This is a genomic window from Proteus hauseri, assembly GCF_004116975.1.
In the GTDB taxonomy this organism is placed as follows: domain Bacteria; phylum Pseudomonadota; class Gammaproteobacteria; order Enterobacterales; family Enterobacteriaceae; genus Proteus; species Proteus hauseri.
Genome location: NZ_CP026364.1, coordinates 2,306,855 through 3,229,600, shown reverse-complemented (window position 1 = coordinate 3,229,600; position 922,746 = coordinate 2,306,855). Strand labels below are relative to the sequence as shown.

The window sequence follows — 922,746 nt, the reverse complement described above, 5'->3', positions numbered from 1 at the left end:
ATTTGTGATTATGCAGAAAAACTTAGTTTATCGGCAATTCAACTACATGGCCAAGAAGACAGCCAATTTATTAAACAGTTACGCCAAAAGCTTTCCCCTAACTGTGAAATTTGGCAGGCGATAAATATGGCGAAACAAGATGACATTCAGCCAATAGCTCTCGCTGATAAATATATTCTTGATAATGGTGCTGGTGGCACAGGAAAAACCTTTAATTGGCAACATATTCCGAAAACCTTACGTGAAAAAGCATTACTAGCAGGGGGTCTTAACAGTGAAAACTGTTTAAGTGCAATTAAAACAGGTTGTATCGGACTTGATTTTAACTCTGGAGTGGAGTCTGCACCGGGTATAAAAGATGCCCAACTTCTTGCTCAAGTATTTAATCAATTACATCAAGATAACTTGTCACAAAGATAAAATTTTAAACAGGATGACAGCATAATGAGAAAACTTAATCCCTACTTTGGCGAATTTGGCGGCCAATATGTACCTGAAATCTTAATGCCAGCACTGGATCAACTCGAGCAAGCATTTATTGATGCCCAAAGCGATCCTTCATTTCAGCAAGAATTCCAAGATTTACTAAAAAACTACGCGGGTAGACCAACAGCATTAACACTTTGCCGCAATCTTACTGAAGGTACTCGTACCCGTTTATATTTAAAACGTGAAGACCTATTACATGGTGGTGCACATAAAACTAACCAAGTGTTAGGCCAGGCATTGTTAGCAAAACGAATGGGCAAAACAGAAATTATTGCTGAGACAGGCGCAGGTCAACATGGTGTAGCAACAGCGTTAGCTTGTGCACTGCTAAATATGAAATGCCGTATTTATATGGGAGCAAAAGATGTTGAGCGCCAATCACCTAACGTTTTTCGTATGCGTTTAATGGGTGCTGAAGTGATCCCTGTTCACAGTGGATCTTCTACCTTAAAAGACGCTTGTAATGAGGCCTTACGTGACTGGTCTGGCTGTTACGACCGCGCTCACTATCTATTAGGTACAGCGGCAGGCCCACATCCTTATCCGACCATTGTACGTGAATTCCAGCGAATGATTGGCGATGAAGCTAAAGCGCAAATTTTAGATCGCGAAGGCCGTTTACCTGATGCGGTTATTGCCTGTATTGGTGGAGGCTCAAATGCTATTGGATTATTTGCCTCATTTATTCCTGAAAGCTCAGTGCAACTTATTGGTGTCGAACCCGCAGGTAAAGGCATTGAAACAGGTGAACATGGTGCACCATTGAAACACGGCAAACTTGGCATCTATTTCGGTATGAAATCACCGATTATGCAAACAGATGAAGGTCAAATTGAAGAATCTTACTCTATTTCAGCGGGGCTCGACTTTCCATCTGTGGGGCCACAACATGCACATTTAAATAGCATTGGTCGCGCCGATTATGTTTCTGTTACTGATGATGAAGCTATCGATGCTTTTAAAGCACTTTCTCGTCGTGAGGGAATTATTCCAGCATTAGAATCATCACATGCCCTTGCTTATGCTTTGAAATTAATTGCACAAAATCCGAATAAAGAACAATTACTCATTGTGAACTTATCAGGCCGTGGCGATAAAGATATTTTTACTGTAAATGATATTTTAGCAGCGCGAGGAGAAATCTAATGAACCGTTATCAATTGTGCTTTAATACGCTGAAAGAAAAAAACCAAGGTGCATTTGTTCCCTTTGTAACATTAGGTGATCCAACCCCAGCGCTTTCATTACAAATTATTGATGCTTTAATTGCTGGTGGCGCTGACGCCCTAGAAATTGGTATTCCATTTTCTGACCCCCTAGCTGATGGGCCAACAATCCAAGGCGCTAATTTACGCGCATTAAATGCCGATGTTACACCCACTACTTGCTTTGCATTATTAGCTCAGGTTCGTGAAAAATATCCTAATATTCCTATTGGGTTATTAGTCTATGCTAATTTAGTATTCAGTAATGGCATTGATAATTTTTATACTAAATGCCAGCAAGCGGGTGTAGATTCGGTTTTAATCGGTGATGTACCACTACGTGAATCGCAAGAATTTCGTGAAGCTGCACAACGCGCTAATATTGCGCCTATATTTATCTGCCCACCTAACGCCGATGATGAGTTATTAAAAGAGTTAGCAACATCAGGTAAAGCTTATACCTACCTGCTTTCTCGAGCTGGTGTAACAGGTACAGATAAACGTGCAGTGTCACCATTAGCACATTTAACAGAAAAACTAACCAGCTATAATGCACCACCTGCATTACAAGGCTTTGGTATTTCTGAGCCCAAACAAGTTAAAGAAGCATTATCCAATGGCGCTGCTGGCGCTATTTCAGGCTCTGCGGTGGTACAAATTATTGAGAAAAACCTTAATCAGCCAGATGTGATGCTAAAAAACCTAATCCAATTTGTAAAAGAGATGAAGGCAGCAACACTCACAGCATAATCACTCAATAGCTTTATACAAAAAATCCGCTTTAGCAGAAGAAATTTTCTTTTTCTGAGCGGATTATTCTCAATTATTATTCTAGTTATTTATCGAATCCCCTCTTTTATTCTGATAACAACTTATTGATCTATTGTGATATTGCTACATCTCATTTTCCTAAACAAAGAAATATTATTTTTAGTAAATATTTGGCAATATTCTATTTTTTGCACATACTTGAAACAGAGCTTTATCTTTACATCTCTTAAATAACCAATCACATCGTAACAATAGGGAGTTGAATAATGACATTATGGGCGAAAATTTCTGCTGTGTTTGCAGCAATGGTTATGGCACTAGCTTTATCTGCATGTTCACCTACACCAACCTCTGAAGGTACTGGTGGATACTTTGATGATTCAGTAATCACTACTAAAGTAAAAACTGCACTTATTGGTGAAAAAAAGCTGAACTCGACACAAATTAGTGTTGAAACTTTTAAGGGGAAAGTACAACTCAGTGGTTTTGTTTCTTCTCAAGCAGATGCAAATAAAGCCATAGAAACCACACGTAACGTGTCAGGTGTTAAAGGCGTAATTAACTCTATGGTTATTCGCTAGTCTTTCTTTTTTCCTTTTTTTCTTTATTTTTCACTAAGACCACTTCGGTGGTCTTTTTTATTTCTCTCTATAACCTCTCCTATTCATTTCAATTCTTGATTCTGGTAACAAGTCAATTTCTGCAAAAAAACTGATTTTGCTAAAAGTAAGTATTTTTTATTTCAAGTTAAAAAGAGTATATAAAAAGATCAATAGATAAATTAATCTAATCATTTATCGAATAAAAAAACATCATCTTACTTATAAGAATATATATTCGGATGCTAGGCCTCTATTTCTATTTTTGTTACTTGGCTTAACGCTTGTTTTTCTTTTTATGATAGTTAATTTATCAACAGCAAATAAAGATGCATATTAAATACATCTAATTGAATGTAGTATTTACAACTATTAACTAGCAATTTTAATAAAGTTTATGCCGCAATTTACTCCTCTAATAAATTGACAAGCAATAAGATTCATTTTAAATGCAACTTAATTAAAGTTGAGAAATAATATTCGCATATAATAGATAGCTTATCTTTATAAGACTTATACATTTCTTTATTAATATTAATAGGTGTATTAAATGTAAAAAAGTCATTTTCTAATTTATCTTTTTAGACTTTTTTTAGCAAATTAAGATATAAAAAAGCGGAGATAATCTCCGCCTTTTCATTATTTGATATTCTTTTAAAATACGAATAATTAGAAGCGGTAACCCACACCAAACATAAATACAAATGGGTCAATACGAGTGCTGATTGATTGTCTATCTTCACCTGCTTTGAATTTAACGTCAGTTTCGATATTCATCCACCAAACTGAAGCATTCAGCATCCAGTTTTTATCCAGGTTATAATCTAAGCCTGCTTGTGCTGCAAAGCCCCATGAATCCTTAAGATCCAAGTCAGAAAGACCAGCGGCTTTACCTGCTGAATTGAATTTTTCATCAAAGAAGGTAGTAAAGTTTAGACCCGCACCTAAATAAGGGCGTAATTTATCTTGTGAATCACCAAAATAATATTGTGCCATCAATGTTGGTGGCAAATGTTTAATAGTAGCAATTTCACCAAAGTTTGTTAATGAAACTTTGTGTTCAAAAGGCGTTGCTGCTAATAACTCAACACCGATATTATCGGTAATCATATACCCGAAAGTTAAACCTAATTGCGTATTATTATTTGCTTCAAAGTGTCCAATATTTAATACATTATCAGAACCTGCATTAGGACGAACTGTTGCAGTACCAGCACGGAATAAAAAATCCCCTGCTTGGTGAGCAAAAGAAATAGAAGGCGCAAGAGTTGCAGCTGCTAAAATAAGCGCAGAAAGTTTTTTCATTATTTAACCCATTCCTGTAATAAGTAAAATCTCCGCTAAAATATAACCATTAATAGCAAATTATGATCTAATGCTGATCACAACTTTGGAATTATTTTTGCAGAAAGTGTTATTTCGGTATTTATTATTTATGAAGCCAATTATTTATAATTGATCCACATCAAATTACACACTAATACAATTTTTTCTTATAAATTAATTTATTTTTCATGCTAATTTTTGAATAGAAAATATCCTACAAAGAGATTTGAATAAATAAAGTTATTAATGTGTTAATTTTATGTTTTATTTAGGTAATGGATATTACCTTATAGGAAGTAAGTCGTTTTATCTTTGCATTGTACTAACAAGATAAAATATCCCTTTTTGCTGAATGAAAAGGTACAATAGCGCAAATTGACTTAGTCTATCTTTATAGGAGCCGTTTTCATGCCTACCACGGCAAGCACAATCTACCGAGACAGTCTTAACTTTTATAAGAATGAACTGCGTAGCCTTGTCACACTTTCCGCCTTTCTTGCGGCTATTTTAGCGGTAATAACTTCATTAGTGGGGCCAAACACCCAGGAATACCAATTAATGATTGATTTTATTGCTGACTTTCAAAAAACAAAATTAGCCAGTGCTTCACCCGCTGAATTAGAAGCAATGAGTAACAGTGTTGTAGGTGTTGCTAAAAAAGTACTGGTTTTATACTCATTTGAAACACTACTGCAAAGTATATTAGTTCTTACGCTGCTTATTTTTGTAATGGGGCTATCTTCAGGACATAACCCAACGATTGGCCAATCTTTTAGCTCTGGCTTACCTCGTTTACCTAAAATGTTTTTATTAATTGTGCTTTGCTCAATTCTTATTAGCGCTGGTTTTATGGTAATGATTATACCCGGTATTATTCTGCTAATTGGTTTTGCTATGGCGCCTGTAATTTTAATCCGTCAAAATAGCCTCGGTAATGCAATTCGCTTAGGGTGGAAAATAGGCTTTAGTGAATCTAGATTGCTTATCCCCGCGTTAGGAATTTGGATACTGCTGCAATTTGGTATTGGTTTTTTAACCAACATTACCATGCAACTGCCTGATTTTGTGCATAACTTCCTATATTATCTTTTGAAAAATATGGCTTCTGCTTGGGTCATTATTTATCTTTTCCGTTTATTTATGTTAGTTAACGACAAATACACGGCCAAAACACATTAAAAAAATATCCCGTGATAGGTATTTACTTATCACGGGATTATTTTTCTCATTTTTTCACAACAACATCACATATCTTATTCAGTTGCCTTTTTAGGCTCCAACTGATTATCTAGTTTTGTATCTTTTGCTAATAAAACATCTTCTGTTGTTATGTTAGAAGTAGCTACTTTTTCTATATTCGTTTGTTGTTGCTGTGCTTGTAGTTCTTCTTTTTGTTTTTCTTTAATTTGTAAGCGACTTTGATAAAGTCGAATAACAAAATAGAGATCGGGCGCAATAATTAAATCATCTTCATTAGAAGACATTTTATTTCGTTCCAGCCAACGATTTAATTCTGTTCTTCGCCCTGCTAAAACTAATTTAACGCCTTTTATTTTAAGCTCTCGGATTAGTTCATCTATCGCAGCAAAAACGCTTACATCGTCATAGGTGAAGCTTACCGCGGCATCAACAGCAAGCCATGCAGGCCGCTTTGGTGCATTATCAACTAATTGTAATACTCGTTTTTTAAAATAAGCCACATTAAAATAAGTAAGAGGCGAATTAAAACGATACATCATCAAACCCTCTATTGGCTCAATGTCGTTATCTTTATTCATTGAATGAACCATACCTTGTTCATCAACGCCTAATAATTGATCACTAGGGCGAAATACAATCCGCAGAAATTGCAATAACCCAAGTAAAACGGCAAAACCAATACCGTTAATTAGCCCTGCTAATAACACAGCCAATAAAGTAAACGATGCCAAAGTAAATGCTTGACGATTACGTTTACGATAAGACCAAATATGACGAATACTCAGCAATGACCACGAAGAAACAATTAACACCACACCTAATGATGATAGTGGAATATAAGCAAGAAAATCGGTCATAAATAACAACACGAATAAAATAACCAGCGCCGCAATAATTGAAACTAATTGTGTTTTTCCACCAACAGAATCATTAACCGCAGTACGACTACTCGCCGCACTTACAGCAAATCCTTGCGAAAGTGCCGCCGCAATATTAGCGATACCTAACGCCTTAAGTTCTTGGTCTGCATCAACTTCATAACCATTTTTACTGGCAAAACTTCTTGCTGTCATCATAAAACTAACAAAACTAATAACCGCAAGGTTGATAGAAGGTACCATCAATTCACGCAATAAACCGGGGTGAAAACTACTCATTGAAACAACCGGCAAAAACATATCTATTTGCCCAGCATCTTTATTAACAATAGCAATACCGTAATCAACTAAATCAAACTGCCAACTTAAATAAGTCATTACAACCATAGCAATCAACGGAGCCGGCCATCGACTACGAAAATGCCGTATCCCCAATAGTAAAACTAACGTTATGGTTGACATTAATAGTGTTGGCCAATGTGCATCCATTAACCTAAATGGCACTTCAATAAGTTTTTCAATTAAATATTCAGGAGAAGTATCAAAACCAAATACTTTACTAATTTGACCCACCATAATGGTGATAGCAACACCATTTAAAAGGCCTTGCAAAATAGGTCGAGAGAGAAAATCGGTAAACGCACCTAAACGAAAATGACTGGCGAGAATACACCAAAAACCTGTCATTGCGGTCATTATAATCGCAAGTTGCCAGCGTGTATTTTCATCTCCTGCAGATAACGGAATAACGACTGCTGCAATAACAGCGCAGGTTGCGGCATCAGGCCCTGTAATTAATTGTCGTGATGTACCGAAGAACGCATAAATAATCATGGGTAAAATACAAGCATACAGCCCAACAATAGCATTGATACCCAATAGCTCGGTATAAGCAATAGCCACAGGTAAAGCAACTGCAGCAACCGAAAGCCCTGCTTTAAGATCATAACCAAAATAAGCACGCTTATAATTAAACAGTAAGCCTAACCCAGGCATCCATTTTATTATTCTTTTTCCGTTCATTGATTTCCTCTTATCAGAAATACTTTTTATGCATTCATCAAGGAATATCGCTAAGATTGATGAATGCTTGAATCATATACTAGAGTGATATTTAAATCTTCTATCATTAATTAAGCTTGATTGTTGGTTTTCCATAAGTGAAATTATATTTATTTTTCATTTAGTTATTTGTACTAGAAATGACTATTATTACGCAAATTAGCGCAATAACATTAAAGATATGCAATTGTTTACCCATTTCATGTCACTTTGCATTAGAATAGCCTTGTTTATGAATTCAATTACCATAGGTTCCTATCAGTTATGAAAAACGGCTGGCTTAAGCAACTACTTGATTTTGCTCCACTCTTAGTGTTTTTTGTGTTTTATAAATGGCAAGATATATTCTATGCCTCTGGCGCATTAATTGTAGCGACATGGATTTCAGTCGTTCTGACATGGCTTATTTTTCGCAAAGTTGAAAAAGCGCCACTCATTACTGCCGTCGTTGTGACTATTTTTGGTTCATTAACTATTGCCTTTCATTCTGCTGATTTTATTAAATGGAAAGTGACCGCTATTTATGCCATTTTTGCGGCTGTATTAGTCGGAATGCAACTCTTTACACCAAAAACATTAATAGAAAGAATGTTAGGTAAAGAATTAAAAATGCCAGCGGCAAACTGGAAAAAACTGAATATTGCGTGGGTTATTTTCTTTGTTGCCTGTGCCCTAGGTAATATTTATGTGGCATTCTCACTTTCTTTAGAAACTTGGGTTAACTTTAAAGTCTTCGGCTTAAGTATTTTAACCTTTATATTTACTATCGCGAGTGTGGTTTATATCTGGAATAATCGTTTACCAGAGCCAGAAGAAGAATCAGAACATAGTGCAGAACAAAACTTATCAGACGAGAAATCAGCTCAAGCAGCCAAATCTCTTCATCATGATACAGATGTAAAATCTAAATAATACACAACTCATTATTGGGAGATCTTATTAAGATCTCCTTGGTTTTAACACTTATAGATATCATTTCCCATGACTGAACAACAATCTCTTCCTAATGGCGAACTTGTTTTACGTACCCTTGCCATGCCTGCAGATACTAATGCCAATGGTGATATTTTTGGTGGCTGGTTAATGTCTCAAATGGACATTGGTGGCGCTATTTTGGCAAAAGAAATTGCATTAGGTCGCGTCGTTACTGTTAGTGTAACAGGCATTACCTTTCTAAAACCCGTTGCTGTCGGTGATGTGGTGTGTTGTTATGCGCGTTGCTTAAAAACGGGCAACTCTTCTATTACTGTCAATATTGAAGTATGGGTAAAAAAAGTAGCTACAGAACCTGTAGGTCAGCGCTATCGTGCAACAGAAGCGGTTTTTACTTATGTAGCAGTAGATGAAAATAACGCAGCTCGTCGTTTACCTGAAGGCAAAGCTCAGTTTACGCTAACAAGTACGATGGAATAAGTTTTAAGCTATTTTGGTGAGCGGTTCCAATTCGTTGATTATAAAAACTAAAAAAGGCACTGTAAAAAGTGCCTTTTATTTATATAAATACTGCTATATAAATACTGCGCGTTAACTAACGAGCATTATATTCAGTCTTAACCACTTGTTGATATGCCTTCTATTTTGAAATCAATAGTCATCACTTTTCCTTTATAAGCAATTTTTTCATAGCGCCACTGACGCATCGCTTTTTTGATTTCTCTTTCAAACACATTTTTAGGATCAGCAGAAAGTATTTCTACATTTTCTACTCGCCCATCGGCATCAACATCAAAACGTACCTTAACTGAACCTTCTATGCCTACCGCTTTTGCTCGTTGAGGATATACAGGTAGACCTTGTCTAACAACATTAGGCTCTTTACCTTCTCCACTACTTACCGTTGCAACAGGTTTATCTTCACCTTTATCGCTTGGCTTAGCGGTTGGATTCAGATTTTTTTGATCATTTCCTTTGTTCAATACCAATTGTGGGCGTTCAACAGGTGGCTTAGGTTTTTCCACTGGTTTTGGTTTTGGCTTAGGTTTTGGTTCTGGTTTTTTCTCTATTGGCTTTTCAATAATAGGTTTTACATCAGGGATTGGTTCTGGCTCAGGTTCTGGTTCAACCACGGGCTCTGGCTCCGGTGGCGTAACTTCTTCAACCACAGGTTCAGGCTCACCAGCTGGCTCCTCTGCTGCAAATGCCAACATTTGTATGGATATCGGTTCCGGTTTTGCCGGTTCTTCTTCCACAACATATAAAACGGCAGCCGCAACTAATGAGGCATGCAAACATAGTGATATGAATACCCAAAGCTTCCAACGCATAACTGATCTTATTTCACCTAAAGAAAAAATAATACCTGTAGTTTAAATGCAAATAGCAATCATATTCAATAACGTTTATCAAAATGATTGATATAAACAGCTAAAAAAGGAAGTTATTAGCTCCACTCGGTGAGTTGCACAAACAAAAGAGCTCTATGTTTTTTAGAAGTATCAAGCTTACGTAGCTGATAAATACGCAAATTTCGACGCGACTGCCCTTCTAACCAACGACGACGCTTACGTATTGCTTGTCTCATCATTCGCCAACGTGCAACTTCGTTCCTGCTATGTCTCATGCTATCAACACCTATTTTTTCAAATAAGTGATGTATTATAGGACGTTCATTTTGTGATCCAAGTGGGTAATTGTTTTTTGATCTAAATTTATTCGTTCTTTGCGCATTTCTCACAAAGAAAAAATGAATAAAGAGTTATATCGTTTCACTAATTTGATACTTATCTCTTAAGAAAGAGATTTGACAGTAACAATAATCCTGATTTAATAGCTACGTTCGATAAATTACAGCGATAATAAACTGTTTTTTTATTACATTGCCTCTAGCCTGTCCATGTGGTTTTTTTCAACGGAAAATAGCTCTACTATGACAACATTTTATACTGTATTAAGCTGGCTAACATTTTTCTTTTATTGGCTACTCATTGCAGGGATCACCTTTCGTGTCCTAATGCGTAGACGCCCTGTCGCCTCAACAATGGCTTGGCTACTTATTATTTATATTCTGCCTTTAGTGGGTGTTATCGCCTATTTTGCTTTTGGTGAATTACATCTTGGAAAGCGTCGAGTTGAACATGCCAGACAAATGTGGCCATCAGTGGTTGCTTGGCTTGAAGACTTAAAAAAATGTAAACATATTTTTGCCAAACACCATAGTGATGTTGCATCCCCTCTTTTTCAATTAACGGCAAAACGTCAAGGAATTGAAGGCGTAAAAGGCAATAAAATACAACTTCTTACTACCTGTGAAGACTCGTTAAATGCCATTACACGAGATATTGATAATGCCCGTGATAATATTGAAATGGTATTTTATATTTGGCAACCTGGCGGATTAGTCGAAGAAGTGACGGATGCTTTAATTCGCGCGGCTAAACGCGGGGTAAAATGTCGTGTTATGGTCGACTCCGCAGGAAGTTGGAATTTTTTTCGTACTAAAGGCCCTGAAAAAATGCGCGCTGCAGGTATTGAATTTATTGAATCCCTTCACGTTAATTTATTCCGTTTCTTTTTACGCCGAATGGATTTACGCCAACACCGTAAGATTGTCCTTATCGACAACTATATTTCCTACACAGGAAGTATGAATATGGTTGACCCTCGCTACTTTAAACAAGACGCAGGAGTGGGTCAGTGGATTGATATTATGGTGAGAATGGAAGGTCCTGTTTCTACCACCTTAGGCATTATTTATGCTTTTGATTGGGAAATGGAGACTGGTGAACGCCATTTACCGCCGCCACCAGACAACAATATCATGCCTTTCGAAAGTGAAAGTGGCCACACCACACAAGTTATTGCTTCTGGCCCTGGTTTTCCTGATGAGTTAATTCAACAATCATTAATTACCGCTATTTACTCATCAAGAAAAGAGCTTGTACTAACTACGCCTTATTTTGTACCAAGTGATGATCTTGCCCATGCAATCTCAACAGCAGCAATGCGTGGCGTTGATGTCACAATTATTGTCCCTCGAAGTAATGATTCATTTCTCGTCCGCTGGGCTAGCCGAGCATTTTTTGCTGAAATGCTTGAAGCAGGCGTAAAGATATTTATGTTTGAAGACGGGTTGCTACACACAAAAAGTGTAATGGTAGATGGTCAGCTAAGTATGGTCGGTTCGGTTAATCTTGATATGCGTAGCTTATGGCTCAACTTTGAAATCACTGTAGTTATTGACGATGAAGGTTTTGGTAGCGATTTAAGTATCGTACAATATGACTACATCGCTCGATCTACTGAATTAACACTTGATGAGTGGGAAAAGCGTCCATTCTTTAACCGTGTATTAGAGCGTATATGTTATTTCTTCAGCCCATTGTTATAATTAGAAATGTTATAATCAGCAAAACGACAAAAAATAGCAGATAAGTTTGGTTAAAATAGCAAAATACGCTATAAACAACGCGATAATTATTGAAAAAATAAACAGGCACTACCAATGAATGAACCAACATTAATCAGTGAAGATGAAGCCCTCGAACAAGCTTACGATCTATTTTTAGCACAAGCGGCTGATAATTTAGAAGTTGCAGACCAGCTCCTTTTTAACTTGCAATTTGAAGAAAGAGGCGCTGCTGAAGTGGTTCCATTGGGTAATGACTGGCAGTTTATTGTTGGCCTGCCAATAACGCCAGCACGCTTTAGTGAAGTTATTATTGGCCTTGCACCAAATGACGATGCTGATATTGATGATATTTTTGGTCGAGTTTTAATTAGCCGCGATCCGCTACAACCCATGTTTCATATTATCTGGAAATCATAATTTCCATTTTCTACTCTCGCCAGCTCAAATTTGAGCTGGCGATTTTTATTTTATGCAGCAAGTCTTACCTTTATTTTAATTAATACTCACCGCCATTCACTGTCATCTTTTACGCTTTATATCATTACTGACGTAAACTTACCGCAATACGATTAAAAGCATTCATTAAGCCAATAGCAATAGTTAAATCACTCATTTCGGCATCGGTAAAATATGCTTTAACTTGCTGGTAAATAGTGTCATCCGTATTTGCTGCCGAAATATGAGTAACAGCTTCGGTCCACATTAATGCTGCGCGTTCTCTCGCTGAAAATCGTTCGCTAACGTGCCATCCATTAAGTGCATCTAATTTGTTTTGAGCAAAATTGTGTTCACGTAATGAAGTACTGTGCATTTCAAGACAAGATTAACAATAAAAATAAATATTTTATATAAATCAACTAAATAAAGAAATAAATTAAAATATAAAAAACATTATGAACACAATTATGTACACAAAAAACATGCACAATGATGATTGTGCGCTAGTATCAATGAACACACATAAATAAAATTTATACATCTGTGAATAAAAATACTGGTTTTATAAACACAAGCTATATCTGTAACCAGAACAAGAATAACTGTGTATCTTGTTTTTATGATGGCTCAAGAGAAGTCTTGTAAAGATTTTTTAGTTATTCGGCTATCTTCGTACAAGGTTGGAGTTTTCGCTCTCAGAAAACAACAAAGGGCACAGATGCCCTTTGTTCATTATTAATACTTTATGGGTTGCCAATGGTTACTATAAATGCTGTATATCCATCCGCAGAGTCTTCTTTGATGCTATCAATCGCTAATTGATTATTCTCTGCTAATTTATTTTCTTTAAATAGTTTTGTTTTTCCAGACCAAGAAGCTTCACCATCAGGTCGAAAACCTGGGTTAAACCAATGCCCGCCATCAACTCCCAATACCCATAATTTCTGTTTTGTCGCTTCCTGACAAACTTCGACGGCTGCTTTAGGAGATAACTTCATTGAAGCGTTACCTTTTAACTTAAAGAAATCAGCACCGTTATTATATAAAATGCCATGATTAAATAGTTTCTTTTCCATTATTTTTTATTCCATCTTATTCTTGAATCATCAATCCAATCAGGATCTGTTTTATCACTAACTTGTGTAATTTCACCAGTACGGTCATTAACGACTACATACTTACCAGGCTGACCATACACCGTGGCAGGATCATTACGTCCTAATCCATCATCTGTATTTTTGGGTTTGCGCTTATCAAATGAATCACCACTCGCTCCTTGTGCTACAGTATTTTTAATATCCTGATCTGTCCAGCCCCGCTCTCCCATCTGCCCTTTAATTTTACCTTCGATTTTAATCTCTGGCATTTTTCCTTTTACCTTAGCTTCCTCTTCTTTCACTTTATTCTCACCAGCTTTTTTCTCACCCTCTGCTTTTTTTCGCGATTCGAGAATGGGAGCTAGTTTTTTCTTTTCATTTTCTATTTGGGAGTTTACTTCAAGTAATCTAATTGCCAATCTCTCATGTAAAGCGGAATATAATATAACTTGAATACCGTTTATGGTTCCATTTTTAAAAGCTGAATTAACAACCTCTCCCAAATAAGCTTTTGTACCATTTTTTAAAAGAAGAGATAAAAAAACTTTATTATCAATCTTTATATCGATGTTATTTAATATTCCTTGTTGCTCCTTAGATTTAGGATAAACAAGAGGATTTTTAACAGGATCTGCTAATGCCAAGCCTTCTGGAGTAGCTTTGAGTTTATTAATAACAGCGGCTTGAGCCTGATAGTGTTTATCAATATTAGCTAATCTTTTCTTTGCTTCTTCAAGCTCTAATAATGCAGCCTCTAACGGATGAAGTGTTGACCATTCAGCCCATTCTGTTTCTACTATTTGCTTTTCATTATTGACATCAATAACGTCAATAATAGAGACATAAAGAGCTTCATGCTTACCGCCAAAATCAACAATTGCATGATGGGTCTTTAATTTAGATGAAGGAATATAGTATCCAGCATTAGGCTTAGAGTTGATGACTACCTGTTTATTTTTATCTGCTTTGTTTTCAGAAACGCTAATACGCACCGGCTTTGCGCCTGCAATAATAGGGGCTGTATAAATGTTAGGTGTGCTTGTTGCTGTTGCCTTTACAATTGGGATACTAATAGCCTGACCTGTTGATACAATGGTTCGCTGCTTTCTAGTATTTTTATCTAAAGCAGACATAACCTGTGTATGTATGCTTAAGGATGTTTTTTTACCAATATCACTAATTTGATTAGTAACAATATCAGCAGGCATCGTTGTAACTTTACGTACTTTGTTTCTATCAAAAATATCTCTATCCAAAATGCCATAGTTCTTTAACAATGCCATTTCAGCTTGAGTAGACATGATGTTACTACTTGGCCACAATCCTTCGACTGCAATCCCAACACCTGTGATCCTAGCAAGCTTTGGCGCAACCGACATTGCTTCAACTGCGCTAGCTCTTAGTGCCGTTAGTGATTTAGAAAAAAATGCTTAACGTTTGCAGAAGCAAATGGACTTGTTGTAAAGCTAAGAACGCCTTGATAGGTAAGAAAACTTAATGCAGGAATAGCCGCTGATGCCATTGCCAATTTTTCAGGGTATTTCCCTAGATCAAAATCTGAAATGTCTTGAACTTCTCTTACTCGCTCATTCTTATCTCGATCTTCACTGTCGTTATCGGTGTGATTTGAGCTATCATCTTCATCATAATCATAATAATCATGGCTACTAACACCATCAGTTATCTCAATACGAACATCTCGATCTTCATTATCACTCATATAAATTCCTTTTTATATTTAATAGCACACAATCACTGTATACAAATACAGTATATTCAATAGTAATCGTAAAACAATCATCTTATTTCGGCTATATTCGGAATGATCATTATTAATTTTTAACTCTTCCTTGAGCTAAATAAATTCAATTAGTTATCAATTTCTGGTGTGCTATTGGTGTCCTGATTTTCTTTCTCTTCTTTTTGTCTGCGTTCCTCTTCCATCTCATGCATTCTCACGTTATAGATTGAATGCTTGAAGGTATTCCAGCAAGTGATTTTGTTGTTAACCCACTAACACCACCACAAGCAAAATCTCTATTCCTACACCGCTTTAATGAGCTTTATAAGGTGGAATGAAATGACTAATAACCACCAGCATTAACTAATACTGTATACGAACAGTGTGGAGAGAAAATATATTTTATGGAAAAAATAATGTTATCCCTATAAAAATTAATTATTCAGTGAGTTACAAAGAGCAATTACAAAGTAAAGAATCGGCTAAAAAATCCAACCCTACTTTTATCGGAACGAAAGAGCTAGCTAAAAGGATCGGAATAAAACCACACACATTGCGTGTATGGGTTAGTGAAGGGAAACAAGCTAAAGAAGGCTTCCCAAAAACCAGTCACCAGTTGCAAGAACTACAATTTAGGATGAAAGATATTATTGACTGGGAGAATGGTAAACGATTTTAGTTAGTTTATCCCACCACGTCTCATAAGCTTCACGTTGCTCTTCTAAGTAGGTGTGCTTGTCGTACACCTGCCATATCCCTGTGGTAATTTATGCCCTAACATAATTTCAGCGACATGAGGTTGTGTTAACTCAGAAATACCTGTTCTCATTGTCTTACGTAAATCGTGAATTGACCAAGTGGTATAATCATCAAAATGCCGAGCCATTTTTCTATTTAGAGTATTAATTATTTCACAATGCCCAGTTCGTTCAAGCCGCTCTCCTGATTTTTTCGAAAATAAATATTTCTTAGAATAACTAAACTCAAATGCCTCTAATATTAGTTTTTTGGCTTGAGGTATTATCGGTCTTATAATTGGTTTTCCTGTTTTTGATCCGGTCTTATGCTTACTTGAAGGGATAAGCCAAATATTTTTATCAAAGTTAAAGTCTGTAATTTCAGCACCAAATAGCTCACCAATACAAGAGCCGAAAAGTAACGATAATTTAACTAAATTGTGGCATTTTTTACTCCATAATAAATATCAATGAACAAATTCTGTATATAAATACAGTAAAGATGCTATTCTATTCGCTTTGTTTTCGTTATCAATTTTGTGGTATTAAAAAATGATTAAACTCAACTTACTTAACCCAGTGTTATAAAACAAAAAAAAGCGCCTAGATGCGCTTTTATACTAAATAAGAAGAGGGAGATTATTCAAAGCAGTGTGATGAATGTGCGATAGTAAAAAACATCATGCCTTCTTTTGTTAATTCCGCTTCTTGCCTTTTAGCGGGAGAAGTCACCATTTTATCTATTTCAGTTGAAGAAAATTTCTTATCGGCTTCATTATAAAAACAAATACATTGCTCTTTTGTTACTTTGCTATAAACATTTAATGCATCCATGCAATATGCAATTACTTTATCCTCTTGCGATTCTGAACATGCGGTAATAAAAAATAAAGATAAGATAACTGCAAATTTTTTTATCATCGTAGTCCACCTTAATTTTAGAGTTATTCTTAGCGTGGAAGAAAACACCTAACCATTTACTTTCACAATTTATTTTGACTAACTAAAATTATTTCATTAAATAGGTATAATTATTACGACATAAATCAAATTATATTGTGAGATTAATTCCCTATCGCTATTTTTAGTATTTATACTTAGATTTATTTAGTTTTAAATGTAGCAATGGATATGGATTACTCTGCCCATCAACAGCAGAACATCCTATTTCATTAAATCCCAGATGATTATAAAAGCCAATAGCTTGTGAATTTTGTTCATTAACATCTAATTTATCAATGTTTAATTTTTCAACAGCAAAATTTAATAAAAACTTTCCACATCCATGCCCCCTTGCATCAGTAGAAATAAATAACATTTCTAACTTATTTTCAACGGTACTCATACGTCATAAATAATTTTATTTCTATCAATAGCAACATACAAATTAAGCATTGGTAAATATTGAGAAAAAATATCTATTTTTAATGACTGAATAATTTCTTCTGTTAAAAAATGGTGCTTTGCTCTAACCGATGATCCTCAAACAAAAATTATTTCATCATAGAGTAAAGTATCTGCTTTAATAATTGTTAACATAATAGCATCTTAAAAATCATTATCATAAATTGAGTTTAAAATCAGTCAGCAATATAAACTGTAAAAGACCATTAACTAACTGGATTTTACTTTATCGAGCTTAACGCTTTTTACCACTTAAAACTTACACAAAATTAAAAGGCCATTTTAGATGGCCTTTTAAAATAATATTGTATGATATATAGTAAAGGCTATTAAAAACGGTAACCCACACCTAATACCCAAGTGCCAAATTTAGCCTTATCTAATTTAGAATATTCATATGAAGCATCAATCGCAATATTAGGTAAAGGGTTTACCTGTAAACCTAATCCGTATGCCATTGAAGTTTTATCATAATCTCTTTTATTGCTAAAATAGTTATCTTTTTGGTTAGCATGACCAAAACCGATTAAACCATAAGCACTAAGATAATCATTAAAACGATAATTGGGGCCGGCAGTTAATGAGTAATAATTCACTTCTGTAGAACCTACTTTTCCCCAATAGCCATAATAGTTATAAGTAATTTTAGTATAAGTTAATGAGCCTATAACTCCCCAGCAATCATTTAATTCATAGTTATATTTAAAGTTAATGCCTTTTAGCTCATCATCTATTTTTTTACCATCTAATTTTACAGAACTTTGGGCATAGCCAACTGAAAAAGTATTATCTAATGCAGCTTGCGCACCAAAAGATATTGTAGATATAGCTAATACGGTAGCCGAAATTAATAAATTACACTTCATCTTTATTCTCATATAATAAACAAAAAAATGAACACATAGAAGACAACTAAAATAAATCTTTAGCTGTAAGTTCTTCCTGTCACTCAATAATACTTTGATTAAATAATACGATAACAAACCATAATGATAAAGATTTACTTATTAATATTGATGCAATAGGACAACTGTTCTAATCAAAAATAAACTTACATTATATTTACCTATTATTAATGAAATATTAAGGCATTAAGAATTAAAAAATAAAGTAAAATACACTTTAGTTAATGTAATTATTTTTATTGTTGAATTTTAGCTTTCCTATTTCTACCCTCTCATATTGTAATAATATTAGCCTCTAAAGTAGTCACTAATCCAACAATTGAATATCTAAATATTTTAATAAATCCAAAGCTTCAAATTTTGAAAATTTAGCTTTTGCTATTTTATTTTGCCGAATATCAATATCAAATGAGTGTGAATCACTAAAATCGACAGATTCTAAATTAGTTTTCATAAACAAACTATTTGTTAAATCAGAGCAAATTATAACCGATTTTTGTAATTCAGCATGTCTAAAATCAACATCATGTAAGCGGCAATCTTCAAAAATAGATTCATGAAGTTTTAATTCAAAAAAATTACAGCCACTGAGAATACTCTTTTTAAAACTAAGTTGAGAATAAAAATCGAAGCGTGGCCAATAAGCTTTTGTCCAATCAATACCCACAAGTTTGCATCCCACAAATTCAACATTAGAAAAGCGAGTATTTTTTATTTCCATTAAACTTAAATTACATTGGTCAAACAAACAGTTAATAAACTTACAGTAAGTTAAATTTACTGATGAAAGATCACAATTATTAAATTCACATTTCTCAAATATAATTTCTTTAAATGCAAGATCCGCAATATCTAACTTATCAAAGATTACATCCAGATATTCTTGCCCACTTTCTACTTTCTCCAAATTTTTCATTTTTGACCCTTTGAATTAATAGTCTTTATTGAAAATAATAATGATAACCACTTTATTAAAATTTCTAAATTTTTCACGTCTTGCTTGCTAACTGCATTTTTAGCCAAAAAGCTTGCTGACATAAGTTAAAAAATTCTTTTCTATGTGGTGAAATCTGCTGATTATTTAGCTCAATGACTTCCCACGTTATCCAATGTTCTGGGCACTGCGCATCATTATCATAGTGCTCTGTTTCTATCTCTTCTACACACTTAAGAATAACACCATCATTAAACAACCAAGTTTGAGTTAATGTTATAACTTCTTTTAGCTCATCTTGTTGTTTAATTTTTGTTAAGTTACAGTGGTTATCATCCCTATTAATAATATGAAATATATAGTTTGCTAACATAAACTCTTTTACCTAAAACCTAGCACACATATTGTGTACTATCATGTTCTGTTTAACGCACTGTCCATGAATATAAATTTAGGTTCTGCTTTTATATATTGGTTAATCATAGGCACCAATCGACGAAAATGTTCACTATTACAATGAATATCTAATGCTGCATGGTCTGGCCACTCTTCAATAAAAATAAAATGCCCAGGGTCTTTTTCATCAACATACAAATCATAACTAATACACAAAGGCTCTTTTTTTGTTGCTTCAACAAGCTCCTGATAAAGTGGTAACACAATATCAATAGCTTCTGTTTGAATAAAATCTTCTGCAATAACTTTTAGCATGGCATTTCCTTTTGTAAAAACTGAAAAAAAAGCACTGTATAAATCCCCATAAATATAATTCACTTGCCCTATCATACCCACCCTATTTACCTTAAAACATACATGTTTATTGATATAAAACATCACATTCTTTTAATAATTTGTAACAGTCTGGTTTTTCTTGATTTTATTGGGTTAACTTGAAATTTTACTCAATATTTTTCACGATAAGGTAGCCCATTAATATTTTCTACTAAAAACATTGAATATTTCCAAGGAAAGCGCTTAAACGATAACTAATTATCCTGATTATCTAAGAAAATATACGTTTAAATTAACCAGTCTATTTTTATATAATATAAAAATAAATCGAGTTATCTCATTACGTAAAAATGACTATTAGTTTGGAGGTTACACGTGTGGCTTGAGCAATTTGGAGTACTTAATATTTGGACATATCTTGCTGGTATGTTTTTTATTATTATTGTTCCTGGTCCAAATTCACTTTATGTTCTTAAAACTAGTGCATCACGAGGTGTTACAGCTGGTTATAGAGCCGCATTTGGCGTCTTTATTGGTGATGCTATTTTAATCTTTTTAGCCTTTATTGGTGTTGCATCAGTCATACAAGCATCTCCTCTCCTTTTTACTATTGTCCGTTTTCTTGGTGCATTTTATTTGCTCTATCTTGGAGTTAAAATAATTTACGCTAACTTTTTCTCACAAAAAAAGAATTCTGTTGAAGCAATAAATTTACAGGAACATGTATTTAGAAAAGCGCTTACTCTTAGCTTAACTAATCCAAAAGCGATTCTATTTTATATTTCTTTTTTCGTGCAATTTATTGATTTTAACTATGCACATACTGGGTTATCTTATTTAATTCTCGCCTCAATGCTTGAAGCATTTAGTTTTATCTATCTTTCATTTTTAATATTTGGTGGTGTTGCACTTGCTCGATTTTTTGGCTCGCGTAAAAGCATTGCTCGAGTGGGGAATGGAATTATTGGATTGTTCTTTATGGGATTTGCAACAAAACTTGCAATACTCACCTCTTAAAGAATAATATCTCTGCCTAAGGTGAGATGATTTTCACTAATATCTATTTAACTCACCTAAGTTTGATTAATATTATTAATCCATCTCAACAACCGCTATATCATATTAGATACAACCAAAAAATAGGTAATGAGATGAATAGTTTAATTGTAATTGATTCTCAAAAGTGTATTGGCTGTAAGACTTGTGAAATAGCATGTTCTGTTAGCCATACATCAGAAAAAAACGGTAGTGATTTTCTTGATAAAAAAAACTTTCACCCAAGAATACGCATCATTCGTTTAATGAATCATTTCACCGCATCTATTTGTCATCAATGTGATGATGCGCCTTGTGCCGAAGCATGCCAAACAAAAGCTTTAGTATTTGGAGAAAATTCTGTAGAGACTCATCCTGAAAATTGTATTGGTTGTCGAGCATGTCTGTTAGCTTGTCCCTTTGGTGCTATAGAGCTAATGAAAAAAACTCAGTCACCTAAGCAATTTTTTTTAGAACTAAAACAGCAATTTCATATGGATATTATAAAATGTGATTTATGTAAACACAGAGACAAAGGCCCAGCGTGTGTTGAATTTTGTCCTCAAGATGCGCTAACTTGTGTTTCTGATATCACATTATCGAAAATCACAGAGCAACGTAGAAGAGATTCTGTATTGAGAGAAAATAGTCCCACTAATGGGCATTATTTTTAAAAATATTTTATAGCCTCATGAAGTTTATGAGGCTATAAAATAAGTTATATTTCCAATTAAATTCTTCCCATTTTACTTATCTGTATCGAAATTACCCTACCATCTGCTATCATTGGCGGCTTATCAATTTCCTTGCCATAAATAACGAGTATTTTTTACTTATGAGTTTGTTTATATCTGCATTAAATCTCATTAGTCTTTAACTTCACTTAAAACGATTTAGATACTTGTTTAAATAAGTATTCGCAGAATAAATAAGGTTAAAAAATAAATATTTATCAGCAAGTTACAGAATAACCAGCAACGATATAGAACCGTAAAAATGAGCATTCCAAAAGAGCAGTATAATTTCAACAAATTACAAAAACGCCTACGCCGTGATGTTGGGCAAGCTATCGCTGACTTTAATATGATTGAAGATGGCGACAGAATTATGGTTTGCCTTTCTGGCGGTAAAGACAGCTATACATTACTGTCTATCTTAATGAATCTACAGAAAAGTGCCCCTATTGATTTTTCACTAATTGCCGTCAACTTAGATCAAAAACAACCTGGTTTTCCTGAACATATTTTACCTGAGTACTTAAACGAACTTGGAGTTGAATATAAGATTGTTGAAGAAAATACTTATGGGATTGTGAAAGATATTATTCCTGAAGGCAAAACTACCTGTTCTTTATGCTCTCGTTTACGCCGTGGTATTTTATATCGTACAGCTACCGAAGTAGGTGCAACTAAAATTGCTTTGGGTCATCATCGCGACGATATTTTAGAAACTATGTTTTTAAACATGTTCTACGGTGGAAAACTTAAAGGTATGCCACCAAAATTAATGAGTGATGATGGTAAGCATATTGTTATTCGCCCTCTGGCCTATGCTCGTGAAAAAGATATTGAGCGCTTTGCTCAAGCAAAATCATTCCCTATTATTCCGTGTAATCTTTGTGGTTCACAGCCAAACTTACAGCGTCAAGTTATTAAAGAAATGCTGAGAGATTGGGATAAACGCTACCCTGGTCGTATTGAAACCATGTTTAGAGCCACTCAAAACATTGTTCCATCACATTTGTGTGATACTCAATTATTTGATTTTGCTAATCTGAAACATGGTGATGAAGTTATTAATGGTGGAGATTTAGCCTTTGATAAAGATGAAATCCCATCAACACCATTAATTTCACCAGAAGAAGATGAACGACCTAGTTTCAGTCAAGATAGATTAGATATTATTGAAGTTAAATAAATCATGTGCAATCCCTAGAAACGATATTTCCTTTTCTGGGGATTTTTATGAAACAAAATCGTGTAGGTAACGCATAGATACAAAAAAAAACCGATGTCATTAGACACCGGTATAATAATGGTCAATTATTCTGTATTAAGAACTCAATATGAGAAAAACTACAATTATGGAGCACAACGTTCATCGCTCAACGTTGTATTCACCTGCGAGAGTTATAGTGCCAGATGTTCCACTTTAAAAAATTGATATATCTCAAACAGAGTTAGAGAATTCTTTTTTAAATCCATTTAGTTACGATTAATTTGCCGATTATTTACAACCATCTACTGCGTTTTAACCACCAGGTAACAATAATAATTAAAAATAATAGCGATAAGCAAAAGATAGTGAACCCATAAGGAAATTCATTTCCTGGTATTCCGCCTAAATTCACACCAAATAATCCAGTCAGAAAAGTTGTAGGTAAAAAGAGCATAGCCATTAGCGACATGGTATAAGTGCGTCGATTCATAGCATCAGCCATCATTGATGTAATCTCATCAGCAATAACTGCCGTACGCGAAATGCTACTATCCAAGTCTTCTAAACGGCGAGAAAGTCGCTCTGATATTTCTAACATCGTCACTCTATCGCTATCACTCATCCAAGGAAGCTTTTCTATAGATAATCGTGAAAAAACATCTCTCTGCGGTGCCATATAACGGCGCAATACAATAAGTTGTTTACGCAATAATGCCAGTTCCCCTCGTGCCGGAATTTGCTGATCGAGGATCATATCTTCTAATTCAATTAATTGGTCATGAAGTGTTTCTACAAATTCACCGATTTCATCAGTTACAGCATCCGCCATCGTTATAAGCCAATCACCACTATTTTCTGGACCATCACCCAACTCTAAAGTGTGAATAACAGAGTCAACTGAATTTACTCTACGATGTCGGCTAGAGATAATAACTTGACTATTAATATAAATTCTAAACGCCACAAGCTCATCTGGGCGATCATTAAGATTATTATTAATTGTTTGTAAATTAATAATAATACCTTCGCCAACACGCTGTGCTTTTGGTCTAACGTTTTCTGCCAGTAACACATCTTTTGCAATAGGTGGTAATAAAGTTGTTTCTTCTATCCACTGCGCACTTTGTGATTTACGATAATCTAAATGAATCCAAAAAGGTTGCTCGCTACTCGCTATCGAGTCTGATGTTATTTCTTTGATACTACCATTACCACTGAGTTGAGCTGCATAAATAGCATCAGAATTTTGGATAACAGAATTATTAATTGTATTCATTTAGTATCCTCCTTAAATATCACACTTAACATAATATTTTAGTTTTGCTGTTAGTTGAGTGGTACTTATTAGCATATATTGCCTTTATATTATTATCTTTCAATATTTTATTTCATGCTATTTTGTTGTTTTTGTCTGTTTTAACGTTTTCTTTGTCTAAAAGAACAACAAATTTACATTATATTTTCTACTTTAGGATTTTTACACTAAAAATTATGTTGATAGTTCCATTATGCTATTACTTTCAATATATATCTAAAAATATGTTATTTTATGCATAGAAGCTATAGAAACTACCTAGTTTTAAATGTAATTTCTAAGCAAGATATAAATTACACTCTATAATTAGTATGTCGTACCTAAAAATAAGGTCATTAACATGAAAAAATTTCTCGCTATTCCTTTATTTTTACTTCTAGCCGGATGTGATAACGCAACTACGACAGAACCAGTGGCCACCCTAGATACCGAATCAACCAAAACCTTTCTTGTTGACTCTCAACTTTATGATTGTGTTGGTGTTGCACCAATGAAGTGTATGAAAATAAAAGAGCTTCCTTCTGGTGAATGGTCTCTTTTTTATCAAAACATTGAAGGTTTTGAATTTAAGAATGGTACTGAATATACGCTAAAAGTAAAAGTAACAGATATTCCTAATCCTCCAGCCGATGCATCAAGCGTAAAATATACCTTAATTGAAGTGCTAGATAAAAAATAAACATTTAATAATGGCGAACTATATAGCCAATCATTATTTTAAATGACTCAAATAGATTATTTAAATCCGTTAAATAATCTATTTATTATAAATTTATCACCTAATTTTTCAACTTCAATAATTACATATCTATTTAATTATTTTTTTATTTCTTTTGAAGAGTAAGCTTGCTAATTTATTTTAGGAGTGATTCTAATTAATTAATATTGAGTTTATTTTTTAACTCACTAAAAATAGAGTTATCTTAAACAACCAGATACTCAACAATGAATATATCGAAAAAATTAATTACTGTATTTTTCTGCTTTGGCTTATTATTTTCTTCTTCTTTATATGCCCATAATGGTGCTCATACATTCTACGGCGGCTATATTTTCAGCAAAATCACAGGTCATTCAGCTCATGGCACACAGCTAAGCTATCGTTATGAGTCAGACAACACTTGGGGTTTATTAACATCGCTACTATATATAAATTCAAATCATAAAGAGAACTTTATTGATGGCCGGTTTTCCAATACTTCAAAAGCTAAAACAAAAAATACTGCAGTAGCAATATTAATTGGTCCTACTTATCGAATTAACTCTTCATTCTCCGTTTTCGTACAAATGGGGCCAGTAAAACTGAACCATAAAGAGAATAAAGATCACCCCACTATTAATGCAAACGACACCCACACCATAAGTACATCTAATTATATTGCTCAAGGCGGAATTGATTACAATCCGATCCAGAATTTATCAATCAATATGGGGTACATCTATTCAAATGCGACGGTTAACAAGCGCCGCCTTGAATTAAGTGGTGTACAACTATCCTTAGGCTATAGATTTTAATTTTGTTGATGACCTGTAACAGTTATTAACAAAAAAAATAATAATTGATTATTTATTTATTTGTAAATGAAGGTATTCAGAAAAAAATAACATTAATATTGGTTATTATTAATGACATAGATCCATAAGAAAAAAAGGATACAATATTAAAATTTAAACTCACTGCACAATTAGTCAAAACATTAATATAAAAATATATTAACATTACCTCTGCAATGTTTATTCCTTTTGAGTCTCCTTCTGTTTTTATAACAGAGGGATTTTTTTATCATAAAAATCTTTGTAACAACAGTAACAGTTAGAAACAATAAAAAACGTGCAAATCAAATGTTTTAAATATAAATTATAACTAGATAATAAGTTACCTCTGTTTTATTTTGCTACCCCCCTTTTTATAAGGGGTTCTTTTTATATATTGTTTATTTTGAATTAATTATTAACTTCATAAATATTATATTTAGCTATTAGTTATGCCTATTCAAAAAATAAAAAAGCACCTAACAAAAAAGTTAAGCGCTTTAATTTAATATTAGTGTTTTAAAATATATAGCGAATGGCTATATGCAACATCCTCAGGATTTTCAATGGGATAGCCTTTCAACCAAGGCTTAATTAATCTTCCATTCGTATATTGATAAATAGGTGCAATAGGTGCATCTTCCGCAATTATCTGTTCTGCTCGATTATAAAGACGATTTCTTTCATTATCATCAATAGTCATTCCAGATAATGCTAATATCTCGTCATATTGCTGACTTTGATATTTAGGAATATTGCCAGCATGTTTAGAACCCAGTAAAGTTAAAAATGTAGATGGCTCATTATAATCACCAACCCAAGAAGCTCTGATCACATCAAAATCACCTGAATTTCTACTATCTATATAGGTTTTCCACTCTTGATTACGCAATTCAACTTTTACACCTAATTTTTTCTTCCACATCGATGCAACTGCAATGGCAATTTTTTGATGATTTTCAGAGTTATTATATAAAAGTGACAATTTTAATGGACGATGAGGTCCATATCCCGCAGCAGATAACAATATTTTGGCCTGCCCATCTAATTCATCCTGATTATATTCATCATAGAGCGTTGGCTCTGGTGTAAAATTAGCTGTAACATCAGGAGTAAAGCGATTAGCAGGTTTTTCACCCGTCCCTAGTACTTTTTCGGTAATAATTTTTCTATCTATTGCCATTGCTAATGCTTTACGTACACGAATATCACTTGTCGGCCCAGATTGTGTATTAAATGCGTAATAATATGTACCTAGCTGTTCAGGTATGTAAACTTGATCTGGGATATCTTTCATTAATTTATGATATAAATTTTTAGGAAAAGACTCTGTAATATCAATATCACCAGCTAAATAACGTTTTGTAGCCTGCGATTCATGATTTATCGGCACAAATGTCACTTTAGTTAAAACAGTATTTTTATGATCCCAATAATAACGATTCGGAGTTAATACTATTTTCTCATTAACTACGCGGTCATTTAAAATAAAAGCACCATTTCCCACCAAATTTCCGACTTTTATCCATTCAACACCATATTTTTCTATCGTATGGCGAGGAACTGGATATAACGAGAAATTGGTTGTTAAACTTGGGAAATAAGAGATAGGCCGTTCTAAGGTAATTTTTAATGTTTGCTCATCAAGAGCTTCTACTCCCAATGATGTTGGTTTTAATTTCCCATCAATAATTTTTTGGGCATTTTCTATCGCAGCTAAAGATGCATACCATGCAAAAGGTGAAAGATTTTTAGGATCAACTAATCTTTGCCAGCTGTATACAAAATCCGATGCCGTTACTTTTTCACCATTAGACCATTTTGCGTTGTCGCGCAAAGTAAAAATCCAGACACGATTATCTTCCGTTCGCCATGATTGCGCGACACCAGGAATAGGACGTCCATACTCATCTTCTATCGTCAAACCTTCAAATAAATCTCGCTGGATCTGAGCTTCAGTTAAACCAACTGCATTTATAGGATCTAACGAAGCAGGTTCATCTTTTAAATGACGAACAACCTCTTGTTTTTTATCCAGTATTACGCCTTCGGGGATCACAGCAGCATAAGCTGGCGACATAAATAACCCTTGAGCAATTAGTGTGTAGGAAATGACGAATGTTTTGCGCATGTCTGTTTCGTCCTGTAGTCTATGTGAAAGTGAACAGAACAATTATAAGAGCCTGATAAAAAGGCACAATCACTGTTTTCAATTATTTTATAAAAATCAGCTTTTTTCACTGCAGCCCTGTTTTTTAACTGTAGCGACATTAAGTAGTGATAAAATTTAATTATGGTCAAGCGATAACAATGTTATCGTAAATATGAGTATTAATAATCATTAGTTTAAAAACTAATAAAGGAGAACGACAATGGCACATCAAGTTACTTTACAAGGAAATGCAGTTACTTTAGCAGGAAGTTTCCCAACCATTGGTCAAACAGCCCCTGATTTTTCTTTAGTTGGTAAAGATCTGAATGATGTTTCTTTAGCGCAATTTGCTGGAAAACGTAAAGTTTTAAATATCTTTCCTAGCGTAGATACTGGTGTTTGTGCGGCAAGTGTTCGCCAATTTAATAAAGTTGCCAATGAGTTAAATAATACTGTTGTATTATGTATTTCAGCTGACCTGCCTTTTGCCCAAGCTCGTTTTTGTGGTGCTGAAGGTTTAGATAACGTAGTAACTTTATCTACTCTACGTGGGGCCCAATTTAAAGAAGATTATGGTGTTGCAATTGCATCAGGTCCTTTAGCTGGCTTAACTAGCCGAGCTGTTATCGTCTTAGATGAAAATAACAAAGTTATTTATACGCAACTTGTCGATGAAATCACAACTGAACCAAATTATGATGATGCACTTAATGCATTAAAATAAGCAATTATTAATGTATTCATGTTGTAAAAATAAACGGGCTATGCCCGTTTATTTTTTATCATCACGATAAAGTTCGTAGCGAAAACTATAATTAATTCTCGCTTTTATCACTTTTTTTATTCGTTAAGTTGTATTCTCTTAATTTATTTGCAATCGCCGTATGAGAAATACCTAAACGTTTGGCTAATTTACGCGTACTCGGATAATCACGATATAATCGCGTTAATATTGAAGCTTCAAATCGTTTAGTCATTTCATCTAGTGAACCTTCTAGCAATTCTTCATCAAACAGAGCATCTACAATGTGTTCTGGCAAAGAGATATCTTGCTGACGCAAAGTATCTCCCACTAGTTGGGCCATAGCTTGGTAGATAGTATTACGTAATTGACGTACATTACCTGGCCAAGAATATTGCGTTAAATAAGCAGAAAGGTCTGATGAAAGTGCAGGTTTGGTAACTTTTTGTTCTTGACAATATTGAGCTACAAAATGAGTAGCAAGAGGCATAATATCAGCTTTTCTTTCTCTTAAAGGCGGTAATTTTAAGGTTAAAACATTAAGCCTATAATAAAGATCTTCTCTAAATAGCCCCTTTTGCATTAATTCCCATAAATTTTTCTGCGTTGCACAGATAATACGTACATCAACTTTGACTTCCTGCTCTTCACCTACTCGACGAAATGTCCCATCATTTAAAAAACGCAATAATTTGATTTGCATCTGTGGTGACATCTCACCAATTTCATCGAGTAAAACAGTACCTCCATCGGCTTGTTCAAAAAATCCTTTTTTTCCTTCAGTTGCATTAGGATAAGCACCTGCGGCATAACCAAAAAGTTCACTTTCAACAACATCATCAGGCATTGATGCGCAATTAAGCCCAAGAAAAGATAATCTAGCGCGATCACTTAACAAGTGACAAGCTTTCGCAAATATATCTTTTCCTGTTCCCGTATCACCAACTAATAGCAATGGATCATCCATTCTAGCCATTTTACGAGCACGTTCAACAATCTGCTTCATTTGTTGGCTAACAGCGATTATTTGGGCAAAACCACTATCATCATTCGCAATTAATTTAGGATGTTCATTATGCTGCATTCCATGATATTTCAGCAATATAAGCGCACCAACACAGTGGTGAAATTGATTATCATCCGTTAATTTAATAGGCACAATTTCCATATCATATTTTCGTTTTTTTAGACTGATAGGAATAACTTGAGCATGGGGATCTTTTTGATCCAACCAACGATGGATATTAAAATTAGGAATTAATTGATTAAAAGACTTTTCACTATCGTCATCGCTAGCTAAATCGAAGAGTTGACGAGTTGCTGGATTTAATAATTTAATTTGCCCTTTCACATTTATAGAAAAAACGGGAACAGGTACCGATTCTAATAAAGTCCACATTGCACGGTGTTCTTGCTCTGATGGCATAAATGCAACGGTGCGGACATCAATAACACCATTAATTCTTCTTATTTCTGCCATTAAAGGCTGGAATATATTGAAATCGATTTGTGAAAAATTCAGGTAAATTAAGCCGATAGGGAATATTTCAATTCCACGTAAATCAATATTTTTTAATACGAGCAGATCTAATAATTCACGGGTTAACCCGATGCGATCTTCACAAGTGACTTCTAAACGCATTTTAAACCTTCTTAACACAGAGTGACCCTGAACTAATTCTAGATATTATACATAAATATCAACGAAATAAAGGGGATTGTCAGCAAAGGTTGACACTACTAGCATTTATTTTTACACGAATGAATTTCTTTTTTGACTGTTAAAAGCCTATCGTTTATACTTTGATGCCTCTAAATAAAGCAAACCAAGATGGTTTTATTACCTTTTTTAATTCAAAATCAATAAGATGTTCAATACCATGCATAAGTGGCTTTAATTCTCTTCTTATAACTTGTTTTATCACTTTACAGCCATTTTCAAAGCAAAAAAGTAAATACTCTAATGCATAAATTGCACTTTTTTTCTTGTTGCTTTCAGTTAAGTAGCCAAAAAGCTGCGATACTTCTTTAAACTGGTTTTGTGCTATTGCTTTTTGCTGCTGTTGCTTTTTTATTTCATCAATAGTTTCGTTAAGAATAGGAATAAGAGTACTTAATTGTTTATCGAGGTTAACTAAATTAACTGATGAACGAACATAAAGTTGACGGCGCTGCTTTGAAAGTTTTTTTATAACTGATATTTGCATTTCTTTCATTTTTTAACCTCAATATATTTATATAGATTATTTAATATCATTGTTTTTTATATAAAAAATTTGCTTATACCTTTATTTAACGATAACAAGAATTATATAAAACATGAAAATTTAGCAATAGACTTTGGCGGCTTATTTAGCCACTTCTATTACATTTTTAACAAATGTTAGTTAAAGCAGAAGTAACTTTTAATGCAGCATATAATACTAAAGCTAATACTCATTTCTATCAAAAAAGAAATATTACTGTTTTATTATTAATTAATAGTGATGTTAAATAAATTTCACTTAGAGCGCAAGCATCGCACAACTAATGTTTCTTTCTTTTGAACCATAACGCAAGAAGCTTATGTAGAAAACACTAACTAATTAAATAATACGCACTACGATAATAACTCGATGTTAATATAATTCATCATTTAAAATTCATTTTTAGAATTAAATTTTATAAAAACAACATTACTTTATATAGATATATTTTACACCTTAAAAAACCATAAATAAAAACCATAACCCGCCATATTTAATTAGCGAGTTTTGATTTAAAAATAAATTTATTTAAATAATAATTTATTCTTTTTTCTTATTTCCTAGCGTATTTTTCAGCTGCCCGATAAGTTCTTTTCTAAAATCACCTAGCTTAGGTTTATTATTATCAATCCACGGCAATGGACGGCAAAGTTCCATCGTTTTAATACCTAAGCGTGCCGTTAATAGCCCTGCACCAATACCTTGCGCAGCTCTTGTTGATAATCTTGCAGCTAAATCTTGAGACAACCAGTCCATGCCAACTTCTGTTACCAACTCTGTTGCTCCGGCAAAAGCAATATTGACTAAAACAAGACGAAATAACCTTAAGCGACTGTAATAACCTAATTCGATACCATATATTTCAGCGATACGATTAATTAACCGAATATTACGCCAACCAATAAACGCCATATCAACCATTGCTAACGGACTAACTGCAATCATAAGCGTTGACTCTGCCGCTGAACGGCTAATCTCAGCTCTTGCCTGTTTATCTAAGATAGGTTGAACTAATTGACTATAGAGTTCTAAAACCTCTCTATCATTATGAGTATCATGCAGCGCACTTTGCCAACGAATAAATGCTGGGTGCTGAGGATCCACTCCAGCTTGTTTAGCTAAATTTTCACAAAATGGCCGTCCATTGCCCATTGCATGACTATAAAGTAATTCTTTTGCTTTATCTCTTTCATCTGCTCGTTGGCGTAAACGATAAATACGGAACCATTCAGTAATAACCGAACCAATTCCAGCGACAACAATTAAACCACCAGCACTAGCAGCGCCTAAAGCAATCCAATCAGAATTTAGCCAAGATTCATAAATCCATTGTCCAGCTTGAGCTACAACACTCACACCTAGAATAGTTGTTGCGACAGTTAATAGTCGTTTCCACACACTTTTTCTCGGTTTTAAAACAGATTGAATTTCGCCTTCTATACGCCCTTCATTTTCTTCTTGCTCTAATTGTGGATTAAAAGGAAGAAATTGCGCTTCATTATTAAAACCAACACCCTTTTTTAAGGTAATTTCTTCATTTTGAAGCGTAGACTCTTTAAAATCGATGCGTGATTTTAATGGCTCATTCATTTTAATTTATCTCCTAACAAAAACTCCATCGCACTATCCATTCTTATATGTGGAACAGCGCTATCTCTTGAAATTTTTTGTGGCCTAAAAGACTCAAAATTAAAACCTTGCTGCTGCCAAAATTCTTTTTCAGGAAGGCGCTTAGGAACTTCTCCAGGGAAATAAACCAAAGGCTGATTATCACTTAATCGAAAACCTTTTAGAGCTGGAATTTTTTCACCATGATGAGAAACAATTCCGCTTTCTGTTGCCGCAATAGATGCAAGTCCCATACAATCAATACTAATTCCTTCAAAAATTGCATTTTGCTTTGCATCTTGAATAAGCTGCTGTAATAACAAAACTAAATTTTCATGTTGGTCTACTGTAATATGATCTGCTTTAGTTGCTGCAAATAAAAGCTTATCAATACACGGTGAAAAAAGACGTCTTAATAAAGTACGCTTACCATAATGAAAACTACGCATTAATTGTGTTAACGCTTGGCGCATATCATTAAATACATCAGCCCCTTGGTTTAAGGGTTGTAAACAATCAACTAAAACAATTTGTCTATCAAATCCTTGAAAATGGTCACGATAAAAGCCTTTAACAACATGTTGTCCATAATATTCATAGCGTTGTTTTAGCGTGCCAATATTTGTGCGCTTATCCGCATTTTTTAATTTAATAATGTCATGTTGATGCAAATCGGGCCAGGGGAAAAATTGTAAAACAGGCGCGCCTGCTAATTCACCAGGTAAAACGAAACGCCCAGGTTGAATAAAGTGTAAACCTTCTTTTTTGCAAGCTAATAAATATTCCGTATAAGCCGCTGCAATATCCGCCAATAAAGTTTCATCGACAGGAGCAAAGGGGTCGCATTTTTTAATTAGTGATTGCCATTGTTGCTCTGGTGATGTTCGTTGGCGATTAATCTTATTCATTTGTTCAGACCATTCAAAATAGTCTTGTTCAAGCATAGGTAAATCTAATAACCATTCACCAGGATAATCTACTATTTCAAGATAGAGCGATGATGTCTCTTTTATAAAACGACTAAGTGATTCTTTAGAGCGATAGCGAAGCTGTAATCGAATTTCACTCACGCCTTTTGTCGGTGTAGGCCAGCTCGGTGGTGTATGATAAAGAGAATCCATTCCTTCATCATAAGTAAATCGTGGAATATTTAAATTATGTTGTGGTATACGTTTTACACCTAATAACTGCTTATTACGAGCTGCAGAAAATAGCGGTAAACGAGCCCCACTATGTACATTTATAAGTTGATTAACCAATGAGGTAATAAATGCAGTCTTACCGCTACGGCTCAATCCAGTAACAGCTAAGCGAAGATGTCTATCCACTCCTCGATTAATAAATGCAGTTAATTCATTTTGTATGCGTTTCATGTTTCTCCCAAGACACGTGACGCGATAGCTTATTTAACCCCTTTGTAATAACAGGTTCAGCTATCAACAGAACCAACCAACGTAACGGTTTACTACTTATACGCTTTAATATTCCGCCAGTTATTGCCGCTGGTCCTAATAAAGTGAATAACATAAAACCAAATTTTAACCCTTTTTGGATAAAATTGGTGAGATTATTTTTTTTAACTGTGATTACTGAATGGGTGCTATTCACACAATCCTCCTGATTAAACAGTTTTATCTCTAGATATTAAATTATTAAAAAATAAATGCCTGTTTAAAAAAAGACGCTCCAATAAAGGAGCGTTATTCAGATTAAGTGGCAAGAGTATTATAAATCTCGAAAACGTTTATTTAATTGATACGATGAGGAAGTAATATAACGTTCCATTTGTTGTAAACGTTTTTCTCCTCGCGTTAATTGGTTATCAACGCCAGTTAAGATCTCTTTTAAACTTTCTTGCTGTTGTTGATTTTGATTGTAATTATCAGGTGCAGGCTCCATAAAGAAACTAAGCACTAAATAAGCCACAATGGTTAAACCAAAAAAACCAGCGAACAGAGCAATAACTGCAATAACCCTAACCAATAAAACAGGAATATTAAAATAATGGGCTAGCCCTGCACATACACCACGGATCATACCTTCTTGTGGCAAGCGATACAGTTGTTGCTGTTGCATCGTCATTATGATTGCCTCCAGTTAGGATGTTCTGCATCTAATATTTGTTCTAGCGTCTTAATGCGTTCCTGCATTTGTTGAGCTTGATCCACCAGCGCGCTCAGTCGCTGCATTTCTTGTTGGGTTAACTGAACACTACCTCCTCCCTTTCTGCTGCTGTAGTGTAACCATAGCCAGATAGGTAGAATAAATAAAATAAAGATAGTCAGTGGTATTCCCAGAAATATATAGCCCATTACATATCCTTTATAAGGTAGTTATTACACTTGCTGTTACTCTTTGTTGGTATTGATTTTAGCTTTTAATGCCGCTAATTGCGCGCTAATTTCATCATCAGCTTTTAATTCAGCAAACTGTTGGTCTAAGGATTTTTCTTTACCCAAGCCATAACTTTGCGCTTCACCTTCCATATGATCAATACGGCGTTCAAATTGCTCAAAACGCGCCATTGCTGCATCCATTTTACCACTGTCCAATTGACGACGTACTTGGCGCGAAGAATTAGCAGCTTGATGGCGAACCACTAGTGATTGTTGTTTAGCTCGAGTTTCTGTCAGTTTATTTTCCAATTCACGAATTTCACCTTTTAGTCGTTCTAAGGTTTCATCAATAATAATTAACTCATGTTTTAATGTGTCATTGACTGATGCAATACGCTGTTTTTCAATTAATGCTGCGCGAGCTAAATCTTCTTTATCTTTAACTAAAGCCAGTTCAGCTTTATCTTGCCAGTCTTGAATTTGCTTTTCAGTTTGTTCGATACGTCGTTCTAAACCTTTCTTTTCAGCCAAGGTACGCGCTGAAGTAGTACGAATTTCTACCAGCATATCTTCCATTTCTTGGATCATTAAGCGGATCATTTTTTCTGGATCTTCCGCTTTATCTAATAAAGAAGCGATGTTGGCGTTAATAATATCGGCAAAACGTGAAAATATACCCATGATGTCATCCTTAATAGCTATGCTAGATAGTAACATTTAATTGTTTCGTTAAATGGCGTCAATCTTAATAACGCCCTGCTTATTCTTGTTATAACTAATACAATTTGCGTGCCAACTTTTATAATCAACTTAATGTATTGATAAATAATGAATTAATTAAATTAGCCTAATATTCACACAATTGATAACATGGTGATAAATACCTTTATATGGTGAATTTAACCAATGAATACGAATCTAGAGACAATTATTGGTGTAGATAGTCAATTTATTGATGTGTTAGAACAAACCTCTGCACTTGCTCAACTTAAAAAACCTGTCTTAATTATTGGTGAACGTGGCACAGGTAAAGAACTAATTGCTCATCGGCTGCATTACCTCGCCCCTTGGTGGCAAGGCCCTTTTATTTCAATTAACTGTTCTGCACTAAATGATAATTTGCTTGACTCTGAACTTTTTGGCCATGAAGCAGGCGCTTTTACTGGTGCTAAAAATCGCCATCAAGGACGTTTTGAACGAGCAGATGGCGGTTCACTCTTTCTTGATGAATTAGCAACAGCACCAATGCTTGTGCAAGAAAAATTACTTAGAGTTATTGAATATGGCCACTTAGAGCGTGTGGGGGTAGCCAATCGCTTCATGTTGATGTTAGGTTAATCTGTGCTACTAATGCTGATTTACCTGCAATGGCTGAAGAAGGTAAGTTTAGAGCAGATTTACTCGATAGGCTGGCTTTTGATGTTATCCGAATTCCTCCATTAAGAGAACGTCGAGGCGATATTATGTTGTTGGCTGAAAATTTTGCTATCGCAATGTGTCAAGAATTAAGCTTGCCATTTTTCCCTGGCTTTAGTGAAAAAGCAATCCAAGCTCTGTTAAATTACGCTTGGCCGGGCAATATTCGTGAATTAAAAAATGTAGTTGAACGTTCTGTTTATCGTCATGGAGAAAGTGATAAGGAGCTGGATAATATTATTATTGATCCCTTTGCTCGCACGCAAATAGCGCCATCGCCTGACACAATAAAATTATCACCAACACTACCCACTTTACCATCTTTACCATCTTTACCATCTTTACCATCTTTACCATCTTTACCATTAGATTTACGACAATGGCAAAATGATACAGAAAAAGCACTAGTAGATATTGCGCTAAAAGAAGCACAGTATAATCAGAAAGCTACAGCAGAAAAGCTGTCTTTAAGCTATGATCAATTACGAGGTCTGATTAAAAAACATCAATTAGTTGATTAAATAGTAAAAAAATATTTTTTAGAAGAACAATATGATAGGCAAAAAAAAAGCCAGCACCCGAGCTGGCTAGTAAAAAAATACTGGAAGCAATGTGAGCAATGTCGTTCCTTCAGCAGAAAACCTCTTTACCGCTGAAGGACAATACGGATGATAATCCTTATCATTAGCATTTGTAAAGCTTTTTATTGAGAATTTTTCTCAATTTGTTTTTCGACAATTTGGGGATAGAAAGTTTTTTAAGTTACAATAGCAAAATCGTTTCTATAAAAGACATTATTTATGCGCCCTATTTTACTTGTTAGTACTATGCTAATCGCCTCTTTATGCATAACTTTTACAGCTAATGCAGCCCCTATGACGCAAGTGATATCGGTAGAACAAGAACCTGCTCAAATTCATCAAAATGGTTTTGTTTACTGCATAGATGGCAGTGTAAATACATTTAATCCTCAATTATCAAGTAGTGGATTAATTATTGATCCCCTCGCTGCACAGCTTTACGACCGCTTATTAGATGTCGATCCTTATACTTATCGACTGATTCCTGAACTAGCAGCTCGATGGGAAGCTCTTGATAACGGCGCAACTTACCGCTTTTATTTACGTAAAAATGTCTCTTTTCAACAAACACAGTGGTTTAAACCAACACGAAAATTAACGGCTGATGATGTGATTTTTAGTTTTGAACGCATGTTTGATACTACAAATCCTTTTTATCAAGTGAATGGCGGTAAGTACCCCTATTTTGATAGTTTGAGTTTTGCCAATAATATTCAGTCAATTAAAAAATTAGGCCAATATACAGTTGAATTTAGTCTAAAAGAGCCTGATGCTTCTTTTTTATGGCATTTAGCAACTCATTACGCGCCGATTCTTTCTGCTGAATACGCAAAAAACCTTGTTGATTTAGGAACCCAGTCACAACTTGATTGGAAACCCGTGGGTACTGGGCCATTTTTACTTGATGAATATCAAGCCGGTCAATTTGTGCGACTTTTTAGGAATGATAACTACTGGAAAGGCAAACCTAAAATGCAGCAAATTGTGATTGATATGGGCGCAGGAGGCACAGGACGTATCTCTAAATTATTAACGGGCGAATGTGATGTTTTAGCTTATCCAGCCGCTAGCCAGCTAAAAGTTTTACGCGATGACCCTCGGCTAAGATTAACATTACGCTCTGGGATGAATATCGCCTATTTAGCATTTAACACCAGCAAACCACCACTAAATGATTTAAAAGTCCGCCAAGCTATTGCTTATGCTATTAATAATGAACGATTAATGGAATCAATTTATTATGGCACCGCAGAAACCGCAGCTTCGGTACTTCCTCGCGCTTCTTGGGCCTATGATAATCGCGCTAAAATTACAGAATATAATCCTGAAAAATCTAAACAAATTCTTAAAGAGTTAGGTCTTGAAGATCTAAAATTAAATCTTTGGGTACCAAGTACATCGCAATCTTACAACCCTAGTCCATTAAAAATGGCAGAGTTGATACAAGCTGATTTAGCACAAGTCGGTATTAAAATGAATATTCGTCCTATTGAGGGGCGTTATCAAGAAACAACGATGATGGATAGAACTCATGATATGACATTATCAGGTTGGTCGACTGATAGTAATGACCCAGATAGTTTTTTCCGCCCACTATTTAGTTGTGCTGCGATAAGTTCACAAACTAATTTAAGCCATTGGTGTTCACCTGATTTTGATGAAATATTAAAAAAAGCGCTTTATAGTCAACAGTTAGCGTCTCGTATGGACTATTATCATCAAGCACAAGATATCTTAGCTCAAGAATTACCCGTTTTACCTTTAGCAAACTCTTTACGTATGCAAGCTTATCGTTATGATATTAAAGGACTTGTATTAAGTACATTTGGTAATGCTTCTTTTGCGGGTGTTTATCGAGAAGCTGAAATTGATGAGTACTATCGCAGCAAAGAGGCGACGAACAATCCATGATTATCTATTCGATACGTCGATTACTTTTACTCATTGTGACGCTGTTTTTACTGTCACTCGTCAGCTTTAGCTTAAGCTATTACACGCCTAATGGCCCATTGAGTGGTGCATCTCTTGCTGATGCTTATATTTTTTACACTCACAACATGATCCATTTTGATTTTGGAATATCGTCCATTAATGGCGAACCCATTCGAGCTCAACTGATTGAAGCGCTTCCTGCCACGATGGAACTTTGCACCCTTGCCTTTATTTTTGGGCTATTGATTGGCATTCCTGCAGGTATTATTGCTGGTGTTTGGCGTAATAAATCTGCCGACATTTTGATTAGTAACTTTGCTTTATTAGGTTTTTCTGTCCCTGTTTTCGGGCTAGCTCTATTATTAACGCTCTTTTTCTCATTAAAATTGGGCTGGCTTCCTGTATCTGGGCGTATTGATTTGTTATATAACCTGCAAACCGTGACAGGTATTGCACTTGTTGATGCATGGTTATCTGATTCACCTTATCGTCAACAAATGATAATCAACGTATTACAGCATTTGGTTTTACCCGTCACAACATTAGCCATTGCACCAACTACAGAAGTCATTAGATTAATGCGAAATAGTACGGAAGAAATCATGGCTGAAAACTATGTAAAAGCCGCCGCAACGCGAGGTCTCTCGCGTTTTACAATTATTCGGCGTCATATCCTTCATAATGCTTTACCGCCAATCATCCCTAAATTAGGCTTACAGTTCTCAACTATGTTAACTCTTACCATGGTAACAGAAATTGTTTTTAACTGGCCGGGACTTGGTCGTTGGTTAGTCACAGCGATCCGCCAACAGGACTATTCTGCGATTTCAGCGGGTGTAATGTTAATAGGTTCAATGGTTATTATTGTTAACGTGCTATCAGATATCGTGGGTGCGATGAGTAATCCAATGAAACATAAGGTGGGATATGCCTTTAGATAGCCAATTTTATAAAGAGAAAAAAACGCCATCTCCTGCGCACGTAATTTGGCAATGCTTTTCTAAAGATGTTATTGCTATGGTTGGATTCTATGGCGTTATCTTCTTATTAGTATTAAGCATCGTTGGCCCTTATATTGCGCCTCATGCGCTTGATCAGCAATTTTTTGGACATCAGTTAACACCGCCTTCATGGTATCAAAACGGGAATGTTTCCTACTTCTTTGGTACAGATGACTTAGGCAGAGACGTTTTTAGCCGGATCTTAATTGGTGCGAGCTTAACCTTTGGTGGTGCGTTTATTGTTACATTTGCAGCCACATTAATGGGATTAATTATTGGTTGTTTAGCAGGAATGACCCACGGGTTAAAATCTGCTGTGTTGAACCATATTTTAGATACATTATTATCTATTCCATCATTATTGTTGGCTATCATTGTTGTGGCATTTGTAGGAACCAGCTTAGAACATGCCATGATAGCAATCTGGTTAGCATTGTTACCACGCTTAGTCCGCATGATTTACTCTGCTGTAAATGATGAACTAAACAAAGAGTACGTTATTGCAGCGCGGCTTGATGGTGCTTCTAATACCTCTATTTTATGGTATACAGTGCTTCCTAACATTACGCCCGTTTTAGTATCAGAACTAACCCGAGCTTTCTCGATAGCTATTCTTGATATTACCGCTTTGGGTTTTCTTAATTTAGGTGCCCAATTACCCTCTCCTGAATGGGGCGCAATGTTAGGAGATTCACTAGAGTTAATTTATGTGGCTCCTTGGACAGTGTTAATTCCTGGCGCGACTATTATGATAAGTGTTTTACTCGTTAATCTATTAGGTGATGGTTTACAGCGTGCAATCAATGAAGGAGTCGAATAATGCCATTATTAGATATCCGCAATTTAACCATTGAATTTATGACACCTGATGGTCCAGTAAAAGCCGTTGATCGCGTATCTATCACGTTAAATGAGGGCGAAGTAAGAGGTTTAGTCGGCGAATCCGGATCTGGCAAAAGCTTAATTGCTAAAGCCATTTGTGGTGTGACCAAAGACAATATTAATGTAACTGCTGACCGTTTTCGTTTTAATGATATTGATTTACTAAAACTATCACCAAGAGCCCGCCGCCGAGTTATTGGTCATAATGTGTCGATGATATTTCAAGAGCCGCAATCTTGTCTTGATCCTGCGACAAAAATTGAACAACAGTTAATTCAAGCTATTCCAGGTTGGACATTTAAAGGTCATTGGTGGCAGCGATTTCATTGGCGTAAGCGTCGCGCTATTGAATTATTGCATCGAGTTGGTATTAAAGATCATAAAGATATTATGCGTAGTTATCCCTATGAACTCACCGAGGGCGAGTGTCAAAAAGTGATGATCGCTATTGCTATTGCAAACCAACCGCGATTATTAATCGCAGATGAACCAACTAATGCTATGGAACCGGCGACACAGACACAAATATTTCGCTTATTAACACGCCTTAATCAAAACAATAATATGACCATTCTTTTGATTAGCCATGACTTACAATGGATGAGCAAGTTGGCGAATAAAATTACAGTGATGTATTGTGGTCAAACGGTCGAAACCGCGGTACCAGATGAACTATTAATTACGCCTTATCATCCATATACACAAGCACTTGTCCGTTCTATTCCTGACTTTACTAACTCTCTCATCCATAAGAGTCGGTTAAATACATTACCTGGTGCAATTCCTTCGTTAGAACATTTGCCGGTTGGTTGTCGGTTAGGGCCTCGCTGCCCTTATGCACAACGTCAATGTATTGAGGCACCGCGTTTGCGTTTATTTAAAAATCACTCTGTAGCCTGTCATTTTCCATTAAATGTGGAGCCGACAGATGTTCGATAAATTGCTCGAAGTTAAAAACTTATCAAAAACATTTCGCTATCGTACGGGGCTTTTTCGTCGTCAGCAGCATGTTGCAGTAAAGCCCGTCAGTTTTACTCTTGAACCTAAACAAACATTGGCCATTATTGGTGCTAATGGTTCTGGGAAATCAACATTGGCAAGAATGCTTTCGGGCGTTACAGAGCCAACTGAGGGTGAAATTTTTATTAATGGGCATCAACTCAGTTTTGGCGATTATTCTTATCGTAGTCAGCGAATTCGGATGATATTTCAAGATCCCACAAACTCATTGAATCCCCGTCAGCGTATTGGCCAAACCCTTGATATTCCTTTGCGCCTTAATACTGATTTAAGTGCGATAGAACGAGAAAAACGAATTTATCAAACATTACGTCAAGTAGGACTGTTACCTGAACATGCGAATTATTACCCTCATATGTTTGCATCAGGACAACGCCAACGAATAGCTTTAGCTCGTGCATTAATTTTACAACCACAAGTTATTATTGCTGATGAAGCAATAGCGTCTCTTGATATGTCTTTGCGTTCTCAAATCATTAACTTAATGTTAGAACTGCAAGAAACTCATGATATTGCTTATATTTATGTTACGCAAAACTTAGGTATGACTAAACATATCAGTGATAAAATTATAGTTATGGATAACGGCGAAGTTGTTGAACGAGGCAATACCGCTGAAGTGCTTGCATCACCTTTACATGAAGTAACGCGCCGTCTTGTTGCAAGTCATTTTGGTGAAGCCTTGTCAGCAGAAGCTTGGCGCCAAGATTTGGCTTAAGGGCGAAATAATATCGAAATACTTATATTGCACATTATTTCGCCCTTTTCCCTTAACTCCTCGGAGGTGCTAGGGAAATTAAACAATTTTACAAATGTCGTGGTAGAATCAGCCACGTTTATTAACAATAAGCGTGATAACCTAACAGATAAATAAAATTCTGAATGATGTTATTATCGCGATTTACGAAAAAAAACAAGGATACAGCTATGGGCTTTATGACCGGCAAACGCATTCTTATTACTGGTGTTGCTAGTAAATTATCAATTGCTTATGGTATTGCCAAAGCTATGCATGACCAAGGTGCTGAACTTGCATTCACCTATCAAAATGAAAAACTCAAACCTCGTGTTGAAGAATTTGCAGCATCATTAGATTCTAGCATTGTATTAGAGTGTGATGTCGCACAAGACGACAGTATCACTGCAATGTATGCAGAACTTGCTAAAGTTTGGCCTAAATACGACGGTTTTGTTCACTCTATCGGTTTCGCACCAGCAGACCAATTAGACGGTGACTATGTTAATGCTGTCACTCGTGAAGGCTTTAAAATCGCTCACGATATCAGTGCATACAGCTTCGTTGCAATGGCAAAAGCAAGCCGCGAAATGTTAAACCCTAACTCTGCGCTGTTAACCCTAACCTATTTAGGTGCTGAACGTGCAATTCCTAACTATAACGTTATGGGTCTGGCTAAAGCCTCTTTAGAAGCTAACGTTCGTTATATGGCAAATGCAATGGGTCCTGAAGGTATTCGTGTTAACGGTATCTCTGCCGGCCCTATTCGTACATTAGCGGCGTCAGGTATTAAAGACTTCCGTAAAATGCTAAGCCATTGTGAATCTGTAACACCACTTCGTCGCACAGTAACGACTGAAGATGTAGGTAATACAGCAGCATTCCTGTGCTCTGATTTATCAGGTGGTATTACAGGTGAAATTATTCATGTTGATGGTGGCTTTAGCATCGCAGCAATGAATGAATTAGAACTGAAATAATTTTCATTCTTTAAAAAGAGAACCTCATTTTCGAGGTTTTCTTTTTCTCATCTTGCCAAATTGTCAGTTACTTTCACACCACATTGTTTTTTCGCTGTTATTTCATAGCAATATTTACTTATTAATCATTTTGTTAGTTTTCTTCATTATAGATAATTTCCTCTTTTATTTATAAACATCTTCCTATAGTCTTTTCACTGATTAAACAATAATGCCGTATATTAAACAGTGGATGTAATGTATGAAGAAATTTAGTTTCCTTTTTTATATTTTTTCTCTTATTGGTGCAGGAATTATTATCATTGCATTATTTGTAATTAAATCCGAATTAAAGTTAATTACAAATGGTATAGAAACAACAGGTCTTGTTATTGATATCAGCATTGACCGTTCTTCTGATAATAAAGAAACTTACTTCCCTATTATTCAATTTAATACTGAAAAAAATGTAGAAACTACTTTTCGTTCCACTACAGGCAGTAGCAGTTATCGCAATAGTATTGGTAATGAGGTTCCTGTTATTTATCTTCCTAATAATCCTCAGAAAGCATCAATTAATAGTTTTTTTAGCTTATACGGCCCGGGGCTAATCTTAACTATTTTTGGTTTAATTTTTACTTCGATAGGACTTATACCTCTTGTTATAATAAGAAGAAAAAACAATAAAAACAAACGATTAAAAAGAGAAGGAACACCGTTAACGGTTAAAATCACTGATATTATTCTTAATCAGTATGTTCATATTAATCGTCAATCACCTTATCAAATCGTTGCCGATCATCACGATAAATTGAATAACCGAATTACTCGATATAAAAGTGACTATATTTTCTTTGATCCCTCTCCTTATATTAATTCAGATCTCATTACTATTTATATAGATAAAAATAATCCTAAAAAATATTATCTTGATATCTCTTTCCTGCCAACATTAGAAGATTAGTTTTAGATATCTCCCGGTATAATTGTCATTATCTAAATCGGGGGAGTATTATTATTTCTATAAATTTTATCAATTAACATCACTGTTCACAGATTTACAAAAAGCTTTTTTTATTAACCTATTTTGAATTTGCTAATTTTTCAGAACCCCCTATCATCTTAACTTAGTGATGATATTATTTTATATCCGCATCATTATTGCCATCTCATTGATAGGGAGTCGTTCAATATGAAATTGTACTATGCACCAGGCAGTTGCTCACTTTCCCCTCATATCGTTTTACGTGAAACAGGTTTAGATTTTTCTATTGAGCGTATTGATTTACGAGCAAAAAAAACCGAATCAGGTAAAGATTTTCTGAGTATTAACCCTAAAGGGCAAGTCCCAGTACTTCAATTAGATAATGGTGATGTTCTTACTGAAGGTGTTGCTATTGTGCAATACCTTGCTGATTTAAAACCTGACAGAAACTTAATTTCCCCACCAAAAACGTTAGAGCGCTATCACCAAATTGAGTGGTTAAACTTTCTTGCCAGTGAAGTGCATAAAGGCTATGGCCCTCTATTTTCACCAGATACACCAGAAAGTTATGTACCGATAGTGAAAGAAAAACTGAAAGGCAAATTCCGTTATGTTGATGAAGTATTAACAAAGCATAATTTTATTTGTGGTAACAACTTTACCGTTGCTGATGCTTATTTATTTACACTTAGCCAATGGGCGCCACATGTTGGTTTAGATATTACCGATTTAACCCATCTACAAGATTATTTAAAACGAATTGCACAACGTCCTAATGTCCATAGTGCACTCGTTACTGAGGGGTTAATTAAAGAATAAAACTTGGTGCTATATTTAAGCAATATAGCCAATATAACCATAATTACGTTATTAGCATAAAAAAACGGAAGCACTACGCTTCCGTTTCTCATTGGTTAATCAATCTAATTGTGTTGCACAGAACTTATGAGTTGGATGCACCATTTGATCTTGAGCAGCAACTAATTGCAGTTCGTATTCATTCATTTCTTTCGTTTTTAACATCACTTCATAAACTGCGGCGGCAACGTGTTCTAAAGCCGTTGATAGCTCTACACCTTTTAATAAATCCACCAGCATTAATCCGCTTGTTAAATCCCCGACACCCACGGGTTGGCGCTCACCGAAATCCACTAATGGGCGACTAACATGCCAACTATGTTCTGCTGTGACTAATAGCATTTCAAAACGGTCATGACGATAACCAGCACGCGATAAGTGTTTAACTAATACGACTTTAGGGCCCTGTTGACAAAGCTCACGAGCCGCTTTTACACATTCATCAACATTATGAAGTGCTTTACCACCCGCGAGCGTTTCTAACTCTAGTAAATTAGGCGCAATAATATCGCTAATAGGTAATGCTTCTTCGCATAATACTCCAGAGACTTCAGGTGGCACAATGCAGCCTTTTTCAGGATGTCCCATCACAGGATCACAGAAGTACCATGCATTTGGATTGGCTTGTTTTACTTTTTTAACGATATCAACAATACGTAAACCTTGTTCTGCTGAACCTAAATAGCCACTCAATACAGCATCGCATTGCGCAAGTTTACCAATAGCGGCGATACCATCCACAATGTCAGTGATGTGTGAGGCTGACATTACGCAACCTGTCCATTTTTCTGGGTACTGTGTGTGATTAGAGAATTGAACGGTATTTAAAGGCCAAACATTAACACCCATACGGCGCATTGGAAATTCAGCAGCACTGTTACCCGCGTGACCAAAAACAACATGAGATTGAATAGAAAGTATATTTTTCATGACATAAACCGATTATTGTGAATACACACAACACCCAAGCTCTATCATCATAGGCGAGGTATATTTATTTATTTTTATCAAGAAAAAGGGCAACACATCGGCTGCCCTTGACTGTCAGTTACTTCCAAATGACAAGGCAATAGTGTTTTTTGCCACGACGTAAAATAGAGTAACGACCAAATAAGAAATCTTTTTCTTCAAAAACGTACTCAGGATTATCTTGCTTATCGCCATTAATCGCGACAGCGTTAGAGCCAATCATTGTACGTGCCTGACCACGTGAAGGTACTAACTCTGCATTTACCAACGCTTGTTGTAAATCGCTACCTTTTTCTAACTCAATAGTAGGCATACCATCTTGCGCTAATTGTTCTAGGTCAGCTTGAGTTAAGTCTGCAATTGCACCAGAGAATAAACTGTCTGTGATACGTTGCGCAGCAATTAAACCTTCTTCACCATGAACTAAGCGAGTAACAAGTTCTGCTAAAACACGTTGTGCACGAGGTGCTTGTCCACTATTTTTATCTTCTTCTTCAAGTGCATTAATTTCATCAATGCTCATAAAAGTAAAGAATTTTAAAAAGCGATAAACATCAGCATCAGCCGTATTGATCCAGAATTGGTAGAATTTGTACGGACTCGTTTTCTTAGGATCTAACCAAACCGCACCACCTTCTGTTTTACCGAATTTTGTACCATCAGATTTGGTAATTAATGGAACTGTCATACCAAATACTTGTTTCTGATTGAAACGACGGGTTAAATCGATACCTGAAGTGATGTTACCCCACTGATCAGAACCACCAATTTGTAATTCAACACCTACATGCTTATTTAATGATGCGAAGTCATAAGCTTGTAATAGGTTATAGGCGAATTCAGTAAAGGAGATACCAACATCATCACGGTTTAAACGTTGTTTTACCGCTTCTTTGTTGATCATTTGGTTCACAGAGAAGTGTTTACCGATATCACGCAAGAAAGTTAGCACATCCATTTGACCAAACCAGTCATAGTTGTTTGCTAATTCCGCACTGTTTTCACCACTGTCGAAATCTAAGAAAGGTGATACTTGTCGACGAATTTTTTCTACCCATTCGTGAACAGTATCTTGGGTATTCAGTTTGCGCTCGGTGGCTTTAAAACTAGGATCACCAATGAGACCCGTTGCACCACCCACCAACGCCACAGGCTTATGCCCGGCTAGTTGGAATCGTTTTAAACACAGCAAAGGAACCAAATGCCCCAAGTGCAGGCTATCAGCGGTAGGATCAAAGCCACAATAGAGAGCGATAGGACCTTGCTCCAAACGCTCTACTAAAGCTGCCTCATCCGTGACCTGAGCGATTAGCCCACGCTCCTGCAATTGTGTGATTAGGTTCTTGCTAGACATCAATGACTCCATCGGTTTATTATTTTTTGTCTATTTAAAATATAAGTAAAACATAAGTGGTATAGCATAAAGCGCTACCACGCTAAGTACCAGTAGAAAAAGCCTTTTTGAGATAAAATTTATCAACGCGCAATTAAGGCGCTAATCGCTCTATATCCCATCCTTCTGGTGATTTTTGGTAGATAAAACGATCATGTAAACGGTTTTCTCTTCCTTGCCAAAATTCAACAGAATCAAACGTTACACGATATCCACCCCAGAAACTTGGTAATGGCACTTCACCATTTTGAAATTTCTGTTTTAATTCCATAAACTTGCTTTCTAATACGCCTCTCGCAGAAATACGCGATGACTGCGCCGATGCCCAAGCTGCAATTTGACTATCTTTAGGGCGACTATGAAAATATTTAATGACTTCAAACGAAGAGAGTCTTTCTGCTTTACCCAAAAAGCACACTTGTCTTTCTAACGGATACCAAGGAAATAATAGACTTACTTTTTGGTTATGTTCTAAATGGCTCGCTTTGCGGCTACCTAAGTTGGTGTAGAACACTAACCCTTTCTCATCGAAGTGTTTTAACAGCACAATACGCTGATAGGGCTGCCCCGTTTCATCAACCGTCGCCACACACATTGCGGTAGGATCACTAAGTCTTGCTTCACAGGCTTGTTTTAGCCATTTTTCAAACAAAACCAGAGGCTCTTCTGTTAACTCATGACGTCGTAATCCACCATTCATATATTCACGGCGAAGGTCAGCAACATCAATAAAATCAAGTTCAGTCATTTTTCACTCTCTCTTTTGAGAAACTGCATTCAGCATATCACGCTTAACGGGGATTTGTAGGGTAAATCGCCCCTAAAACAGTTTCTCTTGATGCCCCTGTTACAGAAGGTAAATTTCCTGATTCATTAGCAATAGTGCGTGCTGCAAGCCACCCAAATGCAAGGGCTTCCATATCATCACCACTTAGGCCATATTTATCTGTTGGAGCTACTTCAGTGCCCGGTAATAATGCTGCTAGTCGTTGCATTATCTGTCCATTACGCGCACCACCACCACAAACAAGAAGACGCTCACATCCCCCATTCAATTGAACTTGTTGAACAATGCTTATTGCAGTTAATTCGACTAGGGTCGCCTGCACATCTTCAGGAAAAACATTAGGTACTCGCGCTAAATAATAATTTAACCATTGTGTATTAAAATATTCTCGCCCTGTACTTTTTGGTGCAGAACGAGAAAAATAAGGATCAGCCAGCATCTCTTTAAGTAATGTTTTATTTACTGTCCCTGTCGCTGCCCATAGCCCGTTCTCATCATAAGGTGTTTGATTATGGATCCAGTTCCAACTATCCAATAGTATATTGCCAGGTCCTGTGTCGTAACCTTTAACGGCCACACCAGGTAATAGCAGTGAAATATTCGCAATACCGCCAATATTTAAAATAATACGTTTTTCAATAGGATGACCAAGTACTGCGAAATGAAAAGCGGGCACAAGTGGTGCACCTTGTCCACCATAAGCCATATCTCGACGACGGAAATCACCTACGGTTGTTATGCCAGTTAATGCAGCAATTCGATTGTTATCACCAATTTGCATTGTAAAGGGTATTGGGCTTTCAGGCTCATGCCAGACGGTTTGCCCATGACAACCTATCGCAGTAATATCACTGGCACTTAATTTTGCTTTTGACAATAATCCAATGATGGCTTGGGCATAAAGTTCACCCAATTGTGCATCGAGTTCCCCTAGTTCATGCAATGTGACGGGTTGCCCTTGGCATATAGAAAGAATACGCTGACGCAAGTTTTGTGGATAAGGAAGAAAATAATTAGCTTGTTGTGCTACAAATTTATTGCTTATTGCAGCCAGTACAACATCAACACCATCTAAACTTGTGCCTGACATCACGCCGATGTACCGTCCCGCCCTCATATTCTTTTCCTTATAATCAAGATGATGCAATAATTTAACATATAATGTTATATTTTCTTTTTTCAGAAATCTCTTCTGGGTTTACTATCTAGCTTTACTATATAGTAAGACATATATGATTAAAATCAGTCTCGCTATACATAAAATACAAGCTATAACTTATACTAAACAATATTGGTATTATCTGGGTTTTTTCTCGGATTTTTATTAGGAGTAACTATGTTTAAGCATTTACTTATTGGTCTGTTTACTGTTACCGCTCTTGCTGGTTGTGTGAATACCAATTCATTATCTGGTGATACATACAGTGCAAGTCAAGCGAAACAAGCTCAGAGTGTGACTTATGGTACTATTGTCTCAGTTCGTTCTGTGAATATTCAAGCAGGCAGTGATGAAAACCTATTAGGCGCAGTAGGCGGAGCTGTTTTAGGTGGACTATTAGGTAACACTATCGGTGGTGGTAGTGGACGTAATCTTGCAACTGCCGCGGGTGCAATCGCTGGTGGTATGGCAGGACAACAAGCTCAAGGCGCATTGAATACAACTAAAGGTATTCAGCTTGAAGTTCGTTTAGACAGTGGTAAAACCGTTGCAGTGGTACAAAAAGCTGATAATACAGTTTATCGCCAAGGCCAACGTGTTGCTGTTATTGGTAGTGGCAATAACTTAACTGTTTCACCTCGTTAAACTTAATAAAAAATAGGCAACTTTTTATCGTTGCCTATTTTTTCTAGAATATTTAATTTATATCTACTAGATATTCCATCAATCACAGAAAAATAATATAACTATCTTAATAATGACTTTTCACATAATCACTTATAACAAGAAATTATTAATATAAATTACATCAAAAATATTTATGTGGCATACTTTGCCCCATTCATTCTTAGATGACATATATTTAATTAAAAATAATTAGTCGTGTAGTCTATTTATATTTTTCTCTAATCTTTGAACCAAAATAACTAACGTTTCAATTTCCTCTTGTTGAATGCCACCTAATATTTCTTGGCGTGTTTTTTCGATAACAGTATAAACCTCTTTAATAAAAGGTTCTGATTCTGCGGTCAATTTAATTCTTTTTGCTCTACGATCATTTGCACAAGTGTGTCGGCAAATCAATTTTTTTTCTTCCAGCTGATCTAAAGTTCTTACTAAAGAAGGCTGTTCAATTCCTATTGCTTTAGCCAATTGTATTTGTGACTGCTCTGGAGGTAATTGACTAATGTTATACAGCGTTACCCAATGTGTTTGAGTCAGTTTTAATGGCTTGAGACGATGATCAATCAATGCACGCCATAATCGGACTAAACGCGCTAAATCTGCTCCTAATGTTGATTCCACTTATCCCTCCTTAAATTAGCATACTGAGTCAGAATTTTATAAAATTTCAGATAATACTTTTAAAATAACTTTTCTTAACTTATCTATTCTCTTTAGTATTTGCATTATTACAATTAAGTTTTCAATCCTATATATTATATTGGGTAATTATTTCATTAGATTTAATTAAGCATTCTTCTTTTTCTAAAATTAAATTTTATAAAGAATAACCTCGTTATAAAAACTAATCTATATTTTTTTACATAATTGTTATTATAATTTCATTCAATATCAAAGAGGATGATAAACTCTTTAAAATTCACGAGATTATAACCAATTATAATTAAAATAATTTCAAATAATATTATTATTATTAAAACAAATAGAATATCAGAAATTAATTAAACCCAACGAGTAACAAGGATGTTTCATACTCTATATTATTATTTTAAATTTTAAAAAAAATAATAGAACTAAAAAAGATCTAATTGCTGATTTTCACTTTCTGTCTCTTTTATTATTTTTTGTACACTTCTTAAATAACGTTGACGGCACAGACGTAGTACATTTCTTTTATCTTGTTGATTCATAGTTGCCCAATTAAAACGCTCCTGTCTATTACGATAACAGCCAATACAGTACCCTTGTATATTCATTTCACAATGACCAATACATGGATTAGGAATATCAAAAAATTCTAATTGCTGTTGCATTTGATTTTTCCTCCTAATTGTTTGTTACTATAGAGTATAGTTAATAGAGATATTATCTGCTTTGATAGTGAGTTTACTGATAGCGAAGTAGTAAAATTGAATTTTATGGCTTGAAAGCGTTATAGTACTGCGCCATCAGTTTATCTGTAGGGTTAATCATTAAACAAACACGAGAGGTTTATATGCGAGTACTTCATACCATGATTCGTGTAGGCGACTTACAACGCTCTATCGATTTTTACACTAAGGTTCTGGGTATGCAACTTCTACGCACCAGCGAAAATGAGGAATATAAATACTCGTTAGCCTTTGTTGGTTACGGTGATGAAAGCAGCGGCGCGGTGATTGAATTAACCTATAACTGGGGAGTCAATAACTACGAAATGGGTACTGCTTTTGGTCACATTGCACTTGGTGTTGATGATGTTGCAGCAACGTGTAATGCGATTCGCCAAGCTGGTGGTAATGTCACCCGTGATGCAGGACCTGTAAAAGGTGGTACCACCATTATTGCTTTTGTTGAAGACCCAGATGGGTATAAAATCGAATTAATCGAAAATAAAAATGCCAGTCGCGCACTTGGTCACTAATTTTTATTTTAACCAGAAAGGCAGTAAATCTGTCTTTTTGGTTTCTGCTTATTGTTAATTTCCGATATTCACTTTTATCGGATAAGTATAATTTAATGCCTGATAAAAATAACCCAAATGAATTGTGTAACCGTTTTCGTGGTTACTACCCTGTTGTTATCGATGTTGAAACCGGTGGATTTAATGCAAAAACTGACGGTTTACTTGAGATAGCAGCGATTACATTAAAAATGGATGAACAGGGTTGGTTAAAACCAGATAACACCCTACATTTTCACGTTGAACCTTTTGAAGGCGCTAATTTAGAACCTTCAGCCTTAGAATTTACAGGCATTGACCCAACAAACCCGCTTCGTGGTGCAGTGAGTGAATATGAAGCGTTGCACGCTATTTTTAAAATGGTGCGCAAAGGCATGAAAGATGCCGATTGTAATCGTGCTATTATTGTCGCACACAATGCTAATTTTGATCATAGCTTTGTCATGGCGGCAGCTGAGCGAGCAAGTTTAAAACGTAATCCATTTCATCCTTTTGCAACTTTTGATACTGCTGCATTGAGTGGATTAGTATTAGGGCAGACTATTTTAGCTAAGGCCTGTTTAACTGCAGGAATTCCGTTTGATAGTAAACTCGCTCATGGTGCGTTATACGATACTAACCGTACCTCACTGTTATTTTGTGAATTAGTCAATCGCTGGAAAAAATTAGGTGGTTGGCCTTTACCGCCCCAAAACTAATTAAATTTTAAATCAATGGCGTTGAAGTCATGGTTAAACGAAAAAGCCAGTTTCAGATTTATAGATACTGAAACTGGCTTTTATTTTATCTGTTGGTTTAATTTATTGTAAAATTAAATCAATTACTCTGCTTCTTCATCGCGATATTTATCAGCGGTTTCTTTTAATAACTTCTGTAATTCGCCACGCTGATACATTTCTAAAATGATGTCACATCCGCCGACTAATTCACCATCTACCCATAATTGAGGGAAAGTTGGCCAATGTGCATATTTTGGTAATTCTGCACGAATGTCTGGATTTTGCAGGATATCAACATAAGCAAAACGCTCACCACATGCAGAAAGTGCCTGAACAGCTTGTGCAGAAAAACCACAACTTGGTAATTTTGGTGAACCTTTCATATATAAAATAATTGGGTTTTCTTTAATCTGGCGTTCAATTTTTTCAATAGTCGTCATTTATTACGTCCTTACAACCTTTTATATTCAATATGTTTTATATTGGTGAAAACATGAAAGAAGAATACCACTTTATATTAGAAAGCTCTATATAAGTTTAATACTGATTAAAATCATAAGATTAGAATGAAAGATGTACTAGACAAATGACTCATATTCCGTTAGAACATGGCAATTAAATCAGCATATTAGTTATTTTTTTGTGCGTATTTTGTTTGCTCTTTCTTGCCAAATGAATCGCTATAATTTTTGATTTATATTTTTTCTACAGCGGATAAAAATGAAATTGTATTTTTCATTTGGATAAGAAATTCATCTTTTTGATAAATACCTAGCTCAATATGCTTCATAAAAAAACATAAGCTCCTTAACCAATTTAGGCTCTATTTTTATAAGCCTAGAGAGATGTTCACCCAGTAAGTCAGGCCAATCTCCCCCTTCTTGCGCTCTCAATATATTAGTAGATCGAATAAGTTTCTTAGACGCCTCTTTTGATAACTTTAAAAAGGTTTTTAAGTCGTTAGTTTGTTCAATTCTTAGAAGATAATCAGAAAGTACCGTCAAGTAGTCACCATTTACGGCATAGGCAACCGCTCGTGAAGGTTTAAACAAGGAAAACTGTAAAGAGAGATCTTCGCCATAAATATAACGACAATGATGTTTTAACCAATAGCCCCAACTAGTTATATTTTCTCGTAGTAGCACCTCTGATTTAGAGGCAATGTCAAAATCAACTTTAGGTACAATTGGATAAAGCTCAATAGCTTGTTGCGCTATATTGGCCATATTTAATTTATCTATGTCATCAATGTCTTTATCTAAAATAACACAAAGATCGAGGTCTGATTTTGGCTGCTTAGCAGCACCTGTTGCCACACTTCCATAAACAAAAATACTGCAAATGTGACTTTCATAAAGTGTTAATAACCGAGATTGAACAAACACTAAGAGTGCCTGATACTCTTTCTGTATTGGCTTTATTACTAACACAGAAATATATCCATTTTTATCAACCGTCATTTCTTCCTCTTAATTATTTATCGGTAAAATTAACCCTATTTAATATAACCCCTTTATTTCGACAATATGTAAGCTTATATTTTGTTATGATTATGGATAAAAGATATTTAGCTGTTATTTCAGCAAGTTTTTGTTAAAATAATTAGCAAAATAGCAACAAATTAGTGATTCATTTGCCTCATTTTATCAATTCAGATGATTTTGATGGAATGATTTTAGGCACAAAACCCGAAATAGATAGTATAAAGGAGTACGCAATGTCTTTCGAATTACCAAAATTACCTTATGCGTTAGATGCTCTTGAGCCACATATCTCTAAAGAAACTTTAGAATATCACTATGGCAAACATCACCAAACTTATGTAACCAACCTGAACAATCTGGTTAAAGGTACTGATTTAGAAGCTAAATCTCTAGAAGAGATTATTAAATCAACTGATGGTGGTATTTTCAATAACGCCGCTCAAGTTTGGAACCATACTTTCTACTGGAACTGTTTAGCTCCAAATGCAGGTGGCGCGCCAACAGGCAAAATTGCTGATGCTATCAACAAAGCATTTGGCTCGTTTGAAGAGTTCAAAAAACAATTTAACGATGCCGCGGCTAAAAACTTCGGTGCAGGTTGGACATGGCTAGTGAAAAAAGCAGATGGCTCAATCGCTATTGTTAATACTTCTAATGCTGCAACACCCATTTCTGGCAATGACAAACCACTATTAACAGTTGACGTATGGGAACACGCTTACTATATCGATTACCGTAATGCGCGTGTAAAATACTTAGAAGAGTTCTGGGCACTGGTTAACTGGTCATTTGTTGAAGCTAACTTTGCTTAATTTATCTTAACCACTAAAGATCAATTATTGGTGTTTGGTGGCAAAATAACAAAGGGCCTTAGGCCCTTTGTTATTTACAGATATCCGATTAGTTATAATTAAAATTAACCTGATATTATATAAAACAGTGATTAAAACAGCATTGTAGAAAATAAAACAATCATGACGAGTGCTGCAACTGCTGTACTCAAACCAAATTTCAGATCCGTATCCATTTATTCTCCCTCAAAATGATTATAATACACGTTATTAACCATAACATTGTCATGGCTAATTATTATCACATATCACAATTTGCTAATATAGCGACTAGTGCACAATTTATAACATTGATTAATACTTCCACTTTTGAGCTAGATCATACAAAATTCATAGCTAACAGCTAAATTATTGCCAGTATTCGCCCTATGTATGACTATACTGGCAGCAGAACCACAAAATTAGATTAAAAGAGACCAATGAAGGTCAGGAGTTTTTCACACCATGGCAACAATAAAAGACGTGGCAAAACGCGCAGGAGTGTCAACCACGACTGTTTCTCATGTTATCAACAAAACACGTTTTGTTGCTGAGAACACCCGAGCAGCAGTTTGGGCCGCTATTAAAGAATTAAATTATTCGCCTAGTGCTGTTGCGCGTAGTTTAAAAGTCAATCACACCAAATCAATTGGCTTGTTAGCCACGTCCAGTGAAGCTCCTTACTTTGCTGAAGTGATTGAAGCTGTTGAAAATAGCTGTTATAGCAAAGGTTATACACTGATATTATGTAACTCACATAATAATCTAGATAAGCAAAAAGCTTATTTAGCGATGCTAGCGCAAAAACGCGTCGATGGATTATTAGTTATGTGCTCTGAATATCCCGATCACCTTCTCTCTCTATTAGAAGGCTATCGTAATATTCCAATGGTAGTGATGGATTGGGGAAAAGCTCGGGGTGATTTTACTGATACCATCATTGATAACGCATTTCATGGTGGATATATTGCAGGCCGCTACTTAATTGAGCGTGGTCATCGCGATATCGGTATTATTCCTGGCCCATTAGAGCGTAATACTGGTGGTGGACGTCTTCAGGGATTTTTAAAAGCAATGGAAGAAGCTAAAATCATTGTAAAAGATGGATGGATTGTACAAGGTGATTTTGAACCAGAGTCTGGTTACAAAGCCATGTATCAAATGCTAAATCAAAAACATCGCCCTACCGCTGTGTTCTGTGGTGGAGATGTCATGGCAATGGGTGCTATTTGTGCAGCCGATGAATTAGGTCTGCGTGTACCATTTGATATTTCTATTGTTGGTTACGATAACATTCGTAATGCTCGCTATTTTACCCCTGCATTAACAACCGTTCATCAGCCCAAAGAACGCTTAGGTCAAATGGCATTATCTATGCTGCTTGACCGGATCGTTAACAAAAGAGAAGACGCACAAACTATCGAAGTTCATCCACGGTTAGTTGAGCGCCGCTCTGTTGCTGATGGCCCATTCATCGATTACCGCCGTTAATTAAACGGTATCTCGACTGACTTAACGAAGCCATTCCGCATTTAGGGTTTGGCTATCACCAAGATAATCTAATAACCAAGACAAAGCGGGTGACTCACTTTTATCGACCCAAGTGAGGCAACAAGGACTATCGGGTAATGGCTGTGCCAATTTAAGCACAGCTAGCTTTCCTTTAGCGATTAATGGCTCAGCTCTATGCAAGGGCACCATACCAACACATAATCCTGCAAGTAAGCACTCCAATCCCATATCCCACGTAGGGACAACCATTCTACGCTGATTATTTAACGCCCAAGTATCACGCTTTGGCAAACTACGCGAGGTATCTTCTAAACAAAGGCTCGAATAAGGGCGCATTTCATCGTCGGTTAGCGGATGTTCTGCTTTAGCCAATGGGTGGTCAATATGACAAACACAGCGCCAAGGCATAAATCCCATATCTTTAAAGCTATATCGTTCACCAATTGGCGATGCTCTGGTGGCGCCAATAGCTAGGTCAACACGCCCATTAACCAATGAGTCCCACACCCCATTAAAAACTTCAGGATAGACATAAAGTTCGATATCGGGGAAATGTCGATAAAAATCAAGAATAAGTTGTTGTGTTCTTTCCGGTTTTACGATGCAATCTACTGCTATACTAAATTGTCCGCGCCAACCATTAGAGACTTGCTGACACATATGTCGAGTGTCATTCATTTTTTTGATAACAGAGCGGGCTTCTTTGATGAAAATCTTACCCGCATCCGTTAATTCGACATCACGATGGCGGCGTTCAAACAGAGGCACAGCAAGCCATTCCTCTAATTGTCGAACAGTATAACTAACAGCGGAGGGTACTCTGTGTAACTCTTGAGCAGCCGAACTAAAACTTCCTGTTCGAGCGACAGCATCAACAACTTCTAGAGAGTATTCTGACCACATAAAGTTTATTCCTTTGAAAATTTTTCACAGCATTAACCAAATATTCCCGTTTCACAAGTAAAATAGGTCTTAGTTACAATATATAAAATGTTCTACATCACATAACATAGAAAATTAAAATGAATTTAAATACATCCACACAAACAAAAACACCTGCGCGCTTTATGGTCTACCTTGCTGGCCTAAGCATGTTGGGTTATTTAGCTATTGATATGTACCTGCCTGCATTCGGTATGATGCAACGGGAACTATCAATCAGCGAAGGCGCGATCAGTAATAGTTTAAGTATTTTTTTATTCGGTTTTGCTATTGCGCAATTACTTTGGGGACCTCTTTCTGACAAAATTGGTCGTAAGCCTGTTCTGTTAATCGGTTTAAGTCTTTTCTCTTTCGGTTGCCTTGGTATGCTTTGGGTTGATAGTGCAACCAGCTTACTCGCAATGCGTTTTTTACAAGCCTTTGGTGTTTGTTCTGCTGCTGTAATTTGGCAAGCATTAGTTATTGACCGCTTTGATGAATCTCGTTCACAACATGTTTTTGCTTTAATTATGCCACTGGTTGCTTTATCACCAGCATTAGCCCCTCTTATTGGCGCATGGTTTTTACAACATGGTGGCTGGCGTATGATTTTTATTTTATTAATGGCGGTAACTATCGTTCTAATGCTACCAACCTTAATGCTGAAAAATATTAAACAAAAACCTGTTACAGAGAATGGCTCAGCTCAAGCTTCAGCCTCTTTTATGACATTACTAAAATCACCTATCTACAGCGGTAACGTTTTAATTTATGCCTCTTGTAGCGCCGGTTTCTTTGCTTGGTTAGCGGGTTCTCCTATCATTTTAGAAAAAATGGGCTATTCCCCTCAAGATATTGGCTTAAGTTATATTCCACAAACTATCGCCTTTATGGTTGGTGGCTATGGCTGTCGTATCTTACTGTCTAAAATGACTGGCAAATCACTGCTACCATTATTGTTAATAGGTTATGCCGTTAGTATGACCGCACTATTTTTAGTTGCGAAGTTAACTCAACCAACGTTAACCACTATTTTAATTCCATTTTGTATTATGGCCGCAATGAATGGCGCTTCTTATCCAATAGCGGTATCTAATGCGTTATCTGCTTATCCTGAGATCAGTGGTAAAGCGGCAGCGTTACAAAATGCGCTTCAATTAGGGCTTTGTAGTTTAGCAAGCTTTATTGTTTCAGCCTTTATTAGCCACCAGCCTTTGATTAACACCACCGCAATTATGGCGTTAACCGCTGTCCCAATGGCAGTCGGCTACTTTATTCAACGCAATAAATCCGTTAGCAAACACACAATTCAAACAGCTGAATAACGCTCTTTACATTTTTAAGATAATTCTCAAAAAAGGTCATTTTTATAAAATGACCTTTTTCTTTTCTAGAGAAAAATATTCTACGTCCCTATACTTAACAAACGCCAATTATAGCGTTTTGTTCAATTTTCTTTCGGATTTTGAGGTGCATTAACGGATCATTGCCTGATTATGTCAGATTAGTTATTTTATTAATCCTATTCATACAACACTTTTTGAATAAGATCCCATTTAACACAGCAAATCTGCACACATCCTTTCTTTGATTCATAACTCAAGACCCGCTTAGTTTACGCCGGAGAGTATATGAGTACATCTTGTGTAGAAGAAGGCCGAAAGACCTCCAATAATTCTTACCAACGAATAGCAACCGAGCTGCTTTCTCAAGCAGATATTCGTATTAATGGTTCAGAACCTTATGATATTCAGGTTCACAACAAAAATTTTTATAAAAGAGTATTACAACAAGGCTCATTAGGTCTCGGTGAAAGCTATATGGATGGCTGGTGGGATTGTGAACGGCTCGATATATTCTTTCATAAGGTTTTACGTGCAGGACTTGAAAACAAACTCCCGCAAAATATTCACGACATCCTAAAAATAGCTGTCGCTCGTCTCTTTAATCTGCAAACACAGAAAAGATCATGGATGGTAGGCAAAGAGCATTATGACCTTGGTAATGATCTTTTTACTGCAATGCTAGATCCTAATATGCAATATTCTTGTGGCTATTGGAAAAATGCAGATTCATTAGAATTAGCTCAAGAGCACAAGTTAAATTTAATATGCCGGAAACTGGCTCTTCAACCAGGAATGACATTATTAGATATTGGTTGTGGCTGGGGCGGGCTTGCCGCATATGCTGCAAAACACTTTGGCGTTTCAGTTACAGGTGTCACAATTTCTGTGGAGCAACAAAAATTAGCTCAACAACGTTGCCAAGGACTGGATGTCGATATTATTTTAGAAGACTATCGTGATTTATATAAACAATTTGATCGCATTGTATCAGTAGGAATGTTTGAACATGTCGGTCCTAAGAATTACGCGACTTATTTCGATGTTGTACGCCGTAATTTAAAAGAAGATGGTTTATTTTTACTGCATACCATCGGTTCTAATCGCGATAAAGTAAATGTTGATAGTTGGATCAGTAAATACATATTTCCAAATGGTTGCCTTCCTTCTATTCAAAAAATCGCACAAGCTATGGATAATAAATTTGTTATGGAGGATTGGCATAACTTTGGTGCCGATTATGATAAAACGTTAATGGCATGGTATCAGCGTTTTCTTGCTTGTTGGCCTGATATTGAATCTAACTACACGCCTCGATTTAAACGTATGTTTAGTTATTATCTAAATGCCTGTGCCGGTGCTTTTCGTGCTAGGGATATTCAATTGTGGCAAATAATGTTAAGTCCTAAAGGTAAAATAGGTGGATTACATACGCCACGTTAAATTTTAACTGTCATAAAAAGTAAAAAGCCAGTCTCTTTAAGAGCTGGCTTTTTATCTTCTATTTGATTAGGAATAATTGGCGATAAACAAATTAAACATAAACAATATAGTCAGGGTTTTATTTTTCTTCGTTCTCAACCTGTTGTTCAACTAGTAATTCTTGTTGCTGTGCTTGTTGTTGCAACATAAAACGCTCAACCGTATCCACAATGGCTTGTGTTTGTGGATCTAACTCAATATTGACTTTATCACCGAGGCGTTTACGACCTAATGTCGTTCTATCTTTTGTTTCAGGGATTAAGTGAACACAAAAACGATTATTGACCACATCACCAACGGTTAAACTAATACCATCAATACCAATAAAGCCTTTATGCAAAATATACTTCATCAGTTCTTTATCAAAGATGCGAAACCAAATTTGTAGGTTATTTTCTGAGGTAATAATTTTTGCAACTTCTGCTGTAGTTACAATATGGCCCGACATAACATGCCCGCCAATTTCATCACCGTATTTTGCAGCTCGTTCAATATTAACTTCAGAACCTACGTTTAATTCACCGAGATTAGTTAAACGTAATGTCTCTTTAACTAAATCAAAGCTAACTTGATTACCTTCAATTTTAGTTGCTGTTAAACAACAGCCATTATTAGCAACAGAAGCGCCTGTTTCTAAGTTTTGGACTAACGCTTCTGGTAATTCAATGATATGAGTACGGAAATCACCTTTATCTTCAATGGAAATAACCCGCCCTTTTCCCTGAACAATACCTGTAAACATCTCACATCTCCTTGATTCTACAAACTGGTTTACCCTAATTAGGTTGATGCTGTTTAGGATAACATAGCTATTATTAATACAAAGGAACAATTACCGCTTTTATTCCTGACCAATTATTGCCGTTAAATATAACGTAAAAGCAGGTAAAAAATTATCAAATTTCTGTGTTTAAAAAACGTCACATCTTTCATTGATAATTAAACTTTTATCATTAGAATAAGCGCTCTTGAGGATCATTTTACGTCATTTTAACAATAGGGCGTTCATTCTCCCCCTTCCGTTTTCTTATAATTAATAAAGGTGTATGCGTGCAAAAGTACGTAAAAGAAGCGCGTAGCTTACTTGCTCTTGGTATCCCAGTTATCATCGCTCAATTTTCCCAAACCGCAATGGGTGTTGTCGATACAGTAATGGCGGGTGCTGTTAACGCCACAGAAATGTCTGCGGTTGCTGTCGGTACGTCAATTTGGTTACCAACCATCCTTTTAGGCCAGGGCATATTAATGGCACTGACGCCAATTGTGGCCCAATTAAATGGCTCAGGACAACGAAAGCTGATTGCTAATCGTACCCAGCAAGGTTTTTGGCTAGCCACATTCTTATCGATAATGGTTATTGCAATTCTTTATAATTCCCGGTTTATTATTGAAGCTCAAGAAGATATTGACCCTGAATTAGCAGAAAAAGCTATCGGATTTATTCACGCTATTATGTGGGGTGCGCCGGGCTGCCTTTATTATCAAGTCTTGCGAAGTCAGTGTGAGGGATTATCCAAAACTAAACCAGGCATGATTATCGGCTTTGTCGGATTACTGATTAATATCCCGGTTAACTATGCCTTTATTTATGGTAAATTTGGCGCGCCACAATTAGGGGGAATTGGTTGTGGTGTAGCGACAGCCTCTGTTTTTTGGGCGATGTTCTTAATGATGCGCTATTATGTACGTCGAGCACCAACACAACGCGACGTTCTTCCTAAACAACGCTTTGTTGCCCCCGACCTTCATACGCTAAAACGTATTACTTTCTTAGGGCTGCCGGTTGGATTAGCACTCTTTTTTGAAGTCACTCTATTTGCTGTTGTGGCGCTATTAGTTTCGCCTCTAGGGGTTACCGCAGTAGCGAGTCACCAAATCGCATTAAACTTTAGCTCACTGATGTTTATGTTTCCATTATCATTAGGTATTGCTGCTACTATTCGCGTTGGCCATAACCTTGGACAACGTTCAACTGAGCAAGCACGCATCTCGGCTATTACTGGTTTAGCTGTGGGTTTAATGTTGGCAACTTGTACGGCTATTTTCTCCATCCTATTTAGAGAAAAAATTGCCTTAATGTATAACGATGATATTGAAGTTGTTACACTTGCTTCACACCTAATGTTATTTGCAGCACTTTATCAGTTATCAGATTCAGTGCAGGTAATAGGCTCTGGTGTACTACGTGGCTATAAAGATACACGTTCTATCTTTTTTATTACGTTTACTGCCTATTGGATTATTGGTCTACCTTCGGGTTATTTATTAGGTCGTACTAATTATATAGTTGAGGCGATGGGCCCCGCAGGTTTCTGGATTGGCTTTATTCTTGGTTTAACTGCATCGGCAATTATGATGGGAAGTCGTATTTGGTGGATCCAACGTCAACCTGATGAAGTTGTGTTACATCGTTCTGAACGCTAAGTATTAGACTCTATCTGGGTAAAGGAATGACACAAATATCAACAAATAGCTTTAAATACGAGCAGTTGAATATAAATTTGTGTTTTTCCTCTTGCCAGAATCAAATCATCTCGCTAATATTCGTCCCCGTTGTCACCCAGAATAAACAATGCGTCCATAGCTCAGTTGGTTAGAGCACCACCTTGACATGGTGGGGGTCGGTGGTTCGAGTCCACTTGGACGCACCATTTAATCTGAACAACATCACAATACAGTGCGTCCATAGCTCAGTTGGTTAGAGCACCACCTTGACATGGTGGGGGTCGGTGGTTCGAGTCCACTTGGACGCACCATTTCTATTGTCTACTTTCTTATTTTTACTCTTCTTACCTTCCCTACAAAATATTTCATTTTGCTTGCAATATTTTATTGCGCAACAAAATGCTTAAAAAACAAGCAGTCAACACCGTATTTTGATCACATCGCTTAAATTTATCTTTTTTCCATTTTATTCATAGAAATTAACCTCTATAATACGAAACATAATTTTGTTGAAAGGTTTCAGCGCATTGATTTACGGGCACCTTTAGAAAAAAGAATAAATGAACCGTGATAGACTATAATGTATGATATCTGCAAAACCTCGATGCAAATTAGTAACAAGAATTTTATGATGTTGCTGATTCATTAACATGTTGCGCAACTAACCTAACTAGCGTTTTGTTGCTATATGTATAGTTAATTAATAAACAGCGGCATTACTCCCTATTCATCCATTACAATAAACCATTAAATAGACTGCCATGAAAAAGACAAAAATTGTATGCACCATCGGGCCAAAAACCGAATCTGAAGAAAAACTGAATCAATTACTGGACGCAGGCATGAACGTTATGCGTCTTAACTTCTCTCACGGTGACTATGAAGAGCATGGCAACCGTATCAAAAACCTTCGTAATATTTGTGCTAAAACAGGCAAAAAAGCAGCCATTTTATTAGACACTAAAGGTCCAGAAATCCGTACCATCAAATTAGAAGGTGGTAATGATGTAAGTCTAGTTGCAGGTCAAACTTTTACTTTCACAACTGACAAATCTGTTGTTGGTAATAAAGATCGTGTCGCTGTAACTTATGAAGGCTTTGCAAAAGATTTAGCTGTCGGCAACACAGTATTAGTTGACGATGGTCTTATCGGCATGAAAGTAACTGCAGTTACTGCTACTGAAGTTGTTTGTGAAGTATTAAACAACGGTGACTTAGGCGAAAACAAAGGTGTTAACTTACCCGGTGTTTCTATCGGCCTACCTGCATTAGCAGAAAAAGATAAACAAGACCTTATCTTTGGTTGTGAGCAAGGCGTTGACTTTGTTGCGGCTTCATTTATTCGTAAACGTTCTGATGTTGAAGAAATGCGTGCGCACTTAAAAGCACACGGCGGCGAAAACATCATGATTATATCAAAAATTGAGAACCAAGAAGGTCTTAATAACTTTGATGAAATCTTAGAAGCTTCTGACGGTATCATGGTTGCTCGTGGTGACTTAGGTGTTGAGATCCCTGTAGAAGAAGTTATCTTCGCACAAAAAATGATGATCGAAAAATGTAACGCAGCGCGTAAAGTGGTTATCACTGCAACGCAAATGTTAGATTCAATGATCAAAAACCCACGCCCTACTCGCGCAGAAGCGGGTGACGTTGCAAATGCTATCTTAGATGGTACAGATGCCGTTATGCTGTCAGGCGAAAGTGCAAAAGGTAAATACCCAGTAGAAGCTGTAACTATTATGGCGACTATCTGTGAACGTACTGACCGTATTATGAAATCACGCCTTGACCTTAGCCAAGTTGGCGCAAAACTGCGTGTCACTGAAGCAGTATGTCGTGGCGCAGTAGAAATGGCTGATAACTTAGATTCACCACTAATTGTTGTTGCGACTTATGGTGGTAAATCAGCGCGTTCTATTCGTAAGTACTTCCCAACTGCACCAATCTTAGCATTAACTAATAACGAAGAAACAGCTCGCCAATTACTGTTAGTTAAGGGTGTAACAACTCAATTAGTAAAAGAAATCGCATCTACTGATGATTTCTACCGTATTGGTAAAGAAGCTGCATTAGCTAGCGGTTTAGCTCATGCTGGTGATCGCGTTGTTATGGTAACAGGCGCACTGGTTGATAGCGGAACGACAAATACTTCTTCTGTCCACGTTCTGTAATTTTATTTAACGTTTAAATTATCTCAACGCCACTCTTGCAGTGGCGTTTTTATTTATTCCATGCTTCATCTTTTTCTCTCTACCTGCTTATTTTTTTCTCATATAACGTTTATTTCTTCTATTCTTTTTAATGAGTCTTTTTATTAATACACGCTAAAGAAGGATATAAAATGTCAAACGACAACATAAATGGAAATGTGTTTGCTTGTACCACACTTGCTATTACTGATAAAAAAAACCGAGTTTATCATGGCAGAACAATGGAGTTTTCAGCAGATAAACCTGCATCAATATTTGCATATTATCCTACAGGACATACATTCCAGCAGAATGCCCCTGATGGAACTCCTGGCTTAAAATATACTGTAAAATACCCTTTTATGGCGATCACTGCGCCAATTAATCTTGCAGGTACAAAAGATGTACTGGAAGGTGTGAATTCTGAGGGACTCTCTTTTAGCTTAAATATGTTACCTGATTCAAAACTTGATGATATTAATCCTCAGGATTACGCTAATTCAGTGCCTATTGCCGCTATTGGCGAATGGGCTTTAGCTCAATATGCAACGGTCGCGGAATTAAAACAGGCTCTTCCTCAAACCATTTTTTGGTCACAAAAACTGTTACTGTTACGTAATTTACCAAGCCCTTTCCATTACGCTTTTTATGACACCACCGGTGCTTGTATTGTAGTTGAAGTTTCTGAGGGTAAATTACATATTTATGATAACCCGACCTATTGCATGACAAATGGCCCATTATTTCCGTGGCATTTAACTAATTTAAATAATTACACCCATCTTTCTAATATTAATATTTCTACCAATACACTAGGCAATATCAAGATTAAACAACCTGACAGTGGCATTGCTTTAGTGACATTACCAAGTTCTGATACTTCTGTAGATAGATTTATTCGTGCTGTTTACTACACAACTTATTACCACAAAGTCTCTGATCCTGATAAACAATTAGTTGAATTAGCACATATTATGAACCGATTTGATCGTCCTAAAAATTCGACTATTGACCCACTATTAGGTCATGACACACTGCAAGCTCTTCATACTAGTGAGTTTTCAGTTTGGACAACATTGACTGATTTAAAAAGAGGGATCATGTTCTTTAGAGGATATAACAATTTAAATTTTCAAAAGTTCACACTTGAATCGTTTAAGAATGAAGCAGAGGCAATTTTTGTTAAAGTAAATTTAGAAGGTGTTTTATAAACATAATTTTGATAAAAATGAAAAACTACAGATAAAATGTTTTTCTATCAGACTTTTATGAATAAAATTCTTTTGTGAAACAACACGCATTTTTTGTACTGAATATTTGCGTTTTAGGTGCTATTTTTCCTATTGTTCAAATACTGAGTAAGTAGTTAGTTATAAATAAATCCGGCACTTTTTTATAACTGTGCCATACTTATTAATGGCTTCATATAAAAATGCTACTTGTTCCTTTAAACAAACTAATAATAGAGGTTGTTACCATGAAAGCGAAACTAGTACTGGGTGCGGTAATTGTGGCTTCGAGCTTATTAGCAGGTTGCTCCAGCAACAATGCTCAATTAGATCAAATCTCTTCTGATGTAAGCCGTTTAAATACACAAGTTCAGCAGTTAAGCGGTGATGTACAGTCTGCTCGTGCTGAAGCTAAATCAGCTTACGACGAAGCCGCTCGTGCGAATCAGCGTTTAGATAACCAAGTTACTACTTATAAAAAGTAATTTGACTCACCTGTAAGCTGAAAAGTTTTAGGTAAGCATTAATAGCAAAGCCCTGACGTAATGTTAGGGCTTTGGTTTTTTATCGGATAAACTGTCTTAAATTAGAGCAAGTATACGTTCCTTTATTATGACGTTCTCTCCAAAATGTGAGTTATATATTATGTTTTGATTTACTTGATCACATATCTTACGAAATGTTGTCTTAATTGTATCAGCATCTTGTTGTTGAGCCTTCGTCAGTACAAAATATTCTTTATCATTTAGTTCTCTTAGCGCTTTTTCTAAACTATTAAATAATTCTGTAACCGACTTTGAATATTTTGTATAAGATATTCTTGAGCTAACTATCTCCCGTAAGATGTTTATTTCAATTAATTCATATCCTCTATTTCCCTCTTTGGGAATTGTACGTTGAAGAAGCTCTTCACACATTATTCTAATATTTTTACTTTTTAACTTTTCATCCCCCAATAAAAACGCTTTACAGCTATTTTCAATCTTAGACAACTTATTCGACAATGAACTCGAATTATCATCCGTCCCAATAGCCGCATTGTGGTTTATATTTTCCTGATAGCAACTGAAAACCTTCATTAAATATCCTGATTGTTAATAAAAACGTTTTTATAGTAAAATATTTTTAGTTTTCATGATTTTATAAAGAAATCCTTTGGTATTTTTAGTTTTTTTATATCATATGAAATGCCACTAAATAAAAATAGATGCTTAAAAAAGCATCTATTTTTATTATTTATTACACTTGTTAAAAACTTAATAAGCAGTTACATCTACAGGTAATCCTGAACGCCGAATAATTTCTGCATCCGCTTTATTTTTGTCTACTTTACCGCTCTCATACCATTGATTAAATTGCTTAGTAAACGTTAATGGCATTGTTTGTGGATCATCATCTTCATTGCGAGATAATGGCTGATGAACTTCAATAAATTGTCTGCCATCTGCAGTTTCAGTGAATTTAATCGGCTTGTTAATGATTTGAACACGGCTCCCTTTAGGAATGACGTTAAATAATGTTTCAATATCCTCTGGGCGTAAACGAATGCAGCCTGAACTCACTCTTAAACCAATTCCAAAATCTGCATTCGTACCATGAATAAGATATTCACCTCGACTATGTGCCAATCTTAAGGCGTAAGCACCCATTGGGTTTTCAGGACCCGCGGGTACAACGGTAGGTAAGGTTATCCCTTTCGCCGCATAGTTTTTACGAATATTCGCAGTGGGTGTCCATGTTGGATCTTTAATTAACTGAGAAACAGAAGTCACCATTTCAGGTGTTTCACGACCTAATTGACCAATCCCAATGGGATAGACATCAACGGTTGTACCTTCTTTGGGATAGTAATAGAGACGTAGTTCTGCAAGATTAATCACAATACCTTTATGTAGCGTATCAGGTAAAATCATTTGTAATGGAATTTTAAGTGTTTTACCCGCGTCAGGTAAGAGAGGATCAACACCTGGATTGGCTTCCATCATATTGAGCAATCCGACCTTATATTGCGCTGCAATAACCTCTAATGAACGATTATCATTAGGCACTGTATATAATACGTTCTCACCAATTAAACGCTCACCATCAGCAGGTAACAGGTATTCATTTGCATAAGATAAGTGGCTGCTCATCCCTAACAGCGCTACACCCAATAGGGTTAACCATTTATTCATCATTGATCCCGTATATTAGAAATAAAGTAAACTGGCTATCATGATAATAAGATTATAGTACTTTATTCTTATTATATATTAAGCCAGTTTAGAATATTACCACGAGATTAGATAACATTTACGCTACAGTGTAATCCGAAAATCGTTTAATGAGCGTCGTAACCATAGCATGTAAGCCTTGTGTACGAGATGGCGTTAAATGACTTTCAAGTTCGAGCGATGCAAAATAGTGTTTTACATCTGTTGCTAATGCTTGCTCTATTGTTTTACCTTGAAATAAGATAATCACCAACGCCACCAGCCCTTTCACAATACCTGCGTCACTATCACCTACAAGTACCAGCTGCTTTTGCTCGTTTAATTCAACAGCTATCCAAACTTGGCTTTGGCAACCTTCAATAAAATTTGCACTGGTACGTTGTTCATCTGTTAATGGTGCAAGGCGTTCACCTAATTCCATCATATAAAGATAGCGCTGCTCCCAGTCCTGACAACGAGAAAAATTGCGCAGTAATTTTGTTTCATCGGGTAAGTTGGCAACTGCCATAAATAGCCTCTTTCTTTTTTATTCTTTAGCCTAATAACATCTCAACACGTAACAGTGCGTTCACTAATGTATCAATATCTTCTTTACTATTATACAAACCTAATGAAGCACGGCACATCGCTGGCACTTGATAGAAATCCATAATTGGCATCGCACAATGATGTCCAGTGCGAATAGCAATGCCATAATTATCAAGAAAAGTACCTACATCATACGCATGATGTTTACCTAAATTAAACGCTATTACACCTTGACGGTTTTCATTGCCATAAAGTACTAACGATTTTACTTTTTTCAATTGCTCTTGGGCATATTGCATAAGGTTGTTTTCATGCTCTGCAATAGCGTTCATTCCCAGCTTGGTGAGATAATTTAATGCTGCACCTAACCCTATCATACCAATAATATTGGGGGTTCCTGCCTCAAAGCGCCAAGGTGCATCAGCATAAGTAATATCACCATTAAGATGTACACGCTTAATCATTGCACCACCCCCTTCCCAAGGTGGTAACTCATCAAGAATCGCTTTTTTGCCGTATAACAACCCCATACCAGTAGGACCATAAAGCTTATGACCACTACAAACAAAAAAATCACAATCAATTTGTGAGACATTAATCAGCTGATGCATTGCACTTTGTGCACCATCAACCAAAATATGTAACTCACCACCTTGTTGAGCCGAATATTGACGAGCATCACGAATAATATCTGCAACAGGATTTACTGTACCTAATACATTAGACTGATGAGTAATACTAAGTAACTTAGTACGCTCATCAATTAGTTCGGGCAACTTAGTTAAATCTAATTGACCATTTTCCAACATTGGAATAATGCGAATATCAAAACCATATTGTTTCGATAACATAAACCAAGGCACGATATTAGCGTGGTGCTCCATTTCAGTAATGATGATATTGTCGCCATCATTAAGAAAGCGTTGGCTATATGTGTTAGCGACTAAGTTAATGCCTTCGGTTGTTCCTTTAACGAAAACTATCTCTTCTTCGCTATTAGCACCTAAAAAATCAGCAGCTTGTTTACGCACATTCTCAACTAATGTCGTCGCTTCTGCACTTAACGTATGAATGCCGCGATGAACCGCGGCATATTGTGTTAACGCAAAATTTGTCTCATGCTCTATTACACAAATAGGTTTTTGAGCACTGGCTGCACTGTCGAGGTAAACCAATGGATTACCTCTTACTTGCTGTGACAAAATAGGAAAGTCACTACGTGCTTTTTCAATAAATTGCGTCATAATTACGGTTATACCTCAGACAAACGCTGATTAATTCTATCTAATACATGCGCTTTAATTATGCTATTTTCTAACGATTCAGTTAGTTCAGCGGCAAAAGCATGAATAATCATCTTACGTGCTGCACTCAATGAGATACCACGAGAGCGTAAATAAAATAGCTGCTCATCATCAATACGACCCACTGTTGCACCATGACTACATTTTACGTCATCAGCATAAATTTCGAGTTGTGGCTTGGTATCGACCTGTGCTTTTTCGCCTAATAGCAAGTTATTGTTGGTCATTTGACCATCCGTTTTTAACGCTTTAGGCGTAACCGTGATCATGCCATTAAACACCGCTTTACCTGCATCCATTGCAATAGTTTTATGCAGTTGACGACTTTGGCAATTTTTCTCATTATGCATCAACCATGTTCTTGTATCAGCAATCTCACCCGCTTTAGGCAATACCACACTGTTCATCGAAAGCTCGGTATTTTCACCTTTTAACGCTGAACTGGTGTGATGTCGGGTGAGTTTACTTCCCAATAAGAAAGCATAACTATCAACCCTGGCATCTCGACCAACCACCAGATCATTATGAGCAAAGTGCTGGCTGACTGCATTTTCAAAACTCAATTTAATATGATTAAACGAAGTATTATCACCAATATTTGCTGTTAATCTTGCACCTGTAAAATGGCGATTGTCGTCATTATCACTAATATAGTGCTCAATCACCTGCATTTGTGCATTAGCCCCAATTTCAAAATGGAAACGATAATTGGCACTATTTACTTCACCGATATCATTACCTTGAGTAATATTAAGAATATACAGCGGTTTGTCGGCAATAACCCCTGACTTTAGGGTGATTAGTAGCGGATGTGGCGCCAAACTCTCAACTAAGTGTAAAAACACTTCACCGTTTATCGCTGCGGGTAACTCACTTTGGCTATCTAATAACGTAATCTGATAAGGGCCAAAATCTTTAGTGCTCTCTGTTGGTGAAAAAGTACCATTCACCATAACAATACGATAGCAATCTAACGGTAACGCTTGCTTAGCCACAATATTTTGTACATCAAAGGGCGGCAATAATTGATATTGCTGATTTAACGTTTCATCAAGAGGCGTGTAGTGCCAATCTTCATGACGATAAAGAGGAAAACCCACATTTTCGACTTGTAACCAATGATTACGTGAATGAAAATTATCCTCACCTTTGCGTTGGTGATATAAGTCAGCAAACATTTTCAGTGCCTGTTGGTTGCGCTGTTCTATTTGGCACTGTTTTTCACGCTTTTCATTGAGGGTCAATAAGCCAGCCATAACCTTGTTCCTCCAATTTTTGCGCCAATGAAAAATCACCTGATTTAATGATTTTCCCCTGATATAGCACATGCACAAAATCAGGTTTGATATAATCCAAAATACGCTGATAGTGTGTTACAACGATAAAGGCACGTTTGCCATCACGTAGGCTATTTACGCCATTAGAGACAATTTTTAGCGCATCAATATCAAGCCCTGAATCTGTTTCATCTAAAATGCATAATTCAGGCTCTAACGCTGCCATTTGCAAAATATCGTTACGCTTTTTCTCGCCGCCAGAAAAACCAACGTTAACAGAACGCGTTAACAAATCTTGTGGCATATCAAGTAGCGCAATTTTATCTTCAATAAAATCTTCAAAATCAAAACGATCTAATGGCGCTAAACCACGATATTCTCTTACAGCATTAACAGAGGATTGTAAAAAAAACTGATTGCTTACACCGGGGATTTCAACTGGATATTGAAATGCCATAAAAATGCCTTCGCCCGCCCGCTCTTCTGGCTCTAGCGCTAATAGATCTTTGCCTTTAAAGGTAATAGTACCATCATCAACTTCATATTCATCACGACCAGCAAGTGTTGCTGATAATGTACTTTTACCTGAGCCATTAGGACCCATAATTGCATGTACTTCGCCGGCTTTAATCTGCAAATCTAATCCTTTTAGGATCTCATTGCCTTCAACGCTGACATGTAAATTTTTGATATCTAACATAATATATGCCTTCGGTATTGATACACCCAGAAATGCGTTAATACTTAACCTACGCTGTGCTCTAAGCTGATTGCTAATAATTTTTGTGCTTCTACAGCAAATTCCAGCGGCAATTCTGAGAATACGTCTTTACAAAATCCATTCACAATCATTGAGATTGCATCATCTTCACTTAAACCACGCTGACGACAATAAAATAGTTGGTCTTCACCAATACGTGACGTTGTCGCTTCGTGTTCAAGCTGTGCTGAGTTATTCATCACTTCTACATAAGGGAAAGTATGCGCACCACATTGTGTTCCAATTAACATAGAGTCACATTGTGTGAAGTTACGTGCATTTTTCGCAGAAGGAAGCACTTTGACTAACCCGCGATAACTGTTTTGGCTTTTACCCGCAGAAATACCTTTAGAGATAATAGTTGATTTGGTATTTTTGCCGATATGGATCATTTTCGTTCCCGTATCTGCTTGTTGGCTACCATTGGTTAACGCAACAGAGAAAAATTCAGCAGTCGAATTATCCCCTTTTAAGATCACACTTGGATATTTCCATGTAATAGCCGAACCAGTTTCAGATTGTGTCCATGACATTTTGGCGTTTTCGCCTTCACAAATAGCACGTTTGGTGACGAAGTTAAGAATACCACCTTCGCTATCACCGCCTGAGAACCAGTTTTGTACGGTGGAATATTTTACTTCTGCATCTTTATGAATAATAACTTCTACAACAGCTGCATGTAATTGATAAGTATCACGTACCGGGGCTGAACAACCTTCGATATAACTGACATAACTACCTTCATCAGCCACTAAAATCGTACGCTCAAACTGACCTGTTTGTGCCGAATTAATACGAAAATAAGTGGATAATTCCATCGGGCAACGCACGCCTTTTGGAATATAAACAAAGGTGCCATCAGAGGCGACAGCTGCGTTTAATGCCGCAAAATAGTTATCGTGACTAGACACTACGGTGCCAAGGTATTGGCGAACTAAATCAGGATATTCTTGAATGGCTTCACTAAACGAACAGAAAATAATACCGTGTTCAGCTAATTCTTCACGATAAGTAGTAGAAACAGAAACGGAGTCAAAAATAGCATCAACAGCAACCGCTTGCCCTTCTCTTACTGGCACCCCAAGCTGATTAAATGCATCTTCGACTTCTTTGGTAAGGTAATCTTGAGCCGCTTGCTTATCACTTGTGACAGCTTCATTAGAGCCACCCGCACAGCTACCATTAGCACAACATGAGCTACACGATGGGGCTGAATAATAGCTATAATCCTGATAATTCAAAGAAGGATAATCCGCTTTAAGCCAATGAGGCTCTTCCATTTCTAACCAATGGCGATAAGCATCAAGCCGGAATTCAAGCATCCACTCAGGTTCATTTCTTTTTGCCGATATTGCACGTACAACGGCTTCGTTTAGCCCTTTCTCAAGGGTATCTGTCGATATATCGGTATAAAAACCTTCTTTATATTGATGTGAGCTCAGCCAGTCCTGAACTTCATCACCTATTTCAACATTGCTCTGAGACATAATCTGACTTCACTATGTTATACCCCGAAGCTCTCACCACATCCGCAGACATTTTGAGCTTTAGGATTATTAAATTTAAACATCTGATTGAGTCCTTCACGGACATAATCGACAACCAAACCATCAATAAATGGCATTGCTTTTAGTGAAACAAATAGTTTTGCACCATTGTGTTCATAAACAATGTCATCTTCAGTTGGGCCTGCGGCTAATTCAATAACATAGCCATACCCTGTACAACCAGAGGGTTTGATACTTAAGGAAAGTCCCTGACTATCAGGGTTTTTCTCTACTAAATGACAAATATGTTTTGCGGCATTATCCGTTAGCACAATACCTTGCCATGTTGTGTCGTTAAGAGAAAAAGTTTCAACATTGTTTGTCATTACTGACCTCATTTCAAAAGGAGAATAATATCTTTCCCAACTCTAATGGTAATGATAACCCTTATCACTTCAACCATGTTTTTTGAAAGGATATTACAGATATGTTTATTTTTTGTTCTATTTTTGAGTTTAACCAGTTAAAGATAATAACTAACCATTTGTAATATATCACTTTAATGTTTTTCATCACAAAAATAAAACTTTGAATTATCTTTTTATTTCGCACAATACGCATAAAAGTTGCAATATAAATACACTTTATATGTTTATTACTGAAATGTAGAGAAAAAAGCATAAAAAGAGGTACTAAAAAATAGTTTTAGTTTTCTTTCTATGCCTCCTATTTGATGGATAAGATATCATCACCTTTGTGATTATCTCTTATTGGATTGTGTGCTGTTTTAACTTATTCTTCGATAGTAATCGAATTAACATATTCACTTGTGCATTCAAGAAGTTGACGATGTTTTTCACGATTTGATTGGCTGTTTACATCACCGATAAATTGCAACTGCCATACACGGTTTGTTTTTGTATCAGCAACTAATATACCCTCATAACTAACATTTTCCTGCGCCATTTTCCCTTCAAAAAAAACATGGCGGCCTTGAAAACCTGAAATATCTAATGGTTTTATTGATGTAAATATTTCTTTCATCCCATCTAATAACGCGATGTTATCAACTATTCCTTGAGCACCTGAATCAATATCGTAAGTCATTATTTCGTTCATTTTAAAATAAGCCAGACGAACTTCGGTCAAATTGCAAATAGGCTCTGATTTATAAACCAACATTTCTGTTGTTACATCCTGAACATAGTCAGGTAATAATTGAAAATAGTGTTCGGTGTCTTTTTTATTCATTGAAAATGAAGTTGGATAATGAATATTAAATCCTGATATTCCTTGAACAGGATAATCAGCGATTTTTTTACTCGTGCTGATTGTAGAGTTATTATCACAAGCACTCAGTAATAAACTGGTCATTAATACTATTACTGTTTTAAATCTTGAAATAGTTAACATTATTATTTTCTTAAATTTCCATAGTGGAGATAACATGAAGGTAATGATTATCATTAAAAATAAATTTTAAATAAAGAATAATTTCCTCTCTTAAATTTATTTTTTACTAATAAAAAACGCACAAAGATAACTATATTCTTTGTGCGTTAATAAATAATATTTTTAAGCAATAACCGATGTCGTCAATCTTGAGATACAAACTTGACGATTTTCATCATCAAATATTTCTATTGACCAAACTTGATGAGAGCGACCTAAATGAATAGGTTTACAAACCCCCCTAACGTTACCTTCTCTAGCAGAACGAATATGGTTAGCATTAATTTCTAAACCCACAATTTTCTGTTCCCCTTGCGTGCACAGATAACCAGCAACAGACCCCAAGGTTTCAGCTAAAACCACCGAAGCACCACCATGCAATAAACCTAATGGCTGCTTAGTACGATGATCAACAGGCATAGTCCCTTCAAGATAATCATCACCAAGATAGGTTAATTCAATGCCAAGATGACTCATCATATTGTTCTGACCAATTTGATTGAGCTGCTCTAACGTTACTTCTCGTTTCCATATCATGGCATAATCTCCAAAAGTGCCTGTAAAGGATGTTTTAACGTAATATTATCAATACGTTTTACCTGACTCCGACAAGAGTAACCTGTGCTTAAGCAATGTGTTGTGGGCAATGTTTTTAGCGCTATTCCCCATGAAAGCTGATAAATTCCCAGCGAGCTTTCATAGTTATTTAGCTCATGTCCATAAGTTCCCGCCATTCCACAACAACCAGTACTCACAAACTCAAGTTGCTGCCCATAACGTTGGAAAATTATCTGCCATTGTTTCATGCTTTGGGGCAATGCGGTGACTTCTGTACAGTGGCCAAAAAGATACCATTTTTCAGCGTCATTTCGCACTTCAATTGGCTCACTAACTAATTTACTTAACCATTCATGCACCAATTGAACATTAAAGTCTCCTCGTGCATCATCACCCAATATTTCACGGTATTCATCGCGATAACAGAGTACTAATGCAGGATCAACACCAACCATTGGAATACCTAACTTCGCAACGCGATTGAGCATAGTCGCGGTCTTTTGTGCTGTTTTACTAAACTGCTGTAAAAAACCTTTAATATGCTGTGCTTTACCATTAGGCGAAAACGGCAGTAATACAGGTTTAAAACCAATTTTTTCAATCAATTTAATAAAATCAGCAACAACTTTAGCCTCGTAATAGCTGGTAAAAGGATCTTGCACCACCAGCACATGGTGACTACGTTGCTTATCTGATAAACGTTCTAAATCTTCTAACGTCATATCTAAAGCATTATGACCCGCTAATTGCTGTTTCAATGTTGGTGTTGAAAGTAACGGTAAATCTACCATACCTATAGTATGTTTACTGATTTTTTGCACTAAAGGCTGTTTCATAAAAAAGTTAAAAAATGCGGGTGCTTTTGCCATTAGTGGCGTGGTTAATTCAACATTAGCCACAATATGATCTTTTAATGGGCGCAAATAGCGCTGATGATACAGCTCAGTAAACTTAGAACGAAATGCTGGAACATCGATTTTAATCGGACATTGCGTAGAACAAGCTTTACATGCCAAACAACCATTCATTGCTGATTTAACTTCATGTGAAAAGTCATATTCACCGCGTTTGGCTTTCCATGTATTGCGGGTTTTCTCAATTAAACCACGCAAACTCGGTTTATTGTTTACCAGACTTGATTCTAACTGTTTAGGGCTAACACCTTGCTCAGTTAATAAACGCAACCATTCTCTTACTAATGCAGCACGACCTTTAGGTGAATGGATGCGTTGCCCGCTAATTTTCATCGATGGGCACATTGGACTTTTAGCATCAAAATTAAAGCACAAACCATTACCATTACACTCTAAAGCACCACGAAAATCTTGGCGTACGGATAATGGAATAGTGCGATCAAAAGTACCTCGTTTAATCGTATCAACTTGTTTCATTGGCTCATCAATATCCAATGGCGGACAAATTTTACCCGGATTAAGTCGATTTCGAGGATCGAACACCGTTTTTATTTGACGAAGTTCGTGATACAGCGTTTTACCAAAAAATTCTGGACTGTATTGCGCCCTAAAGCCTTTTCCGTGCTCACCCCATAGTAATCCGCCATATTTTGCTGTTAAAGCAACGATATCATCGGAAATCGATTTCATTAACAACTCTTGTTGCGGATCGCACATATCTAACGCCGGACGAACATGCAACACCCCCGCATCAACATGACCAAACATGCCATAATTAAGCTGGTGGCTATCAAGTAATGCTCTAAATTCCGTTATATAGTCAGCTAAATGTTCTGGTGGTACACAGGTGTCTTCAACAAAAGGAATTGGTTTTGCTTGCCCTTTTGCATTTCCTAGTAAACCCACAGCTTTTTTTCGCATACCATAAATACGATGGATTTCATCTAAGTTATCGCAAATTTGATAACCTATTACACCGCCTTGCTGGTTATTCATTAATGTATCTAAACGCTGACAAAGCGAGGTTATCTGCGAGGCGATTAACACTTCATCATCACCTGCGAACTCAACAATATTAAGCCCTTGCATATCTTTATTTGGTACATCAGTAATTAATTCTTTTACTGAATGCCAAACGATATCTTCTCGTGCCAGGTTTAAAACTTTAGAGTCTACGGTTTCGACTGAAAGCGCATTAGCTTTCACTAGAAATGGCGCATTACGCAGTGCTGAATCAAACGAATCGTATTTTACATTCACTAAACTGCGTTGTTTAGGAATAGGTGTTATATCAAGCGTTGCTTCGGTAATAAAAGCTAACGTACCTTCTGAACCGGTTAAAATGCGAGTTAAATCAAAACGTTTCATGTTATCACTAAAAACATGACGTAAATCATAGCCCGTTAAAAAACGGTTTAGCTTAGGAAATTTATCTAAAATAAGCTTTCTCTGCTCTTTACAACGAGATAACACGGTGCGATAAACATGGCCTATTACAGAGCTTTCTTTGGCAATAGTCTCCGCTAATTCGGTATCCATTGCCCGAGTTTCAAGTAGCTCTCCACCTAATAAAACAGCTCTAACACCTAAAACATGATCTGAGGTTTTACCATACACCATAGAACCTTGTCCTGAGGCATCCGTATTAATCATTCCGCCAAGAGTTGCACGATTACTTGTCGAAAGCTCTGGTGCAAAAAAGAAGCCGTAAGGTTTTAAAAAAAGATTTAACTCATCTTTTATCACCCCCGCTTCTACTTTGACCCAACGCTCTTGTGGATTAATTTCAATAATACGCTTCATATGGCGAGATAAATCCACCACAATACCGTCAGTTAATGCCTGCCCATTAGTGCCAGTACCACCGCCTCTTGGTGTAAGAGAGAGTGAATGAAAACGAGGTTCATCGACTAAACGCGCTATAATGGTAACATCGGCCGTAGAACGAGGAAAAATGACTGCCTGCGGTAATAGCTGATAAATACTATTATCTGTTGCCATAGTGAGTCTATCTGCATAAGAGCTAGAGATATCACCAGTGAATCCGTTTTGTCGGAGTATTTTTAAAAATTCAGTTGTGAGTTCGCTTACTTGCGGTGCTTGCGATATACGTGGGATCATTTGTTATAGCTCTTTAATCTAATTGTCCACATTGCTTAATATAAAATCATCTCAAGGTATGCCCAAAAATACATATGCTTTTTTGTACTTTCAGACCGATACCTGTTCACCTTATCATACAATTCTGGCAAATTGCGTAGTGATATAAACAACATGATATTTGCCATGTTTATTCATCTGCTTTTAGCATTTTTATTCGTGTAGGGATTTAAAATCATGGAAAAAACGCAGTTCCATACAGATATACCCAAAGTTTTATTCACCGTTCTTTTTATATCTTTCTTTATTATCGCTAGCTTTTGGATCTTGAATCCATTTATTGTTGGCTTTATTTGGGCAGGAATGATCGTTGTTGCCACATGGCCGTTACTGATTATTTTAGAGAAAAAAGTAAAATATCGTTGGTTATCGACCATGATAATGATGATCCTTATCTTACTTATTTTCGTCATTCCTATCGTATTACTCATTAGTAGTGTGATTGATAACAGCGCACCGCTTATTGAACTCGCTAAATCTCCATCAGAAATTCAACCGCCTCAATTACTTTGGCTAAATGATATTCCGATGATTGGCGATACGCTTTATAACACTTGGCATTCTATTTTGGTTTCTGGGGGTAATGCTCTCATTGCTAAAATACAGCCTTATGTTGGCCAAGCCGCTAACTGGTTTTTTGCACAAGCATTAAATATCGGCCGTTTTGCACTTCACTTAGCCATTATGTTGCTGTTTTCTGGTTTGCTCTTTTTACAAGGTGAAAACGTTGTAAGTTGGTTACGTCATTTTGCAGTGCGTCTAGCAGGACAACGTGGTGATGCTGCCATTGTATTAGCGTCTTTGTCTATTCGTGCAGTAGCACTCGGCGTGGTATTAACAGCGTTAATTCAGGCGATTGTAGGTGGAATTGGTCTTGCGGTAGCTGGCGTGCCTTATGCAACCGTATTAACCGTTATTATGTTTATTTGCTGCTTAGCGCAAATTGGCCCGTTATTGGTGCTTGTTCCTTCTGTGTTGTGGTTATTCTGGACTGGCGATACAACATGGGGAATAGTCATGGTTATTTGGGGCGGTACTGTTGCCACTATGGATGGTGTATTACGACCTTACCTAATAAAAATGGGAGCAGATTTACCAATGGTACTTATTCTTACTGGCGTTATTGGTGGAATTTTAACTTTAGGTATGATTGGTTTATTTATTGGTCCAGTTGTTCTTGCGGTGGGTCATAGTTTATTAAATGGATGGATTAACGAAGTACCAAAACCTAATCCTGATTTATCAGAAACAGTAGAGTTTATGAATAAAAACTTTATTGCAAAAGATTAAGATAATAATAGTGTATGTAAGGGTTGATACTTACATACACTATATATAATAGGTTAAACTTTAATAAAGATTATCAATTTAAGAGTAATTTATTTATTAATACTTACATTTTGAAACATTTTTTATTTTTTTAAACCTGTTTGTTACCAGCAGGTTATATTCAATTTTAAATATACTAATAATCTTTTTATTGAGATAATTCTTAGAGCATAATTAACGCATTTCTCTTAATATAAATATCAACGAAACGAATGTTTTACTGAATTAATGATTTTGCTTATTATATTAATAGATTAAAAAGCAAGATTAAAGAATATAAAATATTGCTGTGTGTAGTCTTTGCCTGTCAGCCCATGATAGGCTTTTTTTTTGCCTACGATTTATTATTGTATAAAAAAAGCTCACATTATTATGTGAGCTTTTTATTATGAGTAAATCTATTAATTTTCTTGCGCTAATTTCACCCAAGTTTTAATTACAGTATCTGGATTCAGAGACAAGCTATCAATTCCCTCTTCCATTAACCATTGGGCAAAATCTTCATGATCAGAAGGTCCTTGACCACAAATACCCACATATTTGCCATTACGCTTAGCAGATTGAATTGCCATTGATAATAATGCTTTTACCGCATCATTACGTTCATCAAACAATGAAGAGACAACACCAGAATCGCGGTCAAGGCCAAGCGTCAGCTGAGTCATATCATTAGAACCAATAGAGAAGCCATCAAAATGCGCTAAGAACTGATCGGCTAATAAAGCATTTGATGGAATTTCACACATCATAATCACTTTTAAGCCATTCTCGCCGCGTTTCAAGCCATTAGCTGCTAATTCGTCAATTACCTCTTCAGCTTGGCGTACAGTGCGCACAAATGGGATCATCACTTCAACGTTATCTAATCCCATATCATTACGTACGCGTTTTACTGCTTCACACTCTAAAGCAAAACAACTGCGGAAATCATCAGAAACATAACGTCCAGCACCACGGAAGCCTAACATTGGGTTCTCTTCATCTGGCTCATAACGATCTCCACCGACTAAGTTGGCGTATTCGTTAGATTTAAAATCAGATAGGCGAACAATAACGCGCTTAGGCCAGAATGCGGCTGCCAGTGTGGCAATCCCTTCCGTTAATTTACTAATGTAATACTCAACAGGAGATTCATAACCCGCTATCATTTGATTGATTTCAGCTTTTAGGGCTTCTGTTTGATCGTCGTATTCCAATAACGCACGAGGATGTACACCAATCATACGATTGATAATAAATTCTAAACGAGCAAGGCCAACACCATCGTTTGGTAACCCAGCGAAATCGAATGCACGATCAGGATTACCCACGTTCATCATGATTTTCAGGTCTAAATCAGGCATGTTATCGATTGCGGAGCTCTGAATAGAAAAATCCAGTTTGCCATCGTAAACAAATCCCGTATCACCTTCAGCACAAGAAACAGTAACCACTTGCCCTTCTGTAATACATTCTGTTGCATCACCACAACCAACAACCGCAGGAATACCCAATTCACGCGCAATAATTGCCGCATGACAAGTTCTACCGCCGCGATTAGTGACAATTGCAGCGGCTTTTTTCATGATAGGTTCCCAATCTGGGTCTGTCATGTCGGTCACTAGCACATCACCGGCTTCAATTCTGTCCATTTCATTCAAGTTATGAATGACTTTTACTGTACCACTACCAATGCGGTGACCAATTGCACGACCTTCAACAATAACTGGTGCGCTTTCATTGAGCTGATAACGTTCCATTACTTGTTGGTTAGAACGCACGGTTTCTGGACGAGCTTGCACAATGTATAAACGACCATTGTGTCCATCTTTTGCCCACTCAATATCCATCGGGCGCCCATAATGACGTTCAATTAATACAGCTTGTTTAGCAAGCTCTTGAATTTCATCATCGGTCAAAGAGAAACGATTGCGTAATGATTCTGGCACATCTTCAATACGGACTTGTTTACCATGCTCAATGCTGTCTGCGTAAACCATACGAATTTTTTTCGAACCGAGATTACGACGAACAATAGATGGACGCCCTTTCTCTAAGGTTGGTTTATGTACATAAAACTCATCAGGGTTAACTGCGCCCTGAACAACCATTTCACCTAAACCATAAGCTGATGTGATAAAGACAACTTGATCAAAACCTGATTCAGTATCAATAGTAAACATGACACCAGAAGAGGATAAATCAGAACGCACCATACGTTGAACACCGGCAGAAAGAGCAACGCCGCGATGATCATAACCTTGGTGAACACGATAGGATATTGCGCGATCATTAAATAATGAGGCAAATACGTGTTTGATGGCGATTAAAATAGCATCAATACCTTGAACGTTTAAAAACGTCTCTTGTTGACCCGCAAAAGAAGCGTCTGGCATATCTTCTGCTGTTGCAGATGAACGCACCGCAAATGAAGCGGCTAATTCACCTTCACTTAAGGTTTGATAAGCATCACGAATATCTTTTTCAAACTGAGGAGTAAAAGGAGTATCAATAACCCACTGACGAATTTGATTACCCGCTTGCGCCAGTTGGTTAACATCATCAACATCAACCGTATCAAGCAATTCATAAATACGTTGATTGATGCCACTCTGTTCCAGAAAATCATTAAACGCTTGCGCTGTGGTAGCAAACCCATTAGGAACCGATACACCCAGTTCTGCTAGATTTGTGATCATTTCACCGAGGGAAGCATTTTTCCCACCAACTCGATCAACGTCATTCATACCCAATTGGTTATACCAAAGTACATTGCACGGGGTGAGGCTATTGCTGGACATTGAGAACAATCCTTTTTTAAACAATTATGAGAGAGAGAAAAAAAAAGAAAAACCCGCTGCCAAAACGACAACATAAATAAGCGTAACACAATGTTATAGGGAATATGGAAAGGTGAATCGATCAACCAGAAAACTTTATTTTTTTATCCTTTATAATCATTAAAAATGTTATAGATAATGTTGTCTGATTTGCTAATTCAGCTAAAAAAAGGTGAGAGTTATGATATTAAGCTTGAATTCCATTAATTGCGATAATAATGAACCTATTGATAGAACAGTCTTTTTTATCTCTGATGGCACAGCCATAACAGCCGAAGTTTTAGGACATGCCGTACTCTCTCAATTTCCATTAAAAATGAAAAGTTATACATTACCTTTTGTATCGACTATAGAAAGAGCTGAAGAAATAAAACAGAAGATCTCTGAAATTTATAAAAAGAGCGGAGCTAAACCTCTGGTGTTTTATTCTATTATTAGCCCAGAAGTAAAACAAATAATAAATAACAGCGAAGGCTTTTGCCAAGATATAGTTCAATCTCTTGTATCACCACTTGAAAAAGAAATAGGGATCCAGGCTTTACCTAAATTAAATAAAACCCACGGTTTAACCGAAAAAAATCTCAGTAAATATGATGCGCGTATTGCAGCCATTGAATACACTTTATCTCATGATGATGGCATCTCTTTACGAAACCTAGATCAAGCACAAGTTATTTTAATTGGTGTTTCGCGCTGTGGCAAAACACCCACCAGCTTATATTTAGCAATGCAATTTGGCATTCAAGCTGCCAACTACCCTTTTACAGCTGATGATATGGACTTCTTAAAATTACCCGCTGAATTAAAAGAGTATCAACATAAATTATTTGGCTTAACTATTGCACCAGAGCGTTTAGCCGCCATTCGTAGTGAACGCCGAGAAAATAGCCGTTATGCGTCAATTCGCCAATGTCGAATTGAGTTAGCTGAAGTTGAAGCTTTATTTAGAAAAAATAACATTCCATATCTCAACACAACAAACTACTCTGTTGAAGAAATTTCGACCAAGGTAATAGATTCTATGGGATTAGCTAGAAGAATGTTCTAGTGTCAAACCGCATTTTTTATTAGCAGTTCACTGATAACCTTGTTGAAATTGGCTGAGTTTCGTTTATTGTGATCTTAATCACTGGGTAGCTGTACCCTGTATTTTTATTGAGATGAATTATGTTAAAAACAGACGAACTACGGACAAAGGCTTTAGACAGTCTGGTGACGCCGGAAACTTTATCTAAAGAGTTCCCGATCTCTGAAGAGATTATCAACAATATTACGTCTGCCCGTAAACGAATTGAAGCTATTCTCACTGGTGAAGATAAACGACTTTTAGTGATTATTGGTCCATGTTCTATTCATGATCCTAAAGCCGCCAAAGAATATGCAACAAAGCTTTATCAGCAAAAAGAACGTTTTCATGACCGCTTAGAAATCGTCATGAGAACCTATTTTGAAAAACCACGTACCGTAATTGGTTGGAAAGGTCTAATTTCAGATCCTTATCTTGATCACTCTTGTAATGTAAACGAAGGTATTCGTATTGCTCGTAAGTTGCTAATTGAAATCAATGCACTTGGGCTACCAACAGCAACCGAATTTCTTGATATGGTAACGGGTCAATATATTGCTGATTTAATCAGCTGGGGTGCTATTGGTGCAAGAACCACAGAAAGCCAGGTTCATCGTGAAATGGCATCAGCACTTTCTTGCCCTGTCGGATTTAAAAATGGCACAGATGGTAATACACGTATCGCGATAGATGCTATTCGAGCAGCAAGGGTTGGCCACACATTTTTATCACCAGATAAAAATGGGCGAATGACTATTTATCAAACCAGCGGCAATCCATATGGTCATATCATTATGCGTGGGGGTAAAAAACCTAACTATCATGCTAGTGATATTGCTGATGCTGTTGATGCACTAAAACAACTTGATCTACCCGAGCATTTAATCGTCGATTTCAGTCATGGCAACTGTGAAAAAATTCATCGTCGTCAGCTTGAAGTAGCGCGTAACATTGGTCAACAAATCATCGATGGTTCTCAAGCAATTGTGGGTGTAATGGCAGAAAGTTTTTTACAAGAAGGCTCACAAAAAGTCTCTCATGACAAGCCGTTGGTGTATGGTCAATCCATTACAGATCCATGCTTAAGTTGGGATGATACTGAACAATTATTAGCACTACTTGCTCAAGCTGTTGATAGCCGTTTTAAATAACCATAAACAGTATTTATTATTATCACACTTATTATTTGAAGGAGAGCTTAGCTCTCCTTTTGTTTTACAACATCCCATCAAATAAGCAAAACTGCTTTAATTTTCATCTGATATAACTTAGCTACTCGCAATATGACTTAAATTTACCTATTTAAGTTAAAAAAAGCTTGTCTAAACACATTTGTTAACGATAATGATTATCATAATAATAACCCTTATCATCCTTAACTACCTGATGAATAAAAAAACAGATAATTTAACGAACTCTTTATTAAAACGTGAAGATTGTTCTTCAATAATTCAATCTATCAATAGCTTTGAATTATTGGGTGAAAATGGTGTGGTTTATATTCAACACAGCGGAGAGTTATATCAACTACGCCAAACCAAAGCAGGAAAATTAATCCTGACAAAATAGTTTTTAACAATAACTTGCAAGCCACCTAATCTTTTAGGCAGCCAGCTAAAGAACTCCATATACAAGGAATTTTTATGGATATTTATAGTATGTGCATGCTGAAAAAACATTTCAAATTTACAGGGATAGCAACAGCGTTTTGTCTGTTATATACCCCTATTACCTTTGCACACATTACACAGCTTAAAAATAGTGACAAGGACACTCTCACTGTTATTAGCTCAACACAAGACAAAAATCACGAATTTCATTCAACAATTGATACCATCTCAGCTAAAGCTCAAACCGCCTCTACAACGGGTGAAATGCTAAAAGAAGTTGCAGGTGTAACGTTATCAGGTACTGGTGTAACAAATGGCGCCAATCTTCTTATACGTGGCTATGATCAAAAAGGCGTAAAAATAATAGTTGATGGTATTCAGCAACCTCTTGAAAATACAATGAACAATTTGGGAGGGGTCTTTATCGACCCTGCCCTTATACGGCGCGTTAAAGTTAAACATGGTTCATCCGCCGTATTAGATGGCGAAGGCGCAATGGGGGGAGTAGTGTCATTTCAAACTATCGATCCTCGTTCACTACTTACTCAAGATAAAAATCTCAGTGCTAAATTATTTACTTCTGTTTCATCTGCCGATAAACACTTTACTTATGGCGGTATTATTGCTGCTAGACATGATATTGCAGAAGGTTTAATCGCTTATAGTCAACGCCAACGTGGGCCTATTCGTCTTGCTGATGGCGAAAAAATGGCTAATCACGAACACGTTAAAAACGTTTTTGCTAAAACCTATTTATATCCAACAGAAAACCAAACTTTTATTTTTTCTGCTCGTTATTACGATAATCATGGTGAACAGCGTGAAGTATTACATCGAATGGGGGGTTATGGTAAAAATGACAGTAACCAAGTCATTCGTCACACACAGCAAAAAAATTACGCCATTACTCATCATTACGCACCAGAAACAAATTCATGGTTAGATCTCACAACGCATCTTTATTATTCTCAGTTTGATATAAACCAACTATTCTTAACCGATACCTCATTAACAGAAAACCAATTAAAAAATAATGAGATGGGAAAGATGGGTGTTGATGAAAATCGTACGCAAATGACTTATGGTTTGAAATTAGAAAACCAAGCTTATGCTGATTATCTAAATATCATCAAGCATTCATTTATTGTTGGTACTGAAACTTACCAACAGAAAATGACATCCAATGAAAAAGCAAAAAACTTTCCTTTAGCCCAAATGAATTATGCTGCAGGTTGGTTGCAAAATACACTTAGCACACCGTTACTTCCTCTTTCGTTAACGGCAGGTATTCGCTATCACTATTACCAAAATAATCCTCATGAAGAACTCAATTCATTTTTTAATAAATTTGAATCGGATCAACTAATTGCATCAAAACATAAAGCAAGCTATCAAGGAACATCAGAAAACGTAAAAGTAACTTTTTCACCAACAGATTGGTTGCAACTTTATACCTCATATTCAACCGCTTTCCGAGCACCGACTCTTAGTGAAATGTTTAATGATTCTCTACATTTTAAAATGCGAATGGGCTTTTTTGGTACAACATCAGCACACTGGGTACCTAATCCTAATTTAAAACCTGAAAAAAATAGGACTTGGGAATATGGCGGTCAACTTGTATTTCAAGAGTTACTCACTAAACAAGATAAGTTATCTATAAATGCCGCTTATTTTGATACGGACTCAAAAGACTACATCACTTATGGCCCTTGGCATGAAAAATCGCTAGCAGGAATGCTTAACTTACAAGCTTTCAATATCCCTAAAGCATTAATTGATGGTATTGATATTAGCTTACGTTATACACACCCTTATTTTTCAATGGGTTTAAACTATAACCGAACTAAAACCCTAGAGTTAACGACACACGAAACTATCTCGCCAGTTCGCCCTGAAATACTTACCACCTTTATTTCTATTCCCGTTATCAAAACACCATTTACATTAACTTGGTCAGGACAATTTGCGAGTGCGACAGACAATAAAGGAACTCATAAAGGTCGCGCACCGCATGTAAAAGGAAAAACAACAAACCGAATGCAAGAGCTTATTCAACAATATCCAGGTTATGGCATTCACGATTTTTCAATCAGTTATCTATCGCAAAAAAATAAAAATATCCAAGCTGCTTTGGTACTCGCTAACGCCTTTAATTATGAGTATTTCTCAGCGATGGGTGTGCCAAAAGAAGGACGAAATATAAAAATGTCCGTCAGTTATCACTGGTAGAAAAAGAGCAATGATTTACATAACAAAGGGCTGCTTAGCAGCCCATTAAAATCTACGGAGATCCATCTGCATGTCTCAATCACCGCGTTTTATCAAGTTCAGTTTGCTTGCATTAGCGATTTCATCTAGTTATGCAACCGCGCAAGAAACACAGCAAACGAATACAGAGAAAAAAACAGAAGTCCTTACGGTTTATGCGACAGGTAATGAAAGAGATAGCTTCTCACTTCCAATGATGTCTACGGTAATTAAAAATAATACCGCATTATCAGAAACAGCAGGCAGCGCTACAGAATTGCTTCGCCATTTACCAGGCATTTCTATCTCTGGTGCAGGACGTACTAATGGAGAAACTATTAGTATGCGTGGATATGATAAAAATGGCATTTTGACGCTGGTAGATGGTATACGCCAAGGAACTGATACAGGACATATAGACAGTATTTTTATTGACCCATTACTTATTAAACAAGTTGAAGTGATTAGAGGCCCTTCTGCTTTATTATATGGCAGTGGTGCATTAGGTGGCGTTATAGCTTATGACACAGTTAATGCAAGTGACTTATTATCACAAAAGGAACGTGGTGGTGTTCGAGTTATTGGTTTAGGTAATACAGCTCAGCATAGCCAAGGTTTTGGTGTTACTGCTTTTGGCCGCCAAGATAATTTAGATGGACTTATCGCTTTTTCGGCTCGCGATAAAGGTGATATTCGTTATGGCGGTGGCTATCGTGCTCAAAACGATGAAACAGTGTTTAATCTTTTATCAAAAGGTCGTTGGCTTATTGATAATGAAAACTCATTGAGTGGGCAATTACGCTATTACCATAACGATACTAATCAACCTAAAAATCCTCAAATCGCAAGTAACGCCTCTATGGCTAATGTACAAACTGATCGAACAACAACTCAAAAAGATGGGCAAATTACCTATCAATATAATCCTGCAAATTCACCTTGGCTAAATGTGAAAACGCAGGCTTATTACAATGAAATTGATATTAATGCAAAAACAACACAAAACGGACTCGAGGGTCGTCAACAAAAGACTTATGGCATAAAACTAGAAAATCGCTCAAATCTTGGATTACATAGTTTTGCTGCTCATAGTTTTACTTATGGTAGTGAAATTTACAAACAAAAACAGGATCCTAGCCAAAATACAGAAAGTTTCCCTCAAGCAGATATTCGTTTTATGTCTGGTTGGCTGCAAGATGAAATGACACTACGTGATCTACCTGTTTCATTAATAATTGGTACACGTTTTGACAAATATAAAAGCCAAAATGATCGTTATGATGATATCAGCGCCAATAAATGGTCATCAAAAGGCGCTATCAGCGTTACGCCAACAGATTGGCTAATGCTTTACTCGTCTTATTCACAAGCTTTTCGCGCCCCGACTTTGGGTGAAATGTATAACGACTCAAAACATTTTGATGCACCCTTCTCTGGTGCACCCACTAACTATTGGCGACCAAATCCTAATTTAAAGCCCGAAACCAATTCAACAACTGAATATGGATTCGGTTTTCAATTCGACGACTTATTATCTAATAATGATAATCTGAAAATTAAAATCGCCCATTTCAATACACGAGCAAAAGATTATATTGATGCAGATGTCGCGATATTTCAGGGATATACACAATCTGCAAATATTTCAAGAGCAACTATTTGGGGGTGGGATGTTTCTATGAATTATGAGTCGCACTACTTTAATTGGGACTTAGCCTATAACCATACAAAAGGGAAAGATAATGCAACAAATGCATCTATCATCTCAGTTGAACCAGATACTTTAACAAGCCGTTTTGATATACCTGTACCAAGCTCACACATTTCTGCCGGTTGGTTAAGCCAATTTACCAAACATACAGATTTTACGAAAACAAACCGTTTTAATCGGCCAGCCAATAATCAACAAGCAGGTTATGCGGTTCACGATTTTTATCTTCGATATGAAGGTGATGCCTCTCTTAAAGGACTAACAACATCGATAGTACTTAGTAATACTTTTGATAAAACTTACTACTCTTCTGCTGGTATTCCCCAAGAAGGTCGTAACGCAAAAGTACTAATGAGTTATCAGTTTTAATTATTACTAAAATAAACAATATAATAGGAGTTTCTGTGAATACATCTCTTTATGAGAGCTACCTGCAAGCAAAAGCGGATAAAAAAGCACCTTATGCTCGTGATTTAGCCGCTTATTTAAATGTTAGTGAAGCACAACTAACTCATGCTCGTGTTGGTCATGATGCAAAACGTCTACGCAATGATGTACGTGATCTTCTAACCGCATTAGGTAAAGTCGGTGAAGTAAAAGCCATTACTCGCAACGATATCGCCGTTCATGAGCATCTTGGTGAATATACCAATGCACGTTTTAATGATCACGCAGGATTGATCCTCAACCCTCGTGAACTTGATTTACGTTTCTTTTTCTCTTACTGGAAAAGTATTTTTTCATTAACTGAAGAAACTGCCAAAGGCCCTCGCCATAGTATTCAGTTTTTTGATATGCATGGTGATGCATTACATAAAGTCTACGTCACTGATAATACCAATATGGATGAGTGGGAAGCGCTTATTCAAATGTTTTTATTAGAAGAAAACCCAGTCTTAGATATCACCCCTGTGGAACCTTTTACTGATACTTCTGTAAATGACGAACTCGCTCAACAACTTGAGCAACAATGGCGTTCAATGACAGATGTACATCAATTTTTCAAATTATTAAAAGAACACAATCTCAGCCGACAACAAGCCTTTAAAGCCGTTAGCGATGATTTAGCATACCAAGTAGACAATAGTGCACTAAAAATATTACTAGAACAGGCCAAAGAAGCCCAAAATGAAATTATGATCTTTGTTGGTAGCCGTGGTTGTGTGCAAATTTTTACGGGTACGATAGACCGCTTAGTACCCCATCAGTTTGAAAATAGTGATCAAGTCTGGATTAACGTATTTAATCCTGCATTTACATTACATGTTATCGAAAGCAAAATTGCAGAAAGCTGGATCACTCGTAAACCAACCCAAGATGGTTTTGTTACTAGCTTAGAGATCTTTGATAACAAAGGTCAGCAAATTGCTCAACTTTATGGACAACGTACGGAAGGAACCGCTGAGCAACAACAATGGCGTGAACAAGTTAATACTCTCGCCAAAATTGTGTAATCGGAGAATAAACTAATGAAAAAATGGCTTCTATTCACCCTGTGTTTACTCACTACCGTTACAACATCTGCGGCTGAACGTATCGTAACTATTGGTGGTGATATTACAGAAATTGTTTTTGCACTGGGTGCTGGCGAACAAGTTATTGCCCGCGATAGCACAAGCTTAGTACCTGAAAGTGTTAAAGCACTTCCTGATGTTGGCTATATGCGTATGTTAAGCCCTGAAGGTATTCTTTCTGTAAAACCAACCCTGATTATTACCAGTGAGTTAGCTCGTCCATCACTCGCTTTACGTCGTATTAAAGCAGCTGGTGTACCCGTAAAAACGATAACAGGGATACACAGTTTAGAAGCCATTAACCAAAAAATAGAAACTATTTCTGACTTACTCAATAAACCAGAAGAAGGTAATCAATTAAAACAAAAGATTAATCAAGCTATAGCCAAAATTCCAACAACACCAATAGACAAAAAAGTGATTTATATTATGAGTCATGGTGGTGTTGTTCCAATGGCTGCTGGGCAAAATACCGCAGCTGATACCATAATTACACTAGTGGGAGGGAAAAATGCCATGCAAGGTTTTACTAGCTATCGTCCTCTCTCTCAAGAAGGTGTGATTGCTAGCCAACCCGATATTTTATTAGTCACCACCGAAGGGCTTAAAACCATTGGTGGAATAGATAAATTGTGGGAATTACCTGGCATAAAATACACACCAGCAGGTAAAAATAAACACTACGTGGTTGTTAATGATATGGGACTACTGGGCTTTACACTTTCTACACCAGAAGTAATGCATCAAATTCGTCAAGTATTGGAGCAATAATGGTTCATTTTCGCTCTCCGTGGATAGGTATTCTTGCTTTATTGCTATTACTTACCGTGGTTACCTTAATTTCTGTCAATAGTGGTGCCTTAGCGCTCTCATTTAATACACTTTGGCATAAGTCTCTTGATGATATGGAATGGCAAATCTGGCTAGATATTCGCTTACCTCGTGTCTTATTAGCTATTCTTGTCGGTGGCGCATTAGCTATTTCTGGCGCAATAATGCAAGGTTTATTTAGAAATTCACTTGCCGATCCGGGTCTTCTTGGTATTAGCAGTGGCGCCGCTTTAATGGTCGCTATCGTTATTATTTTGCCATTTTCTTTTTCTCCCGCATTCTCTTTTTATAGCCATATTATTGCTGCATTTATTGGTGGCCTAATTGTCGCTATGATTATTTTTTCTCTTCATCAATTAAGTGATGGAAATTTAGCTCGATTATTATTGGCTGGGATCGCGATAAATGCGCTCTGTATGTCTTTTATTGGTGTATTAAGTTATATCAGTACCGATCAACAACTTCGCCAATTTTCATTATGGATGATGGGATCTCTTAGCCAGATTGATTGGAAAACACTCTCTATAGCCACTCTAGTGATCATTCCTGTTAGTATTTTAGCCTGTTGGCAAAGTCATAAACTAAACTTACTCCAATTGGGTGATGAAGAAGCACATTATTTAGGATTAAATGTAAGAAGAACTAAGTTTATTCTTTTGCTGCTAAGCGCCATTCTTATTGGCTGTGCTGTCGCACTAAGTGGAGTAATTGGTTTTATTGGATTAGTTGTACCGCACCTTATACGTATGAGAATAGGCAGTAATCATGTTTGGCTACTTCCAGCCACTATTTTAGGTGGAGCAACACTTTTACTTGCTGCTGATACTTTATCAAGAACATTAGTTTCTCCTGCTGAAATACCTGTTGGATTAATTACAGGATTAATCGGAGGTCCCTATTTCCTTTGGCTTATCTTAAGACAACCAGCAGGACGAATGTAATGAAACCATTAGAAAAAATGCCACTACTTTATGGAAAAAGCCTAACCTATCAAATTGGTAATAAAACAATTATTAATGATGTTTCGTTATCACTTGATAGTGGTGAATTAGTTGCCATCATTGGGCCTAATGGCGCTGGTAAATCCTCCTTATTACGTTTATTAACGGGATATACTTCACCAACGCAAGGCGAATGCTATTTTAAAGGCAAAACATACACACAGTGGAATAGCCGAGCATTAGCACAAAATCGTGCTGTAATGCGCCAAAATAGCCAACTCTCATTTTCATTTTCTGTCGAAGAGGTTGTCGCTATGGGAAGAACGCCTCATGGACAACAAAATAAGCAGATCGCTGTAGAAACAGCTCTGCTACAAACAGATTGTTTAAAATTTAAAAATCGAGATTATCGCCAACTATCAGGAGGTGAACAGCAACGTGTACAGCTTGCTAGAGTACTTGCACAGTTATGGCATCCTTCTCCTCAAAAGGCCGTATTATTTCTTGATGAGCCAACATCTGCGTTAGATCTCTACCACCAGCAACATAGCTTACGATTATTAAAACAACTGGCAAAAACTCAAAATTTAATGGTGTGCTGTGTACTTCACGACCTTAATTTAGCGTCACTTTATGCCGATAGGATCTTATTATTACATCAAGGTAAACTTGCTTGTGAAGGAACACCTGCTGAAGTATTAACTGCTGATAATATTCAAAGTTGGTATGGTGCTGATGTAAATGTTGGTATTCACCCTGAATTATCACATCCCCAAGTTTTTTTGTGTCCCTAATACCATAGAAGCAATAAAACGTTAATACTCTAAACCATTACTTACAACTCACCTTAAGTAATGGTTTTTTTATATAATAAGTACATATTTAATTAAGTTTTTCACCGTAAGTAACTCTACGCTAATTGATTAAAATAATTAAACTATATATTTATACCTGCAATTAAGTAAATTGACTTTTAAATACACCTTAATCAATGATTAGCTTATGATTTAAACATTATAATATAACAATATCATAATTTATAACCATAACAGCACATTAAACCTGAAAATAATTTAATAAATTCAATAAAATAAAAGTCGATAAAATTAATATTATTTATCAAAACGGCTCACTAATTATCTTTATTAGACTATTTATTGTTTTTCCCTATCGCTGTGATAATGATTATCAATAACGAAAAGCACTTTTTGCCTACCAGTTATTCTCTCCATGCTTAAAATAGGTTATAAATAACATACGTTACTATTCTATTAATTGGGCACTGTGTCCCCACCTTATTTGTGGGAGGTTTTATGGCTGAAAATGTCGTTAATGATATTCTTAAATGGCTGGAAACGCAGTTACAGCGAAACGAAGGCATAAAAATTGATACGATTGCAAATAAAAGTGGTTACTCTAAGTGGCACTTGCAACGTATTTTTAAAGATTTTAAAGGTTGTACTTTAGGCGAATATGTTCGTAAACGTCGTTTATTAGAAGCGGCTAAATCATTACAAGAAAAAGAGATGCCTATTTTAGATATCGCTTTAATGTATGGCTTTAGTTCTCAAGCAACATTTACTCGTATCTTTAAAAAGCATTTTAATACTACGCCAGCTAAGTTTAGAGAAAATGGTCAAATGCCTGATACTCATTGCTTTATGTCATGTCAGGATCACTAAAACTATTTTGTCACCCGCTACTGTCGCATAAAAAAACCAGCGTTTGTGCTAATACAAAAACTGGTTTTTTATCTGATTTAACTATCATTGGTTTTAGGCAATTGCACTTATTAACCACTGTTTAAGCTCATCTAACTCAATACTGTTTTGTGGAAACTCCACCTTCAGTTGCTCAATAAGCTCTTTTAGTGAACCTGTCGAATAGCGTTGCCCTACTAACATTTCAGAAAGTACTTCTAAAGGTGCAGGATCTAAACTATCTGTAAAGATCTGACTTTTAATAATATTGCCACGTTCAATATCAAAATGAAGCTCAACACCACCCCATTTAAAACGATTATCAAGTAAATGAGAAAATGCGGGCGCTTGCCCAAAGTTCCATTCCCAACTACTTTGTTTCGCAAATGTCTCAGAAAATCCAGGTAAATCAGGTAATTTTTGTGGCGAGATGATTTCTGCATCCACTGTTTCACCATAATATTCAAAAAAACTTTCAGTAATTGTTTTACAAAGTAGCTCGTGCGTTATCTCAGGCTTTAATTCAATAATATTTGTTACTCTGGAGCGCACAGAAGTAATGCCTTTAGCTTGAAGCTTTTTAGGATCTGGATTGAGATAATTTGCTAAGCGCGATAAATCCGCATTAATCAATAATGTACCGTGATGAAAACCACGATCTTTAGTTTCTTTATAAGCAGAGCCTGATATTTTTCGCTCACTATCATTATGAGAAACGACTAAATCATTGCGCCCTGAAGCTATCGCATTAACTCCTGCTTTTGCTAGCCCATCAAGAATGATTTGTGTTGAAATAGTTTTATTATATTCCGGCTTACCGGCCATAAAGGTAAAACACGTATTTCCCAAGTCATGAAAAACCGCACCACCACCACTTGAACGACGCGCTAATTTCACACCATCGCCTTCCATCTTACGTGTATTGCACTCTTTCCAAGGGTTTTGAGCGCGACCAATAACCACAGTATTATCATTACGCCAAAGAAATAAAACTCGTTGTTCTGCGGGCATTTGTCTAAAAATACACTCTTCAACGGCAAGGTTAAACCAAGGATCGTAAGAATCAGAAATTAGCAGTCGCAATTTGCCTGACATAAGGAGTACCTAATAAGAAGAAAATAAGGTATAAGATACCATAACACTCATAGAGTTAGCGTCTCAATGGCACAAAATTACAAACGACGAGCCTGCCAGAAAGTCTTTTTCCAATAAACGTTGTCAAGCGATGAGCGGACCACCCCTTTACTTGTTGATGCGTGGATAAAGGTATTATCAGTATCATAAATACCAACATGAAGCCCATTCTCACCCCCACCTGTTTTAAAGAAAACTAAATCACCTGGCATCAAATCATTTTTATTAATTTGTGTACCGTATTTAGTTTGATCAATCGTCATACGTGGAAGCTGAATATCAAAACGATCACTATAAGTTTTATAAACAAAGCCAGAGCAATCAATTCCTGAAGGACTCATTCCACCATACCGATAAGGTGTGCCATACCATTGTTCTAATTGCGACTTTAATTGAACAATAACCATAATAGGATCAGAAAGCTGTGTTTTTAATGGTGGAGCTGGAGGCATGCGTTTAGAAGGGCTAGAGGAACAACCAGCCAAAAGGATAATACAGAGTAAGAAAGGATAAAAAACTGACTTTCTCATTGCATTCACCATAATAATCGCAGTAGGCTTTAAAATTTATCTGTTTTTACAAACAAAAACAAGCTATTGAAGATAGAAGTATAATAACTCACTAGCTAATAGCACAATAACTCACAATGAGAGATATTATTCATAAATAGCGTGAAAATATTTAGGGGGATTTTGTGGTTTCTTTTGTTTTTTGACTAATCAACCAAACGCCAATCATAATAAACACAATACCTAACGTTTTTGTTAATGACGGTGTTTCTTGAAACCAAGGCAATGCAACTGCGAGAATATAAACAAACACATAGCTTAAACTAATGAGTGGATACGCTTTATTTAAAGGTATTGTTCGTAATGTGAATAACCAACACACCATTGATAATACATATCCCACAAGGCCAGCAAATACGATACTTAAAGATCCAACATTTGCCCATAACCATGAAAAATCAAACCACTGCTTTTCCAACTGTAATTCTGGTAGTCTCGACATTCCTATTTTTAATAGTAATTGAGCTGCTGTTACTAATAGCGCACTAGCAATAGCCCATAGATACCCCTTCATGGCTGCGTACTCATCAACACGATACCCAACATAATTGAAGCAATTCCTATCCAATGCTTAGTATTCACTGGTTCTTTATAAATAAACTGCCCTATTAGGGTAACAACAATAAAGTTAATACTTAGCATCGGATAAGCAATACTCAGTGGCAAAATTTGTAATAATCGCAGCCAGAACAACATACCAAAGCCTAACATTGCTATCGCAACAATAAGCCAGAAAATCGTTTTTCTGGCTTTTATGGTTGAGTTACTTTGCCAACTTACAACAGCTTGTTTTTGACAGACTTGTCCAATACAAGTTAACAAACTAACAATTAGCAATAAAACAAATGACATCACTCTCGTTTCTCATAAGTTAATATTGCTATTCTCTGGTTTGTTACCAACTCTTCAGGTCTTGGGAATTTCGCTAATGTTTTAGGATCTTTAAATGTTACAACAACAGAAACATTACCTTCTTTTCTTGCCGTTTCTAACCATTGAGCAAAATTATCTGGTTTAATCAGACGATGTTGCGAATCAGGGTACTTAACACCATAGGTTAATTCACCAGTTCTTTCATATAGATAAATATCACTACGTTGTAATTCCCATGCTAAACCAGCACCAACACCCACACTGCTGCTTACAACATATTGGCTAGATTTTAGTGTATTAATATTTTGGCGAATAAATTCTTGCGGTAATTTACCATCTACGCTGCTATTAGGAATCGCTTGTCCAATACATAAACTGACGCCTAATGAGCAAGATGCCGCCCACAACCAATGTTTACCATTAAGAGTTGAACATAAATACCCAATAATGCCCCATAAAGAGAAAGCCACTATTGCTAATACCCATTTAGACCACTCATAAGGCATATAAATAGGTTTAGAAGATATTAATTGAATCACCAAAATAGCAATAACGACAGCAACACCAATAAAGATATTAATATAGCCATTGACTCTCAGCGCTTTCATTCTGAACTTTCTCGCGCAATCAACACCATATTTTGCCATTAACATCGCAAGGGGTGCCATAAAAGGCAACATGTACGTTGGTAACTTACCCTTTGCAATACTAAAAAATAGGAATGGAACAACAAACCAACAGAGTAAAAAGAATAACTCAGGACGCTTACGTTTTTTCTTCCATGCGCTAATAAGTGCACCTGGTAACAACCCAAGCCAAGGAATAACACCTAATATGACCACTGGTATATAGTACCAAATTGGTGCTTTGTGTTGAGCATCGTCGCCAGAAAAACGCTGAATGTGCTCAACCCAGAAGAAATAATTCCAATAATCAGGTTCAGCCTTAGCTATTGCCAAAACCCACGGCAAACTAATTAATGCAGCACCTAATACTGCAAGTAGGCCATACAAAAGCATTTGCACAAAGCGCCGTTGGTAAAGCGTAATAGGAACCATAACGATAACTGGTATGGCTAATGCCAAAAAGCCTTTAGTCATAAAGGCCATACCACAAGCTAAACCAAGGGTTATCCACGCCAGTATTCGTGTTTTAACTGTAGTTGCTTTCAATGCCCAAAAACAACAAACCATACTTGCTGTTACCCAAAGGGCAAGCATAGGATCAAGTACGCTATATGTACCAACACTAAACACAAGGAACATTGATAAATAAATTAAACTAGAAACAAAGGCAACTTGGCGATTACGCCACATCATTCTAGCTAATAAATAAACAAGTAATGTGCTTAAAAGAATAGAGATAACGGAACCAAAGCGCACAGCAAAATTAGTATGACCAAAAATAACTTGGCTAATATTATTGATCCAATATCCTGCAACAGGCTTTTCAAAATAGCGAATATCCAGCATATGGGGAACAATCCAGTTCCCGCTCACCACCATTTCGCGGCTAATTTCCGCGTAACGAGTTTCATCTGGCTGCCATAATAACCGGCTGTTCAATGGAAATAAGTAGGTAAGAACAAAAAAAAGAGCCAAGAGGATGGCCCCGATTTTACTCGCCCGGTTATTCAACATAGTTTTGTTAGACCTCTTGTTGGCACCCTAACCAGCCTTCTCGACCCGGAAAGTCAGATCGAACAACTTTGCCTATCGGAAGCGTTTCTTTATCTTTCGGTAATAAATCGCTTAGTGGGCAGAATTCGATGCCTTCATTTGCAATCATTGCCAGTAACTGCTCGAATTGAGCTGCTTTTGACATTCCTTCAACTTCAGTATGGATAGTATAAACAGGTATTCCTTTATCTTTTTTGATTTCATCAATAATAAATTGATTAAAATCCTCATCCTTTACCTTTGTACCAACCACTTCATCATAAGTAGGTAATGTTACTGGAATTTGCGCCGTACCGATAGAACCATTTGCTAAAATAGGTCTAAAAGGATGCGTTCCTCGACAATCACTATTGTAATCGAATTGAAAGTTTTCTTTAACTGTTAATACACGCTCATCTGCTCGCCATCCAGCAACAGCCGAACATTTAACAGGACCTTCAAGTGCTTTTTCTAGTGCTTCGACACCTAAATGAACTTGTTGCGTTAATTCTTCCGTCGTCCAACGCCCTACTTTTGCTTGCCAACCTTGATGATCCCACGAGTGCAAACCTACTTCATGACCTGCATCTTGGGTTTGTTTCATCAAATACCCTAAATTTTGAGCAATTTTTTACCTGGCCACGCTGTTCCTGCCAGCAAAATATCAAGTCCATATAACGACGCAGCATTTGACCTTAGCATTTTCCACAGAAATTTCGGTCGCAAAAGGCGCCATAAATGGCGCCCCATATTGTCTGGACCGACACTGAAGAAAAAGCTGGCCTGAATGTTATGTCTGGCAAATACTTCCAGCAACTGCGGAATACCTTCTTTAGTTCCTCGATAAGTATCCACATCGACTCTCAAGCCAACTTTCTTCATTATTTGTTACCTAACTCTTCAACTGCGCCACGTAAGAAGAAATCTAATGTTTCTTCAACTGTTTGACGTGTTTCTATCGTTGGTTTCCAATCCAATAAACGTTCTGCATTTTTAATGCTTGGCTTACGGTGTTCAACATCTTGGTAGCCTTTACCATAATAGCTGCTACTTTCGATTTTCTTAAAGCCAGCAAATGGAGGGAAATGCCCACGTAACTCATGTTTTTCAAAGCAATCTAACAGCATTTCTGCTAATTCACGAATACTTGCTTCGTTAATTGGATTACCAATATTAATAATTTGGCCATCACATTTATTATCACGGTTCTCAATGATGCGGAATAAAGCTTCGATACCATCATTAATATCTGTGAAACAACGTTTTTGTTCACCGCCATCAACCAATTTAATTGGTGAGCCTTCAACTAAGTTCAAAATTAGCTGAGTAATTGCGCGCGAACTACCAATGCGAGCAGAGTTTAAATTATCAAGGCGCGGCCCCATCCAGTTAAATGGACGGAATAAAGTAAATTTCAGACCTTCCTTTGCACCATATGCCCAAATAACGCGGTCTAACAGTTGTTTAGAAACTGAGTAAATCCAACGCTGTTTATTGATTGGGCCAACAATTAAGCGAGAATTATCTTCATCGAATTCTTTGTCATCACACATTCCGTAAACTTCTGAAGTGGATGGGAAAATAATACGTTTATTATATTTAACGCAATAACGTACAATTTTTAAGTTTTCTTCAAAGTCTAATTCAAATACACGTAATGGATTACGGGTATATTCAATTGGTGTAGCTATCGCAACTAAAGGCAGAATAACGTCACATTTTTTAATGTGATATTCAATCCATTCTGTATGGATGCTTACATCGCCTTCAATAAAGTGGAAACGTGGGTTACCAATAAAACGTTCGATAGCAGAAGAGCCGATATCCATACCATAGATATCATAATTATCATCTTTTAACAGGCGCTCAGTTAAATGGTTACCGATAAAACCATTTACACCTAAAATCAGAACACGTTTGCGACGTTTAACTTGTGCTGTTGCTTTTGGCCCAACACGTACATCGGTAACGATACCCATTTCAGAAGCTAAACGGCTACCTTGAACATATAAACCATTCTCGCTTTGCCCCGTCACAACTTCTATCGCACCGTTAGCACAAGCAATCACTAAAGGTTCAGTAGAAATAACCGTACCTGGGCGTTTACCTTGATTATCATTAATAGGACGTGAACGCCAAATGGTCATTTTACGCTCACCTAAAAAGGTGAATGCGCCAGGGTAAGGTTCTGTTACAGCACGAACTAAATTATGAACAGTTTTAGCATCTGCATTCCAGTCAATTAACCCATCTTCTGCGCTACGGCGACCGAAATAGGTTGCTTGGTTTTCATCTTGCTTAGTTGTTGAATAATCACCTGAAGAAATATGTGGTAAAACACTCAACATTAGTTTTTCAGCTGCTTCTTTAACTTTTTCGTGCAAAATAAGAGATGTATCGTTTTCACCAATAGTCACTGTTTCTTGAGCAACAATGTCACCTGCATCTGCTTTTGCTGTCATTTTATGCAGAGTAACACCCGTTTGCGTTTCGCCATTAACAATAGCCCAGTTAATTGGTGCGCGACCACGATATTTTGGTAATAAAGACCCATGTAAATTGAACGCACCTTTAGGTGCTAGATTCAGGATCTCTTCACTTAGCATATGACGATAATAGAAAGAGAAAATGACATCAGGCTTCATTTCACGAATACGCTCAATCCACAAAGGGTGATTGACATTTTCTGGCGCAAATACAGTCAAGCCCATCTCAGCACTCACACGAGCAACTGATGAGAAGAAATGATTTTCGTTAGGATCGTCAGTATGAGTAAATACAGCTTGAATATCGAAACCTGCTTTTTCAAGTGCTTTTAAACCGACACAGCCAATATCATGATAGGCAAATACGATTGCTTTCATTAGTCTTCTTCCTGATTTTCGTTGGTTTGTTTAACACCAACCACTTTTTGGATAAAATACCGAGGACGCGCTCTTACATCATTATAAATTCGGCCTATATATTCACCTAATAGACCCATTGCAACGAACTGCGCACCGATAAACATGAATAAGATAGCGAAGAGTGTAAACACACCTTCAGCAGCCCACATCGCACCGAAAATAAGTCGTAGTACAATTAGAAGTACGGCGAGTAAAAATCCAGCGACAGCAATCACACTTCCTACGACACTTAATAAGCGCAATGGTGCGGTTGTTAGGCAAGTTAATAAGTCATACATCAAATTAATGAGTTTTAAAAAGCTGTACTTTGAATCACCATATTCGCGCTCAGCATGACCCACTTCAATTTCAATAGTACGACGAGCGAAAGTATTCGCTAAAATAGGAATAAATGTACTGCGTTCGTGACACTGTAACATTGCTTCAACAATGTGACGACGATAGGCTCTTAACATACAGCCGTAGTCACCCATTGAACGCCCCGTTGCCTTGGTTATCATGGCATTGATCATTTTAGAGGCTGTTTTACGAAACCATGAATCTTGGCGATTACGACGGCGAGTTCCAACAACATCATAGCCTTCTTCAGCTGTAGCAACTAAACGTGGGATCTCTTCTGGCGGATTTTGCAAATCCGCATCTAATGTAATAACTAAGTCACCTTTAGCTTGATTAAAGCCCGCCATAATAGCGGAGTGTTGACCGTAATTACGGTTTAAAATAATAGCAATAACATGGTTATCTTCAATTTCAGCGGCTTCCACCAGCATTTTTGCAGAATTATCACTACTACCATCATCAACAAGGATCAATTCGTACTCTTGGGTAAGTTGCTTACAACTCTTAATTGTGCGTTCTAAAAGAACAGGCAGACTTTCTTCTTCGTTATAAACAGGAATAACAACTGAAACTTTATTGATTTTATCAAATGTTGACACTAGATGTGCTCCGAAAGGATTTCATTGATCGCATCTGTAACGCGAATAACATCTTCATTACTCATATCAGGGAACAATGGCAACGAGCATAACGTCGCAGAGTTCCACTCCGATTGAGGAAGGGATAAGGAAGGATAACGCTCACGATAATATTTTTGAGTATGAGCAGCACGGAAATGTAGCCCTGTACCAATATCTTTTTGCTTAAGTTTTTCCATAAAAGTATCGCGATCAATCCCACACACTTTTTTATCAACTCGAACCATAAAGAGATGATTAGCATGTAAATGTGGGTATTGTGGAATATTTAGCATTGATAATGGTGAGTTTTTTAATTTTTCGCGATACAGCTCGACTAATTCTGCACGCTTTGCATTCATTTCATCGAGTCGGTTTAATTGAACGACAGCTATCGCAGCATGAATATCAGACAAGTTATATTTATAGCCGGGTTCAACAACTTCAGCCTGTGGTTTGCGGCCTTGAATTTGTCTATCAAAGGCATCAACCGCTAAACCGTGGAATTTTAAGCAACGCACTCTATTAGCTAATTCATCATTATCGGTGACAACAAGTCCACCTTCGGCACAAGTCACGTTTTTAATTGCATGAAAAGAAAAAATAGAGGTTCCTTTTTCTCCAATCCATTCATTCTTATAACGTGTCCCTATTGCGTGTGCAGCATCTTCAATAAGAGGAATACCTGCCTCTTCAGCAACAGCTCTTAGGGCCTCAAGATCACAAGGAGCACCTGCATAATGAACAGGAATAATCGCTTTAGTTTTTGATGTTATTGCTTTTTTAATGTCGTCAGCGCTTACCATTAATGTGTCGCGATCAACATCAACCATTACAGGCTCAGCACCGAGTAAAGTAATAATATTAATCGTTGAAACCCATGTTTGCGACGGAGTAATAACTTCATCACCAGGGCCAATTCCCATAGCCATCAAAACAACATGCATTCCCGCTGTCGCAGAACAAATTGCGATAGCATGTTTGCTACCAAATTTCTTACAGAAGTCTTGTTCAAGCTGATGGTTTTGAGGGCCAGTAGTGATCCAACCTGAACGCAGAACACCTTCAACGGCTTTGATCTCTTCATCCCCGATAGCTGGACGGGAGAATGGAAGAAAATGACTCATAAAAATGTAGCCTAGTTAATGAATGAATAAAAAACAATTATATACAAATTGTAGTTTCTCAGCATTAGTTCTTATTAAAAAGTCTTAAAGAAAGCTTAATAATTTCCGCTGAGTATGTTTTAGATATGCTATTAAGTTAAATAACCTGCCAATCGACCTTATTTGTTATATTCTGACATTTGATTTCAGTATTAAAAGTAGTAGATAGCAAGTTTTCATCTAATAGTATCTCTGTTGTACCTGAACCGATTAAAATACCCTCAGAAATTAGCCATACTTTGCTCGCTTTTAAATAACTGAGTCTTAAATCATGAGTGCTCATCATTATAGAACCGCCTAATTGGCAAAATTTATCTAGCCACTTATCTAATATTGTTAATTGCACGATATCTAAATTATTCATGGGCTCATCAAGTAACATTAGTTTTCCTTTCAAATCGTCACCAGCCCATAGTTGTATAAATACCGCAACAATTCTCACGCGTTGCCATTCACCACCAGATAAATGCTGAATATTTTTTGACAATAACTTATCTATTTGAAAATCATGAAATAATATATTCAGCTGTTTACTATTCATTTCTGATAATTGATGAAATAACGAAAGATAGTGGAAAACAGGCATAAATGGTAAAGCTTCCGATTGTTGTATAACAAAGCCTTGTATTCTAGAAAGATCATAATATTTATAATGTCTTATTGAGGTTTCGTTTAGAAATACGTCCCCACTAAATGAAAGTTCTGCTGCAAGTACATTTAATAAACTACTTTTTCCTGCACCATTAGCACCAATAAGATGAATTCTTTCGCCAAAATCAACACTTGCTGTAATCTGTTTTAGTCTATTTGGTACGCTAATTTTATCTATTTTGAGCAGTGTCATTAGGTTAACGCCCCATTTTCTTTGTCGCTAATAACCAAATAAACAGAGGTGCACCAATAGTAGCTGTAACAACGCCAATAGGAACTTCTGCACCATTTAGTATCAGCCGGGATAAAAGATCCGCTAAAACCAATAATCCGCCCCCTGTAATTGCACATGCTGGCAATAACGTTTTGTAATGAGTAATGCCACATAATCTTAATAAATGTGGAACAATTAACCCTACAAAGCTTATAGCACCGGCTAACGCCACACTTAACCCAACAAGTAACCCAACAGCTAAAATAAATCTATTGCGCCATTGTTGAACTGAAATACCTAACTGTTTTGCTCTGAAAGTTCCTAAAGAAAGGTAGTTCAGCATATCGGCTTGCCAAAATAAAAGTAAAATGATGGGAAGTAATGCCCAAAATAATAGCTGATGACGCCAATCAATTCCGCTAAAACTGCCCATCAACCAGTACATAAGCTGTCTTAAGTCTAAAGCAGAGCTGAAATAGACAAGCCATGTCATTATCGCACTAGCCATTACACCCAACGCCACTCCAATTAATAATAACTGTGCATTGGAAAGTTTTTTAATTTGTGTAAAAAACATCAATAAAAGAGTGATACCTAGAGCACCTAATATCGCAGCACTACTTATTAACAAATAGGTTGTTCCTATTTGTAAAGTAATTAATAATACGACACAAACACCCGCCCCACTACTTACACCTAATAATCCCGGCTCTGCTAATGGATTTTCAAATAATGCCTGCATAACTGCACCAGCAATAGCTAAACTTGCACCAACAATAATTACGGCCAGTATTCTAGGAAGCCGGATCTGCCAAACAAATAATTTAGCCTCGGCGGAAAACCATTGATTAGGAAACAACCACAACTCTCCAGCAGAGAGCGAAAAAACAACCAGAAGAGATACGACTATCGTCATAAAAAATAATTTTTTATTATCGCTTTTTTGCTGCTTCTTTTTAAGTTGATAAAGAAGGTTATCTTTTTCATTAGTCATAATAGTTATAGTTTCATATCTGTTTTTATTTCCCTTAACTTTATCTATTTTCGCTTTTATTTTTCATACCCAAGATAGGTTAATAATTTGACTAATTATAGTATTTATAAAAGATAAAGTAGTATGAAAGAAATCTGAATGTAAAAAGAATCATCAAAATAAGAATGTTTTGATTTGTTGAATAATAATGAGTGTGTAGTGACCAATCTATTGCACGTCAAAAAAACTGTTTATACTATTTATAAATAAAGCAAAATATTTTTATTACGTTAATAACATCACAAAATAATAAATCACCTTGTAAAAATCATAAGTAAAAAAAAACGACCTTCAAAGAAGGCCGTTTTGGGTGCTCTAAATATTACTCTTTCGGTGTCGCGCTCTCAACCCGGCTCTTTAATTTTTGTCCAGGGCGGAAAGTTACAACACGGCGAGCTGTGATAGGAATATCTTCCCCTGTTTTCGGGTTACGACCAGGGCGCTGATTTTTATCACGCAGGTCAAAGTTTCCGAATCCAGACAGCTTCACCTGTTCTCCATTTTCCAGAGAACGACGCACTTCCTCAAAAAAGGCTTCTACAAGGTCTTTTGCATCGCGTTTGCTAACACCAAGTTTTTCAAACAGATTTTCTGCCATTTCAGCTTTTGTAAGCGCCATAGGTCTAGTCCCTCAAGGATGCTTGGAATCGCTGTTTCAATGCTGCTACACAGGTATTGACTGTTGCAGCAATCTCATCTTCTTCCAGAGTATGCTCGATATCCTGCAAGATTAAGCTAATAGCGAGGCTTTTATAACCCTCTGCTACTCCTTTACCACAATACACATCAAATAAGTTTATGCCAACTATTTGATTTCCGCCAACTTTCTTACATTCGGCTAAAATATCCTCTGCAGCTACATCATTCGGAACAACTACAGCAATATCTCTACGATTTGAAGGGAAACGTGAAACAGCTTTTGCTTGCGGTAAATTGCGGTTTGCAATAGCGTCCCAACGTACTTCAAATACAACCGTGCGGCCGTTTAAATCAAGTTTACGTTCAAGCTCTGGATGAACAACACCAATACAGCCAATATATTCATTTCTCAGATAAATCCCAGCACTTTGTCCCGGATGAAGGGCTGGATGCTCGGCTGATTTAAATGTAATTTCATCTAACTGGCCTGTCAATTCCAGAATCGATTCAATATTACCTTTCAAATCAAAGAAATCAACAGTTTGCTTATCTAAAGACCAATGTTCTTCATAACGGTTGCCCGCAATCACACCAGCAAGCATAAGTTCCTGACGTATTCCATATTCTGCTTGATTATCAGGAACAAAACGCAGACCTGCTTCAAATAACCTAACTCTGGTTTGTTGTCGATTCTGATTGTAAACCACAGTCGTTAATAATCCTGTCAATAATGATAATCTCATTGCAGACATATCTGATGATATTGGATTAGGTAAAATTAACGCTTCTTCGTTAGGATGCAATAAACTTTGTACCTTAGGATCAACAAAGCTATAAGTAATCGCTTCTTGAAATCCATTATCTACCAGCATCGTTTTTACACGTTTTAATGGCAAGTTCGCTTCACGATGATTGGTCATAATTAAATCAGCGCGCAGTGGTACATCAGGAATATTGTTATAACCATAAATACGGGCAACTTCTTCAATCAAATCTTCTTCGATTTGCACATCAAAGCGCCATGTTGGCACAGTTGCTAACCAACCATCATTCTCGACAGTAACACCAAAACCTAATCGAGTTAATGAATCGAGAACTTGTGCACCATCAATTTTATGACCTAATAAGCGGTCTAGTTTTGCACGAGTTAATTTAACTGGAGCAATGTTGGGTAAAAATTCTTTATTTGTGACATCAATCACTTTACCAACTTCACCACCACACACTTCTAATAAAAGTTTAGTCGCGCGTTCTATTGCTTTATATTGAAGCGCTGAATCAACGCCACGCTCATAACGATGAGATGCATCGGTATGTAAGCCATAACGGCGGGCGCGCCCCGTGATTGATAATGGAGAGAAGAATGCACACTCTAAGAAGACATTCTTGGTTTCCTCATTCACACCTGAAGATTCACCACCAAAAATACCCGCCATTCCTAAAGCTTGTTTTTCATCAGCAATAACTAATACATCGTCTTTTAATGTAATTTCATTGCCATCAAGTAAAGTCAGTTTCTCACCATCTTTACCCATACGGACAACAACAGCACCCTCAACACGATCAAGATCAAACGCATGTAGAGGCTGCCCCATTTCCAATAAAATCAGATTGGTAATATCAACAATTGGATCAATAGAACGGATCCCACCACGGCGCAGTTTTTCTTGCATCCATAAAGGTGTTTTGGCCTTCACATTTATATTAGTGAAAACACGCCCTAAATAACGAGGACATGCTTGTGGCGCTTCAACTCGGACAGGGAATGTTGCCGCAGAGGTCGCTTCTACTGGTGCCATATCTGGCACTTGACACTCCATTTTATTGACTACTGCGATATCACGAGCTACACCCATAATACTTAAGCAATCAGCACGGTTAGGTGTAATGCTAATTTCAATTGCATTATCATTAAGTTTTAAGTATTCACGAATATCAATACCAATAGGCGCATCAGCAGGCAATTCAATAATACCATCATGGCTTTCTGAAATAGCTAATTCAGAAAATGAACACAACATGCCTTCTGATGATTCGCCACGTAATTTGGCTGCCTTAATTTTGAAATCGCCAGGTAATACAGCGCCAACAGTTGCGACAGCAACTTTTAAACCTAAACGGCAATTAGGTGCACCACAAACGATATCTAATAATCTATCACCGCCTACGTTGACTTTTGTCACCCGCAGTTTATCAGCATTAGGATGTTGTCCACATTCAACAACTTCCCCCACATAAACACCGTGAAAATCACCGGCAACTTTTTCTACGCCATCAACTTCTAAACCCGCCATCGTCAGCTGTTCAGAAAGTTCTTCGCTAGTAATCGCTGGGTTTACCCACTCACGTAACCAAAGTTCACTGAATTTCATGAGATAATCCCACCTTATTTAAACTGTTTGAGGAAACGAAGATCATTTTCGAAGAATGAACGCAAATCAGTTACACCGTAACGTAACATTGTTAGGCGCTCCATACCCATACCGAACGCAAAACCTGAGTATACTTCAGGATCAATACCAACATTACGCAATACATTTGGGTGCACCATACCGCAGCCTAATACTTCCAGCCATTTACCATTTTTACCCATAACATCAACCTCTGCAGAAGGCTCTGTGAATGGGAAATAAGAAGGACGGAAGCGAATTTCCATATCTTCTTCAAAGAAGTTTTTTAGAAAATCGTGCAATGTGCCTTTTAAGTTGGTAAAGCTAATATCTTTATCAACAATCAGGCCTTCAGTTTGGTGGAACATTGGGGTATGCGTTTGGTCGTAATCATTACGATATACGCGACCAGGTGCAATAATACGGATAGGTGGTTGTTTGTCTTGCATGGTACGAATTTGCACACCTGAAGTTTGCGTACGTAACAAACGTTTGGCATCAAACCAGAATGTATCATGGTCTGCTCTTGCTGGATGATGAGCAGGGATATTTAACGCATCAAAGTTATGATAATCATCTTCAATTTCAGGGCCATTCTCAACAGAAAAGCCTAATTCGCCAAAGAAAGTTTCAATACGTTCAATAGTACGAGTGACTGGGTGAAGGCCACCATTTTCAATGCGACGACCAGGCAAAGAGACATCAATTTTCTCAGCAGATAGACGTTCATTTAATATTGCTGATTCCATCTGTTCTTTACGAGCATTCAGCGCTTGCTGAACCTCTTGTTTAGCCTGATTAATGACAGCCCCTGCAGCTGGACGATCTTCAGCGGGTAAGTCGCGCAGCGTGGACATCTGAAGCGTTAAATGACCTTTTTTCCCCAAGTATTCAACACGAACCGAATCCAGCGCAGCAACATCCTGTGCCTCTTCGATAGCTGCTTTAGCTTGAGCAACGAGTTCAGCGAGATGTGGCATCGTTTCCTCTTCCTTTGACCTGATGAGGTCTATTAGTTGTTATCAATGATGACGATTAAAAAATTGCCTTTTTGATTTCTCTCTCAAGATGAGAGTTGAAAACAAAAAAGCCTCCATATTGGAGGCTTCAGGCGCTACTTTTCGTTTCTTTTCTTACGCGCAAAAGCCCCCTAAATTAGGCGCTAAAGTAAAAAAAGAAGCGGAAAAAAGCGAAACTTAACATTTTTTGTATCTCGTTGAGTATTAACTTATTGAATTTCTAACATTAAGCCATAAATTCAAACAAAATAAAAGAGGGAGAAAACTCCCTCTTCTACTTACTGACTAATTAAGCCAGAGCACCTTTCGCTTTTTCAACAAGTGCAGCAAATGCTACTTTGTCGAATACAGCGATGTCAGCCAGAATCTTACGGTCGATTTCAATGGATGCTTTTTTCAGACCATTGATGAAACGGCTATAAGACATACCGTTCTGACGAGCTGCTGCGTTGATACGCGCAATCCACAGTTGACGGAACTGACGTTTTTTCTGACGACGGTCACGGTACGCATATTGACCAGCTTTGATAACAGCCTGAAAAGCAACACGATATACACGTGAACGTGCACCGTAATAACCTTTAGCTTGCTTTAAAATCTTTTTGTGACGAGCACGGGCGACAACGCCACGTTTAGCACGAGCCATATTAATCTCCTAATGTCTTGAATTCTGTTAAAAAATGATACTTATGCGTATGGTAAGCAAGCTACGACCAGGCCTAAATCTCCTTTAGAGACCATGCCTTTTGGACGTAAATGACGTTTACGCTTAGTTGATTTTTTAGTCAGAATGTGACGGAGGTTAGCATGTTTGCGCTTAAAGCCACCACCTGCAGTTTTTTTAAAGCGTTTAGCTGCACCGCGTACTGTTTTAATCTTTGGCATTTCTATAATCCACTTCGCATTGTTAATAACATAAAATAATTAGGCGAATAACTACCAACTCCGAAGAGTTGGCGCTATTACTTGAGTTGCCCGATTATTTCTTCTTCGGTGCGAGCACCATGATCATCTGACGACCTTCAATCTTATTAGGGAAAGATTCAACAGTTGCCAGTTCATCCAAATCCTGACGGATGCGGTTAAGCACTTCCATACCGATTTGTTGGTGCGCCATTTCACGACCACGAAAACGTAGTGTTACTTTAGCTTTATCGCCATCTTCAAGAAAACGAATCAGGTTGCGTAGTTTGACCTGATAGTCGCCTTCATCTGTACCAGGACGGAATTTAACTTCCTTGACCTGAATAACTTTTTGTTTCTTTTTCTGTTCTTTGAGAGTCTTACTTTTCTCATAGAGGAATTTGCCGTAGTCCATAATACGACAAACCGGCGGCTCGGCATTAGGACTAATTTCTACTAAATCAGCACCTGCTTCCTCGGCTTTCTCAAGAGCCTCTTTCAGACTAACAACACCAATCTGTTCGCCATCTAAACCTGTTAAACGAACTTCATGAGCGCGAATCTCACTGTTGATACGATTCTGACGCGTTGATTGAATTCTTTTTCCGCCTTTAATACCTTATTCCTCCAACTGATGAAGACTTCTGCTTCTAATTTCTTGCAGAAGCTTTTCTTTAAATTCGTTAACGTCGACACTGCCAAGGTCTTTTCCTCGGCGAGTACGAACCGCTACTTTGCCTGATTCGACTTCTTTATCACCGCAAACAAGCATGTACGGAACACGACGTAAAGTATGTTCACGAATTTTAAAGCCAATCTTCTCATTTCTCAAGTCTGCTTTTGCACGAATTCCGGCATCTTGCAATTCTTTGACGAGTTTTTGTACATAATCAGCCTGTCCATCCGTGATATTCATCACGACAACCTGCTGTGGTGCTAACCAAGTCGGGAAGAACCCTGCGTATTCTTCTGTCAGAATACCAATAAAACGTTCTAACGAACCTAATACCGCTCGGTGAAGCATTACAGGTACTTTACGCTCATTATTTTCAGCAACGTAAGATGCATTTAACCGACCTGGGAGTGAGAAGTCCAGCTGTACTGTACCACACTGCCACGCACGATCTAAACAGTCGTAAAGTGTAAATTCAATTTTAGGGCCATAAAACGCCCCTTCGCCTGGCTGATATTCAAATTCAATATTATTATCAGTCAGCGCTTTTGCTAAGTCTGCTTCTGCGATATCCCATAAAGCATCTTCACCGATGCGTTTTTCTGGGCGAGTTGACAGCTTAACAACGATTTTTTCAAATCCGAAAGTAGAATATACATCATAAATCAATTTGATGCAGTCATTTACTTCACTTAATATTTGTTCTTCTGTACAGAAGATGTGTGCATCGTCTTGTGTAAAGCCACGAACACGCATTAAACCGTGCAATGCACCTGATGGTTCATTACGATGACAACTACCAAATTCAGCCATACGTAATGGTAAATCACGGTAAGAACGCAGACCTTGTTTAAATATTTGTACATGGCCCGGGCAGTTCATTGGTTTGATGCAATATTCACGATTTTCTGAAGACGTTGTAAACATATGTTCTTTGTAGTTTTCCCAGTGACCTGTTTTTTCCCAAAGAACGCGATCCATCATAAATGGACCTTTTACTTCCTGATAATCATATTCTTTTAATTTACAACGCACAAATGTTTCTAACTCACGGAAAATTGTCCAGCCATCATTATGCCAGAATGCCATACCCGGCGCTTCTTCTTGCATATGATACAAATCAAGCTGTTTACCAATTTTACGGTGGTCGCGTTTTGCTGCTTCTTCCAAACGTTGTAAATAGGCTTTTAACTGTTTCTTATCAGCCCAAGCGGTACCATAAATGCGCTGTAGCATTTTGTTATCGCTATTACCACGCCAGTATGCGCCAGAAATTTTCTGTAATTTAAAATCATGACAGAAACGCATGTTTGGTACATGAGGACCACGGCACATATCAACATATTCTTGGTGATGATAAAGTCCTGGCTGCGAGTCTTGACTGATGTTTTCGTCAAGAATAGCCACTTTATAATCTTCGCCTCGCGCAACAAAAGTGTCACGGGCTTCGCGCCAGCTTACGCGTTTTTTAATAACGTCATAATCTGTTTTCGCCAACTCTAGCATACGTTTTTCTAGAGTTTCTAAGTCTTCCTGCGTCAAAGAGCGGTCTAAATCGACGTCATAGTAGAAGCCGTTTTCGATAACAGGACCAATCGCCATTTTGGTTTGAGGCCAAAGTTGTTTAATTGCATGTCCCAATAAGTGGGCACAAGAGTGACGAATAATCTCAAGACCTTCATCATCTTTGGCGGTAATAATTGCTAGATTGGCATCGTTTTCGATTAATTCACAGGCATCCACCAGCTCACCATTAATACGACCTGCAATACAGGCTTTTGCGAGACCGGGGCCGATATCTGCAGCAACATCCATGACAGATACTGCATTTTCAAATTGACGTTGGCTTCCATCAGGAAGAGTAATAATTGGCATTTAAAATCCTTAATTACAGTGGTGACCCATACGCAAGATCACTTGCAAGCTTTTTATTTTATAAATTTTCAGTACGTTACGATAACTTCTCACTTTACCTCGCGAGGTATGTACACAATTACGCATCTCTATTTACCAAGTAAATACCCATAGCATAACCGAGCCTTATCGCAACTCAGCGTGAATATTATCACAGACTATAAGGATTTATACATTTATCTGTCTACATTTATTTAAGTGATACAAAGTAAAGATATAGCCGAGTACTTTATAACATTTAAAGCTCTTTTTTATCTCTTTAGCACCTTAAGCTGTGTTTTTATACAGTAAAAATTTCTTGATAACTTATAAAAAAGAGCCCCCTGGAAAACACATAAAAATAGGTTTATCAGCAAGAATGAAACAAAAAAAGATTTAGTTTCAACAGTCTTTGAAGATCCCCATTCCTGTGTAATTACAGACTCCCTCTTATTCTAAGGAAAATTAAGTTATTAATTAGTTGCATCTAAAAAATCCAAGAGTGACAAAAAATTTCAAAAAAGAATGAGTAATTTTGCAATCTATTATTGATTTTATTATTGTATTAAGCGGAAACCGTGGCTTTAAAACAATTTTCACTGAGGCGGTTCAGTTTAAAAATAAAGGTATATAGTGTGTTTTATCTCAAACCTCGCCCTCGAAAACTTGTTTATGCAATCACTTTTGAATCTATTGCTATTTTATTAAGTGCCTTGTTGCTAGCAATTCTTAGCCAAAGTCAATCTCACGATTCACTACCCGTTGCCATTGCCGTCTCTGTTATTGCACTTATTTGGAATTACTTTTTCAATTCATTATTTGAGTTTGTGGAATTTAAGCTAAAAATTCAAAAACGAAGTGTACTCACACGTCTTATACATGCTGTTAGTTTTGAATTAGGATTATTTCTCTTCACAATTCCACTCTATATGTGGTGGTACCATGTAGATTTTATAAAAGCGATGAGGATGGAATTAACTATTTTAGTGTTCTTTTTTATCTATACCTATATGTTTACATTAATATTTGATAAGTTGTTTCCACGAATATATACAACAAGCTAAATACTTTTTAGCCTACCTTAAAGATTAAATTGCTATAATTTTATTATAACTATTAACGTTATAACCCACGATATTCATTAGGACTTTTACTAAAATACTGTCGGAACGCCTGGCTAAATGCAGAATGAGATTCATACCCCACAGCTAAAGCTATATTCTCAATATTACAAGGCGTGTGCCTTAATAATTCTGCTGCTTTAATTAATCGTTTTTGCGTCACATACTGCATCACTGATACATCTAATTCAGATTTCATTCTTCGTTGCAACGTACTCACTGAAATATTAAATGTGATAGCAATATCTTTTGTAGTTAATGGCATATGCAATTTATTTTCTAACCATAAATCTAGATGATCTTGCCAACTTTTTTGGGGCTTCATTTGAGCTAATAATAAACGTGTTATTGTTGGATATTGCTCTGGTGCTTGAGGATATTGGCGTAACCAGTCTAATAATCCAATGGCTGCGGGAGATAAACTAAACTGCCCACCTTTTTCACTAAATTGCCATTGTGATGTAGTAGGAAGCTCTAATATAAGATTTTTATTATCAATACAGCCAGAAAAGGCATGATTTACAGTAGGTGGAATAATAAGACACTGCTGATGTAAGATCAGAAAATCTTCTCGATTAAAATTTACTTCCATCGAGCCAGATAAACCAAAAATGATCTGCCAAATATTATCGTGCTGATGTGACACTGTCTCTTGTGTATAACATCGAAAATGTAATTCAGGCAATAGCAAAAAGACGCTCCTACATATCAATCTTGCGACTTAGCTTATACTATAGCAAATCTTAGCCAATAATCGCTATATAAGAGCAAATACAAATAATAGTTAGGCTAACCGAGAGCCATTAGGTAATGGCAAATTAAACTCGGCCAGTACAATAGCACCCGATGCATCAGGTGCGCCGGTAATTAACACCTCAGACTTTATGCCTGCAATACGTTTAACTGGGAAATTACAGACACATAAAATACGACGACCAATTAACTCTTCTGGTGCATAGTTTACTGTAATTTGAGCACTAGAGCGCTTTATACCAAGTTCACCTAAATCAACATCCATTACATATGCTGGCTTATTCGCTTTTTTATTTATCTCAGCACTAATAATTGTACCAACACGCATTTCAACTCGTAAAAAATCATCCCATTCGATTGTATCTGACATTTTCGCTACCAAATTGTTAAATTTATGGGTACAGATTATCATGCATCTCTGTTATTTATCTGTATCCAAACAGTCATAATCTGTTGCTAAAAATGCACGCTAGTTTTGCTCCGTAATTTTTATTTTTTATACAGAATATTTCTATCTAATCCCTAAATAGCAATATCAATTCATAAAATTGTTATGTATAAAAAGTATTCTCAGTTCAATAAAAATTGAATTTACAACAGCAAAGAGAATACATAATGAAAAAAATGACTGATTGGACAATATTAGAAGGAAAATTGGTTCGTTTAGTACCCTTAAACATGGAGCACTACTCAAAATTACTTGAGCTAATTGAAAAAGATAAACCCGATGAGCTTTGGTATACCACAGTGCCATCAGTCACAACATTAAAACAAGATATTGGACATAAAATTCAGTTACAAGAACAAGGATTAATGCTGCCATTTACAATTATTTCTAAAGCAGATAATAGTGTGATAGGAATAACGACATTTATGAATGTAGATAACCAGACTCCCCGCTTAGAAATTGGATCTACATGGTATGCAAAAAAAGTTCAAAGAACAGGTATTAATACTGAGGCTAAATATCTATTACTCACTTATGCTTTTGAATATTTACAATGTATTGCTGTTGAATTTCGTACTCATATATTAAATCAAACAAGCCGAAAAGCGATAGAGCGCTTAGGTGCAAAGCTTGATGGAATATTACGTAATCATCGATTAACGACAGGGGGGCAACGCAGAGATACCTGTGTATACAGTGTTACAGATTATGATTGGCCTGCAGTTAAAATACACCTGGAGTGGCTAATGAATAAATATAAATAAATACAAAGATTATTATCATCAAAGTAACTTTTATTGCCTTTGATTTGTTATAATTATCATTCCTTAATTATCTATTATTGGGAGCTTTTATATTCCATGCACTCTGTTTACCAGTTTTTTCAAGCTATTGGCCTTGGTCTTATTTTACTTCTTCCTTTAACCAATCCATTAACAACAGTTGCTCTTTGGCTTGGTCTTTCAGGAAGTATGACCAAAGAACAGCGTAATCAGCAATCGTTAATGGCATGTGTTTATATTTTCATTATTATGACCATTGCATTCTACGCTGGTCGAGTAATAATGACTACTTTTGGGATTTCTATTCCAGGTCTACGTATTGCTGGCGGAATGATTGTTGCTTTTATTGGCTTTAGTATGTTATTTCCAAATACGCCGAATGTTGATGACCCTATAGATGATGATAAAAATCCTCATAGAAACCCACAAGCACCAAATATTGCTTTTGTGCCCTTAGCAATGCCAAGTACAGCAGGACCTGGTACTATCGCAATGATCATCAGTACTGCCGCATCAATTCCTTCGCGTACAGATCTTGCACACTGGGTATTATATGTCGCCCCTATCACCACTTTCTTTTTAATTAGCTTACTCGTTTGGTTATCACTAAGAGGCTCTACAAAGATCATGAAATACCTTGGTCATAGTGGTATCGATGCTATTTCTCGCGTTATGGGATTTCTATTAATTTGTATGGGTGTTCAATTTGTAATTAATGGCGTTTTAGAAATCATTGCTGATCTGCCTACTTTATTACAACAAGTTCAATCTACAGCTAATTTGCCAGAATAATTATCTGTAGAGTGATACGCTGCTTTAACTTTCGCTAAATAGCGAGGTGCTTGAGCTGCTGGGTGATTTTTTTCTACATAACGATAAAAATCATCCGCACTCATAGCATTAATCTTAGCTATTGCGTTGTCTCTATTATTATCAAATGTTCTTAGTAACGCCCCAGCACCATTCACATAAGCAAGGATCGTTGCATAATAAAGCGTTTCTGGGTTATTAATACCTGAAAGATGACGCTCTCGCAGTAATTGAATATAAGCCGTACCCAAATCAATATTAGTCGCAGGGTCTTTTAACTGAGCTGTTGTTGGCTGACCTGATTTACCTCTATTTTGATAAATATCTCTTCCTGCTGTTGATGCTTTAATTTGCATTAATCCAACAGCATTCGATTTACTAATCACTTCAGGTCTAAAGTTTGATTCAACTTGTATAATAGCTTTAATTAATGTTTCATCAACATCATAGCGGGCAGAGGCTTGCTGAATATGTGAATCAAACGGTGTTGCTTTCCATTGAGCCGTAGAAATAGACGCATTATTTACCCGGTTTTCAATGGGTTTTGCCTTTAAAAATCGTGTTGAGCTATTTTGAACGGACTGTTTATTATCACTAGCACAGCCAGCCAAAAGTAAAATACACAGAGAAAATACGATTTTTCTTTTCACGCTTTATCCTTTCCATAAATAATGATATGAAAAACACCTTCACATTAAATATCAATAAATTACAAGTTGCGGGTTTTATTTTCACATATCAACACAGGCTAGAATATGACAAACCATAACAAATAAATCAATATGAACGCGCATTCACATTCCCACTCTGCTATATGCCCTCAAATATTCTAGGGGCACATTTCTATTACTTTTATTTTTTCTTATAGATAGAGAATGCTCTAGCATTTCTATACAAACAAAAATGCATCGAATATTAGGAATATTTTTACAATATGCTTAAATAGTTTTATCTCATTAGATTCAGATAATTTTATTGCTCACAATTCTTCGTCATAAAAAATTCACAAAAATACGAGTTTTATGGTTATTTAATGCCATATTTTTTTGAGTAACAAAATCTGGCTCTCTCCAATTAGGGCCTTTAATTGCTAGCCCCTTATTATCTTTAGCTAATTTACCTTCCTGTAAAAGCTTACCCATTGTTTTTATAAGTATAGCTTTTTCAACAACTTCAAATTTATATCTCACATAACATCGATCAATACTTGGATATGACGTTTTTGGACCAAAATATAAAAGTACATCCTCTACACTTTCATTTTGATAAATACTTTTTAAATCGATCATTATCTTATCTCCTGAGGTTCTGTTCATTAATATGATAATTTCACCATTGCGAGATTACTTAGGTATTTTTCATAACTCGCTAATATTGAAGGATTAATAAGCCAAGTAAAATAGCTTATTAATTTGTCGTTTCAATGATTTAAATAGCCTTTTACACAAATAGTTACGATCTATTGTTAATTTTTGCGACAAAAGACGACAATTCACTTAACATTTATTGAAATACATGATGTTATCTTACTTCATGCTGTTATCGGATGAATATTTTCATACAGAGATAACTTGACTTTCTTGAAATGATATTGATAATCATTATCAATTGAGAAATTCCACTGCAATGATAAGGCAATAATAATATGGATATATTCCGCTCCGTTAATAAATTTTCACTTACGGCTGTATGTCTCTTAGCATCCGTTTTTTTACTTACACCTGCACAAGCAAAAGATAAGCTTAAAGTTGTCACTACATTTACGATAATTCAAGATATTGCTCAAAATGTAGCTGGTGATGCTGCAATTGTTGAGTCTATTACCAAACCTGGTGCGGAAATTCATGATTACCAACCAACACCCAAAGATATTGTAAAAGCACAAAAAGCTGATCTTATTTTATGGAATGGTTTAAATCTTGAACGTTGGTTTGAACGCTTTTTTAATGAATTGCGTAATGTACCCGCTGTTGTTGTAACCGAAGGCATTACACCAATGGCTATCCGTGAAGGAGCTTACAAAAACAACCCAAATCCACACGCTTGGATGTCGCCAAATAATGCATTAATTTATATTGAGAATATACGTAAAGCATTAGTTGAACATGACCCTGAAAATGCCGAAATCTATAATCAAAATGCGGCACGTTATGCCGAACAAATAAAACAACTTGATGCTCCATTAAGAGAAAGATTATCCCGTATCCCACAAGAAGATCGTTGGTTAGTCACCAGTGAAGGAGCCTTTAGTTATTTAGCTAATGATTATGGTTTTAAAGAAATCTATTTATGGCCAATCAATGCGGAAGAACAAGGTACACCACAACAAGTTAAATATGTTATTGATACTGTCAGAAAACATAATATTCCCGTTGTTTTCAGTGAAAGTACTATTTCAGATAAGCCGGCAAAACAAGTGAGTAAAGAAACTGGAGCAAAATACGGTGGTATTCTTTATGTCGATTCCCTTTCTGCCGAAGGTGGTGATGTTCCTACTTATATCGATTTACTGAATATCACGGTCGATACAATTGCTAAAGGATTTGGACAATGAATCAAAAAAAAACTAATCCAACCCTGACTGTTGATAATGCAACAGTAACCTATAACAACGGACATACTGCAATTTTTGATGCGAGCTTTTCTATCACTGGTGGCACAATTTGTGCCCTAGTGGGTATTAACGGAAGTGGTAAATCAACACTTTTTAAAACCATTATGGGATTAGTTAAACCCTCTAAAGGAAAAGTGACACTAAACGATAGCCCTATACAACAAGCGTTAAAACAAAACATGATCGCTTATGTTCCACAAACTGAAGAAGTAGACTGGAATTTTCCAGTGCTCGTTTCAGATGTCGTTATGATGGGACGTTACGGGAAAATGGGCTTTTTTCGCATTCCGTCAAAACATGACCATGACGTTGTTGAAGCTTCATTAGAACGAGTTGGGTTATCAGGTTTAGGTCATCGTCAAATTGGTGAGCTTTCTGGTGGCCAGAAAAAACGTGTTTTCTTAGCTCGAGCAATGGCACAAGAAGGCACCGTTTTACTTTTAGATGAGCCCTTTACAGGTGTTGATGTTAAAACAGAAAACGCCATTATTGAGCTATTACGTAATTTACGTGAAGAAGGCCATTTAGTGTTGGTTTCAACCCATAATTTAGGTAGCGTACCTGAGTTTTGCGATCACGTTATTCTTATTAATAGAACAGTACTTGATAGCGGACCAACAGAGACTACATTTACACAAAAAAATCTGGAACATGCCTTCGGTGGTGTGTTGCGTCATATCAGCTTATCAGGGCCTGATTTGCATGACGATGATGATCCGCGTTCTCTTACCGTCATTACTGATGATGAACGCGCTGCCGTTTTCTATGGACATAAAGAAAAACATACGCCAGCACATCAAAGTCAGCGCAAGCAAGGAGATTAGCCATGCTAGAATTACTCCTACAGCCATTCGAATATAACTATATGGTGAAAGCCATTTGGGTAAGTGCCTTAGTTGGCGCTGTTTGTGCCTTTCTTTCATCGTATCTTATTTTAAAAGGCTGGTCGTTAATGGGAGATGCCCTTTCCCATTCTGTTGTTCCTGGTGTTGCAGGTGCCTATATTCTAGGTTTGCCTTATGCTGTTGGTGCTTTTTTTACTGGTTTACTGGCTGCCTTATCCATGACATTTATTCGCCATATCACACGATTACGTGAAGACGCGGTGATCGGGTTTATTTTTTCTACTTTTTTTGCCTTTGGTCTGTTGCTGGTTTCACTCAATCCGACGTCAGTCAACGTTCAGACCATTATACTCGGAAATATTTTAGGTATCGCAGATGAAGATGTATGGCAAGTTGCCATTATCACAGGTGTCTCATTTTTAGTTCTATTTTGTATTTGGAAAGATTTATTAGTGGTTTTCTTTGATGAAGTTCATGCTCGTTCTATTGGATTATCACCATTAAAATTAAAAATAATCTTCTTTACCTTATTAAGTGCTTGTACCGTTGCTGCACTTCAAACTGTTGGTGCCATTCTTGTTATTGCAATGGTTGTTACACCTGGTGCTACCGCTTATTTACTAACAGACCAATTTAAACGACTGGCAATAATTGCAATATGTATTGGCACATTTACCAGTGCTTTTGGTGCCTATATTAGCTATTTCTTTAATGGCGCAACGGGTGGTGTTATTGTAACGATGCAAACAGCCCTCTTTTTATTAGCCTTTTTATTTGCACCTAAACACGGCATGTTGGCTGCACGCCGTCGTGCTCGTCAAAGTTCACAAGCGCTGATCTCTCAATCTAATCAGAGCAATGAGGTGCAATAATGAACGAATTAGTCGAATTTTTTATCGAGCCTTTTCAATACCCATTTATGCAACGAGCAATAATTGCAGCCATTGTTATCGGTATCGCTTGTGCTATTTTATCTTGCTATATGGTGTTAAAAGGCTGGTCGTTAATGGGAGATGCTATTTCTCACGCCGTTCTTCCCGGAGTGGTATTGGCTTATGTAACGGCTATCCCATTAATTGTGGGCGCATTTCTTTCTGGATTATTTTGCTCATTCGCGACCGGATATTTAAAAGAGCATAGCCGAATTAAAGAAGATACTGTAATGGGTATTGTATTTTCAGGAATGTTTGCAGTTGGTTTAGTTATTTTTGCCAGTGTCGATACCGATCAACATTTAATGCATATTCTGTTTGGTAATATTTTAGGAATTACGCCTGATGTTTTAATTCAAATTGGTGTTATTTGCTTAATTACCATTACTATTATGATCGCGAAACAAAAAGATTTTATGCTTTACTGTTTCGATCCTAATCAAGCAAGAATTATTGGCTTACCTGTAACACTATTGCATTATGGCTTACTGTCTATTTTAGCCCTTACTATCGTTGCATCGATGCAAGCAGTAGGGATTATTCTAGTTGTTGCAATGCTTATTTCTCCAGGAATTACGGCTTATTTATTAACACGCAGTTTTTCACGGATGATTATGCTAGCTGTTAGTTTTTCTGTTGCATCCAGTATTATTGGTACTTTTATCAGTTTTCATATTAATGGTGCAACAGGCCCGTCTATTGTGCTAACGCAAGCTATATTCTTTATTATTGCGTTATTGTGTAATCAAATTAAGCTAGCAAAAATAAAACGGCAAACAAAACCCGCTAATGCCTGATAAAATTCTTTATCTATTAAAAAACGGGATAATCATCCCGTTTTTTAGCTTTATACTTTATTGGTTTAATTAAAGTGTTATTGTCATAGTATAAAACATCGCTCGTTACTATTTGGGTCTACTAAGTAAACAACTTTGCGAGGTGTAATCTATGTGGCAGAATGTCGGCCGTTTACTGGAATCAAATTTAGGATTTTCAGCAAAGATAACTGAAAAAATTCACCTTTCTAGTGGAGATATTCACCATACATGGAAAATTTTTTATGGTAATACTCCCGTTTTTGTTAAATCTAACTTACGTGAATTTCTGCCTAATTTTAAAAATGAAGCAGAGCAACTTGAAATGCTGGCAAAAAGCCAAACCATCCGCACTCCTCGCATTTTAGGCATAGGTAACAGTAAAGATGCCAGTTTCTTACTGCTTGAATATCTACCCGTTCAACCTTTTACCGCTCATAGTGCATACTGTTTTGGTCAACAACTGGCTCGTTTACACCAATGGGAAGATCAACCCAGTTATGGGTTTGATTTTGATACTCAAATAGATACAACACCTCAAATTAATAGCTGGGAAAAACGTTGGAATCATTTTTATTCTGAAAAGCGTATAGGCTTTCAATTACAACTGGCATCAGAAAAAGGCATGATTTTTGGTGATATAGATGAAATTATTCAAGTTGTTAATCATCGCCTTGCTGATCACAATCCACAACCGTCGTTACTTCATGGAAATCTATGGCCCAAAAACTGCGCTGCGATTGATCAATCTGAAGGCACCGTGTTTGATCCTGCCTGTTATTGGGGAGATCGTGAATGTGATATTGCAATGCTTCCTCTTTGTACTCAGGTACCTGGAAATATTTTCGATGGTTATCAAAGTATCTGGCCGTTATCTGATAAATTTTTATTACGTCAGCCAATTTATCAGCTTTATTTCTTCCTCAATCGTTGTAACCTATTTGGCGGTAATGAAAATTATATTGAAGCCAGAAAAATCATTGATGATTTGTTAGCTTAAAAGCATTTTCCTTAAAAAATATAACCTCGCTAATTAACCGTATGCGAGGTTTATTTTTCCATCTGGTTATTAAAATATGGGCATTCCTAACCCAAAAAACGATATTTTTCTACCGCAATAAAACAACAACGTGTTACCAACCTAGGAATTTCAGTAAAAAATAACCTATCGCGATAACAATAATAGGTGAAAGATAAAGCACCATAATTTGTGTAAATATCGTATGCCGAGGCAGTTTAATGTTCTGTTGTAATTCCTCTGCGGTTACACCACTTTTCATCGCCCGCTCAAGAATAAGTTGATCTTGTATATTTTCTTTTAAATACTTTACTTGTCGGTACATCCTGATCCCTGAAGCACTGAATGCCAATCCAACAAACATTAAAGCAAAAATAACAAAAAAAGTGATATTCGCTGAGCTAAAACCCATTTGTGTATCAGGAATTGGCGAGTTATGCCAAAAAAAATTAAGAAATGGCGTATTAAATTGCACCATTTCTGCTAATACACGAAAAAAATCATTAATAACCGCATTAACACCTTCACCAGTAGCACGCGGCATCGCGGCTAATCCAATCAAAGATATCGCGGTAGAAATAAAAGCAGGAATAAAAATAAGCCAACCAAAAACTCGTTTTAAAATGGCATATAACCCTGCATATTGATAACTCATCACACCCTCACTAGTAGAATTGGTCAATATTTATCTATTTATCGTAGTCTAATTAACGGCTAATAACGCAATAAATTAATAGTACCTATTCTTACTATTTATTTTCAAAAATAAATAAGAAACTGATTAAAAAGATTTTCCTAGTAACTATTGATACAATCACGTTTCATCAACATAGACCTTATTTTGGAGAGTAACATGTCTTTTAAATTCCCTATTGAAGCTGCTATTTTTGATATGGATGGTTTATTAATCGACTCTGAACCATTTTGGCAGCAAGCTGAACATGAGGTCTTTGCTGAGTTAGGTGTCGATTTAACGTTAGCACAACACATGCCCGATATGGTGGGCTTAAGAATAAACGAAGTTATTGATATATGGTATAAAGCATCACCATGGCAAGGTGTTTCAAAACAAGAAGCAAAACAAAAAATGGTTTCTCGTGTTGTTCAATTAATTGAAGAAACAAAACCACTTTTGCCCGGCGTTGAGCATGCATTATCTCTTTGTAAATCATCAGGGTTAAAAATTGCATTAGCGTCAGCATCACCTGACTTTATGCTTGAACGAGTCCTTGAATTATTTAATATTCGCCATTACTTTTCGGCTGTTATCTCTGCTGATGCATTACCACATAGCAAACCACATCCTGAAGTTTATCTAAATGCAGCTAAAGCACTTAATCTTGATCCTATTCACTGTGTGTCATTAGAAGATTCACGTAATGGTATGATTGCATGTAAAGGAGCAAGAATGCGCTCTATCGTTGTTCCTGCAAAGCAGCAATTTAATGAAAAGTGGTGGGGTTTAGCTGATGCGAAAATAGCATCACTCAATGACCTTACTAAAGCTGATCTATTAGGCTAACTTTTCAAATATAGAAAGGGATCTCTAGCGATAGCGTTCCCTTTTATCTCTGATTTTTTTATGCCAATTTTTTTACATTCAGTTCTTTATCCTAAATTTGATCACTTTTGAATCAATCAAATAAAATATTGCTGTTATTGCTTAATAATTAAGACAATTTTTATCTTTTATGTCTGTTAGTTGTTGTCGAAACCTTTTATACTTAATCACTGTATAAATGAACAGCAAACGAACAGAAATGGAATGACAGCTGAAGGACACTTACTTTTTTCTGTTGCTACACTGGTATTAGCTCAGAAACTTGAAATTACTCCCGTTCTCGCTCATGGTGATTGGTTTCACATGATCCCTGCTGTCTTATTGGGCTCGCTATTACCTGATTTAGATCACCCTGGTTCTATTCTTGGCCGATTATTGCGTATTATTTCAATTCCACTTTCAAAGCTTTGTGGCCACCGAGGTTTTACACATAGCTTGTTAGCCTTTTGTGGTTTAGCCATTTTATGGGAAATACAGATTTCTCCTCGCTTGAATATTTCGGCAGATGTTTTTCATGCACTATTACTTGGCTATTTAAGTCATTTAATTGCCGATATGCTTACTCCAGCAGGTGTTCCTTTTTTATGGCCGCTGAAAATACGTTTTGCACTGCCTATTTTAGGAAAGAAAAACAGTAAAAAAGGTGAGCGATTTATTTCTGTGCTTATCCTTGTGGGCGCTCTTTTTTTACCGCCACATTTCACTATTAGTCTGCCTTCACAAGTCAATAACTGGTTACAGATATACCACGACAAGCGCACGTTATTTTAACATCCCCTGACAAAACCCTACGTTTATCTATCTATTTATAATTACTTACATCTTTTTATGCCCAGTTTTCTTGTCTTTATAACCAAATGGCTATATAAAATAATAATTAATTATAAAAAGTTATTAACAATCCTGTTACCATATAGCGAATTGATGCCGTTATATCCTTTCTTATATTCTAAGAACTCATATCGCATACAATCGCTGAAATCATATAAATAAATAGAAATCTCGTTGGAGAGTTAAGATGAATTTTCCGTTAATCATTAACGTACTTGTCTTTGTGGTGCTATTACTCATCTTGGCTAAATTAAGCCAACGTCAGTGGAGCCTATCAAAGAAAGTTATCGTTGGCTTAGTCTTCGGGGTGGCATTTGGATTAGCACTACACGCATTCTATGACTCACATGATCCTATCATTAAAGAATCTATTCTTTGGTTCAATATCGTGGGTAATGGCTATGTTCAACTATTACAAATGATCATTATGCCATTAGTTTTTGCTTCTATTCTTAGTGCTGTGTCGCGCTTACACCAAGCATCATCACTAGGAAAAATTAGTGGATTAACTATAGGTACACTCTTATTCACTACTGCAATCTCAGCATTAATTGGTATTGTTATTGCCAATTTATTCGGTTTATCTGCTGAAGGCTTAATTCAAGGTGAACAAGAAGCTAAGCGCTTAATTGCCATTGAACAAAACTATATTGGCAAAGTCTCTGATTTAACAGTACCACAGCTGATTTTATCTTTTATCCCTAAAAATCCATTTGCTGATTTAACTGGCGCAAGCTCAACATCAATTATTAGTGTTGTTATTTTCGCTGTTTTCTTAGGCATGGCTGCAATAAAACTATTAAAAGATGACCAACCTCGTGGCGAAAAAGTTTTAGCTGCAATTGATTGCTTACAAGTATGGATAATGAAGCTAGTTCGCATCGTTATGGCATTAACACCTTATGGTGTAATGGCACTGATGACTAAGGTTGTTGCGAGCTCCAATATGCATGACATTATCCAGTTAGGTAGCTTCGTTGTTGCCTCTTATGTCGCCATTGCTCTTATGTTTATTGTTCACGGCTTGCTCGTTGGATTAACGGGTTTGAGCCCAATTAAGTTCTTTAAAAAAGCGGGTCCGTTATTAGCCTTTGCTTTCACTAGCCGCTCTAGTGCAGCAAGTATTCCGCTAAATATCGAAACTCAAACTCGACGCATCGGTATTCCTGAGTCAATCGCCAGCTTCTCATCATCATTTGGGGCAACTATTGGTCAAAATGGTTGTGCGGGTATTTATCCTGCGATGTTAGCAGTGATGGTAGCACCAACAGTAGGTATTAACCCATTTGATCCTCTATGGATTGCAACTTTAGTTGGTATTGTCACTATCAGTTCAGCAGGTGTTGCAGGTGTCGGTGGTGGTGCTACATTTGCAGCGCTTATCGTATTACCAGCAATGGGTTTACCTGTCACCTTAGTTGCGCTACTGATTTCGGTTGAACCATTAATTGATATGGGACGTACTGCATTAAATGTAAGTGGCTCTATGACTGCAGGTACAATTACCAGCCAGATTATGGGGCAAACCAATAAAGACGTTTTCAATCAGGAAGAAGAAGCTGAATTAAGCATTAAATAATGCATTAGCTCCTTATTGTAATAAAAAGATAAAAGCCAGTTTATAAAATGAACTGGCTTTTTTTTGCATTTAAATTAACTTAATACATAGGGTTACATTGATACAAAACAATTCGCACTCTCACTAATTATAATAGGTCTCTATCTGTGCAAAAAATTATGCGGGTTTTACGGAAATTATATAAATATGAGAACAGCCAATATGATGCTCAACGTGCTGTATCTACTTATGACATCAGTACATTGTCAGAAAAGGAACAGAACACTTTATCCGAATTTAATTGGCAGCCAAATAATATTGCGTCTTTTCATGATCACGCAGATATCATCACTAAATTGCACAGTTTAAAAAACGATCCAACATTAATATTTCAACGCTGTCTAGATGCTTTTGTCGCTGGTGTTGGAGGAAGTTATCCTCGGGGACGATCTGTATTGGGTGCCTATCATAAATTACAAACATTACCCTTACATGATTATTTAGAAAAACCACAATATGCCTGTTGTTGGATCTGTAGCGATTACAATAAACCTCAATATATTAATGATAGCTATTTCCAGTATTGTTTATATTATGGCAATTCCTATACAGGCAACACTCTATATGCTTACTTAAACCTGAAACACCTGCTAACAACAGTACCTGTTATACCAACAGATAATGATAAAAAGGTATTCAACCAATTACTAGATTTACTGCGTATAGCACCAGAAGACGAAACACCAGGCCGTTTTGAAAAACGTTTAAACGATGCCAAAATTATTTCTGGAGATCGATATACTAAACGCGGCATATTACAGTCTCTAGCATTAATTGGCGTGATACCAAATCAGTTTATTTCGTTATCGCTTGATAAATGGAATAACTTTGGTGATATCACCATAATGGAACAACAATTAAAAAATACAAAAGGCCGTTCTGATATGGAAATGCCTTGGGCCGGCTGGAACGGTGCGCTTAAACTTAACGAAGAGAAAGTAATAACATATTTTGGAAATTACCTATAATTAATATTGAAACTTGTACATTAATCATTACCCACAATTTAAAATAAAAAACACCAGACAATAACTGCTCTGGTGTTTTTTCTTTAGAGGCTAAATTTATTAGTCTCTATTTTTTCATTTTACAATCCTACTACTTCAGATACTCACCGCTACGTAATGCTTCGATGCGTTTATCTAGTGGTGGATGTGAAAGAAATAATTCGCTAAATGATTTATTACGGCCATTGATGCAAAATGCCATCATGCTGCTCTCTTCTTGTGGCTCATAGCTGGTTTTTAAACGTTGCAATGCTGCAATCATTTTTTCACGGCCAACAAGTTTTGCTGAGCCAGCATCAGCATGGAACTCACGGTAACGAGAAAACCACATTGTGATGATACTTGCTAAAATACCGAAGACAATCTCCAGAACCATTGATACCCCCATATAAACCCAAGGGTTACCATTGCTACTTTCACTCTCGTCATCGTTAGAGATAAAGTTAGCAACAAATTGCGCAATGATCCGAGAAATAAAAATAACGAAAGTATTCACTACACCTTGCAGCAAAGTCATCGTTATCATATCACCATTAGCGACATGGCTAATTTCGTGAGCAATAACTGCTTCGGCTTCATCGCGGCTCATGCTAGCAAGTAAACCCGTACTTACGGCTACCAGCGACGCATCTCGGCGAGCACCTGTTGCAAACGCATTAATATCCGGTGCATCATAAATCGCAACCTGAGGCATTTTGATACCCACTTGCTCAGACTGACGTTTCACGGTGTTTAATAACCAACGTTCAACTTCAGAAGTCGGATTTTCAATAACTTGACCGCCAACTGAACGTAATGCCATCCATTTTGACATCAGCAGCGAAATAAATGCACCACCAAAACCAAACAAGCCCGCCATGATCATTAAACCTTGAACACTGCGACCTTGAATTCCAGTTAAAGATAAGATAATCCCAAAAACAAACATAACGGCTAAGTTTGTTAAAAGGAATAATGCAATTCTCATCATGTTGATACTGTTCCTATTTTATCTAATTGTCACATTACAAATTACCCTATAAATAAGGCTTTTTTTAATTTTATCAAGTCTTTTAACTTATTTATGACTAAAAATATTATAACTTTACATTTTCATAAAAAAAACCAGTAATTGGTGGCCTAATTATAGGGAAACATTTCAAACTTAAGCTCGAAGTGTAACTAAAATAAATATTATTTAATTTTTGATTCAAGTATATGTTATTCATAACGCTGATGAATTATATTAAAATATTATATCAATGCATCATTACCAAACAGGTATGATTTGAGGACAAGCAAGTTCTCATTGCTGTTCAACCGCTTGTTTTATTTGCTGAGGTGCCTAACTTACCCACAATTTATTGCGCAATAGATAATGCAACTTTTTTGTGTTATTAAGCTCAAGAGATTAATTCAAGAAGATTTCTGGTAACATCGTTTAATACTTTGATAATTGACTCGTCATAAAAAGACCGTTATCAACTAGCATTGTGAATATTATGACTTCCTATCATCTAATTTATCTGTATATTTTTGTGCACAACTTACAAATAATGCAAGTCATGCACTTGATACAAACAATAAAACGAACTGACGCTATAAACTACATTTTGAAACGATATGTCGTTGTCATAGAACCTGATAATGAGTGTGCACGTTGTGAGTGACCATCATAAAGTTTCGGTGTGGAGTAATCATTTTCTTGCTGGTGATGCCAACCAATACCACCACTTAAAGAAATAGAAAGGTTAGTTGTCGGTTTCCAATAACTAAATAAACCAAACTGACCTTGCTTTAATCTCTCACCTGAATAGCTAAATTCACTGTAGTTAGTACGCGCACCAACAGAAAACGCTTTATTAACTCTATACTCTGCTTCTAATGCCCCCATAACTTCACCATCGCGCACATAGTCAATATCTGCATAAGCTGGTGAATTAAAACGCCCACGGGTATTACCAATTGGGTTACGTGCAAATTGGCCAACACCATTTGCTTTTTCAGCATCGGTATAAGTCACACCTGAACGTAGTGTCCACGGTGATTCTGGAATACGCCATTCCATAGTACCTGCAAAGTGCCATGCATCATTATCAAAGTTACGTTTACCTGCATTGGCATTACTTAATGTACGTTTTCCATCACTACCATAATCGTGATAATAAACAACACCACCAATAGTAACGTCTGAAGTTAATTTATATTTTGTTTCTAAACCTTGTTGACGGAATAGATCATCCGCCTGACCGTAGAAATAAAATACTTTTAGCGGTTTGGAGTTGTAATTAATACCACCAGTAATGACATGATCAACATTGTGTCTAACGCCATTTCCATCACTGAAATACATTCTGTCGGTATTTGGGCTATCACGACGCATCACTTTACCATCAAGATACAGTAAGTCTAAGCTCCAATCACCCATTGTAGTTGTAGTAGCATAGCCGTTATAACTGTTTAATGAGAGGCGCTGTGAGTTAGAAAAAATACCAGTATTTTTCAGAGTAAACCAACCTGCTTTACCGTTAATTAAAACAGGATCTAAATCTAATTTAATTTTTGCGAAGCGTTGACCAATTTTGTTATAGCCTTTTGCTTCACCATCATCATTAAATAATATTGCACGGGAGGCGAAGTCTTTACTTGCCCCTAATTTGATAGCACCGTAATAGGAAGCATCAAAACCAATAATGTCACCAAAATAACCTGATTTGAAATCTACTTGGAAGTTTTGCCCCCATGCATTAGCAACTTGCTTTTTGTAGCGTTGCGCTTCTTTATCAAAACGGTTTTCTGTCTTGAGATATTTCCACATATTAATTGTAGAAAGCTCAAGTTCAGAATCAGAAATAAATGAGTTTTCTTTGATTGTGTTTTCCCAAGTTCCTGCATTTGCAGCACTTACGGCTAGAAAACAAGGAGAAAACATAAGCAATACTATTCTTTTTACTTTCATTTTAATTCGGCCTGGTTAATAAATATTTGAATTAATTTATATTGGCTTATATTCAGCGAGCTCAATAAAGCACCATTTTTATATTTAGCTAAAAAGTAACCTTTACTTAAATCTTTAGTTACATCAATCTCAAACAATAAAATCATTATTTGGGCATAAAAAAACCAATGCGACTATCTCGTCACATTTATATTTACTTATTTTTTCGCAATAGATATTTTTTAAGCAAATTGTAGATTACTTGCTATTTATTCATTATTTCTTACGAGGAAAAGCTAATCCTAGAAATATAATATCTTAGCTATTACATACTGCTTTGATAATACATTTTTAGAATCATCGAATAAAAAATATTCATTATCTAGGTTAGTTTTTTAGTTGTTGCGATGGCCTGTCAAAGTGTTACAAATTTTCATAATCTGTATGCTATAGTAATTTTATGTCAATTTAAGCGATCATTGTCACAACATATTACACTTATTACAATAAGGAAATCTTAAAATGTGACTTACAACACAATAAAGGCTAGTTGATTTTTTATTTTGTTTATCAGATAAACCTAATTTGTTCCTCACCACTTGAAGAATTCATCAGCGAAGAAATCAACTTAGTCTCTTTTTTATATCTCACAAAACTTAGCCTGAATATCAGCCAATATTTATACTCGTGTTTATTTATTATTTTAATATTGGTATTAAATCTTTAGTTTCATTTAATTATCAAATATAACAATGTTCCTCACTTATTACATATTGATGCGATTATGATGCACAGTCAGATATATACCTTAAGCGCTAATAAATAACTCCATCCATTCCAATATTTATAGTATATTCAACTGAAAATACACAGTTAGTTATCTTATTTCAAATTCATATAGGTTTTCAATATAAGAAAAGTATTTAAATCAATATTTTGAAAGTGGATTTTTAAATTTAATTCAAAATATATTTCGGGTTAAAAATTAAGTTTTATAACATTGAATTTAACTGTCTCAATATTATAAAAATAACGATGTGTATGAATAATTATTGTTCTTCCTGATGACTTAACATTGTGGATAGCTAAAATCTATTAAGAAATAATGTAACAGCTATATATCGAGAAGATATACCTACATTCTTAAGATTACTCACCTAATAAATATGGATTACCAATAATAATTTTTATACCTCAATTGCATTTGGATATAAAAAAACCCCCAGTAATTGGTTATCCAACTATTGGGGGTTACTTCAAGTACTCATTATTATTAAGTACTTGTTTTTATGACTAAATAATTTAATTTAATAGCTTTTTAGGCTTTATCATTTGAGAGAGATCTACCGCTATTTTAGCTGTTTCATCTAAATAAGGATCTGGGCCTTCATAATCCTTAGGCAGATCATCAAGCGATTTAAGTAGTGGCTTACCTTCTTCTTTAAAACGCTCATTAAGGCGATTTAACTTGGTATCCTCTAGCTCTTTGTTTTCTTTCTCTCTTTCTGCAAAGTTAAGAACAACATATTTATCTTCGTTCTTCGCCTTAGCTTCGTTGTAACGCTTGATATCATCAAAGATATAAGAGAACTCTCTGTCACCCGCAATACGCTTAGCGTGTTGTTCTGTTAGCGAGGCTAAAGATGATTTTATCTTTTCTGAATAATCAGATAACTGATAGCTTGCAGGAGAAATACTATCCCACGGCATTGCATTATCCTCAAAGCTTTCACCCATTTCCGAACTATCAAAACTTGGCAGCAATAGATCAGGTGTCACCCCTTTAAGTTGAGTACTACCACCATTAATTCGATAGAATTTTTGAATAGTATATTGTACTGAACCTAAACCAGGCCAATCAGGGCTTAACATTTGATCGTAAACACGAGTTAATGGGCGATATTGTTGAACCGTACCTTTACCAAAGGTTTGTTCACCCACAATTAATGCACGACCATAATCTTGCATTGCAGCTGCAAAAATTTCAGAAGCGGAAGCACTAAAGCGGTTAACGATAACCACCAGCGGCCCTTTATAATAAACAACATCGTCACGGTCGAAATCTTGGCGTACTCGGCCATTGTTATCTCGCACTTGTACGACAGGACCACTAGGAATAAATAATCCAGAAAGTGAGATTGCCTCTGTTAACGCACCACCACCATTGCCACGTAAATCAATAACTAATGATGAAACATTATCTTTAGCCACTTTTTGTAATTGCGTTTTTACATCATTGGTTAATCCAACATAAAAACTAGGAATATCCAAAATAGCAACTTTTTCACCATTAATGACTTTTTCAGTCAATTTAACTGCTCTATCTTCTAAACGGATTTGCTCTCTCACTAAGGTGATCGTTCTTGGTTTAGCACCTTTTTCATCAGAGATGACTTCCAGTTTAACTTGGCTACCTTTTGGTCCTTTGATTAACGCGACAATATCATCAAGACGCCAGCCAACAACATCGACCATCGGTTTATTACTTTGTCCAACAGCAATAATTTTATCACCTACTTTCAGCTCTTTACTTTTCGCTGCGGGACCACCAGTAACCATTGAATTGATCATTGGGTAGTCATCATCCATCTGCAATACAGCACCGATCCCTTCTAATGAGAGGCTCATTTCAGAGTCAAAGGCTTCTGTATTTCTTGGTGACAAATAACTGGTGTGAGGATCTATTTCACGGGCAAATGCTGTCATGATAAGCTGAAAAACGTCTTCACTTTGGCTTTGTGTCTGGCGACGCATCGCTGCTTTATAACGTTTAGTCAGGGTTTCTTTGATTTCACTGTCACTTTTACCTGACAGTTTCAACGTTAACCAATCATATTTTACTTTTGCATCCCAAAGCTTATCTAGTTCATCTTGGGTTTGAGGCCAAGGCGCTTTGGTTCTGTCTAACTCAAATTTATCTTGTCCAACTAAATCTATTGGCTTATCTAAACGATTTAAAGCATATTGAAAACGTTCAAAGCGTCTTTTTTGAGCAAGATTGAACAAGTTAAATAACGGCTCAAGCTCGCCCGATTTTAAATATTCCCCTACTTTAGCTTTATCTTTATCAAATTGGGCAATATCTGACGCTAATAACACGTTATGGCTATAATCTAATAGATTAAGATAACGATTAAAAATCTTTTCTGAAAAGCTCGCATCAAGCGAGAACTGCCGATAGTGAGAACGTTCAAAACGAGAAGTGACTCGTTCGCTCACAGTAGAGTGTTGTGGCTCTTGTTTTAGCATCGGTAACTGATCTATCGTTGCTATTGCAGGGATGGCTGGTTTCTCAGCCATCACAACAGAAGTGCTTGTTAAAGTTAATCCGATAACAAAAGCCACATTTAAAAGTTTGTTCATGCTCTGGTTGGCCTCCGTATCAGAACTTTAAATGTTCCGTGCGTACATTCATTGCCAAACCGTTAGGCAATTGTACACGTACACCCTCTTTCGCTATCTCTAGCACTGTCGCATCCATCACGCTGCTGCCGACGTTAACTTTCAGCGCCTGACCCACAGTAAGTACTGAGGTATCCTTCACTGGTATTAACTTTTCGATATTTTCACGTGGTGCCTTGCGAGGCGCTGTAGAAGCTTGCCTTTGAGGGCGGGGCTGCCGTTTTTCACCTTCTTTAGGTGGCTGACGACGAGGATTTGGCTTTTTCGCTGCCGGACGCTTACTGGTCTCCTTATCACCTTCAGCTTCGCGTTTTTTAGCGCGTTGCTCTGCTCGTTGAGCTTGAACGCGAGCTTTCGCTTCTGCTAATTGTGTACGAGCATGTTCTATATGCTCTGCTTCCAGTTCGCCGCAGTCATTACCGTCTAAATCGACACGTTTTGCACCTTCTTTAACACCATAAAGGTAGCGCCAACTTGACGTATATAAGCGTAATGCCGAACGTAATTGTGTCTTACTCAGTGAAGTCTCATCTTTTAGATGCTCAACGAGATCTTGAAAAATGCCGACTTTCAAAGGGCGAGCTTCACCCTCAGCGATAAAACACTTAGGGAAACGTTCCGCTAAAAAAGCGATGATATCTTTACTACTGTTCAACTTAGGTTGATTTTCCATGAAATTTCCTGATTACAACGGTTTTGCCAACCAGCGCAGGCATGAACAAGCGACATTATAATAGTGTTGCCAACAATTTCTATGGCAAACGCCTGTTAACTTACACAAAATTCACAATATTTTGCTGTATGACAAGTTTTTAAGTGCTCACAGAGCACGCCACACAAGGCTTTAAGCCCATTTTCATCTTTTTTATCAAAACGATCAAAAATAGGGCTATCAATATCGAGAACGCCGATAATTTGTCCATTTACCTCTAAAGGCAGAACAATTTCAGACTGACTTGCACTGTCACATGCAATATGTCCACTAAATTGATGTACGTCACCCACTCTCAAAATTTTGTTTTCTGAGTATGCACTACCACATACTCCTTTTCCAAAACCAATTCTTACACAAGCGATTTTACCTTGAAAGGGGCCAAGAACTAATGAATCACCATCATTAAGATAAAACCCAACCCAATTTATCGAGTCTAATTTCTCGTAAAGAAGCGCGCTGGTATTAGCAAGTGATGCGATGAGATCATTTTCACCAGACAACAAGGCTGACAAATTATCAGTGAGTTCCTGATAAAAAAGCGATTTTGGCATCATTAAACCTTATTTGCATAACTAAAATGGATAACATAACTCGTAATTTAGCCTATTTCACTCTGAGGTTGAATACACTGTTTTTAAGAATCGAGCAAAAAAACGATAAAATGCGCTTAAGACTCACAAAAAAAATCAGACACTTATTATTGTAAAATAAAAAGCGTAAATATAATAAAAATGATAAGTTGTGAAGCTGTGAGTATAGATACTTTTTTTTAGCTTAATCAAACGATAAGTCTGAATAAATACAATATAGGCGATTTAATGAGCACCCTATCCAAAATGGAGACAAAATCTATTCGCTGTCAGGAATGTGATAACTTAGTCACACTTCCGCTTGCGCTTAAACGCGGCGAAGACGCATATTGTCCACAGTGCCAAGCAAAACTTGCCTCTTATCGTGATTGGTCACTGACGCGGCTATTAATTTTATCAATAACGATGCTAATACTTGCATCAATCGCATTCACACAACCTCTAATCAAAATTCATCTATTAGGCACAATGATCTCTGCAAATGTGCTTGATGGTATACGTTTAATGTCAGAACAAGGTGATCCACTTACTGCGGCAATGGTCGCATTTTGCGCGGTTGCTGCTCCTCTTAGTCTCCCTATTGCTATTTTGTACCTTCATCTGGGTGCACGATTACGCTTTAATCTTCGCCCTGTTCTCTTAATGTTGGGCAAATTAAAAGAGTGGGTTATGTTAGATGTCTATCTAATCGGTTTAGGTGTGGCGACAATTAAACTTGGTGATTACTCCACGGTTTACCTTGGCGATGGCCTAATCGCATTTATTGCCTTGATGTTGTTAAGCCTACTAATGCTCATTAACATCAATATGGATCAATTATGGCAGCAGTTTTATCCCCAAAAAGAAGTAAAAAATAGTCCTGCAACCTGTCATGCCTGTCATTACTATTTTAAAACGATGCCATCCTCACATTGTCCGCGCTGCAAATCATGCTATTCAGCGCGCCAACCTATGAGCTTACAAAAAACATGGGCTGCGTTAATTGCAGCAATGATTTTACTGTTACCCGCCAATCTATTGCCAATATCTATTTTTTATCTTAATGGCCAACGTAACGAAGATACTATTTTTTCTGGTGTTATTGCTTTAGTTAATTCTGGCAATACTCCAATAGCAATTATCGTCTTTATCGCCAGTGTATTTGTGCCATTTTTTAAGATTATTATCTTGCTAGTTTTGCTTCTCACTATTCAATTTAACGCTAAAATTCACCCTTTACTTAGAATGAAGTTGTATCGCTTCGTTTCTTGGATTGGGCGCTGGTCAATGCTAGATCTATTTGTCATTGGTTTGATGATGTCATTAATTAATCGTGATCAACTTATGACATTCACAATGGGCCCTGCGGCTTTTTATTTTGGTACTGCTGTTATTCTGACTATCCTTGCCGTTGAATGGTTGGATAGCCGTTTATTATGGGATACTTATGCAACACGAAGAAAACGATGCTCAGGAAGCACAAGCCGAGATACGCCGCAAGCGTAAAATTTCGACTTTTTGGTTACTCCCTGTTATCGCCATTTTTATTGCGAGCTGGTTGCTTTTTCAGCACTGGCAAGATAAAGGCGTACAAATTACAATTGATTTCCAATCTGCCTCAGGAATAGTCTCAGGCAGAACACCTATTCGCTACCAAGGTGTTGATGTTGGTATTGTTAAGGATGTGACATTAAGTGATGATTTGCGCCGTGTCATTGTCACCGCTAATGTGCGCAAAGACGTTGCGACAGCCTTGAGAAAAAATACTCAATTTTGGTTAGTAACACCAAAAGCAAGCCTGTCTGGTGTTTCTGGTTTAGATGCCCTTGTTGGAGGTAACTACATTAGCATGCTACCAGGTGATGGCGAAAAACAGCTCACATTTGTTGCCCAAGAAGTACGCCCTCAAGCTAATATTGATAAAAACCAACAATTGATTACCTTAACGGCCGATAACTTAGGATCGTTAAATGTAGATTCTCAAGTTTATTATCGTAAAGTGCCTGTAGGTAAAGTTTATAGCTATGCCATTCGTCCCGATAACCAAGGTATTTTTATTGAATTAAGTATCGATAAGCAATACTCGCATCTTATTCGACAAGATAGTCACTTTTGGAATGTGTCAGGTTTTCAAGGAAGCTTTGATCTCAAAAGTGGTGTATCTGTTAAAATGGAAAGCATTTCCGCTTTGGTGAATGGCGCCATTGCTTTTGACTCTCCCGAAAATAGCCCGCCAGTACAAGAAAATCAGCAATTTGTATTGCAGTCAGCGACTTCTATTGATGCAGGAAAGGCGCTTTATGGCGAAGATGGTTTAATTCTTTCATTAACCAGTGAAGAAAGCTGGGGTGTTGATGCAGGACAGCCTATTCTCTTTAGAGGCATAACCATAGGTCAAATAATTCAGCGCAATATAAGTGATGATGGTGTTATTTTTGATGCCATTATAGCCCCCGAATATAAACACTATATTTATCAAAATAGTAAATTTGTTGCTAATAGTCGTATCAATGTCAATATGGGCTTAAATGGCATTGATATTCAAGGTGCAACACCACAAGAATGGCTTGAAGGCGGTATACATTTAATTCAAGGTGATAAAGGCAAACCTATCGAACAATATCGTCTATACCGTAATGATTTTTATGCTAAAGCAAGTATTGATGGTAATGAATTGCCCGTTACATTAACGTTAAAAGCCTCTAGCCTACCGGGTATCCAAAAAGGCTCTGTAGTGCTTTATCACCAATTTCAAATCGGCGAAATTACTGATGTCCGACCTTTAATAAATGAGTTTGATATTGATGTTTATATCTCTAAACAATATCGCCATCTTCTTACTGAAAAAAGTGTTTTTTGGACTGAAGGTGCAGCAAAAGTCTCATTAAATGGTGGCGGACTTACTGTTGAAGCAACACCATTGAATAGAGCCCTTAAGGGTGCCATCAGCTTTGATAACTTTGAAAATATTAATAATAATGCTTCACGTTATAAGCTTTATCCTTCAGAAACCAGTGCCCGTGCAATTGGTGCTCAAATCACGTTAAAAACCTATGATGCAAGCAAGCTTTCAGAAGGAATGCCTATTCGCTATTTGGGTATTGATATCGGACAAGTTGAATCATTGGCTCTTTCTTTTGATAGAAAAGCAGTGAACGTTTCTGCCGTTCTCTACCCTGATTACGTAAAAGCATTTGCTCGTTCTGGTAGTCGTTTTGCTGTTGTTACACCCGAACTAACAGCATCAGGGTTAGATAATTTAGACTCTCTTATTCAGCCTTATATTAAAGCAGAACCTGGTAATGGCGGCGTTTATCGACAGTTTGAATTACAAGCTGCTAATATTACAGACTCTCGTTACCTTGATGGTTTAAATTTAGTACTTAACGCTACAGAGGCCGGTTCAGTGCAAATTGGCACACCTATCTATTATCGAGGACTTGAAGTTGGTGCAGTAACTGGATTAGAACTAGGAAATATGTCTGATAGAGTATTAATTCATATTAGAATTAGTAAAAAATATCAATATCTTGTTAGAAATAATACCGAATTTTGGCTCTCTTCAGGTTATAACTTCTCCTTTGGGCTTACTGGTGGCGTTATTCGTAGTGGTACATTTAAACAATTTATACGCGGTGGAATTACATTTGCAACACCGCCATCTACACCATTACAAGCAAAAGCTAAACAGGAACAGAATTTCATTTTAAATGCAAAAGAACCTAAAGAGTGGGATGAATGGGGAACTGCAATACCCAAACCATAAAAATTAGGTAACTCAGGCTTATTTCAACCAATTTATTTAAAGCGGATCACAAAAAATGATCCGCTTTTTTTATTTGCAAAAAATATTTTGGAAATGAATTCCATTTATACTATGCTTAAAGCTGTTTGGTCAAAAAGCGTTCTTTATCGCTTTAGCCTTTAACCATATAAACAAAGCACAATACAAACCACCTGCCTCGGAGCATGACAATGAATAAAACAACTTTAAAAATTGCTTCTTATGAAATAGAAGACGTTACCTTAAAACACTCTGGTGATAATCAGCTAACTTATATCCATATTCCATGTGATTATGATAAAGAATTTTGTATGCAACTAGATGGATGGGATGAGAATACAAGCATTCCTGCTCAACTGAAGGATAAAAACATACTACTTTATCGCCATGCTTATGATAAGCAAAGCCATCACTGGATCTTAAAAGTAGCGTAATATGATGTTAAAACAGATAAAAAAAGCCAGGTAAATCATTTACCTGGCTTAGGGAAAAGGCTCATTACGAGCCGTGCGCTAAAAAGGACATAAAGGTTTACTACATAAAACTCGGTGTTGAACCTGACTTTTATTTATCTCACTATCTACTGTTAAATATTAGTAGACAATATGTAAAGATCCAGTAAACCAATAACGCACGCGCCCTTTTCTATCTATATTTTCTGCATGATAAATTTTAATCAATAAAATCAATGAAATAAGTAGATAAATTTCTTTTTTAAAATATCAAACAATTGATTAATTTTTATCACAAAGCGATTTAAAAGCACTTTGTATCGCTTCTACTGACTTTTTCTTTTCAGGATCATTAGGATCAGCAAGTAAAATCACATCTATTAGTTGAGCATTTACTTTGCCGTTTTTCATCTGTGTCATTGCAATATCATTTAATGGATATTGTACTAATGTCGCAGGATTAATCACAAACCAAGCTCCATCAGCGCGACAATTAAGCATCACTTCTTCACGAGTAAAAGGCCACTCATCTCCAAATTGAAGTTTGCTAACTGTTGAGAGCGATGCAGAAAAAGCTTGGAAAGAGAACACCATTAACATACCCGCGAGTAAAAAACGTCTCATATTTATATCTCGTTTTACAGATTAGATTTTTACGATTATATAACAATCTATACTGGTGAGTTAATCGCAAAGATAGCAACAGTAAAAATAACCACGGTGCCTAGCAATAGTTCAAACCAACTATTAATCAGTAACCACTGAAAATTATTTTTTCGTCTAATATGAGGAACCAAAACATAACGGTTAATCATAGCGAGGCCTAACATCACACCAACAAATGCAATTTTAAGCCACAACATGCTTTGATATTCAGAAGAAAGTTGTGTGATAGGCCAGCCAGGGATCAACATAATCGCACTAATAACACCACTAACGATAACGAGAAAAACCGCAATATGACCAAATAAAGAAAATTTCTTCATTGTCGCAATAATTGGTTTGATCATTCCATCAGCCAGTTCATCTTTATTTCGTAAAAACTGCAAGCAAACAACAAAAGGCCACAAGCCACCAAACCAATATGCAGCGCTAATTAAATGAACGATTTGGTTAACTTTATAAATAATTGCTTCTGTGCCTGTAAACATAGCACTGTGCCCTATCAATGCATGAAAAGTAAGCATCAATGTTGCAATAATAAGTAAACCAATATTTCGAATATAACGCTGGTGAATAAATAACATTAATAGCGCTAGCGTAGATAAAACCAGTTGCCATTGCCACACTTGGCCAAATGTGGTGTTTAATACCGCTTTCCATATATTAAAAGACCACGCGTCATCCCAGCCATCGCCCATAATACCTGATAGCACCACCAACCATAAAAAAGTTGTAATAAACAGAGTGATAGTGCTGATAGCTAATGCAGGACGCAAGCGAACTTGAATAAGCGGGATAAATTTATCTCTTGCGAGAATGGCAGCCGAGAAGCTCAGTCCAAAAACAAACATGACTGCCACAAAATGAGAAAAGCGGCATAAAATATAAACGTCTTCAGGTGTCATTATTTTACACTAAATTGATAAGAACCTTTTGTTTTGTGCCCATCGACAGAAACCACATTCCAATCTACTGAATAATCACCCGCAGCTAATTCACCTTCTAAAGGTAATAACAACTTTGTATTATTAACAGGATCTAAACTCAATTTTCCGACTGTGATCTCTTTACCATTAGCATGGGTTACTTTCACTTTACTAAAATCAAGTTCAATACCCTCTGAAAAATCAAGAGTGATCACTTTTGGTGCTTGTGCTTGTTCTATCGCGGCACCTTCAGCTGGAAGTTGTGATTTTAAATGTGCATGAGCTAATGCTTGCTGGCATGACATACCTAAAAATAAAACAGCGATGGCGGATAATTTGCCCCATGATGTTTTAAGTGTATTTAATGACATAATAACCTCTTAAATTACAGGTGATTTTTTTATTTATGGAAATATTTTATAGTAAATTTATCTCAAGATCTTCGCTTCTTACTCATTGAAATAAAAGGTTGTGAACTAACACTCAAAATATAGGTTATTTAGAGCAGGAACTGTCTCAAATATCACTCATTTTTACATTTCGAAAAAATTTAATACCCTTTTTGACAGACTAAACAGTTCAATACACACTCAAACTGTTATAAATGTGAAATAATTTACTGTTCAAATAATAATCATAAAAAGCATTGCAGGCGAAAATAGATATCCTAATTATTACAATAATAAAAATATAAGAGAGAACATAAATTAGAGGAAAAAATCATTTCATTTTAGATTTAAGTATAAAAAAACGCCCTGTTATACAATAACAGAGCGCCAAGTAACTTTACTGTCTAGTAAGAATAAAGCTAACTAAAAGCGTTACCCTCTTTCATTATTAATAATTAAATATGAGCAGAAGTTGATAAAGCGTTTAAATCTTTATCTAACAAGAACAGCGCTTTTCCGCTTTCTCCTACCATTGCTAATTTATCAATAATAGATTTGAATAATTTTTCTTCTTCGTGTTGTTCAGAAACATACCACTGTAAGAAATTAAATGTTGAGTAATCTTGAGTTGTCATTGCTAAATGCGCTAATTTATTAATTTCAGCAGTAATATACTGCTCATGCTCATATGTTTTAGCAAACAAATCAGACAAAGATAAGAACTCCGATGGAGGAGCATCAATAGCGCCAAGTAGAGGTAAAGCACCTGTATCGCTTAAATAATCAAATAAGCGCTGCATATGTTCCATTTCTTCGCGGGAATGTGCTTTTAAAAATTTAGCTGCACCATCAAATCCTTTATCGTCGCACCAAGCACTCATTTGCAGATAAAGATTTGCCGAATAAAACTCAAGGTTCAGCTGCTCATTCAGTTTATTAATCATATCTTGATGTAACATATTTTACTTCCCTAACAATAAAAATTAACATTATGAATATTATGCACACTTAAAAATAAAAATATAGCAGTTTTAAAGATACTTTTATTTATTTCCTTAAAATTACAAACGTAATAAAAATAAAAACCAATCTCATTTGTAACAGAGCTATTTTTATAAACTCGCATAATGAAATTGATTCTCATTTATAAAAAATGCATTATATTCATAGACATAAATTTATCTTATTATAAATAGATATATTTATAATTTATAAAGAATAAGTTTTTAAAAAATCGCCAAATTTAAACAATAAACATTATATAATTGCATTTTAATTTTAATTTAACGTTCTATCTCTAATACACACTAAAAATAAATAGAATTCTTAAAAAATAATACTCCAGATATTATATAAAAATAAAAGCGATAAGCGTTCTTTTATAGTGCCACTCATTTTTAAGAGTAGCCGTTCCCAGTTTCACTATGTTTCATATAAAAAATACAAACATCTCAAAAAATAAAAATATTTCTTTTTTTTCCACTATTTTGCTATTTGGCTGATAAGATTAAAAGGTAACTATCGTTTTTACGAGCAGCAAATTAACGATAATGCCCTAATCAAAATAAAGGTTAATTAGGAGCCACCATGCCAAAAACAGTACTAGTACCCGTTGATTTTACAGAACTTGGTTTATTAGACAAAGTCACCTCTCATTTAAAAGCGTTGGCCGTTGCTGATAAACTTAATATTCACTTCTTATCTGTTATTCCTAGCTATGAGTCCTTTGTCGGATTTGCATTCCCTGGTCAAGATAGACTTACAAGTGATAAACAGCGCATCGAAATTGCATTATCAACATTAAAAGAAAGTTTATCGCATATCGATATACCAAATAGCACCACTCAGTTTTATGTCTCTATTGGTAATCCTCGTGATAAAATTTTAGAAACGGCAAAAAAAATCCAAACTGATCTTATTGTCATTGGCTCACGTAATCCTGGTATGAAAACATACTTACTCGGTTCTACAGCCTCTTCAGTAGTAAGCTATGCAGAATCTTCTGTACTAGTTGTTCGATAACCCAACCTTATTTGTATTGATATAAGAAATCTGGCATCTAGAAAAACCAGATTTCTTATCTTTTTGTCTGTCTGATGCTTATAAAGTAAAATTTTCTTTTATAATTCTCACTTTATGAAACGATTTAAAATCGAATATTTTAGCAATAAGATTATTATGAAAGAATGAACATAAACTTTATCCGCTTATATATATTATACTAAAGCCTATATTAATAACTTCTTAAGAAATTTATATTGTTTGCTATGTGAATTTATGTAAAAATACTTTTCTTTACATTTAAACAAGAACTTTTTATATATTTAAAAGGAATTATCATGAATAAAGAATATTCTGCAAAATGGGAAGAGCGTTTTGCGTTTATCGAACAATATGGTTCGCCTAAATCACCTGAATACAAAGCTGCTTATAAAGGATTAGCCTTTGGCAAACGTATTCTTATTGGGATGAACATCTGGGCATTCTTCTTTGGTTTTATTTATTTCCTAATCCTCGGTTTATGGCGTAAAGCATTGACTTTATTAGCAGTAAACATTGCTATTATTATTGTTATTAGCATTATTGTTGATGCATTATCTATCAATCCTTCATTTATGAATGCAGTCAGTATTGCATTAAACTTCTTGTGGGCAGCAACCGCTAACTATGCTTACTACTTGAAAGAAAAGAAAAATGATCAAGGTTGGAATCCATTTGCTGGCATTTTCTGATTTCAAATAAAAAGGGGCTAAGCCCCTTTTTATTTATCTAAATTTCTCACATCAAATGTGAGTATTTACTTTAATTAATAATACTTTCTTATCTATTTTAATAAAACCATTCAAAAAATAAGTAGCAGCACCTAATCTCGAATATACTCCACATTCTCTTTATTCTTATTTATTATAAACAAGAAAATTAGAAACTAATTTTTACACTTTAGTTTCTATTTAAAGTTATAACTTATCTTTCAATGAAATATGTGATTAAATTAAAGAATTATTATTTATTTTTCTATTTAGATACTTTAGTATTTACTCTATTTATTAATTATATACTCACTTTACTTTTAAAAAGGAAACATTAAATGTCTGAACATTTCCAAGGTAAATTTGAAGCTGAACTAAAATATCACCTAAAAAATCCACTTCAATTTGCTACAGCACTAAAAAATGCTGGTGCAACTGTGTTTACCCAAGATAATCAAGAAACAGACTGGTATATGGAACATCATAGAATTGCTTCCTCCGCTTCTACAATAAGCTTATGTGTACGAAAAATGTCTCCATCAGGAATAAACCTACTTATTGTAAAAGGACCAGATTCATCACAATGTGAAGCCGTACGTATTGAGGATGCTGAAAAAACAGTTTCTATGTTTAAAACTCTCGGTTATTACTGTTATTTAAACTACACCAAATCAAGACAGATCTATTTTTTAAACGAGTTTCATCTCACCATCGATAAAATAGATGAACTGGGTTCTTATGCTGAGTTTGCTATTATGACTGATGATCAGACTAAACTCCCCTTCTATACTGCTCAACTACAGAAATTAGCAGCTAAATTTGGCTTTAATGAAACAATGCGAGAAAGTAAAAATTATAAAACACTTATGCTTGAGCTACACCAATAATCATAAAACTTACCAACAGGATTATTGTATAAAGAAGATCAATTTCTATCAACATTAAGAGAGTAGAAAGCATATTTATAAAAGTTTTTCTATCTATACGCACTTTTTAAAAGTGCTATAAAAACTCACTTTCTCAGTTAATTCCCTTATAACCCTATTTTTATTATAAAAGTAAATGGTTCTATTATTTTATAGCTTAATCATTTCACTTAATTGAAACTTGTCACGAAATTAAAAGCCGCCATTTAGATTAAAACCGATTAAATATATTAACATAACCTAACTATTTGTATTTCTTAATAAAATTAAAAGGCAAATTTAAATATTTCATTCTAAAAAATAATATGAGACAAAAGCTACATTTATATGAGCTAACTAAGATAATTCTTTAAATTTCTACTTATTGTTACTTTTCCTTATACTAAAAATGCCATTTACACCTAAAAGTAAAGATATTTTTTGAATACCTCTTATATTAACGTAATGTTTTTATTAGAATAAATAAAAAAAACATACTAATAGGAGGTTTTATGCTTGAAAATCACCTTAATATATTTATTAGGGCAACTTTTATTGAGAATATGGCACTTAGTTTTTTTCTAGGAATGTGTACTTTTCTTGCTGTATCTAAAGAAGTAAAAACCTCATTAAAACTAGGTTTGACCGTAACAGCATTACTTATTATTGCTACACCAATCAATAACTTAATTTATCATTTTATATTAAAGAAAGATGTCATTGTTGAAGGTATTGATCTTGGTTTTTTAAGATATATTACCTTTATTGGTGTTTTAGCTGCATTAGTTCAAATACTAGAAATGTTTTTAGATAAATTTATTCCTTCGCTTTACCATTCATTAGGAATTTTTTTACCTTTATTGACTATTCATTGTGCTATCTTTGGTGCCACCATATTTATGGTAGAACGGGATTATACGTTTACAGAGTCGATTACTTATGGTGCAGGCTGTGGTATTGGTTGGTTATTAGCTATTGTCGCTTTATCCGGCTTACGAGAAAGAATGAAGTATTCTGATATCCCTAGAGGGTTAAGAGGCCTAGGTATTACGTTTGTGACTGTTGGCTTAATGTCACTTGGATTCATGTCATTTTCTGGTATTTCTCTTTAAAAATAATTATTTTTTAGCTTTATTTCAATAATATTTTTCTAGTCAGAAATAAAATCTGTTATCTCTACGAATAATAAATGCAAAAATAAACGGAAGATTTATCTCTTCCGTTTTAAATTTTGCTTAATGCTAACTTCACTAATATTGATTTAAACACCATATAATCCAATATTGTAATTTTCACCAATCACAGTAGTTATCTATCTACAATAAATTTAAAATAATCTAACTTTTCAAATAAAAACAAATTAATATACTACACTCTAATTTATTTATACTTTTTAATTTCACATCACAATACTCCCTCACCATAAAAAGCTGATTTATTTTTATAAAAACATTTATTTACATAATAATAATAACAATTAAACAATTTACTTTTTATTTATCAATACGTTAATTTACCTTGAAATTTAATATTATTTTTTAACGTTTAATTAAATTCAATCAATAGACAAAGAAAAATAAAATCATTTTAAATCAATTACTTATTTCAATATTTAATCTATTCATAAATTTAATCAATATGAACAAGAAATAACCATAAAGAATATTTATAAAATGCCGATACTATTTTTAGTATTTAACTATTTTCAAAAGGATCTGTGGCGTTAAATCAAAGAACGGAGCAAAAAATTGCACTAATTCATTTCTCTTTTCTTTGCTTCACCCCTTATTACAGGAAGTAAAAATAAAACTCAAAAATCAATAAATTACACAGTTATATTTTTATCATAAAAGGAAATAACTATTTATGTTTAAGATCTTCAAACAACGTTATTTGCCAAGCATTTCTCTGAATGTATCTAGTTTAAAAACAACAACCTTAGTTTGGCTAATAACAGGTTCTCTTATTTTATTATTCTCTTTAGCTTGCTTATTATTCCTTTCGTCAGTAAATGATTACAAAAGAAATTTAAACAAACTAAATAGTATCTATGACGAACAATCTATTTTAAACAACACATGGGAAAGTTTACTTCAAACACGCAATACTTTAAATAGAGCCAGCTCTCGTCACTTATTAATTATTAACAAAATGGCTACAGCAAACACCGATATTTCATCACTTTTTCAACAAACAAAAGAGAAACTGGTCCAAGTAGAAAATAATTGGAATATATTTAAAAATAAGCAACACCAAGTAGAAAATGAAGAATACTTGACACAATTAGAAAATAAGTATGTTGAACTTCATACGGCTTTAATTGAATTTCTCGGTTTCTTAGAACAAGGAAAGACATATGAATACCTAAATCAGCCAACTCAAACATATCAAGATAATTTTGAAAAAGAATATAATGCTTATCATCAACAATTACAGAACCATTACACAACAGCCTTAAATGAAGGCGAGTTACTCTATGATAAGATTATTTATAGCCTTATCGTTATTTCAGTTCTGATTATAATTTTTTCATTTTTAGTACAAATTACCTTGAGAAAATACTTTATTTCTCCACTAAATAAAATTATGCATAGCATAGAAGACATTAGTAATGGAGAATTAACCTCATCTCTGACAACTAAAGGACTTTTTGAAATTAATAATCTCACTTTTCATATTGAAAAAATGAAAGAGCAAATAAAAAAAATAATCAATAATATCAACCAGAGTGCTAATAGCATAAATTCAGAATTAAATGATATTACAGTAATGAACAATAATCTTGCTATTCGTGTAGAACAGCAATCAGCCGCGGTATTAGAAACCTCAGCGGGAATAAGACAATTAAGTGTGACCGCTAAACAACATTCAGAAAATACACATACTTCTTGCGAATTAGTAATGAAGGCTGATTCCATGATCAACCAAAGTAATGAGATGCTTGCAAATGTGGTTGAGAATATGAATGAAGTTGTCACCTTTTCAGAGCAAATCAATGATATAACAACAACTATTGATAATATCGCCTTTCAAACAAACTTATTAGCGCTAAATGCTGCTGTTGAAGCAGCTAGAGTGGGAGAATATGGCAGAGGCTTTGCTGTTGTAGCTAAAGAAGTAAGAGAGCTATCGAACAGCTGTAATTTGGCTTCAAAAGAAATAAAAACATTAGTAGCCAATTCTAGCAAAAAAATTAATCAATGTTTTCAGCTTGCTGCAGATGCAAACGATAACATGGTCGATATATCAAAACACACAGCGAATGTTAATGAAATGATTCATGATATATCAATATCAACCGATGAACAAAGTAATGGCATAGCGCAAATAGAAGATGCTATTAATCAGCTAGACCAAACAACACAAGCTAACTCCGTAATGACAAGAGATTTGGTTAATTCATTGGACTTACTTCAAACACAATCCAATAGATTAAAAAACGAACTCACTATATTTCATCAATGATAATAAACTAAACACAATCTGATTTATTTTAAACTCACTCTTCTTTACTGTTATGGATTAAAGTAAGAATTGAAATAAATAAGAAGCTATCATTATAATTTGATAGCTTTTTATTTTAAAAATGAGTGATGATTAAAAATCTTTAAATTCGGGGATCTCTTTTTTACCGTGAGATTGCAAAAAGTCGAGAACTTTTCTAGGTGTTGTATTTAATATACTCTCTTCTGGAAAATCAATTTGCGCTAATATATTTAATACTTGATCAAAATTACCCAGTGATGATGCAATATGAGAATCTGAACCAAGCGCTATTAATCCGCCTGCATCACGTACCGCTTTTGCAATTTCAATACAATTTTTTTCACTGCCAACTCGCGAATGTATAAATGATGAGTTATTCATTTCTAATGCAACATTGCTAGATGCAGCTGCTTTTGCCACTTCCATAATATCTATAGGATATTTAGGATTTCCAGGGTGGGTTATCATCTGAACAGCGCCACTAGTTATAGTTGCAATTAACGCTTTGGTGTTATCAACCAATCCTAAAGATGCCATAACAGGATCATGGAAACCGGCTAAAACAATATCCAGTTTTTTACTCATTTTCTCACTGCAATCTATTTCACCTTTAACATTTTTAATGTTCGCTTCTATCCCATATAAAATACCAACACCATCGATAATTCTTGGGATCACTGGTAAATTAGAAAAATGCCATTCGTGAGGAGCATCAGCCATATCAGGGCCATGATCAGTAATAGCAAATAGCTTTATTCCCTTCTTTTTAGCTTGTTGGAAATATTCATTCACCGTACTATAAGCATGTGTGCTAGCAATGGTATGCGCATGTAAATCAACTGGATACATAATAACCCCTTTCTAAAAAACTTAATAATAACTTATAAGATAGCCTTTTTCTTAACCAGATAACACTTGTTTAAAATTATTACAGCCGTTATTTGTTCTTTTTTACCTAATACTTAAATTACATTGATAATCAAACAATGGGATAAAATAGAGAAGTAAGGATAAAACTGTCAAAGTATGCTTTAATCATAAACATAATATTTATCATCAATAAGATAATTTATGCTCAATAACTATTCAAAAACAAAAGGCGACTTATGTTTAAATATCCAGCAGTAGCAAGTTTTGATGAAGAAAGTGAAACTTATGAAATTACCTATCGTGATTTTGAGAATATACACGCGGTGGCCTATACAAAAGACGATGTCGAACTTGAAGCTTCGGATATTTTGCATGTTGGTCTTGAAGAGTTTATTTCTGCAAAAATGCCCATACCTGAACCATCAAAAGCTGAGCCTGGTGATTTTATTGTTTACTTACCACTTTTAAGCTGTTTAAAAATTGCACTACACAATGCCATTTTAGAAACTAATACAAAAAAATCAGATTTAGCAAGAAAAATGAATTTAACAAGTGCTCAAATTGAACGCTTAATTGATATTAACCAAACGTCAAAAGCAGATAGTTTAGAACAAGCACTTTATTTACTCGGCTATGGTATTTCTTTATCTGTTAATAAAGAAAAATAATATTTTTAAGTACTTTTATGCTAATAATTAAAAGTAGCTCTAATAAATATTAAAGCTACTTATTTTATTTCTTGATCTCACTTTTATAGTAATAAAAATTAATTTTATTAAGGCTAAAGTTTTTTATTAGCTAAGAATTTTGCATGATTAGTATAAATTGCAATAATATCTTCTTTTCGTCCAACTAAACCAGCAACTTGATTCACCATATCAAGATGATCCTCAGGATAATCATCTTTAATCAATTTACCTAATCGCATACTTTTACGACTAACTAAACCATCATTTTCTTTTTCAGTAAAAAAGGCACTAAGTACTCTCATTGGTGCATGAGTAAGATCCCGTAGATTATCTTTTTCATTTATAATTCTCCCCTGAATATAGCTACCAAATGAATAATAATGAACACCATTTACAACCTCCTGACCTTCCCCGCCCCATTTCTTAGGTAATCCTTGTGGATATTTTTTATTAAATTCACTGACACTTTCAGTGGTTAATGCTTCTAATGCCGCAATTGCATCTTGCGGATTTCCTTTATTACCTGAAAACACAGAAATAATAACGCCAATCGCTTTCATTACAGCATCTGCAATATATTCGGGAACACTGTCTTTTCTAACAATACGTCGCACCAAATCCGCAATTTCTGAGCCATGGTTTACACCATTCACCGAGGTTACAGAGGCTATTTTATTCGAATGCATAGCGGCGACATAGCGACAAGCTAACGGCCCTTGACTATGACCAATTAAATTCACTTTTTTTGCCTTAGTCTCTTTAAGAGTTTTTTGAACAAATTCCCAAAGTTGTTCTCCGCGAATTTCATTAGAATTAAATGCTGATAGTGATGCAGTAAATACTTGATACCCCTCTTTTTTCAATGCATCTGCGATACCATAAAAATAGGGATAACCGACAATATCATCAAAACCAGATAAGCCATGAACTAAAATAATAGGGTATTGTGTTGACATAATTTCCACTCCTTGGATTTAACATAAATTATTTATATTACTAAACTTCCTGTTAGTAACAACTAACAACAATTTATATCGAATGAAATTACAAAAAATAATAGATCTCTTTTTCATTCAATGTTTACTATTAGCAATGCTAGACTATCCTATAATTTAAGATCGTAAAGCATTATTTAAAATTTATTTTTAGTTAAATTTAATTTGACTCATAATTAACATACCTTCTACAACCCCTTCTGCTTTCTTAAGTTTTTTTCCAATATAGGTATCTGAACACTGATGAGCTTTTGCTAACTGAATAAATGTTTTACCGAAAATATAATAATTAATCAGTAACTCATAATCTTCTTTATTATTTTTCAATAAATTACTCATAATTTCAGTTACTAATAGAACTTGTTCTTCACTAGAATTAGCTCTCGACTTTATACGCTCAGGAATAATATATTTATATTTTTCAATATCACATTGAATTTTTTCATTATTACTTACCATCCAAGAACCCCATTGCTGCAGTATTTTTGATACCTTTTCCATTTTACATCCTTGTTTTTTAATTTATTAAAAATAAATTACATCCTAGTAATTAAGGTAATACATTTATTTAGCACTAGATAAATAGTATAGTCATAACAACTATACTAATATTTACATTTATTACAATAGTATATATTTTTAAGTTATATCTACAGGTTAAAAATATGAGGATAAATAAAGAAATAAAAATAAGTAGAAAAATAGAAGAGTAGTAAATGAATCAAAGAGATAAAAAATAATACTTCCAGCCATTTAAACTAAAAAAATATTTTTCAGTCTTAAACTTTTATTAACTAAATAGCTGGAAATGACTTATATATAATACATTACTGTAGCGTTTCATTAGGACGTAAAGTTAAAACTTCATATCCAGTCGAAGTAACTAAAATTGTATGTTCTGATTGTGCTGACAATTTTTTATCTCTTGTAACGACTGTCCAGCCATCTTTTTTAGTTTTAATTTTTGAGCCCCCTTGGTTAATCATCGGCTCAATAGTAAAAGTCATTCCTTCTTTTAATACTACGCCCTGCCCACGAATACCATAATGTAATACTTGTGGAGCCTCGTGCATTTCTCGTCCAATACCATGACCACAATATTCTCTTACAACACTATATCCATGACTTTGTGCAAAACTTTGAATCGCATGCCCAATATCCCCCAATGTAGCGCCTGGCTTAACTTGCTTAATACCTTCCCACATTGCCTGATAAGTTGTTTTTACTAGCTTACGAGCGATAGGCGATGCCTCTGGCATAATATACATTTTGCTTGAGTCGGCAATAAAACCATTTTTTTCCAACGTTATATCAACATTAATAATATCTTTATTCTTTAAACGCTCATCTGCTTTAGGAACACCGTGGCAAACGACTTCATTAATAGAAGTATTTAACACATATTCATAGCCATATTGCCCTTTACTTGCCGGCCTAGAACCCAGTTCATTAATAATGAAATCTTCAACTTTATCATTAATTTCTAACGTCGAAATACCCGGCATAATAAAGTCATCAAGCATAATAAAAACTTGGGCCAGTAATCGACCAGATTCTCGCATTAATTCAATTTCATCATTATTTTTGATGGTAATCTTATCCATTATTTTCCCTTTCTATCTTTGTTCTTGTTTTGTCACTTCTTTTTCTAACATTTCATTAATGATCATTGGAAATGTTTTCTCTGGATTCAATTCTGCTTGGATGCCAATTTTTATCCAAAATTCAGCCTGTGCATTAACAGAGCGTGACATAACATTACTTGTTTTACGTAAATATTCATGTAATTCATCAGAGATTTTTACAATACCCACCATAACCTCTATATACAAATCGTAACGAAACATATATCTAATATAATAAAGTTAAATGATCTTACTTTCAATTCCTATTCAACACTCAACTATCTGCAATAATTTAAGCTATATCTTAGTACCGCAGTTTAGACGTTCAAATAAATAGCAAAAAGTAACACAAAAAAACTATAATTAGTTGATTATTATCTTAAAAGCTCATAATTATGATCATCATAAAGTACATTATTAATTGAGTAATTTTCTTTAGTAATATCTTTAAAAGTAAAGCCACTTTTCTTTAAAACTTGCTCAGAGGCTAAATTTCCCGCAGTAACCACAGCAATAAATCGTGTAATTAACTTAAATCTTTCATCCACTAACATGCTCATTAGCGCTTTTGTTGCCAATCCTTGCCCCGCATATTGTGGTTCTATAATAAACCCGACCTCTGCAGTTATACCTTGTTCTTCAGCTTGAGACTCAACTATCTTAAGTCCGATTAATCCCATTTGGGATTTTTTTTCATTACGAATTACCATACAAAGCCAATGAGTGGAATGGATATTCCATATTGGCAGGCGCGATTCAAATGCCTCTTTAATTTGTTCTTCAGTCATTACTCCAGAAATATATTTCATTACATTCTGTGAAATATATAAATTATGAAAAAATAGCCAGTCATTAGCTGTTATATGCTCAAAAGTAAAATTTTTCTTTTTCACCTTATCTCCAACCTATTTATCTTTATGTGGATTTATGTTTTTTAATAGTAAATATCTTATGCTTTCGTTTATTATTTTTTTATTTGAATAGCAAACTGAATGACATGACATTTTCCAGTATGAAATTCACCTTCATGACGTTCAACTTCACCAACGAAGAAATGATAAAAACTGTCTTTACCAAAGTTATTTAAAAAATCATAAATATCATACAACATATCAAAAGAACGAGGGCCACCAGTGCTATAATTTAACTGTTCTTTAGAATAAACCTCACCAATAAACCACCCTCCATTTTTTAATGATCCTCTTATTCCTAATAATGTTTTCTGCCTTAATTCCGATGGAAAATGACCAAAAACACAGAAAATATTTTGGAAAGTACTCTCTTGCCACATAACATCATTTAAATCTAAGCATTGGGTTAATATCTTGATATTTTCTTTTTGTGCTCTATCTTTTGCCTTTTGCAAACCAACAGAAGAGTAATCCCACAGTTCTATTGAAAAGGGCTGATTTTCTCGATTTGCTTTGTGTGCGAGAAATAGTGCATTACGCCCTTCTCCTTCAGCAATCGCTAATGAATGGCCTTTAAATTCTATTTTTTCAGCAATAAATTGAATAAAAACATTGGGTTCATATCCATAAACAAATTCATATTCTTGATATCTATTATTCCAATTCTCGCTCATGCATAACCTCATCATAAAGAAAATAAAAATTATATGAAATAACGAAGCACCAATTATTTTCAATCGACACTTTTTAGTATTGCTATACTTACTCTTTCCGACAAAAAAACTGACTTAAATTAAATTTATTCTTAATTTTATTTTTAAGATTAAGATGAACATATCCTCAGAATAAACTGAAAGACAATTGAATTAATAATCGTTAACTTAATACCTAGTTTATATCCGAGTTTTATCTCATCACCTGTCTTTTGAGCTAATAAAATTAACAATTAAGGAAAATCAATGAAGTTATTTAAAATTATAGCCTCGTTCTCATTGATGAGCGTGCTTATTTCCACATCAGGTTGTACAACGATTGAAAAAAAATATCCAGTAAGTACTGATATATCATCAGAACAAACAACAAATAAAGCACTTTCAACCAAGTGGGGTGAAAGTATTCAATCTGAAGTACAAAAAGTAGATGCAATTCGTTTATCCCAACAACCTTATGAAATAGCAGCTATTCATTATCAAAGTGGAAAATCATCAAATAACTCACAAAAAATAAAATGGGCTAACTTAGATCCTATTAATTTGAGCATTCTGGCTGAAGACAAAAAAATAATACCTTTATATCAGATTAAAAATAACCAATACACTTTATATGGAAAAGAAAATGAACGGTATATTATTTACTTAAATAATATTAACAAGCAGAAAAGCTATGAAGTTGTTGTTACAGTTGATGGTTTAGATGTAATCAGTGGTAAATCAGCTTCTTATCAAAATAGAGGTTATTTATTAAGACCTGGAGACGATCTATTTATTGAAGGCTTTAGAAAAAATGAGCAACAAGTAGCTGTCTTTCGCTTTGGACTGGCAGATGAAGGCTATGTAAACTTTAATACTGAAGGTGATAAAAAAAATATTGGCATAATATATGTTTCTGTTTTTGAAGTAAAAGAAAGCACTACTGAAGAAATACAAAAATGTATCTATAGCCAAAAACGTTTTCTTGATGATAATAGCTATGCACCCGAACCTTGCATTCCATAATACTAGCAGCTGATTTTCCCAATATAAATAGCATAGTAATAAGTATTAACATGCTATTTGTATTGGTTCTTCATATAGATTATTAATTTTATTAATGATATTCTTATAGCTCTTCCTTAATTAGATACTCTTAATACTTTTCCTACATACTCATATTTATTATCCTGTTCCTTTTAAATTAACTCACCTAAGAATAATGGATCACTATACTAAAAAACAACATCATATAATTTTAACTAGTGGACCTGGTTCAGGGAAAAGCTCACTAATTAATGAATTAAAAAATAGAAATTATTCTTGCTTTATCGAAGCGGGTCGAGCAATTATTCAAGATCAATGTCATATCGTAGGAAATACATTACCTTGGGTTGCCCCGAATACATTTGCTGAATTAATACTAAATTAGAAACTTTATTCATGACATGAGGCCATATCAACACCAGATTATCATTTTATGATTATGGTATACCTGATATTTCGGGTTATCTACAATTATGTTATTTTCCTATTTTTAAACACCTTGATAAAGCAATCAGTATATTTAGATACTCAATTACTGTATTTATTACACCCCCTTAGCATGTTATATATAAGCAAGATAAAAAAATAATATTTTTATTAATCATAAAAAGATATATTATCTAATAGTAGATATATATAAAATATAATTATAGCTTAATTAAAATACTTAATAAAAATATAGAAGGAAGAGTTAATTTAATTATTAACAAGCTTAATTAAAATTATTGCTGATTTTATCTATATTACTGACTATTAAAAATAGCTATAAAAATAGAATAAAAAATGAAACATAAATAAATGCCAGTAAGAAACAAGAAAAATAATTATTTCATAAAAACACTCTAACAACAAAAGAATTAATATTGTTTTGTTAAAAAAAGTCAAATAAATTTCAAAACAAAAACGTTATAAATAGTGATGTGGTAAAAAACATAAGCAATACCCATCACTTAAAATTTAATTTTTGGATTTAATATATATAAGCGATACGTTTTTATACGTTTTTATATAGCAATTTTATTTAATATTGAAAAATAGCTCCATAAAATTTATCATATAAAAACAACCATTATAATAACATGGTTATTTTTATATATATTTCTAAATATAAAGGCTATATTTTTCAAATTTACTTTTAAATATTAAATTATCTTTTTTCTATAAAATTATTTAACAAGAGAATTTAAGTATACTTCTGTTTTACAATGACTAAATTCTATTTTATTAGTATTTGAAATAAATAATGGAATACCCTCTCCTAATACCACAGGTATTTTAGTTATTATAAGCTCGTCGACTTTATCTTCAGCGAAAAAGCCTTGAACAGTTTTTCCCACATCAATATAAATTCGCTTATAACCTAGTGTATTAAGAGTGTTTTTAATCTCTCCAGCAGTACCTGCCATCAGTGTCACATTAGCAGGTAAAGAAAGTGGTAATTCTTGCATCGTATTACTTAAAACAAATACGGGTTGTATATATGGCCACTCTATATCAAAACTAAGTATTGTTTCAAACGTTGTTCTTCCCATAACTATCGCATCAATATCGCTTAAAAATTCAGAAAAACCAAAATCTGAATTTTCAGGATTATCAATATTTATAAGCCAATCGATATTTCCTTGCTTATCCGCAATAAATCCATCTAAACTTGTTGCAATATATACGACTATGTCCATATTTTTTCCAAATAATTTTAGTATTCAATAAAATAATTTATTATTTAAAGTATTTTGTGAGGTAATGAGAAGAGAAAAATGAGAAAAATTAATTTTTTAAATTACTAATTTATTAATTATAAAATTAATATTGCTGCACTTATAAATATATTACACAAAAATATTATATAAATATATCTTTGATATATTTACAGTTCTATTGAGGTTTTTATAATTACAGCAGATATTATTTTAATTTTTATAATGCTAATCATTATGTTTAAATAGGTAAATATCTGATACAAAAAAGCCATCTAATTTTAAATGATGGCTTAACACCATTAAAAGTTTCATTTTAATCAATGGCTATTCATCTTCTGGTGGATTTTTAAGGACTTGATGAATTTCCTCTTTTAGTCGTAATTTTTGTTTTTTTAACTCGACAACTTCATTGCCATAACCACGTCTATCAGAATGTTCGAGCCTTACTATTTTGTGGTCGAGCTGATTATGCTTATCAAAAAGTGCACGAAAATCAGGATTTGTTTGGCGGAGTTTTGAAATTAAATCTCGGTATTCTGGAAACATAGGCATTTACCTTTCGTAATAAATTATAAATTACCAACCTTCTATTCAAGTTTCACCTAAACTCGTTAACATGTCATTTTTTTATGTCAAAAATAAGACGAATATCAATTAAAATTTTAGTCATTATATTTTATGCTATCTTTACATTTAGTTATTTTTATTTATCAAACCAAATATCTTCATAACCGTTTCTATCAATAATAAATTGACTTCCCGCTGGTAAGTAAAGATAGTTAACGACTTCTGGTAACTCATCATATAAATGTTTTGTGTGTATAACTTGATAAAAATCATCTGCTTTAGAATATTTGCCACAATAAAAAAACCAGCTTATATCTCCATTCTTTGGTAACTCAATACGAGTTCCATAAATAGGACTATCATTTAATGTATTCAATGCTATAGCCACTTTTTCTTCAGGCTCTAAAGGTGATACTCCATAATTTTTACATATTTCAATTTGCATATTATTTGGTTGTTTTTTATGAGTATTATATTGCATTATTATTTATCTTTAGTTTTTCTTGATAGTAAAACATTATAAATTAATTCGGTATGGTCTACAGATTAAATAATAGCTACTAATACAAACATTATTAGTCCTAAATTGATGTGCTAGTTATTTTTATAGCAAAATGCTAAATATATACCTTGAAATTTATTATTGTTTAAAAAGACAGCGTTTTTGGCCAGACAGGACAAAAATTTAGATTATTTACATTTCTTTGCTATAAAAAAGCATTTATTGTTAACTATATAAATGAAAATTAGCTACATTTATAGAGGTCTCTAATAGTTTTTTATACCCATCTATTTGAGCCGCTAAGCCCAATGCCGCCACATTGGGCTTTCTTATTTTTACTAATGATCTATTTTTCAATGACATTTTAAAGTTAACACATCTATTATTGATTGGTTTTTGGTTACGTATAATTTATTTGAAGATACTAATTTATTCTCTTTTACTATTAACACAATAAAAGATATCTCTCTCATTCCAGCGTTATATCCCATACCTATACATGCTGCTGCAATAACTTTTTGAACAAAATTTTCATTAGTTCATCATTTTTTACCTACGTCTAGTACCTTGGATCTATCCTTACCTGTATTGGTAAAATATATCGAGAATATATTATTCTAATATGAGGATCATACAATTCTATTCTTCAACATAACCACAATAATGATTTTTATTTTTTTCAAAAAAATTTATTATGAAAAATTCAGTCCAATCAGCGTTAATCATATTCTCTTTAACTATTTATTTACTTAAATAAGTATATTTTAAATTAAACTTCTAGTTGATGTACTATATGAGGTTGTAATAGTAATAATTGTTATCAAAATATTTTTTATTTTCTCTTTATTCATTTCAAATCATCTAAATAAAAAATAAATAATGGAATTAAGTACTTATTTTATCTCATAATGGATAGTTTAACTTTATAGGATTTTTTAATAAGGTTATTTATAATGATAACTCATCTAATAACAATAAATAAATTGAAGATAATATTAAATATATATTTTTTTTGTTTAGTAATAATTTGGTTATTTAATGCTATTTTTACTTAGAACAAATGATTTTCAAAACTGTTATCAATTATCAGTGACATAGCATTTAGATTTTTTAAATTATTATATACTTAAGCAGTATTAGAATTCACTTTATACTAGATAACAAAAAACCCCACTATTAGCGAGGTTTTATATATTCAACTATTTAATGCTTAACTTATTTGCGCTGTCATCACACTTTTGCAAAAAATACATTTTGCGCCATGTGGATTATTCACTGAAACATCAAATTGTGATGTTCTATATTGTGAACTGCTACAACAAGGACATTTAAAATAGAAATAAATAATTATGGTGTCTTTAGAGTGCTACCACATTACCAGCAGAAGGACCTTTCATTCCGTTCTCGATGGTAAATGAAACTTGTTGGCCTTCAGCTAAAGATTTGAAACTATCACTTTGGATTGCAGAGAAATGTACGAATACATCTTTGCTGCCATCTGCTGGAGTAATAAAACCAAAACCTTTACCATCATCGAACCATTTTACTGAACCTGTCATTGTATTAGACATAGGATTTCCTTTAATTTATTAGATTTGCCATAGGGCATATGCGGTTTGTTTTTTATTTTTACTTATGGGCATCAATTATAAGGAATTCGCAATGAAGAGGTATCGAGGATAGCGCTAAATGGTGAACAACTTTAAACTTACTAACATAAATAGGCCTGTACTTCCAAACCAGTAGCATTATTAAGCCATAGATAAATTCAGATAGCAAATATTATTTTGCAATGAATCTTTTTTATTCTTGCTATAGTTTGATCTGTATACTCACTTCATCAGCAATATCATACTCGTTCTATTCATTTTTCAGCCTTAGTTTTTATCTATTTTTCCACAAGTTCTGCGATTATCATTGATGATGGTATTAATAATAAAGCCACTTTTTTATTATTTTTAAAATAAAAAATAACAAAAAAAGCCTTATTTAACATGAAATATAAATTTATATCTAAATTTTAATAGCGTCTAGTGCCATATAAAAATAATAATTTATCTTCACTCTGATATCTATTATTGTGTAGTTAGTTCATCTACAAATATTCTGATGATTTAATAGCGCTATCAACAGGTGTACTATTATTTAATAATTAATGTCCACTACTTGCATTTATCCAATATTGCCTGAAGTAATATCATTGTTCTCCAGATATCATCCTGTGTATCTCCGTCCCACTCAGGTACCGTTGCAAGTTCAGATTTACACTCCTTCAATAGAATGTACGCATCAGCTATTTCATCTCTACCGCAATTATGAGCTATACGATATATCGACTCTTCAGATACATTACTGTAATAATTGTCAGCCCCACGTTCTCTTATAATAAGTCGTTGTAGTTTTCTCATAATTATGTTTCATTCTGTTTTTTATTAAGTTTCACGATCTTAAAAGATCTAATGAGAACATACAATATTAAACTCAACTAAAAAGAGATGATAGGATATTACACTTTCATCCTTATAAAAAATAAAATTTTTTATAAGATATCTTTATATCTCGAAAAATAATAAATTTTATATATCAATGGCTATTTCTTTTCATAACAGAAGCTATACCTCATATGATTTAGGTTAATTAATATTTCTTAGTGGTATAAAAAAATGAAAAAAGACCACCTAAGTGATCTTTGAAATAATTTGTTCAGAATAACCAAACATGCAAACTACTTTGCATGTTTAGAGAGTTATTTTTTGTAAACAAATTTATTATAAACCATAACGTAATCTCAATAATTGAGGATAAGGATGAAAATATTTCTGCTTATCCAAATAGCTGTCAGGATACTCTGATAAATAATGATTTATAAGAGTTAAAGGAGCCAATAGAGGTTGTATTCCTTGACGATATTCCAAAATTAAGTTACTTAGTGCCTGTCTTTGGTTCGATGTTAAGTAACGTTTAAAATATCCCTGAATGTGCATAAGAACATTAGTATGATTACGCCGTGTCGCTTGGTGCTGTAATAATTTCATAAATCTATTTCGATACTCATCAAAAAAGGATTCAAATGAATTCCAGTCTTTATTAGTAGCAACAAAACGACCTAAATCTCGATAAAGAGGTTGTGAATGCGCTAATAACAGCAGCTTATATCGAGTATGAAAATCTATTAACGCCCCCCGATTGAATGAATTTAATTTCAATTCATTTAACTCATTAAGTGCAAATACTCGTATAATAAAGTTCTCTCTTATATGAGGATCATTCAATCGACCATCCTCTTCTATTGGTAACCAAGGCATTATTTGTTTTATATTTTCGGTAAAAATACCAGTGCCTGATTTTCGATTACCATTTCCTACTGCATCATATACACGAACACGCTCTAACCCGCAACTTGGAGATTTTGCACAAACAATATACCCACACAACGACTTAAGTTTGTTTAAATACTCGACAGAATATTGATTCATTTTTTCTGTCAAATCCCCCTCACTTCCATTGCTAAACTTTAACCTAATATCTCCTGAATTCGATTTAACTAACCGTAATGCAGGCCTTGGGGTAGTTAAACCAATGGCTAATTCTGGGCAAGTTTGTTGATATTCGAAATAATGGGATAACTCATCGACAGCAAGATGAAAACGTTTATGGCCACCATCAAATCTAACACTACTACCTAATAAACACGCACTAATTCCTACAGATATTTTTTTAGCAGAAATATTATTTTTAATACTCACAGTATCTGAATTAATCATTCTTACGACCTCATATGAACGCACTCACACAACAAACTTTATATGGTCATCTTTAAATTCATCTTAGTAAGAATATGCTTACTTTACTACTTTTATAAAAAACTTAGAGCATAACTACATTAAAAATAAGAAAAATCACATTAGAAATTTAGATAAATAAAAAAAGATCACCTAAGCGATCTTTAAAATAAGTAACTAATATAGCTAAACCAGGGTTTTCTGCTTTATTCAAAACTTATAACAGATTAAGATTGAATATTCTTATTTAGTGTGTATATCTATTCAGCATCTTTTTCTTTGGTTAAACAATAACGTAAGTTTTGTCTAATGGCTTCAATAGACCAAATCCAAAATGCTGTCCCCACGAACTCGGAAATTAGCGCTTGATAACCAGCGATCCAAAGCCAACTAGATAATCCTAATAAAGGTACAACTAAACCATGAGCAAAAACAGAAACGCCTATACCAAAGCAAATACCATGCAATAATTTAACCTTTGGTAAATATTCGGCAATAACACAATATATTATTGCTATCACTATTGAAAATAATATATGAACACCATTCCCAGCCCAATTAATACTATATCCCATCCAATGATAGGTCATAGTATCTATATTTAAACCCAGTTTTTCGAGTAAAACTACAGGCGGAGGTGTTGTTTCAAGTGTTCTTGGCGGAATTAAATCTTCAAAACCAGATTTAACCAAAGCTGAAAAAATACCTGCTATAACACCAACATATATTGCGATGCTAATATGTCTAGAACTTTTTTTCGTCAACTTAAACAAATCTATCATTATATGCTCACACTCTATAAATTGAATTTTATAAGTATAGTATAAATAAAAATATCTGTTTATAATTTTAATTAAATATTATAGATTTCATCATAAACAATAGTTTTTGTTTTAAATATAAACATTTAGTAAGAGTGACATATCTTTTTTTATTTATTTTTATGAAAGTAAATATAGAGTAAACACTCTATGTTTACCATCTATTTCTAGCCGCATATCTATTCATTGGTTACTAATCCTCTTTAATTTCATCGATATAATATTTATATTTTATTACTCTAGATCTTAAATAAAAGTTAACGCTATTATTATTTAACTTGCACTACTTAATTTTATAGCCATAAATAATGGAAGATTATCAACTAAAGATGTTTAATAATTATTGGAAACTATGATGTAAAGTTATTTATAACAGAGCCCAAGCATCTTCAAATACCTTCTCTGAATACGGTTGATATCCTAGCTCCACACTAACAATTGCAGTTGCTAATGCAATAGCAACTGGTTTGGATGAAGTATTTATAGGCTCATTAATTCCTACGCCAAGATCTTTAGCAACACGGTTAATATAATCAACCGTATTATTTTCTTTTGGCGGTGCATATCGGTTGATAATCGACGCCACTGTATTAAGCTTGTATTTTTTTTGATATGTTTGCAGCAATTTGTAGATAGCACTAATACCATATTGAGGTGATATGAATTGGCAAAAGTCTTTATCTGTTTGCTGAGGCGATAACCCTTGCCATTGCGTACCATGACGGATATTGCCCGGATTGTTATTACGCTCACCTCTTGCTGGTCTAGTCATTTTACATTTCCACTTTATCTTTGATAATTTTGCTCAAGTCATCAACGCCAAAGTAACCCATAAAAATACTGGCAAGATAGACGAACTTATGATTAAGACTTAGTAAAGTTAAAAGATCTTTTACAAATCACGCATACAATGTGCACGTAACAACACCGTCAATTAATGTGTTCTTCCATTTTTACTTTTACTTTATATGCTGACATAACTCCTAGCACATCAATATTTTTTCATTATGTATTAGATGATTTTCTTATCCTCACAATTCACAATGTAGAAGACCTTACAAAAACAATTAAGGCTAAATCTAATGTGTAGCCTTAATCTCATTCATACTATCTAACTAAATTATTTTTATTTTATTATTTGTCATTTTCTTCTTCAGACAGTTCATATTCAATAGCAATGGTTAGAAGTCCGCTTGATAGATCCAGTTTTTCTATTTTAACATTTTGCCGAAATAAAATTGCAACGTAAATTGCCCTTGGAATATTCCTCGGTGGAGCCATTTATCATTATCTTCTTCTAATTTTTCTTTTTTCCTTGTAATGAAACAATTAAGTCATTTTCTTGATATCTAGGCACACTCATCATCGGTTCATAATGATTATCATCAGTCTGTTTCCGGTTATAAGTCTGAATTGGTGATAAAATAGATTTACTCCCTGTTAATGGACTAAACAAATGATCTGAACAATATGATTTGAAAGTAAGTTGTCAGATAATGTTGAGAATAATGAAAAGGGTTTAATAGATGGGAAGCCTAATAATCGCTCTTAATTAATTCTAATAATTTGATGTATAACGCGGGCAAATTTCACTTACATTACAGCCACATACCCTATTTGTTTAGCATTAGGTTTTGCATTAAGATATACAACAAAAAACTTCTGGAGCATTGGGTTATTTATAAATACTCAAGTAAAATAGAGAGCAATAGCTCTATATCATTTATTTTCAATACTCCTAAACCTTATATATCTAGCTTAATATTTGATAAAATTATAGTGATAAAAAATTAAAATTTTTATCTTATTATATTAATTTTCAAATACTGTTCTCATTGTTAACTTACCCAACTAAGATCTCATCAATCAAGGCACTAACGGTAATAATGTCTCTCAACATCGGTGTAGCCCTGTCTGCGTTCAGAATTAAAATACCCCATGAGACTATCAATAAGACGAAATAAGAGTAATAGTAGCTGCGTTTGATTTATCGTTATCCTTAATATACCGTAAGAGTTAATATCAATTATTGAAGAAGTTCGTTTAATAAGGATTTTACCATACTCTTTTTATAAAGATTTATTTTAAATTAGAGGATCAATACGATACAATAAGTTAATTTTATATAGGGCATAGGTATGAAAAAAGAAATTAAAGCACCTTCAAGTGTAAAAAACAATGACCAACCATACTGGCCCTCTTTGAAGCTTATATTAAGTTCTCTTATTGTTTTTAATTTTTACTTAAATTTAGTCGATAAAAATAAGTTTTCGCTCCTTATTAATATTTTCGACCTAACCTTAATACCTATGTTTGTATTCATAGTTGCATTTTCAACCAAGAATATAACATGGGAAACATTAAGATATAACTTACTTCCCTCTATCATAATTTATTTTACGTTTCAAACAGTTGATATGATCCCTCTTTATTATTCAGGTGAGTTTAATTTAAAATATTATTTTTTCTCGCCTCAAAGTGGTGTATGGTTTTTTTTAGCAATTCCCATATGGCAAGCTTTCTTTTTAGTATTATCAAAAAATATAAAATCTAACAACATCATTTTATTTTTACTATTAATTATATCTTTGATTTCTGCTTATTTAACAAAAAAACATTTACTCATCTTTTCAAGTTTTTTTTCTATTATTTTATATTTTCCTTTTTTTATAATAGCTTATTTTATTAATGATGAAAAAATTTCATTACTTAGAAAAAAATCTATTTCTATAATTTTATGCATGACTATCTTAGCTATCACTTTACATTTTTATCAAAATAATATTAATGATTTTGTTATTAATATTACCAAAATCAACTTAAAGTTCTCTTTATTCATTACTTACACTCTAAATTTTATAGTAAGTATTATTTTAGGCTCTAGCATTATTTACTTTTCTTTATCAACTAATAAATATGCAAAAATATCAAACAATGCTATAGGAATTTATTTAATCCACCCTATTATTTGCTTTGTTTTTTTACAAGTTTTAGCTTATTTCTGTATAGAGTTAAATTTATTACTAATAATAATATTAACATTATTTACAATTAGCATTTCCCTATTGTTAACATTAAATTCAACTATTCACTGGTTTATTGAACCCGTTTTAAGAACTAATAAATTAAAGCAATAAAATATATAAATAAAATAACTAACCTTTTATTTATTTTTATAATCATTTTAGAAATAACAATAAAAAATAGTAGCGAATAAATGCGTGTTAATTCTTTATCAAAGAAACTATTTTAGTACAATCCTATGGATTAGGTTTATATTAGCCAAAATACTAACTATATGATGCGACTCTCCGTTTTTAAAACCCTCAGTTTTATTACTAAAAACCCTAGTGTTTGTGAAATATCTCTGAAAAAATATCTATATTATTTAGCAATATAGTTCTATGCTATTATATGCTATCTATTTATTAAAATATGAAAATGGCTAAAAATACTATGGATATATAATTTCATAAAGAAATAAAGAAATAAAGAAATAAAGAAATACTTCAATATCTCACTCCCTCATATTATTATTTAATAAATAATCTAAATACGTCAATTACTATAACCCATACTACTTTTTACTAAATCATCTAGATTACAAAATTGTAATATGATTGTAAGGTCACTTAATAGCTATTTAAGATAATATAGTCCCACTTAAATCACAAAAGGACATTTATATGAAAAAGAATATTCTATTTTTATTACTGTCGTCTTTAATGATGTCTCCCACTCTTTCAATGGCAGCCAGTAACTTACTCAGTGTTCATATACTTAATCAACAAACAGGAAAACCAACCCCTAATGTTGAAGTTACATTAGAAAAAAAACAGTCAAATAATTGGGTATTACTGAACTCAGAAAAAACTGACAATGATGGTAGAATTAAAGCTATCTGGCCAGATAACTCAGTTCCTCCTTCTGCTGGTGACTATAGAGTAGTGTTTAAAACTGGAGATTATTTTAAAACACAAGGAAAAGAAAGCTTTTTCCCTGAAATTCCCGTTGAATTCCATATAGATAATGTTAATGAACACTACCATATTCCATTGCTTTTAAGCCAATATGGTTACTCTACTTATCGCGGTAGTTAATTTTTAAATTAATATATTTAAATCCAACGCCAATGATAACAATTGGCGTTTATTATTATTTTATTCTACAGCGGTTTATTTATTACTTTTCCTCTCAGTGTCTTAATTTAATTATAGCGTATTTTTTTCATAAGTGAACTTTAATAAATAATTGACATTTTACAGCAAGAAAATAAGTAATTTCTTTATGAATATTTTGTGCAATATTTGAAATAGAACAGCGTCAATACTTGATGAAACCAACCTGATTATATAATCAATCAGTATTTAGTGCTCAGTGGTATCCTGATTTTCTTTTTTCCCGCTTTTTTCACTGCTTTCATCCTCGTATTCTCGCGTTATAGATTAATGACTCAGGCATTTTTACTTAAACTGAAATAAAAATTAGTAGAAACACTGATAACTTTTTCATTTTAAAAATCTTTATTTTATTAAACATCTTAGAAAAATATGAAATTAATATTAACACAAAAGAAAGACACTACTTAATTGCTATGTATTATGCTTTAGTTAATAGAATATGAGTTATCACTCCAGCTCGTTACCCTTATTGCTCTACTTGTGACAATAGTATACAAATTTATATTTCTTGTTAAACATCCATAATTACTTCTCTTATACGAAAAAGGCCACCAAAGTGACCTTTATAAGAACGCCAATTGATTTTCAATAATAGCTCACGAGCTATTAACCTTCTTTACAATTACTTAATACAGGGGTGTCATTATCTCCAACTAAATCGGCTTTATCGCCTTTAGTATAAAGCTTATATGTATAGTTTTTATTCATCGCCTCATAATTTGCGCCAGAAGCCATTTTCATAATTTTCATTGGGATCATTTCGTCCATTTGATTAATGATTGCATAACTATCCTTTGCTGTATTTATATAAATAACTTCCATTATTTGATTATTTTCACATGCATAAGATACTTTCGTTATCTCATCGCTATTATCCGCCATAACAAAACCAGAGGATAAAAGACTAACAGCAAAAGTAATACTTTTTAATAATAGATTCATATAATCTCCTACATACTATTTGATACAAATTCTAATACATCACTAATCAATCTATAATAATTAACTCAACCATATATTGCCTTCCATAAGATTTATCTAATTGTAAAAAATTATCACTAATAAATTGAGTAATAAGGAAATTATTTTTAAGCGATCCCTTAATTTCTGTTATAAACACCAATTACACCTAAATATGTTGTTAGCATAATTAAAGAACATTCATTATTAATAAATTTATTGTTATAGATAAAACCTTAGGAAAATATTCTTCAGATGATATATTGAAAATAATCACAAGGCTACACATTGATATTACGTATTAGCTTGTTGTAGGTGATCATGAATAAACTGCTTTGCTTTCTCTCGCAAATAAGACCTCTTTATTGTGTATTTTTACGTCAATAGTGTTCTATCGCCACCAATAGTGAGTCATAAGTATCATTAATTTTTTACGAGTCGATTTGATATTATTTTTACTTGCGGGAGAAAGTCTATTGCTGATAAATAGTATAGGCTAAACTGTAATTTATTAATCTCTTTTGATACTACCGGATTATTTTAATTAAAGCTCTCGATTCACAGCGCTTGTGTAAATGGTATAAGTCGATGTTGGTTCTGTCGTCAACATAGGCCAAAAAGCGACTAAAGTAACCCTATTTAATTTAGGGTTGAACTGTTAATGAGAATGATTATTATTAATGTCGTATCAAATTTAACAGATCTGATACAAATTAGTACGACATAATTTACATTACGTCTTGCGTTTATTTTATATGCCAATATGGCTCCTAACGTGTCGGCATTTTTTTATTGTGTTAGGTGATCTTTTCATACTAGTAATTTAGCTATATCCATTTAAAATTGACCAAACATAATTATGGCTCAAGACTAAATCCAATTTGACGATCCGCTCTGTTACAAAGTGAATGTTACTAAGCCACACAGCATAATAAGAGAGGGAATAAATCCATCTTATAACAGTTAATTATAATTTTTCTCTAATTAATTTGATGAAAAATCCAGAAGTACAAATAAAAGCCTAACACTTACCCTAGTGACTTTTTATATGTATCATTGTTAAGCCACATTTGCTCTTCGTTGATGCCAGCCTGCTGATGATAAAATGTTTAGTTTTTGTACTAAACTCACTCAGCTAACATCATGGTATTTTAATCAACGGGAGGCAGGTTAAAAGCCACCTGTTTGTTGTTTTTTCGTTTAAGTTTACAAGCTAAGCCCCACACAATTTCAGATCTGCCATGCAATCAGAAAAAGGAACGACTTCCCACGCCTTATGATCCGATAGTAACGTACTGCGTGACAATGTCGATGTCGACGGGTTCTGATTTAAGGATTTTGATATGACAACCTTTCATCAACTTACAGCTACAACTCTTGACGGCCAACTTGTCTCTATGGCCGACTACGCTGGTAAGGTGGTTCTAGTAGTTAATACAGCCAGTCATTGTGGCTTTACACCACAATACAGTAGCCTTGAAGCACTCTACAAAAAATACGCCTCTCAGGGTTTTGTGGTGCTTGGTTTCCCATGCAACCAGTTCGGTAAACAAGAACCTGGCGACGCCGACGAAATAGCACGAATTTGTCACATTAACTACGGTGTGAGTTTCCCAATGTTCGAAAAAGTAGAAGTCAACGGAACCACCGCACACCCAGTGTTTCGTTATTTGAAAAATGAGCTGCCTGGCCTGCTGGGTGGACGGATCAAGTGGAATTTCACTAAGTTTCTGATCGGGCGCAACGGTGAACCGCTCAAGCGCTTTGCGCCGCCCACTGCCCCAGAAAAAATGGAAGCAGCAATCGTTGCAGCACTTGAAATTTAAGTACTCTGTCATTAGAACCCTGCCAATCCAAGTCTGGGTTAATATAATTTAGGATCCCTGACAAAAAAATTAAGGCCACACATTATGCGTAGCCTTAATCTTATTCATGTTATCTAACTCAATTATCTTTTATCTTTATTTTCTATCGCTATTGTTTGCCGTTTTTCTTCTTCCGGTAATTCATACTCAATAGCAATAGTCAGAAGTCCACTTGATAAATCGGCTTTTTCTATTTTAACATTTTTACCGAGGTCAAATTGCAATGTAAATTGTCCTTGAGATATGCCTCGGTGGATCCATTTATCATTGTCTTCTTCTGATTTTTCTTCTTTTTTCCCTTCAATCAATAAACGGCTTCCTTTTAATGAAACTGTTAAGTCATTTTCTTGATATCCAGGCACACTTACTGTCAGTTCATAATGATTATCATCAATCTGTTTCAGGTTATAGGTCTGTATAGGTGATGCTATTGGCTTACTGCCTGTTAACTGGCTAAACAAGCGATCTATCTGATCAAAACGATTTGAAACTAAGTTGTCAGATAATGTTGGGAATAATGAAAAAGGTTTAATGTTAGGCATATAACTCCTCCTTCAGTATTTATTAAATTATGGGCGGTATCTTATTTACCCAAAATATAAATATGAACGAGCAAGTATTTTTCAAGCCCTAAAATCTAAATTTTTTATCTTTAACCAATATGAGATTATAGATAACAAAAAACCCCGCCAAAGCGAGGTTTTATATATTCAACTATTTAATGCTTAACTTATTTGAGCTGACATCACACTTTTGCAAAATATACATCTTGCGCCGTGTGGATTGTTCACGGAGACATCAAATTGTGATGTTCTATATTGTGAACCGCTACAACAAGGGCATTTAAAATAGAGGCGAATAGTAATAGCGCCTTTAGAGAGCCACCACATTGCCAGCAGAAGGACCTTTCATACCATTTTCCATGGTGAATGAAACTTGTTGGCCTTCAGCTAATGTTTTGAAGCTATCACTTTGGATTGCAGAGAAATGTACGAATACATCTTTGCTACCATCAGCTGGAGTAATAAAACCAAAACCTTTACCTTCATCGAACCATTTTACTGTACCAGTCATTGTATTAGACATAGAATTTCCTTTAATTTATTTAATTTGCCATAAGGCATATGCGGTTTGTTTTGTATTTTTACTTATGGGAATTAATTAGAAGGAATTCGCAATGAAGTGGTATCGAGGATAACGCTAAACGGGAACAACTTTAAACTTACTAACATAAATAGGCCTGTACTTCCAAACCAGTGACGCTATTAAGCCATAGAAAAATTCAGATAGCAAACTTTATTTTGCAGATAGTCTTTTACTATGTTGAAATTAAAAGAGCATAAAATGAAAAAAGATAACCTAATCAATCTTCAAAATGAGTTATTCAAAATAATCAAACATGCGGAATTCAACTTAAGAAATTAGGTGTGTATCAAGGCTAAATTAAGATGGCCTCCTTTTTAACAAAGTTGAAATATCCTTATATATGTAACATCAAAAATGACATTTAAAATAATTTTCTCGTCTATATGCAACAGAACATTTTTGGTCTGATGATTGACTGATAAAAATAGAAGTTGATCGTTAAATAAAATGATTAAAGTTCAATATCGCTCTGACTGCTACAATCAAAAATAGCTAACAAAAGTTAGCTATTTTTATGACATGACCAATGAGATAACACTATAAAAAAATTAAAATAAATATCTAACACCCAATACGAGTTCTTGTGATTTAAGGTGTGCTTTCATTTGCTCGTCTTGTAAACCTCGAGCATTAGAAAACTGATTCATTCCACTCTCAATTTTACCTAAATCTACATAACGATAGCCTAAGTCAAAATTAAGTTTATCGATAGGCTCGTAACTTACACCAGCACCAAGAGAATATACCAAGTTTGTATCTGTATTACTTGCATATTGGCGTGAAGTATTCCCTTGCCATCCCGATGATTTTACTTTTGCTATACCAATACCAATCGTTCCATAAATAGAAATCCTCTGGTAAATTTCATAGTCACGATAAGCATTTAACATTAATCGTTGAGACTCTGTTTTATGATGATTAAAACTAGTAGGAAAAGTCGTTGAACCGCTAGTGTATTCTGCTTTTTTATTAAAAGTATATTCAGCTTCAGTGCGCCAGCCATTACCGAATTGATAACCAGCAGCTATAGAACCATTATAAAAATCATCTTTCTCATCACCGGATACAAATTGACCAATGCCTGGTCTGCTACTTGTATCCATACTATCTGCTTTCTGCCATACTTTAGAGAGCCTTGCTGCACCATAGTAACCTTCATTACTGGTTGATGCTAAAGCACTTCCTGTCGTGCAACCAAAAACCAATCCTACAACCAACAGTTGTAATTTACTCATGTTATAGTTCCTTTGTGTTAGTATTTTCGAGCGAAATTATCGCAAGATATAAATATAAGTAAATACTAGTTATTTGAATGATACATTCAGTATATTTGACTTAAGTCGATTATTGATTAAGTAGAAGTATAGTTTTTTAGATAAGATTGACTTGCTATAAATGATATTAATAAATAATTGCTTGACTGATCCAACAGATGGTCATAAATAAATTTGAACATGTCTTATATCGTTATTATTAAATGATATATAAAGAAAATTACTTTTATACATTGAGGCTTACTATCCGAGGTTTCTCAAATAATTAATCAGAGACTTAACTTTCTAAAACTCAATAAATACTCCATATTTACGACATTTTCTTAGTCGTGATCAATTTAGAGGTAGAGATTTAAATAAGTGAGATAGTGAAATAAAATCAATGATGAAACGATAGAAAAAAGAAAACGCAGCTAAATTAGCGAAGTTAATATAGACATAAAGCGTTACACAGAATTGACCTTTATCACACTAACTCTGCCCGTCATTTAAAACAAGGGGGAGGAAAGGAGGCTCATGGGATGTATACTCAAACAAGCTGCTCCTTGCGTCATTCCAAGCCTGAATGATTTCCTCCGAACAATGCATCTTCCTTAATGTGTTTATAATGTGATCATATACCCTTATTCATTCAAACCGCAGGTTGCGCTCAGCCTACAGCTTGAATTACGTTGGGTATATATACCGGATTAAAATATCAACTAAGTAAGGTAACTATTGTATTTTGAATAAATAACTTTTTTAAGATTTTTAGTATTCGAAGACATATTGAGAATAACGCAACATGCAGAAATTGAGAGGGAAATGCTAAGTTTTATCGGTGCCGGTTAAATAACTGGCACCAGGGAAATTAACGCCAGCGTTCTGTCGCCCAGGCGACCTGCTGTTGTGCGTCGTGGAAAGTCCAGGCCACGAAGCGACTGATTTTTTGCCCCTGCGCCATTTCAATGGTACGGACTTCGGCCGCACCCACCAGCTTCAACGCGTGATAAATCGAAGGCAAGGTAGTGTTTTTAGAAATCAACGAGGTGAACCACAGGCAGTTTTGCGCCAGGTTAACGCTCTCCTCTACCATTTTACGCACAAAGGCTTCTTCACCGCCTTCACACCATAGCTCTTTATTTTTACCGCCAAAGTTCTGTACCGGCGTGTCGGCTACCTCGCCTTTACCCAGCTTGTGTAGTTTGCGGCGGGTGCTGGCTTGCGCTTCCTGTTCAGAGCTGTGGAACGGTGGATTACACAGTGTGGCATCAAATTTCTCCGCCACGCCGATGATGCCGTTCAAAATAAATTCGGGTTGTTTTTGTAAACGCAGGCGCACGCCGTTTCTCAGTGTCGGATTCATCTCCACGATCATTTTGGCCGAATTGAGCGATATCGGATTAATCTCCGAACCGGTAAAACGCCAGCCGTATTCACGCAGGCCAATAATCGGATAAATACAGTTGGCGCCAACACCCACATCAAGGATCGCCACGCCTTTACCGCGTGGGAACTCACCGCCGTTGCTGGTCGCCAGTAGGTCGGCCAGATGGTGTAAATAGTCGGCACGCCCAGGGATCGGTGGGCACAGATAATCGGCGGGAATGTCCCAGTGTTCGATGCCATAAAAATGTTGCAACAACGCACGGTTGAGCATTTTAACCGCCGCAGGATCGGCAAAATCTACCGAGATGTCGCCCCAGGCGTTCGGCTTGACGAACGGCTCCAGTGCAGGGCAACTGGCGATCAGCGCCGGGAAATCATAGCGTGAACGATGACGGTTACGCGGGTGCAAGCCGCTTTTCTGCTGCAGGAAGGTTTTCTTTTTTTCCACCGTGAAGGGCTCTCTTAAAGGTATTTCTGACGCGTACGATACCATATACCCTATAGCTTTCAAGTTGCAGCTAACAGCTCGAGATGAAACCGTATTAAGCCTGCATTCAGAGTTTATGCCGGAATGCCCTGCTCTTTATATCCAACGTAATTCAAGATGCAGGAAGGCGGCAAGGGAAGATAGACAGGGAACATACACCAGTATGTGACCCGGTTGGCTGAGTGCGGCCAACGAGCCTGCCCACATGTAAAATTCAAATGGCTGTTTTGAGCGAGGAGCGGACACTCTGTTAATGCCTTATATAATAACTGTAGCAGCATTTACTATTTTCCCAGAGTGGGCACTCTCGGTTAAAACCCCATTTTTAATTACATCGTTAGTATAATACACTGCCGAACCTGATTTTTTTAACATATCTATTACTCCAGTGTTAGGATGAGTATCTTTAGCTTTGCCAAATTTTCCATTGTTATGAGAGATAATAGCCACGCTTGGTGAAATTTTAGATAAAATGCTTTTGCTTAAGTTTTTTATACTTCCATGATGAGGGACTTTTAAAATATCTGATTTTAAACAACAATTTTTTTTGATTAAGCGATTAAAAACAGAGCGATCTGCATCACCAGTCATTAAATATACCAACCCTGAAATTTTTTCATGATATTTAAATACCACACTGATTTTATTTGCATCAAACTCGAGAAATCTCTTAATTGCTTTTTCTATTGTGACATTACCATTGCGTGTTAATTGTTTTATCATGCTAACTGCTATTGTTACGAAAATTCTTCCAGAATATCCTTCAGGATAGGTTATATTGTTAAACGGAGTGTCCTGATTGATAATGTCATTCACACTTGTTCCATTTTGTTCTAAAAATAATTCAACCTCTTGCAGTGAAAATTCAAAGTTGTTTTTTTTGCTAAAAATATCATTCGGATCCAACGGTGGATTCAATACTTCCATATGTCTACACCCTCCAAATGTAGAACCTTCATACAATAACTCAACACGCTGGAATGCTGTTGGTATTTTAACAAACTGACCTCTCAATAATTTTTTCAATATTTTATATATTTATGGAAAGTAAGCAGGGATATAAAGTGTATCTACAATAAAGTTATTGTTATTGAACTTCCCGCATATATGGTCATCGTGGGAATGTGTTATAAGAAGGTCTATTACTGGCGAATTAATAGGACATGTGAAACTTGACGGTCCCAAGTCAATATAAAGTGGCTTTCCTGAATTAAAAACGCAACAGTCACTTTCAAGCTTTATAGCATCACCTTGTCCGCAATTAAATACAGTTAACATATTTCCTCTTATTTGAAAAGTCTAGCGTGAGATGTTTGAAAAAATCATAGACTGCATATAGTTAATTATCATACGTCAATTTCAGCTTCTGGCACAAAACCGACTACCAACGAATATATCCTTTTTTAGCGATCTCTCGTACTCAATAACTAAACTAACCATCTAAACTCTTCCTATCACCCACCATATTCCCTCACATCAATATAAAAATACTGCTTTCCTAGTGAGGTTGTTGACATCTGCCCGGCTACAATCATGGAATGAGGAATAATACGATTACCTCGCCCACAAAGAGTTACCCTAATTGTTTTTCCTCCCATTGAATCCATCATACCAATATGCCCAATTGTTGTGATTAATACCGCACAAGGGAAACCGACATCCACACCATTCCAATTATTTCCTGTGGTTGCCTTGCTAAATAACGCATTATTGAAAAAAGCTTGTCCATTTTGAATAACAAAAGGCATCACCACTTTACCGTTTAATGACGATATCACCGCAAAGTTTTGGGCATTGACCAAAAATTGACTATTTCCTTGTGCATTAAACCCTAAGTCAATGCCCGTAATGACTTTATTCCCTTTGCTATCTTGTTGAACTTTCATTGTCCATGATGCCGAAATTTTGCCATTTATGTCTGTGACCACTTTCGAAGTTTGTTCGGTTTTGGCTGAACTTGAACCCACTTGGCTTTCTAGGCGAGTGACTTGTTGGGCGGTCGAGGTAACTATGTCCGACCTTCAATGGCAATGGTGTCTCGTAATTGAAGAATATCGGCGTAGATATCACATAGCCGTTCTAATACCAGTGTATCAGCCACGGTTAAAACGCCCATTTCATCGAATAGTAAGGTTAATTTTGCCCACGCCATTTTCCCCCAATCCGTTAAATGTTCGGGTGGGCTTGGAATTTCACGTTTAGGTTGAGGTTCTTTATCGTTGAGTTTTCGTTTTCCCGGATTACCGGTGACCACCTTCAAGTGGGTCGGTTTCGGGCGTCTTCCTGCCATCGGAACCTCCCAGAAAAAAACTTTTCATTTCGCGGTTGTGCACACAAATGAGGGCGCTAGGTAATCAGGGCGAAAGTGTTTGAACTTTTACCCCGCTCCCCCTTGTATTTCATGGTGTTATTGATGCCAATGAGAATTGGGATCGAGTGGAATGCCATCCGCATTACAGCCAATGACTTTGCCACTCTTTTCGATACGTTGTTTGGTTGAGTTATGATGCAGTTCGCATAAGCTTTGGAAGTTATTTTTATCCCAGAACAAGGCTTGGGCTTTTGCGATACGCTCTTTATTGCCTGATTCAAGTGCTTCTTTAAGGCGATGTGGAGTAATGTGGTCAACTACTGTGGCAGCAGTAATACGCCCTTGCTCTTTGCACATGACACAGAGCGGATGTTCATTGAGAAACGCTAATCGCACCTTTGCCCAGCGACCACCATAGACATTGCGCTTTTTCATGGTTTATTCCATTACAAATTTTCCCCAATAAAAAAGCCACCAGCGGTTAACTGATGGCTACTCATAATTTCAATATGTTATTAGTTAACCGTTATTTTGCTTTTAGTTGCAATATCTTCAACTACATTCGTTAGCGCAACTATCCCAGCTTGATAGTCAGAATTAATAATATCTCTGATTTTCTTTTCAGATATATTAACCCTATCCCTGTATTCGGGAATCGCATCAACCAAGCGATTTAGTTCATCTATTTTATCATCACTCATTTAATTACCCGTCGTTGTTGTTCAGTTTCCATATTACATTCTTGTCTAAGCTGCACGCCTTAATTACCGACATCAACTCAATGTTGTATTCAGTGATATCACACTACTCTTTAGAGGATGTTCCTGATTTATCATGTTCGGTGAGAAACTATTTTAGTATTTCACCCAATCTGGTTTAGTCATCGTGTTTATCTCATATAGTTAAATGTTTATTATTGAAAATTCTAATATATTTAATATAGTGATTTACTACACTTATACAATCAGAGGTTTTAATGCGGGTTTTTATTGCTTGTATTGCTTTTATTGGGGTAATTATTTTTGGGTATATTGTTTGGTCTACTCCTAAATTGATCTTTATAGCAGGATTGATTGGTAGCATCGTAGCTTTTCTTACTGCTGTAGCAAATATAAACTCATCAAAAACTTCAGATAAAAACACTATAAATCAATCCATAGGTAAAAACTCTTCAGGCATACAGGTTGGTGGAAATCTGACTATAGGTACTGATAAAAAGGATAAAGAATGAGTATTATCGACAAATCAGGGCAACATGTAGGTGATAATTCATCTGCAATTCAAGTCGCAGGTAATGCTACTATTGGAAACTCAACTTCTGAAGTAATAGAAATATGTAAACTCGTTGTTATGGACAAGTTTTCTACATTACGTGAAGATGCAATGAACGTTGCTATGCAAAGAGCACAGGAGTTTGCTGTAAATATCACTGAACGGTTAACCTCTGAATTAGATGGTAGGATTGAAAAAAAATTAAAAGAACCTGATCTACAATTTGCTATTAGTGAAGCAACAACTATAGTCGCTAAAAAAGGGGATAAAACTAAATCTGAACTATTACAAGAGATTATTGTATCTAAGATACATAATGAAAATGAAGACATTGATTTGTTACTAGATCATGCACTGGAAATCACAAAACGACTAACTACTTCAGAAATAAAATTACTTGCTTTCATTTACTACCTTAGACGCATAACTGTATCCATGGGTAACATGCCTGTTCAAAACATAATTAATGATTACAAAAATAATATTATACATCCAACCGTGACACTAGAAGAGTGTTATTCTCTATCAAGACAAAGACTTCAAATAGACTATCCTTTATTAAAAAAAATCATCGTTGAACTGTCAAACATCACTCCAATTAATCTTAGCCACTTAGAAATTAAAGGATGTCTCTACAATGGTAAGAGCTACAAACAGAATATTCTAGATATTATTTCAACTTCCTCTGATCTAACAATTGACTCAGATGAGTTACTTTTTACAACGTTTCCTGATTTTAAAAAAATTATTAATGCATTTGGCATCAATTCATCATCTCAGTTGGATGAAATAATTCCAAATGAATTAGGAAATATTATTGCTAAAAACTTTATAAATGCACAAGGGGGGTTAAATTAATATAAACACTCTGCTTCAATATAGCTCTGCAACCCTTTAATCATCTGCTCTGACTCTGCAATTCGCTCTCTGAGTAACCAATAATTTCTGATAGCGGTGTCAGTAGGTCGGGCGGTGGTTGCAAAAGCCAAGCTGGTGGCGGGAGTGGTTTTGCTTTTTGGGCACTCGCTTTGATGTACACCCGCTCAGGATAACGCTCACTAATATCACGCAAGCGACTAATTTCATTCTTGGCATTCGCTAACTCCTGCGTATATTGAATATCCAGTTGGTTTAATCGCATTATGCGTGCTTGATAATCAGTATTAATAGATTTCTGTTCTTCGAGTGCAATCGTTAGTTCTTTGTTTGTTTCTACTAACAGATTAATTCTGTTAGCTTGCCAATTAATCACCCAATAGCCACCCACAATAATGCCTACCATCGCGATGACGGCATAGAGTTTCCCGTATTTCATGATTAGTACCGATAATGTGAGAGTGCAATCTGACAACGTTTTTCTAAACTAACTTGGTCTTTAGTACATGAGTTATCAATCAAGAGATAAATGCCACCAGCGACTGTAATGAGTAATGCAAGAATAAAGCTGATAATGATGATTAAAGGTTTCCATGACATAGTGCTGACTCCGCCTCTCGACGACTGACAAGCCCTCGCCAAACCTTTCCTCCTGCATAAACCCAACATTTCATTTCTTCACAGGCACCCGCTCTATCACCCGCATTTAATTTCTTGAGTAATGTTGAGCGAGCAAATGCGGTTGTACCCACATTAAAAACAAAGGAATATAAAGCGGCTTTGGTGTGGTCATCGAGTGGCACTTTGATTAATGCATCGACTTGCTGTTGTGTCTTAATAAAATCATTTTGTAATAACGCATCACATTCTTGTTGTGTGTATCTCTTACCTTGAATAATGTCTTTGCCTGTGTGTCCATAACAAACCGTCAAAACACCTGCCACATCACGATAAGGTTCATAACGCACACCTTCAAAATGGGCTATTACTACTAACGAGATCGCTGTAGCTCCTGCTGTTGTTATCGCCGCTATTTTCTGTTTGAGAGACATTAAATATCCTTTGGCGCTTTCACCATTAATTCAGCAAGCCTTTTTAACGTTTCGGTCGGGTTTTGCGGGTCAACATGACGAACAAGCTCTTCAAATAATTGAGTGCGTTTTCGTTGCTCTCGACGAGTCATAAAATAAGTAGCTAAACCTAAAACCATGCTAAACGCCATCCCGATAACAAATCCCCATTCATATAATGAGAGACTGGCAAAAAAGGCCGTTAAGCCTGCTGTTCCATAAGTTACATTGGTTAATTTTTCCATACGCATAGTCACCCCCAGAGGAGTGTCCGTTGATGATTAGTGTGAGAGAGTTAAAAGTGAAACGATAAAAATTAGGCGGGTATTGATACTTTAAGCGCCTTTAATAAACTTTCAGGCAACTGCTCTTCAAGTGACGCATTAGAAACAATCACAAGACCATACATAGATATCCATGTATTCGTTTGTTGTAAGTGTCCTTGAATAAATTGCTTCGCTTTCTCTAACAAATAAATACAGCTCTCTTCTGTGTTTTTACGCCAATAAGATTCAATTGCCACCAGCAATGGGTCACCGGCATCATTAATCTCTTGTGTACCGATTCGATATTGCTTTTTACCTGCGGGAGAAGTTGTGCAAATTAATTGTGTCAGTTGTTGAGTTTCACCATCAGCCGTATGGATATTCGCCGTTAAAATGACGGAGGTATTCTTTTCACTATCTGTTTCTGAAGCATAGTGAAGACTAAACTGTAATTCATTTATCTCTTTTGACATAACATTTACCGATTTATTTTAGTTAATAAGGTGCCGACTCACAGCTCTTGTGTGAACGGTATAAGTGGGTGTTGATTCTGTGGTCGGCGTAGATGGAAAGGCTATGGAAAGGATTTTTTTCTCATCGTTAATGACACAGTTACTTTACCTATCGCGTCATTATGAAAAAACCAACATCTTAGTACTGATTGTTTTAATGGCCGCATAACTTTGACCAACAACCTATTTATGCAATCGATGCATCACCAGATTAAACCTGCTTCACACTAAGGAGGAAATGCCATGGCAAAGAACATACATCCTCACTATGATAAAGAAATATTTCACTTAAGAAGGACACTCAATTGAAAGGTTCACAATGGAATAAATGGGATTTACATATCCACAGTCCGATGACATGGCTGGCCAACAATTATACTCCTGACGATATTGAGGGCTATGTGCGTACACTCGGAAAGCAGCAGTTATCCCTTATTGCGGTGACTAACTATTTTTACTTCAGACAGAATGAACTAGAAATTATCCGTGATCAGATATCCAAACAGGGTCTCAATATCACTGTTTTCGGGAATATTGAATTTAGGATTGACCAGCAAAACAAGAATAACGAATGGATAAATATTCATGTCTTATTTTCAGATAAACTGAGCACAGAACGTATTAATGAAACTTTATCACGTTTACCACTTAAATTGACGGATGGTGGCCAGAAAATTATTTACTGCTGCGAGCGAAGCGTGAAAGAAAGTGGTCATGGTGTAAACACCATTATGGTCGATTTCAACCAGCTTCTTAAGCATCTTAACGCCACTCTTCGGCCTTTTCAAGATTACCTTATTGCTATCTGCCCAAACGGTTATGGTGGCTATCGCCCAGATGCTACCGGACGTTCTCAAGCAGTTGCAACTGAAATAGATCGTCACGGACAGATTATTTTTGGCGGATTACGTGACCGAGATTATTTTCTGAAAACTGATCGTTATGAAGGAGCAAGTATTCGCCCCGTATTCCAGTGTTCAGATGCACACTGTATGGAACACATTGGACAGAGATTTACTTGGGTAAAAGCATTGCCAACATTTGAAGGTCTACGACAGGCAATGCTGGAACCTGAAGGACGCTTGGCACTAAATATGACATCTCCAGCTCTACAACTGCCGAAAGTTCACTTCAGTCGTCTTGATGTGGAGGGTTCTATTTTTAGTGGACAAAGTATTTGCTTCAGAAAACTATCCATCCCCCTTAATTCGGATATGGTAGCCATTATCGGTGGTCGCGGAACAGGGAAAAGCCTCCTGCTGGATGCAGTACGTTCACAGTTTGCTGGAGCAGCTAGTAGAGGTAGTGAAATACGTAATGTTAATGTGCAGCATCTAGCAGTAGAGCTTGATAAAGCTAATGGTGAAAAAATACTATTTCAAAGTCAAAGCGAGGGATACGAATATCTCCATGTCTCGCAGGGTGAAATAAAACTTCTCTGTCAACAACCTGGACTAATCAGTGATGAAATAAAAAAAATGTTACGTCTATCTACGGATGATATTCCAGAAGAAATAAGAGTAGCTCTAGCTGCTAATCTGGGCGAATATCGAGCATTTCGTGACTACCACAGCTTCCGTGATGAACAAAGACAACCCGTAAATACAGAGGCTTATCACCTTGGTATAATAAAATCTGCTCGGGATAAAATTAATACTCTGACCAGTGCTAAAAATAAGAGCCTAATCGAACAATTTCAGACCAATAGTACCCGTAGTACAGTTCTAAATAAGGCACTGGCAAACACAAGGCTCTTGTTTCGTGAATCTACAGATGCAGAAACCAATCTAAACACTCGGATTCAGGAAGTAAATGCTATCAGTACGAGCAAAATTCCCATACCCCAACTTGATTTGTCTTCACTTATATCCAACATTTCCGCTCATATCGCTTTATTGGAGACGCAAAATAGACAACTTGAGGAGGAAAATAAAAGCATTGTTCTTGCATTTCGAGAGCAAGGAATAGAACAGGACATTTCAGGAGTCCTAGATAAAATTCGCGGTTATCAAGAACAAATCCAACTGGCCACCCTACGCCAGGGAGAAATTCAAGAACGTATAGAGCAGGCTAAACTCGGAACTGAGCTGCGAGCTAAGTTATCTACAGATTTTGTACATCATCTTTTGAGCAAAAAAGAAAGGATCGATAGCACTTTTGCATCCCTAACCATTAAGGAGCACCTCACGCCTGAACAACAGGCTTTGATAGGGGAAATACTGACGGATATCCATATCTTTGGGCAGCCTCATTTTGATACCTTTACTTTTTATAGCGGAATACTTGAACGACTTAATAGAGGTAAATTCCGCGTTTCTGGTGATTTGTCTGCTGAGGAAAAACTCCGGGTAGTCTTTGGCGTTTCAAGCATTGAGGACTTTCAAGCCCTTATCTCAGGGCAGAAGATGATTACCTTGCCAGAGAAACCAGACGAAAAAATCACTATCGAGACATTTTTATGGAAAAGTGAGTATTTCAATTCACAAGGACCTTTTGCACTGCTTACATTTCTTTTCAGCCCAGAATACATTTCAAAATATCTATCTGTTAGAGCTGAATTTGAATATAAAGGGAAAACGGTCGAAAAATTATCTGCTGGGCAACGTGGAACATTTTACGTTTGTCTCAAGCTTGCGACTGATGCATTCGGTTCGCCCTTTGTATTCGATCAGCCTGAAGATGACCTAGATAATGATTTCATCATGCATAACCTTGTACCTCTTTTTCGTAAAATAAAGCAGTACCGACAAGTGATTATCGTAACTCATAATGCGAATCTGGTCGTGAACTGCGATGCAGAACAGGTAATTATCGCTAGTAACACTGATGAAGTGATCAGCTATCGTTCTGGAGCACTAGAATATGGCGACTATGGTGATGCAAACAGTATGCGAAAAGCAATATGTGATGTTCTCGAGGGCGGACGAGCTGCATTTGAGGCTCGTGAACAGAAATATGGGATGCTGTAACTGATTTCTCTCTGATGCCTGAGCGATAGTATTTTTAGCTTATTGCAGGACAACTCAGAATAAACCTGTTTCACTATTCCATTTTTTCTACTAACTGGAATGAAAATCAACACTAACAAAAACCATGAATAATTGCTTTGCAAGTGAAAAAATGATGAGGATGTACTATGCTAATTTTTCTTTATAAAATAAATGTAATAAATCCAACTAGCTAACTGATAAGAAATGAATAATATGGCAAATACCCTTTTTTTTGGAAATGGATTAAATAGACTTTCTCAAAATCACGTCACTTGGAGTGATTTATTGGATAAAATAAAAGGCGTCAATACTTTTCAGAGTGGACAACTACCAAATACCATGGTGTATGAGAGAATACTCATGGAAAAGCGCACTCCTAGCAGTAATGATAGAAAGGATGAGCTAGAAATAAAAAACATCATAGCAAACGAATTACAATTACAAGGTTCAAATGAGATTCTTGAGAAATTAGCTTCATTACCTATTGAACACTACCTAACCACTAATTATGACTATGCATTTGAGAAAGCTCTCGGCCTTTCACCTAACAAAAACAACAGCGAAGATATTTATAGTTTGCGTAGAAAAAGAAAATATGAAACAAAAAATGGAAATAAATATCTTTGGAACATACATGGAGAAATAGATAATCCTAAGTCTATCATGCTTCGGCTTGATCATTACTGTGGTTCTGTGAGTAAATTAGATGCTTACATAAAAGGTAAATATAAAATTACCACCGACGGCAAAGAGCGAACTATTGAAAAAATCACCAAGAAATTAGAAAAATCTTCGTTTTGCCTGACATCTTGGGTTGATCTGTTTTTTTGTACGAATATTCATATAATAGGATTTTCTTTAGATTACAGCGAAACAGATATCTGGTGGTTACTGAATAAACGTGCAAGATTTTCATCTACTGGAAATGTAGAGAATAAAATTTATTTTTATACACATAATATGTGTACTGAGAAAGAAGAGTTATTAAAGTCTTTTAATGTAAAAGTCGTCAATCTCCAGTTAAAAAACAATGATTACAAAAATATGTATAAGTCTGCCATTAAAGAAATGAATATTAAAATTAACTAGTCATTAATAACATAATTTCAAATATTATCGCATCAGAAATAAAACAAAGATGATGGATTGGTCTATTAATCACTGTGCTGCCAAATGGCCTAGTTGTATTCCACCTACGGGCCTAGTCTGAACTAATACAATTTAGAACCTCAGATAAAAACAATTAAGGCCACACATTATGCGTAGCCTTAATCTTATTCATGTTATCTAACTCAATTAACTTTTATCTTTATTTTCTATCGCAATTGTTTGCCGTTTTTCTTCTTCAGGTAATTCATACTCAATAGCAATAGTCAGAAGTCCACTTGATAAATCGGCTTTGTCTATTTTAACATTTTTACCGAGGTCAAATTGCAACGTAAATTGCCCTTGAGATATGCCTCGGTGGATCCATTTATCATTGTCTTCTTCTGATTTTTCTTCTTTTTTCCCTTCAATCAATAAACGGCTTCCTTTTAATGAAACCGATAAATCATTTGCTTGATATCCAGGCACACTCACTGTCAGTTCATAATGGTTATCATCAATCTGTTTCAGGTTATAAGTCTGTACAGGTGATGCAATGGGCTTACTGCCTGTTAACTGACTAAACAGGCGATCTATCTGATCAAAACGGTTTGAAAGTAAGTTGTCAGATAATGTTGGGAATAATGAAAAAGGTTTAATGTTAGGCATATAACTCCTCCTTCAGTATTTAGTGAATTATGGGCGGTATCTTATTTGCCCAAAATATAAATATGAACGAGCAAGTATTTTTCAAGCCCCAAAATCTAAATTTTTTATCTTTAACCAATATGAGATTATAGATAACAAAAAACCCCGCCAAAGCGAGGTTTTATATATTCAACTATTTAATGCTTAACTTATTTGAGCTGACATCACACTTTTGCAAAATATACATCTTGCGCCGTGTGGATTGTTCACGGAGACATCAAATTGTGATGTTCTATATTGTGAACCGCTACAACAAGGGCATTTAAAATAGAGGCGAATAGTAATAGCGCCTTTAGAGAGCCACCACATTGCCAGCAGAAGGACCTTTCATACCATTTTCCATGGTGAATGAAACTTGTTGGCCTTCAGCTAATGTTTTGAAGCTATCACTTTGGATTGCAGAGAAATGTACGAATACATCTTTGCTACCATCAGCTGGAGTAATAAAACCAAAACCTTTACCTTCATCGAACCATTTTACTGTACCAGTCATTGTATTAGACATAGAATTTCCTTTAATTTATTTAATTTGCCATAAGGCATATGCGGTTTGTTTTGTATTTTTACTTATGGGTATTAATTAGAAGGAATTCACAATGAAGAGGTATCGAGGATAACGCTAAACGGGAACAACTTTAAACTTACTAACATAAATAGGTCTGTACTTCCAAACCAGTGACGCTATTAAGCCATAGAAAAATGCAGATAGCAAACTTTATTTTTTAGCGGTAAATCAGCTTAAGTAGACCTATAAAAAATACAACCCCGTTATGCTCACGAGGTTTTTAATAGATAAGTCATGTAACATCAAAATCATTATTAACACAATATATTGTGTTTTGTAATTACGCAAGACTATAAATGCTGTGTTTTCTAATTATTTTATCCATATCTAATTTTACGTTATCAACCGATAGACACCCTTCAATAAATCCTTCCGCTGTCTGCAATCGCTTAGCCACTTCATTATGAGAAATACCGAGTTTTGAAGCCATTGAGCGCAAAGGATAATTCTTCACATAGTACATAATAACCAACTAAAACAAGTAGCTATTATTTGCCTTTAAATGTAATACCGCTTTATTTATTTTTAAGCCATCATCATCAGAACATTGCTCTCGGCTTCGTCTTGAACTTGGAATTAATCCTTTAAAACCTGCGGCAATTGATGAGTAATCGATACTATTTCCCTCATTAGCTGACCACGCACCCCAACGCGATAAAACTTCCTGCATATCTCTCATACTAATACTCCCAGTGCCGTATACACGTTAAACCAATGCCCCCATTCCTAATGAACGGTTTAGAAAAGAAAATAACAATTCGATTTGGTTACCATAATTGGCTTCCCACAATTTGGGATCACGATGTAACTCGTCATGATGAATGCGACATAATGGAATAGTGAATAAGTCATGGGCTTTCGTTCCCATGCCTCCCATACCATGGCCGATGATATGATGTGGATCATCAGCTTGTTGTCCGCAAACACAACAAGGCTGTGTTTTGACCCATTGAAGCCACTGGGAATTCTCCCAACGGCGCATTTTAGGTTTAAGAAGAAATGAGGCTGGAGGTTCCGGATCGACAGTCACATTAATAACGGGTTTTATGGCATCTAAACGCGCATTCATTGCTGATAGTGCTGTCACTTCATTTGGAACAATATCAGCTTCAGGAAAACCGCCATGCACCCTGCGCTCTTTAGGTTTATCAGACCAATTTAAAATACGGCGCAATATGGCATCAGGTAATTTATCAACCAGTTTATGCATCACGGCAAAAGCAAAAAAATCAGGTATCGTCAGCGAATGGCTATCATCTAATCTCAAACGACTGCGAATAGTGTCTATCATCCAAGCAATACGATTTTTATACGCTAATTCAGCAACCCACCCCGCCGATGAATTGCGAATATGATTATCATGATACCAACAGGTTCGTATCACACCGTCTTTATGCCATGTGGTTGTTAATTCATGATGATGATAACTGTCATGCTCATCGTTGATCTGGCAGCAATGGATATTCCTGCCTATCCACATATTCATCGATACCAGCCCGCCCATAGCTTGGAGCACCTTTTCATTATTCAAAAAGCCAATAATGTCCTTGTTATTCAATAATGGCTGCTCCTTAGTTGCACCTGAATATGCTTTAGAAGCCTTACTTCATGATGCCAGTGGAGCCTATGTAAAAGATCTGCCATCACCGCTTAAAAAGCTATTACCTGAATATAAGGAGATAGAAAAAAGAATTGATACTGTTATTCGTCAAAAATATAACTTGCCACCCGTTATATCGGACGCCGTTCATTTAGCCGACTTAATGATGTTAGCAACCGAAAAACGAGATTTAGAAATTGATGTGGGTAGTAATTGGCTAATGCTTGAAGGTATTCCTACGAGTGATTTTATTGTTAATCCATTAACCCCACTACAAGCCAAAGTTTTATTTTTACGTAGATTTAATGAATTAAGTAAAAGGAGCTAAATAAACAGTTCTAAAAAGTTTAAATAAATACCACCAGCATAATTAACGTCTATTTAAACTGTATACGGCAGTATGGAGAGAAAATATGTCAAGAATGGTAACTCTTGAAGCGTGGGCAAGGTTGGAATTTGGAGATGCCTCTCCTTGCATAACGGTATTACAAAAATACGCAAAGAATAACCTTATTGCACCACCTGCAATGAAAGTTGGCCGCAAGTGGATGGTTGATAGAGAAGCTCGTTATGTGGGCTATCTGTCTCTCCCTCAAATTCCTACTAAATCAACGGAACGACTTAAGAGGATAATTACAGATGGCTGCCCGACCACGAACCCATAAAATTATCATCCCTAATCTATATCGAAAGTTAGATAAACGTAACGGCAAGATTTATTGGCAATATAAACATCCCATCACCGGTAAATTTCATAGCTTAGGCACCGACGAGCAAGAAGCGAGAAAAACTGCCATTCAGGCAAATACAATTATTGCTGAACAACATACTAGGCAGTTATTAAGTATTAATGAACGGTTATCAAAAATTAAGACAAATAAGTCTGAAATATCTGTCGATATATGGATGGATAAATATTTAGATATTCAAAAAGAAAGATTAGATATCGGTGAATTAAAAATTAATTCTTATCGACAAAAAATGAAACCTATTAATTTATTCCGTCAGTATTGTGGTACGAAAATATTAAAAGAGATAACCGCATTAGATATTGCTGAAATAATAGATTCCATCAAAGTATTAGGACATTCAAGAATGGCGCAGGTCGTTCGCATGGTGCTTATTGATGTATTTAAAGAAGCTCAACATGCTGGCTATGTTCCGCCTGGTTACAATCCCGCGAAAGCAACTAAACAACCACGGAACAGAGTGAAAAGAGAACGCATGACATTGGACGAATGGCGCACTATTTACCAGCAAGCTAAGAACCACCCTCCTTACTTGCAATGTGGCATGTTGCTGGCCTTAACCACAGGTCAGCGGATCGGTGATATCTGTAAAATGAAATTCTCTGATATTTGGGATGACATGTTACATATACAGCAAGAAAAAACGGGGAGTAAGTTGGCCATCCCTCTCTCACTAAAATGTGAGGCTATCAATCTCTCCTTAAGGGATGTCGTTGCTCAATGTCGTGACGCGGTTGTGAGCAAATATCTCGTGCATTATCGGCATACCACCGCACAAGCAAAACGAGGTGAACAAGTCACGCCAAATACGTTAACCACAACGTTTAAAAAAGCACGAGATAAATGCGGGTTAACTTGGGGAAAAGGCACAGCACCTACTTTCCATGAACAGCGATCTTTATCCGAGCGACTTTATCGAGAACAAGGAATTAATACACAAAAATTATTGGGGCATAAAACACAAAATATGACTGATAAATACCACGATGATAGAGGCAAAGAATGGCAAATTATTGCTGTTTAATTGAACAGTTTTGGGGAAGAGTTTTGGGGATATTTTGGGGAAGAATTTTATAGTACAAAAAATAAACGGGAACTAATAAGCTCCCGTTAACTATTTATCAAATCAATAATTACATATGTTTGATAATCGCGTCACCAAACTCGCTACATTTCAGCAATTTAGCGCCTTCTAACTGACGTTCGAAATCATAAGTTACAGTCTTAGCGGCAATCGCACCTTCCATACCTTTAATGATTAAGTCAGCCGCTTCTGTCCAACCCATGTGGCGTAGCATCATTTCAGCAGAAAGGATAATAGAACCTGGGTTTACTTTATCTTGGCCTGCATATTTAGGCGCGGTACCGTGAGTCGCTTCAAATAAAGCACACTCATCACCAATATTTGCACCTGGAGCAATACCAATACCACCAACTTGCGCAGCTAATGCATCAGAAATGTAGTCGCCATTAAGGTTCATACATGCGATAACATCATACTCTGCTGGGCGTAGTAAGATTTGTTGTAAGAATGCATCCGCGATAACATCTTTAACAATGATCTCTTTACCCGTTTTAGGATTTTTGATTTTAACCCAAGGACCGCCATCTAATAACTCACCGCCAAACTCTTCACGCGCTAACTCATAACCCCAGTCTTTAAAGGCACCTTCGGTAAATTTCATAATATTACCTTTGTGTACCAATGTAACTGAATCACGATCATTATCGATAGCGTATTCAATAGCAGCACGAACTAGACGTTTAGTTCCAGCTTCTGAACATGGCTTAATACCAATACCGCATTCTTGTGGGAAACGGATCTTAGTGACACCCATTTCATCTTGTAAGAATTTAATTACTTTATCTGCTTCAGCAGAACCAGCTTTCCACTCGATACCAGCATAAATATCTTCTGAGTTTTCACGGAAGATAATCATATCAGTAAGTTCAGGTTGCTTAACTGGGCTTGGCGTGCCTTTGTAGTAACGAACTGGGCGCAAACACACATAAAGATCAAGTTGTTGACGTAATGCCACGTTCAATGAACGAATACCGCCACCAACTGGCGTAGTTAGAGGGCCTTTAATAGAAACACGATATTCGCGGATAAGATCTAAGGTTTCTTCGGGTAACCAAACATCTTTACCATAAACCTGTGTTGATTTTTCACCAGTGTAAACTTCCATCCACTGGATCTTACGTTCTTTGCCGTAAGCTTTCTCAACCGCCGCATCAACAACTTTTAACATTGCTGGCGTTACATCGATACCGATACCATCCCCTTCGATATAAGGAATAACCGGATTATTTGGAACAACAAGCTTACCTTTAGCATCTAGTGTAATCTTAGCGCCATTAGCCGGAACAACTACTTTGCTTTCCATTTACCTCTCCTTTCATATAAGCGCACGCTTTGTTAATTTTTTGTAAGAGACCTGTCAATACTACTTGATTATTCAGCTAACGCCAATCGCTTCTCTTTTAAGGTATAATCAATCTCCCATTTTTTACATAAATAAACTATGCCAAATCAACTTAAAAATACGACTAAAACAAAAAAACATTTCCCCTCTACTCATCGAGGAAAACCCGCTCGCCCTAGAGGTGAGCGTAAAGTGATTATCTTTAATAAGCCTTTTGATGTTCTAGTCCAATTCACTGATGAAAGTGGACGAAAAACACTAAAAGATTTTATCCCTATTCCTGATATTTATGCTGCAGGAAGACTTGATAGAGATAGTGAAGGTCTACTCATCTTAACAAATGATGGAAAGCTACAGGCAAAACTGACTCAACCAAGTAAAAAAACGGGCAAAGTCTACTATGCTCAAGTAGAGGGCATACCAACAGCCTCACAATTACAACAATTTCGTGAAGGATTAATATTAAAAGATGGCAAAACATTACCTGCACAAATTGAAATAGTAGAGCAACCTAAATGGCTATGGGAAAGGAGCCCTCCAATTAGAGAACGTCAAACCATCCCAACATCTTGGGTAAAAATAACGTTGTTTGAAGGGAAAAATCGCCAAGTCCGACGAATGACAGCACATATAGGTTACCCAACTTTACGTCTTATTCGTTTTAGTATGGGGAATATTACGCTAGATAGCCTACTCCCTGGTGAATGGAAGGAGATCAATCTTGTTTAAACCACATGTTACTGTTGCTTGTATCGTTCATGCACAAGATAAATTTCTGGTTGTTGAAGAAACGGTCAACGGAAAAGCCACATGGAATCAGCCTGCGGGTCATCTTGAAGCGAATGAAACATTAATACAGGCAGTTCAACGCGAGTTATGGGAAGAAACGGGTTTAACACTACCAGTTCAATATTTTCTTAAACTACATCAATGGATTGCACCAGACAATACGCCTTTTTTACGCTTTTTATTTCTGATTGAAACAACAGAATTACACGAAACACAACCTAATGATAATGATATAAATTGCTGCCATTGGGTTAGTTTTGATGAAATCATTAATAGCAAACAGTTACGCTCGCCTTTAGTAAGAGAAAGCCTTTTATGTTATCAACAAGGCGAACATTATCCTCTGACTTTATTAGATAGTTTCGGCGCATCTTTTAAACTTTAAAAACAAAATAAGAAAACGTATTCGTTTGGTGCACCCCTGTTAGCGATATGGTAAAGTATGGCGCTTATTTTTCCGCAGTGAGATTCAGTTATGTCAGATAACAGCCAAAAAAAAGTCATCGTAGGAATGTCCGGTGGCGTTGATTCATCCGTTTCAGCCTATCTTCTAAAGGAACAAGGATATCAGGTCGTTGGTCTGTTTATGAAGAACTGGGAAGAAGACGACGATACCGAATATTGTTCAGCTTCTACAGACCTTGCTGATGCGCAAGCCGTTTGCGATAAACTTGGCATAGAACTTTACACTATTAATTTTGCCGCTGAATATTGGGATAATGTTTTTGAACATTTTTTATCCGAATACAAAGCTGGTCGCACGCCTAATCCAGATATTCTTTGTAATAAAGAAATAAAATTCAAAGCGTTTTTAGAATATGCTGCTGAAGATCTAGGTGCTGATTATATTGCAACGGGCCACTATGTTCGTCGCCGCGATGTCGATGGTAAAAGCCAGTTATTACGTGGCATTGATAATAATAAAGACCAAAGCTACTTCTTGTATACATTAAGTCATCAGCAAATCGCACAAAGCCTTTTCCCTGTTGGTGAAATGGAAAAGCCTGAAGTTCGCAAAATTGCTGAGAAATTAGAACTCGCCACTGCAAAGAAAAAAGACTCAACAGGAATTTGCTTTATTGGCGAGCGCAAGTTTACTGATTTTCTATCTCGCTATTTACCAGCAAAACCAGGCCCTATAATTACTGTCGATGGCGAAACTATCGGTGAACATCAAGGCTTGATGTATCACACTTTAGGCCAGCGTAAAGGTTTAGGGATTGGCGGCACAAAAGATGGTGGAGAAGATCCTTGGTATGTTGTCGATAAAGATGTTGAAAATAACATTCTTATCGTTGCACAAGGCCATGAACATCCAAGATTAATGTCTGTAGGCTTAGTTGCTCAGCAACTTCATTGGGTTTCTAGAGAACCTGTTACCCAAGCATTCCGCTGTACAGTGAAAACACGATATCGCCAGCCAGATATTGCATGTACAGTAACGCCATTAGGCGAAGATAAAATTGAAGTTCGCTTTGATCATCCTGTTGCTGCTGTTACACCGGGTCAATCAGCTGTGTTTTATCAAGATGAGATCTGTTTAGGCGGCGGTATTATTGAAACTCGAATTCAGGAGTAGATGTGGCTAAAGATTTTCGTGATATTACCCTTGCACTGGCAGGTATCTGCCAGGCAAGCCGTCTTGTTCAGCAATTTGCTTATCAAGGTAGCTGTGATGAGAAAGATGTTGAGGTGATGGTCAACAGCATTTTTAATATCAATCCGACATCAACACTTGATGTTTATGGCAATCAAATAAGCCATCTGAAATTAGGCTTCCAAACATTGAAAGCCATTCATCAAGCAGTAAGAAGAGAAAAACTTACGCTTGAGCTAATGACTTATCAGCAAGGTTTAATCAATCTTGAACGCCTTATCAGCAAAAATAGCCAATACAGCGACCAATTATCACAAAAAATTGCGCAATTAGAACGCCAAAAAAGCTATTTTGAGCCTATGTCTGATGGTGTATTTAATGCACTTGCAGGCGTTTATGTGGATACGGTGAGTCCAGTAGGGCCTCGTATTCAAGTTCATGGCTCTGTTGAGTTATTACGTAACCCAATTATTCAGGCTAAAGTCCGAGCATTATTACTAACAGGTATACGCAGTGCTGTACTTTGGCGTCAAGTAGGTGGTCGTCGTTTTGATTTTTTACTTCATCAAAAAACGATCCTACGACAAACTGACGATTTTCTCGCTCAATGTTAATACTTTAAAATTCAACCTGGGAGTTGCCAACAATGGAATTATCTTCGCTGACAGCGATTTCACCTATTGACGGTCGTTACGGCAGTAAAACCTCGTCATTACGTGCTATTTTTAGTGAATTCGGTCTTCTGAAATTCCGTGTACAGGTAGAAGTTCGCTGGCTGCAAAAGCTAGCTTCTTGCACCGACATTAAAGAAGTTCCGGCCTTTGAAAAAAACGCAATCGATTTCCTTGATGCCATTGTCGCTAATTTCAATGAAGAAGATGCGAGCCGCATTAAAACTATCGAACGAACAACTAACCATGATGTAAAAGCGGTTGAATACTTCTTAAAAGAGAAAGTAGCAGCAGTTCCTGCATTACATCAGGTTTCAGAGTTTATTCACTTCGCTTGTACTTCTGAAGATATTAATAACCTCTCCCATGCCATTATGCTAGAAACAGCGCGCCAAGAAATTTTACTACCTGCATGGCGTGAACTAATTGATACTATTAGCAAAATGGCTCAAGATTATCGCGAACTGCCACTGCTTTCTCGTACACATGGGCAACCTGCAACGCCTTCTACTGTCGGTAAAGAGTTTGCTAATGTTGCTTATCGTATGGAACGCCAATATCGCCAACTCACTCAAGTTGAGATCTTAGGTAAAATCAATGGTGCTGTCGGTAACTATAATGCACATCTAGCGGCTTACCCTGAAGTTAATTGGCACCAGTTTAGTGAAGAGTTTGTTACTTCATTAGGTATTACCTGGAACCCATACACTACTCAAATTGAACCACATGATTACATTGCCGAACTTTTTGATTGTATTAGCCGCTTTAATACCATCTTGATTGATTTTGACCGTGATATTTGGGGCTATATTGCACTTAACCATTTCAAACAAAAAACAATAGCGGGTGAAATTGGTTCATCAACCATGCCACATAAAGTTAACCCTATCGACTTTGAAAACTCAGAAGGAAACTTAGGGCTTGCTAATGCGATGATGGGACATCTTTCTAGTAAATTACCAGTTTCTCGCTGGCAGCGTGATTTAACAGATTCAACCGTCTTACGTAATTTAGGTGTTGGTATAGGTTATGCATTAATCGCCTATCAATCTACAATGAAAGGCCTAAATAAACTTGAAGTGAATGAAAACCATCTTCGTGAAGAGTTAGATCATAACTGGGAAGTATTGGCTGAGCCTATTCAAACGGTAATGCGTCGTTATGGTATTGAAAAACCTTATGAAAAACTCAAAGAGTTAACGCGTGGTAAGCGCATTACTGCACAAGATATGAGTGTTTTTATTGATGGTTTAGATTTACCAGAAAATGAAAAAGTACGTTTAAAAGCAATGACACCAGAAAGTTATATTGGCTTTGCAACCCAACTTGTTGATAAGCTCAACTAATCAGCGACTAAAAAGGCAGATAATCTCTGCCTTTTTTTATGGCTATATACGCTAAATATGCTATTTCATATTTTATTTTTATAACCTATTTTTGATTATAAATGAGTACAACATTCCCACATACTTAATTTAGATAGTGAGCTATCACGCTATAATCGTCTTACAGTGGCTGTTGGGGATAACTGTAAACAAGGTGAAACAATGCGACTCCTAATTATTGAAGATAATATTTTACTCCGTCATCACTTAACGGTGCAATTTCGTGATGCAGGACATCAAGTTGATGCAGCAGAAGATGCCAAAGAGGCAGACTATTTTATCGCTGAAGGTGCGCCAGACGTTGCAATTGTTGACTTGGGTCTTCCTGATGAAGATGGCATTAGTCTTATTCGCAGGTGGCGAGAAAACAATATTACCTTACCTATTATGGTATTAACGGCACGAGAAAGTTGGCAAGAGAAAGTCTCTGCATTAAATGCAGGTGCTGACGATTATGTGACGAAACCCTTTCATTTTGAGGAGATTGTTGCACGAATTCAGGCATTAATGCGAAGAAACATGGGCATTGCTTCACAAACTCTGGTAATAGCGCCTTTTGAGTTGGATTTGTCGCGTAAAGAGTTCATGATTTCAGGTGAACAAATTAAGTTAACGGCTTTTGAATACACTATTTTAGAAACGCTAATGCGTAACCAAAATAAAGTTGTCAGTAAAGATGCCTTAATGCGCCAACTCTATCCTGATGCTGAATTACGAGAAAGCCATACTATTGATGTACTTATGGGACGCTTACGTAAAAAAATACTCGAAAAATACGCTGATGACGTCATTGTAACGGTACGCGGACAAGGTTACCGCTTTGATATGAAACCTTAATATGCAGAAAAAACAGCGTTCACCATTTTCATTACGAACCCGATTCCTACTTGCTACCAGTGCCATTATTTTAGCACTCACTCTCTCTTATGGGTTGGTAGCAATTGTTGGTTCTATCGTTAGTATTGATAAAACAACCTATATGCTGATGCGTAGCCAAAGCAATCTCTACTACAGCCTCGCTCAATGGGAAAATGGTAAGCTGAATATTGAGTTTCCTACTAATTTAAATAACAACAATACATCACTAGTGGTTATTTTTGATAGCAAAGGTGATGTGTTATGGACACCACCTGATTTACCTAAATCAATTCCTAATAGCATTAATCCTAAATGGCGCAATGAAGAAGGCTTATTCGAGATAACAGCAGATGTCAAAACAACGCGTTTAATGTTGCAACAACTCCCCCAATACCGTGCCTATTTAAAAAGACTTGATGAATATTCTCGCGATGATTCATTAACGCACTCAGTAGTGATAAATCATTACCCTGCTGAAAATAATATTCCTTATCTTGCTATTGCCGTTATCGATCCTATTCCTCAAAAAATGCAAAAAACAAGTCAAGTATGGGACTGGTTTCTGTATGTTCTCCTTGCCAACTTTCTATTAGTAATACCTTTAATTTGGCTAGCGGCCCATTGGAGTTTAAGGCCGATAAAATCTGTTATTGAACAAATTAGCGCGTTAGAAAAAGGCTCTCGTAGTGATCTTGATGAAAATCCGCCGACTGAATTAAAAGGACTTGTGCGTAACCTTAATGTACTGCTACGTAATGAACGCAATCGCTATAGTAAATATCGCACTAGTTTATCTGACTTAACTCATAGCTTAAAAACACCCTTGGCCGTATTACAATCAACACTGCGCTCTTTACGTTCAGGTAAACAAATGACGATAGAGCAAGCAGAACCTATTATGCTCTCTCAAATTGAGCGTATCTCTCAACAAGTGGGTTATTATCTACATCGTGCATCAATACATGGTGATCATGATATTACTACACGAAAGCTTCATTCATTATCTGGATTACTCGACAACCTTTGCAGTGCTTTAAGTAAAGTCTATCAGTCTAAAGGTGTTGATCTTTCTTTAAATGTTTCACCAGAAATAATGTGGCTAGGCGAAAAAAATGATTTTATGGAAGTGATGGGAAATATTCTTGATAATGCATGTAAATATTGTCTCGAGTTTGTCGAAATTAACGTCAACAATACTGAAAATAGCCTCATTATTATTGTTGATGATGATGGTCCCGGTGTAAATCCAGAGAAAAGAGCAGCTATTTTTTTGCGTGGAACACGAGCAGATACCCTTCGCCCTGGACAAGGTTTAGGTTTATCTATCGCAGTTGATATTATTGAGCAATATAGCGGTGAAGTTCTTATCGCAGATAGTCCATTAGGCGGCGCTCGAATTACTGTTGTATTTAAAGAACAACAGCTAACTTTAGAACGAGAATAGTGCATATATAAAAGTGTCTACCGATGATACAACAACCAATCAGACACCTTACTTATTGCTATTATTTCATTTATGTATGATATCTGCTCACTTATCGCTATGTTAATCGTTATTACTCACATTGCTCAAAGGAATGTTTAGCAGGAAGTTTCAATTCATTATATTATGTTTTTTAGGCTTCCCGAATTCAGGACATACACAATGGACTATAAACTTAATTTAGATTGGCATGCATTTTTAGAAAGCCATTGGCAAAAGCGCCCTTTATTAATAAAAAACGGCTTCTCTCGTTTTGTTGATCCTTTATCTCCTGACGAACTTGCTGGTCTTGCAATGGAAGATGAAGTAGATAGCCGTCTTGTTAGCTGTCACGACGGACAATGGGGAGTCAAACACGGACCTTTTGAGGACTTTGATGGCCTTGGCGATAAAAATTGGTCTTTATTAGTGCAAGCCGTTGATCACTGGCATTTTCCTAGTGCTGCGTTAATGAAACCTTTCCGTGTTTTACCTGACTGGCGTATTGATGATCTCATGATCTCTTATTCAGTTCCTGGTGGTGGTGTTGGCCCGCATCTTGATCAATATGATGTTTTTATTATTCAAGGACAAGGTCGCCGTCATTGGCGTGTTGGGGAAAAAATCCCAATGAAACAACACTGCCCTCACCCAGACTTACTTCAAGTTGACCCATTTGAAGCAATTATTGATGAAGAGCTAGAACCGGGGGATATTCTTTATATTCCACCTGGATTCCCACATGAAGGTTATGCAATTGAAGAATCACTCAACTATTCTGTCGGTTTCCGTGCGCCAAATGCACGTGAGCTGTTCAGTGGTTTTGCTGACTATGTTCTTGCTAACGATTTAGGTAGCTATCGATATAGCGACCCAGATTTAACGCCACGTGAAAATCCTGCATTAGTTCAGCATCAAGAACTCAATAAATTGCATGACATGATGGAAGATTTATTGGCTCAACCAGAAGTATTCCGCCATTGGTTTGGTGAGTTTATTTCTCAGTCCCGCCATGAACTTGATTTGGCGGTACCTGAGCCACTCTATGAAAATGCAGAAATTCATGACTTACTACTGCAAGGCGAAAAACTTAATCGCTTAAACGGTATTCGCGCACTACGTGTCGGTGATAACTGTTTTGTAAATGGTGAATTAATGAATACAGATCGTATTGAAGCCGCCGATGCCTTGTGCCAATACGCCCAAGTGGATAAAGAACATTTAGGTGATGCTCTAGGTGACCCTAAGTTTGTTCGTTTATTAACCCATTTAGTGAATCAGGGTTACTGGTACTTTGATGATTAATTGTCAATAGCAACTAATTATTACATTTAAAACCCAGCTAACTAAAGCTGGGTTTTTATTATCCTATTTTTAATATTATCTATCATTTCTTAAGTTAATGTTTATGTTTATTTGAAGCTTCAGTGGCTAGTTTTAAAATATGTTCATCAACTATAGAAAATTTATTACCTTTATATAAATTATTACGTAGTTTTTATTACCTAAAATTTATTATTGAAGCCTTTGTATTAAAGAGTATTACCACCTTTATTTAGTATGTTATTATTTTAAATCTAACGCATTAAATAACTTATCGCTTCTTTTAAAAATATTCTAGTGCTCTTAAAAAATAGAGGTATAAACATAAAGAAAGATACTTGAAGAGATAATAATAATAGTGTGTGTTTGTTATTTAACATAAACAAAGAAAATAGAATAGCAAAGGAAATAATAAAGTAACTAACCACCAGAATTAGTGATTGTTTTTCTGATCTTATAATCAATATGTTATCTTCAATATTAACGGTTTTAGTTCCATTATCTCGAAGTTGTAAGTTTTCAGTTATTACTGGTTCAAATAATAATTCTGTTGTCGTTTTCATTATAATAGCCATTGTTTAGTCATTTTACGACCACTATAAGCGATATTGTTTTCTTTTAATCTAATAAGATTACTTAATAAACAACCTCATATTCAAGGTTAAATAAATAATCATACTTATTACACTATTTATTAAATAATTAAATTTAGATTTAGATATTATTACACGCCATAATACTGGTTATTATTTTGTCTATTCTACTATTTTAGTTTCTTAATTACTGCCATGATAAAATTAGATCTTGATACTCTCCTTCTTTTTTGACAATGGACTCACCTATAAGAAAGCTGATTACCTTTATTATTATATTTATTTTACCTACTGTTGTATTTGCAGAGTCTGTTAGTGCTTCTAAGGTCAAAGCGCCACCAGCACAAATAGATGTTATTTTTATATTAGATAAAAGCAGCTCTATGCAGGATATGAAAAAATAGAGAGGTTGGGAATTTATTTTCTCAGGAGCCAACATTGATGCGATTAGTGCTACTAAAAGCATTGATATTAAATCATCTAACTCAACACAATATATTCAGGTTATAAAAATGCCTATAAGTCTGTTCATAAAGTGATTCACTCTAAAATTGAAGGAAAATAATTGAGCGATGACTAGAAATTATCTGTTGAGCAAGAGACTAAATAAAACCAAGAAATAATAATAGCCCAAAAACAACAATAGCCGTTATTCGGCTATTGTTGTATATAAAGTTGTAAATTAACTAATGACTTTCGCCTTTTCTCTTTCAGCAGTGATTTCTGCAATTCGCATAATAACGCTAACTGCCGCTTCCATTCCCTCAAGAGAAATAAACTCATGTTTACCGTGGAAGTTATAGCCACCAGTGAAAATATTAGGACAAGGCAAACCGCGATAAGAAAGTTGTGCACCATCAGTACCGCCGCGAATAGGCTTAATATCTGGCTCAATATCGCAATCAATCATCGCTTGCTTAGCAATATCAATGATATGTGGAAATTGAACAACCTTATCGTGCATATTGTAATAACTGTCATCAATAGTCAGTTCAATATAGCAATCTGGGTGTAAACCTTTACCAACTTTTTCTGCTATCGCAATCATATTTTGTTTGCGTTTTTCAAACTGATTACGGTTAAAATCACGGATGATATAGTGCATATCCGCTCTTTCTACGCTGCCTTTCATGCTTTGAAGATGATAAAAACCATCATAACCATCCGTATTTTCTGGTGTTTCATCTGTTGGTAATTCTTGGTGTATACGTGAAGCTAAACCAAGCGCATTTACCATCACACCTTTAGCACTACCGGGATGCACATTGTTACCAACAATTTTGATGCTTACTGATGCAGCATTGAAGTTTTCAAACTCCAGTTCACCAACACCACCGCCATCAACGGTATAAGCCCAGTTTGCACCAAATTCTTTTAAATCAACATAGTGCGCACCACGGCCAATCTCTTCGTCTGGCGTAAAGGCAATGCGAATATCACCGTGCGGTCGATTAGTTTCTTTTAAACGTACCATCGCTGTAATAATTTCAGCAATACCAGCCTTATCATCAGCACCAAGCAATGTTTTACCATCTGTAGTAATTAATGTTTTACCAATCATTGAGTGCAGAATTGGAAACATAACTGGCGATAACACTTCATCACCAATACCAAGGGCAATATCTCCCCCACGATAATCTTCAAGTACTTGTGGTTTTACATGCTTACCTGAAAAATCAGGTGATGTGTCAAGGTGCGAAATAAAACCTATTACGGGTACTGGCCATGATACGTTAGAGGGTAATCCCGCCATCACACAGCCTTTATCACTGAGTGTGACATCAGAAAAACCCAATTTTTTTAGCTCTTGCACCAACGCTTTTGCTAATTTTAATTGCCCATCACTACTTGGCGATATTTTTGAAGATGGCTTTGATTGAGTATCAAAACTAATGTATTCGAAAAACCGTTCTAATAATTTATCCATTTTGCCCCCTAAATCTCTCTAAGATTCATAATAGGGAACTTTAAGAAATAATTATTGCGTCAAATCAGCTTTAGGATCATTAATTAAATCAAACAATTTATGAACATAATCATCAACAACCTGGCTCGCAGGGCCATAGTGTTTTTCTTCAAACTGACTTTCAACGAGACTTGGCTCAAGATTTAGCTCAACGGTATGCGCTCCTGTCAGTTTTGCCTCATGTACAAATCCAGCTGCAGGATACACATTGCCAGAAGTACCAATAGAAATAAAAATATCTGCCTCAGCTAATGCTTGATAAATCTCTTCCATTCCTAGTGGCATCTCACCAAACCACACAATATGTGGGCGCAAAGGTGATGGAAATTGGCAACAATGGCAATAGTCACTCGTTTCCAAATCACCTTTCCATTCAAAAACTTGACGAGATTGAGGGCAACGCACTTTGAGCAATTCACCATGCATATGTAAAACATGCTGACTACCTGCTTTTTCATGCAAGTTATCAATATTTTGTGTAACGAGTAAGAAGTTTTCCTTACCAAGGCGCTGCTCTAGTTTTGCTAATGCGAAGTGAGCTTCATTAGGCTGAATAGAAGGCTGTTGCAATTGACGACGACGCTCGTTATAAAATTGCTGAACTAACTTAGGGTTTCGTTGATAACCTTCTGGCGTTGCGACATCTTCAACACGGTGCTCTTCCCACAATCCATCTTCTGAGCGGAATGTTTTAATTCCTGATTCAGCTGAAATGCCAGCCCCAGTTAATACGACGACTTTGGGTAAATTCATTTCATGCTCCGTTTTATGGGTTAATTGAAAATAACGACAACGAGCATGTTGTCTGCGTAGATACTTAATCTTACGATATTTCCTAAACCGACGATGACGAAGTTTCATCATAACAATCCTTGGTTCTCACTTTTAAAATATAGCTGTTTTAAATTAACGATTTTAATGTGTTCTATTTATTTTTATGCCATTAAACTTATTGTCCACTTAGAATTCTCGCCGGATCAAGTTTAGTTGCCCTACGAGCAGGATACCAACTGGCTATTAGACTTAAGACAACCGTAGTAAGAAATACAGAAAAAACATCTATTCCATGAATTTCAGAAGGTAAAAAGTCAACAAAATAAACATCGCCTGAAAGCACACTATGTCCTGTCAGTGATTCAATAGCAGAAACCAACGGCGTAAGATTAAGTGCAACTAAAACACCCACAATAACCCCAGCAACACAACCAATCATGCCAGATAATAAACCATACCATAGGAAAATATTACGAATATGACTATCTCTTGCACCAAGAGTCCTTAAAATAGCAATATCACTGCTTTTATCTCTAACCGCCATAATAAGCGTAGAAACAATATTAAAACAGGCAACACCTATTACTAAGATCATCGATAAATACATAATGCTACGGATCATCTGAATATCGCTATACATATAACCATAATCACTTATCCAGCTTTTTGCATAAACATATTCTTGGCTATTTAATCCTGCATTATGAATAACTTCATTAGCAGTAAAAGGATCGGCCGTTTTTATTTCAATCCCTGTAACGCCATTGCCATAATCCATATATTGTTGAGCATCAGTCAGTGGAATAAGGGCTAATTGGTGATCGAGCATACCACTTAAACGAAAAATCCCACTCACCTGTAAACGAATACGTTTAGGCTGTAATAACTTAGTTGGATCGTCATTATTAGGAATTAATACAGTTAACCAATCGCCTTTAGTAATTTTTAATGAATCAGCAACACCTTGCCCAATAATAATTTGCTGTTTTCCGGCTTTAAAATCTTGCCATGCGTTATCTTGTACATAACTGGGTAAGAGGCTGATATCAGGTTGCTTTTCTGGCAATACTCCCATTACTTGAACTGCTTTTAAATCAGTGCCTTTTTCTAATAGCCCTGTAAGCAAAATATAAGGTGCTGCAGCAACAACACCCGGGGTATTTTCGATTCGAGGTAATGCTGATTGCCATTGGATAAATGGCTGTTCAACTGAATATATTTGTCCATGAGGAACAACAGAAAGAATGCGATTTTTTAGCTCGCGCTCAAAACCATTCATGGCACTTAAGCCAATAATAAGAACAGCTACACCGAGCATAATTCCTAATGTCGATATAATTGAGATTAAAGAGACCATTCCTGCACGCTTTCGTCCTCTTGAAAAACGCAGAGCAGTCACTAAAGCAAGTGGCAACTGAGCCATTATTTCACTCCTGAAACCGAGTCATGTTGCTGTAATTGACCATCTTTCATTTCGAGCTGACGCTGAAAACGTGCAGCTAATGCTAAATCGTGTGTCACCACTAAAAATGCCGTTTTTTTCTCTTTATTTAACTTCAGCAATAATTCAAAAATAGCTTCAGCATTCTTTTGGTCAAGATTACCTGTTGGCTCATCAGCAAGAACTAACGCAGGATCATTCACCAAAGCTCTCGCAATAGCAACACGTTGCCTTTCACCACCAGAAAGCTCTGATGGGCGATGATGAGCTCGCTCTTTTAAACCAACAGCGTCTAGAAGAGACATCGCTTTTTGTTTTGCATTGGCCACACTGGTGCCGCCAATCATTAAAGGCATAGCAACATTTTCAAGCGCCGTAAAATCAGGCAAAAGATGATGAAATTGGTAAATAAAACCAAGTTGAGTATTACGTAAATCTGCTTTTTGCGAAGATGAGAGCTTATTAAGTGATTGTGCTTTAAAAAAGACCTCGCCTGAACTTGGCGAATCTAAGCCACCTAATAGATGCAATAACGTACTTTTACCCGAGCCAGAACTTCCAACAATAGCTAAAAAATCACCTTGACCCATTGAAAAAGAGACTGATTTTAAAACTTGCGTTGAGATCAAGCCATCTTTGTACTCTTTGCATAGTGCATGACAATCTAATAAATATTGCGTCTCAATTTTTGCCTGTATTTCTGATGGGTATTCTGATTTAAAAGAAGAATTACTCATAACGTAGCGCCTCTGCTGGCTGAATTGTCGCTGCCCGCCAAGACGGGTATAAAGTCGATAAAAGTGAAATAACAATGGCAGCAAAACCAATAATAAATACGCGTCCCCATTCTAATGTTGCAGGTAATTCAACACCATGAGGAATAAGCCCAACGGCCGGCATAATAGTATTAAGCTGACTAGAAAGTAAGGCACCTAATAACCCACCAGCTATAGCCCCCATAATACCAGCGCCAGCACCTTGCAGCATAAAGATAGACATTATCTGAGTTCGCTTTAATCCCATTGTTTGCAAAATAGCGACTTCACCTTGTTTTTCCATCACCAATAAAGAAAGAGAGGTAATAATATTAAAAGCTGCCACTGCAATAATTAAGCTTAATAATAATCCCATCATATTTTTTTCCATTTTAACAGCCTGGAAAAATTCACCTTTACGCTCTCGCCAATCTTTCCAACTTAATCCTTCTGGTAAAGATTGAGCGCTGTATTTTTCGATATTCAGTGGAGATGAGAAAAAGAGACGCCACCCAGTAATATTACCAGGTTGATAACGCATTAAACGTGCAGCATCCTGCTGATTAACAAGAACCTGTGAAGCATCAGCATCACCACCACTTTGAAAAATACCTTTGACAGTAAAAAGTCGCTGACTTGGAACTCTGCCCATTGGAGTTAATTGGCTCACGCTAGGAACAATTAGACGGATTTTATCCCCTTCTTTTGCTTTTAGCTGTTTAGCTAAATTATTACCAAGGATAACGCCATATTCACCCGCTTTAAGCATCGAAAAATTACCATAACGAATATATTGTGTTAATGGTTCATCTTGCGCTTTTTCAACACCTAACATTATGCCAACACTGATATTGTCTTTACTTTGTAAAACAACATCGCCTTCAACTAAAGGCACGACATTTATAACACCTTCTCGTTTTAATAAAGTTTGTGCGGTGCTATCTTGTTTTGGCAATTGTCCATTCGGCGTTGTGATGATAGCTTGTGGAATATAGGCCAATATACTGTCTTGTAATGAACGCTCAAAACCATTCATTACAGAAGTCACAGTGATTAGTGCCGCAACACCTAACATAATCCCTAAAGCTGATAGCCAAGAGACGAAGCGGCCGAACTTATCGACCGCGCGACCCCGCATATAACGGAGCCCTATAAAAAATGAGACAGAATTGTACATGAAATCTGTGCTGTTCCTGTTGCTAATGCGAAGTGTTCAGGGATAATAAAGGGTAGTCTTACTGAATGGAACCACTCTATTCCCAAACTGTGGTTTTTTCTTTTATCTTAACCTGCCCGCCAGTTTAAGCTTTAGCGATTACGCTGAAGATGTGTTGGGAGTTAACTACAACCAAGAGTTCACATTACACGCTTATGTCCTCAGAATATCGTTATCAACTTCCTGTAAAACAAGGGGATACTCGCCAGCTAGGTCAGCTGTCAGGTGCCGCTTGTGCCTTAGAATGCGCAGATATCATTAAACGTCATTCGGGATTAGTCGTTCTTGTCACTCGCGATATGCAAAACGCATTACGGTTACAAGATGAAATCCGTCAGTTTTGTGATTATCCAGTAGATACCCTCTCTGATTGGGAAACATTGCCCTACGACAGTTTTTCGCCTCATCAAGAGATTATCTCTAATCGCCTTTCTACGCTATACCGTATCCCATCACTTCTCAAGGGAATTTTAATCTTACCAGTCAATACGTTAATGCAAAAAGTCTGTCCTACGGATTATCTCGCAGGTCATGCATTAATAATGCACAAAGGTGAGCGACTCTCTCGTGATAATTTACGCAAAACACTTGATGAAGCAGGATATCGCCATGTAGAACAAGTTTTAGAACATGGTGAATACGCGACACGAGGCGCATTACTCGATCTTTTTCCGATGGGAAGTGAGTTACCCTTTCGCGTTGATTTTTTTGATGATGAAATTGATAGTTTGCGTACTTTTGATGTTGATACACAACGTACTTTAGCTGAAGTTGAGCAAATAAATCTGTTACCTGCCCATGAATTCCCTACTGATGCAAATGCGATTGAGCTATTTCGTAGTCAGTGGCGTGAGCGCTTTGATGTAAGGCGTGATCCGGAACATATTTATCAGCAAGTCAGTAAACATGTATTACCCGCTGGGATCGAATATTGGCAATCGCTATTTTTTAGTCAGCCCCTATCAAATTTATTTGCTTATTTTCCTAAAAATACCTTAATTGTTACACAAGACCTCCAAGATTCAGCTGATAAATTTTGGCTAGATATCAATCAGCGTTATGAAAGCCGGCGCGTTGATCCTATGCGTCCACTATTACCCCCGGATGATATCTGGCTAAATGTTGATAACTTCAATAAAGCGCTAAAACAGTGGCCACGCATTCAGCTACGCAGCGAAATCTTACCTGAAAAGGCTGGGCAAACAAATCTGGGTTATCAGCCACTACCTGATTTATCAATTAATGCGCAAAGTAAATCCCCTCTCGATAACTTGCGCCGTTTCCAAGAGCAGTTCTCCGGCAGTATTGTTTTTTCTGTTGAAAGTGAAGGCCGACGCGAAACGGTACAAGAGCTGTTATCCCGTATAAAAATAGCGCCAAAGCAAATTATTGAATTAGCTGATGCTAAAGAAAAAGGCTGTTACTTTATTATTGGTGCTGCTGAACACGGCTTTATTGATAGTCACCGCCAACTCGCGATGATTTGCGAAAGCGATATGCTTGGTGAACGTGTTAATCGTCGTCGTCAAGATAATCGCCGTACAATCAATACTGATACTTTAATTCGTAACCTCGCTGAATTGAGTCCAGGACAGCCTGTTGTTCATCTTGAACATGGTGTGGGTCGATATCAAGGTATGACCACACTAGAAGCTGGTGGCGTTAAAGCTGAGTATTTAATGCTGACTTATGCGGGTGGCGATAAACTTTATGTTCCTGTTTCCTCACTTCATCTGATTAGCCGCTACTCTGGCGGTGCTGATGAAAATGCCCCACTTCATAAATTGGGCGGCGAGGCGTGGACTAAAGCGCGTCAAAAAGCAGCTGAAAAAGTACGTGATGTCGCTGCTGAACTATTAGATGTATATGCTCAACGCGCGGTTAAAACAGGTTTTGCCTTTAAAATGGATAGAGAGCAATACCAATCTTTCCGCCAAAGCTTCCCATTTGAAACCACGCCAGACCAAGAAATGGCAATTAACGCAGTACTTAGCGATATGTGTCAGCCTATTGCGATGGATAGATTAGTTTGTGGTGATGTTGGCTTTGGTAAAACTGAAGTAGCAATGCGCGCTGCTTTTCTTGCCATTAGCAATAATAAACAAGTCGCTATTTTAGTTCCTACGACACTGCTTGCTCAGCAACACTTCGATAATTTTCGTGATCGTTTTGCTAATTGGCCCGTTAATATTGAGATGATCTCACGTTTTCGTAGTGCCAAAGAACAACAACAGATCACCGAAAAATTAGCTGAAGGAACTATTGATATTGTAATTGGCACACATAAGCTATTACAGCCAAGTATTCAATGGAAAGACCTGGGTCTGTTAATTGTCGATGAAGAACATCGTTTTGGTGTACGCCATAAAGAACGAATTAAAGCGATGCGTGCTAATGTTGATATTTTGACGCTCACTGCAACACCTATCCCTCGAACATTAAATATGGCTATGAGTGGAATGCGTGATCTTTCTATTATTGCCACACCGCCCGCGCGCCGTTTATCAGTTAAAACCTTTGTACGCGAATATGACGATTTAGTTGTACGCGAAGCGATACTGCGTGAAACCTTACGCGGTGGTCAGGTTTATTACTTATATAACGATGTTGAAAATATTGAAAAAGCTCGCGATAGACTTGCTGAATTAGTACCAGAAGCTAGAATTGGCATTGGTCATGGCCAAATGCGTGAAAGAGACCTTGAGCGAGTAATGAATGATTTTCACCATCAACGCTTTAACGTTTTACTATGTACGACCATTATTGAAACGGGTATAGATATTCCAAGTGCCAATACCATTATTATTGAACGTGCAGATCATTTTGGTTTAGCGCAATTACATCAGTTACGTGGTCGTGTTGGTCGTTCACATCACCAAGCTTATGCTTATTTGCTAACGCCACATCCTAAAGCGATGACCAAAGATGCACATAAACGCTTAGAAGCTATTGCGTCTTTAGAAGATCTTGGTGCGGGTTTTGCACTTGCAACGCATGATTTAGAGATCCGTGGTGCTGGTGAACTCTTAGGTGAAGAACAAAGCGGACAAATGAATACCATTGGCTTCTCGTTGTATATGGAGCTATTAGAAAGCGCCGTCGATGCATTAAAAGAAGGTCGAGAGCCATCCTTAGAAGATCTGACTAATCAACAGACTGAAATTGAATTAAGAATGCCCGTTCTGCTGCCAGATGATTATATTCCTGATGTTAATGTTAGGCTCTCATTCTATAAACGAATTGCCAGTGCTAGTGACTTAAATGAACTGAATGATTTAAGAGCCGAACTGATTGATAGATTTGGTACATTACCAGATGCAGGGCGTAATCTATTACGCAATGCTGCTATTCGTCTTAATGCCATGAGTTTAGGGATCACCCGAATTGAGGCTAATGATAAAGGTGGATTTATTGAATTTGGTCAGAAAAATAATGTTGACCCAAGTTATCTCATTAGCTTATTACAAGAACAACCGTTAATTTTTCGTTTAGATGGACCAACAAAATTAAAATTTATTGTTGATCTTACAGAACGAGAAAAACGACTTATCTTTATTGATAATATGCTAGAAGCATTTGCTGAGCATCGAATCGGATAATCACCTACTGCTAGACAACGCTTTGATAAAAAGGCGTAAATTTAACTATTTACGCCTTTAATTTGCATTCAATGTCACTGGTGTTTTAACTGAAATAATGACAACAATGATTTAAATATTTTTATCTTAATTTTTATTAGATTAGTGACATAATTAGATTAATATCTGCCGTAACATATTAATTTTTAAACTATTATTCTTTTCGACAAGGAACATTCTCATTCATAGAGCAATAAGGTTCTTGTTCTAAAATTAAGCGTCCTTGTGGATCTAATGGAATAGTCTCGCCTGGTTTAAATGTAGTACGTACTTTTCCTGGTGTTCCATCAATGGTGTAAAGCACATCATAGCCAACCACCCTGCGCTCTTGACGATAAATAGGAATACACTCTTTAAATTGTGGATATGGAAAACGTGCGATATTTTTATCGTTGAGTGCTTCAATCATATAAAAAACTCGGCACTCTTTTTCTGCTGGATGAAATCTTGATAAGTTTTCTGGTGTAAATGGCGTAGGTAAACCAATACGGTGACAATATTCTTCTGTAACAAACACGGTTGATTTTATTGGTGTTGCTGAAACAACATGAGCGAATTGAGGCTGTGGAAAAATCCACTTCCATACGATAAACGAAAGAATAGCTAATACAAAGATTAGTCCTATCAGTGTGTATTTTCTGATATCAACACTCACTTTTTCCCCTTTTTATCTGTTTGTCCTTAATTTTACTGCTCTTAAGTCACTATATAATCGCCCTATTTTTATAAGTGATTAATATAGTTAGTATTAACTTAAATACTATCGTTTTACTTAAGAGTTTATTTAACATCCTTGGCTGTTAACATAATAAATAAACTACGTACTTATGACATGTTAAATACACCACTAATTTTTGTTTTAATTACCTAATTAAATAAATATTCCATATTTTTTTAAGATCTCATTCTAATATTAAGAGAGTATTTGACTTATTTAAATAGAGTCTAAAATGTAACTAAGCTATAACGCTACAATACAGCATTATGATAACAGCAACTTAACATTTGTCGTCTATTTACTTTATTCTTAACTGTCTTAATTGGTATTATAGAAAAAATACTTACTAAATCAGTAAATTAAATTAATCAAAAAAATAAACAAAAATAACAAGTTAACGTATTTTTATTATATGAATAAATAATTAATACTTTAATTAACTCATGCGAATTACCATAACACTTTATCGTAAAAAATAATGAAATAAACGACGCTTTTTATTTAAGAAAAATCTTAAATAGTTCAACTTAATAATTTAATGAAAACTCTATTTTAAATTATAACTATTTAACCTTAATGATAAAATTATATTTAACATTGTTAGGTTGTACTCTAGAGTTATTTGTTATTTTTAAGATAAACAGCCAATTCGTCTAGTACTTTATGCTACTATTTTTCGGCTTAATTAGATAATCTCATTTCAAAATTTATCTGTAAAGAAAAATAGATAAAAAACCCTCATCTAATATGAGGGTTTTAGTCTATAACTTTTGTCTAGAGGATAGAACAAAAGATAGATCCCATCGGAAGAAATGGAATTAATGCAATTTCAGTTTTGGTTTAATAACACGATTAATAGATCCAACCAGCATCATTAATCCTGTTTTAATATATCCATGCAGTGCAATTTGGTGCATTCGATAAAGTGAAATATAAACGATACGAGCAATACGCCCTTCTATCATCATGTCACCTTTCATCAAATTTCCCATCAAACTACCAACAGTACTAAATTTAGAAAGTGAAACTAAAGAGCCATGATCTTTATACACATACTCTTTTAGTGGTTTATCTTTTAACATTGCTAAAATATTACCATAACAACGACTTGCCATTTGGTGCGCTGACTGTGCTCGAGGCGGTACAAAACCACCTTCTTTTCTTGGACAAGAAGCACAATCACCTATCGCAAAAATAGCATCATCTAATGTTGTCTGTAATGTTGGTTTGACGACTAATTGATTAATTCTGTTTGTTTCAAGTCCTGCTATTTCTTGCATAAAATCTGGTGCTTTAATACCCGCAGCCCATACCATTAAATCAGCATCTATATGCTCACCTTCTTTGGTATTCAAACCATCTTCATCTGCACTAGTTATCATCGTTTTAGTCATCACTCTAACACCTAATTTGGTGAGTTCATGATGCGCTGCGCTCGAAATACGCACTGGTAATGCAGGTAATATGCGTTCGCCAGCTTCAACTAAAGTAATATTTAGCGCTGAAGGTGCTAATTTTTTCAAACCATAACTATTAAGTTGACGAACGGCATTATGTAATTCAGCAGAGAGTTCAACCCCTGTTGCACCACCGCCCACTATTGCAATATTAACTTTGCGTCCTTCCGCTTCAGCATTAGCATCTGCTGAATATTTTAAAAATAAATTCAACATTTCATTATGAAAACGATGAGCTTGTTGCGGGCTATCTAGGAAAATGCAATTTTCTTTAATACCTGGTGTACCAAAATCATTTGATTTACTTCCCAAAGCCATCACTAAAATATCGTATTCAAGTTCACGCTCAGGAACTAATAATTCTTGGTACTCATCATAAATAGCCGCTAAAGTAATCGCTTTTTTTTCCCGAGAAAGCCCTGTAAGCGATCCTAACTGAAAATTAAAGTGATGATTATGTCCATGAGCCAAATAACTTAATGCATCAACACCATCGTCTAATGATCCTGTTGCAACTTCATGTAAAAGTGGCTTCCATAGATGACTATTATTTCTATCAACTAAGGTAATTTCGGCTTTTTTACGACGGCCTAATTTATCTCCCAACTTGGTTGCAAGCTCTAATCCACCTGCTCCACCACCTACGATAACAATTTTTGTTAATGACATGAGCGCCACTCCATAAAGATATTTACTATTGTTATTTAAGTAGGCTTAGTGAAATCTACTTAAATAACGACAGTTAAATCGTTTCATCTACTATTTTTGTTTTCAAACAAGTTAATTGGAAAGATGGTCATACCAAAATTGATTTATATCAAAAATATTTGAATAATCATATCTCTTTTTTGATAAAACCAAGTGATACCTAGACTCAAGTGTTCAAAAAGTAATCTAAACGTAGACTAGAATAAATTTTTACCTTTGTATATCAGTTAAATAAAGAGTGGTTTTTTTAATGTAATGATTGATATCAAGAAAAAATAATAAAAGAATGAGAAAGAGATATTACATCAAACGAATATATAATATGGAAGGGAAACAAAATATTGAAGTAAAAGCAAAGAGTTATAAAAATGGATGAAATATCTTCATCCATCTTAAACAAGAATTTTAATACCTCATTTGGTATTAAAAGCTTTAATTTTAAACAGATGCTCTGAGAGATTTTTAAACTTATGCGTTTGATTATCATCCCAAATGACTGAGTAATAAGGCGATAACTCATCTGCAGAACGTTGATTATCTAAAATCTCATCATTACGCGATAAAATTACTAAGGCATTGTCTCTGTTTTTAGAACGGAAATCCTTGATACATTTTGTGGCGATATCTAAATATTCTTCGGGTCTGTCAATTTTATCCGTCATATTCTCGTAAGGAAAAAGATTTGGATTTATCATTACTTGACGAATATTACACAAGAAACCAATACGTTCAGCCCAATATCCGCCTAATCCGACTCCGCAAATTAAAACCGGTTCTTTAGTCGATTTAATCACTTTATCCGTTTCTTTCAACAAATGTTGCATATCATGACGAGGATGCAACGTACTGTAGCTAATAAAACGAACATCAGGATCAATAAACTGTAGCTGTAAAACTTTCTCATGATTTCCCGGACTACTGGAATCAAAACCATGTAAATATATAATCATGCGCGCTCCTGCCATTGCTCCTGTAATTGGGTCAACAACTGATTTGATTTTTTCCAACGATCAGATGCTTGAAGCTCACTCAAGGTGTAGCGACCTCGATGATGGTACAATGCAGAAATTCGCTCTGCTTTGACTGAGGACAGGTTATCTAACACACTAACAGCACCTTTGCGATTATTACAGACTAAAATCATATCGCAGCCTGCATCTAAAGCACGTTGCGCTCTTTGTGCATAGCTTCCCATTATAGCTGCACCTTCCATTGAAAGGTCATCAGAGAAGATAACGCCTTGAAAGCCAAGTTGCTCACGTAATACTGATTTTAACCAGTATGGTGAACCACTTGCTGGACGCTCATCAATTTGTGAATAAATAACATGCGCTGGCATAATAGCATCAAGTAATTGGCGTTGAATGAAATCTTTAAAGATAGACATATCATGCTGGCGAATATCATCAAGTGAACGCTCATCACGAGGTGTTTCTTTATGAGAATCTGCTCTAACGCCACCGTGCCCAGGAAAGTGTTTGCCTGTCGATTTCATTCCCGCTGAACGCATACCTTTAATAAAACTCTCGGCCATCGCCATTGCAACTTCAGGAGAATCATGAAAAGAACGTTCACCAATAGCGATGCAGCTATGACCTAAATCAAGCACTGGAGCAAAGCTAATATCAATATCCATCGCAATCATTTCAGAGGCCATAAGCCACCCAGCCTCTTGTGCTAACTGACTTGCTTGATAGCGTTCATTTAATGCAGCGTAAGATTGAGCAGCTGGAATACGAGTAAAACCGTCACGAAAACGTTGTACGCGACCACCTTCTTGATCAACGGCAATAACAAGACGTTCATGTGAAGCATCTCGAATTTGGCGCACTAATTCATTTAATTGTTCAGCATCGTGGAAGTTGCGGGTAAAAAGGATTAATCCACCGACCAGTGGATGCTTTAATATTTCGCGCTCCTCACTATCGAGTTCATATCCTTCCACATCGAGCATTACTGGCCCCATAACATTCCTCTCTTTGTAATTGTGACAATATAATGTCTTTAGCACATCAGACTAAAATAGCGGCGTAAAGGTTCTGACATTATTAAAAATAATTCATCTTTTGTTTGCTGCCAACGTACTTCATACCACATTAGCATCATATAAAAAATGAATGGTTCTCTAGAAAGAATTTTCTTTCTTAGCTGTTCAACAGAATAAGGTATTCCCTTTTTGGGTTGAAGGTGATGACTATGATATGAACAATAATAGTGTAAAAACTGTCTTTGTTGCTCTGGGGTTAATTGATTAGAAGCAAAAAGTGTCATCAATGAATCCGCTATATCAATATCGGCCGCATATTCCCAATCAATGAATTTTATACCTGAATCACTCAGAAGAATATTAGCAGGATGTAAATCCATGTGAGCTGGCGCGTATTTTATAAGATTGTGCCGGGGTTGCTGTAAAAAATCACGCTGTAAAGCTAACCATTTTGGTGATAAGCGTTTTCTATCGATACCATACCAATAAATAGATAATTCATGCCAAAGATCAAGAGGATAGCCAAAAGGTTTTTGCTGATGTAACTGAGCAATTTTTTGTGCGAACGGCTGAAAATAAGAGCCAACCAACTGTTGGTGTGAGAGATGTTTACCTTGCAGCCAATGAAGAAAAAACCATTCTCCATAACGAGTCGCAATTTTTGGCGATAAATCAGAGCCAGAAAGTTGCTTTAAAATAGCGTACTCCTTTCTGGCTCTAACAAATAAGGCCGTTTTTTCTATTCCATAATATCGTGCAACCCAATCAATCTCAGCATATTGGATGCGGAAAGTCCCACCGCCTAATCCTGCTAATGCTGTAATTTTCCAATTACTCAATGTTATCGTCGGGAATAAAGCATGCAGTGCATTAAGTAATTTAGAGTAATGCGTATCACTCAACTTTATTACGCCCATTCCAGAGTATTTCACCAGTAGAAACAGACATTAGCTGCATATTGATCACCCGATTATCTTTTTTACCATCAACGGTTGAAAATAAAATGTAATCCGCTTTTAGGTAACGAGCTAATCCAATCGCTGCGCTACGTAATCCTAAGCTATCTTCACCAGATAATCCTAATGCTTTTCTTGCCGACATCATTTGTGCATAAGATACTGTTTGTAAAGCACTAATTTGATTTACTGATTGGATAATAGTATTAGTGCCATTAACAGCTTGTATGTTTCCACCGGAATTGTTTTTAATATTATCAACAACTAATAATTTTCCAGCGACAAGATCATCCGTAACCGCCATCTCTCTAATTAATGGTTGAATAGCTGAATTCCAATTAATACTGGTAATTTTAGGTGGTGTTGGAACAACCTCGATAGGTGGCTCTATTGGTACAGTTGGCTCAACCGGCTCTGTTGGCGTAACAGGTTCAACAGGAACAGGTGGCTGTTGTGGCAACATCGATGGGCAACCTGCAAGTAAAAAAACAGACATCACAACAAATAAAATTCTTTTCATACTGCTGTTACCTTATCCTAAATAAAAAGATAGACCCTGACATAGCTAATTGTTTTATCTGGTATATCGCCGCTAATTTCAGTATCACCATCACCCAAAATAGTCACATCATTGACACGACCCGCTGGAGACACTTCAAGTCCTTGTTCGTTATACCAATAAAAGCGATAACGGATAGAAACTGGGTAAGACTGTGTATTAGATAGCATCACTGTTGCACGTGTACCATTAGCATATTGCGTTATTGCTGGACGTCCAGCAACAATACCTGCGGCTAATACTGATGGCTCCATCACTATCGCCTGGTGGCGATTAAAGTAGAGTTTATTATCTGCATTAGATGATAAACACCCAGTGACCAATGTCGTCATAAACAGTATAACAAGTAATGAAAATAACGATTTACCTTGTTTTATCATGCAAACTTCCCGTTATCGCGCGCACTCACGAAAGTTTTTCTATTAATCCAATAATATTTAATGGTTATTGGCTTAATAAAGGACCTAGCGGTTTTCCACCTAATAAATGCATGTGGATGTGAAACACTTCTTGTCCACCATGTTTATTACAATTTATCACTAAGCGGTAGCCATCTTCTGCAATACCTTCTTGCTGAGCAATTTTGGCAGCGACCACAATAAGGTGCCCTAAAACTTGCTCATCTTGTTCAGTAACATCATTTACTGTAGGAATAAGTTTATTCGGTATAATTAAAATATGTGTTGGTGCTTGCGGTGAAATATCACGAAATGCGGTTACCGTATCATCTTGAAAAACAATATTGGCGGGAATTTCGCCACGAATAATTTTACTGAAAATCGTTTCTTCTGCCATTTTTTCCACCTGATTATTAATTTTAGTTTCTAAACCAATTTATTAGTCAGCTAAATTTTGAATATGAAAAAGTTTAGCAAAGTTACGTGTCGTCTGTTGGGCTAACTCTTCAACACTCACGCCTTTCAATACCGCCATATATTCTGCAACATCACGTACATACGCGGGTTGATTTTCTTTGCCTCTGTGTGGTACTGGGGCTAAATAAGGGGAGTCTGTCTCAATTAAGATCCTATCCAGAGGCACAATGCGTGCAGCTTCTCTTATTTGCTCGGCATTTCTAAAGGTAACAATACCTGAAAATGAGATATACATTCCTAAATCAAGCAACGCGATAGCTGTTTCTTTATCTTCGGTAAAACAATGTAATACACCACCACAATCTTGTACTTTCTCTTCCTTCATAATAGCAAGCGTATCTTCACGAGCGCTGCGAGTATGTACAATAATCGGCTTATTCACTTGTCTACCAATGCGAATATGCTCACGGAAGATTTCTCTTTGTAGCTCAGCATTTTCTTGTTGATAGTAGTAATCTAATCCTGTTTCACCTAATGCAACAACGTCAGGTTCAGCAGCCAAACGCGCTAACTCTTCAACATCATGCCCTTCATCAAGATTAAGCGGATGTATACCACAAGAAAATGCAATATTGTCGCGTTTACCAATAAGTTCGCGCATATTCTTAAAGCCAGAAAGTGTTGTTGCAACTGCCAACATATACTGGACATCGCGTTGTTGTGCTTTTTCAACAACATCATCAATATTTTTATGCAGTTTTTCATAATCTAAGCTGTCGAGATGGCAGTGTGAATCAACTAAAAACATAACGTACTCTCATTTATTTAGTCGTGCTAATTAATCTATTTATTTTATTACAGCTAAGATCACAATTAATGCTGTGTAACTAACTGATTTTCCCAGACTAGCAATTGCTCTGCTAGTAATAACTCTCTGTTTAATGATGGTATAGACATTAATTGGTAACGACATTGTTTCCATCCATCAATAACCGATAATAAAACATCTGAAGGTAATTGAGATAACGCAATAATCAACGGCTGTCGGTCTTGATTAACACAATAAGTCTGTGCATTGGATTGCAGTTTCAATGCATCAAGTAGTAACGACAACAACCAATACAAACGGCGATCTACGTTATCTTGATTTAGCTGTGGTAAAAAAGCATAGAGATTACGTTGTTGTAAACCATTCAATAATCCTTGGCAAAAGCGGTCTCTTTCCTGCCACTCTTCTTTAAGTAATCTCAATGCTAAAACAGGTGCACCCTGAGATAAGTTTATCGCAGTAATAATATCGCTATATGGAATATTTGGAAGCTGTTGCTGCAACCAATGCCCAGCATGATTAATGGCTGGTGCAGCCAAGTGATAATGGAAACAACGGCTACGCAACGTGGCTAATAACGCTTCTGGCTGCTGACAATCAAGTAAAAAATAGGTATTTTTAGGCGGCTCTTCTAATGTTTTTAATAGCGCATTAGCAGCAGCTTCAGTTAATGCTTGAGTTTCTTTGATCCAAACAACCCGTGATCCACCTTGTTGAGCATGATGCTCTAGCTTTTCGGTTATTTTTCTCACAGTTTCAATTCCAATAGAGGCCTTACCTTTTTCGCATTGTAAGATATGCCAGTCAGGATGCGTTTGAGCCAACATAAGATGACAACTATGGCACTCATTACAACTTTTTAATCCCTGTTTATTCTGGCACATTAACCAACGACTTAAACCATAAGAGAGCGCCTCGACTCCCATTCCTTCTGATGCCTGTAGCAAAAGAGCATGGTGCCCACGTCCTTCTTGATACATGCTAATGAGTTGTCGATATGCCTGATTTAACCAAGGATACCAATTCATAATGCGTTATTTTCCTGCTCAATTAACCAAGTAGTAAGTGTTTGGCGAATATCGGCTTGTACTTTATCTATCGTTTGTGAGGCATCAATAGTTATAATTGATGAATCTTCTTTAGCGAGTGATTGATAACGCTCGCGAGTACGATAGAAAAAGTCCATAGATTCTTTTTCTATTCTATCTAATTCACCTCTTGCCCTTGCTCTTGCAAGACCAATTGCCGGATCAAGATCTAAATACAAAGTTAAATCAGGGCGAAAATCACCTAAAACTGTATTACGTAGTGAAAGCATTAAGTTTTTATCTAAACCTCGCCCACCACCTTGATAAGCTTGTGATGACAAATCATGGCGATCACCAATAACCCATTTCCCATCGGCTAACGCGGGTTTGATCACATTTTCAATTAGCTGAACTCTAGCGGCATAAAGCATTAATAACTCAGCTTTATCTGTTACTTTCTCGCCTTCAATGCCTTGCTTTATAAGCTCGCGTAATTTTTCTGCAAGAGGCGTACCACCGGGTTCTCTGGTAAAAGCCAGATTGGTTATTCCTTGCTGTTTTAATGTTTCAACAACAGTTTGAATAGCGCTCGTTTTTCCTGCGCCTTCTAACCCTTCAATCACGATAAATTTGCTGTTATTCATAATTATCTTTGTTGTAAGCGTCGATATTGCGCGACCGCTTTATTGTGTTCATTTAATGAGGTAGAGAATTTATGCCCACCTGTACCATCTGCAACAAAATAGAGATAACGTGTATCTGCTGGGTGAGCGGCTGCTTTAATTGATGCAACACTTGGCATTGCAATAGGTGTTGGTGGTAATCCATCAATTTGATAAGTATTGTAAGGGGTATAACCATTTAAATCACTACGATAGATGGTTCCACGATATTTATCACCCAATCCATAGATCACTGTAGGATCTGTTTGTAATCGCATTTTTATTTTTAATCGATTTACAAAAACAGAAGCCACTTTAGTTCTTTCGGCATCAATTGCGGTTTCTTTTTCAATGATCGACGCCATAATCAGCATTTCATAAGCAGATTTATACGGTAAATCACTATCGCGTTTAATCCACTCTTCTTCTAATGTTTTTTCCATTTGTTGATAAGCGCGTTTTAAAATTGCGATGTCTGTCGTGCCGGCGGTGTAATGATATGTATCAGGTGCAAACCACCCTTCTAGATTGCTTATTTCAGGTTTAATACCAATAGCTTCGCGTAATTTATCGCTATCCATAGTATGTGCGATAGCGTTAAGTTCAGTGGCTTGTTCAAAAATAGGCTGCCAATCACTGAGTCGACTTCCTTCAATAAAACGAATGGTAAATTGCGCCTCTTTACCGCTTTTAATCAACAATAAAACATCGCGTAATGTCATGCCTTTTGTCAGTCGATATGTTCCTGCTTTAAATTGTGCTAATTCCGGTTTTACTTTTAGCAAGATCTGAAAATAGTCACCTTCTTTTAGTAATTTATTTTTTATCAATAACTGTTCCATTGCGATACGTCCTGTACCGGCAGGCACTGTAAGCAATGTTTCATCTTGCTTCACAACAACATTTGATTCTAATCCACGGATATTTTGCATTACATACAAAGCAACTGCGCCTACGCTAATTAATAAGGCAAAAAAAACAATCCAAATAATCTTTTTTATCTTCATTCACGACTCATCAAAATTTATTTAAGTGATAAACAGCATTGTAAAACAACATCATAATAATCTCGGCTAGAATATTGATAGCGCTTATCATCCGAAAATTCGATCTGTACAACGGGTATGATTGGCATTAATGCATTTGTTAACCAAACTTCATCTGCATCAAAAAGTGTTTGTGGTTTTTCTTTCACCACATGAATATCCCAATTACGTTGCTTAGCAAATTGCAAAATCTGTTGACGCATAATGCCATTAACCCCAGACGCTGTCAGGTTTGGTGTGAAAATTGAATGACCTTTTCGCCAAAAAAGATTAGAGGCATTGGCTTCAATTAAATAACCCTCATTATCACACACTAATACATCGTCAAATTTTGTAGTTTCTAAATGATGTTTTATCAAAATTTGTTCTAAACGATTCAGATGTTTAATGCCGGCTAACATTGAGTTTTTACCCAATAAGATAGGACTTATACCCAATAAAACACCCGACAGTTGCTGATTAAGATAATGAGAAGGATAAAGTGAATTTGAAGTGACAATCGTGGGTGTTATAAATCCTTTAGATGAATAACCACGGCCACCTATACCTCGAGTGATAATAACTTTGATAACACCTTTGGATGTTTCGATAGTAGTAGCAATATCTATAATGTGGTTTTTTAACCAGTTCCAATCTGGAAACGGTAAAAAAAGTGCCTCACAACCTTGTTTTAGCCTTTCAATATGGGCAGATAGCATAATGGGTTGATTATTTTCAACAAGAAGTGTTGTAAAACAGCCATCACCAAATTGCACTGCGCGATCACTGGCATCGACAGTGTTCTGTTGTTGCCCATTAACCCAATACATCGGATATTCTGCCTTTATCTCATTGATATTCATTTGCACATAATAAAGCAACTGGCTGCAAAAGGACAAAATAAAAGACCCAGAGTTATCTGGGCCTTCAGTCTGATCAGCTATTGATAAATACGTCGGTTATACGCGTTTAAATAGAACTGAACCATTTGTACCACCAAAGCCAAATGAGTTACACAGAGCATACTCCATATTCTCAACTTTACGTGCTTTATGTGGAACAAAATCAAGACGACAATTTTCATCTTGATTATCAAGATTAATTGTTGGAGGCGCAATTTGATCACGCAGAGCAAGGATAGTAAAGATTGACTCAACCGCTCCTGCAGCACCTAATAAGTGACCTGTCATGGATTTTGTTGAACTAACTAATACATCAGTCCCCTTACCAAACACAGCTTCTACAGCTTGTGCTTCAGCAATATCACCAGCATTAGTTGATGTACCGTGTGCGTTGATATACCCAACATTAGCAGCGGAAATACCTGCATCATTTAATGCATTTTCCATTGCTAATGCTGCACCAGCGCCATTTTCTGCTGGTGAAGTCATATGGTAAGCATCGCTGCTCATACCAAATCCGACGATTTCAGCATAAATTTTAGCACCACGGTTTTTGGCGTGTTCATATTCTTCTAGTACCAGAACACCTGCTCCATCACCAAGAACAAAACCGTCACGATCAGTATCCCACGGGCGGCTAGCCGCTTGTGGATTATCATTACGGGTTGATAATGCGCGTACTGCACCAAACCCGCCAAGACCTAATGGTGTTGTTGCTTTTTCAGCACCACCCGCCAACATAGCATCTGCATCGCCATAAGCAATAATACGTGCAGCATGTCCAATATTATGAACACCCGATGTACATGCAGTTGCAATAGAGATAGTTGGGCCACGTAAGCCGTAAATAATACTTAAATGTCCTGCAACCATATTAATGATGGTTGAAGGTACAAAAAATGGGCTAATTTTACGAGGGCCACCATTCGTCATAGACGTATGGTTGTCTTCGATAAGGCCTAAGCCACCAATACCAGAACCAATCGCAGCTCCGATACGACTTGCATTGGCTTCTGTTACTTCAAGACCTGAATCTGCAAAGGCTTGAACACCCGCAGCAATACCATACTGAATAAAGAGATCCATCTTACGCGCGTCTTTACGCGAAAGATTATAATCTTCATGATTGAAATCTTTTACCAATCCAGCGAATTTGGTCGCATGATGACTGGTGTCAAAATCTTCGATAAGGCTGATACCACTCTGTCCGCCACATACAGCTTCCCAAGAAGCTTCTGCGTTATTACCGACAGGAGATAACATGCCTATTCCGGTCACAACTACACGACGCTTAGACACGCTTATCCTCCAAGGAGGGAAATAGTTAGGGTAAAAAAATATAGGCGGTCGAGTGACCGCCTAGAGTAGCAGACTTATTTACCTGCGTTCTCAACGTAATCAATTGCAGCTTGAACTGTAGTAATTTTTTCTGCTTCTTCGTCTGGGATTTCGATATCGAATTCTTCTTCCAGAGCCATTACCAGCTCAACTGTGTCAAGAGAATCAGCGCCTAAGTCATCAACAAATGAAGCCGAATTTACAACTTCTTCCTCTTTAACACCCAGTTGTTCAACAATGATTTTCTTAACGCGTTCGTCGATAGTGCTCATACTATTAAATTTCCTATCAAAACTCGCTTGCGCGATGATTTTCTTAGTTTATAAATACAGGAAAAGATGCTAACCAATCCCGACTGTGTGGACTACTTTATTCGCTATATTTTGCATTATATTGTACGCAAAAAGCAAATATAAAGACGTCCCCATAATTAGATCATATACATGCCGCCATTGACATGTAATGTTTCACCTGTGATATAGCTTGCTTCATCAGAAGCTAAGAAAGCTACAGCACTGGCAATCTCTTTGGCATCACCTAAACGGTTAGCAGGAACTTGAGATAAAATACCCGCTCTTTGGTCGTCTGTTAATGCTTTAGTCATATCAGTTTCAATAAAACCTGGAGCAACAACATTTACCGTAATGCCTCGGGAAGCAACTTCGCGTGCTAATGATTTACTAAAACCAATCACACCCGCTTTTGCCGCCGCGTAGTTTGCCTGTCCCGCATTCCCCATAGTTCCTACAACAGAACCAATGGTAATTATACGACCATAACGTTTTTTCATCATAGCACGCATAACTGCTTTAGACAGACGGAAGACTGATGAAAGATTTGTGTCGATGATATCTTGCCATTCATCGTCTTTCATGCGCATCAACAGGTTATCACGAGTAATACCTGCATTATTGACTAAAATATCAATTTCGCCAAATTCAGCACGCACATCAGCTAAAAATTTTTCGATAGAGTCGTTTTCTGTGACATTTAACACAAAACCTTTACCCTTACCGGCTAAATATTCAGAGATAGCCTGCGCACCGTTTTCACTCGTTGCTGTACCAATTACTGTTGCGCCACGTGCGACTAAATCTTCTGCTATCGCACGGCCAATACCACGGCTTGCGCCAGTAACTAGTGCTATTTTTCCGTCAAATCCCATGAGTTCCCTCAGTCATTTCCTAATGCAGCGTTTAATGAAGCAATATCATTAACCGCTACAGCGTTCATTTCTTTAGAAATGCGTTTGGTTAAACCGGTTAATACTTTACCCGGCCCCATTTCTAATAGTTGAGTGATGCCTTTATCCGCGATAAGTTCAACCGTTTCAGTCCAGCGCACTGGGTTATATAACTGGCGAACTAATGCATCACGAATAGCATTTGCATCTGTTTGTGCTTTCACATCAACGTTATTAACAACTTGAATTTCAGGTTGTTTAAATTCAATTTCTTGCAATGCGATAGCCAGTTTCTCTGCCGCTGGTGCCATTAACGCACAATGCGAAGGCACACTCACGGCTAGAGGCAATGCGCGTTTAGCACCGGCTTCTTTACATAAAACACCCGCACGTTCTACCGCTTCCTTATTACCTGCGATAACCACTTGTCCTGGTGAATTAAAGTTAACTGGCGAAACGACTTGTCCTTGCGCTGCTGCTTCACATGCTTTTGCAATAGCATCATTGTCTAGACCAATAATGGCATACATGGCACCTGTACCTGCGGGTACAGCTTCTTGCATTAATTGACCGCGTAATTCTACTAGTTTAATTGCCGCTGCGAAATCAATAACACCAGCACACACTAATGCAGAATATTCACCAAGACTGTGACCCGCCATCAGTTGTGGCATTTTTCCTTGTTTTTCTTGCCATACACGCCATATTGCAACCGATGCTGCTAATAATGCAGGCTGTGTCTTCCATGTCTTGTTTAACTCTTCTTCAGAACCATTTTGTACTAAATCCCAAAGAGAATAACCCAATACATCTGAAGCTTGAGCAAATGTTTCTGTCACTACAGGATATTGCTCAGCAAGTTCTGCTAGCATTCCGATAGCTTGAGATCCCTGTCCAGGGAAGATCATTGCAAAATCAGTCATATTTATTTTCCTGATAATATTAAAAACGGATAAGTGCAGAGCCCCAAGTAAAACCGCCACCAAACGCTTCCAGTAAAATTAACTGACCGCGTTGAATGCGATTATCTCTTACAGCTTCATCTAACGCTGTAGGAACGGATGCTGCTGACGTATTGCCGTGACGATCTAATGTCACCACTACTTTATCCATTGTCATATCCAGCTTTTTCGCCGTTGCTGAAATAATTCTTAAATTTGCCTGATGAGGCACTAACCAGTCCAGTTCAGATTTATCAAGATTATTTTTTTCTAGTGTCTCATCCACAATGTGGGCAAGTTCACGAACTGCGACTTTAAATACTTCATTGCCTGCCATAGTGACATAAGCAGAAGCATCTTGGTTTTCTCTATCCTGATAAGGCAGTGCTAATAGCTCACCAAAACGCCCATCAGAATGTAAATGTGTAGAGACGATACCCGGCTCTTGTGATGCGCCAACAACTACGGCACCGGCAGCGTCACCAAATAAAATAATAGTGCCACGATCATTAGGATCTAATGCGTGTGATAATCTATCAGCACCAATAACTAACGCGTGTTTTACAGAGCCAGTCTTAATAAATTGATCTGCAATACTCAATGCATAAACAAAACCTGAGCAAGCAGCAGCAACATCAAATGCGACACAATCTGCAATACCTAACGCATTTTGAATTTGGCACGCCGCACTTGGAAACGCATGAGAACCGGATGTTGTTGCAACAATAATTAATCCGATATCTTGTTTATTAATGCCAGCCATTTCTAGTGCATTTGCAGCCGCACCTGCGCCCATTACTGCAACGGTTTCTTCTTCTGTTGCAATTCGACGTTCATGAATACCTGTTCTGCTGACAATCCACTCATCAGAGGTATCAACCATTTTTTCTAAATCGGCATTAGTCCGCACTTGTACAGGCAAGAAACTACCAGTACCTAAGATTTTTGTATACATTCTGTCAATCACTCTTGGGTAATACTGTCTTCAAACGTGAGGCGATCCGTTCTGGGATCTGACGCTCTACCGCTTGAACAGCCTGTTCTATTGCTGCTGTAAACGCGTTTTCATTTGCGCCACCATGGCTCTTAATGACGATACCGCGTAATCCTAACAGAGAAGCACCGTTATACTGGTCGGGGTTCATGTGTCCAAAACGCTTAATTAGCCGCTTTTGTAACCACTTCTTCAATATTTTTATCCACCACGACGTTTTTTTATTTTCGGTAGTAGAAGATTTAATCAATGAAAGGAAAACTCGGATAACACCTTCCATCGTTTTAAGGGAGACATTACCTGCGAAGCCGTCACACACCAAAACATCGGTTTTACCTGTCAGTAATTCATTACCTTCAACATAACCAATATAATTAATATTAGGTGTCGCCTTAAGTACAGTGGCGGCTTCGCGGATATTATCTAATCCCTTACTCTCTTCTTCACCAATATTCAAAAGCGCAACTTTTGGTGAATCAATTCCTGCTATTTCTTCGGCCATTACTGCGCCCATCACTGCAAATTGCACCAACATTTTGCTATCACAGTTGACGTTGGCCCCTAAATCAAGAACAACTGTCTTACTTTTTTTCTGATTAGGTAATACAGAAACTAAAGCAGGTCGTTCAATTCCATCAATAGAACTAAGACGAAGTTTTGCTAATCCCATCAACACACCGGTATTACCTGCACTCACACATGCCTGTGCGTCTCCTATTTTTACCAGATCAAGTGCCACTCGCATTGAGGTGCCTTTACTTGCTCTAATGGCTTGTGAAGGTTTAGCATCATTGGCGACAATATGTTCAGCGGGTATAATTTGTAAACGGGAGATTAGCTCGGCATTTTGATTTGCAAGCAAAGGAGATATTGAATCTGGTTGACCTACCAGCAATATTTTTAAATGAGGATTAGATGCCAGCGCCCGCAAACAAGCAGGCACTGTGATACGAGGACCGAAGTCCCCGCCCATCGCATCTAACGCTATGGTTAGATTTGTCAAGGTATCAACGAGCTATAAAGCTAATTACTTGTTGATAACCTTGCGGCCACGGTAGTAACCGTCAGCAGTTACATGGTGACGCAGGTGAGTTTCACCAGTAGTTTTGTCAACAGAAACTTGAGTTGCTGTCAGCGCGTCATGAGAACGACGCATACCACGTTTAGAACGAGTTGGTTTGTTTTGTTGTACGGCCATTGACCTTACTCCTTAGTACTTTTCTTTAAACTGGCTAATACGGCAAATGGATTCGGTTTCTCTGATAATTCCTCAGGGAGTTCACCGAAAACCTGTTCCGCGTCGGACACTTCACAGTGTTCAAAATCATGTACCGGAACCACCGGCAAGTTGAGGATTATTTCATCTTCAATCATTGCCAGCAAATTTATTTCACCAAATTCGTCTACGTCGACTGGCTCATACTCTTCCGGTAATGCCTCAGCCCGCTCATCACTGACAACAGGGCTAAAACAATATGTTGAGTGAACATGGTACGGATAATGACCGCCACAACGTTGACACTCTAAAGTCACATCCACATCGGAATGCCCTTTAATAACAGCCAAACGTTGATGGTCAATATCGAAAGACAAAGTCACATCAATATCACTGTTCACACTGACCACCGATTCAGCTACGCGGCTAACCTGCTCAGGAGAATAATGACCGTTATAGTCTAATTTCTTCTGGGCTGTTCGCAGCGCATCAATGGTCAGGGGTAATTTTACCTTTTGCATAAGGCGCGCATATTATCTTTGTAATGGAATATAGTCAAAGAAAAAGGCGGGTTATCTACACCTTTCCACCAAAATTCGCTTTATCAGCGGCGCATAGTTTAGAATGTCAGGCATCATTTTGCTACGGATTTTAAAAAAAATATGTTGCCACTCATTCTTGCGTCTACTTCACCCTTTCGAGCTCAGTTGCTGAAAAAGCTTGGAATACCCTTTATACAGGCATCTCCAGAGGTTGACGAAACACCTAAGCCCACCGAGTGCGCACAAGATCTTGTCACCCGCTTATCCTATGAAAAAGCGAGCGCTTTACAAGTAAAATTTCCTCATCATTTAATTATTGGCTCTGATCAAGTCTGTGTACTTAATAAGAATATCACTGGTAAGCCACTTAATTTTGATAATGCCTTTGCGCAATTAAAACAAGCATCGGGTCAATGTGTCTCTTTTTATACCGGATTAACGCTATATAATAGTCTGACGTTACAACATCAAACGCATTGCGAATTATTCCAAGTCTATTTTCGCCACTTAACTGATGATGAAATTATCGGCTATTTAAATAAAGAAATGCCTTTTTATTGCGCTGGAAGTTTTAAATCTGAGGGTTTAGGGATTACACTATTTAATAAGTTGGTGGGTGACGACCCTAATTCTTTAATTGGATTACCTCTTATCCAGTTGAATAAAATGTTACTTTCGCAAGGAATAAACCCCTTACTTTTTACAGATAATCAGAAATAACGTTGATCATCTTATTTTTTTAAATTTTTGTAGCGATAAAACTTATCATGAATAAATTAATCTCTGTGTTAGCCGCTCTTATTCTCGCCACCGGCCTTTCTGGTTGTTCTGATGAAAAAGAAGACACCTCAGAATTTCAAAAAAACTTTGTTAATAGTTGTGTTTTAGGATCTGGAATTTCTGATCAAACATTAATTCCAAAAATCACAGAAGTTTGTGGTTGTACTTATACCAACATTATCAAAGAGCGTGGAATTGCAGAATTTATTCGTGTTGATACTGAAATGCGAAAAGACTCGAATAAAGGTGTGCCTAAAGAGTGGAATATTGATGCAATTGTTGAACAATGCATGACAAACCTATAAGGCTAAAGCTTATTTAACACCTTGAAATAAAACATATTTTTTAACACATGCACCCAGATTTTGGGCGCATGTTATTTTATTCGCAATATCTAAATTTAAGATTTGGTTTTACGTAACATCAATAAACATTGACGCAATTTGTTATCCATTGGCGCTTCAATTCGCATTTGCTCACCCGTAGATGGATGCGTAAAAGTCAGTGAGCTTGCGTGTAAAAATAGACGATTTAACTTTGTTGATGCTAATTGAGCATCAAACTCGCGATCACCATAGCGGTCATCAAAAGCAATAGGATGACCTGCATGTAATGCATGAACACGGATTTGATGCGTTCTACCCGTAACTGGACTCGCTTTTACTAAAGTTGCAAATTCAAAGCGTTCTTCTATTTTAAAACGGGTTTCTGAAGGCTTCCCTTCACTATTCACTTTCACCACTCGCTCGCCACTTTGCAAAATATTTTTTAATAGTGGTGCTTGAATAACTTTAGTATGAGACTGCCATTCCCCCCTCACTAGCGCCAAATAATCTTTTTGCATCTGTTTTAAACGTAATTGCTCGTGTAGCGCACGTAACGCAGAACGTTTTTTCGCGATTAACAATACACCCGATGTATCTCTATCAAGACGATGCACAAGTTCTAAAAATCGCGCCTCAGGACGTAATGCACGTAATCCTTCAATAACACCAAAACTTAATCCACTTCCGCCATGCACTGCAGTGCCTGAAGGTTTATTGATAAGCATAAGGTGCTCATCTTCATAAAGAATACACTCAGCTAATGCAGCAACCTTGCCTAACTTTGGTGAAACCGCAATTTCTTCTTTTTCAGATACTCTAACCGGTGGAATACGAATAATATCCCCAGCATTGAGTTTATATTCAGGTTTAATCCGCCCTTTATTTGCCCGAACCTCGCCTTTACGAATAATTCGGTAAATCATACTTTTTGGTACACCTTTTAAGCGTGCCAGTAAAAAATTGTCGATACGCTGGCCTGCTTCATCGCCATCAATGGTGACGAACTGAACTTGATTAAATGATTTCATAGTGGCGATTCTTGGACTCTCTTAAAATAAAAATAACAAATAACTTAATGCTGCACAAAATAACATCAATTCTGTCTTCTATTTTAACCTGATTAATGGGAAAAAGACGAAACATTAGCTAATCTCTCATATTTATACAGAAAAAGTCACCAAAGCGGAAAAGTCATCTTGCTATAACCCTAACACCAATGGAATAATGCAGAGTCTCCTGATTATGTTTATCAGGTATATTTATGAAAATTTTGTTTGTTTGATATTCAAAATGCAGCAATGGCGTAAGACATAGTCGAATATCAAACAATTTAGTATGCCACAAATACATCGCTTACTGAGTTGGAACAGTACGTTTCAATTAAAGAGTGCTGAATTTTAGAACTGAAAATCAGACTCACCGACATATTGCATCTCTATACAATCGACAACCGTGAGGTTGGCGCCTTTGTAAAAGACACGAGGTCATCGGTTATCAGTAGTGTAATTACGTATGTTAGTGGCAGATTATAAAACGTGAAAATAACGAGTAAGTCACAATATGAAAAGAATGCTAATTAACGCGACTCAACAGGAAGAGTTGCGTGTTGCCCTTGTGGATGGGCAACGCTTGTACGATCTGGATATCGAAAGCCCCGGTCATGAACAAAAGAAAGCTAACATCTATAAAGGTAAAATCACTCGAATTGAACCCAGCTTAGAAGCCGCTTTCGTTGATTATGGTGCGGAGCGTCATGGTTTCCTTCCTATCAAAGAAATTGCCCGCGAATATTTTCCTAGTAATTATCACTCTCATGGTCGTCCTAACATCAAAGATGTCTTAAAAGAAGGCCAAGAAGTTATTGTACAAGTGGATAAAGAAGAGCGCGGCAACAAAGGTGCAGCATTAACCACTTTTATCAGCCTTGCAGGTAGTTATTTAGTATTAATGCCAAATAACCCACGTGCAGGTGGTATTTCTCGTCGTATCGAAGGAGAAGACCGTACTGAGCTGAAAGAAGCGTTATCAAGTCTTGAAATTCCAGATGGAATGGGTCTTATTGTTCGTACTGCTGGTGTCGGAAAATCAGCAGAAGCACTACAACAAGACTTAAGCTATCGTTTAAGACATTGGGATGCTATCAAGAAGGCCGCAGAGAACCGTCCTGCACCTTTTCTGATTCACCAAGAAAGTAACGTAATCGTTCGCGCATTCCGTGATTATCTACGTCCAGATATTGGTGAGATCTTAATTGATAACGCAAAAGTAGTGGAAATGGCTCGTAGCCATATCGAAGCGATTGGTCGTGGTGATTTTGCTAGCAAAATTCGCCATTACACCGGCGCGGTTCCGCTGTTTAGTCATTATCAAATCGAATCACAAATCGAATCTGCATTTCAGCGTGAAGTACGCTTACCTTCTGGTGGTGCATTAGTTATTGATACCACCGAGGCATTAACTGCTATCGATATTAACTCATCGCGTTCAACTCGCGGTGGTGACATCGAAGAGACAGCGTTTAATACCAACTTAGAAGCAGCAGATGAAATTGCACGCCAATTACGTTTACGTGACCTTGGCGGATTAATCGTTATCGACTTTATCGATATGACTCCGGTTCGTCATCAGCGTGAAGTTGAAAACAGAATGCGTGAAGCCGTTCGTCAAGATCGCGCTCGTATTCAAATTGGTCGAATCTCTCGCTTTGGCCTGTTAGAGATGTCTCGTCAGCGCTTAAGCCCTTCATTAGGTGAATCTAGCCACCACGTTTGCCCTCGTTGCTTAGGCACAGGAACTATTCGTGATAATGAATCACTCTCACTTTCAGTACTTCGTCTAATTGAAGAAGAAGCGCTAAAAGAAAATACCCATGAAGTTCATGCGATAGTGCCGGTTCAAATTGCCTCTTATTTGCTTAACGAAAAACGTAAAGCAGTAACAGATATTGAGCTACGTCAATCAAATGTAAAAGTGGTTATTGTTCCAAATGACCAAATGCAAACGCCACATTTCTCTGTTATTCGTGTGCGTAAAGGTGAAGAAATCACTTCTCTTAGTTATAACTTGGCCTCATTCCATGAAAGCCAGTTAAATGAAGCCGAAGATGAAGTCGTGGTTGAGCGTAAAACACCAGAGCAACCGGCTATTTCTGCATTTGCTTTGCAACCAGAAAGCACAACAGAAGTTGTTAGTAAGACCAAAGCACCTTCTGCGCCAGCAAAATCGGCTGAATCAGAAAAAACAGAAGACTCAGGTTTCTTCGCTGGTATTACGAAGTTCTTCTCTAACTTGTTTGCTAGCAAACCAGAGCCGGTTGTTGAGCCTGAAAAACCACAGGAAAACAAAAGAGAGAATAATAACGACAACCGTCGTGAACGTCGTAATAACAATAATCGTCGCAATAATAACAATCGCCGAGATCGTGATAACGACCGTACTCGCGATAATGAACGTAATCGTGATAACGAACGCAATCGCGATAACGCAACTAATGCAAATAACGAAGAAATTCGTAAAAACCGCAATCAAAAAACACCAAATACTTCAACTGAAGCGATGAGTGAACAAGAGATTGCAGAACGCGAAGCGCGCCGTCAGCAACGCCGAGAACAACGTGCAGAGCAACGTCGTCGCCAAGAAGAGAAACGCCAACAGCAACTAGAAGCAGCTAAAGCACAAGCAGCACAAACAGAAACAAGTGATGAAATCGCTGCAAATAAAGATGATGCAGAGAAAAAAGAGGAAGTACGACGCCCTGTAATGCAACGCCGTACTCGTCGTCAATTAACTCAATCTATTCGTGTTACCGATGCCCAGAGTACCACTGCGCTTCCTGTTGTAGCAGCATCACCAGTTTCTGTAGTAGATAAAGCAATTTCTGAAACACCTGTTGTTCAAAGTACGCCAAAAGCAGTTACGGCTGCAGTGACTGCAGAGAAAGTGCAATCACCTAAACCGGTAGCAACTAGTAAAGCAGACAACAATGATGCACAAGCACCAAAAGCATCATTAGAAACAGCAAAACAGCAAGATGAAGAGAAACAAGACGACAACAACGCACAGCAAGATAATGTGATGCCGCGTCGCTCTCGTCGCTCTCCTCGTCATTTGCGTGTTAGTGGACAACGCCGCCGTCGTTATCGTGATGAACGCACACTAACCTCATCACCTGTTCCGTTAACGATGGCAGTTGCATCACCAGAATTAGCATCTGGTAAAGTGTGGGTTCGTTATCCTGTAACACCAATCAGTGATGAGCAATTTGTTGATAATAATGCAACAAATAACTTTGTTTCTCATGCTGAGCCACCTGTTATCGCGATTACACCAGAAGCAACTGATGCCATTGTGACTGAAATTGCACAATCTGAGCAAACACAGGCAACACTTGCGGTCACAGTAAGCCAAGAAACGACGCCAGCAACAGACGCTGTTGCTGAAATTATTGCTGTTGAAGCGCAACCGCGTATTGAAGAAAAATCAGATACAACAGAAATTATCAATACTGTTGTTGATGAAATTAATCCCCAAGAAAGTGTTACTCGTAAAGAAAACATTTCTGCGGTCTTAAATACGACTGAAGCTTATATGCATGAAGCATCACAGCAAGCCGAAACTTCAGAAACTGAAAAACCTGCTGTTGAACATGTAGTTGAACATGCAAAAGAAACTGAAGTAGCACAACGTGAAGAAAGCCAACCCGTTATTACAGATAATAATGCTGATGTTCAGCCGATGGTTGAGACTATCACAGACACAACCACTGAAGCTGCAGTAGAAGCAGTCGTTGAGCCTGTTACTGACGTCATTGTGAGCAATGTAGTTGAACCTACGACGACTGAACATAATGAAGTCGCGACAACAAGCGGTGATGTAACTGAGCAAAACCAATCTGAAGAAAAAGCGGAAGCTGTACCAACAACACCTGTTGCTAATGTAGAAACTCTGCACAATCTCCAAGTGGTGCGTCAGTTACATGCAAGCTCGCCAATGACAAAAGCGGCTGCCTCTAATGAAACTGCGGTAGCAATTGAGGTTAAAGCTTGGGAAGCGCGCCCTGCTTTTGAAAAGCAAGGCCGCAGTGGTGCGGGTGGACATAGTGCAACCAACCACGCTTCTTCTGCAATGGCTAAAGCTGAAAGTAAAAACGAAGAGTAATAAATAAAATATTTTATTGAATTACGACTAATAAAGAACCCGCTTAATCGCGGGTTCTTTTATTTCACAATCAGAATATCTGCAAGATATATCTTTTAAAAATCAAACCGTTTTATGTTAATAAATACCATAAAAAAAGCCTCTGAATATTCAGAGGCCTTAAGTTTGCTGCCTAATATAATTAGTCTTTTATACTAGGGATATTTTTCATCTCACCCATCGCTTTTAATTGCTTAGACAATTCACGACGTTCTTTGGATAAGTCTGCATTTTTGATGATATAGTCATCTACGCGATCTTCATAGTCGCTACGCATATTAGCAATAATACCTAGCACATCTTCTATCGACATACCTGGTTTAATATATTCACTTAAGTTGTCTAATAAAAGAACACGTTTTTGGTTATCACGGATCTTCTTCTCATTGTCAGTGATCTCACGACGGATTTTGTTTTTACGACGAAACATACGCACAAACTCCAGTACGTTTTGGAAAGACGGCTTGCTTGCGTTATCCATTTCCTGCACCTTTACAATTGATATTTAAGATAAATAGTTCTGTTTAAGATTATCGCTTAATCGTGTCAATAAACAAGTAAAGTTTACAATATTAATTGATTTCATTTAATAAACAGCTAATTAGCTCAACGGTATCATTTAAATATAGTCAATAATATTAAACCCGTAAACTGCCTATGCCTTTATCTCACACAATAAAAAATACACCAGAGGATCATCACAAAAAATCTATCGCACTCCGCTATTTTTCAATACCAATTTTATAGAGCAATTCAGCTATGGAGAGATCAAACTTAGACTGGTATTTCAAAAAGAAAATATTGATAAAATAAGAAGGTCAGATGCCCCTTGTTTGAATAGCTACTGCTTACCAAGTGTGACATTGCTTTTAATAAAAATTTATCATTATGTTAGCTTCTTCTTTTATTATTTTGATTGGTATTATTCATCGCTTAAAAAACACCCTGCTAGTAGATTACTCACAGGGTGATGATGTTCATTTACTATCAGAATGAGCTAACCGAAGAAAACTAACAAGCATAAATTCAAACAGAAAATACAATGCTAATTAAACTGGCTGAGTCTTATTCGATGATAACTCTTTTTTTACTGTTTCACCCGGTAATGTCTTATCATCCGCACGTAAGCAAATAGCAGACATTAACGTTGTACCAATTACAATGCATCCCATCACCATATAAGTTGGTGCAAAGCCATAATGGTCATATCCATAACCCGCTAATGGGGATAATAAGGTTGCAACAATAGAACTAACACATTGGAAACCAACTAAATAAAGTGTTGAAGATAAACGTTTATCAAAGTGTTGGCTGTTATATTTAAAGATTGAAATTAATAAAATAGGTAACTCAACTGCATGTAGTAATTTCATACATGAAATCATTACGGGTCCTTCAACTAACCCTGAACCAATAATACGCGCCGCCATAACACTACTTGCAAGTAATAAACCGTTTTTTGCACCAATTTTATTGACTACAAATGGAGCAATAAACATGCCGCCCGCTTCTAAGAATACCTGTAATGAATTCAGATACCCGTACATCTCATTACCTTGTTGTAAGGTTGCAAACTGCGATGAAAAGAAAACAGGAAACTGCTGATCATAAACACCATAGACACAAGTACCAATCACAAATAATATCAGAGCCCAAAAGCGTGGCAATGAAAGTAAATTCAGTGCATCTTTTACTGTGATTGCCGAAGTTTTTCCATGTTCTAATTGATTAAATGCGTCTGATTTTCCTGTTTTTAATAATGTTAAAAGAATTAAAAAAACCACACCGGAAATAGAAGCCATTACAAAATTGTAATTAGGATCGATATTAATATTATGACCTGCAATAAATGTTGCAGATGCCCAACCTAAAGATCCCCACATTCTTGCTCTGCCATACTCAAAACCACGAATACGACTTACACGCTCTGTATATGACTCTAATACGCCTATCCCTGCATTAAAAGTCATACCTACATATAAACCACCTAAAATTGAGCCAACAAAAATATTCCAACGTAATATAGAGGCAAACCCAAGGAAAAATGGCCCAGAAAGGATCAGTAATACCGCAATAACTAATAGTAAATTTTTTCTTAATCCTAACTTATCCTGAATAAAGCCATACAGAGGTTGAGCACATAAGGCGATAAGAGAAATTGCAGAGAATATTAAACCGGTATCTGTTGCTCTTAATCCAACATATTGGTTTAACCAGATAGAGACTAATGAAAATGATGAAGACCACGTAAAAAAGAAGAAAAATAGCAATGCACTTAAAATGGCATAGTATTTCTTAGCGTCTTTGTTCATGGTTAAGCCCTTATAGAATTATTTCATTATCAAATGTTAACGTTAACTTTGAGGGTAACAAACAAAATCGTTGGCATTCTGTGATATAAGACACAAAAGTTAACGTTAACAATTTGGGTAATGTGCGTTAGATCTACTTTTATCATACGCATACAATGATGTATTTAAACGTACAGATTAACATCATATCTCTCTCACTTTATTTATTGAAATTTTTCTTAAACCGCGCTCTTACACTATCATGGCATTTCATGTTTCTTTGAATATGGTTTACCATGACAAGATATTAAATTGACGTTGCCAGTAAGCCATAGATTTACACTTAATGATGTACTAAAAATCATTTGTTTAGGTCAAATATGCCAGCAAAAAATCAATTAAAACTAATTCAACACTTTATGCACCATGTTATGCACCATGTAAAATGATGTGTTAAGCAGATAAAATTACGGTAGGAAACCTTGTCTAACTCAGCGAAAACGCCCACATTCTATATTCACGATTACGAAACTTTTGGTAAGCACCCCGCAATGGATCGCCCAGCTCAATTTGCTGGTGTAAGAACCGATATGGACTTTAATATTATCGAAGATCCACTCGTTATTTATTGCCAACCTAATGATGATTATCTTCCTCAGCCTGAAGCTGTAATGATAACGGGGATAACACCTCAAATAGCACTAAAAAATGGGGTAAACGAAGCCGAATTTACACGCCAAATTCATCAAGCATTTAGCCAACCTAATAGCTGCATTATGGGTTACAACAATTTGCGTTTTGATGACGAAGTTACTCGTAATATTCTCTATCGTAATTTTTACGATCCTTATGCTTATAGCTGGCAAAAAGGCAATTCACGTTGGGATTTACTTGATGTTTTACGTGCTTGTTATGCATTACGCCCTGAAGGCATTATTTGGCCTGAAAACGATGATGGATTTCCAAGTTTTAGATTAGAGCTATTAACTAAAGCAAATGGTATTTCCCATGAAAATGCCCATGACGCAATGTCTGATGTTTATGCCACTATTGCTATGGCAAAAAAATTAAAACAAGCGCAACCTCGTATGTTTGATTACTTTTTCAACCTACGAGATAAACGTAAAGTACAAGCTTTAATTGATATTCCAGCCATGACACCAATTGTTCATGTATCAGGCATGTTTGGTGCGGCTCGTTCTAATTTAAGTCTAGTAGCCCCTCTTGCTTGGCATCCCGATAATCGTAATGCTGTTATTGTTTGCGATTTATCTGCAGATATATCACCGTTATTAACTTTATCATCAGATCAATTACGCGAGCGTTTATATACACCTCGAAAAGAATTATCTACTGACGAACCACCAGTACCAATAAAATTACTGCATATAAATAAATGCCCTATCGTCGCGCCGCAAAATACGCTGCGAACGCAAGATGCAGATAGAATTGGTTTAGACGTTGATCAATGTTTAAAGAATCAGGCGCTATTATTCGCTCATCCAGAAATACGCAACAAAGTTGTTGAGATATTTACTGAACAAACACCATTTGCGGTTTCTGATAATGTTGATTCGCAGTTATATAATGGTTTCTTTAGTGATAATGATCGCAGTGCGATGGATATTATTCGTACAACACCACCTCAAAATTTACCTGCTTTAGATTTAACGTTTGAAGATGCAAGAATGGAACCGCTATTTTTCCGTTATCGTGCAAGAAATTATCCTTCAACATTAAATTATAATGAACAACAGCGCTGGTTAGCACATAGAAAAGAGATGTTAACACCTGAAAAATTAACTGACTATTTCAACACTATTCAGTTATTAGCTGAAGAACATAGTGATAATGAAGAGAAATTAAAACAACTTCATGCACTTTATTTATATGCACAAGAAATTGCAAGTTAATCAATTTAATAACTGAAAAAGGCAGAGTAATTCTGCCTTTTCAGTTATTCAGACTATCAAATAAATTAAATTATTTTTCTATTCCATTATCAGCGTGAGTTTGCCCACAACCACACTCACCACCCCAATATTTTAATTTTGATGTTTTACCAATTCCAGGATTCATACTATTGGTTGGATCATTATGCTGATAAAACGCCTTTAATTGTGGTTTTGCATGATACATATGTCCAACATTATGCTCTGCGGGATATTCAGCACCACGTTTATCTAATAACTCTAGCATTTGGGCTTTTAGTGCTTTGGCATCAACACCTTTTTTAATAATATAATCTTGATGCATAACATGACACATAAAATGTCCGCAATAGAGTTTAAACAATAATTTACTCTCTATTTCTGGTGGTAATTTTTCAAACCACTCTCTATCATTACGACGCAATGCAATATCTAAAGGTAAAACATCCTCTACCTCATTGACATGAACCGCATGATAACGAACTGCAGCGCCGGCAGCAGCAAAGCGATGTAAAAAGGCTTTATTTCCCTCTTCTTCTGTGCATTCAAAATAATCGCCAGAAGCTTGTTTAAAATATTCTTTTAAATAAGTTGATGCCTCATCAATACCACCATCGGCCATTCTTAACATCAAGTGATGCTCATATTTATCGCGAAAATCAGTCATTCGTGCAGGTAAATGCGATGGCCATAATTTACTCATTAACTGCATTGTTCTATCAACCATATTTTTAGGTAAAAATGGCACTTTATTTAATACAGCATCAAATCGCCCTTTAATTGCAAAAAGGGTTGGCATTTTATCAGTACCTAATTTATCGATAACAAGAAAAGTGTCTTTTCCATAAACTTCTGCCATTTCATAATAACTTCTGTGCATATACTCACCGGCTACAGGGAGTGTTTTAAAGTTACTCAAAATATGACGACGAATATCTTCTAACTCATCAGGATTATTAGTACCAATATAGAATACTTGAGTGCGATGATCAGCGGGGAATGTATCTAATCGCACAGCAAAAACAGACAGTTTTCCTGCGCTTCCTGCGGCATCATATAGGCGGCGCTCATCGTTATTAAAACGAGAAGGTGTATCTGCATCAACATCACGCACTCGCTCATGGTATTCATGATCTGAAGCCAGTTTTTCTGTAGCATGAATTTGTTTTGCATGATAATGGCGATTATCAAGATTAGTTAAAATCTCTTCAGGTGTTTCACCTAAATCTATTCCTAAATGATTAACTAATTCAGCTTCACCTTTTTCATTTACACGAGCATAAAGCGATAATTCAGTATACGCAGGGCCACGACGAACCAAAGCGCCACCTGAGTTATTACAAATGCCACCAATAACAGAAGCACCAATACAAGAAGAACCAATAACGGAATGAGGTTCACGCCCCAGTGGCTTTAAGATTTTTTCTAAATGCCATAATGTACTACCTGGAAAAGCAATAACTTGGTTATGTTCTGAAAGCACTTGAATTTTATCTTGCCGCAAAGTGCTAATAATAACGATGTCTCGGTCATAATCATCACCATTAGGTGTTGAACCTTCTGTTAACCCAGTATTTGCCGCTTGCATAATAATAATCTTATCGGCTTCAACACAGGCTTTAAATACGCGCCACTGTTCTAGTAAAGAACTTGGAAATACAACGGCTAATGCCTTACCCTGCCCTGAACGAAAGCCTTTGCGATATCGCTCGGTTTTATGTGCTTGTGTTAGTACTTGTTTTTTTCCGACGATACCTTCTAACTTACGAATAAAATGTTGGTTAGCGGAGCTGTTACTCTCATTCATATTCCCTGTCCTATACCTGTCTTGTCTGATTAATCTTCTATTTTATCAGCCTCTATTTTTGTTCACGATAAAACTGATGAAATATAAGCCTGTCATCAATATAACCATTTTTACACCACGATAAGCAAGCCCTAGAAAATTTGTATTCTTTATTTTATTAAAAAATTTCTTTTTATGCGGTAAATAACAATAAATTTTAGTGTGGTCTATATCGGTAAAAAATAAATCTAACCTGTTCCTATTTTATAATTTCTTATTAATACTTTATTACATTGTTAATTTTTCTATCGCTAACTGATTCCATGCTTGGCAACTACGGCTTTGATAACTATTTTTGTTATTTGCTAATGCTAATTGATAAGAAAGTACTGGCTCAATAACAGGGAGCGCAACCAAATTTTCTAATGGGCTTTTATTACACATACTATTTGGTAATAAAGTCACCCCAACGCCTGCTTTTACCATAGCAATAATTAAATCCAAATGATTACTTCGCCCTGCGATAATAGGTTCTGCATTATAAATACCACATGCACTACGTACTAAATCATTAATACGAAAATCTTCTGAAAAAAAGACAAAAGGCTCAGTAATAAGATCTTTAAAATGCACTTCTTTTTTTATTACTAAAGGGTGACTATCACTCATTAATAACATTAAACGATCTTCAGAAAATACGGTTAATTCAAAAGCACTATCATTAAAAGGTAAAACAACGGCCGCAGTTTCAACACTTCCCTCTCGCATCGCTTCTGCCATCTGCTTTGTGCCTAATTCAAAAATCTTAAGTTCAACCTGTGGGTGAGAAGAACTAAATGCCATAATAATATCAGCAAAATAAGTAGATGCTATAACCGGAGGTAATCCAACATTTAATATTCCGGTCAATGGTCCTGTCTTATCATGTAATGCTTTATTCATACTATTAAATTGCGCAATTATTTGTTTTGCATGCTCAAATAAGATAGCACCATCATCGGTTAATTTGACTCCATTTACTTCTCTTACTAATAAAATAACACCAAGCTCTTCTTCTAATTTTTTAATGCTACGACTAATAGCGGGTTGTGTAACAAATAAAGAATCTGCTGCTCGGCTAAAACCATTTAATTGAACAACCTCAACAAAATAGCGCAATGCACGTATATCCATCATTAATACTTCCCTATTACTTTTTGTTATAGCCTTAATGATAATAAACCATTTCCTATAAAAATGGATCCACGATAAAACTTAAGCACATTGTAGAAACTTCACTAATATATAGTAGACGATTGTTTCGGAATATCTGGAGATTATATGAATAATAGCGTTATAGAGCACCTACTAAGCCGATTATATGACTTAGGAATAAGAGATATCTTTGGTGTCGCTGGAGATTATGCATTTCCCATAGAAGACGCAATATGTAATGGTAATTCAATGCGTTGGATTGGAAATTGTAATGAATTAAATGCAGCATATGCTGCTGATGGTTATGCCCGTATTAAAGGAATGGCAGCATTATCAACAACATTTGGTGTGGGTGAATTAAGTGCCATTAATGCTATTGCTGGCTCTTATGCAGAGAACTTACCTATCTTTCATCTAGTGGGGATGCCGGCAAGCGGTGTACAAAAAAGTAAACGCCTAGTTCATCATACTTTAGGAGATGGCGATTTTGATATTTTTTATCAATTAGGTCAGCGTTTAGCTTGTGCTCACACTATTATGACGCCTGAAAATTGTGTCACAGAAACCGAACGATTAATTACTTGCGCATTAAAAGAACGACGTCCTGTTTATATTGGTTTACCTTCCGATTATGCTTTAATGCCTATACAAGAAAATAGAGATAATCTATCTCTTACAAAACAGAAAAGTAATAAAGGAACCTTAGATAAAGCAGTAAATGCAATTAAAGAAAAGCTAATACAAAGCAATAATATTTGTGTACTTCCTGGTATTTTATCAAAGCGTTTAGGTTTTGCAGATAAAGTCCAATCTTTTATTAATAAAACAGGCTTGCCTTATGCGACGATGTTTATGGATAAAAGTATTTTAAGCGAGTCAAATCCACATTATGTCGGTATGTATGATGGAAAATTAATGACTCCCAAAGTCAGAGAGTTTATAGAAAATAGTGAATATGTGCTTGGTATAGGCGCAATGATGACAGATTTTAATACCGGTAGTTTCACAGCAAAGATTGCACCAGAAAAATTCATTAACATCATGCCTGAACATGTTGAAATAGATTCTACAATCTATAACTCTATTTATATGGAAGATGTATTATCAAGATTAGAATTAATCTTACCTTATAAAAATTATAATCTGATAAAAGTAGAAGGCCTTGGCGAACCAATATTATCTGATAAAGGTGAAATTACTGCTCAGTATCTTTACCCTTGTTTAGAAAAATTCTTTCAGCCTAATGATATTATTATTGCAGAAACAGGCACTTCTTCAATGGGACTCGGCTTTGCACTATTACCAGAAGGCGCTCAGTTTCATAATCAAACTTTATGGGGATCTATTGGTTGGGCAACACCCGCTGCATTTGGTGCTGCATTAGCGGTTCCAGAACGTCGTATTATTTTAATAACAGGTGAAGGCTCGCATCAATTAACAGTGCAAGAAATTAGTCAATTTGCACGTTTCGGATTAAAGCCAATTATTTTAGTACTTAATAATGATGGATATTTAATTGAGCGATTACTTTGTAATTATCCGGAAGCTTATTATAACGACCTAGCACAATGGAATTATCATGAATTACCTAAAGCCTTTGGTGCTAAAGACTGGTATTGCGAAAAAGTAACCACCATTGCGCAGTTAGATAACGCGCTTAAAACAGCTGGATCTGTAAATACTGCATCTTATATTGAAATAGTAACAGGAAGATATGAAGCTTCTGATTTAGCACAAAAGCTAAAAGAATCTAAAGATTCATTATATTCATTTTAAAGTAAATAACTAAATAACACTTAAAAATTAAATTTATTAGGCTATAAAGCCTAGCTATCGTTTTATTATTTTTTAGCTGGGCTTTATTAACATAAAGAAATAACACAAGAAAATATAAATAAATTTATAACACTATAGCTTTATTATAAATTTAGTTTATTTGAATTTAAAATAATTTAGTTTAAATTTTAATATAAAATATATTAACGAACATTTATTTTTATAATTTTTTAATCGTATTTTCTTTAATCTAATTGCCTGTCATCGTACCGGCAGCTTGAGCAGCAGCACTTTTACCTTGGGCTAATGCAGACTGGCATTAATAAAGCCATGTACGATGGTGTGTTAAATATAACTTTCAACACTGTTGTCTTAGATTTTTTCGTATATTTGTTCATCAAATAAATGAGCCATATATAGTTTAAACAATCTGCATAAATTACAATTTCTGATTCAGATAAACGAACGTCAAATAAAGTGACATCCGCTTCCGATATATAATTTGTTTTTAGAATACCCATTCTACCACCTCGCATAATCAGAAAATGCCTCTTTAAACTCATTTGTTTTTCATTACAAGGCCAACTCCATCTTCCATCTCTGATACGTTGAGCGGTATTTTTGCCACTATTTTTGCATGATATGACCACCTCACCATCAAGTTCGACTAGATGTACTCTTCCATCATTAGCTTTAACAGCCCAACGCCCATTATCTGCACTAGAATATTAGAAGATCTCGATTTATGAATATCGTTATTAACTAAAAACCTTATTTAGTCATTAATTTATTTAAATAACAAAGGTTCACCACGGTCCCCCTTATGGCAAATAAAAATAATAAATAATGAGTTATTTGTAAAAAAGGAGAATAAAGGGATAAATAGAAGATAAAAAAATGGCCTCATTTCTGAAGCCATTTATCTCTGATTTGCGTGTTTTTAATTCACAATTATTTTTCTGGCATTTGTGGCATTGGACGACGGAAGCGTCGGGTGATCCATACCATATAGAGTAAACCTATAGCACCCCAAATGAGTCCTAACTCCATAGAACCAGGTTCAAGGTTTATCCATAAAACACCTACTGTCGCAGCACCAATAATTGGTAATATTAAAAAGTTAATATTGTCCATAATGCCTTTATTACGACGTTCACGAATATAGAATTGTGAAATAACCGATAAATTCACAAACGTAAAGGCAACCAGCGCACCAAAATTAATTAATGCCGTTGCGGTAACTAAATCAAAGAATACCGCGCCTAACGCTAAGAAACCGACTAATAATACGTTAAATGCTGGTGTACGCCATTTTGGATGAACATAACCAAAAGTTTTTTCAGGGAAAACACCATCACGACCCATTACATAAAGTAAACGTGAAACCCCTGCATGAGCCGCCATACCAGAAGCCAGTACAGTAACGCATGAGAACACTAAAATAATGGACTGGAACAGAGCCCCAGCAACATACAACATTATTTCTGGTTGTGATTCATCTGGTTTTTCAAAACGCGAAATATCAGGAAAATAAAGTTGTAAGAAATAAGATACAACGATAAAGATTAATCCACCAATCAGCGCCGTTAAGAAAATCGCTTTAGGAATAACATTACCTGCATTCGGAGTCTCTTCTGACAATGTGCTAATGCCATCAAAACCTAAGAATGAGAAACAAAGTATTGTTGCCCCGGTTATCATTGGTATTAATTCAGCATCAACTGACGCAAACGGGCGAATAGTCCATAACTCCCCTGCACCTTCTCCGTTATGTACGCCATGGATCAGTAACCCAACAAAAACCACCATCACTGCAACTTGTACAATAACAATAATGGTATTTAAGTTAGCAACAACGTTAATACCGCGTAAGTTAAAGAACGTCATTAATGCGACTAAAACAAACACAAAGATCCACGGATCAACGCCTGGGAATATTGCCTGCAAATAGATTTTTGCCAGTAAGATGTTAATCATTGGCATAAATAAATAGTCTAATAAAGAAGACCAACCCACCATAAAACCAACATATGGACTCATGGATTTTTGTGCATAAGTATATGCCGAACCCGCTGAAGGAAAACGCTTAACTAATTTTCCGTAGCTTACCGCTGTAAATAAAATAGCAATTAATGCAATAGCATAAGATGTCGCAACATGACCATTAGTAATGCCAGAAACAATACCAAAGGTATCGAAAATAGTCATAGGCTGTAAGAAAGCAAGCCCCATCATGACTACCTGCATAAGAGTCAATGTTTTGCGTAACTGAACTCGGTTATTAACACCAGTTTGATTGGTGCCGATAGAGGAGATGACGTTATCTGACATGAGCGAAACCTCCCATAACTTCGGACTGAGTTTTAGATAAACTCATCCGACAGTTACTGGGAAGACTTCGCATCTGCCTATAAACAGAATAGAAAGAATTTTTTGAGGATGTGAATGTGTTTTGGAGACGCCATGCTCCGTAGTCATCATTACCGCAGGTGCCGTTAGGCGCGACTGCGAAAGAGAATAATTGTACCATATTAGCATTCCTCTATCATGACAACCCTTTCTCTAAGGGGCTGGCTGCTAATCAAATTATGTTATCTATTCAGACTAAAAAAAGTCTGACCTCTAGGTGTAGTAATAAGTAAAAATGCAAAAAAAAACCGATGCAATTTAAACGCATCAGTCATATTTTTAGTGGGCGCATTTTGCACGCCTTGGAGTGAAATAGCAATAGATTTTCATGAAAAAATCACCTTTTTTTATGATCTTTTTAAACATTAAACTTAATCAACATCTAATGTTACATTCTATTGACAAAGTTAGACCTTTTATCACAAAAATTAAGATAATTTGAATATCTAAATCATTAACTCAATTTCAAAAATATAACCACAACCAATTGATGTATAAAGGATAGATCGTAATAAATAATAAAAAAAATTAAAAAACAATCTAAATGAGACATTTAAAATACATTAATAAGATTAATGCTATTAAATTGTAAATTTAATCATTTTACTCTCCAAAAATAATTATTTTTTAGAAATCTGTTGTTTTTTAATAACCTATTTTAAAATTCTCAGGAAAAATAGAATAAAAATATACTAAATAGTTAAATAAATAAGTAGAAAACGCACTATTTGCCAATAAGAAAATTAAAAGTTCGCTGCTTAATTGTACTAAATATAGTTCTCTCTTATTACGTTTTCCAGTATTAATTTTCATCAATTCAGAACAAAAAAAGGCTCCATAAAAATGGAGCCTTAATGACACAACCTGAGGATATTACTATTTAAAAAATACTATCTTAAAAGTACGCTATTAGAAGTTATAGTTTAGACCAATGTTATAACGACGACCTTCTAATGTTGTATTAAAGTTTTCATAATTAATACGACGATCTAATACGTTATAAACACCACCAATGACATTTAATTGTTTGGTTAAGCTGTAGCTCGTTCCAATATCAACAAATGCATAGGATGGAGTGCCTGAAGCCATACTGGTACGTGATAGATAATCCGATGTTTTACCACGGAAATTAATACGTGCCCATGTTGCCATTTCTGGCGTGGTTTCCCAGTTTAACGTTGCATTTGCCATATGACGAGGCTGTTTATTTAGTGGTTTACCTCTAAAATCCCCACTCTTTTGTTCAGAGTCAGTAAAGGTATAGTTAGCTGCTAAATTCCACTCTGGTGAAATAGTCCAGTTACCTGTGACTTCAACACCGCGCATATTGGCTTTATCTACGTTAGTTCTGTCACTGACGAAATCGTACGGATCTCCCCCCGTGCTTACACCATCATCTAATGTACAATCACGTGTCCCTGGCATTGTTTTAGAACCATCTTTTTCAGTACGGCTATCACAACGACGGATCTCAGTTATTTTATCTTTAAAATCAGTATTATAAACAGTGATACTTGCCGTTAAGTTATCACGATTATCCCAGATAATCCCAATCTCTTCAGTAACAGATTTTTCTGGTTTTAGATCTGGATTACCATAAATAACCGCATCAAAGCGTCCACCACCTGTTCCTTGTCCCCACGATGCTGTTGCTTGACGTAAATCTGGTGAACGATAACCGGTAGAAACACCTCCTTTTAACGTCCATTCATCAGCCATATGCCAAACGCCGTAAACTCGTGGTGTCCAGTGCGTACCAAAGTTTTCATCTTTATCCATACGCAAACCGCCCGTTAAAGCAAAGTCGTTGGTCATTGCCCACTCGTCTTCTGCAAATAACGCCCAACTATAGCGATCTAATTTATTGCCACCATCAATTTTATTGCCAGAATCTTTTAATTCTTCATAACGATATTGAGCACCAACACTTAAAGTGTGATCGCCTAACATTATGACGGTCTGATTACGTGCCGTTGTATCGTCATAATCCATATTACGTGATAAATTTCGCGTTTCATCACGTTGAACATAAGTGTTTGAAGAGCCAAAATCATAAACACCATCATGAGTTAATGCATAATGAGTTAACTCTGAGTGTTCAAATCCACTTTTCTTTGTATCACGATTACGTTCACTAGCTGAATATTCCCAGCGTGAATCACGGTGTTGATTATCTTTTTTAAATTCAAATTCAACGGTATTTTTCTCATCTGGTGTCCAGCTTAATGTACCACCACCACTTGCTGTAATTTGGCGATTATAACCATCAGCAAATTTATCTTCACCACGATGTGAATATTGACCTTGAACTTTTAAGCCTAAAAGATTTTCAATTAGTGGCCCCGCAGCATAGAAGCTACCTTGCCCAGTATTACCTGAGTTTTGACGTTCAGTTAATGTGGTATCAGCACGTAAACTAAAGTTCCACTCTTTCTGCGCTTTACGAGTGATAATATTGATAACACCGCCCATTGCATCAGAACCATATAAAGAAGACATTGGCCCACGTACAACTTCAATACGTTCGATAGCCGGTAATGGCGGTAACCACCCCTGCTCTATCCCTGCGTTATCACTATTAGGACGCGTTTCACGCGATGCCACACGCTTACCATCAACTAAGATCATGGTATATTTAGCATCCATACCACGAATACTAATATCTGAGCTACTACCACCGCCTGTCACTAATACACCCGGTACATCTTTTAGGGCATCAGTAACATCGCGATAAGCTTTAGTTTCTAATTGTTCACGTGTCACAACAGAAACCGATGCAGGTGCATCTTCTACGGTTTGTTTAAAACCAGAAGCCGTCGTTACAAGAAGTCTTTCTGTATTTTCTGCTGATGCAGTCATTACAAAACTTGTTGCAATTGCAGCAATAACACTAAGCGCGATTTTATTTTTATTTAACACTACCATTCCCGATTCTCCAAGAATATATATTCTGTAAGTTATATAGATGGATATACCGACAATTGCTCGACAATAAGGGGAATAAAATTAATTACCCTTGGTTATTTTAATATTATTTTTATATCCCTATTTATTGCTTCCCTATATTTACTGCTTTGTTTTTACTTCTCTATTCTCTTCACTAATCCATCAATAATAATTTGAGGAATTCCTTGTGAACAATATTCCAATCTGCCTTTAACACCATATACATCAGCAAGGCTTTCTGGCGTTATCACTTCGCCAGGTTTACCCTGAGCAATTAATTGCCCTTGTTTGAGCATTAATATATGTTCACCATGACGTAGTGCGATATTTATATCGTGGACAACAACAACCGTAATAATATTTCGACGATGTGTTTCTTTTGCTACTAAATCCATTACGTGATATTGATAATTAAGATCTAGCGCACTTAACGGCTCATCCAATAACAATAACGAAGGCTGCCTTATTAATGATTGAGCGAGTCCGACTAATTGTTTTTGCCCACCGGATAATTGATCTAAATAGCGTAATGCTAAATGTTCAATACCTAACTGACGTAATAAATTCATTACTTCAGCTTCGCTATGCTCATTATGTAATCCACCAGAAGCACGTTGGGCAACAATAATGGATTCTAATACATGTAAATGCACACCAGCAGGTAAAGTTTGTGGTAAATAAACTACGTTTTGAGCCCGTTCGGCAAAATTCATTGTGCCAAGATTATTGCCATCTAAACTTACTGTGCCTGATGATTTATTTAATCCTGCTAATGCTCTTAATAATGTCGATTTTCCACTGCCATTAGGCCCTAATAATACCGTGACTTTACCTTTTGGTAATGGCGCAACATTAAGCGAATTAATAATGATATGTTTAGCGTAACCGGCGCTAAAGTTTTGTATTTGTAATCCTTCAATCATTATATATTTCCTCTATGACGTAAAATCATACTGAGGAAAAATGGCACACCCACTAATGATGTCACAATACCAACAGGAATAATTACACCTGGTATTAGATTTTTAGACGCAATAGAGGCTAAAGATAAAACTAACGCCCCCACTAATGCGCTTGCTGGTAGATAAAAACGGTGATCTTCACCAAACATCATACGAGCAATATGAGGTGCAACTAAGCCAATAAACGCAATAGGTCCAACAAATGCAACCGCGAGCGCCGTTAAAATACTAATGCGTAACAGCGAGCCTAATCTTAAGCGTTTAACATCAATACCAAAGCTAATCGCTCTATCTTCACCTAAGCGCAATGCGGTTAATTTCCATGAACTCATCCATGAAATCGTCATAATAATGGCAAAAGCCCCTGCCATTACCCCTAGTTTTATCCATGTAGCTCGCGCTAAGCTGCCCATTGTCCAAAAAACTAAACCTTGTAGCGTGTCTTCTGTGGCAATAAATTGCATCATTGAAACTAGTGCATTAAAAGTAAATACCATGGCGATACCAAACAACACCACGCCAGAGGTGGGTACTTTTGTCCAACGTGTAATACCGTCTAATAGTAACGCTGATAATAAAGCAAAAATAAATGCATTCGCAGAGATAAACCATTGATCTGGAATACCCGGAATACCAATACCTAAAACGATAGCCAATGCAGCACCAAATGAAGCTGCGTTAGATAACCCCAGCGTAAATGGGCTCGCTAATGGGTTATTTAAAATAGTTTGCATTTCTGCACCTGCTAGCCCAAGAGACATACCAACCACAACCGCCATTAAGGCGTAAGGTAAACGGATATCCCACACAATCACTCTTGAACCTGCATCAACCAAACTAGGCTGAAACAGTGTTGTTAGCAGTTTTTCTAACGATAGCCCTGAAGGCCCCATGGTAAAGTCGATAACAACAGAACCACAAATGATTAAAACAATCACACCCAGCCATAACACACGCTTATTCATCATTTGGCGATAGTGCGCTTTGACATGTTCAGAAACGTTTTTTTCACGCTCCTCAACAGTTAGCGGCTCTGAAAGAAGGCTCATATTACTTGTTGTACCTATTATTTTTGTTCTGTTTTTTAGCTTTTACTTGCGGGTTAAAAAAGCAAAAAGCTATCGTACAACTCGTTAATTGTTTTTTAAGAGCAAAAAACCCATTATTTATGCAAGATGATGCATTCAACAAAAAACTAAGTCGCCAAAATATTATACGGTGAATTATATCTGTTGTATAAATTATTATATGACGAAGAGTTATTTGTAAATTGAACGCAGTTGTAGCGGTGGTTAAAAAACACAGGCTCGCTATATCAAGAGAAATAGATTGACTATTTATCAGATTATTTCTTATAGCGTTTGTCGTTACTTGATTTGTATTAAACATTTCGCCTACAACCAATAGCACCGTCATCACATGATTATGTGAATAAATTATGTAAATAGATTCTTCGCTAACAATAAAGCAAATAAGAATACTTATCAATGCGATTACTAATTTAAATCTATTTTTTATATGGTTTGAGCAATTAGTTGATTAAAAAATAAAAAAACGCCTGATTTTATGTGATCTAAATCACAAATCAGGCGTTTTATAACTTAATTTAATAAAGCTAAATTAGATTACTTTTTATTCTCAATATGTGTTGGAAATTCCATTTCGCTATAACGAACGAAGCGCGTTTTCTTCACAATCTTATAAGAGAACCAAATCAGTAAGAATAATGGAATACCAATATAGGTTGCAATTGCACCATACCAATCGATGGTATCCGCTAAAAAGGCCTGATAATTTTGCCCTAATGTAATAATTAAACACAATACAAAAGCAAAGATAGGCCCAATTGGGAAAAAGCCCGAGCGATAGGGTAAGTCATTTAAATCACGACCTTGAGATACATAACCTTTACGGAAACGGTAATGACTAATCGCAATACCTAACCATGCAATAAAGCCTGTCATACCTGAGGTATTTAATAACCATAGATAAACAGTTTGGTTACCATACATTGAACTTAAAAAACATAATCCGGCAACAACAGTTGTGGCATAAAGCGCATTACGTGGCACACCATTTTTGGATAATTTACCAAAGAATTTTGGTGCTTTACCTTCTCTTGCTAGGGTAAATAACATACGCGTTGAGGCGTACATTCCTGAGTTACCAGCAGAAAGTACCGCAGTAAGAATAACTGCATTCATAATTGCCGCAGCAGAAAGTAACCCTGCATTTTGGAATACTAACGTAAATGGACTTACACTAATATCGCCAACATCATTACGCAGCAAGTTAGGATCTGTATAAGGAATGATTAAGCTAATAATTAAAATAGCAAAAATATAAAATAATAAGATACGCCAAAAGACTTTACGTACTGCTTTGGGAATGTTTTTAGCCGGATCCTTAGATTCACCCGCCGCGATACCAATTAACTCAGTACCTTGGAATGAGAAACCAACAATCATTGCCACACCAATCATCGCCGCAAATCCACCAGCAAAAGGTGCATCACCAATTTCCCAATTGTGCCAACCCGCGTTCTCTGCCCCTTTCATTATTCCGGTTATCATCGCAATACCGACAATAATAAAGATGATGACTGTAGTGACTTTAATTAACGAGAACCAGTATTCTGCTTCACCAAAACCTTTTACCGAAATATAGTTAAGCAGGAAGATAACGCCAAGGAAAAGCGCGCTCCAGATCCAGCCATCGATGTCAGGGAACCAATAAAGCATCACTAATTGCGCAGCAACAAGGTCAACCGCAATTGTTACTGCCCAGTTATACCAATAGTTCCATCCCAATGCGAAACCAAAACCTTCTTCAACATATTTAGAACCATAAGTTGAAAAAGAACCTGAAACTGGCATAAATGCAGCCAATTCACCAAGGCTCGTCATCAAAAAATAAACCATCAGCCCAATTAATGCATAGGAGAGTAATGCTCCACCCGGGCCAGCTTGTGCAACAGTCGCACCTGATGCGACAAAAAGCCCTGTACCAATTGAACCACCAATAGCGATCATCGCTAAATGTCGCGCCTTTAATTCTCGACGCAAAGTACGTACTGCGCCCGAATTGGCCGCACCATTTTGTTGTTCTGACATATCATTCCACTTTTCTATTCACTGTCCTGTGAGGATTGTATGCAAATCTACCAGTCGTGAATAGTAAGGATCCATGATTATAAGATACCTTCATGATCGAGCGTCCATTATTAGCAATTTATGAAAAATTGCTGATTAAATGTTCTGCATTACAATATTTAAGTAGTTTTTTTAGCGCATCCGATACATGTTTTTGACGATGATAAACCAGATATAAAGTACGTTGCAGCGTTAATCCCTCTACTTTAATCTCTTTTAGTGTGCCATTTTTAAGTTGTTCTTCTATTACTCGACGTGATAAACAGCTAATACCCATTTCATACATAACAGCATGCTTTATCGCCTCTGAATTTCCTAACTCCATTTCAATGCGATAGCCGGGTAATGATGCAAATAAAAGATGATTAAGCACATCTCGTGTACCTGATCCGTTTTCTCGTAAAATCCAAGGTGCTGATTGTAAATCAGCCAAAGTCACACTTTTATTTTTTGCTAAAGCATGATCGGGAGAACAAAAAATGACCATCTCATCTAATAACCATTTTTGACTAATAAGCTCTGAACTTTGACAAGCACCTTCAATAAGACCTAAATCAACTCGAAACTCACTCACCAACTTAACCACTTCTTCTGTATTTCCGATGCTCATTTCTAAAGGAATATCAGGATAATTACGGTGATAATGTCCCAGCATTTGCGGCAAAATATAGTTACCAATAGTGGTACTTGCAGCGATACGTAATGCGCCATTTCCTTCCTGAAACAGTTGTTCTACTTCTGTGGCTCGCTCAAGTAAAGAAAGTGCTCTGGGATAAAGTAACCGCCCGTGTTCATTTGTGACTAAACGTTTTCCAACTCTATCAAAAAGCTGTACGCCCAATTGGCTCTCGAGATCAGTTAAAGAAGCACTGACGGCAGACTGAGATAATGCCAGTTGTTGTGACGCTTGCGTTGTAGAACCGCACTTGAGTACTTCCGTAAACACTTCCAGTTGCCGCAACGTAATTCGCATATCCATACCACCTTTTTGCTGTCATTGTCATAACATACTATCCACAAACCAATAACATACCAAGAACAATTGATAAAATATACACCTATTAGTTTTAGTGGTTATTATTATAAAAATAATGAATTTAATAAATAAGATTGTTTGTTATATGCTTATGCTAAATTTATATAAGCAAGGTTTTTCTATGTCTGAGCAAACTCAATCTATGACATTAGCTAAAAAATATTTTATGCCAATTTATCGTTGGATCCCCGGTTTATTACTAACAGGAATACTAACCGCTCTCGCTATTTTTGTGGGTGATATTCCTTGGTTCTCCAACATGGGATTAGGCGCTTTAACGCTAGCTATCTTATTCGGTATTATTATTGGTAATACGTTTTATCCCGTTGCAAAACCTTATAGCGATGATGGTGTTAAGTTTGCGAAACATTATTTATTACGAGCGGGTATTATTCTTTATGGCTTTAGACTGACATTTCAGCAAATTGCCGATGTGGGTGCCACAGGGCTGATTATTGACGCCATTATGCTGACATCAACCTTCCTTATTGCTATGTGGATAGGTAAAAAATACTTTGGTTTAGATGAACAGACAGTCATTTTAATTGGTGCTGGTAGCAGTATTTGTGGGGCCGCCGCCGTTATGGCAACAGAACCGGTTGTTAAAGCACAAGCAAGCCAAGTCGCGGTTGCTGTATCAACCGTAGTTATTTTTGGCACTATTGGTATTTTCCTTTACCCTTGGTTTTTCCATTTAAATGCGTTTGCCGGTTGGTTGCCTTTTAATGAAGAAACTTTTGGTATCTTCTCTGGTTCAACTATTCATGAAGTTGCTCAGGTCGTTGCTGTTGGCCACTCAATAAGTCCTGATGCAGAAAATGCAGCGGTGATCAGTAAAATGATCCGCGTTATGATGTTAGCGCCTTTCTTAATTATTCTTTCTACTTACTTAAGTAAAAAGAATAATAAAAATAGCGAAGGTACTGCACAAAAAAGCCCAATTACCATACCTTGGTTTGCGGTATTCTTTATCTTAATGGCAGGTTTTAACTCTTTAAATTTAATTCCTGCTGTATTAGTAAGCTATATTGTGACTATTGATACCATTTTATTGGCAATGGCAATGGTTGCTTTGGGCTTAACAACTCATATTAGCGCAATTCGCCAAGCGGGGGTTAAACCGCTGCTGTTAGCATTATTTCTCTTTTTCTGGCTGACTATTGGAGGCGCTTTTATTAATATCTTTATTCAATCGGTATTAATGGCTTAGTTCTTACGCCAACAAGCTATTAATAACGATTTATAAAAAATTTAAAGCTCAGCTTTCCTCCTTGAACATTATTTTCCTCTTGCGCAACTGTAAATCAGTTGCGCTTTTTTGCATTTAACATATCAATATGGTGTTATACACTTTTATATTTGTTATCGTGGTGTGAAATAAAATCTAAGGAGAGAGTCATGAAATTTATTGGCGCACATGTCAGTGCCGCTGGTGGCGTCGATCAAGCAGTATTGCGCGCACATGAAATAAAAGCTACTGCATTTGCCCTATTTACTAAAAATCAACGTCAGTGGAAAGCAGCGCCATTAGCCAGCGAAGTTATTGATAAATTTAAAAAGAATTGTGAAATTTATGGCTATACAGCTTCTCAAATCTTACCTCATGATAGCTATTTGATTAATTTAGGTCATCCTGAAGAAGAAGCACTAGAAAAATCAAGAGACGCATTTTTAGATGAAATGCAACGTTGTGAACAATTAGGTATCGAACTACTCAATTTCCATCCTGGAAGCCATTTAAATAAAATCGATATCGATAAATGCCTAAAACGTATCGCGGAATCCATCAATATTACATTAGATAAAACACAAAACGTTACCGCCGTTATCGAAAATACGGCGGGACAAGGCACTAATTTAGGTTTTCGCTTTGAACATCTCGCCGCTATTATTGATAGCGTTGAAGATAAATCTCGAGTTGGTGTATGTATTGATACGTGTCATACATTTGCAGCAGGATATGATTTGCGTACTATTGAAAATTGCGAAAAAACCTTCGCTGAATTTGGCCAAATTGTTGGGTTTCAGTATTTAAAAGCAATGCATTTAAATGATGCAAAAAATGAATTAGCAAGCCGCGTAGACCGCCACCATAGTTTAGGAGAAGGCAATATAGGCAAAGTGCCTTTTACATATATTATGCAAGATGATCGTTTTGATCATATCCCACTTATTTTAGAAACTATTAATCCTGATATTTGGCCTGACGAAATTGCATGGCTAAAATCACAGCAAATTAATTAATCACAATTAAACGAAATGATTATTGCTCCTAAGGCCATTTTTATCATAAATACCAAGGGAGCTATTTTATCACCTACCCTGTTTTTCATTCAGCAAAACATCCCATGCTATCCTTGAACTTTTAAAGTAGCCCAAGGACAATACCCTCGTAAAAATGACTTTTCTCTACCAATATAAAAAATAAGGAGTGTCAAATGTCCGCTGTAGATACAGCTAAGTATGTGGTAGTCGGTGTTGGTGTAATTATCGTCAATGAAAAAGGTGAAGTGTTATTAGGAAAACGTTGTGGATCACATGCGCCTTACTGGTCAATTTTTGGTGGTCATGTTGATCCCGGTGAAACCTTTGAACAATGTGCAATTCGTGAAATTGAAGAAGAAATAGGTATCACTATCGATGCACCTAAAGTGATAGGCATCAGTAATAACTTAGAAACTTATCAGCAAGAAGGAAAACATACTGTTTCTATTTGTATGTTAGCGCAATTCAAAAATGATGAACCAACGCTGATGGAACCCGATAAATGCTCAGAACTTCGCTGGTGTTCGCCTGATAACTTGCCAGAACCTCATTTTGAAGCAAGCCGTAATTCCATTGCTTTATGGAAAAACCATCAATTTTATCAAAAATAATTTATTTTTTAGCTATCCCCTTCATTATTCTGGATGTTTTTTGTTCAGAATAATGTTTGTAATCCTTTTTTTAAATTAAATCTTTCCCTTTTTACTCTTTAATTTCTATTTTATTTCTTATTTCCTTGATGTTAATTCATTGATTTATATAGCAGTGAATTTCTATTGTATTATTTTTACTCATTTTTTAAATAATTAGAGCTTGCTGACTTCTATTTACACACTCTAAACAAGCGTGTATCCTTCACACTATCAAGCTAGTACATTGAGTCAATAATTATAAGGACATCGTATGTCAGAAGTCACTTCAACAACAAAACGCCCATCAGTACTTGGTGGAGCGATGATTATTGCAGGCACTGCAGTAGGTGCTGGCATGTTTTCAATTCCAATTGTGACTTCCGGTGTGTGGTTTACTGGCTCTATTTTTCTGCTAATTTATACTTGGTTTTGTCTGTTTATGTCTGGCCTAATGATCCTTGAAGTTAATCTTCATTATCCTTTAGGCTCAAGCTTTCATACGATTACCAAAGATTTATTAGGAAAAGGCTGGAGTGCAATTAACGGCTTATCAATTGCTTTTGTACTTTATATTTTAACCTACGCTTATATCTCTGCTGGCAGTTCTATTATCGTGCAGAATTTCTCAGGTATTGTAAGTGTACCTCAAGCTATTGCTGGCTTACTTTTTGCCTTATTAGTGGCTTTCTTTGTTTGGTTATCAACCCGCGCAGTAGATAGATTAAGTACAATTTTAATTGGTGGTATGGTGATTGCGTTTGTTCTCGCTATTGGTGGTTTGTTTACTGAAGTAAAAATGCCTGTGCTATTTAATACCACAGAAAATCATCCTAGTTATTTACCTTATGCATTAGCTGCATTACCTTATTTACTGACATCATTTGGCTATCACGGAAATATTCCTGGCTTAGTGACCTATTATAAAAAAGACGGAAAGGCTGTAATGAAAAGTCTGTTAATAGGAACATTAATCTCACTGGCCATCTATATTTTATGGCAGTTCGTAGTACAAGGTAATATTCCTCGTGAAGATTTTAAACAGGTTATTGCTGATGGTGGGAATATTGGTAACTTATTAACACAGATGCGCAGTAGTACCGCAAATGAAATGGTATCGCACCTATTAGATATCTTCTCTTATATGGCACTAGCGAGTTCATTTTTAGGCGTATCTTTAGGTTTATTCGATTACTTAGCAGACTTTTTTAAATTTTCAGATAATGGTAGCGGTCGATTAAAATCAGCATTAATTACGTTTATTCCACCGACTATTTTAGCCATTATCTTCCCTGATGGATTTTTATATGCCATTGGATTCGCAGGTCTAGCAGCGACAATTTGGGCAGCAATTATTCCCGCATTAATGGTTAAAGCAAGTCGCCAACGTCATAAAGAGCAAAGCTTTAAAGCACCCGGCGGTATGTTTATGATTGTGTTTGTTATTTTATTTGGATTAATTAATGCTTCTGCTCATATACTAGCAAGTTTTGATCTGCTTCCTATCTACCGCTAATCCTTCGTTAAAGCCGGCACCTGCTGGCTTTACGCTTTTTATCAAATTCTCTATAAAAAAGTTTGCGAATAACTTGCCAAGTTTCTGCACTGCGAGTAATTTTGTCGCCATTCTCGTCAATGTTATTTAATGGAAGGTTTTATATGGCAAAAGCCAATGAAATTAAACGCGGTATGGCAGTCAGTTATAACAACAAATTATTGCTGGTTAAAGATGTCGATATTCAAGCACCAAGTGCTCGTGGCGCAAGTACGTTGTACAAAATGCGTTTTACCGATATTCGTACAGGTCAAAAAGTAGAAGAGCGTTTTAAAGGCGATGACATGGTTGAAACTATCAACTTAACCCGTCGTGCCGTTAGCTTCTCTTATATTGATGGTGATGAATATATCTTTATGGATAATGAAGATTACACACCATATACCTTCAAAAAAGATCAAATTGAAGATGAATTGCTGTTTATTCCTGAAGAAGGTTTAGCGGGAATGCAGGTATTAACTATGGATGGACAAGTTCTTGCATTAGAACTGCCACAAACTGTGGATATGGAAATTGTTGAAACTGTACCTGGAATAAAAGGCGCTTCAGCAAGTGCTCGTACCAAACCAGCGACATTACCAACAGGGTTAGTGATTCAGGTTCCTGAATACCTATCAACGGGTGATAAAGTCCGCATTCATATTGCAGAGCGCCGTTATATGGGGCGTGCTGACTAAATAAGTGCCAAATCTCTCCTACACTTAGCAAAATATTGCTAATGTGTGGCTAAATGGGTCAGATAATCGTAGAAACCCAATGCGGCAGACGATTATTTGACTTGTTTACCTAAACTAATCACTCTTCTATTTATCACCTTTTACCATGCTTTTAAAACGTGACGTTAAGCATGACGCTAAAATATAATTAAAAGTAGTGAACATCAATGATCCCATTCTTTTGACTATCGTCCATCCAACGGATTTCCGCTTTCCCCATATCTTGAGGCAAAATAATGGATTGTGAATGATCAAAAGATGCAGGGACAATAGATTGAGTCGAAGTAAAAACTTTATTGTGTTTGTAACACTGATATTGTGCTTTATCGAATGTAAAATTCATTTCACAGGCTGGATCTACAATAGCACCTCGCAGATAAATCTGCCCTGTGGTTTGCTCTGGTGATGATGCCCAAGCAAGAGATATCGAACAGGAAACGAGAAGACTGCATAATACGGTCAGATATTTTCTCATAACGACCTCACTTCTTGTTTGCACTAGCAGGTATGAGGATCACACCTACCCGACATATTTTCATCATAGCAATAAAATATGACATTTATATAGACAGAAGAAAAATATTTGATGTCTATCAAATATAAGCTTTCATTATTTATAAATAAAAAAATAGAAAATCAACGTTGATTAAACTTAAGTCAAATATTAATAGTTGTAATTAAAATTTAATAGTAAATTTAAAAAATATTTAAAAATTATTTAAATTGTAAAAATATTTTTATTATTTAATTCAAAAGAAATTAATTGTATACAATATTCATTATGGCTAAGTCATCCTTAATCCATTTTATAGCCATTGTTCCTTTGTTATTAATCAATTTTGAATTAAATTGTTTGTTTGGTTCTAAATGATAATGTGATTCCTCCATTTCGGCCCCATTCCAACACTTTGTTTTAAAAGTATTTTTATTTGTTTCCATTTCACAGTTACCTTCAACAATAGCACCAACGAATGTAATGGTACCCGATCCTATTACTTTATTTTCACTTGCAAATGATGCAGCAGTTAATAATAAAAACAAACATGAAACCACCTTACATATCTTTTTCATGATTAATCTCCCAGTGTTTATAGATAACGTCAAGCAAAAGAGCCAATATGTTATTAAAGACCTAACTAATATCGGCTCGTTACTTTTTTTATTTAACTTTTATCATTACTTTAAGATTAGAAAAAAATTATAAAACACTCAATATACGACTATCAAGAAAATATATTCAAAGTTTACCTTAAGGCGATATTAGTACAACCAACAGAAATGAAACTTATAGATAACAATTTTTAAAGCATCTATTTGCAAAGATATATTTTTTTACTTTGACTATAGTCCTATAATCAATATCAAAAATTTTGTGATCACGATCACCAAATATACGTAATACAAGCAGCTTGATTATTTATGAAACTTTCTAACACCCGCCAAAAAGTAAGTCTTATCTTAATTCTTAATTTATGTAGTTTGCTCATTTTCTGTTCTTGGTATCTTCCTGCCCAACATGGATTTTGGCTATCACTAGATACTCATATTTTTTATTTTTTTAATCAGCATATTTTGCCTGATTCTTTTTTTGCAAAATTTGTAGCTTACGTTAATAAGCGATCATTTGATCTTATTATTCTGCTCACAATGGGAATGCTTTATTACAATACTTTTCGTAAACAAAATTACGCAGGAAAGCGTCATCTTATTATAGTGGGATTAGTTATGGTGATCAGTGCCGTGCTAATAAATCAAATTGGTCAAAATATCCCTATAGATAGACCTAGCCCTACACTTTATTTTCAAGATACACATCGCGTGGGTGTTGTAACGGGAATAGCAACCAAAGATGCTTCCGGTGATAGCTTCCCTGGTGATCACGGCTTAATGCTGCTTATTTTTTGTAGCTTTATATTACGCTACCTCTCATTTCGTTCTTTTTTATGTGCACTGCTCATTACGGTAGTTTTTTCATTACCACGCGTAATAGCGGGAGCGCATTGGGTTTCTGATATATTAGTGGGCTCTCTTTCGTTAACCTTGCTCACCACCAGCTGGTTATTAATTACTCCTCTGTCAGACATCATTATTAAATGGTTAGAAAAAGTTCTTCCCTTTAAAGAGAAAAAACATTTTAGTTAAAATAATGAAAACCCATTAAATAAGAATAAGCGCAAGTTTATCTGCGCTTATTCATTTTGGTCAGAATTATATCAATTAAATGAAACTTTGATGACATAATTGAATCTATTTTAAGTATTAGCACTTTATTATCTAATGTTTTGTAAATTAAGCGCCTTTTCTCTCGCCATTTAACTTTTCTTTATGTACACTTTTTGTGTTTCCGCATTATTTATCATTAAATGCGGATAATTACGTGCTTTAGTGCACGTTTTTCGCGCAATGGGGTTGCCAGAGTTAAATTACACTATATTCTCTGGTTATTTGGTGAATTATTCATGTGCAATTCGGCACATAAGGATGTAAGGGAAATCTGTCACAATGAGAAACAAACCGTTTATGAGAATGCTTAAGCTCATACCGGCGTTCATTGTCGTAGCTACGTTATCTGCATGTAGCTCACAGAACGCAAATTCACGCTTAGCGAATCCAAGTAATACCCCACTTAATACATCACCTAGTACTTCTATTTCTCAAGCATCTCAAGATGAATTTGAATCATTGGTGAAGAATCTCGATATAAAATCTAAGATACTTGACCAATATGCAGACTGGAAAGGCGTAGCATATCGTTTAGGCGGTAATACTAAAAGTGGTATTGATTGCTCTGCATTCGTTCAAAGAACATTCCGCGATCAGTTTGGTGTAGAACTGCCGCGTTCAACTTCAGATCAACAATTTTCAGGTACCCAAGTAAATAGAACCAAATTACAAGCTGGTGATTTAGTTTTATTTAAAACAGGTCGCACAATGCGTCATGTTGGTATTTACATTGGTAACGATAAATTTGTTCATGCATCAACAAGTAGTGGTGTAATCGTTTCAGAAATGTCGAATACTTACTGGAATAACCGTTTTTATGCAGCGCGAAGAGTTATTGAGAAAGAAGCGGCTATAGCTGAGAACCTCTCATTGAATACGTTAAGATAATTATTTCCCTTATATCTTATATCGAATAAAAAAGGCTCATTTATTAATGAGCCTTTTTTTGTGTTCGTAATTTATCGCTATGACCGCTGAAGATATTTGTGCTACTTAATGAGTTGTATCTTGATTACAAAACAACAGCTCACCAGTACGGTTGATATAATATTAATAATATTATCTTAGAGCTACGATAAAAGCTTACTTCGTACTATGAGTAAACGTTATAAATAAGAATATGCAGTAGGAAATGGCTCAGCTATCGCAACACCTGCATTTTTTAAACAACACAGTGCTGCACATTCATCATCGCTCCCCAGAAAAAGACAAGGTACGCCATCCCACTCAATAATAACGCTTTCAATATGGAGATTATTCAGATACTGACGCAAATGCTGTATTGCTTCATCCAGTGTCATACCATCATGGCTTAACAATTTTAAACCAATTAGCGTATTTTGCTTTCCCGCATCATTTTCAGGCAGTATCTCTACTCTTGTACCTGTAAAACCTGCTAGCCACCGATAACTCAGCGGCAGCTTGTGAACTACCGAAAGTTGTACATTATCCACAAATCAATCCTGTTTCATCAACACGTTAGTTTAATGCATCATCAATACGAGCTTGAACTGACTTGCCCACACTTCATATTAAAATCTCGTTAACTATAAAACATAATTATTACAATTATTTTACAAAAAGAGTGAAGGTCTCTTATTACACATTTTATAGCTCTAATGTTTTCATACACTCATTCACCTGAAGAATGCATCCTTCAATTATTCTTTCATTTATTTAACATTTTATCAACTATATAAAAAAATTGTATAAAATATTACGTGTTCATGTAAAACAATTTATCAATTTTAATCACTATGATTCATAACAACAAAACAATGATAGATGTTCATTAAAATAAATTTCACTTAATTTAACAAACACACAACATCAAGTATTGATTGAAATCAAGAAATGCCACTAAATTGAAACGATTCACAGGAGATATATGAAGGAAATAGTAAAATTTCGTGCAGAGCAGCACTAAAAAGGAGAGTTCACGCTATAAATAATATAAATTTATAGCGTGATGTTCTTATTTGTAACGGCGAGCTAACAGAATAAAACCCATTGCACACAAAACACAAAAAGCCATTGAACTGACCATTGGCCATTCTGTTTTAGCTGGTAACATTGCAATTGCGGTACCAACTAAAGCCCCAACGCCAAAACGCACAGTACCCGCTAAAGAGGAAACTGTACCAGCCATATGAGGATAATCATCAAGAATAACAGCCATTGCGTTAGAGGTTATCATCGCTATTCCTCCAACATATATTGCAACACCCACAACTAAGAAATTGAAATGTAAATTCAACGCAACCACCAGCATTAAAAATACGCCCATCAAACATTGAATCGTTAATCCAAATCGCAGCATATTTAAAGCACCAAATCGACGAACATATCGCCCATTAATGCCAGTCATGATAATTAAAAAGATGATATTAAAGCCAAAGTAAAAGCCAAATTGGTCGAAGGGAATACCATGCAATTCAATATAAACAAAAGGCCCAGCACTTAAAAATGAGAACATTCCCGCAAAAGAGAAACCGGATGCCAAAATATAACAAAAAACACGGCGCGCTCTAAATAAACTAATAAATTGGCTAAATGTCACTCTTAAGCTAAAGCGCTGACGACGCTCTTTCGGCAAGGTTTCTGGAATAAATACCGTTATCAGTACAGCTGCAATAATTGCCGCAATTGAAATACTCCAAAAAATAGCATGCCAAGAAAACCATCTCATTACTCCAGCGCCCAATAAAGGAGCAAGTAATGGTGCAATGGTCATCACTAAGGCAACAAAAGACATACTTCTAGAGAAGTCATCTCGAGAAAACATATCTCTCATTAATGCATTAATCACAACACTGGCGGCAGCCGCAGCAAAACCATGTAAAAAACGCATCCCTATCAGCATATCTATAGATTCAGATAATGCACAAGCACCTGATGCAAAAGCAAAAACAATAACACCACCTAAAATAACAGGTTTACGCCCCAGACTATCTGCCATTGGGCCATAAACTAATTGCCCAATAGCAAAACCAAAAATATAGATACTGAGTGTCATCTGAACTTTACCACCAGGCACACCAAAATCTTGGGCGATAGTCGGTAAGCTAGGTAGATACATATCTATAGCCAATGGCATAAGCATGGAAATTAGTCCCAGAATTAAAATGAGACTAAGGTATGACGAACGTTGCTGTTGCACGCAGATAAACTCCCAAAAACGGCAGGATAACAATTATTACTGAGGTATATGGATGCTATTGATTTCTTCTTCAGTTAATAGGCGGTACTCACCTTCAGCCAAAGTTTCGTCTAATGTGATATCCCCTATACGCTCGCGATGTAAACCACAGACATGATTACCAACAGCCGCAAACATGCGTTTGACTTGATGGTACTTGCCTTCACTAATCGTCAACTTCACTTCAGTTGGCGTAATAATTTCTAGTGTTGCGGGTCTTGTCAGCTCTTTTTCGCCATTTAATTGCACACCTTTTTGGAATTGTTCAGCAACATTATCCCCAATAGGTTCTTCAAGAGTAACAAGATAGGTTTTTTCACAATGATGTTTTGGTGCAGTAATACGATGTGACCATTGCCCGTTATCCGTTAATAAAACAAGCCCTGTGGTATCAATATCTAAACGCCCCGCTGCATGTAATTTATGCGCGAGTGGTTCATCGATAAAATAAAGAATTGTTGGATTAACTGGATCATCAGTGGAGCACACATAACCCACCGGCTTATTCAACATAAAGTAGCGTGGCCCTAAAATTTGTGTCAGTACTTTACCGTTATAGGCTACGTTTTGCTCTGGTGTAATTTTAGTTGAACCAGACTTAACTACATCACCATCAATTGTTACTAGCCCTGATCTAAGTTCACGAGCAACCAAATTACGGCTAATTCCCAATTGCTGGGCTAAAAATTTATCTAATCGCATGAATTTCTCTGAAAAATGGAAGAATACCATCTGATATGAGGTATCTATTAAAAATGAATATTAACAATAAAACAACTAATTAATTTACCAATGAACTATCCACAAAATTACTGTGTTTAAATACAGCATATTCATTCGCACTTGCCATAAAAAAATGCTAGGCTAATTGCCTGTTTTACTTCTTTATACACAGTTATGGCTTTTACACTCAGACCTTATCAACTCGACGCAGTTAATGCGACAATCTCTTATTTTCGTCAACACCAAACACCCGCTCTGATTGTATTACCAACCGGGGCAGGAAAAAGTTTGGTCATTGCTGAACTGGCAAAAAAAGCCCGTGGACGCGTATTAGTTTTGGCACACGTAAAAGAATTAGTAGAACAGAACCATAGCAAATATGAAGCTTACGGTCTATCGGCAGATATTTATGCTGCTGGATTACAACAAAAAGAGAGTAGCGGAAAAGTTGTATTTGGCAGCGTGCAATCAGTCGCGCGTAATCTTTCTCGATTTAGTGAAAAGTTTTCGTTATTGATTATTGATGAATGTCATCGCATTAGCCTTTCTGAAGATAGTCAATATCAGCAAGTTATTAAACAATTGCAATCTGTTAATCCTCAATTACGTATATTAGGACTTACTGCAACACCTTATCGTTTGCCTAGTGGTTGGATTTATCAATATCATTATCATGGCATGATTAGAGGCGATGAAAATTGCTTTTTCCGTGATTGCATTTATGAATTACCTTTGCGTTATATGATTAGTAATCACTTTTTAGTTCCCCCGATTCGTTTAGATATGCCTATTTTGCAATATGATTTTAGCAAAGTAAGAACCAGTCAAAATGGTATATTTAATGAGGAAGATCTTAACCGCGAAATAAAAAAACAAAAACGGATCACACCTCATATCGTCGATCAAATTATTGAATACAGCAAAAAATGCCGTGGAGTAATGATCTTTGCAGCCACCATTGAACATGCAAAAGAAATTCTTTCGTTACTGCCTAAAAATGAAGCGGCTTTAGTCAGTGCGCAGACCCCCTCTCAAGAACGTGATGCGCTTATTTTACATTTTAAACAGCAAAAATTACGTTATATGGTCAATGTCGCGGTATTAACTACGGGATTTGATGCACCACATGTAGATTTAATTGCGATATTACGCCCTACTGAATCTGTTAGTCTTTATCAACAAATAGTAGGCCGTGGATTAAGATTATTTGCAGGAAAAACTGAATGTCTTATTTTAGATTATGCGGGTAATCCTCATGATCTTTATTTTCCTGAAGTTGGTAGCAAAAAGCCCAATCCCAATAGTAAACCAGTACAAGTATTTTGTCCTATTTGTCAGTTTGCCAATACCTTTTGGGGAATAGTGGATAGTGATGGCGATATTATCGAACACTATGGTCGACGCTGCCAAGGTTGGGAGTTCGATAACAAGGGCCAAAAACAACAATGCCAGTTTCGCTTTCGTTTTAAACTCTGCCCACACTGTAACGAAGAAAATGACATTGCAGCACGCCGTTGTGTTCACTGTGATGAAATTTTAGTTGACCCTGATGATATGCTTAAAGCTGCACTAAAACTTAAAGGAGCGCTAGTGCTGCGTTGTGGTGGGATGCAATTTACTCATGGAAACGATAATAAAGGTGAATGGTTAAAAATTAATTACTATGATGAAGATGGTACCTCCGTTTCTGAGCACTTTCGCTTAACCACACCAGCACAACGAAAAGTATTTGAATTAAAATTTCTTCGCCAACATCAACGCGCCCCTGCGGTACCTTTTATTTGGCATAATGCTGACGATATCATCAAACAATTTAGCTTGTTACGTCACCCTGATTTTATTGTTGCTCATAAAAAAGGTGAGTTTTGGCAGATACGAAACAAGATATTTGACTACGTTGGGCGCTACCGAAAAGCAGATACCTTGTATTAATATGGATTTATATTTGCTGTCAGGCCGCTTTTTCGTTAAAATGCGCCCGCTTTATCTATTTTTAGATAAACCAAATATCGAGCTTGTTGCTGGGTCGCCTGTAACAAGTATGTACTTTCTTTCTTTTTTAAAGAGAAAAAAGATGTTAACTATTAATGCAACTGTACGTAAAGAGCAGGGAAAGGGTGCGAGCCGCCGCCTGCGTGTGGCTAACCGTTTTCCTGCTATCGTTTATGGCGGAAATGAAGAGCCAATCGCTATCGATTTAGATCACAACGAAGTTATCAACCAAGAACACAAATCTGAGTTCTACAGTGATTTCGTTAACCTGGTTATCGATGGCAAAGAAACTAAAGTTAAAGTTAAAGCAGTGCAACGTCATGAGTATAAGCCAAAAATTACTCATATTGACTTCCTGCGCGCTTAATTAGCCACCCTTCGAGCTTTATTTCGGGACGCCGAGCATATAACGCCACTTTTGTGGCGTTATTTGTTTCTAGCATTCAATGATTTTTTCGATTACTTTTCTGATGCTCTGCGCTGTAACTGATCACGTAAATTAGGCGGAGTGCCTTTAATCGTTAACGTATCCGTTGCTGGATCCCAAAAAATTCGTTCACCTAATAATTTCGCATCAAAATTAATTGTCATTCCACCGCCGCTACCTGCATATTTCATTAACTGGCGTAATGTACTGCGATCAGCGGGAAATGTTTCTGCGAGTTCATAACCTTTATCTTCAGTAAACTGAGCGAAGTTTTGATCGCCAATGGCTGGCAGTTCTTGAGCCAATTCATTTAATGCAATTTCTTCACCTGATTGTAATTGTTCATTACAATAGCTATATACTTGTTCGCGGCAAGTTTGTCGCTCTTGCTTATTCATTTCAGACGCTTCACAAAAATCATCAACAGCTTGTAATAAGCCTTTATTTTGAGTTTTTGCGTTTAAGCCTTCTTGAGCACCTAAGAAATCCATAAAGAAATCTGAGACTTTACGCCCTACTCGACCTTTTAAGAAAGTTAAGTAACGCAATGAGTCAGGCGCAGTTTCCCATTCAGTTAAATCGATACGAGCAATAATATCTGCATGAGGAATATCAAGATAGCGAGTAGATGAAACATCAAGGCTATCGTTCACCCACATACTATTACAGCTATTAAGTACCGCGATTAATAAATAATCGACCGCTAAATAACGATAGTGGCAAAATAGAACGGTTCCGCCCTCTGCAAAAGGGTATTTAGCAAGTTCGTCTTTTAATCGTACTGTTGCCGCTCGTGAAAAGCCTAAAAAGTCTTCTTCGCCTTTACGTTGCAACCGTAAAGCTTCAGCAAGTTCACTCTCTTCATTAAATAAACCATAAGCTTTGGTTTTAGCACTATAAACGCGATGTAACTCTTCTATCATTTCCTGAACAACAGGTTGAATTTCTAATAGTGAATCACGTAGCACAACTTCTAATGTCTGCTCGTCTCGCTTTATTAGCTGATGTAAGACTAATTGATTAATATCTAGACTCATGGACGCCCTCCTTTATCCCAAACCTTTCGTGCGCGTATTCAAACATTCCCATCTATTACAGGCAAGGAAAAACCGATAGAAAATTAATTTTTTTAAATAGCAGAAAAATTGCTGTCCTTGCGGTAACATATAGCGTTTTATTCATTTAGTAGGAATTCAGATTTTATGCCACAACAATCCCGTTATAGTGATGAGCAAGTCGAGCAATTATTAGCAGAACTTGTCAGCGTTCTTGAAAAACATCATACTCCTACAGATCTTTCTTTGATGGTGTTGGGGAACATGGTGACAAACTTAATCAATACAAGTATTGCCCCGGCTCAACGAATGTTAATTGCAGATTCTTTTGTTCACGCTTTGCGTGCTTCAATTGATGAAGGCAAAATTCACTAATAAACATAGAAAAACTATTTATAGACATGGTAACGAGACATCAGTCCTATCGCGAAAAAGTATCCCAAATGATTAGTTGGGGACACTGGTTTGCGCTATTCAATATTATTCTAAGCTTATTGCTTGGGAGCCGTTACCTGTTTATTTCAGACTGGCCAGGTACATTTGCAGGTCGCCTTTATGCCATTATAAGTTGGATGGGGCATTTTAGTTTTATCGTCTTTGCCATCTATATCCTTATTCTTTTTCCACTAACTTTTGTGGTGGTATCACAACGGCTTCTTAGGGTTGTCTCTTGTGCTTTAGCCAGTGCAGGATTGACCATTCTTCTTTTTGATATTGCTGTTTACCAACAATTTCAGCTTCATCTTACTCAGCTCGTCTGGGATTTAGTGATCAATCCAGATGAAGGCGAAATGGCGCGTGAATGGCAGCTTATCTTTATTGCGATCCCTATTATTTTTCTTGTTGAGATGCTATTTGCTACATGGAGCTGGCAAAAACTACGCAGTTTAAATCGACAACGATGGGGCAAGCCTTTAGCGGGTGTATTTATCTCCTGCTTTATTTTATCGCACTCTATGTCTATTTGGGCTGATGCTAATTTCTATCGCTCTATCACCATGCAGCGTGCTAATTTACCATTGTCATACCCGATGACGGCCCGAAAATTTCTTGAGCGCCACGGTTTTATTAATCAATCTGAGTATGAGCAACGCTTAATCAGTGAAGGTAATCCGACAGCTCAAAGCATTACTTACCCACTAGCACCATTGGTTTACTATAAAGATGCCTATTCTTATAATTTACTGATTGTTGTGATTGATGGCTTAGGGAATGAAGAGGCCGCTCAATTACCGAGTTTGCAACAATTTGCTCATAATAATCTTTCGTTCTCTCGCCATTATTCATCTGGTATTGATAACGACACAGCATTATTTGGTCTATTTTATGGCATATCACCGTCTTATTTAGACAGTGTTTTAAGTAGCCGAAAAAACTCTGCACTGTTTGATGCATTGAACTATCGCAACTATCAATTAGCACTATTCTCTACCAATGGATTCCAAACGCCTCTATTTAAACAAGCGGTATTATCTGACTTTTCTATTCCTTCAACACCTAGTGATAATAACGACTCAACCATTAGTAATTGGCGTAATTGGTTAATAAAAGAGAATAAGACCTCACCTTGGTTCTCGTTTTTGCAGATTAATGGCTACACCAACAAGACAATTCAGCAAGCGCAATTAAATAGCCAGCTAGAGAGTATATTTACGACATTACAAGAAAATAATGTTTTAGATAATACGGTTGTGGTGGTTACATCAAATTATCATCAAGATGATGATAAAAAACAACAAAACCAATGGCTTAGTAATAAAGACACTTTTAATTTAGCGCAATCACAAGTACCGCTTATTGTTCATTGGCCTAATATGACACCTCAGCAGATTGATAAAATGACCAGTCATCAAGATATTATGACAACCTTGATGAAGCATGTGCTGCACGTTATTAGCCCCGCAGAGAATTATTCACAAGGTGAAGATCTGTTTGCAAGTAGTCGTAATCACCCTTGGATTTTCACCGGTGACGATGAAACGTTTGTCGTTTTCTTACAAGATAACACTTTATTAATAGATAAAAACGGCAGATACGCCCTATTCGATAAATCGGGTAAAGAAATAGCATCGGAAAAACCAGATTTAGGATTACTGTTACAAGTGCTAGCTGAGCAAAAACGTTTTATTGAAAGATAGTATTATTCGTGTACTCATATCAAATATAGCATTCGACATGAGTGTGCAAAAATACATCACTTAATCCTCAAAGGGTTGCTTTAGCAGCGAAAAACAGTAATATACGGGCTCAAACGGCATGTAGCGCAGCCTGGTAGCGCACCGTCATGGGGTGTCGGGGGTCGTAGGTTCAAATCCTATCATGCCGACCAAAATTCCATAAAAAAACCAACCACTTAAGGTTGGTTTTTTTATGCCTGAAATTTGTTTGGTGTAAAACTGGTGTAAAACTGGTGTAAAACCCTATCAGATTTACCTTATTTAAAGGCCAACTCTTGCCCTATTCCCATGCTATAACTTTGCTTAAACTCATTAATAGAGCTTATCAAATGAATAATCTCGCTAAACTAACGCAGGAAGAAAAAGACAAGATTAACGTTGATCTATCTGCAAGTGGTATTGCATATAAAAAACGACTCAATATGCCAGTTGTTACGTCCGAAGTTAAACGGCAACAACCAGCATATTTGAGAACGTATTTTAATGAACGACTGGCGTTTTATCGTGAGAGAAGCAAGAAACTTCCAGATAGAAATTCGGTGCAGTATTTGAAAACAGAGTAGCGCCCATGCTTGATGGAACCGACCGAGTTATGTAATCAATTAGTTATCAGTTTCTGGTGTCTTATTGGTGTCCTGATTATTAAAGTAATACATCATTCTCACCTAGTCCGAATTGCTTTTTCATCTCTTCTTCTTTTTGTCTACGTTCCTCTTCCACTTTCTGCGATTCTTCCATCTCACGCATTCTCACATTATAGATTGATTGCTCTGGCATCTGTACACGAACAGCAATAAAACGACCAGCTGGAATATCAATTGGGTCGCCATTTTTAAAGCCATCAATTTCATTATTCGCAAATGATGGTGCATCAGGATGAGTGCGATGATAAGTTTTAACGAGAATAGAGCCGTCGGAATTAATTTTAGAGTTAACCCATATTAGCGGTTGTTTATTTACATCGAGTGGAATTTCAATACCGCCATCAACACCGCCCCATCCTGCATCGGCATTAAAACCCAGCACACCCTCGATAAGATATTCGCCCTGAGATACTCGAGTAACCGTAGCGCCTTCTGATTCATCGTTAGTTGTGAATGTGCCGTCGGGATAAATGTCAATGATGGGGGAGCCTCGTTTAATAAAGCCATTACTATCTATCGTTGTATTTACAGATGACCATAGATGATTAACTCTAACGATCCCACCAGCAGCAGATTGATTGGATTTGTATGTACTAGCAACACCAGTTGTCGCAATTACAAAAAAAACACCTTGAACTCATTATTATACGACAAATGAATACCGCAACCGTGATTAGTAAATGAATTGTTGTTAGCTCCCCTCCCTGAATGAAAAATTGAGTTTCCGTATTTCCCCTTAAATCTGAGTTTAAAAAAAAACCCCTCGGGTTCCCAATCCATAGTCCCCACCTAATAATACAGTGCCATTCTTTTTAGGCACTTTTACCACGGCCTCATTAGTACCAGAGACTGATCTATGTATTATGTTAAAAATAGGTTTAGCAACTCAAGCTAGAACGCAAAGGAATTTCACCCAAAGCTTCTTCCCCCATGACGCCAGAGCAAGTCGAAATCGTGAATTGAAGAAGAAAATTGCGCGACTTGAAAAGCATAATGAGATCTTAAAAAAGGCTACAGCGCTGGTGATGTTGGGAAAACGCTAAAATTGTAACCAATTTTTGTTGGCCACTACAATTATCTTTAACTCACGACCACTGGATTTTCCTTTGGCACTTACCTCACTATAAATACCTAATTTTTTCTTAATATCTTCGACTTTATTCTCAGCAATTTTTTTCTTTTTTTCGCTTTTTTGCATGATTCGAGAATACAGGCTAGTTTTTTCTTAGTATTTTCTATTGAGTATGAGTTTTTAAAATAGAATTGCATAAAGCACTTAGAAAAGCTAATACCTACATTAGTATCAATAAAATAAACATTATTTTGTCAATAAATATGAATAAAAAAACAACTACATTTGTAGCAGGGTTGATAAATCAAATGATAAGCATTATCTTTTAACTCATGAATATCTGAGTGTTTTGCTTGGTTATTTACAATGACATTGCTCACATTGCTCACATTGCTTCTAGTATTTATTGGCCACCCCTCCTAGCGTTGGTCTTTTTTTAGCTATTTCTTAATAACAGATATAAATCTAGATAAATTAATATTTTTAATCACTATCACCTATCTCTATAGAATTAAATCAAATTTCCATCCCGTTATAAATTCCATTCGGAATTTCATTAATCAATAATGCTTCTTTCTTTAAAAAGAATTAAAATGATGATAGAGAATTAATATTAAAAACCAAGCTGAGTAAAATTCAGGAAAAAGTAATTCTTTTCTATTATCAACATAACACCATAATCAATAAGGATTTGAAAATATGGGCTTTATTTCCTCTGTATTTAAAATGAATCAGGATAATTCACCGCAACAGCTATTGAAAAAAATAAATAATCGTCACCCCAATAATGCTATTGAACGCGTACGTGAAAAATTAGTGCTTGTTGCTAAAGTAGATCATGAGTTTAAAGAGTTTGGCGCTGATAACCATCAGTATAAACTTAACCCTCCACTCTCTTTTGAAAAAGTGAAACAACTACAAACTCAGTCAGGTTGCAGTTTTCCTCAAGATTATGTTGATTTTATTACTCAAATTGGTAATGGCGGCTCAGGTATTTATGGTGGGGCTGGCCCTTATTATGGCATTGCTGCTTTTGATGAAACAATAGATAGAAATGGTATAAGAAATTGTGCACAACCTTGCTTACTCCATCCTGATATGGATATCGCAGAATGGACAGCATTATGCGAAGTACCTGAAGATTGTAGTGATGACGAATTCGATATTATTTGTGATAGAGTGCATCAAGGTACTCTTTATTTAGGAACTTGTGGCTGTGAATACGATTTATTATTGGTCGTAAATGGTCCTTATAAAGGTCATATTATATATACTTCCCATTGGGTTAATTCAAATACACCTTACACATTTTCTTATGAAACTTCATTTATCGAATGGTATGAGCGTTGGTTAGATGAAGTTATTTTGGGTTATAATACCAGCTGGTTTGGACATAAAATGGGTGGGGATGAAAAAACGTTAATTAACATTGCTAAAAATACAGATAATATTAACAAAAAAATAGATGTAATAACTTCACTCACAAAACTTCCTGTTCTTTCAAAAAGTGCACTAGATTTTTTAGAACAACAATTAAATACAACTGAAATAACACTGTACAAAGCGGCATTAAATGTATTTAGCGAATATTCGTGTGAACAAGCAATTCCTTATATTCAACAAGAGTTAAAAATTCCTTATAGTGAAAAAACAAAAATAGTGATCCCTATTATTTATCTTACACAAAAAGATAATTTTAAGCTATTTAAGGATGACCTTATACAGTTCCTTAAAAAGACCAATGATAATAATACATTAAGTCATATTGGCTATATCCTTAAAAGTTTAAATGCAGTCCGAGTTGAAGACTTTCAACCCTTTTTTATTCATCAAAATAAAGAGTTAGCGATAAGTGCAATTTACTCCGCATCACATGATATTGATTTGAAAGATAAAATTGAATTTTTCTTTGATGCTATTGTTTCTACAAATCAAAGAATTAGCTTAATTGCTATTCAGTCGGCAACCAAAATTAATCAAATAAATGATAACTTACTGCCTTATTTAAAAAAAGCATGGAAAATGTATCCTATCGAAAAAGATCCTTATATTCGTAATAATATTAACTCTTATATTAATAAAATAGAAACAAATAAAAAAATTGATATAACTCAATGGTAAAAATTAGTTATTGACTATGTTAGAGCCTTTCATTAACAGGTGATTATGTAAAATCATCTATTGATAGCATGATAAAATAGGTTACTCATGAATATTTTTTTGATATCACACTCCAAAAATATTTATAAAAATTTTAATTTACTCAGCATAGAAACTGAAACTATTTTTATAATTTAATCTTAATATAAACAATATGTTATATTTTTTAATTTAATATCATTCATTAATATCTATATTTTATTTATTAAATTATTTTTTATCGACATTTGTTACAGATGGATACATTTTTTTATATTATTATTTGTTTAGTATTTCATCACTGATATATATTATCATTTTCCCCCGCCTTACGCGGGGATTTTTTTATTCAAAATAATTTTAATTTAATTACTACTTTTATAGAACCAAGTAAAAGTACGTAATTATTTGATACTAAAAATAAGTGAAATAAAAATATAACCTTATTAATTCTAGAGTAATTACTATTTTTTATATGCTTCAAAAGTCATTATTTCAGTGCTATTAATAGGTTTTTGTAGATATTGATAATCAGCAGAAATAGTTATATCACTAAAGCCCGCAGAAATAAGTAATTGCTTAAATTCAGATACTCCAAACCACTTCAACTTAAATACCTCCCACTCACTGTCAATAATACTTCCATTTCGCCACTTATCATAACGATGATGAGAAATTGTAAGCTGATTGATATAATCTATCTCTGCATTTATTATCTGTAATGTAATCAAATCATTTTCAGCCGTTTTAAATTGCCGGCTATCGCATTTACCTTGAACAAATTGATGAGAAAGACTGATATCAATAAGCAAACGTCCATTTGACTGGAGTGCATTAAAACACTGTGCTAGTGACTGACGCGCTTTTTCTTCACTATCCAATAATAAAAATGTACCTGTTGGAATAATAATAGCGTCGACAAGTGATTTAACTTCAAAACAAGTTAAATCACCTTTTTTAACGCGATCTTTGGTAAATCCATACCTAACTAGATTTTCGGTACAAAAAAGCAGCATATCATCAGAAAGATCAAATCCTTCAACATCAAAACCAGATAGTAATAAAGGAATAAGGATCCGTCCTGTACCGACTGCGGGCTCTAAAATTCGCCCATCTACTCCTTTAAGACGTTCTTGATAATATTCGACATCACCAAAGCTACATCCTATCGGCTTATCTATTTGATACACTTGGGCAGATAAAGAGTGATAACTCTGCATAATAGTCCTTAGCTTACTGAGATTATTATTTAATTAACTATAGCTTATTGAAAATAATACGAAAGTACAAGTTTTAATCATTTAAATATAGCTATATATATTTTTTTCATTATAGGAACATATTGAAAAATATAGTATTGATATCCACTATCTATAATTATTTAAATATATTATTTATTCTTTGTGATGTAAAAAGCATTATTAACCTCAACAAATAATTATATTATTTAAATAGTCTATTTATTGGAGATTAAAGTATGGCTGTACCAAATTCAAAAGAAACACTTCTATTCGCTATTGATAAGAGTTTCTTGAAGCTAATAAATTATCTCAATTCAATTCCACCTGAATTAACAGTTGATAAAACGATGCCAGGCCATACAAAAGAGAGTCAAATGAGCATATGTAATTTAGTTGCATATTTAATTGGCTGGAATACATTGGTGATTAAGTGGTTAGAGCATGATTTAAAAGGTGAGCCAATTGATTTTCCTGAAACAGGTTACAAATGGAATCAACTTGGTTTACTTGCTCAGAAATTTTACAAGGATTATCAAAATGAGGATTTTAATTCATTAATTGAAAAATTAGAATTAGCAAAGAAAAATATCACATTACTCATCGCATCAAAAAATAACGATATTCTTTATGGTGATGCATGGTACGGTAAGTGGACTATGGGCCGAATGATTTCATTAAATACATCTTCACCTTATGCCAATGCCTATAGTCGGCTGAGAAGCTGGGTAAAAGAAAAGAGTATTCAACTGACAAAATAAACATCTCTATTAATAGCCATAATAATCCTAGGGTTGACAACGCGAATGATAATGATTATCTTTAACTTGTGAATGGTTGAGTATTTTACTAAACTTTATCACAACGACATTGCTCACATTGCTTCCAGTATTTACTGTGACCAACATTTAATTATGTTGGTCTTTTTTTTCACTTTTTCTAAATTAAATTATTTATAAAAACTTGCTTCGCCTACAGGTCTGGTTTTAAATCGTCTATGTGCCCATAAATACTGTTCGGGAGCTCTCATTATTTCAACTTCAATCAATCGATTCATTCTATCGGTATCATCTTGAATATTTTCCGAAGGGTAATTCGTAATTTCAGCACCAATAATCAAGCTGTAGTGTTTAGGGCTATTCTCTTGATTTCTGACAAGCGTTACGGTTAAAGAAGGAGCACCGGATAATTTAGCTAATATCGCAACACCTTTTGATGTTGAAGCTTTAGCGACAGAAAAAAATGGTGAAAACGTCGTACCTTTTAAGCCAAAATCTTGGTCAGGAGCAAACCAAATAGCTTTGCCTTTTTTTAATTCCATAACCATAAATTTCAAATTACGTCGGTCAATCATTCCTTTATTAGAGCGGCATCTTGCTTTCGTTTGAATAAACTCCATCGCTTTATTATTATGAGGTCGATACATTGCATTAACAGGGAAACAAAGCCCCATAATACGGCCACCGAGCTCTAATGACATAGAATGTATACCAATTAATAAGATACCTAAGTTTTTATCGTTTGCATCAATAAAATTAGATATTCCACTTACATCGTATAAACTCTTTAAGCGGCGATCACTCCAAAACCAAGCCATACCGGTTTCAAATAATGCAATCCCCAAAGAAGATAAGTTATCCATTACCAATTTATCTATTTCTGTTTTATCTTTATTAGGAAAACATAACTCTAAATTTCTTCTAATGATTGAAACTCTTCTTTTTACAAAAAAACGAGATAATTGACCTAAGTGTTTTCCTAAAAATAATAGCCATGTATAAGGTAATTGAACTAATAAAAAAAGAATAAAGACGCCAAGCCAAGTTAAAAAATATTTTGGGTGTAGTAAATGCAATGAAAAAAAATTTTTAGCGTACACAGGTTTTGTCCCTTAGAAGCTTAAAAGACCTTCCTTTAAGCTGTATTTAAATTAGACAGCAGTTATCCAAGATAAATCATTAATAATAAATTTATTTTTTCTTTAAATTATACTTTTATCATTTATCTGATATTTTTATATTTTAAAGTAATTTTTTTCTTTCTTTTCACTGAAAAGCCTCTTCTCACTCTACTTAATTTCCCTATTGTGAGATTTTTATTATTTTTAAATATTCCTTGAACTTCAGTTCTGGTTTTTAAGCTAAATAATAAACTTATAATTATTATTTAGCTTAAAAGTTTTACATAACTTTAATTATATTATTTTTAATAAGAGTTTCTAATGAATATGTGGCATATAGAAATTATAGGATTAGCAGATATAAAAAAACCTCACCAGAGTGAGGTTCTTAAAACAGTTTTGTTAATAATATTAATTATGAATTTAGCCATTAAGCTAGACATAAAGAGATAACAAAAAAGCTGTTTTATTATCTTCGTCTTACAGAACGATTACATTCGCTGCAGCAGGACCTTTAGCGCCATTTTCGATAGAAAATGAAACTTCTTGACCTTCTTTCAGTGATTTGAAGCTGTCGCTCTGGATTGCAGAGAAGTGAACGAATACATCTTTGCTGCCGTCTTTAGGAGTGATAAAACCAAAACCTTTATCATCGTTAAACCATTTTACTGTACCAGTCATTGTATTAGACATAGGATTTCCTTTAATTAATTTAGTTTGCCATAGGGCTTGTTTGCGGTTTGATTTCGATTTTTACTTATGGGTACTAGAACTAATTAGAAGGAATTCGCAACGAAGAGGTATCATATACATGGATAACACTAAACGGTGAACTACTTAAAACTGGACTAACATAAATAGGTCTGTACTTCCAAACCAATGCCGCTATTAAGTCATAGAATTCGTTTTATAGCAAACGATTTTCTATTTTATTTTTATCTACCGATCTTTGTTAAGAAAAACAATGTCATTTTGACCTTAACTGCCTAAATATTCAGCAAAAATACACATTTTACTTTTAGAACCGATCAGCTGAATACTATTTTAATTTTACTAATATAAAAATAGATACCAACACCCTACAGTAAAAATTATTAGTATAATATGCTGATATCTGTTTATTTAAATAATTATGACTTTATATTTTTGTCAGCAAATTGAGCTAAAATATCCTTGGTTTTTGTCCATAATAATGAGCCACCTTCATCAGGGCATACATGCCGTTGTGCATTAGGAAAGCGTTCAAATAGCATTCTACCAAAGTCTGGAGAATGTACTGTACTGGTATCTTTCATGCCATACCACAATGTTGTTGACGTCTTTATTTCTTCTGGAGTAAATCCCCAAGGTTGTAATGTATTTAATAAATCTTGTGTATAGCCATCATTTCCTTGCTTAAATGCTTCTTTCATACATTGCTGATAAACAGAGAAAAAATCAGGTGATTGATAAACAGCTAAATCAATTTCGGCACTGTAATTTAAAATAAAAGTCATTAACCAGTTTTCTGTTATATTTTGCTTAATCCAATAAGCAAGCTGATCAGGGCAATCTATAGCTTGTTTTTGCATGTTAATAACATCTGGTGCCAATTGTTTATTTGTTGCTGGATAATCAAATTGATCTTGCCCTGCAACAATAGCAAGCTTATTAACATTGCCATACCGACAAAGTGCCATTGCATAAACTGCACCTTGAGAAAAGCCAATAACATTAAATTTATTAATATTAAGATGATGATTTAGCAAAAATAGAATATCTTCAGAAAAAGATTTTAGTGTTTTATTCGGGTCAAAAGTTGAGTCACCCAAACCGGCTCGGCTTGGTGTAATCAATCGAATGTTTAACTCATTTAAAATATGAACATCAACACCAAGTAGACCGCTCATCCCTGCTCCCGTACAAAATAGTACAGGAATTCCTTTTTCAGGCCCTGATTCATACCAATTCAGTACTCGATTATTTGGTAATGTTATATTGTGTTTTCTTAAGTTTTTAAAAGTCATCGTAATAGCCTAAAAATTTTTCATACAAAATTAATACCCACGAAGTATTAATATGGCAATATATATTATCGGAAAAATAAGAGCCGAATATAAATTAATTAGACTAGCTATGGATAAGATTTCATATTAAACCGTATAAACGTTATTTTATTTTTTAGAAATAGAATGCCAAATATCAAATATATTAAAAAATCAATCTAATATTCAGTAATTATATTCTTTATACACTAAATAAGTTTTAATGTTAAATATAGCATTAAGTATATTTACTAAAAATATTCTCACACTATATTGTCGGTACGTATATTTAATTTATTTCTATAAAAATATCGCTTTTCTTAAATAACAATACTTTATTTTTCTTAAATAAAAATAGAGGCGAGCTAATCTCGCCTTCTTAGAAATTAGAGCAATAAATTATTAAACTTATTTTACTAATTGACAAGTGCGGCCATTATCTTCAGCTACTCGGCCATTTACAGCGTCATCTTCTGAAATAGTCGCTAAATTCAAATCATCTTTTCCTTTAGTCCATATCTGAAAATTTTCACCTACATAACGGGCACCGCTAGCTGAAATAGCCTCTTTCAGTACAATCAGTTCATCGCCATAATACATCACAGCAATTTGATCATCAGGAAAAGAAACTTTAATTTTCTGACCATCACAATTATAGGTATCTGTTTTTGCTGCCATCGCTGGTGCTGCTAATAATGATGAAACCAAAGCAATTGCAGAGATAGAAAATAATTTACGCATTTACAGCTCCTAATATAACGGGTTAATTCATTTATATATTCAAATTAGACTTTAATTTTAAATAAAAATATAAGATATCTCCGTATTTTATTAAAACAAATATAATAAATCTCATTACATATGAGAAATGTTTTTTTACATTTGCATTTCATACATAAAAATAGCTCTAGTCTATTTTTTATTTAATTCAAATTTCATACATAACTTTACATTACTTTGGTGCAGTTTTACCTAATATTGAGTAACAGCCGCTATTTGATATGTTATTATTTACTTCCTCTAACTAATAAACTCATTGCAGCTTAATAAATTTTTCGATTTTATTGAAATTTATCGATAGAGTGAAATTATAGGAACACTCATGCTTCAAGAAAATGTTGTTAAAGATATCATTATTTGGATAGAACAAAATTTAGACTCTCGTTTATCGTTAGATGTCATTGCTGATAAGTCAGGCTATACAAAATGGCATTTTCAACGTTTATTTAAAGCATATACAGGAATATCTTTAGGAAAATATATTCTTGCTCGACGTCTGTCTTGTGGGGCTTATGCCCTTCGTATCACCAAAAGTAGTCTGTTAGATATTTCATTAAAATATCAGTTCGACTCACAACAGACTTTTTGTCGTGCTTTTAAAAAACAATTCAATATTACACCATCAGAATATAGAAAAAAAATCGGTTGGAATATTAGTGAACTATTTTTTCCAGCATTAGAAAGCGTCGAGTTAGCCGCAAAATACGAAGTAATGACACTATCCCCTATTAATTTAGTTGGTACAAACCATTACTATAATAAAAATATTTCTGCATGGAACTCAGATAAAAAGAAGTTTAGAAAAGAATTCTGGGAAAAATTCTTAAGTGAAACTAAAATGGTGCCATCAGAAATATATGCAATACATAGAGCATCTGCGGGTTCACTTGATGATACAGCTTATATTTACACTACAGCGATAGATCAAGCACAACTACCTCCCTCAATAAATCTCCCCTCTATGACCAAAATGGAATTACCTGGGGGTAATTATTTAGTCATTACATTTACAATGGCCGAAATTTTAGATTCAATGAAAGGCTATGACGATATTATATATACTGCATATACCAAGGTTCTTCCTAAAATGAATTTACTACGTAGACAAGGGCCTGATATTGAACGCTATACGCTGAAACAAGCCATTAGTTACGATAAATTAGTTGAACAAAGTGAAAAACATTTACAAGAAATAAATTACTATATACCTGTAATTTAATCATTAATTGTATATTCCCATTTATAAAAAGATCTCAATATAATCAATTGAGATCTTTTTATTATTATTTTCTAATTCAATAAACTCATTTTAATTAGTCTTTTTTAGACTTATTAGCAAAGAATATATCACTTTGAATATCTTTAGTGCGAATAGTAAATAATTCATTAGTCAGATTTTCTGTCAGTTTTTCAGCATCAGACATCACTCGTAAATTAAATTCATTAAGCATCTTATCTGCGCCAACTTTATCTGTTTTTATCATTGCTAAATATTTATTTTCCATCTCTTTTTGTTCTAATGCTGTTTTTTCTTCCCATTCTTGATAAGCTTTTTTAACTATAGGTGCAAGTGTTGGATAATCAGTCATAACTAAAGTTTGTAATTTACGATATTTCCAATAAACTGAATCACTATCTGCTTTATCTGTTCCAATACTATAATGAGCCGGATATTCTTTTAATCCACTATAGTAAGGAACAAATGCAGTTAAATCGGCCATACCCAAACCAACATAAGTCACTTCGCCAATTTCTTGAGGAAATTCAGGACGAACTTGCATTACATGAGCTTCATAAGTTCTAAATACACTAATAGGCCGCCAAGTTTCATTTCCATTTAATCCATTTGTATAAGGATCATGTTTAGTCCCTTCAAAATGATTACGAAGCATAACCTTAGCCTCTTCAACAGATACTTTTTTCTCTGGTATTAAGAAAGGTGCAAAATTTCTTCCATCATCAACAGCTTGTTTTAACGATGGATTAAATTGTTGCTGAATAATCCATACTCGCGGATCATTATATGTACGATCTCTTTCATCATCTCGTGTATAGGCTTTAGAAAAATTAAAGGCGCCATCTTTTGCTGGATTATAAAGCCCGTTATCTACTGCAAATTCCACTAAATTTTTAGAGCCTAATATATCTTCACTTTTTACATCGTAAAATTGTAAGCGTCCTTGATTACCTGTAGCAAAATATTGATCTTTTGGTAATCTTTGCGCTATCCAATGATGCCCCGTTCCTGTTTCTAAATACCAAAGTTCATTTTTATCAACAACAGCAACACCAAAACCTTCACCTGCACCTTGGGTTTCAATTATATTACCTAATAATTCAATAGCTTCACGGGCTGTTTTTGCTCTTGAAAGTAAAACATCTGGAATATCATCTTCAGTAATTCCAGTGTCCTCAACATATGGGTCAAAAGTCAGCGCTTTAGGTGAAGCAAAAATAGATTCAGTACCACTTACTCCTACACCTAATTCATTAAAACCCGTTGCGCCATGTAGTTGTGTTTTCCAGTTTGGTACCGTGGTATAACGTAATGAGCTTTTAGGTAATGGGTAGGAAAAATCATTTGCACCCTTATGTTCTCTAGTGCTGTAAATACCCGTTTGATTATCTTTAGCTGGATGAATAATAAAATGTTGCGCTTTTAATGCATCACTATCCGCACTACGAGCAATAATTAGTGAACCATCATTTGTTGCTTCGCTGCCTGCAAGAAGTGTTGTACAGGCAAAACCTGAAGATATTAATGCTATATTAATTGACAATGCGATAACACATTTTTTAAATAAATACATATCATGCCTCATTTGCTTGTTATTTATAATTTATGCACCAATTAATTATTCTAAAAATTCAAAATAAAAAACTAGATAGTCAAAAGAACATAGGATATTAGCAATGATTAATGTTCTTTTTCCGTGATTAACATCTCAATGACTAGGTATTTAAATAATAAAATGATTAATTTATGGGATTGTATTTTTTAGATGAATTTTATTGCAATAATTATATAAAATATAAATACATCATTTAAATTAACTTGCTAAATACTTATTTAAAAATAAAAAACATTTAAACTGATAGTAAACTTTAATAAACCAGCTCCAGAAAAACTCATCTTATTTATAATAACTAATATTTTCGCTATATATTTATTTTATTTGTTAAACAATAAAATAGATTAAAAAATCTTAAAAATAATTCCCCCATCACTGATTATTGCTAATTTTGTAAAAGTCTTTTGCGGCTTTTCTTCTTTTTAAAATAAAAATAAAACATACAATAGCTAGCATTCCGTAGTTACTAAAGTAATTCACGTAAAGCAATTAAACCTTTTTAAGGAGAATATTATGAGCGTTCCAGTATTAGGTCTTGGTACTTTTCGTTTAAAAGATGATGTTGTTATCGCATCAGTGAAAACTGCATTAGAATTAGGGTATCGAGCAATTGATACTGCGCAAATCTATGAAAATGAAGCTGCAATTGGTCAAGCTATTATAGCAACAGGTATACCTCGCGAAGACCTTTATATCACAACCAAAATTTGGATTGAGAATTTAAGCAAAGATAAGCTTATCTCTAGTTTGAAAAAAAGCCTAGGTGATTTACAAACGAATTATGTAGATTTAACTCTTATTCACTGGCCATCACCTAATGATGCAGTTTCAGTAGAAGAGTTTATGCAAGTATTACTAGAAGCAAAAAAACTGGGTCTAACCCGTGAAATTGGGATATCAAACTTTACTATTCCATTAATGAAAAAAGCCATTGCTACAGTTGGAGCTGAAAATATTGCAACAAATCAAATTGAATTGTCGCCTTATTTGCAAAATAATAAAGTAGTGAATTTTGCCAAAGAAAATGGGATCCAGATTACATCTTATATGACTTTAGCCTATGGCAAAGCTTTAAAAGATCTCGTTATTCAAACTATTGCAAAAAAATATAACGCAACACCCGCTCAAATTATTCTGGCTTGGGCGATAGAAAAAGGATATTCAGTAATTCCATCTTCAACAAAACGTGAAAATTTGGCAAGTAATTTACTTAGTGTAAGTATAAAACTTAATAGTGAAGATATAAAAGCAATAGATTCTCTTGAATGTAATGATCGGCTCGTTAATCCAGAAAGCCTAGCACCTAATTGGGATTAATAAATAATTACTATTCTATGGTAAAGGGTGATAATACTATCACCCTATTTTCTTACAATATACTCACTTAGAGCATCAATAAATACACGTATACGCTGGCTTAACATTTTTTCACTATAATAAACCGCATTAAATGGTAGTGATATAGGCTGCAATTTATCTGATAACAACTCAATTAAATGCCCTTTTTTTATATCATTTACCAACATAAAATCAGATAAACATGCAATTCCATTTCCTTCAAGACAAAGCTGTCTAATTGTTTCGCCACTATTTGAGGATATACCTGATTTTATTTCTAATAACTGCCCCTCTTGCAATGCAATCGGCCACGTATTTAATGACACTGGTTCCGTAAAAGCCAAACAAGCGTGTTTTGCCAAATCTTCTGCGCTTTTTGGTATTCCATGATGTTCTAGATATTTTGGTGAAGCAACAATCTTACGGTAGCTATTAAATAAAGGACGTGCTCGCAAACTAGAGTCTGTTAAATTCCCTACTCTAATCGCAATATCAACTTTATGCTCAATTAAGTTTATAAATGTCTCTGAAGCAATTAAAGAAAGTGTTATTTCAGGGTAAGCTTGCTGAAATTGCTGAATAAAAGGTACTAATAAATGCAAAACAACAGGTGTCGCTGCGTCAATTCGTAATAAACCTTTTGGTGAAATTTGCGTATCAATTAATTCATTTTCTGCTAATTCCATATCTTGCAAGATTATCTGCATACGATGAAAGTAACGCTCACCTTCTTCGGTTAAACTTAATTGTCGAGTTGTTCGGTTCAATAAATTAACACCCAGTTTAGATTCTAGTTTTTTCACTGTTCGACTAACTGCTGAATTAGCTAATGCAAGTTGTTCTGCTGCTTTAGTAAAGCTGCCACATTCAACAACAGTGATAAAGACTTGCACTTCTTCTGATGTTGCTTTCATTATTTTCCTGTTATAACTCGATGCTCTAATAGAATTATAATTCTCCTATTAAAGCATCTTTTTATAAAGCTATTATTAATAGCCTATAGTCTACTCACTAATAAAACGCATTAATTGTTGCCGCAAATACTTATTATCTTGTTTAAGTTGATCGTTTTCTTCTAAAAGAGTGAGGGCTATAGCAATACCATGCCAATCTAAAGCTAATTCTTTATGTAACTTTAATGCTCGATGCATAACCGTAACGGCATTATCATCAAAAAACCATTCTTGAGTTTCTCTTTCTAACGGCTCAATTACACCTAAATTAACGATTTCATTTAGTTCATTTTTAGATACACCAGTATGAAAACAAAATTCTGTTACAGTAAATACTGCGGTGGTTGATTGCGTTGTGAATTGAGCCATTATTTATTCTCCCAATCTTTGCGTGGATTATAAGTAGCTTGGCTATCTGCAATTTTTTGCCATAATACGAGGGTTTCTTCATCTATCTTTGGCGGCATTACAATTTTTATAATGGCATAAAGATCACCGCTATGTTGTTTATTAACTAATCCCTTACCTTTAATTCGTAATCGTTGCCCTGCTTGACTACCAGCGGGAATAGTTAATAAGATTTTATCTTTTAATGTTGGTATAGGAATTTTAGCACCTAATGCTGCTTCCCAAGGCGTGATAGGAACCACAATTTCAAGGTCATGGCCTTTAATATCAAAAAGTGGGTGGGGTGCAATACGGATGGTTAACCATAAATCACCATTTTCACCGCCATTTTCACCTGCTGTACCTTGTCCTTTTAATCTAATACGTTGTCCATCACTCACACCCGCTGGAATCTTTACATTAAGCGTCTTAGGAATTTCTGTTTCTAATATACCGAAGACATTATAAACCGGAAGATGATAGCTAATAGTACGTTTATGTTCTTCTAATGTTTCTTCAAGGAAAACAGCTAACTCTATCTCTAAATCATGCCCACGTTGCTTTGGTGATTGCTGATAACGTTGTTCTTGTTTACTAAAAGGAGAGCCTTTACCAAAGAACGCAGCATAAAAATCATCAAAACTTTCTTGATTAAAATGTTCATGCTGGGATTGCTGATTTTGTTGTGTAAATTGCTTAAATTGGGGGTCGTTACGATGGGCCCACAATTCATCATATTCAACCCGACGTTGTTCATCACCTAATACTTGCCAAGCTTCAGCGACTTCTTTAAATTTCTCTTCAGCATTAGGCTCTTTGCTAACATCAGGATGATATTTTTTTGCCAAACGACGATACGCTGTTTTAATTGTTTTGAGATCATCTGTCGGTTTAACACCCATTATGGTGTAGTAGTCCTTTAATTCCATAGTCATGTCTCGTTTATCATTAATGAAGAATTAGTTTAAATTCTGTTCATATATAAATTATAGGACAGAGAAATCATCCCCGTTAATTAAATCTATTTAATAAGTATTCTCTTATTTAAGTCCCAATTGATTTTCTTAACAAGGATAAAAAACAATAAAATTTTTATATTGTAAATCAAATAATTAAGTTAACTTACGCTCTTTTCATAAGCTCGCAGCCTTAAAGGTGTATTTAAAATACTTTTTTATGGTGCGTAAATTTAATAAGATATAGCTATTATTTAGTTAGTGATTAATTATTACTTTTCTCTCCAACTAAGATAAAAGCTATGAAAATCAATTATATTCACTATGAAAGGAGAAAAAATGGAACGTATCATCATACCAACAAACTATATCCATATACGTGCTACTCCACTTTGGACAGTAGAAACAGCACCCAAATCAATTTGGGAAAGACATTTAGATAAAGGTACGCGGCAAGGTGTTTATCCTAAATTATCTGTGATGCAAGGTACTATTGTTTATTACGCTTATGCTGACGAATTCAGCCCGCTCCCCACTGAAACATTAGTCATTAATGCGGGTGAATTTGGTGTATTTCCACCAGAAACATGGCACAAAATAGAAGCAAAAACTGAAGATACTGTTTTTAATGTCGATTTTTACGTTGATCCTAAAATACTCGCTGAAGGTTAAAAGCTTATTATGGAAAATGAAAACAAAGGTTATTTATTAGAACTTATTTGTGTAAATAACAATAAAAAAGCCCAAAAGACCTATCTGAATCCTAAAATTTTATATATTCCTGAAGTTGCTACTAAAGAAATATTATTATTAGTTGATGCATTAAAAAATAAAACAGAACTTAATAATCAAGAGATTAATTTAGTTCTTACTAATAAAAATAATGGTGTTTCAGTTGATAAAGAGAGTAATTTAACACAATTACTTGATCCTGATATGTCAAACCTATTAGTAAAAGATCTGATTAATATTGTACGCGGCTATGATATGGATGAAGAGACCAATGTCTGCGGTTGGTAAGTACAATAAGGTAATTTAAAATACCCAATCACCTTCTAATAAGAAGGTGATCTCCATTTAATGCCACTTTATTTATCCGGAAAGAAGTGCATTATTGGTGAGTAATTTATCAATCATCCAATACCCTGCTTTTCCTGGTGGATTATTTTTAGACCATACTAGATCAAGATCTATTTTTTTAGGCCACCAATCATAATTAAGGCTAGTTAGTAAATCATGACCAAATTGTTCTACTAACCAAGTTGGTAATATAGCCCAGCCCATTCCTTGCTCAGCCATTTCAAGAAGTAATAAATAGTTTGGCGCTAACCAATTTTTTTCACTATTGATAACCATTTGAGCACTACTACTTAATCTTAACTGACGACTCATCGTTAAATGTTGATAAGTAATCTTTTTTTCTTTGGTTAATGGATGTGTTTTTTTTGCATATAGACCTAACTCACCTTGAATAGGTAATCTGGCAAATGCAATATCTGTAGGATATTCAATTCGAGATTCCATCATCCCAATGTGTGCTTGTTTATTTTGTAGCATATTGATGACATCGTCGTTTTCAGCAACTAAAAACTCAAATTCAATATGAGGAAACTCTTTATCTAATGTTCTGAGTAATTGCTCAGAATGTGGCGGCTGATAGATATCAGAAAAAGCGCAACTTAATCTTGGTTCAATATCTAGTGAAAGCTCTGTTCTTAATGCCTGCAAACGTTCGTCCGCTGATAGTATATCTTCAACTAGACTCAATACTTTTCGCCCAGCAAAAGTAAGTGTGGATTCTCGACCTTTACGATCAAAAAGTGCAAAACCCATATCATCTTCAAACCCTGTTATTGTGCTGCTAACAGTAGATTGGCTCTTATTTAATTTTCTTGCCGCTGCCGAGAATGATTTTAATGAAGCTGCTTCAACAAAGGTACGCAAAGTTTCAATAGAATAGTTCATATGGTATCGCTTTTATCGATGGCTCCTATTTTGTATATATATAAAAATTTGCCAATAATTGCACTTGTTTTTTGTTACCAATAAATTAGAGGTGTATATGAGCAAATATCAAAAAACATTTGCTGAGCGTGTTTTTCATGCTGTTTCATTTGAAGTTATTGCTATTTTAATAACCGCACCGCTTAGTGCATGGATTTTGGGACGCTCTATTTTTCAAATGGGTATGGTCGCCATTGTGTTATCAACATTAGCAATGCTTTTAAACTTATTTTATAACATAATTTTTGACCACTATTGGCCCCTATCAAAAGGCTCTCGTCCAGCAAAAATCCGGATTATTCATGCTATTGGCTTTGAGCTAAGCTTTATTATCTTTGGTTTACCAATACTCGCTATTTTGTTAAATATGTCATTATGGAATGCATTCATGCTAGAAATTGGATTTTTTGCCTTTTTCTTATTTTATACTTATACATTTAATCTTAGTTACGATAAATTGCGTGAAAAGTGGTTTATTCGTAAAGAAAAACGTATTGCAATACGAAATTAATATTATTAGTTTATTGGCACCGCTTTAGATTTAGCGGTGCTTTTCTAATGAATAAGGATTTTTAAATGCTATTAGATAAACAGACTATTGAAAAAATCAAACAGGATGTTGTTTCTTTTGCCATCGAAGAAACTGAAAATTTTCTAATAAAAAATAAAGATAAAGTGTTTTATGCCTTCGCATTTGATCTTAATGCGGAATATGGCGAGATTAATCTTTGCTTTAATACTGAAGATGATTTTAGTAAAACATTACAATATTACCAAAATGCCAATAGCTCACATGGCTACAGCTCAAAGGAAGAGATACAAAGTTTAAAATACAATACTGGCGACTGGGAATATCAGTGTTTTAGTACCATTTACCCTATCAACGAAAATGTGCTAACAACCATTATTCAATCATTAAATGATAATTCACTGCCCAAATTTATCGAAGAGCTTGTACAAATTTTCTCTGAATGTCTAATATTATTTAAGCAAACAGAAACTTATCAAAGAATTCCTAAAACTACTGATTTTATCGCATTTACTATCGATCATGATGAAGAAGTAGAAGAAGCCCTACTCAGAATAAATAAATATTAATTTTATATGCGGCGCTAAAAGGAACAGTAATAATTTTGTTCCTTTTCGTTATTAATATCGATAAAGTTATTTAATATAAATAATAACTTAAACACTTCTTTTCAGAATATTATTCTATTCCATTAAATATTATCTTAATAAAAAATACATTATTATTTATATACTTTTTAATATTTAAACGTTTTTCTAAAAAATTAAAATTTTTATTATCAATATAGATAATCTTAGGTTGAATTTTTACTAAATATATTAAAAAATTATATCTCTGCAAATATAATTTAATTCAAAAAAAGCTCCCAAAGAGCTTTTTTATTTTAGTGCTATAAAAGTTATTTTTTATTTAAAAGTAGCTTCATATTCTTTTGATTTTTTACTATCGAATTGACGTTCCCATTTAGCAATGACTAATGCAGCTAAAGCATTACCAACAACATTGAGTGCCGTTCTTGCCATATCTAAAATTCGGTCAATACCAGCAATGAAGGCTAATCCTTCTAAAGGAATTCCTACTGAGCCTAATGTCGCCAAAAGAACAACAAACGAGACACCAGGTACACCAGCGATACCTTTCGATGTAATCATTAAAGTAACAACCAATGTAATTTCTTGCCATAGGGATAGATCAATACCGTATAACTGGGCAATAAATATCGCTGCAATACTCTGATATAAAGTTGAACCATCAAGATTAAAAGAATAACCAATTGGAATAACAAAACTTGTTACAGATTTAGAAGCACCATATTTCTCCATTTTATCCATAATTCTTGGTAAAACGGTTTCTGAACTCGCTGTTGAATAAGCTAATATCAGCTCATCTTTTAAAATTTTAATTAACGTAAATATATTTATATCACAGATTTTCGCAACAATACCTAATACCACAATGGCAAAAAATAATATTGCGCAATGAACTAACACTACCAATTTAATTAATGGAATTAACGAAGTGAAACCAAAATTAGCAACGGTAACAGAAATAAGTGCAAAAACACCGATGGGTGCATACATCATAATCATATGAGTTACACGGAACATGGTTTCAGAAAAGGTTTGCAATACAACTAACAACGGCTCTTTTTTCTCTTGTGGTAATGATGAAAGCCCCATACCAAAAATAACAGCAAAGAAAATAACTGGTAACATTTCCCCACTAGCCATCGCAGCAAATATATTAGAAGGAACAAGCGACAATATTGTAGCCATAATTCCATGAGAATGGCTTTCTATTTGTTGTGTTGTTTTTTCATACTGAGAGATATCAACTTGATTGAGTGAAGACATATCAATGCCAACACCGGGTTGGAATATATTAGCTAAACTAATTCCGACAATAATTGCAATTGTAGTGATGATCTCAAAATAAAGTATTGTTTTAAATCCTAGCTTACCTAGTTGTTTTGTACTGCCCACTCCCGCAATACCAACAACCAATGTTGAAATAACAATAGGCACTACAATCATTTTAATTAACTGAATAAAGATCTTACCTGCTGGTGATAAAAAGTTCTCAATTAACCACTCTTTACTTTGATTATCATGTAAAATAGCGCCAACAATTATTCCTAATACAAGGGCAACTAGGATTTGCCACCCAAGCCCAAATTTAAATTTGTGTGTTTGTTTAGTTGTCATTTTTATATGTCCTAACTTTTATTTTCATTTTGTTATACTTGATCTCTCACATAAATGACAAATAAATATTTATAAAAATAGTGTTTTACAATAAATCAATTAACAACAAGCCAATAAAAATAACACAGAGCAAAAATAATAAACATATTTATAATTATTTTTATACATATCATTAACCAATGGAATTTTAATTTATTAATTTTCCATCATTCTTTAATTAGTCATAAAAATACATTTTTATAAAATAGTCCAAAAATATTTTATTCATTTAATGATATTAAAGGCTACTACATGATTATATGTAATAACCTTTAAGAAATAATTTAATTAAATATTTACAACGAAAAATTATAAATGACTAAGTTTAAAATAACTTACTAATTTATTAAGGTTGATCGCTTGTTCATTTAATGAACCGGCCGCTGCAACTGATTCTTCTACTAACCCAGTATTCTGTTGGGTTGTTGAGTCTAATTGAGCAATAGCATTATTTATTTGTGAAATACCATCGCTTTGTTCGCTACTGGCTTGTCCGATTTCTCTTAATAATGCATTTATTTCCTCAACATCAGTCACCATTTTCTTGATCTGTTGCCCTGCTTGCTCAACTAAATCCATTCCCTCTTGTGTTTGTACTGATGAGTTTTCAATTAATATACGTATATCATTCGCTGAAGTAGCACTTTTTTGCGCTAATAGTCTAACTTCACTTGCAACAACGGCAAACCCATTACCATGCTCACCCGCTCTTGCTGCTTCTACTGCAGCGTTTAACGCTAAAATATTAGTTTGAAATGCTATTGCATCAATTAAATTGATGATATCTACCATCTTCGACGATGATGTATTAATCATTGTCATTTTTTCAGTGACTTGTTCCATCATAGTTCCATTATGATGTACTGCAATTTCGGTTTTTTCTGCTACAGCAATAGCATCATGAGTATGCTCGGTTGTATTTTTAACTGTCGAGGTCATTTGCTCCATTGAACTCGCAGTTTCTTCCACTGATGTTGCTTGTTCTTCTGTTCTTGCTGCTAAATTCTGACTACCTGATGTAATTTGCTCGGCAGCAGCTGAAATACTCTGTGAACCATTTTGCACTTCTTGCACTATTTCCAGTAAATGCATATTCATATCTGATAATGCATGTAATAAAATACCTGTCTCATCACGAGAATTAATATTAATATTTTGAGTTAAATCACCGTTAGCTATTGCTTGAGCAAAATTAACCGCTTGAACTAATGGGCGTGTAATAGCTCTGGTGATAAACCATCCCATAGCACTACCAACTACAATACTTAAAATAGCCAACAATATTAAATACATTCTTTTTTCAAGAAAGTCATGTTCAACTTCATTGCCAAACTTATACATTTTTTGGTTCTGTAGCTCAATAAATTGAACTATTTTATCTCGATACCTCTTTTGAATATCAGAGGTATTAGTTAGCAACTCATTGATAGCAGCTTGTCTGTTATTATCACTAATCGCTTGCACAACATAATTTTGTGAATTTATATATTTCTGACGAATATCGTATACTTCAGCAATAATTTTTTTAGATTCACTATCATGAGTATTTTCTTCTAACTCCTTCAATAATTGTGCAATTTTTGCAGTAATCTCTTTCTTTTTACTCTCTTGTTGATGACTTAAAGTGCCCCGTTCATCTAACATAGAGAGCTGTTGGAACCCAATAAATTCATTAAAATAATTAATTAATAAATTTGCTTTTACTGTAGAGGGATAAATATCCTTTACAATATCTTTTATCCCCTCATTTGCACGATTTAATCCGACCAACCCGAGTGTAGAACCAAGCATTATTAATATAATGAAGGTAATAAATGCGGTAGCTAATTTTGTACCAATTTTAACATTATTAAAAAACATATTTTGCCTTTTTTGCTTCTGCCATTAATCAATATTGATAACTTATTGATGAGTTGACAGTATCGGTACACTATTTAAGAACTTTAGTTAGTTACGTAAATATATTTAGCTAAAAAAACTTGCATTGATGCGTAACACAATATTGTGATTCTAAAAGATTTCTATTTGTGTTTTAGTGCGATGAAATATGAGGAGTATGCTCTAAGAGATTTATTAAAAATACAATCTTATTTAGGTAATGTTATACTAAATTTATACTCTTATTATTGTGTTAGTATCCAGTTTCTATATATTTTGTAATTGCTTATTTTATAAAGAATATAATGTAAAAAATAAAAAATCGTAGCTAACCATTGGGAAATGCAAGATCAAAAGGAATATCAGGGTAAGGTAGATTCTCCATTACAACCTCGCAATATAGAAGGTTGACCATTTTTAATCATTATTTTTTAAATTCGGGATAAGATATTTAGCCATATCGCAAATTTCACCTACACTTGGTGTTTTTTTAAACTCTGGATCACTTACTTTGAATTGACACCCCATCCCCCCGCTCCTTGGAAATATGCAGAAGCAATAATAGTATTAACGAGACGTTTGCACGAATTTTTTCAGAGCCTTCATATTTCCAGCAGGCTAATTATTTTGGGCGATTAAGATTTCTGAAAAATTAGGATACTTATTACCTTCGGAATTTTTAGCTATCGCACCAACAGAAATAGCACTTAATAATCCCATATATATTCTTTTCATATTTGCCATCATTTAAATTAATAACAGAAATACTAAGCAACTAATAAGTTTCGGACAACAAAAATCTCTAAAAAACCTTTATTTACAGCAATTTGGCTTTTTCTTTTTTGATCGATATTTGAGTTATATTTATAGATTATCAATATTGTATAGGATTAATTGCAAAGAAAATTCTCTACAAAAAACAGAAATAATAAGTGATATTAATAAATATAAATAGACAATGATTTAATGATAAGGCTTGATTTTACTCGATTTGGGAGACTTCAGGAGACGCTAGGAGATGTTGAAATGGCGGAGGAGGAGAGATTCGAACTCTCGGATGGTTTCCCATCGGCGGTTTTCAAGACCGCTGCCTTCAGCCGCTCGGCCACCCCTCCGCAATGGGGAGCAATATAAACATCTAAGCTTATATTGTAAAGCCCTTATTCTGCTGTTTGTCTTAAAATTAAACGCATTCAGGTTCAATGGATTAATTAATCAACAATTTACCAGTAGTACTTGGGTATTTTGCTCATTTTTGCTAAATTAAATTATTATTTTTTATTGGTTATATCACATATGTTTGTATTTAATGGACAAAAAATCGAGACAGATAGTCACGGTTATTTAAATAATAGCAATGAATGGACCGAAGAAATGGTTCCAATATTAGCTGAACAAGAAGAAATTGAACTGACAGAGCAACATTGGGAAATTATTCGCTTTGTACGCCAATTTTATTTGGAGTTTAATACTTCTCCCGCCATTCGTATGCTCGTTAAAGCATTATCCCAAAAATATGGAGAAGAAAAAGGTAATAGCCGCTACCTCTATCGTTTATTTCCTAAAGGTCCTGCTAAACAGGCAACAAAATTGGCCGGTTTACCAAAACCTGTCAAATGTATTTAGCTTATTACCTTTAGCTAAGATTTTAGCTATAAATAGCCTAATCCTATTTTAAAAATGGCGGATTGAAAAGTCCGTCATTTGTTCATATTGACAAGGGGTTGCTGACCAAAAAGTAATTTTACTTCCTATTGGGCCACCAGCTTCTAACCACCGTTCTAAATTTTGTAAATCTAATTCATTACCAAAGGCTTTTATGCCCACACTGCCATCTTCACGGTTCCAAACGTAACCAGTAATAGTTTTTTTTTGCATCCATTGGTATGTATTAAAACGAAAACCCACGCCTTGAACACGCCCTTGAATAATATACTCTCTGCCTACTGTCATTTAATCTCCATATTGTCCATTTAAAATAAATATTCTAATAAGGTTATTGTCTTTTCTTTATACAATAGATAATCTGATTTTGTGAGGTGTTTAGTTCACGCTGAAAAATAAAGAATTTTATTTTTTGACTAACTTCTTGAAATTTCACTTTATGCCCTCACATATACAGTTAATAAAGTAAGGCTCTGTGGAGGTGATAATATGATGACCGCCAGCAAATTTGGAATAGGCCAGCAGGTTAGACACAAATTACTTGGTTATTTAGGTGTTGTTGTCGATGTAGATGCTGAGTATTCCCTTGATCAACCCAATGAGGATGATATTGCATCTAATGTAACCTTGCGAGCCGCCCCTTGGTACCATGTTGTGATGGAAGATGATGAAGGACAACCCGTTCATACTTATCTTGCTGAAGCACAAATTACCTATGAATTATCGGACGAACATTTAGACAATGATTCACTAGATGAATTATCACAGTCAATTCGAAGTCAATTACAGGCACCAAGATTAAGAAACTAGCAGCATACAACTTAAGTAACATCAGTAATAATCGATTATCGCCGAACTGGTTTCGGCGATTTTATTTTGCTTGATAAGTTACCAAGGCAAGCCATGTGCTTCAATCTCTTGCTTAGGACAACGATCCATTACCACTCGTAAACCTGCTTTTTCTGCCAATATTTTGGCTTCTTCATTAATCACACCAATTTGTAACCACAATACTTTAGCCTTAATTTCTATCGCCTCTTTTGCAATTTCTAATGCAACAGATGACTGACGAAATACATCAACCATATCCACTGCAACTGGGATATCGCCCAACGATGCATAACATTGTTGTCCAAGTAAAGTTTGCCCTACCATTGCGGGATTAACAGGAATAACCTCATAGCCCTGTTCTAATAAGAATTTCATGACTTTATAACTTGGACGCTCTTCTTTAGCACTGGCTCCAACTAATGCTATCGTTTTGACACTTCTTAAAATGTCATAGATGTCGGAATCAACCATTTATATACTCCGTAAATTAAGCAGAAGATCGAAAATATTATGATACATCATAGTATCTTGATGAGTTCATAGCTTGTAGAATAAAAAAAAGGTATTTTTACAATTGGAATAATAACTGTATTTATTTTAAAGGTATCAAATGGAACAAATTGACCGCACGCTCCCTATAGAAAAAAATATCGCGCTTGTTGCACATGATCACTGTAAAAGTTCGTTACTTGAATGGGTTCAAAATAACCGAGAACAACTTGCGATCCACCAGTTATTTGCGACAGGGACAACTGGAAATCTAGTTAGTCAACATACTGGATTAACAGTAACTCAAATGCTAAGTGGCCCAATGGGCGGCGACCAGCAAATTGGTGCCATGATTGCTGAAAAGAAAATAGATATTTTGATTTTCTTTTGGGATCCACTTAATGCAGTTCCACATGATCCGGATGTTAAAGCGCTCTTGCGCTTAGCGACAGTCTGGAATATTCCTGTTGCAACCAATCGTTCAACAGCAAACTTTTTAATTTCTTCCCCTTTATTTGCACAAGAATCAAAAATTAAAATTCCTGACTACGAAGGTTACTTAAAAGAACGTTTAAAATAGTTTTAAGGTTTCTTCTGTATAGGAACACCTTGAGCTTTAAGTTCTACAACAAAACAAGATGGCTGTTGTTTATTAAATAATAGCCATACTTGTTTTTTAGCTCTTGTCAGTGCGACATACATTAAACGTCGTTCTTCTGCATTAGGATAATCTTCAACTTTAGGTAATAAAGCAACTTCAATAATAGATTCTCTTGCAGGTGCAGGAAATCCATCCTTTCCGTCTTGTAACCCTAATATAATTACATAGTCAGCCTGCTGACCTTTTGATGCATGAAAAGTCATAAATTGTAGATTCAATTTAGGCCAACGTGTTTGTGCTTTTTTCAATAATTCAGGTTGCAAATAGTAATAGCGTGCGAGCAATAATATTGTTTCATCTTCGGTAACATAACCGCTCATTTTATTAAGTAAGTTTTCTAGTTGATCATCTGGCAGCAATACCACCGATTTTTTATTACCTTTTACTAGACTATTTAATGGTTTTGATAATTGAATCGGATTTTGTTGAATAAATTCATTAGCAACCTGACCTATAGTGTCATTAAAACGGTAGGTCGTATCTAGTGCATATTCAGCACCCTCACCAAATTGGCGATGAAAAGCTGTTGTTAATAAGAGTTCAGCGCCACTAAAACGATAAATTGCTTGCCAATCATCACCAACCACAAATAAAGCAGTTTGTTTATTTTGCTGTTTTAATGCCATAAGTAATCTGGCCCTTAATGGCGAAATATCTTGAAATTCATCAACTAAAATATGTTTCCAAGGATTAATAAAACGGCCTTTTTCGATAAAATTAATTGCCTGATGTAATAAGCCAGAAAAATCTATTGCGCCTTCTTCTTTTAATGCTGCTTTCCAAGCTTTTAATAATGGTGCTAGTAATTTTAGATGTTTTTTAAAGGTATCTATAAATTCAGGTTGAACACTTTCAATAATCTCTTTTTGGCTACCACCTTGCATTCTTAATAAACTGATCCATCGCTCTAATCTAACAGCCACTTGATTTTCTAATTTTTTATCGTGCCAAAATTCACCTTCTGGAATATTCCATGCGAGCTCTTGAGAAAGCCACTCTCGCCAACCTTTTGCCTGTGCTTTTTTCTGCTGACATTGATTACGCCACTCTTCTAATAATAATGTACAGCGTTTTTTATTATCTGTTTCTAAGCTACTTATTTTAGGTTGCTTTTTAGTAGATTGTTGAATAATAGATAAAGCGAGTGCATGAAATGTTTTTGCAGTAATATCGACATTCAAGCGTTCAGAAATACGTTCATTTATCTCTTCAGCTGCTTTACGCCCAAATGCTAATAAAAGAATTTGATCAGGTTGTGCTAGCTCACGGCGAAGCAACCACCCTACTCTTGCGACTAATACAGATGTTTTCCCACTACCTGCCCCCGCTAATACAAGAGTATTATTTTCGCCATTAATAACAGCTCTACACTGCGATTCATTTAAAGGCGAAGATTCAATAGTATTAAAAAACTCGGCATACTGATTTAGCATACGTGTTGTCCAACAGCTATTTTCTTCGTCTATTAACGTGTCACCTTGTTGCAACCACTGTAAGCAACGTTGATAAAGTTCTCGGCAATTATCAAATTGAATGAGGCGCTCAAGGGGTAAAGGAATAGCAGAAAAACTTTCTTGAATGGCTTGTTGAATATCTTTAAGACGAGAACGTTTTATCCATTGATTTAAATTGATGACATCATTAATAAAACGAATTTGTTTTTCAAGAACCTGAGCACTTATTTCGCTCATTTCTTGACTCCATTTTTGCCATATTTGCAGAAGATAACGATAAAATTGTTGGGTTTCTTCCCAGTCCGTTCCATGTAATCGAACAACTTTATCATTTGGGAGTAAAAATTCTAACTCTCCCCAAACTATTCCTCGTTTACAATAAATATCGATAAGTTCATTAAAAGGGATTAGGTACTGATGTTTTTCACCACTAACTTCAATACCTGCATTTAACAATTTAACTCTATTATAAGGATGTTGTGCTAAACGCTGTCCCATTGGGGTGGATTTCAGTTCCATACCGTAATTCCTGCAATAAATAACAAATAGTCTGTAGTTAAGCCCTTTTTAATCGGTGATAAACCCTATATTCTAAGAGGTAATTATCTTCATCTTGTTTATTTAAGGGCTTTTTGTGTTCAATCTGCTAAATGGCGCACGCCGATTTATCTATAATAGCCATTTTTTATATTATATTCGCATAATAATCGCGCTTACGGGAACGACTTTATTTCCTTGGATTTTAGGACAAGAACCTAAATATACAATACCACTGACTTTAGGTGTGGTTGCAGCGGCATTAACCGACTTAGATGATAGACTTGTTGGTCGATTAAAAAATTTAGTTATTACCCTTTGCTGCTTTTTTATCGCTTCCGCATCAATAGGTATACTCTATCCTTACCCTATTTTATTCTTTTTTGGTCTCGCACTTTCTACTTGGGGTTTTATTCTATTAGGTGCATTAGGCCAACGTTATGCCACTATTGCTTTTGGTGCACTGTTAATTGCAATTTATACTATGCTTGGGATGCCTATATTCCCTATTTGGTATGAACAACCTGCTTTATTACTTTTGGGTGCTATTTGGTATAACGTATTAACGTTAATTGGCCATCTTTTATTTCCTATTCGCCCTGTTCAAGATAGTTTAACGCGCTATTACCAACAGCTTTCAGCTTATCTTGAAGCAAAAGCAACTTTGTTTGATCCTGATATAGAAGAAGATTATAAGCAGTCACTTTACACGCTAGCTATGGCTAATAATCAGTTAATTGAGGCGATGAGCCAAACAAAATTGACACTATTAAGTCGTTTAAAAGGTGACCGTGGTCAACGTAGTAGTCGTTTTACTCTTCATTATTACTTTGTTGCTCAGGATATTCATGAAAGAGCGAGTTCATCTCATATTCAATATCAGCTATTAAGCAATGAATTACGTCATAGTGATGTGCTATTCCGCTTTCAGCGTCTACTTTCTATGCAGGCTAGAGCTTGTGAACAAGTCGCTCAATCTATTCTATGGCATAAGAAATATCAGCATAACCCACACTTTGAACGTGCGATTAATTATTTAGAAAACTCTCTTAATCTATTAAAAAAGACCACCACAGAACCAAACTTAATTGGACCTTTATATAATTTACTGCAAAATCTCCAAGGGATTGATGCATTATTACGAAGCATCAGCACAGAACAATATCAAATATCTCATGACCAAAAAGAAGAGACACAGTTATCTGATGAAGGCTTAACCGGGTGGAGAGATATTGCATTACGAATAAAAGGGCATCTTACCCCTAAATCAGCATTATTTAGACATGCCGTAAGGATGTCTCTCGTTTTATGTATTGGTTATGCCATTATTCAATTTTTTAATTTAGATCGAGGATATTGGATTTTATTAACCAGTCTTTTTGTCTGTCAACCTAACTATAATGCGACACGCCGACGACTCACTCTGCGTGTAAGTGGCACTATTATTGGTATTTTAATCGGCTTTCCAATCCTTTATTTTGTACCTTCTATCGAAGGGCAACTTGTGTTGATTGTGGTAACAGGCACTCTCTTCTTTGCTTTTCGAACAATACAATATGCCCATGCCACACTTTTTATTACCTTATTAGTGTTATTAAGCTTTAATTTATTAGGTGAAGGCTATGATGTTGCCTTACCTCGTATAGTTGATACTGTAATAGGTTGTGCTATTGCATGGTTTGCAGTGAGTTATATTTGGCCTGATTGGAAATTTCGTCAACTCCCTTTAGTCATTAATAAAACTATGACACATAATTGTTACTATCTTGATGCTATTCTTATTCAATATTATCAAGGTAAAGACAATAGCGTGAATTATCGTATTGCTCGCCGTAATGCACACAGCAGTGATGGCGAACTGGCATCATTAATTTCTAATATGGCATCGGAACCGAAAAGTTATCAGACCTCTCAAGAAGAGGCTTTTCAGTTACTTTGTTTAAACCATACTTTATTAAGTTACATTTCAGCGTTAGGTGTTCATCGCAATAAAATAACAGACGAAGCAGTGCTGACATTGTTAAACGATACAGTTTGCTATATTGATAGCGCGCTACGCAGAAAAGAATATCAAGACGATGCTTTTAAACAAACTCATCATCAACTACTCGAGCGCGTGAATGCACTTTCTAATACAGAGGATAGCCGTGCTCAATTAGTTCTCACTCAAATTCGACTATTACTTGATTTACTTCCACAAATAGTCAGTTGTATCCAATTCATTGAGTCAAGTGAATTAGGTAAAAAAGAACACAATGAAACGGTGCAAAGTTAAACCTTAAAAATAGATAGTTATTTTCTCTAATTCCCACAAGAACATTAGAGAAAATAACATTTAATATTTACTCAACACGGTTATCGAATAGTACGGCTATTAAATTTCATCATCATAAAAATGATAATTCATCATGCCAATTCAGTAATTCCATTTTTAATTGATCAGGTAATACTGAACGATGGCACCCAACAATTGCCCCAGCTAAAGAAAGCAATAACTCACTATTTTTATAGTTATACAACTGTATTAATTTTAAATAACTCGCTTTAGCACCTAGATGTCGTAATTCTTCTACTTTATTAATTCCAATTTGATTTAACTTTTTCTCTAACATAACCCCAAGATTAGGAAGATCTTTTATTCTACTAGGCTGTTTTCGCTGCCCTAAATATTCCTGAACACTATAGTGATATGATAAATCAATATACTGTTCTAATTTTTTTTGATCTTTCCATATCACATCGGTGATACGGTAGTAACGTAACGTTATTGGCCCTCCTTTTTTTAAATAGACATAAGCATTCATTTTAGTTGCTTTATATAGCGTCTCTAAAAATCCACTTCCTTTTAGGTAAAATTCACCATCTGAATTTATAGCTAATATAATTTCATCAACCATCAAACTAGAACCACCAAATTGCGATTTAGTGGTTAACGCTCCATATTTCGCAATACGCGATAACACACGAGCCTTCCTTTGCTCAGATAAAAACAGCATTAAAACTCCATAATTGGCATTACATTTTTTATCTTTGAATTCAAAAACATGAATACTACTTGGATATATAAAACAATAAATAATTTCTCTTTTTCTGCCAATAGCTATCCTCCCCAAATTATGGATTTAGATAAAAATTGAGATCAACTTTCAAAAAATTGCTCTTGATTTAAGCGAAATTTAGATATACTGTATATTCATACAGTACATAATGAATGAGGTAAATATGAAAATCTCAACATCATCTCCGACAAGACAACATACCATTCTCCAAGAGATCTCAAATGAGGTATTGCCTCTATCTATAGCATCTAGTGCTATAGCTTCTGTACCAAATGATAAGCATGGCATGGTAAGCGAATTACTTTATCAAAACCCACTGGTTATCAACCATATTTTATTACCACTGCTTAAGCAGTATAGCCATGAATCACGTTGGTTACTTTGGGTTAATCCACAACAAAAACTAAACCGTCATTGGCTACAACAAGCAGGTTTGCCTTTAAACAAAATCATACAACTGAATCATGTTCATGCCATCACAACTGTAGATTTAATGAAGAAAGCATTGATGAGCGGAAATTACAGTGTTGTTTTAGCGTGGTTACCAGAAATATCGTCAGATGAAATGAAAGCTTTAGAATCTGCTGCCAGCCAAGGCAAAAGTTTGGGTCTTATTATGCGTCAGCAAAATAAGAATAATATCCAAATAGAAAGTACAAATACTTTTAAACGACATTTGAATTCCGTAAAAATTCATTCATTACACTACCATTAGTGAAATTTAAGAGTTTTCCTAATACTCAAAATGCCTAGATATCATTTAAGATAAGGAATAAGGATTTATAACCTAAATCATGAAGTTACAATAAATTTAACAAAAACACAGAATGTTCCCTATTGTAGCAATCGACGGATTTTTTTAAAATTTTAAGTCGAATATTAAAGGGATACTTGTAACTTTTTAAGTTCATTGTAGACTTTATATCGTTAAGGTTATGCTTTAAATCCCAATTTTTGGGATCATCATTTGATGAAAGCATAGAATTCCTAACAATAATTTAACCAAGGGCAAATAATAAGGCTTAAAGCCAAATGCCTAACTTGGATGATAACGAGGCGTAAAATGAAAAAGACAGCTATCGCATTAGCAGTGGCAGTGGCAGCTTTCGCAACTGCAGCGCAAGCAGCTCCAAAAGACAACACCTGGTATACTGGTGGTAAATTAGGTTGGTCACAATACCAAAGTACAAGTAATCATTTCGGTGATACTTCTATTGGTAACGGTAATACTCACCGTGATCAATTAGGTGCCGGTGCATTTGCTGGTTATCAATACAACCAATACTTAGGTTTTGAACTGGGTTATGACTGGTTAGGTCGTATGACTTATAAAGGTTCATACGATAACGGTGCTTTCAAAGCACAAGGTATCCAGTTAACAACTAAATTAAGCTATCCAGTAATGGAAGACTTAGACGTCTATACTCGTTTAGGTGGTATGGTATGGCGTGCAGATTCAACTGCAACAGTTGGCGCTACTTCACTGAACCAAAAACGTTTCTCTGAAAACGACACTGGTGTTTCTCCATTAGTTGCTTTAGGTACTGAATATGCGATCACTCCAAACATCGCTACTCGTATCGAATACCAATGGATCAACAACATCGGTGATAAAGACACACTGAATACTCGCCCAGACAATGGCATGCTGAGTGTTGGTGTTTCTTACCGTTTCAACCAAGAAACTCCAGCTCCAGTTGTAGCTCCAGCACCAGTTGTAGCTCCAGCTCCAGTTGTAGAAAACAAAACCTTTACTCTGCGTTCAGACGTTCTGTTTAACTTCAACAAATCTTCACTGAAAGCTGAAGGTCAAGAAGCTCTGAATGGTCTGTACAGCGAACTGGCTAACATCGACCCAACTCAAGGTCGTGTAGTTGTTATCGGTTACACTGACCGTATCGGTTCTCAAAACTACAACCTGCCTCTGTCAGAAAAACGTGCTCAATCTGTAGTAGATTACCTGGTATCTAAAGGTATCCCTGCAAACAGCATCTCTGCAGAAGGTCGTGGTAAAGAAAACCCAGTTACAGGTAATACCTGTGACAACGTTAAAGTTCGTGCAAAACTGATCGACTGCTTAGCGCCAGACCGTCGTGTAGAAATCGAAATCCAAGGTACAACTGAAGTTGTTGTTCAACCTGGTAACTAATTCTGATAGTAGATTTATCTACTGCTGAGAATTCAAAAACCCTGTCAAATTGGCAGGGTTTTTTTTATGATTAATTTGTATAAAATACATATATAAAGCACACATATAACAGATTGAAAATTACAAGGCAGAGAATAGTATAGGAACAACATGGACAAATATTTTGGCAATAGGAAACGACAGTAAATAACAACAAGTAGACAAAATTATTAGTCTCTTTTGCTAAAAGTTATTCAACACCGCGCTAAGTTGATTTATTATTTTTCTGTTTTATCTTTTCCTAATAATTCAATTAGCCCATCTTTTAAGCTATGAACTTTTAATGCGTATTGCTCTTTTCGTTCAGCATCCTCAATTAACTGAACTATTGTTTCTGATAAGGTGATCCCTCGTCGCTGAGATAATGCTGAAAGTCGCTGCCAAACTTTAAAGGTCAGGTCGATAGATTTCTTACGAGTATGCTGATGCTCTGCATTAAAATAACGTTTTCTTCGTGCTCGAATCGTTTGTTTCATGCGGTTTGATAATTCAGGATTCATATGCAAATTAATCCATTCCAATACTTTTATTGGTTGAGATTCAATAAGCAGAAGCTGTTCTACAGCATCCTGAGCTGCACTTTTCTCTATATGGCAGGTAATTAATTCACCTTCATGGTGTTTTTTTACCAAGTAAGCCCACTTCCAGCCACATTCTAGGTTCTCTAATTGTTGATATTTCATACAAATTCCAGTGACAACGTAACTATATATAAGCATATCAACAATTTTACAAAAATACTGCCACTGAACCGAAATTTTTCGGTTGTTTTATAAACTAATTTGCTTCAGATACGCTTTTTTATCAATCTGTCACAAGCTTTGATTAAGGATAGTTTTCTGAGCACGTTGTGATAGAATCGAGCGTCGCTATTATAAAATCTAAGCAATATGTCGATAAGGCAATTTTGTTTGGTAATAGCAAAATATTCCCTGGCAATGCCTTTAATGACAGCTTACTTGCAGGATAGATATCTTTTGTTAGATATCATAATAATGACTCTTTTCACTAACCAATAATAAAAAACGGTAACCTTGAAAAACAACGAATTAGAATGGCAGGCGTTACGCCCTGATTACGCCTCCTATCAGACTTTTTTCCAAACAGCATCTCAATTGCCCGCATCTGTACTTCGTGAGGTTCAGCCTCGCCTGTATGAAAGCTTACAATGGCTAAATAATGCCGATTCAGGCCAATTTATGCTGTTAAAAGCAGAAGATTCTGCTGTGTATTTTGATACGCTCTGCGACACATTGCTACAATCAGAAATTCAAACTTATCCTGTTGTGGGCGCCTATCAAGTAGAATCCAACAAAATTTATTGGCAAGAGAATGTGCAAGGCGCTTTTTCATCATCAGTACCCGTTGCTAGTTGTAGTTGGATTGAGCCAGAACAGCTTTTTGGTTCATTCTATTGCCATAAAGAGAGGGTGAGCGTAAATCCTGGTCTATTACATCAGGTTAATGGCGGTATTTTAATACTCTCGATAAAAACACTATTAGCGCAACCACTTATGTGGTTTCGACTAAAAAAAATGGTAGAAGAGCAACGCTTTGAATGGTTGATTTGGAATGAAAACCAATCATTACCACTGCCTATAGAAAGTATGCCACTCAATTTACGCGTTATCCTTGTTGGTGATCGTCTAAGTCTTGAAGAGTTCGAGTTTATGGAGCCAGAATTAAGTGGATCTGCTCTCTATGGTGAATTCGAACAAGATATGTATTTAGAAAATGAAGCCGCACTTTCTCAATGGTGTGGTTTCGTTAATGCACTATGCCAAAAATATCGCTTACCTTCTTTAGCGCCTGAAGCTTGGGAAGTATTATTAACACAAGCTGCTCGACGCCATGAAGATCAGCTGATTTTAACATTTGATCTAGAATGGATCTTACGACAACTTCGTAATGCATTACGTTTTAATCATGATGCCTATCTCAATGCAGATGCATTAAAAAAAGCCGAAGAAAATCGCTTATGGCGTCATAGTTATCTATTAGAACGTAGCCGTGATGAGATTTTACAAGGTCAAATCATGATCCAAACTGACGGTGAAATCATTGGCCAAATCAATGGACTCTCTGTATTAGATTATCCTGGTTACCCGGATTTAATTGGTGAACCTGCTCGAATTACCTGTGTTGCCCATATTGGTGATGGCGAATTTACTGATGTAGAACGAAAAGCTGAGTTAGGTGGCAATATCCATGCTAAAGGTATGATGATAATGCAAGCCTATCTTAACTCAGAACTACGCTTAGACCAGCCACAACCATTCAGCGCTTCTGTTGTATTTGAGCAATCATATGGTGAGGTTGATGGCGATAGCGCTTCATTAGCTGAACTATGTGCATTAATCAGTACACTTGCACAGCAAGCGATTGACCAACAAATTGCGGTAACAGGTGCAGTGGATCAATTTGGTCAAGTACAACCTATTGGTGGTGTTAACCAAAAAATTGAAGGATTTTTTGATATCTGCCAAGAGAGAGGACTCACAGGTTCACAAGGGGTCATTATTCCTTTAGCAAACATCCGACATTTAGTGTTAAACGAAAATGTTGTACAGGCAATTAAAGAAGATAAATTTCATATTTGGCCTGTTACCCATGTTGCTGAAGCGATCACCTTGTTAACCCGTCAGCCATATTACGAAGGACAGTGTGAAGAAGAAGCACAACCTGATGAACACTTGTTAGCTATTATTCATGACCGAATAACACAAGCAAATAATCAGGATAGACCTAGATTACCTTGGTTTCTTCGCATATTAAGATAATTCTGTTTCAAGTGATCGGAGTTGTTCAGCGTACAAGTGTACGCTATTCTGTGTTCTTACACTTGATAAAGGCTATGTAAACAATGGTTGATAAACGCGAATCTTATTCTAAAGAAGACCTCATTGCTTCAGGCCGTGGCGAATTATTTGGTCAGGATGGACCGCCACTGCCTTCTGGTAATATGTTAATGATGGATCGCATCATTAAAATGACTGAAGATGGCGGCACCCATGATAAAGGCTTTATCGAAGCTGAATTCGATATCAAGCCTGATTTATGGTTCTTTGATTGCCATTTTGTTAATGATCCTGTGATGCCAGGCTGTTTAGGGCTTGATGCCATGTGGCAGTTAGTTGGCTTCTATTTAGGATGGCTTGGTGGTGAAGGCAAAGGCCGTGCACTTGGCGTAGGTGAAGTTAAATTCACTGGACAAATATTACCAACAGCAAAAAAAGTAACATACAAAATTAACTTCAAACGCGTTATTAATCGTAAACTGATTATGGGTATTGCTGACGGTGAAGTTTTTGTAGATGGTAAACTGATTTATGAAGCAAAAGACTTAAAAGTCGGCTTATTTAAAGATACCTCTGCATTCTAGAATCTATAATAAATTGAAATTATTATAGAAAATAAGATACCGTGTAAGATAAATACACGGTATTTTTTATCTTATCTCTCTTTGTTCATTGGTTATATTCTTCATATAAAATACATCAAATTTTGACTAACCTTATTCATGTGCATTATGCTGATTACTCATTCTTAAAAACTAAAAATAGTGTTTAATTTTTGGTGAGAAAATAAGTAGCAAGTAAGATAAAAAATAAATCAGATAAAAATAATATTCTTAATATTTCTTCAGCGTTTTCAGTTTGATTACTGCTATTACTTGGTTACTGCTATTAATAGTATCAAATGCATTTTGAATACCTGCTATTAAGGTTATTACGAAAGGAAATATTGATAAACTCCAGAATATTTGCTGATTTTTATTTTATTGTGGAATATTTTTCATCTTCACTTTACCCTTTATTGGTGTATTTCTAACAAGATTGATTGATTATATGATCCCATTAATTTTGGTATCGCAATACTATTCACACAATAGATTTAGCTTAGAAAAAACGATATATCGTAAACTAAAAAATAAGCACTATTTAAAGTAAAAAGGCTTACAGATGTAAGCCTTTTTATTCCAATTCATTATGTTATTAAATTGTCCTATGTAAAACTCACCACATAGGAATAGCGATAAATAACCCTATTCTGATTGTCAGTAAAAACGTAATAACACAATGAGCATTCGATCTAAATTGTTTACTCATAAATTATTACGATGGGTTATTTTATTTTACCAGACCTGGGCGATCCTCCATTGCCTGTCGCCAACCACCCAGCCAGTGTGAACGTGCATCTATCGCAAAATAGGGGCATAGCTCTTTTGAACGTCCTTGAATACCTGCTTGATAACCTTTCGATAATGCTCTAGCTAAACGATCTCGTTTCTGTCTTTTCATCTTTAGACAACCCTCACGTTATAAGTTTAAGCGGAAAGATAATGGTCGTTTTTTCAACGCCCACCTAAATTGATACGCTTTCTTAAGAGTTTAAGCAAGTAAAGAAGTTAATATAAATGTCATATTTGTGATATCAAGCTAGCTCTAATTTAAATAACCTTAGATTACAATTAATTATATTTAATATTATTAAGTTAATAATTTATTTTAGATTGTTTCTAGTTATAAAAAATATTTTTATTTGATTGAAATATAAAACTATTTTACATAGTTAATATTGTAACTTTAAAAATAATACTTATTACAAATAAATTAGATAAAAATAAATAATGTTTATTTTTCAATTAATGTCAATAAAACACTCCGTCAGAGACTATAATTATCTGTTCTATTTACATCAAGAAAAATAAAAAAGCTTTCTAATTACCTTGTAATTATTAAGGACATAGAAATGTATTTCATCAAAAAGAGATTAATAACTATTATTACAGAGTTCTATTAACTCAAACTCTTCAAAGACTAATTCCATGTCTTCAGAAAAATACCCTTCTCTACTAAAAAATTCTTTATGCTCTTGTTGCCAATAAGCCAAACTTAAATCCCCTTCACCTTCTTTAGCAGCAAGTTCTTGTGTTATTTCAGAAAATCTAATTAATCGTAAGGAACGCGTTCTAATGACACAAACAGGTTCTTGTTTACTATTTAAAATAATATTAAATCCGCCAATAACGGGAATTTCGCTATCACTAAAAAATCCGCTTAAAGAGCTGCAGGTTGCCGTTTTTTTACCTAGAACCACCAGCATAGCTAATTCATCGGCAAGCATCTCATTATCACCAAACGACCAACTAATGGCATGAGGATATTTACTTTTTAGTCGATTTAACATGTCATTTCCTAAAGTTAAAATAAAAGCTCAATACTTAGCTTAAAATAATTTAAGCGAATATCGAGCTTTAACAGATAGAACAAAAATAGCAGTTAGCGCTGAGTTGTAATTACCTGCGCTATATTTGCAACAACTTGTTGCCAACCTTGACCTAAAGTACGGACTAACGCCGGATAGCCGTCTTCATTTTGATCAAGTGTTAATGAAAAAGGTTGTTTAATAACCTTGTTACCATCAACATAAATCCAATCACCAGCAATCACTGCTTTTCCATCATAACGACCTTGAAAATAGTTAACAGAAACTGTCAATCTTGCTAAGTTGTCATCTATTGGTTGTGTTGCTACTACCGTATCAGGAAATGCTTGTGATAAACCTGACACTAAATTTTGTTGTAATTGTTGATCTAGAGGGTTAACCCAAAGATGTTGATTAGCGACGGTATAGTTTATATCTGAAGTTTGATAAACAATCCCTGCACTTACTAACATATCTGATAAACGAATCGGCTGAACCCATATTTGTGATTTTTGTACAGTCTGTGCTTTAGCGGTTACTGCTTGCTGAGCAGGAGCTATAGGCAATTGATAATACGCTTTGTTCGGCTGACTCGAACATGCCGTCAGCATCAACACAAATATTCCAATAATATATTTCATTATTTTTCAGCCCTCTTTGGTTCTGGATCTTTCCCTTGTGGTGCTTCAAAAATCAATGCATTACTCTTGTTGTTTAGTGTTTTCAACAATGGTTGCATTTCTCTTAATACCTGATCCAACCGCTGCATATTATCTATCATTTTGCCATATGCAGGAGAACCCGGCTGGAATCCTTGCATACTACGATTAATCTCTTTAATAGACTGCTGAATTTCATTTGGCAGATTTTTAAACTCATCACTACCTATCATAGTATTTAATGATTTTAAGGTTTCTTTCGCTTCAGCAACTGCCTTTTGACTCTCAGATAACGTTTCTGTCATCTGTTTCAGCATTGGCTCTACTGGTAAATTATTAATTTTATCCAGTGATGTCAGTACTTTTTGTTGAATTTGCGATAAGCCTGAACTTACAGTTGGAATTTGCTGGAAACCTGCAACTGTTTTAGCCCCTTTCCATTCCTCTGCATCCTGATAGAAATCGAGGTCAATATAAAGCGCCCCCGTTAATATATTGCCAGATTTTAAAGAAGCTCTTAATCCGCCATTAACCGCAGAGGAGATCTCTTTAATGTAATCGAAGCTTTTACCAACATCATCAGCGAAACGCTCTGGTTCAACATGAATAAGCACTGGAATACGAAAATCTTTATCAAGTGATTGCTGCATCCCTTTAGTATAGAAAGGAACTTGAACCACAGTACCCATTCTAATACCACGAAACTCAACTGGAGCACCGGGTTGTAATCCCCTAACTGAGTCAGAGAAAAACATAATATAACCACGATAGTCAGTATACAGAGAGTTTTGAATACTTTTTTCGTTATCATAAAGTTTGAATTCTGCTTTAGGATCAAGCTCATCGCCCGGCAACCAACCTTCTGGCACATCAAAACTTACGCCACCACTAAAGAGTGTAGAAAGAGATGCCATTTCAACTCGAACACCCGATGATGACATATCAAAGGCAATACCTGAGTCTTTCCAGAATCGGACATTCGACGTTACCATTTTGTCATAAGGAGCTTTAATAAATAGCTGATAATGCATATCGCGGCTATCGATATTAAATTCACTAGTTTCAACCGAACCGACTTGATATCCCCTAAATAAAACCGGATCACCTGGGTTTAGTTGTCCAGCTCTTTCACTGACTAAATTAACACGAATACCTTGAGCATCAGGAGACGCAAGCGGTGGAGAATCAAGCAAATTAAATTCGTCTTGTTCTTTGCCTGTTAAGCCCGGTTGTAATTCGATATAAGCACCTGATAATAGCGTTCCAAGGCCAGTTACACCCTCTTTACCAATTTGAGGTTTAACTACCCAAAATGCCGTATCAGCGCGAAGTAACTCTTTCATTTCAGTATCAAGACGCGCTTTTATAATAACTCGACTGAAATTACTATCGAGCGTGACGGCTTCTACTAAACCAATATCAACACTTCGACTTTTAATTTTTGTTTTTCCCGCTTCAATGCCATCCGCATTATAAGTAATTAATGTAACTTCAGGACCTTGATGGCTGAAATGATAGTAAAGGATCCACGCTCCAATAAATAACGTGACTAGCGGTATTATCCAAACTGGAGACCAGCTCTTTAATTTGTTAATTTTTGCTTCAGATGAAGCAATTTTATTCTTTTCAGTCACCCTTAGGCTCCTTAATCATCGGGTTATCATCTTCGGTATTACACTTATCCCATGTCAACCGAGGATCAAACATCATTGCAGAGAACATGGTTAACACCACCACCAATGCAAATAGCACTACACCAAAATCTGGGTAGATACTCATCAGACGTCCCATTCTGACTAATGAAGCTAAAACAGCGATAACAAAAACGTCAATCATCGACCAACGTCCTACATATTCAACGACTTCATAGAGAAAATGCATTCTTGCAGGATCTCTTTTACCTTTTATTCTATGGGCATCCCAGCACAACCAGCCAATGGCTATCATCTTTAAGCTAGGCACCATAATACTAGCAATAAAAATAACCATAGCGACAGGGTAAGACCCATCTTCCCATAGCAATATCACTCCAGCCATAATTGTTGAGTAGAGGCTATTACCTAGCGATTCGGTTACCATAATAGGTAATAAATTAGCTGGGATATAAAGGACCAATGAGGTAATTAATAACGACACTGTCCATTGTAAACTTTTGGGTTTTCTTGCATGGCCTTTTACTTCACAGCGGCTGCATTCGTATTGATCTACTGGCAGTATTGCTGTGCATGAACGACATAGTCTTACACCCTGCTTTAAACCTGTTTTGCCCGATTCAATCGGAGGATGTTCAGGTCGTGGTTCTAATTTTTCCCACAACGTGTGGCGATCTAGGCACTGAAACGCTCGAATTTGTAACAAGCAAAACAGAACATAAGGTAAAAAACTTAGACCCAATCCAATATCACCATAAGCCATAAGTTTAACAAAGCTAACTAAAATACCAGCGAGGAAAATTTCAGCCATACACCATGATTTAAGCTGAAAAAGAATTCGTGATAACCAAATTTGTAACTTTCTTGGCAAATTTATTGGCGTGCAAAGTAATATGATGGCAAACATACAAAATGCGGGCACTATTTGCACAAATAATAAAAAGAAAGCACCAAGCTCGATATAGTTTTCACTAAACATTACTCTTGGAATTTGCAATAACGTTATATTATTTGCAATGCCAGCCACTTCCATACTGACAAAAGTAAACTGACATGCCATAAGAAGCATAAACAAGGCACTGATAGCGATAGCAACTGGCTGGCGAAAAGGTTGTCTCCAGCGCGCAATTAACATCGTATGACAACGCGGACAGGTTGCTTTAGTGCCTTGAATCAATTGAGGTACACTGACCACCAGATCGCACTGAGGACATAATATCTGTTCATGTTTATGTTCATGCTGATGTTGTTGACCTGAACACACTGCGACACCTCTTATATTTTGGTTATCAATAAGTATTGCATCCTAGAAGAAAAAACGGGGCTTATGCCCCGTTTTATTTTGGCTATTCACCGTTTTGCATTAACTCTAGCTCTTGCCATCTATCGAAAGTTGTTTCTAGCTCTAGTTCTTTATCTGCGAGTGCTTTGAGCACTATCTCGGTCTCTTCATGAGGTCGAGTGAAAAAATTAGGAGCCCCAACTTCTTCTTGCAATGCGCTCAGTTCGTTTTCTAAACTTTCTAGTTTCGCAGGAAGCTGCTCAAGTTCTCTTGTTAAATGATAACTTAACTTATTAACAGCGCGATTGTTCTTTCTTGCGTTCTCTTTGTTTTTTACGTCTTTTTCAGTTTTTTCTGGTGTTGTAGGTGATTTATTTGCTTCGCTACGCAAAGATACTGATTGTGCTCTTTGCTGCTGAGCATCGTAATATCCACCTACATAGCGACTAATATTACCATCACCTTCAAAGATCCAGCACTCAGTCACGCTATTATCAACAAACTCTCTATCATGGCTGACCAGTAGAACTGTTCCTTGATAAGCATCGACCAACTCTTCTAACAACTCTAATGTTTCTACATCAAGGTCGTTTGTTGGCTCATCGAGAATAAGTAAATTACTTGGTTTTAAGAATAAACGTGCAAGTAACAGCCGATTTCGCTCACCACCAGATAGCGCACGAACGGGAGTCATGGCGCGTTTAGGTGGAAATAAGAAGTCCTGTAAATAGCCTAATACATGGCGAGGACGTCCATTTACCATCACTTCTTGCTTACCTTCAGCAAGGTTATCCATTACCGTTTTATCAGGATCAAGTGTTGCTCGATGTTGGTCAAAATAAGCAACTTCAAGTTTAGTTCCGCAATGAACGCGACCACTATCTGCTGTTAAATCACCTAGCATCAATTTTAATAGTGTGGTTTTTCCACAACCATTAGGCCCTACAAGAGCAATTTTATCGCCACGCTGTACTTTAGCTGAGAAGTTTCGCACCAGTGTACGCGACCCGATACTGTAATTAACATCTTCCAACTCAAAGACAATTTTTCCTGAACGTGCAGCTTCTTCAACTTGCATACGAGCGCTACCAAGTACTTCTCGGCGCTCACCTCGTTCAACTCTGAGCGCTTTTAATGCTCTAACACGTCCTTCATTACGAGTACGACGCGCTTTAATACCTTGTCGGATCCACGTTTCTTCTTGCGCTAATTTACGATCAAACTCTGCATTTTGTTGTTCTTCAACACGCAATGCTTCTTCTTTGCTTTCAAGATATTTATCGTAATTGCCTGGCCATGAGGATAAGTGCCCACGATCAAGATCAATAATACGTGTTGCCATATTACGAATGAATGAACGGTCATGGGAGATAAAGACAATACTTCCTTGGAAATCTTTTAAAAACTTCTCTAACCAAAGAATAGTTTCGATATCAAGGTGGTTCGTTGGTTCATCTAAAAATAGGACCTTAGGCGCACTAACTAAAGCACGGCCTAATGCAGCTTTTCTTAACCATCCCCCCGATAAAGAAGAAAGTTGTGCTTCGCCGTCTAAACCTAATTTTTCTAATACTTCAGCAATACGGCTATCAAGCAACCAAAGGTTACGGTTATCTAGTACTTCTTGAAGCTCTGCCATACGGTTAAGATTTTTGTCCGATGGATCTGTCTCAATTATCTTAGAAATATGGTGATAATCCGTTAAATATTTAGCATCTTCTTCAACGCCTTGAGCGACAAACTCAAAAATAGTGCCTTCAACATTTCTGGGTGGATCTTGTTGTAAACGAGCAGTAACCAGATCTTGCTCGTAAACAACTTGACCATCATCTAATTGTTGTTCTTTGGCTAGTACACGTAATAGTGTAGATTTTCCTGCACCATTGCGCCCGACTAAACAGACGCGTTCATTTTCATCAATAAATAAATCGGTGTTATCCAATAACGGAGCATCACTAAACGCTAAATAAGCCCCAGTCAAACTAATTAATGGCATTGTAAATTATTCCTCACCAGCATGACATAATAGCCAGCAATTGTGGATTTGACGGTTACGTGCAAAATCTTGTGACAATGTTTTTTGCGTAATTTCTTTTGCAGATAATCCAATTTTTGCTAATTCGTCATTATCCATTTTGAATCCACGTTTGTTATTAGAGAACATAATAGTGCCCCCTTTTCTTAACAGACGTTTGAGATGTTTCATTAGCTCGATATGATCTCGCTGAACATCAAATGTATTTTCCATTCGCTTAGAGTTAGAAAAGGTCGGTGGATCAATAAAAATCACATCGAACTGTTCATTACTCTGCATTAACCACTGTAAGCAATCGGCTTGCATTAAGCGATGTTGTCTACCGGTTAAGCCATTCGCTTGAAAGTTCTTTTCAGCCCATTCAAGGTAAGTACGTGACATATCAACAGTCGTCGTACTTTTTGCACCACCTAATCCCGCATGAACAGAGGCGGTTCCGGTATAAGCAAACAGGTTTAAGAAATCTTTTCCTTTGCTCATTTCGCCTAACATTTTACGAGCAATGCGGTGGTCTAAAAACAGTCCTGTATCTAGATAATCGGTTAAATTCACCCAGAATTTTGCACCAAATTCATCAACTAAGAAAAAGTCACCTTTCTCAGCCATTTTTTCATACTGTTGCTTGCCTTTTTGACGTTGGCGTGTTTTCAAAATCAGTTGATCAGACCGTAGTGCTAACACTTCCATTGTCGCGCTGATGACATCAAAGAGACGCTGGCGAGCTTTATGCTCATTAATTGTTTTTGGTGGTGCATATTCTTGAATAATAACTTTCTCGCCATAACGGTCTACAGCAACATTATATTCAGGTAAATCCGCATCGTATAATCTATAACATTCAATCTGTTGTTGTTTTGCCCATTTCGCGAGTTTTTTCTCATTTTTGCGTAAACGATTTGCAAAATCTTCAGCTAAACCCGTATTGATTGTTGAAGGGGTATCAGAAAGTAAATAGTTTTTCTGTACACAATCAAGTGGACCATTTTTAGCTTTAAACTCACGTTCTGCTCGTAGCTGAATACAACTTAATAGCTCAGGCGAAGCACTAAATAGTGATAATCTCCAGCCTGGGAAGTGTGCTTTTATAGCTCTTCCTAACTGACTGTGTAAGGCAATTAGTGCTGGTTCGCTTTCTAAACGCTCACCATAAGGTGGATTACTGATGATGGTTCCTTTAATTTCACCCACAATAGGGTTCGTCAGTTTTGCGGCATCACCTTGTGTAAAGGTAATAAGATCAGCGACATCAGCTCTGCGTGCATTAGCTCTTGCCATATCAAGCACACGCTTATCAACATCAAAACCATAAAAACGGGCGATAGCATTTTTTTTGCCTTCACGAAAGCGAGAAAATGCTTCTTGAGTGACTTCTTTCCACAGCATTTCGTCATGACCTAACCAATGACGAAATCCCCAATGCACGCGATTTAATGCTGGCGCACAATCTGTCGCCATCATTGCAGCTTCAATTAATAAAGTGCCTGAACCACACATTGGATCAATTAATGGAGTGTCTGTTTTCCAACCTGAACGCATAATAATGGCTGCGGCTAAGTTCTCTTTTAGTGGTGCTTGCCCAGTTAAGTCACGATAACCTCGTTGATGTAAACCATCACCACTTAAGTCTAATGATAAAGAGGCTTTTTCTTTATGTAGATGAATAGTCAGTCTAATATCAGGAGATTGTTTAGCAACATCAGGACGTTGCCCCAATTTGCGCTGGAATGAATCGACAATGGCATCTTTTGCTTTTAATGCGCCATATTGGCTGTTGCGGATAACATCATTAGTGCCACTAAAATGAATGGCAAAGGTTTCATTAACAGTAAAAATTTCACTCCAGTCAATTGCTTGCACACCAAGATATAAATCTAAATCACTGTAGACATTAAATTCATTTAGCGGAAGTATGATCCGCGATGCTAAACGGCTCCAGAGTAAAGATTGATACATGGTTTTATCATCAGCACGAAAATAAACACCACCTTGGGTTATCTGGCAAGACTGAGCACCTAGATGCTCAAGTTCAGATTTTAATAGTTCTTCCAGACCTCGGCCTGTGCTGGCAAACAGAGAGCGCATAATATTGTTACCACCTAAAATAAAATTGTTGGGCATTATAGCTAATTGTATTACGTTGTCATAAAGTTACTGGCTATAAAAAATAATAAAGTCTTTTTGGAGCAGTCATGATCAACGTATCACGCCTTTATGTTCACCCAGTTAAATCAATGAAAGGAATTCGCCTTTCTCAGGCTTTTGCTCGCGAAAGCGGATTCACGTTTGATCGTGATTTTATGATAACCACCCCTGAAGGTACTTTTCTTACTGCACGAAAATTTCCTAACTTGCTGTGTTTTATCCCAACCGCTATGGCAAATGGTATTTATATTCAAGCACCTGATGGCGAAGGTATCGCCATTACTTATCAGGATTTCAAAACCACATTGCAGCCAACAGAAGTTTGGGGAAATCATTTTACCGCGTATGTCGCACCAGATGAAATAAATCAGTGGTTCAGCCGGTATTTAAATATGGATGTTCAACTGCGATGGACAGGCGAAAAGCCAACTCGTCGCGTGAAAAAAAGCCCTGATACAGCCGTTTCGTTTGCTGATGGCTATCCTTATTTATTAATTAACGAAGCTTCGTTTCAATATTTGCAACAACGTTGCTCTGCTTCAATTAATATTGAACAATTTCGCGGCAATATCTTAGTTACGGGTGCAAAACCTTTTGAAGAAGATACTTGGCAAACAATACGTGTCGGCTCAGTCGTTATGGATCTAATGAAACCTTGTAGTCGCTGCATTATGACAACTATCAGTATTGATAAAGGCGTCAAACATCCTAACACAGAACCCTTAGCGACACTGCAAACATTCCGTAGTGATGAAAAAGGTGATGTCGATTTTGGCCAAAATGTCATTATTCGCCAGACAGGTATTATTCGTGTTGGCGATGTCGTTGAAGTATTAGCGTATAAAAAAGCCAAGCAATACCTTATTACTACACCGATAGTTACTACACCGATAGTTACTACACCGGTTGAATCTATAACACCAGCTATTGAACAGACCTGTGAACAATCTGTCACGATAGAATTTAATGGCGTCACTTTTGAAGGTAATAACCAAGAAGTGTTATTAGAACAACTCGAAAATAACGGTCATAATATTCCTTATAGTTGTCGAGCAGGACTTTGTGGTTCTTGTATCATTCAATTAGATGATGGTGATGTTGCTGCATTAAAAGCAGGTGCTATTAAACGTGCAGGGCAAATTCTTGCTTGTAGTTGTATTCCTAAAGGAAACGTGAAACTTTCTTTTAAGAAAAAATAATACTCGATTTTATCACAAATAAAAGAAGGTAATTTGTTATTGCCTTCTTATTCTTTTCTTTATTTCTCCTATATAAATAAACACATTTAATAAGAATATTCTTATTAGGGATCCTATTTATAAATTTATTTTTCTTTGTGGAAATATCGCAAAGAGAATTATGAGGATTTGATTTTAGGAAGCATGATTTAAAGGGGGGATGATAAAAAAGAGTAAATCCTTTTTACTCTTTTTGTTAAATAACTTTTCCGTACAATAATGATCCTGACGCTGACACTTTATGATATTCGCTTAACCTGTCATTCATAATTTTTATTGGGTCACAAAAATTAAGTGTTTTATCAAATAAGGCTAATTGCGGTTGAGCTAATAAACATAAACAAGCTTGAGTACCCACCTCTGTCACTAAAAAGAGAGCTTTCTCATTGCTATCTTTTAATGAAACTTCGACCACTTGTGATAAATAAGGCGTTAATTGACTACAATTAACTTCAAAATACCAGCTTTTAGGCATTAGTGGTTTTAAAAAGCGATGGGCAATTAATGCATTTAAAGCTAATTCAGCTCTTGATTCAGATGGCATATCTATTTTGCGAATTTGCTCATCATATCCATAATAAAGAGCGGCATCATCAACGGTAAAAGATGCTGATTGGCAAGCACAATCACTTAGCATTTTGCTTGGAAAACGGCAGCGAAAAACCATACCATTTGCTAAATCAAGCATCAGCCGTTGTTGTTCATCATCAAAATACCAACGCCAGCGATCATCGGGTTTTATTATCACTAATTAATCCCCCTTCGATTCATTACCTGCTTTATTGTCTATACAACTAATCGAAAAACAGATGACATAAATAAAATATTTAATATCACCTATCAAAAACAGGATTCATTTTACTATTAATTAAGCACAATTAGTGCAATTTAATAAAAAATAATCAACTAGGGGCAATATAAACGAGTTAGGGACAGAAGAAAAGCCCCTGTCCCATTATTTAGATGTAATTAAATATGATTAATTATAGATTTGATAAGTGCGGGGCCGTGATAAATGAAACCAGAATAGATTTGAATAAGCGATGCTCCTGCATCCATTTTCTCTCTTGCTGCTGTTAATGAGTCAATTCCACCAACACCAATAATAGGTAATGCACCTTTTAATTCATCATTTAATTGTTGGATTATTTGCGTGCTTTTAGATTGAACCGGACGCCCACTTAATCCACCAGCTTCATTACAATGATTTAATCCATTTACTAATGTTTTATCTAATGTTGTATTTGTTGCAATAACACCATCAATATGATGTCGAACTAAACTATCTGCAACTTGGATTAATTCTTCATGCGTTAAATCTGGCGCTATTTTCACTGCAACAGGTACATATTTTTGATATTTACCTTGCAACTCAAGTTGTTTATTTTTAATTGCAGATAAAAGATCATCTAATGCTTCACCATATTGTAGTGAACGCAAACCTGGGGTATTTGGTGATGAGATATTAATCGCGATATAACCCGCATAAGGATAGACTTTCTCCATACAAATTAGGTAGTCATCTTTTCCTTGCTCGACAGGGGTATCTTTATTTTTACCAATATTAATACCTAGCACACCGCCATAACGTGATTGTTTTACGTTTTCAATCAAGTTATCAACACCTAAATTATTAAAGCCCATTCGGTTAATTAGACCTTCAGCTTCGACTAAGCGAAATAACCGAGGTTTATCATTTCCTACTTGAGGGCGTGGTGTCACTGTACCCACTTCAATAAAACCAAAACCCATTGCACCCAATGCATCTATGCAATCGCCATTCTTATCAAGACCAGCAGCAAGACCAAGTGGATTTTTAAATGAGAGTCCCATACAAGAAACGGGTTTTGAAGGAAGCGATTGTTGAATTAGAAATTGAAATGGGGAATGAGATAAACGTTTTAATTGACGGAAGGTAAAATCATGGGCATGTTCAGGGTCTAGCCGAAACAATGCCTTCCTGACTAGGGAATAATACATACGATCTCCATTGAGAATATCGGGTATTAGGAATGATGTGTCTACGACGATTTAAGCGTCGAGCATCATATAGAGAAACACCCTAAAAGTAAACGTTCTAATTTAGCAATTGCCAATAAAAATCCCCAGACTACGCTGGGGATCTGATTACCGTTATGATTTAACACTCTCTATTCATTCATAAAGTGATATTATGCGTGTTATTAATCAGCCAATGCTTTAGTGATTTTTTCATATAAATCACCTGACAAGTTATCTAGCGCTTTTAGCTTTAATAACTCTGCTCGCATTTTTTCCTGACGAGCTTCATCATAACGTTTTAAGCGAATAAAAGGCTCAATTAAGCGAGAAGCAACTTGTGGATTGCGACTATTTAAGTCAGTCAGAATTTCTGTCAATAACAAATATCCAGAGCCATCTTCAGCATGGAAAGCCACTGGGTTATTTGTTACAAAAGCACCAATTAATGCTCGTGTGCGATTCGGGTTAGCGAGAGTAAATGAACGATGAGATAACAAATTACGCACGGTTTGGAGTACATCTTTAGCTGGGCTGGTGGCTTGTAAACTAAACCACTTATCCATGACTAAGCCGTCTTGGTGCCACTTATCATCAAAGGCTTGTAATAACGCCGCTTTACAAGGTAAATCTGCCATAACAGCACTGTGCAATGCAGCTAAAGCATCTGTCATGTTATCGCTATTATGATATTGAGCTTCAACTAATTGATTACCAGTTTGCTCATTTTCAAACGCTAAATAACCCAGACAAACATTTCGCAGATCACGTTTAGCAATATCACCATGATCAACCCGATAAGTACCAATATGCATTGAGTGATAAACCGCAGAGAATTCATCTGCCATTTCTGTTGCTAGCGTTGTACGAATAAAATGCAATGCTTGATGAACAGCTGTGGGATCAATAATGGCAAATGCTTCACCCGCTTCTAAATCTGTTGGCAACGTTAAGATCAATGCGGCTAAAGCGGGATCTATATCTTTATCTAATAATACAGCACGGAAAGCATCAATCACCATGTCAGGTAAAACTAATGCTTCACCTTTTTGCACTCTAGCCACATTTTCTTTTATATAGCGGCCAAGCAGTGATTGCCCAGCATCCCAGCGAGAGAATGCATTACGTGCATATTTCATCAAGAAAGAAAGTTGTTCATCAGTAAATGGATAATCTAATTTTACTGGCGCCGAGAACTCTCGTAATAAAGAAGGAATTGGCTGCTCTGGTACATCGTCAAAGACAAACTGCTGCTCTTCACGTACCACATTCAATACATTAGAAATAGTTTGACCTTGTGAACGCAGTGGGATCACATTACCTTTGGTATCGTATAATTCAATATCTAATGGAATATGTAACGGCTGTTTTTCAGTTTGATCGGCTGTCGGTGGCGTCATTTGACTAACAGTTAGAGTATATTGCTTTTTATTAGCATCATAACTATCACGAACCGTTAGCTGTGGTGTACCTGATTGACTATACCAACGACGGAATAAGGTAAGATCAACATCAGAAGCATCTTCCATCGCTTGAATAAAATCGTCACAAGTTGCTGCACTGCCATCGTGGCGGTGAACATACATATGAATACCCGCTTGGAATCGCTTTTCACCTAATAGCGTGTGGATCATCCGGATCACTTCTGAACCTTTTTCATATACTGTTAAAGTATAGAAGTTATTCATTTCAATGACACTATCAGGACGAATTGGGTGTGCCATTGGGCTTGCATCTTCTGCGAATTGTGCAGTACGCATAACACGGACGTTATTAATACGGTTAACAGAACGTGAACCTAAGTCTGAACTGAACTCTTGGTCACGAAAAACAGTTAGCCCCTCTTTTAGGCTTAATTGAAACCAATCACGACAAGTAATACGGTTACCTGTCCAGTTATGAAAATATTCATGGCCGATAACAGATTCAATACCTAAATAGTCTTTGTCAGTTGCTGTTTCACTTTTTGCGAGCACGTATTTAGAGTTAAAAACGTTTAAGCCTTTATTTTCCATTGCGCCCATATTAAAGAAATCAACCGCGACTATCATGTAAATATCAAGGTCATATTCTAAATTGAAACGTGATTGATCCCATGCCATCGCATTTTTTAGGGATGTCATTGCCCAATCAGCACGATCAAGATTACCTTTATCAACAAAAAGCTCTAAAGCAACGTTGCGACCACTTTTGGTGGTGAAAGTATCACGCAAAACATCAAAATCGCCAGCAACCACAGCAAAGAGATAACTTGGTTTTGGATGTGGATCTTCCCATGTTACCCAATGACGACCATCTTCTAGTTCCCCTTGTGCCTTTCGGTTACCGTTAGAGAGTAAATAAGGATACTGTTTTTTATCTGCGGTGATTGTTGTGGTGTAACGTGCTAATACATCAGGTCTATCTAAATAATAGGTAATATGGCGGAAACCTTCTGCTTCACATTGTGTACACAGCGCATCACCGGATACGTATAAGCCTTCTAATGCCGTATTTGCCGAAGGATTAATCTCATTGATAATTTTTAAAGTAAACTGTTCAGGAAGTTGCTCAATGATGAGTTTGCCGTTTTCTTCTTTATATTGTGTCCAAGCAACATCATTAACAGTTATTGATTTTAATTTGAGATCTTCGCCGTCTAACACTAAAGGTACTAATGTTGAAGCTAAGCGTTTACATTGGCTAATCGCTGTAACCTGTGTATTTTCTTTATCGAGGATAAAATCAAGATGAATATCGGTGATAGTGTAATCAGGAGCGCGGTAATCTTTACGATATTTAGCAATTCTTTGTTGTGTCATAGAAAAAACCTTTTAGTTAACACGACTATTTAACGGTTATATAACCAAAGCTTACTCGTGAAAAATAGCTTTAGCCAGTCGAAACTTCAATTGAAAACATCAAAAGTCAAAGGAATGTTAACAGTTTATTAATAGTTGTAATCAATTTATTTGGTAAATGATGCTAAGCTACTCCCAAATTATGTTTAACGTGGTAAACTGATCGAAGTTTTATAGCTTGTTTTTATGTCGCAGAGAAATATCATCGATTAGTGACTCCATTGTTGTCATATTCGGGTATACTCTCCAACCTTAACGATTTAGCTGACATAAAAACGCTCCGTGAGGATGCTTGACGCGCTATGATTTTAGACGCTACACCGATTATTACATCACTGCTGGATACTGATGCTTACAAGCTTCATATGCAACAGGCCGTATTCCATCATTACAGTGATATTCCTGTCGTTGCAGAGTTCCGTTGTCGGAGTGATGAACGCCTAGGTGAATATGCAACAACCTTGCGCCATCAAGTAAATATGATGGCAGACTTGTCATTGAGCGATGAAGAGTTTGACTATCTTCAGAGTCTCCCTTTTTTCAAAAATGACTATCTGCAATGGTTTAAGCAATTTCGATTTAAACCTGAACAAGTCAACATTTCTGCCACACCAGAAAACCAACTAAGAATTAGGATAACAGGCCCTTGGCGCGAAGTTATTCTATGGGAAGTGCCTTTATTGGCGTTGGTAAGTGAAATTGTTCATCGTGAACGTTCGCCTCAAATAAGCCCAGATGATGCAGTTAATCAATTACGTAAATTAATTAACGTGTTTTATCAAGATGCGGCTGAGCAACAAATAGATTTAGCTGATTTTAAACTGATGGATTTTGGTACTCGCCGTCGTTTTTCTTATGATGTGCAATGTGCCATTGTTGATGAGCTAAAAAATCACTTTCCTTATCTTGTTGGTACTAGCAATTATCATTTTGCTGAACGTATGCAATTGGCACCTGTAGGTACACAGGCTCACGAGTGGTTTCAAGCCCATCAGCAAATTAGCCCTGAATTAGCAAATAGCCAACGAGCTGCGTTGCAATCATGGTTAGATGAATATCCAGATCAACTGGGTATTGCGCTGACAGACTGTATTACGATGGATGCATTCTTGCGTGACTTTGATAGACCTTTTGCAAACCGCTATCAAGGATTACGTCATGATTCTGGTGATCCTATTGAATGGGGTGAAAAAGCTATAGCCCATTATGAAAAGTTGGGTATTGATCCCATGAGTAAAGTGTTGGTGTTCTCTGACAGTCTCGATTTTCAGAAAGCTTTAGTGCTTTATAAACATTTCCATAAGCGTATTCGCCTTATTTTCGGTATTGGAACACGACTCACCTGTAATATTCCCACTATTACTCCGCTTAATATTGTGATTAAGCTGGTAGAGTGCAATGGTAAGCCGGTAGCCAAATTATCAGATAGTCCGGGTAAAACTATTTGTGAAGATGACGATTTTGTTGATAAGTTACGCAAAGCCTTTGATGTTCCACTTGTTAAACAGGCTTGCTAATTCAAATTTATTGGCCTTTTTTTGAAAATCAATCTTGCAACAAAAAAGTAGCTTATAAAAGAAAGGGTATTTACTACCCTTTTTTAGTAAAAAATGCCCCACTTCATCAATGAATCACAAATTTTTATCAATTTATTTTATACAAAGGCTTTTCTCTTCTTTATTCACTCTTTAAACTAAAATTTCCTACTTGTTTCCTGCGCTATTGCAAGTAACATAGAAAAACTGTCCGACAGGGGCAGAGTGAATTAACCAAACAATTATTTTAATTAAACGAAGAGAGATTTATTTATGATCGTTGCGCCTGTAGTTGACGTACTGCAAGGCCGTATCTCGGTTGGCGAAGATGTCACCGTTCGCGGTTGGGTACGTACAAGAAGAGATTCAAAAGCTGGTATCTCATTTCTTACCGTCTATGACGGTTCCTGCTTTAATCCAGTACAGGCCATCATTAATAATAATTTACCGAATTATCAAGATGAAGTGCTGCATTTAACCACAGGCTGTTCTGTGGAAGTCACCGGTAAAATTGTTGAATCTCCGGGCCAAGGACAGAACTTTGAAATTCATGCTACTGCAATCAAAGTAGTGGGAATGGTTGATGATCCGGAAACTTATCCGATGGCCGCCAAACGTCATAGTATTGAATACCTGCGTGAAGTTGCACACCTTCGCCCACGTACAAACTTAATTGGTGCCGTTGCTCGTGTTCGCCATACTTTGGCACAAGCACTACATCGTTTCTTCGATGAACAAGGTTTCTTCTGGGTATCAACGCCTCTTATTACAGCAGCTGATACCGAAGGTGCTGGTGAAATGTTCCGTGTCTCTACATTAGACATGAACAACCTGCCACGTACTGATAAAGGCGAAGTAGACTATAGTGAAGACTTTTTTGGTCGTGAAGCCTTTCTAACAGTATCAGGTCAGCTTAACGGCGAAACTTATGCTTCTGCATTAAGCAAAGTCTATACTTTCGGCCCGACTTTCCGTGCCGAAAACTCAAATACTAGCCGTCACTTAGCCGAATTTTGGATGGTTGAGCCAGAGGTCGCATTTGCTGATCTTAACGATATCGCAGCACTGGCAGAAAAAATGTTGAAATACACCTTTGCTGCTGTATTAGCTGAGCGTAGAGATGATATGGAGTTTTTCGCACAACGTGTCGATAAAGATGCTATTACACGTTTAGAGAACTTTATTACTTCTGATTTTGCTCAGATTGATTATACAGATGCAGTAACTGTATTAGAAAACTGTGGTGAGAAGTTTGAAAACCCAGTTTATTGGGGTGTTGACCTCTCTTCTGAGCACGAACGTTATCTTGCAGAGAAACACTTTAAAGCACCTGTTGTTGTGAAAAACTATCCTAAAGACATTAAAGCATTCTATATGCGTATGAATGACGATGGGAAAACTGTTGCAGCAATGGATGTATTAGCACCTGGTATTGGTGAGATTATCGGTGGTTCTCAGCGTGAAGAGCGTTTAGATATGTTTGATAAACGTTTAGAAGAAATGGGAATGAACAAAGAAGACTACTGGTGGTATCGTGACCTACGCCGTTACGGTACAGTGCCACATTCTGGTTTTGGATTAGGTTTTGAGCGTTTAGTCGCTTATGTGACCGGTGTCGCAAACGTTCGTGAGGTTATTCCATTCCCACGCACACCAAGAAATGCTGATTTCTAATTTTTTTGATTAATTAATATTCAGCATGGCTGTTATGCTGTTTATTTATTATACTTGTTTTACTTAATACTAGAAGCCAACCTCAAGGTTGGCTTTTTTTATGCATGGTCCTTATTTGACGCAAAAGTTCCCTTAAATACACACTTTGAAATACATAGTTACAATTTGTTACACTTTTTTCGTTTTTGTAGCAAATTGGGGGTAGATAAAATTTTTCAGCAATGGAACACTGTCACCCGACACAGACGACACTTAACTCTCATAAATAGTTCCATAAAAATTAAGAAACTATTTCTGGCAGTGGCAAAGGTGTCTGAATAACACCAATGAGGGTAATAATAATGATGAAGCGCAATCTTCTTGCAGTGGTAATCCCAGCTCTGATGTTTGCTGGTGCAGCAAACGCAGCTGAAATGTACAACAAAGACGGCAACAAAGTAGACATCTACGGTAAAGTTGACGTTCGTCATTACTTCGCTGATAAAGATTCAGGTGAAAGCGGCGACGCTTCACGTGCTCGTATCGGTTTCAAAGGCGAAACTCAAATCAATAAAGATTTAGTTGGTTTCGGTCGTTTCGAATATGAAATTAAAACCAATACAACTGAAAACGAAAACAAAGCTAAAACTCGTTTCGCTTACGCTGGTTTTAAATTCGCACAATACGGTTCACTGGACTACGGTCGTAACTACGGTGTAATTTACGACACCAACGCATGGACTGACGTTCTGCCTCTGTGGGGCGGCGACTCAATGTCACAAACTGACATTTACATGACTGGCCGTACTGCTAACGTATTAACTTACCGTAACACTGATATGTTCGGTTACGTTGATGGCCTGAACTTTGCTCTGCAATACCAAGGCAAAAACAACGAAAACACCAACAACACCCGTAAAGACGGTAGCAAAGATGCTAACGGCGACGGTTTCGGTTTCTCTACAGCTTATAACTTAGGCTGGGGCGTAACACTGGGTGGTGGTTACTCAAGTTCAGCTCGTACTTCATGGCAGCAAGACTCTAGCTCAGCTCGCGGTTCACGCGCTGAAGCATGGAACGTTGGTGCGAAATTCGATGCTAACAACGTATACTTAGCAGCTATGTACGGTGAAACCCGTAACATGACTACCTTCAAACAAGGTATTGCTAACAAAACTGAAAACGTTGAGTTAACTGCACAGTACGATTTCAAAGATCTCGGTATCAAACCATCTTTAGCTTATGTTCAATCTAAAGGTAAAAACTTAGATGCTGATAACGCTGCAATTGGTGTTGCTAACGAAGATTTAGTTAAATATATCTCTGTAGGTTCTTTCTACAAATTTAACAAAAACATGACTGCAGTTGTTGATTACAAAATCAACCTGCTGAAATCTGATAATGCTTTAGGTCTGAACGACGACAACGTTGTTGGTTTAGGTCTGACTTACCAGTTCTAATTACCGCTTAAGGTAATTAACAGTCAAGTTAATTGATTTGAAAAGCAACACTTCGGTGTTGCTTTTTTAATGCATTACTTTCTAATTTTATCTCAAGACCCCCTTCCCTTAGCGCTTTACTAGGTTTCCTTTTCTAATATCATTACAATAATAAAAAACAATTTCCCGCTATTTTTATTACTCACCATTTTATTATTTTGACTATATTTTATTTATTTACTTGTTTTAGTTGATAATTTAAAAAGTATATCGCACTAAATTATCAATTAATTATAGTCGTTATTATTACATGTTAATGTAATCACAGGATATTTACTTAATTACATCTTGATTTGCTATTTATTCTCACTTAGTTCACAACTTCTTGTTAATTTCTCTACAAACAGTTGGCAAAAACCTGCCATAGCGGTACTCTTGTTACTCATATTTCGGCTTCGTTTTGAGCTAAGGGAACAATTACACTATGTTTGAGAAAATCATTGCTGCACCAGCTGATCCAATTTTAGGTTTGGCTGATAGTTTCCGTTCTGATACTCGTGAAAACAAAATCAACTTAGGGATTGGTGTTTATAAGGATGAAACAGGCAAAACACCTGTTTTAACCACTGTTAAAAAGGCAGAGAAATACCTGTTAGAAAACGAAACCACCAAGAATTATCTTCCTATTAGCGGTATTCCAGAGTTTGGCAATGTTACCCAAGCACTTTTGTTTGGTGAACAACATCCCATTATTACTGAAAAACGAGCTCGTACAGCACAAGCACCCGGTGGCACCGGTGCCCTACGTATCGCAGCTGACTTTATTGCTAAACAAACTACAGCTAAACGCGTATGGATAAGTAATCCAACATGGCCAAATCATAATAATATCTTTGAAACTGCAGGCCTCGAAATCTGTAATTACAATTATTATGATGCAACGAATCGCTGCTTAGATTTTGAAGGTATGTTAGCAAGCCTTGCGAAAGCACAAGCAGGCGATGTGGTGTTATTTCACGGCTGCTGCCATAACCCAAGTGGTATTGATCCTACAGAAGATCAATGGCGTCAATTAGCCACACTTTGTGCTGAAAAAGGCTGGCTCCCTGTTTTTGACTTTGCTTACCAAGGTTTTGCTCGTGGTCTTGAAGAAGATGCACAAGGTTTACGCTTATTTGCAGAGAAGAATCCTGAGCTAATTGTGGCTAGTTCTTACTCTAAAAACTTTGGACTCTATAACGAACGTGTTGGTGCTTGCACTATCGTCACTAAAGATAGCGATACCGCAGAAAAAGCCTTTAGCCAGGCAAAAGCAATTATTCGTGCTAACTACTCTAACCCGCCCGCTCATGGTGCTTCTGTTGTTACTACAATTCTTTCTAATCCGGCATTGAAAGAAGAATGGATCGAAGAACTAACAACGATGCGCGAACGTATTCAGCGTATGCGTCAGCTATTAGTTACCACCTTACAAGAAAAAGGTGCAAAACAAGACTTCAGCTTTATTATTGATCAAAATGGCATGTTCTCCTTTAGTGGACTAAATAAAGAGCAAGTTGAACGTCTACGTGCTGAATATGGCATTTATATTGTAGGTTCTGGTCGAATTAACGTTGCAGGTTTAACGCTTGAAAATATGGTTCCATTATGTGAAGCCATTATTGCTGTGCTCTAATTTTTAATAGAAAGCGTAAGCAGCAAACCAATAGACAAAAAAGCCTTTTCATATTGAAAAGGCTTTTTTATTTAAATTTGATTAGCTTAAATAGCTAATTACCAGATTGGCATCTCATCTTGTAAAAATGGATTATATAAACGCTCGTGACCTAAATTAGACATCGGTCCATGACCTGGAATAAACTGATAATCGTCGCCTAATGGTAAAACTTTATTTTTGATAGATGCGATAAGATCTGCATGGTTACCACGAGGGAAATCAGTACGACCAATGCTTTCACGAAATAAAACATCACCCATAGAAATTAATTTACTTTGATGATTAACAAAAATAATATGCCCTGGTGTATGACCCGGACAATGCAATACCGATAACGAAATAGTCTTACCAACTGTTATTGTATCGCCTTCATTTAACCACTGATCAGGTGAAAAAGATTTTCCACCCGGAAAATTAAACATACGGCACTGCTGCTCTAACTCTTCTAATAAAAAGTTATCATCTTTATGTGGCCCATAAACGGGTACATGAAAATGTTCAACAATTTGTGCAGTTCCTGCAACATGATCAAAATGGCCATGTGTTAATAATACTTTTGTTAATGTTAACTGACGCTGTTCAATTTCTGAAATAAGCGTTTCAACATCGCCACCCGGATCAACTATTGCTGCTTCCTTCGTTTCATCGCACCAAATTAAAGTACAATTTTGCATATAGTTTGTCACAGGTACTATGTGATACATCATAAAATACTCCGCTCTTTAATAACTGAATCTCAATAGATTACCATGAGCGAACAGGCCCTGTATCAATATGCACAAAATTACTTCGTGGGTAATAGCCTACACCGCCTGCTTTCATTCTTAATGCAACTTGGCGAACTTTAGATAAGTCAGTTCCGACTAAACGAAAATCCATTGCTTGCCCACGAGTATGGTAACTTTTCTTAGCTACACCACTACTACTTTGGCGTAAGTTATTATTCGTCACTAAAGAACGATAACCGGAAATAAGCTCAACAGGTTTATTATTATTAAGCATTACTTGCAGAAGATAAATTTGATCAAACAATGCGGGATCTATCGTTTTAATTTTATTTTGGCGATAGTCTCTAAATAAGTGATTTAGTTTAGACAGTTCTTGTTTATTGTAACGTTTGCCATCAAAAAACTCGGCTTTAATAGTTTCGCCAGTATTTAAATTATTAAAGCGGAGAATTTTTGGACGAGGTGTTGCTAATGAAGCAAATGCATGAGAAGGAAGTAAACCTAAACCAACCGCCGCCATACCAAGGCCAAGCCACTTTCGACGCTGTGAATCAATGATATCCATAGTATGTATACTCAATCAAGAATTATTCAGAAGGAAGAACCTTTATTATGACAATATTTTTCTCGAATTGTTTCCTGTTGTTTGTATAGTATTGTAAATAATGCAATATTTTCATTTACAGTAACTCGACATGCTAATTAATTAGTTATTTGTACTAAATGCACTTTTATTATTCTATATTCCTGAGGAATTAAAAAATAGTTTATCAATTAATTATAATTTTATAACTTAAATTAATTTATTGATTCTTATAAAAAACCAGGAGTAAATTTAAATTACCCCTGGTTTATTTTTATCGCGTTAGTGACTTTTATATTATAGATGTTGCTTAATATTGACTAAATAAGGTTCTGCATTTGAAATGCTTTGGTCATAAGAATAAATATCTGCGCGATATTGTGGCTCATTTTCCTGAGCAACCCAAGCTGTTTGATAATATAAATAAACGGGAATACGTTCTGGGATTGGCGCATATTGTGTCGCTCCACGTTTTAATGCGGCATCAATACGATCTTGCTTCCATCCTGCATCACCTAAAAGAATAGAAGCTAATTCAGATGCTTTATTTACACGAATACACCCAGAACTAATTGCTCGCATATTTTTTGAAAATAATGTGTGGTTAGGCGTGTCATGTAAATAAATTGCCTCTGAATTAGGCATATTAAATTTATAACGCCCTAATGAGTTAGTAGGCCCAGGTGCTTGCCAAATACGATAAGGAAAATTAGCCGCACTCGTATTCTGCCAATCAATATCATAAGGGTTTATTGGATATGCATCATTACCCCAACCCGAATAAATGGTATAGCCTTTACGGCTAAAATAACTTGGGTCTGCTTTTCCTCGAGGAACAATATCTTTGCGTGTCATACTGGTGGGTACATTCCACGGCGGATTGACGACCACATTATTAAGTGCACTGCTCATAATTGGGGTTTTTCTATCAGGACGCCCAACAATAACCTTAGAATCTAAAATAAGCTCATTATTAGCATAAAAATAAAGCGAAAAATCAGGAATATTAACCCAAATACCTGTATCACCGATAGCAGGCGTTAAACGCAAACGTTGTATATTAAGTGCCATAATACTTGCACGTTTAGCGGGTGTGGTATTTAGCCAAACACGTGTTTGTTTACCTATAACACCATCCGTTTCTAATCCATGCGCAGCTTGAAATAATTTTACGGCAGCAACTAACGACGCATCATATACCGTTGTGGCAATTTCCTGCTCATTAGCACCAAGTTCTGGTAATAATTTAAGATTGCGCAAAATTTGTCTAAGTGCAACGACTTCTTCTGCTGATTGATTAGGTTTTAATGAGCTCGTCCCTTTCATTTCTGGCCAAACAACGTCTTGATGAAGTTGCTTACGCATTTCGTTTTTCATTAATGCGTAATAAGGATGAGAGGGTGCAAAAGAGATAACAAAACCACCTAGTGTGGCATTTTTGATATTTTGCTGAAAGTCGGTTACTGCTTTATCGGTAGGTGCAGTTAATGTTTGCACGGATCCACGATAAAGTAACGAGGTACCGGATTTATTCACTTGATCAACAAAGTTGATATAGCCTAAAAATGCATCTGATAAAATAATATCGCGCCCTTCTTGGCTTAACCCCGGTGTATCTAGCTGTGCTAACCAACGTCCAAATTGTGGCTGAATACCCGAAAGTGCAACTTCAGCAATTTGCTGTTGTAACTGTTCTGTTATTTTTTCATCTTGCCAGATTAATGCCAGATTATTACTTTGATAAACTTTAGTCAGTTGATTGAAATAGAGTGGCTTAAATTCTTGAGGTATCCGTGACTGTAATTTAGCCCTCACTTCTTGTTCTGGAATTAAGGACGTTTCGGCTGTAATAGCAGTAGGTGCTGCATTATTTTCAGAAACCAGAACAGCAGGATCATTACTAGGAATGGCTACTGTTGTTTCATTTATTGGCGCTGGAGTTGTTGTTTCACTCACAGGAACAAGTGTTGTAATTTCACTTACAGCTACCGGAGCCCTAGCATCATTTACAGAAGCAGCCGTTGTCGCTTTCTCCTCTGAAATAGATAACTTTATAGGTTCGCCATTTTCTGTCGCTATTACATTTTGCGCAGAAAGAAGTGTGCCTATTACAACTGAATACACAATTGCTCGTTTAATTTGTCGTTGCGCCATAAGTCCTCTTGCCCTCTTTCCCTTATTATTATTCTGGTATCCTAGAATATTAGATGAGATAGAAAAAGAGTTTTATAGGAATAAACTAATATTTGTAAAGTTTTATAAGTTTCTTACGGGAATATTCTTATAAAATAATCATAAAATGACTATTCCATTAGTTTTAACACCTCTGAATATATAAAAACGAAGAGTATAAAATAAATAAAAAAGAATTCTTGAGCATAAAAAACAGAAAAAATGAAAAGTAAAAATAGAAGATGGTAGCTCAATAAATGATCAGGGCGAATTACAGTCAATTAAAATAATAAAATATTAAAATAGAAAAAGGCGTAGTTTCCTACGCCTGACAAATAAAGGTAAACAAAAACACACAGAGATTAGTATTCTGAATTGATAACTACTTCTTCACCAAATTGACCTGCTTTAGGCAATGGTTGGTAAGATGAGTTAGCAGCACGTAAAATACGAATACCACGGATATTTAATTCATCTGCTGCGGCGATATCTGCATCAGCATCACCGTAGTAAATTTTCAGTTTATGATCACGCATCCAGCTTACTTTGTTATTTGCACCAGGTTGATCACCAGCAAAAATAACAGCCTGCATTTTATCAGCAGGAATATTTAAACCTTCTTGAACGTATTTAGTCACAGTCTCAGTTTTAGTTTGAGTACGGCCTGTGATGAAATAAACAGTATCGCCACGTTTTAAGTGCATCTGAACAAGATCGATACCGACTTGTTTAGGCATACTAAATTTATCCCACTCGTTGTTCATTTTTTCCCAGAATTCTGGGTTTTTCAGGTAGCTGAAATCATTTGGAGAATATTCCAGTTTACCGCGAAAGAATCCTGGACTTGAGAACAGAACGGTATCATCGATATCAAAACCAACAGCCATTGGTGGTTGACCAGCTAGGCTTTTCTCAATATCTGCAACAGACACCCAATTAATTGGTTGTTGTTGTGCTAATTCAGCAACAGTAACACCCGGGCTTACGACTTCTGGCATATGAACTTTGGCCATTGCTGCGCCATTTAGGCTCAACGCTAAAGCTATCGCACTCAAAGTTAACGTGACTTTACGCATTCTCTTTCCTTTAATTTTTATGTTAATCACATACGCGGACAATCATAGACATCAGCATTACATTTAAATGAGATGCAGCGCACGTTATGCCATTTATGTTTTCAATTATTTGTTAATTTACTTTCATTTTTTGATCTATCTAACACTTTGAAAAAAGAAGGCGCTACCGGAATAACCCAGTAACGCCTTCTTATCACTATTTCTTGTTGAATAACAAATTGATACTAATCTGCTACTTCTGTTATTTCAGTAACATTTGATGATGTAGTTTTATCTTTTTCGCTTTGTTGACCAAAACCTTTAAGCCCAACAACATGTACGTGCTCAGTTCCATTAGATACTTTACGTACTAATTTATAGGTTGTCCCTTTTTCAGGGCTAATATTTTCTGGTGCGGCAATAATAAGCTGCATATCTAATCTGTCGCATAACTCAAACAGTGTAGCGATAGATTTAGCATCTAAACGAGCCGCTTCATCGAGGAATAGCAAACGACAAGGTGAAATATCTTTGCCACGTAAGCGACGAGATTCCTCTTCCCAACTCTGTACAACCATCACCAGAATCGACATCCCCGTACCTATTGCTTCACCCGTAGATAAAGCTCCGCTTTCTGCTTTTAACCACCCCTCTGGCCCACGATTAACTTCAACATCCATTTCAAGATAGTTACGATAATCGAGTAACTCTTCACCCACGGTTTGTGGCATGCGCTGTCCAATATCAACTTGTGGATTCAAACGTTGATAGAGTTTAGCCATCGCTTCTGAGAAGGTTAAATTTTGGTTTTTGAACAAGTCTTGATACTGGTTATCTTCTTCTGATAACACATCAAGTAACACTTGATGGCTTTCACGGATATTAACGTTTAAGCGAACGCCTCGCACTTGACCAAATGACACCGCTTGTAAGCCTTGGTTAAGCATACGAATACGATTTTGCTCACGCTGAATAGTTTTACGAATAATATTCGCAACACTTCGTGAACTAATTGCCAGTTTTTGCTCTCGACTTGTCAGTTCTTCAGTTAAACGTGCCAGCTCAATTTCCATTTGCTCAATAGCATCAACAGGATCATCCGTTTTGATAATATCTTGACGAATACGTTCTCTAAGATGTTGATAAACTGCAATGAAGAACTGAACCTTACGATCTGGGAATTTAGCATCTTCTGAACGACGTAATGCATCACGTAAATATTCATTATCAGCAACAGCTTGACGCAGTGCACCTAACGCTTTATCCGACATTGAGCGTAATTCATCAGCAGAAAGATAAGCAAAGTCACGACGATGTAAACGACGCTCCATGCCATTTTCTTTTACCAAACGCATTACTGCACACCAACCCGCTTTTGCACTAACAACATGTTCGCGAATTTGCAAATAATCACGTTCAAGTTTACGAATTTTCTTCGTCATATTATCGCGTTCAGCTTCACTCAAGGCGATATCACGCTCAAGTTGACTAATACGAGTACGGTTAATACTTACCGCTGAATAGCGTTGATCTCGCAATTCTCTAGCACGCGTTTCGGCACTTGCATCAACATGAATACCCGTGTCTTTCATTTCTTGCTCAAGCTCTCTTAATAACTCAGACTTGGTATCAAAAGAACTCTTTAGTGAGGCGAGAACTTGATTAAATTGAGCGTACTGAGCTTGTTGCTGACGATATAACTCACGGGCTGTTGTGCGCTCGGTTTCTGCCATTTCTAAACGATGACGCAATTTTTCATTAAGATCGCTGTTTTCACTCACAATCTCGACCGCATCGCTGTAACTAAAGTGAGCGCGACGTTGTACCACTTCCACCAGCAAGAAAGCGTGTTGTTGATAACGCTGTTGCTCGGTTTTAGCTTGTTCGTAATCTTTTGTTAATTGTTCATGCTCTTGCGGATCACTTTGCAAAATAGCCGCTATTGGCTCTAATGTTGCTAACGCTTTTTCATGGCGCTGCAAATAACGCATAGACTCTTCAGCAACATAAAGTTCTTCGCGCAGTTCTTCAACACGATCAATTAATGTCTCATCCATCAAGATATTAACTTGTGGGATCAGTTTATTTAGCAGCGCTAACGATTCTTTCGCTTGCGCATAATGCTGACGTTGCTGCTGAGTGCTTTCTTCGTACTGTGCCAGAGCTCTTTCAATTTCATTGCGACGCTGATTTAACTGACGAATATCTTCTTCAGGATCAGCTTCAAAAGCGACAGAAATATGTTGCCCAACAAATTGACTGAAAGCATGATGGGCGCGCTGAATTTTTTGCACATCAAAAGCTTGTGTCGCATACAGTTCAGATAATTCATCACGTTGATACGTTAAAATTTCTAATTGGCTTTCACGAGCAGCGCGACCAAAAAGTGGAATTTCTGGGTAACGAGAGTAACGCCATTGTCTATCTGAACTTTTGATTAGAACAGCTTTATCCATTTCTTGTGCATTGAACACGCTGTCATCGAAAGATTGAGGGTCACCTTCAATAAAATAGAGATCTTCAGGACAATCTTCTAATGTTGCTAATTGTTCTTGAACCGGTGCGAGATCTTGTACCACAATAGCATGGCGAGCAGGGCCATACAGTGCGGAGAAATATGGCGCATCTTCTAGAGTAATATCATCGTAAATTTCTGATAATAAAACACCGTTAAAACGCTCAGCTAATGTAATCAGTCGGCTATCTTCAGCACCGCTTGGCTGACTTAGACGCTCAATTTGTGCTTCAATCTGTTGTTTACGTGCTGCCGTTTCATCCCGTAATACCGTGGCTTCACGCTCTTTCTCAAGTAACTGCTGCATATATTCAGTTACTTGATGCCCTGTTTCGAAAGATTGATTTGTTTGTTCACATAATTGAGTTAGCGCATCTTGTGCCGCAATCCAAGCTGGGGCTTGCTTGGTTAATTTTTGAATTTGCTGTTTTAGCTGATCTAGCTCTTGTCGCATTTGCATGCGTTGTTCGCCAGATTCGTTGACATAATCACTCAACTCTTCAATTTTTGCTTCTAATTCATCTTGTAAAATCAATAAATCATCTGGATCCATTGCGTTACCATGATGTTTATTAAATTCTGCAAGTTGTCTTTGCGCATTATTTCTTTGCTGTAAACGCTGCTCTAATTCTGCCAACTGCATTCTGATAGGATGAACCCTATCAGCTTGATGTCGATGTGAAGACCACTCGCGCAATGCATTTTTTGCAGCGCCCCACGCATCTTGGCGATTAACTTCACCAACAATTGAGCTAATTAGCTTATATGCCTGATCAAACTGAGTTTTTGCTGCATCAGAAACATTTAGTTTCTGCTCCATAGAAAGTAGCGTATGAGTGATAGTTTGTATCTTATTTTGAATACGGTTAGCCCACTCTTCGGCGTTGGTTTCATCTAAATCATCGATACCACATTGCGCTTTGGCACGCTCTAACGCTTGTACAGCTTGACGATATTGAATCGCTCGCGTTTGTTGCACATCCAATGCTTGTTGATAATCTGCTAACTGATTTTTCAGTTCATCAACTTCTTCTTCTGCTGATTCAACTCTTGCTTCTAGCTCTTCTTTCTTTGATGCGGCTTCTTCAACAACTTCACTTTGTTCTTCTAAACGAAATGTTATCTCTTCAACATCAGCAACATAACGATCAATTTTCTCTTGCTGGCGAACTGCGTTTTGCACCAGATTTAATCTATCGCTTGCTGCTTGATAGTCTGCTTCAAGATCTGAAGATAACGCTTGTTGTTCTTCAAGCTCTTTACCCATTTCCACAAAGCGATACGCTTCGTTATTAATCGATTTACGCTGGCTCCATAATTCTCGGCGAACATTCAATGCTTCATCAAGATGAACCCGTCTTTCATTAGCATGGCGCATATAATCAGCGGCAACATAGGAGGTTGCCTCAGTGATTAAATGTTTAAATAAATCACGGTCTGATTGAGTTACACGAATAGCCTCGAGTGTCATGCGGTTTTCACGCAATGCCCCTTCCATATCCTGGAATGCTTTTCTGACACCACTATTTTCAGGTAATAAATAGTCACGTAAAGAACGAGTAATGGCGCTAGAAATACCACCATATAAAGAAGCTTCAATTAAGCGATAAAATTTGGCTCGATCACTGGCTGATCGAAGACGTTTAGGGATAACCCCTAAATCGAACATAACAGCATGGAAATCTGTAATTGAGTTAAATTGTCTAAATACCACGCCATCTATCGCTTCAACTCTTTCTTTTAATTCGTTAAGCGGTAAAACACGTGCTTGGCGCTCAGCAACGGCTTGCGTTAAGATTTCCGTTGGATTTTCAGCCATTGGTAACCCTTGGATCATAAAGGGTTTTATATCAACTTTTTTATCTCTTCCTGCAATTTGTTGCAAGCGTACACCTACAACCGCACGTAAATGGCGAGAGTTAATCACATCCAATACAGCGTAACAAACACCAGGGCGTAATTTACCGTACAAGCCTTTATCACGTGAACCACTCGTAGAACCTGCTTCTGTGGTGTTACGGAAATGAAGTAAGGTGAGGTCTGGGATCATAGCAGTAATAAAAGCTGCCATGGTGGTTGATTTTCCTGCACCATTACCACCCGATAATGTGGTCACTAACTCATCTAAATCAAACGTACGAGCAAAAAAGCCATTCCAGTTGATTAGTGTTAATGAGCGAAATTTTCCCCGTTCAATCATTTATTTTCTTCCTCCGCATCATCCTCATTGGCGTGCAATTGCTCATCTTCATTTTCGTCATCATCATTGGATAATGCCGGCTCACTTTCTAGCGCCATTGCTTCACCATCGCGGATCATGCGTAATTGAGCTTCAATAGGAGAGTCACCACTACGAACATCTGCACCAAAGCGGAACACTGACTCAGTTATTGAAAAACGTTGCATATCATTTTGTAAAAACGCGATCATACCTAAACGACGTAAGCGGTTTAGTGATGTTCTCATTTTTTCTTGTAGTTTTTGCAAGTCTAAATCAGAGCCTGTAGAACGCTGGTTGACTAAACGAAGCAATTTGGATTCATCCGCAAGAGTACGTAATTCATCAAACAATTCTTGTACGGTAAAAATCCCCTGATTTGCTAATCGCTCTGGACTAAGGTAGAGGTAACACAAAATTTTACCCACCAGCATATCCATTTCTGCAAGTACTGAACGAGGAATAAGTGTGGTTGAACGTGGACGAAGATAGAAAAAACCTTCAGGTGCTCGAATTAATTCGACGTTATAACGCGCATAAAAATCGGATAACTCATCTTGAAAATCCATCAAAAAAGCATGGTTATCTAGATCATCTATACCAATATGCCGACCTGCACGTAACTGACTATCCAGTTCAGGGAAAAGTGAGTTCGCTAACGCCTGTGCCAGTTTTGCTGGCATAAATTGCTCAGTATGTATCGATGACATGCGCCTGTACCTTAGCTCCATATTCGTTAATGTCTGACCATTTTGCAGGTAATCCTGCAAGTTCAGCTTGTGCTACACCCAATCGTACCGCCTGATCAATGACAATACGCGCCACATCAAAATGTTTTTGTTGTGGATAATGGTGAAGAAATTCAACCAGCACTGAACCGAGATCTAACGCTCTTTTTTCTAATTTATAAGAGGCGAGTTCTTGTTCAACCCATTGGGTTATTTGCTCATTAACTTCACTGAACATTTGATATTCTAATTCTTCAGGTAACTCACCTGTAACTTCTTCATCTCGCAATGTTAGTTCTTCATCGCGCATATCAAAAAGTCTATCTGCATTGGCATAAGTTAATGCCCACGGGCTTTCAAAATAATTTTGTACTGACTGGCGTAATCGGCGTGAGAAAATCCGATTTTTATCCATATCAATCGCTGTACGAATAAATTTATGAACGTGTCGGTCATAACCAATCCATAAATCAATGGATTGCTGGCCCCAACTGATAATTCGGTCTAACTTACTTTGTAATTCAAAAACGAGTGTATCAATTTGCTCTACATGCCCTGAATTCATATTCGCTTCTTGAATACGTAAAAGGTTAGCTTGTAGCTTATCACCGGCGGCTTCAAGGGTATCTTGTAGTTCTCTTAACGTACCTGATGTTTCTGATAACAATTGTTCGCAACTTGAAATTGCAGCTTGCCAATCTTGATTTAGTAGCTCGGCAATATCTTCTTTTACGCTGTTTTGCTGCTCGTCCATAATACGTTGAGACAAGTCGATACTATCGAAAATTTCGGCAACTGAATATTTTAAAGGGGCAAAGACATTCCGATGCCAGTGATATTCATCACCCCCATCCTCTGCTGAACTTGCAGCAGAATCTAATTCACCTGCAACAACAGAAAGCTGCATTGATAATCGTAATGATGAAAATTCACGTTGGCGAATATAATAATCACTAATACCAATACCTAATGGCGTTAAGCGATAAATCGCATTACCTTCTACCAGTTCACTAGTAAAACGGTTAAAGAGGCGCTGTTTAACCATATCGTTAATGGCATTATTAGCACGTACCTGAATCGCTTCGGCTGGTTGTTCAAAGCCCTTGCAAACCTCTCTAAAAGCGTCAATCAACTCACCTTCACTCATCTCACCATCAAGGCGTTCGCTGTTTAATACAGCAACTGCCATCAAAAAAGCTAATCTTTCAGGTGGCAGTGAAATCGAGAAATCATTTTTTCTCGCCCAAGACACTAACTCAGGAACGGTCTGGGTAAAATCACTCATAGTACATCCTTAATTTACACACTTTTGTGCCATGACATGAATGTAGCGCCCCAGACTTATATAGGGCTCTTGCCGACAATAACGCTGCTCTAACGCAAGCAACGCAGGGAAATCTTTATTTTGTAGCTGACGACTTTGCAAATAATCATGAAAAACACGTACACCTGTTTTTCCTAGTATATTCATCGAAAATTCAGACAGCCATTGATAAACATCTTCAGGTTGTAATGGATTTTGAGGTGACAACGACCGTTTTCTTCTACGCGGTATTTCAGGGGCCGCTAAATGAAAATTCCCTAAAATAGCATTTCTCATTACAATTCCGTTAGCATTGTAAAACATCAACGATAAGATACCATTAGGCAGTAGCATATCGGTAAGAACATTTACGGCATCTTTCTGATCCGTGATCCATTCCAATACTGCATGAAACAAAATTAAGTCAAGTTTTTCATCTACATGCTGTTTAATATCTTGAGCTGCACAGCAAATAAATGTCATATTTTGCACAACGCCATCTTCCATTGCTGCTTCTTCTGCTCGATTAAGCATTTCTTGAGATAAATCACATAAAATGATTTGATGCCCAAGTTTTGCAAGTTGGCGAGAAAAATAACCTTCGCCTCCACCAGCATCTAAAATGCGCAAAGAACGATTAGGAAATTGAGTCAGTAATTGTTGTAAATCTTGCCAAATCACTGCCTGACGGATTTTACCTTTTGTTGTGCCATAGATATTGCGAGAGAACTTATCAGCAATATCGTCAAAATTACGATCTGACATTAAAACGCCTCATGATAACGACCTGTTACTGCGCTCTTTGCATTCTGATAAATTCAAAAAATATGAGACACTGTGCTTCATTAAAGACAACAATTTTACCAGTGTTCTATGATACTGACTGTTTTCTATAAAGAAATAAGCCATGAATCAGACTATTCGCAAAGCGCTGTATAAATATAACGCTTATTAATGAAAAAATTAACGTTCAAACGTTTATCGTTTTATAAATTATTAACTGCTTTTGATTTCTACCGGCTAGAATTTAGAAAGATAGAACGCTATTGCCTATTTTGACACAGCGCTTCTTAAATCCCCTAGTTTTCACTAAGGTTTTGCTATCAATTGCATGTATTTCATTCAACTCAGGATAATTTATGCTGTTTTTGCTCAAAAAATATATTGGTAGCTTATTGATGCCTTTTCCTTTGTTACTACTTGTGGCTTCTTTTGCTCTTATCTTACTCTGGTTTACTCGCTGGCAAAAAACAGGAAAAAGCTTGCTCACAGTAGCCATATTTTTATTGGCTATTTTAGGAATACAACCCATCGCCGATACCTTATTGATGCCAAGTGAAAAAGAGTATCAAACTCGTTATGAATTACGAGAAAACTCACCTGCAGAAGTTAACTATATTGTCGTTTTAGGTGGTGGGTTTACTTATAACCCTGAGTGGGCACCAAGTTCTAATCTATTAAATAATAGTTTATTTCGAGTTGCTGAAGCGGTACGCCTTTATTATCGCAACCCTAACGCAACCCTTATTTTTACAGGTGGTGCTGGGGTAAACAAAATAAGTAGTGCTGAAGTTGCTGCCCAAGTTGCTCAATCTTTAGGAGTACCGGCGGATAAAACCATTGCATTATCCATTCCTAAAGATACAGAAGAAGAAGCTTACGAAGTTGATAAGCTAATAGGTAAACAGCCTTTCTTATTAGTTACTTCAGCTAATCATTTAGCTCGTGCTGAGCGTTTCTTTTTAGCCCGTGGAATGCAGCCTATTGTTGCGCCAGCTAATCAGTTAGCTATCACAACACCACTACACCCTTGGGAAAAATACATTCCTTCAGCAAGCTATTTTCAACATAGCGAACGCGCGTGGTATGAATTTTTAGGATCGATGTGGCAATCAATTAAGCCTGCGGGGCAACCTGCGGTGATCCTAGAGAATGAAAAAGCTAAGAATAAAGAGATAAATGCTAATAACTAGATCGTTATTAGCTTTAACTACAAAAACGGCACTCTAATTATATTGAGTGCCGTAGAAAAATTATTTTTTAACCAAATATTAGAACTCTTGGTTAAGGGCTCTATATGCTGCTCTTGCTGCAATTAAGTCATCTTGTGTATCAACACCTACACCAGGCACTTCTAATGCTTTCGCAACATGGATCTTTTCGCCATACCACAGAACACGAAGCTGTTCTAACATCTCGATAGATTCCAACGGGCTTGGTGCCCAATTGATATAACGACGGACAAAACCTGCACGATAAGCATAAATGCCGATATGACGCAGATAATGCTCACCAATTTCATCATGGGATAAATTAAAACGGTCACGTTCCCAAGGAATAGTGGCGCGAGAAAAATAGAGAGCAAACCCTTTAGCATCCATTACCACTTTAACAGCATTGGGATTAAAGGCTTCTTTTGAGTCAACGATAGGCACAGCAAGTGTTGCCATTCCTGCACCACAATTAGCTAAATTTTCTGCAACTTGGCTAATAATAGCAGGAGGAATAAGGGGTTCATCCCCTTGAACGTTAACAATTATCTCATCATCTGCAAATTGATATTTTTCAATCACTTCAGCTAGGCGTTCTGTACCTGAGTGGTGATCTTCACGGGTCATACACGCTTCACCCCCCGCATTTTCAACTGCAGCCACCACATCCAAATTATCTGTAGCTACAATCACACGCTGCGCACCAGAGCGCTTTGCTTGTTCCATTACGCGAACAATCATAGGTTTGCCATGAATATCAGCTAATGGTTTGCCGGGTAAACGAGTCGATGCATATCGACCAGGGATAATGACCGTAAACATGAAATTATCTTTCCTCTTCTAGTGACAATTCTCTTGCTTCATTTTCTAGAAGAACGGGGATATTGTCACGAACAGGATAAGCTAAATGATCAATTTTGCAGATAAGCTCTGAATTTTCTTTATCAAAGATAAGTTTGCCATGACAAACTGGGCAAGCAATTATTTCGAGTAAACGGTGATCCATGTGTCCCTCACAAGGGTTAATCATTTATATGCCAAAAGGATATCATAAGGAAGGATCAGCGTTAATACTCTAACTCGCTCGTTTAGCGATTATTATGCAATTATTTTTTGCTATTAATAATTTTATTATTTTCTTTTTCACTATCAGCAACAAAAAAACCACATCAAAGTGGCTTTTTATCGATTAGGATACAATATCATTAATAAAGAATTACATTCGACTTTTATTGATAATAATTTAATCATTTTATTATCTTTATTGCATTCTAATTAACTTAGTGAGTTTCATATTATCTTCTAAACATGCTTATGATGTTCTTCATTAAACCCAGACCAAAAGATAACTAAAAAACAATAATGTAAACAATAGGAAAAAGATAATTTAACCTATTGTTTTACCTATAATTTAGTATAGATAGTAATTAAAAGCCGATAACATCAGCAGCTTCTAAGCCTGCCGCAGTTCTGATAACAGAAAATTCAACATGCTGACCTTCTGTTAAAGCTTTATTTTTTGTATTGGCTATCGCTTTTTTATTGACGTAAATTTCTTGTTCAATATCCGTTGATACAATAAGGCCGTAACCTTTATTAGTATCAAACCATTTAACGCGACCCATAATTAATTGTAATGTCATGATAGATAAACTCCTTTTGTTCTTTGTATAGTTTTATTTCACTACACAAATGCATCCTACTTTTTATTAAGTCTTCTTATATAAAACCCCATTAAATTCTGAACACATTAATTTAAGTAGTGCATTTTATTATTCATATATAAATGTTCAAAATCGTGATAGCTAACTTACAAGATATCTATAAGCTTAATAAAATATTTACAGCATTATCATGACGATTAAATGACATGATATGAGAAAAATATTTTATTGCGTATCGATAAATAGAATAACTCGAAATAAATAATTAATAGTATCTACTTAAAACAATTTCTATAACCAACAGTACGCAAAGCTAACCAATATCTACAGCACCAAAGAATTAACCCAACACTAAAGATCCACAAACAACCCACACAAGGCTTTTGAGTAGATAGGGTATTAGCGATTTAAATTGGACTACGACAAAAGCGATATGCGATTAGTGGGTAGGTAATCTTTTATGTAACGCTATCCTGATTTCCAATATAAATATCATTGTTTCAGATTAGACACAAGTTTTTTTCGAGCTGTAAATTAAATTAATCACTTGTTTTAGCACGGTTTGATTATTAAGCACCGCAGAGACAGGTAAATACCACCAATTATCTTGAGCAAAATGCTGACATTTAACAGCATCTTTTTCTGTCATGATAAGTGGCTCATTATGTGGGGTAAGCTGTTGTAGTTCTTGCACACGATAATCGCTATGATCGCTAAATGCTTTAGTTGCAATTAATTCAACACCTTTATCATTTAAAGAATTAAAAAAACGAGGAGGATGACCAATTCCTGCCATAGCTACAGCTTTATTTAGTTGATTAATAGGTTTTTTTTCACCTGTTTTAAGGTTAATAGCAAGATCTCCCTCTAAAACCATACCTATCTCATTATTTTGGCTTAATCCACCATTAACGATAATTGCATCAACAGTATTTAAACGCCCTGCACGTTCACGCATAGGCCCTGCGGGTAACCACCAACCATTACCAAAACGGCGTTGTCCATCAATAACAACAATTTCATAATCTCGTTGTAAGGCATAATGTTGTAATCCATCATCAGTGATGATGACATCAAGCTTATGTTGGGCTAATAATGCTTTTACAGCATCTCGTCGAACTGGTGCAACCGCAACTGGCACACCAGTTCGATGATAAATTAATACCGGCTCATCACCTGCCATTGCAGGTGTTGTTTCAGAAGAAAGTAATAAAGGATAATGGTCTGATTTACCGCCATAGCCGCGTGAAACAACCCCAGCCTTAAAACCTTGCTGAATAAGTTGCTCAACCAGCCAAATAACAACTGGTGTTTTTCCATTACCACCCGCGGTTAAATTGCCAACGACAACAACGGGAACGGGTGATTTCCACGATGATAACCACCCTTTTTGATATGCGATACGTCTCAGTATTGCTATAGCACCATATAGCCATGAAAATGGCAGCAAGAGAATATAACACCAAGATTTACCAGACCAAATCCGTTCAATCATTTTCCAAATTGCATCCTATGAAGTTGTGCATAAACACCTTCTTTTTCTAGAAGATTAAGGTGTGCACCACGTTCAACAATTTCACCATCTTCAATTACCAGAATTTCATCTGCTTTTTCAATTGTAGATAAGCGATGAGCAATAACCAAAGAGGTTCTATTTTTCTGCAATTCATCAAGTGCTGATTGAATTGCTCTTTCTGATTCGGTATCGAGTGCTGATGTTGCTTCATCTAATATTAGAATGGGTGAATCACGTAATAGTGCCCTTGCAATGGCAATACGTTGACGTTGTCCACCAGAAAGCAGTACACCATTTTCACCAATTTCAGTATCAAGCCCATTATCTAATTTTTGGATAAAGTCCATAGCATGAGCCATTTTAGCGGCTTTCTCGATATCTTCTCGGCTATATTTCTCTTCACATGCATAAACAATATTGTTCGCTACTGTTTCATTAAATAGATGAACATTTTGAGAAACTAATGCGACTTGGTCACGTAGTGATTTTAATGTGTAATCACGAATATCGTGACCATTAATTAGAATTTCACCTTCATTAATGTCGTAAAAACGAGTAAGCAGATTTGCTATCGTTGATTTACCTGAACCTGAGCGACCAACTAAAGCAACTGTTTTTCCTGCAGGAATTGTAAAAGAAAGATTTTTCAATGCAGGAGTATCTTTCGTCGCATATTGGAAAGTGACATTACGAAACTCAATATCACCCGTTGGTTTTTTCAGCTCTAATTTACCCGTATCTTTTTCCTGCTCTAGATCCAAAATGGCAAATAACGTTTGGCAAGCCGCCATACCACGTTGGAATTGAGCATTAACATTAGTTAACGATTTTAATGGGCGCATTAATGCAACCATTGAAGAGAAAACAACGGTGATAGTCCCTGCGGTCAATGTATCCATAATTTCAGGAAAACTGGCTGCATATAAAACAAATGCCAATGCAAAAGAAGCAATAAGCTGAATAATAGGATCAGAAATTGATGATGCAACCACCATACGCATACCTTGACGGCGAATATGGTTACTCACATGATTAAAGCGCTTGTTTTCAACTTCTTGACCATTGAAAATAAGAACTTCTTTATGGCCTTTCAGCATCTGCTCAGCACTTGTTGTTACTTGCCCCATGCTATTTTGAATGCGTTTACTTATCGTTCTAAAGCGTGTAGACACAATCCTAATAACAACAGCCACAATAGGCGCAATAACAATCAAAATAAGTGACAAATGCCAGCTGTAATAGAACATCAGTACAAATAAACCAATGATATAAGCACCTTCACGCACAACGGTAATTAATGCACCAGAAGAAGATGAAGCGACTTGCTCTGAATCGTAAGTGATTCGAGAAAGTAATGTTCCTGTTGATTGCTGATCAAAAAAGCTTACCGGCATTCCCATAATGTGGGAAAACAACCGACGTCGCATATTCATAACTACCTTTCCAGAAACCCATGAAAGGCAATAACTTGATACAAAGTTAGATATACCACGTAGAACTATCAATCCAATAATGGCAAAAGGCATCCATTTTAATACGTCATTGCTCGCCTTACCAAAGCCTTCATCAAGCAGTGGTTTTAGTAAAGAGATCATAAATGCATCAACGCTCGCATTTATCACCAATGCGACTGCTGCAACTAACAAACCGGCTTTAAAGACACGAATCATCGGCCATAAGCGACGGAAAGTTTGCCACGTTGATAGGTCTATATCATTCATATGTATTACCAAACTTTTAATAAATAGCGGGTTATTCTACTCGTTAATAGTCAAATTACCAAACCACTGATTATACCAACGAGGCAATATATCTTGTCTATAGGTTAATATATCAATCTTATTGTGACTAAACTCAATAGAAATCTGCCCTCTAATAGATGTGGTTAGCCAATTAATGGCTTCATTTTTATAACGGCGATGTACTTTATCAGAAGGTAAACGCCAAGGGCTATAACGAGCAGCAGAAACAAGTGCAATATTTGGTGAAACTGCTTGAATAAACGCCAATGTTGAAGATGTTTGGCTACCATGATGAGGGACTTGCAAAATATCTGCCTTTAATCGATTATTTTTCGACCTGACTAATTGCACTTCACTTTCTTTTTCTATATCACCTGTAAGTAATATACTCTGCTTTCCATCACTAACATTAATAACACATGATTCATTATTTTTCGGTGAAGTATATAAGTGAATTGGCCATAAAGCATGAAAAGCAAGCCCTTTCCATTGCCATGATTGTCCTTGTAAACAAGGTAAGTGATGAGGCTGATTAAAACTACTGCGAATAATTAATTGAGGATATGCAACTAACAGATCAGCCACTCCACCGGTATGATCTAAATGATCATGGCTAATTATTAATACGCTAGGTGTGAGCTGACGGCTTTTTAGATATGGAATAATCACTCTTTTTGCAATAGAACCACCACTTTTCCAACGCATTCCCGTATCGTAAATTACCGCATCGCCATCATTTTCAATGATAACCGCCAACCCATGCCCAACATCTAACATTGTCATACGCCATTGATAACGCGCTGAAGTAAACATCTCACAATATAAAAGTGTTCCCGCCGCTATCACTAAAATAAAGTGATTACACCACCATTTCATCTTAATAACTAGAATAGCGACAATACCACTGAGACTGAGTAAAAAAGGTATCGCACCACTATCACGCCAAAAAAAAGAAAAATAAGGAAGGCACCAAAATGCATAACTAATGGAGAGATCGATCAAGTGCCATAAAACAGGCTGGCAAAAAGGTATAAACGAAGTAAATAACCCAAGCATGATCAACGGAACAGTAATAAAAGAGATAATAGGAACAGCCCATAAATTAGCAAAAAAGCTAAAAAGATTACCGCCACCAAATAAATAATATTGAAAAGGTAATAAAATAATCATTAGTCCAAACTGCAAATGGATTAATCTAAAAATAAACCAACGTTTTTGATAGGTATACTTCCCTATTAATGGATACATCCAATACCAAAAAATAATCGCAAACACAGCAGAAAATGAGAGCCAAAAACTGACAGATAAGATAGAGAGAGGTTCAAAAATTAAAATCAGTGCTGCACTCCAAAGTGCCCATTGCCAAGGTAAAAATAACCGACTACGCCAGTGTAATAACACCCATACACTTAACCCAATTATAGCTCTTATTGCAGGAATACCCCATCCAGATAAAGCGGCATAAATAACGCCACAGCTCCATCCTATAATTAGCGGAAATAATGTTCCAATCCATTTAATAGGAAATAACAACTGAATAGCTCTAGCAATAAACCAACCGAAAAATGCTGATAATCCAATATGAAGTCCAGAAATAACAACAAGATGAGCTACACCTGTTTTCATGTAAATATCTTTTTGTTTAGCGCTTATTTGACGTTTATCACCAAGAACCAATGCAACAATTTCGCCTTTGTTTTTCGTCGCTTCCCAGTATGTTGATAAATACTGAATAAATTGCATACGTAACGAAATATTTGCATCGATTAAAGTTGCCTCCATTATTTTTCCAGCTAACGTTTCTTTTATGGATACACCGTATTTCTGACTATCGAAGCCCCCTTCGTTTAAATAACTATGTACGGCACGAAATTGGATTTTAAATTGCCAATATTGCCCAATAAGACTAGTTTTAGGTGGATTTCGCCAATAGACATTGGCATAAATAGTAGATGAAAATATACTTTCTTTAGGAATGACAATTTTTATGGTGATATTACCATCTTGCAATTGGCGATATTCAATAATTTTTGTTTCAATCGTCATAATGCTATCAGACAATTGATTTGTTCTAGAGATCAACGATAAAGCAATACTATTTGAATATCCGAAAAATAATAATATAAATGCTAAAAACCGAATATTAGAGTATGGAAAAAGAAGTAATAATAAAGAAAGGATAATAATAAAAAAGCATCCTTTACTATTAATAATTTCTGATTGGACTAATAAAGGAAGACATCCTAATATTATCGCAAAAGCAGCTTTATCTACATTGAGTTTATTAACATATAACAGTTTTAAATATCTACTTATTATATATACCATTTTAAAACTATTATAAAATCTTATTTTTTTCAAAAAAAACATCATACTAATCCATAGTGTTAACTTTATCCTTTTAATATCATATCGTTAAATAAAATTTAAATATGCAGTTGATCTGAATATTTTCGAGTTTGATTCTAAATAAAAAATGTATTTTTTTATAATATGCAATTTATTGCGAGACAACTCTAAATAAAATAAATTAAACATTTTTTCTCAAAGTTTATTAAGGAAATAACTAAGAAAAGCATATAAACTCATTGCAAGCTACGAATAAGAGAAATATTAACTCTAAGAAAGAACGAGTGAGCAAAATCTGATGATAAAAAATTAAAGGCTTAGTATAAGAAAAACTAAATAATAAATAATAAATAATAAATAATAAATAATAAATAATAAAAAAATGGTGCCGAAGCACCATTTTTGAGAAAGTTAATTAACTTATGCCTTTTCGACAGGAAGTTGTTTATTCCGTATAAATATTTACACGGTCACGTAACTCTTTACCTGGCTTAAAGTGTGGAACATATTTACCTTCCAGATCCACTTTATCACCAGTTTTCGGGTTACGACCCGTACGCGGCGCACGGTAGTGTAGAGAAAAACTGCCGAATCCACGGACTTCGATACGCTCACCATCAGCCAATGTGTCAGCCATATGATCAAGCATTTCTTTTACAGCATCTTCAACTGTTTTAGCCGAAAGATGAGATTGTAGGCCTGCAAGTCTCTCAATTAATTCAGACTTGGTCATATTACCTCCCTAGACTACCGATAAATAGGCAACGATAACGTTGCCTTCGTTAATAACTTAAATTATTCGCCTTTAGCTGCTTTGAAAGCTTCAGCCATAGCGTTATTTGAAAAACCAACTTCTTCTTTGTTGTTCACAGAAGCGATAGCGTCTTTCTCATCTGCTTCGTCTTTAGCACGAACAGACAGGTTGATAACGCGGTTTTTACGGTCAACGCCAGTATATTTAGCTTCTACAGCTTCGCCAACATTTAGAACCAGAGTTGCATCTTCAACGCGGTCACGTGAAGCTTCTGAAGCGCGCAGGTAACCTTCAACACCATCAGCTAACTCTACAGTTGCGCCTTTAGCATCAACAGCGGTTACTTTACCAGAAACAATAGCACCTTTTTTGTGAGCAGACAGGTAATTATTGAATGGATCTTCTGATAATTGTTTAACGCCCAAAGAGATACGTTCACGTTCAGCATCAACTTGCAGAACTACAGCAGCGATTTCGTCGCCTTTTTTGTACTCACGAACAGCTTCTTCACCTGCAACATTCCAAGAAATGTCAGATAAGTGAACCAGACCGTCGATACCACCGTCTAGGCCGATGAAGATACCAAAGTCAGTGATAGACTTGATTTTACCTTCAACACGGTCGTTTTTGTTGTGAGTTTCTGCAAACTGCTGCCATGGGTTAGATTTACACTGTTTCAGACCCAGTGAAATACGGCGACGTTCTTCATCGATGTCAAGAACCATAACTTCAACAACATCACCAACGTTAACAACTTTAGATGGGTGAATGTTTTTGTTAGTCCAATCCATTTCAGAAACGTGTACTAAACCTTCAACGCCTTCTTCGATTTCTACGAAGCAGCCGTAATCAGTCAGGTTAGTTACACGACCAGTCAGTCTTGTACCTTCTGGGTAACGTTTAGCGATAGCTACCCAAGGATCTTCGCCCAGTTGTTTCAGACCTAATGATACGCGAGTACGTTCACGGTCGAATTTCAGGACTTTAACAGTGATTTCGTCGCCAACATTGACAATTTCGCTTGGGTGTTTAACACGTTTCCAAGCCATGTCAGTGATGTGCAGTAAACCGTCAACACCGCCCAGATCAACGAATGCACCGTAGTCAGTAAGGTTCTTAACGATACCTTTAACTTCCATGCCTTCTTGCAGGTTTTCTAATAACTGATCGCGTTCTGCGCTGTTTTCAGATTCGATAACCGCACGACGAGAGACAACAACGTTATTACGTTTTTGGTCTAATTTGATGACTTTGAACTCAAGCTCTTTGTTTTCCAGGTGAGTTGTGTCACGTACTGGACGAACGTCTACCAGTGAACCTGGCAGGAACGCACGAATGCCGTTCAGTTCAACAGTGAAACCACCTTTAACTTTACCGTTGATGATACCAACAACAGTTTCGTTTTCTTCGTAAGCTTTTTCCAGCATCAGCCACGCTTCGTGACGTTTAGCTTTCTCACGAGACAGAACGGTTTCACCGAAGCCATCTTCAACCGCGTCCAGAGCAACGTCGATTTCGTCACCAACTTGGATTTCTAATTCGCCCTGAGCGTTTTTAAATTGTTCTACAGGAATAGCAGATTCTGATTTCAGACCTGCATCAACCAGAACAACGTCTTTATCGATAGCAACTACAACGCCGCGAACGATAGCACCTGGACGAGTTTCGATTGTTTTTAAGGATTCTTCAAAGAGTTGAGCAAAAGATTCTGTCATGTTAATGATCTTCAAGTAAATTTAATTAACGTCCATTTAGCATCCGGCCGAATGGGGTTGTTTCACATACCTCGTTACATCCTTTGTGACAAGGTCATCGGGCATTATTGTGTTTTCATTAACACGTAACCCGATTTTAATATTACCTAGTATAAACGAAATAAAAATTAATTACGCTGATAATTGCAGATTTTTTTTAGCATAAGTCAACGATTTTTCAATGACTTCGTCGATAGACAAGCTTGTTGAATCGAGAATTAATGCATCCTTTGCCGCAACTAATGGCGCAACCGCACGATTCCGATCTCGGTAATCACGCTCTTTTATCTCGGATAAAAGGCGCTCAAAGTTAACATTAAAGCCCTTTTCCTGCAACTGTAACATGCGGCGACGAGCCCGCTCTTCAGCACTGGCGTCAAGAAATATTTTCACTTGTGCGTCAGGGAAAACAATTGTGCCCATATCTCGACCATCAGCAATCAACCCAGGATCAGTACGGAATGCTCGTTGACGTCGTAATAAAGCCTCTCTTACTCGTGGGAATGTAGCTGCTTGGGAAGCTGTATTTCCTACCGTTTCTGTACGGATCTCAGTTGAAACATCTTCACCTTCAAGGATAACGCTTAGCCCATTTTCATTAGGTACAAATCTAACATCAAGATTTGCTGCTAATGGAACCAGTGCATCTTCAGAACTAATATCCACATGATGATGTAATGCAGCTAATGCTAATACACGATAAATTGCACCAGAATCAAGTAAGTGCCAACCAAAAGCCGTTGCTAAGGCTTGGCATAATGTTCCTTTACCCGCTCCGCTTGGCCCATCAACAGTAATAACAGGGACGATAACTGCCATGAGTTTCTCCTTTTTATGGGCACTGCGTTTCTATATTTGATACTCCATTACATTGATATAATAAGTATAAATTTCAAACAGAGAAAAACAGTATTAATCATATTGCGCGCCATTATACGCATACAATGTATATGAAGGAATAAGCAGTTGAGCGTGAGATAAACTTATTGGCGATAAACGTTGAAAAAAAGCTATTTTTTGAGAAAAACTTACTCTATAAAATAAAAAATCGACGGTATTATGCTTTATTAATAGAAATACCGCCGATTAAACCTAATATCACAAAATAAATAATTCTATCTTTATGCCAGTGTATTTAATTTTTCAAAATAATCGGGGAATGTTTTTGCTGTACAACCAGGGTCAAGGATTGTGATCGGTATGTCAGAAAGCGCCACCAATGAAAAACACATTGCAATGCGATGATCATTATAGGTTTCAATATCAGCTGTTTTTAATTGCTTAGGAGGCGTTACTTTTAAGTAATCATGCCCTTCTTCAACCGTCGCACCTACTTTTTGCAATTCTGTCGCCATTGCAGCTAGTCTGTCAGTCTCTTTGACTCGCCAATTGTAGATATTCCGAATGGTTGTTTCGCCTTCTGCAAACAATGCTGTTGTTGCAATAGTCATTGCTGCATCGGGGATGGTATTCATATCCATATCGATACCTTTAAGCGTACCACGCTCGCATTCAATATAATCATCCCCCCAACGAACTTTTGCACCCATTTTTTCCAGTACAGAAGCAAAATGAATATCACCTTGTAAGCTATTTTTACCAATTCCTGTTACGCGAACTGTACCGCCTTTAATTGCTGCGGCTGCTAAAAAATAAGAGGCTGATGATGCATCGCCTTCAACTAAGTATTGACCCGGTGATTGATATTGCTGGCCACCTTTGATGATAAATTGCTGGTAGTTTTGATTTTCAATATCGACACCAAAAGTTTTAATTAATGCCAATGTAATATCAATATAAGGCTTGGATACTAACTCACCTTTAATAGTGATGGTGGTATCTTGTGGTGCTAAAGGTGCAGCCATCAACAATGCGGTAAGAAATTGACTTGATACACTGCCATCAACGTCAACATTGCCACCATTAAAACCACCTTGAAGTCGGATTGGGGGATAATCTGTTTGTTCAAGATAATCAATTTTTGCGCCACCTTGACGTAATGCATCGACCAAATGCCCAATAGGGCGCTCTTTCATTCTAGGCTCACCCGTTAAAATAATATCATGATGGCCTAAACTTAAAGCGGCCGCCAATGGTCGCATTGCGGTGCCAGCATTGCCTAAAAATAACTCTAGTGATGCTGATGTTTTGAATTCACCACCTAAGCCCTCAATGTCGCAGACTGTATTGTTATTCGATAATTGATAATGAATACCCAGTGCTTTTAATGCATTTAACATATGACGAATATCGTCACTATCAAGTAAATTAGTTAAACGAGTTTTACCTTTCGCGAGCGCTGCCAGTAATAATGCACGATTAGAGACGCTTTTAGACCCTGGTAAATTAATAGTGCCTTCAATATGAGCGATAGGTTGTAGTGTCAACGATTCCATAAACAGGTAGAAACTCCGATAAATCAATTTAATAATAAGAAGAAGTGCTAATTAAACAATTAAAATTAAAATTATTTTTGTACTGATATTATCTATTTATTATTTTTGTACGAGGGTAACTCTATTTTAATTATTAACACCCTTAGTCATAAGAAAACCTGCTTATAGGCAGGCTTTCTTAGCCTAATTTTAGCTATTAAGCGTGACGACGCTCAAAATCTGCCATAAAGTCAACTAATGCTTGCACACCCGCTAGAGGCATAGCGTTATAAATAGAGGCACGCATACCACCAGAAACACGATGACCTTTTAATGCCACCAGCCCTTGTGCCTCAGCTTCTTTTAAAAATACTGAATCTAAAGAAGGAGATGACATTTGGAAAGGGATATTCATTAGTGAACGATTTTCAGGTGCGACTCGGTTGATATAGAAATCACTATTGTCTATCGCGCTATAAAGAAGTGTTGCTTTTTCATAATTGCGTTTTGCCATTTCTTGCAATCCGCCTTGTTCTTTTAACCACTTGAAAACCATACCTGATAAATACCAAGCAAAAGTTGGTGGCGTATTAAACATTGAGTCATTTTCAGCAAGCACCGTGTAATCAAACACAGAAGGTGTTTCTTTACGCGCTTTACCCAACAAATCTTCGCGAATAATAACGATAGTTAAACCTGCAGGACCAATATTTTTTTGCGCACCGGCATAAATTACGCCATAACGGCTCACATCTATTGGTTTAGATAAAATAGAAGAAGAGTAGTCAGCAATAATGATTTTTTTATCATCAAAATCAGGCTCTTCATGAATAGCGATACCATCAATGGTTTCATTTGGGCAATAGTGTACATAAGCTGAATCATGGCTTAACTGCCACTCTTTCATTGGTTTTACGCCAACTTTGCCATCAATTTCTGTTTTAATTTTAATGATATTTGGTGAGCAATATTTTTCTGCTTCGTCTGCTGCGCTTTCTGCCCAATAACCACCATCAATATAATCAGCTGTTTTCTTATCGCCTAATAAATTGAGTGGTAATGCAGCGAAATGACCACGTGCGCCGCCATGACAGAAAAGAATTTTGTAGTTTTCTGGCACATTTAATAGATCACGAAGATCCTGCTCAGCCTGATGTGCAACTTCAAGAAACTCTTTACTACGATGGCTAATTTCCATCACCGAGCGCCCTAACGCGTGCCAGTTGCATAATTCTAATTCTGCACGACGAAGAACTTCTGCCGGTAACATAGCCGGACCCGCACTAAAGTTATATACCTGACTCATTCAAATTCACCCTATCTGAATATGTTTTTACAAAACGACCTCTATCGGTTGTATCATTCCCATTAAATTGGCGCAATGATTATTGTGGGCTAACACATAATATGCTGTGCGTAAAAATAACCGTTAGGAGTATTTTATGTCGGGGAGTATTCATAAAAAAGAAGAAGCAAGCTGGGGAATGCTTCTTAAAGGGAAAAATAGTCTGAAATCGCTAGCATTAGCTGGTGGTGTCGCATTACATGCAATTAATGTCTACATTACGATCACGACTTTACCTTCAATAGTTCGGGATATCGGTGGACTTAATTTATACGCATGGAATACCACCATTTTTATTCTGGCCTCTATTCTTTCATCAGCACTCACTTCTCGTCTACTAAATGCATTTGCACCACGTAATAGCTATTTATTGGCTACACTGTGTTTTTTATTGGGTTCAATTATTTGTGCAACAGCACCATCAATGCCGATATTGCTATTAGGTAGGTTTGTTCAGGGTGCAGGTGGCGGTATGTTACTGGCTTTAGCATATTCTTTAGTTAGAGTGATGTTTCCACAACCACTTTGGTCGAGGGCAATGGCATTAATGTCTAGTATGTGGGGAATATCTACTTTATTAGGTCCTGCATTAGGCGGAATATTTGCAGAATATAATGTTTGGCGCGGCGCATTTTGGTCAATCTTATTTGTTGGTATTCCTTATATTGCTTTGTTATTTACTATTCTTCCTACCCAAAATGCAGCTGATATAGGCATCTCTAAATCACCACTTCCTTATCAACAACTAACGTTATTAATTTTAGCCGTATTATCCATTTCAATAGGCAGTCTATATAACGTTATTATTTATAATCTGCTATCTGTTATTTTTGCAGTATTTTTTGTTCTTTTACTTGTGCGTATTGATAAAAAATCGAGTGATGGATTATTTCCTAAAGGGACATTCTCTTTTTCAGCACCTTTAGCACCCATTTATTTAACAATGGCATTATTAGGAATAAGCGTTCAAACTGAAGTCTTCGTCCCTTATTTCTTGCAAATAATACATGATATTACACCGCTGCTTTCTGGTTATTTAGCCGCTCTAGTGGGTGCTGGTTGGTCTTTTTCTGCCATTATTTCTTCATCACGTAAGCAATCTACGGCGCAACGTTTAATGAGAGTTGGTCCTGCTATTAACTTTGCTGCTATTTTAATTCTTGGTTTACTCATTTCTAATGTGGTTATTTTACCTTATGGCCAAACAATTATTATTTGTGTCGCCCTTTTCTTTACTGGTGCAGGTATTGGTATGGCTTGGCCTCATTATCTAACCCGTGTATTACAAGTTTCTCAAGGCCAAGAAGCTCAAAAAGCAGCAACATCAATTACGACTATACAACTCTTTTCTACCGCTGTTGGTGCATCTATTTCAGGTACCATTGTGAATATGGCGGGATTAACTGAACCTGGCGGTGTGTTAGGCGCTCAAAATGCAGCTCATTGGTTATTTACTGTTTTTGCATTAACTCCATTCATTGCTTTTTTTGCTGCTAATGTTGTAGTTTCTCGCGCTAAAAATAAATAGTTTATAACTCAGGATGATTAAATCCGATTAAAGGACTGTTTTTAAATAACAGTCTTTTTCTAATTTATAAATAAACACCTTTTCTATTTTAGAAAGTTTATTTCTTTCATTGTTATCTATAAATTGTAGAACAACAAATATAGAGAGGAAATCAAAATGAAATTAAAAACACTTGCTATTATTGTAAGTTCAATATTACCTTCAGTAGGTTTTGCTGACACAGAAGAAAATAAACGTTTTTCTTTTTATGCTGATTCAACAGATATCGTTATAAATAAGGATTCAACAGCAACAGTTAGACCTTATAATGATGACGATATGGTTGCTGAAGTATTAATTGAAAATAGCGATAGAAATAGAGTATCTCATAATATATATGATACATTTAACATTGATAGTGATGGTGCGATCCTAAATAATAAAGAATCTAATGCTAAATTTATTATTAATGAAGTTAAGTTTGGACCACGTTCAACACTAGAGGGTAACATTGCCGTTTTAGGTAATGCTGCCCACGTTATTATTGCTAATCCTAATGGAATTACTTGTAATAATTGTAGTTTTTCAAACACGCTTTCAGAAACCTTAGCAACCGCATCAATTCAATATGCTAAAGATAATCTTATTACATATCGCACATCTAATTTCCTCCCTAGTAATAATATGTATCGTGAAAAAAAAATTGACACCAGAAACTATGGCGAAATAAATTTCATTGAAAATGAGAAAAATAAAAATACAACTAATAAATTTAGCACATTAAATATTATAAGTAATAACATCGACATTAATATGTATTTAAAAGCAAAAGAAAGTATAAATATTTATCATGGCATTAGTTTACTTAATTATAAAACCAACAATCAAAAAGTGGATATGCTTAACAATAGTAAAGGAAGTCGACTAATAGGTAGAAAAATTGATACTAACTTAGCTATTGGAGATAAAAACAATATAGATAAATCACAACATTTAAATGGCATTCAAGCTAATAAAATAAACATACATACAAATGTATCAACAGTTAATAATTACTCTGTAATTAAAACAGAAAAAATAAACTTAAATATATTAAACAATTCTAAATTTAATAATCACGGTGTAATTTCCAGCAATTTAACCACAATAAAATTACAGGGAAACTCTCATTTTAAAAATAAAGAAGATAGTGTAATTGCTAAATTTCGTCATGATGATTATGCCTACTATCGCAGTAAAGATCCCTTTATAAAGTATGAAAACATACATAGATTTAAAGTCTCAGCTGATAATTCAAGTATTTTCATTAATGAAGGCGCATTAAAAACAGATAAATTTAAAACGATAGATGGATCAATTCATAATATTATTACTAACAATGCACAGTTGCATTCTTATAATTCTCTCTCAAAAATAAAGGATAATTCTTCTGTAAGAAGATAACAAGATAACAAGATAACAAGATAACAAGATAACAAGATAACAAGATAATGAGGCTATACTACTATTTTAGTATAGCCTCATTAATATTAATTAATAATTATTAATACTTCTCAAAATATTCTTGAATTTTAGCCGGTTCTTGAGTTTCAGTTAATGCTAACTGTAATAATACTCGTGCTTTTTGTGGATTTAAACGTTCTGATGCCACAAAACCATATTTAACATCATCAACCTCACCATTTTGGGTAGTAAAGCCAACAGGAACACGACTTGAACGAACAACTACAACACCGTTTTTTGCACCTTCAGCTAAAGTGTCAAGAATATCAGTATATAAATTACCATTACCAACACCCGCACTAATAATGCCTTGGTATTTATTATCGATAAAGGCTTTAGCGGGTAAGTTAGAGGCATTAGCGTAATTATAAACAATACCTACTTTTGGTAATTCGGTTAATTTACTTACATCAAACACAGCTTTATCTGCACGTGGTGCGGCGACAGTGTAATAATGTACTTTACCGTTATGAACATAACCTTGAGCTCCCGCATTAACGGGTTGGAAAGCTTGGACTTCAGTGGTGTTCATCTTCATTACATCTTTTCCGCCAATAACTGCGTTATTCATGGTCACTAATACACCACGATCTTCAGATGCTTTATCACTAGCAATAACCACCGCATTAAATAAATTTAATGGCCCCTCTGCCCCTAATGCCGTGGCTGGGCGCATTGCACCAACCATAACTACAGGTTTTTTACAGTTAGTTGTTAAATCAAGAAAATAAGCCGTTTCTTCCATAGTATCTGTACCATGGGTGATGACAAAACCATCGGTCTTATCACAATCAGCATTAATTTTATTAGCAAGCTTTAACCACACTTGGTCATTCATATCTTGCGAACCAATATTAACCACTTGCTCGCCTTTTAAATTAGCAACCGTTTTAGCCTCAGGAACGGCATTGATTAATGTATCAATACCTAATTTACCAGCGGTATAACTTGAAGTAGTCGCTGAATCGCCCCCTCCCGCTATAGTGCCACCGGTTGCTAAAATAGTGACGTTCGGTAATGCAAATACGGAGCCACTAGCAACGGCTAACAAACTGGCAAGCAATGTTTTCTTCATCATTGTATAGATCCCTTATGAGTATATAAATAAATCTATTATGATGATTTATAATTACTAATTCCGTGATAAATGGAACGTATTTATTAAAAAAACTCATATATCAAGAAAATCGTTAGATTAAATATTAGTAGCAATAAAAGGAATGATAAATCGTTAGTGCATTACTGGAGATTTCAGTATCATGTGCCCCTAACTATCACCAGCAAAATATTGATGAAACCTGCCATGTCACAAACATTTATTCCCGGTAAAGATGCCGCACTGGAAGACTCCATCGCTAGCTTTCAGAAAAAACTAACCGATTTAGGCTTTAATATTGAAGAAGCTTCATGGTTAAACCCTGTTCCTAACGTCTGGTCTGTACATATTCGTGATAAAGAATGCCCTTTATGTTTTACTAATGGCAAAGGGGCGACTAAAAAAGCAGCATTAGCATCTGCTCTTGGTGAGTATTTTGAACGTCTTTCAACTAACTACTTTTTTTCCGATTTCTGGTTAGGTAATGAAATTGCACAAGGCGAATTTGTTCACTACCCAAGTGAAAAATGGTTCCCTTTAACAGAAGATGATTCTGTACCAGACGGTTTATTAGATGCACGCCTGCGTAAATTTTATGATCCTGAAGGCGAATTATGCGGTAGTGAATTAGTCGATTTGCAATCAAGTAACCCTGATCGGGGTATTTGCGCTTTACCATTTATTCGTCAATCAGATGAAAAGCCTGTTTATATTCCTGTAAATATTATTGCTAATCTTTATGCTTCTAATGGTATGTCTGCGGGCAATACGCAAAATGAAGCTCGTGTGCAAGGTCTTTCAGAAGTATTTGAACGCTATGTGAAAAATCGCATTATCGTTGAACAAATCAGCTTGCCTGAAATTCCTCAAGAAGTGTTAGCTCGTTATCCCTCTGTTGTTGAAGCTATTGCAACATTAGAGAAAGAAGGCTTTCCAATTTTCAGTTTTGATGCCTCTTTAGGTGGTCAATTCCCTGTTATTTGTGTAGTGCTATTTAATCCACAAAATGGGACTTGTTTTGCCTCTTTTGGCGCACACCCAGACTTTGGCGTGGCATTAGAACGTACTGTTACTGAATTATTACAAGGCCGAAGCCTCAAAGATTTGGATGTATTTAATCCGCCAAGTTTTGATGATGAAGAGGTTGGCGATCATACTAATCTTGAAACCCATTTTATTGATTCTAGTGGTTTAATTAGCTGGGATTTATTCAAAAAAGATGCGGATTATCAGTTTGTTGACTGGAATTTCAGTGGTACCACAGAAGAAGAATTCCATACTTTAATGTCACTGTGTAAACAATGTGATGCTGAAGTTTATATCATGGATTATTCGCATTTAGGTGTTTATGCTTGCCGTATTTTAGTACCCGGTTTATCCGATATTTACCCAGCTGAAGATTTACAACTAGCAAACAACATAATGGGTGTTCATTGGCGTGATACGCTACTTGCATTACCAAGTAGCCAAGGAACTAAAAACGAATACTTATCACTAATCGGTCAATTTGATGAAGATGGATTAGACGATTTTACTCGTGTAAGAGAAATGATTGGTATCGCACCAGGTAAAGATAATGGCTGGAGCCACTTACGTGTTGGTGAATTAAAATCTATGCTAGCGTTAGCTGGCGGCGACCATGAACAAGCATTAGTGTGGGTTGAATGGACACAAGATTTCAATGCATCCTTATTTACACCTGAACGCCAAAACTATTATCGCTGTTTACATAATCTCTTGTTATTAAGAGAAGAAACAGAGCGCCAACCAGAACAATATATGCATGCCTTTTCTCGTATGTATGGCGCAGAAACTTTACTTGCTGCACAAAATGCAATGCAGGGTAAAAATGCTTTTTATGGCTTACAAACTATCGAGCCAGCATTAGCGAATTTACCCGTTCATCAGTCATTATTAGCCGCTTATGAAAAACTGCAAAAAGCAAAGCGCCAATCCATTAAATAACGATGCAGCATTAAAGGTTATTGACTAATGATAAATAACCTTTAATTGAATAATGATTATCTGAGTTTAATTAAAACACTCTACTTTAAAATAGAGTGTTTTCTTTTGCTCAAAATAAATAATGGCAATTTTGTCAGAATGGCAAATATGCCAGCTGACAAAAATGTCAAAATATGGCAAAAGTGACGATTTGTAGTTTTAAATGTGACATTAAAATATAACATTGAATTTATAAACCAATAATTTAGCTTAAACGTGGTTTAAATTTCTATTTATGTACATAGATCTCAAAAAATAAAAAACCTTATTTTTATAATGGGTATATGTCTGGAGTAATCAATTAGATTATCCACAAATAAAGTAGTGTTTATATTTAAATCAAAAGTAAATAGGCCGTTAATTTTAGTTTTTAATTATTAACATTAAGGAGAGGAAATAATACGTTATATTTACTTTTCGCTTTATTTATCCAGCTAGTCTAAAATTTTTTGATAATTTTTAAAAAATTTTTTTACCTTATTAATCAAATAATTATAGTGAAAATAGCGGGTTTTTACGCACTGGGATTGGGTTTCTAATCAGCGACCATGATCCATATCAATTTTAGAAGTAAGCCCCTTTGCTACTATTATTGCGTACTATAATTATTCCAACATATAAGAGAGTGTTAGTATGAAAGCTGACAGCCCTTTTAATTTATTATCACCTGCTGAAATGGCAAAATTTGCCGATGATGCTTGTTGTTATAAAGCAACTAAACATATTCCAACGACTTACTTGTCTGCATTTACTGCGGGAATGTTTATTTCAATTGCTTTTGTTTTTTATATTACTGCGACTACAGGCACAGCGTCTGTTCCTTTCGGGCTAGCTAAACTAGTCGGTGGGATCTGCTTCTCTTTGGGGTTAATGCTCGTTGTCGTTTGTGGCGCGGACTTATTCACCTCAACTGTTCTCACTATTATTCCTAAAGCAACAGGACGTATATCCTGGAGCACCATGTTTGCCAACTGGATAAACGTCTATCTTGGTAACTTTGTTGGCGCGCTCTTTTTTGTTGCCTTGATGTGGTTTGCAGGTCAGCATATGGCCGCTAACGGTTTATGGGGGCTGAATGTGTTGCAAACAGCACAACATAAACTCGAGCACACCTTTGTTGAAGCCGTTTGTTTAGGTATTTTAGCTAACTTGATGGTTTGTCTTGCTGTATGGATGAGTTATGCTGGCCGTACTTTAATTGATAAACTTTTTGCACTGATTTTACCTATTGGCATGTTTGTTGCGAGTGGCTTTGAACATAGTATCGCTAACATGTTTCTTATTCCTTTAGGTATTGTTATTAAGAATTTTGCACCAGCAGAATTCTGGTCTAAAGTAGGTGCATCACCCGAACAATTTTCACACTTAACAGTATCGAATTTCCTCTCTGATAATTTATTACCAGTCACTATCGGTAACATTATTGGCGGTGCAGTCCTAGTCGGTCTGGTATACTGGTTAATGCATCTGCGCGGTGAGAAACATTAATTCCGTGCAGGTATGACTGATTTCTTAAGTTCCATTGTAAAAAGGTAGAAGTATCATGTCTGATTTAAATGAAAAATTTGCTCAAGCATGGAAAGGTTTTTCTGAAGGTGAATGGCAGAACGCAGTAAACGTTCGCGATTTCATCCAAAAGAACTACACTCCATATGAAGGCGACGAATCTTTCCTGGCTGGTTCCACTAAAGCAACTGATACACTTTGGGAACAAGTTATGGAAGGCATCAAAATCGAGAACCGCACTCATGCGCCGGTTGATTTTGATACTTCTGTTGCTGCAACAATCACTTCTCACGATGCAGGTTACATTGAGAAAGATTTAGAACAAGTCGTAGGTTTACAGACTGATGCACCTTTAAAACGTGCAATCATCCCATTCGGTGGTATCCGTATGGTAGAAAGTTCTTGTCATGCTTATAATCGTGAGCTTGATCCAGAACTGAAAAAAATCTTTACTACATATCGTAAAACCCATAACCAAGGTGTTTTCGATGTGTACACTCCAGACATCATCAAATGTCGTAAATCAGGTATTTTAACTGGTTTACCAGATGCGTATGGCCGTGGCCGTATCATCGGTGACTATCGTCGTGTTGCATTGTATGGTATCGAATACCTGCGCAAAGACAAATTTGCTCAATTCACCTCTTTACAAGAAAAATTGGAAAAAGGTGAAGATCTGGAAATGACTATCCAGCTGCGTGAAGAAATCGCAGAGCAACATGCTGCCTTAGGTCAAATTCAAGAAATGGCTGCAACTTATGGTTGTGATATTTCTCGCCCAGCACAAAACGCAAAAGAAGCAGTACAATGGACTTACTTCGGTTATTTAGCCGCTGTTAAATCTCAAAACGGTGCTGCGATGTCTTTCGGTCGTGTTTCTACCTTCTTAGATATCTACATCCAACGTGATATGGATGCAGGTTTACTGACTGAAGAACAAGCTCAAGAATTAATCGACCATTTAGTAATGAAATTACGTATGGTTCGTTTCTTACGTACTCCTGAATATGATGAGCTGTTCTCTGGTGACCCAATTTGGGCAACAGAATCATTAGCAGGTATGGGTTTAGATGGCCGTACTCTGGTAACTAAGAATACTTTCCGTTTCTTAAATACCTTGTACACAATGGGTCCATCACCAGAACCAAACATGACTATTCTGTGGTCAGAACAACTGCCTATCAACTTCAAAAAATACGCAGCTAAAGTCTCTATCGATACTTCTTCAATTCAGTACGAAAATGATGACTTAATGCGTCCTGACTTCGACAGCGATGACTATGCTATCGCATGTTGTGTTAGCCCAATGGTTGTTGGTAAACAAATGCAGTTCTTCGGTGCTCGTGCAAACTTAGCGAAAACCTTACTGTATACCATCAATGGTGGTGTTGACGAAAAACTGAAAATCCAAGTGGGTCCTAAACATGCGCCAATCATGGATGACGTCTTAGACTTCGATACTGTGATGAACCAAATGGATCACTTTATGGATTGGTTAGCAACTCAGTATGTAACAGCACTGAACGTTATCCATTACATGCACGATAAATACAGCTATGAAGCAGCGTTAATGGCACTTCATGACCGTGATGTTTATCGTACAATGGCATGTGGTATCGCAGGTCTGTCTGTTGCTGCTGACTCACTGGCTGCAATCAAATATGCAAAAGTTTCTCCTATCCGTGATGAAAACGGTTTAGCAGTAGACTTTAAAATTGATGGCGAATACCCACAATTCGGTAACAACGATTCTCGCGTAGATGATATCGCTTGTGACTTAGTTGAACGTTTCATGAAGAAAATTCAGAAACTGCGTACTTACCGTAATGCGGTACCTACACAGTCAATCCTGACTATCACTTCAAACGTTGTTTACGGTAAGAAAACAGGTAATACGCCAGATGGTCGTCGCGCTGGTGCGCCATTCGGACCAGGTGCAAACCCAATGCACGGTCGTGACCAAAAAGGTGCGGTTGCTTCACTGACCTCTGTTGCGAAACTGCCATTTGCTTATGCAAAAGATGGTATTTCTTACACCTTCTCTATCGTACCTAATGCATTAGGTAAAGATGATGATGTTCGTAAAGCAAACCTTGCAGGTCTGATGGATGGTTATTTCCACCACGAAGCAGGTATCGAAGGTGGTCAACACTTAAACGTAAACGTGATGAACCGTGAAATGCTGTTAGAAGCAATGGAAGATCCTGAGAAATATCCTCAGTTAACTATCCGTGTTTCTGGTTATGCAGTTCGCTTTAACTCACTAACTAAAGAACAACAGCAAGACGTTATCACCCGTACATTTACAAAAACAATGTAATAAAGATAACTATATGCATTTATTTACTGAGAAAGTAAATAAAATCGCTTAGAATAAAGGCCCCTATATTGGGGCCTTTTTATCTAGACAGTTTTGGAGTAACCCTGTTATGTCCGTACTTGGTCGTATCCACTCATTTGAATCCTGCGGTACTGTTGATGGTCCGGGAATACGTTTCATTGTTTTCTTTCAAGGATGCCTAATGAGATGCCTCTATTGTCACAACCGTGACACATGGGATACTCATGGTGGGCAAATCGTCACTGTGGATGAACTGATGAAAGAGGCGGTCACTTATCGCCATTTTATGAATGCTTCTGGTGGCGGTGTTACTGCTTCTGGTGGTGAAGCTATTTTACAAGCTGAATTTGTGCGTGATTGGTTCCAAGCTTGTCAAAAAGAAAATATCCATACCTGCTTAGATACCAACGGTTTTGTTCGCCGTTATGATCCAGTTATTGACGAATTAATGGATGCCACTGATCTAGTCATGTTGGATCTAAAACAGATCAATGATGAAATCCACCAAAAATTAGTAGGTGTTTCCAACCAACGCACTCTAGAATTTGCTCGTTACTTAGCGAAACGAGGACAAAAAACATGGATCCGCTATGTTGTTGTCCCAGGTTGGTCTGATGATGATGATTCAGCCCATCGCCTAGGTGAATTTATTAAAGATATGAAAAATATCGAGAAAGTAGAGCTTCTCCCTTACCACGAATTAGGTAAACATAAATGGGTTGCTTTAGGTGAAGAATATAAGCTAGATGGCATTCATCCACCGTCAAAAGAGACGATGGAAAACGTAAAATCCATTCTTGAATCTTATGGGCATAAGGTCATTTACTAAGCTTTCTACTAATAATTAATCAAGAAGCAGCGTTTTAATAGCGCTGCTTTTTTATTAGCACATCAATTAGTTAAATTAATATTTATTAATCACCCTTCTTGTGATCATGCTCTTTCAAATCTGAATTTTTTCTTATTTTCAAGTGTAACTCTTTATCTTTTATCTTCTTTACCTATTGTTTCTGCAATGGATTTTCGCCCTACTTCAATTCCCATGATAATTTCTTTTTTAACTACATGACGTAGTTTTACGATAATAAATATCACCACTACATTAAGCAATCGCAGTAGCAAAATTTAACAATAAGAATTTAATTATCCACAAAAAACCAATAGATGAAATATTTTCTTTTATTATCAACTTTAATAACTCAAATATATCTTACAGCTATAAATAAATGTGCTCGTTAAAAAATAGTGACTGCTATTTCTATTTTAAATTTACTAATAACATAAAAAAGTACTTATCAGATAAGTAAAATATATTAAGATTATCCTGAATCTATATTCAGTTGAATACTGTTGATTAATAACAAAACAAAAAGATACTATAGTGCTCTTATATTTATAAACAAAAGACGTTGTGATTAAGGTAAAGGAAATGGAACAAGACAAGAATTCATCGCTAACAGAACCACAAGAGGTATTTACACCTATTCCTCAAGCTAGAGGCTCTTCTGGTGGTACTCGTTGGTTAGGCCTAGGATGGGATTTAGTAAAAGAACGTTTTTGGATGTGGATCGCCGTTATTATCATCTACTTTGTGGTTAGTTTAATTATTTCGGGTATTCTCGGTTTAATTCCACTTATTGGCCCACTGCTTTCTCCTCTTATTTCAGCTGTATTAGCTGCTGGTATTATCAGCATCGCCCATCAACAATACGAAACTAAGCGCCTTGATCTTGATAATTTATTTTCAGGATTTCATAACAAACGCTATATCAGTTTAATGGGTGCTTATTGTATTAGTGCACTTATTCTTATCGCTGGCTTTATTGTTGCAATACTCGTCAGTGGCTCTGCAATAATGGATATCTACTATGCTATGGATGGTGGCTATTTCTCAGACCAGTATATTGAAGAGTGGTTAGTCTATAACTCCTCATCATTTAGCTTATTTTTTATTATCATTGCTGTTTTTGGTGTTATTAGCACGGCGGCTTACTGGTTCGCTCCTGCTTTAATTTTAGTTAATGGCTACCGAGCAATTCCAGCAGTTAAAGCAAGTTTAGCGGCAGTTAAAGCTAACCTATTTGGTGGTTTCCTATTTTTTGTATTATTACTCATTATTATCGTTATTAGTGTGATCCCATTTGGTTTAGGATTACTGATTACTATCCCTCTTTCTTATACCGCAATGTATGCTTCATATCGTGATATTTTCTATCATCATAATGCAGGTAATAATACCAATAGTGGCAGCGGTGGTTCCCCTGTTTCATTAAATAAAACAGCTGAATCCAATATCGGAAAATTAGTGAGTTAATACAATATTATAAATTAAATAAAAAACAGTAGTGAATATACCCTACTGTTTTTTTATTACTTAAATTAACTCGCAAACGGGTTTTTATTATCATATGAATGGTTAAATAACGAATCAGAGATTAAATAATCATAAATTTCATCAACAATCTCAATACCTTCTTGTTCTGTTCTTCTCTCTTCTATTTGACTGTTCTCTCCAGGATATAATACTTTTTCAATTCCTTCTGCTGGCTTAATGTCATTAAGTTCACCCATTACTTGAGAAATATGCTCTCTAAATAAGGTGGCATCAGTAAAATAGGCAGGATTAATAACTATATGTAATTGCCCTAATTCACGCCCTTGCGTTAAATCGTGATACATAGAACTAACCTGTTTACCAAAAGGTAAGCCAAGAAGGATCCCCGATAACACATCAACCATCATCATTAGGCCATAACCTTTAGGTCCAGCAATAGGTAATAAACCTTTTACAGCAAAGGGATCTGTTGTCGGTTTTCCCGTTTTATCAACAGCCCAAGTATCAGGAATTTCAGCGTGACGTGAACGAGCATCAAGTACTTTTCCCCATGCTTGTACTGTGGTTGCCATATCAAAAGTAATATGTTTGTCGCCTACTCCTGGTGCAGAAAAGGCGATAGGATTAGTGCCATAATAAACTTCACTGCCGCCAAATGGCACGACCATTGGATCTGACTGACAAAGAGATATGCCTATCATTCCAGCTTGTGATGCTTGCTCAACAAAATAAGACAGCGCACCACTATGCCCAATGCGTCTTACTCCTACAACAGCGACGCCCTTTTGTGTTGCCATTTCAATAGCGCGTTCCATTGCCTCTTTTGCCGCAACATGACCTGCGCCATTATCACCATCAAACACCGCACTGCAAGGTCCTGTTTCTGTATAAACAAAGTTAGGTGTGGTATTTGTGCCACCTTTACTAATACGCTCTGCATAATATTCAACACGTACAGCACCATGAGAATGAATTCCTTTAGCATCCGCATGTACTAATACATCAGCAACCGTATCAGCATGAATTTGATTAAGTCCTGCAAGATGTAATTTATTTTTTATCAGTTGATGTAACTGTTGTTTGAAAATTATCATAAGATATGCTCTTTTTTGTAGGGTTCTAAATAAATAGAATTATCAAAAACAATAAAATATTGCTGATAAATCCGAGCGATATCCTCAATGTAGCAGCATAAAAAGAAACTGCTGTGATCAGCTTAGCTGATAAAGTATTGCGTTATATTTTTGTTAAATAACCATTTTTTTATTAAAAAGCTTTTAATAATAACCGTATTAATAAATGAAAAAGTGGAATAATTGCTTATTCCACTCTGGTTAACATCATCTCAATAAGTAATTTTTTATTTACGATTAAAAAATTACGGAACGGGAACTGCCTCTCCTTTAAATTTTTCAAGAATAAACTGTTTAGTTGCAGGAGCCCGTAGTTCTTCCATTAATTTTGAAATACGTGGATCATCTTTACTTTCTTCTCTTACTACTACTACATTAGCAAATTTACTATTTGCGGCAGGTTCGGTATAAATCACCTCTTTAGTTAAATCTAAACCGGCATTAATAGCAAAGTGTCCATCAATAGAAGCGATATCCGCTTCACCATTTTTATAAATTTGTGGTAGTAGTGGTCCATCGTAAGTAAATAAAAATTTAATATTACGTGGGTTTTCTACAATATCATCAATAGTTGAATCGTCAGGATCAATACCTGAACGCAATTTAATTAACCCCTCATCTTGAAATAATTTTAAAATATGTCCATGCTGTGCCAGATTATTGCTACTAATCATTTTTGCACCATCGGGTAAATCTTGTAAGCTTTTATATTTTTGTGAGAAAAAACGATAAGGATGCATATGTACAGCACCAACAGAGACTAAATTCCAATCTGGATGATCTGCTAATGTTTTATTTAAATAAGGGACATGCTGAAAAAAGTTAGCATCTAATTCTTTTTCGGCTAAGGCTTGATTAGGAATAATATAATCATTGAAAACTCTAATATCTAATTCCAGCCCATCCTTTTTCAATTGCGGTTTAATAAATTCTAATATTTCCGCATGAGGTGTACTGGAGGCACCAATAATAAGTTTATTTTCCAGCTTTTCATCTGTTGGTTTACAAGCAGATAGAGCCAAACTAACAAGCAGCAGCGAACCCAGTTTTTTAAATACTGTTAATCTCATTTTTATGACCTTTATTTTAAATTTATTTTTAATACACCCTGTGATTTATTTTTTATTAACGTTTATCTATGCTGCGTACTAAGCTGTCTCCTATTAACTGAATACATAAAACAATCAGTAAAATAACTAATGTAGCAACCCAAACAACATCACTATGGCTACGTTGAAACCCTTCTAAATAAGCAAGATTTCCTAATCCACCGGCTCCAATAGCACCAGCAACAGCTGTTCCACCTACTAATGAAATCAGTGTTACTGTTAAACCCGAAATTAAAGCCGGTGAAGACTCTGGCAATAATACTTTAAAAACTAATGTAGATAAGTTGGCACCCATTGATTGACTTGCTTCAATAACACCTTTATCAACTTCACGTAGTGCTAACTCAACTAACCTCGCATAGAAAGCCGCCGCTGAAATAACTAATGCAGGTAATGCTGCGTTAACACCTAAAATTGTTCCAACTACCCATTTGGTAAATGGGAAAAGAAGAATAATTAATATGATAAAAGGTACTGCTCTAAATATATTAACAATAAAAGAGAGTATTCGATAAATAAAAAGCTGCTCTCTCTTTCCTTCTTTGGCTGTTAAAAATAGAGCTACGCCAATTAATATTCCTAATACGCAAGATAATGCACCAGAAACTAATGTCATATATAAGGTATTTATTGTTTCTTCGCCTAATACATTTAATTTTAAATTAGGAAAATAAATAAATGACCACTGTTGTATTCTATCCATATTAAGTTACCGCTATATTAAAGTATTGCTATATTAAATTTATTATTTTTAAGATACTGAATAATCTCATTTGATTTATTAGTTAATTGCAAATAAATAAAACCATTTTCTTGTGAGAAATTACCCCTTACTAGTTTAATAGGCTCATTAAACTGAGAAACTAAGTCATAAAAAAGATAATCAAATTTTTTATTTTCTTGTAATAATAAACGGATCACGGTACCTTGCTGTTTTATCTTTTCAATATCATCTATATTATCTGTAATATACGCTGTCTGTGATAAAAATTGCTGTGTTACTTTATGTTTTGGTTTATTAAATACATTTTTTACATCGCCTTGTTCTATTATTCGCCCTTGTTCTATTACCGCAACTTTGTTACAAATTGCTTTCACCACTTGCATTTCATGAGTAATAAGAACAATAGTAATATTCATTTTTTTATTTATTTCTGCTAACAACGATAATATTGTTTGTGTTGTTTTTGGATCTAATGCCGATGTAGCTTCATCACACAACAAAACATCAGGATTGTTAGCAAGAGCACGAGCAATACCAACACGTTGTTTTTGTCCACCACTTAGCGTCGATGGATATTCATCTGCTTTATCAGTTAAACCAACTAATGCCATTAATTCATCAGCACGCTGATGACGTTTTTGTCTATCAACACCCGATACTTCTAATGGAAATTCAATATTTTCTCTAACAGTGCGTGACCATAGCAAATTAAAATGCTGAAAAATCATACCTATTGAGTGACGTATTTTTAGAATTTCTCGTTCACTGCTGGTTGTTATATTGTGTTTTCCTACAATCACCTCACCGTTTGTTACTGGCTCTAAGCGATTTAATAAACGGATCAGACTACTCTTTCCTGCACCACTATAGCCAATGATGCCAAAGATATCTCCTTGTGCAATGTTGAGGTTAATATTATTCACAGCAACAGTTTGCTTTTTTCCTCGGCGATAAATTTTGCTGACATTTTTTAGCGTTATCATTTTCTACTCACTTTTAATTGGATTTCTAGACGTCTAAACATCTAGAAATCCAAACTAATGATAATCTGTGAGATTGTCAAGAAAGTAATAAAGAATAAATAAACTTTTAAAATATATCATAGGATTAAACGTTATCTTTTAAGCCTAATATTGAATTTTATCTCTAATATTTGCAATATAATTAACACTTTATATTGTTATAACGGATACTTTAAGATTATAATTTTATTGCAGATAATAAAAAACCCTCTGTAAAAACAGAGGGTTAAATATTTACATCATATTAATTATTTGAAAATCAACCGATGTATTCTAAACCATTCATATAAGGGCGTAGCGCTGCTGGAATTTCAATACGGCCATCAGCCATTTGATAGTTTTCCATAATAGCAACCAATGTACGACCTACTGCTAATCCAGAACCATTTAAGGTATGAACTAGTTGAGTTTTCTTATCACCTTTAGAGCGGAAACGCGCTTGCATACGACGTGATTGGAAATCCCAGCAGTTAGAGCATGAAGAGATTTCACGATAAGTATTTTGAGCAGGAACCCAAACTTCTAAATCGTATGTTTTACGAGCACCAAAGCCAATATCACCCGTACAAAGTACAACTTTGCGATATGGTAGATCCAGCAATTGCAGGACTTTTTCTGCATGGCCGGTTAACTCTTCTAACGCATCCATTGATTTTTCAGGATGAACGATTTGAACCAATTCAACTTTATCAAATTGGTGCATACGGATAAGACCACGAGTGTCGCGTCCGTAAGAGCCTGCTTCTGAACGGAAGCAAGGTGTATGTGCTGTCATTCGCAGTGGTAAATCGTCTTCATCAAGAATAACGTCTCTTACCATATTTGTAACCGGCACTTCCGCTGTTGGGATCAGTGCATACTGACTTTCAGCTTCTTCTTCTAGTGGTTTAGTATGAAAAAGATCACCACTAAATTTAGGTAATTGACCAGTACCATACAGTGTTGCGTGGTTTACCAGATAAGGAACATACATTTCCTGATAACCATGTTCTTCAGTATGAAGATTTAACATGAATTGAGTAATAGCACGATGCAAACGTGCAATTTGTCCTTTCATGATAACAAAGCGCGAACCGGTAATTTTAACTGCTGAAGCGAAATCTAAACCATCAGTTAACTCACCTAAAGTTACATGATCTTTTAATTCAAAATCGTAAGTTTTAGGTGTTCCCCAACGAAAAACTTCAACATTTTCACTATCGTCTTTGCCGTTTGGTACAGCGTCGTCAGGCATATTCGGGATAGTTAATGCATAATCACGAATTTCCGCTTGAAGTACTTCAAGCTCTGCTTTTGCAGCTTCAAGTTTGTCACCTAGCAGATTAACTTCCTGACGAAGTGGCTCAATGTCTTCACCACGCGCTTTGGCAGCACCAATGGACTTCGATCGGGAATTACGTTCTGCTTGCAGGGATTCGGTTTCAACCTGTAACACCTTACGGCGTTCTTCTTGTTGACGGATTTTTTCCACATCGAGGGTGAACCCCCTGCGAGCCAGTTTTTCGGCGACCGCGTCTAGCTCATTACGCAGTAGATTTGGATCGAGCATGCTTATCCTGTGCTTATCGATAGATTAATAAAAACCTTCTCTACGACTATATAAAAATACTCGTTATGTGATAAACACATATGAGAAAAGGCATAGTTAAGAAATTAATGATATTTAAACAACCTTACCGCATCTTTACAATTTACGATAGCGTTTTGTCGTACTATTTTGATCTTGCTGAGTAAGCCAGTCTAATTTCTCAGCAACCTTGATCTCTAGCCCTCTTTGAGCTGGATAATAATACTGAGTATTTGCCATTTCTTCAGGGAAATAGACCTCTCCTGCGGCATAAGCATTAGGCTCATCGTGTGCATAACGATATTCTGCACCTAGCCCCATTTCTTTCATTAATTTAGTTGGGGCATTGCGTAAATGGGCAGGAACATCGTAATCAGGCCGATTTTTTGCATCAGTTAATGCTGCTTTGTAAGCAGTGTATACTGCGTTACTTTTTGGTGCACAGGCTAAATAAACGATAGCTTGTGCAATTGCACGTTCACCTTCAGCCGGCCCTACTCGGGTAAAACAATCCCATGCAGCAATAGCCACTTGCATTGCTCGCGGGTCTGCATTACCGACATCTTCTGAAGCTATTGCCAGTAATCGACGAGCAACATAAAGCGGATCTCCCCCAGCTGTAATAATCCTTGCATACCAATAAAGAGCAGCATCAGGCGCAGAGCCTCGTACCGATTTATGTAAAGCAGATATAAGATCGTAAAATCTGTCGCCTTTGTTATCGAAACGGGCACTTCGCTCACCGCTAATTTCTTTTAGCAACTCAGGCGTTAAAGTGCGTTTTCCTTGGCTATCGATTTCAGCCATATCTGCCATCATTTCAAGCAAGTTCAGAGAACGTCGCGCATCTCCATTCACTAACTCAGCAATCATTCTGCGAGTATCATTAGGTAGAATTATATTTCTACCTCCTAAGCCACGTTCTGCATCATCTAATGCCTGCTGTAAAACTTGCTCAATATCTGCTTCAGTAAGTGATCTTAATAAGTAAACTCGTGCTCTTGAAAGTAATGCAGAATTAAGCTCAAAAGAGGGATTTTCTGTTGTCGCACCAATGAATGTGATCGTGCCATCTTCAATGTGCGGCAAAAAAGCATCTTGTTGGCTTTTATTAAAACGATGAACTTCATCCACAAATAAAATAGTTCTACGCCCTGCATTTCTATTTTGTCGTGCGATCTCAATAGATTCTCTGATCTCTTTAATACCCGATGTCACCGCAGATAGTCGCTCAATATCCGCTTGTGCATAACGTCCTATAATTTCAGCCAGTGTTGTTTTACCTGTCCCTGGCGGACCCCATAAGATCATCGAATGCAATTGACCCCCTTTAATTGCACGAGGGAGAGGCTTTCCTTCAGCAAGTAAATGTGTTTGGCCAATATATTGCTCCAGCGTTTCAGGTCGCATTCTTGCGGCTAAAGGCTGAAATTCATTGTGTGAAAAATCGAGCGATAAATTACTCAAAACATCCTCACTGACGTTGGTCATCCACAGTGACACCAGCAGGTGGCGTAAAGCGGAAGGTTGATGCATCGATAGGTGCAACAGTTTGTGCTGTTAACTGATAATTACTGACTTGACCATCTTGCTCTGTGGCAGCAAATTGCTGAATTTGCCCATTAGGTAATACTGTAATAGTAAAGTGTTTTAAGTTATTTTCTGTTTTAGGCGTTAACTCAAAACGATCACCATTTTGTTTTACTTCATAATGTTGCCACTCTTTGCTGTCATTACGTGCAATTAACATAAATGGCGTGTTGGTTGTTGCGCTTTCAAGCCAAGTTGCCGTTACTTGTTCAACAAAAGGATTATAAAACCAAAGTGTTTTACCATCAGAAATTAATGTGCTTTCATCAGGTGCAGTCATTTGCCAATTAAATAAATCAGGGCGTTGTACCTTTAAGTGACCTTCGCCTTTTTGGATTAATGCACCTTCGTTGCTTGTTACTGTTTGGCTAAAATTAGCTTGAAAGCTATTCACTTTATTTAAACGTTGCTGTAAGTCTTGGCGAGCATCAGCCCAAGTAACTTGGCTAGCAAATAATGTTATTGCACACGCTGATAGTAATATTTTTTTCATTCCACAAGCCCTCGGCATGAGACAACGCCGACATAATGTCGGCGCATGATTTATTAATGATGATGCAGATTACCATGCTAGTTAAGTCGCTGATAACTGTGTTTTCAAGATATTACATATCTGAAGAGGGTGGCGCTAGTACTTCTCGGCTACCATTGTGTCCTGGTGAGCTAACGATATTTTGGTTTTCCATTTGCTCAACAATTCTTGCCGCACGGTTATAACCAATTCTAAATTGGCGCTGAACCCCAGAAATAGATACACGTTGTTTGTCGACAACAAAGGCAACTGCTTGATCAAACAATGGATCAAGTTCTTCACCATCATCAAATCCACCACTATTTTCGCCTTCTTCACCACATTTAGTAATAGCTTCAATATACTGTGGACGACCTCGTGCTTTCCAGTCTGTCGCTACAGCATGTACTTCGTCATCACTAACAAATGCACCATGTACACGAACAGGAACTGCACCATTAGGGGCATAAAGCATATCCCCCATACCTAATAATGATTCTGCACCTGCTTGGTCCAAGATAGTCCGCGAATCTATTTTACTTGATACCGTAAACGCAATACGGCTTGGAATATTGGCTTTAATAAGTCCAGTAATAATATCAACTGAAGGACGTTGGGTTGCCAATACCAAGTGAATACCAGCTGCACGCGCTTTTTGTGCTAAGCGAGCAATAAGTTCTTCTACTTTTTTACCTGCGGTCATCATTAAGTCGGCAAACTCATCAACGATAACAACAATGTATGGTTCTTTCTCAAGCATTGGCATAGTCGGAGACATACTATCTGTTGGTTTCCAGAACGGATCAGGAATTGGCCGTCCCATTGCTTCAGCTTCTTTGATTTTCTCGTTATAACCCGCAAGGTTACGCACACCAAGCGCGGACATCATTTTATAACGACGCTCCATTTCGGCCACACTCCAGCGTAGCGCGCTCGCTGCATCTTTCATATCAGTAACAACTTCCGTTAAAAGGTGTGGAATACCTTCATACACAGAAAGCTCAAGCATTTTCGGGTCAATCATTATAAAACGAACATCTTCTGGTTTCGCTTTATAAAGAATGCTGATAATCATTGCATTCACACCCACTGATTTACCTGAGCCTGTTGTACCCGCTACAAGTAAATGAGGCATTTTAGCTAGATTAGCAACAACAGGCTGCCCACCAATATCTTTACCTAATACAACCGTTAATGGCGATCCCGTGTCACGGAATTTATCGCTATCTAACAACTCACGCATATAAACCGTTTGGCGTTTTTTGTTAGGTAATTCTAACCCGACATAAGGTTTTCCGGGAATAACTTCAACAATACGAACTGCAACAGCAGACAGAGAACGCGCTAAATCACGAGAAAGATTCGAGATACGAGCTGCTTTTACACCCGGTGCTAATTCAAGTTCAAAGCGAGTAATAACAGGTCCTGGAGAAATACCAACAACTTTGGCTTTAACGCGATAATCGTTAAGTCGTGCTTCAATAAGGCTTGCGATACGTTCTAATTCAAACATATCAACAGGCTCTTCTTCTATTGGTGGTGTTGTCAGCAAATCCAATGATGGCATTGGTGTTGTTGATTTTGGCAATGGCTGATCATTACGCATCAGTAATGGATGAATAAGAGATTGTTGCTGTTGCTGTTGCTGTTGCTGTTGCTGTTGCTGTTGCTGTTGCTGTGCAAAATGTTGAACCATATTAGATTGAGGTTCAATATCTGCTTGCGGTGCAATATTTTGTTTAACTGCCTCAGTAATAATTGGAATAAATACAGGCTCGGCGGGTTCTTCATCTAAAAGATCATCAATAGGTGAAAACGCCTCTAATGCTGAAAGATTTTCTTTTAGCTCAATAGTCGGGCTGTACTCTTCTTCTTCGTCATCACGGGGTGATATTTGCAAAAATGCATTACTGGTTGGGTAATTCATTTTTTTTGCTATCTCATTTGTCTCTGGCGCTTTAGGCGTCGATTGTGATGCAAAAGAATGTTGAATATGTGGCTGATAGCCTGCTACAACGGGTTGTGTGGTTGATGCAACTGCTGCCCCTATTGTTGATATTTGGGGCAAGATTTCATCATCGTCTTCAAATGGAGCATCATCACCATAACGCGCTTGCAACTGTTGTTTAAACTGCGCCGCAAGTTGCTGTTCTTCTTCATCAACCTCGTTATCATCGATTGACGAAAAAGTATTTTCTGTAATGGTTGGCTCAAAATCATTGTGATTATTTTGCTGATAGTCAGGCTTCAGTGCATCTGATTCGTTATGTCGTTGTGAATCATCTTCACCATAACGTTCACGTTGTTGTTCAAGAAATTGCTGACGCAGTTCTTGCTCAAAATTAGCTTGTTCTTGAATATCTTCAAGCTCATTTTCAGATCCTGGCTGAATAGCCTCTTCTCGACGACGTAGTTCAGCTTCTCGCTGAGAAGGAATATGAATGCCATATAATTCACGGCGGGTAGGTAAACGGACGGGATTGGGTCTAGGGAGTTCTGGCCCTAAGCCTTGTTTTACTTGTGCTGCATGAGCAACAACTGCACTCGTTGCCACACCTGCTGTCGCCGATGCCGTTTGAGCAAAAGAAGCCCCCTCATTTTCAGACGATAATGTAAAAGTCGGCTCTGCTCTACCCACACTAAATGCGTTTTCTGCTGGTTGTTGAGTCGATATTGTCGTTCTATCTTCAGTAAATGGTGAAAATGAAGGTACAACTTCTTGTACTACTGAAGTTACTGTATCCGCTGCTTCTAACGGTGTTTCTGTTTTCAAAAATGCTTCGGGAATATCAAAACGATAATGCTCAGGCTCGTCATTTAATTGTTCTGTAGTTTGTTGAGCATAAACAGGTGTTTCAACTTTAGCTGTATTTGAGGCTGTTGCAACATTTAAACTAGATTCAATTTCAGGTTCTGCTGCCAATTCAGCACGTTCGTTTGTGGCTGAGAAAGAAGGTAAATTGAGATTTTTTTCTGTCTCTTGTTGTAAAGAATCAAGATCTTTTTGACGAGCTAGTTCAAGTGCCGATGGTGCAGAAAATAGAATATCGTCGCTATCTTCAGCCGCAGTTATTTGTTGTTCGTTATTTTTTTCGGTATCTTCGATAAAGTCATCAGTTTGCTCTTGTGCTTCATCTTCATCATATTCTGCTTCATGTTGACCTCGGTTAGTAATAAAGCCAAGACCACCTAAAATAACTGCACCAATTTTTTCAGTAATGGTCAACCATGACCATCCGGTGAATAAAGTAAAACCAATAGCCCAAACAGACAGCAATGCAAGCGTTGCACCTAATAGATTGAACCACGGTAATAAAGCTTTGCTAAATAAGCTACCAATAACCCCGCCTGAGCTAAAATTATAGATATCATCAAAATTAAGATCTGCTAATGCACAAGATGTCAATATCAACGCTAAAGCGCCAATTGTTCTTAATGAAAGCGAGAAGAAATCAGTATATTCGCGATTTTGTTGATAACGTAAAGAGTTCCAACAACCCAATACCACAACAACTGGGATAGCATAGGCAAGTAAGCCGAAAGCAGAAAATAGTATATCAGCTAACCATGCCCCGATATTGCCGCCTAAATTTTGAATAGGCTCATTCCAAGTAGTTTGTGACCAACTCGGATCAGAGGGATTAAAGCTAAATAGCGATACCATTAAAAAGATAGCACCGAGGCCAATCAATATGAGAATAGCTTCCCAAACACGACGACGGTTGCTTATCTTGGTCAAACGAATATTTTTATCTTCTGTATATTCCTGGCTCAAAGAGGGCTCTCCAGGTTTAGCTTAGGGTTAAAAGTTAAAACGGAACAACGCTGAGATATCCCAGCGTTGAAACTGTATGCATAAACAGGAGTGTACCTAAAATTTTCCTATTTTGCACCAACCTATTAGTTGGCTTAGCGAGTTTTAATAACTAGGCGGTTACTCTGTTTAACTTCTTCCATAACCACATAGGTACGAGTGTCATTGACACCTGGAAGACGTAACAGGGTTTCACCCAGTAATTTACGATAAGCGGACATATCAGGCACACGAGTTTTCAACAGATAGTCAAAATCACCAGAGACTAAATGACACTCTTGGATTTCTTCTAATTTTTGAACAGCCATATTGAATTGTTCAAAAACATCTGGAGCACCACGGTTTAATGTAATTTCCACAAATACCAGTAATGATGCATCAAGGTAATGAGGATTCAACAGTGCAGTATAACCAGAAATAAATCCTTGGCGTTCTAAGCGACGTACGCGCTCTAAACATGGTGTTGGTGATAAACCTACACGTTTAGATAACTCAACGTTTGAAATGCGGCCATCTTTTTGGAGCTCATTTAGAATATTCCGGTCTATTCTATCAAGATCTTTACCCGGACGTTTTTTATTATCAATCATCTCTATACTCTCTTTCTCTTTTTCTCTTACTTTATTTTCCTATACCCATACCTGTACACCATCAGAATCAGTGTTGAAACTTCGGTATCAAACGGTCAGAGCAAACTACCAATCTATTTTCTTTTAATGCCAGATAAAATAAATGTTTTATCTAAATACTTATTAGCTAATTTTGTAAAATAACTATCTCATACCCTGTCTGTCTATAAAATGATGCATATAACGCTTGAGGATAATTGTCTTTTACAATCATGTTTTCGCAAATGTATAGCGGATTGTCAAAGTAAATGAGTAAAAATCAGAACAAGGCGCTATGTTATTCTCTATATATGCAAGATAAGCATCAATTGTAAAGCAAAAAGTGTCAGGTTAATTCGATGATGTCAACGCAATATAACTCTATAATTAATAACTACATAGCTAGTGACTATTGCTAAAATAGCTAAAATATTATGCCTATTTCCGCTCCATCGCTTTTTTTAACCTCTTATTTCTCCTACAATCGCTCACTTCGCATCAAGCATAATCAGAGATGAGGTATTCATGAGCACCATCAAACATAGCAAGCTTATTATTTTAGGTTCAGGTCCTGCTGGCTATACAGCCGCTGTTTATGCCGCAAGAGCAAATTTGGAACCAGTGCTGATTACTGGTGTTGAAAAAGGGGGACAGCTTACAACAACAACAGAAGTTGAAAACTGGCCTGGCGACCCAGAAGGGTTAACCGGACCCGGTTTAATGGATCGTATGCTTCAACACGCAGAAAAATTCCAGACAGAGATTATCTCTGACCATATTAATAAAGTCGATCTGAAAAACCGCCCTTTCCGCCTATTTGGTGATGAACAAGAATATACTTGTGATGCTTTAATCATCGCAACAGGTGCATCTGCTCGTTATATCGGCTTACCTTCAGAAGAATCCTTTAAAGGCCGAGGTGTTTCTGCTTGTGCAACTTGCGATGGTTTTTTCTACCGTAACCAAAAAGTCGCAGTTGTTGGTGGTGGTAATACTGCCGTAGAAGAAGCGCTCTATTTAGCCAATATTGCAGCTGAAGTACATCTTATTCACCGTCGTGATTCTTTCCGTTCTGAAAAAATCTTAATTAATCGCTTAATGGATAAAGTGAATAACGGCAATATCATTTTACATACTGATCGTACACTTGATGAAGTTCTTGGCGACGAGATGGGCGTTACTCAAGTTCGCTTAAAAGATACCAAAAGTGACAATACAGAAGTATTAGATGTTATGGGTGTCTTTATTGCTATTGGCCATAGCCCAAACACCGCTATTTTTGATGGTCAACTTGAGCTTGATAATGGTTACATCAAAGTACAATCTGGTACACAAGGTAACGCAACACAAACCTCTATTGAAGGTGTTTTTGCTGCTGGCGATGTTATGGATCATATTTATCGCCAAGCAATTACCTCTGCCGGTACTGGTTGTATGGCTGCTTTAGATGCAGAACGTTACTTAGACGCACTAAAAGACAATTAAAATCATCACTTCCTTTCAAGGCGCTATTTCAGTAGCGCCTTTTAACATGTAACATACTACGCTGGTTGCCAATAGTAAGAACTTTTACTTATGGCCTTTCTGATACTTTGTATCTCACCTGCAGATTTGAATCTTTTCTTATGGATAAAACTAAACAAAATGAATTGGTTCGATGGCTGAAACAGCAAAGTGCTCCAGCCCGCCGATGGCTACGGCTATCAATGTTTTTAGGTGTAGTAAGTGGTTTATTAATTATTGCTCAAGCATGGTTACTGGCCGTTTTACTTCAAGCGTTTATCATGGATCATCTTAGCCGTGATGCTCATATACCCACCTTTCTCACACTTATTGGTATTTTTTTCTTACGTGCCATCATTACGGCAATCCGCGAGCGAGTTGGTTATCGCTGTGGCATGGCAGTCAGGCAACAAATTCGTAAAATAGTACTCGACAGGCTACAAGAACTAGGCCCAGTTTGGGTTAAAGGTAAGCCTGCGGGGAGTTGGGCAACAATTATTCTTGAGCAAATAGAGGATATGCAAGACTACTATGCACGCTATTTGCCACAAATGTATTTAGCAACCATTGTTCCTATTCTTATTTTAATTACTGTATTTCCTGTTAACTGGGTTGCAGGCTTAATTTTATTTATCACAGCACCGCTTATTCCTTTATTTATGGCATTAGTCGGTTTAGGTGCCGCTGATGCTAACCGCCGTAATTTTCTCGCATTAGGTCGATTAAGTGGTAATTTTCTCGATAGATTAAGAGGCCTTGATACTTTACGCTTATTTAATCGTGGTGAGGCAGAAGTAAAACAAATAACACAAGCGACTGAGGATTTCCGTAAACGCACGATGGAAGTATTGAGAATGGCATTTCTCTCTTCTGGTGTTCTGGAATTCTTTACGGCTATATCTATTGCCGTAGTGGCTGTTTATTTCGGTTTTTCTTACTTAGGTGAGCTGAACTTCGGTAGTTATGGTTTAGGTGTAACGCTATTTTCTGGCTTTTTGGCGTTGATCCTTGCACCTGAATTTTTCCAGCCACTACGTGATTTAGGTACTTATTATCATGCCAAAGCACAAGCCGTAGGTGCGGCTGAATCTCTAGTGGAATTTCTTGAATCAGATGGTGAAACACCACACTTTCAAGGTAAAGAGTCAATTAACGCCTCTGAAAGTATTGAAATTACAGCCCATGAACTCGAAATCTTATCTCATAAAGGGGTGAAATTAGCAGGGCCATTAACTTTCACTATTAACCGTAATCAACGCGTTGCGATAGTAGGCCAAAGTGGTGCAGGTAAAAGTTCGTTGCTAAATGCCCTACTCGGTTTTTTACCTTATCGTGGTTCATTAAAAGTTAATGGTATTGAATTAACTAAACTTTCACCTGATTTATGGCGAAACTGTTTAAGTTGGGTTGGCCAAAATCCTAATTTACCTGAACAAACGCTACTTGATAATATTCGCTTAAGTAATCCTAATGCTAGCGAAGCCCAAATTAACCAAGCAATAGAAAAAGCTTATGTTAGCGATTTTATTAACGAATTACCTGAGGGGTTAAATACTGTAATTGGTGATAACGCTGCGCGCCTTTCTGTTGGACAGGCACAACGTATTGCTGTTGCACGTGCTCTATTATCCCCTTGCCAATTTCTGTTATTAGATGAACCCGCGGCAAGTCTTGACTCTCATAGTGAACAACGTGTGATGCAAGCACTAAATAATGCCTCTTTAAACCAAACGACTCTGCTTATCACCCATTTATTGGAAGAGACGCTAAGTTATGATCAAATCTGGGTTATGGAAAAAGGCAAAATTATTCAGACGGGTACTTATGAGTCGCTCAGTCATCAAGAGGGTGCATTTGCCCGTCTTCTTGCTCACCGCAAAGAGGAACTTTAATCATGAGAGTATTGCTTCCTTTTCTCGCGCTTTATCGCCGTCACTGGTTTATGTTGTTACTTGGTATTGTACTTGCCATTTTAACGTTACTCGCCAGTATCGGACTTTTAACTTTGTCGGGTTGGTTTTTAGCAGGAACATCTATTGCAGGTTTTGCAGGTATTTATAGTTTTAACTATATGTTACCTGCGGCGGGAGTTCGTGGTGCTGCGATCTTTCGTACTGCAGGGCGCTATTTCGAACGTTTAGTGAGCCATGATGCGACCTTCCGTGTACTATCCCACTTGCGCGTATTTACTTTTAAGAAAATATTGCCTCTATCACCAGGTGGTATTGCTCGTTTTCGCCAAGGTGAACTATTAAACCGCTTAGTGGCGGATGTCGAAACATTAGATCACCTCTATATTCGGGTTATTTCACCGATTATCGCTGCTTTTGTCGTGATTATGACCATTATGTTTGGTCTTGGCTTAATCGATGCGCGTTTGGCAAATACTTTAGGTGGCATAATGCTAGCCTTACTTATTATTTTGCCATTTATCTTTTATTACGCAGGAAAACCGATAGGTCGTGATTTAACTGATTTACGCGGCCAATATCGCACTGTTCTTACAAGTATGTTGCAAGGGCAAGCAGAGCTGACTGTTTTTGGTGCATTGCCGCGCTTTAGAAAAAATTTAGCACAGTTAGAAAACAAGTGGTTACGTAGACAAGCACAGCAAGCAAACTTAACAGGTTTATCTCAATCTTTAATGATCCTTGCTTCTGGCCTAACAGCAACACTTATTTTATGGTTAGCCGCAGAAGGTATTAATCACAGTTTTATGCCCGAAGCTTTAATAGCACTATTTACTTTTTGTGCATTAGCCGCATTTGAATCTTTAGCACCTGTGACGGTAGCTTTTCAGCACTTAGGCCAAGTAATGACATCTGCAACACGCCTTTCTCATTTAATTGAGCAAAAACCCGATGTCACTTTCCCTGAAAAAGGGGGAGATAAACAAAATAGTGCCACATTAGCTTTAACTGATGTGTGCTTTACTTATGCAGGCCAACCAATGCAAGTAATCAATAATATTAGCTTAAACATTGTTGCTGGCGAACATATTGCATTATTAGGAAAAACTGGCTGTGGTAAATCAACCCTGTTGCAACTAATAAACCGCGCTTTTGATTGTACACAAGGACAAATCACACTTAATAACTTGCCATTATCTGATTATGACGAACCCACGTTACGTGCAATGATGTCTGTTGTTCCTCAACGTATTCATGTATTTAGTCATACATTAAGAGAAAACTTAATTATGGCAAAACAAGATGCTACAGATGATGAACTTACTCACATACTTCATCAAGTTGGCCTTGAACAGCTACTTGAAAATGATGAAGGCTTAAATGCTTGGATGGGCGATGGTGGCAGACAGCTCTCTGGTGGCGAACAGCGCCGTTTAGGTCTTGCTCGTGCGTTATTACACAATGCACCTTTTGTTTTGCTTGATGAGCCGACAGAAGGACTTGATGCGGATACAGAGCAGCAGATCCTCGCTCTACTTCATCAGCATTGTAAGGAAAAAACAGTGTTAATGATTACCCATCGGCTTCATGGTTTAGATAAAATGGACAGAATTTGCGTTATGGATGGTGGTGAAATCGTTGAAACAGGAACACATCACGCCTTGCTACAACAACAAGGTCAATACGCAAAGTTTCATCAAAGACAAGCATTGTTTACATCGACCCACGAGGCATAATATGCCCTTGTTTCAATTAGATGATAGTGATTTTGATTTTCCTGAACCTGATTTAGCATTGAAAGAGCCAAATGGTTTATTAGCAATAGGGGGAGATATCTCCCCTTCACGATTAAAAGTTGCTTATCAATTAGGGATCTTTCCTTGGTATTTTCCATCAGAGGCCCCCTTATGGTGGTCTCCTGATCCAAGAGCTGTACTATCTGCAGGTTCACTTCATATTGGACGCACCTTGCAAAAATTTTTGCGGCGTCATCCTTATAAGATAACGCTAAATCATGCATTTTCATCTGTTATTGAAGCTTGCTCTATTCGTGAAGAAGGAACATGGATAGGCACTGATATTAAAAAAGGTTATGAAGGGTTACATCAAGAAGGGCTGGCTCATTCTGTCGAAGTGTGGGAAGCTGATGAATTGGTTGGCGGCTTGTATGGTGTCGGTGTCGGTGCTGTTTTCTGTGGTGAATCAATGTTTAGCCGCAAAGATAATGCATCAAAATGCGCCTTTATTGCTTTTTATAACCATTTTCTGCGTTATGGGGGTCAACTATTTGATTGTCAGGTGTTAAACTCTCATACTTCAGCGTTAGGTGCCACTGAGATATCTCGCGAAAGCTATTTATCCTCATTATCTCGTTGGAAAAAAGTGATTATTGATAAAAAGTGTTGGTATCAACAATCGTTGGAATTATAATCACTGCTTATTTTTGTAAGGCCTTTATTGTTTAAGTCAAAATTGGCAAAGCCATTTTACGGTTGATACAAAAATTTAATCTTACTACGCCCATTACGTGGTTTGGGTGTAGCTCCTTTATTGCTATAAACACCACGATACTCAGAATTATTACTTCTGTTATTACGTAGCTTTAAGCAAGTAAAACGCAAGTAACGGTAAGGAAGTTAAACAAATTAGCAAGATTCACGCACTTGCTATCCAATAACATTCCTTTACATAGGTCAATATTTTCGGCATTATCTTGCCGTTTAAAAAATATGGTTATTAAAACTTAGAGGATTAGATGGCCAAAGAAGACAACATTGAAATGCAAGGCACTGTACTAGATACTCTGCCAAACACGATGTTCCGTGTAGAATTAGAAAACGGACATGTCGTTACCGCTCATATTTCAGGAAAAATGCGTAAAAACTATATTCGTATCCTGACAGGCGACAAGGTTACCGTTGAACTGACCCCATATGACCTGAGCAAAGGCCGTATCATCTTCCGTAGCCGTTGATATCAATCTGTTCTCTCCCAATATCGTTCAATTTTAAATGAACATATATTAGGGTGAAAAAAAACACCACAGGCAAAGCATTTATTAATGCCCAACCTGTGGTGTATGTTTTTCACTAAAACGGATTTACTAAATATTAAGTAACTGCCATCACTTAGATGACAGTATCTTCTTTTCTATTCGCCAACTTCTCTTGGCTTAAAAATTCATAGTTTAACTTGTTAGACTGGCTATTTAAAGTTACTGAAACTGAGCCACCATTAACTAACAAACCAAACAAAATTTCATTAGCTAATGGTTTTTTCAGATTTTCCTGAATAACTCGTGCCATTGGTCTTGCGCCCATCGCTTTATCGTAGCCTTTATCGCACAACCACTGGCGGGCTTCTTGGCTGACTTCTAAAGAAACACCTTTATCATCTAACTGAGCTTGAAGCTCAACAATAAATTTGTCCACAACCATTGCGATAATTTCTGGTGATAAAGCATTAAACCAAATAATACTATCTAAACGGTTACGAAATTCTGGAGAGAAGGCTTTTTTGATTTCGACCATTGCGTCCGTACTATTATCCTGCTCGGTAAAACCTATGGATTTACGTTGCGTTTCACGTACACCTGCATTAGTTGTCATCACTAAAATAACGTTACGAAAATCAGCCTTACGCCCATTATTATCAGTTAATGTTCCGTTATCCATAACTTGTAATAAAATATTGAATACATCAGGGTGTGCTTTTTCAATTTCATCAAGTAATACAACCGAATATGGATTTTTAATCACCGCATCTGTTAGTAACCCACCTTGGTCAAAACCCACATAACCAGGAGGCGCACCAATAAGTCGGCTAACAGTATGTCGTTCCATATACTCAGACATATCAAAACGCAATAATTTGATATTCAAGGCTTTTGCCAATTGAACAGTAACTTCTGTCTTACCAACCCCTGTAGGACCTGCAAACAAGAAAGAACCCACAGGTTTATTATCTTGGCTTAACCCAGCCCTGCTCATTTTTATTGATTCGGATAATGCATGAATCGCCTCATCTTGTCCGAACACCAACATTTTCAGTTGATTATCAAGATTTTTCAGTGTTGATTTATCACTACTAGATACTGTTTTCTCAGGAATACGGGCAATTTTTGCAACCACTGTTTCAATATCAGAGACATTGATGGTCTTTTTACGTTTACTTGGAGCAATTAAGCGAGTTCTTGCCCCTGCTTCATCAATAACGTCAATCGCTTTATCAGGAAGATGTCTATCTGTAATATATTTAACCGATAAATCAACGGCTGCCTGAATGGCTTTATTGGTATAACGCACCTCATGATGCTCTTCGTACTTCTGACGTAACCCTTTAATAATTAATACGGTTTCGTTAGTCGAAGGCTCTGTTATATCAATCTTTTGGAATCGACGAGCAAGTGCTCGGTCTTTTTCAAAAATATTACTAAATTCTTGATAAGTGGTAGAACCAATCACACGTATACGGCCACTTGATAGTAATGGTTTAATCAAGTTTGCTGCATCAACTTGTCCACCAGATGCGGCCCCAGCACCAATAATAGTGTGAATTTCATCAATAAATAGAATACTTTTTTCATCTTTCTCCAACGTTTTAAGTAGTGCTTTAAAACGTTTTTCAAAATCACCACGATATTTTGTACCCGCCAATAGCGAGCCAATATCAAGAGAATAGATGGTATAACCTTTCATCACATCAGGTACATCGTCTTGCTCAATACGCCATGCAAGCCCTTCGGCAATAGCTGTTTTACCGACACCTGATTCCCCCACCAGCAGAGGGTTATTTTTACGACGGCGGCAAAGTACCTGAATAGTACGTTCTAATTCCGCCTGACGACCAATAAGAGGATCAATTTTACCCTGACGCGCTAACAGATTTAAGTTAGTGGTAAAATTATCCATATGATCGTCACCTTGTGGCATCTCTTGCTGAGATTGAGTATTCATATCTCCCATATCTGAAGGATCATCATTTTGTTGATCATCTTTCAAAATACCGTGAGAGATAAAATTAACCACATCAAGGCGACTAACGTCGTGTTTACGTAATAAATAAGCTGCGTGAGATTCTTGCTCACTGAAAATAGCCACTAGCACATTAGCACCAGAGACTTCATTTTTACCTGATGATTGGACATGAAAGACAGCACGTTGTAAAACGCGTTGAAAACTGAGCGTCGGCTGAGTTTCTCTATCTACATTCTCAGGTAGAACTGGGGTTGTTTTACGAATAAAGACTTCGAGCTCTTCACGTAAAGCGGCTAAATCAACTTTACAAGCCTCTAATGCTTCACGCGCTGATTTATTACTTAATAGCGCCAGCAACAGGTGCTCTACAGTCATAAATTCGTGTCGGTTATCACGGGCTTTCGCGAATGCAACATTAAGACTAAGCTCTAATTCGTGATTAAGCATAAGCACCTCCTCCTTAAAAGACTAATCGGATTATGCCTTTTCAAGTGTACACAAAAGTGGATGACCATTTTCTTTGGCATACAAATTAACTTGTGTCACTTTAGTTTCAGCGATATCCGCACTATAAACCCCACAAACTCCCTTTCCTTTATGGTGAACGTCCAACATAATTTGTGTGGCTCTTTCCTCATTGAGGAAAAAATACATCGTAAGCACTTCTACAACAAAATCCATGGGGGTGTAATCGTCATTATTCAAGATCACCTTATACATTGATGGTGGCTCATTAAGCTGACCGACTTGATCCCCAAGTGTGGTTTCTGTTAAAAAATCAAACTGACCCATTATTTTGCGCTACTCATTTATTTGTTAAAACGTCTTATCTATGACGTTTAGTTTACCATCTCACAGGAAACTCTGCCTATCAACGGTTTTTTATTACCTCTTTTTACACCTAAATAAATAACAAAGCGTTAGCTACATCAAAATTTCACTTATTCGAAACAATTTCTACCACCCTAGCCCCTTGACGACAGAAACAATAAATTAGAGTATGTTTTATGAACAGCTCAGTAAATATACTGAAGGTAATGTTAAGTAAATAAATACAAGTATATGAGAGATGCTAAGTATGGAGACAGGTACAGTTAAGTGGTTCAATAATGCTAAGGGTTTTGGTTTCATTACCCCAGCAGAAGGTGGTGAGGATATCTTTGCCCACTATTCATCAATTCGAATGGAAGGCTATCGTACGCTAAAAGCGGGGCAGAAAGTTAGTTATAGCACGATAAAAGGGCCTAAAGGTGATCATGCAGATCTTATCATTCCTATCATTGAATAAAAGGCTGCATAAAAATGAGTATGACTAGCACCTCTTTTATCAACGTTTTGTAATTCAGGCTCACTAAATATTCACGTGATAAGACACTATTTAATCTATTCAAATAGTGCACCTTTTATACAGGTGCACTATTATTTTCATCTCTCGTCATATTAACCTAAGCATCATTATAAAATAATGAGTACATCTAGAGCATAAACATATAAAATTATTCTCTTGCCAAAGCATCAATAGGATTCATTCTTGCAGCACTCCTTGCAGGAAGAAATCCAAAGATAACACCAATTGCAGTTGAGCAGGCAAAAGCACTAATCAAGGCTATGGGTTGAAAGATGAAATCCCAATTAGGTAATAAATAACTGGCTATCATCGCAATACCAAATGAAAGCCCAATACCAATTACCCCCCCCACCAAACAAACCAAGACAGATTCAATCAAAAATTGTTGCATTACATCCGTTGCTCTTGCGCCCACCGCCATTCTAATGCCAATTTCTCTCGTTCTTTCAGTGACAGAAACTAGCATGATATTCATCACACCAATACCACCAACAATTAAGGAGATCACGGCAACTAATGTTAAAAACAGCTGCATCGTATGCGTTGTTTTTTCTGCCGCCTTAAGCAAACTATCTATGTTATAAGTGAAAAAATCCGTCTTTCCATGTCTTACTGTAAGTAAACGGATAATTTGTTGCTCTGCAATATTAGCATCGTAGCCTTCTCTCGCTTTTACTGTAATGCTGTCAAGATAAGCTCGGTTTAAAATACGGCTATTTAATGTGCTATAAGGCACCCAGACTCTTAACGATTTACTGTTACCAAATGCTGATTTTTGTTCAGAAATTACGCCAATAATAGTTGTTGGAATATTACGAATAATAATTTGCTCACCAATAACTTGTTTTTTAGTACCAAAAAAACGACGCCGCGTATTTTCATCAATTACGACAACTTGTGCTTGACGCTGGATCATGTCCGTTGAAAAGGTACGTCCTTGTGCAAATTTCATCGCATAAACAGTAAAATAATCGTCACTCACACCAGCAACTTGAGCTGGAGCGTCTTGATTACCTTTACGTAATCGTGTACTAAAGCTCACTTCAGGGGTTACTGCTTGAATATAAGATTGTTGTTTTAATGCATATACATCTTGAATAGTTAAAGATTGTCTATCTTCTGGATCATCACTCCCAAAATCTTTTCCCGGATAAAGATCGATAGTATTTGAACCTATGGCTTTGATATCCGCTAACACCATACTTTTCGCCGCATCACCAATAACGATAATGGTAACAACAGAAGCAATACCAATAATAATCCCTAACATGGTTAAGAGTGTACGGGTTTTATTCACCACCATTGCACGCCAAGCCATATCTAAGGCTTGAGTAAAACGACCTATGACTTGACTAATATATGAAGAATTTGAAGCCTTTAGCGTAGATACTTCTTTGTTTTTTTTACTGCTATCTATTTGATGATGATTATCACTGATTATTTTACCATCTTGAATTTCAATTATTCGTGATGCTTGTTTAGCAATTAAAGGATCATGAGTGACAATAATTACAGTATGCCCTTGCTCATTTAATTGCTTTAGGATTGACATCACTTCTTTACCCGAATGGCTGTCTAATGCACCTGTAGGCTCATCTGCAAGAATAACCTCACCGCCATTCATTAATGCCCTGGCAATACTAACGCGCTGCTGCTGACCACCAGAAAGCTGGTTAGGGCGATAATCAACTCTGTCACCAAGACCTAGCCGTGTTAATAAAGCCTTTGCCCGCTCTTTACGCTGAGCTTTATTCTTGTCGGCATAAATAGCAGGGATCTCAACATTTTGCTCAGCGCTAAGATGCGCCATTAAATGATAACGTTGGAAAATAAACCCGAAATGTTCTCTGCGCAATGCTGCAAGTTGATCACTTTCCATCGTTGCGATGCTTAAACCTGCGACTTTATATTCTCCACTGCTAGGTTTATCTAAACAGCCAAGAATATTCATTAACGTTGATTTACCCGAGCCAGAAGCGCCAATAATAGCGACCATTTCACCCGCATTAATTTTGAGCGAAACTTTATCAAGAACAACGGTTTCTTGTTCACCATAAGTATATAAACGACTAACGCTATCAAGTTCTAATAATGCAGACATTATGACTCCTCTGAGGTTTCGCCTAAAATAACCTTATCGTTTTCATTTAATCCGCTAAGAACTTCTGCATAAACATCGGTACGCATACCAATTTTCACAATACGTTTTTCTGGTTTCCCATTGACTAATACATCAACGTTATACTGATTTGTACTTTCTTCATCACCTAATGCTGATAAAGGGATCAATAATACATTCGCTTTATTTTCAAGTAAGATTTTTACTTGAGCAGTCATTTGTAAACGTAAAAGATGCTGATCGTTAGGAACCTCAAAACGAGCATAATAAAAAATAGCATCATTAATTTTTTCAGGTGTTGGAAGGATATCTTTTAATTTACCGCTAAATGCCTTATCAGGCGCACCTAATACCGTGAATGAAGCACTAAGATTGGGTTTTAAATAAATAACATCTGCTTCAGAGACCTCTGCTTTCACTAGCATAGTATCTAGATCTGCTAAGGTTAAAATAGTTGGCGCTTCCTGTGCTGCAATAACGGTTTGTCCTTCAAGCGTTTTAATAAAAGTAACAACACCATCCATAGGCGCGGTAATCCGCGTATATTGCAGATTTGTTTTTGCTGTATCGAGAGTAGCTTGATTTTTCTTTATTTGGGCTTCATAGGTAATGATGCGTGCTTTTTTAACTTCAACATCTGTTTTGGCACGATCTAACTCTTCTTGTGCTATTGCATAAGTACCAATTAATTTGAGTTGTCGCTGATAAGTTAACTGTGCTAAACGTAGTTCAGCTTTTGCTTGTTGTAGATTGGCTCTTAATTCGTTATCAGTTTCTTGCGATTCAGTAACATCATTCTGTGCTTTTTTAGGATCGATAATCGCCAACAAATCGCCTTTTTTAACAGCATCCCCTTCTTTAACCAACAACGTTTGTAGCTGTCCACTGACCTGAGCACCTACATCTACTTTTCTCACTGCATCAAGTTTACCTGTGGCGGTTACCTCTTTAGAAAGTTCGCCACGGGTAATGGTTTCAGTGTGATAAGTAGGTAAATTCTCTTTTGGCCAAAAAAAATACGCTGCAATAACAACAATAATCAAAATAAGGGCAATGACTTTCCCTTGCTTTTTTAAAGGAAAAAAAGCCATAAAACATCCTTCTTAATTCATTAAAGCAAAATAAAAAACGGTTAATACTGAGTGTGACGATGAAACGTCACACAGGGATATTTATAAATAAAAAATATGTTACATAAGTATGTTATTTCTAATTTGCTTTCCCTCTTGCTAACCAAGCAACACGTGAAAACATACTTTTTAGTAATGAAGGAATAGAATCTATCCCTCTTTGAGCCGCATTGTTAGCCACCGCGAGTGCGAGATCGGGTTTTGAAGATCGCTGAATAGCTTTAATAATCACGCGTCGAGTTGGCCATTTTTCATTATCAGCAACCCCAGCAACATCGTGATACACATTGCGAAATCCCTCTTTATATAAAAAGTGTTCCATATCTAAAGCGGGTAAACGAGTTAATCGATCACGCTCAGTATCATTCATCCGTAAGGCAAATTCCTTAACTGTGGCTGCGTATTTCTTACCTGCCTCATCACCATCAACTAAGGTATGCCATTCTATCCCCATTAATGTTGCATACTTTAATAATGGCTTAAGTCCACACTGTGCAAACTCAATAACTTTAATTCCCTCTGCCTCAAAGAAATAACTACATTGCCTTGCTAACTCATTCATCAGCCAAATTTCGGTTTCACCTTCAACTAATAACCAGCAACGAGCAAAAAGTGCTGATGGTCGGTTATAACGAATATGAAAAGATATTCGACGCTCTTCATCTGCTTGTAATTGTTTATTACCTAAACGATAAGCCGCCACTTTATCGGTGTCTCTAACTAAACGACACACACTTTGTAGTGGAGCTAGAGAGAGTAATTCACCCGAGTTAGTTGTGGTAATACGCTGTAAAGAAAATAGATTAAGTAATCCCCATGCAACAGATAGCATAATAGGATGTAAGCGTGTTTCTGGGTTTTCGACGATCACAATAGGTCTAGCATAAGGATCAAGCGCGACACTACCACGAGATTGTAAAATGGATGAAAACATTCCCAAAATAATCAAACGAATATTACGTTGATTGGGTTTCGCCAAAATTTTGTTAATATTTTCTAAAGCATGCCATCCTCTAACATGAGGTTCATTGGCTTTATGGTTATGTCGATTAGACTTAAATAATAAAGAGCCATGATCAGCAAAATAGTGGCCTAACAATTGCTGCATTGCATCAAGCCCTTCTTTTAAATCTTCATCAGAAAGATTATACGGATTGTTAATAAATGCTTTTGTTAACGCATTCATTTTACTATTAAATTCTTCACGCTGTGGTTTATTGTGAGGATCAATCACATCCGTGGTTAACTTATGCATAAAACGCGCATCTTGCAGACGAAGGACCGGGTAAAGTCGTACAATTTCAGCAATAATTTCGTTTGTTTGTCCATTTGGCAAACGAATTTGTTTACCTTCTTTATCAAGAAAATAACGAAACGTTTTTACATTTTTAGCTTCATCCAGCTCAGCACTAATACGATAATAGATATGTTTAAGCTCATCGCCATTCTCTACCCAAATAGGTGCTAATTTGCGAAAACGATAAGAATGATGACGACCAGGACGAATCTCTGTGAATGTTAAAATAATCTGTAGGCTTTTTTTACTATTTTCAGGTTCATCAGGTAACCGATGAAAATCTTCTGGTGTAAAAACATATTGGTAGGACTCAATTCCTAAGCTCAGCGTTAGCGCATCTAATAATGACGTTTTACCCCAAGCGTTTTCACCGACTAAAACCGTATTCATATCAAGGGGAAGCGATAAGCGATTGAGTCCCCGAAATCCTGCTATTTCCACTCGTTCTAAATACATATTATCCCTCGCAGGTAACGACTAAGTTATGGTTTTATTTTCTTTCCTATTTATCAACTCGTTTTATCGTTATATCAATAATTTCACTTAATAATATTGTCATTAATATCATAGTTAACATAAACCGTAATAAAATTTACTCAACTATTCGATAAACTTCTAAATAGTTTAATTTTCAAGCAATCTACGTTTCTTTTTAATAATCATGTTAGGCTCTTGCTCTGCCAATAAAAATTTTAAACTTATCGTCGTTTCTGTATCCACAACGTCATTAGCAAATGTTATAATACAATTCACGTTATTAGTTTATTTTATAATTTTGAGACCACTCAGTAAGGAATAGCAATGTTATCAGGGTTATTAATTATCCTACTTCCTCTTTTTGTAGGGTATTTGATTAAACTAAACCATCGTCCTCTACTTCAATTAGCTAATCGCCTACTCAGTGCGATGGTTTACGTTATCCTATTTATCATGGGCGTAAGCTTGGCCATGTTAGATAATATTGGTGAAAATTTAGTCTCTATTTTGTCTTATGCTAGTGTCTTCTTTTTTTGTACTTTTGGCGCGAATTTATTGTTTTTATGGCTACTTGATAAAAAAGATCCGTGGCATGTTCCAGCTCATAAGCAATCTAAGCCACCATCACGCATAAAAATGATACTTGAGTCACTACAATTATGTGGTGTCGTCGTTTTGGGTTTCTTAGTGGGTTTAACTGGTTGGTCTATTTTTAATTATGCCGCTCACGCAAGTCAGGGCGCACTTATTTTCTTATTATGGTTAGTTGGACTACAGCTGCGCAATAGTGGCATGAGCCCAAAACAAATTTTAATCAATCGCCGAGGCACAACGGTCGCTATTGTTATGGGCGTTAGCGCCCTTGCTGGTGGGGCATTAGCTGCTTATTTACTTGGATTACCAATGAAAATGGGATTAGCTATTGCTTCTGGTTATGGCTGGTATTCATTATCCGGCATTGTTTTAACTGATGCTTTTGGTCCAGTTATTGGTAGCACGGCCTTTTTTAACGACTTAATGCGTGAGTTAGCGGCGATTATGCTTATTCCAATTATTGTTAATCGATATAGAAATACTGCATTAGGTATTTGTGGTTCTACGTCTATGGACTTTACGTTACCTGTTTTACAGCGTAGTGGTGGCGTAAGTATAGTTCCTGCCGCTATTGTTCATGGTTTTGTTTTAAGTTTAATCACACCAATATTAATGGCTTTCTTTACTTCATAGAAAAATCAGTAACAATAGAGGTTACTAAGTCATTTTTTACAGTGGGTTAACAATGGATCAGCAGCGTATATTAGTACTCGGTGCAAGTGGGCACATTGGTCAAAATCTTATTCCAGCATTAATTCGCCAAGGGCATCAAGTTACTGCGGGTGCCCGTCGAATAGATTGGATGATGTCTCAAGGTTGGGAAAATACACGCTGTGTTTTTGTCGATTTACATAACCCTGATACCTTAAAAAAGATAATGCACGATACGGATATTGTGTATTACCTTGTGCACAGTATGGGTGATGCACACAATTTAGTTGAGAAAGAACGTATTGCTGCACTTAATGTTGTAGATGCACTAGAAGGTTCTGACGTTAAACAGATCATTTTTTTAAGTGCATTACAGCATAAAGATCAGCAATATTCGCCCCACCTCATTGCAAGAAAACTCACCGGAGAAGTATTAAGAACCTGCACTATTCCTGTTACAGAGATTCGTACATCTATGATTGTTGGCCCGGGTTCAGCGGCTTTTGAAATTATGCGCGATATGGTTTACAACCTTCCTATATTAACGCCACCACGTTGGGTACGATCAAAATCATCCCCTATTGCGTTAAAAAACTTAATTCATTATTTAACTGAAATTATTGCGCATCCAACCCATCAACATCGTATTTTTGATGCAGGTGGCCCTGAATATATTAGTTATCAAACACTCTTTGAGCGCTTTATTAAAATTTCAGGGAAAAAACGTCTGCTAATTCCATTACCTATTCCTGAGAGTATTATTTCCGCTGGTTTTATTAGCATGATAACGTCTGTTCCTACCTCAATTGCTAAAGAACTTATTCAAGGACTAAAACACGACCTACCGGCAAAGGACGCACCTTTACGCAAACTTATTCCTCAAACACTTATTTCATTTGATGATGCAGTTAAAGAGACCCTTGCGGATGAAGAAGCGGCTATCGATAACCAAGATTGGGGTTACGATCCCGTTGTTCGTAATCGTTGGAAACCCGGTTATGGTTATTATCCTAAAAATGCGGGCTATACTGTTTCGACACCAGCCAGTGCCGCATCCCTTTGGCACACTGTTCAACAAATTGGTGGTGAACAAGGTTATTTTTATGCCAATTCTTTATGGAAAATTAGGGCTGTAATGGATGATATTGTGGGTAATAAGGTGATTTATGGTAGACCTGAACATGAAACGCTCAAGCTGGGTGATATGATTGATGGCTGGCGAGTCATTAAAATCCAGCCAGAGAAACAACTTACCTTACTTTTTGGTATGAAAGCACCGGGATTAGGCCGCCTCTCTTTTACTATTCATGATAGTGGTAACCTTCGCTCATTAGATGTTCGGGCTTGGTGGCATCCAGCTGGTTTTAGTGGATTACTTTATTGGTTTGCGATGATGCCTGCGCACTTATTTATTTTCAAAGGTATGGCACAATCAATCAGTAATAGCGCTTACAAACTGGATAAAAACTCACCTAAAAGTGAAGAAAAATAGCCAATATATCCATTTTTAAGTAAAAAAATCACTTTATTATGCAGTTTTGGTTGCATAATTATTCTCACCATTTTATTATTTGAAACAGTTAATGACTATTCAGAAAAAACGCATGAGTATTCAATTAAAAAATATAAATTGTTTCTACGGTTCGCACCAAGCACTCTATGATATTAATCTCGAATGCTCTGCTGGTGAAACAATGGTTCTATTAGGACCAAGTGGTGCAGGTAAGAGCTCTTTAATGAGAGTTCTTAATTTACTGGAAATGCCTCGTTCTGGCGAATTAGAGATTGCGGGCTTAAATTTTGATTTTAGCCAACAACCTAATGCAAAAGCGATTCGTACTTTGCGCCAAAATGTCGGTATGGTATTCCAACAATATAATTTATGGCCACACCTGACTGTTCTTGATAATTTAATTGAAGCACCTTGTCGTGTATTAGGTTTATCAAAGCCGCAAGCGAAAGAAAAAGCCATGAAATTACTCGAACGTTTACGTTTAAGTGATTATGCAGGACGTTTTCCTTTGCATTTATCAGGTGGTCAGCAACAACGTGTTGCAATAGCAAGAGCATTAATGATGGAACCACAAGTTCTGTTATTTGATGAACCTACTGCAGCATTAGATCCTGAAATCACAGCTCAGGTTGTTGATATTATTCGTGAGTTATCTGAAACTGGTATTACACAGGTTATTGTTACTCATGAAGTCGAAATTGCACGCAAAGCCGCGAGCAAAGTTGTATATATGGAAAACGGCCGTATTATAGAGCAAGGTGATAATCATCATTTTATTGCTCCACAAACGGAAGCTTTTGCTAATTATTTGTCACACTAAATCGGGATCTGACAATGAAAAAGATATTATTTGCAGCACTTCTGACCAGTATTACACTTTCTGCAACTGCGGCTGAAAAAGAGACAATCCGTTTTGCAACAGAAGCAACTTATCCTCCATTTGAAATGATTGACGCAAATAACAAAATCGTAGGGTTTGATGTTGATTTAGCAAATGCAATGTGCGAAAAAATTAACGCTGAATGTACCTTTACTAATCAGTCATTTGATAGCTTAATTCCTAGCCTGAAATTTCGTCGTTTTGAAGCACTAATGGCCGGTATCGATATTACGCCAGAACGTCAAAAACAAGTTGATTTTACAGATTCTTACTATGATAACTCTGCTGTATTTATTACAGTTACAGGTAAAATCTCTGATGTTGCGAGCTTAAAAGGTAAACAAATTGGTGTTCAAAACGGAACAACGCATCAGAAATTCATCAATGAAGAACATAAAGAGATGAAAACTGTTCCTTATGATAGCTATCAAAATGCAGTATTAGACCTTAAAAATGGTCGTATTGAAGCTATCTTCGGTGACACTGCGGTTGTTAATGAATGGCTGAAGAAAAATCCTGAATTAGGCATTGTTGGTGAGAAAGTTACTGATCCTAACTACTTCGGTGCAGGCCTTGCCATAGCGGTAAGAAAAGGTAATGCTGATTTACAAGATAAATTAAATAAAGCATTAGCTGAAGTTAAAGCCGATGGCACCTATGATGTCATTTATAAAAAATGGTTTGAATAAAAATATCTTAATAACAACAATAGCTTAATAAATGAATGAAATAACAACTCTAGCAGGTGCGGCCGTTACAACGGTCTCACTTGCTATTTCTGCTCTTATTATCGGATTAGTTCTAGCCATGCTGTTTACAGCTTGGGAATCCGCGAGATGGAAAGCTTTTGCTTTTCTAGGAACATGTTGGGTCACGCTCATTAGAGGATTACCAGAAATGCTGGTAGTTCTCTTTGTCTATTATGGCACCTTACAAGGTGTCATGATGCTAATGGATGGTATTGAAATCGGCTCCTTTACTCTTCAAATCGATTTTAATGATACAGATTCATTGCCATTTTATTGCGGTGTAATCGCCCTTTCATTGCTCTACGCTTCTTATGCATCCCAAACCTTACGTGGTGCGTTAAAAGCAGTGCCTTCAGGGCAATGGGAAGCAGGCCAAGCACTTGGAATGAAACGAGCGAGTATCTTTTTGCGCTTCATTATGCCACAAATGTGGCGTCATGCACTTCCTGGATTAGGTAATCAGTGGTTAGTATTACTCAAAGATACGGCATTAGTTTCGCTAATCAGTGTAAATGACTTAATGTTGCAGACACAAAGTATTGCTAATAGGACTCAAGAACCGTTTACATGGTATAGCATTGTTGCTCTTATTTATCTGGCAATTACCTTAGTTAGCCAATATATCCTTAAGTGGTTAGAGATGAGAACGACCCGATTTGAACGGAGAGCCTCATAATGTGGGATTATATTGTTGCTATTCTACCGGGATTACCCACTAGTTTATCCTTAACTTTTGTTGCCTTATTGGTAGCATTTACTTTATCTGTATTAATGACGTTTATACTCTCGTTAAAAACGCCCATTATTACACCTATAGTAAGAGCTTATATTACCTTATTTACAGGTACACCTTTATTGGTGCAGTTCTTCTTAATCTATTATGGCCCAGGTCAATTCCCTGCATTAAAAAACTATCCAATCATTTGGGAGTTATTCTCAACACCTTGGTTTTGCGCAATGGTCACGCTAGCACTTAATAGTGCTGCATATTCAACCTTACTTTTCCACGGTGCTGTACGCGCAATACCTGCTGGCCAATGGCAATCGTGTCAAGCATTAGGAATGTCGCCGCTGCAAACATCAAGAGTAATTTTACCTTATGCTTTTAAACGCGCGCTTTCTTCTTATTCCAATGAAGTTGTACTGATATTTAAGAGTACTTCATTAGCAAGTACCATTACATTACTTGAGTTAACAGGCTATAGCCGTCAAGTTTTTGGACAAAGCTATGATGTAATGGTATTTGTTGCTGCAGGCATTATTTATCTGTGTATTAATGGATTATTAACACTCATTATGCGAATGATAGAGAAAAAAGCATTAGAGTTTGAGCATCGCAATTAAAGATCGCGCTACGCAATAGTAGCTTTAAAAAAGCACTCCAATGTTAGATACGATGGGGTGCTTTTTTATAACTAAAGAATAATAAAAATCTTATGAGGTTTGTTTTTCTACCAACGTTTCCTTATGACTTACTCTGTATGCATTCCATGCTAATAAACCACCAATCAACATAACAATAGCTAACGCTAATTTAGGTTGCACTGGTGAAGCTAACGCTGTTAAGCCTAATACCGCGCCACCTGCCATTTGTATAAAACCAACCAAAGCAGATGCAATACCCGCATTTTGTGAATAAGGCTCAAGTGCATAGCTAGTTGCAGGCCCCATAATAAATGCAAGTCCAGCGCAAGCACTTGCTACAGGAAGCATATAAATAAGCCAATGATTTTGTATTTCGTCTGGCAAAAATAATAAGCTTAATAATAAACTAATACCGCCTAATCCCATTAATCCACCACCTAAAATAAGGCAGATGGGCCTACCAACACGGTGAATAATGCGATTGGCGTAGAAGCTAACAAACATTATCCAAAAACCATTAACACCAAAAACAATTGAAAATATCAGCGGAGTTAATTCTGCATCATGCATTAATACGATAGGAGAAAACGAAACATAAGTTAATGCCATTCCCATTGTCCCTGCATTAACTGACGCAAAAGTTAAAAATCGTTTACTACATAAAATCTCAAGATATGTTTTGCCCAATTTTTGCTGCGATTGAGCAATATTTTCTGGTTTAGTTTCAGGTAAATATAATGTAATCAGAATTAAAACTAAAACTGAATAAAAAATTAAAAAGCCAAAAGGTGCTCGCCATCCCCAATATTCAGCTAATAATCCACCTAGCAACGGTGCTAATGCAGGAATAATATTTAAAGTACCATTTAAAAAGCCAAAAACGCGGGCTGAATCATTACCATTAAAACAATCACGCACACAAGTGAAAGCGACAACAGAAGTGCAACAAACCGCCGAAGCTTGCAATAAGCGTGAAATAATAAACAGTGTCGAATCAGTCGAAAGTGTGGCAATAATTGAACCTAAAATATAAATCACGATACCAATAATCGCGATGGGCTTACGACCAAATCTATCAACCAATGGCCCCGAAATAAGTTGCCCTACTCCCAAAATCAAAATAAATAAAGCGATAGTTGATTGAATAAGAGATTCACTGCTCCCTAAATCTTGAGCAATCGCTGGTATTGTTGGCAAATAAAGATCGATTCCCAATGGCCCTAGCAACACCATCACTAACAATAACGCTTTTAAATTTCGCATAAAATAAAATGCCTATTTAATAAAAAAGAAAACGCCCGATGTTATCCATCGAGCGTTAAATGCTTATTTATACTAACATTCATTATCTATTTTGTAATGAATATCTTAACTCTCTTGTAATACTAACAATGTCAGTACTTCATAATGCGAAGTATGGGGAAACATATCAAACAACTGCACTCTATCAATCTGGTAATGAGACAAACGTTCTATATCTTTAGCCATTGTTTGAGCATGACAGCTGGAATAAAGAATATAACTTGGTTTCATCTTATTAAGGTATTCACATAATGCCTCGCCAATTCCTCTTCTTGGTGGATTAACCAGAACTAATTGCGGGACATCTTCTTTGGCCTGTGCGTAACCGGTTGAATCTAAAGCTTGGAATTCAACATGTTCAAGCCCTAGTTCTTTTGCTGATAATCTTGCACATTCAATGGCTTCAGGGCTAATTTCGATACCTGTTAACTCGGTGAATTTATCTGCACAATGTAAACCAAAGCCCCCGGAACCACAAAAGAGATCCCATAACCGAGTGATATTTAATTCTCGTACCCAATTACCCGCTGTTGCATAAAGAGTAGCGGCAACATTCGGATTGGTTTGAAAGAAACCACGAGGCCGAATATGAAGTGGGATCTGATTAAAAGATTCATCTAAAAAAGATTTTTCAGTTAATACTATCTCTTTTTCACCTTCTAATATTGCCATATGCACAGGCTGAATATTCACTGAAATAACGGCTAGCAGAGGAAGCTGTGTTTGTAACCAAGGCAAGACAGTGCGTAATTGTTCAAGTTTTTTTTCTGAACGCAAAACAAAGCGCAACATCATTGCACCACCCGCACGACTTTCTGTTAATAGAATAAATTTCAATTCACCGCGGCGGCGCTCAATATCGTAAGGTACCAATCCCGCTTTAGCGATAAAGGTTTTTATTATTTTGAAAACTGGCTCAAAAGAAGCAGGATAAAGAGGGCACTGACATAAATCGACAGCAGAACCATCGCGCAGTTTTAAACCTAAAATAGGCCTTTCTACGCTACCACTAACAACCATTTTAGCTTTATTCCTAAACTGAATTTGTTGGCTTTCAACTGGTATCAGAGTATTAAAAGAATAATCTTTTGGAAGTCGTTCTAATAAATCGTATTGTTTTTTCTTTATTTGTTCAGAATAAGCAAGAGAGAGCCATTCACAAGAATGACACTCACCCGCACTAAATCGTGCGCATTGCATAAGATTTTGTGACCGTTATAAGAATTAATGTACAGTATAGGCAGAGTCAGTAGATGAAACGTTAATATCTATTTCTTCGTCTTCAACGTCGCCGTCATCACTATCTTCAGTTTCTTGTCTTTCGCCATATAAGAAACCATTATTAAATATTTCACTGATCACCTCAGCGGATTGTTCTTCTGCTTTTTGCAGAAAAAAATCAAACTGATTAAATGAAATACCGACAGCGACAGACAGTGATTGACATAAAACGAGTTTGGGTAAATTGTCATCACTGATTTCTAAAAACGTCTTAATAAATAAAGAACTTGCATTGATTTGACTAAGATTCGCCATCAACGGCACTATAGCTGATGGTTTTAGCTCAGCAATAGCAGTAAAGACTAGCACATCTTCGAGAATATCAATTTTGGCATCAAAGATACCATTGATATATTGAAGATGCGGTAAATGTAACGCCTGACAAGAGTCACATTCATAATAAGCAATCTGTAATTCGTCCAGCCAAGATTTTAGCTGATCCAGATCTGTAGTAACAACAGCGTCCATTAAAATAACCTTTAAGCGCTAAAAAAAGAGTGCCTTTTGCATGGGCTCTATTTTGCCACTTTTTCTAGCATGAAGGCAGTAATAAATGGAAAATCTAAAAAATTAAACTAATTGAGACTGTAGATATCTCAGCTAAATGGCTCAATCTTGACGAATAAAAGCAGTTTGTTATTTTTCAGTATGATCACTTTTCTTTTTATTATCAGCCGGCTTTTGATCAATACCCAAAAAAGTTAAACGATGAATAGCTCGCCAAACAATATGAAATGCTGGAGGGATCATACAAATTACCCCTAATACAACCAAAGTAAGTTGCCCCGTATAAGAGCTAAACCACAAGGGTGAAGTAATATATTGGTTGATATAAAGATAAGCCATAACCAATAGAATAATACCAATCACCTCAATAATAATGATAGGTTTTGGCATATCTGATAATGTTCGCATATCACGATTTGAAGGCTTTCCCATATTTTCTCCACAATTGCTTTACAGCAAGTCCTATCTCATTAATCATCAAATTGGTATAATTTATCACACTAAAAGGCAATAACTGTTTTTGTTTAGCCAAATAAAAAGGCATAGTGTTAAACAATAAAACTTATTATGCCTGAATTTTATTTCCTCAATAAGGAGTGTCGTATGTTTGTTGTTATTTTTGGCCGCCCTGGTTGCCCATATTGTGTACGAGCAAAACAATTGGCTGATACCCTGACTGAAAAACGTGATGATTTCGAATACCGTTATGTTGATATTCAAGCTGAAGGTATTTCAAAAGCCGATTTATCTAAAACTGTCGGTAAACCCGTTGAAACAGTTCCTCAAATTTTTATTGATGAGAAACACATTGGTGGTTGTACAGATTTTGAAGCTTATGCTAAAGAGCATTTAGGCATCTATAACTAATTTAAAAACGCTAAAACAGCTTATTTATCAAACTGTTTTAGCGTTTCTCTCTCTCTCTTTACCCTCATTTCTTTTTACCCACCTTCATTTCTAAAAAATATTTCTATTTTTTTTTATTAATCAGCGAACTTTCTTTCTAACCCGCAGTCTGAATTAGTGCCACTGCTTTTCTTTGATGTCCCCAAATATTGAGGAGCCCGATAGTTTCAACCCCTTTGGTGAAATAACTGTCGGGTTTTTTATTGCCTAAAAATTAATAACACTCGCCTTGTAGTGTCGCAATAATAGTACGACGGCCTCCATGATTACGGTGCTCTCCGAGATAGATTCCTTGCCATATTCCCATATTTAACTCTCCTTGAGTAATAGGTATTGTGACACTTTGCCCTAATAAACTACTTTTGATATGAGCAGGCATATCGTCACTTCCTTCATAAGTATGCAGATAATAGTCTTCCCCTTCTCTAACATTTTTATTGAAGAAATTCTCAAAGTCACTACGCACTGTAGGATCTGCATTTTCATTAATCGTTAATGAAGCTGAAGTATGTTGAATAAAAAAGTGAGCAATTCCGATTTTATATTGTCTCAGTTCCGGTAAATCTTGAATCAAGTCTGGTGTAACTAAATGAAATCCTCTTGGTCTAGCATTAAGTAGGATATTTTTTTGGATCCACATTATTCACACCTCATAAAGTATTAGATGAAAGAGAAGACGAGAGAGCAAGATAGTGATAACCGTAGTTTCTTATTTTTTAGTCGAAATTAGACTTGTTTGCAAAAAAGCTGACATTTCTTTTAAAAAAGCACAATTAAATAAGAAAAATACTCTTTACCCCTATTACTGGCTCATTTACCCTTACAGACTTGCGTATTATGTACCATAAACATCGCTTATCAGCACGACATGTATGGAGCTTACCTTGCTGGAACAACTTAATTTAGCCGTTTTTTCGATAATAAATGCAACACCGGCATCCTCTCCTTTAGAGATTAGCCTAGCAATAATCATTGCTAAGTATCTTGTATACCTTTTTCCATTATCATTACTCATTTATTGGCTTTGGGGTAACGAAAAGCACCTTCAACAGCAACGCACTTTAGTTTGCAAAACAGCAATTTCATTAGTTATTGCACTTTCTATATCTTGGTTAATCGGTGTCATTGCACCTCATGACCGTCCTTTTGTTGCTCAAATTGGCTATAACTTTCTCGACCATGATGCAACGCCTTCGTTTCCAAGTAATCATGGCACTTTTGTCTTTACCATTGCATTAGCCTATTTATTTTGGCATAGCAATAAGAAAATTGGCGGCATCCTACTTGGTTTAAGTATTGCTATAGCTTGGTCACGTATCTATCTTGGCGTACATTGGCCAATTGATATGGTAGGTGGCTTTATCGTTGGTCTGCTTTCTTGCGGCTTAAGTCAAATTTTATGGTCTAAAGGTGGAGAAAAGCTTCAATCATGGATACAGCAACTTTATCAATTCTGTTTTGCCTATCCTATTCGTAAAGGCTGGACAAAAGCATAAACCAAAATTCAATGGAAAAAGGCCACATTTACTGTGGTCTTTTTTATATTTAATTTCGGTTAATTTTACTCACCCATATATTAATATATAAATAAAATTATCCTCTACTATTACATCTTTTGTCCAAGAGGTATTTCGGCGTTATTTTAATCAAACAGAATTTATTATATTCGCTATATAATAAATTATCATACTCATCTATTAACATTATATCTGTATCAAATATGCACAATATTCTATTCGTCCAAAGTGGAACGGTATATTAATTTCATAAAAAGACTTAAGTTCATTAATAAATAATCATATCTAGCTCATTTTACATTCTTGTCTCACTCTTTTAATATAATTAGTCTAAAATAAAAAATCGTTAATTTTCAATTAACTATAAAGTTAAAATAATGTTTTAATTGTAAACAAAAATAACCTTATTGATTTTAATCATTTATTTTATAAAAAATAAAAAAGAACAAAAATAATCATTAATATATTAATAAGATTTATTTGGCTTTATTTTTTCATATCGTCAAAATTGGAAATATATTTCAAAACATTTAAAAAAGGCGAATAAAAACACAAAATATAAAAAATGTTACAATTTCCAGTTTTTTAGTTATATTTAGCATTTGAGATGATGATCACGGTACTTTATCCTGAAAAACACTATATTCTTCACCTCTTAAGTCTGGATATAAACTTATTGAATATTTTTTCAAATTTCAAAAGAGCATAATTCTTTTGAAGTTTAATGATTTATCTACTGTGGTAATTGAAGATGTTGAGATAACACCAGGTACTCAATGCACTCATTTATTCATTATTAAATTTATACAGTGATTTGTTCCTTTATAAGTAAGAAAGAACTTATTACTCACTTATTTTTTTCATTATTTTTTTACCGCGTTATTTCGGAGAGTATTATGGATACAACCCAAGCTGGTTCTATCACATCAGGTAACACCAAGGGTGATTACAAAGCATGGCGTAAATCAGACACCGTGTGGATGTTAGGTTTATATGGTACTGCTATCGGTGCTGGTGTTCTATTTTTACCTATTAACGCAGGGATTGGTGGTTTAATTCCTCTGCTTATTATGCTGGTTCTTGCATTCCCTATGACATTTTTCGCGCACCGTGGTATGTGCCGATTTGTATTGTCTGGTAAAAACCCTGGTGAAGATATCACTGAGGTTGTTGAAGAACACTTTGGTAAAACCGCAGGTAAACTGATCACTCTGCTCTATTTCTTTGCAATTTATCCTATTTTGCTTGTTTACAGTGTGGCGATCACCAATACCGTTGAAAGCTTCATTGTTAACCAAATGCATATGTCAGCACCACCACGTGCGATTTTATCACTAGTACTGATTGTTGGTATTATGAGCATCATCCGCTTTGGTGAACAAGCTATCGTTAAAGCAATGAGTGTACTGGTGTTCCCATTTGTTGCCGTACTGATGGTCTTAGCTCTGTATCTTATTCCTGAGTGGAATGGCGCGATCCTTGATACTCTTTCTTTTGACCACGCAACCACTTCTGGTATGGGCCAAGGCCTGTTAGTTACTTTGTGGTTAGCTATTCCAGTTATGGTGTTCTCATTTAACCACTCACCAATCATTTCTGCGTTTGCGGTAGCAAAACGTGAAGAATATGGTGAAAATGCTGAGAAAAAATGTTCACGCATTTTAGCTTACGCACACATCATGATGGTTATCACAGTAATGTTCTTCGTGTTTAGCTGCGTATTTAGCTTAACACCTGAGAACTTAGCAGAAGCTAAAGCACAAAACATCAGTATCCTGTCTTACCTTGCGAACCACTTTGAAGCACCAGTAATTGCTTATATCGCGCCTTTCATTGCTTTTGTTGCAATTACTAAATCATTCTTAGGTCACTATCTTGGTGCTCGTGAAGGTTTCAATGGTTTAATTATCAAATCACTGCGTGATAAAGGTAAAACTATTGAGAAAGATCGCTTAAACAAAATCACCGCTCTATTCATGCTAGTAACAACTTGGATCGTAGCAACATTAAACCCAAGTATTCTTGGTATGATTGAAACATTAGGTGGTCCAATTATCGCAATGTTACTGTTCCTGATGCCTATGTATGCCATCCACAAAGTACCTGCGATGAAGAAATATCAAGGCCATATCAGCAACGTATTTGTTGTAGTTATGGGTCTTATCGCAATCTCAGCAGTTTTCTATAGCTTAGCAAGCTCTTTAATGGGCTAATGAAGCGTACGTGGCTACTTTCAATAATGAAAGTAGCCATTACAAAGCTTTAGTTTTCAAGACTGACACTTATTACTCTAATAATCACACAGTTGCGCCTTTAAATTAAATTAGGGAGGCGAATATTATGGTTAGCGTCTTTGATATTTTTAAAATTGGTATTGGCCCTTCAAGCTCACACACTGTAGGCCCGATGAAAGCGGGTAAAGAATTTGTCGATTTACTTGCTGAAAAAAATCTTCTCTCTTCTGTTTCCCACGTTATTGTTGATGTTTATGGTTCTTTATCGTTAACAGGTAAAGGCCATGCGACTGATATCGCGATTATTATGGGATTAGCAGGAAATTTACCTGATACGGTTGATATTGATGCCATTGCGCCTTTTATGAAGCAAGTGGCAACAACAGGCCGCTTAATGCTAGCTAATGGCGCGAAAGAAGTTAATTTTCCTGTTAATGGCGGCATGAACTTCCATAAAACCAATCTACCATTACATGAAAATGGTATGACTATCACTGCATTTAATGGTGATCTCACCCTATTGAAAAAAACATATTATTCAATTGGTGGTGGTTTTATTGTTGATGAAGAACATTTTGGTCAACCCGAAGAAAATAGCATTCAAGTACCTTATCCTTACCAATATGCGGCAGATTTGCGTCGTCATTGCAAAGAAACCGGGCTTTCTCTGTCTGCATTAGTCATGCAAAACGAATTAGCATTACGCAGTAAAGAAGAGATATCAGCACATTTTGCTGCCGTTTGGGATGTCATGAAATCAGGTATTGAGCGTGGTGTAAATACCGAAGGTTTATTACCTGGGCCATTGCGTGTACCACGTCGTGCATCTGCATTACGCCGTATGTTGGTAACAGAAGATAAAACTACCACAGATCCAATGACGGTAGTTGATTGGATTAATATGTTCGCGCTTGCTGTGAATGAAGAAAACGCGGCAGGTGGGCGTGTCGTTACAGCGCCAACAAATGGTGCTTGTGGCATTATTCCGGCAGTGCTTTCTTATTACGATAAGTTTATTCGACCTGTAAATGAAAACTCTTATAGTCGCTTTTTCTTAGTGGCTGGCGTTATCGGTTCTCTTTACAAAATGAACGCGTCAATTTCAGGTGCTGAAGTAGGCTGCCAAGGCGAAGTTGGTGTTGCATGTTCAATGGCAGCAGGTGCATTAACTGAACTACTTGGCGGTAGTCCAGAACAAGTTTGTATCGCAGCTGAAATCGCAATGGAGCATAACTTAGGTTTAACCTGCGACCCTGTTGCTGGACAAGTTCAAGTCCCTTGCATAGAGCGTAATGCTATTGCCGCAGTACAAGCCGTTAACTCATCACGCATGGCTTTACGTCGTGTTAGTGATCCTCGTATCTGTTTAGATAAAGTTATTGAAACAATGTATGAAACAGGAAAAGACATTAATTCTAAGTATCGTGAAACCTCTCAAGGTGGATTAGCGATTAAAGTCTCTTGTGATTAATGTTGACATTCTATTGTATTAAATAACTCTAAAAGGCGCTGATATAAGCGCCTTTTTTATATCTAACCCATTTTTAGTTATGATCTTTCTGTAAAACGCTTTCTCTGTACTCAATAAATCATCATCCAGAATGAAAAATACTTCTATTTATAAGGTCTGTGTATATTGAAAAATGGTGATTGAATGGTTTAATAGTAAACTGATTATCGAAAGCTAAATATTTACATGCTTATCAATATATTGGTCATATTTATATTATTAGCTAAAGTTGATTCATCAAGCATTTGTCTCGCACTACGTTGTCGCTCTATCTATAGCGTAGATTAACAAAAATTATTAGATATATATCAACGGGATAAAAGAGAATTAAAATGAAATCAGATATTCAAATCTCCCATGACGCACACCTTTTACCTATTCAGGATATCGCTAAAAAATTAAATATTGATCAAGAAGATATTGAATTTTATGGTAAATATAAAGCAAAGTTTAGCAATAGCATTTGGTCAAAGATAGAACAAAATAAACGCGGCAAATTAGTGCTAGTCACCGCAATTAATCCAACTCCCGCAGGAGAAGGCAAAACAACGGTTACCGTAGGATTAGGGCAAGCGCTCAACCATATTGGTAAGAATGCAATTATCGCACTTCGTGAGCCTTCTCTTGGCCCTTGTTTTGGTATTAAAGGCGGAGCAACTGGCGGCGGATATGCTCAGGTAGTACCAATGGAAGATCTTAATCTCCATTTTACGGGTGATTTTCACGCTATTACATCAGCTAATAACTTACTTTCAGCAATGCTTGATAACCATATTTATCAAGGAAATGAATTAAATATCGATCCTAAAAAGATCACCTTCAAACGCTGTCTGGACATGAATGACCGCGCTTTACGTCATACTGTTGTGGGATTAGGTGGAGCCAAAGATGGTGTGACTAGAGAAGATAATTTTGTTATCACTGTTGCCTCTGAAGTAATGTCTATCCTCTGCTTAGCTCAAGATATTGATGATTTAAAACAGCGACTTTCTCGCATAATTATTGCTTATTCTTATGATGGAAATCCGGTAACAGCAAAAGATCTTGGTGCTGTTGGCGCAATGGCAAGTTTACTGAAAGATGCAATTAATCCTAACTTAGTGCAAACATTAGAAAATACGCCTGCCATTGTTCATGGTGGCCCTTTTGCCAATATTGCTCATGGATGTAATAGCGTCAGAGCGACAAAACTCGCCCTTGGATTAGCGGATATCGTAGTTACAGAAGCAGGTTTTGGTGCTGATTTGGGTGCTGAAAAATTCTTCGATATTAAATGTCGTATAAGTGGATTAAAACCTGACTGTGCCGTTATTGTTGTCACTACCAAGGCATTAAAATATAACGGTGGTTTAGGCAAAAGTGAATGGAATAAAGAAGATTTAGCTGCGCTTGAACAAGGAATTGTGAATCTTGAAAAGCATATAGAAAACCTTAAAAAGTATGGCTTACCTGTTATTGTTTCGCTTAATGCTTATATAACTGATAGCGTAGCTGAGCATAAATTTATCGAACAATTCTGCCAAAATAGAGGATGCCGCTTTGCTATTACTAAAGTGTGGGAAAATGGCGGTACGGGTGGTATTGAATTAGCCAATCAAGTCGTTGATACACTTCAAAATGAATCAGGAAAATTTCAACTACTCTATCCAGATAATTTTTCATTAAATAAAAAAATTGAAACTATAGCTAAAGAAATCTATGGTGCTAAGGGTGTAACTTACGGCAACAATGCTCGTAATATGTTAGAAAATATAGAAAAAATGGGCTTTGGTCACTTGCCTATATGCATGGCTAAAACACAATATTCATTTTCAGATGATGCAACATTACTGGGTCGCCCTACTGATTTTACTATCAATGTACGTGAAGTTTATGTTTCTGCGGGTGCAGGCTTTGTTGTTGCATTAACTGGCTCTATTACCACCATGCCAGGTCTTCCTAAAATACCCGCAGCAACAGTAATTAATATTGATAATGATGGGGTTATTAATGGGCTTTTTTAAGCTGTTTTTTAGCTAAAATGATGACCCAAAAATGCCAGCTATTGCTGGCATTGCTTTTATTATTGGGTGAAAAACTCAGTAACAATATAGTTGTTAGCCAAATATAGCATTAAACCAACCAGATACTGTTTTTACCATGAAATCCCAGATACGACTAAAGAAACCACCCTCTTCAACCGCTTCTTTGACCACTAATGGACGCTGTTCAATCACTTCATCATTAAGTAAAAAGTTAACAGTACCCACAACTTGGTTTTTCGCTAACGGCGCTTCTAATACCGGATTAGTTAAAGTAAATGACGCTTTCAGGTTTTTTAACTCACCTTTAGGAATAGTAATAGAAGCATCTGTTGCTACCCCTAACGCCACTTCACCTTTATCGCCATACCATACTTTTTGTGTTGTTAATGGCGCATTTTCTTTAACTGGTGTTACGGTTTCATAAAAACGAAATCCCCAACCGAGTAGCTTTTCACTTTCAGAAAAACGAACTTTATCTGATGGCGTTCCTAATACAACGGCAATTAGGCGCATATCGCCTTCTGTTGCTGAAGAAACTAAATTATAACCCGCACCACTTGTGTGTCCGGTTTTTACACCATCCACATTCATGTTTTTGTTCCACAATAAACGGTTACGATTTGGCTGACGAATATTATTGAACGTAAATTCTTTTTCTTTATGGATCTCGTATTCAGAAGGCACATCACGGATCATCGCAGCTGTCAGCAATGCCATATCTTCTGCAGTCGTATATTGCCCATCAGAATCTAGCCCATGAACCGTTTTAAAATGGGTATTTTTCAAACCCAGATTAGCAGCATAAGTGTTCATTAAATCAACAAATGTTTCTTGGCTTCCTGCTACATGTTCTGCTAATGCAATACTGGCATCATTACCAGATTGAATAACCATACCGCGATTAAGTTCAATAACTTTAACCTGGTCACCTGGTTTTAAAAACATCAATGAAGAGCCTTTTAATACTGGGTTGCCTGTTGCCCATGCATTGCGCCCCACTATAACTGTATCGTCGGGTGACAATCGACCTTCTTTTATTGCTTGCCCAACCACATAACTACTCATAATCTTGGTTAAACTTGCAGGATCTAAACGCTCTTCAGGTCGTTCTGAAGCAAGAATTTTGCCGCTGTTGTAATCCATTAAAACATAAGATTTCGCATCAATCTGAGGAGGCACAGGATTATTCACTGCAAATACTGGACTAGAAATTATTAGCAGTAAACCCATTCCCGCGGTAACCTTACCGAGTACGGATGGAAGATTTTTTTTCATTACCGATCACCCTTTTATATCAATTTGTTAAAGCTTTCCTACTATAGGGCTTTCTGGAATAAGACGCCAACATTGATATATAGAGATTTATCTTATATTTATATTTAGCACCCTATAGAGTGGAATTTTGTTATTAATCGTGATTTAGGAGACATTTATGTTAAAAGTCTGGGGTAGAAAGAATTCATCGAATGTTAAAAAAGTCCTTTGGTGCCTAAAAGAGCTTAACGTCACTTATGAGCAAATTGATGTTGGTGGCCCTTTTGGTGGACTGACTGACACACATTATCTTGCAATGAATCCCAATGCTTCTATTCCAACATTACAAGAAGATGACTTTTATTTATGGGAGTCTAACACCATTATTCGTTATCTTTGCTCAAAACAAGAAGATTACACACTCTACCCTATTGATCCAAAACAACGTGCATCTGTAGAAAAATGGATGGATTGGTCAAATGGATCACTTTTTTCGCCAATTCAGCAAATGATGATCATGATAGTGCGAACACCAAAAGAGAAGCAAGATCCTCAACAAGTTCAGGCATTAAAAGAAAAACTTAATACACTGATAAAAATTGCTGATGATCAATTGGCAAATACGCCTTATTTTGCTGGTCATCACTTCTCTCTTGCAGATATTGCTATCGCACCTTTGGTCTATCCCTGGCTTGAAGTATGTAAAGATAGACCAAGCTTTCCCCACCTTGAGCGTTGGTTTGCACAATTGAGTGAACGCACCATTTTCCGTGATATTGTTTTATTGCCAGTTAGCTAATTTAGTCCATCGGCATTTTGTCGGGATCAGGATAATGATAATGGAATCCTAGATCTCGACAGATCTCTTGCCCATCGATCTCTCTTCTTGGTGCTTGCTCTTCTTCCACAAATTCAGGTGGAACTAGCGCTAATTGTGCCGATGCCTTGGAGTAAAACTCTTTTTTGCTTGGATGAACAGGTGCACATAAATTATATAAATGCCCGCCTTCATTTTGAGCAAGCAGTTGTTCAACAGCAAAAATAACATCATCTAAATGCACTAAATTAACGCATTGCTGAGCGCCTTTTACCTGCTTTTTCCCTGATAAAAAACGTCCTGCATGACGTCCAGGTCCAACTAATCCAGCTAATCGCAAAACATCAACAGTGGTTAATGGCAAACGATGCAGCCAATTTTCAACTTCAGCCATCATTTTTGCTGATAATGTTTCAGGCTTTATATCCATTTCTTCCGTTAACACACCACTTTGGCTACCATATACTGAAGTAGAACTAATATATATCACCCTAGCTACATGGCGTGACATTGCACTATCTACTAATTCTTGAATACTTTCTACATAATCATATCCACCACCACCAGCACTAGGTGGCAATGTAATAATCAAAACATCTGTTTCCATCAAATAGTCAAAATCGTCTCTGTCACACTCGATAGCTGGCGTTAATTTCAGTAAACAACAGTCAATACCGCTCATTCTGGCAGCTTCGACACCATCTTCTGTTGTTTTGGTACCTTTGACTTGATACCCTGCATCACGCAATGCACTTGCTAGCGGCAATCCTAACCAACCAAGTCCAACTATGGTTATCCGTTTCATTTTTCTCCCCTACACAAATTGCTCATATGAATTATGCAACAAATATCTTATTTAGCCATTACCAATAAATACTACTTATGATTTTTTATTTTTCTAACAAAGCAATATACTCGCTTAATTATGTATTTAAGTAAATAAGAGAAATATTAAAATAATATTAAAAACATAGAGTTATAAAATATTTAATTTATTATTAAAAAATAGGTTGCTTTTAGCTTTATAAATCATGTAGGTTGAAAGGCAGACAAATTCTAAATGCTGGTAATAATAACGAGCATTGTAATTAGCTAGGAAAATAATCATGTATAGCATTCAATTAAACCATCATCATCACCATCACCCTGACTAGTCTTTCAGGCGATGAGTGCTGGAAGACGTTCAAGTAACGCTTCCGGTGGTCTGAATGCAGATGAAAAAGAAAACCCCGGAAGGCAACTTCCGGGGTTTTTTTATAGCTAATTTTCATAACAAAAATATAAATAAAGATAGGGTGACAACATGTTAGATAAAGCAAGATTAAGAATTGCAATGCAAAAATCAGGTCGTTTGAGTGATGATTCTCGTGCTTTATTAGCACGTTGTGGTATCAAAATTAATTTAAACCAACAACGCCTAATTGCTTACGCTGAAAATATGCCTATCGATATTTTACGCGTAAGAGATGACGATATTCCCGGCTTAGTGATGGATGGCGTTGTCGATTTAGGGATAATCGGTGAAAACGTTTTAGAAGAAGAATTATTAAAGCGCCAAGCTCAAGGTGAAAATCCAAGTTATATCACCTTACGCCGCCTTGACTTTGGTGCTTGCCGCTTATCACTTGCTGCACCTGTAGATTTTGATTATCAAGGTGTTGAATGCCTAAACAACTCACGTATTGCAACCTCTTATCCAAATCTTTTAAAACGCTACCTAGATCAAAAAGGAATTAAGTTTAAATCCTGTTTATTAAATGGTTCTGTCGAAGTTGCACCTCGTGCAGGGCTGGCAGATTCTATCTGCGACTTAGTTTCTACTGGCGCAACACTAGAAGCCAATGGACTCAAAGAAGTTGAAGTTATCTATCGTTCAAAAGCTTGTCTTATCCAGCGTGACGGTGCAATGGATGCTGATAAACAAGCATTGATTGAACGATTACTCACACGTATTCAAGGGGTGATCCAAGCGCGCGAATCAAAATACATCATGCTACACGCACCAAGCGATTGTCTTGAAGATGTTATTGCCCTACTGCCTGGCGCTGAACGTCCAACTATTTTACCTCTAGCTGGTGATCAAAATCGTGTTGCTATGCACATGGTAAGTAGTGAAACATTATTTTGGGAAACAATGGAAAAGCTTAAAGCATTAGGTGCAAGTTCAATTCTTGTTTTACCAATTGAAAAAATGATGGAATAAGGTGAAATGATGAAAACGGGTTTTAATACATTAACTTACTGGAATAAATGCACTAAAGAACAGCAACAAGTGCTATTAACTCGCCCAGCTATTTCTGCATCTGGCGCCATTACAGAACAAGTTGCGAGCATTATTTCACAGGTACGTAATGACGGGGATAAAGCACTTAAAGCACTTAGCCAAAAATTTGATAAAGCGGCGCCAGAAAGTGTATTGGTTACAAAAACGCAAGTTGATGCAGCTGTTGCAAGACTCGATAGCAAAGTAAAACAAGCTATTGCTCAAGCAATGGGAAATATTCGCCGTTTTCATGAAGCACAAATTCCAACTGCAATAGAAGTCGAAACTCAAGCAGGTGTATTTTGCCAGCAAGTTAGCAGACCTATTAATGCTGTCGGGCTTTATATTCCCGGCGGCTCCGCGCCTTTATTATCAACAGTAATGATGTTAGGAATTCCAGCGCAAATTGCGGGTTGTCGAAAAATCATTCTTTGCTCACCACCGCCTATTGCTGATGAAATCTTATATATCGCCAAAGAAATTGGTATTGATGAAATTTTTCAAGTCGGTGGCGCGCAAGCTATCGCAGCCATGGCATTTGGTACCGAATCTATTGCTAAAGTGGATAAAATTTTTGGCCCTGGTAATGCTTATGTGACTGAAGCAAAACGCCAAGCAAGCCAATCGTTACAAGGTGCGGCGATTGATATGCCAGCAGGGCCTTCTGAGGTATTAGTCATTGCCGATGCTAAGGCAAACCCTGCATTTATTGCAGCCGATTTATTATCACAAGCAGAACACGGCCCTGATTCACAAGTTGTTTTATTAACGCCCGATGAAACCTTAGCAAAAGCAGTAATCAAAGAAACTGAAACACAGCTCGCACTTTTAAGCCGTGTGGAAATTGCTAAGCAAGCGCTGGCTGAAAGCCGCGTTATTATTGCGCGCGATATCCAACAATGTATTGAAATTAGTAATAGTTACGGCCCTGAACATTTAATTATTCAAACTGATGATGCAGACGACTGGGTTGATAGCATCACAAGTGCTGGTTCGGTCTTTTTAGGAGCTTGGTCTCCTGAGTCAGCCGGTGATTATGCCTCTGGAACCAATCACGTACTACCTACTTATGGATATACTGCAACCTATTCCAGTTTAGGATTAGCAGATTTTATGAAGCGTATGACAGTACAAAAATTAACGGCGCAAGGCTTATCAGATTTAGCACAAACGATAGAAATACTGGCTGAAGCTGAACAACTCACTGCTCATAAAAATGCGGTCACATTGCGCGTGAAAGCATTAGCTCAGGGGAACAAATAAGTCATGAATAACCAATTCGATATTACTTTATTAGCAAGAAAAAATGTCCGTGAATTAACACCATATCAATCAGCACGCCGCTTAGGGGGCAATGGAACAGTTTGGTTGAATGCAAATGAATATCCCATTGCACCTGAATTTAGTTTTAATGCAAAAAACCTAAACCGTTATCCAGAATGTCAGCCCGTTGATGTTATTACGCGTTATGCCACATATGCTGGTGTCAAACCTGAACACGTTTTAGTTAGCCGTGGTGCTGATGAAGCTATCGAATTATTGATCCGTGCTTTTTGTGAACCGGGTAAAGATGCGGTTATTTACTGCCCTCCAACTTACGGCATGTACAGTGTTAGCGCCGAAACATTTGGTATAGAACAACGTGTTATTCCTACACTATCTGATTGGAGCCCTGACATTAGAGCCATTGCATCACAACTAGATAATGTAAAACTTATCTATCTTTGTAGTCCAAATAATCCAACTGGAAATATTATTAACCCAGAACTCATTCGTAAAGTGTTAGAAATGACAGCAGGTAAAGCAATAGTTGCAGTTGATGAGGCTTATATTGAATTTTGTCCACAAGCTTCTATTGTTTCGTGGTTAAAAAATTATCCTAATTTAGTGATTTTGCGAACCTTGTCGAAAGCTTTTGCTTTAGCAGGGTTACGATGTGGTTTTACACTTGCCAACCCGCCTGTTATTGAATTATTACTTAAAGTCATCGCACCTTACCCTCTTTCAACTCCGGTTGCAGACATTGCAGCTCAAGCGTTAACGGAAAAAGGTATTGAGGTAATGAATCAGCGTGTTGCTGAAATATCTCGCAACAGAAACGCGTTATCTGATGCGTTAAAAAAATTGCCTAATGTTGAACAAGTTTATCGCAGTGAAACTAACTATATATTAGTGAAATTCACTGATGCTAGCCGAGTTTTCCGCACTTTATGGGAACAAGGGATCATATTACGCGATCAACAACGTCAATACGGCTTAAATGGTTGTTTACGTATATCTATCGGAACAACAGAAGAGTGTGATAGCGTGATTAACGCCATAAGAAACATTCAAACTGCAAATATATAACTATTAAAAATAATAACGAAAAAATCGCAACTAAGGAACCGCAACCATGAGCCAGAAAATTCTTTTTATTGACCGTGATGGCACACTTATCTCTGAACCGCCAACAGATTATCAAGTTGATAGACTCGATAAACTTGCTTTCGAGCAAGGCGTTATTCCTGCACTTACCGCACTGCAAAAAGCGGGTTATAAACTAATAATGATCACCAATCAAGATGGTTTAGGCACAGAAAGTTTTCCTCAAGCTGATTTTGATCCGCCACATAATTTGATGATGCAAATTTTTTCATCACAAGGTATTGAGTTTGAAGAGATCCTTATTTGCCCTCATAAACCTGAAGATAATTGTCCTTGTCGTAAACCTGAAACTGGATTAGTGACCCAATACCTCGTTGATGGCGTATTAGATAAATCAAATAGCTATGTTATTGGCGATAGACAAACTGATATCCAACTTGCTGAAAATATGGATATTCAAGGATTACGCTATAGCCCAAATGATTTAAATTGGACGATGATCGCCGAACAATTAACGAAAAAAGATCGTTATTCTCACGTTGAACGTAAAACTAAAGAAACAAAAATTGTGATAGATATTTGGTTAGATCGTGAAGGTGATAGCCAAATTAGTACAGGTGTTGGTTTTTTTGACCATATGCTTGATCAAATCGCCACTCATGGTGGTTTTCGCGTGAATATCGATGTGAACGGTGATTTAGTTATTGACGATCATCACACCGTTGAAGATACCGGCCTAGCTTTAGGTGAAGCATTGCGTGAGGCCCTTGGCGATAAACGCGGTATCGCTCGCTTTGGCTTTACATTACCAATGGATGAATGTCTTGCAAGTTGTGCATTAGATATTTCTGGCAGACCTCACTTAGAATACAAAGCTGAATTTAAATATCAGCGTGTTGGCGACTTAAGCACAGAAATGATTGAACACTTTTTCCGTTCTCTTTCATACACCATGGGTTGCACTCTGCACTTAAAATCTAAGGGCAGAAACGATCATCACAAAGCAGAAAGTCTGTTTAAAGTTTTTGGTCGAACTTTACGCCAAGCCATTCGCGTGGAAGGCAATACCTTACCAAGCTCAAAAGGTGTTTTGTAATGAAAGTTGTCATATTAGATACAGGTTGCGCTAATTTAGCCTCAGTGGCTTATGCAGTAAAACGACTGGGCTATGACCCTATTATTTCTTATGAAAAAAATACCGTATTAGGCGCTGATAAGCTGTTTTTACCTGGTGTAGGTACTGCACGTGCGGCAATGGAACAACTTAAAGCTCGCGAGTTGATCCCTTTAATTAAAGCCTTAACTCAACCGGTTTTGGGTATTTGTTTAGGTATGCAAATTCTGGCATCGCTAAGTGAAGAAGGAAAAGACATTCCTTTATTAGGTTTAATTGATGGCACCATTGATAAATTAGATACCGCAGGTTTACCCCTTCCACATATGGGCTGGAATCAAGTGCTTGCAAAACCAGCACACCCATTATTTCGCAATCTCAGTGATGATGCATGGTTCTATTTTGTTCATAGTTATGGTTTAGCTCTTAATTCATCAACTATCGCAGAAACGGAATATGGTTCTCGCTTTAGCAGTGCGATTCAAAAAGATAATTTTTATGGTGTGCAATTTCACCCAGAGCGATCAGGAAAAGCGGGAGCTCAACTTATCAAGAATTTTTTGGAGATGTAACGCGTTATGATTATTCCAGCATTAGATCTGATTGATGGTAAAGTCGTTCGTCTTCACCAAGGTGATTACGCTAAACAACGCGATTACAACGACGACCCACTAACTCGTTATCAGCAATATGAAAAAGAAGGTGCAATCCTTCTGCATTTAGTTGATTTAACCGGAGCAAAAGATCCTTCAGCACGCCAAATCCCCTTACTGAAAAAACTAGTTGCGTGCGTAAATATTCCAGTACAAGTTGGCGGGGGTATACGTACAGAAGAAGATGTGAAATCACTATTAGATGCGGGTGCAAGTCGTGTAGTCATTGGTTCAACTGCAATTAGCCAGCCTGAAATGGTGAAATCTTGGTTTGAACGCTATGGTGCCGACGCTATCGTTCTCGCTTTAGATGTACGTATTGATAAACAAGGTAAAAAATGGGTTGCAGTGAGTGGATGGCAAGAAAATTCATCTTATACCTTAGAAGAAATAATTGAACTCTATCAAGCCGTTGGTTTAAAACATGTTCTTTGTACTGATATTTCACGCGATGGTACGTTAGAAGGCTCTAACGTCGAATTATATAAAGAAATCAGCCAGCGCTTTCCTGATATCTTATTCCAAGCATCAGGAGGCATTGGTGATTTGCAAGATATCGCAGATCTCCCAGCTTCGGGTGTTGTAGGTGTTATCGTTGGTAGAGCATTATTAGAAGGCAAATTCACATTAAAAGAGGCTATCACATGTTGGCAAAACGCATAATTCCTTGTCTTGATGTTCGTGACGGCCAAGTTGTAAAAGGCGTTCAATTTCGTAATCACGAAATCATTGGCGATATTGTTCCCCTTGCTGAACGTTATGCAAAAGAAGGTGCTGATGAATTAGTTTTTTATGATATCACCGCTTCTTCTGATGGACGCGTAGTGGATAAAAGCTGGGTTTCTCGCGTTGCTGAAGTTATTGATATTCCTTTTTGCGTTGCGGGTGGAATACGCTCAGTTGAAGATGCAGGAAAAATTCTTTCCTTTGGTGCGGATAAAATCTCTATCAACTCCCCTGCACTTTCTGATCCCAATCTTATTTCTCGTTTAGCTGATCGCTATGGTGTGCAATGTGTCGTTGTTGGTATCGATACATGGTTTGATGAAAATACAGGTGAATATCTGGTTTATCAATTTACTGGTGATGAAAAAAGAACTCAGCAAACACAATGGAAAACTCTAGACTGGGTACGTGAAATTCAAAAGCTAGGTGCTGGTGAAATCGTTCTTAATATGATGAACCAAGATGGAGTACGCCAAGGCTACGATTTAAAACAACTTGCCTTAGTACGCCAAGCTGCTGAAGTACCGTTAATTGCCTCTGGTGGTGCAGGTGAAATGTCGCACTTTTTAGATGCGTTTAAACTAGCAAATGTTGATGGTGCACTTGCAGCTTCTGTTTTTCACAAACAAATTATCAATATTAATGAATTAAAACAGTATCTCGCAGAAAATGGCGTTAAGGTGAGAATATGATTAGCAAAGAAAAAATAGACAATTTAGATTGGCAAAAAGTGGATAATCTTATACCTGTCGTTATCCAAAATGCTATATCCGGTGATGTTTTAATGCTTGGCTATATGAATAAAGAAGCTTTAAATGTCACGCTTGAAAGTGAAAATATCACCTTTTATTCTCGTACTAAACAACGCTTATGGACTAAAGGTGAAACCTCTGGCAACTTCCTTAAGCTGGTTGATATTTATCCTGATTGCGACAATGATACATTGTTAATATTAGCAAACCCAATTGGCCCAACTTGCCACAATGGTACAGAAAGCTGCTTTTCCCCAGCACAAAGCCAGTGGGGATTTCTTTATGAATTAGAAAATATTTTGCGTGAACGTAAAACTGCTTCACCAGATAGCTCCTATACAGCAAGTCTCTACGCCAGTGGAACAAAACGTATAGCACAGAAAGTAGGTGAAGAAGGCGTTGAAACCGCTCTAGCGGCAACGGTTAATGATAGAGAAGAGCTAAAAAATGAAGCCTCAGATTTGCTCTATCACTTAATGGTATTATTACAAGATCAGTCATTATCACTATCTGATGTTATAGGCTGCTTACAAGAACGCCATAAAAAAGCAGAGTAAATTATTCTATTTATCTAGGCGTTAGGTAAAACAGAAAGACTAAGCTTAACACTCAACACGCTTAGTCTTTTTTATATATTAAAAAAGTATTGAATACCAATTTAATCCCCGTATTTAATGCCATTGAGCTCATTTCAATGGATAGAGATTTGATGAACTATTTAAAGCTGATCGCATTAAGCTTTTGATATTAAAACAACACGTAAATATTCTGCTATAAACTAACAAGAGGTTACTGATGCTATAGAGCTCAATGTGACCTTATACATCGTTGAGAACAAATGTCGAATACTATCGAATATAGCACTTAAAATACTTATCTATATGAAAATCAAATATTATCAATTAATTACAATATATTTGTATACGATTTGGTGATCGATAAACTAGCTGTTTATAAATAGTGTAGATATAAAAACACCCCAAATACCATATTAAATATTTGGGGTGTTAATGATTAAATTAAAACCATTTATTTTCTAAGCATTACATCGCTTGACGGAATAACTCGATAACATCACTTTCAGTACCCTGAACAGGGTTAGTGATGGCACAAGCGTCTTTCAGTGCGTTTTGAGCTAATGTTTGGAAATCTTCTTCCCTAACACCTAACTCAGTTAAACCAGCCGGAATACCTACATCTTTTGCCATTTTACGAATTTCTTCGATACATGCCTGAGCACCCTGCTCATCACTCATTGCAGAAACATCAACACCCATTGCTTGTGCGATATCTTTTAAACGACCCGCTGCTGCTTGAATGTTATAAGCTTGAACATGTGGCAATAAAACTGCGTTACAAACACCATGTGGTAAGTTATAGAAACCACCTAATTGGTGAGCCATAGCATGAACATAACCTAAAGATGCGTTATTAAATGCCATACCGGCTAAGAACTGCGCATAAGCCATATTTTCACGAGCTTGCTCATCACCACCGTTATTAACAACAGAACGTAATGATCCACTGATCATGGTCACTGCTTTTAATGCACATGCGTCAGTAATTGGATTGGCAGCAATTGATACATAAGCTTCAACAGCATGGGTTAATGCATCCATTCCTGTTGCTGCGGTTAAGCCTTTAGGCATACCAATCATAAGCTCTGAATCATTTACTGATAAAATTGGTGTCACATTTTTATCAACGATAGCCATTTTGATATGACGTGCAGTATCTGTAATGATACAAAAACGCGTCATTTCTGAAGCTGTACCCGCTGTGGTATTAATAGAAATTAAAGGTAATTGAGGTTTAGCAGAACGATCTACACCTTCGTAATCAGCAATTTTACCGCCATTAGCAGCAACCAATGCAATCCCTTTCGCACAGTCGTGTGGAGAACCACCGCCTAAAGAAATAACACAATCACATTGATTAGCATTTAACAACGCTAAACCAGCTTCAACGTTTTCAACTGTCGGGTTTGGATCTGTACCATCATAAGTCACACTTGAAATACCTGATTCAGCAAGGAGTTTACTTACTTTATCAACCACGCCCAGTTTATTTAAAACACTATCAGTCACGATCAGTGCTTTATGAAAGCCAAAGTCTTTCATTGAACTCACAGCTTCTGCAAGACAACCCGCACCAAGTTTATTTACAGAAGGGATATAGAATGTTGAAACAGCCATTGTTGACTTCCTTATAGTAATTAAAGCTACGTTTTAATATGTTCTATTGTTTTTGTTCTTAAATTGATCACTGTCAATATATCTAATTAATAGTAATTATTTTTATTAAATAGTGACATTTAAAGATAATCTTAATCGGAAACGCCCTATTAATTCAATAGGATAAAACTATTAACATGTTATTATTTGTTGTAAAATAATTTGAAAAGCTTATCAAAAAAATCAAAACCATCTATTTACGCCAAAGCAGAAAATTTTTTTTAATGACGTATAATGACAATATTTAGAATTAATTAAATTTTAGGAGTCATTGATGTCTTTGACTATTTTCGAGCAATTAACATCATTATTAAATGATAATCAGGCAACTTATCGTGTTGTAGAACACAGCACTGCAGGACGTTCTGAAGAAGTAGCAAAAATAAGAGGAACGCAATTAGGTCAAGGGGCAAAAGGATTAGTATGTCATGTTAAAGGTAATGGTATTAAACAACATGTGCTCGCGATTTTACCTGCTGATAAGCAAGCTGATCTAGCTAAACTAGCAATACAAATTGGTGGAACAAGAGCCTCACTAGCCAGTCCAAAAGAAGTAAACACTCTTACGCAATGTGTTTTTGGCGCTATCCCCCCTTTTAGTTTTCATCCTTCGTTAAAATTAGTTGCTGATCCGCTACTTTTTCAGCGTTTTGATGAACTTGCTTTTAATGCTGGCACATTAGAGCGTTCAATTATTTTAAATACACAAGACTATAAACGAATAGCTCAACCCGAATTAATTAACTTTATTCGTGAAGATGAAAACTAATAAATGCTTTTTAGTAATATAATTCTTATTTAGTCAGATAAATTGCCTCATATGTTAAATTATGAGGTAATAATTAACACTTCCCATTACAGAATATATCCACACCCTCATCTAACAATACTACCATTAGATAATCTAACCTGAAAAAATGGCAGAACTTAATACTATTAAAAAATAAAAATAAAGAATAAATACCATTAATTTTACTTTTTATCGCCTTTAACACCAAAAACAGCACAAAATACAAATTTTGAATATTTTTTTTCGATTCAGCACACAATAATTAAAGAAATCGATTTTATCTGATTGACCTGATTTATTGATACATTTAAGTTAGCATCAATATAAACACAAAAATGTAAACTCTTATTTACAACTAATTATCTAACTTATAAATAAATATAATTGTGCCACTCAGGTGCAGGGAATTCTTCATGCAAACATCAACCAAAAAGCAGCCACTTTATAAAGTGCTTTATGTACAAGTTATCGTAGCAATTTTGCTCGGTATTATGCTTGGTCACTTTTACCCTGATATAGGTGAATCTTTTAAACCGCTAGGTGATGGATTTATCAAAATTGTAAAAATGATTATCGCCCCCGTGATCTTCTTAACCGTTGTTACGGGGATCGCAGGTATGAATAACATGAAAGCTGTCGGTACAGTTGCGGGTAAATCCATGGCTTACTTTCTAACTTTCTCAACAATAGCCCTGATTATTGGTCTTATTGTTGCAAACGTTATTCGCCCTGGTGATGGTTTAAATATTTCACCTGCTTCATTAGATGCAAGCAAAGTAGAAAGTTATGTTGCTAAAGCACATGATTCTTCTATTGTTGGTTTTTTAATGAATATCATCCCTGAAACTGTCGTGAGCCCTTTGGTTAACGGTAATATTCTGCAAGTGCTGTTTGTATCTGTCGTGTTTGGTATCGCTTTAGCGTCAATTGGTACTCGTGGTGAACCTGTACTGAAATTCTTACAAAACTTCTCTGAACCTGTCTTTAAAATGGTCGGTATGCTAATGAAATTAGCCCCTATCGGTGCATTTGGCGCTATGGCATTCACGATTGGTAAATATGGGATCTCTTCAATCAGTAACTTATTGATGCTGGTTATCACCTTCTACATTACATCTCTGCTCTTTGTGTTGGTTGTATTAGGGGCTGTGGCAAAATATAACGGCTTCTCTATCCTCTCTTTAATTAAATACATTAAAGATGAACTCTGGTTGGTGTTAGGAACTTCATCGTCAGAAGCTGCATTGCCTAGCTTAATGCGCAAAATGGAAAATGTAGGCTGCAAAAAATCTGTTGTCGGCTTAGTTATTCCAACGGGGTACTCATTTAACCTCGATGGCACGAATATTTATATGACGATGGCTGCACTGTTTATTGCTCAAGCAACAGGCATTGACCTTTCGCTCACCGAACAAATCACACTACTATTGGTAGCAATGATCAGTTCAAAAGGTGCCGCGGGCGTTACAGGCGCAGGCTTTATTACCTTAGCCGCAACCTTATCTGTCGTACCCAGTGTTCCTGTTGCAGGAATGGCATTAATCTTAGGTATCGACCGTTTTATGTCTGAGTGTCGTGCTTTAACCAACTTAGTCGGCAATGCTTGTGCTTGTATCGTTGTTGCTCGCTGGGAAAATGCACTAGACAAAGAAAGAATGAATGACGTATTTAGTGGTAAAGCTTCAGGAGAAATGATTTTACAAGAAGATATTTTGATGACTGATGCAAACTTAGCATCATTAAAAATAAATGAATCTAATGATCCACTAAAAATTCCAGTAAAATAATCTGCTGATTGATAAAAATAATCGAATAGTAAAAGCACTCCATTTGGGGTGCTTTTTTATTATTTAGCTTTTATTTAAAATTCGTTAATACAGTAGAGTGGTTGACAAAAACCGCTGCATAATTAATTAGTGAATATTTACTTTATCTATATTTTGTCTATTTTTTTTTACATGCTCAATTTCAACTTTACATAAACGCACATCCATAGCATACATTTTCTTAATGAAATTAAAACAATTGAAACAAAATCAGATACTATAAAATTGAATTTTCCTTATGTTTTATTTCAATAAAACACCTTTTTTGAAATAAAATCTAATTTTTTAGATACAGACCACAATATTTAATAAAATGAACTTTATTTTATTGACCTGATTTACTCATACCTTTAAGTTACCCAACAAAAAGAAAAATATGTAAATTTTTATTTACAACACAATAATTATTCAATTTATTAATATATCTTTTAGATACAGGGAATTTGTATGCAGACACCCCCTAAAAAGCGCCCAATTTACAAAGTACTTTACGTTCAAGTCATTGTTGCAATTATACTTGGTATTTTACTTGGTCATTTCTACCCTAATGTTGGTGAATCCTTTAAACCCTTAGGTGATGGGTTTATCAAAATTGTAAAAATGATTATCGCCCCCGTGATCTTCTTAACCGTTGTTACGGGGATCGCAGGTATGAATAACATGAAAACAGTAGGAAAAGTTGCAGGTAAATCGATGATTTACTTTTTAACCTTTTCTAGTATCGCACTTGTTATTGGTCTAATTACCGCAAATATTATTCGCCCTGGTGATGGTTTAAATATCTCGCCAGAGTCATTAGATAGTAGCAAAGTTGAGATGTACGTTACCCAAGCACATAACAGCTCACTGGTTAGTTTTCTAATGAATATTATTCCTGACACCGTAGTGAGTCCTTTGGTTAACGGTAATATTCTGCAAGTGCTATTTGTATCCATTATTTTTGGTATTTCTTTAGCGTCAATTGGTACTCGTGGTGAACCTGTACTGAAATTTTTACAAAACTTCTCTGAGCCCGTCTTTCAAATGGTCGGTATGCTAATGAAATTAGCCCCTATCGGTGCATTTGGCGCTATGGCATTCACGATTGGTAAATATGGGATCTCTTCAATCAGTAACTTATTGATGCTGGTTATCACCTTCTACATTACATCTCTGCTTTTTGTGTTGGTTGTATTAGGGGCTGTGGCAAAATATAACGGCTTCTCTATCCTCTCTTTAATTAAATACATTAAAGATGAACTCTGGTTGGTGTTAGGAACTTCATCGTCAGAAGCTGCATTGCCTAGCTTAATGCGCAAAATGGAAAATGTAGGCTGCAAAAAATCTGTTGTCGGCTTAGTTATTCCAACGGGGTACTCATTTAACCTCGATGGCACGAATATTTATATGACGATGGCTGCACTGTTTATTGCTCAAGCAACAGGCATTGACCTTTCGCTCACCGAACAAATCACACTACTATTGGTAGCAATGATCAGTTCAAAAGGTGCCGCGGGCGTTACAGGCGCGGGCTTTATTACTTTAGCCGCAACCTTATCCGTTGTACCCAGTGTTCCTGTTGCAGGAATGGCATTAATCTTAGGTATCGACCGCTTTATGTCTGAGTGTCGTGCTTTAACCAACTTAGTCGGCAATGCTTGTGCTTGTATCGTTGTTGCTCGCTGGGAAAATGCACTAGACAAAGAAAGAATGAATGACGTATTTAGTGGTAAAGTTACTGCCGAAATGATTGAACAAGAAAATATTTCAATGACGGACACAATAGAGAACGATAAATTAAATTCACAGTAGAACTTCCTGTAAAATAATTTATTAATTATTCTTCTATCATCTAAAAGGGCACTATGGTGCTCTTTTTTTTTGAATGATTTTTCTTAAATTATTCAACTTATAAACTAAGGTTACAAACCTGTTCTGAACAGGTAAAATCGATAATCAGCAAACTGAAATTATCAATGAAAATTATTTTTACCTCATGGTAACGATAGAAAAACATTAAAAAGTTGATTTATTATATGAGTTATATTGCACAAAAAAACAATGGAATAGAGTTAAACCGATTTTATGAAGAGGATAAAGCTATTCATGATTGGTACCGGTTCGTTCTATCTTACCCTCCTCATTTAGTAAGAAAGTATATTGAAATTTTTGATTTAAATTCTGACTCTGTTGTTCTTGATCCTTTTTGTGGGACTGGGACAACACTCGTTGAATCTAAAAAATTAGGAATTAAATCAATTGGAATAGAAGCGAATCCTGTTGTTCAAATGTGTGCTTCAACAAAAGTAAATTGGAATATCGATGTAATCCAAGTAAGAAAAAATGCCGAAAAAATCGCAGATATAGCTAAAAATAAAATTAAAAATGAAACCACTTCTTTTAGATATTTAAGTGAAGACAAAGAAAAGTTAATTATTAAAAATTCAATAAGCCAATTACCATTACATAAAACATTAATACTTATTGAAATAGTAAATAAATATGCAAATGAATATTTATCTTTTTATCAAACTGCACTAGCAAAACATATCGTTTTTTCTTTCAGCAATCTTAAATTTGGTCCTGAAGTAGGAGTAGGTAGAAAGAAAAAATCAGATGCTGATGTTGTTGATATATGGCTCAAAGCTGTACATTCAATGTGTGATGATATTGTTACTCATGATAATAACAAAGATATTTTTAGCCACGTTTTTTTAGGCGACTCAAGAAACGATCTTTATTTAATCGATGATAACTCCATTGATGCTGTCATTACGTCACCGCCCTATCCAAATGAAAAAGATTATTCAAGAACAACTCGTTTAGAATCTGTTTTATTAAATTTTGTTGAAACAAAAGAAGAGCTAAGAATATTAAAAAAAGGATTATTAAGATCAAATACTCGTGGTATTTACAAAGGAGATAATGATTTAAATTGGATAGAAGACAATATTAGTGTCACACACTTAGCGGATTTAATTGAAAATAAACGTATTGAATTGGGTAAAACTTCAGGCTTTGAAAAATTATATCACAAAGTAGTGAGATTATATTTCGGTGGAATGGCTAAACATTTGCATGACTTAAAACCTAAATTAAAAAATGGTGCTAAGCTGGCTTATGTTGTTGGTGATCAAGCCTCTTATTTCCGAATACCAATTAGAACTGGTCATTTATTGTCAGAAATTGCAGAACAGCTTGGATATAAAGTTATTGGTATTGATCTATTTAGAACAAGAATATCAACTGTAACAAAAGATATGTTAAATGAAGAAGTTTTATTATTAGAGTTTAATCATGAAAAAAAATAGATACGAATCAATAATTGAAGGTATTTTCTTAGATAAATACGTTGATGGTAATGATATTGTTGAATTTAATCGTACTGATATCATTTCTAAATCAGCTGAATTAGATATTAATCTACCAAAAAATATTGGTGATGTAATTTATTCATTTAAATATAGAGCTTCTTTACCCGTATCTATAACCAAAAAAGCACAAAATGGGAAGGAATGGGTAATAAAAAATATCGGGCGTTCTTTATATTGTTTTCAACAAGTTAACTATTCAAGAATATTACCTGATATGATGTTATCGACAATAAAAATACCAGATTCAACACCAACAATAGTTGCTGAGCATGCTTTTAATGATGAACAAGCATTATTAACAAGAGTTAGATACAATCGATTAATCGATATATTTACAGGCGCAGTTTGTTATTCATTACAAAATCATCTAAGAACAACCGTTCCTTCTGTAGGCCAAATTGAAACCGATGAAATATATGTTGGTGTTGACCGTTTGGGAAGACAATTTATTTTTCCTGTGCAAGCTAAAGGAGGAAAAGATGAATTGGGTATTGTTCAAATAGAACAAGACTTTCTACTATGTAAGCATAAATATCCCAACTTGATTTGTAGACCCATAGCAACACAATTTATTTCGAATGATAAAATAGCCATTTTTGAATTTGTATTAGAAAATAATGAAGTAAAAAAATTACAAGAAAAACATTATTTGTTAGTTGGTAAAGGACAAATAAGCGTCGATGAGCTATCCAATTACAATTTTTAATATCAAATTAAATTGAAAATAAAAAAGGTGCTAAATATTTAGCACCTTTTATTATATTGATAAGCTTATCACTTAAAATCTAAAGCCTTATTCCATCCATTCGGTGTGGAATACGCCATCTTTATCAGTACGTTTATAAGTATGTGCACCAAAATAATCACGCTGAGCCTGAATTAAGTTCGCAGGTAGCACTTGTGCACGATAGCTATCGTAATAAGAAATTGCGGCTGAGAAAGTTGGTGTAGGAATACCAGCTTGAACGCCATAACAAACCACATCACGCAGAGCTTGTTGATATTCGTCTGCTATGTTTTTGAAGTAAGGCGCTAATAATAAGTTTGCAATGTTTGCATCTTCATTATAGGCATCTGTAATTTTTTGTAGGAATTGTGCACGGATAATACAGCCAGCGCGGAAAATTTTCGCGATTTCACCGTAGTTCAGATCCCAATTATATTCATCTGATGCTGCTTTGAGTTGTTGGAAACCTTGAGCATAAGAAACTATTTTACCTAAATAAAGGGCACGACGAACATTTTCAATGAAGGCTTTTTTATCGCCCGTAAATGCTTTAGGTGCTGGGCCTGATAGTACTTTAGATGCTGCGACGCGTTGATCTTTTAATGAAGAGATATAACGAGCAAATACAGATTCAGTGATAAGTGTTACTGGAACACCTAAATCTAATGAACTTTGGCTCGTCCATTTACCAGTACCTTTATTAGCGGCTTCATCAAGAATAACATCAACCAGATATTTACCTTCGTCATCTTTTTTACGGAAAATATCAGCTGTGATTTCGATTAAATAACTGCTTAATTCGCCTTGATTCCACTCAGTAAACGCTTGCGCTAACTCTTCGTTAGATAAACCTAAAGAGTGTTTTAATACCGAATAAGCTTCAGCAATTAGTTGCATATCGCCATATTCGATACCGTTATGAACCATTTTCACATAGTGACCAGCACCATCGGCACCAATATAAGTAACGCAAGGCTCGCCATCAGCAACAGCAGCAATTTTTTCAAGAATTGGAGCCACTAATTCATAGGCTTCTTTTTGTCCACCCGGCATAATTGAAGGGCCTTTTAATGCACCCTCTTCACCGCCTGAAACACCTGTACCAATAAAATTGAAACCTTGCGCAGATAATTCACGATTACGACGAATAGTATCTTTAAAGAAAGTATTTCCACCATCAATAAGGATATCGCCCTTATCTAAATGAGGAGTCAGTGCAGCAATTGTTTTGTCTGTAGCTTCACCGGCTTTTACCATTAATAAAATACGACGCGGTTTTTCTAATGAATCAACAAATTCTTCAATAGAATAATTAGCTACTAGTTTTTTACCCGGGTTTTCAGCGATAACTTCGTTTGTTTTATCACTTGAACGGTTGTAGATAGATACAGAATAACCACGGCTTTCAATATTTAGCGCAAGGTTACGTCCCATAACTGCCATACCAACCACGCCGATTTGCTGTTTTGACATGAAATAACTCCCGTCTGAAAATATACCTGCCAGTATCTAAGCACTGACAATTTGTTAACCTGATCACATAGTAACTCACTCTATCAATTGGTGGTAGTTATTGATGCAATCGATATCGCACTGTTTCAAGTAAAATGAAATTATTACCTCTATATTGATAATAAATTATTGAAAAATTCCTTCAAATTGCTCATTATTCCTAAGTCGGCATGAGCCGTCTTTATAGAAGGTAAAACAAACTGTATGGAATGGATCGTAGATCCGACGATATGGGCTGGACTGGCCACCCTTATTGTTCTTGAAATCGTACTAGGTATCGATAACCTTGTTTTCATTGCCATTCTGGCAGATAAACTTCCAGCAAAATTAAGAGATAAAGCTCGTATAACAGGTTTATTATGCGCTTTAATCATGCGCGTTGTTCTGTTATTTAGCCTATCTTGGTTAATTACGCTAACCAAGCCAATTATCACTTTATTTGATCATCCTTTCAGTGCAAGAGACTTAATCATGCTTGTTGGGGGGATATTCTTGCTGTTCAAAGCCACAATGGAGCTTAATGAACGACTAGAAGGTAAAGATCACAACGAAGGAAAACAACGCAAAACTACCCGATTTTGGTCCGTAGTAGCGCAAATTATCGTACTAGATGCCGTGTTCTCACTTGATTCTGTGATAACCGCTGTTGGTATGGTTGATCATTTGGGTGTCATGGTTGCAGCAGTGACTATTGCAATGTTCTTGATGATCCTTGCAAGTAAGCCATTAACTACTTTTGTTAACAACCACCCAACCATTGTTATTTTGTGTTTAAGCTTCTTGCTGATGATTGGTTTTGCACTGGTTGCCGAAGGTTTTGGTTATGCCATTCCAAAAGGTTATCTGTATGCTGCGATAGGTTTCTCTATCATGATAGAGGTATTTAATCAGCTCGCACAATTTAACCGTCGCCGCTTCTTAACAGCGTCCCGTTCTTTACGTGAACGTACAGCTGATGCGGTTCTACGGATTATCAATGGTAAGCCTGATGCTGCTGAATTAGATCCTCATACTTCTGATTTAATTGCGAATACAGAAGAAGCATTTGATCCTCAAGAACGTCAAATGATTGTACGTGTGCTTGGATTAAGCCAGCGAAACGTAAACAGCATAATGACATCGCGCCATGATGTGGAATACGTCGATTTAAATGCGACTCAAGATGATATTCGTGAATTATTAGAGAAAGATCCACATTCACGCCTGGTTATTACTGATGAACAACACAGCGATGAACCTGTTGGTGTTGTTAATGTTATCCAATTACTAAATCAGCAGTTGCGTGATGAAGAGCTAAATTTACGTTTGCTAGTAAAGCAACCGCTTATTTTTCCTGAAGGTTTATCACTATTACAAGCATTAGAACAATTTCGTAATGCGCATACTCATTTTGCGTTTGTCGTTGACGAATTTGGTTCTGTTGAAGGTATTGTGACATTAACCGATGTCATGGAAACTATTGCGGGTAACTTACCTGTTAGCTCAGAAGAAAACGATTCTCGCCACGATATCTCACAGAATGAAGATGGCTCATGGACCGTTAATGGCTTCACTCCACTTGAAGATTTAGTACTTTATATTCCTATCAAGTTGGATGAAAAGCGTGAGTATGAAACGCTTGCTGGCTTACTCATGGAACACTTGCAACGTGTGCCAAGAGTGGGTGAGAAAATCATGATTGATGGCATTGAATTCGAACCATTAGAAGTCAATAATCACCGCATTAATAAAGTCCGCATCGTCGAACCTGTTGTTGATGATGAAGAAAACGTTGATGAAGCGTAATCTCATTTAAACTTTTCAATATCCGCCTTTATGGCGGATATTTTTTATCCCATTTTTTTGTGATAAGAAACAGCATGAATAATAGCGTCAAAGTTAAAATCATTTGGTTAACTGTCGATGAAGGGGGTCGAAAATCACCACCGCCTATGTGTGGTTTTTATTATCCAATGACATCGCTACCTAACGAGCCTAACGCATGGAGTTTAGCCATTGACATCATTCAAACACTAAAAGAGCAAGAACGGTGGGTAAGCGAAGGGAGTTTACAATTTTTAGTCGAACAAGCACCTCATCACTTATTAAAAATATTAGATATAATTGAAATTTATGAATGGCCTAAAAAAGTGGCTAGTGCCTTTATTCAATCGACACAATAACCCCCCCTCCTATCTTTCAATAATAGATATAAAAAAGCGGACTTTGTTATCAACAAAGCCCGCCAATAAAGCGATGACTAAATAAGTTAACGTGAATTTAATCTTTTAAATAATTAACCTAAAGTGCTTGGTACTAAAATCTCGGTAGCAACAATAACAATCACCAAACCCACTAATACAGGTACAGAAACACGTTTCATCACTTCAAAAGGTGAGATTTTTGCCATACCTGATACCGCTACAACGACACCCGAAACTGGTGATAATGTACGACCTAAGTTTGATGCTTGTAACATAGGAATAGTTAAGTAAGCAGGGTTAACACCCATATTGTTTGCTAAGCGCGGAATTAATTCAACGAAAGCATAAAATGGCGCATTACCAGAACCCGTTGTCATAGCTGCTAACATGGTGATAAGGACTAATGCAATCATCATAACAATTGCACCTGAGCCCAATGCCTGTGCACCATCGATTAACGCATTAATAAAGCCAACGGTTGTTAAGCCCTGCGCAAATACACCTGCTGCAACTAATAACATAACAACTTGTGCAAAGGCATCGGCCATACCACGATAAGCGACTTCTAAGCCTTCAAAAACTTGTTTAGCGCTAAAACTACGCATAAATTCGATAACTGCCGCTAACATCATACAGATAATAATAATAGCGACGATATGTAATTCAGGTAACCATTTACCATCAAACACTAAAACACCAATAATTGGCGTGAATGGTAAAATAGCGTAGAAACTTGGAGCATGAGTTTTGATCTCATTCACATCTAACATTTCTGTTTCAATGTGCTCTTTGCGGTCAAGATAACGCTGCCAGAAGAAGTGAGCGATACACATACCAATGATCGCAGCAATAGAAATAGGCAATGTTGTTTTGAATGCAAAATCGATTAACGGCATTTTAGACGCTTCTGCGGCTAAAATTACATCTCCTGATGTAGGCGCTAAAATAATTGATGCTGGAGATGCACAAATAGCCGCTGCTGCACCACGACTTATTCCCATATTAACCATAACTGGGAACAATGTTGCCATTAACAACACGCCTAAACCTGTAGCAGAAGAAACAGCCAATGACATTAAGCAAGCAACAATATAAGCTGCAACCATTAGAAGATAAGGTGAGTTGATCATTTTCAGTGGACGAGAAGCTAATTTCACCACCACATCATTGGCACCAATGTGTGTCATATAAGCGGCAAAACCACAAAGTATCATGATCATCATACCTAAATCGCCACCACGGCTCATAAGTAGATTTTTCACATACTCAACGATATCAATTAAACCATAACCTGTTGCTGCTGCACTTGGTGGTAATACTGCTCTGCCCATTATTACGCTGATAATCAGTAATAATAAACCACCTGTCATTAAAACACCGGTTGGTGAGTAGCCTTTAACGATATAGCGTCCGACGCCTACAGCGACTAGAGCACCAATAAGAATTTCGATCATTTACACAGTTCCTGTCATACATAGTGATTAATAAAATGAAGTGTTTTATTGTTATCATCATTTTTGCGTTTTGCGCGATTGAGACACTCTGCCCAAAGCGAACAGAGCAGTGTATGACATATATCAAAAAAAATGACTATTTTTTTATATCCATACAGCACGAATGCTTAGTTTTTATTCAAAACATAAATTAAATGATAGATATAAAGAAAAAAGCACAAGATCATTAAGATAGTGTGCTTTTATTCACGATGTGATGGAGTTAAAAATTACGATGTTATAGCTTTTTCAATAACTGATTAAGGGCTTTTACTTCTGGGCTTTCATCTTGTTTGTTAAGCCAGTTATCAATAGCTTGTTTCGCTTTTTGTTGCAGTTGATCTCGAAATAATTTTTCTACATTAAATTCGTATTGAATTGCGCTCCAGTCACCATAAAGTCGCAAAGGAATAGCTATTTTAGTTAACTGACGAACAAATTCATTTTCTTTTCCCCAACCTTTTTTAATATTAACCAGCAACATAATATCAAGATTATGGCGTTGAAGATTAACTTCACCTTGTCCTTTTATACTTGCTATATCAGCTTGAGCATCAAGCGCCGTTAAAGTGATACGCCCTTTTTGTCTTAATTTAAATTGGGCGATAACACTATCTGCTTGTGTATAGTTGGTAATATCTTCTGGAGAAATCACTTTATCTGTCGCTTGCGCAATAGATTGTTGAATAACTTGAGGAATATTTAAACCATACATTTTAAACTGCGTAAGTGTCGTATTCAAATTACCTTGCCAACTATTAAGAAACGCATCGCGGTTATATCCCGTACCGTCTAAATTTCCGTTCGCTGAAATAAAACCGCTAAAGTTTTCAGGCTGTTCAAAAGCGCGTAATAATGGCTGTAATGGGATCTCTTTCATGGTGATATCCATGCTGATATGGGCAGGAATAACACTGGTCGACACGACAATAGGAAGAGAAAACTCACCATTAAGAATTTGCCCTGCTAAGGTTTGGATTTTTAACGCATTTTGTTTATTTTCAGCATCTACTTTAAAGTTATTAATTTCTAAATCTTTATAAATCAACTTGTTAAATGCTAATTTAACTGCAAATTCAATATCGCCCCAATGAGTTAAATCATAATCTTTATTTTCATCATTCATAGAGGTAATAACAGGGCGAGTCATAATTGTTGCATTAGGCGCAGGGGCGGCATACGCCGTGTTAAATAATGCAAATGACTGTGGTTTTGTATTGTCTGATTTCGGCGTAATTAATGCGGTGTCAGATTCTTTATCTGGCGCTATATTTGGCAATAATGTATTAAGATTTAAAGAGTCACTATTTAAAACCACTTCATACCGTGCTTTTTTTGCAAAATTAGCACTAATATGTCCCTGAAGTTGGTTTTCATTAGCCAGTAAAATTAGATTATCAAATGAGAGACTATTTGAATTGCCATTTTTATAGCTAAAACCAGAGGTTAAGTTGCCTTGAATCCCGCTTTCAGGAAATCCCATGCCGGATAAAATATAATCAAACTGCGTAATATTACCGCTAATTTGATATGGATATTCACTCATATCCACATCAGCATTTAGATTAAATGCAATTTCTCGACGATCACGATTTACTTTCGTGCTCATCTCTAGCATTACTTGCTGTTGAGCATCTGTTTTAAGCGATAAATTAATATCGCGTAAATTGAGCTGTTCACCATCACCTGTTTGCCAAATCAGCAAACTATCAGTGATATTTACCTTGGCAATATTTAACTGCCAACGATTTGTTTTAGGTTCAATATTTGAATGAGATTGGCTTTTCGATATTGCAGGTGGGGCAACCTTAGGAATAGCTCTACTTTCTGGTGTTTGTCGAACAACTGCACCTTTTAGCATAACTTCTTTTATTTCGAGCTGATGAGAAAGTAGCGGCCATAATTCAACATCAAGGCGCATATTATCTGCGGTAATTAAAGGTTGCTCTGCATCAGGTGCAGAAAGCGACATATTACCTGTAATAATGCTGAGTTTTGGCCATACATGCCAGCGCATATCATCTTGTAATGTCAGCTTATAACCGCTTTGTTTTTCAACTCGTTCAACTAAATATCCACGGAAATCATTGGGGTTAATGAGCAAAACTAATGCAGTTAAGCCAGCAATAATAACGACAAGCAAAATAGCCAGTGTTGTCAGAAACCTTTTCATATAATTACCCGTTTTAGTGAAATCTGATAATAATTACTGTAAAGAATAGTTAATCTTCACTAATTCGACTACCAACAGCCCCTTGCTGATTTTTATATTTTGCATCTTGGCGGCGATTATAAGGTCTATCCGCAGGGCCTGACATGGGTTCAAAACTTAATGCACCAATCACCATGCCTGGTCTTAATGCTAATGGTAGTTTACCTGAATTAAAAAACTCTAATACAATTTGTCCATGCCAGCCCGGATCAATACGATGAGCAGTAACATGCACCATTAAACCTAAACGCGCTAATGAAGAACGTCCATCTAACCATCCCACCACATTATCGGGCAAAGTAACAGACTCAAGAGTCACAGCCAGAGCCAACTCTCCAGGATGTAAATAAAAAGCTTCACCTTCAGGCAAAACAATTTCATCACTCATAACTCGTTCTAATGCTTCATTAACTTCAGCTTTAGGACCACTAAGATCGATATAAGCGGCAGTATGTCCTTGGAAAACACGAAATTGATTTCCTAAACGAACATCCGCTGTTGCGCCGTTAATTCGCTCAATAGGCGGGCGAGGTTCAATAACTAACTTTCCGTCATCTAGCCACTGAATAATATCACGGTCGCATAATCGCATTTTATTTCCCTCTTCAAGTTAAATAGGCAGTTTCATCATGCATGAAAGCTGCCCACAAATGAAACTAATTATTCGCAAAACTGTCCGATTTTTGCTTTTAAGATATCTATCGCCACGCGGTTTTTACCGCCTCTTGGAACAATAATATCGGCATATTGTTTAGAAGGTTCGATAAATTGAAAGAACATAGGACGAACGGTTTTATTATATTGTTCAATCACCGAATCTAAACTGCGTCCACGTTCGTTAACATCACGTTTAATACGACGCATCAAGCAAATATCAAGTGGCGTGTCTACAAAGATAGAAAAATCCATTTCTTCACGTAGACGTTTATCTGTTAATAACAGAATACCTTCAATAATAATAACTTTTTTTGGTTTAAAATGAATGGTTTCTGGCTTGCGAGTGTGAGCAACGTAGTCATATTGAGGGAGTTCGATGGCATTTCCTGCTTTGAGTTCACACAAGTGTTGATATAAAAGTGAGTGATCCATCGAATTGGGGTGGTCATAATTAACCTTATATCGCTCTTCCATCGTTAAATCACTTTGGTCACGATAGTAACAATCTTCGGGTATCACTCCGATATTATGATCACCTACTTGCGCTCTTAATTCACGGTAAAGCGTGCTTGCAATAAGACTTTTACCTGAAGCAGAGGCTCCAGCGATACCTACAATTGTGCACTGATGTGCTGTGTCAGCCATAATTAAAAAAACCTGGTTTGAAATAAAAAGAGGGATAACGTAATAATATGGAAACATTACGCTAGCGCAGATTATAGTTTTGAAATCATTCAGGTTCCAGAGTAAAACCAGAAATCTATTTATTTTTTATCAAAAATAGTCAGAAATAATAGATAAAAAAATGGAAAGCCAAATAACTTCCCATTTTAATCAATAAATTATTCGAATGATGCTTAAACTGCGCGGAAAGAAATTTCCGTCGCAATAGTGTCACCATCCCAGAACATTTGTGCTGATACATTCGATGCAATTTCACGATAAATATCGGCAAATTCACCTTCAGGATCACGCATTACTGTTGGTTGGCCACGATCTAAGTCTTCACGTAAAGAGATATGAAGTGGAATTTGACCTAACAGTAAACAGTTATATTTTTCAGCTAATTTTGCCGCACCACCTGTTCCAAAAATAGGTTCTAGGTGGCCACAGTTACTGCAAATATGCGCGCTCATGTTTTCAATAATACCTAATACAGGTACATTGACTTTCTTAAACATGACGATGCCTTTCATTGCATCCACCAGCGCAATATCTTGCGGAGTTGTCACAACAACAGCGGCAGTCACAGGGATATTTTGCGATAAGGTTAGCTGAATATCACCAGTACCCGGTGGCATATCGATAACCAGATAATCCAAATCAGGCCATAGCGTGTCTTGCAACATTTGCATTAACGCCTTACTTGCCATAGGACCACGCCAAACCATCGCATTATCATCAGTAACCAAATAACCGATAGAGTTAGATGCTAATCCGTAAGCCATGATTGGCGCCATATGCTGACCATCTGGAGACGTAGGACGCTCCATCGTAGTACCTAACATATTTGGAATAGAAGGCCCATAAATATCAGCATCAAGAATACCCACTTTTGCACCTTCTTGCGCTAATGCTAAAGCAAGGTTCACCGCAGTACTTGATTTACCAACGCCACCTTTACCGGAACTCACAGCAAGAATATTACGAACACCATTTACACCTGGCAAATCATTAGCACGGCGTAAAGTTGAAATATTATGCTTAAGTTTCCATTCAATGGCTTTTGCACCTGTGATTTCGCGAAGTTCAGCTGTTTTTTCTTCAATTAGCATTTGGAAAGTTTTTTTCCAAACAAATGGCATCACTAATTCGATATGCAGCACATCGTCAATCATCGCACATTGGTGTAATGCTTTTAATGAAAGCAGGTTACGCTTCAATGTCGGGTGTTCAAAAGTAGACAAGACACCTGAAACTTTTTCTTTCAGAATCTCAGGGGTGGTCTGCTCGGGGGATTTTTCACTCATCCCGGCTCCTCTCGTTTTCATTATTTATTAAATATATGAGTGCATCCATCATATCAGATAGTCGATGACTACGATAATGCCTTACCTCAATTTGCTAACGGAAATTTCTCTTGCAAAAACTCCGTTATTGCCCTAGCGACATGATGGCGGATAGGTTAACATCAAAGTCCCTTTTATTAATTTTATGGAAGTAAGATCCTTACTATGTCTCACGTCGCGAATAAATTATTGGTAACCTGCGCGTTACCTTATGCTAACGGTTCAATTCATCTCGGTCATATCCTTGAGCACATTCAGGCAGATATCTGGGTCCGTTACCACCGAATGCGCGGCAAAGAAGTTCATTTCATCTGCGCTGACGATGCTCACGGCACACCAATTATGCTGAAAGCTCAACAACTGGGTATTACTCCAGAAGCTATGATAGACGAAATGAGCCAAGAGCATCAGCAGGATTTTGCTGGTTTTAATATTAGCTATGATAACTATCACTCAACTCACAGTGATGAAAGTCGTGAATTATCGACTAAAATTTATCTTGCGCTAAAACAAAATGGCCATATTAAAAGCAAAACTATTTCTCAGCTTTATGACGAAGAAAAAGGCATGTTTTTACCTGACCGCTTTGTAAAAGGCACTTGCCCTAAATGTAAAGCAGAAGATCAATATGGCGATAATTGCGAAGTATGTGGCTCAACATACAGCCCAACAGAGTTAATTAATCCTCGTTCTGTTGTTTCTGGTTCAACGCCTGTCATGCGTCAAACTGAGCACTATTTCTTTGATCTACCCGCTTTTAGCAATATGTTACAAGCATGGATCCGCTCTGGCGCACTGCAAGAGCAAGTTGCGAACAAAATGCAAGAGTGGTTCGACAGTGGTTTGCAACAGTGGGATATCACTCGTGATGCACCTTATTTTGGTTTTGAAATTCCAGATGCGCCGGGTAAATATTTCTACGTTTGGCTAGATGCTCCTATTGGTTACATGAGCTCATTCTTAAATCTATGTGAAAAACGTGGTGATTTAAGTTTTGATGAGTTTTGGAATAAAGACAGCAAAACTGACCTTTATCACTTTATTGGTAAAGATATTGTCTATTTCCACAGCTTATTCTGGCCAGCGATGTTAGAAGGCAGTGAATACCGTAAACCAACAAACCTATTTGTTCATGGTTATGTCACCGTCAATGGTGCCAAGATGTCTAAATCTCGTGGTACTTTTATTACTGCGCGTGCTTACCTTGACCATTTTGATGCTAATTGCCTACGTTATTACTATGCAGCGAAACTTTCATCGCGCATTGATGATATTGACCTAAACTTAGAAGACTTTGTGCAACGCGTAAATAGCGACATCGTTAACAAAGTGGTTAACCTCGCTTCTCGTACTGCAGGTTTTATCAGTAAACGTTTTGATGGCAAATTAGCAAACACCTTAGATGATGCTAAGCTTTATCAGCACTTTGTTGATATGCAAACCACTATTGCACAATCATTTGAGAGCCGTGAATACGGTAAAGCTATTCGTGAAATTATGGCATTAGCTGATGAAGCAAACCGTTATATTGACGAAAAAGCACCGTGGGTTGTGGCAAAACAAGAAGGCAAAGATGCTGAGTTACAGGCAATTTGTACAATGGGGATTAACTTATTCCGTGTACTTATGACTTACCTGAAACCAATTTTACCTTCATTAACTGAACGTACTGAAGCCTTTTTGCAAACAGAGTTAACATGGGATTCATTGGCTCAACCTCTTTTAGGTACAGAAATCACCAAATTTAAAGCATTGTTTAACCGTATTGATATGGATAAAGCCGATGCAATGGTTGAAGCATCAAAAAGTACTATTGCGCCAATTAAAGAAGTCTCAGGGCCATTAGCTGATGATCCCATTCAAGAAACGATTAAGTTTGACGATTTTGCTAAAATCGATATGCGCATTGCTGAAATTAAACAAGCAGATTTCGTTGAAGGTTCTGACAAACTGCTAAAATTAATTTTAGATTTAGGTGGCGAAACACGCCAAGTATTCTCTGGAATTCGTACAGCATACCCAGATCCAAAAGTGTTAGAAGGTCGCTTAACTGTTATGGTGGCAAACTTAGCACCTCGTAAAATGCGTTTTGGTATTTCAGAAGGCATGGTCATGGCAGCAGGTCCTGGCGGCGAAGATATCTTTTTACTCAGCCCAGACAATGGTGCAAAACCGGGTCAACAAGTGAAATAATCACCAAAATTCATTTGCCTGATAAATAAATGGCGGGGTTCTATAAGAGCCCCGCTTTTTTTTATTGTGATCCATAGCACACTTTCAAAATCGGTGTATGATAAATCTGTTAGTTGATTTAGGACACTTACTTATGAAATCTAATCGGGCACGATTGCGGATTACACTTTGGCATTATCTCCGCGCTTTTCTTGTACTCTATCTTTGTCTTTTTGCTGGTAATCTTATTTCAGCCCTTCTACCCTTCGCGGTTCCAGGCAGTATTGTTGGCTTACTTATTTTATTTGGTTTACTCGCTTTCCAACTTATTCCTTTACGTTGGGTAAAACCCGGAGCCAATATTTTATTAAAAAATATGACATTACTCTTTATTCCTATCGGAGTAGCAGTAATGAATTATTATGATTTATTAAGTCAGCAACTTTTCCCTATTGTTTTAGCAAGTGTGATAAGTACCTTTGGTGTTATGGCATTAGTCGCTTATTGCTCACACTATGTTCACCGTGAGCGCATTATCGTGGGTTCAAAACCTGATATAGTTGAGGACGTTGTAGAAAAAATGCAACAGAAAGACGACGATAAGGCGTTAAGTGAGAAGAAAAAATGTTAATGTTAATGAATATTTGGTGGTCACTTCCTTTGACCATAATTGTCTTTTATTTATCACGTAAACTCGCAGCTCGTTATAAATTACCTATTTTGAACCCATTGCTTATTGGTATTGCGGTTATTATTCCTATTTTATTAATCACACATACACCCTATGAGCATTATTTTGCTGGTAGTCGTATTTTAAATGACTTATTACAACCAGCTGTGGTTGCTTTAGCTATTCCGCTTTATCAGCAATTACACCAAATTCGAGCACAGTGGAAATCACTCATTAGTATTTGTTTTATTGGTAGTGTTGCTGCGATGGTGAGTGGTACAGCAATTGCCTTATGGGCGGGTGCAACACCTGAAATCGCTGCATCAATTTTACCTAAATCGGTTACAACGCCTATTGCGATGGCTGTCGCGGACTCTATAGGTGGTATTCCTGCAATCAGTGCTGCATGTGTTATTGCAGTAGGTATTTTAGGTGCCATTTTTGGTCACACGCTATTTAAAATATTACGTATTCCAACCCATGCCTCTCGTGGTTTAGCGATGGGAACAGTATCTCACGCTGTCGGAACAGCAAGAGCTGCCGAGGTTGATTATATTGAAGGCGCTTATAGTTCACTAGCATTAATGACCTGCGGTATTATTACCTCATTAAGTGCACCTTTTATTTTTCCTTTTATACTTCATCTTTTTGGTTAATATTCTTGTTATGGCTACTTTTTATTCCCCGTTATAATTATTTATTTCGGGGAATAAGACCATAAATTTGAGATGCATCTCTCAATTAGCCAACTTGTTGCAATGGTTTCATTGAAAGCATGACATTAATCACATATAAGAATAGATAAAGATGCCTAAAATCTTATAATACAGAAAGATTAATGGGAGACTCATGTATGCATACTCGCTTTCAGGCAATTTGGTCAGATTTATCCCCTCAGCTACAACAAGCCCTTGCTCCTTATATTGAGCAGGATGAGTTCCCTGCCATGTTTACAGCGCAGCAGGTCAATGCCATCAAAACACAGTTGCAATGTGATGATGATGCTCTTGCATTAGCACTTCTTCCTGTCGCAGCTGCTTGTGCCGTAGCGCCTATATCACATTTTAATGTTGGTGCTGTCGCTCGTGGCGAAAGCGGTAATTTGTATTTTGGTGCCAATATGGAATTTGCTGGCGCGCCATTACAACAAACAGTGCACGCTGAACAAAGCGCCATTACTCATGCATGGTTAAAGGGTGAAACACGCTTATCTGCCATTACTGTTAACTACACGCCTTGTGGCCACTGTCGTCAATTTATGAATGAGCTAAATAGCGGCACACATATTCAAATTCATTTACCAGGTAGAAAAGCAGCAACACTGGGTGATTATCTGCCTGATAGTTTTGGCCCTAAAGATCTCAATATCACTACCCTGTTAATGGATAAAGTCAATCACGGTTACCAAATTGATAATCCAAATGAATTGGTACAACTTGCATTAAAAGCAGCTAATCGTAGCCATGCGCCTTATAGCCAATCTTATAGTGGGATTGCGGTTCAAATGAAAGATGGCAAAATTTTCCAAGGCAGCTATGCCGAAAATGCCGCTTTCAATCCAAGTATGCCCCCTCTGCAAGCAGCCTTAATTGCATTAAATATGGCGGGTGAAAGTGTAATGGATATTGAATCTGCTGTTTTAGTTGAAAAAGCAGACACTATATTAACGCAGTGGGATGCGACACAAGCGACATTAATGGCTTTAGGTTGTCGTCAGATACAACGCATCGCTTTATAGAAAATTTTAATCTATTACTCTAACAATATCGTCTAAAAGAGCATCAGCATGTAAACATTGCTGATGCTTACCAGTAAAAGTTGTAACAACTGTATCTATCTCTCATTTCCACACATAAAAATCATAAAAAAATAACATAAGCTGTACATATTTTTATTATTTTGTAGGATCTACAATTGTCATGTGACTAACTGCCTTACAAGAGTATTTTTCATGGAACTGGAACACGAAAGTAAACGCCCTCTCTATATCCCGTATGCAGGTCCAATCCTGCTTGAATTTCCCCTGTTAAATAAAGGTAGTGCTTTCAGCGAAGAAGAACGCAGCACCTTTAACTTACATGGTTTACTGCCAGAGGCAGTTGAAACGATTGAAGAACAGGTAGAACGTGCTTATCGCCAATATCTTGATTTTAAAAACGATAACGATAAACATATTTATCTTAGAAACATTCAAGACACCAATGAAACGCTATTTTACCGTTTATTGGAATCGCACCTGACTGAAATGATGCCTATCATTTACACACCAACAGTTGGTGAAGCTTGTGAACATTTCTCTGATATATACCGTCGTGCGCGTGGGCTTTTTATCTCTTACCCAAATCGTGCAAATATCGACGACATGCTACAAAACGCCACCAAACAGAACGTAAAAGTGATTGTTGTCACTGATGGCGAACGTATCCTTGGTTTAGGCGATCAGGGTATCGGTGGAATGGGTATTCCTATCGGTAAGCTCTCATTATACACCGCTTGTGGTGGTATTAGCCCTGCTTATACTTTACCTGTTGTATTAGATGTTGGTACCAATAATCCACAACGATTAAACGACCCACTTTATATGGGTTGGCGTCATCCTCGGATTACGGGTGATGAATATAACGAATTCGTTGATGAATTTATTCAAGCTGTTAAACGTCGCTGGCCAAATGTTTTATTGCAATTTGAAGACTTTGCTCAGAAAAACGCAATGCCACTATTAAACCGTTATCGTGATCAATTATGTTGCTTTAACGATGACATTCAAGGTACTGCTGCTGTCACATTAGGTAGCTTAATTGCCGCCAGCCGCGCTGCGGGTCGTCAGTTAAAAGATCAAACAGTGACTTTCTTGGGTGCAGGCTCTGCTGGCTGTGGTATTGCAGAACAAATTATTGCTCAAATGAAATCTGAAGGATTAAGTGACGAGCAAGCCCGTGAACGTATTTTCATGGTTGACCGTTTTGGTTTATTAACCGATAAGCTACCAAATCTTCTTGATTTCCAGAGTAAATTGATTCAAAAAACCGAGTCTATTGCGAGTTGGGCAACTGAAAGTGATGCTATATCGCTATTCGAAGTGGTTAAAAATGCCAAACCAACCATTCTAATTGGTGTGTCAGGACAAGCCGGCTTATTCACTGAAGAAATCATTCGTGAAATGCACAAGCATTGTGAACGCCCTATTGTGATGCCTTTATCAAACCCAACATCACGAGTTGAAGCGCGCCCTGAAGATATTATCAATTGGACTGATGGACAAGCACTGGTCGCTACCGGCAGCCCATTTGCTCCTGTAATATACAAAGAGAAAGAATATCCAATTGCACAATGCAATAACTCTTATATATTCCCGGGAATTGGTTTAGGTGCTATTGCTAGTGGTGCAAAACGTGTCACTGATGCGATGCTTATGGTTGCAAGCCGTGCATTAGCGGATTGCTCACCAATGGCGAAAGATGGTAATGGTTCACTACTACCTTTACTTGATGAGATCCAACAAGTCTCGCGTTACATTGCAAAACAAGTAGCAAAAGAAGCGCAAGTACAAGGTGTTGCAACTGTCACTTCAGACTCAGCATTAGATGAAGCAATAGAACAAAATTATTGGGAACCGGAATACCGTATTTATAAGCGTACTTCATTCTAATATTAATTAGAATGACTAAGTACCATTCTGAAAAGCGCGCCATTACCCAATATGATGCGCTTTTTTCTTGCTTCCCTACTCTTGCTCAAGTAGCCTTTAGTGTAATTATGTTTTTAAAATCATGCGTCACTAAGGCAAGGAAATGCTAAAACGCCTCATCTATCTATCTTTGACACTATTCACGATACTTACTATTGCCCTTATCGCTAGTGATCGCTGGATCGGTTGGAAAACCAATCAATATATTTTTGATGATATCGATAAGCTTCCTGCTAAAAAAGTGGGTATGGTATTAGGCACATCTAAATATTATACCAGCGGTTATATTAATCAGTTTTATCAATATCGTATTCAAGGCGCTGTAAATGCTTATAACAGCGGGAAAGTACAATATTTACTATTAAGCGGCGATAACTCTCAACACAGCTATAACGAACCTAACACCATGCGCAAAGACTTAATAAAAGCAGGTGTGCCAGCATCCCGTATTGTGATGGATTTTGCCGGGTTTAGAACGCTAGATTCCGTTGTACGTACCAAAGAAGTATTTGGCACCGATGGCTTTACCATTATTACGCAGCGGTTTCATTGTGAACGGGCCGTATTTATTGCGTTAGAAAAAGGAATTGATGCGCAATGCTTCGCAGTTGCATCGCCCAAAAGTATGTTTAAGGTGCGTGTTCGCGAAATACTGGCAAGAACAGGTGCAATAATTGATCTTTACATTCTTAAGCGTGAGCCTCGCTTTTTGGGGCCGCCAGAAGCCATTCCGCCTATTCACACTATTCCTGAAGGAACAAAAGGCTATCCCGCGGTTTCACCAGAAGAAGTTGAATTACTTCCTTTAAATGATAACAAAAGCAATTAAAAGCGTTGAGCCAACCATGTTGATGATTTACGCCATAGCCACTCCATTGGACCTTGCGGAAAATAGCGTAACCAAAAAATGGCGAATGCAATATTAATAAACCAAATAACAACGACAAAAGGCATCAATTCAGGCAAAGTAAATTGATTAAATAAGCCTATACGCTGAAAAATAACCACACCCATAATACTTTGCGATAAATAGATAGTCAGTGCCATTTTACCAACGCAACGTAGTGCATAAGCAAAAAACGAATGCTGTATTAATGGCCAACTCCAATATAACAACGCAATATAACCCAGACTTTGTATCACTTGGATAAGCATCGTAAGTGGCTGAGCAATAATTGCAGACCAATGGTAATCCCAATTTAAATAATAGTCTGTCAACACAATACCCGCTTGTAATAACAAACTGGTGGTTAAAAAATAGAAAGCAATATAACCATAATGTGTTCGGCTAAATTTTTGTTGTAACCAACCCGATGCCATTAGAGCAGAGCCCACCAGCATTGCACCTAATAAAAACCAGCTATACTGGCGTATTAAGTTAAATAAAAACAGACTAAGTTCCTGCCAGTGAAAATAAATACTTGTAATGTAATCCCCTGTTTTCCAACTTGATTCACTTAATCGAGAAAAAGGTGTGCTATACCAAACAAAATCGGCAAAATTGCGATAATAATAAAACAACACACCAAGAATAATAGCGCCTAAAAAATAAAGCGTTCCACCTAATACAAATTGCTGTTTTATTGTAATAGATTTAATTAACGTAAAAACAAATAACCCGCATACGGCATAAGGAAATAAAATATCTCCTTCCCAAATAAAAAGAGTATGAAACAAACCAATTAAGATAAGAATAACTAAGCGAGAAACATTCCAGATCGTGCCCCTATGCAAAAGCAAATAGAGTGTACCACCAAATAAGAGTGCAAAAATAAACAGGAACTTACCCTGTGCAAATAAATTCAACAGCATCCATGTGATACGTTCAGCAAAAGATGCCTCTCCACCATGAACTGGATTAAACGAGGCAATCCTTAGTAGCGCAAAGCCAGAAATATTGAGTAATAAAATACCAAGGATCGCCATTCCTCTCAACGCATCTAAAGCTTCGATACGCTGATTTGACGTATTATTCATTCACTATTCTCAAAGATGGCGAACGGCGCGTAAAAATTCCTGACGCGTATTTTGACTTGATTTAAATAGCCCACCGAGAGAGGTTGTTGTTGTAGCACTAGTTGCATCACGAATACCACGCGCTTTTACACAATAATGAACAGCATCAATAGATACAGCTACATTTTTAGTACCAAGTAAGGTTTGTAATGCAATCAAAATTTGCTGAGTTAAACGCTCTTGTACCTGAGGGCGTTGTGCAAAAAATTGTACAATACGATTAATTTTGGACAGGCCAATCACTTTATCTTTCGGGATATAAGCCACAATTGCTTTACCATCAATTGTCACAAAATGGTGCTCACAAGTACTGGTTAAGGTGATATCACGAACCGTAACCATTTCATCCACTTGCATTTTATTTTCAATCAATGTGATTTTAGGGAAATTGAGATAATTTAGCCCAGAAAAAATTTCATCAACATACATTTTAGCTATGCGGCGCGGTGTTTCAGCCAAACTGTCATCACTTAAATCAAGATTTAACAGTTTCATCACTTCTGTCATGTGATGTTCAATTTGCTGTTTACTCTCACTAGAAGATAAATTTGGTTCACGAAGAGGCGTTTCCAAACCACGTTCCACTAACGCAGCATGCACCCATTGCGCCTCTTTACTTAATGATGACATTGGACTCTCCGATAAATACGTTAATTAGCATCTGTTTTGTTGCCAGCGATAACAGCCTACACTTTAGATGACCTGAATCACATTATCCAGCGATACAGCATTTTTCGTTATGAAATTATTGCATTTTTGTATGAACAATTTTTATTTCAACGACTATTTTTATCTTTTATACAAACTAAAAAACCACCCATAATCAAGACAATAAATGCCACATACAATGCAGGTTCTAATTTTCCCGTTAATGCAGTAGAAAGTGATGAAATAACCGGACCAACTAACTGCCCTACCGCATAAAAGGTAGTAAGTAATCCCGCAATATAACGGCCATGATTAGGCGCTAACTCTTTGCCACGCAAAAAAGCCAGTTGAACCGCGCACATTAAGCCGCCACCAATTAAAAAAGCCCCTATTGCCAAGCCTATAATCGATGGGATCCACAAAGCAATAATAATTCCTAACGCTTGTAACCATAAGGTAATCGCTAAACGCAACTGCGTATTTAAAAAATGACGAGTTAAAATCGCAATACCAATGCACAGCGCTGCTGATGCACCAAATATAGGCCATACAAACTGCGCAACAAAGCTACCAGGAAAACGCTCTGCCGCCATTTGAGAAAGAAATGTGGCGGGCAAAATATAGCCAAAACCTGCAAAGGTATAGCCCCAAATAAGCTTTTTCATTGGTATTGTAAGCGTTAAAGGCTCTACTTTTGTTTCGTCTCGGCTCATCAACCAAGGTTTTGGTAAATGATAACTTACATATATAGCGCAAATAAATGCTAACGAACCATAAATCAGCCATCCTTGTGTTGCACTCATTTGCCACTTCATAATAAGCACAGCCAAAACACCACTTATACATATGCCAACACCCGTACCAGCATAAACAGCAACACTTAATGCAGGACGATTAAGGCGTGCCAATAATTCATTTGCCCATGAAGCCACTAACACTAAAGTCCACCCACTTGCCCAGCCAATAAAAAAACGAGTGATGCTATGCATAACAGCATCCGTTACACAAGCAGATAGCAAAGTAATAGTTACAGCACCCCATAATCCAGCCCATAACCGATAGCCAACACCTCGTGTTGCTTTCATCGCATCATAAGAACCAGCTAAATACCCTAAATAATTAAATGCTGCGACAATACTGGCACTGGTTAGCGTTAATTGAAATTCACCAATCATTAGTGGTACTTGAGGTGTAAAGGTGAAACGACCTATTCCCATCGCAACAACTAATGCCAGAAATCCACTAAAAGCGATATGAAATGCTTGTGCTGAATGGCTTTGATAATTTGGCGTATTCATGGGTATCCACAATTAAGTTTTGATTATACTGCCGATTTATTATCGTAATTATTAACATATTTAATAACAATTAAACTTTAAATGGTTAACATTATCACTATTCAATCAGGTTTGATTTTTCTCCTCAAGATGATCTCTGACATGATGATGCTCATCATGATAGATTAGTATTATGAGATAAAACAAAACAGTTCTATGGATTTTGGAGTTTATAATGAGTCAATGTCACGTTAGCGGTTTGTTATCCCTTGATGAAGCGCTAGAAAAACTGCTTGAAAAACCGGTGGCAATAACAGACACCCTTAGCATCCCATTAAATAACGCAGCAGGTTATATTTTAAGTGAAGATATTACCTCGCCACTTAATGTACCCTCTTTTGATAACTCCGCGATGGATGGCTACGGGCTTCGTTATGCAGATTTAGCAAATCAAACTCCGCTTCCTGTTGCTGGTAAAGCTTTTGCTGGTGTACCTTTTGAGGGTGAATTACCTGTAGGTCACTGTGTTCGTATTATGACGGGCGCAATGGTGCCTACAGATGTTGATACTGTCATTATGCAAGAAGAAGCAGAAGTAACTGAAAACGGTGTTCGTTTTTCTCACCCAGCAAAAAAAGGGCAAAATATTCGCCATATTGGTGAAGATATAAAAGAAAACGACATTGTATTAGCCGCAGGTACAAAACTCTCTACAGCCCAATTACCGCTAATAGCCTCTTTAGGTATCGCCAACGTTCAAGTTTATCGTCCATTAAAAGTCGCTGTATTTTCAACTGGTGATGAGCTACAAACCATTGGTCAACCGCTAAAAACAGGTCAAATTTACGATACTAACCGCTTTGCCGTACGTTTAATGCTGGAAAAACTGGGTTGTGAAGTGCTCGATTTCGGTGTTATTCCCGACTCACCAGAAAAACTACGTGAAACCTTTATGAAAGCCGATCAAGAAGCCGATTTAGTCATCAGCAGTGGCGGTGTTTCCGTGGGCGAAGCGGATTATACCAAACAGATGCTAGATGAAATTGGTAAAATTGGTTTTTGGAAGCTGGCTATTAAACCGGGTAAACCTTTTGCTTTCGGTCATTTACACAATGCATGGTTTTGTGGGTTACCGGGTAATCCAGTTTCAGCAACCGTCACTTTTTATCAATTAGTTCAGCCATTAATTGCACGTTTATCTGGTTTTAGCCAATGGAAAGCACCACAACGTTTTCAAGCAATCACCCAATGTTCGCTGAAAAAATCAGTAGGTCGTCTTGATTTTCAGCGCGGTATCGCCAGTATTAATGCAGATGGCGCATGGCAAGTTGAAACAACAGGCCACCAAGGTTCACATATTTATAGCTCTTTTAGTGTGGCAAATTGCTTTATCGTATTAGAACGTGAACGCGGCAAGGTTGCCGCAGGTGAAACCGTTACTATCGAGCTGTTTAATCCTTTGTTAAAAAGCGAATAATCGATATGAATATCGAGCTAACCGATGAAGAAACGATAAGATACAATCGCCAAATTGTATTGCGGGGCTTTGATTTTGATGGTCAAGAGGCACTAAAAAGTGCCTCCGTTTTGATTGTCGGTGTGGGTGGTTTAGGCTGTAGTGCATCGCAATATTTAGCGGCTGCGGGTGTAGGAAAGTTAACTTTACTCGATTTTGATACCGTTTCATTATCTAATCTTCAGCGTCAAATTCTTCATCGTGATACGACGATAGGTCAACCTAAGGTACTGTCGGCAAAAGCAACATTAGAAGCGATTAATCCCAACGTTATTATTAATACAGTAAATGCGTTACTTGAAGAAGACGCACTCAACACACTGATTAAACAACATAATATTGTGATGGATTGTACAGATAACGTAATGATACGTGAGCAACTTAATCGGCTTTGTTTCCAACAGAAAAAACCATTAGTTTCTGGTGCAGCAATTAGGATGGAAGGTCAAATTAGCGTATTTACCTACCAAAATGATGAACCTTGCTATCGCTGCCTTAGTCACCTTTTTGGCGATAATGCATTAAGTTGTGTTGAAGCTGGCATTATGGCGCCAGTTGTAGGCACTATCGGAACGTTACAAGCTGTTGAAGCAATAAAACTACTTACCGGCTATGGTGAAAACCTCTATGGTAAAGTGCTGATGTTTGATGCAATGAGAATGCAGTTTCGTGAATTTAAATTGCCCAAAAATCCTCATTGTGAAGTTTGCTCAACACACTCACCAGATAACTAACCTTTTCTATCATCAATACTAATAAGGCAGGAATATCTCACACCACCTGCCTTATCTCTCTCAGTATTATTCTTTTATGCTATTTAGCATCTTTTAAATACTGTTCTAGGTATAACCCCTAGTTAAATCAATGTAACAAGCTTGTAGTATTTACCTTGATTTTCTAATATGACCGACCGCGTTAAACGCAACAGGATTTCCTATAAGCACGAAAGCAAAATAGCAATCACCACAAGCAATACAATCAACACAGCTAGACAAGGCAGAATAATGACATTTCAAATTGCAGAAACGCTCTATTACAACGGATATATTTATACCGCAGATAATAACAACAGTATCCTTAATGCTATCGCTATATCTCAGGGATTTATTATCGCCACAGGAACCAAAGAGAGCTTAAATTCTTTCTGTAATGAAAAAACAAAAATGATAGATTTACAAGGAAAAATGGTTATGCCGGGTATTATTGATGCCCATATGCATCCATTTTGGGGTGGTGCTACATTAGCGGGTTGCCATCTTAATTATGAGTCACTTACAATTCCTGAAATCCTTTCTCATATTCAAAATCATCTTGATAATTCTCCTGTTGATAATGATAGCGAATGGTTAAAAATCTCAGCATGGTATCGTGAAGCAATGCAACCTGAAGGTGTGCAAATGACGCGCTATCATCTTGATACTTTAAACACCCAACGCCCTATTTTGCTATTTTCAAGTGATTGTCATAGTGTTTTAGCTAATTCTCGCGCATTGGCATTGCTAAATATCACATCAGAAACGCCGGATCCACCCGACGGTAATATTGAGCGCGACGCCGATAGAACCCCGATAGGTATTCTTGAAGATGCACCTGCAATGCAGGCAATTGATAGCTTGCCGCCATTGACTGAAGCACAAAATCTAGAAATTGCACGTCATGTTCAAAAACGACTAAATGAGCAAGGCGTTACAACCATTATGGATGCGCGTGTTGGAGAGCCACAATTACGTGCTTTTAATACCTTAAGAGCGGCTGATGAGCTCACGATTCGGGTTGAAAATGCGGTTGAAATCACCCCTGATGATGTGCCTACCATTAATGATATTCCTAACGCAGTACATCATGCTGCAACACGTTTTTCACAATGGCATCAAACCAGTGAAGGGGCGAAGCCAAGTGTTGCAATTCGTCATATTAAGCTGTTTCTTGATGGCGTATTACAAGCACCAATAATGACAGCTCGCTTGCATTCACCTTATCGTATTAATGTAGGTACCGATGAAACACCACACTGGCAAATTTCAGAACATTTAGGTGATCTCTATTTTTCAGCTGAAATTTTAACACCACTAATCACAGAAATAAGCCGAGCAGGCTATCATCCTCATATTCATACCGTTGCTGAAGGCGCAATTAGCACCGCCCTTGATGCAATTGGCGAAATGCGCAATACCTTACCCAATAAAGATATTCGCCCAGGTTTAGCTCACAACGAATTAATGTGCGAAAAAGATTACGCGCGTTTTGCACAGTTAAATGTTTATCCTTTTCTTTCCTTTCAATGGGCTGGCGCAGAACAAAATAATATCGAAAAAGATATTGAGATGTTAGGTCAAGCACGGTGCCAATATCTAGAAACAGCAGGTAAATTTATTGATGCGGGTGTGACCGTTGCCTTTGGCAGTGATTGGCCAATAGATCCACTCAATGAATGGTACGATTTTAAAGTCGCGATGACACGCCAAAAAGAAGTATCAGCTCCTCGCCTTGATAATGACCGCAACCTCACATTAATCGAAGTATTACGTTCAGCGACTATTAATGCCGCTTATGCACTAGGTAGAGAACAATATATTGGCTCATTAGAACAAGGTAAATTTGCCGATATGATCATATTAGATAGAAACTTGTTTGAAATATCACCAGAAGATATTGAAAATGTCAGGGTATTGTGTACGATCATTGCGGGGAAACCCACAATTTAGCTGAATAATATAATTAATAAACCCGCTTAATCGCGGGTTTATTTTTATCTATATATGGGCTCGACAAGAATTAAATGCGTTTAATTGTACTGGTTATAAAGCTATTCCCATTACCATACTGATTTCAGTTAATCCTTCTCGCTGATAAAAACGCTTTGCTGCGCCATTTTCAGCTAATACCGACAATTCTAGATGTGTCATTTTTTGCGATTTAGCCCATTGCTTCATTGCATCTAGTAGCAAATGACCAACACCTCGACTACGTACTAAAGGATCAACCGCAATGTCGTAAATATAAGCATATTTACGCTGCACTAAACAATTAAACATGGGAGTTTCTTGGATTTGTGAAATACTAAACCCAACCACTTTCCCATCTGAATCAGCGACCAAAAGATGAAATTTATTATTTTCAATACCATTAACAATAAAGGCTTCATCTTGTTTACCGGGTTTTAATCTTTCGGGTTGTAGCTGTGCCATTTCATTAAATAGATGGGTATAAAGTACATTAATCTCATCTACATCAGATAAAATTGCTTTTCTTATTATTATCATTCTTCACCTTTATCTTTATTTATTATAGGTTTTTACTGGGGGTGCAATATAAGAATTAAATTTGTCGAGTAATTGAATTGGACACTGTTCCACAATTGCCATTGTACGGTATTTTTCGTGTAAAAATTGCTCATCAGCCATTTTATTAATCATCATTAATAATGGATCGTAGAATTGATTAATATTAAGTATACCTAATGGCTTTTGATGAAGACCAATTTGGCTCCAAGTAAACACTTCACTAAACTCTTCCAACGTACCAAAACCGCCCGGTAATGCAACAAATCCGTCCGCTAGTTCAATCATTTTACTTTTACGCTGATGCATTGTTTCAACAACATATAACTCAGACAAATTTTTATGTGAAATTTCTCGTCCTTCTAATAACGTTGGGATAACGCCAATAACTTTCCCGCCCTCTTGTAATACTGTATCAGCTAGCGTTCCCATAATTCCTACACTTGCACCACCATAAACCAAAGTGATATTTCGTTTAACTAGCTCTTGGGCAAAAATAATTGCTTGCTCTTTATAAATAGATGAAGCACCTAAACTTGAACCACAATACACGGCGATAGATTTTATGTTATTCATTTTTTATTCTCTTTTTGCTAGTTAAAACGAAGTAAAAATTATACTTGAGCTATTATTGATTACAAAGGTTAAAAGAAGTGATTTTATCCTTTTTATAAAATATCTCTCTGTTTCACTTTTATTAAATAAAATTATTTAATCAATTTATTTCTTGTATTTTATTAAAAACCAACCAACTTCAATTTTAATTTATTAAAACGAAACATAAATTAAATAAAATAAATAATAAATAATTATATTAAATACCATGATTTTATTTTATATTATGCGATCCTTTGTTATATAGCATAACAGGGATCCACACACGAATTATTATTAACGAGGTTTATCAGGATGTTGTCAGCCAGACACTCAGCTAAATTACAGGTGTTTTACCCTGTACTGCTTTTGCTTCTTTCTATGCTTTCAATACAAAGCGGTGCTTCTCTGGCAAAAAGCCTATTTCCTGTTATTGGTGCCCCAGCTGTTACCGCATTACGACTGCTATTGGGGACTTTAATACTCTTTTTTATTTTTAAACCGTGGCGAATAAAATTTACTCGTGAATCATTAATGCCATTGTTTTTATATGGTTTATCTCTCGGCGCAATGAACTATTTGTTCTATCTCGCACTAGAGACTATTCCATTAGGCATTGCCGTTGCTCTCGAATTTACTGGACCATTGGCAGTTGCAATGTTCTCTTCACGTAGAGCCATCGACTTTGTCTGGATTATCTTAGTTATTGCAGGGTTAGGATTATTATTACCGATTGGGGATAATATTCATGGACTTGATCCCCTTGGCATTCTTTATGCTTTAGGTGCAGGTGTTGGTTGGGCGTTATACATCGTATTCGGACAACGTGCAGGAAAAGGCTACGGTACCGCAACGGTTTCTATTGGTTCTTTAATTGCTGCATTTATCTTCTTCCCTATTGGATTAATGCAAAGTAGCCCTGAGCTTATGTTTAGTTGGTCTATTTTACCTATCGCATTGGTTATTGCGATTTTATCTACCGCATTTCCTTATACACTAGAAATGATTGCGCTTACTCGTTTACCCGCCAAAACCTTTGGTACTCTGATGAGTTTAGAGCCTTGTATGGGCGCGTTTATTGGTATTATCTTCCTTCATGAACACCTCACTTTAATACAGTGGGTTGCCCTTGCATTTATTGTTCTTGCTTCTATTGGCTCAACCACCACAATGAAAAGTAAGACAAAAATTGAAGAAGTAAAATAGGTAATTAACTTATTTTATGATTAACAAAATAAAAAGGGATCGTAAGATCCCTTTTACTTATTAAATAATAACTTTACGGAGCTATCATTGCTATTTTAATAGCTTTGGCTTACCCTAAATAGACTATTTAGATAGTTTACATTTTGCCAAGAGATGACCTATCAATTTAATAGTATTAAGCGATAAGACTAACCATTAATAATTCACTATCATAATTACCAGAAATTAAGATTTTGATTTATTAATTATTTAGGGAGAACGATTATGAGTACTGCTAAATTAGTCAAATCCACACCTTCAACCCTGCTTTATACCCGTAATAATCTTGATGACAGTGTTAAACTGCACACTATCGAATTACTTCAGCAGATGGTGACTCAGTTTATCGACTTGTCTCTCATCACAAAACAAGCTCACTGGAATATGCGTGGCAGAAATTTTATTTCTGTACATGAAATGGTTGATGGCTTCCGCGATACCATTAATGAGCACACAGATACTTTCGCAGAACGTATTGTCCAATTAGGCGGTGTAGTACTTGGTACAGCGCAAACTGTTAGCAAAAAGACACCACTAAAAGCCTACCCATTAGATATTCATGATGTACAAGAGCACTTAAAAGCACTTGCAGACCGTTATGCGATAGTGGCTAACGATATTCGCAAAGCTATCGATGAAGCCGAAGATGAGGACACCGCGGATATGTTTACAGCCGCATCTCGTGATCTTGATAAATTCTTATGGTTCCTAGAAGCGAATATTGAAAATTAATAAGCGGTAATAAAATCATTATTATTACTTAAAAAGACTGTCATTAAAGGCAGTCTTTTTATTTATTCTCTTGAGGCATTTCTGGCTGATAAATCGGAAATACAGGAAGAGCAGTTAATAAACGAGAACCATAATTTTTAGTTAATAAGCGTTTATCATAAATAACAATTTCGCCATGACAATGGTGACTTCTAATTAATCGCCCTACTTGCTGAATTAAATTAAACGATGCACTCGGTAAACTTTGCACTTCAAAGGGATAACGTTTAAGCGATTTTAACCATTCCCCCTCAGTGACAATAACGGGATCAGTGACAGGTGGAAACGCAATTTTATGAATATGCACCTGCGTTAAATAATCACCTTTCAAATCTAATCCTTCAGCAAAAGATTGTAGACCAATTAAAACACTATTATCACCAGCATCAATACGTTTGCAATGCGTTTCGACTAATCGATAACGGGGTTGATCACCTTGCACCAGCAAACATAAACGTAAATCTTTTACTTGCTCTAAAAAACCTTCCATCGCACGTTGGCTACTAAACAGAACTAATTGTCCACGATGGTTATTTTCTTTCATTTGTTGACGAAAATAACACGCCATCTCTTTTAAATGCTCGACTTCATTATGAATGGTTGGCTCATAATTCATTTGCGGAATAATTAATTTACCCTGTTTTTCATGCGTAAATGGCGATGATAATGCGATAAAGCGATCATCAAAGTGTTCACTTAATCCTGTTAATTCTTGAATACGTGAAAAGCTATTTAAAGAACGTAAAGTCGCAGATGTCACAACAATATGAGGGATATTACGCCATAACAGCTGAGTAAGCTGCTCACTAACACGAATACCCGCACAATGAAAAGAGAGATGAGATTGTTTTTTCTCATAACGACGCGTAAGCCATTTTGAGACAGGTGCTTTTGATGTTTGTTCTAATGTCGCTAAACGCCACAGTTTTGACATATTTTCTAAATAACCCACCATTCTGCTGGTGGTTAAAATAGCCCGATGTAAACGCACCACATCTTCTTTTGCCGTACGCTCTGTTAAATCACTCAGAATGGCTTCACCTAATATTTTTAAGCCATCAGTAAGTTTAAAGAGTGACTGACAGCTTAATAATAGCTGTTCTGGCAATTCCCCTAATGGAAAAATATACTCATCTTTTTCACTGCGTTCAGGTAGTAAGGCGCGAGTAAAGGTATCAACATCTTGATAAGTTTCACGTAATTTTGCTATATGCGCATCAAAACGAATGGGATCAGCCAATTTGGGTGGTTTTACAGGAACAAACTGCGCTAAATATTGGCTCACATGTCGAGTAATATTATCAAGTTGGCTATTTAGCGATAACAGTGTAATTTCACCCTCTACTTCAAGTGCATCCCTTGCTACATCAGGAATATGATGACCTTCGTCAAGTACCAAAAGTAAATTTTTAGCATCAGGTAAAACCGATTCGCTCTCCATTGCCGCCATCACTAATGAATGATTAGTAATAACAACATCAACTTCATCAATTTCACGGCGAGCAATAAAAAATGGACAGCGGTGGTAATATTGGCAATTACGTCCTAAACAGTTCATTTTATCAGTACTAATTTTGCGCCATAAGCTGTCTGTTAATGATCGTTTATGGTGATCGCGTAAACCATCCCAACCAAAACTGGTAAAATCTTGCTTTAACTCTTGGCAAATATCGCGTTCTGCGCTGGTTGCAATATCTACTTTATCTTCAAGCAGAAACATTAAATCAATTTGCTCACCTTCTGTCGCACAAATTGCCGCTAAATTACGCGGACACAAATAACGACCACGACCAAATGCGCCAGTAAAAGTAAGATCAGGAATGATTTTTTTCAGTAATGGTAAATCTTTACTATAGATTTGATCTTGTAATGCCACATTGGCAGTACTAATAATCAGCGGTTTTTTCTCGTCTCGGCTAATCGCAATTCCCGGAATAAGATAAGAGAGGGTTTTACCTACTCCTGTTGGCGCTTCTATCACCAAATGGCGTCCGGCATCATCTGAAAAAGTCTTAGCAACCTCAGCGATCATTTGTCGCTGTGGCGCTCGAGGAACAAACCCGTCAATATGATCTGGCAAGGCTTTATACCACTGACTTATTTGATTTTTCACGGACTGGGAAAGGGACATAACCACTCTGTTGCTGAGTTAAAAAAGAGCGCCATTGTCTCATAACACTGTATAAAAATCAGTAGTTACCTTCATTTACTCTTATTTTTCATCAAATAGTGGGTAACACTACGAAATTATTGAGCTTAGTTATAGATTATTAATTCAACTCTTTTTAGTATGAATAACGCTTTACGTAATACTTAAAATAGCTTTCTAACAAAATATTATTTCATTTGCATAACACACAACACCAACCCTTTTGAAGAGATAATAAAAATGACTTCTGCAAAGCGCCCTATTTTTAATTTAGAGCTCGATTTACTCAGAACTTTTGTTGCTGTCGTTGATGGCAATACATTTGCCGCTGCCGCTGAATCTGTGTGTCGTACCCAGTCTGCCGTTAGCCAGCAAATGCAACGTCTTGAATCCCTTATAGGAAAAGAACTCTTTGCTCGCCAAGGGCGCAATAAAACACTGACTGAAGCAGGTATGCAGTTACTCAACTATGCGCGACGTATTTTACGACTTAATGATGAAGCCTGCCTTTCGCTAATGCATGAAGAAATAGACGGCATTTTAAAAATAGGCTCGCCTGACGACACCGCAAACACTATTTTACCTGATCTATTAGCGCGATTTTCTGGCGCTTATCCTCGCCTGATTATGGAGATTATTGTTAAACGAAGCCCGTTTCTTATGTCGATGTTAGAAAATAACGAGCTTGATTTGGTTATTTCTACAGAAGAGCATGTAGGCTATCCAAAAATTGTTTTACGCGTATCACCTTCACTGTGGTATTGCGGAAAGCACTTTCGATTTGATCTTGATGAACCGTTACCGTTAGTTGTTCTTAATGAACCAAGCACTTACCGCGACATGATGATTAATCATCTTGATCAGCAAGGTATTCGTTGGCGAATTGCTTATATTGCCACCACTCTTTCAGGTGCCCGCGCTGCTGTTCGTGCTGGTTTAGGCGTTATGGCGCGCTCAATAGAACTTTCAGGAGATGATTTACGCATTTTGGGCGAGAAAGAGGGATTACCTGTACTTCCTGCTATTCATTATAATCTTTATCTTAATTCCAATAGCCCTGCTAAAGCTGCTCAAATATTGTTTGATTCATTAAAAAATGAGCAAAATGAAGTTATAAATCATGCTGATATTACTCATCAACAGGATTAAACAAAGACTAACAATCCAATTAAAATAATCAAGAACAGCGATAAATAACACGCTAAAAATATAAAACAGGACACCGATTATGACTCACTTTCATGGTATTTTTCCTTATCTTGTCTCTCCCATCGATCAACATAAAGGTATTGTACTAGAGGCTTCATTACGCCGCCTTATTGAGCACCTTATTGAGAGTGGCGTTCATGGCTTAAGCCCGCTAGGTAGTACTGGCGAATATGCTTATCTTTCACAAGCACAGCGTAATGAAATTGTCCGTATTACCGTAGATCAAACCGCTGGCCGTATTCCTGTCATCGCGGGTGTCGCAGGGTTTTCAACTGCCGATGCCTGTCATCAAGCTGAGCAATACGCCAAACTGGGTGTCGATGGCATGGTGTTGATTTCACAAAAAATGTATCCACTAAGTGAAAGCGCACAAGCGGGTTATTTTCGTACTATCGCAGAAGCATTCCCTGAAAAATCAATGACTATTTATACTAATCCGGGTTTATTAGGTGATGTTCTTCCTATTTCTCTCTTCAATGAACTCAGTTATGTACCTAACATTGAATATATTAAAGATGCCTCTAGTAATACTGGGCGATTATTAACCATGATTAACACCTTTGGTGATCGCGTTAAAATCTTTAGTGCATCAGCACATATTCCATTGCTAGTACTAAAACTGGGTGGCGTAGGTTGGATGGCCGGACCTGCTTGTGTTTTACCCAAACAATGCGTCGAACTTTATCAATTAGCAACTCAAGGCGATTTTGATACTGCACTGGAGAAACAAAAAGAAATGTGGCAAATCAACGAAGCTTTTACTAAATACTCATTGGCATCTTGTATTAAAGCCTCATTAAATATTCAAGGATTTGAAGTCGGCGATCCTATTTTACCTCAAGAGCCACTCAATGAATCAGCTTTAACTGATTTACGCCACATTATTACGAGTCTAGAATAACGACTCTTTTGTAGCGGCTATGTGCTTTAGTCACCCATTGGAGGCGTTGAATGCCGATCTCAGTGAACGAAATAATGGAAATTTTACCTCATCGTTATCCCTTTTTACTTATTGATAGCGTAATTTCAGAACCATTAGAACTCGCTGAGGGAAAATTGACTGCACTTAAAAACGTCACCACTAACGATACCGTCGTTTATGGTGAGTTTTACCCCCCGTTATTGCTGCTTGAAAGTATGGCTCAAGCAGCAGGCGTCTTAGCTCATTATTACCTTTCGCCTATGGCAACAGGGCAGCAATGTTATTTTGCCAGTATTAAAAATGCGCGTTTTTATGATGTGGTAAAAGCTGGCGATCAACTGCATTTTGATATTCAATTTCGCCGACAGCGTCGAACGATTGTTAGTTTTTCAGGCGTTGCACGTATTGGCGATAACATTGTTTGTACATCAGAATTTATGTGCGCAAGACAATAAAAACTTATTTATCATTAAGTTACTCAATAAAAAACACAGAAAATAAAGGATTGGTTAATCAAACCAATCCCGCTAAAGGGTTAAAAGGGTTATTTAACTTTGCTCGCTAAGTGCTTATCTACGCAGTAATTGCGTGATTTCTGAAATATCTACTGTTTCAAATACCAACACTTTTTCAACCAGCTGCGTTACTTGTTGATTTTCTATCACCAATGCTGTGTTATCGTAGAATTTTTTTACTACATCAGCATCCATCATCGGATTTTTAGGGTTGCCGTATTGAATATCTAACCTTTCACTAAGCTGTTCACCGCTATGTAAAGTGACAAAAATAAGCCCCGGAAAATAAGTAGGAAATGGAATTTCATCTTTTTCAGGATAACGATAACTCACTTTCTTAGCTAACATTTGAATATCTTTACGCTGTAAATTCTCAGGTAATAATGAAAATAAAGTAAGTTCATCATCTAAAAATCCTGCAGCAAACAACCAAGGTAAGCTAAATTTTGCAGCGTAAGCCGTTGTTGGCGCCCATTTTGTTTCTGGTGGCTCACAAATCAATGCCGCAGCGATAGGATCAATAACACATTCCACACTCTTAATATCATCAGCACTTATACCTCTTTTTAATAATTTACGACCACAATCTACAGTTGCATGAGCAAAATGACACACGGGATAAGGTTTAATCGAAACGTTTAAAAACTCCCATACCTCACTTAATCCCTGAGCAACTTGATTTGGCTGGGCTTGCGCTTCAATACCATGAGTATGATAGAGGCTATATCGTCCTTCAAATATTGTCTCAGGCCCTGTCATTCCCCCTTTTGCCAATGAAGCAGCAATAATGCCTGATTGCGCAGCCCATCCGGCATGAAAGCACTTTGAAGATGAGCTATTAGTTAAATATTCAGCCACACCACTCGCTTGACTTCCTGTTAGTCCCAACGCATTGGTTGTTTGTTCTGGTGTGAGTTTTAATAAAGAAGCTGCACAGGCTGTCGCGCCAAAAATCCCAGCTATTGCCGTGGCATGAAAACCTCGTTGATGAAACCCACTATGACTGGCTAAGCCTACTCGCGCCGCAACTTCCCAACCAACAATCCATGCAGTTAAAATCTCTTCTGATGATGCCCCGATAGATTCTCCTAATGCAAACGCTATTGGTGTTAAAACGGCGCTACCATGAGTAATAGAATCCGTATGTGTGTCATCAAAATCTAGTGCATGAGCAGCAATTCCATTTGCTAAAGCTGCGGCTGTTGTACTTGCTGTTAGTGAGCTTCCCCAAATAGGAATATCACCTTGGCTATCAGGTAGAAACGCGATACCTTGTCGCCCCTGAAGTGCACTTTGCTGTGTACTTCCTGCAAGTGCAACGCCTAATGTATCTAATAAATGAATTTTTGCTCGGCTAATAACTTCAACGGGTAAATCAGCAAACGTGGTTGTAGTAATAAATTGGCTTAAATGCTGACTCAATGTCATAAACACCTCGAAATCGATTAAGAAAAAGCCAGTGTTTCACCGGCTTTTAGATAATAAAAAGGGTAAGTTTTATAAAGTCACTTAATCATTTAACCAACCAGAAGCTTTAGTTTGTTCGATAACACGACTCACCTGCTCTGGTGCATTACCAACGTAAGTCGTTGGATCTAACAATTCATCAAGTTCTTCTTGAGTGATATGATCACGAATACGCGTATCGCGATTGATGGCCTCGACAAATGTAATTCCTTCTTCTTGCCCAGACATAGCAGCTTCATACACTATTTCATGAGCCGTTTGTTTACCTGCTTTATCAGATAAAGCAAACATCACACGCTCAGCCAGCATAAATCCACCTAAAATATCCATATTTGAACGCATTTTATCAACATGAACATTTAATCCACCTAATACCGTTTTCATATTATCGAAGATAACCGATAGCATTAGGCACATTTCTGGCATGATTTTCCATTCCATTTTCCAAATGGCGCCATCACGCTCATGTTGGTGTTTCATCATATCGGTTAACACAGATAAATTAGCTTTTAAGGTATTACTAACACAGGCGGCATTTTCAACAATAGCTGGATTACGCTTATGTGGCATGGTTGAAGATCCCACTTGCCCCTTGCTAAAGGGTTCAGAAAGCTCATCAATTTCATTATGTGCTAATAGTAATATTTCATTAGCAATTTTACCTAGAGTGCCGCTAATTAAGCCCAATAACATGCCATATTCACTAAATCTATCACGTGCTGGCTGCCATGAAATTTCAGGCACACCTAATCCTAAACATTTTAAAACTCGCGCTTCTAATTCATCTGCCTTATCACTTAAAGAAGCTTTTGTTCCCACTGCACCAACAACACTTCCCACAAATAAACGAGGCTCAACTTCTTTAAGGCGTTGATAATGGCGAGCAAGTTCAGTTAACCAAATTGCTGTTTTATGCCCAAAAGTTATCGGCAGTGCCTGTAACGCTAAAGTGCGCCCTACCATGGGGGTATTGCGATGTTTTTCGCTTAGTGATAATAGTGAACGACCTAATATCTTGATATCACGTAAAAAAGTTTGATGTGCATCTTTAAGTTGCAGCACTAGCCCGGTATCAATGACATCTTGTGTCGTTGGCCCAAAGTGAACATATTCACCATAATGTTCAGGACAAGCGTGTTCTAATCCGCGAATGGTTGGCACTAATGGATGACGAGTAAGACGAACCTGTTCTAGTACATAATCCATATCGAGCTTTTCAAGTTTTGCAGTATCAGCAATAACCTCTGCGGCATCTTTCGGGATCAACCCCAAATTTGCTTGCTCTATCGCTAACGCCGCTTCGTAATCGAGCCAATTTTGCATTCTTGTTTTATCAGAGAAAATAGATCGCATTTCTTCTGTAGACCATAAATTCTTTAATAAAACCGAATCAAATACGCTAGTACCCATAATATTTTCCCCTGTGAAAATAATAATTAAAAAATCACTTTTTAAATAAAAGGACTTATTGGTTTGTTATTTTATTTATGCAATATAATTTAATAAAAAACACTTTGATAATTTTAATCTAATTTTAAATATTTCTAATCAATTAAAAAGCAACATTAATTCAACAACTTAAAGATAATCATTTATTTATTAATTATAACTTTTAAATCTTAAGCATTATTTAAGATTTAATTAGAATAATTAATGCTAAAAAGTTAGAGCAAGATCATCATTTTTAGAAAATAGATATTTTAAAAATAAATAAGTTTATTATAAATAATAGAAACACGAAACGCAGATAGTAATTAATTCTTTTATTTAATTACCAGGGACCTCTATTTCTATATTCGGAGATATTAATAATGAAACAGAATAAACAAACAACGCTTATACACAGTGGACGCCAAGAAATTAAAACATCAGGCCCAATTAATCCTCCTGTAATGCGGGCAAGTACTATCGTTTTTGATTCAATTAAAAGCTGGCGTGATATTCGTGATCGCAGAACAACAGAACGCGTTTTGAGTTATGGCGCTCGTGGTACAGAAACCGCCTTTGCACTTGAAGCGTTAGTCACAGAACTAGAAGGTGGTCATCGCGCTCAGCTATTTCCTACTGGGCTTGCCGCTATCGCCGTCACTATTATGGGATATGCACGTAATGGCGGTCATGTTTTATTTGCCGACTCCGTTTATGAGCCTGTGCGTAAAATCGCCTCAGCATTTTTAGAACCAAATAATATTGCTTACAGTTTTTTTAAAACTGATGGTTCAGATTTTGAGCAAAAAATACAAAAAAACACTCAGCTAATTTTTGTCGAATCACCGGGTTCATTACTTTATGAAATGCTGGATTTACCTGAAATTTGCCGTATTGCTCATGAGAGAGATATCCCTGTTGGTGTTGATAATACTTGGGGATCCGCTTGGCTTTATAACCCATTAGAACTAGGTGCAGATGTCTCTGTTATTGCAGCGACAAAATATTTATGCGGCCACTCAGATGTCATGATGGGCATTATGGTTGCTAATGAAAAAGCGTGGCAAAAAATTGGTGCGTTGCCAGAAGCTTTAGGTCAGGCCAGCAGCCCAGATGACGCAGCATTAGTATTACGCGGAATGCGAACTTTGGGTCAACGAATTGCGGCTCATGGTAAATCGGCTCTTACTATCGCCCAATGGCTCGAAACGCGCCCTGAAGTTGAAAAAGTTTGGTTTCCAGAATTACCTAGTCACCCTCGCCATGACCTATGGAAACGCGACTGCAAAGGTAGTAATGGACTATTAACCATTGAATTTAAAAAACAATTCACCACTAAACAATCTGAACAATTTATTGATGCACTCAATTTGTTTGGTATTGGCGCTTCATGGGGCGGATTTGAAAGTCTTGCATTACCCGCAAACGTTGTAGGTGCAAGAACCGCATCTGATTGGCGTGAAGGCCATGGTCCTTTTGTACGTTTACATATTGGACTTGAAGCAACCGATGACCTTATTGCAGATATTACACAAGCATTTTCAACATTAAACCAATAACAAGAATACTGCATCACTACCGGGGAATTTACTATGACAGGTTTAATTATTGCCGCGCTGGTAACAGCGCTGGTGGTTTATTTATTGGCGCGAGGTTATAAACCTCAACCCGTGTTATTACTGGGGGGCTTGCTGCTATTGCTCCTCACCGCATCTCTTGATCTTAATCCGTTATTACCAGAAAACAAATCAACTCAATTTAAGTATTTTGATATTTTTCAAATATTTACAGATATTATGAGCTCTAGATTAGCGGGATTAGGTTTAACGTTAATGGCAATTGCCGGTTTCTCTCGTTATATGGAACATGTAGGTGCTAGCCGTGCTTTATTCGCTATTTTTGAAAAACCATTAAAAGCAATTAAATCGCCTTATTTGTTATTAGTTATTTCATTTTTAGTTACCCAAATTTTGGTTATTTTTATCCCTAGCCATGCTGGCTTAGGTATGCTGTTAATGGTCACAATGTACCCTATTTTAATTCGTTCTGGCATTAGCCCTCTTTCAGCACTAGCAGTTATTGGGTGCTGCCAATTTATCGACCACGGACCAGGTTCTGGTAACGTTATTATGGCAGCAAAAACAGCCGATATTGAACCTGCGGTTTATTTTGTTCAACATCAATTACCTATTACAATTCCTATTATTATTGCTGTTGCTATTACCCATTTCTTTATTCAGCGCTGGTGGGATAAACGTGAAGGTTTTGTTTTTGACCCAACAACTATTGATGCGGTAAAAGAAGAAGGTAATAAAATTCCACTTTCTTACGCTCTATTACCTGTTATTCCATTAATTTTAATTATTGGCTTTAGCCCACTATTACATCCTTATATTAAATTAGAAGTTACCACTGCAATGATTATTAGTACGGTGATTGCATTTTTATTTGAATATGCTCGCTTACGTGACGCTAAAGCTGTCATGAATAGTTTTATGCTGTTTTTTGAAGGAATGGGTAAGCAGTTTGTTTTAGTGGTATCGCTAATTGTATCCGGTGAATTCTTTGCAAATGGATTATTAAAAAGTGGTGCGGTAGATACGCTAATTTCATCTGCACAAGATGCTGGTTTTGGTATTGCAGCTATGATAATTGTTATGAGCGCTATCCTTGCATTAGCCGCCTTTTTAATGGGCTCGGGTAATGCTGCGTTCTTTTCATTTGCCGCATTAACACCCAAAATTGCCGCATTCTTAAAAGTTGATGTCATTACTTTAATTCTACCAATGCAAATTATGACCAGCTTTGGTCGTACAGTTTCACCCATTACCGCAGCAATTGTTGCTATTGCTGGTATTGCTAATGTATCGCCTTTCCAAATTGTTAAACGTACAGCAATTCCTATGGCTGTAGCCGCTATTGTGAATTTAGTAATGACATTTTGGTTCCTTTATTCATAAAAGTACTCACTATGCTTTAAATGATATTTTAAGTTGCGTTACCCCTTGCCCTTAAACTCTATTACTCCAGAGTTTAAGGGGTTTTTTCTTATCATTGACTGTAATCTTTGATCAACATTATTAACTGCAACTTATCAGTGCCATTAAGGCTGTTATGCAAATAAACAGCCTATTTATTATTTATCACACTTATAATTGATAACTACTTTTTGTCTAAAACCTAAGCAATTTTATTCATGCTATTTGCTATTTATGCCGACTTAGTGCTTGTTTCAACCACATATCTCGATATACTTTTGCGCAACATTCATCTGCAAATGAACATTATGAAAAAAATAATTATCGTCGTTATCGCACTACTTGCTTTTGGCTCAATAGGTGGCGTTTTTCTTGCGGGTTTAAATATCTATACTCGCTCTACTACACCAATAGAAACTAAACAAACGCAGTCTGAAACATCACCAACACAACAATTTCCGGCAATACCCGACAGCTCACCTTCTGCAAAATAAATGAGGTTGAATCATGGAATATGATTATTTTGTTACTCCCCAATGGTTATTTGAACATCAAAATGATAATGACCTTGTGATCCTTGATGTTAGTGCGCCAATGCCAACACAAGTGATTAATTATCAGCAACATTATCTTGAACGTCATATTCCTCGGGCTCATTTTTTTAATCTTGACGAAATAGCAGATAAAACCACTGCATTACCGCATATGTTACCTCCTGATGAGTTATTTTCAGAAACCTTGACTTTATTGGGTATCTCTAACTCCACTACAGTGATTCTTTATGATCAGGGTAATTTATTTTCAGCACCTCGTGGCTGGTGGACATTCACTACATTGGGTTGTAAAAACGTGCGCATTTTAGCGGGGGGCTTGCAAGCGTGGGTTGATGCTGGATTTCCTCTCGAAAAAGGTGATGTGATTAGCATACCGGCACCGACGCCTTTTGTCGTTAAACGCGATGCTCAACGTAAAGCGGATCAGCAACAAGTATTAGAAAACGTAACTAATCAGCAAAAACAAGTCATTGATGCTCGTTCTGCTGATCGATTTTATGGTCGTGCGCCAGAACCTCGTCCAGGTTTGCGCAGTGGACATATTCCAGAAAGTAAAAATGTACCTTGGGATTTGCTAGTTGAACAAGGGCAATTAAAAAGCCGGAGCGAGTTAAAGAAATACTTTGAACAAGCCGGTGTCGATTTATCACAACCTATTATTGTGAGCTGCGGTTCAGGTATGACAGCGTCTATTTTATTTTTAGCATTAACTGTTTTAGGTTGCCAATCTGTCGCACTTTATGATGGTTCCTGGGCACAATGGGGTGCTGATAGCGCATTACCTTGCGAGTGTTAAAAGTTAACAATCAATATTTAAATTAAAAAAGTAAACCCGCCAATGCGGGTTTACTTTTTTATATTACTGCTATTTAATTGGCGAAATTAGCTGGCAAAAATCTTAGCCAAATATAAAACAACTATCGCACCAATAACTGCAACGATAAAACTACCGAAGTTAAAACCATCAACTTTGCCTTTACCAAAGAAGCTACTAATTGCACCACCAACAACCGCACCGACAATCCCCAGAATACAAGTCCATATTAGACCAATATCATAAGAGCCTGGCATCAGAAATTTGGCAAGAATACCCGCAATTAAACCAAAGATAATCCACGCTAACACACCCATAATTCCCCCTAAAAATATATGATATAAAGACATATCAGAAATTCGTCACATAATTAGTGTAAGTCGAGATAATGATTTTTTCCAATAATTGATAATAATCAATAAAATATTTTTGGTTAAAATGAGAATAAAAAAATAGCGCAAGACATTTTGCGCTATTTCTGGGCATCAGATTATTTCTAGACTTTATCTTTTACAACAGCTTAAACTACAGCGCTTCTATCACTACCGCGATTTCAGGTGATGTTTTTAATGTACGTACTTGAGTAAATAGCGTATCAGCTTCTTGATATTCTTTACGCAAGTAACCTAACCACTGTTTAATTCGTGCCGCATGGTAAATCGTTGTATCGCCGCGCTTTTCTAAACGAATATATCGCTTTAATAACTGCTCAACATCTTTCCAAGGCATTCGTTGCTCAGTGCCTTTTATAACACGGCTTAAATTAGGGGTATTCATTGCACCACGCCCAATCATTACCGCATCACAACCTGTTGTAGATAAACAATTTAACGCACTTTCACGATCCCAAATTTCACCATTAGCAATAACAGGAATAGACAAGCGTTGGCGAATATGACCAATAGCCTGCCAATCTATTTTATCAGCACGATAACCATCTTCTTTGGTTCTACCGTGAATGGTAATTTCTGTTGCGCCGCCTTGCACAACCGCATCAGCAATTTCATAGCTAGATTCTACTGAATCCCAGCCTAGTCTAACTTTTACTGAAACAGGTAATTGCGTAGGCACAGCACCACGGATAGCTTTGGTTGCCTGATAAATTAGCTCTGGCTGCTTTAATAATGAAGCACCGCCACCACTACCATTTACTGTTTTTGATGGACAACCACAATTAAGATCGATCCCCCAAGAACCTAAGGAAGTGGCTCTAAATGCATTTTCAGCAAGCCATTGTGGGTGTTGTCCTAAGAGTTGAACACGCACTAAAGTGCCACTACTGGTGCGACTTTGATTATGTAATTCAGGACATAAGCGATAAAACGCTTTCGTTGGCAGTAATGAATTCACGACCCGAATAAATTCAGTAATACAAAGGTCGTAATCATTAATAGAGGTAAGTAAATCTCTGACAAGGGGGTCTAAAACCCCCTCCATTGGCGCTAATAATACTCGCACTTTTTAGCCTCAGAACTCTTTTCTAGCTTTTGACCAAGGGTTTTGATTATCGCTATCTGATTCACTTTTACCCGTACGACGAGGTCCTAGTTTACCTGTACGAGAGCCATCTTTATTGCGATAACTTTCTTTACTTTTATTACGCCCAGCCTCTTTGCCTTCGCTATCGCCCTCTTTACGAGAATTATTGCGATTGTCTTTGCCTCGAATATCAGCACGGCCATGGCCACCACCACTTCTACGTGGTGCATTATTTTTTGGTTTTTTATGCAAAGGTGCTGCTTTAATTGACGGATCAGGATCATAACCTTCTAGTGCTAAACGTGGAATTTCACGTTTTAGTAAACGCTCGATATCAGCTAATAATCCATGTTCATCAACACAAACTAAAGAAATTGCTTTACCTGTTGCAGCAGCACGACCCGTTCTACCAATACGGTGAACATAATCCTCGGCCACTTGTGGTAACTCAAAATTCACTACATACGGTAGCTGATCTATATCTAATCCACGCGCTGCAATATCTGTTGCAACTAATGCTTTTAATTTACCCGTTTTAAAATCAGCCAATGCACGTGTTCTCGCACCTTGGCTTTTATTTCCGTGGATAGCCGCAGATTTAATACCATCTAAATTCAGTTGTTCTGCAAGTTTATTCGCACCATGTTTAGTACGAGTAAAAATCAGTACTTGTGACCAATCTTCTTTACCAATAAGGTGAGATAATAGTTCAGCTTTACGTTTTTTATCAACTAAATGAACATGTTGCTCAACTGATTCTGCCGCTGAGTTTCTTGGCGCCACAGAAATACTAATTGGATTATTTAATAATGTATTGGCAAGGCCAGTGATCTCTTTAGAAAACGTCGCTGAAAACAGTAAATTTTGACGCTTTTTAGGTAATTTATTGATAATTCGGCGAATATCGTGGATAAAGCCCATATCTAGCATGCGATCAGCTTCATCTAATACCAGCATTTCAACACGAGAAAGATCAACGGCATTTTGATGTTCAAGATCGAGTAAACGTCCTGGTGTTGCAATTAGCACATCAACACCACCGCGTAGCTTCATCATTTGCGGGTTAATGCTAACGCCACCAAAAACAACTAAAGAACGAATAGGCAAATAGCGGCTATACGCTTTCACATTCTCTGCAATTTGTGCAGCCAGTTCACGTGTTGGCGTTAAAATCAAGGCTTTAACAGGTTGGCGGCCTTTGGTTTTATCTGCTGATTTAAACAGCTTTTCTAAAATTGGGAGAGTAAAAGCTGCCGTTTTACCTGTACCAGTCTGCGCACTTGCTAATACGTCCTTACCCGCCAAAATCGGCTCTATCGCCTGTTGTTGAATAGGGGTTGGGGTTTTATACCCTTGTTCATCAATAGCGCGGAGCAGCGCCTCACTTAAACCAAGCGATGTAAAATCGGTCAAAACAGTAGTCTCCTACAACCAGAACGTATAACACGGTGATTGAAATTAAAAATGACGGGCTTTCACAATAAGTGAAAGAGAATGAACCTTGTCAGGTTAACCTAATAACTCCTATTCTAACAGTTTTTGATATGTTCCGAATATAAAAATAATTTTTAAGAATAAATCGTTATTTTTTTATTACATGTCATTTTTATTTAAGTATTTATAACAATTTTTTCCTTTTACTCAATATCATCGAATATAATGCAATTATTATCGCTATTTTAATATCATGAGTTTGTTACATTTTACTTAAGTAAGGTACCTTCTATTATGTCAGACACTCATCAGAAGACGACTCGGGGTGAACTCGCAAAGCAACAATTACTGGAAGCTGCATGCGAAATCTTTGGTAAAAATGGGCCCGATGGCGCAACCACACGGCAAATTGCACAATCAGCGCAACAAAATATTGCCGCAATTGCTTATTATTTTGGTTCAAAAGAAGGCTTATATCTTGCTGTTGCACAACATATTGCCGATTTAATTCGTATCGATTTTGAACCTACTGTTATTGTGCTTGATGAGTTTCTCGCTCGTCCTGATCCTACCGCGCATCTTCCTTTATTACAAAATCTGATTATCGATAGTTTCTTACAATACGCACAACTTGTACTTGATAAAGAAAACATTCACCTAAGCCGTATTATGGCAAGAGAGCAATTAGTCCCCACAGAAGCATACTCACTCATCCACCAGCAAGCGTTATCTCCACTTCTTACTCGCGTAAATAAATTATTAGCGCTATATATTGGTTTAGATGCTACGCTTCCAGCGACAATGTTACACACTCACGCTATTTTAGGAGAAGTGTTATCATTTCGTTTAGTAAGAGAAACTATCTTACGGCAAACAGGATGGGATAGAATTGGTAAAAACGAATATCAGGTTATTTCCAACACCTTAAAAACACATATCACTATACTGTTAAATGGATTAAGAGAGATTTACACCAACAAATAATTACATACAAATAGAGTTATTATGAACATAAAAAAAGTCAGTTTCTTTATTATCTTAATGATTATTATCGGTATTTTCGCAGGTATCTATTATTATGAAGAAAACAAAGATCCTGAGTTGGTACTCTATGGAAATGTCGATATCCGTACTGTTAACCTCAGTTTCCGTGTTGCTGGCAAACTTGAGGCTTTACATGTTGATGAAGGGGCTCATGTTGAAAAAGGGCAACTATTAGGCCAATTAGATGATGCGCCTTATATCAACGCACTCAATAAAGCTTATGGCGAACGCGACAGTGCCGTTGCCTCTTTAGCATTAATGCAGGCAGGTTACCGCACAGAAGAAATTGCTCAAGCACAATCTGATGTATCATTAAAACAAGCTGCTTGGCAATATGCCGATAATTTTTATAAACGCCAACAAGATTTAGCTAATCGCAAAGTCATTTCAGCCAACGATTTAGACAGTGCGAGAAATAATCGTAATCAAGCGGCAGCAGCATTAAAAGCGGCGCAAGATAAGCTAAATCAATATCAAAATGGTTATCGCAAAGAAGATATTGCCTCAGCCCAAGGTTTAGTTATGCAAGCTAAAGCCGCTGTGGCACAAGCCGAGCTAAATTTACAAGATACTAAATTACTTTCACCGTCTGCAGGTACTGTGCTCACACGCGCTGTAGAACCTGGTACTATTTTACCTTCAGGTAGCCCTGTATTTACCGTTTCATTAACTAACCCTGTTTGGGTAAGAGCCTATATTAGTGAAGCACATTTAGGTGAAGCCATTCCAAATAGAGAAATTTATCTTTATACCGATAGCCGTAAAGATAAACCTTATCATGGCACCATTGGTTTTGTGTCTCCAACCGCTGAATTCACCCCTAAAAGTGTTGAAACACCAGAGCTTAGAACCGATCTTGTCTATCGGATCAGGGTTGTTGTTACTGATGCTGATGATGCTCTACGCCAAGGAATGCCTGTTACCTTAAAATTTGCACCCACTCATTAATTGTGGAGAGCAAAATGGAACACGCTGATTACACTATCGAACTACAAGGTGTTGAAAAGCATTTTGCTGGATTAGAAAATCCAGCCGTCTCCTCATTAAAAGCCACTATCACCGGTGGCTCCGTCACAGGTTTAGTTGGCCCTGATGGTGCAGGTAAAACCACATTAATTCGTATGCTTGCAGGATTATTAAAACCTGACGCTGGTGATATTCGTATTTTAGGAATGGATCCGCAAAAACAGAGCAACGATGTCAGAGCTATTCTTGGTTATATGCCACAAAAGTTTGGTTTATATGAAGATTTAACGGTATTAGAAAATTTAAATCTTTATGCTGATTTAAAAAATGTGATTGGTGAAGAACGTAGAAAAGTTTATCAACAACTATTAAGCTTTACTGATTTAACCCGTTTTACTTCTCGCCTGGCGGGCAATCTTTCTGGTGGTATGAAGCAAAAACTAGGGCTTGCTTGTGCTTTATTAGGCAACCCTAAAGTTTTGCTGCTTGATGAACCAGGGGTCGGTGTTGACCCTATTGCGCGCCGGGAACTCTGGCAAATGGTTCATGTTTTAGCAAGCGATGGCATGTTGATACTCTGGAGTACTTCTTACCTTGATGAAGCAGAACAATGCAAAAATATTCTCTTACTCAATAAAGGAAAGTTGCTTTATAGCGGTATTCCTCAAGAGTTAACGGCCAAAATGGCAGGCCGCTCTTTTTTACTTAATGTTGAAGGTCATCAACGTAGAAAAGTTCTGCAACAAGCAATTATTCAACCACAAGTTACAGATGGTGTTATTCAAGGGCAGTCTGTTCGCTTAATTATAAAAAAAGAGGGTGACCAACAAGCATTATTAAATGCCATAAAGATGCCCAACGCTAAACTCATACCAGCAGCCCCTCGCTTTGAAGATGCTTTTATCGATTTATTAGGGGGAGGCCCTTCTCATAAATCTGAATTAGCAGAAATCATGCCACTAATTCCACCAAACCCTGATGAAACGGTTATTGAAGCACAACAACTCACCAAAATGTTTGGGCAGTTTGCTGCAACGGATCATGTTGATTTTCAAGTAAAGCGTGGTGAAATTTTCGGCTTATTAGGCCCTAATGGTGCTGGTAAATCGACTACCTTTAAAATGATGTGTGGTTTGTTAGTACCTACCAGCGGTAAGGCGTTGGTTTTAGGTATGGATTTAAAAGTAAGTTCAGGCAAAGCCCGTCAGCATTTAGGCTATATGGCACAAAAATTTTCGCTTTATAGTAATTTAAAAGTAGGCCAGAACTTAAAATTCTTTTCTGGTGTTTATGGTCTACATGGTAAGCCGCAGCGCGATAAAATCCATGACATGATAACCGCATTTAGTTTACAGCCAATGGTAAATCAAATTACTGAAGAGCTGCCTTTAGGTTATAAACAGCGCCTCGCCCTTGCCTGTTCACTCATGCATGAACCTGATATTTTATTTCTTGATGAACCCACCTCTGGCGTTGATCCATTAACGCGTCGTGAATTTTGGCTACACATTAACGGTATGGTAGATAAAGGCGTTACGGTGATGGTCACTACTCACTTTATGGATGAGGCTGAATATTGTGATCGTATCGGTTTAGTTTATCGCGGGAAAATCATCGCAGCTGGCGAACCTGACGCTTTAAAACAAATGGTTGCGACCAAAGAAAACCCAACGCCTTCAATGGAAGATGCCTTTATCGGGTTAGTCCTTAATTATGATAAACAGCTTGAAAACCAAAATGATAAAGGGAGCGAAAAACATGCATAATTCGTCTCAATCTTCATCGGTGCGCTTTTCTTGGCGTCGTTTATATGCACTTTGCTTAAAAGAGACTAAACAAATAACTCGTGATCCTAGTAGTGCCTTAATTGCTATCGTTATTCCGCTGACATTGCTCTTTATTTTTGGTTACGGTATTAATTTAGATTCAAGCAAATTAAACCTTGGCATTTTAACTAATCAGCAAAGCCAACCCGCGCAAGAACTGGTTTATACCTTTACTAATTCCCCGTATATAAATGCGACTATTAGTGATAATCGTCAGTTATTAATTGATAAAATGCAAGCAGGGCAAATTCGAGGCATTGTGGTTATTCCTGTTAATTTTGCTGAACTACTGGCCAGACAAGATACCGAAGCACCAATTCAAGTTATTACTGATGGCAGTGAACCAAATACCGCTAATTTTGTGCAGGCTTATACTAAAGGCGTATGGCAAGTTTGGCTACAACAGCAAGCGTTGAGTAAAGGTATTGATACAACTTTATTAATTGAAGTTGAACCTCGTTATTGGTTTAACCCTGCGGCTATTAGTCAGCACTACATTATTCCTGGTGCTGTGACCATTATTATTACTGTGGTAGGTGCAATTTTAACTTCATTAGTCATTGCGCGTGAATGGGAACGTGGCACGATGGAAGCATTGCTTTCAACACAAATTACCCGTACCGAACTATTGCTCTCTAAGCTTATTCCTTACCAAGTACTTGGTAGCTTTGTTATGGTGCTTTGTATGGTCGTAACTGTTTTTGTGCTTGGTGTGCCTTATCGCGGATCATTGTGGATATTAGCTGGCATTACCTCACTTTTCTTAGCTACCGCATTAGGGATGGGGTTACTTATTTCAACCTTAACGCGTAATCAATTTAATGCTGCAATGATCTCACTTAATGCTGCATTTTTACCCGCCATAATGTTATCAGGCTTTGTTTTTGAAATTGATAGCATGCCATTTTTTATACAAGTAGTGACTTATTTTATTCCAGCTCGTTATTTTGTTAGTAGCTTACAAACACTATTCCTTGCTGGTGATATTCCACTGATTTTAATGTTAGATATGTGGTTATTGATTATTTCAGCAATCTTTTTTATTGGCTTAACGGCGTGGGCAACACGACGTCGTTTAGATTAAAGGAGCATACTTATGTTTTATCGGCTGCTCACTTTAATAATGAAAGAGCTGCAATCATTACTACAAGAGCCTCAAACTCGCGCGATTTTAATCATGCCAGTTATCTTTCAGATGGTGTTATTTCCTTTTGCCGCAACGCTTGATGTGACTAATGCATCAGTGGCTATTTTCAATGAAGATAACGGAAAACAATCCATTGAGTTAACGCAAAGAATAGCTAAAGCTAGTGCATTTTCTCAAACATTGTTGCTTAAAAATGAACATGAAATTAAAGAAACCATAGATAATCGTAAAGCGCTTTTGTTAGTGCGTTTTCCACAAAACTTTAGTGCTGACTTAACCCATGGTGTTCCGACTAAATTACAATTAATCCTAGATGGTCGTAATTCAAATAGCGCGCAAATTGCTGCTAATTATATTCAGCAAATTGTGCAAAATTACCAAGTCGAACTTTCAGGTGACAGTCCTTCATTACTGAATAAAAGCGAATTAGTTGTACGTAATTGGTATAATCCAAACCTTAATTACAAATGGTTTATTGTGCCTTCATTAGTCGCGTTGATCATTACTATTGGTGTAATGATTGTCACTTCGCTTTCTGTGGCACGTGAACGCGAGCAAGGTACGTTAGATCAGCTGTTAGTCTCGCCTTTATCGACCTGGCAAATATTTATTGGTAAAGCCGTACCTGCAATGGTAGTTGCCGCTGTTCAAGGTACCATTGTGCTTATCATTGGTATTTTTGGTTATCAAATTCCTTTTTCAGGCTCGCTATTATTGTTCTACTTTACCATGTTGATTTATGGTTTATCGTTGGTGGGTTTTGGCTTATTAATATCAGCTATCAGTTCTACTCAACAGCAGGCATTTATTGGTGTATTCGTATTTATGATGCCAGCAGTATTATTATCGGGCTATATTTCACCAGTAGAAAATATGCCAGTATGGCTACAGAAAGCCACGTGGATAAATCCTATTCGACACTTTACTGATATCACAAAACAGATCTATCTTAAAAATGCCGACATTACTGTTATATGGCACAGTTTATGGCCGTTAATGGTAATAGCGATAGTCACTGGCGCTATTGCATATTATCTTTTCCGAAGAAAGATCGCTTAAACCATTACAATTAATTTAAAGGAATGTTTAATGACTCTTCTTATCTCTGATATTGATGTGTTATTTATTGCAGGATTTGGCCCTATCACCCGTGATAATGCACAAAGCCAAGAATTTTATAAAGAAACTCTTAAACTTCCTTTAAAACCCATAGAAGAAAACAGCGATTATTTATTAACACCTGAAGGTGAATTAAAAGGTGTTAAGCATTTTGCATTATGGCCATTAGCACAAGCTGCTATTTCTTGTTTCAATCATAATAATTGGCCTGAAACACTTCCCATTCCACAAAGTTGGATTGAGTTCGAAGTTAATAATATTGAAACTGCCACGGAAACCTTAAAACAAAAAGGTTATCAGTTATTAGTCGATAATCGTATAGAGCCTTGGGGCCAAACAGTAACGCGTTTATTAAGCCCGGAAGGAATGCTAGTAGGATTAACCATTACACCTTGGCTAAGAAATAATTAGGTAAATTATTTAGCTAAAAAAATAACCCACATATAACAACGTGGGTTATTTAATACCAGTTAAGTCATTTAGAAAATATAAATCGTGATTAGATATATAATAAATCCCCTATTATTTAATATCTTTTTATTGAGTATTTTCTATTAAAATCTTTCTCTTTAATGTTTATCTATTTAATACTAACTTTGCTTCTTCTTTTAATTCTTGTATTAAGTTCCTTATAAAATCGATTTGATTCATTGCATCATTAATTTCTTTTTCTAAACGAGCATCTAAACCTTCTACAGGCATTGGCGTTTCACTTGCACCTCGATAAGGGATCCACGGATTATCACCTTCATCATCAAAACGAAAAGCGGGTGCATAGTAATCAACCTCCTCCTCTAAACCAAAAGATTCAATTTGAGGTTTATCATCACCTAAACAGATTAATTGTTTTAATAATGTCTTAATTGGTACTTCACCTTTTCCAGAAAGACTCGCTCTATGGCCAAATCCTTTACCCTCAGGAACTTTCACCGCATCTTTCATATGTACTTGAGTAATATTATTTTTCATATTATCAAATGCTTCAAGTGGTAATTCATTTGCATTGAACATATTACCGAAATCAAATAATAATGAAAAATTAGCAAAATTAGCCTCTTCAACAAGGCGATTTAATTCATAACTTTTTAAATCTTCATGTTGTTCAATAACAAACTTCAGCCCTGTATTCTCATACTGTTTTTTAATATATTGAATATCAGCGCTAACTTTTGCTAAAACATCCTGCAAATATCCTTCGTACCTAGGATAAAAACGAATTGAACTTGCTTTTGTTTTTAGTGCAATATCGACCGCTTTATCTATTGCTTTTGCTTCTGAAGAACTGGTTTCAATTTTAAGATCTAATTCATATTCTTTAACTTTTTCACCAAAAGCTATTAATTCACTATCATTCATCATACACAGAGATTGAGTTTCACCATCTTCCACATGTATTTTGGCACCAGTAAGTAATTTTTGCTTTGCAATCTCTAATAAATCATTAGGTAACACGCGTTCTTTTCTCATATTTAAATGAAAAGCATATGCGTGTAAATATAAAGGTATAGAGTCTGCTCTTTCAATTATTTTTTTTGCTTCAATCGGTGTCATAATATTTACCTTAAATACTTTTAATTAAATTAATTTATTATTTTTTATTATGCGTTTATTTCATTTCTTTGCTTAATACGCTTAGATAATATTTTTGCGGTTGTGTAGGCTAATAAACTAAATAAAATCATCATACTAAAAACAAAATTATAGCCTTTAATTCCTGGATAATTATCTAAGAAAGAACCATAAACTGCATAAGCAAACATCGCTGGCATATAACCTAAAATACATGCAAATGCCATTGCAGAACCTGCATATTCACGTTTAGTGCCAATCTCTTCCATTGGTGCAAAGAAAATAGCTCTTTGTGAGAAAATAATTGCACCGAATCCTAATGTTGCCGCCATACCTAAGTAAACATTCATAGTTTCATGAGGCAAAAACATAAAGATTGCCATTGCAATTGCAGCTAATAATGAAGTGAACTGCAAAAATTTGGTTGGCGATTTAAATACTTTATCTGATAAAAAGCCACCAATTGGCCCGCCGACCATTTTTAATGCATACTGGTTAATAATTCCGTATGCGCCAACTAAAGCAATTGGAAGTGCATAAATATCTTTAAGGAATGGAATAAAATAAGTTAAGCCACAATATGCTGAATAAATAAAGAATATTGTCATAGAGGCTAACCATAAGTTAGGGCATTTAATTACACTTTTAATGCCTTCAAATACTTTTTTATTTGCATCAACTGTATTATCTGCGACTGTTTTATCATCATCGACAATAAAATAAGTAATAACACCTATCACAATGGTTGTTATGGTATAGAATATAAGTCCAGCCTGCATCCCTTCCTTGCCTTCGCCAAATAAGACGAAAACATAGAGAGCGCCAGAAGCAATAATAACATCAACAATGCCACGCCCAGCTTCTAAAAAGCCAAATAAACGCCCCTGCTCTTCCTTATTTCCTAATAATCTAACGGCTTTTAATAGTACAGGCCAATATATGACATCAGCAAACAGAGCCATAACAGCAAAACTAATTAAATAACCAGTAAAAGAAGGAAGCGTGGATAAATATGCACCACATAACCCAACGCCTATCAGGCCTACAGGTAGTAGGATCTTTTTAGAAAATCTATCTGCAATATAAAGTGATGAAAAAAGGCCAATAGTTTGGACTATAGTGTAAACGGTAAAACCTAAACCAATTTGAGCATTCGTCAATCCCCAATCTTGTTGCATCGGAACATAAAAAACGTCTTTCATACTAGACAGTTTAAATATAGTTCCGCCACCTAAAATTAGAAAACTGAGTTTTATCCACTTGTTCATAAAGTTACCTTATTTATCTTACAACAACGGCTTCAACTTCGATTAATACATCTTTTGGCAATCGAGAAACTTCTACACATGAACGAGCAGGATAAATACCTTCATTGAAGTAAGACTTATACGTTTCATTAAAAGGTACAAAATTAGCCATATCGCTTATAAAACATGTCGTTTTCACAATATCATCCATTGAATAACCAGCAGCGATAACAATAGCCTGTAAGTTTTTCATCACTTGATGAGCTTGTTCAATAATGTTTTCACCAATAATTGAGCCATCTTGATGATGAAATGGGCAACAGCCAGAAACATAGAGTGTTGAACCCACTTTTCTTGCTTGTGAATAAGGGCCTATCGCTTTTGGTGCATTTTCTGTTGAGATGATCATTTTTAGCTTACCTTTGTTGATGTGTTCATTTGAGCGTATTTAACCACAGACAAAATTTACCAACCGTGATTGGCGTCAATTTTTTGATTAAGTAAACAAATATTTTACTCAGTAATTTTTTTAGGGGCTTAGTATTGAATAATTTGACCATTTTGACTAAAATTAACAAAAAGTTTGAGCGGGTAATTTAATATGGATATAAATATAAATCATACATTTACAGAAGATGATCGTAAGCTTCTTCGTTCTTATATTCCGATGATTGATTGTCTGGGCGAGTTTTTTGGGCCTTATTGTGAAGTTGTCTTACACAGCTTCGAAGATTTACATAGCTCTGTAATCCATATTGCAAATGGACATATCACAGGCAGAAGTATTGGCGCACCTGTTACAAACATCGCACTTGAGAAACTGGCTGGCTTTAGAAAGAAACATTCGTCTTGGGAAGTTTATTTTAATATGAAAAATATTCGTCCATTTCGTTCATCTTCAACGCTAATTATGAATTTAGATGATCAGCCAATAGGTATGGTTTGTATGAATTTGGCATTAGATATGCCTTTAAATGCGATGGTTGAATTAATTAATGCAAATAATAATTCAAAAAATGAAAACTTCTCACAGGATGTAAACAAATTAATACTAGATCATTTAGAACCAATTAAAAATACTGTTTACTCAAATAAAAACATACCGAGTAAAAATAAAAATTTTGAAATAATCAAAGAGTTGCATGATTGTGGTATGTTTGAATTTTCAGCAGCACATAAAATTGTATCAACCGAATTAGGTATAAGTTCAGCAACAATCTATAAACATATCCGAAAAATAAATTCACAAGAATAATTAATGGCAATAATAAAAAATCCCACAACCTATTTAGCTGTGGGATTTTTTTGTATCAATAAAAGCTAAATCGCTTTTTAGTGGATATCATCGAAATTAACGACGATCTCCTAAAATACGCAGTAACATTAAGAACAGGTTGATGAAATCTAAATAAAGCGTTAATGCACCCATAATTGAGTAACGACGCATATTTTCTTTATCTTCTTGGTTAATTTCACTACCCATATCTTTCAGCTTTTGAGTATCGTAAGCCGTTAAACCTGCAAAAATCAACACACCAGCATAAGAGATGATCATATGCATCATCGGGCTTTTCAGCCAGAAGTTAACCAGTGATGCAAGCAGGATACCAATAAGCCCCATAAATAGGAAACTACCCATACCGGTTAAGCTACGCTTAGTGGTATAACCATAAACACTTAGTGCACCAAACATTGCCGCACAAATAAAGAAAGTGCTCGCAACAGAAGACGCAGTGTAAACAATTAATACGCTAGAAATAGTGATACCCGTTAACGCAGAATAGAGCATAAATAGCGTTGTTGCTACAGCGCCACTCATTTTATGAACCATTCCCGATAATACAAACACTAATCCTAACTGAGCAATAATCAGACCAAAAAAGACGATATTGCTAGAAAAAATCATTGAAAGTAATGTTTCGCTTGATGCTACATAAAGAGCAACAAACGCTGTCAGTAACAGCCCTACCGTCATCCAACCATAAACCTGAGCCATAAAGGTTTGTAAGCCAGAACCGGTGCGCTGCACTATTGAATCATTTGAACGTGAAAATCGATCCATGATGATTACCCTTTAATCATAGTGATACGTTAGGTTTAGTAATAACGTTTTCAGTAAAAAGCTAATGGTTAGCTCATTAGGATTTAATTTTATCACACTGATTTTACATTTCCACGAAATAAACTGTATGAAATGTCACCAGAAAATAAATTTAGGTAAATTAATGTAGTGTTTAATTAACTACATTGATTTATTCCCAGCGCTCAGCTGAGTCGTGATCACTTTGACGAGCATCTACCCAACGTTCATTATCTTCAGATAAACCTTCTTTTTTCCAAAATGGCGCACGCGTTTTTAAAAAATCCATAATAAATTCAGCGGATTCAAAAGCACTATTGCGATGAGGGCTGGTTACTCCTACAAACACAATTTCTTCACCGATATTTAATCGACCAACTCGGTGAATAACACTAATACGCTGCAAAGGCCAACGAGAACGAGCTTCGCTTACAATATCGTGCAGCGCTTTTTCTGTCATGCCTGGGTAGTGCTCCAAAGTTAGTGCACTTACGGCATCGCCTAAATTATGGTTGCGTACTTTACCGGTAAAAGTGACAACAGCACCATCACTTTCACATTCAGATAACCATTGATATTGCTCACCGACACTAAAATTTTCAGTTTGAACAGAAATATGTGTTAAGGCGCTCATTTTATCCTCCTGTTACTGGTGGAAAAAAGGCAATTTCATCACCATCACAAAGAACGTGTTCACCTTGTACAAAAGATTGATTAACAGCTGAAAGTAATTTGCCATCTTCTAGTGCTAATGACCACCGTTCACCTTTAGTAATCAATGCATTGCGCAAATCATTTACTGTTTTATATTCACAAGGCAGTTCTAATGAATCAACACCCACTAGCTCACGAACTTGAGCAAAAAAGAGAACTTTAATCATGCTTCCACCTTAAAGTGACCTGATTTGCCACCTGTCTTTTCTAATAAACGAACAGGCCCTATCACCATATCTTTTTGTACAGCTTTGCACATATCGTAAATCGTTAATGCGGCAACAGAAGCCGCGGTTAATGCTTCCATTTCAACACCTGTCTTGCCAGTTAAACGGCAAACAGATTCAATGCGCACACGGTTAGATTCAGTGAGTGCTTCTAAACGAACTTCTACTTTGGTTAATAACAGCGGATGACATAATGGAATTAATTCCCATGTCCTTTTTGCTGCTTGAATGCCTGCAATACGTGCCGTTGCGAAAACATCACCTTTATGGTGCTTACCTTGCGTTATCATAGCTAATGTTTCTGCCGACATTTCTACAAAAGCTTCGGCACGTGCTTCGCGTACAGTTTCAGCCTTAGCGCTAACATCCACCATATGGGCTTCACCGGCGGCATTAATATGAGTTAGTTGAGACATGCACAACTCCTGAAATTAACGAAATAACAGAGCGAGAAAAATTATCCACCGATAACGGACAAGTTCGGTGTAATACCGCTATCGCCCTGATGTAGAAAATGCGTTTCTCGTTTATGAAGAAGACCACCCTGAATGCGTTGCTGTAAAGCTTCTTGCTGATAATCGTCGGCAAGTAAATCACGCAGCGGAATACCATTTTCGCCAAATAAGCATAGATGGAGATTACCAATAGCAGAAACACGTAAGCGATTACAAGTCAGGCAAAAGTCTTTTTCATAAGGCATGATAAGACCAATTTCACCTTGATAATCAGGATGAGTAAATACTTGAGCAGGCCCGTCACTACGAGCGCGAGGAATTTGTATCCAACCTTCATTTAATAAGCGTTGTCGGATAACTTCACCAGATAGATGAAAACGGTTAAAAATATCGCTGCCATCTCCGGTTTCCATTAATTCAATAAAACGCAACTGAATGGGTCGGTCTTTTATCCAATGAAGGAAATCTGGCAGATTTTTATCATTTACGTTACGCATTAGCACAACGTTTACTTTTACTTTTTCGAAACCAGCACTAAATGCGGCATCAATGCCCTCCATAACTAAAGAGAATTTATCTTGCCCTGTAATAGCATGGAATTGGCGGGGATCTAAACTATCAACACTCACATTAATCGCACTTAAACCAGCATCGCGCCATTGAGCAACATCACGTGCTAAGCGGTAGCCGTTAGTCGTAACAGCGATTTTTTTGATGGAAGGTTCTTCGTTAATAGTCGCAATAATATCGGTAAAATCGCGACGCATTGTTGGTTCACCACCAGTTAAACGAATTTTTTCTGTACCGAGGGCAGCGAAGGATTGTGTAAGTCTGCGAATTTCATCTAACGAAAGGAATGACTTATGACCATTAGGCTTATAACCATTAGGTAAGCAATAAGTACAACGGAAATTACATACGTCGGTGATAGAGAGACGTAGATAAAAAAACTTACGGGAAAACGCATCAACGAGTTGTTGCATAATAACACCTTTCCAAATTCGGGAGATGCTGGCATTTCTACCTTGCACCCTGGTGGCTTTAGCCACGGCCAGAACATCATATCGTTCACAACAGTTTTCGACTTAGATGTTAAGGCTAGGAGTTAATCTTTACCTGTTTTTGACAGGTTTCTTATACCTATATAATTAGTGTGGATTCTACCTTCTAATTTGGTAAAAAGCGAATTTTGTTTTCGCTATATAATTTATAATACAACGACTTACGACACTTCAGTCTCTTTAATAACATAAGTAAAACCACTTTCATTGGTTAAATAATAGGCTACCAATAGTAAATTAAAACTAAGAATGTGATGAAATCACGCCGTGATCATAGGCTTAAAAAATAATTGTGATAAATTAGCCGCAAATTTTTAAAATTAAACAGGACAAATATGCGAAATCGCACACTAAGTGATTTAGATCGTGTTGTTGCCCTTGGTGGTGGTCATGGCCTTGGACGCGTGCTTTCTGCACTTTCCTATTTAGGCTCTCGCCTTACAGGTATTGTAACCACAACAGATAATGGTGGCTCTACAGGCCGTATTCGCCAAGAAGAAGGCGGTATTGCTTGGGGAGATATGCGTAATTGCATTAATCAATTAATTACAGAGCCTTCTGTGGCTTCTGCAATGTTTGAATATCGTTTTTCAGGTACCGGTGAGCTAGCAGGTCATAATTTAGGCAATCTCATGCTTAAAGCACTAGATAACTTAAGTGTTCGACCGCTTGAAGCAATCAATCTTATTCGTGGTTTATTAAGAGTTAATGCCCATTTAATTCCGATGTCTGAACAAGCTGTCGATTTAATGGCTATTGATGATGAAGATCGCGAAATTTACGGTGAAGTTAATGTCGATAATTTACCTACAATCCCTAAAAAATTAGACCTTTATCCTAAAGTACCCACAACACGAGAAGCGATAGAAGCGATAGAACAAGCTGATTTAATTTTAATTGGTCCTGGTAGCTTTTTTACCAGTTTAATGCCGTTATTATTGTTGCCAGAACTTGCTCAAGCATTACGACGTAGTAGTGCAACTACTATATATATTGCTAACTTAGGTAAGGAACTTAGCCCTGCGGCGGCAAGTATGACGATGTCAGATAAAATCGCCATGATGGAAACCTATATTGGTTCTCAAACCATAGATGCCGTGATCCTTAGTCCTGAAACACAATACGAATCAATGAAAGGCCGATTGATTGTGCAAGCACAATTAGAAGCAAAAGATGTCCCATATCGTCATGATCGCCATCTTTTAAGTAAAGCGATAGAGTTAACATTGCAACAATTAGGACAACGTAACGCATTAAGTCACGCCACAAAATAATGTGATAAAAAACAGTTTACTAAAAATAATATTGTAAAAACAACATGATAAAAAAGCATTATGCTAATTTTTGATATAGCAATGCAAGTAAATTATTTTTATATTATCTTTCGTGACGAGTAAAATATAAGCGAGTTAAATAAAAACCGCACCTGAGAATATTATCTTAAAGGTGCGGTTTTTTGCGTTTAATAGCCTCACATAATCATTAATTACATCTACAAATAAACGATTAAATACAATGTAATTTACCTAACTATTAAGCTTTTTCAGTGTGATACGCTGGCTAATTACTTCCTCTATTTCATCAAGCGTCATCGGTTTATCTTCTTTCATAAGCCCTAAACCGGCAACAGTACGAGTAAAAGACATAAGATCAAGCGGAGGTAAATTCATTAACCAATTTTCTTCTGTTGCTAAGGTACCTTCTGCATTAATGATATTTTGAATAGTATCTGAAAATGTTTGATGAGAAGAAACCCAATCTTGATCGCCACTTGCCCATAACCAACGTGTAGCAATAAAGTTTTTCCACATATCTTCCCAACCATCATAAACACGACGTAACATAGACGCGCTCATTAATGACCATGTTTGTGCTTCTTGTTGAGTAATATAGCCTTGTTTGCAACCTTCTAAACAGAGCTTACTAAAACGGCAAAAATCCCAAATTAAATATTTGCCATTAAGAATATTCATTCTGTTGGTGCTCATCATATCAATTTGCCAAAGGCGTTCATTCTTATCATTTTCAGTTAACTCAGATAATAAAATATCATTTTTCATTGACTGAATATCGCCATCTTTAGCATCGACAATTTGATCACGGAGTTGATAAAAATCGTAGGTGTGGCCTTGAGTTAATAACCAATAAAGTTGATAAATTAAATCCCAGCGGTCGTTAATTCCCCAACCGGAAGATAATCCACCATCACTGTCACTTTTTTGATAATCATTATATGCCCATTCATTCATTACGGCATAAGGCATCCCAACATATAATCCCCATTCATTAGGCAATAGAACTGGGGGCTGATTATTTTCTTCTACAACAAGATTAGATCCCTGCACTTTTGGTGGCTTTGACGAATCGCTACCTTTTATAGCAAACTTACGTAACCACTTAAAAAGCAGAACGAGGAAAAAAACACCAATAATTACACCCACAGAGCTTGGAAACCCTGCCACAACATAACCACTCATTCACTATCCTTAATGTCTTTTTTATCTTTTTGTATAATTGAGACTCTCTGTTTAAGGTATTTAAACAGCACAAGCTTATTAAGGGAATAACAATTGGATAAATTGTCGATGATAAAAGAGAAAAGGCATAATGACAGACAGATATTTTAATAATACTTGTCGTATTATGCCTTTAAGCTTATGCCCTTAAGCCTATGCCCTTAAGCCTATGCCCTTAAGCCTATGCCCTTAAGCCTATGCCCTTAAGCCTATGTTTTTAAATCTATACTAATAGATTTACAGCTTAACTTATATCTTAAAATATAATGTTAAGAATTAGCGATAAATTGCGCTCTTAATGCTTGAAGCTTATCACGAAGCCCTGCGGCTTTTTCAAACTCAAGATCTTTAGCATGTTGATACATTTGAGCTTCTAAACGTTGGATCTCTTTTTCTAACTCTTGCGTTGAAAGCAGTGGGTAATTATCTTCTGCATTAGCCGATTTATGGCCTTTTTTATTACGTCCTTGCGATGGCTGACCAATTTTTAGAATATCACCAACTTTCTTATTTAACCCTTTTGGTACAATGCCATTTTCTAAGTTAAATTGCTGTTGCTTCTCACGACGACGTTCTGTTTCGTCTATCGCTTTTGCCATTGAATCGGTGATCCTATCACCATATAAAATAGCCCGACCTTCAAGGTTACGAGCAGCACGACCGATGGTTTGTATAAGAGAGCGTTCTGAACGTAAAAAACCTTCTTTATCAGCATCTAAAATTGCAACCAAAGAGACTTCTGGCATATCCAGCCCTTCCCTTAATAAGTTGATACCCACCAGCACATCAAACTCACCAAGACGCAAATCACGAATAATTTCAACACGTTCAACTGTATCGATATCAGAGTGTAAATAGCGAACACGTTCACCGTGCTCTTCAAGATATTCGGTTAAGTCTTCAGCCATTCTTTTAGTTAGCGTTGTAACTAATACACGCTCATTTTTGGCAGCACGAATGCGTATTTCAGAAAGTAGATCATCAACCTGAGTTGCAACTGGTCGCACTTCAACAATGGGATCAAGTAAGCCTGTCGGTCGAACAACTTGCTCAACAATATCTGTACCTGATTTTTCTAGCTCATATTTACCCGGTGTTGCAGACACATAAATAGTTTGAGGTGCTAATGCTTCAAACTCTTCAAAACGTAATGGACGATTATCAAGAGCAGAAGGCAACCTAAAACCATATTCGACTAATGTTTCTTTACGAGAGCGATCACCTTTATACATTCCACCTATTTGTGGGATGGTAACGTGTGATTCATCAATGACTAATAATCCATTAGCAGGTAAGTAATCAAATAGCGTTGGAGGTGGTTCACCAGGACCTCGACCAGAAAGGTAACGTGAGTAGTTTTCGATACCAGAGCAATATCCCAATTCATTCATCATTTCTAAATCAAATTGAGTCCGCTGAGAAACACGTTGTTCTTCGACCAGCTTATCGTTTTCTAATAATACTTTTCGTCGTTCAGCCAGCTCAACTTTGATTTTTTCCATCGCATCAAGAATGCGTTCACGAGGTGTTACATAGTGAGTTTTAGGATAAACCGTAAAACGAGGAACGTTATAGTGAATTTGGCCTGTTAGTGGATCAAACAATGATAACCGTTCAACTTCTTCATCAAATAACTCAACGCGTAATGCATAGTCATCAGACTCAGCAGGAAAGATATCGATAACTTCACCTCGGACACGGAAGGTGCCTCGCTGAAAAGCTTGATCGTTACGGGTATATTGCAAGTCAGCTAAGCGACGCAAAATAGCACGTTGGTCGATAATCATGCCGTTAGTAAGATGTAGCATCATTTTCAAATAGCTATCAGGATCACCCAAACCATAAATAGCTGAAACCGATGACACAACAATAACGTCTTTACGCTCTAATAGTGCTTTCGTTGCCGATAAACGCATTTGTTCGATATGTTCGTTAACAGAGGCGTCTTTTTCGATAAAAGTATCGGAACTTGGTACATAGGCTTCTGGCTGGTAATAGTCATAGTAAGAGACAAAATATTCTACCGCATTATCAGGAAAGAACTCTTTCATTTCACTATAAAGTTGAGCTGCCAATGTTTTATTGGGTGCCAGTACCATCGTTGGGCGATTAAGGTTTGCAATCACATTGGCAATAGTGAATGTTTTACCCGACCCTGTTACCCCTAAAAGAGTTTGGTGTGCCAGACCATCTTCTAGCCCTTCACATAATGAAGCGATAGCCGCGGGTTGGTCGCCTGCGGGCTTAAATTCTGAATGCAGTTTGAACGCTTTGCTCATATTCTCATCTCCTAACAACCTCCCTCTTATAATACTGGATAAAAATCCAGCTTCAATCTCTATCTATTAAAATTTGTCTGAATAATTAAGCTTAGGTTATCCCCAGTTTTAAAACTGGTTTTTTTAAAAAAATCAAGCCCCAATGTTTGAATTATTCTTAGCAAACAAATCAGGTGAACCACTCTATTGCTTTTATTTAACTAACTGATAAAAAACAATAAAAAATAAAAGTTGAGAATAACATCAATCTTTGTCAATGCCTTGTCTTCTCTCGATTCAGCGTATTTTTATAATGGTAATACACAAGGTTATCCACAGGAATAGTGGATAACTACACAAAGTTGTTATTCCTCGGTAAGTTACGTCTTTTTTTCACTGATTAAAAATCGATAAAAATCAGCGAAATTTATTTTTTTTATTTTTATATTACAATTAAATATCTTCGCTAACTTTATCTGTTTGTTAAACAAAATTAGTCTATTTTTAACGCGGAAAGGTTTAAATACGGTGTAAAATCATGCTTTTTAACACTATTTAGGTAGGGTATTTTGCCTAGCAACGGTGCATGTAAATGTTGTTGTAAGGTATCAAGATATTCGGTTTGATATTCACCCGCAGGTTCAACTTCATTTGCTACCCAGCCTGCTAATGTTAAACCAGACTGAATAATTGCTTTTTGAGTTAATAACGCATGGTTAATACATCCTAATTTAATACCTACGGTTAAAATAACAGGCAGTTTTTCTGCTATCACCCAGTCAGAAAAAAATGTTTTACCCGATAATGGCGTAAACCAACCACCAGCACCTTCAACTAATATCCAATCGGCTTGATGTTTTAAGCGAGATAAACCTTCACTTATTACTTGTAAATCAATAGGCTGTTTCATTTTTTGGCTAACAATATGCGGTGATGTTGCCGCTTCAAAACAGTAGGGATTAACCTGTTGATAAGCCAACTCAATAGTGCTGTGTTGTTGTAATGTTAGCGCATCAGAATTGCGTAATTCACCAGAATGCCATTCACTCCCTGAAGCAACAGGTTTATATCCTGCTGTTTTATAACCTTGTTTTGCTGCACATTGCAATAAAGCGCTACTCACTACGGTTTTACCCACTTCTGTATCTGTTCCTGTTAAAAACCATGTTTTAGCCATGAGATACTTTTCCTATAACCAATTGATATGTTAATAAATATTTACCTGACTCTGTTTTCCACCTTTTTTCTAACTCACGATATTTTTGCCGAGTCATTAAACCTTTTTGTCGTCCACCCTGTAGATAATTCGCCCCCACACCTTTTAGTGAGGCAAACAATTCATTTAATGAATAATATTGCTCAGTAACATTTTCCGTAAATAGCTGTATTTTAAAGCCAGTACATGCTTTTTCTATTTCATTAAAAGATAAGAAAGGGTTGATATGAGAGTGTTCATCAATAGATTGCCAAGCGTCTCTGACTTCTTGCAACGTTGATGTTCCAAGGGTCGAAAAATAAAGTGAGCCGGAAGAATGTAAAGTCCGCATTAACCTTTTGATGGCTGAAGGTAAATTATCGCACCACTGCATCGCCAAATTACTAAATACGATATCAATGCTTTTATCTTGAATAGCACAATGTTCAATATCACTCAGTAGATAACTATTTGCACGTTGCTGACTTTGTGCAACTTGTAACATTTGATGAGATAAATCGAGCGCGATAACGTATTTTCCTCGCTGTCTCCATTGCTGGCTAAAATAGCCAGTACCACATCCCGCATCCAATACAATACAACCAAGCTCATTATTAGCGAGCGCCATTAATTGCTCACCGCTATAACGTTGGATCAACGCATAATCATCATAATATTGAGCTGCTTTACCAAAAGTTTGCGCAAGGCGCTGTTTATCTGTTTTCACTGAAGAAGCCATGAAGAGTCTCGATTAACATCGTAATATCTGAAATAGAATGGCTAGCGGTTAAGGTAATACGTAAACGAGCACTTTGTGGGGGAACGGTAGGTGGAAAAATAGCTTTAACCCAAAGCCCTTTACTTTGCAGATAATCCGATAACTTTTGACATAATTGTTCATCACCCACTATTAATGGTTGAATAGCTGTTTGGGAAGGAAGTAATTTTATGGGTAATGTCGCAACACCTTGACGAAATTGCTGTATTAATTGATAAAGATGATTGCGCTGAATATCCGCTCGTTTAATAACCTGCAACGCTGCACTTAATGCAACAGCTTGTGCTGGTGGTATTGAAGTGCTGTAAATAAGATGTCGTGAATATTGTTCAAAAAACTCAGCGGTTTGTTTATCACAAAGTACCGCAGCACCACTCATTCCAAAGGCTTTACCAAAAGTCACAATTAATAATTGAGGTTTAATCCCTGCCTCATCACAACTTCCTTTCCCTTGATGACCCAAAATACCGACACCATGTGCATCATCAACCATCAGCCATGTGTTATTTTGCTGACTTAATTTTGCAATTTCTCTTAATGGTGCTTTATCACCATCCATACTAAAAACGCCTTCTGTAACCACCAACGTTTTTGCTGCCGTTGTTTTATTTAAGCGTTGAGACAGTGAATCAGCTGAGTTATGCAAAAAGCGCCAAAGTGCTGCAGGGGATAATACTGCGGCCTCCATTAATGAAGCGTGACACAGTTTATCTGCAATTATCGTATCATCCTTTTCTAATAATGCAGCGATAACACCTTGATTAGCACTGTAACCAGATGAAAATAGCAATGCATTATCGTAGCCTAACCACTGAGCTAATTCTGTTTCTAATTGCGCATGAGCTTGTGTAAAGCCTGTAATATGGCCAGAACCACCACTACCAACACCATATTTATTCGCACCTTGTTGCCATGCTTTAATAACCTCGGGATGCTGGCTAATACCTAAATAATCATTTCCCGAAAAATTGAGATATTTTTCTTCTGATATCGTCGTTAAAAAACGCCCATTTGACTGTTTAATCACTTGGCGTTTGCGCCATAATGGCGTATTTCTACGCTCATCAAGACGATTATCTAAATAGGTTTGCCAGCTCATTACAGTGCCGCGTTATAAAACTGTTCAGTATCTTTATTAACAACTGCTTGCATCAAGGCTTCTTCTTGTTGGTTATCCCCCATAGAAACGGATAAACGCTCAGGATTTAATCCTAATTTACGGAATAACTGATGGTCTTTATCTTCGGTTGGATTGGTTGTTGTTAATAGTTTGCAGCCATAAAAAATTGAGTTAGCGCCAGCCATAAAGCAAAAAGCTTGTGTTTGTTCGCTCATTTGCTCGCGACCCGCAGACAGTCTTACATAAGAACGAGGCATCATGATCCGCGCAACAGCAATAGTACGAATAAAATCAAAAGGATCGACATCTTCGTTATCCGCCATCGGCGTTCCTTTTATTTTAGCTAACATATTAATAGGCACACTTTCCGGTGGTTGCGGTAAATTAGCTAATTGAACCAGCATTGCAGCTCGGTCTTTTACTTCCTCACCTAATCCTAAAATTCCTCCTGAGCACACTTTAATACCCGCATTACGCACTTTATCCAATGTGTCTAATCGGTCTTGATAAGTACGAGTGGTAACAATACTGCCGTAAAATTCCGGAGAGGTATCAAGGTTATGGTTATAAAAATCTAGCCCGGCATCGGCAAGTCGAGTGGCTTGTGTCTCGTCTAATTTACCCAGTGTCATACAGGTTTCCATACCCAGTGCTTTCACTTCTTTTACCATTTGCTCAAGATAAGGCATATCACGCTCATGTGGGTTTTTCCATGCAGCTCCCATACAAAAACGAGTTGAACCCGCAGCTTTTGCTTTTTTAGCAGATTCAATAACTTGCTGTACTTCCATTAAGCGTTCTTTTTCTAAACCGGTTTTATAACGTGCACTTTGCGCGCAGTATTTGCAATCTTCTGGGCAAGCGCCTGTTTTAATTGAAAGCAGTGTACTTACTTGAATTTGTGAAGGGTCAAAATGTTGACGATGAATTTGTTGTGCCTGAAAAACTAAATCTAAAAATGGCATTTCAAACAATGCTCTTGCTTCTTTCAGTGTCCAACGCTTTAGTGTGCTCACAATACATTCTCCTGTTTAAAAGTGATTGTCAGTTTAAATAATAGGGTTATCATGTCAACTAAAATTGATCACCATTGGTTTACATGATTAAGTGGATAATGAAATGACACCTGATGATATCGCTTTCGATTTACGCCATATTTGGCATCCCTATACTTCGATGAGTAATCCACTTCCGGCTTATCCTGTTATGAGCGCAAAAGGCGTTGAACTTACATTGGCTGATGGCAGAAAACTTATTGATGGTATGTCTTCATGGTGGGCTGCAATTCACGGATATAATCATCCTGAATTAAATAGTGCACTAACAACACAAGTCGAAAATATGTCGCATGTGATGTTTGGCGGTATTACACATCCCCCTGCGGTTGCACTTTGTCGACAATTATTGGCGATAACACCGACACCGCTTGAATGTATTTTTTTAGCTGACTCCGGTTCTGTTGCTGTTGAAGTTGCATTAAAAATGGCATTGCAATATTGGCAAGCTAAAGGGGAAAAACGCCAGCGCATTGTGGCATTAAAACAGGGGTATCACGGAGATACGTTTGGTGCCATGTCGGTATGTGATCCTGATAACTCAATGCATAGCCTCTACAAAGGTTATCTTCCTAATCATCTTTTCGTTGATGCGCCTAAGACAGGTTTTTATGAACAGTGGGATCCTAATGATATCGATTCATTGCACTCAATTTTAGAGCAGCATCATCAAGAAATTGCGGCCGTTATGCTAGAACCTATCGTTCAGGGTGCCGGTGGAATGCGTATTTATCACCCAGAATATTTAAAACAAACCAGAGCCCTGTGTAATAAATTTGGCGTGTTACTAATTGCTGATGAAATCGCCACAGGTTTTGGCAGAACAGGTAAAATGTTTGCCTGTGAACACGCTGGTATATCACCAGATATTATGTGTGTTGGAAAAGCATTAACTGGTGGTTATATGACGTTATCTGCAACATTAACCACCCGCCATATTGCCGAAACTATCAGTCAAGGTGATGCGGGCTGCTTTATGCATGGCCCAACTTATATGGGAAATCCATTAGCTTGCGCTGTTGCCAATGCAAGTTTATCGCTATTAGCTAGTGGTGAATGGATGGTTCAAGTTGCTCAAATAGAAGCACAATTAAAACAAGAATTACTGCCACTAAAACAAGCGACAAAAGTGAAAGATGTGCGTGTATTAGGTGCAATTGGCGTAGTGGAAATGAATGAACCCGTCAATATGGCAAAATTGCAAAAAACCTTTGTCGATAAAGGGGTTTGGATAAGACCTTTCGGTAAACTAATTTATATTATGCCGCCTTATATCATGACTACCAAACAGCTATCAATATTGATAAATGCGATTAAACAAGTGGTTTCAGATTAACAACAAATCATCTCCTCTAGAAATATAGGGGAGATGATTTATTACATAGGATTATAGCGTAACTATTGTTACCCACATTGCGCCCTTTCCTACTGGATAACGCGCAAGTTCCGTCAATGCCCCAGTTTGTTTATCTAAACGAGAAACAGACACTGAATCTGATTTTTGACCACTAGAAACAAGATGATTTCCCGTATTATCAATATTAAAACCACGAGGTTGTGTTTCTGTTGGATAATAACCTATAGGTTGTAGGTAATCCCCCGATAATGAAATTGCCATTGCACAAATAAAACTTTCAGAGCGCTCACTAGCATAAAGAAAACGACCATCTGGCGTGATATGAATATCAGCAGCCCAACGGGTGCTATTAAATGTTTCAGGCACAATATCAAGCGTTTGCATTAAACGATATAAATCACCCATACGGCGATAAACGTTAATTGTCGCATCTAATTCATTGAGGCAATAAAACACATCTCCATTAGGATGAAATGCCATATGTCGAGGGCCTGCATTTTGTGCTGTAGTTAATTCTTCAGTACCCGCTTCGGTTAAATAACCTTCCTGTGATAAATCAAATAAACGAATATGATCTTCACCTAAACAAGGCACAATAAGCTGTTTATTATTCCAATCAATATTAGAAGAATGAGGTTTATTTAACCCTTCAATGATTTGAATAGGTGATTGGGCGATACCATTTTCATTAATAGGCAAAACGGCTAAATTACCTTGATGATAAGAAGGTACAAATAAGAAGCGCCCTGTTTTATCTAAACATAAATGAACCGGCGTACTTGGAATTGACGTAACGGCTTTTTGCTCTAATTGACCATCAACAGCGATTTTAAATGTCATTACACTAAAATGAGGGCGAACACCAACATAGAGGTATTTTCCATCTGCGCTTGCAATCATCGGTTGTACTTGCCCTGCAACCTCAACAACCTGTAATAAATGCATTTCACCCACTGAGTTTAATGCATAAACATGGATTTGATGGCTCTCTGGACTTGCTACGTAGACTACCTGATTCATCCCATCTCCTTAAAAGCGATTAACTATTGATTTATAAAGAATAATAACTCAACCACCTTTTACTTATCACGATTAAGCTAGTTTATCTTTTATTGGTTAACGTGTAACATCAAAACATTGCATCTTACTACTATCAAGGGGCTTATTTATGTCATATCGCGTTATTGCATTGGATCTTGATGGCACACTGCTTGATGACCAAAAACGTATCCTGCCAGAATCTTTAGAAGCTCTCAATCTTGCAAGAAAAGCGGGTGTTAAAGTATTAATTGTAACAGGTCGTCATCATGTTGCTATTCATCCTTTCTATCAAGCGCTAAACCTTGATACGCCAGCAATCTGCTGTAACGGTACTTATCTTTATGATTATATTGGTAAAAAAGTACTTGAATCAGACCCATTAACAACCAAAGAAACCAGCGCTGTTTTAGATTTAGTCAAACAAACTGATGTACATCACTTAGTTTATGCTGATGACGCTATGCTTTATGATCAATTATCAGCACCTGTACAACGTACATTAAACTGGTCAGAAACCTTACCTCTCGCACAACGCCCTAATTTAGTTAAAGTCGATGATTTTTATAAAGCAATGCATGATGTTAATGCAATTTGGAAAATTGCAACTACAACACCAAACCATGATGAATTACACGCTTTAGTCGAAAAAATTGAACAACAAGTCGGTTTAGAGTGCGAATGGTCTTGGGTTGATCAAGTGGATATCGCGAAAAAGGGTAACAGTAAAGGTCGTCGTTTACAGCGTTGGGTTGAAGCAAATGGCATGAATATGAGTGATGTTATTGCTTTTGGTGATAATTTTAATGACTTAAGTATGCTGGAGCATGTGGGCTTAGGTGTTGCGATGGGTAATGCTTCAGATGAAGTAAAATCACGCGCAAAATTAGTGACCAAAGTGAATTCACAACCGGGCATCGCAGAAACGATCCATAAATATATTCTGTCTTAATATCTCACCTTGATGGATTATCACTAAAAAATAAAAACCTCATCAATAATGAGGTTTTTTATATCTTCATTCATCAGATAAATCAAAGATGACGGCTTAAAGAAACACTCTTAATTTGCGCATAGAGCCACTGACCTTCTTGAATATTCAGTTCATCTTTTGCCCATGGCGTGATCCGAGCCCATAAATAGTTGCCATCGTTGACTAATTTAACATCGATCTGACCATCATTTTTTATCGTCTCTACTACTTTCATATGAAGGATATTACGAATACTACTATTTGATGGGCGAATTGTTGTTAACGACACATCGGAAGCATCAATACGAACACGAACATCACGACCAATTTTTGTTTCTATTTGTGGCAACCAAAGCACTTGATTACCAAATGCAGTCGCTGTCATGTCGTAATGGTTATGATGCTCAACTACCATTACATTCGCAATACTGCTTAATGTTTCTTTTTGCAACCAAGGACGTAAAGCACTACTCGCCCAAACATCTTCTAGTTTACCCGTTGCCTTTATTTTACCGGCATCCATAACTATCACGTTATCTGCTAGCCGAATGATTTCATCAAGACTATGACTGACATACAAAATGGGAATTTGTACATCTTGCGATAATTTTTCGAGATAAGGCAATAATTCACGTTTACGAGGTAAATCAAGCGAAGCTAAAGGTTCATCCATCAACATAATATCAGGCGCCGTTAATAGAGCACGGCCGATAGCAACACGCTGCTTTTCACCACCTGATAAAGTAATAGGAAAACGAGATAATAGATGTTCTATACCAAGTAAGTGAATTATTTTATCAAACTGCACCTTCATGGTTGGTGACATGCCATAAAGTAAATTTCCTCTTACTCGATAATGAGGAAACAGGCGTGCATCTTGGAATACATAACCTACTTTACGTTTTTCAGGCGGTAGATAAATTTTCTTTTCCGTATCAACCAATGTGTGATTATTTAATACAATGCGCCCTGAATCAGGCTTGGTTAAACCGCCAATAACATTAATTAGTGACGTTTTACCTGCACCTGATAGACCAAATACTGCGGTAATACTTTCTGTTGGTAGTTCTGTGTTCACTTCCAAACGCAAAGAGCCTAGCATCTGTTTAAAATTCATCTCTAACATACGCCCCCCAATCTTTTACGACCCCAACGAGTTAACCACTCAGAAGCCATTAAAGAGACGAGCGCTAAAATAATTGCAATAACACATAAACGAGCGGCATCCATTTCCGCACCTGGAGTTTCAATTAAGGTATACATTGCCAGCGGAATTGTTCTTGTTTCCCCTGGAATATTGGAGACGAAAGTGATTGTCGCGCCAAATTCACCTAATGAGCGTGCAAATGCCAATACAATCCCTGCGATAATACCCGGCATCGACAGCGGTAACGTTATCGTGAAAAAGACGCGTAGTGGCGAAGCCCCTAGTGTTCTTGCTGCTTGTTCCATACGTTGATCGACAGCTTCTAATGCCAGTCGAATAGCTCTTACCATAAGTGGAAACGCAACTACAGCTGATGCAAGCGCGGCTCCTCGCCAACTAAAGGTAAAGCTAAAACCAAACCAGTTATAGAGCCATTCACCAATAAATCCCCTCCTTCCCATACTAATAAGCAAAAGATATCCCACAACAACGGGGGGAAGGACCAACGGTAAATGGATAATACTATCGAGCAACGATTTACCCGGAAATCGAACTCTAACTAACAGCCAAGCCATCAAAATACCAAAAGGAAGACTGATAATAACTGCAACAGTCGAAACCTGAAGGCTTAAAACGATAGCTTGCCATTCGTATTCACTTAACATCTCCAAAAGTATAATTCCTACAGTGGGCTAAAGCCGTATTTCTTAAAGATTTCTGCGGCTTGAGGTGTTTTCAGATAGTCATAAAAATCACGAACTGCTTTATTGTCCTGATCTTTTACAACTGCCATTGGATACTCAACAGGTTTATGGCTATCAGCAGGGAATACGCCAACAACTTTTACTTTTTCGCTCGCAACCGCATCAGAACCGTAAACGATGCCTAATGGTGCCTCATCACGTTCAACTAATGCCATACCACTACGAACGTTATTAGTACGAGCCATATCAGGGCTTACAGTATCCCATGCACCTAAATATTCTAATGATTCTTTCGCATAGATACCAACAGGCACATGGTCAGGATCACCAACAGCTAATTTTCCGCCATTAAGTAAGGATTTCCATTTCGTTTCCTTATTAATAACAACGTCATTTAATTTACTATCTTTAGGGGCAATAAGAACTAAATCATTACCTAATAGCGTGTGACGAGTATCTGCAACCATTAAATTCTTATCGATTACGTAATCCATCCACTGCTGATCTGCTGAGATAAACAGGTTTGCAGGTGCACCTTGTTCAATTTGGCGAGCCAACGTAGAAGACGATGCATAAGAAGCAACTATCTCACCTTGTTTTTCTTGCTTATATTGTGCCGAAATTTCATTAAGAGCATTGGTAAGAGAAGCGGCAGCAAATACCGTTACTTTTTCCGATGCAAAACTTTGGCTAACTAAAGCAAAAGAAATAACTGCTCCAGCAAGCAATTTACCTGATAATTTTTTCATGTTTGAATTCCACTTAGATTAAATGATGACACGCTGTATATAGCAAAACACAGCGTAACATGAAAGGATTAGATAATGGAAATTAGTTATATATCAACAAATATAGCGATAATGATAATGATGAAAAAACAGCCCTTTATTTCTAAAGGGCTGTTCTAAATGAGGAGGGGAAAAATTATGACTTTTTATCGGCTTTTGGCTGACTTGGTGAAATAAGATTAAATAATTCACCTAATAAGTAAATAAGCCCCATGATGAAAACCATAACAACAGGTACCATCAAGAGAGCAAACCCCAAACTTTTCAATAATTCAAGCATGATAACCTCTTTATCATGGTATATTCGGAAATCCAGAGTTGGCAATTTTCCATGAATGACTAATAATAACGCTATAGTTCACCATATTCTAGAGAATTATCGCGTTGTGTCGCCACAAAAAATGCGATAACCACATAAAAAAGAAGAAGCCTATCATTATGCAAGCAGAAATATTACTGACACTCAAACTTCAGGATAAGCTCTTTGCAGATCCACGTCGCGTTGCTTTGTTAAAACAGATAAAAGCGACGGGGTCAATTAGTCAAGGGGCTAAAATGGCTGGTATCAGCTATAAAAGCGCATGGGATGCCATCAATGAAATGAATCAACTCGCCGATGAGCTACTGGTTGATAGAGCAACCGGAGGCAAAGGCGGCGGCGGTGCAACACTGACTCACTATTGTGAGCGTCTATTACAACTTTATGACTTATTAGGTCAAATCCAACAAAAAGCGTTTGATGTACTTAAAGATGATTCACTTCCACTTGATAGTTTATTAGCTGCTATTTCTCGCTTTTCATTACAAACCAGTGCTAGAAACCAGTTTTTTGGCACTATTATTGAACGTGATCATTTGCAAGTTCAGCAACACGTTAATGTGCAACTAGCTGATAAAAAAACCGTTATTCGTGCAGCATTAACAGAAAAAAGTGCTGACCGTTTGGGTCTTAAAAAAGGCAAAGAAGTGCTGATTTTAATTAAAGCGCCATGGGTAACTATTGAGAAAGGTACATCATTAACGGCTCAATATGAAAATGCACTTTGCGGCACCTTAACGCAAATAGAGACCGGCAGTGAAAACAGCGAATTAGTGGTGACATTAGAAGGTGGACAAGAAGTCTGTGCCACCTGTTCTAATCAGCATGTTAAAGACAGAAATTTAACACTAAACGATACTGTAACGGCTTTATTTAATGCCGATCAGGTGATTGTCGCCACATTGTGTTAATTATTAGTATGGTTGTTTTTCAATAAAAAAAATAAAACCATCGCTTAGTTAGTGTTTTAATAATAATATTAAGTGATGGTTTTTAATTGGAAATAATAATTAGCTTATTATTTTTCATAGATAAATTTATATAATAATAAATCATGTTAAACCTAATTAGCATTAGGTAATTTTAGTATTCAATTAAACTTTACGACTAATACAACGTGTAAAGGCGTCTTTTATTGAGGCACCTAAAACCTCATCACTACAATTAGTTTTTAATGTAATAATTGCACTATCGGGTATTCCCTCACCTACCCAATGATCCATACGTAAATGGTTTTTAGGGCTGATAGTGATTTCTCCATCAGAAACACTTAAAGCACATAACATCATATTTTTAAATAGAGCTGTTTTATTTTTATAATTATACTTTTTAATAATTTTTTTTATCCAGTCTTGATAAGATTTTTTATCATTATACATTTGATGAAACTTATCTGAATTTTCTTTTATTTGTTCACTTTTAATCAGAGCGAGTTTTGCATAATAACCTAATTCTTCATCAAGAATATCATTAGGTAAAATTTTATAGCCTTTTTTTAAATCCATTATGTAAATGGAATATCCAGAAAAGGTGACTAAAATATAGTAATCACCATTACAATAAACACTTGCCTCTAGTTCATTTTTTTTGGATAAAAGCATTAACTATTCCTCAATAATCGTAATATTAGCTTTTATATTTTTTGATGATGCATTTTTAATAGATTTATTTATTATATCCCATTGTTCTTTAGTTGTTCTTACAGGAACACCTAGTTCTAGAGTTTTTGATTTAACATCACTTGGTAGAATCTCAGTTCTTCCCTTTCTTTCTCCCGAGTATTTATTCATTTAAGTATTTTTAAATAAAAACCACCCCTAATTATTATTTTTAAAATAATATTAATTGATGATTTTTAGTTTATAAAAATATTTTTATTAAAAAATAAACAATTAAAATTATTTATTCTGAATACATGCGAGTAAAATAATCACTAATTTTATTGTTATCAAGCAATCTATCTTTGGTAAAATCAACACTATCAGAGACTACAATATATTTTCTTAACTCTTCTGGAATATCTTCTATCGTTGCATAAATAGTTGGAACAATAAAACGAAAATAGTCACCCATTTTGGTTTCACCTTCATAGCCAATGGGATAATCTTCTCCTATAGATTGCCCCTCTAATGCTTCAAAATAAAACATTCCCATTTTAGTTGCTAACTCAGCATCACAATTTTTTTATTTTCTAACCTAAAATTAAAGCTATTAATTATTTCTTGTTTATTTTTATATTTTTTATATACCCAGCTAGAATATAGATCTATAAGATACTCACCTTTTTTATTTACATCATTACTATATTTTTCAGAGTCTCCATCGATATATTCACATAAATCATTAAGTGATTCTTTTATATTATTTATTTTTAATATACATTTAGGTAACCATCCATACCCATTATTTAGCATCATTGAAATACATCCATTTTTATCCATAGCAATCCATGAATGATTTCTTGCTTGACCAGGATACCAGTTTATATCAAGTAACAATCCCATATATACTCCCTAGCATTAATTACTAAATAATTTTCACACATATTATTTAGGTAAATTTACCGCAATAAGTAATTTTAACCTTAATTGTTTATCCTTTAGTTTTCTTGAAAATAAATCTAATGATGACACATTGATATCTTTAAATTCACCATTAAATCTAGATAATTCAAACTCAACAATATAATCTTTATTAACTAATAGTGTATACAAATCATAATCTTCTTCTAAAATATGTTCCAAACAATAGACGCTTGTTATATCAGAGAATCTAGCTTTTAAGAAAAAATTAATTTTTTCATTTTTTAGAATAGAACCTTCATTTTTAATCAACCTCTCCTTAATAATTATTTCTTTTCTAGAACCAATTAATTTCATTTTAGTCTTCCTGGCGTTGCTGTTACTAAATTACCTAAATTATCCGTTAAAATTGTTATAAAATTCGTTGAATTTTTAGTAAATTTATCAGTACCTATATATTTATCTAATATAATAACTCTTTCATAAAATTTTTCATCATTACTATTAATGACTCTATTGATGTGTATTTTTGAAATATCATTACTTTGAAGTATTAGCTTTAAATCTACTTGACTGATAGTGAATTGGCTAGCATTTTTATCTGAAAAATGCCGATGAATCACATGTACCCAACCACGCTTTAAGTTACCATTCTGAATATTAATCCTAGATTGAACAATAGGATACTCTAATTCATTTTTAGAAACTACTGTTCTGGCTCCATTAGATACTTTATATCCATTCGTAGTTACTCCTGAATATATTACAAGCTCCCCGTTGTTGATTATTTCAATAGCTTTTTTATTGGTAGTTATTAATAATTTTTCTTTTTCTACTATCGGTTTTATGGCAGTAATATTTAATTTGCCTGACGTTATTAAAGACTTTGCGCTATTAGCTAACATGCTGGAGAAAGCTTTCGCACTTTCTTCTGAACTTGCTAATACCTTATAACCGCTGCCAAAAGTGACGCCTGCTATTGCTGCTTCCGGAGCCGATATTCCCGCAATATTAATACCTAGCTGATTAGCACAATAAACCCAGTTAGCTTTACAGGTATTAAATGCAACTTGAGCAATAGCGATAAGTTCTGGTGTTGCTGCAATAACAGTATGACCAGCAATAAAACTTACACTTCCTCCTAAGCCAAGAGCGATTGCAACCATTCCTGCATTTTGTCGATTGACAACTCTTTCTGCTGCTGCAACATCTCCCTTCGAAGCAGCGATCATATCCTTATTATTTTCTAAAGCTAATTTAGAAAGCATAATGCTCACTGTAATTATGCCGATAAACTAATTCCGCAGAATGATCCGCAGAAAATACGCCTTCAGGTTTACGAGTCACAATAGCGCCGGTCAGTGCACCAATTAATTTAGTGAGCTGTGTTTTTCCTTCATTGCCATGTATTGCCTCTTGAATTAATGCAACTTGTCTGTCAGTTTCATTTAAATAACTAGGCTCAAATAATTTACTTTGTAGCGATATCGCCGCTATTTCTGCCGCCAAGGCACCCGCTACTGCGCCAGTAACACTGCCTCCTGCAATTTCTGCACTAATACCTGCAACAACGGAATGACTTAACACCTTTCCTGCATGTCCTAATACCGCACCGTTATCGCCAATTAGGTTGGCACCTTCTGCGTGAAATTGACTACCGATATTGCTTAATAGCGCGGTTTTAAAATTATCAATAAAACTGCCGCCTTGAATGGCAGTACCCAGTGTTGAACTGACGACTGAGTGTGAGGCAACACGCTGTGCAACTTGATTCCATGTTGCGTTATCGGTCGCAAGTAACTTGCCTAATGCTTGTTCTAGTGATTGTTCTTTTTGGATTTTAATATCAGCAGATATGCCTTTTGGCGCATCAATTGTGAGCTTTCCGCCAATATAAAGTTCAGGTAATTACTGCTATTCTTTATTAATTATTAACATGATTAGTTTTATTAAAAAATAAAACCAACTAAGATAATTCTATTTTTAATTTGATTATTTACAATTATTAAAAATATATTTATATAGATATATATAATAAAAAATCACCCTACACATAATTAGCATAAGGTGATTTTATTTAGTATCCATTAAACTTTACAACTAATACAACGCGTAAAAGCTTCTTTTATTGATGCACCTAAAACCTCGTCACTACAGTTGGTTTTTAATGTAATAATTGCATTGTTAGGTATACTTTTACCAATCCAATGATCCAATCGTAAGTGATCATAAGGAATAATAGATATAATACCATCAGTCACATTCACATTACATAAGTTCATGTTTTTGAATAGTGTCGTTTTATTTTTATAATCACATTCTTTAATTATTTTTTTTATCCATTCAGAATATAATCCATCGTTATTACGCATTTCATGATATTCAGATGAATTAGCATCTAATATTTCGCTTTGGATTAATGCATTTCTTGTAAAGAAACCCAAATCTGCATCAAATGGATCTTTGGATAAAACCTTATAACCTTTTTTAAAATCCATCAAATAAATACCGCTTTTTGAAAGAGTTATTATAATATAATAATCATTATTAAAATAGATACTTGCTCTTAAGTTATTTTTTTTTGATATAGACACTATTTACTCCTCAACTATTGTAATATTAACCTTAATATTTTTTGAAGATGCATTTTTAATAAAATTATTAATAGCATCCCATTGTTGTTTGGTTGTTCTTGCAGGAACACCTAATTCTAGAGTTTTTGATTTAATATCACTTGGTAAAATATCAACTTTTCCCTTTTTTTCTCCTGAATATTTATCCATAGTTGAAATATATTTATTTAATATATTTTCTATTGATTTTGGATTTTTAAGTCTTGATTCCGTCTGGGTATTTAATGTCTTTACACTAATATATTCATCTGTATTACCATCATAATAGTCAAATGTTTTGGCGTTAAGATGTAATCGTGTCAGTCGTTTATTTGATAGACCAATGTAATTCTCAAATGTCATTCCTTGCTCTACTATTGTACCTTGGTACATCCATTTCATTGTTATTTTATTTCCTGATTTGTCAATAAAATAAATATCATTTATTGGTATAAATTGCGTTTTATTGGCATTAAAACTTATAGGACCATAAATTCTATTACCATTACGCCTAGTTATTGATGCACCTATTGCAATTACTGAAGTTAAGTTTTCAAGTGCTTTTTTATCCCATCCAGTAAATTTACTCGCATTTTCAATCCATTGATTTTTTGAAAATGTTTCACTATCTGTTAATTTATCGGCTTCAGTGTAAGTAAATAATTTAATTTTTTCATAACCGCTAAATAAGGGATAATTTCCACCTATCCTGGTTTTCTCTTTTGTGATCCAATAATCTGAAAGTAATGAATCTTCCACATGTGTATATGGGTATTTATTCATTAAAGATTCATAGTAATTTCTTTCAGATGAATCTAATGATTCCTGAGCAATGCAATAAACTTTTCGACAAGACGCAGCTAACAAGCGCTCTAATTTATTTTTATCTCCATTAGCTAATTTATTAATTGCTTTTGTTTCTTCTAAATGAAGTTGTCGATTATAACGTTCGACTAACTCTGCTGAATTAGCCGCACTAATAACGCCCTCCGCTTTACCTGTTGCAAGTAAACCAGCAAAAGCACCCACTAAACGACTTCTTTGAGCCTGCTGTTCTCGCCACAGCTCTGTCTTAATTAAATTATTGCCCAGTGATATCGCCGCTATTTCTGCCGCCAAGGCACCCGCTACTGCGCCGGTAACACTGCCTCCTGCAATTTCTGCACTAATACCTGCCACGACGGAATGACTTAAAACCTTTCCCGCATGTCCTAATACCGCACCGTTATCACCAATTAGGTTGGCACCTTCTGCATGGAATTGACTGCCAATATTGCTTAATAGTGCAGTTTTAAAATTATCAATAAAACTGCCGCCTTGAAGGGCAGTACCCAGTGTTGAACTGACGACTGAATGTGAGGCAACACGCTGTGCAACTTGATTCCATGTTGCGTTATCGGTCGCAAGTAACTTGCCAGTTGAGGGTAATGTTCCCCCCTGAATTGCCTGATCCCAACCCATAAATTGGTCAAGGCCTTGCAATGCCCCTGCAACCACCATACTTGTAACAATAGATTTAACGGTGTCACTACGACCGAGCGATCCAAGGGTTTTAGAAATATTGCCTTTGTTTTCGGCTAAAGAGACAGCCGCTTGCGAAACTAAAGAGGCAAAACCCGCTTGTGCCGCAACCGATGCCGTTGAAGCCACACTGGCTGATGCACCTGCCGCAATGGTGGCTTTGCTTGCCATTCCACCAACGGTCGCCGCAGTTGCAGTACCGTAAGTTGCAACCCCTACCGCGATAGCAATAACCGCACCGACAACTGGGTTTAATTGCTGAGTTTTATCATCCCAATGAGCGTAAGCGTCTTTAACTAAACTCCAATTAATATTTTCTTGGTGCTGAAGATCGTTAAGCCAAGCATATTCGGGTGTGTTACTTAAAACGGTTAATGCTTGTTCTAGTGATTGTTCTTTTTGGACTTTAATATCCGCAGATATGCCTTTTGGCGCATCAATTGTGAGCTTTCCGCCAATATAAAGTTCAGGTAATTACCGCTATTCTTTATTAATTATTAACATGATTAGTTTTATTAAAAAATAAAAACAACTAAGATAATTCTATTTTTAATTTGATTAATTACAATTATTAAAAATATTTTTATATAGATATATATAATAAAAAATCACCCTACACATAATTAGCATAAGGTGATTTTATTTAGTATCCATTTAAACTTTACGACTAATACAACGCGTAAAAGCTTCTTTTATTGAGGCACCTAAAACCTCATCACTACAATTGACTTTTATTGTAATAATTGCGCTATCAGGTATTCCCTCTCCTACCCCATGCTCCATACGTAAATGGTTTTGAGATTTTAAAATATAATTTAAATTTATTTAGTATTTAATCTATTTTTTGATAGCAATATATTAATTTTTATTTTGTCTTTAGGATGCATTAATAAATACTTTTTACACGATAGTCTAATATATTTATAACAAACATCTTCACTTACAGTAATAATATCTTTATCTGTTAGAGGATATCCTATTCCAAATTTAACACCTGAAAAATGTTCAGATACATCAGAACTATTCATATCTGGAAAAAAGCAATATATACCATCAAGTACAAAAGGCTCTTTTTGAATAAGATTCGAAACAGCTTCTAAAAAACAGCCTTCATTATATATAAGATCAAAATAACTTTTTATAGTCCAACTAGGCTCACTTTTTTCATAGGGAAATTCAAATAGAAATTTCATCAATACACTCCTACTTAGGATGGAAGTTAGTAACCATCTTTGTTTCTTTATCTAGATATACTCTAAAAATAATGCCTTCTGACATTGCATCATAGGATTGCAATTCTTTATCTAACGCATTCTTATATCCATTAGCCGCTGCTTTTTGACCTAATTCAAGTATTTTTTGGTCAGAAAAAATCTTGGGATCATATATACATAATAAAAAACCACCTTACACATAATTAGCATAAGGTGATTTTATTTAGTATCCATTTAAATCTTACGACTAATACAACGCGTAAAGGCTTCTTTTATTGAGGCACCTAAGACCTCGCCACTACAGTTAATTTTTGATTTAAAAAATGCATTGTTAGATATATTTTTACCAATTTAATGATTCAATCGTAAGTAAATATTTGTGGTTTTAAACTCCATATCAAAGCTAATCTTTTATAATCGCAATAAATCACCTGAAAAATCAACAGGTATAGGAGCAATAAAACTCTCATTATATGAACTAATAATATATCCTAGATATTCATTAAAATTCTTATCTAACGCTGTTACCTTATCTTCATTTTCATTTTCATTTTCATTTTCATTTTCATTTTCATTTTCATTTTCATTTTCATTTTCATTTTCATTTTCATTTTCATCATAATGATAAACTAAGTCAGGTTGACTTGAGTGTGTCAATAAAAAATAATATTGAGTTTCAGATTCAATTGAAATAAAAAATGGTTTTTGTTCTAACATATCCCATAAACCAAGATTATATAACTCTTCCCTTGAACCATATTGAAACAAAATATGCCATCGTATAAACCATTCTCTGTAAAAAACCAGAGGATCATCCCAAAAAAACCGCCACTACAACGCCCCATGCAATTCAAAAAGTCATATAGCTGATCTGCTACTTTAATATCATAAAGACGTTCAATTTTTTTTATTTCATCATCAGAATATCCCTTTATTTTATGAATGTTGATAGGAAGCTCTGGATAGATAGAATGTAAATAGTTTATTAATTGATTATTTTTCATAGATAAACTCATATAATAAAAAATCACCCTACACATAATTAGCATAAGGTGATTTTATTTAGTATCCATTAAACTTTACAACTAATACAACGCGTAAAAGCTTCTTTTATTGATGCACCTAAAACCTCGTCACTACAGTTGGTTTTTAATGTAATAATTGCATTGTTAGGTATACTTTTACCAATCCAATGATCCAATCGTAAGTGATCATAAGGAATAATAGATATAATACCATCAGTCACATTCACATTACATAAGTTCATGTTTTTGAATAGTGTCGTTTTATTTTTATAATCACATTCTTTAATTATTTTTTTTATCCATTCAGAATATAATCCATCGTTATTACGCATTTCATGATATTCAGATGAATTAGCATCTAATATTTCGCTTTGGATTAATGCATTTCTTGTAAAGAAACCCAAATCTGCATCAAATGGATCTTTGGATAAAACCTTATAACCTTTTTTAAAATCCATCAAATAAATACCGCTTTTTGAAAGAGTTATTATAATATAATAATCATTATTAAAATAGATACTTGCTCTTAAGTTATTTTTTTTTGATATAGACACTATTTACTCCTCAACTATTGTAATATTAACCTTAATATTTTTTGAAGATGCATTTTTAATAAAATTATTAATAGCATCCCATTGTTGTTTGGTTGTTCTTGCAGGAACACCTAATTCTAGAGTTTTTGATTTAATATCACTTGGTAAAATATCAACTTTTCCCTTTTTTTCTCCTGAATATTTATCCATAGTTGAAATATATTTATTTAATATATTTTCTATTGATTTTGGATTTTTAAGTCTTGATTCCGTCTGGGTATTTAATGTCTTTACACTAATATATTCATCTGTATTACCATCATAATAGTCAAATGTTTTGGCGTTAAGATGTAATCGTGTCAGTCGTTTATTTGATAGACCAATGTAATTCTCAAATGTCATTCCTTGCTCTACTATTGTACCTTGGTACATCCATTTCATTGTTATTTTATTTCCTGATTTGTCAATAAAATAAATATCATTTATTGGTATAAATTGCGTTTTATTGGCATTAAAACTTATAGGACCATAAATTCTATTACCATTACGCCTAGTTATTGATGCACCTATTGCAATTACTGAAGTTAAGTTTTCAAGTGCTTTTTTATCCCATCCAGTAAATTTACTCGCATTTTCAATCCATTGATTTTTTGAAAATGTTTCACTATCTGTTAATTTATCGGCTTCAGTGTAAGTAAATAATTTAATTTTTTCATAACCGCTAAATAAGGGATAATTTCCACCTATCCTGGTTTTCTCTTTTGTGATCCAATAATCTGAAAGTAATGAATCTTCCACATGTGTATATGGGTATTTATTCATTAAAGATTCATAGTAATTTCTTTCAGATGAATCTAATGATTCCTGAGCAATGCAATAAACTTTTCGACAAGACGCAGCTAACAAGCGCTCTAATTTATTTTTATCTCCATTAGCTAATTTATTAATTGCTTTTGTTTCTTCTAAATGAAGTTGTCGATTATAACGTTCGACTAACTCTGCTGAATTAGCCGCACTAATAACGCCCTCCGCTTTACCTGTTGCAAGTAAACCAGCAAAAGCACCCACTAAACGACTTCTTTGAGCCTGCTGTTCTCGCCACAGCTCTGTCTTAATTAAATTATTGCCCAGTGATATCGCCGCTATTTCTGCCGCCAAGGCACCCGCTACTGCGCCGGTAACACTGCCTCCTGCAATTTCTGCACTAATACCTGCCACGACGGAATGACTTAAAACCTTTCCTGCATGTCCTAATACCGCACCGTTATCACCAATTAGGTTGGCACCTTCTGCGTGAAATTGACTGCCAATATTGCTTAATAGCGCGGTTTTAAAATTATCAATAAAACTACCGCCTTGAATGGCAGTACCCAGTGTTGAACTGACGACTGAATGTGAGGCGACACGCTGTGCAACTTGATTCCATGTTGCGTTATCGGTCGCAAGTAACTTGCCAGTTGAGGGTAATGTTCCCCCCTGAATTGCCTGATCCCAACCCATAAGTTGGTCAAGGCCTTGCAATGCCCCTGCAACCACCATACTCGTAACAATAGATTTAACGGTGTCACTACGACCGAGCGATCCAAGGGTTTTAGAAATATTGCCTTTGTTTTCGGCTAAAGAGACAGCCGCTTGCGAAACTAAAGAGGCAAAACCCGCTTGTGCCGCAACCGATGCCGTTGAAGCCACACTGGCTGATGCACCTGCCGCAATGGTGGCTTTGCTTGCCATTCCACCAACGGTCGCCGCAGTTGCAGTACCGTAAGTTGCAACCCCTACCGCGATAGCAATAACCGCACCGACAACTGGGTTTAATTGCTGAGTTTTATCATCCCAATGAGCGTAAGCGTCTTTAACTAAATTCCAATTAATATTTTCTTGGTGCTGAAGATCGTTAAGCCAAGCATATTCGGGTGTGTTACTTAAAACGGTTAATGCTTGTTCTAGTGATTGTTCTTTTTGGATTTTAATATCAGCAGATATGCCTTTTGGCGCATCAATTGTCAGTTTTCCGCCAATATAAAGTTCAGGTAATTATTGCTATTCTTTATTAATTATTAACATGATTAGTTTTATTAAAAAATAAAACCATCACTTGCTAATTATTTTAATAAATAATATTAAGTGATGGTTTTTAGTTTAGAAGAATATTTTTATTAAAGAATAAACAATTAAAATTATTTATTCTGAATACATGCGAGTAAAATAATCGCTAATTTTATTGTTATCAAGCAATCTATCTTTGGTAAAATCAAGACTATCAGAGACTACAATATATTTTCTTAACTCTTCAGGAATATCTTCTATCGTTGCATAAATAGTTGGAACAATAAAACGAAAATAGTCACCCATTTTTGTTTCACCCTCATAGCCAATGGGATAATCTTCTCCTATAGATTGCCCCTCTAATGCTTCAAAATAAAACATTCCCATTTTAGCCCCTATTCCCGCATCAGAATGATTCCCATCCCATTTTTCAATTCAAAATCAAATTTTTTTATTATTTTTGATTTACCATATTTTCTATAAGTATAACTTGAATATAAATCAACAATATAGTTAGCATTCTTATTTATTTTATTGTTGTATTTTTCTGATTCACCATCAATATATTCAGATAAGTCATCCAAATATAATTTAATATCAGGTATCGATAATAGTACTTTAGGTAACCACCCACTATTGTTATTATACATTTTTGCTAAATACCCTTGATTATCCATGGCAACCCACGCATATGTGTAAGATGAACCTGGTACCCATTCTGAAATTAGAGATAAAGCCATATATCCTTATTTTAATTAATAGGTCCATCCCATCGTAATTGATGACGTAATTCATTAGGGACCAAGTTAAATAACATTTTAATATACTTGATATTACCATCATATAATATACTTATTTTTGAACTGCATTTTTCAGTATATGTTTTAGCTTGAAAATTTAAAAATGAAATATCATTTTCATCAAAATCTTGATTAAGTATTTTTTTGGGTAAATTATGAATTAACTGTAATTCGTAATAACAAGATTTATCTTTTGCTTTTGCTATCATTCCTCTAGACTGAATATTTCTTAATTGGGGCAAAATCCAATACATCATATCTATGTATATTTCATTTTTAGTCATATATTCTCACTTTATTTTTCTTACAGGTAATGGCTTTGAATCAACTATAGGATTGTCTATTTTAGTCCAGCTTCCATTATCTAACAATTGATTAATATATTTTATTTCTCCTATTTCATTATATATTTCCACTGCAGCAACCATCCTATGGTTACCTTCCGTTACATAATAAACACCCTTTTTATCTATATAACCCGCAATAATACCTGATGGAGCTTTGTAGCTATAAAAGTTTTTAAGCATATCAGCTTTTATTAAATCAACTGCATCAGGATCACTTAATCCTACTTGTCCACTTTTTATAGAAGAAACCAATTTATTTCTTGTGGTAATCTTAGCTGATGTCTTAGCTATAAGCTGAGAACTTCCTTTCGCAACTCCAGCACCACCAGCAAATAAACCTACAAGATCAAAAATTAGTTTTCCACTTTCAACACCCGCATTAAATGAACCAGATACACCTGCTTTTTGATATTCTGCTTCCAGTTTTTCAATACGCTCGATATACGATTGCTTAACCGCTTGAGTTAATGTATCGAAAGCATTATCACTTTGAATAACCGCTTTGATAGCTTGGTATGTTTCTAATGGATTTGTAGCAAGAGAAGCGAGCCCTTCAATCGTTTCATACAATCCTGTTGGTATACCTGCTACAAGGCCTGCATTAAACCCTATATCTTGTCCTATATCTGCTGATAGCCATTTAAGATAAATTGCTGTCTTTTTAAAATAATTAGTTTCAGCAGATAATTCTTTCTCCATTAATTTTTGCTGATGATGAGAGAGATAATTGTAACGGAAACTATTTTCAGCCCCTCTAGCGCCACTATATACACCACCTGGCTCACCAGTAAAAATTCCACCTGCAATGCCACCAAATAATCTAACAAATTGAGCTTGTGATTCTGATTTTTTCTGCCACTCCTCAGCCTTAATAGTATTATCACCCAACGAAATAGCCGCAATTTCAGCAGCTAAACTGCCGACAATTGCACCTTTAACATTTCCTCCACTAATTTGGGCAGATAAACCAGATAATGTTGCATGACTTAAAACCTTTCCCGCATGTCCTAATACCGCACCGTTATCACCAATTAGGTTGGCACCTTCTGCGTGAAACTGACTGCCGATATGGCTTAATAGCGCGGTTTTAAAATTATCAATAAAACTGCCGCCTTGAATGGCAGTACCCAGGGTTGAACTGACGACTGAATGTGAGGCGACACGCTGTGCAACTTGATTCCATGTTGCGTTATCGGTCGCAAGTAACTTGCCAGTTGAGGGCAATGTTCCCCCCTGAATTGCCTGATCCCAACCCATAAATTGGTCAAGGCCTTGCAATGCCCCTGCAACCACCATACTTGTAACAATAGATTTAACGGTGTCACTACGACCGAGCGATCCAAGGGTTTTAGAAATATTGCCTTTGTTTTCGGCTAAAGAGACAGCCGCTTGCGAGACTAAAGAGGCAAAACCCGCTTGTGCCGCAACCGATGCCGTTGAAGCCACACTGGCTGATGCACCTGCCGCAATGGTGGCTTTGCTTGCCATTCCACCAACGGTCGCCGCAGTTGCAGTACCGTAAGTTGCAACCCCTACCGCGATAGCAATAACCGCACCGACAACTGGGTTTAATTGCTGAGTTTTATCATCCCAATGAGCGTAAGCGTCTTTAACTAAATTCCAATTAATATTTTCTTGGTGCTGAAGATCGTTAAGCCAAGCATATTCGGGTGTGTTACTTAAAACGGTTAATGCTTGTTCTAGTGATTGTTCTTTTTGGATTTTAATATCAGCAGATATGCCTTTTGGCGCATCAATTGTCAGTTTTCCGCCAATATAAAGTTCAGGTAATATCCATATTCCTTTGGTATATCCCTGATCACGCTGAGTGATATAAATATCTTTTGAATTAGTAATAACTTGTTTAAAGGCTGTATTTTTAACTGCTTTAAAATTAATTTTTCCTGCTTTACTGATTAGCTTGGCATTTTTTGTTGTATTAATTTTAGTTGCTTCTAACGTGATATCATTTTTAGCAAATAAATTAATATCGCCATTAGCAATAAACTCACTTACTTTATTATTGGTGTTATATGATTTTTTCGTATATTTCTTTTTAGTAATACACAAAGTCCATCTATTGCATTTTTTCTTCTTCTCTTCGTAATAACTGGTTTCCTCCATTGCTTGCGCGTAGAGATATCCTCCTTTAGCAGCAATATCGATGGTATTATTTGCGGTGAGTTTTGATGCTTGAAATAAAATACTGCCTTCAGATGATAGTGTTAGATTTTTACCACTAGAGATATCTGTACCAATATGTTTATATATTTCTTCTAGATTGGAGCCTGATTTTTTACGAAAATGTGTTCTTACTGATCCTAATTGAATATTGCCACCACTCGATATAGTGACGTCACCCTCTGATTTAAGTGAACTTCCTTCTGTGATTAATGAGCCTGATGACGCAATAGAAATACCGTTATTTCCCGTAATGGCAGATGTGGCATACTGAATATCTTGAGCATCTTCGTGGAAATTTTTGATAACGGAATAAGCATTTGCACCTAGCTTTATATTTCTACCCGACAATACAATTGCTTTATCTTTTGAACTTAATACTGTTGAAGTTAAATCAATATCACGAGCGGCATTTAAAATAAGGTTATTGTCTGAAAATAATTTAGATTGTAATTGAGGATAATGAATATCCTTAAAAAAAGGATCTGCATCTTTTATTGATTTTGAGGCAAGAAAAATATCCTGTCCTGCGTTGAAAGTTATGGTTTTATCACTATGATATTTTATTCCTTGACTAATAATATCTTTACCGGAAGTGAATGTAATATCACCTCGCGTTTTCCAGCTTTCCGTTTTTGATAATGCAGGTTCTTGAGTATATAAATGGAAATACGGTAATATCTTAAAAAGCTCTGATTCATTTTTCTGAATTTTTATATCACCAGATGAAATTAAATTTAAAGAGTTAGCATTATTAACCTCAATATTATTAAAAGTAACATTACCTCCAGATTGAAATAAGATAGAATTAGAAACATTAATAATAGGAGGAGTTAAAAGATTATTTTCATTAAATGCAGAAATAGGGTTTAATGTATAATCAATATTTCCATTTTTGGCAAGAACAACACTATCTTTAGCCGTTAAATCTACTTGGTTAAGCGCTATATTTTTATTTGAAATTAAACTTAACGAATTTTCAGATGAGAGATGTAAATCTTTTGCTATAAGATCTCCACTAGAGATGATAGATAGATCATTATCTGATTTTATATTTGAAGATAAATTAATAGAATCAGAATTAATTAATATATTCTTAGCTAAAGTATTGTACTCTGAGTGTGATTTATTTATTAATTTTTCTATTGGCGAATGTTTAGATGGAGGATTTTCTTTTATATTAATACTATTTTTAAAATCTAAAACCAAATTACCTTTTGATAATATTGAGGGAAAATTATTTCTATCAGGTAACCAAGAGTAAAATTTATTAACTAATTCAAACTTTAATGGTTCTCTTACATAAAGGATATCGTAATTATCTTCATCATCCTCATCATCTGCATATACCCCTAGATGATCATATGCAGTCTTATACTTGTACCATAAATTTAATTCTCCAGATCCTAAATTTGAAATTACAGCATTACTTCCTGTTAAAATAGTATTTTTATTACTCCGTATCACTCCTAATTTATTGACCAATTCATTAGCATTAATATAAATATTTTTTCCTGAATCTATATATCCTATAAAATTACTATAATTATATTTATACCTTTCTGTATTAATAACATCAGTACTTGTTAAATCTAGATAGCCAAACCATTTTTCATATGGAAAATTCTCTAATTCGGGATAATAGGTGTTTATAGAAACAACACCTTGGCTATTTCCCCAATATGATGCAACGAAACGTCTGCTAGCAGTGGAGTTTGCTTCAATTTTTGAAATAATGGGTAACTCATTTAATGATGTGTTAACCAATTTCTTGGTTCGAATAATCAAATCACCCTTTTCTGTTTTTATGGTAGCTGATTGATTTTCAATTAAAGTACTAGGATCACCCTGTGCATTTTTTTGTATCCATAAATTATCTTTCGCTAGAATAAGCGCCTTTTCACCTTTATTACTGAGCTTATCAGTAAATAAACGCATATCTTTTTCTGCAATTATTTCACTTTGATTTGTTAATGTATTTGTTGCTAACGTAATATCCCTTTTCGCTTTTAACTTTGCATTATTATTAATTTGTAGCTCTTTACTGCTAGCATTAATATCTTGAGCTGACTGAATATTGCCATTAAAGGTAATTTTTCCATCAACAGTTAAATTCACGCTATTTTGGGTTGTTTGAATATCACTTAAATTAACACCAACACCTTTTTCGCTACTGACTAAGCGTATTTGATTGGCATACATGCTACCAAAAGGTTTGGTATCAATAGATAGAATGGGTTTAGCACTAATCGCGGTAGTTGTACTAACAGTTCCTAACTGAAAATTAATGCGATTAGTTCCTTGCATTAAAGAAAAGTTTTGCGCTTTAATTTTTCCATTTAATTCAATACTACGACTAAGAATATCTGTATAAATTTGCGCTTCTGCATCCATTCCTTGTGCGCCAATAATGACATGGCCTTTATTAACTGAAATAGCAGAGAGTGCACCTTGATTATCAAGAATTACTTTACCTGTTGTTAGTGTCATTACTGGTGTGTTAATAAAACTACAACCATCGCAAGTAATACCATTAGGATTTGCTATTAAAACGCTGGCTGGCTTACCTACTACTTCTAATTTACCTAATAACTGAGAATGTTCATTACTCACTACTTCATTAATAATAAAATTAGCTGCATTACCATTTAACTGGGTATTAGCACTAATTTGGCTCGCTAACGATGAATTAACTGTGGTTGTAGCATTATTAAAAATAATTCCTTGTTCGCCCACATTAAAAGAGTGAAAACGATTATGAGAAATATCGATATCATTAGGTGTTGCTATATTAATAATAGGAATAGTATTTTTATTATTTATTTTTATTGTGTTATCAGATGGAGTAATCACTGAACTCCAAGCAGGATGTAATGGAGAAATAGCGGTTAAATAAATAAGACTATAGACGATTAAACACTTTTTTTTAGAAATATCCTTTTCATACATAAAAGCCTCCTATGCTTTTATTAAAAACATAATAAACCAGCAATTAACAAAGCCAAGAAAACATAATAAAAAATATCATTTAAATATTTAAAATAATAAACAGTTTAAAGATTGATATTTATTATTACATTATTCCCCAACTAAATAAGACATTATTAATTAACAATAAATAATATTTTTTATCATTAATTATGGCTCTTCCATATTGACAAGCTTTTCTTAACCCTATATTGGTAGATAATTAACTGGCGCTAAAGACCAAGGAAAATAATAATGAAGCACTTGCAACTTAAACAAACACAATTTCGCTTAAGTGACACACGTTGCTTACAAATTGAAAGCTTAGCCATCAACGAAGGTGAAAGTTGGGCATTTATCGGTAGTAATGGCAGTGGAAAAACGGTTCTTGCTAATACTTTATGCCAAGAAGGTATTTTATTATCTGGTAAATTAATTAACACCTTTACTCGCCCTATCAGTCTTTCGTTTGAAAAATTGCAAAAAATAATCGAAGACGAATGGCGACGTAACAATACAGATTTACTCAGTGAGGATGAAGATGATACGGGATTAACCGTTGCACAGGTTGTTCAAATGCATATTAAAGATGATGAATGCTGTTTATTATTAGCAAAACAATTTGGTATCGAGCATTTATTGTCTAGACGTTTTAAATATCTTTCTACTGGTGAATCACGCAAAGTATTGCTTATTCAACTTTTGATGGATAAACCTGATTTATTAATTTTAGATGAACCTTTTGATGGTTTAGATGTAGATTCTCGCCATGTTTTAAACGAGTTATTAACCTTATTACATCAAAAAAATCTAACTATAGTGCTTATTTTAAATCGTTTTAATGATATCCCTGATTTTATTCAATATGCAGGCCTATTAATTGATTGTAAATTAATCATTCAAGGAGAAAAACAGCAGATCCTTTCAGATTCGATTATTAGGCAATTATCTCACAGTGAGACGCTTAAAAATCTCACGCTACCAGAACAAGATCCTTCTGATGCTATTCCTATATTATCCCCGACTCTTTCTCCCATTATTCTTAATGACGGGGTAGTAAGTTATAATGATAAACCCGTTCTTCATCACTTAAGCTGGGAAGTTAAACCGCAACAACATTGGCAAATTTTAGGCCCTAATGGTGCAGGTAAATCTACGTTATTAAGCTTAATAACAGGCGACCATCCCCAAGGTTATAGTAATGATTTGACTTTATTTGGTCGTAAACGAGGAAGCGGTGAAACCATTTGGGAAATAAAACGGCACATAGGTTATGTCAGTAATGCCCTGCATCAAAGCTATCGTGTTTCTTCTAATGTAAAAAATGTCATTATTTCAGGCTTTCATGACTCGATAGGTGTTTATCAAGCAGTGACGGATAAACAGCTTAAACTTGCTGATGAATGGCTTGCATTGATTGGTTTAACCGCACAAGCAAATAATCCATTTCATTCTCTTTCATGGGGTCAGCAACGCTTAGTATTGATTGTACGGGCTTTAGTAAAGCATCCAACATTGCTTATTCTTGATGAGCCTTTACAAGGATTAGATACGACTAATCGCCTATTAGTACAACGTTTTATCGATATCATGATCAGTCACAGTAATACTCAGCTTTTATTTGTTAGTCATCACCAAGAAGATGCACCACAGTGTATTACTCATCGACTTAGTTTTATTAAAGATGGTGAAATTTATCGTTATCAGCAAGAAATTTGTTAAATACTGATTTTTACTGTCATAATTGGGGCAATGATTCTAGTATTTACGTGTAAACTTAGATTCTAATTTAGCTTTAGCTTTTTATTAAAAATTCGGTAATTTTTTGCTTATTATTTAATCTACACAAGCAGCGAATTTACAATTTTTACTGGCGTCATTTTCGCCTATTTTTTATACAAGATGGATATTTTGTTTTTTTACGCCGAACCAGCTAGATTAATAGCTTGATCGATTAAGCAAAAGGTGTGACAACTGTGCAATAATTCATCGAACGAACGCTATTTTTGACTTAATACCCTTTGTTTTGTTAGTTATGTTTGGCGTTCTTGTCGATGATCCATATAATGATTGTAAGCTGATTTTAAACTTATATTAAGAAAGTAATTATAGGAGTCTAAACTATGGCAGTAACTAAGCTTGTGCTAGTTCGACACGGTGAAAGTGTATGGAACAAAGAAAACCGTTTTACAGGCTGGACTGACGTTGAGTTGTCCGAAAAAGGCCGTAATGAAGCGCAAGAAGCAGGTAAACTGCTGAAAGCCGAAGGTTTTGTTTTTGACTACGCATATACTTCTGTGCTGAAACGCGCAATTCACACTCTGTGGAATATTCTTGATCAACTTGATCAACAATGGCTGCCAGTTGAAAAATGCTGGAAACTGAACGAACGTCATTACGGTGCGTTACAAGGTTTAAACAAAGCTGAAACCGCTGAAAAATATGGTGATGAGCAAGTTAAACAATGGCGTCGTGGTTTTGCAATCACTCCACCAGAATTAACTAAAGATGACGAACGTTTCCCAGGTAAAGATCCACGTTATGCATCTTTAACTGCGGCTGAATTACCAGTAACAGAAAGCCTAGCACTGACTATCGACCGTGTTACTCCATACTGGGAAGAAGTTATCAAACCACGTGTGGCATCTGGCGAAAAAGTTATTATTGCTGCTCACGGTAACTCACTGCGTGCTCTAGTTAAATATCTAGATAACATGGGTGAAGATGAAATTCTTGAGCTGAATATCCCAACAGCTGTACCTTTAGTTTACGAATTTGATGAAAATATGAAACCAATCAAACGTTACTACTTAGGTAATGCTGACGAAATCGCAGCAAAAGCAGCCGCTGTTGCTAACCAAGGTAAAGCAAAATAATTTTGCCTTAAATCTATTTATTTAGGTTTATATGATAAATACCGCTAAAAATAATAGCGGTATTTTTTTATTAATTTTTTATATTTCACTTTATTATTCTTTAATTATAATAACTTTAAATATACAACTATAAAATAAACAATCCAATCTTACCATTTCAATAAAGCCATTATTATTTTCAATTCTCTCTAGGTAATATTTATTTTCCGAAAACAAGAAAATAAAATGATATTAATAAAACGATAAGATTAAGCTGAACATTATACTGTTTAAATTTAATTTATTAAAAATATACGATTAATATTTTATTTATAGTATATAAAAAAATACCGTTGAATTAATTATCAACGGTATTAGATTTTAATTTTAAAGCTAATATAAGTTAGCCACGACGCGCTACAACCGCATCTGCTAATTGACGTAACAGCGTTTCAGTATCATCCCAACCAATACAAGCATCAGTAACGCTTTTGCCATACACTAAAGGCTCACCACTTTCTAAAGACTGACTACCTTCAACTAAATGGCTCTCAATCATCACACCAATCAGTGATTTTTCGCCACCACTAATTTGTTGGCAAATATCTGCGCCCACTTCCATTTGTTTTTTAAATTGCTTACAGCTATTAGCGTGACTGAAATCCACCATAACATTTTGTGGTAAGCCCGCTTTTTTCAGCCCTTCTTTTACAGCTGCAACGTGTTCTGCACTATAATTAGGCTCTTTACCACCACGTAAAATAATATGGCAATCCCCATTACCTGCAGTGCGAACTATTGCAGAATGCCCCCATTTGGTCACAGAAAGAAAACAATGTGGTGAGCCAGCAGCATTAATTGCATCTATTGCAACTTTAATGGTGCCATCAGTTCCGTTTTTAAAACCAACGGGGCAAGATAATCCGGAAGATAACTCACGGTGAACTTGAGACTCTGTAGTTCGTGCGCCTATCGCGCCCCAACTCATTAGATCGGCAACGTATTGTGGCGTTATCATATCCAAAAACTCACCCGCAGTAGGTAAGCCACTATCATTAATGGTCAGCAAAAGATCACGTGCGATACGTAAACCTTCATTGATATCAAAAGTGCTGTCCATATGAGGATCATTAATTAACCCTTTCCAGCCAACCGTTGTACGTGGTTTTTCAAAGTAAACACGCATTACTATTTCAAGTTTATCTTTTAGCTCTTCTCTGATTAGACTTAAGCGCTGAGCGTACTCTAAGGCAGCTTTAGGATCATGAATAGAACAAGGTCCAATCACCACTAACAGACGATCATCTTTTCCAGCTAAAATCTGATGAATAGCTTCACGGGCATGACGAACTGTAAAAGCGGCATTATCTGTTGCTGGAAATTTTTCCAATAGTGCAACTGGCGGCAAAAGTTCGTTGATTTGTGTTATTTTAAGGTCATCATTTTGATAATTCATTCCCGTGTATCCACTCTATGTTGTTTAATTGATGTTATTATGCTTTCTCAATCTAACCATTCGTTTTCTATCTGTAAACACTCTTTCTAGCTAAAGCCGCAATAATCTATTCATCAAAAAGATAAGCCAAGCGGCAATAGCGCATTTAAGCAAAATAATGATTTGAAATTTCATAAAAAACAAGAATAAAAGCAATGAAGGGTAAGGCTGGATAGAAATATAACTCTACCAGCCTTTTTTTATTTTTAGAGGTAATTATTTCTGTTAGTACGTTTTGCGGCTTTGACCCACAAACGAGAACCGTTAATCGCAATTGCCAGCAAAATAATGTATTCAATTGACATAGCGTAGACACCCTGTTTATAGAATATCACTATGCTAATCACATTAATCACTGACCAAATTAGCCAATTTTCAACCAGCTTACGAGTCATTAAGATCATCGCCATAATAGAAAGTACTGTCATGGTAGAATCCCAGAACGGATAAGCATCAGGCTCTAGCACCGGTGCTGGTAAGCCGGCACCAAAGGTATTGAGAATGTTAACAGCGATAACCGCAAGATAACCAAATACCGTATCAATATGCAGCGTTAATGCAGCTATTGCAGCTATTGAAACAATAATTAAAAAAATACGATGGCTCGATTTAAGCCAACGAATTTTTAGTTCTGCTTGCTGAAAATCATTAACGCGGCTCCATGCATACCATCCATAGATATTGGCAGCAAAGAAGAAAATTTGAAGTAATAAACTGGCATATAATTGGATTTGAAAGAAAATAATGGCAAATAAAGTGACATTAATTAATCCAAAAAGGTAATTAATGATTTTTTCCTGACTGGCAAGCCAAATACATAATAATCCAGCAATTGTTCCCACGGCTTCGATCCAAGAGAGAGCATATCCCTCTTTACCTAATGGGATATTGACTAAAATATTGTTGATACTAAACCAACCTATAACATCCATTTTACAACCCCGTCTAAATAATAGAATAAACAAATAAAATATGGGTTATTGCGATATCGTTGCAAAGTAGTGAAGATATATTATAAATTCATATTTATAATAGTGATGCGTTTCCAATACTGAACATATTCTTATAAATTTACAATAAAAACAAATAAATGTTTTACATACTAAACAAATTATTCTGACCAAATATTGAACGACAATACAATAATAAATAACTTTAATTCAGTCTTAATTACTAGAGAGAAATATGGAGCCAACAACACGCTTAATAGACAACATACTGTCTTTTGCTTTGCTCGACCCAAGAATTGAAGCCGTAGTATTAACCGGTTCATTGGGGCGTAACAAAAAAATCGATAGCTATTCTGACATTGATATAGAACTTATTGGCCACGGCGCCACTGAACTTGCGACAAATCAGCATTGGCTCAACCAATTTGGCGAAGCACTTGTTAATCTCCTGCTGGAATGTGAAGATCCTAAAGGCAAATCATGGCCGATATACTTACACGTTTTAGCTCAAGGCCGAAAAATGGATATTATGATGGCTGAACCTCTGCGTATATCTGATATGAAAATAGAAGGTCTTAGCCCAGTTTACCAGCGAGGCTATCAAGTTTTACTAGATAAAACGGGTTTATGTGATGAGCTTCCTGAAATTAGCACCATAACGCCACCTACGCTTACAAAAGAACAAGCCAATGCTAATGCTCAAGAATTTTGGTTTGAAGCGACACAGGTCGCTGTAGCTATTTTGCGTCATGAACTTTGGCCCGCTGAAAATCACATGGGAGACATGCGAGCTTGGCTAATCAGTTTACTTGAACAAGTTGCCCTGCAATCCTCAACTCAAGATGTATGGTATCAAGGAAAAAATCTAAGAGAATGGCTACCTAAGTTTTACTCATTACGTGCATTAGAAAATACTTTAGCTATGAGCACCCCTTATGAAGCTGCTGCTGCCTTATCGATTATCATGGCATTTTTTGCTGACGCTTCGCAGAGATTTAACTTATCTATTGATACCGCAATAAAAACCCAAGAACTTATTAGTAATTGGTTTATCGATAATGAATTTTTGACTGAAAACGAATATAAGCAAATTACATCCGCCATTATTTGCCATCACAAATTGCCGCTATAAGTTACAACAATTAATTTAAATTAGATTGAAATAGCTTTTTCTATTTTGGGAAAGCTATTTTTTAATACTGAAATTGTGATGGTAAGCGTAGAGAAATAGATAGAGGAGTAATTTAGTAGCTATTACGATCTTGTTTAATTGGGAGATTTTTTTGAGAGATTAGATTTAGAAAAATAATAATTTGAAATGGTGGGTCGTGGGCGATTCGAACGCCCGACCAATTGATTAAAAGTCAACTGCTCTACCGACTGAGCTAACGACCCATTTCAATACAACTGAAAGGGACTCGAAAATGGTGGGTCGTGGGAGATTCGAACTCCCGACCAATTGATTAAAAGTCAACTGCTCTACCGACTGAGCTAACGACCCTTTTTCGAGCGCACCACATTCTGTGGCAACGGCGGCTAATAATACTGATTTAATGTTTTTGTGCAATGTTTTTTTTAAAAAAAACATTCAACCGCTGAAAAAACAATCATTTAACCCCGAAAATGCACTTTAATGCATTACGGGGTCAATAATTAAAGTGTTCCTAGCTGCTTCTGAGCTAATTTAGCTCCAGCGCTATTTGGATATTGCTTCACTACTTGTTGATAAATAGCTTTAGCATTATCCTTCTGCCCTTTCTCTTGCATAATCAGGCCAATTTTATAAAAGGCCTCACTTGCTTTTTGAGATTTTGGATAATTTTTAACAACGATAGCAAAAGTGCTTGCTGCCTGATCCTTATTACCTTTCAGGTAATACATCTGCCCCAACCAAAAATGTGCATTTGATTGATAACTAGACTTCGGATAATTATTGATAAAGTTGTTTAATTCAACAATTGCTTTATCGTAATCTTTTGAATTCAATACGATATCTATTGCTGCATTATAATCTGCTTTTTCATCCCCTGTTGAACCACTAGTTGCAGTTGCAGGTGTTGAAGAAGCGCTATTATCAGGTTGAGTTGTCTCTGTTGGCGCAGTTGCACCAGAAGTACCACCACCAAGGCTATCTAATTGTTGATAGATATTGCGTTGGCGTTCTACAACTTGATTTAGTTGATATTGGTTTTCCTGAATTTGTCCCCGCAACATATCAATATCACGCTGAGAATCGGCGAGTTGTTGCTGTAATTGGGTCAAAAGCTGGCTGTGAGCATTAGAAAAACGCTCAAGTTGGGTGAGTCGTTCATCGGTCGAACCAGAACCGATATTACTGATTGGCGCTTGGGCAATAGCGGCTACAGGAGCCGCTACGCCAACCAGTAACAACAGACTCATCAAGAAAGGTCTGAAGTTACTGTTGTTCATGCCGTTCTCTTAGTAATCCAGTACTGCACGACGGTTTTTCGCGTAAGCGGCTTCGTCATGACCCAGTACTGCTGGTTTTTCTTTACCGTAAGAAACGATTTTCAGTTGATCAGCAGAAACGCCTTTACCTTGCAGATACATTTTCACTGCGTTTGCACGACGTTCGCCCAGAGCGATGTTGTATTCTGGAGTACCACGTTCGTCAGCATGACCTTCTACAGTGATAAGTACTGATGGATTTGAACGCAGGAATGCTGCGTGCGCATCTAACAGGTTAGCGTAATCTGAGCTAATGTCATATTTGTCAAAACCAAAGTAAACGATGTTTTGTTGTTTCAGTTGTTCTAATTGCTGACGCGCTAATTCTTCAGCAGTAGGACCTTGCTCAACAACTGGTACATTGTTAGTATCTGTTTGATCTTCGTTTTTGTTTGAGCTACATGCTGCAACAGCAACGAGTGGTAATGCTAACATCAACCCTTTAAATACTTTGTTTAATTGCATCTCTATTTGTTCCTTTATTTGTTTGCCATACATAATTCACATAATTCTTATGCATCACATAAACGGAGACCAGGCAGGTGATTTTACCTGTCCATCAGTCGCCGGAAGACGCGCTTTGAAACGTCCATCAGTCGATACTAACTGCAAAATAGTGCCTAACCCTTGAGTAGAGCTATAAATCACCATGGTGCCGTTAGGCGCGATGCTTGGCGTTTCATCCAGAAACGTATCCGTCAGATATTCTACTGCGTTCGTTTCCAGATCCTGCTTCGCGATATGTTGCCTACCACTTGCAGAACTCACCATAACTAAGAAACTACCATCTGGGCTTACAGCAGGATTTTGATTCTGTTTTCCTTCCCAAGTAAGACGTTCAGGTGTTCCACCGTTAATATTCACTTTATAAATCTGAGGATTACCACCTTGGTCTGAAGTATAGACTAAGGTTTGTCCATCTGGCATCCAAGCGGGTTCAGTATTGTTACTTCTGCCATTAGTTACTTGGGTCATACTGCCGCTGGCTAAATCCATAATATATAAATTTAAACTTCCGCTTTTTGACAGTGCAAAAGCCAATTTAGAGCCATCTGGTGAAAATGCAGGTGCCCCATTATGTCTTGGGAAAGACGCAATTTGGCGGATTTCACCGGTTGCTAATGTTTGTACCACTAATGCAGATTGGCCGCTTTCGAAGGTTACATAAGCCAGTTTAGCACCATCAGGTGACCATGCGGGTGACATTAATGGCTGAGATGAACGATAAACGCGATCTTGATTAAATCCATCATAATCAGAAACACGCAGTTCATAAGGGTATGCCCCACCATTTGTCACAACAACATAAGCAATACGTGTGCGGAATGCGCCACGAATACCTGTTAATTTTTCAAAAACTTCATCACTAGCTGTATGAGCTGAGTAACGTAGCCATTTTGCAGGGATTTTATATTCACCTTGTGATAATACCGCACCTGGTGAACCCGCAACGTCAACTAACTGATAGCTCACTAAATACTGACCATCAGCAGAAGGTTGAACACGGCCAACAACAACTGAGTCGATACCTAAATTTGTCCAAAGCGCAGGTTGAACTTCTGATGCGGTAACCGGTTGCTGAGGCATACGTGAGACATCAATAGGGTTAAATTTTCCACTATTGCGTAAATCAGCTGCAATAATACCAGCAATATTTTCTGGCATTTGACCCGTGCCTTCCCATTTAAAAGGGACAACACCGATAGGGCGAGCAGTATTCACCCCTTGTGTAATTTCAATTCGGACTTCAGCGTTAGCGAATGCTGTAACGCATAAGATAAAAAGTCCAAAAATAACATTTAATGCCTGCTTCATCATGTCTCCCTTTTATTATTGCGGTTATTACGCAATAACGCACAGAATAGTAACAAACGCTTCTCAACAACACCATACAACGCATCAATAACATTCTAAAATAGCTATAAATTCGTGTATGTTTTCCTACTATCAGAGTGTTTTATGGCTTAAACTCAATTACTGGTGATTTAACCTCTTCGTAAATATCTTTTGGTGGTTTAGGTAGTTTAGCTGTATTGGCTGCTCGCAATGCCACTTGACATAAAGCAGGATCACCACCAACCGCTTTTGCACTTATCAATAAACCATCAGGTGCAATACTCACTTTTAGTTCACACGTTTTACCTTTATATAACTCAGGATCAATAAACTTTTGTTGAATAGCACTTTGTACCTGCCCTTTATAACGGTCGATACCTTCACCGTTTGCGCCAGTACGATTGCTGCCACCTTGCCCCATTGCTGAAGCACCAGATTGTTTATTATTTCCGTCAGAGACTAAACCATCAAGTAAACTATCAACTGTTTTACTTTGCTGAGCTGCGGCGGCTTTTGCCTTTGCATCTGCAGCCGCTTTCGCTTTGGCTTCTGCGGCAGCTTTTGCTTTAGCATCAGCTTCCGCTTTTGCTTTGGCATCGGCTTCTGCTTTCGCTTTGGCATCGGCTTGCGCTTTTGCTTTAGCTTCATCTGCTTTTTGCTTAGCTAATTCTGCTTGTTTCTTTGCTTCAGCTTCTGCTTTCGCTTTGGCATCGGCTTGTTCTTTTAAGATACGATCTCGCTCTGTTTTTGCCTGCGCTGCGGCTTCTTCTGCAACTTTTTGTTCTTCTTTCGCTTTTGCTGCAGCGGCTGCGGATTCACGACGTTGAGTCTCTGCGGCTTCTTTAGCTTGTAGACGTTCAACTTCTAATGTTTTTAAGCGCTCTTGCTCTTTTTGCTGCTGTTGACGCAACTCATCTTCTTGTTGCTCCGCACGCTCTTTACGTTCTTGCTCTGCTTTTTGGACGCTGGCTTGTTGTGTTTTTTGCTGGTTATACTGTTGTACCACCGCATTAGGATCGACCATAATAGCATCAACAACCTGCCCGCCTTCTCCACCACCGCCACCTAAATCCCATTTCTGAGTCAGTGAACCCCAGATAAGTAATGCGACAGCAAGCAAATGCAAGACGGTAGACAAGATAACTGAACCGCTCAGTTTACTTCGGATTGGTTTCGTCTTCTTTCCCACGCTATTATCCAAACTTATTTCAACCTATTTATATAGGTTGAGTCATTAAACCAACAGATTTAACACCTGCTTGACGTAACATATTGAGCACTTTAATTATCTCATCATAAGGAACATCTTTAGCACCGCCAATAAGAAAGACTACTTTCGGATTTTTTTCCAATTGTAGCTTTGCTTCAGCCATAATCTGTTCTTGCGGTAACAATTCCAAAATTTCTTGGTTTACACGGATATTGTACTTATCTATCCCTGCAACTTCGACAATCACAGGCGGATTATCCGCTGTGGAAACTGTTTGTGTATCAGTTGCTTCAGGAAGATCAACTTCTACACTCTGCGAGATAATTGGTGCTGTTGCCATAAAAATCAACAAAAGCACAAGTAACACATCAAGCAAAGGAACAATGTTTATTTCTGATTTTATGCCTCGCCGGCTACTGCGACCCCGTGCCATCAGCCTTCTCCTTTTGCGTTAATTATTTCTTTTCTGCGGAGACAAAAGCTTGGCGATGTAAAATCGTCAGAAACTCTTCCATAAAGTTATCGTAACTTTGTTCCAGTTTATTTACACGCTGCGTAAACCGGTTATAAGCCATAACTGCGGGGATCGCCGCAAATAAACCGATAGCTGTTGCAATTAATGCTTCAGCAATACCGGGTGCGACCATTTGTAATGTTGCTTGTTTTACACTGCCCAAAGCGATAAAGGCATGCATAATCCCCCAGACAGTACCAAACAGACCTATATATGGGCTGATTGAGCCAACAGTGCCTAAAAATGGGATATGAGTTTCAAGTGATTCTAATTCACGATTAAAAGAAACCCGCATTGCTCTTGCTGCACCATTAACAACCGCATCTGGCGCATGAACGCTTGCTTGATGCAAACGTGCGAATTCTTTAAATCCTGAATGGAATATTTGTTCAGAGCCGGATAATTCATCGCGTCTTGCTTGGCTTTCTTTATATAAACGAGCCAAATCTGTACCTGACCAGAATTTATCTTCAAAATCGACAGCTTCACGATCTGCCGCATTCAGGACTTTAGTCCGTTGAATGATAATCGCCCAAGATGCAATAGAAAATCCGATTAAAAGCAACATGATCAACTTAACTAAAAGTCCCGCTTTTAGGAAGAGATCGATAACATTCATGTCAGCCACTACTTAAACTCCGCGATAATGGACTTAGGAAGCGCAACCGGCTTCATTTTGGATGAATCTACGCAGACAACTAAAACCTCTGCGCTACATAATACAGAACCATTTTGATTAATAAGCTTTTGAGAAAATGTCATTGATGCACCACGTAATGTGGTAATTTCACTTTCTACTTGCAGAAGCTCATCTAACCTTGCTGGCGCAATATAATCGATGGATAATTTACGCACAACAAACACAACATGATCATACTCCCGTAAATCATGCTGATGAAAACCTTTTTCTCTGAGTAGTTCTGTTCGGGCGCGTTCAAAATATTTAAGATAACTGGCGTGATAAACAACACCACCGGCATCAGTATCTTCATAATAAACACGAACAGGCCAAAGAAACTGCATAATACCTTCCTTACATTTCCAGAGTTAAGTCCATAAATAATTAAGCTATAGGTTTCTTAACTATACTTAAGAGGTGCCTCTAAGGGAATCATAGTAACGTAAAGAATAGAAAACACAGTTTTCAGCCGCCAATCATAAACTCTTCTTTGCAACACGCAATATGCTTTATGCTCTGAATAGAAAAAATATTTTTATTAGTACAACATAAAAATGCTTGCTAATTAGCAATTAGTAGACTGCCTCAATTATTAATATTATTTTTAATGGAATAAAAAACCAGCAATCAAGCTGGTTTTTATATAAATCAATCAATTATTAGTAATTGGTGTCTCATGGAGATAGTACCACTGCCAATCATCATTTTGAGAATTGCGTCTCAATAACACCATTGACTGACGCATAAGAATTTTCTTATTTTCATAGTGAGTTTCTCGATATCTGACCGCTGCCAAACAATCTGACTGATAAATTATTTTATACTCGTCCGTTTCTATTTTCAGACTGCTTCTTTTACCTGCATTTTGTTTAAACAAAGAGATAACCTCATTATAAGAAACTACCTTTCCACTTAAGCCCACCATCGAAAAATCAGCTGATAAATAGGTTTTAATACTATCTAATGCCTCAGTTGATAAAGTCGATAAAGTAAAAATAGTTTCAATTGCATCATGAAGTGTTTTTATACTTTTTATTATTGCATCATTATTAATATTCATTATGTATTTCCTGAGAAGTTTTTTGTTTTTTTAACGTTAATAATAACGTTATTGGTAATATTCCAATTAAAGCACAGCCTATAAAAGTCATACTGTAAGCGGTTTGAGGTATATTAAATAAAGAAAGCGTATTAAATAACATTGCGACAACAGTTGCCCCAATACTGAAAACAACTTGGCGATTGATATTCCAAATAACACTTGCTTGTACTAATTCTTGGGAAACAAAATCATACAGTGCTGTTGTTTGTGCAGTATTTGCACCTATCCCACCACCAATTCCCATAATTAAATAAGCCACAATAAGCAATGTAATATCATTAGGATCACTGACCAAAGCTAATAAGGCAATACCTGTACTATGTAATAACAACGCTATAATAAATAAGTATTTCATGCCTAATTTATTATAAAGTGCACCACTTATTATCATGGCTGTAAACGCACCTATGGCATATAACAGCATAAAAATACCAGTTCCTTGTCCGCTAAAACCTAAATGCTGCTGTAAATAAAAAATCGCTAAAATATTTACACCAGTAAAAACGCCAGGAATACAGTAATAAACAAAAATGGAGAGAGACAGTTTTCGGTTTTTTAATAATTTTAAATTAATAACCGATGATGAATAACCTTTGTAATGAAAGTAATAAAACACAAAAAATAGAATGGCTAAACTTAAAGCAAATAATGCTAATAACGGTGAATGGTATTCACCATAAGAAGAAAGCGCTAATAACCCAGAAACAATCATTAAGCTGATTAAAATAACACCTTTAATATCAGGTACACTCTTCCCTTGTGGTCGTGGTTCTTTGACCCATAAAAAAGCCAGAAACGCGGTAAATAAAGAAAAAGGAATATTACTATAAAATACCCAACGCCAAGATACTACATCAACAATTAGTCCCCCTAAAGTTGGTGAGATCGCAGGTGCAATAAGCGCAACAGCCATAATCAATGTTGAGATTTTACTTCTTTCATGACCTTGAAAATATTGAAAAGTCAGTGCTTGCCCAATAGGTATTAATAACCCGCCACTCACACCTTGAATAAAACGCCAAAATATAAGTTCGCCAAAGTGATGAGAATATCCCACCAGTGCAACAGACAAACTAAAAAATAGCATCGATGTCACCATTAGCGCTCGAATACCAAAGCGTTGAGACAACCAATGGCTTAATGGAATAATAAGTGTTAAGCCTAGAATATAGCTATTTGATACCCAAGTGACAGAAACAATTGAAACCTGCATATCTTCTGCAATTGCAGGAAGTGCTATAGCTGACATAAAAATATTTATACAGTCAATAAAAAAGCCAAGCAGGAAAATAAGTGCAATACGATAACGATAAGTCATAGAAATCCTCCGCACATAGAATACGAAAGATTGACGAATAGCGTCTATCTGACAAAATAGAACTTATTGTTTAATCAGAGTAAACAATCATGCAAAACCAAATAGATCGGATCCGCTCTTTTATTGCTGTTGTTGATACGGGATCTTTTACTCAAGCCGCTAAATATTTACGCCTAAGTAAATCAATGGTAAGTATTCATGTCAAAGCGTTGGAAACAGAGTTAGATGTTTCTTTGCTTAATCGTAATACACGACGATTTACGCTTACAGAAACAGGTGAAATGCTTTATCAAGATTTTCGCCAAGTTTTACTTCAATTAGAGCAAACATTAGATAAAGCACGGCTTGGAGCACAAGAACTACAAGGTTCATTACGATTAAGTTCAACTGCTGAATTTGGTGAGCATTATATTCTGCCATTGCTCAATCAATTTATGCAGTCACATCCACGGCTAAAAGTTCAGTATCTATTTAATTCATCTATTGATGATTTAATAAACCATAAACTGGATTTAGCTATTCGCCTTGGCACATTAAAAGACAGTAATTATCGTTCTACAAAATTGGCCGATTACGCAATAAATCTTGTTATTTCCCCTGATTTATTGCAGAAATTCCCAGTAGAAACGATCTCAGACTTAAGTACTCTTCCCTATTTAGCAAACAGTAACTTACGTCAAACTAAACTTTCAGATTCACCCGCGTTCAATACGTTACTGTCACAACGACATCAAGAAGCTTTATTTGAAACCAGCACCATTGCTGCATTAAAAAAAATGGCGCTTGCTCATTCTGGCATGACTATTTTGCCTCAATGGTTTATCCATCAAGAATTATCAGAAGGTAAGTTAGTGGTGTTATTTCCAGAACTGTCGTTATTAACACAATCCGTTAATATTATTTTTCCTTATAGTGAACATATTCCAAGGAAAACACGACTATTTATAGATTATCTAAAAGAGAATATCCAATTATAAAAATTTAGGATAAACAATAAAATAAAGGAAATTAGAAAAAAATAAAAAGAGAATAAAAAATGAAAAATACCTTATTTCTTTTTCATTTAATGATAAGAAATAAGGCATTTCTATTAATTAAAGAAATAATACAGCCCTATAATAAGAATAATAATAGCTGGGATTGGATGTAGCAAACATTTAGCAACAACATGTTTAGGACGAAATGCAACGCCAAATGTCGCACCTGCACACACCGCCCAAATTAATAATATTCCTTGCCATATAGACAACGAGCTTGTATTTGCAGCAAAGCGGTTAGGATCCCACATTACGCAAAATGCCATACCCAGAGCCATGATTAAAACAAGAGCCCGAATAGGGCCCTTGTTTAGTAGTTGGTAGCTTTTATCCAACATTATTCTTCACTTTCTGAAGTTTTTTTAGCTTCAGCGTGCTCGTAAGCCAGTCCTGCGATAACCGCAATACTACAAGCGAAGAGTGTGCCGAGAAGCCATGTAAAATACCACATACTCTATGCTCCTTAGTAAAGACTATGATTATTGCCTTCGATAAATTTCTTATCCAGGCGACCATGCATTTTCCAGTAACACCAAATAGTGTACAGCAGAACCAGTGGTACAAAGATAGCCGCAACAACAGTCATTACCTGAAGAGTAAACAGGCTAGATGTTGCATCCCACATAGTTAAACTCACATCAGGGAAAGTGCTTGAAGGCATCACAAATGGGAACATAGTCACGCCACAAGTTAAGATAACACAAGCAATAGTCAGTGAAGTGAACAGGAATGCCCAACCACCTTTATTTGCTTTAGTTGCAACAATCGCGAGTAAAGGAGACAGCAGGCCTAATGCAGGCAGCGCCCATAATACCGGGTAATTGTTGTAGTTTGTCATCCAAGCACCCGCTTCATGAGAAACAGTTTTCAGCAATGGAGATGATGGACCAGCTGTATCAATAGCACTAGTAATAATAAAACCATCAATACCATAGATTAACCACACACCCGCTAATGCGAATGCAACGAAAGTGATTAATGAGGTAATGTAAGTTGCTTTACGAGTACGTTCGTGCAGCTCACCTGTAGTACGCATCTGAAGATAACTTGCACCATGTGCAATAATCATCATTAAGCTAATTACACCCGCTAATAAACCATATGGGTTTAATAAACCTAACAGGTTAATGATAGCGTTAGTTGTACCGTTATAGGATACACGTTGCATACTATCAACTTCTAATGGAACACCTTGCAGCAGGTTACCAAAAGCAACACCGATAACTAATGGTGGAACGAAGCTACCAATAAAGATGCCCCAATCCCACATACCACGCCATTTTGGTGATTCCAGTTTAGAACGGTAGTCAAAACCGACTGGGCGGAAGAATAACGCCGCCAGTACGAGGATCATACCGAAATAGAAACCAGAGAATGCCGCAGCATAAACCATTGGCCATGCAGCAAATAATGCACCACCCGCGGTGATTAACCATACTTGGTTACCATCCCAGTGAGGTGCTACTGAGTTAATTAAAATACGGCGTTCAGTGTCATCTTTTGCAATAACTCGCAATAATACACCTACACCCATATCAAAACCGTCGGTGACAGCAAAGCCAATCAGTAAGATACCAATCAGTAGCCACCAGACAAACCGCAAAACTTCATAATCAAACATAGTGGACTCCTGTGTTACTTACTTTGTGCAGAAGAAGTTGTCTTCTGTTCAAAGTGATAGCGACCCGTCTTCAGGCTACTCGGCCCAAGGCGACCAAATTTGAACATCAGGAACATTTCGGCAACTAAGAACAGAGTATACAGACCACAAATTAGACCCATTGAGACAAGAATATCAGCTTGAGTCAGTGATGAAGTCGCAACTGCTGTAGGTAAGATTTCTCCGATAGCCCACGGTTGACGTCCATATTCTGCGACAAACCAACCTGCTTCAATAGCAATCCAAGGTAATGGAATACTAAACAGGGCAGCACGCAGCAACCATTTGTAGTTACCAATACGGTTTGACAGAACAGTCCAGAAAGAGATCGCTACGATTAATAACATCAGGAAGCCAGAAGCAACCATAAGACGGAATGACCAGAACAGAGGGGCTACTTTAGGAATTGTATCCTTAGCAGCAGCTTTAATTTGTTCTTCACTCGCATCAACAACGTTTTCTGTATAACGTTTCAACAATAATCCATAACCAAGATCTTGTTTCACATCATTAAATGCAGCACGAACTTGTGGATCAGTGTTACCTGAACGAAGTTCACTTAATAATTCGTAAGCTTTCATACCGTTACGAATACGCACTTCATGCTGGCTCATTAAGTCATGAAGACCTAATACAGGCGTATCGAAAGAACGCGTTGCGATAATTCCCATTACGTAAGGAATTTGCAGAGCAAACGAGTTTTCCATTTTTTCTTGATTAGGGAATGCAATCAGGTTGAAAGCAGCTGGCGCAGGTTCAGTGTGCCACTCCCCTTCTATTGCCGCTAATTTGGTTTTTTGTACGTCACCCATTTCGTAACCAGATTCATCACCCAGAACGATAACAGATAATACAGCTGCGATACCGAAAGTCGCTGCAACTGCAAATGAACGTTTAGCAAAACCGATATCACGGCCTTTAAGCAGGTAGTAAGAGCTGATACCTAAAACGAAGAATGCACCAGTACAGTAACCAGCAGCAACAGTATGGACAAATTTCACCTGAGCAACAGGGTTAAGAACCAGATCAGCAAAGCTCAACATTTCCATTCGCATGGTTTCAAAGTTGAAATCTGCAGCGACAGGGTTTTGCATCCAACCGTTCGCGACAAGGATCCATAACGCAGAGAAGTTAGAACCAAAGGCAACTAACCACGTTACCATTAAGTGTTGCTTCTTGCTTAAACGATCCCAACCAAAGAAGAACAATCCGACGAAAGTTGATTCTAAGAAGAACGCCATTAAACCTTCGATAGCTAAAGGCGCACCGAAGATATCACCGACGTAATGAGAGAAATATGACCAGTTAGTACCAAATTGGAACTCCATGGTCAACCCAGTTGCGACACCCAGAGCAAAGTTAATACCAAATAACTTACCCCAGAACTTTGTCATATCTTTGTAAACTTGTTTACCAGACAGAACATATATCGTTTCCATGATTGCCAGCAAAAACGCCATACCAAGCGTTAATGGTACAAACAGGAAGTGATACATTGCTGTTAAGGCAAACTGTAACCGTGACAGTTCGACAATATCAAACATCTTGACTCCTTGCTCCTAGCAGGAAGACACCGACTTGCGGCAACCCGACTTTATTAAATAATAAAGCCTCATAACTACCAGCAATAAATGCCTCTAAAAACAACAACGAATATTAAAGACCAAAAACACAATACCTTACAAATAGTACGCTTATATTTACATATAATAAATATATTTTGCGTGACCCAGATTTGAATTCTGAGCTTAGGTCAACAATACGACTTTTAGGTTAGTAACAGCATATTTGATCGTGCGCCAATTTAAGCATATTCAGAAAATTTTGCCACAATTAATAACTTGACCTACATCAAAAAAACACTTTAATGTTAACTAGTTGCGAATAAATTACCCAATGGTTACTTTTGTGTTAATGTAATGTTGGTTTTGTTTTTAAGTTTAATTTACCTCCTTATATTTTCCATAAAAAAATTAACTTTTTATTTTCATAAGCGAGTTAAAAATAAACACTTTTAATTGTGCTTCACTAATTTTAATATTAAAAATACTTTTTTGCAGGTAAAAAATAAATATTTAAAAAAATAATTTATTAATTAGTAAGTTAAAATTTATAGCTTTATAATATAGGAAATATACGACTAATATAACTATAAATTAAAATAGTTAAATAAAATCTGACGTAAATAAATAATTTTCAATATGTGCAATAAAATTAGCCTTCTTTTTCTTTTCCTCTTACTCAATAAAAACCCAATTAATCACGTATAATTCGTATTCAACAAAAAATAAAAAAAACAACACAAATCATTTTAAATCAATGCGTTAAATCAAAATAAATAGTCTAAAAAATAAAATTAAATATTTTATGTATCATTAAGTAATATTTTTTAGATAATTAAAGTGTGATTAATACAGTGGTAATTGTGATATAAAAAATCCTCAAATAATATCCCTATTCTCCCCCAAAATTTAATTTTAAGTGATGAATATAATGAAAAAATGATTTTCCTAGCTATCTGGAGCTTAACTTACGAGTATTCTATCCATCAATGTGTTTTAAAAAGGCTTAGAACATGGGCATGATCAGCGATTTTGAGGCTGTTCTTAAGGTATAGATGTAACTAAAAAATAATAACTTGCTATTTAATTACATGTTATCGAGATATAAATTGTATAAAAATAAGACAAAAAAGAAGGCAAATACTCTCACGTTAGTGCTTCTCTATTTCTTATAATCTATTTATCAAAACTATTTTTCACAATTTAAGAAAGAAAATGTTCCATTTATAAAAAAGATACGAGTAGAGAAAATGATATAAAAAGACTTTTTAGCCATTTAGCCGTATAGATCAATACTAGATAAAACAATTATAAAACAAATAGATAGAATTAAAAATACTTTAATAATGATAAAAAAATAATACTTTTTTTACTTCATAATAAAAACTAGAAATGTAGATAAAAAAATACCAGCCTCTTTTTATAGACTGGTATTTTTATAATATCAAGCTGAAACTATTAACAGATTTGTTACTTATTTAATAAGTGACTTAATTGCTTCGCCGATATCAGCCAAACTGCGAACCGTTTTTACCCCTGCTGCTTCTAGTGCTGCGAATTTCTCATCAGCAGTACCTTTGCCACCAGCGATAATTGCACCAGCATGACCCATACGTTTACCTTTAGGTGCAGTTACACCCGCAATATAACCGACTACAGGTTTCGTCACGTGATCTTTGATGTAAGCAGCAGCTTCTTCTTCTGCTGCACCACCAATTTCACCAATCATGACAATGGCTTCAGTTTGTGGATCCTCTTGGAACAACTTAAGAATATCAATAAAGTTAGAACCCGGGATTGGGTCTCCACCAATACCAACGCAAGTTGATTGGCCTAAACCGACATCTGTAGTTTGTTTAACCGCTTCGTAAGTAAGTGTTCCTGAACGAGAGACAATACCCACTTTACCCGGTAAATGAATGTGCCCTGGCATAATACCAATCTTGCATTCACCCGGAGTAATAACACCTGGGCAGTTAGGGCCTATCATTCGAACACCCGCCTCATCTAATTTGACTTTTACAGTCAGCATATCCAATGTTGGAATACCTTCTGTAATAGTGATAATTAGCTTAATACCAGCATCGATAGCCTCAAGAATGGAGTCTTTACAAAATGGTGCCGGAACATAAATAACGGTAGCGGTCGCACCTGTTGCTTCAACGGCTTCACGTACAGTATTAAATACCGGTAGACCTAAATGTGTCGTTCCACCTTTCCCCGGCGTTACTCCACCAACCATTTTAGTGCCATAAGCAATAGCTTGCTCAGAGTGGAATGTTCCTTGGCTCCCCGTAAAACCTTGGCAAATTACTTTGGTATTTTTATCGATTAAAATGGACATTATTTTGCCTCCGCTGCTGCAACAACTTGTTTAGCGGCATCTGTTAGACTTGTTGCGGCGATAATGTTCAATCCGCTATCAGCTAATTTTTTAGTGCCTAATTCTGCATTGTTTCCTTCAAGACGTACAACAACAGGTACATTGACACCAACTTCTTCAACAGCACCAATAATACCGTCTGCAATTAGGTCACAACGAACAATACCGCCGAAAATGTTAACTAGCACAGCACTGACATTTTCATCTGACAAAATAATTTTAAATGCTTCTGTTACTCGTTCTTTGGTAGCTCCACCACCGACATCGAGGAAGTTCGCTGGTTCACCGCCATGAAGTTTAACGATATCCATAGTCCCCATCGCTAAACCTGCACCGTTAACCATACAACCGATATTGCCATCGAGTGCAACATAGTTCAGTTCCCATTGTGCCGCTTGTGCTTCACGAGGATCTTCTTGTGATGGATCGTGCATTTCACGCATTTCTGGCTGGCGATATAACGCATTGCTATCAACGCCTAATTTACCATCAAGACAAATTAAGTCGTCTTCTTTGGTAATAACCAGTGGATTAATTTCAATTAGAGCAAGATCACGCTCAAGGAATATTGTTGCTAATCCCATAAAAATCTTAGCAAATTGACTAACTTGCTTGCCTTTTAAACCCAGTTTAAAAGCTAATTCTCTTCCCTGATAAGGCATGGGCCCTGTTAGGGGATCAATAATGGCGCGATGAATCAGTTCTGGCGTTTCTTCAGCCACTTTTTCAATTTCTACGCCACCTTCTGTTGAAGCCATAAAGACAACACGACGGGTGCCGCGGTCTACAACTGCGCCAAGATAAAGCTCTTTAGCGATATCTGTTGCTGCTTCAACCAAAATTTGTGTAACCGGCTGACCATTAGCGTCTGTTTGATAAGTCACCAAACGTTTGCCTAACCACTGTTCTGCAAATGCACGAATTTCTTCTTTGGATTTTACGACTTTAACGCCGCCCGCTTTACCTCGTCCACCCGCGTGAACTTGACATTTCACGACCCAAGGGCCTTGACCGATTTTTGATGCAGCTTCTTCTGCCTCACGCGGCGTGGAGCAGGCGAAACCAGCAGGTGCTGGCAATCCATACCGTGAGAAAAGCTGTTTTGCCTGATACTCGTGTAAATTCATGATGTTCTATCCATAATCTTGTTGAAAGTCGGGCTTTCTTATTTTTTTGACTATAAGCCAGAGAAATCTGGCTTCACGAACACACTGTACTTCTTTGATGCTTGTGTATGCTGCTTGTAATAGGCAGGAGGAGCATCTCCTGCCTAAAAGCGAGATTGTGATTACCTACACATCCAGTAATAAACGAGCTGGATCTTCTAGCATCTCTTTGACTGTCACTAAGAAACCGACAGATTCACGACCATCAATTAAGCGATGGTCATAGGAAAGCGCTAAATACATCATTGGTAGAATAACAACCTGACCATTCACTGCCATTGGGCGATCTTTAATTGCATGCATACCCAAAATAGCGCTTTGTGGTGGATTGATAATTGGTGTTGACATCAATGAGCCGAAAACACCGCCGTTAGTAATAGTAAAGTTACCACCCGTTAAATCTTCAACAGTTAACTTACCATCACGGCCTTTAACCGCTAACGCTTTGATATTTTTCTCGATATCCGCCATGCTCATGGCATCTACATCACGTAATACTGGCGTAACCAGACCGCGAGGTGTTGATACCGCAATACTGATATCAAAATAGTTGTGATAAACCACATCAGTGCCATCAATCGAAGCATTCACTTCTGGATAACGTTTCAGTGCTTCAACAACAGCTTTAATATAGAAAGACATAAAACCTAAACGTACACCATGACGTTTTTCAAAAGCTTCGCCGTATTGATTACGTAAATCCTTAATCGGCTGCATATTGATTTCATTAAAGGTCGTCAACATTGCGGTGGTGTTTTTCGCTTCGAGTAAACGCTCTGCAACACGTTTACGTAAACGAGTCATTGGTACACGTTTTTCACTACGGTGCGATAACAGTTCTTGAGGAGCTTGAGTTGTAGCTTGCGCCGCAGGCTTACTGCTAGAAACATGACTTTCAATATCTTGGCGAGTCAATCGACCACCAACACCACTGCCTTTTACATCAGCAGGATTAATATCATGCTCAGCAACTAAACGACGAGCAGTTGGGCTAAGTGCATCGTTATTACCTTGAACGGTAAGGTCTGCACTTTGACGTTGTGCTGGTGTGCTATCTTGTGCAGGTTTAACATCGGCAGGAATACCAGTGCTATCACCAAGACGAATACGTCCTAATAATTGACGAGAACCAACCGTAGCACCTTCCTCTTCAAGAATGCTTTCCAACACACCTGCTCCACTAGCAGGAACTTCTAATACCACTTTGTCTGTTTCAATTTCGACAAGTACTTCATCACGTTGAATGCTATCACCAGGTTTTTTATGCCAAGTTGCGACCGTTGCGTCAGCAACTGATTCAGGGAGATCCGGTACTAGAATATCTACACTACTCATTTTCTATCCTTATTTATTAACTTTCAGTGCATCTTCAACCAGAGCTTTTTGTTGCTCCTGATGAACAGAGGTATAACCAACTGCTGGAGAGGCTGACGCTGGGCGACCCGCATAACGTAAGGCTGCACCTGTTGGAATAGCATCACGGAAATTATGTTGACTACAATACCAAGCGCCTTGATTTAATGGCTCTTCTTGACACCAAACAAAATCTTTCACGTGAGCATAAGGTGCTAAAACCTGAGCCAGATCTTCATGTGGGAATGGATAAAGTTGCTCGATACGAATTATCGCCACATCACTTTGATCATTAGCACGACGTTGTTCTAATAAATCGTAATAAACTTTACCTGAACACATCACAACACGTTTGACGTTTTCTGGTTTTAAGTCATCCATTTCACCAATAACAGGTAAAAATTTACCATCTGCTAATTCATCCAGTGCAGAAACCGCTAATGGATGACGTAGTAATGATTTTGGTGACATAACGATTAATGGGCGACGCATTCCACGCAATGCTTGACGACGTAACATGTGGTAAACCTGAGCCGGTGTAGATGGCACACAGACCTGCATGTTTTGCTCAGCACATAATTGTAGATAGCGCTCTAAACGTGCAGAGGAGTGCTCAGGCCCTTGACCTTCATAGCCATGTGGTAACAGCATGACTAAACCACACATACGACCCCATTTTTGCTCTCCGGAGCTAATAAATTGGTCGATAACAACTTGTGCAACGTTAGCGAAATCACCAAACTGTGCTTCCCAAATCGTTAAATCGCGAGGTTCAGTTGTGGCATAACCATATTCAAACGCCAGTACAGCTTCTTCAGTTAGTACAGAATCCCAAACATTAAACTGACCTTGAGAATTATGTACATTTGCTAATGGCACATAAACTGAGCCGTTAGTTTGATTATGAATTACCGCATGACGATGGAAGAACGTACCACGGCCAGCATCTTCACCAGAGAGACGAATTGTAATGCCTTGGTCAACTAAGGTTGCATAAGCCAATGTTTCAGCTGCACCCCAATCGAGTAATTTTTTACCCTCTGCCATTACTGCTCTATCTGCATAGATTTTCTCAACACGAGATTGCATAACAATTTCTGCCGGAACATTACTCACACGACGCGCTAAATCTTGTAAACGCGTTTTTTCTACTTTGTGTGGGTACTCTTCGTTCCACTCATGGTTAAGATAAGGTTCCCATGTGAAGGTGTGTGGCCCCATAGGGCGATACTCTTCAACAACACAGTCACCACGATCTAATGCATCACGGTAAAGATTAACTAATTCAGTAACGTCATTGGCATCAAGTAAACCTTGCTCAACTAATTTATCAGCATAAATTTTACGCGGAGTTGGGTGTTTCTTAATTTTTTGATACATCAGAGGCTGTGTTGCATTTGGCTCATCAGCTTCATTATGACCATGGCGGCGATAACAAACTAAATCAATCATCACATCGCGTTTAAAGGTATTACGGAAATCCAATGCTAAACGAGTGACGAATGCAACGGCTTCAGGATCATCCGCATTAACGTGAAAAATAGGTGCCTGAACCATTTTCACAATATCAGTACAATATTGTGTTGAACGGGCATCTTTTGGATTTGATGTGGTAAAACCAACTTGGTTATTGATAACAATACGAACAGTACCACCGACTTCATAGCCACGTGCTTGAGACATGTTTAAGGTTTCTTGAACAACCCCTTGCCCAGTCACTGCCGCATCACCATGAATGGTAATAGGTAGAACCATATTGCTACGCGCTTCATCTAAACGATCTCGACGAGCACGAACAGAACCAATAACAACAGGGCTAACAATCTCAAGGTGAGATGGGTTAAATGCTAATGCGAGGTGGACTTGAGCCCCTTCAGTCGCAAAATCTGATGAGAAACCTTGGTGATATTTAACGTCACCCGTTCCTAAGTGTTCTTTATGAATTCCTGCAAACTCATCAAATAAATCAGCGGGTTTTTTACCTAGAATATTAACGAGAACGTTTAAACGTCCACGGTGCGCCATACCAAGAACCACTTCACGTGTATCTTGTTTACCTGCATGGCGAATTAAATCTTTTAACATCGGAACAAGCGCATCACCACCTTCTAAAGAGAAGCGTTTTGCACCAGGGAATTTCGCACCTAAATAGCGCTCTAAACCTTCAGCCGCAGTTAACTCAGTTAGAAAACGGAGTTTCTCTTCTTTAGTAAATTGCTCTGCAACATTAACTGATTCCAAACGCTGTTGAAGCCAACGTTTTTCTTCTGTATTAGTAATGTGCATATATTCAGCACCAATTGAACCACAATAAATGCGCTTCAAGGCTTCATATAATTCACCGAGTTTCATGGTTTCTTTGCCGATAGCAAAAGATCCCACATTAAACGTTTCTTCAAAGTCTTCTTTTGTTAGATTATGAAAAGCTGGATCTAAATCAGGAACAGATTCTTGTTTCCATAACCCAAGCGGGTCGAGATTCGCATTTTGATGACCGCGGAAACGAAAGGCATTAATGAGCTGCAAAACTTTGACTTGTTTTGAGTCCATAGCCGGATCACTTACCGAGGTATGGTATCGAGTGGATTCTTTAGCGAGGCGTCTGAAGTAGTCGCGGGTTTGAGAATGCGACTGCTCTATGCCTTGACTTGCGGGTAGTTGTTGAAAAATCTCTCTCCAACTTTCGTCAACAGAGTTTGGGTCAGTTAGGTAATCTTCATAGATATCTTCTATGTAAGATTGATTCTCTCCTGCTAGAAATGTCGATTCTAGCCAGTCCTTCATTGCGCCGTTCTGCATTATGATCCCTTAAGCTATACAGCTTTAGTTCGCCGTGGATAACTAATACCGTGATTAAACGGTTTCGATTGCAAGGTTCTCTTATGACCCGCTCTCTCGCAGGTTCTTAAATATGGAGCTTTAGCTCTCAAGGAACCTTTAAGCACTGTCTAACAGTGTTTAAAGGTGCCTATCTGTACACACTTATTATTGCAAACGTCTAACTTAGTTTTTCCATTAACCGCCCTAACTATTTTAGGGCGGTTATTATTTTATGCACTACGTTTTAACAACATTGACTTAATGTGACCTATTGCTTTTGTCGGATTAAGTCCTTTAGGACATACGCTGACACAATTCATAATGCCGTGACAGCGGAAAACACTGAAAGCATCGTTAAGATCATCAAGACGAGATTCTGTTTCTGTATCACGACTATCAATCAAGAAACGATATGCAGCTAATAGTCCCGCAGGCCCAATAAACTTATCTGGATTCCACCAGAATGATGGGCAAGAGCTTGAACAACAAGCACAAAGTATACAATCATAAAGACCATCAAGCTTCGCACGTTGTTCTGGTGACTGTAAGTTCTCACGAGCGGGAGGATTTTTGTCATCATTAAGTAAATAAGGACGGATCTTCTCATATTGAGTGTAGAACTGAGTCATATCTACTATTAAATCACGGATCACAGGTAAACCGGGTAACGGTCTGATCACAATTTTCTTACTTCCTCTGTGTAAAGATGAAATAGGTGTGATACAAGCCAAACCATTTTTACCGTTCATATTCAAACCATCAGAACCACAGACCCCTTCACGACAAGAACGACGGAACGATAAAGTAGGATCTTTTTCCTTTAGCTGAATTAATGCATCCAATAGCATCATGTCACGCCCTTCAGGTGCTTCTAGGGTGTAATCTTGCATATGCGGCGCATTGTCAACATCAGGGTTGTAACGATAAATCGAAAATTCAAGTTTCATTTTTGAGTCTCCGCAACTTCAATAACACCGCTAATTAATATGTACGCACTTTTGGAGGAAAAGCCTCACGCAGTTTCGGCTGCATATTGACTTCACGTCGTGTCATTGTTTCGGTTTGCGGCTGATATAACGTATGACATAACCAGTTCGCATCATCACGTTCAGGGAAATCGAAACGGCTATGGGCACCACGACTTTCTGTACGGAAATTAGCAGATACCGCAGTGGCATACGCTGTTTCCATCAAGTTATCTAATTCTAAGCACTCAATACGTTGGGTATTAAATTCGCTTGAATTATCATCAAGTCGTGCATTCTGTAAGCGCTCACGAATAACTTTAAGCTCTTCCAGACCTTTTGCCATTGCATCACCTTCACGGAATACAGAGAAGTTATGTTGCATACAAGATTGCAATGCTTTACGGATTTCGACTGGGTCTTCACCAGAACGATTGTTTTCCCAACGATTTAAGCGTGTTAATGCAGCGTCAATATCTGAATCACTGGCTTCGCGCATTGTGCCTTGTTCCATCAGTGACTCTTTTAAGTGAACCCCGGCTGAACGGCCAAAAACAACTAAGTCGAGCAAGGAATTCCCACCTAAACGGTTTGCACCATGAACAGAAACACAAGCAATTTCGCCTACAGCAAATAATCCAGGGATAACTTCATCTTTACCCTGCGCATTTACGCGAATAGCTTGTCCCGTTACTTTCGTTGGAATACCACCCATCATATAGTGACAAGTAGGAATAACTGGAATTGGCTCTTTAATTGGGTCAACGTGAGCAAAGGTACGAGAAAGGTCAAGAATACCGGGTAAACGAGACTCAAGAACTTCTTTACCCAGATGATCGAGTTTCAATTTAGCATGAGGCCCCCAAGGACCATCACAACCACGACCTTCGCGAATTTCAATCATAATTGAACGAGCGACAACATCTCGACCGGCGAGATCTTTGGCATTAGGTGCATAGCGTTCCATAAAGCGTTCGCCATCTTTATTTAATAGATATCCACCTTCACCACGGCAACCTTCTGTAACTAATACCCCCGCACCCGCAATACCCGTTGGGTGGAATTGCCACATTTCCATATCTTGCAAAGGAACTCCGGCACGAACCGCCATACCAACGCCATCACCTGTATTGATATGTGCATTAGTGGTTGATTGGTAGATGCGACCTGCGCCACCTGTTGCCAGAATAGTTGCATTTGCTTTGAAATAAACCACTTCGCCTGTTTCAATACAAATTGCAGTACAACCGACAATATCGCCATCTTGGTTTTTCACTAAATCTAGTGAATACCATTCAGAGAAGATAGTTGTATGATTTTTTAAATTTTGCTGATAGAGGGTGTGTAATAATGCGTGCCCTGTACGGTCAGCAGCCGCAGCAGTTCGAGCGGCTTGTTCACCACCAAAATTTCGAGATTGACCACCAAAAGGACGTTGATAAATGCGACCATCATCAAGACGAGAAAATGGCAGCCCCATATGCTCTAGCTCTAAAATTGCTTCGGGGCCAGTTTTACACATGTACTCAATGGCGTCTTGATCACCAATATAATCGGAGCCTTTAACGGTATCGTACATATGCCATTCCCAATTATCTTCGTGTGTATTACCTAATGCGACAGTAATACCACCTTGGGCGGAAACAGTATGAGAACGAGTAGGAAATACTTTAGATATTAGTGCACATGACAGTCCCATTTGGGAAATCTGTAAAGCAGCGCGCATTCCCGCACCACCAGCCCCAATAACGACTGCGTCAAACTCTCTTACTGGCAGATTCATTACACACCCCACACCACAATTGTTCCATAAATAAGATAAGCCAACAGCGCAACTACGATAATAAGTTGTAGAATTAAGCGTAACGCTACTGGTTTAATATAATCCGTTAACACCTGCCACATTCCAATCCACGCATGAATTAGAATAGAAAGTAGTGTCAATATGGTGAAAACTTTGGTTAAGGATGAGCTAAAGAACCCACGCCATACTTCATAAGTGATATCTGTTGTTGCAATAAAACCCACAAAATAGAGCACATATAAAACAATGATAATGGCAGTGGCACGTAGAAATAACCAATCTTGAATGCCAGTACGGCCTAAAGTAGATGAATTACTTACCATACTAATACCCCCGCCAATATTGATAAAACAACCGTAATTATCATTGATATTGCCGCTGAATTACGGCCTACAATCAATGTTTCATCAATAAAGCCGAAGTCCATCAACATATGACGGATACCGCCGCAAATATGATATGCCAACGCAGTTAGGATGCCCCACAAAATAAATTTCGCGAAGAAACCAGTCATTATTTCAGCAGTTTGCTGAAAACCTTCAGGAGATGAGAGAGAGGTGCCAAGTAACCACAGTAAAATACCTACTGCGACTAACATAATAACACCAGAGACACGATGCAAGATCGATGCGATAGCAGGGAGTGGAAACTGTATCGTCTGTAAATCCAGATTGACAGGTCTTTGTTTTTTCACAATTTATGCCCACACAGCTTTTATAATTTTTCCTTCCTCCGGACCTGGATGGAAATCAAACAGCGAATGGGGTACAAAGGCACATTTTAAGTAAAATGTTAATTCCGTCTATTTTACGAAAACTGTGGATTCGTTACGCTGGTTCTCCATACAACAGCGGTTCCGGAGACCTGGGCGCAGTATAAGTGCTTCACAAAATTATTACAATTACCACACAACTAGTGTGCCTGACATTTGCCTCGAACAGTGAGAGGGATCACGATCTCATACATTCGATGCAAAAATGATTATCATTTTTGACACACGCACAACATTTTCATTACATTTACCGCATAATTTTAAAGATTATGTTTTTTTTGTGCGCAAACACGCTTCCAGAAACCGCAAACTTATGTAAAAGTGTTGTCAGTACTAATTCTAAGTGCATTGCATAAAAAAGCACCTAAAAAACATAACATCAAAAGCTCCGTAACATAAGTGGCACACTATAGACCTAGGTTTTTATTGGCTTTAAATAAAATTCATTAGGTATCCTACGTCAACTATAGTTTCACTATCGAAGTGCATCTTTATGAAGATAACACTCGACAATGTTGGGAGATTAATAAGCGCTAAGGAGATTATAAATGGCTGATAACAAAGCTAAGCTAACGATTGATGATACTTCTGCGGATTTGGACGTTCTCACCCCTACACTCGGTTCCAAAGTCATTGATATTCGTACTCTAGGCTCCAAAGGTTATTACACCTATGATCCCGGCTTCACTTCAACCGCATCCTGTGAGTCAAAAATTACCTTTATCGATGGTGACAACGGCATATTACTCCACCGTGGTTTTCCTATCGGGCAATTAGCAACGGAATCAACATATTTAGAAGTTTGTTACATCCTGCTTTACGGCGAAGCACCCACACAAGAGCAATACGACAACTTTAAGAAAACGGTTACTCGTCACACCATGATCCATGAACAAATCACCCGATTATTTCATGGTTTCCGTCGTGACTCTCACCCAATGGCAGTATTATGTGGCGTTACTGGCGCACTAGCGGCGTTCTATCATGATGCACTTGACGTAAGCAATCCTGTTCACCGAGATATTACGGCTTATCGCCTGCTATCTAAAATGCCAACTGTTGCTGCTATGTGTTACAAATATTCTATTGGTCAGCCTTTTGTTTATCCACGTAACGACCTTTCATATGCAGGCAATTTCTTACATATGATGTTTGCGACACCTTGCGAAGAGTATGTGGTTAATCCTGTTCTTGAACGCGCAATGGATAGAATTTTTATTCTCCATGCTGATCACGAACAAAATGCATCAACATCAACAGTGCGTACTGCGGGTTCTTCTGGTGCTAATCCATTCGCTTGTATTGCAGCGGGTATTGCTTCACTTTGGGGACCTGCTCATGGTGGTGCAAACGAAGCATGTTTACGTATGTTAGAAGAGATTAAAACGGTTGAGCACATCCCTGAATTTATTAAACGCGCAAAAGATAAAAATGACTCTTTCCGTTTAATGGGCTTTGGTCACCGTGTTTATAAAAACTATGATCCACGAGCCACAGTAATGCGTGAAACCTGTCATGAAGTGCTAAAAGAATTAAATCTTAATGACAGCTTACTTGAAGTAGCAATGGAATTAGAACGTATTGCATTAAACGACCCATACTTTATTGAGAAAAAACTCTACCCTAACGTAGACTTCTACTCTGGAATTATCCTGAAAGCATTAGGTATTCCATCTAATATGTTTACGGTAATCTTCGCTATTGCTCGTACCATTGGTTGGATTGCACACTGGAACGAAATGCATGAAGATGGCCTGAAAATTGCGCGCCCTCGCCAACTTTATACAGGTTATACCGAGCGCCAATTTCACACTGATATTAAAAAGAAATAAATCTATTTAAATTATTTCTTTTATCTTGCTAAGCCCCGTTAAATTTCGGGGCTTTATGTTTTTAAAAGAACAAAAATATCAAAATTAACTTTTCAAATATTCTTGTGGAGTTTGCCCAGTCATTTTTTTAAAAAAAGTAATAAATGCACTATCACTGGCAAAGCCTAATATTTGGCTAATATCAATATAACGGTGATGCATAGCTAATAATTCTATCGCTTTCATTAATCGCCATTGTTGCCGCCACTGCTGGTAACTTAACCCTGTTTCTTTATAAAATAAGCGTGTAATTGTTTTTTCACTAGCACCAACATGTTTTGCCATTTCTTGTAATGGTGGTGGTAATTCATGAAAAGATAATTTACTTAATCGCCTATCTTTAGGCATTGATAAATGATTAGGCTGTCGTTGAGATTGTTTTATTTCATCGAAAAACACAGTAAGTAAATTAGCATAACGCCCTTCTTCCCATTGGGTTTCAAAATCGGCAATTGCAATCCGTTCTAATACTTCTCTAAGTAGCGGTGAAATAGTTAGTATTTCACTCTCGGTCGGAAAATTATCATGATATTTATCAGCGAGATAAACTGAACGATAACCAACAGAGGCATACATTTCTACACGATGTACGATTTTAGGCGGGATCCATGCTATTCGCATTGGAGGCAATACAGACACACGATCAACTAAGGTTATTCTCATACAGCCAGATTGCGTAAATAACAATTGCCCTCTATCGTGTGAATGAAAACCGGAGTCGTGCTTTCCCATTTCCGCTGCAATACCGACAACTGATGCTAGATGCTCTTCTGGCACAAAGTGGTCGTATTGATTAAGCCAAGCCATTACTTGTCCTATTTGAAAAACAATATGTCTTTATGTTTGTAACTAGACATTATTTATCTCTGTATTCTGTCATCAAGATCCACGTTTCAGGATATACAACAGATGAACAGAAAACTCTCTTTATGGTTAGCAATTGCGTTGATGATGTTTCCACAAATTGCAGAAACCATTTATAGCCCAGCTCTTACTGATATTTCAAACGGCTTTAATGTCAGTGCAGGTGAAGCTGGACAAACACTTTCGCTCTATTTCTTTGCTTTTGCGCTGGGGGTCATTATATGGGGTCGGTTATGTGATGTCATTGGGCGTCGTCCGACTATGCTGGCTGGGTTGTTTATTTATGCTATTGCATGTCTTGGTGTATTTATCAGCCAAGATTTCTCTGTGCTACTGGGATTACGTATGTTGTCAGCTTTTGGTGCCGCGGTGGGATCAGTAGGAACACAAACCATTATGCGTGATGTGTATAGTGGTGATGAATTAGCAAAAGTTTTTTCTGTTATGGGTGCTGCTATCGCATTAAGTCCTGCTATTGGCATGTTAAGTGGTTCATTACTGGTGAACTATGCTGGTTATCAAGGTGTATTTAGCGGCCTTGCATTTCTGGCTGTTATTTTATTGTTATGGAGTACTTTTGCATTACCAGAAAGCCGCCCAGTAACAATAAAGACTGCACCATTAAGAGAAACTGCAATAAAAATGCTAGGTGATATAGAAATCGCTAAGACTGTATTATTAATTGCCTTCTTTAATATAAGTTTATTTGCTTATTATCAGCTAGCTCCTTTTATGTTTAATAACCAAGGCTACAGTGCCAGCACCTTTGGTTATAGCGGTATTGCTTTAGCATTAGGTGTTGGTATTGGCTCTTTTATTAATAAAACACTATTAAATCATCAATGGACATGTAAAAAACTAGTTTTATTAGCCAGTTTTATCGCATTAATTAGTGCTATTGGTGTTTATTTATTGCGCAATAATATTAGTTTTATTATTCCAATGATAGGCAGTGTAATTGCTTATGGCATTGCTATCCCCAATATATTGGCAACTGCATTAGCTCAATATAAAGATCGCTTAGGTACTGCGGGCGCATTATTAGGTTTATTCTATTATTTACTTATTGGAGGCGGTCTTGCGCTTGCTGGCTGGGGACAAGATTTAGCGATAACCTTACTTATTTGCAGTGCGAGTTCATTGTTATTATCTTATTCACGCCAAACGACAAATTAATAAACTGAAAATGCCTCTCAACCGAGGCATTTTTTATTCCACAAAAATAACATTAGTAATTTTTATTAATTATTATTTTCTGCTGTTATATAAATCAGGTAGTTCCGAATATAAATAAAAAAAAGAGTAAAAAGGCATCGCAATTTTCATTGTTTTAGTCTGAGTTTATCACGTTATATTTTTAATCAATTTTAATAACTGCTAGCCCCGATCCCACTTAACAGACAATTCTTAAATTATTTTAAATATCACAATAAATGCCTTATTTATCACTTCTTCATTTTCAGTCATTTTTCCTGATATAAGCTTCTATATAAGGATTAATTGAATATTAATAAAGTTAAGTGATATTTTTTAGCGTTTATCACTATAAATTTCACAAATATATCGCATCAGTTGCATTTGCAGCATTGATAATCAAATTGTTCAATTCATCATTTCATGGTAAAAAAAACTGTTTATCCATACATAGCTTAAGGAACTGGCGTGATAAAAAAAATCTTAGACATTTTCCCTATTTTTGGGAAAAAAGATGTCCCTGTGACAGAAAAATACCTACAGGAATCTCTTGTACTACTAGCTACATTTGATGAGGAATTACCTAAGCGTGCATTAAATTATGTACTCACTGGTGAAAACCCTGAGGTACTTTTTGAATTAAACAAGCTGGATGCTTCAAAAGCAGCGGTTTACTTTGATAAACCTGGCACCTTAGAGTGGTGGTATGCTCATGGTGTTAATACGGGTCAATACAGCAAAATTATCACCCAAGGCCTTAATGCTCGACACAAACTCTATTCTAAAGTCGGCGACGGTTTTTCCGCAGAGCAAATTGCACGTTACGGTAAAGTACTTGCTGCTGCTTGCCAAGATATCAATATTAAAATCACCACAAAAGAAGTCCCAACCTGGGTGCTTTATCTGCTCATTGATGTGTTTTATAACACTTATGAAAATGCACGAAATCTTAATTTAGAGCACCGTAAGCATTGGAGCATGGCATTTATTGCTAATATGTTGGCACAGGAAGCCGATATCCCAGGTGAAAATGCGTTATTTGCCGTATTCGATAGAAAAGATATTTCCGAATACTATGCAACAAATCTTAAGCGTATTTATGAACTTTCCGACTTACATGATTATATACTTGAGCATCAAGAATTTATTCGAACAACGTTAATTGAGAAATTATCTGCAAATGGTTTAGTTGAACTTATAAATTATCTTAATAAAAACACGCTATTACGTGATAATTTTGCTGATGTAATAGTATTACTTGCCACCAGCAGCTTAAAAACCGTAAAGAAAGCGGCTGAGCCCATTCTTAATACATTACCTGCTGATATTGTCAAAGCAAACTTAACCCATGTTTTAATGAATGGAACGCCAAAACAGAGAACACAAGCCGCAGACTTATTTGCTCGTCAAGGTGAAAACCGTGATGTGTTAGAAGAAGCGCTAAAACATGAAACCTCTAAAGCGGTACAAAAAAGTATTGAAAGCGCCCTGCTGCGTTTTAATGTTATAGATAATGCGAATACTGTTGAAGCGATTGAAGTACCTGATTTTACACCGCTAGAAGATACACAATTACCAGAAAGTGCGCGTGATATTTTGGTTAACAACTTTCATGAAATTTTAGAAAAAGCCAAAGAGAATGCCGAACGTGAAATAGAGGAAAACAAAACCTCAAAGCACACTTATAATTGGGCTCAACGCCATTATAAAGACTTATCTAAAATTAATGAAAAACAATGCCGTGCATTAATTGATAAATTAAATAGTGGGCAAGGTGCTATTAGCTCAAATGAAATTCAAATTATTAAACATAAAAATCGTATTTTAAATTTACCTGAATATACGTTTTTTCATGCTGTACGATTAATTACAAATAATCGCCAACATGCAGAGCATTTCTCTTCACATTATTTTAATGGTGAAATTCCTGAACGTTTATTTAGTGATATTGAATTACGTCATATTGAAGATGTACTACGCAGATGTAATTTTAAAAATGCAGCACGTGTTACTGCGGCATTGTGTTTAGAATCTTATCAAGATGGATTACGTCGTTTTCGTCGGCCTGAGCAAGTTTGGTATTTCTTCTCTCAATATACTGATTTTATTGCAGAAGCGTTGAATTTAATGCCAAATCAAAGTGAGCATCGTTATCGCCAATTTGAAACATCACAAGCTATTGATGTTTTAGCGCGATCCCCAACTATTCCACCGCAATTTGTACCACGTATCATGGAATTAGCTTTAGGTGAAAATAAGACTCACCGTGTTTCAGCACAAAAGTTATTAGAAACACTGCCTAATATTCATTTAAGTGCGCAAGAAGGTTTATCTTCAAGCAAACAAGAAATCCGTGTAACTGCAATCGAATGGCTGGCTCGTTTAAATAACCCTGATTCATTACCTGCTCTTAATGCGTTATTAAAAAAAGAAAAACGTGAAATTGTCCGTGCTTCATTACTAACAGCATTAGAACAATTAGGTGTTGATATTTCTAATTATCTTTCACCAAAAACTTTATTAGCAGAAGCAGAAAAAGGATTAAAAGCCAAAGCACCTGCAAGTTTGTCATGGTTTAATTTTGATGCTATTCCTGCATTAACATGGCAAAACAAAAAAGCAGTTGATCCGGCGATTATTCGTTGGTGGATTATTCTGGCGGTAAAATTAAAAATGCCAGGTGGCAACGCATTACTACAACGTTATATTGGTTTACTCTCTGTAGAAAGCCAACACAAACTTTCTAGCTTTATTCTGCATACCTTTGTTGCTCAAGATGTTAAAGGCCCATCACTTGAAGAAGCCATGGCTGAAGCCCAAAAACGGGCACCGACACAATTAACTCAATATAAAGATTGGGCTAAGCGTTATCCTGAATATTACGCTAAATATGAAACTTATACTTTAGAGCAAGTGGTTGAAGAGATTAAAAACGAAGTTTTACGTCGTTATTTAGGCTCTGCTATTAGTGATAAAGGAATGCTGGCGCTAATTTGTGGTATTGAAGGCCACGTGGCAGTTTCTGTATTACGTAATTATATGCGTGATCACTATCAACGCCGTGCTCAAATTGAAGCTATGATTGATGCCGTAGCATCAAGCAATGACCCCATTATTATTCAGCTATTACTTTCACTTTCACGCCGTTATCGCACCACATCAGTACAAGAAAAAGCACGCAACCTCGTTACACTTATTGCGGAGCGTAATGGTTGGAGTGCGGATGAATTAGCAGACAGAACTATTCCAACGGCTGGATTTGATGATACAGGCACATTAGTACTGGAATATGGCGAACGCATCTTTACTGCAAAAATGGATGCTAAGCAGAAATTGGTGCTGTTTAATCCAGAAGGTAAAGAAGTTAAAGCATTACCTGCAGCACGTAAAAATGATGATGCTGAGCTAATTAAAGAAGCGAAAAAGCTCTTCACTTCGAGCAAGAAAGAGCTAAAACAAGTTATCGAACTACAAAGCGTACGTTTATATGAAGCAATGTGTGCCCAACGTCAGTGGTTAAGTACTGACTGGCAAGAATATATTCTTGCACACCCTATTATGCACAAGCTTATTGAACAGCTTGTGTGGCAAGAAGTAAAAAATGGTCAAGTAATCAACACATTCCGTCCTTCTGATGATGGCGCATTGCTCAACCTCGACGATGACGAAGTCACTTTATCTAATGACTCATTAATTCAATTAGCCCATGCGGCGTTAGTTGATGAAGATGAACGGAAAGCATGGATTGCACACTTTAAAGATTACAAAGTGAAGTTCTTATTCTCACAAATGGAACATAAAATCCCTGAATTAGACCTTAAACTTACTGAAATTGAAGATAGAAAAGGTTGGATAACAGACACCTTCACGCTACGCGGCATTTTAACCAAACTGGGTTATCAGCGTGGCCCAGCGGAAGACGGTGGCTCGTTCTCTCACTATTATAAGTTCTTCTCTAGCTTAAACTATTACGTCAATATTGGCTTTAGCGGCAGCTATGTGCCAGAAGAGAATATTCCTGCTGTACTGTTTGATTTAAGTTTTGAAAAAAATCAGCAAGATTACTGGAACCGCAATAATATTGAGCTAAAAGAGGTACCGCCAATTTTATTAGCAGAAAGTTATGCTGACTATCTAAAAGTTGCAGAGGCCTGTGCTGGATTTGATCCTGAATGGGAAAAGAAAACACCTTGGTAAGCACCATGTTGGCAAACAATTGTTGAAAAGTAATAGGGATAACTAGGAAAGCATAATGGCTAAAAAAGCACCTGCAGAGCAACAAGCAATTAGGGAAAGCGCAGAAATTCGGTTTGCTGATGAGCTTGAACGTTTAACACAAGCAGATAGCAATAATCCTAAACCACAAGGATGGCTTCGCTCTCCTCGTGCTGTTCGTCAATTTGTATTAGGTGATGATGCGTTAGGCATCACACCTAAATTTTTCGGCGATGATGCATTGGTTGATCGTGCAATTGTCACGTTATTAGGTAAACAAGGTTTAATGTTAGTTGGTGAGCCGGGTACCGCAAAATCCATGCTATCTGAGCTATTTGCTGCTGCAATTAGTGGTGATTCAGGATTAACAATTCAAGGCACTGCGGGTACAACAGAAGACCATATCAAATACTCATGGAACTACGCACTACTATTAGCAGAAGGCCCAACTGAACGAGCGTTAGTCGGTTCTCCGTTATATCAAGGTATGTTGCAAGGTAAAATTGTTCGCTTTGAGGAAATCACCCGTTGCCCTCCTGAAATTCAAGATGTGCTGGTTTCATTGATGTCTGAAAAGCAGCTAATGATCCCTGAAATGGGTGACGGCGCACGTGTTAGTGCCAAACCAGGTTTTAACCTTATTGGTACAGCAAACTTACGCGACCGTGGTGTTCATGAGATGTCTGCGGCATTAAAACGCCGTTTTAATTTCGAAACCGTTAAACCGATCCGTGATCCTGCGTTTGAAATTAGCCTAATTCATTCACAACTTGAAAATGAATTAGGTGCCTTAGCAAGCGAAATTACAGTGCCTGCTGATGTTGTCGAACTTTTGGTAACAACCTTTCAAGAGCTGCGTTCAGGTAATACGCAAGATGGCGGAAATATCAAAACCCCTGACGCGGTAATGTCGACGGCTGAAGCAGTAAATATTGCTTATGCTTGTGCATTAGAAGCGCATTATTTAGGCGACGGTGTGCTTAATGCCGGCGCGATTGCGCGTCAGTTAATTGGGGTAGTATTAAAAGATAACGCTGATGACATTAAACGTATGCGTTATTACATGGATAACGTAGCCAGAGAACGCGCAAGAAATAGTAAAGAGTGGAAAGCGTTCTTTGAAGCATCAAAAGAGTTTTGGCAATAGTCTTAATATTGCTTGCTAAGCACTAAAATAGGTTATTTATCAATTAAAAGGCAGGGTTAAACAAGACTCTGCCTTTTCACCCAGAAAAGGGATGACAACGGTGACACTACCTTCAATAACTTTACCTGAAAGACTCGAACAAGCTCGATTGAAATGGACATCATTGCAGCAGCAACATCTCTATTTTGCACCAGTGCGCCATCATAGCCCCGCTTGTGCATATGCTATTTTATCTCTTATTGATTCAGTAAAACCTGATTATATATTGATAGAAGGCCCAGATACATTTAACTCACTAATCCCAAGCTTAACGGATAAAGATACCCTGCCACCTGTTGCAATAATGGGGCAAGCAGAATATTTACATAACGATGGTGAACAAGAAGAACGTGAAAAATCACTACACTCTGCCTATTTTCCATTTTGTGAATATTCGCCTGAATGGCAAGCATTACGCGGTGGATTACGCATTAATGCCCAAACCCGTTTCATCGATTTGCCTTGGGCTGCTCAAGTAAATAACGAAGAATATAGTGATTCACAAAGTCGTAGCCTGCAAAAAGAGCGTTATTTAGCCCACAGCCAATTTATTGCTCAACTCGCTAAAAAGTGCCACTGCCGTGATCATGATGATGTTTGGGAGCATCTGTTTGAATTGCGTAATATTGAAGAGATGAGTAACTGGCAATCGCTCTTTTTTGATACCTTTATTTGGTGTGCTCTTGCTCGCCTTGATTATGAACCACAAGTGCTTGAAGCAGAAGGCTCATCACAACGTGAAGCCCATATGCTGACACATATAAAAACCATAAAACAGCAACAACCTAATGCAAAAATTCTTATTGTAACGGGTGGGTTTCATACCCTTGCATTAATTGAGGGTTTAGCGGACGCGCAACCACAAGATTTTGTCGTAAGTAGCACAGAAAAAAAGCTATTTACTAAGATGCAAAAAATGGGCGAAAGCGAATCTGCATGGCTTATTCGTTATAGTTTTGACCGCCTAGATGCCCTTAATGGCTACGGCTCAGGCATGCCATCTCCAGCTTTTTATCAACAAGTTTGGCTGGGTATGATGCAACAGCATCACGATAAAATAGAAAATAACGCATTTGCCAAACAGCCAACACAAGTTTATCGCAATAAAATGGCGATTGCTTTTTTAAGCCATGTTGCTCAAGCAATAAGAGAAAAGCAATTTGATAATCCGCCAAGTTATTTAGCCGTAAAATTAGCTGCAGAACAAAGTTTACGTTTAGCTTTATTAAGAAATCACACAGGTCCTGGTCGTAATGATTTATTAGATGGGCTACAAAGTGCTTTTATTAAAGGTAGCTTAGACGATAGCCAAAGCGAATTATGGGCAGAAATCAAAACCTGTTTTTCTGGCTATTTGCTTGGAAAAACTCCTCTAGGTACTGCTACACCACCTTTAGTCAACGAAACCTATGAACGCGCTAAAGCCTTTCGCTTTAAACTTGATGACACATTAGTAAAAACCACAAAATGTGATGTTTACCGCAACCCGCAACATCGTTTAAGAAGCCGTTTTTTACACTTATTGGCATTTTTAGAAATTCATTTTGCTCGCCGAATTAGCGGCCCTGATTTTCTTTCAGGTCATCAGTTAGATCTCTTATTTGAAGAATGGCAATATGCTTGGACACCAAATGTTGAAGGTGAACTGATTTCATTATCAGAAAAAGGCTCTCAACTTGAAGCTATTGCACTTTCAAAATTATTAGCAATGGAAACACAGTTAGAAGAACAAGGCCAAAGCCGCTCTAGCCAAAGTGCGGTAACATTGTTGATCCAAGCCGCATTAATTGGGCTCCACCAGCGCATTCCTTCTCTCTTTAAGCTGTTAGATAGCTACATTCAACAAGATTTTCGTCTTGATTCACTAACTCAATGCGGGCATAAATTAATCCACTTATGGCGTGGACGACAATATCTGGATATAAAAGATGAAGCTGCATTAGAAAACCGTCTACATCAAGTTATCCCACAAGCTTTTTTCTGTTTAGAACAACTGTCACAAGGTGATGAGCAGCAACAAGAAACAAATTTGCAAGCCTTACTCTCTTTACGTGAACTCATTGAGTTTATGCCATCATTAAATCATCGATATGATTATAAAAATGATTTTTATCAGCAACTTAATCGTCTTGATGGACTACTGAATAGTGTTCCCCGCCTTAAAGGTGCGGTGGATGCATTACGTTATTTAGGTTCATATATTGATGAAAGCACGCTTGTAACCGCATTAAACACTACATTTAGCACAGGAAGTGATCCTGAACATGCTATTGGTTATTTTGTTGGCATTATGCGTACTGCACCTGAATTAATCATTCGCCTACCTTTATTGGTTGATCATCTCAATAATTTATTACAACAGTGGGATGAAGAACGATTTATTCAGATCTTACCTGATCTGCGTTTTGCTTTTAGCCAACTCAATCCAAAACAAAATGCTGAGCTTGCACAATATATTGCCAGTGATATTGGCTTAGATACGCAAGCATTATCACTATGGCAGTCAGAATTTAGTGCAAAACAGATGCTTGAAGCGACAAAGCTTAACCAGCGATTACAACAGAGAATAACGGAACAAAGCATGCTTTCTTGGTTTGAAGCTAAGAAAACAGATAAAGGAGACAACGCTCATGAGTCAGCATGACGATAAGCCTGAAGATATGCCCCAAAATAAATTACAACAAGCAAAACGCTGGCGACTGATTTTAGGTCAATATGCTGATGATGCGCTAGGGCAAGCCACTTTTAATGCTGACGACCTTAAAATTGAGCGCACTCTCGATTTTCTTTATCGCCGTGAATACCAAAGACGAGGACTTCGCCAAGAACAAGGACGACACGGCTCGCTTGATGCATCTCAGCTCACAGCGGTAAATTGGCTTAATCAAGCGCGCAAGCTATTTCCTAATAGCACCTTTGAACGTATGCAATCGCAAGCGATAGAACGTTATCAGATTAGTAGCTTTTTGAAAGATCCCAATACGTTAAAATCGATGGAACCGACAAAAGCATTAGCAAAAACACTATTAAGCTTACGTGGACGAATGAGTGAAGAGACACGAGATGCAGTAAAAACGATTATTCAACAAGTTGTTGAGGATATTTTACGTCAAATTCGCAATAATTTTCGCCAATCATTAACAGGTCGTCGTAACCGTTTTAGACGCTCTTTAGTGCCAAATAGCCGAAATTTTGATTGGCGAGCCACAATTGCCGCTAATTTAAAACATTATGATACGCAAAATCGACGCTTAGTCATTGAAACACCTTACTTTAACTCACGTATGCAACAGCATTTTCCGTGGGATGTTATTCTTTGCGTTGACCAAAGTGCGTCAATGTCTAGTTCTATTATGTATGCCGCGGTATGTGCAAGTATTTTGGCATCACTACCTGCAGTAAATGTCTCTTTAATTGTGTTTGATACCCAAGTGGTCGATTTATCGCATCTTGCAGATGATCCTGTTGAAGTGTTAATGACAGTACAATTAGGTGGCGGTACCGATATCGCTAGCGCTATGCAATATTGCGAAAAATTAGTTAAAAATCCAAAGCGTACCGTGATTTCGCTGATTAGCGACTTTGAAGAAGGTGGCTCATTAAACCGTTTATTGGATTGCACTCAACGGCTTAATAGCCAACAAGTTAAGTTACTTGGACTGGCTGCACTTGATGATGAAGCACAACCGGTTTATGACGCAACCATTGCACAAAAATTAGCCGATAGAGGCATGCAAGTAGCGGCTCTAACACCAGAACATTTCGCACAATGGCTAGCAGAGGTAATGCAATGAGTTGGCAAACTGTTTATTACCATTACGATGAAGATGCATTAACGGTATTCGCCAATGCAGGGTTATTACGTCGAGCAAGAAAAGATCTCGATAATGGAAAAGTAGCATTAATAGATGCTGATAATGGGCAATTTAGTAGTGATGGGCAGCAAGTCACTTTAGATGCTGCAGGCATTCAAAAAGCCACTTGTGATTGCGCGGCATCGGGTTGTTGTAAACATATTTTAACTGCTATTTTATGGTTACAAACCAACAAGACACTATCGAATATTCCTAGTGAAAATAACGCTGATGATGCTGAGGATATACTTTCTCAAGCAGCGATAGAAATCGCTGAATTTACGCCTCTTCTACCCACATTATTGACACTAGAACCTGAATTCCTGATTAAGAAAACGGGAAAGCCCGCTTGTCGTACTGCAATAAAATTAATTGAACAATGGGAACAACATACACTTATCACAGAAGATTTAGGAACACAGCTTAAAATTCAGCTACCTGATATTGAAGAGCCCGTTATTTTCTTACAAGCTAGTGGTTATGACGGCATGTTGTCACCCTTTTCTGATGCTCAAAAAAAAGCCTTTCATTTAGCTATTGTAGCCAAACTCTTTGAGCAACATAACCAGCCTTGGCTGTGGCCCGACGATTTAGCGGTTGTAAATAGCTCAAAACGGCCACTAATTGCCGAAGAACTGACTTTAATTAATACCATTGAGCAATTTATTGCAGATTTATTGCGCCAAGGGTTATCCCATATCAGTGCTAGCAGTGCAACACAGCTCCATTTACTTAATATGTCTGCTCGTGCTGAGGGACTACCACGTTTAGCCTCTTATTTACGCACGCTTAGCACACAAGTAAAATTATTAGCTGATAGGCATTTCACGATGGATGAAAGTCGTGTGTTACGTTTATTAGCTCAAATTTCAGCTTATTTATTCCAGCTATCACAGGCTACGCCAGAACAACTCAAAGAGCTAAGAGGCCAACTACGTCGTCAATATGATGATAAAAAAGCGAGTTTATCTCTTATTCCTATTGGGGCTAATTGGTGGACAGCACAAAGTGGTGCTTTAGGCGCGACCTTTACTTTTTGGGATAGTGAAGAAAAACAGCTATTGCAAAGTACACAAGCTCGCCCTAATCAACTTGATACTCTTTTTAATCGCTATAGTGTGTGGAATAACTTGTCATTATGGAAGCAAACCGCCGATAAACTAATGCGCCGTCCTTTCTTATTGCAAGAACCTCGAATTTCTGATGAAGGTAAGCTTGCCGCAATAGGTGATAGCTTTGCTCAAGCCCAAGCTGACTTTCTTGATTTTGCCGATTATAAAAATCTGCGATCAGAATTAGGCATTAATCATTGGCAAGATTTACCTGATTATTTTGCTAAACAAACCGAGGGTTTTCTTCCTCCTCTTGTATTACACATCAATAGCTATAAGCCTTTAATTTGGTATGAAGTTGAGCAATGTGTTATTTGGCAGGTTTCAGATAATCATGATAATTCAGCTTTTTTACGTCTTTATTGGGAAGGAACGACACAAAATAATCTTGAAGAATTACGTTTTCTCACCAAAAGAGAGCTCGATATTGTTGCTGTTACTGTGCAACCTGTTCGGCGTGATGTAAATATTGATTTATTACCAACAACAATTTGGATCAGAAAAGAGCAAGGCATTGAAATGTTTTATCTCGATTTTGACCAATTTCCGCGTAAGAAAAAACAGTCTGGTTTTATGAGTCGTATACAAGAATATATGGCAAAACGTAAGCGTCAAACAGCAATGCACCATAGCGAACCGACATTAGCACAAAAATTTTGTCGCCCTATTTTATCGGTATTAGAAGCGCAAGCTTGTACTGGTAGAGCGCTGCTTTCTGAAATGCAAAAAGAACAGTTGGCAATAAGCAAACAAACAGCTGAAGATTTGGGTATGACATTAATTGCTGAGCAATTAACACATTATTTGGCATTAACAACTAGAAATCCTTTGGCATTATTACAACTTATTTGGCTCTGCGATAATCTGCAACAATTACAAAGCCCACTGCCAATTCAACTAAACGAAGAATAGAATATACGATACCTCTCCCTTATTTATTTTTACTATAAGGGAGAGGTTTATTATTGATAAGCGATTTAAGCTGGGTTATCAATATCAATAAATATCACATCAAGATTATGAGTTTGGGCAAGCCATTCGCCTAATGCTTTAATGCCATAACGTTCTGTCGCATGGTGTCCAGCAGCAAAAAAGTGAATCCCCATTTCTCTAGCAATATGAATAGTTTGTTCTGAAACCTCACCGGTAACAAAAGCATCAATACCCTGATCTGCTGCTTCTTGGATAAACCCTTGACCACCCCCAGTACACCAAGCAATAGTACGGATCGTTTCAGGTGCATTATCACCACAATGAAGAACATTGCGCTGTAAAGCTTTTTCTAAGCGATCTTTTAATTCAAGTGGCGTTAATGGCAGGTCAAAGACACCCTGAGGTACTAAAGGCATGATTTCACCTTCAACTTTAACACCCATTTTTAAAGCTAATTGTGCGTTATTACCAATAATAGGATGTGCATCTAATGGTAAATGATAACCATAAAGATTGATGTCATTACACAATAATGTTTTCAAGCGATTACGTTTCATCGAGCGAATAACCGTCGGCTCATTTTTCCAAAAATAACCATGATGAACTAAAATTGCATCTGCATCTAATTTTACGGCTTCATCTAACAGAGCTTGGCAAGCTGTCACACCTGTGACTATTTTTTGAATATGAGGACGCCCTTCCACTTGTAATCCATTCGGTGCGTAGTCCTGAAAATTATCAATACTCAGCTTTTCGTTGATGATTAATTCAAGATCACTATTTTTCATATCATTCTTCTCCCTGTTATCACGAACATCTCTATTTATGCCACTATTTATATAACAATGAGAATACGATAAATAGCAATAGATTAATTAACGTCCGTTTAAGCGATTTATTATCGTTTATTGTAACGTAAAAATAAGAGTTATTTGACGATAAGAAAAATAAGTTGGTAATGCAAAGAATGGGCTTAAAAACGAAAGAATAAATAACGCCTACATTTGTAGGCGTTATTTAAATATTTGCTTATTTGTGGCTATCTAACGCCACTTCTGATTTTGCCAGCCAAACCGGCTTATCACTTGTTTTAGACCATACACGGTGTATATAGCTATAAAATTGAGCGCGTTTAGGATGGAAAACCATAACAGGAAATGCCACAACACCTAGCACAACCGCACCAGTACGACGGGCTAAAACATGTTTTTTTGTATATTCGTTATAAGCTGTCATAGTGCTCTCCTGCATAGAGATTAAATTAATGACTGAAATTTTATCTCATTTGATGAAATTTTACTACTGATCAGACCACTTATTTTGTGCGAAAAGTCACCTTTATTTTTCTTGATATGTAGTTATATTTCAGTATTGAAACAAAAACAAAACATTTGCTTATAATTTATAACAAAAATAGAAAGGTATCTTCACTTGAGAGAGGTTGTAATAATAATTTCGATTATTAAATTATCAGAAAATAAAATAATCATACTTGCGAGGAAAATGAGAGTATTGGTAAATAATCAGGTTACTGCTAAATAATATAAAAAGTTAATAGCGAGCATAAATTTGGAAAAGTTAGGCTATTGGCTAATTCTTTCAATAAAATACTATAAAAAATCCCTCATATTAAATGAGGGATAATTAAAGCTTAAATATAATATTTAAACTTATTTCTTAGTGACTTTACCATCACCACGTAAGGTCATCGTTAAGCCCTTAAGAAAATATCTTACCAGCTGATCACCACAATTACGGTAGTTTTTATGACCTGGTTTACGGAAAACAGCACTCAATTCAGGTTTAGACACTCTAAAATCTGCACGCTCAAAAATATCAAGCATATCGACATCTTTTAGCTCAAAAGCAACACGTAGTTTTTTCAGCACAATATTATTAGTTATTCTGGTTTCGACTTCTGGTGCTGGGAAATTTTCATTTTTTCCACGACGGAAAAAAATTAAGCCATTTAAAAAATGTCCCATCGTATTGTCATCACATTCAACATACTCTGGCTCATCATCTTTTTTTAACCATGCATTGACTTGCTCTTTGGTTACAGTGAGATCAGCTAATTTGATAATATCAACGACCTGAGCATCACTAAGATCCAACATGTAACGAACACTACGTAAAACAAAATTATTTATCATTGTATTGATTATCCACTCTAATTTTTTATTCTAAATCAACCTCAATGATAGACATCAATGCTGTGATCTAAAAATATTTAATGATTAAAAAAATACACTCCGCCTATCGGCAGAGTGTATTTAAATTCGTTATCAACGATTTATTGCGATAATTTATTATGCAATAGATTACTTATTAGCAAAAACATTATTCACAATTTCTATCGCTTCTTTTTCAATAAGCTCACGATGTTCAGCACCACGGAAGCTTTCGCAGTAAATTTTATAAGCTTCTTCAGTACCTGAAGGACGCGCCGCAAACCAGCCATAATCGGTCATCACTTTTAAACCACCGATAGATGCGCCATTACCCGATGCATGTGTTAAACGAGCAGTAATAGGATCGCCAGCGAGTGTGCTTGCAGTTACCATTTCAGGTGATAAGCGAGATAACAACGCTTTTTGCTCATGGCTTGCTGGTGCTTGAATACGGTTATAACTTGGGGAACCAAAATGTTCAGCTAATTCGTTGTAATGCTGCTGAGGATCTTTACCTGTTACGGCGGTCATTTCAGCGGCTAATAGGCATAAAATAATACCGTCTTTATCCGTTGACCACGGCTTACCATTAAAGCGCAAGAAAGAAGCACCTGCGCTTTCTTCGCCACCAAAGCCAAATTCACCACTAAATAAACCGTTGACAAACCATTTAAAACCAACGGGCACTTCAACTAATTCACGACCTAAATCCGCCACAACACGGTCAATCATCGCACTCGAAACCAATGTTTTACCAACTTTCACATTGTCAGACCATTGTGGACGATGACGGAAAAGATAGTTAATGGCTGCGGCTAAATAGTGATTAGGATTCATTAATCCTGATGGCGTTACAATGCCATGACGGTCATAATCTGGGTCGTTAGCAAAAGCTAAATCAAATTTATCACGTAGTTGTAACAAACCTTCCATTGCCCACGGTGATGAACAATCCATTCTAATAACACCATCATGATCCAGAGTCATAAAGCGGAAAGTTTGATCAACTTGATCGTTTACTAATTCAAGATCAAGTTCATAATATTCAGCAATACGTTTCCAATATTCGATTCCCGATCCACCTAATGGATCAACACCCAATTTCAAACCTGCTTTTTTAATCGCTTTCATGTCAACAACATCGCCTAATGCAGTGACATAAGGCATTATCAGGTCTTGCTCTTGGATAAAACCACTGGCTAACGCATCGTTATAAGAAAGTCGTTTTACGCCCTTTAGCCCTTGTTCTAATAGCTCATTAGCGCGTTGCTCAATGACTGACGTTAAATCTGTATCCGCAGGCCCGCCATTAGAAGGGTTATATTTAATACCACCATCTTCAGGTGGATTATGAGAAGGTGTAATAACAATACCATCAGCAATATCTTGATGGGCTTGATTGTAAGTCAAAATAGAGAATGACACTGAAGGTGTCGGCGTATAGCCATTATTTTCTTGAATAATGACTTTCACTTTATTGGCCGCAAGCACTTCTAATACAGAAATAAAGGCAGGCTCCGACAATGCGTGAGTATCTTTACCCACATAACATGGCCCAGTTACACCATTTTTAGTACGAACTTCTGCGATAGCTTGAGCAATAGCAAGAATATGTGCTTCATTAAAGCTTTGGCGATTTGAACTACCACGATGACCTGATGTACCAAATTTCACGCGGTGAGCGCTATTGCTAACTTGCGGTTTTAGCGAATAATATTGTGCTGTTAATTGCGCAACATTAATAAGATCACTTTGGCGCGTATGCTGCCCTGCTCTTGAATGAATTGCCACAAATCTTCTCCTATTTGACATCACAATCACGCTTTAACAAAAGCCTTTGCAATGAATCAAATTAATAATAGTGTTTAGATAGTTCCACACACCTTATCAATCTCATTTGCAGGGAATTGCATGTCCTGCATAATGCTTTGTACCATCGTTCTTTTACGCTCTGTATTTGAGTTAGTGATAACCCAAAATGGCGTACCTGAAATATGACGGGGTTTAGTATGACGCCCACTATCGAGTAACGTTTGTTCATCACCCGCAAAATAAACTCGTGTGCGTCCATGTACTGTTTCAGCCGATTGGGTAAAAGTAGCACTATCTAAGTTATATAACGTAGAAAGGATCTGTAAAAAGCGATCAACGGATTTCGTCTTTTCTGCATAACTGTCAGATAACAACAATTCACGCATTTCACGGATCGGATTTTTTGCTGGTGCGACAGGTTTAGGCTCTACTTCCTGTTTAATAACAGGCGCTTGTACTGACTCAGTGACAACGACTGGCTGTACGGGCTGTGAGGCATCAAACTTAAGCAGACGCCTTAAAATATCTGAAGCGCTTTCACCGATATGTCTAGTTTCGCTAGCAATATAGCGGTAAAGTTCGTCATCAATTTCTATCTTTTTCATTGCTACCCAGTACTGTTTTCAAAAAAAAGTGATTAGGATTATAAGATATAATCTTTAAAAACAAAATAGGTAAAATTTCAATAACTTAAAGCGTATTCATTGGAAATTTAACCTTTCCAAAGCTTTAGCTCGGTATTTATCCTATTGTTTATCTCAGTATCATCTTCTATTCTTTGAAGTTATTAACACCAAGTACGACTCAACATCCTCGCCTTATGTCGCAACAACACTTAAATAATATAAAATCCTAATTATTTATTATTGAGCAATATCAAAGCCCAAACAATTTAAACAACTTTAGTATTTAAACCTATAAAAATCAATTTATACGATATTTAATAAATTTTTTTACATGATTGTTTTTTTGCTCAATAACTCTTTTATATCACTGCCATAAGTTGGCTAACGAGATTGTGCATGTCATCATAGAGAAAAATCGCGCTAAATTTTGGTCATAACTATGAAACTGAATGCATTATTAAATTATCAATTACATCAACCAGCAACCTCTCCACAAATAGAAATCAATCAAGTTCCTATTGTTTTGATTCATGGGCTTTTTGGTGATCTTAATAATTTGGGCGTATTAGCACGCGATCTGCGACAAGACAATATAGTAATACAAATTGATGTTCGTAATCACGGGCATTCACCTCACAGTAACAGCATGAATTATTTAGATATGGCACAAGATGTGATCACGCTACTTGATAGTCTAAATATAGCGAAAGCGATTGTTGTCGGTCATTCAATGGGAGGAAAAATTGCTATGGCAATGACGGCATTAGCACCGGATAGACTGGATAAAGTCGTCGTCATTGATATGTCACCAGTAGCTTATAATGTGCGCCGCCATGATAAAATTTTTACAGCACTTGAAGCTGTCACTGAAGCAAAAATAACGCGTCGCCAGGACGCCATAGAGATTATGCGCCCTTTTATTAATGAAGAGGGAGTTATCCAATTTCTACTTAAATCATTTAAAAATGGTCAGTGGCTATTTAATTTACCCGCATTGAAGAGTGCTTATCCACAAATTATTGGTTGGGATGATGTTCCTGCTTGGCAACACCCTATTTTATTTATTCGTGGTGGATTATCTCCTTATATACTTGATGAATATCATGATGATATTGCTCGTCAATTTCCAAAAGCATCGGGTTTCGTTGTGGCAAATACTGGACATTGGGTGCATTCAGAAAAACCAGAAGCGGTACTCAAAGCCATTCGTCGTTTTTTAGCAAAAGCTTAAATTCAAAATGCGCCTTAAAAGAACAATAATTGAATAAAATGCACGATTATTGTACTTAATGGCATGTTATATGAATAAAAACATCCTATGACAATAGGTTAAATACATGAAGCAGTGGCGGGATATCATCATGTGAGGTATTATTGGTCGTTTCACATTTAGTCATTGGTATACGCCCTTTCGCAGCAAATTTTATGGCAAAAGAACAAACTGATCGCACCACTCTGGATTTGTTCGCAAATGAACGCAGACCTGGGCGACCTAAAACAAACCCGCTTTCTCGGGATGAACAGCTTAGAATTAATAAACGCAATCAATTACGACGAGATCGAGTTAACGGGTTACGTAGAGTTGAATTGAAGTTAAATGAAGAAGCTGTGAATGCACTTAATGAGCTAGCGACAGCTAAAAATGTTAGTCGCAGTGAGCTTATTGAAGAAATATTATTGGAACAATTAGCACAAACGTATGCGTTGGAAAAACATCAACAATAAAAAATTAGCAGGAAAATCACACAAATTCGACAGAATTACCCTGCTCTTTTCGTCAAAATACGGTTTTTGGTTTTCTCTCTGAAAACATGATGTTTATCTTTGATATCATAATTGTTCAAACACAGACAAATAGAATAAAAGAGGTTATCTCACTTTATGGCAATCATAGGTATATTCTTCGGCAGTGATACCGGCAACACTGAAAATATTGCCAAAATGCTTCAAGAAAAACTGGGCGTAGATAATGCCGAAGTTCATGATATCGCAAAGTCCAGTCAAGAAGACATTGAAGCATTTGATATCCTGTTACTGGGTATTCCTACCTGGTATTATGGTGAAGCTCAATGTGATTGGGATGACTTTTTCCCTACATTAGAAGATATTGATTTTAATGGCAAACTTGTTGCGCTCTTTGGTTGTGGCGACCAAGAAGATTATGCAGAATATTTCTGTGATGCAATGGGTACAATCCGCGATATTATCGAACCTCGCGGTGCGGTTATTGTTGGTCATTGGCCAACTGAGGGTTACCATTTTGAAGCCTCTAAAGGTCTTGCAGATGATAACCACTTTATCGGTTTAGCCATAGACGAAGATCGCCAACCAGAATTAACCGAAGAACGAGTTGACGCTTGGGTTGCTCAAATCAAAGAAGAAATGAGCCTCGACGAAATTCTGGGATAAGATATATTCTCAATATTGAGAATGATAATTATTCAATGGTGTGCTAAGATAGTGTGATAGGTGGGGTGTTTATTTTTAAATATCATGCCTATAATCATTAGTGTTATGTCATAATCTTAGTATTAATGAACATACAATATTTGTGAGCACATAATTAAATTCACCATTAGCAACAGGATTAAATCCGCATGACCGACAATAATAAAGCGTTAAAAAATGCTGGGTTAAAAGTTACACTTCCTCGCTTAAAGATCTTGGAAGTGCTCCAGGATCCTGAGTGCCATCATGTCAGTGCTGAAGATCTCTATAAAAAACTCATCGATATCGGTGAAGAGATTGGTCTGGCAACAGTCTATCGCGTCTTAAACCAATTTGATGATGCTGGTATTGTTACCCGACATAATTTCGAAGGTGGTAAATCAGTATTTGAATTAACTCAACAACATCACCACGATCACCTGATTTGTCTTGATTGCGGTAAAGTTATAGAATTTACTGATGAAGCTATCGAAGTTCGTCAAAGAAATATTGCTGAGCGCCATGGTATCAAACTTTCTAATCATAGCCTTTATTTATACGGCCACTGTGCTGAAGGTAACTGTAAAGAAGATAGCCATGCACATGATGAGAAATAATTCATTCTGGATAATTTCCGCATAAAAAAAAGGAACTGTTTACAGTTCCTTTTTTATTGATTAACGCCACATACAAAATATTACCGTGTGACTAATTCACGCTCTAATAACTGAACAATGAACTGATTTTTTGAAATAGCATGAGCTGCAACTGTTGCATTTAAGCGAGCTTCTAACCAAGCAGGATAACGTAATGTAAATGCTTTAAGCTTATCTTCTTCTTTAAAAGGGGAAATCCCTTCCTCAACACAAGTTTCAATAAACTCAGTTAAAGAAATAGTGCCTTCTTTTTGTAGACCATCAATGCTATCAGCAACAAAATCGCAGTACCCATTTACATCTAAAAATTGCCCACGGAAAGCTTTAATTTCAGATTCATAAACAACCGATGCTGGGTGCCCACTTATTATCATGATATTTGTACTTTTAATCATGCTTTACTCCTATCACATTCTCAAACCATTCACGTAAACCATTTACTGAGCCTTTATCCATTACATTGCTAGGATGGGGTTGGTGTGTTTGATAAACAGATCCCATTAAAATAAATTTTCGTCTAGAACCATTACCATTTTTAACCTTCCCGCCAAGATTATTCATTAAGCTCTTTACATCATCCCATTTAATTCCTGACTTTGGTGGCATTGTTAGTATATCAATTAATGTTTTATAGTGTTTGGAACCCAGTTTTTTGGTCTTTATCATCACTCATTCCATTGACGTCACATGATGATATCACTTTAGCATAAGATAACATGACGTCAAAGAATGACGTCACCATAAAATGGTATAACGAACATAATTTTACTTCGCTACACTAATACTATGCTTAATATGTTTTAGATGTACCACAATGGTAAATGTCACAATCACCAGTAATGACCAAGACCCCCATTTTCCCGCATGAACCGCGGACCAAGCACCAATTTGATTGGGGTATTGCCACACACCAAAGAAAGTACCAAAATTTTCAGCCAACCAAATAAAGAAACCGATCAGAACAAATGCAAGTAATAGAGGCATCTTTCTCTCTTTATCATAAGGGGTGAAATAAACCACACTACGAGCGTAAAGCCCTAATATAAAAGCAGTTAAATACCAGCGATAATCGCCAATAAAATGATGAGAAAAAAAATTAAGATAGATTGCCAGAGCCACTAATGTAGCTAGCCAATAAGGGGGATAATGATCTATTCGTACTTTTAAAAAACGCCATGCCTGAATTAAATAGCTCCCTACCGCTGAATACATAAATCCGGTAAATAGAGGGACTTCCCATAATTTTGTATAAGCGAAATCTGGATATTTCCATGAACCTATTGCTGCTGATGTTTTAAAGAGCTCCATAACAAAGCCAACAATATGAAAAAAACAGATAGCTTTTAATTCATCCCATGTTTCTAACTTTCCCCATACCATCCACAATTGAAAAATAATAGCGAGAATGAGTAAAACATCATAACGGGGTATACCTAATATGCCATTACTTGGTGTGGCAAATAATATAAAAAAGAAAAAACCAGCAAACAGACATGAACGAGCTTCTTTAATACCAAAAAAAAGAAATTCAACAATAAAACGTTTCATACCTTTGAAGGGTTTTAATGGGGGCTCTAATAAAAAATCATCCAATCGTTTTAACATATTTCTTCCTGAAAGCCCGCATTACTTAATGCAATAAAACTCAGAATAATAAATTAGGCTCAATAAAATTGATTAGAAGAAATTTGCCACAAAAAGGATTATCTCTCAAGATTCAAAAAAGAAAAAAAGAAAGGTATTTACCCCCCACTACGATACCCACTCTGACTGCCTTTACTTAGGGTAAATACCTTACGCAAATATTGCGAAATAACTCACTGAAGCAGATGAAATAAACTTAATTAACTTAAATTTATTTCTGACGACATGACATGACGACTTTTACTTCATTACAGCCTTACTCTTTTTACTGCGTGATAACAATGACCCTCTAACTACTCTTTCACTTCTAACAACTTTACTTATGACTAACGTATTTACCGGATTTATGTATTGTCTATTTATTTCACGGCTATTCTTATTAAGGATAAAGTGCGAATGAATACACTTTATCCTCGCCATTAACTTAAAAAATAGTAAATGGCATTATTACGTTAAATTTAACGTCTTTTTCATCTTGGAATATATTACCGAAACCACCATCGTAGCTAGGAATATCAGAATGGTTGTCATAACGGGTATAGTGCAATTTAAACAGCGTACCTTTTGCTCGACCTTCTTGAACCGTATACATAATATCCGCATTCCATGCACTTTCTCTGATACGTTTATTTTGGTCGTAAATAGCATTCCCACTTGGTTTAGCATCCCATGCATAAATATAAGAAGTACCCACTGCCCAACCAGAAAGATCCCAGTTTTTCAGATCATACATCACACCAGCATAAAGTGCTTTTTCGCCATTGGCGTTAAAATCTGAACGGCCATCCCACCAAATATCAAGACGACCATTCGATGTTGCCCAACCCGGAGTCATACGCTGTAAGAAGTAGCCTTGATTCCCCTCAGCTTTAACCCAAGTACCTTCGACTTTAAAATCAAACACATTATGGGTATAACCAAAAGTTAATGCTTGTAACCATGCCAGCCCATCATAAACATCATTAACACCGCCACCAGTGACTTTATCTTTAGCCCCGTAGAACTGATATGAAGTTCTTAATTCATTATCACCGATAGGGAAATTATAAGAAGCCTTACCAAAATATTGATCAATATAACCGTCAGCTTGGCCATAAGCAGCTTCTAAAACGAGGCTATTTTTAAAATCATATTTTGCGCCAAAAGAATGGAGATAACTGATATTTGTTTCTAGGTCAGCTTTACGGAAGTTATACATATTCCGATACCACGGTGCTTTGTATTCATCCGTCCACATATATGAGAACGATAACTCACCGCTTTTATCAAAATCGAAAACTGCACCCGCCTCAGCACCGCGATAAGTTCCTGGTAAGAAACTCCAATGAGGACGTAATAACGTTTGACCTTTAGGTTGGATATACCCCCCTTGAGCCCAAAAATTACCTAATTTAAATTTAGCAGCAGCTTTGTAAACACTCATGCCACTGCGGTCGCCGGTCCATTTTTCATCCCAACGACTTTTAGCATCACTAAAACCTATTTCATTCGGCGCAGCAGGCCCACTGGTATTCAGTTCTAGCGCACCAAAAGCGGCTAAATCGATACCAATAAAATTCCCCAAATAACCCGATGAAAAATCTAAATTAGCATTAGCAGAAGAGTGGTGTAAGTTGGCTTTATATTTTCCGTGATCGGGGCTACCCGGTTCTACCTGTTTTCTATCACGGTCACGTTGCCAATAATAAAGACCCCCAGTTAAGGTCGAGTCATCAATAAATCCTTCAGCATAAGACACATGAGCAGGTAAAGCAGTTACCAGCAATGCGCCCATAACGGCAAGTGCTACCCTGCCTGGTTTAGCATATTGCATAACCATAGCATTGTTTCCTCTTTGACTTTGACTAAAAAAGAAATAAGCACAATGCCTATTTCCAAATATAAAACCCCAAGTGGGGAAAAAACCTAAATTAGGTTAGAAACAGCATATTTTTCGCGACGCGAATTATCAACCTAAAAAATAGAATTTTTATCAAAATATGACCAAGGGCACATAACTAAAAATATGTTTCATTTTTTTCTTTTGTGCTGTATCGGCAAAATTAAAATTAATAGATTGATTTAAAAAGACTTTATTGTTAATCATTTAATGATATTAGATTTGTTTTTTACAATTGATAATAATAAGTATCTCTTATAAAAGAACTTTTTTAACAACAAAAAATATGTGTCATAAATCACATTTCATTAATTACAGTCTTATTTTGTGTAATAACTCATAAAAACAGAAGAATAAAACGCTCTAAAATTAACTATTTCAAAAGTGATTTATTATATTGATGATAGAAAATAACTAGTTTTATAAATAAATATAGATTTTATATATTAAAATAAAAAGTAATGCAGTCACTAAACTATTTAATAATAAATAAAACGAGAAAAACAAAAAATGCTCGATAATAAATATCGAGCATTTTATTTAATTAACGCTTAATTGATAAAAACTTATCAGCCTTGCTGAGAAATCTTCGCCCAAGTATCGCGTAAACCGACGGTACGGTTGAAAACAAGTTTATCCGCAGTCGAGAGCTTATCAGCACAGAAATAACCTTCACGCTCAAACTGGTAAGCTTTTTCGATTTCAGCGCCTTTCAGACTACGCTCCACAAAACCTTGACGAATAACTAATGATTCTGGGTTAATCGTTGCTAAGAAATCATCTTCTGCCGCTGGGTTAGCAACGCTAAATAAACGGTCATAAAGACGAATTTCAGCAGGAATAGCATGTGGGATACTTACCCAATGAATAACCCCTTTTACTTTACGTCCATCAGCAGGATCTTTATTTAAAGTCTCTGGGTCGTAAGTACAGTAAATAGTAGTAATTTCACCTTGTTCGTCTTTCTCAACACGGACAGCTTTAATCACATAAGCATTACGTAAACGTACTTCTTTATCTAATACTAGGCGTTTATATTGACGATTGGCTTCTTCTTTAAAATCAGCACGATCAATATAAATTTCACGACTAAAAGGTACTTCACGTGTTCCCATTTCTGGCTTATTCGGATGATTAGGCGCAGTCAGGATCTCTTCGCCTTCTGGCATATTTTCAATCACTAAGCGAACAGGATCGATAACGGCCATTGCACGTGGTGCATTTTCGTTTAAATCATCACGAATACAAGATTCTAACGCGGCCATTTCAACGTTGTTTTCTTGTTTGGTCACACCAATACGCTGACAAAATTCACGAATAGAACTAGCAGTATAACCACGACGGCGTAAACCAGAAATGGTTAGCATACGCGGGTCATCCCAACCTTCAACAATATGCTCTGTCACTAACTGGTTAAGCTTACGCTTAGACATTACAGTGTATTCAAGGTTAAGGCGTGAAAATTCGTACTGACGAGGATGACAAGGAATAGTAATGTTATCCAGCACCCAATCATATAAACGACGATTATCTTGAAACTCTAAAGTACACAGAGAATGTGTGATATTTTCCAATGCATCAGAAATACAATGGGTAAAATCATACATTGGATAAATACACCATTTATTACCCGTTTGGTGATGTTCTGCGAATTTAATTCGATAAAGCACAGGATCACGCATTACGATAAATGAAGATGCCATATCGATTTTTGCACGTAAACAAGCCTTACCTTCTGCAAATTCACCAGCACGCATTTTTTCAAATAGTGCTAAGTTTTCTTCTACGCTACGTGACCGATAAGGGCTATTTTTACCTGGCTCTTTTAATGTACCGCGGTATTCACGGATCTCTTCAGCACTCAGTTCATCAACATAAGCTAAACCTTTATTGATTAGCTCTATTGCGTAATTATAAAGCTGGTCAAAATAGTCAGAGGAGTAATGAATGTTACCATCCCATTGGAAACCTAACCACTGAACATCTTTTTGAATAGAATTAATATACTCAATATCTTCTTTTACTGGGTTTGTATCATCAAAACGTAAATTACATTTACCCTGGTAATCTTGAGCAATACCAAAATTTAAACAAATTGATTTCGCATGGCCAATGTGAAGGTAGCCATTAGGTTCAGGTGGGAAACGGGTATGGACACTGTTATGTTTCCCTGTAGCCAGATCTTCGTCGATAATTTGACGAATAAAATTGGTTGGGCGGGCATCTGCCTCATTCATGGTCATTTTTTCCTCAAAGCAAAACGCATAATTAACCCACTATAATCCAATAAGTGGGTTTCATAAATACCCTAGCGAAATACACCGCCAAGATATTTATCAAAATAGGGATAAAAAAACGGGAAGTTTGAAAGACTCCCCGTTTTATCGTCTTATTTAACCATCTCTTTATAGAGGATTAAATATCTATATGAAATTTATTTTAATACTTTATAGATGACCGTTTTATTTCCAACAACGTCGCCTGATACTTGTTCTGCAATTTTATCGAAATCATCGATATTACTGACAATAACTGGGCTTATCATCGATTTAGCATTGGCATTTAAATAATCAAGATCTAATTCTAATATGCCTTGGCCTAATGTAACCTCAGTGCCTTCTTCGACTAAGCGTTTAAAGCCTTTACCGCCCAAGGTTACTGTATCAATACCCATATGAACGATAATTTCAGCCCCTTCATTAGTTTCAATACAGAATGCATGATTTGTGTCAAAAATCTTGACGACAGTACCAGCCGCAGGCGCCATAACAATGTTAGATGTAGGTTTAATAGCAATACCATCACCCACAACACCACTAGAGAACGCCTCATCAGGTACATCTTTTAATGCAATAACTTCACCATCAAAAGGTGCAATCATATTGAGGACAACTTTTGCATGCGTATTTTCTTTTACTACCGCAGCCTTCTCAGTAGAAATAGAAGATGAGGCACCACCAGCATAAGCAGGAACTGGGCCTTGTGTTAATACATCACGCATTGCGCTAGCAACTAATTCTGCGCGTGTTCCAACAATAACCTGAACACTTTGCTTATTTAAACGGATAACACCTGACGCACCTAAACGTTTAGCATAAGCATCATTAACAATGCTGGAATCTTTTACATTAAGGCGCAAGCGAGTGATACAAGCATCAATACCCGTTAAGTTATCAGAGCCACCAATAGCCGCAATATATTGACGAGCTTCTTGCTGAATACCTTCTTTGCTATTTTTTGGCGCTGTTTTTACATCTTCATCGTAACCATCAGCCGTTTCATCACCAGAGACTTCATCTTCACGACCAGGTGTTTTCAGGTTGAATTTGGTGATAGTGAAACGGAATATACCGTAGTAAATGAAGAAGAAAACAATCCCCTGAACAATCAGCATATACCAGTGAACAGCTAATGGGTTACGTGATGATAAGAACATATCCACCATACCCGCACTAAAGCCGAACCCAGAAATCCATTCCATACTTGCTGCGATATAAACAGAAATCGCCATTAAGAAAGCATGGATAACATATAACACTGGAGCAACGAACATAAATGAGAATTCAAGTGGCTCAGTAATCCCGGTGAAGAATGCAGCAAATGCACCCGCCATCATGATACCCGCAACTTTTGCCTTATGTTCTTTACGTGCACAGTGATAAATCGCCAGTGCAGCACCTGGTAAACCAAACATCATAACAGGGAAGAAACCCGCTTGATAACGTCCCGTAACACCCACTGTAGCTAAGCCAGAATCAATAGCTTGCTGACCGGCAAGGAAGTTAGGAATATCGTTAATTCCAGCCACATCAAACCAGAATACAGAGTTTAATGCATGGTGTAAGCCAACCGGAATTAATAAACGGTTAAAGAATGCATAAATACCTGCGCCTAATGCCCCCATATCTTTAATACTTTCACCGAAGCTGACTAATCCGCCATAAATAACAGGCCAGATATACATCAAAATAAATGCAACGATGATCATTAAGAACGAAGTTAAGATTGGTACTAAACGGCGACCACTAAAGAAAGAGAGCGCACGAGGTAGTTCAACCCCACTAAAACGGTTATAAAGTTCAGCAGATAAAACCCCGACCAGAATACCGACGAATTGGTTATTGATTTTACCAAAAGCGACAGGTACTTCTGCTAGCGGAAGCCCTTTAATCATTGAAACTGCAGCAGGTGAACAGAGTGTTGTGACAACCAAGAAACCCACAAAACCTGTTAAAGCAGCAGCGCCGTCTTTGTCTTTTGACATACCATAAGCAACACCTATAGCAAACAAGACTGACATATTATCGATGATTGCAGCACCAGATTTAATCAGTAAGGCGGCTAGCGCGTTATCGCTCCCCCAACCTACTGGGTCAATCCAATATCCAATCCCCATCAGTATTGCAGCTGCAGGCAGTGTAGCGACTGGCACCATCAGTGCCCGCCCTATTTTCTGCAGATAACTTAAAATATTCACAAACTCCCCCTTGGATAGCCCCTATATTGGGATCTTATTCATACTCATATATATTTTATAACAAAATTGATGAGCTAATTATTTAATTCATTTTTAGTCTAAAAAAATTATTTCGTATCGCAAATTAATTAGTGCTAATTTGTGACTAAAGTCACCAATATCGTATATTTTTTGACTGAAATGCTGGCTAAGTCAGAAAGCTTATTTTATGATTAAAAATATCTTTTCAGTGGACAAGACGTTCATCGACTAAAAAACGAGATAAATTCGTGTTATAGATGAGTCACTGATAATCACACGATGAAATATAACGTACTGAGTTATCAGATTTGTCTTTTTTCTATGAGGTTATTATGAGGTTAATCCCCCTATCCACAGCAAAGCAAGTGGGAAAATGGTCAGCAAATCATATCGTTGAGAGGATCAATGCGTTTAATCCAACGGCTGAACACCCTTTTGTACTTGGTTTACCTACTGGTGGTACACCATTAGCTACGTATAAAGAGTTAATTGAGTTGCATCGTGCAGGAAAAGTCAGTTTTCAGCATGTTGTTACCTTCAATATGGATGAATACATTGGTATTCCTTCTGATCATTCACAAAGTTACCGTACTTTTATGTATGAAAACTTTTTTAACCATATTGATATTAAAGATGAAAATATCAATTTATTAAATGGCAATGCATCCGATCCAACTGCAGAATGTGCACGTTATGAGGCAAAAATTAAGTCTTATGGCAAAATCAATCTGTTTATGGGGGGTGTAGGCAACGATGGTCATATCGCATTTAATGAACCGGCTTCATCTTTAGCATCACGCACCCGCATGAAAACGCTAACAGAAGATACACGTTTAGCGAACTCTCGTTTCTTTGGCAATGATATCAATCAAGTTCCTAAATATGCACTTACTGTGGGTGTGGGTACGTTATTAGATGCCGAAGAATTAATGATTTTGGCAACAGGGTTCAATAAAGCGCAAGCGGTTCAAGCTGCAACTGAAGGCGCAGTGAATCATATGTGGACAATTTCTTGTGTTCAATTACATCCAAAAGCACTTTTAGTCTGTGATGACCCTGCCACAATGGAATTACGTGTTAAAACATTACGTTATTTTCAACAAATCGAAGCGCTAGAGTGTCAGAAATACCAAGATTAAGTTTAGTGATAAGTACCCAATTTATTAAATTGGTGGAAAAAGACTAAACTCTCTTTATTATCAGCCAGTCTTTTCTGGCTGATATCGGATTTTCGATTTACTTCCCTTATCAGGAGACTAAGGTATGTTTGCCTTAACAAATGCTGTTATTTATACAGGTTATGACCGTTTAGAAAATCACGCCATTATTATTAACGGCTCCCGTATTGAGCAGATTTGTCCACAGGACCAACTGCCAGAAAACATTACCGTCCGTGATATGAAAGGTGCAATTCTTTCGCCTGGTTTTATTGATTTACAAGTCAATGGCTGCGGTGGTGTACAGTTTAACGATACACCAGAAAATGTCACCGTTGAAACGTTAGAAATTATGCAAAAAGCCAATGAGCGCTTAGGTTGTACAAGCTATCTACCTACTTTAATTACCTGTTCTGATGAGTTAATGAAAATAGGGATTGAAGCAACTCGTACCTATATGAAGAAACATAAAAATAAGGTATTAGGTCTGCATTTAGAAGGTCCTTATATTAATGTGATTAAAAAAGGGACCCATGATCCTCAATTTATTCGCCAACCAAGTGCCGATATGATTGACTATTTATGTCATAACGCCGACGTTATTACTAAAATCACTCTTGCACCTGAAATGGTTGATGAAAAATATATTCGTCAATTAATTCAAGCAGGCATTGTTGTTTCAGCTGGCCATTCTAACTCTACATATGAAGAAGCTCGTAAAGGATTCCGTACGGGGATTTCATTATCGACCCATCTTTATAATGCCATGCCTTATATTACAGGCCGAGGTCCAGGCTTAGTTGGCGCTATTTATGATACACCAGAGGTATATGCTGGTATAATTGCCGACGGTTTACATGTTTCATGGGCAAATATTCGTAACAGTAAACGTTTAAAAGGCGAAAAGCTGCTCTTAGTGACAGATGCAACCGCACCTGCTGGGCTAGATCCTAATAAAAATGAGATGGATAGCTTCGTTTTCGCAGGAAAAACCATATATTATCGTAATGGTCTTTGTGTTGATGCTGATGGCACATTAAGTGGCTCATCGCTTACCATGATTGATGCGATAAAAAATAGCGTTATTCATGTTGGCATTCCATTAGATGAAACATTGCGAATGGCAACACTTTATCCTGCTCGAGCTATCGGCGCTGATAAAGAACTAGGCACAATTGAAGCAGGAAAGGTTGCTAACCTCACTTCATTTGATAAGGACTTCAACCTTTGTACTACTTTTGTCAATGGTATTGAAATAACAGATAACTAATGGGTGTATATGCTGATGAGTCATAACAACACTGAAACGCAAATTGGCAATATCGATCTTGTTAAGCAACTTAACAGTGCGATAGTTTACCGGCTAATTGATCAACACGGGCCGATTTCCCGTATCCAAATTGCCGAACAAAGTCAGTTGGCCCCTGCCAGTGTCACTAAAATTACTCGTCAGCTACTAGAGCGCGGATTAATTAAAGAAGTTGACCAACAAGCTTCAACCGGCGGGCGTCGTGCAATTTCTATTGTCGTTGAGCATCGTAACTTCAATACAGTGAGTGTGCGTTTAGGACGTAACGATGTCACCCTTGCGCTTTATGATCTTTCAGGCAAAGTGTTGGTTGATCAGCATTATCCTATCGAACAAAGCACTCAGCATGAAATAGAACTACGACTCATTAATGCTATTGATGATTTTATTAAACAAAATCAACGTCGCATTCGTGAGCTTATTTCTATTTCAGTGATTTTGCCAGGATTGGTTGATCCTAATAAAGGAATTGTCCGTTATATGCCTCATATGAAGGTTGATAATTGGGCATTAGTTGAAAGCCTTGAAAAACGCTTTAGCCTTCCTTGTTATGCGGGACACGATATTCGCAGCCTAGCCTTAGCAGAAAATTACTTTGGAGCTACCCGCAATTGTGAAGACTCCTTATTAGTGCGCATTCATCGAGGTGCCGGTGCTGGTGTTATTATTAATAATAAGATCTTACTCAACCAACGAGGCAACTTAGGCGAAATTGGCCATATCCAAATAGATCCTCTTGGTGAACGATGCCACTGTGGCAATTTTGGTTGCTTAGAAACGATAGCTTCGAATCCCGCAATAGAAGCAAAAGTACGCTATCAGCTGGAGCAAGGCTATCCAAGCCAGTACTTATCGCCAACGCAGTGTCAAATCCAAGACATCTGCCGTGCGGCAGTAAAAAATGATCCTTTGGCCGTTGAGACAATTAAACAAGTAGGCTTACATTTAGGTAAAGCAATAGCCATTGCCATCAACTTATTTAATCCACAAAAAGTTGTACTTGCAGGTGAGTTAACAGAAGCTGCTGAAATATTATTCCCTTCTATTCAAAGCTGTATTAACACACAAGTGTTAAAGGAATTTAGAGAAGAACTACCAGTGGTAATTTCAGAGCTTGACCATCGTTCTGCAATTGGTGCCTTTGCACTAACAAAACGAGCGATGCTCAATGGAGAACTTCTCCAGCACCTACTAGAAAAGTAACTTTTTAACTTAAAACCAGCCATTGTAAGAAAAACGAGCAATTTATGCTGTTTGAGAGTTAAAATCGTTTTAAAATTCAGCAAGTAACTACAGAATATAATAAATAAGCGCAGCTATTTTTACTGCGCTTTTTTTATTTAGCCATTTCATCGCTTTCTTACGCCATATTAATACTGGCCGTTTCTCTTATTCCTTTGTTTTTTCTTTTTATTAAATTCCTCTCACCGTATTTTTTTATTATATTTTTCATCAGCAAGGTTGTTTTTTGGATCTTTTTTCGACAAAATGATTAACCATCGAGCAAACGAACACGTTTCTTGAAAATTAATGCAAAAAGCAGTTGACGGAATTGTCTGTAATACGCATAATGCGCCCCGCAACGCCGACGAAGGTTATGCAAAAAAAGATGGCTACGTAGCTCAGCTGGTTAGAGCACAACACTCATAATGTTGGGGTCACAGGTTCGAATCCCGTCGTAGCCACCATCTTTTTTGCGGGAGTGGCGAAATTGGTAGACGCACCAGATTTAGGTTCTGGCGCCGCAAGGTGTGCGAGTTCAAGTCTCGCCTCCCGCACCATTTTAACCATCGTCAGATTTTATCAGTTGGGATATCGCCAAGCGGTAAGGCACCAGGTTTTGATCCTGGCATTCCCAGGTTCGAATCCTGGTATCCCAGCCATATTACTGATAAAATCAATCACGTGTTGACAACTGAATTAGCGGATGGGATATCGCCAAGCGGTAAGGCACCAGGTTTTGATCCTGGCATTCCCAGGTTCGAATCCTGGTATCCCAGCCATATTCTGCTGAATTCAATAATAGTGAGAGGTAAAATTCTCCTATTGGCTATGTAGCTCAGCTGGTTAGAGCACAACACTCATAATGTTGGGGTCACAGGTTCGAATCCCGTCATAGCCACCATTTTTGGGATATCGCCAAGCGGTAAGGCACCAGGTTTTGATCCTGGCATTCCCAGGTTCGAATCCTGGTATCCCAGCCATATTTGAAAGAGAGACTCGCTGAGCGAGTCTTTTTTTCTCCAAGTTGTATGCGGGAGTGGCGAAATTGGTAGACGCACCAGATTTAGGTTCTGGCGCCGCAAGGTGTGCGAGTTCAAGTCTCGCCTTCCGCACCATTGATTATCAAGTGTTTAGCGCAACATAGTGTTAATCACACAATCAACAAATAAGACTCGCAATAGCGGGTCTTTTTTGTTTTTGTCACTTTATCGTTTGATGTTTAACAATATTCTTAACACTATCTCTTTCTTCTCTTACTTTTTGATATTTTTTATCATCAATACCTCTATCTAATTTTAATTGTCTAAGTTCTTTTTATGCTTTTTTTGATCTTTCTGTACATATATTCATACAGATACTATACTCCCCTATAGTATAAAAAAGGATTATATATGCCGCACTCACCAGCAGAAAAAAAAGCCGCGTTAACTCGCGTCAGAAAAATCAAAGGACAGCTTCTAGCCTTAGAAACTGCACTTGAAAATGAAAATGAATGTAGTCAGGTATTACAACAAATCGCTGCAATTCGAGGCGCTATTAATGGCCTGATGGCGGGTGTGCTTGAAAGTCATCTACGAGAGGGGTTAATGGATGCCGTCGCTTCTCCTGAAGACCAAAAAAACTCTGTGGATGATGCCATATCACTTATCCGCACTTACCTGCGTTAATAACTAAAAGGATACAACATGAAATCTCGTGCTGCGGTCGCATTTGGACCAGGAGAACCTTTAAAGATTGTCGAAGTCGATGTTATGCCACCTAAAGCGGGTGAAGTACTGGTTAAAGTCAGTCACTCGGGGGTTTGTCATACAGATGCCTTTACGCTATCAGGAGATGATCCTGAAGGTGTATTTCCGGCCATTTTAGGTCATGAAGGTGCTGGCGTCGTCGTTGAAGTCGGTGAAGGTGTTACCAGCGTAAAACCTGGTGATCACGTTATTCCACTGTATACCGCTGAATGCGGCGAGTGCTTATTTTGTAAATCAGGTAAAACCAATCTTTGTGTAGCTGTACGAGCAACGCAAGGTAAAGGCTTAATGCCGGATGGCACAACTCGATTTTCTTATAATGGACAACCTATTTATCACTATATGGGATGTTCTACCTTTAGCGAATACACCGTTGTTGCAGAAGTCTCTCTTGCTAAAATTAACCCAGAGGCCAATCACGAAGAAGTATGTTTATTAGGTTGTGGGGTTACAACAGGCATTGGTGCAGTTCATAACACAGCAAAAGTACAAGTGGGTGATTCTGTTGCCGTCTTTGGTTTAGGTGGTATTGGCCTTGCTGTTATTCAAGGCGCACGCCAAGCCAAAGCAGGTCGCATTTTTGCTATTGATACGAATCCTGAAAAATTCACACTAGCTCGTCAATTCGGTGCAACAGATTGTTTAAACCCTAATGATTACGATAAACCTATTCAAGAAGTCATTGTTGAAATGACACAATGGGGTGTTGATCATACTTTTGAATGTATTGGCAATGTCAATGTGATGAGAGCAGCTTTAGAAAGTGCGCACCGTGGTTGGGGTCAATCAATCATTATTGGTGTAGCGGGTGCAGGTCAAGAGATCTCAACACGCCCATTCCAATTAGTTACGGGTCGTTCATGGAAAGGTACTGCGTTTGGTGGCGTTAAAGGCCGCAGTCAATTACCAGGCATGGTTGAAGATGCAATGAAGGGTGAAATTGAACTAAAACCTTTTGTTACTCATACATTACCATTAGAAAAAATTAATGAAGCCTTTGATTTAATGCATGAAGGTAAATCAATCCGCACTGTTATTCATTTCGATTAATCATTCACAGATCAGCTGCTTACCTAACGGATCTGTCTTTGCTTTTAAGGAGTTAAAATGGAAAGGATTGAACGTCATGCTTGTTTTGGTGGTTGGCAAGAGGTCTACCAACATAACTCAAACACGTTAAATTGTGAGATGAAATTTGCGGTATATCTTCCGCCAATGAAAGATGGACAAAAATACCCTGTTTTATATTGGCTATCTGGCTTAACTTGTAATGAACAAAATTTTATAACTAAAGCGGGTGCCCAACAATTTGCGGCGCAACATGGCATTGTGTTAGTTGTTTCTGATACAAGTCCCCGCGGTGAACATGTTGCTAATGATGAAGCCTACGATTTAGGTCAAGGTGCTGGTTTTTATCTTAATGCCCTAAAAGCGCCTTGGGATACGCATTACAAAATGTATGACTACATTGTGAATGAATTACCTGAATTGATTGAAGCACATTTTCCCGTTACCAATAAGCGTGCTATTAGTGGACATTCGATGGGAGGGCATGGTGCATTAATGATTGCACTGCGAAATACCGAGCGCTATTGCAGTGTGTCGGCATTTTCACCTATTGTGGCACCTTCACAAGTCCCTTGGGGTAAAAAAGCCTTCAATGCTTATTTAGGGGAAGATACCGCACTATGGCAACAGTACGACACAATAGAGTTACTGAATAAAGCAACAAATCCATTACCAATGCGCATTGATATAGGCCTTGACGATCCTTTTTATCAAGAACAACTAAAACCAGAATTGTTTGCTAAAGTTTGTGATGAAAAACAGTTTGTTTATAGTTTGAAACGACATCAAGGTTACGATCACAGCTACTATTTTGTGACGAGTTTTATTGGTGAGCATATTGCATTTCATGCAAAATACTTAAATTGTTGATTTAATTATAGAAATACAGAACATAGAAAAAATAAATATCGATGCGATGATCTTTCTAAATAAGATCATCGCATGTTTAAGATGTACTTTAACGGTACAATTAAAGCCCTAAAGCATAGCGAAGTGCCGCTTCTTTCGCTTTTCCCGCATGTTGTGCAGCTAATAATCCCAGATTTCTAGCTAATTTTAATCCTGGTAATTGATGGCTAAATGCGTGATAAAACACATCCATTCCAGCCTGCATCACTAAATTATCTGGCATACGTTTACGCTGAAATTTTTTCAGTAATACCATTGAATCCCACGGTTCGTAATGTTTTTTCGCATTGGCGACTAATTCAAGAAAACAATCTACATCGCGATAACCTAAATTCACTCCCTGCCCTGCTAATGGATTAATCGTATGAGCGGCATCGCCCAATAGAATAATTCCTTTATCAACATAGCGGCTCGCATGTTGGCGAGTTAATGGAAATGAACCAGCTGCAATAGGAGTCGCTTTACCTAAACGTTCAGGAAAAGCATGCTGGATCTCTTTTTCTAGCTGCTCCATTGACAGACTTTGCAGTTTTCTGATCTTTTCTGGCGAATCATACCAAACCAAACATGCCCAATGATCAAATAGCGGCAAATAAGCTCGAGGGCCTGAAGGATAAAACCGCTGCCATGTGCCTTTTTCAGGTGGTAACTCTGTTTTTACTGTAATAAGCATACAAGATTGACGATATTGCCAGCCATTGCTGCCAATGCCTGCAAATTGGCGAACTTGTGAATTAGCACCATCAGCACCTACCACTAATTTTGTGGTAACATCAGAGCCATCGGATAACGTTACTTTCCATTTATCATCTAAGTAATTCATTTTACTTAGACTATTGGGACATAACATGGTGATATTGCTATAACGTTGCGCCTCTTGCCATAATGCAAGTTGTAAAATGCGGTTTTCAACCATATAGCCTAATTCAGGTAAGCCAAGGCTTTTAGCATCGAAAATAACATGGGTATTTTCTTCTTCCCATGTTTCAAGTGTTAAGTAAGGCGCAGAGCGCATCGCTAAAACATGTTGCCATGCTCCTAGCTGTTTTAATAAACTAACTGACGCACAACTAATCGCAGAAATACGGATATCAGGATGAGATGACGCATCAAAAGGTGCTGGAGATTGCCGCTCTATCATTGCAACTCGCAACCCTTCTTGCGCAAGCCCTATTGCAACGGCAGCGCCAATCATTCCGCCACCCGCGATGATTACATCAAAATCGTTTTTTACATTACTCATCATTGTTATGCCATAACTCATTACTTTAAATAATAGGTAAGCGCTGTTTCTGCTTATATAAATTATATAAAACTAAACGCCATAAAGAATTAGCGCCGAACTTACTCTAGTCACTGACCACACAAATGACTACAATAACCGTCTTATTGGCTTATTACACGCAACGTTTTCCAGTGATGGTCAATTGTCTCACTGAAAATACCGGATTTACACAATGTCGACGATAAAAAAACTGTACATTAAAACTTGGGGCTGTCAGATGAATGAGTACGATTCATCCAAAATGGCAGACCTACTCGAAAGCACTCACGGTTATCAGTTAACCGATGTCGCCGAAGATGCGGACATTCTACTGCTAAATACCTGTTCTATCCGTGAGAAAGCACAAGAAAAAGTCTTTCATCAGCTAGGACGTTGGAAATATTTTAAAGATAATAAACCTGATATTATTATTGGTGTTGGTGGTTGTGTTGCTTCTCAAGAAGGCGAATACATCCGTCAACGCGCGCAGTGTGTCGATATTATCTTCGGGCCACAAACACTACACCGTCTACCCGAAATGATTAATCAGGTTAAAGGGACAAAAAGTCCTGTCGTTGATATCAGCTTCCCTGAAATTGAAAAGTTTGACCGTTTACCAGAACCTCGCGCTGATGGCCCTTCTGCTTTTGTTTCAATAATGGAAGGCTGTAATAAATATTGCTCATTCTGTGTAGTACCTTATACACGAGGCGAAGAAGTTAGCCGCCCTTGTGATGATGTGCTGTTTGAAATTGCACAACTTGCCGCACAAGGTGTCCGTGAAGTTAACTTATTAGGTCAAAACGTCAATGCTTATCGCGGTGCCACCTTTGATGGCCAAATTTGCAGCTTTGCGGAATTAATTCGCTTAGTTGCTGCGATAGATGGTATTGATCGTGTTCGTTTTACCACCAGCCATCCTATTGAATTTACAGACGATATCGTTGCTGTTTATGAAGATACACCAGAGCTAGTTAGCTATTTACATTTACCTGTACAAAGTGGTTCAGATCGTATTTTAACATTGATGAAGCGTAATCATACCGCACTTGAATATAAGAGCATCATTCGCAAATTACGTAAAGCACGCCCTGGTATTCTGATAAGTTCTGATTTTATCATTGGTTTCCCGGGTGAAACACAAGAAGACTTTGAAAAAACAATGCAATTAATTGCAGACGTTAATTTCGATATGAGCTTTAGTTTCATCTACTCAGCTCGTCCTGGTACACCAGCAGCTGATTTGCCTGACGATGTCAGCGAAGATGAGAAAAAACAGCGCTTATATTTACTCCAGCAACGCATTAATCAACAAGCAATGAGCTTTAGCCGTGCCATGATTAATACAGTACAACGTATCCTCGTTGAAGGCCCTTCTCGTAAAAGTGTTATGGAGCTTTCAGGTCGTACTGAAACTAACCGAGTGGTTAACTTTGAAGGTACGCCAGATATGATTGGTAAATTTGTTGATGTTGAAATTGTTGACGTTTATGCCAACTCATTGCGCGGTAAAGTTATCAGAACAGAAGATCAAATGGATTTACGTTCCCATGAATCACCTGAATCTGTAATTGCTCGTACTCGTAAAGAAGATGAATTAGGTGTAGGTGTTTACCACCCTTAATTTATTAGACTTAACAAAAGGATAATCAGTGACAGTAATAGCGCATACACAAGTAGCGACCCAAGAAATTTTCTTAGAGCCAGCAGATAATGCCCGTTTAATGAGCCTATGTGGCCCATTTGACGATAATATTAAACAACTTGAACGCCGTTTAGGTATCGAGATTAATCATCGTGATAACCGCTTTAAATTAACCGGCAAATCATTATGTGTGACTGCGGCTGCAAGTATTTTACGTCACCTGTATGTGGAAACCTCGCCAATTAAAGGCGTGATCCCCGATATCGACCCTGAGCAAATTCATCTTGCTATTACCGAAAGCCGAGTGCTTGAGCAAAGTGATGAACACGTACCCGAATTTGGAAAATCGACCAATATTCGGACAAAACGGGGCGTGATCAAACCACGCACACCAAATCAAGCGCAATATATCGCAAATATTCAGACTCATGATATTACGTTTGGTATTGGGCCTGCGGGTACAGGGAAAACTTATCTGGCTGTTGCTGCCGCTGTTGATGCGCTTGAACGTCAAGAAGTACGCCGCATTTTACTAACGCGTCCGGCAGTTGAAGCTGGCGAAAAGCTCGGTTTTTTACCAGGAGACCTCAGTCAGAAAGTCGATCCTTATTTGCGACCACTTTATGATGCGTTATTTGAGATGTTAGGTTTTGAAAAAGTTGAGAAACTAATAGAACGCAATGTTATTGAAGTCGCCCCTCTTGCTTATATGCGAGGGCGTACCCTTAACGATGCCTTTATTATTCTCGACGAGAGCCAAAACACCACTATCGAACAGATGAAAATGTTTTTGACTCGAATCGGCTTTAACTCTAAAGCAGTAGTCACAGGGGATATTACTCAGATTGACCTACCAAGAGGCAATAAATCAGGTTTACGCCATGCTATTGAGGTGTTGTCTGACGTTAACGATCTGAGTTTTAACTTCTTCCATAGTGAAGATGTGGTTCGCCACCCTGTCGTTGCCAAAATAGTTATCGCCTATGAAGCTTGGGAAACGGAAGATCAAAAACGCCGTCAAGCTATCAAAGCAGAGAAAGAGAAGCTTCAGAGAGAACATCATGAGTGAAGTTATCCTTGATTTACAAATTGCGACTGAAAATACGCAAGGGCTTCCTGATGAAGCCCAATTTATGAAATGGTTAGAAGCTGTATTACCACAATTTCAACCTGTTAGTGAAGTCACTATTCGTATTGTCGATGAGGCAGAAAGCCACGAGCTTAACCTGACTTATCGCGGAAAAGACCGACCAACCAATGTGCTTTCTTTTCCTTTTGAAGCGCCACCTGAAATTGAACTACCGTTACTTGGTGACTTGATTATTTGTCGTCAAGTTGTCGAAAAAGAAGCCGTTGAACAGAATAAAACTGTTGAAGAACATTGGGCACACATGGTTATTCATGGATGTCTTCATCTTTTAGGCTATGATCATATTGAAGACGACGAAGCCGAAGAAATGGAAGGTTTAGAGACAGAAATCTTACAAAATTTAGGTTATGAAGATCCCTATTTAATAGAAAAAGAGTAACAGTTCTCTTATTTTTATGATAAATAATATCTAATAAACCATTCAATGAGGAAAAATAGTTAAAACGCCATGAGCGACGACCAATCTTCGAGTAACGATAACCCTGGTCCTAAAAGAGGGTTTCTCACACTGCTTAATCAGCTGTTCCACGGTGAACCTAAAAACCGTGATGACCTGATGGAGCTTATCCGCGATTCTGAACAGAAAGAATTAATTGATCCTGATACCCGCGACATGCTTGAAGGGGTAATGGATATCGCTGAACAGCGTGTTCGGGATATTATGATCCCTCGCTCTCAAATTGTGACGCTAAAACGCAATCAAACACTTGATGAATGCTTAGATGTCATTATTGATTCAGCGCATTCCCGCTTTCCAGTCATAAGCGAGGACAAAGACCATATTGAAGGCTTATTGATGGCAAAAGATTTATTGCCATTTATGCGCAGTAGTGCAGAGCCATTTAGTATGGATAAAGTTCTACGCTCTGCGGTTGTTGTACCTGAAAGTAAACGCGTAGACCGCCTATTAAAAGAATTCCGCTCCCAACGCTATCATATGGCGATAGTGATTGATGAATTTGGTGGTGTTTCGGGTCTGGTAACGATTGAAGATATTCTTGAGCTTATCGTGGGCGAAATTGAAGATGAGTATGATGATGAAGACGATATCGATATTCGTCCATTAAGTCGTCACGCTTACTCAGTTCGTGCTTTAACCCAAATAGAAGATTTTAATGACGCTTTTGGGACCCACTTTAGCGATGATGAAGTTGACACCATTGGTGGCTTAGTAATGCAAGCCTTTGGTCATCTTCCTGCTCGTGGTGAAACTATTACCATTGATAATTACCAATTTAAAGTCGTTATGGCAGATAGTCGTAAAATCATTCAGGTTTATGTGCATATTCCAGATGATGCACCTATCCCTGAATTAGGTAACGATGCTTAGGATATAAATGAATAATATCTCTTTCTTAAACCGCCAGTGGGCTCGCGCCTTACTGGCGGTTTTTTTCGGTGCAATAGGTACACTGGCTTTTTCACCTTTTGATTTTTGGCCTGCGGCACTGATCTCTTTATCAGGCTTACTTCTTATCATTAATCAGCGTACTGCTCGCCAAGGTGCTTTTCTTGGTTTTGCATGGGGTTTTGGATTATTTGGTAGTGGAGTCAATTGGGTTTATGTCAGCATCGCTAATTTTGGTGGAATGCCTTTTGCGATAAATATTTTCTTAGTCATTTTATTGGCACTGTATTTATCGCTTTATACTTCACTTTTTGCCGGATTGCTCAATAAATTATTTCCAAGCCCAACACTTTGGCGCTTTGCTTTTGCCGCCCCAGCCTTATGGCAAATCACTGAGTTTTTAAGAGGTTGGGTATTATCAGGCTTTCCGTGGCTACAATTTGGTTATAGTCAGATTGATGGCCCTTTAAAAGGTATTGCGCCTATTTTAGGGGTGACCATGATAACGCTGCTGCTTACCGTTATTAGTGGGTTAATTGCATATGCCATTTATCGTAAATCACTCTACAGCCTATTAGCGGCTGCCATATTGCTATTATTACCAATAAGTTTTAAATCTTATCAATGGTATCAACCGCTACCAGAAGAAGTGCAAGAAATTGCTTTAATACAAGGCAATATTGAGCAATCTTTAAAATGGCAACCTGACGCACTAGAAAAAACATTAACCACTTATCTCACCCTAAGTCGCCCTTATATTGGTACAGCAAACCTTATTATTTGGCCTGAATCAGCTATTCCTGATGTTGAAATTCAACAACAGACATTTCTAGCTGAACTTGATAAGCAATTAAGAGAAAAAGATACGCATTTAATGACGGGTATTATTGATGCTCGCCCAACACTAGAAGGCTATCGCTTTTATAATAGCGTGATCACTCTTGGTGAACATTTTGCCTATCAATATCCGGCAACAGACCGATATAACAAGCATCATCTGGTTCCTTTTGGTGAATATGTACCATTAGAATCGTTATTACGCCCATTAGCGCCGTTCTTTAATTTACCTATGTCATCACTTAGCCAAGGTGAATACGTTCAACCTCAGTTAACTGTTAATAACGCTAAAATTACAGCGGCTATTTGTTATGAAATTATATTAGGCGAACAAGTTCGTGCTAATTTCCAGCCCGACACTCGCTTTTTACTCACAATTTCAAATGATGCATGGTTTGGTAATTCTATTGGCCCTTGGCAACATTTCCAAATGGCAAGAATGCGCGCTTTAGAATTAGGTCGGCCATTATTACGCTCAACGAATAATGGGATCACCGCATTTATTGCCGCAAATGGTGATGTTATTTCTCAACTGCCTCAATTTGAAGAAAATTCATTAGCAGAGAAAATGACGCCAACAACCGGATTAACACCTTATTATCGTTTAGGCAATTACCCACTTTGGATAATAGTTGGACTCTTTTTAGCGTTAGCCTTTATTAAGCGCCGCAATTAATAACAGTTCAGAATAAAGCCTCAATATAATATTGAGGCTTTTGTTATAAGGTTCTCATAATATGAATAATTATCCTGACCCTATTCTTGATATTATTTGGCAACGTGCCGTTGTTATTTCGGCTGACAACGAAAATAAAGGATTTCGTAAAGATACCGCAGGAAAGTGGATAAAACGACAATATTTTAATCAACCGCAACAAGAATATGGCTGGGTATTATCAAAACAGCCTAAATCAATAAATGAATTAGAAGAAGATAGCACCATTATTCCGCTGCACTGGCAAACTTCACTTGAGCAAAACTCACAGCAAAAAAGTGAACTTGAGAAAGTAAATATCGAACTATTATCACCTCAAGAGTTAACACAATCTATTTATAAACCAGTAAATAGTAAAAAACATTGGCAATATGCTAACCAAATTTCGGTTGATAATGAAAATAAAGGATTTCGTACTGATTATTATGGTAAGTGGATCCAACAAGATGCTTTTGGTGATAAAAACCATGAATATGGTTGGACATTAGCTTATTTAACGCCCACTCATAAAAAAGCTTCAATACAACCAAGAATTATTCCTGTTCATATAAATACTGAAGAATTTCGCGCTCATGCCGCTATATTGGCAGCAAAAGAAACAGATGAAGAAAAAATAAAATACAGACGAGAAAACGTAACGTTCAATATAATCATTGTGATCATCGAATGTATTATGGCTATTCCAAAAATTATTTTCTCAATATTTAAAGGTTAATATTGAAGCCTTAAAAAATATTAAATACCAGCCCACCACAATCGTAGTTTTAATCCCCATGAGGATGTCCAACCACTGGTAAAACTTACCATTTCGCCTTTATAAATAATAATAAAGGAAGGCGTTGCACTAACTCCCCATTGCTGAGATATTGCCCCTTTATCATCATTAATCACAGGAAAAACAAGTTCTTTGGATTTAATACCACGCGCTATTTTCGCATCATCACCTGAGCGAATAACCACCGATGTAATCTTATAGCCGTCTTGTGCTAATGAGTTAACCGTTGGTGTGGTTATTTTACAAATACCACACCAGCTTGCCCAAAAATAGATTAATACTGGTTTTTCGGCACTCAGCTCAGCTAAAGAAATCGCGTTGTTATCGACAGTATAAAGCGCTGATAATTCTGTTAGCACTGGTGGCGTAGGTTGCCGCCACCAGTCCATAACAAAAGAAACTAAAACGAAAATAGCGACCAGAACAATCAGCTCTTTACCCCATTTTCGTAAACGACTAAGCATTATTTTTTCACTTTAGCCAATTGTTCTTTAACAATAACTTCTAACTGCGCGTAATCAACGGCACCCGGTAAAATAGTATCACCAACAACTGTTGCAGGTGTGCCTTGAATACCCAGTTTACGAGAAAGATCTAAGTTATTTTGTAATGCTTGTAAGCTCTCTTCAGTTAGCTTAATTTTGCTGGTATTGGTGCTTTTCATCGCATCATCAATACTTGCGCTATCTAGCATTGTTTTTTTCTGCATTAAACGCTGATGCAGTGCCAGGAAGGCTTTAGGATCTTCTTTCCAAACAGACAATACGGCTTGAGATGCTTTTGCTGAACTCTCACCTTTGAAAGGCAGAGGTTTAATTACCACAGCAACATCAGGATATTGTTTAGTGATTTGCTCTAATAATGGGTCAAAACGCTTGCAATAAGGGCAGTTATAATCAGTAAATGAGACTAACACTAATTTTGCATCTTTAGCACCAATACGAGGGCTTGCAGCATCGTTATATAGTGCATCGTGCTCGGCGACTAATGCATCACGAAATTGTGCTTGTTGCTCATCTGCTTTTTTAGTTTGTAATGCCATAATCGCTTCTTCCAAAATTTCTGGATTGCTGATTAATGTATCACGCACTAATGCACGAACTTCTTTCTCTTGAGCGGCATTTAAAGCGGCAGCTTGCACATTCGCACCGAAAAGTAACGAAGTGATAACGAGTGCCGAAAGTGTTTTTTTCATTATTGGGCTCCTTTAGCCTCTGAAAGAATAGTTAACATCGAATCTTTATTTAAAAGAGGCGGTAGGATCTCCCCCTCCTTGTTACAAGGTCCATAAATTTGATTAAAGGGTACAGCGACCTGACCACGTTGTTTTAAAAACTGTGTTATCTCATCAGAAGGTTTAGTCCAATCACCTCGTAATGCAACAACATCTGGCTCAGAAAGCGCTTTTTGAACGTCTTCGCGTAATAATACATTGTATTTATTCGCTTTACAGGTCACACACCAATCTGCGGTAACATCAACAAAAACACGCTTATTATCTGATAACGCTTGATGTAATGCATGTTCTGTTAATGGTTGCCAATTAATGGCATCTTTACCCGCGAAAGTTTGCGTTTCGGGCTGCATACTAAATAAATAAGTACTCCCCCCTAAAACAAGCGTGATCACGGTTGAAACTAATAATGCTTTTTTACCATAGTGCTTTGCAATAGCAATGAGTAATAACAATGCGATAAGTACAAAGAGAGTTGCAACAATAGGGATGCCAAAATGAGGTATCAATAAAGTAATTAACCAAATACAGGAAAGCAGCATCATAAAACCAAGAATAATTCTTAATTTATTCATCCATTTGCCCGGTTTTGGTAATACTTTTGCTACTGAAGGAAAAACAGCCACCAATATCCAAGGTAAACTCATACCAACACCTAATGCGGTAAAAATTAGCCATAATTCACTTAATGGGGCAATTAAAGCATACGCAACCGCAGTACCTAAAAATGGCGCAGAACAAGGTGTCGCTAATAAAGTGGCAAATGCGCCTTCCCAGAAATGTCGACTATTACCTTGCCCACCAGCGGTTGCTATTTTGGTATTGATATCACTCGATAAACGCAACTCAAATAACCCAAATAAATTGGCTGTAAAAATTGCTGTAATCAACACCATAAAACCAATAAACCAAGGGCTTTGGAACTGAATTCCCCACCCTATTGCTTCTTGGCTAAAGCGTAAACCGGTCATAAACAGCGCTAATGCCCAAAATGAAACTAAAATACCCGCAACAGAAAGAGAGAATTGTTTGCGAATTGTACCTGTATCGCGTTTTTCAATATGTAATACCGAACCCAATTTCATCGCCAATACAGGGAGAACACAAGGCATTAAATTAAGAATTAAGCCACCTAATAACGCAAAAGCCAAAATACTCCATAACCCCAGGCTACCTACTGATGATGAAGATGGTGTAACACTAAACTCCCCCTGACCTATCGTGCTATTAACTTGACGAGAAAAGTGGTTATCGGTCACGACAAACGAGAGCTGTTTTCCTGATATGTCTCCGGCCTTATCACCCCAATCGTCGGTTACATCGACTGAAACAAATAATTGCTCATTGTTCTTTGTTATCTGAGGAATGCCATAAAGCATTCCTTCAGGGGGATCGAGATATATATTAGGTGTTACCCAATTACCGTTTTCACGTTGTAATGCAATATTCAATTGGCTATTTTGGTAATCCGAAGAAACCGATGTAACAAGTCCCGTAGTAACGGGTACCTTCGCCATTGCTTGATTATATTGCCATTCAAAATCAGCAGGCGCTGGTTGATTAAAATCGAAGGTTAATGGGTAATCCGTTAAAAGGCAGACATTACTACAGGTTGATAAGGTTAAAACACCCTCAAGCGAATCACGATTAACCGCAGATAATGAAATAGGAAAAACAACCTGTTTATCATACCCTTGAGTATGAATACCAGCGACATCAAAAGCAGAAGGTGATGGCCAATGCCACGCCATTTCAGCAATATCTTGTGACCAGTTTATTTCAGGTGCAACGCCACCCTCACCAGGAGAACGCCAATAGGTTTTCCATCCTGACTCTAATTGCACTTCAAGCAATATTTTGACATCTCCTGTAGGTGACTTTTGTGCCGTCGCCCTCACTTGCGCATGATCATTATCTGGCATAGTTAACCAGCCAGTATCAGCAGCTTGAGATGAAGATAGAGTAAATAGCGTTAATACTAACGCCATAACAAAAGACCGAAACATAGCAACTCCCTAAAAATTCTTTTAACGCTACACTTAAAGCTACAGCTACGCCCCAAAATAGACGCATAATATTTTAGTAAAAGAAGTCGCTAATCCCTCAGAATACAATAATGAAGGTGAAGTCTTATTCGAGGAGGAGGATGGTGATGTTTTTTCTGACTACGCTGACGAGAAACATAAATTGCAGCCATGCTCAACAAAAGTAATACAGCCCAAGAATGGAAGAAAGGTTCTATAGATAATGGAGGAACTGATAACAAAGATTTGGAACTTAAATCACAAGTAGAAAGTGAATAAGATGTTTTTTCACTATTATCATCAGTTATTGGCGTTGATGGCATAGATTGTGTTTGAGCAATAGTACTCGCTAGGCGCTCACTTATTATGTGTGCACCAAGAGAACGCTGAACGATACAACATAATATCAGCAGTACTGTTATCAACACTAGCCAGCGACCTGAGCGCCAATTACGCATAGAGAACCCTCATTATTTAACTTGCTATCTTAACGGTAATCCACAGACAAACAACTCCTTAAGATAAACTTTACAAAATCCTTATTTTTTTCTTTTTCTATTTATTTTTTACCCGCCTTATTAACCTTTCGTTTTGTATGGTTTCTACTACAATTATTTTAAAATATGAAAACAACTTCCAATAAAATAATAAACTCTTTTTAATTTCATTCTTTTATTGGGAGATAGCTCTCGTATTTCAAAAAATACACTTCCCAACCGTATGTTATTTGTTCTATCTATTAACATTATCAAAACAAATTAAAACAAAAAAGAAACACCAAGCAATACATCCACATCACATTTACCACGACAGGAGTTATTATGCGCATGCGTAAACTAGCATTATCATTAATGTTTTTAGGGGCTGCAGGAGCTGTGCAAGCAGAGGAACTCACTGGAACCTTAAAAAAAATAAGTGATAACGATATTATTATCGTTGGTCACAGGGAATCTTCCGTTCCATTCTCTTACTATGACAATCAACAAAAAGTCGTTGGTTATTCTCAAGACTATTCCAACCTAATTGTTGAAGCGGTAAAAGAGAAAATTGGTAAACCAAATCTTGAAGTTCGTTTAATTCCTATCACTTCTCAGAATCGCATTCCATTATTACAAAATGGTACATTTGACTTTGAGTGTGGTTCAACCACCAATAATGAAGCGCGCCAACAACAAGCGGCTTTCTCTAACACTATTTTTATCGTAGGTACTCGTTTACTAGCGAAAAAAGATGCGGGCGTTAAAGATTTCTCTGATTTAGCAGGAAAAAATGTGGTTGTTACATCAGGAACAACCTCTGAAATGTTACTCAATAAGCTCAATGACGAGAAGAAAATGAACATGCGCATTATTAGCGCAAAAGATCATGGCGACTCTTTCCGTACTCTTGAGTCTGGTCGTGCCGTTGCCTTTATGATGGACGATGCACTTCTTGCGGGTGAACGAGCTAAAGCCAAAAAGCCTGCACTTTGGGAGATAGTGGGCACACCGCAATCTGAAGAAGCTTATGGCTGTATGTTACGTAAAGATGATGCACAATTTAAAGCACTCATCGATAGCACGATTGCGAATGCACAGAAATCGGGTGAGGCTGAAAAATCCTTTAACCGCTGGTTTAACGCCCCAATTCCACCAAAAAATCTCAACCTAGAATTCACCATTTCAGATGAAATGAAAGCACTGTTTGCTGAGCCGAATGATAAAGCATTAAATTAATCCTTACTAATCAATGCTTATGTTTTAAAAGTACCAAATTGATAATTATAAAGTATCTGTTGGACAGACAGATCAGTGAAGTTTGGGGCAGCCGTTCCCTGCCCCAGTTTTTTTCACCGGAGGTGAAATCATGTCGATTGATTGGGATTGGGGGATATTCTTCCATGAAGCCCCATTCGGTAACACCACTTACTTAGGTTGGCTAATTTCTGGCTTTCAAGTCACTATTGCCTTGTCTTTATGCGCTTGGATTATCGCCTTTCTTGTTGGTTCCTTGTTTGGTATTTTGCGTACCGTACCTAACCGCTGGCTTTCAAGTTTAGGGACTATTTATGTTGAGCTTTTTCGTAACGTCCCCTTAATTGTTCAATTCTTTACTTGGTATTTGGTTATTCCTGAACTATTACCGCAATCTATTGGTGACTGGTTCAAAATGGAACTTGCACCTAATATTCAATTCTTTTTATCCTCAGCCTTGTGCTTAGGGTTATTTACCGCAGCTCGTATGTGCGAACAAGTTAGAGCTGCTATTGATTCGTTACCTCGTGGCCAGAAAGCCGCAGGACTAGCCTTAGGTTTAACCTTACCTCAAACATATCGTTATATTCTGTTGCCTAATGCTTATCGCGTCATTATCCCGCCAATGACATCTGAGATGGTAAATCTAGTTAAAAACTCAGCTATCGCCTCAACCATAGGCCTTATCGATATGGCGGCTCAAGCAAATAAATTATTAGATTATTCAGCTAAAGCTTATGAATCATTTACTGCAATTACCTTAGCTTACGTTCTTATTAATGTCGTTATTATGGTCGTGATGAATTGGCTTGAAAAACGAGTTCGCTTACCCGGCACAACAGGAGGTCAATAATGTACGAATTTGACTGGAGTTCTGTTGTCCCTAGTTTGCCGTTTTTAATCGACGGAATGGCAATTACCCTAAAAATTACGGTCACCGCAATTGTTGTGGGTATTTTATGGGGAACCGTGCTTGCGGTGATGCGCTTATCTACATTTAAACCTGTGCGCTGGTTTGCTGCCGCTTATGTTAATACCTTTCGTTCTATTCCATTAGTGATGGTATTACTGTGGTTTTATCTTATTGTGCCTAACATATTACAAAATGTTCTAGGACTTTCCCCTAAAAACGATATCCGTTTGATTTCAGCGATGATAGCGTTCTCTTTATTTGAAGCAGCGTATTACTCTGAAATAATCAGAGCGGGTATTCAAAGTGTAAGTAAAGGACAACTTTCTGCATCATTAGCATTAGGTATGACCAAATCTCAAACCATGCGTTTAGTGATTTTACCTCAGGCTTTTCGTGCCATGATCCCACTATTATTAACTCAAGGTATTGTTTTATTTCAAGATACCTCACTGGTTTATGTATTAAGTCTTACCGACTTTTTCCGTACAGCAGCCAATATTGGTGAACGAGATGGTACACAAGTTGAAATGATCCTCTTTGCCGGATTTATCTACTTTATTATTAGTTTCTCTGCTTCAATGTTAGTGAACTTTCTTAAAAAAAGGACTACCTAGATGATTTCCCTAAAAGATGTTTCCAAATGGTATGGTCAGTTTCAAGTACTGACTGAATGCTCCACTGAAGTTAAAAAGGGGGAAGTTGTTGTTGTTTGTGGGCCTTCTGGTTCAGGTAAGTCAACATTAATTAAAACGGTTAATGGGCTAGAACCGGTACAACAAGGTGAAATATTGGTAGATGGCACAAAAGTCAATGATAAACGTACAGACCTTGCTAAGTTACGCGCAAAAGTAGGTATGGTGTTTCAGCACTTTGAGTTGTTTCCTCACCTTTCTATTATTGAAAACCTCACTCTAGCGCAAGTTAAAGTACTTAACAGAAATAAAGAGGCGGCAAAAGAAAAAGGCTTAAAACTGTTAGAACGCGTGGGTTTGTCTAATCATGCCCATAAATTCCCCGCTCAACTTTCTGGTGGCCAACAACAGCGCGTCGCTATTGCTCGTGCACTTTGTATGGATCCAATAGCAATGCTCTTTGATGAACCTACATCTGCTCTTGATCCTGAAATGATCAACGAAGTACTTGATGTTATGGTCGAACTGGCAAATGAAGGAATGACCATGATGGTCGTTACCCACGAAATGGGTTTTGCTAAAAAAGTTGCAGATCGGATTATTTTTATGGATGAAGGCCGCATTGTTGAAGATAGTCCTAAAAATGACTTCTTTGATAATCCTAAATCTGATCGCGCTAAAGATTTTTTAGCCAAAATTCTTCATTAATAATTATTACTTTATCTATTTACTCAATTGCTGGCGTACTCTTTTGTATGCCAGCAGTAAAAGGATCATTTAGACTAATCTCGCAATACAATATCAATTTTTCCTTTTTTTCCGCAATATCAGAATAACTTCAGAAAAAAATACGCATTTATGGCGAATATGCTTTATCTCATCTCACCAAATACTGCGTTTCTGCTAAAAATGTTAGGCAAACAGTCGTAATCATTAAGAAAGACTGTTGTGGCTATTAGACAAAATCAGCTATGCTATACAAGTCTTAATTTCATAATAGCGGTTACCCTCCGGTAGCCATTAATTCACCATAGGATTATCGGTGCCATGCAAGAACAATATCGTCCCGAAGATATAGAGCAAACTATCCAGGAATACTGGGAAAAAAACGACACATTTAAAGTGACAGAAGATAATAACAAAGAAAAATATTACTGCCTGTCAATGCTACCTTATCCTTCTGGCCGACTTCACATGGGACACGTTCGCAATTACACCATTGGTGACGTGATTTCCCGTTATCAACGTATGCTAGGTAAAAACGTCTTACAACCTATTGGCTGGGATGCGTTTGGCTTACCTGCAGAAGGTGCAGCAGTAAAAAACAACACGGCACCTGCTCCGTGGACTTATGAAAATATCGATTACATGAAAAACCAGTTAAAAAAACTGGGTTTTGGTTATGACTGGGATCGTGAGGTGACAACTTGTACTCCTGAGTATTATCGCTGGGAACAATGGTTTTTCACCAAGTTATATGAAAAAGGCTTAGTTTATAAAAAAACATCAGCTGTTAACTGGTGTCCTCATGATTTAACTGTATTAGCTAACGAACAAGTTATCGATGGTTGCTGCTGGCGTTGTGATACACCAGTAGAACGCAAAGAAATTCCACAGTGGTTTATTAAAATTACTGATTACGCAGAAGAGCTGTTAAACGATTTAGATACGTTAGATGAATGGCCTGAGCAAGTTAAGACCATGCAACGTAACTGGATTGGTCGCTCTGAAGGTGTAGAAATCACTTTTAAAGTTGCTGATAGCGACGACAAAATGACTGTCTACACAACCCGCCCTGACACCTTTATGGGTGTGACTTATGTTGCTGTTGCAGCTGGTCACCCATTAGCACAAAAAGCGGCTAAAAATAACCCAGCAATCCAAAACTTCATTGATGAATGCCGTAATATGAAAATGGCAGAAGCCGATATGGCAACAATGGAGAAAAAAGGTATAGCAACGGGTATGTATGCCATTCATCCTTTAACAAACGAAAAAGTTGCTATTTGGGTTGCTAACTTCGTATTAATGGAATACGGCACAGGTGCAGTAATGGCGGTTCCAGGTCATGATGAACGTGACTGGGAATTTGCCAATAAATACAATCTGCCAATTAAAGCGGTTATTGCAGATGCAGAAGGTAACCAACCTGATTTATCAGCAAGCGCGTTTACTGAAAAGAATAGCCTGATTAATTCTGGTGAATTCACAGGGCTTGATAACCAAGCTGGCTTTAATGCTATTGCTGACAAATTAGCACAAATGGGTGTGGGCGAGCGTAAAGTTAATTATCGTTTACGTGACTGGGGTGTTTCTCGTCAACGTTACTGGGGTGCGCCAATTCCTATGGCAACCTTAGAAGATGGTACTGTTGTTCCTGTTCCAGAAGATCAACTGCCCGTTATTCTACCAGAAGATGTGAAAATGGATGGGATCACCAGCCCAATTAAAGCTGATCCTGAATGGGCAAAAACCACCATTAATGGTCAACCTGCTCTGCGTGAAACAGATACCTTTGATACCTTTATGGAATCTTCTTGGTATTACGCTCGTTATACCTGCCCTGACTACGATAAAGGCATGTTAGATCCAAAAGCCGCTAACTATTGGTTACCTGTTGACTGGTATATCGGTGGTATCGAACATGCAATTATGCACCTGATGTATTTCCGCTTCTTCCATAAGCTAATGCGTGATGCTGGCTTAGTGGATTCTGATGAACCAGCAAAACGCTTACTGTGCCAAGGTATGGTATTAGCAGATGCGTTCTATCACACCGGTGAAGATGGCGCTCGTCATTGGGTATCTCCAGCAGAAGCTATTGTTGAACGTGATGAGAAAAATCGCATCATCAAAGCAACAGACAGCAAAGGTCATGAATTGACATACGCTGGTATGAGCAAAATGTCTAAATCCAAAAATAACGGTATCGACCCACAAACTATGGTTGAACGTTATGGTGCCGACACTGTACGTCTATTTATGATGTTTGCTGCGCCACCTGAGTTAACTTTGGAATGGCAAGAGTCTAGCGTTGAAGGAGCCAACCGTTTCTTACGTCGTCTATGGCGCTTAGTGCATGAACATACGCAGAAAGGGACGACTCAAGCGCTGGATATTGCAACATTAACGCCAGAGCAAAAAGATTTACGCCGTGATCTGCATAAAACGATAGCGAAGGTTTCTGATGATATAGGCCGTCGTTTAGCATTTAATACTGCGATAGCGGCAATCATGGAGTTAATGAACAAACTTACACGAGCGTCACAAGAAACTGAGCAAGATCGCGCATTAATGCAAGAAGCACTAGAAGCCATTGTTCGTATGCTTTCACCGATTATTCCTCATGCTTGTTTTGTTATGTGGAAATCATTAGGCGGTAAACAAGACGTCGATGTGGCACCGTGGCCAGTAGCAGATGAAGAAGCAATGATTGATGACACTAAACTCATCATTGTTCAAGTTAATGGTAAAGTACGTGGTCGTGTCACGGTTCCTGCTAATGCAGAAAAAGAATATGTTCAGGAAATGGCGACAAAAGAGTACAGTGTTGCTAAGTATTTGGAAGAAGTGACTATTCGTAAAGTCATTTATGTTCCAGGTAAATTACTGAACATCGTTGTTGGCTGATAAGGAGGCCTAGTGCGATATCTACTTTCGCTATTTTTCGGGTTGGCGGTGTTAATCACCGCTGGCTGTGGTTTTCATTTACAAGGAAAAACACAGGTTCCAGCGGAATTAAAAACACTTTATCTGAGCTCTGGTGACCCTTATGGGCCTTTATCTCGTGTAATGCGTCAGCAATTAAGATTAAGCGGCGTTCAGTTAGTTGAGAACCCAACAGCTGATATCCCAATCTTAAAAATTATCGGCTCTTCAGAAAGTAAAGAAACCGTTTCTGTTTACCAAGATGGTAAAACGGCAGAACGTCAGTTAACGTTTACACTGGATACACAAGTTATTATCCCTGATGGCACGATTTACCCAATATCGTCTCAAGTATCTCGCCCATTTTTTGATAACCCATTGGAAGCATTAGCAAAAGATGCTGAAAATGACATTATCAAACAAGAAATGCGTGAACAAGCAGCGGCGATGTTAGTGCGTAAATTATTGGTTGTTCACAATGCTGAACGCCAAAAAGTATCAGAAGCCGCTCAGGCGAAACAGATAATCTCACCAGCCAAATGATCCGTCTATATCCAGAACAACTGAACGCGCAGCTCCAAGAGGGGCTGCGCCAAAGTTACCTACTCTGGGGTAACGAACCTCTATTACTCCAAGAATCCCAAGATGCCATAGTATCCATAGCTAAAACACAAGGATTCACTGAGCATTATCAATTTGCCCTTGATAATAATACTGACTGGAATGAAATCTATTCTCTTTGCCAGTCATTGAGCTTATTTTCTCAACGACAATCTATTCTGCTTCATTTGCCTGAAAATGGCCCTAATGCAGCAATGTCAGAAAAACTGGCGCTTTTATCTCAAGAGTTACATCAAGATCTATTACTCATTCTACGTGGACATAAACTCACTAAAGCGCAAGAAAATAGTGATTGGTTTAAAACCTTAAGCCAACAAGGAACTTATGTTACTTGCATTACGCCAGAACTTGATAAATTACCGCAATGGGTTGCTCGTAGAGCGAAACAAAAAGGATTAGCACTTGATGAGCAAGGTAATCAATTACTTTGCTACTGCTATGAAGGAAATCTATTAGCGTTAGCACAAGCAATAGAACGACTTTCACTACTTTATCCTGATGGTAAGCTTTCGTTACCGCGTATTGAAGCAGCTGTAAATGATGCTTCACATTTTTCACCTTATCATTGGGTTGATGCATTATTGGCAGGAAAAACACAGCGTGCGTGGCATATTTTACAACAACTTAAAAGAGAAGATGTTGAACCCGTTATTTTGCTAAGAACATTACAGCGTGAATTAATACAGTTAATTACACTGCATCGTGAGCAAAAAAATGCACCAATAAAACAGGTTTTTGATCAACACCGTATTTGGCAGAATCGTCGTCCTATATTTAGTGCGGCATTACAACGACTTTCAGAACATCAATTACTCACAGCAATACACTTATTAACGAGCATCGAAATTACCGTTAAACAAGATTATGGTCAGACTGTTTGGCCTGATTTAAGTGCCCTTGGATTACTGCTGTGTGGAAAAGCATTACCAGAAGGATTTGTCAGCAATGCCTAAAACTAACCATAAAATGCCGTTAATTAATCAAGCTATCGCTTTATATGGCGGTACTTTTGATCCTATTCACTACGGGCACTTACGCCCTGTAGAAGCACTTTCTGGATTAATTGGTCTAAAAGAAGTCATTTGGTTACCTAATAATATTCCACCTCACCGTCCACAACCAGAAGCATCATCAGAACAACGCCTTGAGATGGTTCGCCTAGCATTACGTCCTTTTGCTTCATTTAAAGTGGATACACGTGAACTTGAAAAACCGACCCCTTCTTATACCATCGAAACATTGCGTGATTTTCGCCAAGAAATTGGGAATAAGCAGCCGTTGGCATTTATTATTGGGCAAGACTCATTATTATCAATTAATACATGGCATCAGTGGGAAAGTTTACTTGATGTATGCCATTTATTAGTTTGTGCTCGCCCCGGTTATCAAACTCATTTTGAAACACCACAAATGCAAACATGGCTTGAACAGCATCAAACTTATCAACAAGAAGATATTCACTGCTTACCTGCTGGCAAAATCTTACTTGCTGACACCCCTCTCTATAATATTTCAGCAACAGATATTCGAGCGCGCCATAAAGCGGGAATAGACTGCCATGATCTATTGCCTAATCGTGTCGAAGACTATATTCGTCAACAAAAGCTTTATCAGTAATCTAATTGTTTATTAAGTTCTCTGTTAAATAAATTAAAACAATTCAGGTTACTCAATCTCTTCTCTTTCTAACAAAAGATTGATAAATACATCTTTTTTTCACATTATGATCGCCTATTAGTAAAAAAAACCAAATTAAGTCGTATAATGCACCAGCAATAGACGAACAACATAACAAATTGGTATTTCATGAGCATTGACAGCTGTTGTTTAGCTGTTATTCTCACCCTCAGCGGCCGTTTAGGGAACTGAAAAAGAAAACTGTCGTCTAACAGGAAGTTATTATTTGCCTGCCTTTTGATATTTATTAGACGCATCAACTGGGCATATATTAATTTTCCTAAATTAATCGCCGAAAAACAGGAAAACTTGCTTGGTGTTCTTGTTATCGATAACTTGAATTAATCATCGAGTAAATAGATTTATTGGCATAAATACCTTTAAAATAGTGTTTTGCTATTTTCTCGATTGAGTTAACTAAATAGATAAAAGGTGACCCTTTTGCAAGGCTCAGAATTACAGCAATTTATTATTGATAAACTTGAGAATTCTAAAGCTCAAGATATTATTGCGTTAGATGTTCGCGGAAAATCAAGTGTAACTGATTACATGATTATTTGTACGGGTACATCCAATCGTCATTTGATGTCTGTCGCAGATAATCTCGTTGATGATTGTCGCAAAGCAGGATTACATCCTTTAGGCGTTGAAGGTCAAGGTATTTCAGATTGGATTGTTGTTGACCTTGGTGAAGCCATGGTTCACGTGATGCAAGAAGATAGCCGCCGTATGTACGAACTCGAAAAACTCTGGAGCTGAGTTTGAAATTACAGCTCATTGCCGTTGGTACAAAAATGCCGGACTGGATCCAGACCGGCTTTATGGATTACCTAAATCGTTTCCCTAAAGATATTCCATTGGAATTAATCGAAATTTCAGCGGGTAAACGGGGGAAAAATGCGGATATCAAACGTATTCTCGAAAAAGAAGGCGAGCAGATGTTAGCCGCAGTAGGTAAAGGCAACCGTATTGTCACTCTCGATATTCCCGGCGCTCGTTGGGATACACCAAAACTCGCAGAACAACTTGAACACTGGAAGCTTGATGGTAGAAACGTCAGTTTATTAATTGGCGGCCCCGAAGGATTAGCACCTGCTTGCAAAGAAGCCGCACATCAAAGCTGGTCTTTATCTCCATTAACAATGCCACATCCTCTTGTTCGTGTCGTGGTTGCAGAAAGCCTTTATCGAGCATGGAGCATTACCACAAATCATCCTTATCATCGAGAATAATAAATTGGCGGGTAAGTAAGTGAAATCAACTAATGGGATGAAGAAAAGAAAACGCACCCCGTTTCGAGATTATACTGCGGAATCAAAACTGTTTATCCGTCGTGTTGTCGTCGCGTTTTCAGGCATTCTAATATTAAGTGGTATTTTGGTTTTTAACCTCTACCACATACAAATTGCTCGCCATGATGATTATCAAACACGTTCAAATGATAACCGAATCAAACTAGTTCCCATCCCGCCAAGCCGAGGCATTATCTACGACCGCAAGGGGGTTCCTCTTGCGCTGAATCGTACTATCTATCAATTAGAAATAGTGCCTGAAAAAGTTGCGGATCTAAAAGAAACATTAGAGAGCTTAAGAGATGTCATCGATTTAACCGATGAAGATATCGCCGCATTTGAAAAAGAGCGTAAACGCTCGCGACGATTTAGCTCTATCGCGCTGAAAACAGCCCTTAGCCAAGTACAAGTGGCACGTTTTGCTATCAACCAATACCGCTATCCTGGTTTAGAAATTAAAGGCTACCAACGTCGTTTTTATCCTTATGGTTCTGCATTAACCCATGTGATTGGCTATGTTGCCAAAATTAACGATAAAGATGTTGAACGCTTAGAAAAAGAAGGTTTATACCCAAATTATGCTGCAACGCATGATATTGGTAAGTTAGGCATTGAGCGTTACTATGAATCTGTTTTACATGGTAAAACAGGTTATGAAGAGGTCGAAGTCAATAGCCGAGGCCGTGTTATTCGCCAATTACACGAACAACCACCACAAGCAGGTAAAGATATTTACCTTACTATCGATCTTGAGCTACAGACTTATATCGAAACATTACTGACGACAAGCCGTGCAGCAGTTGTTGTTACCGACCCTCGTAATGGTGAGATTTTAGCGCTTGTTTCTAACCCAAGTTATGACGCTAACCTTTTTGTTGGCGGTATTTCCAATACAGAATATCAAGCTCTGCTTAATAACCCTGACAGACCACTTATAAACCGAACAACACAAGGACTTTATCCCCCGGCTTCAACGGTGAAACCTTTTATGTCTGTTGCAGCATTAAGTGAAGGGGTGATTACCGCTAATACCACGATCCACGATCCCGGCTGGTGGCAATTACCCGGCTCTGAAAAACGCTACCGTGACTGGAAACGTTGGGGGCATGGCAAACTGAATGTGACTAAATCAATTATTGAGTCTGCAGATACTTTCTTCTATCAAGTTGCTTATGATATGGGAATAGACCGCATTTCAACGTGGATGACTCGTTTTGGTTATGGTGAATACACCGGTATTGATTTATCAGAAGAACGTAATGGCATTATGCCAACCAGAGAGTGGAAACAACAGCGGTATAAAAAACCTTGGTATCAAGGCGATACTATTCCAGTCGGTATTGGTCAAGGTTATTGGACTGCAACCCCCATCCAGATGGCAAAAGCGCTTATGACATTAATTAATGATGGGCAAGTAAAAACCCCTCATTTACTTTATGGCACAAAATTAGGCAATGAGATGTTACCTTATGTTGATGCTGAAACTCGCCAAATTGGGGATATTCATTCCGGTTATTGGGAACTTGCCAAACATGGTATGTATGGTGTTGCTAATCTGCCAAATGGTACTGCTCGTCGTAGTTTTGCTGATGCACCTTATAAAATTGCAGCAAAATCAGGTACTGCTCAGGTATTTAGTTACGAAACCTATAATGCAAGCCAATTGGCAGAACATCTTCGTGACCATAAATTAATGATAGCCTTTGCACCTTATGACAAACCGACTGTCGCTGTTGCTATTATTTTAGAAAATGGAGGCGCGGGGCCTTCTGTGGGTGATCTCACTCGTCAGATACTTGACCACATTTTACTTGGTGATAACAACACTGTATTGCCAGTATCTCCGCCATCTCCACGTGGTTCAGAGGAATAATCATTATGACTGAGAATAACAAGAAAAAATCACTCTGGACTCGCTTACATATCGATCCCCTTTTTCTGCTGTGTATTATTGCCTTGCTTGCCTATAGCGCATTTATTATGTGGAGTGCGAGTGGACAAGATCCTGAAATGATGGAAAGAAAAATGGGGCAAATTGCAACGGGTTTTATGGTCATGATCGTTTTGGCTCAAATCCCCCCCCGCGTTTATGAAAGTTGGGCTCCTCATCTCTATTTCTTCTGTATCGTTTTACTCATTTTTGTTGATGTTTTTGGTCATATTAGCAAAGGGGCTCAACGTTGGTTAGACTTAGGGATCATTCGTTTTCAACCTTCTGAAATAGCTAAAATTGCAGTGCCGTTGATGGTAGCTCGATTTATGAATCGAGATGTTTGTCCACCGACATTACGTAATACGGCAATCGCTCTTGTGATTATTTTTGTTCCTACCCTTTTAGTCGCGGCTCAGCCCGATTTAGGCACCTCTATTTTAATTGCTGCGTCAGGTATTTTTGTTATCTTTTTAGCAGGAATGAGTTGGCGCTTAATTACCGTTGCAGTACTGCTTATTGCTGCATTTATTCCTATACTCTGGTTTTTCCTGATGCATGATTACCAACGTACACGAGTAATGATGCTGCTAGACCCAGAATCAGACCCCTTAGGGGCGGGATATCATATTATCCAATCTAAAATTGCCATTGGTTCTGGTGGATTACATGGAAAAGGTTGGTTACAAGGCACGCAATCTCAATTAGAATTCTTACCTGAGCGCCATACAGACTTTATTTTTGCTGTTTTGGCTGAAGAAGTAGGATTAATCGGTGTTCTGATACTGCTTACACTCTATATACTCTTAATTGCGCGAGGTCTTTACCTTGCATCAAAAGCACAGAATACATTTGGTAGGGTTATGATTGGCGGATTAATGCTAATTCTCTTTGTTTATGTATTCGTTAATATAGGAATGGTCAGTGGGATCCTTCCTGTTGTCGGTGTGCCGTTACCTTTAGTGAGTTATGGAGGCTCTGCGCTTATTGTATTAATGGCAGGGTTCGGCATTGTTATGTCAATTCATACACACCGAAAACTATTATCAAAAAGTTTATAATGAGGTTTCTATGCGTTTGCAATGGATTTTGATTGGTTTCAGTGCATTGCTACTTTCAGGCTGTGTTATCGATAAGCCCGCAAATAATAAGCAACCAGCACCATTACCGAATGTGCCTGCTCAACGAGTATTAGGTGCTGAGCCTCGTTATGAGCCTTATCATCCAACAGCTAATAGAGACTATCGGAAAAATGGGACGGTTTATCATATCGTTCAAGATCCTGCTAATTTTAGCGAACGAGGACAAGCCATTGTTTACGATAGTTTAGCCATGAGTCGTTTAACCGCTATTGGCGAACGTATTAATCCTTATGAATTTGCAGCAGCTCATCCAACGTTACCTATTCCTAGTTATGTGAAAGTCACAAACTTAATGAATGGCCGTACAATGGTTGTACGCATCAATGATCGTGGTCCTTACGTTGATAATAAGCAGTTACAGGTCACTCAAGCGGTTGCTGACAGTTTACGCATAATGCCAACAACACCATTGCAAATTGAAGGTATTGTTGTTGATCAAAATGGCTATATGAGTGGTATTGGTACACATGGTGCTCAAATAGAGAAAAAAACTGCCGCACTACCTGAGCGTCCTAATTTAGGTACTTCAGCGACAACGACTACACCGATATCCTCTTCACAGCCAATAACACCTGCGGTAACAACGCCAACAGTAACTATGGCTCCAGCTCCAGCTCCAGCTCCAGCTCCAGCTCCAGCTCCAGCTCCGCAGGTAGTATCTTCATCAACATCAATTGCACAAGGTTATTATGTGCAAGTAGGTGCACTAAGTAACGCCAATAATGCACAGTCTTGGCTAACTGATTTATCGTCCTCGTTAAATACTAAAGGTCTTATTATTACCGCTGATGGGTTACATAAAGTACAACTAGGCCCTTATTCATCGAAAGAACAAGCTGAGACGATAAAAACTAAGCTTAAGCAAATTAAAGATATTAATGCATTTATCATTACTCAATAATAATGATATTTATATTTAATCCTTTTTATATCAGCAAACTAAAGGGTAAACTCTGGCAAGTTTGCTGATATTTTATTTATCGGTCTCTATTTTTCCCCTGAATTTCCGGAATAAACAAACAGAATGAAACAGACACTCCCAGCTAAATTACTAAGAACCAGCATACTCAGCACTACTTTTGCATTACTGGCTTTTAGCCATAACAGCTTTGCTGATGATTCAATCAAAACAATGATACCTGCTGTTCCTAGTATCGAAGCCGAATCCTATATTCTTATCGATTATAATTCTGGAAAAGTGCTAGCGGAAATGAACGCAGACGTTCGCCGTGACCCAGCAAGCTTAACCAAAATGATGACCAGTTATGTTATTGGGCAATCTATTCGTGCTGGAAAAATTTCAAACAGCGATATCGTTCCTATTGGTGAAGAAGCTTGGGCAACGGGTAATCCTGTTTTCCGTGGTTCGTCGCTGATGTTTTTAAAACCGGGCGATCAGGTTACTGTAGCGCAATTAACCCGTGGTATTAATCTACAATCAGGTAATGATGCTTGTGTGGCAATGGCTTCTTATGTTGCTGGTAGCCAAGATACTTTTGTTACCATGATGAATGACTACGTTAAACGCCTAGGTCTACAAAATACTCAATTTCAAACGGTTCATGGACTTGATGCGCCTGGCCAATACAGCACCGCTCGTGATATGGCATTAATCGGTGCAGCGCTTATTCGCGATGTTCCTGATGAATACGCAATCTATAAAGAAAAAGAATATACCTACAACAATATTCGCCAAACTAACCGTAATGGTCTGTTGTGGGATACGAGTTTAAATGTTGATGGTATTAAAACAGGCCATACTGCATCGGCAGGTTATAACCTTGTCGCTTCAGCAACTGAAGGCGATATGCGCTTAATTTCTGCAGTAATGGGCGGACACTCGCCTAAAGGCCGTGATGCCGAAAGTAAAAAACTACTGACTTGGGGCTTTCGCTTTTTTGAAACGGTAAAACCTCTGCAAGTGGGTAAAGAATTTGCAGCCGAACCTATTTGGTATGGCGAAATGGATAAAGTGCAATTAGGTGTAGAAAAAGACGTTTACTTAACGATCCCTCGTGGCCGTTTAAAAGATTTAAAAGCCAGTTATATTCTTGATAATGTTGAGCTTCATGCACCTGTTGCTAAAAACCAAGTTGTTGGTGTAATTAACTTTCAACTTGATGGCCAAATTATTGAGCAACGCCCGTTAGTTGTTATGAATGAAGTAAAAGAAGGTGGCTTTTTCAGTCGCATGATTGATTACATCAAATTATTATTTTCACACTGGTTTAGCTAAACCTTGAAATGGGTAAATCTGTCCATATATAACTAACATATAGATATTGGCTTAACACCATTTACCATTTTGATATTTGCCCTAATAACACTCTCGCATTCCTTATTTACTAAGGAATGCGCTTTTTATTTATCAATATTGGGTATATCAATATATCGATTGCAACAATAATGTCTGTTGCTTTAAGGACTTAATATGAAAACCAAATTAAACGAACTGTTAGAGTTCCCTTGTTCATTTACTTATAAAATCATGGGACATGCAAAACCAGAGTTGGTTGATCAAGTAGTTGAAGTTATTCAACGTCATGCTCCAGGTGACTATACACCATCAGTAAAACCAAGTAGCAAAGGTAACTACCACTCTGTTTCTATTACTATTAATGCAACTCATATCGACCAAGTAGAAACGCTATATAAAGAGCTTGGTGAACTTGAATTAGTACGTATGGTTCTGTAATCATCTATTTTTATTCAATTATTTATTTAGAAAAGGCGCCAAGTTAGGCGCCCTTTTTGTATTTTTCCTGCTAATTTTTTTATTGCTTTCGGAAAAAAAACATCTCAATCTGGTAGTTCATTTGCCAGAGCGTTATACTGCCTTTCACAATTACGCTACAAATGAAGATTTTCACGGTGCAAGACAAAACAATCATTATTCGCCAATTGGGTGTAAAACCTTATTTACCGGTTTCTGATTCTATGCATCAGTTTACGGAAAAACGGGAAAGTCACACACCTGATGAAATTTGGCTCGTTCAACATGAGCAGGTATTTACCCAAGGCCAAGCAGGTAAAGAAGAGCACCTGTTAAATACAGGCACTATTCCTGTTATTCAATCTGATCGAGGTGGCCAAGTGACTTATCATGGCCCAGGTCAGCAAGTGATGTATGTGTTGCTTGATTTAAAACGTAACCATATTGGCGTTCGTCAATTAGTCACTGCATTAGAAAATACGGTGATTGATACCCTTGCTACATTCAATGTTGAAGCCTACGCTCGTACAGATGCGCCAGGTGTATATGTTAGTGGTAATAAAATTTGCTCATTAGGGCTACGTATTCGCAAAGGCTGCTCTTTTCATGGTCTTGCATTAAATATTGATATGGATTTATCACCTTTTATGCGTATTAATCCCTGTGGTTACCCTGATTTAAAAATGACACAACTTGTTGATTTTGTGCCTAATGTAACGACAGAACAAATAACACCGTTATTAGTGAAAAATTTTTGTACGCAACTAGGATTCCAACCACAGCAATAAAAATGCTATAATTTTTTTAACATTTGTCATTTTTTTTTAAAACCCTGATTACCTCAGTCACATCGTGTTAATCACTCTAGATAACTGGAACTGGCACAATTATGAGTAAACCTATTCAGATGGAACGCGGAGTTAAATATCGCGACGCCGATAAAATGGCACTTATTCCTGTTAAAACGGTCGTTACAGAACGAGAAGAACTACTACGTAAACCTGAGTGGATGAAAATAAAGCTGCCCGCTGATTCAAGTAAGATTCAGGGCATCAAAGCGGCAATGCGCAAAAATGGTCTTCACTCAGTATGTGAAGAAGCCTCTTGCCCTAACCTAGCGGAATGTTTTAACCACGGTACAGCAACCTTTATGATTTTAGGTGCTATCTGTACACGACGCTGCCCATTCTGTGATGTGGCACATGGTCGCCCAAATGCACCCGATCCACAAGAGCCACAAAAACTAGCTCAAACCATTAAAGATATGGGATTGCGCTATGTCGTTATCACCTCTGTCGACCGTGATGACTTGCGTGATGGGGGGGCTCAGCACTTTGCTGATTGTATCGCGGCAATCCGTGAGAAAAATCCAACTATTCGTATTGAAACATTAGTACCAGACTTTCGTGGCCGTATGGATAAAGCACTTGAGATCCTAACAGAAACACCGCCTGACGTTTTCAACCACAATTTAGAAAATGTGCCACGTGTTTATCGTCAAGTACGCCCAGGCGCTAACTACCAATGGTCACTTACATTATTAGAGCGTTTTAAGCAAGCACACCCTGATATTCCAACAAAATCAGGTTTAATGGTTGGGCTAGGTGAGACAAACGAAGAAATTATTGACGTTATGCGTGATCTGCGCAAACATGGGGTAACGATGCTGACACTGGGGCAATATCTGCAACCAAGCCGTCATCATCTTCCTGTTCAACGCTACGTCAGTCCTGACGAGTTTGAATACATGAAAGAACAAGCACTGGCGATGGGCTTTACTCATGCAGCTTGTGGTCCATTTGTTCGCTCATCTTATCATGCTGATCTTCAAGCTCAGGGGATTGAGGTTAAATAACAATTAATCTCTTAATATGCTCAATATTGCAATAGCTGTATTTATAGGTGGTGGTTTAGGTAGCGTGTTACGCTGGCTAATTAGCTACCGCCTAAATTCTCTCTTTCCTCACTTTGCAACAGGTACATTTGTAGCTAACTGCATTGGTGCTTTTATTATCGCTTTTGGAATTGCTTGGTTTAGTAAAGCGCCTCATATCGACCCCATTTGGAAAATAATGTTAACTACTGGGTTTTGTGGTGGCTTAACTACATTTTCAACCTTCTCGGTTGAAGTGGTGGCGCTACTTACCGAAGGCAAAATAGGTTGGGCACTAGGAACGATGGGAGCAAACTTAGCAGGTTCATTTTTAATGACTGCATTTGCATTTTGGCTATTAAGAGAAATGTAATACTCTAAATATAAAAACCCGTTAAATAACGGGTTTTTACTGTCTCAAAGAAGTCGTTAATTAGATAGCGACAACGTTTGCAGCAGATGGCCCTTTCGCGCCGTCAGTAACTTCAAACTCTACTTTTTGACCTTCAGCAAGGGTTTTAAAGCCTTCTGAACTAATAGCGGAAAAATGTACAAATACATCTTTGCTGCCATCTTCTGGAGTGATAAAACCAAAACCTTTAGTTTCGTTAAACCACTTAACGTTACCTTTTAATTTAGACATCAAGTTTACCTTTAAAATAGAAAATAAACGCAAGCGTTTTGCGTTGGCTATAGTAAAACAAAAATGATGATTCGCTGTCCACAGTCTAGATCACGAAACGCGCATTTTTTTTCTGCCAACCGATTAATATTCAGACAAATCTCATAACTTAAGCCATAGTTCTCTTAAGAAATAATACTTAATACTAACAGTATGAACTATTCATCAATATCAACTTTTTCGTAACGAAGTAGCCAACGTTTAATATCTAACCCACCAGTATAGCCCACTAATTTTCCATTATGTCCAATAACTCGATGACAAGGGATGATTAAAGAGATTGGGTTACGTGAGTTTGCCATTCCAACCGCTCTGCAATAATTGACTGAACCTAATGTAAGCGCTAATTTTTTATAACTCCAAATTTCACCAAAAGGTATCGTTTGAAGTGTTTGCCAAACACGGCCTTGAAATTCAGTTCCCTCTGGTGCTAATGGCACTGAAAATGTCGTACGTTTACCTGCAAAATACTCTTTCAATTGCTTAACACATTGATTAATTATCGGACTTGAATGAACGGCAATTTCTTTTTCATCTACAAAATAAAGGCTTGTAATTCCCTCTTCATTTGCAGTAATCGATATATAGGGTTTTGGGAATTCTTTTGGTGTATCGAGATAGTCTTGGTACATAATGTTTTCTCTGCTGATCCGTCTGTATTCACAAGATTAAATCATGCTTTATTTATAAAGCAATCATCTAATTACTCGCATACCTAATAAAAATTGATCAATAAAGCGATTGAAAAATAAAATTAGTGCGCTAACTGTTTAATTTTAATAATAATCATTATCAAACAACAAAACCACCATATATTGTGTGGTTGAAAATAAATAACTCTATATATAGTATCTAATCACTTTTCATTGTGAGCGTTATTGTTGTGCGTTTACATTTTTATAAGGGTTAGTTTATGTCTGTGATCCTCTATACCAAACCGAATTGCGTTCAATGCAGTGCCACTGAACGTGCGTTAAAACAGAAAAATATTCCGTTTGTCTCTGTAGATCTCACGAAAGATACGCAAGCATTAGAACAGATTGTTTCGATGGGATATCGACAAGTGCCTGTCGTTGTTAATGGCGAACAACATTGGTCTGGATTTTGTCCTGATAAAATAAGACAAATTACGCTCTAAAAGGAGCTACTAATGCAAACGGCACCTTTAATCTATTTTTCAAGTCGCTCTGAAAATTGTCACCGCTTCGTGCAAAAGCTCAATATACAAGCAACAAGATTAATTGAAGATGAGCAGCTACTTGCAACACAACCTTTTGTATTGCTTAGCCCTACTTATGGTGGCGGTGGAACTCAAGGTGCAGTTCCCAAAACGGTTATTCAGTTTTTAAATATTCCTGAAAACCGCCATTTAATACGTGGCGTAATCGCTTCTGGCAATACTAATTTTGGTGTCGCTTATGGATTAGCCGGCGATATTATCGCTCAAAAATGCCAAGTGCCTTTTCTCTATCGATTTGAGCTTCTAGGCACGCCAGAAGATGTTAAGCGCGTAAAAACCGGATTAAGTGCGTTTTGGTCAACTGTTTAAATGACCTGAACAATGCAGTGAGATAATAAACATGACTCAATCAACTGAACAACTTGATTACCATGCGTTAAATGCCATGCTCAATCTCTATGACGAACAAGGCAATATTCAATTTGAGAAAGACAAATTAGCGACCCACCACTTTTTTCGTCAGCATGTTAATCAAAACACGGTATTTTTTCACGATCTTAAAGAGAAACTTGATTTTCTAGTACAGCAGCACTATTACGAGGCGCAAGTTTTAGAACAATATGAATTTTCCTTTATAAAACAGCTTTTTAAGCATGCTTATAGCAAGAAATTTCGCTTTCAATCCTTTCTTGGCGCCTTTAAATACTATACCAGCTATACCTTAAAGACTTTTGATGGCGAACGCTATCTTGAGCGCTATGAAGACAGAGTATGCATGGTGGCATTAACACTTGCGCAAGGAAATACCGACCTTGCTATACATATTGTTGATGAAATTATTAGTGGCCGCTTTCAACCCGCAACGCCTACATTCTTAAATTGTGGCAAACAACAACGAGGCGAATTGGTCTCCTGCTTTCTTTTGCGTATTGAAGATAATATGGAATCTATTGGTAGGTCAGTTAACTCTGCACTACAACTCTCTAAACGCGGCGGCGGCGTTGCTTTTTTACTAACAAACTTGCGTGAAGCTGGTGCGCCAATTAAGCGTATAGAAAATCAATCTTCTGGCGTCGTACCTGTAATGAAAATGCTTGAAGATGCATTTTCATACGCCAATCAATTAGGTGCGAGACAGGGTGCTGGTGCCGTTTATCTTCATGCTCACCACCCTGATATTTATCATTTTCTTGATACTAAGCGAGAAAATGCAGATGAAAAAGTCAGAATTAAAACACTTTCTTTAGGTGTCGTTATTCCTGATATTACCTTTGAGCTCGCTAAGCGTAATGAAGATATGTACCTCTTTTCACCTTATGATGTAGAGCGGGTTTATGGCATGCCTATGTCTGAAATAAGCATTAGCGAAAAATATGCTGAAATGGTAAATAACGCCAATATTCGCAAAAAGAAAATTAAAGCTAGAGAGTTTTTTCAAACATTAGCTGAAATTCAATTTGAATCTGGCTATCCCTATATTATGTTTGAAGATGCGGTGAATCGAAATAACCCTATTGCGGGTCGAATTAATATGAGTAATTTATGCTCTGAAATTCTTCAAGTTAATAGTGCCAGTGAATACCACCCCGATTTAAGTTATCGCTATATTGGCCATGATATCAGCTGTAATTTAGGTTCAATGAATATTGCGATGGCGATGGATTCGCCTGATTTTGCTCGTACGATTAATATTGCTATTAGAGCATTAAGTAATGTCGCTGATATGACTAAAATAGAATCGGTGCCTTCTATTCAAAAAGGCAACCAAGCTTCTCATGCCATTGGTTTAGGGCAAATGAATTTACATGGTTATTTAGCCCGAGAAGGTATTTATTATGGTTCTGAAGAAGCATTAGATTTTACTAATATCTATTTTTATACCGTCACTTATTATGCTTTATTAGCATCAAATCAATTAGCCATTGAAAAAAAACAGACTTTCAATAATTTTGAAAATTCAAAATACGCTTCCGGTGAATATTTTAATAAATATTTATCCCAACAGTGGCTGCCTAAAACACAAAAAATCCACCAGCTATTTAGCCAATCAAATGTACATATTCCAACTCAAGAAGATTGGCAAAAACTTAAACTATCGATCATGACTTACGGCATTTATAATCAGAACTTACAGGCAATACCACCTACTGGTTCTATTTCTTATATCAACCACTCTACATCAAGCATCCACCCTATTGCAGCGCCTATAGAAATAAGAAAAGAAGGTAAAATTGGTCGAGTTTATTATCCAGCTCCGTTTATGACCAATGAAAATCGCCACTATTATCAAGATGCTTACGAAATTGGTGCTGAAAAAATTATCGATACCTATGCTCAAGCTACACAGCATATTGATCAAGGCTTATCATTAACCTTGTTCTTTTCTGATGAGGCAACAACAAGAGATATCAATAAAGCCCAAATCTATGCTTGGCGCAAAGGTATTAAAACCTTGTATTACATTCGTATTCGACAAACAGCATTAGCCGGAACTGAAATAAAAGGCTGTGTTTCATGTGCACTTTAATAAAAATAAATAACAATAAGGAGGATGCAATATGTCAGCACCTTATTTAAATCGTGTTAATGCGATTAATTGGAATCGTATAGAAGATGAGAAAGATCTTGAAGTATGGAATCGTCTTACTATGAATTTTTGGCTACCTGAAAAAATACCACTTTCTAATGATATTCCTTCTTGGAATACGCTTACAGCAAAAGAGAAGCAACTCACTATTCGTGTTTTTACTGGATTAACGTTACTCGATACTATTCAAAATACGGTAGGTGCACCCACTTTAATGCCAGATGCTCTTACACCACATGAAGAAGCTGTATTATCTAATATTTGCTTTATGGAAGCCGTACATGCTCGCTCTTACAGCTCTATTTTCTCTACACTTTGTTTAACGACCGATGTAGATGCCGCTTATCGATGGAGTGAAGAGGATCCTTTTTTACAAAAGAAAGCTGAAATAATTCTACGCTATTACCAAGATGTCGACCCACTTAAGAAAAAGATTGCCAGCGTCTTTTTAGAATCATTTCTATTCTATTCCGGTTTCTATTTACCTATGTATTGGTCAAGTAGAGGTAAATTAACCAATACTGCTGATCTAATTCGTCTTATTATTAGAGATGAAGCTGTTCATGGTTATTATATTGGCTATAAATTTCAAAATCAGTTATTAAATAAATCAGAATTAGAAAAACAAGAAATCAAAGATTTTGCTTTCTCTTTACTGTTAGATTTATATGATAATGAAGTGAAATATACTGAAAATCTTTATGACTCTGTAGGCTGGACTGAAGATGTAAAAAAATTTCTTCATTATAATGCCAATAAAGCATTAATGAACTTAGGCTATGAAGCTTTATTCCCAGATGAATTAACCGATGTAAGCCCTGCTATTCTTTCTTCATTATCACCAGATGCTAATGAGAATCATGATTTCTTTTCCGGCTCTGGTTCTTCTTATGTTATTGGTAAAACAATTAATACAGAAGATGATGATTGGGATTTTTAATTTAACCCAAAAGTGTCTAATCAAAAGCAACGCCAGCATACATTGATTTTAATTATGTATTAACAATAAAAATATAATGCACTGAAAAATATAACTTATTTTTTAGTGCGTTTTTTATTGCTCATTAATTAATCTAATTATATGGTTTTTACCGTTCGATTATCTGAAATAGCCAATTTTTTACGAATGATTTTTAATGATTTTCCTTATAATTCACCTATCAACCACAATAAAACATTAAAAACATTAATGTAAGTGCATTTATATTCATTTTTATTTTCTTGAAAGTATTTCTATAAATAGCCTTTTTATTATCATTTCTATTGAGATCATAATTAAAATAATAATGTCTATAAAAATAACGTTATTTCAGTGGGTTATCACAACAATTATTTTTTTATAAAAAAAGATTATTTCGCTTTATTTAATTATTAATCATTAACAATATGATAGAAAAAAAGAGAATTTATTTAGTTAATTCTAATTAACATAGGGTTGTCAGGCAGCTTCATTATGGTAGGGTATTTCCCTTACTAAAAACGTTAATTAGGAATTTAAGCACCATAAATTCATTATATTTTTATTTATTCTTTCCATTATTTTAATAGGGAACGATATATTGCATGGCAATTAAATTAGAAGTTAAAAACCTCTATAAGGTATTTGGCGAGCACCCAAAACGTGCCTTTGATTTATTAGAATCGGGTATGAATAAAGACCAGATTTTTGATAAAACAGGGTTAACCGTCGGTGTTCAAAATGCAAATCTGGCCATTGAAGAAGGCGAAATATTTGTCATCATGGGATTATCAGGATCTGGTAAATCCACATTAGTGCGCCTTCTCAATCGTCTGATAGATCCAACCCGAGGCGAAGTACTTATTGATGGCGAAAATATTGCCACAATGACTGATAAGGAACTCCGCCAGGTACGTCGTAAAAAAATCAGTATGGTGTTTCAATCTTTTGCTTTAATGCCACATATGAATGTACTTGATAATACAGCTTTCGGTATGGATCTTGCTGGGTTAAGCAAAGAAGAACGCTATGAAAAAGCGATGGCCGCTTTAGAGCAGGTAAACCTTGGAAATCATGCTAACTCATGGCCTGATGAGCTATCAGGTGGTATGCGCCAACGTATTGGGCTTGCTCGAGCATTAGCAAATGATCCTGATATCTTATTGATGGATGAAGCATTTTCCGCACTTGACCCATTAATACGTACCGAAATGCAAGACGAATTGCTAAGTTTGCAAGGCGATAAACAACGCACGATAGTATTTATTTCTCATGATCTTGATGAAGCAATGCGTATTGGCGATAGAATTGCCATTATGCAAGGTGGTGTGGTCGTTCAAATTGGTACACCCGATGAAATACTGAATAATCCAGCGAATGATTATGTACGCACCTTCTTTAGAGGTGTTGATATTAGCCACGTATTTAGTGCAAAAGATGTCGCAAAACGCCGCCCTGAAACATTACTGCATGTTGCCCCAGGATTTGGCCCTCGTTCTGCATTAAAAGTGCTTGAAGATGAAGATAGAAACTTTGGTTATCTTATTGAGCGAGGTAGAAAATTTATCGGCATTGTCTCGATTAATTCACTGGAAGAAGCATTAAAAAATAAACAACCTATTGAATCTGCAATTTTAACTGAGCCTTGCGCCATTAATGGTGAAACACCGTTAAATGAACTGATTTCCACTGTTGCACAATCTCCCTGTGCCATTCCTGTTATTGATGATAAAAACCGCTACCTTGGTTTAATTTCAAAAGGAATGTTGTTACAAGCACTGGATAAGGAGACACCAAATGAGTAATACAACCCACCAAGCCAATCCTTGGGAAATGGACACTCAAGATACCGCAACAGATAATACCGCCACACAAACAGCACCACAAGAAATGCAAAACAATGCTGTAGATGACGATCCTTGGAGTAGTGCTGATAGCACGACTACTGATGCTGATCCGTGGGGAACCGGTGGCACTGAAACGGTTGATACATCATCAGCAGGTGGTGATTGGTTAGATGCTGTCCCTACCGATACCACAACTGATCAATTTAATATTTTAGATCCCTTTCAGCATACGCTGATCCCATTAGATTCATGGGTAACAGAGGCAATAGACTGGGTTGTACTTCATTTTCGCCCACTATTCCAAGGCATACGTGTTCCCGTTGATCTTGTACTCGGTGGTTTTGAAAACTTTTTAACCTCAATGCCCGCTCCTGTTGCCATTATTTTGTTTTCACTTATTGCATGGCAGCTTTCAGGCAAAGTAATGGGAGCGACCTCTTTTATTTCATTGATATTAATTGGAGCTATCGGTGCATGGTCTGAAGCGATGATAACACTATCATTAGTGCTCACCTCGCTGCTGTTCTGCTTAATTATTGGCCTTCCGTTAGGAATATGGCTTGCTCATAGTGATAGGGCTTCAAAAATAGTCAGGCCTCTTTTAGATGCTATGCAGACAACACCTGCATTTGTCTATTTAGTACCTATCGTAATGCTTTTTGGTATTGGTAATGTGCCCGGTGTTGTTGTCACTATTATCTTTGCTTTACCGCCTATAGTGCGTCTGACTATTTTAGGTATTAAACAAGTACCTGAAGATTTAATTGAAGCGGCACAATCATTTGGAGCAAGTCCTCGCCAAATGCTATTTAAGGTGCAATTACCCTTAGCCATGCCAACAATTATGGCGGGTGTGAATCAAACCTTAATGTTAGCCCTTTCAATGGTCGTTATTGCCTCAATGATAGCTGTAGGTGGTTTAGGTCAGATGGTATTGCGTGGTATTGGTCGCCTTGATATGGGACTTGCCGCAGTAGGTGGTGCAGGTATCGTTATTCTGGCAATAATCCTTGATCGACTAACACAATCTTTGGGTCAAAATAATCGCTCGAAAGGAAATCGTCGCTGGTATCTAACCGGCCCTATTGGCTTAATTTGTCGAGTCGTAGGCAAAAAAGCATAAATCTAATACACAACGTTGTTATCACTAAAATTAAATCAAGAACATCAAGTTCAATCAATATTAGAGATAAAAGTGGTAGTTTAATTACCGCTATTTATCTCTTACTCTCACAACAGAAGGAAAAACTATGCGTAATCCAGTTCTCTGGGCAACGGTATTGTCCGCCACACTGATAAGCACCCAGTTATCCGCTGCTGATTTACCCGGTAAAGGGGTTTCGGTTCAACCAGTGCAAAGCACAATTTCTGAAGAAACTTTTCAGACATTAATCGTCAACAAAGCACTCGAACAATTAGGCTATACAGTTCAACCGACTAAAGAAGTCGACTACAACGTCGCTTACTCTTCTATCGCCAATGGCGATGCGACGTTTATGGCGGTCAGTTGGGTACCACTTCATAATTCACAATATGCTGCCGCAGGTGGTGACAATACCTTTTATCGCAAAGGTGATTATGTTGTAAACGCCGCGCAAGGCTATTTAATTGATAAAAAAACTGCTGAAAAATATAACATCACTAATATAGAGCAATTTAAAGATCCTAATATTGCTAAGCTATTCGATTCAAATGGTGATGGTAAAGCTGACTTAACCGGTTGTAATCCAGGCTGGGGTTGTGAAGAAGCAATCAATAATCATTTAAAAGCCTATGATTTAGAAAAATCTGTCACTCATAATCAAGGTAACTATGCAGCGATGATGGCTGATACCATTACACGTTTTAAAGAAGGGAAACCTATCTTTTATTACACATGGACACCTTATTGGATCAGTGATGTATTAAAACCGGGTAAAGATGTGGTGTGGCTACAGGTGCCTTTCTCCTCACTGCCGGGTGATGATAAAACCGATACCACCTTACCAAATGGGAAAAACTACGGTTTTCCACCAAGCACAATGCATATTGCTGCGAATAAAAAATGGGCACAAGCAAACCCTGCTGCAGCAAAACTTTTTGAGGTCATGAAAGTTTCTGTCACTGATATCAATGCGCAAAACTTGCGTATGCATAATGGTCAGAAATCACAGGCTGATATTGAGCGTCATGCCAATGCATGGATAAAAGCTCACCAAAAAACGTTTGATGGCTGGGTTGAAGAAGCGCGTAATGCCGCTAAATAGAATGTATTAATAGTTAATATATTTTCTTTTATAAGCAAACAGGTCACTCTATCGTGACCTGTTTTTTTATTAATAAAAATTAGAACCTTTTTACTACTGTAAATCTGAAATCACGCCCAACACCAGATACTGACTCACCTAAATAAGGGTAATAATCTTGGTTAAATAAATTAGCGACAGTAAAACGCACTTCAGTATTATGAATAAAAGTGGGTTCCCAATTAGCAAATAAACCATGTATCGAATAGCCTTTACTTTTTGGTAGTGACCAATAAGCAGCATCAGGGTCATTATCCATCGGAGAACGACGCTGAGCACCAATAAAGTCCCCCATCCACCCCATATTGACGTTAATTTGCGGTACTTTTATCCCAATAGTGGCATGTAAAGCATCAGGCTGAATTTCTGCAATCCATGTTTTTTGACCAAACCACGGATCACGCGGCGATTGGTCACGCGTCCCTTTCATGGTGGAATACGCTAAACGACCAAATAGGTTGGAACTATCATAAAAGGCTTCAATTTCCATTCCTTGAATATGATAACCCGGTAAATTACGGTAATTACCAATGGACGGCGGACAATTTCCATTATGCCCATCCACTTTTTGGCTCTCACAATAAACACCACGACGGCGGAATATTTCATCTTTACCGTGGCTATCAAACAATGTCGTTCTCAATTGCACTTGGTCTTGTTGCTGGAATACATTTTCAAAATCAGCTATCGCACCAATCCGAAATGCACGGATCGTTTCTTTATCTAAATGGCGACTTGTTCCTGTTAAACTTGAAATGCTTGATTGAACTTCATATTGTTCATCAATCAGTGGAGCTCGCCATGTATAAGTTAAATCACTAAAGAAACGGATATTCTGATTCATTTTCCATAACAAACCTAAATGAGGCGTTGCTCCGCTATAAGTCACATCAGAATAATCATGACCAAAATAAGGATTTGGATCTTGATAAACAATTGCACGACTTCCCTTTCCTTGGTTTTTTACAATATCGTAGCGAACACCAGGTGTTATCGTTAAGGTTTTATAGCTAATAGAATCTTGTAAATAGAAACTTGTGGTGGTTTGCGTTCCTTCAGGCATATAAGGAGGCGCGTAATAACCATAGTTATAATTTGGATTTTTAGCTTTATCTCGAGTAAACATCAACACATCACGATCATTTCGATGCCAACGTGTTCCTATCATCACCTGATGCTCAAATGCGCCATGCATCAGTGTACTTTCATTTTTAATTTCGATTTGATGATTTCTATAATTAACCCAGCTTTGGTTTCCCATGCTGCCGCTAAAATATGAGCTTGCTGTTTCAGGACGACTATCATTCTGTTTGGTTTTTGAATAACCATAAGTTAGCGTTAAATTAATTAAATCAGAATCAACAGGTTGAATATTCCATTTTGCACTGAAGGTGTCATCTTTCTGGTCACGATAAACTAATTTACGTTTCATCGCCGCATCAAAACCATATTTATCCACATCACCTTGGCTAGGTTTAGCTAATTCATCGCGCTTAGCAGCCCAAGGGGTCCAACCATCACTTTCTGATCTTGATGCGGATAATGTTAATGTTTGCTCATCGGTTAAATAGAGATTGGTTTTAATTAAAAATGAATCTTGATCTGATTGAGAATAGCCAAATTTAGTCCCATCTGGGCGTCTTAAATCATCACTTTCACGGCGATTAAAATAGAATAAACCATCCGCTTTGCCATCTAATAACTTGCCATATACTGCCCCACTATAACGATTTTGTTTATCATTAGTGTGATGCCCATATTTTAAAAACATCCCAATATTCTGATTGGGTAATAATAAATCATCAGGATCTTTCGTTTCAATTCTTACTGAGCCACCAAATCCACCATTGCCTTGGGTAATATTATGAGGGCCTTTATCTACATCAAGACGACGTATTAATTCAGGATCAATAAATATCGAACCTTGGCGATATTTCTCAAATGTTTTAGGCGTGCCATCAAGTGTAATTTTAATATCTTCTGGATTACCCATTCCCCAAATATTTAACGTTTGTCCACCAGGTCTTGGTGAACCCGATGATGAAATACCTGGCAATTTATCGACTAATTCTGCAATATTGTTAGGTTGTATTCTATTGATATCTTTAAGTGTAAGCACCGTACTTCCTGCATCAACACTTGAGTTTAATTCCCCGCCTACATAAATTGGTTCAATAACAATTTTCTCACGTTGTTGTTCCGTTTGCATTTGCGTTGCTGAGGTTGCAGAAATAACTTTTTCTGGTTTTGTATTCTCACCAGCATAGCTATTTAATGAAGTCAGCGAAGTCAATAATAATGCAATGGCTGATGATGAAAATACCCCAATCCCCCAATGATAGGCAGGTTTCTTTGCTGATAAATGGATCATAATAAAAGTATCTTTTGTATGGTTATAAGATTAATAAATAGTTAGAAAATCATGTAACGCACAAATATGATAATGATAATAATTATCATTATCTACTTTTATTGATGGGTTGAATTAATTCGGTAATCTACACTGAAATAATAAATTAGTTAGAATTATATTTTATTTAAAAGAATATTTTCGATTAATTAAACTAATTTCATTGGAAGCTGTAAGGAAATAAAATATTGGCTTGGTGCTATTCCCTCAATAAAATCACATAGAGCTAGCACAGAACTGTCTGATAATACTAATGTTGCACTTACCTTTCATTGCTGACTTATTGTCGCTATCTAATTATTTACTCAAGCAATTTTCCATGCCTGCTTTTGCTTTAATTATGAACCGAATAAAAAACATAAAAATAAAGATATTCAATTAGATAAAAATCAGTTAAAAATAAAAAACCAGTATTAGGTTAATAATTAAACTTTAGAACACAAGGAAGCGTCATGACTATTTATGACCTAAAACCTAAATTCCAATCACTATTACGCCCTTATGTTATAAAACTTTCTCAACGAGGGATCAGCGCTAATCAAGTCACACTATTTGCGCTGTTGTTATCAGTTGCAATGGGAGGGCTATTATTGCTTTACCCTACACCTCGGCTTTTTTTATTACTTCCTTTTATTCTTTTTTTTCGTATGGCACTCAACGCCATCGATGGAATGCTGGCACGAGAACACAATCAAAAAAGTACATTGGGTGCCATATTAAATGAAACTAGCGATGTCATTTCTGATGTTGCCCTTTATCTTCCTTTTGCTTTTATTTTTCCGCACGCTTTTTGGTGGATCATTCTCGCGCTATTTTTAATGATAATGACAGAGTTTGTCGGCGTACTCGCACAAACTATTCATGCGACTCGCCGTTATGACGGACCCATGGGAAAAAGCGATAGAGCATTTGTTTTTGGCTCAATAGCTTTTTTTATCGGCCTTTTTCCCTCGTTGGCATTATCAGAAAACACTTTCTATCTTTTCATTATTATCAATTTATTACTCTTGTTGACCTGTTGTCACCGCATTAATCGCGCATTAAAAGAAGTACAATTAACAGGTAAAGATAAGGATACATCGTTATGAATCAACAAATACAGTACCAAACACAAAGGAATATGGTTGAGTCTGAGTTTACCACCAGCGATAAAACACCACTTTTTTATCGCTATTGGCCTTCTCAAATTACCACTGAAAATAAAGCAATCATTTTATTTCATCGAGGCCATGAACACTCTGGTCGTGTGGCTCACCTTGTTGATGAACTTGATTTACCTGATTTTTCGATGTTTGCTTGGGATGCTCGTGGACATGGAAAAAATGAAGGGCCTAGGGGATATAGCCCATCAATGGGCACATCAATAAAAGATATCGATGAATTTATTCATTACGTATCATCTAATTATGATATTCCGTTAGAAAATATCATTGTTGTGGGCCAAAGTGTTGGTGCCGTTCTTGTTGCCGGCTGGGTGCATGATTATGCCCCTAAGATCCGTGGCATGGTTTTGGCATCTCCAGCATTTAAAGTAAAACTTTATGTGCCTTTTGCTCGCACAGGATTGGCTTTGATGCAAAAGATCCGCGGTCTTTTTTATGTTAACTCCTATGTAAAAGCCAAATATCTTACTCATGACCAAAGTCGCATTGACTCATTTAATAAAGATCCTCTTATTACTCGTGCTATCGCTGTTAATATTTTATTAGAGCTGTATAAAACGGCCGACCGCGTTGTCGAAGATGCCAGTGCAATTACCTTACCTACTCAGTTATTTATTTCAGGTAACGATCACGTTGTACATGCCAAACCACAACATCTGTTCTACCAACGCTTAAATACCCCCATTAAAGAAAAATATGTTTTACCGGGTTTTTACCATGACACGTTAGGCGAAAAAGATCGCATTATTGCAATAGATAAAATGCGCACTTTTATTGAGGCGCTATTCGCTCAACCAGTTTATCAACATGACTATCGTCAAGAAGATAAATGGAGCCACAGTGCAGATGTTTATCGTTCATTACTCACCCCCTTACCTAAATTTTGCCCTAAAAAAATGTACTATAAGGTACTTAGTCGCTCAATGCGTACTTTAGGCAAAGCCTCTGAAGGTGTTGCATTGGGTTATGATAAAGGCTTTGATTCAGGGTCAACACTTGATTATGTCTATCGTAATCACCCTCAAGGAAAAGGTTTATTTGGCCGTGTTGTTGATAAACAATATTTAAATAGTATTGGCTGGCAAGGTATTCGTCAGCGTAAAATTAATATCGAAAATACCATCCGTTATGCAATTCGACAGTTAACAAAAAACAATATGCCTGTTCATATTATGGATATTGCCGCAGGGCAAGGTCGTTACTTATTTGATGCCATTAATGATTATGGCAAAGTTGATTCTATTTTGATGCGTGACTATAGCAGCATCAATGTTGAACAAGGTCGCATCGCAATAAAAGAACGACACTTAGAAGATAAAGTTCGTTTTGAAGAAGGAAATGCTTTTGATAGCGAAAGTCTCAGTGCGGTATCACCTTCACCTACTTTAGCTATCGTTAGTGGACTTTATGAACTATTCCCTGAAAATCAGCTACTCAGAGAATCACTAAAAGGGTTATCCCAAGCTATCCCTTCTGGCGGTTTACTTATTTATACTTGCCAACCTTGGCACCCTCAACTTGAAATGATTGCTCGTGTATTACCAAGCCACCAAAATGGACAACCTTGGATTATGCGCTGTCGAAGCCAAGGAGAAATGGACGCATTGGTTGAAGAAGCTGGTTTTGAAAAACTCGATCAATATATTGATCACTGGGGTATTTTTAGCGTATCAATTGCAAAACGCTGCTAATCCTATGATGTCTAAATAATAAATAAATCAACTAATAATATCGCTATATGGCTATCATATGGCGATATTAGTCGCTAAATTGAAGAAAGGAATTTTATGATGAGTGGATACACTCACACGCCTATATCATCAAATAAAAAAGGGATCTGGCTTGCTGGTATTTTGTGGCTACTCTTCCTTGCGCCTTTTTTCTATTTAACTTATATGCAAGTAAATGCTTATACTTCAACCTTATCAAATATCTCTTCTTTTGTTTATCCTTGGGAAAAATATATCCCCTTTTTACCTTGGACAATTATCCCTTATTGGAGCGTTAATCTAGCTTATGGTATATCACTGTTTATTTGCACAACACTAAGAGAACAGTTTATTCATGGTATTCGTCTGATAGCCGCCTCTTTTATTGCCTGTAGTGGTTTTTTATTATTTCCACTAAAATTTAGTTTTACTCGTCCTGTAACAGATGGGTTTTCTGGTTGGTTATTTACTCAACTTGAAGGTTTCGATTTGCCTTATAATCAAGCGCCTTCGCTACATATTATTTTATTGTGGATAATTTGGTTACGCTTTAGAGCACACACACCCACATCATGGCGTTGGGTGCTAAATTTATGGTCACTATTAATTGCGGTATCAGTACTCACCACTTGGCAACATCATTTTATTGATATTATTACGGGATTTGCTGTAGGGGTATTGGTCTGTTATTTATTCCCCATAAAAACTCGCTGGCAATGGCAATTTAGCGCAAGCAAACGCAGTTTACGTATTGCTAAAAACTACGCTCTATCTGCTCTGCTTTTCTATATTATCGCGGTAGGACTGCAAGGTATTTTTTGGTTATTTATTTGGCCGGCAATCACACTGACTTTTATTACACTTGGTTATTTAGGCGCTGGCGCGACTATTTTTCAAAAGACGCCACAAGGCGAAGTATCACTTTCGGCACAAATAATCCTGTTACCTTATCGTTTTTTTGCTTGGTGTACTTATCGCTATTATTTAAAACGCTGCCGCACACCAAGCCAAATAACAGAAAATATTCTATTGGGAGGACGCCCTCTTTATCACTTAAAAGCACAGGCTGTTTTTGATTTAACCTGTGAATGGCCAAGAAATCGATTTAGTAAAAAACAATTTTATTTAGCCCAGCCTCAAATCGATTTATTACCTTTATCGCCAAATGATATTAGCAATGCAATGTTATCAATAGAAAAACTTATTCAACAAGGCACTGTTTATATTCATTGCAAATTAGGCTATTCCCGTAGCGCAACCGTTGTGGTTGCTTGGTTGATATATAGTGGTCAAGCACAAGATTTAACTGAAGCACTAAAACAGGTTTACGATGCTCGCCCTCAAGTGATTTTGAATCAAGAAACACAACAAGCACTACAGATTTGGTATAACAACTATCTCAAGAATCAACAGAATCAACAGAATCAACAACGAGTATAATATGCTAACAACAAAAACCAGCGGTGAAACCATCATTACACTAACCCAAAGCTGGCGTTATTTACTGTTTTTATCACTGCTTCCTTTTATAGGCGTTTTTCTTTTTTTAACGTTGGCTATTATCAGTAAATTTAGTCTTTTGGTTGCTTCTTTATTATTTTTATTCACACAATATCATCTCTTTCGTTTGTGGTTAGATAGCTGTTTTTTCCGTACTCTTTATCGCTATCATGACGGCGAAAGTTTTGATGAAGGCTTACAACTGTTTTTTCCTGCTCGCCCTAAAAAAATCACCATGAAAGCACGCTGGCTAGGCACCAAACGTCTATTTACTCTTTCATTGCTAGGTATTTTAATTCAATGGGGATGGTTTTTACTGACACTACTCTTTTAAAAGTAACGATTTAGTGATAATTAAATAGTCCTATTTGCTAGATAAAACAATGCATAATATCACCAAGATACCTTTTAACATTTCAAATTAATTGGACATATCTGTCATAGTATTTCTTTCCGCAAAAAAATAACTCATGCTACTATCATTCACATTATTAAATATTAGCTTTGAATATTATGGAAAAAACAGTACCTCAAACTTCCCTCAGTAAGGGACTTATTCTTTTAATGGCGGTTGCTACAGGTATGGTTGTTGCCAGCAACTACTATGCTCAACCTCTTCTCGATTCTATCGCGACTTATTTTGATATTTCAGCCACGATGGCAGGTTTTATTGTTACAACAGCGCAATTAAGCTACGCCATTGGGTTAATGCTTTTAGTTCCTCTTGGCGATATTTTTGAACGTCGCTCGCTAATTATTACCATGACATTAATTTCCGCTAGTGGCCTATTAGTCACCGCAATGGCTTCTAATATTTGGATAATGCTACTTGGTACAGCATTATCAGGTATGTTTTCAGTTGTTGCCCAAATACTGGTTCCTTTTGCAGCAACGCTTGCCGCACCTCATCAAAGAGGAAAAGCTGTTGGTACTATTATGAGTGGTTTATTGCTTGGTATTTTACTCGCAAGAACCGTTTCAGGATTAATGGCATCCATTACTAATTGGCAAGGAATCTTCTGGGTTGCCAGTGTATGTTTGGCTATTTTAGCAATCACTTTATGGCGCTGCTTACCAACCTATAAAAGCCAAACTGAACTCAATTATTTTCAACTGTTAGGCTCTATTTTTAAACTATTTGCCATAACACCAGTATTAAGAACACGCTCATTAATTGGCGCACTTATTTTTGCACACTTTGGTTTATTGTGGACATCAATGGCATTTTTATTGTCATCAAATCCATTTAATTATTCAGATGCCGTCATTGGGTTATTTGGCCTGATTGGTGCTGCTGGCGCATTAATGGCGAGTAAAGCGGGTGGATGGGTTGATAAAGGAAAAGGAAAAATAACAACAACCGTTGGACTAATCATTTTGTTTATCTCATGGTGCTTTATTATTATTGCTCCTTATTTCCACTGGATTGGTGTCGTAAGCTTTATTATTGGTGTTATTCTGCTAGATTTAGCTGTTCAGGGTGTACACGTTACCAATCAAAGTACTATCTATCGTATTTTACCTGATGCCAGAAACCGGTTAACCGCAGCTTACATGACCAGCTACTTTATTGGTGGTGCTTTAGGATCGTTATTATCAGGATATGCTTATCATCAATATGGATGGATTGGTGTTTCTATAGCAGGTTTAGTTATCGGTGTCTTAGGACTGACTGTCTGGTTATTAGGTTATAAAAATGATCCAATTATTCAGACTAAATAATTATTCTTACCAAGGATGGTTATTTTATTCCTCTACTTCCTCGCCAATCAGAATAAAACATGAATGTTTTAACCGCGTGATTACTATTGATGTATATCATCAATTCATTCTTTATTAAGAAAATTATATCAATCTTGCCCATAAACTATTAAAAATATAATTTCTTAATGCTAATGTAATCAATGTAACTATTCCATAATGGAATAAGTTTATTACGTGTATTATCGTAAAAAACGATCCATTCTTTCACAAATAGACTATTATTCATTGTCGAATAAGTGATAAATTGATTTTGTTAACTTATTGCAAAGAGATAAGCACCGATCCATTTTTTTGTGTTATCATTCATAAAATTTATGAATCAGGTAGCATAATCAAAAAAATAGAGTGCCTATAAATAATAAAAATTGCTAAATTGTGTGTTTAATATACCATTTAACATGTTGATAACAGCAGTTATCCTAATTTTCGAAACTAACAAGGTGTCTAAAAATGGAAAGCTCATTTACGCCAACAGAAGAATTACTAAACACTCGCGCTACACAACAGAAATCGCTTAACAAGGATATTCCTTATCAAGAAATTTTGTTAACCCGCCTTTCTATGCACGTACAAAGCAAACTTCTTGAAAGTCGTAATAATATGTTGAAGTCTCAAGGTATCAACGAGACGCTATTTATGGCACTAATGATTTTAGATACAACAGAAAACCGCAGCATACAGCCTTCAGAGCTTAGTGCAGCATTAGGTTCTTCTAGAACAAATGCTACTCGTATCGCTGATGAGTTAGAAAAACAAGGTTGGATAGAACGTCGCGAAAGTCACAATGACCGTCGTTGTTTACATCTTCATCTTACCGACGCAGGTGAAGAGTTTTTAAACAGCTTGTTACCGCCGCAACATCAATGTCTGAAAAAAATCTGGTCAGTTCTAGACTCTCATGAACAAAAAGAACTAGAATCATTGATGCGTAAACTGCTGTTACAACTCGATACCTTAGCTGAAAAAGGCTGTGAATAAGCAACGGAATAAATAGTTTTATTGATCTAATCCTATTTACGCCATAAATCGGCAAACATACTTACTCATTAGCCATTATAATCTGCTCCTCACGATAATAATTATTCTAAGATTAACCTTATACCTATGTTTCCAGTGTCAATACTGGAAACATATCTGATGATGTTTTTCTGGTTTCTATGGAGATCTTCTAAATGAGTGTTAATGAGGAAAATACCCCCCCTCAGACCCCCATTCGCAATAAAAAACGAACTCGCCGGAATGTTTTATTGCTACTTACCTTCTTATTTGTTGTTGCGGGTGCTGCTTATACAGCTTATTGGTTTACCGTATTAAGACATCACGAAACAACCGACAATGCATATGTTACTGGTAATCAAATTATGGTTATGCCACAAATTTCAGGTTCAGTGGTAACCGTTTATGTTGATAACACCGATTATGTAAAAGCAGGTGAGCCACTCGTACAGTTAGATCCTCGTGATGAAGAACTCGCCTTGGAAAAAGCAAAAACGGCATTAGCAAATAGCGTTCGTCAAATGCATCAACAAATAATTAATGGTCGCCAATTAAAAGCTAATATTGTTTTACGTGAAACCGAACTCACAAAATTACAAAATGACCTACGACGCCGTGAAGTATTAGGCGAACGCAATGTAATTGGTAAAGAAGAACTTCAACATGCCAGAGAAGCCGTATCGACAGCAAGGGCGGCTTTAGATGTTGCTAAAGAACAATATAATGCGAATCAAGCAATTATCTTAAATACGCCAATAGCTCAGCAACCTCCTGTTTTACAAGCAGCAACAGATGTACGCAATGCATGGTTGACATTAGAGAGAACTAAAATTCTGAGCCCAGCAGAGGGTTATATCTCACGCCGTAGTGTACAAGTTGGCGCACAAGTTTCTCCTGGAAAACCTTTAATGGCCGTTGTTCCAGCAACAGGAATGTGGATTGATGCCAACTTTAAAGAAACGCAACTTGCCAATATGCGTATTGGTCAGCCCGCTAAGATCACCACTGATTTTTATGGTAAAAAAGTAATTTATCATGGCTCAGTGCAGGGGCTAGATATGGGAACAGGCAGCGCGTTTTCCTTATTACCAGCACAAAATGCCAGTGGTAACTGGATAAAAGTTGTACAACGCTTACCTGTTCGTATCGCTCTTGATACAAAAGAAATCGCAGATAAACCTTTGCGTATTGGGCTTTCCACAGAAGTAACTGTTGATACCATTAACCTTGATGGCAAAGTCCTATCACAAAGCGAACGCCAAACTCCTGCTTATCATACTGACGCCCTTACTATTGATATGTCAGCAATAAATAAATTGATCAATGAAATCATTGAACAAAATGCTGGATAATAAAGGCGAGGTGTAAAGGTGATTAAACAGCCATTACAAGGAGGAAAACTTGCCATAATGACCATCGCATTAGCGTTGGCAACCTTTATGCAAGTTCTTGATTCTACTATCGCTAACGTAGCAATACCAACTATTGCAGGAAACCTTGGTGCCTCGAATTCTCAAGGCACTTGGGTTATTACCTCATTTGGTGTTGCTAACGCAATTTCTATTCCAATTACTGGATGGCTTGCAAAACGTATAGGCGAAGTTCGACTATTTATGTGGTCAACGGCGCTTTTTGCATTAACATCCTGGCTTTGTGGTATTTCACAAAGTTTGGAAATGCTTATTTTCTTTCGTGTTCTTCAAGGATTGGTTGCAGGCCCACTTATCCCGTTATCACAAAGTTTATTATTAAATAACTATCCACCAGCAAAACGTAATATGGCATTGGCTTTATGGTCAGTGACTATCGTTGTCGCGCCTATTTTAGGCCCAATTTTGGGTGGATATATTAGTGATAACTATCATTGGGGATGGATTTTCTTTATTAATGTTCCGTTTGGTGTGTTGATCATTATGTGTATTTCAAACACATTAAAAGGGCGAGAAACAAAAACAGAAATCAAACCCATTGATACTATCGGCTTAGTATTATTAGTGGTAGGTATTGGTGCGCTACAGATAATGCTTGATCAGGGCAAAGAGCTAGATTGGTTTAATTCAACTGAAATTATCATACTCACTATTGTTGCTGTCGTGGCATTAAGCTTCTTAATTGTTTGGGAACTCACTGATGACCACCCTGTTATCGACCTGTCTTTATTTAAAAGTCGTAACTTTACCATTGGGTGTGTCACGCTAAGTCTCGCGTATATGATTTACTTTGGGACTATCGTTCTACTTCCGCTACTCTTACAAGAAGTTTTTGGTTATACCGCAACTTGGGCAGGGCTGGCTTCGGCATCAGTAGGCTTGTTACCTTTAATTATCACACCTCTGATTGGTAAATTTGGTGGCAAAGTTGACCTACGTTATATCATTAGCTTTAGCTTTGTGATGTTTGCAGTTTGTTTTTACTGGCGAGCTTACACTTTCGAGCCAGGAATGGATTTTGCAACTGTAGCCTGGCCTCAGTTTTGGCAAGGTTTAGCGGTTGCTTGTTTCTTTATGCCTTTAACCACCATGACATTATCAGGATTGCCGCCAGAGAAAATGGCTTCGGCATCCAGTTTATCGAATTTTTTAAGGACATTAGCGGGAGCGATAGGTGCTTCATTAACGACCACTATTTGGACGCAAAGAGAATCACTACACCACGAAACTTTTGTGGAAAAAATCAATCCTTTTGATCCAGATTCACAAATGGTTTATCAGCAAATGAGTGAGTTAGGTCTTTCTAATGAACAAACCTCAGCATACCTTGCTAAAACCATCACAGAACAAGGACTTATTCTTTCAGCTAATGAGATTTTTTGGTTGGCCGCGGGTATCTTCCTTATCATGATGGTGGTTGTTTGGTTTGCCAGACCGCCCTTCTCACCAGGAAAATAATTTTTCTTAATACATCGTAAAAATATTCGATTACAGATAACAAAAACCCCGTTTTAAACGGGGTTTTTTATCATAACTTAAACAATATAAGTTGCGACTAATTCTGGTGTTGACGCCACCATTCTGCAAGTAATACACCTGAAGCAACAGAAACATTCAGACTTTCAACATGTCCTGTGCCACCAATATAAATACTCATATCACCTTGATTTAAAGTACTTTCGCTTAAACCATCTTTCTCTTGGCCTAAAATCAACACCATTTTTGCAGGTAACTGAGCTTTAGCTAATGGCACACTGCCTTTATGGCTAGAAGTTGTTACTAACGTATAACCTGCTTTTCTGAATTGGTCTAAAGTTTGAGTAAAGTTATCCGCATCAATACCTTGAATATATTCCGCACCACCTTCAGCAGTACGTACAGCGGCACCAGACTCTAATACTGCTGAATCAGGAGAAATCACGCCTTTAATACCAAAGTGTGCACAACTGCGCATAATTGCACCAACATTATGTGGATTACCCACATCTTCAAGTGCTAATACACAATCTTTTTCAGGTGCATCATTCAAATATGTTTGGGCATCATGGCCTGCACGTTTTTTGATAAGGAAGCAGACACCACCATGATGGTCTGTGCGAGCGGCTTTTACCATCTCTTCTTCTTCAACAACGTGGTAGGCTTTACGGTTGGCCGCCATCCATTTTAATGCATCACGAAAACGTGGTGTTACATCTTGTAAGAACCATGCACGAACTATTGCATCAGGACGGTTTTTAAACATAGCCTGACACGCATTTTCCCCATAAATACGGGTTTCTTCTAAACGCTGACGACGCAACTGTTCAGGATCAATTTGGCTCTTACCGGTAATACCATCGTGCTCTTTAATTGCCTCTTCACCAGCAGGGCGAGAAACTGTTTTCCAAGGTGAAAAGCTACCACCTTCATCATCACGAGCGGGTTTGGTCTCATTACGTGATGTGCCACGCCCTGAAGGCTTACCTGCACCACGGTCATCACGACGAGAAAATTTGTTATCACCACGTCTGTTATCACGATTTTTATCGTCGCGGTTATCACCACGTCTATTATCACGATTTTTGTCGTCACGGTTATCACCGCGTTTGGTATCACGGCTATCACCACGACCATTTTCAGGACGGCGGGATGGTTTTTTAGGTTTATTATCGGCGTCGTCTTCACTACGGACGTACATCACTTTTACTTTGCCGTTTTTACCTTGATAGGAATCGTTCATTTGTCTCTCCAACTGCAATAGGGGCGCAGATTACCTGATAGTTTAGCAACTGTCACCGAGAGAATCACGCACAGGAATAGATAAACTAATCATAATCAAACAATAATCAATTTCATCATTTTTATCGGTAAGCGATAAATGCTAATTTTCTTATAAAAAACAAGCTATAAAAATAGGGCATAGCAAATTAAACGTTGGTGATGATAAAATTTTCTGACTTTCTTCTCATCAGGTTTATCTTCAATTTAATGCGTTTTCACTAATAACTTGTTTATAAAAAGACACTCCGTGGTCTGTTTCTTCCTATCGTGATACCATTCGCTTCTTTTTTACGATTTTGGTCTTTCTGTTATGCGTGACAATGCAGTGTCTCGACTTCGTCAATATCGATTATCTATTTCAACTCGCCCTTTTAAAGCGAGAGGCTTTCGTGTAATACGTTGCTCCTTTTGTTTGTTACCAGAAACACTGTGTTTATGTGAAACCATTGTCGCTCAAACAGCCAAAAGCCGTTTTTGTTTAATGATGTATGATACTGAGGTAATGAAACCCAGTAATACAGGTAAATTAATTGCCGATGTATTACCAGACACGCTGGCTTTTTTATGGTCACGCACTAATCCTGAAAAAGCGTTGTTAGATGCAATTAACCACCCATTACGCCAAGCTTACGTTGTTTTTCCCGAAAGTTATGCACCGAGTGATCGGGTGGTTTATAACCAAGTACCAGAAAATAGCAAGCCACCACTTTTCATTATGCTGGATGGCACATGGGCAGAAGCACGAAAAATGTTTCGCAAAAGCCCTTACCTTGATTCATTACCGTTATTTTCTATTAATGAAGCAACAAAAAGTGAGTATATTCTTCGCCAAGCGGCAAGAGAAGATCAACACTGTACCGCAGAAGTTGCCGCCTCTATTTTAGAAAGTATGAATGACAGCCAAGCTGCACAACAGCTGTTTTCTCATTTTGCCTACTTTCGTCAACAATATTTACGTGGAAAACCAGACAGACACCCAGCAAAAGAAGAACAAATCAGCTACATTGAATAAATGATTATTGCAACGTTCAGGAGTTGATATGAGCCAAAGAGGTCTTGAAGCACTATTACGCCCAAAATCAATCGCTGTTATTGGCGCCTCTGATAAAATAGGCCGCGCAGGTACAACCATGATGAAAAACCTGCTGAGTGGTGGATTTAATGGTCCTGTGTTTCCGGTTAATCCTTCTCGAGGCTCAGTTTCTGGTGTTTTCACTTATCCATCTATCGATAAATTACCCCAAATTCCTGATTTAGCGATTATTTGTACTCATCATCATCGAAACCTTGAATTACTTGAACAACTTGGTCAGTCTGGCTGTAAAGCAGTCATTGTACTTTCAGCGCAGCCTGCGCAATTTCAACCAATAAAGCTGCTTTGTCAGCAATATCATATTCGTTTGCTTGGTCCTAATAGCTTAGGATTATTGGCACCGTGGCAAGGTTTAAATGCCAGTTTCTCCCCTCTTCCTGTGAAAAAAGGGAAGCTGGCTTTTATTTCACAATCAGCAGCCGTTGCCAACACGATTTTAGATTGGGCCTATTATCGTAATATTGGATTTTCTTATTTTATCGCATTAGGTGATAACCAAGATATTCAAGTGGATGATCTACTTGATTTTTTAGCTAGAGACAGTAAAACAAGCGCCATATTATTACATTTAGAACATATTCATGACGCGAGACGCTTTATGTCGGCATCCCGTAGTGCTTCTCGCAATAAACCTATCTTGGTGATTAAAAGCGGGCGAACCCAAAGAGCGCAACTCTTATTAGGTGATACACCAAGTTATGATGTTGCCTATGACGCGGCTTTTCAACGTGCGGGATTACTGCGAGTACAAGATACCCATGAAATGTTTTCTGCCGTTGAAACACTTAGTTATATGACGCCTTTAAAAGGCGAAAGATTAATGATTATGAGTAATGGCTCAGCACCTGCGGCAATGGCGGTTGATGAGCTATTTCTACAATCGGGTAAACTGGCACAACTATCTGAAGAAACGCAGCAGCAACTACAAAAAGTGGTGCTAGAAAAAAATACTATTCGTAACCCACTTAATTTGGGTGATGATACAACAGTAGACTGCTATATCGCCGCCCTTAACTGCTTGTTAGATAGTCATGATCATGATGCATTACTGTTAATTCATACTCCTAGTGCGATAGCACCGAGTATTGAAACTGCCCAAAAGGTTATCGAAACAATTGCAAAACATCCTAGAAGAAAATGGTTAACTATTTTTACTAATTGGGGAGGAGAATATTCTTCTCAGCAGTCACGTAAATTGTTTAGTGAAGCAGGTATTCCGACTTATCGTACGCCAGAAGGTGCCGTAACTGCATTTATGCACATGGTGGAATATCGCCGAAATCAGAAACAACTCAAAGAAACGCCAGCTTTACCTTTAGATGTCAAAATGAATACGCAGCAAGCACATCGCTGTATTGAAGAAGCTCTAGAAAAAAAACAATATCGGCTTGATACACACCAAGTGCAGCCTATTATGGAAGCCTATGGTTTCAATACATTACCAACATGGATTGCTCATAATGCGCAAGAAGCTGTTAGTATTGCCGAAAAAATCGGTTATCCCGTTGCGTTGAAGCTACGCTCATCTGATATTCCTCATAAATCAGAAGTCCAAGGGGTCATGCTCTATTTAAGGGATAAAATAGAAGTCGAATCTGCAGCTCATGCAATTATTGAGCGAGTAAGTGAACATTATCCTCAAGCTCAAATTCAAGGCTTATTAGTACAAAGCATGGCTAATCGTGCAGGCTCTCAAGAGTTACGAGTAGCTATCGAACAAGACCCTATCTTTGGCCCTCTTATTTTATTGGGCGAAGGCGGTGTTGAATGGCAAATTGAAACCAAGGCCGCTGTCGCATTACCACCACTGAATATGGCACTTGCGCGATATTTAGTGATTAATGCGATTAAGAGTGGAAAAATACAGCCAAGAAGCACTTTGCAGCCATTAAATATTTTGAGTTTAAGCCACTTTTTAGTTCAAGTTTCACATTTATTATTAGACTGTCCTCAAATAATTCGGCTAGATATTCATCCATTATTAGTTTCTGGTAATGATTTTACCTTATTAGATGTTGCAATGGAGTTAGCGCCATTAAGCGGCGACCCTCATCAACGTTTATCTATTCGCCCTTATCCTAATGAACTCGAAGAAACTTTTTTATTAAGGGATAACAATCCTTGTTTTATTCGCCCAATCTTGCCTGAGGATGAGCCTTTATTAAAAATTTTCATCAACCAAGTAACAAAAGAAGATCTTTATTACCGTTACTTTAGTGAAATAAGTGAGTTTACTCATGACGATCTAGCAAATATGACGCAAATTGATTACGACCGAGAAATGGCTTTTGTGGCAATACGACATTCTGATAGTCGACCAGAGATCATCGGTGTTGCTCGTGCAATGGCTGATCCTGATAATCAACAAGCTGAATTCGCCATATTGGTTCGTTCCGATTTAAAAGGAAATACACTTGGTCATCAGCTTATGCTGAAACTTATCAACTATACTAGAACACATGGTATTAAACGTTTAACAGCAATTACTATGCCTGAAAATCGAAATATGATCAGTTTAGCCAAAAAACTAGGCTTTTCTGTTGAGGTACAATTCGATGAAGGAATTGTTAATCTTGACTTGCTTCTTGAACCATTAAAAGCGACCTAATGTTATTATCATCGACTAAAGTTTCCATGTGTGATAGTTCACGTATCCTTTGAGAAATTAGCAAGATATGATGATTTTATGCGTACATACCATATAACTAATGTTATGATCGACAGATCGGTTTAAGAAAATTTAATTACGGACGGTGGCTCCATCTGCCATCATAAACAAGAGAAATAAGCACTGTGATGTTGTCTAAATTAAAACTTGCAAAGCATCAACAACACCTTGCACAACTGCCTAAATTAGCTCAGTCAGTTGCTGATGTTGAAACGCTTTATCAGACGTCCGCGTTTCGCAGCACCTTATTGAAATATATTGCTCAAGCAGAGAAAGAAATCTTTATTACTGCGCTTTATTTAGAACATGATGAAGCAGGTGAAGAGATCCTTGCTGCACTTTATGCTGCCAAACAACAACGACCTGAATTATCCATTACTGTTATTGTTGATTGGCATCGAGCACAACGTGGGCGTATTGGTGTCGCTTCAGATGCCACCAACGCAGATTGGTACTACCAGGTTGCACAACAACACCCTGGCGTAGAAGTTCCTATTTATGGTATTCCGGTGAATACACGAGAAGCATTAGGTGTATTACACCTAAAAGGCTTTATCTTCGACGATACAGTTATTTATAGTGGTGCAAGTATCAATAATGTCTACTTGCATAAGCTCGATAAATATCGTTATGACCGGTATCACATTATTCATAATGCTGAACTTGCAGCAACAATGAAGCAATTTGTTATTACGGATTTATTACAATCTGATGCTATCCAACGACTCGATATTAAAGATAGAGTCCGCTGTGCAGAGATCAAAAATCATATACGACAATTTCGATTTAATCTTCGCATACGTGATGGGTACGATATTAAAGGCAATGCTTCTAACAATGAATTAGCGGTCACACCTTTGATGGGATTAGGTAAAAAAAATCTTCTTAATAAGACTATTTCCCACCTTATGGCGATCACAGAAGAAAAATTAGTTATTTGTACACCTTATTTTAATTTGCCCGCAATTCTTGTTCGCCAAATTAGTCATTTATTAAGAAATGGCAAACAAGTAGAAATTATTATTGGTGATAAAACGGCAAATGATTTTTATATTCCGCCAGAAGAACCTTTTAAAATTATTGGTGCATTACCTTATCTTTATGAAATGAATCTACGTAAATTTACTTCTCGTTTTCAACGATTTGTAGATAACAACCAATTAACCATTCGCCTTTGGAAGGATAGCGATAATACCTATCACTTAAAAGGTATGTGGGTTGATGATACATGGCAATTAATTACTGGCAATAATCTTAACCCTCGTGCATGGGGATTAGATTTAGAGAATGCAGTATTAATTCATGACCCAAACCATGAGTTACACGAACAACGCCATAAGGAATTAGCCTGTATTCGTGAACATACGGTTATTGTGAAACATTATCAAGATCTAGAAAGTATTAAACTTTACCCAATTAAAATAAAAAAATTGATTAAGCGCTTACGTCGTATTCGTGTAGACAGATTAATTAGCCGCATTCTTTAATTTTATCATCTAACAGACTTTATCTTAGACCTTACTTTTAAGTAAGGTTTTTTTTATTTTTAATTATCCTCTTCTATACTTAATAAATTCATTAATTATTCTTTATTTATCTATAAAAAATTTCATTTTTATGAAACTAAAACTTAAATCTGCCTATTTAATTATTTTATTTTCAAGCTCGCTTTTAACCGGCTGCCAATCATTTCATTTTGCTAATGACAATTGGCGAGGTAAAGATAAAGCTCAGCATTTCCTTTTTTCTATGGCTACTGCTGCGGGAGCTAATGCTTATGCAGACCATCAAAATTACGGACATAGAGAGGGGTTACTAATAGGATTGAGTTTTTCAATCGCTTTAGGTGCAGCAAAAGAATTATATGATAGCCGCCCTGAAGGCACTGGGTGGAGTTGGCATGATTTTGCTTATGATATTGCAGGGGCAGCTGCGGGATCTTTGCTTTATCAGCAATTAAAGTAGATAAATTAAAGCAAATAATAGACTAGGATAAAAATCCTACAAGTTCTATATAATGAAAAAGTGACAGATAATCTGATAGAACATGAATTTGATCATTTATACCTTGGTTTCAGTGATCAAACCCCTCAGTGTAACCCAAATGAAGTAATGAATTATCGTTGGATATCTCTCGATTCTCTTTATCAAGATATTGAAGAAAACCCCTCTGATTACAGTGTATGGTTTTGCTATATATTAAAACATATGGGATTTAATCAATTTACACGTTGGAGCCAAGGTATTATTTAATAATTATCTTTAAATAAATTATAAAATAATCCAAGATTGCAGAGTGATAACGATTATTTCTCACTTTTTAAAAAATACTAAAATTTAAACGCAAAAAAGCCAACCCAGTGGGTTGGCTTTCTCGTCTTATTTAATGCCTGGCAGTTCCCTACTCTCACATGGGGAGACCCCACACTACCATCGGCGCTACAACGTTTCACTTCTGAGTTCGGCATGGGATCAGGTGGGACCGCTGCGCTATGGCCGCCAAGCAAATTCTGTTTATTACCCGTTACGCCAATCTCTCTGCGTAACCAGTAATTCAATCTTAAACAAGCTTACTTCATCAAATTTTGTCTCTCAGACAAAACACCTTCGGTGTTGTCAGGTTAAGCCTCACGGTTCATTAGTACTGGTTAGCTCAACGTATCGCTACGCTTACACACCCAGCCTATCAACGTCTTAGTCTTAAACGTTCCTTTAGGTCACTCAAGGTGACAGGGAAGACTCATCTCGAGGCAAGTTTCCCGCTTAGATGCTTTCAGCGGTTATCTCTTCCGCACTTAGCTACCGGGCAATGCCATTGGCATGACAACCCGAACACCAGTGGTGCGTTCACTCCGGTCCTCTCGTACTAGGAGCAACCCCTCTCAATCTTCCAACGCCCACGGCAGATAGGGACCGAACTGTCTCACGACGTTCTAAACCCAGCTCGCGTACCACTTTAAATGGCGAACAGCCATACCCTTGGGACCTACTTCAGCCCCAGGATGTGATGAGCCGACATCGAGGTGCCAAACACCGCCGTCGATATGAACTCTTGGGCGGTATCAGCCTGTTATCCCCGGAGTACCTTTTATCCGTTGAGCGATGGCCCTTCCATTCAGAACCACCGGATCACTAAGACCTACTTTCGTACCTGCTCGAGCCGTCACTCTCACAGTCAAGCTGGCTTATGCCTTTGCACTAACCGCATGATGTCCGACCATGCTTAGCCAACCTTCGTGCTCCTCCGTTACTCTTTAGGAGGAGACCGCCCCAGTCAAACTACCCACCAGACACGGTCCCCGATCCAGATTATGGACCTAGGTTAGAACATCAAACGTTAAAGGGTGGTATTTCAAGGTTGACTCCATGCAGACTGGCGTCCACACTTCAAAGTCTCCCACCTATCCTACACATCAAGGCTCAATGTTCAGTGTCAAGCTATAGTAAAGGTTCACGGGGTCTTTCCGTCTTGCCGCGGGTACACTGCATCTTCACAGCGAGTTCAATTTCACTGAGTCTCGGGTGGAGACAGCCTGGCCATCATTACGCCATTCGTGCAGGTCGGAACTTACCCGACAAGGAATTTCGCTACCTTAGGACCGTTATAGTTACGGCCGCCGTTTACTGGGGCTTCGATCAAGAGCTTCTCCCTAAGGATAACCCCATCAATTAACCTTCCAGCACCGGGCAGGCGTCACACCGTATACGTCCACTTTCGTGTTTGCACAGTGCTGTGTTTTTAATAAACAGTTGCAGCCAGCTGGTATCTTCGACTGGCTTGGGCTCCGTCCGCGAGGGACTTCACTTACCGCCAGCGTGCCTTCTCCCGAAGTTACGGCACCATTTTGCCTAGTTCCTTCACCCGAGTTCTCTCAAGCGCCTGAGTATTCTCTACCTGACCACCTGTGTCGGTTTGGGGTACGATTGTTGGTAACCTGAAGCTTAGAGGCTTTTCCTGGAAGCAGGGCATCAATTGCTTCACCACCTTAGTGGTTCGTCATCACACCTCAGCATTAAGTGACCGGATTTGCCTAATCACTCTGCCTACATGCTTGAACCGGGACGACCGTCGCCCGGACAACCTAGCCTTCTCCGTTCCCCCATCGCAGTTACCACCAGTACGGGAATATTAACCCGTTTCCCATCGACTACGCTTTTCAGCCTCGCCTTAGGGGTCGACTCACCCTGCCCCGATTAACGTTGGACAGGAACCCTTGGTCTTCCGGCGTGCGGGTTTTTCACCCGCATTATCGTTACTTATGTCAGCATTCGCACTTCTGATACCTCCAGCATGCCTCACAGCACACCTTCGCAGGCTTACAGAACGCTCCCCTACCCAACAACACCTAAGTGTCGCTGCCGCAGCTTCGGTGCATGGTTTAGCCCCGTTACATCTTCCGCGCGGGCCGACTCGACCAGTGAGCTATTACGCTTTCTTTAAATGATGGCTGCTTCTAAGCCAACATCCTGGCTGTCTGAGCCTTCCCACTTCGTTTCCCACTTAACCATGACTTTGGGACCTTAGCTGGCGGTCTGGGTTGTTTCCCTCTTCACGACGGACGTTAGCACCCGCCGTGTGTCTCCCGTGATAACATTCTTCGGTATTCGCAGTTTGCATCGAGTTGGTAAGTCGGGATGACCCCCTAGTCGAAACAGTGCTCTACCCCCGAAGATGAGTTCACGAGGCGCTACCTAAATAGCTTTCGGGGAGAACCAGCTATCTCCCGGTTTGATTGGCCTTTCACCCCCATCCACAAGTCATCCGCTAATTTTTCAACATTAGTCGGTTCGGTCCTCCAGTTAGTGTTACCCAACCTTCAACCTGCCCATGGATAGATCACCGGGTTTCGGGTCTATACCCTGCAACTCATTCGCCCAGTTAAGACTCGGTTTCCCTACGGCTCCCCTATACGGTTAACCTTGCTACAGAATATAAGTCGCTGACCCATTATACAAAAGGTACGCAGTCACCCCATAAAAGAGGCTCCTACTGCTTGTACGTACACGGTTTCAGGTTCTTTTTCACTCCCCTCGCCGGGGTTCTTTTCGCCTTTCCCTCACGGTACTGGTTCACTATCGGTCAATCAGGAGTATTTAGCCTTGGAGGATGGTCCCCCCATATTCAGACAGGATAACACGTGTCCCGCCCTACTCGTCGAGTTCACAATAACAACATCTTCAGATACGGGGCTATCACCCTTTACTGCCGGACTTTCCAGACCGTTCTCCTGATGCTGCTATTGATTAAGACTCTGGGCTGTTCCCCGTTCGCTCGCCGCTACTAGGGGAATCTCGGTTGATTTCTTTTCCTCGGGGTACTGAGATGTTTCAGTTCTCCCGGTTCGCTTCATTACGCTATGTATTCACGTAATGATAATATCCATTGGATATTGGGTTTCCCCATTCGGAAATCGTCGGTTATAACGGTTCATATCACCTTACCGACGCTTATCGCAGATTAGCACGTCCTTCATCGCCTCTGATTGCCTAGGCATCCACCGTGTACGCTTATTCGCTTAACCTCACAACCCGAAGGTGTCTTTTTCGAAGATAATCTTGGTGGTGATGGCTGTGCAGATTACATTTCGTCGTTGGGCAGTGCTCGCCATGCTCACATACTTATGTATGTTGCGCTGGCTGCGCGCTGTCCGCCTCGAACTGTAAATTGCTCGCGCATCCCACTTTGATGTCAAAAACACATTCAAAGTTTGAGATTTTGAGAGACTCATCAATATACCTCGGTGATATATTGATTTGTTTTCAATTTTTCAGCTTGTTCCAGATTGTTAAAGAGCAAAATAATTCGCAGTATACTATTGCTAATATACTCTGAATTATATTTTAAAGAGATTATGGTGGAGCTAAGCGGGATCGAACCGCTGACCTCCTGCGTGCAAGGCAGGCGCTCTCCCAGCTGAGCTATAGCCCCATAATGCATTCTTAATACCTGTATAACCACTCCTTTTCTTCTTTATAAAAGAAGCTTTTTCTTTAGGCAAGGCGTGGAGTAACGAAGTTTACTTAAAGTAAACGAGTTGCTTCACAACACAGCATAAAGGAAAAGTGGTAGGCCTGAGTGGACTTGAACCACCGACCTCACCCTTATCAGGGGTGCGCTCTAACCACCTGAGCTACAAGCCTATACCGGTATTTCTGCTCGTTCTTCATCAGACAATCTGTGTGAGCACTACACATAACACGTATCTCTTAGGTAAGGAGGTGATCCAACCGCAGGTTCCCCTACGGTTACCTTGTTACGACTTCACCCCAGTCATGAATCACAAAGTGGTAAGCGCCCTCCCGAAGGTTAAGCTACCTACTTCTTTTGCAACCCACTCCCATGGTGTGACGGGCGGTGTGTACAAGGCCCGGGAACGTATTCACCGTAGCATTCTGATCTACGATTACTAGCGATTCCGACTTCATGGAGTCGAGTTGCAGACTCCAATCCGGACTACGACAGACTTTATGAGTTCCGCTTGCTCTCGCGAGGTCGCTTCTCTTTGTATCTGCCATTGTAGCACGTGTGTAGCCCTACTCGTAAGGGCCATGATGACTTGACGTCATCCCCACCTTCCTCCGGTTTATCACCGGCAGTCTCCTTTGAGTTCCCACCATTACGTGCTGGCAACAAAGGATAAGGGTTGCGCTCGTTGCGGGACTTAACCCAACATTTCACAACACGAGCTGACGACAGCCATGCAGCACCTGTCTCAGAGTTCCCGAAGGCACTCCTCTATCTCTAAAGGATTCTCTGGATGTCAAGAGTAGGTAAGGTTCTTCGCGTTGCATCGAATTAAACCACATGCTCCACCGCTTGTGCGGGCCCCCGTCAATTCATTTGAGTTTTAACCTTGCGGCCGTACTCCCCAGGCGGTCGATTTAACGCGTTAGCTCCGGAAGCCACGCCTCAAGGGCACAACCTCCAAATCGACATCGTTTACAGCGTGGACTACCAGGGTATCTAATCCTGTTTGCTCCCCACGCTTTCGCACCTGAGCGTCAGTCTTTGTCCAGGGGGCCGCCTTCGCCACCGGTATTCCTCCACATCTCTACGCATTTCACCGCTACACGTGGAATTCTACCCCCCTCTACAAGACTCTAGCCAACCAGTTTCAGATGCAATTCCCAAGTTAAGCTCGGGGCTTTCACATCTGACTTAATTGACCGCCTGCGTGCGCTTTACGCCCAGTAATTCCGATTAACGCTTGCACCCTCCGTATTACCGCGGCTGCTGGCACGGAGTTAGCCGGTGCTTCTTCTGCGGGTAACGTCAATTGCTAAGAGTATTAATCTTAACACCTTCCTCCCCGCTGAAAGTACTTTACAACCCTAAGGCCTTCTTCATACACGCGGCATGGCTGCATCAGGCTTGCGCCCATTGTGCAATATTCCCCACTGCTGCCTCCCGTAGGAGTCTGGGCCGTGTCTCAGTCCCAGTGTGGCTGATCATCCTCTCAGACCAGCTAGAGATCGTCGCCTAGGTGAGCCATTACCTCACCTACTAGCTAATCCCATATGGGTTCATCCGATAGCGCAAGGTCCGAAGAGCCCCTGCTTTGGTCCGTAGACGTCATGCGGTATTAGCTACCGTTTCCAGTAGTTATCCCCCTCTATCGGGCAGATCCCCATACATTACTCACCCGTCCGCCGCTCGTCAGCAAGAAAGCAAGCTTTCCTCTGTTACCGCTCGACTTGCATGTGTTAGGCCTGCCGCCAGCGTTCAATCTGAGCCATGATCAAACTCTTCAATTAAAAGTGTTTGATGCTCAAAGAAATCGAATACTTAGCTTCATTCATAAATGAATTTTACTTTTGTAAACACTCTTTAAGACTTATATACATCTAAATATTTTAGAAGATATCGTCTCTGCGAGTGCCCACACAGATTGTCTGATAATTTGTTAAAGAGCAGTGCAACATTCGCTGCCGTTTCCGGTCTTCTGCGTTGTTGCGAGGAGGCGTATATTACGTTATTCCTCTGAAGAGTCAAGAGTTTTTTCAAACTTTTTTCTTTTCTCTTCGCTGTCCCTCGCGGCTGTTGTTAGCTCATCGTGGGTCAGTGGATGCGCATTATAGGGAGTTTTCTGAACCTGACAAGTATTATTTTAAAAAAACTCATCAAGTGGATAATTTATAATCAAAGACTGTATTTTAGTATATATAACAAACATTTTTTGATGACAAAACCTTCAATGCTATCAATATTCTTTTTGTTTTCATTTAAAATATCCTCAATAGATTTATAAATATAAAAAAAGAGGCTTATATAAGCCTCTTTTTACTTTATGTTGTCACTTTTACTCTATTTAGTAATAGAAAGAGAATTTCAATTACTGTTTAGCAATTATCTTATCATTATCCAAATCTAAGATAACTTCTTTACCTGGTAACAATTTGCTTGACAAAATATCCTGCGCTAATGGATTTTCCACTTCTTGCTGAATAGCACGTTTTAATGGACGCGCACCATAGATTGGATCGAATCCAACTTCACTCAGTTTTTCTAACGCAGCACCAGTAATAGTGACATGATATCCACGTTCTTCTAAACGCTGATATAAACGACGCAACTGTATCTGAGCAATAGCGGCAATATTCTCTTTTCCTAATGGATGGAATACCACGACTTCATCAATACGGTTAATAAATTCAGGTCTAAAATGATGGCCAACAACATCCATGACCATTGCTTTCATTTCAGGATAATTAAGCGTACCAAATTGTTCCTGAATTAAATCAGAACCTAAGTTGGATGTCATAATCACAACCGTATTACGAAAATCAACAGTTCTGCCTTGTCCATCAGTTAAACGACCATCATCCAATACTTGTAATAAGATATTGAATACATCAGGGTGCGCTTTCTCAACCTCATCTAATAAGATGACTGAATAAGGACGTCGACGAACAGCTTCAGTTAGATATCCCCCTTCTTCATAGCCTACATATCCTGGAGGTGCACCCACTAAACGAGAAACTGAGTGTTTTTCCATAAACTCGGACATGTCGATACGCACCATTGCATCATCGCTATCAAATAAAAAGTTTGCTAACGCTTTACACAGCTCGGTTTTACCAACACCTGTTGGCCCTAAGAATAAGAAGGAACCAATAGGACGATTTGGATCAGATAACCCAGCACGGCTACGACGAATCGCATTAGATACCGCCTCTACAGCTTCCGATTGTCCAATAACGCGTCTATGTAGTTCTTGTTCCATACGCAATAACTTATCACGCTCACCTTCTAACATTCGAGAAACAGGAATACCTGTCCAACGTGCTAAGATCTCTGCAATTTCTGCATCTGTTACTTTATTGCGTAACAGTTTCATATGCTTGTCTTCAGCTTTGTTGGCTTCTGCAAGCTGTTTTTCTAGTACAGGAATTTGACCATATTGGATCTCTGACATTTTTGCCAAATCACCACTACGCCGCGCCTGTTCCAATGAGATACGAGCCTGCTCTAATTCTGATTTAATATGTTGAGTGCCGGTAAGCTCTGCTTTTTCAGCTTTCCACTCTTCATCTAATGCAGAATACTCTTTCTCTTTTTCAGCCAACTCTTCATTAAGCATTTCTAAACGCTTTTTACTTGCGTCATCAGACTCTTTTTGTAGTGCTTGCTGTTCAAGTTTCAGCTGAATTATGCGTCGATCAAGTCTATCTAATGCCTCTGGTTTTGAATCCATTTGCATACGCAGACTTGCACCCGCCTCATCAATTAAGTCTATCGCTTTATCTGGCAACATACGGTCAGAAATATAGCGATGTGATAACGTCGCAGCTGCAACAATTGCTGGATCTGTAATTTGTACGTGATGATGTAATTCATAACGCTCTTTCAGGCCACGTAAAATAGCAATTGTGTCTTCTACTGTTGGTTCGGCAACATATACTTTTTGGAAACGACGCTCTAATGCTGCATCTTTTTCTATATATTGACGATATTCATCAAGAGTTGTTGCACCCACGCAATGTAATTCACCTCGAGCTAATGCAGGTTTCAACATATTACCTGCATCCATAGCACCTTCGGCTTTACCCGCACCCACCATAGTGTGCAACTCATCAATAAACAGAATAACGCTACCTTCCTGTTTAGATAAATCGTTTAAGACTGCTTTTAAACGTTCTTCAAATTCACCACGATATTTTGCACCCGCTAATAACGAGCCCATATCCAATGAAAGTACACGTTTATTTTTTAAACCCTCTGGTACTTCGCCATTGACAATCCGTTGAGCTAAACCTTCAACAATAGCCGTTTTACCAACACCAGGCTCACCAATAAGCACAGGGTTATTTTTAGTACGACGTTGTAAAACCTGAATGGTTCTTCTTATTTCTTCATCACGACCAATCACAGGATCGAGCTTGCCTTGTTCTGCTCTTTCTGTTAAATCCACAGTATATTTTTTCAATGCCTGACGTTGGTCTTCTGCATTTTGATCTTTCACTGTTTCTCCACCACGTATTTTTTCAATGGCTATCTCAAGGCTTGCTTTGTTTGTTCCTGCTGCTTTTAGCATGTCAGCAACTTGACCACCAATTTCCATCGCAGCCAAAAGAAAGAGCTCTGACGAAATAAATTCATCACCTTTTTTCTGTGCCAATTTATCGCACAAGTTAAGATGCTTAATTAAATCATTTGAGGGATGAACCTCGCCACCAGCGCCTTCGACTTTAGGTAATCGTGTTAGGGCTTCATTAACTCGTTCACTAAATTGTGATGCATTAACACCTGCTGATGTTAATAATGGGCGAATTGATCCACCTTGTTGATTAAATAACGCACTCAGTAAATGTATGGGTTCTATAAATTGATTATCGTTCCCAAGTGCCAATGACTGGGCGTCTGCGAGAGCTTGCTGGAATTTATTGGTTAATTTATCCAGACGCATAACACCTCCAAGTAAAATTCAAATTAAAATTTGTCGCTGGAGAATAGATGAGGTCATATTGACAATATTCAAGCTCAAAATAGAAATTTTTGAGCTAAAATATTTATCAATATTTAAGATAAGCGGGAAAAACGTTGGGGGAGTTTATTTAATCCAGATTAATGATGCCATTCGTCCTGTGGTCTGTTCTCGTCTATAAGAGAAAAAACGCGACTCATCCGTAACAGTACAAAAATCACCACCATAAATCTGAGTAATTCCATTTTCCCGTAAAATTATTCTCGCTAACATATAGATATTAGCTAAATATTTACCATTGTGGGAAATAAATGCAGATTCAAATAAACGATTTTGTTCAAGAAAAGCTTGACGAACCTCTACACCGACCTCAAAAGCCGTTGGCCCAATAGCTGGACCTAACCATGCCATTATTTGATGCTTCGGTGCTTTAAATTGGGATAATGTATTTTGTAAAATACCTTGGCAAAGCCCTCGCCACCCACCATGAGCAGCACCTATCTCACTTCCATCTATTGTCGTAAAAAGTACGGGTAGACAGTCAGCTGTCATAATGGCGCAGACTTTCTTTTGTGTAGAGGTATAAAGGGCATCACCTTCAACTTCATTATTTTCCTGTAAACTCAATGTTACAACATGAGTGCCATGTACCTGCTGAAGCCATAAAGGCATTTCAGGGAGCTGAGCTTCTTCACAAAGCAATCGTCTATTTTGCTCGACAGATTGAATGTTATCCCCTACATGAGTGCCAAGATTGAGACTATTATAAGGCGGTAAACTAATCCCGCCTTCTCTCAAGGTACTACATGCACCGACATTGTCAGGCTGTGGCCAATCAGGAAAAATTAATGAAGTCATTTACCAATCCATTTCATCTTTAAATTGCTCAGCATCGTCTTTCAATACATTTATCAGATTAACCATATCATCAGGCAATGGCGCATGCCATTCCATCTCAATACCTGAAATAGGGTGATAAAGACGTAGCATCGTTGCATGTAAAGCTTGTCTATCAAATAGACGTAAGGTTTCACGAAACTCTTCTGATGCCCCTTTCAGTGGGCGAGGTCTACCGCCATATAGCTGATCACCAATTAATGCATGATGAATATGAGCCATATGCACACGAATTTGGTGAGTACGGCCAGTTTCTAAACGTAAACGCAAACGGGTAGAAGCACGAAAATGCTCCATTACGCGATAATGTGTTATCGCAGGTTTACCCATTGGATGAACCGCCATATGTGTGCGTTTAGTTGGATGACGCGAAATTGGCTCATTAACTAATCCACCCGCAGTCATTCTTCCTGTTGCAACCGCTTCATATTCACGAGTAATTTCACGACGCTGTAATGCTTCAACTAAATGCGTTTGAGCAGGTACTGTTTTTGCAACAACCATTAAACCAGTTGTATCTTTGTCTAAACGATGGACAATACCCGCACGAGGAACATTAATAATCTCTGGGTAACGATAAAGTAATGCATTTAGCACTGTACCATCAGGATTACCTGCACCTGGGTGAACAACAAGATCTCTTGGCTTATTGATAACCAAAATATCGTCATCTTCATAAACGATATTTAACGGAATATTCTGAGGCTCCCAGCGGGCTTCCTCTTCAATTAAGGCATCGACTTCAACTTTTTCACCGCCAAGCATTTTTTCTTTTGGCTTATTGATGATTTTATCGTTAACCTGCACTCTATTGTCTAAGATCCACTCTTTTATACGAGATCTTGAATAATCAGGGAACAATTCCGCCAAAGCCTGATCTAAGCGTTGACCAAGCTGTGAATCTGCGACTGTAGCATTAAGTCGTATTTGTTGAGACATAAATAGTTTTCTATTAATTAAGTTAGTGTTTTGACGGCACAGCCGTTTCATTTAAAATGAGTTATAGTGTAACCGATTTTAGGGGAGCTTCACGCGCAGACACCCCAAACCTATTCAGAGGATAATCAATACGTGATGAGACGCATTAAATACCTAGTGGCAGCAGCCACTGTAAGCCTGTTACTTTCTGGCTGTTCCAGTTCAGACAAAGACGCAACTGCGGATATGTCTCCTTCTGAGCTTTATGCAACCAGTCAGGAAAAATTGCTAGATGGCAATTATGGAGCGGCTATCAAACAATTAGAGTCTCTCGATAATCGCTATCCTTTTGGCCCCTACTCACAACAAGTCCAGCTCGATTTGATTTATGCTTATTATAAATCAGCAGAATTACCAATGGCGATTTCTGCTATCGACCGTTTTATGCGGTTAAATCCAACCCATCCAAATATTGACTATGTTCTTTATATGCGCGGGCTTACAGCACAAGCATTAGATGATAGCGCATTACAAGGATTCTTTGGTATCGACCGTTCTGACCGTGATCCTCAGCATGCGATAGTTGCATTCAAAGACTTCAGCCAACTCGTTCGTTACTATCCTGATAGCCTTTATACTGCTGATGCAACTAAACGCCTTGTCTTTCTTAAAAACCGTTTAGCAAAGTATGAGCTGTCTGTTGCGAAATTCTATACTAAACGAGGGGCTTATGTCGCGGTTATTAATAGAGTTGAACAAATGATGCGTAATTATCCTGATACACAAGCCACTCGTGATGCGCTTAAGTATATGGAAAATGCTTATAAAGAATTAGGATTAACTCAAGAAGCAGATAAAGTTTCTGCTTTGATTGCAGCTAATCCAGCTTAATTATTTCTTTTCAATTAAAAACAGCAGCCTATCGCTGCTGTTTTTTTATTCTTTCATCTAGTTTATTACTGTGTTTTTACTAACAAGTCTCTTACTTTTCATCAGCCCAACCTTCCTAATATGACCGAAGAAAGCCAACATAACAAGCGCTCTTTTTCAGCTATTTATCATTTGTCACGTTTCTATTACGACTTACACACCTTTCTAACAAAAAGTGATTTTGATCATGTTTTTAATTGTATATCGCGATATTCTGAAGTCATCGAAGGCGGAGTAATAAAGAGGTAACTATATGATTATAAATATTACTAGTAAGCAAATGGAGATTACCCCAGCACTACGTGAACACATTGAAAGCCGTCTAACTAAACTTAATAAATGGCAGGTGAATTTAATCAATCCTCATATCATTCTGACCAAAGATCCGAAAGGCTTTAGTGTTGATGCCAGCATTCATATACCAAATGGACAATTAATTGCGAATGCCCAACACTCTGATATGTATACCGCGATCAACGACCTGTTAGCAAAATTGGGTCGTCAATTAAATAAAGTTCAACATAAAAGTGAAGCTCGCCGAGCAGATAATAGCTTGAAAGAAGAAAATTTACTTGTTGACGAAATTTAAATAGTAAACTGAAGTTAAAAACTAGAACAATTCACTGACTCATTTGCCTCTGCGCATCCTCGTGATGCGCTTTTTATTGCTTTTTTCTTGACACTCTCTACATCATCATGTCTGATAGCAAGATGTTAAAAAATTTTATTAACCAAGAAAATCAACTTAAATAATGTTCAATAAATCCTTTTTGCCATTCTTCTTTTTCTTTTTACTCTTTTATTAAGAGGCTTTGTCATTCCAGAAAGAAAAATAAGAACGACAAGAGCCTCCTCCACGGAGGCTTTTTTATTTATTGACGATAAGATGCAAAGGTATAGGGCTTAATATGGAAAAACTCGATTTATTGGCAATCAGAGATAAAATTACAACACTTGATGCTGAATTACTGACACTGTTAGCAAAACGACGTCAATTATCTGCTGATGTCGCACAATTTAAATTGAATACACATCGCCCTATTAGAGATAAAAACCGTGAGCGTGAATTACTCGATTTGCTGATAGATAAAGGTAAAAAAGTTGGATTAGACGGTTTTTATATTAGTCGTATTTTCCAAATGATTATTGAAGATTCTGTTTTAACACAACAAGCCATCTTACAACAGCACCTTAATTGCACGCCTAATGAATCAGCAAGAATTGCTTATTTAGGTCCTAAAGGTTCATATTCCCATATTGCAGCTCGTCAATACTCAGCTCGCCATTTTGATACTATTGAAGATTGTGCGTGCCATAAATTTGAAGATATTTTTACACTCGTCGATACAGGTCAAGCTGACTATGGCTTATTACCAATAGAAAATACGAGTTCTGGTGCAATAAATGATGTTTACGATTTATTGCAAACTACATCGCTTTCTATTGTCGGTGAAATCCGTATTCCTATTAATCACTGTTTATTAACTGCGGTAAATACAACAGCAGAAGAACTGCATACTATTTATAGTCACCCTCAACCTTTTCAACAATGCAGCCATTATTTAAATCAATATCCAAATTGGAAAATTGAGTATTGTGAAAGCACTGCCGCAGCAATGGAAAAAGTAACACTGGCACAATCGCCACATGTAGCGGCAATAGGCAGCGAAGCTGGTGGTTCACTTTATGGTTTACAGCCTCTAGCGAACAATTTGGCCAATCAACAAATCAACGTCACTCGCTTTATTGTTATTGCGCGTAAAGCAATTGATGTATCAGAACAAGTTCCTGCAAAAACAACCTTCTTAATGGCAACAGGACAACAAGCTGGTGCTCTAGTTGATGCATTAATGATTTTAAAACAATACGATATTATTATGACAAAACTAGAATCACGCCCAATTAATGGCACGCCTTGGGAAGAGATGTTTTATATTGATGTTCAGGCAAACTTACGTGATATAAATATGCAAAAAGCATTACATGATTTGTCATTAACAACCCGCTCATTAAAAATATTAGGTTGTTACCCTTCAGAGAATGTTGTTCCTGTTGAAGTAAAATAATCTTACTAATAAATGAAAATAAGCCAGATAGTTTTTTTTGCTATCTGGCTTTTTATTTCTTCTGTTTCTTCTATTTTTTATTTCTACTTTATGGCTAATTATAAAAAACCATAAAGTGCAGCAAATACCCAGCCAAAGATACAAGAAACCGTTACCCCGATTAAACCAGGTAAAATAAAGCTATGGTTAATCACAAATCGACCAATTCTTGTCGTACCAGAGCGGTCAAATTGTATTGCTGCTAAATCACTAGGATACGTAGGAAGAATATAATAACCATAACAAGCTGGCGCAGAGGCAACTATATATGCAGGGTCGATACCAATACCTAAGGCTAAGGGTACAACTGCAGCTAATGCAGCAGCTTGTGAGTTAACAAACTTAGAGACTAATAATAAGACGACCGCATAAGCCCAAGGATATTCTCTTACTAATTGTCCTAATGCTGCTTCTATTTCTTTCATATGCGCCGCGAACATGGTTTCTGCCATCCAAGCAATACCATAAACTGCAACAATAGCTATCATTCCTGAACGGAAAACTTCATTTTTAGAAATTAAAGAAGGGTTTGTTTTGCAAATAATAATAATAGCTGCACCTGCTAGTAACATAAACATCTGAATAACGAGTACCATTGATAATGGTTTACCATTAAATTCAGGCCGTATTTCAGAGAATGCTCCTAATATCGCCACTATGGCTATCGCACCTAAAAATATCCACATTGCTACCCAGTTTTTCATAGGAAGCTTTTTATCTAATAATGTAGCTGTATCACCATAAACATAATCATGGTTTTCAGGTACTGAAATAAATTCTTGGAAACGTTGGTCTTTATCTAAATCCTTTCCTCTAAACCAGCTAAAGATACCTATTGCTAAAATACCAATAAAGGTCGAAGGAATAGTAATTGCTAATAAATCTAGAAATTCAAGGTGTTTACCATTAAAAGTAACATTGCCTAGCATTGCAACTAATGTCACGACGGCAACAGAAACTGGGCTGGCAATAATTCCCATTTGAGCACCAATAGTACTAGCCGCCATTGGCCTCTCAGGTCGAATATTATTCTTAATTGAAACATCATAAATAATCGGCAATATCGTATAAACAACATGCCCCGTACCACATAAAATTGTTAGCGTACAAGTAACAAAAGGCGCAACAATTGAAATATACTTAGGATTTTTACGTAATAGCTTTTCTGCTATTTGCAACATGACATCTAAACCACCAGATGCTTGTAACGTTGCTGATGCAGAAACAACAGCAATAATAACCAGCATTACATCGACGGGCGGCTTGCCGGGCGGTAAGTGGAAAATAAAGACTAAAATAACTAAACCAACACCACCTAACAACCCTAATGCAATTCCTCCTTTTCTTGCCCCATAAAATAAACACACTAATATAATGGCTAGTTGTATTATAAAATCCATAATTTACCCCTTGAATAATACTGCGGAATATAAAATATAAAATAATACAAGTGAATATTGAGTATTCTTGGTAAAAATCATTGCTTATAAATTTTAATTTACGCAACTGTTATATTATATTTTTTGATCACTGTTATAGTTTTAATATCACCCTATCTTTTTTATTCAAATTTAAGATCTCATCAACAAATAATTTATTACCAGAGACAAACATGAACATTTATGCATATTTAATTAAACGCATTAATAACATTTCAATAACAAATGAAAATGTTAGATATTTATTACACTAACCAATCCATCAATATATTTTACAAAATAAGTAGAATCATAATGTTAATAAAGATAAGAATACCTGGCTTTATTTAAACCTATGTACCTTCATCTCACCACTAAAAATAAACCCTATTTTTAGTAAAATGAATATTAGTACTAACACTATTTAAAAACAGCAATCCATTGAAAAATAAATTAATTTAATATTAACAGAAGAACTATTAGATCATTTCACCGCAACATATTATGGAGATAACAACTATAAAGATAATTAATTATTTTAAATTACAAGTCATAACCCAGACTTAAAAGACTATTAATCCTTTAGCAATATAGGATATTAAAATGATAAACATTTTATTTTAATAACATTAATACTATTTAGCAGCCATACATTTTCTATATCCTGTTATTCTAATACCACTATAACGAATAATAAGATGTTATTGAACATTCCACAAATAATCGAATCAATTCGCTGTGTTTGGCCCCCTTGTGATGATGAATTGAAGAATAATCATTTTTAAATGAAAAAATCCCAATGTGAGATATCAACATTGGGATTTCCATTTAATTCATATTCTGATTATATACGACTATCATTTGCCTTCTGTAATAACACACCACTCTCTTTCATAAATTGTGATGCATAGTCACCAAACCAATTACTGACATTATTAAATGAATGGATAAATTCATCCTTAGCATTTAGGTCTAGTAGCTCTATCGCTTGCCCTAGTGACTGGTGATATCGGCGAATTAACTCAATATTTTCTTGCGATGATAAAATAATATCCGCATAAAGTTGTGGGTCTTGCGCAAATAACCGCCCTATCATCGCTAATTCTAATCGATAAATCGGTGATGAAAGCCTTAATAAACTGGCTAAATCAACGTTTTCTTTCGCTAAATGCTGACCATAGGCAAATGTTGTAAAGTGTCGAAGCGCCTGAATAAAACTCATATTTTTATCATGTTTTTCTGGCATTATCGCTTCTATTTTTGCACCCCAAACCATTAACTGCTCTAGCAACCATTGAAATGCTTGATGGTCTCGACCTTCGCAATAGGCAACTACTTGCTTTGCTAAACTCGGAACATCCGGCCCAAACATGGGATGCAATCCCAATACAGGCCCTTTATGCGCTTTTAACATTGCATCGAGAGGTGCTTTTTTAATTGACGCTAAATCCACCAATAAACAGTTTTCAGGCAATGGAGGTAATTGAGCAATAACATCAACAGTTAAATGAATAGGTACACTCACAATGACCATGCCAGCATTAGCAAAAATAGCGGGTGATTTTGTGTTCCATTCATCCGCTTCCAAGCTTTTAACTTGATAACCAGAAAGAGTAAATAAACGAGAAAATAATTTACCCATTTTCCCATTACCACCAATAATGACGATATCCCCTAACTGAGGATTAAGTGTTTTAAACCCTTTATCGTTTTCTTTGGTATAAGATTCTCGCATAACTCGACGCAATACATCTTCAATTAAATCAGGAGAAATCCCTATTTTTTGAGCATCTTCGCGACGAGAAGCAAGCATAGCAGCTTCTCTATCAGGTGCATATATTGGTAAACCATGACGATTTTTAACTTCACCTACTTGTGCAACTAATTGCATTCTTTTTGCTAATAAAGAAAGTAATGATTTATCCACCTGATCAATTTGCTCACGCAAACCTTGTAGTTCTTCTGCCATCGATGCTTGCCTCCTTTCTAATTACTCTTATTAACCGACTTTTTTTAATAATGCTTCACGTTCAGCTAAAATAGGTGAAATTTGCTGATGCAGATTTCTTAACACAGATTCTGTTGTTTCCCAACTAATACATGCATCGGTCACGGAAACACCGTATTTCATTTCACTACGAGGTTGCTCTGATGACTGATTCCCTTCATTTATATGACTCTCAAGCATAATACCTGTAATTGATTGGTTTCCATTAAGGATTTGCTCAATCACAGAATCGACTACGGTAGATTGACGACGAAAATCTTTACTTGAATTGCCATGACTACAATCAATCATTAATGATGGTTTTAAACCTGCTTTAAGCATATGAGCTTCACATTGTTCTACATCTTCTGCATGATAATTGGGTGTTTTACCACCACGCAAAATAACATGCCCATCGGGATTACCTTGTGTCTGTAATAAACAAACCTGCCCTGATTGATTAATTCCCATAAAACGATGTGGCATCGATGCGGCCTTCATTGCATTAATTGCGGTATCTAAATTACCATCGGTACCATTTTTAAATCCAACCGGCATAGAAAGCCCAGATGCCATTTCACGATGCGTTTGTGATTCTGTTGTTCTTGCGCCAATTGCGGACCAACTAAATAGATCACCTAAGTATTGAGGATTATTAGGATCTAATGCTTCAGTTGCCAAAGGTAGGCCTAGCTGCACTAACTCAGTTAATAATTTGCGTGCAATATGAAGCCCTTTTTCCATTTCAAAACTGCCATCCATAAATGGATCGCTAATTAGTCCTTTCCAACCCACAGTTGTACGAGGTTTTTCAAAGTAGACTCGCATCACAATGTACAGACTATCACTCAATTCAGACGCCAATACTTTTAGACGCTTAGCGTAATCAAGTGCCACATCAACGTCATGGATAGAACATGGACCACATACCACGAGTAAACGAGGATCTTGACGTTGGACAATTTGGGAGATGGTTTGTCGTGAATTTGCAATAACATGCAGATCATTGCGACTCAATGGATATTTTTGTTTTAACTCTTCTGGAGTAATTAAAATCAGCTCTTCACTGATATTCACATTATTGAGTGCATCTTTTTGCATGATCATAGTCTTTACCTTTTTATTTTTATCGCTGTCATTGTGATTTTTTCTGTCTGAAAGATAAGATAACACGCAATGTAAAGAATTCAATCCATTTTTAATAAAAAAATACAAAAGTGTAAATATATCATTACGTCAAAATAATATATGAATATTTTCTCTTTTAATTCATTACCTTATAGATTTAAATAGATTTCAAGTTATCGTGAGTATCATTATAAAAAATAGCGATAGTGTAAATAAAAATTCACACTAAATTCTTAAAATGAAGAATAAGATAAAATAAAAATAGAGGCTTAAAATAAAACATAAGAAGTAAAAAGAGAAAAGAGAAAAGAGAAAAGAGAAAAGAGAAAAGAGAAAAGAGAAAAAACACTAATTAACTTAAATAAAAAGGCCAGCAATAAGCTGGCCTTTAACGTTAACTCTCGGATGTGCGAAAGCGTATTATTTAGCGTTAAGACGCTCTTTAATACGTGCAGCCTTACCAGAACGCTCACGCAGGTAGTACAGTTTAGCTTTACGAACCGCACCACGACGCTTAACTGTGATGGTGTCTACGACTGGGGAGTGAGTTTGGAATACACGCTCAACACCTTCGCCATTAGAAATTTTACGAACAGTGAATGCAGAGTGCAGACCGCGGTTACGAATAGCGATAACCACGCCCTCGAATGCCTGCAGACGTTTTTTAGAACCTTCAACAACCCATACTTTAACTTCTAAAGTGTCACCAGGACGGAATGAAGGAACATCTTGCTTCATCTGTTCTTGTTCGATTTGTTTAATGATATTGCTCATAATAACTCTCTTACCCTAGGTAAACTGATATTAATGACATTTTTTGTCAGACTTACTCTGCTGTTCTCTGCTGATGTTCATTTTTGAACTCAGCTAACAGCACTCTTTGCTCGTCAGTCAGAGCTAGGCTTTCCAGAAGCTCAGGTCTTCTTAGCCAGGTTCGGCCTAATGATTGTTTCAAACGCCAGCGATTAATATGAGCATGGTTGCCTGACAGCAAAACTGCGGGCACTTCCATACCATCTAAAACCTCTGGGCGAGTATAGTGAGGATGATCCAGTAAACCCTGCGCAAAAGAGTCCTCTTGAGCGGAGTCTGCATGTCCGAGAACTCCCGGAACAAAGCGTGCAACTGCATCTATCATTATCATGGCAGGTAATTCCCCACCACTTAGTACGTAATCACCCACAGACCACTCTTCATCGATTTCAGTCTGTATGACACGTTCATCTATACCTTCATACCGACCACAAACCAGAATTAACTTCTCATTCGTTGCCAGCTCGCAAACACCTTGTTGATCGAGTTTGCGTCCCTGAGGCGATAAATAAATCACCTTTGCTCCATCACCTGCCGCAGCTTTAGCCTGATGAATCGCTTCCCTTAAAGGTTGCACCATCATCAACATACCTGGACCACCGCCATAAGGACGATCATCAACGGTATGGTGTCTGTCATATGTGAAATCTCTAGGACTCCAACACTCCACACTGAGCAGACCATGCTTAACTGCCCGACCAGTCACCCCGTACTCGGTTATAGAGCGGAACATTTCTGGAAATAGGCTAATTACCCCAATCCACATTTTAGTGTCCCACTATTGAGAACCGTTAACCGGATAATCTAAAAACCAGGATCCCAATCAACGATAATTTTTCTCGCTGAGAGATCGACTTTCTTGATAACCTGCCCATCAAGAAACGGAACTAACCGTTCCCCGATACCGAATGCATCTTTCAAATTTGCTTTAATAACCATGACATCATTCGAGCCTGTTTCCATCATGTCGCTGACGACACCAAGATCATAGCCCTTGTCAGTTTCAACCTGACAACCCATCAGATCTTTCCAGTAATATTCACCGTCAAGCTCTGGTAGTTGTGAAGCATTCACGACAATTTCAAAATTAGTCAGAATGTTTGCAGCATCTCTGTCGTCAACACCTTTCAGTTTGACGATAATATCTTGGTTGTGGTGTTTCCAAGCTTCTATTTCAATGGTTTCCCATTGTCCATGTCGCTGAATAAACCACGGTTGATATTCAAAAATGTTTTCGGCATGTTCGGTGGAAGAAAAAACTCTGAGCCAACCACGGATCCCGTAAGGTGAGCCCAACTTACCCATCACAATAGGTTCTGCGGGCTCTTTTAAGGTTATTTGTTCGCTCATTGTTACCACCGCGACAGATTAAGCGCTTTTCTTCGCTGATTTGATCAGGCCAGCAACACGTTCTGAAACAGTTGCACCCAGACCTACCCAATGTTCAACACGGTCAACATCTAAACGCAGTGTTTCTGCTTGACCAGTTGCCAGTGGGTTATAAAAACCTAAACGTTCAATGAAACGACCATCACGCGCGTTGCGGCTATCGGTCACGATTACTTGGTAGAACGGACGCTTTTTTGCGCCGCCACGAGCTAAACGAATTGTTACCATAACATCCTCATTAGTTAATAAAACAACCAGACGCCATCGAGGAATGGAGTCCGGTTGTCATATAAAAAGCCCGAAAAGTTTACTCACTTTGGCGAAAAAAGCAATCCAAAGCGTACTTTTTTTCAGTCTTTTTGGTTTTAGCGGCCAGGGAAGCCCGGTGGCATCATACCTTTCATGCCACGCATCATCTTAGCCATACCGCCTTTCTTCATTTTTTTCATCATACGTTGCATATCGTCAAACTGCTTTAATAAGCGGTTAACGTCTTGCACTTGCGTTCCTGACCCCGTCGCAATACGACGTTTTCGAGAACCTTTGATGATTTCTGGTTTTTGGCGCTCTTTTCGTGTCATGGAGTTTATAATTGCTTCCATTTTCACTAAAACAGAGTCATCCATTTGTGATTTCACAGCATCAGGAACCTGCGACATACCAGGCATTTTACTTAGCATACTTGCCATGCCGCCCATGTTACGCATTTGTTTTAACTGATCTAAGAAATCATTTAAGTCAAAACCATCGCCTTTCTTCAGTTTAGTGGCGAGTTTTTCGGCCTGAGCTCGGTCAACTTTGCTCTCAATGTCCTCGATTAGGGAGAGAACGTCGCCCATTCCTAAGATACGTGATGCCACGCGATCCGGATGGAAAGGCTCTAACGCTTCTGTTTTTTCCCCAACACCAAGAAATTTAATTGGCTTACCGGTGATATGGCGAATAGATAACGCAGCACCACCACGCGCATCACCATCAACTTTGGTTAAAACCACACCAGTTAATGGCAACGCTTCATTAAATGCTTTTGCGGTATTTGCTGCATCTTGCCCTGTCATGGCATCAACAACAAAAAGCGTTTCTACTGGGTTAATGGCTTTATGAAGGTTTTGAATCTCCTCCATCATGGCTTCATCTACGTGTAGACGACCCGCGGTATCCACCAGTAATACATCATAAAACTGCAATTGAGCATGTTTTAATGCATTGCTAGCGATAGTAATTGGATTTTCTTCAACGGTTGATGGGAAGAAATCAATACCAACGGATTCAGCTAGAGTTTCAAGCTGTTTAATTGCCGCTGGACGATAAACGTCAGCAGAAACAACCAGAACTTTTTTCTTCTTTTTCTCTTTTAAGAATTTACCTAGCTTAGCAACACTGGTGGTTTTACCCGCACCTTGAAGACCCGCCATTAACACAACCGCTGGCGGCTGTGCTGAAAGATCTAAATCAGTGTTGACCTCCCCCATCGCATTGACAAGTTCATTTTGAACAATTTTGACAAACTCCTGACCTGGGGTCAGGCTTTTGTTAACTTCATGACCTACTGCGCTTTCTTTTACTCGCGCAATAAAATCACGGACAACAGGTAAAGCTACGTCAGCTTCTAATAAAGCCATTCGTACTTCACGCAATGTCTCTTTAATGTTCTCTTCAGTCAGTCTTCCCCGACCGCTTATATTGCGCAATGTGCGCGATAATCTGTCACTTAAATTCTCAAACATTATCTTAGCTCAGTGTTAAAGTTGGGCTTGTCGGTCATGTATGCCGCCGATTATATCACGATGGCTCGCAGATCTCTGCATAGAGATTTAATGACTTCAATAGTTGGAGCCGTATGCACCTAGCGCTATACTAGGAAGTTATTCAAACCCTATATGTAAGCGAAACTATGCCCGTTATATCAATCTCTATCGTCGCTGTCTGCGCTTATTTACTCAGTCTGGTGCTAATTCTCCCCAGTCTGTTGCGAAAAGAGCAGAATGGATACCGCGGATTAGCTCTTCTATTTGCGGTCATTGCGCTTGTTGCGCATGCTATTTCATTAAAATTTTTAATTTTCCGCCCACACAGTGGACAGAATCTCTCATTTACCAATTTAGGCGCTATTGTTAGCCTAATGGTTTGCGTTATCATGACTATTGTCGCGTCTCGAGGCAAAGCATGGTATTTACTGCCAATAGTTTACTGTTTTGCCATAGTTAATCTGGTGTTAGCCGCATTAATGCCAGGTGAGTTTGTCACCCATCTTGAAAGTAGTTCAGCACTCTTTATTCATATCGGGCTTGCATTATTAAGTTATGCGACTTTGTTAATTGCAGCATTATATGCTTTACAACTAAGCTGGCTCGACTACCAATTAAAAAATAAAAAACTAAAATTCTCACCTCAAATGCCACCATTAATGACAATTGAGCGTAAAATGTTTCATATCACACAAGTTGGTGTTGTGTTATTAACATTAACTCTCTGTACCGGTTTGGTATATATGGATAATATTTTTGGTAAAGAGAATATTCATAAATCTATTTTTTCTATTATTGCTTGGTTTGTCTATATCATTTTGCTTTGGGGACATTTCCGCGAAGGTTGGAGAGGCAAGAAAGTAATTATTTTTAACCTTATTGGTGCAATCATTCTGACTTTAGCTTTTTTTGGTAATCGTTTATTACAAGAGCTAATGATCAATTAATTTTTTATTTTAAGGTAGCAAAAGGACCTCAATTTTGGAGCATGTTTCAACAGCAACGCTCATTATCATACTTATAGGTATGGTTATCGCATCGGCTTATTTTTCTGCGACTGAAACGAGCATGATGACAATAAATCGTTATCGCCTTCGTCACGCAGCTAAACAAGGGAATCGTTCAGCAAAACGCGTAGAAAAATTATTGCTGCGCCCAGACAGACTTATTAGTCTTGTTCTTATTGGCAATAATCTTATCAATATTTTGGCTTCTGCCATTGCTACTATTATCGGGATTCGATTATATGGCAATGCGGGTGTTGCAATTGCGACAGGGGTATTAACTTTTATTATCCTTATTTTTGCAGAAGTTTTACCAAAATCTGTTGCAGCACTTTATCCAGAACGAATTGCTTATCCAAGCAGCGTTATTCTTTCACCGTTGCAAAAACTAATGTTACCTGTTGTCTGGTTTTTTAATAGAATTAGTTTAATGTTAATGCGTTTGTTAGGAATAAAATCACCAGTAATACAAGGTAATGCAGTTTCAAAAGAAGAATTAAGAACCATTGTTAACGAATCTAAATCCAAGCTTTCACAACGAAATCAGAATATGTTGTTGTCTATTCTTGATTTAGAAAAAGTGACAATTGGCGATATTATGGTGCCAAGAAATGAAATTTTTGGTATTGATGTTAACGATGAGTGGAAATCAATCATCCGACAATTAACACACTCACCTCATGGCCGGATTGTGTTATATCGAGATACTTTAGACGACGCGATTGGCATGTTACGTGTTCGAGAAGCGTATCGTTTAATGACAGAAAAAAGAGAATTTACTAAGCAAATTCTGATCAAAGCAGCGGATAAAGTCTATTTTATCCCTGAAAGTACACCACTTAATTTACAACTGGTCAATTTCCAGCGTAACAATGAAAAAGCAGGTATTGTGGTTGATGAATATGGTGAAATTCAAGGCTTAGTCACCGTTGAAGATATTCTTGAAGAAATTGTGGGTGATTTTACAACTTCCATGTCGCCTTCTTTAGCTGAAGAAGTATTACCTCAAAAAGATGGTTCTCTTTTAGTCGACGGTACAACCAATATTCGTGATATCAACAAAGCTTTTGGTTGGAATTTGCCAGAAGATGAAGCTCGTACTATTAATGGTATTATTAGCGAAGAATTGGGCGATTTACCCGTTGTTGGCGATAAAATTCAAATTAATAAATATGAGTTTGAGATCTTAGAAGTGCAAGATAATATAATTAAAAAAGCGATGATACGTAATCTTGCCATCTCTCATCATTAATCCTTTTGATAAAGCACTTTTTTAAGTGCTTTATTTTTTATCTTTTTCTCTCATTTAACCTAATTCAAAACGTAATTTACTCTTACGAAAATCAAACTCTCTAGCAGACGACATATAAAAGGGCGCTATTGCTTGCTTTTGATGCAGGACACTATTTTTAATTAACTGATAATCAGAATAAAAACCGTGATTTTTAACCCACATAACTAAATTAAGTGCGGGTTCACTGGAATATGAATAACCATACTCTTCACGACGACAAATAAAACAAGCTGTTTCGCCTTTACTAATCGTTAAAGAAAGCGCTTTACGTGGAAAATTGGTGATTATAGAGCCATTGGACTCTACTGCTTCAATATTAAAATGATGCGGAGCTAAGCTACGAATATTTTCATATTTCAGTTTTGTATTTTCACCACTATAACTGTTGGTTTTAATTTCATTTTTTTGTGCATACCAACGATATTGATCATCTTCTTTATACAGATAATCTCCCGCTATTTTTATTAGTGTATTGGTTTCTGGCTTGTCAATTTTCGCTAATAATTCAGGATTTATTTGTGATGAAAGGAGTAAGTTATCTGGCTTTATTATTAATTCAGAGTTATCAGTACTGCGTTTTACATATTTTTTATGTACGCACTCAAAATAGCGATATTCCTGTGCTTTAGATAATCCCATATAGAAAAATGCATCTTTTGGTAACTGAGTACGTATTGTACTTTTACCAAAAAAGTAAAACTCGCGAACAAAAAACTCTAACACGAGTTTTGGGGATGAGAACTGTTGATTTTCCATAATAAAAGGCACTCCATGTAGTAAAAATAAATTTAATCCATTATTACCTAAGAATATAAGAAGATTGGAAAATAAGATAATGAAATAAAAAAGAAACAGAGATATACAATAAGAAAGGCAATAACAATAAAAAAGAGATGGAATAAATAAAGAGACAATAAATCAGGATGCGAATTTCTTGATCTATTGTCCCCTACAGTATTTTATCTTTTAAAGCTTAGCTATTAAGATTAACTAGATATGTAACTCTTTCAGTGTCTCTTCAGGAAGCGCTAACTCATCATTATGGTTAATACCAATGGCATGAGATAAAATATCGCGTGCAATGTCTTGTGCTTCGTTTAATGAGTGCATAGCATAAGTACCGCACTGATAAACATTTAGTTCAGGAATTTGGTTTTGATCTTTTACTTTCAAAACATCTTCCATTGCAGCTTTCCATGCATTAGCAACACGTTGTTCTTCTGGCTGACCAATTAAGCTCATATAAAAACCCGTGCGACATCCCATTGGCGAAATATCGATAATTTCGACACCATTACCATTGAGGTGATTACGCATAAAACCTGCGAATAAATGTTCTAAGGTATGAATTCCTTTCTCAGGCATGGCTTTTTTATTCGGTACAGTAAAGCGTAAGTCAAAAACTGTAATAGTATCACCTGATGGTGTATTCATGGTTTTAGCGACACGTACAGCAGGTGCAGACATACGTGTATGATCAACAGTAAAACTATCCAATAAAGGCATAAAAAACCTCCGAAGAAAATTTTTAAATATTTTTAAGAGAAAATGAAACTTTCTACGAGCAACTCTGTCTTAGTAATGAATACGCGCAAAATGTTATCATCCCTATTTCTCTATAGAATCTTTTTTAGCCACACAAATTTTAGTGTGGCTTTTTTCTATCCTAAGTTCAGGAAGCCATACCTTCATTATTTGGGCCAGCATGGATCTTCAAATACTCATCAAAAGAAATGGTATCACTATTTTCTAGATCTTCCTGACGTTTAATGGATGAAATTCTCTCATGATCAAACGCATTTTCAGTTAATGTTTCGTAAGGTGTTTTGACCAATTCTTGGTAATACTGTTCGGCCAATGACAAACCATAACCGCCGATACCTTGTTCTTTTATTTTTTCTAATAGTCTGCCTGAGAAGGTTAATTCAGGATTATCGAACATTTCCTCTAACTTAAGGCAAACTTCCAGATATTTTGTTCCTGAACAGCTATCAAGAACTTTAGCAACTCGCTGTAAATCAGCAAATAGTGATTTACCAACTTGGGCTAATGGCTCTTTTCTTTCACCACATCCCATGCCAATAACTTGCCCAGGCTTACGCCCTTCTAGAATAACGTTATTCCAATTTGAACGACAACACGCTAATTCAGATGCACTCATTTCTGGTGCATCCGCTAATACACACCAAATTAAGAATAAATCTAAGAAGCGAATTTGTGTTTCATCAACGCCAATAGCCGTAAACGGATTGATATCTAACGAGCGAACTTCGATATATTCAATACCGCCGCGCAATAATGCATCTGAAGGTGACTCATCGCCTTTTACAACACGTTTAGGACGAATTGGAGCATATAGCTCATTTTCAATTTGCAGTACGTTAGTATTTAGCTGAACATATTTGCCATCTTTTTTGGTACCCAATTTTGCAAACTCTTCAGAAGGCTTATGAATCGCTTTTTTAAGCCCTTTTACATAAGTATCTAAATGATTAAAGGTAATGTCTAAATCACTTTGTGACTTATTGGTATAACCAAGGTCACTTAATCTTAATGAAGTTGCATAAGGTAAGTATTTCGCCCCTTTTGGTGTATTTTCAAAAGGTAAATTAGTTTCTCGCCCTTTTAAGAATGAACCACAAATTGCAGGTGAAGCACCAAAGAAAAATGGAATAATCCATCCAAAGCGATAGTAATTACGAATCAAACGTAAATAGCCATCAGAAATGGCTTCTTTACCGCTAACTTCATCCTTTACATTCGCCCAAGCTTGCCAAAATTCAATAGGAAGAGAGAAGTTGTAATGCACACCTGAAATAGTTTGCATTAACGCACCATAGCGATTTTTAAGCCCTTCACGATAAAGCGTTTTAAAACGCCCCACATTAGATGTGCCAAACTGAGCTAAAGTAATTTTATCTTCAGCTTCAATAAAGCAAGGCATACTCATTGGCCACATACGTTCATTATCTAAACGGCGTGCAGTATAACGGTGTAAGTCACCTAAAAAATGCAGTGTGTTTGAAATATTATCGTCAACAGGCGTAATAAATTCTAATAGAGACTCTGCAAAATCTGTCGTAATCCATTTATGGGTTAACGACTTACCTAATGCAATCGGGTGTTCTGTAGATGCAAGATTACCTTCAGGAGTAACTCTTAAGGTTTCGCGCTCTATACCACGGTGGATACCACATAAAACTTTAGGATGTGCTTCCAACCAAGAAAGCGCTTTAGATACGTCCGGGATCAAAAGTGACCTCCCGTGTGATTAAGGTTAATAAATAGATAGGAGTTACTTTATCGCAAAGTCAGTAAATTGTCGCTGATTAGATGATGTTAGCGTTATTAGTTGGTGCTAAACAATGCTGTAACATATTAAGAATTGATAAATAGGTAGAAAGCAAAAAGCCTCGCTATAAGCGAGGCCTTAAAGATGGTGCACCCTGGAGGATTCGAACCTCCGACCGCTCGGTTCGTAGCCGAGTACTCTATCCAGCTGAGCTAAGGGTGCAGATCGTACTAAAATTTTCAGATAATCAGATTGTTATAATCTAAGATGGTGCACCCTGGAGGATTCGAACCTCCGACCGCTCGGTTCGTAGCCGAGTACTCTATCCAGCTGAGCTAAGGGTGCTCTCATTATCTGTTTTCTCACTTTAGCGATAGCTTAAGCAAGTAATGAATGGTGCACCCTGGAGGATTCGAACCTCCGACCGCTCGGTTCGTAGCCGAGTACTCTATCCAGCTGAGCTAAGGGTGCGCCGTGGTAATACTGTCACTTTACTCTTTTGATGCCCAAAATTCACTGTTAGCACCAAAATAAAAACCCCATACATTAATCATGGGGTTAGAAGATGGTGCACCCTGGAGGATTCGAACCTCCGACCGCTCGGTTCGTAGCCGAGTACTCTATCCAGCTGAGCTAAGGGTGCAAATCTAAATGGCGGTGAGAGAGGGATTCGAACCCTCGATGCAGCTTTTGACCGCATACTCCCTTAGCAGGGGAGCGCCTTCAGCCTCTCGGCCATCTCACCATATTTAGAACCACTCGAAGAAGTTCTTACTGAACATCTCGTCTCTGTGTGGCGCACATATTACTTTCTCAGCCTAAGAAGTCAAACGATTTTTCTCAACTTTTTACGAATATACGTTTGTTTGAACACTTCACAAACAAACTGATGAGTTTATCAGCAAGAAAGCCCCGAAAAGAACTAAACATAATGATATCGCTGGCGAAAAATCATTCAAGTATTTTATTCATTACACAAAAAATTTTATTCACTCAACAAATAGTTATGAATCGAATGATTAGCGGTAAAAAGACTTTCAATTCTGTCAATCAGAATAAACGGATAGTGTAATAATAAATACAGCTCAGGAAGAGCAAAGATAGGAACAAAGAAAGGAATAAAAAGTCCTATAAAGAGAAAAGCGCCCAGACCCGGCAAAAGTGTGGACGCTTACGAATGAATTATAACTAGCTAATAATTGGATATCGTTTAGTAGTTATCTGTAGGCTGAGATTTCTCGGCCTGAATTCGTTGATAGATCTCTTCGCGATGGACAGAGACTTCTTTGGGTGCATTTACGCCAATCCGTACCTGATTACCCTTAACCCCTAAAACGGTTACGGTTACATCATCGCCTATCATAAGCGTTTCACCAACTCGACGAGTTAGAATAAGCATTCTTTGCTCCTTGAAAATTTACAAGAGTCGGGTCTCTAGAATTTCCCGGCCATTATCCATCATACATTGTCAATTCGTATAATCATTATTTATCACAAGTCACTTATACTTCATAACAAAATATAAATTTTCTCATTGAATATTTAACGAATCTTCAACATCTCTATAAGGCATTATCCCTATAAAATAGGGAGTAACGCCTTTTTTCAGGTAGTCATCGCTTAAAGATGCGATTCAACCCACTCGTCAACACTTGCTAAAGCAGCAGGTAACGCGTTTACATCTGTACCGCCTGCTTGAGCCATATCAGGGCGACCACCGCCTTTACCACCGATTTGCTGTGCTACAAAACTAATCAATTCACCTGCTTTAACTTTAGCAGTCAAATCCTTAGTGACCCCAACAATTAAACTCACTTTACCATCAGAAATAGTAGAAAGCACAATTATTGCTGAACCCAATTGATTTTTTAAATCATCAACCATTGTTCTTAACATTTTTGGCTCGACATTATTCAGCTCACGAACTAAAAGTTTGATACCTTTCACATTTTTAGCCTGATGTCCTAACGAAGAACTTTCTTGAGCTGCTTGTTGGTCTTTCAAATGTTGGAGCTCTTTTTCTAATACACGGTATTTTTCTTGGACTGTTTTAATTCTTTCAACCAAGTTTGTACCATCACTTTTTAGAACCTGAGCAACAAGAGAAATCAAATCAGATTGTTCATGAACACTCTCAATGGCAGCCACACCAGTAATTGCCTCAATACGACGGACGCCAGCCGCTGTGCCTGATTCACTGGTAATACGGAATAAACCAATATCACCCGTTCTAGATGCGTGAGTTCCCCCACAAAGCTCGGTAGAAAAATCACCCATCGTTAAAACACGAACACGTTCATCATACTTTTCACCAAAGAGTGCCATAGCACCTTTTTCTTTGGCATCTTCAAGATCCATCAACTCTGTAACAACAGGTGAATTTAACCGGATTTGAGCATTGACGATATCTTCAATTTCACGTAATTGTTCTGGTTTTACAGCTTCAAAATGCGAGAAGTCAAAACGCAGGTATTTATCACTAACTAAAGAACCTTTCTGCGTTACATGCGTACCTAATACTTGACGCAATGCAGCATGTAATAAGTGAGTTGCAGAGTGGTTTAAACGAATAGCATCACGGCGTGCAACATCAATAGTGGCATTAATTTTATGGTTAACAATAAATGAACCAGAATTAACCTTACCAATATGACCAATAGCTTTACCGTATTTTTGCGTATCAGTCACTTCAAATAGGCTATCTTTGCCAATTAATAGGCCTTTATCACCAACCTGGCCGCCAGATTCTGCATAAAATGAGGTTTTATTTAAGAAGATAATACCTTCTTCACCCGATTTAAGCTCGGTAACAGCTTGACCATTATGGAAAATCGCAGTGATTGTACCCTGCTGCTCATTATGCTCATAACCAGAGAAGTCACTACGGCTATCAACTTTGATTAAATCATTATAGTCAGTACCAAAACCACTTGATTCACGAGCACGCTTACGTTGCTCTTCCATTGCCACTTCAAAGCCGTCTTCATCAACTTTGATATTTCTTTCGCGACAAACGTCAGCAGTTAAATCAAGAGGGAAACCATAAGTATCATAAAGACGGAATGCTGTTTCACCTGGAAGAACGTTATCCGTTAATTGTGCAAGTTCATCATCTAATAATTGAAGACCACGCTCTAAGGTACGTGCAAACTGTTCTTCTTCTGTTTGTAGAACTTTTTCAACAGTAACACGCTGACGTTTAAGTTCTTCGCCCGCTTCTGCCATTACATCAATTAATGGGGCAACTAATTTATAGAAGAAAGTATCTTTCGCACCCAACATATAACCATGACGTACAGCACGACGAATAATTCGGCGTAGAACATATCCACGACCTTCATTTGATGGGATAACACCATCACAAATCAGGAATGAACATGAACGAATATGGTCAGCAATAACGCGTAGCGATTTATTACTTAAATCAGAAGCATTAGTTACTTTTGCTACAGATTCAATTAATGAACGGAACAAATCAATATCATAGTTAGAATTTACATGCTGTAGGACTGCAGTAATACGCTCTAGCCCCATTCCCGTATCAACAGAAGGTTTTGGCAATGGATCCATTGTGCCATCTGATTTACGGTTAAATTGCATAAAGACGATATTCCAGATCTCAATATAACGGTCGCCGTCTTCTTCAGGTGATCCTGGAGGGCCACCCCAAATATGGTCACCATGATCATAAAATATTTCAGTACATGGGCCACAAGGCCCTGTGTCGCCCATTTGCCAGAAGTTATCTGATGCAAATGGCGCACCTTTATTGTCGCCAATACGGATAATACGTTCTTGTGGAATACCTATTTCTTTATTCCAAATATCATATGCTTCATCATCGCTGGCATAAACTGTTACCCAAAGTCTTTCTTTAGGTAAATTAAACCACTCTTTGCCTGTTAATAATTCCCACGCAAAGTTGATTGCATCATGTTTGAAATAGTCACCGAAGCTGAAATTACCAAGCATTTCAAAAAAAGTATGGTGACGCGCAGTATAACCCACATTTTCTAAATCATTATGTTTACCACCCGCACGCACACAGCGTTGCGCGGTTGTCGCTCGGGAATAAGGTCTATTGTCCAATCCAAGAAATACATCTTTAAATTGGTTCATCCCTGCGTTCGTAAACAGCAATGTTGGATCGTTATTTGGAACCAAAGAACTGCTTGGTACTATTTGATGTCCTTTAGTATGAAAAAAGTCGAGAAACGCCTGACGGATCTCAGCGGTGCTTTTGCTCATAATTATCCCGAAATCAAGCTGGAAAAACAGAAATTAGAAATTTAGTAAGAGGAGGTTTATTGTTACCTCTACTTAACCAACGAATATATAAGTAGGGATAAGATAGAATTTCTTCGGTCAGAAGTAAAACCCCCGATAAACTTATTCGTGTTGACATTGTAAATCGTCTAGTTTTTTTCTGAAAGTAGGATTGTGTACCAAGAATGATACTTTTATTGAAATAAGAAGAAATAAAGTAAAACTAGTGAAGGCAATAAAAATATTTTCGTTTTGTAATTATTAAAAAGTATTTCTCATTAAGGTTCATCTCGTTATTAATTAAATATCCATCTCTGATTTACATTTATTTTTTCTTTTACTGTTCTAAAGAAAGAAAACACCATTTGTTATTGTTAATAAATAAAAAATGATAGTGTTAACTATATAAATTTAAAGAATTTATTATCATACAATTAATAAAATAAAAAAATATAGCTAAAAAAACCAACATCAAAGCATTCAAACATATTGTTGTTATTAATATTAATGCATCAAAAATTTCAATACATTTAGAACATAAAATCATTAATAGTTATCATTTGCATTAATAACTTAAGATAATATATCATCAATATTTCACTATATATTGATTTACATAACAACATCTTCAACCATCAGATTAAAATATCGTTATTTTTAGAATCGCAACAACAAAAACCACAGAAATAAAAAATGAAAGAATTTAAAATAGACAAAAGAAAAATAATCAATAAAATGACAATGTACAAAAACAAAAAAGCGCATTTTCATGCGCCTTTTTTTAAAACAATCAATATCACGTTAATTAACTAATAAAATGCTGTTATTTTTATAACATTGTAAAGTTCATAGTATTAACGCAACAATATTTGTCTCATATAAAGATTATTCTTCAGTTTCTTCAATATCTTTACCAGCATCATCACCAGCAAAATCAGCTGCACTTGTGAATTCACCAGCGTGATTTAATAGCATTTCACGTAATTTAGTGTTTAATTCATTGTACATTTCTGGGTGTTCTTTTAAATAGTTGGTTGAGTTAGCTTTACCCTGACCAATTTTCTCACCATTGTAGCTATACCAAGCACCTGCTTTTTCAACCAATTTGTGTTTCACACCTAAATCGATTAATTCACCAAATGTGTTAATTCCTTCACCGTACATAATTTGGAATTCAGCTTGTTTAAATGGTGCTGCGATTTTATTTTTAACGACTTTAACGCGAGTTTCGCTACCAACAACTTCATCACCATTTTTCACTGAACCAATACGGCGGATATCTAAACGAACTGAAGCATAAAACTTAAGTGCATTACCGCCAGTTGTTGTTTCAGGGTTACCAAACATCACACCAATTTTCATACGAATTTGGTTAATAAAAATAAGGAGTGTGTTAGAGTTTTTCAGGTTACCCGCTAATTTGCGCATAGCCTGGCTCATCATACGGGCAGCTAAACCAACGTGTGAGTCACCTATTTCGCCTTCAATTTCAGCTTTTGGTGTTAATGCAGCAACGGAGTCAACAACGATAACATCAACAGCACCAGAGCGAGATAACGCATCACAAATTTCCAGAGCTTGTTCACCCGTATCTGGTTGTGAACATAAGAGGTTATCAATATCAACACCTAGCTTTTGTGCATAAATTGGATCTAATGCGTGTTCAGCATCGATAAAAGCACAGATTTTACCTTCACGTTGAGCTGATGCGATAACTTGTAATGTTAATGTTGTTTTACCTGAAGATTCTGGCCCATAGATTTCAACAATACGACCACGAGGCAAACCACCAGCACCTAATGCAACGTCTAATGATAAAGAACCTGTAGAGATAGTTTCAACGTTCATTGAACGATCTTCACCCAGACGCATGATAGACCCTTTACCAAATTGTTTTTCAATTTGGCCAAGTGCTGCGGCCAGTGCTTTTTGTTTGTTTTCATCAATAGCCATGTTATCTCCCTCTGGGCAGTGAAGCATAAAAGTTGGGTTCACTACTATTAAAACGTATATGATTTTGCTTGTTGAAATTTATTATACTGTATAATCATACAGTATCAAGTTAATTATTGATAATTTCGTTGAGCATTGATTTTAAAGAAAAAACAACTGATTGTTCTCTTACTTGCTCACGAGAACCTGCAAATATACAGTGTTTTGCACTCACATGAATACCCTTTTCGCTTCTTGCTGCAAAACCAAACCAAACCAGTCCAACCGGTTTTTCTGCACTTCCACCACCAGGGCCCGCAATGCCGCTAACAGAGACTGCAAAATCAGCATTTGCCGCTAATAATGCACCTTTTGCCATTTGGCAAACAACTTCTTCGCTAACAGCACCATATTCAAGTAAAGTTTGCTCATTAACACCAATCATTTCATGTTTGGCTTCGTTGCTGTAAGTCACAAAGCCTCGGTGATAATAGTCAGAACTTCCCGCTATATCTGTGATGACTTTGGCAATCCATCCACCTGTACAAGATTCTGCTGTTGTTAATGTGCTTTTTTTCTCGATTAATGCTTTACCCACCTCAATACTAAGGCGAGTCATTTCATCATTATTTATCATTAAGGTAATGTTGACCTCTATTCAAAATTCAATAGTTAAGATTTCTTTCTTGTGTAATCCCATATCCACAAACCACCAATAGCTAATGCGAATATCGCCCCAAAACCAATACCAATGCTCACAACCGAAACACCGAAACTAGTCACAAGGGAAAATAGCCCTAACATTAATAACATGGCTGAGTTTTCGCCAAGATTTTGCACAGCAATTGCATTGCCCGCACCAACGCTGTGTTTTCCTTTGTCTTGCAATAACGCATTTAATGGAACCACAAAGAAACCACCAAAAATACCAATGATAATTAAAATTAAATAAGATGGAATGATAGTGGTTTGTAGTGAGAAATAAACCACGCCAAGACCAATTAATACACCCGCAGGCATACAGCGGCGAACCGTTTTTAATGTAACAAACTTAGCTGCTAATCCAGCACCAACCACTATGCCAATAGCCACCATCGCATTTAAAACCGTCGGCGTTGTATTATCCGTCATACCCAATGCAATAGGCACCCATTGTACCAGTAAAAAGCGTAAAGTGACGCCGGCGCCCCAAAACATACTGGTACCAACTAAAGAAAAACGACTTTCTTTATCACTCCACAATGTTTTACAAGCCTCAATAAATTGAGTGAACATTTTTTTTATGTTCCAGCCTCGACCAATTTGAGCCACTGATAATTTAGGAATGCCAAAGTTGAAAAATACCGCTAATGCATACATTGCAGCACAAACGCCCAATGCAAATACAATGCTCCAATCAGATAACAACCCACCAATGACTGAACCTAATAAAATAGCAGCAATTGTTGAGGCCTCCATCAGCCCATTCGCTTTAACGAGTCTTTCACCATCTGTTAATTCACCCAAAATGCCATATTTAGCAGGAGAATAGACCGCCGCACCAATACCAACTAAGGCATATCCCAAGAAAGGATCAGAGCCAACACAAATAAGAAATGCACCAACAAACTTTAGAATATTTCCGCTCAGCATCACCCTGCCTTTAGGGTGACGATCTGCAACCTGTCCAACAAAAGGGGCTAATAAAATAAAAGCCAGTACAAAAACCATTTGTAAAACAGGTTGGCTCCATTCAGGGTAAAGAGCTGATTTAAACTGAGCTAATATCGCAAAAAGTAACGCGTTGTCAGCAAAGGCTGAAAGAAATTGCGATAAAAGAACGGCTTTCATTCCCTTACTCATTAAAGGAAGCTGGCTGATATTTTCTGACATTAGCTAATTCCCTGTTCAGCGAGTTTTTTCAATGAAACAAAATCCGTTTTCCCACTTCCTAAAACAGGAATTTCTTTGATAAAACGAATATCTCTTGGAACAGCAATTTCAGCAATACCTTCTGATTTAGCTATTGTCAAAAGTTGGCTTCTATCGAGCTGCTTATCTGTAGTAAATAGCACAAGTGATTCGCCTCTGCGTACATCACTAATAGTCACAACAGCATGTTCACCTGAAGATGCTTTACGAGCCAGTTGCTCGACCCCTTCAAGAGAAACCATTTCACCTGCTATTTTTGCAAAACGTTTTACGCGCCCTTTTATCGTGCAAAATCCTTCGCTATCAATTGTGACGATATCACCAGTGTCGTACCAGCCTTCCTCTTCAATACCTTCAGCATTTATTGCTACAGGCACTTCTAATTTTTCAGGTGCTTCTACTCTTAAGTAGCCTTTCATTACGTTAGGGCCTCGTAATTGCAAACGTCCCCCTTGTGCAATTCCTGAAACAGAAATTAGTCGCCACTCCATTGCGGGTAATAAACGTCCAACAGTATGTGCTTTTGCGCTCATTGGTACGTTAATAGAAACGACCGGCGCACATTCTGTTACGCCATACCCTTCTAAAATACGGATGCCAAACTTTTCTTGCCATAACAAACGAGTTGCTTCTGACAGTTTTTCAGCCCCAGCAACGACATATCTCACACGAGTGAAATCATATGGGTGAGCAAATTTACCGTAGTTGCCTAAAAATGTTGAGGTACCAAATAGCACTGTACAATTTTGGTCATAAACTAATTCAGGAACCACCCGATAATGCAATGGGCTTGGATAAAGGAATACTCTGGCACCTAAACAAATAGGTGTTAATAGACAAGCGGTTAATCCAAATGCATGGAATAACGGTAATGCCGACATAAAACGGTCTCGCGGAGAAAAATCTGCAATAGCACGAATTTGATCCACGTTAGCAAGTAAACTTGAATGACTGTGAACAACCCCTTTGGGTGTGCCTTCAGAACCTGAAGTAAACAAGATAACCGCTGCATCCTCTGCTTTTTGCGGCAACATTGCTTTATGTGGCATTAAAAGATGTTTCGCGATCCAACGTTTATCTTCACTGGTTACACTATCTTTTAAATCTTCAAGATAGATCCAGTTTGCTTCTGGCGTTTGCTCAGGAATATGTAATAAATTCCCTTTTTCTAAAAACTGGCGTGAGGTAAAAATCGTTTTAATAGATGCCGCTTTCATCGCATTTTGTACACCAAGACTTCCTGCGGTGTAGTTTAGCATTGCAACAATCCGTTGGCGCATAGTCGCACCAAATAGAGCAGCCGCCGTTACTGTCGTATTGGGTAGTAATAAACCAATGCGTTCATTTGGCTGAGTGTAGCGCTCAATTAACCGACTCATACCTAATGATTTTTTCAACAACCCATTGTAAGTATCTTCTTTTAGGTTGATATCTGAAATTAAAGGGCTAAAGCGTCCATATTGGGACATTGCTCGTAAAAAGGCTTCATAAAGTGTAATTTCAGCACGAGTTTGCATGATAGCGTCCATCATAATATCGCGTAGCATTTCACCCGCTAATCGACGACGTTCTGAGGATTTTTCTGCATCAGGCATAGGTAAATCAACGGCAGGTAATACTTTTATGATGAATTGGGGAAAAAACTTCCACTTCATATTAAGACTTTTGCGTACTCGCGAAAAATAACTAAATTCAGCACCTTCAATTCTAACGGGAACCACTTTAGCGCCAGATTTCGCAGCAATGAACGCAGCCCCTTCATAAATTTTCATTAATCCATTCGTTACTGTAATTCTTCCTTCTGGAAAAATAACGACGGGACGGCCCTTTTCAACTTCCTTTACAAGTTGACGCACTGCCATTGGATTCGCGGGATCGAGAGGTACAATATCCGCATAACGACCTAACCATTTCGTCGTTTTAGCGGTTGCAACAGAAGTATAAACAGCAAACACAGGATTAATAGGTAAGAATAAACGTAATAATATGCCATCAATATAAGAAGTATGATTCGGCGTAATTATACATTTTTCATATTGTGAAAACTGGTTAACAAGTCCTTCAATTCTTACTCTAAATAAGAATTTAAATAGTGTTTTAAAAAACGCTATCAACATCATATCCATATCTCATTTTGCTATAATTAGCCTTACTATAAATAGGATATGATGAAAATAAAATAGATATGGTCTGTTTTACCCTTGAATCAGACGACTTCTTAATTATTTTGGTAATTTTGTGAGAATTGTCTTAATAATTTCGCTTATTGATAATCCCGCATCAACAATAATATCAGAACATTGTAAATATAATGCCTCACGCTCTGTAAGCACACTTTGTATTTCACTCAATAATGTTTGCCCCGTTAAACTTGGCCTTTGGGCTACATTAGGATCATCTGATAAACGAGAGACTAGTGTTTCCAATGATGCCTGTAAATAAATTGTTACACCCTTGGATTTCATATAAGAACGATTATTATCGGCTAATATCATTCCACCTCCAGTAGAAATCACTCTATTTGGTTGGCTAACTTGAATTAATGCTTCTGATTCTATTTTGCGAAAAAAATCCCAGCCTTTATTCTCCACCATGGATGATATAGTTTGTTGATATTTATTAGTTATCCAATAATCTGTATCAATAAACTCATGATTTAAAGAGAGAGAAAGCGCTTTACCTACTGTTGTTTTTCCTGCACCTCGTGGACCGATAAGGTAAACGATATTTTCCATAAAATGCACTATCTCCATAGTGTGTGCCTCTTTTAGAGGTGTAATTAATAATTTACAATATGTAAAGTGTAAAACATCATACCTAACAATAAAAAAAAATAAAGCCACACTTTATAAAAAGCATGGCTCAATATAAGACACTGGCTATTAGCGGCGTAGGGTATTATCGCCGTAGCCAATCCACTTATAGGTTGTCAGCGCATCTAATCCCATAGGACCTCTTGCGTGAAGCTTTTGTGTACTCACTGCCACCTCAGCGCCTAAACCAAATTGGCCACCATCAGTAAATCGAGTACTCGCATTAACATAAACAGCCGCAGAATCTACTTGGCGTACAAATCGATCTGCATTAGCGATAGACTGCGTTAAAATCGCATCAGAGTGCGCTGTACCATAATGGCGAATATGTTGAATTGCAGCCGTCAAGTCGCTAACAATTTCGACATTGAGATCCAAAGATAACCATTCATCACAATAATCAGCATCTTTTACATCAACAATATTTGCATTACCTTTTTTCAGCCCTGTAAGTGCTTTTTCACTTGCATGTAAAGTCACATTTTCAGCCGCCATTACATCACTTAATTGCGGTAAAAAATCGGCTGCAATGTTTTCATGAACCAATAAAGTTTCGAGTGAATTACAGGCACTTGGACGTTGTACTTTTGCATTAACAATCACCGTTAACGCTTTGTCTAAATCAGCACTTTCATCCACAAAAGTATGGCAAACACCAATTCCACCAGTAATAACAGGGATGGTGGATTGTTCACGACATAATTTATGCAATCCTGCACCACCTCGAGGGATCAGCATATCAATATATTGATCCATTTTTAGCATTTGCGCGACTAATTCACGATCTGGTTTGTCAATAGCTTGAACCGCAGCCGCAGGAATACCACATTGTTCTAAAGCTTGTTGAATAACAGCGACAACTGCTTGATTAGTATGATGCGTTTCTTTACCACCACGAAGAATGGCAGCATTACCTGTTTTTAGGCATAAAGAGGCGACATCAATGGTGACATTAGGGCGAGCTTCATAAATAACACCCACAACACCTAATGGAACACGGCGGCGTTCTAAACGTAATCCGCTATCTAATATACGCCCATCAATAACTTGACCAACAGGATCCTCTAAGCGACAAACTTGGCGCACATCATCAGCGATTGCTTTTAAGCGTTCAGTGGTTAGCAATAAACGATCTAACATTGCGCTATTGATATTCGCATCACGAGCCGCTTGCATATCTTTTTCGTTTGCCGCTAAGATTTGTGCTTCTTGTTGCTCTAGTAAATCAGCCATCATTAATAATGCCTGATTTTTCTGTTCTGTTGAAAGCTGCGCTAAGTGCCAAGAGGCTTCTCTTGCGGCTTTACCCATTTGTTCTAACATATTGATGAACCCTTAACTGACTATCATATCATCACGATGCACAGCTACACTGCCATACTCGTAGCCTAATATTTGACTGATCTCTTGTGAATGATGCCCTGCAATTAAGCGTAATGCATCACTATTATAATGAGCGACACCATGAGCAAGATCTTTTCCCTGTAAACTTTGAATACGAATAACAGACCCTCGGGAAAAATCACCTTTAATTTCTTTAATACCTTTTGGTAATAAAGAACTGCCTTTCTCTTTAATTGCTTTTTCTGCGCCTTCATCTACCACAATAACACCCGCTATAGGTGCGCCAAAAATCCATCTTTTACGTGTTTCAAGAGGACTTTTTAGTCCATGAAATAACGTTCCAACAGGCTCATCATTAATGACTTTTGCAATAACTTCAGGTTGAATACCCGCTGCAATAACAACATCAATGCCAGCGCGCCCTGCTACTGTTGCAGCTTGAAGTTTAGTCGCCATACCACCAGTTCCTAAACCAGACACACTATCACCAGCTACTTTGCGTAATTCATCATTAATATCAAAAACTTCCGGAATTAATTTAGCATCAGGATGACTACGAGGATCTGCGGTATAAAGGCCTGCGATATCTGTAAGTAATAACAGTTTATCAGCGCCACCTAAAATAGCCGCCAAAGCCGAAAGATTGTCGTTATCACCCACTTTAATTTCTGCGGTTGCTACAGCATCATTTTCATTAATAACAGGAATAATACGGTTATCTAATAAAGCATTCAGCGTATCTCGCGCATTAAGAAAACGCTCTCTGTCTTCAATATCAGCACGCGTTAATAACATTTGCCCAATATGAATGCCGTAAATTGCAAAGAGTTGTTTCCATACTTGAATTAATGCACTTTGTCCTACAGCAGCTAATAATTGCTTAGAAGCAATAGTTGCAGGCAAATCAGGGTAATTCAAATACTCGCGTCCAGCAGCAATTGCGCCAGAAGTAACAATAATAATGCGGTGCCCTTGTTCGTGTTGTTTTGCACATTGGCGAACCAACTCAACAATATGAGATTGATTCAGACGTCGTGAACCACCAGTAAGTACACTTGTCCCTAGTTTAACAACCAGCGTTTGGCTGCTACTCATAACATTTACCATTTTTGTTGATTTAAAAGATCATACACAGTTTTATCAGGAGAGAAGCGTTATGCCAACCGACATAACGCAAAATCTATGAAAAGTTGCCCTAACACAAAATTAGGGCTTAAGGGGATGAGGAAATTTGTTCATTTTTTCATCGGGTGACAATGACATCTCTAATTCGCTTACAGCTGTTTGCAAGAAATCATGAAAACGAATGAGTGTTTCATTTATTGATTCTGTAACATCATTTTTATTTATGGTCTGATTAATCCAGTCACCATTTTTATCAAATAGTCCAACTTGATAATAATAAACAAGTTGCTCATTGTTGCGTTTTAATTCCATCCACCAGCCCCAAAACTCACGTTTTTCTGGTGCGGCTTTCTTATTAACACAAACAGCTAAACAGTCAAAAAAGAACTGGCTATCTTTGCATTGTTGCTCTCGGATATAAGGCCCAATTTGAGCAAAACGCTTCAACAACTTACCTTGGGTAGGGTTCAAAGATAAAGTCATAAATTCAGTCTCCTTAGAGACCCTACTGTTATCTAATCTAATATAATTAGCAAGTTATTGTTTAAAATTAATTATATTAATTTATTATAGATCCAATCTGCACTCTTTTGTAACGCTAACTCTAACCCTTCATAAAGCGGTTTTTCATTAATAGCGAGAATATCACCATCCATTGAAGAGCGAGCAATTAGCTGAGAATCCTCTTTAGGGCTAATTTCATCCCCTTTCCAATACACCCCCATCATAGGCACAGGAATTCTTCTGCCAATTAATCCTTGGTTTTTCAACGAATAGCTACTTAATGATAAACGTAGGTTATTTTCATCTATATTCCATAACCCTAATCGGCTCGCTAAAACATCAAGGTACATAACTGGAATTTTTTTCTGTAACTCTGCTTGGGTAAAAAAAGCGTGAATAAGAGGTCCTAATGCCACCACACCTTTAATTAACTTCGGATAAATATATGCCAAACGAACGGCAATATTTGCACCAAAGCGAAACCCCATTACGCCAATACGTGTATGATCAACCCAAGGTATTTCAGAAAGTTGAGTCAATACTTCACCTTGAAGTTGGCAAGTATCTTCAGTCAGTTTCTGTTTTGATGAATAACCAATTGAAGGCATATCTAACGTCAGCATTGCGATACCTTTAGGTGAAAGGTAATCTCTAAAAAAGCTAACATAATCACTTTGAAGACCATCTAATCCACCACAAAAAATCACTGTTGGATAAGGCCCTCGGCAATCTTTAGGTAGATGAAGAAAACCGGTTGTATTTCCTTTGCCTGCTAATTTGAACGTTAATTTTTTCACCTCAAAAGAAGAAAACTTCATTGAGTTTTCAAATGCTTTCATGGCTAAAACAACGGCTTGATCAGCAAGAAAATCACCATTAATAAATGGATAAGCGGCAATACTATAAAGATTAGCAGCGCGTAACCAACAATCTGCTGCTGCATCGCCAGATTCTTCTCTCAACGCTTTTTGTTGCCAAATCATCGCTTGGTGTGACCACTCAAACGACCAACCACCACGGCGATACCCCACAACAGTATCAATAAATTTTTCATCACTACGAGGCGCATCAAGAACGGCGATTCGACTCAGTACCTCTTCTATTTCAATCGGAGAAATACCACGCCAAATCCACAATAATCGCTGAATAGTACGATACCAATTCTGTTGACTCGTCCCATTGAGTATTGAATGCGTGTTGATATTCGTTTTTGGGTGTGTGTACTGTATTAACGTTGATGTTTCTGCATGTTTTGCACGAGGTTTAAACAGTGTTTCAGAAAGATTTGTATTGTTTGCCATATCACTCATCAATCAGTGGGTATCCAATAAAAGGAGGCTAAAATGTCTGAATTCATCATAGCATGAAATCAGCTTGTGCTGTGCTAATCACACCATTCAACAGCACTCAAGCATAATATTGATAAGGATAAAAATAGGCAGGCAGGGAAACAAGTAAAAAAAATCCCCACATTAAAGAAATGCGAGGACTTTTCTTATAACTATCATTAGTTTGTAATTTAAATTAATGACTCGCTATAGAATTTATTTTTGGTCACATACTGGTGGAATAAAAGCAACACCCATATCCCAAGGTTGCTCAATCCAAGTATTTTGTGGAATAGAAATCACAAAATCATCAACTAATGGGCTACCTTCTGGCTTAGCAAAGATAGTCACAAAGTGGGCTTTTGGATACATATCACGAATAACTTTAGCTGTGCCGCCAGTATCGACTAAATCATCAACGACGATAAAGCCTTCACCATCGCCTTCTGCTTTTTTTAAGATTTTGAGGTCACGCTGATGATCGTGATCATAGCTAGAAATGCAGACAGTATCCACATGACGGATACCTAATTCACGAGCAAGTAATGCAGCAGGAACTAATCCCCCACGGCTGACAGCTATAATGCCTGTCCATTGTTCGACTGGTAATAAACGTTGCGCCAATTGACGGGCATGTATTTGCAACATATCCCACGTTACAACATATTTTTCGCTCATAATATTGTGATCCTAGCTACTTGAATTCGAGAGAAGCTTTTTTGCGGAAAAAAAGGTTGCGCGAGATTATAGTGATTTAAGCGCCTAAAAACCAGAGAAAAGGTGAAATCTGGCGAGATTATTCTCATTTTTTACTAACGAGTCTTTTTTTGACTACAAAACAAACTATATAAAATATTAATCTTACATAGAGATCTAATTTCTTAGATAGAGATATGAATAGAATGACGCATTCCTCAAAATAAAATGATATTCTCGGTTACATTGGCGTATAACGCTCAGAATAATAAAGCTAACCCTTAAATAAAGCGGTAGGCTATTCATAACACAGATGCTGTTATAGGAGATTCATCGTGTCTGAACTATCTACTCTATCCCCACAACCACTATGGGATATTTTTGCAAAAATTTGTTCTATTCCACATCCATCACATCATGAAGAAGCTTTAGCCTCTCATATTCTTTCTTGGGCTGCTGAAAAAGGCCTTTTTGCTGAACGTGATGCTGTCGGTAATATTTTAATTCGCAAGCCAGCAACCAAAGGCATGGAAGATCGTAAAACCGTTGTTTTACAAGCACACTTAGATATGGTGCCACAAAAAAATAACGATACTGAACACGATTTTACTAAAGATCCGATTCAACCTTATGTTGATGGTGAATGGATCAAAGCAAAAGGTACTACACTGGGTGCGGATAACGGCGTAGGTATGGCATCTGCACTTGCTGTACTGGCTGATGACACTGTAAAACACGGCCCATTAGAAGTGCTTTTAACCATGACCGAAGAAACGGGTATGGATGGTGCTTTCGGTTTACAACCAGGTTGGTTGCAAGCAGATATCCTGATCAACACTGACTCAGAAGAAGAAGGCGAAATCTATATGGGTTGTGCTGGTGGTATTGATGTTAAAACCACAGTAAGCCTCTCTTATGACGCTATTCCTGCCAATCATGTCGTAAAACAACTCGTGTTAAAAGGCTTAAACGGTGGTCACTCTGGTGGTGATATCCATTTAGGTTTAGGTAACGCTAATAAATTATTAGCGCGATTCTTAGCGGGTCATGCAGACGAATTATCACTGAAATTAATTGATTTCCACGGTGGTACACTGCGTAATGCTATTCCTCGTGAAGCGAATATTGTATTTGCTGTTCCATCTGAAAACGTTAGCAAGTTAGAAACGCTTAAAGAAAAATTTGAAGCTTTATTAAAAAGCGAATTAGCTATTGCTGAAAAAAATCTGAAAGTTGAATTAATTGATACCACTACAGATAAACAAGCTTTCTCTGCTGATTGCCAACAACGTTTTATCAATCTACTGAATGCAATGCCAAATGGTGTTATTCGTATGAGCGATGACGTTGCAGGTGTCGTTGAAACCTCATTAAACGTAGGTGTTGTCAGCATTGTTGATAATAAAATTGAGATCCTTTGTTTAATTCGCTCTCTGATTGATAGTGGTAAAACTTATGTTGTTAGTATGCTGACAGCATTAGCAAAACTTGCTAAAGCAGATATCGAAAGCAAAGGTGGCTACCCAGGTTGGAAACCGGATGCGGATTCTCCTGTAATGCACTTAGTGCGTGACACTTATCAGCAATTATTTGATAAAGTGCCAAACATCATGGTGATCCACGCTGGTCTTGAATGTGGCTTATTCAAAAAACCTTACCCAGATATGGATATGGTTTCTATTGGGCCAACGATTCGTGGTGCACACTCACCAGATGAACGCGTTCATATTAAGAGCGTAGGTCAATACTGGCAGTTATTAACAGCAATTTTAAAAGCAATCCCTGCTAAATAATAACACTGAGCTGTAGCCAAAATAAAACCCGCAATTGCGGGTTTTATTTTAATATTCATAACGCTAAAAGAAGTTGCCGTTCGATTTGTGGATCTTGTAATGTGACATGAAATCCAACTAATCTCACTCCTCGCCCATTTCTACGTTCATGCCAAGCTTGATAAGCAATTTTAACGAGATCTTCTTTTTCTAAAATAGGATGCGTATGTTCTTGTGTGGTTAATTGAAAATCATCGAACTTTAGTTTTACACCCTGCCTAGCAATGCGTAAATCCAGTTTTACTTTTATTAATCGTTTTTCTAATTCGTCATATAGCCCATCAAGTAACTTACGACACTCATCCCATGAATTAATATCTTCAGCAAAAGTACGTTCTACACCAACTGATTTTCTTAACCTATCTGGATTTATTAAACGCTCATCAATGCCGTGACTACGCTCCCATAAATTCTGTCCAAATTTTCCCAACGCTTTAACTAAAGAAATAACGTCAGTACGGCGAATATCAGCACAAGTTTTTAATCCCATTTCTTGTAATCGCGCAAAAGTCACTTTACCTACCCCAGGAATTTTATTCAGAGGTAACGTTAAAATAAAGTCGTCCATCTGTTCTGGCGTAATAACAAATTGTCCATTGGGCTTATTAATATCAGAAGCAATTTTGGCTAAGAACTTAATCGGCGCTATTCCAGCAGATGCGGTTAAATGTAGTTCATCAAAAATTTGTTGGCGGATAGCTTGAGCAATTAACGTCGCTGACCCCTGACAGTGCACACTATCGGAAACATCAAGGTAAGCTTCATCAAGTGAAAGCGGCTCAATGAGATCAGTATAACGAGAGAAAATTTGGCGGATCCTTACTGATGTTTCTTTATATAGTGCCATTCTACCCGGTAATACGGTTAAGTGAGGGCAAAGCTTAAGAGCATTGGCTGTAGACATCGCGCTACGTACACCAAAACGGCGTGCAGGATAATTTGCCGTACAAATAACGCCACGCCTAGATGCATTTCCTCCCACAGCAATAGGAATATCTTTCAATGCTGGGTTATCTCGCATTTCAATCGCAGCATAGAAACAATCCATATCTACATGAATAATTTTACGCATACAATTCACCCTTAATAATTTACTGTTTAAATATACAGTAATTGAATATTAACTACAATTTTTATCCTTGTTTATGCTCCCTCATTTAGGGTGTTTTTCTCATAAAACTCTGAATAAGTCCGTTTAGTTATAGAATTGTCACAAAGAGATGATAGATTGTTTTTTGCTGCCTTACTTGCTCTGAATTTATTTTTGTTATTCATACATTCATGTAAATAATCATATAAAACAAGGAAATGAATTTTCATGGTTAAATTATTCATCGCAACTTCTCTCTTTTTTTATTCTATTTTTCTTATGGCCTCTCCTAAAATTATTGCACATAGAGGGGGTGCTGCAGACGCTCCTGAAAATACTGAAATCGCTATAAAAACAGCGCTCAATAACCAAGCGGATGCCATTTGGATAACGCTACAATTATCAAAAGATAATATCCCAGTGCTTTATCGACCGAGTGATTTAAAGAACCTAACAAATGGACAAGGTGTTATTTCTCAATTCACAGCTGAAGAGTTAGCAAAATTAGACGCTGGCTATCAATACGGTGAAAAACAACAATACCCTTATCGTAACAAGGGTATTACCATCCCAACGTTAGAATATATTCTAACTCAGTTCCCAAACACTCAATTCTATCTCGATTTAAAATCACCTGATGCTGATCCTGCAAAACAGGGAAATGCATTAGCAACTGTATTAAATCGTAATAATGCACTACATCGTACCCGCGTTTATTCAACGAATACCAAATTCCTTGATGCATTACCTGATAATGTACAGCGGTTTGAAAGCCGAGATGTCACTCGTGACATTCTGGCAAACATTACAATGGGGCAAATTTGCTTATTACCAGAAAATCTTGATGTGACTCGTTGGTACGGATTAGAACTACACCGTAAAGTTGAAGTCGTAGAAAAATACACACTAGGAGAAGCAAAATCAGCATCTGTTTTAAGTTGGAATAAAGATGCTATGTCTTGTTTTCGTGCGGGTGGCAATGCACATATCGTTCTGTTTGGTATCAATACAGAAAAAGACTATGATCAAGCCACACAATTAGGTGCTGACGCCGTTATGGTTGATTCGCCTGCGAATATGAAGAGTTTTAAAAAAGATTAATATTTTAGTTATAACATTTCCAATTATTTATAAGAAAAAAGAGTGACGTTAAATATTAGCGTCACTCTTTTTATTTGATTTATGTTGATCGATTAAATAATAGCGGCGATACCAAACTATTTACTTATCTATCACTTTCAATTCAATTTATAAAATACGATTTTTATTTAATACTTCCTGACGAGCAGCTTCTTTTGCCATTCGCTTTTTACGTGCATCACAAGGTTCTGGACAATCGCACTCTTTTTCAATACCAATAGAACCTAAACCACCACAGCTACCTTGAATGCTTTTGCGTTTAACAATATAACCTAACGCCATGCCAAAAAATGCCAGCAGGAACAAGATGAAGGCAAAAAGAAATATTTTTAACATAACCTTCTCTCCTTAAATTCTATTTTTTCAAAAATGGGGCGAATGCCTTACTATAACGCTCTTCAAACCCCTTTTCAGTTTTAACTATCATAAAGACAGGAATATTTAACTCATTCGCGACTTCTAAGCCTTTTACTGGCCCTAATACATTTAACCCAGTTGAGAGGCCATCAGCGCTCATACAATTTGGTACAATCACTGTAATTGAAGCAAGGTTATGCTTAATAGGACGGCCAGTTGTTGGGTCAATAGTATGAGAAAAACGTATTCCATCTTCTTCAAAGTAATTACGATAATCACCAGAGGTGGCAATTGAATTATCGCCCGGTTCAATTATTAATTGTACACTTTGGTTGGTACCGTCATTAGCTGGCTTTTCTATCGCGATACGCCAGCGTTTATCGTTACCATTCACGCCCTGAGTTCTTACTTCTCCACCAATATCCACCATATAATTAGTGATATTTTGAGAGATCAAATACTCTGCAACGACATCAACACCATAACCTTTAGCAATAGAAGATAAATCGACATAAAGCTCAGGAATTTTTTTAATTAATGAGTTACCTTCCACTGTTAGATAATCAATACCAATCCACTGTTTACGTTTTTCTAACTCATCTTCTGAAGGTTGATGAATAAAACGGCCTTCAGGGCCAAACCCCCATAAATTAACCAAAGGCCCAACGGTGACATCTAATGCACCATCAGTCATTTTGTTAATGCGAATTGCTTCACTCACCACTTTTGCGGTTGCTGCTGAAACAGGAAATGGTGTATTGATTTCACGGCTTTGGTTGAAACGACTTAATTCAGAATGAGGACGATATGTTGACATCTGATCATTAACTTCTTCAAGAATACGATCAATTTCTGTCTGTAAGACGGCCTGTGGAGGTGAATTACTATCAGGAACATATTTAATCGAGTAATAAGTTCCCATTGTTTCGCCTTCTAATACCTGCTGTTTTTCACCACATGCAGATAATAATACCAGCGCAAACACCATCACTATCCAATTTATCATCTTTGTTTTTAACATAACTCTCTCTTCTGATCATAAGCGCCCACATCTGTGGGCGCTTGTCATTTCATTCATGCTTTATAGAGAATTTGGATCAACCACCAAAATCATCAAGCATAATATTTTCATCTTCAACACCTAAATCTTTCAGCATTTTAATAACTGCTGCATTCATCACTGGTGGTCCACACATATAGAATTCACAATCTTCTGGTGCGGGATGATTTTTGAGGTAATTTTCAAAAAGCACATTGTGAATAAAACCAGTGTAACCAGTCCAATTATCTTCAGGCAATGCATCTGAAAGCGCGACATTCCAAGTAAAGTTTTCGTTTTCTTTTGCAAGCATATCGAAATCTTCGGTGTAGAACATTTCACGCACAGAACGAGCACCATACCAGAAGCTAATTTTGCGCTTAGAATGCAAACGTTTTAACTGATCAAAGATATGAGAACGCATTGGTGCCATACCTGCGCCACCACCAATAAAGATCATCTCTGCATCGGTTTCTTTAGCAAAGAACTCACCAAATGGTCCGGAAATTGTCACTTTATCACCCGGTTTTAACGACCAAATATAAGATGACATAATTCCTGGTGGTACATCAGGATTACGAGGCGGAGGCGTTGCAATACGCACATTTAACATGATAATACCGTGCTCTTCAGGGTAATTAGCCATAGAATATGCACGAACCGTTGTCTCTTTTACATCAGAAACATAGCGGAATAAATTAAACTTATCCCAATCTTCACGGTACTCTTCAGGTACATCAAAATCTTCGTAACGTACTGTATGAGGTGGACACTCTATTTGAATAAAGCCACCAGCACGGAAAGGAACAACCTCACCCTCTGGAATTTTGAGTATTAATTCTTTAATAAACGTTGCTTTATTATCATTAGAGACAACTTCACACTCCCATTTTTTAACACCAAAAATCTCTTCTGGTAGTTCTAATTTCAGGTTAGTTTTGACGTTTACCTGACAAGCTAAACGACACCCTTCTTTAGCTTCACGTTTGTTAATATGAGAAAGCTCGGTTGGCAGAATATCACCACCACCATCAAGCACTTTTACTCGGCACTGGCCACAAGAACCACCACCACCACACGCTGACGAGATAAAAATACCTTCGTTTGATAAAACATTGAGTAATTTATCGCCGGCTGGCGCATGAAAACTTTTTTCGGGGTCGCCATTGACCTCTACTTCAATATCCCCTGTATTGACCAACTTTGATTTTGCAAACAAAATCAAAGCAGTTAGCACCAATACAATCAGGGTAAACATCGCAACACCTAGAATAATTATATCCATGAGTTCTTCTCACCCTTTATAGCTGAACACCAGAGAAGGACATGAAACCTAATGCCATCAACCCTGTGGTGACAAAAGTAACGCCTAATCCCTTCATACCTGCCGGTACATCCGCGTACTTCATTTTCTCACGGATAGAAGCCAGTAATACGATGGCTAACATCCAACCAATTCCAGAGCCGAAACCATAAACTATAGATTCACTAAAGTTATAGTCACGCTGCGCCATAAATGACACACCACCGAAAATGGCACAGTTAACGGTTATAAGTGGCAAGAAGATCCCTAACGCGTTATACAGCGAAGGGAAATAACGGTCTAAAATCATTTCTAGGATTTGCACTAATGCTGCAATTACACCAATAAAAGTGATGAAATTTAAGAAACTTAAATCAACTCCTTCCATCAATGCGTTATCACGTAGCACATAGTTGTAAACCAGGTTATTCAATGGCACAGAAAGACCTAATACAACGGTTACTGCGACACCCAAACCAAAAGCTGTTTTTACATTTTTAGATACGGCAATAAAAGTACACATCCCTAAGAAAAATGCGAGTGCCATATTTTCAATAAAAACCGCTCTAACAAATAGGCTTATATAATGTTCCATGGTGATTAGTCCTCTTCAACCTGTGCTGGTTTTAATGTACGTAATCCCCAAATTAGCAAGCCGATAATAAAGAACGCACTCGGTGCTAATAAGAACAAGCCATTAGGCTGATACCAACCACCGTTTTGAATAGATTCCATCACAGTGATGCCGAATAATTTTCCTGAGCCAAATAGCTCACGTAAAAACCCGACAAGGATCAAGATAACACCATATCCCAAACCGTTACCGATACCATCCATAAAGCTTTCAATTGGTGGTGATTTCATCGCATAAGCTTCAGCCCGACCCATAACAATACAGTTAGTAATAATAAGGCCAACAAAAACAGAAAGCTGCTTTGAAATTTCATAAGCGTAAGCTTGTAAAATTTGGTCAACAACAATAACTAGCGATGCAATAATTGCCATTTGAACAATAATACGCACACTGCTAGGAATGAAATTACGGATCAGTGAAATAAAGAAGTTTGAAAATGCCGTAACTAATGTTACTGCAATTGTCATCACTAATGCTGTCTCAAGCTTTGTTGTTACCGCTAATGCAGAACAGACACCAAGTACCTGTAAAGCAATGGGGTTGTTATCTAATAACGGCCCAAGAAGGACTCGTTTAATTTCTTTTGTATCAGCCATTTATCTCTCCTTCACGTACTTTTTTCAGGAATGGGCCGAAACCTTTGTCGCCTAACCAGAAATCGAACATATGCTGGATACCATTAGACGTTAGTGTTGCACCAGAAAGACCATCAATGCCATAAGGGCTATCAGTTGCGCCACCACGAACAATCTTAATTGCAGGTACACCTTCTTCATTAATCAGGTGTTTACCTTTCCATTGTGCTTTCCATTGTGGATTATCAACTTCACCACCTAAGCCAGGTGTTTCACCATGAGCATAGTAAGTAATACCTTTTGAAGTTACACCATCAATATCAACAGCAACAAAGGCATACATTACAGACCATAAACCAGATCCATAAACAGGTAGTACGACTTCAGTGGTTTTGCCTTGCTCATCTAAAACAAAATAAACCTCTGCGGTATTAGCGCGGCGGCGAATTTTGGCGATATCTTCAGCAGGTGATAATGCGATAGAAGTTTCATCACTACGCAATTCTGTATTTAAATCGAAAGCACCTTTACTGTCTGTCAGTTCACCTGTTTGAAAGTTAACAATTTTCGCTTTAATACGAGAGTCATACACTTTCAATACTTCACTTGCACTCATTTTCGGAGCAAGTAAACCAGCAACATCAAGAATATTACGTTGTTTATCCAGTAGTTTTTGTTCTTCTTGTTTGGATTTTAATCCAACCGCAGAACCTGCTACCACAACGGAACAGACAAGACACAGAATAAATACAACGAGGAACGTTCTTCCGACGCTATCTTTGTTTTTTTCTTTAGCCACGAGCTTTTCTCCGCTTAATATTCGCCTGAACAACCACATAATCGAACAGTGGCGCAAATAAGTTTGCGAATAAGATTGCCAGCATCATACCTTCTGGATAAGCCGGATTGACGACGCGAATAAGCACAGCCATTACGCCAATCAGAATGCCGTAAGCCCATTTACCTTTATCAGTAAACGATGCTGATACTGGGTCTGTTGCCATAAACATCATACCAAACGCAAAACCACCTAATACTAGGTGCCAATGCCAAGGCATAGAGAATAATGAATTAGAGTCAGAACCAATAAAGTTAAACAAGTATGACATCGCGATCATTCCCACCAGCACGCCAGCGACAATACGCCATGAAGCAATACGAGCAAAGAGAATGACAGCACCACCAATAAGGATCATTAGTGTGGAAACTTCGCCAATAGAACCTGGTATATTTCCTAAGAAAGCATCCATCCAAGAAATAGGTTGATTTGTCACCACATTCATTAATGCGCTTTCGCCAGAAACGGACCATTGCGATAATGGCGTTGCACCTGAAAAACCATCAGCAGCAGTCCAGACTAAATCGCCTGATATTTGTGCTGGGTAAGCAAAAAATAGAAAGGCACGGCCTGCTAATGCTGGGTTTAAGAAGTTACGACCTGTACCACCGAAAACTTCTTTCGCAATAACCACACCAAAGGTAATACCTAATGCAGCCTGCCATAACGGTAGTGTTGGTGGCACAATCAATGCAAAAAGGATTGATGTAACAAAGAATCCTTCGTTGATTTCATGACCACGAATAAAGGCAAACAACACTTCCCAGAAACCACCGACAGCAAAAACCACAAGATAGATAGGTAAAAAGTAAGTTGCGCCTAGCAACATTTTACTTGCCCATCCAGCATCTGCATGAAGTGATGCACCAAGAAACTCAGCTAAACGGTAATGCCAATCTGAAGCAATAATTTGCTGTAATTCAGCACCACTATATAACTGATTAAGTGCGGGAATAGCTTGATGACCTACGTTATACATGCCCCAAAACATCGCTGGAAAGACAGATAGCCAAACAAGGATCATCATACGTTTTAAATCGATAGTATCGCGAACATGACCTCCATTTCGCGTTACTGTACCCGGTGTATAAAACACCGTGGTAACTGCTTCATAAAGCACATACCACTTTGCATATTTGCCGCCGGGCTCAAAATGGTGCTCTACTTTTTCAAATAAATTTTTCAAACCCATGAGTTACCCTTCCTGCTCAATTTTGGTCAATACTTGACGCAGTGCTGGACCATACTCATATTTGCTTGGACAAACATAAGTACATAATCCTAAATCCTCTTCGTCCAATTCCAAGCAACCTAATGCTTGAGAACTGTCAGTATCGCCAACCAATAAATCACGTAATAAATGCGTTGCCATAATGTCTAACGGCATTACACGCTCATAGTTACCAATTGGAACCATTGAACGCTCACCACCATTCATTGTTGTGGTAAATGCAAAGCGTTTATTTTTAAGGAAGTGACCAATCGTGGTACGGGTAATAGAAAACTTATCAGACCCTGGCATTCCCCAACCAAATAGTTCTTTATCGCGACCTTCACGTAATACAGAAACTTGGTTATGAAAACGCCCGAGGTAATGATGAGCCTCATCAGATTTCCATCCCCATAATACAGAGCCAGAAATAATACGGTTCTCATCATCAATCAGCTGGTCTTTAGTTAATTCATAGAGATCAGCCCCTAAACGAGAGCGTAGCAAGCGAGGCGACTTAACTTGAGGGCCACCTAATGCAATAACACGTTCAGTATATAAAGAGCCTGTAGTAAACAGATAACCAATAGCGATGACATCTTGGTAATTTAATTGCCAAACCATTTTCTTAGCACTTACTGGTTCTAAGAAATGAATATGTGTACCAGCAAGCCCCGCAGGGTGTGGCCCTACAAATTGGTTATAGCTAATTTGTCCGTCATTTAATTTAGTTGGTGATAACTCACCATGACAAACATAAACTTTGCCTTCGGTTAATTTACCTAAAATCACCAAGCCATCATTAAAGGCTTTTTCGTGTTCTTGAATAATAACCATAGGGTCTGCTGCAAGTGGATTGGTATCCATTGCAGTAACAAAAATAGCAGCGGGTGTGCTACCTAAATGTGGTGTACGACTATAAGGACGAGTTCTGAGCGCAGTCCACATTCCAGAACTAACTAGATTTTGCTCAACCTGTTCACGCGTGAGCGATGAAAGTGATGCGCTATCATAACGATTGAAAGTGATTTCTTGGTCGCCATCAATTTCGATAACAATAGATTGAAATACACGACGCTCACCACGGTTAATTTCGACAATTTTACCACAAGCAGGACTGGTGAAAATAACACCAGGATTCTTTTTATCTTCAAAAAGAACCTGCCCTTTCTTAACATGCTCACCTTCCGAAACCACCATAGAAGGACGCATACCAACATATTCTTCACCTAGCAATGCTACGCGTCGAATTGTGGGTCCGTCTTCTATTACTTGGGCAGGCGCTCCTGCAATTGGGAGGTCGAGTCCTTTTTTAATTTTAATCATAAGATTTGCACAAGTTTATCAGTTAAACCCTAAGCTACAAATTCACCCCGAAAATGTAGCGACTCTGTAATAAAAGCACCTTAAGGCACTTTGAAGCCTTAAGTTATTTATCTCCGATAATTGTTACTATTTTCTCTTATTCTGCCGACCTGAATTTTATCATCTCAGTTTAAAGCTGTCTGACTATTCGAGTGATTTAGCTCAAGCAAATAGGAATATTATTTTGACTGAAACGTTAACAACTCGTATAAACCGAATTAAAATATCACATTTATCGTCGTTAGATTAAAATCTATACAGAATAATTTGTAAATTAAAAAGTTTCATATTATATTTTTATTTACAAATTTATTGCTTCATCGCAATCTAACACCTACTTTATCAACAAATATTAAGCTATTTTACTGATAAAACCATGACCAATCACGCAAAACAGTTAATCACTTTTTTAACATTAATGTTAATAAGCTTGTTAGTTAACGCAGATAATAGTTCAAAATTTCTTATAGATCCGATAGAAAAAAGTACTGGAAAACCAATCTATATTCAAATTTTCAAAGAAGAAAGCTTGCTTGAACTTTATATTGAAAATGCAGATGGACAATTAGAAAAAATACGTAGTTACCCTATCTGTAGCTATTCCGGCGGATTAGGGCCTAAAAAGTTTCAAGGTGATTTAAAAAGCCCAGAAGGCTTTTATCAAGTAAATAATCGCCAATTAAATCCGAATAGTCGATTTTACCGATCAATAGACTTAGGCTTTCCCAACCAATATGATAAATCCCAAGGATATACAGGCGACTTTTTAATGATCCACGGAGCGTGTAAATCAGTAGGTTGTTATGCGATGACAGATAAAATTATGGACGAGATTTATCAATATGCAGAGTTAGCATTACAGAAGGGGCAAAACACGATAAATGTTCATATTTTCCCCTTTAAAATGACCGCTGAAAATATGAGAAAACACCAATATTCCGTTAATATTGATTTCTGGCAACAACTAGCACCTGCTTATCATTATGTAGAAAAACATCATGAAATACCGGCTATTACCATTAGTAATGGGCGTTATTTTGTCAAAAGTAAAGATATAACTCCCACACTTAACTTATCGCAAAATACATTACCTAAAAATACACCACTTAAATGGCTAGAGAACTCTCACACCGCGATCAAATAAAACAAACTCTCCAACTGGAATACGTTGCCAAGATTCATTACCAGTAAGAGGTAGCGTTGAAATAACAGAAACAACATCATCAGACTGAGTATGTTGCTGAAAATCAATTTCTACATCTTGATCAAGTAATTTAGCTTTGCCGAAAGGGGCTTTACGTGTAATCCAATGCAAATTAGTTGAGCAATAGGCCATTACAAATCGTCCATCTGATAACAGCATATTAAATACGCCTTTTTGCCTTAGTTGATCCGCTAATATAGCAATATAACGAAAGACTGCAGGCCAATTAGCAGGAGTACGCTGATAACGGTTTTCAAGCTGATTTAAAATCCAGCAAAATGCCTTTTCACTATCCGTTTGTCCAATTGTTCTAAAACGTCCTGAATCAAGCGATTGATAGCCTTTTAGCTGTCCATTATGTGCATAAGTCCAATTTTTACCCCATAATTCGCGAGTAAATGGATGAGTATTTTCTAAAGAGACATTTCCACGATTTGCTTGACGAATATGCGCAATGACTGCCTCTGATTTAATCGGATATTCCTGCACAAAGCGAGCGACAGGTGATACAGCACTGGCTTGAGGATCTTTAAATGTACGACACCCCAGTCCTTCATAGAAAGTAATTCCCCAACCATCTTTATGAGGTCCCGTTTTGCCACCTCTAGGGATCAATCCACTCAAACTGAAATTAATGTCTGTCGGTACATTGGCACTCATGCCTAACAGTTCACACATCGCTCACTCCTTTTTGCTAAAACTAAAAATACTCTTTTACAGCGATATCAACAGTGAATTACTTTTCCATTTCTTTTTCAATTAATTGGATAAGAATATGAATAACTTTGATATGAATTTCTTGAATGCGATCAGCATAACCAAAATGAGGAACTCGAATTTCGATATCTGCTGTACCATCCATTTTACCGCCATCTTTACCGGTTAACGTGATGACTTTCATGCCTTTTTCACGCGCAGCACTAATGGCTTTAATAATATTACCTGAGTTACCTGAAGTTGAGATCCCCAGTAACACATCGCCTTCTCTGCCAACTGCTTCCACATAACGTGAAAATACATATTCGTATCCAAAGTCATTACTCACACACGAAATATGACTGACATCAGAAATGGCAATTGCAGGATAGCCGGGTCTATTTTCACGATAACGCCCTGTAAGCTCTTCGGCAAAATGCATAGCATCGCAATGAGAGCCACCGTTACCACAAGATAATACTTTGCCACCAGCTTTAAATGAGTCTGCAAGTAATACTGCTGCTTTTTGGATAGCGTCGATATTAGCGTCATCTTGCAGAAAACGTGAAAGTGTATCTGCTGCTTCTGTTAATTCACCACGGATAAGATCTTGGTACATAGGATTTTTACTCCAGAAAGGGTAATCGAAAATTTCTGTTTCTCAGTGTAACGGATCCAATGCCATGAAAGAAGATGCTGCTTATCAGCAAATGCTAACTTATCTCATTTACGAATAATTTGTGAGCTACATTGTAATTAGAATGTAAAAATATTGATAAAAACTAGTAACTAGATTAGATCTAAAGAACAAACAACAGGTCTGACCTCTGACGTCTTGCAAAATACAGGAGTTTTATTATGATCCTACTCAGTATTGTGCTTTTTTTAGTTTTAATCGGCATACTTAGTTATCGCAAATATAGCCTTGTCGTTAGCAGTATCCTTCTTATTGCTTATACTTTTGTAATGGGACTCACTAATATTTGGAGCTATTGGTTACTTCTTCCAGTCGCGATAGTCTTATTGCCTTTAACGCTTCCATCAATCCGAAAAGCGTATATATCAGCGCCTGCGCTTAAGGCATTTCAAAAAGTTATGCCTTCTATGTCTAAAACAGAACAAGAAGCGATAGATGCGGGAACAACATGGTGGGAAGGTGAGCTTTTCCGGGGTGCTCCAGATTGGAAACAACTCCACAACTACCCAAAACCTCAACTAACCGCAGAAGAACAAGCATTCCTTGATGGCCCAGTAGAAGAAGTTTGTCGCATGACAAATGACTTTGAAATCACTCATGAACTTGCTGACTTACCGCCAGAGATCTGGCAATACCTAAAAGATCATCGTTTTTTTGCGATGATCATTAAAAAAGAGTACGGCGGATTAGAATTCTCGGCTTATGCGCAGTCTCGTGTGTTACAAAAACTGGCTGGTGTATCGGGTATTTTAGCCATCACTGTTGGAGTTCCTAACTCATTAGGCCCTGGAGAATTACTGCAACACTATGGTACTGATGAGCAGAAAAAACGTTATTTGCCTGGTTTAGCAAAAGGTGATGAAATCCCTTGCTTTGCGTTAACTAGCCCAGAAGCCGGTTCTGATGCAGGGGCAATTCCTGACAGTGGCGTTGTTTGTATGGGGGAATGGCAAGGTGAACAAGTATTAGGTATTCGTTTAACGTGGAATAAGCGCTATATCACCCTTGCCCCTATCGCAACCGTATTAGGTTTAGCCTTTAAATTACGCGATCCCGAGCACCTATTAAGTAATGATGAAAATCCAGGGATCACCTGTGCTTTAATTCCAACCGATGTAAAAGGTGTTGAGATTGGCTCACGACACTTCCCATTAAACGTGCCATTTATGAATGGCCCTACACGCGGAAAAGATGTTTTTGTTCCTATCGATTATATTATCGGTGGTCCAAAAATGGCAGGACAAGGCTGGAGAATGCTGGTTGAGTGTTTATCTGTTGGCCGTGGTATTACTCTGCCATCTAACTCAACAGGTAGCTTAAAAAGCGCAGCAATGGCCGTAGGTGCATATTCACGTATTCGCCGCCAATTCAAAATTCCTATTGGAAAAATGGAAGGTATTGAAGAACCATTAGCACGCCTTGCTGGTAATGCTTATTTAATGGATGCTGCATCCACCTTAATTACCACTGGTATTATGCTAGGTGAAAAACCCGCAGTACTCTCTGCTATCGTTAAATATCATTGTACTCACAGAGGACAGCGCGGAATTATTGATGCAATGGATATTGTTGGTGGTAAAGGTATTTGCCTTGGCCCTTCAAACTTCGTTGCTCGCTCTTATCAAGGTTCACCTATCGCGATAACTGTTGAGGGTGCCAATATCTTAACTCGCAGTATGATAATTTACGGACAAGGTGCAATTCGCTGTCACCCTTATGTTTTAGATGAAATGGCTGCTGCAAGAGATAGCAACTTACATGATTTTGATCGTGCTTTATTCGGTCATCTTGGACACGTAGCAAGTAACACATTGCGCAGTATTTGGTTAGGTATCACTAATGGTCGTTTAAGCCCAACACCAACGCATGATGAAACCCGTCGTTATTATCAACAAATTAACCGACTCAGTGCAAATATGGCTTTATTATCTGATGTTTCAATGGGCGTTTTAGGTGGTAGTTTAAAACGTCGTGAACGAATTTCAGCGCGCCTAGGTGATATCTTAAGCCATATATTCCTCGCCTCTGCGGCGCTAAAACGTTATGAAGATGAAGGTCGTAATACTGCTGATTTACCGTTAGTGCATTGGAGTGTTAAAGAGTGTCTTTATCAAGCAGAGAATGCCATTGATGAGTTGCTACGCAACTTTCCTAGTCGCTTTATTGCTGGCACTATGCGCGCAATTATTTTCCCTGTTGGTAAAGCGCAGAAGCTACCTTCAGATAAATTAGATCATAAAGTTGCACAGATTATTCAGCAACCCTCTGAGACTCGTGATCGCATTGGCAGAGGACAGTTTCTTACTCCATCGGAGCATAATCCTCATGGCTTAATGGAAGAAGCACTTCTCGACATTTTAGCTGCAGAACCTATTTTTGACCGAATCTGTCGTCTTTATGAGAAGAAATTTAGCTTCACCCAATTAGATAAATTAGCAGATAAAGCATTAGCAGATAAACGTGTAACAACCGAAGAAGCGGATATTTTACGCAAAGCAGAGCAGAGCCGCTTACGCAGTATTAATGTCGATGAATTTGATTTTGATGCTTTGGCGGTACCCGTAAAAAAGCCTAAAGCTGAAAATATCAAACCGAACAAAGCAGCTTAATAAAACGCATTTAAGTGCTCATCAAGTTGGATAAATAAAAACACCTCATTATTATTCACGTAATGAGGTGTTTTAATTGATTACGACTATTAATTATCACATCGTCATGCTAGATATCTAGTTCCAATGCCAACAGCTCTTCTATTGTTTGGCGACGTCTAATTAATTGTGGTTTTTTATCAATAACTAATACTTCTGGAATAAGTGGGCGACTATTGTAGTTAGATGACATTGAAGCACCATATGCTCCGGTATCGTGGATAACTAAGTAATCACCAACTTGTGCATCAGGCAACAAACGCGGAGCAACCATACCACCTTCTTGTTGCGTAAATACATCCCCAGATTCACAAAGTGGGCCTGCAACAATTGTCTCTTGCTTATGTTCGATTGCTTTCAATTGACCATTCTTATCCAATACAGAAATTTGATGATAGCTGCCATACATCGCAGGACGCATCAAATCACTAAATCCTGCATCTACCAGTACATAATGGCGATTTCCCATTGATTTAACAGCTCTTACTTGAGAAATCAATACACCAGATTCAGCCACTAAAAAACGTCCAGGTTCGATTTCAAGTTCAATTTTATGACCTAAATGTTGAGCAATTTTCTGGCGTGCATTATCCCATAAAGAGAAGTAATGCTTTAAATCAACGCTTGTATCACCTTCTTGATAAGGCGTTGATAATCCGCCACCAGCTGAAATAGCTTGAATATCAATATTGGATGTAAGTACTTGCTTAACCATCGCATCACATACAGTTGAAAGATGTTGATAATCAACACCAGAACCTATGTGCATATGAAAGCCAATTAACACCAAATTATATTGACGGATAACCTCTAATGCTTCAGGAACATCTTCATGCCAAATGCCATGTTTGCTGTTTTCGCCACCTGTATTTGTTTTTTGGCTATGACCATGACCAAATCCTGGATTAACTCTAATCCAAACAGCATGTCCCTGATTACACTCACCTAATTGGCGTAACATATCTATCGAGCCAGCATTGACAGGAATATCTAATTCGATAACGCGCGCAAGGGTTTGTTCATCAAGTAAATCAGCCGTAAATACAATTTCGCTTTTGTTTCGACCACCTTGATAACCCGCAACTAAAGCACGTTCTATTTCACCGAGCGAAACAGAATCAACTTTAACGCCTTGCTCTCGCATTAAGCGTAAAATATGAATATTAGAACAAGCCTTTTGAGCAAAACGAACGACATCAAAATGATTCAGCTGCTCAATACGTTGAGTGATAGTTTCACCTTGATAAACCCACAATGGAGTCCCATAGGTTTGAGCTAGTTGATATTGCATTAAATTGAGAGGTGTTGTCATGATGCTTACTCATAAAAGCTATAGAAGAATAAGATCATTATTTATCAACTTGAGCGGGAATAAAAATATCAAATAAGCTATAGTCTATTCATATTTGATATAGGAATAAGTCTATGAACACGGCTTTTAGTTGGCGTCACATCGAAATTTTTCATGCAGTTATGACAACTCAAAATCTTACTGAAGCCGCCGAGTTACTAAAAACGTCACAACCGACAGTCAGTCGAGAACTTTCTCGCCTTGAATATCTATTATCATTTAAATTGTTTGATAGAGTAAAAGGCCGTCTTCAACCAACAGCTGAAGGATTACGTTTTTTTGAAGAGGTCCAGCGTTCTTATTATGGGCTTGAACGTATTATTAATGCGGCAGAAAGTATTCGTCATTTTAAACAAGCTGAGTTAAATATTACTTGTTTACCTGCTTTTGCTCAGTCACTGCTTCCCTCTATTTGTCGTCAATTTCTAAATCAACACCCCGATGTTAATGTCACCATTGTCCCTCAAGAATCGCCACTATTAGAAGAGTGGTTATCAGCACAGCACTATGATTTAGGGTTAACAGAACATACACAAGCCCCAGCGGGTACCTTACAAGAAACGCTATTAACCTTAAATGAAGTCGCAATTTTGCCTAAAGCGCACCCATTAAGTGAAAAAACGTTGCTACACCCTAATGATTTTCAATATGAACGTTTTATTAGCCTATCCGGTAATGATCCTTATAGACAACTTATTGACGCATTGTTTATAAAAGAAGGGGTTTCTCGGCAATTAATAATGGAAACACAAAGTGCTGCTTCAATTTGTGCAATGGTCAGTGAAGGTATAGGTATTTCTATTGTCAATCCTATTACTGCGTTAGATTACCAAAATAAATCCCTTTGTTTACGCCCTCTTAGCTTTAAAATTCCATTTACTGTTAGCCTTATTTATCCTTCTCATCGGCCATCATCACAGCTTATCGATCATTTTATTCAAGAAATGAAAAACATAATAAAAGACTATCCAATGCGATTAACGCAAGCTTTTTCGCACTAACTGATTATTTAGGAAATGACCGCCCGATAAAGCATTCCAATGGGGAGATAAAGAAAACCACTCAACTAAAAAATCTAATAATGCACGCACAGCTGCTGGCATATTTTGTCGACTAGCTAACACGGCATAAATACCCATTGGTTGAGCTTGATAATCAGATAAAATTTGAATTAACTCACCATTTTCAAGATAAGGTTTTACCGAATAATAAGGTTGTAATGAAATACCTGCATTTCTTAACGTTGCTTGTAACAGAACAACCGATTCATTCGCACTTAAATTGCCTTCAACTGGCACTGAAAAGCGTTCATCACCTTGATTAAACTCCCATAAACTACGACCAAAAAAGCGATAAGTTAAACATTGGTGATGGGCAAGTTCGTCAGGTGTTTTAGGTACGCCTTTTTGAGCTAAATAATCATTGCTTGCACAAACTACAGAAATACAAGTGGCTAATGGGCGCGCAATTAAATTAGGTTCAAGATGATTAGTAATGCGCAACGCAATATCAATACGCTCTTCAACCAAATTAACGGTTTGATTTGTTATTTGTAAATCAACAGCAATAAGTGGATAAACCAGCATAAATTCTGATATAGCTACAGATAAAACACTATTAGCCAGTGACTGCGAGCTAGTTATACGCACAAGCCCACTAATTTGATGACTCTCTTTGACCACATTAGCAGGGATCCGCTCAGCCATTTCTAATAATTGTAAACTTTGCTGGTAAACTTGTTCACCCACGGAGGTTAAACTTTGTTTACGGGTTGTCCTATGCAACAACCTAACACCGGCCCATTCTTCCATTTCATTTAAATAACGAGTCACCATTGCTCTAGACATACCAAGGTAATCTGCAGCTTTTATCATGCTACCTTGTTTGACTATAGTGACAAAAACTTCAGAGGCTTTAATTTTATCCATCGTTATTTACTCGATTTATGCAACAATGCATTCACTAAAATACGGTTTTTCTCTCGATATATGCAATCTATTATAGATAGCATCAACATTATGGAGAAAACAAAAGATGAAAAAATTAATTCCGTTAGCACTTGCAACTACAACACTTTTCGCAACCTCAGTGATAGCAACAGAGTTAACTATCGATATCTATAACCCTGGTGAAGCGAGCGTTTTTCCTGTTTCTTCCGAAATTATTTATGGCGATAAAGATGTTGTTTTAATTGATGCTCAATTTCAAAAAAATGATGCTCAAGTCTTAGTCGATAAAATCAAAGCATCAGGAAAAAACCTTACTTACATTTATATTAGTCATTCTGATCCTGATTTTTATTTTGGTTTAGATGTTATCACTCACGCTTTTCCTAATGCCAAAGTCATTGCATCAGCCCCCACAATTAAAGCTATTAACGAAACCCAAGCAGGAAAACTCGCCTATTGGGGACCTGTACTTAAAGAAAATGCCCCTGAAAAAATTATCATTCCGGAAGTAGTAACAGGAGACAGTTTTTCAATTGAAGGTGAAAAAATCTATATCAAAGGATTAGATGGTCAATCGCCTAATAGAACTTATCTTTATATACCTAAATTAAATGCGGTAATGGGTGGCGTATTACTTTCTGAGAATATTCATGTTTGGTTAGCAGACACTCAATCAAAAGCTGAGCGTCAACACTGGATAACTTCATTACAACAAATTAAAACGTTATCACCCAAAACAGTTATTCCTGGTCATTATTTACCAACCGCTAATTATGATATGCGTGCTGTTGATTTCACCATCAATTACCTTAAAGAAGCAGAAGCTAAACTCGCTGTGACTAAAAATTCAGATGAATTTATTATCGCTATGGATAAGAGCTATCCAAACTTAGCAGATAAATCGAGCCTAGAACTCAGTGCCAAAGTACTCAAAGGGGAAATGCAATGGCCTCAGTAATTAGTAATTCAAACAATAACAAAATACTACACTATGTTTATGATCCACTCTGTGGTTGGTGTTATGGCATTGCTCCACTTATTGATGTAGTTAGTAATGAATTCACAAACGCCATAAAGTTACATGGTGGTGGTTTATTTACTCCAGCAAGAGTCGTTACAGGTGGTCAATCATGGAAAGAACATGTAACCCCTATTGATGAGCGAATTAGCCAGTTATCAGGACAATTATTTAGCCAACAATACCGTGATAACCTTGCAAATACACAAATGACACTAAATTCATTACTTCCAATCTCAGCAATAATGGCTGCTGATAATATGGAAAACCAAGGTATTCGATTATTAAAAGCCTTACAAAAAGCTTATTACCTTGATGGTCTTAATATTAGCGATAAAAAAATTATCTTATTTATTGCACAAAAATTAGATTTTGATATTGAGTTATTTTCATCTTTATTCATTCAAATCAGTGAACAACAAGTGACTCAACATTTACAACAAACTCAGCAATTAATGAGCCAAGTTAATGGGCGTGGTTTTCCAACTCTTTTTATTGAAGACAACCAAACTTATCAACTTGTACCAACAGAAAAATATTTAGGTGATGTGCCGCGTTGGCGACAGTTTTTACAAGAAGCATTATAAATTTTATTCTATAAACAGGATGTGTAGATCTTTTCTGCACATCTTTTTATTATATTGGATATATCAATTTAATAAATAGAACAGTTAATGCAGCAAAAGCAAGGCAAGGACCAAAAGCAATTTTCTTTATAGCTATTTTTATTGTTAGGAATAAAACACCATAAACAGTTATTCCTAATAAAGATGCAATACAAAGAATATAAGGTAATAAATCTAATCCACACCAGGCACCTAATGCACTAAATAACTTTACATCACCAAATCCTAGAACGCTGTTTTGATAAACTAAATATCCAAATAAATAAATACTATAAAAAAGTAAAAAACTGGCGATAAAACCGTTAAAAGAAGCATTAAATGGAATTAATCCATAACACGTGCTATTGATGAGAACTCCCCAAAAAAGTAATCCAAAAGTTAAGCTGTCAGGTAAAAGAAAATAATCGGCATCAAAGAACGATAAAGCTAAGAGATAAAAACTCAAAATAGACAGTAAAATAACGCAAGAGAAACTAGAGAACCTCAAACTCCAACCTAAACAAACCCAAAAAAAAGTTAACCAGAGTTGATGTTGTCTAGATGCTGATAATAAAGACAACACAGAAAATGGTAGTAAATAATATCCTCCCCTGAAAAGGGAAAATAGATTTGTTACGGTTATGATATTTTTAATTAATGGCATCAATATCTATTCCTTAGATAGCTCATCATCCTTGTAAAATGAGCATAAAATACAACGAATGAAATGCCGAGATAACATCAAAATATTACAGAGAAAACATCCTATTTTGCGCAAAGCTTCGCAGAAAACTGGCATTAGAAAGGCAGTAAAAGTAAAGTGATACTTGCATGCCATAATGTCATGCGTATGATGCATATCACATATTTTTTCTCACGGTTAACTATCTTTTACGTAAGGGTTTCACGTTATGCGTATTCCTCGCATTTATCATCCAGAACCACTCATTGCAGGTACTCAGACCTCATTAAATGAAGAAGCATCAAACCATGTTGGCCGCGTATTAAGAATGACAGCAGGTCAAAAACTCGTGCTGTTTGATGGCTCAAATAACGTATTTGATGCTGAAATAATTGAAAGCACAAAAAAAACCGTTAATGTGCAAATTAATGAGGGACAACTTGATGATAAAGAATCCCCACTCGATCTCCATTTAGGACAAGTGCTTTCTAGAGGCGAAAAAATGGAGTTTACTATCCAAAAATCGGTTGAGTTAGGTGTAAATACGATCACCCCCCTGATCTCTGAACGCTGTGGTGTTAAACTAGATCCTAATCGTTTAGAAAAAAAACATCAACAATGGCAAAAAATTATCATCTCAGCTTGTGAGCAATGTGGACGAAATAAAATTCCACAATTAATGCCAGTTATTACATTAGAGGAATGGTGTGCACAAGTTGATGATAGTTTAAAACTCAATTTACATCCTAGAGCCAGCCAAAGTATTAATACCTTGCCACTGCCTGTCAAAAAAGTACGTTTACTTATCGGCCCTGAAGGAGGACTTTCTCCCGAAGAAATAGCAATGACGGCAGAGCACCATTTTACTGATATTTTATTAGGTCCTCGTGTATTAAGAACTGAAACAACAGCACTCACCGCAATCACCGCTTTGCAGGTTCGGTTCGGCGATCTGGGATAAAGGAGAAATAATGATTAAATTAGGTATTGTGATGGATCCTATTTCATCCATCAAAATCAAAAAAGACACCAGCTTTGCCATGCTATTAGAAGCACAGCGTCGTGGGTGGGAAATTCATTATATGGAAATGAACGATCTTTACCTGCAACAAGGTGAAGCACGTGCTCGTACTCGTTTACTGAGTGTTGAAGAAAATCCAGAAAAATGGTTTGAATTTAGTCAAGAACAAGATATTGCATTAGGATCACTTGATACTATTTTAATGCGTAAAGATCCTCCGTTTGATACTGAATTTATCTATGCCACCTATATTCTTGAGCGCGCTGAAGATATGGGCACGTTAATTGTAAATAAACCACAAAGTTTACGTGACTGTAATGAAAAGCTATTTACTGCATGGTTCCCAGCGTTAACACCCGATACGCTAGTGACCCGCGAAGCTAAACACCTGCGAACCTTCCATCAAAAACATGGCGATGTTATTTTTAAACCATTAGATGGTATGGGGGGAGCGTCTATTTTTCGTTTGAAAAAAGATGACCCTAATGTGGGTGTTATTATTGAAACCTTAACCGATCATGGCCACCGTTTCTGTATGGCTCAAAACTTTTTGCCAGAAATTGTTGATGGTGACAAACGTATTTTAGTCGTGGATGGTGAGCCCGTTCCTTATTGCTTAGCTCGAATTCCAGCAAAAGGCGAAACTCGTGGTAATTTAGCCGCAGGTGGTCGTGGTGAAGCTCGTCCATTAACAGAAAGTGATTGGGCTATTGCTCGTCAAGTAGCACCTATTTTAAAACAAAAAGGTCTTATTTTTGTTGGATTAGATGTTATTGGCGACAGACTAACTGAAATTAATGTTACTAGCCCAACTTGTGCGCGAGAGATTGAAGCAGCATACCCCGAGGTTTCAGTGACAGGTATGTTGATGGATGCCATTGAAGTGCGCCTTAACAAGAAAAACTAACCTTTAAACATCGTTGCTTAAGGGTTTAAAAGCATCTACCTAGCCCCTCTTTATTCAATCTGTATAATTGAAATATAGAGTGTAAATACATAGATAGGGCTAGGTGTTTTAATAAAAATAATCAGGGAATAGTATTATTATTATGAATTTACTTAACCATTTTCTTATTGCTATGCCTTCATTAAGCGATCCGTTATTTCAGCGTTCGGTCGTCTATGTATGCGAACATAATGAAAACGGTGCGATGGGCTTAGTTATTAATAAACCTATCGAAGATATCTCAATTGAGAGTGTATTAGATCAACTTGAGATCTTTTCTACAGACCGAGATGAAGCAATTAGCCTACAAAAACCTGTTATGTCAGGTGGTCCTATTGCCGAAGAGCACGGTTTTATTTTACACACTCCGGTTTCAGGCTTTAGCTCAAGTATCAAAATTAGTGATAGCACAATGATAACAACCTCAAAAGATGTGCTAGAAACCTTAGGAACAGCCAGACAACCCGAAAAAACCTTAGTATCTTTAGGTTACTCAAGTTGGGAAAAAGGCCAATTAGAACAAGAAATTTTAGAAAATAGCTGGCTAACAGTTGAGGCCTCACCTCAAATTATTTTTGATACCCCTGTTGCTGAACGTTGGCATAAAGCAGCTGGATTAATAGGCATCAATATCCATACTATTTCACCTACAGCTGGCCACGCATAATGTCTAATAGAACCGTTATAGCCTTTGACTTTGGCACCAAAAGTATAGGTGCCGCCATTGGTCAAGAAGTGACTGGAACAGCCAGAGCCTTAGCTTCATTTAAAGCAAAAGATGGTATTCCTGACTGGACTCAAATTGAAAAAATCATTAAAGAATGGCTACCGGATTTAGTGGTAGTTGGCCTTCCTTTAAATATGGATGGCACTGAGCAACTGGTTACAACCCAAGCCAAAAAATTTGCTAATCGGCTTCATGGGCGTTTTGGTGTACAAATTGCACTACATGATGAACGCCTTAGTACTGTTGAAGCTCGTGCCCATTTATTCGAGCGCGGTGGTTATCGCTCGTTAGACAAAGGCAGTGTCGATGCAACATCTGCCGTCATTATTCTCGAAAGCTGGTTTGAGCAACAATATTAAACTTGCTTACCTTAACAACCAACGTATTATCCGCTGATTAAGCCTTCATGTTGCCGTCTTTGGCGGCTTAATGTGAAGGTCTGCATACCATATTCACTCCCTGTTTGTATTAATGTTGTTACTTGATGATATTTTCCTTCTCTAATGAGGTGAGAAATTCCTTGTGTAACTTGCATTATTTCAAAAAGTGCTACACGCCCACCTTCTGTTGCTGGAACTAATTCTTGCGAAATAATCGCTTTTAAACAACATGCAAGTTGAGATGATATCCATTGCCGCTCAGTTGCACTAAATACATTGGTGACTCGTTCAAGCGTTTGTGCTGCACCTTGTGTATGCAATGTGGCTAATACTAAATGCCCTGTTTCTGCTGCCATTAATGCCATTTTAATACTTTGTGCATCTCTTAACTCACCTAACATAATGACATCAGGATCTTGGCGCAATGCGGCTTTAATAGCACTAAGAATATCGCTAACATCACGCCCCACTTCACGTTGATGAATAACGCTTTGTTTATTGCTATGAATAAACTCAATAGGATCTTCTAACGTTAAAATATGCTGGCGTTTATATTGATTAAGATAATTGATCATCGCCGCAAGAGTTGATGACTTACCACTTCCGGTTGAACCCGTGACAAGGATCAGTCCATGAGGGCATTTCTCTAACAGTGCTGAAACAGAGTCTGGCACACGAAGTGAATTTAATGTTGGTATCTGTTGATTAATAATTCTTAATACAGCAGAAACCCCTTGCTGCCGCCTAAACAAATTAACGCGCAATCGTTGCCCATCAGAAAGCATAATGCCAATATCTATTTGACCTTCATCATCGAAGCCCTGTTTTTGAGAAGAATTAAGATATGGCATTATCCACACTAATAGCATCTCTGAGGTAATAGGTTTACATTGATTTTGTTGATAAAGTATCCCATTAATACGTAATCGCGGAACATCACCACAACAAAGATGCAGATCGGAAGCGTTATGCTTTACACTATAGGTTATTAAATTTTCCATATTCATCTTATTATCTCCTGAGTTGCCATGAATACTATTAAACAGAATCTCGTCAATGTCAGGTCACACATTGACGCAGCTATCCAAAAATGCGGCCGATCTCCAAAAGAAGTTACTCTACTTGCAGTAAGTAAAACTAAACCTACGAGCGCTATTGAAGAAGCTATTGCCTGTGGGCAAACTGAGTTTGGTGAAAACTATGTTCAGGAAGGTGTTGATAAAATCAATTATTTTGCCAATAACAACACACTTATTTGGCACTTTATCGGTCCTTTACAGTCAAACAAAACACGCCTTGTGGCTGAACATTTTCACTGGTGTCACACCATCGACAGATTGAAAATTGCACAGCGATTAAGTGACCAACGCCCAAGCTCGTTATCACCATTAAATGTATTAATTCAAATTAATATCAGTGATGAAAATAGTAAATCGGGTATTACATTGACTGAGCTTGATGGGTTAGCAGCACAAATTTCAATCCTACCTGGCATAAAATTACGTGGTTTAATGGCGATACCTGCACCTGAAAACGATTACAACAAACAAGTTGCTGTATTAGAACAAATGAATATCGCTTTCAAACAGTTACAAATGCAGTATCCCAATATTGATACATTATCTATGGGTATGACTGATGATATGGAAGCGGCAATCGCTTGTGGTTCAACATTAGTTCGTATTGGAACTGCTATTTTTGGCGCAAGAGATTACGCCAACAAGTAAAAATTAGAGGTTAATATGGAACATCGCAGCATCGCCTTTATTGGCGCTGGAAATATGGCTCATGCCATTATTGCAGGACTTATTAATGGTGGATATCCGGCAAAAAAAATCACTGTTACAGCACCTTCTGCAACGAGACGAGAACCGTTAGAAAAAGAGTTTGGTATTCATAGTACTGATAACAATATAAAAGCAGTTCAAGAAGCTGATGTTATCGTACTCGCAGTAAAACCCCAAATGATGGCGGATGTCTGTAAGCCATTACAAAATATCGATTTTAGTAAAAAATTAGTACTGACTATTGCAGCAGGTATACCCGCTGCTCGCTATAATGATTATTTGGCTACAACCTTACAACTCATCCGTATTATGCCAAATACACCTGCATTAGTAGGTAAAGGCTTAAGTGGTATGTTTGCACAAGTCACTATTTCATCCCAAGATAAACAATTTGCTGACGAGCTAATGAAAAGTGTTGGCTCAACCGTTTGGGTAGAGAAAGAATCGGCTATCAATGATATTATCGCCGTTGCTGGTAGTGCACCGGCTTATTTTTTCTTGTTTATGGAGTCAATGCAAAAAGAAGCTGAACGTCTTGGCTTTGCTCCTGAAGTTGCAAGAGCAATAGTGCAACAAGCTGCAAGTGGTTCAACCGCGTTAGCTGAAAAACAAAGCACATTACCTTTTTCAACACTGCGTGAGCAGGTAACGTCAAAAGGTGGAACAACCGCTGCTGCACTAGCAAGTTTTTATGAAGGTAAATTGCCCGAAAATGTCGCCTCTGCTATGCAGGCTGCGATACAACGAGCGCAAGAAATGGAAAAACAGTTTTAATTTCATCAGGGCTAACTAATGAATTTTTTAAATTTTGTCATTCTGACTATTATTCAACTCTATACCGCAGTGCTGCTATTACGTGTTTGGATGCAGTGCGTTAGAGCTGATTTTTATAATCCTTTTTCACAATTTGTCGTGAAAGTTACACAGCCAGTTATTCGCCCATTAAGAAAAGTGATCCCTTCTATAGGACCTGTTGATACAGCCTCTGTAGTATTAGCATATGTCTTAATTATTTTAGAAATAATTCTTCCATCTTATTTATCTGGCGCTGGTGGAGCAATACCTTTCACCTTAGTCTTGCCTTTCGCATTTATCGAATTATTAACAGCAGTAGGTAAAATCCTATTCTGGTTAATTATCGTTCGTGCAATTCTTAGCTGGGTAAGCCAAGGACGTAATCCTATTGATAGTTTGTTATTTCAATTAACTGAGCCATTAATGGCGCCAATCCGCCGAGTAATCCCAGCAATGGGTGGATTAGATTTCTCAGCAATGATCGTTATTCTTATTCTTTATGCCCTGAACTATTTACGTGTAGATGTTTTGCAGTGGCTACTTAGTGTCACCCTTTACTAAGGAAAAACAAATGCAAAAAGTTGTTCTTGCCACGGGAAATCCCGGAAAAGTAAAAGAATTAGCATCTTTACTTGCCGATTTTGGCTTAGATATCGTTGCTCAGACTGATCTTGGTGTCGATTCTGTTGAAGAAACGGGTTTAACTTTTGTTGAAAATGCACTGATTAAAGCGCGTCATGCCGCCAAGGTTACTGGGTTACCAGCTATTGCCGATGATTCAGGTATTTCTGTTGATGTATTAGGTGGTGCTCCGGGTATTTATTCGGCACGTTATTCTGGCTCTGATGCAACAGATCAGCAAAATCTTGATAAATTGCTTGAAGCAATGAAAGATATTCCAGCGGAAAAACGCCAAGCGCAATTTAACTGTGTTTTAGTTTATATGCGCCATGAGAATGACCCAATTCCATTAATTTTTCATGGTATTTGGCATGGTGTATTAACTACAGAAATGTATGGTGAAGGTGGCTTTGGTTATGATCCTATTTTCTTTGTACCTGAGTTAAATTGTACTGCCGCGCAATTAACCAGAGAGCAAAAAAATCAATTTTCACATCGTGGAAAAGCCTTAAAATTACTGTTGGATGCCCTTAAGAATGCTTAAGTTGCCACCACTTAGTTTGTATATTCATATTCCTTGGTGTGTACAAAAATGTCCTTATTGTGATTTCAATTCACATACGTTAAAAGGCGAAGTACCACATAAGGAATATGTGCAGCATTTATTAAATGATTTAGATGCTGATCTTATTCATATTGGCTCTCGTGAAGTACAAACTATCTTTATTGGTGGTGGTACTCCCAGTTTGTTAAGTGCCGAATCAATGGCAGACCTGCTTTATGGCGTAAAACAGCGCATTGCTGTTCATCCTAATGCTGAAATTACTATGGAAGCGAATCCAGGTACCGTCGAAGCTGAGCGTTTTGCTGGCTTTCAACGTGCTGGTGTTAATCGTATTTCTATTGGTGTTCAAAGCTTTGGCGATGACAAACTTATTCGCTTAGGCCGTATTCATGGCGCAGAAGAAGCTAAAAATGCAGCGCGACTTGCAAAACAATTGGGGTTACGTAGCTTTAATCTCGATTTAATGCATGGGTTACCCGATCAATCATTATCTCAGGCACTTTCGGATTTACAGCAAGCTATTGCGTTATCACCACCACATCTTTCTTGGTATCAATTGACCATTGAGCCTAATACCCAATTTGGATCTCGCCCACCTAAATTACCTGATGATGATATGTTGTGGGATATTTTCTCTGAAGGAGATAAATTACTTACAGCAGCAGGATACCAACAATATGAAACCTCGGCTTATTGTAAGCCCGGTTTTCAATGTCAACACAACCTTAATTATTGGCGTTTTGGCGATTACTTAGGTATTGGTTGTGGAGCTCATGGCAAAATCAGTTTTGAAGATGGTCGCATTATGCGAACAGTAAAAACTAAGCACCCAAAAGGTTTTATGGAAGGACGTTATCTCGACCAACAAAACTTTGTTGATAATGATGACCGTCCATTTGAATTTTTTATGAACCGTTTTAGGTTATTAGAAGCATTTCCAAGACAAGATTTTAGTGATTATACAGGGCTTTCAGAAAGCACTATCCGCCATCAAATTGATGAAGCATTAGCATTAGATTATATCAACGAAACAGATACACATTGGCAAATTACCCCCCATGGTAAGCTTTTTCTTAATTCACTGTTAGAGCTATTTTTATAATCGCTATTGCAAAATGAGTTAATTACTGACAAATAAAAACACCCATACTGAGATAAACAATATGGGTGTTTTTATAATTGATAATATTAATCTTAAAGAGCGTTTTCTACCGCTTCAATTTGTTTTGTTAAGCTATCTATTCCACCACCAGAGAGATACCAAAGGTCGGCTTGTAGATAAACAATTCCACCATTTTTATAGGCTGATGTTGATTTAATTACATCATTTTCAAATGCTGCTTTTTCTAATTTATCAGCACCGATAGCTTCACTGCGATCTACAATTAAAATTACATCAGGATTAGCTTTAGCAATCATTTCAGATGTGACTACACGACGTTTACCTTTTTCTTCTTCAGATACAGGTGGTAATTCTGCTTTTTTCACTTTTACTACATCATAAACAACATTTTGATTATTCGGCATTAGATTACCAGCGTTATGCAGTAAAACTAATACTTTTTTATCAGACTCTGCTGCTTTCTTTTGAGCTTGTTCAATAACTGTATTTAGTTTTGAAATTTGCTCTTTAGTTGCTTCTTCTTTATTAAATAACTCACCCATTAGCTTAATATTAGCTTCGACTGAATTAAGGTAGTTCTCGCTATTAGTCCCTAAATTAACAGTAGGTGCAATTTTAGCTAATGCTTCATAAGAAGCACCTTGGCGACCAGTGATAATAATTAAATCAGGTTTAATTTCAGCCAGTTTTTCTAAGTCAGGTGCTTTCATGCCACCTACATTAGCCACATTACTTGCAATACTTCCTTTAATATAAGCAGGTGCATTACCTAATGGTAATCCTATTACTTTATCGGCTAAGCCAAGTTGAACTAAGGTGTCATACAAACCGAAATCAAATAACACAACTTTAGATGGATTTTTATTTACTACAGTTTCACCTAACACATGTTTGATCACTAATTTGTCATTCTGTTGGTTAACAATTTGGTTAGGTTGATATTCGATAGGTGTTTTACTGAGTGTAGAAAAACTGGTTACTGAAAAAATAGATGCGATAACTAAAGGAAGGATCTTTTTCATTAACTTAGCCCTGTTTAAGTGGAATACTCAAACAGGGCATTCTAAACAGCTATCTTCACAAGTCAATTGAATAAGAATGATTTTCATTGTTATTTTCAATTAATGTGAATCATCAATTTATAAAGCTTATTGATTATAAGGATAATATTTTCGTGCTCTTATCATCCTTATTTCTCTTTTTTATTAGCGTGTTATTGCTATTTTTTTAACGAGTTAATTAATTCAACACGTTGATTTTCCATTTGCGTTATTTTGCTACAAGCTTGCTGACCAAACTGAGAAAATGCCGCTTCTTGTTGTTTCCATTCTTTATCTATAATTTTTTGAAAGCCTTCAAGGTTTCCTAATAACCCACCCAATGCTTTCTTACTATCACCACTGGCGGCGGCTAACAGTTGCTTTTTCCCAAGCTCATTGATGCTATCTTGCAACATTCCACCAAGACTACTTTCAATTATTTCACGGCCTTTTAATTCAACCTGTTTAATTGCTTGAGAATGGAAAGTAATATTGTTTGGCTCTATTGTTATCACTGTATCCATTTGTTGATTAAGATTTTTTTCTAATGTTTTTAATCGATTAAGAATATTACTCTCTTTACCAAAGGCCTCAATAACCACTTGATCTAACACTTTACGAGACTCTTGTAATTTAGCGCCAGTTTCTGTTCTCAACCAAGGGATATCTTGTCTTACCGTCGCTTGGAATTTTTTTGCTAATGCTTGTTGTTGTGCTGTTAGTGTTTTGCTTTTTTCATTTTGCAGTAGCGTTCCATCAGGGTAAATCACCAGTAATCCACTAGAACCCGCAACTTCGACAAACTCAGGGGTAATACGTAAATCATCTTTTGGTGTAACCGCACAATCAAAACTGGGTGCAGCTGTTGCCGAAGTTGCAACAAAAGTCAGTGCAACAACTAATTTTTTAAAACCCATAACAACTCTCCTGAAAAGCGTATCTAAAAACGTTTTATTTATAGCTGTAAATAACGGTTAAAATATAGACCGCCCTACTTTGTTGGCTAATAACTCAAGCGCAGCACAACCTGCTAAGGAATTACCTGACTTATCCAGCTCTGGTGACCACACCGCAACCGTAAAAGCATCAGGTACAACAGCGATAATACCACCGCCCACACCCGATTTACCGGGAATACCAATACGAAATGCAAACTCACCTGCACCATCATACATTCCACACGTTAACATTAACGCATTTATTTGGCGGGTTTGTCTTGGCGTAATAATCTGATTTTTATTAACCACACTTACGCCTTGATTTGCCAAATAACTAAAGCAGCGTGCTAATTCAATACAACTCATCTCAATAGAACAATAATGAAAATAAGTTTCTAATACAGTAATAACATCGTTATCGAAATTACCAAAAGATTTCATTAAATAAGCAATAGAAGCATTACGACTAAGATGTTCCATCTCTGATTTAGCCACAACGGAGTTATAGCAAATATCCTGTGTATCAGTGAGAAAACGAATAACCTCTAGCATTCTCTGCTTAGGTGCACTTAAACGTGATTGCAACATATCTGTGATAATAATCGCACCCGCATTAATAAAGGGATTTCGAGGAATACCTTTTTCCATTTCTAACTGTATTAACGAATTAAAAGGTAAGCCAGAAGGTTCTTTACCTACTCGCTGCCAAATTTCATTTTCTTCATAACGAGTTAATGCCAATGTAAGACTTAATACCTTAGAAATGGATTGAATAGAAAAACGTTTATCCGCCATACCAGACTGATAAAGCTCGCCATCAACAGTATATACCGCCATTGCTAACTGTTCGGGAGGCACCTGAGCAAGGGCAGGAATATAATTTGCTACTTTTCCTTGTCCTATTAATGGCCGAATTTGTTGCAGTATATCTGACAGTAATGCGTTAGATAACGTTGTAATCACAATCCCTTCCCTATACAGACAAGGGCACCCAATTGGATGCCCTTGTTATTATTTCTAAATTTATAAAATTAAATCAATCCCACCAAACATCGAATAATTCAGATGTTTGTACATCTTGCATATTTTTTTCTTTGAGGAATTTTTCAACAAGTTGGCGATGCTCTTCTGTACATTTACCAATTTGTTGTAAACAAATTAAACCTTCCCAACTCAGGTAGCCACTTGCATCAAATGCTAGCCCATTAGGCTCAATGACATTGAGGATCAGCTCATCAACAAAGCTATCGACTTCGTCAATTGGGGTATTTTCTGGAAAACTCCATTTAACTGAAAAACCTAATTCCTGAAATTCATCGATACGCAACTTTTTGCGTAAACGGCGACTACGTTGTTTAGCCATTATTTTACCCTCTTAAACATAAGATCCCATACCCCATGCCCTAAGCGATGACCACGTTTTTCAAACTTGGTCACAGGGCGGGTTTCTGGGCGCGGTACATAATCCTGAGTTTCTGACAAATTCTGATAACCATCAACACTTGTCATCACTTCAAGCATGTGTTTTGCATACGGCTGCCAATCTGTTGCCATATGAAAAACACCTTCTGATGTTAGTTTTCTTAAAATTAATTCTGCAAACGGCACTTGAACAATGCGTCGTTTATTATGACGCGCTTTGTGCCACGGATCAGGGAAAAACAACTGAACCATTTTTAAGCTGTTATCTGGGATCATGTTATTGAGCACTTCAATAGCATCATGACACATAACTCGCAGATTACTGACTTGTTCTTCTTGCGCAGTTGCAAGACATGCTCCCACCCCCGGGGCATGAACCTCAATGCCGAGATAATTATTTTCAGCCGAATTTTTTGCCATTGTCACGAGCGAAGCGCCCATGCCAAAACCAATTTCTAATATAACGGGAGCTTCGCGTCCAAAAACCTGACTGAAGTCGATGGGCTCCGGTTTATATTCAATGCCAAAAATAGGTAATTGTGTATCTAAAGCCTGCTGTTGACGAGGTGTTAGTCGCCCTTGGCGACGAACAAAGCTACGCACACGCCGTAAAGCACGGCCCTCTTCATTGAATTCCGGAGAAATTACATTATTGATCATGTCTAATACTGTCAGTCGTTAGGCCAATTGTTTACTTAATACCGTTATAATGTCGTTGCACAATAAACTTAGCCGACATTATCCAAAGATCCCTAAGTTTAGCAAGAGTCGCCTTTATAAGCATCACTCTATAAGATAAATATTAAGGGTGTTTACAGTTTATTCACTCTGTGGTGCAATCTTATCCTTAATTAGAATATGAGTTAATAAAACAAAATATGATGGAAGCTCTGCAATTTTCGCACGTCGTACTGGATTGGTATCATAAATACGGACGTAAAACGTTACCGTGGCAGCAAGAAAAAACGCCCTACCATGTCTGGTTATCAGAAGTTATGTTGCAACAGACACAAGTTGCGACTGTTATCCCTTACTTTGAGCGCTTTATTGCACGCTTTCCTAATATTCAATCATTAGCACAAGCACCTCTTGATGAAGTCCTACATCTATGGACCGGGCTTGGCTATTACGCGAGAGCAAGAAACTTACATAAAGCAGCACAACACATTGTAGATAAACACCAAGGGCTGTTTCCTGATACCTTTGATGACGTTTGTGCATTACCTGGAGTTGGTCGCTCTACTGCTGGCGCGATTTTATCGTTATCACTTAATAAGCACTATCCTATTCTTGATGGTAATGTTAAACGCGTTTTAGCTCGATGCTATGCCGTAGAAGGCTGGCCAGGTAAGAAAGAAGTTGAAAACCAGTTATGGAAAATTAGCGAACAAGTCACACCAGCTGAAGGTGTACAATATTTTAATCAGGCAATGATGGATTTGGGGGCTATGGTCTGTACTCGTAGCAAACCTAAATGTGAATTATGTCCATTAAATACTGGTTGTATTGCTTATGCTCAAAGTAATTGGGCTGATTTTCCGGGGAAAAAACCGAAAAAAACCATCCCTGAGAAAACAACTTATTTTCTTATTTTACAGTATGATAACCTTGTCTGGTTGGATAAAAGACCACCAGTAGGTATATGGGGAGGACTTTTTGCATTTCCTCAGTTTGAAACAAAAATACTTTTAGATCAGTGGCTAACCGAAAATGGGCTCGATAATAATGAAACTGAACAACTGATTTCATTTCGACATACCTTTAGCCACTTTCATTTAGATATTGTGCCAATTTGCGTAAAACTCTCAACGTTTACTTCTATGATGGAGGCGCAAAAAGGACTTTGGTATGACTTACAGACACCTGCAACCGTAGGGCTTGCAGCACCTGTAGAGAATTTACTTAGACAATTAGCCTAAGCTAATCCCTGCGATATTGAGGATTTATTATGAGCAGAACTATTTTTTGTACTTTCCTAAACAAAGAAGCTGATGGACTTGATTTTCAGTTGTACCCAGGAGAAATTGGAAAGCGCATTTTCAATGAAATCTCAAAAGAAGCATGGACACAATGGATGACCAAACAAACCATGCTTATTAATGAAAAAAAACTTAACACCATGAATCCTGAAGATCGTAAATTATTAGAACAAGAAATGGTGCGATTTTTATTCGAAGGCCATGATATTCAGATTGACGGCTACACCCCTCCTGAAAAATAATAATCACTTTTCCAGAGCCTCTAAGGCTCTGGTCTTTTATTCACCAGAGCGATGTAATTGACTATGAAAAAAATCCTTCTCTTGCTCATTATCGCCCCGCTACTCATTTCATGTAGTAGTAAGCCGACAAAAACATTTGAGCCAGATTACACCAAAGACACTAACGCTTTTGATATTCTAATGGGCCAATTTGCTAATAATATCGAAATGATTTGGGGTATGAAGGAAGTTTTAATCGCAGGACCTAAAGACTACGTCAAATATACGGATGCTTATAAAACTCGTAGCCATATTAATTTTGAAGCGGGAACTATTACTATTGAAACATTAGGTAATGATGCGCCTCAATACCAATTACATAAAGCTATTGTAACGACTCTGCTTATGGGTGAAGATCCTGGCTCTATCGATCTCTATTCTGACGTTAATAATATTCCTCATAGTACAGAGCCTTTCTTATTAGGTCAGGTACTTGATAATACGGGGCAATCTATACGTTGGGAATGGCGGGCGAGTAAGTTTGCAGATTATCTTATTGCTAATAAATTACAAAAACGCCAATCAGGCGGTAATACCATTTGGTTTGTTACCCTGAATTTAGTCCCAAATCACCTTGACCAACGTGCTCATAAATATTTACCTCTAGTTCAACAAGCGGCGGCAAAATATGGTGTAGAGCCTTCACTGATCCTCGCCATTATGCAAATTGAGTCTAGTTTTAATCCTTACGCTGTCAGTAGCTCTGATGCATTGGGCTTAATGCAGATTATGCCAGCAACGGCGGGTCGTGATGTTTTCCGTATGCAAGGTAAATCAGGGCAACCAAGCCGTAGTTATTTGTTTGACCCCGCTAATAATATCGATGCTGGTGCTGCTTATATTTCGATATTACAAAATAGTTACCTTGGTGATATCAAAGATCCCGTATCGCGTCGTTACGCAGTCATACAGGCTTATAATGGCGGTGCAGGAAGTGTATTACGTGTCTTCCATAGTGATAAAAAACAAGCGGCTGTAATAATTAACAAACTAGAGCCTACTGAGGTTTATACAACATTACGTAATAAGCACCCTGCTGATCAATCTCGTCGTTACTTAGAAAAAGTGAGTACAGCACAACGAAATTACCGTTAATTGCTACTCAATAACAACTTATAAAGCTTACTCAACGTAATTTGGGTAAGCTTTTTATAACTGATGCATAATTATTTTTTCACTAAACTTCTATTTTGCGATTTTCTTAATCATACAAAAAATATTTTTAGCTCTATTTTTTATCTTTTTTTAATAAAACCAGCGTTTTATTAATCAATAAGTTTAAAAAAACAGCAATCGAACGATTTTGTGATAAATAACGTTGACGAGCAAGCTGTTATCGGGTTTAATACGCCCCGTTGCCCGGATAGCTCAGTCGGTAGAGCAGGGGATTGAAAATCCCCGTGTCCTTGGTTCGATTCCGAGTCCGGGCACCACTATTTAGAAGAACCAGCCTTATGGCTGGTTTTTTGCTTTTGGAGTTTCATCATTTTCAAGATTAATCTCCGCGCCTTCCTAGAACTCAAAATCTCTCTTATCGCATTACTTTTTAGCTTACTCACTCAAAATGTCATTTTTTCTTTAAGTTATTTAAATGTTATGGTGATTACATCATATGAGTTGCTACAGTATTTAGATAGTTACCCATCCTCTTCTTAATATAATGATTTTTTAAATTAAAAAAATAAGAGTAACTTAAAATAAATTTAGCTTTAGATAAACATGAAGTTTAATTATATAAAAATGGAAAAATTAATGTCTAATAATATTTATTTAAGAATAAATGGAAATATTTCAGCAGGATATTCTTCATACACTCACGAGGCAATAAACACCAAAGTTATCACTTAAATAAAATATTAGTTATAGCATTTACATTTGATATATCGAGAAGGCAAAATTTAAGCCTTACTCCTCTTTCTATAACCAAATATTTTGATAAATCTACACCATTACTCATTCTCACCATAACCTACCATTTTAGCAGCAGCTCTATATGCCTTTCTTACAGGATCGTTATAATCTTCTCTGAATAATTAATAATATCCATTTTCAATCATACTATTTACACCTTGAAAGACCATTCCAACGTCTAAAATACTGCATAATGTCCCAATAAACCCCACACAAAAAGTGCCTCCATACGCTTACATTGCTCCACTGATGAAGCTCACTTGTTTTAGTACTAACTTACTGTTTTTTCGCTTTCTTCTTTTCACGTATTGTTTCAAGAACGGTATATTGCATTACACTTTGCTTTCTTAGTCAATTATCCTATAATTCTAATCTTTCAAATTTATCAGAGATATTATCTTTCTCTGCTGATAAACTTAAGCAATAACTACTTACCTCTAACTATGTTTTAGCAATAAGTTATTCTATTAAATTTAAGAACACCATTCTTACTGAAGTATCATCAATATATTGATAGTCAAATTTCATTGCTGTTTTTCTTAAACAACTAGATTCTCTTTTTAATGTATCTCTATATACATCATTGTAACTATAGTCTAGTTCAGGCTCGGACATCTTTTTAATATTCTTATTTAATATAATAACTTTAATAAATCCTTATCCTATTTATCGGATCTTATAGTGTAATGTTTTAAAATTCCTATCAATAGCATAAAGTTAATTTTCTACCTGGCAAAAACAAAATTCTATCAAACTAAAATAACGACAAAAACAGACGGTAAGTTCGAACGTATAAGAAAGAATATATCTTTTTAATAATTAGAAATTTAATTACATAAATAAAATTTAATATTAAAACATCCTTAATCGTCCCTTTTTATTAAGAAAAACTGTAATTAAAATTATAAAATAACTATCAGCACTAATTATTATTTTCATTTACAAATTAAATACATAGCTTTAAATATATTTAAAATAAAAAAGAGATCGCACTCATAACATTTATCATACAAATTAAGTTCATTTAAGAAATAACCTCGCTATATATAGCTTTTTAATTAAAACCTACCTCACATAATATAAAATTCATCTTATTTATCATTGACGAAATAAAAACTAATCAGTAAATATAATAGGCATTGATTATAAAAATAGTGACCATCTCTAAAGATGGCTTTTTTAATCTTAAAACTGTCTCATTTTTTAGACGATTTTTTTAAAAAACCACGGGAGAGCCGATTATGACTCAACAAAATACAGCAAATAACTATTCAATTGATGACATGAAAGCATTAATTGAATCAATGCAAATCTACAAAAAAGATAACAGTGGCAAAGGAATAACTCGAATTGCCTATGGCGAAGAGGACGAAGCTGCTCATCTTTATCTTGCTAGTTTAATGAAAGAAGCAGGGCTAGAAGTTTATCGTGATGGTATTGGTACGCTTTATGCGCGCTTACCAGGAAAAGATCGTTCACTTCCTGCTGTTGGTACAGGCTCACACCTTGATACAGTGCCACAAGGTGGTGCTTACGATGGCGCATTAGGTGTTATTGCGGGCTTTTATGCTTTAATGCAATACAAACCGCAACAACTTAATCGCGACCTTGAATTAGTTGTTTTTCGTGCTGAAGAGTCCAGCCGATTCGGTTTTTCCTGTATTGGCAGCAAAGTATTAACAGGTAAAATTGACCGTGCACGTTGGGAAAATAACAAAGATGACGACGGTAATAACTATTTTGAAGTTTTAAAATCATTAGGTTATCAACATGATGATTTAACAAGTTGTTTAGTGAAACCAGACCGCTATAGTGCTTTTGTTGAACTTCATATTGAGCAAGGTAAACGTTTAGAAAACGATAAAAAAACAGTGGGCATTGTCAACGGTATTGCAGCCCCTACTCGCTTTTCAGTTACTGTAAACGGCCATGCTGATCACTCTGGTGCAACACCAATGTATCAACGTCAAGATGCGTTAGTAGCAAGTGCTGGCATTATCACTGACCTTAATCATGCGGCCTGTACAGAAGCGGTATATGGCACGGTAGGAACAGTGGGTAAACTCAACGTTGTTCCTAACTCCATGAACGTTATTCCTGGGCAAGTTAAATTCTCTGTTGATATACGTGGTATCGATACAGAAAGTATTCAGCGTGTAGTCGAACGTTTAAATAATAGCGTAGAAAAAGCAGTAAAAGACTTTGGTGTATCTATTGATGTTCAACCCGTTTCTGCTGAGTCCCCAGTTAAATTAGATGATTCAATTTGCCAAGTTATCGAAAGCTTATGTCAGAAAAATGAAATCAGCTATATGACCATGCTAAGTGGCGCAGGGCATGACTCAATGAACATGGCATCGCTTTATCCAACAGCGATGATCTTTACCCCATCTGTCGCTGGCATTAGCCATCATCCAGATGAATTTACTGAATTTAAAGATATCGCTGTAGCCGCTGATTTATTAGCTGAAACCTTAGGTACTTTGGCTAATCAGTAATCTTTTACAATCTCTTTTAATAAGTTAATTGCATCATTTCCTTTTGTTGCCTTTAACCATAACTTATCAAAGAGAGATTGATATTGAGAGATGGCTTCGGTTGATGAAGTTACCGTCGCAATGCCCGTACTAACATTAGGAAATTCACCTAAACGGAACGGGCTGACGGCTAACGAAAGTGGCGATTTATCCTGATAAAAAAGTTGGAATGTAAGAGACGGCATCGTATCTGAAATTATCGCAATATTAAGATAACTATTTTTTTGCTCTAATTTTTCAATTAAATGGATAATTTCATTTTTTGCTCGTTGCTTTCTTTCGTACTGCACAGATTTAGTTAAATTAACCGAACCCAACATGCCGACATAAAGAAACTTTTCAATTTGCTGTTGGCTAATTAGGTTATAAATATGTGGAGAATGTAATGACTGGTGCTTTTTTCGCTCTTTTAAGATAGATAAAACTTCTTCTTGTTTTTCTGATAACAAATTTAAAGGTGAAGCTTCGGTCAGCATTTCAACTAATGTTTTATCATAAGTATCTGATGTTAATAAATAAGAAAAAGGTTCGAAGTGAGTATAAATATGTGAAGATTGAGACTCTAATTGACGCATTCGCTCAAAAAAGCCATTAGCACTAGAGTAATACTCTGTATTAATACCCAATAAACTACTCAAAGAGGTATTTAATAATCGAGCAAGGTTATCGAGAGTTTCAATTTTAACAATTTCGCCTTTTTCTAACCGATAAACAGCAGCGCGAGAAATACCTAAATTTTCTGCGATATCTTCAGCTTTAAGTGAAGATGCAATGCGATAAGCGCGAAGTCGATAACCAATAGCTTGGTAATCAATTTTTTCTCTGGGAATATAAGGCATGTTTTCATCTGCTCCAAAATGCTCAGAGGCATCAGGGTAAAGGAACGAACATAACAGTATGTTGATTTGAGTAGTTTAAATTAAACAAAAAATAAAAAGAATCATCTTCTTCACAATGAGATAAATTAAAGGAGTTTTAATCCTAAATATTGTCAATACAACAGAAAATGCCTCCTCAGGGGCAAAACCACCAGGGTTTATGCTATAAAAAATACGATAATAAAAAACTAGAAAGGCGTTGTAAGCAATTTACAACGCCTTTTCTAATTAATTAACTAAATGCTCTAATACCATTGCTCCTGCACCTTGCGATACAATTTCATAAGCATGATTTGCAGGATAAATTTGTGTTTTAATCTCTGGAAATAGAGTTAATTTATTTTCAATTGTTTTTTTAACAGTAGAAAAGAAATTGCACTTAGGGATCAAAGTACCACCACAAACAACAATATCAGGCTGAAGCATTAAAATTGAATTTGCAATAGCAAGTCCATAAAAATAAGCCGCCTCTTCTAATACATCAATACAAAGTGGGTCACGCATTTCTATCGCTTGAAATATTGCGTGATAAGTTATTTCTTCGTCTTTATCAATTAATGATGTTAATACTGAATCTTTTCCACGACGTATTTGATGTGTAACATTATCTTTTATTGCATCTAAAGAACAAAGTGTATTTAAACAACCATACGAGCCACATTCACAAAGAGGGCCTTTCACATCAATAGTCATATGTCCAAAACAATTTATTGCACGAGAAGTATCTGTTAAAAACTGATTACCAATAATAGCGCATCCTCTTACTTCCGTATCACAAGAGGTAAATAAAAAACGTTGAGTTTTTTGACGATAATATAAACGATATTCAGCTAGTGCAGCAAAATTAACACCACTGCCAACAGTAACGTAAGTTGGAATTTCTTTACGTAATAATGTTTCAAACTCGCGAAACTCTTCATCTAATGATTTAAATGCGAGTCGATGTTCAACAACATGTTCAATTGAAATGCCTAATCCTAATACTTGGTGATAACTCGTATTATTTTTTAGTAATAAGCTGTCTATTTGTGGCAAAAGTCGCTGGGTCATCTCGGCTGCAGACAAATAAGGCTCTGGTGCTAACTTTATTTTATCTAACATATTAAGTTTTAGATCCATCAACACAAGAGTGGAATAAACTTTACTTAACTCAATACCAATTAAAAACACCCCTTCAGTATTAATATTATATAAAATAGGTTTTCTTCCACCGGTGGATTCGCCTAATTCTGCAGTAGTAATTAATTCCAAATGGCAAAGCTCATCAAGTAGTCGTGCGCATGTTGCTGGTTTCATTTGCGCTAATTCGGTTAATGTTTCTGTTTTTATTGGGCCATTTTCTGCAATAAATTTATAAAGGATCTTTAATTTTAATGCTTTTGATTGCTTCGAAGATTGAAGTTCCTTTAAGTTTTTCAATAGCATAACTATTTCCTTTATAAAATTATCAAATATAAAACTCAGAGATATCGCTATCTTACTGTAAAAAAAGCAATAGTTCCTTAATCTAAAGCAGCAACATGATCTTAATCTCAAGATGAGAAAAAGTAAGTTGTCCATTTCTATTTATCAGGCAAAGTATCGTTAATACTGACTTAAAGAATTAATGACTATTTACCCTGAGGAAATAACATGCACCAGATTACAGATATCAATGAAGCTAAAGTCTATGTTCAATCCCACACTTCACACAAACCAACAATTGGCATTATTTTAGGATCGGGTTTAGGGCCATTTGCTGACACATTAGAAGACGCTGTACATATTCCTTACAACAACATTCCACATTTTGCCGCTTCAGGTGCTGTTGGTCATGCTAATGAATTAGTAATAGGAAAAATTGCAGGTAAAACAGTTGTAGCAATGAAAGGACGTTTTCATTACTACGAAGGTGTATCACTAGATGACGTTACTTTTCCTGTGCGTGTAATGAAAGCACTTGGCGTAGAAAAATTAATTATTACCAATGCTTGTGGAGCAGTTAATACAGATTTTAACCCAGGCGATCTGATGTTAATAACTGATCATATCAACCTTACTGCTAACAACCCATTAATGGGGCCAAACAACCCAGAATTAGGAGTTCGCTTTCTTGATGTAAGTGAAGTTTATAACAAGGCTATGAGACAAACTGTAATCAATATCGCCAAAGAACAAGAGATCACATTGCGCCAAGGCGTTTATGCATGGTGGACAGGCCCTACTTATGAAACGCCTGCCGAAATCCGCATGATTAGAACACTGGGGGCTGACGCTGTTGGTATGTCTACTGTGCCCGAAGCTTTGATCGCTCGCCATTCAGGTATTGATACTATTGGTATTTCATGTTTAACCAATATGGCATGTGGTATTTTAGAACAACCTCTTAGCCATGATGAAGTTATTGAAACCGCAGAACGAGTAAAATCGACATTTTTAAAATTAATTACTGAAGTCATTGCCCGCCTATAACTTTATATCAATAAAAGAAAAAGAAGATCTCAGATAGCTGCCTGAGATTTTCTTAACTCTATATCCCCAACAGCGGAGATTGTTATGGGAATAAAATTACAGCTTAAAGGCATGATGTTTATGCAATATTTTATCTGGGGAAGTTGGTTAATAACCCTAGGTGCATACATGATGCAAACTCTAAAATTTACAGGTGTAGAAGTTGGATTAGTTTATGGCTCTAAAGGCATTGCAGCCCTTATTATGCCCGGTTTATTAGGTATAATTGCCGACAAATTTATTCCTGCTAATCGCTTATATATAATTTGTCATCTTATTTGTGCTGTTGCTTTATTCTATGCTGCTTCTGTTACAGATCCTTCTATCATGTTTTGGATAATGTTAATTAATGCAATGGCATTTATGCCTACTATTGCTTTATCTAATTCAATTGGTTATTTTTGTTTAAATAAACATAATCTTGATTCTATTGCTAACTTTCCACCTATTCGCGTTTTTGGCACTATAGGTTTTATTATTGCAATGTGGTGTGTGAGTTTACTCAAACTCGAATTAAGTAATATACAATTATATATTGCTGCTTTTGCATCATTATGTTTAGCTCTCTACTCATTGTGTTTACCTAAAATTCCTACAGCACAACATAAACAATCAACATCTTGGGCTGCACGTTTAGGCTTAGATGCCTTTATTTTATTTAAAAAACCTGTAATGGCAGTATTTTTCTTATTTGCCATGTTATTAGGTGCCGTTCTTCAAATTACCAATACTTTTGGTAGTCCATTTATTCATGATTTTGCTAAAAATCCTGAATTCGCAGATAGTTTAATTGTTCAATACCCTTCTATTTTATTATCTGTTTCACAAATGGCAGAAGTTGCTTTTATTCTTGCAATTCCATTTTTCCTTAAACGTTTTGGTATTAAAAAAGTCATGCTAATTAGTATGATTGCCTGGACTCTACGTTTTGGTTTCTTTGCATATGGCGACCCATCACCTTGGGGCTTTGTTCTATTAATGCTCTCAATGATTGTTTATGGATGTGCTTTTGACTTCTTTAATATTTCAGGCTCTATTTATATTGAAAATGAAGTTAAACCAGAAATAAGAGCAAGTGCTCAAGGACTATTTATGACCATGGTAAATGGTGTGGGTGCTTATGCTGGTGCAATTATTAGCGGGATGATTATTGATCACTTTACTATAAATGGTGTAAAAGATTGGCAATCCATATGGTTAATTTTTGCTTCATATACATTAATATTAGCAATTATATTTACGTTTGCATTTAAAGAGAAAGAAAATAAAACTTATGCATAAACGATACAATCGTAAATATTAATACCTTCGTTGTTTAAATTTAAATGATAATAAATCCATAAAAGGTTTATTATCATTTTTTATTTTAATTGTTTTTATATGAATAAAATTAAAAACCTCAAAATTAAAACAATATCTTTTCTTTCTTTAAAGAATAATTATCTTTAAAATACAAATCAAAATATAGCTAGTTAATTATTCCATTATAATATAATAAGGATATCATATATTATGAGTGATAATCATAAAAAGAAACCATTAGAATTTAACAATATTATTAATGTGATTAAAAGTTTTAAACCATTGAAAAGATGGATTAAATATGATTCTCAAGATGATTTTACAGAAATCACATTCAGCTTTCCCAACTGGAGTATTTTAAGGGAGAATAAATATAAAACAATAACAACATTGAATGAATCCCAACAGGAACTGGCAAAGTATGTTTTACAACAATGGTCAGATATCGCTAATATAAAATTCATTGAAAAAAATAATAGCTATGATACTAATATTAAATTTGGAATCTATAATAATATAAATGAATTAACGCATGATACTCATCATTCCATTGGTGGAGTCACTTTTTTTCCTCAAAACAATATCAATAAAAATAAAAAAATAGCTAAAGTTGAAGATTATAGTAAAGGAGGACAAATTTGGCTAAATATCTCTGAAACTTATTTATTAAAAATAATAAAAAAATCAGAGATAACTGAACATCAAAGAATAAAAATAAATAAATTTAAAGAAAACTCAGATAATATAACTACTTATTTTGAAGAAATTAATGACAGAATTATTCTATACATAAATAGAAATAGTAATGCACACATTAATAACGATATATTGGCTCCCCAAAAAGGTAGCTATAAAGAATGTACATATAGGCATGAATTAGGTCATGCACTTGGCTTACCACATACATTTAAATCTGGAGAAGAGTTTAAATATTCTGAGCAAAATAGCTTAAAATATTCGGTTATGGCCTATAACTATCCAAAAGAAAAAGATGCCAATTTTAACTTTAATTATCCTATGAGTCCGATGCTAGTTGATATTTATGTTATCCAAAAATTTTACGGTAAAAATATGTCAACAAGAATAGATGATACTATTTATGGTTTTTTTTCAAATACTCAAAGAGATTTTTATACTTTAAAATCACCTAAAGATGAATTAGTTTCTTGCATCTGGGATGCTGGTGGTATTGATACCTTAAATTTTTCTCAATATAACCATGTACAAAAAATAGATCTTAATCAAGGTGCATTTTCTGACATAGGAGGATTACGAGGTAATATTTCAATTGCATACGATTCTATTATTGAAAATGCGATAGGAGGAATGGGAGATGATACAATTTATGGTAATGAAATAAATAACTGTCTTTATGGGGGCGAAGGTAACGACATTCTTTTTGGTCATAATGGAAACGACACACTGTATGGAGGAAATGGTGGTGATGCGCTTTATGGCGGTGAAGATAATGACTTTCTTTATGGTAATAGTGGTAATGATATACTTTGTGGTGGTAATGGTATTAATGAACTCAGCGGTGGAGAGGGACGAGATATATTTATATTCAATTTTTATAATAAAACTAATAGCCAAAATATAATTAGAGATTTTGAAAAAAATGACGATTTTATTGTATTTGTTGATGAGGATGGAATTAACTTAAACATTGATAAATTAATATCAAATAATGAAATTAATTTATCAATAAATTATCAAAAGATAGACAATATAACAACAATAGTATTAAACAACAAAAAAAATTTGAGTATGTCTATTTTAAAAGTAGATATTTTAGGAGAATTCAATTACGAGGACTTATTTAATTAATTATTATAGTAAAAATCCCCAATGAAAAGATAAAGCAAGTAGACTATAACATGGCCTAAATTAAAATTTAGGTCTAATAACACTCTAATGAAATTTAATTTAAGTAAAACAAAACCTAAATATACTTTAAATACCAATTATAAATAATCACATTAAAAAAGATCTCCTCCGTTAAGATAACATTCTAATTTATTTACTTTATTAAACTATTAGTATTTAAAACACACCTTACTTCACAATTATTTAAAATCATATTTTCACCTCTGGATTAAAACAGATAAATGTCTATCTTTATTAATTCTGGCACTCGCCAGAAAACTATTTTCAATATGAAAATAACTTAAATTAAATTTAATATCCGGAGGATATTATGAGTTCTTCTTTATTTAAAAAAACAGCTGGATTATCAAATATATCTGACTTATTAGATAAGAGTGGCGTTTTCTATAACTATTCGGCAAATAATTTGCCATCTTTTGATTATGATAAAGCAGGAAAACATATTGCTCGTGAAGACTCCACATGGAATGGTAAATATGTTATTGGTCAAAGCGCAACCGTTACTTATTCGTTTCCTACTTGGGAAGGTAAGAAGCTTAATGACTTTGGTGATAAAAATCCCTACCAATTTAATGCAGCACAGAAAGAACATGCAAAATTATCTTTAGATGCATGGGCGGATGTCGCCAATATTAAATTTATTGAAGTTGGCCCGAATGCTCAATCAGATCTTACCTTTGGAAATATTACTGATCCATATGGTAAATTCCAAGCCTATGCCACATTACCAAATACTTACCATTATGGTCGTGATCTTTCAGGCCAAGCGTGGTTTAGTGATAATTATTATGCTGGTAATACAACTCCTGAATTAGGTAATTATGGCCGTTTAACATTAATCCACGAAATTGGTCATACACTTGGTTTAATGCATCCTGGTGATTATAATGCAGGTCAAAATGTACCTGGATATTTAAAATCTGATTATGCTGAAGACAGTCGCCAATATACTGTGATGAGTTACTGGGAAGAGTATGAAACAGGTGCTCACTTCCAAGGTGCTTATGCGGGTGCTCCTTTGCTTCATGATATTTCTGCCATTCAATATCTTTACGGTGCAAATACTGAAACAAGAACAGGCGATGATGTTTATGGCTTTAATTCAAATACTGGCATTGATTATTACACGGCAACAAGTAGTAATGATAAATTAATATTCTCAGTTTGGGATAGCGGTGGTAACGATACATTCGATTTCTCTGGTTTTCACCAAAATCAAGTTATTGATTTACGCGATGGTTATTTTTCAGATGTCGGTGGATTACAGAAGAATGTTTCTATCGCAAAAGGTGTAATAATAGAAAATGCCATTGGTGGTTCTGGTGATGATATTATCCATGGTAATAATGCAGATAATATTATTATAGGTGGCGGTGGCCAAGATATTTTATACGGCGGATCAGGTAGTAATACTTTTGTTTATAAAGAAGCCTCAGACTCTTATTCACATTCCCCAGATAAAATCATGGATTTTGAAACTGGAATAGATAAAATTGATTTATCTGAATTAATTGAAAATAGTTTTGGTCAGAAGTTTATTAATTTTGTTGATAAACTGACAGGTAAAGCGGGTGAAGCAACAATTAACTATGATCAATCGACAAAATCTAGTGAACTTCTAATCAATATTTATAATGGATATAATCCTGAATTCAAAATTGATATTGTTGGTGTGGTAAATTACGAAACTGATTTTATTGTTTAATTAATTGTTAATAGGAGTAGTAATCTTCTCCTATTTTTCAGTTGAGATTTATTAAGCTGTTTTTTTATATCACTATTATTTGATAATGATAAATTAAACAGCTTATTAATATAAATTATATTTTATAAAAAACAGTAAGTATTAGTAAAATAAGTAATAACTCAGGATAATACCATGCCAACAGATAAACATAATAATGAAGTAACAAATATTATCAAAGAGAGAAAACGTGTTTTTTTTTCTATTGGTATATTTACAGCTTTAATAAATATTCTAATGTTAGTCCCTTCCATTTATATGCTACAAGTTTATGATCGCGTTTTACCCTCTGGAAACGAAATGACATTATTAATGTTATCACTGATTATGTTAGCTCTTTTTGTTTTTATGGGAGGATTAGAATATTTAAGAAGCATTATTGTCATTAGAATGAGTAATAAGTTCGATTTATCGCTTAATTCACGTGTTTATACTGCTGCATATCAAGCAAAGCTCAATAAAACACCTGGCATTAACCCTTCTTTGGCATTAAATGATTTAATAACCATACGTCAATTTATCACCAGTCATGCCCTATTCGCTTTTTTTGATCTCCCTTGGTTTCCTATTTATCTTTTAGTCATCACACTATTTAATCCTTGGTTAGGATTATTTGCATTATGTGGTGCCATAGTTTTATTTATTCTCGCTTTTGTTAATGAATATTTATCGAGAAGCCCTTTAAAAAAAGCAAATGAATTTGCTAATCAAGCTCAAATAACGCAAGGACATCATTTTGAGCATACTCAACCTATTGAAGCGATGGGAATGCTAAGCCAATTACGTAAACAATGGCAATTATCTCATTTACAGTATTTACAAGCACAAACACATGCAAGTGATAATGCCGCAGGTATTAACGCAGTAACAAAAGTAACACGAATGGCCCTCCAATCTTTAATGCTAGGTTTAGGTGGATGGTTAGCTATCGATAATATTATTAGCCCAGGAATGATGATCGCCGGCTCAATATTATTAGGTCGAGCATTAGCACCTATCGAACAAGTTATTGGAGCATGGAAAAGTTGGGATAGTAGTAAAGCCGCATATAACCGACTAATATTATTATTAAAAAGTTATCCTGAAGAAAATAAAAAAATGGCATTACCTGCCCCTATAGGCCAGTTATCCATTGATATTCAACAAGCACAATATCCACAAAGTGAAAAAACATTATTAAGTGATATTCATTTTTCACTCAATTCTGGCGATGTGCTAGGTATTATAGGCCCAAGTGCATCAGGGAAATCTTCTTTAGCTAAATTTATTGTTGGTATATGGCAAGTTAAAAAAGGAACTGTTCGATTGGATAATGCTGACATATTCCAATGGGACAAAAATGAAGTTGGGCCATATATTGGTTATTTGCCACAAGAAATAGCATTATTTCCAGGTACTATTGCTGAAAATATTGCACGATTCTCAAAAGTAGATCCGCAAAAAGTTATTCAAGCAGCAACTATGGCTCATGTACATGAAATGATCCTACGTTTTCCTCAAGGTTATGAAACATTAATTGGTGCTCATGGCGAAGGTCTTTCTGGTGGACAACGACAAAGAATTGCATTAGCTAGAGCCTTATATGGCAATCCATCTCTTATTGTTTTAGATGAACCTAATTCAAATTTAGATGATATAGGTATTAAGGCGTTAGTACATGCTATCCAAACGCTAAAACAAAATAAAAAAACAGTTATTTTAATCACACATCAAAAACAATTGCTTTCTGTTACTAACAAACTTTTAGTCTTAGTTGATGGAAATACCAAGTTATTTGGTTCTACCACCGCAGTTATTAATGAATTAAATAAATCATCGGCAACACCGAATACTCATGTTCCATCTACAGCACCTGTTGCTGGTAGCAATGCATAATATCTTGGAAAATAATCATGACTAAAGATAAAAACAGCGATAATTTATTAGAAAATATCTCAGATGATCCTAAACGCTATTTAATTATTGGGTGGTTAGTCATTTTATTTGGACTCTCTATTTTTATTTTTTGGGCTGCTTTTGCTCCACTTGATAAAGGTGTTGCTGCTACAGGCAATGTTTCTATATCTGGAAATAAGAAAAGCATTCAATCACCTACAGAAGGCGTTATTACTGAAATATTAGTTAATAATGGTGATCAGATTAATGCTGGACAAACGCTTGTTAAATTAAGCCCGATACAATCTGAAGCATTAGTAAAATCATTATCAGAACAATATGACAACTTAGTCATCACCCAGCAAAGATTAAATGCAGAACTAAATTCTGCTACAGAATTTATATTAGATCCTCACGAGGTTTATTATTCTCCTGTTGAGAATATAAAGAAAATTACGCTACTACAAAATCAATTACTTAATGAAAAAAATGCTGAATTAAATAGCGAAATAAAAGGTTACCATGCTGTTATTGATGGTATTTCAAATCGTTTAATCCATCTTAGAAAATCATTACTAAATAAAAAAGCACAAATCAATAGCTTACAGTCACAAATAAAAGACTTACAAATATTAGCTAATGAAGGTTATATACCACGCCATCGTTATCAAGAGGTTGAACGTGAATTAGCTGAAAATGACCATCAATTAAATGAAGCTTTGGGGCAAATAAGTACATTAGAAAAACAAAAATTAGAATATGAGCAACGCATACTACAACGTAGTGCTCGTTTTTTTCAAGAAACTCGTACAGAGCTAAATCAAGTTCAATTAAAACTGAGTGAAACTGAAAAACAACTTATTATTGAGAAAGATAAATTGACTAAAATGCAAGTTATAGCACCTATTTCTGGCACTGTAATGGATTTATCTATATTTACTCAAGGTGGTGTTGTCAGAACAGGGCAAACACTTATGGAAATTGTACCTAATGACCATCAATTAGTCATAGAAGCACGTTTAGCACCACATCTTATTGATAAGGTCACACTTGGTCTTCCTGTTGATTTAATGTTTAGTGCTTTTAACCAAAATACAACGCCAAAAATTCCTGGTGAAGTTGCCTTAATTTCTGCGGATAGATTAATTGATGAAAGAAGTTCTGAACCTTACTATCAAGTATTTATTAATGTTACTGACACGACTTTATTAACAGAAAAGAAAAACACCTTAAAAGCAGGAATGCCTGTCGATGTTTTTATTAATACAGGTGATCGTTCTTTATTAAATTATTTATTTAAACCTGTATTAGATAGGATCCACACTTCATTGACGGAAGAATAATTATGCTAATAAGAAAACTCTCTGCCATTATATTAACTTGGATGTTCAGTAGTGTAGCGTTTTCGATTACTCTATCAGATCTCTATTATTTAGCAGTTAAAAATGATCCAACTTTTAATGCCGCAATAAAAGAGCACACAGCAGGGAATGAATTTGAAAATATAGGCTTATCTCAATTATTACCCAGTATTCATATTAATTATCAAAATTCACCAAGAAATTGGCAACGAAAAGTCTATCCTATTAATACTTATCAAGGTGAAACAAAAAGAACTGAATATCAAAATTATCAAAGTCATTCAGTAAATGTTATCATAAGCCAGCCACTATTTGATTACGCTGCATTTAGTGAATATAAATCATCTGTTATTGAAACCTTGTTATCTGATAGTCGTTATCAAGCAAAGTTTTCTGAATTAGTTATTAGATTAATAGATAATTATATACAATTAGCATATGCACAAGATAAGTTACAATTAAATATTTCACAACAAGATATTTATAATAAGCAATTAATTTCTAGCCAACGTTTATTTGAACTAGGCGAAGGTACAAAAACCGATATATCAGAAATTGAAACTCGACTTTATTTAACTCAATCACAATATACCGATATTTATCTAGAATTAGAAAATGCTAAAAATAAATTAAGTTCTATGATTGGAACCCCACTCCCTTATACAGAACATATTGTTAAACTTAGTGATAATAAATTTATTTTACAAGCTATTATTCCCAATGATTACGATTCATGGGAAAAAAGTGCCATTCAAGATAATATAAATATACAGACTGCTCGTTATGAAATGGCTATAGCAAAACAAGAAGTTGAAAAACAACGAGCAGAATTTTTCCCTACAGTACAGCTTTATGCTTCTTATTCAAATAGTGATTCTGATAGCAATAACACCGTAAACCAGCAATATCAAGCTGCAAATATTGGCTTTTATGTAAGTTTACCATTATTTAATGGCGGAAGAACAACTGCATCAATGCGCCAATCAACTGCATTATATCAAATGAGTGCATTTGAAAGAGATGCAATTATCCAGACAATTATGCAAGAGCTGCGTCATCAATATCAAATCTGTACTACCAGTAATATTAAATTAAAGGCCTACGAACAATCTCTTGCTTCAGCTCAGTTACAATTAAAAGCAACGCAAAAAAGCTACATTGGTGGGCAAAGAACTATGGTAGATGTATTGAACGCTGAAGAGTTACTTTATCGAGCTCAACAAGATTTAATAAAAGCTAAATATGATTATCTTCAAGCATGGGCACTATTACATCAATATACTAATACATTGGATATTGAAAAAATAAAAGTGATAGAGAGTTATTTTCAATAAGGCTAAAGATAAATAATAAAAAAAATTATATAATTAAGCCCTGTTAGTATTCACTAACAGGGCTTATATAAATCAATCTTGATTAAAATACTTTTTTAGCAAGCTCTTCATATCACTTCTTTTTACCGTACAACATTAATACACGGTGAGTAAGAGCAATTGATGCTAGACCGATAAAACATTCGACTAAGAAAATCAGCATAAATTACCCCCAATCATAAGTACATTTCGTGTGGGTGGGGGTTCTGATAAAGTAAAGTGACTTGTCATATAGCGCTTAACTAACTCCGATTTAATGGACACAATTTAAACCTACCATTAAAAAGAAAAAGAGCAAAATAAATTTATTCACATAATCTATTTTTTAATCTAGATCACATAAAAATAACACAAAAAATCAAATTTTCATCTTACAAAATACTCAATATATTTGGTCTCGTTCTTTTGCCCAAGTTAAAAATATAATAACAATCAGCTAATTGAAGAAAACAAACGTTAAATCGCCTTGTTTTTCGACTATTGGTTTAATTTTTAAGTTCTGCAATAACGACAATATCTCTTTTCTTTCGGGTCTTACTAAAACTATCGCAACGCCTTGATATTGATTTTGTTCAATAAGCGAAATTAACTGAGTAAGGCTATAGTATTTATTCTTAACATCAGGGTATTCCAATCCGTAAGCTAACTCCCCTTTTGTTTCTGTTAAACGAATATCCGTTCGTTTTAGCACCCATGCAAGTGAAGTACCAATTCCCACTTCGTCGGTCAATATATAAGGCGTATTTTTTAGCTGCTCAGAATAGTAGCTTAATACATTTTCTGGTGTATTTTTACTTTCTACTTTATTAGGAATTGCAAAACCTATAAGTAAACTTAGTCCCACAGAACAAAACATCGTTAGATATTTATTTTGCGTAAAAAACGATCTAATGCTGACTAAGCACCAAAATGAAAATCCTATAAATGCCAAAAGTATTTTGGCTTTTTCGTCAGCTTGATACAGTATCTGTTTATAAGAATAAAATGAATAAATAAGCGCTAAGAGGCCTATTAATCCGAAAACTGTATTAATAATTGCATTAATTTTATGTACTCGTTCATTATTTTGAATATTTAATTCTTCCATATAATGTGCAATTAATAGGGATAATGGCACAAAGCAAGGAAACATATATGTTAATAATTTTCCTTTAGATGCCGAAAAAAAACTAAAAAAGATAGTAAACCAAAAAAGAAAATAGAGTGTTCCCTTTTTTAAACTAAGTGCTGATTTTAAAGCACCAAAGAGAAATCCTAACCAAGGAACAAGCCCTACGATAATAATGGGTACATAAAACCACATGGGTTGTGCTCTTGCGGAGTTTTTGGCAATAAAACGCTGAACATGTTCTACCCAAAAAAAGTAATTCCAGTAATCAGGAGCTTGTGTTGCAACAGAAAACACCCACGGCCCCGCAACAGCAACCATCGACAAAAGAGTGATAGGAAAATAATATAATGTCTCTTTAAATCGTGATTTGCTAATCGCAGTAACAAAAAAAACTAAAGCTGGCAATACAATAGCAATAAACCCTTTTGTTAAAAAACCTAACGCACAGAAAACACCAATAAGGATATAGGCTTTAATTTTCACCTTATTATTATTTGCAGATAATGCTAAGAGAAAATAATACATTGATGCCGTGACAAAAAACGTCACGATAGGATCAAGAATATTATAAGCACCTATAGCAAAAACAAGAAAAGTAGAAAGAAACACCATAACCGCATTAAATGCAATATTACTATTATTCCAAGCAAGCATTGCGGCGCGGTAAATATACATCCCCGTTAGTAAAGTCGAGCTAACAACAACAATACGAACAGCAAAATGCCCATCACCAAAAAGCCATTGAGCAATACTATTAAGCCAATAACCTAATACGGGTTTTTCAAAATAGCGAACATCAAGTAAATAAGGCACAGACCAATTACCTGATACTAACATTTCTCGGCTAATTTCAGCATAGCGAATTTCATCTGGTTGCCAGAGCAGCCTAGATTCTAAGGGAATAAAATAAGTTAATAACACAAAAAGAAAAAGTAATAACCATTTGTATTTTTCTGTTACTTCAGCGTTCATAAATTTCCCAATTTTAAAATAATGTTCTATCGCATCAATTAGAAAAGTGATCTTATAAAAAATTCAATTATTATTGATTAATTTATTCTTAACTAAAAAAGCATATCACTTTACATTTTAATAGGCGAAAATAATATTATCGGAATAAAAGTTTAGATAAATCATAACCATAAGATAAAATAAAAATATTTTTTATTTACCTTTAGTTATTTTATTTTTATTTATAATTTATAGAAGTTAGAATTTATTAAGAATAAATTAATTGTGATTTAGATAAGAATATTAGCTTTATTCCTATAGTCAAAAAAACAAAAATAAAGTTAAGCAAGATTTTTTTGATAATGAGAATCAAAAAAACCAGAATAATAGCTTCTGGTTTTGATCATTAAAAAATATTTTTATTAAAATTAATTATTTATTAAACTCTTTAAAAGCACCCATAGTGTTAGCTGCGTACATTACTGAAGGCCCACCACCCATGTAGATAGCAACACCCAGTGTTTCTGCTAATTCTTGCTCTGTAGTTCCTAATTCAACTAATGTTTTTGTGTGAAAACCAATACACCCATCACAACGATTTGCTACAGCAATAGCAATAGCAATTAATTCTTTAGTTTTAGCATCTAGTGCACCATCTTTTGAAGCTGCTTTAGTCGTACTCATAAATGACTTCATAACTTCAGGGATATTCTGCGATAGCGCCCCCATATTACCTGCAATATCTGCTACTATTTCTTGATACTTGCCCATGCTACACCTCAACGATATATGTTTTTATATAATATAAAAACATAATATCAAATAATATAGTTTGATCAAGTATAATTATTTCTGTAAAAATATTTCGATGTAATAGTAAGGAGTCAAAATGTCAATTTTGGATGAGTGGGCTGAACGTCATATTGAAAAAGCACTAAAAGAGGGAGAACTTTCATCTTTAAAAGGAGAAGGCAAACCTTTAATACTTGATGATAATAGTCATGTTCCCGAAGTACTTAGAGCAAGTTATCACTTACTTAAAAATGCCGGATTTTTACCGCCAGAAATGCAACAGAGAAAAGAAGCATTATCTTTAGCTGAAATCTTAAGCTCATTTTCTGAAGCTGACATTGAAAACGAACAATTGAAAAAGCGCCTAAATTTATTGGAATTAAAACTACAACAAGCAGGTATGGATACCCAATTTTTACATACGGATTATGCTATTCAGTTAACTGAAAAATTAGCTAAATATAAAAAATAAAATTGCGCTAATACGGTATAAAGATTAAATAAATAAAGCCCATACATCCCTGTATGAGCTTGGATGACAATATTGGATAACTACACTAAATAACTACACAGGGTAACTACACCAGGTAACTACAAGAGAATTTATCCTGCTGTTGGAGTGTAATAAATAGGAGAACCAGGGCCAACAGGCAGCTGAAATACAAATACCCAGAAATAAAATAGTAATGACCAACCAATTAAGAAAATAACAGAGTATGGCAACATCATTGAGATCATCGTCCCTATACCTGTATCTTTCTTATATTTGGTAGCAACCGCTAATATCAGTCCAAAGTAACTCATCATCGGTGTGATAATATTTGTTACAGAATCTCCGATACGATAAGCCGCTTGAATTGTCTCTGGGGCATAACCAGCCAACATTAACATGGGTACAAAAATAGGCGCAGTTACAGCCCACTGTGCAGATGCAGAACCAATCATTAAGTTAATAAAAGCACAAATGAGTATGAAGACAAAAAATAACACACCACCTGGCATATCAATACTATTTAATAATGCTGCACCTTTAACCGCAATAACTTGCCCAATATTTGTCCAGCCAAAAAAGGCGACAAATTGTGCAGCAAAGAAAATAATGACTAAATAAAGCCCCAGCGTACTCATTGAGTTTGCCATAGCATCAACAATATCTTTATCTGTACGCATTGTTTTTGCCACCCAACCATAAACAATACCGGGAATAGCAAAGAACAGAAAAATAAAGACAACTATCGATTTCAAGAACGGTGAATTACCAATTAATCCTGTTTCTTGGTTTCTTAGCATGCCATTTTCAGGAATAACGGTTAACGCTAAAATAGCCGCCATGACAGCAAAGGTTGCCGTTGCAGCCCATAACGCTTTTCGTTCAATAGGCGTCACTTCTGCAGCGTTCTTTAAATCATTTTCTTCCTCATCAAGATGATCACTGTTGTAAGGCCCGAGTTGCGGCTCAACAATTTTTTCTGTGATGATGTAACCTAAGAATGTAATTAAGAAGGTACTAACAAACATAAAATACCAGTTTGCCTCAGCACCTACGACATAGGTTGGATCAATAATACGCGCAGCTTGTTGAGTAATACCAGATAACAGTGGATCGATAGTTCCAAGTAGTAAGTTAGCAGAATAACCACCAGATACCCCTGCAAACGCCGCTGCAAGTCCCGCTAATGGATGTCGACCTAATGAGTGGAAAATAATTGCTGATAATGGTATTAACACTACATAGCCTAATTCAGCAGCAGTATTAGACATAATACCAGCAAAAACAATGGCCATCGTGGTCATTTTGCGAGGCGCTTTCATAACCACTAAACGCATTACCGCAGATAACAGCCCTGCTCGCTCCGCAATACCGACACCTAATAATGCCACCAGCACCGTACCTAAAGGTGCGAAACCAGTAAAGTTAGTCACAATATTTGCCAGAATGCGACGAATACCATCAGCATCTAATAAACTGATGATATGTATATAACCATCTTCTGCCCGCCCTTTTGCACCTTCTGGGCGAGGATCTTGAACAGTAACACCGAAGTATTCACCAACTGCTGAAGAGACAAGTAATATAGCAATTAAAATAATAAATAAAATAACGGGATGTGGTAGTGCATTACCTAGCCATTCTACAGTGCGTAGAAAGCGACTTCCTCCCTGTTTTTTTGTTTGCATCATTTATCCTTTTTATAAAAAAAAACAGAAAATGCACATTACACAACCAAATTTGTTTTTACTATCTGTAAATACCACTTCTTTTTACTCATTTTTAACGAACAAAGGTAATAAGAATAATTTTAAATATATAATTATATTTATAAATCATACTGTTATATTGATATTATATAATTACAACCAACTAACATTAAAATTAATTTATAATATCTAAAATCAAAAAGTGTGTATAAGTTAACATTTTTTAACAAATTGTCGCCTTTTTTTTAACCTTTACTAGTTTAAAACTCTCTTTTAAAACCGAATAAGAGCTATTAAATACTCTGCTAAACCTGATAATCACAGATGAAATTACTATTTATATGTGAAAAATAAGAAATAAAAAATTTACACGTGTCATTTTCATTACATGTAATCTTAAAAAGAGGTGAAATATTTGAAATGAATCAACGTAAAAAATAGCGAAATCAAGAAATAGAAAAAGAGAATAAAAACTAAAATGTAAAAAATAGAATAAAAAAAAGGCAAAGTTTCCTTTGCCCTACCAACAAGGTAATCAATCAAAAATATGCAATGTATATTCAAAAAGCGAATTTAGTGCCTCATATATTTATTAATATGAAAATATATCAGGCGTTGCATCTGCAATAACACGGTTGCATTTATCAAGACGTTTACTTTCTGACGATTTTTTAGGAATAAAACAGTCCTCAAAAAACCAATAAATAGGTGTATTTAAATGCACCGCTAGAGTAACTAAATAACTTAAATCGATTTTATTCATGCCTCGTTCATAGCGAGAGAATTGCTGTTGGCTAACCCCTATTTTCTCAGCAATTTGCATACCGGTATAACCCAATTCTTTACGCTTTTTCTGGATCCGTTTACCTACTAACGCGTTAACATCAATATTATCTATAAAATCGTAATTCATCATAATATTCACCATTATCATGATTAAGGCATTGTTAAAATAATTGAACCCGAACCAGAAAAATGCCCTGGGGCTACACGACCATTAGTATGTAGAATTGATTTAACCTCTACAGGTATAGTGCCATTTTTAGGAACATTTATTACTGAGCCTTTTTCACCTGGGTTGCCATCGAGAAATAAATCGGCGTATAAGCTATTATCTGTTCGTAATGGTACTCGTCCACTATCAGAACCAGATGCAATCACCAATACTTTCATTGCTAAATTACAAGTAATATTGATGTTTTGTGCTCGTGCGGCATTTTCTAAACTCACTTCATCAATATCACCGTAGTTAAGATTTACAGCGCCTTCTGTTATTTTGCAGGCACCAACTGGTGGTGGTGCAATACCACATAATGATCCTGGCAATAAGCGACCATTAGGTGACCATCCCCCTTCTTTAGATTCATAAAATAACCCTACGCACTCTTGGTTAGAGGTAAGAGGATCACCATCGTGTCGTGCTGTACCTTGAATGGGAAAACTTTCAACACTCATCACTGCAGCACGTACACCAGATAAATAGCGTTCTTTTTCAACGCGTACAATACTTCTTACAGCAGACCCTGGAGAACCATTGGCATCATGTTTATGGTTGATTGTGATCCAGCATTGACTCCATCCATAACAAGGATTTGGTGTGTTGTCTGGTTCCGGATCCCAGCGTTGAATAACATAGGTATAAGTTGCGTGAGCAGGTTCACCTTCAGAATGCGTAATATAAGAGAAGATAGACGCCATTGCAGGCGCTGAAAATAGCAAGCCTATCGTGATAAATAGAGCCGGGAATCGTTTCAATATGAACATGTAAAACCTCAATTCTAATAATCAGTCATAATTCAAATGGAATGTAGCTATTGCACTAAACGGCCCTCGTTTAATCGCCTGATTGGCAATAGCATCCGGCTCTCCTTGAATAAAGGCATAAAAATGCAAAATAGTGTCATTCGCGTTCAATGAAAGTTTGTCTGTTTCTTTATTAACAGGTAACGCATTGCCATTTTCAGATTCCAATCCAACAGCAATACCTGATGCTTGACTTGCAGGGCTTATCGCTAAAAAACCTTGCCCTGCCATCGCCTGATTTTCATCACCTTTAAACGTGATCCTGACATTTTTACCAATAGTGAGATCACATTCAGATAAGCGTATTTGAAATGGCTTACTTGGTGTTCTTTGATAGGCATACAGGTTTTTATCGGGAATATTACCGAAATCCAGTTCGACCGTTTCATCTCCCGGTTTAATCGTGCAAGGCTCATCAACTAATATTCCGTGAAAATACATATTGTCTTTCGCACTAAGCGCTGTCGCACTTAATCCAACAAAAGTAGCTAACCCAAAAATAAAAGGAAGCGATACGCTTTTTATGTTCATTAATACGCTCCTATTGGTACTCAGCTAATAAAGTGGCAGACACCTCAAACGCACCTTCAGGCAAAGTACTACCAGGCCTTTTTACAGGTACAGCTTGAATAACAGGGGGACTGTCTGGTGATATTGCAATCCGCTTATTTAAAATAAAAGGTTGTCCATTTTGCGTAAGATGAATGGCCAAATCTGTAATATTGGTTTGTAATGCCGCCTCATCGAACTGGCTTTTAGGACCAATAATAGAAAGTCCTAGATCCCATCCCTTTAAATTGGGATCGCACACCAATTTATAATTCACCGCTTCGGTGTAATTAATACCATCAACTTTGTGGATCCCGACGTTATGACCAAAATAAACATCGATAACGCCGTCGTCACTGATCACACAAGGTGGTGGCACTAATAAAGTGCCAAATAATTTCATATTTGGATCATCTGCATTTGCAGTCAGAGAAGCACCACCGAGTAAGGTAATCAGACATATTTTCGTTAATTTAATAAACACGGCGTTAGCTCCTTATTGGTATTCCACTCTTAGAGTGGCATTAGCGACAAAATCGCCTCCCACCAGTGTTTCCGCCTGATCGCGTACCGGAATTGCCTCTAACACAGGAAAATTAGGATAAGTAAAATCGACTGTTTTTCCTAAGTTGAGTAACTTCCCTTGATAAAGAATACGAACACCTAATCCAGTGATATTGGTCTGTAAAGCATTATTATCAAAACCAGTGGCATTGCCGGCTACTGATACTTTCATGGCATTTGTTGGCATTTTTTCGCAAGTAGCACTGTATTGGATTGGTTTTTTATAATTAACACCATCAATACGTGTACTCATGACTTCACCAAAATTTACTTCAATCATTTTCCCACCGTTAATCACACACGGCGGTGGCGCAATAACATTTCCAGTAATATTGATATAAACAATGCCGGGAATAACATCCTTTGCAGCCGCCCTTGCAGGTAGATCCGCAACAGCAGTAGAACTCAGGCCACCAGTAAATGTTGCCAGAATAAAAATCAACACTGCTTTGCTTGTGTTAAACCGCTGTTCCATAACCATAAAATAGACCTATTTAGTTTCCAGCTGATGTTTCTGTAACCTTACATTCATTGCCATTACAGCTAAATTTCAGTTGAGGGCGACCACCATAATCATTGATGTAACTCAGCACAGGAGAAGCACCAAATACAGCTGCATTTAGATTCAATGTGCCTGTACTTTTAGGTGCAATCATTAATGGCTGAAAACCATCAAGACTTTGTCCCTTTAGCGCCGTTAACCCATCAACTAATGTGACGTAATAAGGTGTTGGATTATTCACTTCATAACGATCACCTTTCTTAGTTAAGGTGATTTTTTCTTGCCATGGATTCGTTAAATCTGTTTGAGTCGCATAAATAGATGCAGGGCGGTAGAACAATTTAATGCGAGTTTGCAATGCTATTTGCAACACATTAGGTTTATCACTACGAGGCGGAATTTCTCGTAAGTTAAAATAAAACACGCTTTCTCTATCTTGAGGAAGTTGAGCAATAGCAGGTAATGACTGTACTTTTACTTGGCTTTTGTCACCTGGTTCAATACGTTGGATTGGTGGTAGTACGATTAATGGACTTTCAATACGTTCGCCATTTTCATTTTCCATCCAGCCTTGAGCCAAATAAGGTAATTCTTTGTTTTGGTTACTCACATTTAAGCTGACAGATTTATCTGCACCATTAAAAATAACGCGAGTTCTATCCAGTGCAATTGCTGCCATTGCCTGACTAGTGAATGCCATTCCAGCCAATAATGTGGTTGCTACAATCAATGAGCGCTTTGATAAAATCATCTTTAATTACTCTTTTTGTCTGAAGTTGTTTTAATCTTGTCTTACTTGCTCTCAATTGTGGTCAATTGAGGTTGAGATAATAAGGGTTCTGCTTTTTTATCTACTGTGCCGGATGACGTTGTACCATCACCACAAGTAAGCAACAGTGAAGTCATAAATTGCCCGTCAACCAGTGTAGGAATGCGGATCTGGCACTGTTCTTGACCATTCCAGCGCACAAGTAAGCGTTCATCTGTATTAATACCACTGAGATAAACATTACCGCCGTCATTGACAATTCCTAACTCACGGCCTTTTTCGGTAGTCACCGAAGCACCAAATGGTGGATAAGTTCCGTCTTTTAGGCGAATAACTGCCATCGCTTTTTGACCTGTTACAACATCAAAGCGGCGATAACCTATTGAGCCTTCAGTCAGCGTTAATTGCTGAATCGAACGCAGTGCTTCAACGTTGTCTGGTAATTGTTCAAGGTCGATACTGGCGCTACTGCGATAATAATCATTAATATCTGGCAGAACGGCCTTACCAAAATAGTTACTGCGTGAGATAGCACCGATGCTTTTAACTGGAACATCAGCTATACCATCGGTATCAACTAACAAACGCGTACTACCGGTTCTGTTTATGCGATGTAAAGCGCCACCTTCAGGTGTTAACGTTGCACCACCTTGTAATGACAATGCCGCTGACGTATGTTCACCATCAATATAACTTGCACTTGCAGTCACTAATGCCGCATCGGCGTAGTGTAAATAATAACCATCAGCCGAAGCTTTACCGTTACTGCTAATACCTGTACCTAAACGATAACTATTGTTTTCATCAAGGCGGTCGTAATAACTCACATTATGAGAGTTACCATGTCGATTAATGACTGTGTTGTAACTGATTGTGGCGCGATCACTCCAAGGCATACTGACATTCATATATAAGCCATTGTCATTTGTGCCGTTGAATTTATTACGGAAAGCCGACATGCTGATATTGATGTTTTTATAACTACCAATATCCATTGTTTTTGCTAATGATAAGTTATAGCTGTCGTTGTTTGGCTTGTTCCAATAAGTTTGATGACTATAGTTTAAGTAAGCACTCAGCCCCCATTCAGGAAACTGCTTACTAAACATAATGGTATACAGCTCTTTATTGTGATCTTCAGTACCATCGCGATAACGACGGTCTAAATATTGATTCATGCTCATAAAGTCACGTTCAGAGAAGCGATAACCCGCAAACGTCACCTGTCCATTAATGGCTTCAAAACGTTTTGAGTAGCTCAGTCGATATGAACCACCGTGATAACGCTTATCATCACTTGGAATTCTTGCCCATGAGTGTGTGGCATCAAAAGAGATAGCACCTAACGCCATAAGATCTCGACCAATACCAATGGCCGCAGAGTTATAGTCACCAGAAACTAATGAGCCACCATAAAGAGACCAACCGTTACTGATCCCCCATGAGAACTCACCTATACCAAAAACAGGGCCTTCTGTATTATGGTCAATATCAGACGGTTTACCTGCTGAGATCTTATATTGCACTCTACCAGGTCTAGTTAAATACGGGATGCTCGCGGTATCCATTTGGAACTCTTGAACCGAGCCATCTTGCTCTTCAACGCGAACATCAAGTTTACCGCTAACAGCATCATTAATATCTTGAATACGGAAAGGCCCCGGTGCTACTTGCGTTTCATAAATGACCCGGCCTTGCTGACTAATAGTTACTTTAGCGTTCGTTTTAGCGACACCTGTTACCTCTGGCGCATAACCCCGTAAATTAGGTGGCAACATATTGTCGTCCGTCGCCAAGTTAATCCCAGTAAAACGGAAGTTATCGAAAATATCAGAGCGAGAGAATGTTTCCCCCATGACCAAACGAGCACCCCATTCGGTAATTGCTCTATAAAGGTAATATTGGCTCCATTTCCAGTTATTTTCGGTACTATCAGGAACGCCGGTTACATGACGGTAACTTCCCTGCCAATCGGCACGAAAACGCCATACACCAAGGTTAGCCCCCATCGTCCCCATACCCGTAAGCTGTTGTTGTTGCTTACCATTGGCTGGATTTGTCACATTGGCATTAACGTTATAGTCAAAAATAAGCCCTGAAATACCATTATCCCAACGAGAAGGTGGATCCCAATTCGGTGCTGAATATTCAAGATAAGCTTGAGGAATGGTCAGTAATAAGTTGCCGCTACCTAAACTCGCACTGACTGTCATTCCTGGTAATGATGAAATATCAAGACAAGTCCCATCATCGTTAAATTTAACTTTTTCAGCCCATTCAGGTTTTAAGCCTAATTGATGGACTAACTCAGGAGGAAGACAAGGTTCACTGGCTTTAGGATCGTTTTCTGGAACGATATATTCGATGTTATAGATATCAGCCAGTTCATTGTTATTAACTCGAACAATAAATTCATATTTGCCGGGCATAATATAGCCGGCACGAGAGAAATCCGATAAATCAATATTTTGTTTGTCTTTGAGATCCAAAATATCGGCATTAAATTCAATGTCGCTATTTGCTAAAGCTGAACTTGAAATACCAGAAATAATTAAATAGATCAGTGCAGCAACAGGCCGAATAGCATATTGTTTTTTCTTTTTTTCCGTCCCTAAACAAACGGTTTTGAATGATTTAACCATAAATAATCCAACCCGATCCATTTAATAATATTCCAGCTTAAAGCGCAGCGTTGTTTGGTAGTTCCCTGCCTTTGGTATGTCGTTATTTTTTACTATTCGCGCCTGATAAAGTAAGGCCATCGATTTAGAGTCGATGCCAACTGCGGGTAAAGGCTGCCCCGGAATTGCTTGGCGACCATAACGGTCTGCTATCATTAATGAAGCACCTTTGGCATCACCAAAAAGCTGAAAATTGCCACTTTGAGAAGGCCCCTCAAATGTTGCAATAAAACGAGGGTTATCTGCTTCTTTACCTTTTTGTTCTACAAGTGTGCATTCGGTTAGTCTGATAGAAAAATAATCAATAGGCCCACTGCCTTGAGTTACTAAGGTAGGAATAGATACCGTAGTTAGCGGGATCACCTGATAACGACTTCCTGCCGAAATAGCGCATGTTGGTTCTAAAATGGTCCCCTGAAGATTGAGTGCCCCAAATCGCTGATGCATTTTCTTATCTTGTTTTACATCACTTGCTAATGCTTGTTCCGTGAATAAACTGACGGCAAGACATAGCAACAGTGGTGTCATCTTGCGATTCATATTTTTCTCCGTAAGAAAAATCGTTAAAAAATAGACACAGGAAATAAAGCTCTGTATGTCCCTATACAGAGCTGCTTTTTCTTACTGATAAGTCAGTGCGAAAGTTGCAATAGCAGTGAAGTCACCTGGAACAGCTGCTTCTGCTGCAGAACCTTGTAAGTAAGCAGCAAAGTTCAGGTCGTTGTTACCATCACGTAAAGTTTGAGCAGCACTTGGTGTGCCTAATTTGATTTGTTGACCACCAGCATCGGTGATAACAACTGCAGCATTTTTAGCAATACCTTCAATGCCTAAAGAACCGGCTAAAATGTCAGTAGCTTCAGAACCAGTGAAAGTTGTTTGAACTGATTTATAAGTTTCAGTTGTACAGTTAGTTAAAGAAATTTTAAAATCACGAGAATTACTACGACCACCGTCTTTTAATGCAGAAGTAGCAACTTGTCCTAATGGAACAGTTTGATTTTCTGTATCAGGAGTAATTGAACATGGAGCGTCAATAATAGAACCAACAAATTTGACTGTACCATGACCTTGGTCTTTTACTGGATCAGCAGCGAAAGTAGAACCAGCAGCAACAGATAAACCTAAACCTAGAACTAATGCTAATTTATTTAATTTCATCTTTTTGTTTCCTGAAATATAAAGGACGAAGACATTTAAAATAATAAATTTGCTAGAAATGGATTATTCCTAACAAGGTGACTCACTTATTGAGTTTTTTAATTTTGGTATACATAAGCCCGTTCTAATCGAAATTAAATATCGTTAGAAACAAAACAAAATACACCAAATTGTTTACTATTATTCTCTGGCTTCTCACCTAAGTCAAATTTAATATTACACATATCCCTTTACATATTTAACATATTGATATGTATCATTATTTTTATAAATATAAACTATTGGTTACTTTGTTTAAAATCTTGAAATAATTTTTTTTACTTTTTTCACAAAGTGTAGTAGTTACACCTAGAGCTATATGCTCTTTTTCTTAAATTTATAGAATAATTATCTAAAAATGACATTGCTCAAGTGGATTATTTTTAACAAAACAATTTGGTGTATTCTGTTTATTTCTCTAAATACGAGTAATCTTTCCTAGATACCTGCGCTTCATAGGCCTATTCGGCCATTCCCGTTTTCTAAAAACAAATAAACTTTCAATAAACTTGTTTAAAATTAACAAGTAAAATGGCAAGTATAAAAAAAACACAACTCTTTATTGATGCATATTACTTGTTATAGTGATGCATTAAATGACTTTTAATCACTGTTATCTCATTGAAAAAGTTACGAAAAATGAAGCAACGCAAATTTCTTACTCGTTTTGAGATCAATTCAATTTTGAAGCAAGCCAAAGAAGGCAGGTATCCAGAAAGAGATTACTGCATGTTTTTAATGTGTTTTTTACACGGATTTAGGGTCAGTGAGTTATGCCGTTTAACGTTAAGTGATATTGATTTAGAAAGCCGAATTATCTACGTCAGACGCTTAAAAGGTGGGCTATCAACAACACAGCCGATAATTGAAGAAGAGTATGAAGCATTAGTTAACTGGTTGAAAAAAAGAGAAACATGGAGAGAATCAGATTCAGAATGGGTTTTTTTATCTCAAAAAACAGGGCCTATTTCTCGTCAGCAAGTCTATGGTTTACTTAGACGTTTAGGTAAAGAAGCTAATGTATCCATTATTCCACACCCCCACATGCTACGCCACGCCTGCGGCTATGCACTCGCTGATTTAGGTAGAGATACCCGTCTAATTCAAGACTATTTAGGTCATCGTAATATTTCACATACTGTTATCTATACTGCAAGTAATTCAAAACGATTCTTTAATATCTGGGAAACAAGAACTTAACAAAATGAATTTAATTAGTACATTATTAAATAATTAATATAGGAAATATAATAGCCTGTTATTTTACAATAAGAATAAAGGTAATTTTGCAATAATTAAGTAAATTAGGAATTGTTTTATAAAAAATAAATAATGAGTATTTTAGATATTAATAATTTATTAATGGTACTTTCTAAATAAAGGTATTAATTAATTAAATGCTCTTTTTTCGATTATCTTTATTAAATAGACTTAAGTTGATATTAAAAGATTATTCATTAAAAATATTTAATATTAGATGTTTAATTTTCAATCAATCTAAAAGGGTGCTATCGACAATAATTTACTAATCATTTCACTTTTATCATTTGTTTCTTGTGCACACGCTATCATATGACACTATCCCCTACATTATAGTTCGGGGATAGTTATGAATCACCTATGTTATCAACCAATTATCCTTTAACACAGACGACCTGACGCAATGTATGAACAATTTCGACTAATGACGATTGCGCTTTCATTACTGCATCGATATCTTTATATGCCATTGGGATTTCATCAATCACATCCTCGTCTTTACGACATTCCACATGCGCAGTTGCTCTAATTTGGTCTTCAATACTGAAGGCTTTTTTAGCCGCTGTTCGGCTCATCACGCGTCCTGCACCGTGGCTACAAGAACAAAAGCTTTCCGCATTTCCTTTTCCTCGAACAATGAAGCTTTTCGCCCCCATAGAGCCAGGAATGATCCCCATTTCCCCTTTTTGTGCCGATACAGCACCTTTTCGGGTAACAAGAACTTCTTCGCCAAAGTGCTTTTCTTTTTGCACATAGTTATGGTGACAATTTACTGCCTGTTGTTGTGTCGAAAAAGGTTTACTGATTTGCGATGATAATGCCGCTAACACACGTTCCATCATGATTTCACGGTTATGACGAGCAAAATCTTGAGCCCATTCAACAGCTTCAATGTAATCGTCATAAAACAACGTTCCCTCCTTTAAGTAAGCAAGGTTTCTATCTGGTAGGTTAGCAAGGTGCTCTCGCATATCTTCTTGCGCCATTTGAATAAACAGTGTTCCTATCGCATTACCGACACCACGAGATCCGCTATGTAGCATCACCCAAACGTTATCAACTTCATCAAGACATAACTCAATAAAATGATTTCCGGTTCCTAATGTGCCAAGGTGATGATAGTTATTCGTTTTCAATAAACGAGGATATTTATCCGTCAATACCTTAAAACGCCCTTCTAATTGCTGCCAGTGTTGGTCAACAATTTCTGGCGGCTGATACCAAGCTCCACGATCATTTCCTGAACGAGTGCTTGTTCTTCCATGAGGTACCGCTTTTTCTATTGCCGTTCTTATCGCAAATAAGTTATCGGGTAAATCATTAGCATGTAACGATGTGCGTACTGCAATCATGCCACAACCAATATCAACCCCAACAGCTGCGGGAATTATCGCCCCTTTTGTTGGTATCACACTGCCTATTGTTGAGCCTTTTCCTAAGTGAACATCTGGCATAACAGCCATATGTTTAAAGATAAAAGGCATTTTAGCCGTATTAATCAGTTGGTTTAGTGCATCTTTTTCAACAGGAACACCATTGGTCCACATTTTAATGTCAGCTGTATCTACTGATTGTACTAATTGGTGATCCTGTTTCATTCTTGTGCTCCTTTGATTTGCACCAATCCATTTAATACTTGGTCTAAACCACCATAAACAGAAATTCTATCAATTCTTTCGGCGATACGTTCTACGGTTTCTAACTCTTTTAGACGCAATGCCACGGGGTTATTTTCCATCACTTTTGCCGTATTTAATAATGAGCGTGTCGCAGATGTCTCTTCTCTTCGGCGGATAACGTTAGCTTGTGCTGATTTTTCAGCTTCGACAACCTGCGCTAAAATTGTTTTCATCTCACCGGGTAAAACAATATCTTTTACCCCTAAAGAGGCAACTTCAATGCCGTATCCAGCAGTAACTTGATCAACCTTTTCGCTCACTAAACTATCAATGAGTGATTTATTTTCTAATAACTCATCAAGCGTTCGTGTTCCAACTGCTTCACGTAAAGCGAACTGCAACTCTTTATATAAGAACTCAATAGGTGAACTTAATTGTTGATAAGCAAGTAATACGTCGCTATAACGCCAGTTCGCTGATAAGTTGATACGCAAGGTCACTTTATCTTTGGTTAAAATTTCTTGCCCACTTACATCCAAAGTTTGCAGTCGCATATCAACCACTTCGACTTCTACTTTGTGTTGATAACGCCAATACCCTTTTAATCCTGGAGCCAACAAAGTTTGAGTTTCGCCATCAATGCGAATAATACCGGCATGCCATGCAGGAACATCAACATTCAACACCCCATCGCTTCCTTTTATTACCTGATTACGTAATTTTGGTTGTTGTAATTTTTTTAACAAGGTCGCTGGCACTTCTAACGCTGTAGCTGACAATATTTCGAGCGAACGCTCAGCATAACGCCAATATAAACGGCGAGTTCCTGGTGCTAAAATCTCTTTAAGAATGCCATTCTCATATAAAAGACCTATCTGTTCATCAGATAACACAATGTCAAAACCATATTCTTCAACCCACTGAGGATAATATTGGCGTAAAAATTCTGCTTTTTCGCTTTCTAATGCACCGCCATTTAAGGCAAAGACTTCAGCACTTAGCTGACGCTTTAAATCAATAAATTTATGCTCGCCTGCTGTCAGCACTTTTATGTATTCATCTTTTTTCTTTAAAAGTGCTAATTGACCCTGCTTGACTATTATTGTTGTTTTTATCATTTTCTCTTTTCTCTTCTTTTATGTTCGTTTTAATTGCGTACTAATATTGTGTGCTTACTTTTCCACGAGCCTTCATTGCGAAACTGAAGGGAGAAGAAAAAAGGAACGATGCTCTGTTTGTCTCTTCTTCTGCCAACAATCCAGCTCAGATGCTGGTGGATAAGTAAGGTGGCTAATACATCCGCCACAACAATTTATTATTTACATTTGGAGGTGTAATTGGTTTCAGTGTCAGGAATCGAACCCGAGAACAACCGACTTCACTGATCAGAGTCTTATTTTTAGAGGAACACATTTAGATAACACCTTTCGCTGTTCTTTATGTGCCTACCAGATCCAGAATCTGTTTTCAGACGATAAGAATATTGCTAATATCGTGCCAACTTTTCAAAGTCAGTAAAAATAATTTTAATTAATTGATTTATAAGTTAAAAATAAAAAAAGAAAAATAAGTTATATTTCTAAGCTAGATAAAAAATCATAGGATATTATCTTTTTATCTAGTAGATTATAAATATAAATAAACACTGATAAATAAAATAAGCTTGGATAACGCAATGAAACGAAAAGTGGTGATTGGCATTTTGGGAACAACATTGGATAGAAGAGGAAAAAGCCACAAAAGATGGAATTTATGGCGACCAACCGTATCTATTTGCCAGCAAGAGGCATTTCCAGTTAGTAAACTTGTGATGATCCACCAACCAAATGATTCAACACTCGCCTCGCGCATAACCGAAGATATTCGTGTTGTCTCACCTCAAACACAGGTTTTACCTTATGAAATTGATATTTGTGATCCTTGGGATTTAGAAGAAGTCTACAGTCACTTTCTTGATTTTGCTGTTAACTACCCTTTTGATACTGAAAATGAAGAATATTATGTCCATATCACAACCGGTACTCATATTGCTCAGATCTGTTGGTTTCTGCTAGCAGAGGCTCATTATTTACCAGCAAAATTATTGCAAACCTCACCATCAACAAAAATTAAAGATGAAAGTGATGAGCAAAAAAGCCAATCCGCAATAGGCAGCTACGCTGTTATCGATCTTGATTTAAACCAATATGCTAAGTTAACTAGCCGTTTTGAGCACTATCATACAGAGACGTTATCTTTTCTAAAGTCAGGTATTGCAACACGCAGTGAACGTTTTAATACACTAATAGAGCAAATTGAACGAGTTGCTTTGCGCTCTTTTGCACCTATTTTACTCACCGGCCCCACTGGTGCAGGGAAATCTTTTCTCGCACAACGAATTTACCAACTACGCCAGTCTCGCCACTTTGTAAAAGGGCGTTTTATTGCCGTTAACTGTGCAACTCTGCGTGGTGATAATGCGATGTCCACTCTATTTGGTCATGTAAAAGGTGCATTTACGGGGGCATTACAACCTCGCCAAGGATTATTAAGAGAGGCTGATCAGGGTATTTTATTTCTCGATGAAATTGCAGAGCTTGGTTTAGACGAACAGGCAATGCTACTTAAAGCAATAGAAGAAAAATCATTTTATCCCTATGGATCAGATATTGAAGTACAAAGCGATTTTCAACTTATTGCTGGCACACACCGCAATATGGATAAGCAAATCGAACAAGGGCTTTTTCGTGAAGATCTTTATGCACGAATAAACATGTGGTCATTTCAATTACCTAGCCTCGCAGAACGAAAAGAAGATATTGAGCCTAATATCGAATATGAACTGCAAAATTTTGCTCAGCTTTATCAAAAATCAGTTCGTTTTAATCGAGATGCAAAATTACACTATATTCAATTTGCCACTTCAGAGCAGGCTATATGGCGTGGAAATTTTAGAGAACTCAGTGCCAGTATAACCAGAATGGCAACATTAGCCGAAAATGGCCGAATTACACAGACATTAGTTGATGAAGAGATCTATCGTTTAAAACAGAATTGGGGGATCACTTCTTCTACTTTATTTGAAAAATCAGATCTTGATCTTTTTGATCTAAGCCAGCTTAATACAGTCATTAATATTTGCCAGCGATCTTCGACACTTTCTGAAGCGGGTCGAAAACTTTTTGCAGTATCAAGACAAAATAAAAAACAACCCAACGATGCAGATCGTTTACGTAAGTATCTTGCTAAATTTGATTTAAGTTGGGAACAAATTCAAAACGGAGAATAATATCTTAATATGGAGCTAACTTTTCTTGGCACCAATGCTGGCGTTCCGTCAAAAGAACGTAACGTCACCAGTATGGTGCTTGATTTGCAAAACAAACAAAAAAGTATGTGGATGTTTGATTGTGGTGAAGCAACTCAACATCAAATTTTGCATACCCGCGTTAAATTACCGCGTTTAAATAAAATTTTTATTACTCATTTACATGGTGACCATATTTTTGGTTTACCCGGGTTACTCTGCAGTCGCTCAATGGGAGGAACCGAAACTCTGTTAACGGTTTATGGCCCAACAGGAATTAAAGCATTTATAGAAACATCGCTCACTTTAAGTCACTCTTATCTCACATACCCCATCAATATTATTGAAATAGATCAAGCGGGTTTTCTTTTTGAAGAAGAAGGAATGAGAGTGAGTTGTGAAGCACTTTGTCATCCCGTACCTTGTTTCGGTTTTCGTTTAGAAGAAAAAAACAGTTTAGGCAAATTAGATGCAGAAAAACTGAAAGCTGAAAATATTCCGACTGGCCCTTGGCTACAGGATTTAAAGCAAGGGAAAATAATTACATTGCCTGATGGTAGAATAGTGGATGGCAAAAATTATATTGGCCCTGAAATTAAAGGTCGTTGTATTGCAATATTTGGTGATACTCAGCCAACACCATCGGCATTAACGCTGGCAAAGAATACCGATGTAATGGTTCATGAAACAACGTTCAAACATGAAATGGCAGAGCAAGCGAATAGTCGTGGCCATTCAACAACAGTACAAGCAGCGGAGTTAGCAAAAACAGCAAATACCAAGAGGCTGATTATAACGCATATAAGTAGCCGCTATTTACCTGAAGACACGCCAGAACTTCTTACAGAATGCCAATCGGTATTTGATAATACTGAGCTCGCTTCTGATTTTGCTGTTTTTAAATTGTAATTAATTTTTTCTTCTATATAAGCAATCTAATGCCATCTATATCTATATAGAAGAAGCTCAAGTAGGCGAATTAAAAGAGACAATTCAACAAAGGGGGTTACTCTGTTTTTTGTTGTAACCTTTTGGTTCGCTTTATCTTTCCGTCTTGCAAAATAAAATTTACTTTTCCATCCCAAAACTCAGCCAAAAAAACATCTTCTGGTTTTTCAATATGTTGCCTTGCCATCTCTTCTTTTAACCATGTTTCATCTTTATCTATTTGCTCTAATTCGGAAGTTCGGATCCCACCATCTTTCATCACTATTAAAGATGGCATTTGAGCACCATCACACACTACCGTTATTTGTCCATCGGGTTCAATTTGTGCATAGTTAACTTCCTGAAAAGAATGAATTCCCTGAGCATGAAGCCGAGAAGTAATATTAAGAATATCAATTTTATTCTTTTTCTCATTAATATTTTCCATAATAAACTCTCCCTTTTTAATAATCGGAATAGGATTACCTATTGCCACAGCTCGGAAGAAATTAAAGGTTTTACTAATATAATTGAGAAAAGAGATAAAACAGACACCAATAAGAAAAACAGTAATGTATTGATATAACGGAATCGCATCAGTATAAATAACACCGCCCATAATCCCACCCAAGACAAAATTACCAATAAAATCAATAGGTGTTAGCTGTGAAAGCTGTGTTTTTCCTGATAAATTCATATGGGCTAAAATAATAGTAAACCCGATAATAAACTTAATAATAACTAAAAAGTAATACTCCATGAGATGCTCACTTTTAAGAAAATTCTATTTATGATTATAAAACAAAAAAATATTTACTGATAAAAAATCCTAAAAAATCATTACCTTCTTTATTCAATTTGACTATGAATAAACACTAAATATACTTAGCCTTGTTGATTTTAAGAGTATAGCTATACTTATTATTATCATTTTACGATAGCCTCTTAATATTAACTCAATGGTTTCTCGTGTTTTACTTGTATCAAACGAGATATCACCTAATTGTTTTGGATACATATTCTGGAGAGAAAAATGAACAAAAAATTACTGGCTTCTTTAATTCTAGCAGGTCTTGTTACCATTACAGCAGGTTGTGATGATTCATCTAAAAAAGTTGATGAGGGTATTGATAAAGCAAAAGAAACAGCCACCCAAGTTAGCGAAACTGCACAAGATAAAGCGAGTGAGTTGACTGAGCAAGCAAAAGACAAGGCTGCTGACTTAAAACAAGATGCCTCAGCTAAAGCAGATGAATTAACAGAACAGGCTCAAGAGCTGAAAGATAAAGCTCAACAAAAAGCGGAAGAATTAAAAACTCAGGCTGATGAAAAAACAGATGCATTAAAAGAAAGTGTCTCCCAAAAAGCCGATGAGCTAAAAGATTCAGCATCAGCAAAAGCTGATGAAATTAAACAAAGCTTATCTGCTGAAAGCAATAAGTTATCTGAAAAGGCAGCTGACTTAAAACAAGATGCAAGCACTACAGCTGAAAATTTATCTCAAGATGCAGATAAAAAAGCAGACCAACTGAAAGAAGATGCAGCAAAAACAAGTGATGAGTTAAAACAACAAGCCCAAGATACTGAAAAGAAAGCATTAGATAAAGCTGACCAACTTACCGATCAAGCGAAACAAAAGATTGATGATCTAAAAGCTGAAAATAAATAATCTTAATTTCAGAAATTTTGATGTTACAAAAGCCAGTTACTAGTAACTGGCTTTTTTTGTATAAAAAAACAGCTAGGGTTGATCGATTAAGCAAAAAATGTAACCATGTTCTCCTTTTTTCAACAGGAGAAACCTATTAAAGTGTAAAAACACTTATCATCATAAATAAGTAATAAGTTGATTTAATTGAATTATTCTTCACCTTGTGGAAAAAGTAATTTATTTCCGTTCTTTTATAAAACTTCGATCTTATCTGATGTTTTATTCAAATTTTCTTATGAACTTTTCTTTTTCTGATGTTCTATGTAAAAAATCAGAAAAGAGGTAGCGAAAAGTCTCCTTCTAAGAAAAATAACAAAAATAGGTTAGTTATGAGTCAACAAAACGATGTAATACCGACAAAAGTTAGGATGAAAATTAATCCTCCCGTTTTTTATACATCAGCAATATTAATTCTACTCATTGTTGGATTTTCAGCACTCTTTCCCGATCTAGCTAATGATAAGCTAGGTCATCTTCAGGAAAATCTCTTCACTAACGCAAGTTGGTTTTACATTCTTGCCGTTGCATTGATTTTGCTGAGTGTGACTTATTTGGGGCTTTCTCGTTTTGGCGAAATAAAACTGGGTCCGGATCATGCTCGTCCCCATTTTAGTTATTTTGCTTGGTTTGCTATGCTATTTTCAGCGGGTATGGGAATTGGCTTAATGTTTTTTGGTGTTGCAGAACCTGTAATGCACTACCTTATGCCGCCAACAGGCGAAGCCCAAACGATAGAAGCAGCGAAAGAAGCAATGCGCTTAACCTTCTTCCATTGGGGGTTACATGCTTGGGCCATTTACGCCATTGTTGCACTCATTCTTGCTTTCTTTAGTTACCGTCATGGTTTGCCATTAACATTACGCTCTGCACTTTACCCAATTATTGGTGATCGTATCTATGGTCCAATTGGCCATGCAGTCGATATCTTTGCTGTTATGGGAACCGTATTTGGGGTAGCTACATCTCTTGGTTTTGGTGTTTTACAGGTTAATGCTGGCTTAAATCATCTTTTTGATATTCCTATTAGCCCAACCATTCAAGTCATATTAATCGTGGTGATCACAGGCCTTGCAACTATCTCCGTAGTATCTGGATTAGAAAAAGGTATTCGTTTTTTATCTGAATTAAACCTTGGTTTAGCGGTTTTACTTCTTTTATTAGTGATTATTTTAGGGCCTACTGTATTAATTTTAAAATCATTTGTAGAAAATACAGGTGGTTACCTTTCTGAGATTGTCAGTAAAACATTTAATTTGTATGCCTATGAACCAAAATCAAGTGACTGGCTAGGGGGTTGGACACTGCTTTATTGGGGATGGTGGCTTTCATGGTCTCCTTTTGTTGGTATGTTTATCGCTCGTATTTCTCGTGGTCGCACTATTCGTGAATTTGTTATCGGCGTTCTATTTGTACCCGCAGGCTTTACCTTACTTTGGATGACTGTTTTTGGAAATACCGCCATTCATTTAATTAAAGATAAAGGTGCTGAAGCGCTTGCTAACGTGGTTCAGCAAGATGTGTCATTAGCATTGTTTGAGTTCTTAAATTATTTTCCATTCTCATCAGTATTGTCGTTTTTTGCCATGTTGATGGTGATTGTATTTTTTGTCACATCCGCCGATTCTGGAGCAATGGTTGTTGATACCTTAGCATCAGGAGGCGATAGCGAAACCCCCGTATGGCAACGCATTTTCTGGGCCGCTTTAATGGGAATTTCAGCAATTACACTATTGTTAGCGGGTGGATTAACTGCATTACAAACCGTGACTATCGCTAGCGCATTACCTTTTTCTGTGGTTTTGCTAGCATCTATTTATGGATTGATAAAAGCATTGCGTGTTGATGTACATAAACGTGATAGCCAACAACTTGCAACTATTGCGCCACCAGCCAGTCGTAACCCTATTCCGTGGCAGCGCCGTTTAAGAAATATTGCCTATTTTCCAAAACGTTCTCATGTAAAACGTTTTATGGATGAAGTGGTTCATCCTTCAATGGAAATGGTCTCTGCTGAATTAAGTAAGCAAGGTATTCAATGTCATATTGAAAATAGCGATGAAAGTCGCATTGGGTTTGAAGTCGATTTAGGTGATGATATGAACTTCTTCTATGAAGTACGCTTACGATTTTATACCCAACCTGCATTTGCTTTAACCGATTTAACCGATGAAGAAAAAGATGAAGAGCATAAATATTATCGTGCTGAAATTCATTTAAAAGAAGGTGGACAAGATTATGATGTGATGGGCTGGACAAAAGAACAGATTATTCATGATATTCTTGATCAGTATGAAAAGCATATTCACTTCTTGCATGTGTTAGGTAAACAATAAACCCACATAAAATAGAAAAAAGAAAAGAGGCAATGATAAAACATCGCCTCTTTTTATTTGGTTAAGATAAAACTATTTTTCTGATATATCGGTATTTTCTGCATTAAGTGCAATAAGGTCTTTTAATAGCCCGGATAAGCTCTGTAGCTTTTCAGTAGAGAATTTTTGCTCTAATAATTGATAACCTTCATCAATTTTAGGCTGAATTTTGTCATATAAATTTTGCCCATTGACCGAAAGAGACACAAACAACTTACGTTGGTCACTAACCGGTTTTAGTCGACAAATAAGCTCATCTCTTTCCATTCTAATCAAAATCCCCGTGAGACTAGGACGCAAAATACAGGCTTTTTGCGCTAATTCATGAAAATCGATAGAACGCTTATCAGCAAGCACTCGAATAATCCGCCATTGCTGTTCCGTTAAATTATGCTCTTTAAGAACAGGTCGAAAAAATCCCATCGCAGATTCCCGAGCTTGTAATAGCGCGATAGTTAATGATTCATGCATAATCAAGAAGCTCTTTATAAGTGTTATAGGTGAAATGATGAAAAATCACTTAATATAGGCAGTGAGAATGTACCGCTATTTATGATTTACAGAATGAACTATATTCTAAGAATAGACTATTTGTTACAAATATTCATATTAACAAATAAATAAACTTGACTCAATTTTTGCAATTTTTCATTTATCTCGCAATTGATTGCTCTTCTATCTATTAACATAAAAATAGTGAAATCAGTGAGTTCCTCACAGCAGCAGCTTGGCAATTAGTGTGATACTTCTTATTAGACATAAGATTTAGCTATTCCCCGCTCAATAAATTATGAATAATCAGCTTTAGCGATAAGGTTGCCTCACCTTTTTTTGAGGGAAAGTTAACAGGTTGTAACAAAGAAAGATTGCTATCTTGGTTCATGCGCGGTAGCGTTACGGCTTTAAACTAACGCAACAAAGAAACCGCCATAAACACTGCAACTTTGTTTAGCGTTCGTAGTTAGAGAATTGTCCTTTGGTCTGTTCTCTAATTAGTGATTATTTTTAGTGAAGACGCCGACAGACGAGAAGTCTGGCAGTAGGAGTAAAAAATGTCTGATGAGAAACAGGCTAACCCACTTTTTCGAGATGCTATGGCAAACTTAGGTGCCGCCGTTAATATCGTTGCCACAAATGGCGATGCAGGATGCTGTGGTTTAACAGCCACTGCGGTATGTTCAGTAACGGATAATCCACCGACTGTTATGATTTGCATCAACAGTAAAAGCCAAATGAATACCGTATTTCAAGAAAATGGCAAATTAAGCATCAATATTTTAAATCACGAGCAAGAAGAGATGGCTTGTCATTTTGCCGGAATGACCGGACTAACAATGGCAGATCGTTTTACTCAACCAGGATGGCAACATGGGCAATTACAACAGCCTGTATTAGAAAATGCACTTGCCTGCCTTGAAGGTGATATTTATGATGTGCGACAAGTCGGCACTCATTTTGTTTATATGGCTGAAATAAAAAATATCTCGGTTCGCAAAGATGGGCATGGCCTTATCTATTTCAAGCGTCGCTTTCATTCGGTCAAAAATGAACTAGTTCCGATAGCTGTTTAGTTTTATTTTACTCTTTTCTTGAGACAAAAAAACGCACCTTAATAAGGGCGTTTTTTTTGTTATTTAATCATGATTCATTGCAGAACAAATAAATATTTATTTAAAATAAGTGAATAATTATATTTTCAGTATTTTGGATACAATGTCTTGGTATTTATTAATTAGTTATTAACATCTGTTTGTTATAAGAGAATATATTTTTATTATAACGAAATATTTCTTTCTATAATCAATGAGTCATATTAAAAAAAGTTTTTATTCTATTTTTTATTGTTTATTCTTATCTTGTTTCATTCGATGAAAATATAGTCAATAAATTATCTCAATGGCGATGATTTATACTAAATATCAACTAAATTACCTTTATTGAAAATAAATTAATGAATATTTTTTTCAATCTGGTATTAATCTTACCCACAGTGTGATCAACCTTTGAGAAGTCATTCTATCAATATATTAGTCTACTCGACTTGCTGATTACCTTCTTAAATTTGCAAACATCACTCTCTAGACGGTAGATAATGTTACTAGCGTGTAACATTCGCCGTAAATTCGAGTAAATAACATCGTTGTGAAGATAAATAATAATTAGGGGCATTACAGATATGGATAAACCCGCTCAAGTCGGTTTATTACAACAACCTAAACCATTCTTTATGATTTTCTTTGTAGAATTATGGGAACGTTTTGGTTACTACGGCGTACAAGGTATTCTCGCTGTTTATTTCGTTAATAAACTTGGGTTCTCACAAGAACAAGCCTTTATTACTTTTGGTGCCTTCTCTGCACTAGTTTATGGGTTAATTTCAATTGGTGGTTATGTTGGTGACCACTTATTAGGAACAAAACGTACTATTGTTTTAGGTGCAATAGTTCTTGCTATCGGTTATTTCATGACCGGTATGTCAATTATGTATCCTAACCTTATTTTCTATGCGTTAGGAACTATCGCTGTAGGTAACGGTTTATTTAAAGCGAACCCAGCAAGCTTACTGGCGAAATGCTATCAACCAAAAGATCCACGCCTTGACGGTGCATTTACCTTATTCTATATGTCAATTAACGTGGGTTCTCTGATCTCATTATCTATTGCGCCAGTACTTGCAGAGCGCTATGGATATGCTCTGACCTATAATATCTGTGGTATTGGCTTAATCATTGCTCTATTGGTTTATATTTTCTGTCGCAAAATGGTAAAAAATATTGGCTCAGAGCCAGACCATTTACCTCTTAATTTCAACAAACTACTCTTAGTTATTATTGGTAGTGTAGCAATGGTATTTGTTTGTGCATGGTTAATGCATAACGTGATGATTGCTAATATCGTTTTAGTCAGTCTGTCTATTATTGTTGTCTTTATTTATTTCCGTGAAGCATTTAAACAAAAAGACAGAGTTGCTCGTAATAAAATGTATGTTGCATTTGTTCTGATGCTTGAAGCGGTTATTTTCTATATTCTTTATGCTCAAATGCCAACATCATTAAACTTCTTTGCAATCCATAACGTTCATCACACGTTATTAGGCTTTGATATTAACCCAGTTAGCTTTCAAGCACTCAATCCATTCTGGATTATTGTTGCTAGCCCTATTTTAGCTATCGCATATAGCCGCTTAGGCGCGAAAGGTAAAGACTTCTCAATGCCAGCGAAGTTTACCGCAGGTATGCTTCTATGTTCATTAGGGTTCCTTACAGCAGCAGCATCAGGCATGTGGTTTGCTGATGCTAATGGTTTAACTTCACCTTGGTTTATTGTTCTGGTTTATTTATTCCAAAGCTTAGGTGAGTTGATGATCAGCGCCTTAGGTTTAGCTATGGTTGCAGCGTTTGTGCCGCAATACATGATGGGCTTTATTCTTGGTATGTGGTTCTTAACTCAAGCAACAGCTTATTTGCTGGGGGGATATGTAGCAACATTCACCGCAGCACCAGAAGGTATTACTGATCCATTGCAAACATTGCCTATTTATACAGATGTATTTGGTAAGATAGGTATAGCAACCTTAATTGTAGGTCTAATAATGTGGGTAACCGTCCCTTTATTAAACCGTATGATGAAAGAAGATACCAAAGTTACTGGTTAATATTTTAATACTAAAATCAGTTTGCATAATAAAGCGTCTTCTAAGGCGCTTTTATTTTATCTATTGATTGGCTTTGCCTTAGCACAATATGATTTGTTATCAGCTATCCATATAGATACGTATTTATCTCAAATTGATTTTTATAATGTTCTTTTTCTTTTATCTTCTTTTATTCTGTTTTATAAGTACTATCCTTAATGCAAATATTTAAATTTTTATGGTTAATATAATAATAACCATCTACTTTAAACAATATTTCAGATAGGAGAAATTCTGATGAATGATAAGAATAAGCTATCCGCAGCATTATTGGCTATTTTTCTCGGTGGATTAGGGATACATAAATTCTATCTTCGCAAAGTAGGAATGGGCGTTTTATATCTCTTATTTTGTTGGACAGGTATTCCTGCAATTATTGGTTTTATTGAAGGTATTTATTATCTCTGTATTTCAGATCAAACCTTTAATGACAAATATAATCGTTATTAAATAGCGTTAAAATAAACTGAATGCATAAAAAAACCCGCTATTTGCGGGTTTTTATTTCATCATAAAGAATGAGTCAATTACAGTACATCAACTGAGTTCAGTTCTTTAAATGCTTGTTCTAAACGAACAACCATTGAAGTTTGAGCCTGACGTAACCAGTTACGTGGATCGTAGTATTTCTTGTTAGGTTTATCAGCACCTTCAGGGTTACCTAGCTGGGCTTGCAGATAGCCTTCGTTCTTTTTATAGAACTGTAAGATACCATCCCAAGTTGCCCACTGAGTATCAGTGTCGATATTCATTTTAACAACACCGTAGCCTACCGCTTCTTTAATTTCTTCTGCTGAAGAACCAGAACCACCGTGGAATACAAAGTCTAAGCTGTTGTGTGGCAGGTTAAATTTCTCTGAAACGTAGTCTTGTGAATTACGCAGAATTTTTGGTGTTAATTGCACGTTACCTGGTTTATAAACACCGTGAACGTTACCAAATGATGCCGCAATAGTGAATCGTGGGCTAACTGCATTCAGTTTTTCGTATGCGTAAGCAACGTCTTCTGGTTGAGTATATAGCGCAGAGCTATCCATACCTGTGTTATCAACGCCGTCTTCTTCACCACCAGTACAGCCTAACTCGATTTCTAACGTCATATCGATTTTAGCCATACGCGCTAAATATTTAGCACAGATTTCGATGTTTTCTTCTAATGATTCTTCTGATAAGTCAATCATATGAGAGGAGAACAGTGGTTTTCCTGTTTTTGCGTAGTGTTTTTCACCTGCATCTAACAGACCATCAATCCATGGTAATAATTTTTTCGCACAATGGTCAGTATGTAGAATAACTGGAACACCATAGTATTCAGCCATTTGGTGAACATGATGAGCACCAGAAATCGCACCTAAGATTGCAGCTTGCTGAGGTACATCTGATTTAAGACCTTTACCTGCGATAAATGCAGCACCACCGTTAGAGAACTGTACAATAACAGGAGAACGAACTTTCGCAGCAGCTTCTAACACAGCGTTGATTGAATCAGTACCTACGCAGTTAACCGCTGGCAGAGCAAATTTGTTTTCTTTTGCTACTGCAAACACTTTTTGTACATCATCACCAGTGATGACACCCGGTTTTACGAAATCAAAAACTTTAGACATGTAATAAGATCCTATAATTGGAACAGGTAGAAAAAAGTCCTTCTACCTGTATGAGCAATGACTTAATTACTGTTTAGCACGTTCTTCCAGCATTGCAACAGCAGGGAGTTTTTTGCCTTCAACGAACTCTAAGAAAGCACCACCACCGGTTGAAATGTAAGAGATTTTGTCTGCAATATCAAATAAATCAATCGCAGCCAGTGTATCGCCACCACCTGCAATAGAGAATGCTTCACTATTTGCGATAGCGTTAGCAATAATTTCTGTACCTTTACGGAAATTAGGGAATTCAAATACGCCAACAGGGCCATTCCATAAAATGGTTTTCGCATTTTTCAGAATTTCAGCCAGACGCTCTGCTGTTTCATCACCGATATCCAGCACTTGTTCATCATCTTTGATGTCGCTTGCCGATTTCAATGTTGCTGGCGCTGTTTCTGAGAACTCAGTGGCAACACGAACATCCGTTGGTACTGGAATATCACATTTTTCCATCAATTTTTTCGCATCATCAACCAGATCAGCTTCATATAATGAACGACCTACTGGGTGACCTTCTGCTGCGATAAACGTATTAGCGATACCACCACCAACAATTAATTGGTCAGCAATTTTAGATAAAGAATCTAAAACAGTCAGTTTAGTTGATACTTTAGAACCACCAACAATAGCAACCATTGGGCGAGCAGGTTTATCTAATGCTTTACCTAATGCTTCTAACTCTGCTGATAATAGAGGGCCTGCACAAGCAACATCTGCGAATTTAGCTACGCCATGAGTTGATGCTTGAGCACGGTGAGCGGTACCGAATGCATCCATTACGAATACATCACACAGTGCAGCGTATTGTTTAGATAAGGTTTCGTCGTCTTTCTTTTCGCCTTTATTGAAGCGAACGTTTTCTAACACAACTAATTCACCAGTATTTACTTCAACGCCATTTAAATAATCTTTAGCTAAGCTAACTGGTGCAGTTAATTTGTCTTTCAGATAGTCAACAACTGGTTTTAAAGAGAATTCTTCGTTGTACTCACCTTCAGTAGGACGTCCTAAGTGAGAAGTTACCATTACTTTAGCGCCTTGTTTTAAAGCTGCTTCAATGGTTGGTAATGAAGCACGGATACGTGCATCGGAAGTCACTTTACCATCTTTAACTGGAACGTTCAGGTCAGCACGGATAAGAACTCGTTTACCGGCCAGGTCTAAATCGGTCATCTTAATTACAGACATGATGAATCCTCTCATTGATTCTCTAAAATTTAGCAATCTTCTGTTCAATGCCTTGTATTTTAACAATAAAGCATCATTACTTTCTTGTTTTTACGTGGCATCGTTATTAATACATGATTATTTAAAACCAGTAGCAGCCATTGCTAGCGTTGTATCAAGCATTCTGTTAGCAAAGCCCCATTCATTATCACACCAGACTAAAGTTTTAATCAGGTGCTGCCCACTCACCCTAGTTTGAGTGCCATCAACAATAGCACTGTGGGGGTCGTGGTTAAAATCAGTTGAGACTAATGGCAATTCTGTGTAATCCACTATACCACGAAATGCGTCTGTTGCTGATTTTTGAATTAAACGATTGACATCTAACACATTTACGGCAGTTTTTACCGTGACACTTAAATCAATTGCCGTCACATTAATTGTAGGAACTCGTACAGAAATTGCCTCAAAATGATCTTTAAATTTTGGGAAAATTCGTGTTATCCCCGCCGCTAATTTAGTATCAACAGGAATAATTGATTGCCCAGCTGCTCGTGTTCGGCGCAAATCTTTATGGTATGCATCAATTACAGGTTGATCGTTCATTGCTGCATGTATTGTAGTGACTGTTCCTGATTCTATATTAAATGCATCATCCATCAATTTAATGATTGGAATAATACAATTTGTGGTACAAGAAGCATTAGAGACTATTCGGTGTTCTTTTTTTAATTCATGTTGGTTAACACCAAATACAACCGTTGCGTCTAAATCGGTGGTGCCTGGATGAGAAAAAAGGACCTTTTTTGCACCTTGTGCGATATGAGCTTCACCATCAGCGCGAGAGCCATATACCCCACTACAATCCAATACCACATCAATACCTAACTCACCCCAAGGTAATTCATTAATTTCTGCATGATGAAATAGCCTAATAGTATCATCACCTACTTGCAGCAAGTCGTTATTAATACGTATATCCCAAGCAAAACGACCATGGCTAGAGTCATACTTGAGTAAATGCCCAATTCCTTGTGCATCAGCCAGTTCATTTATCGCAACAACCGTAATTTCAGCACGTTTACCTGATTCATAAAGAGCTCTTAATACATTACGTCCAATGCGACCAAATCCATTAATAGCAACTCTGATAGCCATGTGACTCCTTTGATAACTCGTGATTATGCAACCACCTAGAATAATAGAGCAAGATACTAATCAGCAGTGATAAATCAACTAAATCTAAAATTTGTGGAGTCACCGACATTTCAGTCCCAACTGAAACGGTTCAGCTTCTAGGTAATCAGATTACGAGAAATGAGAGAGGATCGCAATAGCAAACAAAGATGGAAGGATAAAAAAAGAGCACATCTGAGAAATTCTTCCTCAAAATGTGCTCTTGTTAACACTTATTGATTATTTAAATAAAGATTTTGCCTGTGTAACCACATTTTCCACAGTAAAACCAAACTCAGCAAACAGTTCGTTTGCCGGTGCTGACTCACCGAAACTACGCATTCCGATAATTGCACCATCAAGGCCAACATATTTGAACCAGTAATCAGCAATACCTGCTTCGATAGCTACACGTGCTTTTACCGCTGCTGGTAATACTGCTTCACGGTAATCTGCATCTTGTTTATCAAACGCATCTGTTGCTGGCATAGAAACAACACGAACATTACGACCTTCAGCCGTCAATTGTTCGTAAGCGCTAACGGCCAATTCAACTTCAGAACCGGTTGCAATGAAAATTAATTCTGGTGTACCAGCACAATCTTTCAGGATGTAACCACCCTTCTCGATATTGGCTAGTTGTTCAGCAGTACGTGGCTGTTGTGCAAGATTTTGGCGAGAGAAAATAAGCGCTGTTGGACCATCTTTACGATCAATTGCATATTTCCATGCAACAGCAGACTCAACTTGGTCACATGGACGCCATGTGCTTACGTTTGGAGTTACACGTAGGCTTGCCATTTGCTCAACAGGTTGGTGAGTTGGGCCATCTTCACCCAGACCAATAGAATCGTGAGTATAAACAAAGATGCTGCGGATTTTCATCAGCGCTGCCATACGTACAGCGTTACGAGCATATTCCATAAACATCAGGAATGTTGCACCGTAAGGAACAAAACCGCCATGTAATGCGATACCGTTCATGATTGCAGACATACCGAATTCACGAACACCATAATGAATATAGTTACCCGCTTTATCTTCGTTCAGTGCTTTAGAACCAGACCACATAGTTAGGTTACTTGGCGCTAAGTCCGCAGAACCACCCATAAATTCTGGCAATACTTTACCGAAGGCTTCTAATGCATTTTGAGAAGCTTTACGGCTCGCAATGTTTGATGGGTTTTGTTGCAGATTTTCAATAAATGCTTTGGATTCTGTTTCCCAGTTTGCTGGTAACTCACCAGACACACGACGTTTAAATTCAGCCGCTAACTCAGGGAATTTGGCAGCATAAGCAGCGAATTTAACATCCCACTCAGCTTCTTTAGCTTGACCTGCTTGTTTTGCATCCCACTCTTGGTAAATTTCTTGTGGAATTTCGAATGCACCGTATTCCCAACCTAACGCTTTACGGGTTTCTGCAATTTCTGCATCACCTAATGGAGAACCGTGTGAGTCAGCAGTACCTGCTTTATGAGGAGAACCAAAACCAATAGTCGTTTTGCAGATTAACAGTGAAGGTTTATCAGTTACCTGTTTTGCTGTTTCGATAGCAGCTTTAATGCTTGCTGCATCATGACCATCGATACCGCTAATTACATGCCAGCCATAAGCCTCAAAACGCTCTGCTGTATTATCAGTAAACCAACCATGCACTTGGCCATCAATAGAAATGCCATTGTCATCATAAAATGTAATCAGTTTACCCAGTTGTAATGTTCCCGCTAAAGAACATACTTCATGAGAGATACCTTCCATCATACAACCATCACCCATAAAGGCGTAGGTGAAGTGATCGACAATATCATGACCAGGACGGTTAAATTGAGCCGCTAATGTACGTTCTGCTATCGCAAAACCCACTGCGTTTGCAATACCCTGACCTAAAGGACCCGTTGTAGTTTCAACACCTGGGGTATAACCATATTCTGGGTGGCCTGGTGTTTTAGAGTGTAATTGACGGAAGTTTTTCAGATCATCCAAAGAAACCTGATAACCAGACAGATGTAATAAGCTGTAAATCAGCATTGATGCGTGGCCATTAGATAATACAAAGCGGTCACGATCAGCCCAGTTAGGGTTAGATGGATTATGATTTAAAAAATCACGCCATAATACTTCTGCAATATCAGCCATGCCCATAGGCGCACCAGGGTGTCCTGATTTAGCTTTTTGCACTGCATCCATACTTAAAAAACGGATCGCATTAGCAAGGGTTTTACGAGTGGTCATTTTCTACTCCAAGTCGGATAAAAAGCATCTAGATAGCTGATTCTCTCAATGCGGGCAAAAAACCGCAATATAAAAAATCCACAAAGGTGGCTATCGTAATCAGCTAAAATCAATAATTCTTTGATTTACACTGCATTTTTTACGATTAAAGCGGAAAATAACATTACACCACCGCATTGTTGCGCAACAAAATTAGAGGAAGGCAATTATTTGCGCAATTGAGAAGCGTGCTATTAGACCTTAGCTTGATATCACTAATCAAGATAAAATTTCATTGCTGTTTTATCCATCAAATCAAATAAATATCTTATTTGTTCCAATTATATACAGATAGAACGCCGCACTTAATATCGAATAGCAGAATAAACAGAAATAAAAAGAGGGAAAAGCTAGTTTTATTACACCAATGGATCTAATAACCTAATAAAAATTATCTGATTACATGTATGCTAATTGTACGTATGCAAAAAATATAATGCTGTAGCCACAATTGAGTAACAGTTATGTTATTAATCATCGCTAAAAATAGAGGTAATAAAAATATCAAGCATTACAAATAAAAATAAAAATTTAAATCACAACGAGCTTTTCTTGTGACACACCAACAACCCAATGCCCTTTAAAATAAAGCTCAACAATCTCTTGCCACTGCATCCCAAGGTTAAAGTGAACTTCTGTTAAATACTGCCTAAAGGCATAACACAATGCATTTTTGGCAGCTAAGTTAAAATCATGAGCTTTATACTTAAACCTTTCATCTGGCATTACTTTAATTTGCTGTGTAATCATTTTTGTGATTTTCAAGCGCTGTTCTATCAAAACTTTAGGATTAATTTGCTTGTGATAAAAAGGATCCTCTTGAGTCAGAGAAGTCGGCAACCAAATAAAATTTAATGAAGAAAAAAGTAAGCTTTCAAGACTTGCAAATTGAATAAGATTATTATCATCTAAATCTGCTTTCCCCAGATTAGAGAAAAAAACAGTATTCTGTATCTTCTGTTGGATATCTTCAAAAATTGTCATCATTAATCGGCTCAATAAATTTACTCTGGGCCATTCCATTCTAATTAATTCTTTAAATGTTCAAGCACTAACTGAAATAATCGCTTAATATTTTTTATAGCTCTTTATATATTTCAATCATAACCAATTTATAATTTTCATAATATAATTATATGGTTATGATATTCATGTGGCTGGTGTAAAATCGATATGAAATTTATTTAACAAACAAAAATCAACAAATTTTTTAGAAGCAACTAATCTCGTTTTAAATTGTTTATCTCTGGCAAGATAGAAATCACCTTGATTATCTTTTTTATAAATAGCTTTTGATAGTATTGGGCTACCATCTGATAACACACGAAAATCAGATTTTTCAATATCAATAAGGTCTAAATATTTATTAATAAAGCACATATAAAAAGTATGCTCTTGCCCTTCGCAATTCACCACGCATTCATATGAATAAATTTCATTAATAACTTCTTTTTTTAATGCCTCTATTACTCTTTTAGAAAAAACAGGAATACCAATATTTAAAGGTAAATAATCTGCAAAACGCAAATTATTTAATGTAATATCTTCTTGTGCCTCACCGTAAGGCTTTGTGTATTTAAGAAATTTATTGCCACTTTCATTGAGTATAAAATATGAAAATAACCTACCTTTTGTATCTTTTACATCAACAAGAGCACCTTGAGTATTTTTAATAAAATCGAATTGATAGAACATCATCATTTTTCCTTAGTGAGGCGGATTTAAAACCACCGTGCCATAGGAGAATTCTCTTTCAGATTTTTATCAATCAATTCTGATGTAATGATATTTTGTTCAATAACTGGAGACATTATCTCATCTAATATCTCACAATCTATATGACATCCTGTATGGTGAAATAACAGAGTAAATGCATCATCAATTAGTGACTGTTCATGATGCTTTTTCATTTCCAGAATAAATTGAACAATTTTTTGTTTTATTTCTTTGTTTTTTCTATATTCATCATTTTCAGTAACAAATTCCTGAAAATAGAAACTCTCTAATTCTTCGGATAATAGATTTAAACGTGCACGAAATTCCGTATTCATAAGTTAATCTCCATTAAATAAACCAATATACTTCAGATTGTTATAACTTTTATTTTCACTTATTGATAACTCAGGATCTTGATACCAAAATATCGCATTCGCACTTTCTATGCCTAACGTCTCACACTTTGCCTTTACTAAAGATAATTCCCTTTCATCCACTGCTGCCTCTAGTAATATTTCATCAAGCGTTACATTATTTTGATAACGAGGAATAACACCAATAAAATCATGATCATACCAAGTTATACCCAAATCCTGACAAAACTCACAAATTTTATAGTTGGGATCATCAATTCCCGCCTCTAAATAATCTAATTCAAAATAATCTAAGTATTCTGCATCAGAAGCAAAATTACTTCCCATCCATAAATGTACTTTATTTTCCATATTTAATTACTCTGTAAATGAAATTGAGCGTGATGTTTATTAGAGATGATAAATCTTAAAATACTGATATCAAATATCTTATGCAATAGATGATTTTTTCAGAAAAACAGAAAAGAATGAATTTAACGAGATGGGAAACGCAAAAACCCCAGCATAAATGCTGGGGTTTAGAATGTTGGCGGAACGGACGGGACTCGAACCCGCGACCCCCTGCGTGACAGGCAGGTATTCTAACCAACTGAACTACCGCTCCGCGTATCCTTTCGGACGAGGTGAATATTACGAATCTCTTACCTTGTCGTCAACTGTTTTTCTAACAAAATAATGCATTTGGACAGTTTTTGAGCTTGAGCTCTGTTTTATGCTTTTTTTATGCTCAAGACGCGCCATCTTCAGGGGTTGGACGCCATAAACAATGGCCACCTTTCTTCACCACTAAGTCTAATCGTGACTCATGTTCAATTAATTCTTCTGCCGTAGCTTTAATCACTCTTAAACCCGCTTCAGGACGAACGATGCGCTGTATTTCATTTCGTTCTTGCTCATCATGCGATTCACCTTCCATAGAGAAAGTTAACGCAGTCTGCCCCCCTGTCATTGCTAAATAGACATCAGAAAGTATCTCAGCATCCAATAACGCGCCATGAAGCGTACGTTTGGAGTTGTCGATTAAATATCTATCACATAAAGCATCAAGGTTATTTCGTTTACCTGGAAATAATTTTCTAGCCAGAGCAAGGCTGTCGGTAATCTGGCAAAAAGTTTCGGTCGGAGGAATATCGCGATTAAGTTTTCTAAACTCATAGTCCATAAAACCGATATCAAACGATGCGTTATGAATAATCAGCTCTGCGCCACGAATATATTCTAAAAATTCATCTGCAATATCAGCAAATGAAGGCATATCCTCAAGAAATTCATCGCTAATACCATGAACTTCGAAAGCTTCAGGATCAACAAGCCTTTCAGGCTTAACATAAACGTGGAAATTTCGCCCTGTTAAACGACGATTGATGACCTCTACGGCACCAATTTCGATGATATTATGGCCTTCGTAATGAACGCCCAGCTTGTTCATACCGGTTGTTTCGGTATCAAGTACAATTTGTCGTGTGATTGGAGTGCTCATAATCCGTTTTTATGTCAGACTTAAGGTTAGTTTTCGCAATAATTAAAAAGGATAAGTCGCCTTTATGCATAAGCAGGTAGAAATATTCACCGATGGTTCATGTTTAGGCAACCCAGGTCCCGGTGGTTATGGTGCTATTTTACGTTACCAGCAACATGAAAAAACCCTAAGTGAAGGTTTTTTTATGACCACCAACAACCGAATGGAACTTCTTGCTGCTATCGTAGCATTAGAAGCATTAAAATTCCCTTGTAAAATTACACTGACAACAGACAGCCAGTATGTAAGGCAAGGTATTACTCAATGGATCCACAGCTGGAAAAAACGTCAATGGCGTAAAGCAGACAAAAGCCCAGTATTGAATGTCGATTTATGGAAACGACTCGATACAGCTATCACACCTCATGAGATTGAATGGCGCTGGGTTAAAGGCCATGCGGGTCATGATGAGAATGAGCGTTGTGATGTATTAGCTAAAGAAGCCGCGGCTGCTCCCACTAAAGAAGATGCTGGCTATATCGCAAGCCAGCAAGATAAAGCAACAGAATAATATAACGAGTAATTATATTATTCAGATCGATTACGAGTTGCCCCTAAGACTCTTCCTTTTACACTCAACCGAGGTAATGCAAATTTCATGGCGGTGGGTGTTAAAGGAAAGGTTCTTTTACGAGCAATAATTAAATTTAGGCATCCACCAGTATGATAGCGGCTACCATCACGTTTTATTGGTCGTGAAAATGGCATAATCTGGAAATTCTGCTGAGTCATCACTTCATAATTAAGAAGGCTTAGCCAGTCGATTTGACGTCGCAATGAAAACATCCGACAACAATAAGGCTGTTTTTGCCTTAAAAAAGGAGTGCATTTACCCAGCCCAACTAGGCTTATGGGGTTAAAGCTGGTTAAAATTATCCAACCATCATCAACTAAAATACGATCAGCTTCTCGCAATAACCAATGTGGATCTGCACTATAGTCCAAAACATGAGCCATAAGACAAACATCTATCGATTTATTCTCAAATGGCAAATAATTTAGTGATGCAATAACATCAGCATTTGTGGCATTAGTGCTTACATTAACTTGATGTGAAACAGTACTTAATGTGGTATCAATTTCAGCACTCAGCTGACCTAGTTTTAGCATATGAAAACCATACATTTTAGGCCACCAATGCTGTAAACGTAGTTCTATTGCCATACGGTAGTATTCACCCCAAGGAATATTACGCCAAGAATCAGGCATAACCATTGGTTTTACCGAACGTGCTGCTTTCATCGTTGAACCCTTTATATTTATAAGTAAGGTAACTTATATGGAGCTTATCAGAATTCCTGCTTTATCCGATAACTACATTTGGCTATTAAGTAATGAAAATAGTGAATGTGTGATTGTTGATCCTTCACAAGCAAAGCCCGTTATTGAAATGCTCTCTCAACGTTCACTAACACCTGTCGCGATTTTATTAACTCACCATCATGATGATCATGTGGGTGGTGTTGCAGATTTAGTGACAAAATACCCGAGTATTACGGTCTTTGGTCCGAAAGAAACGCAAGATAAAGGGACGACCCACATTATTCATGATCAAGAAAAAATTATTATTGATTCGTTTTGTTTTCATGTCATTAGTACACCGGGTCATACATTAGGCCATGTTTCTTATTATTCTGAACCTTATTTATTTTGTGGTGATACACTTTTCTCTGGTGGCTGTGGTCGTTTATTTGAAGGCACAGCACAACAAATGTTTAGTTCTTTGCAAAGACTCAGTGCGTTACCTGATAACACATTAATTTGTTGTGCTCATGAATACACCCTTTCTAATATGGCCTTTGCACACCATATCATGCCAGAAAATGCACTTATTACCGATTATTTTCACCAAGTTAGTGAAATGCGCAAGAACTTGCAACCAACTGTGCCAATAACACTGAAAAATGAAAAGAACATTAATCTTTTTCTGAAATCTGACGATATTGATTTACAAGGAATTTTAGGCATAACCACTAATACTTACGCGCCAATTAAGACATTTACAAAATTAAGAGAATTAAAAGACAACTTTTAATTGCTAAGTATTGTTTTATTTTGGCGCACTCAGTATTATCTGGTTCAAAAAACATACAGGATGAATTTTTCTATTATGAAGACAAAAGCGATTTTGTTCTCAATATTGCTATTAGCAGGCTGTCAGCAATCAGAGAATATTAAACCCAATTTGTCTGCGATAACGCCAACACCGAAAGGATCTTCAACTTCCTATCAACCACAAATTGATGTTAAAACTAATTTATGGGGTTATGTAGTAAGTGAATTAAAGATGGATATCCCTGAAAATGAAAGGATCTCGCAGCAAGAAATTTATTTTTTAAATAACCCAAAACATATACAGGCCGTTGCCTCCCGCGCAGAACCTTATATGTATTGGATTATTGAAGAAATAAAAAAACGTGATTTACCTATGGAGTTGGCACTCGTTCCCGTTGTAGAAAGTGCGTTTAATCCTCATGTTACCTCTTCTGCTAAAGCCGCTGGCTTGTGGCAATTTGTTCCTATTACTGGCAACTACTATGGATTAGCCCAAAATCAATGGTATGACGGTCGCCGTGATGTTGCCGCATCAACCAATGCAGCGCTTGATTTGCTTGAAAGGCTTTATGTCATGTTTGATAACGACTGGGCACTTGCGCTTGCCGCTTATAATGCGGGCGAAGGCCGTGTTATGCAGGCAATAAAAGCCAATATAAGCAAAGAATTACCAACAGATTACTGGTCGCTTTCTTTACCTAAGGAAACCATGAATTATGTGCCTAAAATTCTTGCTCTAAGTAAAGTTATTCGTGAAAACGAAGAAAATATTACTTTTCCCAAAAGCAACTATCGTGATAGAGCGTTGGCCACCATTGATGTTGGCGAACAAATTACCTTAGGTAAAGTTGCTGAATTAAGTCAACTACCAATAAACACAGTAAAAGATTATAACCCTGGTTATAAAAGAGGAATTACGGCACCGAATGGACCACATGTCATTATGTTGCCAAGAAATAAGCTTGATCAATTTCGTAATGCCTTTGAAGACGAAGCTGTGCTTGAAACCATCCGTTTAGCTGTAGCTAAAACTAACCAGTCGATTAAGCAAGAAGGTGTTTATAAAGTTCGTTCTGGCGACTCTTTTTATGCCATTGCTAGCCGCTACAATATGAGTATAAAAGAGTTACAACGTATTAATGGCTTAGGAGCAAAAAGCACCTTGCTGGTAGGCCAAACATTAAAAATTCACAATGCTAATAGCACCCGCCATGCAACTATAAGCAAACCGAATAAGCCATCACCAAGTTACTATAAAGTACGTCAAGGTGACTCTTATTACAGTATTGCACGTCGTCATGGTATTAACCTTAAGCAGTTAATGAGCTGGAACTCTGATATTAAAATGTTAAAACCAGGGACTCAGTTAACACTTTATATTAAATAGTTAGTATTATTTTCTGCGCTTCTTAGTGCTGATTTAAAAGCCATCTATCTGCTTAATACCTTAATGGTTATGGCATAGATGGCTTTTTTGGCTCTCTATTTATTACTCTTTTGATTTTTTCATACTAAAAATTGTCATTTTTTAAATATCTATCGACATAAAAATCGCAATAAAAAAAACGCCTGATATTACTATCAAGCGCCTTTTCTAGCCTTTTACTTGGTTATATTAATAAGTTATAACCAGAAGAACCAAGCAAAGAGAGAAATAATTAAGATACAGACAAGGTTAAGCACCCCACCCACTCTGACCATTTCTATCTGTTTTATATATCCAGAACCAAAGACTATCGCATTTGGTGGTGTTGCAACAGGTAACATAAAGGCACAAGAAGCACCGATACCAATAATCATGGTTAATGCCATAACAGGCATTCCTAATGCTTGAGCTACCGTTGCAAAGATTGGTACTAATAATGCCGCACTGGCTGTATTACTGGTGAATTCTGTTAACACAATAATAAAGGTTGTGACTGCCAGAATAATCACAAACCAATGGCTATTACCAAAGGTATCTTTCATAAAGTCAGCCATAACGAGGCTTGCACCAGAAGACTGTAAAATTGCGCTTAGTGTTAAACCACCACCAAACAGCATCAATACGCCCCACTCTGTGTTTTCTTGGATTTGACTCCAGCTAGCAACACCCGTTACACCGATAACAATTGCCGCACTCACTGCAATGACAGTATCAAGATCTTTTACTCCACCGAAAGCACTACTGATAAAAGAGCTGAAAATCCAGCAAAAAACAGTCACTAAGAAGATAATCATGGTAATAACGCGTTTTTTATTCCACTCTAATACTTCTAATTTCAAATCAAATTTGTGCTTTAAGTTGGGACGTAACATCAAATACATCACGATAAACATGACGGGTAACAGCACTAACATAATTGGAACGCCGTACTTCATCCATGTAATAAAATCTAAATTGAGTTGAGCCGCAGCAATGGCATTAGGGGGGCTACCAACCAATGTACCCAAACCACCAATACTAGCACTATAAGCGACGCCCAGTAGAACAAAAACAAAGGTATTGCGCTCTGAGCGAATATCCAAGTTAGATAAAATACCCAATACTAGTGGCAGCATCATTGCTGCGGTTGCAGTATTACTTATCCACATTGAGAGCAGTGCGGTAACGCCAAATAACAGCAACACAGCGACTGATAATTTACCTTTCGCAATCATCAATAAACGGTTAGCAATTAAGCGATCAAGCCCCTGAATATGTAATGCTGTAGCTAATGCAAATCCACCAAAAAATAAGAAAATAATAGGATTCGCAAATGATTTTAATGATTCATTTGTATTCATTAGCCCCATAACAACAGCTAGTATAGGGATGAATAATGCCGTAATTGTTACGTGAACAGCTTCTGTCAGCCATAGCACACCAACAAATACCATTAATGCTAAACCAGCATTAGCTTTAGGATCATAAGGTAAAAACTCTAACAACAAGAGTAATATGACAATATCAATTGCCAGAATAATTAACCCTCGTTTGTTTATCGGGCTTGATTTCGCCGATGGGGCTAAATTGGACGCGTCCATGATTAATACTCCACATTAGCTGATATGAACATTAGGTTCATTAAGCCATAATTGTTAACAAAATAGGTTATATGTGAAATATAAAAACATTTCACGCCATTGAAAATGCGCAAAACCAATAATTGGGATCTCATCCACGACAATTAATCGATTTATTAATAAAAGAGTAATAATTGAACACTATTTTCACTTACCCATCACACTTTTCGACGACAGTTAATGAGGAATATTTCTTTTTTTATTATGAAATACGCAAAAAATAGACAAAAAAATGGGCGAACACAAGGTCCACCCATTCATAATTAATTAGAGAAATTAATCAAAGGAGCAATTATGCTTGACCTTTAACTTCTTTCAGACCATTGAAAGGCGCTTTGCTACCTAATGCTTCTTCAATGCGGATCAGTTGGTTGTACTTAGCAACACGGTCAGAACGGCTCATAGAACCTGTTTTGATTTGACCTGCTGCTGTACCTACTGCTAAATCAGCAATAGTTGCATCTTCTGTTTCGCCTGAACGGTGAGAGATAACAGCGGTATAGCCTGCATCTTTCGCCATTTTGATCGCTGCCAGAGTTTCTGTCAGTGAACCGATTTGGTTGAATTTGATCAGGATTGAGTTAGCAATGCCTTTATCAATACCTTCTTTCAGGATCTTGGTGTTAGTTACAAACAGGTCGTCACCAACCAGTTGGATTTTGTCGCCAAGAACTTTAGTTTGGTATGCAAAACCATCCCAGTCTGATTCGTTTAAACCATCTTCGATAGAAACGATAGGATATTGCTTAGTCAGTTCTTCTAAGTAATGAGTGAACTCTTGTGAAGTGAAGGTTTTACCTTCGCCTTTCAGTTCGTAGTTACCCGTTTCATTGTTGTAAAACTCAGAAGCTGCACAGTCCATAGCCAGAGTAACGTCTTTACCTAAAACATAACCTGCTTTTTCAACTGCTTCTTTGATTGCAGCTAATGCAGCAGCGTTAGATTCTAAGTTAGGTGCATAACCACCTTCATCACCAACTGCAGTGTTCATACCTTTAGATTTCAGAACTTTCGCTAAATGATGGAAAATTTCTGAACCCATACGAACGGCTTCTTTCAAAGAAGGTGCGCCTACTGGTTGGATCATGAATTCTTGGATATCAACGTTGTTATCTGCATGCTCACCACCATTGATGATGTTCATCATTGGCAGAGGCATAGAATATTGACCGTGAGTACCATTCAGATCAGAAATGTGCTCGTACAAAGGCATACCTTTCGCTGCAGCGGCTGCTTTTGCGTTTGCTAAAGAAACCGCTAGGATTGCGTTTGCACCAAAGTTGGATTTGTTTTCAGTACCGTCTAAATCGATCATAATTTTATCGATATTAGCTTGGTCTTTTGCATCCTGACCGATCAACGCTTTAGCGATTGGACCGTTAACAGCAGAAACTGCTTTCAGAACACCTTTACCAAGGAAGCGAGATTTGTCGCCATCACGTAATTCTAAAGCTTCACGAGAACCTGTTGATGCGCCTGATGGTGCAGCCGCCATACCAACGAAACCACCTTCTAAGTGAACTTCCGCTTCAACTGTTGGGTTGCCACGAGAATCGATAATTTCACGACCAAGTACTTTAACGATTTTGGACATTCGGTTTTCCTCTGTACAAGTTAAATTTCCGAGAAAAGATACCCTATCTCTTCTCATATATTCTATTTTAGCAAGCCTCTTTGGTTATCAAAGGCTGCTTTCACAAAGCCAGCAAATAACGGATGGCCGTCACGTGGCGTTGAGGTAAACTCAGGGTGGAATTGACAAGCGACAAACCAAGGATGATTTGGGTTTTCAATAATTTCCACCAGTTTGTTATCTACTGAACGCCCCGCGATGCGTAAACCCGCATCTTCGATACGTTTTAACAGCAGATTATTCACTTCATAACGATGACGATGACGCTCTGTAATGGTGTTTCTGCCATAGAGTGTACGCACTAAGCTGTCACCACTTAAATGGCAAGGTTGAGCACCAAGGCGCATCGTACCGCCTAAATCACTTGAATCTGAGCGGACTTCCAGATTACCGTTTTCATCACGCCATTCTGTAATCAGCGCAATAACAGGGTATTTGCAGTCTGGTGCAAATTCTGTTGAGTTCGCGTCTTCCATATTTGCAACATTACGTGCAAATTCAATCATCGCGACCTGCATACCTAAGCAAATACCTAAGTAAGGGATTTTATTTTCGCGAGCATATTGAGCGGCCATAATTTTGCCCTCGACACCACGCTCACCAAAACCACCAGGTACTAAGATTGCATCTAACCCTTTGAGCATTTCAATGCCACGAGTTTCAACATCTTGCGCATCAATTAGTTTAATATTTACAGCTACACGGCTTTTGAATCCACCATGTTTTAGTGCTTCAATCACTGATTTATAGGCGTCTGGTAATTCAACATATTTACCCACCATACCAATGGTGACTTCACCTTCAGGATTCGCTTCTTCAAAAATAACTTGTTCCCATTCTGCAAGATTTGCGACAGGACAATCTAAGCTGAATCGTTTACAGATATAATCATCTAATCCCTGAGATTTCAAGAGAGAAGGAATTTTATAAATAGAATCGACATCTTTTAATGAGATAACCGCTTTTTCTGGCACATTACAAAACAGTGCAATTTTTGCACGTTCATTAGCCGGAATAACGCGGTCTGAGCGGCAAATCAGCGCATCTGGCTGAATACCGATAGAAAGTAATTCTTTTACTGAGTGCTGAGTAGGTTTAGTTTTTACTTCACCGGAAGCGGCTAAATAAGGCACTAACGTTAAATGTAGGTAGAACGTATGTTCACGACCTACTTCCGCGGCCATTTGGCGAATAGCTTCTAAGAATGGTAAAGATTCGATATCACCAACTGTTCCGCCGACTTCGACTAAAACTACATCATGGCCTTCACCGCCGCGGATAATGCGTTCTTTAATTTCATTAGTGATGTGAGGGATAACTTGAATTGTGGCACCTAGGTAGTCACCACGACGCTCTTTGCGTAATACTTCAGAGTACACGCGCCCTGTCGTAAAGTTATTACGACGCGTCATTTTAGTGCGAATAAAACGCTCATAGTGCCCTAAGTCGAGATCCGTTTCAGCTCCATCGTCAGTGACGAAGACTTCCCCGTGCTGAATTGGGCTCATTGTACCTGGATCGACATTAATGTACGGATCCAACTTCATCATGGTGACATTGAGTCCACGGGCTTCGAGTATAGCCGCCAAAGAGGCTGCGGCAATGCCTTTACCCAGAGAGGATACGACCCCGCCGGTCACAAAAATATAATTCGTTTTCATGCTGAACCTGAAAGTTTAGGTGTATTAGGATGATGGATATAACTGGACGGGAACACAGTATACCCGAACCTTATTTTCGCTACAAACATTCTTAGTAGTATAAAGTTCTTTTTCATCACGCCACTTATCCGTTTAAACACGAAAAAACAGTAAAAATTCAATAAACTAAACCCGTGAAAATATTTCTCAGCTATTTTAGCTTAATCCTTTCAGCTAAGATATCATTTTTGCTGAATAGATGCTTTATTTTTTTTATAGTATTAAGTGTAGCAGGTTTATAGCGAGATCTTTTGTTTCGGATCATGTGTTTAATTTTTTTGATACAAATCACATATTTTATGTAAACTAATGCAATATAAAAATATTACCTTACACAAAAACAAAAAAACGAAATTACATTTTATAATTTCGTTTTTTATAACTTTTTATAACTACAGGTTTAAAAAGGCTTTGTATCACAAGAAATTTACCGCATTTAATGTCACATCGAGGCAAATTTGCGAGTCAGAACTCACTCAATTTGTTGTTCTTTAGCTTGCTGCCAACTGATCTCCATCTCTTCCAACGTCGCATTTTCTATGCCTCTGCCTTGCTCTGCTAAATTTTTTTCGACAAAACGAAAGCGTTGTTCAAACTTACGGCAAGCTCGGTTTAATGCTTGCTCTGGTTTTTGTTTTAAATGACGAGCTAAATTAACCACAGAAAAAAGTAAATCACCTAACTCATCTTCTATACGAGATTCATCACGAGGGTTATTTTTTACCTCAGCAATTACCTCATCAATTTCTTCATAAACTTTACCTAATACAGGCTCTAATTCACTCCAATCAAAACCTACAGTAGCACAACGCTTTTGAATTTTTTCTGCTTTCATTAAAGCGGGTAACGTAGCAGGAATATCATCTAACAACGAAAATTGAGCTTTGGCTTCACGCTCTTGAGCTTTGAGCTTTTCCCAACGATGTTTTTCTGTGACTAAATTATTGTCACTTTCAGATGCAAAAATATGAGGATGGCGGCGTTCTAATTTATTGCTAATGGCTTCGCAGACATCATTAAAATCAAATAAATTTTGCTCTTGTGCCATGCGCGAATAAAAAACCACTTGATAAAGTAAATCGCCTAACTCTTCTTTTAAATCAGCAAAATCTTTACGTATAATTGCATCTAATACTTCATAGGTTTCTTCTAATGTATAAGGTGCAATAGTGTCAAAAGTCTGCACTTTATCCCATTCACATCCAGTATTAGGATCACGTAGCTGCGCCATAATTTCTAATAAACGAAAAATTTCACGATTTTCTGACATCACATTGCCTTTTAAATAAGTGTTAGCTTTATTCTGTTTAACCCATTTTTAGATAAAAAAATGCCGAGAACAGTTGTCTCGGCATCTTATCATTTTAATGTTTTAGTGAGAAAAGCGTTTCGCTTCTATCACATCAGGTAATTGATTTAGCTTAGCAAGAATACGACCTAATACTTGAAGATTATAAATCTCAATATTCATATCGATAGTTGCCAACTGTTGTTTCACATCACTACGACTGCTTACACCAAGTACGTTAACTTTTTCATTTGCTAAAATCGTGGTGATATCACGTAATAACCCACTACGGTCATTCGCTACAACACGCACCACCAGCGAATAACCACTGGAGTAATTCTCACCCCATACCGCATCAACAATACGCTCAGGGGCATGAGAAAGTAATTCAGCTAATTGCTCGCAATCTGAGCGGTGAATAGAAATACCCCGGCCTTTAGTAATAAAACCAGTAATATTATCGCCAGGAATTGGTTGGCAACAACGCGCAATATGGTGCATTAAATTACCGACACCCTCAACAACAATGCTGCCACCAGAGCCTGTGGTTCTTGGCGCTGGTACTTTATTTTCTAAAGAGCGAAGTGCTTCCTTATCTTCATCTTCTGCTGTTGCTTTATTCAATCTACTTTGAATAAAGTTTACTAACTGATTAATGCGAATATCACCAATACCAATACCCGCTAATACTTCATCGACACTATGAACGTTATAACGCGCAATCAGCAGTTTTTCTGCTTCTTTCATATTGATATCAAGATGAGCCAATTCATTGTCTAGAATTTGGCGTCCAGCGAGAATATTTTTATCTCTATCTTGTTTACGGAACCAATTATGAATTTTTGCACGGCCACGACTTGTCGTCACATAACCCAAGTTTGGATTCAGCCAATCACGACTTGGATTAGGATGCTTTTGCGTAATAACTTCAATTTGATCGCCCATTTGTAATTGATAACTAAATGGAACAATCCGACCACCTATTTTGGCACCAATACAGCGATGACCAACATCACTATGAATATGATAAGCAAAATCAAGCGGTGTTGAGCCCGCAGGTAAATCGATAACATCACCTTTTGGCGTAAACACATACACACGATCATCAAAGACTTGACTACGAACTTCATCGAGCATTTCGCCTGAATCCGCCATCTCTTCTTGCCATGCAATCAGTTTACGTAACCAAGCAATGCGATTTTCATAACTTCCAGTGCCACCTTTCGTTGCAGCACCTGTTGCACCTTCTTTATATTTCCAGTGTGCCGCAACGCCTAATTCTGCATCTTCATGCATTTGGCGAGTACGTATCTGAATTTCTAAGGTTTTACCTTCAGGGCCTAATACCACCGTATGAATCGATTGGTAACCATTAGGTTTAGGGTTGGCAACATAATCATCAAATTCATCAGGTAAATGACGATAATGAGTATGCACAATACCTAATGCGGCATAACAATCTTGTAATCGTTCAACCACAATCCGCACGGCTCTCACATCAAACAATTCATCAAACGCGAGATTCTTTTTCTTCATTTTGCGCCAAATACTATAGATGTGTTTGGGACGTCCATAGATATCAACTTCAATATTCTCTTGCTTCATATAGCCACGAACTGTACTGACAAAATTATCAATATACTGCTCACGATCAATACGACGCTCATGAAGTAATTTGGCTATTTTTTTATATTCATCAGGATGAAGATAACGGAAACAAAAATCTTCTAATTCCCATTTTAACTGCCCAATACCCAATCGATTGGCTAAGGGGGCATAAATATTAAAACACTCTTTAGCCGCGAGAACGCGTTCATCTTCTGTGGCATCTTTTACTTCACGTAAATGGGCGATACGTTCAGAAATCTTGATAACCACACAACGAAAATCTTCTACCATCGATAACAGCATGCGACGAACATTATCGACTTGTACCGAACTCATCTCATTAGTATGAGCGGCTTTGAGTTGACGTATTGCGTCCATTTCCATAACGCCGCGGACTAAACTCCAAATCGCGTCACCAAAATGTTCAGTAACAATTTCCTGATTAATAAGATTTACTTCGGCAAGAGGGAAAAGAAGCGCAGCCCTCATACTGTCTTTATCCATGCTCAGTGTCGAAAGAAGCTCAACCATTTCAACACCACGCCATAGTAGCAATTGAGCATCTTCATGCCCTTGAACTGTGCGATGACAATATTCCCAGGTTTGCATGATTTCACTACCTGCGTTGGCATGGGGTAAATTCAAACTATCTACCCATTTATCAACGGCAAACTCTCCTGCAGGAGTTAAGTGAGCACTTCTAACTGCAACCATATTCTCTCCCTACCCGATATAAATCTTATTTGCGACTTATTTGCTAACAAGGCGTTTACTTACGACTAAATAGCGCCATAGATTCCAAATGTCCTGTTTGTGGAAACATATCCAACATTTTTAAACTCGTTAGCTGGTATCCTGAATCTAATAATACCTTACTATCTCTAGCTAACGTGGTCGGATTACAGGAGACATAAACAATTTTTTCTGCGGATAACCTCACAATATGCGACATTACCTGTGCAGCACCTGCTCTTGCTGGATCTAATAACACCTTGTTAAATCCTTCTTGTGCCCACGGCATCATCGAAAAATCGCCTGACAAATCGGCATGCCAAAAGTGAGCATTGTTTAACTGGTTAAGTTCTGCGTTTTTTTTCGCCATTGCAACTAATGCAGGAACGCCTTCAACACCAACAACTTCACTCACCCGCTTCGCAATAGGTAACGTAAAATTGCCCATTCCACAAAATAAATCTAGTACACGATCTGCTGGCGATAATGCTAACCACTCCATAGCTTGCGTCACCATTTTAGGATTTATTTCATCATTAACTTGAATAAAATCGGTTGGCGCAAATTGCAAACTTAGACCTTCTATTTGATAGAAGGGTTCCCATTGCGTTGTTGTTAATCGTGCTATCTCGTCGTTATTACCTGCAAGATAAAACGTGACTTGATTATATTGAGAGAACGCTCGCAAACTCTGTTTATCATCGTCAGACAATGGCGACAAATGGCGTAAAATAATCAACGGTCCATTATCAGCAAGCACCATTTCGACATGCCCTAAATCACGCACAACAGATAACTGTTTAAGGCAGTTCCATAATGGAGATAACAAATCGTTTAATTGTGGCTTTAACACTGGGCACTCTTTTATCATCACTAAATCATTAGAGCGTTCTTGGCGAAACCCCATCACCAGACCATGTTCAGGATGATAACGTAAACCAAGCCTTGCCCTGCGCCGATAACCATACTCTTCACCGGCGATAACAGGTTCTGCGCTAATTACCACATTGGTTTCACGTTTAATTAAGTGAGACAGCACACTCGCTTTGGTTGTACGTTGTAGTGCAATAGGCACATGCTGTTGTTGGCAACCGCCACAACGTTCATAGTAACGACAATGAGGCGCTATTCGCTGTGAGCTAGTGGTTAAGCGTTTGATTACTTCACCTTTAGCAAATTGACGTTTTTCTTCAGTTAAGCGAATTTTAGCAGTTTCATCAGGTAATAATCCTTTAATAAAAATTGTTTTGCCCTCAGCATGAGCAATACCTTGACCATTAGCATCCAATGCACTGGCGGTCACTTCCAGAGTTGTAGCCTGTTTCTTCACAGAGCGTTTTTTTGGGGAGTAAAACTGCACCATAGTATTAAAGTTATGTAGTAATTGCGGATTAATGACGAAATGACATAGTTTGAGAATATACACTGTACTTTTACGACTTGTTTACAGGCATAACATGAATGACTATGCATTTCAGAATAAAACATGGTGAGAGTATAACATCGAACAAGTTATTTACTTAACTGATATAAGCAATATTTTTGTTAAGATGAAAAATACTTTAATGATAACAAGCTGTGTCATTCGCTTTATGAATTTTATATTGTTCTATAACTAACAAATATTATATATAACTTTTACCTTTACTATATTTACAATTAATAACATATATTTTCTGTTATTTTAATAACATATTATTATTTCTAATAAAAATCTAAAATTTATCGTTAATCAATAAGATAGATATTTCTTCGTTGATTATATATTAATCACAAACCATTAATTTTCTATATTCTTCATATGCATAATGATCAGTCATTCCACTGATATAATCTTGTATTAATCGTGTTCGATAATAAAATTCTAAAATTTTTCCTTGTTCAGAGTTTATATCATCTAACTTATCCAGAGCCTCGTTATAAGCGAGTTTGTGTTTCACTGATAGCTTATGATATAAACGCGTCTCAATAACATATTGAGGATGCTCATTATATTTATGCAGTCTTAAGAAGTCATCCGTCGATAATAAAAGTAATGGATTATAAATATTTAATAACCCACTAATCACACGATAGCCTTTCATTTCAAGCTCTTCGACTTCAGGATGGCTAAATACCCACTTTTGAGCAACACGCTTTAAGGTTGCTAATAATCGGTGCTCTGCACTATCGTCTTCAAGTAGTGCATAATTAAAACGCCCCTCATACACTTGAGGTAAATTCTCTATAAATCGATAAGCGGTATAAGGTACTAATTTCCCTGTAATATAAACACGTAAATACATAAAAAACTGATCTTGCATACTGCGTCTCGCTTCATTTTGATCAACTTTTTTATAAGCACGATTTACCGTGATATCAAACAGATCGCCTTCAGCAACATCGCCATTTTCACGCCAAGCATCGCGCAATAATTGCACCAGTCTATTTATATCAAAAATACCTTTTTCTACTGCATCATCCAAATCAGCAATGCAGTAAGATATATCATCAGCAGCTTCCATAATATAAGTCAGTGGAAAACGACAAAACTCACCCATATTAAGTTTTTGCCTCATCTCATTGACGAACTCCATCTCAGACCAATAATAGCCCGGTTTTTTCATCAAATAGTTATATTCAGCCGGTATTTCACCTTGCCAATGAGCGGGGCGCGTATATTTTAAAACACAGCCAATCTGCGCATAAGTGAGGTTCAGTTTCAGCAGATGATGCGCCATTCTAATCGCTTGCGCATTGCCCTCAAAATGACATAAATCTTGACGCAGTGTCTGTCTTAATTTATTGAGCTCAGTTTTTGCTGAATATCGCATAGGAAGAAAAGGACAATTATCGAATTCAGCTGTTGCCTCTGGTGATAACACATTGCGAAACCAATGTTTAATTGCGGCTTCACCAAAATGGCCAAAAGGCGGATTTCCAATATCATGCATCAAACACGCCATTTCAATTAGGCTTTCGACGCTATCAATTCGCTCACACAGCCCATACTCTTCAAGCTTACCTTGCTTTTTTAGCTCACTCATAATTTGCTTAGCGATATAGCGGCCAATCTGCTGAACTTCTAAAGAGTGAGTAAGGCGGCTACGAACGGCAGAATTTTGTTCTAATGGAAAAACTTGTGTCTTTTGTTGTAATCGACGAATGGCAGCAGAGTTAATAATACGCCCACGATCACTTTCAAACTGACGAGAAACTTGCATTTCATCATTAATATCAATATCGCTGCTATTATATTTGCGTTGATAATTTAGCTTCAGTTTAAAATCGATCATTTCTATCCTCTCGCTATTACGATGAAACGAATGCGTGTTATATCCCGTATTTCCGATAGATGCTAAACTCTATATAAAATTCTATTTATTATTAACCTACAAGGGAGTATGACACAATGAGAGTTGGTGTAATAGGTGCTATGGAACAAGAAGTCACACTTCTGCGTGAACAAATTGAAAACTGCGAAACATTATCTCGTGGTGGTTGTGAGATTTACACAGGTAAAATTAATGGTGTTGATGTTGCGCTATTAAAATCAGGTATTGGTAAAGTCGCTGCCGCCATTGGTACCACGTTATTACTTGAACATTTTTCCCCTGATGTAATTATTAATACGGGTTCAGCGGGTGGCTTAGATTCTAAATTAAACGTGGGTGATATCGTTATTTCAACAGAAGTGCGTTACCACGATGCGGATGTGACTGCTTTTGGTTATGAACCCGGCCAAATGGCGCAATGTCCTCCGGCTTTTATTGCAGATCCTAAACTCGTCGAAATTGCCGAAGAATGTATTAAAACATTAAAATTAAATGCCGTTCGTGGATTAATTTGTAGTGGTGATGCTTTTATTAACGGTGCTGAACCTTTAACGCGTATTCGTCGCACATTCCCTGATGTCGCCGCTGTTGAAATGGAATCTACGGCGATAGGCCATGTTTGTCACCAATTTAATACGCCATTTGTGGTAGTCCGCGCTATTTCTGATGTGGCAGATAAAGAATCACATTTAAGCTTTGATGAGTTTTTAGCTGTTGCTGCACGCCAATCAAGCTTAATGGTAACGACTATGCTTGATAAATTAAAAGACTAATTAAATCGATAAAATCTAAAAATTATTTTATCTATGATAACCCGTCTTTATTTTTTACTTGTTATAAGATAAAAATAGGCGGGTATTTCTTAAGATAAATGAGAAAAGATAATGCGTTTATTCATCACTATTTTGCTGCTGTTATCTGGCTTTTTTCCTATGGCGAACATTCTCGCTATTGAGCCAGCGAAACGTATTATTACACTTTCACCTTCAACCACCGAAATGGCTTATGCCGCAGGTATGGGTGAGAATATAGTGGGTGTTAGCGCTTATTCAGATTATCCTGAAGCGGCAAAAAATATTGAACAAGTTGCCAACTGGCAAGGTATTAATATTGAGCGCATTTTACTATTAAAACCAGATTTGGTGATTGCATGGCAAGGTGGTAATCCACAACGCCCATTAGATCAATTAAAAGAACTCGGTATTCCTATTATTTATTCTGATCCAAAAACTCTCGAAGATATTACCGATGATCTCACTAAACTGGCTGCTTATAGTCATCATCCAGATGTTGCATTAAATAATGCAGAAAAATTGCGTCAGCAATACCAAAGATTACAACAAAAATACCAATTAAATAATTCAACCCAACAGAAGAAAAAAGTATTTATTCAATTTGGTACCCAACCCTTATTTACCACATCAAATCACACACTTCAAAGTCATATTACCGAGCTTTGTGGTGGCGAAAATATCTTTGCGAATAGTTCTGTGCCTTGGCCGCAAATCAGTCGTGAGCAAGTACTTATTAAGCAACCTGATCTGATTATTTTTAGCGGAAAGCCAAATCAAATAACAGCTATTCAACAATTTTGGCAGCCACAACTTAATATTCCCGTGATAGCTATTGATGAAGACAGTTTTAGTCGCCCGGCACCACGTATTATTAATGCAGCACAGCAAATCTGCGAAGCCATCGCCAATAATGAGTGAGTGATTTATCAAATAAGTTAAGAAAGGTGTTTTGAAGTAGATTTTGGTTTTACCTTAAGAAAACACTTTTGACTTTGGCTTTAAAATCTCACCGATGAAAGTCGTGAGCGAGCAAGCAGTGCAACAAGGCAGGCAGCGCGCAGTAAGCGGAGCATACATAAGTATGTGAGCATGAGCATTGAGCACTGCTCTAACGCCGTGGCACTACTGCACAGCCACGACGCTAAATACGATAAAGGATCAGATACTGAAAGAAGAGCCGCAGCCACATGTACTTTTCGCATTAGGATTCGTCACAATAAAACGAGAACCCTCTAGCCCTTCGGTATAATCCACACAGCCGCCGACTAAATATTGCAGACTCATTGGATCAACCACCAGCGCAACACCTTGTTTCTCAATTGTCATATCGCCGTCATTCATGGCGTCATCGAAAGTAAAGCCATACTGGAACCCGCTACACCCGCCACCCGTAATATAAACGCGTAAACGCAGATTCGGATTTTCTTCATCAGCAATCAAATCTTTTACTTTATTTGCAGCCGCGTCAGTAAATTGTAACGGCAGAGCCATATCATCACTCATTGTTCACTCCAGACTGGGATCCCAGTAAAAAACAGCCAGCAAAAATTTTTCTTCCTGCTGATATAATGTGATGATTATCTAATACCTGCTCATAACCTTCAAGTTTGTTGTGGACAAAATACACTTTTTGCTACCTATCACTTTTTATGGTTAATATCATATAAGCAATAACAGTGATAAATCAAAATCTTGTTGTCGTGTATTTGGCTTCATCTGCGCTGTGCTTTAGAATACGCCTTAATCTTACGCTCACCCATCATTAGGAGTCTGACATGAGCAAGTCTGAAACGCTGTATAACCTCGCACAACAAGTGATACCTGGCGGAGTCAACTCTCCTGTAAGGGCATTTAACGGTGTAGGTGGAACACCTCTGTTTATTGAACGTGCTGATGGTGCGTATATTTATGATGCCGATGGAGAAGCTTACCTCGACTACGTAGGTTCATGGGGACCTATGGTGCTAGGTCACAATCACCCCGCTATTCGTGATGCAGTAACAGAAGCTGTACAAAAAGGGTTAAGCTTTGGTGCACCGACAGCCGCTGAAGTAGAAATGGCTAATTTGGTTACTGAACTGGTTCCTTCAATGGATATGGTTCGCATGGTGAACTCAGGCACAGAAGCGACCATGAGCGCCATTCGCCTTGCTCGTGGTTATACGGGGCGCGATAAAATTATTAAATTTGAAGGCTGTTATCATGGCCATGCAGATTGCTTATTAGTGAAAGCGGGTTCTGGTGCTTTAACCATGGGGCAACCTAACTCACCGGGTGTTCCTGCTGATTTTGTTAAACATACATTAACCTGCACTTACAACGACCTTTCTTCTGTACGTCAAGCCTTTGAAAATTATCCTGAAGAAGTCGCTTGTATTATTGTTGAACCCGTTGCTGGCAACATGAACTGCGTGCCACCCAAAGCTGATTTTTTGCCGGGTTTACGCGCATTATGTGACGAGTTTGGTGCACTACTCATTATTGATGAAGTAATGACGGGCTTTCGTGTTGCATTAGGCGGAGCACAAGATTATTACGATGTTGATCCTGATTTAACCTGTTTAGGTAAAATTATTGGTGGTGGAATGCCAGTGGGTGCATTTGGTGGACATTTAGAAGTGATGTCGAAACTGGCACCAATTGGCCCAGTTTACCAAGCAGGAACACTATCAGGTAACCCTATCGCGATGGCGGCAGGTTTAGCCTGTTTAAATGAAGTATCACAGCCAGGTGTTCATGAAACCTTAGATGAACTCACTACAATGCTAGCTGAAGGCTTAGTCGAAAAAGCACAACAAGCCGGTATTCCAATGGTGGTAAACCATGTGGGCGGTATGTTTGGTCTATTCTTCACTGACGCCAAAGAAGTCACTTGCTACCAAGATGTCATGAATTGCGATGTTGAGCGCTTTAAGCAATTCTTCCATTTAATGTTAGAGCAAAAAGTTTACCTTGCGCCTTCTGCTTTTGAAGCTGGCTTTATGTCTATTGCACATACCAAAGAAGATATTCAACGTACAATTGATGCGGCAGAGTATGCTTTTACTCAGATGAAAAACTAATGATCTGTTAGCTTTTTATAAAAAATATTCTTTAATATTATATTGCCGTTCATAATTGAACGGCATTTTTATCACTTTGCTGCTAATTAATAGCAAAAAGTATCAAATAAAAACGGCACTCGAAAAAGCGCCGTCTTCATTTGATAATGTGAAAATTGTTACTTATTCAGAAAACAAATCTTGTAGCCATTTAGGTGCGCCATCTTCATTTGTTTCTTGATTAACTGAAGGGCATAGCCCATCTGGGTTGGCTGTCCACACGGGTAAAGTGCGTACTCCTCCTCCCAAGCAAGTAAATGCCCCTTCCGCATTAATAGACATCTCAGCAATATCATCAGGCACTGGTGGGTTCAGTTTTAATGGTGCTTGGTTATTTAAATAATTGCGATAAAGTAATAAAGCCCCTGTAGCACCCGTTAAATTGGTTGGCCCATTGTTATCACGCCCCATCCATGCAATCGTCACTTCTTTTCCATCAATACCTGCAAACCAGCTATCACGAAGATCATTCGTTGTCCCTGTTTTACCTGCAAGATTATAATTACCAAATTTAGGCTTTAAAGTACGTTGCGCGGTTCCTGAATTAACCACTTGCTGCATACCAAACAACGTCATATAAGCAGCTTGAGGGGAAACCGTTGTTTCTGCTTGCGGATAACTTTGATACAACACGGTACCATCCTGTTTTATCACAGAACGCAACGATGACAGCTTAGCGCGATTACCTAAGCTACCAATGGTTTGGAACGTTTGAGCCACTTCCATTGGTGTTAAATTTAACGCACCTAATAACATTGCGGGTACTTTTTCCAGGTTTTCAGCCGGAGCGCCTAAGTTAATCCAAGTTTTAATCACTTGGTCTAATCCTAGTTCTAAACCTAAATTAACGGTTGGGATATTACGCGATGTTGCTAACGCATCCACCAGCATTAATCGGCCTTTATAACCACGGTCATAGTTACGAGGCTGCCAAGGCTTACCCCCCGGAATAGGAATAGAAATAGGTTCATCCGCTAACCATGTATTTAAGCGAAAACGCTCAGGTTCACTTAATGCAGTAAGGTAAGTCGCTGGTTTTGCAAGCGAACCAATAGAACGACGAGCTGAAAGTGCACGGTTAAAGCCAGCAAATTGTGGCTGAGAGCCCCCCACTAATGCTCTAACTTCACCACTTAAACGGTCTACGACGACCATCGCACCTTCAAGATCATCAATCTTGCGTGTTTTACGAATATCAGCAACACCCACTTCAACCGCTTTTTCCGCCGCATCTTGCGATACGGGATCTAACGTGGTGAAGATCTTAGTTCCTGATAAATCTTTAACTTTATCACCTAAATTAGCTTGTAACTCTTGGCGAACTAACTGCATAAATGCAGGTTGTGGAGTAAGTGCTTCACTACGTGATTTAACACCTAAAGGACGCGCACTTAGCACATCATAAAGCTCTTGGTCGATAATTTCTTGAGTCAATAGTAGCTTCAATACTATATTACGACGTTCTAACGCAGCTTTAGGATTACGCCACGGATTATAAGCAGAAGCCCCTTTTACCATTCCGACTAATAACGCTTGTTGGTCAAGACTTAATTCATCAACAGGGCGGCCAAAATAATAGAGACTGGCTAAAGGGAAACCGCGGATCTGTTCATCACCGCTTTGCCCTAAAAAAACCTCGTTAAGATACAGCTCTAGAATGCGATCTTTGCTATAACTCGCATCCATAATAATCGCCATATAAGCTTCATTGAGTTTTCTTTTTAAGGTTCTCTCATTAGTTAAAAATAAGTTTTTAACTAACTGTTGCGTTAATGTACTTCCGCCTTGAACTGCCTTACCCGCCGTAAAGTTAGCTAAAACAGCACGACCGATAGAGTAGAAACTAATGCCGTCATGTTCATAAAAACGACGGTCTTCAGTCGCAATTAATGTATCAACCAATAATTGAGGGAATTTATCTCTGCTTAAGAATAAGCGTTGTTCACCGTTTGCCGATTGCATCATGGTAATCAGTTTAGGATCAAGACGGAAAAAACCGAACTGACGCTGATTACTCATATTGGTGATACTGGCTAACGAATTTTGCTCAAAGGTGAGTTTAGCGAGGATTTGCTCTTCACGACCATCAGGAAAATCAAAAGGTCGGCGTAACATTTCTATCGTATTATTTCTTACGATAAATTCACCAGGGCGCGTGATTTTATTGACATGACGATATTGCATACCTTCAAGCAAACTCACCATTTCGCTCAGGCTATAATTCATGCCGGGTTCTAAATTTACAGTTCGCCCATAGACGGCTGCGGGTAACTCCCAAACATTGCCATCTAAACGCTCTTTAATTTGCGAATGTAGATAAACGCCATAAATACCCATTAAAACTGCAATAACTATCGCAATTTTAACTAATAACCAAAACCAAGAACGACCGCTTCTTGATTGCTTGACTGGCTTTTTCTTTCTACTCATGCATTGTATCTCTCATTGAAATCCCTTTATCACACCCTAGGATAAAGAAGCCTAATATTGTCGCTATTTTTCTAAGCAATCCCACAGGAAAGCTCTCAATTTAACTCTATTCTACTCATAAAATAGCACTAACTAAATTTTTTCACTCGTCGAGTTGGTGCTGTGCTTTCTGGCGAATCAGGCCACAAATGCTTTGGATAACGCCCTTTCATCTCTTTTTGTACTTCTTTATAACTACCGGCCCAAAAGGTTGCCAAATCTTGTGTTTTTTGAATAGGTCGATGAGCAGGGGAAAGCAATTCCATTACCACCGGCAATTTTCCATTAGCAACAATCGGGCTTTGTTTTTCGCCATAAACCTCTTGAATACGAATAGCAATAACGGGAGGTAACTCTAAATCATATTTAATGGCGACTTTCGTCTGTGTTGGCGCTAAATAATGCGTTGGAAATAAACTTTGTAGCAGCTGATTTTCATGCCATGTAAGCTGCTCTTTTATTAGCTTATTAATATCAAACTGTTGTAAAGCTTTTAAAGAGCAAATATTTCCTAATTCAGGTAATAGCCATTGTTCTAACGTTTCTAATAATACCGTTTCATTTAATGATGGCAATGATGCCTCAGGACACCATTGCTGGGCTAATGCAAGACGAATAAACAATTGCTCAGTCTCTTCACTCAATGCCAGTGCATTTAACCCGTTATCTCTTAACCAATTTAATAACGCTTGCTGCATTTGCTGTTTATCTGGTTTTTCTAACTGAGACTGACTTATCGTTAATCGTCCTAATTGGCGTTGTTGCCACGCAATAAGTACACCGCGTTTTTCGTCCCATTCGATGGTGGTATTATTTTTAACGAATTCAGGAAAGGTAGTTGATATTTCATCAATATCAATAGGTAAGGCCAATAAAATCCGTACATCAGCATAATGTGCATTTTGTAGCAGCAAAGGCGCTAAAATCCACGGTGCATTACTCATTACTTGAGTTTCATCCATCATCGCACCTTGCCCATTTGCTAAACGAAAACGCCCTTTATTATCGCGATTCTTAGCTACCCTATCAAAGAAACCGACCGCCAATAAGCTCGCTAATAACTCCGGACGAAATGTCCCTTTTCTATTTTGCGAAAGTTGTTTTTCTCGCTGAGCCCAAAATGAATTATTTTGTTGTGCTATCCACTCTAGATTAATTTCGCGTCCTCTTGGTGGCTCTTCTAACACCGCACACAAACGTGCTGCGGTGACATAATGATCGCCACTTTGCTCTCGTGCGTAATCTAATATTGCGGCCAAACGAGGTTCTATTCCCCATTGCGCCATCCGCAAACCACGAGGCGTTAATCCCCCCAATGAATCTATTGCACCTAAATGTTGTAATACATTTTTTGCTGCATTTAATGACGAAATGGAAGGGGTATCTAACCAAGTAAGCTGATTAATATCACGACACCCCCACTGCAACACAGAAATCCACAAGGACGATAAATCGCTGCTTAATATTTCAGGTATTTGATGTGTTGCTGCTCGTTGTGCTTGCTCTTGGCTCATTAGGTGCCAGCAAATACCCGCTTCAAGCCGCCCCGCACGCCCTGCACGTTGAACTTGTGAAGATTGACTAATTCGCTGGCGTAATAAGCTCGTCACTCCTGTTTTAAAATCAAACTGAGCGCGTTTCTCTATACTGCTGTCTACAACTAAGCGAATGCCTTCTATCGTAAGACTAGTCTCAGCAATATTGGTAGCTAATACAATTTTGCGATAACCTTTTTTTGTGGGTTCTATCGCTTGTTGCTGTTGTGCCAATGAAAGTGCGCCATAAAGTGGAAATATCAACACATCGTTAGCCACTTTTTCTTTTAGTATTTCTGCGGTACGCACTATTTCAGCACTACCCGGCAAAAAAATAAGCATAGAGCCTGTTTCTTGAGTCAATAAGCGCAGCGCCATTATCGCAACTTCTTGCTCAAAAGGCTGATGCGGATTAATGGGATAATAGTCGCGTACAACCGGATAACTGCGTCCTTGCGAACTTATTATTGGCGCATCAGGTAAAACGGTGGTTAATTTTTGATTATCTAACGTCGCAGACATAATCAAAATACGCAAATCATCACGTAGCCCCGATTGGACATCTAACAATAACGCCAGCGCTAAATCGGCTTGTAAACTACGTTCATGAAATTCATCCAAAATCACCAAGCTAATACCTGTTAACTCAGGATCTTGTTGTAATATTCGCGCCAAAACGCCTTCCGTAACAACTTCAAGGCGCGTCTGCTTGCTTACCTTACTTTCCGCTCTCATTCGGTAACCAATTGTCGCACCAACAGGTTCATTTAGCTGATTGGCTAAACGATAAGCAATGCTTTTAGCGGCAATACGTCTTGGCTCTAATAAAATTATTTTGCCATCAAACCCGCCCTTCTCAAGCAAATAAAGAGGAAGTGCTGTTGATTTACCCGCACCTGTTGGCGCATGAAGTAATACTTGGGGGGATTGTTTTAACGCAGCAACAATATTTTCGGTTACATCAAAAATGGGCAGCAAATGCACACACACTCCATTACTCATTAACTTTCTCGGCGGCTCATTGTAGCATTAGCGCTCTTTTAAAGGACGTATTTTCACCGGAGTCGTCATGAAATTTGAACAACCGCTACAATCCGCCACTTTACTAAAACGATATAAGCGTTTTTTAGCAGACGCCGTTACCCCTAATGGTGAAGAATTCACGCTTCATTGCGCTAACACAGGAGCAATGACGGGATGTGCAACCCCGGGTGATACAATTTGGTACTCAACCTCATCAAATACAAAAAGAAAATATCCTCATAGTTGGGAATTAACACAAACCCAAGTTGGGGATTGGATCTGCGTTAATACCTTAAGAGCAAACAGTATTATCACTGACGCGATAGCAGCAGGTGACATTCCAGAATTATCTGAGTATGACGAGATAAAACGCGAAGTGAAGTACGGCAGTGAAAACAGTCGCATTGATATTTTACTTAAATCAAATCATAAGGTTGACTGCTATATTGAAGTAAAATCAGTAACGTTATTAGAGGCGGGTAGAGGCTATTTTCCTGATGCTCGAACAGAACGTGGTCAGAAACACTTGAGAGAGTTGACCGCTATCGCAAAATTGGGCTTAAGGGCTGTCTTATTCTACGCCGTTCCCCATACTGGCATTACGGAAGTTGCTGTTGCTAAAGAGATTGACCCCAACTATGCTTCATTGCTTGAACAAGCTCGTGATGCTGGGGTTGAAATTTTATGTTATCGCATCAATATTAGTGAATACGATTTAACAATTGGGATGCAATTACCTTTTATTTCAAATGGTTAATTGATTTTAGTGATATTTCTAGTGGTATATGTTAAGTAATTTTTAACTAAAATGGCCTTTTTACTTGCGTGCCTTCACACCATGAGAAAACTTATTAAAGGAATAATTGCTATCCTCTCGGGCATCTGCTATTTATAGCGCCCTATTTTTTCTCCTTCCTATTTTTGGTGGGAGATTATTCAGAAATGCGTATGTAGGAGAAGCATTATGCAAGAAGGGCAAAAGCGTAAAACATCGTCCATGAGCATTCTCGCTATTGCTGGCGTTGAGCCATATCAAGAAAAAGCGGGCGAAGAGTACATGAACGAAGCCCAATTAGCGCATTTTAAGCTAATACTTGAATCTTGGCGCAATCAGCTCAGGGATGAAGTCAACCGCACCGTTACTCATATGCAAGATGAGGCGGCAAACTTCCCAGATCCCGTTGACCGTGCTGCACAAGAAGAAGAATTCAGTCTTGAGCTGCGTAACCGTGATCGTGAACGTAAACTCATTAAGAAAATCGAGAAAACACTGAAAAAAGTCGAAGATGATGACTTTGGCTTTTGTGAATCTTGTGGGGTTGAAATCGGTATTCGCCGTTTAGAAGCACGCCCAACGGCCGATTTATGTATCGATTGTAAAACATTAGCTGAAATCCGTGAAAAGCAGATGGCTGGCTAATCGATGAGTCAACGCCTCAGTGCAAATATGTGCTGAGGCGCTTATCTGAATCTTTAGATGAAAGAGATTACAGACTATATTGGGCGCTTTGCGCCATCACCAACGGGCTATCTTCATTTTGGCTCTTTGGTTACTGCACTCGGCAGTTATCTCCAAGCTCGCGCACATCATGGGCGTTGGCTTCTTCGTATCGATGATATTGACCCTCAACGAGAACCTCCTGGCGCTATTTCTGCAATAATTCATACATTAGAACATTTTGGCCTATTGTGGGATGGTGACATCGTATTTCAATCACAACGCCATGAGGCATATCGAGAAGTATTGTCCATGTTATGGCAACAAGGGGTTTGCTATCATTGTCATTGCAGCCGTCATCGATTACATGATTTAGGGGGTGTTTATGATAATCATTGCCGCCATCGATATAATTTAACCGATAACCTATTCAATGCATTTAAAGCGAATAAGGCATGGCGATTGATTCAACAGCATCCTATTTATCATTTTGAAGATGAAGTTCAGGGAACTTATTACCTTAAAAACCCCTCTCTCGCATTAGAAGACATGATTATTCACAGAAAAGATAACTTATTTGCGTATAATCTAGTGACAGTAATTGATGACCATTATCAAGGTGTAACAGAAGTCGTAAGAGGTGCAGATCTACTTGACCCCACTTTGCGACAAATTAGCTTACATAAACAGCTTAATTTACCTGTTCCTCGTTATGCTCATTTACCCTTAGCAATAAATCATGCTGGAAATAAATTATCGAAGCAAAATCATGCTCATGCATTACCCAGCACGGATCCGAGAGTCGTGATTATTGATGCATTACATTTTTTAAATCAACCAGTTATAACAGGTTGGCAAGATTATTCGTTATCCGCATTATTAGAGATTGCGACAGCCCAGTGGTCACTTTCTGAGGTAACTCAGCAAGGTAATCAACAACAAGGGTATGAATAAACTACACAAAGCATTCTCAAAAAATGTTCAGTAGGCTATGATTAGCCGCTTAATTTTTTTTAATTATCAGAATTTATTATTCGAGGTGTCATATTTTTAACCGAGTAGCGCATTTCTGCCGTAATCTGCTAGGGCGACAAACTAAGTCGTCAGACACACAACAACCGGTAGCAAGTGAAAGGCGAGTCACTACATCTGACCAACCTAAACAAGAAACACACAAACCTGTGCGTCGGCGTCCTGCCCCATCTGCAGACCGTCCCCGTAAAAAAAGTAGTAACAAAGAAAAGGCGAACGGGAGTGATTTGCCAATGACTGTGATCCCAAGAGATCAACACCCTATATCGCGTAAAGATATCAGTGATAATGCACTGAAAGTTCTTTATCGTCTAAATAACTCAGGCTTTCAAGCCTATTTAGTAGGCGGTGGTGTACGCGATTTATTACTGGGAAAAAAACCAAAAGATTTTGACATTGCCACTAATGCCACACCAGAAGAAGTTCGTCGACTATTTCGCAATAGCCGTTTAGTCGGTCGTCGCTTTCGTTTGGCGCATATTATGTTTGGCCCTGAAGTGATTGAAGTCGCAACATTCCGTGGCTCTCATGAAGACCATGTCATATCTGACAACAACCAATCTCAACAAGCACAAAGTGGTATGTTGCTGCGTGATAATATCTTCGGCTCTATTGAAGAAGATGCCATTCGCCGAGACTTTACTCTAAATAGTCTCTATTACGGTGTTGATGATTTTGCTGTACGCGATTATGTTGGTGGCTTAGCCGATCTTAAAGCAGGAATTATTCGTTTAATCGGCTCACCTGAAACACGTTACCGTGAAGATCCGGTAAGAATGCTTAGAGCTATTCGTTTTGCCAGTAAGCTTGATATGCGCATTGAGCCAGAAACGGCAGCGCCTATCAGCGAATTAGCCCCATTACTGCGAAATATTCCTTCTGCGCGCCTATTTGAAGAGTCGTTAAAGCTACTGCAAACAGGGCAAGGTTATAAAACCTATAAATTGATGCGTCACTTTAAGTTACTTGAGCCACTGTTCCCACAAATTGCCTCAAGAATAACAGAGCAACAAGACACACCAATGGAGAGAATGTTAGAACAAGTTCTCAAAAACACCGATTACCGTTTAAGTAAAGATATGCGTGTTAACCCTGCATTCTTATTTGCGGCGATGTTGTGGTACCCACTAATAGAACATGCAGAAAAACTCACACAAGAAAGTGGGCTTTCTTACTACGATGCCTTTGCAATGGCAATGAATGATGTTTTAGATGAGCAGTGTCGTACTATTGCCCTTCCTAAACGTATCACCACTATGATGCGCGATATTTGGCAATTACAACAACGTTTACCTAAACGCCAAGGCCGTCGTGCCAATAAATTACTTGAGCACCCTAAATTCCGTGCAGCATTTGATTTACTTGAGTTACGTGCAAATGTGCAAAGAAACCCAGAACTTGAAGCGCTGGCGACATGGTGGGCTGATTTTCAGGCATCAAATAATACTCAGCAACGTTCCATGGTTTCTGAGCTTGGCCAAGCACCAATGCGTAGACGCCCACGCCAACATAAACGCCCACGTAATCCTAATGCAAAAAATAACTCAGTGAGACAAGAAAACAGCAATGAGTAAGCAAAAACAACGAGTTTATATTATTCTTGGTAGTAATTTAAACTCGCCAGATGAACAGGTTAAATCCGCGATTAAAGCGATTAGCGAAATACCACAAACGGAGCTTATCGCCCAATCGTCATGGTATCGTTCGCGTCCTATGGGTCCACAAGATCAACCTGATTACTTAAATGTTGCTGTTGCTGTTGATACTGAATTAGCCCCAGAAGTCTTACTTGATAATACCCAAGCCATTGAGCTCGCTCACGGCCGAGTAAGAAAAGAAGGTCATCGCTGGGGGCCGAGAACATTAGATCTCGATATTATGTTGTTTGGTAATGAGGTTATACAAACGCAACGCCTAACTGTTCCTCATTACGGGCTAAAAGTGCGTGAATTTATGCTCTATCCATTAGCAGAATTAGCACCAAACCTGCGTTTCCCTGATGGTGAATTATTAACAGACAGATTAGCGCTCGTACCTGAAAACGGTATGGAAAAGTGGTAGTTTTACTTTAAATGCCTAACTGATGTTTAAGGTTGGTACTGTTGAAAATCAACGCAGTATCAACCCACTTCACCACTAACTCTTTATTTTCATTATTTCCTCTCTCTTTATTACTCCCGTTATTTGTATTTTTCCCTTCTCTTCTTTTTATAATTAATTTAATACGTTCATGTTTAATTAATTGATAAACATAAAAATATTTTATTATTTTTAATTTTTTATTATCCATCTAATTACTTTTTCTTCGTTTTTACGTCTTAAATGCTACAATCTGAGATTGTCATATATTATTTATGTCATATTTTCTTTAATAAACAAATAATTAAATGAAATAAATAATTTCATCCACACGCAAAAAACACACATCTCGGAGTTTGTTATAATGAAACCAACTACGCTTTCAACGCTCAATCGCTATAAGCAAGAAAAGAAAAAATTTGCCACTATCACAGCTTATGATGCGAGTTTTGCCCGTCTGTTTGCACAAGAAGGCATTCAAGCAATGCTAATTGGTGATTCATTAGGTATGACACTACAAGGTCATAACAGCACGCTGCCTGTGACCATAGAGCAAATTGCTTATCACACACGTTGCGTAAGAGCGGGCGCTCCAAATGCCTTCCTTATTGCAGATATGCCTTTTATGTCTTACGCAACGCCAAAACAAGCTTGCCTTAATGCCGCTATCTTGATGCAAGCAGGTGCCAATATGGTCAAAATTGAAGGTGGAAGCTGGTTAATTTCAACAGTAAAAATGCTCACCGAGCGTGCTGTTCCGGTCTGTATTCATTTAGGATTAACACCGCAATCCGTTAATGTTTTTGGTGGTTATAAAATACAAGGTAGAGAACTTGCAGCAGCAGAACAATTAAAACAAGATGCAATGTCACTTGAAAGTGCAGGTGCTCAACTGGCTGTTTTAGAGTGTGTTCCCGTTTCACTAGCGAAAGCAGTCACTGATGTGCTAACAATGCCTGTAATTGGTATTGGGGCTGGTAATGTAACTGATGGCCAAATTCTCGTTATGCACGATTTATTAGGATTAACACCTCAACCACCAAAATTTTCTAAAGATTTTTTACAAGAAGCGGGTTCTTTGCAAGGTGCAGTCAGCCTTTATGTTCAACAAGTTGAACAGGGTTTATTCCCACAAGAACAGCATACATTTAACTAATTACTCTCTGAATTAACTTATATTATTTAAAGGAGTCGCGCCGTGCTAATTATTGAAACTACGCTTATCTTACGCAGAGAAATCAAGCGATTGAAGCAAGAAGGTAAACGCATTGCATTGGTTCCAACAATGGGTAACCTTCACCAAGGTCACCTAAAACTGATTGAAGAAGCGCGCATTCATGCGGATGTCGTTATCGCCTCTATTTTTGTTAATCCACTCCAATTTGATAGAGAAGCCGATTTAGCTAACTATCCACGCACACTACAAGAAGATTGCGAATTATTACGTGATAAAAATGTCGATATCATTTTTGCACCTTCTGCCAAAGAGATGTACCCAAATGGGATGGAAAATCAGACCACTGTTGATGTGCCTGTACTTTCTACTATTTTAGAAGGAGCCAGTCGTCCGGGGCATTTCCGTGGTGTAACCACGGTGGTTAGCAAACTATTTAATTTAGTTCAGCCTGATGTTGCAATGTTTGGTGAAAAAGATTATCAGCAATTGCAAGTCATCAAAAAAATGGTGCATGATTTATGTATCGATATCAGCATCATTCCTGTTGCTATTGTGCGTGATAAAAATGGCCTTGCATTGAGCTCTCGTAATCGTTTGTTAACAGATAACGAAAAACAACAAGCGCCTGTACTTTATCAAGCAATACAAGAAATCGCTGAGCAATTAAAATCGGGTAATCACGACGTTAATCAGCTATTACAAACAGCAAAACACACTCTTGAACAGCAAGGTTTTCGTGCTGATGAGTGTTTTATTTGCGATGCTGATACCCTTACACCATTAAATGACGAGAGCCAACGCGCTGTGATTTTAATGGCGGCATGGTTAGGCAATACCCGTTTAATTGATAATCTACAAGTCAATCTTGTGTAATTAATCAGGTGTATTGGTCATTAGAAAATTAGGAAACACAACAATGCTACGCACAATGTTACAAGGCAAGTTACACCGAGTTAAAGTCACACAAGCTGATCTTCATTACGAAGGCTCTTGCGCTATTGATCAAGATTTTATGGATGCAGCTGGCATATTGGAAAACGAAGCTATCGATATTTATAACGTCGATAATGGTGAGCGTTTCTCAACCTATGCTATTTGCGCTGAAAGAGGATCACGCATTATTTCTGTTAATGGCGCTGCTGCTCGTCGTGCAGCCGTAGGTGATCGTTTAATTATTTGCTCTTATGTGCAAATTCCTGATAGTGATGCACGTAGCCATAAACCTAATATTGCTTATTTTGAAGACAATAATGAAATGAAGCGTATAGCAAAAGCAGTGCCCGTTCAGGTTGCTTAATTCGTCTTTTTATTATTATCTTCCTCAATGACCCACAAGTAGATGTTCCCTACTTGTGGGTCATATCCTTTAGTAACAAATAACTCTAGGTTATTATTTTCTTGTCTCGATTCACCTAATTCAAAATGAGATATAACGTTCAAAACCGTGTTTCTTCTCCCTTTTTACTCGCATATCTCCTTATAGCTTGTTATAAATCGGATAAGTATTATCTGACGATTCTTTACTAATAAAAATTATGATAAAAGTTGCTTTAGTTGATGATCACATTGTTGTGCGATCAGGGTTTGCACAGCTGCTAATGTTAGAATCCGATATTCATATCGTTGGTGAATATGCTAATGGACAAGAAGCGTGGCCCGATTTATTGCATAACGACATCGATGTTGCTGTTATGGATCTCTCTATGCCAGGAGAAAGTGGGCTTCAACTACAGAGTCGTTTAAAACAAAAACGCCCTGATTTTCGCACTATTATTTTAAGTATTTACGATACCCCCGCCTTTGTTCAAAGTGCGCTAGATTCTGGTGCTCGCGGCTATTTAACCAAACGCTGTGGACCTGAGGAGTTGGTGCAAGCTGTACGAGCAGTCCATCAAGGAGGATGCTATCTCTGCACTGATGCGATGAAAGCACTGCGTCATACACCAGAAAAAGAAGATGCCTTACAAGCTTTAACGCCACGAGAAAGAGAAGTGTTTAATCTTTTGGTACAAGGTGTCAATGTCAAAACTATTGCGTTACAACTCAACCTGAGCCATAAAACAGTGCATGTCCACCGCGCTAATGTGTTAGGTAAACTAGCCTGTGAAACAACAATTGATTTAGTCCACTTCGCATTAAAACATCAATTAATTGCTGGAACACTTTAATATGAAAAGAGGAATGCGTTTTCTTTTGCAATCCATCTTTTTATTACTCACCTACTCTTTACTCTGGCTTTCGCTGTGGATTATTGGCTTTTATTTGAGTAAAAATGGCCAGCAGGCTGCGCTATTTTTACCTCAAGGTTTGCGCCTTGCATTGGTTATTTTACTCTGGCGACGATTTTGGTTACCCATGTTATTTGCCGAATGGGGGCTTTATTATTGGTTAGCACAAGAGCAATTAATTACCCACTCTATTATTTATCTCTCTCCCGTATTAAGCCTAATCATCGCGTTAGAAGTTCAGCGCATTTGGTGGCGATATCCTCTTTATTGGCAACGTTTAACACTATTAATTGGCGCTGTGGGTTTTAATAGTTTATTACAAGCCTTTATGCTTGGTTTTTATTTGAATACCACCAGCGGTATTTTCCTCACTTCTGTTACCGGTGGAATATTACTCGCACCCTTTGTATTTTTACTTTATGAATATCTACGGGAATTACAAAGCCGAATTTTAATTCCAGACGGCACACCTGATCCGCCATTAAGAACTTCATTATTAATGTGGGGATTTCTATTTTGCATTATTGGATTAAGCGCCCAGTTTTTTTTAACACCTGAAATAGAGCGCTTATTAGTTATTTTGGTCTTTATTCCTAATGTCTTTATGGCTTACCGCTATGGCTGGCAAGGCGGCGTATTATCCGCCCTTTTAGGAAGTTTAATTATTACTTTTGCTCGCCAATTTAATGGTGCATTTGATGATTTGCGTGAGTTAGAAATGTTTTTAACTACGCAAGCCATTATTGGCATCGGTTTAGGTATCGCCATTAGTCGGCAACAACAGTTAGCCCATAATTTACGCCATTATCGCCATCGACTAGAACAAGAGCTACAAGCAAGGCGCGTATTAATGGAAAAATTAGTTCATACCGAAGAAGATGTAAAAAAAGCGATAGCGAGAGAGTTGCATGATGAAATTGGGCAGAATATTACAGCTATTCAAATTCAATCGATGCTAATGAAAAAAACCGCTACCAACGATAAAACACGTCAAACAGGCGAGCAAATTGAGCGATTAGCTCAGCAAATTCATCAATCAACGCGCCAACTTTTGCGCCAATTACGCCCCCCTGTTTTAGAAGAGATGTCGCTCGAAAAAGCACTACATCATTTAATTAATGAATTCTCATTTGCTGAAAATAATATTACTTGTCATTTCAATTACTCTCTCGATAAAGAGCCTGAAAATGAAACCGTTATTTTCACACTTTACCGTTTAGTACAAGAGCTGCTTAATAATATTAGTAAACATGCTGATGCGACACATATTCAAATTTCATTAACCCAAACGCAAAACCAATTGCGGTTGGTGATTAGTGATAACGGTATCGGTATGTTACCAATACAACAAAATAGCGGATTTGGCTTGCGCGGTATTGAAGAACGTATTCGTGCTTTAGGGGGAGATTGGAGTGTGACAAGTCATAATGGTACGAAAATAATTGTTAACTTACCCACAAATTCAGAAGAAAACAGTGAAAACTAAGACTTTTTCTTAGTCATCTACAACCTTCTCTCATTCTTTTACTCGACATTTTTTTTACATTTATAGCATCAGAGAGGATGTTATGGCAGGTAAAAACTCGGCATCAATTAATAAGACCTATGATTTTTGGCGCAAAAATTTAATGCTGTCGATGATCATTGGCTATGCCACCTTCTATCTCACACGTAAAAGCGTCAATTTTGTTATGCCTGTTATGCAGATTGAATTAAATCTGGATAAAGGAGATATCGGCTGGATAGCTAGCTTATTTTATCTGACTTATGGCTTATCAAAATTCTTCTCTGGTATTTTCCATGATCAGACGGGATACCGCTGGTTTATGGGCGCAGGATTAGTGATGACAGGAGTGATGAATATTATTTTCGCCTACTGTTTGTCTTTTCCTGCGCTACTTTTGGTCTGGGCACTTAATGGTTTCTTTCAAGGATGGGGATGGCCCCCTTGTGCAAGGTTATTAACTCACTGGTATTCACGTAATGAACGTGGTTTTTGGTGGGGGTTGTGGAATATATCAATCAACCTTGGTGGTATGAGCCTTCCCATTTTAGCAGCATGGTTAGCAACACATTATAGCTGGCAAATTGCACTGCTTATTCCCGGAATTATTGGCATTGTAATGGGCTTTTGGTTATGTGTACGATTAACAGGAACCCCCGCTGAAGAAGGGCTTCCAACTGTAGGTGTATGGCGACGCGATATATTAGAACTACGCCAAGAACAAGCTTCGCCAGCTAAACCTATGCTAAATATCTTGAAAGAGAGCATTTTATTTAACCGAATGATTTGGTTACTAGGATTTTCTTATATTTTAGTTTATCTGATACGGATGGCGATAAATGATTGGGGAAATATCTGGTTATCAGAAACACATGGCGCAAACTTATTAAGTGCGAATGCTATTCTCTCTTTATTTGAAGTGGGGGGCTTATTAGGCGCGTTATGTTCCGGCTGGGGTTCGGATTTATTATTCCGAGGCCAACGAGCACCGATGATATTGCTGTTTTCACTGGGACTTTTTACTGCTGTAACAGCACTTTGGTTAATACCTATTCATCATTATGCCCTGCTCGCAGCCTGTTTTTTCAGTATCGGTTTTTTTGTGTTTGGACCTCAGATGTTAATCGGGCTTGCTGCTACAGAATATTGTCATAAAAACGCAGCAGGAACGGTAACAGGCTACTTGGGATTGTACGCCTATTTAGGGGCGGCAATGGCAGGTTGGCCGTTAAGTCAGGTCATGGCGCATTATGGTTGGACTGGGATGTTTGCATTATTAACCAGTGCTGCGGCCTTAATGGGACTACTACTTATGCCTTTACTGATTGCTGATGTCAGTAAACGAGAACATTCGGTAGGCCCACTTTCATTTTCCGATGACGACACATTTAAAAGGTTCTGAACATGAAACTGAAAACCCTCTCTACGCTCGTTGCGGCAGGACTTGCCCTTTCTGCCGTTAGTTTGTCATCTCATGCTGCGGGTCGCTTAGTGGTCTATTGTAGTGCGACTAATGCTATGTGCGAGGCTGAAACTAAAGCCTTTGCTGATAAGTATGATGTTAAAACCACCTTCGTTCGTAATGGTTCTGGTAGTACGCTGGCTAAAATTGAAGCTGAAAAACGTAATCCTCAAGCTGACGTTTGGTATGGCGGTACGATGGATCCTCACTCACAAGCGGGTGAAATGGATCTATTAGAGCCTTATATCTCCCCGAATCTTGATCAGATCATGCCGCAATTCCGTGATCCGGCTAAACGCAAAGGAAACTACTCTTCTGCAGTTTATGTTGGTATTTTAGGTTTTGGCGTCAATAAAGATCGCTTAAAAGAAAAAGGTATTGCTGTTCCAACCTGTTGGAAAGATTTGATCAAACCTGAATATAAAGGCGAAATTCAAATTGCCGATCCACAAAGCTCAGGTACTGCTTACACTGCCCTTGCCACTTTTGATCAACTATGGGGAAGAGAACAAGCCTTTGATTATCTAAAAAAATTAAACACTAACATCTCCCAATATACTAAATCGGGTATTGCCCCAGCACGAAATGCAGCGCGTGGCGAAGCTGCAATTGGTATTGGTTTCTTACACGATTACTCACTAGAAGTTGAAAATGGCGCACCACTTGAACTGATTTCACCTTGCGAAGGTACTGGTTATGAAATCGGTGGTGTGAGTATTATCAAAAATGCCCGTAATATGGATAACGCCAAATTATTCGTAGATTGGACACTCTCTAAAGAAGCTCAGGAAATTAGTTGGAAAGAGGGTAAATCTTACCAAATTCTCACTAATACCTCGGCTGAATCCTCACCAATGGCACTGAAATTAGCTGACCTAAAACTGATTAACTACGACATGGATAAATATGGCGATAGTGATGTACGTAAGGAGCTAATTAATAAGTGGGTTACCGAAGTAAAAATGGGTAAATAGCCATTATGAGGGCGAGAGATCTTCTCGCTCTCTTTTTTCATAATAATAAATAGATTTGCTATCGGGGGATTTATGTCTCACACACTCGCTATACCTGAAAAAAAGAGGCGGGATCCCATATTTTTATGGATCCTGATTGCATGGGCTGCATTTGCACTGCTGCCATCGTGGAGCCTAGATTATGGTCTTTTTGATTCTACACCAGACGAACTGCTCACCGCTTATGGCTGGAGCAACCTAAATATCAGTTTACTTTGGTTTTTATTACCAAGCTTGCTGCTCTTTCGTCCATTTACGGCTGCAAAACGAGAAAACCGTTCTCGTCACTATTTTGATGCTGGTTTTGCACTATTTTGCGCATTTATCACAATAGTCACTGCCACGCTAGAAGGCCGAGGGCTAGGTTATTCAGCCATTGTGCTATTTATCTCATTAGGCATGATAGCAAAACACGCTTTAACACGTTTAGAGTGGTTAGGGGGTGATAGCTTTGTTATCGGCTCACTCATCACCGTTGTTGCACTGATTGGCGCATTTATTATCTTCCCAAGTATCGCAATCTTTATTCCAATGTTTAAAGATAGTGCGGGAAATTTTGCACCTTTTGAGTTTATCGCTATCTTAAGCCAAGCACATATTGTGCAGGTAATGATTAACTCTATTTTTCTCTCAATGGCTGTGGGTGTTGGCTGTACTTTCTTTGGGCTTATTCTTGCCATTTATACCTCGCGTATTGCGGTACGCTCAGCGATTATTGGCCGTATTTTCTCTATTTTACCTATCGTTACACCGCCTTTTGTTGTTGGTTTAGGTGTTACACTGATGATGGGGCGTTCTGGCTATATCACCGAATTTCTCGCGACTTATGCTGGGCTTGAAAATACCAACTGGTTATATGGTTTTACGGGGATTTGGCTAGCTCAAGTCTTAGCGTTTACGCCAATGTCTTTTATGATTTTAGATGGTGCAATTAAAACCATTCATCCATCATTAGAAGAGGCTTCTTACACTCTAAGAGCAAATCGTTATCAGACCTTCTTTAACGTTTTTATGCCATTACTAAAACCGGCTCTTGCTAACGCATTTTTAATTGTTGTAGTGCAATCTCTTGCTGACTTTAGTAACCCATTAGTGTTAGGTGGCAACTTTGACGTTATCGCCACACAAATTTATTTTTACATCACCGGCTCTCAACTTGATTATCAATCGGCCAGTACATTAGGCGCATCACTATTAGTGTTCTCATTATTGGTGTTCTGCATACAGTATATGTGGATTGGTAAACGCTCTTATGTCACCGTTTCAGGTAAATCCTATCGTGGTGATGTTCAACCATTACCTTCTTCACTTATTGCTTTTGTCACTTCTGTACTGGGTATCTGGGTTGTCTTTAACATCTTGCTTTATGGCAGTATTTTCTACGGTAGCTTTACGGTTAACTGGGGAGTGGATTACACCTTAACGCTAGATAATTTTATTAAATTATTTGGTCAAGGAATGAGTGATGGTGCATGGCCTTCGTTACTTGATACCTTACTATATGCGGGTATTGCTGCGCCAATTACGGCAATTCTTGGACTGCTAATTGCTTATATTGTTGTTCGCCAAGATTTTAAAGGTAAAAAAAGTATCGAATTTACCACCATGCTCTGTTTTGCCGTGCCAGGAACCGTAGCGGGGGTTTCTTATATTCTTGCCTTTAATGACTCACCATTCTATTTAACGGGTACAGCAGCTATTGTGATTATTTCAATGACGATGCGTAACGTCCCCGTTGGTATTCGCGCGGGTATTGCGGGTCTTGGGCAAATTGATAAATCCCTTGATGAAGCCTCTTTAAGTTTAAGAGCCAACTCAATGCGAACCATCTTCTATGTGCTATTACCGTTATTGCGTCCAGCAATTTTATCAGCACTGATTTATAGCTTTGTTCGTGCCATTACAACAGTCAGTGCCATCGTCTTCCTTGTAACACCGGATACCCGAGTGGCGACAGCCTATATTTTAAACCGTGTTGAAGATGGTGAATACGGTGTCGCAATTGCCTACGGTTCTATCTTAATTGTAGTAATGCTGGCAATTATCTTCTTATTTGACTATTTGATTGGCGAAGCCCGTGTTTCACGCTCTAAAGCCAAAAATGCACAGTAATACGGAGTATAAATCATGACACAACAACATTTCGTTGAACTGAAACATATCGTTAAGCGTTTTGGCACTAATACGGTGATTGAAGATTTGAGCCTTTCCATTCCACAAGGTCAAATGGTCTCGCTATTAGGGCCATCTGGTTGCGGTAAAACCACCGTATTACGCCTTGTTGCTGGTTTAGAAAAACCGACTGAAGGTAAGATTTTTATCGATGGTGAAGATGTTACTGATAGATCAATCCAGCAACGCGATATTTGTATGGTATTTCAGTCCTATGCGCTATTTCCGCATATGTCTTTAGGAGAAAACATTGGTTATGGTTTAAAAATGCTGGGACGTCCTAAAGCAGAAATTAAACAGCGTGTTTCTGAAGCCTTAGAGCTGGTGGATTTAGCCGGTTTTGAAGACCGTTTTGTTGACCAAATTTCAGGAGGTCAGCAACAACGAGTGGCATTAGCGCGAGCATTAATTTTAAAACCTAAAGTACTGTTATTTGATGAGCCACTCAGTAACCTTGATGCGAACTTGCGTCGTAGTATGAGAGAGAAAATTCGTGAGTTACAACAGCAGTTTAATATCACTTCTCTTTATGTTACCCATGACCAAAGTGAAGCCTTTGCGGTATCTGATAGGGTGTTGGTAATGAATAAAGGTAAGATCATGCAATTAGGATCACCACAAAACCTTTATCGCCAACCCGCATCTGAATTTATGGCCAGTTTTATGGGAGATGCCAACTTATTCCCAGCAACATTGGGGGCGGATTATGTTGAAATTTTTCAATATCGCTTACCTCGCCCAGAGACCTTTACGACAAGTAAAACTCAAGTAAGAGTAGGCGTTAGGCCTGAAGCCATTACACTATCGACACAAGGTGAACTTTGTCAGCAATGCAAAATTGTGCATGTTGCTTATATGGGGCCACAATACGAAGTTACAGTGCAATGGCAAGGACAAACACTTTTACTCCAAGTCAATGCAACCCAGCTACAACCAGATGTTGGTGACACTTATTACTTACAAATTCATCCTTATGGGATGTTTATTTTGGAATAACAACAATCTGCTGATCACCAAATAGTTGAGGCACCCAGTGGGTGCCTCTGTTTTAGTTATAATACACAACATTGTTTCCCTGGTGTGGGACATTCTGGTGTTAATACTGATGTGACACACAGTGTTTTATTACTGCATTACTCTATTATTATTTTATAAAACTGATTTATTTAGATACTTAGCACTACTTTTTTATTACTACTTTATCTTGTAGCTTTATCTTCTTTCTTTATTTTTAGCGCTATACAAAAGAGCAATATAACGCCATCTCATGCTCTATTTTCCTTGAGCGAGATATTTTTGCATTTCATCTGCTGGCACCATACCACCGCCCGTTGCCCAGACTAAATGCGTCGCATTTTTCAATTTTTGACTATCTAGAGAGAAACGTTGCAGATATTCTTTAGCTTGAGTGACATGAACCACGCCCGTCATTCCTGCTAATGCCGAAGGTTCTAACTTAATACCCTCTTCTTTATTTAAGAGGCTTAATAAGTTATATAATTCTTGATCATCAATGGTGTAATACCCATCAATTAAGCGTTCCATTGCTCGACCAACAAAACCAGAAGCACGACCTACAGCTAAACCATCAGCCGCAGTGATATTATCGATACCAATCTCTTGAACCGAAATACCATCATGTAATCCGGTATACACCCCTAATAACATACAAGGTGAATGCGTGGGTTCTGCAAATAAACAGTGAACTGCATCACCAAAGGCGAGTTTCAACCCAAATGCAACACCACCGGGGCCACCACCGACACCACAAGGCAAATAAACAAAGAGTGGATGCTCACTATCAACACGAACACCTTGGGCATCAAATTGTGCTTTTAAACGTAGCCCTGCAACCGCATAGCCAAGGAATAAGGTTGTTGAGTTTTCATCATCAATGAAAAAGCAATTAGGATCTTTTTCCGCTTCTTTACGGCCTTCTTCCACGGCAATACTGTAATCTTGCTCATATTCAACAACATTCACACCATGAGCACGTAGTTTATCTTTCTTCCATTGGCGAGCATCAGCCGACATATGCACACTGACACTAAAACCTAGTTTTGCACTCATGATGCCAATAGACATACCTAAGTTGCCTGTTGAACCTACGGCAATACTGTATTGAGCAAAAAAGTCGCGAAATTTATCAGAATATAATTTTTCATAATTATCTTCAGTGGTCAGAAGTCCCGCTTCAATAGCTAATTTTTCAGCATGAGCGAGCACTTCATAAATACCACCTCGCGCTTTAATTGAACCCGAAATAGGCAGATGACTGTCTTTTTTCAAGCGCAATTGCCCTGCTATCGGGGTGTGATAACGCTGTTCAAGCGCTAATTTCATTTTAGGAATATCGATAACTTCTGATTCAATAATACCTTGAGTTACTGCTGTTTCTGGAAAGGCTTTGACTAAATAAGGTGCAAAACGTTGTAATCGAGCCTGAGCATCTATAACGTCATCTTGCGTTAATCCTACGTGAGAAAGTCCCTGGGTTGTTGTTGTAACGGCGGAGTTAAACCACACCACCTTTTTTAAGTCCACCAAATCACGAACCAGTGGAAAGTTATTTGCTAATTTATTTATATCAATATTAGTCATAGTCGTTCTCTTCTACATGACAAAAGAAAGCATAAATGTGCTACCTAAAGCCACAAATGAGGCAATAAAAGTCGCGATACTATAAAAACGGAAGGTTTCACTTAAAGTGGCATTACAATACTGTTTAACTAACCAGAACAATGAGTCTGTCACGATAGTACAACCAATAGCACCTGAACCAATTGCCAGCGTAATAATTTCAGGACTAATATCTGGATACATTGGCATTAATGGTGCAACAATCGCCGTAGCCCCCATCATGGCCACAGTGGCAGAACCTACCGCAGCATGAAGAATAATGGCGACTAACCAAGCCAATAAAATAGGATGCATATCCAAATTAGAAAGAATTAAAGCTAAAGCATCACTTAAACCACTGCCTTTTAAAATTCCATTAAATGCACCACCCGCACCAATAATCAGTAAAATATTAGCGATAGAACTAAAGCTGTCTTCTGTTTTAGTTAATAAAGTGCTCATACCCATATTGCGGCGAATACCTAAAATGTAATAAGCCACAAACGCTGCAATAAACATTGCTGTAATTGGGTTACCAATAAATTGCAACGCAGTATAAAGAGAAGTACCTTTTTCCATATTTAGCTCTGCTGCTGTTTTTATCAACATAAGAGCGATAGGTAATAATACAGTGAAGAGTGTCGCCCCTAATGAAGGCAAATCTTTTTCTTCACGCACTTCCATATCTGAAAATTCTTCAGGCACTGTTTTAAACGGTAAGCGGTCGCCTAATACTTTTAAAAATACAGGACCACCTACTAATGATGCTGCTAAACCAACAGCAAGACCGGCAACAATAACAGTACCCATATCTGCGCCTAATTCATTAGTAACAAACAAGGCTGCAGGGTGAGGAGGAACAATACAGTGCACCGCCATTAACGCAGTACATAAAGGAATAGCCAGTTTTAATAATGATGTATTAGTTTTTTTAGCAATCGAGAATGCTAAAGGAATAAGTAAGACCACACCGACTTCGACAAAAAGTGTAATACCACAAATTAAACCAACAAGAACCATAATAACATCTGGAGATAACCAACGGCATTTTTGTAATGTAATCCCAATGCGTTCAGCCGCACCAGAAATCTCCATCATCTTACCGAGAATAGTCCCTAAACCAATAATTGCTGCTAAAAATCCGAGAGTGCCACCAATACCGCCTTCAATGGCGTTCACCATTTCTAGTGGGTTCATCTGCATTGCAGTGCCCACAAAGAAGCTGGCTAAAAGTAAAGCAAGAAAGGGGTGAAACTTAAGTTTTACTATAGTAAAGACAATGAGCAAAATACTAATAATAAGAGTACTTAGTACCCATAGAGTCGAAGCCATACATCCATCCCAAATATTTTATTTATTGTTAATCTTATTGAATATTAATCATTCCACACTTACAAATGATGAAAACTTGCACTAAGATGAATTCAATTAATTCAAATACGTGATCAAACCGGCATAACACCACAATATAATGATCCGGATCACAGTATTTCATCTTAATATTAGCTTGATTATTAACTTACGTTACTATTTAAATAATAGAGGAAAAAACGGAATGTTTGAGTCATCTGGCGTTATTTTACGGAATAAACGATTATCGAGTTATCAATTAGCACGACTTCACACTTTTGAAGCAACAGGCCGGCATTTATCCTTTGCTTTAGCGGCAGAAGAACTTTCATTAACGCCCAGTGCCATTAGCCATCGCATTAATACACTTGAAGAAGAGCTAGGTATTAAACTCTTTGCTCGCTATCACCGTCGTATTGAACTTACAGAAGAAGGTGAACGTATTTATTGGGCATTAAAAAAAACGCTTGAAGATATTAATCAAGAAATATTAGATATTCATAATCAAGAAGTCTCTGGCATATTAACCGTATATTCGCGCCCTTCTATTGCACAATGTTGGTTAGTACCTCGTATTGCTGATTTCACTCAACGCTATCCTTCTATTGAATTAAATTTACTTACTGGCAATGATGATATTAATTTCCGAGGTTATGGTGTTGATCTTGCGATTTATTTTGATGATAAACATCTGCAAAATCTTTATTGTGAGGATTTGATTTCGGAATCTATTATTCCTGTTTGTAGCCCTGAATATGCCAAGCGTTTTGAATTAGTGGGTAATTTGCACCACCTTACTCATTGTACTCTATTACATGATAGGCAAGCCTGGAGTAATAACTCGGACTTTGATGAGTGGCGGGCATGGAGCGAACATATGGGTATCGCTTTATTTCCTAACCGCAGTAATATCTGTTTTGATCGCTCAGATTTAGCGGTAATAGCGGCAGTTAATCACTCGGGTATCGCGATGGGAAGAAAACGCTTAATAAAAAATAGATTAGCAAATAAAGAGCTTATCGCGCCTTTTACTAATAGCGAACTATTTTGTGAACAACGCTATTACCTTGTCACTCGTAATGAAAAAAATAATGTAAAAGTACAATTATTTATTCAGTGGCTAAAAAAACAAATTAAAGAAGGAATGTAGTTTATTAAGAAAAATAGATAAAAAAGATATAACTAAAAATAAACTATGCTGAATAAAGAGCTATAAATTATTTATAGCTTTAGATTTAATCTGAATTAAACAAACAACGATAGGCGTCGTATTCCCGATAATAGTTAATTTCATCAATCGTCCATGATAAATCTTTTCGTCGCTCTTGTTGCGTTTGATATAAAAAAGACAAATCACAAATAAGCATCCAGCCTCGTAAGTTCTTACCCTCGACAATTTTTGGCATTTCCATATCCTCATCATCAAGATAAATCTCATCATCAGGTAATTCTTGGATGTAATCCCAAGGAATATAATAAAAAATTGCCTGATCAGGATGACTATTCCAAGTTACTATTTCAGTATAAATCCATTCATTTGATTCTAGTGTTGAGCATGATGCTAACAAATCACTAAGAGTTTGAAATTTTTTTATGATTTTCTTTTCCCTCAAAATTATATTTATATTAAAAATAAACCCGCAAATTGCGACGGGTTTATTTTTCATTAATTCTAAAAAACGATTGTATTATTTTGCCAGAAAATATTTATCTTCCACTACAATTAACGGCTCAATATCACTTTCTTTTTTAATCACTAATGTTGGGTCTGAGCGTAAACAACAACCGCCATAATGCCCACCGACAGTAAATGTACAAACTTGTATATAGCGATTAGCGACTTTAGGTAAACACCACAACTCTTGATAAATATTTTCTTGATGAGAAAATTGACCATGAGTTTCATCTAATATTTTTTCTTTGTGATCCACTAATCCAATATTACTACCACAACGCCCTGCAATGGGTTTAATAGCATAACCATGCTGCGTTAAATGTGGTGTAATTTCAAAATCAGTATCCAGCAAATAAGGATGATTAGGAAATAGTTGCCATAAAATCGGCAAAATTGCCTTATTACTTGGAATTAATGTCCAAAGCGGTTCAAATACAGTTACTTCAGGACGCAATAATACATCAACTAAACGGACTTCATTTTCAAAATGGCCAGTACGAATTGGAATAAGTGCTTGCTGCTCACTCTCTTCTCTTAGTTGATCTAATGCCGTTTCCCATGCCCATGTTTTCCACACACAAGCTACATTACGATTATCAGCATCAATAAGTTGCCCTTGGTTATTCCAATGAAGCTCACCTAATCCCCGTAAAATTTTGCTTTCATAGCCCGCTGTTGTAAGGGCTTGCTGCATAAAGAGTGCATGATAATCTTCTTCGCAATCATCATCTTGAAGAATGTGTACAAAAGGTTTAACGTCGCTATGTTTCCAAGCATCGGCCAGCGCATCTAATAAACGTTCGCCGGGGTTAAAACCATGAGTAATCCCACCTTGTTTTGCCCATTTTTCAATAACTAATCCTGCCTCGGTGTGGCAAGATGCAGAGTCTGCATTATATTCATAAACTTTCAGACCACGCTCATCCATACAAAAATCTAATCTTCCCGTGATCATTTGATGTCGTCGATGTTGCCATGACAAACGAATTCGAGGCCAAAGCACCTCAGGGATATCAAAAAGTCGCAGTAAATTATCATCTTTTAGTACTTTTTCAGTCGCATGCAAATACATCAAATGCAATTCATTACTTGCACGGATTAGCTCTTGTTCTGCACTTTCTGAAATCGTGAAATATTCATAACTATTTTGGTTGATGATATGACCATGCTGCGCTAATACATACGCCTTTTCTAATTTATTACTTTCATCTAACCATTTACCCGCAAATTGGCCTTTATCTTCAATCTGTGCGGCATGAATAGCCAAGTATTCAGGGGAGACTTTGGGTTGAGGCAAACTATAAGCATTAGGTTCTGTTTGGATCATCCAACCTAAAAGTGTCGTGTCATCAAAAGTATCTTGGATAAAATACCCATTATCATTGATTTGAAGTGGCAACTCTCGAGTCCACTGTTGCCCTGTTGGTAAACGTGTATGAATAACATTTTGCTCTGCAACACGAACTTTATCTACTAAAACTTCAGTAATAACAGCCACATGTCCAGTAGTCTTAAACTCACCGCCCTCTTGCCAAATTAACAATGCACCCACTGTAGGCGCTTGCTTACTTCCATTTGCAAAAGCTTGTAATGGTAAAATATCGTCATCGATAGTTTTACGTAAAAAACGTAATGAGAAAATCTCATAAGCCATGCCCACATCAGTAAAAACCATACCATAATGTAAATAGAGAAAACGCCTAGCAAATTCAACACATTGCCATTTGTGCCCCATATATTCATTACCAATATAACTACGAAATGAATCATTGGCTGCGTAGTCTTCTTTATCAATACTGCTGTAATCTGAGGAATAAATCGCAACACCACCAGGAGCATAACCTAGTAATGTTCCAAATGGCTCATGACGAATAATCTCTTTTACATTCATAATCTCGACCTTGACGATAAATAAATTATTACCCTGCAATGCTTATAGCTAAGATAAGTATTGTCGATAATAATATTAACGCCATAAGCAATAAGAAGTGAATGCTATTTTATCAATTTCAATAAAGTAAAAATTTTCTATTCCATTAAAGACAAAATAAGGAGGATTTTGAAAAAAAATGAAAAAAAAGCTCAAAAATAGCCATTTATAAAAAGAATATAAAAGGTATTTTTAAGCGCAATCAGTCAAAGAGGGTTTTCTTATTGTTGTTATACAGTAACTATTTACTCTTTATTAATCATAAATGCGAGCCCGAATAATCAAAAAATAGGATATTTGTCAATATATCGCACTGTTAATCAAAAATTTATCGATTATCATGCTGACAAATATCTCATTTAAAAAATAGTAGATAAGAAAAATAGTATTAAACCACAATCAAGTGACTATAAATAATTCAGTTAATTAACCGATAATACAAAGGTATGGATTTTACTCATTCAAGCAGGAACGCTTGTCTACACTAAAATTCCATCTCTGAAGCATGGGTATTCAGCTAGCTGAATATTCTTGGAGGTTGATAGAAAGGATGAGGTCACTAATGTCAAAGGTTTATCCCATTTCTCAAATTATCGGGCAGAAAATTCGTAAACAACGCCAACAATTACGCTTATCAGCAAAAGCTGTCGCTGAACGTGTCGGTATCAGCCAACAACAATTTTCACGTTATGAGAATGGGCTTTGTAAAATTGACGTTGATATGCTGTTTCATATTGCTCAGGAGCTAAAAGTAACACCCGCATTCTTTCTTCCACCTAATGATGAACAAATTTCTGTTTCTGCACTGACACAATCGAAGCAATTTTGGAATGCTCAAAGCCAGATTTAATACATCTTAATATGGAGATCCGCTTCTTTATAATCAACAAGTTGGATTTCCTTATTTATTTTTTCCCTCCATATTAGCTTATCATCTCACTATTATGCTCTTAGTTGTAATATGCGTATTCTCTCGCATCTTTTGATTTTTTTATTTTATATAAACAAAAAAATTTTCATTAAAAAATAGTAGCTTATGATTAAAAGTTATCATAACCCCTTATTCTTAAGCGATATTTTTCTTAAATATTACCTCTTCTTAGTAATAGAAAATGTGTTAACCTTATCGAGAATAATAACAATTATCATTCGAGTTATAAGGATTAATCATGAAATATCGCTATGCTCTTCCACTTACCGCATTAACTTTTTTATCAACATCTGCACTTGCTTTAGAGTACCCCGTTGGTCAGCCAATCCTTAAAAATGGTATGGAAATTCAAGGCGTTTATCTGCAACCCATTACAATGGATACAGAAGAAGGCCATCATGCAATGAACCATCTGCCTGCAGATAAAGCAGATATTCATCTAGAAGCCGATATTCATGCCACAGAAGATAATCCAAATGGATTTGCTGAAGGCGATTGGATCCCTTATCTCACCGTAGAATACACTGTCACCAAAACAGACTCGCCAGAGAAGAAACAACAAGGGACATTTATGGCAATGGTTGCCAACGATGGCGCGCATTATGGCGAGAATCTTAAATTAGATGGTAACGGAAAATATAATGTTACCTATAAAATTTATCCGCCATCATACAATAAAGATATTGCTTTTGGTCGCCATATCGATAAAGAAACTGGGGTTGCTCCTTGGTTTGAACCCTTTGAAGTTTCGTGGGATTTCACTTATAGCGGAACAGGTCGTAAAGGTAGCTACTAATTAAATAATGACGGATAAGCTCACTTCCTGAGCTTATCCTATTTATCTCTCTTTCCAGTGAAACACTTATGATTAAACACCTCTCTAAGTACATATTATTGCTATTACTAATGGTCAGCAGCACTCTGTTTGCCGCAGAAAAATATACCGTTGAATTAGAAATGAGAGATGGCGAACTCATTCCTCAATTATTAGAAGTTCCAGCAAAAACGCCCATTAGAATAAAAATTCGCAATACCGGGACTAGCCCAGTTGAATTTGAAAGCACGCAATTACGCAAAGAGAAAGTTTTAGCACCAGGAGCAAGTTCTGTTGTGATTATTGCACCACTAAAACCGGGGCGTTATACCTTTTTTGATGATTTTCATCTCTCTCACCCTCAAGGTGAAATCATTGCTAAAGAGAAGGAAGAATAAAAATGGGACAAGTGCTATTTGTCGTTTGGCGCGAAAGCTTTGAGGCACTATTAGTGATTGGCATTATTTATTCTTGGATAAAGCGTTCTTCTGCGCCAAAACAAGGCATGAAATATCTTTGGGGAGGCGTCGGTTTTGGTGTTGTGTTGGCTTGCCTGCTCGCCTTAAGTATCTATGGCGTATTTAGTTCTTTAGAAGATATTTGGCAGTCGCTATTTATGATTGTAATGGAACTTCTTGCCTGTATATTAATTGTGCAAATGGTTTATTGGATGAGCGGCCAAGGTAAATCATTAAAAAGCAATATTGAAAGCGAATTGGCACAGAAAACACAACAACAAAGTGCATGGGGTATTTTGTTAATTATTGCTATTGCGATAGCCCGTGAAGGCAGTGAAGTTGTAGTATTTCTCTCTAGCCATATTATGGCACTTAATGCACAAACCGCCCTTCCTTTCTTTACTGAAGTTGTTATTGGATTACTTATTGCAGCATTAACCCTTTGGCTATTTTTACTGACGTCAAAAGTCGTTTCATGGCGTTATTTTTTCACGATCACCGGCTTTTTATTATTATTCCTTGCTGCTTCATTGCTTTTAAAAGCAGTAGAAGAGGCCGTTAATTTACTGGTTGAATTAGATATTGAATTACCTGATTTCTTTATTTACCCATTGTGGGATATTAGCCATATTCTTGATGATTCTAGTGTCTTTGGTAATTTCTTAGTTTCTTTCTTTGCTTACCGCTCTCAGCCAATTGGCTTAAGTGTAATAACCTTTGTCATTTATTGGGTTATTGTTGCACTGCTATTTAAGCGAGGCCATCGCAATGAAAAATAGTCATCATTATAAAAAGTATACTCTTTTTTTATTGATATTCTTTTTTTCACTCCCTGTTTCAGCAAAGAAAATTATTCAAGGTAGTGTGCAAGAAGGCGATAATATTATTGCCTCGAAAGGGGATATTCCAACACCGGAAAAATTTAGTACCAATATTCTAAATTATCGCCAAGCAGCGGTTAATCAATTAGCGAAAACAGAAACAGCGCTTAATAAACTTATTATTAATAGTGAAAATAAGCAGCTAATTGATGCTCAAAATAACTATCAACAAGCACACTATCATTATGAAATAATCCGACCAATTATCGCTCTGTTTGGTAGTAGCGAACGCCAACTCAATAACCGCGCAAGTTTTTTTCTTAAAAAAGAAAATGATGCGCGTTTTTCTGGTTTTCATTTAGTCGAATATCAACTCTTTGTATTAAAAGATCTACAAAAGTCAGCGAGTTCAGCAAAAACATTACTTAAAAATATTAGTGATCTTAAAAAACGTTTAGCAATAGAAGACATTCCTATTCCTAAATTAGTTCAAGCAGCAGGTGATGGATTAGAACTGATCTTAACGGATAAACTTGCTGGTATTGAAAATCAATACTCACAGACTGATCTCACCGATAGCTATGCTAATTTACAAGGATCACGCTTAATTATAACGATCTTGTCTGAACATATTCCTGCTGATGAATATCATTCATTAATACAGCAATATGACAAAATTGGTTCTGTCTTATTAAAATACCAACTCGATGAAGGCGTCTTTCAACCGTTAAATAAACTACCTGAAACTGAAAAAAGTTGGCTTTTTTCTCAAATAACACAATTAGCAGAGCAAGTTGCGACTTTACGCGCCTCGCTCAATATTGATGTTTACTATCACTATAAAGAAGAAAGTGATGAAAAATAAACGACTATTAAAACCGCAATCGCCAATTAATCTAAATAAACGTAATACCTTAAAATGGTTAGGCGGCAGTTTATTGCTTGCCAGTGTTGGTGTAAAAGCACAACAAAATAGTGATTGTGTATCTAATCTAAGCTATCGACGTGCTATTCCTTATTTAGGCAAGCATCAAGCTGGTGTTATTACCCCAGAACAAAAACATGCCTCTTTTATTGCGTTAAATTTGACTGTTTCTAGTGCAACAGAAGTTAAACAACTGCTAACTACATTAACGCAGCGGATCTCGTTTCTCACCCAACCGAGGGAATTGCCGCAAATAGAAAATCCGCATCTTCCCCCCGCTGAATCAGGTATTTTAGGCACCCAATTACAACCTGATGAATTAACAATTACCGTTTCTTTAGGCGATTCTTTCTTTGATAATCGCTTTGGTTTTGAGTCTCAAAAACCTAAACATTTAGTCCCCATGAAACCTTTTCCTAATGATCGATTAGAAGATAATTGGTGTGGTGGCGATCTATTATTACAACTGTGCGCAAATAGCCAAGAAAGTGTTATTTACGCACTTCGTGATATTTTAAAATATCTTTCAGGTCAGCTTCATCCTGTATGGAAAATCGATGGATTTTTACCTGCTCGTGATATTGATAAAAAACAAACACCGATTAATTTATTTGGCTTTAAAGATGGTTCGGGTAATGCCCCTTCTACAGATAATACATTAATGGACAATATGGTTTGGATAACAGAGAAAGAAAAAGAGCCGCAATGGTGTATTGGCGGAAGTTATCAAGCCGTTCGTCTGATCCGTTTTGCTTTGGATTTTTGGGATAGAACCCCTCTGGAAGATCAAGAAAACAATTTTGGGCGACATCGATCAACAGGCGCGCCAATTGGTATGAAACACGAAATGGATGATCCTGATTTCAAACTCGACCCTCATGGTGACAGAGTTTTATTTGATTCGCATATGAGACGCGCAGAACCGAGAAATCCAGAACGTTATAGTGCCAAACTACGCCGCCGTAGTTACAGCTATTCACTAGGATTAACACCATCAGGGCAATTAGATATGGGACTTATTTTTATCTCTTATCAAAATAATCTGAAAACAGGTTTTATTGATACACAAAAGCGCTTAAATGGTGAGCCATTAGAGCGCTATATAAAACCATTTGGTGGCGGTTACTATTTCACACTTGCGGGTATTCAAAAAGAAGGTGATATTCTTGCCCAAGCACTTTTTACCTAAGATTAAACACCGCCCTTTTAGGTACTTTGTTATTAATACCAAAGTACCTAAATATATCGATTCACTATCAGATAAACAGCACTTAACGCGTTAATTGAGCCACCTTCTCTTTTAGCGCTATTCCAAGCGGAATTAGCTTTTCTTTATCAATAAATCCCATCATTAACGCAGATGCAACCCTTTCCCCTTTTTAATTAAACACTGGACATGAAATAGATTGTGCGCCAGGAGTTATTTCAGTTTTTTTATTGGCATAATATGAATAATAAAAAATAGAATAAAAGATAAAGTAAAAATGACAACTTCTCTTATTTTTATCTGTCACTTTTTATGGTGAAATAATCGTCTGGCTATATTGATAAATAGTAGGCAAAATTAGCCCTTATGGATCAACGGATTTTCCTGTTTACTATTAAAAAGAGAGCGTTTCACCATGACTGGATTAATTATTACCATCGCTGTATTAGGTCTAATTTTTTATTATTACAACCGAATTATCACTATGCGTGAAGCGGTTATCTCTAGTGAAACAGAAATTTCAGTACAACTGGATCGTCGAGGAAAAGTTTTTGATAGCTTATTAGCTACCGTAAAAAAATACCTCAGCCATGAATCTGATGTTTTTACTCAAATTACTCAATTGCGGACACAGGCACAAAGTTCAAATAGCCAAGAAGCAAAAGCAGCAGAAGATGAATTATCAAAAATCGTTTCTAGCGGCGCTATTAATGTCGCAGTGGAAAATTATCCTGAATTAAAATCAGATACCATTATGGCGAATCTACAAGAAGAGATTGTTTCAACTGAAAATAAACTCTCTTTTGCTAAGCGTGGTTATAATCGTACCTTAGAACAATATCGTGCATTTATTGCCTCTATTCCGGCAGTGTTTATCGTCAAGATATTCCCAAGCTTAGTCATTAACAAAGAATACTGGCGCCTTGATGAAGCAACTATTAAATCTGAAGAGAACCGCCGTATTAATTTTGATTAATTTTGTTATTAAGGTCAGCCACTTTTTACAAATAGATTGATAAAAACAGCACTTAACAGTGCTGTTTGGAGTCTCTAAATGGATTTCAGAAATGTTCTACGTAAAAACACTATCCGTACTCGTTTTGTTATTGCCACTTATTTATTACTGATGTTAATTATTGGCCTATTAGTCGATACCGCGATAGGCGCAGATCCTCGATTAGATTTAGTCGATAATATGCTGGCATTTCTGACATTCCAATCACTCCCTATTGCTTCATTTATTATTTTAGCTATCTCTATTGTTTTATTGATTATCATCCATTTTAAAGGGCATAAGATCATGTTAACGGGAATGAATGCCCGTTTAATTAGCCCTGATGAAACCCATAATGCACAAGAACGACAGCTAGTTAATATTGTTGAAGAACTCAGTTTAAGCGCAACATTAGGTTATATTCCTAAGCTTTATATTATTGATACACCAGAAGCTAATGCATTTGCTGCTGGTTGGTCTGCTAAAAATGCTATTATTGGCGTTACAACGGGTTTATTAAATCGCCTTAACCGCCAAGAAATACAAGCGGTATTAGCTCATGAAACTGGACATATTATTCATGGTGACTCACGCTTAACCCTCTATGTGGGCATATTAGCTAACGTTATTCTCACTGTAACCAATATCTTTGGTAGCCGTTTTTATATTGCGTCTAATAGCCGTGGTAAAAGTAACGATGCCGCAAGTAAAGCACGATTAATACTGATTATTCTAAATCTGGTATTACCGATTATTACTCAAGTGCTCTATTTTTATTTATCGCGTACACGTGAATATATGGCAGATGCTGCCGCAGTCGATTTAACTCAAGATAACCAAGCGATGATTAATGCGCTAAAGAAAATTTCAGCACAACATGAAACTGAAAATTTTGAAGATGGCTCAACAGGTCGTGCTTATCGTAAAGCAGCCTTTATTTTTAATAAAGGAGATTCAATATTTTCGACTCACCCATCAATTGAAAATAGAATTGCAGCACTTGAGGGTAGAAAAACCTTTTAAATCTATTTGTGTTAATTCGACAGAATACAAATAAAAAAGCGTTTACCCTCTATAAGCAAACGCTTTTTTTATCAATTTAATTAATGCCAATTAACGTTGTTTTTCACCATGATGAAAAATAGCATTACGTAAACGTTCTTGCTGTTCATAGCGTTGTGGAAATTCAATGGTCTTGTCTTTACCCAACTCAACTAAAAGCTCGTTCATGGTTTGAATGCTGGTTGTGGCAATAGCTTCATCAACTTGTTTAACCACATCATCGTAATGAGACATTTTAATCCTCTTTTCTCATAAAATTCTTAAGCACTATGATATTACAACAACGGTGGTTATGTATTTTTTAGTATCAAAAAAAGCGTGATTAAATAGTATTTAGTGGCTGATCCTTTGTCTCTTTACCTAATAGCATCACGGCTAATATTCCTATCACTATCGAAATACTAAAAATAAGGAAAATAGAACTTATTTCAAATTGATATTGCACTAAATATCCCACCAGCAATGGCCCTAAAATACCACCAATTCGCCCTATTGCGGTTGCGGTTCCGGTGCCTGTTGCCCGTATTCCATCAGGATATTGCTCTGGAGTATAAGCATATAAAGCCCCCCAAGCCCCTAAATTAAAAAACGAAAGCAACATACCAAAAACAAGCAATGTCGTCGTTGAATCTGCACAACTAAAGTAATAAGCACTCACCGCAGTACCTGCAAGGTAGCTCACTAAAACGAACTTTCGCCCATAACGCTCAATTAACCACGCTGCAGTAAAATAACCCGGTAATTGCGCTAGTGTCATGATTAATACATATTGAAAACTTTTAATTAAACTAAAACCTTTAAGCATCGCCACACTTGGTAACCAAAGGAAAATACCGTAATAAGAAAATACCACGCAAAACCATAGGATCCACAGCATTAAGGTTGAGCGACGATATTGAGGCGACCAGATCAGCGCCATTGATTGGCGAATAGATAAACGTGTTTTCTTTTGTGATACATAAATAGAGGTAGGCTCTGGCAATTTTGCGCGTAAATAAATAGCATAAACAGCAGGTAATGCACTGAGTAGCATCGCCATACGCCAGCCATAATCAGGAATAATAAAATATGCAATTAATGCTGCTATTAGCCATCCAACAGCCCAAAAACTTTCGAGTAGTACCACAATTCGTCCACGCTCATGGGTTTCAACACTTTCACTCACTAAGGTTGAAGCAACGGGCAATTCTCCGCCTAGCCCCATTCCAATAAAAAAGCGCAAAATCAACACGATCATAAGTGAGCTTGCCATTGCGGTTAAGCCACATCCCAAACTAAACAGTAGTAGCGTGAAGATAAAAACAGGTTTTCTACCTTTTCTGTCGGCCATTATGCCAAAAACAAAAGCACCGACAGCCATCCCTATTGAGTTTACACTGCCAATCCACCCTAATTGAGATGCTGTTAGCCCCCAATCTTCTTTTAATGCTGTTAATAAAAAAGCTAATAACCCCACATCCATTGCATCAAAAGTCCAGCCCATACCTGCAATACACAAAAGTTTATTACGAGAAAGTGGTGCTGATACCTTTTCTGTTTGACTTGCCGTTGTCATTTCAGTTTCCTACTTTACCCTGTCAAAGTGTTTAGTATACTAAACAACAAAAGTGATTTTGTTAATAGCAAAAAAGGAAATTTAAAGAAAAATTAACATCAACCACAAAAAAAGGGTAAAAAAAATCGATATCTGAATAAAAGATATCGATTTTATATTTTTTAGCTCTTTTGTAAGTTATTTAATTAAACCGTTTGATTAGCTTCTTAAACCACGGCCTTTTTCAATTAAATACCAAGCAAGAGCGTAAAATATGGCAATAAATAAACACAATACACTAATTGTGATCGTTAAAGAGACATCTGTAATACCGAGGAAACCATAACGAAACCCACTGATCATATACACTATTGGGTTTAATTTAGAAACACCTTGCCAAAATTCAGGAAGCAGTGTTAATGAATAAAATACCCCACCCAAATAGGTTAACGGCGTTAATACGAAAGTAGGAATGATGCTAATATCATCAAAAGTTTTAGCAAAAATCGCATTTAATAGCCCCGCAAGAGAAAACACTATCGAGGTCATTAATAATGTCACTACCACCATTGTCCATGAATGAATTTCTAATGGGACAAAAAAGAGTGAAATTAAAGTAACTAATATTCCGACACAAACACCACGAGCAACACCGCCACCAACAAATCCAGCAATAACAACATGAGTAGGGACTGGTGATACTAATAATTCCTCAATACTACGCTGGAATTTAGCGCCAAAAAATGAAGAAGAGACATTAGCATATGAGTTTGTTATTACTGCCATCATAATCAGGCCAGGAACAATAAACTGCATATAATCTACTCCCCCCATATCGCCAATTCGTTTACCAATTAAATTACCGAAAATAACGAAATAAAGTGACATCGTAATAACAGGTGGAATTAATGTTTGCACCCAAATACGACCAAAACGAGTAACTTCTTTTATCCAAATAGTTTTGAGGGCTACCCAATAAAGCTGAATCATTCCCTCTCTCCTTCTTGTGTATGATCTTCATTCACTAAATGCACAAATAACTCTTCAAGACGATTAGCTTTATTTCGCATACTTAATACTTGAATACCTTGCGCATTTAATTGAGCAAAAACACTGCTTAATCCCTGCTCTCTTTTTACATCAACTTCTAAAGTTGAAGTATCCATTAAACGATATTGATAGTTCTGTAATTCAGGTAGTGGGCTTTTAGGTGCCAAGTCTAAAATAAAGGTTTCAGACTCTAATTTACCTAATAAATTTTTCATACTGGTATTTTCAACCAGCTCACCACGTTGAATAATACCAATATTCCGACAGAGCATTTCTGCTTCTTCAAGATAGTGAGTGGTTAAAATAATCGTAGTACCTTCAGCATTAAGCTGTTTTAAAAACGTCCACATAGAACGACGCAATTCAATATCAACACCAGCTGTTGGTTCATCGAGAATAAGCAATTTAGGTTGATGCATAAGCGCACGAGCAATCATTAATCGGCGCTTCATCCCCCCAGATAAAAAACGTGCTCGGTCGTCTTTTTTCTCCCATAAATCAAGTTGGGTTAAATAAATTTCGGCACGTTCTAAAGCAAGCTTACGCGGCACACCATAATAACCCGCTTGGTTTATTACAATTTGCAAAACGGTTTCAAAAGGATTGAAATTGAATTCTTGTGGCACTAACCCGAGTTGGCGTTTAGCATTTACCATATCGGTATCCGTATCGTAACCAAATACTTTTACCTTACCGCTGCTTTTATTAACGAGTGAGCTGATGATACCAATTGTGGTTGATTTACCCGCACCATTAGGGCCTAACAGTGCGTAAAAATCACCCGCTTCAACAGTAAGATTAATACCTTTTAACGCTTTTACACCATTGTGGTAAGTTTTCGTTAATTCGGTTAACTCCAATGCATAAGTCATAAGTGGAAATTACCTTTTATCAACTGCATTATTCAGCATTTACTGAGCTGAAATCAGAAAATAGCTATTCAACTAAGCACGACAAAAATCGATTAACTTAGAAAAGTTGCTTAGTTCAATAGGATCAAAATGGAATAAGTTATTCTAGAGAAAAAACAGTACCAAATAAACTGTTTTACGACTTATGACACAAATGAATAAATAAAAAAATATTAACAATTCACTTGTAAAATAAGGGCGTAAAATCCAAAGAAGATAGACCTAATCGCGCTATTTTACATCTATTTCTTGCTATTATTCCTAACATAACAATAAATAATTTCACTTCGTTACCATTTAATTTATTTGATATCAATAAATTTGTTGCCTTTATTGCTCAATCTTACTGAAAGATATTATTTTAATCTTAATTATCTTCACCCACTCTTTGATTAAATTATTTTAAAACAGACTTTATTGATTAATAATCAAAAAGATAATTAAACACATAAGTTTTTTTTATAAAAAAACACATAAAACACTCATGAAAAACATAGAATAACAATATTAACAATCAGTTATCTTTTCGTGTATTTGATTTACATCAAATAATGTATTGATAAATTCATTAAACAAATGCTATAAAAAGATCTATCTTATTTTAAAGGAATAAAACATAGGTAGTTATCTGTCATTAGGTGCTAAAAAAGCCCTCTGATTAATTCACAAGTAATGGTATAAAAATACCCTTTCTTAACGGATCTTTCGCATCCAATAATAATACCAAAGCTATTTCGTGTTGGCGTACTGTCAGCGCAAATGATTAGAAACTGAATTTACAGGCAGTCATACGTCATGATGAGAAAAATTGAAGAACTGTTATCTAATAACAAGCAATGGTCAGAATCTGTTACTGAAGAAAATCCTCAGTTTTTTAAAGATCTCTGTAAAGGCCAAAAACCACACTTTTTATGGATAGGTTGTTCTGACAGCCGAGTTCCCGCTGAAAAATTAATTAACGCAGCCCCTGGCGATTTATTTGTTCACCGTAATGTTGCCAACCTCGTTATTCATACAGATTTAAACTGTCTTTCTGTGATCCAATATGCAGTTGATGTGCTGCAAGTTGAACACATTATTGTTTGTGGTCACTATGGCTGCGGCGGTATTGAGGCAGCAATTGAAGGCACTGAACTTGGTCTAATCAATAACTGGTTACTTCATATTCGTGATATTTGGTACAAGCATAGCTCAATGTTAGGCGAACTAGCACCGCAAGATAGACTCAATCTACTCTGTGAGCTAAATGTAATTGAACAAGTTTATAATCTTGGCCACTCAACTATCATGCAAGCAGCATGGAAGCGCGGACAAAAAGTAATGATCCACGGTTGGGTTTATGGTTTAAATAACGGTGAATTACACGATTTAGATGTGACTTCAGACAGCCGCGAAAAACTAGAGCTCTCTTATCGCCAATCGATGGCTAAGTTAAGCCATCCACGTTAATCTTAAATTATCAAAATTATAATTAAGGCCCTAAAAGCTGATATTTAGCTTTGGGTCTTCTCACTTAATTTTCATCCTCCCTTCTTCTTTTACATAAAATAATCCCACCATTGTTGCCAAAATAGAAAACAAAGACATGTAATATCAGAAGAACCTTTTGATCTGGCATCTATACGTTTCCAAAATTATGCGTAAGCACTTGCTGATACTTATAGAACATTAAAATGCGACACCTACCCAACGCCAACAGAGTTAAAAAAAGTATTCCCAAGCTTAGATAGGATGAAATATAGAGAAAAATGGTGGGTCATTGATATTGGTGGGAATACAATAAACTTACGGACTACTATCGGAGAACAAAAAGAATGATAATTATTGGTGCTATTAAGGCTCAAACAGCCTAGTGAATATAGTTCCTATTCTTGGTGGTAGCCATTTTCGTAAAGACTATGAAGATAGTATCAAACTGGTTGAATATTTGGTTGAACACGACCTTGATAATCCTTTAATTGATATGCTTGGTACTAAAATTGATGAATATGAAAACAACGCACCTGAATTCAACGTTTTCAACGAAAAACTCAATAAATGTGATGATGCTATTGCCGTTTTGTGTACGTTAATAGGTCAATACAATCTTAATACAACAGACTTTAAAAATGAGTTAGGCTCCCGTTCTTATGTTAATTGTATTTAAAATGGTGAGCGTAATTAACACTAGAGCACATCAAAAAGCTGGCATCTCGCTTTAATTTACCTGTATCTCTATTTATCAAATAATATAATTTTCAAATCGATATCAAACAAAAATCCGCTTATGCGGATCCTTGTTTAGTCTAATAAGTCGGTACTTATGACACTGAATAAAATTATTCATCTAGCAAAGTTACATGGCCAATATAAGGCAGATGACGATAACGTTGCGCATAATCGATGCCATAACCGATAACAAACTTATCTTCTATAGAGTAGCCAATCCACTCAACTGGCACATCAACTTCACGACGAGAAGGTTTATCCAGTAAAGTGCAAATAGAAATAGAAGCCGGCTCACGTAGGCTTAAGATCTCACTAACACGATTTAAGGTATTACCTGAGTCAATAATATCTTCAACAATCAGAACATCTTTACCACGAATATCTTCATCAAGATCTTTAATGATTTTAACGTCACGCGTTGACGTCATACCATTACCATAACTTGAAACTGTCATAAAATCGACTTCATGAGGAGTTTCAATTTCACGGCATAAATCGGCCATAAAAATAAAAGAACCTTTAAGTAAACCGATTAAGACCAGATCATGTTTCTCTTGACGAGGAGTGTAATGTTCGGTGATTTCACGACCTAATTCAGCAATACGCTGTTTGATCTCTTCTTCAGAGATCATGACATCAACAATATGTTTCATGATTTATTTCGATTGGGTTAACGTGGAAAGCAACCGATTGTACCAGAACTTCCTTCATCATGCGATGATCTGATTTGATGAAAATAAGGGCATAAAATATCAATCTTACGCCCTTATTTAATTTATCTTGCTGATATTGCAGGCTATTACAGTGAAATACTACTTACTCACAGTAAAACCTAACATCATGCCAGTATCTTCATGTTCTAATAAATGGCAGTGCGCCATAAATGGATGTGCTTGTGTCGCTAAATGGTCAAACTTCACTAATATTTCGCTAATTTGCCCCTCTACTTTCACAATATCTTTCCAACCTTGGCGATGTTTTTCTGGTGCTCGACCATTCTCAGTTAAAATACGAAATTGCGTACCATGAACATGGAAAGGGTGTAACATCATATCACCACGCCCTGAAACAACCCAACGCTCGTAAACACCTTGTTTTACATCAAAAGCGGGTTCTGTCATGGAAAAAGGAATGCCATTAATACTGTTTGCATTGTGAAGATCAAAATCACCATTAGAATGGCCACAACCACTCATCATGCCGCCGCCCATCATGCCATTTCCATTGCCTTGACGCATATGACTCATTCCATGATGCAGCCCAGCTAATGCTTTATCACCGTAACGCTCTGTTAATGCCATCATTCCTTGCATATCTAATCGCATATCCATACGTAAATGTAATGGACGAGTTGCTAGATTACTTAATGGAGGCAATGCAGGCATAAGCGCGAGTGTATCAGGCAATACACCTTGTGCTTTTTCTGCTGAAGGTAATAAACGTAACACCGTCAATACGTTATCAAATGGCGCTAATACCATTCCCATTTGACGCACGGGTAAAGTGACAATATCAAAATCTCGTCCATCCGAAGTATCCACTAATACTTCAAAGCGCTCGCCCATCAAAATTGGTAATTCAGTCACTTTTACTGGTTCGGCTAATAATCCACCATCACTAGCGATAACATACATCGGTCTACCATCACTGGTGGCTAAATTTAGGCTACGCGCATTACAACCATTTAAGAAACGTAATCTTACCCAACCTTTTGGTACAATTTGTTGTGGCTGAATAGCGCCATTAGTTAGCATCATATCGCCAAACCAACCAATGGCAGCACTCATTACATCAAGCTGATAATCAATTTGCCCTTCACTGTTTAAACGTTTGTCTTGCAAAATTACGGGTAAATCATCAACTCCCCAGCGTTTAGGTAATTTATGCTTTGGTGTTTCATCATCTTCAATGATCACCAAACCACCTAATCCCATTGCGACTTGTTGGCCCGTAATTCCATGAGTATGAGGGTGGAACCAACATGTCGATTCTGCTTGGTTTGGTGTAAAAGTGACAGTACGAGACTGCCCTGGTGCGATAGTCGCCTGTGGGCCACCATCTTGCTCTCCACTAATTTCTAGGCCATGCCAGTGAACCGTTGTGGTTTCAGGTAATTGGTTATGAATATCAATAGTGACAGGCTGACCGCGCTTAAGTTTTAATGCAGGACCAAGTAAATTACCGTTATATCCCCACGTTGTGGTACTAGCAGAAGGAATAAACTGTGAAACACCTTGTTGAATATTCAGAACAATCTTTTGTTGTGCATCGGGACTAATTTGAGGTGGAATAGCCAATGAAGGCGTGTTACTTTGGGCGAATGCAAGACGACTCCAGCTTGGTAATAATGTTACTGCACTTAATGTGGCGCCTAATTTTAAAAATTCGCGACGTTGCATGATGTATTCCTTTGAATTAAAACAAGCTACTCTGTTTTTGTCGTAATAAAATCAATAAAGCAGTTCTGTAAACTAATTACAGATGCTAAAGTTTCCCCTTACTGGAAGGTCAATTTAAAACCAGACAAAATAGAGGGTCTTTGCAAAACTTTTAACTTAATTAAGTCAAATAACAAAACTTACGAAATCATCACACTGAGGAATGTCGTAACCAATGAAGAAAATGTTCGCCTTGCTTTGCAGCGTTACGCTCTCTTTCGCCACACTTTTTTCTTCAAGTGCAACCGCGTTAACTTATACACAAGCAGAAGACTTGGCAGATTTAACAGCGATCTACCTCTTTTTAAACAAAGATTGTGGTTATGAGCAGGTATCAAAGCAAAAAATAGAAAGAGCCATTTTTATCTTTTCTCGCTCTCAGCAATGGGATGTCACCAACTACTCTTCTTTACCAATGAGTCAATTAAATGAAGATAGTTATCGTGATTTGAAAGGAATAGAAGTGCCACATAATAAGAAATGTCAATTACTCGCTAATAAGTCACTGAGTTTATTAGACTATTAATCGGTGATTTTAAAATAAAATTGCTTAAAGATAACCTCTTATAACTTAATATGTTAAGAGAGGTTATCGTGTGTTTCATCACTACACCTTTACTACACCTAACTACACCTTTCGATTATTCTTTGTAATTACTCACAAGTTCCCAACGTCTAAGTTTTCTAATAAATCGTACTTTACTCTTTGTGAATATTCGCTTTCTTTTGTTTATACTCATTCCAAAAGAGTGCAACCGAAGGAATACTTTGAATAATCAACATTCTAAAAATATGGTTAGACATCACAAAAGCCGCATCGACATTCATCGTAATTGCAGCGAATGTCATCGCTTCCATACTACCTGGCGCCCATGCTAAAACTAAAGTTTCCCAAGGAACGCCCGTTAGATGAGCTGCAGAAAATGCGACAATCACTGTTAAAATCACATTAATAATCACGACTTGAACAGAAGAAAAAGCATTTTTAATTAATGATGAAAGAGGAAAAACTACAAAATGAGCACCAATATTCATACCAATTAAAACCATACTCAATTCATTAAGTAGCATAGGAAATGCAATAGGTTCATTGACAAAAGATTGGATAAGAACAGCACTGCCTAGTGAAGTAAGCATAAACGGAGCTGGAAATCGGATTTTCTGTAACAGTAATCCAGAAAACAAACCAACTACAACAATCAATAAAAGCCAAGCGGAAGAAAGCACGGTCATTTGGGGAAGTGCGAATTCTGGCATATTAGCTTTGTCACCCCCTACTATTATCCCGGCCATAATAATCAGTACCATTAAACGGATAGTATGAGAAATAACAATTTTTTGTGGTGGTGTTTTAGTATGATCGGTTAATGCAAGGATCGCCGCCATTGCCCCCGGCACTGCACCGAGCATTGATTCTTCTTTTGTCCAACCTATATGGCGATGAAACCAAAAATAACTAACAAAAAATTGAATCGCTAAACAAATCACTAAAGTAAGCAATAAAATAAATAGATTATCTGCGCTGCCTAAATGTACTTGATTAAACATTAAGCCAACAGACGTTCCTAATGTAAGCTGAATAAAGGTTAACGTATGTTTAGGAACTGACAATTCACTACCAAACCGATAAGCAATAATAACCACAATAATAGGCCCAAACATCAGCGCCATCGGTAAGCCTAAAAACGTGAGCCCAACACCAATTAATGAGCAAAAAAGAATACCCGGTATGGTTTTTAAGAACGACATTGTTGTGTTATCCAATTTTTTTATTTATTGTTTCCCATCCTAGCATTAGTAAGTTCAATTAATAACTAAATAGTTATAATGAAAGTATCGCTTTTTCTTAATATTAAGAGCCAATTATGCCTATAAAAATAACTACTAGCCCAACAGCTAATGATATAAATGAAATTTATAAAGGATTACTTACCCATAACCTTCAATTTATTAGTTTTGATCAATATACTCCTCTAGCTGTATTTAAAGAGGAAAACGGTAAAAAAATCGGTGGAATTAGTGGCGATATATTAGGTAATTGGTTGCGTATTCGTTATTTGTGGGTTGATAGTGCTTATCGAGGACAAAACATAGGTACAGAATTACTGCAAACAATGGAAAACACAGCCAAAGAAAAAGGCGCCAAATATGCTGAAGTGGATACCTTTAGCTTTCAAGCCCTGCCTTTTTATCAAAAGCAGGGATTTGAGATATTTGGCACGTTAGAAAGTTATCCTATTAATGATAAGAAATATTATTTAAAGAAGGATCTATAATCCTACTTTATTTTTCTTACTTGTTATATTTTTCTTACTTTCTGTATTTTTCATTTTTTCTATTTTTTTCTTATTTTGCGTATTTTGCATATTAATAACATACATTAAGTATTTACCAATTTCTTCTTTAGCTTCTTCTTTAAATTTTTCAATACCAGATTTAAATGTCTTTATATATGCTTCATTTCCTTTCTTACTTTTTTCATCTTTTATCAACGTTAATATTTTACTTTCTATTTCATTTATTTTTTCTATTCTCGTTATTTTGCCAATTTCGTCTATTTCATCTTCGTATTTTTTATATTGAAAATCATATTTAAATCTTTTTATACTTTTCATTTCGTTTTTCTTATTAATTTCCTCCGCTGCTCTATCACTAGCTCCCTCAAGGATTTTACTATTATTTACCCCCTTAATTATCACTTTTTTATTCACATCATTTTTCACTTCTTTATTTACTTTTCTTGTCACTAATACATAACTCACCATTCCATTAACTAAATCTAATTTAAGATCCTCAATATTTTCATTTTTATAACTACCCAATGATATGATGTTGTCATCTGTTAATTTAATATTCTTTATTACATTGATAAGTTTATTATTTTCAATAGTATCAGAAGAAATCATACCACTAGTAGCATTAGCAGCACTACCCTCACTAATAGCACTATCAACAGTATTTTCTCTTCGTTGACTTTCAATTTTTATATTATTTTCTTTCTCGACATGAGAATTTTTTTCTTTATTTATTACATTACTATTTATTACGTCACTATTTATTGCGTCACTCTTTATTACATCATTATTTATTACATCATTATTTATTACGTCATCCTGTTTTTTTAACTTCTTAAACTTTAATTCTAACTCAGTAACTTCATCTTTTAATTTTTTCAATCTTTCAACATGTTTAATATATTTTCCATCTAAGATATCATTAGGTAATTGGCTGATAGGAAAACTATTAACCATTTGGTTTCTGGCTATAAACTTACTTTTTAATTTTTCCACTTTACTTAACTCTGAGACATAAGTGTTTTTATCTTTAGCGCCAGAAGATAGCTTATTAATACTATCAACAAAACTCTGTAAATCATTAATCTTTTCATCTAAAGATATATTATTAATTTTTTCTTCTAAAGATAAAAATAAATCATCTACATTTAGAGCATTATCATCTATTTTACTATTAATAATATCAGTATTTTGTTCTATATAATCTAGTGGTTTATTCAGTGACTTAGCGTTAGCCTTACCTTGATTAACTTCAACTAATAGCTTATTAATTTCATTGTCTATTGATTCTGTTTTTGAGTCTATAATTATCTTATCTAACTCTTTAATTAAATTATTAACCACACTACCTTTAATGTTTATATCTTTATTTTTTAAAACATTAGAGTTTAAGCCATCAAAGTCATTTATTAAATCATTAGTTTTACTAGCTTCAATTTTTGACGATTTTATTTTTAATAAAATATTATTTAAAATTTCAGCTTCATCAGCTAAAGTACTTTTCACCTCTTCTAGATTAGCTGTATTTTTATTATTTAATAACTCATCGATTTCAATTATATTTTTATTTATTTCATTTTTGTATTTATCAAAATCACTGTAAAAATGGTCATTAAACTTGATGTCACTTAAAATAACCCTTTCTTCTTCATCTATTTTAGCTAAAGAGTCAAGAATACTATTAAATTTATTTTTTATATCATCGTCATAATGCTCAATTTTATTATAAACGTCATTTTCTATATTGATTATTTTTAAAATCTCATTTTTAAAAACACTTTCATCTTCTAATAGTTTTTTGGTTTTAATATCTTTTTCATCTAGATAGCTTTTTATTTCAAATAGATTTTCTTTAGTAGATGCTAATAGGTTATCAAATTCTGAATCAGAGTCGTCATATAATATCACGTCATCATCATTTGATTTATCTTCATTTCCTTTATCATCAAGAATAGCACTACAATATTTACTTTCATCTTCATAAAATAATTCTTTAGGAGATAAAATATCTTCTAATATTTCATCATTAAAAATATCATCAAATTCTAAATTAACATCATCAACATTGACCTTTGTGATTTCACTTTCACTTATATTTGAATTATTATCTGGGACTTTATTAGAGTTATGAATTTCGACCTCTACAATTATAGTTTTATTTTTATTAATAGCTTTATCATCATATTCTTTATTCGATTTATTCAACTCTTCACTATTTACTATTTCTTTCTCTCTAGATATTTCATTAGATGAAAAATCATAATGTTTATCAATGTATTCGCCCCCCCATTCATTTATTAGTTCTTTAAAGCTTATATTTTCACCAGCCTTTTTTCCTAACACTTTTTTCATTATTATTGATAGTCCGTTTTCTACCTCTCTCATTTTATTAATATTAGAACCACTTATTATGCCTCTTTCACTCTCAGCGATTACAAGTAAATTAATAGTACTTATAAAATTATCTCTTTCTTTAGAGCTTGAAAAATTATCCATAAAACTATATTTATCATTTAAATGTATATTTTCAAAAATATAGGTTTTATTAATAATATTATAGATATTTTTAAAATCAGATTTATTTAGATTACTCAGACTTAAATTGAGTATTTCATTAAAAATAGTAACTAACTCGTTATATTTGTTATTAACTTTATTAATAGATGAAAAATAATCTTTAGCTCTCTTAACCTCAGTCAAATAATTGCTAAAATCGTAAAAATTGAACTTACCACCTGCATGAGAAATTAAATCATTAATAATTTTAATTTCTTTGAGATTTTTAATTTCATTTAAATCAATTAACTCAGAAACATATCCTTTAATTTCAATTTCACTATTCGATCTCTCTATTAACTTTGCTTTTCCTGCTATGTTAATTTCTATGCAAGCTAAAAACTCTTTATAAGCTAGTCTATTCATTTCAGTAGAAGATAGTTTATTTTTTATATTTTGTATCATCTTATTAATTATAATTTTTCTATGAATAGAAGTAAGCAAGTTAATTATTTTTTTTAAAAATGTAGGTTTTACTGGTGTGTTTTTTACTCCCTTTATTTTTTCAGAAAAAACATAGCACTCTTTCTTTGGATATCTATGTTCAATATTCTTGAAACAAAAGTTTGGTTCAAACCCTACAGATTTCACACTCATAAAATATCCTATTTAAAATATTTAAAAATTAAAATATAGAAAAATAATTTCCCATATAAAAAACATAACTTGTCAATTAGACACGTTGAAAATAATTAGCAAAATACTTTCTTAACACCTCATCTTTAGATTTATCTAAGTTATTTGCATCTAATCCTAATCGATTAAAAACACCTGATAATTTATTCTCTGCTGCTGTTTTTTCTATATTTTCACTACCAGAACCACCAATACTCCTTACTCCATTACTCGTATAAGTCGTCGTTTCATTATTATATATCCCAAATGTTTCATAACTCATTAACAAAATAATGGCATCTTGAGCCCACTTGTAATTAATATTATTACTTGAATTTTTAAATATACGAGTGAGTAAATCATTACCCTTATCACCTTTGTTGATGTTTTTATAAAAGCTTTTATCCAGATAATTTATTATTTTATTTTCTTTATCAAGCATTTCTTTAGAAATATTTTCACTTGTCAGTTTTATTAAGTTATCTATTTGAGAAACAAATGCATCCTCACCATATATTTTTTTATTTTTCAATAAATTATTAAATAACTCTTTGGTTAAATCTAAATAGAGATCTTCTTTTACATTATCAAAATTATCATTTGAACGTTCTATTTCCTCTTTATTCTTTATATTCATTACAGAATCGAATGTTTTATTTATAATATTATCAAAATCAATATTTTTATGTTCACTATTAATTTCTCCTTTTACGAAAACTTTTAGTTCATTAATTCTTTCATAAGAAAATAAAAAATTTATTTTTTCATAATCACTCATCTCCTTAGGAACTTTCGTCTTATCATTAAGCATATCATTGATTTTTTTTAATATTTCACTTGGTAATTTAGAATAATTTTTTTTGAGATTATCCTTGGCTAAATCAGTAGTAAACTCATCTTTTAATTTTCTGATATCATTAATAAATTTACATTCTAATGCTTTTTCTAAAGTATGATATTTTATTAAACCATCCATCTCTGTTCGGTTAAGATTCTTTTTATTTATAACCTCATTAACATTATTAATAAATGTAATATTTAATTGTCCTAATCGTTGATTAAAACTTTTAAATACTTCTTTTTCATCTGATTTATTATTAATTAAAAAATCAGTTAATTCCTTATTAACTTTAGGATTTATTATATTTATTTTTATCGGTGTAATTGATCTTTCTATAAATTTAAAAGGCGAAATGAGAATTTTAAAAAAATTTTAACGTTTCTTTTTTTCTCAGATTTAAAGTAAAGACTTTCATTTACATTTAACTTTTGTTTACCTGAATCTAGAAGCCAACTAAGTAACTCATTAGTATTTTCTTCCTGTTTAATTGGATTTTTTGTAATATTTTCTACTTCTGGATATTCATAAACTGGATTCATGAATGCGAGAGCACCATTATTTTTCCTATCTACAGTTTCTAAATTATTTTCATTTGCATTTATTGAGTTATGTTTATTTTCAATTTCTGAATTATTTTCACTTTTAACTTCTGAATTATGTTTATTTATATTTATTGAATTATGTTTACTTTTAATTTCTGAATTATTTTCACTTTTAACTTCTGAATTATGTTTATTTATATTTATTGAATTATGTTTACTTTCAATTTCTGAATTATTTTTACTTGCAACTTGTGGATTATCTTTATTAAAATCTGAAAGATTAGGCTTTTCTTTACTTAATATATTTTCACATTCCTTAATAAAATCTTTTATAGTTCCTACTTTAGCACTACCAAAATATTCCCCAATATTAAATTGAGAACCAGTATTATCAACCTTTTTTACAGAGTTAATAAAATTAAATTTATTATTAATGTTATTTTTTATAGTACTTACTATTTTAGTAAACGATTTTTCCGTTATATTAATTGGCATTTTAAACACCTTCATTTAAATTATTATAGTTAGTCTATTCCTTTTATTTATCTAAGGTTTATAAAAATCGCACAAGAATAATCGGTTAATCACTTTCAATAAAAATACGGTATATTATTGAAAATAAAAAATAAAAATAAAAAAAGATATCAACAAGTGATATCTTTTTTTTAGTTTAATGATTTATCTTCCGCTGGAATTAAAAAATAATTTCTATCTTAATCATTCTTTTAAATCGTTATAAACAGTTGCCCTTGAAACCCCTAGATATTGTGCTGTTATCTCCATTGCTTTACGCAATGAAAGATAACCCTCATCTTGTAAGCAAAGCAGTAATTCACGGCGTTGATGTGGTTTAAGCGCTCTTGGTGTTACTGAATAAGTTGCAGAAAATTCGTCGATACGTTTTTTCAGTGAATCTTCTGTTACTGAGCTAAAAGTTTCAATGATATCGTTGCCCTCTTCAAGCGTTGCAAATTGATTAAGTACCATTTGCAAACCTTTGATCATCGAAATATCAATATTTAAACATAACGCTGCAACATAATTGCCCTGTTTATCTTTAATACCGATAGAGGTACTTTTTGCGGTTCTTCCATCGGGGAATTGATTCGGATAATTTGCAACAATTTGCGGAAAGTCGGAAGACTCAATACGCGCCATTCCTAATTCTGTTGCTCTATCTCCTACTTTTCGCCCTGACAGATTATTTTCAATAACCATAATGGTATTTTCACTATCGGTTAGATCATGAAGTACAACTTCACAAAAAGGCGATAATGTTTTACCAATGCCCTGTGCAATGTATTCTAGTTGTTCTACCAGCCACTCTTGGTCTACTGTTTTGTGTGACATAACGATCCTGCAATAGCTAAAACGTAAATGATTGATACAATTTTAACTGATTTATTCAAATAATTAATCGTTATCTGTAGGAAAATCTGACTTTGCCTGATTTAGAATAGCTTTTGCCATCCATTGAGTCATGTCAATGACCTGTTGATCGTCCATTTTCCAGATATCTTTCATTACTAAGAACACTTCTGAGCCATAAATCAGCGAAAATGCTTTAATGACTTTATCCCACATCTCTTCAGGATATTGTGCTTTTAATGGTTCAATAACCTTAAGAAGTATCTCTTTACGGTGGCCACGAATAAACCGTTTTTCTGTGTATTCACTTGATTGTCTCTCTTTTGCCCACTGCTGTAATGATACTTGCAGCGCTCCGCGTAATGCTCCTTCGTGTTTGAACATTTGTGGATAAGCAAGATTAAGTAATTTTTGGATACGCTGTTGCGTATTATCTTCAGCGATGGGTTTCCATGCAATGATAGGCGCTAAACTGGCATCAACCGTAGCACTAATCAAATCGCTTTGGGTTGGAAAATAACGATATGCCGTTGCTCTAGAAACACCCGCATGTGCCGCTAATTCTGATACTGTCGGTAACATTCCCTGCTCAAAAAGCCCCAACGCCGTAGTAACTAATAAATGGTAGGTTCTTTTTCGTGTACCGGACATTGCATCCGTTTCATCACTGTAACTCATAGTAAATCCTTCGCCATTACCATATTTTTGTATGGTTTACTGATTTTATGATAAATCCATAACACTATTAAAGTTTACTTTAGGTGATTAACGCTACCTAATCGATATCTAAAATAGAAAAAATAAAAATAATGAGACTCCGGTCTCAAAACGGTGCTATTATAAATGAAACTCAAGTCTCATTATGATTATAATCTATTCGTCAATAATCATAAAAGGTAAGGGAAGGCTAATGAAACAATATTCTGGCTCTATTTATATTGCGACGACGCTTGATACTAAAAGCGCTGAAATTTTTTATGTCAGTGAATTAATTAGAAAAGTAGGCCTTCCTGTAAAAACCGTCGATTTGACAACTAAGCCCACAGCATTAGAAAGAGAAGCCGATATCACCGCAGCACAAGTTGCAAGCTTCCACCCTGAGGGCAAAAACGCTGTATTTTGTGGTGATCGAGGAAAAGCTATTGCCGCTATGTCGGTCGCCTTTGAACACTATTTAGCCCACTGTGATGATGTCTTAGCCATTCTTGGGCTAGGCGGCTCAGGGGGGACGGCTCTGATTACACCAGCAATGCAATCTTTGCCAATTGGCGTACCTAAATTGATGGTCTCTACGATGGCTTCGGGTGATATTTCCGGTTACATCGGTGCTAGTGATATTTCAATGATGTACTCCGTTACTGATGTATCCGGCTTAAACCGTATTTCTCGTAAAGTTTTAAGAAATGCGGCTAATCAAATAGCTGGCGCTGTTTATTTTTACCAAGAAGAACAAGTTGTTGATAGACCAGCGGTAGCGTTAACCATGTTTGGGGTAACAACACCTTGTGTGCAACAACTGACTAAAAAACTTGAAAATAATTATGACTGCCTTGTTTTTCACGCAACAGGAAGTGGCGGCAAAGCGATGGAAAAACTGGCAGACAGTCACTTACTTCATAGTGTGCTCGACCTTACAACAACAGAAGTCTGTGATTATTTGTTTGACGGTGTACTTGCTTGTGATGAAGACCGTTTTGGCGCTATCGCCCGCGCTAAAACCCCTTATATAGGTTCTTGTGGTGCTTTAGATATGGTGAATTTTGGTCGCCCATCTAGCGTACCTGAGAAATATAAAGGGCGTCAGTTTTATCATCATAATGCGCAAGTCACTTTAATGCGTACAACACCAGAGGAAAACCGCCAGTTGGGTATTTGGATCGCTGAAAAATTAAATCAGTGTGAAGGCCCATTGCGGTTTGTATTACCACAGGGCGGTTTTTCAGCTCTGGATATTGAAGGGGGACCTTTCTGGAACCCAGCTGCTAATCAAGCGTTTTTTGATGCATTTATAACAACATTTAAAGAGACAGAGACCCGTAAATTGGTCATCAGTCCTTATCACATAAACTCAGCTGAATTTAATCAGCAAATTTATGATTTACACCAGGAACTTATTTGTTAACCACGGAGAAGAAGAATGACTCATTCACGTGAAGCGTTACTAAAAAAATTCAATGAAATGATTGCTCGCCATGAACCTATAATTGGTGGTGGCGCAGGTACTGGGCTTTCAGCTAAATGCGAAGAAGCTGGTGGCATTGATCTTATTGTAATTTACAACTCAGGTCGTTATCGCATGGCAGGCCGTGGCTCTTTAGCCGGTTTACTTGCCTATGGTAATGCCAATGAAATTGTTATGGATATGGCAAAAGAAGTCTTGCCTGTCGTGACACACACACCAGTACTTGCTGGTGTTAATGGCACAGATCCATTCTGTAACTTTGATAAATTTTTAGATGATGTTAAAGCAACAGGCTTTGCGGGTGTGCAAAACTTTCCAACGGTGGGATTAATCGACGGTAATTTTCGCGCTAACTTAGAAGAAACTGGCATGGGTTACGGACTTGAAGTAGAAATGATCCGTAAAGCTCACGAAAAAGACTTGCTAACAACACCTTATGTGTTTAGTCGTGAAGATGCCATTGCTATGGCACAAGCTGGTGCTGATATTATCGTTCCGCATATGGGATTAACCACGGGTGGTAATATTGGCGCTGAAACGGCATTAACTTTAGCCGATTGCGTACCCTTAATTAATGATTGGGCAAAAGCCGCAAAAGCAGTACGTGCTGATGTGATTGTGCTTTGTCATGGTGGCCCAATTGCAACACCAGAAGATGCTCAATATATTCTTGATAACTGCCCAGATTGCCATGGTTTTTATGGTGCTAGTTCAATGGAACGTTTACCAACCGAAGTGGCATTAACCGCAACAACGAAAGAATTTAAAAGTATTAAACGCTAATCCTAAATCATCAAGTTTGCCTAAGCGTTAATCTATATTGCCCACTTTTATGTGGGCAATATTTTATACAGAGATCCTTAATTAAATTACACTAATTTAGCTATTAATGTATTTAAATCACCCGCTAAAAAGTTTACTGGTGGAATTTCAATTACAGTATAAGCACCTGCTTGCTGCTTCATACTTGCTCTTGCTGCTGAAACCATAAATTGAGACGTTAATGCAGGATTGTTGATTTTCATTGAATATTCAAATAACTGATTATGTGTTTTGCCTGAAACACCTTTGTGGATCATTTGCACACCATGACCAATGTCTTTTAAGCTATCAACACTATCAACTTGTTTAATATGTGTTTCATCTGAAGAGAAATAACTATCTGCCTTAATCGCTTTTTCTACAGCATTAAAATCAGCACCTGCTTTTAATTCAACATAAACCATACGGCGGTGAACACCCGTGCCTAATGGAATTGTCATAGAAAGCGCATCTTTTACACCTTCAATTGCTTTAGCCGCAACACTATGACCCATACTCATTCCTGGGCCAAAGTTTGTATAAGTAATTCCTTTTGGCGCCATAGCTAACATTAACGTGCGAATAATAGAATCAGAACCCGGATCCCATCCTGCTGAAATAACAGCAACACGGTCGTGTTTTTTAGCTACGCTATCAAGCTCTGTTTTTAATGCAACGATTTCGCTATGAACATCAAAACTATCTACCGTATTAATACCTAATGCTAAAATAGATTTTGCTAATTCTTTAATTGCCCGTGTTGGTGAGCAAAGAAGTGCAACATCAACCTGTCCTAACGTTTTTATATCATTGGTAACAGTAATATTTTGCAGTTCTTCTGGAATATTTGTGCAATCACGACGAACCACACCTACTAATTCAAAATCTTGTGCCGCTTTTACTGCTTCTAAAGCAAATTGGCCAATATTGCCATAACCAACAATGGCGACTCTTATTTTCGTATTCATTTTTTCCCCTGTGCTAGATATTAATCATTTCTTAATAAGAATAGTGATTAAGATCCAACGAATAAACCATATAATAATTTTTTTTGCCAGATATTAATTAATTACGCTATTCCCCTATAAATAAACCATGTAGAATCCACACTCTTCCCGCTGATTATATTTACAACACTTTTTCACTCTGTTTTTTAAGAAGGTTTTCAATGCATCAGTCTGATGTAGCGGATCGTTCGCTTTATTCTCTTAGCTGGCCGATATTTATTGATATTTTTCTTCATCTCGCCACGCTATTAATCAATACTTACATGATAAGCCATGTTTCTACGGCTTATTTAGCCGCAATGGGCGTGGGTAACCAAGTTTTTGACCTTTTTATCACTATATTTAACTTTATTAGTGTCGGGTGTAGTGTCGTTATTGCTCAATATCTAGGTGCAGGAAAGCGAGAGAAAGCCAGCCAAGCGATTCATATTTCTATCGCATTTAACTTCTTGCTCGGTTTTATTAGTGCTGCTGTGATCCTGTTTTTTGGCTACCGTATTCTTAATGTTATGAATACGCCAGAGCATTTAGTGCAAGATGGTTACAATTACCTACATATTCTTGGCATTTGCCTTATTCCAGAAGCTATTTCAATCATTTTAGCGGCATGTTTACGTGTTTACGGTAAATCAAAAGCGGCAATGTATGTCACATTAATTGCCAATATTGTTACCGTAATCGGTAATATGATTGTGCTATACGGCTTCTTTGGATTACCGCAATATGGCTTAGTAGGTGTTGCTTGGTCAACGGTTGTTGGTCGTATTATCGCCGTTATCTTACTTTGTGGATTACTGTTCTATGGCTTGCGTATTAAATTTGAAATTAGGCTATTAGTTATTTGGTCTAAAAATATGCTAGCGAAAATCCTACATATCGGTTTACCTGCTGCGGGTGAAAATCTGGTGTGGATTTTACACTATATGACAGCATCAGCATTTATCGGGTTAATGGGTGAAGTTCCGCTAGCCGCCCAAACGCTATATTTCCAATTGTCACTCTTTTTAATGCTATTCGGCATCGCTATTAGTATTGGTAATGAAATACTGGTAGGCCATTTAGTCGGTGCTAAACGCTTTGATGATGCTTATATTCGCGGTGTTAAAAGTCTTAAAATGGGGGTTATCTTCACGGTAGTTGTCGTGATTATCTATTGGTTTATGCGTGATCCGATCCTTTATTCCATTACTGACGATCAGCGTATTATCGACCAACTATTACCGCTATTTATTTTGTCGGTATTTTTAGAGCCAGGTCGTACATTTAATATTGTAATGGTTAATGCCCTACGTGCCGCTGGCGATGCAAAATTTCCGCTAATTACCGCGGTTTGTTTTATGTGGGGCGTGGCAATTCCTGTCGGCTATTTTCTTGGTATTAAAATGGAGATGGGCTTAATTGGTATTTGGATTGGTTTTCTGTGTGATGAGTGGCTACGTGGCTTAACTAATGCGTGGCGTTGGTATTCACGTAAATGGCAAACTAAGCGTTTGGATATTTAAATTAATATTAATAATTAATTTTCAGATAAAAAAGCTCCCTCAGATTTCAATATTTTTTTGAGGGAGCGACTTAATGTAATATCTATTTAATCTTAAAATAAAGAAGCATTAACTCCATATCAATGCCATAATACATCTGGATATCATTAGGTATTTTATCCATATTATCATTTTTGAGTTCTTCAATAAAAGAATTAATTATACCATTGGTAAATTTTCTATTTTCTTTACTTAAAATCAACTCTACTGGTATATACTCTATTTTATTTAAAAAATCACTCGTCATTTTCTTTTTTACTTCACTTTTATCAATAATTGAACTCGATAAATCATCCATTGATATAAATGATTTATTTATCATTATGTTTATCATTTTTTTTATCAGCATTTTTTTACTTTCTTCTGATAGTCTAATTTTATTTACTAAACTAGTTTTATTTAATTTTTTTACACTGGATTCAATTATTGCTTTTAATTCATTAAAAACTTTTTTCTTATCCTCAATAAAATCACCCTTATATTCAATTAATTTATTTAAACAACCTAATTTTTTCTTTATTTCGTTTTCTCTATTATTTAAAATACTTACTAACGATTCCATTAACGCTTTTTTATCGATAATGCAGTCTACTATTTTCTCTATAATATCTGCATATAAATTTATCTTTTGAAGTTCATGTAATTTATTAATCTTAGAAAAGTCTTCTGTAAAAAAACCAGTAACATCTTTTTTCACATTTTTATTAAAGATATAAGAATACACAAATAAATAGTTTTTAATTTCATTAATTAATTTTTCATCATTTTTAACTCTCTTATAATCCAAGGATGAACCATAATTAATATAGTAAGATATCAAACTTTCAATATTTACATCATCTATATTTTTTGGTGAAAATAATTTCAAAGAAAGTTCGTTATTAAACCCTTCAATTAATTTATGTTTAGATATTTTAATTCCTCTATTAGTAAAAGCATTTTTTATATATCCTGCTAGTTCTGATTTTATCTTTGATGTAAGAATTTCTTTTTCTTCAGAGGTCAAATTTCTTTGGGGGAGTTTTGGTCTTGAATTTCTAATTTTTTGTAGTTTACTCTCATTCAAATCGTCATTACCACGCTCTGCTTCAGCATTCTGTTTATCTGTACTATCATTCTTTTCAGGATCAACATGATGTGATGCTTCAACATGCTGTTCATCTGTCCTATCATTTTTTTCAGAATCAACGTGATGTAATGCTCCAGTCATATCCATATAGATACTCTCAGTAGCTTCTGAGGACTGTTCGCTATTGCTAACAATATCCTTTGAAACATTGCTATCGCCTAACGGCATATATTTTACATAAATATCCTCTTCGGCATTGTTTGAATCGCATTCTTTATTTTCTTTTAAATCATGAGGGGTTAATTTTACGCTTGATTTATTAGTCATGTTTTTATTTTCGACTGATAAAATTTCCTCACTAACATAATTTATAGATTTTTCTTTATTATCACTTACAGGAGTGGATTCTAAATATAGGTTAGGAATAAAAATAATACATCTATTATCTAATGATGAAAATTTTTCAGCCATGATATTATCTGATTTTTTTTCGAAACTATTATTAAAAAAACGATTTAGAACTATATTAGATGAAGTAATATTAGAAGGCATAATTATATCCTTATTAATCTATTTGTCATTATTATGATATCCTTTATAACTTATCTAACTATCAATTAATAACCTAAAAAAATATTTTACTTTAATAAACTTTTTAATCGTTTTTCACAAAAAACATGTCTTAACATAAAGTTAAAAATATTAATAATAAAAAACAGAAATTAACCATCAATAAACATTAAATATTTCTTATAAAAATAATTATTTTTCTATAATTCAAATCGTTTTTTATGGTAAAAGTAAATGTTGGTTTTTTCTTATCAAAAAGACGGACTAGATTAAATAAAGAGATAATACAAAAATTAAATACAATGTAATCTTATAATAAATTCCGTTGAATGGTTTATTTCTTATCCGAAAGTTAATACCTCAACAAATAGGGAAAATGGCGCTGCGGGTATTATGCCTTCATCAGAAGGTCAGCCTGTGCTTGCATTACAATTAATTGAAGAATTAAAGGTATTGGGTGTTAAAGATATTAAAATACACGATACTGAAATTATAACGGTAATACTACTTTCAAATCTTAATTACTATATTCCTACCATTGCCTTTCTTGACCATTTAGTTACCAATGCAGAAAAAAACAATAATAAAAAAACGAAAATCCTTTCTTATAAGGGTAGTTATCTTTGTTTAAACAAGTAACTTGATATCTATTACGTTATTTTGAATAGTAACGAAATCATTTTGTATATTTTTATTTTTAAACACTATCAATTTCGTCATTAAAATTAAAAATACAGCCACAATAAAAATAATGGGGCACCACCATCATAATTTTAGTTCTGTTTAACTTTCGCCAATAACTCTTTTAATGTAAGATTTTTATTTTCATTCGATATTTTAAGCTGATTATCTATTTCATCTAAAAAATCACTCATTGAATCATCATTTTTTATTAAATTAAGTTCATCCTTATGCTTTTCCTCTATACTTTTTTTCTCTATATTTTTTTCCTCTGTGTTTTTTTCCTCTGTGTTTTTTTCCTCTATCGAGGATAGCTTTATTTCATTTGTCTTGTCCGCTCTATCTAGAATTCTTTTTTGCTCCTCTATTTCTTTTAATTTTTCCTCATCACTAGGTTGTTTAATAATAACTTCATCTATAACACCATTTTCATGCTTACTTTGCTCATTTTTTAAATATTGCAAATAAATCAAATTATTAACTTTTTCATTTAATTTTAAAAAATGGTTTGATTCAGCCAATTTTTTTAAATACACTTTTTTATTAAAGTAAGCTTTTTTATTAAAGTAAGTTTTTTTCTTTTTATTGCCACTTGTATTTTTAATTTTATTATAATCTTCTAAAAAACTATAGACTTTAGAAAGAAAAGTATAGCCATAACTACCCTTACCATTTGATAATCTATCTAATAATGATACGTCTTTTGTTATTTCAATCAAGAAAGATTTAAATTCATCCTTTTCAATAGTTAATTTGTTTTTATTAAAATGAAATTCAACTTTCTTATCATTGGATTTCACCTGTGTATTATTAGTTCCCACCTGTGTATCATCATTATTTAAATTAGATAACATTGATGGTTCTTTTTCATAGGGTTCACTGCTTTCATAAAGATGAAAATTTACACTTTCATATCTTGTATCATCAAATTCAATTTCACTTTCTTTTAAATAATTAGAATTAGACTTCTCTGGTAATTCAACATTATTATTCATTAGAGATTTAAACTGCATATCTGCAATATAATCAATTAATAACATCTTACTTTTTAACAAGCTATTATGTTCACATGAATGAAGAGAGTTAATAGCTTTATCAATTGGAATCAACTTTCCATTTGGAAGTTCGATAAAATCCAAAATACTCTGATTTTTTTTAAAAATTATTTTTTCTTTACCTATAAAGTTAAATATTTTTTTTATTTTAGATCTCCAGGTTTTAGTTTTTCCTTTTAATTCTATTTTCTCTTCATTTGTAATATTATACTCATTACTGATAACTATTTTTTTAGGCTTTGAAAATATAGTTGCTGAATCAAATTCAACTTTACTAACATAGCGATCTTGATGGATGAATTCATTTATTGTATTTTTTACTTTAATAGATAAACTAGAAATAGACAACTTTATTTCTTTACCTGGAGCGGCTATTTCATTAGTAGTAAATAGTGTATTCTTGCAAACTTCATTGATGTTATTCATTATAGTAAACACTCATGTTATTTATATATAAATAACATTTTAAGATTATTTTTTTCTTCTTCTATCACTTCTCTTTTCTATTTTTTAAATAAATAGCATTAATTTTCAGAAAAAACATTAACCATTTTCAAAAAGCACACATTAATTGTGATAAAGAGACAAGGGAATATTAACTAAAAATCTATGATTAATTTCATAAAAATACAATCAATAAAGTAAATAAAAATAACCTCATATACAAAAAACGCTATTTTTTTTAATAAAGAAAAAACCAAAAGTTAAATTTTATTTAACCTTAAAAAAATCCTACAAAAAAAATTATTTCTCACTAATTCCTAATTGTTTTTTTTATGATACAAGTAGGTGTTGGCTTTTTCTTATCAAAGAAGACGACTTAGATTAAATAAAGAGAGAATACAAAAAATCAAATATAATGGAGTCTTATAATGAATCTCGTTGAACGGTTTATTTCTTATACAAAAGTTAACACCACCACAAATAGGGAAAATGGCGCTGCGGGTATTATGCCTTCATCAGAAGGTCAGCGTGTGCTTGCTTTACAACTGGTTGAAGAATTAAAAGCTTTAGGTGTTGAAGATATTAAAATCCGCGATACTGCAATTGTGACAGCAACTCTACCTTCAAATCTTGATTACGATGTTCCTACCGTTGCCTTCTTTGGCCATTTAGATACCAGTGCAGAACAAACTAATGATACTAAAGCGCAAATTCTTCCTTATAAAGGTGGCGACCTCTGCTTAAATAAAGAATTAGATATTTATTTACGCCAAAGCGAGTTCCCTGAATTAGAGAACTATATTGGTGATGACATCATTGTAACCGATGGTACAAGCCTACTAGGTGCTGATGATAAAGCGGCTATCGCCTCCATAATGGATATGCTGCAATACTTCAAACAAAACCCAGATGTAAAACATGGTACGGTAAAAATTGGTTTTGTACCAGATGAAGAACAAGGCTTACGGGGTGCGAAAGTCTTTGATGTTAAAGAATTTGGTGCTGATTTTGCTTATACCCTCGATTGCTGTGGTATTGGCGAGTTAGTGTATGAAAACTGGAATGCGGGTGATGTAGAAATTACCTTTACTGGCGCTTCAGCGCACCCAATGTCTGCAAAAGGTAAACTGAAAAACTCACTCTTAATGGCACATAAATTTGTGGCTATGTTGCCAGGTGGAGAAGCACCTGAATATACCGAAGGCCGTGAAGGTTATTATTGGGTAAAACAATTAGCCGGTAATAGTGCGCGTACTGTATTAAAAATGGATGTACGCGATTTCACCGAAAAAGGCTACGCACATCGTATGGCATTTTTAAAACAGCTTTCAGAATATTGTGAAGGTTTATGGGGTGAAGGATCTGTGGCTTGTAAATTAGCAGACCGTTACGCTAACGTCTTTAATAGCCTACAAGGTGATAATCGTTATCCAATTGATATTGCTGTTGCCGCTTATGAAGCCAATGGCATTACACCTCGTCCAATTCCAATGCGTGGCGGTTATGATGGTGCAGCACTTTCTCAAAATGGCTTACCTTGCCCTAATATCTTTACTGGTGCGCATAACTTCCACTCAATTTATGAATATCTACCAGTTAAATCGCTTTACGCCGCAAGTGATGTTTTAAAATCAGTAGTTAAAATTACTGCTGAGCGCTTTGCACCTGGAGTTAATGCATGATCCAAATTCTTGCGGTCTTAGTCGTCGTTATTATTGTCGCTAGGATGATCTTGAAAGGATATAAAGCCGAACCAGTTTTATTAGTTGCAGGCTTAGTACTTATGGCACTGACAATGGCATTTGGTTGGGGTGATATTTTACCCAAAAATGTCAAAACCACAGGTATTAGCTGGTTAGATCCTTTTGAAGTAATGCGTGATCTATTTAGTAGCCGAGCCGCAGATTTAGGTCTGATGATTATGGCACTGATGGGATTTGCGCATTATATGGATCATATTGGTGCAAATGAAGCAGTTGTACGTGTTGCAACTCGCCCACTGAAAAATATGCGTTCACCTTATGTACTGCTGTTTTTCTCATTCTTGCTAGCGAGTATTTTACAACTAGCAATACCGTCAGCAACGGGATTAGCCGTTTTGTTAATGGGAACTATGTTCCCGATAATGATCGGATTGGGGTTATCCCCAGCCTCGGCTGCAGGTGTTATCGCTACTTCATTGGGTGTTGCTTATACTCCAACAGCTATTGATGCTATTCGTGGTGCAAAAGCTGTTGATTTAGGTGTAGTAGAATATGTGCTTTACTATCAAGGTCCGGCGGCAATTGCAACCGTATTGGCGGTAGGTATTACCCATATATTCTGGCAACGTCACTGCGACCGTAAATCAGGGTTTATTCCTCAGTTAGGGAAAATCTCAGAAGAAGTTAAAAGCGATAAGAACGTACCCGGGTTTTATGCCCTACTGCCAATGTTGCCTATTATTATGGCAGTCAGTTCATCAAGCCTATTTGTTGTTGGCATCCACCTAGATGTTGTTACTATTGTATTGATTTCAATGGCAGTTTGTATGTTAATTGAGACTTTACGTTTACGTGACTTCAAATTAGTTTGTGCTGGCTTTCAACATTTTCTAAAAGGCATGGGCTCAGCGTTTAGTAACGTAGTGGGACTATTAGTTGCTGCGGGTGTTTTTGCTCATGGTATTAAAGTGAGTGGTGCAATAGATAGCTTAATTATAATGGCTGAATCGGTTGGATTACCTCCTTTTGCGATGGCATTAGTGTTTGCTATTGTTACATTAGCAGCAGCAATTATTATGGGTTCTGGTAATGCACCTTTCCTCGCATTCGTTGAACTTATTCCACAAATTGCCCACAGTATGGGTGTTAACCCAATTGCAATGATTTTACCCATGCAACAAGCGTCACACATGGGACGCGGTATGTCTCCTGTTGCTGGTGTTATTATTGCTGTATCAAGTGGGGCCAAGTTACAGCCTTTTGATGTAGTGAAAAGAACTGCAGTGCCGTTAATGGTGGGATTTGTTTTCCACTGTACTGTTATTGCTCTTTTCTATTATTAATTAAATCAGTCTGGGGCAATATGGTTGTCTCAGACTATTTTCAAATAATAGACATATTAAAAATAAATAAACATAATTTATTGCAAACTCTATAAATACAAATAGTAGAAAGTAATTTAAATATTAAGCAGTTACTACATTTGTAATCTTTATTCTTAATAACATAAATATAATAATATTAACAAAATAATAAGAATTTATTCTTATACTCACTAAAAAAAACAGCATAGTATTCATTGTGTTAAAAGATGACATTTAGTAAAATTTTATCCACTCATTGCCATTTATTTTAACTATTCTGAGTTAGCCCACATTAAGTATGATAATTATACTAACAATAGAATGATCTATTCATTCTATTGTTTTTTTATTTTAACTAATAAATATATTTATAATAAATATTATTATAAATATATTTATTAGTTAAAATAACCATCAATTATTACTAATATCTATTCATAGCTATCCATTGGAGTTACTGATCATTCTCTGTATTGTTCTGACAGTTCGAGTTCAAATCTCTCTTCAACCTTATAAACAAAAAATTATTCCAATTACCCCAATAAAAATAGTATTATTTTCTCAATATTTACAAGAAAGTAGGAAATTCAGAAAGAACTTTCTCTGATAAATTCAGTATGATGAGAACATTAAAAAAAGAATAACCCTTTGAATTTTCATATAGTTTATTGGATGCAATGCAATGAAAGAACAATTATCCTCTCGTTGGAACATATTAATAGCTGCGGTTAAACAACAAGTAAAACCTGCTTTAGGTTGTACTGAACCTATTTCTCTTGCATTAGCAGCAGCCAAAGCCGCTAGCTATTTGCAGCACAATATCACACGTATTACAGCAGAAGTTTCTCCTAATCTCATGAAAAATGGTATGGGTGTCACTGTACCAGGTACCGGAATGGTAGGATTAGCTATTGCTGCAAGTTTAGGTGCTATTGGCGGAGATAGTGAAGCAGATTTAGAAGTGCTAAAAAATGCTACACTTGAAGATGTAAAAGCCAGTAAAGCGTTATTGGCATCCGGTATTGTTAATGTATCTATTAAAAAAGAATGCCAAGAAGTTCTTTACTCTGAAGTCACTATTGAAGATAGCGAAAATAAAGCGACAGTTATTATTGCAGGTAATCACACTAATATCGTTAAAATTATCCATAACGATAAAGTGCTTCTTGATAAAACTAACAACGATTCACAACAAACTGCATCTCCGTGCCAAATCAAAGAAGCGTTAACAAATACCAATACTCAAGAAATTTATGAGTTCATTACCCAAGTACCTGCCGAAGAGATCCTGTTTATTCTTGACTCAGCGCATTTAAATGATGCCTTATCAAAAGAAGGTTTGAACAATACTTACGGCTTACATATTGGTCAAACATTACAACGTCAACAGCAACGCGGATTGCTCGCTAAAGATTTATTATCAGAGATAATGATCCGTACTTCAGCAGCTTCTGATGCTCGTATGGGAGGAGCTGTTTTACCTGCAATGAGTAACTCTGGTTCCGGTAACCAAGGGATTGCAGCAACAATGCCTGTTGTGGTCGTTGCTGAATATCTGAAGGCGGATGCCGCCAAAACAGCTAGAGCATTAATACTTTCTCATCTGCTAGCTATTTATATTCATCATAAATTCCCTGCTTTATCTGCATTATGTGCAGCAACTACAGCATCTATGGGTGCTGCTGGTGCCATAGCATGGTTGATGGAAGAACGCTATGAACCTATGGCAATGGCAATTAGTAGCATGATTGGGGATATTAGTGGTGTGATTTGCGATGGCGCATCTAATAGCTGTGCAATGAAAGTCTCAACGGGAGCAAGCGCTGCTTATAAAGCTGTACTTATGGCACTGGATAATACTTATGTCACTGGTAACGATGGTATTGTTGCTCACGATGTTGATACCACCATTGAAAATCTTTGTGCATTAGCCAGCCGAGCAATGCAGCATACTGATGTTCAAATTATTGAGATTATGGAATATAAAGCTGTTGCTAACGGTTAATTAAAATATCATAAAAAAGCACCCCATAATGTTGATTATTATGGGGTGAAATATAAGATCCCAGGAACAGGATCCTCCTCAAGTCAGGAGCTTCTTCAATATTCGTTTACTGCTATTGCTACTTACTACGGTTACTACTACTTCTCTTTCTAACACTCACTACAGGGTATTTAATTAGCCGTTTTCAGCACTGTCCATAAGCGCATCAAAACTTGCTCTTATTTCATCTTCTGGCAGTTGAATACCAATAAAAACGAGGGTACTTTCACGATGCTCATCGTCACGCCAAGGGCGATCCCAATCTGCACTATAAAGTCTTTGTACGCCTTGGAATAACAAGCGATTAGGTTGCTCTTTAATATTTAATATACCTTTGTAGCGCAACAAGTTATCCGCAAAACTAAGTAATAGTTTTTCCATCACATCAGAGACTTGATGTAGTTCAACAGGATAATCAAATTTCAGTACAATAGAACTGATATCATCTTGTTTTTCCGCCTGAAAACGAAATAAAGGCTGTTTTACTTCTAAGGTATCGCTCAACATAAAACCTTTTACGTTAAACAATAATCCTAAATCTATTTGCCCATTAATCACGGTATAAACAGGTGCTCTAGCATTAATGCGTCTTAACCGTGAAAGAAGTTCTTGAGATGCGGACTGAACATCCGTTTTCGTTAGTAAAATACGATCTGCATAACCAATTTGTGATTGCGCAATAGTAAATTGATCAAGCTGTTGCTGGGCATGAACATTATCTACCAAAGTAATAATGCCATCTAATAAATAGCGCTGGCAGATTATTTCGTGAGAGAAAAAAGTCTGCGTTATTGGTCCCGGATCTGCCATTCCTGTACATTCGATAACGAGTCTGTCGAACTCAATTTCACCACGATCAAGACTGTCACAAAGGTCAAGTAGAGTATCTTCCAATTCATTGGATTTACTACAACAGATGCAACCATTGGTCAGTGTTTTGATTTGAGTCGCTCTATCACCAATTATCTCATCATCAATAGGCACTTCACCAAATTCATTTTCAATCACTGCAATTTTGTAACCATGCTCTTCGTTAAGCATATGGCGCAAAAGCGTTGTTTTACCTGATCCTAGAAAACCCGTCAGTATTGTGACTGCAATTGGTTCCATCATTCGTCTCCTTTACAGATTATTAGCAACAACGAAAACCACCTTTACCATCGCCACCACCATAACGAGCTTCTTGGCGCTCACGGAAAAACTCGTTATAAGTCATAAAAGGTTTATCCGGGTGATTATCTTTCATGTGCTGAACATAGTTATCGTAGTCAGGAATTCCCACCAGCATACGCGCAGCTTGTCCGAGATATTTTCCAGCTTGTCCTAAATTACCAAACATACGTTTCTCCTGAGATAAGACCCCGTACCAGCTAGCCAGTACGGGGTGAAATAACCTTTTACCTTAGATTAGTGACCTGAGGACACTTTAACGTCTTTTGGCATAGGTACATACGGTGTTTCTTCATCTGATTTCTCTGGATTTTTACGTGCATTCATCGCAGTACGGAAACCGTAGAAGATAATGCTATAAACAACCACTAAGAACAGAATACTTAAGCCAGCATTGGTGTAGTTATTAATTACAATATGATTCATGTTTGTAATTTCTGTTGCTGTTAAATCAGCACCACCAGCTAAAATCTTCGCTTTGTATTCATTTGCTAGGTAGAAGAAGCCTTCCATTTGTGGATCATTACTGAAGAGTTTCAGCCCTAATGCCCATGTAGTACAGATTAATAACCATACTGCCGGAACAACGGTAACCCAGATGTATTTAGTACGTTTCATCTTAATTAAGATAACTGTACCTAATACCAGCGCCACTGCGGCTAACATTTGGTTAGAGATACCGAACAGTGGCCACAAGCTCTTAACACCACCTAATGGATCCACAACGCCTTGATACAGTAAATAACCCCATAAGCCTACGCAACCTGCAGTACCGATGATCCCTGCAATTAAAGAATCGGTTTTTTTCAGGAATGGAACAAAGTTACCTAACAAGTCTTGTAGCATAAAGCGACCAGAACGTGTTCCTGCATCAAGAGCGGTTAGGATAAAGAGCGCTTCAAACAAGATACCAAAGTGATACCAGAAGCCCATATCAGCGGCAGGGATAATTTTGTGGAATACCATCGCGATACCAACAGCTAAGGTAGGCGCACCGCCCGCACGGTTTAGTACAGAAGGCTCTCCGATATCTTTAGCTGTTTGTAAAATCTCATCTGGTGATATCACAAAACCCCATGAACTTACTGTAGCAGCAGCATGTACAGTTGCTTCTCTTAGCTGCTCCATAATAACGGCTGTATTTTCGCCACCTAATTCATGCAGATTTGGCATTGTAATACCTAATCCTGCTGGTGGTGTATTCATTGCGAAATATAAACCTGGTTCAATGATAGATGCAGCAACTAATGCCATGATTGCAACGAATGATTCCATTAACATTGCACCATAACCAATAAAGCGAGCATCCATTTCGTTTGCGATAAGTTTAGGCGTTGTACCTGATGCAATCAGGGCATGGAAGCCAGAAACCGCACCACAAGCAATGGTGATAAATAAGAATGGGAATAATGCACCCTTCCATAATGGGCCAGTACCATCGATATACTGAGTAACAGCAGGCATTTTCAATTCAGGATTCAGAATAACAATACCAACAGCTAAACCAACGATAACCCCAATTTTTAGGAAAGTCGCTAAGTAGTCACGAGGGGCTAGGATCAGCCACACCGGTAATAATGCAGAAACAAATGCATAACCAATCAGACCAAAGGTAATAGTGGTATCTTTAAAGGTTAATGCTGGACCCCAGTATGGGTCGTGAGCAATAACACCACCGAACCAAATCGCTGCAATCAACAATACAATACCAATAACTGACACTTCACCGACACGACCAGGACGGATATAGCGCATATAGATACCCATAAATAGGGCAATAGGTACTGTTGAACAAACGGTAAATACACCCCAAGGGCTTTCTGCTAATGCTTTAACAACGATAAGCGCAAGTACTGCAAGGATGATGATCATGATAAGGAAACAACCAAACAAAGCGATAGTACCCGGAATAGGCCCCATCTCTTTTTTTATCATCTCACCTAAAGAGTTACCATTACGGCGCGTTGAAATAAACAACACCATAAAGTCTTGTACAGCACCAGCAAGCACAACCCCTGCTAATAACCAGAGCGTACCTGGCAAATAACCCATTTGCGCAGCAAGAACAGGTCCCACTAATGGACCAGCACCTGCAATAGCCGCAAAGTGGTGACCGAATAAAACATAGCGGTTAGTTGGAACATAGTTCAAACCATCATTATTGATAACTGAAGGTGTTGCTCTTGTTGGATCCAACTTCATCACTTTTTGAGCGATATAAAGACTGTAGTAGCGATAAGCCACTAGATAAACAGCAACAGAAGCAACAACTATCCATAATGCACTGACGTGTTCACCACGACGTAGTGCAACAACAGAGAGACAAAAAGCACCAATAATCCCTAGGATCACCCAAGGTACGTGCTTTAGAAATGCATTTTTGTTCATGAGACACCTTTTTTTCAGGCAAGACCGAACAGCCAAAGAGTAATGCGGAACAGCCGAGAATATTTGAACGAATGTGAAAGTCGACTGTCCACGGCTACATAATAAGAAGAATGGCCTATGAATAGAGCGATTAAATCCCTTAGCGGTTGTATAACGAATTAAGCGGTCTATTTTCTTCTTTGAGTGGTTATCGCGTTTTGGAAAGTGTATTTTTTTGTGATCTATATAACAATTTTATGGCTTTCAATAAGTTAGTAAATGATTAATTACAAAAAAATCTACCGTTCCGTGACACAGAAAGGTATGTCACAGAAAAGGTAGATTCTATAAAGAAACAAAGATTAATTGAAATTACAGACTAAATTGGACAGAAATAAGTGTAGTACTTCCCTTTTTAGTGTTACTAAATCGCCATTGATAAGCTGCATCAATCACCGCATTATCGATTTGCAAATTACCACTACCTGATTTAATCATCACCACCGTTGGTATCCCCTCAGCATCAAGATCTAGTTGTAATATAATATCGCCCATTTTAGGCGCATTCTCAGGAACAGTGACTTGAGGAAGCTTTTGTGAGTTTTCTTTGATGTTAGCGGCAGAAAAATCAATGCTAAATAGGCGATTAGATTGCTCAATATTATTTGTATTTAACGGCTTACGTACAACTTTGCTATTAGGATCTATTTTAGGAATAGGTCTTTGAGCTAATTGAATTTGTGTTAAGTCATCACTGAGATAATCGTGTATCAAATTAGTTTCAATTCCTTCTGGCAAATAGCGCATATCCATACGTGCACGTAATGTTTGATAGCGTTCTAGTCTTACCCCTTCTAGGGTATTCATCGCCATTCTCATTTCTAACATTTGTAAAGTAGAGGCTAGACTGTCTTCCGTTTTTAGCTGAGCAGCTTTAGCAAAAGCACCCGCGGCTATTTCAGGATCTTCATCTAACCATGTAATTCCCCATCCTAACCAAACATCGCTTTTTGTCGGGTCTAAACCTATCGCTAATTCAAAGTGATTACGAGCCTTTAATAGCAGATTTTGCCAATAGGTTTCATCTTGAGGATAAATATCTGGCGATTGAGCAAGATTATTTACGCCTACGTTGTAATATTGCAGTTCAAAGCGAGCAATCATTCTTACAACATCGTCATTACTTTGGTTAAGCGATAATTGCTCATTTAAAAAACGCAAACTGTTGTCCCAATCTTCGTGGTTATTTTTCCCTTTTGGTAAGGTTTGCAGCTCTTTTAAGATACTTTGCAACTTCGTTTTATTCTGTTGCTGCAACTTGTATTCTCTTTGATAAGAAGAGTAAGGGTCATAACCTGTAGAAACCACTGCGGATTCTTTTTCTGGCGCTCTGGTTAAAATTTCTTCTAATTTATTTTCACCTAAAATAATACTTTTAGGATCTTGCCTTGCATAACCTTTTGCCAGCGCCACGAGCAAAGGCTGCTGCTCAATCATGTATTGATTCCAACCCAGTCGAGTACTGTCAAAATTGACTATTACACGCTGCCTATATCCTTCAGAAGTTGGCATAAATCGCCAAGGAAGCGCAATTTTCAATGCTTCATGATCAAAACTTTCAATTCCGCTACTTTTTTGGATCCATAACCCAGAAACCCGACCTTGAGCATCAACATCAACAGATAAAACCACGTCAGCATGAGGAATATATTGCTTAATTATTGGATAATTTAAATCTGTAAAATTTTGTATTTCATTAGGAGAGTCAATAGTAACAATCCCGGGATACTCTTTTCTCGTCGCTGAATGCATTGTTACATACGTGGTATATCCACGATTAACGATATAATTCAACATTAGCCGTTGATTAGCTAAATCTGTGATTTCTGCTGGTGGAGTTGTATTTTGCCGATAATAGCGTTCTTCAACTGCCCTAGCTTGTAATACTTGATAGGCTTGGCGCTGCTCTTTAGGCAACTCAGAAACTGTTTTTTCAAGTAACGTTTGCAATGATTGATTATGATAACCAAGATTATCAGTCTCTAGCATGTCTGCTACCATTAACGCCGCGACTGCTTTTTCTAAATCAATATTCGCTTGGCTTTTTACGATATGAGTTAATGCTCTCGTTTGCCAAGCCTCTATCATTAATGGCGCAGATAATAGGGTATTAACACCCACAAATTCTAACTGGGTATCATTTGGTTTAAATAGTGCTGATAATGCTTGAGTTATAACTATTTCTGGTTGATTTAGCAGCCAATCTCCATAATAAGCGAGCGTTTTAATTGCCTCATTTTGTATTAGAGAGCCTTTTGAACTGGTTAAGTAATGCTCTTTTGCTGCCATTGCAACCGATAAATCTTCATCTAAATAATCTAGTGCAGGTAAGTTTTTTCGTTGTGCATTGAGCTGATTAAGATATTCCATTGCTTTTTGCGGTTGATAAAATACCGCTTTGTTAATATTTTCTTGTTTTTCCAATGCACTACTGTGATAAGCACGCCATTGATAACTACTTATATCCTGTAAAACAATACGCCGACGGTTTTCGAGTTCTGAGTGAGGAATAATGGTTAGCGATACTGCAATCGCCATAAATACCACTAATATGCCCCCTAAAAGATAAAATCCGTTTTTACTTCGCCACGACTGCAATAACATCACCGTCGTCATAATTAACGAACCTAACCATAATCCCATAAGAAAATTACGTTCATCAAAAACGATTGATGACGGTAATATTTTTATATTAATGGCATCAAGGCTACTTAGGATAAGCATTAATAATGCAGGAAACCAAAAAGGCATAAATACAGTTGGGAGGATAAGTAACAGAAGCGTATATTTTAGATATTTATTCATATTATTCCCCCACTAATTAAGGTTTTCTTTTTAGAATCGAAATGGAAGGAACAACAAAAATAAGCAACAAAACGATGGCCGCAATCATTAACATCATGACGCTTAAAAAAGCCACCATCCACTGTTGAATATAATCAGATTGTAAGAGTTGGTTTACCCACTTAAATGCATTTTGGCTATTTGCACTATTAGGAATAAAAAACTTTAGTAACAAACCAAAAAGAACAGGGATAGTCATCGCTAAGAAAGTATGAAAAACCACCCTAGGAATGGTATTAAAAATCTGTTTTGCTGCGATAATAAATGCAGGCGGCTGTATAGGCCGTGCTGGCCGAGTCTGAGTAACAACATTAGGTGATGCATGCTTTGCATTTGCCTTAATCGCACGTTTTTGTCGAGCGAGTTCTAATTGTGCTTTGTTTTTCTTTTGAGTAACCGCAACTTGCTGTAATTGAGCCTCTCTTGCACAAGCAGCACAGGCTTTTCCTGCAAAATACTGGTGGTTTTTATTTTTTTGACAAACCAACATTTGCTGCTTTTCAGGTTGAGCATAATCATAGAGTGTATTTGCCCATGTTTTAGCACTTGGTCGCTGAGAAGGTGCGCCAGAAAACGCTTTGTCAAAAAGTTGGCGCAGTGTATCAGGAAGATGCTTATGACCGCTTACCATACTTGGCGAAATAAGATTGTGCGCTTTTATACCATATGCATAAAACTGTCCCGCAATACGCCTTGGAATATCGGTAGGCACACTATCATTTTTAGGACTACCACTAAAAGGATGAATACCAAAATTAAGCAGCTGAAAAATAATCACAGCTAAAGAAAATCTGTCTTGCCACTCTTCTTGATCCTCAGGAATGACCTGTTTACTTTGAAATTCAGGTGCTAAATATTCAACTGTAAATTGCCCTGCTGGATAACGCGTATTTTCACCTTGAATACTAAACCCATCACAATCGAGTAAAGACATATACAAACTAGTTTTATAAAACCTTAAGTTAAGTGGTTTCATATCAACAACACGATGCCCTTGCTGGTGTAGGGCATCAATTAAAGAGCATAAGTTATATGCTAAACTCAGTTTAGCGCCCATTCCTGTGGGCAACCCATGAGCTTTGGCCTGTCTTTCTTGCAGAATATATTCTAATTCAATCGTGTTTTTAACATCCAACTCTGGCATAACAAAGCCAACAAACTGCTTTTGATTATTATATAAACGAGCTTCAGGCCACGCGAGCTGAATGATTGGAATACTATTTACAGTGACAGGTTGCAATGTAGGTTTTAATGCCTGCATTGCAGTGATTTTTTTCAGGTAATAAGACTTATCAATTTTATCATGATAAATCTTAGAAACCTGTTTAGATGCATTTATAATATGACTAACACTTCCAGCACCACCACTTTTTATCAGATTACCTATCTGATAAGTCACGCCATTTTCATCTTGTAATTGAGTTAATGGCACTTGAGCAGTGGCTTTTGCTCCTGCATTCTGGGTACTGGATTTTTTTTTATTCGCTCTCGTCACTACTCTTCATTCCTAAAGCAAATTACCAGTGTTTTATCATCACCCGTAATTGAGTGAGTACGAGAGTCTGCTAATGTTCCGGCTAAAGCTTCACTTCCGGCATCTTCAGAAACTGTTTTTAAATAGCGGATAACCGGTTGAATAAAGGGCTCATAAAGGGCATCAGCATTTTTATTCATAGCAAAAGGTTGTACGCCATCAGACATTAAAACAACTTGTGTAACCGGTTTAGTTAACGGAGTAACACGTAAGTGTTCTTGCCAACTTTCTGATGTTACAAACCATGTTTGATTAGCATATTCACCATTTTCAGGTTGAGAGACATAACTTGTTCCGTCACTAAATTCAACCACAGCAATACCATCACCTAAGTGAAATAAATAACCGCCATCATCACCGATCCAACAAGCAACCAACGTTGACGCATATTCATTAAGTTCACACTGATTTATTTCTGCATATTCAGCGAGTTGTAAACGAATATCTTCAATAAGTTGATAAACACCTTGTTTGACCTGTTTTTCAGTTAACAAATAGATATCTGGCCATTCTGTAATTCGTAACGTAAATAACCGAGCCGCAAGCTTTGCACCTTGTTCGCTATAACGGGAAGAACCAGCACCATCACAGACAGCGGCAATTAAATATTCGCCTTTACGTCGAACAAAATAGGCATCTTGGCACGGAATTTGATGCTCTTGATGAGCAGCACCAATAACTGAAGCTCCATAAATTAACCAATCATTCATCAAACAGGTACACTCGCCCAAGAATCAGTAGAAGGTAGTTGTGCAGTACCACCAGGTGTAGATTGTGAAACAACTTGCATACTGGCACTTAACCACAAGAAAAGTTCTTTAAATTGCAGGCCTTTCAGCATTTTTACGCCATTAATACCATTTTTTGTAAAACTCCCCATGATCTCAGCACTTGCTCCCTCAACCATAATAGGAAACACAGCAACTTTTTGGCTTTCTTCCGCTTGGCGACAAGAATGTGCTGCCTGTTCCCACATATCCGTTGGAGCACCATCTGACATTAAAAATAACCAAGGGCGAGTATAAGCAACGCCGGCTTGTTTAAAACGTTGCTTTTCAGCTTCAATTTCTTCTAATGCTAAAGAAATAGCTTGCCCCATTGGGGTTGTACCATTCGCTTCTAAAACAGGCGCAGTGAAGTCCATTGCATCTTGCCAATCACCATGAACGGTACATTGATCAAATCCACCATATTCAATGACTAAAATACGAACACGCTTAGCGGCAATAACATCATTTTTTAGTTCTTGTTCTAATAATTTAAGGCCTTCATTTAGTTGGTTGATTGGCTCTCCATACATACTACCTGAGCTATCTAGCACTAAAATAAGCGGGGTTCTTTGTTCACTGTTATCAACTAAAGCTACATCAGGGATCATAGGATGCTCCATCATTAAGTTATTCCCTTTTAAGATGGTGAACAATGTAACATAAAGATATTGAATTCATCAGAATGAAAAAGGTCATCAAGTGAAGATAAAGATATTTCTGATAAACAAAAAGATTTTTTGCTCAGAAAAAAAGAAAGATAATCTAAAGTGCGAGATATCACACATAATAAAGTTGTACATATGAAAAAGAAAAAACACCTTTAAGCATTAACCCAAAGGTGTTCTAAAATAAATCATTTTGCTAGTTAACTAACAAATTTAATAACGGATTTTTTGGCGTCCAGCAATAGAGTGCGAGAGTGTTGTGCCATCAACCATTTCAAGTTCACCACCAACAGGAACACCATGAGCAATTCTGCTCGCAGTAATATCATATTGTGCGCAAATTTCAGCAATATAATTGGCTGTTGCTTCGCCTTCAACTGTCGGATTAGTCGCTAAAATGACTTCTGAAATAGTCTCTTGGCTTAAACGTTCTTCTAATCTATCTAAACCAATATCCATCGGACCAATACCGTCTAAAGGCGACAAATGTCCCATTAGCACAAAGTATCGGCCAGCAAACTGCCCTGTCTGCTCGATAGCATGAATATCAGCGGGGCTTTCCACTACGCATATCTGACCATTTTGCTGACGTCGAACATTACTACAAATAGTACAACGCTCTTCTTCAGTAAATGTGCGGCAATCACAACAGTGGCCGATTTCAGACATTGCTCGCGTTAACGCTTGAGCTAATCGCATACCACCGCTTCTATCACGCTGAAGCAGTTGAAAAGCCATTCGTTGCGCTGATTTTGGCCCAACACCGGGCAAACAACGCAATGCTTCCATTAATGATTCAAGAAGTGGGCTCGTTTGCATTAGAATGGCATCTTAAAGCCTGGTGGTAATTGCATTCCGTTAGAAACAGATGCCATTTTTTCTTTTTGCGTTTCATCAATACGACGAGCTGCATCATTAAAAGCAGCGGCAATCAGATCTTCTAGCATCTCTTTGTCATCTTCTAGCAGGCTAGGATCGATTTCAACACGACGGCAATTATGAGCACCATTGATAGTGATCTTCACTAAGCCAGCACCGGATTCACCCGTTACTTCTAAGCTTGCGATCTCTTCTTGCATTTGCTGCATTTTATCTTGCATTTGTTGGGCCTGTTTCATCAGATTGCCCAAACCACCTTTTCCGAACATAATTGTCTCTCTTTGTAAAAGCCACACTGTATGTATTTATACAAAATGTTGCGATTAAACAGGTCGGATACTCTCTTCATCCAGTTCAGCATCAAAATATTGCTGTAATGTTTGAATTGTTTTATCCGTAATAATCGATTGACGCGATAACGCCAACTTTTCATCATAAATGGCTTGCCGCCATTCCAGTGGTGTTTTAACCGCTGGTGAGTCATCTTCTATAATTGTGAGTGAAATTGCTTTTCCATGCAATTCACTTAACGCATTTGTGAGTGTACGCAGCGCATTTGCAGAATTTAAATGTTTCTGTTTAGTTCGTAAATGCAAAATGACTTCATTTTCACTTACTGTTTCTTTATACGCATTTAATGCCAATTGCTGAATTAGCTTTGGTAGTGGCATTTTTTCTATTTCAGCCGCCCATGCATCACGTTCCCATGATTCTTTAGCAATTTTTGCAGCAAGTTCAGGTGTTTTTTCATATTCGAGAACTTCTTTGATCTCTTTAGGTGAAGAAACAATCTCTTGAGTAGATTCTACTTCTGGGTTCTGTGGTCGCCATTGATAGGCTTCTTTTTTCTTTTTTTCAGATGTAGACGTTGACTGACGGCTTTGTGTTGCAACTTGTTGGCGTCTTTCGCTTACGGCTGCTAGCCGCTCTAATGCACTAGCAGCCGGCTTCGCCTGTTGAGACGTCGCCGGTTTAGGCTTTTTTGGCGGGGTTTGCTGTTCAGTTCCCCTTATCGCCTGCCGTGCTCTTAACAATTGAGCTGTTGGGCTATCGCCTAAAGCTGCACTATTTTCTGTTGGTGAAACATGTTGAGGTGTCGATTGCTGAGTATGAGCCGGCTCGATTTGCGGTACATGTTGGGTAGATACTCGCCCTGTTGGTGCCGCTGAAGGTAATGTTTGCACTAAAGGTGTTGAACGCACTTCATCAATCACGGTTTTAGGATGAAATGCCAGCGCTCTTAGCAATGTCATTTCAACGCCCATACGACGATCAGGCGCATAAGATAATTCTTTTCGCCCCACAAGTAGTGTTTGATAGTAAAGTTGCAAATCTTGAGGCGAGATAGATTTGGCTAACAGCCTTAATCGTTCTTGAGTAAATTGCTCTTGTGGATTTTCTTCACTCGGTAATAACTGCAACATCGCGATTTGATGCAGTAATGAGAGCGTTTCAACTAAGAAATTCTCCCAATCAGTTCCTCGTGAGGCGACTTCATTTACCAACGCCATCACTTGTTGACCATCGGCTTTAACAAGCGCTTCAATTAACGCAAGAGGTTGCGCATCGTCAATAGTCCCCAACATGTGGCTGACAATATCGGCACTTACAACACCTTCACCACTAGCAATAGCTTGGTCTGTTAAACTTAATGCATCACGCATACTACCATCAGCAGCGCGAGCAATCAGTTGGCGCGCTCTTGCATCATTTTCAATATGCTCAGCTGACAACACCTTTTCTAATTGAGTTGCAATTTGGTCAATATCTAAAGCACGTAGATGGAATTGCAAGCAACGCGATAAAATCGTTACTGGTAATTTTTGTGGATCAGTAGTGGCGAGCAAAAACTTAACATGTTCTGGTGGCTCTTCTAGCGTTTTTAATAGGGCATTAAAGCTATGGCGCGATAACATATGGACTTCATCGATAAGATAAACCTTAAAACGTCCACGTGCTGGTGCGTATTGAACGTTATCAAGAAGTTCTCGCGTATCTTCTACTTTCGTTCTTGATGCCGCATCTATTTCAATTAAATCAACAAAACGACCTTGTTCGATTTCAAGGCAATTAGCACACTGACCACAAGGTTTACTTGTAATACCTGTTTCACAATTGAGCCCTTTGGCAAATAACCGGGCGATAGTGGTCTTTCCGACACCGCGAGTACCAGAAAAAAGATAGGCATGATGAAGTCGCTGATGATCAAGACCATTAGCTAACGCAGTCAATACATGACGTTGACCGACAACATCGTTAAAAGTTTGTGGGCGCCACTTACGGGCAAGTACCTGATAGCTCATTGATTCCGCTAAATTTGAACGAGATTTATCTCTATGCTAACACAGGGAAGACCTCTTGAGCGAGATTTGTAAGAGACAAATGAGAGATTGATAAAGTTAACATCAGTGATTAGCGTAAAGCATAACATTACAAAGCAACAATTGTGCGGGTTTTATACATTGATAAAATGCACAAAAAAACCCGCACTATTACTATGGTAATCCACTTTAATTAGTCATTACCATATTCAGCTTTTGTATTAACTAATTTTAGTCAATATTCTGTTGAGTAAAAACGTTTTAATTAATTGTTTTTATTAAACAGTTTAAAAATTAATGTCCAGGAAAATTAACCAGTGTAAAACTGTGAACACCTTGTTTTTCTAAGCGTTCAATGCCACCTAAATCTGGTAGGCAAATAATAAATGCGGCTTCAGTAACAGTTCCACCTAAACGGCGAATAAGGCGAGCAGTCGCTTCAATAGTGCCCCCTGTTGCCAGCAAATCATCAACCATTAATACTTTATCTTTATCCGTAATACTGTCTTTGTGGATTTCTAAAGTATCTGTGCCATATTCCAGGGAGTAAGTTTCACTGAGCGTTTCACGAGGCAATTTACCTTTTTTACGAACAGGTACAAAACCAACACCAAGACGTAAAGCGACTGGAGCTCCAAACAGGAATCCGCGAGCTTCGGTACCTACGACTTTAGTGATACCCTGACCCTGGTAGTGTTCTACCAGTAAATCGATAGTTGCCTGATATGCAGCAGGGTTATCTAAAAGTGTGGTGATATCACGAAATAATATCCCTTCTTTTGGATAATCAGGAATGGTTTCAATGCTGTCTTTAATAAATTGCAGTTGTTGCGCGTTAGCAGTCATAATCAGTGCCATAAATAAAAAACGAAACGATAGAATCTATGCAATATGCCGTTAAAATGCAACAGAAAGCCAGTTAACAACTCTTTTTTGTTGCTTTAAGTCAATTCAGTTTTCATAAAAATAGAGACAAAAACAAATGAAAAAAGCAGATTCATTGAGTTTGTTTGAAAAGCAAATCGACAATCTTGCCGAAGCACTAGCGCCTATCGCAAACAAAAAAATTGCGGCACCTTGCTTCGACACAGCACTGTTTCACCGCCGAAGTGATTCACTTGGCGGTTATATGCAACAGATCCGCGATAATTTTACCCAGTTAATCGCTTGTGTTGAGGCACAACGAAGCCAGCAAGTTAAATTTCTGGCTACACAAATCCTACAACAAGTTGAAGCATTAACTCGTGAATTATCGACACAAACACTAAGAAAGCAAGAAAACCTGCTTAGCCAACGAAAAAAAAGCACCGATTTATACCAAAAACTTGCACAACATCAGGATTACGAACGTCGATTACACTCAATGATCCAAGATAGAGAGCTTGAATTAACGCAAACCCAAGGATTCACGCGTCAGCAAGAGCTACAAAAAGAGATTGCCGCACTTGAAAACCGTTTAGCTCGCTGTAAAAATGCGCTGTATTCCATTGAGAAAAGCATTGAAAAGCAAGAAGATAAATATTAAAGAGAATAAGTATGAATTTAAAAGATGCGCCAGAATCAGTCCAATTAGCGGTTGATCTCATTTATTTGCTAGAGAGCAATCAAGTCGATCCCAAAACGGTACTTGAAGCTCTCGATATTATTCGTCAAGATTATGAGAAAAAATTGGCAAACCAAACAGCAAACTGAGTTTTTTAATCTTAATCAAACGGTGTATTTGCTTGAGGTGTTGAGCCATCAAGGGGACGTTTAACCGCTTGTACTTCATCACCTTGTTTATTATGTAAATACACATCTAATTGATTAAACGCGATATTAATACCATTTTCATTACATAATTCATCAATAGCGCGATTAACTTCATCTGTCGTAATATTTCTATCACCTAATGTTCTGACATAAAAACGAAGTTCGTGATTAAGTGTGCTTGCACCAAATTCAGTAAATAACACAACAGGCTCTGGCTCTGTCATTACCTTTGAATTATCTTTTGCTGCTTTCATTAAGATCTCTTTTACTTTATTAAGATCAGAACCATAAGCGACACCAATTTGAATAATAATACGAGTCACCGTATCAGATAATGTCCAGTTAATAAGACGCTCTGTCACAAACGCCTTATTAGGAATAATAACTTCTTTACGATCAAAGTCTGTAATTGTGGTCGCCCTAATACGGATACGACTTACTGTTCCTGAATAAGTACCAATAGTAATGGTATCGCCAATTCTTACTGGCCGTTCAAATAGTATAATTAAACCAGAAACAAAGTTAGCAAAAATTTCTTGTAAACCAAACCCTAACCCCACCGTTAATGCGGCGGCTAACCATTGTAGTTTTTCCCATGCAACACCTAATATTCCTAACGAAACTATCGTCCCTATCGCAATAATAATATAGGTCATAATAGTGGTGATCGCGTAAGAAGCACCTTGCTGTAATTTTATACGAGATAAAATCAGGACTTCTAATAGTCCTGGTAAGTTTCGGGTCATAAACCAGGAAATAGCCATAATAGCAACTGATAACAATATATCAGCAACAGTGACGGCCTTAATTACATTACCTAATTCCGTTGGTAAGTTATAATGCCAAAGAGTAATACCATCGAGGTAAGTAAATACCGTAATAAAATCAGACCAAATACCATAAAAGCTAGATGCAAAGATAATAAACAAAATCATTGTCGTTAATCGCAATGATTGTTGATTAATTTGTTCCATGTCCATTGGTGGTTCTTGAATGGGTTCAAGGCTATTATCTTCGTTTTCTTTTTTCTCTTTAAGCATGGCTTGTCTGCGCTCAAGAGCACGACGATAAGCAAGTCGCCTTGCGGCAACGGTTAATCCTCTTAAACTTGCGTGATATGCGATAAACCACAGCATTAGCAGATATAAACTATCAACCCAGCGATTAGCTAAACGCAGTGCTGTATAGTAGTAACCAAAAATCACCAACCCCATTAATATTAAAGGAGAAAAAGTTAAAAGTGTGATGACAACGGTTCTAACAACGTGGTTACCTTTCTCTTGCCACATTTCGCGGCAAAATGGCAAAGCACATAAACTAATAAAAAAGAGGGAGATAATGGCAATAAGTTGACCAATAACATCACCCACCAGCAATAATGGATTATTAATGCCATAAGCTGAAAGTAAAATAATTGGCAACATAGGAATAGATAAACGTAATAAGCGTTTACGGTTCTGTTGAACGCGATCTACAGGAATTTTAAAGTGCTTAACCGCAACCCCAGTATCAGACATTAATCGATAAGACCATTCAAACATCAACCAAAATACGGCAAATTGCCATGCAAATGACCAAATAAATTCTTGTTGTACATTAAAGCTATTTATTAGCCAATATCCGATAGCCAATACAATACATGAAAGTGGCAGAGTTTTAATAAATACAATACCTAATGCCAGCGGTGTATGTAATTGAGTATCTTTGTTCAACTTATTAATATCTGCACTTAATTTATCAAACTCAACATTGAGTTTTTTACGTTGCCAAATGATAAGAAAACTAAAGGTAATAAGTGTAATTAGCACAGGAAGGGATTTCTTAGCCCCGGTCAACAGATTTTCATTTGACCAATTAAGTTTGAAACCTTGAAATTCAGCAACAGCTTGAGCTGGAAACGCAGAAAACCAACTTAAGTTAATCGGTTTGTTACTACTTACCCAGAAAATTTGCTGGGCCAGTGTATTTTCTAGTGAACTCACCACACTTTTTAATTGCTGTTGATCCATTTGTAAATTAATGGATTCGGAAATTTGGTTACCTAATTGGCTATTGAGCTTATCTAATAGTTCTCGACGAGCATCAACCAACTGCTCTAATGCACTGCGTAATTCTTTCAGCTCTGTTTCACTTAGTTCATTAGGATGCGCTAGTTGGTACTCTGTCATTAATTGATCAATATAAATATTAGGCTGAAAAATTTGATCGCGCTGTTTGTTAATCTCAAATTGTTCTAAACGCAAGTCGGCAATTTTATCAGGAAGATTATTAATAAAGATGCCATCAGGTAAATCGACTTGTTCTTCAAATAGAATTCGAGATAACAGTAAACTGCCCTTTAAAACATCTATTTGCTCTTTTAAGTTACGCTCAGATTGAATCGCTCTGTCTAAACGGTTTTTCACCATTAAACTATGGCGATTTAATTCATTATTATTTTGAGTCGTCACGATCAACTTATCACTAAGTTGCTTATTGAGTTCAGCTTGTGCTAGATAAAAAACATTTTTTTGAATTGTTTGATTTTCTACCCCTGCAGTTTGAGCTTCTTTTGCTGTTTCTTCTGAACTATCGAGGCGTTTATCGCTTAATGCTTCTTGAATAAGTTGTGCATGTTCTTGAGAAAGGTCGATATAGGCTGAACTATAGTCACGCTGAAGTTGTAATAAACTTTGCAACTGTACATTAGATTGTAAAGTTCGTTTTTGAAAGTTATTTTGCTGCTGAAGATAATATTGTTCTAATTGTAATAATTGAACAGCCGAAGGCCGCATTTGTGCTTTATCAGAGCTACTTTTGTTTAACGCGCTTCTTATTTGTTGTAGTCTTTCTGAATTGCTAAATAAAACAGATTGCGCCCTTTCAGGTTGTGTTTGTAATACAATCAATTCATTACTGTAATTAGCTAAATCATCTTGCGATTTTTGTAATGATTGCAATACATTTTCTAATTGAGATTCTAATGTTGCTAAAGGTAATGTATCTAATGAATGTCGATAATCTTCTACTTCATTATTTGCTATTTTTTGTTTTAATTGATTAAGTTGATATTGCGTTGTACGCAATTTTTCAGGTAGTTGTTCAATTGTTTTATTATAACTAGCGGCTTTTTTTTCTAATTGTTGAATATTATCAATCATTAAAAGTGATTGTTCTAAATCACTTATCGTCAACTTATCTTCCGCACTTAAATCGCTACGTTTATTTAATAAATTAAGCTGGTTTTGAATATTTTCTTGGGAAGGTAAATTACTGGGGATCGCCGCCCATGCACAACTAAATATTATGCTCCATAACATAAGCATAATTGTTGTTACAGTAACTAAAATAGGTCGATGATTTAATCTAAAAAAGATTATTGATACACGCATATTAAGCAACTTGTTCAATTAACATTGAAAAACTGTTCTATTAGTATAATCCAATTCTCACGAATTGGCAGTGAAAACAGAACAAGTTGCGAGGTTTATTTATCTTAAAACGATCAGGTGAAAATCAAAAAGTAAGAATTTTATCTGCAGCTAATGTCCACTGAGCTAAATCCACCAAAGTACCTAATTCAGCGCCATCAACTAAGGGCAAATCACTTATTCCACGGGTATCTGTACATGTTTTACATAATTTGACGGGTACATTTTGTGCAGTCAGTATTTCAAGCATTTGTTGAAGGTTATAGCCTTCTTTGGGTTGCTGGCGGGCTAAGGCCCCCGTTACTGCATCAGACATTAAAAAGATATTTAACTCAGTTTCTGGATGCTGTTCTTTTAATGTAATAGATAAACGTAGTGCATTAAATAATGACTCATTGCCATAAGCGGCACCATTAGCAATAACTAACACTCTACTCATTTATTTATTCCTCATGTTTAGCATTAAATTAAGATGGTGCAGATATTCTCATACTTGCACTACTCTTTATCATATCAATAAAGCTATCCACTAAATATTGACTTTCATCTTTGAGAGAAAAACTTTCCGGCGAAAATAACCAGTTTTCAGCTAATCCTGTCATCATTGCTCTTAGCATGATAGCTGCTCGTTTTAAATTTAAATCTTTTGGTAGCTGATTTTGTTCAATGCAACTTTGTAGCGAAATCGCTATTTTACAGTAATCGTCTGCACATAATTCTTTGCGAATTTCAACAATTGACTTCATTTCACCGACAAATTCGCACTTATGGAAATATATTTCTAAAAGTGCATTATGTTTGGGATCTTCTACAATTGATGTCAAGATATAAATAAGTAATTCTCTTAGTACAAATAGTGGATCATCTGGATATTTTGTTTGATACTCTAGTTCTAAAGATTCTATTTTTAGGTCGGTGAGTTCGCACGCTTCAGTAAATAAATCCACTTTATTTTTAAAGTGCCAATATATAGCGCCCCTGGTAACACCAGCATCGGTTGCTATATCTGAAAGTGATGTGGCAGAAACGCCTTGCACAGTAAACAGTCTAATTGCAGCATCTATGATCTGCTGACGCGTCTCTTGTGCCTGTCGTTTAGTTTTTCGTGCCATTATTCCTCGATTTTGACTGAAGTTAATTTACATACATTCATGTATGTTTGTACTATACATCGCAATCAATCATCAACTTAATTATTTTTATCCCAGGAAACAACGTTTGAATAGAGGTTTTCTTATGCGAAAAAACAGAGGGGTTTTGCCTCTGGCTCTGTTAGTGCTATCAGGCAGTTTGGTTCTTGCTGGATGTGACGACAAAGCTAATCAGTCTGCAGGTGGTCCACCTCCTGCACCTGCTGTAGGTGTTGTGACGTTAAAAGCTCAAGCTCTGACTATCACTACCGACTTACCCGGTCGTACATCCGCTTACCGTATTGCTGAGGTTCGTCCTCAGGTTGGCGGCATTATCTTAAAGCGCAACTATACGGAAGGTAGCTATGTTGAAGCAGGTACATCACTGTACCAAATCGACCCTGCTATTTTTCAATCAACATTAAACAGTGCTCAGGCCGAATTAGCTAAAGCCAAAGCGAATGCTGAAATCGCTCGTCTAACTGTAGAGCGCTATAAACCTCTACTTGGCACGAATTATATCAGTAAACAAGACTTTGATACTGCAACATCTCAGTATGCACAAGCTGTAGCCGCCGTTAAAGCAGCACAAGCAGCGGTAACAAGTGCAACAATCAATCTGAATTATACCAAAGTGACATCGCCTATTTCGGGTCGTTCTGGTAAATCAACGGTTACTGAAGGTGCTTTAGTATCACAAGGTCAGCAAGTTGCACTCACCACAGTTCAGCAAATCGATCCGATTTATGTCGATGTGACACAATCGAGTGAAGATTATCTGAAACTGAAAAATGAAATTGAAGATGGTGCAATTGAGCAAGAAAAAGGTAAACCTGTTGTTCATTTATTATTGAATAATGGCAAAACCTATGCAGAGAAAGGTCATCTAGAGTTTTCTGATGTGACTGTTGATGAATCAACAGGTTCAATCACGATGCGTGCTATCGTTCCTAACCCGAAAGGTGAATTACTGCCGGGTATGTTTGTTCGCGCTAAATTAGAAAATGGTATTCGCCAAAATGCTATCTTGATACCTCAACAAGCGGTTATTCGTACACCTCGTGGTGATGCAACAACAATGGTGGTTAATAAAGACAACGTTGTTGAAGTACGATCAATTAAGGTGTCACAAGCAGTAGGTAACCAATGGCTTGTCAATGATGGAATTCAGGCTGGTGATCGCGTTATCGTTTCTGGATTGCAGAAAGTTAAACCGAAAATGACAGTAACGGCTCAAGAAGAAGATTTAAATGCGACAGCATCAACCCAACAAACTGAGCCAGCTAAGAATCCTCAATAAGGAGTCGGTGATCCATGCCTAAGTTTTTTATAGATAGACCGATATTTGCATGGGTAATTGCGATAATTGCCATGCTTGCAGGTCTTCTGGCACTCATCAAATTACCCGTTGCGCAATATCCAACGATAGCACCGCCTGCGATTTCGATCTCAGCGGTCTATCCTGGTGCTGATGCGACCACTGTACAGAATACAGTAACCCAAGTTATCGAACAGAATATGAACGGTATCGATAACATGGTGTATATGTCTTCTACCAGTGACTCAGCCGGTATGATGAACATCACCCTGACCTTTGATGCGGGTACTGACCCTGATATTGCGCAAGTACAGGTGCAGAATAAACTGCAACTGGCAATGCCTCTTTTACCTCAGGAAGTGCAACAGCAAGGCGTTAGTGTTGATAAATCCTCAAGTTCATTCTTAATGGTGGCAGGTTTCATCTCAAATGACGGTTCAATGTCACAAGATGATATCGCCGACTATGTAGGTGCAACAATTAAAGACCCAATAAGCCGTGTTACTGGCGTGGGTGAAACCCAGTTGTTTGGTACGCAATATGCTATGCGTATTTGGTTAGATCCAGACTTACTGGTTAAATACAATATGACGACACTTGATGTTATTAGTGCAATTAAAGCACAAAATAACCAAGTGGCCGCTGGCCAGTTAGGGGGAACACCTCCGGTACCGGGTCAACGTTTAAATGTTTCAATTATTGCTCAAACCCGACTCAACAATGCTGAAGAGTTTTCTAATATCCTGATGAAAGTCAACCAAGACGGTTCACAGGTTAAATTGAAAGATCTTGGTGTCGTTGAAATGGGTGCTGAAAGCTACAGTACTGTTGCTCGCTTTAATGGCTTACCTGCTTCAGGTATTGGTATTAAATTAGCAACAGGCGCGAATGCGTTAGATACAGCAACTGCTGTTCGTGCTGCTTTAGCTGATATGGAACCTTTTTTCCCAGCAGGGCTAGAGGTTGTTTATCCTTATGATACAACACCTTTCGTTAAAATTTCGATTTTCGAAGTAGTAAAAACACTTGTTGAAGCAATCATGTTGGTGTTTGTGGTTATGTATTTGTTCTTACAGAACTTCCGCGCAACCTTGATCCCAACCATTGCTGTACCAGTCGTACTGTTAGGTACTTTTGCTATCTTGTCCGCGTTTGGTTATTCGATAAATACCTTGACGATGTTTGCGATGGTACTTGCCATCGGACTTCTGGTGGATGACGCCATCGTTGTGGTAGAAAACGTCGAACGTGTTATGCAAGAAGAAGGCCTGCCACCTAAAGAAGCAACCCGCAAGTCGATGGGACAAATCCAGAGTGCATTAGTTGGTATTGCACTGGTGCTTTCTGCCGTATTTATTCCAATGGCATTCTTTGGTGGTTCTACTGGTGCTATTTATCGCCAGTTCTCAATTACTATCGTTTCCGCGATGGTACTGTCTGTTTTCGTTGCATTGATCTTAACACCGGCACTGTGTGCGACGATGTTAAAACCAATCCCCAAAGGCAGTCATGGTGTTCAAACTGGATTCTTTGGTTGGTTTAACCGTACCTTTGAAAAAAGTAGTCATCATTATACAGACAGCGTTTCTCGTACCTTACGTGGTACAGGTCGTTACTTATTACTGTATGTCTTATTAGTCGTTGGTATGGCGCTGATGTTTATCCGCTTACCAAGTTCGTTCTTACCAGAAGAAGACCAAGGGGTATTACTGACAATGGTTCAGTTACCAGCAGGTTCAACTCAAGAGCAGACACAAGATATTTTAGAAAAAGTTAACGACTATTTTAATACAGATGAAAAAGAACTCGTTAAATCTGTCTTTACCGTAAACGGCTTCGGCTTTGGTGGTCAAGGACAGAATATGGGTCTGGTATTCGTTGTATTAAACGATTGGGATGAGCGTAAAGCTAACGAAGATAAAGTGCCTGCGATAGTTGCTCGAGCAAATATGAAGCTCTCGGAAATCAAAGAGGCCTTTATTTACTCCTTTAATATTCCAGCAATTGTTGAGTTAGGTTCTGCCGGTGGTTTCGAATTTGAATTAGTTGATAAAGCTAACTTAGGTCACGAAAAACTAATGGCAGCTCGTAACCAATTACTGGGATTAGCAGCTCAACATCCTGAAATGCTCACCGGTGTGCGTCCTAATGGTCAGGAAGATACTTCACAATATCGTCTCTATATCGACCTAGAAAAAGCACAGTCTCAAGGTGTTGCAATTAGCGATATCTATTCAACACTCGGTACTATGTTTGGTGGAACTTACGTCAACGACTTTATCGACCGTGGTCGTGTGAAGAAAGTGTATGTTCAAGCTGAATCTCAGTTCCGTATGTTGCCGCAGGATATTGGTAACTTATATATCCGCAATAATGTGGGACAAATGGTGCCATTCTCTTCATTTATCGATACAAGTAAAGATCCTTGGCTATATGGTTCTCCACGCTTAGAGCGTTATAACGGATTACCTGCAGTGCAAATTCAAGGTAGTGCAACACCAGGTCAAAGTAGTGGTGATGCGATGTTAATGATGGAGAGTTTAGCAAACCAATTACCGAGTGGTATCGGCTATGAATGGACGGGTATGTCTTATCAGGAACGCTTATCGGGTAACCAAGCTCCTGCACTATATACCATCTCCTTAATCGTAGTTTTCTTGTGTCTTGCTGCATTGTATGAGAGTTGGTCTATTCCATTCTCAGTCATGTTAGTAGTACCTCTTGGGGTGATTGGTGCATTACTATTCACCAGCGTCAGAGGCCTTGAAAACGACGTTTACTTTAAAGTTGGGCTCTTAACAACCATTGGGCTATCGGCGAAGAACGCAATATTGATTGTTGAATTCGCCAAAGACTTAATGGAGAAAGAAGGTAAAGGATTGATAGAAGCAACGTTAGACTCAGTAAGAATGCGTTTACGTCCAATTCTAATGACATCTTTAGCCTTTATGTTAGGGGTTATTCCTCTAGTATTGAGTAATGGTGCAGGTTCTGGTGCACAGAACTCAGTAGGTACAGGTGTATTTGGCGGTATGATTGCTGCAACATCTCTTGCTATTTACTTTGTTCCTGTGTTCTTCGTTGTCATTCGTAGAAGATTTTCTAAGAAAAACGAAGATTTAGAACACCCAAGTAATCCACATTAACTTTTACTCTTGTTAATAAAAGACCGCCTTGAGCGGTCTTTTTCTTTTCCTAACTACCTAACTAATAGAAGGTATTTAAACTAGAATCTATATTCTCATTTCTTTTTTTAAATACCTTCTTAATCAATAAAAACATTTTATCCTTTTTCTTATATATGACTTTTTGTCAATATTAAACCTATCCCTGTTATTTATAAATAACAGCAAAGAATATACCCTATTTTGGCTCTTAAATAAGATTAATTAATAAAATCAAAGTTAATCATAGTGTTAGGTAAGTATAATCTTCGTTTACCTCATTTAAATTTTACGAAAATAGACAAAATTCTACCGTTAAGATAGTGACTTATGCCATAATAGTGCTATATTAAGTAAAGAAGCATTTTTATCGCATAATCTTTCGACTTGTATACAATGTATATCAGTATTTAAATAATGCCTTTAATTATGCTATTACTTTGTTAGAAATAATAAATATAAATATTAAAGTTCCCCTCTTATTTGAGATTTTTTATTAATTCATTAATGAATTATGTGATAAGTATCATTAATATTTTACACTATAAGTATTTACCTTTAATAAGAGTGCAGCTATTAATTCAGTTAACAATATTATGGACGAATATTCACCAGAAAAAGTAGATTTAGCTGAATTGTCGTTTTTATGTGAAGAGCTCCAGCAGCAAGCTTTAAGCTCATTAGATAAAGGTACAACAGTTTGGAACAATGATCTGAGTAGCACAAAAAGCGTAGACCTAAACGTTCTAATTGAACACATTATGGCCTTCAGCTGGAAATTTAAGATAAAACACCCAGATAAACACGCAATCAATACGCTAATTGAAGAGTACCTTGAAGAGACATATAGTTTATTTGGTAATCCATCTATTTCTTACTCGGAACTCAATAATTGGAAAGAGTTAAATCACTCACTTTTAACTCTAATTGCTAAAAATCCTAAAAGTTATATTAAGTAAATTTAATTACCTTTAGTTTAAATTGAAATAATAGAGAAAAGACAACATGACTAAAACTGACTATCTAATGCGCTTACGAAAATGCACTTCCATTGAAACATTAGAGCGCGTGATTGAAAAAAACAAATATGAATTATCTGATGATGAACTAGAACTGTTCTATTCAGCCGCCGATCATCGTTTAGCTGAACTTACCATGAATAAACTTTATGACAAGATCCCAGCTTCTGTTTGGAAGTTTGTAAGATAGTATCTAGTTATATAATTTGCTCTATTTTTAATTTTGCTATCTTTTATTTATAGCAATAGGGTTAATAGTTCTTATTTTAGATATCGTTTTATTCACCTTTTCTTATAAGTAGAATGATTACGCACCATCATGCCGTGTACTTATTGCGGCATGACTGAATAATATTGTTACTGAATAACGATGTTATTAAATAATCATCACTCATATCACCACATAAGATAAAATCTCAAAATAATTTGAGCTAATCTTTATCGTCTCTACTTTGTTCTGCTTCGGTGTAAAAATACAATAAATTGACTAATTAAGTAATTAAACTTAAACATTAAAAATAAGTGATTAAGGTGAAGAAAAAACAGGAAGGCTATAAATTGGGTGGGGCCTTGCCAGCGACATCCCGGCACACACGATACCTGTCATGGCTGCTTCCTTCCGGACCTGACCGAGTTAACAAGTTAGTGTTGCGGGAGAACCAACAAGACCCCATAGATTGTCTTATTGCTAAGACGTCACGCATTATCTTTTAAACTCAGCCAAATAGCAAGGGAAGTGCGCCTGAGTGATGATTAATTATCCAATTTAGGCATATCTATTGTTTATTCGTTGCTGTTAATCTTAGCTATCATAAATTTCTATCTATCTTCATATGATTAAATGAAAGTTGATAACTAGAACTTATTTGAACGGGGAGCATAACAGCACTAATCAAATCGTAGATTATTTTTTTATCCTACCTCGAATTGTATATAATCCCTCTTATAAAAAATAATCTCTCTGATGGTATAGGTAAACTATGAGCCAAGCATTAAAAGATCTTATCAAATTGATGGAGCTTGAAAAAATAGAAGAAGGCCTATTTCGAGGCCAAAGTGAAGATTTAGGATTACCTCAAGTATTTGGTGGGCAAGTTGTCGGCCAAGCACTTTATGCAGCAAAACAAACCATTGCTGATAATCGCTATATTAATTCTTTTCATAGCTATTTTTTACGCCCCGGTGATAGCCATAAGCCCATCGTTTATGATGTTGAATATATTCGCGATGGTGGCTCATTTAGCACACGTAGAGTAAGTGCGATCCAGCATGGTAAACCTATTTTTTATATGACGGTTTCATTTCAAGAATTTGAAGAAGGTTTTGAACACCAAGATGCTATGCCTGATGTCCCTTTACCGAATGAGCTTATGCCGCAAGATGAAATTCTCAGAAAGTTAGCACCTAAATTACCAGAACCCATAAGAACCTTAGCGTTAAGAGAAACCCCTTTTGAAGCGCGCCCTGTACAATACTTCAGCCCATTTGGTTACTCTAAAGCCCCTGCAGAACGTTACGTTTGGTATCGTAGCAGAGGAAAAATGCCATCAGATCCTTTTTTACACCAGTATTTATTAGGCTATGTTTCTGATTTTGATTTTTTACCAACAGCACTTCAACCCTATGGTTTAGGGTTTATGGATCAAAATCTGCAAGTGGCAACGATTGACCATTCAATGTGGTTCCATCGCCCATTCCGTGTTGATGACTGGCTACTTTATGTTGTTGAAAGCCCATCGGCATCAGGTGGCCGAGGGTTTGTTAGAGGAAAAATATTTAATACTAATGGTCAGTTGGTTGCATCTTCAGTACAAGAAGGGGTCATTCGCCAAAAACGGACTAAAAATACCAAGTAATTATGCCATATTAAATATTCCCCCCTCTATTGAGGGGGAATAGACGATTACTCCTGGTATGCTCTTTCACCATGTGTGGTTAAATCTAATCCATCACACTCTTCTTCTTGTGAAACTCGCAAACCAACCAGTTTATCTGCGATTTTAAAGCTAATATAAGCGACCACACCAGACCAAAAAATAGTAATCATTACACTAACTAATTGTACTAAAAGTTGTTTACTTAGTGTCATCTCATCACTATACCCAACACCGCCTAAATATGATGATGTAAAGATACCCGTTAATAAGCATCCAACAACACCACATGTTCCATGAATGCCAAACACATCACAAACATCATCAGCTTTTAGCCATTGCTTTAATACTACAACGCCCCAAAGCCCAATTATTCCACCTATAATACCGATAACTAATGCCCCTATTGGGCCAACCGTACCTGCCGCTGGCGTAATTGCGACTAGCCCCGCAATACAACCAGAACAGCTTCCTAACATCGACGGTTTTCCTCGTACTAACCACTCTGATAGCGTCCAAGAAAGTACAGCGCCCGCAGTAGCAACAACAGTATTAAGAAAAGCAAGTGCTGCGATAGCATTGGCACTGCCCGCAGAGCCCGCATTAAAACCAAACCAACCAATATAAAGCACCGCTGTTCCTGTAAATACCATAGGTAAATTATGTGGTTTTAAAGCCATTTTCTTGTAATCGCTTCTATTTCCAAGTAAGTAAGCACCAACAAGTGCTGCAACGGCTGCATTAATATGGACAACAGTGCCACCAGCAAAATCTAATGCCCCATCATCAATTAGCCATCCACCTTCTCCCCACACCATATGAGCAATAGGAATATAAGAAAACGTAAACCAAATAATGGTAAAAATAAGTAACGCCGAAAAACGGATCCGCTCTCCCAAAGCCCCAACAATCAGTGAAAGAGTAATCACTGCGAAAGAGCCTTGAAAAACAACGTGAACATATTGATTAATAGAGCCAGACAAGTCATTAAGAGAAAGTGAACTTAAAAAAGTTAGTGACCACCCACCCCAAATTTTATTTCCTGCTGTAAAGGCGAGACTGTAACCAAAAATAACCCATAAAATAATAACTACACTAAAAATCAGCATCACTTGCGTCATTAATGACAAGACATTTTTACTGCGTAATAACCCGCCATAAAACAATGCAATACCAGGGATAGTCATAAAAAAGACTAATGCTGCACAAATTAACATAAACCCATTATCTGCTTTATCAACAACAATGCTGTCTGCTGCAAAAGTTGGCGTAGAAAAGTATGTAAGCACTAACATCAATGAATAAATGAATTGGCGTTTCATTGTTATCTCCTTAAAGAGCTTCATCACCAGACTCTCCGGTACGAATACGGATAGCTTGAGCAAGTTCAAAGATAAATACTTTGCCATCCCCTACTTTTCCAGTATCAGCGGTATGGGTTAGTGCTTGTGTAACGGGCTCTAATAATTCATCACTAATTGCGAGCTCTATTTTTACTTTAGGTAGAAAATTGACCTCATACTCAGCACCTCTATATAGTTCTGCATGTCCTTTTTGCCGCCCATATCCTTTAACTTCACTTATTGTCATTCCTTGAACTCCTAATGCACAAAGAGATTCTCTAACATCTTCTAATTTAAATGGTTTAATAATTGCGATGATATATTTCATATAGCCCTCGATAACTTAAGAAAGAACAAAAGTTATAGAGCAAAAGATATGCCATAATTTAACCTAATGATATTTAAAGAAAAAAACATATTATTTAAATAAGCAGTTAATGTATTTCACCAATTTAGTGCAATAATTACCTTTATTTTTAATAGTTAGCTAAAAATAAGAGCAACAAAAAAGGACATATCTAGATATGTCCTTTTAAATTCGTATTTTGATTATAAGTTTAATAAAAAATCGTTATTAAAACTCCGTTTTTACTGGTGATTTAGCTTGAAGTGATTCACCAACCTGTTGAAGTTGATACATATTATAGTAACGACCTTTTTGTGAAAGTAATTGGTTGTGTTTGCCTTTTTCTACTACCACACCACGATGAAGCACCACTATTTCGTCAGCTTCAGTAATAGTGGAAAGTCGATGAGCAATCACAATTAACGTTGTTTTTTCTCTAATTACTTTGAGTGCTTTTTGGATCGATAGCTCTGTACCTGAGTCTATATTTGCGGTTGCTTCATCCAAAATAAGAATACGTGGTGGTATTAATAATACTCTTGCTAATGCAAGTAGCTGCTTTTGACCTGCAGATAAACGGCTACCTTGCTCACCCAATGGAGTTTGTAATTCTTCAGGTAACTGTCTAGCCCATTGTGCAAGCTGTACAGTTTCTAAAACCTGCCACACATGAGTTTCATTGGTTTCTCGCCCTAAAGTGATATTTTCATAGAGTGAGCCTGACAATAAAACTGGGTCTTGCTGCACCATAGCAATACCATCGCGTAGTGAATGGTGAGAATAGCTTTCTAAAGGTTGTTCATCTAAATAGATATTTCCTTTTTGCCAAGGATAATTTCCCATAAGTAAGCTTGCTAATGTACTTTTTCCGCTACCAGTGTGGCCGACAAAAGCAACAAAATGGCGAGCAGGAATATCAATATTAATCTCTTTTAATACCCATTGTTCATCACGATAAGCAAACCAAAGATTATCAACAGTGATATGCCCTTGGCGTATTAATTTTTGTGATGAACCATATTGTTGCAAAGGTGCATCCATCAACTCAAAAACGCGCTCCCCCGAAACAACCGCTTGCTGCAAAATAGATTGCTGCGAGGTTAAAGTAATTAATGGCTCATTTAATCGACCAAGATAACTAATAAAAGCATAAATTACCCCTACACCAATAACGGCACTACCTTGGTAACCAAACAGCATCAATAAGCCGCACAAAACCAATGCTGATAACATACTAAGCAGTGGGCGTAATAAGAGCCCATCGAGTTTTAACGCTTTCATCCGTGATTGATAATGCTGCCAGCTATCATTTGATATTCTTTCGCCAAAGCGTGCTTGTTGCCTAAATTGTTGGATAACAGACATGCCGTTAATGACTTCATGGAAGCCATCATTAATATTTGCAAGAAAATGACGCACATTACGTACAATAGGTGTACTTAAGCGCTGATAGAGCATCATGACAGCAATTACAGCAGGGAATATTGCCATTGCAATTAATGCCATACGCCACTCTAATAGAAACATAGCAATAAGCATAACAACAACTAAAGCCATGGCTCTAAATAGTGTGGGTAATACGTTGACGAAGAGATCTTTTATTGTTTCTGTATCATTTGTTACTCGAGAAATTAGCTGACCAACAGGTTGGTTATCAAACGCACTTAATGGCTGCTTTAATGCTGCACTCATTACATCAGTTCGCAATTGTTGCACCACACCAACAGCGGCTTTGTTAAATGCTATTGCTTGATAATAATGCAATAATGCTGCTGTAATTTGTAATAAAATAAAGGCTAACCCAAGCCCTAATGCTGGCATCAACTCAACATTATTCCTAGCAACTTTTGCATCAATAAAGTAACCAACAATTAATGGTCCACCGACCTCAGCAATAGCCGCTATCCATAACATAACAACACCTAATGTCATCGGCTTGCGGTAAGCTTTGCCATAAGTAAGTAGACGTTTTAATGCAGGTAGTAGCGCCTTAACAGACTTATTTTTATTCATCGTCATCTAGCGCTGCCTCTAACTGCTGATAATGATACATATCTTGATACCAACCTGGCACAGAAATAAGCTTCTGGTGTGTTCCTTGTTCTATTACTTCACCTTGTTTTAATACCAAGATATTTGTTGCCCCGACTAAGGCAGATAAGCGATGCGCACTGATAATTAATGTCCTATCTTTACGCCATTGAGATAAATTTTGTAGGATTTGATGTTCAGTTTGTCCATCAACTGCAGATAATGCATCATCCAGCAATAAAATTTCCGCATCCAGCAACAAGGCTCTTGCAATAGAAATACGCTGTTTTTGCCCTCCTGATAACATAACCCCTTTTTCACCAACTTGAGTTTGATAGCCTTCTGGCAAACGTAAAATATCATCATGAATATTAGCAAGTTTAGCAACAGCTTCTATTTCATCTTTAGAAGCATTTGGGCGACCAAGAGCGATGTTTCCGGCGATAGTATCAGAGAATAAAAATGGCGTTTGATTTACAACGGCTAAACGTGCACGCCACTCATCAAGTTTTAATTGATAAATCGGCACTGATTGAAAACAAATTTCACCTTCGTTGATATCATAAAGGCGCTGTATCAAAGTAAATAATGTACTTTTCCCCGAACCTGTCATACCACAAACACCCAACATTTCACCAGGCGATAGAGTGAAATGAATATTTTTCAGTACATCAGTATGTTGTTCTGGATAATGAAAATGTTTTATATCAACACTTAGTACACCACGACCTGGTAGAGGTGACTGCTCACCATCAAGCATATCGTTTTTTTCATTTAATAATGCATTAATTCGGCTATAAGCAGCACTACCACGCTCAACAATATTAAACATCCAAGCTAGAGCAAGCATTGGCCAAATCATTTGTCCTAAATACATAACAAAGCTGGTTAATTCACCTAATGTCATGTTGCCATTGAGAACTAAATAACTACCACCTGCGACTGCCAATAAATTAGCAAAACCTATCGCCATAAAAATAGTCGGATCAAATAGCGCATCGACCCTTGCAACACGCATATTTTGCTGTCCGGTCTCTTTTGCTATCTCATCAAACCGAGAGGCATGTTGTTGCTCTAGACCAAATGATTTGATCATACGAATACTACTCAAACTTTCTTGTGCTTGATTATTTAATGAAGAAAACAAGGCTTGTGCCGTTTTAAAGCGGCTATGTAATTTATCCCCATAACGTTTAATTAAAATAGCCATCAAAGGCATGGGTAATAATGAAATTAAAGTCAGTTCCCAGCTGAGTTGAACACTCATCATAACTAAAACCGCTAATCCCATCACCATAGAATCGACGAGTGTTAATACCCCTTCACCGGCGGCAAAAACCACTTTATCAACATCATTCGTTGTACGTGCGATTAGGTCACCCGTGCGATAGCGCTGATAAAAAGAGGAAGATTGCTGGCTAAGTTGGCGATAAATTTGCATACGCAGTTTCACCGCTAATTGGTAGGATGCGCCAAAAAGCCACAAACGCCAAAAATAGCGTAATAGATAGACGGCAATGGCAATAAGCACCATCACACCAATCCAATAAATGACTTGTTGAAGAGATAAGGTATGATTATCGACACCATCTACAATTATTCCCACAATTTTCGGTGGAATGACTTGCAAGACTGCGATAACCATCAATAGGAAAATAGCACCGACATAGCGACGCCATTCACTAAGAAAATACCAACTGAGCTGTGAAAATAGAGCCACGCCTTAAGATCCTAAGGTTATATCAAAAATAAAATTGCCAGTTGGTAGAAGATGAACCTTAATCAGGTATCGGCATTGCCGTTGTGTATTTAATTTTTTCCATTGCAAAGTTAGAAGTTACATCAATAAGACCCGGCACACCATTAACCATACGTTTATAAAATAGGTCGTAACTTTTCATGTCTACAACTTCAACATGCATTAGATAATCACACTCACCCGCCATTCGATAGAATGTCAGTACTTCTGGCATCTGCTTAACAAATGAAACAAATTGTTCGTACCATTCGCTATTATGTTGCTGCGTTCTTATCATAACAATAACTGTTAGACCTAGCCCAATTTTTTCACTATCGAGTAATGCAACACGCTTGCGGATATAACCTTCGTCCTCAAGTCTTTTCAATCTTTTCCAGCAAGGTGTTGAGGTTAGATTAACCGCCTCTGCCAGTGTATTAAGTGAGAGGCTAGAATCTTCCTGTAATAGCGCTAATAATTTCCGGTCAATCTTATCTAACATAGATACTCCTTCACAATATGCCCCTACAAAAACTAATGATAACCTACCCCTTTACTATAAGAATAATCATCTGCTGAAAAATCGGTAATAAATTGCCATAATATTGGCTACTTTGTGCGTATTAACCCTTATAAAAACTCAATATTCAGGAGTATTCTGATGAAAAAAACCGTCGTTGTCTTTAGTGGTGGACAAGATTCAACAACTTGTCTTATTCAAGCAATAGAACAATACGATGAAGTTTATTGCATCACTTTCAATTATGGGCAACGTCATAAAGAAGAAATTGAGGTAGCACAAAAAGTGAGTCAATTACTTGGTGTTGTAGCTCATAAAGTATTAGATGTTAGTTTATTAAACGAGCTTGCCATTAGTAGCTTAACGCGTGACAACATTCCGGTACCTGATTTTAAAGAAAGTGAAGAAAGTAGTATTCCAAGTACTTTCGTACCTGGAAGAAACATTCTTTTTCTTACTTTAGCCGCTATTTATGCTTACCAAATTGGTGCTGAAAGTGTAATTACTGGTGTTTGTGAAACAGATTTCTCTGGTTATCCCGACTGTCGAGATGAGTTTGTTAAAGCATTAAATCATGCCGTTTCTTTAGGTATTGCTCGTGATATTAAATTTATTACTCCTTTAATGTGGTTAGATAAGGCACAAACTTGGGCATTAGCAGATTACTTTCACAGATTGGATTTTATTCGCCATAATACTTTAACTTGTTATAACGGCATTCAAGGTGATGGATGTGGCGAATGTGCGGCTTGCCATTTAAGACAGCGCGGTTTGATGACTTATTTACAAAACAAAGACAGCATATTAAAAAGTATGAAAGAAAAAATAGGTTTAAAATAAAAGATAAGTAATCAATATAAAGTTATTGTGCTTGATTTTATTAATAGCTAATAACTTTTTAATACAGTGATAATGTTTTTTCACCATCACTGTATTAATTTATTAATTCTGCTAAAGACGGTTATATTTTATTTATCTGATGATTGCCGTACATACTCTAGTTTTTCTCTTAATTGGTCGGTTAGCATTAAAGCTTTTTTCGTATTAATATCAATTAAGACAAATGTGACTAAAGCATCTGAAATGAGAACACCATCTTTTTTTCGTACTATTTTTTGAGAAAGAACACCACTTTTGACACCAATTTCGGCTACATTGCAATCAACAATTAATTCATCGCCTAGATTTGCTGGTGTTCGATAATTAATATTGATGTTAGCGACCACAAGTGCTACACCATTGCGCTTAAACCAAGAAAAATCTAAATGTTGCTCTATCCAATCCCATCGAGCTTGCTCTAAAAACTCAAGATAACGAGCATTATTAACGTGTTCAAAAATATCAAGATGAAATCCATAAACTTTAATTAATGTACTCATAAAACTTTATTACCTCTTGATTATAATCATATACTTTATTGTGATGAAGCTATGTGCAATAAAAATAAATATAGTCAAAATTTAGGGTAAGTCACAACCAATAGCAATTATTTTATTATTCCATAAGATATAAACACATTATACTCAAAAATTGTGTTCCTTATATCAAAGTCAAATAAAGGAACACGTAAATTAGATCAATATATTATGCAAAAATAATTAATATCAGATGAATAATTACCAATTAGTAGATCCGCGAATACAGATACTATTCGCTAATCATTAAAAAATCTCGGTTTTGCTCAATCAACTTTGAGCTGATACCAAAGACTTTTTCTAACTGATCTATTGAAGTAAAATTTCCTAACTTTTCGCGGTAATCAATAATCGCTTGAGCTTTTGCTTTGCCTATCCCTCGTAAAGTTATTAACTCATCAATTGACGCTTTATTTAAATCAATTTTATCCTCAGAGGCCGTTCGTGTTTGTTGTTCTGTGTTTGACGTTACTCGTTCAATAGGGATCGTTGTTGCAGTGTTTATCGATATATTCTCGTTTGCATAAGCAATAGATGACATACCAAGTCCCAAAGCAAAAAAAATTGATGTTATAAATGTTGATACTATTTTCTTATCCATATAAATAATCTCCTTTTTATAGAAAATACCTTGCTAATCAATGGTAAATATTCGCCATTGAGTGCAAAAAAATAGTGCCAATATTTCAATAAATAGACAATAACTGGAAATAAAAAACTCGAAGATGCTAGAAAAAATAAAAAAATAACCTGCAAAGATTGCAAATAAGTGTCGGAATTTCTCTCAAATATTATTTTTTATTTTAGCGAATTTAGCGAATACCTTTTTAAATATAAAAAAAACCCAGCTTCACGCTGGGTTTTAAAATTAATACATAGAGTAATAATTATTGATAATCTTTATCAAAGATTTCAATTTTTGCTTTTCCTCTTAAATCACTCAGCATTAACTGTAGCGCATCCTCACCCATTTGAGCGCGATACAGGTTAGTCATAAACTCTAACTGTTCAGGTGTGGGTTTACCCTCTGTAACGCTGTCTAATTGAATAAGAACCACTTTGGTTCCTGGTACATTCGACATACCATATTCTTTTTTGCCTTCAACCGGCTTTGGCATAGCAAAAATAGCGCTTTGTACTGCATCTGTTGCTGATGAGTGAACAATACTTTCAACTTCACCAAAAGAAATATTGGCCGATTTCATTGCTTCTTCGCCTTTACCTTCTTTTAACGCAGCCAATAATTTCTGAGCTTCAGTATTCATCATCTGAGAGGCTTTTTGCTGTTTTACTAAAAGAGCCACTTTGTCGTGAACTTTATCTAGTGGCTCAGTTGCTGAAGGTTTGTAACCTTCAACACGCACGATAAATGCGCTGTCATTGCCTAGCGTGATCATGTCTGAGTTCATTCCTGTTGGGCCATTTTCATCAACTAATGAGCCACCAAAAATTAACTGAGTCAGTTTTTCATTGCTCAGTGCTGCAGGAACAGTATTTTCATCAAACCAATCAGTCTCAACAACAGTTACATCTCCAGCTGTAGCCGCTGGTGCTAACGTATCGTTGTCATTAGATGCCGCTTGACTTACTTTTTGTTGCAGCGCAAAAAAATCATCAATAGATTTGTTTTCACGCATTTTCGCAATTAAGTCATCTTTAACGTCAGCAAAAGGCTTAACTACAGAGGCTTTCATGTCATCTAGACGGAAAATAGCATAACCATTGCTAATTTTAACAGGTGTAGAGACTTGTCCTACTTCAGTTAAACTTGCGTTAGCGAGTTCAGGTAATTCTTGTCCAATAGTGATCCAACCTAAAGAACCATTTTGTTTAGCTGAAAAGGTATCTATTGATTTCTCTTTCACTAATGTAATGAAATCAGCACCTTTTTTCAGTTCCTCTTCAGCAGCTTTTGCGGCAGCTTCATCAGCTAAAACAAGAATGCTATATTTTTTCTGACCCGGCGCTGTAAATTCACTGATATTACTGTCGTAATAAACTTTAGCTTCTTCATCAGAAATATTGATATTGCTAAGGTCTTTTTGTGCATTCAGTTGAATATAGCTAACTTTAACTTGTTCTGGTGCAACGAACATCTGAGCATTTTGCTCATAAAACGCTTTGATTTCTTCGTCTGTTACTGTTTGTTTTTCAAGGAATGATTGAATATCTAATGTTGCTAAGCGCACATTGCGGCTTTGTAACATTAAGCCTGCAAATGAATTGACTTCGCTTGCTAACGCAAAATCAGTACCTTGAATTGAATATTTAAGTTGCTGATTAATTAAGTTTTGGCGAATACCTTCAGCAAAAGCATCTGCATCAATATGGTTACTTTTCAATAAATCGACATATTTTTTATTATCAAATTTGCCATCAGTTTGAAAGTAAGGCAGTGCAAAGATTGCATCTCTAATTTGCTGATCGCCCGCTGAAATACCAAGCTCTTGCGCAAATTGGTCAAGTAATGCTTGGTTAATTAGCAAGTCTAAAGATTGTTGACGAATTAATTTTTGCCCTTCTTCTGATGAAGCAAGTGCGGCAAAATTCTCACCCATATCTTGTTGTAATTGAGCACGACGTTGCTGATAAGTCTGTTCTAACTGAGAACGGCTAATTTTTTGCCCATTAACTTCTGCAGCATCATTAACGCCTGAACTAAATAAATATCCGCCCACACCAGTTAGGACGAAAGAGAGGATGATCACAGCCAGTAATACCTTGATAAATGGATTATTAGCAGTTGAACGAATGTTGTCCATCATAACGAGACTAGGCTCCGTTTGGTGAAATAAAAAATTATTTTTATCAGTGTTGCACGACTATTTTGAGCACAGCGAAAAATAATATGCTCATTGCTGGCCTAATATCAAAATGTCACACCACGCGACAATCCATAGAAATAGCCAGTCCCGTATTAAACGTACAGCCTTAACATGCACAGTCTATAACCAGGAACAAAATAAACAGCATTATTTGATTCATTGATTAACACAATCATTTAACTAACCACTGAATCATTCATTGCTGCCTATTTCAGTTATAGAACAACGCGCTATTCTATCAAATGACTACTCTAGTTTCACGCGTTATCGCCAGAGAATACAAGGTTTAATCGCTATTTAGAACCTAAAAAAAGAAAAGCGCATCTATTTAAGATGCGCTTAATTTCTTAATTGATACGCTTTCTGTCTACTCATAACAATATTGTTATTACAAGTGTGTAGAGATAACGCTCAAAATATTACTGATTTACTGCGTCTTTTAAGCCTTTACCAGCACGGAATGCAGGTACTTTTGCAGCTTCAATCTGAATTTCTTTACCCGTTTGTGGGTTACGGCCAGTACGCGCAGCACGATCACGTACAGTGAAAGTACCGAAACCTACTAATGCTACATCATCACCTTTTTGTAAAGATTCAGTGATTGAAGCAACCAGTGCATCTACAACACGACCTGCAGCTGCTTTTGAGATATCTGCATTTGCAGCGATTTTGTCGATCAGTTGAGTTTTGTTCACGCTTTCATCCCCATAATTTTATGCGTTATTTTTCACCAATAATGGTAAATTTTGCAAACGTCGTTATATCAAGCCTTTTTAGATATAGCAAGACCGATAAAACAGCATTATTAATTAAAATCCTCATTAAATTAGCGACACAAAAAAAGGCTGGCAAGCTTTTATTGCTTATCCAGCCTTACTTTTAGCTATAATTTATGACTAACATCACTATTTAGTGAGATTTGTTAGTCTCTACTTCCATGCCAAACGGCGAATTTTGCAGAGCTAACGATAAAACTTCCTCAATTGTTTTCACTGGGTGAATATCCAGATCCGCAACAATATTTTCAGGAATTTCTTCTAAATCACGTTTGTTTTCATCAGGGATAAGAACAGTCTTAATTCCACCACGATGTGCTGCAAGTAACTTTTCTTTTAATCCACCGATAGGCAATACCTGCCCACGTAACGTAATTTCACCCGTCATTGCAACATCCGAACGAACTGGATTTCCGGTTAAACTGGAAACCAGCGCTGTACACATGGCAATACCTGCGCTTGGGCCGTCTTTTGGTGTCGCACCTTCAGGCACGTGTACGTGCATATCACGTTTTTCATAGAAGTCGCCATTGATGCCAAGTTTATCAGCTCGAGCACGAACAACGGTCATCGCTGCTTGAATTGACTCTTGCATTACTTCACCTAATGAACCTGTAAAGGTTAGTTTACCTTTACCCGGAACACTCGCAGTTTCAATGGTCAGTAAATCACCACCAACTTCAGTCCACGCTAAGCCTGTTACCATACCAACTCGGTTTTCCGTATCAGCACGACCGTAGTCAACTTTACGTACACCTAAGTAGTCTTTGAGATTATCTTCGTCAATCTCAATATGTTTTATGGTGCTATCCATCAGCAATTGTTTAACTGCTTTACGGCACAGTTTAGAAATTTCACGTTCTAAACTACGTACGCCCGCTTCACGCGTGTAATAACGGATAATCCCCATAATTGCACTGTCATGGATCTTCAGCTCGCTCTCTTTCAGCGCATTACGCTCAATTTGTTTTGGCAGCAAATGCTGTTTAGCAATATTAAGCTTTTCGTCTTCGGTATAACCCGATAAGCGGATAACTTCCATACGGTCTAGCAGCGGAGCTGGAATGTTCATGGAGTTAGACGTTGCCACAAACATCACATCAGAAAGATCGTAATCTACTTCCAGATAATGGTCATTAAATGCGATATTTTGTTCTGGATCTAACACTTCTAACAATGCAGATGCAGGATCACCACGCATATCCGATGACATTTTATCAATCTCATCTAACAAGAAAAGTGGGTTTTTAACGCCAACTTTCGCCATTTTCTGGATAAGTTTACCCGGCATTGAACCAATATAGGTACGACGATGACCGCGGATCTCGGCTTCATCACGCACACCACCCAATGCCATACGAACATATTTACGACCTGTCGCACGAGCAATAGATTGACCCAGCGAGGTTTTACCCACCCCAGGAGGCCCTACCAAGCACAGAATTGGGCCTTTAATTTTGCTGACCCGTGACTGTACTGCGAGATACTCAAGAATACGTTCTTTAACACGCTCTAAGCCATAATGATCCGTATCAAGTACTTCTTGCGCCTTCACTAAGTCTTTTTTCACTTTGCTACGGCTATTCCACGGAACTTGAACCATCCAATCGATATAACTACGTACCACTGTTGCTTCTGCAGACATTGGCGACATCATCTTCAATTTTTGAAGTTCTGCTTCTGTCTTTTCTTTTGCCTCTTTTGGCATTTTTGCAGCATCAATTTTACGTTTTAGCGATTCCATTTCATCAGGCGCATCATCCATCTCGCCTAATTCTTTTTGAATTGCTTTCATCTGCTCATTGAGATAGTACTCGCGTTGGCTTTTTTCCATCTGCTTTTTAACGCGGTTACGAATGCGTTTTTCAACTTGTAGCAGATCGATTTCTGACTCCATCATCGCCATTAAATATTCAAGGCGTTCAGTAACATCAGACATTTCCAGCACAGCTTGCTTATCTTTTAATTTCAGCGGCATATGAGAAGCAATGGTATCTGCTAATTTCGCTGATTCTTCAATAGCATGTAAAGAGGCTAATACCTCTGGCGGAATTTTTTTATTCAGTTTGATATAACCTTCAAACTGATTAATCGCAGTACGATTTAGTACTTCTTGTTCGCGCTCATCAACATCGGGAGTTTCAAGGTACTCTGCTTTCGCTTGAAAATATTCACCGTTATCCGATAGCGTCGTAATTTTGGCACGACGAATACCTTCGACAAGTACTTTAACTGTTCCATCTGGCAATTTTAGCATCTGTAAAACCGATGCTACTGTACCGACAGAAAAAAGATCATTAACACCTGGTTCATCAGTAGATGCATCTTTCTGCGCAACCAGCATAATTTGTTTGTTGTCGTTCATCGCAGCTTCTAAGCAATGAATTGATTTTTCACGACCAACAAACAACGGGATCACCATATGCGGATATACAACGACATCACGTAATGGCAATACAGGTATTTCAATACGTTCTGGACGCTCAGGATTCATAGAGCTCTCTCTTCGTTTTTAGCTTAACGCTTTTACAGGTAATTTTATTCGCATGTCACCAAATAAAATTAATTCCACGGATTGTCAAAATATATAAGGGCACTTTTCTGACATTCAATAGCCTTACCCATTAAAAAAACAAAATGAGGGAAAAATCCCTCATTTTTATCACGTTGGCGCGCTTTATCTTACTTTTCTCACTCTTTTAGTGAGAGAAAAAAGATAATGTCAGACAAGAGACATTGCCAATGTACGGTGAATTATTCACCTGATGCCTGATTTTCTGGTTGACTATAAATAATCAACGGCTCAGATTTTCCATTGATAACACCTTCATCAATGACAACTTTCTGCGCATTTTCAAATGAAGGCAGATCATACATCGTATCAAGTAATGCAGCTTCAACAATAGAGCGTAAACCACGAGCACCCGTTTTGCGTACCATCGCTTTTTTCGCTATCGCTGTTAGTGCTTCTTTACGGAACTCTAAATCTACACCCTCTAAATTAAACAGTGCCTGATACTGTTTTGTCAGTGCATTTTTAGGTTCTTGTAGAATTTGAATCAGTGCATCTTCGCTTAATTCACCTAACGTTGCTACTACAGGTAAACGTCCAATAAACTCAGGGATCAAACCAAATTTAATCAGATCTTCTGGTTCAACTTGAGCAAGCAATTCACCTTCACTGGCTTTTTCACTCTGGCTTTTTACTTCTGCGCCAAAACCAATGCCAGAATGGGTATTTAAACGTTGTGCAACAACTTTATCTAGCCCAGCAAAAGCACCACCACAAATAAAGAGGATTTTAGAAGTATCAACCTGTAAAAACTCTTGTTGTGGGTGTTTACGTCCACCTTGAGGCGGAACAGACGCCACCGTACCTTCAACTAATTTCAGCAATGCTTGCTGTACACCTTCACCAGAAACATCGCGTGTTATTGATGGGTTTTCAGACTTACGGGTGATTTTGTCAATTTCATCAATATAGACAATACCACGTTGTGCTTTTTGTACGTCGTAATCGCATTTTTGTAGGAGTTTTTGAATAATGTTTTCAACATCTTCACCTACATAACCAGCTTCAGTCAGTGTTGTGGCATCTGCCATTGTAAAAGGTACGTCAAGGTAACGAGCCAGTGTTTCTGCTAATAATGTTTTACCACTACCGGTTGGTCCAATTAGCAGAATATTACTTTTTCCAAGCTCAACACCGTTGGCTTTATCACCATTACGCAGACGCTTATAGTGATTATAAACGGCAACCGCCAACACTTTTTTCGCGAGTTCCTGACCGATAACATAGTCATCAAGGTGTTTACGGATTTCATGTGGCGTTGGTAATTCACTGCGTTCATGATGAGGTGCCAGTTCTTTTATTTCTTCACGAATGATGTCAACACAAAGATCAACACATTCATCACAGATATAAACCGACGGACCAGCGATCAGTTTCTTCACTTCATGCTGGCTTTTCCCGCAGAAAGAGCAATACAGAAGCTTCCCTGAGCTATCTTTGCGCTTATCTGTCATCAGTCAACCTCACTTAGTTATTCTTCCTGTGATTTCACAAGAAGAAGAAAGACTTTTTCAATAAATGGAGATATTCATTTCCTTTGTGTCGTTATAAACACAAAGGAAACATTTTAAATTTATTAGCTACGTTGCGTATAAACTTTATCCACTAAACCGTATTCTAACGCTTCATTCGCAGATAAGAAACGATCACGCTCAGTGTCTCTCTCTATTTCTTCAATAGATTTACCTGTATGTTGAGCCATTAACTCATTCATACGAGATTTCACTTTTAAAATTTCTTGTGCGTGGATTTGAATATCTGTTGCCTGACCTTGGTAACCACCTAAAGGCTGATGAATCATAACGCGTGAATTTGGTAAACAGATACGTTTACCTTTTGCGCCAGCAGATAATAAAAACGCCCCCATAGAACAAGCTTGGCCCATACAAATAGTACTTACATCTGCTTTGATATATTGCATAGTATCGTAAATCGACATACCTGCAGTAATAACACCACCGGGTGAGTTAATATACAAGTTGATGTCTTTTTCTGGATTTTCTGCTTCTAAAAACAGCATTTGGGCAACAATTAGATTTGCCATATGGTCTTCGACTTGACCTGTCAGAAAAATAATACGTTCTTTTAGTAAACGAGAATAAATATCGTAAGAACGTTCTCCACGCGAAGTTTGCTCGATAACCATCGGCACCAGAGCCATATTAGGTGCGAATTGTTCCTGTGAGTCGTTAAATGACATGTCTGTCTCCTATTGCATTCTTATTGGTGCCAATGACAACAATTTTACTTGAGATAATTGATCATGACCATTTCTAATGATCTAATCTCTCACAAGACATTCAAGGCGCCTCGCGAGGAGTGATAAAGAGAATATAGAATTATCTGGAGATAATCGCTCAAATTTCAAGGCAAAATTTGATAAAAATACATAAACTGAAAAAAACCCGTGGTAAAAACCACGGGTTTTTGCTTCAAACCGTTAATCGCGGTTAAAAATTAGCCCATTTGAACTTGATTCATCAGTTCAGTGAAGCCAGTTTCTTTTTCAGATACTTTAGCATTTGCTAAGATTTTTTCTACCGCTTGCTCTTCTAACGCAAGATTACGAATATTATTCATCAGTTGTTCGTTCTTGTTATAGAACTCAACAACTTCTGATGGATCTTCGTAAGCTGAAGCCATTTCGTTGATCAGTGCATTAACGCGCTCATCTTCAGCTTTCAGTTCGTTAGTATTGATCACTTCGCCTAACAGTAATCCTACGATCACGCGACGTTTAGCTTGTTCTTCAAACAGTTCACGAGGTAATTGCAGAGCTTGTTGCTCATCACCACCAAAACGTTGTGCTGCTTGACGTTGCAGAACTTCGATTTCGCTGTCAACTGCGGCTGCAGGAACATCGATTTCATTTGCATTAACTAAACCATCAATCACTTGTGATTTAACACGAGTGCGGATTGCATTTTTCAGTTCACGTTCCATATTTTTACGTACTTCTGCACGTAAACCTTCAATAGAACCATCAGCAATACCGAAACGTTTGATAAACTCTTCAGTTAATTCTGGCAGTTCACGCTCTTCAACTTTTTTCAGGTTAATAGCGAACTGTGCTTTTTTACCTTTCAGGTTTTCAGCATGGTAATCTTCAGGGAAAGTCACATCAACAGTGAACTCTTCACCGGCTTTATGACCGATAACGCCATCTTCAAAACCTGGGATCATACGGCCTTGGCCCATTGCCAATACGAAATCTTCAGCTTTTCCGCCTTCGAATTCTTCACCGTCGATAGAACCGTTGAAATCTACAGTTACACGATCTTCAGCTGCAACTTCACCGTCTTTATCTTTCCACTCAGCTTGCTGTTTACGCAGAGTTTCCAACATGTTGTCGACATCTTCGTCTTTTACTGTAACAACAGGTTTTTCAACTTCAATGCTTTCCAGACCTTTCAGTTCGATTTCTGGGAAAACTTCGAATTCTACGGCGTAAACAAAATCTTCGCCTTCTTTGTACTGCTCTGGTTTGTAATCAGGCGCGCCAACTGGGTTTACTTTATGTTCGATGATAGCGTTAATGAAATTACGCTGCATCAAATCACCCAGAACATCATTCAGTACAGACATACCGTAACGCTGTTTAACCATAGACATTGGAACGTGACCTTTACGGAAACCATCAATGCGAACAGTTTTAGCAGCTTTTTTCAGTTCACTGTCTACAGCAGTTTGGATATCAGCGGCTGGTACGGTGATTGTGACACGACGCCCTAGGCCTTGAGTCGTTTCAACAGAAACTTGCATCTTGTTACCTCAAAATAAGTTTTAGTGCTCGGTCTACTTTAAAGAAGTGCGTATGACATTGCATATTCGCGCTTATCTTTTTGTTTCAGAACCGGGGCCGCCACATTTAAAAAAACGAGGATCCCTGATATCAGAAGCATCCCGAAACCTTACTGAAAATTAGACGCGACATTATAACGATCTAGAGGGGGTGAGTCGAGAAAGAGCCGTTTTATTCCGCAATTTTTTCGCGAAAACGGGCTTACCGTTCCTTTTTCATCCCATAAAGAACAAAAAATACGCATCCTAGAATTAATTTGAATGCAGTTAACTACAACTTAGTTAATCTTCTTGGCTTGCGCCACGACATCCTGGAGAGCGTAATGCTTTATCTTGCTGCTCATTCCATTCACTAAGTGTAAATGTATGCAATGCGAGTGCATGAACACCATTATCAAGCTCATGTGTTAGTGTTTGGTATACATCACGATGGCGAGAAACACTGCGCTTATCATTAAAAGTATCACTGACAATGATCACTTTAAAGTGGCTTTCAGAACCATCTGGCACATTATGACGATGGCTTTCGTTTATTACTTGTAAAAAATGCGGTGAAAAGCGTGAAATCAGCTTATTCTCAATATCATCACGGATCATTTCTGCCTCGATAAAATAACACTCTTAACTTTTTTCAACTTTGCTGATGATAATCGCCTATTTTTCATCTTGAGTAAAATACTTGGCTTAAAAATGTTAAAAGGCATGATATAAAAGTCGTTAATTTGAAATAAAATCAATTGATAAAATCAGATAATTTCATCTTTTGAGGGGATATTAGCGGCTCATTAGCAGTGGTATGATAGACTCAATTTAATCATCCTTTCTGCTGCTAAAATCAGCAGATATATTTAACTGAGATTATCCCATGATAAAAAATTTACTCTGTGCTTTTTTTGCATTAACAATGCTTGCGGGTTGTGCTGCACCGACCAATAAACTGACAATAGAGCCTAAGTTATCAGTACCGGCAGCAGATCCCACTATGCGACCAATTTCACTGAATATCTCAAGCCAAGATAAACGTCCATCTCAAACCTTAGCGGAAATTAATCGCAATGGTAAGTTGGATTCGCTTGTACCGACTCGTGACTTGGCTTTTTTAATGCAAGAAATTCTACAAAAGCAAATGACTGCTCGTGGTTTTATGATTGGCTCTCCGGCTGCTGCAGATGTCATTATTACTATCAATAAACTAAAAGCAGATGTAGGTGAAGGCAGCGTGCGCCATAACATTAGTGCAATGGCTGATGTATCCATTATTGTTACTTTGCCAAGAGGAAATTCAACCACCAAAACATTCCGCACTAGCTATAACGTTCAAGGCCCATTTGGTGCAACCAACGAAAAAATCGCAGCTGCAATTAATAATGTTTTAACTGAACTTGTCAGTGATATGGCAAAGGACTCTTCAGTGAGCCAATTTATCAAATCTAATGCTCGCTAATTAAATTACAACACTGCCTGTCGCTTTTTACAGGCAGTCAAAAGGAATTTTGCATGGTTCAGCCCGCCTTTAAACAAACCACATGGTATAAATCATTTATTTTACTTCTATTAGGTTTCACTTCTGGCTTGCCTTTAGCGCTAACCGCAGGAACATTACAAGCATGGATGACAATAGAAAACATTGATTTAAAAACTATTGGTTTTTTCTCATTGGTGGGACAGGCTTATGTATTTAAATTTCTTTGGTCCCCGTTTATGGATCGCTATACTCCGCCTTTTCTCGGTAGACGCCGAGGCTGGATGTTATTAACACAAATAGGTCTTGTAGCGGGTATCGCAGGAATGGGTTTTTTAAATCCAACAAGTCATTTATGGTGGCTTGCTTCTTTAGCGGTGGTTGTTGCTTTTTGTTCCGCTTCTCAAGATATTGTTTTCGATGCTTATAAAACCGATATTCTAAAAGCTGATGAGCGTGGTACAGGGGCTGCGATATCTGTTCTTGGCTATCGTATTGCAATGTTAGTTTCTGGTGGTATGGCTTTATGGTTAGCTGATAAATATATTGGCTGGCAAAATATGTATTGGTTAATGGCTGCATTAATGGGTATTGGTATTTTAGCTACTTTGTTAGCACAAGAACCCCAAATGGCAACAAAACCACCACGAACACTGTCTGAAGCCGTTGTTAAACCTTTGTATGAATTTTTTTCTCGTAATAACGCATGGCTAATTTTATTACTCATTGTGCTATATAAAATGGGCGATGCTTTTGCTCTTAGCCTTAGTACAACCTTTTTAATTAGAGGTGTTGGTTTTGATGCAGGTGAAGTTGGGTTAATTAATAAAACTTTCGGATTAGCAGCCACTATTGTAGGTGCTTTATTGGGTGGTTTATTAATGCGTAACTGGAGTTTATTCAAAGCGTTAATGGTTTTTGGTATTTTACAAGGTGGTTCAAATATTGGTTATTGGTATTTAGCTATTTCAGAACAAAATATCTATACCATGGGCGCAGTGGTTGCATTCGAAAATATTTGTGGTGGTATGGGTACAGCGGCTTTTGTTGCACTATTAATGACACTTTGCCATCAATCATTCTCAGCAACTCAATTTGCCTTACTTTCAGCACTCTCTGCAATTGGCCGTGTTTATGTTGGTCCTGTGGCTGGTTGGTACGTAGAAAGTCATGGCTGGGAAGCCTTTTACCTTTTTTCTATTATTGCTTCTGTACCTGGGCTTTTCTTATTGTTAATTGCAAAAGATACCCTTATTTACACACAAAAAACAGGCGAGTTTCTTCGAAGAACGCTATTTATTAAACAATACCATTTTGCTATTTATGGCTTGATATTTACTGTGTTTTTATTCTTATGCAGCTTAACGTTAGTGATTATTAATTCATTAACAGGTCTTACCATGCTGCAATCTGTTGCATTCATTCAAAAAATAGACACTGAGATGCTAAGTAATTGGGCAACAAATCTCTTTTTATATGGAGTGATTATCGGTGCTATTAGCCTTATTGTCGGCACAGTATTAGATTATTTAGCATTAAGAAAAACAGTACATTAATTAATAACTAAATAATTTATTACCCACAATGCAAAAGGACAGCTAATGCTGTCCTTTTATTATTCTATTTTGATAAATCGTCGTTAAAACTTATTATCTAAACAATCTCACTTTAACTGATTTACCTTTAATTTTACCTTGTTGCAACTGTTTCCATACTTGTTTAGCAATGGATTGTTTTACCGCAACATAGGCATGAGTTGGGTTAATCATAATTTTGCCAATATCGGCGCCATTAAAACCCATATCACCTGTTAATGCCCCTAAAATATCACCTGGGCGCATTTTTGCTTTTTTACCACCATCAATACAAAGTGTTGCCATAGTCGCTTCAAGTGGTGTGATTGGTAAAGCATTTGGTACTGGTAACCAACTAAGTTTCATATGAAGCATTTCTTCTAATGCATTTGCACGTTGAATTTCTTCTGGTGCACAAAAACTAATAGCTAATCCACTTTCGCCAGCGCGAGCAGTACGGCCAATGCGATGTACGTGGACTTCAGGATCCCATGATAATTCGTAATTAATTACCATCTCTAACGCTTTAATATCAAGTCCACGCGCTGCAACATCGGTTGCAACCAACACTCGACAACTACCATTAGCAAAGCGAATTAGCGTCTGATCTCGCTCTCTTTGTTCCATATCACCATGTAAAGCAAGCACACTTTGGTTGCTTTCTGTTAGCGTTTCATAAACCTCTTGGCAATCTTTTTTAGTATTACAAAATACAACACAAGAAGCTGGTTGCTCTCGACTTAATAATTTTTGTAATAATCCAATTTTTCCATAGCGAGATACTTCATAAAACTGTTGTTCAACAGCAGGTAATTCATCAACTGAGTTAATTTCAATTGTTAATGGATTTTGTTGAATTCGACGGCTAATTGCTGCGATTTCATCAGGCCATGTTGCTGAGAATAGTAATGTTTGACGCTGTGTTGGCATCTGATTGATGATGCTATTGATATCATCAAAAAAACCCATATCCAACATGCGATCTGCTTCATCAAGCACGAGAGTTTTAACATCGCTTAAAGTTACAGTCTCTTTTCTCAGGTGATCAAGCAATCTACCAGGTGTCGCTACAATAATATGAGCGGCATGAATAAGCGAATCACGCTGGATGCTAAAAGGCACACCGCCACATAGTGTTAGTACCTTAATATTAGGAAGATAACGAGCAAGACGGCGTAATTCATTAGCGACTTGGTCTGCCAGCTCGCGTGTAGGGCACAGCACTAATGACTGAGTATTAAATTGTTTAGCATCGATGTGCTGTAATAATCCCAAACCAAAAGCAGCCGTTTTTCCACTTCCTGTTTTTGCCTGAGCACGGACGTCTTTCCCTGCCAGAATTGCTGGTAAAGCAGCTTCCTGAACAGGTGTCATAGTTAAGTAACCAAGTTCATTTAGGTTATCAAGTTGTTCGGTAGGAAGTGCGTTAAGTTCAGCAAATGAGGTCACGATGAAAATTCCGAATAAGTAAATAAAGTAAAAAACAGATATCGCGCAATGATACTATCCCTTCACTGCTGTGTCGTGAGGTATTTTTATTCAGTTATCGCTATATTTTGCCCCAAAAAAGCTTTTAAACACCTTATTAATTACATCTCTCTTCACTTAAAATAAATTAGCAAAACTGCACCCACCGCGAAATAATAAAAATAAATTAAATAATATAAATATTGCGACAAAATAATTCAAACTAACATTCTAAAAAACAACCCAATAAACAGTATAATAATTTACAAAAGATAATTTTATAAATTATAATTCCAAAATAAATAAAAAAACAAATTCACCTTAATTATAATCCATCAATAAATTTGAAGTTAATTTATGATAAAAGAAACGTCTTTATTTGTTATCGCAACTATATTTTCATTATCAGCTCAAGCCAACTATTTAGGGGGATTCGCTAGTAGCAGTATTAACTATCTTGATTGGACACAACACACAACACACAAAACAGGCAATACTACGCATAAAGATGATTTTGCTTACTTAGAACTAGAAGGCGGCGTTAATTTTTCATGGGGTGAGTTTTATGGATTTTTTGATTTAGAGAATCCATTTAATCACCGAATCACTCAACCAGGACATAATCAACGCTATGCAACGAAAACAACTGGGCGTATTTATCTAGGAAAGAGTAATTTTAATTTTTATGGCCACGTCTATGGTGTCTGGTCACTACCAAGTCAAAAATATGGAGGGAATTTTCATGAAATAAATACACTTTATGGGATTGGTTATAATACCCAATTTGCTAATTTATGGTTTAAACCTTTTATTGCCTTTCATTATGTTGACCAAACTTTTTATTCTGGTAACAACGGCTATGTGGCAGGTTGGATTGCTGGATATGATTTTTCTTTATATCAGCAAAAGTTTAGCCTGACTAATTGGCATGAAATGGAGTTTAACCGTAATAAAAATTATGGCAATGGAGGGAAAAATGGATTTAATGGCGCTTTAGCATTTTGGTGGCACGTAACTCCTTCTATTACTACTGGTGTTCAATATCGTTATGCGTATAAAAAGTTAGGAGAAAACTTCTTACAAGACGGTATTGTTTATAGCTTAAAATATAACTTTTAATAACTAATTGTTAATTTTTATTACGGTGGATGTCTATTTATCCGCTGTAATGTCTTTTTCACTATTAATAGGCATTATTCTTGTAAGATATTTAAACTCGATAAAAAGATATATTTCAATACTAAACTTCAAGTTATAACCAAATAGTGACATTAAACATCAGCATAACGAAAATACACTTCATCAACTCTCCTCCGACCTCCAATTGAATATTTTTCAAACAAAACACCATTTCTTACACTTTTTTCTACGATTTTATTTGTAAAAATATGTATTTATTTTAGAAACATGTTATTTTATGAAAATCTCGTTAATATCCAATAATTAAATTAACATTTACGTAATAGTTTGATTACTTGTGATCACATTAACACAAAAGACCAACCATTCACCTACTTACCATTACAATTGTTTACACTGCCGCAACCTTACCGTAAAATGTCCTTACTGATACTGATGAAACAACAATAGAACCTTTGTCATTTGGGTCGTTGGATGAGACTTATGAAATACATAAAAAGTATTGGGACACTCTCGCTATTAGCAGCTGCACTTTTACTCAGTGGCTGTGACATGGCGTTAATGAATCCCAAAGGCGCTATCGGCGCTGAACAAAAAACATTAATCCTTATCGCTCTTGGCTTAATGTTAATTGTTGTGATACCGGTAATTGTGATGGTGATCGTTTTTGCTTATCGCTACCGTGAATCCAATACTAAAGCCACTTATAGCCCAAACTGGGCTCACTCAAATAAAATTGAACTCGTCGTTTGGACTGTGCCAATTATCATTATCGTGATTTTGGCGAGCATTACATGGAAAACAACCCATGAGCTTGATCCTTATAAACCACTAGATTCAACAGTAAAACCAATTACTATTGAAGTTATTTCAATGGATTGGAAATGGTTATTTGTCTACCCAGAACAAGGTATCGCTACAGTTAATGAACTGGCTTTCCCTACTAATGTTCCTATTAATTTCAAAATCACATCTGACTCTGTAATGAACTCATTCTTTATTCCTCGCTTAGGTGGCCAAATCTATGCGATGGCAGGAATGCAGACCAAACTCCATCTTATTGCAAATGAGCCTGGTGAATATCAAGGTATGTCAGCAAGCTATAGTGGACATGGCTTCTCTGATATGAAATTTACTGCAATAGCAACGCCTGATCAGGCGGGTTTTGATGCGTGGGTTGAGAAAGTAAAACAATCATCAGATACATTAAATACGACCGCTGCATTTGATGAACTTGCTAAACCAAGCCAGAAAAATCCAGTGACCTACTATTCAAGCGTGAAGCCAATGTTATTCCAAGAGACCATATCTAAATTTGGACACACTGGACATGGTGCTCACGGTGGCAACGATCAGACAGCACAACAGCACTCTGATGCGGCGATGAATATGAACATGAGCCATGCGGCACATGCAGGAGCAGAGGAATAAAAGCATGTTCGGAAAATTAACTCTCGATGCAATCCCGCTACACGAACCAATTATTATTATTACATTAATTGGTATCGTTCTGGGTGGGCTTGCTGTTGTTGGCGCTTTAACTTACTTTCGTAAATGGAAATGGTTATGGAGCGAGTGGTTAACCAGCGTTGACCACAAAAAAATTGGTATTATGTATATTATCGTAGCGATGGTCATGATGTTCCGTGGCTTTGCCGATGCGATAATGATGAGAAGCCAACAGGCGCTCGCCTCTGCGGGTGAAGCAGGCTTCTTACCGCCACATCATTATGATCAAATCTTTACAGCTCACGGCGTTATCATGATTTTCTTCATGGCAACCCCTTTTGTTGTTGGTTTGATGAACCTTGTCGTTCCACTACAAATTGGTGCGCGTGACGTTGCATTCCCATTCTTAAACTCATTGAGCTTCTGGTTCTTTGTTGTCGGCGTGCTGCTTATCAACATCTCTTTGGGTATTGGTGAATTTGCACAGACAGGTTGGTTAGCATATCCGCCACTTTCTGGTTTGGAATACAATCCGGGGGTCGGGGTCGATTATTGGATATGGAGTTTACAGATATCCGGTATTGGTACGCTACTAACAGGTGTTAACTTCTTCGCGACTATCTTGCGTATGCGTGCACCAGGTATGAGCATGATGAAAATGCCAGTATTCTCATGGGCAGCGTTATGTACTAACGTCCTGATTATTGCTGCATTCCCAATTTTGACCGTCACTATCACCCTACTCACTTTAGACCGCTATCTTGGTACGCATTTCTTTACCAATGATATGGGCGGTAACATGATGATGTACATCAACCTAGTTTGGGCTTGGGGTCATCCAGAAGTTTACATTCTTGTTCTACCTGTCTTCGGTGTTTTCTCTGAAGTAACAGCAACATTCTCGAAAAAACGGCTATTTGGTTATACCTCATTAGTAGGTGCGACCGTGGTTATTACCGTATTGTCATTTATTGTTTGGCTACACCACTTCTTTACTATGGGATCGGGTGCAAACGTCAATGCCTTCTTTGGTATAGCCACTATGATTATCGCAATACCTACCGGGGTTAAAATCTTCAACTGGTTGTTTACGATGTACCAAGGTCGCATTGAGTATAAAAGCCCAATGTTATGGACTATCGGCTTCCTGATCACTTTTTCTGTCGGCGGGATGACAGGTGTTTTATTAGCCGTTCCTGGTGCAAACTTCGTTTTACACAACAGCCTATTTTTAATTGCGCACTTCCATAACGTTATTATTGGTGGTGTTGTCTTTGGTTGTTTCGCGGGTATGACTTACTGGTTCCCTAAAGCATTTGGCTTCACACTAAATGAAAAATGGGGTATCCGTGCATTCTGGTTCTGGTTTATCGGCTTCTTTATGGCATTTATGCCACTGTATATCCTTGGTTTTATGGGTATGACTCGTCGTTTAAGCCAAAACATCAATCCAGAATTTAACCCAATGCTACTCGTTGCTGCTGGTGGTGCGGTGCTGATTGCTATCGGTATTGCATGTCAAGTAGTACAAATTTACGTTAGTATCCGTGACCGCCATGAAAACCGCGATTTAACCGGTGACCCGTGGGGTGGGCGTACTCTGGAATGGTCAATCTCTTCTCCAGCACCTTTCTACAACTTCGCTACAGAACCACAAGTTAAAACTCGTGATGATTGGTGGGATCAAAAAGAAAAAGGTACTGCTTATCAACGCCCTGCTAAATATGAGCCAATCCACATGCCTAAAAACACAAGTGCAGGTGTGATTATTTCGGCATTTAGCTTAGTACTTGGTTTTGCCATGATCTGGCATATCTGGTGGTTAGCTATCGTTGGCTTCGCTGGCATGATCGTGACTTGGATCGTTAAGAGCTTTGATACTGATGTTGATTACTACGTTCAAGTCCCAGAGATTGAAGCTATCGAGAATAAGCATTATGAAGAACTGAAAGAAGCAGGTGTGAAATAATGTCTACTCAAACTGTAAATAACGCAAACGCCCATGAGCATCATGGGCATCACGATGCAGGAGCAACGAAAGTATTCGGCTTCTGGATCTACTTAATGAGCGACCTTATTCTGTTTGCTAGCTTATTCGCAACTTATGCGGTGCTTGTTAACGGAATTGCAGATGGCCCATCAGGTAAAGAAATTTTTAGCTTACCTTTTGTTTTGGTAGAAACCTTCTTACTGTTGTTTAGTAGTATTACTTTTGGTTTTGCCATGCTGAGCATGAATAAAGGTAGTGTCAGCCGAGTTAATCTTTGGTTATTTGTCACTTTCTTATTCGGTTTAGGTTTTGTCATCATGGAAGTCTATGAATTCCATGAATTAATCGCAGAAGGTTATGGTCCTGACCGTAGCGCATTCTTATCAGCTTTCTTTGCTTTAGTTTCAACGCATGGTCTTCACGTTACTGCGGGATTAATTTGGATTGTAATCATGATGATCCAAGTTTCACGTCGCGGTCTAACTGAAGTAAACCGTACCCGTTTAAGCTGTTTAAGCCTGTTCTGGCACTTCCTTGACGTTGTCTGGATCTGTGTCTTCACCGTAGTTTATCTGATGGGGGCTATGTAATGAGTCATTCTAATACCTCTCCTTCAGGCGCAAGCCACGGCAGTATGAAGTCTTATCTGATTGGCTTTATTCTGTCAGTTATCCTTACCGTTATTCCTTTTTGGATGGTAATGGAAGGAACAGCAACACCAGCAACTATTCTGTGGACTGTCGTCGGCATGGCTGTCGTGCAAATTGTGGTTCATTTAGTTTGTTTCTTACATATGAACACTTCTTCAGAAGAGCGTTGGAACGTTACTGCATTCTTGTTCACACTGCTTATTATCGGTATTGTCGTAGTAGGCTCGCTGTGGATTATGTACAACCTGAACATCAATATGATGATGGATTAAGGGTTGTTATTATGATTAAGCAATACCTACAAGTCACCAAACCAGGAATTATCTTCGGTAATTTAATTTCTGTTATCGGTGGTTTCCTTCTCGCCTCTAAAGGTGAGATTGATTACCCCCTCTTTTTCGCGACTTTACTTGGGGTATCTCTGGTCGTTGCTTCTGGTTGTGTTTTTAACAACTATATTGACCGTGATATTGACCGTATCATGGAAAGAACGAAGAACCGCCCATTAGTTAAAGGATTGATCGATCCACAAGTTAGTCTTATTTATGCTGCCATATTAGGTATTGCAGGTGTTGTACTGCTCTATGTAGCCGCAAATCCACTTGCTATGTATATCGCTGTATTTGGCTTTATTATTTATGTAGGGGTATATAGCCTTTATATGAAGCGTAAATCTGTTTATGGCACCCTAATCGGAAGCTTATCTGGCTCTGCTCCACCAGTTATCGGCTATTGTGCTGTCAGTGGTGAGTTTGATGCTGGTGCGATGATCTTGCTATTAATCTTTAGCTTGTGGCAAATGCCTCATTCTTACGCTATCGCTATATTTCGTTTTAAAGACTACCAAGCTGCGAACATTCCTGTATTACCTGTTATAAAAGGTATTTCAGTCGCGAAACGCCATATCATTCTTTATATTTTAGCGTTTATGATTGCAACATTAATGCTAACGCTGGTGGGTTACGCCGGTTATAAATACCTGATTGTGGCTTCAGCTGTCAGTATTTGGTGGTTAGGCATGGCGTTATCAGGCTATAAAGCGACTAATGATAAAGTATGGGCACGAAAATTATTTATTTTCTCTATCGTTGCCATTACTTCGCTTAGCGTGATGATGTCTGTTGATCCAACAAGTTCAACCGAAACTGTATTTGCATATCTAAGATAATGCATTTTCAATAGATAGCTTAAATAATGCCAGTCAGAGTCTGACTGGCATTTTCTTTATTATTTATTACGGTTTAAAGTCGTATCAGTACAGTTTTGTCTTTTTTGAATACCATTTATTGATTAACCTCACCAAGAAATGTCATTACAATGAGGTATCAGTAATATGAGGTAATCCATGAATGATAATAAAATGACCCCACTAGAGCGCAAAGCAACTTGGGGGCTAGGGACTGTTTTCTCTCTTCGCATGCTCGGCATGTTTATGGTACTTCCAGTTTTAACCACTTATGGGCTCCAGCTACAACACGCAACAGAATCACTTATCGGATTAGCTATTGGTATTTATGGTTTAACACAAGCTATTTTTCAAATTCCATTTGGTTTTTTCTCTGATAAATTCGGCCGAAAACCAATGATTATTTTCGGTCTGATTATCTTTATTTTAGGTAGTCTAATTGCTGCGTTAAGTGACAATATTTACGGCATTATTATTGGCCGAGCATTACAAGGTGCTGGGGCAATTTCTGCTGCTGTAATGGCCTTATTATCAGACTTAACCAGAGAACAAAATCGGACTAAAGCCATGGCATTTATTGGTATTAGTTTTGGTATTACCTTTGCTTTAGCTCTGGTTTTAGGCCCTATTTTGGCCAACATTGTTGGCTTAAATGGTCTATTTTGGGGGATTGCGCTACTCGCTTTCTGCGGTATCATTATTACTTTATTCACAGTACCTAATAGTGAAAATCATATTCTTAACCGCGAGTCGGGTTTTGTTCGTGGTAGTGTAAAAAAAGTCTTATTTGATGCACAACTTCTTAAGCTCAATACAGGTATTTTCTCTCTGCATACTTTGTTAATGGCAGCATTTGTCGCACTTCCTTTAGTCATGAGCAAAGCGGGTTTGGCACCAGAAAAACATTGGATTGTTTATCTGGTAACAATGCTAATTGCATTTATTACTGTTTTGCCTTTTATTATTTATGCAGAGAAAAAACGTAAAATGAAACAGATCTTTTTGTTCTGTATTTTTTTACTCATTATTGCTCAAGTAATTTTAATTAGCTCTGGTTCAACACTATGGTTAATTATTGCAGGGATCCAAGTCTTCTTTATTGGCTTTAATATTATGGAAGCTTTATTACCTTCACTTATTAGCAAAGAAGCCCCTGCCGGTTATAAAGGTACAGCAATGGGAATTTATTCCACCAGCCAATTTCTAGGTGTTGCATTAGGCGGTATTTTAGGTGGATGGTTATATCAACATTATAATGCACCAATTGTCTTTGGCGGTTGTTTGCTTATTGCCATTATGTGGTTTGCTATTAGCTTAACATTACGCCAACCACCTTATGTCAGTAGCTTGCGAGTCGAACTACCAACAGGTTTATCGCTAATACAACAGCAACAACTTCAACAATTATTTAGTCAACAACCGGGGGTCAATGAAGTTGTTATTATTGCAAATGAGCAAAGCGCTTATATTAAAGTTGATACCAAACAGACCCCAAGAGCCACATTAGAATCTTTAGTGCTTTCTGTTTAATAAATAGCTGTAGAGTGTAAATAAACAATAGAAATGAAAACGCGCTGGTAAACAGCGCATTTCTTTATGACAAAATTAATCGCGGAAATTATTAAATTGAAAAGGTTGCCCTAATTCACCCTCTCGCACTAATTTCATCACACCTTGTAAATCATCGCGAGATTTACCAGTAACACGAACTTGTTCACCTTGGATTTGAGCCTGAACTTTCAATTTACTGTCTTTAATGAGTTTAACAATTTTCTTTGCCAGCGCTGCATCAATGCCCTGCTTTAATGTCGCTTCTACGCTATACATTTTTCCGCTGTGAGTCATCTCTTCAGGGATATTCAACACGGCACCATCGATCCCTCTTTTTGCCATTTTCTCACGCAGAATATCTAATAACTGCTGAACCTGAAACTCAGATACACTGGTTGTTTTAACGGATTCTGTTTTTTCGTTTAGCTCA

At 36.9% G+C, this 922,746-nt stretch carries 820 protein-coding genes, 22 tRNA genes, 3 rRNA genes, 1 other RNA gene, 11 pseudogenes, 1 riboswitch and 3 other annotated features (2 of these 861 only partly in view); of the genes and pseudogenes, 375 read left to right on the top strand and 482 right to left on the bottom strand.

What is annotated here, in order from left to right; all coding sequences use genetic code 11:
- The 4 genes from trpCF to PH4a_RS14760 form a co-directional block, all read left to right on the top strand.
- A protein-coding gene (trpCF, locus tag PH4a_RS14775; protein ID WP_129040774.1) for a bifunctional indole-3-glycerol-phosphate synthase TrpC/phosphoribosylanthranilate isomerase TrpF crosses the window boundary here: on the top strand, positions 1-420 show its 3' portion. The gene continues 951 nt to the left of window position 1, outside the view; 420 of the gene's 1,371 nt are visible here — the last part of the coding sequence; its start codon lies off the left edge, out of view; the stop codon is at positions 418-420.
- A gap of 24 nt (positions 421-444) precedes the next feature.
- The gene (gene trpB / locus PH4a_RS14770; RefSeq protein ID WP_064719814.1) at positions 445-1,635 is read left to right on the top strand and encodes a tryptophan synthase subunit beta; all 1,191 of its coding nucleotides are present in this window, start codon (positions 445-447) and stop codon (positions 1,633-1,635) included.
- Positions 1,635-2,444: a tryptophan synthase subunit alpha gene (gene trpA, locus PH4a_RS14765; RefSeq protein ID WP_129040772.1), complete on the top strand. Its 810-nt coding sequence runs from the start codon at positions 1,635-1,637 to the stop codon at positions 2,442-2,444. Before trpB ends, trpA begins: the two co-directional genes overlap by 1 nt.
- A gap of 287 nt (positions 2,445-2,731) precedes the next feature.
- Complete coding sequence (locus PH4a_RS14760; protein ID WP_129040770.1) at positions 2,732-3,046, top strand: BON domain-containing protein; 315 nt, start codon at positions 2,732-2,734, stop codon at positions 3,044-3,046.
- 687 nt (positions 3,047-3,733) lie between these two features.
- Here PH4a_RS14760 and ompW read toward each other — a convergent pair.
- Positions 3,734-4,369: an outer membrane protein OmpW gene (gene ompW / locus PH4a_RS14755; RefSeq protein WP_064719803.1), complete on the bottom strand. Its 636-nt coding sequence runs from the start codon at positions 4,367-4,369 to the stop codon at positions 3,734-3,736.
- A 429-nt stretch (positions 4,370-4,798) separates the two neighbouring features.
- Between ompW and PH4a_RS14750 the strand changes: the two genes are divergently transcribed.
- A complete protein-coding gene (locus tag PH4a_RS14750) occupies positions 4,799-5,569 on the top strand; it encodes a YciC family protein (RefSeq protein WP_129040768.1) in 771 nt (256 codons plus the stop codon).
- 74 nt (positions 5,570-5,643) lie between these two features.
- Here PH4a_RS14750 and PH4a_RS14745 read toward each other — a convergent pair whose 3' ends face one another.
- Complete coding sequence (locus PH4a_RS14745) at positions 5,644-7,491, bottom strand: SulP family inorganic anion transporter (RefSeq protein WP_244212897.1); 1,848 nt, start codon at positions 7,489-7,491, stop codon at positions 5,644-5,646.
- Between the two features lie 303 nt (positions 7,492-7,794).
- Here PH4a_RS14745 and PH4a_RS14740 point away from each other — a divergent pair, with 303 nt between their 5' ends.
- Positions 7,795-8,442, top strand: coding sequence for a septation protein A (locus PH4a_RS14740; RefSeq protein WP_129040766.1), 648 nt, complete (start codon positions 7,795-7,797; stop codon positions 8,440-8,442).
- Between the two features lie 69 nt (positions 8,443-8,511).
- Positions 8,512-8,943: an acyl-CoA thioester hydrolase YciA gene (gene yciA, locus PH4a_RS14735; protein WP_064719800.1), complete on the top strand. Its 432-nt coding sequence runs from the start codon at positions 8,512-8,514 to the stop codon at positions 8,941-8,943.
- Between the two features lie 137 nt (positions 8,944-9,080).
- On the opposite strand, the gene tonB is transcribed toward yciA, so the two are convergent.
- Entirely contained in the window at positions 9,081-9,794 is a 714-nt protein-coding gene (gene tonB / locus PH4a_RS14730) for a TonB system transport protein TonB (protein WP_129040764.1), read from the bottom strand.
- A gap of 116 nt (positions 9,795-9,910) precedes the next feature.
- Complete coding sequence (locus PH4a_RS14725; protein WP_064719798.1) at positions 9,911-10,090, bottom strand: YciY family protein; 180 nt, start codon at positions 10,088-10,090, stop codon at positions 9,911-9,913.
- Between the two features lie 306 nt (positions 10,091-10,396).
- Between PH4a_RS14725 and cls the strand changes: the two genes are divergently transcribed.
- Both cls and PH4a_RS14715 read left to right on the top strand, forming a co-directional pair.
- Positions 10,397-11,857: a cardiolipin synthase gene (cls, locus tag PH4a_RS14720; RefSeq protein WP_129040762.1), complete on the top strand. Its 1,461-nt coding sequence runs from the start codon at positions 10,397-10,399 to the stop codon at positions 11,855-11,857.
- Positions 11,858-11,971: 114 nt separating this feature from the next.
- Entirely contained in the window at positions 11,972-12,295 is a 324-nt protein-coding gene (locus PH4a_RS14715; protein WP_064719796.1) for an HI1450 family dsDNA-mimic protein, read from the top strand.
- 124 nt (positions 12,296-12,419) lie between these two features.
- Here the strand turns inward: PH4a_RS14715 and PH4a_RS14710 are convergent, their stop codons facing one another.
- From PH4a_RS14710 to PH4a_RS14700, 3 genes are all read right to left on the bottom strand, one after another.
- Positions 12,420-12,689, bottom strand: coding sequence for a carboxymuconolactone decarboxylase family protein (locus PH4a_RS14710; RefSeq protein ID WP_244212896.1), 270 nt, complete (start codon positions 12,687-12,689; stop codon positions 12,420-12,422).
- Between the two features lie 370 nt (positions 12,690-13,059).
- Positions 13,060-13,392, bottom strand: a complete 333-nt coding sequence (locus tag PH4a_RS14705; RefSeq protein WP_244212895.1) for a colicin transporter — start codon at positions 13,390-13,392, stop codon at positions 13,060-13,062.
- Positions 13,392-14,714 (bottom strand): colicin E5-related ribonuclease, encoded by a 1,323-nt coding sequence (locus tag PH4a_RS14700; RefSeq protein WP_244212894.1) that lies wholly within the window; start codon positions 14,712-14,714, stop codon positions 13,392-13,394. The genes PH4a_RS14705 and PH4a_RS14700 overlap by 1 nt, the downstream gene beginning before the upstream one ends.
- Here PH4a_RS14700 and PH4a_RS18425 point away from each other — a divergent pair.
- A complete protein-coding gene (locus tag PH4a_RS18425) occupies positions 14,713-14,847 on the top strand; it encodes a hypothetical protein (protein ID WP_279634827.1) in 135 nt (44 codons plus the stop codon). The genes PH4a_RS14700 and PH4a_RS18425 overlap by 2 nt on opposite strands.
- Here the strand turns inward: PH4a_RS18425 and PH4a_RS14695 are convergent.
- Entirely contained in the window at positions 14,822-15,133 is a 312-nt protein-coding gene (locus PH4a_RS14695; RefSeq protein WP_129040758.1) for a hypothetical protein, read from the bottom strand. The two genes, PH4a_RS18425 and PH4a_RS14695, sit on opposite strands and share 26 nt — an antisense overlap.
- 403 nt (positions 15,134-15,536) lie before the next feature.
- Between PH4a_RS14695 and PH4a_RS14685 the strand changes: the two genes are divergently transcribed.
- Positions 15,537-15,833, top strand: a complete 297-nt coding sequence (locus PH4a_RS14685) for a MerR family transcriptional regulator (RefSeq protein WP_244212893.1) — start codon at positions 15,537-15,539, stop codon at positions 15,831-15,833.
- 42 nt (positions 15,834-15,875) lie between these two features.
- On the opposite strand, the gene PH4a_RS14680 is transcribed toward PH4a_RS14685, so the two are convergent.
- From PH4a_RS14680 to PH4a_RS14650, 7 genes are all read right to left on the bottom strand, one after another.
- Positions 15,876-16,271, bottom strand: a complete 396-nt coding sequence (locus tag PH4a_RS14680) for a tyrosine-type recombinase/integrase (RefSeq protein WP_244212974.1) — start codon at positions 16,269-16,271, stop codon at positions 15,876-15,878.
- A 259-nt stretch (positions 16,272-16,530) separates the two neighbouring features.
- Complete coding sequence (locus tag PH4a_RS14675; protein ID WP_129040756.1) at positions 16,531-16,812, bottom strand: hypothetical protein; 282 nt, start codon at positions 16,810-16,812, stop codon at positions 16,531-16,533.
- 163 nt (positions 16,813-16,975) lie between these two features.
- On the bottom strand, positions 16,976-17,236 hold the full coding sequence (locus PH4a_RS18340) for a GNAT family N-acetyltransferase (protein ID WP_244212892.1): 261 nt from the start codon (positions 17,234-17,236) through the stop codon (positions 16,976-16,978).
- Positions 17,237-17,624: 388 nt separating this feature from the next.
- Positions 17,625-18,161, bottom strand: a complete 537-nt coding sequence (locus tag PH4a_RS14665) for an Ail/Lom family outer membrane beta-barrel protein (protein ID WP_129040754.1) — start codon at positions 18,159-18,161, stop codon at positions 17,625-17,627.
- Positions 18,162-18,507: 346 nt separating this feature from the next.
- Entirely contained in the window at positions 18,508-19,116 is a 609-nt protein-coding gene (locus PH4a_RS14660; RefSeq protein WP_129040752.1) for a pentapeptide repeat-containing protein, read from the bottom strand.
- A gap of 73 nt (positions 19,117-19,189) precedes the next feature.
- Complete coding sequence (locus tag PH4a_RS14655) at positions 19,190-19,507, bottom strand: hypothetical protein (RefSeq protein WP_129040750.1); 318 nt, start codon at positions 19,505-19,507, stop codon at positions 19,190-19,192.
- Between the two features lie 41 nt (positions 19,508-19,548).
- Positions 19,549-19,845 carry a putative quinol monooxygenase gene (locus tag PH4a_RS14650; protein ID WP_129040748.1) on the bottom strand — a complete coding sequence of 99 codons (297 nt, stop codon included), beginning with the start codon at positions 19,843-19,845 and terminating at the stop codon, positions 19,549-19,551.
- Between the two features lie 396 nt (positions 19,846-20,241).
- Between PH4a_RS14650 and leuE the strand changes: the two genes are divergently transcribed.
- From leuE to ttcA, 3 genes are all read left to right on the top strand, one after another.
- Entirely contained in the window at positions 20,242-20,883 is a 642-nt protein-coding gene (gene leuE, locus PH4a_RS14645; protein ID WP_129040746.1) for a leucine efflux protein LeuE, read from the top strand.
- Between the two features lie 134 nt (positions 20,884-21,017).
- Positions 21,018-21,575 (top strand): 4Fe-4S dicluster domain-containing protein, encoded by a 558-nt coding sequence (locus PH4a_RS14640; protein WP_164971567.1) that lies wholly within the window; start codon positions 21,018-21,020, stop codon positions 21,573-21,575.
- Positions 21,576-21,897: 322 nt separating this feature from the next.
- Positions 21,898-22,818, top strand: a complete 921-nt coding sequence (ttcA, locus tag PH4a_RS14635; RefSeq protein WP_129040742.1) for a tRNA 2-thiocytidine(32) synthetase TtcA — start codon at positions 21,898-21,900, stop codon at positions 22,816-22,818.
- 313 nt (positions 22,819-23,131) lie between these two features.
- Here the strand turns inward: ttcA and zntB are convergent, their stop codons facing one another.
- Entirely contained in the window at positions 23,132-24,115 is a 984-nt protein-coding gene (zntB, locus tag PH4a_RS14630; RefSeq protein ID WP_129040740.1) for a zinc transporter ZntB, read from the bottom strand.
- Between the two features lie 379 nt (positions 24,116-24,494).
- Between zntB and PH4a_RS14625 the strand changes: the two genes are divergently transcribed.
- Both PH4a_RS14625 and PH4a_RS14620 read left to right on the top strand, forming a co-directional pair.
- Complete coding sequence (locus tag PH4a_RS14625; protein WP_129040738.1) at positions 24,495-24,833, top strand: DUF4377 domain-containing protein; 339 nt, start codon at positions 24,495-24,497, stop codon at positions 24,831-24,833.
- A gap of 266 nt (positions 24,834-25,099) precedes the next feature.
- Entirely contained in the window at positions 25,100-25,669 is a 570-nt protein-coding gene (locus PH4a_RS14620; RefSeq protein WP_129040735.1) for an Ail/Lom family outer membrane beta-barrel protein, read from the top strand.
- A gap of 529 nt (positions 25,670-26,198) precedes the next feature.
- Here the strand turns inward: PH4a_RS14620 and PH4a_RS14615 are convergent.
- A complete protein-coding gene (locus PH4a_RS14615) occupies positions 26,199-27,818 on the bottom strand; it encodes a peptide ABC transporter substrate-binding protein (RefSeq protein ID WP_129040733.1) in 1,620 nt (539 codons plus the stop codon).
- 241 nt (positions 27,819-28,059) lie between these two features.
- On the opposite strand from PH4a_RS14615, the gene tpx reads away from it, so the two are divergent.
- Positions 28,060-28,563 (top strand): thiol peroxidase, encoded by a 504-nt coding sequence (gene tpx / locus PH4a_RS14610; RefSeq protein ID WP_129040731.1) that lies wholly within the window; start codon positions 28,060-28,062, stop codon positions 28,561-28,563.
- A gap of 91 nt (positions 28,564-28,654) precedes the next feature.
- On the opposite strand, the gene tyrR is transcribed toward tpx, so the two are convergent.
- The 8 genes from tyrR to pspA form a co-directional block, all read right to left on the bottom strand.
- Positions 28,655-30,223: a transcriptional regulator TyrR gene (tyrR, locus tag PH4a_RS14605; protein WP_129040729.1), complete on the bottom strand. Its 1,569-nt coding sequence runs from the start codon at positions 30,221-30,223 to the stop codon at positions 28,655-28,657.
- Between the two features lie 154 nt (positions 30,224-30,377).
- On the bottom strand, positions 30,378-30,797 hold the full coding sequence (locus PH4a_RS14600; RefSeq protein WP_244212891.1) for a hypothetical protein: 420 nt from the start codon (positions 30,795-30,797) through the stop codon (positions 30,378-30,380).
- A 570-nt stretch (positions 30,798-31,367) separates the two neighbouring features.
- On the bottom strand, positions 31,368-32,417 hold the full coding sequence (locus PH4a_RS14595; protein WP_129040727.1) for a YcjF family protein: 1,050 nt from the start codon (positions 32,415-32,417) through the stop codon (positions 31,368-31,370).
- The gene (locus PH4a_RS14590; RefSeq protein WP_064719780.1) at positions 32,414-33,808 is read right to left on the bottom strand and encodes a YcjX family GTP-binding protein; all 1,395 of its coding nucleotides are present in this window, start codon (positions 33,806-33,808) and stop codon (positions 32,414-32,416) included. The genes PH4a_RS14595 and PH4a_RS14590 overlap by 4 nt, the downstream gene beginning before the upstream one ends.
- Entirely contained in the window at positions 33,789-34,043 is a 255-nt protein-coding gene (locus tag PH4a_RS14585) for a peptide permease (RefSeq protein ID WP_164971549.1), read from the bottom strand. The genes PH4a_RS14590 and PH4a_RS14585 overlap by 20 nt, the downstream gene beginning before the upstream one ends.
- A gap of 117 nt (positions 34,044-34,160) precedes the next feature.
- Positions 34,161-34,517, bottom strand: a complete 357-nt coding sequence (gene pspC / locus PH4a_RS14580; RefSeq protein WP_129040725.1) for an envelope stress response membrane protein PspC — start codon at positions 34,515-34,517, stop codon at positions 34,161-34,163.
- Entirely contained in the window at positions 34,517-34,747 is a 231-nt protein-coding gene (gene pspB, locus PH4a_RS14575) for an envelope stress response membrane protein PspB (RefSeq protein WP_064719777.1), read from the bottom strand. Before pspB ends, pspC begins: the two co-directional genes overlap by 1 nt.
- A gap of 36 nt (positions 34,748-34,783) precedes the next feature.
- Entirely contained in the window at positions 34,784-35,452 is a 669-nt protein-coding gene (gene pspA / locus PH4a_RS14570) for a phage shock protein PspA (RefSeq protein ID WP_129040723.1), read from the bottom strand.
- A gap of 225 nt (positions 35,453-35,677) precedes the next feature.
- On the opposite strand from pspA, the pseudogene pspF reads away from it, so the two are divergent.
- The 9 genes and pseudogenes from pspF to gstA all read left to right on the top strand — a co-directional run bounded on the left by pspF (position 35,678) and on the right by gstA (position 45,102).
- Positions 35,678-36,708 (top strand): annotated as a pseudogene (gene pspF, locus PH4a_RS14565) (phage shock protein operon transcriptional activator).
- Between the two features lie 279 nt (positions 36,709-36,987).
- A complete protein-coding gene (gene sapA, locus PH4a_RS14560) occupies positions 36,988-38,679 on the top strand; it encodes an ABC transporter substrate-binding protein SapA (RefSeq protein WP_129040721.1) in 1,692 nt (563 codons plus the stop codon).
- The gene (sapB, locus tag PH4a_RS14555; protein WP_129040719.1) at positions 38,676-39,641 is read left to right on the top strand and encodes a putrescine export ABC transporter permease SapB; all 966 of its coding nucleotides are present in this window, start codon (positions 38,676-38,678) and stop codon (positions 39,639-39,641) included. The genes sapA and sapB overlap by 4 nt, the downstream gene beginning before the upstream one ends.
- A complete protein-coding gene (sapC, locus tag PH4a_RS14550) occupies positions 39,628-40,521 on the top strand; it encodes a putrescine export ABC transporter permease SapC (protein WP_064719772.1) in 894 nt (297 codons plus the stop codon). The genes sapB and sapC overlap by 14 nt, the downstream gene beginning before the upstream one ends.
- Positions 40,521-41,522, top strand: coding sequence for a putrescine export ABC transporter ATP-binding protein SapD (gene sapD, locus PH4a_RS14545; RefSeq protein WP_129040716.1), 1,002 nt, complete (start codon positions 40,521-40,523; stop codon positions 41,520-41,522). Before sapC ends, sapD begins: the two co-directional genes overlap by 1 nt.
- Positions 41,512-42,321, top strand: coding sequence for a putrescine export ABC transporter ATP-binding protein SapF (sapF, locus tag PH4a_RS14540; protein ID WP_064719770.1), 810 nt, complete (start codon positions 41,512-41,514; stop codon positions 42,319-42,321). The genes sapD and sapF overlap by 11 nt, the downstream gene beginning before the upstream one ends.
- Positions 42,322-42,530: 209 nt before the next feature.
- Positions 42,531-43,319 carry an enoyl-ACP reductase FabI gene (gene fabI, locus PH4a_RS14535; RefSeq protein ID WP_064719769.1) on the top strand — a complete coding sequence of 263 codons (789 nt, stop codon included), beginning with the start codon at positions 42,531-42,533 and terminating at the stop codon, positions 43,317-43,319.
- 241 nt (positions 43,320-43,560) lie between these two features.
- Positions 43,561-44,262 (top strand): DUF3592 domain-containing protein, encoded by a 702-nt coding sequence (locus tag PH4a_RS14530; protein WP_129040714.1) that lies wholly within the window; start codon positions 43,561-43,563, stop codon positions 44,260-44,262.
- A 228-nt stretch (positions 44,263-44,490) separates the two neighbouring features.
- Positions 44,491-45,102 carry a glutathione transferase GstA gene (gstA, locus tag PH4a_RS14525; RefSeq protein ID WP_129040712.1) on the top strand — a complete coding sequence of 204 codons (612 nt, stop codon included), beginning with the start codon at positions 44,491-44,493 and terminating at the stop codon, positions 45,100-45,102.
- Between the two features lie 99 nt (positions 45,103-45,201).
- Here gstA and pdxY read toward each other — a convergent pair whose 3' ends face one another.
- The 4 genes from pdxY to anmK form a co-directional block, all read right to left on the bottom strand.
- A complete protein-coding gene (gene pdxY, locus PH4a_RS14520) occupies positions 45,202-46,071 on the bottom strand; it encodes a pyridoxal kinase PdxY (RefSeq protein WP_129040710.1) in 870 nt (289 codons plus the stop codon).
- Between the two features lie 118 nt (positions 46,072-46,189).
- Complete coding sequence (gene tyrS, locus PH4a_RS14515) at positions 46,190-47,464, bottom strand: tyrosine--tRNA ligase (RefSeq protein WP_129040708.1); 1,275 nt, start codon at positions 47,462-47,464, stop codon at positions 46,190-46,192.
- A 133-nt stretch (positions 47,465-47,597) separates the two neighbouring features.
- Complete coding sequence (gene pdxH / locus PH4a_RS14510; RefSeq protein ID WP_129040706.1) at positions 47,598-48,251, bottom strand: pyridoxamine 5'-phosphate oxidase; 654 nt, start codon at positions 48,249-48,251, stop codon at positions 47,598-47,600.
- Between the two features lie 43 nt (positions 48,252-48,294).
- Positions 48,295-49,407 carry an anhydro-N-acetylmuramic acid kinase gene (gene anmK / locus PH4a_RS14505; RefSeq protein ID WP_129040704.1) on the bottom strand — a complete coding sequence of 371 codons (1,113 nt, stop codon included), beginning with the start codon at positions 49,405-49,407 and terminating at the stop codon, positions 48,295-48,297.
- Positions 49,408-49,626: 219 nt separating this feature from the next.
- On the opposite strand from anmK, the gene PH4a_RS14500 reads away from it, so the two are divergent.
- The gene (locus PH4a_RS14500) at positions 49,627-50,094 is read left to right on the top strand and encodes an outer membrane lipoprotein (RefSeq protein ID WP_129040702.1); all 468 of its coding nucleotides are present in this window, start codon (positions 49,627-49,629) and stop codon (positions 50,092-50,094) included.
- A gap of 231 nt (positions 50,095-50,325) precedes the next feature.
- Here the strand turns inward: PH4a_RS14500 and slyA are convergent, their stop codons facing one another.
- Entirely contained in the window at positions 50,326-50,754 is a 429-nt protein-coding gene (gene slyA, locus PH4a_RS14495) for a transcriptional regulator SlyA (protein ID WP_064719761.1), read from the bottom strand.
- A gap of 452 nt (positions 50,755-51,206) precedes the next feature.
- Positions 51,207-51,446, bottom strand: a complete 240-nt coding sequence (locus tag PH4a_RS14490) for a DUF1289 domain-containing protein (protein ID WP_129040700.1) — start codon at positions 51,444-51,446, stop codon at positions 51,207-51,209.
- Between the two features lie 182 nt (positions 51,447-51,628).
- Here PH4a_RS14490 and gloA point away from each other — a divergent pair, with 182 nt between their 5' ends.
- Together gloA and rnt are read left to right on the top strand one after the other, a co-directional pair.
- Positions 51,629-52,036 (top strand): lactoylglutathione lyase, encoded by a 408-nt coding sequence (gene gloA / locus PH4a_RS14485; protein ID WP_064719759.1) that lies wholly within the window; start codon positions 51,629-51,631, stop codon positions 52,034-52,036.
- Between the two features lie 95 nt (positions 52,037-52,131).
- Entirely contained in the window at positions 52,132-52,773 is a 642-nt protein-coding gene (rnt, locus tag PH4a_RS14480; RefSeq protein WP_064719758.1) for a ribonuclease T, read from the top strand.
- Positions 52,774-52,895: 122 nt separating this feature from the next.
- On the opposite strand, the gene PH4a_RS14475 is transcribed toward rnt, so the two are convergent.
- Positions 52,896-53,234 (bottom strand): Grx4 family monothiol glutaredoxin, encoded by a 339-nt coding sequence (locus PH4a_RS14475; protein WP_064719757.1) that lies wholly within the window; start codon positions 53,232-53,234, stop codon positions 52,896-52,898.
- Positions 53,235-53,570: 336 nt separating this feature from the next.
- Positions 53,571-54,254 (bottom strand): nucleotidyltransferase domain-containing protein, encoded by a 684-nt coding sequence (locus PH4a_RS14470; RefSeq protein WP_129040698.1) that lies wholly within the window; start codon positions 54,252-54,254, stop codon positions 53,571-53,573.
- 257 nt (positions 54,255-54,511) lie between these two features.
- Here PH4a_RS14470 and sodB point away from each other — a divergent pair, with 257 nt between their 5' ends.
- Entirely contained in the window at positions 54,512-55,090 is a 579-nt protein-coding gene (gene sodB / locus PH4a_RS14465) for a superoxide dismutase [Fe] (RefSeq protein ID WP_129040696.1), read from the top strand.
- Between the two features lie 131 nt (positions 55,091-55,221).
- Here the strand turns inward: sodB and cydH are convergent, their stop codons facing one another.
- Entirely contained in the window at positions 55,222-55,305 is an 84-nt protein-coding gene (gene cydH / locus PH4a_RS18500) for a cytochrome bd-I oxidase subunit CydH (RefSeq protein ID WP_103004765.1), read from the bottom strand.
- 268 nt (positions 55,306-55,573) lie between these two features.
- On the opposite strand from cydH, the gene purR reads away from it, so the two are divergent.
- The gene (gene purR, locus PH4a_RS14455; protein WP_064719754.1) at positions 55,574-56,599 is read left to right on the top strand and encodes an HTH-type transcriptional repressor PurR; all 1,026 of its coding nucleotides are present in this window, start codon (positions 55,574-55,576) and stop codon (positions 56,597-56,599) included.
- A gap of 21 nt (positions 56,600-56,620) precedes the next feature.
- On the opposite strand, the gene punR is transcribed toward purR, so the two are convergent.
- Positions 56,621-57,523 carry a DNA-binding transcriptional activator PunR gene (punR, locus tag PH4a_RS14450; RefSeq protein WP_129040694.1) on the bottom strand — a complete coding sequence of 301 codons (903 nt, stop codon included), beginning with the start codon at positions 57,521-57,523 and terminating at the stop codon, positions 56,621-56,623.
- Positions 57,524-57,642: 119 nt separating this feature from the next.
- Here punR and punC point away from each other — a divergent pair, with 119 nt between their 5' ends.
- Both punC and cfa read left to right on the top strand, forming a co-directional pair.
- Positions 57,643-58,866 carry a purine nucleoside transporter PunC gene (gene punC, locus PH4a_RS14445; protein ID WP_129040692.1) on the top strand — a complete coding sequence of 408 codons (1,224 nt, stop codon included), beginning with the start codon at positions 57,643-57,645 and terminating at the stop codon, positions 58,864-58,866.
- A 306-nt stretch (positions 58,867-59,172) separates the two neighbouring features.
- Positions 59,173-60,327, top strand: a complete 1,155-nt coding sequence (gene cfa / locus PH4a_RS14440) for a cyclopropane fatty acyl phospholipid synthase (protein WP_129040690.1) — start codon at positions 59,173-59,175, stop codon at positions 60,325-60,327.
- A gap of 118 nt (positions 60,328-60,445) precedes the next feature.
- Here cfa and PH4a_RS14435 read toward each other — a convergent pair whose 3' ends face one another.
- The gene (locus tag PH4a_RS14435) at positions 60,446-61,108 is read right to left on the bottom strand and encodes a riboflavin synthase subunit alpha (protein ID WP_129040688.1); all 663 of its coding nucleotides are present in this window, start codon (positions 61,106-61,108) and stop codon (positions 60,446-60,448) included.
- A 308-nt stretch (positions 61,109-61,416) separates the two neighbouring features.
- Here PH4a_RS14435 and PH4a_RS14430 point away from each other — a divergent pair, with 308 nt between their 5' ends.
- The 6 genes from PH4a_RS14430 to PH4a_RS14405 all read left to right on the top strand — a co-directional run bounded on the left by PH4a_RS14430 (position 61,417) and on the right by PH4a_RS14405 (position 66,717).
- Positions 61,417-62,790, top strand: coding sequence for an MATE family efflux transporter (locus PH4a_RS14430; protein ID WP_064719749.1), 1,374 nt, complete (start codon positions 61,417-61,419; stop codon positions 62,788-62,790).
- A 150-nt stretch (positions 62,791-62,940) separates the two neighbouring features.
- A tRNA-Val gene (locus PH4a_RS14425) sits at positions 62,941-63,017 on the top strand.
- A 28-nt stretch (positions 63,018-63,045) separates the two neighbouring features.
- Positions 63,046-63,122, top strand: a tRNA-Val gene (locus PH4a_RS14420).
- 450 nt (positions 63,123-63,572) lie between these two features.
- Entirely contained in the window at positions 63,573-64,985 is a 1,413-nt protein-coding gene (gene pykF / locus PH4a_RS14415; RefSeq protein WP_064719748.1) for a pyruvate kinase PykF, read from the top strand.
- Positions 64,986-65,155: 170 nt separating this feature from the next.
- Complete coding sequence (locus tag PH4a_RS14410; protein ID WP_129040686.1) at positions 65,156-66,214, top strand: linear amide C-N hydrolase; 1,059 nt, start codon at positions 65,156-65,158, stop codon at positions 66,212-66,214.
- Positions 66,215-66,480: 266 nt separating this feature from the next.
- Positions 66,481-66,717: an Lpp/OprI family alanine-zipper lipoprotein gene (locus PH4a_RS14405; RefSeq protein ID WP_064719746.1), complete on the top strand. Its 237-nt coding sequence runs from the start codon at positions 66,481-66,483 to the stop codon at positions 66,715-66,717.
- Positions 66,718-66,813: 96 nt separating this feature from the next.
- Here PH4a_RS14405 and PH4a_RS14400 read toward each other — a convergent pair whose 3' ends face one another.
- The 11 genes from PH4a_RS14400 to ydiJ all read right to left on the bottom strand — a co-directional run bounded on the left by PH4a_RS14400 (position 66,814) and on the right by ydiJ (position 78,846).
- A complete protein-coding gene (locus PH4a_RS14400; RefSeq protein ID WP_129040684.1) occupies positions 66,814-67,311 on the bottom strand; it encodes a hypothetical protein in 498 nt (165 codons plus the stop codon).
- Positions 67,312-67,488: 177 nt separating this feature from the next.
- Entirely contained in the window at positions 67,489-68,406 is a 918-nt protein-coding gene (locus PH4a_RS14395) for a L,D-transpeptidase family protein (protein ID WP_129041935.1), read from the bottom strand.
- Between the two features lie 118 nt (positions 68,407-68,524).
- On the bottom strand, positions 68,525-68,953 hold the full coding sequence (gene sufE, locus PH4a_RS14390; RefSeq protein WP_129040682.1) for a cysteine desulfuration protein SufE: 429 nt from the start codon (positions 68,951-68,953) through the stop codon (positions 68,525-68,527).
- A gap of 25 nt (positions 68,954-68,978) precedes the next feature.
- Positions 68,979-70,217: a cysteine desulfurase SufS gene (gene sufS / locus PH4a_RS14385; RefSeq protein WP_164971548.1), complete on the bottom strand. Its 1,239-nt coding sequence runs from the start codon at positions 70,215-70,217 to the stop codon at positions 68,979-68,981.
- An 8-nt stretch (positions 70,218-70,225) separates the two neighbouring features.
- Positions 70,226-71,533, bottom strand: coding sequence for a Fe-S cluster assembly protein SufD (gene sufD, locus PH4a_RS14380; protein WP_129040677.1), 1,308 nt, complete (start codon positions 71,531-71,533; stop codon positions 70,226-70,228).
- Entirely contained in the window at positions 71,508-72,254 is a 747-nt protein-coding gene (gene sufC / locus PH4a_RS14375) for a Fe-S cluster assembly ATPase SufC (protein WP_064719739.1), read from the bottom strand. The genes sufD and sufC overlap by 26 nt, the downstream gene beginning before the upstream one ends.
- Before the next feature lie 44 nt (positions 72,255-72,298).
- Positions 72,299-73,801, bottom strand: coding sequence for a Fe-S cluster assembly protein SufB (sufB, locus tag PH4a_RS14370; protein ID WP_129040675.1), 1,503 nt, complete (start codon positions 73,799-73,801; stop codon positions 72,299-72,301).
- A gap of 17 nt (positions 73,802-73,818) precedes the next feature.
- Positions 73,819-74,187, bottom strand: a complete 369-nt coding sequence (gene sufA, locus PH4a_RS14365; RefSeq protein ID WP_064719737.1) for a Fe-S cluster assembly scaffold SufA — start codon at positions 74,185-74,187, stop codon at positions 73,819-73,821.
- 406 nt (positions 74,188-74,593) lie between these two features.
- Complete coding sequence (locus PH4a_RS14360; RefSeq protein WP_244212890.1) at positions 74,594-75,214, bottom strand: hypothetical protein; 621 nt, start codon at positions 75,212-75,214, stop codon at positions 74,594-74,596.
- A gap of 162 nt (positions 75,215-75,376) precedes the next feature.
- Positions 75,377-75,790 (bottom strand): 1,4-dihydroxy-2-naphthoyl-CoA hydrolase, encoded by a 414-nt coding sequence (gene menI / locus PH4a_RS14355; protein WP_129040673.1) that lies wholly within the window; start codon positions 75,788-75,790, stop codon positions 75,377-75,379.
- Complete coding sequence (ydiJ, locus tag PH4a_RS14350; protein ID WP_129040671.1) at positions 75,787-78,846, bottom strand: D-2-hydroxyglutarate dehydrogenase YdiJ; 3,060 nt, start codon at positions 78,844-78,846, stop codon at positions 75,787-75,789. Before ydiJ ends, menI begins: the two co-directional genes overlap by 4 nt.
- A 216-nt stretch (positions 78,847-79,062) precedes the next feature.
- Between ydiJ and ydiK the strand changes: the two genes are divergently transcribed.
- Positions 79,063-80,175: an AI-2E family transporter YdiK gene (gene ydiK / locus PH4a_RS14345; protein ID WP_129040669.1), complete on the top strand. Its 1,113-nt coding sequence runs from the start codon at positions 79,063-79,065 to the stop codon at positions 80,173-80,175.
- Between the two features lie 440 nt (positions 80,176-80,615).
- Here ydiK and ppsA read toward each other — a convergent pair whose 3' ends face one another.
- A complete protein-coding gene (gene ppsA, locus PH4a_RS14340) occupies positions 80,616-82,994 on the bottom strand; it encodes a phosphoenolpyruvate synthase (protein ID WP_129040667.1) in 2,379 nt (792 codons plus the stop codon).
- A gap of 220 nt (positions 82,995-83,214) precedes the next feature.
- Between ppsA and ppsR the strand changes: the two genes are divergently transcribed.
- From ppsR to PH4a_RS14290, 10 genes are all read left to right on the top strand, one after another.
- The gene (ppsR, locus tag PH4a_RS14335) at positions 83,215-84,081 is read left to right on the top strand and encodes a posphoenolpyruvate synthetase regulatory kinase/phosphorylase PpsR (protein WP_064719731.1); all 867 of its coding nucleotides are present in this window, start codon (positions 83,215-83,217) and stop codon (positions 84,079-84,081) included.
- Between the two features lie 119 nt (positions 84,082-84,200).
- Positions 84,201-85,250: a 3-deoxy-7-phosphoheptulonate synthase gene (locus PH4a_RS14330; protein ID WP_129040665.1), complete on the top strand. Its 1,050-nt coding sequence runs from the start codon at positions 84,201-84,203 to the stop codon at positions 85,248-85,250.
- Positions 85,251-85,485: 235 nt separating this feature from the next.
- Complete coding sequence (gene hemP, locus PH4a_RS14325) at positions 85,486-85,668, top strand: hemin uptake protein HemP (protein ID WP_239994663.1); 183 nt, start codon at positions 85,486-85,488, stop codon at positions 85,666-85,668.
- 74 nt (positions 85,669-85,742) lie between these two features.
- On the top strand, positions 85,743-87,941 hold the full coding sequence (locus tag PH4a_RS14320; protein ID WP_129040663.1) for a TonB-dependent receptor domain-containing protein: 2,199 nt from the start codon (positions 85,743-85,745) through the stop codon (positions 87,939-87,941).
- Positions 87,942-88,011: 70 nt separating this feature from the next.
- Entirely contained in the window at positions 88,012-90,039 is a 2,028-nt protein-coding gene (locus PH4a_RS14315; protein WP_129040661.1) for a TonB-dependent hemoglobin/transferrin/lactoferrin family receptor, read from the top strand.
- 35 nt (positions 90,040-90,074) lie between these two features.
- The gene (locus tag PH4a_RS14310; RefSeq protein ID WP_129040659.1) at positions 90,075-91,124 is read left to right on the top strand and encodes a hemin-degrading factor; all 1,050 of its coding nucleotides are present in this window, start codon (positions 90,075-90,077) and stop codon (positions 91,122-91,124) included.
- A 15-nt stretch (positions 91,125-91,139) separates the two neighbouring features.
- Complete coding sequence (locus tag PH4a_RS14305; protein ID WP_129040657.1) at positions 91,140-91,955, top strand: heme/hemin ABC transporter substrate-binding protein; 816 nt, start codon at positions 91,140-91,142, stop codon at positions 91,953-91,955.
- Entirely contained in the window at positions 91,955-92,956 is a 1,002-nt protein-coding gene (locus PH4a_RS14300) for a FecCD family ABC transporter permease (protein ID WP_129040655.1), read from the top strand. The genes PH4a_RS14305 and PH4a_RS14300 overlap by 1 nt, the downstream gene beginning before the upstream one ends.
- A complete protein-coding gene (locus PH4a_RS14295) occupies positions 92,956-93,750 on the top strand; it encodes a heme ABC transporter ATP-binding protein (RefSeq protein WP_129040653.1) in 795 nt (264 codons plus the stop codon). Before PH4a_RS14300 ends, PH4a_RS14295 begins: the two co-directional genes overlap by 1 nt.
- Positions 93,751-94,269: 519 nt before the next feature.
- A complete protein-coding gene (locus PH4a_RS14290) occupies positions 94,270-94,638 on the top strand; it encodes a helix-turn-helix domain-containing protein (protein ID WP_064719722.1) in 369 nt (122 codons plus the stop codon).
- 93 nt (positions 94,639-94,731) lie between these two features.
- Here PH4a_RS14290 and lplA read toward each other — a convergent pair whose 3' ends face one another.
- From lplA to thrS, 18 genes and pseudogenes are all read right to left on the bottom strand, one after another.
- Positions 94,732-95,751: a lipoate--protein ligase gene (lplA, locus tag PH4a_RS14285; protein ID WP_129040651.1), complete on the bottom strand. Its 1,020-nt coding sequence runs from the start codon at positions 95,749-95,751 to the stop codon at positions 94,732-94,734.
- A 77-nt stretch (positions 95,752-95,828) separates the two neighbouring features.
- The gene (locus PH4a_RS14280; protein WP_129040649.1) at positions 95,829-96,320 is read right to left on the bottom strand and encodes an NlpC/P60 family protein; all 492 of its coding nucleotides are present in this window, start codon (positions 96,318-96,320) and stop codon (positions 95,829-95,831) included.
- A 151-nt stretch (positions 96,321-96,471) separates the two neighbouring features.
- Complete coding sequence (gene arnF, locus PH4a_RS14275) at positions 96,472-96,873, bottom strand: 4-amino-4-deoxy-L-arabinose-phosphoundecaprenol flippase subunit ArnF (RefSeq protein ID WP_129040647.1); 402 nt, start codon at positions 96,871-96,873, stop codon at positions 96,472-96,474.
- The gene (gene arnE / locus PH4a_RS14270; protein ID WP_129041931.1) at positions 96,870-97,211 is read right to left on the bottom strand and encodes a 4-amino-4-deoxy-L-arabinose-phosphoundecaprenol flippase subunit ArnE; all 342 of its coding nucleotides are present in this window, start codon (positions 97,209-97,211) and stop codon (positions 96,870-96,872) included. Before arnE ends, arnF begins: the two co-directional genes overlap by 4 nt.
- On the bottom strand, positions 97,211-98,872 hold the full coding sequence (gene arnT / locus PH4a_RS14265) for a lipid IV(A) 4-amino-4-deoxy-L-arabinosyltransferase (RefSeq protein WP_129040645.1): 1,662 nt from the start codon (positions 98,870-98,872) through the stop codon (positions 97,211-97,213). The genes arnE and arnT (PH4a_RS14265) overlap by 1 nt, the downstream gene beginning before the upstream one ends.
- A 7-nt stretch (positions 98,873-98,879) precedes the next feature.
- Positions 98,880-99,772: pseudogene (gene arnD, locus PH4a_RS14260) on the bottom strand (4-deoxy-4-formamido-L-arabinose-phosphoundecaprenol deformylase).
- Positions 99,772-101,754 carry a bifunctional UDP-4-amino-4-deoxy-L-arabinose formyltransferase/UDP-glucuronic acid oxidase ArnA gene (gene arnA, locus PH4a_RS14255; RefSeq protein WP_129040643.1) on the bottom strand — a complete coding sequence of 661 codons (1,983 nt, stop codon included), beginning with the start codon at positions 101,752-101,754 and terminating at the stop codon, positions 99,772-99,774. Before arnA ends, arnD begins: the two are co-directional and overlap by 1 nt.
- On the bottom strand, positions 101,754-102,734 hold the full coding sequence (arnC, locus tag PH4a_RS14250; protein WP_129040641.1) for an undecaprenyl-phosphate 4-deoxy-4-formamido-L-arabinose transferase: 981 nt from the start codon (positions 102,732-102,734) through the stop codon (positions 101,754-101,756). Before arnC ends, arnA begins: the two co-directional genes overlap by 1 nt.
- Entirely contained in the window at positions 102,734-103,879 is a 1,146-nt protein-coding gene (arnB, locus tag PH4a_RS14245) for a UDP-4-amino-4-deoxy-L-arabinose aminotransferase (RefSeq protein ID WP_129040639.1), read from the bottom strand. The genes arnC and arnB overlap by 1 nt, the downstream gene beginning before the upstream one ends.
- A gap of 136 nt (positions 103,880-104,015) precedes the next feature.
- Positions 104,016-104,762 (bottom strand): vitamin B12 ABC transporter ATP-binding protein BtuD, encoded by a 747-nt coding sequence (locus tag PH4a_RS14240; protein WP_129040636.1) that lies wholly within the window; start codon positions 104,760-104,762, stop codon positions 104,016-104,018.
- Positions 104,763-104,766: 4 nt separating this feature from the next.
- Positions 104,767-105,777: a vitamin B12 ABC transporter permease BtuC gene (gene btuC / locus PH4a_RS14235; RefSeq protein WP_129040634.1), complete on the bottom strand. Its 1,011-nt coding sequence runs from the start codon at positions 105,775-105,777 to the stop codon at positions 104,767-104,769.
- Positions 105,778-106,138: 361 nt separating this feature from the next.
- On the bottom strand, positions 106,139-106,435 hold the full coding sequence (ihfA, locus tag PH4a_RS14230; protein WP_036937394.1) for an integration host factor subunit alpha: 297 nt from the start codon (positions 106,433-106,435) through the stop codon (positions 106,139-106,141).
- A gap of 4 nt (positions 106,436-106,439) precedes the next feature.
- On the bottom strand, positions 106,440-108,827 hold the full coding sequence (gene pheT / locus PH4a_RS14225; protein ID WP_129040632.1) for a phenylalanine--tRNA ligase subunit beta: 2,388 nt from the start codon (positions 108,825-108,827) through the stop codon (positions 106,440-106,442).
- A gap of 14 nt (positions 108,828-108,841) precedes the next feature.
- Positions 108,842-109,825: a phenylalanine--tRNA ligase subunit alpha gene (gene pheS / locus PH4a_RS14220; RefSeq protein ID WP_064719710.1), complete on the bottom strand. Its 984-nt coding sequence runs from the start codon at positions 109,823-109,825 to the stop codon at positions 108,842-108,844.
- Between the two features lie 100 nt (positions 109,826-109,925).
- Positions 109,926-110,051: a sequence feature (Phe leader region), on the bottom strand.
- A gap of 102 nt (positions 110,052-110,153) precedes the next feature.
- Positions 110,154-110,510 carry a 50S ribosomal protein L20 gene (gene rplT / locus PH4a_RS14215; RefSeq protein ID WP_036937406.1) on the bottom strand — a complete coding sequence of 119 codons (357 nt, stop codon included), beginning with the start codon at positions 110,508-110,510 and terminating at the stop codon, positions 110,154-110,156.
- A gap of 41 nt (positions 110,511-110,551) precedes the next feature.
- Positions 110,552-110,749, bottom strand: coding sequence for a 50S ribosomal protein L35 (gene rpmI / locus PH4a_RS14210; protein WP_004263702.1), 198 nt, complete (start codon positions 110,747-110,749; stop codon positions 110,552-110,554).
- A 94-nt stretch (positions 110,750-110,843) separates the two neighbouring features.
- Positions 110,844-111,383, bottom strand: coding sequence for a translation initiation factor IF-3 (infC, locus tag PH4a_RS14205; RefSeq protein WP_074379346.1), 540 nt, complete (start codon positions 111,381-111,383; stop codon positions 110,844-110,846).
- Between the two features lie 3 nt (positions 111,384-111,386).
- Entirely contained in the window at positions 111,387-113,315 is a 1,929-nt protein-coding gene (thrS, locus tag PH4a_RS14200) for a threonine--tRNA ligase (RefSeq protein ID WP_129040630.1), read from the bottom strand.
- Between the two features lie 653 nt (positions 113,316-113,968).
- On the opposite strand from thrS, the gene PH4a_RS14190 reads away from it, so the two are divergent.
- Positions 113,969-114,397 (top strand): PACE efflux transporter, encoded by a 429-nt coding sequence (locus PH4a_RS14190; RefSeq protein WP_129040626.1) that lies wholly within the window; start codon positions 113,969-113,971, stop codon positions 114,395-114,397.
- A 58-nt stretch (positions 114,398-114,455) separates the two neighbouring features.
- Here the strand turns inward: PH4a_RS14190 and PH4a_RS14185 are convergent, their stop codons facing one another.
- Together PH4a_RS14185 and PH4a_RS14180 are read right to left on the bottom strand one after the other, a co-directional pair.
- Positions 114,456-115,145, bottom strand: coding sequence for a helix-turn-helix domain-containing protein (locus PH4a_RS14185; protein ID WP_129040624.1), 690 nt, complete (start codon positions 115,143-115,145; stop codon positions 114,456-114,458).
- 93 nt (positions 115,146-115,238) lie between these two features.
- Positions 115,239-115,577 carry a tRNA-binding protein gene (locus PH4a_RS14180; RefSeq protein WP_129040622.1) on the bottom strand — a complete coding sequence of 113 codons (339 nt, stop codon included), beginning with the start codon at positions 115,575-115,577 and terminating at the stop codon, positions 115,239-115,241.
- Between the two features lie 245 nt (positions 115,578-115,822).
- Between PH4a_RS14180 and PH4a_RS14175 the strand changes: the two genes are divergently transcribed.
- Both PH4a_RS14175 and PH4a_RS14170 read left to right on the top strand, forming a co-directional pair.
- Positions 115,823-116,419, top strand: coding sequence for a GNAT family N-acetyltransferase (locus PH4a_RS14175; protein WP_129040620.1), 597 nt, complete (start codon positions 115,823-115,825; stop codon positions 116,417-116,419).
- Positions 116,420-116,515: 96 nt separating this feature from the next.
- Positions 116,516-117,229 carry a MarC family NAAT transporter gene (locus PH4a_RS14170; protein ID WP_129040617.1) on the top strand — a complete coding sequence of 238 codons (714 nt, stop codon included), beginning with the start codon at positions 116,516-116,518 and terminating at the stop codon, positions 117,227-117,229.
- Here PH4a_RS14170 and PH4a_RS14165 read toward each other — a convergent pair.
- Entirely contained in the window at positions 117,202-117,897 is a 696-nt protein-coding gene (locus PH4a_RS14165) for a transglycosylase SLT domain-containing protein (RefSeq protein WP_129040615.1), read from the bottom strand. The two genes, PH4a_RS14170 and PH4a_RS14165, sit on opposite strands and share 28 nt — an antisense overlap.
- Positions 117,898-118,239: 342 nt before the next feature.
- Positions 118,240-118,536 carry an immunity protein gene (locus PH4a_RS14160; protein ID WP_129040613.1) on the bottom strand — a complete coding sequence of 99 codons (297 nt, stop codon included), beginning with the start codon at positions 118,534-118,536 and terminating at the stop codon, positions 118,240-118,242.
- A gap of 356 nt (positions 118,537-118,892) precedes the next feature.
- Here PH4a_RS14160 and PH4a_RS14155 point away from each other — a divergent pair, with 356 nt between their 5' ends.
- The 5 genes from PH4a_RS14155 (at position 118,893) to PH4a_RS14135 (ending at position 123,453) form a co-directional block, all read left to right on the top strand.
- Positions 118,893-119,801, top strand: a complete 909-nt coding sequence (locus PH4a_RS14155; protein WP_129040611.1) for a metal ABC transporter substrate-binding protein — start codon at positions 118,893-118,895, stop codon at positions 119,799-119,801.
- On the top strand, positions 119,798-120,685 hold the full coding sequence (locus PH4a_RS14150; protein WP_129040609.1) for a manganese/iron ABC transporter ATP-binding protein: 888 nt from the start codon (positions 119,798-119,800) through the stop codon (positions 120,683-120,685). Before PH4a_RS14155 ends, PH4a_RS14150 begins: the two co-directional genes overlap by 4 nt.
- Positions 120,686-120,687: 2 nt before the next feature.
- A complete protein-coding gene (locus PH4a_RS14145; RefSeq protein WP_064719699.1) occupies positions 120,688-121,578 on the top strand; it encodes a metal ABC transporter permease in 891 nt (296 codons plus the stop codon).
- A complete protein-coding gene (locus tag PH4a_RS14140; RefSeq protein ID WP_129040607.1) occupies positions 121,578-122,435 on the top strand; it encodes a metal ABC transporter permease in 858 nt (285 codons plus the stop codon). Before PH4a_RS14145 ends, PH4a_RS14140 begins: the two co-directional genes overlap by 1 nt.
- Before the next feature lie 151 nt (positions 122,436-122,586).
- On the top strand, positions 122,587-123,453 hold the full coding sequence (locus tag PH4a_RS14135; protein ID WP_129040605.1) for a fructosamine kinase family protein: 867 nt from the start codon (positions 122,587-122,589) through the stop codon (positions 123,451-123,453).
- Positions 123,454-123,586: 133 nt separating this feature from the next.
- Here PH4a_RS14135 and PH4a_RS14130 read toward each other — a convergent pair whose 3' ends face one another.
- A complete protein-coding gene (locus PH4a_RS14130) occupies positions 123,587-124,126 on the bottom strand; it encodes a YniB family protein (RefSeq protein WP_064719693.1) in 540 nt (179 codons plus the stop codon).
- Positions 124,127-124,324: 198 nt separating this feature from the next.
- Between PH4a_RS14130 and hxpB the strand changes: the two genes are divergently transcribed.
- The 4 genes from hxpB to PH4a_RS14110 all read left to right on the top strand — a co-directional run bounded on the left by hxpB (position 124,325) and on the right by PH4a_RS14110 (position 128,449).
- Complete coding sequence (gene hxpB / locus PH4a_RS14125) at positions 124,325-124,993, top strand: hexitol phosphatase HxpB (protein WP_064719691.1); 669 nt, start codon at positions 124,325-124,327, stop codon at positions 124,991-124,993.
- Positions 124,994-125,236: 243 nt separating this feature from the next.
- The gene (locus tag PH4a_RS14120) at positions 125,237-125,803 is read left to right on the top strand and encodes a metal-dependent hydrolase (protein WP_129040603.1); all 567 of its coding nucleotides are present in this window, start codon (positions 125,237-125,239) and stop codon (positions 125,801-125,803) included.
- Between the two features lie 247 nt (positions 125,804-126,050).
- Positions 126,051-127,442 carry an L-cystine transporter gene (locus PH4a_RS14115; protein WP_129040601.1) on the top strand — a complete coding sequence of 464 codons (1,392 nt, stop codon included), beginning with the start codon at positions 126,051-126,053 and terminating at the stop codon, positions 127,440-127,442.
- A 146-nt stretch (positions 127,443-127,588) separates the two neighbouring features.
- Positions 127,589-128,449 (top strand): hypothetical protein, encoded by an 861-nt coding sequence (locus PH4a_RS14110; protein WP_244212889.1) that lies wholly within the window; start codon positions 127,589-127,591, stop codon positions 128,447-128,449.
- 130 nt (positions 128,450-128,579) lie between these two features.
- On the opposite strand, the gene htpX (PH4a_RS14105) is transcribed toward PH4a_RS14110, so the two are convergent.
- From htpX (PH4a_RS14105) to PH4a_RS14085, 5 genes are all read right to left on the bottom strand, one after another.
- Positions 128,580-129,458, bottom strand: coding sequence for a protease HtpX (gene htpX / locus PH4a_RS14105; protein WP_064719685.1), 879 nt, complete (start codon positions 129,456-129,458; stop codon positions 128,580-128,582).
- Between the two features lie 615 nt (positions 129,459-130,073).
- Positions 130,074-131,426: an OprD family outer membrane porin gene (locus PH4a_RS14100; RefSeq protein ID WP_129040597.1), complete on the bottom strand. Its 1,353-nt coding sequence runs from the start codon at positions 131,424-131,426 to the stop codon at positions 130,074-130,076.
- Positions 131,427-132,707: 1,281 nt separating this feature from the next.
- Positions 132,708-134,768 (bottom strand): carboxy terminal-processing peptidase, encoded by a 2,061-nt coding sequence (gene prc, locus PH4a_RS14095; protein ID WP_129040594.1) that lies wholly within the window; start codon positions 134,766-134,768, stop codon positions 132,708-132,710.
- Between the two features lie 19 nt (positions 134,769-134,787).
- Positions 134,788-135,480 carry an RNA chaperone ProQ gene (gene proQ / locus PH4a_RS14090; protein ID WP_064719682.1) on the bottom strand — a complete coding sequence of 231 codons (693 nt, stop codon included), beginning with the start codon at positions 135,478-135,480 and terminating at the stop codon, positions 134,788-134,790.
- Positions 135,481-135,575: 95 nt separating this feature from the next.
- Entirely contained in the window at positions 135,576-136,073 is a 498-nt protein-coding gene (locus PH4a_RS14085; RefSeq protein ID WP_129041929.1) for a GAF domain-containing protein, read from the bottom strand.
- Between the two features lie 267 nt (positions 136,074-136,340).
- On the opposite strand from PH4a_RS14085, the gene yebS reads away from it, so the two are divergent.
- The 3 genes from yebS (at position 136,341) to PH4a_RS14070 (ending at position 140,309) form a co-directional block, all read left to right on the top strand.
- On the top strand, positions 136,341-137,597 hold the full coding sequence (gene yebS / locus PH4a_RS14080; RefSeq protein ID WP_129040592.1) for a membrane integrity lipid transport subunit YebS: 1,257 nt from the start codon (positions 136,341-136,343) through the stop codon (positions 137,595-137,597).
- Complete coding sequence (locus PH4a_RS14075) at positions 137,539-139,857, top strand: PqiB family protein (protein ID WP_129040590.1); 2,319 nt, start codon at positions 137,539-137,541, stop codon at positions 139,855-139,857. The genes yebS and PH4a_RS14075 overlap by 59 nt, the downstream gene beginning before the upstream one ends.
- 209 nt (positions 139,858-140,066) lie before the next feature.
- On the top strand, positions 140,067-140,309 hold the full coding sequence (locus PH4a_RS14070) for a DUF1480 family protein (RefSeq protein ID WP_064719678.1): 243 nt from the start codon (positions 140,067-140,069) through the stop codon (positions 140,307-140,309).
- 300 nt (positions 140,310-140,609) lie between these two features.
- On the opposite strand, the gene PH4a_RS14065 is transcribed toward PH4a_RS14070, so the two are convergent.
- The 4 genes from PH4a_RS14065 to ftnA all read right to left on the bottom strand — a co-directional run bounded on the left by PH4a_RS14065 (position 140,610) and on the right by ftnA (position 143,264).
- Positions 140,610-140,951, bottom strand: coding sequence for a YebY family protein (locus tag PH4a_RS14065; protein WP_129040588.1), 342 nt, complete (start codon positions 140,949-140,951; stop codon positions 140,610-140,612).
- 47 nt (positions 140,952-140,998) lie between these two features.
- Entirely contained in the window at positions 140,999-141,895 is an 897-nt protein-coding gene (copD, locus tag PH4a_RS14060; protein ID WP_129040586.1) for a copper homeostasis membrane protein CopD, read from the bottom strand.
- Positions 141,895-142,287: a copper homeostasis periplasmic binding protein CopC gene (copC, locus tag PH4a_RS14055; RefSeq protein WP_064719675.1), complete on the bottom strand. Its 393-nt coding sequence runs from the start codon at positions 142,285-142,287 to the stop codon at positions 141,895-141,897. The genes copD and copC overlap by 1 nt, the downstream gene beginning before the upstream one ends.
- Positions 142,288-142,760: 473 nt before the next feature.
- Positions 142,761-143,264 carry a non-heme ferritin gene (gene ftnA / locus PH4a_RS14050; protein ID WP_064719674.1) on the bottom strand — a complete coding sequence of 168 codons (504 nt, stop codon included), beginning with the start codon at positions 143,262-143,264 and terminating at the stop codon, positions 142,761-142,763.
- Between the two features lie 628 nt (positions 143,265-143,892).
- Between ftnA and PH4a_RS14045 the strand changes: the two genes are divergently transcribed.
- From PH4a_RS14045 to PH4a_RS14025, 5 genes are all read left to right on the top strand, one after another.
- Positions 143,893-144,327, top strand: a complete 435-nt coding sequence (locus PH4a_RS14045; RefSeq protein ID WP_129040583.1) for a universal stress protein — start codon at positions 143,893-143,895, stop codon at positions 144,325-144,327.
- 317 nt (positions 144,328-144,644) lie between these two features.
- Positions 144,645-145,037, top strand: coding sequence for a DUF2628 domain-containing protein (locus PH4a_RS14040; protein WP_064719672.1), 393 nt, complete (start codon positions 144,645-144,647; stop codon positions 145,035-145,037).
- A gap of 356 nt (positions 145,038-145,393) precedes the next feature.
- On the top strand, positions 145,394-145,942 hold the full coding sequence (locus PH4a_RS14035) for a class IV adenylate cyclase (protein WP_129040581.1): 549 nt from the start codon (positions 145,394-145,396) through the stop codon (positions 145,940-145,942).
- 530 nt (positions 145,943-146,472) lie between these two features.
- Positions 146,473-147,072: an NADH:ubiquinone reductase (Na(+)-transporting) subunit E gene (gene nqrE, locus PH4a_RS14030; RefSeq protein WP_129040579.1), complete on the top strand. Its 600-nt coding sequence runs from the start codon at positions 146,473-146,475 to the stop codon at positions 147,070-147,072.
- Between the two features lie 754 nt (positions 147,073-147,826).
- Entirely contained in the window at positions 147,827-149,425 is a 1,599-nt protein-coding gene (locus PH4a_RS14025; protein WP_129040577.1) for a methyl-accepting chemotaxis protein, read from the top strand.
- A 132-nt stretch (positions 149,426-149,557) separates the two neighbouring features.
- On the opposite strand, the gene PH4a_RS14020 is transcribed toward PH4a_RS14025, so the two are convergent.
- The gene (locus tag PH4a_RS14020; RefSeq protein ID WP_129040575.1) at positions 149,558-150,295 is read right to left on the bottom strand and encodes a phosphatase; all 738 of its coding nucleotides are present in this window, start codon (positions 150,293-150,295) and stop codon (positions 149,558-149,560) included.
- A 257-nt stretch (positions 150,296-150,552) separates the two neighbouring features.
- Between PH4a_RS14020 and PH4a_RS14015 the strand changes: the two genes are divergently transcribed.
- A complete protein-coding gene (locus PH4a_RS14015) occupies positions 150,553-150,984 on the top strand; it encodes a type II toxin-antitoxin system HicB family antitoxin (protein ID WP_129040573.1) in 432 nt (143 codons plus the stop codon).
- 113 nt (positions 150,985-151,097) lie between these two features.
- Here PH4a_RS14015 and PH4a_RS14010 read toward each other — a convergent pair whose 3' ends face one another.
- The 6 genes from PH4a_RS14010 to PH4a_RS13985 all read right to left on the bottom strand — a co-directional run bounded on the left by PH4a_RS14010 (position 151,098) and on the right by PH4a_RS13985 (position 155,210).
- Positions 151,098-151,961 carry a lipase family alpha/beta hydrolase gene (locus tag PH4a_RS14010; RefSeq protein WP_129040570.1) on the bottom strand — a complete coding sequence of 288 codons (864 nt, stop codon included), beginning with the start codon at positions 151,959-151,961 and terminating at the stop codon, positions 151,098-151,100.
- 189 nt (positions 151,962-152,150) lie between these two features.
- On the bottom strand, positions 152,151-152,501 hold the full coding sequence (locus PH4a_RS14005; protein ID WP_129040568.1) for an antiterminator Q family protein: 351 nt from the start codon (positions 152,499-152,501) through the stop codon (positions 152,151-152,153).
- Positions 152,502-152,827: 326 nt separating this feature from the next.
- Complete coding sequence (gene map / locus PH4a_RS14000; RefSeq protein WP_064719664.1) at positions 152,828-153,604, bottom strand: type I methionyl aminopeptidase; 777 nt, start codon at positions 153,602-153,604, stop codon at positions 152,828-152,830.
- A 12-nt stretch (positions 153,605-153,616) separates the two neighbouring features.
- Entirely contained in the window at positions 153,617-153,814 is a 198-nt protein-coding gene (locus tag PH4a_RS13995; RefSeq protein ID WP_129041927.1) for a ParD-like family protein, read from the bottom strand.
- A 185-nt stretch (positions 153,815-153,999) separates the two neighbouring features.
- A complete protein-coding gene (locus PH4a_RS13990) occupies positions 154,000-154,518 on the bottom strand; it encodes a GNAT family N-acetyltransferase (RefSeq protein ID WP_129040566.1) in 519 nt (172 codons plus the stop codon).
- A gap of 71 nt (positions 154,519-154,589) precedes the next feature.
- The gene (locus PH4a_RS13985) at positions 154,590-155,210 is read right to left on the bottom strand and encodes a class I SAM-dependent methyltransferase (RefSeq protein WP_129040564.1); all 621 of its coding nucleotides are present in this window, start codon (positions 155,208-155,210) and stop codon (positions 154,590-154,592) included.
- Positions 155,211-155,495: 285 nt separating this feature from the next.
- Here PH4a_RS13985 and PH4a_RS13980 point away from each other — a divergent pair, with 285 nt between their 5' ends.
- Together PH4a_RS13980 and PH4a_RS18335 are read left to right on the top strand one after the other, a co-directional pair.
- Positions 155,496-156,251, top strand: coding sequence for a hypothetical protein (locus PH4a_RS13980; protein WP_129040562.1), 756 nt, complete (start codon positions 155,496-155,498; stop codon positions 156,249-156,251).
- 196 nt (positions 156,252-156,447) lie between these two features.
- On the top strand, positions 156,448-156,657 hold the full coding sequence (locus tag PH4a_RS18335; protein ID WP_244212888.1) for an AAA family ATPase: 210 nt from the start codon (positions 156,448-156,450) through the stop codon (positions 156,655-156,657).
- 781 nt (positions 156,658-157,438) lie between these two features.
- Here PH4a_RS18335 and PH4a_RS13970 read toward each other — a convergent pair.
- From PH4a_RS13970 to PH4a_RS18495, 9 genes and pseudogenes are all read right to left on the bottom strand, one after another.
- The gene (locus PH4a_RS13970; RefSeq protein WP_129040560.1) at positions 157,439-157,951 is read right to left on the bottom strand and encodes a dihydrofolate reductase family protein; all 513 of its coding nucleotides are present in this window, start codon (positions 157,949-157,951) and stop codon (positions 157,439-157,441) included.
- 345 nt (positions 157,952-158,296) lie between these two features.
- The gene (locus PH4a_RS13965) at positions 158,297-158,518 is read right to left on the bottom strand and encodes a DUF465 domain-containing protein (protein ID WP_129041926.1); all 222 of its coding nucleotides are present in this window, start codon (positions 158,516-158,518) and stop codon (positions 158,297-158,299) included.
- A 157-nt stretch (positions 158,519-158,675) separates the two neighbouring features.
- On the bottom strand, positions 158,676-159,020 hold the full coding sequence (locus PH4a_RS13960; protein ID WP_129040558.1) for an immunity protein Imm33 domain-containing protein: 345 nt from the start codon (positions 159,018-159,020) through the stop codon (positions 158,676-158,678).
- A 1,231-nt stretch (positions 159,021-160,251) separates the two neighbouring features.
- Positions 160,252-160,392, bottom strand: a complete 141-nt coding sequence (ymcF, locus tag PH4a_RS18330) for a cold shock small protein YmcF (RefSeq protein WP_244212972.1) — start codon at positions 160,390-160,392, stop codon at positions 160,252-160,254.
- A 7-nt stretch (positions 160,393-160,399) separates the two neighbouring features.
- Entirely contained in the window at positions 160,400-160,612 is a 213-nt protein-coding gene (gene cspE / locus PH4a_RS13955) for a transcription antiterminator/RNA stability regulator CspE (protein WP_064719657.1), read from the bottom strand.
- 1,197 nt (positions 160,613-161,809) lie between these two features.
- On the bottom strand, positions 161,810-162,805 hold the full coding sequence (locus PH4a_RS13950) for a YbgA family protein (RefSeq protein ID WP_129040556.1): 996 nt from the start codon (positions 162,803-162,805) through the stop codon (positions 161,810-161,812).
- 278 nt (positions 162,806-163,083) lie between these two features.
- Entirely contained in the window at positions 163,084-163,605 is a 522-nt protein-coding gene (locus PH4a_RS13945) for a YagU family protein (protein ID WP_129040554.1), read from the bottom strand.
- A 406-nt stretch (positions 163,606-164,011) separates the two neighbouring features.
- Positions 164,012-164,416, bottom strand: coding sequence for a structural protein (locus PH4a_RS13940; RefSeq protein WP_129040552.1), 405 nt, complete (start codon positions 164,414-164,416; stop codon positions 164,012-164,014).
- 362 nt (positions 164,417-164,778) lie between these two features.
- Positions 164,779-165,168 (bottom strand): annotated as a pseudogene (locus tag PH4a_RS18495) (Hsp20 family protein).
- Positions 165,169-165,782: 614 nt separating this feature from the next.
- Here PH4a_RS18495 and PH4a_RS13925 point away from each other — a divergent pair.
- Complete coding sequence (locus PH4a_RS13925; RefSeq protein WP_129040550.1) at positions 165,783-166,781, top strand: acetyltransferase; 999 nt, start codon at positions 165,783-165,785, stop codon at positions 166,779-166,781.
- Between the two features lie 549 nt (positions 166,782-167,330).
- Positions 167,331-167,744: a hydroxyisourate hydrolase gene (gene hiuH, locus PH4a_RS13920; protein WP_129040548.1), complete on the top strand. Its 414-nt coding sequence runs from the start codon at positions 167,331-167,333 to the stop codon at positions 167,742-167,744.
- Positions 167,745-168,431: 687 nt separating this feature from the next.
- On the opposite strand, the gene PH4a_RS13915 is transcribed toward hiuH, so the two are convergent.
- Positions 168,432-168,767: a c-type lysozyme inhibitor gene (locus PH4a_RS13915; RefSeq protein WP_129040546.1), complete on the bottom strand. Its 336-nt coding sequence runs from the start codon at positions 168,765-168,767 to the stop codon at positions 168,432-168,434.
- Between the two features lie 1,361 nt (positions 168,768-170,128).
- On the opposite strand from PH4a_RS13915, the gene PH4a_RS13910 reads away from it, so the two are divergent.
- Positions 170,129-170,611 (top strand): glutathione peroxidase, encoded by a 483-nt coding sequence (locus PH4a_RS13910; protein ID WP_129040544.1) that lies wholly within the window; start codon positions 170,129-170,131, stop codon positions 170,609-170,611.
- Positions 170,612-170,733: 122 nt separating this feature from the next.
- On the opposite strand, the gene PH4a_RS13905 is transcribed toward PH4a_RS13910, so the two are convergent.
- From PH4a_RS13905 to PH4a_RS13855, 10 genes and pseudogenes are all read right to left on the bottom strand, one after another.
- Positions 170,734-171,192: an Hsp20 family protein gene (locus PH4a_RS13905; RefSeq protein ID WP_129040542.1), complete on the bottom strand. Its 459-nt coding sequence runs from the start codon at positions 171,190-171,192 to the stop codon at positions 170,734-170,736.
- Between the two features lie 183 nt (positions 171,193-171,375).
- Positions 171,376-171,540 carry a cold shock small protein YmcF gene (ymcF, locus tag PH4a_RS18320; RefSeq protein ID WP_129040515.1) on the bottom strand — a complete coding sequence of 55 codons (165 nt, stop codon included), beginning with the start codon at positions 171,538-171,540 and terminating at the stop codon, positions 171,376-171,378.
- On the bottom strand, positions 171,524-171,736 hold the full coding sequence (gene cspE / locus PH4a_RS13895) for a transcription antiterminator/RNA stability regulator CspE (protein WP_129040513.1): 213 nt from the start codon (positions 171,734-171,736) through the stop codon (positions 171,524-171,526). The genes ymcF (PH4a_RS18320) and cspE (PH4a_RS13895) overlap by 17 nt, the downstream gene beginning before the upstream one ends.
- A gap of 608 nt (positions 171,737-172,344) precedes the next feature.
- Positions 172,345-173,031, bottom strand: coding sequence for an outer membrane protein (locus PH4a_RS13890; RefSeq protein WP_129040540.1), 687 nt, complete (start codon positions 173,029-173,031; stop codon positions 172,345-172,347).
- Between the two features lie 889 nt (positions 173,032-173,920).
- The gene (gene rlmF, locus PH4a_RS13885; protein ID WP_167470143.1) at positions 173,921-174,886 is read right to left on the bottom strand and encodes a 23S rRNA (adenine(1618)-N(6))-methyltransferase RlmF; all 966 of its coding nucleotides are present in this window, start codon (positions 174,884-174,886) and stop codon (positions 173,921-173,923) included.
- 297 nt (positions 174,887-175,183) lie between these two features.
- Entirely contained in the window at positions 175,184-175,852 is a 669-nt protein-coding gene (locus tag PH4a_RS13880) for a ComEC/Rec2 family competence protein (RefSeq protein WP_129040536.1), read from the bottom strand.
- Between the two features lie 758 nt (positions 175,853-176,610).
- A pseudogene (locus PH4a_RS18450) lies at positions 176,611-176,934 on the bottom strand (phage tail tip fiber protein); the annotation flags it as partial.
- A gap of 2 nt (positions 176,935-176,936) precedes the next feature.
- Positions 176,937-177,215 (bottom strand): annotated as a pseudogene (locus PH4a_RS13865) (P27 family phage terminase small subunit); the annotation flags it as partial.
- A gap of 117 nt (positions 177,216-177,332) precedes the next feature.
- Positions 177,333-177,671: an HNH endonuclease gene (locus PH4a_RS13860; protein ID WP_129040534.1), complete on the bottom strand. Its 339-nt coding sequence runs from the start codon at positions 177,669-177,671 to the stop codon at positions 177,333-177,335.
- A gap of 80 nt (positions 177,672-177,751) precedes the next feature.
- Positions 177,752-177,937 carry a hypothetical protein gene (locus tag PH4a_RS13855; RefSeq protein WP_129040532.1) on the bottom strand — a complete coding sequence of 62 codons (186 nt, stop codon included), beginning with the start codon at positions 177,935-177,937 and terminating at the stop codon, positions 177,752-177,754.
- 275 nt (positions 177,938-178,212) lie between these two features.
- Between PH4a_RS13855 and PH4a_RS13850 the strand changes: the two genes are divergently transcribed.
- Both PH4a_RS13850 and PH4a_RS13845 read left to right on the top strand, forming a co-directional pair.
- Entirely contained in the window at positions 178,213-178,467 is a 255-nt protein-coding gene (locus PH4a_RS13850) for a hypothetical protein (RefSeq protein WP_129040530.1), read from the top strand.
- Positions 178,464-179,366: an LPO_1073/Vpar_1526 family protein gene (locus PH4a_RS13845; protein WP_129040528.1), complete on the top strand. Its 903-nt coding sequence runs from the start codon at positions 178,464-178,466 to the stop codon at positions 179,364-179,366. Before PH4a_RS13850 ends, PH4a_RS13845 begins: the two co-directional genes overlap by 4 nt.
- Here the strand turns inward: PH4a_RS13845 and PH4a_RS13840 are convergent.
- From PH4a_RS13840 to PH4a_RS13825, 5 genes and pseudogenes are all read right to left on the bottom strand, one after another.
- Positions 179,363-179,823, bottom strand: a pseudogene (locus PH4a_RS13840) (lysis protein). The gene PH4a_RS13845 and the pseudogene PH4a_RS13840 sit on opposite strands and share 4 nt — an antisense overlap.
- A gap of 2 nt (positions 179,824-179,825) precedes the next feature.
- Positions 179,826-179,984, bottom strand: a complete 159-nt coding sequence (locus PH4a_RS18145) for a hypothetical protein (RefSeq protein ID WP_164971547.1) — start codon at positions 179,982-179,984, stop codon at positions 179,826-179,828.
- Positions 179,966-180,436 carry a lysozyme gene (locus PH4a_RS13835; protein ID WP_129040526.1) on the bottom strand — a complete coding sequence of 157 codons (471 nt, stop codon included), beginning with the start codon at positions 180,434-180,436 and terminating at the stop codon, positions 179,966-179,968. The genes PH4a_RS18145 and PH4a_RS13835 overlap by 19 nt, the downstream gene beginning before the upstream one ends.
- Positions 180,436-180,705: a phage holin family protein gene (locus PH4a_RS13830; protein WP_046334538.1), complete on the bottom strand. Its 270-nt coding sequence runs from the start codon at positions 180,703-180,705 to the stop codon at positions 180,436-180,438. The genes PH4a_RS13835 and PH4a_RS13830 overlap by 1 nt, the downstream gene beginning before the upstream one ends.
- Before the next feature lie 65 nt (positions 180,706-180,770).
- Positions 180,771-181,193 carry a hypothetical protein gene (locus PH4a_RS13825; protein ID WP_129040524.1) on the bottom strand — a complete coding sequence of 141 codons (423 nt, stop codon included), beginning with the start codon at positions 181,191-181,193 and terminating at the stop codon, positions 180,771-180,773.
- Positions 181,194-181,537: 344 nt separating this feature from the next.
- Between PH4a_RS13825 and PH4a_RS13820 the strand changes: the two genes are divergently transcribed.
- Positions 181,538-184,201 carry a TrlF family AAA-like ATPase gene (locus PH4a_RS13820; protein ID WP_129040521.1) on the top strand — a complete coding sequence of 888 codons (2,664 nt, stop codon included), beginning with the start codon at positions 181,538-181,540 and terminating at the stop codon, positions 184,199-184,201.
- A 234-nt stretch (positions 184,202-184,435) separates the two neighbouring features.
- Positions 184,436-185,311: an SIR2 family protein gene (locus PH4a_RS13815; protein ID WP_164971546.1), complete on the top strand. Its 876-nt coding sequence runs from the start codon at positions 184,436-184,438 to the stop codon at positions 185,309-185,311.
- Positions 185,312-185,518: 207 nt separating this feature from the next.
- On the opposite strand, the gene PH4a_RS13810 is transcribed toward PH4a_RS13815, so the two are convergent.
- The 5 genes and pseudogenes from PH4a_RS13810 to PH4a_RS13790 form a co-directional block, all read right to left on the bottom strand.
- The gene (locus PH4a_RS13810) at positions 185,519-185,977 is read right to left on the bottom strand and encodes an Hsp20 family protein (RefSeq protein ID WP_129040517.1); all 459 of its coding nucleotides are present in this window, start codon (positions 185,975-185,977) and stop codon (positions 185,519-185,521) included.
- A 183-nt stretch (positions 185,978-186,160) separates the two neighbouring features.
- Entirely contained in the window at positions 186,161-186,325 is a 165-nt protein-coding gene (gene ymcF, locus PH4a_RS18310; protein ID WP_129040515.1) for a cold shock small protein YmcF, read from the bottom strand.
- Positions 186,309-186,521 (bottom strand): transcription antiterminator/RNA stability regulator CspE, encoded by a 213-nt coding sequence (gene cspE, locus PH4a_RS13800; protein WP_129040513.1) that lies wholly within the window; start codon positions 186,519-186,521, stop codon positions 186,309-186,311. Before cspE (PH4a_RS13800) ends, ymcF (PH4a_RS18310) begins: the two co-directional genes overlap by 17 nt.
- 340 nt (positions 186,522-186,861) lie before the next feature.
- Positions 186,862-187,260: pseudogene (locus tag PH4a_RS13795) on the bottom strand (antiterminator Q family protein).
- A gap of 27 nt (positions 187,261-187,287) precedes the next feature.
- Complete coding sequence (locus PH4a_RS13790) at positions 187,288-188,112, bottom strand: DUF968 domain-containing protein (RefSeq protein ID WP_244212885.1); 825 nt, start codon at positions 188,110-188,112, stop codon at positions 187,288-187,290.
- Between the two features lie 10 nt (positions 188,113-188,122).
- On the opposite strand from PH4a_RS13790, the gene PH4a_RS13785 reads away from it, so the two are divergent.
- The 3 genes from PH4a_RS13785 to PH4a_RS13775 all read left to right on the top strand — a co-directional run bounded on the left by PH4a_RS13785 (position 188,123) and on the right by PH4a_RS13775 (position 189,954).
- Complete coding sequence (locus PH4a_RS13785) at positions 188,123-188,509, top strand: hypothetical protein (RefSeq protein ID WP_244212884.1); 387 nt, start codon at positions 188,123-188,125, stop codon at positions 188,507-188,509.
- Positions 188,510-188,594: 85 nt separating this feature from the next.
- Positions 188,595-188,846 (top strand): excisionase, encoded by a 252-nt coding sequence (locus PH4a_RS13780; protein WP_109850540.1) that lies wholly within the window; start codon positions 188,595-188,597, stop codon positions 188,844-188,846.
- Entirely contained in the window at positions 188,821-189,954 is a 1,134-nt protein-coding gene (locus PH4a_RS13775; protein WP_129040511.1) for a site-specific integrase, read from the top strand. Before PH4a_RS13780 ends, PH4a_RS13775 begins: the two co-directional genes overlap by 26 nt.
- A gap of 109 nt (positions 189,955-190,063) precedes the next feature.
- Here the strand turns inward: PH4a_RS13775 and icd are convergent, their stop codons facing one another.
- The gene (icd, locus tag PH4a_RS13770; RefSeq protein ID WP_129040509.1) at positions 190,064-191,317 is read right to left on the bottom strand and encodes an NADP-dependent isocitrate dehydrogenase; all 1,254 of its coding nucleotides are present in this window, start codon (positions 191,315-191,317) and stop codon (positions 190,064-190,066) included.
- Between the two features lie 138 nt (positions 191,318-191,455).
- Here icd and rluE point away from each other — a divergent pair, with 138 nt between their 5' ends.
- From rluE to PH4a_RS13730, 8 genes are all read left to right on the top strand, one after another.
- A complete protein-coding gene (rluE, locus tag PH4a_RS13765; protein ID WP_129040506.1) occupies positions 191,456-192,085 on the top strand; it encodes a 23S rRNA pseudouridine(2457) synthase RluE in 630 nt (209 codons plus the stop codon).
- Entirely contained in the window at positions 192,078-192,530 is a 453-nt protein-coding gene (locus PH4a_RS13760) for an NUDIX hydrolase (RefSeq protein ID WP_129040504.1), read from the top strand. The genes rluE and PH4a_RS13760 overlap by 8 nt, the downstream gene beginning before the upstream one ends.
- 90 nt (positions 192,531-192,620) lie before the next feature.
- Positions 192,621-193,724 carry a tRNA 2-thiouridine(34) synthase MnmA gene (mnmA, locus tag PH4a_RS13755; protein WP_129040503.1) on the top strand — a complete coding sequence of 368 codons (1,104 nt, stop codon included), beginning with the start codon at positions 192,621-192,623 and terminating at the stop codon, positions 193,722-193,724.
- 2 nt (positions 193,725-193,726) lie between these two features.
- Entirely contained in the window at positions 193,727-194,356 is a 630-nt protein-coding gene (gene hflD / locus PH4a_RS13750) for a high frequency lysogenization protein HflD (RefSeq protein ID WP_129040501.1), read from the top strand.
- A 32-nt stretch (positions 194,357-194,388) separates the two neighbouring features.
- On the top strand, positions 194,389-195,759 hold the full coding sequence (gene purB / locus PH4a_RS13745; RefSeq protein WP_129040499.1) for an adenylosuccinate lyase: 1,371 nt from the start codon (positions 194,389-194,391) through the stop codon (positions 195,757-195,759).
- A gap of 201 nt (positions 195,760-195,960) precedes the next feature.
- Positions 195,961-196,635 carry a two-component system response regulator PhoP gene (gene phoP / locus PH4a_RS13740; protein ID WP_129040497.1) on the top strand — a complete coding sequence of 225 codons (675 nt, stop codon included), beginning with the start codon at positions 195,961-195,963 and terminating at the stop codon, positions 196,633-196,635.
- A gap of 1 nt (position 196,636) precedes the next feature.
- A complete protein-coding gene (gene phoQ, locus PH4a_RS13735) occupies positions 196,637-198,100 on the top strand; it encodes a two-component system sensor histidine kinase PhoQ (protein ID WP_129040495.1) in 1,464 nt (487 codons plus the stop codon).
- A 201-nt stretch (positions 198,101-198,301) separates the two neighbouring features.
- Entirely contained in the window at positions 198,302-199,423 is a 1,122-nt protein-coding gene (locus PH4a_RS13730) for a ribosomal protein uL16 3-hydroxylase (RefSeq protein WP_129040493.1), read from the top strand.
- Between the two features lie 798 nt (positions 199,424-200,221).
- Here the strand turns inward: PH4a_RS13730 and PH4a_RS13725 are convergent.
- The 6 genes from PH4a_RS13725 to lolC all read right to left on the bottom strand — a co-directional run bounded on the left by PH4a_RS13725 (position 200,222) and on the right by lolC (position 206,147).
- Positions 200,222-200,500, bottom strand: a complete 279-nt coding sequence (locus PH4a_RS13725) for a hypothetical protein (RefSeq protein WP_129040491.1) — start codon at positions 200,498-200,500, stop codon at positions 200,222-200,224.
- Between the two features lie 216 nt (positions 200,501-200,716).
- Positions 200,717-201,961: a peptidase T gene (gene pepT, locus PH4a_RS13720; protein WP_129040489.1), complete on the bottom strand. Its 1,245-nt coding sequence runs from the start codon at positions 201,959-201,961 to the stop codon at positions 200,717-200,719.
- A 51-nt stretch (positions 201,962-202,012) separates the two neighbouring features.
- Entirely contained in the window at positions 202,013-202,861 is an 849-nt protein-coding gene (gene cobB, locus PH4a_RS13715; protein ID WP_074379345.1) for a Sir2 family NAD+-dependent deacetylase, read from the bottom strand.
- A gap of 88 nt (positions 202,862-202,949) precedes the next feature.
- Positions 202,950-204,197 (bottom strand): lipoprotein-releasing ABC transporter permease subunit LolE, encoded by a 1,248-nt coding sequence (gene lolE, locus PH4a_RS13710; protein WP_129040487.1) that lies wholly within the window; start codon positions 204,195-204,197, stop codon positions 202,950-202,952.
- Positions 204,197-204,901, bottom strand: coding sequence for a lipoprotein-releasing ABC transporter ATP-binding protein LolD (gene lolD, locus PH4a_RS13705; protein WP_244212970.1), 705 nt, complete (start codon positions 204,899-204,901; stop codon positions 204,197-204,199). Before lolD ends, lolE begins: the two co-directional genes overlap by 1 nt.
- 43 nt (positions 204,902-204,944) lie before the next feature.
- On the bottom strand, positions 204,945-206,147 hold the full coding sequence (gene lolC / locus PH4a_RS13700) for a lipoprotein-releasing ABC transporter permease subunit LolC (RefSeq protein WP_129040483.1): 1,203 nt from the start codon (positions 206,145-206,147) through the stop codon (positions 204,945-204,947).
- A gap of 194 nt (positions 206,148-206,341) precedes the next feature.
- On the opposite strand from lolC, the gene mfd reads away from it, so the two are divergent.
- Complete coding sequence (mfd, locus tag PH4a_RS13695) at positions 206,342-209,785, top strand: transcription-repair coupling factor (RefSeq protein WP_129040481.1); 3,444 nt, start codon at positions 206,342-206,344, stop codon at positions 209,783-209,785.
- A 193-nt stretch (positions 209,786-209,978) separates the two neighbouring features.
- Here mfd and umoD read toward each other — a convergent pair whose 3' ends face one another.
- The 21 genes from umoD to yceD all read right to left on the bottom strand — a co-directional run bounded on the left by umoD (position 209,979) and on the right by yceD (position 227,663).
- Entirely contained in the window at positions 209,979-210,479 is a 501-nt protein-coding gene (gene umoD, locus PH4a_RS13690; RefSeq protein ID WP_064719629.1) for a flagellar biogenesis regulator UmoD, read from the bottom strand.
- A gap of 881 nt (positions 210,480-211,360) precedes the next feature.
- Positions 211,361-212,668: an NAD(P)/FAD-dependent oxidoreductase gene (locus PH4a_RS13685; protein ID WP_129040479.1), complete on the bottom strand. Its 1,308-nt coding sequence runs from the start codon at positions 212,666-212,668 to the stop codon at positions 211,361-211,363.
- 452 nt (positions 212,669-213,120) lie between these two features.
- Positions 213,121-213,657 (bottom strand): alpha/beta hydrolase YcfP, encoded by a 537-nt coding sequence (ycfP, locus tag PH4a_RS13680; protein ID WP_064719627.1) that lies wholly within the window; start codon positions 213,655-213,657, stop codon positions 213,121-213,123.
- Positions 213,654-214,673 (bottom strand): beta-N-acetylhexosaminidase, encoded by a 1,020-nt coding sequence (nagZ, locus tag PH4a_RS13675; RefSeq protein WP_129040477.1) that lies wholly within the window; start codon positions 214,671-214,673, stop codon positions 213,654-213,656. The genes ycfP and nagZ overlap by 4 nt, the downstream gene beginning before the upstream one ends.
- Positions 214,674-214,711: 38 nt before the next feature.
- Positions 214,712-215,611: a phosphotransferase gene (locus PH4a_RS13670; RefSeq protein ID WP_244212883.1), complete on the bottom strand. Its 900-nt coding sequence runs from the start codon at positions 215,609-215,611 to the stop codon at positions 214,712-214,714.
- Positions 215,589-216,170, bottom strand: a complete 582-nt coding sequence (locus PH4a_RS13665) for a penicillin-binding protein activator LpoB (RefSeq protein WP_129040475.1) — start codon at positions 216,168-216,170, stop codon at positions 215,589-215,591. The genes PH4a_RS13670 and PH4a_RS13665 overlap by 23 nt, the downstream gene beginning before the upstream one ends.
- A 17-nt stretch (positions 216,171-216,187) precedes the next feature.
- Positions 216,188-216,589 carry a YcfL family putative periplasmic lipoprotein gene (locus PH4a_RS13660; RefSeq protein WP_129040473.1) on the bottom strand — a complete coding sequence of 134 codons (402 nt, stop codon included), beginning with the start codon at positions 216,587-216,589 and terminating at the stop codon, positions 216,188-216,190.
- A 64-nt stretch (positions 216,590-216,653) separates the two neighbouring features.
- Complete coding sequence (gene hinT, locus PH4a_RS13655; protein ID WP_129040471.1) at positions 216,654-217,004, bottom strand: purine nucleoside phosphoramidase; 351 nt, start codon at positions 217,002-217,004, stop codon at positions 216,654-216,656.
- 42 nt (positions 217,005-217,046) lie between these two features.
- Positions 217,047-217,832: a metal-dependent hydrolase gene (locus PH4a_RS13650; RefSeq protein WP_129040469.1), complete on the bottom strand. Its 786-nt coding sequence runs from the start codon at positions 217,830-217,832 to the stop codon at positions 217,047-217,049.
- Between the two features lie 65 nt (positions 217,833-217,897).
- On the bottom strand, positions 217,898-218,881 hold the full coding sequence (gene holB / locus PH4a_RS13645) for a DNA polymerase III subunit delta' (protein WP_129040467.1): 984 nt from the start codon (positions 218,879-218,881) through the stop codon (positions 217,898-217,900).
- Positions 218,878-219,525 carry a dTMP kinase gene (gene tmk, locus PH4a_RS13640; protein WP_129040465.1) on the bottom strand — a complete coding sequence of 216 codons (648 nt, stop codon included), beginning with the start codon at positions 219,523-219,525 and terminating at the stop codon, positions 218,878-218,880. Before tmk ends, holB begins: the two co-directional genes overlap by 4 nt.
- 2 nt (positions 219,526-219,527) lie before the next feature.
- Complete coding sequence (gene mltG / locus PH4a_RS13635) at positions 219,528-220,550, bottom strand: endolytic transglycosylase MltG (RefSeq protein WP_129040463.1); 1,023 nt, start codon at positions 220,548-220,550, stop codon at positions 219,528-219,530.
- A gap of 17 nt (positions 220,551-220,567) precedes the next feature.
- Entirely contained in the window at positions 220,568-221,398 is an 831-nt protein-coding gene (pabC, locus tag PH4a_RS13630) for an aminodeoxychorismate lyase (RefSeq protein ID WP_129041919.1), read from the bottom strand.
- A 129-nt stretch (positions 221,399-221,527) separates the two neighbouring features.
- A complete protein-coding gene (gene fabF, locus PH4a_RS13625; protein WP_129040462.1) occupies positions 221,528-222,769 on the bottom strand; it encodes a beta-ketoacyl-ACP synthase II in 1,242 nt (413 codons plus the stop codon).
- Positions 222,770-222,843: 74 nt separating this feature from the next.
- Positions 222,844-223,080, bottom strand: a complete 237-nt coding sequence (gene acpP, locus PH4a_RS13620) for an acyl carrier protein (RefSeq protein ID WP_004247087.1) — start codon at positions 223,078-223,080, stop codon at positions 222,844-222,846.
- 158 nt (positions 223,081-223,238) lie between these two features.
- Positions 223,239-223,973, bottom strand: a complete 735-nt coding sequence (gene fabG, locus PH4a_RS13615) for a 3-oxoacyl-ACP reductase FabG (protein ID WP_129040460.1) — start codon at positions 223,971-223,973, stop codon at positions 223,239-223,241.
- 8 nt (positions 223,974-223,981) lie between these two features.
- Complete coding sequence (gene fabD, locus PH4a_RS13610) at positions 223,982-224,914, bottom strand: ACP S-malonyltransferase (protein ID WP_129040458.1); 933 nt, start codon at positions 224,912-224,914, stop codon at positions 223,982-223,984.
- 19 nt (positions 224,915-224,933) lie between these two features.
- The gene (locus PH4a_RS13605; RefSeq protein WP_129040456.1) at positions 224,934-225,887 is read right to left on the bottom strand and encodes a beta-ketoacyl-ACP synthase III; all 954 of its coding nucleotides are present in this window, start codon (positions 225,885-225,887) and stop codon (positions 224,934-224,936) included.
- 4 nt (positions 225,888-225,891) lie between these two features.
- On the bottom strand, positions 225,892-226,929 hold the full coding sequence (gene plsX / locus PH4a_RS13600; RefSeq protein WP_129040454.1) for a phosphate acyltransferase PlsX: 1,038 nt from the start codon (positions 226,927-226,929) through the stop codon (positions 225,892-225,894).
- Positions 226,930-226,953: 24 nt separating this feature from the next.
- The gene (gene rpmF / locus PH4a_RS13595) at positions 226,954-227,124 is read right to left on the bottom strand and encodes a 50S ribosomal protein L32 (protein ID WP_064719612.1); all 171 of its coding nucleotides are present in this window, start codon (positions 227,122-227,124) and stop codon (positions 226,954-226,956) included.
- Between the two features lie 5 nt (positions 227,125-227,129).
- Positions 227,130-227,663, bottom strand: a complete 534-nt coding sequence (yceD, locus tag PH4a_RS13590) for a 23S rRNA accumulation protein YceD (RefSeq protein ID WP_064719611.1) — start codon at positions 227,661-227,663, stop codon at positions 227,130-227,132.
- Positions 227,664-227,804: 141 nt separating this feature from the next.
- Here yceD and PH4a_RS13585 point away from each other — a divergent pair, with 141 nt between their 5' ends.
- Both PH4a_RS13585 and PH4a_RS13580 read left to right on the top strand, forming a co-directional pair.
- Positions 227,805-228,404, top strand: a complete 600-nt coding sequence (locus PH4a_RS13585) for a Maf family protein (RefSeq protein WP_129040452.1) — start codon at positions 227,805-227,807, stop codon at positions 228,402-228,404.
- Between the two features lie 47 nt (positions 228,405-228,451).
- The gene (locus PH4a_RS13580; RefSeq protein ID WP_129040450.1) at positions 228,452-228,769 is read left to right on the top strand and encodes a lipoprotein; all 318 of its coding nucleotides are present in this window, start codon (positions 228,452-228,454) and stop codon (positions 228,767-228,769) included.
- 95 nt (positions 228,770-228,864) lie between these two features.
- On the opposite strand, the gene rluC is transcribed toward PH4a_RS13580, so the two are convergent.
- Complete coding sequence (rluC, locus tag PH4a_RS13575; protein ID WP_129040448.1) at positions 228,865-229,818, bottom strand: 23S rRNA pseudouridine(955/2504/2580) synthase RluC; 954 nt, start codon at positions 229,816-229,818, stop codon at positions 228,865-228,867.
- Positions 229,819-230,350: 532 nt separating this feature from the next.
- Here rluC and rne point away from each other — a divergent pair.
- Positions 230,351-233,947 (top strand): ribonuclease E, encoded by a 3,597-nt coding sequence (gene rne, locus PH4a_RS13570; RefSeq protein WP_129040446.1) that lies wholly within the window; start codon positions 230,351-230,353, stop codon positions 233,945-233,947.
- Between the two features lie 181 nt (positions 233,948-234,128).
- On the opposite strand, the gene tmaR is transcribed toward rne, so the two are convergent.
- Positions 234,129-234,467, bottom strand: a complete 339-nt coding sequence (gene tmaR / locus PH4a_RS13565) for a PTS system regulator TmaR (protein ID WP_064719606.1) — start codon at positions 234,465-234,467, stop codon at positions 234,129-234,131.
- 568 nt (positions 234,468-235,035) lie between these two features.
- A complete protein-coding gene (locus PH4a_RS13560) occupies positions 235,036-236,298 on the bottom strand; it encodes an MFS transporter (RefSeq protein ID WP_129040444.1) in 1,263 nt (420 codons plus the stop codon).
- A 461-nt stretch (positions 236,299-236,759) separates the two neighbouring features.
- Here PH4a_RS13560 and sbcB point away from each other — a divergent pair, with 461 nt between their 5' ends.
- Positions 236,760-238,190: an exodeoxyribonuclease I gene (gene sbcB, locus PH4a_RS13555; RefSeq protein WP_129040442.1), complete on the top strand. Its 1,431-nt coding sequence runs from the start codon at positions 236,760-236,762 to the stop codon at positions 238,188-238,190.
- 70 nt (positions 238,191-238,260) lie between these two features.
- Here sbcB and dld read toward each other — a convergent pair whose 3' ends face one another.
- Positions 238,261-240,015 (bottom strand): D-lactate dehydrogenase, encoded by a 1,755-nt coding sequence (gene dld, locus PH4a_RS13550; protein ID WP_129040440.1) that lies wholly within the window; start codon positions 240,013-240,015, stop codon positions 238,261-238,263.
- 267 nt (positions 240,016-240,282) lie between these two features.
- A complete protein-coding gene (locus tag PH4a_RS13545) occupies positions 240,283-241,167 on the bottom strand; it encodes a LysR family transcriptional regulator (protein ID WP_129041917.1) in 885 nt (294 codons plus the stop codon).
- A 147-nt stretch (positions 241,168-241,314) separates the two neighbouring features.
- On the opposite strand from PH4a_RS13545, the gene PH4a_RS13540 reads away from it, so the two are divergent.
- The gene (locus tag PH4a_RS13540) at positions 241,315-242,964 is read left to right on the top strand and encodes an alpha-keto acid decarboxylase family protein (protein WP_129040438.1); all 1,650 of its coding nucleotides are present in this window, start codon (positions 241,315-241,317) and stop codon (positions 242,962-242,964) included.
- 951 nt (positions 242,965-243,915) lie between these two features.
- On the opposite strand, the gene PH4a_RS13535 is transcribed toward PH4a_RS13540, so the two are convergent.
- The 7 genes from PH4a_RS13535 to yieE all read right to left on the bottom strand — a co-directional run bounded on the left by PH4a_RS13535 (position 243,916) and on the right by yieE (position 253,406).
- Positions 243,916-245,295, bottom strand: a complete 1,380-nt coding sequence (locus PH4a_RS13535; RefSeq protein WP_129040436.1) for an APC family permease — start codon at positions 245,293-245,295, stop codon at positions 243,916-243,918.
- Positions 245,285-245,494, bottom strand: coding sequence for a hypothetical protein (locus PH4a_RS18305; protein WP_064719594.1), 210 nt, complete (start codon positions 245,492-245,494; stop codon positions 245,285-245,287). The genes PH4a_RS13535 and PH4a_RS18305 overlap by 11 nt, the downstream gene beginning before the upstream one ends.
- A 788-nt stretch (positions 245,495-246,282) precedes the next feature.
- On the bottom strand, positions 246,283-248,298 hold the full coding sequence (locus PH4a_RS13525) for a ligand-gated channel protein (protein ID WP_129040434.1): 2,016 nt from the start codon (positions 248,296-248,298) through the stop codon (positions 246,283-246,285).
- 155 nt (positions 248,299-248,453) lie between these two features.
- A complete protein-coding gene (locus PH4a_RS13520; RefSeq protein ID WP_129040432.1) occupies positions 248,454-249,242 on the bottom strand; it encodes an ABC transporter ATP-binding protein in 789 nt (262 codons plus the stop codon).
- Entirely contained in the window at positions 249,242-250,330 is a 1,089-nt protein-coding gene (locus PH4a_RS13515; protein WP_129040430.1) for a FecCD family ABC transporter permease, read from the bottom strand. The genes PH4a_RS13520 and PH4a_RS13515 overlap by 1 nt, the downstream gene beginning before the upstream one ends.
- Positions 250,331-250,906: 576 nt before the next feature.
- Entirely contained in the window at positions 250,907-252,394 is a 1,488-nt protein-coding gene (locus PH4a_RS13510; RefSeq protein ID WP_129040428.1) for an amino acid permease, read from the bottom strand.
- Between the two features lie 118 nt (positions 252,395-252,512).
- The gene (gene yieE, locus PH4a_RS13505) at positions 252,513-253,406 is read right to left on the bottom strand and encodes a DNA-binding transcriptional regulator YeiE (RefSeq protein WP_129040425.1); all 894 of its coding nucleotides are present in this window, start codon (positions 253,404-253,406) and stop codon (positions 252,513-252,515) included.
- Between the two features lie 184 nt (positions 253,407-253,590).
- On the opposite strand from yieE, the gene PH4a_RS13500 reads away from it, so the two are divergent.
- The 5 genes from PH4a_RS13500 to yeiP all read left to right on the top strand — a co-directional run bounded on the left by PH4a_RS13500 (position 253,591) and on the right by yeiP (position 258,595).
- The gene (locus PH4a_RS13500; protein WP_164971545.1) at positions 253,591-254,679 is read left to right on the top strand and encodes a YeiH family protein; all 1,089 of its coding nucleotides are present in this window, start codon (positions 253,591-253,593) and stop codon (positions 254,677-254,679) included.
- A gap of 188 nt (positions 254,680-254,867) precedes the next feature.
- Positions 254,868-255,713, top strand: coding sequence for a deoxyribonuclease IV (nfo, locus tag PH4a_RS13495; RefSeq protein WP_129040421.1), 846 nt, complete (start codon positions 254,868-254,870; stop codon positions 255,711-255,713).
- 194 nt (positions 255,714-255,907) lie between these two features.
- Positions 255,908-256,345: a nucleotide triphosphate diphosphatase NUDT15 gene (locus PH4a_RS13490; protein ID WP_129040420.1), complete on the top strand. Its 438-nt coding sequence runs from the start codon at positions 255,908-255,910 to the stop codon at positions 256,343-256,345.
- Between the two features lie 292 nt (positions 256,346-256,637).
- Positions 256,638-257,879: a tryptophan permease gene (gene mtr, locus PH4a_RS13485; protein WP_129040418.1), complete on the top strand. Its 1,242-nt coding sequence runs from the start codon at positions 256,638-256,640 to the stop codon at positions 257,877-257,879.
- Positions 257,880-258,022: 143 nt separating this feature from the next.
- Positions 258,023-258,595 carry an elongation factor P-like protein YeiP gene (gene yeiP / locus PH4a_RS13480; protein ID WP_064719582.1) on the top strand — a complete coding sequence of 191 codons (573 nt, stop codon included), beginning with the start codon at positions 258,023-258,025 and terminating at the stop codon, positions 258,593-258,595.
- A gap of 187 nt (positions 258,596-258,782) precedes the next feature.
- Here the strand turns inward: yeiP and PH4a_RS13475 are convergent, their stop codons facing one another.
- Together PH4a_RS13475 and PH4a_RS13470 are read right to left on the bottom strand one after the other, a co-directional pair.
- A complete protein-coding gene (locus tag PH4a_RS13475; protein ID WP_129040416.1) occupies positions 258,783-259,109 on the bottom strand; it encodes a hypothetical protein in 327 nt (108 codons plus the stop codon).
- 284 nt (positions 259,110-259,393) lie between these two features.
- Entirely contained in the window at positions 259,394-259,705 is a 312-nt protein-coding gene (locus PH4a_RS13470) for a hypothetical protein (RefSeq protein WP_129040414.1), read from the bottom strand.
- Between the two features lie 348 nt (positions 259,706-260,053).
- Here PH4a_RS13470 and PH4a_RS13465 point away from each other — a divergent pair, with 348 nt between their 5' ends.
- Both PH4a_RS13465 and mepS read left to right on the top strand, forming a co-directional pair.
- Positions 260,054-260,776, top strand: coding sequence for a phosphatase PAP2 family protein (locus PH4a_RS13465; RefSeq protein ID WP_129040412.1), 723 nt, complete (start codon positions 260,054-260,056; stop codon positions 260,774-260,776).
- Between the two features lie 360 nt (positions 260,777-261,136).
- Positions 261,137-261,745: a bifunctional murein DD-endopeptidase/murein LD-carboxypeptidase gene (gene mepS, locus PH4a_RS13460; protein ID WP_129040410.1), complete on the top strand. Its 609-nt coding sequence runs from the start codon at positions 261,137-261,139 to the stop codon at positions 261,743-261,745.
- 218 nt (positions 261,746-261,963) lie between these two features.
- Here the strand turns inward: mepS and PH4a_RS13455 are convergent, their stop codons facing one another.
- From PH4a_RS13455 to rsuA, 3 genes are all read right to left on the bottom strand, one after another.
- Complete coding sequence (locus PH4a_RS13455) at positions 261,964-262,311, bottom strand: YejG family protein (protein ID WP_064719578.1); 348 nt, start codon at positions 262,309-262,311, stop codon at positions 261,964-261,966.
- 521 nt (positions 262,312-262,832) lie between these two features.
- Positions 262,833-264,017 carry a Bcr/CflA family multidrug efflux MFS transporter gene (locus tag PH4a_RS13450; RefSeq protein WP_129040407.1) on the bottom strand — a complete coding sequence of 395 codons (1,185 nt, stop codon included), beginning with the start codon at positions 264,015-264,017 and terminating at the stop codon, positions 262,833-262,835.
- Positions 264,018-264,053: 36 nt separating this feature from the next.
- Positions 264,054-264,758 (bottom strand): 16S rRNA pseudouridine(516) synthase RsuA, encoded by a 705-nt coding sequence (rsuA, locus tag PH4a_RS13445; RefSeq protein ID WP_129040405.1) that lies wholly within the window; start codon positions 264,756-264,758, stop codon positions 264,054-264,056.
- 195 nt (positions 264,759-264,953) lie between these two features.
- Between rsuA and radD the strand changes: the two genes are divergently transcribed.
- Positions 264,954-266,711: a DNA repair helicase RadD gene (gene radD, locus PH4a_RS13440; protein WP_129040403.1), complete on the top strand. Its 1,758-nt coding sequence runs from the start codon at positions 264,954-264,956 to the stop codon at positions 266,709-266,711.
- Positions 266,712-266,853: 142 nt separating this feature from the next.
- Complete coding sequence (rplY, locus tag PH4a_RS13435; protein WP_006537318.1) at positions 266,854-267,138, top strand: 50S ribosomal protein L25; 285 nt, start codon at positions 266,854-266,856, stop codon at positions 267,136-267,138.
- A 92-nt stretch (positions 267,139-267,230) separates the two neighbouring features.
- Here rplY and yejK read toward each other — a convergent pair whose 3' ends face one another.
- The gene (yejK, locus tag PH4a_RS13430) at positions 267,231-268,235 is read right to left on the bottom strand and encodes a nucleoid-associated protein YejK (RefSeq protein ID WP_064719574.1); all 1,005 of its coding nucleotides are present in this window, start codon (positions 268,233-268,235) and stop codon (positions 267,231-267,233) included.
- Positions 268,236-268,400: 165 nt separating this feature from the next.
- Here yejK and PH4a_RS13425 point away from each other — a divergent pair, with 165 nt between their 5' ends.
- From PH4a_RS13425 to PH4a_RS13410, 4 genes are all read left to right on the top strand, one after another.
- The gene (locus PH4a_RS13425; RefSeq protein WP_064719573.1) at positions 268,401-268,628 is read left to right on the top strand and encodes a YejL family protein; all 228 of its coding nucleotides are present in this window, start codon (positions 268,401-268,403) and stop codon (positions 268,626-268,628) included.
- Positions 268,629-268,654: 26 nt separating this feature from the next.
- Positions 268,655-270,391 carry an LPS biosynthesis-modulating metalloenzyme YejM gene (yejM, locus tag PH4a_RS13420; protein WP_129040401.1) on the top strand — a complete coding sequence of 579 codons (1,737 nt, stop codon included), beginning with the start codon at positions 268,655-268,657 and terminating at the stop codon, positions 270,389-270,391.
- A 114-nt stretch (positions 270,392-270,505) separates the two neighbouring features.
- Positions 270,506-270,582 (top strand) — tRNA-Pro (locus PH4a_RS13415).
- A gap of 177 nt (positions 270,583-270,759) precedes the next feature.
- Entirely contained in the window at positions 270,760-270,993 is a 234-nt protein-coding gene (locus PH4a_RS13410) for a DNA polymerase III subunit theta (RefSeq protein ID WP_129040399.1), read from the top strand.
- Positions 270,994-271,072: 79 nt separating this feature from the next.
- Here the strand turns inward: PH4a_RS13410 and PH4a_RS13405 are convergent, their stop codons facing one another.
- Complete coding sequence (locus tag PH4a_RS13405; protein WP_482811946.1) at positions 271,073-271,591, bottom strand: phage tail fiber protein; 519 nt, start codon at positions 271,589-271,591, stop codon at positions 271,073-271,075.
- Between the two features lie 365 nt (positions 271,592-271,956).
- Between PH4a_RS13405 and PH4a_RS13400 the strand changes: the two are divergent.
- Positions 271,957-272,084: pseudogene (locus tag PH4a_RS13400) on the top strand (IS3 family transposase); the annotation flags it as partial.
- Between the two features lie 29 nt (positions 272,085-272,113).
- On the opposite strand, the gene PH4a_RS18140 reads toward PH4a_RS13400, so the two are convergent.
- Complete coding sequence (locus PH4a_RS18140; protein ID WP_164971544.1) at positions 272,114-272,272, bottom strand: hypothetical protein; 159 nt, start codon at positions 272,270-272,272, stop codon at positions 272,114-272,116.
- 573 nt (positions 272,273-272,845) lie between these two features.
- Here PH4a_RS18140 and PH4a_RS13395 point away from each other — a divergent pair.
- Positions 272,846-274,267, top strand: coding sequence for an SMI1/KNR4 family protein (locus PH4a_RS13395; RefSeq protein WP_129040394.1), 1,422 nt, complete (start codon positions 272,846-272,848; stop codon positions 274,265-274,267).
- 482 nt (positions 274,268-274,749) lie between these two features.
- On the opposite strand, the gene PH4a_RS13390 is transcribed toward PH4a_RS13395, so the two are convergent.
- Positions 274,750-275,505 (bottom strand): methyltransferase domain-containing protein, encoded by a 756-nt coding sequence (locus PH4a_RS13390; RefSeq protein ID WP_129040392.1) that lies wholly within the window; start codon positions 275,503-275,505, stop codon positions 274,750-274,752.
- A 257-nt stretch (positions 275,506-275,762) separates the two neighbouring features.
- On the opposite strand from PH4a_RS13390, the gene PH4a_RS13385 reads away from it, so the two are divergent.
- Complete coding sequence (locus PH4a_RS13385; RefSeq protein ID WP_129040389.1) at positions 275,763-276,284, top strand: ClbS/DfsB family four-helix bundle protein; 522 nt, start codon at positions 275,763-275,765, stop codon at positions 276,282-276,284.
- Positions 276,285-276,472: 188 nt separating this feature from the next.
- On the opposite strand, the gene lpxL is transcribed toward PH4a_RS13385, so the two are convergent.
- The 4 genes from lpxL to PH4a_RS13365 all read right to left on the bottom strand — a co-directional run bounded on the left by lpxL (position 276,473) and on the right by PH4a_RS13365 (position 280,188).
- Complete coding sequence (gene lpxL, locus PH4a_RS13380) at positions 276,473-277,402, bottom strand: LpxL/LpxP family Kdo(2)-lipid IV(A) lauroyl/palmitoleoyl acyltransferase (protein ID WP_129040387.1); 930 nt, start codon at positions 277,400-277,402, stop codon at positions 276,473-276,475.
- 501 nt (positions 277,403-277,903) lie between these two features.
- The gene (cspE, locus tag PH4a_RS13375; protein ID WP_064719564.1) at positions 277,904-278,116 is read right to left on the bottom strand and encodes a transcription antiterminator/RNA stability regulator CspE; all 213 of its coding nucleotides are present in this window, start codon (positions 278,114-278,116) and stop codon (positions 277,904-277,906) included.
- A 437-nt stretch (positions 278,117-278,553) separates the two neighbouring features.
- Positions 278,554-279,429, bottom strand: a complete 876-nt coding sequence (locus tag PH4a_RS13370; protein WP_129040385.1) for an alpha/beta fold hydrolase — start codon at positions 279,427-279,429, stop codon at positions 278,554-278,556.
- 426 nt (positions 279,430-279,855) lie between these two features.
- Entirely contained in the window at positions 279,856-280,188 is a 333-nt protein-coding gene (locus PH4a_RS13365) for an MliC family protein (RefSeq protein WP_129040383.1), read from the bottom strand.
- Between the two features lie 361 nt (positions 280,189-280,549).
- On the opposite strand from PH4a_RS13365, the gene PH4a_RS13360 reads away from it, so the two are divergent.
- A complete protein-coding gene (locus PH4a_RS13360) occupies positions 280,550-281,446 on the top strand; it encodes an AraC family transcriptional regulator (RefSeq protein WP_129040381.1) in 897 nt (298 codons plus the stop codon).
- Positions 281,447-281,540: 94 nt separating this feature from the next.
- On the opposite strand, the gene PH4a_RS13355 is transcribed toward PH4a_RS13360, so the two are convergent.
- Positions 281,541-283,037 (bottom strand): C69 family dipeptidase, encoded by a 1,497-nt coding sequence (locus PH4a_RS13355; protein ID WP_129040378.1) that lies wholly within the window; start codon positions 283,035-283,037, stop codon positions 281,541-281,543.
- A 555-nt stretch (positions 283,038-283,592) separates the two neighbouring features.
- Between PH4a_RS13355 and dkgB the strand changes: the two genes are divergently transcribed.
- Entirely contained in the window at positions 283,593-284,396 is an 804-nt protein-coding gene (dkgB, locus tag PH4a_RS13350; RefSeq protein WP_129040376.1) for a 2,5-didehydrogluconate reductase DkgB, read from the top strand.
- A 44-nt stretch (positions 284,397-284,440) separates the two neighbouring features.
- On the opposite strand, the gene yafC is transcribed toward dkgB, so the two are convergent.
- The 3 genes from yafC to cbpA all read right to left on the bottom strand — a co-directional run bounded on the left by yafC (position 284,441) and on the right by cbpA (position 286,686).
- Complete coding sequence (gene yafC, locus PH4a_RS13345) at positions 284,441-285,331, bottom strand: DNA-binding transcriptional regulator YafC (RefSeq protein WP_129040374.1); 891 nt, start codon at positions 285,329-285,331, stop codon at positions 284,441-284,443.
- A 90-nt stretch (positions 285,332-285,421) separates the two neighbouring features.
- Positions 285,422-285,739: a chaperone modulator CbpM gene (gene cbpM, locus PH4a_RS13340; protein ID WP_064719553.1), complete on the bottom strand. Its 318-nt coding sequence runs from the start codon at positions 285,737-285,739 to the stop codon at positions 285,422-285,424.
- Positions 285,739-286,686, bottom strand: a complete 948-nt coding sequence (cbpA, locus tag PH4a_RS13335) for a curved DNA-binding protein (protein ID WP_129041915.1) — start codon at positions 286,684-286,686, stop codon at positions 285,739-285,741. Before cbpA ends, cbpM begins: the two co-directional genes overlap by 1 nt.
- Before the next feature lie 366 nt (positions 286,687-287,052).
- Between cbpA and PH4a_RS13330 the strand changes: the two genes are divergently transcribed.
- Together PH4a_RS13330 and PH4a_RS13325 are read left to right on the top strand one after the other, a co-directional pair.
- Entirely contained in the window at positions 287,053-287,385 is a 333-nt protein-coding gene (locus PH4a_RS13330) for a TehB family protein (RefSeq protein ID WP_064719551.1), read from the top strand.
- Positions 287,386-287,394: 9 nt separating this feature from the next.
- Positions 287,395-287,733 carry a DUF1869 domain-containing protein gene (locus tag PH4a_RS13325; RefSeq protein ID WP_129040372.1) on the top strand — a complete coding sequence of 113 codons (339 nt, stop codon included), beginning with the start codon at positions 287,395-287,397 and terminating at the stop codon, positions 287,731-287,733.
- A gap of 72 nt (positions 287,734-287,805) precedes the next feature.
- Here the strand turns inward: PH4a_RS13325 and PH4a_RS13320 are convergent, their stop codons facing one another.
- A complete protein-coding gene (locus PH4a_RS13320; protein ID WP_129040370.1) occupies positions 287,806-288,678 on the bottom strand; it encodes a LysR family transcriptional regulator in 873 nt (290 codons plus the stop codon).
- Between the two features lie 97 nt (positions 288,679-288,775).
- Here PH4a_RS13320 and PH4a_RS13315 point away from each other — a divergent pair, with 97 nt between their 5' ends.
- Together PH4a_RS13315 and PH4a_RS13310 are read left to right on the top strand one after the other, a co-directional pair.
- Entirely contained in the window at positions 288,776-289,228 is a 453-nt protein-coding gene (locus PH4a_RS13315) for a multidrug/biocide efflux PACE transporter (RefSeq protein WP_129040368.1), read from the top strand.
- A 65-nt stretch (positions 289,229-289,293) separates the two neighbouring features.
- A complete protein-coding gene (locus tag PH4a_RS13310) occupies positions 289,294-289,815 on the top strand; it encodes a DUF4303 domain-containing protein (protein WP_129040366.1) in 522 nt (173 codons plus the stop codon).
- A 336-nt stretch (positions 289,816-290,151) separates the two neighbouring features.
- Here PH4a_RS13310 and gltP read toward each other — a convergent pair whose 3' ends face one another.
- From gltP to PH4a_RS13295, 3 genes are all read right to left on the bottom strand, one after another.
- Positions 290,152-291,450: a glutamate/aspartate:proton symporter GltP gene (gltP, locus tag PH4a_RS13305; RefSeq protein ID WP_129040364.1), complete on the bottom strand. Its 1,299-nt coding sequence runs from the start codon at positions 291,448-291,450 to the stop codon at positions 290,152-290,154.
- 348 nt (positions 291,451-291,798) lie between these two features.
- The gene (locus PH4a_RS13300; RefSeq protein ID WP_129040362.1) at positions 291,799-293,349 is read right to left on the bottom strand and encodes a methyl-accepting chemotaxis protein; all 1,551 of its coding nucleotides are present in this window, start codon (positions 293,347-293,349) and stop codon (positions 291,799-291,801) included.
- Between the two features lie 1,045 nt (positions 293,350-294,394).
- Positions 294,395-294,482, bottom strand: a tRNA-Ser gene (locus PH4a_RS13295).
- A 181-nt stretch (positions 294,483-294,663) separates the two neighbouring features.
- Here PH4a_RS13295 and tusE point away from each other — a divergent pair.
- Positions 294,664-294,993: a sulfurtransferase TusE gene (gene tusE / locus PH4a_RS13290; RefSeq protein WP_064719545.1), complete on the top strand. Its 330-nt coding sequence runs from the start codon at positions 294,664-294,666 to the stop codon at positions 294,991-294,993.
- A 48-nt stretch (positions 294,994-295,041) separates the two neighbouring features.
- On the opposite strand, the gene PH4a_RS13285 is transcribed toward tusE, so the two are convergent.
- Complete coding sequence (locus PH4a_RS13285) at positions 295,042-295,320, bottom strand: acylphosphatase (protein ID WP_129040360.1); 279 nt, start codon at positions 295,318-295,320, stop codon at positions 295,042-295,044.
- 201 nt (positions 295,321-295,521) lie between these two features.
- Here PH4a_RS13285 and hspQ point away from each other — a divergent pair, with 201 nt between their 5' ends.
- Entirely contained in the window at positions 295,522-295,842 is a 321-nt protein-coding gene (gene hspQ / locus PH4a_RS13280; protein WP_208730471.1) for a heat shock protein HspQ, read from the top strand.
- A gap of 78 nt (positions 295,843-295,920) precedes the next feature.
- On the opposite strand, the gene PH4a_RS13275 is transcribed toward hspQ, so the two are convergent.
- Complete coding sequence (locus PH4a_RS13275) at positions 295,921-296,334, bottom strand: CoA-binding protein (protein WP_129040358.1); 414 nt, start codon at positions 296,332-296,334, stop codon at positions 295,921-295,923.
- Between the two features lie 139 nt (positions 296,335-296,473).
- Here PH4a_RS13275 and PH4a_RS13270 point away from each other — a divergent pair, with 139 nt between their 5' ends.
- Positions 296,474-296,932 (top strand): methylglyoxal synthase, encoded by a 459-nt coding sequence (locus PH4a_RS13270; protein WP_064719542.1) that lies wholly within the window; start codon positions 296,474-296,476, stop codon positions 296,930-296,932.
- A gap of 2 nt (positions 296,933-296,934) precedes the next feature.
- Here PH4a_RS13270 and helD read toward each other — a convergent pair whose 3' ends face one another.
- On the bottom strand, positions 296,935-298,986 hold the full coding sequence (gene helD / locus PH4a_RS13265) for a DNA helicase IV (protein WP_129040356.1): 2,052 nt from the start codon (positions 298,984-298,986) through the stop codon (positions 296,935-296,937).
- Between the two features lie 115 nt (positions 298,987-299,101).
- On the opposite strand from helD, the gene yccS reads away from it, so the two are divergent.
- A complete protein-coding gene (gene yccS, locus PH4a_RS13260) occupies positions 299,102-301,279 on the top strand; it encodes a YccS family putative transporter (protein ID WP_129040354.1) in 2,178 nt (725 codons plus the stop codon).
- A gap of 112 nt (positions 301,280-301,391) precedes the next feature.
- On the opposite strand, the gene PH4a_RS13255 is transcribed toward yccS, so the two are convergent.
- A complete protein-coding gene (locus PH4a_RS13255) occupies positions 301,392-302,000 on the bottom strand; it encodes a TfoX/Sxy family DNA transformation protein (protein ID WP_129040351.1) in 609 nt (202 codons plus the stop codon).
- Positions 302,001-302,226: 226 nt separating this feature from the next.
- Between PH4a_RS13255 and sulA the strand changes: the two genes are divergently transcribed.
- Together sulA and ompA are read left to right on the top strand one after the other, a co-directional pair.
- The gene (gene sulA, locus PH4a_RS13250; protein ID WP_064719538.1) at positions 302,227-302,778 is read left to right on the top strand and encodes an SOS-induced cell division inhibitor SulA; all 552 of its coding nucleotides are present in this window, start codon (positions 302,227-302,229) and stop codon (positions 302,776-302,778) included.
- 348 nt (positions 302,779-303,126) lie between these two features.
- Positions 303,127-304,212 (top strand): porin OmpA, encoded by a 1,086-nt coding sequence (ompA, locus tag PH4a_RS13245; RefSeq protein ID WP_129040349.1) that lies wholly within the window; start codon positions 303,127-303,129, stop codon positions 304,210-304,212.
- A gap of 257 nt (positions 304,213-304,469) precedes the next feature.
- On the opposite strand, the gene matP is transcribed toward ompA, so the two are convergent.
- On the bottom strand, positions 304,470-304,934 hold the full coding sequence (gene matP / locus PH4a_RS13240) for a macrodomain Ter protein MatP (RefSeq protein WP_064719536.1): 465 nt from the start codon (positions 304,932-304,934) through the stop codon (positions 304,470-304,472).
- Positions 304,935-305,285: 351 nt separating this feature from the next.
- Between matP and PH4a_RS13235 the strand changes: the two genes are divergently transcribed.
- Together PH4a_RS13235 and fabA are read left to right on the top strand one after the other, a co-directional pair.
- Complete coding sequence (locus PH4a_RS13235; RefSeq protein ID WP_129040347.1) at positions 305,286-307,031, top strand: AAA family ATPase; 1,746 nt, start codon at positions 305,286-305,288, stop codon at positions 307,029-307,031.
- 83 nt (positions 307,032-307,114) lie between these two features.
- Complete coding sequence (gene fabA / locus PH4a_RS13230) at positions 307,115-307,633, top strand: bifunctional 3-hydroxydecanoyl-ACP dehydratase/trans-2-decenoyl-ACP isomerase (protein ID WP_064719534.1); 519 nt, start codon at positions 307,115-307,117, stop codon at positions 307,631-307,633.
- Between the two features lie 748 nt (positions 307,634-308,381).
- Here the strand turns inward: fabA and rmf are convergent.
- The 7 genes from rmf to rlmKL form a co-directional block, all read right to left on the bottom strand.
- Complete coding sequence (gene rmf / locus PH4a_RS13225) at positions 308,382-308,552, bottom strand: ribosome modulation factor (protein ID WP_064719533.1); 171 nt, start codon at positions 308,550-308,552, stop codon at positions 308,382-308,384.
- A 472-nt stretch (positions 308,553-309,024) separates the two neighbouring features.
- The gene (locus PH4a_RS13220; protein ID WP_129040345.1) at positions 309,025-309,441 is read right to left on the bottom strand and encodes an ASCH domain-containing protein; all 417 of its coding nucleotides are present in this window, start codon (positions 309,439-309,441) and stop codon (positions 309,025-309,027) included.
- A gap of 92 nt (positions 309,442-309,533) precedes the next feature.
- Entirely contained in the window at positions 309,534-310,100 is a 567-nt protein-coding gene (gene pqiC / locus PH4a_RS13215; RefSeq protein WP_064719531.1) for a membrane integrity-associated transporter subunit PqiC, read from the bottom strand.
- Positions 310,100-311,752: an intermembrane transport protein PqiB gene (gene pqiB, locus PH4a_RS13210; protein WP_129040343.1), complete on the bottom strand. Its 1,653-nt coding sequence runs from the start codon at positions 311,750-311,752 to the stop codon at positions 310,100-310,102. The genes pqiC and pqiB overlap by 1 nt, the downstream gene beginning before the upstream one ends.
- Complete coding sequence (gene pqiA, locus PH4a_RS13205) at positions 311,745-313,034, bottom strand: membrane integrity-associated transporter subunit PqiA (protein WP_129040341.1); 1,290 nt, start codon at positions 313,032-313,034, stop codon at positions 311,745-311,747. The genes pqiB and pqiA overlap by 8 nt, the downstream gene beginning before the upstream one ends.
- Positions 313,035-313,116: 82 nt before the next feature.
- Entirely contained in the window at positions 313,117-315,048 is a 1,932-nt protein-coding gene (locus PH4a_RS13200) for an ABC transporter ATP-binding protein (RefSeq protein ID WP_129040339.1), read from the bottom strand.
- Positions 315,049-315,054: 6 nt separating this feature from the next.
- A complete protein-coding gene (rlmKL, locus tag PH4a_RS13195; RefSeq protein ID WP_129040337.1) occupies positions 315,055-317,169 on the bottom strand; it encodes a bifunctional 23S rRNA (guanine(2069)-N(7))-methyltransferase RlmK/23S rRNA (guanine(2445)-N(2))-methyltransferase RlmL in 2,115 nt (704 codons plus the stop codon).
- Between the two features lie 107 nt (positions 317,170-317,276).
- Between rlmKL and PH4a_RS13190 the strand changes: the two genes are divergently transcribed.
- Positions 317,277-318,428, top strand: a complete 1,152-nt coding sequence (locus PH4a_RS13190) for a YcbX family protein (RefSeq protein WP_129040335.1) — start codon at positions 317,277-317,279, stop codon at positions 318,426-318,428.
- Between the two features lie 235 nt (positions 318,429-318,663).
- On the opposite strand, the gene PH4a_RS13185 is transcribed toward PH4a_RS13190, so the two are convergent.
- The 3 genes from PH4a_RS13185 to pepN form a co-directional block, all read right to left on the bottom strand.
- Positions 318,664-319,215, bottom strand: a complete 552-nt coding sequence (locus PH4a_RS13185) for a cell division protein ZapC (protein WP_129040333.1) — start codon at positions 319,213-319,215, stop codon at positions 318,664-318,666.
- 221 nt (positions 319,216-319,436) lie between these two features.
- Complete coding sequence (gene pyrD / locus PH4a_RS13180) at positions 319,437-320,447, bottom strand: quinone-dependent dihydroorotate dehydrogenase (RefSeq protein WP_129040331.1); 1,011 nt, start codon at positions 320,445-320,447, stop codon at positions 319,437-319,439.
- Positions 320,448-320,650: 203 nt separating this feature from the next.
- On the bottom strand, positions 320,651-323,266 hold the full coding sequence (gene pepN, locus PH4a_RS13175) for an aminopeptidase N (RefSeq protein ID WP_129040330.1): 2,616 nt from the start codon (positions 323,264-323,266) through the stop codon (positions 320,651-320,653).
- A gap of 341 nt (positions 323,267-323,607) precedes the next feature.
- On the opposite strand from pepN, the gene pncB reads away from it, so the two are divergent.
- The 4 genes from pncB to PH4a_RS13155 all read left to right on the top strand — a co-directional run bounded on the left by pncB (position 323,608) and on the right by PH4a_RS13155 (position 329,607).
- Positions 323,608-324,822, top strand: coding sequence for a nicotinate phosphoribosyltransferase (gene pncB, locus PH4a_RS13170; protein ID WP_129040328.1), 1,215 nt, complete (start codon positions 323,608-323,610; stop codon positions 324,820-324,822).
- Positions 324,823-325,113: 291 nt separating this feature from the next.
- Positions 325,114-326,514, top strand: coding sequence for an asparagine--tRNA ligase (asnS, locus tag PH4a_RS13165; protein WP_064719521.1), 1,401 nt, complete (start codon positions 325,114-325,116; stop codon positions 326,512-326,514).
- A 341-nt stretch (positions 326,515-326,855) separates the two neighbouring features.
- Positions 326,856-327,953, top strand: coding sequence for a porin (locus PH4a_RS13160; RefSeq protein WP_279634822.1), 1,098 nt, complete (start codon positions 326,856-326,858; stop codon positions 327,951-327,953).
- Positions 327,954-328,416: 463 nt separating this feature from the next.
- Positions 328,417-329,607, top strand: coding sequence for an amino acid aminotransferase (locus PH4a_RS13155; protein WP_129040326.1), 1,191 nt, complete (start codon positions 328,417-328,419; stop codon positions 329,605-329,607).
- 98 nt (positions 329,608-329,705) lie between these two features.
- Here PH4a_RS13155 and PH4a_RS13150 read toward each other — a convergent pair whose 3' ends face one another.
- The 8 genes from PH4a_RS13150 to cmoM form a co-directional block, all read right to left on the bottom strand.
- On the bottom strand, positions 329,706-330,356 hold the full coding sequence (locus PH4a_RS13150) for an MBL fold metallo-hydrolase (protein ID WP_129040324.1): 651 nt from the start codon (positions 330,354-330,356) through the stop codon (positions 329,706-329,708).
- Positions 330,357-330,393: 37 nt separating this feature from the next.
- Positions 330,394-330,942 carry a peptidoglycan L,D-endopeptidase MepK gene (gene mepK / locus PH4a_RS13145; RefSeq protein WP_064719517.1) on the bottom strand — a complete coding sequence of 183 codons (549 nt, stop codon included), beginning with the start codon at positions 330,940-330,942 and terminating at the stop codon, positions 330,394-330,396.
- Positions 330,943-331,257: 315 nt separating this feature from the next.
- Entirely contained in the window at positions 331,258-333,114 is a 1,857-nt protein-coding gene (gene ldtD / locus PH4a_RS13140) for a L,D-transpeptidase (protein WP_244212881.1), read from the bottom strand.
- Positions 333,115-333,494: 380 nt separating this feature from the next.
- Positions 333,495-334,208, bottom strand: a complete 714-nt coding sequence (gene aphA / locus PH4a_RS13135; protein ID WP_064719516.1) for an acid phosphatase AphA — start codon at positions 334,206-334,208, stop codon at positions 333,495-333,497.
- Positions 334,209-334,432: 224 nt separating this feature from the next.
- Positions 334,433-338,902 (bottom strand): chromosome partition protein MukB, encoded by a 4,470-nt coding sequence (gene mukB / locus PH4a_RS13130; protein ID WP_129040322.1) that lies wholly within the window; start codon positions 338,900-338,902, stop codon positions 334,433-334,435.
- Entirely contained in the window at positions 338,899-339,630 is a 732-nt protein-coding gene (gene mukE / locus PH4a_RS13125; RefSeq protein WP_064719514.1) for a chromosome partition protein MukE, read from the bottom strand. The genes mukB and mukE overlap by 4 nt, the downstream gene beginning before the upstream one ends.
- The gene (gene mukF, locus PH4a_RS13120) at positions 339,611-340,933 is read right to left on the bottom strand and encodes a chromosome partition protein MukF (RefSeq protein WP_129040320.1); all 1,323 of its coding nucleotides are present in this window, start codon (positions 340,931-340,933) and stop codon (positions 339,611-339,613) included. The genes mukE and mukF overlap by 20 nt, the downstream gene beginning before the upstream one ends.
- A 9-nt stretch (positions 340,934-340,942) precedes the next feature.
- The gene (gene cmoM / locus PH4a_RS13115; protein ID WP_129040318.1) at positions 340,943-341,716 is read right to left on the bottom strand and encodes a tRNA uridine 5-oxyacetic acid(34) methyltransferase CmoM; all 774 of its coding nucleotides are present in this window, start codon (positions 341,714-341,716) and stop codon (positions 340,943-340,945) included.
- 374 nt (positions 341,717-342,090) lie between these two features.
- On the opposite strand from cmoM, the gene elyC reads away from it, so the two are divergent.
- Positions 342,091-342,924, top strand: a complete 834-nt coding sequence (gene elyC / locus PH4a_RS13110) for an envelope biogenesis factor ElyC (protein WP_129040315.1) — start codon at positions 342,091-342,093, stop codon at positions 342,922-342,924.
- A 78-nt stretch (positions 342,925-343,002) separates the two neighbouring features.
- Here the strand turns inward: elyC and kdsB are convergent, their stop codons facing one another.
- The 11 genes from kdsB to serC all read right to left on the bottom strand — a co-directional run bounded on the left by kdsB (position 343,003) and on the right by serC (position 356,402).
- On the bottom strand, positions 343,003-343,764 hold the full coding sequence (gene kdsB / locus PH4a_RS13105; protein WP_129040313.1) for a 3-deoxy-manno-octulosonate cytidylyltransferase: 762 nt from the start codon (positions 343,762-343,764) through the stop codon (positions 343,003-343,005).
- A gap of 4 nt (positions 343,765-343,768) precedes the next feature.
- The gene (locus tag PH4a_RS13100; RefSeq protein WP_064719509.1) at positions 343,769-343,948 is read right to left on the bottom strand and encodes a Trm112 family protein; all 180 of its coding nucleotides are present in this window, start codon (positions 343,946-343,948) and stop codon (positions 343,769-343,771) included.
- A 421-nt stretch (positions 343,949-344,369) separates the two neighbouring features.
- Positions 344,370-344,585, bottom strand: coding sequence for a cold shock domain-containing protein (locus PH4a_RS13095; protein WP_064719508.1), 216 nt, complete (start codon positions 344,583-344,585; stop codon positions 344,370-344,372).
- Between the two features lie 526 nt (positions 344,586-345,111).
- Positions 345,112-346,101 (bottom strand): tetraacyldisaccharide 4'-kinase, encoded by a 990-nt coding sequence (gene lpxK / locus PH4a_RS13090; protein ID WP_129040311.1) that lies wholly within the window; start codon positions 346,099-346,101, stop codon positions 345,112-345,114.
- Positions 346,098-347,843, bottom strand: a complete 1,746-nt coding sequence (msbA, locus tag PH4a_RS13085; RefSeq protein WP_129040309.1) for a lipid A ABC transporter ATP-binding protein/permease MsbA — start codon at positions 347,841-347,843, stop codon at positions 346,098-346,100. The genes lpxK and msbA overlap by 4 nt, the downstream gene beginning before the upstream one ends.
- Before the next feature lie 36 nt (positions 347,844-347,879).
- On the bottom strand, positions 347,880-350,192 hold the full coding sequence (locus PH4a_RS13080) for a DNA internalization-related competence protein ComEC/Rec2 (RefSeq protein ID WP_341868125.1): 2,313 nt from the start codon (positions 350,190-350,192) through the stop codon (positions 347,880-347,882).
- A 466-nt stretch (positions 350,193-350,658) separates the two neighbouring features.
- Complete coding sequence (ihfB, locus tag PH4a_RS13075) at positions 350,659-350,946, bottom strand: integration host factor subunit beta (protein WP_064719504.1); 288 nt, start codon at positions 350,944-350,946, stop codon at positions 350,659-350,661.
- A 62-nt stretch (positions 350,947-351,008) separates the two neighbouring features.
- Positions 351,009-352,682 carry a 30S ribosomal protein S1 gene (gene rpsA, locus PH4a_RS13070; protein WP_036938108.1) on the bottom strand — a complete coding sequence of 558 codons (1,674 nt, stop codon included), beginning with the start codon at positions 352,680-352,682 and terminating at the stop codon, positions 351,009-351,011.
- A 171-nt stretch (positions 352,683-352,853) separates the two neighbouring features.
- Positions 352,854-353,540: a (d)CMP kinase gene (gene cmk / locus PH4a_RS13065; protein WP_064719503.1), complete on the bottom strand. Its 687-nt coding sequence runs from the start codon at positions 353,538-353,540 to the stop codon at positions 352,854-352,856.
- 302 nt (positions 353,541-353,842) lie between these two features.
- Positions 353,843-355,117 (bottom strand): 3-phosphoshikimate 1-carboxyvinyltransferase, encoded by a 1,275-nt coding sequence (gene aroA / locus PH4a_RS13060; protein ID WP_064719502.1) that lies wholly within the window; start codon positions 355,115-355,117, stop codon positions 353,843-353,845.
- A 196-nt stretch (positions 355,118-355,313) separates the two neighbouring features.
- Positions 355,314-356,402, bottom strand: coding sequence for a 3-phosphoserine/phosphohydroxythreonine transaminase (serC, locus tag PH4a_RS13055; protein ID WP_129040307.1), 1,089 nt, complete (start codon positions 356,400-356,402; stop codon positions 355,314-355,316).
- A gap of 136 nt (positions 356,403-356,538) precedes the next feature.
- On the opposite strand from serC, the gene PH4a_RS13050 reads away from it, so the two are divergent.
- Complete coding sequence (locus PH4a_RS13050) at positions 356,539-357,969, top strand: MFS transporter (protein WP_129040305.1); 1,431 nt, start codon at positions 356,539-356,541, stop codon at positions 357,967-357,969.
- Positions 357,970-358,125: 156 nt separating this feature from the next.
- Positions 358,126-359,391 (top strand): two-partner secretion domain-containing protein, encoded by a 1,266-nt coding sequence (locus tag PH4a_RS13045; protein ID WP_129040303.1) that lies wholly within the window; start codon positions 358,126-358,128, stop codon positions 359,389-359,391.
- A 100-nt stretch (positions 359,392-359,491) separates the two neighbouring features.
- Here PH4a_RS13045 and ansB read toward each other — a convergent pair whose 3' ends face one another.
- Positions 359,492-360,529 (bottom strand): L-asparaginase 2, encoded by a 1,038-nt coding sequence (gene ansB / locus PH4a_RS13040; RefSeq protein ID WP_129040301.1) that lies wholly within the window; start codon positions 360,527-360,529, stop codon positions 359,492-359,494.
- Positions 360,530-360,754: 225 nt separating this feature from the next.
- Here ansB and ycaO point away from each other — a divergent pair, with 225 nt between their 5' ends.
- The 5 genes from ycaO to PH4a_RS13015 all read left to right on the top strand — a co-directional run bounded on the left by ycaO (position 360,755) and on the right by PH4a_RS13015 (position 368,712).
- On the top strand, positions 360,755-362,512 hold the full coding sequence (gene ycaO / locus PH4a_RS13035; protein WP_129040299.1) for a 30S ribosomal protein S12 methylthiotransferase accessory factor YcaO: 1,758 nt from the start codon (positions 360,755-360,757) through the stop codon (positions 362,510-362,512).
- 672 nt (positions 362,513-363,184) lie between these two features.
- Entirely contained in the window at positions 363,185-364,039 is an 855-nt protein-coding gene (gene focA, locus PH4a_RS13030) for a formate transporter FocA (RefSeq protein ID WP_064719497.1), read from the top strand.
- Between the two features lie 55 nt (positions 364,040-364,094).
- A complete protein-coding gene (pflB, locus tag PH4a_RS13025; protein WP_129040297.1) occupies positions 364,095-366,377 on the top strand; it encodes a formate C-acetyltransferase in 2,283 nt (760 codons plus the stop codon).
- Between the two features lie 109 nt (positions 366,378-366,486).
- On the top strand, positions 366,487-367,227 hold the full coding sequence (gene pflA / locus PH4a_RS13020; RefSeq protein WP_064719495.1) for a pyruvate formate lyase 1-activating protein: 741 nt from the start codon (positions 366,487-366,489) through the stop codon (positions 367,225-367,227).
- A gap of 600 nt (positions 367,228-367,827) precedes the next feature.
- Positions 367,828-368,712: a BPSS1780 family membrane protein gene (locus PH4a_RS13015; RefSeq protein ID WP_129040295.1), complete on the top strand. Its 885-nt coding sequence runs from the start codon at positions 367,828-367,830 to the stop codon at positions 368,710-368,712.
- A gap of 65 nt (positions 368,713-368,777) precedes the next feature.
- Here the strand turns inward: PH4a_RS13015 and allD are convergent, their stop codons facing one another.
- The 9 genes from allD to lrp all read right to left on the bottom strand — a co-directional run bounded on the left by allD (position 368,778) and on the right by lrp (position 380,793).
- A complete protein-coding gene (gene allD, locus PH4a_RS13010; RefSeq protein WP_129040293.1) occupies positions 368,778-369,827 on the bottom strand; it encodes an ureidoglycolate dehydrogenase in 1,050 nt (349 codons plus the stop codon).
- Between the two features lie 284 nt (positions 369,828-370,111).
- Entirely contained in the window at positions 370,112-370,936 is an 825-nt protein-coding gene (locus PH4a_RS13005; RefSeq protein ID WP_129040291.1) for a MetQ/NlpA family ABC transporter substrate-binding protein, read from the bottom strand.
- 55 nt (positions 370,937-370,991) lie between these two features.
- Positions 370,992-371,678 (bottom strand): methionine ABC transporter permease, encoded by a 687-nt coding sequence (locus tag PH4a_RS13000; RefSeq protein WP_129040289.1) that lies wholly within the window; start codon positions 371,676-371,678, stop codon positions 370,992-370,994.
- A gap of 17 nt (positions 371,679-371,695) precedes the next feature.
- Complete coding sequence (locus PH4a_RS12995) at positions 371,696-372,682, bottom strand: methionine ABC transporter ATP-binding protein (protein ID WP_129040286.1); 987 nt, start codon at positions 372,680-372,682, stop codon at positions 371,696-371,698.
- Positions 372,683-372,980: 298 nt separating this feature from the next.
- A complete protein-coding gene (gene serS, locus PH4a_RS12990; RefSeq protein ID WP_129040284.1) occupies positions 372,981-374,270 on the bottom strand; it encodes a serine--tRNA ligase in 1,290 nt (429 codons plus the stop codon).
- A gap of 135 nt (positions 374,271-374,405) precedes the next feature.
- Positions 374,406-375,755 carry a replication-associated recombination protein A gene (locus tag PH4a_RS12985; RefSeq protein WP_129041905.1) on the bottom strand — a complete coding sequence of 450 codons (1,350 nt, stop codon included), beginning with the start codon at positions 375,753-375,755 and terminating at the stop codon, positions 374,406-374,408.
- A gap of 7 nt (positions 375,756-375,762) precedes the next feature.
- Positions 375,763-376,371: an outer membrane lipoprotein periplasmic chaperone LolA gene (gene lolA, locus PH4a_RS12980; protein ID WP_129040282.1), complete on the bottom strand. Its 609-nt coding sequence runs from the start codon at positions 376,369-376,371 to the stop codon at positions 375,763-375,765.
- A gap of 112 nt (positions 376,372-376,483) precedes the next feature.
- Positions 376,484-380,164: a DNA translocase FtsK 4TM domain-containing protein gene (locus PH4a_RS12975; RefSeq protein ID WP_129040280.1), complete on the bottom strand. Its 3,681-nt coding sequence runs from the start codon at positions 380,162-380,164 to the stop codon at positions 376,484-376,486.
- 134 nt (positions 380,165-380,298) lie between these two features.
- Positions 380,299-380,793: a leucine-responsive transcriptional regulator Lrp gene (gene lrp, locus PH4a_RS12970; RefSeq protein ID WP_004244566.1), complete on the bottom strand. Its 495-nt coding sequence runs from the start codon at positions 380,791-380,793 to the stop codon at positions 380,299-380,301.
- Positions 380,794-381,336: 543 nt separating this feature from the next.
- Here lrp and trxB point away from each other — a divergent pair.
- From trxB to infA, 5 genes are all read left to right on the top strand, one after another.
- Positions 381,337-382,296, top strand: coding sequence for a thioredoxin-disulfide reductase (gene trxB / locus PH4a_RS12965; RefSeq protein ID WP_064719486.1), 960 nt, complete (start codon positions 381,337-381,339; stop codon positions 382,294-382,296).
- Positions 382,297-382,436: 140 nt separating this feature from the next.
- On the top strand, positions 382,437-384,206 hold the full coding sequence (gene cydD, locus PH4a_RS12960; protein ID WP_129040278.1) for a heme ABC transporter permease/ATP-binding protein CydD: 1,770 nt from the start codon (positions 382,437-382,439) through the stop codon (positions 384,204-384,206).
- A gap of 2 nt (positions 384,207-384,208) precedes the next feature.
- Positions 384,209-385,960 carry a heme ABC transporter ATP-binding protein/permease CydC gene (gene cydC, locus PH4a_RS12955; protein ID WP_129040276.1) on the top strand — a complete coding sequence of 584 codons (1,752 nt, stop codon included), beginning with the start codon at positions 384,209-384,211 and terminating at the stop codon, positions 385,958-385,960.
- Between the two features lies 1 nt (position 385,961).
- Positions 385,962-386,654, top strand: coding sequence for a leucyl/phenylalanyl-tRNA--protein transferase (gene aat, locus PH4a_RS12950; RefSeq protein WP_129040274.1), 693 nt, complete (start codon positions 385,962-385,964; stop codon positions 386,652-386,654).
- A gap of 325 nt (positions 386,655-386,979) precedes the next feature.
- Positions 386,980-387,198, top strand: a complete 219-nt coding sequence (gene infA, locus PH4a_RS12945) for a translation initiation factor IF-1 (protein WP_004244560.1) — start codon at positions 386,980-386,982, stop codon at positions 387,196-387,198.
- Positions 387,199-387,352: 154 nt separating this feature from the next.
- On the opposite strand, the gene clpA is transcribed toward infA, so the two are convergent.
- Together clpA and clpS are read right to left on the bottom strand one after the other, a co-directional pair.
- Positions 387,353-389,647, bottom strand: a complete 2,295-nt coding sequence (clpA, locus tag PH4a_RS12940; RefSeq protein ID WP_129040272.1) for an ATP-dependent Clp protease ATP-binding subunit ClpA — start codon at positions 389,645-389,647, stop codon at positions 387,353-387,355.
- 30 nt (positions 389,648-389,677) lie between these two features.
- Positions 389,678-389,992, bottom strand: a complete 315-nt coding sequence (gene clpS, locus PH4a_RS12935; RefSeq protein ID WP_129040270.1) for an ATP-dependent Clp protease adapter ClpS — start codon at positions 389,990-389,992, stop codon at positions 389,678-389,680.
- 286 nt (positions 389,993-390,278) lie between these two features.
- Here clpS and cspD point away from each other — a divergent pair, with 286 nt between their 5' ends.
- Positions 390,279-390,488 carry a cold shock domain-containing protein CspD gene (cspD, locus tag PH4a_RS12930; protein ID WP_064719480.1) on the top strand — a complete coding sequence of 70 codons (210 nt, stop codon included), beginning with the start codon at positions 390,279-390,281 and terminating at the stop codon, positions 390,486-390,488.
- A gap of 208 nt (positions 390,489-390,696) precedes the next feature.
- On the opposite strand, the gene macB is transcribed toward cspD, so the two are convergent.
- From macB to PH4a_RS12915, 3 genes are all read right to left on the bottom strand, one after another.
- The gene (macB, locus tag PH4a_RS12925; protein ID WP_129040268.1) at positions 390,697-392,649 is read right to left on the bottom strand and encodes a macrolide ABC transporter ATP-binding protein/permease MacB; all 1,953 of its coding nucleotides are present in this window, start codon (positions 392,647-392,649) and stop codon (positions 390,697-390,699) included.
- The gene (gene macA / locus PH4a_RS12920; RefSeq protein ID WP_129040265.1) at positions 392,649-393,758 is read right to left on the bottom strand and encodes a macrolide transporter subunit MacA; all 1,110 of its coding nucleotides are present in this window, start codon (positions 393,756-393,758) and stop codon (positions 392,649-392,651) included. Before macA ends, macB begins: the two co-directional genes overlap by 1 nt.
- Positions 393,759-393,876: 118 nt before the next feature.
- Entirely contained in the window at positions 393,877-395,550 is a 1,674-nt protein-coding gene (locus PH4a_RS12915) for a DUF2813 domain-containing protein (protein WP_129040263.1), read from the bottom strand.
- Between the two features lie 345 nt (positions 395,551-395,895).
- Here PH4a_RS12915 and PH4a_RS12910 point away from each other — a divergent pair, with 345 nt between their 5' ends.
- From PH4a_RS12910 to artM, 6 genes are all read left to right on the top strand, one after another.
- Positions 395,896-396,798 (top strand): LysO family transporter, encoded by a 903-nt coding sequence (locus PH4a_RS12910; protein WP_064719476.1) that lies wholly within the window; start codon positions 395,896-395,898, stop codon positions 396,796-396,798.
- Positions 396,799-396,850: 52 nt separating this feature from the next.
- Positions 396,851-398,308: a DUF2867 domain-containing protein gene (locus PH4a_RS12905; RefSeq protein ID WP_129040261.1), complete on the top strand. Its 1,458-nt coding sequence runs from the start codon at positions 396,851-396,853 to the stop codon at positions 398,306-398,308.
- Positions 398,309-398,420: 112 nt separating this feature from the next.
- The gene (gene artP / locus PH4a_RS12900) at positions 398,421-399,149 is read left to right on the top strand and encodes an arginine ABC transporter ATP-binding protein ArtP (protein WP_064719474.1); all 729 of its coding nucleotides are present in this window, start codon (positions 398,421-398,423) and stop codon (positions 399,147-399,149) included.
- Positions 399,150-399,163: 14 nt separating this feature from the next.
- Positions 399,164-399,898, top strand: a complete 735-nt coding sequence (artJ, locus tag PH4a_RS12895; protein ID WP_064719473.1) for an arginine ABC transporter substrate-binding protein — start codon at positions 399,164-399,166, stop codon at positions 399,896-399,898.
- A gap of 31 nt (positions 399,899-399,929) precedes the next feature.
- Positions 399,930-400,634 carry an arginine ABC transporter permease ArtQ gene (artQ, locus tag PH4a_RS12890; protein WP_064719472.1) on the top strand — a complete coding sequence of 235 codons (705 nt, stop codon included), beginning with the start codon at positions 399,930-399,932 and terminating at the stop codon, positions 400,632-400,634.
- Entirely contained in the window at positions 400,634-401,302 is a 669-nt protein-coding gene (artM, locus tag PH4a_RS12885) for an arginine ABC transporter permease ArtM (RefSeq protein ID WP_064719471.1), read from the top strand. Before artQ ends, artM begins: the two co-directional genes overlap by 1 nt.
- Before the next feature lie 90 nt (positions 401,303-401,392).
- Here artM and PH4a_RS12880 read toward each other — a convergent pair whose 3' ends face one another.
- The 4 genes from PH4a_RS12880 to PH4a_RS12865 all read right to left on the bottom strand — a co-directional run bounded on the left by PH4a_RS12880 (position 401,393) and on the right by PH4a_RS12865 (position 404,845).
- Complete coding sequence (locus tag PH4a_RS12880; RefSeq protein WP_129040259.1) at positions 401,393-402,586, bottom strand: multidrug effflux MFS transporter; 1,194 nt, start codon at positions 402,584-402,586, stop codon at positions 401,393-401,395.
- Between the two features lie 105 nt (positions 402,587-402,691).
- Positions 402,692-403,825, bottom strand: coding sequence for a 23S rRNA (uracil(747)-C(5))-methyltransferase RlmC (rlmC, locus tag PH4a_RS12875; RefSeq protein ID WP_129040257.1), 1,134 nt, complete (start codon positions 403,823-403,825; stop codon positions 402,692-402,694).
- 24 nt (positions 403,826-403,849) lie between these two features.
- The gene (locus tag PH4a_RS12870; RefSeq protein WP_129040255.1) at positions 403,850-404,374 is read right to left on the bottom strand and encodes a YbjN domain-containing protein; all 525 of its coding nucleotides are present in this window, start codon (positions 404,372-404,374) and stop codon (positions 403,850-403,852) included.
- Positions 404,375-404,542: 168 nt separating this feature from the next.
- On the bottom strand, positions 404,543-404,845 hold the full coding sequence (locus PH4a_RS12865; RefSeq protein WP_064719467.1) for a YbjC family protein: 303 nt from the start codon (positions 404,843-404,845) through the stop codon (positions 404,543-404,545).
- A 171-nt stretch (positions 404,846-405,016) separates the two neighbouring features.
- Here PH4a_RS12865 and PH4a_RS12860 point away from each other — a divergent pair, with 171 nt between their 5' ends.
- Positions 405,017-405,280: a GrxA family glutaredoxin gene (locus PH4a_RS12860; RefSeq protein WP_064719466.1), complete on the top strand. Its 264-nt coding sequence runs from the start codon at positions 405,017-405,019 to the stop codon at positions 405,278-405,280.
- Between the two features lie 253 nt (positions 405,281-405,533).
- On the opposite strand, the gene PH4a_RS12855 is transcribed toward PH4a_RS12860, so the two are convergent.
- Positions 405,534-405,959, bottom strand: coding sequence for a secondary thiamine-phosphate synthase enzyme YjbQ (locus PH4a_RS12855; RefSeq protein ID WP_129040253.1), 426 nt, complete (start codon positions 405,957-405,959; stop codon positions 405,534-405,536).
- 244 nt (positions 405,960-406,203) lie between these two features.
- On the opposite strand from PH4a_RS12855, the gene ybjG reads away from it, so the two are divergent.
- The 4 genes from ybjG (at position 406,204) to PH4a_RS12835 (ending at position 412,583) form a co-directional block, all read left to right on the top strand.
- A complete protein-coding gene (gene ybjG, locus PH4a_RS12850) occupies positions 406,204-406,815 on the top strand; it encodes an undecaprenyl-diphosphate phosphatase (protein ID WP_129040250.1) in 612 nt (203 codons plus the stop codon).
- 917 nt (positions 406,816-407,732) lie between these two features.
- Positions 407,733-409,049 carry an HAAAP family serine/threonine permease gene (locus PH4a_RS12845; protein WP_129040248.1) on the top strand — a complete coding sequence of 439 codons (1,317 nt, stop codon included), beginning with the start codon at positions 407,733-407,735 and terminating at the stop codon, positions 409,047-409,049.
- Between the two features lie 127 nt (positions 409,050-409,176).
- Complete coding sequence (locus PH4a_RS12840) at positions 409,177-410,541, top strand: L-serine ammonia-lyase (RefSeq protein ID WP_064719462.1); 1,365 nt, start codon at positions 409,177-409,179, stop codon at positions 410,539-410,541.
- Between the two features lie 371 nt (positions 410,542-410,912).
- Entirely contained in the window at positions 410,913-412,583 is a 1,671-nt protein-coding gene (locus tag PH4a_RS12835; RefSeq protein ID WP_129040246.1) for a formate--tetrahydrofolate ligase, read from the top strand.
- A 93-nt stretch (positions 412,584-412,676) separates the two neighbouring features.
- Here the strand turns inward: PH4a_RS12835 and PH4a_RS12830 are convergent, their stop codons facing one another.
- Entirely contained in the window at positions 412,677-413,879 is a 1,203-nt protein-coding gene (locus tag PH4a_RS12830) for a serine hydrolase (protein WP_129040244.1), read from the bottom strand.
- A 157-nt stretch (positions 413,880-414,036) separates the two neighbouring features.
- On the opposite strand from PH4a_RS12830, the gene PH4a_RS12825 reads away from it, so the two are divergent.
- Positions 414,037-414,657, top strand: a complete 621-nt coding sequence (locus PH4a_RS12825; protein ID WP_129040242.1) for a glutathione S-transferase family protein — start codon at positions 414,037-414,039, stop codon at positions 414,655-414,657.
- Position 414,658: 1 nt separating this feature from the next.
- Here PH4a_RS12825 and PH4a_RS12820 read toward each other — a convergent pair whose 3' ends face one another.
- The gene (locus tag PH4a_RS12820; RefSeq protein ID WP_129040240.1) at positions 414,659-415,480 is read right to left on the bottom strand and encodes an SDR family oxidoreductase; all 822 of its coding nucleotides are present in this window, start codon (positions 415,478-415,480) and stop codon (positions 414,659-414,661) included.
- 324 nt (positions 415,481-415,804) lie between these two features.
- Positions 415,805-415,934 (top strand) — a sequence feature (His leader region).
- A gap of 44 nt (positions 415,935-415,978) precedes the next feature.
- Here PH4a_RS12820 and hisG point away from each other — a divergent pair.
- Genes hisG through hisIE form a run of 8 tightly spaced genes read left to right on the top strand, consistent with a single transcriptional unit; the run spans position 415,979 to position 423,107 of the window.
- The gene (gene hisG / locus PH4a_RS12810) at positions 415,979-416,878 is read left to right on the top strand and encodes an ATP phosphoribosyltransferase (RefSeq protein ID WP_129040238.1); all 900 of its coding nucleotides are present in this window, start codon (positions 415,979-415,981) and stop codon (positions 416,876-416,878) included.
- Positions 416,879-416,884: 6 nt separating this feature from the next.
- On the top strand, positions 416,885-418,201 hold the full coding sequence (hisD, locus tag PH4a_RS12805; protein WP_129040236.1) for a histidinol dehydrogenase: 1,317 nt from the start codon (positions 416,885-416,887) through the stop codon (positions 418,199-418,201).
- A gap of 3 nt (positions 418,202-418,204) precedes the next feature.
- Positions 418,205-419,287, top strand: coding sequence for a histidinol-phosphate transaminase (gene hisC / locus PH4a_RS12800; RefSeq protein WP_129040234.1), 1,083 nt, complete (start codon positions 418,205-418,207; stop codon positions 419,285-419,287).
- Between the two features lie 46 nt (positions 419,288-419,333).
- Entirely contained in the window at positions 419,334-420,401 is a 1,068-nt protein-coding gene (gene hisB / locus PH4a_RS12795) for a bifunctional histidinol-phosphatase/imidazoleglycerol-phosphate dehydratase HisB (protein ID WP_129040232.1), read from the top strand.
- The gene (gene hisH / locus PH4a_RS12790; protein WP_064719453.1) at positions 420,401-420,991 is read left to right on the top strand and encodes an imidazole glycerol phosphate synthase subunit HisH; all 591 of its coding nucleotides are present in this window, start codon (positions 420,401-420,403) and stop codon (positions 420,989-420,991) included. Before hisB ends, hisH begins: the two co-directional genes overlap by 1 nt.
- Positions 420,992-420,997: 6 nt before the next feature.
- Positions 420,998-421,735, top strand: a complete 738-nt coding sequence (hisA, locus tag PH4a_RS12785; RefSeq protein WP_129040230.1) for a 1-(5-phosphoribosyl)-5-[(5-phosphoribosylamino)methylideneamino]imidazole-4-carboxamide isomerase — start codon at positions 420,998-421,000, stop codon at positions 421,733-421,735.
- Entirely contained in the window at positions 421,717-422,490 is a 774-nt protein-coding gene (gene hisF / locus PH4a_RS12780) for an imidazole glycerol phosphate synthase subunit HisF (RefSeq protein ID WP_129040228.1), read from the top strand. Before hisA ends, hisF begins: the two co-directional genes overlap by 19 nt.
- Positions 422,487-423,107 carry a bifunctional phosphoribosyl-AMP cyclohydrolase/phosphoribosyl-ATP diphosphatase HisIE gene (gene hisIE, locus PH4a_RS12775; protein ID WP_064719450.1) on the top strand — a complete coding sequence of 207 codons (621 nt, stop codon included), beginning with the start codon at positions 422,487-422,489 and terminating at the stop codon, positions 423,105-423,107. The genes hisF and hisIE overlap by 4 nt, the downstream gene beginning before the upstream one ends.
- A 486-nt stretch (positions 423,108-423,593) precedes the next feature.
- Here the strand turns inward: hisIE and yiaY are convergent, their stop codons facing one another.
- Positions 423,594-424,745: an L-threonine dehydrogenase gene (yiaY, locus tag PH4a_RS12770; RefSeq protein WP_129040226.1), complete on the bottom strand. Its 1,152-nt coding sequence runs from the start codon at positions 424,743-424,745 to the stop codon at positions 423,594-423,596.
- Between the two features lie 313 nt (positions 424,746-425,058).
- Between yiaY and PH4a_RS12765 the strand changes: the two genes are divergently transcribed.
- From PH4a_RS12765 to PH4a_RS12745, 5 genes are all read left to right on the top strand, one after another.
- Positions 425,059-425,553 (top strand): YbaK/prolyl-tRNA synthetase associated domain-containing protein, encoded by a 495-nt coding sequence (locus PH4a_RS12765; protein ID WP_064719448.1) that lies wholly within the window; start codon positions 425,059-425,061, stop codon positions 425,551-425,553.
- Between the two features lie 434 nt (positions 425,554-425,987).
- A complete protein-coding gene (locus PH4a_RS12760) occupies positions 425,988-427,361 on the top strand; it encodes a dicarboxylate/amino acid:cation symporter (protein ID WP_129040224.1) in 1,374 nt (457 codons plus the stop codon).
- Positions 427,362-427,847: 486 nt separating this feature from the next.
- Positions 427,848-429,191 carry a dicarboxylate/amino acid:cation symporter gene (locus tag PH4a_RS12755; protein WP_129040222.1) on the top strand — a complete coding sequence of 448 codons (1,344 nt, stop codon included), beginning with the start codon at positions 427,848-427,850 and terminating at the stop codon, positions 429,189-429,191.
- Between the two features lie 224 nt (positions 429,192-429,415).
- On the top strand, positions 429,416-430,690 hold the full coding sequence (locus PH4a_RS12750; RefSeq protein ID WP_129040220.1) for a DNA methyltransferase: 1,275 nt from the start codon (positions 429,416-429,418) through the stop codon (positions 430,688-430,690).
- On the top strand, positions 430,677-431,459 hold the full coding sequence (locus tag PH4a_RS12745; protein WP_129040218.1) for an endonuclease: 783 nt from the start codon (positions 430,677-430,679) through the stop codon (positions 431,457-431,459). The genes PH4a_RS12750 and PH4a_RS12745 overlap by 14 nt, the downstream gene beginning before the upstream one ends.
- A gap of 87 nt (positions 431,460-431,546) precedes the next feature.
- On the opposite strand, the gene gndA is transcribed toward PH4a_RS12745, so the two are convergent.
- The gene (gndA, locus tag PH4a_RS12740; RefSeq protein ID WP_129040216.1) at positions 431,547-432,953 is read right to left on the bottom strand and encodes an NADP-dependent phosphogluconate dehydrogenase; all 1,407 of its coding nucleotides are present in this window, start codon (positions 432,951-432,953) and stop codon (positions 431,547-431,549) included.
- Positions 432,954-433,196: 243 nt separating this feature from the next.
- On the opposite strand from gndA, the gene PH4a_RS12735 reads away from it, so the two are divergent.
- A complete protein-coding gene (locus PH4a_RS12735) occupies positions 433,197-434,777 on the top strand; it encodes a TerC family protein (RefSeq protein WP_064719437.1) in 1,581 nt (526 codons plus the stop codon).
- 74 nt (positions 434,778-434,851) lie between these two features.
- Complete coding sequence (locus tag PH4a_RS12730) at positions 434,852-435,154, top strand: hypothetical protein (RefSeq protein WP_129040213.1); 303 nt, start codon at positions 434,852-434,854, stop codon at positions 435,152-435,154.
- A gap of 113 nt (positions 435,155-435,267) precedes the next feature.
- Here PH4a_RS12730 and dcuC (PH4a_RS12725) read toward each other — a convergent pair whose 3' ends face one another.
- From dcuC (PH4a_RS12725) to apbC, 5 genes are all read right to left on the bottom strand, one after another.
- Positions 435,268-436,629, bottom strand: coding sequence for an anaerobic C4-dicarboxylate transporter DcuC (gene dcuC / locus PH4a_RS12725; protein WP_064719435.1), 1,362 nt, complete (start codon positions 436,627-436,629; stop codon positions 435,268-435,270).
- Positions 436,630-436,906: 277 nt separating this feature from the next.
- A complete protein-coding gene (asmA, locus tag PH4a_RS12720; protein WP_129040211.1) occupies positions 436,907-438,841 on the bottom strand; it encodes an outer membrane assembly protein AsmA in 1,935 nt (644 codons plus the stop codon).
- 49 nt (positions 438,842-438,890) lie between these two features.
- Positions 438,891-439,472 (bottom strand): dCTP deaminase, encoded by a 582-nt coding sequence (gene dcd / locus PH4a_RS12715; RefSeq protein WP_129040209.1) that lies wholly within the window; start codon positions 439,470-439,472, stop codon positions 438,891-438,893.
- A gap of 68 nt (positions 439,473-439,540) precedes the next feature.
- Complete coding sequence (gene udk / locus PH4a_RS12710; protein WP_064719432.1) at positions 439,541-440,182, bottom strand: uridine kinase; 642 nt, start codon at positions 440,180-440,182, stop codon at positions 439,541-439,543.
- A gap of 212 nt (positions 440,183-440,394) precedes the next feature.
- Positions 440,395-441,507, bottom strand: a complete 1,113-nt coding sequence (gene apbC / locus PH4a_RS12705; protein ID WP_129040207.1) for an iron-sulfur cluster carrier protein ApbC — start codon at positions 441,505-441,507, stop codon at positions 440,395-440,397.
- Between the two features lie 204 nt (positions 441,508-441,711).
- Here apbC and metG point away from each other — a divergent pair, with 204 nt between their 5' ends.
- From metG to sanA, 6 genes are all read left to right on the top strand, one after another.
- Entirely contained in the window at positions 441,712-443,739 is a 2,028-nt protein-coding gene (gene metG, locus PH4a_RS12700; RefSeq protein ID WP_129040205.1) for a methionine--tRNA ligase, read from the top strand.
- A gap of 133 nt (positions 443,740-443,872) precedes the next feature.
- Entirely contained in the window at positions 443,873-444,349 is a 477-nt protein-coding gene (locus tag PH4a_RS12695) for a CidA/LrgA family protein (protein WP_129040203.1), read from the top strand.
- The gene (locus PH4a_RS12690) at positions 444,349-445,044 is read left to right on the top strand and encodes a CidB/LrgB family autolysis modulator (protein WP_129041902.1); all 696 of its coding nucleotides are present in this window, start codon (positions 444,349-444,351) and stop codon (positions 445,042-445,044) included. Before PH4a_RS12695 ends, PH4a_RS12690 begins: the two co-directional genes overlap by 1 nt.
- Positions 445,045-445,241: 197 nt before the next feature.
- Entirely contained in the window at positions 445,242-446,126 is an 885-nt protein-coding gene (gene cdd / locus PH4a_RS12685) for a cytidine deaminase (protein WP_129040201.1), read from the top strand.
- Positions 446,127-446,339: 213 nt separating this feature from the next.
- Entirely contained in the window at positions 446,340-448,037 is a 1,698-nt protein-coding gene (locus PH4a_RS12680; RefSeq protein ID WP_129040199.1) for an NAD-dependent malic enzyme, read from the top strand.
- A 142-nt stretch (positions 448,038-448,179) separates the two neighbouring features.
- Positions 448,180-448,905: an outer membrane permeability protein SanA gene (gene sanA / locus PH4a_RS12675; protein WP_129040197.1), complete on the top strand. Its 726-nt coding sequence runs from the start codon at positions 448,180-448,182 to the stop codon at positions 448,903-448,905.
- Here sanA and yeiB read toward each other — a convergent pair.
- From yeiB to PH4a_RS12660, 3 genes are all read right to left on the bottom strand, one after another.
- The gene (gene yeiB / locus PH4a_RS12670; RefSeq protein ID WP_129040195.1) at positions 448,902-450,053 is read right to left on the bottom strand and encodes a DUF418 domain-containing protein YeiB; all 1,152 of its coding nucleotides are present in this window, start codon (positions 450,051-450,053) and stop codon (positions 448,902-448,904) included. The two genes, sanA and yeiB, sit on opposite strands and share 4 nt — an antisense overlap.
- A gap of 9 nt (positions 450,054-450,062) precedes the next feature.
- Positions 450,063-450,722, bottom strand: a complete 660-nt coding sequence (folE, locus tag PH4a_RS12665; protein ID WP_129040193.1) for a GTP cyclohydrolase I FolE — start codon at positions 450,720-450,722, stop codon at positions 450,063-450,065.
- Positions 450,723-450,868: 146 nt separating this feature from the next.
- Positions 450,869-452,038 carry a YbfB/YjiJ family MFS transporter gene (locus PH4a_RS12660; protein ID WP_129040191.1) on the bottom strand — a complete coding sequence of 390 codons (1,170 nt, stop codon included), beginning with the start codon at positions 452,036-452,038 and terminating at the stop codon, positions 450,869-450,871.
- A gap of 214 nt (positions 452,039-452,252) precedes the next feature.
- Here PH4a_RS12660 and moeA point away from each other — a divergent pair, with 214 nt between their 5' ends.
- The 3 genes from moeA (at position 452,253) to PH4a_RS12645 (ending at position 456,238) form a co-directional block, all read left to right on the top strand.
- Complete coding sequence (gene moeA, locus PH4a_RS12655; RefSeq protein ID WP_129040189.1) at positions 452,253-453,494, top strand: molybdopterin molybdotransferase MoeA; 1,242 nt, start codon at positions 452,253-452,255, stop codon at positions 453,492-453,494.
- Between the two features lie 5 nt (positions 453,495-453,499).
- The gene (gene moeB / locus PH4a_RS12650; RefSeq protein WP_129040187.1) at positions 453,500-454,267 is read left to right on the top strand and encodes a molybdopterin-synthase adenylyltransferase MoeB; all 768 of its coding nucleotides are present in this window, start codon (positions 453,500-453,502) and stop codon (positions 454,265-454,267) included.
- Positions 454,268-454,537: 270 nt separating this feature from the next.
- On the top strand, positions 454,538-456,238 hold the full coding sequence (locus PH4a_RS12645; RefSeq protein ID WP_129040185.1) for an amidohydrolase: 1,701 nt from the start codon (positions 454,538-454,540) through the stop codon (positions 456,236-456,238).
- 93 nt (positions 456,239-456,331) lie between these two features.
- On the opposite strand, the gene PH4a_RS12640 is transcribed toward PH4a_RS12645, so the two are convergent.
- The gene (locus PH4a_RS12640) at positions 456,332-456,796 is read right to left on the bottom strand and encodes a GNAT family N-acetyltransferase (protein WP_129040183.1); all 465 of its coding nucleotides are present in this window, start codon (positions 456,794-456,796) and stop codon (positions 456,332-456,334) included.
- Between the two features lie 15 nt (positions 456,797-456,811).
- The gene (locus PH4a_RS12635) at positions 456,812-457,390 is read right to left on the bottom strand and encodes an LOG family protein (RefSeq protein ID WP_129040181.1); all 579 of its coding nucleotides are present in this window, start codon (positions 457,388-457,390) and stop codon (positions 456,812-456,814) included.
- Between the two features lie 333 nt (positions 457,391-457,723).
- Between PH4a_RS12635 and rhtA the strand changes: the two genes are divergently transcribed.
- Entirely contained in the window at positions 457,724-458,614 is an 891-nt protein-coding gene (gene rhtA, locus PH4a_RS12630) for a threonine/homoserine exporter RhtA (RefSeq protein WP_129040179.1), read from the top strand.
- 264 nt (positions 458,615-458,878) lie between these two features.
- Positions 458,879-459,385, top strand: a complete 507-nt coding sequence (gene dps, locus PH4a_RS12625) for a DNA starvation/stationary phase protection protein Dps (protein WP_064719416.1) — start codon at positions 458,879-458,881, stop codon at positions 459,383-459,385.
- Positions 459,386-459,443: 58 nt separating this feature from the next.
- Here the strand turns inward: dps and dinG are convergent, their stop codons facing one another.
- The gene (gene dinG, locus PH4a_RS12620; RefSeq protein WP_129040177.1) at positions 459,444-461,555 is read right to left on the bottom strand and encodes an ATP-dependent DNA helicase DinG; all 2,112 of its coding nucleotides are present in this window, start codon (positions 461,553-461,555) and stop codon (positions 459,444-459,446) included.
- A 258-nt stretch (positions 461,556-461,813) separates the two neighbouring features.
- Between dinG and PH4a_RS12615 the strand changes: the two genes are divergently transcribed.
- The 3 genes from PH4a_RS12615 (at position 461,814) to fabZ (ending at position 464,159) form a co-directional block, all read left to right on the top strand.
- Positions 461,814-462,722: a LysR family transcriptional regulator gene (locus PH4a_RS12615; protein WP_129040174.1), complete on the top strand. Its 909-nt coding sequence runs from the start codon at positions 461,814-461,816 to the stop codon at positions 462,720-462,722.
- 79 nt (positions 462,723-462,801) lie between these two features.
- Complete coding sequence (locus PH4a_RS12610) at positions 462,802-463,683, top strand: dihydrodipicolinate synthase family protein (protein WP_129040172.1); 882 nt, start codon at positions 462,802-462,804, stop codon at positions 463,681-463,683.
- 50 nt (positions 463,684-463,733) lie between these two features.
- Positions 463,734-464,159 (top strand): 3-hydroxyacyl-ACP dehydratase FabZ, encoded by a 426-nt coding sequence (gene fabZ, locus PH4a_RS12605; RefSeq protein WP_064719412.1) that lies wholly within the window; start codon positions 463,734-463,736, stop codon positions 464,157-464,159.
- A 114-nt stretch (positions 464,160-464,273) separates the two neighbouring features.
- On the opposite strand, the gene PH4a_RS12600 is transcribed toward fabZ, so the two are convergent.
- The gene (locus PH4a_RS12600; protein ID WP_129040170.1) at positions 464,274-465,647 is read right to left on the bottom strand and encodes an MmgE/PrpD family protein; all 1,374 of its coding nucleotides are present in this window, start codon (positions 465,645-465,647) and stop codon (positions 464,274-464,276) included.
- 81 nt (positions 465,648-465,728) lie between these two features.
- Complete coding sequence (gene purB / locus PH4a_RS12595; protein ID WP_129040168.1) at positions 465,729-467,096, bottom strand: adenylosuccinate lyase; 1,368 nt, start codon at positions 467,094-467,096, stop codon at positions 465,729-465,731.
- A 401-nt stretch (positions 467,097-467,497) separates the two neighbouring features.
- Between purB (PH4a_RS12595) and metC the strand changes: the two genes are divergently transcribed.
- The 4 genes from metC (at position 467,498) to sseA (ending at position 471,442) form a co-directional block, all read left to right on the top strand.
- The gene (metC, locus tag PH4a_RS12590; protein ID WP_129040166.1) at positions 467,498-468,673 is read left to right on the top strand and encodes a cystathionine beta-lyase; all 1,176 of its coding nucleotides are present in this window, start codon (positions 467,498-467,500) and stop codon (positions 468,671-468,673) included.
- A 33-nt stretch (positions 468,674-468,706) separates the two neighbouring features.
- The gene (dcuC, locus tag PH4a_RS12585) at positions 468,707-470,074 is read left to right on the top strand and encodes a C4-dicarboxylate transporter DcuC (protein WP_129040164.1); all 1,368 of its coding nucleotides are present in this window, start codon (positions 468,707-468,709) and stop codon (positions 470,072-470,074) included.
- Positions 470,075-470,400: 326 nt separating this feature from the next.
- Positions 470,401-470,586, top strand: coding sequence for a hypothetical protein (locus PH4a_RS12580; protein ID WP_129040162.1), 186 nt, complete (start codon positions 470,401-470,403; stop codon positions 470,584-470,586).
- Positions 470,587-470,599: 13 nt separating this feature from the next.
- Positions 470,600-471,442, top strand: coding sequence for a 3-mercaptopyruvate sulfurtransferase (gene sseA / locus PH4a_RS12575; RefSeq protein WP_129040160.1), 843 nt, complete (start codon positions 470,600-470,602; stop codon positions 471,440-471,442).
- Between the two features lie 86 nt (positions 471,443-471,528).
- Here sseA and PH4a_RS12570 read toward each other — a convergent pair whose 3' ends face one another.
- From PH4a_RS12570 to rhlE, 3 genes are all read right to left on the bottom strand, one after another.
- On the bottom strand, positions 471,529-471,777 hold the full coding sequence (locus PH4a_RS12570; RefSeq protein ID WP_064719405.1) for a GlsB/YeaQ/YmgE family stress response membrane protein: 249 nt from the start codon (positions 471,775-471,777) through the stop codon (positions 471,529-471,531).
- A gap of 208 nt (positions 471,778-471,985) precedes the next feature.
- The gene (gene dusC, locus PH4a_RS12565; RefSeq protein ID WP_129040158.1) at positions 471,986-472,918 is read right to left on the bottom strand and encodes a tRNA dihydrouridine(16) synthase DusC; all 933 of its coding nucleotides are present in this window, start codon (positions 472,916-472,918) and stop codon (positions 471,986-471,988) included.
- Positions 472,919-472,927: 9 nt separating this feature from the next.
- Positions 472,928-474,352, bottom strand: coding sequence for an ATP-dependent RNA helicase RhlE (rhlE, locus tag PH4a_RS12560; protein ID WP_129040156.1), 1,425 nt, complete (start codon positions 474,350-474,352; stop codon positions 472,928-472,930).
- 315 nt (positions 474,353-474,667) lie between these two features.
- On the opposite strand from rhlE, the gene PH4a_RS12555 reads away from it, so the two are divergent.
- The 6 genes from PH4a_RS12555 to PH4a_RS12530 are packed head-to-tail and all read left to right on the top strand — an operon-like array spanning position 474,668 to position 480,886.
- Positions 474,668-475,357 (top strand): CerR family C-terminal domain-containing protein, encoded by a 690-nt coding sequence (locus PH4a_RS12555; RefSeq protein ID WP_129040154.1) that lies wholly within the window; start codon positions 474,668-474,670, stop codon positions 475,355-475,357.
- Positions 475,358-475,378: 21 nt separating this feature from the next.
- Positions 475,379-476,365: a secretion protein HlyD gene (hlyD, locus tag PH4a_RS12550; protein ID WP_129040152.1), complete on the top strand. Its 987-nt coding sequence runs from the start codon at positions 475,379-475,381 to the stop codon at positions 476,363-476,365.
- Between the two features lie 14 nt (positions 476,366-476,379).
- A complete protein-coding gene (locus tag PH4a_RS12545) occupies positions 476,380-478,149 on the top strand; it encodes an ATP-binding cassette domain-containing protein (RefSeq protein WP_129040150.1) in 1,770 nt (589 codons plus the stop codon).
- Positions 478,142-479,293 carry an ABC transporter permease gene (locus PH4a_RS12540; protein ID WP_064719399.1) on the top strand — a complete coding sequence of 384 codons (1,152 nt, stop codon included), beginning with the start codon at positions 478,142-478,144 and terminating at the stop codon, positions 479,291-479,293. Before PH4a_RS12545 ends, PH4a_RS12540 begins: the two co-directional genes overlap by 8 nt.
- 12 nt (positions 479,294-479,305) lie before the next feature.
- Entirely contained in the window at positions 479,306-480,415 is a 1,110-nt protein-coding gene (locus PH4a_RS12535; protein WP_129040148.1) for an ABC transporter permease, read from the top strand.
- A gap of 30 nt (positions 480,416-480,445) precedes the next feature.
- Complete coding sequence (locus tag PH4a_RS12530; protein ID WP_129040146.1) at positions 480,446-480,886, top strand: VOC family protein; 441 nt, start codon at positions 480,446-480,448, stop codon at positions 480,884-480,886.
- Positions 480,887-481,051: 165 nt separating this feature from the next.
- Here PH4a_RS12530 and PH4a_RS12525 read toward each other — a convergent pair whose 3' ends face one another.
- The 3 genes from PH4a_RS12525 to PH4a_RS12515 are packed head-to-tail and all read right to left on the bottom strand — an operon-like array spanning position 481,052 to position 483,700.
- Positions 481,052-482,029, bottom strand: a complete 978-nt coding sequence (locus PH4a_RS12525; RefSeq protein ID WP_244212969.1) for a sugar phosphate isomerase/epimerase family protein — start codon at positions 482,027-482,029, stop codon at positions 481,052-481,054.
- Between the two features lie 44 nt (positions 482,030-482,073).
- Positions 482,074-483,312, bottom strand: a complete 1,239-nt coding sequence (locus PH4a_RS12520; protein WP_129040141.1) for an MFS transporter — start codon at positions 483,310-483,312, stop codon at positions 482,074-482,076.
- A 13-nt stretch (positions 483,313-483,325) separates the two neighbouring features.
- Positions 483,326-483,700, bottom strand: coding sequence for a RidA family protein (locus tag PH4a_RS12515; RefSeq protein WP_129040139.1), 375 nt, complete (start codon positions 483,698-483,700; stop codon positions 483,326-483,328).
- A 192-nt stretch (positions 483,701-483,892) separates the two neighbouring features.
- Here PH4a_RS12515 and PH4a_RS12510 point away from each other — a divergent pair, with 192 nt between their 5' ends.
- Positions 483,893-484,546 (top strand): helix-turn-helix transcriptional regulator, encoded by a 654-nt coding sequence (locus tag PH4a_RS12510; protein ID WP_129040137.1) that lies wholly within the window; start codon positions 483,893-483,895, stop codon positions 484,544-484,546.
- A gap of 96 nt (positions 484,547-484,642) precedes the next feature.
- Here the strand turns inward: PH4a_RS12510 and PH4a_RS12505 are convergent, their stop codons facing one another.
- From PH4a_RS12505 to moaA, 5 genes are all read right to left on the bottom strand, one after another.
- Positions 484,643-485,353 (bottom strand): Bax inhibitor-1/YccA family protein, encoded by a 711-nt coding sequence (locus PH4a_RS12505; RefSeq protein WP_064719392.1) that lies wholly within the window; start codon positions 485,351-485,353, stop codon positions 484,643-484,645.
- Between the two features lie 190 nt (positions 485,354-485,543).
- On the bottom strand, positions 485,544-486,005 hold the full coding sequence (gene moaE / locus PH4a_RS12500) for a molybdopterin synthase catalytic subunit MoaE (RefSeq protein ID WP_129040135.1): 462 nt from the start codon (positions 486,003-486,005) through the stop codon (positions 485,544-485,546).
- Between the two features lies 1 nt (position 486,006).
- Positions 486,007-486,252, bottom strand: coding sequence for a molybdopterin synthase sulfur carrier subunit (moaD, locus tag PH4a_RS12495; RefSeq protein ID WP_129040133.1), 246 nt, complete (start codon positions 486,250-486,252; stop codon positions 486,007-486,009).
- The gene (gene moaC, locus PH4a_RS12490; protein ID WP_129040131.1) at positions 486,249-486,728 is read right to left on the bottom strand and encodes a cyclic pyranopterin monophosphate synthase MoaC; all 480 of its coding nucleotides are present in this window, start codon (positions 486,726-486,728) and stop codon (positions 486,249-486,251) included. The genes moaD and moaC overlap by 4 nt, the downstream gene beginning before the upstream one ends.
- 41 nt (positions 486,729-486,769) lie before the next feature.
- Entirely contained in the window at positions 486,770-487,750 is a 981-nt protein-coding gene (gene moaA / locus PH4a_RS12485) for a GTP 3',8-cyclase MoaA (protein WP_064719388.1), read from the bottom strand.
- A riboswitch (molybdenum cofactor riboswitch) is annotated at positions 487,740-487,884 on the bottom strand. Its footprint overlaps the gene before it by 11 nt.
- A 279-nt stretch (positions 487,885-488,163) precedes the next feature.
- On the opposite strand from moaA, the gene yvcK reads away from it, so the two are divergent.
- Positions 488,164-489,102 (top strand): uridine diphosphate-N-acetylglucosamine-binding protein YvcK, encoded by a 939-nt coding sequence (gene yvcK / locus PH4a_RS12480; protein WP_129040129.1) that lies wholly within the window; start codon positions 488,164-488,166, stop codon positions 489,100-489,102.
- Between the two features lie 252 nt (positions 489,103-489,354).
- On the opposite strand, the gene PH4a_RS12475 is transcribed toward yvcK, so the two are convergent.
- From PH4a_RS12475 to bioB, 6 genes are all read right to left on the bottom strand, one after another.
- Positions 489,355-490,305, bottom strand: a complete 951-nt coding sequence (locus tag PH4a_RS12475; protein WP_129040126.1) for a DUF1266 domain-containing protein — start codon at positions 490,303-490,305, stop codon at positions 489,355-489,357.
- 308 nt (positions 490,306-490,613) lie between these two features.
- Positions 490,614-492,623 (bottom strand): excinuclease ABC subunit UvrB, encoded by a 2,010-nt coding sequence (uvrB, locus tag PH4a_RS12470; RefSeq protein ID WP_129040124.1) that lies wholly within the window; start codon positions 492,621-492,623, stop codon positions 490,614-490,616.
- A 472-nt stretch (positions 492,624-493,095) separates the two neighbouring features.
- Positions 493,096-493,779 carry a dethiobiotin synthase gene (gene bioD / locus PH4a_RS12465; protein ID WP_129040122.1) on the bottom strand — a complete coding sequence of 228 codons (684 nt, stop codon included), beginning with the start codon at positions 493,777-493,779 and terminating at the stop codon, positions 493,096-493,098.
- Entirely contained in the window at positions 493,772-494,536 is a 765-nt protein-coding gene (gene bioC, locus PH4a_RS12460) for a malonyl-ACP O-methyltransferase BioC (protein WP_129040120.1), read from the bottom strand. The genes bioD and bioC overlap by 8 nt, the downstream gene beginning before the upstream one ends.
- On the bottom strand, positions 494,511-495,674 hold the full coding sequence (gene bioF, locus PH4a_RS12455) for an 8-amino-7-oxononanoate synthase (protein WP_129040118.1): 1,164 nt from the start codon (positions 495,672-495,674) through the stop codon (positions 494,511-494,513). The genes bioC and bioF overlap by 26 nt, the downstream gene beginning before the upstream one ends.
- Positions 495,674-496,711 (bottom strand): biotin synthase BioB, encoded by a 1,038-nt coding sequence (bioB, locus tag PH4a_RS12450; RefSeq protein WP_129040116.1) that lies wholly within the window; start codon positions 496,709-496,711, stop codon positions 495,674-495,676. Before bioB ends, bioF begins: the two co-directional genes overlap by 1 nt.
- A gap of 103 nt (positions 496,712-496,814) precedes the next feature.
- On the opposite strand from bioB, the gene bioA reads away from it, so the two are divergent.
- On the top strand, positions 496,815-498,086 hold the full coding sequence (bioA, locus tag PH4a_RS12445; protein WP_129040114.1) for an adenosylmethionine--8-amino-7-oxononanoate transaminase: 1,272 nt from the start codon (positions 496,815-496,817) through the stop codon (positions 498,084-498,086).
- 51 nt (positions 498,087-498,137) lie between these two features.
- Here the strand turns inward: bioA and pgl are convergent, their stop codons facing one another.
- Positions 498,138-499,127 carry a 6-phosphogluconolactonase gene (gene pgl / locus PH4a_RS12440; protein WP_129040112.1) on the bottom strand — a complete coding sequence of 330 codons (990 nt, stop codon included), beginning with the start codon at positions 499,125-499,127 and terminating at the stop codon, positions 498,138-498,140.
- Between the two features lie 148 nt (positions 499,128-499,275).
- On the opposite strand from pgl, the gene PH4a_RS12435 reads away from it, so the two are divergent.
- Positions 499,276-500,097 carry a pyridoxal phosphatase gene (locus PH4a_RS12435; protein ID WP_064719378.1) on the top strand — a complete coding sequence of 274 codons (822 nt, stop codon included), beginning with the start codon at positions 499,276-499,278 and terminating at the stop codon, positions 500,095-500,097.
- A gap of 82 nt (positions 500,098-500,179) precedes the next feature.
- On the opposite strand, the gene modC is transcribed toward PH4a_RS12435, so the two are convergent.
- The 4 genes from modC to PH4a_RS12415 form a co-directional block, all read right to left on the bottom strand.
- Positions 500,180-501,244 (bottom strand): molybdenum ABC transporter ATP-binding protein ModC, encoded by a 1,065-nt coding sequence (modC, locus tag PH4a_RS12430; RefSeq protein WP_129040111.1) that lies wholly within the window; start codon positions 501,242-501,244, stop codon positions 500,180-500,182.
- On the bottom strand, positions 501,238-501,930 hold the full coding sequence (modB, locus tag PH4a_RS12425; RefSeq protein WP_064719376.1) for a molybdate ABC transporter permease subunit: 693 nt from the start codon (positions 501,928-501,930) through the stop codon (positions 501,238-501,240). The genes modC and modB overlap by 7 nt, the downstream gene beginning before the upstream one ends.
- Before the next feature lie 17 nt (positions 501,931-501,947).
- The gene (gene modA / locus PH4a_RS12420; protein ID WP_064719375.1) at positions 501,948-502,718 is read right to left on the bottom strand and encodes a molybdate ABC transporter substrate-binding protein; all 771 of its coding nucleotides are present in this window, start codon (positions 502,716-502,718) and stop codon (positions 501,948-501,950) included.
- Positions 502,719-502,893: 175 nt separating this feature from the next.
- Positions 502,894-503,037 carry an AcrZ family multidrug efflux pump-associated protein gene (locus PH4a_RS12415; RefSeq protein WP_074379341.1) on the bottom strand — a complete coding sequence of 48 codons (144 nt, stop codon included), beginning with the start codon at positions 503,035-503,037 and terminating at the stop codon, positions 502,894-502,896.
- A 158-nt stretch (positions 503,038-503,195) separates the two neighbouring features.
- On the opposite strand from PH4a_RS12415, the gene modE reads away from it, so the two are divergent.
- Positions 503,196-503,987 carry a molybdenum-dependent transcriptional regulator gene (gene modE, locus PH4a_RS12410; protein ID WP_129040110.1) on the top strand — a complete coding sequence of 264 codons (792 nt, stop codon included), beginning with the start codon at positions 503,196-503,198 and terminating at the stop codon, positions 503,985-503,987.
- A 183-nt stretch (positions 503,988-504,170) separates the two neighbouring features.
- Here modE and PH4a_RS12405 read toward each other — a convergent pair whose 3' ends face one another.
- The 19 genes and pseudogenes from PH4a_RS12405 to PH4a_RS12320 form a co-directional block, all read right to left on the bottom strand.
- Positions 504,171-504,677 carry a contact-dependent growth inhibition system immunity protein gene (locus PH4a_RS12405; protein WP_129040109.1) on the bottom strand — a complete coding sequence of 169 codons (507 nt, stop codon included), beginning with the start codon at positions 504,675-504,677 and terminating at the stop codon, positions 504,171-504,173.
- 3 nt (positions 504,678-504,680) lie between these two features.
- Positions 504,681-504,866, bottom strand: a complete 186-nt coding sequence (locus PH4a_RS12400; RefSeq protein WP_129040108.1) for an endonuclease toxin domain-containing protein — start codon at positions 504,864-504,866, stop codon at positions 504,681-504,683.
- A gap of 112 nt (positions 504,867-504,978) precedes the next feature.
- A complete protein-coding gene (locus PH4a_RS12395) occupies positions 504,979-505,230 on the bottom strand; it encodes a hypothetical protein (protein WP_129040107.1) in 252 nt (83 codons plus the stop codon).
- 8 nt (positions 505,231-505,238) lie between these two features.
- A complete protein-coding gene (locus tag PH4a_RS12390) occupies positions 505,239-505,580 on the bottom strand; it encodes a hypothetical protein (RefSeq protein ID WP_129040106.1) in 342 nt (113 codons plus the stop codon).
- A gap of 42 nt (positions 505,581-505,622) precedes the next feature.
- Positions 505,623-505,955, bottom strand: coding sequence for a hypothetical protein (locus PH4a_RS12385; protein WP_129040104.1), 333 nt, complete (start codon positions 505,953-505,955; stop codon positions 505,623-505,625).
- Entirely contained in the window at positions 505,952-506,866 is a 915-nt protein-coding gene (locus tag PH4a_RS18300) for a hypothetical protein (protein ID WP_244212879.1), read from the bottom strand. Before PH4a_RS18300 ends, PH4a_RS12385 begins: the two co-directional genes overlap by 4 nt.
- 204 nt (positions 506,867-507,070) lie before the next feature.
- Positions 507,071-507,404: pseudogene (locus tag PH4a_RS18535) on the bottom strand (DUF637 domain-containing protein); the annotation flags it as partial.
- A 281-nt stretch (positions 507,405-507,685) separates the two neighbouring features.
- The gene (locus tag PH4a_RS12375; RefSeq protein WP_129040096.1) at positions 507,686-508,192 is read right to left on the bottom strand and encodes a contact-dependent growth inhibition system immunity protein; all 507 of its coding nucleotides are present in this window, start codon (positions 508,190-508,192) and stop codon (positions 507,686-507,688) included.
- 3 nt (positions 508,193-508,195) lie between these two features.
- Entirely contained in the window at positions 508,196-509,902 is a 1,707-nt protein-coding gene (locus PH4a_RS12370) for a DUF637 domain-containing protein (RefSeq protein ID WP_244212878.1), read from the bottom strand.
- A gap of 483 nt (positions 509,903-510,385) precedes the next feature.
- Positions 510,386-510,556, bottom strand: a complete 171-nt coding sequence (locus PH4a_RS18290) for a contact-dependent growth inhibition system immunity protein (protein ID WP_425273737.1) — start codon at positions 510,554-510,556, stop codon at positions 510,386-510,388.
- The gene (gene cdiI, locus PH4a_RS12365) at positions 510,553-510,924 is read right to left on the bottom strand and encodes a ribonuclease toxin immunity protein CdiI (protein WP_129040102.1); all 372 of its coding nucleotides are present in this window, start codon (positions 510,922-510,924) and stop codon (positions 510,553-510,555) included. The genes PH4a_RS18290 and cdiI overlap by 4 nt, the downstream gene beginning before the upstream one ends.
- A gap of 432 nt (positions 510,925-511,356) precedes the next feature.
- Positions 511,357-511,662, bottom strand: a complete 306-nt coding sequence (locus PH4a_RS18285) for a hypothetical protein (RefSeq protein ID WP_129040100.1) — start codon at positions 511,660-511,662, stop codon at positions 511,357-511,359.
- The gene (locus tag PH4a_RS18280) at positions 511,656-511,949 is read right to left on the bottom strand and encodes a hypothetical protein (RefSeq protein WP_129040098.1); all 294 of its coding nucleotides are present in this window, start codon (positions 511,947-511,949) and stop codon (positions 511,656-511,658) included. The genes PH4a_RS18285 and PH4a_RS18280 overlap by 7 nt, the downstream gene beginning before the upstream one ends.
- A 68-nt stretch (positions 511,950-512,017) precedes the next feature.
- Positions 512,018-512,524, bottom strand: coding sequence for a contact-dependent growth inhibition system immunity protein (locus PH4a_RS12345; protein ID WP_129040096.1), 507 nt, complete (start codon positions 512,522-512,524; stop codon positions 512,018-512,020).
- 3 nt (positions 512,525-512,527) lie between these two features.
- A complete protein-coding gene (locus PH4a_RS12340; RefSeq protein WP_244212876.1) occupies positions 512,528-514,234 on the bottom strand; it encodes a DUF637 domain-containing protein in 1,707 nt (568 codons plus the stop codon).
- 450 nt (positions 514,235-514,684) lie between these two features.
- Positions 514,685-514,936: a hypothetical protein gene (locus PH4a_RS12335; protein ID WP_129040093.1), complete on the bottom strand. Its 252-nt coding sequence runs from the start codon at positions 514,934-514,936 to the stop codon at positions 514,685-514,687.
- An 8-nt stretch (positions 514,937-514,944) separates the two neighbouring features.
- Positions 514,945-515,289: a hypothetical protein gene (locus PH4a_RS12330; RefSeq protein WP_129040091.1), complete on the bottom strand. Its 345-nt coding sequence runs from the start codon at positions 515,287-515,289 to the stop codon at positions 514,945-514,947.
- A gap of 11 nt (positions 515,290-515,300) precedes the next feature.
- Entirely contained in the window at positions 515,301-515,633 is a 333-nt protein-coding gene (locus PH4a_RS12325) for a zinc ABC transporter substrate-binding protein (protein WP_129040089.1), read from the bottom strand.
- A 6-nt stretch (positions 515,634-515,639) separates the two neighbouring features.
- Entirely contained in the window at positions 515,640-520,826 is a 5,187-nt protein-coding gene (locus PH4a_RS12320; protein WP_129040087.1) for a DUF637 domain-containing protein, read from the bottom strand.
- A 273-nt stretch (positions 520,827-521,099) separates the two neighbouring features.
- On the opposite strand from PH4a_RS12320, the gene modF reads away from it, so the two are divergent.
- On the top strand, positions 521,100-522,566 hold the full coding sequence (gene modF / locus PH4a_RS12315; RefSeq protein ID WP_129040085.1) for a molybdate ABC transporter ATP-binding protein ModF: 1,467 nt from the start codon (positions 521,100-521,102) through the stop codon (positions 522,564-522,566).
- Positions 522,567-522,967: 401 nt separating this feature from the next.
- Positions 522,968-523,720: a 2,3-diphosphoglycerate-dependent phosphoglycerate mutase gene (gene gpmA / locus PH4a_RS12310; protein WP_064719368.1), complete on the top strand. Its 753-nt coding sequence runs from the start codon at positions 522,968-522,970 to the stop codon at positions 523,718-523,720.
- Between the two features lie 382 nt (positions 523,721-524,102).
- Here gpmA and aroG read toward each other — a convergent pair whose 3' ends face one another.
- On the bottom strand, positions 524,103-525,155 hold the full coding sequence (aroG, locus tag PH4a_RS12305; RefSeq protein ID WP_064719367.1) for a 3-deoxy-7-phosphoheptulonate synthase AroG: 1,053 nt from the start codon (positions 525,153-525,155) through the stop codon (positions 524,103-524,105).
- 245 nt (positions 525,156-525,400) lie between these two features.
- Positions 525,401-526,126 carry a nicotinamide riboside transporter PnuC gene (gene pnuC, locus PH4a_RS12300; RefSeq protein WP_129040083.1) on the bottom strand — a complete coding sequence of 242 codons (726 nt, stop codon included), beginning with the start codon at positions 526,124-526,126 and terminating at the stop codon, positions 525,401-525,403.
- Positions 526,127-526,379: 253 nt separating this feature from the next.
- On the opposite strand from pnuC, the gene PH4a_RS12295 reads away from it, so the two are divergent.
- Positions 526,380-527,276 carry an aminoglycoside 6-adenylyltransferase gene (locus tag PH4a_RS12295; protein ID WP_129040082.1) on the top strand — a complete coding sequence of 299 codons (897 nt, stop codon included), beginning with the start codon at positions 526,380-526,382 and terminating at the stop codon, positions 527,274-527,276.
- A gap of 187 nt (positions 527,277-527,463) precedes the next feature.
- On the opposite strand, the gene PH4a_RS12290 is transcribed toward PH4a_RS12295, so the two are convergent.
- The 11 genes from PH4a_RS12290 to PH4a_RS12240 form a co-directional block, all read right to left on the bottom strand.
- Positions 527,464-527,539, bottom strand: a tRNA-Lys gene (locus PH4a_RS12290).
- A gap of 30 nt (positions 527,540-527,569) precedes the next feature.
- Positions 527,570-527,645, bottom strand: a tRNA-Lys gene (locus PH4a_RS12285).
- A gap of 152 nt (positions 527,646-527,797) precedes the next feature.
- Complete coding sequence (cpoB, locus tag PH4a_RS12280; RefSeq protein WP_129040080.1) at positions 527,798-528,574, bottom strand: cell division protein CpoB; 777 nt, start codon at positions 528,572-528,574, stop codon at positions 527,798-527,800.
- Between the two features lie 9 nt (positions 528,575-528,583).
- Complete coding sequence (gene pal, locus PH4a_RS12275) at positions 528,584-529,078, bottom strand: peptidoglycan-associated lipoprotein Pal (RefSeq protein WP_129040077.1); 495 nt, start codon at positions 529,076-529,078, stop codon at positions 528,584-528,586.
- 54 nt (positions 529,079-529,132) lie between these two features.
- The gene (gene tolB, locus PH4a_RS12270) at positions 529,133-530,428 is read right to left on the bottom strand and encodes a Tol-Pal system beta propeller repeat protein TolB (RefSeq protein WP_064719363.1); all 1,296 of its coding nucleotides are present in this window, start codon (positions 530,426-530,428) and stop codon (positions 529,133-529,135) included.
- A 142-nt stretch (positions 530,429-530,570) separates the two neighbouring features.
- A complete protein-coding gene (gene tolA, locus PH4a_RS12265) occupies positions 530,571-531,638 on the bottom strand; it encodes a cell envelope integrity protein TolA (protein WP_129040075.1) in 1,068 nt (355 codons plus the stop codon).
- Positions 531,639-531,666: 28 nt separating this feature from the next.
- The gene (gene tolR / locus PH4a_RS12260; RefSeq protein ID WP_064719361.1) at positions 531,667-532,092 is read right to left on the bottom strand and encodes a colicin uptake protein TolR; all 426 of its coding nucleotides are present in this window, start codon (positions 532,090-532,092) and stop codon (positions 531,667-531,669) included.
- Between the two features lie 22 nt (positions 532,093-532,114).
- Positions 532,115-532,801 carry a Tol-Pal system protein TolQ gene (gene tolQ, locus PH4a_RS12255; protein ID WP_064719360.1) on the bottom strand — a complete coding sequence of 229 codons (687 nt, stop codon included), beginning with the start codon at positions 532,799-532,801 and terminating at the stop codon, positions 532,115-532,117.
- Entirely contained in the window at positions 532,801-533,196 is a 396-nt protein-coding gene (gene ybgC / locus PH4a_RS12250; protein WP_129040073.1) for a tol-pal system-associated acyl-CoA thioesterase, read from the bottom strand. The genes tolQ and ybgC overlap by 1 nt, the downstream gene beginning before the upstream one ends.
- Positions 533,197-533,504: 308 nt before the next feature.
- Complete coding sequence (locus PH4a_RS12245; RefSeq protein ID WP_129040071.1) at positions 533,505-533,912, bottom strand: DUF4440 domain-containing protein; 408 nt, start codon at positions 533,910-533,912, stop codon at positions 533,505-533,507.
- The gene (locus tag PH4a_RS12240; protein ID WP_129040069.1) at positions 533,902-535,272 is read right to left on the bottom strand and encodes an MFS transporter; all 1,371 of its coding nucleotides are present in this window, start codon (positions 535,270-535,272) and stop codon (positions 533,902-533,904) included. Before PH4a_RS12240 ends, PH4a_RS12245 begins: the two co-directional genes overlap by 11 nt.
- Positions 535,273-535,361: 89 nt before the next feature.
- On the opposite strand from PH4a_RS12240, the gene PH4a_RS12235 reads away from it, so the two are divergent.
- Positions 535,362-536,249, top strand: a complete 888-nt coding sequence (locus tag PH4a_RS12235; protein WP_129040067.1) for a LysR family transcriptional regulator — start codon at positions 535,362-535,364, stop codon at positions 536,247-536,249.
- A 113-nt stretch (positions 536,250-536,362) separates the two neighbouring features.
- On the opposite strand, the gene ybgE is transcribed toward PH4a_RS12235, so the two are convergent.
- The 12 genes from ybgE to sdhC form a co-directional block, all read right to left on the bottom strand.
- The gene (gene ybgE / locus PH4a_RS12230; protein WP_064719355.1) at positions 536,363-536,647 is read right to left on the bottom strand and encodes a cyd operon protein YbgE; all 285 of its coding nucleotides are present in this window, start codon (positions 536,645-536,647) and stop codon (positions 536,363-536,365) included.
- Entirely contained in the window at positions 536,647-536,760 is a 114-nt protein-coding gene (cydX, locus tag PH4a_RS12225) for a cytochrome bd-I oxidase subunit CydX (RefSeq protein ID WP_064719354.1), read from the bottom strand. The genes ybgE and cydX overlap by 1 nt, the downstream gene beginning before the upstream one ends.
- A gap of 12 nt (positions 536,761-536,772) precedes the next feature.
- A complete protein-coding gene (gene cydB / locus PH4a_RS12220) occupies positions 536,773-537,930 on the bottom strand; it encodes a cytochrome d ubiquinol oxidase subunit II (protein ID WP_064719353.1) in 1,158 nt (385 codons plus the stop codon).
- 14 nt (positions 537,931-537,944) lie between these two features.
- Positions 537,945-539,513, bottom strand: coding sequence for a cytochrome ubiquinol oxidase subunit I (gene cydA / locus PH4a_RS12215; RefSeq protein WP_129040065.1), 1,569 nt, complete (start codon positions 539,511-539,513; stop codon positions 537,945-537,947).
- A gap of 1,492 nt (positions 539,514-541,005) precedes the next feature.
- Positions 541,006-541,875 (bottom strand): succinate--CoA ligase subunit alpha, encoded by an 870-nt coding sequence (sucD, locus tag PH4a_RS12210; protein ID WP_129040063.1) that lies wholly within the window; start codon positions 541,873-541,875, stop codon positions 541,006-541,008.
- The gene (gene sucC / locus PH4a_RS12205; protein WP_064719350.1) at positions 541,875-543,041 is read right to left on the bottom strand and encodes an ADP-forming succinate--CoA ligase subunit beta; all 1,167 of its coding nucleotides are present in this window, start codon (positions 543,039-543,041) and stop codon (positions 541,875-541,877) included. The genes sucD and sucC overlap by 1 nt, the downstream gene beginning before the upstream one ends.
- A gap of 165 nt (positions 543,042-543,206) precedes the next feature.
- The gene (odhB, locus tag PH4a_RS12200; RefSeq protein WP_129040061.1) at positions 543,207-544,415 is read right to left on the bottom strand and encodes a 2-oxoglutarate dehydrogenase complex dihydrolipoyllysine-residue succinyltransferase; all 1,209 of its coding nucleotides are present in this window, start codon (positions 544,413-544,415) and stop codon (positions 543,207-543,209) included.
- Between the two features lie 9 nt (positions 544,416-544,424).
- Entirely contained in the window at positions 544,425-547,232 is a 2,808-nt protein-coding gene (gene sucA / locus PH4a_RS12195) for a 2-oxoglutarate dehydrogenase E1 component (protein WP_129040059.1), read from the bottom strand.
- Between the two features lie 251 nt (positions 547,233-547,483).
- On the bottom strand, positions 547,484-548,200 hold the full coding sequence (locus tag PH4a_RS12190; RefSeq protein WP_129040057.1) for a succinate dehydrogenase iron-sulfur subunit: 717 nt from the start codon (positions 548,198-548,200) through the stop codon (positions 547,484-547,486).
- Positions 548,201-548,234: 34 nt separating this feature from the next.
- On the bottom strand, positions 548,235-550,001 hold the full coding sequence (gene sdhA, locus PH4a_RS12185) for a succinate dehydrogenase flavoprotein subunit (protein ID WP_064719346.1): 1,767 nt from the start codon (positions 549,999-550,001) through the stop codon (positions 548,235-548,237).
- Positions 550,001-550,345: a succinate dehydrogenase membrane anchor subunit gene (gene sdhD, locus PH4a_RS12180; protein WP_064719345.1), complete on the bottom strand. Its 345-nt coding sequence runs from the start codon at positions 550,343-550,345 to the stop codon at positions 550,001-550,003. The genes sdhA and sdhD overlap by 1 nt, the downstream gene beginning before the upstream one ends.
- A complete protein-coding gene (gene sdhC, locus PH4a_RS12175) occupies positions 550,339-550,719 on the bottom strand; it encodes a succinate dehydrogenase cytochrome b556 subunit (protein WP_129040055.1) in 381 nt (126 codons plus the stop codon). Before sdhC ends, sdhD begins: the two co-directional genes overlap by 7 nt.
- Positions 550,720-551,342: 623 nt before the next feature.
- Here sdhC and PH4a_RS12170 point away from each other — a divergent pair.
- Positions 551,343-552,626, top strand: coding sequence for a citrate synthase (locus PH4a_RS12170; RefSeq protein ID WP_129040052.1), 1,284 nt, complete (start codon positions 551,343-551,345; stop codon positions 552,624-552,626).
- Positions 552,627-552,710: 84 nt separating this feature from the next.
- On the opposite strand, the gene PH4a_RS12165 is transcribed toward PH4a_RS12170, so the two are convergent.
- On the bottom strand, positions 552,711-553,472 hold the full coding sequence (locus tag PH4a_RS12165; RefSeq protein WP_129040050.1) for an AraC family transcriptional regulator: 762 nt from the start codon (positions 553,470-553,472) through the stop codon (positions 552,711-552,713).
- A gap of 102 nt (positions 553,473-553,574) precedes the next feature.
- Between PH4a_RS12165 and PH4a_RS12160 the strand changes: the two genes are divergently transcribed.
- The 6 genes from PH4a_RS12160 (at position 553,575) to PH4a_RS12135 (ending at position 566,002) form a co-directional block, all read left to right on the top strand.
- A complete protein-coding gene (locus tag PH4a_RS12160; RefSeq protein ID WP_129040048.1) occupies positions 553,575-554,705 on the top strand; it encodes a multidrug effflux MFS transporter in 1,131 nt (376 codons plus the stop codon).
- A 486-nt stretch (positions 554,706-555,191) separates the two neighbouring features.
- Positions 555,192-558,920 (top strand): DUF4132 domain-containing protein, encoded by a 3,729-nt coding sequence (locus PH4a_RS12155; protein ID WP_129040046.1) that lies wholly within the window; start codon positions 555,192-555,194, stop codon positions 558,918-558,920.
- A gap of 55 nt (positions 558,921-558,975) precedes the next feature.
- On the top strand, positions 558,976-560,085 hold the full coding sequence (locus PH4a_RS12150; protein WP_129040044.1) for an ATP-binding protein: 1,110 nt from the start codon (positions 558,976-558,978) through the stop codon (positions 560,083-560,085).
- A 100-nt stretch (positions 560,086-560,185) separates the two neighbouring features.
- Positions 560,186-562,768, top strand: coding sequence for a DUF5682 family protein (locus PH4a_RS12145; protein WP_129041898.1), 2,583 nt, complete (start codon positions 560,186-560,188; stop codon positions 562,766-562,768).
- On the top strand, positions 562,755-563,918 hold the full coding sequence (locus PH4a_RS12140; RefSeq protein ID WP_129040041.1) for a VWA domain-containing protein: 1,164 nt from the start codon (positions 562,755-562,757) through the stop codon (positions 563,916-563,918). Before PH4a_RS12145 ends, PH4a_RS12140 begins: the two co-directional genes overlap by 14 nt.
- Positions 563,915-566,002 carry an SWIM zinc finger family protein gene (locus tag PH4a_RS12135; RefSeq protein ID WP_129040040.1) on the top strand — a complete coding sequence of 696 codons (2,088 nt, stop codon included), beginning with the start codon at positions 563,915-563,917 and terminating at the stop codon, positions 566,000-566,002. Before PH4a_RS12140 ends, PH4a_RS12135 begins: the two co-directional genes overlap by 4 nt.
- Positions 566,003-566,067: 65 nt before the next feature.
- On the opposite strand, the gene PH4a_RS12130 is transcribed toward PH4a_RS12135, so the two are convergent.
- The 5 genes from PH4a_RS12130 to seqA all read right to left on the bottom strand — a co-directional run bounded on the left by PH4a_RS12130 (position 566,068) and on the right by seqA (position 570,611).
- Positions 566,068-566,811 (bottom strand): type 2 GTP cyclohydrolase I, encoded by a 744-nt coding sequence (locus PH4a_RS12130; protein WP_129040038.1) that lies wholly within the window; start codon positions 566,809-566,811, stop codon positions 566,068-566,070.
- A 241-nt stretch (positions 566,812-567,052) separates the two neighbouring features.
- Positions 567,053-567,259, bottom strand: a complete 207-nt coding sequence (locus PH4a_RS12125) for a YbfA family protein (RefSeq protein WP_129040036.1) — start codon at positions 567,257-567,259, stop codon at positions 567,053-567,055.
- Positions 567,260-567,693: 434 nt separating this feature from the next.
- Positions 567,694-568,176, bottom strand: coding sequence for a YehS family protein (locus PH4a_RS12120; RefSeq protein ID WP_064719333.1), 483 nt, complete (start codon positions 568,174-568,176; stop codon positions 567,694-567,696).
- Between the two features lie 168 nt (positions 568,177-568,344).
- Positions 568,345-569,985, bottom strand: coding sequence for a phosphoglucomutase (alpha-D-glucose-1,6-bisphosphate-dependent) (gene pgm, locus PH4a_RS12115; protein ID WP_064719332.1), 1,641 nt, complete (start codon positions 569,983-569,985; stop codon positions 568,345-568,347).
- Between the two features lie 74 nt (positions 569,986-570,059).
- A complete protein-coding gene (gene seqA, locus PH4a_RS12110) occupies positions 570,060-570,611 on the bottom strand; it encodes a replication initiation negative regulator SeqA (protein WP_064719331.1) in 552 nt (183 codons plus the stop codon).
- Between the two features lie 460 nt (positions 570,612-571,071).
- Between seqA and ybfF the strand changes: the two genes are divergently transcribed.
- The 4 genes from ybfF to fur all read left to right on the top strand — a co-directional run bounded on the left by ybfF (position 571,072) and on the right by fur (position 573,676).
- On the top strand, positions 571,072-571,863 hold the full coding sequence (gene ybfF / locus PH4a_RS12105) for an esterase (RefSeq protein ID WP_129040034.1): 792 nt from the start codon (positions 571,072-571,074) through the stop codon (positions 571,861-571,863).
- 194 nt (positions 571,864-572,057) lie between these two features.
- Positions 572,058-572,357: a LexA regulated protein gene (gene ybfE, locus PH4a_RS12100; RefSeq protein ID WP_064719445.1), complete on the top strand. Its 300-nt coding sequence runs from the start codon at positions 572,058-572,060 to the stop codon at positions 572,355-572,357.
- A 156-nt stretch (positions 572,358-572,513) separates the two neighbouring features.
- Positions 572,514-573,041 (top strand): flavodoxin FldA, encoded by a 528-nt coding sequence (fldA, locus tag PH4a_RS12095; RefSeq protein ID WP_129040032.1) that lies wholly within the window; start codon positions 572,514-572,516, stop codon positions 573,039-573,041.
- A gap of 188 nt (positions 573,042-573,229) precedes the next feature.
- The gene (gene fur, locus PH4a_RS12090; RefSeq protein ID WP_064719328.1) at positions 573,230-573,676 is read left to right on the top strand and encodes a ferric iron uptake transcriptional regulator; all 447 of its coding nucleotides are present in this window, start codon (positions 573,230-573,232) and stop codon (positions 573,674-573,676) included.
- 80 nt (positions 573,677-573,756) lie between these two features.
- Here fur and PH4a_RS12085 read toward each other — a convergent pair whose 3' ends face one another.
- The 6 genes from PH4a_RS12085 to nagE all read right to left on the bottom strand — a co-directional run bounded on the left by PH4a_RS12085 (position 573,757) and on the right by nagE (position 581,715).
- Positions 573,757-574,110: a type II toxin-antitoxin system HicB family antitoxin gene (locus PH4a_RS12085; RefSeq protein WP_129040030.1), complete on the bottom strand. Its 354-nt coding sequence runs from the start codon at positions 574,108-574,110 to the stop codon at positions 573,757-573,759.
- Positions 574,103-574,381 (bottom strand): type II toxin-antitoxin system HicA family toxin, encoded by a 279-nt coding sequence (locus PH4a_RS12080; RefSeq protein WP_129040028.1) that lies wholly within the window; start codon positions 574,379-574,381, stop codon positions 574,103-574,105. Before PH4a_RS12080 ends, PH4a_RS12085 begins: the two co-directional genes overlap by 8 nt.
- A gap of 99 nt (positions 574,382-574,480) precedes the next feature.
- The gene (locus tag PH4a_RS12075; RefSeq protein ID WP_129040026.1) at positions 574,481-575,320 is read right to left on the bottom strand and encodes a DUF817 domain-containing protein; all 840 of its coding nucleotides are present in this window, start codon (positions 575,318-575,320) and stop codon (positions 574,481-574,483) included.
- A 463-nt stretch (positions 575,321-575,783) separates the two neighbouring features.
- Positions 575,784-577,178: a chitoporin ChiP gene (gene chiP, locus PH4a_RS12070; protein WP_129040024.1), complete on the bottom strand. Its 1,395-nt coding sequence runs from the start codon at positions 577,176-577,178 to the stop codon at positions 575,784-575,786.
- A gap of 629 nt (positions 577,179-577,807) precedes the next feature.
- Positions 577,808-579,475, bottom strand: coding sequence for a glutamine--tRNA ligase (gene glnS, locus PH4a_RS12065; protein ID WP_064719323.1), 1,668 nt, complete (start codon positions 579,473-579,475; stop codon positions 577,808-577,810).
- A 197-nt stretch (positions 579,476-579,672) separates the two neighbouring features.
- The gene (nagE, locus tag PH4a_RS12060; protein WP_129040022.1) at positions 579,673-581,715 is read right to left on the bottom strand and encodes an N-acetylglucosamine-specific PTS transporter subunit IIBC; all 2,043 of its coding nucleotides are present in this window, start codon (positions 581,713-581,715) and stop codon (positions 579,673-579,675) included.
- 353 nt (positions 581,716-582,068) lie between these two features.
- On the opposite strand from nagE, the gene nagB reads away from it, so the two are divergent.
- The 13 genes from nagB (at position 582,069) to fghA (ending at position 589,112) form a co-directional block, all read left to right on the top strand.
- Positions 582,069-582,875, top strand: a complete 807-nt coding sequence (nagB, locus tag PH4a_RS12055) for a glucosamine-6-phosphate deaminase (RefSeq protein ID WP_064719321.1) — start codon at positions 582,069-582,071, stop codon at positions 582,873-582,875.
- A 124-nt stretch (positions 582,876-582,999) separates the two neighbouring features.
- On the top strand, positions 583,000-584,163 hold the full coding sequence (gene nagA / locus PH4a_RS12050; RefSeq protein ID WP_129040019.1) for an N-acetylglucosamine-6-phosphate deacetylase: 1,164 nt from the start codon (positions 583,000-583,002) through the stop codon (positions 584,161-584,163).
- A 9-nt stretch (positions 584,164-584,172) separates the two neighbouring features.
- Complete coding sequence (gene nagC, locus PH4a_RS12045) at positions 584,173-585,405, top strand: DNA-binding transcriptional regulator NagC (RefSeq protein ID WP_129040017.1); 1,233 nt, start codon at positions 584,173-584,175, stop codon at positions 585,403-585,405.
- Positions 585,406-585,813: 408 nt separating this feature from the next.
- Positions 585,814-585,890: transfer RNA gene (locus PH4a_RS12040), tRNA-Met, on the top strand.
- Between the two features lie 8 nt (positions 585,891-585,898).
- Positions 585,899-585,983 (top strand) — tRNA-Leu (locus PH4a_RS12035).
- A 27-nt stretch (positions 585,984-586,010) separates the two neighbouring features.
- Positions 586,011-586,085, top strand: a tRNA-Gln gene (locus tag PH4a_RS12030).
- Between the two features lie 45 nt (positions 586,086-586,130).
- A tRNA-Gln gene (locus PH4a_RS12025) sits at positions 586,131-586,205 on the top strand.
- A 45-nt stretch (positions 586,206-586,250) separates the two neighbouring features.
- Positions 586,251-586,327 (top strand) — tRNA-Met (locus tag PH4a_RS12020).
- Positions 586,328-586,331: 4 nt separating this feature from the next.
- Positions 586,332-586,406, top strand: a tRNA-Gln gene (locus PH4a_RS12015).
- A 50-nt stretch (positions 586,407-586,456) separates the two neighbouring features.
- Positions 586,457-586,541, top strand: a tRNA-Leu gene (locus tag PH4a_RS12010).
- Between the two features lie 276 nt (positions 586,542-586,817).
- The gene (locus tag PH4a_RS12005; RefSeq protein ID WP_006537705.1) at positions 586,818-587,093 is read left to right on the top strand and encodes a metal/formaldehyde-sensitive transcriptional repressor; all 276 of its coding nucleotides are present in this window, start codon (positions 586,818-586,820) and stop codon (positions 587,091-587,093) included.
- Positions 587,094-587,111: 18 nt separating this feature from the next.
- Complete coding sequence (locus PH4a_RS12000; protein WP_129040015.1) at positions 587,112-588,224, top strand: S-(hydroxymethyl)glutathione dehydrogenase/class III alcohol dehydrogenase; 1,113 nt, start codon at positions 587,112-587,114, stop codon at positions 588,222-588,224.
- A gap of 57 nt (positions 588,225-588,281) precedes the next feature.
- Complete coding sequence (gene fghA, locus PH4a_RS11995; protein ID WP_129040013.1) at positions 588,282-589,112, top strand: S-formylglutathione hydrolase; 831 nt, start codon at positions 588,282-588,284, stop codon at positions 589,110-589,112.
- A gap of 100 nt (positions 589,113-589,212) precedes the next feature.
- On the opposite strand, the gene ubiF is transcribed toward fghA, so the two are convergent.
- Positions 589,213-590,397, bottom strand: coding sequence for a 3-demethoxyubiquinol 3-hydroxylase (ubiF, locus tag PH4a_RS11990; protein ID WP_129040011.1), 1,185 nt, complete (start codon positions 590,395-590,397; stop codon positions 589,213-589,215).
- Positions 590,398-590,608: 211 nt separating this feature from the next.
- On the opposite strand from ubiF, the gene miaB reads away from it, so the two are divergent.
- The 6 genes from miaB (at position 590,609) to PH4a_RS11960 (ending at position 596,825) form a co-directional block, all read left to right on the top strand.
- Positions 590,609-592,039 (top strand): tRNA (N6-isopentenyl adenosine(37)-C2)-methylthiotransferase MiaB, encoded by a 1,431-nt coding sequence (gene miaB, locus PH4a_RS11985; protein ID WP_064719317.1) that lies wholly within the window; start codon positions 590,609-590,611, stop codon positions 592,037-592,039.
- Between the two features lie 28 nt (positions 592,040-592,067).
- Positions 592,068-593,129 (top strand): PhoH family protein, encoded by a 1,062-nt coding sequence (locus PH4a_RS11980; RefSeq protein WP_129040009.1) that lies wholly within the window; start codon positions 592,068-592,070, stop codon positions 593,127-593,129.
- The gene (gene ybeY, locus PH4a_RS11975) at positions 593,122-593,589 is read left to right on the top strand and encodes an rRNA maturation RNase YbeY (RefSeq protein ID WP_129040007.1); all 468 of its coding nucleotides are present in this window, start codon (positions 593,122-593,124) and stop codon (positions 593,587-593,589) included. The genes PH4a_RS11980 and ybeY overlap by 8 nt, the downstream gene beginning before the upstream one ends.
- Positions 593,590-593,658: 69 nt before the next feature.
- The gene (gene corC / locus PH4a_RS11970; protein ID WP_064719314.1) at positions 593,659-594,540 is read left to right on the top strand and encodes a CNNM family magnesium/cobalt transport protein CorC; all 882 of its coding nucleotides are present in this window, start codon (positions 593,659-593,661) and stop codon (positions 594,538-594,540) included.
- A 7-nt stretch (positions 594,541-594,547) separates the two neighbouring features.
- On the top strand, positions 594,548-596,071 hold the full coding sequence (gene lnt, locus PH4a_RS11965; RefSeq protein ID WP_129040005.1) for an apolipoprotein N-acyltransferase: 1,524 nt from the start codon (positions 594,548-594,550) through the stop codon (positions 596,069-596,071).
- Between the two features lie 61 nt (positions 596,072-596,132).
- Positions 596,133-596,825, top strand: a complete 693-nt coding sequence (locus tag PH4a_RS11960) for a hypothetical protein (RefSeq protein WP_129040003.1) — start codon at positions 596,133-596,135, stop codon at positions 596,823-596,825.
- A gap of 20 nt (positions 596,826-596,845) precedes the next feature.
- Here PH4a_RS11960 and PH4a_RS11955 read toward each other — a convergent pair whose 3' ends face one another.
- The 4 genes from PH4a_RS11955 to PH4a_RS11940 form a co-directional block, all read right to left on the bottom strand.
- Positions 596,846-597,349: a protein disulfide oxidoreductase gene (locus PH4a_RS11955; protein WP_129040001.1), complete on the bottom strand. Its 504-nt coding sequence runs from the start codon at positions 597,347-597,349 to the stop codon at positions 596,846-596,848.
- Positions 597,349-598,080 carry a DsbA family protein gene (locus tag PH4a_RS11950; protein ID WP_064719310.1) on the bottom strand — a complete coding sequence of 244 codons (732 nt, stop codon included), beginning with the start codon at positions 598,078-598,080 and terminating at the stop codon, positions 597,349-597,351. The genes PH4a_RS11955 and PH4a_RS11950 overlap by 1 nt, the downstream gene beginning before the upstream one ends.
- Positions 598,080-600,125 carry a protein-disulfide reductase DsbD family protein gene (locus PH4a_RS11945; RefSeq protein ID WP_129039999.1) on the bottom strand — a complete coding sequence of 682 codons (2,046 nt, stop codon included), beginning with the start codon at positions 600,123-600,125 and terminating at the stop codon, positions 598,080-598,082. Before PH4a_RS11945 ends, PH4a_RS11950 begins: the two co-directional genes overlap by 1 nt.
- Positions 600,126-600,214: 89 nt before the next feature.
- Positions 600,215-600,601 carry a metal resistance protein gene (locus PH4a_RS11940; RefSeq protein WP_129039997.1) on the bottom strand — a complete coding sequence of 129 codons (387 nt, stop codon included), beginning with the start codon at positions 600,599-600,601 and terminating at the stop codon, positions 600,215-600,217.
- 363 nt (positions 600,602-600,964) lie between these two features.
- On the opposite strand from PH4a_RS11940, the gene PH4a_RS11935 reads away from it, so the two are divergent.
- The 18 genes from PH4a_RS11935 to crcB all read left to right on the top strand — a co-directional run bounded on the left by PH4a_RS11935 (position 600,965) and on the right by crcB (position 618,690).
- Positions 600,965-601,858 (top strand): amino acid ABC transporter substrate-binding protein, encoded by an 894-nt coding sequence (locus tag PH4a_RS11935; RefSeq protein ID WP_064719307.1) that lies wholly within the window; start codon positions 600,965-600,967, stop codon positions 601,856-601,858.
- Between the two features lie 130 nt (positions 601,859-601,988).
- Positions 601,989-602,729: an amino acid ABC transporter permease gene (locus PH4a_RS11930; RefSeq protein ID WP_064719306.1), complete on the top strand. Its 741-nt coding sequence runs from the start codon at positions 601,989-601,991 to the stop codon at positions 602,727-602,729.
- Positions 602,729-603,403 carry a glutamate/aspartate ABC transporter permease GltK gene (gene gltK / locus PH4a_RS11925; protein ID WP_064719305.1) on the top strand — a complete coding sequence of 225 codons (675 nt, stop codon included), beginning with the start codon at positions 602,729-602,731 and terminating at the stop codon, positions 603,401-603,403. The genes PH4a_RS11930 and gltK overlap by 1 nt, the downstream gene beginning before the upstream one ends.
- Entirely contained in the window at positions 603,404-604,129 is a 726-nt protein-coding gene (locus PH4a_RS11920; RefSeq protein ID WP_129039995.1) for an amino acid ABC transporter ATP-binding protein, read from the top strand.
- A 339-nt stretch (positions 604,130-604,468) separates the two neighbouring features.
- Complete coding sequence (gene leuS / locus PH4a_RS11915) at positions 604,469-607,051, top strand: leucine--tRNA ligase (protein WP_129039993.1); 2,583 nt, start codon at positions 604,469-604,471, stop codon at positions 607,049-607,051.
- A gap of 12 nt (positions 607,052-607,063) precedes the next feature.
- Positions 607,064-607,612 (top strand): LPS assembly lipoprotein LptE, encoded by a 549-nt coding sequence (lptE, locus tag PH4a_RS11910; RefSeq protein WP_129039991.1) that lies wholly within the window; start codon positions 607,064-607,066, stop codon positions 607,610-607,612.
- Positions 607,609-608,643, top strand: a complete 1,035-nt coding sequence (gene holA, locus PH4a_RS11905; RefSeq protein ID WP_129039989.1) for a DNA polymerase III subunit delta — start codon at positions 607,609-607,611, stop codon at positions 608,641-608,643. Before lptE ends, holA begins: the two co-directional genes overlap by 4 nt.
- On the top strand, positions 608,636-609,307 hold the full coding sequence (gene nadD / locus PH4a_RS11900; RefSeq protein ID WP_129039987.1) for a nicotinate-nucleotide adenylyltransferase: 672 nt from the start codon (positions 608,636-608,638) through the stop codon (positions 609,305-609,307). Before holA ends, nadD begins: the two co-directional genes overlap by 8 nt.
- A gap of 492 nt (positions 609,308-609,799) precedes the next feature.
- The gene (gene rsfS, locus PH4a_RS11895; protein ID WP_129039985.1) at positions 609,800-610,126 is read left to right on the top strand and encodes a ribosome silencing factor; all 327 of its coding nucleotides are present in this window, start codon (positions 609,800-609,802) and stop codon (positions 610,124-610,126) included.
- 2 nt (positions 610,127-610,128) lie between these two features.
- Positions 610,129-610,599 (top strand): 23S rRNA (pseudouridine(1915)-N(3))-methyltransferase RlmH, encoded by a 471-nt coding sequence (gene rlmH / locus PH4a_RS11890; RefSeq protein ID WP_129039983.1) that lies wholly within the window; start codon positions 610,129-610,131, stop codon positions 610,597-610,599.
- Positions 610,600-610,636: 37 nt separating this feature from the next.
- Complete coding sequence (gene mrdA, locus PH4a_RS11885) at positions 610,637-612,532, top strand: peptidoglycan DD-transpeptidase MrdA (protein WP_064719442.1); 1,896 nt, start codon at positions 610,637-610,639, stop codon at positions 612,530-612,532.
- A 5-nt stretch (positions 612,533-612,537) separates the two neighbouring features.
- Positions 612,538-613,650, top strand: a complete 1,113-nt coding sequence (gene mrdB, locus PH4a_RS11880; RefSeq protein WP_064719297.1) for a peptidoglycan glycosyltransferase MrdB — start codon at positions 612,538-612,540, stop codon at positions 613,648-613,650.
- Positions 613,651-613,660: 10 nt separating this feature from the next.
- Positions 613,661-614,632, top strand: a complete 972-nt coding sequence (gene rlpA / locus PH4a_RS11875) for an endolytic peptidoglycan transglycosylase RlpA (protein ID WP_129039981.1) — start codon at positions 613,661-613,663, stop codon at positions 614,630-614,632.
- Positions 614,633-614,755: 123 nt separating this feature from the next.
- Positions 614,756-615,967, top strand: coding sequence for a D-alanyl-D-alanine carboxypeptidase DacA (dacA, locus tag PH4a_RS11870; RefSeq protein WP_129039979.1), 1,212 nt, complete (start codon positions 614,756-614,758; stop codon positions 615,965-615,967).
- A 195-nt stretch (positions 615,968-616,162) separates the two neighbouring features.
- Positions 616,163-616,426 carry a DUF493 family protein YbeD gene (ybeD, locus tag PH4a_RS11865; protein ID WP_129039977.1) on the top strand — a complete coding sequence of 88 codons (264 nt, stop codon included), beginning with the start codon at positions 616,163-616,165 and terminating at the stop codon, positions 616,424-616,426.
- A gap of 161 nt (positions 616,427-616,587) precedes the next feature.
- On the top strand, positions 616,588-617,232 hold the full coding sequence (gene lipB / locus PH4a_RS11860) for a lipoyl(octanoyl) transferase LipB (protein WP_129039975.1): 645 nt from the start codon (positions 616,588-616,590) through the stop codon (positions 617,230-617,232).
- A gap of 101 nt (positions 617,233-617,333) precedes the next feature.
- Positions 617,334-618,299: a lipoyl synthase gene (gene lipA, locus PH4a_RS11855; protein ID WP_129039973.1), complete on the top strand. Its 966-nt coding sequence runs from the start codon at positions 617,334-617,336 to the stop codon at positions 618,297-618,299.
- Between the two features lie 16 nt (positions 618,300-618,315).
- Complete coding sequence (crcB, locus tag PH4a_RS11850; RefSeq protein WP_064719292.1) at positions 618,316-618,690, top strand: fluoride efflux transporter CrcB; 375 nt, start codon at positions 618,316-618,318, stop codon at positions 618,688-618,690.
- Between the two features lie 60 nt (positions 618,691-618,750).
- Here the strand turns inward: crcB and cspE (PH4a_RS11845) are convergent, their stop codons facing one another.
- Together cspE (PH4a_RS11845) and PH4a_RS11840 are read right to left on the bottom strand one after the other, a co-directional pair.
- Positions 618,751-618,960: a transcription antiterminator/RNA stability regulator CspE gene (cspE, locus tag PH4a_RS11845; RefSeq protein WP_064719291.1), complete on the bottom strand. Its 210-nt coding sequence runs from the start codon at positions 618,958-618,960 to the stop codon at positions 618,751-618,753.
- 197 nt (positions 618,961-619,157) lie between these two features.
- The gene (locus tag PH4a_RS11840) at positions 619,158-619,631 is read right to left on the bottom strand and encodes a methylated-DNA--[protein]-cysteine S-methyltransferase (protein ID WP_129039970.1); all 474 of its coding nucleotides are present in this window, start codon (positions 619,629-619,631) and stop codon (positions 619,158-619,160) included.
- Positions 619,632-619,912: 281 nt separating this feature from the next.
- On the opposite strand from PH4a_RS11840, the gene nrdH reads away from it, so the two are divergent.
- From nrdH to proX, 7 genes are all read left to right on the top strand, one after another.
- Positions 619,913-620,137, top strand: coding sequence for a glutaredoxin-like protein NrdH (gene nrdH / locus PH4a_RS11835; RefSeq protein WP_064719289.1), 225 nt, complete (start codon positions 619,913-619,915; stop codon positions 620,135-620,137).
- A gap of 12 nt (positions 620,138-620,149) precedes the next feature.
- Positions 620,150-620,548 carry a class Ib ribonucleoside-diphosphate reductase assembly flavoprotein NrdI gene (gene nrdI, locus PH4a_RS11830; RefSeq protein ID WP_129039968.1) on the top strand — a complete coding sequence of 133 codons (399 nt, stop codon included), beginning with the start codon at positions 620,150-620,152 and terminating at the stop codon, positions 620,546-620,548.
- A 31-nt stretch (positions 620,549-620,579) separates the two neighbouring features.
- Positions 620,580-622,706 carry a class 1b ribonucleoside-diphosphate reductase subunit alpha gene (nrdE, locus tag PH4a_RS11825; RefSeq protein ID WP_129039966.1) on the top strand — a complete coding sequence of 709 codons (2,127 nt, stop codon included), beginning with the start codon at positions 620,580-620,582 and terminating at the stop codon, positions 622,704-622,706.
- 31 nt (positions 622,707-622,737) lie between these two features.
- Positions 622,738-623,706, top strand: a complete 969-nt coding sequence (gene nrdF, locus PH4a_RS11820; protein WP_064719287.1) for a class 1b ribonucleoside-diphosphate reductase subunit beta — start codon at positions 622,738-622,740, stop codon at positions 623,704-623,706.
- A gap of 623 nt (positions 623,707-624,329) precedes the next feature.
- A complete protein-coding gene (gene proV / locus PH4a_RS11815; RefSeq protein ID WP_064719286.1) occupies positions 624,330-625,529 on the top strand; it encodes a glycine betaine/L-proline ABC transporter ATP-binding protein ProV in 1,200 nt (399 codons plus the stop codon).
- The gene (gene proW, locus PH4a_RS11810) at positions 625,522-626,694 is read left to right on the top strand and encodes a glycine betaine/L-proline ABC transporter permease ProW (protein WP_129039964.1); all 1,173 of its coding nucleotides are present in this window, start codon (positions 625,522-625,524) and stop codon (positions 626,692-626,694) included. Before proV ends, proW begins: the two co-directional genes overlap by 8 nt.
- A gap of 127 nt (positions 626,695-626,821) precedes the next feature.
- Entirely contained in the window at positions 626,822-627,817 is a 996-nt protein-coding gene (proX, locus tag PH4a_RS11805; protein WP_129039962.1) for a glycine betaine/L-proline ABC transporter substrate-binding protein ProX, read from the top strand.
- Between the two features lie 79 nt (positions 627,818-627,896).
- On the opposite strand, the gene PH4a_RS11800 is transcribed toward proX, so the two are convergent.
- The gene (locus tag PH4a_RS11800) at positions 627,897-630,227 is read right to left on the bottom strand and encodes a TonB-dependent hemoglobin/transferrin/lactoferrin family receptor (RefSeq protein WP_129039960.1); all 2,331 of its coding nucleotides are present in this window, start codon (positions 630,225-630,227) and stop codon (positions 627,897-627,899) included.
- A 491-nt stretch (positions 630,228-630,718) separates the two neighbouring features.
- On the opposite strand from PH4a_RS11800, the gene PH4a_RS11795 reads away from it, so the two are divergent.
- The 8 genes from PH4a_RS11795 to emrB all read left to right on the top strand — a co-directional run bounded on the left by PH4a_RS11795 (position 630,719) and on the right by emrB (position 640,286).
- Positions 630,719-631,354: a CDP-alcohol phosphatidyltransferase family protein gene (locus PH4a_RS11795; RefSeq protein WP_129039958.1), complete on the top strand. Its 636-nt coding sequence runs from the start codon at positions 630,719-630,721 to the stop codon at positions 631,352-631,354.
- Positions 631,351-633,120 carry a bifunctional alpha/beta hydrolase/class I SAM-dependent methyltransferase gene (locus PH4a_RS11790; protein WP_129039956.1) on the top strand — a complete coding sequence of 590 codons (1,770 nt, stop codon included), beginning with the start codon at positions 631,351-631,353 and terminating at the stop codon, positions 633,118-633,120. The genes PH4a_RS11795 and PH4a_RS11790 overlap by 4 nt, the downstream gene beginning before the upstream one ends.
- A 96-nt stretch (positions 633,121-633,216) precedes the next feature.
- Entirely contained in the window at positions 633,217-634,578 is a 1,362-nt protein-coding gene (locus PH4a_RS11785; protein ID WP_341868124.1) for a phosphatase PAP2/dual specificity phosphatase family protein, read from the top strand.
- Between the two features lies 1 nt (position 634,579).
- Entirely contained in the window at positions 634,580-634,972 is a 393-nt protein-coding gene (locus PH4a_RS11780; protein ID WP_129039953.1) for a hypothetical protein, read from the top strand.
- A gap of 179 nt (positions 634,973-635,151) precedes the next feature.
- Positions 635,152-636,360 carry an MFS transporter gene (locus PH4a_RS11775; protein WP_129039951.1) on the top strand — a complete coding sequence of 403 codons (1,209 nt, stop codon included), beginning with the start codon at positions 635,152-635,154 and terminating at the stop codon, positions 636,358-636,360.
- 492 nt (positions 636,361-636,852) lie between these two features.
- The gene (gene mprA / locus PH4a_RS11770; protein ID WP_064719276.1) at positions 636,853-637,380 is read left to right on the top strand and encodes a transcriptional repressor MprA; all 528 of its coding nucleotides are present in this window, start codon (positions 636,853-636,855) and stop codon (positions 637,378-637,380) included.
- A gap of 194 nt (positions 637,381-637,574) precedes the next feature.
- Positions 637,575-638,750: a multidrug efflux MFS transporter periplasmic adaptor subunit EmrA gene (emrA, locus tag PH4a_RS11765; RefSeq protein ID WP_129039949.1), complete on the top strand. Its 1,176-nt coding sequence runs from the start codon at positions 637,575-637,577 to the stop codon at positions 638,748-638,750.
- Positions 638,751-638,807: 57 nt separating this feature from the next.
- Positions 638,808-640,286 carry a multidrug efflux MFS transporter permease subunit EmrB gene (gene emrB, locus PH4a_RS11760; protein WP_420874847.1) on the top strand — a complete coding sequence of 493 codons (1,479 nt, stop codon included), beginning with the start codon at positions 638,808-638,810 and terminating at the stop codon, positions 640,284-640,286.
- A gap of 97 nt (positions 640,287-640,383) precedes the next feature.
- Here the strand turns inward: emrB and PH4a_RS11755 are convergent, their stop codons facing one another.
- Entirely contained in the window at positions 640,384-641,547 is a 1,164-nt protein-coding gene (locus PH4a_RS11755) for a tRNA/rRNA methyltransferase (RefSeq protein ID WP_129039947.1), read from the bottom strand.
- A gap of 351 nt (positions 641,548-641,898) precedes the next feature.
- Here PH4a_RS11755 and PH4a_RS11750 point away from each other — a divergent pair, with 351 nt between their 5' ends.
- The 5 genes from PH4a_RS11750 (at position 641,899) to PH4a_RS11730 (ending at position 647,602) form a co-directional block, all read left to right on the top strand.
- Positions 641,899-642,600, top strand: coding sequence for a tRNA-uridine aminocarboxypropyltransferase (locus PH4a_RS11750; protein ID WP_129039945.1), 702 nt, complete (start codon positions 641,899-641,901; stop codon positions 642,598-642,600).
- Positions 642,601-642,628: 28 nt separating this feature from the next.
- The gene (locus PH4a_RS11745; protein WP_129039943.1) at positions 642,629-645,289 is read left to right on the top strand and encodes a bifunctional acetate--CoA ligase family protein/GNAT family N-acetyltransferase; all 2,661 of its coding nucleotides are present in this window, start codon (positions 642,629-642,631) and stop codon (positions 645,287-645,289) included.
- Between the two features lie 188 nt (positions 645,290-645,477).
- Positions 645,478-646,836, top strand: a complete 1,359-nt coding sequence (gene pssA, locus PH4a_RS11740; RefSeq protein WP_129041894.1) for a CDP-diacylglycerol--serine O-phosphatidyltransferase — start codon at positions 645,478-645,480, stop codon at positions 646,834-646,836.
- Positions 646,837-646,966: 130 nt separating this feature from the next.
- A complete protein-coding gene (locus PH4a_RS11735; RefSeq protein ID WP_129039941.1) occupies positions 646,967-647,314 on the top strand; it encodes a YfiM family lipoprotein in 348 nt (115 codons plus the stop codon).
- 60 nt (positions 647,315-647,374) lie between these two features.
- Positions 647,375-647,602, top strand: a complete 228-nt coding sequence (locus tag PH4a_RS11730) for an NUDIX hydrolase (protein ID WP_129039939.1) — start codon at positions 647,375-647,377, stop codon at positions 647,600-647,602.
- 135 nt (positions 647,603-647,737) lie between these two features.
- Here the strand turns inward: PH4a_RS11730 and rrf are convergent.
- The 8 genes from rrf to rluD form a co-directional block, all read right to left on the bottom strand.
- A 5S ribosomal RNA gene (gene rrf / locus PH4a_RS11725) occupies positions 647,738-647,853 on the bottom strand.
- A 113-nt stretch (positions 647,854-647,966) separates the two neighbouring features.
- Positions 647,967-650,871 (bottom strand): 23S ribosomal RNA (locus PH4a_RS11720).
- A gap of 331 nt (positions 650,872-651,202) precedes the next feature.
- Positions 651,203-651,278 (bottom strand) — tRNA-Ala (locus PH4a_RS11715).
- Positions 651,279-651,413: 135 nt separating this feature from the next.
- Positions 651,414-651,490 (bottom strand) — tRNA-Ile (locus PH4a_RS11710).
- Positions 651,491-651,561: 71 nt separating this feature from the next.
- Positions 651,562-653,104: ribosomal RNA gene (locus tag PH4a_RS11705) — 16S ribosomal RNA — on the bottom strand.
- The 16S, 23S and 5S rRNA genes sit together here with 2 tRNA genes alongside, the layout of an rRNA operon.
- Before the next feature lie 578 nt (positions 653,105-653,682).
- Positions 653,683-656,256, bottom strand: coding sequence for an ATP-dependent chaperone ClpB (gene clpB / locus PH4a_RS11700; protein WP_129039937.1), 2,574 nt, complete (start codon positions 656,254-656,256; stop codon positions 653,683-653,685).
- Positions 656,257-656,400: 144 nt separating this feature from the next.
- On the bottom strand, positions 656,401-657,132 hold the full coding sequence (yfiH, locus tag PH4a_RS11695; RefSeq protein WP_129039935.1) for a purine nucleoside phosphorylase YfiH: 732 nt from the start codon (positions 657,130-657,132) through the stop codon (positions 656,401-656,403).
- A complete protein-coding gene (gene rluD, locus PH4a_RS11690; RefSeq protein WP_064719260.1) occupies positions 657,133-658,110 on the bottom strand; it encodes a 23S rRNA pseudouridine(1911/1915/1917) synthase RluD in 978 nt (325 codons plus the stop codon). It abuts the gene before it with no gap.
- Positions 658,111-658,245: 135 nt separating this feature from the next.
- Here rluD and bamD point away from each other — a divergent pair, with 135 nt between their 5' ends.
- From bamD to pheA, 3 genes are all read left to right on the top strand, one after another.
- Positions 658,246-658,980, top strand: coding sequence for an outer membrane protein assembly factor BamD (gene bamD, locus PH4a_RS11685; protein ID WP_064719259.1), 735 nt, complete (start codon positions 658,246-658,248; stop codon positions 658,978-658,980).
- A 292-nt stretch (positions 658,981-659,272) separates the two neighbouring features.
- Positions 659,273-659,608, top strand: coding sequence for a ribosome-associated translation inhibitor RaiA (gene raiA / locus PH4a_RS11680; protein WP_129039933.1), 336 nt, complete (start codon positions 659,273-659,275; stop codon positions 659,606-659,608).
- 168 nt (positions 659,609-659,776) lie between these two features.
- Positions 659,777-659,892: a sequence feature (Phe leader region), on the top strand.
- Between the two features lie 35 nt (positions 659,893-659,927).
- Entirely contained in the window at positions 659,928-661,085 is a 1,158-nt protein-coding gene (gene pheA, locus PH4a_RS11675; RefSeq protein WP_129039931.1) for a bifunctional chorismate mutase/prephenate dehydratase, read from the top strand.
- Between the two features lie 98 nt (positions 661,086-661,183).
- On the opposite strand, the gene PH4a_RS11670 is transcribed toward pheA, so the two are convergent.
- The 8 genes from PH4a_RS11670 to ffh form a co-directional block, all read right to left on the bottom strand.
- Complete coding sequence (locus PH4a_RS11670; RefSeq protein WP_129039929.1) at positions 661,184-662,524, bottom strand: anaerobic C4-dicarboxylate transporter; 1,341 nt, start codon at positions 662,522-662,524, stop codon at positions 661,184-661,186.
- Between the two features lie 862 nt (positions 662,525-663,386).
- On the bottom strand, positions 663,387-664,511 hold the full coding sequence (gene tyrA / locus PH4a_RS11665; protein ID WP_129039927.1) for a bifunctional chorismate mutase/prephenate dehydrogenase: 1,125 nt from the start codon (positions 664,509-664,511) through the stop codon (positions 663,387-663,389).
- Positions 664,512-664,541: 30 nt separating this feature from the next.
- Entirely contained in the window at positions 664,542-665,636 is a 1,095-nt protein-coding gene (locus PH4a_RS11660) for a 3-deoxy-7-phosphoheptulonate synthase (RefSeq protein ID WP_064719254.1), read from the bottom strand.
- A 441-nt stretch (positions 665,637-666,077) separates the two neighbouring features.
- Positions 666,078-666,431, bottom strand: a complete 354-nt coding sequence (rplS, locus tag PH4a_RS11655; protein ID WP_064719253.1) for a 50S ribosomal protein L19 — start codon at positions 666,429-666,431, stop codon at positions 666,078-666,080.
- Between the two features lie 52 nt (positions 666,432-666,483).
- The gene (gene trmD, locus PH4a_RS11650; protein ID WP_064719252.1) at positions 666,484-667,236 is read right to left on the bottom strand and encodes a tRNA (guanosine(37)-N1)-methyltransferase TrmD; all 753 of its coding nucleotides are present in this window, start codon (positions 667,234-667,236) and stop codon (positions 666,484-666,486) included.
- Positions 667,237-667,274: 38 nt separating this feature from the next.
- Entirely contained in the window at positions 667,275-667,820 is a 546-nt protein-coding gene (gene rimM / locus PH4a_RS11645) for a ribosome maturation factor RimM (RefSeq protein WP_064719251.1), read from the bottom strand.
- Positions 667,821-667,838: 18 nt separating this feature from the next.
- Positions 667,839-668,087 carry a 30S ribosomal protein S16 gene (gene rpsP, locus PH4a_RS11640; protein WP_064719250.1) on the bottom strand — a complete coding sequence of 83 codons (249 nt, stop codon included), beginning with the start codon at positions 668,085-668,087 and terminating at the stop codon, positions 667,839-667,841.
- 137 nt (positions 668,088-668,224) lie between these two features.
- The gene (gene ffh, locus PH4a_RS11635; RefSeq protein WP_129039925.1) at positions 668,225-669,586 is read right to left on the bottom strand and encodes a signal recognition particle protein; all 1,362 of its coding nucleotides are present in this window, start codon (positions 669,584-669,586) and stop codon (positions 668,225-668,227) included.
- 167 nt (positions 669,587-669,753) lie between these two features.
- Between ffh and PH4a_RS11630 the strand changes: the two genes are divergently transcribed.
- Positions 669,754-670,554: a cytochrome C assembly family protein gene (locus PH4a_RS11630; protein ID WP_129039923.1), complete on the top strand. Its 801-nt coding sequence runs from the start codon at positions 669,754-669,756 to the stop codon at positions 670,552-670,554.
- A 34-nt stretch (positions 670,555-670,588) separates the two neighbouring features.
- Entirely contained in the window at positions 670,589-671,863 is a 1,275-nt protein-coding gene (locus PH4a_RS11625) for a CNNM domain-containing protein (RefSeq protein WP_129039921.1), read from the top strand.
- Positions 671,864-671,917: 54 nt separating this feature from the next.
- Here the strand turns inward: PH4a_RS11625 and PH4a_RS11620 are convergent, their stop codons facing one another.
- The 20 genes from PH4a_RS11620 to gpt all read right to left on the bottom strand — a co-directional run bounded on the left by PH4a_RS11620 (position 671,918) and on the right by gpt (position 691,098).
- Positions 671,918-672,661: a hypothetical protein gene (locus PH4a_RS11620; RefSeq protein WP_129039919.1), complete on the bottom strand. Its 744-nt coding sequence runs from the start codon at positions 672,659-672,661 to the stop codon at positions 671,918-671,920.
- Between the two features lie 234 nt (positions 672,662-672,895).
- Positions 672,896-673,411 (bottom strand): S-ribosylhomocysteine lyase, encoded by a 516-nt coding sequence (gene luxS / locus PH4a_RS11615; protein WP_129039917.1) that lies wholly within the window; start codon positions 673,409-673,411, stop codon positions 672,896-672,898.
- Between the two features lie 166 nt (positions 673,412-673,577).
- Positions 673,578-675,158: a glutamate--cysteine ligase gene (gene gshA, locus PH4a_RS11610; RefSeq protein ID WP_129039915.1), complete on the bottom strand. Its 1,581-nt coding sequence runs from the start codon at positions 675,156-675,158 to the stop codon at positions 673,578-673,580.
- 184 nt (positions 675,159-675,342) lie between these two features.
- Positions 675,343-675,419 (bottom strand) — tRNA-Arg (locus PH4a_RS11605).
- 46 nt (positions 675,420-675,465) lie between these two features.
- A tRNA-Arg gene (locus tag PH4a_RS11600) sits at positions 675,466-675,542 on the bottom strand.
- A 49-nt stretch (positions 675,543-675,591) separates the two neighbouring features.
- A tRNA-Arg gene (locus tag PH4a_RS11595) sits at positions 675,592-675,668 on the bottom strand.
- 95 nt (positions 675,669-675,763) lie between these two features.
- Positions 675,764-675,840 (bottom strand) — tRNA-Arg (locus tag PH4a_RS11590).
- Positions 675,841-675,849: 9 nt separating this feature from the next.
- Positions 675,850-675,942 (bottom strand) — tRNA-Ser (locus tag PH4a_RS11585).
- A 465-nt stretch (positions 675,943-676,407) separates the two neighbouring features.
- A complete protein-coding gene (gene csrA, locus PH4a_RS11580) occupies positions 676,408-676,596 on the bottom strand; it encodes a carbon storage regulator CsrA (RefSeq protein WP_064719243.1) in 189 nt (62 codons plus the stop codon).
- 221 nt (positions 676,597-676,817) lie between these two features.
- A complete protein-coding gene (gene alaS, locus PH4a_RS11575) occupies positions 676,818-679,445 on the bottom strand; it encodes an alanine--tRNA ligase (RefSeq protein WP_129039913.1) in 2,628 nt (875 codons plus the stop codon).
- Between the two features lie 903 nt (positions 679,446-680,348).
- Positions 680,349-681,416 (bottom strand): recombinase RecA, encoded by a 1,068-nt coding sequence (gene recA / locus PH4a_RS11570; RefSeq protein ID WP_064719241.1) that lies wholly within the window; start codon positions 681,414-681,416, stop codon positions 680,349-680,351.
- A gap of 109 nt (positions 681,417-681,525) precedes the next feature.
- The gene (pncC, locus tag PH4a_RS11565; RefSeq protein ID WP_129039911.1) at positions 681,526-682,032 is read right to left on the bottom strand and encodes a nicotinamide-nucleotide amidase; all 507 of its coding nucleotides are present in this window, start codon (positions 682,030-682,032) and stop codon (positions 681,526-681,528) included.
- Between the two features lie 35 nt (positions 682,033-682,067).
- Complete coding sequence (lplT, locus tag PH4a_RS11560) at positions 682,068-683,267, bottom strand: lysophospholipid transporter LplT (protein WP_064719239.1); 1,200 nt, start codon at positions 683,265-683,267, stop codon at positions 682,068-682,070.
- Positions 683,267-685,426: a bifunctional acyl-ACP--phospholipid O-acyltransferase/long-chain-fatty-acid--ACP ligase gene (aas, locus tag PH4a_RS11555; protein WP_129039909.1), complete on the bottom strand. Its 2,160-nt coding sequence runs from the start codon at positions 685,424-685,426 to the stop codon at positions 683,267-683,269. Before aas ends, lplT begins: the two co-directional genes overlap by 1 nt.
- 102 nt (positions 685,427-685,528) lie before the next feature.
- Positions 685,529-686,041 carry a shikimate kinase AroL gene (aroL, locus tag PH4a_RS11550; protein WP_129039907.1) on the bottom strand — a complete coding sequence of 171 codons (513 nt, stop codon included), beginning with the start codon at positions 686,039-686,041 and terminating at the stop codon, positions 685,529-685,531.
- A gap of 147 nt (positions 686,042-686,188) precedes the next feature.
- Positions 686,189-687,442: a glutamate-5-semialdehyde dehydrogenase gene (gene proA / locus PH4a_RS11545; RefSeq protein ID WP_164971543.1), complete on the bottom strand. Its 1,254-nt coding sequence runs from the start codon at positions 687,440-687,442 to the stop codon at positions 686,189-686,191.
- A gap of 12 nt (positions 687,443-687,454) precedes the next feature.
- Positions 687,455-688,558: a glutamate 5-kinase gene (proB, locus tag PH4a_RS11540; RefSeq protein ID WP_129039904.1), complete on the bottom strand. Its 1,104-nt coding sequence runs from the start codon at positions 688,556-688,558 to the stop codon at positions 687,455-687,457.
- 111 nt (positions 688,559-688,669) lie between these two features.
- The gene (gene crl / locus PH4a_RS11535) at positions 688,670-689,071 is read right to left on the bottom strand and encodes a sigma factor-binding protein Crl (protein WP_129039902.1); all 402 of its coding nucleotides are present in this window, start codon (positions 689,069-689,071) and stop codon (positions 688,670-688,672) included.
- A gap of 71 nt (positions 689,072-689,142) precedes the next feature.
- The gene (gene frsA, locus PH4a_RS11530; protein ID WP_064719266.1) at positions 689,143-690,393 is read right to left on the bottom strand and encodes an esterase FrsA; all 1,251 of its coding nucleotides are present in this window, start codon (positions 690,391-690,393) and stop codon (positions 689,143-689,145) included.
- A 243-nt stretch (positions 690,394-690,636) separates the two neighbouring features.
- Positions 690,637-691,098, bottom strand: coding sequence for a xanthine phosphoribosyltransferase (gene gpt, locus PH4a_RS11525; RefSeq protein ID WP_064719235.1), 462 nt, complete (start codon positions 691,096-691,098; stop codon positions 690,637-690,639).
- A 353-nt stretch (positions 691,099-691,451) separates the two neighbouring features.
- Between gpt and pepD the strand changes: the two genes are divergently transcribed.
- Positions 691,452-692,909, top strand: coding sequence for a beta-Ala-His dipeptidase (pepD, locus tag PH4a_RS11520; protein ID WP_129039900.1), 1,458 nt, complete (start codon positions 691,452-691,454; stop codon positions 692,907-692,909).
- A gap of 55 nt (positions 692,910-692,964) precedes the next feature.
- Here the strand turns inward: pepD and dinB are convergent, their stop codons facing one another.
- A complete protein-coding gene (gene dinB / locus PH4a_RS11515) occupies positions 692,965-694,020 on the bottom strand; it encodes a DNA polymerase IV (RefSeq protein WP_129039898.1) in 1,056 nt (351 codons plus the stop codon).
- Between the two features lie 246 nt (positions 694,021-694,266).
- Here dinB and PH4a_RS11510 point away from each other — a divergent pair, with 246 nt between their 5' ends.
- Positions 694,267-695,139 carry a glycerophosphodiester phosphodiesterase family protein gene (locus PH4a_RS11510; protein ID WP_129039896.1) on the top strand — a complete coding sequence of 291 codons (873 nt, stop codon included), beginning with the start codon at positions 694,267-694,269 and terminating at the stop codon, positions 695,137-695,139.
- Positions 695,140-695,286: 147 nt separating this feature from the next.
- Here the strand turns inward: PH4a_RS11510 and nqrM are convergent, their stop codons facing one another.
- The 8 genes from nqrM to PH4a_RS11470 all read right to left on the bottom strand — a co-directional run bounded on the left by nqrM (position 695,287) and on the right by PH4a_RS11470 (position 702,460).
- Positions 695,287-695,514 carry a (Na+)-NQR maturation NqrM gene (gene nqrM / locus PH4a_RS11505; RefSeq protein ID WP_064719231.1) on the bottom strand — a complete coding sequence of 76 codons (228 nt, stop codon included), beginning with the start codon at positions 695,512-695,514 and terminating at the stop codon, positions 695,287-695,289.
- Between the two features lie 19 nt (positions 695,515-695,533).
- Positions 695,534-696,556 carry an FAD:protein FMN transferase gene (locus PH4a_RS11500; RefSeq protein ID WP_129039894.1) on the bottom strand — a complete coding sequence of 341 codons (1,023 nt, stop codon included), beginning with the start codon at positions 696,554-696,556 and terminating at the stop codon, positions 695,534-695,536.
- Positions 696,557-696,632: 76 nt separating this feature from the next.
- Entirely contained in the window at positions 696,633-697,859 is a 1,227-nt protein-coding gene (gene nqrF / locus PH4a_RS11495) for an NADH:ubiquinone reductase (Na(+)-transporting) subunit F (RefSeq protein WP_129039891.1), read from the bottom strand.
- A 16-nt stretch (positions 697,860-697,875) separates the two neighbouring features.
- Positions 697,876-698,472, bottom strand: a complete 597-nt coding sequence (gene nqrE / locus PH4a_RS11490; protein WP_064719228.1) for an NADH:ubiquinone reductase (Na(+)-transporting) subunit E — start codon at positions 698,470-698,472, stop codon at positions 697,876-697,878.
- 5 nt (positions 698,473-698,477) lie between these two features.
- Positions 698,478-699,107 carry an NADH:ubiquinone reductase (Na(+)-transporting) subunit D gene (locus PH4a_RS11485; protein WP_064719227.1) on the bottom strand — a complete coding sequence of 210 codons (630 nt, stop codon included), beginning with the start codon at positions 699,105-699,107 and terminating at the stop codon, positions 698,478-698,480.
- Complete coding sequence (locus PH4a_RS11480; RefSeq protein WP_064719226.1) at positions 699,100-699,885, bottom strand: Na(+)-translocating NADH-quinone reductase subunit C; 786 nt, start codon at positions 699,883-699,885, stop codon at positions 699,100-699,102. The genes PH4a_RS11485 and PH4a_RS11480 overlap by 8 nt, the downstream gene beginning before the upstream one ends.
- Positions 699,878-701,116, bottom strand: coding sequence for an NADH:ubiquinone reductase (Na(+)-transporting) subunit B (locus PH4a_RS11475; protein WP_129039889.1), 1,239 nt, complete (start codon positions 701,114-701,116; stop codon positions 699,878-699,880). The genes PH4a_RS11480 and PH4a_RS11475 overlap by 8 nt, the downstream gene beginning before the upstream one ends.
- Before the next feature lie 3 nt (positions 701,117-701,119).
- The gene (locus PH4a_RS11470) at positions 701,120-702,460 is read right to left on the bottom strand and encodes a Na(+)-translocating NADH-quinone reductase subunit A (RefSeq protein ID WP_129039887.1); all 1,341 of its coding nucleotides are present in this window, start codon (positions 702,458-702,460) and stop codon (positions 701,120-701,122) included.
- A gap of 415 nt (positions 702,461-702,875) precedes the next feature.
- On the opposite strand from PH4a_RS11470, the gene PH4a_RS11465 reads away from it, so the two are divergent.
- A complete protein-coding gene (locus tag PH4a_RS11465; RefSeq protein ID WP_129039885.1) occupies positions 702,876-703,643 on the top strand; it encodes a L,D-transpeptidase family protein in 768 nt (255 codons plus the stop codon).
- On the opposite strand, the gene PH4a_RS11460 is transcribed toward PH4a_RS11465, so the two are convergent.
- On the bottom strand, positions 703,614-704,381 hold the full coding sequence (locus PH4a_RS11460; protein ID WP_064719222.1) for a class II glutamine amidotransferase: 768 nt from the start codon (positions 704,379-704,381) through the stop codon (positions 703,614-703,616). The two genes, PH4a_RS11465 and PH4a_RS11460, sit on opposite strands and share 30 nt — an antisense overlap.
- Positions 704,382-704,439: 58 nt before the next feature.
- The gene (gene lpcA / locus PH4a_RS11455; protein WP_064719221.1) at positions 704,440-705,018 is read right to left on the bottom strand and encodes a D-sedoheptulose 7-phosphate isomerase; all 579 of its coding nucleotides are present in this window, start codon (positions 705,016-705,018) and stop codon (positions 704,440-704,442) included.
- Between the two features lie 239 nt (positions 705,019-705,257).
- Between lpcA and fadE the strand changes: the two genes are divergently transcribed.
- Positions 705,258-707,705, top strand: a complete 2,448-nt coding sequence (gene fadE, locus PH4a_RS11450; RefSeq protein ID WP_129039884.1) for an acyl-CoA dehydrogenase FadE — start codon at positions 705,258-705,260, stop codon at positions 707,703-707,705.
- Between the two features lie 109 nt (positions 707,706-707,814).
- Here the strand turns inward: fadE and lysA are convergent, their stop codons facing one another.
- Complete coding sequence (lysA, locus tag PH4a_RS11445; protein WP_129039882.1) at positions 707,815-709,056, bottom strand: diaminopimelate decarboxylase; 1,242 nt, start codon at positions 709,054-709,056, stop codon at positions 707,815-707,817.
- A 113-nt stretch (positions 709,057-709,169) separates the two neighbouring features.
- Between lysA and PH4a_RS11440 the strand changes: the two genes are divergently transcribed.
- On the top strand, positions 709,170-710,096 hold the full coding sequence (locus tag PH4a_RS11440) for a LysR family transcriptional regulator (RefSeq protein WP_129039879.1): 927 nt from the start codon (positions 709,170-709,172) through the stop codon (positions 710,094-710,096).
- Here PH4a_RS11440 and PH4a_RS11435 read toward each other — a convergent pair.
- Positions 710,073-711,023, bottom strand: a complete 951-nt coding sequence (locus tag PH4a_RS11435; RefSeq protein ID WP_129039877.1) for a LysR family transcriptional regulator — start codon at positions 711,021-711,023, stop codon at positions 710,073-710,075. The genes PH4a_RS11440 and PH4a_RS11435 overlap by 24 nt on opposite strands.
- Before the next feature lie 106 nt (positions 711,024-711,129).
- On the opposite strand from PH4a_RS11435, the gene PH4a_RS11430 reads away from it, so the two are divergent.
- Both PH4a_RS11430 and PH4a_RS11425 read left to right on the top strand, forming a co-directional pair.
- Positions 711,130-712,002: an MBL fold metallo-hydrolase gene (locus PH4a_RS11430; RefSeq protein WP_129039874.1), complete on the top strand. Its 873-nt coding sequence runs from the start codon at positions 711,130-711,132 to the stop codon at positions 712,000-712,002.
- On the top strand, positions 711,990-712,649 hold the full coding sequence (locus PH4a_RS11425; protein ID WP_129039872.1) for a DsbA family protein: 660 nt from the start codon (positions 711,990-711,992) through the stop codon (positions 712,647-712,649). Before PH4a_RS11430 ends, PH4a_RS11425 begins: the two co-directional genes overlap by 13 nt.
- A gap of 49 nt (positions 712,650-712,698) precedes the next feature.
- Here the strand turns inward: PH4a_RS11425 and PH4a_RS11420 are convergent, their stop codons facing one another.
- Positions 712,699-713,331, bottom strand: coding sequence for a prepilin peptidase (locus PH4a_RS11420; RefSeq protein ID WP_129039869.1), 633 nt, complete (start codon positions 713,329-713,331; stop codon positions 712,699-712,701).
- Between the two features lie 247 nt (positions 713,332-713,578).
- Between PH4a_RS11420 and rsmE the strand changes: the two genes are divergently transcribed.
- From rsmE to ruvX, 4 genes are all read left to right on the top strand, one after another.
- A complete protein-coding gene (gene rsmE, locus PH4a_RS11415) occupies positions 713,579-714,310 on the top strand; it encodes a 16S rRNA (uracil(1498)-N(3))-methyltransferase (RefSeq protein ID WP_129039867.1) in 732 nt (243 codons plus the stop codon).
- Positions 714,311-714,320: 10 nt separating this feature from the next.
- Positions 714,321-715,277, top strand: a complete 957-nt coding sequence (gene gshB / locus PH4a_RS11410; protein ID WP_129039865.1) for a glutathione synthase — start codon at positions 714,321-714,323, stop codon at positions 715,275-715,277.
- Positions 715,278-715,419: 142 nt separating this feature from the next.
- Positions 715,420-715,983 carry a YqgE/AlgH family protein gene (locus PH4a_RS11405; RefSeq protein ID WP_064719211.1) on the top strand — a complete coding sequence of 188 codons (564 nt, stop codon included), beginning with the start codon at positions 715,420-715,422 and terminating at the stop codon, positions 715,981-715,983.
- Positions 715,983-716,402 (top strand): Holliday junction resolvase RuvX, encoded by a 420-nt coding sequence (gene ruvX / locus PH4a_RS11400; RefSeq protein ID WP_129039863.1) that lies wholly within the window; start codon positions 715,983-715,985, stop codon positions 716,400-716,402. Before PH4a_RS11405 ends, ruvX begins: the two co-directional genes overlap by 1 nt.
- 26 nt (positions 716,403-716,428) lie before the next feature.
- On the opposite strand, the gene PH4a_RS11395 is transcribed toward ruvX, so the two are convergent.
- Positions 716,429-717,430 (bottom strand): type IV pilus twitching motility protein PilT, encoded by a 1,002-nt coding sequence (locus PH4a_RS11395; protein WP_129039861.1) that lies wholly within the window; start codon positions 717,428-717,430, stop codon positions 716,429-716,431.
- A 21-nt stretch (positions 717,431-717,451) separates the two neighbouring features.
- Here PH4a_RS11395 and PH4a_RS11390 point away from each other — a divergent pair, with 21 nt between their 5' ends.
- The 5 genes from PH4a_RS11390 to hemW are packed head-to-tail and all read left to right on the top strand — an operon-like array spanning position 717,452 to position 721,293.
- A complete protein-coding gene (locus tag PH4a_RS11390; RefSeq protein ID WP_129039859.1) occupies positions 717,452-718,150 on the top strand; it encodes a YggS family pyridoxal phosphate-dependent enzyme in 699 nt (232 codons plus the stop codon).
- A 15-nt stretch (positions 718,151-718,165) separates the two neighbouring features.
- The gene (gene proC / locus PH4a_RS11385) at positions 718,166-718,984 is read left to right on the top strand and encodes a pyrroline-5-carboxylate reductase (RefSeq protein ID WP_064719207.1); all 819 of its coding nucleotides are present in this window, start codon (positions 718,166-718,168) and stop codon (positions 718,982-718,984) included.
- 18 nt (positions 718,985-719,002) lie between these two features.
- Positions 719,003-719,566, top strand: a complete 564-nt coding sequence (locus PH4a_RS11380; RefSeq protein WP_129039857.1) for a YggT family protein — start codon at positions 719,003-719,005, stop codon at positions 719,564-719,566.
- A gap of 10 nt (positions 719,567-719,576) precedes the next feature.
- The gene (locus PH4a_RS11375) at positions 719,577-720,170 is read left to right on the top strand and encodes an XTP/dITP diphosphatase (RefSeq protein ID WP_129039855.1); all 594 of its coding nucleotides are present in this window, start codon (positions 719,577-719,579) and stop codon (positions 720,168-720,170) included.
- Positions 720,163-721,293: a radical SAM family heme chaperone HemW gene (gene hemW / locus PH4a_RS11370; protein WP_129039854.1), complete on the top strand. Its 1,131-nt coding sequence runs from the start codon at positions 720,163-720,165 to the stop codon at positions 721,291-721,293. Before PH4a_RS11375 ends, hemW begins: the two co-directional genes overlap by 8 nt.
- A 92-nt stretch (positions 721,294-721,385) precedes the next feature.
- Here the strand turns inward: hemW and PH4a_RS11365 are convergent, their stop codons facing one another.
- From PH4a_RS11365 to trmB, 5 genes are all read right to left on the bottom strand, one after another.
- Positions 721,386-722,336: a siderophore ABC transporter substrate-binding protein gene (locus PH4a_RS11365; protein WP_129039852.1), complete on the bottom strand. Its 951-nt coding sequence runs from the start codon at positions 722,334-722,336 to the stop codon at positions 721,386-721,388.
- 197 nt (positions 722,337-722,533) lie between these two features.
- Complete coding sequence (locus PH4a_RS11360; RefSeq protein ID WP_129039850.1) at positions 722,534-723,271, bottom strand: DUF2884 family protein; 738 nt, start codon at positions 723,269-723,271, stop codon at positions 722,534-722,536.
- Between the two features lie 57 nt (positions 723,272-723,328).
- A complete protein-coding gene (gene glsB / locus PH4a_RS11355) occupies positions 723,329-724,255 on the bottom strand; it encodes a glutaminase B (RefSeq protein ID WP_064719201.1) in 927 nt (308 codons plus the stop codon).
- Positions 724,256-724,328: 73 nt separating this feature from the next.
- A complete protein-coding gene (locus PH4a_RS11350; protein WP_064719200.1) occupies positions 724,329-724,655 on the bottom strand; it encodes a YggL family protein in 327 nt (108 codons plus the stop codon).
- Positions 724,655-725,374, bottom strand: coding sequence for a tRNA (guanosine(46)-N7)-methyltransferase TrmB (gene trmB, locus PH4a_RS11345; protein WP_129039848.1), 720 nt, complete (start codon positions 725,372-725,374; stop codon positions 724,655-724,657). Before trmB ends, PH4a_RS11350 begins: the two co-directional genes overlap by 1 nt.
- A 218-nt stretch (positions 725,375-725,592) precedes the next feature.
- Here trmB and mutY point away from each other — a divergent pair, with 218 nt between their 5' ends.
- From mutY to PH4a_RS11320, 6 genes are all read left to right on the top strand, one after another.
- On the top strand, positions 725,593-726,633 hold the full coding sequence (mutY, locus tag PH4a_RS11340; protein ID WP_129039847.1) for an A/G-specific adenine glycosylase: 1,041 nt from the start codon (positions 725,593-725,595) through the stop codon (positions 726,631-726,633).
- 29 nt (positions 726,634-726,662) lie between these two features.
- A complete protein-coding gene (locus tag PH4a_RS11335) occupies positions 726,663-726,935 on the top strand; it encodes an oxidative damage protection protein (RefSeq protein ID WP_064719197.1) in 273 nt (90 codons plus the stop codon).
- A gap of 63 nt (positions 726,936-726,998) precedes the next feature.
- Positions 726,999-728,069, top strand: coding sequence for a membrane-bound lytic murein transglycosylase MltC (gene mltC / locus PH4a_RS11330; protein WP_064719196.1), 1,071 nt, complete (start codon positions 726,999-727,001; stop codon positions 728,067-728,069).
- A 262-nt stretch (positions 728,070-728,331) separates the two neighbouring features.
- A tRNA-Phe gene (locus PH4a_RS11325) sits at positions 728,332-728,407 on the top strand.
- A 366-nt stretch (positions 728,408-728,773) separates the two neighbouring features.
- Complete coding sequence (locus PH4a_RS18530; protein WP_482811945.1) at positions 728,774-729,007, top strand: type VI secretion system tube protein Hcp; 234 nt, start codon at positions 728,774-728,776, stop codon at positions 729,005-729,007.
- A gap of 1,119 nt (positions 729,008-730,126) precedes the next feature.
- Positions 730,127-731,383 carry a M20 family metallo-hydrolase gene (locus PH4a_RS11320; protein ID WP_129039845.1) on the top strand — a complete coding sequence of 419 codons (1,257 nt, stop codon included), beginning with the start codon at positions 730,127-730,129 and terminating at the stop codon, positions 731,381-731,383.
- On the opposite strand, the gene PH4a_RS11315 is transcribed toward PH4a_RS11320, so the two are convergent.
- On the bottom strand, positions 731,377-732,261 hold the full coding sequence (locus PH4a_RS11315; RefSeq protein WP_064719194.1) for a helix-turn-helix domain-containing protein: 885 nt from the start codon (positions 732,259-732,261) through the stop codon (positions 731,377-731,379). The genes PH4a_RS11320 and PH4a_RS11315 overlap by 7 nt on opposite strands.
- 267 nt (positions 732,262-732,528) lie before the next feature.
- Entirely contained in the window at positions 732,529-733,725 is a 1,197-nt protein-coding gene (locus tag PH4a_RS11310; protein WP_129039843.1) for an ROK family protein, read from the bottom strand.
- 207 nt (positions 733,726-733,932) lie between these two features.
- On the opposite strand from PH4a_RS11310, the gene PH4a_RS11305 reads away from it, so the two are divergent.
- From PH4a_RS11305 to PH4a_RS11275, 7 genes are all read left to right on the top strand, one after another.
- Positions 733,933-734,751 (top strand): purine-nucleoside phosphorylase, encoded by an 819-nt coding sequence (locus tag PH4a_RS11305; RefSeq protein ID WP_129039841.1) that lies wholly within the window; start codon positions 733,933-733,935, stop codon positions 734,749-734,751.
- An 84-nt stretch (positions 734,752-734,835) separates the two neighbouring features.
- Entirely contained in the window at positions 734,836-736,071 is a 1,236-nt protein-coding gene (locus PH4a_RS11300; RefSeq protein WP_129039839.1) for a nucleoside permease, read from the top strand.
- Between the two features lie 231 nt (positions 736,072-736,302).
- A complete protein-coding gene (locus PH4a_RS11295) occupies positions 736,303-737,919 on the top strand; it encodes a M10 family metallopeptidase C-terminal domain-containing protein (protein WP_129039837.1) in 1,617 nt (538 codons plus the stop codon).
- Between the two features lie 370 nt (positions 737,920-738,289).
- A complete protein-coding gene (gene zapA / locus PH4a_RS11290) occupies positions 738,290-739,684 on the top strand; it encodes a ZapA family metalloprotease (RefSeq protein WP_129039835.1) in 1,395 nt (464 codons plus the stop codon).
- A 174-nt stretch (positions 739,685-739,858) separates the two neighbouring features.
- A complete protein-coding gene (locus PH4a_RS11285; RefSeq protein ID WP_129039833.1) occupies positions 739,859-741,598 on the top strand; it encodes a type I secretion system permease/ATPase in 1,740 nt (579 codons plus the stop codon).
- Positions 741,599-741,615: 17 nt separating this feature from the next.
- Positions 741,616-742,941, top strand: coding sequence for an HlyD family type I secretion periplasmic adaptor subunit (locus PH4a_RS11280; RefSeq protein ID WP_129039831.1), 1,326 nt, complete (start codon positions 741,616-741,618; stop codon positions 742,939-742,941).
- Between the two features lie 2 nt (positions 742,942-742,943).
- A complete protein-coding gene (locus PH4a_RS11275; protein WP_244212875.1) occupies positions 742,944-744,293 on the top strand; it encodes a TolC family outer membrane protein in 1,350 nt (449 codons plus the stop codon).
- Positions 744,294-744,768: 475 nt separating this feature from the next.
- On the opposite strand, the gene arnT (PH4a_RS11270) is transcribed toward PH4a_RS11275, so the two are convergent.
- Both arnT (PH4a_RS11270) and PH4a_RS11265 read right to left on the bottom strand, forming a co-directional pair.
- A complete protein-coding gene (arnT, locus tag PH4a_RS11270; protein WP_129039827.1) occupies positions 744,769-746,415 on the bottom strand; it encodes a lipid IV(A) 4-amino-4-deoxy-L-arabinosyltransferase in 1,647 nt (548 codons plus the stop codon).
- Between the two features lie 411 nt (positions 746,416-746,826).
- Positions 746,827-747,165: a carboxymuconolactone decarboxylase family protein gene (locus PH4a_RS11265; RefSeq protein WP_129039825.1), complete on the bottom strand. Its 339-nt coding sequence runs from the start codon at positions 747,163-747,165 to the stop codon at positions 746,827-746,829.
- Positions 747,166-747,283: 118 nt separating this feature from the next.
- Between PH4a_RS11265 and PH4a_RS11260 the strand changes: the two genes are divergently transcribed.
- A complete protein-coding gene (locus PH4a_RS11260) occupies positions 747,284-747,658 on the top strand; it encodes a DnaJ family domain-containing protein (protein WP_129039823.1) in 375 nt (124 codons plus the stop codon).
- Positions 747,659-747,789: 131 nt separating this feature from the next.
- Here PH4a_RS11260 and PH4a_RS11255 read toward each other — a convergent pair whose 3' ends face one another.
- The 10 genes from PH4a_RS11255 to PH4a_RS11210 all read right to left on the bottom strand — a co-directional run bounded on the left by PH4a_RS11255 (position 747,790) and on the right by PH4a_RS11210 (position 757,414).
- Positions 747,790-749,364 carry an AbgT family transporter gene (locus PH4a_RS11255; protein ID WP_064719182.1) on the bottom strand — a complete coding sequence of 525 codons (1,575 nt, stop codon included), beginning with the start codon at positions 749,362-749,364 and terminating at the stop codon, positions 747,790-747,792.
- A 613-nt stretch (positions 749,365-749,977) separates the two neighbouring features.
- A complete protein-coding gene (locus PH4a_RS11250; RefSeq protein ID WP_064719181.1) occupies positions 749,978-750,301 on the bottom strand; it encodes a helix-turn-helix domain-containing protein in 324 nt (107 codons plus the stop codon).
- 20 nt (positions 750,302-750,321) lie between these two features.
- Positions 750,322-751,149, bottom strand: a complete 828-nt coding sequence (locus tag PH4a_RS11245) for an MrpH family fimbial adhesin (RefSeq protein WP_064719180.1) — start codon at positions 751,147-751,149, stop codon at positions 750,322-750,324.
- 21 nt (positions 751,150-751,170) lie between these two features.
- Positions 751,171-751,719, bottom strand: coding sequence for a fimbrial protein (locus tag PH4a_RS11240; protein ID WP_064719179.1), 549 nt, complete (start codon positions 751,717-751,719; stop codon positions 751,171-751,173).
- Positions 751,720-751,729: 10 nt separating this feature from the next.
- The gene (locus PH4a_RS11235; protein WP_164971542.1) at positions 751,730-752,221 is read right to left on the bottom strand and encodes a fimbrial protein; all 492 of its coding nucleotides are present in this window, start codon (positions 752,219-752,221) and stop codon (positions 751,730-751,732) included.
- A gap of 12 nt (positions 752,222-752,233) precedes the next feature.
- Positions 752,234-752,782, bottom strand: coding sequence for a fimbrial protein (locus PH4a_RS11230; RefSeq protein ID WP_082918393.1), 549 nt, complete (start codon positions 752,780-752,782; stop codon positions 752,234-752,236).
- A gap of 13 nt (positions 752,783-752,795) precedes the next feature.
- On the bottom strand, positions 752,796-753,554 hold the full coding sequence (locus PH4a_RS11225; protein WP_129039821.1) for a fimbria/pilus periplasmic chaperone: 759 nt from the start codon (positions 753,552-753,554) through the stop codon (positions 752,796-752,798).
- Between the two features lie 41 nt (positions 753,555-753,595).
- Positions 753,596-756,214 (bottom strand): outer membrane usher protein, encoded by a 2,619-nt coding sequence (locus PH4a_RS11220; RefSeq protein WP_129039819.1) that lies wholly within the window; start codon positions 756,212-756,214, stop codon positions 753,596-753,598.
- Positions 756,215-756,235: 21 nt separating this feature from the next.
- Positions 756,236-756,793, bottom strand: coding sequence for a fimbrial protein (locus PH4a_RS11215; RefSeq protein ID WP_064719177.1), 558 nt, complete (start codon positions 756,791-756,793; stop codon positions 756,236-756,238).
- A gap of 81 nt (positions 756,794-756,874) precedes the next feature.
- Positions 756,875-757,414: a fimbrial protein gene (locus tag PH4a_RS11210; protein ID WP_129039817.1), complete on the bottom strand. Its 540-nt coding sequence runs from the start codon at positions 757,412-757,414 to the stop codon at positions 756,875-756,877.
- A 678-nt stretch (positions 757,415-758,092) separates the two neighbouring features.
- Between PH4a_RS11210 and mrpI the strand changes: the two genes are divergently transcribed.
- Complete coding sequence (gene mrpI, locus PH4a_RS11205; RefSeq protein WP_064719169.1) at positions 758,093-758,653, top strand: phase variation DNA invertase MrpI; 561 nt, start codon at positions 758,093-758,095, stop codon at positions 758,651-758,653.
- A 434-nt stretch (positions 758,654-759,087) separates the two neighbouring features.
- Here mrpI and PH4a_RS11200 read toward each other — a convergent pair whose 3' ends face one another.
- Together PH4a_RS11200 and PH4a_RS11195 are read right to left on the bottom strand one after the other, a co-directional pair.
- Entirely contained in the window at positions 759,088-760,311 is a 1,224-nt protein-coding gene (locus tag PH4a_RS11200) for an RtcB family protein (RefSeq protein WP_129039815.1), read from the bottom strand.
- Positions 760,308-761,447, bottom strand: a complete 1,140-nt coding sequence (locus PH4a_RS11195; protein ID WP_208730495.1) for a slipin family protein — start codon at positions 761,445-761,447, stop codon at positions 760,308-760,310. Before PH4a_RS11195 ends, PH4a_RS11200 begins: the two co-directional genes overlap by 4 nt.
- Positions 761,448-762,007: 560 nt before the next feature.
- On the opposite strand from PH4a_RS11195, the gene rtcR reads away from it, so the two are divergent.
- The gene (gene rtcR / locus PH4a_RS11190) at positions 762,008-763,600 is read left to right on the top strand and encodes an RNA repair transcriptional activator RtcR (RefSeq protein ID WP_129039811.1); all 1,593 of its coding nucleotides are present in this window, start codon (positions 762,008-762,010) and stop codon (positions 763,598-763,600) included.
- Positions 763,601-763,609: 9 nt separating this feature from the next.
- Positions 763,610-764,527, top strand: coding sequence for a ribonuclease Z (gene rnz, locus PH4a_RS11185; RefSeq protein ID WP_129039809.1), 918 nt, complete (start codon positions 763,610-763,612; stop codon positions 764,525-764,527).
- A 97-nt stretch (positions 764,528-764,624) separates the two neighbouring features.
- On the opposite strand, the gene PH4a_RS11180 is transcribed toward rnz, so the two are convergent.
- Entirely contained in the window at positions 764,625-765,305 is a 681-nt protein-coding gene (locus PH4a_RS11180) for a DUF421 domain-containing protein (protein WP_129039807.1), read from the bottom strand.
- Between the two features lie 273 nt (positions 765,306-765,578).
- On the opposite strand from PH4a_RS11180, the gene PH4a_RS11175 reads away from it, so the two are divergent.
- Both PH4a_RS11175 and betT read left to right on the top strand, forming a co-directional pair.
- On the top strand, positions 765,579-766,214 hold the full coding sequence (locus PH4a_RS11175) for a hypothetical protein (RefSeq protein ID WP_129039805.1): 636 nt from the start codon (positions 765,579-765,581) through the stop codon (positions 766,212-766,214).
- Between the two features lie 371 nt (positions 766,215-766,585).
- On the top strand, positions 766,586-768,589 hold the full coding sequence (betT, locus tag PH4a_RS11170) for a choline BCCT transporter BetT (RefSeq protein ID WP_129039803.1): 2,004 nt from the start codon (positions 766,586-766,588) through the stop codon (positions 768,587-768,589).
- A 72-nt stretch (positions 768,590-768,661) separates the two neighbouring features.
- Here betT and hpaR read toward each other — a convergent pair whose 3' ends face one another.
- A complete protein-coding gene (gene hpaR / locus PH4a_RS11165; RefSeq protein ID WP_129039801.1) occupies positions 768,662-769,099 on the bottom strand; it encodes a homoprotocatechuate degradation operon regulator HpaR in 438 nt (145 codons plus the stop codon).
- Positions 769,100-769,680: 581 nt separating this feature from the next.
- On the opposite strand from hpaR, the gene hpaC reads away from it, so the two are divergent.
- The 3 genes from hpaC to PH4a_RS11150 all read left to right on the top strand — a co-directional run bounded on the left by hpaC (position 769,681) and on the right by PH4a_RS11150 (position 772,772).
- Positions 769,681-770,199, top strand: coding sequence for a 4-hydroxyphenylacetate 3-monooxygenase, reductase component (gene hpaC, locus PH4a_RS11160; protein ID WP_129039799.1), 519 nt, complete (start codon positions 769,681-769,683; stop codon positions 770,197-770,199).
- A 605-nt stretch (positions 770,200-770,804) separates the two neighbouring features.
- Positions 770,805-772,283, top strand: a complete 1,479-nt coding sequence (gene dtpB, locus PH4a_RS11155; protein ID WP_129039797.1) for a dipeptide/tripeptide permease DtpB — start codon at positions 770,805-770,807, stop codon at positions 772,281-772,283.
- 276 nt (positions 772,284-772,559) lie between these two features.
- Entirely contained in the window at positions 772,560-772,772 is a 213-nt protein-coding gene (locus PH4a_RS11150) for a TM2 domain-containing protein (protein ID WP_064719158.1), read from the top strand.
- Between the two features lie 77 nt (positions 772,773-772,849).
- Here PH4a_RS11150 and fbaA read toward each other — a convergent pair whose 3' ends face one another.
- The 10 genes from fbaA to dnaQ form a co-directional block, all read right to left on the bottom strand.
- Entirely contained in the window at positions 772,850-773,929 is a 1,080-nt protein-coding gene (gene fbaA / locus PH4a_RS11145; RefSeq protein WP_064719157.1) for a class II fructose-bisphosphate aldolase, read from the bottom strand.
- 66 nt (positions 773,930-773,995) lie between these two features.
- Positions 773,996-775,159, bottom strand: a complete 1,164-nt coding sequence (pgk, locus tag PH4a_RS11140) for a phosphoglycerate kinase (protein WP_064719156.1) — start codon at positions 775,157-775,159, stop codon at positions 773,996-773,998.
- Positions 775,160-775,276: 117 nt separating this feature from the next.
- Positions 775,277-776,296, bottom strand: coding sequence for an erythrose-4-phosphate dehydrogenase (gene epd, locus PH4a_RS11135; protein WP_129039795.1), 1,020 nt, complete (start codon positions 776,294-776,296; stop codon positions 775,277-775,279).
- A 258-nt stretch (positions 776,297-776,554) separates the two neighbouring features.
- Positions 776,555-778,549 (bottom strand): transketolase, encoded by a 1,995-nt coding sequence (gene tkt / locus PH4a_RS11130; protein WP_129039793.1) that lies wholly within the window; start codon positions 778,547-778,549, stop codon positions 776,555-776,557.
- A 570-nt stretch (positions 778,550-779,119) separates the two neighbouring features.
- Positions 779,120-779,575: a hypothetical protein gene (locus PH4a_RS11125; RefSeq protein ID WP_129039791.1), complete on the bottom strand. Its 456-nt coding sequence runs from the start codon at positions 779,573-779,575 to the stop codon at positions 779,120-779,122.
- Between the two features lie 162 nt (positions 779,576-779,737).
- Entirely contained in the window at positions 779,738-780,289 is a 552-nt protein-coding gene (locus PH4a_RS11120; protein ID WP_129039789.1) for a hypothetical protein, read from the bottom strand.
- Between the two features lie 20 nt (positions 780,290-780,309).
- Positions 780,310-780,639: a hypothetical protein gene (locus tag PH4a_RS11115; protein ID WP_129039787.1), complete on the bottom strand. Its 330-nt coding sequence runs from the start codon at positions 780,637-780,639 to the stop codon at positions 780,310-780,312.
- A 3-nt stretch (positions 780,640-780,642) separates the two neighbouring features.
- Entirely contained in the window at positions 780,643-781,029 is a 387-nt protein-coding gene (locus PH4a_RS11110) for an immunity 22 family protein (protein WP_129039785.1), read from the bottom strand.
- A gap of 176 nt (positions 781,030-781,205) precedes the next feature.
- Positions 781,206-781,282: transfer RNA gene (locus PH4a_RS11105), tRNA-Asp, on the bottom strand.
- A gap of 123 nt (positions 781,283-781,405) precedes the next feature.
- Positions 781,406-782,158, bottom strand: a complete 753-nt coding sequence (dnaQ, locus tag PH4a_RS11100; RefSeq protein WP_129039783.1) for a DNA polymerase III subunit epsilon — start codon at positions 782,156-782,158, stop codon at positions 781,406-781,408.
- 64 nt (positions 782,159-782,222) lie between these two features.
- Between dnaQ and rnhA the strand changes: the two genes are divergently transcribed.
- Positions 782,223-782,708: a ribonuclease HI gene (gene rnhA, locus PH4a_RS11095; RefSeq protein ID WP_064719148.1), complete on the top strand. Its 486-nt coding sequence runs from the start codon at positions 782,223-782,225 to the stop codon at positions 782,706-782,708.
- A 17-nt stretch (positions 782,709-782,725) separates the two neighbouring features.
- Here the strand turns inward: rnhA and PH4a_RS11090 are convergent, their stop codons facing one another.
- Positions 782,726-783,439 carry a class I SAM-dependent methyltransferase gene (locus PH4a_RS11090; protein ID WP_129039781.1) on the bottom strand — a complete coding sequence of 238 codons (714 nt, stop codon included), beginning with the start codon at positions 783,437-783,439 and terminating at the stop codon, positions 782,726-782,728.
- Between the two features lie 37 nt (positions 783,440-783,476).
- On the opposite strand from PH4a_RS11090, the gene gloB reads away from it, so the two are divergent.
- A complete protein-coding gene (gene gloB / locus PH4a_RS11085; protein ID WP_129039779.1) occupies positions 783,477-784,232 on the top strand; it encodes a hydroxyacylglutathione hydrolase in 756 nt (251 codons plus the stop codon).
- Positions 784,233-784,307: 75 nt separating this feature from the next.
- Positions 784,308-785,639, top strand: coding sequence for a murein transglycosylase D (gene mltD, locus PH4a_RS11080; RefSeq protein WP_129039777.1), 1,332 nt, complete (start codon positions 784,308-784,310; stop codon positions 785,637-785,639).
- Between the two features lie 236 nt (positions 785,640-785,875).
- Here the strand turns inward: mltD and PH4a_RS11075 are convergent, their stop codons facing one another.
- The 7 genes from PH4a_RS11075 to dgt form a co-directional block, all read right to left on the bottom strand.
- Positions 785,876-787,258 (bottom strand): SLC13 family permease, encoded by a 1,383-nt coding sequence (locus PH4a_RS11075; RefSeq protein WP_064719144.1) that lies wholly within the window; start codon positions 787,256-787,258, stop codon positions 785,876-785,878.
- Between the two features lie 331 nt (positions 787,259-787,589).
- Positions 787,590-788,891: a phosphopyruvate hydratase gene (eno, locus tag PH4a_RS11070; RefSeq protein WP_064719143.1), complete on the bottom strand. Its 1,302-nt coding sequence runs from the start codon at positions 788,889-788,891 to the stop codon at positions 787,590-787,592.
- A 62-nt stretch (positions 788,892-788,953) separates the two neighbouring features.
- A complete protein-coding gene (gene pyrG / locus PH4a_RS11065; protein ID WP_064719142.1) occupies positions 788,954-790,591 on the bottom strand; it encodes a glutamine hydrolyzing CTP synthase in 1,638 nt (545 codons plus the stop codon).
- A 511-nt stretch (positions 790,592-791,102) separates the two neighbouring features.
- Positions 791,103-791,900 carry a nucleoside triphosphate pyrophosphohydrolase gene (gene mazG / locus PH4a_RS11060; protein ID WP_129039775.1) on the bottom strand — a complete coding sequence of 266 codons (798 nt, stop codon included), beginning with the start codon at positions 791,898-791,900 and terminating at the stop codon, positions 791,103-791,105.
- Between the two features lie 102 nt (positions 791,901-792,002).
- Positions 792,003-794,240, bottom strand: coding sequence for a GTP diphosphokinase (relA, locus tag PH4a_RS11055; RefSeq protein ID WP_129039773.1), 2,238 nt, complete (start codon positions 794,238-794,240; stop codon positions 792,003-792,005).
- Between the two features lie 55 nt (positions 794,241-794,295).
- Positions 794,296-795,621: a 23S rRNA (uracil(1939)-C(5))-methyltransferase RlmD gene (gene rlmD, locus PH4a_RS11050; protein WP_129041892.1), complete on the bottom strand. Its 1,326-nt coding sequence runs from the start codon at positions 795,619-795,621 to the stop codon at positions 794,296-794,298.
- A 403-nt stretch (positions 795,622-796,024) separates the two neighbouring features.
- Positions 796,025-797,533, bottom strand: a complete 1,509-nt coding sequence (gene dgt / locus PH4a_RS11045; RefSeq protein WP_129039771.1) for a dGTPase — start codon at positions 797,531-797,533, stop codon at positions 796,025-796,027.
- A 116-nt stretch (positions 797,534-797,649) separates the two neighbouring features.
- Between dgt and mtnN the strand changes: the two genes are divergently transcribed.
- Both mtnN and btuF read left to right on the top strand, forming a co-directional pair.
- Positions 797,650-798,345, top strand: a complete 696-nt coding sequence (gene mtnN, locus PH4a_RS11040) for a 5'-methylthioadenosine/S-adenosylhomocysteine nucleosidase (RefSeq protein WP_129039769.1) — start codon at positions 797,650-797,652, stop codon at positions 798,343-798,345.
- A 111-nt stretch (positions 798,346-798,456) separates the two neighbouring features.
- The gene (btuF, locus tag PH4a_RS11035) at positions 798,457-799,284 is read left to right on the top strand and encodes a vitamin B12 ABC transporter substrate-binding protein BtuF (protein ID WP_129039767.1); all 828 of its coding nucleotides are present in this window, start codon (positions 798,457-798,459) and stop codon (positions 799,282-799,284) included.
- A gap of 240 nt (positions 799,285-799,524) precedes the next feature.
- On the opposite strand, the gene erpA is transcribed toward btuF, so the two are convergent.
- Positions 799,525-799,869 (bottom strand): iron-sulfur cluster insertion protein ErpA, encoded by a 345-nt coding sequence (gene erpA / locus PH4a_RS11030; RefSeq protein ID WP_064719135.1) that lies wholly within the window; start codon positions 799,867-799,869, stop codon positions 799,525-799,527.
- Positions 799,870-800,141: 272 nt separating this feature from the next.
- Here erpA and hemL point away from each other — a divergent pair, with 272 nt between their 5' ends.
- Positions 800,142-801,428, top strand: coding sequence for a glutamate-1-semialdehyde 2,1-aminomutase (gene hemL / locus PH4a_RS11025; protein WP_129039765.1), 1,287 nt, complete (start codon positions 800,142-800,144; stop codon positions 801,426-801,428).
- 162 nt (positions 801,429-801,590) lie between these two features.
- Here hemL and mrcB read toward each other — a convergent pair.
- Positions 801,591-803,909, bottom strand: a pseudogene (mrcB, locus tag PH4a_RS11020) (bifunctional glycosyl transferase/transpeptidase); the annotation flags it as partial.
- A 116-nt stretch (positions 803,910-804,025) separates the two neighbouring features.
- Positions 804,026-806,455 carry an ATP-dependent helicase HrpB gene (hrpB, locus tag PH4a_RS11015; protein WP_129041890.1) on the bottom strand — a complete coding sequence of 810 codons (2,430 nt, stop codon included), beginning with the start codon at positions 806,453-806,455 and terminating at the stop codon, positions 804,026-804,028.
- An 85-nt stretch (positions 806,456-806,540) separates the two neighbouring features.
- On the opposite strand from hrpB, the gene sfsA reads away from it, so the two are divergent.
- The 5 genes from sfsA (at position 806,541) to folK (ending at position 811,025) form a co-directional block, all read left to right on the top strand.
- Positions 806,541-807,251 carry a DNA/RNA nuclease SfsA gene (sfsA, locus tag PH4a_RS11010; RefSeq protein WP_129039761.1) on the top strand — a complete coding sequence of 237 codons (711 nt, stop codon included), beginning with the start codon at positions 806,541-806,543 and terminating at the stop codon, positions 807,249-807,251.
- A 207-nt stretch (positions 807,252-807,458) separates the two neighbouring features.
- Positions 807,459-807,914 (top strand): RNA polymerase-binding protein DksA, encoded by a 456-nt coding sequence (gene dksA / locus PH4a_RS11005; RefSeq protein ID WP_023580786.1) that lies wholly within the window; start codon positions 807,459-807,461, stop codon positions 807,912-807,914.
- A 57-nt stretch (positions 807,915-807,971) separates the two neighbouring features.
- The gene (gene gluQRS, locus PH4a_RS11000) at positions 807,972-808,886 is read left to right on the top strand and encodes a tRNA glutamyl-Q(34) synthetase GluQRS (RefSeq protein ID WP_129039759.1); all 915 of its coding nucleotides are present in this window, start codon (positions 807,972-807,974) and stop codon (positions 808,884-808,886) included.
- Between the two features lie 92 nt (positions 808,887-808,978).
- A complete protein-coding gene (gene pcnB / locus PH4a_RS10995; RefSeq protein WP_420874842.1) occupies positions 808,979-810,538 on the top strand; it encodes a polynucleotide adenylyltransferase PcnB in 1,560 nt (519 codons plus the stop codon).
- Positions 810,531-811,025 (top strand): 2-amino-4-hydroxy-6-hydroxymethyldihydropteridine diphosphokinase, encoded by a 495-nt coding sequence (folK, locus tag PH4a_RS10990; protein WP_064719128.1) that lies wholly within the window; start codon positions 810,531-810,533, stop codon positions 811,023-811,025. Before pcnB ends, folK begins: the two co-directional genes overlap by 8 nt.
- Positions 811,026-811,032: 7 nt before the next feature.
- Here the strand turns inward: folK and PH4a_RS10985 are convergent, their stop codons facing one another.
- Positions 811,033-811,254 (bottom strand): hypothetical protein, encoded by a 222-nt coding sequence (locus PH4a_RS10985; RefSeq protein ID WP_129039757.1) that lies wholly within the window; start codon positions 811,252-811,254, stop codon positions 811,033-811,035.
- A 153-nt stretch (positions 811,255-811,407) separates the two neighbouring features.
- On the opposite strand from PH4a_RS10985, the gene panB reads away from it, so the two are divergent.
- From panB to fbpC, 9 genes are all read left to right on the top strand, one after another.
- Entirely contained in the window at positions 811,408-812,199 is a 792-nt protein-coding gene (panB, locus tag PH4a_RS10980) for a 3-methyl-2-oxobutanoate hydroxymethyltransferase (RefSeq protein ID WP_129039755.1), read from the top strand.
- A gap of 42 nt (positions 812,200-812,241) precedes the next feature.
- Positions 812,242-813,093 (top strand): pantoate--beta-alanine ligase, encoded by an 852-nt coding sequence (gene panC / locus PH4a_RS10975; protein WP_129039753.1) that lies wholly within the window; start codon positions 812,242-812,244, stop codon positions 813,091-813,093.
- Positions 813,094-813,136: 43 nt separating this feature from the next.
- Entirely contained in the window at positions 813,137-813,517 is a 381-nt protein-coding gene (panD, locus tag PH4a_RS10970; RefSeq protein ID WP_064719124.1) for an aspartate 1-decarboxylase, read from the top strand.
- Positions 813,518-813,755: 238 nt separating this feature from the next.
- Positions 813,756-814,388, top strand: coding sequence for a response regulator transcription factor (locus PH4a_RS10965; RefSeq protein ID WP_129039751.1), 633 nt, complete (start codon positions 813,756-813,758; stop codon positions 814,386-814,388).
- A gap of 1 nt (position 814,389) precedes the next feature.
- Entirely contained in the window at positions 814,390-815,934 is a 1,545-nt protein-coding gene (locus tag PH4a_RS10960; RefSeq protein WP_129039749.1) for an MASE1 domain-containing sensor histidine kinase, read from the top strand.
- Between the two features lie 67 nt (positions 815,935-816,001).
- Positions 816,002-817,354, top strand: coding sequence for an MFS transporter family glucose-6-phosphate receptor UhpC (gene uhpC / locus PH4a_RS10955; protein WP_275658110.1), 1,353 nt, complete (start codon positions 816,002-816,004; stop codon positions 817,352-817,354).
- 2 nt (positions 817,355-817,356) lie between these two features.
- Positions 817,357-818,388, top strand: coding sequence for an ABC transporter substrate-binding protein (locus PH4a_RS10950; protein WP_129039747.1), 1,032 nt, complete (start codon positions 817,357-817,359; stop codon positions 818,386-818,388).
- A gap of 72 nt (positions 818,389-818,460) precedes the next feature.
- On the top strand, positions 818,461-820,539 hold the full coding sequence (locus tag PH4a_RS10945; protein WP_064719119.1) for an ABC transporter permease: 2,079 nt from the start codon (positions 818,461-818,463) through the stop codon (positions 820,537-820,539).
- A 15-nt stretch (positions 820,540-820,554) separates the two neighbouring features.
- On the top strand, positions 820,555-821,595 hold the full coding sequence (gene fbpC, locus PH4a_RS10940; RefSeq protein ID WP_129039744.1) for a ferric ABC transporter ATP-binding protein: 1,041 nt from the start codon (positions 820,555-820,557) through the stop codon (positions 821,593-821,595).
- Between the two features lie 276 nt (positions 821,596-821,871).
- Here the strand turns inward: fbpC and dsdA are convergent, their stop codons facing one another.
- Both dsdA and dsdX read right to left on the bottom strand, forming a co-directional pair.
- On the bottom strand, positions 821,872-823,200 hold the full coding sequence (gene dsdA, locus PH4a_RS10935) for a D-serine ammonia-lyase (protein ID WP_129039742.1): 1,329 nt from the start codon (positions 823,198-823,200) through the stop codon (positions 821,872-821,874).
- 12 nt (positions 823,201-823,212) lie between these two features.
- Positions 823,213-824,550 carry a D-serine transporter DsdX gene (dsdX, locus tag PH4a_RS10930; protein WP_064719116.1) on the bottom strand — a complete coding sequence of 446 codons (1,338 nt, stop codon included), beginning with the start codon at positions 824,548-824,550 and terminating at the stop codon, positions 823,213-823,215.
- A 223-nt stretch (positions 824,551-824,773) separates the two neighbouring features.
- Between dsdX and dsdC the strand changes: the two genes are divergently transcribed.
- A complete protein-coding gene (gene dsdC, locus PH4a_RS10925; RefSeq protein WP_129039740.1) occupies positions 824,774-825,718 on the top strand; it encodes a DNA-binding transcriptional regulator DsdC in 945 nt (314 codons plus the stop codon).
- Positions 825,719-825,803: 85 nt separating this feature from the next.
- Here dsdC and PH4a_RS10920 read toward each other — a convergent pair whose 3' ends face one another.
- Positions 825,804-826,136 carry a hypothetical protein gene (locus PH4a_RS10920; protein WP_129039738.1) on the bottom strand — a complete coding sequence of 111 codons (333 nt, stop codon included), beginning with the start codon at positions 826,134-826,136 and terminating at the stop codon, positions 825,804-825,806.
- A gap of 120 nt (positions 826,137-826,256) precedes the next feature.
- Positions 826,257-828,134: a bifunctional glutathionylspermidine amidase/synthase gene (gene gss, locus PH4a_RS10915; protein WP_129039736.1), complete on the bottom strand. Its 1,878-nt coding sequence runs from the start codon at positions 828,132-828,134 to the stop codon at positions 826,257-826,259.
- A gap of 601 nt (positions 828,135-828,735) precedes the next feature.
- On the opposite strand from gss, the gene PH4a_RS10910 reads away from it, so the two are divergent.
- The 8 genes from PH4a_RS10910 (at position 828,736) to htpX (PH4a_RS10875) (ending at position 835,346) form a co-directional block, all read left to right on the top strand.
- Positions 828,736-829,023, top strand: coding sequence for a helix-turn-helix domain-containing protein (locus PH4a_RS10910; RefSeq protein ID WP_064719112.1), 288 nt, complete (start codon positions 828,736-828,738; stop codon positions 829,021-829,023).
- 319 nt (positions 829,024-829,342) lie between these two features.
- Positions 829,343-829,900, top strand: a complete 558-nt coding sequence (locus PH4a_RS10905; RefSeq protein ID WP_064719111.1) for an iron transporter — start codon at positions 829,343-829,345, stop codon at positions 829,898-829,900.
- 68 nt (positions 829,901-829,968) lie between these two features.
- Entirely contained in the window at positions 829,969-830,316 is a 348-nt protein-coding gene (locus PH4a_RS10900; RefSeq protein WP_129039734.1) for a cupredoxin domain-containing protein, read from the top strand.
- A 2-nt stretch (positions 830,317-830,318) separates the two neighbouring features.
- Positions 830,319-831,155 carry an FTR1 family iron permease gene (locus tag PH4a_RS10895; protein WP_129039732.1) on the top strand — a complete coding sequence of 279 codons (837 nt, stop codon included), beginning with the start codon at positions 830,319-830,321 and terminating at the stop codon, positions 831,153-831,155.
- Complete coding sequence (locus tag PH4a_RS10890) at positions 831,145-832,062, top strand: EfeM/EfeO family lipoprotein (protein ID WP_129039730.1); 918 nt, start codon at positions 831,145-831,147, stop codon at positions 832,060-832,062. Before PH4a_RS10895 ends, PH4a_RS10890 begins: the two co-directional genes overlap by 11 nt.
- Positions 832,052-833,311: an iron uptake transporter deferrochelatase/peroxidase subunit gene (gene efeB / locus PH4a_RS10885; protein ID WP_129039728.1), complete on the top strand. Its 1,260-nt coding sequence runs from the start codon at positions 832,052-832,054 to the stop codon at positions 833,309-833,311. The genes PH4a_RS10890 and efeB overlap by 11 nt, the downstream gene beginning before the upstream one ends.
- A gap of 433 nt (positions 833,312-833,744) precedes the next feature.
- On the top strand, positions 833,745-834,305 hold the full coding sequence (locus PH4a_RS10880; protein ID WP_129039726.1) for a LemA family protein: 561 nt from the start codon (positions 833,745-833,747) through the stop codon (positions 834,303-834,305).
- Positions 834,306-834,383: 78 nt separating this feature from the next.
- Complete coding sequence (htpX, locus tag PH4a_RS10875) at positions 834,384-835,346, top strand: zinc metalloprotease HtpX (RefSeq protein WP_129039724.1); 963 nt, start codon at positions 834,384-834,386, stop codon at positions 835,344-835,346.
- A gap of 90 nt (positions 835,347-835,436) precedes the next feature.
- Here the strand turns inward: htpX (PH4a_RS10875) and PH4a_RS10870 are convergent, their stop codons facing one another.
- The 4 genes from PH4a_RS10870 to PH4a_RS10855 all read right to left on the bottom strand — a co-directional run bounded on the left by PH4a_RS10870 (position 835,437) and on the right by PH4a_RS10855 (position 838,841).
- Complete coding sequence (locus PH4a_RS10870; protein ID WP_064719104.1) at positions 835,437-835,619, bottom strand: DUF2526 family protein; 183 nt, start codon at positions 835,617-835,619, stop codon at positions 835,437-835,439.
- An 88-nt stretch (positions 835,620-835,707) separates the two neighbouring features.
- Positions 835,708-836,940, bottom strand: coding sequence for an MFS transporter (locus tag PH4a_RS10865; RefSeq protein ID WP_129039722.1), 1,233 nt, complete (start codon positions 836,938-836,940; stop codon positions 835,708-835,710).
- A gap of 198 nt (positions 836,941-837,138) precedes the next feature.
- Positions 837,139-837,909 (bottom strand): ABC transporter permease, encoded by a 771-nt coding sequence (locus PH4a_RS10860; RefSeq protein ID WP_064719102.1) that lies wholly within the window; start codon positions 837,907-837,909, stop codon positions 837,139-837,141.
- Complete coding sequence (locus tag PH4a_RS10855) at positions 837,906-838,841, bottom strand: ABC transporter ATP-binding protein (protein WP_129039720.1); 936 nt, start codon at positions 838,839-838,841, stop codon at positions 837,906-837,908. The genes PH4a_RS10860 and PH4a_RS10855 overlap by 4 nt, the downstream gene beginning before the upstream one ends.
- An 834-nt stretch (positions 838,842-839,675) precedes the next feature.
- On the opposite strand from PH4a_RS10855, the gene can reads away from it, so the two are divergent.
- The 3 genes and pseudogenes from can to PH4a_RS10840 all read left to right on the top strand — a co-directional run bounded on the left by can (position 839,676) and on the right by PH4a_RS10840 (position 841,026).
- Complete coding sequence (gene can, locus PH4a_RS10850) at positions 839,676-840,329, top strand: carbonate dehydratase (protein ID WP_064719100.1); 654 nt, start codon at positions 839,676-839,678, stop codon at positions 840,327-840,329.
- A 255-nt stretch (positions 840,330-840,584) separates the two neighbouring features.
- Positions 840,585-840,698 (top strand): annotated as a pseudogene (locus PH4a_RS18490) (type II toxin-antitoxin system HigB family toxin); the annotation flags it as partial.
- A 34-nt stretch (positions 840,699-840,732) separates the two neighbouring features.
- Positions 840,733-841,026: a transcriptional regulator gene (locus PH4a_RS10840; protein WP_341868122.1), complete on the top strand. Its 294-nt coding sequence runs from the start codon at positions 840,733-840,735 to the stop codon at positions 841,024-841,026.
- 172 nt (positions 841,027-841,198) lie between these two features.
- Here the strand turns inward: PH4a_RS10840 and hpt are convergent, their stop codons facing one another.
- Complete coding sequence (hpt, locus tag PH4a_RS10835; protein WP_064719099.1) at positions 841,199-841,741, bottom strand: hypoxanthine phosphoribosyltransferase; 543 nt, start codon at positions 841,739-841,741, stop codon at positions 841,199-841,201.
- Between the two features lie 159 nt (positions 841,742-841,900).
- On the bottom strand, positions 841,901-843,487 hold the full coding sequence (gene cueO, locus PH4a_RS10830) for a multicopper oxidase CueO (protein WP_129039718.1): 1,587 nt from the start codon (positions 843,485-843,487) through the stop codon (positions 841,901-841,903).
- A gap of 214 nt (positions 843,488-843,701) precedes the next feature.
- Here cueO and PH4a_RS10825 point away from each other — a divergent pair, with 214 nt between their 5' ends.
- Positions 843,702-844,052 carry a YacC family pilotin-like protein gene (locus tag PH4a_RS10825; protein ID WP_064719097.1) on the top strand — a complete coding sequence of 117 codons (351 nt, stop codon included), beginning with the start codon at positions 843,702-843,704 and terminating at the stop codon, positions 844,050-844,052.
- Between the two features lie 173 nt (positions 844,053-844,225).
- Here PH4a_RS10825 and PH4a_RS10820 read toward each other — a convergent pair whose 3' ends face one another.
- On the bottom strand, positions 844,226-845,275 hold the full coding sequence (locus PH4a_RS10820) for an AbrB family transcriptional regulator (protein WP_129039716.1): 1,050 nt from the start codon (positions 845,273-845,275) through the stop codon (positions 844,226-844,228).
- Positions 845,276-845,391: 116 nt separating this feature from the next.
- On the opposite strand from PH4a_RS10820, the gene PH4a_RS10815 reads away from it, so the two are divergent.
- Complete coding sequence (locus PH4a_RS10815) at positions 845,392-845,802, top strand: GNAT family N-acetyltransferase (RefSeq protein ID WP_129039714.1); 411 nt, start codon at positions 845,392-845,394, stop codon at positions 845,800-845,802.
- On the opposite strand, the gene PH4a_RS10810 is transcribed toward PH4a_RS10815, so the two are convergent.
- The 5 genes from PH4a_RS10810 to PH4a_RS10790 form a co-directional block, all read right to left on the bottom strand.
- A complete protein-coding gene (locus tag PH4a_RS10810) occupies positions 845,797-848,973 on the bottom strand; it encodes a hypothetical protein (RefSeq protein ID WP_129039712.1) in 3,177 nt (1,058 codons plus the stop codon). The two genes, PH4a_RS10815 and PH4a_RS10810, sit on opposite strands and share 6 nt — an antisense overlap.
- Positions 848,974-849,049: 76 nt before the next feature.
- Complete coding sequence (locus PH4a_RS10805; protein WP_129039710.1) at positions 849,050-849,967, bottom strand: hypothetical protein; 918 nt, start codon at positions 849,965-849,967, stop codon at positions 849,050-849,052.
- A 197-nt stretch (positions 849,968-850,164) separates the two neighbouring features.
- Positions 850,165-850,869 carry a hypothetical protein gene (locus PH4a_RS10800; protein ID WP_129039708.1) on the bottom strand — a complete coding sequence of 235 codons (705 nt, stop codon included), beginning with the start codon at positions 850,867-850,869 and terminating at the stop codon, positions 850,165-850,167.
- 222 nt (positions 850,870-851,091) lie between these two features.
- On the bottom strand, positions 851,092-851,724 hold the full coding sequence (locus tag PH4a_RS10795; protein WP_064719092.1) for a helix-turn-helix transcriptional regulator: 633 nt from the start codon (positions 851,722-851,724) through the stop codon (positions 851,092-851,094).
- Positions 851,725-851,787: 63 nt separating this feature from the next.
- Entirely contained in the window at positions 851,788-852,420 is a 633-nt protein-coding gene (locus PH4a_RS10790; RefSeq protein WP_129039706.1) for a TetR/AcrR family transcriptional regulator, read from the bottom strand.
- Between the two features lie 232 nt (positions 852,421-852,652).
- Here PH4a_RS10790 and PH4a_RS10785 point away from each other — a divergent pair, with 232 nt between their 5' ends.
- Positions 852,653-853,864, top strand: coding sequence for a Tm-1-like ATP-binding domain-containing protein (locus tag PH4a_RS10785; RefSeq protein WP_129039704.1), 1,212 nt, complete (start codon positions 852,653-852,655; stop codon positions 853,862-853,864).
- A 15-nt stretch (positions 853,865-853,879) separates the two neighbouring features.
- Positions 853,880-854,707 carry a phosphoenolpyruvate hydrolase family protein gene (locus PH4a_RS10780; protein WP_129039702.1) on the top strand — a complete coding sequence of 276 codons (828 nt, stop codon included), beginning with the start codon at positions 853,880-853,882 and terminating at the stop codon, positions 854,705-854,707.
- An 86-nt stretch (positions 854,708-854,793) separates the two neighbouring features.
- Here the strand turns inward: PH4a_RS10780 and PH4a_RS10775 are convergent, their stop codons facing one another.
- Positions 854,794-855,693, bottom strand: a complete 900-nt coding sequence (locus tag PH4a_RS10775; protein ID WP_129039700.1) for a diaminopimelate dehydrogenase — start codon at positions 855,691-855,693, stop codon at positions 854,794-854,796.
- Positions 855,694-855,893: 200 nt separating this feature from the next.
- On the opposite strand from PH4a_RS10775, the gene PH4a_RS10770 reads away from it, so the two are divergent.
- Positions 855,894-857,234: an MATE family efflux transporter gene (locus PH4a_RS10770; protein WP_129039698.1), complete on the top strand. Its 1,341-nt coding sequence runs from the start codon at positions 855,894-855,896 to the stop codon at positions 857,232-857,234.
- 82 nt (positions 857,235-857,316) lie between these two features.
- Here PH4a_RS10770 and PH4a_RS10765 read toward each other — a convergent pair whose 3' ends face one another.
- Positions 857,317-858,894: a hypothetical protein gene (locus PH4a_RS10765; RefSeq protein WP_129039696.1), complete on the bottom strand. Its 1,578-nt coding sequence runs from the start codon at positions 858,892-858,894 to the stop codon at positions 857,317-857,319.
- Positions 858,895-859,305: 411 nt separating this feature from the next.
- Between PH4a_RS10765 and PH4a_RS10760 the strand changes: the two genes are divergently transcribed.
- Complete coding sequence (locus tag PH4a_RS10760; RefSeq protein WP_244212874.1) at positions 859,306-859,551, top strand: hypothetical protein; 246 nt, start codon at positions 859,306-859,308, stop codon at positions 859,549-859,551.
- Between the two features lie 134 nt (positions 859,552-859,685).
- Here PH4a_RS10760 and PH4a_RS10755 read toward each other — a convergent pair whose 3' ends face one another.
- Complete coding sequence (locus PH4a_RS10755) at positions 859,686-861,074, bottom strand: hypothetical protein (protein WP_129039694.1); 1,389 nt, start codon at positions 861,072-861,074, stop codon at positions 859,686-859,688.
- Between the two features lie 446 nt (positions 861,075-861,520).
- Here PH4a_RS10755 and pepT (PH4a_RS10750) point away from each other — a divergent pair, with 446 nt between their 5' ends.
- From pepT (PH4a_RS10750) to PH4a_RS10740, 3 genes are all read left to right on the top strand, one after another.
- Positions 861,521-862,774, top strand: a complete 1,254-nt coding sequence (gene pepT / locus PH4a_RS10750) for a peptidase T (RefSeq protein WP_129039692.1) — start codon at positions 861,521-861,523, stop codon at positions 862,772-862,774.
- A complete protein-coding gene (dcuC, locus tag PH4a_RS10745; RefSeq protein ID WP_129039690.1) occupies positions 862,771-864,138 on the top strand; it encodes a C4-dicarboxylate transporter DcuC in 1,368 nt (455 codons plus the stop codon). The genes pepT (PH4a_RS10750) and dcuC (PH4a_RS10745) overlap by 4 nt, the downstream gene beginning before the upstream one ends.
- Positions 864,139-864,841: 703 nt before the next feature.
- Positions 864,842-866,164 (top strand): L-cysteine desulfidase family protein, encoded by a 1,323-nt coding sequence (locus tag PH4a_RS10740; RefSeq protein WP_129039688.1) that lies wholly within the window; start codon positions 864,842-864,844, stop codon positions 866,162-866,164.
- 174 nt (positions 866,165-866,338) lie between these two features.
- On the opposite strand, the gene yjiA is transcribed toward PH4a_RS10740, so the two are convergent.
- The 11 genes from yjiA to apt form a co-directional block, all read right to left on the bottom strand.
- Positions 866,339-867,313, bottom strand: coding sequence for a GTPase (gene yjiA / locus PH4a_RS10735; RefSeq protein ID WP_129041889.1), 975 nt, complete (start codon positions 867,311-867,313; stop codon positions 866,339-866,341).
- A gap of 22 nt (positions 867,314-867,335) precedes the next feature.
- A complete protein-coding gene (locus tag PH4a_RS10730) occupies positions 867,336-867,542 on the bottom strand; it encodes a YbdD/YjiX family protein (RefSeq protein WP_064719079.1) in 207 nt (68 codons plus the stop codon).
- A 68-nt stretch (positions 867,543-867,610) separates the two neighbouring features.
- Positions 867,611-869,761 carry a carbon starvation CstA family protein gene (locus tag PH4a_RS10725; protein WP_064719078.1) on the bottom strand — a complete coding sequence of 717 codons (2,151 nt, stop codon included), beginning with the start codon at positions 869,759-869,761 and terminating at the stop codon, positions 867,611-867,613.
- Between the two features lie 351 nt (positions 869,762-870,112).
- Positions 870,113-872,605: a TonB family protein gene (locus tag PH4a_RS10720; RefSeq protein WP_129039686.1), complete on the bottom strand. Its 2,493-nt coding sequence runs from the start codon at positions 872,603-872,605 to the stop codon at positions 870,113-870,115.
- A 16-nt stretch (positions 872,606-872,621) separates the two neighbouring features.
- Positions 872,622-874,139, bottom strand: coding sequence for a protein kinase domain-containing protein (locus PH4a_RS10715; protein ID WP_129039684.1), 1,518 nt, complete (start codon positions 874,137-874,139; stop codon positions 872,622-872,624).
- Entirely contained in the window at positions 874,139-874,888 is a 750-nt protein-coding gene (locus tag PH4a_RS10710) for a PP2C family serine/threonine-protein phosphatase (RefSeq protein ID WP_129039682.1), read from the bottom strand. Before PH4a_RS10710 ends, PH4a_RS10715 begins: the two co-directional genes overlap by 1 nt.
- Positions 874,888-875,571 (bottom strand): vWA domain-containing protein, encoded by a 684-nt coding sequence (locus tag PH4a_RS10705; protein ID WP_129039680.1) that lies wholly within the window; start codon positions 875,569-875,571, stop codon positions 874,888-874,890. The genes PH4a_RS10710 and PH4a_RS10705 overlap by 1 nt, the downstream gene beginning before the upstream one ends.
- Before the next feature lie 255 nt (positions 875,572-875,826).
- The gene (recR, locus tag PH4a_RS10700) at positions 875,827-876,432 is read right to left on the bottom strand and encodes a recombination mediator RecR (protein WP_129039678.1); all 606 of its coding nucleotides are present in this window, start codon (positions 876,430-876,432) and stop codon (positions 875,827-875,829) included.
- Positions 876,432-876,761: a YbaB/EbfC family nucleoid-associated protein gene (locus tag PH4a_RS10695; RefSeq protein WP_064719073.1), complete on the bottom strand. Its 330-nt coding sequence runs from the start codon at positions 876,759-876,761 to the stop codon at positions 876,432-876,434. The genes recR and PH4a_RS10695 overlap by 1 nt, the downstream gene beginning before the upstream one ends.
- A gap of 54 nt (positions 876,762-876,815) precedes the next feature.
- Positions 876,816-878,795 (bottom strand): DNA polymerase III subunit gamma/tau, encoded by a 1,980-nt coding sequence (gene dnaX / locus PH4a_RS10690; RefSeq protein ID WP_129039676.1) that lies wholly within the window; start codon positions 878,793-878,795, stop codon positions 876,816-876,818.
- A gap of 312 nt (positions 878,796-879,107) precedes the next feature.
- A complete protein-coding gene (gene apt, locus PH4a_RS10685) occupies positions 879,108-879,659 on the bottom strand; it encodes an adenine phosphoribosyltransferase (protein ID WP_064719071.1) in 552 nt (183 codons plus the stop codon).
- A 136-nt stretch (positions 879,660-879,795) separates the two neighbouring features.
- Between apt and priC the strand changes: the two genes are divergently transcribed.
- Both priC and rsmS read left to right on the top strand, forming a co-directional pair.
- Complete coding sequence (priC, locus tag PH4a_RS10680; RefSeq protein ID WP_129039674.1) at positions 879,796-880,338, top strand: primosomal replication protein PriC; 543 nt, start codon at positions 879,796-879,798, stop codon at positions 880,336-880,338.
- An 11-nt stretch (positions 880,339-880,349) separates the two neighbouring features.
- Positions 880,350-880,505 carry a pleiotropic regulatory protein RsmS gene (rsmS, locus tag PH4a_RS10675; RefSeq protein WP_064719069.1) on the top strand — a complete coding sequence of 52 codons (156 nt, stop codon included), beginning with the start codon at positions 880,350-880,352 and terminating at the stop codon, positions 880,503-880,505.
- 11 nt (positions 880,506-880,516) lie between these two features.
- Here rsmS and mscK read toward each other — a convergent pair whose 3' ends face one another.
- The 3 genes from mscK to acrR all read right to left on the bottom strand — a co-directional run bounded on the left by mscK (position 880,517) and on the right by acrR (position 885,087).
- Positions 880,517-883,936 (bottom strand): mechanosensitive channel MscK, encoded by a 3,420-nt coding sequence (gene mscK / locus PH4a_RS10670; RefSeq protein ID WP_129039672.1) that lies wholly within the window; start codon positions 883,934-883,936, stop codon positions 880,517-880,519.
- A 124-nt stretch (positions 883,937-884,060) separates the two neighbouring features.
- Positions 884,061-884,414 (bottom strand): DsrE/DsrF/TusD sulfur relay family protein, encoded by a 354-nt coding sequence (locus tag PH4a_RS10665; RefSeq protein ID WP_064719067.1) that lies wholly within the window; start codon positions 884,412-884,414, stop codon positions 884,061-884,063.
- 28 nt (positions 884,415-884,442) lie between these two features.
- Positions 884,443-885,087, bottom strand: coding sequence for a multidrug efflux transporter transcriptional repressor AcrR (acrR, locus tag PH4a_RS10660; protein WP_129039670.1), 645 nt, complete (start codon positions 885,085-885,087; stop codon positions 884,443-884,445).
- Positions 885,088-885,211: 124 nt separating this feature from the next.
- Between acrR and PH4a_RS10655 the strand changes: the two genes are divergently transcribed.
- The 4 genes from PH4a_RS10655 (at position 885,212) to PH4a_RS10640 (ending at position 890,796) form a co-directional block, all read left to right on the top strand.
- A complete protein-coding gene (locus PH4a_RS10655; protein WP_129039668.1) occupies positions 885,212-886,405 on the top strand; it encodes an efflux RND transporter periplasmic adaptor subunit in 1,194 nt (397 codons plus the stop codon).
- 14 nt (positions 886,406-886,419) lie between these two features.
- Entirely contained in the window at positions 886,420-889,569 is a 3,150-nt protein-coding gene (locus PH4a_RS10650) for an efflux RND transporter permease subunit (RefSeq protein WP_129039665.1), read from the top strand.
- A gap of 614 nt (positions 889,570-890,183) precedes the next feature.
- Entirely contained in the window at positions 890,184-890,546 is a 363-nt protein-coding gene (gene tomB, locus PH4a_RS10645; RefSeq protein ID WP_129039663.1) for an Hha toxicity modulator TomB, read from the top strand.
- Between the two features lie 46 nt (positions 890,547-890,592).
- Positions 890,593-890,796: an HHA domain-containing protein gene (locus PH4a_RS10640; protein WP_006535062.1), complete on the top strand. Its 204-nt coding sequence runs from the start codon at positions 890,593-890,595 to the stop codon at positions 890,794-890,796.
- A gap of 378 nt (positions 890,797-891,174) precedes the next feature.
- On the opposite strand, the gene ffs is transcribed toward PH4a_RS10640, so the two are convergent.
- An RNA gene (ffs, locus tag PH4a_RS10635) (signal recognition particle sRNA small type) lies at positions 891,175-891,271 on the bottom strand.
- Positions 891,272-891,586: 315 nt separating this feature from the next.
- On the opposite strand from ffs, the gene tesB reads away from it, so the two are divergent.
- Positions 891,587-892,462 (top strand): acyl-CoA thioesterase II, encoded by an 876-nt coding sequence (gene tesB, locus PH4a_RS10630; protein ID WP_129039661.1) that lies wholly within the window; start codon positions 891,587-891,589, stop codon positions 892,460-892,462.
- 47 nt (positions 892,463-892,509) lie between these two features.
- Here the strand turns inward: tesB and amtB are convergent, their stop codons facing one another.
- From amtB to PH4a_RS10605, 5 genes are all read right to left on the bottom strand, one after another.
- The gene (amtB, locus tag PH4a_RS10625; protein WP_244212965.1) at positions 892,510-893,775 is read right to left on the bottom strand and encodes an ammonium transporter AmtB; all 1,266 of its coding nucleotides are present in this window, start codon (positions 893,773-893,775) and stop codon (positions 892,510-892,512) included.
- Positions 893,776-893,812: 37 nt separating this feature from the next.
- A complete protein-coding gene (locus PH4a_RS10620) occupies positions 893,813-894,151 on the bottom strand; it encodes a P-II family nitrogen regulator (protein ID WP_129039657.1) in 339 nt (112 codons plus the stop codon).
- A 246-nt stretch (positions 894,152-894,397) separates the two neighbouring features.
- On the bottom strand, positions 894,398-896,188 hold the full coding sequence (locus tag PH4a_RS10615) for a SmdB family multidrug efflux ABC transporter permease/ATP-binding protein (protein WP_129039655.1): 1,791 nt from the start codon (positions 896,186-896,188) through the stop codon (positions 894,398-894,400).
- Positions 896,175-897,920 (bottom strand): SmdA family multidrug ABC transporter permease/ATP-binding protein, encoded by a 1,746-nt coding sequence (locus tag PH4a_RS10610; RefSeq protein ID WP_129039653.1) that lies wholly within the window; start codon positions 897,918-897,920, stop codon positions 896,175-896,177. Before PH4a_RS10610 ends, PH4a_RS10615 begins: the two co-directional genes overlap by 14 nt.
- Before the next feature lie 58 nt (positions 897,921-897,978).
- Complete coding sequence (locus tag PH4a_RS10605; RefSeq protein WP_064719057.1) at positions 897,979-898,440, bottom strand: Lrp/AsnC family transcriptional regulator; 462 nt, start codon at positions 898,438-898,440, stop codon at positions 897,979-897,981.
- Positions 898,441-898,599: 159 nt separating this feature from the next.
- Between PH4a_RS10605 and queC the strand changes: the two genes are divergently transcribed.
- Positions 898,600-899,298: a 7-cyano-7-deazaguanine synthase QueC gene (gene queC, locus PH4a_RS10600; RefSeq protein ID WP_129039651.1), complete on the top strand. Its 699-nt coding sequence runs from the start codon at positions 898,600-898,602 to the stop codon at positions 899,296-899,298.
- Between the two features lie 128 nt (positions 899,299-899,426).
- Here the strand turns inward: queC and PH4a_RS10595 are convergent, their stop codons facing one another.
- The 9 genes from PH4a_RS10595 to bolA all read right to left on the bottom strand — a co-directional run bounded on the left by PH4a_RS10595 (position 899,427) and on the right by bolA (position 910,444).
- Complete coding sequence (locus tag PH4a_RS10595) at positions 899,427-899,837, bottom strand: acyl-CoA thioesterase (protein WP_129039649.1); 411 nt, start codon at positions 899,835-899,837, stop codon at positions 899,427-899,429.
- Positions 899,838-900,105: 268 nt separating this feature from the next.
- On the bottom strand, positions 900,106-900,474 hold the full coding sequence (locus PH4a_RS10590; protein ID WP_244212873.1) for a ComEA family DNA-binding protein: 369 nt from the start codon (positions 900,472-900,474) through the stop codon (positions 900,106-900,108).
- 286 nt (positions 900,475-900,760) lie between these two features.
- The gene (gene ppiD, locus PH4a_RS10585; RefSeq protein ID WP_129039645.1) at positions 900,761-902,638 is read right to left on the bottom strand and encodes a peptidylprolyl isomerase; all 1,878 of its coding nucleotides are present in this window, start codon (positions 902,636-902,638) and stop codon (positions 900,761-900,763) included.
- 479 nt (positions 902,639-903,117) lie between these two features.
- A complete protein-coding gene (gene hupB, locus PH4a_RS10580) occupies positions 903,118-903,393 on the bottom strand; it encodes a nucleoid-associated protein HU-beta (protein ID WP_036911695.1) in 276 nt (91 codons plus the stop codon).
- Positions 903,394-903,607: 214 nt separating this feature from the next.
- Positions 903,608-905,968 carry an endopeptidase La gene (gene lon, locus PH4a_RS10575; RefSeq protein WP_064719052.1) on the bottom strand — a complete coding sequence of 787 codons (2,361 nt, stop codon included), beginning with the start codon at positions 905,966-905,968 and terminating at the stop codon, positions 903,608-903,610.
- Between the two features lie 260 nt (positions 905,969-906,228).
- Entirely contained in the window at positions 906,229-907,500 is a 1,272-nt protein-coding gene (clpX, locus tag PH4a_RS10570) for an ATP-dependent protease ATP-binding subunit ClpX (RefSeq protein WP_129039643.1), read from the bottom strand.
- 122 nt (positions 907,501-907,622) lie between these two features.
- Positions 907,623-908,246 carry an ATP-dependent Clp endopeptidase proteolytic subunit ClpP gene (clpP, locus tag PH4a_RS10565; RefSeq protein ID WP_064719050.1) on the bottom strand — a complete coding sequence of 208 codons (624 nt, stop codon included), beginning with the start codon at positions 908,244-908,246 and terminating at the stop codon, positions 907,623-907,625.
- A gap of 257 nt (positions 908,247-908,503) precedes the next feature.
- Positions 908,504-909,808 (bottom strand): trigger factor, encoded by a 1,305-nt coding sequence (tig, locus tag PH4a_RS10560; RefSeq protein WP_064719049.1) that lies wholly within the window; start codon positions 909,806-909,808, stop codon positions 908,504-908,506.
- Between the two features lie 321 nt (positions 909,809-910,129).
- Entirely contained in the window at positions 910,130-910,444 is a 315-nt protein-coding gene (gene bolA / locus PH4a_RS10555; RefSeq protein WP_129039641.1) for a transcriptional regulator BolA, read from the bottom strand.
- Positions 910,445-910,712: 268 nt separating this feature from the next.
- On the opposite strand from bolA, the gene PH4a_RS10550 reads away from it, so the two are divergent.
- Together PH4a_RS10550 and ampG are read left to right on the top strand one after the other, a co-directional pair.
- Positions 910,713-911,291, top strand: coding sequence for a YajG family lipoprotein (locus tag PH4a_RS10550; protein ID WP_129039639.1), 579 nt, complete (start codon positions 910,713-910,715; stop codon positions 911,289-911,291).
- Positions 911,292-911,344: 53 nt separating this feature from the next.
- On the top strand, positions 911,345-912,865 hold the full coding sequence (gene ampG, locus PH4a_RS10545) for a muropeptide MFS transporter AmpG (RefSeq protein WP_129039637.1): 1,521 nt from the start codon (positions 911,345-911,347) through the stop codon (positions 912,863-912,865).
- Between the two features lie 93 nt (positions 912,866-912,958).
- Here ampG and dbpA read toward each other — a convergent pair whose 3' ends face one another.
- On the bottom strand, positions 912,959-914,332 hold the full coding sequence (gene dbpA, locus PH4a_RS10540) for an ATP-dependent RNA helicase DbpA (protein WP_129039635.1): 1,374 nt from the start codon (positions 914,330-914,332) through the stop codon (positions 912,959-912,961).
- A 375-nt stretch (positions 914,333-914,707) separates the two neighbouring features.
- Here dbpA and PH4a_RS10535 point away from each other — a divergent pair, with 375 nt between their 5' ends.
- The 7 genes from PH4a_RS10535 to PH4a_RS10505 all read left to right on the top strand — a co-directional run bounded on the left by PH4a_RS10535 (position 914,708) and on the right by PH4a_RS10505 (position 922,295).
- Positions 914,708-915,469: a nucleoside-specific channel-forming Tsx family protein gene (locus tag PH4a_RS10535; RefSeq protein WP_129039633.1), complete on the top strand. Its 762-nt coding sequence runs from the start codon at positions 914,708-914,710 to the stop codon at positions 915,467-915,469.
- A 495-nt stretch (positions 915,470-915,964) separates the two neighbouring features.
- The gene (cyoA, locus tag PH4a_RS10530; RefSeq protein WP_064719043.1) at positions 915,965-916,921 is read left to right on the top strand and encodes a cytochrome o ubiquinol oxidase subunit II; all 957 of its coding nucleotides are present in this window, start codon (positions 915,965-915,967) and stop codon (positions 916,919-916,921) included.
- A 4-nt stretch (positions 916,922-916,925) separates the two neighbouring features.
- The gene (cyoB, locus tag PH4a_RS10525) at positions 916,926-918,908 is read left to right on the top strand and encodes a cytochrome o ubiquinol oxidase subunit I (protein WP_129039631.1); all 1,983 of its coding nucleotides are present in this window, start codon (positions 916,926-916,928) and stop codon (positions 918,906-918,908) included.
- Positions 918,908-919,519: a cytochrome o ubiquinol oxidase subunit III gene (locus PH4a_RS10520; protein WP_064719041.1), complete on the top strand. Its 612-nt coding sequence runs from the start codon at positions 918,908-918,910 to the stop codon at positions 919,517-919,519. Before cyoB ends, PH4a_RS10520 begins: the two co-directional genes overlap by 1 nt.
- Positions 919,519-919,851: a cytochrome o ubiquinol oxidase subunit IV gene (locus PH4a_RS10515; protein WP_064719040.1), complete on the top strand. Its 333-nt coding sequence runs from the start codon at positions 919,519-919,521 to the stop codon at positions 919,849-919,851. Before PH4a_RS10520 ends, PH4a_RS10515 begins: the two co-directional genes overlap by 1 nt.
- A gap of 11 nt (positions 919,852-919,862) precedes the next feature.
- Positions 919,863-920,747: a heme o synthase gene (cyoE, locus tag PH4a_RS10510; RefSeq protein WP_129039629.1), complete on the top strand. Its 885-nt coding sequence runs from the start codon at positions 919,863-919,865 to the stop codon at positions 920,745-920,747.
- A gap of 177 nt (positions 920,748-920,924) precedes the next feature.
- Positions 920,925-922,295: an MFS transporter gene (locus PH4a_RS10505; RefSeq protein WP_129039627.1), complete on the top strand. Its 1,371-nt coding sequence runs from the start codon at positions 920,925-920,927 to the stop codon at positions 922,293-922,295.
- A 75-nt stretch (positions 922,296-922,370) separates the two neighbouring features.
- Here PH4a_RS10505 and PH4a_RS10500 read toward each other — a convergent pair whose 3' ends face one another.
- On the bottom strand, positions 922,371-922,746 hold the 3' portion of the coding sequence (locus PH4a_RS10500) for a YajQ family cyclic di-GMP-binding protein (RefSeq protein WP_064719037.1). The gene runs 116 nt beyond the window's last position; 376 of the gene's 492 nt are visible here — the last part of the coding sequence; its start codon lies off the right edge, out of view — the gene reads right to left on this strand; the stop codon is at positions 922,371-922,373.

Bases quoted from the DNA above. Each gene is read 5' to 3' on its own strand.
- PH4a_RS12690 (WP_129041902.1), top strand. From the start codon at position 444,349: ATGTTAATGAATATTTGGTGGTCACTTCCTTTGACCATAATTGTCTTT.
- phoP (WP_129040497.1), top strand. From the start codon at position 195,961: ATGCGACTCCTAATTATTGAAGATAATATTTTACTCCGTCATCACTTA.
- PH4a_RS13255 (WP_129040351.1), bottom strand. From the start codon at position 302,000: ATGCTGTTTTTATCTGAGCAAAGGAAGGCTCGTGTGTTATCGCGTATT.
- holA (WP_129039989.1), top strand. From the start codon at position 607,609: ATGATCCGTCTATATCCAGAACAACTGAACGCGCAGCTCCAAGAGGGG.
- sapD (WP_129040716.1), top strand. From the start codon at position 40,521: ATGCCATTATTAGATATCCGCAATTTAACCATTGAATTTATGACACCT.
- mnmA (WP_129040503.1), top strand. From the start codon at position 192,621: ATGTCAGATAACAGCCAAAAAAAAGTCATCGTAGGAATGTCCGGTGGC.
- cydD (WP_129040278.1), top strand. From the start codon at position 382,437: ATGGATAAAACTAAACAAAATGAATTGGTTCGATGGCTGAAACAGCAA.
- pspC (WP_129040725.1), bottom strand. From the start codon at position 34,517: ATGACGATGCAACAGCAACAACTGTATCGCTTGCCACAAGAAGGTATG.
- PH4a_RS13050 (WP_129040305.1), top strand. From the start codon at position 356,539: ATGTCGGGGAGTATTCATAAAAAAGAAGAAGCAAGCTGGGGAATGCTT.
- PH4a_RS13330 (WP_064719551.1), top strand. From the start codon at position 287,053: ATGGAACGTATCATCATACCAACAAACTATATCCATATACGTGCTACT.
- PH4a_RS11435 (WP_129039877.1), bottom strand. From the start codon at position 711,023: ATGGATAAAATTAAAGCCTCTGAAGTTTTTGTCACTATAGTCAAACAA.
- sufB (WP_129040675.1), bottom strand. From the start codon at position 73,801: ATGTCTCAGAGCAATGTTGAAATAGGTGATGAAGTTCAGGACTGGCTG.
- yvcK (WP_129040129.1), top strand. From the start codon at position 488,164: ATGCGAAATCGCACACTAAGTGATTTAGATCGTGTTGTTGCCCTTGGT.
- radD (WP_129040403.1), top strand. From the start codon at position 264,954: ATGGCTTTTACACTCAGACCTTATCAACTCGACGCAGTTAATGCGACA.
- PH4a_RS10895 (WP_129039732.1), top strand. From the start codon at position 830,319: ATGGGACAAGTGCTATTTGTCGTTTGGCGCGAAAGCTTTGAGGCACTA.
- sufA (WP_064719737.1), bottom strand. From the start codon at position 74,187: ATGACAAACAATGTTGAAACTTTTTCTCTTAACGACACAACATGGCAA.
- PH4a_RS14175 (WP_129040620.1), top strand. From the start codon at position 115,823: ATGAAAAAAATGACTGATTGGACAATATTAGAAGGAAAATTGGTTCGT.
- PH4a_RS12660 (WP_129040191.1), bottom strand. From the start codon at position 452,038: ATGAATACGCCAAATTATCAAAGCCATTCAGCACAAGCATTTCATATC.
- cdiI (WP_129040102.1), bottom strand. From the start codon at position 510,924: ATGAAATTTCTATTTGAATTTCCCTATGAAAAAAGTGAGCCTAGTTGG.
- PH4a_RS18300 (WP_244212879.1), bottom strand. From the start codon at position 506,866: ATGCTTTCTAAATTAGCTTTAGAAAATAATAAGGATATGATCGCTGCT.
- PH4a_RS12120 (WP_064719333.1), bottom strand. From the start codon at position 568,176: ATGATAAATAATTTTGTTTTACGTAGTGTTCGTTACATGTTGGATCTT.
- pflA (WP_064719495.1), top strand. From the start codon at position 366,487: ATGTCCGTACTTGGTCGTATCCACTCATTTGAATCCTGCGGTACTGTT.
- PH4a_RS14435 (WP_129040688.1), bottom strand. From the start codon at position 61,108: ATGTTTACAGGTATTGTTCAGGGAAAAGGGCGGGTTATTTCCATTGAA.
- PH4a_RS14020 (WP_129040575.1), bottom strand. From the start codon at position 150,295: ATGTATCCAGTTGATTTACATGCGCATACCATTGCTAGCACACATGCT.
- PH4a_RS14405 (WP_064719746.1), top strand. From the start codon at position 66,481: ATGAAAGCGAAACTAGTACTGGGTGCGGTAATTGTGGCTTCGAGCTTA.
- PH4a_RS12910 (WP_064719476.1), top strand. From the start codon at position 395,896: ATGTTATCAGGGTTATTAATTATCCTACTTCCTCTTTTTGTAGGGTAT.
- pspB (WP_064719777.1), bottom strand. From the start codon at position 34,747: ATGGGCTATATATTTCTGGGAATACCACTGACTATCTTTATTTTATTT.
- infA (WP_004244560.1), top strand. From the start codon at position 386,980: ATGGCCAAAGAAGACAACATTGAAATGCAAGGCACTGTACTAGATACT.
- PH4a_RS10780 (WP_129039702.1), top strand. From the start codon at position 853,880: ATGACTCATTCACGTGAAGCGTTACTAAAAAAATTCAATGAAATGATT.
- mrdA (WP_064719442.1), top strand. From the start codon at position 610,637: ATGAAGAAAAGAAAACGCACCCCGTTTCGAGATTATACTGCGGAATCA.
- PH4a_RS14715 (WP_064719796.1), top strand. From the start codon at position 11,972: ATGAATGAACCAACATTAATCAGTGAAGATGAAGCCCTCGAACAAGCT.
- PH4a_RS18280 (WP_129040098.1), bottom strand. From the start codon at position 511,949: ATGAAAAATAATCAATTAATAAACTATTTACATTCTATCTATCCAGAG.
- PH4a_RS10665 (WP_064719067.1), bottom strand. From the start codon at position 884,414: ATGAGTAGAGTGTTAGTTATTGCTAATGGTGCCGCTTATGGCAATGAG.
- ihfB (WP_064719504.1), bottom strand. From the start codon at position 350,946: ATGACCAAGTCTGAATTAATTGAGAGACTTGCAGGCCTACAATCTCAT.
- PH4a_RS12080 (WP_129040028.1), bottom strand. From the start codon at position 574,381: ATGATAAAGACCAAAAAACTGGGTTCCAAACACTATAAAACATTAATT.
- PH4a_RS14180 (WP_129040622.1), bottom strand. From the start codon at position 115,577: ATGTCAGATACAATCGAATGGGATGATTTTTTACGAGTTGAAATGCGT.
- PH4a_RS13730 (WP_129040493.1), top strand. From the start codon at position 198,302: ATGGACTATAAACTTAATTTAGATTGGCATGCATTTTTAGAAAGCCAT.
- elyC (WP_129040315.1), top strand. From the start codon at position 342,091: ATGCTGTTTTTGCTCAAAAAATATATTGGTAGCTTATTGATGCCTTTT.
- PH4a_RS14170 (WP_129040617.1), top strand. From the start codon at position 116,516: ATGCACTCTGTTTACCAGTTTTTTCAAGCTATTGGCCTTGGTCTTATT.
- PH4a_RS13150 (WP_129040324.1), bottom strand. From the start codon at position 330,356: ATGATGTATCACATAGTACCTGTGACAAACTATATGCAAAATTGTACT.
- PH4a_RS12395 (WP_129040107.1), bottom strand. From the start codon at position 505,230: ATGGGAATGTTTTATTTTGAAGCATTAGAGGGGCAATCTATAGGAGAA.
- nagA (WP_129040019.1), top strand. From the start codon at position 583,000: ATGTTTGCCTTAACAAATGCTGTTATTTATACAGGTTATGACCGTTTA.
- PH4a_RS12610 (WP_129040172.1), top strand. From the start codon at position 462,802: ATGACTCACTTTCATGGTATTTTTCCTTATCTTGTCTCTCCCATCGAT.
- PH4a_RS14695 (WP_129040758.1), bottom strand. From the start codon at position 15,133: ATGAGTGATAATGAAGATCGAGATGTTCGTATTGAGATAACTGATGGT.
- ompA (WP_129040349.1), top strand. From the start codon at position 303,127: ATGAAAAAGACAGCTATCGCATTAGCAGTGGCAGTGGCAGCTTTCGCA.
- PH4a_RS11660 (WP_064719254.1), bottom strand. From the start codon at position 665,636: ATGATCATGCAAAAAGATGCACTCAATAATGTGAATATCAGTGAAGAG.
- cobB (WP_074379345.1), bottom strand. From the start codon at position 202,861: ATGAAACTTCGTCATCGTCGGTTTAGGAAATATCGTAAGATTAAGTAT.
- PH4a_RS12340 (WP_244212876.1), bottom strand. From the start codon at position 514,234: ATGGCAAGCAAAGCCACCATTGCGGCAGGTGCATCAGCCAGTGTGGCT.
- PH4a_RS13780 (WP_109850540.1), top strand. From the start codon at position 188,595: ATGTCAAGAATGGTAACTCTTGAAGCGTGGGCAAGGTTGGAATTTGGA.
- hisH (WP_064719453.1), top strand. From the start codon at position 420,401: ATGAAAGTTGTCATATTAGATACAGGTTGCGCTAATTTAGCCTCAGTG.
- dnaQ (WP_129039783.1), bottom strand. From the start codon at position 782,158: ATGAGCACTCCAATCACACGACAAATTGTACTTGATACCGAAACAACC.
- pykF (WP_064719748.1), top strand. From the start codon at position 63,573: ATGAAAAAGACAAAAATTGTATGCACCATCGGGCCAAAAACCGAATCT.
- holB (WP_129040467.1), bottom strand. From the start codon at position 218,881: ATGAATTGGTATCCTTGGTTAAATCAGGCATATCGACAACTCATTAGC.
- PH4a_RS10790 (WP_129039706.1), bottom strand. From the start codon at position 852,420: ATGAGTTACAGTGATGAAACGGATGCAATGTCCGGTACACGAAAAAGA.
- hspQ (WP_208730471.1), top strand. From the start codon at position 295,522: ATGATGACCGCCAGCAAATTTGGAATAGGCCAGCAGGTTAGACACAAA.
- PH4a_RS14500 (WP_129040702.1), top strand. From the start codon at position 49,627: ATGTTTAAGCATTTACTTATTGGTCTGTTTACTGTTACCGCTCTTGCT.
- purB (WP_129040499.1), top strand. From the start codon at position 194,389: ATGGAATTATCTTCGCTGACAGCGATTTCACCTATTGACGGTCGTTAC.
- PH4a_RS18305 (WP_064719594.1), bottom strand. From the start codon at position 245,494: ATGGTACAATTATTCTCTTTCGCAGTCGCGCCTAACGGCACCTGCGGT.
- nadD (WP_129039987.1), top strand. From the start codon at position 608,636: ATGCCTAAAACTAACCATAAAATGCCGTTAATTAATCAAGCTATCGCT.
- PH4a_RS13325 (WP_129040372.1), top strand. From the start codon at position 287,395: ATGGAAAATGAAAACAAAGGTTATTTATTAGAACTTATTTGTGTAAAT.
- PH4a_RS11405 (WP_064719211.1), top strand. From the start codon at position 715,420: ATGAATTTACTTAACCATTTTCTTATTGCTATGCCTTCATTAAGCGAT.
- crl (WP_129039902.1), bottom strand. From the start codon at position 689,071: ATGACTTTATCTTTGAACCCTACCCAAGGTAAGTTGTTGAAGCGTTTT.
- PH4a_RS14490 (WP_129040700.1), bottom strand. From the start codon at position 51,446: ATGCAACAGCAATTAGAATTTTTTGATATTCCTAATCCATGTATTGGT.
- cspE (WP_064719564.1), bottom strand. From the start codon at position 278,116: ATGTCTAATACAATGACTGGTACAGTAAAATGGTTTAACGATGATAAA.
- PH4a_RS11460 (WP_064719222.1), bottom strand. From the start codon at position 704,381: ATGTGTGAACTGTTAGGCATGAGTGCCAATGTACCGACAGACATTAAT.
- PH4a_RS12680 (WP_129040199.1), top strand. From the start codon at position 446,340: ATGGAACTGGAACACGAAAGTAAACGCCCTCTCTATATCCCGTATGCA.
- rpmF (WP_064719612.1), bottom strand. From the start codon at position 227,124: ATGGCCGTACAACAAAACAAACCAACTCGTTCTAAACGTGGTATGCGT.
- modF (WP_129040085.1), top strand. From the start codon at position 521,100: ATGAAGCACTTGCAACTTAAACAAACACAATTTCGCTTAAGTGACACA.
- nagB (WP_064719321.1), top strand. From the start codon at position 582,069: ATGAGGTTAATCCCCCTATCCACAGCAAAGCAAGTGGGAAAATGGTCA.
- PH4a_RS13665 (WP_129040475.1), bottom strand. From the start codon at position 216,170: ATGAAAAGAATTTTATTTGTTGTGATGTCTGTTTTTTTACTTGCAGGT.
- macB (WP_129040268.1), bottom strand. From the start codon at position 392,649: ATGTCTGCATTATTAGAACTTGATAGCGTTAGTCGTTTATATACTTAT.
- PH4a_RS14045 (WP_129040583.1), top strand. From the start codon at position 143,893: ATGCCAAAAACAGTACTAGTACCCGTTGATTTTACAGAACTTGGTTTA.
- PH4a_RS11390 (WP_129039859.1), top strand. From the start codon at position 717,452: ATGAATACTATTAAACAGAATCTCGTCAATGTCAGGTCACACATTGAC.
- hemP (WP_239994663.1), top strand. From the start codon at position 85,486: ATGAATAAAAAAACAGATAATTTAACGAACTCTTTATTAAAACGTGAA.
- PH4a_RS13965 (WP_129041926.1), bottom strand. From the start codon at position 158,518: ATGTTTCCAGAATACCGAGATTTAATTTCAAAACTCCGCCAAACAAAT.
- PH4a_RS12695 (WP_129040203.1), top strand. From the start codon at position 443,873: ATGAAATCTAATCGGGCACGATTGCGGATTACACTTTGGCATTATCTC.
- PH4a_RS13310 (WP_129040366.1), top strand. From the start codon at position 289,294: ATGCTATTAGATAAACAGACTATTGAAAAAATCAAACAGGATGTTGTT.
- PH4a_RS14140 (WP_129040607.1), top strand. From the start codon at position 121,578: ATGAACGAATTAGTCGAATTTTTTATCGAGCCTTTTCAATACCCATTT.
- lolC (WP_129040483.1), bottom strand. From the start codon at position 206,147: ATGTACAATTCTGTCTCATTTTTTATAGGGCTCCGTTATATGCGGGGT.
- ruvX (WP_129039863.1), top strand. From the start codon at position 715,983: ATGTCTAATAGAACCGTTATAGCCTTTGACTTTGGCACCAAAAGTATA.
- hisF (WP_129040228.1), top strand. From the start codon at position 421,717: ATGTTGGCAAAACGCATAATTCCTTGTCTTGATGTTCGTGACGGCCAA.
- tkt (WP_129039793.1), bottom strand. From the start codon at position 778,549: ATGACCACTCGTAAAACCCTTGCTAATGCGATCCGTTTTTTAAGTATG.
- PH4a_RS13915 (WP_129040546.1), bottom strand. From the start codon at position 168,767: ATGAATCTATTATTAAAAAGTATTACTTTTGCTGTTAGTCTTTTATCC.
- PH4a_RS14100 (WP_129040597.1), bottom strand. From the start codon at position 131,426: ATGAAAGTAAAAAGAATAGTATTGCTTATGTTTTCTCCTTGTTTTCTA.
- PH4a_RS10760 (WP_244212874.1), top strand. From the start codon at position 859,306: ATGCCTTCATCAGAAGGTCAGCCTGTGCTTGCATTACAATTAATTGAA.
- PH4a_RS10655 (WP_129039668.1), top strand. From the start codon at position 885,212: ATGCGAAAAAACAGAGGGGTTTTGCCTCTGGCTCTGTTAGTGCTATCA.
- kdsB (WP_129040313.1), bottom strand. From the start codon at position 343,764: ATGTTTACGGTCATTATCCCTGGTCGATATGCATCGACTCGTTTACCC.
- serC (WP_129040307.1), bottom strand. From the start codon at position 356,402: ATGAGTCAGGTATATAACTTTAGTGCGGGTCCGGCTATGTTACCGGCA.
- PH4a_RS14280 (WP_129040649.1), bottom strand. From the start codon at position 96,320: ATGAGAAAGTCAGTTTTTTATCCTTTCTTACTCTGTATTATCCTTTTG.
- PH4a_RS11225 (WP_129039821.1), bottom strand. From the start codon at position 753,554: ATGATTTTATCAAAGCGCTCATTGATTGTAGCAACCACATTATTGGCT.
- priC (WP_129039674.1), top strand. From the start codon at position 879,796: ATGAAAAAAGCAGATTCATTGAGTTTGTTTGAAAAGCAAATCGACAAT.
- PH4a_RS13850 (WP_129040530.1), top strand. From the start codon at position 178,213: ATGCGGGTTTTTATTGCTTGTATTGCTTTTATTGGGGTAATTATTTTT.
- pheT (WP_129040632.1), bottom strand. From the start codon at position 108,827: ATGAAATTCAGTGAACTTTGGTTACGTGAGTGGGTAAACCCAGCGATT.
- PH4a_RS13190 (WP_129040335.1), top strand. From the start codon at position 317,277: ATGATCAACGTATCACGCCTTTATGTTCACCCAGTTAAATCAATGAAA.
- PH4a_RS12335 (WP_129040093.1), bottom strand. From the start codon at position 514,936: ATGGGAATGTTTTATTTTGAAGCATTAGAGGGGCAATCTATAGGAGAA.
- PH4a_RS11240 (WP_064719179.1), bottom strand. From the start codon at position 751,719: ATGAACATAAAAAGCGTATCGCTTCCTTTTATTTTTGGGTTAGCTACT.
- PH4a_RS12130 (WP_129040038.1), bottom strand. From the start codon at position 566,811: ATGAAAAATAGTGATCTTGAATTAATCATCAACGAAAAGCTGAGTATT.
- dksA (WP_023580786.1), top strand. From the start codon at position 807,459: ATGCAAGAAGGGCAAAAGCGTAAAACATCGTCCATGAGCATTCTCGCT.
- ybgC (WP_129040073.1), bottom strand. From the start codon at position 533,196: ATGCAGTTTCTTTGGCCTGTTCGTGTTTATTATGAAGATACTGATGCC.
- sapC (WP_064719772.1), top strand. From the start codon at position 39,628: ATGCCTTTAGATAGCCAATTTTATAAAGAGAAAAAAACGCCATCTCCT.
- PH4a_RS11510 (WP_129039896.1), top strand. From the start codon at position 694,267: ATGGTTAAATTATTCATCGCAACTTCTCTCTTTTTTTATTCTATTTTT.
- anmK (WP_129040704.1), bottom strand. From the start codon at position 49,407: ATGAGGGCGGGACGGTACATCGGCGTGATGTCAGGCACAAGTTTAGAT.
- tonB (WP_129040764.1), bottom strand. From the start codon at position 9,794: ATGCGTTGGAAGCTTTGGGTATTCATATCACTATGTTTGCATGCCTCA.
- hxpB (WP_064719691.1), top strand. From the start codon at position 124,325: ATGTCTTTTAAATTCCCTATTGAAGCTGCTATTTTTGATATGGATGGT.
- proC (WP_064719207.1), top strand. From the start codon at position 718,166: ATGGAACATCGCAGCATCGCCTTTATTGGCGCTGGAAATATGGCTCAT.
- PH4a_RS13535 (WP_129040436.1), bottom strand. From the start codon at position 245,295: ATGTCAGATAACGTCATCTCCTCTATCGGCACCAATCAAACTGGTGTT.
- yejM (WP_129040401.1), top strand. From the start codon at position 268,655: ATGGTAACGAGACATCAGTCCTATCGCGAAAAAGTATCCCAAATGATT.
- PH4a_RS10910 (WP_064719112.1), top strand. From the start codon at position 828,736: ATGTCAAAGGTTTATCCCATTTCTCAAATTATCGGGCAGAAAATTCGT.
- ppsR (WP_064719731.1), top strand. From the start codon at position 83,215: ATGATATTAAGCTTGAATTCCATTAATTGCGATAATAATGAACCTATT.
- PH4a_RS13985 (WP_129040564.1), bottom strand. From the start codon at position 155,210: ATGAGCGAGAATTGGAATAATAGATATCAAGAATATGAATTTGTTTAT.
- cdd (WP_129040201.1), top strand. From the start codon at position 445,242: ATGCATACTCGCTTTCAGGCAATTTGGTCAGATTTATCCCCTCAGCTA.
- fbpC (WP_129039744.1), top strand. From the start codon at position 820,555: ATGACACAACAACATTTCGTTGAACTGAAACATATCGTTAAGCGTTTT.
- moeA (WP_129040189.1), top strand. From the start codon at position 452,253: ATGAGTCAATGTCACGTTAGCGGTTTGTTATCCCTTGATGAAGCGCTA.
- tolR (WP_064719361.1), bottom strand. From the start codon at position 532,092: ATGGCACGGGGTCGCAGTAGCCGGCGAGGCATAAAATCAGAAATAAAC.
- PH4a_RS10890 (WP_129039730.1), top strand. From the start codon at position 831,145: ATGAAAAATAGTCATCATTATAAAAAGTATACTCTTTTTTTATTGATA.
- PH4a_RS13835 (WP_129040526.1), bottom strand. From the start codon at position 180,436: ATGTCTCTCAAACAGAAAATAGCGGCGATAACAACAGCAGGAGCTACA.
- PH4a_RS14005 (WP_129040568.1), bottom strand. From the start codon at position 152,501: ATGGAAAAGGTATCAAAAATACTGCAGCAATGGGGTTCTTGGATGGTA.
- rluE (WP_129040506.1), top strand. From the start codon at position 191,456: ATGCCAAATCAACTTAAAAATACGACTAAAACAAAAAAACATTTCCCC.
- PH4a_RS11420 (WP_129039869.1), bottom strand. From the start codon at position 713,331: ATGCCATTAATTAAAAATATCATAACCGTAACAAATCTATTTTCCCTT.
- gltP (WP_129040364.1), bottom strand. From the start codon at position 291,450: ATGACAACTAAACAAACACACAAATTTAAATTTGGGCTTGGGTGGCAA.
- dinG (WP_129040177.1), bottom strand. From the start codon at position 461,555: ATGTCCCTTTCCCAGTCCGTGAAAAATCAAATAAGTCAGTGGTATAAA.
- dgt (WP_129039771.1), bottom strand. From the start codon at position 797,533: ATGATCGATTTTAAACTGAAGCTAAATTATCAACGCAAATATAATAGC.
- PH4a_RS11425 (WP_129039872.1), top strand. From the start codon at position 711,990: ATGGCCTCAGTAATTAGTAATTCAAACAATAACAAAATACTACACTAT.
- PH4a_RS13860 (WP_129040534.1), bottom strand. From the start codon at position 177,671: ATGAAAAAGCGCAATGTCTATGGTGGTCGCTGGGCAAAGGTGCGATTA.
- yiaY (WP_129040226.1), bottom strand. From the start codon at position 424,745: ATGGCTGTTTCAACATTCTATATCCCTTCTGTAAATAAACTTGGTGCG.
- PH4a_RS14620 (WP_129040735.1), top strand. From the start codon at position 25,100: ATGAATATATCGAAAAAATTAATTACTGTATTTTTCTGCTTTGGCTTA.
- tpx (WP_129040731.1), top strand. From the start codon at position 28,060: ATGGCACATCAAGTTACTTTACAAGGAAATGCAGTTACTTTAGCAGGA.
- PH4a_RS11120 (WP_129039789.1), bottom strand. From the start codon at position 780,289: ATGATGATGTTCTATCAATTCGATTTTATTAAAAATACTCAAGGTGCT.
- PH4a_RS11800 (WP_129039960.1), bottom strand. From the start codon at position 630,227: ATGATCCATTTATCAGCAAAGAAACCTGCCTATCATTGGGGGATTGGG.
- pdxY (WP_129040710.1), bottom strand. From the start codon at position 46,071: ATGAAAAATATACTTTCTATTCAATCTCATGTTGTTTTTGGTCACGCG.
- gloB (WP_129039779.1), top strand. From the start codon at position 783,477: ATGGAGCTTATCAGAATTCCTGCTTTATCCGATAACTACATTTGGCTA.
- PH4a_RS12005 (WP_006537705.1), top strand. From the start codon at position 586,818: ATGCCGCACTCACCAGCAGAAAAAAAAGCCGCGTTAACTCGCGTCAGA.
- gss (WP_129039736.1), bottom strand. From the start codon at position 828,134: ATGAATGTAAAAGAGATTATTCGTCATGAGCCATTTGGAACATTACTA.
- PH4a_RS12330 (WP_129040091.1), bottom strand. From the start codon at position 515,289: ATGGCTTTATCTCTAATTTCAGAATGGGTACCAGGTTCATCTTACACA.
- ydiJ (WP_129040671.1), bottom strand. From the start codon at position 78,846: ATGATCCCACGTATATCGCAAGCACCGCAAGTAAGCGAACTCACAACT.
- PH4a_RS12125 (WP_129040036.1), bottom strand. From the start codon at position 567,259: ATGACAGCTTATAACGAATATACAAAAAAACATGTTTTAGCCCGTCGT.
- rpsA (WP_036938108.1), bottom strand. From the start codon at position 352,682: ATGACAGAATCTTTTGCTCAACTCTTTGAAGAATCCTTAAAAACAATC.
- hemL (WP_129039765.1), top strand. From the start codon at position 800,142: ATGAGCAAGTCTGAAACGCTGTATAACCTCGCACAACAAGTGATACCT.
- pnuC (WP_129040083.1), bottom strand. From the start codon at position 526,126: ATGGATGTTATAGGTTGGTTTAGTATCAACAATATTTTAGTCAATATC.
- PH4a_RS13500 (WP_164971545.1), top strand. From the start codon at position 253,591: ATGTCTGAGCAAACTCAATCTATGACATTAGCTAAAAAATATTTTATG.
- arnA (WP_129040643.1), bottom strand. From the start codon at position 101,754: ATGAAAGCAATCGTATTTGCCTATCATGATATTGGCTGTGTCGGTTTA.
- mukF (WP_129040320.1), bottom strand. From the start codon at position 340,933: ATGAGTGATTTTACCCAGACCGTTCCTGAGTTAGTGTCTTGGGCGAGA.
- PH4a_RS12295 (WP_129040082.1), top strand. From the start codon at position 526,380: ATGGAGCCAACAACACGCTTAATAGACAACATACTGTCTTTTGCTTTG.
- PH4a_RS10805 (WP_129039710.1), bottom strand. From the start codon at position 849,967: ATGGATGGTTTAATAAAATATCATACTTTAGAAAAAGCATTAGAATGT.
- moaA (WP_064719388.1), bottom strand. From the start codon at position 487,750: ATGCAACAACTCGTTGATGCGTTTTCCCGTAAGTTTTTTTATCTACGT.
- PH4a_RS11295 (WP_129039837.1), top strand. From the start codon at position 736,303: ATGAGTGATAATCATAAAAAGAAACCATTAGAATTTAACAATATTATT.
- emrB (WP_420874847.1), top strand. From the start codon at position 638,808: ATGACCATCGCATTAGCGTTGGCAACCTTTATGCAAGTTCTTGATTCT.
- PH4a_RS12825 (WP_129040242.1), top strand. From the start codon at position 414,037: ATGTTAAAAGTCTGGGGTAGAAAGAATTCATCGAATGTTAAAAAAGTC.
- aas (WP_129039909.1), bottom strand. From the start codon at position 685,426: ATGATGTTGATAGCGTTTTTTAAAACACTATTTAAATTCTTATTTAGA.
- PH4a_RS12530 (WP_129040146.1), top strand. From the start codon at position 480,446: ATGACTCTTCTTATCTCTGATATTGATGTGTTATTTATTGCAGGATTT.
- PH4a_RS13905 (WP_129040542.1), bottom strand. From the start codon at position 171,192: ATGCCTAACATTAAACCTTTTTCATTATTCCCAACATTATCTGACAAC.
- PH4a_RS11200 (WP_129039815.1), bottom strand. From the start codon at position 760,311: ATGAAACAGGATCACCAATTAGTACAATCAGTAGATACAGCTGACATT.
- uvrB (WP_129040124.1), bottom strand. From the start codon at position 492,623: ATGAGCAAAGCGTTCAAACTGCATTCAGAATTTAAGCCCGCAGGCGAC.
- recA (WP_064719241.1), bottom strand. From the start codon at position 681,416: ATGGCTATTGATGAAAACAAACAAAAAGCACTGGCCGCAGCACTTGGC.
- yejK (WP_064719574.1), bottom strand. From the start codon at position 268,235: ATGAGTCTAGATATTAATCAATTAGTCTTACATCAGCTAATAAAGCGA.
- cydC (WP_129040276.1), top strand. From the start codon at position 384,209: ATGAGAGTATTGCTTCCTTTTCTCGCGCTTTATCGCCGTCACTGGTTT.
- mazG (WP_129039775.1), bottom strand. From the start codon at position 791,900: ATGTCAGAAAATCGTGAAATTTTTCGTTTATTAGAAATTATGGCGCAG.
- gstA (WP_129040712.1), top strand. From the start codon at position 44,491: ATGAAATTGTACTATGCACCAGGCAGTTGCTCACTTTCCCCTCATATC.
- PH4a_RS12150 (WP_129040044.1), top strand. From the start codon at position 558,976: ATGGCTAAAAAAGCACCTGCAGAGCAACAAGCAATTAGGGAAAGCGCA.
- rplY (WP_006537318.1), top strand. From the start codon at position 266,854: ATGTTAACTATTAATGCAACTGTACGTAAAGAGCAGGGAAAGGGTGCG.
- chiP (WP_129040024.1), bottom strand. From the start codon at position 577,178: ATGGTTATGCAATATGCTAAACCAGGCAGGGTAGCACTTGCCGTTATG.
- pdxH (WP_129040706.1), bottom strand. From the start codon at position 48,251: ATGACTGAACTTGATTTTATTGATGTTGCTGACCTTCGCCGTGAATAT.
- fbaA (WP_064719157.1), bottom strand. From the start codon at position 773,929: ATGTCTAAAGTTTTTGATTTCGTAAAACCGGGTGTCATCACTGGTGAT.
- PH4a_RS10795 (WP_064719092.1), bottom strand. From the start codon at position 851,724: ATGTCACACAAAACAGTAGACCAAGAGTGGCTGGTAGAACAACTAGAA.
- apt (WP_064719071.1), bottom strand. From the start codon at position 879,659: ATGACTGCTAACGCGCAACAACTGCAATTTATTAAAGACAGCATTGAA.
- PH4a_RS14590 (WP_064719780.1), bottom strand. From the start codon at position 33,808: ATGAAACGCATACAAAATGAATTAACTGCATTTATTAATCGAGGAGTG.
- pal (WP_129040077.1), bottom strand. From the start codon at position 529,078: ATGCAATTAAACAAAGTATTTAAAGGGTTGATGTTAGCATTACCACTC.
- PH4a_RS13660 (WP_129040473.1), bottom strand. From the start codon at position 216,589: ATGATAAAACAAGGTAAATCGTTATTTTCATTACTTGTTATACTGTTT.
- tyrS (WP_129040708.1), bottom strand. From the start codon at position 47,464: ATGTCTAGCAAGAACCTAATCACACAATTGCAGGAGCGTGGGCTAATC.
- purR (WP_064719754.1), top strand. From the start codon at position 55,574: ATGGCAACAATAAAAGACGTGGCAAAACGCGCAGGAGTGTCAACCACG.
- PH4a_RS12835 (WP_129040246.1), top strand. From the start codon at position 410,913: ATGAAATCAGATATTCAAATCTCCCATGACGCACACCTTTTACCTATT.
- PH4a_RS12730 (WP_129040213.1), top strand. From the start codon at position 434,852: ATGAATAATAGCGTCAAAGTTAAAATCATTTGGTTAACTGTCGATGAA.
- mutY (WP_129039847.1), top strand. From the start codon at position 725,593: ATGATGGAAGCTCTGCAATTTTCGCACGTCGTACTGGATTGGTATCAT.
- PH4a_RS13095 (WP_064719508.1), bottom strand. From the start codon at position 344,585: ATGACATTACAATTAATTATGGGTCGCGTTAAATGGTTTGATACTAAT.
- PH4a_RS10595 (WP_129039649.1), bottom strand. From the start codon at position 899,837: ATGAGTACATTAATTAAAGTTTATGGATTTCATCTTGATATTTTTGAA.
- PH4a_RS10950 (WP_129039747.1), top strand. From the start codon at position 817,357: ATGAAACTGAAAACCCTCTCTACGCTCGTTGCGGCAGGACTTGCCCTT.
- pheA (WP_129039931.1), top strand. From the start codon at position 659,928: ATGGAAAAACTCGATTTATTGGCAATCAGAGATAAAATTACAACACTT.
- sucD (WP_129040063.1), bottom strand. From the start codon at position 541,875: ATGTCCATTTTAATCGATAAAAATACCAAAGTAATTTGCCAAGGTTTT.
- PH4a_RS14155 (WP_129040611.1), top strand. From the start codon at position 118,893: ATGGATATATTCCGCTCCGTTAATAAATTTTCACTTACGGCTGTATGT.
- thrS (WP_129040630.1), bottom strand. From the start codon at position 113,315: ATGCCAATTATTACTCTTCCTGATGGAAGCCAACGTCAATTTGAAAAT.
- amtB (WP_244212965.1), bottom strand. From the start codon at position 893,775: ATGTTAGTGCTTACATACTTTTCTACGCCAACTTTTGCAGCAGACAGC.
- mltG (WP_129040463.1), bottom strand. From the start codon at position 220,550: ATGAAGATAAAAAAGATTATTTGGATTGTTTTTTTTGCCTTATTAATT.
- PH4a_RS14065 (WP_129040588.1), bottom strand. From the start codon at position 140,951: ATGAGACGTTTTTTACTCGCGGGTATGTTAATGGTGTTCTCTTTCCAA.
- map (WP_064719664.1), bottom strand. From the start codon at position 153,604: ATGGATAAGATTACCATCAAAAATAATGATGAAATTGAATTAATGCGA.
- PH4a_RS12830 (WP_129040244.1), bottom strand. From the start codon at position 413,879: ATGAAAAAAAATCTTCCATCCGTACTCGGTAAGGTTACCGCGGGAATG.
- artQ (WP_064719472.1), top strand. From the start codon at position 399,930: ATGAATGAAATAACAACTCTAGCAGGTGCGGCCGTTACAACGGTCTCA.
- PH4a_RS10515 (WP_064719040.1), top strand. From the start codon at position 919,519: ATGAGTCATTCTAATACCTCTCCTTCAGGCGCAAGCCACGGCAGTATG.
- PH4a_RS13545 (WP_129041917.1), bottom strand. From the start codon at position 241,167: ATGGATATACGTGCATTGCGCTATTTTGTTGAGGTTGTTCAATTAAAT.
- miaB (WP_064719317.1), top strand. From the start codon at position 590,609: ATGTCGACGATAAAAAAACTGTACATTAAAACTTGGGGCTGTCAGATG.
- PH4a_RS11485 (WP_064719227.1), bottom strand. From the start codon at position 699,107: ATGGCTGATACAAAAGAAATTAAACGAGTCCTTCTTGGGCCGTTATTA.
- frsA (WP_064719266.1), bottom strand. From the start codon at position 690,393: ATGGCAAACAATACAAATCTTTCTGAAACACTGTTTAAACCTCGTGCA.
- PH4a_RS12845 (WP_129040248.1), top strand. From the start codon at position 407,733: ATGGATACAACCCAAGCTGGTTCTATCACATCAGGTAACACCAAGGGT.
- hisB (WP_129040232.1), top strand. From the start codon at position 419,334: ATGAGCCAGAAAATTCTTTTTATTGACCGTGATGGCACACTTATCTCT.
- metC (WP_129040166.1), top strand. From the start codon at position 467,498: ATGAAACAGAATAAACAAACAACGCTTATACACAGTGGACGCCAAGAA.
- rsmS (WP_064719069.1), top strand. From the start codon at position 880,350: ATGAATTTAAAAGATGCGCCAGAATCAGTCCAATTAGCGGTTGATCTC.
- PH4a_RS11960 (WP_129040003.1), top strand. From the start codon at position 596,133: ATGAATAATTATCCTGACCCTATTCTTGATATTATTTGGCAACGTGCC.
- sanA (WP_129040197.1), top strand. From the start codon at position 448,180: ATGCTAAAACGCCTCATCTATCTATCTTTGACACTATTCACGATACTT.
- PH4a_RS13410 (WP_129040399.1), top strand. From the start codon at position 270,760: ATGAATAATCTCGCTAAACTAACGCAGGAAGAAAAAGACAAGATTAAC.
- yebS (WP_129040592.1), top strand. From the start codon at position 136,341: ATGAGCACCCTATCCAAAATGGAGACAAAATCTATTCGCTGTCAGGAA.
- mukE (WP_064719514.1), bottom strand. From the start codon at position 339,630: ATGTCATCGATACATACTGAGCAATTTATGCCAGCAAAACTGGCACAG.
- copC (WP_064719675.1), bottom strand. From the start codon at position 142,287: ATGTCATTAAATACACTTAAAACATCATGGGGCAAATTATCCGCCATC.
- PH4a_RS12570 (WP_064719405.1), bottom strand. From the start codon at position 471,777: ATGGGTGTGTTAGCGTGGATTATCTTTGGTTTAATTGCGGGTATTCTT.
- dps (WP_064719416.1), top strand. From the start codon at position 458,879: ATGAGTACTGCTAAATTAGTCAAATCCACACCTTCAACCCTGCTTTAT.
- PH4a_RS10965 (WP_129039751.1), top strand. From the start codon at position 813,756: ATGATAAAAGTTGCTTTAGTTGATGATCACATTGTTGTGCGATCAGGG.
- PH4a_RS14655 (WP_129040750.1), bottom strand. From the start codon at position 19,507: ATGTTAGCAAACTATATATTTCATATTATTAATAGGGATGATAACCAC.
- arnT (WP_129040645.1), bottom strand. From the start codon at position 98,872: ATGTTGAATAACCGGGCGAGTAAAATCGGGGCCATCCTCTTGGCTCTT.
- epd (WP_129039795.1), bottom strand. From the start codon at position 776,296: ATGGCTATCAGAGTTGCTATTAATGGATTTGGTCGCATTGGACGTAAT.
- PH4a_RS14660 (WP_129040752.1), bottom strand. From the start codon at position 19,116: ATGAAAAATTTGGAGAAAGTAGAAAGTGGGCAAGAATATCTGGATGTA.
- btuC (WP_129040634.1), bottom strand. From the start codon at position 105,777: ATGACTAATGAAAAAGATAACCTTCTTTATCAACTTAAAAAGAAGCAG.
- PH4a_RS11440 (WP_129039879.1), top strand. From the start codon at position 709,170: ATGAACACGGCTTTTAGTTGGCGTCACATCGAAATTTTTCATGCAGTT.
- sufS (WP_164971548.1), bottom strand. From the start codon at position 70,217: ATGACGCAATTTATTGAAAAAGCACGTAGTGACTTTCCTATTTTGTCA.
- htpX (WP_129039724.1), top strand. From the start codon at position 834,384: ATGGATTTCAGAAATGTTCTACGTAAAAACACTATCCGTACTCGTTTT.
- PH4a_RS10615 (WP_129039655.1), bottom strand. From the start codon at position 896,188: ATGACGATGAATAAAAATAAGTCTGTTAAGGCGCTACTACCTGCATTA.
- focA (WP_064719497.1), top strand. From the start codon at position 363,185: ATGAAAGCTGACAGCCCTTTTAATTTATTATCACCTGCTGAAATGGCA.
- PH4a_RS13785 (WP_244212884.1), top strand. From the start codon at position 188,123: ATGTCCTTGTTATTCAATAATGGCTGCTCCTTAGTTGCACCTGAATAT.
- PH4a_RS13285 (WP_129040360.1), bottom strand. From the start codon at position 295,320: ATGACAGTAGGCAGAGAGTATATTATTCAAGGGCGTGTTCAAGGCGTG.
- menI (WP_129040673.1), bottom strand. From the start codon at position 75,790: ATGATATGGAAACGAGAAGTAACGTTAGAGCAGCTCAATCAAATTGGT.
- pabC (WP_129041919.1), bottom strand. From the start codon at position 221,398: ATGTATTGGGTTAATGGGCAACAACAGAACACTGTCGATGCCAGTGAT.
- artM (WP_064719471.1), top strand. From the start codon at position 400,634: ATGTGGGATTATATTGTTGCTATTCTACCGGGATTACCCACTAGTTTA.
- pepT (WP_129040489.1), bottom strand. From the start codon at position 201,961: ATGGATAAATTATTAGAACGGTTTTTCGAATACATTAGTTTTGATACT.
- PH4a_RS11935 (WP_064719307.1), top strand. From the start codon at position 600,965: ATGCGCATGCGTAAACTAGCATTATCATTAATGTTTTTAGGGGCTGCA.
- mepS (WP_129040410.1), top strand. From the start codon at position 261,137: ATGAGAAACAAACCGTTTATGAGAATGCTTAAGCTCATACCGGCGTTC.
- PH4a_RS14010 (WP_129040570.1), bottom strand. From the start codon at position 151,961: ATGTCAACACAATACCCTATTATTTTAGTTCATGGCTTATCTGGTTTT.
- PH4a_RS13970 (WP_129040560.1), bottom strand. From the start codon at position 157,951: ATGGACATAGTCGTATATATTGCAACAAGTTTAGATGGATTTATTGCG.
- mrdB (WP_064719297.1), top strand. From the start codon at position 612,538: ATGACTGAGAATAACAAGAAAAAATCACTCTGGACTCGCTTACATATC.
- lon (WP_064719052.1), bottom strand. From the start codon at position 905,968: ATGAATCCTGAGCGTCCAGAACGTATTGAAATACCTGTATTGCCATTA.
- panD (WP_064719124.1), top strand. From the start codon at position 813,137: ATGCTACGCACAATGTTACAAGGCAAGTTACACCGAGTTAAAGTCACA.
- PH4a_RS11090 (WP_129039781.1), bottom strand. From the start codon at position 783,439: ATGAAAGCAGCACGTTCGGTAAAACCAATGGTTATGCCTGATTCTTGG.
- PH4a_RS18285 (WP_129040100.1), bottom strand. From the start codon at position 511,662: ATGTTAGAACAAAAACCATTTTTTATTTCAATTGAATCTGAAACTCAA.
- gltK (WP_064719305.1), top strand. From the start codon at position 602,729: ATGTACGAATTTGACTGGAGTTCTGTTGTCCCTAGTTTGCCGTTTTTA.
- ldtD (WP_244212881.1), bottom strand. From the start codon at position 333,114: ATGGCGCAACGACAAATTAAACGAGCAATTGTGTATTCAGTTGTAATA.
- lpcA (WP_064719221.1), bottom strand. From the start codon at position 705,018: ATGTACCAAGATCTTATCCGTGGTGAATTAACAGAAGCAGCAGATACA.
- serS (WP_129040284.1), bottom strand. From the start codon at position 374,270: ATGCTCGATCCAAATCTACTGCGTAATGAGCTAGACGCGGTCGCCGAA.
- PH4a_RS11380 (WP_129039857.1), top strand. From the start codon at position 719,003: ATGAATTTTTTAAATTTTGTCATTCTGACTATTATTCAACTCTATACC.
- mscK (WP_129039672.1), bottom strand. From the start codon at position 883,936: ATGCGTGTATCAATAATCTTTTTTAGATTAAATCATCGACCTATTTTA.
- sodB (WP_129040696.1), top strand. From the start codon at position 54,512: ATGTCTTTCGAATTACCAAAATTACCTTATGCGTTAGATGCTCTTGAG.
- macA (WP_129040265.1), bottom strand. From the start codon at position 393,758: ATGGCTTTTTTTCCTTTAAAAAAGCAAGGGAAAGTCATTGCCCTTATT.
- sseA (WP_129040160.1), top strand. From the start codon at position 470,600: ATGGAATATGATTATTTTGTTACTCCCCAATGGTTATTTGAACATCAA.
- PH4a_RS13515 (WP_129040430.1), bottom strand. From the start codon at position 250,330: ATGAGCCTTCTTTCAGAGCCGCTAACTGTTGAGGAGCGTGAAAAAAAC.
- PH4a_RS14705 (WP_244212895.1), bottom strand. From the start codon at position 13,392: ATGGAAAAGAAACTATTTAATCATGGCATTTTATATAATAACGGTGCT.
- PH4a_RS13160 (WP_279634822.1), top strand. From the start codon at position 326,856: ATGATGAAGCGCAATCTTCTTGCAGTGGTAATCCCAGCTCTGATGTTT.
- PH4a_RS11780 (WP_129039953.1), top strand. From the start codon at position 634,580: ATGCTAACAACAAAAACCAGCGGTGAAACCATCATTACACTAACCCAA.
- sdhA (WP_064719346.1), bottom strand. From the start codon at position 550,001: ATGAATCTGCCAGTAAGAGAGTTTGACGCAGTCGTTATTGGGGCTGGT.
- rtcR (WP_129039811.1), top strand. From the start codon at position 762,008: ATGAAACGAAAAGTGGTGATTGGCATTTTGGGAACAACATTGGATAGA.
- fabG (WP_129040460.1), bottom strand. From the start codon at position 223,973: ATGGGATTTGACGGAAAAATAGCACTAGTTACTGGCGCAAGCCGTGGT.
- PH4a_RS11350 (WP_064719200.1), bottom strand. From the start codon at position 724,655: ATGGCTAAACAACGTAGTCGCCGTTTACGCAAAAAGTTGCGTATCGAT.
- PH4a_RS10730 (WP_064719079.1), bottom strand. From the start codon at position 867,542: ATGTTTGGTAATTTAGGACAAGCTGGAAAATATCTCGGACAAGCTGCG.
- PH4a_RS11470 (WP_129039887.1), bottom strand. From the start codon at position 702,460: ATGATTAAAATTAAAAAAGGACTCGACCTCCCAATTGCAGGAGCGCCT.
- yafC (WP_129040374.1), bottom strand. From the start codon at position 285,331: ATGAAAGCAACATCAGAAGAAGTGCAAGTCTTTATCACTGTTGTTGAA.
- PH4a_RS11475 (WP_129039889.1), bottom strand. From the start codon at position 701,116: ATGGGTTTGAAAAATTTATTTGAAAAAGTAGAGCACCATTTTGAGCCC.
- PH4a_RS11280 (WP_129039831.1), top strand. From the start codon at position 741,616: ATGACTAAAGATAAAAACAGCGATAATTTATTAGAAAATATCTCAGAT.
- PH4a_RS14410 (WP_129040686.1), top strand. From the start codon at position 65,156: ATGTCAAACGACAACATAAATGGAAATGTGTTTGCTTGTACCACACTT.
- PH4a_RS13810 (WP_129040517.1), bottom strand. From the start codon at position 185,977: ATGCCTAACATTAAACCTTTTTCATTATTCCCAACATTATCTGACAAC.
- PH4a_RS14615 (WP_129040733.1), bottom strand. From the start codon at position 27,818: ATGCGCAAAACATTCGTCATTTCCTACACACTAATTGCTCAAGGGTTA.
- aroA (WP_064719502.1), bottom strand. From the start codon at position 355,117: ATGGAATCGTTGACACTACAACCTATCGCTCATATTGAAGGCACTATT.
- PH4a_RS10695 (WP_064719073.1), bottom strand. From the start codon at position 876,761: ATGTTCGGAAAAGGTGGTTTGGGCAATCTGATGAAACAGGCCCAACAA.
- PH4a_RS12400 (WP_129040108.1), bottom strand. From the start codon at position 504,866: ATGAATAAATACTCGGGAGAAAGAAAGGGAAGAACTGAGATTCTACCA.
- cydH (WP_103004765.1), bottom strand. From the start codon at position 55,305: ATGGATACGGATCTGAAATTTGGTTTGAGTACAGCAGTTGCAGCACTC.
- rnz (WP_129039809.1), top strand. From the start codon at position 763,610: ATGGAGCTAACTTTTCTTGGCACCAATGCTGGCGTTCCGTCAAAAGAA.
- fabA (WP_064719534.1), top strand. From the start codon at position 307,115: ATGGTTGATAAACGCGAATCTTATTCTAAAGAAGACCTCATTGCTTCA.
- aat (WP_129040274.1), top strand. From the start codon at position 385,962: ATGCCCTTGTTTCAATTAGATGATAGTGATTTTGATTTTCCTGAACCT.
- hpaR (WP_129039801.1), bottom strand. From the start codon at position 769,099: ATGCATGAATCATTAACTATCGCGCTATTACAAGCTCGGGAATCTGCG.
- PH4a_RS14290 (WP_064719722.1), top strand. From the start codon at position 94,270: ATGGCTGAAAATGTCGTTAATGATATTCTTAAATGGCTGGAAACGCAG.
- PH4a_RS12880 (WP_129040259.1), bottom strand. From the start codon at position 402,586: ATGCGAAATTTAAAAGCGTTATTGTTAGTGATGGTGTTGCTAGGGCCA.
- PH4a_RS13540 (WP_129040438.1), top strand. From the start codon at position 241,315: ATGAATAATAGCGTTATAGAGCACCTACTAAGCCGATTATATGACTTA.
- sufD (WP_129040677.1), bottom strand. From the start codon at position 71,533: ATGGCTGGCTTATTGACCCTCAATGAAAAGCGTGAAAAACAGTGCCAA.
- PH4a_RS12435 (WP_064719378.1), top strand. From the start codon at position 499,276: ATGTCATATCGCGTTATTGCATTGGATCTTGATGGCACACTGCTTGAT.
- ihfA (WP_036937394.1), bottom strand. From the start codon at position 106,435: ATGGCGCTTACAAAAGCTGAAATGGCAGAAAATCTGTTTGAAAAACTT.
- PH4a_RS14320 (WP_129040663.1), top strand. From the start codon at position 85,743: ATGGATATTTATAGTATGTGCATGCTGAAAAAACATTTCAAATTTACA.
- fabZ (WP_064719412.1), top strand. From the start codon at position 463,734: ATGCCGATCTCAGTGAACGAAATAATGGAAATTTTACCTCATCGTTAT.
- PH4a_RS14360 (WP_244212890.1), bottom strand. From the start codon at position 75,214: ATGTTAACTATTTCAAGATTTAAAACAGTAATAGTATTAATGACCAGT.
- ubiF (WP_129040011.1), bottom strand. From the start codon at position 590,397: ATGATGAGTAATGTAAAAAACGATTTTGATGTAATCATCGCGGGTGGC.
- PH4a_RS13300 (WP_129040362.1), bottom strand. From the start codon at position 293,349: ATGTTTTTTAATAATGTTAAAATTGGTACAAAATTAGCTACCGCATTT.
- PH4a_RS11745 (WP_129039943.1), top strand. From the start codon at position 642,629: ATGAGCCAAAGAGGTCTTGAAGCACTATTACGCCCAAAATCAATCGCT.
- PH4a_RS12000 (WP_129040015.1), top strand. From the start codon at position 587,112: ATGAAATCTCGTGCTGCGGTCGCATTTGGACCAGGAGAACCTTTAAAG.
- dsdX (WP_064719116.1), bottom strand. From the start codon at position 824,550: ATGGCTTCGACTCTATGGGTACTAAGTACTCTTATTATTAGTATTTTG.
- gndA (WP_129040216.1), bottom strand. From the start codon at position 432,953: ATGTCAAAACAGCAAATCGGCGTGGTTGGTATGGCAGTTATGGGACGT.
- PH4a_RS10770 (WP_129039698.1), top strand. From the start codon at position 855,894: ATGCATCAGTCTGATGTAGCGGATCGTTCGCTTTATTCTCTTAGCTGG.
- PH4a_RS10710 (WP_129039682.1), bottom strand. From the start codon at position 874,888: ATGAATGATTGGTTAATTTATGGAGCTTCAGTTATTGGTGCTGCTCAT.
- punR (WP_129040694.1), bottom strand. From the start codon at position 57,523: ATGTGGTCAGAATACTCTCTAGAAGTTGTTGATGCTGTCGCTCGAACA.
- rpsP (WP_064719250.1), bottom strand. From the start codon at position 668,087: ATGGTAACAATTCGTTTAGCTCGTGGCGGCGCAAAAAAGCGTCCGTTC.
- yeiP (WP_064719582.1), top strand. From the start codon at position 258,023: ATGGCAAAAGCCAATGAAATTAAACGCGGTATGGCAGTCAGTTATAAC.
- pspA (WP_129040723.1), bottom strand. From the start codon at position 35,452: ATGGGTATATTTTCACGTTTTGCCGATATTATTAACGCCAACATCGCT.
- PH4a_RS13980 (WP_129040562.1), top strand. From the start codon at position 155,496: ATGAAGTTATTTAAAATTATAGCCTCGTTCTCATTGATGAGCGTGCTT.
- PH4a_RS11215 (WP_064719177.1), bottom strand. From the start codon at position 756,793: ATGAATCGCAAGATGACACCACTGTTGCTATGTCTTGCCGTCAGTTTA.
- PH4a_RS11125 (WP_129039791.1), bottom strand. From the start codon at position 779,575: ATGATGACAATTTTTGAAGATATCCAACAGAAGATACAGAATACTGTT.
- PH4a_RS13015 (WP_129040295.1), top strand. From the start codon at position 367,828: ATGGAACAAGACAAGAATTCATCGCTAACAGAACCACAAGAGGTATTT.
- mltC (WP_064719196.1), top strand. From the start codon at position 726,999: ATGAAAAAAATCCTTCTCTTGCTCATTATCGCCCCGCTACTCATTTCA.
- pgk (WP_064719156.1), bottom strand. From the start codon at position 775,159: ATGTCTGTAATTAAGATGACCGATTTAGACCTGGCCGGTAAACGAGTT.
- PH4a_RS14145 (WP_064719699.1), top strand. From the start codon at position 120,688: ATGCTAGAATTACTCCTACAGCCATTCGAATATAACTATATGGTGAAA.
- yjiA (WP_129041889.1), bottom strand. From the start codon at position 867,313: ATGGAACCAATTGCAGTCACAATACTGACGGGTTTTCTAGGATCAGGT.
- tyrR (WP_129040729.1), bottom strand. From the start codon at position 30,223: ATGCGTTTAGAAGTCACTTGTGAAGATCGCATCGGGTTAACCCGTGAA.
- btuF (WP_129039767.1), top strand. From the start codon at position 798,457: ATGCGTTTATTCATCACTATTTTGCTGCTGTTATCTGGCTTTTTTCCT.
- PH4a_RS14700 (WP_244212894.1), bottom strand. From the start codon at position 14,714: ATGTCTACTCAAGCTGAAATGGCATTGTTAAAGAACTATGGCATTTTG.
- PH4a_RS12245 (WP_129040071.1), bottom strand. From the start codon at position 533,912: ATGAATATTAATAATGATGCAATAATAAAAAGTATAAAAACACTTCAT.
- rpmI (WP_004263702.1), bottom strand. From the start codon at position 110,749: ATGCCAAAGATTAAAACAGTACGCGGTGCAGCTAAACGCTTTAAAAAA.
- PH4a_RS12135 (WP_129040040.1), top strand. From the start codon at position 563,915: ATGAGTTGGCAAACTGTTTATTACCATTACGATGAAGATGCATTAACG.
- PH4a_RS14665 (WP_129040754.1), bottom strand. From the start codon at position 18,161: ATGAAGTGTAATTTATTAATTTCGGCTACCGTATTAGCTATATCTACA.
- PH4a_RS11670 (WP_129039929.1), bottom strand. From the start codon at position 662,524: ATGGATTTTATAATACAACTAGCCATTATATTAGTGTGTTTATTTTAT.
- gloA (WP_064719759.1), top strand. From the start codon at position 51,629: ATGCGAGTACTTCATACCATGATTCGTGTAGGCGACTTACAACGCTCT.
- sufE (WP_129040682.1), bottom strand. From the start codon at position 68,953: ATGGCAGTTGCCAACTTACCCGATGAAACAAAATTACTGCGCAATTTT.
- relA (WP_129039773.1), bottom strand. From the start codon at position 794,240: ATGGTTGCAGTTAGAAGTGCTCACTTAACTCCTGCAGGAGAGTTTGCC.
- trmB (WP_129039848.1), bottom strand. From the start codon at position 725,374: ATGATCAATAATGTAATTTCTCCGGAATTCAATGAAGAGGGCCGTGCT.
- PH4a_RS14530 (WP_129040714.1), top strand. From the start codon at position 43,561: ATGAAGAAATTTAGTTTCCTTTTTTATATTTTTTCTCTTATTGGTGCA.
- gluQRS (WP_129039759.1), top strand. From the start codon at position 807,972: ATGAAAGAGATTACAGACTATATTGGGCGCTTTGCGCCATCACCAACG.
- ymcF (WP_129040515.1), bottom strand. From the start codon at position 171,540: ATGTGGTGGCTCTCTAAAGGCGCTATTACTATTCGCCTCTATTTTAAA.
- PH4a_RS11940 (WP_129039997.1), bottom strand. From the start codon at position 600,601: ATGCGTAATTGGCGCTCAGGTCGCTGGCTAGTGTTGATAACAGTACTG.
- PH4a_RS12170 (WP_129040052.1), top strand. From the start codon at position 551,343: ATGGCTGATAACAAAGCTAAGCTAACGATTGATGATACTTCTGCGGAT.
- PH4a_RS13390 (WP_129040392.1), bottom strand. From the start codon at position 275,505: ATGCAGAGTTATCACTCTTTATCTGCCCAAGTGTATCAAATAGATAAG.
- ybfE (WP_064719445.1), top strand. From the start codon at position 572,058: ATGGCAAAAGAACAAACTGATCGCACCACTCTGGATTTGTTCGCAAAT.
- PH4a_RS12240 (WP_129040069.1), bottom strand. From the start codon at position 535,272: ATGACTTATCGTTATCGTATTGCACTTATTTTCCTGCTTGGCTTTTTT.
- proA (WP_164971543.1), bottom strand. From the start codon at position 687,442: ATGTTAGAACAAATGGGTAAAGCCGCAAGAGAAGCCTCTTGGCACTTA.
- nqrF (WP_129039891.1), bottom strand. From the start codon at position 697,859: ATGGATATAATTATTCTAGGTGTTGCGATGTTTACCCTGATTGTATTG.
- fadE (WP_129039884.1), top strand. From the start codon at position 705,258: ATGATCCTACTCAGTATTGTGCTTTTTTTAGTTTTAATCGGCATACTT.
- PH4a_RS11365 (WP_129039852.1), bottom strand. From the start codon at position 722,336: ATGAAAAAGATCCTTCCTTTAGTTATCGCATCTATTTTTTCAGTAACC.
- nfo (WP_129040421.1), top strand. From the start codon at position 254,868: ATGAAATTTATTGGCGCACATGTCAGTGCCGCTGGTGGCGTCGATCAA.
- moeB (WP_129040187.1), top strand. From the start codon at position 453,500: ATGAATATCGAGCTAACCGATGAAGAAACGATAAGATACAATCGCCAA.
- dcuC (WP_064719435.1), bottom strand. From the start codon at position 436,629: ATGATCGAAATTCTTATTGGTGCTCTAGTCGCTGTAGGCGTCGGACGC.
- modA (WP_064719375.1), bottom strand. From the start codon at position 502,718: ATGAAAAAATTATCAGGTAAATTGCTTGCTGGAGCAGTTATTTCTTTT.
- sapB (WP_129040719.1), top strand. From the start codon at position 38,676: ATGATTATCTATTCGATACGTCGATTACTTTTACTCATTGTGACGCTG.
- lolA (WP_129040282.1), bottom strand. From the start codon at position 376,371: ATGAAAAAAATATTACTATCAGCGTGTGCAATAACATTATTTGCTAGC.
- PH4a_RS14120 (WP_129040603.1), top strand. From the start codon at position 125,237: ATGACAGCTGAAGGACACTTACTTTTTTCTGTTGCTACACTGGTATTA.
- yciA (WP_064719800.1), top strand. From the start codon at position 8,512: ATGACTGAACAACAATCTCTTCCTAATGGCGAACTTGTTTTACGTACC.
- mltD (WP_129039777.1), top strand. From the start codon at position 784,308: ATGAAGACAAAAGCGATTTTGTTCTCAATATTGCTATTAGCAGGCTGT.
- ybgE (WP_064719355.1), bottom strand. From the start codon at position 536,647: ATGTTGGATAAAAGCTACCAACTACTAAACAAGGGCCCTATTCGGGCT.
- trmD (WP_064719252.1), bottom strand. From the start codon at position 667,236: ATGTGGATTGGGGTAATTAGCCTATTTCCAGAAATGTTCCGCTCTATA.
- PH4a_RS12325 (WP_129040089.1), bottom strand. From the start codon at position 515,633: ATGACTAAAAATGAAATATACATAGATATGATGTATTGGATTTTGCCC.
- bamD (WP_064719259.1), top strand. From the start codon at position 658,246: ATGAGACGCATTAAATACCTAGTGGCAGCAGCCACTGTAAGCCTGTTA.
- PH4a_RS11335 (WP_064719197.1), top strand. From the start codon at position 726,663: ATGAGCAGAACTATTTTTTGTACTTTCCTAAACAAAGAAGCTGATGGA.
- htpX (WP_064719685.1), bottom strand. From the start codon at position 129,458: ATGATGAGAATTGCATTATTCCTTTTAACAAACTTAGCCGTTATGTTT.
- prc (WP_129040594.1), bottom strand. From the start codon at position 134,768: ATGAACAAACTTTTAAATGTGGCTTTTGTTATCGGATTAACTTTAACA.
- csrA (WP_064719243.1), bottom strand. From the start codon at position 676,596: ATGCTTATTCTAACTCGTCGAGTTGGTGAAACGCTTATGATAGGCGAT.
- PH4a_RS11750 (WP_129039945.1), top strand. From the start codon at position 641,899: ATGCGTGACAATGCAGTGTCTCGACTTCGTCAATATCGATTATCTATT.
- PH4a_RS10720 (WP_129039686.1), bottom strand. From the start codon at position 872,605: ATGAATAAATATCTAAAATATACGCTTCTGTTACTTATCCTCCCAACT.
- fabD (WP_129040458.1), bottom strand. From the start codon at position 224,914: ATGACTGATTTTGCAATGATCTTCCCTGGACAGGGATCTCAAGCTATC.
- sapA (WP_129040721.1), top strand. From the start codon at position 36,988: ATGCGCCCTATTTTACTTGTTAGTACTATGCTAATCGCCTCTTTATGC.
- proV (WP_064719286.1), top strand. From the start codon at position 624,330: ATGGCAATTAAATTAGAAGTTAAAAACCTCTATAAGGTATTTGGCGAG.
- PH4a_RS12640 (WP_129040183.1), bottom strand. From the start codon at position 456,796: ATGATAATAATAAGAAAAGCAATTTTATCTGATGTAGATGAGATTAAT.
- PH4a_RS11735 (WP_129039941.1), top strand. From the start codon at position 646,967: ATGAAACTAAAACTTAAATCTGCCTATTTAATTATTTTATTTTCAAGC.
- PH4a_RS10865 (WP_129039722.1), bottom strand. From the start codon at position 836,940: ATGACAACGGCAAGTCAAACAGAAAAGGTATCAGCACCACTTTCTCGT.
- cmoM (WP_129040318.1), bottom strand. From the start codon at position 341,716: ATGTCAGATCGTAATTTTGACGATATTGCTGATAAGTTCTCTCGCAAT.
- PH4a_RS13605 (WP_129040456.1), bottom strand. From the start codon at position 225,887: ATGTATACAAAAATCTTAGGTACTGGTAGTTTCTTGCCTGTACAAGTG.
- PH4a_RS11320 (WP_129039845.1), top strand. From the start codon at position 730,127: ATGACTCAACAAAATACAGCAAATAACTATTCAATTGATGACATGAAA.
- rplT (WP_036937406.1), bottom strand. From the start codon at position 110,510: ATGGCTCGTGCTAAACGTGGCGTTGTCGCCCGTGCTCGTCACAAAAAG.
- cmk (WP_064719503.1), bottom strand. From the start codon at position 353,540: ATGGCAGTTATCGTCCCTGTTATTACTGTTGATGGGCCAAGCGGAGCG.
- PH4a_RS13155 (WP_129040326.1), top strand. From the start codon at position 328,417: ATGTTTGAGAAAATCATTGCTGCACCAGCTGATCCAATTTTAGGTTTG.
- PH4a_RS14315 (WP_129040661.1), top strand. From the start codon at position 88,012: ATGTCTCAATCACCGCGTTTTATCAAGTTCAGTTTGCTTGCATTAGCG.
- PH4a_RS14015 (WP_129040573.1), top strand. From the start codon at position 150,553: ATGTTTAAATATCCAGCAGTAGCAAGTTTTGATGAAGAAAGTGAAACT.
- PH4a_RS14070 (WP_064719678.1), top strand. From the start codon at position 140,067: ATGAATAAAACAACTTTAAAAATTGCTTCTTATGAAATAGAAGACGTT.
- PH4a_RS11920 (WP_129039995.1), top strand. From the start codon at position 603,404: ATGATTTCCCTAAAAGATGTTTCCAAATGGTATGGTCAGTTTCAAGTA.
- trxB (WP_064719486.1), top strand. From the start codon at position 381,337: ATGAGCACCATCAAACATAGCAAGCTTATTATTTTAGGTTCAGGTCCT.
- phoQ (WP_129040495.1), top strand. From the start codon at position 196,637: ATGCAGAAAAAACAGCGTTCACCATTTTCATTACGAACCCGATTCCTA.
- pqiC (WP_064719531.1), bottom strand. From the start codon at position 310,100: ATGAAATATATTATTGGAATATTTGTGTTGATGCTGACGGCATGTTCG.
- rluD (WP_064719260.1), bottom strand. From the start codon at position 658,110: ATGTCTCAACAAATACGACTTAATGCTACAGTCGCAGATTCACAGCTT.
- cfa (WP_129040690.1), top strand. From the start codon at position 59,173: ATGAGTACATCTTGTGTAGAAGAAGGCCGAAAGACCTCCAATAATTCT.
- sulA (WP_064719538.1), top strand. From the start codon at position 302,227: ATGAAAATCTCAACATCATCTCCGACAAGACAACATACCATTCTCCAA.
- ymcF (WP_129040515.1), bottom strand. From the start codon at position 186,325: ATGTGGTGGCTCTCTAAAGGCGCTATTACTATTCGCCTCTATTTTAAA.
- PH4a_RS13940 (WP_129040552.1), bottom strand. From the start codon at position 164,416: ATGACTAGACCAGCAAGAGGTGAGCGTAATAACAATCCGGGCAATATC.
- PH4a_RS14470 (WP_129040698.1), bottom strand. From the start codon at position 54,254: ATGACGGTTGATAAAAATGGATATATTTCTGTGTTAGTAATAAAGCCA.
- lipB (WP_129039975.1), top strand. From the start codon at position 616,588: ATGAAGATTTTCACGGTGCAAGACAAAACAATCATTATTCGCCAATTG.
- PH4a_RS13580 (WP_129040450.1), top strand. From the start codon at position 228,452: ATGAATAAATTAATCTCTGTGTTAGCCGCTCTTATTCTCGCCACCGGC.
- nqrE (WP_064719228.1), bottom strand. From the start codon at position 698,472: ATGGAACATTATATAAGCCTATTTGTTAGAGCGGTTTTTATTGAAAAT.
- msbA (WP_129040309.1), bottom strand. From the start codon at position 347,843: ATGAATGATATAGACCTATCAACGTGGCAAACTTTCCGTCGCTTATGG.
- PH4a_RS13395 (WP_129040394.1), top strand. From the start codon at position 272,846: ATGGGCTTTATTTCCTCTGTATTTAAAATGAATCAGGATAATTCACCG.
- arnE (WP_129041931.1), bottom strand. From the start codon at position 97,211: ATGTCATTTGTTTTATTGCTAATTGTTAGTTTGTTAACTTGTATTGGA.
- PH4a_RS13200 (WP_129040339.1), bottom strand. From the start codon at position 315,048: ATGCCATTAATTAGTTTGACTGGGGCTTATTTAGCGTTTAGTGATGCT.
- fghA (WP_129040013.1), top strand. From the start codon at position 588,282: ATGGAAAGGATTGAACGTCATGCTTGTTTTGGTGGTTGGCAAGAGGTC.
- betT (WP_129039803.1), top strand. From the start codon at position 766,586: ATGAGTCAACAAAACGATGTAATACCGACAAAAGTTAGGATGAAAATT.
- rlpA (WP_129039981.1), top strand. From the start codon at position 613,661: ATGCGTTTGCAATGGATTTTGATTGGTTTCAGTGCATTGCTACTTTCA.
- recR (WP_129039678.1), bottom strand. From the start codon at position 876,432: ATGCAAACGAGCCCACTTCTTGAATCATTAATGGAAGCATTGCGTTGT.
- proQ (WP_064719682.1), bottom strand. From the start codon at position 135,480: ATGGAAAATCAACCTAAGTTGAACAGTAGTAAAGATATCATCGCTTTT.
- bioA (WP_129040114.1), top strand. From the start codon at position 496,815: ATGACACCTGATGATATCGCTTTCGATTTACGCCATATTTGGCATCCC.
- PH4a_RS14745 (WP_244212897.1), bottom strand. From the start codon at position 7,491: ATGAACGGAAAAAGAATAATAAAATGGATGCCTGGGTTAGGCTTACTG.
- yfiH (WP_129039935.1), bottom strand. From the start codon at position 657,132: ATGACTTCATTAATTTTTCCTGATTGGCCACAGCCTGACAATGTCGGT.
- PH4a_RS11395 (WP_129039861.1), bottom strand. From the start codon at position 717,430: ATGAATATGGAAAATTTAATAACCTATAGTGTAAAGCATAACGCTTCC.
- arnT (WP_129039827.1), bottom strand. From the start codon at position 746,415: ATGAACGCTGAAGTAACAGAAAAATACAAATGGTTATTACTTTTTCTT.
- PH4a_RS12635 (WP_129040181.1), bottom strand. From the start codon at position 457,390: ATGAATAACATAAAATCTATCGCCGTGTATTGTGGTTCAAGTTTAGGT.
- PH4a_RS14650 (WP_129040748.1), bottom strand. From the start codon at position 19,845: ATGCTAAAAGTTATTGCAGAAGATTTTATTCAAACAGAAGCTATTGAT.
- nagC (WP_129040017.1), top strand. From the start codon at position 584,173: ATGCTGATGAGTCATAACAACACTGAAACGCAAATTGGCAATATCGAT.
- PH4a_RS14760 (WP_129040770.1), top strand. From the start codon at position 2,732: ATGACATTATGGGCGAAAATTTCTGCTGTGTTTGCAGCAATGGTTATG.
- PH4a_RS13045 (WP_129040303.1), top strand. From the start codon at position 358,126: ATGAAATTAAAAACACTTGCTATTATTGTAAGTTCAATATTACCTTCA.
- yieE (WP_129040425.1), bottom strand. From the start codon at position 253,406: ATGCGAATTACGTTGCGGCAACTGGAAGTGTTTACGGAAGTACTCAAG.
- PH4a_RS13320 (WP_129040370.1), bottom strand. From the start codon at position 288,678: ATGAACTATTCTATTGAAACTTTGCGTACCTTTGTTGAAGCAGCTTCA.
- emrA (WP_129039949.1), top strand. From the start codon at position 637,575: ATGAGTGTTAATGAGGAAAATACCCCCCCTCAGACCCCCATTCGCAAT.
- cls (WP_129040762.1), top strand. From the start codon at position 10,397: ATGACAACATTTTATACTGTATTAAGCTGGCTAACATTTTTCTTTTAT.
- zapA (WP_129039835.1), top strand. From the start codon at position 738,290: ATGAGTTCTTCTTTATTTAAAAAAACAGCTGGATTATCAAATATATCT.
- tesB (WP_129039661.1), top strand. From the start codon at position 891,587: ATGAGCCAAGCATTAAAAGATCTTATCAAATTGATGGAGCTTGAAAAA.
- nagZ (WP_129040477.1), bottom strand. From the start codon at position 214,673: ATGGGGCCAGTAATGCTCGATGTGGAAGGATATGAACTCGATAGTGAG.
- PH4a_RS13520 (WP_129040432.1), bottom strand. From the start codon at position 249,242: ATGATTGAAGGATTACAAATACAAAACTTTAGCGCCGGTTACGCTAAA.
- ansB (WP_129040301.1), bottom strand. From the start codon at position 360,529: ATGATGAAGAAAACATTGCTTGCCAGTTTGTTAGCCGTTGCTAGTGGC.
- PH4a_RS13525 (WP_129040434.1), bottom strand. From the start codon at position 248,298: ATGGTAGTGTTAAATAAAAATAAAATCGCGCTTAGTGTTATTGCTGCA.
- PH4a_RS13490 (WP_129040420.1), top strand. From the start codon at position 255,908: ATGTCCGCTGTAGATACAGCTAAGTATGTGGTAGTCGGTGTTGGTGTA.
- PH4a_RS10755 (WP_129039694.1), bottom strand. From the start codon at position 861,074: ATGAATAACATCAATGAAGTTTGCAAGAATACACTATTTACTACTAAT.
- dacA (WP_129039979.1), top strand. From the start codon at position 614,756: ATGAAACAGACACTCCCAGCTAAATTACTAAGAACCAGCATACTCAGC.
- PH4a_RS12505 (WP_064719392.1), bottom strand. From the start codon at position 485,353: ATGGATCGATTTTCACGTTCAAATGATTCAATAGTGCAGCGCACCGGT.
- proW (WP_129039964.1), top strand. From the start codon at position 625,522: ATGAGTAATACAACCCACCAAGCCAATCCTTGGGAAATGGACACTCAA.
- cydA (WP_129040065.1), bottom strand. From the start codon at position 539,513: ATGTTTGATATTGTCGAACTGTCACGGTTACAGTTTGCCTTAACAGCA.
- lolE (WP_129040487.1), bottom strand. From the start codon at position 204,197: ATGGCTCAGTTGCCACTTGCTTTAGTGACTGCTCTGCGTTTTTCAAGA.
- PH4a_RS11620 (WP_129039919.1), bottom strand. From the start codon at position 672,661: ATGGAAAATCAACAGTTCTCATCCCCAAAACTCGTGTTAGAGTTTTTT.
- PH4a_RS13470 (WP_129040414.1), bottom strand. From the start codon at position 259,705: ATGAAAAAGATATGTAAGGTGGTTTCATGTTTGTTTTTATTATTAACT.
- bolA (WP_129039641.1), bottom strand. From the start codon at position 910,444: ATGATCCGTGATGATATTGAGAATAAGCTGATTTCACGCTTTTCACCG.
- PH4a_RS10880 (WP_129039726.1), top strand. From the start codon at position 833,745: ATGACTGGATTAATTATTACCATCGCTGTATTAGGTCTAATTTTTTAT.
- PH4a_RS11930 (WP_064719306.1), top strand. From the start codon at position 601,989: ATGTCGATTGATTGGGATTGGGGGATATTCTTCCATGAAGCCCCATTC.
- PH4a_RS12735 (WP_064719437.1), top strand. From the start codon at position 433,197: ATGGAATGGATCGTAGATCCGACGATATGGGCTGGACTGGCCACCCTT.
- PH4a_RS14160 (WP_129040613.1), bottom strand. From the start codon at position 118,536: ATGATCGATTTAAAAAGTATTTATCAAAATGAAAGTGTAGAGGATGTA.
- modB (WP_064719376.1), bottom strand. From the start codon at position 501,930: ATGTTAAGTGAATACGAATGGCAAGCTATCGTTTTAAGCCTTCAGGTT.
- ycaO (WP_129040299.1), top strand. From the start codon at position 360,755: ATGTCACAAACATTTATTCCCGGTAAAGATGCCGCACTGGAAGACTCC.
- PH4a_RS11265 (WP_129039825.1), bottom strand. From the start codon at position 747,165: ATGGGCAAGTATCAAGAAATAGTAGCAGATATTGCAGGTAATATGGGG.
- PH4a_RS11775 (WP_129039951.1), top strand. From the start codon at position 635,152: ATGGAAAAAACAGTACCTCAAACTTCCCTCAGTAAGGGACTTATTCTT.
- PH4a_RS11310 (WP_129039843.1), bottom strand. From the start codon at position 733,725: ATGCTATTGAAAAACTTAAAGGAACTTCAATCTTCGAAGCAATCAAAA.
- tig (WP_064719049.1), bottom strand. From the start codon at position 909,808: ATGCAAGTTTCTGTTGAAACGACTCAAGGCCTAGGGCGTCGTGTCACA.
- PH4a_RS14075 (WP_129040590.1), top strand. From the start codon at position 137,539: ATGCAACACGAAGAAAACGATGCTCAGGAAGCACAAGCCGAGATACGC.
- luxS (WP_129039917.1), bottom strand. From the start codon at position 673,411: ATGCCTTTATTGGATAGTTTTACTGTTGATCATACACGTATGTCTGCA.
- purB (WP_129040168.1), bottom strand. From the start codon at position 467,096: ATGGGTACTAGCGTATTTGATTCGGTTTTATTAAAGAATTTATGGTCT.
- cspE (WP_129040513.1), bottom strand. From the start codon at position 186,521: ATGTCTAATACAATGACTGGTACAGTAAAATGGTTCGATGAAGGTAAA.
- PH4a_RS18340 (WP_244212892.1), bottom strand. From the start codon at position 17,236: ATGAGTACCGTTGAAAATAAGTTAGAAATGTTATTTATTTCTACTGAT.
- PH4a_RS10960 (WP_129039749.1), top strand. From the start codon at position 814,390: ATGAAAAGAGGAATGCGTTTTCTTTTGCAATCCATCTTTTTATTACTC.
- PH4a_RS11785 (WP_341868124.1), top strand. From the start codon at position 633,217: ATGATGAGTGGATACACTCACACGCCTATATCATCAAATAAAAAAGGG.
- hisC (WP_129040234.1), top strand. From the start codon at position 418,205: ATGAATAACCAATTCGATATTACTTTATTAGCAAGAAAAAATGTCCGT.
- crcB (WP_064719292.1), top strand. From the start codon at position 618,316: ATGCTCAATATTGCAATAGCTGTATTTATAGGTGGTGGTTTAGGTAGC.
- nrdI (WP_129039968.1), top strand. From the start codon at position 620,150: ATGCAAACGGCACCTTTAATCTATTTTTCAAGTCGCTCTGAAAATTGT.
- PH4a_RS10870 (WP_064719104.1), bottom strand. From the start codon at position 835,619: ATGTCTCATTACGATGATGTGGTTAAACAAGTTGATGAAGCTATTGCC.
- PH4a_RS11150 (WP_064719158.1), top strand. From the start codon at position 772,560: ATGAATGATAAGAATAAGCTATCCGCAGCATTATTGGCTATTTTTCTC.
- moaC (WP_129040131.1), bottom strand. From the start codon at position 486,728: ATGTCTCAACTAACTCATATTAATGCCGCCGGTGAAGCCCATATGGTG.
- PH4a_RS14150 (WP_129040609.1), top strand. From the start codon at position 119,798: ATGAATCAAAAAAAAACTAATCCAACCCTGACTGTTGATAATGCAACA.
- PH4a_RS13585 (WP_129040452.1), top strand. From the start codon at position 227,805: ATGTTGCCACTCATTCTTGCGTCTACTTCACCCTTTCGAGCTCAGTTG.
- sucC (WP_064719350.1), bottom strand. From the start codon at position 543,041: ATGAATTTACACGAGTATCAGGCAAAACAGCTTTTCTCACGGTATGGA.
- PH4a_RS10535 (WP_129039633.1), top strand. From the start codon at position 914,708: ATGATAAAAGAAACGTCTTTATTTGTTATCGCAACTATATTTTCATTA.
- lipA (WP_129039973.1), top strand. From the start codon at position 617,334: ATGAGTAAACCTATTCAGATGGAACGCGGAGTTAAATATCGCGACGCC.
- PH4a_RS12535 (WP_129040148.1), top strand. From the start codon at position 479,306: ATGTTTTATCGGCTGCTCACTTTAATAATGAAAGAGCTGCAATCATTA.
- gpmA (WP_064719368.1), top strand. From the start codon at position 522,968: ATGGCAGTAACTAAGCTTGTGCTAGTTCGACACGGTGAAAGTGTATGG.
- PH4a_RS11790 (WP_129039956.1), top strand. From the start codon at position 631,351: ATGAATCAACAAATACAGTACCAAACACAAAGGAATATGGTTGAGTCT.
- PH4a_RS12320 (WP_129040087.1), bottom strand. From the start codon at position 520,826: ATGTATGAAAAGGATATTTCTAAAAAAAAGTGTTTAATCGTCTATAGT.
- PH4a_RS14330 (WP_129040665.1), top strand. From the start codon at position 84,201: ATGTTAAAAACAGACGAACTACGGACAAAGGCTTTAGACAGTCTGGTG.
- moaD (WP_129040133.1), bottom strand. From the start codon at position 486,252: ATGATTAAAGTTCTCTTTTTTGCTCAAGTTCGTGAGCTAGTGGGTGTT.
- rnt (WP_064719758.1), top strand. From the start codon at position 52,132: ATGCCTGATAAAAATAACCCAAATGAATTGTGTAACCGTTTTCGTGGT.
- cyoA (WP_064719043.1), top strand. From the start codon at position 915,965: ATGAGACTTATGAAATACATAAAAAGTATTGGGACACTCTCGCTATTA.
- PH4a_RS13670 (WP_244212883.1), bottom strand. From the start codon at position 215,611: ATGGGCGTAATAAAGTTGAGTGATACGCATTACTCTAAATTACTTAAT.
- pyrD (WP_129040331.1), bottom strand. From the start codon at position 320,447: ATGTATTATTCCCTAGTCAGGAAGGCATTGTTTCGGCTAGACCCTGAA.
- cydB (WP_064719353.1), bottom strand. From the start codon at position 537,930: ATGTTTGATTATGAAGTTTTGCGGTTTGTCTGGTGGCTACTGATTGGT.
- PH4a_RS12515 (WP_129040139.1), bottom strand. From the start codon at position 483,700: ATGATCATCTCAACAGAAAATGCACCAAAAGCGATAGGCCCTTATTCA.
- PH4a_RS11950 (WP_064719310.1), bottom strand. From the start codon at position 598,080: ATGAAAAAAACACTTTCGGCACTCGTTATCACTTCGTTACTTTTCGGT.
- bioD (WP_129040122.1), bottom strand. From the start codon at position 493,779: ATGGCTAAAACATGGTTTTTAACAGGAACAGATACAGAAGTGGGTAAA.
- PH4a_RS11945 (WP_129039999.1), bottom strand. From the start codon at position 600,125: ATGTTTCGGTCTTTTGTTATGGCGTTAGTATTAACGCTATTTACTCTA.
- PH4a_RS14305 (WP_129040657.1), top strand. From the start codon at position 91,140: ATGAAAAAATGGCTTCTATTCACCCTGTGTTTACTCACTACCGTTACA.
- eno (WP_064719143.1), bottom strand. From the start codon at position 788,891: ATGTCCAAAATCGTTAAAGTACTTGGTCGTGAAATTATCGATTCTCGT.
- hisIE (WP_064719450.1), top strand. From the start codon at position 422,487: ATGATTAGCAAAGAAAAAATAGACAATTTAGATTGGCAAAAAGTGGAT.
- PH4a_RS14135 (WP_129040605.1), top strand. From the start codon at position 122,587: ATGTGGCAGAATGTCGGCCGTTTACTGGAATCAAATTTAGGATTTTCA.
- ppiD (WP_129039645.1), bottom strand. From the start codon at position 902,638: ATGATGGACAACATTCGTTCAACTGCTAATAATCCATTTATCAAGGTA.
- PH4a_RS14085 (WP_129041929.1), bottom strand. From the start codon at position 136,073: ATGCCAAAATCGCTTTTTTATCAGGAACTCACTGATAATTTGTCAGCC.
- PH4a_RS13080 (WP_341868125.1), bottom strand. From the start codon at position 350,192: ATGGTATATATAATAAGTAGATATTTAAAACTGTTATATGTTAATAAA.
- gpt (WP_064719235.1), bottom strand. From the start codon at position 691,098: ATGAGCGAAAAATATGTTGTAACGTGGGATATGTTGCAAATACATGCC.
- PH4a_RS12540 (WP_064719399.1), top strand. From the start codon at position 478,142: ATGCATAATTCGTCTCAATCTTCATCGGTGCGCTTTTCTTGGCGTCGT.
- mrpI (WP_064719169.1), top strand. From the start codon at position 758,093: ATGAAGCAACGCAAATTTCTTACTCGTTTTGAGATCAATTCAATTTTG.
- hisD (WP_129040236.1), top strand. From the start codon at position 416,885: ATGATGAAAACGGGTTTTAATACATTAACTTACTGGAATAAATGCACT.
- PH4a_RS11955 (WP_129040001.1), bottom strand. From the start codon at position 597,349: ATGCTTAGTCGTTTACGAAAATGGGGTAAAGAGCTGATTGTTCTGGTC.
- lysA (WP_129039882.1), bottom strand. From the start codon at position 709,056: ATGACAACACCTCTCAATTTAATGCAATATCAACTAGCTCAAACCTAT.
- PH4a_RS11075 (WP_064719144.1), bottom strand. From the start codon at position 787,258: ATGGACGCGTCCAATTTAGCCCCATCGGCGAAATCAAGCCCGATAAAC.
- PH4a_RS14600 (WP_244212891.1), bottom strand. From the start codon at position 30,797: ATGAAAGAAATGCAAATATCAGTTATAAAAAAACTTTCAAAGCAGCGC.
- alaS (WP_129039913.1), bottom strand. From the start codon at position 679,445: ATGAGCAAAAGCACCGCTGAGATCCGTCAGGCGTTTCTCGACTTTTTT.
- nqrM (WP_064719231.1), bottom strand. From the start codon at position 695,514: ATGTTAAAAATATTTCTTTTTGCCTTCATCTTGTTCCTGCTGGCATTT.
- nrdH (WP_064719289.1), top strand. From the start codon at position 619,913: ATGTCTGTGATCCTCTATACCAAACCGAATTGCGTTCAATGCAGTGCC.
- PH4a_RS10775 (WP_129039700.1), bottom strand. From the start codon at position 855,693: ATGAATACGAAAATAAGAGTCGCCATTGTTGGTTATGGCAATATTGGC.
- PH4a_RS13425 (WP_064719573.1), top strand. From the start codon at position 268,401: ATGCCACAACAATCCCGTTATAGTGATGAGCAAGTCGAGCAATTATTA.
- seqA (WP_064719331.1), bottom strand. From the start codon at position 570,611: ATGAAAAAGATAGAAATTGATGACGAACTTTACCGCTATATTGCTAGC.
- erpA (WP_064719135.1), bottom strand. From the start codon at position 799,869: ATGAGTGATGATATGGCTCTGCCGTTACAATTTACTGACGCGGCTGCA.
- PH4a_RS13100 (WP_064719509.1), bottom strand. From the start codon at position 343,948: ATGGATCACCGTTTACTCGAAATAATTGCTTGCCCAGTTTGTCATGGC.
- rsuA (WP_129040405.1), bottom strand. From the start codon at position 264,758: ATGCGATTAGATAAATTTTTAGCCCAGCAATTGGGAATTAGCCGTAAT.
- cyoE (WP_129039629.1), top strand. From the start codon at position 919,863: ATGATTAAGCAATACCTACAAGTCACCAAACCAGGAATTATCTTCGGT.
- PH4a_RS12855 (WP_129040253.1), bottom strand. From the start codon at position 405,959: ATGTGGATCCAAAAAAATATCCTACTTAATGCTAGACCAAGAGGATTT.
- mtr (WP_129040418.1), top strand. From the start codon at position 256,638: ATGTCAGAAGTCACTTCAACAACAAAACGCCCATCAGTACTTGGTGGA.
- aroL (WP_129039907.1), bottom strand. From the start codon at position 686,041: ATGGAAAATATCGTTTACCTTATCGGTCCACGAGGTGCAGGAAAAACA.
- rplS (WP_064719253.1), bottom strand. From the start codon at position 666,431: ATGAGCAATATCATTAAACAAATCGAACAAGAACAGATGAAGCAAGAT.
- PH4a_RS10650 (WP_129039665.1), top strand. From the start codon at position 886,420: ATGCCTAAGTTTTTTATAGATAGACCGATATTTGCATGGGTAATTGCG.
- PH4a_RS10855 (WP_129039720.1), bottom strand. From the start codon at position 838,841: ATGACTTATGCATTGGAGTTAACCGAATTAACGAAAACTTACCACAAT.
- PH4a_RS11245 (WP_064719180.1), bottom strand. From the start codon at position 751,149: ATGTTCATATTGAAACGATTCCCGGCTCTATTTATCACGATAGGCTTG.
- lplT (WP_064719239.1), bottom strand. From the start codon at position 683,267: ATGTCAGAAAATATCAGCCAGCTTCCTTTAATGAGTAAGGGAATGAAA.
- PH4a_RS12075 (WP_129040026.1), bottom strand. From the start codon at position 575,320: ATGTTAAAACGATTGGATGATTTTTTATTAGAGCCCCCATTAAAACCC.
- cspE (WP_064719657.1), bottom strand. From the start codon at position 160,612: ATGTCTAATACAATGACAGGTTCAGTAAAATGGTTCGATGATGGTAAA.
- udk (WP_064719432.1), bottom strand. From the start codon at position 440,182: ATGGCTGACACAGCACATCAGTGCACAATTGTAGGTATCGCTGGAGCC.
- dsdA (WP_129039742.1), bottom strand. From the start codon at position 823,200: ATGACTAATATTGATATAAATAAATTAGCAAATAACTTTCCACTGGTT.
- rmf (WP_064719533.1), bottom strand. From the start codon at position 308,552: ATGAAAAGACAGAAACGAGATCGTTTAGCTAGAGCATTATCGAAAGGT.
- PH4a_RS10905 (WP_064719111.1), top strand. From the start codon at position 829,343: ATGAAATATCGCTATGCTCTTCCACTTACCGCATTAACTTTTTTATCA.
- rne (WP_129040446.1), top strand. From the start codon at position 230,351: ATGAAAAGAATGCTAATTAACGCGACTCAACAGGAAGAGTTGCGTGTT.
- nrdE (WP_129039966.1), top strand. From the start codon at position 620,580: ATGACTCAATCAACTGAACAACTTGATTACCATGCGTTAAATGCCATG.
- PH4a_RS12160 (WP_129040048.1), top strand. From the start codon at position 553,575: ATGAACAGAAAACTCTCTTTATGGTTAGCAATTGCGTTGATGATGTTT.
- PH4a_RS13355 (WP_129040378.1), bottom strand. From the start codon at position 283,037: ATGTATTTATTTAAAAAATGTGTTATCGCATTGTCAATTAATATAGCA.
- PH4a_RS11305 (WP_129039841.1), top strand. From the start codon at position 733,933: ATGCACCAGATTACAGATATCAATGAAGCTAAAGTCTATGTTCAATCC.
- panB (WP_129039755.1), top strand. From the start codon at position 811,408: ATGAAACCAACTACGCTTTCAACGCTCAATCGCTATAAGCAAGAAAAG.
- folE (WP_129040193.1), bottom strand. From the start codon at position 450,722: ATGTCATCATTAAGTAAAGAGGCGCAATGGGTGCATGCTGCGTTAGTG.
- PH4a_RS12390 (WP_129040106.1), bottom strand. From the start codon at position 505,580: ATGGGATTGTTACTTGATATAAACTGGTATCCTGGTCAAGCAAGAAAT.
- PH4a_RS11300 (WP_129039839.1), top strand. From the start codon at position 734,836: ATGGGAATAAAATTACAGCTTAAAGGCATGATGTTTATGCAATATTTT.
- PH4a_RS11795 (WP_129039958.1), top strand. From the start codon at position 630,719: ATGACTATTTATGACCTAAAACCTAAATTCCAATCACTATTACGCCCT.
- PH4a_RS10820 (WP_129039716.1), bottom strand. From the start codon at position 845,275: ATGTCGTTCTTAAAAACCATACCGGGTATTCTTTTTTGCTCATTAATT.
- PH4a_RS13365 (WP_129040383.1), bottom strand. From the start codon at position 280,188: ATGCGTAAATTATTTTCTATCTCTGCAATTGCTTTGGTTTCATCATTA.
- hinT (WP_129040471.1), bottom strand. From the start codon at position 217,004: ATGGCAGAAGAAACGATTTTCAGTAAAATTATTCGTGGCGAAATTCCC.
- rluC (WP_129040448.1), bottom strand. From the start codon at position 229,818: ATGAAATCATTTAATCAAGTTCAGTTCGTCACCATTGATGGCGATGAA.
- PH4a_RS12600 (WP_129040170.1), bottom strand. From the start codon at position 465,647: ATGACATTGAGTCAGCATTTAAGCCAATTTATTACTACAACCACGTTT.
- PH4a_RS10640 (WP_006535062.1), top strand. From the start codon at position 890,593: ATGACTAAAACTGACTATCTAATGCGCTTACGAAAATGCACTTCCATT.
- PH4a_RS11285 (WP_129039833.1), top strand. From the start codon at position 739,859: ATGCCAACAGATAAACATAATAATGAAGTAACAAATATTATCAAAGAG.
- asnS (WP_064719521.1), top strand. From the start codon at position 325,114: ATGATCGTTGCGCCTGTAGTTGACGTACTGCAAGGCCGTATCTCGGTT.
- PH4a_RS14675 (WP_129040756.1), bottom strand. From the start codon at position 16,812: ATGATAAAAAAATTTGCAGTTATCTTATCTTTATTTTTTATTACCGCA.
- hlyD (WP_129040152.1), top strand. From the start codon at position 475,379: ATGAACATAAAAAAAGTCAGTTTCTTTATTATCTTAATGATTATTATC.
- dtpB (WP_129039797.1), top strand. From the start codon at position 770,805: ATGGATAAACCCGCTCAAGTCGGTTTATTACAACAACCTAAACCATTC.
- cspE (WP_129040513.1), bottom strand. From the start codon at position 171,736: ATGTCTAATACAATGACTGGTACAGTAAAATGGTTCGATGAAGGTAAA.
- ydiK (WP_129040669.1), top strand. From the start codon at position 79,063: ATGGAAAAAACGCAGTTCCATACAGATATACCCAAAGTTTTATTCACC.
- PH4a_RS13950 (WP_129040556.1), bottom strand. From the start codon at position 162,805: ATGATTAATTCAGATACTGTGAGTATTAAAAATAATATTTCTGCTAAA.
- PH4a_RS13685 (WP_129040479.1), bottom strand. From the start codon at position 212,668: ATGTCATTAACAAAAATTGTTATCGTAGGTGGTGGAGCAGGTGGATTA.
- PH4a_RS12415 (WP_074379341.1), bottom strand. From the start codon at position 503,037: ATGCTTGAATTATTGAAAAGTTTGGGGTTTGCTCTCTTGATGGTACCT.
- PH4a_RS13925 (WP_129040550.1), top strand. From the start codon at position 165,783: ATGAAAAAAGAAATTAAAGCACCTTCAAGTGTAAAAAACAATGACCAA.
- PH4a_RS11465 (WP_129039885.1), top strand. From the start codon at position 702,876: ATGACCAATCACGCAAAACAGTTAATCACTTTTTTAACATTAATGTTA.
- bioC (WP_129040120.1), bottom strand. From the start codon at position 494,536: ATGGCTTCTTCAGTGAAAACAGATAAACAGCGCCTTGCGCAAACTTTT.
- PH4a_RS13220 (WP_129040345.1), bottom strand. From the start codon at position 309,441: ATGTTAAATCGACTAAAAAGTAAATATCCTCATGCCATTAGTTGGTCG.
- PH4a_RS10985 (WP_129039757.1), bottom strand. From the start codon at position 811,254: ATGGATAATAAAAAATTAAAAATAATAAAATATTTTTATGTTTATCAA.
- sufC (WP_064719739.1), bottom strand. From the start codon at position 72,254: ATGTTAGATATCAAAAATTTACATGTCAGCGTTGAAGGCAATGAGATC.
- PH4a_RS10860 (WP_064719102.1), bottom strand. From the start codon at position 837,909: ATGATTCAGCTTTATTGGGTAGCCCTCAAAACTATTTGGATAAAAGAA.
- PH4a_RS12760 (WP_129040224.1), top strand. From the start codon at position 425,988: ATGCAAACATCAACCAAAAAGCAGCCACTTTATAAAGTGCTTTATGTA.
- PH4a_RS12085 (WP_129040030.1), bottom strand. From the start codon at position 574,110: ATGATTAAAAGTACAAATATCATGATAATAAGTGGGCACCCAGCATCG.
- PH4a_RS11175 (WP_129039805.1), top strand. From the start codon at position 765,579: ATGAACAAAAAATTACTGGCTTCTTTAATTCTAGCAGGTCTTGTTACC.
- ybfF (WP_129040034.1), top strand. From the start codon at position 571,072: ATGAAACTGAATGCATTATTAAATTATCAATTACATCAACCAGCAACC.
- PH4a_RS10590 (WP_244212873.1), bottom strand. From the start codon at position 900,474: ATGGATAAGAAAATAGTATCAACATTTATAACATCAATTTTTTTTGCT.
- PH4a_RS14040 (WP_064719672.1), top strand. From the start codon at position 144,645: ATGAATAAAGAATATTCTGCAAAATGGGAAGAGCGTTTTGCGTTTATC.
- PH4a_RS11255 (WP_064719182.1), bottom strand. From the start codon at position 749,364: ATGCAAACAAAAAAACAGGGAGGAAGTCGCTTTCTACGCACTGTAGAA.
- ompW (WP_064719803.1), bottom strand. From the start codon at position 4,369: ATGAAAAAACTTTCTGCGCTTATTTTAGCAGCTGCAACTCTTGCGCCT.
- PH4a_RS13465 (WP_129040412.1), top strand. From the start codon at position 260,054: ATGAAACTTTCTAACACCCGCCAAAAAGTAAGTCTTATCTTAATTCTT.
- mepK (WP_064719517.1), bottom strand. From the start codon at position 330,942: ATGGATATCATTGATTCACAGCGTCGAAAGTGGCTTGGCCTTGGTATG.
- asmA (WP_129040211.1), bottom strand. From the start codon at position 438,841: ATGAAAAGGTTTCTGACAACACTGGCTATTTTGCTTGTCGTTATTATT.
- lpxK (WP_129040311.1), bottom strand. From the start codon at position 346,101: ATGATTGAACGGATTTGGTCTGGTAAATCTTGGTGTTATATTCTCTTG.
- PH4a_RS14300 (WP_129040655.1), top strand. From the start codon at position 91,955: ATGGTTCATTTTCGCTCTCCGTGGATAGGTATTCTTGCTTTATTGCTA.
- efeB (WP_129039728.1), top strand. From the start codon at position 832,052: ATGAAAAATAAACGACTATTAAAACCGCAATCGCCAATTAATCTAAAT.
- lnt (WP_129040005.1), top strand. From the start codon at position 594,548: ATGAATAATATCTCTTTCTTAAACCGCCAGTGGGCTCGCGCCTTACTG.
- trpB (WP_064719814.1), top strand. From the start codon at position 445: ATGAGAAAACTTAATCCCTACTTTGGCGAATTTGGCGGCCAATATGTA.
- pepN (WP_129040330.1), bottom strand. From the start codon at position 323,266: ATGACACAACAAAGAATTGCTAAATATCGTAAAGATTACCGCGCTCCT.
- PH4a_RS13005 (WP_129040291.1), bottom strand. From the start codon at position 370,936: ATGAGATTAACAGTATTTAAAAAACTGGGTTCGCTGCTGCTTGTTAGT.
- clpX (WP_129039643.1), bottom strand. From the start codon at position 907,500: ATGACAGATAAGCGCAAAGATAGCTCAGGGAAGCTTCTGTATTGCTCT.
- copD (WP_129040586.1), bottom strand. From the start codon at position 141,895: ATGACACCTGAAGACGTTTATATTTTATGCCGCTTTTCTCATTTTGTG.
- PH4a_RS13275 (WP_129040358.1), bottom strand. From the start codon at position 296,334: ATGGTTGATTCCGACATCTATGACATTTTAAGAAGTGTCAAAACGATA.
- tomB (WP_129039663.1), top strand. From the start codon at position 890,184: ATGGACGAATATTCACCAGAAAAAGTAGATTTAGCTGAATTGTCGTTT.
- modC (WP_129040111.1), bottom strand. From the start codon at position 501,244: ATGTTAGAGATGAATTTTAAACAGATGCTAGGCTCTTTGCGTTTGGAA.
- PH4a_RS12755 (WP_129040222.1), top strand. From the start codon at position 427,848: ATGCAGACACCCCCTAAAAAGCGCCCAATTTACAAAGTACTTTACGTT.
- PH4a_RS13960 (WP_129040558.1), bottom strand. From the start codon at position 159,020: ATGCAATATAATACTCATAAAAAACAACCAAATAATATGCAAATTGAA.
- PH4a_RS10550 (WP_129039639.1), top strand. From the start codon at position 910,713: ATGATAAAAAATTTACTCTGTGCTTTTTTTGCATTAACAATGCTTGCG.
- PH4a_RS14115 (WP_129040601.1), top strand. From the start codon at position 126,051: ATGAATTTTCCGTTAATCATTAACGTACTTGTCTTTGTGGTGCTATTA.
- PH4a_RS13650 (WP_129040469.1), bottom strand. From the start codon at position 217,832: ATGTTTTTAGTTGATTCACACTGCCATCTCGACAGCTTAGATTATGAA.
- aphA (WP_064719516.1), bottom strand. From the start codon at position 334,208: ATGCGTAAAGTCACGTTAACTTTGAGTGCGATAGCTTTAGCGTTGAGC.
- PH4a_RS14640 (WP_164971567.1), top strand. From the start codon at position 21,018: ATGAATAGTTTAATTGTAATTGATTCTCAAAAGTGTATTGGCTGTAAG.
- icd (WP_129040509.1), bottom strand. From the start codon at position 191,317: ATGGAAAGCAAAGTAGTTGTTCCGGCTAATGGCGCTAAGATTACACTA.
- PH4a_RS12820 (WP_129040240.1), bottom strand. From the start codon at position 415,480: ATGAAACGGATAACCATAGTTGGACTTGGTTGGTTAGGATTGCCGCTA.
- PH4a_RS12915 (WP_129040263.1), bottom strand. From the start codon at position 395,550: ATGTATTTAGAACGAGTGGAAATAGCAGGATTTCGGGGACTCAATCGC.
- PH4a_RS13475 (WP_129040416.1), bottom strand. From the start codon at position 259,109: ATGAGAAAATATCTGACCGTATTATGCAGTCTTCTCGTTTCCTGTTCG.
- folK (WP_064719128.1), top strand. From the start codon at position 810,531: ATGAGTAAGCAAAAACAACGAGTTTATATTATTCTTGGTAGTAATTTA.
- mukB (WP_129040322.1), bottom strand. From the start codon at position 338,902: ATGATTGAACGGGGAAAATTTCGCTCATTAACACTAATCAACTGGAAT.
- PH4a_RS12385 (WP_129040104.1), bottom strand. From the start codon at position 505,955: ATGAAATTAATTGGTTCTAGAAAAGAAATAATTATTAAGGAGAGGTTG.
- PH4a_RS13825 (WP_129040524.1), bottom strand. From the start codon at position 181,193: ATGTCAAAAGAGATAAATGAATTACAGTTTAGTCTTCACTATGCTTCA.
- PH4a_RS11220 (WP_129039819.1), bottom strand. From the start codon at position 756,214: ATGGTTAAATCATTCAAAACCGTTTGTTTAGGGACGGAAAAAAAGAAA.
- PH4a_RS12140 (WP_129040041.1), top strand. From the start codon at position 562,755: ATGAGTCAGCATGACGATAAGCCTGAAGATATGCCCCAAAATAAATTA.
- ybeD (WP_129039977.1), top strand. From the start codon at position 616,163: ATGAAAACCAAATTAAACGAACTGTTAGAGTTCCCTTGTTCATTTACT.
- PH4a_RS11630 (WP_129039923.1), top strand. From the start codon at position 669,754: ATGCCCGTTATATCAATCTCTATCGTCGCTGTCTGCGCTTATTTACTC.
- hpaC (WP_129039799.1), top strand. From the start codon at position 769,681: ATGTCTGATGAGAAACAGGCTAACCCACTTTTTCGAGATGCTATGGCA.
- clpA (WP_129040272.1), bottom strand. From the start codon at position 389,647: ATGCTTAATCACGAATTAGAGCTTAGTCTTAATGTTGCATTCGCGAAA.
- tmaR (WP_064719606.1), bottom strand. From the start codon at position 234,467: ATGGATAACGCAAGCAAGCCGTCTTTCCAAAACGTACTGGAGTTTGTG.
- PH4a_RS13370 (WP_129040385.1), bottom strand. From the start codon at position 279,429: ATGACTTTTAAAAACTTAAGAAAACACAATATAACATTACCAAATAAT.
- sfsA (WP_129039761.1), top strand. From the start codon at position 806,541: ATGAAATTTGAACAACCGCTACAATCCGCCACTTTACTAAAACGATAT.
- PH4a_RS12995 (WP_129040286.1), bottom strand. From the start codon at position 372,682: ATGATAACGCTAAAAAATGTCAGCAAAATTTATCGCCGAGGAAAAAAG.
- PH4a_RS12905 (WP_129040261.1), top strand. From the start codon at position 396,851: ATGGATCAGCAGCGTATATTAGTACTCGGTGCAAGTGGGCACATTGGT.
- PH4a_RS12370 (WP_244212878.1), bottom strand. From the start codon at position 509,902: ATGGCAAGCAAAGCCACCATTGCGGCAGGTGCATCAGCCAGTGTGGCT.
- helD (WP_129040356.1), bottom strand. From the start codon at position 298,986: ATGGAACTGAAATCCACCCCAATGGGACAGCGTTTAGCACAACATCCT.
- pheS (WP_064719710.1), bottom strand. From the start codon at position 109,825: ATGCCACATCTCGCTGAACTCGTTGCTCAAGCTAAAGCAGCTATCGAA.
- PH4a_RS14740 (WP_129040766.1), top strand. From the start codon at position 7,795: ATGAAAAACGGCTGGCTTAAGCAACTACTTGATTTTGCTCCACTCTTA.
- dkgB (WP_129040376.1), top strand. From the start codon at position 283,593: ATGAGCGTTCCAGTATTAGGTCTTGGTACTTTTCGTTTAAAAGATGAT.
- cueO (WP_129039718.1), bottom strand. From the start codon at position 843,487: ATGCAACGTCGCGAATTTTTAAAATTAGGCGCCACATTAAGTGCAGTA.
- PH4a_RS14400 (WP_129040684.1), bottom strand. From the start codon at position 67,311: ATGAAGGTTTTCAGTTGCTATCAGGAAAATATAAACCACAATGCGGCT.
- PH4a_RS13830 (WP_046334538.1), bottom strand. From the start codon at position 180,705: ATGCGTATGGAAAAATTAACCAATGTAACTTATGGAACAGCAGGCTTA.
- rhtA (WP_129040179.1), top strand. From the start codon at position 457,724: ATGTTGTCAGCCAGACACTCAGCTAAATTACAGGTGTTTTACCCTGTA.
- raiA (WP_129039933.1), top strand. From the start codon at position 659,273: ATGATTATAAATATTACTAGTAAGCAAATGGAGATTACCCCAGCACTA.
- PH4a_RS10620 (WP_129039657.1), bottom strand. From the start codon at position 894,151: ATGAAATATATCATCGCAATTATTAAACCATTTAAATTAGAAGATGTT.
- PH4a_RS11275 (WP_244212875.1), top strand. From the start codon at position 742,944: ATGCTAATAAGAAAACTCTCTGCCATTATATTAACTTGGATGTTCAGT.
- clpB (WP_129039937.1), bottom strand. From the start codon at position 656,256: ATGCGTCTGGATAAATTAACCAATAAATTCCAGCAAGCTCTCGCAGAC.
- PH4a_RS12860 (WP_064719466.1), top strand. From the start codon at position 405,017: ATGTTTGTTGTTATTTTTGGCCGCCCTGGTTGCCCATATTGTGTACGA.
- rlmKL (WP_129040337.1), bottom strand. From the start codon at position 317,169: ATGCGCTCTCTGTTTGCCAGCACAGGCCGAGGTCTGGAAGAACTATTA.
- pepT (WP_129039692.1), top strand. From the start codon at position 861,521: ATGAATCTCGTTGAACGGTTTATTTCTTATACAAAAGTTAACACCACC.
- cpoB (WP_129040080.1), bottom strand. From the start codon at position 528,574: ATGAACAACAGTAACTTCAGACCTTTCTTGATGAGTCTGTTGTTACTG.
- dcuC (WP_129040164.1), top strand. From the start codon at position 468,707: ATGACAGGTTTAATTATTGCCGCGCTGGTAACAGCGCTGGTGGTTTAT.
- pflB (WP_129040297.1), top strand. From the start codon at position 364,095: ATGTCTGATTTAAATGAAAAATTTGCTCAAGCATGGAAAGGTTTTTCT.
- modE (WP_129040110.1), top strand. From the start codon at position 503,196: ATGCAAGCAGAAATATTACTGACACTCAAACTTCAGGATAAGCTCTTT.
- ppsA (WP_129040667.1), bottom strand. From the start codon at position 82,994: ATGTCCAGCAATAGCCTCACCCCGTGCAATGTACTTTGGTATAACCAA.
- proB (WP_129039904.1), bottom strand. From the start codon at position 688,558: ATGAGTAGCAGCCAAACGCTGGTTGTTAAACTAGGGACAAGTGTACTT.
- PH4a_RS13880 (WP_129040536.1), bottom strand. From the start codon at position 175,852: ATGGAAGTATTGAATCCACCGTTGGATCCGAATGATATTTTTAGCAAA.
- moaE (WP_129040135.1), bottom strand. From the start codon at position 486,005: ATGAGCGCCTTAACACATATTTCTGTTCAAACTGAAAATTTTAGTGTC.
- PH4a_RS12405 (WP_129040109.1), bottom strand. From the start codon at position 504,677: ATGCTTTTATCCAAAAAAAATGAACTAGAGGCAAGTGTTTATTGTAAT.
- rlmC (WP_129040257.1), bottom strand. From the start codon at position 403,825: ATGCAATGCGCACGATTTAGTGCGGGTGAGTGTCATTCTTGTGAATGG.
- artJ (WP_064719473.1), top strand. From the start codon at position 399,164: ATGAAAAAGATATTATTTGCAGCACTTCTGACCAGTATTACACTTTCT.
- PH4a_RS18335 (WP_244212888.1), top strand. From the start codon at position 156,448: ATGGATCACTATACTAAAAAACAACATCATATAATTTTAACTAGTGGA.
- queC (WP_129039651.1), top strand. From the start codon at position 898,600: ATGAAAAAAACCGTCGTTGTCTTTAGTGGTGGACAAGATTCAACAACT.
- PH4a_RS14625 (WP_129040738.1), top strand. From the start codon at position 24,495: ATGAAAAAATTTCTCGCTATTCCTTTATTTTTACTTCTAGCCGGATGT.
- PH4a_RS11230 (WP_082918393.1), bottom strand. From the start codon at position 752,782: ATGGTTATGGAACAGCGGTTTAACACAAGCAAAGCAGTGTTGATTTTT.
- PH4a_RS10800 (WP_129039708.1), bottom strand. From the start codon at position 850,869: ATGCCAATTAATATAACGGAAAAATCGTTTACTAAAATAGTAAGTACT.
- PH4a_RS10825 (WP_064719097.1), top strand. From the start codon at position 843,702: ATGAAGAAAATGTTCGCCTTGCTTTGCAGCGTTACGCTCTCTTTCGCC.
- PH4a_RS12510 (WP_129040137.1), top strand. From the start codon at position 483,893: ATGGATATAAATATAAATCATACATTTACAGAAGATGATCGTAAGCTT.
- PH4a_RS10705 (WP_129039680.1), bottom strand. From the start codon at position 875,571: ATGATGGAGCATCCTATGATCCCTGATGTAGCTTTAGTTGATAACAGT.
- PH4a_RS14240 (WP_129040636.1), bottom strand. From the start codon at position 104,762: ATGACACTGCTCAAAATAGATAAAATTAGCGTACCAAATAGACTAAAA.
- hiuH (WP_129040548.1), top strand. From the start codon at position 167,331: ATGAAAAAGAATATTCTATTTTTATTACTGTCGTCTTTAATGATGTCT.
- PH4a_RS13815 (WP_164971546.1), top strand. From the start codon at position 184,436: ATGGCAAATACCCTTTTTTTTGGAAATGGATTAAATAGACTTTCTCAA.
- ycfP (WP_064719627.1), bottom strand. From the start codon at position 213,657: ATGATTATATATTTACATGGTTTTGATTCCAGTAGTCCGGGAAATCAT.
- dcuC (WP_129039690.1), top strand. From the start codon at position 862,771: ATGATCCAAATTCTTGCGGTCTTAGTCGTCGTTATTATTGTCGCTAGG.
- cspE (WP_064719291.1), bottom strand. From the start codon at position 618,960: ATGTCTAAATTAAAAGGTAACGTTAAGTGGTTTAACGAAACTAAAGGT.
- PH4a_RS13855 (WP_129040532.1), bottom strand. From the start codon at position 177,937: ATGAGTGATGATAAAATAGATGAACTAAATCGCTTGGTTGATGCGATT.
- PH4a_RS11755 (WP_129039947.1), bottom strand. From the start codon at position 641,547: ATGAACGATTCCTATCAAGGTAAAAACGGCAAAGTAAAAGTGATGTAC.
- PH4a_RS14025 (WP_129040577.1), top strand. From the start codon at position 147,827: ATGTTTAAGATCTTCAAACAACGTTATTTGCCAAGCATTTCTCTGAAT.
- rlmD (WP_129041892.1), bottom strand. From the start codon at position 795,621: ATGGTGCAGTTTTACTCCCCAAAAAAACGCTCTGTGAAGAAACAGGCT.
- PH4a_RS14595 (WP_129040727.1), bottom strand. From the start codon at position 32,417: ATGAATGAGCCATTAAAATCACGCATCGATTTTAAAGAGTCTACGCTT.
- bioF (WP_129040118.1), bottom strand. From the start codon at position 495,674: ATGAGCTGGCAAACCTATTTAGATAATCGTCTTGATGAGCGTAGAAAT.
- yeiB (WP_129040195.1), bottom strand. From the start codon at position 450,053: ATGAATAATACGTCAAATCAGCGTATCGAAGCTTTAGATGCGTTGAGA.
- clpP (WP_064719050.1), bottom strand. From the start codon at position 908,246: ATGTCATTTAACGACTCACAGGAACAATTCGCACCTAATATGGCTCTG.
- PH4a_RS10725 (WP_064719078.1), bottom strand. From the start codon at position 869,761: ATGAACAAAAATGCATTTCTAAAGCACGTACCTTGGGTGATCCTAGGG.
- pncB (WP_129040328.1), top strand. From the start codon at position 323,608: ATGATTTTAGACGCTACACCGATTATTACATCACTGCTGGATACTGAT.
- PH4a_RS14395 (WP_129041935.1), bottom strand. From the start codon at position 68,406: ATGAATAAATGGTTAACCCTATTGGGTGTAGCGCTGTTAGGGATGAGC.
- PH4a_RS10945 (WP_064719119.1), top strand. From the start codon at position 818,461: ATGTCTCACACACTCGCTATACCTGAAAAAAAGAGGCGGGATCCCATA.
- PH4a_RS12750 (WP_129040220.1), top strand. From the start codon at position 429,416: ATGAGTTATATTGCACAAAAAAACAATGGAATAGAGTTAAACCGATTT.
- trpA (WP_129040772.1), top strand. From the start codon at position 1,635: ATGAACCGTTATCAATTGTGCTTTAATACGCTGAAAGAAAAAAACCAA.
- ftnA (WP_064719674.1), bottom strand. From the start codon at position 143,264: ATGTTACATCAAGATATGATTAATAAACTGAATGAGCAGCTGAACCTT.
- sapF (WP_064719770.1), top strand. From the start codon at position 41,512: ATGTTCGATAAATTGCTCGAAGTTAAAAACTTATCAAAAACATTTCGC.
- PH4a_RS10520 (WP_064719041.1), top strand. From the start codon at position 918,908: ATGTCTACTCAAACTGTAAATAACGCAAACGCCCATGAGCATCATGGG.
- hemW (WP_129039854.1), top strand. From the start codon at position 720,163: ATGCTTAAGTTGCCACCACTTAGTTTGTATATTCATATTCCTTGGTGT.
- acrR (WP_129039670.1), bottom strand. From the start codon at position 885,087: ATGGCACGAAAAACTAAACGACAGGCACAAGAGACGCGTCAGCAGATC.
- arnB (WP_129040639.1), bottom strand. From the start codon at position 103,879: ATGAGTCATTTTCTTCCATTCTCCCGTCCAGCTATCGGGGATGAAGAG.
- pyrG (WP_064719142.1), bottom strand. From the start codon at position 790,591: ATGAAAACGAATTATATTTTTGTGACCGGCGGGGTCGTATCCTCTCTG.
- hpt (WP_064719099.1), bottom strand. From the start codon at position 841,741: ATGAAACATATTGTTGATGTCATGATCTCTGAAGAAGAGATCAAACAG.
- PH4a_RS12555 (WP_129040154.1), top strand. From the start codon at position 474,668: ATGTCAGACACTCATCAGAAGACGACTCGGGGTGAACTCGCAAAGCAA.
- PH4a_RS12520 (WP_129040141.1), bottom strand. From the start codon at position 483,312: ATGAACAAGTGGATAAAACTCAGTTTTCTAATTTTAGGTGGCGGAACT.
- PH4a_RS13510 (WP_129040428.1), bottom strand. From the start codon at position 252,394: ATGTCAGAACAACAAAATGGTGCGGCCAATTCGGGCGCAGTACGTACT.
- dsdC (WP_129039740.1), top strand. From the start codon at position 824,774: ATGTTTGAGTCATCTGGCGTTATTTTACGGAATAAACGATTATCGAGT.
- PH4a_RS12475 (WP_129040126.1), bottom strand. From the start codon at position 490,305: ATGAGTGGTTATGTTGTGGCAGGGTTTCCAAGCTCTGTGGGTGTAATT.
- artP (WP_064719474.1), top strand. From the start codon at position 398,421: ATGAGTATTCAATTAAAAAATATAAATTGTTTCTACGGTTCGCACCAA.
- PH4a_RS13845 (WP_129040528.1), top strand. From the start codon at position 178,464: ATGAGTATTATCGACAAATCAGGGCAACATGTAGGTGATAATTCATCT.
- zntB (WP_129040740.1), bottom strand. From the start codon at position 24,115: ATGAATACAATTAATAATTCTGTTATCCAAAATTCTGATGCTATTTAT.
- mprA (WP_064719276.1), top strand. From the start codon at position 636,853: ATGGAAAGCTCATTTACGCCAACAGAAGAATTACTAAACACTCGCGCT.
- mtnN (WP_129039769.1), top strand. From the start codon at position 797,650: ATGAGAGTTGGTGTAATAGGTGCTATGGAACAAGAAGTCACACTTCTG.
- ampG (WP_129039637.1), top strand. From the start codon at position 911,345: ATGGTTCAGCCCGCCTTTAAACAAACCACATGGTATAAATCATTTATT.
- fldA (WP_129040032.1), top strand. From the start codon at position 572,514: ATGGCAATCATAGGTATATTCTTCGGCAGTGATACCGGCAACACTGAA.
- corC (WP_064719314.1), top strand. From the start codon at position 593,659: ATGAGCGACGACCAATCTTCGAGTAACGATAACCCTGGTCCTAAAAGA.
- tusE (WP_064719545.1), top strand. From the start codon at position 294,664: ATGTTTGTATTTAATGGACAAAAAATCGAGACAGATAGTCACGGTTAT.
- PH4a_RS14710 (WP_244212896.1), bottom strand. From the start codon at position 12,689: ATGCACAGTACTTCATTACGTGAACACAATTTTGCTCAAAACAAATTA.
- PH4a_RS10900 (WP_129039734.1), top strand. From the start codon at position 829,969: ATGATTAAACACCTCTCTAAGTACATATTATTGCTATTACTAATGGTC.
- proX (WP_129039962.1), top strand. From the start codon at position 626,822: ATGCGTAATCCAGTTCTCTGGGCAACGGTATTGTCCGCCACACTGATA.
- apbC (WP_129040207.1), bottom strand. From the start codon at position 441,507: ATGAGTGAAAAATCCCCCGAGCAGACCACCCCTGAGATTCTGAAAGAA.
- PH4a_RS12745 (WP_129040218.1), top strand. From the start codon at position 430,677: ATGAAAAAAAATAGATACGAATCAATAATTGAAGGTATTTTCTTAGAT.
- PH4a_RS12580 (WP_129040162.1), top strand. From the start codon at position 470,401: ATGAAAAAAATAATTATCGTCGTTATCGCACTACTTGCTTTTGGCTCA.
- PH4a_RS12190 (WP_129040057.1), bottom strand. From the start codon at position 548,200: ATGAAACTTGAATTTTCGATTTATCGTTACAACCCTGATGTTGACAAT.
- PH4a_RS11110 (WP_129039785.1), bottom strand. From the start codon at position 781,029: ATGGAAAATAAAGTACATTTATGGATGGGAAGTAATTTTGCTTCTGAT.
- lrp (WP_004244566.1), bottom strand. From the start codon at position 380,793: ATGATTGATAATAAAAAACGTCCGGGTAAAGATCTTGATAGAATAGAC.
- pgl (WP_129040112.1), bottom strand. From the start codon at position 499,127: ATGAATCAGGTAGTCTACGTAGCAAGTCCAGAGAGCCATCAAATCCAT.
- tmk (WP_129040465.1), bottom strand. From the start codon at position 219,525: ATGAATAACAGCAAATTTATCGTGATTGAAGGGTTAGAAGGCGCAGGA.
- PH4a_RS12165 (WP_129040050.1), bottom strand. From the start codon at position 553,472: ATGGCTTGGCTTAATCAATACGACCACTTTGTGCCAGAAGAGCATCTA.
- PH4a_RS10740 (WP_129039688.1), top strand. From the start codon at position 864,842: ATGAAAGAACAATTATCCTCTCGTTGGAACATATTAATAGCTGCGGTT.
- PH4a_RS14295 (WP_129040653.1), top strand. From the start codon at position 92,956: ATGAAACCATTAGAAAAAATGCCACTACTTTATGGAAAAAGCCTAACC.
- acpP (WP_004247087.1), bottom strand. From the start codon at position 223,080: ATGAGCACTATCGACGAACGCGTTAAGAAAATCATTGTTGAACAACTG.
- PH4a_RS11210 (WP_129039817.1), bottom strand. From the start codon at position 757,414: ATGAAATTAAATAAATTAGCATTAGTTCTAGGTTTAGGTTTATCTGTT.
- dinB (WP_129039898.1), bottom strand. From the start codon at position 694,020: ATGCGTAAAATTATTCATGTAGATATGGATTGTTTCTATGCTGCGATT.
- PH4a_RS14035 (WP_129040581.1), top strand. From the start codon at position 145,394: ATGTCTGAACATTTCCAAGGTAAATTTGAAGCTGAACTAAAATATCAC.
- PH4a_RS11360 (WP_129039850.1), bottom strand. From the start codon at position 723,271: ATGGGTTTTAAAAAATTAGTTGTTGCACTGACTTTTGTTGCAACTTCG.
- PH4a_RS11500 (WP_129039894.1), bottom strand. From the start codon at position 696,556: ATGTTAAAAACAAAGATGATAAATTGGATAGTGATGGTGTTTGCGCTG.
- PH4a_RS14725 (WP_064719798.1), bottom strand. From the start codon at position 10,090: ATGAGACATAGCAGGAACGAAGTTGCACGTTGGCGAATGATGAGACAA.
- cspD (WP_064719480.1), top strand. From the start codon at position 390,279: ATGGAGACAGGTACAGTTAAGTGGTTCAATAATGCTAAGGGTTTTGGT.
- fur (WP_064719328.1), top strand. From the start codon at position 573,230: ATGACCGACAATAATAAAGCGTTAAAAAATGCTGGGTTAAAAGTTACA.
- PH4a_RS12545 (WP_129040150.1), top strand. From the start codon at position 476,380: ATGGAACACGCTGATTACACTATCGAACTACAAGGTGTTGAAAAGCAT.
- PH4a_RS11260 (WP_129039823.1), top strand. From the start codon at position 747,284: ATGTCAATTTTGGATGAGTGGGCTGAACGTCATATTGAAAAAGCACTA.
- PH4a_RS18145 (WP_164971547.1), bottom strand. From the start codon at position 179,984: ATGTCATGGAAACCTTTAATCATCATTATCAGCTTTATTCTTGCATTA.
- hisA (WP_129040230.1), top strand. From the start codon at position 420,998: ATGATTATTCCAGCATTAGATCTGATTGATGGTAAAGTCGTTCGTCTT.
- PH4a_RS11375 (WP_129039855.1), top strand. From the start codon at position 719,577: ATGCAAAAAGTTGTTCTTGCCACGGGAAATCCCGGAAAAGTAAAAGAA.
- PH4a_RS12870 (WP_129040255.1), bottom strand. From the start codon at position 404,374: ATGGACGCTGTTGTTACTACAGATCTGGATCAGCTAAAATCTTGGCTG.
- dld (WP_129040440.1), bottom strand. From the start codon at position 240,015: ATGAATGAGAGTAACAGCTCCGCTAACCAACATTTTATTCGTAAGTTA.
- PH4a_RS10815 (WP_129039714.1), top strand. From the start codon at position 845,392: ATGCCTATAAAAATAACTACTAGCCCAACAGCTAATGATATAAATGAA.
- glnS (WP_064719323.1), bottom strand. From the start codon at position 579,475: ATGAATGAGGCAGATGCCCGCCCAACCAATTTTATTCGTCAAATTATC.
- nqrE (WP_129040579.1), top strand. From the start codon at position 146,473: ATGCTTGAAAATCACCTTAATATATTTATTAGGGCAACTTTTATTGAG.
- arnF (WP_129040647.1), bottom strand. From the start codon at position 96,873: ATGAAGGGGTATCTATGGGCTATTGCTAGTGCGCTATTAGTAACAGCA.
- PH4a_RS11115 (WP_129039787.1), bottom strand. From the start codon at position 780,639: ATGAATACGGAATTTCGTGCACGTTTAAATCTATTATCCGAAGAATTA.
- lplA (WP_129040651.1), bottom strand. From the start codon at position 95,751: ATGTCAGGCAAATTGCGACTGCTAATTTCTGATTCTTACGATCCTTGG.
- tyrA (WP_129039927.1), bottom strand. From the start codon at position 664,511: ATGGCAGAAGAACTACAAGGTTTGCGTGAGCAAATTGATCAGGTGGAT.
- PH4a_RS13385 (WP_129040389.1), top strand. From the start codon at position 275,763: ATGGCTGTACCAAATTCAAAAGAAACACTTCTATTCGCTATTGATAAG.
- yceD (WP_064719611.1), bottom strand. From the start codon at position 227,663: ATGCAAAAGGTAAAATTACCCCTGACCATTGATGCGCTGCGAACAGCC.
- PH4a_RS11840 (WP_129039970.1), bottom strand. From the start codon at position 619,631: ATGTACCAAGACTATCTCGATACACCAAAAGAATTCCCAAAACCCTAT.
- sucA (WP_129040059.1), bottom strand. From the start codon at position 547,232: ATGCAGAACGGCGCAATGAAGGACTGGCTAGAATCGACATTTCTAGCA.
- rimM (WP_064719251.1), bottom strand. From the start codon at position 667,820: ATGAGCGAACAAATAACCTTAAAAGAGCCCGCAGAACCTATTGTGATG.
- cyoB (WP_129039631.1), top strand. From the start codon at position 916,926: ATGTTCGGAAAATTAACTCTCGATGCAATCCCGCTACACGAACCAATT.
- PH4a_RS18425 (WP_279634827.1), top strand. From the start codon at position 14,713: ATGATGTTACTACTTGGCCACAATCCTTCGACTGCAATCCCAACACCT.
- PH4a_RS13270 (WP_064719542.1), top strand. From the start codon at position 296,474: ATGGAACAAATTGACCGCACGCTCCCTATAGAAAAAAATATCGCGCTT.
- pssA (WP_129041894.1), top strand. From the start codon at position 645,478: ATGTTGTCTAAATTAAAACTTGCAAAGCATCAACAACACCTTGCACAA.
- PH4a_RS12865 (WP_064719467.1), bottom strand. From the start codon at position 404,845: ATGGGAAAGCCTTCAAATCGTGATATGCGAACATTATCAGATATGCCA.
- PH4a_RS10765 (WP_129039696.1), bottom strand. From the start codon at position 858,894: ATGCCTTCTAATATTACTTCATCTAATATAGTTCTAAATCGTTTTTTT.
- pncC (WP_129039911.1), bottom strand. From the start codon at position 682,032: ATGATAAATAATGATGAAATGACTCGCCTTAGTATTGAGGTGGGTAAA.
- PH4a_RS10810 (WP_129039712.1), bottom strand. From the start codon at position 848,973: ATGAGTGTGAAATCTGTAGGGTTTGAACCAAACTTTTGTTTCAAGAAT.
- PH4a_RS18140 (WP_164971544.1), bottom strand. From the start codon at position 272,272: ATGCAAAAAAGCGAAAAAAAGAAAAAAATTGCTGAGAATAAAGTCGAA.
- gshB (WP_129039865.1), top strand. From the start codon at position 714,321: ATGATTAAATTAGGTATTGTGATGGATCCTATTTCATCCATCAAAATC.
- rnhA (WP_064719148.1), top strand. From the start codon at position 782,223: ATGCATAAGCAGGTAGAAATATTCACCGATGGTTCATGTTTAGGCAAC.
- PH4a_RS10505 (WP_129039627.1), top strand. From the start codon at position 920,925: ATGAATGATAATAAAATGACCCCACTAGAGCGCAAAGCAACTTGGGGG.
- PH4a_RS14750 (WP_129040768.1), top strand. From the start codon at position 4,799: ATGCCTACCACGGCAAGCACAATCTACCGAGACAGTCTTAACTTTTAT.
- nrdF (WP_064719287.1), top strand. From the start codon at position 622,738: ATGTCAGCACCTTATTTAAATCGTGTTAATGCGATTAATTGGAATCGT.
- PH4a_RS11180 (WP_129039807.1), bottom strand. From the start codon at position 765,305: ATGGAGTATTACTTTTTAGTTATTATTAAGTTTATTATCGGGTTTACT.
- PH4a_RS11315 (WP_064719194.1), bottom strand. From the start codon at position 732,261: ATGCCTTATATTCCCAGAGAAAAAATTGATTACCAAGCTATTGGTTAT.
- dnaX (WP_129039676.1), bottom strand. From the start codon at position 878,795: ATGAGCTATCAGGTACTTGCCCGTAAGTGGCGCCCACAAACTTTTAAC.
- PH4a_RS13775 (WP_129040511.1), top strand. From the start codon at position 188,821: ATGGCTGCCCGACCACGAACCCATAAAATTATCATCCCTAATCTATAT.
- PH4a_RS12645 (WP_129040185.1), top strand. From the start codon at position 454,538: ATGACATTTCAAATTGCAGAAACGCTCTATTACAACGGATATATTTAT.
- PH4a_RS12615 (WP_129040174.1), top strand. From the start codon at position 461,814: ATGACTTCTGCAAAGCGCCCTATTTTTAATTTAGAGCTCGATTTACTC.
- ffh (WP_129039925.1), bottom strand. From the start codon at position 669,586: ATGTTTGAGAATTTAAGTGACAGATTATCGCGCACATTGCGCAATATA.
- PH4a_RS13000 (WP_129040289.1), bottom strand. From the start codon at position 371,678: ATGGATAGAATACAACAGTGGTCATTTATTTATTTTCCTAATTTAAAA.
- aroG (WP_064719367.1), bottom strand. From the start codon at position 525,155: ATGAATTATCAAAATGATGACCTTAAAATAACACAAATCAACGAACTT.
- PH4a_RS10785 (WP_129039704.1), top strand. From the start codon at position 852,653: ATGAAACAATATTCTGGCTCTATTTATATTGCGACGACGCTTGATACT.
- PH4a_RS12840 (WP_064719462.1), top strand. From the start codon at position 409,177: ATGGTTAGCGTCTTTGATATTTTTAAAATTGGTATTGGCCCTTCAAGC.
- PH4a_RS14475 (WP_064719757.1), bottom strand. From the start codon at position 53,234: ATGACGACTATTGAAAAAATTGAACGCCAGATTAAAGAAAACCCAATT.
- punC (WP_129040692.1), top strand. From the start codon at position 57,643: ATGAATTTAAATACATCCACACAAACAAAAACACCTGCGCGCTTTATG.
- PH4a_RS13725 (WP_129040491.1), bottom strand. From the start codon at position 200,500: ATGCTTTTAGTAGCACTAATCGCATCAATGTTGGCTCCTGAGAAAATA.
- allD (WP_129040293.1), bottom strand. From the start codon at position 369,827: ATGATAATTTTCAAACAACAGTTACATCAACTGATAAAAAATAAATTA.
- can (WP_064719100.1), top strand. From the start codon at position 839,676: ATGATGAGAAAAATTGAAGAACTGTTATCTAATAACAAGCAATGGTCA.
- ttcA (WP_129040742.1), top strand. From the start codon at position 21,898: ATGAGCATTCCAAAAGAGCAGTATAATTTCAACAAATTACAAAAACGC.
- PH4a_RS12765 (WP_064719448.1), top strand. From the start codon at position 425,059: ATGTCTTTGACTATTTTCGAGCAATTAACATCATTATTAAATGATAAT.
- PH4a_RS13560 (WP_129040444.1), bottom strand. From the start codon at position 236,298: ATGAACAAAGACGCTAAGAAATACTATGCCATTTTAAGTGCATTGCTA.
- PH4a_RS11430 (WP_129039874.1), top strand. From the start codon at position 711,130: ATGAAAAAATTAATTCCGTTAGCACTTGCAACTACAACACTTTTCGCA.
- cbpA (WP_129041915.1), bottom strand. From the start codon at position 286,686: ATGGAATTAAAGGACTACTACACCATAATGGGTGTTAAACCGACAGAT.
- ybeY (WP_129040007.1), top strand. From the start codon at position 593,122: ATGAGTGAAGTTATCCTTGATTTACAAATTGCGACTGAAAATACGCAA.
- hisG (WP_129040238.1), top strand. From the start codon at position 415,979: ATGTTAGATAAAGCAAGATTAAGAATTGCAATGCAAAAATCAGGTCGT.
- PH4a_RS10605 (WP_064719057.1), bottom strand. From the start codon at position 898,440: ATGTTAGATAAGATTGACCGGAAATTATTAGCGCTATTACAGGAAGAT.
- PH4a_RS14130 (WP_064719693.1), bottom strand. From the start codon at position 124,126: ATGAGTTATCAATATGCAGGGTTATATGCCATTTTAAAACGAGTTTTT.
- cbpM (WP_064719553.1), bottom strand. From the start codon at position 285,739: ATGGCTCAATTCACAACGCAATCAACCACCGCAGTATTTACTGTAACA.
- fabI (WP_064719769.1), top strand. From the start codon at position 42,531: ATGGGCTTTATGACCGGCAAACGCATTCTTATTACTGGTGTTGCTAGT.
- PH4a_RS13910 (WP_129040544.1), top strand. From the start codon at position 170,129: ATGACAACCTTTCATCAACTTACAGCTACAACTCTTGACGGCCAACTT.
- tolB (WP_064719363.1), bottom strand. From the start codon at position 530,428: ATGAAGCAGGCATTAAATGTTATTTTTGGACTTTTTATCTTATGCGTT.
- PH4a_RS13890 (WP_129040540.1), bottom strand. From the start codon at position 173,031: ATGAGTAAATTACAACTGTTGGTTGTAGGATTGGTTTTTGGTTGCACG.
- PH4a_RS13945 (WP_129040554.1), bottom strand. From the start codon at position 163,605: ATGATAGATTTGTTTAAGTTGACGAAAAAAAGTTCTAGACATATTAGC.
- clpS (WP_129040270.1), bottom strand. From the start codon at position 389,992: ATGGGTCAGTTTGATTTTTTAACAGAAACCACACTTGGGGATCAAGTC.
- sdhD (WP_064719345.1), bottom strand. From the start codon at position 550,345: ATGGTAAGTAATTCATCTACTTTAGGCCGTACTGGCATTCAAGATTGG.
- cydX (WP_064719354.1), bottom strand. From the start codon at position 536,760: ATGTGGTATTTTACATGGCTTCTCGGCACACTCTTCGCTTGTAGTATT.
- matP (WP_064719536.1), bottom strand. From the start codon at position 304,934: ATGAAATATCAACAATTAGAGAACCTAGAATGTGGCTGGAAGTGGGCT.
- metG (WP_129040205.1), top strand. From the start codon at position 441,712: ATGTCTCACGTCGCGAATAAATTATTGGTAACCTGCGCGTTACCTTAT.
- PH4a_RS11250 (WP_064719181.1), bottom strand. From the start codon at position 750,301: ATGATGAATTACGATTTTATAGATAATATTGATGTTAACGCGTTAGTA.
- rsmE (WP_129039867.1), top strand. From the start codon at position 713,579: ATGCGTATTCCTCGCATTTATCATCCAGAACCACTCATTGCAGGTACT.
- PH4a_RS13315 (WP_129040368.1), top strand. From the start codon at position 288,776: ATGAGCAAATATCAAAAAACATTTGCTGAGCGTGTTTTTCATGCTGTT.
- PH4a_RS12235 (WP_129040067.1), top strand. From the start codon at position 535,362: ATGCAAAACCAAATAGATCGGATCCGCTCTTTTATTGCTGTTGTTGAT.
- mfd (WP_129040481.1), top strand. From the start codon at position 206,342: ATGTCCTCAGAATATCGTTATCAACTTCCTGTAAAACAAGGGGATACT.
- odhB (WP_129040061.1), bottom strand. From the start codon at position 544,415: ATGAGTAGTGTAGATATTCTAGTACCGGATCTCCCTGAATCAGTTGCT.
- leuS (WP_129039993.1), top strand. From the start codon at position 604,469: ATGCAAGAACAATATCGTCCCGAAGATATAGAGCAAACTATCCAGGAA.
- PH4a_RS13360 (WP_129040381.1), top strand. From the start codon at position 280,550: ATGCTTCAAGAAAATGTTGTTAAAGATATCATTATTTGGATAGAACAA.
- dcd (WP_129040209.1), bottom strand. From the start codon at position 439,472: ATGCGATTATGCGACCGTGATATTATTCAGTGGCTAGATGACGGAAAG.